900 protein-coding genes, 10 tRNA genes, 3 pseudogenes and 2 riboswitches (2 of these 915 cut by a window edge) are annotated in these 911,264 nt (G+C 67.9%); of the genes and pseudogenes, 476 read left to right on the top strand and 437 right to left on the bottom strand.

Annotation, left to right across the window (positions count from 1 at the left end):
* A protein-coding gene (locus BN977_RS11000) for a permease (protein ID WP_024451499.1) crosses the window boundary here: on the top strand, positions 1-69 show its 3' portion. Its footprint begins 915 nt before the window's first position; the window shows 69 of its 984 coding nt (coding positions 916-984); its start codon lies beyond the left edge, outside the window; the stop codon is at positions 67-69.
* On the top strand, positions 66-731 hold the full coding sequence (locus BN977_RS10995; protein WP_024451498.1) for a TIGR03943 family putative permease subunit: 666 nt from the start codon (positions 66-68) through the stop codon (positions 729-731). Before BN977_RS11000 ends, BN977_RS10995 begins: the two co-directional genes overlap by 4 nt.
* Positions 732-739: 8 nt before the next feature.
* Here BN977_RS10995 and BN977_RS10990 read toward each other — a convergent pair whose 3' ends face one another.
* Positions 740-1,786 carry an alpha/beta fold hydrolase gene (locus tag BN977_RS10990; protein WP_024451497.1) on the bottom strand — a complete coding sequence of 349 codons (1,047 nt, stop codon included), beginning with the start codon at positions 1,784-1,786 and terminating at the stop codon, positions 740-742.
* A 162-nt stretch (positions 1,787-1,948) separates the two neighbouring features.
* Here BN977_RS10990 and BN977_RS10985 point away from each other — a divergent pair, with 162 nt between their 5' ends.
* Positions 1,949-4,036: a RecQ family ATP-dependent DNA helicase gene (locus BN977_RS10985; RefSeq protein ID WP_024451496.1), complete on the top strand. Its 2,088-nt coding sequence runs from the start codon at positions 1,949-1,951 to the stop codon at positions 4,034-4,036.
* Here BN977_RS10985 and BN977_RS10980 read toward each other — a convergent pair.
* Both BN977_RS10980 and BN977_RS10975 read right to left on the bottom strand, forming a co-directional pair.
* Positions 3,998-4,639, bottom strand: a complete 642-nt coding sequence (locus tag BN977_RS10980) for a GNAT family N-acetyltransferase (RefSeq protein WP_227456198.1) — start codon at positions 4,637-4,639, stop codon at positions 3,998-4,000. The genes BN977_RS10985 and BN977_RS10980 overlap by 39 nt on opposite strands.
* 109 nt (positions 4,640-4,748) lie before the next feature.
* The gene (locus BN977_RS10975; RefSeq protein WP_036397583.1) at positions 4,749-5,681 is read right to left on the bottom strand and encodes an IclR family transcriptional regulator; all 933 of its coding nucleotides are present in this window, start codon (positions 5,679-5,681) and stop codon (positions 4,749-4,751) included.
* Positions 5,682-5,779: 98 nt separating this feature from the next.
* Here BN977_RS10975 and BN977_RS10970 point away from each other — a divergent pair, with 98 nt between their 5' ends.
* The 3 genes from BN977_RS10970 to BN977_RS10960 are packed head-to-tail and all read left to right on the top strand — an operon-like array spanning position 5,780 to position 8,838.
* Positions 5,780-6,907, top strand: a complete 1,128-nt coding sequence (locus BN977_RS10970) for a hypothetical protein (RefSeq protein ID WP_036398902.1) — start codon at positions 5,780-5,782, stop codon at positions 6,905-6,907.
* Positions 6,908-7,690 (top strand): SDR family oxidoreductase, encoded by a 783-nt coding sequence (locus BN977_RS10965; RefSeq protein ID WP_024451492.1) that lies wholly within the window; start codon positions 6,908-6,910, stop codon positions 7,688-7,690. It begins immediately after the preceding gene.
* Positions 7,691-7,692: 2 nt separating this feature from the next.
* A complete protein-coding gene (locus BN977_RS10960) occupies positions 7,693-8,838 on the top strand; it encodes a sulfotransferase family protein (RefSeq protein WP_024451491.1) in 1,146 nt (381 codons plus the stop codon).
* Positions 8,839-8,841: 3 nt separating this feature from the next.
* On the opposite strand, the gene BN977_RS10955 is transcribed toward BN977_RS10960, so the two are convergent.
* The 3 genes from BN977_RS10955 to BN977_RS10945 are packed head-to-tail and all read right to left on the bottom strand — an operon-like array spanning position 8,842 to position 11,097.
* Complete coding sequence (locus BN977_RS10955; protein ID WP_024451490.1) at positions 8,842-9,453, bottom strand: sensor domain-containing protein; 612 nt, start codon at positions 9,451-9,453, stop codon at positions 8,842-8,844.
* A 22-nt stretch (positions 9,454-9,475) separates the two neighbouring features.
* Positions 9,476-9,946 carry a hypothetical protein gene (locus tag BN977_RS10950; RefSeq protein ID WP_036397582.1) on the bottom strand — a complete coding sequence of 157 codons (471 nt, stop codon included), beginning with the start codon at positions 9,944-9,946 and terminating at the stop codon, positions 9,476-9,478.
* Positions 9,943-11,097 carry a 3-ketosteroid-9-alpha-monooxygenase, oxygenase component gene (locus BN977_RS10945; protein ID WP_036397581.1) on the bottom strand — a complete coding sequence of 385 codons (1,155 nt, stop codon included), beginning with the start codon at positions 11,095-11,097 and terminating at the stop codon, positions 9,943-9,945. The genes BN977_RS10950 and BN977_RS10945 overlap by 4 nt, the downstream gene beginning before the upstream one ends.
* Before the next feature lie 98 nt (positions 11,098-11,195).
* Here BN977_RS10945 and BN977_RS10940 point away from each other — a divergent pair, with 98 nt between their 5' ends.
* Complete coding sequence (locus BN977_RS10940) at positions 11,196-11,732, top strand: gamma carbonic anhydrase family protein (RefSeq protein ID WP_036397580.1); 537 nt, start codon at positions 11,196-11,198, stop codon at positions 11,730-11,732.
* Here the strand turns inward: BN977_RS10940 and BN977_RS10935 are convergent.
* From BN977_RS10935 to BN977_RS10915, 5 genes are read right to left on the bottom strand one after another with little or no spacing between them, the layout of a single operon-like run.
* Positions 11,719-12,333: a hypothetical protein gene (locus BN977_RS10935; RefSeq protein ID WP_036397578.1), complete on the bottom strand. Its 615-nt coding sequence runs from the start codon at positions 12,331-12,333 to the stop codon at positions 11,719-11,721. The two genes, BN977_RS10940 and BN977_RS10935, sit on opposite strands and share 14 nt — an antisense overlap.
* Before the next feature lie 59 nt (positions 12,334-12,392).
* Positions 12,393-12,812, bottom strand: coding sequence for a nuclear transport factor 2 family protein (locus tag BN977_RS10930; RefSeq protein ID WP_024451485.1), 420 nt, complete (start codon positions 12,810-12,812; stop codon positions 12,393-12,395).
* 1 nt (position 12,813) lies between these two features.
* The gene (locus tag BN977_RS10925; protein WP_036397577.1) at positions 12,814-13,995 is read right to left on the bottom strand and encodes a thiolase family protein; all 1,182 of its coding nucleotides are present in this window, start codon (positions 13,993-13,995) and stop codon (positions 12,814-12,816) included.
* A 35-nt stretch (positions 13,996-14,030) separates the two neighbouring features.
* Positions 14,031-15,086: a thiolase family protein gene (locus tag BN977_RS10920; RefSeq protein ID WP_036397576.1), complete on the bottom strand. Its 1,056-nt coding sequence runs from the start codon at positions 15,084-15,086 to the stop codon at positions 14,031-14,033.
* A gap of 14 nt (positions 15,087-15,100) precedes the next feature.
* Positions 15,101-16,105 (bottom strand): Zn-ribbon domain-containing OB-fold protein, encoded by a 1,005-nt coding sequence (locus tag BN977_RS10915; RefSeq protein ID WP_081664314.1) that lies wholly within the window; start codon positions 16,103-16,105, stop codon positions 15,101-15,103.
* A 59-nt stretch (positions 16,106-16,164) separates the two neighbouring features.
* Between BN977_RS10915 and BN977_RS10910 the strand changes: the two genes are divergently transcribed.
* From BN977_RS10910 to BN977_RS10900, 3 genes are all read left to right on the top strand, one after another.
* Entirely contained in the window at positions 16,165-17,196 is a 1,032-nt protein-coding gene (locus tag BN977_RS10910; RefSeq protein ID WP_036397575.1) for an LLM class F420-dependent oxidoreductase, read from the top strand.
* Between the two features lie 112 nt (positions 17,197-17,308).
* Complete coding sequence (locus BN977_RS10905) at positions 17,309-17,989, top strand: acetoacetate decarboxylase family protein (RefSeq protein WP_051561505.1); 681 nt, start codon at positions 17,309-17,311, stop codon at positions 17,987-17,989.
* On the top strand, positions 17,986-19,194 hold the full coding sequence (locus BN977_RS10900) for a cytochrome P450 (protein ID WP_036397572.1): 1,209 nt from the start codon (positions 17,986-17,988) through the stop codon (positions 19,192-19,194). The genes BN977_RS10905 and BN977_RS10900 overlap by 4 nt, the downstream gene beginning before the upstream one ends.
* Here the strand turns inward: BN977_RS10900 and BN977_RS10895 are convergent.
* The gene (locus BN977_RS10895; RefSeq protein ID WP_051561504.1) at positions 19,166-20,206 is read right to left on the bottom strand and encodes an NAD-dependent epimerase/dehydratase family protein; all 1,041 of its coding nucleotides are present in this window, start codon (positions 20,204-20,206) and stop codon (positions 19,166-19,168) included. The genes BN977_RS10900 and BN977_RS10895 overlap by 29 nt on opposite strands.
* Before the next feature lie 131 nt (positions 20,207-20,337).
* On the opposite strand from BN977_RS10895, the gene BN977_RS10890 reads away from it, so the two are divergent.
* Complete coding sequence (locus BN977_RS10890; RefSeq protein WP_036397570.1) at positions 20,338-20,796, top strand: MarR family winged helix-turn-helix transcriptional regulator; 459 nt, start codon at positions 20,338-20,340, stop codon at positions 20,794-20,796.
* A gap of 95 nt (positions 20,797-20,891) precedes the next feature.
* Positions 20,892-22,268, top strand: a complete 1,377-nt coding sequence (locus BN977_RS10885; RefSeq protein ID WP_051561265.1) for an MFS transporter — start codon at positions 20,892-20,894, stop codon at positions 22,266-22,268.
* On the opposite strand, the gene BN977_RS10880 is transcribed toward BN977_RS10885, so the two are convergent.
* Positions 22,243-22,722, bottom strand: a complete 480-nt coding sequence (locus BN977_RS10880; RefSeq protein ID WP_024453780.1) for a MarR family winged helix-turn-helix transcriptional regulator — start codon at positions 22,720-22,722, stop codon at positions 22,243-22,245. The genes BN977_RS10885 and BN977_RS10880 overlap by 26 nt on opposite strands.
* Positions 22,723-22,804: 82 nt before the next feature.
* On the opposite strand from BN977_RS10880, the gene BN977_RS10875 reads away from it, so the two are divergent.
* Positions 22,805-23,410 (top strand): FMN-dependent NADH-azoreductase, encoded by a 606-nt coding sequence (locus tag BN977_RS10875; protein ID WP_036397568.1) that lies wholly within the window; start codon positions 22,805-22,807, stop codon positions 23,408-23,410.
* On the opposite strand, the gene BN977_RS10870 is transcribed toward BN977_RS10875, so the two are convergent.
* Positions 23,397-24,197, bottom strand: coding sequence for a crotonase/enoyl-CoA hydratase family protein (locus BN977_RS10870; protein ID WP_024453778.1), 801 nt, complete (start codon positions 24,195-24,197; stop codon positions 23,397-23,399). The two genes, BN977_RS10875 and BN977_RS10870, sit on opposite strands and share 14 nt — an antisense overlap.
* A 69-nt stretch (positions 24,198-24,266) precedes the next feature.
* Here BN977_RS10870 and BN977_RS10865 point away from each other — a divergent pair, with 69 nt between their 5' ends.
* Positions 24,267-25,916, top strand: a complete 1,650-nt coding sequence (locus tag BN977_RS10865; RefSeq protein ID WP_036397566.1) for a medium/long-chain-fatty-acid--CoA/3-oxocholest-4-en-26-oate--CoA ligase — start codon at positions 24,267-24,269, stop codon at positions 25,914-25,916.
* Entirely contained in the window at positions 25,916-27,037 is a 1,122-nt protein-coding gene (locus tag BN977_RS10860; RefSeq protein WP_024453776.1) for an NAD(P)H-dependent flavin oxidoreductase, read from the top strand. The genes BN977_RS10865 and BN977_RS10860 overlap by 1 nt, the downstream gene beginning before the upstream one ends.
* A gap of 3 nt (positions 27,038-27,040) precedes the next feature.
* On the opposite strand, the gene BN977_RS10855 is transcribed toward BN977_RS10860, so the two are convergent.
* From BN977_RS10855 to BN977_RS10830, 6 genes are all read right to left on the bottom strand, one after another.
* Complete coding sequence (locus BN977_RS10855; protein ID WP_024453775.1) at positions 27,041-27,550, bottom strand: DinB family protein; 510 nt, start codon at positions 27,548-27,550, stop codon at positions 27,041-27,043.
* Entirely contained in the window at positions 27,547-29,100 is a 1,554-nt protein-coding gene (locus tag BN977_RS10850; protein ID WP_036397564.1) for a succinic semialdehyde dehydrogenase, read from the bottom strand. Before BN977_RS10850 ends, BN977_RS10855 begins: the two co-directional genes overlap by 4 nt.
* 151 nt (positions 29,101-29,251) lie before the next feature.
* Positions 29,252-29,971, bottom strand: a complete 720-nt coding sequence (locus BN977_RS10845; RefSeq protein WP_024453773.1) for an envelope biogenesis lipoprotein LpqN — start codon at positions 29,969-29,971, stop codon at positions 29,252-29,254.
* A gap of 309 nt (positions 29,972-30,280) precedes the next feature.
* Positions 30,281-31,801 carry a long-chain-fatty-acid--CoA ligase FadD17 gene (gene fadD17 / locus BN977_RS10840; protein WP_036397562.1) on the bottom strand — a complete coding sequence of 507 codons (1,521 nt, stop codon included), beginning with the start codon at positions 31,799-31,801 and terminating at the stop codon, positions 30,281-30,283.
* Between the two features lies 1 nt (position 31,802).
* The gene (locus BN977_RS10835) at positions 31,803-32,900 is read right to left on the bottom strand and encodes an acyl-CoA dehydrogenase family protein (protein ID WP_036397561.1); all 1,098 of its coding nucleotides are present in this window, start codon (positions 32,898-32,900) and stop codon (positions 31,803-31,805) included.
* 13 nt (positions 32,901-32,913) lie between these two features.
* Positions 32,914-34,095 carry an acyl-CoA dehydrogenase gene (locus BN977_RS10830; protein ID WP_036397560.1) on the bottom strand — a complete coding sequence of 394 codons (1,182 nt, stop codon included), beginning with the start codon at positions 34,093-34,095 and terminating at the stop codon, positions 32,914-32,916.
* A gap of 193 nt (positions 34,096-34,288) precedes the next feature.
* Here BN977_RS10830 and BN977_RS10825 point away from each other — a divergent pair, with 193 nt between their 5' ends.
* From BN977_RS10825 to BN977_RS10770, 12 genes are all read left to right on the top strand, one after another.
* Positions 34,289-34,480: a ferredoxin gene (locus BN977_RS10825; protein ID WP_024453769.1), complete on the top strand. Its 192-nt coding sequence runs from the start codon at positions 34,289-34,291 to the stop codon at positions 34,478-34,480.
* Between the two features lie 25 nt (positions 34,481-34,505).
* Positions 34,506-35,420: a 3-oxoacyl-ACP reductase gene (locus BN977_RS10820; RefSeq protein WP_024453768.1), complete on the top strand. Its 915-nt coding sequence runs from the start codon at positions 34,506-34,508 to the stop codon at positions 35,418-35,420.
* 274 nt (positions 35,421-35,694) lie between these two features.
* A complete protein-coding gene (locus BN977_RS10815) occupies positions 35,695-36,459 on the top strand; it encodes an MlaE family ABC transporter permease (RefSeq protein WP_024453767.1) in 765 nt (254 codons plus the stop codon).
* A gap of 11 nt (positions 36,460-36,470) precedes the next feature.
* Positions 36,471-37,313 carry an MlaE family ABC transporter permease gene (locus BN977_RS10810; RefSeq protein WP_024453766.1) on the top strand — a complete coding sequence of 281 codons (843 nt, stop codon included), beginning with the start codon at positions 36,471-36,473 and terminating at the stop codon, positions 37,311-37,313.
* Positions 37,314-37,320: 7 nt separating this feature from the next.
* On the top strand, positions 37,321-38,523 hold the full coding sequence (locus tag BN977_RS10805) for an MCE family protein (protein WP_024453765.1): 1,203 nt from the start codon (positions 37,321-37,323) through the stop codon (positions 38,521-38,523).
* Entirely contained in the window at positions 38,523-39,560 is a 1,038-nt protein-coding gene (locus tag BN977_RS10800; protein WP_024453764.1) for an MCE family protein, read from the top strand. Before BN977_RS10805 ends, BN977_RS10800 begins: the two co-directional genes overlap by 1 nt.
* The gene (locus BN977_RS10795) at positions 39,553-40,611 is read left to right on the top strand and encodes an MCE family protein (RefSeq protein WP_024453763.1); all 1,059 of its coding nucleotides are present in this window, start codon (positions 39,553-39,555) and stop codon (positions 40,609-40,611) included. Before BN977_RS10800 ends, BN977_RS10795 begins: the two co-directional genes overlap by 8 nt.
* On the top strand, positions 40,608-41,999 hold the full coding sequence (locus tag BN977_RS10790) for an MCE family protein (protein ID WP_024453762.1): 1,392 nt from the start codon (positions 40,608-40,610) through the stop codon (positions 41,997-41,999). Before BN977_RS10795 ends, BN977_RS10790 begins: the two co-directional genes overlap by 4 nt.
* A complete protein-coding gene (locus tag BN977_RS10785) occupies positions 41,996-43,180 on the top strand; it encodes an MCE family protein (RefSeq protein ID WP_024453761.1) in 1,185 nt (394 codons plus the stop codon). The genes BN977_RS10790 and BN977_RS10785 overlap by 4 nt, the downstream gene beginning before the upstream one ends.
* Positions 43,180-44,877 carry a virulence factor Mce family protein gene (locus tag BN977_RS10780; protein ID WP_024453760.1) on the top strand — a complete coding sequence of 566 codons (1,698 nt, stop codon included), beginning with the start codon at positions 43,180-43,182 and terminating at the stop codon, positions 44,875-44,877. Before BN977_RS10785 ends, BN977_RS10780 begins: the two co-directional genes overlap by 1 nt.
* A gap of 10 nt (positions 44,878-44,887) precedes the next feature.
* Positions 44,888-45,580 (top strand): Rv1363c family protein, encoded by a 693-nt coding sequence (locus BN977_RS10775; RefSeq protein ID WP_024453759.1) that lies wholly within the window; start codon positions 44,888-44,890, stop codon positions 45,578-45,580.
* Positions 45,580-46,065, top strand: coding sequence for an Rv1363c family protein (locus BN977_RS10770; protein ID WP_024453758.1), 486 nt, complete (start codon positions 45,580-45,582; stop codon positions 46,063-46,065). The genes BN977_RS10775 and BN977_RS10770 overlap by 1 nt, the downstream gene beginning before the upstream one ends.
* A 4-nt stretch (positions 46,066-46,069) precedes the next feature.
* Here BN977_RS10770 and BN977_RS10765 read toward each other — a convergent pair whose 3' ends face one another.
* The 4 genes from BN977_RS10765 to BN977_RS10755 all read right to left on the bottom strand — a co-directional run bounded on the left by BN977_RS10765 (position 46,070) and on the right by BN977_RS10755 (position 48,646).
* Entirely contained in the window at positions 46,070-47,512 is a 1,443-nt protein-coding gene (locus BN977_RS10765) for an alpha,alpha-trehalose-phosphate synthase (UDP-forming) (RefSeq protein ID WP_036398893.1), read from the bottom strand.
* Between the two features lie 21 nt (positions 47,513-47,533).
* Entirely contained in the window at positions 47,534-47,698 is a 165-nt protein-coding gene (locus BN977_RS32345) for a hypothetical protein (protein WP_109790107.1), read from the bottom strand.
* A gap of 80 nt (positions 47,699-47,778) precedes the next feature.
* Positions 47,779-48,126 (bottom strand): hypothetical protein, encoded by a 348-nt coding sequence (locus tag BN977_RS10760; protein ID WP_024453756.1) that lies wholly within the window; start codon positions 48,124-48,126, stop codon positions 47,779-47,781.
* Positions 48,127-48,307: 181 nt separating this feature from the next.
* A complete protein-coding gene (locus BN977_RS10755) occupies positions 48,308-48,646 on the bottom strand; it encodes a hypothetical protein (protein ID WP_024453755.1) in 339 nt (112 codons plus the stop codon).
* 294 nt (positions 48,647-48,940) lie between these two features.
* Between BN977_RS10755 and BN977_RS10750 the strand changes: the two genes are divergently transcribed.
* Positions 48,941-49,774: an SDR family oxidoreductase gene (locus tag BN977_RS10750; RefSeq protein WP_024453754.1), complete on the top strand. Its 834-nt coding sequence runs from the start codon at positions 48,941-48,943 to the stop codon at positions 49,772-49,774.
* Positions 49,775-49,784: 10 nt separating this feature from the next.
* Here the strand turns inward: BN977_RS10750 and BN977_RS10745 are convergent, their stop codons facing one another.
* From BN977_RS10745 to BN977_RS10720, 6 genes are all read right to left on the bottom strand, one after another.
* Positions 49,785-50,096, bottom strand: a complete 312-nt coding sequence (locus BN977_RS10745; protein WP_024453753.1) for a DUF732 domain-containing protein — start codon at positions 50,094-50,096, stop codon at positions 49,785-49,787.
* Between the two features lie 93 nt (positions 50,097-50,189).
* Entirely contained in the window at positions 50,190-50,678 is a 489-nt protein-coding gene (locus BN977_RS10740; protein ID WP_024453752.1) for a (2Fe-2S)-binding protein, read from the bottom strand.
* Positions 50,671-51,546 carry an FAD binding domain-containing protein gene (locus BN977_RS10735; protein WP_036397555.1) on the bottom strand — a complete coding sequence of 292 codons (876 nt, stop codon included), beginning with the start codon at positions 51,544-51,546 and terminating at the stop codon, positions 50,671-50,673. The genes BN977_RS10740 and BN977_RS10735 overlap by 8 nt, the downstream gene beginning before the upstream one ends.
* On the bottom strand, positions 51,543-52,211 hold the full coding sequence (locus BN977_RS10730) for an SRPBCC family protein (RefSeq protein WP_036397554.1): 669 nt from the start codon (positions 52,209-52,211) through the stop codon (positions 51,543-51,545). The genes BN977_RS10735 and BN977_RS10730 overlap by 4 nt, the downstream gene beginning before the upstream one ends.
* A gap of 1 nt (position 52,212) precedes the next feature.
* Complete coding sequence (locus tag BN977_RS10725; RefSeq protein WP_036397552.1) at positions 52,213-54,564, bottom strand: xanthine dehydrogenase family protein molybdopterin-binding subunit; 2,352 nt, start codon at positions 54,562-54,564, stop codon at positions 52,213-52,215.
* A 94-nt stretch (positions 54,565-54,658) separates the two neighbouring features.
* Positions 54,659-55,837: an XdhC family protein gene (locus BN977_RS10720; protein ID WP_051561263.1), complete on the bottom strand. Its 1,179-nt coding sequence runs from the start codon at positions 55,835-55,837 to the stop codon at positions 54,659-54,661.
* Between the two features lie 115 nt (positions 55,838-55,952).
* Here BN977_RS10720 and BN977_RS10715 point away from each other — a divergent pair, with 115 nt between their 5' ends.
* Positions 55,953-56,225, top strand: coding sequence for a hypothetical protein (locus BN977_RS10715; RefSeq protein ID WP_024453747.1), 273 nt, complete (start codon positions 55,953-55,955; stop codon positions 56,223-56,225).
* On the opposite strand, the gene BN977_RS10710 is transcribed toward BN977_RS10715, so the two are convergent.
* The 3 genes from BN977_RS10710 to BN977_RS10700 form a co-directional block, all read right to left on the bottom strand.
* Complete coding sequence (locus tag BN977_RS10710; protein ID WP_036398889.1) at positions 56,222-56,692, bottom strand: hypothetical protein; 471 nt, start codon at positions 56,690-56,692, stop codon at positions 56,222-56,224. The two genes, BN977_RS10715 and BN977_RS10710, sit on opposite strands and share 4 nt — an antisense overlap.
* Before the next feature lie 2 nt (positions 56,693-56,694).
* Complete coding sequence (locus tag BN977_RS10705; RefSeq protein ID WP_036397551.1) at positions 56,695-58,776, bottom strand: DUF4185 domain-containing protein; 2,082 nt, start codon at positions 58,774-58,776, stop codon at positions 56,695-56,697.
* A gap of 95 nt (positions 58,777-58,871) precedes the next feature.
* Entirely contained in the window at positions 58,872-59,237 is a 366-nt protein-coding gene (locus BN977_RS10700) for a hypothetical protein (RefSeq protein WP_024453744.1), read from the bottom strand.
* A 72-nt stretch (positions 59,238-59,309) separates the two neighbouring features.
* On the opposite strand from BN977_RS10700, the gene BN977_RS10695 reads away from it, so the two are divergent.
* Positions 59,310-59,609 carry a type VII secretion target gene (locus BN977_RS10695; RefSeq protein WP_036397550.1) on the top strand — a complete coding sequence of 100 codons (300 nt, stop codon included), beginning with the start codon at positions 59,310-59,312 and terminating at the stop codon, positions 59,607-59,609.
* Here the strand turns inward: BN977_RS10695 and BN977_RS10690 are convergent.
* Positions 59,598-60,218 carry a dihydrofolate reductase family protein gene (locus BN977_RS10690; protein ID WP_036397549.1) on the bottom strand — a complete coding sequence of 207 codons (621 nt, stop codon included), beginning with the start codon at positions 60,216-60,218 and terminating at the stop codon, positions 59,598-59,600. The genes BN977_RS10695 and BN977_RS10690 overlap by 12 nt on opposite strands.
* 108 nt (positions 60,219-60,326) lie before the next feature.
* Here BN977_RS10690 and adhP point away from each other — a divergent pair, with 108 nt between their 5' ends.
* On the top strand, positions 60,327-61,388 hold the full coding sequence (gene adhP, locus BN977_RS10685; RefSeq protein WP_036397547.1) for an alcohol dehydrogenase AdhP: 1,062 nt from the start codon (positions 60,327-60,329) through the stop codon (positions 61,386-61,388).
* Here adhP and BN977_RS10680 read toward each other — a convergent pair.
* The 3 genes from BN977_RS10680 to BN977_RS10670 all read right to left on the bottom strand — a co-directional run bounded on the left by BN977_RS10680 (position 61,385) and on the right by BN977_RS10670 (position 62,961).
* A complete protein-coding gene (locus tag BN977_RS10680) occupies positions 61,385-61,789 on the bottom strand; it encodes an HNH endonuclease (protein WP_036397544.1) in 405 nt (134 codons plus the stop codon). The two genes, adhP and BN977_RS10680, sit on opposite strands and share 4 nt — an antisense overlap.
* 42 nt (positions 61,790-61,831) lie before the next feature.
* Positions 61,832-61,906 (bottom strand) — tRNA-Thr (locus tag BN977_RS10675).
* A 26-nt stretch (positions 61,907-61,932) separates the two neighbouring features.
* A complete protein-coding gene (locus BN977_RS10670) occupies positions 61,933-62,961 on the bottom strand; it encodes a hypothetical protein (RefSeq protein WP_036397541.1) in 1,029 nt (342 codons plus the stop codon).
* Positions 62,962-63,097: 136 nt separating this feature from the next.
* On the opposite strand from BN977_RS10670, the gene BN977_RS10665 reads away from it, so the two are divergent.
* Together BN977_RS10665 and BN977_RS10660 are read left to right on the top strand one after the other, a co-directional pair.
* Complete coding sequence (locus tag BN977_RS10665) at positions 63,098-63,817, top strand: response regulator transcription factor (protein WP_024453738.1); 720 nt, start codon at positions 63,098-63,100, stop codon at positions 63,815-63,817.
* Positions 63,818-63,876: 59 nt separating this feature from the next.
* Complete coding sequence (locus tag BN977_RS10660) at positions 63,877-65,349, top strand: sensor histidine kinase (protein WP_036397539.1); 1,473 nt, start codon at positions 63,877-63,879, stop codon at positions 65,347-65,349.
* Here the strand turns inward: BN977_RS10660 and BN977_RS10655 are convergent.
* Entirely contained in the window at positions 65,337-65,741 is a 405-nt protein-coding gene (locus tag BN977_RS10655; protein WP_036397538.1) for an HIT family protein, read from the bottom strand. The two genes, BN977_RS10660 and BN977_RS10655, sit on opposite strands and share 13 nt — an antisense overlap.
* A gap of 82 nt (positions 65,742-65,823) precedes the next feature.
* On the opposite strand from BN977_RS10655, the gene BN977_RS10650 reads away from it, so the two are divergent.
* A complete protein-coding gene (locus BN977_RS10650) occupies positions 65,824-67,047 on the top strand; it encodes a bifunctional glycosyltransferase family 2/GtrA family protein (protein WP_036397537.1) in 1,224 nt (407 codons plus the stop codon).
* Here the strand turns inward: BN977_RS10650 and BN977_RS10645 are convergent.
* Positions 67,044-67,892, bottom strand: a complete 849-nt coding sequence (locus tag BN977_RS10645; RefSeq protein ID WP_036398887.1) for an LLM class flavin-dependent oxidoreductase — start codon at positions 67,890-67,892, stop codon at positions 67,044-67,046. The two genes, BN977_RS10650 and BN977_RS10645, sit on opposite strands and share 4 nt — an antisense overlap.
* A gap of 102 nt (positions 67,893-67,994) precedes the next feature.
* On the opposite strand from BN977_RS10645, the gene BN977_RS10640 reads away from it, so the two are divergent.
* Positions 67,995-68,975: an Lrp/AsnC family transcriptional regulator gene (locus BN977_RS10640; protein WP_036397536.1), complete on the top strand. Its 981-nt coding sequence runs from the start codon at positions 67,995-67,997 to the stop codon at positions 68,973-68,975.
* Here the strand turns inward: BN977_RS10640 and BN977_RS10635 are convergent.
* From BN977_RS10635 to BN977_RS10595, 9 genes are all read right to left on the bottom strand, one after another.
* A complete protein-coding gene (locus BN977_RS10635; protein WP_036397535.1) occupies positions 68,972-69,793 on the bottom strand; it encodes an SDR family NAD(P)-dependent oxidoreductase in 822 nt (273 codons plus the stop codon). The two genes, BN977_RS10640 and BN977_RS10635, sit on opposite strands and share 4 nt — an antisense overlap.
* A gap of 28 nt (positions 69,794-69,821) precedes the next feature.
* Positions 69,822-70,238 carry a nuclear transport factor 2 family protein gene (locus BN977_RS10630; RefSeq protein WP_036397534.1) on the bottom strand — a complete coding sequence of 139 codons (417 nt, stop codon included), beginning with the start codon at positions 70,236-70,238 and terminating at the stop codon, positions 69,822-69,824.
* A gap of 70 nt (positions 70,239-70,308) precedes the next feature.
* Positions 70,309-71,442 carry an NDMA-dependent alcohol dehydrogenase gene (locus BN977_RS10625; protein ID WP_024453730.1) on the bottom strand — a complete coding sequence of 378 codons (1,134 nt, stop codon included), beginning with the start codon at positions 71,440-71,442 and terminating at the stop codon, positions 70,309-70,311.
* 91 nt (positions 71,443-71,533) lie between these two features.
* The gene (locus BN977_RS10620; RefSeq protein WP_036397532.1) at positions 71,534-72,088 is read right to left on the bottom strand and encodes a nuclear transport factor 2-like protein; all 555 of its coding nucleotides are present in this window, start codon (positions 72,086-72,088) and stop codon (positions 71,534-71,536) included.
* Between the two features lie 2 nt (positions 72,089-72,090).
* On the bottom strand, positions 72,091-72,297 hold the full coding sequence (locus BN977_RS10615) for a ferredoxin (protein WP_024453728.1): 207 nt from the start codon (positions 72,295-72,297) through the stop codon (positions 72,091-72,093).
* An 8-nt stretch (positions 72,298-72,305) separates the two neighbouring features.
* Positions 72,306-73,661, bottom strand: coding sequence for a lanosterol 14-alpha demethylase (locus tag BN977_RS10610; protein ID WP_036397531.1), 1,356 nt, complete (start codon positions 73,659-73,661; stop codon positions 72,306-72,308).
* Positions 73,658-74,485 carry an SDR family oxidoreductase gene (locus tag BN977_RS10605; protein WP_036397529.1) on the bottom strand — a complete coding sequence of 276 codons (828 nt, stop codon included), beginning with the start codon at positions 74,483-74,485 and terminating at the stop codon, positions 73,658-73,660. The genes BN977_RS10610 and BN977_RS10605 overlap by 4 nt, the downstream gene beginning before the upstream one ends.
* Before the next feature lie 21 nt (positions 74,486-74,506).
* The gene (locus BN977_RS10600; protein WP_036397528.1) at positions 74,507-75,709 is read right to left on the bottom strand and encodes a cytochrome P450; all 1,203 of its coding nucleotides are present in this window, start codon (positions 75,707-75,709) and stop codon (positions 74,507-74,509) included.
* Positions 75,706-76,302, bottom strand: coding sequence for a TetR family transcriptional regulator (locus tag BN977_RS10595; protein WP_036397526.1), 597 nt, complete (start codon positions 76,300-76,302; stop codon positions 75,706-75,708). Before BN977_RS10595 ends, BN977_RS10600 begins: the two co-directional genes overlap by 4 nt.
* Before the next feature lie 175 nt (positions 76,303-76,477).
* On the opposite strand from BN977_RS10595, the gene BN977_RS10590 reads away from it, so the two are divergent.
* From BN977_RS10590 to BN977_RS10570, 5 genes are read left to right on the top strand one after another with little or no spacing between them, the layout of a single operon-like run.
* Complete coding sequence (locus BN977_RS10590) at positions 76,478-77,947, top strand: aldehyde dehydrogenase (protein ID WP_036397525.1); 1,470 nt, start codon at positions 76,478-76,480, stop codon at positions 77,945-77,947.
* A 12-nt stretch (positions 77,948-77,959) separates the two neighbouring features.
* On the top strand, positions 77,960-78,712 hold the full coding sequence (locus tag BN977_RS10585; protein WP_024453722.1) for an SDR family oxidoreductase: 753 nt from the start codon (positions 77,960-77,962) through the stop codon (positions 78,710-78,712).
* The gene (locus tag BN977_RS10580; protein WP_036397523.1) at positions 78,709-79,554 is read left to right on the top strand and encodes an NAD(P)-dependent oxidoreductase; all 846 of its coding nucleotides are present in this window, start codon (positions 78,709-78,711) and stop codon (positions 79,552-79,554) included. The genes BN977_RS10585 and BN977_RS10580 overlap by 4 nt, the downstream gene beginning before the upstream one ends.
* Entirely contained in the window at positions 79,551-80,000 is a 450-nt protein-coding gene (locus BN977_RS10575; protein ID WP_024453720.1) for a carboxymuconolactone decarboxylase family protein, read from the top strand. The genes BN977_RS10580 and BN977_RS10575 overlap by 4 nt, the downstream gene beginning before the upstream one ends.
* Complete coding sequence (locus tag BN977_RS10570) at positions 79,990-81,216, top strand: hypothetical protein (protein WP_036397522.1); 1,227 nt, start codon at positions 79,990-79,992, stop codon at positions 81,214-81,216. The genes BN977_RS10575 and BN977_RS10570 overlap by 11 nt, the downstream gene beginning before the upstream one ends.
* Here BN977_RS10570 and BN977_RS10565 read toward each other — a convergent pair.
* Positions 81,203-82,399: an MFS transporter gene (locus BN977_RS10565; protein ID WP_051561259.1), complete on the bottom strand. Its 1,197-nt coding sequence runs from the start codon at positions 82,397-82,399 to the stop codon at positions 81,203-81,205. The two genes, BN977_RS10570 and BN977_RS10565, sit on opposite strands and share 14 nt — an antisense overlap.
* 95 nt (positions 82,400-82,494) lie before the next feature.
* Between BN977_RS10565 and BN977_RS10560 the strand changes: the two genes are divergently transcribed.
* Entirely contained in the window at positions 82,495-82,950 is a 456-nt protein-coding gene (locus tag BN977_RS10560) for a winged helix-turn-helix transcriptional regulator (protein ID WP_036397519.1), read from the top strand.
* On the opposite strand, the gene BN977_RS10555 is transcribed toward BN977_RS10560, so the two are convergent.
* Positions 82,947-83,540 (bottom strand): TetR/AcrR family transcriptional regulator, encoded by a 594-nt coding sequence (locus BN977_RS10555; protein ID WP_036397517.1) that lies wholly within the window; start codon positions 83,538-83,540, stop codon positions 82,947-82,949. The genes BN977_RS10560 and BN977_RS10555 overlap by 4 nt on opposite strands.
* A 9-nt stretch (positions 83,541-83,549) precedes the next feature.
* Positions 83,550-84,779 carry a cytochrome P450 gene (locus BN977_RS10550; protein ID WP_036397515.1) on the bottom strand — a complete coding sequence of 410 codons (1,230 nt, stop codon included), beginning with the start codon at positions 84,777-84,779 and terminating at the stop codon, positions 83,550-83,552.
* Positions 84,780-84,893: 114 nt separating this feature from the next.
* Here BN977_RS10550 and purD point away from each other — a divergent pair, with 114 nt between their 5' ends.
* On the top strand, positions 84,894-86,171 hold the full coding sequence (gene purD, locus BN977_RS10545) for a phosphoribosylamine--glycine ligase (RefSeq protein WP_036397513.1): 1,278 nt from the start codon (positions 84,894-84,896) through the stop codon (positions 86,169-86,171).
* On the opposite strand, the gene BN977_RS10540 is transcribed toward purD, so the two are convergent.
* A complete protein-coding gene (locus tag BN977_RS10540; RefSeq protein WP_191262516.1) occupies positions 86,157-87,053 on the bottom strand; it encodes an alpha/beta hydrolase in 897 nt (298 codons plus the stop codon). The genes purD and BN977_RS10540 overlap by 15 nt on opposite strands.
* Positions 87,054-87,134: 81 nt before the next feature.
* Between BN977_RS10540 and BN977_RS10535 the strand changes: the two genes are divergently transcribed.
* Genes BN977_RS10535 through BN977_RS10525 form a run of 3 tightly spaced genes read left to right on the top strand, consistent with a single transcriptional unit; the run spans position 87,135 to position 90,391 of the window.
* Entirely contained in the window at positions 87,135-87,743 is a 609-nt protein-coding gene (locus tag BN977_RS10535) for a TetR/AcrR family transcriptional regulator (RefSeq protein ID WP_024455013.1), read from the top strand.
* Between the two features lie 18 nt (positions 87,744-87,761).
* Positions 87,762-89,180 carry an adenylosuccinate lyase gene (gene purB, locus BN977_RS10530; RefSeq protein ID WP_036398883.1) on the top strand — a complete coding sequence of 473 codons (1,419 nt, stop codon included), beginning with the start codon at positions 87,762-87,764 and terminating at the stop codon, positions 89,178-89,180.
* Positions 89,177-90,391, top strand: coding sequence for a cytochrome P450 (locus BN977_RS10525; protein ID WP_036397509.1), 1,215 nt, complete (start codon positions 89,177-89,179; stop codon positions 90,389-90,391). The genes purB and BN977_RS10525 overlap by 4 nt, the downstream gene beginning before the upstream one ends.
* A 3-nt stretch (positions 90,392-90,394) precedes the next feature.
* On the opposite strand, the gene BN977_RS10520 is transcribed toward BN977_RS10525, so the two are convergent.
* A complete protein-coding gene (locus tag BN977_RS10520; protein WP_036397507.1) occupies positions 90,395-91,273 on the bottom strand; it encodes a type IV toxin-antitoxin system AbiEi family antitoxin domain-containing protein in 879 nt (292 codons plus the stop codon).
* A gap of 94 nt (positions 91,274-91,367) precedes the next feature.
* On the bottom strand, positions 91,368-91,985 hold the full coding sequence (locus BN977_RS10515; protein ID WP_036397506.1) for a hypothetical protein: 618 nt from the start codon (positions 91,983-91,985) through the stop codon (positions 91,368-91,370).
* 30 nt (positions 91,986-92,015) lie between these two features.
* On the opposite strand from BN977_RS10515, the gene BN977_RS10510 reads away from it, so the two are divergent.
* Positions 92,016-92,903: a phosphoribosylaminoimidazolesuccinocarboxamide synthase gene (locus tag BN977_RS10510; RefSeq protein ID WP_036397505.1), complete on the top strand. Its 888-nt coding sequence runs from the start codon at positions 92,016-92,018 to the stop codon at positions 92,901-92,903.
* Positions 92,900-95,044, top strand: coding sequence for a S9 family peptidase (locus BN977_RS10505; RefSeq protein ID WP_036397503.1), 2,145 nt, complete (start codon positions 92,900-92,902; stop codon positions 95,042-95,044). Before BN977_RS10510 ends, BN977_RS10505 begins: the two co-directional genes overlap by 4 nt.
* On the opposite strand, the gene BN977_RS10500 is transcribed toward BN977_RS10505, so the two are convergent.
* Positions 94,970-95,401, bottom strand: coding sequence for a DoxX family protein (locus BN977_RS10500; protein ID WP_036397501.1), 432 nt, complete (start codon positions 95,399-95,401; stop codon positions 94,970-94,972). The two genes, BN977_RS10505 and BN977_RS10500, sit on opposite strands and share 75 nt — an antisense overlap.
* Before the next feature lie 77 nt (positions 95,402-95,478).
* Between BN977_RS10500 and BN977_RS10495 the strand changes: the two genes are divergently transcribed.
* The 4 genes from BN977_RS10495 (at position 95,479) to BN977_RS10480 (ending at position 99,004) form a co-directional block, all read left to right on the top strand.
* Positions 95,479-96,042: a TetR/AcrR family transcriptional regulator gene (locus BN977_RS10495; protein ID WP_036397500.1), complete on the top strand. Its 564-nt coding sequence runs from the start codon at positions 95,479-95,481 to the stop codon at positions 96,040-96,042.
* A gap of 26 nt (positions 96,043-96,068) precedes the next feature.
* Positions 96,069-96,551, top strand: coding sequence for a glutathione peroxidase (locus tag BN977_RS10490; protein WP_191262534.1), 483 nt, complete (start codon positions 96,069-96,071; stop codon positions 96,549-96,551).
* Between the two features lie 71 nt (positions 96,552-96,622).
* Positions 96,623-97,333, top strand: coding sequence for a DUF2334 domain-containing protein (locus tag BN977_RS10485; protein ID WP_036397496.1), 711 nt, complete (start codon positions 96,623-96,625; stop codon positions 97,331-97,333).
* A 30-nt stretch (positions 97,334-97,363) separates the two neighbouring features.
* A complete protein-coding gene (locus BN977_RS10480; protein WP_036397495.1) occupies positions 97,364-99,004 on the top strand; it encodes an FAD-binding dehydrogenase in 1,641 nt (546 codons plus the stop codon).
* On the opposite strand, the gene BN977_RS10475 is transcribed toward BN977_RS10480, so the two are convergent.
* A complete protein-coding gene (locus tag BN977_RS10475) occupies positions 98,917-99,510 on the bottom strand; it encodes a phosphatase PAP2 family protein (protein WP_051561257.1) in 594 nt (197 codons plus the stop codon). The genes BN977_RS10480 and BN977_RS10475 overlap by 88 nt on opposite strands.
* A 47-nt stretch (positions 99,511-99,557) precedes the next feature.
* Positions 99,558-100,211, bottom strand: coding sequence for an MBL fold metallo-hydrolase (locus tag BN977_RS10470; protein WP_036397494.1), 654 nt, complete (start codon positions 100,209-100,211; stop codon positions 99,558-99,560).
* A 79-nt stretch (positions 100,212-100,290) separates the two neighbouring features.
* On the opposite strand from BN977_RS10470, the gene purS reads away from it, so the two are divergent.
* Together purS and purQ are read left to right on the top strand one after the other, a co-directional pair.
* Entirely contained in the window at positions 100,291-100,530 is a 240-nt protein-coding gene (purS, locus tag BN977_RS10465; RefSeq protein ID WP_036397492.1) for a phosphoribosylformylglycinamidine synthase subunit PurS, read from the top strand.
* Entirely contained in the window at positions 100,527-101,204 is a 678-nt protein-coding gene (gene purQ / locus BN977_RS10460) for a phosphoribosylformylglycinamidine synthase subunit PurQ (RefSeq protein WP_036397490.1), read from the top strand. Before purS ends, purQ begins: the two co-directional genes overlap by 4 nt.
* Before the next feature lie 78 nt (positions 101,205-101,282).
* On the opposite strand, the gene BN977_RS10455 is transcribed toward purQ, so the two are convergent.
* Positions 101,283-102,080, bottom strand: coding sequence for a family 1 encapsulin nanocompartment shell protein (locus tag BN977_RS10455; RefSeq protein WP_036397488.1), 798 nt, complete (start codon positions 102,078-102,080; stop codon positions 101,283-101,285).
* A complete protein-coding gene (locus tag BN977_RS10450) occupies positions 102,077-103,108 on the bottom strand; it encodes a Dyp-type peroxidase (RefSeq protein ID WP_036397486.1) in 1,032 nt (343 codons plus the stop codon). Before BN977_RS10450 ends, BN977_RS10455 begins: the two co-directional genes overlap by 4 nt.
* Before the next feature lie 51 nt (positions 103,109-103,159).
* Here BN977_RS10450 and BN977_RS10445 point away from each other — a divergent pair, with 51 nt between their 5' ends.
* From BN977_RS10445 to BN977_RS10420, 6 genes are read left to right on the top strand one after another with little or no spacing between them, the layout of a single operon-like run.
* The gene (locus BN977_RS10445) at positions 103,160-104,431 is read left to right on the top strand and encodes a M18 family aminopeptidase (protein WP_036397485.1); all 1,272 of its coding nucleotides are present in this window, start codon (positions 103,160-103,162) and stop codon (positions 104,429-104,431) included.
* Positions 104,432-104,447: 16 nt separating this feature from the next.
* A complete protein-coding gene (locus BN977_RS10440) occupies positions 104,448-104,795 on the top strand; it encodes a VOC family protein (RefSeq protein WP_036397483.1) in 348 nt (115 codons plus the stop codon).
* 11 nt (positions 104,796-104,806) lie between these two features.
* Positions 104,807-106,000, top strand: a complete 1,194-nt coding sequence (locus BN977_RS10435) for a cation:proton antiporter domain-containing protein (protein ID WP_051561255.1) — start codon at positions 104,807-104,809, stop codon at positions 105,998-106,000.
* A gap of 9 nt (positions 106,001-106,009) precedes the next feature.
* Positions 106,010-108,307, top strand: coding sequence for a phosphoribosylformylglycinamidine synthase subunit PurL (purL, locus tag BN977_RS10430; RefSeq protein ID WP_036398872.1), 2,298 nt, complete (start codon positions 106,010-106,012; stop codon positions 108,305-108,307).
* Positions 108,304-110,022 (top strand): alpha/beta hydrolase, encoded by a 1,719-nt coding sequence (locus BN977_RS10425; protein ID WP_036397482.1) that lies wholly within the window; start codon positions 108,304-108,306, stop codon positions 110,020-110,022. Before purL ends, BN977_RS10425 begins: the two co-directional genes overlap by 4 nt.
* Positions 110,022-110,621, top strand: a complete 600-nt coding sequence (locus BN977_RS10420; RefSeq protein ID WP_036397481.1) for an Rv0804 family intramembrane glutamic endopeptidase — start codon at positions 110,022-110,024, stop codon at positions 110,619-110,621. The genes BN977_RS10425 and BN977_RS10420 overlap by 1 nt, the downstream gene beginning before the upstream one ends.
* Here the strand turns inward: BN977_RS10420 and BN977_RS10415 are convergent.
* Together BN977_RS10415 and BN977_RS10410 are read right to left on the bottom strand one after the other, a co-directional pair.
* A complete protein-coding gene (locus tag BN977_RS10415) occupies positions 110,618-111,031 on the bottom strand; it encodes a PPOX class F420-dependent oxidoreductase (protein ID WP_036397480.1) in 414 nt (137 codons plus the stop codon). The two genes, BN977_RS10420 and BN977_RS10415, sit on opposite strands and share 4 nt — an antisense overlap.
* 41 nt (positions 111,032-111,072) lie before the next feature.
* Positions 111,073-112,284, bottom strand: coding sequence for an MCE family protein (locus tag BN977_RS10410; RefSeq protein ID WP_036397478.1), 1,212 nt, complete (start codon positions 112,282-112,284; stop codon positions 111,073-111,075).
* Positions 112,285-112,301: 17 nt separating this feature from the next.
* On the opposite strand from BN977_RS10410, the gene BN977_RS10405 reads away from it, so the two are divergent.
* Complete coding sequence (locus BN977_RS10405; protein WP_036397477.1) at positions 112,302-112,685, top strand: sterol carrier family protein; 384 nt, start codon at positions 112,302-112,304, stop codon at positions 112,683-112,685.
* Between the two features lie 5 nt (positions 112,686-112,690).
* On the opposite strand, the gene BN977_RS10400 is transcribed toward BN977_RS10405, so the two are convergent.
* Complete coding sequence (locus tag BN977_RS10400; protein ID WP_036398870.1) at positions 112,691-114,025, bottom strand: hypothetical protein; 1,335 nt, start codon at positions 114,023-114,025, stop codon at positions 112,691-112,693.
* Between the two features lie 200 nt (positions 114,026-114,225).
* Here BN977_RS10400 and purF point away from each other — a divergent pair, with 200 nt between their 5' ends.
* Positions 114,226-115,758: an amidophosphoribosyltransferase gene (gene purF / locus BN977_RS10395; RefSeq protein ID WP_036398868.1), complete on the top strand. Its 1,533-nt coding sequence runs from the start codon at positions 114,226-114,228 to the stop codon at positions 115,756-115,758.
* Between the two features lie 83 nt (positions 115,759-115,841).
* The gene (gene purM / locus BN977_RS10390; RefSeq protein WP_024450123.1) at positions 115,842-116,918 is read left to right on the top strand and encodes a phosphoribosylformylglycinamidine cyclo-ligase; all 1,077 of its coding nucleotides are present in this window, start codon (positions 115,842-115,844) and stop codon (positions 116,916-116,918) included.
* 38 nt (positions 116,919-116,956) lie between these two features.
* Here purM and BN977_RS31805 read toward each other — a convergent pair whose 3' ends face one another.
* Complete coding sequence (locus BN977_RS31805; protein WP_081664195.1) at positions 116,957-117,133, bottom strand: DUF3073 domain-containing protein; 177 nt, start codon at positions 117,131-117,133, stop codon at positions 116,957-116,959.
* A gap of 141 nt (positions 117,134-117,274) precedes the next feature.
* The gene (gene ygfZ, locus BN977_RS10385) at positions 117,275-118,354 is read right to left on the bottom strand and encodes a CAF17-like 4Fe-4S cluster assembly/insertion protein YgfZ (RefSeq protein WP_036397475.1); all 1,080 of its coding nucleotides are present in this window, start codon (positions 118,352-118,354) and stop codon (positions 117,275-117,277) included.
* A gap of 53 nt (positions 118,355-118,407) precedes the next feature.
* On the opposite strand from ygfZ, the gene BN977_RS10380 reads away from it, so the two are divergent.
* Positions 118,408-119,190 carry an aminotransferase class IV gene (locus BN977_RS10380; protein ID WP_191262532.1) on the top strand — a complete coding sequence of 261 codons (783 nt, stop codon included), beginning with the start codon at positions 118,408-118,410 and terminating at the stop codon, positions 119,188-119,190.
* 234 nt (positions 119,191-119,424) lie between these two features.
* Here BN977_RS10380 and BN977_RS31800 read toward each other — a convergent pair whose 3' ends face one another.
* From BN977_RS31800 to lmeA, 8 genes are all read right to left on the bottom strand, one after another.
* Positions 119,425-119,817 carry a hypothetical protein gene (locus BN977_RS31800; protein ID WP_234709537.1) on the bottom strand — a complete coding sequence of 131 codons (393 nt, stop codon included), beginning with the start codon at positions 119,815-119,817 and terminating at the stop codon, positions 119,425-119,427.
* A gap of 95 nt (positions 119,818-119,912) precedes the next feature.
* The gene (locus tag BN977_RS10375; protein ID WP_024450119.1) at positions 119,913-120,566 is read right to left on the bottom strand and encodes a heme-binding beta-barrel domain-containing protein; all 654 of its coding nucleotides are present in this window, start codon (positions 120,564-120,566) and stop codon (positions 119,913-119,915) included.
* 222 nt (positions 120,567-120,788) lie between these two features.
* Positions 120,789-121,091, bottom strand: coding sequence for a DUF1416 domain-containing protein (locus tag BN977_RS10365; RefSeq protein WP_024450117.1), 303 nt, complete (start codon positions 121,089-121,091; stop codon positions 120,789-120,791).
* A 1-nt stretch (position 121,092) separates the two neighbouring features.
* Positions 121,093-121,926 (bottom strand): sulfurtransferase, encoded by an 834-nt coding sequence (locus BN977_RS10360; RefSeq protein WP_024450116.1) that lies wholly within the window; start codon positions 121,924-121,926, stop codon positions 121,093-121,095.
* Positions 121,927-121,955: 29 nt separating this feature from the next.
* Positions 121,956-122,417 (bottom strand): DUF4395 domain-containing protein, encoded by a 462-nt coding sequence (locus BN977_RS10355; protein ID WP_024450115.1) that lies wholly within the window; start codon positions 122,415-122,417, stop codon positions 121,956-121,958.
* Positions 122,418-122,518: 101 nt separating this feature from the next.
* The gene (locus tag BN977_RS33625; RefSeq protein ID WP_407661176.1) at positions 122,519-122,614 is read right to left on the bottom strand and encodes an Ms5788A family Cys-rich leader peptide; all 96 of its coding nucleotides are present in this window, start codon (positions 122,612-122,614) and stop codon (positions 122,519-122,521) included.
* 29 nt (positions 122,615-122,643) lie between these two features.
* On the bottom strand, positions 122,644-123,075 hold the full coding sequence (locus BN977_RS10350; RefSeq protein WP_024450114.1) for a thioredoxin family protein: 432 nt from the start codon (positions 123,073-123,075) through the stop codon (positions 122,644-122,646).
* Complete coding sequence (gene lmeA / locus BN977_RS10345) at positions 123,072-123,887, bottom strand: mannan chain length control protein LmeA (RefSeq protein ID WP_024450113.1); 816 nt, start codon at positions 123,885-123,887, stop codon at positions 123,072-123,074. Before lmeA ends, BN977_RS10350 begins: the two co-directional genes overlap by 4 nt.
* Positions 123,888-124,054: 167 nt before the next feature.
* Between lmeA and BN977_RS10340 the strand changes: the two genes are divergently transcribed.
* Together BN977_RS10340 and mshD are read left to right on the top strand one after the other, a co-directional pair.
* Entirely contained in the window at positions 124,055-124,828 is a 774-nt protein-coding gene (locus BN977_RS10340; protein WP_024450112.1) for a winged helix-turn-helix transcriptional regulator, read from the top strand.
* Entirely contained in the window at positions 124,825-125,670 is an 846-nt protein-coding gene (gene mshD, locus BN977_RS10335; protein WP_036397469.1) for a mycothiol synthase, read from the top strand. The genes BN977_RS10340 and mshD overlap by 4 nt, the downstream gene beginning before the upstream one ends.
* A 3-nt stretch (positions 125,671-125,673) precedes the next feature.
* Here the strand turns inward: mshD and BN977_RS10330 are convergent, their stop codons facing one another.
* Positions 125,674-126,885 (bottom strand): MFS transporter, encoded by a 1,212-nt coding sequence (locus BN977_RS10330; protein ID WP_084172466.1) that lies wholly within the window; start codon positions 126,883-126,885, stop codon positions 125,674-125,676.
* 142 nt (positions 126,886-127,027) lie between these two features.
* Between BN977_RS10330 and BN977_RS10325 the strand changes: the two genes are divergently transcribed.
* The 5 genes from BN977_RS10325 (at position 127,028) to pstB (ending at position 131,574) form a co-directional block, all read left to right on the top strand.
* Positions 127,028-127,474: a MarR family winged helix-turn-helix transcriptional regulator gene (locus BN977_RS10325; protein ID WP_024450109.1), complete on the top strand. Its 447-nt coding sequence runs from the start codon at positions 127,028-127,030 to the stop codon at positions 127,472-127,474.
* Between the two features lie 169 nt (positions 127,475-127,643).
* The gene (gene pstS / locus BN977_RS10320; RefSeq protein WP_036397467.1) at positions 127,644-128,765 is read left to right on the top strand and encodes a phosphate ABC transporter substrate-binding protein PstS; all 1,122 of its coding nucleotides are present in this window, start codon (positions 127,644-127,646) and stop codon (positions 128,763-128,765) included.
* A 47-nt stretch (positions 128,766-128,812) separates the two neighbouring features.
* Entirely contained in the window at positions 128,813-129,868 is a 1,056-nt protein-coding gene (pstC, locus tag BN977_RS10315) for a phosphate ABC transporter permease subunit PstC (protein ID WP_036397465.1), read from the top strand.
* The gene (pstA, locus tag BN977_RS10310; protein WP_024450106.1) at positions 129,865-130,779 is read left to right on the top strand and encodes a phosphate ABC transporter permease PstA; all 915 of its coding nucleotides are present in this window, start codon (positions 129,865-129,867) and stop codon (positions 130,777-130,779) included. The genes pstC and pstA overlap by 4 nt, the downstream gene beginning before the upstream one ends.
* A gap of 18 nt (positions 130,780-130,797) precedes the next feature.
* The gene (gene pstB, locus BN977_RS10305; protein ID WP_024450105.1) at positions 130,798-131,574 is read left to right on the top strand and encodes a phosphate ABC transporter ATP-binding protein PstB; all 777 of its coding nucleotides are present in this window, start codon (positions 130,798-130,800) and stop codon (positions 131,572-131,574) included.
* A gap of 3 nt (positions 131,575-131,577) precedes the next feature.
* Here the strand turns inward: pstB and BN977_RS10300 are convergent, their stop codons facing one another.
* Positions 131,578-132,552, bottom strand: coding sequence for a quinone oxidoreductase family protein (locus BN977_RS10300; protein WP_036397464.1), 975 nt, complete (start codon positions 132,550-132,552; stop codon positions 131,578-131,580).
* Between the two features lie 78 nt (positions 132,553-132,630).
* Here BN977_RS10300 and BN977_RS10295 point away from each other — a divergent pair, with 78 nt between their 5' ends.
* The gene (locus BN977_RS10295; RefSeq protein WP_051561254.1) at positions 132,631-133,200 is read left to right on the top strand and encodes a MarR family winged helix-turn-helix transcriptional regulator; all 570 of its coding nucleotides are present in this window, start codon (positions 132,631-132,633) and stop codon (positions 133,198-133,200) included.
* 9 nt (positions 133,201-133,209) lie between these two features.
* Here BN977_RS10295 and phoU (BN977_RS10290) read toward each other — a convergent pair whose 3' ends face one another.
* From phoU (BN977_RS10290) to BN977_RS10275, 4 genes are all read right to left on the bottom strand, one after another.
* Complete coding sequence (gene phoU / locus BN977_RS10290; protein ID WP_036397463.1) at positions 133,210-133,875, bottom strand: phosphate signaling complex protein PhoU; 666 nt, start codon at positions 133,873-133,875, stop codon at positions 133,210-133,212.
* An 85-nt stretch (positions 133,876-133,960) separates the two neighbouring features.
* Positions 133,961-135,997: an LCP family protein gene (locus BN977_RS10285; RefSeq protein WP_036397462.1), complete on the bottom strand. Its 2,037-nt coding sequence runs from the start codon at positions 135,995-135,997 to the stop codon at positions 133,961-133,963.
* Between the two features lie 224 nt (positions 135,998-136,221).
* Positions 136,222-137,400, bottom strand: a complete 1,179-nt coding sequence (dusB, locus tag BN977_RS10280; RefSeq protein WP_051561250.1) for a tRNA dihydrouridine synthase DusB — start codon at positions 137,398-137,400, stop codon at positions 136,222-136,224.
* On the bottom strand, positions 137,397-138,407 hold the full coding sequence (locus tag BN977_RS10275; RefSeq protein WP_036398858.1) for an acyl-ACP desaturase: 1,011 nt from the start codon (positions 138,405-138,407) through the stop codon (positions 137,397-137,399). Before BN977_RS10275 ends, dusB begins: the two co-directional genes overlap by 4 nt.
* A 210-nt stretch (positions 138,408-138,617) precedes the next feature.
* Here BN977_RS10275 and BN977_RS10270 point away from each other — a divergent pair, with 210 nt between their 5' ends.
* Entirely contained in the window at positions 138,618-139,085 is a 468-nt protein-coding gene (locus tag BN977_RS10270; protein WP_036397461.1) for a hypothetical protein, read from the top strand.
* Here BN977_RS10270 and BN977_RS10265 read toward each other — a convergent pair.
* Positions 139,066-139,701 carry a TetR/AcrR family transcriptional regulator gene (locus BN977_RS10265; protein WP_036397459.1) on the bottom strand — a complete coding sequence of 212 codons (636 nt, stop codon included), beginning with the start codon at positions 139,699-139,701 and terminating at the stop codon, positions 139,066-139,068. The genes BN977_RS10270 and BN977_RS10265 overlap by 20 nt on opposite strands.
* A gap of 64 nt (positions 139,702-139,765) precedes the next feature.
* Between BN977_RS10265 and BN977_RS10260 the strand changes: the two genes are divergently transcribed.
* The 3 genes from BN977_RS10260 (at position 139,766) to BN977_RS10250 (ending at position 142,383) form a co-directional block, all read left to right on the top strand.
* Positions 139,766-140,761: an oxygenase MpaB family protein gene (locus BN977_RS10260; protein ID WP_084172550.1), complete on the top strand. Its 996-nt coding sequence runs from the start codon at positions 139,766-139,768 to the stop codon at positions 140,759-140,761.
* Positions 140,762-140,795: 34 nt separating this feature from the next.
* Positions 140,796-141,941 (top strand): serine/threonine-protein kinase, encoded by a 1,146-nt coding sequence (locus BN977_RS10255; RefSeq protein WP_036397457.1) that lies wholly within the window; start codon positions 140,796-140,798, stop codon positions 141,939-141,941.
* 79 nt (positions 141,942-142,020) lie between these two features.
* Positions 142,021-142,383: a group I truncated hemoglobin gene (locus BN977_RS10250; RefSeq protein WP_036397455.1), complete on the top strand. Its 363-nt coding sequence runs from the start codon at positions 142,021-142,023 to the stop codon at positions 142,381-142,383.
* 13 nt (positions 142,384-142,396) lie between these two features.
* Here the strand turns inward: BN977_RS10250 and BN977_RS10245 are convergent.
* A tRNA-Lys gene (locus BN977_RS10245) sits at positions 142,397-142,472 on the bottom strand.
* 158 nt (positions 142,473-142,630) lie between these two features.
* Between BN977_RS10245 and BN977_RS10240 the strand changes: the two genes are divergently transcribed.
* The 3 genes from BN977_RS10240 (at position 142,631) to BN977_RS10230 (ending at position 142,939) form a co-directional block, all read left to right on the top strand.
* Positions 142,631-142,703: transfer RNA gene (locus BN977_RS10240), tRNA-Glu, on the top strand.
* Positions 142,704-142,741: 38 nt separating this feature from the next.
* Positions 142,742-142,815: transfer RNA gene (locus tag BN977_RS10235), tRNA-Asp, on the top strand.
* A 47-nt stretch (positions 142,816-142,862) separates the two neighbouring features.
* Positions 142,863-142,939: transfer RNA gene (locus BN977_RS10230), tRNA-Phe, on the top strand.
* Between the two features lie 411 nt (positions 142,940-143,350).
* Here the strand turns inward: BN977_RS10230 and BN977_RS10225 are convergent.
* The gene (locus tag BN977_RS10225) at positions 143,351-143,644 is read right to left on the bottom strand and encodes a hypothetical protein (protein WP_131590079.1); all 294 of its coding nucleotides are present in this window, start codon (positions 143,642-143,644) and stop codon (positions 143,351-143,353) included.
* Between the two features lie 417 nt (positions 143,645-144,061).
* On the opposite strand from BN977_RS10225, the gene BN977_RS10220 reads away from it, so the two are divergent.
* Entirely contained in the window at positions 144,062-144,481 is a 420-nt protein-coding gene (locus BN977_RS10220) for an acyl-CoA thioesterase (protein ID WP_036398856.1), read from the top strand.
* Between the two features lie 205 nt (positions 144,482-144,686).
* On the opposite strand, the gene BN977_RS10215 is transcribed toward BN977_RS10220, so the two are convergent.
* Positions 144,687-145,460 carry a GntR family transcriptional regulator gene (locus tag BN977_RS10215; RefSeq protein WP_036397451.1) on the bottom strand — a complete coding sequence of 258 codons (774 nt, stop codon included), beginning with the start codon at positions 145,458-145,460 and terminating at the stop codon, positions 144,687-144,689.
* A gap of 164 nt (positions 145,461-145,624) precedes the next feature.
* On the opposite strand from BN977_RS10215, the gene BN977_RS10210 reads away from it, so the two are divergent.
* From BN977_RS10210 to BN977_RS10180, 7 genes are read left to right on the top strand one after another with little or no spacing between them, the layout of a single operon-like run.
* A complete protein-coding gene (locus BN977_RS10210; protein ID WP_036397448.1) occupies positions 145,625-146,416 on the top strand; it encodes an inositol monophosphatase family protein in 792 nt (263 codons plus the stop codon).
* On the top strand, positions 146,413-146,691 hold the full coding sequence (locus BN977_RS10205; protein ID WP_051561248.1) for a hypothetical protein: 279 nt from the start codon (positions 146,413-146,415) through the stop codon (positions 146,689-146,691). Before BN977_RS10210 ends, BN977_RS10205 begins: the two co-directional genes overlap by 4 nt.
* A 1-nt stretch (position 146,692) precedes the next feature.
* Positions 146,693-148,249 (top strand): sodium:solute symporter family protein, encoded by a 1,557-nt coding sequence (locus BN977_RS10200; RefSeq protein WP_036397447.1) that lies wholly within the window; start codon positions 146,693-146,695, stop codon positions 148,247-148,249.
* Positions 148,246-149,493, top strand: a complete 1,248-nt coding sequence (locus tag BN977_RS10195; RefSeq protein WP_036397445.1) for a M20 family metallo-hydrolase — start codon at positions 148,246-148,248, stop codon at positions 149,491-149,493. The genes BN977_RS10200 and BN977_RS10195 overlap by 4 nt, the downstream gene beginning before the upstream one ends.
* A complete protein-coding gene (locus tag BN977_RS10190; protein WP_036397444.1) occupies positions 149,490-150,902 on the top strand; it encodes an amidase in 1,413 nt (470 codons plus the stop codon). The genes BN977_RS10195 and BN977_RS10190 overlap by 4 nt, the downstream gene beginning before the upstream one ends.
* 1 nt (position 150,903) lies before the next feature.
* A complete protein-coding gene (locus tag BN977_RS10185) occupies positions 150,904-151,848 on the top strand; it encodes an aminoglycoside phosphotransferase family protein (RefSeq protein WP_051561246.1) in 945 nt (314 codons plus the stop codon).
* The gene (locus BN977_RS10180; RefSeq protein ID WP_051561243.1) at positions 151,845-152,819 is read left to right on the top strand and encodes a choline kinase family protein; all 975 of its coding nucleotides are present in this window, start codon (positions 151,845-151,847) and stop codon (positions 152,817-152,819) included. The genes BN977_RS10185 and BN977_RS10180 overlap by 4 nt, the downstream gene beginning before the upstream one ends.
* Here BN977_RS10180 and BN977_RS10175 read toward each other — a convergent pair.
* The 4 genes from BN977_RS10175 to BN977_RS10160 all read right to left on the bottom strand — a co-directional run bounded on the left by BN977_RS10175 (position 152,816) and on the right by BN977_RS10160 (position 157,168).
* Positions 152,816-154,234, bottom strand: coding sequence for an amidase (locus tag BN977_RS10175; RefSeq protein WP_036397442.1), 1,419 nt, complete (start codon positions 154,232-154,234; stop codon positions 152,816-152,818). The genes BN977_RS10180 and BN977_RS10175 overlap by 4 nt on opposite strands.
* Before the next feature lie 139 nt (positions 154,235-154,373).
* On the bottom strand, positions 154,374-155,909 hold the full coding sequence (locus tag BN977_RS10170) for an arylsulfotransferase family protein (protein ID WP_234709536.1): 1,536 nt from the start codon (positions 155,907-155,909) through the stop codon (positions 154,374-154,376).
* A gap of 44 nt (positions 155,910-155,953) precedes the next feature.
* The gene (locus BN977_RS10165) at positions 155,954-156,610 is read right to left on the bottom strand and encodes an NAD(P)-dependent oxidoreductase (RefSeq protein ID WP_036398848.1); all 657 of its coding nucleotides are present in this window, start codon (positions 156,608-156,610) and stop codon (positions 155,954-155,956) included.
* An 84-nt stretch (positions 156,611-156,694) separates the two neighbouring features.
* A complete protein-coding gene (locus BN977_RS10160) occupies positions 156,695-157,168 on the bottom strand; it encodes a MarR family winged helix-turn-helix transcriptional regulator (RefSeq protein WP_036398846.1) in 474 nt (157 codons plus the stop codon).
* 356 nt (positions 157,169-157,524) lie between these two features.
* On the opposite strand from BN977_RS10160, the gene BN977_RS10155 reads away from it, so the two are divergent.
* On the top strand, positions 157,525-157,788 hold the full coding sequence (locus BN977_RS10155; RefSeq protein ID WP_036397439.1) for a hypothetical protein: 264 nt from the start codon (positions 157,525-157,527) through the stop codon (positions 157,786-157,788).
* Between the two features lie 55 nt (positions 157,789-157,843).
* On the opposite strand, the gene BN977_RS10150 is transcribed toward BN977_RS10155, so the two are convergent.
* From BN977_RS10150 to BN977_RS10135, 4 genes are all read right to left on the bottom strand, one after another.
* Positions 157,844-158,851 carry a VWA domain-containing protein gene (locus BN977_RS10150; protein WP_036397438.1) on the bottom strand — a complete coding sequence of 336 codons (1,008 nt, stop codon included), beginning with the start codon at positions 158,849-158,851 and terminating at the stop codon, positions 157,844-157,846.
* 66 nt (positions 158,852-158,917) lie between these two features.
* The gene (locus BN977_RS10145; RefSeq protein ID WP_036397437.1) at positions 158,918-160,462 is read right to left on the bottom strand and encodes an LCP family protein; all 1,545 of its coding nucleotides are present in this window, start codon (positions 160,460-160,462) and stop codon (positions 158,918-158,920) included.
* A gap of 1 nt (position 160,463) precedes the next feature.
* A complete protein-coding gene (locus tag BN977_RS10140; protein WP_036397435.1) occupies positions 160,464-161,315 on the bottom strand; it encodes an undecaprenyl-diphosphate phosphatase in 852 nt (283 codons plus the stop codon).
* Between the two features lie 6 nt (positions 161,316-161,321).
* A complete protein-coding gene (locus BN977_RS10135; protein ID WP_036397433.1) occupies positions 161,322-162,242 on the bottom strand; it encodes a cytochrome c oxidase assembly protein in 921 nt (306 codons plus the stop codon).
* 56 nt (positions 162,243-162,298) lie between these two features.
* Here BN977_RS10135 and BN977_RS10130 point away from each other — a divergent pair, with 56 nt between their 5' ends.
* The 5 genes from BN977_RS10130 to BN977_RS10110 all read left to right on the top strand — a co-directional run bounded on the left by BN977_RS10130 (position 162,299) and on the right by BN977_RS10110 (position 167,448).
* Positions 162,299-162,913: a TetR/AcrR family transcriptional regulator gene (locus BN977_RS10130; protein WP_051561239.1), complete on the top strand. Its 615-nt coding sequence runs from the start codon at positions 162,299-162,301 to the stop codon at positions 162,911-162,913.
* Positions 162,914-162,989: 76 nt separating this feature from the next.
* A complete protein-coding gene (locus tag BN977_RS10125; RefSeq protein WP_036397431.1) occupies positions 162,990-164,336 on the top strand; it encodes a cytochrome P450 in 1,347 nt (448 codons plus the stop codon).
* A complete protein-coding gene (locus tag BN977_RS10120) occupies positions 164,317-165,165 on the top strand; it encodes an SDR family NAD(P)-dependent oxidoreductase (protein WP_036397429.1) in 849 nt (282 codons plus the stop codon). The genes BN977_RS10125 and BN977_RS10120 overlap by 20 nt, the downstream gene beginning before the upstream one ends.
* Positions 165,166-165,236: 71 nt before the next feature.
* Positions 165,237-165,836: a TetR/AcrR family transcriptional regulator gene (locus BN977_RS10115; protein WP_024450004.1), complete on the top strand. Its 600-nt coding sequence runs from the start codon at positions 165,237-165,239 to the stop codon at positions 165,834-165,836.
* Between the two features lie 46 nt (positions 165,837-165,882).
* Complete coding sequence (locus tag BN977_RS10110) at positions 165,883-167,448, top strand: phytoene desaturase family protein (protein ID WP_036397428.1); 1,566 nt, start codon at positions 165,883-165,885, stop codon at positions 167,446-167,448.
* A 12-nt stretch (positions 167,449-167,460) separates the two neighbouring features.
* Here BN977_RS10110 and BN977_RS10105 read toward each other — a convergent pair whose 3' ends face one another.
* A complete protein-coding gene (locus BN977_RS10105) occupies positions 167,461-167,823 on the bottom strand; it encodes a UBP-type zinc finger domain-containing protein (protein ID WP_036397426.1) in 363 nt (120 codons plus the stop codon).
* 161 nt (positions 167,824-167,984) lie between these two features.
* On the opposite strand from BN977_RS10105, the gene BN977_RS10100 reads away from it, so the two are divergent.
* From BN977_RS10100 to BN977_RS10065, 8 genes are read left to right on the top strand one after another with little or no spacing between them, the layout of a single operon-like run.
* Positions 167,985-168,752: an MlaE family ABC transporter permease gene (locus BN977_RS10100; protein ID WP_036397424.1), complete on the top strand. Its 768-nt coding sequence runs from the start codon at positions 167,985-167,987 to the stop codon at positions 168,750-168,752.
* Complete coding sequence (locus BN977_RS10095) at positions 168,752-169,579, top strand: ABC transporter permease (RefSeq protein ID WP_036397423.1); 828 nt, start codon at positions 168,752-168,754, stop codon at positions 169,577-169,579. Before BN977_RS10100 ends, BN977_RS10095 begins: the two co-directional genes overlap by 1 nt.
* Before the next feature lie 5 nt (positions 169,580-169,584).
* Positions 169,585-170,883, top strand: coding sequence for an MCE family protein (locus BN977_RS10090; protein ID WP_051561236.1), 1,299 nt, complete (start codon positions 169,585-169,587; stop codon positions 170,881-170,883).
* Positions 170,884-170,891: 8 nt separating this feature from the next.
* Positions 170,892-171,950 (top strand): MCE family protein, encoded by a 1,059-nt coding sequence (locus BN977_RS10085; RefSeq protein WP_036397422.1) that lies wholly within the window; start codon positions 170,892-170,894, stop codon positions 171,948-171,950.
* Positions 171,947-173,272: an MCE family protein gene (locus BN977_RS10080; protein WP_234709535.1), complete on the top strand. Its 1,326-nt coding sequence runs from the start codon at positions 171,947-171,949 to the stop codon at positions 173,270-173,272. Before BN977_RS10085 ends, BN977_RS10080 begins: the two co-directional genes overlap by 4 nt.
* Positions 173,269-174,564, top strand: a complete 1,296-nt coding sequence (locus BN977_RS10075; protein ID WP_036397420.1) for an MCE family protein — start codon at positions 173,269-173,271, stop codon at positions 174,562-174,564. The genes BN977_RS10080 and BN977_RS10075 overlap by 4 nt, the downstream gene beginning before the upstream one ends.
* Positions 174,561-175,682 (top strand): MCE family protein, encoded by a 1,122-nt coding sequence (locus tag BN977_RS10070; RefSeq protein WP_036397419.1) that lies wholly within the window; start codon positions 174,561-174,563, stop codon positions 175,680-175,682. The genes BN977_RS10075 and BN977_RS10070 overlap by 4 nt, the downstream gene beginning before the upstream one ends.
* A gap of 2 nt (positions 175,683-175,684) precedes the next feature.
* On the top strand, positions 175,685-177,160 hold the full coding sequence (locus tag BN977_RS10065) for an MCE family protein (RefSeq protein ID WP_036397418.1): 1,476 nt from the start codon (positions 175,685-175,687) through the stop codon (positions 177,158-177,160).
* A 4-nt stretch (positions 177,161-177,164) separates the two neighbouring features.
* Here BN977_RS10065 and zwf read toward each other — a convergent pair whose 3' ends face one another.
* Positions 177,165-178,679, bottom strand: coding sequence for a glucose-6-phosphate dehydrogenase (gene zwf / locus BN977_RS10060; protein ID WP_036397417.1), 1,515 nt, complete (start codon positions 178,677-178,679; stop codon positions 177,165-177,167).
* A gap of 93 nt (positions 178,680-178,772) precedes the next feature.
* On the opposite strand from zwf, the gene BN977_RS10055 reads away from it, so the two are divergent.
* The 8 genes from BN977_RS10055 (at position 178,773) to BN977_RS10020 (ending at position 185,638) form a co-directional block, all read left to right on the top strand.
* The gene (locus tag BN977_RS10055) at positions 178,773-179,216 is read left to right on the top strand and encodes an SRPBCC family protein (protein ID WP_036397415.1); all 444 of its coding nucleotides are present in this window, start codon (positions 178,773-178,775) and stop codon (positions 179,214-179,216) included.
* The gene (locus tag BN977_RS10050) at positions 179,207-180,286 is read left to right on the top strand and encodes a CaiB/BaiF CoA transferase family protein (RefSeq protein WP_036398840.1); all 1,080 of its coding nucleotides are present in this window, start codon (positions 179,207-179,209) and stop codon (positions 180,284-180,286) included. Before BN977_RS10055 ends, BN977_RS10050 begins: the two co-directional genes overlap by 10 nt.
* A gap of 77 nt (positions 180,287-180,363) precedes the next feature.
* A complete protein-coding gene (locus tag BN977_RS10045) occupies positions 180,364-180,804 on the top strand; it encodes an SRPBCC family protein (protein WP_024449990.1) in 441 nt (146 codons plus the stop codon).
* 42 nt (positions 180,805-180,846) lie between these two features.
* Entirely contained in the window at positions 180,847-181,758 is a 912-nt protein-coding gene (locus BN977_RS10040) for a TIGR03564 family F420-dependent LLM class oxidoreductase (RefSeq protein ID WP_036398838.1), read from the top strand.
* 45 nt (positions 181,759-181,803) lie between these two features.
* The gene (locus tag BN977_RS10035; RefSeq protein ID WP_024449988.1) at positions 181,804-182,505 is read left to right on the top strand and encodes a GntR family transcriptional regulator; all 702 of its coding nucleotides are present in this window, start codon (positions 181,804-181,806) and stop codon (positions 182,503-182,505) included.
* An 81-nt stretch (positions 182,506-182,586) separates the two neighbouring features.
* Positions 182,587-184,134, top strand: a complete 1,548-nt coding sequence (locus tag BN977_RS10030; RefSeq protein ID WP_024449987.1) for an NCS1 family nucleobase:cation symporter-1 — start codon at positions 182,587-182,589, stop codon at positions 184,132-184,134.
* Positions 184,131-184,850, top strand: coding sequence for an aspartate/glutamate racemase family protein (locus tag BN977_RS10025; protein ID WP_036397413.1), 720 nt, complete (start codon positions 184,131-184,133; stop codon positions 184,848-184,850). Before BN977_RS10030 ends, BN977_RS10025 begins: the two co-directional genes overlap by 4 nt.
* Complete coding sequence (locus BN977_RS10020) at positions 184,844-185,638, top strand: phosphodiesterase (RefSeq protein WP_036397411.1); 795 nt, start codon at positions 184,844-184,846, stop codon at positions 185,636-185,638. The genes BN977_RS10025 and BN977_RS10020 overlap by 7 nt, the downstream gene beginning before the upstream one ends.
* A gap of 19 nt (positions 185,639-185,657) precedes the next feature.
* Here the strand turns inward: BN977_RS10020 and BN977_RS10015 are convergent, their stop codons facing one another.
* A complete protein-coding gene (locus BN977_RS10015) occupies positions 185,658-187,346 on the bottom strand; it encodes a sensor domain-containing protein (RefSeq protein WP_084172464.1) in 1,689 nt (562 codons plus the stop codon).
* Between BN977_RS10015 and BN977_RS32850 the strand changes: the two genes are divergently transcribed.
* Positions 187,335-187,505, top strand: a complete 171-nt coding sequence (locus BN977_RS32850; protein ID WP_165576311.1) for a hypothetical protein — start codon at positions 187,335-187,337, stop codon at positions 187,503-187,505. The genes BN977_RS10015 and BN977_RS32850 overlap by 12 nt on opposite strands.
* Before the next feature lie 120 nt (positions 187,506-187,625).
* On the opposite strand, the gene BN977_RS10005 is transcribed toward BN977_RS32850, so the two are convergent.
* Genes BN977_RS10005 through BN977_RS09990 form a run of 4 tightly spaced genes read right to left on the bottom strand, consistent with a single transcriptional unit; the run spans position 187,626 to position 191,034 of the window.
* A complete protein-coding gene (locus BN977_RS10005) occupies positions 187,626-188,834 on the bottom strand; it encodes a DUF6986 family protein (RefSeq protein ID WP_051561235.1) in 1,209 nt (402 codons plus the stop codon).
* 9 nt (positions 188,835-188,843) lie between these two features.
* Positions 188,844-190,016: a pyridoxal phosphate-dependent aminotransferase gene (locus BN977_RS10000; RefSeq protein ID WP_036397406.1), complete on the bottom strand. Its 1,173-nt coding sequence runs from the start codon at positions 190,014-190,016 to the stop codon at positions 188,844-188,846.
* Between the two features lie 11 nt (positions 190,017-190,027).
* Entirely contained in the window at positions 190,028-190,612 is a 585-nt protein-coding gene (locus tag BN977_RS09995; protein WP_036397404.1) for a TetR/AcrR family transcriptional regulator, read from the bottom strand.
* Complete coding sequence (locus BN977_RS09990) at positions 190,612-191,034, bottom strand: ester cyclase (protein ID WP_036397402.1); 423 nt, start codon at positions 191,032-191,034, stop codon at positions 190,612-190,614. Before BN977_RS09990 ends, BN977_RS09995 begins: the two co-directional genes overlap by 1 nt.
* 104 nt (positions 191,035-191,138) lie before the next feature.
* Between BN977_RS09990 and BN977_RS09985 the strand changes: the two genes are divergently transcribed.
* From BN977_RS09985 to BN977_RS09975, 3 genes are all read left to right on the top strand, one after another.
* Entirely contained in the window at positions 191,139-192,248 is a 1,110-nt protein-coding gene (locus BN977_RS09985) for an alkene reductase (RefSeq protein ID WP_036398834.1), read from the top strand.
* A gap of 133 nt (positions 192,249-192,381) precedes the next feature.
* Complete coding sequence (locus tag BN977_RS09980; protein ID WP_024449977.1) at positions 192,382-193,593, top strand: acetyl-CoA C-acetyltransferase; 1,212 nt, start codon at positions 192,382-192,384, stop codon at positions 193,591-193,593.
* A 12-nt stretch (positions 193,594-193,605) separates the two neighbouring features.
* Complete coding sequence (locus BN977_RS09975; RefSeq protein WP_036397401.1) at positions 193,606-195,753, top strand: 3-hydroxyacyl-CoA dehydrogenase NAD-binding domain-containing protein; 2,148 nt, start codon at positions 193,606-193,608, stop codon at positions 195,751-195,753.
* Between the two features lie 53 nt (positions 195,754-195,806).
* Here BN977_RS09975 and BN977_RS09970 read toward each other — a convergent pair whose 3' ends face one another.
* Positions 195,807-196,997: an FAD-dependent monooxygenase gene (locus BN977_RS09970; RefSeq protein WP_036397399.1), complete on the bottom strand. Its 1,191-nt coding sequence runs from the start codon at positions 196,995-196,997 to the stop codon at positions 195,807-195,809.
* Between the two features lie 76 nt (positions 196,998-197,073).
* Between BN977_RS09970 and BN977_RS09965 the strand changes: the two genes are divergently transcribed.
* A complete protein-coding gene (locus BN977_RS09965) occupies positions 197,074-197,619 on the top strand; it encodes a TetR/AcrR family transcriptional regulator (RefSeq protein WP_024449974.1) in 546 nt (181 codons plus the stop codon).
* Here the strand turns inward: BN977_RS09965 and BN977_RS09960 are convergent.
* The 5 genes from BN977_RS09960 to BN977_RS09940 all read right to left on the bottom strand — a co-directional run bounded on the left by BN977_RS09960 (position 197,616) and on the right by BN977_RS09940 (position 202,771).
* Complete coding sequence (locus tag BN977_RS09960) at positions 197,616-198,038, bottom strand: PPOX class F420-dependent oxidoreductase (protein ID WP_036397398.1); 423 nt, start codon at positions 198,036-198,038, stop codon at positions 197,616-197,618. The genes BN977_RS09965 and BN977_RS09960 overlap by 4 nt on opposite strands.
* The gene (locus BN977_RS09955; protein WP_024449972.1) at positions 198,035-198,460 is read right to left on the bottom strand and encodes a pyridoxamine 5'-phosphate oxidase family protein; all 426 of its coding nucleotides are present in this window, start codon (positions 198,458-198,460) and stop codon (positions 198,035-198,037) included. The genes BN977_RS09960 and BN977_RS09955 overlap by 4 nt, the downstream gene beginning before the upstream one ends.
* Before the next feature lie 48 nt (positions 198,461-198,508).
* Complete coding sequence (locus BN977_RS31410) at positions 198,509-200,122, bottom strand: lipase family alpha/beta hydrolase (RefSeq protein ID WP_051561233.1); 1,614 nt, start codon at positions 200,120-200,122, stop codon at positions 198,509-198,511.
* Between the two features lie 155 nt (positions 200,123-200,277).
* On the bottom strand, positions 200,278-201,945 hold the full coding sequence (locus BN977_RS09945; protein ID WP_036397396.1) for a lipase family alpha/beta hydrolase: 1,668 nt from the start codon (positions 201,943-201,945) through the stop codon (positions 200,278-200,280).
* 175 nt (positions 201,946-202,120) lie between these two features.
* Entirely contained in the window at positions 202,121-202,771 is a 651-nt protein-coding gene (locus BN977_RS09940) for a hypothetical protein (protein WP_024449969.1), read from the bottom strand.
* An 85-nt stretch (positions 202,772-202,856) separates the two neighbouring features.
* Between BN977_RS09940 and BN977_RS09935 the strand changes: the two genes are divergently transcribed.
* Positions 202,857-203,846: an LLM class F420-dependent oxidoreductase gene (locus tag BN977_RS09935; protein WP_036397395.1), complete on the top strand. Its 990-nt coding sequence runs from the start codon at positions 202,857-202,859 to the stop codon at positions 203,844-203,846.
* Here BN977_RS09935 and BN977_RS09930 read toward each other — a convergent pair.
* On the bottom strand, positions 203,839-204,207 hold the full coding sequence (locus tag BN977_RS09930) for an SgcJ/EcaC family oxidoreductase (RefSeq protein WP_036397394.1): 369 nt from the start codon (positions 204,205-204,207) through the stop codon (positions 203,839-203,841). The genes BN977_RS09935 and BN977_RS09930 overlap by 8 nt on opposite strands.
* Positions 204,194-204,898, bottom strand: a complete 705-nt coding sequence (locus BN977_RS09925) for an SDR family NAD(P)-dependent oxidoreductase (protein ID WP_036398830.1) — start codon at positions 204,896-204,898, stop codon at positions 204,194-204,196. Before BN977_RS09925 ends, BN977_RS09930 begins: the two co-directional genes overlap by 14 nt.
* Before the next feature lie 118 nt (positions 204,899-205,016).
* Between BN977_RS09925 and BN977_RS31795 the strand changes: the two genes are divergently transcribed.
* Positions 205,017-205,949 (top strand): LysR family transcriptional regulator, encoded by a 933-nt coding sequence (locus tag BN977_RS31795; RefSeq protein WP_084172463.1) that lies wholly within the window; start codon positions 205,017-205,019, stop codon positions 205,947-205,949.
* 42 nt (positions 205,950-205,991) lie between these two features.
* Here BN977_RS31795 and BN977_RS09915 read toward each other — a convergent pair.
* Positions 205,992-206,957: pseudogene (locus tag BN977_RS09915) on the bottom strand (YbfB/YjiJ family MFS transporter); the annotation flags it as partial.
* Positions 206,958-207,130: 173 nt separating this feature from the next.
* Here BN977_RS09915 and BN977_RS09910 point away from each other — a divergent pair.
* Positions 207,131-207,823 (top strand): SDR family oxidoreductase, encoded by a 693-nt coding sequence (locus BN977_RS09910; protein ID WP_036397391.1) that lies wholly within the window; start codon positions 207,131-207,133, stop codon positions 207,821-207,823.
* A gap of 68 nt (positions 207,824-207,891) precedes the next feature.
* Positions 207,892-208,236: a cupin domain-containing protein gene (locus BN977_RS09905; protein ID WP_036398826.1), complete on the top strand. Its 345-nt coding sequence runs from the start codon at positions 207,892-207,894 to the stop codon at positions 208,234-208,236.
* A 4-nt stretch (positions 208,237-208,240) separates the two neighbouring features.
* Here BN977_RS09905 and BN977_RS09900 read toward each other — a convergent pair whose 3' ends face one another.
* Complete coding sequence (locus tag BN977_RS09900; RefSeq protein ID WP_024449961.1) at positions 208,241-208,657, bottom strand: DUF5313 domain-containing protein; 417 nt, start codon at positions 208,655-208,657, stop codon at positions 208,241-208,243.
* A gap of 84 nt (positions 208,658-208,741) precedes the next feature.
* On the opposite strand from BN977_RS09900, the gene BN977_RS09895 reads away from it, so the two are divergent.
* The gene (locus BN977_RS09895; protein WP_024449960.1) at positions 208,742-209,221 is read left to right on the top strand and encodes a MarR family winged helix-turn-helix transcriptional regulator; all 480 of its coding nucleotides are present in this window, start codon (positions 208,742-208,744) and stop codon (positions 209,219-209,221) included.
* Here the strand turns inward: BN977_RS09895 and BN977_RS09890 are convergent.
* Entirely contained in the window at positions 209,218-210,867 is a 1,650-nt protein-coding gene (locus BN977_RS09890) for a DNA repair helicase XPB (protein ID WP_024449959.1), read from the bottom strand. The two genes, BN977_RS09895 and BN977_RS09890, sit on opposite strands and share 4 nt — an antisense overlap.
* Before the next feature lie 33 nt (positions 210,868-210,900).
* Positions 210,901-213,159: a helicase-associated domain-containing protein gene (locus BN977_RS09885; RefSeq protein ID WP_036397389.1), complete on the bottom strand. Its 2,259-nt coding sequence runs from the start codon at positions 213,157-213,159 to the stop codon at positions 210,901-210,903.
* A gap of 84 nt (positions 213,160-213,243) precedes the next feature.
* Between BN977_RS09885 and BN977_RS09880 the strand changes: the two genes are divergently transcribed.
* From BN977_RS09880 to BN977_RS09865, 4 genes are read left to right on the top strand one after another with little or no spacing between them, the layout of a single operon-like run.
* The gene (locus BN977_RS09880; protein ID WP_024449957.1) at positions 213,244-213,435 is read left to right on the top strand and encodes a hypothetical protein; all 192 of its coding nucleotides are present in this window, start codon (positions 213,244-213,246) and stop codon (positions 213,433-213,435) included.
* Between the two features lie 46 nt (positions 213,436-213,481).
* On the top strand, positions 213,482-213,916 hold the full coding sequence (gene moaC, locus BN977_RS09875) for a cyclic pyranopterin monophosphate synthase MoaC (protein ID WP_046872683.1): 435 nt from the start codon (positions 213,482-213,484) through the stop codon (positions 213,914-213,916).
* Positions 213,909-214,385, top strand: a complete 477-nt coding sequence (locus tag BN977_RS09870) for a MogA/MoaB family molybdenum cofactor biosynthesis protein (RefSeq protein WP_024449955.1) — start codon at positions 213,909-213,911, stop codon at positions 214,383-214,385. Before moaC ends, BN977_RS09870 begins: the two co-directional genes overlap by 8 nt.
* Positions 214,375-214,803: a molybdenum cofactor biosynthesis protein MoaE gene (locus BN977_RS09865; protein ID WP_036398824.1), complete on the top strand. Its 429-nt coding sequence runs from the start codon at positions 214,375-214,377 to the stop codon at positions 214,801-214,803. The genes BN977_RS09870 and BN977_RS09865 overlap by 11 nt, the downstream gene beginning before the upstream one ends.
* 70 nt (positions 214,804-214,873) lie before the next feature.
* Here the strand turns inward: BN977_RS09865 and BN977_RS09860 are convergent, their stop codons facing one another.
* The 4 genes from BN977_RS09860 to BN977_RS09845 all read right to left on the bottom strand — a co-directional run bounded on the left by BN977_RS09860 (position 214,874) and on the right by BN977_RS09845 (position 218,353).
* The gene (locus BN977_RS09860) at positions 214,874-216,223 is read right to left on the bottom strand and encodes a transglycosylase family protein (protein WP_036397387.1); all 1,350 of its coding nucleotides are present in this window, start codon (positions 216,221-216,223) and stop codon (positions 214,874-214,876) included.
* 9 nt (positions 216,224-216,232) lie between these two features.
* Positions 216,233-216,411, bottom strand: a riboswitch (cyclic di-AMP (ydaO/yuaA leader).
* A 246-nt stretch (positions 216,412-216,657) separates the two neighbouring features.
* Positions 216,658-216,912, bottom strand: coding sequence for a MoaD/ThiS family protein (locus BN977_RS09855; protein WP_036397386.1), 255 nt, complete (start codon positions 216,910-216,912; stop codon positions 216,658-216,660).
* 1 nt (position 216,913) lies between these two features.
* On the bottom strand, positions 216,914-217,963 hold the full coding sequence (gene moaA / locus BN977_RS09850; protein ID WP_036397385.1) for a GTP 3',8-cyclase MoaA: 1,050 nt from the start codon (positions 217,961-217,963) through the stop codon (positions 216,914-216,916).
* Positions 217,964-218,353: a YccF domain-containing protein gene (locus tag BN977_RS09845; protein ID WP_024452053.1), complete on the bottom strand. Its 390-nt coding sequence runs from the start codon at positions 218,351-218,353 to the stop codon at positions 217,964-217,966. It lies immediately after the preceding gene.
* A 116-nt stretch (positions 218,354-218,469) separates the two neighbouring features.
* Between BN977_RS09845 and BN977_RS09840 the strand changes: the two genes are divergently transcribed.
* Both BN977_RS09840 and BN977_RS09835 read left to right on the top strand, forming a co-directional pair.
* Positions 218,470-218,880, top strand: coding sequence for a cold-shock protein (locus BN977_RS09840; protein ID WP_024452052.1), 411 nt, complete (start codon positions 218,470-218,472; stop codon positions 218,878-218,880).
* Between the two features lie 95 nt (positions 218,881-218,975).
* On the top strand, positions 218,976-219,935 hold the full coding sequence (locus tag BN977_RS09835; RefSeq protein WP_036397384.1) for a glutathione S-transferase family protein: 960 nt from the start codon (positions 218,976-218,978) through the stop codon (positions 219,933-219,935).
* A 1-nt stretch (position 219,936) separates the two neighbouring features.
* Here the strand turns inward: BN977_RS09835 and BN977_RS09830 are convergent, their stop codons facing one another.
* Both BN977_RS09830 and BN977_RS09825 read right to left on the bottom strand, forming a co-directional pair.
* On the bottom strand, positions 219,937-220,425 hold the full coding sequence (locus BN977_RS09830) for a DUF2771 domain-containing protein (protein ID WP_036397382.1): 489 nt from the start codon (positions 220,423-220,425) through the stop codon (positions 219,937-219,939).
* Positions 220,422-221,996, bottom strand: coding sequence for an MFS transporter (locus tag BN977_RS09825; RefSeq protein ID WP_036397381.1), 1,575 nt, complete (start codon positions 221,994-221,996; stop codon positions 220,422-220,424). The genes BN977_RS09830 and BN977_RS09825 overlap by 4 nt, the downstream gene beginning before the upstream one ends.
* A 150-nt stretch (positions 221,997-222,146) precedes the next feature.
* Between BN977_RS09825 and BN977_RS09820 the strand changes: the two genes are divergently transcribed.
* Entirely contained in the window at positions 222,147-223,004 is an 858-nt protein-coding gene (locus tag BN977_RS09820; protein ID WP_051561229.1) for a DUF3027 domain-containing protein, read from the top strand.
* Here BN977_RS09820 and BN977_RS09815 read toward each other — a convergent pair.
* Both BN977_RS09815 and BN977_RS09810 read right to left on the bottom strand, forming a co-directional pair.
* The gene (locus BN977_RS09815) at positions 223,001-223,465 is read right to left on the bottom strand and encodes an SRPBCC family protein (RefSeq protein WP_036397380.1); all 465 of its coding nucleotides are present in this window, start codon (positions 223,463-223,465) and stop codon (positions 223,001-223,003) included. The genes BN977_RS09820 and BN977_RS09815 overlap by 4 nt on opposite strands.
* A 9-nt stretch (positions 223,466-223,474) precedes the next feature.
* The gene (locus BN977_RS09810) at positions 223,475-223,738 is read right to left on the bottom strand and encodes a DUF2530 domain-containing protein (RefSeq protein ID WP_036397379.1); all 264 of its coding nucleotides are present in this window, start codon (positions 223,736-223,738) and stop codon (positions 223,475-223,477) included.
* A 44-nt stretch (positions 223,739-223,782) separates the two neighbouring features.
* Here BN977_RS09810 and BN977_RS09805 point away from each other — a divergent pair, with 44 nt between their 5' ends.
* The 3 genes from BN977_RS09805 to BN977_RS09795 all read left to right on the top strand — a co-directional run bounded on the left by BN977_RS09805 (position 223,783) and on the right by BN977_RS09795 (position 225,322).
* Positions 223,783-224,220, top strand: coding sequence for an Rv0880 family HTH-type transcriptional regulator (locus BN977_RS09805; protein WP_024452045.1), 438 nt, complete (start codon positions 223,783-223,785; stop codon positions 224,218-224,220).
* Positions 224,221-224,324: 104 nt separating this feature from the next.
* A complete protein-coding gene (locus tag BN977_RS09800) occupies positions 224,325-225,029 on the top strand; it encodes a TrmH family RNA methyltransferase (protein WP_234883944.1) in 705 nt (234 codons plus the stop codon).
* Entirely contained in the window at positions 225,029-225,322 is a 294-nt protein-coding gene (locus BN977_RS09795; RefSeq protein ID WP_036397378.1) for a DUF2537 domain-containing protein, read from the top strand. Before BN977_RS09800 ends, BN977_RS09795 begins: the two co-directional genes overlap by 1 nt.
* Before the next feature lie 71 nt (positions 225,323-225,393).
* Here BN977_RS09795 and sepH read toward each other — a convergent pair whose 3' ends face one another.
* The 3 genes from sepH to BN977_RS09780 form a co-directional block, all read right to left on the bottom strand.
* Positions 225,394-226,236, bottom strand: coding sequence for a septation protein SepH (sepH, locus tag BN977_RS09790; RefSeq protein WP_036397377.1), 843 nt, complete (start codon positions 226,234-226,236; stop codon positions 225,394-225,396).
* Between the two features lie 65 nt (positions 226,237-226,301).
* Positions 226,302-227,408 (bottom strand): phosphoserine transaminase, encoded by a 1,107-nt coding sequence (gene serC, locus BN977_RS09785; RefSeq protein WP_036398819.1) that lies wholly within the window; start codon positions 227,406-227,408, stop codon positions 226,302-226,304.
* Positions 227,409-227,457: 49 nt separating this feature from the next.
* Positions 227,458-228,411, bottom strand: coding sequence for a hypothetical protein (locus BN977_RS09780; RefSeq protein WP_024452040.1), 954 nt, complete (start codon positions 228,409-228,411; stop codon positions 227,458-227,460).
* 332 nt (positions 228,412-228,743) lie between these two features.
* Here BN977_RS09780 and BN977_RS09775 point away from each other — a divergent pair, with 332 nt between their 5' ends.
* Together BN977_RS09775 and BN977_RS09770 are read left to right on the top strand one after the other, a co-directional pair.
* Positions 228,744-229,760: an AurF N-oxygenase family protein gene (locus BN977_RS09775; protein ID WP_024452039.1), complete on the top strand. Its 1,017-nt coding sequence runs from the start codon at positions 228,744-228,746 to the stop codon at positions 229,758-229,760.
* Positions 229,761-229,777: 17 nt separating this feature from the next.
* A complete protein-coding gene (locus BN977_RS09770; protein ID WP_024452038.1) occupies positions 229,778-231,460 on the top strand; it encodes an FAD-dependent oxidoreductase in 1,683 nt (560 codons plus the stop codon).
* A gap of 10 nt (positions 231,461-231,470) precedes the next feature.
* On the opposite strand, the gene BN977_RS09765 is transcribed toward BN977_RS09770, so the two are convergent.
* Complete coding sequence (locus BN977_RS09765) at positions 231,471-231,920, bottom strand: VOC family protein (RefSeq protein ID WP_024452037.1); 450 nt, start codon at positions 231,918-231,920, stop codon at positions 231,471-231,473.
* A gap of 164 nt (positions 231,921-232,084) precedes the next feature.
* Between BN977_RS09765 and BN977_RS09760 the strand changes: the two genes are divergently transcribed.
* On the top strand, positions 232,085-233,500 hold the full coding sequence (locus BN977_RS09760) for a cytochrome P450 (protein WP_051561227.1): 1,416 nt from the start codon (positions 232,085-232,087) through the stop codon (positions 233,498-233,500).
* Positions 233,501-233,510: 10 nt separating this feature from the next.
* Here BN977_RS09760 and BN977_RS09755 read toward each other — a convergent pair whose 3' ends face one another.
* Positions 233,511-234,626 carry a citrate synthase 2 gene (locus BN977_RS09755; protein ID WP_024452035.1) on the bottom strand — a complete coding sequence of 372 codons (1,116 nt, stop codon included), beginning with the start codon at positions 234,624-234,626 and terminating at the stop codon, positions 233,511-233,513.
* Positions 234,627-234,729: 103 nt separating this feature from the next.
* Here BN977_RS09755 and pdxH point away from each other — a divergent pair, with 103 nt between their 5' ends.
* The 6 genes from pdxH (at position 234,730) to BN977_RS09725 (ending at position 240,893) form a co-directional block, all read left to right on the top strand.
* The gene (gene pdxH, locus BN977_RS09750; protein ID WP_024452034.1) at positions 234,730-235,380 is read left to right on the top strand and encodes a pyridoxamine 5'-phosphate oxidase; all 651 of its coding nucleotides are present in this window, start codon (positions 234,730-234,732) and stop codon (positions 235,378-235,380) included.
* Positions 235,381-235,486: 106 nt separating this feature from the next.
* Complete coding sequence (locus tag BN977_RS09745) at positions 235,487-236,770, top strand: MFS transporter (RefSeq protein WP_036397375.1); 1,284 nt, start codon at positions 235,487-235,489, stop codon at positions 236,768-236,770.
* Positions 236,771-236,790: 20 nt separating this feature from the next.
* Positions 236,791-237,444: a TetR/AcrR family transcriptional regulator gene (locus BN977_RS09740; RefSeq protein ID WP_024452032.1), complete on the top strand. Its 654-nt coding sequence runs from the start codon at positions 236,791-236,793 to the stop codon at positions 237,442-237,444.
* 172 nt (positions 237,445-237,616) lie between these two features.
* Entirely contained in the window at positions 237,617-238,921 is a 1,305-nt protein-coding gene (locus tag BN977_RS09735; protein WP_081664350.1) for a citrate synthase, read from the top strand.
* A 135-nt stretch (positions 238,922-239,056) separates the two neighbouring features.
* On the top strand, positions 239,057-240,487 hold the full coding sequence (locus tag BN977_RS09730; RefSeq protein WP_036398810.1) for an MFS transporter: 1,431 nt from the start codon (positions 239,057-239,059) through the stop codon (positions 240,485-240,487).
* Positions 240,477-240,893 (top strand): MarR family winged helix-turn-helix transcriptional regulator, encoded by a 417-nt coding sequence (locus tag BN977_RS09725; RefSeq protein WP_024452029.1) that lies wholly within the window; start codon positions 240,477-240,479, stop codon positions 240,891-240,893. The genes BN977_RS09730 and BN977_RS09725 overlap by 11 nt, the downstream gene beginning before the upstream one ends.
* On the opposite strand, the gene BN977_RS09720 is transcribed toward BN977_RS09725, so the two are convergent.
* Together BN977_RS09720 and BN977_RS09715 are read right to left on the bottom strand one after the other, a co-directional pair.
* Positions 240,882-242,438, bottom strand: a complete 1,557-nt coding sequence (locus BN977_RS09720; RefSeq protein WP_036397374.1) for a phytoene desaturase family protein — start codon at positions 242,436-242,438, stop codon at positions 240,882-240,884. The two genes, BN977_RS09725 and BN977_RS09720, sit on opposite strands and share 12 nt — an antisense overlap.
* A gap of 6 nt (positions 242,439-242,444) precedes the next feature.
* Entirely contained in the window at positions 242,445-242,693 is a 249-nt protein-coding gene (locus BN977_RS09715) for a DUF2630 family protein (protein WP_036397372.1), read from the bottom strand.
* 32 nt (positions 242,694-242,725) lie between these two features.
* Here BN977_RS09715 and BN977_RS09710 point away from each other — a divergent pair, with 32 nt between their 5' ends.
* The 3 genes from BN977_RS09710 (at position 242,726) to BN977_RS09700 (ending at position 244,564) form a co-directional block, all read left to right on the top strand.
* Positions 242,726-243,088, top strand: coding sequence for an FKBP-type peptidyl-prolyl cis-trans isomerase (locus BN977_RS09710; protein WP_024452026.1), 363 nt, complete (start codon positions 242,726-242,728; stop codon positions 243,086-243,088).
* Between the two features lie 125 nt (positions 243,089-243,213).
* Positions 243,214-243,867 (top strand): hypothetical protein, encoded by a 654-nt coding sequence (locus BN977_RS09705; protein WP_234709534.1) that lies wholly within the window; start codon positions 243,214-243,216, stop codon positions 243,865-243,867.
* A gap of 130 nt (positions 243,868-243,997) precedes the next feature.
* Positions 243,998-244,564, top strand: a complete 567-nt coding sequence (locus BN977_RS09700; RefSeq protein ID WP_051561225.1) for an LppU/SCO3897 family protein — start codon at positions 243,998-244,000, stop codon at positions 244,562-244,564.
* Positions 244,565-244,567: 3 nt separating this feature from the next.
* Here BN977_RS09700 and BN977_RS09695 read toward each other — a convergent pair whose 3' ends face one another.
* Both BN977_RS09695 and prrA read right to left on the bottom strand, forming a co-directional pair.
* Positions 244,568-245,938 (bottom strand): sensor histidine kinase, encoded by a 1,371-nt coding sequence (locus BN977_RS09695; protein WP_024452023.1) that lies wholly within the window; start codon positions 245,936-245,938, stop codon positions 244,568-244,570.
* Positions 245,939-246,649, bottom strand: coding sequence for a two-component system response regulator PrrA (prrA, locus tag BN977_RS09690; RefSeq protein WP_024452022.1), 711 nt, complete (start codon positions 246,647-246,649; stop codon positions 245,939-245,941).
* A gap of 79 nt (positions 246,650-246,728) precedes the next feature.
* Here prrA and BN977_RS09685 point away from each other — a divergent pair, with 79 nt between their 5' ends.
* From BN977_RS09685 to BN977_RS09640, 10 genes are all read left to right on the top strand, one after another.
* A complete protein-coding gene (locus tag BN977_RS09685) occupies positions 246,729-247,721 on the top strand; it encodes a phospholipase D-like domain-containing protein (protein WP_024452021.1) in 993 nt (330 codons plus the stop codon).
* A complete protein-coding gene (locus tag BN977_RS09680) occupies positions 247,714-248,256 on the top strand; it encodes a chromate transporter (protein ID WP_024452020.1) in 543 nt (180 codons plus the stop codon). The genes BN977_RS09685 and BN977_RS09680 overlap by 8 nt, the downstream gene beginning before the upstream one ends.
* Positions 248,257-248,353: 97 nt before the next feature.
* Positions 248,354-248,899 carry a chromate transporter gene (locus tag BN977_RS09675; RefSeq protein ID WP_036397368.1) on the top strand — a complete coding sequence of 182 codons (546 nt, stop codon included), beginning with the start codon at positions 248,354-248,356 and terminating at the stop codon, positions 248,897-248,899.
* 144 nt (positions 248,900-249,043) lie between these two features.
* Complete coding sequence (locus BN977_RS09670; protein ID WP_036397366.1) at positions 249,044-250,936, top strand: ABC transporter ATP-binding protein; 1,893 nt, start codon at positions 249,044-249,046, stop codon at positions 250,934-250,936.
* The gene (locus BN977_RS09665; RefSeq protein ID WP_036397364.1) at positions 250,933-252,756 is read left to right on the top strand and encodes an ABC transporter ATP-binding protein; all 1,824 of its coding nucleotides are present in this window, start codon (positions 250,933-250,935) and stop codon (positions 252,754-252,756) included. Before BN977_RS09670 ends, BN977_RS09665 begins: the two co-directional genes overlap by 4 nt.
* Positions 252,753-253,718: a LysR family transcriptional regulator gene (locus BN977_RS09660; protein WP_036398806.1), complete on the top strand. Its 966-nt coding sequence runs from the start codon at positions 252,753-252,755 to the stop codon at positions 253,716-253,718. The genes BN977_RS09665 and BN977_RS09660 overlap by 4 nt, the downstream gene beginning before the upstream one ends.
* A 171-nt stretch (positions 253,719-253,889) precedes the next feature.
* Positions 253,890-255,245, top strand: a complete 1,356-nt coding sequence (gene hisD / locus BN977_RS09655) for a histidinol dehydrogenase (RefSeq protein WP_036398804.1) — start codon at positions 253,890-253,892, stop codon at positions 255,243-255,245.
* Positions 255,245-256,093, top strand: coding sequence for a nitrilase-related carbon-nitrogen hydrolase (locus tag BN977_RS09650; protein ID WP_051561223.1), 849 nt, complete (start codon positions 255,245-255,247; stop codon positions 256,091-256,093). The genes hisD and BN977_RS09650 overlap by 1 nt, the downstream gene beginning before the upstream one ends.
* Positions 256,086-257,540: a purine-cytosine permease family protein gene (locus BN977_RS09645; RefSeq protein ID WP_036397363.1), complete on the top strand. Its 1,455-nt coding sequence runs from the start codon at positions 256,086-256,088 to the stop codon at positions 257,538-257,540. The genes BN977_RS09650 and BN977_RS09645 overlap by 8 nt, the downstream gene beginning before the upstream one ends.
* 39 nt (positions 257,541-257,579) lie before the next feature.
* Positions 257,580-257,789 carry a DUF3072 domain-containing protein gene (locus BN977_RS09640; RefSeq protein ID WP_036398800.1) on the top strand — a complete coding sequence of 70 codons (210 nt, stop codon included), beginning with the start codon at positions 257,580-257,582 and terminating at the stop codon, positions 257,787-257,789.
* A gap of 19 nt (positions 257,790-257,808) precedes the next feature.
* Here the strand turns inward: BN977_RS09640 and BN977_RS09635 are convergent, their stop codons facing one another.
* Positions 257,809-258,144 carry a cupin domain-containing protein gene (locus tag BN977_RS09635; RefSeq protein ID WP_036397360.1) on the bottom strand — a complete coding sequence of 112 codons (336 nt, stop codon included), beginning with the start codon at positions 258,142-258,144 and terminating at the stop codon, positions 257,809-257,811.
* Positions 258,145-258,215: 71 nt separating this feature from the next.
* On the opposite strand from BN977_RS09635, the gene BN977_RS09630 reads away from it, so the two are divergent.
* Positions 258,216-259,121 (top strand): GlxA family transcriptional regulator, encoded by a 906-nt coding sequence (locus BN977_RS09630; RefSeq protein WP_036397358.1) that lies wholly within the window; start codon positions 258,216-258,218, stop codon positions 259,119-259,121.
* Positions 259,122-259,174: 53 nt separating this feature from the next.
* Here BN977_RS09630 and BN977_RS09625 read toward each other — a convergent pair whose 3' ends face one another.
* Positions 259,175-260,026, bottom strand: a complete 852-nt coding sequence (locus tag BN977_RS09625; RefSeq protein WP_036397357.1) for a CDP-diacylglycerol diphosphatase — start codon at positions 260,024-260,026, stop codon at positions 259,175-259,177.
* Between the two features lie 137 nt (positions 260,027-260,163).
* Positions 260,164-261,000: a helix-turn-helix transcriptional regulator gene (locus BN977_RS09620; RefSeq protein ID WP_036397356.1), complete on the bottom strand. Its 837-nt coding sequence runs from the start codon at positions 260,998-261,000 to the stop codon at positions 260,164-260,166.
* 57 nt (positions 261,001-261,057) lie between these two features.
* Here BN977_RS09620 and BN977_RS09615 point away from each other — a divergent pair, with 57 nt between their 5' ends.
* Together BN977_RS09615 and BN977_RS09610 are read left to right on the top strand one after the other, a co-directional pair.
* Positions 261,058-262,728, top strand: a complete 1,671-nt coding sequence (locus BN977_RS09615; protein WP_036397355.1) for an AMP-binding protein — start codon at positions 261,058-261,060, stop codon at positions 262,726-262,728.
* A complete protein-coding gene (locus tag BN977_RS09610) occupies positions 262,728-264,335 on the top strand; it encodes an AMP-binding protein (protein ID WP_036397354.1) in 1,608 nt (535 codons plus the stop codon). Before BN977_RS09615 ends, BN977_RS09610 begins: the two co-directional genes overlap by 1 nt.
* A 45-nt stretch (positions 264,336-264,380) precedes the next feature.
* Here BN977_RS09610 and BN977_RS09605 read toward each other — a convergent pair whose 3' ends face one another.
* Positions 264,381-265,577 (bottom strand): L-talarate/galactarate dehydratase, encoded by a 1,197-nt coding sequence (locus BN977_RS09605; RefSeq protein WP_036397352.1) that lies wholly within the window; start codon positions 265,575-265,577, stop codon positions 264,381-264,383.
* Positions 265,578-265,776: 199 nt separating this feature from the next.
* On the opposite strand from BN977_RS09605, the gene BN977_RS09600 reads away from it, so the two are divergent.
* Complete coding sequence (locus tag BN977_RS09600; protein ID WP_051561221.1) at positions 265,777-267,147, top strand: MFS transporter; 1,371 nt, start codon at positions 265,777-265,779, stop codon at positions 267,145-267,147.
* A gap of 5 nt (positions 267,148-267,152) precedes the next feature.
* Here BN977_RS09600 and BN977_RS09595 read toward each other — a convergent pair whose 3' ends face one another.
* Both BN977_RS09595 and BN977_RS09590 read right to left on the bottom strand, forming a co-directional pair.
* A complete protein-coding gene (locus tag BN977_RS09595) occupies positions 267,153-267,905 on the bottom strand; it encodes an IclR family transcriptional regulator (RefSeq protein ID WP_036398797.1) in 753 nt (250 codons plus the stop codon).
* Entirely contained in the window at positions 267,902-269,341 is a 1,440-nt protein-coding gene (locus BN977_RS09590; RefSeq protein WP_024452002.1) for an APC family permease, read from the bottom strand. Before BN977_RS09590 ends, BN977_RS09595 begins: the two co-directional genes overlap by 4 nt.
* A gap of 241 nt (positions 269,342-269,582) precedes the next feature.
* Here BN977_RS09590 and BN977_RS09585 point away from each other — a divergent pair, with 241 nt between their 5' ends.
* The 8 genes from BN977_RS09585 to BN977_RS09550 all read left to right on the top strand — a co-directional run bounded on the left by BN977_RS09585 (position 269,583) and on the right by BN977_RS09550 (position 279,547).
* Positions 269,583-271,082, top strand: coding sequence for an aldehyde dehydrogenase family protein (locus BN977_RS09585; RefSeq protein WP_036398795.1), 1,500 nt, complete (start codon positions 269,583-269,585; stop codon positions 271,080-271,082).
* Positions 271,083-271,192: 110 nt separating this feature from the next.
* The gene (locus tag BN977_RS09580; protein WP_036397350.1) at positions 271,193-272,656 is read left to right on the top strand and encodes an APC family permease; all 1,464 of its coding nucleotides are present in this window, start codon (positions 271,193-271,195) and stop codon (positions 272,654-272,656) included.
* Positions 272,653-274,578 carry a primary-amine oxidase gene (locus tag BN977_RS09575; RefSeq protein WP_036397349.1) on the top strand — a complete coding sequence of 642 codons (1,926 nt, stop codon included), beginning with the start codon at positions 272,653-272,655 and terminating at the stop codon, positions 274,576-274,578. Before BN977_RS09580 ends, BN977_RS09575 begins: the two co-directional genes overlap by 4 nt.
* A 3-nt stretch (positions 274,579-274,581) precedes the next feature.
* Complete coding sequence (locus BN977_RS09570; protein WP_036397347.1) at positions 274,582-274,986, top strand: hypothetical protein; 405 nt, start codon at positions 274,582-274,584, stop codon at positions 274,984-274,986.
* A 2-nt stretch (positions 274,987-274,988) separates the two neighbouring features.
* Entirely contained in the window at positions 274,989-275,855 is an 867-nt protein-coding gene (locus tag BN977_RS09565) for a rhomboid family intramembrane serine protease (protein ID WP_036397345.1), read from the top strand.
* Positions 275,856-275,951: 96 nt separating this feature from the next.
* Positions 275,952-276,812 carry a type IV toxin-antitoxin system AbiEi family antitoxin gene (locus BN977_RS09560; RefSeq protein ID WP_036397343.1) on the top strand — a complete coding sequence of 287 codons (861 nt, stop codon included), beginning with the start codon at positions 275,952-275,954 and terminating at the stop codon, positions 276,810-276,812.
* A 110-nt stretch (positions 276,813-276,922) separates the two neighbouring features.
* Positions 276,923-277,537, top strand: a complete 615-nt coding sequence (locus BN977_RS09555) for an ATP-binding cassette domain-containing protein (protein WP_051561219.1) — start codon at positions 276,923-276,925, stop codon at positions 277,535-277,537.
* A gap of 15 nt (positions 277,538-277,552) precedes the next feature.
* Positions 277,553-279,547 carry a YhgE/Pip domain-containing protein gene (locus tag BN977_RS09550; RefSeq protein ID WP_036397338.1) on the top strand — a complete coding sequence of 665 codons (1,995 nt, stop codon included), beginning with the start codon at positions 277,553-277,555 and terminating at the stop codon, positions 279,545-279,547.
* Here BN977_RS09550 and BN977_RS09545 read toward each other — a convergent pair.
* The gene (locus BN977_RS09545; RefSeq protein ID WP_036397337.1) at positions 279,534-281,039 is read right to left on the bottom strand and encodes an acetyl-coenzyme A carboxylase carboxyl transferase subunits beta/alpha; all 1,506 of its coding nucleotides are present in this window, start codon (positions 281,037-281,039) and stop codon (positions 279,534-279,536) included. The genes BN977_RS09550 and BN977_RS09545 overlap by 14 nt on opposite strands.
* Positions 281,040-281,160: 121 nt before the next feature.
* Between BN977_RS09545 and BN977_RS09540 the strand changes: the two genes are divergently transcribed.
* From BN977_RS09540 to BN977_RS09510, 7 genes are read left to right on the top strand one after another with little or no spacing between them, the layout of a single operon-like run.
* Positions 281,161-281,895 carry an enoyl-CoA hydratase gene (locus BN977_RS09540; RefSeq protein WP_036397336.1) on the top strand — a complete coding sequence of 245 codons (735 nt, stop codon included), beginning with the start codon at positions 281,161-281,163 and terminating at the stop codon, positions 281,893-281,895.
* Positions 281,895-283,010 (top strand): MBL fold metallo-hydrolase, encoded by a 1,116-nt coding sequence (locus BN977_RS09535; protein ID WP_036397335.1) that lies wholly within the window; start codon positions 281,895-281,897, stop codon positions 283,008-283,010. Before BN977_RS09540 ends, BN977_RS09535 begins: the two co-directional genes overlap by 1 nt.
* Positions 283,011-283,021: 11 nt before the next feature.
* Complete coding sequence (locus tag BN977_RS09530; protein ID WP_036397334.1) at positions 283,022-284,587, top strand: serine hydrolase; 1,566 nt, start codon at positions 283,022-283,024, stop codon at positions 284,585-284,587.
* Positions 284,584-286,992, top strand: coding sequence for a cation-translocating P-type ATPase (locus BN977_RS09525; protein WP_036397333.1), 2,409 nt, complete (start codon positions 284,584-284,586; stop codon positions 286,990-286,992). Before BN977_RS09530 ends, BN977_RS09525 begins: the two co-directional genes overlap by 4 nt.
* Positions 286,993-287,001: 9 nt before the next feature.
* Positions 287,002-287,187 (top strand): antitoxin, encoded by a 186-nt coding sequence (locus BN977_RS09520; RefSeq protein WP_024451988.1) that lies wholly within the window; start codon positions 287,002-287,004, stop codon positions 287,185-287,187.
* Entirely contained in the window at positions 287,188-287,619 is a 432-nt protein-coding gene (locus BN977_RS09515) for a type II toxin-antitoxin system Rv0910 family toxin (RefSeq protein WP_036397332.1), read from the top strand.
* 58 nt (positions 287,620-287,677) lie between these two features.
* Entirely contained in the window at positions 287,678-288,436 is a 759-nt protein-coding gene (locus BN977_RS09510) for a VOC family protein (RefSeq protein WP_036397331.1), read from the top strand.
* On the opposite strand, the gene BN977_RS09505 is transcribed toward BN977_RS09510, so the two are convergent.
* Together BN977_RS09505 and BN977_RS09500 are read right to left on the bottom strand one after the other, a co-directional pair.
* Positions 288,414-290,063, bottom strand: a complete 1,650-nt coding sequence (locus BN977_RS09505; RefSeq protein ID WP_036397329.1) for an NAD-binding protein — start codon at positions 290,061-290,063, stop codon at positions 288,414-288,416. The two genes, BN977_RS09510 and BN977_RS09505, sit on opposite strands and share 23 nt — an antisense overlap.
* An 11-nt stretch (positions 290,064-290,074) precedes the next feature.
* Positions 290,075-290,521 (bottom strand): cupin domain-containing protein, encoded by a 447-nt coding sequence (locus BN977_RS09500; RefSeq protein WP_036397326.1) that lies wholly within the window; start codon positions 290,519-290,521, stop codon positions 290,075-290,077.
* 42 nt (positions 290,522-290,563) lie between these two features.
* On the opposite strand from BN977_RS09500, the gene BN977_RS09495 reads away from it, so the two are divergent.
* Together BN977_RS09495 and BN977_RS09490 are read left to right on the top strand one after the other, a co-directional pair.
* Positions 290,564-290,980: a hypothetical protein gene (locus tag BN977_RS09495; RefSeq protein ID WP_036397323.1), complete on the top strand. Its 417-nt coding sequence runs from the start codon at positions 290,564-290,566 to the stop codon at positions 290,978-290,980.
* Positions 290,977-291,558 carry a GNAT family N-acetyltransferase gene (locus tag BN977_RS09490; RefSeq protein WP_036397322.1) on the top strand — a complete coding sequence of 194 codons (582 nt, stop codon included), beginning with the start codon at positions 290,977-290,979 and terminating at the stop codon, positions 291,556-291,558. Before BN977_RS09495 ends, BN977_RS09490 begins: the two co-directional genes overlap by 4 nt.
* 40 nt (positions 291,559-291,598) lie before the next feature.
* On the opposite strand, the gene BN977_RS09485 is transcribed toward BN977_RS09490, so the two are convergent.
* Positions 291,599-292,048, bottom strand: a complete 450-nt coding sequence (locus tag BN977_RS09485) for an Hsp20/alpha crystallin family protein (RefSeq protein ID WP_024451981.1) — start codon at positions 292,046-292,048, stop codon at positions 291,599-291,601.
* Between the two features lie 312 nt (positions 292,049-292,360).
* Here BN977_RS09485 and BN977_RS32845 point away from each other — a divergent pair, with 312 nt between their 5' ends.
* Both BN977_RS32845 and BN977_RS09480 read left to right on the top strand, forming a co-directional pair.
* Positions 292,361-292,522: a hypothetical protein gene (locus tag BN977_RS32845; protein ID WP_165576310.1), complete on the top strand. Its 162-nt coding sequence runs from the start codon at positions 292,361-292,363 to the stop codon at positions 292,520-292,522.
* Positions 292,523-292,583: 61 nt separating this feature from the next.
* Complete coding sequence (locus BN977_RS09480) at positions 292,584-293,687, top strand: glutamate--cysteine ligase 2 (protein WP_036397319.1); 1,104 nt, start codon at positions 292,584-292,586, stop codon at positions 293,685-293,687.
* A 273-nt stretch (positions 293,688-293,960) separates the two neighbouring features.
* Here the strand turns inward: BN977_RS09480 and BN977_RS31790 are convergent, their stop codons facing one another.
* From BN977_RS31790 to BN977_RS09460, 4 genes are all read right to left on the bottom strand, one after another.
* On the bottom strand, positions 293,961-294,335 hold the full coding sequence (locus tag BN977_RS31790) for an ankyrin repeat domain-containing protein (protein ID WP_165576309.1): 375 nt from the start codon (positions 294,333-294,335) through the stop codon (positions 293,961-293,963).
* Between the two features lie 376 nt (positions 294,336-294,711).
* A tRNA-Arg gene (locus BN977_RS09470) sits at positions 294,712-294,784 on the bottom strand.
* 39 nt (positions 294,785-294,823) lie between these two features.
* Positions 294,824-295,525, bottom strand: a complete 702-nt coding sequence (locus tag BN977_RS09465) for an anti-sigma factor (RefSeq protein ID WP_036397317.1) — start codon at positions 295,523-295,525, stop codon at positions 294,824-294,826.
* Positions 295,522-296,106 carry a sigma-70 family RNA polymerase sigma factor gene (locus BN977_RS09460; RefSeq protein WP_036397316.1) on the bottom strand — a complete coding sequence of 195 codons (585 nt, stop codon included), beginning with the start codon at positions 296,104-296,106 and terminating at the stop codon, positions 295,522-295,524. The genes BN977_RS09465 and BN977_RS09460 overlap by 4 nt, the downstream gene beginning before the upstream one ends.
* Positions 296,107-296,439: 333 nt before the next feature.
* Here BN977_RS09460 and chvE point away from each other — a divergent pair, with 333 nt between their 5' ends.
* The 5 genes from chvE to galK are packed head-to-tail and all read left to right on the top strand — an operon-like array spanning position 296,440 to position 302,683.
* Positions 296,440-297,528: a multiple monosaccharide ABC transporter substrate-binding protein gene (gene chvE / locus BN977_RS09455; protein ID WP_036397315.1), complete on the top strand. Its 1,089-nt coding sequence runs from the start codon at positions 296,440-296,442 to the stop codon at positions 297,526-297,528.
* 32 nt (positions 297,529-297,560) lie between these two features.
* Complete coding sequence (gene mmsA, locus BN977_RS09450) at positions 297,561-299,069, top strand: multiple monosaccharide ABC transporter ATP-binding protein (RefSeq protein ID WP_036398791.1); 1,509 nt, start codon at positions 297,561-297,563, stop codon at positions 299,067-299,069.
* Positions 299,066-300,313, top strand: a complete 1,248-nt coding sequence (gene mmsB / locus BN977_RS09445) for a multiple monosaccharide ABC transporter permease (RefSeq protein WP_036397314.1) — start codon at positions 299,066-299,068, stop codon at positions 300,311-300,313. The genes mmsA and mmsB overlap by 4 nt, the downstream gene beginning before the upstream one ends.
* Positions 300,314-300,347: 34 nt before the next feature.
* A complete protein-coding gene (gene galT / locus BN977_RS09440) occupies positions 300,348-301,457 on the top strand; it encodes a galactose-1-phosphate uridylyltransferase (RefSeq protein WP_036397312.1) in 1,110 nt (369 codons plus the stop codon).
* Complete coding sequence (gene galK, locus BN977_RS09435; protein ID WP_407661175.1) at positions 301,454-302,683, top strand: galactokinase; 1,230 nt, start codon at positions 301,454-301,456, stop codon at positions 302,681-302,683. The genes galT and galK overlap by 4 nt, the downstream gene beginning before the upstream one ends.
* On the opposite strand, the gene BN977_RS09430 is transcribed toward galK, so the two are convergent.
* The 6 genes from BN977_RS09430 to BN977_RS09405 are packed head-to-tail and all read right to left on the bottom strand — an operon-like array spanning position 302,677 to position 309,201.
* The gene (locus BN977_RS09430; RefSeq protein WP_234709533.1) at positions 302,677-303,609 is read right to left on the bottom strand and encodes an aldose 1-epimerase family protein; all 933 of its coding nucleotides are present in this window, start codon (positions 303,607-303,609) and stop codon (positions 302,677-302,679) included. The genes galK and BN977_RS09430 overlap by 7 nt on opposite strands.
* Positions 303,609-304,610, bottom strand: coding sequence for a LacI family DNA-binding transcriptional regulator (locus tag BN977_RS09425; protein WP_036397310.1), 1,002 nt, complete (start codon positions 304,608-304,610; stop codon positions 303,609-303,611). The genes BN977_RS09430 and BN977_RS09425 overlap by 1 nt, the downstream gene beginning before the upstream one ends.
* Before the next feature lie 20 nt (positions 304,611-304,630).
* Positions 304,631-305,620: an ABC transporter permease subunit gene (locus BN977_RS09420; protein ID WP_036397309.1), complete on the bottom strand. Its 990-nt coding sequence runs from the start codon at positions 305,618-305,620 to the stop codon at positions 304,631-304,633.
* On the bottom strand, positions 305,617-306,675 hold the full coding sequence (locus BN977_RS09415; protein WP_024453201.1) for an ABC transporter permease: 1,059 nt from the start codon (positions 306,673-306,675) through the stop codon (positions 305,617-305,619). The genes BN977_RS09420 and BN977_RS09415 overlap by 4 nt, the downstream gene beginning before the upstream one ends.
* Entirely contained in the window at positions 306,672-308,183 is a 1,512-nt protein-coding gene (locus tag BN977_RS09410) for a sugar ABC transporter ATP-binding protein (RefSeq protein WP_036397308.1), read from the bottom strand. Before BN977_RS09410 ends, BN977_RS09415 begins: the two co-directional genes overlap by 4 nt.
* A 10-nt stretch (positions 308,184-308,193) precedes the next feature.
* Positions 308,194-309,201 (bottom strand): ABC transporter substrate-binding protein, encoded by a 1,008-nt coding sequence (locus BN977_RS09405; RefSeq protein ID WP_227456282.1) that lies wholly within the window; start codon positions 309,199-309,201, stop codon positions 308,194-308,196.
* Between the two features lie 357 nt (positions 309,202-309,558).
* On the opposite strand from BN977_RS09405, the gene araB reads away from it, so the two are divergent.
* From araB to araA, 3 genes are read left to right on the top strand one after another with little or no spacing between them, the layout of a single operon-like run.
* Positions 309,559-311,241, top strand: a complete 1,683-nt coding sequence (gene araB / locus BN977_RS09400; protein WP_024453198.1) for a ribulokinase — start codon at positions 309,559-309,561, stop codon at positions 311,239-311,241.
* Complete coding sequence (locus tag BN977_RS09395; RefSeq protein ID WP_036397307.1) at positions 311,238-311,921, top strand: L-ribulose-5-phosphate 4-epimerase; 684 nt, start codon at positions 311,238-311,240, stop codon at positions 311,919-311,921. Before araB ends, BN977_RS09395 begins: the two co-directional genes overlap by 4 nt.
* Positions 311,921-313,438 (top strand): L-arabinose isomerase, encoded by a 1,518-nt coding sequence (gene araA, locus BN977_RS09390; protein ID WP_036397306.1) that lies wholly within the window; start codon positions 311,921-311,923, stop codon positions 313,436-313,438. The genes BN977_RS09395 and araA overlap by 1 nt, the downstream gene beginning before the upstream one ends.
* A gap of 3 nt (positions 313,439-313,441) precedes the next feature.
* Here the strand turns inward: araA and BN977_RS09385 are convergent, their stop codons facing one another.
* The 8 genes from BN977_RS09385 to ku form a co-directional block, all read right to left on the bottom strand.
* Positions 313,442-314,236: a TIGR03621 family F420-dependent LLM class oxidoreductase gene (locus tag BN977_RS09385; RefSeq protein ID WP_036397305.1), complete on the bottom strand. Its 795-nt coding sequence runs from the start codon at positions 314,234-314,236 to the stop codon at positions 313,442-313,444.
* A gap of 40 nt (positions 314,237-314,276) precedes the next feature.
* Positions 314,277-315,335 carry a poly-gamma-glutamate hydrolase family protein gene (locus BN977_RS09380; protein ID WP_036397304.1) on the bottom strand — a complete coding sequence of 353 codons (1,059 nt, stop codon included), beginning with the start codon at positions 315,333-315,335 and terminating at the stop codon, positions 314,277-314,279.
* A complete protein-coding gene (locus BN977_RS09375; RefSeq protein WP_036397302.1) occupies positions 315,336-316,565 on the bottom strand; it encodes an Nramp family divalent metal transporter in 1,230 nt (409 codons plus the stop codon).
* Positions 316,566-316,642: 77 nt separating this feature from the next.
* A complete protein-coding gene (locus BN977_RS09370; RefSeq protein ID WP_051561217.1) occupies positions 316,643-316,867 on the bottom strand; it encodes a hypothetical protein in 225 nt (74 codons plus the stop codon).
* A gap of 8 nt (positions 316,868-316,875) precedes the next feature.
* Positions 316,876-317,160, bottom strand: coding sequence for a hypothetical protein (locus tag BN977_RS09365; protein ID WP_227456286.1), 285 nt, complete (start codon positions 317,158-317,160; stop codon positions 316,876-316,878).
* 39 nt (positions 317,161-317,199) lie between these two features.
* Positions 317,200-318,276, bottom strand: coding sequence for an NAD(P)H-dependent amine dehydrogenase family protein (locus BN977_RS09360; RefSeq protein ID WP_036397301.1), 1,077 nt, complete (start codon positions 318,274-318,276; stop codon positions 317,200-317,202).
* Positions 318,277-318,289: 13 nt separating this feature from the next.
* Complete coding sequence (locus tag BN977_RS09355; RefSeq protein WP_036397300.1) at positions 318,290-319,081, bottom strand: SDR family oxidoreductase; 792 nt, start codon at positions 319,079-319,081, stop codon at positions 318,290-318,292.
* 157 nt (positions 319,082-319,238) lie between these two features.
* A complete protein-coding gene (gene ku / locus BN977_RS09350; RefSeq protein WP_036397299.1) occupies positions 319,239-320,129 on the bottom strand; it encodes a non-homologous end joining protein Ku in 891 nt (296 codons plus the stop codon).
* A 31-nt stretch (positions 320,130-320,160) separates the two neighbouring features.
* On the opposite strand from ku, the gene BN977_RS09345 reads away from it, so the two are divergent.
* Positions 320,161-322,416 (top strand): ATP-dependent DNA ligase, encoded by a 2,256-nt coding sequence (locus BN977_RS09345; RefSeq protein ID WP_036397296.1) that lies wholly within the window; start codon positions 320,161-320,163, stop codon positions 322,414-322,416.
* Positions 322,417-322,436: 20 nt separating this feature from the next.
* On the opposite strand, the gene BN977_RS09340 is transcribed toward BN977_RS09345, so the two are convergent.
* Positions 322,437-325,175, bottom strand: coding sequence for a helix-turn-helix transcriptional regulator (locus BN977_RS09340; RefSeq protein ID WP_036397295.1), 2,739 nt, complete (start codon positions 325,173-325,175; stop codon positions 322,437-322,439).
* A 171-nt stretch (positions 325,176-325,346) separates the two neighbouring features.
* Here BN977_RS09340 and mdlC point away from each other — a divergent pair, with 171 nt between their 5' ends.
* The 3 genes from mdlC to BN977_RS09325 are packed head-to-tail and all read left to right on the top strand — an operon-like array spanning position 325,347 to position 329,214.
* Positions 325,347-326,957, top strand: coding sequence for a benzoylformate decarboxylase (gene mdlC, locus BN977_RS09335; RefSeq protein ID WP_036397294.1), 1,611 nt, complete (start codon positions 325,347-325,349; stop codon positions 326,955-326,957).
* 3 nt (positions 326,958-326,960) lie between these two features.
* A complete protein-coding gene (locus BN977_RS09330) occupies positions 326,961-327,368 on the top strand; it encodes a tautomerase family protein (protein ID WP_036397293.1) in 408 nt (135 codons plus the stop codon).
* 1 nt (position 327,369) lies between these two features.
* Positions 327,370-329,214 carry an FAD-binding oxidoreductase gene (locus BN977_RS09325; RefSeq protein WP_036397292.1) on the top strand — a complete coding sequence of 615 codons (1,845 nt, stop codon included), beginning with the start codon at positions 327,370-327,372 and terminating at the stop codon, positions 329,212-329,214.
* Positions 329,215-329,250: 36 nt separating this feature from the next.
* Here the strand turns inward: BN977_RS09325 and BN977_RS09320 are convergent, their stop codons facing one another.
* On the bottom strand, positions 329,251-329,550 hold the full coding sequence (locus BN977_RS09320; RefSeq protein WP_234709532.1) for a hypothetical protein: 300 nt from the start codon (positions 329,548-329,550) through the stop codon (positions 329,251-329,253).
* 262 nt (positions 329,551-329,812) lie between these two features.
* Between BN977_RS09320 and BN977_RS31405 the strand changes: the two genes are divergently transcribed.
* The gene (locus BN977_RS31405) at positions 329,813-330,274 is read left to right on the top strand and encodes a hypothetical protein (RefSeq protein WP_051561215.1); all 462 of its coding nucleotides are present in this window, start codon (positions 329,813-329,815) and stop codon (positions 330,272-330,274) included.
* Positions 330,275-330,509: 235 nt separating this feature from the next.
* Complete coding sequence (locus BN977_RS32330) at positions 330,510-331,454, top strand: hypothetical protein (RefSeq protein ID WP_036397290.1); 945 nt, start codon at positions 330,510-330,512, stop codon at positions 331,452-331,454.
* A 48-nt stretch (positions 331,455-331,502) separates the two neighbouring features.
* Here BN977_RS32330 and rnhA read toward each other — a convergent pair whose 3' ends face one another.
* Together rnhA and BN977_RS09300 are read right to left on the bottom strand one after the other, a co-directional pair.
* Positions 331,503-331,970 carry a ribonuclease HI gene (gene rnhA / locus BN977_RS09305; RefSeq protein WP_024453181.1) on the bottom strand — a complete coding sequence of 156 codons (468 nt, stop codon included), beginning with the start codon at positions 331,968-331,970 and terminating at the stop codon, positions 331,503-331,505.
* Positions 331,967-332,593, bottom strand: a complete 627-nt coding sequence (locus tag BN977_RS09300) for a VOC family protein (protein ID WP_036397288.1) — start codon at positions 332,591-332,593, stop codon at positions 331,967-331,969. The genes rnhA and BN977_RS09300 overlap by 4 nt, the downstream gene beginning before the upstream one ends.
* Positions 332,594-332,716: 123 nt before the next feature.
* Here BN977_RS09300 and BN977_RS09295 point away from each other — a divergent pair, with 123 nt between their 5' ends.
* Genes BN977_RS09295 through BN977_RS09285 form a run of 3 tightly spaced genes read left to right on the top strand, consistent with a single transcriptional unit; the run spans position 332,717 to position 334,378 of the window.
* Complete coding sequence (locus BN977_RS09295; protein ID WP_084172459.1) at positions 332,717-333,385, top strand: MPT63 family protein; 669 nt, start codon at positions 332,717-332,719, stop codon at positions 333,383-333,385.
* Positions 333,386-333,430: 45 nt separating this feature from the next.
* Positions 333,431-333,931 carry a hypothetical protein gene (locus tag BN977_RS09290; RefSeq protein ID WP_036397287.1) on the top strand — a complete coding sequence of 167 codons (501 nt, stop codon included), beginning with the start codon at positions 333,431-333,433 and terminating at the stop codon, positions 333,929-333,931.
* A gap of 45 nt (positions 333,932-333,976) precedes the next feature.
* Positions 333,977-334,378 carry a DUF5709 domain-containing protein gene (locus tag BN977_RS09285; RefSeq protein WP_024453177.1) on the top strand — a complete coding sequence of 134 codons (402 nt, stop codon included), beginning with the start codon at positions 333,977-333,979 and terminating at the stop codon, positions 334,376-334,378.
* A gap of 39 nt (positions 334,379-334,417) precedes the next feature.
* On the opposite strand, the gene BN977_RS09280 is transcribed toward BN977_RS09285, so the two are convergent.
* Positions 334,418-335,653, bottom strand: coding sequence for an MFS transporter (locus BN977_RS09280; RefSeq protein ID WP_036397286.1), 1,236 nt, complete (start codon positions 335,651-335,653; stop codon positions 334,418-334,420).
* 98 nt (positions 335,654-335,751) lie between these two features.
* Here BN977_RS09280 and BN977_RS09275 point away from each other — a divergent pair, with 98 nt between their 5' ends.
* The gene (locus BN977_RS09275) at positions 335,752-336,903 is read left to right on the top strand and encodes an ROK family transcriptional regulator (protein WP_036397285.1); all 1,152 of its coding nucleotides are present in this window, start codon (positions 335,752-335,754) and stop codon (positions 336,901-336,903) included.
* A 1-nt stretch (position 336,904) separates the two neighbouring features.
* Here BN977_RS09275 and BN977_RS09270 read toward each other — a convergent pair whose 3' ends face one another.
* The gene (locus tag BN977_RS09270; protein ID WP_024453174.1) at positions 336,905-337,279 is read right to left on the bottom strand and encodes a nuclear transport factor 2 family protein; all 375 of its coding nucleotides are present in this window, start codon (positions 337,277-337,279) and stop codon (positions 336,905-336,907) included.
* Positions 337,280-337,297: 18 nt separating this feature from the next.
* On the bottom strand, positions 337,298-338,179 hold the full coding sequence (locus BN977_RS09265; RefSeq protein ID WP_036397282.1) for an LLM class flavin-dependent oxidoreductase: 882 nt from the start codon (positions 338,177-338,179) through the stop codon (positions 337,298-337,300).
* A 56-nt stretch (positions 338,180-338,235) separates the two neighbouring features.
* Here BN977_RS09265 and BN977_RS09260 point away from each other — a divergent pair, with 56 nt between their 5' ends.
* A complete protein-coding gene (locus tag BN977_RS09260; protein WP_036397280.1) occupies positions 338,236-339,435 on the top strand; it encodes an MFS transporter in 1,200 nt (399 codons plus the stop codon).
* Here BN977_RS09260 and BN977_RS09255 read toward each other — a convergent pair.
* The gene (locus BN977_RS09255; protein WP_036397279.1) at positions 339,393-340,604 is read right to left on the bottom strand and encodes a diiron oxygenase; all 1,212 of its coding nucleotides are present in this window, start codon (positions 340,602-340,604) and stop codon (positions 339,393-339,395) included. The two genes, BN977_RS09260 and BN977_RS09255, sit on opposite strands and share 43 nt — an antisense overlap.
* Before the next feature lie 169 nt (positions 340,605-340,773).
* Here BN977_RS09255 and cobF point away from each other — a divergent pair, with 169 nt between their 5' ends.
* Entirely contained in the window at positions 340,774-341,517 is a 744-nt protein-coding gene (cobF, locus tag BN977_RS09250) for a precorrin-6A synthase (deacetylating) (RefSeq protein WP_036397277.1), read from the top strand.
* Positions 341,514-341,894, top strand: a complete 381-nt coding sequence (locus BN977_RS09245) for a phage holin family protein (protein ID WP_036397276.1) — start codon at positions 341,514-341,516, stop codon at positions 341,892-341,894. The genes cobF and BN977_RS09245 overlap by 4 nt, the downstream gene beginning before the upstream one ends.
* A gap of 13 nt (positions 341,895-341,907) precedes the next feature.
* Here the strand turns inward: BN977_RS09245 and BN977_RS09240 are convergent, their stop codons facing one another.
* Positions 341,908-343,479, bottom strand: a complete 1,572-nt coding sequence (locus BN977_RS09240) for an FUSC family protein (RefSeq protein ID WP_051561213.1) — start codon at positions 343,477-343,479, stop codon at positions 341,908-341,910.
* A gap of 34 nt (positions 343,480-343,513) precedes the next feature.
* Between BN977_RS09240 and BN977_RS09235 the strand changes: the two genes are divergently transcribed.
* The 3 genes from BN977_RS09235 (at position 343,514) to BN977_RS09225 (ending at position 345,606) form a co-directional block, all read left to right on the top strand.
* Complete coding sequence (locus BN977_RS09235) at positions 343,514-344,422, top strand: Fpg/Nei family DNA glycosylase (protein WP_036397275.1); 909 nt, start codon at positions 343,514-343,516, stop codon at positions 344,420-344,422.
* Positions 344,423-344,469: 47 nt separating this feature from the next.
* Positions 344,470-345,219 (top strand): SDR family oxidoreductase, encoded by a 750-nt coding sequence (locus tag BN977_RS09230; protein WP_024453166.1) that lies wholly within the window; start codon positions 344,470-344,472, stop codon positions 345,217-345,219.
* A gap of 69 nt (positions 345,220-345,288) precedes the next feature.
* The gene (locus BN977_RS09225) at positions 345,289-345,606 is read left to right on the top strand and encodes a hypothetical protein (protein ID WP_234709531.1); all 318 of its coding nucleotides are present in this window, start codon (positions 345,289-345,291) and stop codon (positions 345,604-345,606) included.
* A gap of 57 nt (positions 345,607-345,663) precedes the next feature.
* Here BN977_RS09225 and pgi read toward each other — a convergent pair whose 3' ends face one another.
* On the bottom strand, positions 345,664-347,313 hold the full coding sequence (gene pgi, locus BN977_RS09220) for a glucose-6-phosphate isomerase (protein ID WP_024453164.1): 1,650 nt from the start codon (positions 347,311-347,313) through the stop codon (positions 345,664-345,666).
* 50 nt (positions 347,314-347,363) lie between these two features.
* On the opposite strand from pgi, the gene BN977_RS09215 reads away from it, so the two are divergent.
* The 3 genes from BN977_RS09215 to modA all read left to right on the top strand — a co-directional run bounded on the left by BN977_RS09215 (position 347,364) and on the right by modA (position 350,113).
* The gene (locus tag BN977_RS09215) at positions 347,364-348,821 is read left to right on the top strand and encodes an NAD-dependent succinate-semialdehyde dehydrogenase (RefSeq protein WP_036397272.1); all 1,458 of its coding nucleotides are present in this window, start codon (positions 347,364-347,366) and stop codon (positions 348,819-348,821) included.
* A 138-nt stretch (positions 348,822-348,959) separates the two neighbouring features.
* Entirely contained in the window at positions 348,960-349,367 is a 408-nt protein-coding gene (locus BN977_RS09210; protein WP_036397270.1) for a TOBE domain-containing protein, read from the top strand.
* Positions 349,364-350,113 carry a molybdate ABC transporter substrate-binding protein gene (gene modA / locus BN977_RS09205; RefSeq protein WP_036397269.1) on the top strand — a complete coding sequence of 250 codons (750 nt, stop codon included), beginning with the start codon at positions 349,364-349,366 and terminating at the stop codon, positions 350,111-350,113. The genes BN977_RS09210 and modA overlap by 4 nt, the downstream gene beginning before the upstream one ends.
* Here modA and BN977_RS09200 read toward each other — a convergent pair.
* The gene (locus tag BN977_RS09200) at positions 350,110-350,406 is read right to left on the bottom strand and encodes a chorismate mutase (protein ID WP_024453160.1); all 297 of its coding nucleotides are present in this window, start codon (positions 350,404-350,406) and stop codon (positions 350,110-350,112) included. The two genes, modA and BN977_RS09200, sit on opposite strands and share 4 nt — an antisense overlap.
* 201 nt (positions 350,407-350,607) lie before the next feature.
* On the opposite strand from BN977_RS09200, the gene pcrA reads away from it, so the two are divergent.
* Positions 350,608-352,917 (top strand): DNA helicase PcrA, encoded by a 2,310-nt coding sequence (pcrA, locus tag BN977_RS09195; protein WP_024453159.1) that lies wholly within the window; start codon positions 350,608-350,610, stop codon positions 352,915-352,917.
* Here the strand turns inward: pcrA and BN977_RS09190 are convergent.
* The 7 genes from BN977_RS09190 to BN977_RS09160 all read right to left on the bottom strand — a co-directional run bounded on the left by BN977_RS09190 (position 352,914) and on the right by BN977_RS09160 (position 359,194).
* Positions 352,914-353,318: a 4Fe-4S dicluster domain-containing protein gene (locus BN977_RS09190; RefSeq protein WP_036397266.1), complete on the bottom strand. Its 405-nt coding sequence runs from the start codon at positions 353,316-353,318 to the stop codon at positions 352,914-352,916. The genes pcrA and BN977_RS09190 overlap by 4 nt on opposite strands.
* Complete coding sequence (locus BN977_RS09185) at positions 353,315-354,895, bottom strand: FAD-dependent oxidoreductase (RefSeq protein ID WP_036397265.1); 1,581 nt, start codon at positions 354,893-354,895, stop codon at positions 353,315-353,317. The genes BN977_RS09190 and BN977_RS09185 overlap by 4 nt, the downstream gene beginning before the upstream one ends.
* Positions 354,879-355,613, bottom strand: a complete 735-nt coding sequence (locus BN977_RS09180; RefSeq protein WP_036397263.1) for an ABC transporter ATP-binding protein — start codon at positions 355,611-355,613, stop codon at positions 354,879-354,881. Before BN977_RS09180 ends, BN977_RS09185 begins: the two co-directional genes overlap by 17 nt.
* Positions 355,614-355,626: 13 nt before the next feature.
* Positions 355,627-356,481: an ABC transporter permease gene (locus BN977_RS09175; protein WP_036398772.1), complete on the bottom strand. Its 855-nt coding sequence runs from the start codon at positions 356,479-356,481 to the stop codon at positions 355,627-355,629.
* Positions 356,478-357,437 carry an ABC transporter substrate-binding protein gene (locus BN977_RS09170; protein ID WP_036397261.1) on the bottom strand — a complete coding sequence of 320 codons (960 nt, stop codon included), beginning with the start codon at positions 357,435-357,437 and terminating at the stop codon, positions 356,478-356,480. Before BN977_RS09170 ends, BN977_RS09175 begins: the two co-directional genes overlap by 4 nt.
* Positions 357,438-357,567: 130 nt before the next feature.
* The gene (locus BN977_RS09165) at positions 357,568-358,122 is read right to left on the bottom strand and encodes a hypothetical protein (protein ID WP_036397259.1); all 555 of its coding nucleotides are present in this window, start codon (positions 358,120-358,122) and stop codon (positions 357,568-357,570) included.
* Between the two features lies 1 nt (position 358,123).
* Positions 358,124-359,194, bottom strand: coding sequence for a M23 family metallopeptidase (locus tag BN977_RS09160; RefSeq protein ID WP_036397257.1), 1,071 nt, complete (start codon positions 359,192-359,194; stop codon positions 358,124-358,126).
* A gap of 270 nt (positions 359,195-359,464) precedes the next feature.
* Here BN977_RS09160 and sucC point away from each other — a divergent pair, with 270 nt between their 5' ends.
* Together sucC and sucD are read left to right on the top strand one after the other, a co-directional pair.
* Positions 359,465-360,628 (top strand): ADP-forming succinate--CoA ligase subunit beta, encoded by a 1,164-nt coding sequence (gene sucC, locus BN977_RS09155; protein WP_036397256.1) that lies wholly within the window; start codon positions 359,465-359,467, stop codon positions 360,626-360,628.
* 12 nt (positions 360,629-360,640) lie between these two features.
* Positions 360,641-361,543, top strand: a complete 903-nt coding sequence (sucD, locus tag BN977_RS09150; protein WP_036397254.1) for a succinate--CoA ligase subunit alpha — start codon at positions 360,641-360,643, stop codon at positions 361,541-361,543.
* Between the two features lie 76 nt (positions 361,544-361,619).
* Here sucD and BN977_RS09145 read toward each other — a convergent pair whose 3' ends face one another.
* From BN977_RS09145 to BN977_RS09130, 4 genes are all read right to left on the bottom strand, one after another.
* Complete coding sequence (locus BN977_RS09145; RefSeq protein ID WP_036397252.1) at positions 361,620-363,509, bottom strand: S9 family peptidase; 1,890 nt, start codon at positions 363,507-363,509, stop codon at positions 361,620-361,622.
* 77 nt (positions 363,510-363,586) lie between these two features.
* Positions 363,587-364,210 carry a TetR/AcrR family transcriptional regulator gene (locus BN977_RS09140; protein ID WP_456093687.1) on the bottom strand — a complete coding sequence of 208 codons (624 nt, stop codon included), beginning with the start codon at positions 364,208-364,210 and terminating at the stop codon, positions 363,587-363,589.
* A gap of 56 nt (positions 364,211-364,266) precedes the next feature.
* Complete coding sequence (locus BN977_RS09135; RefSeq protein WP_036397251.1) at positions 364,267-365,349, bottom strand: MarR family transcriptional regulator; 1,083 nt, start codon at positions 365,347-365,349, stop codon at positions 364,267-364,269.
* A gap of 4 nt (positions 365,350-365,353) precedes the next feature.
* On the bottom strand, positions 365,354-366,469 hold the full coding sequence (locus BN977_RS09130; protein ID WP_036397250.1) for an ATP-binding protein: 1,116 nt from the start codon (positions 366,467-366,469) through the stop codon (positions 365,354-365,356).
* 149 nt (positions 366,470-366,618) lie between these two features.
* On the opposite strand from BN977_RS09130, the gene BN977_RS09125 reads away from it, so the two are divergent.
* The gene (locus BN977_RS09125; RefSeq protein ID WP_036397249.1) at positions 366,619-368,145 is read left to right on the top strand and encodes an acetyl-CoA acetyltransferase; all 1,527 of its coding nucleotides are present in this window, start codon (positions 366,619-366,621) and stop codon (positions 368,143-368,145) included.
* A 93-nt stretch (positions 368,146-368,238) separates the two neighbouring features.
* On the opposite strand, the gene BN977_RS09120 is transcribed toward BN977_RS09125, so the two are convergent.
* Entirely contained in the window at positions 368,239-368,538 is a 300-nt protein-coding gene (locus tag BN977_RS09120; protein ID WP_036397248.1) for a hypothetical protein, read from the bottom strand.
* A gap of 126 nt (positions 368,539-368,664) precedes the next feature.
* The gene (locus BN977_RS09115; protein ID WP_036397246.1) at positions 368,665-369,513 is read right to left on the bottom strand and encodes an LLM class F420-dependent oxidoreductase; all 849 of its coding nucleotides are present in this window, start codon (positions 369,511-369,513) and stop codon (positions 368,665-368,667) included.
* Positions 369,514-369,626: 113 nt separating this feature from the next.
* Between BN977_RS09115 and sfnG the strand changes: the two genes are divergently transcribed.
* The 5 genes from sfnG to purH all read left to right on the top strand — a co-directional run bounded on the left by sfnG (position 369,627) and on the right by purH (position 375,363).
* The gene (sfnG, locus tag BN977_RS09110; RefSeq protein ID WP_036398768.1) at positions 369,627-370,757 is read left to right on the top strand and encodes a dimethylsulfone monooxygenase SfnG; all 1,131 of its coding nucleotides are present in this window, start codon (positions 369,627-369,629) and stop codon (positions 370,755-370,757) included.
* Between the two features lie 59 nt (positions 370,758-370,816).
* A complete protein-coding gene (locus BN977_RS09105; RefSeq protein ID WP_036397244.1) occupies positions 370,817-371,689 on the top strand; it encodes a DUF5336 domain-containing protein in 873 nt (290 codons plus the stop codon).
* A gap of 84 nt (positions 371,690-371,773) precedes the next feature.
* On the top strand, positions 371,774-373,132 hold the full coding sequence (locus BN977_RS09100) for a cell division protein PerM (RefSeq protein ID WP_036397242.1): 1,359 nt from the start codon (positions 371,774-371,776) through the stop codon (positions 373,130-373,132).
* Between the two features lie 10 nt (positions 373,133-373,142).
* The gene (purN, locus tag BN977_RS09095; RefSeq protein WP_036397241.1) at positions 373,143-373,784 is read left to right on the top strand and encodes a phosphoribosylglycinamide formyltransferase; all 642 of its coding nucleotides are present in this window, start codon (positions 373,143-373,145) and stop codon (positions 373,782-373,784) included.
* Between the two features lie 10 nt (positions 373,785-373,794).
* Positions 373,795-375,363 (top strand): bifunctional phosphoribosylaminoimidazolecarboxamide formyltransferase/IMP cyclohydrolase, encoded by a 1,569-nt coding sequence (gene purH / locus BN977_RS09090; protein WP_036397240.1) that lies wholly within the window; start codon positions 373,795-373,797, stop codon positions 375,361-375,363.
* 25 nt (positions 375,364-375,388) lie between these two features.
* Here purH and BN977_RS09085 read toward each other — a convergent pair whose 3' ends face one another.
* Both BN977_RS09085 and BN977_RS09080 read right to left on the bottom strand, forming a co-directional pair.
* Complete coding sequence (locus BN977_RS09085) at positions 375,389-376,255, bottom strand: endonuclease domain-containing protein (protein WP_036397237.1); 867 nt, start codon at positions 376,253-376,255, stop codon at positions 375,389-375,391.
* Positions 376,256-376,386: 131 nt separating this feature from the next.
* On the bottom strand, positions 376,387-377,409 hold the full coding sequence (locus tag BN977_RS09080; protein WP_306372231.1) for an alpha/beta hydrolase: 1,023 nt from the start codon (positions 377,407-377,409) through the stop codon (positions 376,387-376,389).
* A 73-nt stretch (positions 377,410-377,482) separates the two neighbouring features.
* Between BN977_RS09080 and BN977_RS09075 the strand changes: the two genes are divergently transcribed.
* Both BN977_RS09075 and BN977_RS09070 read left to right on the top strand, forming a co-directional pair.
* Positions 377,483-378,865 carry a sigma 54-interacting transcriptional regulator gene (locus tag BN977_RS09075; RefSeq protein ID WP_024453136.1) on the top strand — a complete coding sequence of 461 codons (1,383 nt, stop codon included), beginning with the start codon at positions 377,483-377,485 and terminating at the stop codon, positions 378,863-378,865.
* Positions 378,858-380,828: a vWA domain-containing protein gene (locus BN977_RS09070; protein ID WP_036397236.1), complete on the top strand. Its 1,971-nt coding sequence runs from the start codon at positions 378,858-378,860 to the stop codon at positions 380,826-380,828. The genes BN977_RS09075 and BN977_RS09070 overlap by 8 nt, the downstream gene beginning before the upstream one ends.
* A 2-nt stretch (positions 380,829-380,830) precedes the next feature.
* On the opposite strand, the gene BN977_RS09065 is transcribed toward BN977_RS09070, so the two are convergent.
* The 7 genes from BN977_RS09065 to BN977_RS09035 all read right to left on the bottom strand — a co-directional run bounded on the left by BN977_RS09065 (position 380,831) and on the right by BN977_RS09035 (position 389,929).
* Entirely contained in the window at positions 380,831-381,433 is a 603-nt protein-coding gene (locus tag BN977_RS09065) for a DUF1707 SHOCT-like domain-containing protein (protein ID WP_024453134.1), read from the bottom strand.
* A gap of 126 nt (positions 381,434-381,559) precedes the next feature.
* On the bottom strand, positions 381,560-382,324 hold the full coding sequence (locus tag BN977_RS09060) for an enoyl-CoA hydratase family protein (protein ID WP_036397235.1): 765 nt from the start codon (positions 382,322-382,324) through the stop codon (positions 381,560-381,562).
* Positions 382,324-383,481: an acyl-CoA dehydrogenase family protein gene (locus BN977_RS09055; RefSeq protein WP_036397234.1), complete on the bottom strand. Its 1,158-nt coding sequence runs from the start codon at positions 383,479-383,481 to the stop codon at positions 382,324-382,326. The genes BN977_RS09060 and BN977_RS09055 overlap by 1 nt, the downstream gene beginning before the upstream one ends.
* The gene (locus BN977_RS09050) at positions 383,478-385,445 is read right to left on the bottom strand and encodes an acetyl/propionyl/methylcrotonyl-CoA carboxylase subunit alpha (protein WP_036397232.1); all 1,968 of its coding nucleotides are present in this window, start codon (positions 385,443-385,445) and stop codon (positions 383,478-383,480) included. The genes BN977_RS09055 and BN977_RS09050 overlap by 4 nt, the downstream gene beginning before the upstream one ends.
* Positions 385,446-385,452: 7 nt before the next feature.
* A complete protein-coding gene (locus tag BN977_RS09045; RefSeq protein ID WP_024453130.1) occupies positions 385,453-387,048 on the bottom strand; it encodes an acyl-CoA carboxylase subunit beta in 1,596 nt (531 codons plus the stop codon).
* On the bottom strand, positions 387,045-388,226 hold the full coding sequence (locus BN977_RS09040; protein WP_227456280.1) for an acyl-CoA dehydrogenase family protein: 1,182 nt from the start codon (positions 388,224-388,226) through the stop codon (positions 387,045-387,047). Before BN977_RS09040 ends, BN977_RS09045 begins: the two co-directional genes overlap by 4 nt.
* A complete protein-coding gene (locus BN977_RS09035; RefSeq protein ID WP_036398763.1) occupies positions 388,223-389,929 on the bottom strand; it encodes an acyclic terpene utilization AtuA family protein in 1,707 nt (568 codons plus the stop codon). The genes BN977_RS09040 and BN977_RS09035 overlap by 4 nt, the downstream gene beginning before the upstream one ends.
* A 212-nt stretch (positions 389,930-390,141) precedes the next feature.
* Between BN977_RS09035 and rpmF the strand changes: the two genes are divergently transcribed.
* From rpmF to BN977_RS09000, 7 genes are all read left to right on the top strand, one after another.
* A complete protein-coding gene (gene rpmF / locus BN977_RS09030; RefSeq protein WP_024453127.1) occupies positions 390,142-390,315 on the top strand; it encodes a 50S ribosomal protein L32 in 174 nt (57 codons plus the stop codon).
* 62 nt (positions 390,316-390,377) lie between these two features.
* Positions 390,378-391,064, top strand: coding sequence for a response regulator transcription factor (locus BN977_RS09025; protein ID WP_036398761.1), 687 nt, complete (start codon positions 390,378-390,380; stop codon positions 391,062-391,064).
* Positions 391,065-391,138: 74 nt separating this feature from the next.
* Complete coding sequence (locus BN977_RS09020) at positions 391,139-392,563, top strand: HAMP domain-containing sensor histidine kinase (protein WP_234709599.1); 1,425 nt, start codon at positions 391,139-391,141, stop codon at positions 392,561-392,563.
* Between the two features lie 171 nt (positions 392,564-392,734).
* On the top strand, positions 392,735-394,066 hold the full coding sequence (locus tag BN977_RS09015; protein WP_036397230.1) for a S1C family serine protease: 1,332 nt from the start codon (positions 392,735-392,737) through the stop codon (positions 394,064-394,066).
* Positions 394,067-394,134: 68 nt separating this feature from the next.
* Entirely contained in the window at positions 394,135-394,629 is a 495-nt protein-coding gene (locus BN977_RS09010; protein ID WP_024453123.1) for a MogA/MoaB family molybdenum cofactor biosynthesis protein, read from the top strand.
* A gap of 668 nt (positions 394,630-395,297) precedes the next feature.
* Entirely contained in the window at positions 395,298-395,921 is a 624-nt protein-coding gene (locus BN977_RS09005; RefSeq protein WP_036397228.1) for a porin MspA, read from the top strand.
* A 92-nt stretch (positions 395,922-396,013) separates the two neighbouring features.
* Positions 396,014-396,637 carry a porin MspA gene (locus tag BN977_RS09000; protein WP_036397228.1) on the top strand — a complete coding sequence of 208 codons (624 nt, stop codon included), beginning with the start codon at positions 396,014-396,016 and terminating at the stop codon, positions 396,635-396,637.
* Between the two features lie 63 nt (positions 396,638-396,700).
* On the opposite strand, the gene mscL is transcribed toward BN977_RS09000, so the two are convergent.
* The 4 genes from mscL to BN977_RS08980 form a co-directional block, all read right to left on the bottom strand.
* On the bottom strand, positions 396,701-397,096 hold the full coding sequence (mscL, locus tag BN977_RS08995; protein ID WP_024455971.1) for a large-conductance mechanosensitive channel protein MscL: 396 nt from the start codon (positions 397,094-397,096) through the stop codon (positions 396,701-396,703).
* Positions 397,097-397,166: 70 nt separating this feature from the next.
* Positions 397,167-397,826 carry an SAF domain-containing protein gene (locus BN977_RS08990; protein ID WP_036397226.1) on the bottom strand — a complete coding sequence of 220 codons (660 nt, stop codon included), beginning with the start codon at positions 397,824-397,826 and terminating at the stop codon, positions 397,167-397,169.
* Positions 397,827-397,887: 61 nt separating this feature from the next.
* A complete protein-coding gene (locus BN977_RS08985; RefSeq protein WP_036397223.1) occupies positions 397,888-398,208 on the bottom strand; it encodes an FmdB family zinc ribbon protein in 321 nt (106 codons plus the stop codon).
* Between the two features lie 72 nt (positions 398,209-398,280).
* Positions 398,281-398,850, bottom strand: coding sequence for a 5-formyltetrahydrofolate cyclo-ligase (locus BN977_RS08980; RefSeq protein ID WP_036397221.1), 570 nt, complete (start codon positions 398,848-398,850; stop codon positions 398,281-398,283).
* A 62-nt stretch (positions 398,851-398,912) separates the two neighbouring features.
* Between BN977_RS08980 and BN977_RS08975 the strand changes: the two genes are divergently transcribed.
* The 7 genes from BN977_RS08975 (at position 398,913) to BN977_RS08945 (ending at position 404,813) form a co-directional block, all read left to right on the top strand.
* Positions 398,913-399,824: a UTP--glucose-1-phosphate uridylyltransferase gene (locus BN977_RS08975; RefSeq protein WP_024454525.1), complete on the top strand. Its 912-nt coding sequence runs from the start codon at positions 398,913-398,915 to the stop codon at positions 399,822-399,824.
* Between the two features lie 40 nt (positions 399,825-399,864).
* Entirely contained in the window at positions 399,865-401,109 is a 1,245-nt protein-coding gene (gene glp / locus BN977_RS08970; protein WP_036397220.1) for a molybdotransferase-like divisome protein Glp, read from the top strand.
* Positions 401,110-401,113: 4 nt separating this feature from the next.
* Positions 401,114-401,767, top strand: coding sequence for a GNAT family N-acetyltransferase (locus BN977_RS08965; RefSeq protein WP_036397219.1), 654 nt, complete (start codon positions 401,114-401,116; stop codon positions 401,765-401,767).
* 210 nt (positions 401,768-401,977) lie between these two features.
* On the top strand, positions 401,978-403,048 hold the full coding sequence (gene sepX, locus BN977_RS08960; protein WP_036397218.1) for a divisome protein SepX/GlpR: 1,071 nt from the start codon (positions 401,978-401,980) through the stop codon (positions 403,046-403,048).
* Positions 403,049-403,122: 74 nt separating this feature from the next.
* Positions 403,123-403,195, top strand: a tRNA-Ala gene (locus BN977_RS08955).
* A 180-nt stretch (positions 403,196-403,375) separates the two neighbouring features.
* On the top strand, positions 403,376-403,987 hold the full coding sequence (locus BN977_RS08950; protein ID WP_234709530.1) for a class I SAM-dependent DNA methyltransferase: 612 nt from the start codon (positions 403,376-403,378) through the stop codon (positions 403,985-403,987).
* A 100-nt stretch (positions 403,988-404,087) separates the two neighbouring features.
* Positions 404,088-404,813: a polysaccharide deacetylase family protein gene (locus BN977_RS08945; protein WP_036397216.1), complete on the top strand. Its 726-nt coding sequence runs from the start codon at positions 404,088-404,090 to the stop codon at positions 404,811-404,813.
* Positions 404,814-404,943: 130 nt separating this feature from the next.
* Here BN977_RS08945 and BN977_RS08940 read toward each other — a convergent pair whose 3' ends face one another.
* Complete coding sequence (locus BN977_RS08940) at positions 404,944-405,762, bottom strand: LLM class F420-dependent oxidoreductase (RefSeq protein WP_036397215.1); 819 nt, start codon at positions 405,760-405,762, stop codon at positions 404,944-404,946.
* A gap of 167 nt (positions 405,763-405,929) precedes the next feature.
* Between BN977_RS08940 and BN977_RS08935 the strand changes: the two genes are divergently transcribed.
* Together BN977_RS08935 and BN977_RS08930 are read left to right on the top strand one after the other, a co-directional pair.
* Positions 405,930-406,844, top strand: coding sequence for a LysR family transcriptional regulator (locus tag BN977_RS08935; RefSeq protein WP_036397213.1), 915 nt, complete (start codon positions 405,930-405,932; stop codon positions 406,842-406,844).
* Positions 406,845-407,035: 191 nt separating this feature from the next.
* Complete coding sequence (locus BN977_RS08930; protein ID WP_036397212.1) at positions 407,036-407,632, top strand: hypothetical protein; 597 nt, start codon at positions 407,036-407,038, stop codon at positions 407,630-407,632.
* Between the two features lie 153 nt (positions 407,633-407,785).
* Here BN977_RS08930 and BN977_RS08925 read toward each other — a convergent pair whose 3' ends face one another.
* The 3 genes from BN977_RS08925 to phoU (BN977_RS08915) all read right to left on the bottom strand — a co-directional run bounded on the left by BN977_RS08925 (position 407,786) and on the right by phoU (BN977_RS08915) (position 410,073).
* On the bottom strand, positions 407,786-408,259 hold the full coding sequence (locus tag BN977_RS08925; RefSeq protein ID WP_036397211.1) for a MerR family transcriptional regulator: 474 nt from the start codon (positions 408,257-408,259) through the stop codon (positions 407,786-407,788).
* Positions 408,260-408,267: 8 nt separating this feature from the next.
* A complete protein-coding gene (locus tag BN977_RS08920) occupies positions 408,268-409,140 on the bottom strand; it encodes an SDR family oxidoreductase (protein WP_036397209.1) in 873 nt (290 codons plus the stop codon).
* Between the two features lie 285 nt (positions 409,141-409,425).
* Positions 409,426-410,073, bottom strand: a complete 648-nt coding sequence (gene phoU / locus BN977_RS08915) for a phosphate signaling complex protein PhoU (RefSeq protein WP_036398757.1) — start codon at positions 410,071-410,073, stop codon at positions 409,426-409,428.
* A 154-nt stretch (positions 410,074-410,227) separates the two neighbouring features.
* Here phoU (BN977_RS08915) and BN977_RS08910 point away from each other — a divergent pair, with 154 nt between their 5' ends.
* The 3 genes from BN977_RS08910 to BN977_RS08900 are packed head-to-tail and all read left to right on the top strand — an operon-like array spanning position 410,228 to position 411,277.
* Complete coding sequence (locus BN977_RS08910) at positions 410,228-410,536, top strand: DUF3349 domain-containing protein (RefSeq protein WP_036397208.1); 309 nt, start codon at positions 410,228-410,230, stop codon at positions 410,534-410,536.
* Between the two features lie 10 nt (positions 410,537-410,546).
* Complete coding sequence (locus BN977_RS08905) at positions 410,547-410,807, top strand: hypothetical protein (RefSeq protein WP_131590074.1); 261 nt, start codon at positions 410,547-410,549, stop codon at positions 410,805-410,807.
* A gap of 44 nt (positions 410,808-410,851) precedes the next feature.
* The gene (locus BN977_RS08900) at positions 410,852-411,277 is read left to right on the top strand and encodes a pyridoxamine 5'-phosphate oxidase family protein (RefSeq protein ID WP_036398755.1); all 426 of its coding nucleotides are present in this window, start codon (positions 410,852-410,854) and stop codon (positions 411,275-411,277) included.
* A 98-nt stretch (positions 411,278-411,375) separates the two neighbouring features.
* Here BN977_RS08900 and BN977_RS08895 read toward each other — a convergent pair whose 3' ends face one another.
* Positions 411,376-412,383 (bottom strand): NAD(P)-dependent alcohol dehydrogenase, encoded by a 1,008-nt coding sequence (locus tag BN977_RS08895; RefSeq protein ID WP_234709598.1) that lies wholly within the window; start codon positions 412,381-412,383, stop codon positions 411,376-411,378.
* A 168-nt stretch (positions 412,384-412,551) separates the two neighbouring features.
* On the opposite strand from BN977_RS08895, the gene BN977_RS08890 reads away from it, so the two are divergent.
* On the top strand, positions 412,552-413,343 hold the full coding sequence (locus tag BN977_RS08890; protein ID WP_234709529.1) for a bestrophin-like domain: 792 nt from the start codon (positions 412,552-412,554) through the stop codon (positions 413,341-413,343).
* On the opposite strand, the gene BN977_RS08885 is transcribed toward BN977_RS08890, so the two are convergent.
* The gene (locus BN977_RS08885) at positions 413,340-413,927 is read right to left on the bottom strand and encodes a carboxymuconolactone decarboxylase family protein (protein WP_036397206.1); all 588 of its coding nucleotides are present in this window, start codon (positions 413,925-413,927) and stop codon (positions 413,340-413,342) included. The genes BN977_RS08890 and BN977_RS08885 overlap by 4 nt on opposite strands.
* Positions 413,928-414,052: 125 nt before the next feature.
* Positions 414,053-414,700 carry a TetR/AcrR family transcriptional regulator gene (locus BN977_RS08880; RefSeq protein ID WP_036397205.1) on the bottom strand — a complete coding sequence of 216 codons (648 nt, stop codon included), beginning with the start codon at positions 414,698-414,700 and terminating at the stop codon, positions 414,053-414,055.
* Between the two features lie 141 nt (positions 414,701-414,841).
* On the opposite strand from BN977_RS08880, the gene BN977_RS08875 reads away from it, so the two are divergent.
* A complete protein-coding gene (locus BN977_RS08875) occupies positions 414,842-415,861 on the top strand; it encodes an acetyltransferase Pat (protein WP_036397204.1) in 1,020 nt (339 codons plus the stop codon).
* Positions 415,861-416,706, top strand: coding sequence for a shikimate 5-dehydrogenase (locus BN977_RS08870; protein ID WP_036397202.1), 846 nt, complete (start codon positions 415,861-415,863; stop codon positions 416,704-416,706). Before BN977_RS08875 ends, BN977_RS08870 begins: the two co-directional genes overlap by 1 nt.
* Here BN977_RS08870 and BN977_RS08865 read toward each other — a convergent pair.
* Complete coding sequence (locus tag BN977_RS08865; protein ID WP_036397200.1) at positions 416,703-419,498, bottom strand: AAA family ATPase; 2,796 nt, start codon at positions 419,496-419,498, stop codon at positions 416,703-416,705. The genes BN977_RS08870 and BN977_RS08865 overlap by 4 nt on opposite strands.
* Positions 419,499-420,056: 558 nt before the next feature.
* On the opposite strand from BN977_RS08865, the gene BN977_RS08860 reads away from it, so the two are divergent.
* From BN977_RS08860 to BN977_RS08830, 7 genes are all read left to right on the top strand, one after another.
* Complete coding sequence (locus BN977_RS08860; RefSeq protein WP_131590072.1) at positions 420,057-420,482, top strand: hypothetical protein; 426 nt, start codon at positions 420,057-420,059, stop codon at positions 420,480-420,482.
* Positions 420,483-420,798: 316 nt separating this feature from the next.
* Complete coding sequence (locus BN977_RS08855) at positions 420,799-422,247, top strand: sugar transferase (RefSeq protein ID WP_234709528.1); 1,449 nt, start codon at positions 420,799-420,801, stop codon at positions 422,245-422,247.
* A gap of 64 nt (positions 422,248-422,311) precedes the next feature.
* On the top strand, positions 422,312-423,550 hold the full coding sequence (locus BN977_RS08850) for a glycosyltransferase family 4 protein (RefSeq protein ID WP_036397198.1): 1,239 nt from the start codon (positions 422,312-422,314) through the stop codon (positions 423,548-423,550).
* A 33-nt stretch (positions 423,551-423,583) separates the two neighbouring features.
* Complete coding sequence (locus BN977_RS08845; RefSeq protein ID WP_036397197.1) at positions 423,584-424,579, top strand: NAD-dependent epimerase/dehydratase family protein; 996 nt, start codon at positions 423,584-423,586, stop codon at positions 424,577-424,579.
* A 23-nt stretch (positions 424,580-424,602) separates the two neighbouring features.
* Positions 424,603-425,340, top strand: coding sequence for a class I SAM-dependent methyltransferase (locus BN977_RS08840; protein ID WP_036397195.1), 738 nt, complete (start codon positions 424,603-424,605; stop codon positions 425,338-425,340).
* A gap of 50 nt (positions 425,341-425,390) precedes the next feature.
* A complete protein-coding gene (locus BN977_RS08835; RefSeq protein ID WP_036397193.1) occupies positions 425,391-426,473 on the top strand; it encodes a methyltransferase domain-containing protein in 1,083 nt (360 codons plus the stop codon).
* A 68-nt stretch (positions 426,474-426,541) separates the two neighbouring features.
* The gene (locus BN977_RS08830) at positions 426,542-427,468 is read left to right on the top strand and encodes a class I SAM-dependent methyltransferase (RefSeq protein WP_036397192.1); all 927 of its coding nucleotides are present in this window, start codon (positions 426,542-426,544) and stop codon (positions 427,466-427,468) included.
* Positions 427,469-427,483: 15 nt separating this feature from the next.
* Here the strand turns inward: BN977_RS08830 and BN977_RS08825 are convergent, their stop codons facing one another.
* The 5 genes from BN977_RS08825 to BN977_RS08805 form a co-directional block, all read right to left on the bottom strand.
* Complete coding sequence (locus tag BN977_RS08825; RefSeq protein ID WP_165576307.1) at positions 427,484-428,083, bottom strand: TylF/MycF/NovP-related O-methyltransferase; 600 nt, start codon at positions 428,081-428,083, stop codon at positions 427,484-427,486.
* 84 nt (positions 428,084-428,167) lie between these two features.
* Positions 428,168-429,175 carry a glycosyltransferase family 4 protein gene (locus BN977_RS08820; protein WP_165576306.1) on the bottom strand — a complete coding sequence of 336 codons (1,008 nt, stop codon included), beginning with the start codon at positions 429,173-429,175 and terminating at the stop codon, positions 428,168-428,170.
* Between the two features lie 85 nt (positions 429,176-429,260).
* Positions 429,261-430,055, bottom strand: coding sequence for an FkbM family methyltransferase (locus BN977_RS08815; RefSeq protein ID WP_131590069.1), 795 nt, complete (start codon positions 430,053-430,055; stop codon positions 429,261-429,263).
* Between the two features lie 124 nt (positions 430,056-430,179).
* Positions 430,180-431,622, bottom strand: coding sequence for an MATE family efflux transporter (locus BN977_RS08810; RefSeq protein WP_036397186.1), 1,443 nt, complete (start codon positions 431,620-431,622; stop codon positions 430,180-430,182).
* A 74-nt stretch (positions 431,623-431,696) separates the two neighbouring features.
* Positions 431,697-432,821: a glycosyltransferase gene (locus BN977_RS08805; protein ID WP_036397184.1), complete on the bottom strand. Its 1,125-nt coding sequence runs from the start codon at positions 432,819-432,821 to the stop codon at positions 431,697-431,699.
* A 184-nt stretch (positions 432,822-433,005) separates the two neighbouring features.
* Here BN977_RS08805 and BN977_RS08800 point away from each other — a divergent pair, with 184 nt between their 5' ends.
* The 3 genes from BN977_RS08800 (at position 433,006) to BN977_RS31400 (ending at position 436,158) form a co-directional block, all read left to right on the top strand.
* Positions 433,006-434,130 (top strand): hypothetical protein, encoded by a 1,125-nt coding sequence (locus BN977_RS08800; protein WP_036397183.1) that lies wholly within the window; start codon positions 433,006-433,008, stop codon positions 434,128-434,130.
* 124 nt (positions 434,131-434,254) lie between these two features.
* Positions 434,255-435,232, top strand: a complete 978-nt coding sequence (locus BN977_RS08795) for an NAD-dependent epimerase/dehydratase family protein (RefSeq protein ID WP_036397181.1) — start codon at positions 434,255-434,257, stop codon at positions 435,230-435,232.
* Between the two features lie 17 nt (positions 435,233-435,249).
* Positions 435,250-436,158, top strand: coding sequence for a class I SAM-dependent methyltransferase (locus tag BN977_RS31400; protein WP_051561200.1), 909 nt, complete (start codon positions 435,250-435,252; stop codon positions 436,156-436,158).
* Here BN977_RS31400 and BN977_RS08785 read toward each other — a convergent pair.
* The 6 genes from BN977_RS08785 to BN977_RS08760 all read right to left on the bottom strand — a co-directional run bounded on the left by BN977_RS08785 (position 436,115) and on the right by BN977_RS08760 (position 442,708).
* Positions 436,115-437,683 (bottom strand): O-antigen polymerase, encoded by a 1,569-nt coding sequence (locus BN977_RS08785; protein ID WP_131590065.1) that lies wholly within the window; start codon positions 437,681-437,683, stop codon positions 436,115-436,117. The genes BN977_RS31400 and BN977_RS08785 overlap by 44 nt on opposite strands.
* Positions 437,680-439,065 (bottom strand): tyrosine-protein kinase domain-containing protein, encoded by a 1,386-nt coding sequence (locus BN977_RS08780; protein ID WP_036397178.1) that lies wholly within the window; start codon positions 439,063-439,065, stop codon positions 437,680-437,682. Before BN977_RS08780 ends, BN977_RS08785 begins: the two co-directional genes overlap by 4 nt.
* Before the next feature lie 123 nt (positions 439,066-439,188).
* Positions 439,189-440,973, bottom strand: coding sequence for a DUF4012 domain-containing protein (locus tag BN977_RS08775; RefSeq protein WP_051561198.1), 1,785 nt, complete (start codon positions 440,971-440,973; stop codon positions 439,189-439,191).
* 29 nt (positions 440,974-441,002) lie between these two features.
* The gene (locus tag BN977_RS08770) at positions 441,003-441,479 is read right to left on the bottom strand and encodes a hypothetical protein (RefSeq protein WP_131590063.1); all 477 of its coding nucleotides are present in this window, start codon (positions 441,477-441,479) and stop codon (positions 441,003-441,005) included.
* A gap of 159 nt (positions 441,480-441,638) precedes the next feature.
* Positions 441,639-442,001: a hypothetical protein gene (locus BN977_RS08765; RefSeq protein WP_036397176.1), complete on the bottom strand. Its 363-nt coding sequence runs from the start codon at positions 441,999-442,001 to the stop codon at positions 441,639-441,641.
* Positions 441,998-442,708, bottom strand: a complete 711-nt coding sequence (locus BN977_RS08760; protein WP_036397175.1) for an envelope biogenesis lipoprotein LpqN — start codon at positions 442,706-442,708, stop codon at positions 441,998-442,000. The genes BN977_RS08765 and BN977_RS08760 overlap by 4 nt, the downstream gene beginning before the upstream one ends.
* 100 nt (positions 442,709-442,808) lie before the next feature.
* Between BN977_RS08760 and BN977_RS08755 the strand changes: the two genes are divergently transcribed.
* Together BN977_RS08755 and BN977_RS08750 are read left to right on the top strand one after the other, a co-directional pair.
* On the top strand, positions 442,809-443,498 hold the full coding sequence (locus BN977_RS08755) for a DUF5642 family protein (RefSeq protein ID WP_234709527.1): 690 nt from the start codon (positions 442,809-442,811) through the stop codon (positions 443,496-443,498).
* 20 nt (positions 443,499-443,518) lie between these two features.
* On the top strand, positions 443,519-444,175 hold the full coding sequence (locus tag BN977_RS08750; protein WP_036397173.1) for a DUF5642 family protein: 657 nt from the start codon (positions 443,519-443,521) through the stop codon (positions 444,173-444,175).
* A 3-nt stretch (positions 444,176-444,178) separates the two neighbouring features.
* Here the strand turns inward: BN977_RS08750 and BN977_RS08745 are convergent, their stop codons facing one another.
* Both BN977_RS08745 and soxR read right to left on the bottom strand, forming a co-directional pair.
* Positions 444,179-444,787: an alpha-ketoglutarate-dependent dioxygenase AlkB gene (locus BN977_RS08745; protein WP_024454503.1), complete on the bottom strand. Its 609-nt coding sequence runs from the start codon at positions 444,785-444,787 to the stop codon at positions 444,179-444,181.
* A 31-nt stretch (positions 444,788-444,818) separates the two neighbouring features.
* Positions 444,819-445,250 carry a redox-sensitive transcriptional activator SoxR gene (gene soxR, locus BN977_RS08740; protein WP_024454502.1) on the bottom strand — a complete coding sequence of 144 codons (432 nt, stop codon included), beginning with the start codon at positions 445,248-445,250 and terminating at the stop codon, positions 444,819-444,821.
* Positions 445,251-445,284: 34 nt separating this feature from the next.
* On the opposite strand from soxR, the gene arcA reads away from it, so the two are divergent.
* Together arcA and BN977_RS08730 are read left to right on the top strand one after the other, a co-directional pair.
* Positions 445,285-446,496: an arginine deiminase gene (gene arcA / locus BN977_RS08735; RefSeq protein ID WP_234709526.1), complete on the top strand. Its 1,212-nt coding sequence runs from the start codon at positions 445,285-445,287 to the stop codon at positions 446,494-446,496.
* Between the two features lie 10 nt (positions 446,497-446,506).
* Complete coding sequence (locus BN977_RS08730; RefSeq protein WP_036397169.1) at positions 446,507-447,799, top strand: cryptochrome/photolyase family protein; 1,293 nt, start codon at positions 446,507-446,509, stop codon at positions 447,797-447,799.
* Positions 447,800-447,837: 38 nt separating this feature from the next.
* Here BN977_RS08730 and BN977_RS31395 read toward each other — a convergent pair whose 3' ends face one another.
* The 4 genes from BN977_RS31395 to BN977_RS08710 form a co-directional block, all read right to left on the bottom strand.
* Positions 447,838-448,290 (bottom strand): pyridoxamine 5'-phosphate oxidase family protein, encoded by a 453-nt coding sequence (locus BN977_RS31395; RefSeq protein ID WP_051561194.1) that lies wholly within the window; start codon positions 448,288-448,290, stop codon positions 447,838-447,840.
* A 65-nt stretch (positions 448,291-448,355) separates the two neighbouring features.
* Positions 448,356-449,090, bottom strand: a complete 735-nt coding sequence (locus BN977_RS32650; protein ID WP_131590061.1) for a hypothetical protein — start codon at positions 449,088-449,090, stop codon at positions 448,356-448,358.
* Positions 449,087-449,656, bottom strand: a complete 570-nt coding sequence (locus BN977_RS08715; protein ID WP_084172452.1) for a VOC family protein — start codon at positions 449,654-449,656, stop codon at positions 449,087-449,089. Before BN977_RS08715 ends, BN977_RS32650 begins: the two co-directional genes overlap by 4 nt.
* A gap of 42 nt (positions 449,657-449,698) precedes the next feature.
* Positions 449,699-450,487 (bottom strand): SDR family NAD(P)-dependent oxidoreductase, encoded by a 789-nt coding sequence (locus tag BN977_RS08710; protein WP_036397165.1) that lies wholly within the window; start codon positions 450,485-450,487, stop codon positions 449,699-449,701.
* Positions 450,488-450,668: 181 nt separating this feature from the next.
* Between BN977_RS08710 and BN977_RS08705 the strand changes: the two genes are divergently transcribed.
* From BN977_RS08705 to BN977_RS08695, 3 genes are read left to right on the top strand one after another with little or no spacing between them, the layout of a single operon-like run.
* On the top strand, positions 450,669-451,544 hold the full coding sequence (locus tag BN977_RS08705) for an RraA family protein (protein WP_084172451.1): 876 nt from the start codon (positions 450,669-450,671) through the stop codon (positions 451,542-451,544).
* Between the two features lie 15 nt (positions 451,545-451,559).
* On the top strand, positions 451,560-452,786 hold the full coding sequence (locus BN977_RS08700; protein ID WP_051561189.1) for a DUF3500 domain-containing protein: 1,227 nt from the start codon (positions 451,560-451,562) through the stop codon (positions 452,784-452,786).
* A gap of 9 nt (positions 452,787-452,795) precedes the next feature.
* The gene (locus BN977_RS08695) at positions 452,796-453,758 is read left to right on the top strand and encodes a LysR family transcriptional regulator (RefSeq protein ID WP_051561187.1); all 963 of its coding nucleotides are present in this window, start codon (positions 452,796-452,798) and stop codon (positions 453,756-453,758) included.
* Positions 453,759-453,790: 32 nt separating this feature from the next.
* Here the strand turns inward: BN977_RS08695 and BN977_RS08690 are convergent, their stop codons facing one another.
* Positions 453,791-455,329, bottom strand: a complete 1,539-nt coding sequence (locus tag BN977_RS08690; RefSeq protein WP_036397163.1) for a dolichyl-phosphate-mannose--protein mannosyltransferase — start codon at positions 455,327-455,329, stop codon at positions 453,791-453,793.
* A 62-nt stretch (positions 455,330-455,391) separates the two neighbouring features.
* Between BN977_RS08690 and rsmI the strand changes: the two genes are divergently transcribed.
* Positions 455,392-456,228 carry a 16S rRNA (cytidine(1402)-2'-O)-methyltransferase gene (gene rsmI / locus BN977_RS08685; protein ID WP_036398731.1) on the top strand — a complete coding sequence of 279 codons (837 nt, stop codon included), beginning with the start codon at positions 455,392-455,394 and terminating at the stop codon, positions 456,226-456,228.
* Positions 456,229-456,246: 18 nt separating this feature from the next.
* Entirely contained in the window at positions 456,247-456,696 is a 450-nt protein-coding gene (locus BN977_RS08680; RefSeq protein ID WP_024454497.1) for a hypothetical protein, read from the top strand.
* Here BN977_RS08680 and BN977_RS08675 read toward each other — a convergent pair.
* From BN977_RS08675 to metG, 4 genes are all read right to left on the bottom strand, one after another.
* On the bottom strand, positions 456,674-457,876 hold the full coding sequence (locus tag BN977_RS08675; protein WP_036397161.1) for an aminodeoxychorismate synthase component I: 1,203 nt from the start codon (positions 457,874-457,876) through the stop codon (positions 456,674-456,676). The two genes, BN977_RS08680 and BN977_RS08675, sit on opposite strands and share 23 nt — an antisense overlap.
* Before the next feature lie 19 nt (positions 457,877-457,895).
* Positions 457,896-458,780, bottom strand: coding sequence for an RNA polymerase sigma-70 factor (locus tag BN977_RS08670; RefSeq protein WP_036397159.1), 885 nt, complete (start codon positions 458,778-458,780; stop codon positions 457,896-457,898).
* Positions 458,777-459,931, bottom strand: coding sequence for an NAD(P)/FAD-dependent oxidoreductase (locus BN977_RS08665; protein ID WP_036397158.1), 1,155 nt, complete (start codon positions 459,929-459,931; stop codon positions 458,777-458,779). Before BN977_RS08665 ends, BN977_RS08670 begins: the two co-directional genes overlap by 4 nt.
* A 156-nt stretch (positions 459,932-460,087) precedes the next feature.
* Positions 460,088-461,662 carry a methionine--tRNA ligase gene (gene metG / locus BN977_RS08660; RefSeq protein WP_051561185.1) on the bottom strand — a complete coding sequence of 525 codons (1,575 nt, stop codon included), beginning with the start codon at positions 461,660-461,662 and terminating at the stop codon, positions 460,088-460,090.
* Positions 461,663-461,687: 25 nt separating this feature from the next.
* Here metG and BN977_RS08655 point away from each other — a divergent pair, with 25 nt between their 5' ends.
* The 4 genes from BN977_RS08655 to BN977_RS08640 all read left to right on the top strand — a co-directional run bounded on the left by BN977_RS08655 (position 461,688) and on the right by BN977_RS08640 (position 465,690).
* A complete protein-coding gene (locus tag BN977_RS08655; RefSeq protein ID WP_036397156.1) occupies positions 461,688-462,524 on the top strand; it encodes a TatD family hydrolase in 837 nt (278 codons plus the stop codon).
* A gap of 111 nt (positions 462,525-462,635) precedes the next feature.
* Positions 462,636-463,757 carry a resuscitation-promoting factor gene (locus tag BN977_RS08650; RefSeq protein ID WP_036397154.1) on the top strand — a complete coding sequence of 374 codons (1,122 nt, stop codon included), beginning with the start codon at positions 462,636-462,638 and terminating at the stop codon, positions 463,755-463,757.
* Positions 463,754-464,680 (top strand): 16S rRNA (adenine(1518)-N(6)/adenine(1519)-N(6))-dimethyltransferase RsmA, encoded by a 927-nt coding sequence (rsmA, locus tag BN977_RS08645; protein ID WP_036397153.1) that lies wholly within the window; start codon positions 463,754-463,756, stop codon positions 464,678-464,680. The genes BN977_RS08650 and rsmA overlap by 4 nt, the downstream gene beginning before the upstream one ends.
* The gene (locus BN977_RS08640; RefSeq protein ID WP_084172450.1) at positions 464,677-465,690 is read left to right on the top strand and encodes an asparaginase; all 1,014 of its coding nucleotides are present in this window, start codon (positions 464,677-464,679) and stop codon (positions 465,688-465,690) included. The genes rsmA and BN977_RS08640 overlap by 4 nt, the downstream gene beginning before the upstream one ends.
* On the opposite strand, the gene BN977_RS08635 is transcribed toward BN977_RS08640, so the two are convergent.
* Positions 465,680-466,468 carry a serine/threonine-protein kinase gene (locus BN977_RS08635; protein WP_036397151.1) on the bottom strand — a complete coding sequence of 263 codons (789 nt, stop codon included), beginning with the start codon at positions 466,466-466,468 and terminating at the stop codon, positions 465,680-465,682. The two genes, BN977_RS08640 and BN977_RS08635, sit on opposite strands and share 11 nt — an antisense overlap.
* Positions 466,469-466,530: 62 nt before the next feature.
* Between BN977_RS08635 and BN977_RS08630 the strand changes: the two genes are divergently transcribed.
* The 4 genes from BN977_RS08630 to BN977_RS08615 all read left to right on the top strand — a co-directional run bounded on the left by BN977_RS08630 (position 466,531) and on the right by BN977_RS08615 (position 471,208).
* Complete coding sequence (locus BN977_RS08630; protein WP_024455347.1) at positions 466,531-467,487, top strand: 4-(cytidine 5'-diphospho)-2-C-methyl-D-erythritol kinase; 957 nt, start codon at positions 466,531-466,533, stop codon at positions 467,485-467,487.
* Between the two features lie 280 nt (positions 467,488-467,767).
* On the top strand, positions 467,768-469,405 hold the full coding sequence (locus BN977_RS08625) for a fatty acyl-AMP ligase (RefSeq protein ID WP_036397150.1): 1,638 nt from the start codon (positions 467,768-467,770) through the stop codon (positions 469,403-469,405).
* Between the two features lie 98 nt (positions 469,406-469,503).
* Positions 469,504-470,538 (top strand): 4Fe-4S binding protein, encoded by a 1,035-nt coding sequence (locus BN977_RS08620; protein ID WP_036397149.1) that lies wholly within the window; start codon positions 469,504-469,506, stop codon positions 470,536-470,538.
* 16 nt (positions 470,539-470,554) lie between these two features.
* A complete protein-coding gene (locus BN977_RS08615; protein ID WP_024455350.1) occupies positions 470,555-471,208 on the top strand; it encodes a DUF998 domain-containing protein in 654 nt (217 codons plus the stop codon).
* Here the strand turns inward: BN977_RS08615 and BN977_RS08610 are convergent.
* Positions 471,187-471,678, bottom strand: a complete 492-nt coding sequence (locus BN977_RS08610) for a DUF6611 family protein (RefSeq protein ID WP_036397148.1) — start codon at positions 471,676-471,678, stop codon at positions 471,187-471,189. The two genes, BN977_RS08615 and BN977_RS08610, sit on opposite strands and share 22 nt — an antisense overlap.
* 128 nt (positions 471,679-471,806) lie before the next feature.
* Between BN977_RS08610 and BN977_RS08605 the strand changes: the two genes are divergently transcribed.
* A complete protein-coding gene (locus BN977_RS08605; protein ID WP_234709525.1) occupies positions 471,807-472,796 on the top strand; it encodes an efflux ABC transporter ATPase subunit, DrrA-related in 990 nt (329 codons plus the stop codon).
* Entirely contained in the window at positions 472,793-473,632 is an 840-nt protein-coding gene (locus BN977_RS08600) for an ABC transporter permease (protein WP_024455353.1), read from the top strand. Before BN977_RS08605 ends, BN977_RS08600 begins: the two co-directional genes overlap by 4 nt.
* Here the strand turns inward: BN977_RS08600 and pth are convergent, their stop codons facing one another.
* From pth to BN977_RS08560, 8 genes are all read right to left on the bottom strand, one after another.
* Positions 473,633-474,208, bottom strand: a complete 576-nt coding sequence (gene pth, locus BN977_RS08595) for an aminoacyl-tRNA hydrolase (protein ID WP_036397143.1) — start codon at positions 474,206-474,208, stop codon at positions 473,633-473,635.
* A 1-nt stretch (position 474,209) separates the two neighbouring features.
* The gene (locus tag BN977_RS08590) at positions 474,210-474,851 is read right to left on the bottom strand and encodes a 50S ribosomal protein L25/general stress protein Ctc (RefSeq protein WP_036398725.1); all 642 of its coding nucleotides are present in this window, start codon (positions 474,849-474,851) and stop codon (positions 474,210-474,212) included.
* Between the two features lie 118 nt (positions 474,852-474,969).
* Complete coding sequence (locus BN977_RS08585; RefSeq protein ID WP_024455356.1) at positions 474,970-475,833, bottom strand: oxidoreductase; 864 nt, start codon at positions 475,831-475,833, stop codon at positions 474,970-474,972.
* Positions 475,834-475,883: 50 nt separating this feature from the next.
* Entirely contained in the window at positions 475,884-476,543 is a 660-nt protein-coding gene (locus BN977_RS08580) for an LpqN/LpqT family lipoprotein (RefSeq protein WP_036397141.1), read from the bottom strand.
* Positions 476,540-476,881 (bottom strand): arsenate reductase (glutaredoxin), encoded by a 342-nt coding sequence (gene arsC, locus BN977_RS08575; RefSeq protein WP_036397139.1) that lies wholly within the window; start codon positions 476,879-476,881, stop codon positions 476,540-476,542. The genes BN977_RS08580 and arsC overlap by 4 nt, the downstream gene beginning before the upstream one ends.
* Positions 476,882-476,903: 22 nt before the next feature.
* Positions 476,904-477,884, bottom strand: a complete 981-nt coding sequence (locus BN977_RS08570) for a ribose-phosphate diphosphokinase (RefSeq protein WP_036397136.1) — start codon at positions 477,882-477,884, stop codon at positions 476,904-476,906.
* A gap of 101 nt (positions 477,885-477,985) precedes the next feature.
* Entirely contained in the window at positions 477,986-479,428 is a 1,443-nt protein-coding gene (glmU, locus tag BN977_RS08565; protein WP_036398723.1) for a bifunctional UDP-N-acetylglucosamine diphosphorylase/glucosamine-1-phosphate N-acetyltransferase GlmU, read from the bottom strand.
* A gap of 86 nt (positions 479,429-479,514) precedes the next feature.
* Positions 479,515-479,586 (bottom strand) — tRNA-Gln (locus BN977_RS08560).
* A gap of 124 nt (positions 479,587-479,710) precedes the next feature.
* Between BN977_RS08560 and BN977_RS08555 the strand changes: the two genes are divergently transcribed.
* Entirely contained in the window at positions 479,711-480,304 is a 594-nt protein-coding gene (locus BN977_RS08555) for a TetR/AcrR family transcriptional regulator (protein ID WP_036397134.1), read from the top strand.
* Here the strand turns inward: BN977_RS08555 and BN977_RS08550 are convergent.
* The gene (locus tag BN977_RS08550; RefSeq protein WP_036397133.1) at positions 480,301-481,413 is read right to left on the bottom strand and encodes a diaminopimelate decarboxylase family protein; all 1,113 of its coding nucleotides are present in this window, start codon (positions 481,411-481,413) and stop codon (positions 480,301-480,303) included. The genes BN977_RS08555 and BN977_RS08550 overlap by 4 nt on opposite strands.
* A gap of 144 nt (positions 481,414-481,557) precedes the next feature.
* Here BN977_RS08550 and BN977_RS08545 point away from each other — a divergent pair, with 144 nt between their 5' ends.
* From BN977_RS08545 to BN977_RS08535, 3 genes are all read left to right on the top strand, one after another.
* Positions 481,558-482,061, top strand: a complete 504-nt coding sequence (locus BN977_RS08545) for a hypothetical protein (RefSeq protein ID WP_036397131.1) — start codon at positions 481,558-481,560, stop codon at positions 482,059-482,061.
* Between the two features lie 95 nt (positions 482,062-482,156).
* On the top strand, positions 482,157-485,771 hold the full coding sequence (mfd, locus tag BN977_RS08540; protein WP_036398721.1) for a transcription-repair coupling factor: 3,615 nt from the start codon (positions 482,157-482,159) through the stop codon (positions 485,769-485,771).
* A 48-nt stretch (positions 485,772-485,819) separates the two neighbouring features.
* Positions 485,820-486,755, top strand: coding sequence for a nucleoside triphosphate pyrophosphohydrolase (locus BN977_RS08535; RefSeq protein ID WP_036397129.1), 936 nt, complete (start codon positions 485,820-485,822; stop codon positions 486,753-486,755).
* On the opposite strand, the gene BN977_RS08530 is transcribed toward BN977_RS08535, so the two are convergent.
* From BN977_RS08530 to BN977_RS08490, 9 genes are all read right to left on the bottom strand, one after another.
* Positions 486,756-488,507 (bottom strand): dihydroxy-acid dehydratase, encoded by a 1,752-nt coding sequence (locus BN977_RS08530; protein ID WP_036397128.1) that lies wholly within the window; start codon positions 488,505-488,507, stop codon positions 486,756-486,758.
* A gap of 41 nt (positions 488,508-488,548) precedes the next feature.
* Positions 488,549-490,270 (bottom strand): phytoene desaturase family protein, encoded by a 1,722-nt coding sequence (locus BN977_RS08525; RefSeq protein WP_036397127.1) that lies wholly within the window; start codon positions 490,268-490,270, stop codon positions 488,549-488,551.
* A 1-nt stretch (position 490,271) separates the two neighbouring features.
* A complete protein-coding gene (locus BN977_RS08520; RefSeq protein WP_036397126.1) occupies positions 490,272-490,598 on the bottom strand; it encodes a RedY/HapK family protein in 327 nt (108 codons plus the stop codon).
* Between the two features lies 1 nt (position 490,599).
* Entirely contained in the window at positions 490,600-492,036 is a 1,437-nt protein-coding gene (locus BN977_RS08515) for an aminobutyraldehyde dehydrogenase (protein WP_036398719.1), read from the bottom strand.
* 40 nt (positions 492,037-492,076) lie between these two features.
* Positions 492,077-492,589 carry a TetR/AcrR family transcriptional regulator gene (locus BN977_RS08510; RefSeq protein ID WP_051561180.1) on the bottom strand — a complete coding sequence of 171 codons (513 nt, stop codon included), beginning with the start codon at positions 492,587-492,589 and terminating at the stop codon, positions 492,077-492,079.
* 154 nt (positions 492,590-492,743) lie between these two features.
* On the bottom strand, positions 492,744-494,291 hold the full coding sequence (locus tag BN977_RS08505) for an APC family permease (protein ID WP_084172446.1): 1,548 nt from the start codon (positions 494,289-494,291) through the stop codon (positions 492,744-492,746).
* 95 nt (positions 494,292-494,386) lie between these two features.
* A complete protein-coding gene (gene dmpG, locus BN977_RS08500) occupies positions 494,387-495,391 on the bottom strand; it encodes a 4-hydroxy-2-oxovalerate aldolase (RefSeq protein ID WP_036397122.1) in 1,005 nt (334 codons plus the stop codon).
* Entirely contained in the window at positions 495,388-496,275 is an 888-nt protein-coding gene (locus tag BN977_RS08495) for an acetaldehyde dehydrogenase (acetylating) (RefSeq protein ID WP_051561493.1), read from the bottom strand. The genes dmpG and BN977_RS08495 overlap by 4 nt, the downstream gene beginning before the upstream one ends.
* 87 nt (positions 496,276-496,362) lie before the next feature.
* Entirely contained in the window at positions 496,363-497,325 is a 963-nt protein-coding gene (locus tag BN977_RS08490) for a hypothetical protein (RefSeq protein WP_036397120.1), read from the bottom strand.
* A 153-nt stretch (positions 497,326-497,478) separates the two neighbouring features.
* Here BN977_RS08490 and BN977_RS08485 point away from each other — a divergent pair, with 153 nt between their 5' ends.
* On the top strand, positions 497,479-498,252 hold the full coding sequence (locus tag BN977_RS08485; RefSeq protein ID WP_081664581.1) for an IclR family transcriptional regulator: 774 nt from the start codon (positions 497,479-497,481) through the stop codon (positions 498,250-498,252).
* Between the two features lie 25 nt (positions 498,253-498,277).
* Here BN977_RS08485 and BN977_RS08480 read toward each other — a convergent pair whose 3' ends face one another.
* The 7 genes from BN977_RS08480 to efeU all read right to left on the bottom strand — a co-directional run bounded on the left by BN977_RS08480 (position 498,278) and on the right by efeU (position 505,456).
* Entirely contained in the window at positions 498,278-499,462 is a 1,185-nt protein-coding gene (locus tag BN977_RS08480; protein WP_036397118.1) for a Dyp-type peroxidase, read from the bottom strand.
* Entirely contained in the window at positions 499,455-499,940 is a 486-nt protein-coding gene (locus BN977_RS08475) for a copper chaperone PCu(A)C (RefSeq protein ID WP_407661174.1), read from the bottom strand. The genes BN977_RS08480 and BN977_RS08475 overlap by 8 nt, the downstream gene beginning before the upstream one ends.
* Positions 499,933-501,267 (bottom strand): PepSY-associated TM helix domain-containing protein, encoded by a 1,335-nt coding sequence (locus tag BN977_RS08470; protein WP_036397116.1) that lies wholly within the window; start codon positions 501,265-501,267, stop codon positions 499,933-499,935. The genes BN977_RS08475 and BN977_RS08470 overlap by 8 nt, the downstream gene beginning before the upstream one ends.
* Positions 501,268-501,371: 104 nt before the next feature.
* Positions 501,372-501,917 (bottom strand): hypothetical protein, encoded by a 546-nt coding sequence (locus BN977_RS08465; protein ID WP_036397115.1) that lies wholly within the window; start codon positions 501,915-501,917, stop codon positions 501,372-501,374.
* 94 nt (positions 501,918-502,011) lie between these two features.
* Positions 502,012-503,346 (bottom strand): iron uptake transporter deferrochelatase/peroxidase subunit, encoded by a 1,335-nt coding sequence (gene efeB, locus BN977_RS08460; protein ID WP_051561176.1) that lies wholly within the window; start codon positions 503,344-503,346, stop codon positions 502,012-502,014.
* Positions 503,327-504,466: an iron uptake system protein EfeO gene (efeO, locus tag BN977_RS08455; RefSeq protein WP_046873395.1), complete on the bottom strand. Its 1,140-nt coding sequence runs from the start codon at positions 504,464-504,466 to the stop codon at positions 503,327-503,329. Before efeO ends, efeB begins: the two co-directional genes overlap by 20 nt.
* A gap of 42 nt (positions 504,467-504,508) precedes the next feature.
* The gene (efeU, locus tag BN977_RS08450; protein WP_036397114.1) at positions 504,509-505,456 is read right to left on the bottom strand and encodes an iron uptake transporter permease EfeU; all 948 of its coding nucleotides are present in this window, start codon (positions 505,454-505,456) and stop codon (positions 504,509-504,511) included.
* A 176-nt stretch (positions 505,457-505,632) separates the two neighbouring features.
* Between efeU and BN977_RS08445 the strand changes: the two genes are divergently transcribed.
* The 6 genes from BN977_RS08445 (at position 505,633) to BN977_RS08420 (ending at position 510,535) form a co-directional block, all read left to right on the top strand.
* Positions 505,633-506,364 carry a lytic transglycosylase domain-containing protein gene (locus BN977_RS08445; protein WP_024455383.1) on the top strand — a complete coding sequence of 244 codons (732 nt, stop codon included), beginning with the start codon at positions 505,633-505,635 and terminating at the stop codon, positions 506,362-506,364.
* A 79-nt stretch (positions 506,365-506,443) separates the two neighbouring features.
* Positions 506,444-507,733, top strand: coding sequence for a phosphopyruvate hydratase (eno, locus tag BN977_RS08440; RefSeq protein WP_024455384.1), 1,290 nt, complete (start codon positions 506,444-506,446; stop codon positions 507,731-507,733).
* A 10-nt stretch (positions 507,734-507,743) separates the two neighbouring features.
* Entirely contained in the window at positions 507,744-508,424 is a 681-nt protein-coding gene (locus BN977_RS08435; protein ID WP_036397111.1) for an FtsB family cell division protein, read from the top strand.
* Positions 508,417-508,908, top strand: coding sequence for a DUF501 domain-containing protein (locus tag BN977_RS08430; protein ID WP_024455386.1), 492 nt, complete (start codon positions 508,417-508,419; stop codon positions 508,906-508,908). Before BN977_RS08435 ends, BN977_RS08430 begins: the two co-directional genes overlap by 8 nt.
* Entirely contained in the window at positions 508,899-509,840 is a 942-nt protein-coding gene (locus BN977_RS08425; protein ID WP_024455387.1) for a Ppx/GppA phosphatase family protein, read from the top strand. Before BN977_RS08430 ends, BN977_RS08425 begins: the two co-directional genes overlap by 10 nt.
* A gap of 32 nt (positions 509,841-509,872) precedes the next feature.
* A complete protein-coding gene (locus BN977_RS08420; RefSeq protein ID WP_131590057.1) occupies positions 509,873-510,535 on the top strand; it encodes a hypothetical protein in 663 nt (220 codons plus the stop codon).
* A gap of 34 nt (positions 510,536-510,569) precedes the next feature.
* Here BN977_RS08420 and BN977_RS08415 read toward each other — a convergent pair whose 3' ends face one another.
* Positions 510,570-511,526, bottom strand: coding sequence for an MPT63 family protein (locus tag BN977_RS08415; RefSeq protein WP_051561172.1), 957 nt, complete (start codon positions 511,524-511,526; stop codon positions 510,570-510,572).
* Positions 511,527-512,183: 657 nt separating this feature from the next.
* Positions 512,184-512,534, bottom strand: coding sequence for an ArsR/SmtB family transcription factor (locus BN977_RS08410; protein ID WP_024452725.1), 351 nt, complete (start codon positions 512,532-512,534; stop codon positions 512,184-512,186).
* An 84-nt stretch (positions 512,535-512,618) separates the two neighbouring features.
* On the opposite strand from BN977_RS08410, the gene BN977_RS08405 reads away from it, so the two are divergent.
* Positions 512,619-514,508, top strand: a complete 1,890-nt coding sequence (locus BN977_RS08405) for a heavy metal translocating P-type ATPase (RefSeq protein ID WP_234709524.1) — start codon at positions 512,619-512,621, stop codon at positions 514,506-514,508.
* Here the strand turns inward: BN977_RS08405 and BN977_RS08400 are convergent.
* The 3 genes from BN977_RS08400 to BN977_RS08390 all read right to left on the bottom strand — a co-directional run bounded on the left by BN977_RS08400 (position 514,505) and on the right by BN977_RS08390 (position 520,678).
* Entirely contained in the window at positions 514,505-516,373 is a 1,869-nt protein-coding gene (locus BN977_RS08400) for a propionyl-CoA synthetase (RefSeq protein ID WP_036397103.1), read from the bottom strand. The two genes, BN977_RS08405 and BN977_RS08400, sit on opposite strands and share 4 nt — an antisense overlap.
* Before the next feature lie 81 nt (positions 516,374-516,454).
* Positions 516,455-519,211, bottom strand: coding sequence for an aminotransferase class I/II-fold pyridoxal phosphate-dependent enzyme (locus BN977_RS08395; RefSeq protein ID WP_051561170.1), 2,757 nt, complete (start codon positions 519,209-519,211; stop codon positions 516,455-516,457).
* Between the two features lie 102 nt (positions 519,212-519,313).
* Complete coding sequence (locus BN977_RS08390) at positions 519,314-520,678, bottom strand: HNH endonuclease signature motif containing protein (RefSeq protein ID WP_036397102.1); 1,365 nt, start codon at positions 520,676-520,678, stop codon at positions 519,314-519,316.
* 317 nt (positions 520,679-520,995) lie between these two features.
* On the opposite strand from BN977_RS08390, the gene BN977_RS08385 reads away from it, so the two are divergent.
* Complete coding sequence (locus tag BN977_RS08385) at positions 520,996-521,724, top strand: sulfite exporter TauE/SafE family protein (protein WP_036397101.1); 729 nt, start codon at positions 520,996-520,998, stop codon at positions 521,722-521,724.
* A gap of 65 nt (positions 521,725-521,789) precedes the next feature.
* Entirely contained in the window at positions 521,790-522,638 is an 849-nt protein-coding gene (locus BN977_RS08380) for a class I SAM-dependent methyltransferase (RefSeq protein ID WP_036397099.1), read from the top strand.
* On the opposite strand, the gene BN977_RS08375 is transcribed toward BN977_RS08380, so the two are convergent.
* From BN977_RS08375 to BN977_RS32325, 6 genes are read right to left on the bottom strand one after another with little or no spacing between them, the layout of a single operon-like run.
* On the bottom strand, positions 522,601-523,284 hold the full coding sequence (locus tag BN977_RS08375) for a response regulator (RefSeq protein WP_024452733.1): 684 nt from the start codon (positions 523,282-523,284) through the stop codon (positions 522,601-522,603). The genes BN977_RS08380 and BN977_RS08375 overlap by 38 nt on opposite strands.
* The gene (locus tag BN977_RS08370; protein ID WP_036397097.1) at positions 523,281-525,839 is read right to left on the bottom strand and encodes an ATP-binding protein; all 2,559 of its coding nucleotides are present in this window, start codon (positions 525,837-525,839) and stop codon (positions 523,281-523,283) included. Before BN977_RS08370 ends, BN977_RS08375 begins: the two co-directional genes overlap by 4 nt.
* A gap of 7 nt (positions 525,840-525,846) precedes the next feature.
* Positions 525,847-526,728, bottom strand: coding sequence for a potassium-transporting ATPase subunit C (locus BN977_RS08365; protein ID WP_036397096.1), 882 nt, complete (start codon positions 526,726-526,728; stop codon positions 525,847-525,849).
* 1 nt (position 526,729) lies between these two features.
* Complete coding sequence (gene kdpB, locus BN977_RS08360) at positions 526,730-528,877, bottom strand: potassium-transporting ATPase subunit KdpB (protein WP_036397094.1); 2,148 nt, start codon at positions 528,875-528,877, stop codon at positions 526,730-526,732.
* Positions 528,877-530,547 (bottom strand): potassium-transporting ATPase subunit KdpA, encoded by a 1,671-nt coding sequence (kdpA, locus tag BN977_RS08355; RefSeq protein WP_036397092.1) that lies wholly within the window; start codon positions 530,545-530,547, stop codon positions 528,877-528,879. The genes kdpB and kdpA overlap by 1 nt, the downstream gene beginning before the upstream one ends.
* A complete protein-coding gene (locus tag BN977_RS32325; protein WP_109761975.1) occupies positions 530,547-530,636 on the bottom strand; it encodes a potassium-transporting ATPase subunit F in 90 nt (29 codons plus the stop codon). Before BN977_RS32325 ends, kdpA begins: the two co-directional genes overlap by 1 nt.
* Before the next feature lie 420 nt (positions 530,637-531,056).
* Here BN977_RS32325 and BN977_RS08345 point away from each other — a divergent pair, with 420 nt between their 5' ends.
* Positions 531,057-531,788 (top strand): type III PLP-dependent enzyme domain-containing protein, encoded by a 732-nt coding sequence (locus BN977_RS08345; protein WP_036397090.1) that lies wholly within the window; start codon positions 531,057-531,059, stop codon positions 531,786-531,788.
* On the opposite strand, the gene BN977_RS33460 is transcribed toward BN977_RS08345, so the two are convergent.
* The 6 genes from BN977_RS33460 to BN977_RS08330 all read right to left on the bottom strand — a co-directional run bounded on the left by BN977_RS33460 (position 531,785) and on the right by BN977_RS08330 (position 538,033).
* Positions 531,785-532,066 carry a hypothetical protein gene (locus tag BN977_RS33460; protein ID WP_036398705.1) on the bottom strand — a complete coding sequence of 94 codons (282 nt, stop codon included), beginning with the start codon at positions 532,064-532,066 and terminating at the stop codon, positions 531,785-531,787. The genes BN977_RS08345 and BN977_RS33460 overlap by 4 nt on opposite strands.
* Positions 532,067-532,565: 499 nt before the next feature.
* Positions 532,566-533,285, bottom strand: a complete 720-nt coding sequence (locus tag BN977_RS31770) for a class I SAM-dependent methyltransferase (protein ID WP_084172444.1) — start codon at positions 533,283-533,285, stop codon at positions 532,566-532,568.
* Positions 533,273-534,217: a hypothetical protein gene (locus BN977_RS32645; protein WP_131590055.1), complete on the bottom strand. Its 945-nt coding sequence runs from the start codon at positions 534,215-534,217 to the stop codon at positions 533,273-533,275. Before BN977_RS32645 ends, BN977_RS31770 begins: the two co-directional genes overlap by 13 nt.
* A 318-nt stretch (positions 534,218-534,535) precedes the next feature.
* Positions 534,536-536,227 carry an ATP-binding protein gene (locus BN977_RS32640; RefSeq protein ID WP_131590053.1) on the bottom strand — a complete coding sequence of 564 codons (1,692 nt, stop codon included), beginning with the start codon at positions 536,225-536,227 and terminating at the stop codon, positions 534,536-534,538.
* A complete protein-coding gene (locus BN977_RS32635) occupies positions 536,224-536,757 on the bottom strand; it encodes a HEPN domain-containing protein (protein ID WP_131590051.1) in 534 nt (177 codons plus the stop codon). Before BN977_RS32635 ends, BN977_RS32640 begins: the two co-directional genes overlap by 4 nt.
* Positions 536,758-537,280: 523 nt before the next feature.
* Entirely contained in the window at positions 537,281-538,033 is a 753-nt protein-coding gene (locus BN977_RS08330) for a YfbU family protein (RefSeq protein WP_036397087.1), read from the bottom strand.
* Positions 538,034-538,252: 219 nt separating this feature from the next.
* On the opposite strand from BN977_RS08330, the gene BN977_RS08325 reads away from it, so the two are divergent.
* The 5 genes and pseudogenes from BN977_RS08325 (at position 538,253) to BN977_RS08305 (ending at position 541,174) form a co-directional block, all read left to right on the top strand.
* Positions 538,253-538,876 carry a recombinase family protein gene (locus BN977_RS08325; protein ID WP_191262691.1) on the top strand — a complete coding sequence of 208 codons (624 nt, stop codon included), beginning with the start codon at positions 538,253-538,255 and terminating at the stop codon, positions 538,874-538,876.
* The gene (locus tag BN977_RS33065) at positions 538,873-539,520 is read left to right on the top strand and encodes a hypothetical protein (RefSeq protein WP_036397085.1); all 648 of its coding nucleotides are present in this window, start codon (positions 538,873-538,875) and stop codon (positions 539,518-539,520) included. Before BN977_RS08325 ends, BN977_RS33065 begins: the two co-directional genes overlap by 4 nt.
* A 27-nt stretch (positions 539,521-539,547) precedes the next feature.
* A complete protein-coding gene (locus tag BN977_RS08315) occupies positions 539,548-540,753 on the top strand; it encodes an AlbA family DNA-binding domain-containing protein (protein WP_036397082.1) in 1,206 nt (401 codons plus the stop codon).
* A gap of 45 nt (positions 540,754-540,798) precedes the next feature.
* Positions 540,799-541,092: pseudogene (locus tag BN977_RS08310) on the top strand (tyrosine-type recombinase/integrase); the annotation flags it as partial.
* An 8-nt stretch (positions 541,093-541,100) separates the two neighbouring features.
* A tRNA-Leu gene (locus tag BN977_RS08305) sits at positions 541,101-541,174 on the top strand.
* 444 nt (positions 541,175-541,618) lie between these two features.
* Here BN977_RS08305 and BN977_RS08295 read toward each other — a convergent pair.
* From BN977_RS08295 to BN977_RS08270, 6 genes are all read right to left on the bottom strand, one after another.
* The gene (locus BN977_RS08295; RefSeq protein ID WP_036397079.1) at positions 541,619-541,936 is read right to left on the bottom strand and encodes a contact-dependent growth inhibition system immunity protein; all 318 of its coding nucleotides are present in this window, start codon (positions 541,934-541,936) and stop codon (positions 541,619-541,621) included.
* Between the two features lie 297 nt (positions 541,937-542,233).
* Positions 542,234-542,611, bottom strand: coding sequence for a hypothetical protein (locus BN977_RS08290; RefSeq protein ID WP_131590049.1), 378 nt, complete (start codon positions 542,609-542,611; stop codon positions 542,234-542,236).
* A gap of 45 nt (positions 542,612-542,656) precedes the next feature.
* Positions 542,657-542,893 carry a hypothetical protein gene (locus BN977_RS08285; RefSeq protein WP_051561485.1) on the bottom strand — a complete coding sequence of 79 codons (237 nt, stop codon included), beginning with the start codon at positions 542,891-542,893 and terminating at the stop codon, positions 542,657-542,659.
* A gap of 117 nt (positions 542,894-543,010) precedes the next feature.
* Positions 543,011-543,409 (bottom strand): arsenate reductase ArsC, encoded by a 399-nt coding sequence (locus BN977_RS08280; RefSeq protein WP_036397077.1) that lies wholly within the window; start codon positions 543,407-543,409, stop codon positions 543,011-543,013.
* A gap of 9 nt (positions 543,410-543,418) precedes the next feature.
* Positions 543,419-544,132 (bottom strand): aquaporin, encoded by a 714-nt coding sequence (locus BN977_RS08275; protein WP_234709523.1) that lies wholly within the window; start codon positions 544,130-544,132, stop codon positions 543,419-543,421.
* Positions 544,129-544,545, bottom strand: coding sequence for an ArsI/CadI family heavy metal resistance metalloenzyme (locus tag BN977_RS08270; protein WP_036397075.1), 417 nt, complete (start codon positions 544,543-544,545; stop codon positions 544,129-544,131). The genes BN977_RS08275 and BN977_RS08270 overlap by 4 nt, the downstream gene beginning before the upstream one ends.
* 97 nt (positions 544,546-544,642) lie before the next feature.
* Here BN977_RS08270 and BN977_RS08265 point away from each other — a divergent pair, with 97 nt between their 5' ends.
* From BN977_RS08265 to BN977_RS08195, 15 genes are all read left to right on the top strand, one after another.
* Positions 544,643-545,002, top strand: a complete 360-nt coding sequence (locus BN977_RS08265) for an Rv2640c family ArsR-like transcriptional regulator (RefSeq protein WP_036397074.1) — start codon at positions 544,643-544,645, stop codon at positions 545,000-545,002.
* 208 nt (positions 545,003-545,210) lie between these two features.
* Positions 545,211-546,308 carry a GGDEF domain-containing protein gene (locus tag BN977_RS08260; protein WP_024450242.1) on the top strand — a complete coding sequence of 366 codons (1,098 nt, stop codon included), beginning with the start codon at positions 545,211-545,213 and terminating at the stop codon, positions 546,306-546,308.
* Between the two features lie 140 nt (positions 546,309-546,448).
* Positions 546,449-547,840, top strand: coding sequence for an amino acid ABC transporter substrate-binding protein/permease (locus BN977_RS08255; RefSeq protein ID WP_036397073.1), 1,392 nt, complete (start codon positions 546,449-546,451; stop codon positions 547,838-547,840).
* Entirely contained in the window at positions 547,837-548,607 is a 771-nt protein-coding gene (locus BN977_RS08250) for an amino acid ABC transporter ATP-binding protein (RefSeq protein WP_024450240.1), read from the top strand. Before BN977_RS08255 ends, BN977_RS08250 begins: the two co-directional genes overlap by 4 nt.
* A gap of 8 nt (positions 548,608-548,615) precedes the next feature.
* Positions 548,616-550,592 (top strand): acyltransferase family protein, encoded by a 1,977-nt coding sequence (locus tag BN977_RS08245; protein ID WP_036397071.1) that lies wholly within the window; start codon positions 548,616-548,618, stop codon positions 550,590-550,592.
* Positions 550,593-550,725: 133 nt separating this feature from the next.
* A complete protein-coding gene (locus BN977_RS31385; RefSeq protein WP_131590047.1) occupies positions 550,726-552,249 on the top strand; it encodes a PE-PPE domain-containing protein in 1,524 nt (507 codons plus the stop codon).
* A gap of 89 nt (positions 552,250-552,338) precedes the next feature.
* Complete coding sequence (locus BN977_RS32835; RefSeq protein ID WP_036398700.1) at positions 552,339-552,638, top strand: hypothetical protein; 300 nt, start codon at positions 552,339-552,341, stop codon at positions 552,636-552,638.
* A gap of 8 nt (positions 552,639-552,646) precedes the next feature.
* A complete protein-coding gene (locus BN977_RS08230; RefSeq protein ID WP_024450236.1) occupies positions 552,647-552,967 on the top strand; it encodes a hypothetical protein in 321 nt (106 codons plus the stop codon).
* A 15-nt stretch (positions 552,968-552,982) separates the two neighbouring features.
* Positions 552,983-554,572, top strand: coding sequence for a S53 family peptidase (locus BN977_RS08225; protein ID WP_036398698.1), 1,590 nt, complete (start codon positions 552,983-552,985; stop codon positions 554,570-554,572).
* Positions 554,569-556,008, top strand: a complete 1,440-nt coding sequence (locus tag BN977_RS33455) for a hypothetical protein (RefSeq protein ID WP_036397067.1) — start codon at positions 554,569-554,571, stop codon at positions 556,006-556,008. The genes BN977_RS08225 and BN977_RS33455 overlap by 4 nt, the downstream gene beginning before the upstream one ends.
* A gap of 23 nt (positions 556,009-556,031) precedes the next feature.
* Positions 556,032-556,778 carry an alpha/beta fold hydrolase gene (locus tag BN977_RS08215; protein ID WP_036397065.1) on the top strand — a complete coding sequence of 249 codons (747 nt, stop codon included), beginning with the start codon at positions 556,032-556,034 and terminating at the stop codon, positions 556,776-556,778.
* Between the two features lie 104 nt (positions 556,779-556,882).
* Positions 556,883-557,491 carry a TetR/AcrR family transcriptional regulator gene (locus BN977_RS08210; RefSeq protein WP_036397063.1) on the top strand — a complete coding sequence of 203 codons (609 nt, stop codon included), beginning with the start codon at positions 556,883-556,885 and terminating at the stop codon, positions 557,489-557,491.
* Between the two features lie 10 nt (positions 557,492-557,501).
* Positions 557,502-558,809, top strand: coding sequence for a glycosyltransferase (locus BN977_RS08205; protein WP_036397061.1), 1,308 nt, complete (start codon positions 557,502-557,504; stop codon positions 558,807-558,809).
* 178 nt (positions 558,810-558,987) lie between these two features.
* Positions 558,988-559,245: a hypothetical protein gene (locus BN977_RS08200; protein WP_227456148.1), complete on the top strand. Its 258-nt coding sequence runs from the start codon at positions 558,988-558,990 to the stop codon at positions 559,243-559,245.
* A gap of 27 nt (positions 559,246-559,272) precedes the next feature.
* Entirely contained in the window at positions 559,273-559,575 is a 303-nt protein-coding gene (locus BN977_RS08195; RefSeq protein ID WP_407661173.1) for a hypothetical protein, read from the top strand.
* A 7-nt stretch (positions 559,576-559,582) separates the two neighbouring features.
* Here the strand turns inward: BN977_RS08195 and BN977_RS08190 are convergent, their stop codons facing one another.
* Both BN977_RS08190 and BN977_RS31380 read right to left on the bottom strand, forming a co-directional pair.
* Positions 559,583-560,356 (bottom strand): DUF427 domain-containing protein, encoded by a 774-nt coding sequence (locus BN977_RS08190; RefSeq protein WP_036397060.1) that lies wholly within the window; start codon positions 560,354-560,356, stop codon positions 559,583-559,585.
* Between the two features lie 26 nt (positions 560,357-560,382).
* Positions 560,383-562,317 carry a cellulase family glycosylhydrolase gene (locus BN977_RS31380; protein ID WP_051561159.1) on the bottom strand — a complete coding sequence of 645 codons (1,935 nt, stop codon included), beginning with the start codon at positions 562,315-562,317 and terminating at the stop codon, positions 560,383-560,385.
* A 255-nt stretch (positions 562,318-562,572) separates the two neighbouring features.
* Between BN977_RS31380 and BN977_RS08180 the strand changes: the two genes are divergently transcribed.
* From BN977_RS08180 to BN977_RS08170, 3 genes are all read left to right on the top strand, one after another.
* The gene (locus BN977_RS08180) at positions 562,573-564,330 is read left to right on the top strand and encodes a cellulase family glycosylhydrolase (protein ID WP_165576305.1); all 1,758 of its coding nucleotides are present in this window, start codon (positions 562,573-562,575) and stop codon (positions 564,328-564,330) included.
* 485 nt (positions 564,331-564,815) lie between these two features.
* Complete coding sequence (locus BN977_RS08175) at positions 564,816-565,244, top strand: hypothetical protein (protein ID WP_131590043.1); 429 nt, start codon at positions 564,816-564,818, stop codon at positions 565,242-565,244.
* 501 nt (positions 565,245-565,745) lie between these two features.
* Positions 565,746-566,180 (top strand): hypothetical protein, encoded by a 435-nt coding sequence (locus BN977_RS08170; protein ID WP_024450224.1) that lies wholly within the window; start codon positions 565,746-565,748, stop codon positions 566,178-566,180.
* A 70-nt stretch (positions 566,181-566,250) separates the two neighbouring features.
* Here BN977_RS08170 and BN977_RS08165 read toward each other — a convergent pair whose 3' ends face one another.
* A complete protein-coding gene (locus BN977_RS08165) occupies positions 566,251-566,583 on the bottom strand; it encodes a hypothetical protein (RefSeq protein WP_036397057.1) in 333 nt (110 codons plus the stop codon).
* 151 nt (positions 566,584-566,734) lie between these two features.
* Here BN977_RS08165 and BN977_RS08160 point away from each other — a divergent pair, with 151 nt between their 5' ends.
* Positions 566,735-567,592, top strand: coding sequence for a peptidoglycan recognition protein family protein (locus BN977_RS08160; protein ID WP_024450221.1), 858 nt, complete (start codon positions 566,735-566,737; stop codon positions 567,590-567,592).
* Here the strand turns inward: BN977_RS08160 and BN977_RS08155 are convergent.
* The 3 genes from BN977_RS08155 to BN977_RS08145 all read right to left on the bottom strand — a co-directional run bounded on the left by BN977_RS08155 (position 567,589) and on the right by BN977_RS08145 (position 570,033).
* A complete protein-coding gene (locus BN977_RS08155; RefSeq protein ID WP_191262693.1) occupies positions 567,589-568,248 on the bottom strand; it encodes a DUF3060 domain-containing protein in 660 nt (219 codons plus the stop codon). The genes BN977_RS08160 and BN977_RS08155 overlap by 4 nt on opposite strands.
* Before the next feature lie 36 nt (positions 568,249-568,284).
* The gene (locus tag BN977_RS08150) at positions 568,285-568,578 is read right to left on the bottom strand and encodes a hypothetical protein (protein WP_024450219.1); all 294 of its coding nucleotides are present in this window, start codon (positions 568,576-568,578) and stop codon (positions 568,285-568,287) included.
* A gap of 87 nt (positions 568,579-568,665) precedes the next feature.
* On the bottom strand, positions 568,666-570,033 hold the full coding sequence (locus tag BN977_RS08145; protein WP_036397054.1) for a cation:dicarboxylate symporter family transporter: 1,368 nt from the start codon (positions 570,031-570,033) through the stop codon (positions 568,666-568,668).
* A gap of 63 nt (positions 570,034-570,096) precedes the next feature.
* Here BN977_RS08145 and BN977_RS08140 point away from each other — a divergent pair, with 63 nt between their 5' ends.
* The 4 genes from BN977_RS08140 to BN977_RS08125 all read left to right on the top strand — a co-directional run bounded on the left by BN977_RS08140 (position 570,097) and on the right by BN977_RS08125 (position 574,739).
* Complete coding sequence (locus BN977_RS08140) at positions 570,097-571,671, top strand: sensor histidine kinase (RefSeq protein WP_024450217.1); 1,575 nt, start codon at positions 570,097-570,099, stop codon at positions 571,669-571,671.
* Positions 571,668-572,354: a response regulator gene (locus BN977_RS33450; RefSeq protein ID WP_036397052.1), complete on the top strand. Its 687-nt coding sequence runs from the start codon at positions 571,668-571,670 to the stop codon at positions 572,352-572,354. The genes BN977_RS08140 and BN977_RS33450 overlap by 4 nt, the downstream gene beginning before the upstream one ends.
* Positions 572,355-572,481: 127 nt before the next feature.
* Positions 572,482-573,282, top strand: coding sequence for an amidase (locus tag BN977_RS08130; RefSeq protein WP_227456147.1), 801 nt, complete (start codon positions 572,482-572,484; stop codon positions 573,280-573,282).
* Between the two features lie 473 nt (positions 573,283-573,755).
* The gene (locus BN977_RS08125) at positions 573,756-574,739 is read left to right on the top strand and encodes an MmpL3/TtfA transport complex stabilizer (protein WP_227456146.1); all 984 of its coding nucleotides are present in this window, start codon (positions 573,756-573,758) and stop codon (positions 574,737-574,739) included.
* On the opposite strand, the gene BN977_RS08120 is transcribed toward BN977_RS08125, so the two are convergent.
* Both BN977_RS08120 and BN977_RS08115 read right to left on the bottom strand, forming a co-directional pair.
* Positions 574,736-575,062: a hypothetical protein gene (locus tag BN977_RS08120; protein ID WP_024450213.1), complete on the bottom strand. Its 327-nt coding sequence runs from the start codon at positions 575,060-575,062 to the stop codon at positions 574,736-574,738. The two genes, BN977_RS08125 and BN977_RS08120, sit on opposite strands and share 4 nt — an antisense overlap.
* 7 nt (positions 575,063-575,069) lie before the next feature.
* Entirely contained in the window at positions 575,070-575,393 is a 324-nt protein-coding gene (locus BN977_RS08115; protein WP_024450212.1) for a hypothetical protein, read from the bottom strand.
* Between the two features lie 103 nt (positions 575,394-575,496).
* Here BN977_RS08115 and BN977_RS08110 point away from each other — a divergent pair, with 103 nt between their 5' ends.
* Both BN977_RS08110 and BN977_RS08105 read left to right on the top strand, forming a co-directional pair.
* On the top strand, positions 575,497-577,149 hold the full coding sequence (locus tag BN977_RS08110) for a fatty acid--CoA ligase (RefSeq protein WP_165576304.1): 1,653 nt from the start codon (positions 575,497-575,499) through the stop codon (positions 577,147-577,149).
* Positions 577,150-577,237: 88 nt separating this feature from the next.
* Entirely contained in the window at positions 577,238-577,576 is a 339-nt protein-coding gene (locus BN977_RS08105; RefSeq protein ID WP_036397050.1) for a DUF8129 domain-containing protein, read from the top strand.
* Here BN977_RS08105 and BN977_RS08100 read toward each other — a convergent pair.
* The 4 genes from BN977_RS08100 to BN977_RS08085 all read right to left on the bottom strand — a co-directional run bounded on the left by BN977_RS08100 (position 577,573) and on the right by BN977_RS08085 (position 582,093).
* Entirely contained in the window at positions 577,573-578,763 is a 1,191-nt protein-coding gene (locus tag BN977_RS08100) for a lipid-transfer protein (protein WP_036398685.1), read from the bottom strand. The two genes, BN977_RS08105 and BN977_RS08100, sit on opposite strands and share 4 nt — an antisense overlap.
* Before the next feature lie 53 nt (positions 578,764-578,816).
* Positions 578,817-579,158, bottom strand: coding sequence for a DUF732 domain-containing protein (locus BN977_RS08095; RefSeq protein WP_036397048.1), 342 nt, complete (start codon positions 579,156-579,158; stop codon positions 578,817-578,819).
* Positions 579,159-579,254: 96 nt separating this feature from the next.
* A complete protein-coding gene (locus BN977_RS08090; protein WP_036397047.1) occupies positions 579,255-580,889 on the bottom strand; it encodes a serine/threonine-protein kinase in 1,635 nt (544 codons plus the stop codon).
* Positions 580,890-580,959: 70 nt separating this feature from the next.
* Positions 580,960-582,093, bottom strand: coding sequence for a BTAD domain-containing putative transcriptional regulator (locus BN977_RS08085; RefSeq protein WP_024450206.1), 1,134 nt, complete (start codon positions 582,091-582,093; stop codon positions 580,960-580,962).
* 77 nt (positions 582,094-582,170) lie between these two features.
* Between BN977_RS08085 and BN977_RS08080 the strand changes: the two genes are divergently transcribed.
* Positions 582,171-583,271 (top strand): NAD(P)H-dependent amine dehydrogenase family protein, encoded by a 1,101-nt coding sequence (locus BN977_RS08080; RefSeq protein WP_036397045.1) that lies wholly within the window; start codon positions 582,171-582,173, stop codon positions 583,269-583,271.
* Here the strand turns inward: BN977_RS08080 and BN977_RS08075 are convergent.
* Positions 583,268-584,311 (bottom strand): zinc-binding dehydrogenase, encoded by a 1,044-nt coding sequence (locus tag BN977_RS08075; protein WP_024450204.1) that lies wholly within the window; start codon positions 584,309-584,311, stop codon positions 583,268-583,270. The two genes, BN977_RS08080 and BN977_RS08075, sit on opposite strands and share 4 nt — an antisense overlap.
* Positions 584,312-584,348: 37 nt before the next feature.
* Here BN977_RS08075 and BN977_RS08070 point away from each other — a divergent pair, with 37 nt between their 5' ends.
* Both BN977_RS08070 and BN977_RS08065 read left to right on the top strand, forming a co-directional pair.
* A complete protein-coding gene (locus BN977_RS08070; protein WP_024450203.1) occupies positions 584,349-584,822 on the top strand; it encodes an SRPBCC family protein in 474 nt (157 codons plus the stop codon).
* Positions 584,823-584,834: 12 nt separating this feature from the next.
* Positions 584,835-585,683 (top strand): patatin-like phospholipase family protein, encoded by an 849-nt coding sequence (locus BN977_RS08065; protein ID WP_191262695.1) that lies wholly within the window; start codon positions 584,835-584,837, stop codon positions 585,681-585,683.
* 1 nt (position 585,684) lies between these two features.
* On the opposite strand, the gene BN977_RS08060 is transcribed toward BN977_RS08065, so the two are convergent.
* The 3 genes from BN977_RS08060 to BN977_RS08050 are packed head-to-tail and all read right to left on the bottom strand — an operon-like array spanning position 585,685 to position 587,919.
* The gene (locus BN977_RS08060; RefSeq protein ID WP_036397044.1) at positions 585,685-586,638 is read right to left on the bottom strand and encodes a patatin-like phospholipase family protein; all 954 of its coding nucleotides are present in this window, start codon (positions 586,636-586,638) and stop codon (positions 585,685-585,687) included.
* Between the two features lie 6 nt (positions 586,639-586,644).
* Positions 586,645-587,424: an SDR family NAD(P)-dependent oxidoreductase gene (locus tag BN977_RS08055; protein WP_036397043.1), complete on the bottom strand. Its 780-nt coding sequence runs from the start codon at positions 587,422-587,424 to the stop codon at positions 586,645-586,647.
* A gap of 60 nt (positions 587,425-587,484) precedes the next feature.
* On the bottom strand, positions 587,485-587,919 hold the full coding sequence (locus BN977_RS08050) for a lipoprotein LpqV (RefSeq protein ID WP_036397041.1): 435 nt from the start codon (positions 587,917-587,919) through the stop codon (positions 587,485-587,487).
* A gap of 120 nt (positions 587,920-588,039) precedes the next feature.
* On the opposite strand from BN977_RS08050, the gene BN977_RS08045 reads away from it, so the two are divergent.
* Together BN977_RS08045 and BN977_RS08040 are read left to right on the top strand one after the other, a co-directional pair.
* The gene (locus BN977_RS08045) at positions 588,040-588,618 is read left to right on the top strand and encodes a cysteine dioxygenase (RefSeq protein WP_051561157.1); all 579 of its coding nucleotides are present in this window, start codon (positions 588,040-588,042) and stop codon (positions 588,616-588,618) included.
* 1 nt (position 588,619) lies between these two features.
* Entirely contained in the window at positions 588,620-589,000 is a 381-nt protein-coding gene (locus tag BN977_RS08040) for a rhodanese-like domain-containing protein (RefSeq protein WP_036397038.1), read from the top strand.
* On the opposite strand, the gene BN977_RS08035 is transcribed toward BN977_RS08040, so the two are convergent.
* From BN977_RS08035 to BN977_RS08025, 3 genes are read right to left on the bottom strand one after another with little or no spacing between them, the layout of a single operon-like run.
* Positions 588,977-590,683, bottom strand: coding sequence for an alpha/beta hydrolase (locus tag BN977_RS08035; RefSeq protein WP_036397037.1), 1,707 nt, complete (start codon positions 590,681-590,683; stop codon positions 588,977-588,979). The genes BN977_RS08040 and BN977_RS08035 overlap by 24 nt on opposite strands.
* Before the next feature lie 9 nt (positions 590,684-590,692).
* Positions 590,693-591,469 (bottom strand): enoyl-CoA hydratase, encoded by a 777-nt coding sequence (locus BN977_RS08030; RefSeq protein ID WP_036397035.1) that lies wholly within the window; start codon positions 591,467-591,469, stop codon positions 590,693-590,695.
* Positions 591,470-591,480: 11 nt separating this feature from the next.
* On the bottom strand, positions 591,481-592,515 hold the full coding sequence (locus BN977_RS08025) for an enoyl-CoA hydratase/isomerase family protein (RefSeq protein ID WP_036397034.1): 1,035 nt from the start codon (positions 592,513-592,515) through the stop codon (positions 591,481-591,483).
* A 185-nt stretch (positions 592,516-592,700) separates the two neighbouring features.
* Between BN977_RS08025 and BN977_RS08020 the strand changes: the two genes are divergently transcribed.
* Entirely contained in the window at positions 592,701-593,546 is an 846-nt protein-coding gene (locus BN977_RS08020; protein ID WP_024450193.1) for a Bax inhibitor-1/YccA family protein, read from the top strand.
* A gap of 60 nt (positions 593,547-593,606) precedes the next feature.
* Here BN977_RS08020 and purT read toward each other — a convergent pair whose 3' ends face one another.
* On the bottom strand, positions 593,607-594,806 hold the full coding sequence (gene purT, locus BN977_RS08015) for a formate-dependent phosphoribosylglycinamide formyltransferase (RefSeq protein WP_036397032.1): 1,200 nt from the start codon (positions 594,804-594,806) through the stop codon (positions 593,607-593,609).
* A gap of 76 nt (positions 594,807-594,882) precedes the next feature.
* On the opposite strand from purT, the gene BN977_RS08010 reads away from it, so the two are divergent.
* Positions 594,883-595,845: a type IV toxin-antitoxin system AbiEi family antitoxin gene (locus BN977_RS08010; RefSeq protein ID WP_234709521.1), complete on the top strand. Its 963-nt coding sequence runs from the start codon at positions 594,883-594,885 to the stop codon at positions 595,843-595,845.
* On the opposite strand, the gene BN977_RS08005 is transcribed toward BN977_RS08010, so the two are convergent.
* Entirely contained in the window at positions 595,842-597,059 is a 1,218-nt protein-coding gene (locus BN977_RS08005) for an acetyl-CoA C-acetyltransferase (protein ID WP_024450190.1), read from the bottom strand. The two genes, BN977_RS08010 and BN977_RS08005, sit on opposite strands and share 4 nt — an antisense overlap.
* A gap of 53 nt (positions 597,060-597,112) precedes the next feature.
* Positions 597,113-598,072: an SGNH/GDSL hydrolase family protein gene (locus BN977_RS08000; RefSeq protein WP_036397031.1), complete on the bottom strand. Its 960-nt coding sequence runs from the start codon at positions 598,070-598,072 to the stop codon at positions 597,113-597,115.
* 194 nt (positions 598,073-598,266) lie between these two features.
* Here BN977_RS08000 and BN977_RS07995 point away from each other — a divergent pair, with 194 nt between their 5' ends.
* The 5 genes from BN977_RS07995 (at position 598,267) to BN977_RS07975 (ending at position 603,874) form a co-directional block, all read left to right on the top strand.
* A complete protein-coding gene (locus BN977_RS07995; RefSeq protein ID WP_024450188.1) occupies positions 598,267-599,304 on the top strand; it encodes an alpha/beta hydrolase fold domain-containing protein in 1,038 nt (345 codons plus the stop codon).
* A 44-nt stretch (positions 599,305-599,348) separates the two neighbouring features.
* Complete coding sequence (locus BN977_RS07990; protein ID WP_024450187.1) at positions 599,349-600,743, top strand: cystathionine beta-synthase; 1,395 nt, start codon at positions 599,349-599,351, stop codon at positions 600,741-600,743.
* A 190-nt stretch (positions 600,744-600,933) separates the two neighbouring features.
* Entirely contained in the window at positions 600,934-601,560 is a 627-nt protein-coding gene (locus BN977_RS07985; RefSeq protein ID WP_024450186.1) for an Rv1078 family RDD domain-containing protein, read from the top strand.
* Between the two features lie 85 nt (positions 601,561-601,645).
* On the top strand, positions 601,646-602,620 hold the full coding sequence (locus BN977_RS07980; protein WP_036397030.1) for a DUF2189 domain-containing protein: 975 nt from the start codon (positions 601,646-601,648) through the stop codon (positions 602,618-602,620).
* An 81-nt stretch (positions 602,621-602,701) separates the two neighbouring features.
* The gene (locus tag BN977_RS07975) at positions 602,702-603,874 is read left to right on the top strand and encodes a cystathionine gamma-synthase (protein ID WP_024450184.1); all 1,173 of its coding nucleotides are present in this window, start codon (positions 602,702-602,704) and stop codon (positions 603,872-603,874) included.
* A 10-nt stretch (positions 603,875-603,884) separates the two neighbouring features.
* Here BN977_RS07975 and BN977_RS07970 read toward each other — a convergent pair whose 3' ends face one another.
* From BN977_RS07970 to BN977_RS07960, 3 genes are all read right to left on the bottom strand, one after another.
* Complete coding sequence (locus BN977_RS07970) at positions 603,885-604,535, bottom strand: GOLPH3/VPS74 family protein (RefSeq protein WP_036397029.1); 651 nt, start codon at positions 604,533-604,535, stop codon at positions 603,885-603,887.
* Positions 604,536-604,584: 49 nt separating this feature from the next.
* Positions 604,585-605,079: a transcription elongation factor GreA gene (gene greA, locus BN977_RS07965; protein WP_024450182.1), complete on the bottom strand. Its 495-nt coding sequence runs from the start codon at positions 605,077-605,079 to the stop codon at positions 604,585-604,587.
* A 211-nt stretch (positions 605,080-605,290) separates the two neighbouring features.
* Entirely contained in the window at positions 605,291-605,716 is a 426-nt protein-coding gene (locus BN977_RS07960) for a DUF4307 domain-containing protein (RefSeq protein ID WP_084172442.1), read from the bottom strand.
* A 111-nt stretch (positions 605,717-605,827) separates the two neighbouring features.
* On the opposite strand from BN977_RS07960, the gene mca reads away from it, so the two are divergent.
* Genes mca through BN977_RS07940 form a run of 4 tightly spaced genes read left to right on the top strand, consistent with a single transcriptional unit; the run spans position 605,828 to position 609,287 of the window.
* Positions 605,828-606,694, top strand: a complete 867-nt coding sequence (gene mca / locus BN977_RS07955; RefSeq protein ID WP_024450180.1) for a mycothiol conjugate amidase Mca — start codon at positions 605,828-605,830, stop codon at positions 606,692-606,694.
* The gene (locus BN977_RS07950) at positions 606,691-606,948 is read left to right on the top strand and encodes a hypothetical protein (RefSeq protein WP_024450179.1); all 258 of its coding nucleotides are present in this window, start codon (positions 606,691-606,693) and stop codon (positions 606,946-606,948) included. The genes mca and BN977_RS07950 overlap by 4 nt, the downstream gene beginning before the upstream one ends.
* A complete protein-coding gene (locus BN977_RS07945; RefSeq protein ID WP_024450178.1) occupies positions 606,932-608,902 on the top strand; it encodes a thioredoxin domain-containing protein in 1,971 nt (656 codons plus the stop codon). Before BN977_RS07950 ends, BN977_RS07945 begins: the two co-directional genes overlap by 17 nt.
* 10 nt (positions 608,903-608,912) lie before the next feature.
* Entirely contained in the window at positions 608,913-609,287 is a 375-nt protein-coding gene (locus BN977_RS07940) for a nuclear transport factor 2 family protein (protein WP_036398677.1), read from the top strand.
* Between the two features lie 52 nt (positions 609,288-609,339).
* Here the strand turns inward: BN977_RS07940 and trhA are convergent, their stop codons facing one another.
* A complete protein-coding gene (trhA, locus tag BN977_RS07935; protein WP_024450176.1) occupies positions 609,340-610,098 on the bottom strand; it encodes a PAQR family membrane homeostasis protein TrhA in 759 nt (252 codons plus the stop codon).
* Positions 610,099-610,160: 62 nt separating this feature from the next.
* Between trhA and BN977_RS07930 the strand changes: the two genes are divergently transcribed.
* The 4 genes from BN977_RS07930 to BN977_RS07915 all read left to right on the top strand — a co-directional run bounded on the left by BN977_RS07930 (position 610,161) and on the right by BN977_RS07915 (position 613,340).
* A complete protein-coding gene (locus BN977_RS07930) occupies positions 610,161-610,964 on the top strand; it encodes a (2Z,6E)-farnesyl diphosphate synthase (protein WP_036397028.1) in 804 nt (267 codons plus the stop codon).
* Positions 610,965-610,969: 5 nt separating this feature from the next.
* Positions 610,970-612,328 (top strand): hypothetical protein, encoded by a 1,359-nt coding sequence (locus BN977_RS07925; RefSeq protein ID WP_036397026.1) that lies wholly within the window; start codon positions 610,970-610,972, stop codon positions 612,326-612,328.
* A 100-nt stretch (positions 612,329-612,428) separates the two neighbouring features.
* Positions 612,429-612,839 (top strand): hypothetical protein, encoded by a 411-nt coding sequence (locus tag BN977_RS07920; RefSeq protein WP_036397023.1) that lies wholly within the window; start codon positions 612,429-612,431, stop codon positions 612,837-612,839.
* 93 nt (positions 612,840-612,932) lie between these two features.
* A complete protein-coding gene (locus tag BN977_RS07915; protein WP_036397021.1) occupies positions 612,933-613,340 on the top strand; it encodes a hypothetical protein in 408 nt (135 codons plus the stop codon).
* Here the strand turns inward: BN977_RS07915 and coaA are convergent.
* Positions 613,312-614,244 (bottom strand): type I pantothenate kinase, encoded by a 933-nt coding sequence (coaA, locus tag BN977_RS07910; RefSeq protein WP_024450171.1) that lies wholly within the window; start codon positions 614,242-614,244, stop codon positions 613,312-613,314. The two genes, BN977_RS07915 and coaA, sit on opposite strands and share 29 nt — an antisense overlap.
* 30 nt (positions 614,245-614,274) lie before the next feature.
* Here coaA and BN977_RS07905 point away from each other — a divergent pair, with 30 nt between their 5' ends.
* The 7 genes from BN977_RS07905 (at position 614,275) to BN977_RS07875 (ending at position 622,059) form a co-directional block, all read left to right on the top strand.
* A complete protein-coding gene (locus BN977_RS07905) occupies positions 614,275-615,486 on the top strand; it encodes a hypothetical protein (RefSeq protein WP_036397019.1) in 1,212 nt (403 codons plus the stop codon).
* Between the two features lie 44 nt (positions 615,487-615,530).
* Positions 615,531-616,985, top strand: coding sequence for a glycine hydroxymethyltransferase (locus tag BN977_RS07900; RefSeq protein ID WP_036397018.1), 1,455 nt, complete (start codon positions 615,531-615,533; stop codon positions 616,983-616,985).
* 54 nt (positions 616,986-617,039) lie between these two features.
* Positions 617,040-617,867, top strand: coding sequence for an acyl-ACP desaturase (locus BN977_RS07895; RefSeq protein WP_036398675.1), 828 nt, complete (start codon positions 617,040-617,042; stop codon positions 617,865-617,867).
* A gap of 200 nt (positions 617,868-618,067) precedes the next feature.
* On the top strand, positions 618,068-619,381 hold the full coding sequence (locus BN977_RS07890; protein WP_024450167.1) for an RNA 5'-3' helicase PhoH2: 1,314 nt from the start codon (positions 618,068-618,070) through the stop codon (positions 619,379-619,381).
* Between the two features lie 74 nt (positions 619,382-619,455).
* Positions 619,456-620,319 carry a polysaccharide deacetylase family protein gene (locus BN977_RS07885; RefSeq protein ID WP_036397017.1) on the top strand — a complete coding sequence of 288 codons (864 nt, stop codon included), beginning with the start codon at positions 619,456-619,458 and terminating at the stop codon, positions 620,317-620,319.
* 64 nt (positions 620,320-620,383) lie between these two features.
* Positions 620,384-620,830 (top strand): PRC-barrel domain-containing protein, encoded by a 447-nt coding sequence (locus BN977_RS07880; protein ID WP_024450165.1) that lies wholly within the window; start codon positions 620,384-620,386, stop codon positions 620,828-620,830.
* A gap of 17 nt (positions 620,831-620,847) precedes the next feature.
* A complete protein-coding gene (locus BN977_RS07875) occupies positions 620,848-622,059 on the top strand; it encodes a cation:proton antiporter domain-containing protein (protein ID WP_036397016.1) in 1,212 nt (403 codons plus the stop codon).
* 32 nt (positions 622,060-622,091) lie between these two features.
* On the opposite strand, the gene BN977_RS07870 is transcribed toward BN977_RS07875, so the two are convergent.
* Positions 622,092-623,504 carry a class II fumarate hydratase gene (locus BN977_RS07870; RefSeq protein WP_024450163.1) on the bottom strand — a complete coding sequence of 471 codons (1,413 nt, stop codon included), beginning with the start codon at positions 623,502-623,504 and terminating at the stop codon, positions 622,092-622,094.
* Positions 623,505-623,516: 12 nt separating this feature from the next.
* Positions 623,517-624,545, bottom strand: coding sequence for a class II fructose-bisphosphatase (glpX, locus tag BN977_RS07865; RefSeq protein WP_024450162.1), 1,029 nt, complete (start codon positions 624,543-624,545; stop codon positions 623,517-623,519).
* 121 nt (positions 624,546-624,666) lie between these two features.
* Between glpX and BN977_RS07860 the strand changes: the two genes are divergently transcribed.
* Positions 624,667-625,314: a DUF4245 domain-containing protein gene (locus BN977_RS07860; protein ID WP_051561156.1), complete on the top strand. Its 648-nt coding sequence runs from the start codon at positions 624,667-624,669 to the stop codon at positions 625,312-625,314.
* Here BN977_RS07860 and BN977_RS07855 read toward each other — a convergent pair.
* The 4 genes from BN977_RS07855 to BN977_RS07840 are packed head-to-tail and all read right to left on the bottom strand — an operon-like array spanning position 625,311 to position 629,599.
* Positions 625,311-626,516, bottom strand: a complete 1,206-nt coding sequence (locus BN977_RS07855; RefSeq protein ID WP_036397013.1) for an AI-2E family transporter — start codon at positions 626,514-626,516, stop codon at positions 625,311-625,313. The genes BN977_RS07860 and BN977_RS07855 overlap by 4 nt on opposite strands.
* A 21-nt stretch (positions 626,517-626,537) precedes the next feature.
* A complete protein-coding gene (locus tag BN977_RS07850; RefSeq protein ID WP_036397011.1) occupies positions 626,538-627,290 on the bottom strand; it encodes an SDR family NAD(P)-dependent oxidoreductase in 753 nt (250 codons plus the stop codon).
* A complete protein-coding gene (locus tag BN977_RS07845; RefSeq protein ID WP_036397008.1) occupies positions 627,287-628,357 on the bottom strand; it encodes an NAD-dependent epimerase/dehydratase family protein in 1,071 nt (356 codons plus the stop codon). The genes BN977_RS07850 and BN977_RS07845 overlap by 4 nt, the downstream gene beginning before the upstream one ends.
* 36 nt (positions 628,358-628,393) lie before the next feature.
* Positions 628,394-629,599 carry a cytochrome P450 gene (locus BN977_RS07840; RefSeq protein ID WP_036397007.1) on the bottom strand — a complete coding sequence of 402 codons (1,206 nt, stop codon included), beginning with the start codon at positions 629,597-629,599 and terminating at the stop codon, positions 628,394-628,396.
* 165 nt (positions 629,600-629,764) lie between these two features.
* Here BN977_RS07840 and BN977_RS07835 point away from each other — a divergent pair, with 165 nt between their 5' ends.
* Positions 629,765-630,307: a TetR/AcrR family transcriptional regulator gene (locus tag BN977_RS07835; protein ID WP_024450156.1), complete on the top strand. Its 543-nt coding sequence runs from the start codon at positions 629,765-629,767 to the stop codon at positions 630,305-630,307.
* Here BN977_RS07835 and BN977_RS07830 read toward each other — a convergent pair.
* From BN977_RS07830 to BN977_RS07820, 3 genes are all read right to left on the bottom strand, one after another.
* Positions 630,304-631,164 carry a formylglycine-generating enzyme family protein gene (locus tag BN977_RS07830; RefSeq protein WP_036397005.1) on the bottom strand — a complete coding sequence of 287 codons (861 nt, stop codon included), beginning with the start codon at positions 631,162-631,164 and terminating at the stop codon, positions 630,304-630,306. The two genes, BN977_RS07835 and BN977_RS07830, sit on opposite strands and share 4 nt — an antisense overlap.
* 70 nt (positions 631,165-631,234) lie before the next feature.
* Entirely contained in the window at positions 631,235-632,116 is an 882-nt protein-coding gene (locus BN977_RS07825; RefSeq protein ID WP_024450154.1) for an HAD family hydrolase, read from the bottom strand.
* A complete protein-coding gene (locus BN977_RS07820) occupies positions 632,113-633,666 on the bottom strand; it encodes an arylsulfatase (protein WP_036397004.1) in 1,554 nt (517 codons plus the stop codon). Before BN977_RS07820 ends, BN977_RS07825 begins: the two co-directional genes overlap by 4 nt.
* Before the next feature lie 346 nt (positions 633,667-634,012).
* Between BN977_RS07820 and BN977_RS31375 the strand changes: the two genes are divergently transcribed.
* Both BN977_RS31375 and BN977_RS07810 read left to right on the top strand, forming a co-directional pair.
* Positions 634,013-634,441, top strand: a complete 429-nt coding sequence (locus BN977_RS31375; RefSeq protein ID WP_051561153.1) for a DUF5994 family protein — start codon at positions 634,013-634,015, stop codon at positions 634,439-634,441.
* A gap of 188 nt (positions 634,442-634,629) precedes the next feature.
* Positions 634,630-634,905, top strand: a complete 276-nt coding sequence (locus BN977_RS07810) for a dsRBD fold-containing protein (protein ID WP_036397003.1) — start codon at positions 634,630-634,632, stop codon at positions 634,903-634,905.
* Positions 634,906-634,932: 27 nt separating this feature from the next.
* On the opposite strand, the gene BN977_RS07805 is transcribed toward BN977_RS07810, so the two are convergent.
* The 4 genes from BN977_RS07805 to BN977_RS07790 all read right to left on the bottom strand — a co-directional run bounded on the left by BN977_RS07805 (position 634,933) and on the right by BN977_RS07790 (position 638,079).
* Positions 634,933-636,018, bottom strand: a complete 1,086-nt coding sequence (locus BN977_RS07805; RefSeq protein ID WP_036397002.1) for a 3-beta-hydroxysteroid dehydrogenase — start codon at positions 636,016-636,018, stop codon at positions 634,933-634,935.
* 72 nt (positions 636,019-636,090) lie between these two features.
* Complete coding sequence (locus BN977_RS07800; protein ID WP_024450149.1) at positions 636,091-636,303, bottom strand: exodeoxyribonuclease VII small subunit; 213 nt, start codon at positions 636,301-636,303, stop codon at positions 636,091-636,093.
* The gene (xseA, locus tag BN977_RS07795) at positions 636,290-637,525 is read right to left on the bottom strand and encodes an exodeoxyribonuclease VII large subunit (RefSeq protein WP_036397000.1); all 1,236 of its coding nucleotides are present in this window, start codon (positions 637,523-637,525) and stop codon (positions 636,290-636,292) included. Before xseA ends, BN977_RS07800 begins: the two co-directional genes overlap by 14 nt.
* Positions 637,522-638,079: a lipid droplet-associated protein gene (locus BN977_RS07790; RefSeq protein ID WP_036396999.1), complete on the bottom strand. Its 558-nt coding sequence runs from the start codon at positions 638,077-638,079 to the stop codon at positions 637,522-637,524. Before BN977_RS07790 ends, xseA begins: the two co-directional genes overlap by 4 nt.
* Before the next feature lie 54 nt (positions 638,080-638,133).
* On the opposite strand from BN977_RS07790, the gene BN977_RS07785 reads away from it, so the two are divergent.
* Complete coding sequence (locus BN977_RS07785; protein WP_024450146.1) at positions 638,134-639,135, top strand: 4-hydroxy-3-methylbut-2-enyl diphosphate reductase; 1,002 nt, start codon at positions 638,134-638,136, stop codon at positions 639,133-639,135.
* A 4-nt stretch (positions 639,136-639,139) separates the two neighbouring features.
* Here BN977_RS07785 and BN977_RS07780 read toward each other — a convergent pair whose 3' ends face one another.
* A complete protein-coding gene (locus tag BN977_RS07780) occupies positions 639,140-640,207 on the bottom strand; it encodes a DUF6542 domain-containing protein (protein ID WP_084172441.1) in 1,068 nt (355 codons plus the stop codon).
* 111 nt (positions 640,208-640,318) lie between these two features.
* Here BN977_RS07780 and ychF point away from each other — a divergent pair, with 111 nt between their 5' ends.
* The 15 genes from ychF (at position 640,319) to BN977_RS07710 (ending at position 653,532) form a co-directional block, all read left to right on the top strand.
* Positions 640,319-641,416, top strand: a complete 1,098-nt coding sequence (gene ychF / locus BN977_RS07775; protein WP_036396998.1) for a redox-regulated ATPase YchF — start codon at positions 640,319-640,321, stop codon at positions 641,414-641,416.
* A gap of 10 nt (positions 641,417-641,426) precedes the next feature.
* Positions 641,427-642,359: a hypothetical protein gene (locus BN977_RS07770; RefSeq protein WP_036396996.1), complete on the top strand. Its 933-nt coding sequence runs from the start codon at positions 641,427-641,429 to the stop codon at positions 642,357-642,359.
* A 108-nt stretch (positions 642,360-642,467) separates the two neighbouring features.
* Positions 642,468-642,878, top strand: coding sequence for a hypothetical protein (locus BN977_RS07765; RefSeq protein ID WP_036396994.1), 411 nt, complete (start codon positions 642,468-642,470; stop codon positions 642,876-642,878).
* Positions 642,879-643,191: 313 nt separating this feature from the next.
* Positions 643,192-644,136 (top strand): HNH endonuclease, encoded by a 945-nt coding sequence (locus BN977_RS07760; RefSeq protein WP_036396992.1) that lies wholly within the window; start codon positions 643,192-643,194, stop codon positions 644,134-644,136.
* A gap of 54 nt (positions 644,137-644,190) precedes the next feature.
* Complete coding sequence (locus tag BN977_RS32630; RefSeq protein ID WP_131590041.1) at positions 644,191-644,448, top strand: hypothetical protein; 258 nt, start codon at positions 644,191-644,193, stop codon at positions 644,446-644,448.
* Positions 644,449-644,805: 357 nt separating this feature from the next.
* The gene (locus tag BN977_RS32825) at positions 644,806-644,955 is read left to right on the top strand and encodes a hypothetical protein (protein WP_165576301.1); all 150 of its coding nucleotides are present in this window, start codon (positions 644,806-644,808) and stop codon (positions 644,953-644,955) included.
* Positions 644,956-645,182: 227 nt separating this feature from the next.
* Positions 645,183-645,380: a type II toxin-antitoxin system VapB family antitoxin gene (locus BN977_RS07750; protein ID WP_036396991.1), complete on the top strand. Its 198-nt coding sequence runs from the start codon at positions 645,183-645,185 to the stop codon at positions 645,378-645,380.
* Positions 645,377-645,745 (top strand): type II toxin-antitoxin system VapC family toxin, encoded by a 369-nt coding sequence (locus tag BN977_RS07745; RefSeq protein ID WP_036396990.1) that lies wholly within the window; start codon positions 645,377-645,379, stop codon positions 645,743-645,745. The genes BN977_RS07750 and BN977_RS07745 overlap by 4 nt, the downstream gene beginning before the upstream one ends.
* A 193-nt stretch (positions 645,746-645,938) precedes the next feature.
* On the top strand, positions 645,939-646,307 hold the full coding sequence (locus BN977_RS07740; RefSeq protein WP_036396989.1) for a hypothetical protein: 369 nt from the start codon (positions 645,939-645,941) through the stop codon (positions 646,305-646,307).
* Positions 646,308-646,442: 135 nt separating this feature from the next.
* Positions 646,443-647,684, top strand: coding sequence for a sigma-54-dependent transcriptional regulator family protein (locus BN977_RS07735; protein WP_407661191.1), 1,242 nt, complete (start codon positions 646,443-646,445; stop codon positions 647,682-647,684).
* 101 nt (positions 647,685-647,785) lie between these two features.
* Positions 647,786-649,309 (top strand): aldehyde dehydrogenase, encoded by a 1,524-nt coding sequence (gene adh, locus BN977_RS07730; RefSeq protein WP_036396987.1) that lies wholly within the window; start codon positions 647,786-647,788, stop codon positions 649,307-649,309.
* A 146-nt stretch (positions 649,310-649,455) separates the two neighbouring features.
* A complete protein-coding gene (gene eat / locus BN977_RS07725) occupies positions 649,456-650,880 on the top strand; it encodes an ethanolamine permease (RefSeq protein ID WP_036396986.1) in 1,425 nt (474 codons plus the stop codon).
* The gene (locus tag BN977_RS07720) at positions 650,877-652,292 is read left to right on the top strand and encodes an ethanolamine ammonia-lyase subunit EutB (protein ID WP_036396983.1); all 1,416 of its coding nucleotides are present in this window, start codon (positions 650,877-650,879) and stop codon (positions 652,290-652,292) included. Before eat ends, BN977_RS07720 begins: the two co-directional genes overlap by 4 nt.
* Positions 652,289-653,062 carry an ethanolamine ammonia-lyase subunit EutC gene (gene eutC, locus BN977_RS07715; protein WP_036396981.1) on the top strand — a complete coding sequence of 258 codons (774 nt, stop codon included), beginning with the start codon at positions 652,289-652,291 and terminating at the stop codon, positions 653,060-653,062. The genes BN977_RS07720 and eutC overlap by 4 nt, the downstream gene beginning before the upstream one ends.
* A 56-nt stretch (positions 653,063-653,118) precedes the next feature.
* Positions 653,119-653,532: a VOC family protein gene (locus BN977_RS07710; protein ID WP_036396978.1), complete on the top strand. Its 414-nt coding sequence runs from the start codon at positions 653,119-653,121 to the stop codon at positions 653,530-653,532.
* Here BN977_RS07710 and BN977_RS31370 read toward each other — a convergent pair.
* From BN977_RS31370 to BN977_RS07690, 4 genes are all read right to left on the bottom strand, one after another.
* The gene (locus tag BN977_RS31370; RefSeq protein WP_051561147.1) at positions 653,516-654,115 is read right to left on the bottom strand and encodes a DUF4232 domain-containing protein; all 600 of its coding nucleotides are present in this window, start codon (positions 654,113-654,115) and stop codon (positions 653,516-653,518) included. The genes BN977_RS07710 and BN977_RS31370 overlap by 17 nt on opposite strands.
* A 100-nt stretch (positions 654,116-654,215) precedes the next feature.
* Complete coding sequence (locus BN977_RS07700) at positions 654,216-654,629, bottom strand: hypothetical protein (RefSeq protein ID WP_036396976.1); 414 nt, start codon at positions 654,627-654,629, stop codon at positions 654,216-654,218.
* Between the two features lie 90 nt (positions 654,630-654,719).
* Positions 654,720-655,640: a Vgb family protein gene (locus BN977_RS07695; protein WP_036396973.1), complete on the bottom strand. Its 921-nt coding sequence runs from the start codon at positions 655,638-655,640 to the stop codon at positions 654,720-654,722.
* 115 nt (positions 655,641-655,755) lie between these two features.
* The gene (locus tag BN977_RS07690; RefSeq protein ID WP_036396972.1) at positions 655,756-656,463 is read right to left on the bottom strand and encodes a hypothetical protein; all 708 of its coding nucleotides are present in this window, start codon (positions 656,461-656,463) and stop codon (positions 655,756-655,758) included.
* A 29-nt stretch (positions 656,464-656,492) separates the two neighbouring features.
* Here BN977_RS07690 and BN977_RS07685 point away from each other — a divergent pair, with 29 nt between their 5' ends.
* Positions 656,493-656,654 carry a hypothetical protein gene (locus BN977_RS07685; protein ID WP_109790183.1) on the top strand — a complete coding sequence of 54 codons (162 nt, stop codon included), beginning with the start codon at positions 656,493-656,495 and terminating at the stop codon, positions 656,652-656,654.
* A gap of 77 nt (positions 656,655-656,731) precedes the next feature.
* Here BN977_RS07685 and BN977_RS07680 read toward each other — a convergent pair whose 3' ends face one another.
* Positions 656,732-657,610 carry an alpha/beta fold hydrolase gene (locus BN977_RS07680; RefSeq protein WP_084172440.1) on the bottom strand — a complete coding sequence of 293 codons (879 nt, stop codon included), beginning with the start codon at positions 657,608-657,610 and terminating at the stop codon, positions 656,732-656,734.
* A gap of 89 nt (positions 657,611-657,699) precedes the next feature.
* On the opposite strand from BN977_RS07680, the gene BN977_RS07675 reads away from it, so the two are divergent.
* The 12 genes from BN977_RS07675 to BN977_RS07620 all read left to right on the top strand — a co-directional run bounded on the left by BN977_RS07675 (position 657,700) and on the right by BN977_RS07620 (position 670,485).
* Positions 657,700-658,299 carry a TetR/AcrR family transcriptional regulator gene (locus BN977_RS07675; protein WP_191262709.1) on the top strand — a complete coding sequence of 200 codons (600 nt, stop codon included), beginning with the start codon at positions 657,700-657,702 and terminating at the stop codon, positions 658,297-658,299.
* Positions 658,300-658,502: 203 nt separating this feature from the next.
* On the top strand, positions 658,503-659,282 hold the full coding sequence (locus BN977_RS07670; RefSeq protein WP_036396968.1) for an MlaE family ABC transporter permease: 780 nt from the start codon (positions 658,503-658,505) through the stop codon (positions 659,280-659,282).
* Positions 659,279-660,121, top strand: coding sequence for an ABC transporter permease (locus BN977_RS07665; protein ID WP_051561144.1), 843 nt, complete (start codon positions 659,279-659,281; stop codon positions 660,119-660,121). The genes BN977_RS07670 and BN977_RS07665 overlap by 4 nt, the downstream gene beginning before the upstream one ends.
* Before the next feature lie 5 nt (positions 660,122-660,126).
* Positions 660,127-661,593 carry an MCE family protein gene (locus tag BN977_RS07660; protein WP_036396967.1) on the top strand — a complete coding sequence of 489 codons (1,467 nt, stop codon included), beginning with the start codon at positions 660,127-660,129 and terminating at the stop codon, positions 661,591-661,593.
* A 46-nt stretch (positions 661,594-661,639) separates the two neighbouring features.
* Positions 661,640-662,671: an MCE family protein gene (locus BN977_RS07655; RefSeq protein ID WP_024453823.1), complete on the top strand. Its 1,032-nt coding sequence runs from the start codon at positions 661,640-661,642 to the stop codon at positions 662,669-662,671.
* Positions 662,668-664,041 (top strand): virulence factor Mce family protein, encoded by a 1,374-nt coding sequence (locus BN977_RS07650; RefSeq protein ID WP_036398656.1) that lies wholly within the window; start codon positions 662,668-662,670, stop codon positions 664,039-664,041. Before BN977_RS07655 ends, BN977_RS07650 begins: the two co-directional genes overlap by 4 nt.
* Before the next feature lie 14 nt (positions 664,042-664,055).
* On the top strand, positions 664,056-665,363 hold the full coding sequence (locus tag BN977_RS07645; protein ID WP_024453825.1) for an MCE family protein: 1,308 nt from the start codon (positions 664,056-664,058) through the stop codon (positions 665,361-665,363).
* On the top strand, positions 665,360-666,472 hold the full coding sequence (locus BN977_RS07640; protein WP_024453826.1) for an MCE family protein: 1,113 nt from the start codon (positions 665,360-665,362) through the stop codon (positions 666,470-666,472). The genes BN977_RS07645 and BN977_RS07640 overlap by 4 nt, the downstream gene beginning before the upstream one ends.
* A gap of 2 nt (positions 666,473-666,474) precedes the next feature.
* Positions 666,475-667,950 carry an MCE family protein gene (locus BN977_RS07635; RefSeq protein ID WP_036396965.1) on the top strand — a complete coding sequence of 492 codons (1,476 nt, stop codon included), beginning with the start codon at positions 666,475-666,477 and terminating at the stop codon, positions 667,948-667,950.
* Positions 667,914-668,579, top strand: a complete 666-nt coding sequence (locus BN977_RS07630) for an Rv1363c family protein (RefSeq protein ID WP_036396964.1) — start codon at positions 667,914-667,916, stop codon at positions 668,577-668,579. Before BN977_RS07635 ends, BN977_RS07630 begins: the two co-directional genes overlap by 37 nt.
* A complete protein-coding gene (locus BN977_RS07625; RefSeq protein ID WP_036396962.1) occupies positions 668,576-669,241 on the top strand; it encodes an Rv1363c family protein in 666 nt (221 codons plus the stop codon). Before BN977_RS07630 ends, BN977_RS07625 begins: the two co-directional genes overlap by 4 nt.
* A gap of 41 nt (positions 669,242-669,282) precedes the next feature.
* Positions 669,283-670,485 carry a DUF1298 domain-containing protein gene (locus BN977_RS07620; RefSeq protein WP_234709520.1) on the top strand — a complete coding sequence of 401 codons (1,203 nt, stop codon included), beginning with the start codon at positions 669,283-669,285 and terminating at the stop codon, positions 670,483-670,485.
* 4 nt (positions 670,486-670,489) lie between these two features.
* On the opposite strand, the gene BN977_RS07615 is transcribed toward BN977_RS07620, so the two are convergent.
* Both BN977_RS07615 and BN977_RS07610 read right to left on the bottom strand, forming a co-directional pair.
* Complete coding sequence (locus tag BN977_RS07615) at positions 670,490-671,149, bottom strand: maleylpyruvate isomerase N-terminal domain-containing protein (protein WP_036396959.1); 660 nt, start codon at positions 671,147-671,149, stop codon at positions 670,490-670,492.
* Positions 671,136-671,912: a DUF899 domain-containing protein gene (locus tag BN977_RS07610; protein WP_051561141.1), complete on the bottom strand. Its 777-nt coding sequence runs from the start codon at positions 671,910-671,912 to the stop codon at positions 671,136-671,138. The genes BN977_RS07615 and BN977_RS07610 overlap by 14 nt, the downstream gene beginning before the upstream one ends.
* Before the next feature lie 80 nt (positions 671,913-671,992).
* On the opposite strand from BN977_RS07610, the gene BN977_RS07605 reads away from it, so the two are divergent.
* Together BN977_RS07605 and BN977_RS07600 are read left to right on the top strand one after the other, a co-directional pair.
* Positions 671,993-672,355 carry an ArsR/SmtB family transcription factor gene (locus BN977_RS07605; protein WP_036396957.1) on the top strand — a complete coding sequence of 121 codons (363 nt, stop codon included), beginning with the start codon at positions 671,993-671,995 and terminating at the stop codon, positions 672,353-672,355.
* The gene (locus BN977_RS07600) at positions 672,352-672,792 is read left to right on the top strand and encodes an SRPBCC family protein (RefSeq protein WP_036396955.1); all 441 of its coding nucleotides are present in this window, start codon (positions 672,352-672,354) and stop codon (positions 672,790-672,792) included. Before BN977_RS07605 ends, BN977_RS07600 begins: the two co-directional genes overlap by 4 nt.
* Here BN977_RS07600 and BN977_RS07595 read toward each other — a convergent pair.
* Positions 672,789-673,403: a TetR/AcrR family transcriptional regulator gene (locus tag BN977_RS07595; RefSeq protein ID WP_036396954.1), complete on the bottom strand. Its 615-nt coding sequence runs from the start codon at positions 673,401-673,403 to the stop codon at positions 672,789-672,791. The two genes, BN977_RS07600 and BN977_RS07595, sit on opposite strands and share 4 nt — an antisense overlap.
* A gap of 24 nt (positions 673,404-673,427) precedes the next feature.
* Between BN977_RS07595 and BN977_RS07590 the strand changes: the two genes are divergently transcribed.
* The 5 genes from BN977_RS07590 (at position 673,428) to BN977_RS07570 (ending at position 679,820) form a co-directional block, all read left to right on the top strand.
* The gene (locus tag BN977_RS07590) at positions 673,428-674,192 is read left to right on the top strand and encodes an SDR family NAD(P)-dependent oxidoreductase (RefSeq protein WP_036396952.1); all 765 of its coding nucleotides are present in this window, start codon (positions 673,428-673,430) and stop codon (positions 674,190-674,192) included.
* A 22-nt stretch (positions 674,193-674,214) separates the two neighbouring features.
* Positions 674,215-674,733: a DoxX family protein gene (locus tag BN977_RS07585; protein WP_036396950.1), complete on the top strand. Its 519-nt coding sequence runs from the start codon at positions 674,215-674,217 to the stop codon at positions 674,731-674,733.
* Between the two features lie 196 nt (positions 674,734-674,929).
* Positions 674,930-676,759 carry a fatty acyl-AMP ligase gene (locus BN977_RS07580; RefSeq protein WP_051561139.1) on the top strand — a complete coding sequence of 610 codons (1,830 nt, stop codon included), beginning with the start codon at positions 674,930-674,932 and terminating at the stop codon, positions 676,757-676,759.
* Between the two features lie 85 nt (positions 676,760-676,844).
* On the top strand, positions 676,845-678,578 hold the full coding sequence (locus BN977_RS07575) for a DUF3556 domain-containing protein (RefSeq protein ID WP_036396948.1): 1,734 nt from the start codon (positions 676,845-676,847) through the stop codon (positions 678,576-678,578).
* 15 nt (positions 678,579-678,593) lie between these two features.
* On the top strand, positions 678,594-679,820 hold the full coding sequence (locus BN977_RS07570; protein ID WP_036396947.1) for an amidohydrolase: 1,227 nt from the start codon (positions 678,594-678,596) through the stop codon (positions 679,818-679,820).
* Here BN977_RS07570 and BN977_RS07565 read toward each other — a convergent pair.
* On the bottom strand, positions 679,817-680,614 hold the full coding sequence (locus BN977_RS07565; RefSeq protein WP_024453841.1) for a FadR/GntR family transcriptional regulator: 798 nt from the start codon (positions 680,612-680,614) through the stop codon (positions 679,817-679,819). The two genes, BN977_RS07570 and BN977_RS07565, sit on opposite strands and share 4 nt — an antisense overlap.
* A 161-nt stretch (positions 680,615-680,775) precedes the next feature.
* On the opposite strand from BN977_RS07565, the gene BN977_RS07560 reads away from it, so the two are divergent.
* From BN977_RS07560 to BN977_RS07550, 3 genes are read left to right on the top strand one after another with little or no spacing between them, the layout of a single operon-like run.
* Positions 680,776-681,921: a thiolase family protein gene (locus tag BN977_RS07560; protein ID WP_024453842.1), complete on the top strand. Its 1,146-nt coding sequence runs from the start codon at positions 680,776-680,778 to the stop codon at positions 681,919-681,921.
* Positions 681,918-682,706, top strand: coding sequence for a crotonase/enoyl-CoA hydratase family protein (locus tag BN977_RS07555; protein WP_234709519.1), 789 nt, complete (start codon positions 681,918-681,920; stop codon positions 682,704-682,706). Before BN977_RS07560 ends, BN977_RS07555 begins: the two co-directional genes overlap by 4 nt.
* 10 nt (positions 682,707-682,716) lie before the next feature.
* Positions 682,717-683,859, top strand: a complete 1,143-nt coding sequence (locus tag BN977_RS07550; protein ID WP_024453844.1) for an acyl-CoA dehydrogenase family protein — start codon at positions 682,717-682,719, stop codon at positions 683,857-683,859.
* 94 nt (positions 683,860-683,953) lie between these two features.
* Here the strand turns inward: BN977_RS07550 and BN977_RS07545 are convergent, their stop codons facing one another.
* Both BN977_RS07545 and BN977_RS07540 read right to left on the bottom strand, forming a co-directional pair.
* Positions 683,954-684,664: a fasciclin domain-containing protein gene (locus BN977_RS07545; protein ID WP_036396946.1), complete on the bottom strand. Its 711-nt coding sequence runs from the start codon at positions 684,662-684,664 to the stop codon at positions 683,954-683,956.
* 175 nt (positions 684,665-684,839) lie between these two features.
* Positions 684,840-686,102, bottom strand: a complete 1,263-nt coding sequence (locus BN977_RS07540) for an MFS transporter (RefSeq protein ID WP_036396945.1) — start codon at positions 686,100-686,102, stop codon at positions 684,840-684,842.
* An 81-nt stretch (positions 686,103-686,183) separates the two neighbouring features.
* Between BN977_RS07540 and BN977_RS07535 the strand changes: the two genes are divergently transcribed.
* From BN977_RS07535 to BN977_RS07515, 5 genes are all read left to right on the top strand, one after another.
* Complete coding sequence (locus BN977_RS07535; protein WP_024451424.1) at positions 686,184-687,140, top strand: GlxA family transcriptional regulator; 957 nt, start codon at positions 686,184-686,186, stop codon at positions 687,138-687,140.
* 17 nt (positions 687,141-687,157) lie between these two features.
* Positions 687,158-687,688 (top strand): gamma carbonic anhydrase family protein, encoded by a 531-nt coding sequence (locus BN977_RS07530; RefSeq protein WP_191262715.1) that lies wholly within the window; start codon positions 687,158-687,160, stop codon positions 687,686-687,688.
* Between the two features lie 134 nt (positions 687,689-687,822).
* Complete coding sequence (locus tag BN977_RS07525; RefSeq protein ID WP_024451426.1) at positions 687,823-688,239, top strand: hypothetical protein; 417 nt, start codon at positions 687,823-687,825, stop codon at positions 688,237-688,239.
* A gap of 150 nt (positions 688,240-688,389) precedes the next feature.
* Complete coding sequence (locus BN977_RS07520; protein ID WP_036396944.1) at positions 688,390-689,523, top strand: NAD(P)H-binding protein; 1,134 nt, start codon at positions 688,390-688,392, stop codon at positions 689,521-689,523.
* Entirely contained in the window at positions 689,520-690,194 is a 675-nt protein-coding gene (locus BN977_RS07515; protein ID WP_051561137.1) for a CPBP family intramembrane glutamic endopeptidase, read from the top strand. Before BN977_RS07520 ends, BN977_RS07515 begins: the two co-directional genes overlap by 4 nt.
* Here BN977_RS07515 and tet(V) read toward each other — a convergent pair.
* Both tet(V) and BN977_RS07505 read right to left on the bottom strand, forming a co-directional pair.
* Complete coding sequence (gene tet(V) / locus BN977_RS07510; RefSeq protein WP_036396941.1) at positions 690,191-691,450, bottom strand: tetracycline efflux MFS transporter Tet(V); 1,260 nt, start codon at positions 691,448-691,450, stop codon at positions 690,191-690,193. The genes BN977_RS07515 and tet(V) overlap by 4 nt on opposite strands.
* Before the next feature lie 54 nt (positions 691,451-691,504).
* Positions 691,505-692,299 carry an enoyl-CoA hydratase gene (locus BN977_RS07505; protein ID WP_036398641.1) on the bottom strand — a complete coding sequence of 265 codons (795 nt, stop codon included), beginning with the start codon at positions 692,297-692,299 and terminating at the stop codon, positions 691,505-691,507.
* A 123-nt stretch (positions 692,300-692,422) separates the two neighbouring features.
* Between BN977_RS07505 and BN977_RS07500 the strand changes: the two genes are divergently transcribed.
* Genes BN977_RS07500 through BN977_RS07490 form a run of 3 tightly spaced genes read left to right on the top strand, consistent with a single transcriptional unit; the run spans position 692,423 to position 695,321 of the window.
* Positions 692,423-693,505, top strand: coding sequence for a CaiB/BaiF CoA transferase family protein (locus tag BN977_RS07500; protein WP_036396940.1), 1,083 nt, complete (start codon positions 692,423-692,425; stop codon positions 693,503-693,505).
* Positions 693,506-693,544: 39 nt separating this feature from the next.
* Positions 693,545-694,312, top strand: a complete 768-nt coding sequence (locus BN977_RS07495; protein ID WP_036396938.1) for a 3-hydroxyacyl-CoA dehydrogenase — start codon at positions 693,545-693,547, stop codon at positions 694,310-694,312.
* A gap of 7 nt (positions 694,313-694,319) precedes the next feature.
* Positions 694,320-695,321 carry an NAD(P)H-dependent flavin oxidoreductase gene (locus BN977_RS07490; RefSeq protein WP_024451433.1) on the top strand — a complete coding sequence of 334 codons (1,002 nt, stop codon included), beginning with the start codon at positions 694,320-694,322 and terminating at the stop codon, positions 695,319-695,321.
* 140 nt (positions 695,322-695,461) lie between these two features.
* Here the strand turns inward: BN977_RS07490 and BN977_RS33445 are convergent, their stop codons facing one another.
* Positions 695,462-695,584: a hypothetical protein gene (locus BN977_RS33445; RefSeq protein WP_090363461.1), complete on the bottom strand. Its 123-nt coding sequence runs from the start codon at positions 695,582-695,584 to the stop codon at positions 695,462-695,464.
* A 411-nt stretch (positions 695,585-695,995) separates the two neighbouring features.
* Between BN977_RS33445 and BN977_RS07485 the strand changes: the two genes are divergently transcribed.
* Complete coding sequence (locus BN977_RS07485) at positions 695,996-698,332, top strand: MMPL family transporter (protein WP_036396937.1); 2,337 nt, start codon at positions 695,996-695,998, stop codon at positions 698,330-698,332.
* Complete coding sequence (locus tag BN977_RS07480) at positions 698,325-698,999, top strand: TetR/AcrR family transcriptional regulator (RefSeq protein WP_024451435.1); 675 nt, start codon at positions 698,325-698,327, stop codon at positions 698,997-698,999. Before BN977_RS07485 ends, BN977_RS07480 begins: the two co-directional genes overlap by 8 nt.
* Positions 699,000-699,027: 28 nt before the next feature.
* Here BN977_RS07480 and BN977_RS07475 read toward each other — a convergent pair whose 3' ends face one another.
* Positions 699,028-699,510 (bottom strand): heme-binding protein, encoded by a 483-nt coding sequence (locus BN977_RS07475; RefSeq protein WP_024451436.1) that lies wholly within the window; start codon positions 699,508-699,510, stop codon positions 699,028-699,030.
* Between the two features lie 60 nt (positions 699,511-699,570).
* Positions 699,571-700,047: a hypothetical protein gene (locus BN977_RS07470; RefSeq protein ID WP_024451437.1), complete on the bottom strand. Its 477-nt coding sequence runs from the start codon at positions 700,045-700,047 to the stop codon at positions 699,571-699,573.
* 272 nt (positions 700,048-700,319) lie between these two features.
* On the opposite strand from BN977_RS07470, the gene BN977_RS07465 reads away from it, so the two are divergent.
* Together BN977_RS07465 and BN977_RS07460 are read left to right on the top strand one after the other, a co-directional pair.
* Complete coding sequence (locus BN977_RS07465; protein WP_036396933.1) at positions 700,320-701,957, top strand: GMC family oxidoreductase; 1,638 nt, start codon at positions 700,320-700,322, stop codon at positions 701,955-701,957.
* A complete protein-coding gene (locus BN977_RS07460; protein WP_036396932.1) occupies positions 701,954-702,457 on the top strand; it encodes a hypothetical protein in 504 nt (167 codons plus the stop codon). The genes BN977_RS07465 and BN977_RS07460 overlap by 4 nt, the downstream gene beginning before the upstream one ends.
* 81 nt (positions 702,458-702,538) lie before the next feature.
* On the opposite strand, the gene BN977_RS07455 is transcribed toward BN977_RS07460, so the two are convergent.
* The 11 genes from BN977_RS07455 to BN977_RS07405 all read right to left on the bottom strand — a co-directional run bounded on the left by BN977_RS07455 (position 702,539) and on the right by BN977_RS07405 (position 714,313).
* Complete coding sequence (locus BN977_RS07455; protein ID WP_165576300.1) at positions 702,539-703,453, bottom strand: LLM class flavin-dependent oxidoreductase; 915 nt, start codon at positions 703,451-703,453, stop codon at positions 702,539-702,541.
* Positions 703,374-704,147, bottom strand: coding sequence for an SDR family NAD(P)-dependent oxidoreductase (locus BN977_RS07450; protein ID WP_036396931.1), 774 nt, complete (start codon positions 704,145-704,147; stop codon positions 703,374-703,376). Before BN977_RS07450 ends, BN977_RS07455 begins: the two co-directional genes overlap by 80 nt.
* A 15-nt stretch (positions 704,148-704,162) precedes the next feature.
* Positions 704,163-704,693 (bottom strand): acyl-CoA thioesterase, encoded by a 531-nt coding sequence (locus BN977_RS07445; RefSeq protein WP_084172437.1) that lies wholly within the window; start codon positions 704,691-704,693, stop codon positions 704,163-704,165.
* A 3-nt stretch (positions 704,694-704,696) separates the two neighbouring features.
* Positions 704,697-706,220, bottom strand: a complete 1,524-nt coding sequence (locus BN977_RS07440; protein WP_036396929.1) for an aldehyde dehydrogenase (NADP(+)) — start codon at positions 706,218-706,220, stop codon at positions 704,697-704,699.
* A gap of 37 nt (positions 706,221-706,257) precedes the next feature.
* Positions 706,258-707,706 carry an aldehyde dehydrogenase family protein gene (locus BN977_RS07435; RefSeq protein WP_024451444.1) on the bottom strand — a complete coding sequence of 483 codons (1,449 nt, stop codon included), beginning with the start codon at positions 707,704-707,706 and terminating at the stop codon, positions 706,258-706,260.
* Positions 707,707-707,780: 74 nt separating this feature from the next.
* On the bottom strand, positions 707,781-709,211 hold the full coding sequence (locus tag BN977_RS07430; protein ID WP_024451445.1) for an APC family permease: 1,431 nt from the start codon (positions 709,209-709,211) through the stop codon (positions 707,781-707,783).
* Positions 709,212-709,491: 280 nt separating this feature from the next.
* Entirely contained in the window at positions 709,492-710,175 is a 684-nt protein-coding gene (locus BN977_RS07425) for a GntR family transcriptional regulator (protein ID WP_024451446.1), read from the bottom strand.
* Positions 710,176-710,259: 84 nt separating this feature from the next.
* Positions 710,260-711,312, bottom strand: coding sequence for a proline racemase family protein (locus tag BN977_RS07420; RefSeq protein ID WP_036396925.1), 1,053 nt, complete (start codon positions 711,310-711,312; stop codon positions 710,260-710,262).
* A gap of 96 nt (positions 711,313-711,408) precedes the next feature.
* Positions 711,409-712,299 (bottom strand): dihydrodipicolinate synthase family protein, encoded by an 891-nt coding sequence (locus BN977_RS07415; RefSeq protein WP_036396924.1) that lies wholly within the window; start codon positions 712,297-712,299, stop codon positions 711,409-711,411.
* A 126-nt stretch (positions 712,300-712,425) separates the two neighbouring features.
* Positions 712,426-713,352, bottom strand: a complete 927-nt coding sequence (locus BN977_RS07410) for an LLM class flavin-dependent oxidoreductase (RefSeq protein WP_206666850.1) — start codon at positions 713,350-713,352, stop codon at positions 712,426-712,428.
* Positions 713,353-713,449: 97 nt separating this feature from the next.
* Positions 713,450-714,313, bottom strand: a complete 864-nt coding sequence (locus BN977_RS07405) for an EamA family transporter (protein ID WP_234709518.1) — start codon at positions 714,311-714,313, stop codon at positions 713,450-713,452.
* A 110-nt stretch (positions 714,314-714,423) separates the two neighbouring features.
* Here BN977_RS07405 and BN977_RS07400 point away from each other — a divergent pair, with 110 nt between their 5' ends.
* A complete protein-coding gene (locus BN977_RS07400) occupies positions 714,424-715,050 on the top strand; it encodes a class I SAM-dependent methyltransferase (protein ID WP_036396923.1) in 627 nt (208 codons plus the stop codon).
* Positions 715,051-715,129: 79 nt separating this feature from the next.
* Here the strand turns inward: BN977_RS07400 and BN977_RS07395 are convergent, their stop codons facing one another.
* Complete coding sequence (locus tag BN977_RS07395; protein WP_191262717.1) at positions 715,130-715,843, bottom strand: NAD-dependent deacylase; 714 nt, start codon at positions 715,841-715,843, stop codon at positions 715,130-715,132.
* 36 nt (positions 715,844-715,879) lie between these two features.
* Here BN977_RS07395 and BN977_RS07390 point away from each other — a divergent pair, with 36 nt between their 5' ends.
* On the top strand, positions 715,880-716,245 hold the full coding sequence (locus BN977_RS07390) for an Rv1152 family transcriptional regulator (protein ID WP_024451452.1): 366 nt from the start codon (positions 715,880-715,882) through the stop codon (positions 716,243-716,245).
* Positions 716,246-716,248: 3 nt separating this feature from the next.
* Here BN977_RS07390 and BN977_RS07385 read toward each other — a convergent pair whose 3' ends face one another.
* Complete coding sequence (locus BN977_RS07385) at positions 716,249-717,463, bottom strand: Rv1453 family transcriptional regulator (RefSeq protein ID WP_036396922.1); 1,215 nt, start codon at positions 717,461-717,463, stop codon at positions 716,249-716,251.
* Between the two features lie 99 nt (positions 717,464-717,562).
* Here BN977_RS07385 and BN977_RS07380 point away from each other — a divergent pair, with 99 nt between their 5' ends.
* Positions 717,563-719,047 (top strand): flavin-containing monooxygenase, encoded by a 1,485-nt coding sequence (locus tag BN977_RS07380; protein WP_036396920.1) that lies wholly within the window; start codon positions 717,563-717,565, stop codon positions 719,045-719,047.
* A gap of 62 nt (positions 719,048-719,109) precedes the next feature.
* Entirely contained in the window at positions 719,110-719,952 is an 843-nt protein-coding gene (locus BN977_RS07375; protein WP_234709517.1) for an alpha/beta fold hydrolase, read from the top strand.
* On the opposite strand, the gene BN977_RS07370 is transcribed toward BN977_RS07375, so the two are convergent.
* Both BN977_RS07370 and BN977_RS07365 read right to left on the bottom strand, forming a co-directional pair.
* A complete protein-coding gene (locus BN977_RS07370; RefSeq protein WP_036396915.1) occupies positions 719,930-720,787 on the bottom strand; it encodes a class I SAM-dependent methyltransferase in 858 nt (285 codons plus the stop codon). The two genes, BN977_RS07375 and BN977_RS07370, sit on opposite strands and share 23 nt — an antisense overlap.
* 25 nt (positions 720,788-720,812) lie before the next feature.
* The gene (locus BN977_RS07365) at positions 720,813-721,328 is read right to left on the bottom strand and encodes a DUF1697 domain-containing protein (protein ID WP_036396912.1); all 516 of its coding nucleotides are present in this window, start codon (positions 721,326-721,328) and stop codon (positions 720,813-720,815) included.
* 81 nt (positions 721,329-721,409) lie between these two features.
* On the opposite strand from BN977_RS07365, the gene BN977_RS07360 reads away from it, so the two are divergent.
* Positions 721,410-721,853, top strand: coding sequence for a PPOX class F420-dependent oxidoreductase (locus tag BN977_RS07360; RefSeq protein WP_024451458.1), 444 nt, complete (start codon positions 721,410-721,412; stop codon positions 721,851-721,853).
* Positions 721,854-721,871: 18 nt separating this feature from the next.
* Positions 721,872-722,042 (top strand): DUF5302 domain-containing protein, encoded by a 171-nt coding sequence (locus BN977_RS32295; protein WP_109790092.1) that lies wholly within the window; start codon positions 721,872-721,874, stop codon positions 722,040-722,042.
* On the opposite strand, the gene BN977_RS07355 is transcribed toward BN977_RS32295, so the two are convergent.
* The 11 genes from BN977_RS07355 to BN977_RS07305 all read right to left on the bottom strand — a co-directional run bounded on the left by BN977_RS07355 (position 722,039) and on the right by BN977_RS07305 (position 734,658).
* Positions 722,039-723,307, bottom strand: coding sequence for an acyltransferase family protein (locus BN977_RS07355; protein WP_024451459.1), 1,269 nt, complete (start codon positions 723,305-723,307; stop codon positions 722,039-722,041). The two genes, BN977_RS32295 and BN977_RS07355, sit on opposite strands and share 4 nt — an antisense overlap.
* A 55-nt stretch (positions 723,308-723,362) precedes the next feature.
* Positions 723,363-724,574 carry an MFS transporter gene (locus BN977_RS07350; RefSeq protein WP_051561134.1) on the bottom strand — a complete coding sequence of 404 codons (1,212 nt, stop codon included), beginning with the start codon at positions 724,572-724,574 and terminating at the stop codon, positions 723,363-723,365.
* A gap of 18 nt (positions 724,575-724,592) precedes the next feature.
* Positions 724,593-726,224, bottom strand: coding sequence for a monocarboxylic acid transporter (locus BN977_RS07345; RefSeq protein ID WP_024451461.1), 1,632 nt, complete (start codon positions 726,222-726,224; stop codon positions 724,593-724,595).
* Positions 726,221-726,562 (bottom strand): DUF485 domain-containing protein, encoded by a 342-nt coding sequence (locus BN977_RS07340; RefSeq protein ID WP_024451462.1) that lies wholly within the window; start codon positions 726,560-726,562, stop codon positions 726,221-726,223. Before BN977_RS07340 ends, BN977_RS07345 begins: the two co-directional genes overlap by 4 nt.
* Positions 726,563-726,696: 134 nt before the next feature.
* Positions 726,697-727,125, bottom strand: a complete 429-nt coding sequence (locus BN977_RS07335) for a nitroreductase/quinone reductase family protein (RefSeq protein ID WP_036396908.1) — start codon at positions 727,123-727,125, stop codon at positions 726,697-726,699.
* A gap of 36 nt (positions 727,126-727,161) precedes the next feature.
* Positions 727,162-727,797, bottom strand: coding sequence for an HD domain-containing protein (locus BN977_RS07330; protein WP_234709516.1), 636 nt, complete (start codon positions 727,795-727,797; stop codon positions 727,162-727,164).
* Positions 727,798-728,766, bottom strand: a complete 969-nt coding sequence (locus BN977_RS07325) for an NADP-dependent oxidoreductase (protein ID WP_036398624.1) — start codon at positions 728,764-728,766, stop codon at positions 727,798-727,800. It abuts the gene before it with no gap.
* 20 nt (positions 728,767-728,786) lie between these two features.
* A complete protein-coding gene (locus tag BN977_RS07320) occupies positions 728,787-729,257 on the bottom strand; it encodes a nuclear transport factor 2 family protein (protein WP_036398622.1) in 471 nt (156 codons plus the stop codon).
* A gap of 206 nt (positions 729,258-729,463) precedes the next feature.
* Positions 729,464-732,238, bottom strand: coding sequence for a helix-turn-helix transcriptional regulator (locus tag BN977_RS07315; RefSeq protein WP_084172436.1), 2,775 nt, complete (start codon positions 732,236-732,238; stop codon positions 729,464-729,466).
* Between the two features lie 66 nt (positions 732,239-732,304).
* A complete protein-coding gene (locus BN977_RS07310; RefSeq protein ID WP_036396907.1) occupies positions 732,305-733,663 on the bottom strand; it encodes an FAD-dependent oxidoreductase in 1,359 nt (452 codons plus the stop codon).
* Entirely contained in the window at positions 733,660-734,658 is a 999-nt protein-coding gene (locus BN977_RS07305; RefSeq protein WP_036396906.1) for a zinc-binding alcohol dehydrogenase family protein, read from the bottom strand. The genes BN977_RS07310 and BN977_RS07305 overlap by 4 nt, the downstream gene beginning before the upstream one ends.
* 157 nt (positions 734,659-734,815) lie before the next feature.
* Here BN977_RS07305 and BN977_RS07300 point away from each other — a divergent pair, with 157 nt between their 5' ends.
* Positions 734,816-735,199 (top strand): winged helix-turn-helix transcriptional regulator, encoded by a 384-nt coding sequence (locus tag BN977_RS07300; protein WP_036396905.1) that lies wholly within the window; start codon positions 734,816-734,818, stop codon positions 735,197-735,199.
* On the opposite strand, the gene BN977_RS07295 is transcribed toward BN977_RS07300, so the two are convergent.
* The 5 genes from BN977_RS07295 to BN977_RS07275 all read right to left on the bottom strand — a co-directional run bounded on the left by BN977_RS07295 (position 735,196) and on the right by BN977_RS07275 (position 739,639).
* A complete protein-coding gene (locus BN977_RS07295; protein WP_036396904.1) occupies positions 735,196-736,926 on the bottom strand; it encodes a sodium/solute symporter in 1,731 nt (576 codons plus the stop codon). The two genes, BN977_RS07300 and BN977_RS07295, sit on opposite strands and share 4 nt — an antisense overlap.
* Positions 736,923-737,225, bottom strand: coding sequence for a hypothetical protein (locus BN977_RS07290; protein WP_036396903.1), 303 nt, complete (start codon positions 737,223-737,225; stop codon positions 736,923-736,925). Before BN977_RS07290 ends, BN977_RS07295 begins: the two co-directional genes overlap by 4 nt.
* Before the next feature lie 124 nt (positions 737,226-737,349).
* Positions 737,350-738,117: a LytR/AlgR family response regulator transcription factor gene (locus BN977_RS07285; protein ID WP_036396901.1), complete on the bottom strand. Its 768-nt coding sequence runs from the start codon at positions 738,115-738,117 to the stop codon at positions 737,350-737,352.
* Complete coding sequence (locus tag BN977_RS07280) at positions 738,114-739,313, bottom strand: sensor histidine kinase (protein ID WP_036396900.1); 1,200 nt, start codon at positions 739,311-739,313, stop codon at positions 738,114-738,116. Before BN977_RS07280 ends, BN977_RS07285 begins: the two co-directional genes overlap by 4 nt.
* A gap of 29 nt (positions 739,314-739,342) precedes the next feature.
* The gene (locus BN977_RS07275; protein ID WP_024455784.1) at positions 739,343-739,639 is read right to left on the bottom strand and encodes a DUF732 domain-containing protein; all 297 of its coding nucleotides are present in this window, start codon (positions 739,637-739,639) and stop codon (positions 739,343-739,345) included.
* A gap of 84 nt (positions 739,640-739,723) precedes the next feature.
* Here BN977_RS07275 and BN977_RS07270 point away from each other — a divergent pair, with 84 nt between their 5' ends.
* Both BN977_RS07270 and BN977_RS31765 read left to right on the top strand, forming a co-directional pair.
* Positions 739,724-740,305: an HhH-GPD-type base excision DNA repair protein gene (locus BN977_RS07270; protein WP_036396898.1), complete on the top strand. Its 582-nt coding sequence runs from the start codon at positions 739,724-739,726 to the stop codon at positions 740,303-740,305.
* Positions 740,306-740,364: 59 nt separating this feature from the next.
* On the top strand, positions 740,365-740,514 hold the full coding sequence (locus BN977_RS31765; protein WP_084172435.1) for a DUF1059 domain-containing protein: 150 nt from the start codon (positions 740,365-740,367) through the stop codon (positions 740,512-740,514).
* Between the two features lie 86 nt (positions 740,515-740,600).
* Here the strand turns inward: BN977_RS31765 and BN977_RS07265 are convergent, their stop codons facing one another.
* Together BN977_RS07265 and BN977_RS07260 are read right to left on the bottom strand one after the other, a co-directional pair.
* Positions 740,601-741,569: an Rv1157c family protein gene (locus BN977_RS07265; protein WP_036396897.1), complete on the bottom strand. Its 969-nt coding sequence runs from the start codon at positions 741,567-741,569 to the stop codon at positions 740,601-740,603.
* Between the two features lie 47 nt (positions 741,570-741,616).
* Entirely contained in the window at positions 741,617-742,228 is a 612-nt protein-coding gene (locus tag BN977_RS07260) for a hypothetical protein (RefSeq protein ID WP_051561132.1), read from the bottom strand.
* A 143-nt stretch (positions 742,229-742,371) separates the two neighbouring features.
* Between BN977_RS07260 and BN977_RS07255 the strand changes: the two genes are divergently transcribed.
* Positions 742,372-743,625 carry a mannosyltransferase gene (locus tag BN977_RS07255; RefSeq protein WP_084172434.1) on the top strand — a complete coding sequence of 418 codons (1,254 nt, stop codon included), beginning with the start codon at positions 742,372-742,374 and terminating at the stop codon, positions 743,623-743,625.
* On the opposite strand, the gene BN977_RS07250 is transcribed toward BN977_RS07255, so the two are convergent.
* On the bottom strand, positions 743,570-743,854 hold the full coding sequence (locus BN977_RS07250) for a 4a-hydroxytetrahydrobiopterin dehydratase (RefSeq protein WP_036396893.1): 285 nt from the start codon (positions 743,852-743,854) through the stop codon (positions 743,570-743,572). The two genes, BN977_RS07255 and BN977_RS07250, sit on opposite strands and share 56 nt — an antisense overlap.
* 27 nt (positions 743,855-743,881) lie before the next feature.
* Here BN977_RS07250 and BN977_RS07245 point away from each other — a divergent pair, with 27 nt between their 5' ends.
* From BN977_RS07245 to BN977_RS07235, 3 genes are read left to right on the top strand one after another with little or no spacing between them, the layout of a single operon-like run.
* On the top strand, positions 743,882-744,283 hold the full coding sequence (locus BN977_RS07245) for a (deoxy)nucleoside triphosphate pyrophosphohydrolase (protein ID WP_036396892.1): 402 nt from the start codon (positions 743,882-743,884) through the stop codon (positions 744,281-744,283).
* A 49-nt stretch (positions 744,284-744,332) separates the two neighbouring features.
* Positions 744,333-745,412: a hypothetical protein gene (locus BN977_RS07240; RefSeq protein WP_036396890.1), complete on the top strand. Its 1,080-nt coding sequence runs from the start codon at positions 744,333-744,335 to the stop codon at positions 745,410-745,412.
* Positions 745,413-745,425: 13 nt separating this feature from the next.
* Positions 745,426-746,475 carry a hypothetical protein gene (locus BN977_RS07235; RefSeq protein ID WP_036396889.1) on the top strand — a complete coding sequence of 350 codons (1,050 nt, stop codon included), beginning with the start codon at positions 745,426-745,428 and terminating at the stop codon, positions 746,473-746,475.
* Between the two features lie 12 nt (positions 746,476-746,487).
* Here BN977_RS07235 and BN977_RS07230 read toward each other — a convergent pair whose 3' ends face one another.
* A complete protein-coding gene (locus BN977_RS07230; protein ID WP_024450902.1) occupies positions 746,488-746,754 on the bottom strand; it encodes an FmdB family zinc ribbon protein in 267 nt (88 codons plus the stop codon).
* 71 nt (positions 746,755-746,825) lie between these two features.
* Positions 746,826-746,987, bottom strand: coding sequence for a hypothetical protein (locus tag BN977_RS32820; protein WP_165576299.1), 162 nt, complete (start codon positions 746,985-746,987; stop codon positions 746,826-746,828).
* Between the two features lie 53 nt (positions 746,988-747,040).
* On the opposite strand from BN977_RS32820, the gene typA reads away from it, so the two are divergent.
* Positions 747,041-748,945 carry a translational GTPase TypA gene (gene typA, locus BN977_RS07225; RefSeq protein ID WP_036396887.1) on the top strand — a complete coding sequence of 635 codons (1,905 nt, stop codon included), beginning with the start codon at positions 747,041-747,043 and terminating at the stop codon, positions 748,943-748,945.
* A gap of 13 nt (positions 748,946-748,958) precedes the next feature.
* Here the strand turns inward: typA and BN977_RS07220 are convergent, their stop codons facing one another.
* Positions 748,959-750,257 carry a hypothetical protein gene (locus BN977_RS07220; protein ID WP_131590039.1) on the bottom strand — a complete coding sequence of 433 codons (1,299 nt, stop codon included), beginning with the start codon at positions 750,255-750,257 and terminating at the stop codon, positions 748,959-748,961.
* A gap of 411 nt (positions 750,258-750,668) precedes the next feature.
* Between BN977_RS07220 and BN977_RS07215 the strand changes: the two genes are divergently transcribed.
* On the top strand, positions 750,669-752,552 hold the full coding sequence (locus BN977_RS07215; protein ID WP_109790178.1) for an ABC transporter family substrate-binding protein: 1,884 nt from the start codon (positions 750,669-750,671) through the stop codon (positions 752,550-752,552).
* On the opposite strand, the gene BN977_RS07210 is transcribed toward BN977_RS07215, so the two are convergent.
* Positions 752,539-753,789: a chloride channel protein gene (locus BN977_RS07210; protein ID WP_036396885.1), complete on the bottom strand. Its 1,251-nt coding sequence runs from the start codon at positions 753,787-753,789 to the stop codon at positions 752,539-752,541. The two genes, BN977_RS07215 and BN977_RS07210, sit on opposite strands and share 14 nt — an antisense overlap.
* A gap of 17 nt (positions 753,790-753,806) precedes the next feature.
* On the opposite strand from BN977_RS07210, the gene mshB reads away from it, so the two are divergent.
* Both mshB and BN977_RS07200 read left to right on the top strand, forming a co-directional pair.
* On the top strand, positions 753,807-754,682 hold the full coding sequence (gene mshB / locus BN977_RS07205; protein ID WP_036396884.1) for an N-acetyl-1-D-myo-inositol-2-amino-2-deoxy-alpha-D-glucopyranoside deacetylase: 876 nt from the start codon (positions 753,807-753,809) through the stop codon (positions 754,680-754,682).
* Between the two features lie 89 nt (positions 754,683-754,771).
* A complete protein-coding gene (locus tag BN977_RS07200; RefSeq protein WP_036396882.1) occupies positions 754,772-755,206 on the top strand; it encodes a hypothetical protein in 435 nt (144 codons plus the stop codon).
* Here the strand turns inward: BN977_RS07200 and BN977_RS31365 are convergent.
* A complete protein-coding gene (locus tag BN977_RS31365) occupies positions 755,203-756,363 on the bottom strand; it encodes a hypothetical protein (RefSeq protein WP_051561130.1) in 1,161 nt (386 codons plus the stop codon). The genes BN977_RS07200 and BN977_RS31365 overlap by 4 nt on opposite strands.
* A gap of 186 nt (positions 756,364-756,549) precedes the next feature.
* Here BN977_RS31365 and BN977_RS07190 point away from each other — a divergent pair, with 186 nt between their 5' ends.
* Both BN977_RS07190 and BN977_RS07185 read left to right on the top strand, forming a co-directional pair.
* Positions 756,550-759,120, top strand: a complete 2,571-nt coding sequence (locus BN977_RS07190) for a bifunctional FO biosynthesis protein CofGH (RefSeq protein WP_036396880.1) — start codon at positions 756,550-756,552, stop codon at positions 759,118-759,120.
* An 87-nt stretch (positions 759,121-759,207) separates the two neighbouring features.
* Positions 759,208-759,654 carry a DUF2231 domain-containing protein gene (locus BN977_RS07185; RefSeq protein WP_036396879.1) on the top strand — a complete coding sequence of 149 codons (447 nt, stop codon included), beginning with the start codon at positions 759,208-759,210 and terminating at the stop codon, positions 759,652-759,654.
* Here BN977_RS07185 and BN977_RS07180 read toward each other — a convergent pair.
* Entirely contained in the window at positions 759,651-760,244 is a 594-nt protein-coding gene (locus tag BN977_RS07180) for an excalibur calcium-binding domain-containing protein (protein WP_234709515.1), read from the bottom strand. The two genes, BN977_RS07185 and BN977_RS07180, sit on opposite strands and share 4 nt — an antisense overlap.
* Before the next feature lie 175 nt (positions 760,245-760,419).
* Here BN977_RS07180 and BN977_RS07175 point away from each other — a divergent pair, with 175 nt between their 5' ends.
* Positions 760,420-760,968 carry a YceI family protein gene (locus BN977_RS07175; RefSeq protein WP_024450892.1) on the top strand — a complete coding sequence of 183 codons (549 nt, stop codon included), beginning with the start codon at positions 760,420-760,422 and terminating at the stop codon, positions 760,966-760,968.
* 57 nt (positions 760,969-761,025) lie between these two features.
* On the opposite strand, the gene BN977_RS07170 is transcribed toward BN977_RS07175, so the two are convergent.
* Together BN977_RS07170 and BN977_RS07165 are read right to left on the bottom strand one after the other, a co-directional pair.
* Entirely contained in the window at positions 761,026-763,089 is a 2,064-nt protein-coding gene (locus BN977_RS07170; protein WP_165576298.1) for an NADPH-dependent 2,4-dienoyl-CoA reductase, read from the bottom strand.
* Entirely contained in the window at positions 763,059-763,604 is a 546-nt protein-coding gene (locus BN977_RS07165) for a PadR family transcriptional regulator (protein ID WP_036396876.1), read from the bottom strand. Before BN977_RS07165 ends, BN977_RS07170 begins: the two co-directional genes overlap by 31 nt.
* Before the next feature lie 256 nt (positions 763,605-763,860).
* Between BN977_RS07165 and fdxA the strand changes: the two genes are divergently transcribed.
* Together fdxA and dapC are read left to right on the top strand one after the other, a co-directional pair.
* The gene (gene fdxA, locus BN977_RS07160) at positions 763,861-764,181 is read left to right on the top strand and encodes a ferredoxin (protein ID WP_024450890.1); all 321 of its coding nucleotides are present in this window, start codon (positions 763,861-763,863) and stop codon (positions 764,179-764,181) included.
* A complete protein-coding gene (dapC, locus tag BN977_RS07155; RefSeq protein ID WP_051561128.1) occupies positions 764,178-765,284 on the top strand; it encodes a succinyldiaminopimelate transaminase in 1,107 nt (368 codons plus the stop codon). The genes fdxA and dapC overlap by 4 nt, the downstream gene beginning before the upstream one ends.
* A 42-nt stretch (positions 765,285-765,326) precedes the next feature.
* Here the strand turns inward: dapC and BN977_RS07150 are convergent, their stop codons facing one another.
* Entirely contained in the window at positions 765,327-766,253 is a 927-nt protein-coding gene (locus tag BN977_RS07150) for a LysR family transcriptional regulator (protein ID WP_206666845.1), read from the bottom strand.
* A gap of 69 nt (positions 766,254-766,322) precedes the next feature.
* Between BN977_RS07150 and BN977_RS07145 the strand changes: the two genes are divergently transcribed.
* Entirely contained in the window at positions 766,323-769,748 is a 3,426-nt protein-coding gene (locus tag BN977_RS07145) for a proline dehydrogenase family protein (RefSeq protein ID WP_036396875.1), read from the top strand.
* Here BN977_RS07145 and BN977_RS07140 read toward each other — a convergent pair.
* Positions 769,745-770,239 (bottom strand): Rv2253 family sensor-like surface protein, encoded by a 495-nt coding sequence (locus tag BN977_RS07140; RefSeq protein WP_036396873.1) that lies wholly within the window; start codon positions 770,237-770,239, stop codon positions 769,745-769,747. The genes BN977_RS07145 and BN977_RS07140 overlap by 4 nt on opposite strands.
* A 350-nt stretch (positions 770,240-770,589) precedes the next feature.
* Here BN977_RS07140 and BN977_RS07135 point away from each other — a divergent pair, with 350 nt between their 5' ends.
* Entirely contained in the window at positions 770,590-771,465 is an 876-nt protein-coding gene (locus tag BN977_RS07135; protein WP_036396872.1) for an alpha/beta fold hydrolase, read from the top strand.
* A 77-nt stretch (positions 771,466-771,542) separates the two neighbouring features.
* On the opposite strand, the gene BN977_RS07130 is transcribed toward BN977_RS07135, so the two are convergent.
* Together BN977_RS07130 and BN977_RS07125 are read right to left on the bottom strand one after the other, a co-directional pair.
* A complete protein-coding gene (locus BN977_RS07130; RefSeq protein WP_024450884.1) occupies positions 771,543-772,517 on the bottom strand; it encodes a zinc-binding alcohol dehydrogenase family protein in 975 nt (324 codons plus the stop codon).
* A gap of 136 nt (positions 772,518-772,653) precedes the next feature.
* On the bottom strand, positions 772,654-773,358 hold the full coding sequence (locus BN977_RS07125) for a haloacid dehalogenase type II (RefSeq protein ID WP_024450883.1): 705 nt from the start codon (positions 773,356-773,358) through the stop codon (positions 772,654-772,656).
* A 245-nt stretch (positions 773,359-773,603) separates the two neighbouring features.
* On the opposite strand from BN977_RS07125, the gene BN977_RS07120 reads away from it, so the two are divergent.
* The 6 genes from BN977_RS07120 (at position 773,604) to BN977_RS07095 (ending at position 780,102) form a co-directional block, all read left to right on the top strand.
* Entirely contained in the window at positions 773,604-774,947 is a 1,344-nt protein-coding gene (locus BN977_RS07120; protein ID WP_036396871.1) for a TetR/AcrR family transcriptional regulator, read from the top strand.
* A gap of 172 nt (positions 774,948-775,119) precedes the next feature.
* The gene (locus BN977_RS07115; RefSeq protein ID WP_234709514.1) at positions 775,120-776,001 is read left to right on the top strand and encodes a DUF427 domain-containing protein; all 882 of its coding nucleotides are present in this window, start codon (positions 775,120-775,122) and stop codon (positions 775,999-776,001) included.
* A 6-nt stretch (positions 776,002-776,007) separates the two neighbouring features.
* A complete protein-coding gene (locus BN977_RS07110) occupies positions 776,008-777,513 on the top strand; it encodes a dihydrolipoyl dehydrogenase family protein (protein ID WP_084172433.1) in 1,506 nt (501 codons plus the stop codon).
* A gap of 132 nt (positions 777,514-777,645) precedes the next feature.
* On the top strand, positions 777,646-778,305 hold the full coding sequence (locus BN977_RS07105) for a hypothetical protein (RefSeq protein WP_131590037.1): 660 nt from the start codon (positions 777,646-777,648) through the stop codon (positions 778,303-778,305).
* 20 nt (positions 778,306-778,325) lie between these two features.
* Positions 778,326-779,348 (top strand): alpha/beta fold hydrolase, encoded by a 1,023-nt coding sequence (locus tag BN977_RS07100; RefSeq protein WP_036396869.1) that lies wholly within the window; start codon positions 778,326-778,328, stop codon positions 779,346-779,348.
* Between the two features lie 79 nt (positions 779,349-779,427).
* A complete protein-coding gene (locus BN977_RS07095; protein WP_084172432.1) occupies positions 779,428-780,102 on the top strand; it encodes a class I SAM-dependent methyltransferase in 675 nt (224 codons plus the stop codon).
* 136 nt (positions 780,103-780,238) lie between these two features.
* Here the strand turns inward: BN977_RS07095 and BN977_RS07090 are convergent, their stop codons facing one another.
* On the bottom strand, positions 780,239-780,994 hold the full coding sequence (locus BN977_RS07090) for a DUF5995 family protein (RefSeq protein WP_036396868.1): 756 nt from the start codon (positions 780,992-780,994) through the stop codon (positions 780,239-780,241).
* Positions 780,995-781,053: 59 nt separating this feature from the next.
* Positions 781,054-781,554, bottom strand: coding sequence for an NUDIX domain-containing protein (locus tag BN977_RS07085; RefSeq protein WP_051561473.1), 501 nt, complete (start codon positions 781,552-781,554; stop codon positions 781,054-781,056).
* A gap of 74 nt (positions 781,555-781,628) precedes the next feature.
* Here BN977_RS07085 and BN977_RS07080 point away from each other — a divergent pair, with 74 nt between their 5' ends.
* Genes BN977_RS07080 through BN977_RS07070 form a run of 3 tightly spaced genes read left to right on the top strand, consistent with a single transcriptional unit; the run spans position 781,629 to position 784,661 of the window.
* Positions 781,629-783,029, top strand: a complete 1,401-nt coding sequence (locus BN977_RS07080; protein WP_024450874.1) for an acyl-CoA synthetase — start codon at positions 781,629-781,631, stop codon at positions 783,027-783,029.
* Complete coding sequence (locus tag BN977_RS07075; RefSeq protein ID WP_024450873.1) at positions 783,026-783,373, top strand: VOC family protein; 348 nt, start codon at positions 783,026-783,028, stop codon at positions 783,371-783,373. The genes BN977_RS07080 and BN977_RS07075 overlap by 4 nt, the downstream gene beginning before the upstream one ends.
* Before the next feature lie 43 nt (positions 783,374-783,416).
* The gene (locus BN977_RS07070) at positions 783,417-784,661 is read left to right on the top strand and encodes a glycoside hydrolase family 27 protein (RefSeq protein ID WP_036396864.1); all 1,245 of its coding nucleotides are present in this window, start codon (positions 783,417-783,419) and stop codon (positions 784,659-784,661) included.
* A 76-nt stretch (positions 784,662-784,737) separates the two neighbouring features.
* Here the strand turns inward: BN977_RS07070 and dapD are convergent, their stop codons facing one another.
* Positions 784,738-785,682, bottom strand: a complete 945-nt coding sequence (gene dapD / locus BN977_RS07065; protein ID WP_036396863.1) for a 2,3,4,5-tetrahydropyridine-2,6-dicarboxylate N-succinyltransferase — start codon at positions 785,680-785,682, stop codon at positions 784,738-784,740.
* Between the two features lie 34 nt (positions 785,683-785,716).
* On the opposite strand from dapD, the gene dapE reads away from it, so the two are divergent.
* Positions 785,717-786,784 carry a succinyl-diaminopimelate desuccinylase gene (dapE, locus tag BN977_RS07060; RefSeq protein ID WP_036396862.1) on the top strand — a complete coding sequence of 356 codons (1,068 nt, stop codon included), beginning with the start codon at positions 785,717-785,719 and terminating at the stop codon, positions 786,782-786,784.
* Positions 786,785-786,889: 105 nt separating this feature from the next.
* Entirely contained in the window at positions 786,890-788,437 is a 1,548-nt protein-coding gene (locus BN977_RS07055; protein ID WP_036396860.1) for an ABC-F family ATP-binding cassette domain-containing protein, read from the top strand.
* On the opposite strand, the gene BN977_RS07050 is transcribed toward BN977_RS07055, so the two are convergent.
* From BN977_RS07050 to BN977_RS07025, 8 genes and pseudogenes are all read right to left on the bottom strand, one after another.
* Positions 788,421-789,596: an EspK C-terminal domain-containing protein gene (locus BN977_RS07050; protein ID WP_165576297.1), complete on the bottom strand. Its 1,176-nt coding sequence runs from the start codon at positions 789,594-789,596 to the stop codon at positions 788,421-788,423. The genes BN977_RS07055 and BN977_RS07050 overlap by 17 nt on opposite strands.
* A gap of 1,176 nt (positions 789,597-790,772) precedes the next feature.
* Positions 790,773-791,912, bottom strand: a complete 1,140-nt coding sequence (locus BN977_RS32625) for an ESX-1 system-associated protein (RefSeq protein WP_131590035.1) — start codon at positions 791,910-791,912, stop codon at positions 790,773-790,775.
* On the bottom strand, positions 791,909-792,667 hold the full coding sequence (locus tag BN977_RS07040; RefSeq protein WP_165576296.1) for a PE domain-containing protein: 759 nt from the start codon (positions 792,665-792,667) through the stop codon (positions 791,909-791,911). Before BN977_RS07040 ends, BN977_RS32625 begins: the two co-directional genes overlap by 4 nt.
* A gap of 304 nt (positions 792,668-792,971) precedes the next feature.
* Positions 792,972-793,733: a type VII secretion target gene (locus BN977_RS07035; RefSeq protein WP_036396856.1), complete on the bottom strand. Its 762-nt coding sequence runs from the start codon at positions 793,731-793,733 to the stop codon at positions 792,972-792,974.
* 140 nt (positions 793,734-793,873) lie between these two features.
* The gene (locus tag BN977_RS32620) at positions 793,874-794,365 is read right to left on the bottom strand and encodes a hypothetical protein (protein ID WP_131590032.1); all 492 of its coding nucleotides are present in this window, start codon (positions 794,363-794,365) and stop codon (positions 793,874-793,876) included.
* A gap of 636 nt (positions 794,366-795,001) precedes the next feature.
* Positions 795,002-795,871, bottom strand: coding sequence for a hypothetical protein (locus BN977_RS32615; RefSeq protein ID WP_131590030.1), 870 nt, complete (start codon positions 795,869-795,871; stop codon positions 795,002-795,004).
* Between the two features lie 13 nt (positions 795,872-795,884).
* On the bottom strand, positions 795,885-798,269 hold the full coding sequence (locus BN977_RS31360; RefSeq protein WP_051561124.1) for a TPR repeat domain-containing protein: 2,385 nt from the start codon (positions 798,267-798,269) through the stop codon (positions 795,885-795,887).
* A 27-nt stretch (positions 798,270-798,296) separates the two neighbouring features.
* Positions 798,297-799,445 (bottom strand): annotated as a pseudogene (locus BN977_RS07025) (AAA family ATPase); the annotation flags it as partial.
* 71 nt (positions 799,446-799,516) lie between these two features.
* Here BN977_RS07025 and BN977_RS07020 point away from each other — a divergent pair.
* From BN977_RS07020 to BN977_RS31760, 7 genes are all read left to right on the top strand, one after another.
* Positions 799,517-800,080, top strand: coding sequence for a cytokinin riboside 5'-monophosphate phosphoribohydrolase (locus BN977_RS07020; protein WP_036396855.1), 564 nt, complete (start codon positions 799,517-799,519; stop codon positions 800,078-800,080).
* Positions 800,081-800,091: 11 nt separating this feature from the next.
* Positions 800,092-801,867 carry a long-chain-acyl-CoA synthetase FadD6 gene (gene fadD6 / locus BN977_RS07015; protein WP_036396853.1) on the top strand — a complete coding sequence of 592 codons (1,776 nt, stop codon included), beginning with the start codon at positions 800,092-800,094 and terminating at the stop codon, positions 801,865-801,867.
* 146 nt (positions 801,868-802,013) lie between these two features.
* Complete coding sequence (gene folP / locus BN977_RS07010) at positions 802,014-802,844, top strand: dihydropteroate synthase (protein ID WP_051561471.1); 831 nt, start codon at positions 802,014-802,016, stop codon at positions 802,842-802,844.
* The gene (locus tag BN977_RS07005; RefSeq protein WP_024450859.1) at positions 802,841-803,782 is read left to right on the top strand and encodes a glucosyl-3-phosphoglycerate synthase; all 942 of its coding nucleotides are present in this window, start codon (positions 802,841-802,843) and stop codon (positions 803,780-803,782) included. Before folP ends, BN977_RS07005 begins: the two co-directional genes overlap by 4 nt.
* 34 nt (positions 803,783-803,816) lie before the next feature.
* Positions 803,817-804,170: a DivIVA domain-containing protein gene (locus tag BN977_RS07000; RefSeq protein ID WP_024450858.1), complete on the top strand. Its 354-nt coding sequence runs from the start codon at positions 803,817-803,819 to the stop codon at positions 804,168-804,170.
* Positions 804,167-804,751 (top strand): DNA-3-methyladenine glycosylase I, encoded by a 585-nt coding sequence (locus BN977_RS06995; protein WP_036396850.1) that lies wholly within the window; start codon positions 804,167-804,169, stop codon positions 804,749-804,751. The genes BN977_RS07000 and BN977_RS06995 overlap by 4 nt, the downstream gene beginning before the upstream one ends.
* Before the next feature lie 153 nt (positions 804,752-804,904).
* A complete protein-coding gene (locus tag BN977_RS31760; protein WP_003406247.1) occupies positions 804,905-805,072 on the top strand; it encodes a DUF3117 domain-containing protein in 168 nt (55 codons plus the stop codon).
* A 33-nt stretch (positions 805,073-805,105) separates the two neighbouring features.
* Here BN977_RS31760 and glgA read toward each other — a convergent pair whose 3' ends face one another.
* Positions 805,106-806,269 carry a glycogen synthase gene (gene glgA / locus BN977_RS06990; protein WP_036398587.1) on the bottom strand — a complete coding sequence of 388 codons (1,164 nt, stop codon included), beginning with the start codon at positions 806,267-806,269 and terminating at the stop codon, positions 805,106-805,108.
* Positions 806,270-806,411: 142 nt separating this feature from the next.
* On the opposite strand from glgA, the gene glgC reads away from it, so the two are divergent.
* Positions 806,412-807,626, top strand: coding sequence for a glucose-1-phosphate adenylyltransferase (glgC, locus tag BN977_RS06985; RefSeq protein ID WP_024450854.1), 1,215 nt, complete (start codon positions 806,412-806,414; stop codon positions 807,624-807,626).
* On the opposite strand, the gene BN977_RS06980 is transcribed toward glgC, so the two are convergent.
* The 7 genes from BN977_RS06980 to BN977_RS06950 all read right to left on the bottom strand — a co-directional run bounded on the left by BN977_RS06980 (position 807,623) and on the right by BN977_RS06950 (position 814,060).
* A complete protein-coding gene (locus tag BN977_RS06980) occupies positions 807,623-808,207 on the bottom strand; it encodes a DUF4126 domain-containing protein (protein WP_036396849.1) in 585 nt (194 codons plus the stop codon). The genes glgC and BN977_RS06980 overlap by 4 nt on opposite strands.
* A 247-nt stretch (positions 808,208-808,454) precedes the next feature.
* Positions 808,455-809,129, bottom strand: a complete 675-nt coding sequence (locus tag BN977_RS06975; RefSeq protein WP_036396846.1) for a methyltransferase family protein — start codon at positions 809,127-809,129, stop codon at positions 808,455-808,457.
* Positions 809,126-810,745, bottom strand: a complete 1,620-nt coding sequence (locus BN977_RS06970) for an ABC transporter permease (protein ID WP_109790089.1) — start codon at positions 810,743-810,745, stop codon at positions 809,126-809,128. Before BN977_RS06970 ends, BN977_RS06975 begins: the two co-directional genes overlap by 4 nt.
* The gene (locus BN977_RS06965; protein ID WP_036396844.1) at positions 810,742-811,635 is read right to left on the bottom strand and encodes an ABC transporter ATP-binding protein; all 894 of its coding nucleotides are present in this window, start codon (positions 811,633-811,635) and stop codon (positions 810,742-810,744) included. The genes BN977_RS06970 and BN977_RS06965 overlap by 4 nt, the downstream gene beginning before the upstream one ends.
* Positions 811,635-812,294, bottom strand: a complete 660-nt coding sequence (locus BN977_RS06960) for a TetR/AcrR family transcriptional regulator (protein WP_036396843.1) — start codon at positions 812,292-812,294, stop codon at positions 811,635-811,637. Before BN977_RS06960 ends, BN977_RS06965 begins: the two co-directional genes overlap by 1 nt.
* Before the next feature lie 105 nt (positions 812,295-812,399).
* The gene (locus tag BN977_RS06955) at positions 812,400-813,209 is read right to left on the bottom strand and encodes a type IV toxin-antitoxin system AbiEi family antitoxin (protein ID WP_234709592.1); all 810 of its coding nucleotides are present in this window, start codon (positions 813,207-813,209) and stop codon (positions 812,400-812,402) included.
* Between the two features lie 200 nt (positions 813,210-813,409).
* Complete coding sequence (locus BN977_RS06950) at positions 813,410-814,060, bottom strand: O-methyltransferase (protein ID WP_024450847.1); 651 nt, start codon at positions 814,058-814,060, stop codon at positions 813,410-813,412.
* A gap of 177 nt (positions 814,061-814,237) precedes the next feature.
* Here BN977_RS06950 and sigE point away from each other — a divergent pair, with 177 nt between their 5' ends.
* The 4 genes from sigE to tatB all read left to right on the top strand — a co-directional run bounded on the left by sigE (position 814,238) and on the right by tatB (position 817,446).
* A complete protein-coding gene (gene sigE, locus BN977_RS06945; protein ID WP_036396840.1) occupies positions 814,238-815,002 on the top strand; it encodes an RNA polymerase sigma factor SigE in 765 nt (254 codons plus the stop codon).
* An 88-nt stretch (positions 815,003-815,090) separates the two neighbouring features.
* Positions 815,091-815,486: an anti-sigma E factor RseA gene (rseA, locus tag BN977_RS06940; RefSeq protein ID WP_024450845.1), complete on the top strand. Its 396-nt coding sequence runs from the start codon at positions 815,091-815,093 to the stop codon at positions 815,484-815,486.
* Between the two features lie 63 nt (positions 815,487-815,549).
* Positions 815,550-817,043, top strand: a complete 1,494-nt coding sequence (htrA, locus tag BN977_RS06935) for a serine protease HtrA (protein ID WP_036396838.1) — start codon at positions 815,550-815,552, stop codon at positions 817,041-817,043.
* 4 nt (positions 817,044-817,047) lie between these two features.
* Positions 817,048-817,446, top strand: a complete 399-nt coding sequence (tatB, locus tag BN977_RS06930) for a Sec-independent protein translocase protein TatB (RefSeq protein ID WP_024450843.1) — start codon at positions 817,048-817,050, stop codon at positions 817,444-817,446.
* On the opposite strand, the gene BN977_RS06925 is transcribed toward tatB, so the two are convergent.
* The 4 genes from BN977_RS06925 to BN977_RS06910 form a co-directional block, all read right to left on the bottom strand.
* A complete protein-coding gene (locus BN977_RS06925) occupies positions 817,443-818,582 on the bottom strand; it encodes an Mrp/NBP35 family ATP-binding protein (protein WP_024450842.1) in 1,140 nt (379 codons plus the stop codon). The genes tatB and BN977_RS06925 overlap by 4 nt on opposite strands.
* A 69-nt stretch (positions 818,583-818,651) precedes the next feature.
* The gene (locus tag BN977_RS32815; protein WP_084172429.1) at positions 818,652-819,971 is read right to left on the bottom strand and encodes a lytic transglycosylase domain-containing protein; all 1,320 of its coding nucleotides are present in this window, start codon (positions 819,969-819,971) and stop codon (positions 818,652-818,654) included.
* Between the two features lie 85 nt (positions 819,972-820,056).
* The gene (locus BN977_RS06915; RefSeq protein WP_024450840.1) at positions 820,057-820,611 is read right to left on the bottom strand and encodes a DUF1003 domain-containing protein; all 555 of its coding nucleotides are present in this window, start codon (positions 820,609-820,611) and stop codon (positions 820,057-820,059) included.
* Positions 820,608-821,894 carry a magnesium transporter MgtE N-terminal domain-containing protein gene (locus tag BN977_RS06910; RefSeq protein WP_024450839.1) on the bottom strand — a complete coding sequence of 429 codons (1,287 nt, stop codon included), beginning with the start codon at positions 821,892-821,894 and terminating at the stop codon, positions 820,608-820,610. The genes BN977_RS06915 and BN977_RS06910 overlap by 4 nt, the downstream gene beginning before the upstream one ends.
* 25 nt (positions 821,895-821,919) lie before the next feature.
* On the opposite strand from BN977_RS06910, the gene BN977_RS06905 reads away from it, so the two are divergent.
* Complete coding sequence (locus tag BN977_RS06905; protein WP_084172428.1) at positions 821,920-822,876, top strand: HpcH/HpaI aldolase/citrate lyase family protein; 957 nt, start codon at positions 821,920-821,922, stop codon at positions 822,874-822,876.
* Here the strand turns inward: BN977_RS06905 and BN977_RS06900 are convergent.
* Positions 822,873-823,295, bottom strand: a complete 423-nt coding sequence (locus tag BN977_RS06900; protein ID WP_051561121.1) for a DUF4190 domain-containing protein — start codon at positions 823,293-823,295, stop codon at positions 822,873-822,875. The two genes, BN977_RS06905 and BN977_RS06900, sit on opposite strands and share 4 nt — an antisense overlap.
* The gene (locus BN977_RS31755; protein WP_036396831.1) at positions 823,292-824,065 is read right to left on the bottom strand and encodes a DUF4190 domain-containing protein; all 774 of its coding nucleotides are present in this window, start codon (positions 824,063-824,065) and stop codon (positions 823,292-823,294) included. The genes BN977_RS06900 and BN977_RS31755 overlap by 4 nt, the downstream gene beginning before the upstream one ends.
* A 139-nt stretch (positions 824,066-824,204) precedes the next feature.
* On the opposite strand from BN977_RS31755, the gene BN977_RS06890 reads away from it, so the two are divergent.
* The 6 genes from BN977_RS06890 (at position 824,205) to BN977_RS06865 (ending at position 829,773) form a co-directional block, all read left to right on the top strand.
* Positions 824,205-824,717, top strand: coding sequence for a YflT domain-containing protein (locus BN977_RS06890; protein WP_024450835.1), 513 nt, complete (start codon positions 824,205-824,207; stop codon positions 824,715-824,717).
* A 98-nt stretch (positions 824,718-824,815) separates the two neighbouring features.
* Positions 824,816-826,213, top strand: coding sequence for an ABC transporter substrate-binding protein (locus tag BN977_RS06885; RefSeq protein WP_036396830.1), 1,398 nt, complete (start codon positions 824,816-824,818; stop codon positions 826,211-826,213).
* Between the two features lie 58 nt (positions 826,214-826,271).
* Positions 826,272-827,171: a carbohydrate ABC transporter permease gene (locus BN977_RS06880; RefSeq protein ID WP_036396828.1), complete on the top strand. Its 900-nt coding sequence runs from the start codon at positions 826,272-826,274 to the stop codon at positions 827,169-827,171.
* Positions 827,168-828,004 (top strand): carbohydrate ABC transporter permease, encoded by an 837-nt coding sequence (locus tag BN977_RS06875; protein ID WP_024450832.1) that lies wholly within the window; start codon positions 827,168-827,170, stop codon positions 828,002-828,004. Before BN977_RS06880 ends, BN977_RS06875 begins: the two co-directional genes overlap by 4 nt.
* 3 nt (positions 828,005-828,007) lie before the next feature.
* Positions 828,008-829,183: an ABC transporter ATP-binding protein gene (locus BN977_RS06870; RefSeq protein WP_024450831.1), complete on the top strand. Its 1,176-nt coding sequence runs from the start codon at positions 828,008-828,010 to the stop codon at positions 829,181-829,183.
* Complete coding sequence (locus tag BN977_RS06865) at positions 829,180-829,773, top strand: suppressor of fused domain protein (RefSeq protein WP_024450830.1); 594 nt, start codon at positions 829,180-829,182, stop codon at positions 829,771-829,773. Before BN977_RS06870 ends, BN977_RS06865 begins: the two co-directional genes overlap by 4 nt.
* A gap of 59 nt (positions 829,774-829,832) precedes the next feature.
* Here the strand turns inward: BN977_RS06865 and BN977_RS06860 are convergent, their stop codons facing one another.
* The 7 genes from BN977_RS06860 to corA form a co-directional block, all read right to left on the bottom strand.
* Positions 829,833-830,696 (bottom strand): ABC transporter permease, encoded by an 864-nt coding sequence (locus BN977_RS06860; protein WP_036396826.1) that lies wholly within the window; start codon positions 830,694-830,696, stop codon positions 829,833-829,835.
* Positions 830,696-831,622, bottom strand: coding sequence for an ABC transporter permease (locus BN977_RS06855; protein ID WP_234709513.1), 927 nt, complete (start codon positions 831,620-831,622; stop codon positions 830,696-830,698). Before BN977_RS06855 ends, BN977_RS06860 begins: the two co-directional genes overlap by 1 nt.
* Positions 831,619-832,761 carry a polyamine ABC transporter substrate-binding protein gene (locus BN977_RS06850; protein ID WP_024450827.1) on the bottom strand — a complete coding sequence of 381 codons (1,143 nt, stop codon included), beginning with the start codon at positions 832,759-832,761 and terminating at the stop codon, positions 831,619-831,621. Before BN977_RS06850 ends, BN977_RS06855 begins: the two co-directional genes overlap by 4 nt.
* A gap of 40 nt (positions 832,762-832,801) precedes the next feature.
* The gene (locus BN977_RS06845; RefSeq protein WP_036396825.1) at positions 832,802-833,935 is read right to left on the bottom strand and encodes an ABC transporter ATP-binding protein; all 1,134 of its coding nucleotides are present in this window, start codon (positions 833,933-833,935) and stop codon (positions 832,802-832,804) included.
* The gene (locus tag BN977_RS06840; RefSeq protein ID WP_036396824.1) at positions 833,932-835,584 is read right to left on the bottom strand and encodes an amidohydrolase; all 1,653 of its coding nucleotides are present in this window, start codon (positions 835,582-835,584) and stop codon (positions 833,932-833,934) included. Before BN977_RS06840 ends, BN977_RS06845 begins: the two co-directional genes overlap by 4 nt.
* 3 nt (positions 835,585-835,587) lie before the next feature.
* Positions 835,588-836,241, bottom strand: coding sequence for a helix-turn-helix domain-containing protein (locus BN977_RS06835; RefSeq protein WP_051561118.1), 654 nt, complete (start codon positions 836,239-836,241; stop codon positions 835,588-835,590).
* Positions 836,242-836,400: 159 nt separating this feature from the next.
* On the bottom strand, positions 836,401-837,513 hold the full coding sequence (gene corA / locus BN977_RS06830; protein WP_024450823.1) for a magnesium/cobalt transporter CorA: 1,113 nt from the start codon (positions 837,511-837,513) through the stop codon (positions 836,401-836,403).
* A gap of 222 nt (positions 837,514-837,735) precedes the next feature.
* On the opposite strand from corA, the gene BN977_RS06825 reads away from it, so the two are divergent.
* The gene (locus tag BN977_RS06825; protein ID WP_036398576.1) at positions 837,736-838,905 is read left to right on the top strand and encodes an NAD(P)-dependent malic enzyme; all 1,170 of its coding nucleotides are present in this window, start codon (positions 837,736-837,738) and stop codon (positions 838,903-838,905) included.
* Positions 838,906-838,925: 20 nt separating this feature from the next.
* Entirely contained in the window at positions 838,926-839,756 is an 831-nt protein-coding gene (locus tag BN977_RS06820) for a glycine betaine ABC transporter substrate-binding protein (protein WP_306372229.1), read from the top strand.
* A 17-nt stretch (positions 839,757-839,773) separates the two neighbouring features.
* On the opposite strand, the gene BN977_RS06815 is transcribed toward BN977_RS06820, so the two are convergent.
* Positions 839,774-840,127, bottom strand: coding sequence for an ArsR/SmtB family transcription factor (locus tag BN977_RS06815; protein ID WP_234709512.1), 354 nt, complete (start codon positions 840,125-840,127; stop codon positions 839,774-839,776).
* Between the two features lie 264 nt (positions 840,128-840,391).
* Between BN977_RS06815 and mgtA the strand changes: the two genes are divergently transcribed.
* Genes mgtA through BN977_RS06795 form a run of 4 tightly spaced genes read left to right on the top strand, consistent with a single transcriptional unit; the run spans position 840,392 to position 846,860 of the window.
* Positions 840,392-842,974 (top strand): magnesium-translocating P-type ATPase, encoded by a 2,583-nt coding sequence (mgtA, locus tag BN977_RS06810; RefSeq protein ID WP_036396821.1) that lies wholly within the window; start codon positions 840,392-840,394, stop codon positions 842,972-842,974.
* 30 nt (positions 842,975-843,004) lie between these two features.
* A complete protein-coding gene (locus tag BN977_RS06805) occupies positions 843,005-843,721 on the top strand; it encodes an MgtC/SapB family protein (protein WP_036396820.1) in 717 nt (238 codons plus the stop codon).
* Positions 843,722-843,728: 7 nt separating this feature from the next.
* Positions 843,729-845,471: an ABC transporter permease gene (locus BN977_RS06800; RefSeq protein WP_036396819.1), complete on the top strand. Its 1,743-nt coding sequence runs from the start codon at positions 843,729-843,731 to the stop codon at positions 845,469-845,471.
* A gap of 24 nt (positions 845,472-845,495) precedes the next feature.
* Positions 845,496-846,860 (top strand): ABC transporter ATP-binding protein, encoded by a 1,365-nt coding sequence (locus BN977_RS06795; protein WP_051561470.1) that lies wholly within the window; start codon positions 845,496-845,498, stop codon positions 846,858-846,860.
* Here the strand turns inward: BN977_RS06795 and BN977_RS06790 are convergent.
* The gene (locus BN977_RS06790) at positions 846,799-847,623 is read right to left on the bottom strand and encodes an SDR family NAD(P)-dependent oxidoreductase (RefSeq protein ID WP_036396818.1); all 825 of its coding nucleotides are present in this window, start codon (positions 847,621-847,623) and stop codon (positions 846,799-846,801) included. The genes BN977_RS06795 and BN977_RS06790 overlap by 62 nt on opposite strands.
* Before the next feature lie 106 nt (positions 847,624-847,729).
* On the opposite strand from BN977_RS06790, the gene BN977_RS06785 reads away from it, so the two are divergent.
* Complete coding sequence (locus tag BN977_RS06785) at positions 847,730-848,089, top strand: DUF732 domain-containing protein (RefSeq protein ID WP_036396816.1); 360 nt, start codon at positions 847,730-847,732, stop codon at positions 848,087-848,089.
* Between the two features lie 79 nt (positions 848,090-848,168).
* Here the strand turns inward: BN977_RS06785 and BN977_RS06780 are convergent, their stop codons facing one another.
* Positions 848,169-851,870, bottom strand: a complete 3,702-nt coding sequence (locus BN977_RS06780) for a multifunctional oxoglutarate decarboxylase/oxoglutarate dehydrogenase thiamine pyrophosphate-binding subunit/dihydrolipoyllysine-residue succinyltransferase subunit (RefSeq protein WP_036396815.1) — start codon at positions 851,868-851,870, stop codon at positions 848,169-848,171.
* A gap of 188 nt (positions 851,871-852,058) precedes the next feature.
* A complete protein-coding gene (locus BN977_RS06775; protein WP_036396814.1) occupies positions 852,059-852,811 on the bottom strand; it encodes a hypothetical protein in 753 nt (250 codons plus the stop codon).
* Positions 852,812-853,012: 201 nt separating this feature from the next.
* Here BN977_RS06775 and BN977_RS06770 point away from each other — a divergent pair, with 201 nt between their 5' ends.
* Together BN977_RS06770 and BN977_RS06765 are read left to right on the top strand one after the other, a co-directional pair.
* Complete coding sequence (locus BN977_RS06770) at positions 853,013-854,248, top strand: multidrug effflux MFS transporter (RefSeq protein WP_109790174.1); 1,236 nt, start codon at positions 853,013-853,015, stop codon at positions 854,246-854,248.
* A gap of 155 nt (positions 854,249-854,403) precedes the next feature.
* A complete protein-coding gene (locus tag BN977_RS06765) occupies positions 854,404-856,425 on the top strand; it encodes an MFS transporter (RefSeq protein ID WP_234709591.1) in 2,022 nt (673 codons plus the stop codon).
* 3 nt (positions 856,426-856,428) lie between these two features.
* Here the strand turns inward: BN977_RS06765 and BN977_RS06760 are convergent, their stop codons facing one another.
* Genes BN977_RS06760 through BN977_RS06750 form a run of 3 tightly spaced genes read right to left on the bottom strand, consistent with a single transcriptional unit; the run spans position 856,429 to position 861,677 of the window.
* Positions 856,429-857,631, bottom strand: coding sequence for an HNH endonuclease signature motif containing protein (locus BN977_RS06760; RefSeq protein WP_036396812.1), 1,203 nt, complete (start codon positions 857,629-857,631; stop codon positions 856,429-856,431).
* 36 nt (positions 857,632-857,667) lie between these two features.
* The gene (locus BN977_RS06755) at positions 857,668-861,066 is read right to left on the bottom strand and encodes a TM0106 family RecB-like putative nuclease (RefSeq protein WP_036396811.1); all 3,399 of its coding nucleotides are present in this window, start codon (positions 861,064-861,066) and stop codon (positions 857,668-857,670) included.
* A 53-nt stretch (positions 861,067-861,119) separates the two neighbouring features.
* Positions 861,120-861,677, bottom strand: coding sequence for an LppP/LprE family lipoprotein (locus BN977_RS06750; RefSeq protein WP_024454546.1), 558 nt, complete (start codon positions 861,675-861,677; stop codon positions 861,120-861,122).
* A 94-nt stretch (positions 861,678-861,771) separates the two neighbouring features.
* Here BN977_RS06750 and BN977_RS06745 point away from each other — a divergent pair, with 94 nt between their 5' ends.
* From BN977_RS06745 to BN977_RS06720, 6 genes are read left to right on the top strand one after another with little or no spacing between them, the layout of a single operon-like run.
* On the top strand, positions 861,772-863,457 hold the full coding sequence (locus BN977_RS06745) for a DEAD/DEAH box helicase (protein WP_036396810.1): 1,686 nt from the start codon (positions 861,772-861,774) through the stop codon (positions 863,455-863,457).
* On the top strand, positions 863,454-864,590 hold the full coding sequence (locus BN977_RS06740) for an acyltransferase family protein (RefSeq protein WP_036396809.1): 1,137 nt from the start codon (positions 863,454-863,456) through the stop codon (positions 864,588-864,590). Before BN977_RS06745 ends, BN977_RS06740 begins: the two co-directional genes overlap by 4 nt.
* Positions 864,591-864,625: 35 nt before the next feature.
* Positions 864,626-866,158, top strand: coding sequence for an MFS transporter (locus tag BN977_RS06735; RefSeq protein ID WP_084172537.1), 1,533 nt, complete (start codon positions 864,626-864,628; stop codon positions 866,156-866,158).
* A gap of 48 nt (positions 866,159-866,206) precedes the next feature.
* Positions 866,207-867,016: a GNAT family N-acetyltransferase gene (locus BN977_RS06730; RefSeq protein WP_036396808.1), complete on the top strand. Its 810-nt coding sequence runs from the start codon at positions 866,207-866,209 to the stop codon at positions 867,014-867,016.
* The gene (locus tag BN977_RS06725; protein WP_456093685.1) at positions 867,003-868,238 is read left to right on the top strand and encodes a lysine N(6)-hydroxylase/L-ornithine N(5)-oxygenase family protein; all 1,236 of its coding nucleotides are present in this window, start codon (positions 867,003-867,005) and stop codon (positions 868,236-868,238) included. The genes BN977_RS06730 and BN977_RS06725 overlap by 14 nt, the downstream gene beginning before the upstream one ends.
* A gap of 43 nt (positions 868,239-868,281) precedes the next feature.
* A complete protein-coding gene (locus BN977_RS06720; RefSeq protein WP_036396807.1) occupies positions 868,282-868,995 on the top strand; it encodes a siderophore-interacting protein in 714 nt (237 codons plus the stop codon).
* Here BN977_RS06720 and BN977_RS06715 read toward each other — a convergent pair.
* The 7 genes from BN977_RS06715 to BN977_RS06685 all read right to left on the bottom strand — a co-directional run bounded on the left by BN977_RS06715 (position 868,967) and on the right by BN977_RS06685 (position 876,232).
* A complete protein-coding gene (locus BN977_RS06715) occupies positions 868,967-869,539 on the bottom strand; it encodes a TetR/AcrR family transcriptional regulator (RefSeq protein WP_036396806.1) in 573 nt (190 codons plus the stop codon). The genes BN977_RS06720 and BN977_RS06715 overlap by 29 nt on opposite strands.
* A 4-nt stretch (positions 869,540-869,543) precedes the next feature.
* Positions 869,544-870,773 (bottom strand): cytochrome P450, encoded by a 1,230-nt coding sequence (locus BN977_RS06710; RefSeq protein WP_036396805.1) that lies wholly within the window; start codon positions 870,771-870,773, stop codon positions 869,544-869,546.
* A 261-nt stretch (positions 870,774-871,034) separates the two neighbouring features.
* Entirely contained in the window at positions 871,035-872,630 is a 1,596-nt protein-coding gene (locus BN977_RS06705) for a subtype B tannase (RefSeq protein ID WP_051561114.1), read from the bottom strand.
* A 25-nt stretch (positions 872,631-872,655) separates the two neighbouring features.
* Complete coding sequence (locus tag BN977_RS33060) at positions 872,656-872,964, bottom strand: hypothetical protein (RefSeq protein WP_024455722.1); 309 nt, start codon at positions 872,962-872,964, stop codon at positions 872,656-872,658.
* 170 nt (positions 872,965-873,134) lie between these two features.
* A complete protein-coding gene (locus BN977_RS06695) occupies positions 873,135-874,133 on the bottom strand; it encodes a CopD family protein (protein ID WP_024455721.1) in 999 nt (332 codons plus the stop codon).
* Positions 874,134-874,135: 2 nt separating this feature from the next.
* Positions 874,136-874,834, bottom strand: a complete 699-nt coding sequence (locus tag BN977_RS06690; RefSeq protein WP_206666847.1) for a COG4705 family protein — start codon at positions 874,832-874,834, stop codon at positions 874,136-874,138.
* Positions 874,835-875,461: 627 nt separating this feature from the next.
* Positions 875,462-876,232: an IclR family transcriptional regulator gene (locus BN977_RS06685; RefSeq protein ID WP_036396804.1), complete on the bottom strand. Its 771-nt coding sequence runs from the start codon at positions 876,230-876,232 to the stop codon at positions 875,462-875,464.
* Positions 876,233-876,302: 70 nt separating this feature from the next.
* Here BN977_RS06685 and BN977_RS06680 point away from each other — a divergent pair, with 70 nt between their 5' ends.
* The 6 genes from BN977_RS06680 to BN977_RS06655 all read left to right on the top strand — a co-directional run bounded on the left by BN977_RS06680 (position 876,303) and on the right by BN977_RS06655 (position 882,359).
* Positions 876,303-877,745 (top strand): MmgE/PrpD family protein, encoded by a 1,443-nt coding sequence (locus BN977_RS06680; RefSeq protein WP_234709510.1) that lies wholly within the window; start codon positions 876,303-876,305, stop codon positions 877,743-877,745.
* Positions 877,745-879,121, top strand: a complete 1,377-nt coding sequence (locus BN977_RS06675) for an MmgE/PrpD family protein (RefSeq protein WP_051561110.1) — start codon at positions 877,745-877,747, stop codon at positions 879,119-879,121. The genes BN977_RS06680 and BN977_RS06675 overlap by 1 nt, the downstream gene beginning before the upstream one ends.
* Positions 879,118-879,996: an isocitrate lyase/PEP mutase family protein gene (locus tag BN977_RS06670; RefSeq protein ID WP_036396802.1), complete on the top strand. Its 879-nt coding sequence runs from the start codon at positions 879,118-879,120 to the stop codon at positions 879,994-879,996. Before BN977_RS06675 ends, BN977_RS06670 begins: the two co-directional genes overlap by 4 nt.
* Before the next feature lies 1 nt (position 879,997).
* Complete coding sequence (locus BN977_RS06665; protein WP_036396801.1) at positions 879,998-881,248, top strand: 3-isopropylmalate dehydratase large subunit; 1,251 nt, start codon at positions 879,998-880,000, stop codon at positions 881,246-881,248.
* A 14-nt stretch (positions 881,249-881,262) separates the two neighbouring features.
* A complete protein-coding gene (locus tag BN977_RS06660) occupies positions 881,263-881,811 on the top strand; it encodes a LeuD/DmdB family oxidoreductase small subunit (protein ID WP_084172535.1) in 549 nt (182 codons plus the stop codon).
* Positions 881,812-881,921: 110 nt separating this feature from the next.
* The gene (locus BN977_RS06655) at positions 881,922-882,359 is read left to right on the top strand and encodes a YbhB/YbcL family Raf kinase inhibitor-like protein (RefSeq protein WP_234709509.1); all 438 of its coding nucleotides are present in this window, start codon (positions 881,922-881,924) and stop codon (positions 882,357-882,359) included.
* Positions 882,360-882,529: 170 nt separating this feature from the next.
* Here BN977_RS06655 and BN977_RS06650 read toward each other — a convergent pair whose 3' ends face one another.
* On the bottom strand, positions 882,530-883,153 hold the full coding sequence (locus tag BN977_RS06650) for an MBL fold metallo-hydrolase (RefSeq protein WP_036396798.1): 624 nt from the start codon (positions 883,151-883,153) through the stop codon (positions 882,530-882,532).
* The gene (locus tag BN977_RS06645) at positions 883,153-884,238 is read right to left on the bottom strand and encodes an S-(hydroxymethyl)mycothiol dehydrogenase (protein WP_036396797.1); all 1,086 of its coding nucleotides are present in this window, start codon (positions 884,236-884,238) and stop codon (positions 883,153-883,155) included. Before BN977_RS06645 ends, BN977_RS06650 begins: the two co-directional genes overlap by 1 nt.
* An 82-nt stretch (positions 884,239-884,320) precedes the next feature.
* On the opposite strand from BN977_RS06645, the gene BN977_RS06640 reads away from it, so the two are divergent.
* The 3 genes from BN977_RS06640 (at position 884,321) to BN977_RS06630 (ending at position 886,632) form a co-directional block, all read left to right on the top strand.
* Positions 884,321-885,160, top strand: coding sequence for a hypothetical protein (locus BN977_RS06640; protein ID WP_036396796.1), 840 nt, complete (start codon positions 884,321-884,323; stop codon positions 885,158-885,160).
* A 24-nt stretch (positions 885,161-885,184) separates the two neighbouring features.
* Positions 885,185-886,009: a serine hydrolase domain-containing protein gene (locus tag BN977_RS06635; RefSeq protein ID WP_036396795.1), complete on the top strand. Its 825-nt coding sequence runs from the start codon at positions 885,185-885,187 to the stop codon at positions 886,007-886,009.
* 110 nt (positions 886,010-886,119) lie between these two features.
* A complete protein-coding gene (locus BN977_RS06630) occupies positions 886,120-886,632 on the top strand; it encodes a DUF3145 domain-containing protein (protein WP_036398559.1) in 513 nt (170 codons plus the stop codon).
* Positions 886,633-886,702: 70 nt separating this feature from the next.
* On the opposite strand, the gene BN977_RS06625 is transcribed toward BN977_RS06630, so the two are convergent.
* Positions 886,703-888,151 (bottom strand): flavin-containing monooxygenase, encoded by a 1,449-nt coding sequence (locus tag BN977_RS06625; RefSeq protein ID WP_036396794.1) that lies wholly within the window; start codon positions 888,149-888,151, stop codon positions 886,703-886,705.
* A complete protein-coding gene (locus BN977_RS06620; RefSeq protein WP_036398557.1) occupies positions 888,148-888,996 on the bottom strand; it encodes an SDR family oxidoreductase in 849 nt (282 codons plus the stop codon). Before BN977_RS06620 ends, BN977_RS06625 begins: the two co-directional genes overlap by 4 nt.
* 84 nt (positions 888,997-889,080) lie before the next feature.
* On the opposite strand from BN977_RS06620, the gene BN977_RS06615 reads away from it, so the two are divergent.
* Positions 889,081-889,710, top strand: a complete 630-nt coding sequence (locus tag BN977_RS06615; protein WP_036396793.1) for a TetR/AcrR family transcriptional regulator — start codon at positions 889,081-889,083, stop codon at positions 889,708-889,710.
* 7 nt (positions 889,711-889,717) lie between these two features.
* On the opposite strand, the gene BN977_RS06610 is transcribed toward BN977_RS06615, so the two are convergent.
* Both BN977_RS06610 and BN977_RS06605 read right to left on the bottom strand, forming a co-directional pair.
* On the bottom strand, positions 889,718-890,608 hold the full coding sequence (locus BN977_RS06610) for a diacylglycerol kinase (protein ID WP_036396792.1): 891 nt from the start codon (positions 890,606-890,608) through the stop codon (positions 889,718-889,720).
* Entirely contained in the window at positions 890,605-892,185 is a 1,581-nt protein-coding gene (locus BN977_RS06605; protein ID WP_109790086.1) for an FAD-binding oxidoreductase, read from the bottom strand. The genes BN977_RS06610 and BN977_RS06605 overlap by 4 nt, the downstream gene beginning before the upstream one ends.
* A 50-nt stretch (positions 892,186-892,235) precedes the next feature.
* On the opposite strand from BN977_RS06605, the gene BN977_RS06600 reads away from it, so the two are divergent.
* Together BN977_RS06600 and BN977_RS06595 are read left to right on the top strand one after the other, a co-directional pair.
* Positions 892,236-892,811, top strand: a complete 576-nt coding sequence (locus BN977_RS06600) for a TetR/AcrR family transcriptional regulator (RefSeq protein WP_024454225.1) — start codon at positions 892,236-892,238, stop codon at positions 892,809-892,811.
* Positions 892,808-894,322 (top strand): glycerol-3-phosphate dehydrogenase/oxidase, encoded by a 1,515-nt coding sequence (locus BN977_RS06595; protein WP_036396790.1) that lies wholly within the window; start codon positions 892,808-892,810, stop codon positions 894,320-894,322. The genes BN977_RS06600 and BN977_RS06595 overlap by 4 nt, the downstream gene beginning before the upstream one ends.
* Here the strand turns inward: BN977_RS06595 and BN977_RS06590 are convergent.
* From BN977_RS06590 to aceE, 8 genes are all read right to left on the bottom strand, one after another.
* On the bottom strand, positions 894,319-894,969 hold the full coding sequence (locus BN977_RS06590) for a dihydrofolate reductase family protein (RefSeq protein ID WP_036396788.1): 651 nt from the start codon (positions 894,967-894,969) through the stop codon (positions 894,319-894,321). The genes BN977_RS06595 and BN977_RS06590 overlap by 4 nt on opposite strands.
* A gap of 86 nt (positions 894,970-895,055) precedes the next feature.
* Complete coding sequence (locus BN977_RS06585; RefSeq protein WP_036396787.1) at positions 895,056-896,477, bottom strand: acyl-CoA carboxylase subunit beta; 1,422 nt, start codon at positions 896,475-896,477, stop codon at positions 895,056-895,058.
* Positions 896,478-896,511: 34 nt separating this feature from the next.
* Positions 896,512-897,774 carry a 3-oxoacyl-ACP synthase KasB gene (gene kasB / locus BN977_RS06580; protein WP_024454228.1) on the bottom strand — a complete coding sequence of 421 codons (1,263 nt, stop codon included), beginning with the start codon at positions 897,772-897,774 and terminating at the stop codon, positions 896,512-896,514.
* Between the two features lie 23 nt (positions 897,775-897,797).
* Entirely contained in the window at positions 897,798-899,048 is a 1,251-nt protein-coding gene (gene kasA / locus BN977_RS06575) for a 3-oxoacyl-ACP synthase KasA (RefSeq protein ID WP_036396785.1), read from the bottom strand.
* Complete coding sequence (acpM, locus tag BN977_RS06570) at positions 899,045-899,338, bottom strand: meromycolate extension acyl carrier protein AcpM (protein WP_036396784.1); 294 nt, start codon at positions 899,336-899,338, stop codon at positions 899,045-899,047. The genes kasA and acpM overlap by 4 nt, the downstream gene beginning before the upstream one ends.
* An 85-nt stretch (positions 899,339-899,423) precedes the next feature.
* Complete coding sequence (locus BN977_RS06565; protein WP_084172424.1) at positions 899,424-900,329, bottom strand: ACP S-malonyltransferase; 906 nt, start codon at positions 900,327-900,329, stop codon at positions 899,424-899,426.
* A gap of 128 nt (positions 900,330-900,457) precedes the next feature.
* Complete coding sequence (locus BN977_RS06560) at positions 900,458-901,744, bottom strand: PucR family transcriptional regulator (RefSeq protein ID WP_024454232.1); 1,287 nt, start codon at positions 901,742-901,744, stop codon at positions 900,458-900,460.
* A gap of 119 nt (positions 901,745-901,863) precedes the next feature.
* Positions 901,864-904,653: a pyruvate dehydrogenase (acetyl-transferring), homodimeric type gene (gene aceE, locus BN977_RS06555; RefSeq protein WP_036396780.1), complete on the bottom strand. Its 2,790-nt coding sequence runs from the start codon at positions 904,651-904,653 to the stop codon at positions 901,864-901,866.
* Between the two features lie 156 nt (positions 904,654-904,809).
* Here aceE and BN977_RS06550 point away from each other — a divergent pair, with 156 nt between their 5' ends.
* The 4 genes from BN977_RS06550 (at position 904,810) to BN977_RS06535 (ending at position 906,476) form a co-directional block, all read left to right on the top strand.
* Positions 904,810-905,394, top strand: coding sequence for an Rv2240c family protein (locus BN977_RS06550; protein ID WP_234709508.1), 585 nt, complete (start codon positions 904,810-904,812; stop codon positions 905,392-905,394).
* A gap of 84 nt (positions 905,395-905,478) precedes the next feature.
* Positions 905,479-905,910, top strand: coding sequence for a DUF3052 domain-containing protein (locus BN977_RS06545; RefSeq protein WP_024454235.1), 432 nt, complete (start codon positions 905,479-905,481; stop codon positions 905,908-905,910).
* Complete coding sequence (locus BN977_RS06540) at positions 905,910-906,368, top strand: peroxiredoxin (protein WP_036396779.1); 459 nt, start codon at positions 905,910-905,912, stop codon at positions 906,366-906,368. The genes BN977_RS06545 and BN977_RS06540 overlap by 1 nt, the downstream gene beginning before the upstream one ends.
* Before the next feature lie 36 nt (positions 906,369-906,404).
* Positions 906,405-906,476 (top strand) — tRNA-Val (locus BN977_RS06535).
* A gap of 6 nt (positions 906,477-906,482) precedes the next feature.
* On the opposite strand, the gene BN977_RS06530 is transcribed toward BN977_RS06535, so the two are convergent.
* Both BN977_RS06530 and BN977_RS06525 read right to left on the bottom strand, forming a co-directional pair.
* Positions 906,483-907,865, bottom strand: coding sequence for an L-serine ammonia-lyase (locus tag BN977_RS06530; RefSeq protein WP_036396778.1), 1,383 nt, complete (start codon positions 907,863-907,865; stop codon positions 906,483-906,485).
* Positions 907,866-908,069: 204 nt separating this feature from the next.
* A riboswitch (glycine riboswitch) is annotated at positions 908,070-908,160 on the bottom strand.
* 89 nt (positions 908,161-908,249) lie between these two features.
* Entirely contained in the window at positions 908,250-908,849 is a 600-nt protein-coding gene (locus tag BN977_RS06525; protein ID WP_036396776.1) for a TetR/AcrR family transcriptional regulator, read from the bottom strand.
* 78 nt (positions 908,850-908,927) lie between these two features.
* Here BN977_RS06525 and BN977_RS06520 point away from each other — a divergent pair, with 78 nt between their 5' ends.
* Complete coding sequence (locus BN977_RS06520; protein WP_407661172.1) at positions 908,928-910,328, top strand: ABC1 kinase family protein; 1,401 nt, start codon at positions 908,928-908,930, stop codon at positions 910,326-910,328.
* A gap of 15 nt (positions 910,329-910,343) precedes the next feature.
* On the opposite strand, the gene BN977_RS06515 is transcribed toward BN977_RS06520, so the two are convergent.
* Complete coding sequence (locus BN977_RS06515) at positions 910,344-910,715, bottom strand: DUF6319 family protein (protein WP_407661171.1); 372 nt, start codon at positions 910,713-910,715, stop codon at positions 910,344-910,346.
* Positions 910,716-910,825: 110 nt separating this feature from the next.
* Between BN977_RS06515 and BN977_RS06510 the strand changes: the two genes are divergently transcribed.
* Positions 910,826-911,264, top strand: the 5' portion of a protein-coding gene (locus BN977_RS06510) for an alpha/beta fold hydrolase (RefSeq protein ID WP_036396774.1). It continues 425 nt past the right edge of the window; the window shows 439 of its 864 coding nt (coding positions 1-439); its start codon is at positions 910,826-910,828; its stop codon lies beyond the right edge, outside the window.

Genomic DNA, 911,264 nt, shown 5'->3' with positions numbered 1-911,264 from the left:
CCGGTGACGTTCGTGGTGGCGACGGCCAGCGCCGTCGTCGTCGGACTGCTGGTGCTGGGTACGACATGAGCCGGGTCACCCAGAACACGCTGGTGCTGCTGATCGGGTTGAGCGCCGGCCTGCTGGTACGCAACGGCACCTACCTCAACTTCGTGAAGCCGGGCTTGCTGCCGTGGTTGATCGCCGCCGCGGTGCTCCTCGTGGCGCTCGCGCTGGCCGGCTTCGTCGCCGACGCCCGGTACGGCGCGGGCGAACACCATCACCATCGCAGTATGGCCTGGTTGCTGCTGATCCCGGTGGCGCTCACCGCTTTTGTGGCGGTGCCCGCGGTGGGCGTGGTCGGTGCCGCCCCGGAAACCCTGGCGGCCGCGCAGCCGCAGAAGCGGGCGTTCCCGCCGTTGCCCGCCGACGGCACGGTCTCCCTGCCCGAACTCCTGATGCGGGCGGCCGCGGACTCGACGAACAGCCTGGACAATCGAACGGTCACCACCACGGGTTTCATCATGGGTGCCGACCTGGCCCGGGTGGTCATCATCTGCTGCGCGGCCGACGCGCAGTTGGCCCGAGTTCACTTGTCCGGCAACGTCTCCGAGCAGCCCGAGGACACCTGGCTGCGCGTCGAGGGCCGCGTGGTGCCCGGTACGTCGAATCCGGCCACCAATTTCGTCCCGACGCTGGAGGTCGTCCGCGCCACCCCGATTCCCAAACCGGCCAACACCTACGCGTACTGAGCGGCTGGTCAGCTGGGCGTGTATCCCGGTTTGGCCAGCAGCTCACGCAGACCGGCGTCGATGAAATCGGTGTCGACGGCATTGCTGCCGCCGCCGGCGAAGTGTCCCCAGATGCCGGGGATCACCCGCACTTCGCCCTGCGGGATGAACTGACTGGCCCACTGCTCGTCCTCCGGCGGGAAGTACAGGTCCTTCTCCGCGGGCATGGCGAGCAGCGGACACCGGATCGATGCCAGCGCCTTCTTCTGGTCGCCACCGAAACCCGGTGTGTTCCCGACGTTCCCGCTGTGCCAGGTGCCGATCATCGCGATCAGGTTGTTGGGGTCGCGTCCGTCGCGGAAGAAACCCTCCCAGAACCCGTACAGGAAGTCGTCCAACGACGTGTAGCCGAGCTGGCGCCAGGTCTCCTCCCAGTAGAACGCCTGGGAGTAACCCCAGCCCGAATAGACGCGGGCAAAAGCCCGTAGTCCCTTGATCGGCGGCTTGTCGGGGTCATAGTCGCCACCGGCGAAGGCGGCGTCGGCCGACAGGGCGGTGACCAACGATTCCAGGAACACCTTGTTGTGCGGGGCTGTCGCGCTGGAGCCGCAGAACGGAGCGGCCCGCTGCACCATCTCGGGGTGGCTCACGGCCCACTGATACGTCTGCCCGGCACCCATCGACCAGCCGGTGACGAGGGCGATCGACGAGATGCCGAATTTCTCGGTGACCAGCCGATGCTGCGCTTCGACCTGGTCGTAGAACGTGACGGCCGGAAAGCGGGGGCCGTCATAGGGTGCGGGGGTATTCGACGGTGAGGATGACAGACCGTTGCCCAGCATGTTCGGGATGATGATGAACCGTTCGCCGGGATCGAGGGCGCGCCCGGGCCCGATGAGCCATTCGTTGTTCGTGTGCCAGCCGGAGTACCAGGTGGGGTAGACGACCACGTTGGACTTGTCGGCGTTGAGGGTGCCGTAGGTCTTGTAGGCGAGCGTGGCACCCCGAAGTGTGTGGCCGCTCTGCAGGGTGAAGTCGCCGAGGTCGAAGTACTCGGCATCGGTGGGTGCGGGCATGGGCGGTCCTTTCGGCGACGGCGGTGCGGTCCGTCGCGCGGCGTTTATTGCCATTTGGAAGTAAATGCAAACCTACACGCAGGGCGCGCGGCGTCAAGCGGAAACGTTCGGCTCGCGGGAGCGCCGTGTCGAGCCCGGTGGGCCGCCCGGCATCATGGGGGCATGGCAACACGCGGCGAGGCGCAGGCGATCCTGGAACAACTCGCCGGCCCGGGCGCCGTGCTGCGCGACGATCAGTGGACGGCCATCGAGGCGCTGGTGGTGCACCGGCGGCGTGCCCTGGTGGTGCAGCGCACCGGCTGGGGCAAGTCGGCGGTGTACTTCATCGCCGCCAAACTGCTGCGGGCCGCCGGGCGTGGCCCGACGGTGATCGTGTCGCCGCTGTTGGCGTTGATGCGCAATCAGGTGGCCGCCGCGCAGCGAGCCGGGGTGGCCGCCGCGACCATCAATTCCAGCAATGTCACCGAATGGGACGGCGTGCACCAGCGGGTGGCCGCGGGGGAGCTCGACGTGTTGCTGGTCAGCCCGGAACGGTTGAACAATCCGGACTTTCGCGACGCCGTGCTGCCCGCGCTGGCCGCCGACGCCGGTCTGGTGGTGGTCGACGAGGCGCACTGTATCTCGGACTGGGGCCACGACTTCCGTCCCGACTATCGCCGGATCCGCACGCTCATCGGCGAATTGGGCACCGACATACCGGTTCTGGCCACCACCGCGACGGCCAACGACCGGGTGGTGGAGGACGTGGCGGCGCAGTTGGGCGTGGGCGTCGGCGTCGGCGGTGCCGACACCGTGGTGCTGCGCGGCGGGCTGGACCGCGAGTCGCTGCGGTTGTCGGTGGTGCAGGCCGGCGGCCCGGCGCAACGCGCGGCATGGATTGCCGCGCAGCTTGATTCGCTACCCGGGTCGGGCATCATCTACACGCTCACGGTGTCCCAGGCCCACGACATCGCGACCCTGCTACGCGAGCGCGGTTATCACGTCGGTGCCTACACCGGGTCGACCGAAGCCGCCGAGCGTGAGCAACTCGAGGCCGATCTGCTGGCCAACCGGGTCAAGGCGCTGATCGCCACGTCGGCGCTGGGCATGGGATTCGACAAACCGGATCTCGGGTTCGTCGTGCATCTGGGCGCACCCTCCTCGCCGATCGCCTACTACCAGCAGGTGGGTCGCGCCGGGCGCGCCACCGCCAGTGCCGAGGTGATCCTGCTGCCCGGGCGTGAGGACGCCGACGTGTGGCGGTATTTCGCCTCGGTGGCCTTTCCGTCGGAAGCCATGGTGCGCAAGGTGATCGATGCGCTGGAACCGGACCGTGCACTGTCCACGGCCGCGCTGGAGCCGCTGGTCGACCTCAACCGGTCCCGCCTGGAGATGGTGCTCAAGGTGCTCGACGTCGACGGCGCGGTCCGCCGGGTCAAGGGCGGCTGGATCAGCACCGGACAACCATGGGTGTACGACGAGCCGCGTTACCGCAAGCTGGAGGAAGCCCGGCAGCGGGAGCAACAGGCCATGCTGGACTACCAGTCGACCACCGAGTGCCGCATGGCGTTCCTGCGCCGTCAACTCGACGATCCCGAGCTGACCGCCGAGCACCGATGCGGGCGGTGCGACAACTGCACCGGCCCGCAATATGCGTCGACGGTGGACGCCGCGGCCGCGGAGTCGGCCCGTGCCCAGTTGATGCGTCCCGGGGTGGAACTCGCCCCGCGCAAGCAGTGGCCCACCGGGTTGGCGGCGATCGGTGTCGAGCTGTCCGGGCGCATCCCGGACGGACCCGAGCCCGGCCGGGTGATCGGCCGGCTCACCGACCTCGGCTGGGGCGCCCGGTTGCGGCGGCTGCTCGACGAGCCGGACGGCGATGTTCCCGACGACGTGGTGCAGGCGGCCATCGAGGTGCTCAAGGCGTGGGACTGGACGGCCCGGCCCACCGCGGTGCTGGCCATGGATTCGGCCACCCGTCCGCTGCTGATCCGTTCGGTGGCGGCGCGGCTGGCGCAGATCGGCCGGCTGACCGACCTCGGCGTCCTGGGCTACCGGGCCGGGCACCGGCCGGTCACCGCGGCCAATTCGGCGTACCGGGTGGCGGGGCTGCGGGACGCCTGGGAGCCACCCACCCCGATCGATGTCGGACCGGTGCTGCTGGTCGACGATTTCGCCGACACCGGGTGGACGCTGACCATGGCGGCCCGGGTGGTGCGCCGGGCCGGCGCCTCAGCCGTGCTGCCGTTCGCGTTGGCCGCGGTGCGCTGAGAACCCCAGCTGACCGGCGACCGCCTCGACGCCGGTGAGTCGAATATCGCTGCGCCGGATGGTGTTCCAGGCGTCCCGGGTCATGGTGAACGAGAGCATCAGGTCTTGGCGGTCACGGCGCAGCTCGACCGCATCACCGGTGCGCACGTAGGGCAGCGAACGGGTGACCGCCAGCGATGCCGCGTTGTCATGCCACGCGCGGGTGACGGCCTGCTGCGCGCCCAGACCCGCGAAGATGAGGTGCAGCGCGGCCTGACGCATCTCCTTGCCGAGGCCGCGGCCCTGGTGGGCGCGGCCCAGCCAGGATCCCGTCGTCACCGAGCGGTGCTGGGGGAAGTCCTCGGCATGCACCGTGCACACCCCGACGGGCCGGCCGTCGGCCATCACCGCCAGGGGGATATCCCAATGCTCGGGCGTGACCTCGGCTCGGCACCGCCAGAAGTACTGCACGGTATTGCGTTCCAGCCGCGGTGACTCGACGTCGGTCCAGGGCTCGGTGAACGGCATGGTGGCCGGGTCGTGGATGCCGCGGGCCGCCAGCATCGCCAACTCGGTGGCCAGCTCGTCGGTGATGTAGCGCAGGGCCAGGTTCGGGGTGCTCACCTCCAGCTCCGCCAGAGGCCAGATCGGATCCGCCATGGCTGCCATCGCAGCACAGGAAGCGGTTCAGGGGAAACGATTTTCGGTTGCGGGCTGGCGCCACACGGTGTGCTCAGTCCGGTGCGGTACCGCCCAGTTGGGCCGTCAGCGTGCCGGCGGTGGCCATCACGGCACGCGCCCGCTGGGTGATCTCGCGGTCGGTCAGCGCGTGGCCGACCTGGAGCGAGACGACCATCACCTGGCGCCGGTGGTGGTCGAACACCGGGGCGGCGATGACGCTGATGTCGTGGCGGGTGTGCGGATCCGCTTCGCTGCTGTCTGCTCTTCGCGCAAGCGGCTCATCACTCGGCAGATACACACGCTCCCCGATATCGGACACCAATTCACCCAGCAGCGCCCGTAATTCGTCGGGGAGTGTGCTCGACATCCCGGCCATCAGGGCGTAGAGCCGCCGGCCGCCGGGGGTGAGGCGCTCCACCAGGTAACCGGTTCTGCGGCATTCGGCGATCACCCGTTCCAGGCGCTCACTGTCGGTGCGCAGGGGGATGGTCGGCTCCTTGGCCAGCCATTCCCGTACCGCGCGCTCGTCCCACAGCACGAACATCAGCCCGACCGGCGGGGCGAACGGGTAGCTCTGGCCGACCCGCACCGCCGGCGGGGTGCCGGTCGGTGCGACGAGTTCGAGCAGGGTGATCCGGTCGTCGACCACACCCGACAGCGCCGCGGTGCCGGCGAACGCTTCGCTCAGTCGCCCGAGCTCGGTGCGTGCGGCGGGGCTGACCCGCATCGATTCCTGTGCGGTGTGGCCCAGCGCGATCAACGCGGGGCCCAATCGATAGGTCTTCTCGGTCGCCTCGCGCACGAGATAGCCGGCGTCGGCGAGGGTCGTCACGATGCCGAGGCAGGTGGGCTTGCTCAGCCCGACCCGGCGGGCCAGCTCGGACAACCCGAAGCGGTCGTGGGGATGGCGGGCCAGGAACTCCAGGATCGCCACCACCCGAGCTGTCGGCGGTGACGCGCGGCCGGCCGGTTCCGGCAATGTCATGACGACCCCTTCGTTGACTGAGACTAGAACGCGTTCTAGTCTCAGGTCGGAAACTCTACCACTGCGGTCCAATATTGGAACGCAGGGAACGGATGGAGATGTACGCACAACCATTCCTGGACGCCATCGCCGAGGCCGAGCGCCTGGTGTGCGAGGCGCATTTCATCGAGTCCGAAGCCGACCTCATGGAAGGTCTCCAGTACCTCGCGGGCGGCATCTCGGCCTGCACCCACATCGCGTTCGACTACGACCGGGACCACCCGTTCCTGCATACGGGCACCGGTCCGTTCAACAAGATGGGCCTGGACAACCCGGACACCATGTACTTCGGCACCCGAGTGCACGCCGGTCACGAGTATGTGGTGACGGGGCGCCGCGGGACCACCACCGATGTCAGCTTCCAGCTGCTCGGCGGTGAATACACCGACAAGGTGGTGCCCGACAGCGAGACCGCGTTCGACGATCGCAAGCTCGACATCGCCGAGGACGGCACCTTCGAATGGCGGTTCACCCCGGCGACGCCGTCACAATTGGTGATCCGCGAGGTCTACAACGACTGGTCGGCCCAGCGTGGCTCCTTCGCCATCGCGCGGACCGACACCGCGGGCACGGCGCCACCGCCGCTCACCCGTGAGCTGATCGAGAAGCGTTTCGCGGTGGCGGGCGCGCAACTGGTGCAGCGCGTCAAGACTTGGCTGCAGTTCCCCAAATGGTTCTACGACAACCTGCGGGTCAACACACTGACCGCGCCGCGGCTGACACCCGGCGGCTTGGCCACCCAGTACTCATCGGTCGGGCACTACGACATCACGCCCGACCAGGCCGTGCTCATCACGCTGCCCGTCACCGACGCGCCGTATCTGGGCTTCCAGCTGGGCAGCCTGTGGTACATCTCGCTGGATTACATCAACCACCAGACCTCGCTGAACGGCACTCAGGCCCAAGCGGATCCGGACGGCAAGATCCGCATCGTGGTCTCCGATTCGAATCCCGGGGTGACGAACTGGTGTGAGACGTTGGGGCACCGCAAGGGCTATCTGCAGTTCCGGTGGCAGCGGGTGTCGCGCGAACTGACCGAGGCCGACGGACCGACCGCCGAGATCGTGGACCTGGCCGAGCTGCCGGCAAAGCTGCCGTACCACGAATCGAACAAGATATCCGAGGATGACTGGCGGGCCCGGATCGCGCTGCGGCAGAAGCAAATCGGCGAAAGAATGGTGGGTTAGATGTCCGGACTGTTGCAAGACAAGGTCGTCGTCATCAGTGGTGTCGGGCCGGCGCTGGGCACCACGCTGGCCCGGCGTTGCGCCGAGGCCGGCGCCGATGTGGTGCTGGCCGCGCGCACCGTGGAGCGCCTGGATGATGTCGCCAAGCAGGTGACCGCGCTGGGCCGGCGGGCGGTGGCGATCGGCACGGACATCACCGACGACGAGCAGGTCGCCAATCTGGTGTCGGAATCGGTTGCCGCATACGGCAAGATCGACGTGCTGATCAACAACGCGTTCCGGGTGCCGTCGATGAAACCGTTCGCCAAGACCAGCTATGAGCACATCCGTGAGACCGTCGAGCTCACCGTGCTGGGGGCGCTGCGGCTGATCCAGGGCTTCACCCCCGCGCTGACGGAGGCCAAGGGATCGGTGGTGAACGTCAACTCGATGGTGGTCCGGCACTCCGATCCCAAGCAGGGTGCCTACAAGCTGGCCAAGTCCGCGCTGCTGGCCATGTCCCAGTCGCTGGCCAGCGAGCTCGGTGAGGCCGGTATTCGGGTGAACTCCGTTCTGCCCGGCTATATCTGGGGCGGCACGCTGCAGAGCTACTTCGAGCATCAGGCCGGCAAATACGGCACAACGGTGGACGAGATCTACAAGGCGGCTGCGGCCAACAGCGACCTCAAGCGGTTGCCGACCGAGGACGAGGTGGCCTCGGCCATCCTGTTCATGGCCAGCGACCTGTCCAGCGGCATCACCGGCCAGACCCTGGACGTCAACTGCGGAGAGTACAAGTACTGATCATGAGCCCCAGAACCAATGTAGGCACCGTCGAAGACCTGCACGCGTCGGCCGTCAAGGCCTGCGGCCTGGACGATTTCGGATCCGACGACGACAACTACAAGGAGGCGCTGGCGGTCCTGCTGGAGGCTTATCAGCGCGACGCCGACCTGACCGAGTTGGGCAGCAAGATGCAGCGCTTCTTCGTCAGGAATGCGTTGGTCGCCCGCCTGGTTTCCGAGGCGGCGTTCAAGCAGTACCCCCAGCATGCCGACGTCCCGATCGAGCGACCGATCTTCGTCACCGGGCTGCCGCGCACCGGCACGACGGTGATCCATCGGCTGCTCACCGCCGACCCCGCGCACCAGGGCCTGGAACTGTGGCTGGCCGAGTTCCCGCAGCCCCGGCCGCCGCGGGAAACCTGGTCGCAGAACCCGGTTTTCGCGCAGCTGGACGCCCAGTTCACCAAGGCGCACGAGGAGAACCCGGACTACACCGGTCTGCACTACATGACCGCCGACGAGGTGGAGGAATGCTGGCAGCTGTTGCGGCAGTCGCTGCACTCGGTGTCGTACGAGACCCTGGCGCACATCCCCACCTATTCGCGGTGGCTGGCCCAGCAGGACTGGACCAAGTCGTATCAGCGGCATCGCCGCAACCTGCAACTGATCGGCCTCAACGAACCGGAAAAGCGTTGGGTCCTCAAGAATCCCAGTCACCTGTTCGCGCTCGATGCGTTGTTCGCGACGTATCCCGACGCGCTGGTGGTGCAGTGTCACCGGCCGGCCGAGACGATCATGGCGTCCATGTGCTCGCTGGCCCAGCACACCACCGAGGGCTGGTCGAACACGTTCCGGGGCGAGGTGATCGGGGCCGACTCGATGGAAACCTGGTCACGCGGACTGGAACTCTTCGAGGCCGAGCGGGCCAAGCATGATCCGGCGCAGTTCTGCGACGTCGACTATTTCGAGTTCGTCAAGGATCCGATCGGTGCGGTGGAGGGCATCTACCGGACCTTCGGGATCGAGTTCACCGACGCGGCGCGCCAGGCCATGCAGGACAGCCACGCCAAGAGCCAGCAGGGGCCGCGCGCGCCCAAGCACACCTATTCGCTGGCCGACTACGGGTTGACCGCCGAGCAGGTCAAGGAGCGGTTCAAGGGGTTGTGACCGTCACGCGGTGGTATTGGCAAGCTGCTCAATGCGTTTGAGGGCATCCTTGGCCAGCGCGCCGACGTTGTAACCGTTGACCGGGCCGCAGGTGGTCAGCTCGACGGCCGCATTGTGCGCGGCGACGAAGGCGTTGTCGCACGCCCAGTCGGCGCCGTGGAACGACCACACCACGATGTCCGGTGACCGCGGATCGGCCGGCGCCGGCCCCATCGTGAACTGGTACGTGCGGCCCTTCATGTCGGCGACGGTGAACGGGGTGTCCCGGCACGACGCCAGGATGGCCCGTGCCCCGTCGACGGCGGCCCTGGGGTCGAAGTCCGAGGCGTACACGGCGACGATCTCCTCGACGTACACCTCGTGGCCGTCCGTGGTGACCCAATGCCCGCCGTCGGTGGCGGCCGGATGGTGCTCGACGATGAAGGGGGCGTCCTGCTCGCGGGCCACGCCCGCGCAGGAGTCGGGTTCGACCGTGACGAACCGGTTGCCGTCCTTGTCCTGGGCGTGCTTGCTCAGCAGATCGCCGACCTGGGTGGCCAGGATGGGGCCCACCCGCGGCGCCGAATGCGGTACCGCGGTGTCGATGACGCGGGTACACCCGGTCAGGTCGGCCATCAGCCCGACCGCGACGACGCAGCTAGCCGTCGCCAGGCGACGGCGCGCTCGACACCTCTTCCAGACAGCCTTCCGCGACGGCATGCCTGATGCTATCGGTCAGCTTGGGGCAGGACCGGGCCCGGGCGGGATCGCCGCCGGCGGCCCGGATCTCACTGAACACGGCGCACCGCCGGGTGGCCTCACCGTTCCACTGCACCGAGGTGTGCTCCGGACCCAGCTTCTTCACCTGCACGGCGACGTGGCAGAACCGGCAGTCCACCGACACCAGGCCCGACGTCAGGTAGCGCTCCCGATCCCGCGCCGTGGCCTCTCGCACGGCGGCGGCCCGGTGTGGGTCGTCGGCGAAATCCGGTGCCTTGGACCAGGAGCCGGCCGCCGGCGCGGCGGTGCCGGCGGGCTGGTCGTGCTCGTCGTGGCCGAGCAGTTCCAGCATCGAGCGGGCCAGATTGTCGACATCCGGCGTCCGGGCCCGCTCGTTGTGGGTGGTCATTGGGTCGGTTGGGTCGCGGCTTCGTTCTGACGCTTGAGGTTCTCCTCGACCTCGACGTGCCACTTCTCGTTGGCGGCCGTGGTGTCGACCTCCATCTCGAACCGGTCGGTCATGTCCGGGGTGATGTCGGCGACGTCGACGTAGAACTGCTGGTACCACCGGCGCATCTGGTAGACGGCGCCGTCCTCCTCGACCAGCAGCGGGTTGTCGATCCGGGTCTTGTGCTTCCAGATCTCGACGTCCTGCAGGAAGCCCTTGCTGACGCCTTCGGTGAACACCCGTGCCAGCTTGTCGGTGGTCTTCTCGTCCAGGCCCTTGGGCTTCTCGACGATGACGCCCCACTGCAGCATGAACGAGTCCTGGGTGACCGGGTAGTGGCAGTTGATCAGGATCGACTCGGCCTTGAAACCGCCGTAGTTGTTGTGCAGCCAGTTGATCATGAACGACGGCCCGAAGTAGCTCGCCTCGGAGTCCAGGTGTGCTTCGCCGTACGAGGTACCAAGGTCGTTCACGTCGGGCCGGCCCACGTTGTGCAGGTACTGCGAGGCGATGTGGCCCTCGAAGACATTCTTGAAGTAGGTCGGCAACCCGAAGTGGATGTAGAAGAAGTGCGCCATGTCGGTGACGTTGTCGATGATCTCGCGGCAGTTGGAACCTTCGATGAGCATCGAGTTCCACCGCCAGTCCGTCCAGTCGTCACTGGCGAACTCCGGGATCTCCGGGATCCGGACCTCGGGCTGCGGCGGGTTGCCTTCGTGGTCGTGCCAGACGAACAACAGGCCGCCGCGGACGTCGGTGTGCCAGGAACGAGTTCGGGCCAGCCGCGGCGTGCGCTTGGCGTAGGGCACCAGCTTGCACCTGCCGTCACCACCCCAGCGCCAGTCGTGGAACGGGCAGGCCACCTCGTCGCCCTTGATGGTGCCCTGCGACAGGTCACCACCCATATGGCGGCAGTAGCCGTCGAGGATCTTGAGCTCACCCTGCGAGTCGGCGAAAACCACCAGTTTGGTACCGAACGCCTGCACCGGGTGCGGCTTGCCGTCCAGGAAGTCCTGCACCGGCCCGAGGCAGTGCCAGCCGCGCGCATAGCGATCTGGCAGCGCGCCAGTGTCGATCTCCCTGATGCCGGCGGCGGCAGATTCGGTACTCACGGTGGGCCTCCCGTATCGGTCTCTCTAACTAGAACACGTTACAGTTTTGCTCCTCCATCGCGCAACGCGTGTATGCCCACCTGCGGTATATGTGAACCATGCCTCTTTACGAATTCGAGGGTCGGGCCCCCGTGGTGGACCCGGGGGCCTTCGTCGCGCCGACCGCGACCCTGGTCGGTGACGTGCACATCGCCGCCGGAGCATCGGTCTGGTTCAACGCCGTGCTGCGGGCCGACTACGCGCCAATCATCATCCGAGAAGGGGCCAACGTGCAGGACGGGTCGGTGTTGCACGCTCCACCCGGGATCCCCGTCGACGTCGGCCCGGGGGCGACCATCGCGCACGGTTGTGTCATCCACGGCGCGCATATCGGCAGCGATGCGGTGATCGCCAACCACGCCACAGTGCTCGACGGCGCGGTGATCGGGGCCCGCACCCTGGTCGCCGCACACGCGCTCGTGGTGGGCGGGACGAAGGTTCCCGACGAGGTCCTGGTCGCCGGTGTGCCTGCCAAGATCAAGGGACCGATCGCCGGCACCAGCGCGCAGATTTGGGTCCAGACCAACGGCGAGGCCTATCAGGACCTGGCGCGCCGCTACCGCGAAGGCCTCACCGAGGTACTCACAGGGCAGTAGCCAGCCCGGTGCGCAGGGCGATCGCCTGCATCTTGCCGACATTGGTGACGAACTGGTCGGTGGTGGGATCGCCGATCGCGCTCTGGAACTCCAGCCGGACCAGCGCCCGGTCCACCGTGAAGAACATCAGCGTGACGGACTTGTCCTCCTCGGGTTTGGCGCCCCTGACGACGATGCCGCCACTGCCGACCGCGATGGGCTGCGGCGTGCCGCCGGCGACCAGCGACGGCAGCGTGGCCTGGGCCTGCTTCAGGGTGGCCGCGGCGGTCGCGGCGTCCGGGTAGATCAGCACCACACTGCTGATCGCCCGGGTGTCCTCGTCGTTGACGAAGAAGGCGCTGGCGCCGGGCACCCCGTCGGGTTGGGACTGCACCGACTGTTGGTGGAAGGTGTCCTCGGTGTCGCTGAGGTCGTCGGCGGTGACCAGGAGCTTCTGGTAGTCCGGTGCCGCCTTGGCCGACGGCGGGGCCGTCGTGCTGGTCGAGGTGGGCTGGGCGGGGAAACCGGGCAGGCTGGTCGCCGCGGGGGTGCTGCCGTTGGTGCCGGCGCAGCCGCTGATCAGGACCGCGGTGAGGACGGTTGGGACTGCGAAGCGAAACAATGTGCTCTGTCGACTCGTGGGAAAGGTTGACTTCGGAACTACGGTCAACCGTACAGAGCCTAGGTGGGTGTCGCCGTGCTCGCCGCCCGGTCCACTTCCCAGTACGCCCGCAAGGCCACCATCTCGCCCTGGGCGTTCACCCGGTAGGTGAACACGCCCTCGGTGGTGATCCGATGCCCACCCATCGTGGTGACGATGCTGCCGATATTGGCCTCCTCGTCACCGCACTGGAAGGTGTCGACGAAGTGGAACTCCAGGTTGTCGGTGGGGGCGATCGCCTTGTCCCAGAACGCCGCGATCGCCTCCTTGCCGCGGTGCCCGGCGCCCTCGGGGTCGAAGAACGACGGCCCGATCGGATCCTGCACCACCGCGTCGTCGGCGAATACCGCCAGCCACGCCTCCTTGTCCCGCGCGGCCACGGCGGCGCGGGAACGCTTGCCCGCCAGGTGCGCGGGATGTTCGGGATCGGTGATCGCCATGTCAGCCCTTCGGCGTCGGCTTGTCGGCGCCCACCACCCACATGGAGTAGTACTGCGCACCGCCGCCGTAGGCATGGCCGAGCGCCTTGCGGGCGCCGGGCACCTGGTGAGCACCGGCCTTGCCCATCACCTGGATGGCCGATTCGGCGAACCGGATCATGCCCGAGGCGCCGATCGGATTCGAGGACAGCACGCCGCCGGAGGCGTTGAACGGGATCCGCCCGCCGATCGCCGTCTCGCCCGCCTCGGTGAGCTTCCAGCCCTCACCCTCGGGGGCGAAGCCGAGGCTTTCCAGCCACATCGGCTCGTACCAGGAGAACGGGACGTACACCTCGGCGGCGTCGATCTCGTCGATGGGGGAGGTGATGCCGGCGTCGCGCCACAGTGCCGCGGCCGCGTCCCGGCTGGCCTGTGGGTTCACCTGGTCGCGGCCGGCGTAGGCCAGGGGCTCGGTGCGCAACGCCGTGGCGTGCACCCACGCGACGGGGTGACCCTTGGCGAGATGCGCCTCGGCGGCCTCCTCGTTGCCGATCACCATGGCCGCCGCACCGTCGGAGGACGGGCACGTCTCGTCGTAGCGGATCGGATCCCACAGCATCGGCGAGGACATCACCTTCTCGACGGTGATGTCGGGCTGGTGCAGGTGCGCCAGGGGGTTCTTGGCCCCGTTGAGGCGGTCCTTGACGGCCACGATGGCGCCGATGTGGTTGGGGGCGCCGGAACGGCGGATGTAGGCGCGGATGTGCGGGGCGAAGTACCCGCCCGCGCCGGCGCCCACCGGCTTGGTGAACGGCACCGGAATGCTCAACGCCCACATGGCATTCGACTCCGACTGCTTCTCCCACGCCATGGTCAGCACGCGCTTGTACTTGCCGGACTGCACCAGGCTGGCCGCGACGATCGCGGTCGACCCACCGACCGAGCCAGCGGTGTGCACCCGGATCAGGGGCTTGTTGGTGGCGCCGACAGCGTCGGCCATGAACAGTTCGGGCATCATGACGCCCTCGAAGAAGTCGGGCGCCTTGCCGACCACCACCGCGTCGATATCGTCGAACGTGGAGTCGGCGTCCGCCAGTGCCCGGTCGATGGCCTCGCGCACCAGCCCGTTCATCGACACGTCGTGGCGTTTGGCGACGTACTTCGTCTGCCCGGTGCCCAGCACCGCTGCGAGCTTGCCCGCCACTAGATCTTCTCCTCTTCGCGCAAGCGGCTCATCGGCTATTTCCCTTCCAGAACGGCGACGAGATTCTGTTGCAGCGCAGGCCCACTCGTGGCGTGGGCCAGCACCCGCTGTGCTGAACCGTCGAAGATGTGCTGTGCGGCGTAACCGATGCGCTCCAGGCCCGCCGAGAACATCGGATTGGCGGACAGGGCGCCGCCCGACGGGTTGATCTTGGTCTTGTCGGTCAACCCGATCGCTTCCTTGAGGATCAGATGCTGGTGGGTGAAGGGTGCGTAGATCTCGGCCACGTCGATCGAGCCGGTATCGCCTCCCGTGGCCGCCTGCGCCGAGGCCGCCGTCGACGGGGATACCGTCAGGTCGCGGGCGCCCAGGATCGGCGTCTCGATACGGTGCTCGAAACCGGTGATCCAGGCAGGGTTTTCGCGCAGCTCGCGGGCTTTGTCCCCGGCCGCCAGCACGATGGCCGATGCCCCGTCGGTGATCGGGGCGATGTCGTGGCGGCGCAGCGGATCGGCGAAGTAGGGCCGCGACAGCAGGTCGTCAATGCTGCCGGTGACCTCTTCCCGGTCGGTGCGCCCGCCCGCGGCGTAGGAATCCAGCGCCACCTGGGCCATCTGCTCGGCCGTCCACTTGCCGGCGTCCAGTCCGGCCCGCGCCTGCAGGCCCGCGATCGACACCGAGTCCGGCCACAGCGGCGCGACGGTGTACGGATCGGTCTGCAAGGCCAGCACCCGGCGCAACGTGCCCGCCGAGGACTTGCCGAAGCCGTACACCAGCGCGGTCTCGACCTGGCCGGTGAGCAGTTTGATGTAGGCCTCGTACAGCGCCCAGGCGGCGTCCATCTCGACGTGGCTCTCGTTGATCGGGGGGATGGCACCGATCGAGTCGATCGCCGAGATGAACGAGAAGGCCCGGCCGGCAAGGTAATCCGACGATCCCGAGCACCAGAAGCCGATATCGGTCTGCTTGATGCCGAGTTGGTCGTAGAGCTGGTGGAAACACGGCATCAGCATTTCGACGCCGTTGGTGGTGCCGTCGGTGCGGCGGACGTGGGGCGCGTGCGCGAAGCCCACCACTGCGATATCGGTCATGTGCGTGCCGGCCTTTACAGGTGGTGCTTGTAGGAGTCGTAATCGGCGTCGGGTTCGCCGGTCGGCTTGAAGTAGTCGATGTTGTCGATACCCAGCCCCCATTCCTCGCGCGGCTTCCACACCGCCTGCACGCGCATGCCCATCCGCACCTCGGCCGGGTCGATCTCGGTGACCAGATGCAGGAACGGGATGTCGGCGCCGTCGAGCAGCACGTAGGCCGCGACGTACGGCGGCTTGATGCGCTGCCCGGTGAACGGGATGTTGATGATCGCGAAGGTGGTCACGGTGCCCTTGTCGGGCAGTTCGATAAACTCGTCGAGTTCGAGACCCGTCGCCGGATCGGCTTCCTTCGGCGGGAAGTACACCTTGCCGGGCTTGCCGTCCCGACCGCTGCGGGTCCGGCCGCCGAGCAGCTTGCCCTCTTCCAGCGCCTTGAGGAAGGTCGTCTCGGGCAGCGACGCGGTGTGCTGGATCTCGATGAAACTGGGGGCCACCTGCACGGTGACGGGCTCGCGATCGTCGGGCGCGCCCTCGGGTTCGGGCTCTTCCCCGGGCAGGAAGTAGGCGATATCGGTGATGGCGCCGACCGGTTCGTCGACCCAGTGCGCATGCACCCGGGCGCCGGTGCTGATCTCGTCGGCGGAGTCCACCGCGACCGCGTGCAGCAGCGGGGTGTCGGCGCCGTCGAGCAGGATCAGTGCCCACGCGAACGGTTTTCTCAGGGGCTGACCCTCCAGCGGAGTGGACTGCCAGGTCCAGGACTGCACCGTCCCGACGCTGCCGACCGGTACCACCTCGGTCAATGCCTGATAGGTGACGGGGTCATACTCAGCGGGCGGGACGTGTACCCGGCCGTCCGATCCGCGCACACCGACGATGCGTCGTTCCCGTAACGCGGTGAAGAACTGGGACAGGAGTGGTCCGACTGAACGGGTGTAGTCGAATGAGAGCCTCAGCGGAGCTGACAGGGGCCGCTCATGCTTGTCGATCTGCACCGGGCTGCTTTGGCCTGTGGTCACGGCATCGAGTAGAACAGGTTCTAAGAATGGTTTCAACCATGGGTCGGAAGGTGGGCTAAATGAAACTGGGTTTGCAGCTTGGTTACTGGGGTGCGCAGCCGCCGACCAACCACGCCGAACTCGTCGCGGCAGCCGAAGAAGCCGACTTCGACACCGTCTTCACCGCCGAGGCCTGGGGGTCGGATGCCTACACCCCGCTGGCCTGGTGGGGCCGCGAGACCACCCGGATGCGGCTGGGTACCTCGGTGCTGCAGCTGTCGGCGCGCACGCCCACCGCGCTGGCGATGGCCGCCCTGACCCTGGATCACCTGTCCGGTGGCAGACATATCGTCGGCCTCGGAGTTTCCGGGCCGCAGGTCGTCGAGGGCTGGTACGGCGCGAAGTTCCCCAAGCCGCTGGCCCGCACCCGGGAGTACATCGACATCCTGCGCCAGGTCTGGGCCCGCGAGGCCCCGGTGCACAGCGACGGACCGCACTACCCGCTGCCCGTGACGGGCGAGGGCACCTCGGGGCTGGGTAAGAACCTCAAGCCGATCACCCACCCGCTGCGCGCGGACATCCCGGTGATGCTGGGCGCCGAAGGCCCGAAGAACGTGGCGCTGGCCGCCGAGATCTGCGACGGCTGGCTGCCGATCTTCTACTCGCCGCGCATCGCGGGGATGTACAACGAGTGGCTGGACGAGGGCTTCGCCCGTCCGGGGGCGCGGCACACCCGGGAAACCTTCGAGATCTGCGCGACCGCGCAGGTGGTGGTCACCGACGACCGGCCCGCCATCATGGAATTGATGAAGCCGCACCTGGCGCTGTACATGGGCGGGATGGGTGCCGAGGACACCAACTTCCACGCCGACGTCTACCGGCGGATGGGTTACGCGGAGGTCGTCGACGACGTCACCAAACTGTTCCGCAGCGACCGCAAAGAGGAAGCGGCCAAGATCATCCCCGACGAACTCGTGGACGACTCGGCGATCGTGGGCGACCTCGACTACGTCAAGCAACAGATCAAGGCCTGGGAGGCCGCCGGCGTCACCATGATGGTCGTGGGCGCGCGGTCCGTCGAACAGATCCGGGATCTCGCTGCCCTGGTGTAGACACATCTTGCAAGTTGTCTAGAACGCGTTCTAGATTTGGTGTGTGACCGGGACCACTGATTCCTCGCGCGAGCGCTCGTCGCAGCACACAGTCCAGGGTGCCGTGCTGACCATGCCGGTGCGGGTGCGTACCGCCCGGCAACACATGGCGATGTTCTCGGTGGACGCCGACGCGGCCCAACGCATGATCGACTACAGCGGTCTGCAGGTCTGCCGGTACCGGCCGAACAAGGCCGTCGTCGTGCTGATGCTGATGCACTACCTCGACACCGACCTGGGCCAGTACCACGAGTACGGCACCAACGTGATGGTCAATCCACCGGGTTCCCGCGCGACGGGCCTGCGGGCGCTGCAGTCGGCCGGTGCCTTCATCCACCACCTGCCCGTCGATCAGTCGTTCACGCTGGAGGCCGGCCGGTCCATCTGGGGCTACCCGAAGGTGTTGGCTGACTTTACCTTCCGCGGCGGGCGACGCTTCTCTTTCGACGTCAGCATCGACGGCCGGCACGCCGTCGGCATGGATTTCCGGCCGGGCCTGCCGGTGCCGGCGACGTTCACCTCGGGCGCCCGGGTGCATCCCACGTACTCCCATCTCGACGGCGTCACCCGGCAGACCGCCGGGGAGATGCGGATGACCGGGGCGCGGTATCGGCCGGGTGGTGTCACGGTGCGCCTCGGCGATCACCCGTATGCCCGCGAACTCGCCGATCTCGGCTTCCCCAAGCGCGCGCTGTTCTCCGGTTCGGCGGCGAACGTCGACATGACTTTCGGTGACGCCGAGGAGATCTCGTGACAACAGTGCTCGCCAAGCCCGACGTCGACCTCGCCGACGGCCGTTTCTACGCCGACGGCCCGGCGGCCCGCGAGGCCTACCGGTGGATGCGGGCGAATCAACCGGTGTTCCGGGACCGCAACGGTCAAGCCGCGGCCGCCAGCTATCAGGCGGTGCTGGACGCCGAGCGCAATCCCGAACTGTTCTCCAGCGCGGGCGGGATCCGGCCCGACCAGCCCGGCATGCCGTACATGATCGACATGGACGACCCCGCACACCTGGTGCGGCGCAAGCTGGTCAACGCCGGATTCACCCGCAAGCGGGTGATGGACAAACTGCCGTCCATCGAGCGGCTCTGCGACACCCTGATCGACGGGGTCTGCGAACGGGGTGAGGCGGACTTCGTCCGGGACATCGCCGCCCCGCTGCCGATGGCGGTGATCGGTGACATGCTCGGCGTGCTGCCCGAAGAACGCGACATGCTGCTGCAGTGGTCGGATGACCTGGTGTGCGGATTGTCCTCGCACGTCGACGAATTGACCGTGCAGAAGCTGATGGACACGTTCGCCGCCTATACCGCCTTCACCATGGACGTCATCGCCAAGCGGCGGGCCGAACCCACCGAGGACCTGTTCTCCGTGCTGGTGCACTCCGAGGTGGACGGGCAGCGGATGAGCGATGACGAGATCGTCATGGAAACCCTGCTCATCCTCATCGGCGGCGACGAGACCACCCGGCACACCCTGTCCGGCGGCACCGAAGCGCTGTTGCGGCACCGCGACCAGTGGGAGTCGCTGGTGGCCGATCCCGAACTGCTGCCCGGCGCCATCGAGGAGATGCTGCGCTGGACTTCGCCGGTGAAGAACATGTGCCGCACCGTCACGGCCGACACCGAGTTCCACGGCACGCGGCTGCGGGCCGGGGAGAAGATCATGCTGATGTTCGAGTCGGCCAACTTCGACGAATCCGTGTTCGAGAACCCCGACGAGTTCCGCATCGACCGAAACCCGAACAGCCACTTGGCATTCGGCTTCGGAACGCACTTCTGCCTGGGTAATCAGCTGGCCCGGCTGGAACTGCGGTTGATGACCGAGCGGGTGCTGCGCCGCCTGCCCGACCTGCGGCTGGCCGACGGCGCCGAGGTGCCGTTGCGGCCGGCCAACTTCGTCAGTGGGCCCGAGGCGATGCCGGTGGTGTTCACTCCGGTGCCGAGGGTGCTGGGCTAGGTTCGGCGGCCGGCCCGGCCGCTGCCGATCGGGCCATCTCCTGCATGCCCGCATCGAAGCCGACCCGCGGCCGGTAGCCGAGGTCGGCGCGGGCGGCGCTGATGTCGTAGCTGCGGTCGCGACCCATGATGGTGATCAGCCAGTTGTTCAGCGCAGGGGCGGTCGGCCTGCGCAGCAGTCGGGCGCCGGCGTCCAGCGCGGCCGCGATGGGCGCGGCGACGGCCACGGGAATGCTGCGGCCGCCGGAGACGTCGACGCCCTGGGTGGCCATCAGCGCGGTGAAGAAGTCCCGAATCGGCATCGGATGCCCGTCGGTCACGTAGTAGATCGCGCCGTCGCGGCCGCGGGTGAGCGACAGGGCGACGGCCTCGGCGAGATTGTCGACGTGGACGTGGTCCATGATGTGGCGGCCGTTGTCCAACCACACCCATTGCCCTCTGGCCGCCCTGTCGACGGCGTCGGCGATGGTGCCGATGCCCGGTCCCCAGATGAACGGCGGGCGAAGGATGACCAGACTCATCCCCGGCGTGGGGGTGCCGCGCAGCGCTCGCTCGGTCTCCAGCTTGACGCGGCAATAGGCGATGTTGGGCGTGCCGTCGTCGGTGGTCTCGTCGACGACGGCGGCGCGCTGGCTGCCGAGCGAGACACCCGCCGCGCTGATGAGCACGAATCGCGACACACCCGCTCGCGCGGCAGCGGCGTGCAGGGCGACGGTCGGCTCGTGGTTGTCGGCGCGGAAACCCGCGTCCGGGCCCCAGAAATCCATGCGGGCGGCGGCATGCACCACGGCGTCGACCGTGCGCAACCGGTCCAGCCACGCCGGGTGCGGGGTGCGACCTGCGTCGGAGAGCTCGGTCAGGTCACCGGGCACCGCTTCGGCTCCGGCATCGGTCACGGTTGCGGCGCTGGCGGCCGAGCGGGCCAGCGCCAGCACGGTATGGCCATCGGCACGTAGTCGGCCGATCAGATGTCGGCCGACGAAGCCACTGCCGCCCGTCAGGAAAATCCGCATGGAAGACTCCTCGTTCGGATCGCGATGCATCGCCACAGATACATCCGAGCAGATACATCGACATAGATACATCGATATCAATAGATTGGCATCGATGTACTTTGCTGTCAAGACAGTCACGGAGGTGCGGCGTGGGGGCGAATCGATCAGACGGCGAACAACCCACGGCCGTCGAGCTCGCGGACACCTTCGGCCGGGTGGCCAAGATCCTGGCCAGGGAATTCGATGAACGCCTCGCCGAGGTGGGTGTTTCGTTCCCGCGGTCCCGCGTGCTGGCGGAGGTGGTCCGGTCGGGGCCGGTGCGTGTCACCGACGTCGGCAACGCCGTCGGCATCGCACAGGGCACCGCCTCCACGCTGCTCGATGCGCTGGTGCGGGATGGCCTGGTGGCCCGGTCCGAGGACTCGTCGGATCGGCGGGTGACCAAGATGGTCGCCACACCCAAGGGTGTGCGGCAAGCCGAACTGTGGCAACAGGCCTACCGGGCGGCCGCGGAGGAATTGTTCGCCGTCCTCCCGCGCTCCCGCTGGGCCGACCTCGTCGACATCATGGCGATCCTGGGCGGCGGCCGGGCGGCGTCATCCGACTAGTCCGCACGCGTGCCGGGTAAGAACCCCGCAAGAAATCGGCAGAGTTTCGGGCAGACCTTCACCCCGACCCGTCGGGGCAGCTGAAGATGGGATCCATGACGACATCAAAGGATCGGGCGGAGACGCGGGCAGACACCCGCCGGGCCATCTGGAACACCGTCAGGGGATCGTCGGGCAACCTCGTCGAGTGGTACGACGTCTACGTCTACACCGTCTTCGCGACGTACTTCGAGAAGCAGTTCTTCGACGAGGCCGACCAGAATTCGACCGTCTACGTCTACGCGATCTTCGCCGTCACCTTCCTGACCAGGCCGCTGGGCTCCTGGTTCTTCGGCCGGTTCGCCGATCGTCGCGGCCGGCGCGCCGCGTTGACCATCAGCGTGTCGCTGATGGCGTTGTGCTCGCTGGTGATCGCCCTGGTGCCCGGCCGGGAGAGCATCGGGGTCGCCGCACCGATCATCCTGATCCTCTGCCGGCTGGTGCAGGGTTTCGCGACCGGCGGGGAGTACGGCACCTCGGCCACCTACATGTCCGAAGCGGCCACCCGCGAGCGGCGCGGCTTCTTCTCGTCGTTCCAATACGTCACGCTGGTCGGCGGTCACGTGCTGGCCCAGTTCACCCTGCTGATCATCCTCACCACGCTGAGCACCGAGCAGGTGCACGAGTTCGGTTGGCGCATCGGGTTTGCCATCGGCGGCGCGGCCGCCATCGTGGTGTTCTGGCTGCGTCGCACGATGGACGAATCGCTGTCGGCCGAACAGCTGGCGGCGATCAGGGAAGGCAAGGACAACACCGCGGGATCCCTCCGGGTCCTGCTCACCGACTACTGGAAGCCGCTGCTGTTGTGCTTCCTGATCACCCTGGGCGGCACCGTCGCCTTCTACGCCTACAGCGTCAACGCGCCGGCCATCGTCAAGGCCACCTACAAGAACGAGGCGATGACGGCCACTTGGATCAACCTCGTCGGCCTGATCTTCCTGATGCTGCTGCAGCCGGTCGGCGGGCTGCTCAGTGACAAGGTGGGGCGCAAGCCGCTGCTGCTTTTCTTCGGCATCGGTGGTGTCGTCTACACCTACGTGTTGTACACCTATCTGCCACAGACACATTCACCGATGCTGTCCTTCCTGCTGGTGGCCGTCGGCTACGTGATCCTCACCGGCTACACCTCGATCAACGCGCTGGTGAAATCCGAACTATTCCCGGCTCGGGTCCGGGCCCTCGGCGTCGGAGTCGGCTACGCGCTGGCCAATTCGGCCTTCGGTGGCACCGCGCCGCTGATCTACCAGGCGCTCAAGGCCCGCGACCAGGTGCCACTCTTCATCGGTTACGTGACGGTGTGTATCGCGGTGTCGCTGCTGGTCTACGTGTTCTTCCTGAAGAACAAGGCCAGCACCTACCTGGACCGCGAACAGGGTGAGGCGTTCCTGGCAGCCGCCGAAGACGGTGTCAGTGGTCTTCGCCGGTACAGCTGACGGCCGGCGGCGTCTCGGGTTTGCCTGCCGTCACCTCTGCCGCCCGCTGCAGTAGGCCGTGCAAGGTGCTCAGCTCGTCGTGGGTCAGTGCGCCGAACATGTGATGCTCCATGGTCGCCAGGGCCTTCTCCGCCTCGGCGAGCCGGGCCGCGCCGGTTTCGGTGACGACCACGGTGTGCCGGCGGCGGTCCTCGGGGGAGCGCCGGCGTTCGGCCAACCCGGCCGACTCCAGTTCGTTGAGCAGGATCACCACATTGGTCGGATCGATACCGAGGGAGTCGGCGAGCCCCGCCTGGCCCTGCTCGCCGAAATCGCGGAGCAGCGTGAGCGCGATGATGTGCCTGGTTCGGAGGCCGACCTTGGCGATCTCGGCCTCCGCGGTACCGCGCAGCCGTCGTAGGACCAGGTCCAACAGGGGGCCGAGCAGCAACTCCTGGCGCGGCGGCGTGCTCACGGCGTGAGTCTACGGGAATTCGAAAGCCTGGAATGGTGTATAGATAGTTAGTGAACCACTAACTATCTATCGGGAGTCGATCATGTCGAATCTGTTGCACATCGATTCATCGGTGCAGGGCGATCGGTCGGTGAGCCGTCGCCTCACCGCACGCGCCGCGGAACGCTGGTTGGCCGCGCACCCCGGCGGCACCGTCACCTATCGGGATCTGGTTGCCGATCCGCTACCGCACCTGGATCCGGCGACATCGGCGTCCTTGAGCGCGACGTTGATCGGTGAGATCACCGCCGCCGACACGATCGTGCTCGGGCTGCCGCTCTACAACTTCGGGCCGCCGAGCACCGTGAAGGCATGGGTGGATCACATCGTGGCGGCCGGCCTGTCCTTCGACGCCGACACCGGAGCCGGGCTGCTGGGCGGCACCGATTTCCTGGCGATCGAGACGCGTGGTGGCGGGTATGGCCCCGGAACGCCGCGCGAAGGGTGGGACCACGCCCAGACCTGGCTGACGCACGGGGTGTCGCTGACGGGCCTGCAGCCCCGTTTCGTCGTCGTCGAGTTGACCATGGCCGACGTCAACCCGGCCATGGCCGAGCTGAAACCCCTTGCCGCGCAGAGTCTTGCCGAGGGGGAGGCGCAGATTGATGCGCTCTGGGCGTCGGCGGGGTTGAGCCCTACCTCATCTTGAACTGGGGCGCCCGCTTCTCCTTGAACGCCAGCGGCCCTTCCTTGGCGTCCTCGGACAGGAACACCGGGATGCCGTTGGCGGTATCGGGCTTGAACGCGTCCAGTTCGTGCATGCCCTCGGTCTCGCGGATGGTCTTGAGGATGGCCTGCACCGCCAACGGCCCGTTGTTGTTGATCACCTCGGCGATCTCCAGGGCCTTGTCCAGCGCGGTGCCGTCGGGCACCACATAGCCGATCAATCCGTAATCCAGCGCCTGCTGCGCGGTGATGTGCCGTCCGGTCAGCAGCATGTCGCAGGCGATCGTGTACGGGATCTGGCGCACCAGGCGCACCGCCGAGCCGCCCATCGGGTACAGGCTCCACTTGGCCTCGGAGATGCCGAATTTGGCGCTCTCGCCGGCCACCCGGATATCGGTGCCCTGCAGGATCTCGGTACCGCCCGCGATGGCCGGGCCCTCGACGGCGGCGATCAGCGGTTTGGTCAGCCGGCGGCCCTTGAGTAGGCCGTCGATGCGGGACGGGTCGTAGCTGCCGTCCTTGAACGAGTCGCCCGGCGGCTTCTTGGTGGCGCCCTTGAGGTCCATGCCGGCGCAGAAGTAGCCGCCGGCGCCGGTCAGGATGCAGGTGCGAATCTCCGGATCGTCGTCGACGCGGTCCCAGGCCTCGACCATGATCGAGAGCATCTCGCCGGAAAGGGCGTTACGCGCCTCCGGGCGGTTGAGCGTCACGATCAGAGTGTGTCCGCGCTGCTCAATGAGGGCGTCGGGGCCCTTCTCGGTCTCACTCACGGGTGTCAGCCTCTCTGCAATCTCGACCCAGACTTGTCTCGAAATGTAACACGTTCTAGTTTAGGTTCCGTGGCCCTGAATATCGCCGATCTCGCCGAGCACGCCATCGACGCTGTGCCAGACCGTGTCGCCCTCATCAGCGGCGACGAAAAGCTCACCTACGCCGAGTTGGAGGAGAAGGCGAACCGGTTCGCCCACTACCTCCAGGCCCAAGGCATCCAGAAGGACGACAAGGTCGGCCTGTACTGCCGCAATCGCATCGAGATCGTCATCGCGATGCTGGGCATCGTCAAGGCCGGTGCCATCCTGGTCAACGTCAACTTCCGCTATGTCGAGGGCGAACTGAAGTACCTGTTCGACAATTCGGACATGGTGGCGCTGGTGCACGAGCGCCGCTACGCCGACCGGGTGGCCAATGTGCTGCCGGAGACGCCGAACGTCAAGACGGTCCTGGTGGTCGAGGACGGAAGCGACGACGATTACCAGCGGTACGGCGGCGTGGAGTTCTACTCCGCCATCGCGCCGCACTCCGCCGAGCGCGACTTCGGGCCGCGCAGCGAGGACGACATCTACCTGCTGTACACCGGCGGCACCACCGGATTCCCCAAGGGCGTCATGTGGCGGCACGAGGACATCTACCGGGTGCTGCTGGGCGGCACCGACTTCGCCACCGGTGAACCGCTGGCCGACGAGTACGACCTGTCCCGGCAGGCCGCGGCCAACGGGCCGATGGTGCGCTACCCGATCCCGCCGATGATCCACGGCGCCACCCAGTCGGCCACCTGGATGGCGCTGTTCTCCGGCGGCACCGTGCTGTTGGTCCCGGAGTTCAACGCCGACGAGGTCTGGCAGGCCATCCACGACCACAAGGTCAACCTGCTGTTCTTCACCGGTGACGCGATGGCCCGGCCGTTGCTGGATTCACTTCTGGCGCATCAGGACAACGGCAACCAGTTCGACCTGTCCAGCCTGTTCCTGCTGGCCAGCACCGCCGCCCTGTTCTCCACCAGTCTCAAGGAGAAATTCCTCGAGCTGCTGCCCAACAGGGTCATCACCGATTCGATCGGTTCCTCGGAGACCGGCTTCGGCGGCACCAGCGTGGTGGCCAAGGGGCAGTCGCACACCGGCGGCCCGCGGGTGACCATCGACAAGAACACGGTGGTGCTCGACGAGGACGGCAACGAGGTGGTGCCCGGATCCGGCGTGCGCGGCATCATCGCCAAGCGCGGCCACATCCCGGTGGGCTACTTCAAGGATCCGGTCAAGACAGCTGAAACCTTCAAGACCATCAACGGTGTCCGCTACGCGATCCCCGGCGACTACGCCACGGTCGAGGCCGACGGCAGCGTGACCATGCTGGGCCGCGGCTCGGTGTCGATCAACAGTGGCGGCGAGAAGATCTACCCCGAAGAGGTGGAGGCCGCGCTCAAGGGCCATCCCGACGTGTTCGACGCGCTGGTGGTGGGCGTGCCCGACGAGCGCTTCGGCAACCACGTGGCCGCCGTCGTTCAGCCCCGCGAGGGCACCCGGCCGACGCTGGCCGATCTCGACGCGTTCGTACGCACCGAGATCGCGGGATACAAAGTGCCGCGCAGCCTTTGGCTGGTCGACGAGGTGAAGCGGTCACCGGCCGGCAAGCCCGACTACCGCTGGGCCAAGGACGTCACCGAAGAGCGCCCGGCCGACGAGGTGCACGCCAAGCATGTAGGAGCCAAGTAATGCACACAGAACTCTGCGACAGGTTCGGGATCGAATACCCGATCTTCGTCTTCACCCCGTCGGAGAAGGTGGCCGCCGCGGTCAGCAAGGCCGGCGGCCTCGGCGTGCTGGGCTGCGTGCGGTTCAACGACGCCGACGACCTCGAAGAAGTCCTGCAGTGGATGGACGCCAACACCGACGGCAAGCCGTACGGGGTGGACGTGGTGATGCCCGCCAAGATCCCCACCGAGGGCAGCGCCGTCGACATCAACAAGCTGATCCCGCAGAGTCACCGCGACTTCGTCGCGAAAACCCTTGCCGATCTTGGTGTTCCGCCGCTCCCCGAGGACGAGGAGCGCAACGAGGGTGTGCTGGGCTGGTTGCACTCGGTGGCCCGCAGCCACGTGGACGTGGCCCTCAAGCACCCGATCAAGCTGATCGCCAACGCGCTGGGCTCCCCACCGGTGGATGTCATCGAGCAGGCACACGCCGCCGGCGTCCCGGTGGCCGCGCTGGCCGGTAGCGCCAAACACGCGCTGCGCCACGTGGAGAACGGCGTGGACATCGTCGTCGCGCAGGGGCATGAGGCGGGCGGACACACCGGCGAGATCGGTTCGGTTGTCCTGTGGCCGGAAATCGTCGACGCGCTGGACGGGAAGGCACCGGTGCTGGCCGCCGGCGGGATCGGCACCGGCAGGCAGGTGGCCGCCGCGCTGGCGCTGGGCGCCTCCGGCGTGTGGATGGGCTCGGCCTTCCTGACCTCCGCCGAGTACGACCTCGGGCACCGGGAGCCCGGCGGCACGTCCACCATCCAGGAGGCGCTGCTGCGCGCCACCACCGCCGACACCGTGCGCCGCAAGATCTACACCGGCAAGCCGGCCCGGCTGCTGAAGACCAAGTGGACCGAGGCCTGGGACGCCCCGGACGCGCCGGAGCCGCTGCCCATGCCGCTGCAGAACATCCTCGTCAGCGAGGCGCACCAGCGGATGAACGAGTCGGACAATCCGGACACGGTGTCCATGCCCGTCGGTCAGATCGTGGGCCGGATGAACGAGATCCGTCCAGTCGCCGACATCATCGCCGAGCTGGTGGCCGGGTTCGAGCAGGCCACCAAGCGCCTCGACGGCATCGCCGGCGGGTAGCGCTCAGACGCCCCTGGCCCCGTCGATCCGCTCCCTGATCAGGTCGGCATGCCCGCAATGACGGGCGTACTCGGCGATCAGGTGGGTGTAAATCCAGCGCAGCGTCACCGCCGCACCCATGAAGGGGCTGGTGTCGTCGAGCGCGCGGCCGGCACAGTTGGCCTTGGCGATGGCGATCTCGTCCTGCCAGGTGCGCAACACCGCCGCGAACGAGGTGTCGGGCGCGACGTCGAAGCCACCGGAATGTCCGTCGGGGGAGCGTTCGCCGTAGATCGGCGGCACATCCTCGCCCAGCAGTACCCGACGGAACCAGTTGCGCTCCACCTCGGCCTCGTGCTGCACCAACCCCATCAACGTCAGGGTCGACGGTCCGGCACTGGCCGTGCGTAACTGATCGTCGGTCAGGCCGGAGCATTTCTCGGCCAGGGTGCCGCGATAGAAGTCGAGCCACCCCTCGAGGTTGGTGCGTTCGTCCGCGTCCAGCGGAGGTCTGGTCCGTTCGGTATCGCTCACCGGCCGGGGAGCTTCTGCACCGCTTGGATCATCGGGGTCAGCGCCTTCTGCCACCAGGCCGACGGAATGCCCAGCGGCGGATCGAGATTGAGCACCCGCGCGGTGGACACCGTCTGGGATTCCGTGTACTTGAGGATACCGTCGGCACCGTGCCGGCGTCCGACACCGGAGGCCTTCATGCCGCCCATCGGCGCGGCCGTGCTGCCGAAGGCCAGCGCGTAACCCTCGTCGACGTTGACGGTGCCGGCCTGCAGCCGGGCCGCGATCGCCTCGCCCTCGGCTTTGGTGCCGGCCCACACGCTGGCGTTGAGACCGTATTCGGTGTCGTTGGCCTTGGCGATCGCCTCGTCGACCGAATCGACGGGGTAGATCGACACCAGCGGGCCGAACGTCTCGTTGCGGCCGCATTCCATCTCGTCGGTGACGTCGGTGAGCACCGTCGGCTCGTAGAACAGCGGGCCGATATCGGGGCGGGCGTTGCCGCCGGCGATCACCTTGGCGCCCTTGGCCTTTGCGTCGTCGACGTGCCCGGATACCGTCTTGATCTGATCCTCGGAGATCAGGCTGCCCATATCGGCGTTGAAGTCGTAGGTCGCGGCCAACTTCATCGCCTTGACCTGCTTGGCGAACTTGGCGGCGAACTCGTCGGCGACCGCCCGCTCGACGTAGATCCGCTCGATCGAGATGCACAGCTGGCCGGCGTTGGAGAAGCAGGCCCGGGTGGCGGCCTTGGCCGCCACGTCCAGGTTGGCGCCCGCGGTCACGATCATCGGGTTCTTGCCGCCCAATTCGGCGGAGAAGCCGATCAGCCGGCTGCCGCACTGCTCGGCCAGGCTCCGGCCGGTGGACGTCGATCCGGTGAACATCAGGTAGTCGCAGTTCTGCACGATCGCGGTGCCGACCACCGAGCCGGGGCCGGGCACCACCGCGAACAGCTCACGCGGCAGGCCCGCCTGGTACAGCAACTCGGCATTGGCCAGCGTGCAGTACGGGGTCTGGCTGTCGGGTTTCACCACGACGGCGTTGCCGGCCAGCAGGGCGGGGATGGAATCCGAGATGGACAGCGCCATCGGGTAGTTCCACGGCGAGATCACCCCGATCACGCCCTTGGGATGGTGGTTGACCACGGTCTTGACGATCCCCGGCAGCAGGCCCTGCACCCGCTTGGTGCCCAGCAGCTTGACCGCCTCCCGCGCGTAGTACCGCGCGTTGAGGATCATGTCGACGATCTCCTCCTGCGCGGCCGAGCGGGCCTTACCGGTCTCGGCCTGCGCGACGTCCATCAGGAAGTCGCGGTTGGTGATCACCAGATCGCGGAACCGTTCGATGATCGCGGACCGCTCGGTGACCGGCCGGGCGGCCCATTCTCGCTGTGCGGCGCGGGCTTTGGCGAATGCGGCGGTCACGTCGTCGGCGGTGCCGACCGGGATGGTGGTCAGTTCGCGGCCGGTGAACACCTCCTCGATCGGCTTGGACGGGCGCGCGTCGATGTCGGCGATGGCGACCAGCTTGCGCAGTCGTGCGAAGTCGGCGGCTGATGGAGCGGGCATGGCCGACCCTCCCTTACTGGTGAGTAACTAGCGGTTACGGCTAACCTACTCGGTACCGGCGGTCACGCAAAGAGCGCTCGTCGGATTTATTCGCCGAAGACACGAAGATGCCTCCACGGGCGCACCCGTGGAGGCATCTTCGGCGGTCACGTCAGGGCGTGATGGTCGTTCCGGAGTCGATGACATCGGTCGCCGCGCTCACGATATCCATCTGGTCCTCGAGGCCGTCGGCGTTGAGCTGCAACACATACAGGCCGTCGCTGCCCGGGATCACCACGGTCTTCTGCGCGACGATCTTCTTCTGGCCGTCCTGAACCCAGGTGCCGCCCAGCTGGAAGGCCGGGTACTCGCCCAGCGTGCTCGTGGCCCCCTCGTTCAGCGGTTCGTAGCCGGACAGGTTCTGCAGCTCGCCCGGTGCCAGGTCGAGGATCTTCTGCGGGTCGACGTTGCCGGTCAGCTTCGACACGATCGCGACGATGCTCGGGGTGTACTCGGCGGCCTCCGGGCCGGTGTAGACGATGGCGCCGTAGGCCCACTCCGGGGTGTCGGCGCCGGCGGTGTCCCAGCCCTCCGGCACCGGCAGATCGATCGTCGGCGATCCCGGATCGCCGCGCCTGACCTGCGCCTCCTGGATGTCGTTCTCCTTGATGTAGCTCGCGATCGTCTCGTGCGGACCGGCCGCATCCTCGTCGCGCGGGGCCACTTTCGGTTTACTGGTGGCCGACTTGCTGGTCGAGGTCTTCTCCGAGGACGACGCGGTGGTCTTCTCGCTGCTGCTGGTCGCGGTCTTGGTATCCGAGCCGCAGCCCGACAGGACGACGGCGAGGGCGGTGGCCGCGGCCGCCAGGCCGGTGAGCGCAGATGCTCTCATGACATAAGCTCCTTGCGGGTCAAAGTTCTTTCCAATGCAATTACGGCAAAGGTCACCGTTGTGCATTCCGATCGGAAGCGTAGCCCAGCCGCGCGTTCACCGTGCTGAGTAGAACTACTCCAATTCGCGGGCGGTAAAACGTGTCCCCGAAGGGCAAATTCTCATACGATGATTTGCCCTGATCAGCCCGGTCCCGGTGGGCGTTCCGCCGTCGCCATTAATGGTCGGGCCCGTCATATAAACCGACGAATTCGATGCCAGGAATATCGCCGCGCCCGCCATTTCGCCGGTCGGGTCGATGGCAGCGCTCTAACGGCGCACGGTCGGACGTTCGATGGCGTGCACCGGATCCGCGCAGTCGGTCGCCTCGGCCGACAGTTCACGCTTGAGCACCTTGAACGTCTCGGTGCGGGGCAGCGTGGTGCTGACCCGGACGAACGACGGCCACTGCTTGGGGCCGAGGTCGGGCTGCGCGCCGAGGAAGGCGACGAACTCGGCGGTGTCGAACGACGCGCCGGGCGCCGGTACCACGGCGGCCATCACGCGGTCGCCCACCGCCGGGTCGGGGATGGGATAGACCGCCGCCTCCGCGATACCGGGATGCCGCAGCAGGATCCGCTCGATCGGCGCGGTGCCGAGGTTCTCGCCGTCCACCCGCATCCAGTCACCGAGGCGCCCGGCGAAATAGACGAAACCCGCCTCGTCCCGGTAGGCCAGGTCACCGGTGTGGTACACCCCGCCGGCCATGCGTTCGGCCTCGGCCTCGGGGGCGTTGTAGTAGCCGCGGAACCATCCGGGTCCGGTCGGGTTGACGATCTCGCCCACCACGCCGGGCGGGCACGGTAGCCCGGTCTGCACGTCCACGATGGCCACCTCGTCGGTCAGCGGGCCCAGCGATCCGTCCGGGGTGTCCGGGGTGCGCGCGATCGCCACACCGCCTTCGGTCGAACCGAACCCGTCGACCACCCGCACACCGAACCGGTCGGCGAAGCGGACCAGATCCCGCGCGGCGCCCTCGTTGCCGTAGAGGAACTTCAGCGGGTTGTCCGCATCATCGGGCCGCGGTGGCGTGGCCAGGATGTAGGACAGCGGTTTACCGACGTAGTTGGCGTAGGTGGCACCGTAACGGCGCACGTCCGGGATGAACTGTGAGGCGGAGAACTTGCGCCGCAACGCGATCGAGGCACCCGCGGCGACGGCGACGGCCCAGCCCGCCATGATGGCGTTGGAGTGGAACAGCGGCATGGCCAGGTAGCAGGTGTCGGCCGGCCCGAGGCCGAACCGTTCGGCCAGCATCCGGCCGGGGAAGGCCACCTTGTCGTGGGTGACCCGGACAGCCTTGGGTTCGCCGCTGGTGCCGGAGGTGAAGATCAGCATGAACAGGTCGTCGGGGGAGCGTTCGGCGAAGGCCACCGCGGCGCCGTTATGGCCGGCCAGTTCGGCCGCCCACCGGGGGGATTCGACGTCGATGTGCTGCACACCGGCCGGCACCTCCGCGCCCGAGTCGGCGAGCACGAACTGACAGTCCGCACGTTCGATATCGCGCACCAGCGCCGCGCCGCGGCGGGTCGGGTTCAGGCCCACCGGCACCAGGCCGGACATCCCCGCAGCGACCAGCACGGTGGAGAAGAACGGCGTATTGCCCAGCAGGACACCGACATGCGGGGGCCGGTCCGGGTCGAGCCGGGCCCGCAAGGCGGACGCCAACGTCGCCCCCGCCGCGATGTGGTCTTGCCAGCTGGTGAACTCGTCGCCGTAGTGCACGCCGCGGTCGGTGACGCCGGCCAACGGCGCCAGCAGGGCGCCGACGGTCGGGCCGGTGTTCGTCACGTCAGACCGGGGTGTCGGCCAGCTCGCGCCCGATGCGCAGCAGCTGCCCGGTGGCCCCGCCGAGCGCGAACTCGGTCTGCTTGGCGGCCAGGAAATAGCGGTGGATCGGGTGGTCCATGTCGATGCCCACACCGCCGTGCACGTGCACCGTGGTGTGCGCGACGCGGTGCCCGGCATCGGCCGCCCAGAACGCGGCGCTGGCCACGTCGATATCCGCGGGGAGATCCTCGGAGAGCCGCCAGGCGGCCTGGGTGAGGGTCGAGCGCAGCGCCTTCACGTCGATGTAGTTGTCGGCCAACCGTGCGGACACCGCCTGGAAGCTGCCGATCGGCCGGTCGAACTGCTCACGCTCGCGGGCGTAGAGGGCCGTGAGCTCCAGCGCCCGCTCCAGCACGCCCAGCTGGAAGGCGGTGCGGCCCAGGGCGGTATGCAGCGTGAGCCAGTCGAGTACCTCCTGGCCCCCGACGACGCGGGCGGCGTCGACGGTGGTGCCGCCGAACTCCACGTGCCCGACGCTGCCGTGGCCGGTGGTGTCCAGTGCGCTCACCGCGACGCCGGGATCACCCGCCGTGATGAGGAAAACCTGAACGCCGGAGGGAGTCTCGGCCGGCACCAGGAATGCGTCGGCCACCGGACCGTAGGACACCTGGGTCCGGGTGCCGGTCAGGCGGAAACCGCCGTCGGCGTCCTGAGCCTGCACCGGGCCCTCGCCCATCTCCCCGTCGAGCGCCACCGTGACGATCTTGGCGCCGTTGACCGCGGGTACGGCCCAATCCTGTTGCAGCGCTTCGGAGCCGAATTTGGCCAGTGCACCTGCGGCCAGCACGGCGGATTCCAGGTACGGCACCGCCGCCAGTTGGCGGCCCAGCGCGGTCAGTACGGCGGTCTGCTCGAGCACGCCGAACCCGCCACCGCCGACGGATTCCGGTGCGGTGGTGGACAGTACGTCGGCATCGGTCAGCTTGCCCCACAGACCGCGGTCGAAGCGCTGCTCCAGCCCGTCCAGCGTGCGCTGGTGCTCGGGGGTGCACACCGACTCGGTGATGGTGCGGACGAGGCCGCCCAGATCCGTCGAGGCCTCAGTAGGGGTGAAGTCCATGTGAAGTCTCCTCTTAACGGTTCACTCGGGGCAGGCCGAGCGCGACCATGCCGATGATGTCGCGCTGGATCTCGTTGGTGCCACCGCCGAAGGTCAGGATGAGGCAGGAGCGGTGCATCCGCTCCACGCGGCCGCGCAGCAGTGCGCCGGGCGATCCCGTGCGCAGCGTCGCCGAGGTGCCGAGCACCTCCATGAGCAGCCGGTAGGCCTCGGTGGCCAGTTCGGTGCCGTACACCTTGGCCGCGGATGCGTCGGCGGGCGAGGGCGTGCTGTCCGAGGCGGAGGCCAGCTCCCAGTTGATCAGCTTGAGCACCTCGGCCTTGGCGTGCACGCGGGCCAGGTTCAGCTGCACCCATTCCGAATCGATCAGCCGCTTGCCGTGCACGTCCTTGGTGTTCTGCGCCCATTCGCGAACACCGTTGAGCGCCAGGAAGATCGGCTGGGCGGACACCAGGGCGACCCGCTCGTGGTTGAGCTGGTTGGTGACCAGCTTCCAGCCGGCGTTCTCCTCGCCGACCAGACTGCTGACGGGAACGCGCACATCCTGGTAGTAGGTGGCGCTGGTGTCCACGCCGGACATGGTGTGCACGGGCGTCCAGGAGAAGCCCTCGGCCGTTGTCGGCACGATCAGCATCGAGATGCCGCGGTGCTTCTTGGCCTCGGGGTTGGTGCGTACCGCCAGCCACACGTAGTCGGCGTACGCGATCAGGCTGGTCCACATCTTCTGGCCGTTGATCACGTACTCGTCACCGTCGCGCACCGCGGTGGTCCGCAGCGAGGCCAGGTCGGTGCCGGCGCCCGGCTCGGAGTAGCCGATGGAGAAGTGCAGTTCCCCGGCGGCGATCTTGGGCAGGAAGAACTTCTTCTGTTCCTCGGTGCCGAAGTGCATGATCGTCGGCGCCACGCTGTTGATCGTCAGGAACGGCACCGGCACGTTTGCGATCGCCGCCTCGTCGTTGAAGATCAGGCTCTCCATCGGGGTGCGGGCCTGACCGCCGTACTCGGTGGGCCAGTTCAGCGTGAGCCAGCCGTCCTTGCCCATCTGCGCGACGGTCTCGCGATAGACGTTGCCGCGCCCCATTTCGCCGTCGCTGGCGGCCAGCGCCTCGGCCCGCTCGGGTGTCATCAGCTTGGCGAAGTAGGCGCGCAGTTCGCGGCGTAACTCCTCCTGCTCGGCGGTGTAACCGATCCGCATGTCGATGTCCTCACTGTCGGGCGGGGGATGCCTGTGGAATACGTGGTGGAATGGAGGCGCTCGACGGCACCTTTTTCTCAACCGGTTGTAACACGTTCTAGTCTTGGGGTCCAGGGCGGTATGGTTAGCCGGCACAGAGGCGGGGCCGTGCAGACCTTGGACATGGAGTGCGTTAAGGCACGAGGAGGTTGTCATGCGTGTGGAAGTCGACCGCGATCGTTGTGAAGGCAACGCGGTATGCGTGGGTATTGCCCCCGACCTGTTCGATCTGGACGACGACGATTACGCCGTGGTCAAGGCCGACCCGGTGCCGGCCGATCAGGAGGACCTGGCCGAGCAGTCCGTCGCCGAATGCCCCCGGGCCGCCCTGATCCGAAAAGACTAGAGGTATTCATAAATTGAGTTCATCTGTGGAAAGCTCCGCTGCGCTCGACCTGTCCGGGAAGGTCGCCGTGGTGACCGGCGCCGCCGCTGGGCTGGGCCGCGCCGAGGCGATCGGTCTGGCCCGCGCGGGCGCGACCGTGGTGGTCAACGACATGGCCGCCGCGCTGGACCGCTCCGACGTGCTCGACGAGATTGCCGCGGTCGGGTCCAAGGGTGTGGCCGTCGCCGGTGACATCAGCGCGCGCAGCACGGCCGACGAGTTGGTGTCCACCGCCGATGGTCTCGGGGGCTTGGGCATCGTCGTCAACAACGCCGGCATCACCCGGGACAAGATGTTGTTCAACATGTCCGACGAGGACTGGGACGCCGTGATCGCGGTGCACCTGCGCGGCCACTTCCTGCTGACACGAAATGCGGCGGCCTACTGGCGGGCCAAGGCCAAGGAGTCCGCCGACGGGCAGGTGTACGGGCGCATCGTCAACACGTCGTCGGAGGCCGGGTTGGCCGGCCCGGTGGGGCAGGCCAATTACGGCGCGGCCAAGGCTGGGATCACGGCGTTGACGCTGACGGCGGCGCGCGGACTGAGCCGGTACGGGGTGCGGGCCAACGCCATCGCCCCGCGGGCGCGCACGGCGATGACCGCCGACGTGTTCGGTGACGCGCCGGAATTGCCCGACGGCCAGGTCGACGCGCTGTCGCCCGAACATGTGGTGACGTTGGTGACCTACCTGAGCTCGCCGGCGGCCGATGCCGTCAACGGGCAGCTTTTCATCGTCTACGGTCCGACCGTCACCCTGGTTGCGGCGCCCACGGTCGCTCAGCGTTTCCACGCGACCGGTGACGCGTGGGATCCGGCGGAGCTGAGCTCGGCGCTGGGCGGATTCTTTGCTGAGCGCGATCCGGAAATAGGATTCTCGGCCGCTGCCCTGATGGGCTCTTGAAGTCGAGAAGGGCGCACCCGCCAGGCCGACCTGGACTAGAACACGTTCTAGAATGATGTCGGTCACACATGCCCTGAACAGCAAAAATAAGATGTTTGGTGAAGATTACCGTTCTTTGACACTGTGAACGTGTTCTAGTTAATATGAGCCCGCTCACTAAGGGCAGCGTGCAGACCAGGGGTGGAAAGGCCGCCGGAGCGAACGGATACCCGCTATATTCGGGCTCTTCGCCAACGCGGGATTGCTCAGCCCTCAACCGAGAACGGAGCCGAGGTTGATCGAACAGCTTGCGGCTCCGGCGCGGGCCGTGGGTGGGTTCTTCGAGATGACCATCGACACCTTCGTCAAGATGTGGCAGCGGCCCTTCCAGTTCCGAGAGTTCCTCGACCAGACCTGGATGATCGCCCGGGTGTCGCTCGTCCCCACGCTGCTGGTGTCCATCCCCTTCACCGTGCTGGTCGCCTTCACCCTGAACATCCTGCTGCGTGAGATCGGCGCGGCCGATCTCTCCGGGGCGGGCACCGCCTTCGGCACCATCACCCAGCTCGGCCCGGTCGTGACGGTGCTCGTCGTGGCCGGCGCCGGCGCCACCGCCATCTGCGCGGATCTGGGTGCGCGCACCATCCGCGAAGAGATCGACGCCATGCGCGTCCTGGGCATCGACCCGATCCAGCGGCTGGTGGTCCCGCGCGTGCTGGCGTCGACGTTCGTGGCGCTGCTGCTCAACGGCCTGGTCTGCGCGATCGGCCTGGCGGGTGGCTACGTGTTCTCCGTCTTCCTGCAGGGCGTCAATCCCGGGGCCTTCATCAACGGCCTCACGATCCTGACCGGACTGGGTGAGCTTGTGCTCGCCATGTTCAAGTCCGTGCTGTTCGGTCTGATGGCCGGCCTGGTCGGCTGCTACCGCGGACTCACCGTGCAGGGCGGCCCCAAGGGTGTGGGCATCGCCGTCAACGAGACGGTGGTCTACGCCTTCATCTGTTTGTTCGTCATCAACGTCATCTTGACCGCCGTCGGCGTCCGGGTCCTGGAGCGGTAGGTGGCACAGCGATGAGTTATGACGTGACACTGCGCGTGCGCCGGTTCTTCCGCGGCGTGCCCAGGGCCGTGGACAACGTGGGCGAGCAGGCGCTGTTCTACGGCGAGACGATGCGCTACATCCCCAATGCGCTGACCCGGTACCGCAAGGAGACCATCCGGCTGGTCGCCGAGATGACCATGGGTGCGGGAGCTTTGGTGATGATCGGCGGAACCGTCGGCGTCGCGGCTTTCCTGACGTTGGCCTCAGGCGGCGTCATCGCCGTGCAGGGCTATTCCTCGCTGGGCAACATCGGCATCGAGGCACTCACCGGCTTCCTGTCGGCCTTCCTCAACGTCCGCATCGTCGCGCCGGTCATCGCCGGTATCGCCCTGGCCGCCACGATCGGTGCCGGTACCACCGCACAGCTCGGCGCGATGCGGGTGGCCGAGGAGATCGACGCGGTGGAAGCCATGGCGGTGCATGCCGTGTCCTATCTGGTGTCGACCCGGCTGATCGCCGGACTCATCGCGATCATCCCGCTGTATTCGCTGTCGGTGCTGGCCGCGTTCTTCGCCGCGCGGTTCACCACCGTGTTCATCAACGGCCAGTCCGCGGGCCTGTACGACCATTACTTCAACACGTTCCTGATCCCCACCGACCTGCTGTGGTCGTTCCTGCAGGCCATCGTCATGTCGATCGCGGTGATGCTGGTCCACACCTATTACGGGTACAACGCGTCCGGCGGGCCCGTCGGCGTGGGGATCGCCGTCGGCCAGGCCGTGCGCACCTCGCTGATCGTCGTCGTCACCATCACCCTGTTCATCTCGCTCGCCGTCTACGGCGCGTCCGGCAACTTCAACCTCTCCGGGTAGGCGGCCAGTGTCTTCCGGAAGCGCCAAGCGCAGTCACGTCAGGATCGCCGCCTCGATCCTCGCGCTGATCATCGTCGCCGCAGTGGTGTTCACCTACCTCTCCTACACGGCGGCCTTCACCAAGACCGACACCGTCACCGTCACCTCACAGCGCGCCGGTCTGGTGATGGAAACCGATGCCAAGGTCAAGTACCGCGGGATCCAGATCGGCAAGGTCACCAACATCGCCTATGCCGGCGAGCAGGCCAAGCTGACCCTGGACATCGACCGCAACCAGATGCGGTTCATCCCGTCCAACGCGGTGGTGAAGATCGGCGGCACAACCGTTTTCGGTGCCAAGTCGGTCGAGTTCCTGCCGCCCGAGGATCCGAAGAAGACGCCGCTGCAGCCGGGCACCAACATCGCCGCCAGCAGCGTCCAGCTGGAGGTCAACACCCTCTTCCAGACCCTGACCGACCTGCTGCACAAGATCGACCCGGTCAATCTGAACGCCACGCTGACGGCGCTGGGCGAAGGCCTGCGCGGCCACGGCGATGACCTGGGCGCCACCATGGCCGGACTGAACAGCTATCTGGCGCAGCTCAATCCGAAGTTGCCCACCCTGCAGTCCGACATCTCCAAGGCCGGCGTCGTCGCCAACATCTACGGCGACACCGGTGCCGATCTGGCCACCGTGCTGGACAACGCGCCGAAGCTGTCGAAGACGATCGTCGACGAGCAGGACAACCTCAACGCCGCGCTGTTGGCCGCAACCGGGTTCGCCGAGAACGGTTACGCGACGCTGGCTCCGGCCGCCGACGACTACATCGCTGCCATCAAGCGCCTGCGGGCGCTGGCCAAGGTCGCGGGTGACTACTCGCCGGAGTTCGGCTGCCTGTTCAAGGGAGTCAACAATGCTGTCAACAACTTTGCGCCGATTATCGGTGGTATTCGTCCCGGCCTGTTCGTGGCGTCGAGCTTCCTGCCCGGCGCCCCGGCGTACACCTACCCGGAGAGCCTGCCGATGGTGAACGCCTCCGGTGGACCCAACTGCCGCGGCCTTCCGGACGTGCCCAGCAAGCAGTTCGGCGGCAGTTGGTACCACACCCCGTTCCTGGTGACCGACAACGCCTACGTACCGTACCAGCCGAACACCGAACTGCAGTTCAACGCGCCGTCGACGCTGCAGTTCCTGTTCAACGGGGCCTACGCCGAACGGGATGACTTCTGATGCAGAGCCAGAGGCGGACGCTGATCAACGTCGCCGTGTTCACGGGGGCGATGCTGCTGGTCGCCGCGGGCCTGGTGGTGGTGTTCGGCCAGTTCCGATTCGCTTCCAGCAGTGGCTACCACGCCAACTTCGCCGAGGCGTCGCGGTTGAAGGCCGGCCAGGACGTGCGCATCTCCGGCGTGCCGGTGGGCAGCGTCAAGGCGGTCAAGCTCAACCCCGACAACAGCGTCGACGTAGCCTTCGACGTCAACAAGCGCTACCAGCTCTACACCTCGACGCGAGCCGTCGTGCGCTACGAGAACCTGGTCGGCGACCGCTACCTGGAGATCACCTCGGGCCCCGGCGAGCTGCGCAAGCTCCCACCTGGAAGCACGATCGCGCGCGAGAACACCCAGCCCGCACTGGATCTGGATGCCCTGCTGGGCGGACTGCGGCCCGTGCTCAAGGGCCTGGACGGATCGAAGGTCAACGAGGTCAGCAACGCCGTCATCGAACTGCTTCAGGGCCAGGGCGGTGCCATCCAGAACCTGCTGGCCAGTACCAGCTCCTTCAGTCAGAACCTGGCAAACCGGGATCAGCTCATCGGTGACGTGATCACCAACCTGAACACGGTGCTGGGCACCGTCGACGCGAAGGGCACCCAGTTCAACGCGAGCGTCGATGAATTGCAGAAGCTCATCACCGGTCTGGCCGAAGGCCGCGACCCCATCGCCGGGGCCATGGGACCGCTGTCCTCGGCCGAGAACGACCTGACCGCCATGCTGCAAGAGTCCCGCCGACCGCTGCAGGGCGTCATCGAGAACGCCCGACCGTTCCTGCAACGGGCCGACGAGCGCAAGGCCGACATCAACAAGGTGATCGAGCCGCTGGCCGAGAACTATATGCGGCTCAACGCACTCGGCGCCTACGGCTCGTTCTTCAACATCTACTACTGCTCGATCCGGATGAAGATCAACGGACCGGCGGGCAGCGACATCCTGATCCCGTTCGGCGGCCCACCGGACCCGACCAAGGGGAGGTGCTCGGAAAATGGCTAGCCCCAGCGGCAACAACCCCTTACGGACCGGCATCCTCGGTATCTTCGTGGTGGTCTGCCTGGTGCTGATCTCCTTCGGCTACACCGGCTTGCCGTGGTACCCGCAGGGGCGCAATTACGAGGCCTACTTCAGCGATGCCGGCGGCATCTCGCCGGGCAACGACGTCGCGGTGTCCGGTATCAAGGTCGGCAAGGTCACCTCGGTGGCACTGGCGGGCGATCAGGCCAAGGTGGGCTTCACCGTTGACCGCAACATCAAGGTCGGCAACCAGACGCTGGTATCGATCAAGACCGACACCGTGCTCGGCCAGAAGTCACTCTCGGTGACCCCGAAGGGCAATGGCGACTCGACGGTAATCCCGTTGGGGCGCACCACCACTCCGTACACGCTGAACACCGCACTGCAGGACCTCGGCGGCAACGTGAGCGCGCTGGACAAGCCCAAATTCGAGCAGGCCCTGCAGACGCTGACCGACACCCTGCACGACGCCACCCCGCAGTTGCGCGGTGCGCTCGATGGTGTCGCGAGCCTGAGCCGCAGCCTCAACAAGCGTGACCAGGCCCTCGAAGAGCTGCTCATGCACGCCAAGAACGTCTCCGACACGCTGGCCCAGCGCGCCGATCAGGTCAACAAACTGGTCACCGACGGCAATCTGCTGTTCGCCGCCCTGGATGAACGCCGGCAGGCCCTGAGCAGCCTGATCGCCGGTATCGACGATGTCTCACAACAACTTTCGGGTTTCGTCGCGGACAACAAGCGTGAGTTCGAACCGCTGCTTCGCCGGCTCAACGCGGTGATGGCCAACCTGCTGGAGCGTCGCGAGCACATCGGCGAGGCGCTCAAGCGGCTGCCGCGATACGCCACGACGCTAGGTGAAGTTGTAGGGGGAGGGTCGGGATTTCAGATCAACCTCTACGGTCTGCCGCCCGCTTCGATCTCAGAGGTTCTGTTAGACAGCTATTTCCAGCCGGGCAAGCTGCCGGACAGCCTGGCCGACATGCTGCGCGGGTACATCTCCGAGCGCACTCTGGTAAGGCCGAAGTCACCATGACCCAATATGATTCGACGTCGTCGCGCGGAAAGTGGCTGCGCGGTGGCCTGGCCGTCGCGCTGGTCGCCCTGCTCGCCGTGGGCGTCTACCTGGTGTGGCCGAGCCGCGGTGGGCAGAAGGTGGTCGCCTACTTCCCGACCGCGGTCGGGCTCTACCCCGGGGACGATGTCCGGGTGGTCGGGGTGCCGGTCGGGCGGATCGATGCGATCCAGCCCCGTGCCGACGATGTCAAGATCACGATGACCCTGGATCCCGGCATCAAGGTTCCCGCCGACGCCAGGGCCCTGATCATCGCGCCCAACCTGGTGTCCGCCCGGTTCATTCAGCTGACCCCGGCCTTCACCGGTGGTGCAGCGCTGGCGGACGGCGCCCAGATCGGGCTGGACCGCACCGGCGTGCCGGTCGAGTGGGACGAGGTCAAGGAGCAGCTCACCGCGCTGTCCGCGCAGCTCGGCCCGAAAGACGGTGGCGTGCAGGGTCCGCTGGTGGCCGCCGTCAACCAGGCCGCCGACACCTTCGACGGCAACGGCGACTCGTTCCGCGCCGCACTGCGTGAGCTGTCGCAGACCGCCGGGCGCCTCGGCGACTCGCGCACCGATCTGTTCGGCACGGTGCGCAACCTGCAGGTGCTGGTCAATGCGCTGTCCAACAGTAACGAGCAGATCGTGCAGTTCACCAGCCACGTGGCGTCGGTGTCCCAGGTGCTGGCCGCCAGTTCGGCGGACCTCGACCAGACCCTGGGCGTGCTGAACCAGGCCCTCGGCGATGTCAAAGGCCTGCTGCATGATTCGAACAAGTCGCTGATCGACTCCGTCGGCAAGCTGGCCGACTTCACCCAGATCCTCAACGACCACAGTGATGACATCGAGCAGGCGCTTCACATCACGCCCAACGGTCTGGCCAACTTCTACAACATCTACAATCCGGCCCAGGGCACCGTCGGTGGCCTGCTGTCACTGCCCAACTTCGCGAATCCGGTGCAGTTCATCTGCGGTGGCACCTTCGATGTCGGCGCGTCGGCGGACAACTACAAGCGGGCCGAGATCTGCCGGCAGCGGATGGGGCCGGTGTTCAAGCGCATCGCGATGAATTATCCGCCGGTGCTGTTCCATCCGATCGACAGCATCACCGCGTACAAGGGGCAGATCATCTACGACACGCCCGCCACCGAGGCGAAGGCCCAGACCCCGGTGCCCTATCTGCAATGGCAGCCGGCACCCGGTGTCTCGCCGCCGACAACCGGCCCCGACGGGAACCTCAGTGACCTGATCCTGCCGCCGCCCGCCGTCCCCGGGCAGATCTCGCCAGCGGGTCCGGTGCCGCCGGCGCCGCCGATGGGCGCGGGTGCTTCCGCCCCGGCCGCCGCACCGCAGGGAGCCGGCGGATGAGGCATTCGGGGAAGGCGTTGCGAAGCGCGACGCTGCGCACCACCGCGCTGAGCTCGGGGGCGTTGCTGGTGGCCGGTTGTTCGTTCGGCGGGCTGAACTCGCTGGACATGCCCGGCACCGCGGGACACGGTCCGGGGTCCTACACCATCACCGTGGAACTGCCCGATGTGGCGACGCTGCCCCAGAATTCGCCGGTGATGGTCGACGACGTGACCGTCGGCAGTGTGTCGGGTATCGACGCCGTGCAGCGGCCCGACGGTACGTTCTACGCCGCGGTCAAGCTGTCGCTCGACGGGGATGTGAACCTGCCGGAGAACTCGACCGCCACCGTCGCGCAGACCTCGCTGCTGGGCTCCCAGCATGTCCAACTGGCGGCCCCGGAGGGCAAGGCCATCGGCAAGCTCAAGCAGGGCTCGAACATCCCGCTCGGCAGCATCGGCCGCTACCCGACCACCGAGGAAGTGCTGTCCTCGTTGGGTGTGGTGGTCAACAAGGGCAATCTCGGTGCGCTGCAGGACATCACCGACGAGGCGTATGCGGCGGTTGCCGGGCGTAGCGGAAGCTTCGCCGAGCTGTTGCCCCGGTTGGCCGAACTGACCTCGTCACTGGACCAGCAGACCAACGACATCATCGCCGCGGCCGACGGGCTGAACCGATTCGCCTCGATGCTGGCCCGCAGCAAGGACAACCTGGGCCGCACCCTCGACACGCTGCCCAACGCGTTGAAGGTGCTCAACGACAACCGGTCCAACATCGTCGATGCGTTCCAGGCACTGCAGAAGTTCGCCACGGTGGGGGCTCGCGTGCTGTCGGAGACCAAGACCGACTTCGCCGCCGACCTGAAAGACCTCTTTCCGGTCATCAAGGAGTTCAACGACAATGCCGATGACGTGATCAAGGACCTGGAGTTCCTGCCGACCTTCCCGTTCCACTACAAGTACTTGCGCAACGCGGTGCGCGGTGACTACCTGAACGTGTTCGTGACATTCGACCTCACCGCACGGCGGTTCGGCGAATCGATGTTCACCACATCGTTCTTCGACCCGAACATGAAGCACCTCGATGAGGTCATCAACCCGCCGGACTTCCTGACCGGTGCGATGGCCAACCTGTCCGGGCAGGCCGCCGATCCGTTCAAGATCCCGCCGGGTACGGCCACGCAGCACGGAGGTGCCCCGTAATGCTGGACCGGCTGACCAAACTTCAACTGTCGATCTTCGCGGTCGTCACCGTGCTCACCGTGACCGCGATCTCCGCGTTCTATCTGCACGTGCCCGCGGCGATGGGTATCGGCACCTACAACATCACCGCGAACTTCGTGGCCGGTGGTGGCCTGTACCAGAACGCCAACGTCACCTACCGCGGTGTCACGATCGGCCGGGTCGAACAGGTCGGGCTGACCGATGACGGTGTCATCGCGCACATGCGGCTCAACACCGACATCGATGTGCCCGATAACGTTACCGCGACGGTAAAGAGCGTCTCGGCCGTCGGCGAGCAATACATCGACCTGGTGCCACCCGGTGACGGCGAGGCCCCGGCCACCAAGCTCCTGCGCGACGGCTCCAACATCGAGGTCGCGCACACCGCGATCGGTCAGGACATCGCCGGGCTGCTCCGCCAGGCCGACGATCTGGTCAGCAGCGTCGGCGACAGCCGCGTCCAGGAGCTGCTCAAGGAGACGTTCAAGGCGTTCAACGGATCCGGGCCCGAGCTGTCCCGGCTCATCCAGTCCTCGCGCGCGCTGGTCGACGAGGCCAACAACAATTACGGCCAGACCACCCAGCTGATCGACCAGGCCGGACCGTTCCTGGAGGCGCAGATCCGCGCCGGCGACGACATCAAGTCCTCCGTCGACGGCTTGGCCCGGTTCACCTCGGAGGTGGACAAGGCCGACCCGCAGCTGCGCTCGGTGTTGCAGACGGTGCCCGGTGCGGTGGCCGAGGCGAACACCACCTTCGCCGGCATCCGCCCGACATTCCCGCAGCTCGCGGCGAACCTGGCGGACTTCGGCCGGATCGGCGTGATCTACAACAAATCGATCGAACAGGCGCTGGTCATTTTCCCGGCCCTGATTGCAGCACTGAACACTGTGGCAGGTGGTGTGCCCGCCGACGAGGGCGGCAAGCTGGACTTCAAGGTCGACCTGGGTGATCCGCCACCCTGCTCGACCGGCTTCCTGCCGCCCACCGCGATCCGCTCACCCGCCGACACCACCCTGCGGGAACTGCCCGCCGACCTGTACTGCAAGACCGCACAGAACGATCCGTCGGTGGTGCGCGGCGCCCGTAACTACCCGTGCCAGGAGTTCCCCGGCAAGCGGGCGCCGACCATCCAGCTGTGCCGTGACCCGCGCGGCTATGTACCGCTCGGAAGCAACCCGTGGCGCGGGCCGCCTGTCCCATACGGCACTCCCGTCGAGGACGGCCGCAATATCCTGCCGCCCAACAAGTTCCCGAACATCCCGCCCGGCGCGGACTACGACCCGGGACCACCCGCGGTGCAGCTACCGCCCGGCGTGCAGCCGGGACCGGGCCCGGCGCCGAACGCACCGTTCCCGTTGCCGGTACCGCCCAACGACAACCCGCCCGCGCCGCCGGGCACGTTCTACGCACCGCCGGATCAGGTGGTGCCGCCGTACGGACGACGGCCACCGCCGCCGCCCGCCGATGCTCCACCGGTGGATGCGCCACCGCCGCCGCTGCCCGCCGAGGCGCCGCAACCCCAGGCCAGTGCTCCCGCGAGCACCACCTACGATCCGAGGACCGGTGTGTTCGCGGATCCGTCGGGCGGCACGGGGGTGTTCGCCTCCGGATCCGACAAGTTCTCGCCGGCGGAGAACTGGGTAGATTTGATGATGGCGCCCAAGCAGGTTTAGGCAGGTCTAGATGGTTGAGGAACAGGTTTCGGCGGACAAGCCGAAGCCGGTCCGCCGGCGTGCCTCGCGCGCGGCGGGGCCCGCGGGTGGCATCCCCGCGTCGGCACCGGATCCCCTGGTGGTGAGTGCACGCGCCGCCACACGCACGGGTAAGTCGAAGAAGACGGTGTCGTTGCCGCGACGACAACCCAACCGCGGCCGGGTGGCGCTGGTCTCGGCCATCGCGGCGGTGCTGGCGGCCGCCGTGCTCGTCACCACCGTCTTGGTGCTGCTCACCCAGCATCGGCAGGCCGACGCCGCCATCGCGCGCCAGCAGCGTTTCGTGGACACCGCCGAGCAGACGGTGTTGAACATGTTCAGCTACAACCAGAACAACATCGACGAGAGTGTGAACCGCTTCGTCGACGGCACCAGCGGCCCGCTGCGCGACATGATGAGCCAGGGCAACAACGTCGACAATCTCAAGGCCATCTTCCGGGACACCCAGGCCAGTTCGGAGGCCGTGGTCAGCGGTGCCGCGTTGGAGAAGATCGACGAGGTCGGGCGCAACGCCGCGGTGCTGGTGGCGGTGCGGGTCACCGTGACCGACCTCGACGGTGTCAACAAGCCGTCGCAGGCCTACCGGATGCGTGTCGTCGTGCACGAGGACGACAACGGCCACATGACCGGATACGACCTGAAATATCCCGAGGGTGGAAACTGATGCGTGGCAAGCTCATTGCGCTCGTGGCGCTGGTGTTCGCGCTGGGGCTGGTCGGCCTGTCCGCGGTCGGTGGTGCGCTGTATTGGGACCGCACGCAGAACCGGGCCGTGCAGGACGCCGGCGCCGCGCTGCCCGCGCTGGCCACCGAGCAGATCCCGAAGGTGTTCGGCTATGACTACCAGACGGTGGAACGCAGCCTGACCGAAGCGGCGACACTGCTGACCCCCGATTACCGGCGCGAGTTCGAGGACCGTGCCGCCAAGGACATCATCCCGCAGGCCCGTGATCGCCAGGTGGTCAGCCAGGCCAACGTGGTCGGTGCCGGAATGCTGGCCGCCCAACGGGATTCGGCTTCGGTGCTGGTGTTCATGAACCGTACGGTCACCGACAAGTCGAAGCAGCCGGTGTATGACGGCAGCCGGCTTCGCGTCGACTATCAGAAGATCGACGGGAAGTGGCTGATCAAGTACATCCAGCCGGTGTAGCCCGTCAGGCGCTGCGGGCGGTGGCCAGCGCGTCCAGGAACGAGCGCGCCCAACGATCCACGTCGTGCGCGAGCACCTGGCGGCGCAGGGCCCGCATCCGGCGCCGGCCCTCTTCCGGTGTCTGGGTGAGGGCTTGCTCGATGGCTTCCTTCACGCCGTCGGTGTGGTGCGGGTTGCACAGGTAGGCCTGCCGTAATTCCGCTGCCGCGCCGGTGAATTCGGATAGCACCAGGGCGCCGCCGAGGTCGCTGCGGCACGCCACGTATTCCTTGGCCACCAGGTTCATGCCGTCTCGCAACGGCGTGACGAGCATGATGTCGGCAGCGACGAAGAAGGCAATCAGTTCGTCGCGCGGCACCGGACGGTGCAGGTAGTGCACCACTGGCCGACCGACCTCACCGTACTCGCCGTTGATGTGGCCGACCTGGCGCTCGATGCCTTCCCGCATCTCGATATAGCTCTCCACCCGTTCGCGACTGGGGGTGGCCAGCTGTACCAGCACGGTGTCCGTGCGGTCCGCGCGCTTGTCGGCGAGCAGGTCGGTGAAGGCCTTGAGCCGGACGTCGATGCCCTTGGTGTAGTCGAGACGGTCCACGCCCAGCATGATCTTGCGTGGGTTTCCGAGTTCGGACCGAATTTGTTTGGCGCGCTGACGGATCCCGCGGTCGCGTGCCTTGGCGTCGAGTTCGGCCGAATCGATGGAGATCGGGAAGGCGCCGACCTTGACGGTGCGGAAACCCACCTGCACCTCACCGAACCGGGACCGCACGCCGACGGTCCCGCGCGAGGTGTTCGCGCCGACCAGCCGCCGGGCCAGGATGAGAAAATTCTGTGCCCCGCCGGGCAGGTGGAAGCCGACCAGGTCGGCGCCGAGCAGGCCCTCGATGATCTCGGTGCGCCACGGCATCTGCATGAACAGCTCGACCGGCGGGAACGGAATGTGCAGGAAGAACCCGATGGTGAGGTCCGGCCGCAACATGCGCAGCATCTTGGGCACCAGTTGTAGCTGGTAGTCCTGGACCCACACCGTGGCTCCGGGCGCCGCCGCCTTGGACGTGGCCTCGGCGAACCGCCGGTTCACGTCGACGTAGCGTTCCCACCATTCCCGGCGGTACTCGGGCTTGACGATGACGTCGTGATACAGCGGCCACAGCGTGGCGTTGGAGAAGCCCTCGTAGTACTCGGCGACATCCTCGGCGGACAGCCGTACCGGGAAGAGCCGCAGCCCCTCCTGGACGATCGGCTCTTCGTCACTGTCGGGAACGCCGGGCCAGCCGATCCAGGCGCCACGCTGTTTGCGCAGCAACGGCTCCAGGGCGGTCACCAGGCCGCCGGGGCTGCGTTTCCATGTGGTTGTGCCGTCGGGCAGGCGCACCTGGTCGATCGGGAGCCGATTGGCGACCACGACGAAGTCGGAGGTGCCCTCGACGGGTGTGGAGTCGGTCAAATTTCCGTCTCCGGCCACCACCTACGCCTCTTGCTTCGCCGGACCGATACCCAGCATGGACAGGAACATCCGGCATTCGTCGGCGTCGGTGGCGTAGGCGGCCACGACACGACGCGCCTGACTGGCGGTGTCGTCGGCAACCGGCTCGACTTCGCCGATATCGGCGGTCTCAGATTTTGCAGGCATCTTCTTACTGTAGGTGACCCGGCACGGCGCACGGCGGCAGGCCGGGTCACCGGCCCGTTCCGGAACCCCTACAGCACGGATTAGGGGCTGGAGCTGACGCTGGTCTCCGGCTGCTGGAACTGTGGCGCATCCTCGGCCAGGCCGATGCACTCGCCCGAGTTGCGGCCGGTGCAGGGGATCCCGCCGATGGCCGGCAGGTCGGGGTTGCCGGGGATCGAGCTGAACGGCGTTGCCGGGGAGTTGGGCACCGTGTGCGGCAGGCAGCTGCCCGTGAACAGGTCTTCTTCCTCACCGGAGTCGCACGCCAGCATCGGGCGGTCGGCCGGGCCGACGGTCGTGATGACGGCGACAACCGGGGCGGCGGCCACCGCGACCGCGAAACCGCCGGCAAGGATCAGTCGTGGAACGGAAAACTCGAAGCTCGCCATCGTCACGCTTTCTGTAGTTATTGACCGAGACGTCGGACAGATTCTAAGGAAGCTGACAGAAATCTGCATGAGATCCATGAGTTGGCTGGGAGTTCGTTACCCCGTGACACATCGGATGGCACAAAAGCGGCCGGGACGCCCGCGTACGGGCGTCCCGGCCGAGTGCTGCGCTGTTACGTCGCTACGGGCTGGAGCTCACACTGGTGTGCGGCTGCACGAACTGCGGCTGATCCTCCGACAGGCCGATGCACTGCCCGGAGTTACCGCCGGTGCACGGGACACCGTCGATGGACGGCAGACCACCCGGGGAGGTGTTGCCGAACTCCGGCGAGTTGGGCACCAGCTCGGGAGTGCAGGAGCCGGTGAAGGTGTCCTCGGATTCTCCGGTCGGACACGCGGCAAGAGCGGGTCCGGCGGGCGCCTCGAGGGCGAAGGCCGCAAGCGCGGGTGCCGCGACGACCGCCGCGGCGAAGCCGCCGGCAATGATCAGTCGACGGGCAGGGAAGGCGAATGTCGCCATGGCGTCACGCTTTCTGTGATTTGCTGGCCGGTTCTTCTCGGCCGAGCGGGGTCAGGGTCGGATGTGAATCCTGAGCCAAGAATACGCTGACGGGGACGAAAAAACCTGGCAGGACTACGAAATTCGGGCGGCGCCGCGCCAATCCTGTGAGCAGACTGCAAGATAGCTGTGGCATGGCTGGACCTGCGAATTGCTGTACGGCGGCCAGCCGGCGTGGTTCGATGACGAGAACGTGTTCCAGTTTTGGCGCATCAGCGCGCACGTTTGATACGCACGCTCTACGGAGGGATCGCGGTGCAGCTTTCGTTGGCGGATCGTACGGTTCTGGTGACCGGCGGTGGCAGCGGTATCGGCAAGGGGGTCGCGGCCGCGGTGGTCGCCAGCGGCGGCAACGCAATGCTGGTGGGCCGCAACGCTGATCGGCTCGCTGCCGCGGTCGACGAGATCGCCGCCGCGGGCGGGGCGGACCGGGTCCGCTACGAACCGGCCGATGTCACCGACGAGGACGAGGTGGCCCGCGTGGTGGATGCCGCCGCGGCCTGGAACGGGCGGCTACACGGCGTCGTGCACTGTGCGGGTGGGTCCTTGACCATCGGCCCGCTGACGCAGGTGGATTCCGAATTGTGGCGCCAGACCGTGGACCTCAACGTCAACGGCACCATGTACGTGCTCAAGCACAGCGCCAGGGCGATGGTGCGGGGCGGCGGTGGGTCGTTCGTCGGCATCTCGTCGATCGCGTCGAGCAACACCCACCGCTGGTTCGCGGCCTACGGCCCGAGCAAGGCCGCGCTCGACCACTTGCTGCAGTTGGCCGCCGACGAACTGGGGCCGTCGTGGGTGCGGGTGAACAGCATCCGGCCGGGGTTGATCAAGACCGAGATGGTGGCGCCCATCTTGGATTCCCCGGAGATCAGCGCCGACTACGCGAGCTGCACCCCGCTGCCCCGCCCCGGTGAGGTGCAGGACATCGCCAACGCCGCGGTATTCCTGCTCAGCGATGCGGCCGCGTGGATCACCGGTCAACTGATCAACGTCGACGGCGGGCACTGCCTGCGGCGCGGGCCGGACATGTCCTCGATGCTAGGCCCGGTCTTCGGCGAGGACGCCCTGCGCGGTGTCGTCGACTGACCAGCGCTGATCAGGGCAGGTATTTGGGGCAGTACATGCGCAGCGCCGCGCCCCCGAATTTGGTGGCCTGATCGTCGGACAGGTCGGTCTGGTTCTTGATGCTGTACAGCGCGTAGGACAGCGGCTTGCCGTGGAAGAGCACCTGACAGGCCGAATGCGCGACGCTGATCGCCTTGGCGTCGCCGCCCACGTTGATCTTGAGCTGCTCCAGGGCCATCAGGAACTTCTGATCGGTGCCGTCGTCGGCCGCGGCCGGAGCCGCCAGGGCCGTCATGGCGCCGGCGGCGAGGACCGCCGCGGCCAGGGTGCGCTTGATCGTCATCGGTCTTCCCATTCCGTCTGCATCGTCCGCAGTTCGCCCGCAGCCTCTTGCGAGCAAACGTCGTGGGAAGTATCGCCGCGGCCGGCGCCGTCGTTACCGGGAGGCGTCGGAGCTCAGCATCTGCGCGGCCCGGTGCACCGCGTTCACGATGCCTTGGTAGCCGGTACAGCGACAGAAGTTCCCCGACAAACCCTCCCGGATCTCGTCGTCGGTGGGCTCCGGATTGTCGCGCAGCAACGCCGTGATGGAGGTGACGAAGCCGGGCGTGCAAAACCCGCACTGCAGGCCGTGACATTCGCGAAGGGCGGCCTGCACCGCGGACAACTCACCGTCCTCGGCGGCGATCCCTTCGACGGTCGTCACCTCCTGTCCGTCGGCCTGCACCGCGAAGATCAGGCAGGAGCGCACCGCCTGGCCGTCCAACAGCACGGTGCACGCACCGCAGGCGCCGTGCTCACATCCCAGGTGGGTGCCGGTCAGGCCGCAGTCCTCGCGCAGGAAGTCGGCGAGGGTGACCCGCGGTTCGACCGCGCCGTGCCGGCGGCGGCCGTTGACCGAGATGTCTACGGGTAGGTCATGCATCGCGTGCCTCCGTGATTGCGTCGGTCCAGGCCCGGGTGACCATCGTGGCGCCGATCCTGGTGCGGTAGGACGACGAGCCCTGCAGATCCGACGGGATGTCCCGCAGGCCCGAGACCGCCAACCTGCCGAACTCCACGGCGTCGATGTCGGTGACCGGCCGGCCCGTCATCGCGGCCTCGGCGGGAGCGCCCCGCTCGGGGGTGGACCCGAGGCCCAGCAGTCCGACGGAGCAGCGGGTGACGCGATCGTCGTCGTCCAGTTCGACGGCGACGGTGGCCCCGGCGATGGCGAAATCGCCGTGCCGCCGCGCGAATTCGTGCACCGCGAAGCCACACCGGCCCGACCACACCGGGAATCGCACCGCCTGCAGCAGCTCGTCGGCGGCCAGCGCGCTCTCCCAGAGCCCGGTGAAGAAGTCGGCCGCCGGAATCTGCCGGGTACCGCGCGCCGAGACGGCTTCCATGGTGGCGTCCAGGGTCAGGGCGACGGCAGCGAACTCGGCGGCCGGGTCGGCGTGCGCGATGGCGCCGCCGAGGGTGCCGCGGCTGCGGATCTGGAAGTGCCCGATATGCGGTGTGGCCGCGGTCAGCAGCGGCACCGAGTCGGCGACCTCGTCGTCCATACCGACCAGGGCGTGGGTGGTGCCGGCCCCGACGACCACCTCGTCGCCGATCAGGTCGATGCCCTGGAGTTCGTCGAGGCGGGAGATGTCGACCAGATTCTCGAAATGGGTGAGCCGCATGGCCAGCATGGGGACCAGGCTCTGCCCGCCGGCCAGGATCTTCGCCTCGTCACCGAATTCGGCGAGCAGTTCCACCGCGTCCTTGACCGAGTCGGCGCGGTGGTAGGCGAACGCGCGGGCCTTCACGACAGCAGCCGGGTCAACAGGGCCTGCAACTCGGCGGGGACGGTGGCCGGTGCCTTGCGCTTGCGGCGCCCGACCAGGAACCCGACGGCGCCGGCGGCCGCCGCGGCCGCGAGCACCGGTCCGTACCGCTTCGCCACCGGCACCGCCACCACCTTGAGCAGGTCCACCGAATCGGCGGGTGGCGCTGTCACGGTGGTGGTTTCGGGGCCGGTCCCGGCGGTGCTGCCGAGAAGTTCGGCCTCCAGGCTGCGGGCGAACTGGTCGATGAGGTTGCTGGACACGTCGGCGAGCACGCCGCGGCCGAACTGGGCGGCCTTGCCCGAGATCGCCAGGTCGGTGGTGATGAGCACGCTCGTCGCGTCACCCTCGTCCTTGAGTTGGGCGGTGACGGTCGCCGCGGCGGTCCCGTTGCCGCGCGTCTCCTTACCCTCGGCGCGCAGCACGATGCGCCGGCCGGCTTCGTCCTTCTCCTGGTATGTCGCAATACCCTTGTAGGACACCGTGATCGGGCCGACCTTGACCTTCACCGCGCCGGTGAAGTCGTCGCCGTCGACCGAGAGCAGGGTGGCACCGGGCAAGCAGGGGGCGACGCGTTCGACGTCGGTGAACACTTCCCAGGTCGTGGCCGCGGGCACCGCGACCCGGAATTCGTTGTGGAGTTCCACGCTAGTGGTCCTTTCCCGAGGGAACCCGCGCTTGTTCGAGGAGGGCGACGATGGCCGCCGGGGTGGCGGGCAGCTGGGTGACGGCGACGCCGAGCGGTGCCAGCGCGTCGTTGATCGCATTGATCACCGCCGGCGGGGAGCCGATGGCGCCGCCTTCGCCGGCACCCTTGTACCCGCCGACGCCGGGGCCGGGGATCTCGACATGGCCGAATTCGATGGCCGGCACCTCGGTGGCGGTGGGCAGCAGGTAATCGACGAAGGTCGAGGACAGGGGGTTGCCCGCGTCGTCGTAGGACAGCTGCTCCAGCAGTGCGCCGCCGATACCCTGCACGGTGCCGCCGGCCACCTGGCCCTCCACCACATTGGGATTGATCATCGGCCCGACGTCCTCGCTGACGATATAGCGGGTCAACCTGACCTGGCCGGTCTCGATGTCGACTTCGCACGTGCAGGCGTGGGTGGCGTTGGCCCAGTGGATCATTGCCTGCGAGTTGAAACGTGCGGTGGCCTCCAGGGTGGGGTTCGCGCCGCCCAACATCATCGGCTCGTAGTGGCAGCGGTAGGCGATGTCGGCGAAGCTGACACTCTTGTCCGGGTCGCTGCGCACCGTGGCGCGCGAGTCGGCGAGCTCGATCTCGTCGGCGCCGACGCCCAGCATCTGGGCTGCGATCCCGAGGATCCGGTTACGCAGGATGGTGCCCGCCTCGTTGACCGCGCCCGCCGTCATCGGTCCGCTGCGGCTGCCCTGGGTGCCCGCGCCGTACGGTGTCACCGCGGTGTCGCCCTGGATGGTCGACACGTCATCGATATCGGCGCCCAACGCATCCGCGGTCAGTTGCACGACCGTGGTCTCCAGACTGTTTCCGCTGGAGCCGCCGTTGACGTAGACGTTGATCCGGCCGGTGGGCTCCATCCGGATGGTGGCGCCCTCGGTGGCCAGGTGGCCGGTGGCCGCGCCCGTCGGTTCGATATAGGCCGAGAAACCCAGTCCGATATAGCGTCCCTGGGCCAGCGCCGCGGCCTGCTCCTTGCGGAATCCCTCGTGGTCGAGGATCTTGACGGCCTGTTCGAAAGTGTCGGCCGGGGCGCAGTTGTCATAGGGCATGCCGTTGGGATTGACGAACGGCATCTCGTCACCGCGCAGGATGTTGATCCGGCGCAACTCCACCGGGTCCATCCCGATCTTGCGGGCGGCGATGTCGAGAAGCATTTCGCGGGTGAGGGTTTCATACTGCCACGGGCCCCGGTAGGCGTGCAGGCCGGCGGTGTTGGAGAACACCGTCCGGTAGTTGAAGCTGGCCTTGGGCACCCGGTAGGGGCCGGGGAAGAACATGCCGATGGCGGCGGTGGTGAGCACCGGGTACGGCGTGGGGTAGGCGCCGATATCCTGGACGAAATCGATGTCGGCGGCCAGGATCTTGCCGTCGGCGTCGAACGCCATCCGGACGGTGCCGTCGACATGACGGGACTGCCCGGCCGACATCAGGTTCTCCCGGCGGTCCTCGATCCATTTCAGCGGGGCGGGCACCTTGCGCGCGGCGAGCAGGATGGCCATGTCCTCCCGCATCGGAACCACCTTCTGGCCGAACCCGCCGCCGGTGTCACGCATGATGACGCGCACGCCCTGAGCCGGGATGCCCAGCAGGCGCGCGGCGAACGCGCGCAGCTCGTGCGGGGTCTGGGTGGACGCCCACACGGTGAGTTCGGCTGTGGGAGGGCTCCATTCGGCGACGATGCCGCGGGTCTCCATCGGCACGGGGACGTACATCTGCTGGTAGATGTGCTCCCGCACGACATGCGCGGCGGTGGCGAAGACGTCCTCGTCCGGTGGTGCCCCGCCCATACCGCCGGCCACGTTGTCGGGATATTCGGCGTGCACGCTGATGCCGGATTCCGGTGCCGCGCGGAAATCGGCGACGGCGGGCAGCTGTTCGTAGTCGACCTCGACCAGGTCGACGGCGTCCTCGGCTAGGCGCCGGCTCTCGGCGACCACGATCGCCACCGGATCGCCGACGAACTTCACCTCACCCTCGGCCAGGGGCGGCCGGGGGGTGTCCGGCACGTCCTTCCCGGCGACGGCGTGCCATGCCTCGTGCACGCCCGGGTTGATATCGGCCGCGGTGAACACCGCGTGGACGCCGGGCAGGGCGAGCGCCGCGGCGGCGTCGATGCCCTTGACGGTGGCGCGGGCGAAGGGGCTGCGCACGAAGCAGGCGTGCAGCATGCCGGGTCGCTGCACGTCGTCGACGAAGGTGCCCTTGCCGGTGAGCAGGCGGGTGTCCTCGACCCGGGGGACACGCGTTCCTGCGTAGCGGGTGGCCACGGGTCCCGTCACTGACCGGCTCCTGTCCATGAGTACTTGCGCGGGTAAGTGATGCTGGACACACCCGCCTGCGAGTGGCGCTATCGTAGCGCGAGAGGGAGCATTCCAAAAGAAGAGAGTCGCGTTACCGCACGTCGTCGCTGGTCATGGATGGTCGGCCGACCAGTTCGTGGTGAATCCGGCCGTCGACGGCGGCCAGCGGGCGGCCACCGCCGCCCCAGCGCCGGGCGATGATCTCGGCCACGATGGACACCGCCGTCTCCTCCGGCGTCCGGGCCCCCAGATCCAGGCCGATCGGGCTGGACAGCCGGTCCAGGTCGGTCGCGGTGAGGCCGGCGTCGCGCAGCCGCTGCAACCGGTCCAGGTGTGTGCGCCGCGATCCCATGGCGCCGACATAGCCGACCTGTGGCAGCCGCAGCGCCACCTCGAGGGCGGGTACATCGAATTTGGGGTCGTGGGTGAGCACGCAGATCGCGGTCCGGCCGTCGATCGCGCCGAGTTCCTGCTGGCCGCGCAGATACCGGTCCGGCCAGTCGACCACCACCTGATCGGCGGCGGGGAAGCGGGCCGCAGTGGCGAACACCGGGCGGGCATCGCACACCGTGACGCGGTAGCCGAGGAACGCGGCCTGCTGGGCCAGGGCGGCGGCGAAGTCGATCGCGCCGATGATCAGCATGCGCGGCCGCGGCGCATAACTGGCGACGAACACCTCCATGCCGGTATCGGTCCCGCCGGAGCTCTCGTCCAGGCGCTCGCCGTCGGGGCCGTAGGACAGCACCGCGGTACGGCCGGCCACCAGCAGACCACGGGCGTCGTCGACGACCGCCGCATCGGCCCGCTCCGACCCCAGGCCGCCCAGATGCCGGTCCGGATCGACGATCAGCCGCCGGCCCAGCCGGGACCGGTCGGGGTGTGCGATCACCGTGGCCACCGCGATCGGCCGGTGCGCTGCGATCGCCTCGGCGACGTCGGCGAGCTCGGGAAACGTCTTCTGCGAAACCGGCTCCACGAACACGTCCAGCAGGCCGCCGCAGGTCAAGCCGACGGCGAAGGCGTCGTCGTCGCTGATCCCGTAGCGCTGCAATTCGGGAGCGCCCGCGCCGACCACCTCGGTGGCCAGTTCGTACACCGCACCCTCGACACAGCCACCCGAGACGGACCCGGCCACGCTGCCGTCGGGGGCCACCACCAGGGCAGCACCGGCCGGACGCGGCGCGGACCTGATCGTGCGCACCACCGTGGCCAGCCCGGCGGTGCCGCCGGACCGCCAGATGGCCATCAGGTCATCGAGAACCTCGCGCACGGTGTGGAGTCTAGGGGCGTGGGCCGCGATGGGAGTTCCGCGCACGCCCGGGAATTTCGCCGCGCCGCAGGGCGTCGGTTATGGGTGGGTCGGGGGCGTGTTCGACCCAGGACAGATGTTGTTGGAGGTTGTGATGAACGGGCTGCGCAAGTTCGCCACGGGGGCGGCGATCGTGGGCGCATTGGGAATGGGTGCGTTGGGTGTGGGTACGGCGACGGCCGCCGCGGCGGCACCGTCGGCGCCGTTTGCCGAGGACCCCGGTTGGGGGCACGGCCACGGCGACGACTGGCGCTGGGACAACGGCCGCCACCGCGGCTGGGATTACGGGCCGGGGATCTACCTGCCGTGCGTGACGGGTCCGTTCGGGCACGTCACCGTGTGCCCTTAGCCGGTACGCGTCCAGAGGCAGTGCCCGGTCATCGTGATATCGAACAGGCTGGGCAGTACCTGAAATGAAAATGGCTGCCCCGGTTCGCCTTTGGCGGTGACGGGCGGGCCGACCACTCCGGCGCTGACGACCGCGTGCTGGGTGGCGGCGCACTGGGCCTGCGGGTCCAGTGGCGTCGCCGTCCAGGCGCCGGAGCTCAGATTCGGATTACGCAGGCCTTCGCCGTGCAGGGCGATGGGAGGCCCGAAGCTGACCCAGCGATCGCTGGGATCGCCGGGCGCGGTGACGGCCTGCCACCTCGAGTCCTGGCACACCAGTGGCAGGGACCGTCCGAAGGGCAGCGTGGCGGCCCCGCCGAGGTCCGCGGTGCACGGGGAGTCCGGTTGTGGCACAGCGGGATCGGCCGAGGCGACGGCCGGAACGGCCAGGGCGGCGGTGGCGAGCAGGGCGAGGAGCCGGGCCGGCATGATCACAGCTTGGTCAGGTCGGTCTTCATCAACATGACGTTGTACTCACTCCACAGCGACAGGTTCCAGTACAGGTCGGTGCCCGTGCCGGCGGTCGACGGCGACCACGGATGCAGCATCGGGGCGTAGATGCCGCCGTTCTGCTGCGTCATCAGCACCGTCGGCGCCGACCAGGTGCCCTCGGGGCTGTCGGCCGTGCGCAGGATGATGTTGTTGAACTGGTCGGCGTGCAGCACCACATACTTGTTCAGCGTCTGGTTGTACTGCACCGACATCTCGCTGACCTGGTTGCCGGGTTTGGCGATGCCGCAGGCGCCCTTCTCCTGGCCGAATACCGGGCTGGCCTTGGACGGATCGTTCTTGTACCAGCCGGCCGGGTAGGCGCCGATCCCGAAGATCCCGCCCTTGCTGCCCTTGCTGTAGAACTCGTACTTGCTGGCGTCGAGGATGTCCTTCTCCAGCACCCGCGACACATAGGCCGAACCCTGCCTGCCGTTGGGGGTGCCGTACGAGTAGACGTAGCCGTCGCCGGGACGCACCAGCGCGGCCTGCTGGAACTTGGCGTTCCCGCCGAAATTGGTGCGCACGCTCTTGGGCGCGATGTACCAGTTCTCGCCGTTGTCCTCGGAGTAGGCGATCGCCGAGTAGTTGGTGGTCCACTGTCCCGCGGCGCCCCACTGCTTGACCGACATGAAGCTGAGATACTGCGTCGCACCGTATTTCGTGCCGGGGGTGGGCACCGAGATGCCTGCGGTGGGGATCAGCGTGACCCCGGTGGGCAGCCCGGCGGGGAGCCGTTCGGGCAGGATGATCTGGCGGGCATAGGTCTCGCCCCACAGCGGTGCCCCGCCGAACATGTTGCCGTTGAGCCATTGGCCGTTCGGAATGCTCATCCCGTTGGACAGGTCGGTGTCGGAACTGCGGAACAGCGTGTTGAGGCGCCACGTCCCCGTCATGTTGGGGCCGCCGAAGGTGTCGCCGAACGCGATGAGGACCTGGTGCTCGTTGATCGGGGTGCTCGGATCGTCGGCGATTCCGTTGTCCCACATGGTGCCGACGTCGGTGCCCCAGATGCCGAACCGGGTGTAGGTGTCGTTCGGGGCGAAGTTGCCGGTGACCCAGTCGACGAAGCTGGTCGACGGGCTCAGCTGCTGACCGGGGTAGGGGAAGCCGGGGCGCGGGTTCATGGCGGCCGCGGCCAGCGCCAGGCTGGTGGTATCGGTGGCGACGCCGCCGGTGGCGGCCGCGCTCTTCGGGTTGATCGCGGTCAGCAGGTTTTCCACCTCGCGGCGGGCGAACGCCAGCAGCGTCCAGCCCAGCACCGGTTGGGCCGGCGAGTTCGGCGCGAAGCTCAGCGCCCAGTCCAGGACGCCGGAGACGGCCTTGAGCACCGTGGTGACCGGTTTGCGCAACACGTCCGGGATCGGCACGGGTGCCGGTGTGGCCGTCGTGGATGTCGCGGATGTCGCCGCCGCCAGCGACCGTGCGTTGGCGAAGACGGCGACCGAGGCGGCGGGTTGCACCGTGGCCGACACCGCCGCGGTCGCGGTGGGGGATGTCTTCGTCTCGGCGGGCGAGGGGTCTGCGGCGGTGGGGGTCTTGGTGGTCTTGACCTCGGCGGTGTTCTTGGTTTCGGTGGTGCCCTTGTTCTCGGTGCGTACTGCCTTCTTGGGCTTGGCCGGTTTGGGCGTCTCCTTCTCCGGCTCCGGGGTTTCGGGGTCGGAGTCGGAGTTGCCTTCAGCCTCGGGCTTGGCCTCGGGCCCGGTCTCCGGTTCGGTTTCGGTGTCCGGTTTCGAGGACGTGCCGGTGTTGGTCTGGGCGCTGACCTCGGCCGTCTTGGTACCGGCCGGCTCGGTCGTCTTGGTGTCGGTGGCCTTGGTGTCGGCTTTGGTGTCGGCTTTGGTGTCCGAAGTCTTGGTGCCACCGGTCGTGCCGCTGCCCGAGGACTGGGTGCCGGCGGACTGAGTGCCGGACGTTCCGGTGTCGTCGGCCGCCGCGATCCCGTGACCCGTCGCGATTGCGGTGCCCACGCCCAGCGCCACCGCCAAACCGCCGACCCGACCGATATGCGCTGCTGCGCCCATGCGTGCGTCCTCCGTCAATCGCCCGGGGCGGTCAACCCGTTTGTGCAACCCCTCCCATATTCGCAGCGGCGACAATTTTTGTTACGCGGAACTTCTCAGTCGCTCAATCCGGCTTCGCGAAGCGCGTCCTCATAGAGCCCGATCGCCTCGTCGATCCCGGCATCCACCCACGCGTCCACCGCCGCAACCCGATCGGCGACCAGCTGCACCTGGTTGACCCAGGTCTCGAAGTCGGCATCGCGGCGCAGCGCGTCGATCTGGCCGGTGCTGCCCTGGATCAGGAAGAAGCCACCCAGTTCGGGGCTCTGCGGGCGCAGGATGACCGTCTCGAATCGCTCGATCCGGCCGTCCTGTGCTGCCTGCTGCAGGTAGTCGCGGGACTTCTTCAGCAGCCCCAGCGCGTTCGTCTCGCGACCCCGTGTCGGTAGTCCCCACGCGACCCAGAATGCGGCCTCGGCCATGACGGTTCCTCCTTGTCCGGCGCCGGGAAGAGGTGCGACCCGGTGCCCCACGCCGACCTTAGACTGGACAGCGTGACCGCACCGCTGCATGTCGATCCCGCGGCCTTGCTGGCCGCCGCGGCGGCGCAGGCCGGTGTGGCAGCGGCGGTGGCGAATCTCGATATCGGCGCCGCGCTGGCCGGGGCGGCCGACGGGATGACCACCATGTCTTCGGGTGCCGCCAGCCGATTCGCCGCCGACGCGCTCGACTCGGCGGCAGACACCCTGCATGGTGGATTGACCACCTACGCAAGCAGTTTGACGGCTGCCGCGGCGGCCTATCAGCAGGCCGACGAAGAACTCGGTGGCCGGCTGGACGACTCATTGCGCTGAGGGGCTCACGCGGTACCTGATGTGGGTGGCCCACGGTGACACCCCGGCTTCCAGCTGGGTGAGAGACCCGGCGGTGCTGTCGTCGAAGATGCGTTCACCGCGGCCGAGCAGCACGGGGATGATGTCGAGCGTCAGCTCGTCGAGTTCGCCCGCGGCCAGTGCCTGCCGTACCGCCGACGCGCCACCGGCGATGTCGACATCGCCGTCCCCGGCGGCCCTGGCCTGCTCCAGTGCATCGGCGATACCGCCGGTGACGAAGTGGAAAGTGGTGCCACCGGCCATCTCGATCGGGTCGTGCGGGAAATGCGTCAACACGAAGACCGGTGCGTGATAGGGCGGCTCGTCGCCCCACCAGCCCCGCCATGGCTCGGCGGTGCTCCACTCCCCGCGGACGGGCCCGAACATGTTGCGGCCCATCACATAGGCGCCTCGGGGCCGCAAGAGCCGGCCGGTCCAGTCGGCGTCTACCTCGTGGCCGGGCAGTGCGGCGTCGAAATGCCATTGGTGCAGCGCCATGCCGCCGCGCCCGATCGGGTCGTCGCGGGTCTGGTCGGGGCCGGCGACGAAGCCGTCCAGGGATATCGACATGTGCGCGGTTGTGAAGGTCATACCGGTCAGACCCGACGACGGCCGGGAAATCATCGACGGTTGTTACCGGCGGCCGATCGAGGCCCAAAGACCCTACTGGCGGATCGTTTTCCGGACTGGAATGTCCTCATGACCAGTACCCTGCGCACTCCCACCACCTCGGCCACCACCAATGTCATGCACGCCGCCGTCGTCACCGGTTTCGGCGAGCCGTTGCAGGTGGAGAATCTCGACCTGCCCACCCCCGGCTACGGGGAGGTGCTGGTCAAACTCGAAACCTCCGGCGTCTGCCACACCGATCTCCATGCCGCGCACGGGGATTGGCCCGTCAAGCCGACGCCTCCCTTCGTCCCCGGACACGAGGGATGCGGCACCGTCGTCGCCCTCGGTGACGGCGTCGACGACCTGAAGGTCGGTGACAAGGTCGGCAATGCCTGGCTCTGGTCGGCATGCGGCCGGTGCGAATACTGCCGCACCGGGTGGGAAACCCTCTGCGAGAGCCAGCGCAACGGTGGCTACACCGTCAATGGCAGCTTCGGCTCCTTCATGCTGGTCGAAGCCGCACACGCGGCACGCATCCCCGAGGGCGCCGACCCGCTCGAGGTCGCGCCCATCCTGTGCGCCGGCGTCACGGTCTACAAGGGCCTCAAGGTCACCGATACCCGGCCCGGCCAGTGGGTGGCCATCTCAGGTATCGGCGGGCTGGGCCACATCGCGGTGCAGTATGCCCGTGCGATGGGCCTGCGGGTGGTCGCGGTGGACATCGACGACACCAAGCTCGCACTGGCCACCCGCCTCGGCGCCGAGGTGGTCGTCAACGCCCGCACCGCCGATGTCGTCGCCGAGGTGCAGAAGGCCACCGGCGGGGTGCACGGTGTGTTGGTCACCGCGGTGCACCCGCAGGCCTTCGGGCAGGCGATCGGGCTGGCGCGCCGCGGCGGCACGATCGTGTTCATCGGGCTGCCTCCCGGCGAATTCCCGGCCCCGATCTTCGAGATCGTGCTCAAAGGCCTGACCATTCGCGGATCGATCGTCGGCACCCGCCAGGACATGGCCGAGGCCTTGGACTTCTACGCCCGTGGCTTGATCCACCCGACCGTGCACAGCGCGCGGTTGGAGGACATCAACGACGTGTTCGCCCGGATGGAGGCCGGCCAGATCGACGGCCGCATCGTGATCGACTACCGCTAGTACGACAGTCCGTCGGCGTAACGCTGCCTGCGGTAGCTGCGGCCGTTGCCGCGGTTGCGGCTCTTGTAGGTGGGCAGTTGCGAATCGCAGTTCGGGCACACCAGGCGGAGGTTCTCCCGGCGATTGTTGGTGGCATTGCCGTCGATGTGGTCCAAGACCAGGACCAGAGGCAGCCCTTGCCAGGCGCTCGCCCCGCCGCAGATCGCGCAGCAGCCCGATTGGGCTTCGGCGAGATATGCGCGGATGTAGTGGTCACGGCGACTGTCGACCCAGGCTTCGCCGGTTTCGAGCCACAGCTTGGTGTTTGCCTCGCGCCGATCCAGTGCCTGGCACGCATTGCCGCAGTAAACCTTCTGGCTACGTTTGGAAAGCGGTGCGCCGCAACCCCGGCAGAGGTTCATGGGGTCAAACTACGGGCAGGCACCGACAAGTCGGATGCCGTGTGGAGCCCCCGGTCAGGATTGAACTGACGGCCTTCCGCTTACAAGGCGGGTGCTCTACCACTGAGCTACGGAGGCAGTGGAACGTCGTATAGCTTAGCGGGTCAGTCCTCGTGCTCGATGACCCGTTGCGAGGTGACCGGCCGAGGCGTGGCACGCCGGCCGCGCTGCCGCGGCAATGGGATCCGGCCGGCGATATTGCTCAGCGGGTTCACCACCTGACTGAGGGTGATCACCGCTTCGTGCAGCGCGTCGATGGTGGGGGCGAGCGCCTCCAGCCCGGGGGCCAGCCGGTTCAGCGTGTCGGCGACATCGGCCAGTTTGAGCAGCGGCCCGTCCGGGTCGGTCAGCGTGTCGAGCAGCCCGCCGTCGGCCAGCAGCTTGTCGGCGACCCCGTCCTCACGTAGCACCCGTTCGATGAGCCCGTCGTCGGCCAGCAACTGGTCGGCCAGGCCGCCGGGGGCGATCACCCGGGACAGGGCCCCGCTGTCGGTGGTGAGCCGGTCGATCAGCCCGCCCTCGGCGGTGACCTGTTCGACCAGGCCGCCGGGCGCCAGGGCACGGCCCACCGGTCCGTTCTCGGCGAGCAGCTGATCGGCCACACCGTCCGGGCGCAGCGCGCGCTCCACCACGCCGTCCTCGGCGAGCAGCCGGTCGGCCAGACCGCCGGGCGCGATCACCCGCGACACCACGCCGCCGTCGGCGGTCAATCGGTCCATCAGCCCGCCCTCGGCGGTGACCTGATCGATCAGGCCGTCCTTGGCCAGGGCGCGGGCCACCGGTCCGTTCTCGGCGGTGAGCCGGTCCAGCAGTCCGCCGGGCGCGGTGAGCTGGTCGACCATGCCGCCCGGCCGGAGCAGCTGGTTGAGCGGGCCGTCCTGTGCCAGCGCGCGCCCCAGCGGGGCGTCGTCGTCCATCAGCCGGGCCAGCCGGTTGGCCCGGTCCACCGCGTCCTCCAGGCCGAGCATGCCGGCAAAGGAGGTGGCTCCGCCGCTCATCGCGGCGGGATCGTTCAGCGAACGCTGGACCGTCTTGAGCGTCCCACCGGCTATGCTCAGGCCCAGGTCGGCAACGGCGAGCCCGAGGCGGACCGGGGCCGTGGCAAACTGCACGACGGTGTTGCCGAGGTTCATGGCGCCAGTCTAGGTGCGGGCACGCGCGCCGCGTGGCCAGTCGAGGGGGCTTACCCTCACATCAGATTCCCAGGTTCACAGGAATCTCACAGTTGGTATGCAGGTTGAGTCCAAACGGCGGGTGGACAGTAGTTGTATGGCTATGGCGGCGGTACCTGAAAGCATTCCCGAAGCGCGGATCCTCGTGGTGGACGACGAGGTGAATATCGTCGAGCTGCTCTCGGTGAGTCTCAAGTTCCAAGGTTTCGAGGTGCACACCGCGTCCAATGGACCGGCCGCCCTGGACAAGGCTCGCGAGGTCAAACCGGATGCGGTGATCCTGGACGTGATGATGCCCGGCATGGACGGTTTCGGGGTGCTGCGCCGGCTGCGGGCCGACGGTATCGATGCCCCGGCCCTGTTCCTCACCGCGCGGGACACCCTGCAGGACAAGATCGCCGGGCTGACCCTGGGCGGTGACGACTACGTGACCAAACCGTTCAGCCTGGAAGAGGTGGTGGCCCGGCTGCGGGTCATCCTGCGGCGCACCGGCCGCGGTATCGAGGAACCGCGCAACGCCCGGCTGACCTTCGCCGACATCGAACTCGACGAGGACACCCACGAGGTGTGGAAGGCCGGCGAACCGGTCTCGCTGTCGCCGACCGAGTTCACCCTGCTGCGCTACTTCATCATCAACGCAGGCACCGTGCTGTCGAAGCCGAAGATCCTCGACCACGTGTGGCGCTACGACTTCGGCGGCGACGTCAACGTCGTCGAGTCGTATGTGTCCTACCTGCGCCGCAAGATCGACACCGGGGAGAAGCGGCTGCTGCACACGCTGCGCGGGGTCGGTTACGTGCTGCGTGAACCGCGCTGATCGCGACGACCATTCCGGAACATCCGGACGGCCGGGCGATTCCGGCCAACAATGAGTACATGACCGAGAATCGCCGGCGCGGGGTGCCGCTGCGGGTGGGCCTGGTGGCCGCGACCCTGGTGCTGGTGGCGTTCGGCTTGCTCGCCTCCGGCGTCGCGGTCACCTCGATCATGTCGCATACCGAGGTGGACCGGATCGACCAGACGCTGCTGGACGCGTCCCGCAGCTGGGCGCAGGCCCCCCGCCGGATGCCGACCCAGCCCACCGAGGACCCCAACCCGGCCCGGCCGCCGTCGAATTTCTACGTCCGCGGCATCGGGCCCGACGGGCACATCTGGATGGCGGTCAACGACCGCGACGCCGAACCCGACCTGCCCGACGACAACAATGTCGGCCCGGTGCCGGTGACCGTCGGATCGGTCGACGGGTCCCGCGTGGAGTGGCGTGCCATGACGGTCCGCGGCCCGCACGGTGAGCTGACCACCGTCGCGATCGACCTGTCGGAAGTGCAGTCCACGGTGCGCGCGCTGATCTACGCCCAGGTCGGGATCGGCGTGGCCGTGCTGTTGGTGCTCGGCGTGGCCGGCTTCGCCGTGGTGCACCGCAGCCTGCGGCCGCTGGTCGAGGTCGAACAGACGGCAGCCGCCATTGCCGCGGGTGAACTGGACCGCCGTGTGCCACAACGTGATCCACGCACCGAGGTGGGCCGGCTGTCGCTGGCGCTGAACGGCATGCTGGCCCAGATCCAGCGTGCCGTGGCCTCTTCGGACGCCTCGGCCGAGCAGGCGCGCGGTTCCGAGGACCGCATGCGCCGCTTCATCACCGACGCCAGCCACGAACTGCGCACCCCGTTGACCACCATCCGCGGCTACGCCGAGTTGTACCGCCAGGGCGCGGCCCGGGATGTGGACATGCTGATGGGTCGCATCGAGAGCGAGGCCCGCCGGATGGGCCTGCTGGTCGAAGACCTGCTGCTGCTGGCGCGCCTCGACGTGCAACGGCCTTTGGAACGCAACCGGGTGGACCTGCTGGCGCTGGCCAGTGATGCCGTGCACGACGCGCAATCGGTGGCCCCCGCCCGGCACATCCGGATGGAGGTGTTCGACGGTCCCGGTACGCCTGAGGTGCTCGGCGACGAGGCCCGGCTGCGCCAGGTGCTGAGCAACCTGGTGGCCAACGCCCTGCAGCACACCCCGGAATCCGCAGGCATCACGGTGCGCGTCGGCACCGAAGGCGATCATGCGGTGTTGGAGGTCTGCGATGAGGGACCGGGGATGAGCAGTGAGGATGCCCAACGCGTCTTCGAACGGTTCTACCGGGCGGACTCGTCACGCACGCGCGCCAGCGGCGGCACCGGACTCGGGCTGTCCATCGTGGATTCGCTGGTGTATGCCCACGGTGGGACCGTCTCGGTGCAAACCGCTCCCGGGCATGGCTGCCAGTTCCGGGTGAACCTGCCGCGCATCGCCGAAATCAGCACGGTGGCCACCCCGGTGGCCGTGCCCACGCCCGATGCCGCTCAGGTGAGCTGAGCCAGCGCCGCCTTGATCCGGGCCTGGGCGTCGTCGAGCGATTCCGGTGACGGGTTGCGGTCCACGTTGGCGAATCCGAAATCGCTGAGGTTGCGTGCCGGGAAGACGTGCACGTGCAGATGCGGCACCTCGAGCCCGGCGATGATGACGCCGGCTCGTTCGGCATCGAACGCCTTGGTCACCGCCTTGCCGATCAGCTGGGACACCGACATCACCTTGCCGAACAGAGCCGGATCCAGGTCCTGCCAGTTGTCCACCTCGGCCCGCGGCACCACCAGGGTGTGGCCCTGCGTCATGGGCTCGATGGTCAGGAACGCCACCACCTCGTCGTCCTCGTAGACGAAACGGCCGGGGAGCTCCCCGTTGATGATCTTGGTGAAGACGGTCGCCATGGGTACCGAGCATAGTCAGGGTGCAGCAAGCTCCCAGGGCCACGGCAGTGCCGTGGCAGCCAGGTGCGCGAGTGTGAAGGATATGACGGAGTTGGCTCGCGCCCAGGCTGACGGGGGCCGGTTCCGGGCTGCGCACGACACCCCGGTTCTCGACATCGTCATCCCGGTGTACAACGAGGAGCGGGCGCTGCCGGCAAGTGTCACCCGGTTGCATCGCTACCTCACCGAGCAGGTGCCCTACCCGACGCGGATCACGGTGGCCGACAACGCCAGTTCCGATTCGACCCTCGCGGTGGCGCGGCGATTGGCCGGCGAACTGCCCGGCGTCGAGGTGATCCATCTGGACCGCAAGGGCCGCGGTGGCGCGCTGTACACCGCATGGATGGCCTCACCGGCCATCGTGGTGGCGTACATGGACGTCGACCTGTCCACCGACCTGTCCGCGCTGATGCCGCTGGTGGCTCCGCTGATCTCCGGACATTCCGATGTGGCCATCGGATCGCGGTTGGCCGCCTCGGCCCGCGTGGTGCGCGGGCCCAAACGCGAATTCATCTCCCGCTCATACAATTTCATTCTCCGGGGTGCCCTCGGCGCGCAATTCTCCGATGCGCAGTGCGGCTTCAAGGCGGTGCGCGCCGACGTGGCCAGGCAATTGCTGCCATTGGTGGTCGACACCGGCTGGTTCTTCGACACCGAACTGTTGGTGATCGCCGAACGGGCCGGCCTGCGCATCCACGAGGTCCCGGTCGACTGGGTCGACGACCCGGACTCCCGCGTCGACATCATCGCCACGGCGATCGATGACCTCAAGGGCTGCTGGCGGGTCGGCCGGGCGCTGGCGACCGGTGCGCTGCCCCTGCGTGAGCTCCAGACCAGCCTCGGACGCGAGCCGCTGGTGCCAGGCGTGCCGCCCGGCCTGGCGGGCCAGCTGGCCCGGTTCTGCACCGTCGGCGTCATCAGCACCATCGTCTACGCCGTGCTGTTCATCGCGCTGCACGCGGCGATGGGTGCGCAGGCGGCAAACCTGACGGCATTGCTGCTCACCGCGATCGGCAACACGACGGCCAACCGGGCGTTCACCTTCGGCATCCGCGGGCGCACCGGGGTGGCCCGGCACCAGGCCAGCGGGCTGCTGGTCTTCCTGTTCGGGCTGGCCATCACCAGCGGCTCGCTGCTGGTGCTGCACCACTTCGGGTTGACGAAGGACAAGGCCGTGGAACTGTCGGTGCTGGTGGTCGCGAATCTGGTGGCCACCCTGGTGCGGTTCGTCGCGCTGCGCCGGGTGTTCGGGGTGCACCGGCGCTAGAGGATCGCGTCGGCGAGACGGTCGAGCTGGTCGACCCCAGGGGTCGTGGGATGGAACAGCAGCCGGTCGAACCCGAGATCCCGATACCGGCGGACCGTGGCGCGGGCCTCGGCGGGGGAGCTGACCATGTCATCGACGTTCACCTGCGCATACTCCGGGCTGAACCCGTAATACCTTGCCAGGTGCTGCCTTCCGGCGGCGACCGTCTCGTCGGATCCGACCCCGAAGTTCACCGATGCCTGCAGGTACGGGTCGCCGTTCCGGCCGGCGGCCACCCAGCCGGACCGGATGCGGCCGACCAGTTCGGTCTGGCTGGCGTAGTGACGGACGGCGCCGGCTGCCCAGCCATCGCCGACGGCGGTCACCCGCCGGACCGTGGCGGCCGACCGGCCGCCGAACAGCAATGGAACCGCGACCGGGCTAGCACACACCGCGGCATCACCGGTACCGGCCCAGAGCCCGCGCATCCGCTCGACCTGTTCGTCGAGGATCTTGCCGCGGCGGCCGAAATCCGCTCCGGTGCTTGCGTAATCGTCGGGCCGGTTGCCGACGCCCAGGCCGACGACCAGCCGGCCGCCGGATATCTGCGCCACCCCGGCGATCTGCTTGGCCAGCGGCACCACCGGATATACCGGTGCCAGAAGGACATTCGTCACCAGTGTCATATCGGTGGTGGCGCCGGCCGCGGTGGCCAGGGCGATCAGCGAGTCGAGGCCGGGGTAGCACAGCCGGTCGATGGTGGCCAGCGACTCGAATCTGCGTGCTTCGGCGCGGCGTGCCCACTCCGCGATGCTCGCGCCCGGGACCCCGGCGATGTGGTTCGGCAATCCGATTCCCAGTTTCATGGTGTTCAGCATCGGTCGGTCGCCGGTGTTGTCGCCAGACACATGGATCGAACCGGCAAAAAGAAGCGACCTGATCGCGTCGTGCGTAGTGTTATCGACACCATGGACCTTCTGGACGGTCAGATTCTGCACGCGCTGCAGATCGCGCCGCGAGCCTCGTTCCGGCGGATCGCCGAGGTGATCGGCGCCGGTGAGCAGACGGTCGCGCGGCGCTATCGAGCGCTGCGCCGCGACGGCGTACTCAGGGTGATCGGCGTGGTGAACCCGCGGGTGTACGGCGAGTGCCAGTGGGTCGTGCGGGTGCACGCGAAACCGGACAACCTGCCCAAGCTGGCCGACGCGCTGGTTCGTCGGCCCGAGGTGACACACGCCAACGTGCTGTCCGGCGGTACCGAACTGATCTGCGTCGTCCGTGCGCCCATCGGTGACACCGGCGAGGGGCTACTGCACCGGTTGCCCCGCACGTCGGCAGTTCTCGATGTCCGGGTGGACCTGGTGCTCAACGTGTTCGGGCAGGCATCCGGTGGACACTGGACCGGCCACGGCCGCCCCCTCGGCGAGAAGCAGATCGCCGCCCTGCAACCGTCGGCAAGCGCACACCCGAACCGACCCAGTGCCCCGTCACCCGATGACCAGCCGTTGATCGACGCGCTCGCCGACGACGGGCGGATCTCCGACAGCGCGCTGGCCGCACTCACCGGATGGTCACCGGCACGGGTCAAGCGCCGGCTGGCAGCACTGCAGGAGTCCGGCACGCTGTCCTACGACCTCGATGTGCTCCCCGAACTGCTGGGATACCCGCTCAACGCGACGATGTGGATCTCCACCCCGCCGCGCCATCTGACCGTGGTGGCCGACCAGATCGTGGCGCACGACGAGGTGGCCTCGGTCGTCGCGGTCAGCGGTTCGGCCAACCTGATGGTCGTGGTGATATGTCGCGACGTCGAGCACTTCTACCGCTACCTGGCCGAGCGACTGGCCACCGTCGACCACATCCAGACCTATGACGTCAGCATCCGTAGCAAGCGCCTCAAACAGGTCGGTTCGTTGGTTGCCCACGGCCGGTTGATCCGGGCGAGCTAACCGCCGATCAACCGCTGCACGTCTTCGATGGCATACGGCGGGGTGTCCTTGTGGTCCCGGTACCCGATGAATCCGGTTTCCGGACGGGTGAATTCACCGATGAAGCCACCGGCCGCGATGAAGATGCGACCGGTCACCTCCTTGGCCAGATCACTGACCAGATACCCGTAGGTGGGGGCGACATAGCGGGGCGGGGCGGCGTCCAGCGCGCCCTGGGCGCTGACATCGTCGAGCAGGCCGCGTCGATTCAGCTCGGCGATGTGCCGCTCGTACTCGGCGCCTTCCGACAGTCGGGTGCGCGCCCCCGGGCAGACGACATTGGCCCGCACGCCGTGCTCCCTCAATTCGGCGGCGATGGCCAGGGTGAGGCCGTTGACACCGCCCTTGCCCGCCGGATAGCCGGTGCCGCCGTAATCGCCCAGGAAGGCGAACGAGCTGGTGTTCACGATCGCGCCGCAGCCCTGCCGAACCATGTGCGGCGCGGCGGCGCGGCACGTCTCGAAGGCCGTCAGTAGGTGCGCGTCCAGCAGCTCGCGGAACTGCGCCGAGGTCACGTTCAGGATCGAGGATCCGGCGGGTTCGGCGGTGCCCGCGCAGTTCACCAGGATGTCGATGCGGCCGTGGGCCTGCACGCACGCCTCGATCAGGGCGTCGGCGACGGCCGGGTCGGCGGGCGAGCCGGGGATGCCGAGTCCCGAAACCCGCTCGGCGGCTTGCTCGGTGGTGTCGGCATCGCGACCGTTGAGGACCACCGACGCGCCCTCGGCGGCCAGTAGCTCGGCGACGGCCAGCCCGATCCCGCGGGTTCCGCCGACCACGACGGCGGCGCGGCCGGCCAGCAGCGTGCTAATCGGCCTTCGCCTCGGTGAACTCCATCGCGTCCATGTTCCAGTAGCCGCGCAGGTTGGTGATCAGGCCGGCGTCGTCGACGCGGTAGGTGAACACGCCCCGCACGCTGGCGACGAAGCCGTTCGGGAACTCGGTGCGCAGCACCAGGATGTAGGCGATCTCGTTGGGGGAGCTGGACGGGAACGTCGCCTCGCACGTCACCGTCAGCTGGTTCGGTCCGATGTTGGTGTCGTAGAAGGTGGCCAGGGCTTGCTTACCGTGCAGGCCGGTGCCATCGGGGTTGGTGACCGCCACCCCGATCGGGTCCTCGAGCACGACATCGTCGGCCATCAGGGCCAGCCAGCCCTCGCGGTCGCCGGACTGCACGGCGCGCCACGACGCCTGGGACGCGCGCACGACGGGGGATTCGGACATTGTTCTCCTGCACGGCGATTTGTGGAGCGGCACCCGTAATGATTACGGGTGGCGCTCCACAAATCGCGGGTTAGCGATCGGCGTCGGTGTAACGGATGACGCCGCGGATGTTGCGGCCTTCCAGCATGTCCCGGTAGCCGTCGTTGATCTGCTCAAGCTTGTACTGCCGGGTGACCATATCGTCGAGATTGAGGCGGCCGGCCTTGTACATCGACAGCAGCTGGGGGATGTCGTGGTGCGGGTTGCCGCCACCGAAGATGGTGCCCTGCAGGCGCTTCTGCAGCAGGGTGAGCATCGACAGGTTCAGTTTGACGTCGTTGCTGGCCATGTTCGCCACGGCGGTGGCCACCACGGTGCCGCCCTTGGCGGTGATGTTCATGTAGTGGTCGATGTCCTCGCCCTTGAGCTCGCCCACGGTCACGATCGTCTTGTGCGCCATCCGGCCGTTGGTGACCTCGGCGACCCCGGCCATCGCGGTGAAGATGTCGGGGTAGGCGTGCGTGGCGCCGAACTTGAGCGCGTTGTCGCGTTTGAACTCAACGGGATCCACCGCGAAGATGTTGCGGGCGCCGGCGTTGAGTGCACCCTGCAGGGCGCCGGTGCCGACACCGCCGACACCGACGATCACGACGTCGTCGCCGGGACGGACGTCACCGCTGCGGACCGCCGAGCCGTAGCCGGTGGTCACGCCGCAGCCGACCAGGCAGGCGACCTCGAAGGGGATGGACGGGTCGATCTTCACCACCGAGCTCTTGTGCACCACCATGTAGGGGCTGAACGTGCCGAGCAGGGTCATCGGGATGACGGGCTGGCCGTTCTTGGCGGCGTGGATGCGATGCGTGCCGTCGGACACCGCGGTCCCGGCGAGCAGACCGGCGCCCAGGTCGCACAGGTTGCGCAGACCCTCCTGACACGCCGGACACTCACCACAGGACGGGATGAACGACAGCACCACGTGGTCACCCGGGGCGATGTGCTCGACACCGGGGCCCACCTCGGTGACGATGCCCGCGCCCTCGTGACCGCCGAGCACCGGGAATCCCGCCATCGGGATATCGCCGGTCACCAGGTGATGGTCGGAGTGGCACATGCCCGAGGCTTCCATCTGGATCTTGACCTCGTCCTTGACGGGATCCCCGATCTCGATTTCCTCGATCGACCATGGCTGGTTGAATTCCCAGATCAGAGCGCCTTTGGTCTTCATATCTCCTGCTTTCGACGAGAGCCTCGAGCTCAAGACTAGAGGCTCTAGTTAGCCACATCACACTACCCCCAAGCAACCGCTTGGTGGTGATTCACCAGATGGGCACCGGAGCTTGACCGAGGGGGTAGTAGCCGGGCAACTTCTCGCCGGCCAGCGACCGTTCGATGCGCTTCTGCATGGTCGGGGTGAGGTCGCCCGAGGTGATCAGGTCCATGAATGCCTTCTGCACGTGGCCGAAGTCGAAGAAGTCCCGCTGCCACTCGATGAGCAGCTGGTCATCCTCTCCAACAGCGGCGAGCCGGAACCAGCTCCCGCCGATCCCGTAGATCTCGTCGGTGGTGCCGTCGGACTTGTTGGCGATCTGCTTCCAGAAGCCGACGATCTCGTTCTGCTTGTCGTCGATGAGCACCTTCTGGTACTCGTACACCCAGTTTTCCAGGCCCTCCATCTCCAAACCGAGTGCGACGTCCCGGATCTCGTCGCGGCCGATGCACATGACGTCTTCCTTGGGACCGATGTTCCAGCCATAGGTGGCGTCCTCGGTGTAGAAGTCCGCCAACGGTTTCCAGTCACCGGCCGCCTCGGCGTCCCGGTTGGCCTGCAGCCAGCGCTGGGTCCAGTCTTCGAGCTGTTCGCGTGACGCCATTGTCAGTCCTTTTCTCGCAGGGATAGGGCTCGGGTGGGGCACATGTCGATGGCCCGTTCGACGTCCTCGCGGAGCTCGTCGGGCGGTTCGGCGTCGACGATCTCGACGACGCCGCGTTTGGGCACCTTGAACACGTCGGGAGCCTCGAGTTCGCACATCGCGTGGCCCTGGCACAGGTCCTCGTCGAGTTCGATTCGGTAGCAGCCCATATCGGCTCCTAGGATGTGCGCTTGCGGTAGCGGACCTTCGCCGGCCGGGCCAACTGGACCACCATCTTGGAGTGGTCGTTGCGGTAGCTCTCCGGCGGCTGGGCCATCTCGAATTCATACTCGCGCAGCAGGACCGAGAAGATGGCCTTGATCTGCATCTGTGCGAACGCCGCGCCCACGCACCGGTGCTTGCCGGCGCCGAACGGAATCCAGGTCCACCGGTTCAGCAGGTCTTCCTGGCGCGGCTTCTCGTAGCGGTCAGGATCGAACGCGTCCGGATCCGGGAAGTCCTCCGGGATGCGGTTGGAGATCGCCGGCGAGGCGGCCACCATCTGGCCCTTGTGGATGGGATGGCCGGCCACCTCGAACTCGTCCTGGGCCACCCGCATCAGGATGATCAGCGGCGGGTGCAGGCGCAGCGTCTCCTTGAGCGCGTTGTCCAGGTTCGGGATCTGGCGCAGCGCATGGAAACTCACCTCCTGGCCGTCGGAGTACAGGTCGTCGAGTTCGGCTTGCACCTTGGCGTAGAAGTCCGGGTGGCGCAGCAGTTCGATCAGCGTCCACGACGAGGTCCCGGAACTGGTGTGGTGGCCGGCGAACATCAGCGAGATGAACATGCCGGTGATCTCGTTGGCCGAGAAGCGCGGGTTGCCCTCCTCGTCCTTGATCGACACCAGGACGTCGAGCATGTCGCGATCACGTTTGTCCGCAGGTGGATTGGCGATCCGGTCGTTCATCACGCCCTGCACCAGTTCGACCAGACCGGCCCGCGCCTCGTCGCGGATGCGGAAACTCTCGATCGGCAGATAGGGGTCGACGTAGCACAGCGGGTCGGTGCCCCGTTCGAGCAGGTGATAGTAGTTCGCGAACCGGGAATCGAGCTGGTTGCGGAACTTCACACCGATCAGGCAGGCCGTCGACGTGTAGATGGTGAGTTCGGCGAAGAACTCCAGCAGGTCGATCTCGCCGCTCTCGCCCCACTCGGCGGTCATCCGGCGGACCTCGTTCTCGATGGTCGCGGCGTGCCCCTTCATCTGCTCGCCGCGAAGTGCCGAGTTGTGCAGCATCTCGGCTCGTCGTTCCGGATCGGCGTCGAACACCACGCCCTCACCGAAGATCGGCGTCATGAACGGATAGGCCTCGGCCTGGTTGAGTTCACTGTCGCTGGACCGGAAGAAGAACTCGTTGGCCTCCGCGCCGGAGAGCAGCACCACCTGCTTGTCGGCCAGCTGGAACCAGCCGACATCGCCGCATTCCTCGCGCACCCGCCGCATCAGCCCGATCGGGTCGGTTCGGAATTCCTCCAGGTGGCCGTGCTCCTGCTCGCCGCCCGAAACACGTTGTACCTCTTTGATGATCGTCACGACGTCGGCATCCCTTCCTCGCCGAGCGCGAGCTTCTGGCGGTCCTTGACGTCGGCCAGCGGGGCCTCCGGCTGCAACTCCATATTCGCGATGAACCCGCCGCGCGGTGTCTCGGCGACGAAGGTGATGGCGCGCGCCAGGTCGGCGGCGCGCAGGAAGTAGTCGTGCCGGGCCTGCCCCCACTTGGCCCAATCCTCCAGTGCGGGACCGATCAGCTCGGCGGGCAAGCTCCAGCCCATGGCGGTCTTGGTGGGGCCGGGATGCACGATCGAGGCGCGCACCCCGGTTCCTTCGAGCTCCATCTGATAGTTGTGCACCATCGCGACCAGGGCCGCCTTGGCGGCGCCGTAGGCGCCCATGTGCGGCCGCTGCCGCAGTGCCACATCGGATCCGACGAAGATCAGATCGCCGCGCCGGCGTTCCAGCATGCCCGGCAGCACGGCACCGGCCACCCGGTTCGCACCGATCAGGTGGATCTGCACCTGCGATTCGAACTGTTCGGTGCTGATCGCCTCGAGCTTGCCGAAGTAGGTGTCGCCGGCGCCGGCCACCAGCACCTCGATATCACCGAGTTCGGCGGTGGTCTGTTCGACGGCGGCCTTCACCGAGTCCGGGTCGGTGACATCGAGGTGTACGGCGATGGCCTCACCGCCGTCGGAGCGGATCTTCTCGACGATCTCCTGCAGCTTCTCGACCCGGCGTGCCCCCAGCGCGACAGGAAATCCGTTGGCGGCCAGCTTGATCGCGGTGGCCTCGCCGATACCGGAGGAAGCACCGGCGACCAGCGCGGGTCGGCGGTCGGGAAGGGGATCGAATCTGGGCATGCAAGGCGGCCTTTCGGGCGGTCAGCGGTGCTGGACGGTGATCGGGAGATGGGCGAATCCGCGGACGCTGCTGGAATGGACGCGGACGGCGTTGGCCTCGTCCACCTCGTATCCGCGGATGCGCTTGAACAACTCGGTCAGCGCCACCCGGGCCTCCATGCGGGCCAGATGCGCCCCGAGGCAGAAGTGGGCTCCGCTGCCGAAACTCACCAGCTTCGAACCGATATCGCGGCCGATGCGGTACTCGTCGGGGTTCTCGAAGGCGCGTTCGTCCCGGTTGGCCGACCCGGCCAACAGCACCAGCACGTCACCCGCGGGAACCGTGGTGTCGTAGAACGTCAGGTCTTCGACCACCGCGCGGGCCAGGATCTGGCTGGAGGTGTCATACCGCAGCGTCTCCTCGACCCATGCCGGGATGAGCCCGTGATCGTCGAACACCGGCGCCAGCTGGTCCGGATTCTTGTGACCCCAATAGGCCGCGTTGGCAAGCAGTTTGGTGGTGGTCTCGTTGCCGGCGACCACCATGAGGAACAGGAAGGCCATGATCTCGTCGTCGGTGAGCTTGTCACCGTCGATCTCGGCCTCGACCAGCGCCGAGGTGAGGTCGTCGGTGGTGCCGGTGCGGCGTTGCCGGACCATGTCGGCGTAGTAGACCAGCAGTTCACCGGAGGCCTCGATGGCCGACAGTGGCACGTCGGCCACCCCGTCCTCGCGGTGCATGACACCGTCGGCAAGGGCCCGGATACGCACCCGGTCTTCCTCGGGCACGCCCATCAGTTCGGAGATGACGTCCATCGGCAGCTTGCCCGCGAAATCATCGACGTAGTCAAAGGTGTCGTTCTGCAGGGCGGCGTCGAGATGTTGCACCGCGATCTCGGTGACCCGGGCTTCCAATTCCCGGATCCGGCGCGGGGTGAAACCCTTGGACACCAGCGTGCGCAACCGCAGGTGGGCCGGATCGTCCAGCGCGAGGAACGACATCACCCGGTGCGCCTCGTCGTTGCGGGAGATCGGGTCGAGGGCGACGCCGTGCTTGTTCGACAACGCGACGCTGTTGCGAAAGCCCTGCACGACGTCCTGGTGCCGGGACAGCGCCCAGAACTTCAGATCCTCGTTGCGGTACAACGGTGCTTCGTCGCGCAACCGGCGGTAGTAGGGGTACGGATCCTCGTGGAAGTCGTAGTCGTACGGGTCCAGCAGCGGGGCGGCGGTGTTCAGGCTCATTGGTCGTCTCCGAGCAGCAGGCCGACGACATAGCTGAGTCGGTCGGCGATCTGGTGGTAGGTGAAGGCACCGCTGCCCGCGTTGACGAGGGCGCCGAAGTACGTCATCTCGAGGGCGGATACGACGCGGGGGTCGGCGTCCGGCCCGACGGCTGTGCGGATGCGCCGATGGATCTCGGCGCCGATACGGTCGCGGACCTTGCGGACCGTCGGATCGGCACCGGTCAGCAGCGCGGCCGTGCACGCGGCCGCCACCTCGGGTTCGTCGGCCACCACGAGCGCCATGCTGCGCAGCGCCTGTTCGACGCGGCTGGCCATCGGTTCGTTCACATCGGTGAAGTAGGGCACCTGCTTCATCAGGTCCAGGTAGACCTCGGCGATCAGGTGATTCTTCGACGAGAAGTAGGTGTAGGCGGTGGCCGGGGCGACCTTGGCGCGGGCGGCCACCGCCCGCACCGTCAGATCCGAGTACGAGGATTCGCGCAGCATCTCCAGACCGGCGATCAGGACCTTGCGGAAGGTCTCCTCCTGCCGGCGGTTGCGCGGGGTTTCCCCGGCTTCACTTGTGACGGCTGCCACGGCATCGCTGGACACATGTCTAAGTTATCCGACGACGGCTGGCATGGGCAAGTTGATCGATCAAATCAGCACTAAAAAGCCACTATTGGCGCCAGTAGCGCGATGCGCCCTTGCTTCGTTCGGCTGCCTGCGACTATCGTTCGGGTCAATGCCACCGGACAGTTGTCCAGGAATGTGTGAGGGAGTGCCGATGTCACTGCTGGCTGACCGCGAGAGCCGGTTGTTCATCGACGGCAAGTTGGTCACCGCGAGCGCGGGGACCTTCCCGACGATCAACCCCGCCACCGAGGAAGTCCTCGGCGTGGCGGCCGATGCCGACGAATCCGACATGTCGGCAGCCATCGGCGCGGCCCGCACCGCGTTCGACAGCACCGACTGGTCGACGAACACCGAGCTGCGGGTGCGCTGCCTGCGTCAGCTGCGTGAGGCGATGCAGTCGCACGTAGAAGAATTGCGAGAACTGACGATCGCCGAGGTCGGCGCGCCGCGCATGCTGACCTCCGGCGCTCAGCTGGAAGGCCCGATCGACGACCTGGCTTTCGCCGCCGACACGGCGGAGGACTACGCCTGGCGCACCGATCTGGGACACGCGACACCGCAGGGGATTCCGACCAACCGGACCGTCGCGCGGGAGGCCGTCGGCGTGGTCGGCGCGATCACCCCGTGGAACTTTCCGCACCAGATCAACCTGGCGAAGGTCGGCCCGGCGCTGGCCGCGGGCAACACGCTGGTCCTCAAACCCGCACCGGATACCCCGTGGGCGGCCGCGGTGCTCGGCGAGATCATCAGTGAGCACACCGATTTCCCGCCGGGCGTGATCAACATCGTCACCTCCGACGATCACGGCGTCGGCGCGTTGTTGTCGAAAGACCCGCGGGTGGACATGGTGTCGTTCACCGGGTCCACCGCCACCGGCCGCTCCGTGATGGCCGACGCCGCCCTCACCATCAAGAAGGTGTTCCTCGAACTCGGCGGCAAGTCCGCATTCCTGGTGCTCGACGACGCCGACCTGAACGGTGCCTGCGCCATGGCGGCCTTCACCGTCGCCATGCACGCTGGACAGGGCTGCGCGATCACCACCCGCCTGGTGGTCCCGCGGGCCGGCTATGACCAGGCCGTGGAGGCGGCCGCGGCGACGCTCGGCGGCATCAAACCCGGCGATCCGAACAGCAAGCGCACCGTGTGCGGGCCGGTCATCTCGGCGCGGCAACGGGACCGGATCCAGGGCTACCTGGACTCGGCGATCGCCGAGGGCGGCCGGTTCGCCTGCGGTGGCGGACGGCCCGCCGACCTGGACAAGGGGTTCTTCATCGAACCGACAGTCATTGCCGGCCTGGACAATTCGGCCAAGGTGGCCCGTGAGGAGATCTTCGGCCCGGTGCTCACCGTCATCGCCCACGACGGCGACGACGACGCGGTGCGCATCGCCAACGACTCGCCCTACGGGTTGTCGGGCACGGTGTTCTCCGGTGACGACGGCCGTGCACAGGCGGTGGCCGCCCGGCTGCGGGTCGGCACCGTCAACGTCAACGGCGGCGTCTGGTATTCGGCCGACGCACCGTTCGGCGGCTACAAGCAGTCCGGGGTCGGCCGCGAGATGGGCGTGGCCGGCTTCGAGGAGTACCTGGAAACCAAGCTCATCGCGACGCTGGCGAACTGAAGGAGAACCACAGTGGGGCAATTCGACAACAAGGTGGGCATCGTGACCGGTGCCGGCGGCGGCATCGGCCAGGCCTATGCCGAGGCGCTGGCGCGCGAGGGTGCGGCGGTCGTGGTGGCCGATATCAACGTCGAGGGCGCGCAGAAGGTCGCCGACGGTATAAAGGGCGAGGGCGGCACCGCGCTGGCGGTGCGGGTCGACGTATCCGACCCGGAGTCGGCCAGAGAGATGGCTGCACAGACGCTTTCGGAGTTCGGCGGTATCGACTACCTGGTGAACAACGCCGCCATCTTCGGTGGCATGAAGCTGGATTTCCTGTTGACCGTTGACCCGGACTACTACAAGAAGTTCATGAGCGTGAACCTCGACGGCGCGCTGTGGTGCACCCGCGCGGTGTACAAGAAGATGGCCAAGCGCGGCGGCGGCGCGATCGTCAACCAATCCTCCACCGCCGCCTGGATGTACGCGAACTTCTACGGCCTGGCCAAGGTCGGCGTCAACGGTCTCACCCAGCAGCTCTCCCGCGAACTGGGCGGCCAGAACATCCGCATCAACGCCATCGCCCCCGGCCCGATCGACACCGAGGCCAACCGCACCACCACCCCGCAGGAGATGGTCGCCGATATCGTCAAGGGTATTCCGCTGTCGCGGATGGGCCAGCCCGAGGACCTGGTCGGCATGTGCCTGTTCCTGCTGAGCGATCAGGCCAAGTGGATCACCGGGCAGATCTTCAACGTCGACGGCGGACAGATCATCCGCTCATGAAGCTGGGCTATATCGGGCTGGGCAACCAGGGCGCGCCGATGGCCAAGCGGCTGGCCGACTGGCCGGACGGGTTGGTCGTCTACGACGTGCGGACCGAGGCGATGACCCCGCTGGCCGAGCTGGGCGCGAACCTGGCCGACGACGTCGCCGGCGTCGCCGCGGCCGATGTCATCAGTGTCACGGTGCTCAACGACGCACAGGTGCGCGACGTGGTCGCCGAACTCGGACAGCACGCCGCGGCGGGCACCGTCATCGCGATCCACTCCACCATCGAGCCCGACACCGCGGCCGAACTGGCCGAGCGGCTGGCGCCCAAGGGGATTCACATCGTCGACGCCCCGGTCAGCGGGGGTGCGGGCGCGGCCGACAAGGGGGAACTGGCCGTCATGGTCGGTGCCACCGACGAGGCCTACGAGCGGGTCAAGCCGGTGTTCAAGCAGTGGGCGTCGTTGGTGGTGCGCGCCGGCGAGCCCGGCGCGGGCACCCGGATGAAGTTGGCCCGCAACATGCTGACCTTCATCGGTTTCGCGGCGTCCTGCGAGGCGATGGCACTGGCCGAGGCCGCCGGTATCGATCTGCAGAAACTGGGCCGGGTGGTCCGGCACAGCGATGCGCAGAGCGGTGGCCCGGGCGCCATCATCCTGCGCGACGACACCAAGCCGCTGCAACCGGATCATTGGCTGTACCAGATGTTCACCCACACCCGCGGTCTCGCCGAGAAGGATCTGACGCTGGCCCTCGGGCTGGGTGACGTTCTGGGAGTGGACCTTCCGTTGGCCCGGGTGGCCTTGCAGAACCTGGCCGACGGTCTCGGCGTGCCACACGAAGGAGCGAAGCAATGAGCACGGACGATCGTCGGCAGCAGGGCCTGCAGAAGATGAACGAGGTGTACGGCTGGGAGATGCCCGACATCCAGGGCGACCCGTACTTCGACCTCACCGTGGAACACCTCTTCGGCACCATCTGGACCCGGCCGGGACTGTCGATGCGCGACAAACGCCTGCTGACGCTGGCCGCGGTGACCGCGGTGGGCAACTCGGACCTCGCCGAGATCCAGATCAACGCCGCCCTGCACAACGGTGAGCTCAGCGCCGAGGAACTCAAAGAGGTGTCGGTGTTCCTGACCCACTACCTCGGATTCCCGTTGGGTTCCAAGCTCGACGGCGCGGTCAGCAAGGTGGTGCGACAGCGCAAGAAGGCCGCCGAGAAGGGTGCGGGTGAGGACAAGCGGGCCAACGTCGACGCCGCGGTCAGGATGCACTCCGGGGGCAGCGTCGATGACAAGTAGGTATGCCGCGCTGACCCGGGACGAGCTGGCGACCCTGGTTCCCGAACTCCTGCTGATCGGCCAGTTGATCGACCGGTCCGGGATGGCCTGGTGCATCAGCAGTTTCGGTCGTGAGGAGATGCTGCAGATCGCCATCGAGGAGTGGGCGGCCGCCAGCCCGCTCTACACCAAGCGGATGCAGAGGGCCCTCGACTACGAGGGAGTGGACATCTTCACCCTGTTCAAGGGTCTGCAGCTGGACATCGGTGCGCCGCCGCAGTTCATGGATTTCCGCTACATCGTGCACGACCGCTGGCACGGCGAGTTCTACCTGAACCACTGCGGCGCGCTGCTGGACGTCGAACCGATGGGCCCCGACTACGTCAAGGGTATGTGCCACGACATCGAGGACCCTACCTTCGACGCCACCGCGTTGGCCACCAACCGGAAGGCGCAGGTCCGGCCGATCCACCGGCCGCCCCGCACGCCGTCGGACCGGCACCCGCACTGTGCCTGGACAGTCACGATCGACGAGTCCCATCCGGAAGTGCCGTTCATCCCCGAACTCGACATCGTGGCCGCCACTCATGCCTACACGTGTGAGTTGGATCCGATCGACCCGGATGACGAAGGCCATGCCGACTATTCGGGTGAGCTGCTCGCCGATGTCGACTTCGCCGCGTTCTCGCACTCGGCGCTGGTCCGGATCGCCGACGAGGTGTGCCTGCAGATGCATCTGCTGGTCAAGTCGTTCGCCATCGCCGTGGATAAGCGCGCCGCGGACGATGCCGCGCTGGCCCGGTCGATCAGGACCAAACAGCTGATCGGCATCGCCGGTGTGGCCGCGGCCCGAATCCACAAGGCGCTCAAGCTCAGCGCCGACGCCAAGGGCGCGTTGCGTGTGCTCGAACTGCACCCGCTGCTCAACCCGGCGGCCTACGTGTCCGCCCGGGTGGATCCGGACTTCGTGCACGTACGCCGGTCACCGGCGCATGAGGACGGTGTCTGGATCTCGCTGGTCTCGCCGGTGGCCGACGCGCCGCTGCAGGCCATCGTCGCCGCGGTCGACCCGTTCCTGCGCGCCGAGGTGGCCGGCACCGAGTCGGACTGGACCGTGCGGGTGATCACGGCCGACACCGCGGCCAAGAAGCTGCCCGAGGTGGAGGTCTGCGAGTTCAGCGGCGGCGCATCCTGGGTGTTCGAAGAGCGTAAGTCGCTGCCGCTCACCGTCGTTTGATCAGCCGATCCGCGGCCCACACCACCAGCGCCGCCGCGGCCGGCGCGGCGCCGACGATGCTGGCCCGCGTCCACCCACCGTGCGCGTAGGCCACGGTCGCCGCGAGTGCGCCGGCCCCGGTGCCGATCGCGTAGTACACCATGTAGCCGCCGATCAGGCGGGTGGTCGCGGCCGGATCCGATTCGACGATCAGATGCTGGTTGATGACGTGCAGCGCCTCGCCCGCAAAGTCCAGGACCACCAACCCCAAACCCAGCGCCAGCAGTGAACTCGGTGTCCGCGCGATCGCCAGCCACGACACCAGGAAGGCGACCAACAGCGCGCCGGTAGCCAGCTCGGCGTGTCCGTTGTCGGCCCACCTCCCAGCCCCGGCTGCACCGAGGGCGCCCGCGGCGCCGACGATGCCGAACAGCCCGATCTGGGCCGGGCTGAGGTGCCATGGCTCGGTGGCCAGCGGCAGCGCCATGGCACCCCAGGCCGCTCCGAAGCTGGCGAACATCAACCCGCCGATCACGCTGCGCACCAGGAAGGTCCGGTCCCGAACGCTCAGTTCGGCGACCGAGATGATGGCGCGGTGGTACGGAACCGCGTTCTTGGCGATGGTGTCCGGTGGCAGCGCCCGGGCCAGCCACCCGGCCAGCGCCAGCATGATCGCCGCCGCGATGCCGAACACCGCGCGCCACCCCCAGATGTCGGTGATGGCGCCCGCGACGGTCCGGGCCAGCAGGATGCCGATCACCACGCCGCTGGTGACCACGCCGACCGTACGGCCGCGTCGGTCGACCGGGCTGGCTGCCGCGGCGAACGCGGTGATGACCTGAACCACGGTGGAGGCCGCCCCGAAAATCGCCGAGCAGATCAGGAAGACCCACGCCGATGGTGCGACCGCGGTGCCAGACAACCCGATTGCCGTGATGACCAGTTGCGCGAGGATCATCCGCCGCCGGTCGAGGCGGTCGCCCAACGGCACCGCCAGCACCAGCCCGAGGAGGTAACCGCCCTGCGTCGCCGTGGTCACCCAACCCAGGGCGGCCGGCGACATCTGCAGATCGGTGCCGAGATCGTCCAGCAGGGGTTGGGCGTAATAGACGTTCGCGACCGCGGCGCCGCTGACGAAGGCGAGCAGCAGCGCCATTCGGGAGCCGATGGTCACTGCGGGAGCCGTGACGGAGGTACACGTCATCTGAATCCTCTGCGACGAAGTGGTACTAGATTGAAACCAGACGATAGGCGATTCTGGTTTCAAAGTGCAACCAGATTTGTGGACGGAGGTGTCCTATGAGTTCTCGGCTGGCGCGATCCACCTGCCCGGTGTCGCGGGCCGTCGACATCGTCGGCGACAAATGGACGTTGATGATCCTGCGCGATGCCTTCGAGGGCGTGACCCGCTTCTCGCAGTTCCAGCGCAGCCTCGGGGTGGCCAAGAACATCCTGTCCAACCGGCTGCATCAACTGGTGCAGGCCGACGTGCTGTCGCTACGCCCGGACGCTGCCGGTTCGGCCTACCACGAATACGTGTTGACGGACCGAGGTCGGCAGTTGTTCCATCTCGTCGTCGCGCTGCGGGAGTGGGGTGCGGACAACGCATTCGACGCCGAGGAACCGCGTACCGTCTTCGTCGACGGGCGCACCGGCGCGGCGTTGCCGCGGCTGCGGTACGAGACGGACGACGGCACCGGCATCCGGCCGGAGGACACCCGGCCGGTGCGGCCGCCGGACTGGGTGGCGCCCTAACGGCGCAGCGCCGGCGCCACCCAGCGCCGCAGGTAATCGCGCAGCCGCGCGCCGGTGCGCGGCGGCCGCCCGGGGTCGATCACGAAGGACTGGATGATGCGCAGCAGGTACTCGGCCAGCTCGTCGAGCTCGGCGTCGTCGAAACCCGCTGCGCTCCAATCGACATCGAACCGGCGCACCACCGATTGCGCGAACTGCAGGGCGATGTCGGAGGTCACGGACTCGGTCAGCGCCGGCGTGCGGCCCGGTGCCAGGAGCAGCCCGATGTGCTTGTCCTTGGGCAACCACTCCAGCGCGGTCGCGATGGCCTCGACGGCGGCGTCCATCGGATCGGTCATGCCCTCGATGTGGGCGGCCAGACGCTCCAGGAAATCGGTGGCCGCGACGACGCCGGCCTGCATCAGCAGCGCGTCGGTGCTGGGGAAGTACCGGTACACCGTCTGCCGGGTGACGCCCAGGGTGCGCGCGACGTCGGCGATGGAGAAGTCGGCGCCGCGCTCGTCGATGGCCTTGCCCGCTGCGGACAGGATGCGCGCGACGGCCTCCTCGTCGGACGCCGGGGCGTCGCCGGACCAGCCGTGGGTGCGCACCCGGGCAGCTTACTGGTAGGCGACCTGCAGGTCCTTCACGCCGTTGATCCAGCCCGAGCGCAGCCGCAGCGGCTCGGCGAGCTTCGAGATGTCGGGAATCTGGTCGGCGATCTCGTTGAACATCAACTTGATTTCCATCCGGGCCAGGTTGGCGCCGATGCAGAAATGGGCGCCGTTCCCGCCGAACGCCAGGTGCGGATTCGGGTTACGCAGGATGTCGAACCGGAAGGGGTCGTCGAACACCTCTTCGTCGAAATTGGCCGAGCTGTAGAACAACCCGGCGCGCTGTCCCGCGCCGATGGCGACCCCGCCCACCTCGGCGTCCACCAACGCGGTGCGCTGGAAACAGTGCACGGGGGTAGCCCACCGGATGATCTCCTCGATCGCGGTGTCGGGCCGCTCCCGCTTGAAAAGTTCCCACTGGTCCGGGTTTTCGAAGAACGCGTTCATGCCGTGCGTCATCGCGTTGCGGGTGGTCTCGTTGCCGGCGACGGCCAGCAGGATGACGAAGAACGCGAACTCGACCTCGGTGATGGACTCCCCGTTGGTATCGGCCTGCACCAGCCGGGTGACGATATCGTCGGCCGGACATGCCCGGCGCTGCTCGGCCATGGTGTACGCGTAGCCCATCAACTCCGCGTTGGCGGTGGTCGGATCCGAGTCGAAATCCGGGTCGTCGGTGTTCATGATGCAGTTGGACCAGTGGAAGATCTTCTCGCGGTCCTGCTCGGGCACGCCGATCAGATCGGCGATGGCCTGCAGGGGCAGTCCCATGGCGATGTCGTCGACGAAGTTGCCGGAGTCCTTCTCTTTCGCCGCGGCCACGATGGCGCGCGCCGAGTCGGCCAGTTTCTGTTCCAACGCCGCCACCGAGCGGGGGGTGAACAGCCGGGACACCAGCTTGCGCAGCCGGGTGTGTTCGGGTGCGTCGTGGTTGATGAGCAGGGCCTTGGTGAGCTCGAGCTGGTCGGCGGTGATGCCGTCGGGCAGGCGCATGACCGCACCCTTGGAGTTGGTGGACCAGATGTCGCCGTTGCGGGAGATGGCCTTGATGTCCTCGTGGCGGCTGATCACCCAGTAACCACCGTCGCCGAAGATCGATTCCCGCTGTTCGTTCCACCAGACCGGCGCGGTCTTGCGCAGCGCGGCGAACTCGGTGACCGGAATGCCGCGGAGCAGGACGTCGGGGTCGGTGAAGTCGATCCGGTCTCCGAACGGGCAGGCATTTGTCGTGGTCATCGGTGTCCTCCTGTGACGTACCGCACTCGTTGTCATGACCATACACCTCACTGTCAACTGTATGGCCGCGGCTTTGGTGTCGGCGCCGAACGTGGGCCGATAGGGTGAGCACTCGTGCGCGTCCTCGTGATCGGATCCGGTGCCCGTGAACACGCCCTGCTGCTGGCTCTCAGCCGCGATCCGGGCGTCGACTACCTGGCCGTGGCCCCGGGTAACGCCGGGACCGCCGCGGTTGCCGAGCAACACGACGTCGATGCGACGTCGGGGGACGCGGTCGTCGCGCTGGCCCAGCGGCTGAACGCCGACCTGGTGGTCATCGGCCCCGAAGTGCCCCTGGTGCTCGGCGTCGGCGACGCGCTGCGCAAAGCCGGCATCGCCACCTTCGGGCCGTCCAAGGCCGCCGCCCGCATCGAGGGCTCCAAGGCGTTCGCCAAGGACGTGATGACCGTGGCCGGGGTGCGCACGGCCACCAGCGAGATCGTCGACAACCCCGCGCACCTGGACGCCGCGCTGGACCGGTTCGGCCCGCCCGCGGGCCAGCGGGCCTGGGTGGTCAAGGACGACGGATTGGCCGCAGGCAAGGGTGTCGTCGTCACCGTCGACCGGGACGCCGCCCGCGCGCACGCCGCCGAACTCCTCGAGACCGGCCACCCGGTGCTGCTCGAATCGTTCCTGGACGGTCCCGAGGTGTCGCTGTTCTGCGTCGTCGACGGTGAGACCGTGGTGCCTCTACTGCCCGCGCAGGACTTCAAGCGCGTCGGCGACAACGACACCGGCCCCAACACCGGAGGGATGGGCGCCTACACGCCGTTGCCCTGGCTGCCGGCCGAGGTGCTCACGCAGATCGTCGAAGAAGTGGTGAAACCCGTTGCCGCCGAGATGGTCTCACGGGGCAGCGCGTTCTCCGGGTTGCTCTACGCCGGACTGGCCATCACCTCGAACGGTCCCGCCGTCGTCGAATTCAACTGCCGCTTCGGCGATCCCGAGACCCAGGCGGTGCTCGCGCTGCTGGACTCCCCGCTGGGGACACTGCTGCACGCCGCCGCCACCGGCACGCTGGCCGACCATCCGCCGCTGCGCTGGCGCGACGGGTCGGCCGTCACCGTGGTCGTCGCCGCCGAGAACTATCCGGGCCGGCCCCGCGTCGGCGACGTGATCACCGGCTCCGAGGCCGAGGGGGTGCTGCACGCCGGTACCAGCCGGCGTGACGACGGTGCCATCGTGTCCTCGGGTGGCCGGGTGCTGTCGGTGGTGGGCACCGGCACCGACCTCGCCGCGGCCCGGGCCGACGCGTACCGGCGGATCGAGTCGATCCGGTTGCCCGGCAGCCATTTCCGCACCGACATCGGGCTGGCCGCGGCCGAGGGCCGGATCAGCCTAGGCGACCAATAGCGGGCCCAGCCAGGCCGCCTCGGCGGGCAGCTGCGAACTCCAGAACCCGGCGTCGTGGCCGCCGGGGGAGAAGCCGCCCGCCGGCGGCGTCGGCAGCTGCGCGATGAACTGCCGGGTCGCCGACGCGAACGGGTCGCTGTTGCCGATGTCGATGCGGATCGGGATCTGGCCGAGCGCGGGCAGTCCCCACACACTGTTGGCGGCGTAGTCCTCGGCGCCGTCGAACGCCCCCGGCGCGGCCGCCCCGGACGATGTCCACAACGCCGGGCTGACCGCGCAGATCGCCGCGGTCCGCGCCGGGCCCAGCCGCGCACCGAGCAGCAGCGCGCCGTAGCCGCCCATCGACCACCCCAGGAAGCCGACCCGGGAAGTGTCCAGGCCCTGGGCGGCCAGCATCGGGATGAGTTCGTCGAGCACCATCGCGCCGGCGTCGTCACCGTCGGCCCGCTTGTGCCAGTAACCCCCGCCGCCGTCGACCGCCACCACCGCGAACGGTGGGATGCCGGTGGCCACCGCTTGCGCCAAACCGTCCTCGACCCCGCCGGCCATCACCGTGGCCGCGTCGCTGCCCTTGCCGTGCAGCGCGATGACGGGCCGCAGCGGCGCCGTCTGGCCGGGCGGGCGCGCGATGGCCCAGTTGGTGGTGATCCCGCCGCGGGCCGCCGACACGAACGACCCGGTGACGTACGTCGGCGCCGGCTGCTGCGGGACCGGTGGCGGGGCGAGCGGGGCGCCCACACTCGTCATCGCCACCGGCGGGGCGGCGGTGTCCGGGGCACTCGCCGCGGTGCCCAGCGCGTAGGCACCGGCCGCACCCGCGGCCGCGCCCAGGCCCAGCCGCAGAACCGTCCGGCGCGTCACGTCTGGCATGCGGGCCATCATGCCATCGGGCGTGCACCGAACTTGTGGAGTGGCTTCGTGATTGCCCAAAAACCCCCATACAGCAGGCCCTTTGCTGGCAGCATGCAAGGCGTGACAGCAGCAGTGACTCCCAAAGGAGAACGGCGTCGGGGCGCTCTCGTCAGCGCCGCCGCCGATCTGCTGTGCGAGGGCGGTATCGATGCGGTGCGCCATCGGGCAGTTGCGCGACGGGCCGGTCTGCCGTTGGCGTCGACGACCTACTACTTCTCCTCGCTGGAGGATCTCATCGCCAAGGCCGTCGAACATCTCGGCGCCCGCGAGGCCGAGCAGATGAAGTCACAGGTGGCCACGCTGTCGCGGCGCAAGCGCGGCGCGGAGTCCACGGCCGACCTGCTGGTCGACCTGCTGGTCGGCGACGACCCCGGCTCGCGGGTGCCCGAACTCATCTCCCGCTACGAGCGCTATATCGCCTGCGCCCGGCAGCCCGAACTGCGCGATATCCAGCGCCGCATCCTGCGGCAGCGCACCGACGCCGTGGTCGAGGTGGTGGAGCGGTCCGGGCGCACGGTGCACGCCGAACTGCTCACCGCGATGGTGCGGGCCGTCGACGGCGCGGTGGTCGCCGCCCTCGTCGACGACGGGGACACCCCACGCGAGACGGCCCGCGCCACCCTGATGGATGTGATCGACGTTCTCGCGCCGTTCGACTGACTCGTAAGCTGTGTGGTCGTGAGCATCCCGAATGTCCTGGCCAACCGCTACGCGAGCGACGAGATGGTTGCCATCTGGTCACCCGAAGCCAAGATCATCGCCGAACGCCGGCTGTGGCTGGCGGTGCTGCGTGCGCAGGCCGAACTGGGTGTTTCGGTGCCCGACGGGGTCGTGGCCGACTACGAACGCGTGCTGGAGAATGTCGACCTGGCGTCCATCGCGGCGCGCGAACGCGTCACCCGCCACGACGTGAAGGCCCGCATCGAGGAGTTCAACGCGCTGGCCGGCCACGAGCATGTGCACAAAGGCATGACCAGCCGCGACCTCACCGAGAACGTCGAACAGCTGCAGATCCGCCGGTCGCTGGAGCTGGTGTTCGCCCACGGGGTGGCCGTCGTGGCGCGGCTGGCCGAGCGCGCCGTGCTCTACCGCGACCTGGTGATGGCCGGGCGGTCGCACAACGTCGCGGCACAGGCCACCACGCTGGGCAAGCGCTTCGCGTCGGCGGCCGAGGAGACGCTGGTGGCGTTGCAGCGGCTGCGTGAACTCATCGACCGCTACCCGCTGCGCGGCATCAAGGGGCCGATGGGCACCGCGCAGGACATGCTCGACCTGTTCGACGGCGACACCGAGCGGCTGGCCGAGCTGGAGCGCCGGGTCGCCGAATTCCTGGGCTTCGCAGACGTTTTCACCAGCGTCGGGCAGGTGTACCCGCGCTCGCTGGACCACGACGTGATCTCGGCGCTGGTGCAGTTGGGGGCGGGCCCGTCGTCGTTCGCCCACACCATCCGGTTGATGGCCGGGCACGAACTGGTCACCGAGGGCTTCGCGCCCGGGCAGGTCGGCTCGTCGGCCATGCCGCACAAGATGAACACCCGGTCCTGTGAGCGGGTCAACGGCCTGCAGGTGGTGCTGCGCGGCTACGCGTCGATGGCCGCCGAACTGGCCGGTGCGCAATGGAACGAGGGCGACGTGTTCTGTTCGGTGGTGCGCCGCGTCGCGCTGCCGGATGCCTTCTTCGCCATCGACGGCCAGACCGAGACGTTCCTGACGGTGCTCGACGAGTTCGGTGCCTACCCCGCGGTGATCCAGCGCGAGCTGGACCGCTACCTGCCGTTCCTGGCCACCACCCGCATCCTCATCGCGGCCGTGCGGGCCGGGGTGGGACGGGAGGCCGCCCACGAGGTCATCAAGGAACACGCCGTCGCGGTGGCGCTGGCCATGCGCGAAAAGGGTTCGGAGCCAGACCTGTTGGACCGGCTGGCGGCCGACCCGCGGTTGCCGCTGGACCGAGTGGCGCTCGACGCCGCGCTGGCCGACCGCGCGGCGTTCAGCGGGGCGGCCTCGGCGCAGGTCGACACCGTGGTCAGCGCGGTCGACGAGCTGGTGAGCCGCTACCCCGAGGCGGCCAAGTACACCTCGGGCGCCATCTTGTGACCCTGGCGGATCTGACGGATCTGGACAACTTCGCCCATGGGTTTCCCCATGAGCTGTTCGCCGTGCACCGCGCGCAGGCGCCGGTGTACTGGCACGAGCCCACCGAACACACCCCGGACGGCGAAGGCTTCTGGTCGGTCGCCACGCACGCCGAAACCCTTGCCGTGCTGCGTGATCCGGTGACGTTCTCGTCGGTCACCGGCGGTACCCGGCCGTACGGCGGCACCTTGTTGCAGGACCTGGCGATCGCCGGGCAGGTGCTCAACATGATGGACGATCCGCGGCATGCGCAGATCCGCAAGCTGGTGTCCTCAGGCCTGACGCCGCGGATGATCACCCGCGTCGAAGACGACCTGCGGGCCCGGACCCGCAAGTTGCTGGACACCGTGACACCTGGTGAGCCGCTGGACTTCCTGGTCGAGGTGGCGGCCGAGTTGCCCATGCAGATGATCTGCATCCTGCTGGGAATCCCGGAATCCGAACGGCATTGGCTGTTCCACGCGATCGAGCCGCAGTTCGACTTCTCGGGCCGAAGCGCGTCGGTGGGGCAGCTTACGGCCGAGGAGGCCGGCTCACGGATGTACACCTACGGCATGGAGTTGATCGCGGCCAAACGCGCCGAGCCGGCCGACGACATGCTCTCGGTGGTGGCCAACGCGGCGGACGCTGACCTTTCCGATCTCGAGCTGTACCTGTTCTTCAGCCTGCTGTTCAGCGCCGGTGCCGAAACCACCCGCAACGCGGTGGCCGGCGGATTGTTGTCGCTGATCGCCCATCCGTCGCAGTGGGCGGCGCTGCGCGCAGATATGTCCTTGCTGCCCAGTGCGATCGAGGAGATGGTGCGCTGGACGACGCCGTCGCCGTCGAAACGGCGCACCGCGACCCGGGACGTGTCGCTGGGCGGATGCGCCATCGAGGCGGGGCAGAAGGTGCAGGTGTGGGAGGGCTCGGCCAACCGCGACGCCGCGGTGTTCGCCGACGCCGACGTCTTCGACATCTCCCGTAAACCGAACCCGCACTTGGGTTTCGGATACGGCGTGCACTACTGCCTGGGCGCCAACCTGGCTCGGCTGGAGTTGCGGGTGATGTTCTCCGAGCTGCTCGCGCGGTTCGCCGGCGCACAGTTGGTGGCCCCGGTGGAGTGGACGCGCAGCAACCGGCACACCGGTATCCGGCACCTTTTCGTGCGATTTGTGGAGCCGCACCCGTAACGGTTACGGGTGCGGCTCCACAAGTCGCTGCTTGAGGGCCCGTTTGATCTCAGCGACGACCCGGTCGGGATACTCGTTGAGGTCCAGCCACGTGAAGCGCAGAACGTGCCAGCCCGCCAGAATCAACGCGTTCTGCCGGATCCGGTCACTGTGAAACGCGTCGGGATCGCTGTGGAATGCCCAGCCATCGGTCTCCAGTGCCAGAGCGGCCGCGGGAAAGCCGTAGTCGACCTTGTACCCGGCGACCCGATGATTGGCCTTCCACCCGGTGATGCCGGCCTGCCGGAGCAGCTTCCCCAGCAGGCGTTCGGCCTCGGAACGCGCGCCGTCGCCCGCCGCCAACAGCATGATGCGCGCCCTCGGCGAGCCGTGCCTGCCCTTGTTGTTCAGGTGAGACTTCCAAAGCTCGGGCAGTTCGAGGTGGCGTTGCAAGGCGGTGTCCATGATCTTGGCGCCACCACCGCGACGGGCTGCGGCCTCGACGACGGTCAAGGGCAAGGCGGTCACCCGAAGGTCGCCGACCTCGATGACCTCACGGGGGTCGAGGTTGCGTCGTCGCAGCTTGGTGCCGAGGTGCACCCGTCGTCGTCGCTCCCTGGGAACGGTCACCTCGACGATGTCAGGCACGAACTGCGTCAGTCGGTGCCACCATGCCGCGGTCAATCCGCTGGCCACGCCTTCCTCGCCGTACGACCACACCGCGGCACGGACGCGCGCGGCATCGGTGAACTGCCGGTCGTCGACGAAGTAGACGCCGCGGGCGCAGCGGAGCCACTGGCCGGTGCGCAGCCGGTAATCGATGTCGTCCTGGCTGAGGCCGGCCCGCAGAGCCTGCGCCAAGGTGATCACACCGTCGTGGTCGCGCAGGAGATCACTGAGCATGTTGTTTCCGACGCGGGCGGGTGTCGGCGGGTTCCCGTCTCTGTGATTCGTGGAGCCGCACCCGTAATGGTTACGGGTGCGGCTCCACAAATCGCTACGACTTGAGCCGGATGCCGGCGGCGTGCAGTTCCAGCAGGGCCAGCCCGCGGATCGCCATCCGGTCATCACGGCGCCAGGCGCCGATCGGGTCGGGGTCGATCGCGGTGAGCTTGGCCAGCGGCCGGTTGGCCAGCGCGCGCATGGCCAGCAGTTCCTGGCCGGCGTGGCTGGAGGCCAGCGACAACACCATCAACTTGCGGCGGAAGAACCGCACCCGCAGGAACAGCCAGGGCATCGCCACGGCCAGGATCGGGGTGGCCGCCACCGCCAGCGCCAGCACCCAGGCCAGCCAGCTCGCGGTCACGTCCAGGCTGTGCCCGGCGCCGGCGATCTCATCCGCCGCGCGGCTGGCCGCCTTCAGCGGGCCGGCCAGGGTGCCGCCGATCAGCGGCACGTCATCGGTGCTGTCACCGGCCGAGGCCAGGTTGCCCGACACCCCGTCGGCGCCGCTCTGCACCTGGCGGCCCACCTCGGAGATGGTCGCGACGGCCGAGTACACCGCCCCGCCCACCATCACCCAGATGGCGGTCCAGACGATGACCGCGATGTCACTGAGCAGCTGCGCCAGCAGCCGACCCGGTTTCGTGGCGTAGGGCAGGTACCGCGAAGTCATGGCTTCGATCCCAGCACATAGGGTGGGCGGATGCGCCCCGCTCTGACCGACTACCGGCATCTGGCCAGCGGCAAAGTTCGCGAGCTGTACCGCATCGACGACGATCACCTGCTGTTCGTGGCCTCCGACCGCATCTCCGCCTTCGACTACGTCCTGGACACCGAGATCCCGGACAAGGGCCGGATCCTCACCGCGATGAGCGTGTTCTTCTTCGACCATCTCGGGGTGCCCAACCACCTGGCCGGCCCGCCCGACGACGAACGCATCCCGGCCGACGTGCTCGGGCGCGCGCTGGTGGTGCGCCGGCTGGAGATGTTGCCGGTCGAATGCGTGGCCCGCGGCTATCTGACCGGATCGGGACTGATCGACTACCAGCAGACCGGCGCCGTGTGCGGTATCGAGCTGCCCGCGGGGCTGGGCGAGGCCAGTAAGTTCGCGCAGCCGATCTTCACCCCGGCCAGCAAGGCCGAGCTGGGCGATCACGACGAGAACATCGCCTTCGACGCCGTCGTCGGGCTCGTCGGCGAACAGCGGGCCGCGCAGCTGCGCGACCGCACCCTGGACATCTATTCCAAGGCCGCCGACCACGCGCTGAGCAAGGGGGTGATCGTCGCCGACACCAAGTTCGAGTTCGGTGTGGATGCCGACGGCGAGTTGGTGCTGGCCGACGAGGTACTGACCCCGGACTCGTCGCGGTACTGGCCGGCCGACACGTATCAGCCGGGTGTGGTGCAGCCCAGTTACGACAAACAGTTCGTCCGCAACTGGCTGACCGGGCCGGACTCCGGCTGGGACCGGCACGGTAGCACACCGCCGCCACCGCTGCCCGCCGAGATCGCGGCCGCCACGCGGGCACGTTATATCGAGGCCTACGAACGCATCTCGGGCCTGAGCTTCGGCGATTGGATCGGCGCATGAGCCAGACTGCACCCATTGCCAAACGCGTGCCCAAGCACCGCGAACACCACGGCGACGTCTTCGTCGACCACTACGAGTGGCTGCGCGAGAAGGACAATCCCGAGGTCATCGCGCACCTGGAGGCGGAGAACGCGTACGCCGACCAGGTCACCGCGCAACTGGCGCCCTTGCGCCAGAAGATCTTCGACGAGATCAAGGCCCGGACCAAGGAAACGGATCTGTCGGTCCCGACCCGGCGCGGCGACTGGTGGTACTACGCGCGCAGCTTCGAGGGCAAGCAGTACGGCGTGCAATGCCGCTGTCCCATCGCCGATCCCGACGACTGGACGCCGCCGGAGCTGGACGAGAACACCCCGATTCCCGGCGAGCAGATCCTGCTCGACGAGAACGTCGAGGCCGAAGGCCACGACTTCTTCTCCCTCGGCGCGATCAGCGTCAGCATCGACGGCAACATCCTGGCCTATTCGGTGGACGTCAGGGGCGACGAGCGCTACACCTTGCGGTTCAAGGACTTACGCACCGGCGAACTGTACGAGGACGTGATCGCCGGAATCGGCGCCGGGGTCACCTGGGCGGCGGACAACCGCACCGTCTACTACGTGACGGTCGACGACGCGTGGCGGCCGGACACGGTGTGGCGGCACCGGCTGGCGTCGGGACTGTCCGCCCAGAAGGTGTACCACGAACCCGACGAACGCTTCTGGCTGGCGGTCGGGCGCACCCGCAGCGACAAGTACGTGCTCATCGCGGCGGGCAGTGCGGTCACCACCGAGGTGCGCTACGCCGACGCGGCCGACCCGGAAGCGGAGTTCACCGTGGTGCTGCCGCGCCGCGACCTCGTCGAGTACTCGGTGGAGCACGCCGTCGTCGGCGGTGAGGACCGCTTCCTCATCATGCACAACGACGGCGCGGTCAACTTCACCCTCGTCGACGCGCCGGTCAGCGACCCGACGGCGTTCCGCACCCTCATCGAAGGCCGCGACGACGTCCGCCTGGACGGGGTCGACGCGTTCGAGAAGCACCTCGTGGTCAGCTACCGCCGGGAGGCGCTGCCCCGAATCCAGCTGTGGCCCATCACCTCCGACGGCTCCTACGGTGCTCCCGAGGAGATCGCTTTCGAGTCGGAACTGATGTCGGCCGGCCTGTCGGGCAACCCGAACTGGTCGTCGCCGAAGCTGCGCGTCGGCGCAACCTCGTTCGTGCTGCCGGTACGCATCTACGATCTGGACCTGACCACCGGCGAGCGCACCCTGCTGCGCGAGCAACCGGTGCTCGGCGACTACCGGCCGGATGATTACATCGAACGTCGGGACTGGGCCGTCGCCGACGACGGTGCCAGGATCCCGATATCGATCGTGCACCGGGTCGGGTTGCCTTTCCCGGCGCCGGCATTGCTGTACGGCTACGGCGCCTACGAGTCGTGTGAGGACCCGCGCTTCTCCATCGCCCGGTTGTCGTTACTGGACCGCGGCATGGTGTTCGCGGTGGCGCACGTGCGCGGTGGCGGTGAGTTGGGCCGGCCGTGGTACGAGAACGGCAAGATGCTGCACAAACGCAACACCTTCACCGATTTCATCGCGGTGGCCGAGCATCTGGTGGAGACCGGCCTGACCCGCCCGGAGAATCTGGTGGCCCTGGGTGGGAGTGCGGGCGGCCTGCTGATCGGCGCGGTGACCAATCTGGCGCCGCAGGCATTCGCCGGGGTGCTGGCCCAGGTGCCGTTCGTCGACCCGCTGACCACCATCTTGGATCCGTCCCTGCCGCTGACCGTCACCGAATGGGACGAGTGGGGAAATCCGTTGGAGGACAAGAACGTCTACGAGTACATGAAGTCCTACTCGCCGTACGAGAACGTCGAGGCCAAGGATTACCCGGCCATCCTGGCCATGACATCGCTCAACGACACCCGGGTCTACTACGTGGAACCGGCGAAATGGGTTGCCGCGCTGCGCCATGTCAAGACCGACGACCATCCGGTGCTGTTGAAGACGGAGATGGCGGCCGGCCACGGCGGCATCAGCGGGCGTTATGAACGCTGGAAGGAAGCCGCCTTCCAGTACGCCTGGTTACTGGCCACCGCCGACCGCGACCACTACGGCAGCGGCCAGGTAGACAGCCTCTTCGGCGGTTCGCACGGCTAGGTTCGCCGTCATCGAGGCCGGTGGATCGGGCATGCGCGCGGCACGGATGTTGGCCGGAAACATGGCCAGCATGAGCACGAACAGGCAGGCCGCGGCGGCGGCCCGGGTGGGCGGATAGAGCAGGCCGGCCGCGCCCACCAGCTCGAGCACACCGGTGACGGTGACCAGCAGTCCCGGGGATGGCAGTCGGGGCGGCACGATGGCGAGCATGTCCCGGCGCATGCCGGGTGCGAAATGGGCCAGGCCCGTCATGGTGAACATCAGCGCGAGTCCGGCCGCGATGGCCACCGGCCAGGAATCGGCCACGGTAACCCGGGCGGCGACGCTGCCGAGCACGAGCGCGAGGAACACGGCCACCGCACACCACCTCCATCTAGACAGTGACAAGATGAAGGATAGCCCGGAACTAGACGCTGTCAAGATACGATGGCCGGGTGACCAAGCGGACGTATCACCATGGCGACCTGCGGGCGGTCATCCTCGCCGAGGCGGCGGTGCTGGTCGCCGAGCGCGGTGCCGACGGGATCTCGCTGCGTGAGCTGGCCCGGTCGGCCGGGGTGTCGCACGCCGCGCCGGCGCATCACTTCACCGACCGGCGCGGGCTGTTCACCGCGCTGGCCGCCGAGGGTTTCCGGCTGCTGACCGCGGCGCTGACCGAGGCCCGCCCCCAGTTCATCGACGCCGCCAAGGCGTATGTGCGGTTCGCGCTCGACCATCCCGGCCACTACGAGGTGATGTTCGACAAATCGCTGTACGACGAGCGCGATCCCGAGGTGGTGGCGGCCGCCGCCGCGGCCGGAGCGGAACTCGACCGGGGTGTCGGCACCCTGGCCGACCCGCACGCCAAGGCCGACCCGGCCGGTGCCGCGCTGGCCGCGTGGTCGCTGGTGCACGGCTTTGCGCAGCTGTGGCTCAACGACGCCATCGACAAGACGCACACCACCGGCGATCCCATCGCCACCGTCGAGAGGCTGGCGGCGATCCTGTTCGACGGCTAGCGTCGGGTGCCGTGAGCTCAGGACATATCAAAGACCTCCCGCTGACCACGCTGTCCGGCACGCCCACCACGCTGGCCCACTTGTCCAGTGGCGCAACGCTGGTCGTCAACGTTGCCTCCCAGTGCGGCCTCACCCCGCAGTACGGCGCGCTGGAGCGACTGGCCCAGACCTACGGCGATCGTGGCCTCACCGTCGTCGGAGTGCCCTGTAACCAGTTCATGGGCCAGGAGCCGGGCACCGCCGAGGAGATCCAGACGTTCTGCTCGACCACCTACGGGGTGACCTTTCCGCTGCTGGCCAAGACCGACGTCAACGGCGCCGACCGGCACCCCCTCTACGCCGAACTGACCAAGGCCACCGACGCCGACGGCGCGGCCGGCGACATCCAGTGGAACTTCGAGAAATTCCTGCTGGCGCCCGACGGCACGGTGGTGAACCGGTTCCGGCCGCGCACCGAACCGGATGCGCCCGAGGTGATCGCGGCGATCGAAGCGGTACTGGCCGGATAACCGGCCCAAAAGTCAACTTCCGTCCGGGTGTTCGCAACCGTCGCGACACCTGACGTTGCCACACTGGGCGGGTGGCAGGAGAACTGATCGTCTCCATCTCGGGCATCAGGGATCGCACCCTGACCGAGGTGGCGGCGTTCTGCACCGAACTGGACACCCGTGGTGTACCAGTGTCGCTGATGGTCGCCCCGCGGCTCAAGGGCGACTACCGGCTGGAGGGTGACCGCGACACCGTCGACTGGCTCGGCCGGCGTCGCGGCCGCGGCGACGCGATCGTCCTGCACGGTTTCGACGAGGCCGCCACCAAGACCCGCCGCGGCGAGTTCGCGGTGCTGCCCGCGCACGAGGCGAACCTGCGATTGATGGGTGCCGACCGGGTGCTGGAGCACCTGGGCCTGCGCACCCGGCTGTTCGCCGCACCCGGCTGGAACGTGTCGCAGGGGACGATCACCGCCTTGCCGCGCAACGGTTTCCGGTTGCTGGTCGGCCTCTCCGGCATCACCGATCTGGTACGCGACACCACCGTGCGGGCCCGGGTGCTCGGCATCGGGGAGGGCTTTCTCACCGAGCCGTGGTGGTGCCGGACGCTGGTCCTGTCGGCCGAGCGCAGCGCGCGACGCGGCGGCACGGTGCGACTGGCGGTGTCGGCCCGTCAACTGCGCAGCGACGGGACCCGCCGCGCGATCCTCGACGCGATCGACCTGGCGTTGATGCACCGCTGCCTGCCGTCGCTGTACCGCTGGGCGGCGCCGGCCGCGCTGACGAAGCCGGATGCGGCCTGACGCCCAGCTCTTCCGGCTACCGTGGGCGGCATGGATGCCGACGTCATCGTGGTGGGTGCGGGACTGGCCGGGCTGGTCGCCGCGTGTGAGCTGATCGAACGCGGCCGCCGCGTGCTGATCGTCGACCAGGAGAACGCCGCCAACATCGGTGGTCAGGCGTTCTGGTCGTTCGGCGGGCTGTTCTTCGTCGACAGCCCCGAGCAGCGCCGGCTCGGCATCCGGGACAGCCACGAACTGGCCCTGCAGGACTGGCTGGGTTCGGCCGGTTTCGACCGGGCCGAGGACCACTGGCCGCGGGAATGGGCGCACGCCTACGTCGATTTCGCCGCCGGCGAGAAGCGCGCCTGGCTGCGCGCCCGCGGGCTGCAGACCTTCGCGCTGGTGGGCTGGGCCGAGCGGGGCGGCTATGACGCCCGTGGGCACGGCAATTCGGTGCCGCGGTTCCACATCACCTGGGGCACCGGGCCGGCGTTGGTGGACATCTTCGCCCGCCGCCTGCTCGGCCACTCCGCCGTGCGGTTCGCCCACCGGCACCGGGTCGACGAACTCATCGTGGAAAACGGCGCCGCCGTCGGGGTGCGCGGCGCGGTGCTGGAACCGTCGACCGCCGAACGCGGCGTCGCGTCGTCACGGAACACCGTGGGCGAGTTCGAATTCCGGGCCCAGGCCGTCATCGTGGCCAGCGGTGGCATCGGCGGCAACCACGACCTGGTGCGCAAGAACTGGCCGGCCCGGATGGGCACACCACCGGCGACCATGCTGTCCGGGGTGCCCGAACACGTCGACGGGCGGATGATCGGGATCGCCGAAGCCGCCGGAGCGCAGGTCATCAACTCCGATCGGATGTGGCATTACACCGAGGGCATCACCAACTACGACCCGGTGTGGCCCAACCACGGCATCCGGATCCTGCCCGGACCGTCGTCACTGTGGCTGGACGCCACCGGAAAACGCCTGCCCGTGCCGCTCTACCCGGGCTTCGACACGCTGGGCACCCTGGAATACATCGCCGGCACCGGCCACGACTACACCTGGTTCGTGCTCAACGCCCGCATCATCGCCAAGGAGTTCGGCCTGTCCGGGCAGGAGCAGAACCCCGACCTGACCGGGCGCAGCGTGCGGGCGGTGCTGGCCCGCGGACGCGACGGCGGACCCGCGCCGGTGCGTGCCTTCGTGGACCGCGGCCCGGACTTCGTGACGGCAAATTCGTTGCGCGAGCTGGTGTCCGCGATGAACGGCGTCGACGGCGTGGTACCCCTGGACTACGCCACGGTGGAGGCCGAGGTGACCGCGCGTGACCGTGAGGTGGTGAACCGCTTCACCAAGGACGGGCAGATCACCGCGATCCGCGGGGCGCGCGGCTATTTGGCCGAGCGGGTGGCCCGCGTCGTCGCGCCGCACCGGCTGACCGATCCCAAGGCCGGCCCGCTGATCGCCGTCAAACTGCACATCCTGACCCGGAAGTCGTTGGGCGGCTTGCACACCGATCTGGAATCACGGGTGCTGACGGCCGGCGGCGGTACCTTCGACGGGCTGTACGCGGCCGGGGAGGCCGCCGGATTCGGCGGCGGCGGCGTGCACGGCTACCGCTCGTTGGAGGGCACCTTCCTGGGTGGCTGCGTGTTCTCCGGCAGGGCCGCGGGCCGGGCCGCCGCCCGGGACACCGCCTGAGGCCCGGCCGCCAGCACCGCCAGGCACACCATCGCGGTGGCCCACAACCAGCCACCGAAGATATCGGTCAGATAGTGCAGGTCGGTCGCGGCCATGCCGAGCCCGCCGATCACACTGACCACCACGGCCAGCGCCGCCCGCCACAGCGTGTACCCGGCGGCCAGGACCAGCATCGCGGTGACGGTGGTGACCACCGTGGTGTGCCCGCTGGGATAGGCGTACGCCCATGAGGTGCCGTCGCCCTTGTGCCGGCCGAACAGCTTCTTGAGCACCCGCGACCCGATCAGCGCGACGGCCGGGCACAGCGCCACCACCACCGCGACCCGCCATCGTCGCCGCCACAGCGCCAGCGCCACCGCGACGGCCAGCAGCACCAGCATGGCGACGCCCCAGGTGAAGTAGAGCATCCAGATCGGGGCCGGGCCGAACACGTCGTTCATCACGGTCAGCGCGGTGACGTCGAAGCCGGTGTTGCCGTGCCCGACCAGCACCCCGAGCAGCACCATGGCCGCGATGGCGATGGGTGGCCACCAGCGCAGCAGTGCGTGCCCGTTCAGAACTGCGTCCCGTTCTCCGGTTCGAGCACCTGGAAGTCGGTGTCGGTCATCTCCGACAGCCGGCCGTAGTAGATGCCGCGGGCCGACGGGTCGATGATGCCCTGGTGGATCGGTACCGCCCGGGCCGGAGCCACGGCGCGCAGGTAGTCGACGGCCTCGGCGATCTTCATCCAGGGCGCCGCGGCCGGCGTGGCCAGCACGTCGACCGGCTCGCCGGGGGCGAACAGCGCGTCGCCCGGGTGCATCAACCGGGCCGGGTGGTCACCGTCGCCGATCAGGTAGGACGTGTTGTCGATCACCGGGATGTCGGGGTGGATGGTGGCGTGGGTGCCCCCCACACCGCGCACCGTCAGGTGACCGACGGTGAACGTGTCCCCGGCGTGCACGGCCGCCCACGGCTCGCCCAGCTGTGCCGCGGTCTGCGGATCGGCGTACAGCTTGGCCTGCGGATTCGCCTCCAGCAGGGCGGGCAGCCGGGCGGTGTCGGCGTGGTCGGGATGCTGATGGGTGATCAGGATCGCGTCCAGGCCGGTGATGCCCTCGAAACCGTGCGAGAAGTTCCCGGGATCGAACAGCACCGTCGTCTCGCCTTCGGCGCCGTCGCGGAAGCTGGCCAGCAGGCAGGAGTGGCCGAAGTGCGTGAGTTGCATGGCTCCATTGTGGCTTGTATTCACGTCGGTAGAGTTACAGCCGATCAAGACCACATTCACCGCTCGTGAAGGAGTACCCGTGGCCCGCGTCGTAGTGCACGTGATGCCCAAGGCCGAGATCCTCGACCCGCAGGGGCAGGCGATCGTCGGCGCGTTGGGACGGCTCGGCCATGGCGGTGTCTCCGACGTCCGGCAGGGCAAGCGGTTCGAGCTCGAGGTCGACGATTCGGTGTCCGACGCGGCCTTGGCCGAGATCGCCGAGTCGCTGCTGGCCAACACGGTGATCGAGGACTTCGTGGTGACCCGGGAGCAGGCATGAGCGGGGCGAAGGTCGGTGTGATCACCTTCCCCGGGACGCTCGACGACGTCGACGCCGCCCGGGCCGTGCGGCTGGCCGGCGGTGAGGCCGTCGCGCTGTGGCATGCCGACGCCGACCTCAAGGGCGTCGACGCCGTGGTGGTGCCCGGCGGGTTCTCCTACGGCGACTACCTGCGCGCCGGCGCCATCGCCAGCTTCGCGCCGGTGATGCGGTCCGTCGTCGACGCGGCCCGCGGCGGGATGCCGGTGCTGGGCATCTGCAACGGCTTCCAGGTGCTGTGCGAGTCGGGCCTGCTGCCGGGTGCGCTGACCCGCAACGCCGGTCTGCACTTCATCTGCCGCGACGTGTGGCTGCAGGTGGCGTCGAACACCACGGCCTGGACCACCCGTTACGAACAGGACGCCGACCTGCTGGTGCCGCTGAAATCGGGCGAGGGCCGGTATGTGGCGTCCGAGGCCGTGCTCGACGAACTCGAGGGTGAGGGCCGGGTGGTCTTCCGCTACCGGGAGAACCTCAACGGGTCGATGCGCGGGATCGCCGGGGTCAGCTCGGCCGACGGCCGGGTGGTGGGGCTGATGCCGCACCCCGAACACGCCACCGAGCCGCTGACCGGCCCGTCCGACGACGGCCTGGGCCTGTTCTACTCCGCGCTGGATGCGGTGCTGACGGCCTGACTCCTCCGGCGAGCGGCCCCGAAATGCCACCAGATGCGGCGTGTCGGCGTGCAAACACGGCCGCTCGCCTGAGGAACGTCAGGCGCTCAGGGCGACCGAGGCCTCGGCGGTGTAGTTGAGGAACGTGAAGGTCTCCTGCAGGTACAGCTGCACCGTCTCCGCGTCGTGGCTCGAGTAGCCGATCGACACGTCGGTGCCCAGCTGCAGATCGAAATCGCCTCCGCGGGTGGACAATACGAACGCGCCGTCGATGGCCGGGGCCCAGATGATGTCACCGTCGACCACCCGGTTGAGGTGTTCGCGCAACGGATAACCGTGCTCGGTGGTCTCACTGACCTTGGTGTAGGCGTCGGCCGACAGCAGCACCGAGTAGGGGCCGTCGACACCGGCCAGCCGCAGCTCCGACAGCGCCTGGGCGATCACATCGGGATAGTCGCGCGGATCCTCGGGCAGCGCCAGGCCGGGGTTGGAGCTGGCCGCGCGGATGCCCTGGATGTTGGCCGCCGCGTACCCCTCGAAGATCGCCCGGTCCTCGGCGAAGGCCAGCTTCTTGGCGGCGTCCTTGACCGGGTCCCAGTCCGAGTCCTGCGAGCCGCGTTCAACGTCGTCGATGGCCTCGCGGGTGATGGTGAACGGCACCCGCAGCCGCACCAGCGGACGGCTGTCGCGCAGGTGCGCGATCACACCGTCACCCGGGGAGGTCACATCCAGCAGGTGACCGGTGGACACCGCGGCGGTGGTGGCGCCGGTCGGACCGGTGCAGTCGACGACCCGGCGCCCGGCGATGTGCCGCTTGAACGTGCGGGTGGCCTCCTGCTCGATCTCGGCCCACGCCTCGTCGGTGACCGGCGCCAGTTCGCGGTACAGGTTGTTCATTGGGGTTGTCCTTTCAGGCTGCCGATCGACAGTGAACCGGAATACGTGGGCGTGGGCGTGCTGGTGGCTACGGCGGGGGCCGGCTCGGCCGGCCCGGGCATGGGTGGCGGGTCGTCGAGGAAATCGGCCGTCGGGGTGAAGAACAGGCAACCGGTCACCGCGGTGGAGAAGTCCAGGATCCGGTCGGTGTTGCCGGGCGGGTCGCCGATGAACATGTTGCGCAGCATCCGTTCGGTGACCGCGGCGGTGCGCGAATAGCCGATGTAGTAGGTCCCGAACTCGCCCTTGCCGATCTCACCGAACGGCATGTTGTGCCGCAGGATCTTCAGCTCGTTGCCCTGCTCGTCCTCGATGACGTTGAGGGCCACATGCGAATTCGCCGGTTTCACCGCGTCGTCCAGTTCGATGTCGTCGAGTTTGGTGCGACCGATCACCCGCTCCTGCTCCTCGACCGACAGCGCGTTCCACGCCGACATGTCGTGCAGGTAGCGCTGCACGTGCACGTAGCACCCGCCGGCGAAATCGGGATCCTCGTCACCGATTTGGCTGGCGCTCATCGCCACCGGGCCGTCCGGGTTCTCCGTGCCGTCCACGAAGCCCAGCAGGTCGCGGTTGTCGAAGAACTTGAAGCCGTGCACCTCGTCGACGATGGTGATGGCGCCGTCCATCGCGGCGACGATCTTGCCCGCCAACTCGAAACACACGTCCAGCGATTCCGCCCGGATGTGGAACAACAGATCACCCGGCGTCGACGGGGCGCGGTGCCGCGGCCCCTCCAACGCGACGAAGGGATGCAGCTCGACGGGGCGGGGCCCGCTGAACAACCGGTCCCAGGCGTCGGATCCGATCGACGTGATCACCGACAGGTGCTTGGTCGGATCGCGAAACCCTATGGCGCGGACCAGACCAGAGATATCGCCGAGTGCGTCGTGCACGGTCTGCTCGCCGCCGTCGTCGATGGTGGCGACCATGAAGATGGCGGCCGGGGTCAGTGGCGCGAGCACCGCCTGCGGAACAAGATCGGACACATCGCAGACCCTAGCGCGGCCGGACGACGTCTCACCGGTCAAGATGAAAAGATGCCTGCTAGCCCCCAGAGCCTGTGTGAGTTCATCGACGCCTCGCCGTCCCCGTTCCATGTGTGCGCGACGGCCGCGCGGCTGCTGGAGGCTGCCGGGTACACCGAACTGTCCGAATCGCAGGCCTGGCCCGACTCCGGCGGCAAGTTCTTCACCGTGCGGGCCGGCTCGTTGGTGGCCTGGGATTCGACGCCGGGACAGGTGCCGTTCCGGATCGTCGGCGGTCACACCGACAGCCCCAACCTGCGCGTCAAACAGCACCCCGACCGGGTGGTCGCCGGCTGGCAGGTGGTGGCCCTGCAGCCCTACGGCGGCGCGTGGCTGAACTCGTGGCTGGACCGCGACCTCGGCATCAGCGGCCGGCTGTCCGTCGTGGATGGCGGCCAGGTGGCGCATCGGCTGGTGCGGATCGACGACCCGATCCTGCGGGTGCCGCAACTGGCCATCCACCTGTCCGACGACCGCAAGGGGGTCAGCCCCGACCCGCAGCGGCACGTCAACGCGATCTTGGGGGTGGGGGAGCAGCGGTCGTTCATCGGGTTCGTCGCCGAACGCGCCGGGGTGCGCGAATCCGACGTGCTGGGCTTCGACCTGATGACCCACGACCTGGCGCCGTCGGCGATCACCGGCGCCGGCCGCGAGTTCGTCAGCGCGCCCCGGCTGGACAACCAGGTGACCTGTCATGCCGGGCTCGAGGCGCTGCTCGCCGCCGAACCGGAGAGTCACATCCCGGTGCTGGCGCTGTTCGACCACGAGGAGGTCGGTTCGCAGTCCGATCACGGCGCGCAGTCCGAACTGCTGCTGACGGTGCTCGAGCGCATCGTGCTGGCGAGCGGCCAGGATCGGCAGGACTTCCTGCGCCGCTGCGCCGAATCGATGATCGCCTCCGGCGACATGGCACACGCCACCCACCCGAACTACCCGGACCGGCACGAACCCGGCCACCTCATCGCGGTGAACGCCGGCCCGGTACTCAAGGTGCAGCCGAATCTGCGCTACGCCACCGATGGCCGCACCGCGGCGGCCTTCGCGCTGGCGTGCCGGCAGGCCGGGGTGCCGCTGCAGCGCTACGAACACCGGGCCGACCTGCCGTGCGGGTCGACGATCGGGCCGATGACCGCCGCGCGCACCGGGATTCCCACCGTCGACGTGGGAGCGGCCCAGCTGGCCATGCATTCGGCCCGCGAGGTGATGGGCGCCGCCGACGTGGCCGCGTATTCGGCGGCGCTTCAGGCGTTTCTGGCGCCGGCGGCGGGCACGCGTCGGGGGTAGTGGTTACTCTCCGGCTATGGCTATTGGTGTGGAGATGATCACTGTCGATTCGCTCGATCCCGATCGCCTCGCGGCGTGGTGGGCCACAGCCGCCGGGGGTGAGCTGACCGCCCTGATGCCAGGCGAATTCGTGTTCGTCACGCTGCCGAGCGGGCTGCGGCTGGGCTTCCAGCGCGTCGACGACCCGACGCCCGGCAAGAACCGCGTGCACGTCGACTTCCACACCGAGGATCTCGAAGCCGAGATCGCCCGCCTGGTCTCGCTGGGTGCCACCGAGACCGGCAGGCACGATTTCGGCCCCGAGTTCCAGTGGGTGGTGTTCGCCGACCCGGACGGCAACGCCTTCTGCGTGGCCGCGTCCTGATCGCCGGCACGGTGTGGTCGGTCGTCGGCGTCAGCGCGACGCTGGCACTGTGGGCGCTGTTCGCCCGGCAGTTGGACCGCTGGCGCATCACGCCGGCGATGGTGCTGGTGATCGTCGGCGCGGTGGTGGGTGTCGGCACCCACCACGCCCTGGCCGCGAGCCTCGACACCGACGTGATCCTGCCGATCATCGAGCTGATCCTGGCGATCCTGCTGTTCGGTCACGCCACCCACGTGCGCGGTGGTTTCTTCGGCGGGATGGCCGGGCCGGCGTTCCGGCTCATCGTGATCGCGCTGCCGCTGAGCCTGGCCCTGTCGGTGCTGCTGGGCAGCTGGCTGCTGCCCGGACTGTCCTGGGCGGCGCTGCTGGCGGTGGCCTGTGTGGTGGTGCCCATCGACTTCGCGCCGGTGGCCTCCTTCCTGCACGACGAGCGGATCCCGGCCCGGGTCCGCAATCTGCTCAACGTCGAGGAGGGCTACAGCGACGGCGTCGTCGCGCCGATCCTGGTCTTTGCGCTGGCGATCACCGGAGGTGAGCACGCCGGCGCCGAAAGCGTGATGCATGCGGTGCGTGACGCGGTCCCGCACCTGTTGAGCGCCATCGTGCTCGGACTGGTCATCGGTGCGTCGGTGGCGGTCGCCGCCAACGCGGCGGACCGCCGCGGCCTCATGACCGACCGGTCCCGCCGGCTGATCCTGGTGTGCACCCCGGTGCTGGCCTACACCCTCAACGTGGCCTCCCACGGCAACGGATTCGTCGCGGCCTTCGTGTGCGGTATCGCGTTCAACGGATTGCGCCGCTACTCCGACGAGCGCCGCGAACTGGAACTGCTGGACGACATCGCGTTCCTGCTGTCGGCCGTGCTCTGGTTCGTCTTCGGCGCGGTCGCCTGGTACGTGCTCGAAGAAGGTGTCTCCGTCGGGCTGGTGGTGTTCTGTGTGCTGGTGGTCACCGTGGTCCGGTTCGTCCCGGTGGTGCTGTCGCTGACCCGGTCCGGACTGAGCCGGCCGAACCGGCGGCTGGTGGCCGTTCTGGCGCCGCGCGGCGCGGCGACCATCGTGCTGGGCCTGCTCGCCTTCAACGTGCTCGACGACGCCGCCGAACGCGCGGTGTTGTTGTGCACCATCCTGGTGGTGCTGGGCAGCGTCCTGCTCTGGGGCGTGCTCGGGCCGGTGCTGGTCGGCCGTCACCGCGTGAACGAATAAACTATGCCGGTGACGTCTGGTAACAGCCCCGAAGTTGACACCGTCGACCGGGCAGCCACCACCCCCGACCAACCGCAGCCCTACCGTGAGCTCGGCCTCAAGGATGACGAGTATCAGCGCATCCGCGAGATCCTGGGCCGCCGCCCCACCGACGCCGAACTGGCGATGTACTCGGTGATGTGGAGCGAGCACTGCTCCTACAAGTCCTCCAAGGTGCACCTGCGCTACTTCGGTGAGACCACCACCGACGAGATGCGGGCCGGCATGCTCGCCGGCATCGGTGAGAACGCCGGCGTCGTCGACATCGGTGACGGCTGGGCCGTCACGTTCAAGGTGGAGTCGCACAACCACCCGTCGTATGTGGAGCCCTATCAGGGTGCGGCCACCGGCGTCGGCGGCATCGTGCGCGACATCATGGCGATGGGCGCCCGCCCGGTGGCCGTCATGGACCAGCTGCGGTTCGGGGCGGCCGACGCGCCGGACACCCGCCGCGTGCTCGACGGCGTGGTCCGCGGCATCGGCGGCTACGGGAACTCCCTCGGCCTGCCCAATATCGGCGGTGAGACCGTCTTCGACGCCTCCTACGCCGGGAACCCGTTGGTGAACGCGCTGTGCGTCGGGGTGCTGCGCAAGGAGGATCTGCACCTGGCGTTCGCGTCGGGCACCGGCAACAAGATCATCCTGTTCGGTGCCCGCACCGGTCTGGACGGCATCGGCGGTGTGTCGGTGCTGGCGTCCGAGACGTTCGGCGGCGACGAGGGCTCCGGCCCGGGCCGCAAGAAACTGCCCGCTGTGCAGGTGGGTGACCCCTTCATGGAGAAGGTGCTCATCGAGTGTTGCCTTGAGCTCTATGCGGCCGACCTGGTGGTCGGCATCCAGGACCTCGGCGGTGCTGGATTGTCGTGCGCCACATCCGAACTCGCATCGGCCGGCGACGGTGGCATGCGGGTCGAACTGGAGACGGTGCCGCAGCGGGCCGCGAACATGACCCCGGCCGAGATCCTGTCGAGCGAGTCGCAGGAGCGCATGTGCGCCGTCGTCACGCCGGAGAACGTGGACAAGTTCCTGGCCGTCTGCCGTAAATGGGATGTGCTGGCCACCGTCATCGGGGAGGTCACCGACGGCGACCGGTTGGAGATCACCTGGCACGGCCAGACCGTCGTCGACGTGCCGCCGCGCACCGTCGCCCACGAAGGCCCGGTGTACCAGCGGCCGGTGGCCCGGCCCGACACCCAGGACGCGTTGATCGCCGACACCTCGGCCAAGCTGCCCCGACCGGCGACCGGCGACGAACTGAAGGCGACTCTGCTTGCGCTGCTGGGCAGTCCGCACCTGTGCAGCCGGGCGTACATCACCGAGCAGTACGACCGCTACGTGCGCGGCAACACCGTGCTGGCCGAGCACGCCGACGGTGGGGTGCTGCGCATCGACGAGGAAACCGGGCGCGGGGTCGCGGTCTCGACGGACGCGTCCGGGCGCTACACCCAACTGGACCCGTACGCCGGCGCGCAACTGGCGCTGGCCGAGGCCTACCGCAACGTCGCCGTCACCGGCGCCACCCCGGTCGCGGTGACCAACTGCCTGAACTTCGGCTCACCGGAGGACCCGGGCGTCATGTGGCAGTTCTCCCAGGCGGTGCGCGGACTCGCCGACGGTTGTGCGGCCCTTGGCATTCCGGTCACCGGCGGCAACGTCAGCTTCTACAACCAGACCGGCACCACCGCGATCCTGCCCACCCCGGTGGTCGGCGTGCTCGGCGTCATCGATGACGTGAAGCGCCGCATCCCGACGGGCCTGGGCACCGAGCCCGGCGAAACTCTGCTGCTGCTGGGGGACACCCACGACGAGTTCGACGGCTCCATCTGGGCGCAGGTGACCGCCGACCATCTGGGCGGGGTGCCGCCGAAGGTGGACCTGGCCCGCGAGAAACTGCTCGCCGAGGTGCTCACCGCGGCGTCGCGGGACGGGTTGATCTCGGCCGCGCACGACCTGAGCGAGGGCGGGCTGATGCAGGCGGTGGTGGAGGCCGCGCTGGCCGGTGAAACCGGCTGCCGCATCATCCTTCCCGAAGGCGCCGATCCCTTCGTGACGCTGTTCTCCGAGTCGGCCGGCCGGGTGCTGGTCGCGGTGCCGCGCACCGAGGAGAGCCGGTTCCGGTCGATGTGTGAGGCACGCGGCCTGCCCGTCACCCGGATCGGCGTGGTCGACCAGGGCAGTGATGCCGTGGAGGTCCAGGGCCAGTTCAGCGTGACGCTGGACGAACTGCGCAATACCTCCGAGGGTGTGCTGCCCGGGTTGTTCGGGTGACCGAGCGGACCGGTAACCGCCACCCACTGCTGGTGTGGGTCTGGAGCCTGGTCCGCCTCGACTTCGTCGGCATCGCCTTCGGTGCCCTGCTGTTCTGTTTGTCGTTGACGCCGTCGCTGCTGCCCCGTGACTGGATGTTCGCCGGCCTGATCGGCGGTCTCAACGCGGCCATCGGGTACGGCATCGGCGTCGGCGTCGGAAAACTGTTGTACCGCCTGGTGTTACGGCACCGGCCGTGGTGGCCGCCGGCGCCTCGGGCGATCCGCCTGATCAAGGCCGCGATCGTGATCGTGGCGGTGGGGTCGGCACTGCTGGTGCTCATCCCGGCCGCGGCGTGGCAGCGGCAGGTGTCGGCGGCGATGGGTATCGCGGGACCCGGCACCCTCAGCTACCTGCGCACGCTGCTCATCGCGGTGCTGGTGGCGGCCGCCGGTATCGCCACCTGGCGGATACTGGCCGACGCGGTCAAACTGCTGGCCCGGCTGCTGATCAGGCGCTGGCGGCTGCACCACGAGGTGGCGTTCTTCATCGGCACCGCCATCGTGGTGGTGCTGCTCATCACGCTGGTCAACGGCGTGCTGTACCGGGGTTTCCTGATCGGCGCCAGCAGTGTCTTCCAACCCCAGAACTCCACCACCCGGCCCGGCGTCGCCCAGCCGCTGCAGCCCGAACGGTCGGGCAGTCCGACATCCTTCGCGCCCTGGGACACCCTGGGCTACCAGGGCCGCAACTTCGTCGCGGGCGGACCCGATGCCACCGAACTCACCCGGGTGAACGGCACACCGGCCCGCGAACCCATCCGGGTGTATGCCGGGTTGCAGACCGCGGACACCGCGGAGGGCCGGCTCGCGGTGCTGCTCAGCGAGCTCGAACGCACCGACGCCTTCGACCGCAAACTGCTGGTGATCGTGCCCACGACCGGAACCGGGTGGGTCAATCCGGTCGCGGCGCGGGCCATCGAGATGATGTACAACGGCGACACCGCCCTGATCGGGATGCAGTACTCGTATCTGCCCAGCTGGATTTCGTTCCTGGGCGACCGGGAGACGTCGGTGGAGACCGGCCGGATGATGATCGACGCCATCCACGACCGCTGGTCCAAACTGCCGCAGGCGCACCGGCCGAAGTTGGCGCTGTACGGGGAGAGTCTCGGGTCGCTGGCCGGCCAGGGTGCCTTCGGCTGGCTGCCCGATATCGCCGCGATGGACTTCTCCTCGGTGCTGTGGGTCGGGCCACCGAACGAGAGTTCGTTGTGGAGTGGGCTGGTGCAGCGCCGCGACCCGGGCACCCCCGAGGTGGAACCCCGCTACGACAACGGCCGCACGGTGCGGTTCTCCCAAGCCCAGAGCCCCGAGGCGATCGCCCGGGTGGCGGCGGGCCCCTGGAACGGGAGCCGGGTGTTGTTCCTGCAGCACGCCTCCGACCCGATCGTGTGGTGGTCCCCGAAATTGCTGTTCTCCCGGCCGGATTGGCTGACCGAACCGCCGGGCGCCGACCGCACGGCGTCCATGCGCTGGTATCCCATCGTGACGTTCTGGCAGGTGAGTGCCGATATGACCAACGCCGCCGGCGTTCCGGGCGGCCACGGCCACAATTACGGCGACTCGGTGCTCGACGGCTGGGTGGCCGTCGCGCCGCCGGACGGCTGGACCCCGGCGGACACCGAACGGGTGCGGGCCGCCCTGCACCGCGACGACAGCGACGACCAATACTGATGTCCGCCACCATGACCCGGGCCGTCGCACTGGCCGTGGCGGTGGCGGCGGGGAAGTCGGTGCTGACCCGCGCGCCCGCGCTGGCCGCCGCGGCGACGGCCGTGCTGGCCCTCAGCGGTGCCACCGTCGGGGTGCGGCGCCCGGCGTTGCGTTCCGGGGTACGGCTGGGTCTGGCGGTGGCCACGCCGATCGCGGTCGGGGTGGCCGCCTCGACGGCGCTGCCGCCGGTGCGCGCCGGGATGGCGGCCCGGGAGCTACCCGCCGACCCGCTGCGCTGGCTGGTGTTGCGCATCCCGCTGGCCACCGTGTGGGCCGAGGAGGCGGCGTTCCGGGCCGGCCTGGGCAGCGTCACCGCCGCGGCGTTCGGCCCGCACGCCGGCCGGCTGATCCAGGCGATCGCGTTCGGGCTCAGCCACATCGGTGACGCGCGGCGTACGCGAGAGCCAGTAGCCGCCACGGTCGTGGCCACCGCGGCGGCCGGCTGGGCATTCGACTGGCTGTACCGGCGATCGGGCAGTCTGCTGGCGCCCATGTTGGTGCACCTGGCGATCAACGAGGCGGGTGCCGTCGCGGCGTTGGTGGTGCAGCGGCGGCGCTAGGCGTCGCGGATATCGGGCACCAGGTCGTGCGGGGCGGTGTCCTGATCGTCGATCCCGAAACTGATGATCCGGCGCGGTGTCACCCGGATGATCGCCGGATCCAGCTGCCCGTCCGGGTCGGAGGCGCCCGTCACCTGCTCGGCGGTACCCCGGATCTCCAGGCAGCGCACCCGCCACGGGTCGCGCGAGGCGATGTCGTCGACGACGAAGGCCACCTTGTTGTTGTGCGCCAGATTCCGGTACTTGCGGCTGGCCGACATCCGGTAGCCGGCGATGTCGATGGTGCCCAGCTCGTCGTTGTAGGTGAAGCCGACCGGGCTGTTCTGAGGTGCGCCGTGCGGGTCGACTGTCGCCAGCCGGCCCAACACCGTGCTGCGCAGGAAGTCCAGTTCGTGTGGTTTGAAGGTCATGGCCTCCACGGTAAGAGCTCAAGAAAGGTTGAGGTCAACCCTCACGGGTTGATGGTGGGCTCGCCGACCTGACGGCCCCACACGTACTCGGTGAAAATCGGTGAGCCCCACTCGAAATGGTTGTACGGCGCGATCGACAGTCCGGTGTCCATCACCAGGTACGGTGCGGGCCACAGATCCTTGGTGATCTTCTGCCAGCAGCCGGGCCTGCCCTCCGGCCCGCCGTGGGCGTTCACCCTGGGCAGGTTGTCCGGATAGACGTAGGCGTTGGGCAGCCCGAACCCGAAGACCGTGCCGTCCGAATCCAGCGAGTAACCGTTGTCCCCGCCGAACGTCGCCTCCATCAGCGGTGCCACGTCGTGGTAGTTGCGGATGGTGCAGAGCAACTGCGGGCTGTAGTGGTCGAACAGCGTCGCCGTCGGAATCAGGTCGGCGGCCCCGCGCGCCAGATACGGCCCGCCGCGCTCCAGGATGTCACCGCCGTCGGCGCCGAATCCGACGGCGGCCAGCAGGGCGCGATCGATCGCGTCGCGCTCGTCGTCGAGCGTGGCCGCGGTGCGCGCCGCCCGGCCCAGCCCGTCGAACAGATCGGGAGCGGCATCGGCGTAGCGATCACCCAGCGCGGCCAGCGCGCGGAGGTCGCGCCCGAAGTCCTCGGTGCGGGCGTTGGCGTCGGCGAGGATGTCGCCGGCGTCCGACAGGGAGCGGCCGAACCTGCTGCCCATTCCCGCCAGCGCGTCCGCCGCGGCGGTCAGCGTGAGATTGAGCTTGACCGGGTCGACCCGCTCCGAGATGGCCAGCACCGTCTCGAACAGCGAGTTGAACTCGGTGCTCACCCACGTGGCGGTGATCTCGCCATGTGGGGAAATATGCTGCGGGGCAGGGTGTTCCGGTGATCTGAAGGCGATGTACTTGTTGCCGAAGACGGTGGTGGCGTTGATGTCCGCGGTGACGTTGGCCGGCATCAGGGCCAGATAGCGCGGCTCGATCTGCACCGTCAACCGGGCGTGCGGCACCCCGTCCACGTCGAACGGTGACACCGCGTGCACCCGGCCGATCTCCACACCGTTGAAGGTCACCTTGGATCCCGGGTCCACGCCGAGGCCGGCCCGCGGGGACAGCACGGTCAGTTCCGCCCGGAACCGGAAGTCGCCACGGAACTGCAGATAGATGAGCACCGCCAGCGCGGTGAGCAAGGCCAGCGCGACCGCCCCGACCGTGCGGTGAGGCACTGCGAAGCGGTCGGCGGCCACATTGCGACACTAATGGGATGGCGGCGCGACGCACGGTAGATCCTGAACAGACGCGGGCCGCGGTGCTCGCGGTCGCCGATTGGTTGCGCGACGACAGTCTGCCGGCCCCCGATCGGCCGGTGATCGCCGAGGCGGTGCGGCTCACCGCACGCACCCTGGCCGCGCTGGCCCCGGGGGCCAGCGTCGAGGTCCGCGTCCCGCCGTTCGTCGCGGTGCAGTGCATCGAGGGTCCGCGGCACACCCGCGGCACCCCACCGAACGTGGTCGAAGCCGATCCGCGCACCTGGCTGCGGGTGGCCACCGGCCTGCTGAGCATCGATGCGGCGTCCGGGATGAGCCTGTCCGGCTCCCGGGCCGTCGAGATCGCCGACTGGCTGCCGGTGGTGCCACTACCGTACTGACGCCGTCAGCGGAAGTACGGGTATTCCTGCACCCAGTGGAAGCCGCGGTTGCGCAGCGGGAAGGTGTTCGGGTCCACCCGGTCCAGCTCGATGCGCACCGGGGCACATCGCAGCGTCCCGGTCAACGTCAGCCGGTCGGGGTCGGGCTGCTGATAGTGCAGGTCGGCGAATGGTGTCGGGTCCGGTACGGGTGCGGTGGTGCCGTCCGGCGTCGGCAGCGGTGTGGTCAGGGCCAGGGTGCGGGCGCCGGCGTCCAATGCGGCGGGCGCGGTGTGTAGCCGGCCATCCATCGACTGAAAGGTCACCGCCCCCACCTCGTCGAAAACCAAACGCTGCCAACGATTTTCATCGGTGGTCAGGGGCGCGACGGCGTGGCCGTCCAGGGCGAAGGTACGGACCGACCAGATCCCGTAGAGCTCCGGTTTCGGCCGGCCGCCGCCGTAGCTGCCCCACGCCTGCCAGCTCTGCAACAGCAGACCGGCCAGCACCCAGATGCCCAGGGCCACCTGCACCCCGACCGCCCAGCGGTTGGCCCGCGCCCCGGCGAACAACGGCGGCACCGGGACCGGCTCGCAAGCCCGCTGCAGCACCACGGCGTCGAACAGCCGCCGGGCCTGCGGCGCCAGCAGTACGGCGCTGATCAGCAGCAGATGGGACGACAGGATCTTGACCGGCACGTCGAAGGTCATGTTGAGCAGGAACACCTGCGCCATGCTGAGCAGGCTCAGCAGCGCCCCGAACGTCGCGGTCCGCGGGACGAACAACAACAAGCCCGCGACCACCTCGACCGCGCCGAGCGCCATTTCGTAGGGATGCGAGCTGCCGACCTGCAACCACAGCACCGACGCGGGGCTGAACTCCCCGAACGGCTGCAACAGCGCGGTCAGCGGCGGCTCGGGCATCTGCGTCGGAACGACCTTGGCTGCCCCGTAGAACAGCATCTGCCCGCCCAGGCACAACCGCAGGAACACCCGGAACCAGACGGCCAGCTCGGGATAGCCGCTCGTGCGGCGGTCCAGCAGCGACCACACCACGGTGCCCAGCACGGCGATGACCAGCAGGCAGAACATGGCGATCCAGATGGCCGCCTGGTCACCGCTGCCCGACCCCGGATGCAGCTGCGCGTCCACGCCGAACAGCTGCCGTCCCACCCATCGACTGGACGGATCCGTCAGCAGCATCTGCCACTGCACGGCACCGGCGGGCAGCAGCACGGCCAGCGGACCGGTGAAGACGAAGGTGATCTGGGCGAACCACAGGCAGAACAACCCGAAATACAAGAAGCAGAATCGGAACGCGATGCGCGTCAGCGGCCGCCAGTCCGTGCTCGGTTCGGTGATCGTGTCGGGGCGGCTCTCGGTGCCGACGGTGTCTTGGCTCACATCCATTTACCGTAGCCGTCGCCTGTGCTGGCGGAATGTGCGCACCCGCCAACCTTGTTGAGGTTCACGAGGGGGCAATCGGCCGTTCGATTCCGTCAATGACGGTGGTTGCCCGTAAACTCAGTTACGTCACCCCCAGCCCCCAGGGAGCAGCCATCGTGACCTTCGAGCCGGTAGAGCCTGAAGAGAGCCCGAAAGAGGAATGCGGCGTCTTCGGCGTCTGGGCCCCAGGCGAAGATGTGGCCAAGCTCGCTTACTACGGGCTGTATGCGCTGCAACACCGTGGGCAGGAGGCGGCCGGCATCGCCGTCGCCGACGGCTCGCAGGTGCTGGTCTTCAAGGATCTCGGCCTGGTCAGTCAGGTGTTCGACGAGCAGACCCTGGCCGCCATGCCCGGCCATGTCGCCATCGGGCACTGCCGCTACTCGACCACCGGCTCCACCACGTGGGAGAACGCCCAGCCGGTGTTCCGCAACACGGCGGCGGGCACCGGTGTTGCCTTGGGCCACAACGGCAATCTGGTCAACACCGCCGAGCTGGCCAAACAGGCCAGGGAGGCCGGCCTGATCGAGACCCGGGGCGCGCCCACCGCGACCACCGACTCCGACATCCTGGGCGCGCTGCTGGCGCACGGTGCCGCCGACGCGACGCTGGAACAGGCCGCGCTCCAGCTGCTGCCCACCGTTCGTGGCGCGTTCTGCCTGACCTTCATGGACGAGAACACGCTGTACGCCGCGCGTGACCCGTACGGGGTGCGGCCGCTGTCGCTGGGCCGGTTGGACCGCGGCTGGGTGGTGGCCTCGGAGACCGCGGCCCTCGACATCGTCGGCGCGTCCTTCGTCCGCGATATCGAACCCGGCGAACTCCTGGCCATCGACGCGGACGGCGTGCGCTCCACCCGGTTCGCCAACCCGACGCCCAAGGGCTGCGTGTTCGAATACGTCTACCTGGCCCGGCCGGACAGCGTGATCGGTGGCCGGTCCGTGCATGCGACCCGGGTGGAGATCGGCCGCCGGCTGGCCAGTGAGCACCCGGTGGACGCCGACCTGGTGATCGGGGTGCCCGAGTCGGGCATCCCCGCGGCCGTCGGCTACGCGCAGGGTTCCGGTATCGCCTACGGGCAGGGCCTGATGAAGAACGCCTATGTGGGCCGCACCTTCATCCAACCGTCGCAGACCATCCGCCAGCTCGGCATCCGGCTCAAGCTGAACCCGCTCAAGGAAGTCATCCGCGGCAAGCGGCTGATCGTCGTCGACGACTCGATCGTGCGCGGCAACACCCAGCGCGCCCTGATCCGGATGCTGCGGGAGGCCGGTGCGCTGGAGGTGCACGTCCGCATCGCGTCACCGCCGGTGAAGTGGCCGTGCTTCTACGGCATCGACTTCGCCACCCCCGCCGAGCTGATCGCCAACGGCTCCAGCGGCGACGAGGACGAGATGCTCGAGGACGTGCGGCGCGCGATCGGCGCCGACACCCTGGGCTACATCAGCCAGCAGGGCATGGTCGCGGCCACCGAGCAGCCCTCGTCGCGGTTGTGCTCGGCCTGCTTCGACGGCAACTACCCGATCGAACTGCCCGGTGAGAGCGCACTCGGTAAGAACGTGATCGAGCACATGCTGGCCAACGCCGCGCGCAGCGGGATGCCGCTGCAGGACGCGAACGACAACGCGTCGGCGCTGCGACGGCCCTAGCCGCTGCACCGCCCTCGACGGACCGGGCGACTGACCCGCCCAGCGGTGTCCAGTCCGGGGTGCGACCGGTAGCCTTTAGCCTGATGAGTCAGGGTCGCGCCGAACAACACGGCATCTCTTATGCAACGGCCGGAGTGGACATCGAGGCGGGGGATCGCGCCGTCGAGCTGTTCAAGCCGCTGGCCAAGAAAGCCACCCGTCCCGAAGTGCGGGGCGGACTGGGCGGGTTCGCCGGACTGTTCGCCCTGCGCGGCGGGTACCGGGAACCACTGTTGGCGTCCTCGACCGACGGGGTGGGCACCAAGCTGGCCATCGCGCAGGCGATGGACAAGCACGACACCGTCGGGCTGGACCTGGTGGCGATGGTCGTCGACGACCTCGTGGTGTGCGGCGCCGAGCCCTTGTTCCTGCAGGACTACATCGCCGTCGGACGCACCGTGCCCGAGCGGGTCAGCGCCATCGTGTCCGGTATCGCCGACGGTTGTGTGCTGGCCGGCTGCGCGCTGCTGGGCGGCGAGACCGCCGAGCATCCGGGGCTGATGGAACCCGATCACTACGACATCTCCGCCACCGGCGTCGGCGTCGTGGAGGCCGACGACGTGCTGGGGCCGGAGCGGGTGCGCCCCGGTGACGTGATCATCGCGATGGCCTCGACCGGCCTGCACTCCAACGGGTACTCCCTGGCCCGCAAGGTGCTGCTGGAGATCGACCGGATGGACCTGGCCGGCCACGTCGAGGAGTTCGGCCGCACCCTCGGCGAGGAGCTGCTCGAACCCACCTACATCTACGCCAAGGACTGCCTGGCGCTGGCGTCCGAGACCCAGGTGCGCACGTTCTGCCACGTCACCGGCGGGGGCCTGGCGGGCAACCTCGAACGGGTCATCCCGAACGGGTTGGTCGCCGAGATGGACCGCGGCACGTGGACCCCGGCCCCGGTCTTCGGCATGATCGCCCAGCGCGGCCGCGTGGAGCGGGCCGAGATGGAGAAGACGTTCAACATGGGCGTCGGCATGGTCGCCATCGTCGCGCCGGAGGACACCGACCGCGCGTTGGCGATTCTCACCGCACGCCATCTGAACTGCTGGACGCTGGGCACCGTCACCAAGGGTGGAAAGGGTGAAGCCCGAGCACACCTGGTTGGTCAGCATCCGCGGTTCTGATCTCGGTCAGGACCGCGGGGCTACCCGCGCGGTGGGAGTCAGCGGCGCCAGTCGTCGTCTTCGACGTAGCGATCGGCCAGGCCGTCGCTGAAGTCATCAGACTCGGGCGCGTTGGACAGCTCACGCTGCAACCGCTCGAAATCGGTTTGTGGCGAGCTGTACTTAAGGTCACGAGCAACCTTTGTCTGCTTCGCCTTCGCCCGGCCGCGGCCCATGGGGGACCCCCTCGCGCAATAACGGAGCGGCCCAACGTGCAGGCGGCTCCGATCTGAGTGTGTGTTTATTGTCCTGCCGTCACTTTACCGTGCCGAGCGGCGCCGCGCTGGTAGGCCCTGCCGGTGGCCGGGCCGCGACGGTCAGCGGCCGGCGCCGCGCAGCCGTTCCACCGCGATCCGGCCGGCGCCGACGTGGTCGTCGGCGGCCACCGAATCCGGGTCGATCACCGCGGCGACGGTCACCTCGCCGCCGGTGCTCAGCTCTGTATCGGCCGGAATACCCCGCTTGACCAGCCCCAACCCGATGGGGCCGTCGTCCACGTGATCCACCACGGTGCCCAGCCGGCCGACCGTGCGGCCGCCGGCGGTCAGGGGATCACCCGTGCTCGGCCGGTCCCCGGAGCCGTCGAGTTGCAGCAGCACCAGCATGCGCGGCGGTTTGCCCAGGTTGTGCACCCGAGCGACGGTTTCCTGGCCGCGGTAGCAACCCTTGTCGAGGTGCACGGCCCCCTCGCCGGGGCCGCCGATCCAGCCGACCTCGTGCGGGATGGTGCGCTCATCGGTATCCACGCCCAGGCGCGGGCGCAGGGCGGCGACCCGGTGCGCCTCGTAGGCCCACACCCCGGCCGGCAGCACGCCGGCACCGGTGAGCTTGCGCTTCCAGCCGTCGACGGCAGACCGTGGCACCACCAGGTCGTATTCGCCGGGGAAGGTGCCGCGCAGGAACCCGCCCTCGGCCAGCCCGACAGCGGTCCACGGTGCGGGCAGCGCATCCACGCCCAGCGCGGACAGCACCGCGGGAGCCGACAGCGCGGGGCCCAGCAGGGACAGCACGGCCAGCTCGGCCGGCTCGACCACCACATCGGCCCAGAAGATCATTTTGCGCAGGAATGTCAGCAACGGTTCGCCGCGCCACGGCTCGGTGTCCAGCACGGTGACGCCGTCGAGCTGGGACTGCACCCAGTGATCTTCCACACGACCCTGCCCGTCGAGGCTGAGGTTCTGCACGACGGTGCCGTCGGCCAGATCGCTGACGTGCTGGCTGGAGATGGTGTGCAGCCACGAGCGCCGCTCGCCGCCGGTCAGGGTGAGCACCGCCCGATGCGAGCGGTCGACCACGACGGCGCCGTCCGCCGCGGCGCGCTGCTCGCCGAACGGGTCGCCGTAATGCCAGACGGCCCCGGCGTCGGGACCGCTCTCGGGGGCGGGAACTGCGGACATGTCCCCAGACTACGACGCCGCCGTCAGTAGGCTCAGGCCTCATGCCCACCGGCCTGATCGTGACCCTCGACGGCCGGGTGCACGGGGCCGACGAGCCCCTGGTGCGCGGCACCGACCCGGCGCTGACCCATGGTGATGCGGTGTTCGAGACCGCGCTGGTGCGCGACGGCCATGTGTGTCTGTTGTCGGAGCACCTGGCCCGGCTGGTGGCCTCGGCCCGGATCGCCGGCCTGCCGGACCCGGACGCGGGCGCGTTCGGCGCGGCGGCCGCGGCGGCCACGGCCGAGTGGCCGGGCCGGGATGCGGTGCTGCGGCTGGTGCACGGCGGCGGTGTGGGTTTCGCGGCGATCTCGGCGGTTCCAGAGCGGGTGGTCGCCGCGCGCCGCGACGGCGTGGCCGCGGTGACGCTGGACGCCGCACCGCCTCAGGCGTTGGCCGGTGCGAAATCGCTGTCCTACGCCCGGCATTGCGCCGCATTGCGCGAGGCCGCCCACCGGGGTGCCGGCGATGCGATCTATCTGGACGCGGACGGGCAGGTGCTGGAGGGGCCGCGGTCGTCGGTGGTGATCGCTGTCGGCGAAACTCTGGTCAGCCCGCCGCCCACCCTGCCGATCCTGCCGGGGACCACCGTGGCCGCGTTGTTCGGCACCGCGCCGCGCGTCGCCTACCGTCGGCTGACCGTCGCTGATCTCCTTGCAGCGCAAGGTGTTTGGTTGCTGTCGGCGGTGACCTTGGTGGCCCGCGTGCACGCCCTGGACGGGGTGGTGCTGGCGCAGGCACCGCTGCATGCGCAGCTGACCGCGTGGGTGGATGCCGCTGTCGGGCGCCGAACCTGACCGAAAATCGGTTGTCGGCTCCGCCGGGCGCGGGTACGTTCGTCGGTACACAGGGAAGGAGGTGGTCCGACAAATTGAGTGACATACGGACATGTGAGGTGGCTGCTAGCTAGCAGCACCAGGCGCGAGGAATCCACCTGCGAGCGCTGGCGAATTCCGAGCAGCCACCCGGCCCCCGAGCCCTTGGTTTTGTCCAACCAGGAATCACGGCTCGGGGGCCGCCCCATTTCCGGACTACTTCGGGGGTGCGGGCGCGAGCGACGCGCACGCCTCGTTGGCTTTGTCCCACGTCCCCTGGTCGATGCCTTGCGGTGCCGGCGGCGTCTTGCCCTCGCCGGGCTGGGGTGCGCCCGAAGGCGGCGGACCGCTCGGCGGGGTCATCCCGGCGGGTGGACCACCCTCCGGTGGTGCGGGCACGCCGTGCTCTGTCATGCAGGCGGTGAAAGCATCGTGACCGTCCGGCGCGGCCGCTGCCGACGTCGATTCCGACGTGGCAGTCGAGGACGATGCCGTCGCCGAAGTCGTTGATTCCGTGGACGTTCCGCCCGACGAACAACCGACCACGCCGGCGATCAAGGCCGCCCCGGTGACGCCCAGCGCCGCGGTGCGTAGTGCTGTCAGAGCCATGAGTTCTCCGTTCTCGAATTGACGGAGACGACGGTATGGGCCGGTGCTGGGCGACCGATATAGCCAGGCTGGGCGTGGGTTATGTGCTGCGAGGGTTATCCGACGAAGCGGCTCAGCCGTGCCGACAGGTGCGGCACCAGCCCGCCGTCGGCGTCCACCCGCTCCTCGACGTAGGCCAGGTCACCGTCCTCGACGATGCCGTACAACCGCTTGGCGCCGCCGACCAACAGACCGGACTTGCTGCGCGCCAAGGCATCGGTGGCCAGTTCCCAGGAGGATTGATTGCGCGGGCGGCCGTAGAACAGTTCGATATAGCCGGCCGAATGGGCCAGCAGCAGCTCGATGGCCTGGGTTTCGGACGGGTCCGTCGGGTCGTTGACGAAGCGCCAGAACCCGGTCTCGCGGAAGCCGGTGGAGGCGAACTCGCCCTCCGGGCCGAGGCGCCAGGACCGGCTGTCCCAGTTCAGGTAATCGCCACCGTCGTGGGAGACGATGATCTGCTGGCCGAACCGGTAATCACCATGGGTGTCGCGGCCTTCGCCCTCACCGCGCCACACGCCGACCAGCGGCAGCAGTGCCAGCAAGGCTGGGTTGAGGTCCGCACCCTCGCGCAGGTTCGCCGTATCGGCCGGTAACGGCAGATCGTCGAAGGTGGGGATGTTGCGGGAGGCGGTGATCCTGGCCCGCTCGGCGGCAGCGGCCACGGCCCGGTCACCCGAGCCGGGCTCGACCGCGTCGCCGGCGCTCACGCCTCGTCGGTGATCAGACGGTACAGGGCGTACAGCGCGAACCAGGTGATGACGACAACGGCCGCCACGAGCATGAATTCGAAGAAGAGGACCACGTCAGGAGTCTAACTGCCGAGGGCCGCTGCGCTCGAACCGGAGTCCGGGCGCAGCGGCACACGATCGGCGTCAGGCGGTGCACGATGGCCTGACTTCTCATCGGCTCGTGCCTCGCCTTGATCGGCGTCAGGCGACCTTGATGTCCACTTCGTGGATACCGGCGCCCGACGGGGTCACGCTGGCGTCGCCGTTACCGGCGGGCGAGAGCGCCCGCACGGTCCAGGTGCCCGGCGCGGCGAAGAACCGGAAATCACCGGTTGCCGAGGCGACCACCTCGGCGGTGAACTCGTCAGAGCCGTCCAGCAGCCGGACGAATGCCCCGCCGACGGCCTGGCCGCTGCCGTCCACCACGCGACCGGTGATGACGGTTTCCTTCTCCAGGTCGACGCCGGCCGGCAGCGTCACGCCTTGCTTCGGTGCAGAGCACATATCAACTTCCCAACTCGATCGGGGCACCCACCAGGGAGCCGTATTCCGTCCAACTGCCGTCGTAGTTCTTGACGTTCTGGTGACCCAGCAGCTCCTGCAGCACGAACCAGGTGTGCGAGGAACGCTCACCGATGCGGCAGTACGCGATGGTCTCCTTCTGCCCGTCCAGGCCGGCCTCGGCGTACAGCTTGGCCAGGTCCTCGTCGGACTTGAAGGTGCCGTCCTCGTTGGCCGCCTTGCTCCACGGCACGTTGATGGCGCCGGGGATGTGGCCGGGCCGCTGGCTCTGTTCCTGCGGCAGGTGCGCCGGGGCCAGGATCTTGCCGGAGAACTCGTCGGGAGAGCGCACGTCGACCAGGTTCTTGGCGCCGATCGCGGCGATGACCTCGTCGCGGAAGGCGCGGATGGCGTTGTTGGGTGCCTTGGCCGTGTAGCTGGTGGCGGGCCGATCCGGCACATCCGTCACCAGCGGGCGGCCGTCCAGTTCCCACTTCTTGCGGCCACCGTCGAGCAGCTTGACGTTCTCGTGGCCGTACAGCTTGAAGTACCAGTACGCGTACGCGGCGAACCAGTTGTTGTTGCCGCCGTACAGGATCACGGTGTCGTCGTTGCTGATTCCCTTGTCGGACAACAGCTTCGAGAACTGCTGCTGGTCGACGAAGTCGCGCTTGACCTGATCCTGCAGCTCGGTCTTCCAGTCCAGCCGGACGGCGCCGGCGATGTGGCCGCCTTCGTAGGCCGACGTGTCCTCGTCGACCTCGACGAAGACGGTGTTCGGCGCGTCGAGATTGCTCTCGGCCCAGTCGGTGGAGACCAGGACGTCGGAGCGTGCCATGTAGTGGTTCCTTTCGGGTTATCCGCTTGTCAGGGGGTTGCGCGTCGCAGGCGAGCGACGAACGGGTAGATCTGGCAGCCCAGGCAGATGCCGAAGGCCGCGTTCAGGAACGCCGCGAACAGGGCGAACGCGGTCGCAACCAGGCCGAGCGCATCGAGTCCGGCCGCGAAACCCGCGGTGCCGACGACGGCGAAGACGAAGCCGACCAGCTGGGCGAACTTCAGCGGGGGTACCGGCTCCTTCTCGGTGACCGGGCCCAGCCGCGGCGCGACGAAGGTGGCGAACACCCGGCCGTAGGGATGCTTGCGGGGTCCGAGGGTGGCCCCGATCGCGAAGACGGCGGCTTGCAGGCCGAGGATGACGGCCGCGGCGGGCGCGCTGATCGGCGCGACGAGCAGCGTGACGATCAGGACCGCGGTGGTGACCCAGGCGGCGAAGCGTGGGCCGCGGACATCAACCTGATCGAGGGCGGTGGTGGTGCTGGTGGACATGTTCGTGCTCCTGTTGCGTGGCTGGGTTGGGGCTGAATTGGGGCACGTCCGGCCAGTCAGGCCCGGCCCCGAGCGCGGCGCAGTGAAAGAGGCGCGGCTACTCAGCAGCTACAACAACAACAACAGCAACAACCCGCGACGCGGCACAGATCGACTGCGCGGCGCTTGGTGAGCAGCAGCTCAAGGCGGGCGGACACGACGCACACAATACCTGTTGACCCCGTGGTCAGGCCAATAGCGGTTCCAGCGCCGAACGCAGGTCAGCGGCCTTGGGAACCCCGGTGGCGCGATAGCGTTGCCGGCCCTGCGCGTCGAAGATGAACGTGGTCGGCAGCGACAACACCGAAAGCCGCCGGGCGGCCGCCGGATTGGCGTCCATGTCGATCTCGACGTGGGCGACCGCCGGCAGCTCGGCGCAGACCTGGGTGACGACGCGGCGCACTGCCGCGCACGGGCCGCACCAGACGGCGGTGAAATGCACGATCGTCGGGCCTGTGCCGGACAGCCCGAGATCGGAGGTGTCGACGTCCTCGACGGCGGCATCCTCGGCGGCGGCCCGCAGCAGGCCGGCGCGCAGGGTCACCAGCCGGCCGACGATATAGCCGATGCCCAGCACGCCGATCACCACGACGATGGCCAGGGCCATGGAAGTGTTCATGACTGTCGAAACCCGTCGAGCGTGATGGTTACTCCCTCGGTTATGCCTTCCACGATGATGTCGGATCCGCGGACACCCGCCGAGGTGGGCGTGAGACCGAAGGGCAGCTTCTGGCCGGGTACCCGGGAGGTGAAGGCCTGCAGCACCGCCGCGGCCCGGTCCTCCGGGACGGTTTGGTCCGCGGTGCCGGGACCGGTCAGCACGCCGGTCGGGGTGAGCACCAGCGTCGACTGGTTGGGGCCGTCGAGGGTGAGGTCGACCGACACGCTGACCCGCTTGGCGAAGCCCGCGGCGGTCGGGGTGCCGGTGAACACCAGCCCGTTACCGCTGGAGATACCCGACTCGGTGGTGTTGTCGCTGGCATCGTTGGATTCCCGCGGTGGCGCCTCGATCTGCAGATCTTTGATGCCCATGACATTGCCGATGTGCCGGGAGTCGATGATGATCCGGCTCTCCAGCTTGCCGACCGGCAGGACGGCGCCGGGGCCGATCAGCCACGACGAGTCATGCAGGTCGACGCGGTGCATGGTGGCTTCCAGGGACACCTTCCCGGTGACCGGGTGATCGACGCCCGCGGCCCGGATCTCCACCTCTTTGTAGCGATGGTTTTCGGCCTGGGTGACGAACGGAAAGCTCAGGATGCTGGCCCACGGGTCGAAGGACAGGTCCGCCGCGGTCCGGACACTGCGCGCCAGCCGGTACTCCGCGTAGATCGCCGCGCCGAAATCGGCCGCGACGGCCCCGACCACCACGGCGGTGAGGGTGGCGATGAGACCGGCCAGCAGTTTGCGCACCGGGACATTCTGGCGCACCGCAGCCCGACCGCAGCCGCAGGCGCTCATTCAAGTCAGCTAACCACCAGGTAGCACGCTATCCTCAGGTGATCGTCGGTCGTAACGGCCACGTGTCAGCCATGAATCTGGAAGATGACCTTCGACACCGTTGTCCCAGGGAATCCGCCAGGGCGCCGGAGGGCCTTTTGGAGCTATTGCTACTCACCGTAGACCCGAACCCTGAGTCCGTGCTGCCGTCGTTGTCCCTGCTGGCACACAACGTCCGGTCCGCGCCGACCGAGGTTTCCTCGCTGCTGGAGGCCAGCACGGCCGATGTCGCCATCGTGGATGCGCGGACGGATCTGGCCGCGGCCCGCGGCCTGTGCCGGCTGCTGGGTACTACCGGGACGTCGATTCCGGTGGTCGCCGTGGTCAACGAGGGCGGGCTGGTGGCCGTGAACGTGGAATGGGGCCTCGACGAGATCTTGTTGCCGGGCACCGGGCCCGCCGAGATCGACGCCCGGCTGCGGTTGTTGGTCGGCCGTCGCGGCGGGGTGTCCGATCAGGAGAGCCTGGGCAAGGTGACCCTGGGTGAGCTCGTCATCGACGAGGGCACCTATACCGCCCGGTTGCGGGGCCGCCCGCTCGATCTCACCTATAAGGAATTCGAGCTGCTGAAGTACCTGGCGCAGCACGCCGGGCGGGTCTTCACCCGCGCGCAGCTGCTCCAGGAGGTCTGGGGCTACGACTTCTTCGGCGGCACCCGCACCGTCGACGTGCACGTCCGGCGGTTGCGGGCCAAACTCGGCCCCGAATACGAAGCCCTGATCGGCACCGTACGCAACGTCGGATACAAGGCCGTGCGGCCGGCGCGGGGCCGGCCCCCGGCACCCGAGACCGACGACGGGGACGACGACGTCTTCGACGACGACGATTTCGGTTCCGCGTCCGAGGCGTTCGACCCGCTACACAGTCAGTGATCTCGTGGCAGACCGGCCTGCCGGCATCCGAGCAGCAGCGCATCATCGCGCTCATCGACGCGGCCACCGAAACCGATGGCGTCGCCCCGGTCGGCGATCAGGTGTTGCGTGAGCTCGGCCGCGACGACACCCGGCACCTGCTCGCCTCCGACGGCGACGAGTTGACCGGATACCTCAACCTGGCCCCCGGGATGGCGGAGTTGGTGGTGCATCCGGCCGCGCGACGACGTGGGATCGGCACCGAGCTGGCCCGCACCGGTCTGGCGGCCGGCGGCGCCGACACCCGGATCTGGGCGCACGGCAACCTGGCGCCCGCCCGAGCGCTGGCCGCCACGCTGGGCCTGACCCCCAAACGCGAGCTGCTCCAGATGCGCCGCGGGCTTGCCGACCTGCCGCCGCTGCCGGCGGCCGACGGGTTGCGCACCTACGCCGGCCCCGCCGACGACGCCGAGTTGTTGCGCGTCAACAACGCCGCGTTCTCCTGGCATCCCGAGCAGGGCGGCTGGACCGAGGCCGATATCGCCGAACGCCGCGCCGAGGGCTGGTTCGACCCGGCAGGACTGTTCCTTCTCTTCGACGGGCCCACGCTGCTCGGCTTCCATTGGACGAAGGTGCACAATCCGGAGCTGGGCGAGGTGTACGTGGTGGGTGTCGATCCGGCCGCGCAGGGCCGCGGGCTGGGCGCCACCCTGACCCTGGTGGGCCTGCACCACCTGGCGCAGCGGCTGGCCCCGCGGGCCGACGTCACCCTCTACGTGGAGGGCGACAACACCGCCGCGGTGAAGACCTACCGGCGGCTGGGGTTCGACGTGTTCAGCGCGGACGTGGCCTACGGGCGATAGCGCTCAGCCCTTGGACACCACCGGCTGGTGAGCGTCGACGCTGCTGTCGGGTCCGGCTGCCGGCGTCCGGCCACCGGAACGATCCAGGGCCGTGGCGCCCACCAGGACGATCAGGCCGACCACGGTGACGACGGCGCCCATCCAGATCGGTGAGGTGAATCCCAGGCCCGCCGCGATGGTCAACCCACCCAGCCAGGCCCCGAGCGCATTGCCGACGTTGAACGCGGCGATGTTGGCGCCCGAAGCGAGGGTGGGTGCGCCCGCGGCGTAGTTCATGATGCGCATCTGAAGTCCCGGCACGGTGGCAAAACCGAAGGCGCCCATGAGGAACAGGGCGATGACCGCGCTCACCTTGTACTGCGCGGTGGCCGCGAACCCGACCAGCACGACGGTCAACAGCGCCAGGATCGACATCAGGGCGGGGGTCAGGGCACGGTCGGCGGCCTTGGCGCCCAACGTGTTTCCGACCAGTAGGCCGACGCCGAACAGCACCAGCAGCCACGGAACACTTGACGACGCAAAGCCACTCACCTCGGTGAGGGTGAAGGCGATGTAGGTGAAGGCGCCGAACATCCCGCCGTAGCCGAGAATGGTGATCACCTTGGACAGCCACACCTGGGGATGGCGGAAGGCCCTGAGCTCGCCGCGCAGGCCGGTGTAGTTGTCGCGCTCGATATCGGGGACCAGGGCGGCGATCCCGATCATCGCGATCACGCCGATGACGGTGATCGCCCAGAAGGTCGAACGCCATCCCAGCTGTTGGCCCAGCAGCGTACCCAGGGGAACGCCGAGCACATTGGCAACGGTGAGCCCGGCGAACATCATGGCGATCGCACTCGCGCGCTTGTTCTCGGCCACCAGGTCGGCCGCAACGACCGAGCCGATCCCGAAGAAGGCGCCGTGGCACAGGGCGGCGACGATCCTGCCGCCCAACATCACGCCGTAGGTGGGCGCGACCGCCGACATCAGGTTGCCCACGATGAACAGCACCATCAGCCCCAGCAGCACCCGCTTGCGGTCGAATCGGGTCACTGCGGCGGTGAGCAGGACGGCGCCGACCGCCACCGAGAGGGCGTATCCGGAGATCAGATAGCCCGCGGTGGCCTCGCTCACCGCAAAGTCGGTCGCCACTTCGGGAAGCAACCCCATGATGACGAACTCGGTGAGCCCGATACCGAATCCGCCGATGGCCAGTGCGAGCAGACCTATGGGCATCGCGATTCCTTTCACTACAAGCGTGCATACGCCGGTTACATGCGTGTGCAGTAATTGCAGACGCCGGTCATTAATGTTGCACACGCGCTATATCGGCGCAAGCTGATAAGGTGTGATGTAGCCGTCGACCGAGGAGATGACCGTGGGGATTGCCGACGACGCCGTCGAGATCCGTGCGCAGGGCTGGCGCACCCTGGCAGCGCTGTACGGCGCCCTGGACACCGATCTCGAGCGGGCGTTGCAGCGCGCCCACAGCCTGTCGGTCGTCGAATACACGGTGCTCGACGCATTGAGCCGCCAAGACGGGTGGCATATGCGCATGTCGCAGCTCGCCAGGGCCACCGCCCTGAGTAGTAGCGCGACCACCCGGCTGGTCAACCGCCTCGAGGACCGCGGGCTGCTCAGGCGGATCCTGTGTGCCGAGGATCGCCGCGGGATCTACACCGAACTCACCGATTCGGGCCGCCGGTTACTCCAGGAGGCTCGCCCCACGCATGACGCCACACTCGAGGCCGCCCTGGCGCAAGCGCGCGAGCTCCCCGAGCTCGCACCGCTGGTGCACGCGCTCTCCGAGCTCTACGCGCGCTGAGGCCGAATCGCTCCCGCGGAGCCGCGACTCGGGTGTCCGCGTCGGATTCTCAGCATCCTGTGAACACCCTGGACCTATTCACCTTCCGTTCACTTTCCATCTGCGAAGAGTCCACCACCAGCGCATACGTTGCCGGAGAGTCTGAAGCCGTCAACCGAAAGTGGGATAAGTGAAGCTCAATCGCTTTGGCAAGGTCTTTGGTGTCACGCTGTCGGCCGCGGCCGCTCTGACCCTGGCCGCCTGTGGCAGCGACAACAACGCCGGCACCGCCTCGTCGTCGGCCGCCTCCGGCAGCTCGGCCTCGGCCGCCGATTGCGCCGGCAAGAACAGCCTGACCGCCGAGGGCTCGACCGCGCAGCAGAACGCGATCGCCGAGTTCAACAAGGTGTGGGGCCAGGTCTGCTCGGGCAAGTCCCTGGCGTACAACCCGACCGGTTCCGGTGCGGGTGTGGACCAGTTCATCGCCAAGCAGGTCGACTTCGCCGGATCCGACTCGGCCCTCAAGGACGACCAGGTCAAGAAGGCCGCCGACCGCTGCGGCGGCAACGAGGCCTGGAACCTGCCGCTGGTCTTCGGCCCCGTCGCGCTGGCCTACAACATCGAGGGCGTCGACAAGCTCGTCGTCAACCCCGACGTGCTCGCCAAGATCTTCCAGGGCCAGATCAAGAAGTGGAACGACCCGGCCATCGCCGCGCTGAACGCGGGCACCACCCTGCCGGATGCGGACATCACCCCGATCTACCGGTCGGACTCGTCGGGCACCACCGACAACTTCCAGAAGTACCTGGCCGCCGCCGCCCCGCAGACCTGGACCAAGGGTGCGGGCAAGGAATTCCAGGGCGGTGCCGGTGAGGGCGCGCAGAAGTCCTCCGGTGTGGTGCAGGCCGTGCAGGCCACCCCGGGCGCCATCGGCTACGTGGAGAAGAGCCCGGCCGCGGCCGCGGGTCTGCCCTACGCCCAGATCGACAGCGGGGCCGGCGCGGTCGCGCTGACCGACGAGTCCACCGCCAAGGCCGTCGGCGCCGCCAAGTTCAAGGCCGAGGGCAAGGACCTCACCCTGGACCTGAACGCGCTCTACGCCTCCAAGGAAGCCGGCGCCTACCCGCTGATGCTGGCCACCTACGAGATCGTCTGCTCCAAGGGGTACGACGCCGACACCGCCGCCGCGGTCAAGTCGTTCCTGACGGTGGCCGCCAACCAGGGGCAGGCCAGCCTGTCCCAGGCCGGTTACGTCGCCCTGCCGGACGCCTTCAAGCAGCGCCTGCTGGCCTCCGTGTCGGCGATCGCCTGACGGCTGGCGGACAACAGCCATTTTGGTGAGGATGGACTTGCGGACCGATGACCAAACAGGTCCCTGACGGGATAACAGTGACGACACCTAATCCAGCCGATGCGGGATCGGGCGAGGTACTCGCCTCGCCCATCCCTGAGCCGGAGCCCATCTCCACCAACCCCTCCAAGGGCGCGAAAGTGCGCTTGGGAGACCGCATCTTCCGCGGTCTGGCAGAAGGTTCGGGCATCCTGATCGTCGCGCTCATCGCGGCGATCGGGGTGTTCCTCCTGTGGCGGGCAGTCCCGGCGCTGACCCGCAACGAGGAGAACTTCTTCACCTACGGCGGCAACTGGATCACCACCGACACGTCGGCGATGCACTTCGGCATCTTCGACCTGCTGCAGGTGACGGTGTTCGTCTCGGTCTTCGCGCTGGTGCTGGCGATGCCGGTGGCGCTGGGCATCGCGATCTTCCTCACGCAGTACGCCGGCAAGCGAGTGCGCGGCCCGCTGGCCTACCTGGTGGACCTGCTGGCTGCGGTGCCCTCCATCGTCTACGGCGTGTGGGGCCTGTACGTGCTGGCCCCCGTGCTCAAACCGCTGGCCGTGTGGCTCAACAAGAACCTGGACTGGCTGTTCCTGTTCAAGACCGGAACGGCGTCGGTGGCCGGCGGCGGCACCATCTTCACCGCCGGCATCGTGCTCGCGGTGATGATCCTGCCCATCATCACCGCGGTCACCCGCGAGGTGTTCATCCAGACGCCGCGCGGCCAGATCGAGGCGGCGCTGGCGCTGGGCGCCACCCGCTGGGAGGTGGTGCGCACCACCGTGCTGCCGTTCGGCCTGTCCGGCTACATCAGCGGCGCCATGCTCGGCCTCGGCCGTGCGCTCGGCGAGACCATCGCGCTGCTGATCATCCTGCGCGGTACGCAGACCGCGTTTGGGTGGTCGCTGTTCGACGGTGGCTACACGTTCGCCAGCAAGATCGCGGCCACCGCAAGCGAATTCAACGACCAGTACAAGGCGGGCGCCTACATCGCGGCCGGCCTGGTGCTGTTCATCCTGACCTTCATCGTGAACTCACTGGCCCGCGCCGTGGTTGCCGGAAGGGGCGCCAAATGACCTCCACGCTCGAGCAGCCGGTCAAGGCGCCGGTCTTCCAGGGCGTCAGTGCCCGCCGGAAGCTGACCAACAACATCGCGACGGTGCTGGTGACGGCGTCGGTGCTGGTGGCCCTGGTGCCGCTGGCGTGGGTGCTGTACTCGGTGGTCGTCAAGGGTTTCAAGGCGATCACCTCGCCGGTGTGGTTCACCAACTCGCAGGCCGGCATGACGACGTTCACCGCGGGCGGCGGCGTGTACCACGCGATCGTCGGCACCCTGTTGCAAGGGCTGGTGTGCTCGCTGATCTCCATCCCGATCGGGGTGTTGGTGGCGGTCTACCTGGTCGAGTACGGCGGCGGCACCCGGCTCGGCAGGGTCACCACGTTCATGGTGGACATCCTCACCGGTGTGCCGTCCATCGTCGCGGCACTGTTCATCTACGCGCTCTGGGTGGCCACGCTGGGGTTCGAGCGATCCGGTTTCGCCGTGTCGCTGGCGCTGGTGCTGCTGATGATCCCGGTGATCGTGCGCGCCACCGAGGAGATGCTGCGCATCGTCCCGATGGACCTGCGCGAGGCCAGTTACGCACTGGGCGTGCCGAAATGGAAGACCATCATGCGCATCGTCATCCCGACGGCGCTGTCGGGCATCGTCACCGGCATCATGCTGGCGCTGGCCCGGGTGATGGGTGAGACGGCACCGCTGCTCATCCTGGTCGGGTACGCGCAGGCGATGAACTTCGACATGTTCGGCGGTTTCATGGGCTCGCTGCCCGGCATGATGTACGACCAGATCTCCGCCGGTGCGGGGGCCAACCCGGTGCCCACCGACCGGCTCTGGGGAGCGGCCCTCACGCTGATCCTGCTGGTCGCGGTGCTCAACATCGGCGCCCGGTTCGTCGCCAAAATCTTTGCCCCCAAGAAGGTTTAGTAGGTTTAGGAGCTCGTCATGGCAAAACGGCTTGATCTCAAAGACGTCAACATCTATTACGGCGCGTTCCACGCGGTCTCCAACGTCTCACTGTCGGTGCAGCCGCGCAGCGTGATGGCCTTCATCGGGCCGTCCGGCTGCGGCAAGTCGACCGTGCTGCGCACCCTCAATCGCATGCACGAGGTCATTCCGGGTGCCCGTGTCGAGGGCTCGGTGCTGCTCGACGGGGAGGACATCTACGGGGCCGGAGTGGACCCGGTCGGTGTGCGCAAGACCATCGGCATGGTGTTCCAGCGGCCGAACCCGTTCCCCACCATGTCGATTCGCGACAATGTGGTGGCCGGCCTGAAGCTGCAGGGCGTGCGCAACAAGAAGACCCTCGACGAGGTCGCCGAGCGCTCGCTCAAGGGCGCCAACCTGTGGAACGAGGTGAAGGACCGCCTCGACAAGCCCGGTGGCGGCCTGTCCGGCGGTCAGCAGCAGCGGCTGTGTATCGCCCGGGCCATCGCCGTGCAACCCGACGTGCTGCTGATGGACGAGCCCTGCTCGGCCCTGGACCCGATCTCGACGCTGGCCATCGAGGATCTGATCGCGGAACTCAAGCAGGACTTCACCATCGTGATCGTCACGCACAACATGCAGCAGGCCGCCCGGGTCAGCGATCAGACCGCGTTCTTCAACCTCGAGGCGACGGGTAAGCCCGGCAAGCTGATCGAGATCGACGACACCGAGAAGATCTTCTCCAACCCGACGCAGAAGGCCACCGAGGACTACATCTCCGGCCGCTTCGGCTAGCCGCTACGGCACCAGCACCACCCGGGTACCGGACGGCTCGGCGGCGGTCCAGACTTCGGCCACCTCCGCCAGCGGCCGGGCCGTGGTGCCCAGGTGCAGCCGGCCGTCGGCCACCATGTCCAGCAGCAGCGGCAGGGCCTCCGTGCGGGCGCGGCCCAGTACGTCGGGCGGGACACTGCCGAAACCGATGCCGGACAACGTGATCGCCGTGCCCCGCAGCAGGCCGGCGGGCAACGTGATATCCGGTCCGGCCATGGAGCCGATCTGCACCCAGCGAGTCGGGTGATAGTGCGTGGACGGATGGCTGCCGGCCAGGGCCCGCAGCACGGTGGCCGCCGGTTCGCCCCACAGGTAGTCCAGCACGGCGTCGAACGGCCGCTCGGTGTGCAGGGCGGCCACGCGGGCGGCGAGGTCTTCTTCGCGCATGGCGATGGCCTCGTCGGCGCCGACGGTGCCCAACCAGTCCAGGCGAGCGGTGTCGCGGCCGGCCACCACCACCCGGCCCGCGCCGAACAGCGACTTGGCCACCTGGACGGCGGTCGCACCGGTGACACCGGTGGCGCCGAGCACCAGCACATGCTGGCCCGGCTGCAGTGCGGCGCCGTGCTGCAGTGCCATCCACGCCGACATCCCGGGGTTGGGAACGGCTGCGGCGGTGACGGAGTCGACGCCGTCGGGCACCTCGAAGGTGCCCTCGGCGTTGATCGCGGCGCGCTCGGCCATCAATCCGTGCGCTCCGATCACGCTGGCATAGACCCGGCGACCGTCGGGGAGCCGGACCACGCCGTCCACCCCGGGAATCGCCGGTAACTGAATCTCCTTGCTGGCGTAGTGCTGTCCCGAGACGATGCCGCGGGTGAGGTTGGTCAGCGCCGAGGCCTCGACGGCCGCGACGACCGTCCCGTCGCCGGCTTCGGGCTCGGCGAACTCGGTGTAGACGGGCACCTGGCCCCATTCGGTGACGACGGCGGCTTTCATCCGAACTCCTGTTTCCATAGAAATCGTTTCTATGGAAACAATGTACGGCGACGCGCCGCGGATGGCAATATGGTTTCCATGAAAACCAAGTCGGCCTTGATCGACGCGGTCAACACGCTGGTCGGCGCGGTCGGGGACAAGTTCGACACCGGCGAGGATGGTGACCCGGAACGCGATTTCATGGTGCAGCGCTGCCCCAAGCGGTTGGAGCCCGTCATCCGCGGGCTGCCCACGTTGTCGATGCACCTGCTCGCCGCCATCGCCGACGAGCCGTCCAGCCTGGTCGGGCTGGCCGCCCGGTCGGGTCAGCTCAAGGGCACGGTGTCCAAACACGTGCAGCGCCTGGTGGACGCCGGTCTGGTGCAGCGCTCACCGGTTCCGGGAAACCGCAAGGAGATCCAGCTGGGGCTCACCGTCGACGGAAAGCTGCTGACCGCGGCGCACGCCGAACTGCACGACGAAATGGACCGCGGCGTTCGGGAATTCCTGCAGCGCTACAGCAATGCGGACCTGCAGGTGCTGGAGAAAGTGCTGCGCGACCTGTTGGCCGCACGCAAGGACGGGGTGCGGATCGTTCCAGGGGGCGAGCGCAGCGACGGGGAATGGCCGGGGCGAGCGCAGCGACGGGGAATGACCCCCCGGGGGTAGCGACGGCCCTCAGCGTGCGGCGAGGTCGTCGTCCTCGGGCAGCTGACCGGTGACCTGGAAGATCACCCGGCGGGCCACCTCGACCGCGTGGTCGGCGAAGCGCTCGTAGAACCGGCTCAGCAGCGTCACGTCGACCGCCGCGGTGACGCCGTGCTTCCACTCCTTGTCCATCAGGACCGAGAACAGGTGGCGATGCAGATCGTCCATCGCATCGTCTTCTTCGCGGATCTGAGCGGCCTTCTGCGGATCCAGTGTGCGCAGTACCTCCTGCGCGCTGTTGCCCAATTCGACTGCGACACGCCCCATTTCGGCGAAGTATCCGTTCACCTCTTCGGGCAGCGCGTGCTGCGGGTGCCGACGGCGGGCGATCTTGGCGACGTGCAGGGCCAGCGCGCCCATCCGGTCGACATCGGCGACGATCTGGATGGAACTGACGATCGCCCGCAAGTCACCGGCCACCGGCGCCTGCAGCGCCAGGATGACGAAAGCCTCCTCCTCGGCCAGCTTGCTGACCTCGGTGATGCGCTCGTGATCGGTGATGACCTGCTCGGCCAACACCAGATCGGCTTGCAGCAGGGCCTGAGTGGCGCGCTCCATGGCCTGACCTGCCAGGCCGCACATCTCGCCGAGTCGATCGTTGAGGCCGTCCAGCTGCTCGTGGTACGCGGTACGCATGGGTTAAAGCCTACGGTTGCGAGCCGGGATCGTCACGATGGTGCAGGTGAACGAACGATGAATGCCGGAGGCTTTCGCTCAGCGGCTATTCGCAGGTGGTGTCGGCCGCGTTGGTGACGGTCAGGTCCTCGGGCAGGTGCGTCGGCTCGGCCGCGGTGCCCTGCACCAGGTGCACCTTCACCGCCGATCCGCTCGGCGACGGCGGGGCGACGGCGCGGTAGTCCGAGCCCAGCACCACCCGCACCACATCGCCCAGCCCGGTGGCCCGCTCGATGGTCGCGTTGGCGAACGACGATGCCACGGTGGCGGCGGCCTGCTCGTTGCCCGGCGCGAAGAACACCGTCGTCGCGTCCAGCGGACCGGGGTAGTCGTCGGGGGTGTCGACGTTGAAGCCATGCTGCTGCAGCGCCGCGGCGGCGTCGGCGGCCAGGCCGTTCTCGCCGGTGGAGTTCGACACCCGCACGGTCACCGAACCGGGATCGGTGGCCACCGCGTCGACGAGTTCGGCGTCGACCGCCGCCGGACCCACCGGCATCTCCGGGGTCTGCGGCACGGGCGTGTTGTCCGGATTGCGTTCCTCGGGCAGCGGGTCGTCGTTGATGATCGCGTCGAACAGGGCGTGCACGTCGTCGGTTCGGGGTGGCTCGTTACCGTCGGCGTCCGTCACGCCGGTGGTGGGCACGGTGATGAAGCTGATGCGCCCGGCGTTCACGCCCTGGATGGACTGGCCCAGGTCGACCAGGTCCTTGGTCCTGATGTTGTCGACATAGCTGTCCTGGATGAACATGTTGACGACGTTGTTGAGCTTGCTCAGCGAGAAGAACGTGTCCTTGGAGATCAGCGACCGCAGCAGCGAGGACAGGAACAGTTGCTGGCGTTTGATCCGGCCGTAGTCACCGTTGACCTCCGTGGTGACCTGGCGGGCACGGACGTACTGCAGCGCGGTGTGCCCGTCGACCATCTGCCGTCCGGCGTGGGCCAGCACGGTCCCGAGTTCGTAATCTTCCAGCGGGGTGGTGCTGCACACCTCCACGCCGCCGAGCGCGTCGACCATCTTGGCGAAGCCGGCGAAGTCGACGGCCATGAAGCGGTTGATCGACAGGCCGGACAGCTTCTGGATGACCTTCACCAGGCACTTGGGGCCGCCGAACGCGTAGGCCGAGTTCAACTTGGTCTCGGTGTAGACCTCGTCGGGCCCGTACTCACCGGTGTCCTCGTCGTACACCGGGCCGTACTGCCCGGTGTCGGGGTTCCACGCCTGGCATTGGGTGGGGGTGATGGCCAGGTCGCGCGGGAAGGACACCGCCACCACGCGTTTGCGGTTGGCCGGGATGTTCACCAGCATCACCGTGTCCGACCGCGCCCCGGCGGCGTCGTCGGTGGTGCCGGCGCCCATGTCGCTGTTGGCACCGATGCGGCTGTCCACCCCGACGATGAGGAAGTTCTCGTCACCGAACTGGGCGTTGGGGTCGATGATGTCGCGGGAGTTGAGGTCCAGCGCCGAGACCTTGTTGAGGCTGTTGTTCTTCATCGACTGCCACTGCCAGGCGCCGCCGGTCAGCACCAGGGCGGACACCGCGATGAGTGCCGCCGCGACCCGGCCCATGAGGCGCACCCGCGGGTGCCTGCGCCGGGCTGCGGGTGCGGTGGGCAGGGTCGGCGTCGGCCGATCGGGATGGGTGAACAGCGCCAGGTCCGGAAGCTCGGACGCGTACCCGGATCCGAACGCCGGGGCGACGTGCATGACCTCGGTGTCGGAATCGCCGGACTCGTCGCGGGGTTCGGGTGCCTCGGCCGCGACCGGTGGTTCGACGTGCTCGACCGCTGGTTCGGCGGGCGGCGCCGGCTCGGGTTCGGCTTCCGGGTCGGCACGGCGCCGCCGCCGGCCACCGGAGCCGGATTCGTTGGCAAGTTTGGCGATGAGGTCGGCGACCGCCACGCCGTCGGTGTGGTTGCCGGTACCCGCCGCGTCGGGCCGGGGATCGGGCGGCAACACGCCCTGGGCGCGTTCCCACGGCGCGGCGCCTGGTGCCGGCGGTGTCGATCGGGTAAGCCTCGGGGTGGACGGCGTGTGATCGGGGGGACCCCAAAGACCGGGAGTGGCGTTGTCGCCGTCACTCATGTCCTACCGGCCTTCGACTCTTTCGCGGGGACGTGCGCGCCGTTGCACACGCGGGGGTCGTGGGGGCTGCATTGTTGTCTAGCAGCCCGGCACCCGCTTCCGCCAACCGGAAGCGGTCAAGTGGGTCCCCATCGTACTGAGACAACCCGAGCGCCAGCCAGTCCGAAGATGTGACGAGGCCGTCTCGATCTTGTTTCGGACGCAACTATCCAGGGGGCTTCGATTCAACCGCCGGAATGCATCACATCGGCCCCTTCGGGGACGGTGACGTCATCCGGATCGTCGAGCCAGCCTTCGGGCAGTGTCACCGACGACGGCGAGCCCTGCCTGCCGCGCGGACCGGCGGCGTGCGGAGGGAACGGGACGTCCGCGTCGAGCTGGCGCAGCAGGGCGTCGAGCTCGTCGAGGGTCTTCACCAGGGCCAGCGCCCGGCGGGTGTCGGCGCCGGCCGGGAATCCGTGCAGGTACCAGGCGATGTGCTTGCGCATATCGCGCATGCCCTTGTCCTCGCCGAAGTGGGCGGCCAGCAGCTCACCGTGCCGGCGCATGATGTCGGCCACCTCACCGAGCGTGGGCGGGGTCGCGACCGGCCGGCCGGTGAATGCGGCCGACAATTCGGCGAACAACCAGGGCCGGCCCAGGCAACCGCGGCCGATGACGACACCGTCGCAGCCGGTCTGCTCCATCATGGCCAGCGCGTCGTCGGCGTTGAAGATGTCCCCGTTGCCCAGCACCGGGATCGAGGTGACGTGCTGCTTGAGCGCGGCGATCTGGCTCCAGTCGGCGGAACCCGAATAACGCTGGGCCGCGGTGCGGGCGTGCAGGGCCACCGCCGCCGCGCCTTCCTGTTCGGCGATCCGGCCGGCATCCAGGTGGGTGTGGTGGGCGTCGTCGATCCCGATGCGGAATTTCACCGTGACCGGGATGTCGGTGCCTTCGGTGGCGCGCACCGCGGCCGCGACGATCTTGCCGAACAGCCGGCGCTTGTACGGGATGGCCGAGCCGCCGCCGCGCCGGGTCACCTTCGGCACGGGGCAGCCGAAGTTCATGTCGATGTGGTCGGCCATGTTCTCGTCGACGATCATCTTGGCCGCGGCGTAGGTGGTATCCGGGTCGACGGTGTAGAGCTGCAGCGACCGCGGCGACTCGGTCGGGCCGAAGGTGGTCATGTGCAGGGTGACCGGGTGGCGCTCGACGAGCGCCCGCGCGGTGACCATCTCGCAGACGTACAGCCCGCTCACCGTACCTGCGCGGGCCAGCTCCAGTTCGCGGCACAGCGTGCGGAACGCGACGTTGGTGACGCCGGCCATCGGGGCCAGCACGACGGGGCTGTGCAACGCGATCGACCCGATCCGCAAAGCTGCGGACCGGGTCGGAAGCGGTTGAACGGCGGTCAGGGTCATCCGGCCGCGGAGGAGCTGACCAGAAGGTTCTTCATCGCCTTCTTCTCGGCGACCTTGCGCTCGCGCTCCAGGCGACGCTCCTTGGCGATCTCGAACTTCACGCAGGTCTCCTCGAGCTCCTCGACGTGCTTGCCGATCTCGTCGCGCAGCTTGGCGCCCTCGCCGGTGAAGTCCTCACGCTCGAAGATGCGCCACTTCTTGAGCACCGGCATCACGATGTCGTCGAGGTGGATACGCGGGTCGTAGACACCGCCGGTGGCGATGACGACGGCCTTGCGGCGGAAGTCCGGAATCGTGTAGCCGGGCATCTTGAAGTTGGTCAGCACCTTGTGCAGCGACTTCATCGCCTGGTTGGGGGCGATGTCCAGGCCGGCGGCCGACACGTCCCGGTAGAAGATCATGTGCAGGTTCTCGTCGGCCGAGATGCGGCCGAGCAGCTGATCGGCGATGGGCTCGTTGCAGGCCTTGCCGGTGTTGCGGTGGCTGACTCGGGTGGCCAGTTCCTGGAACGTCACGTAGATGACGGAGTCGAACAGGCTCTCGGCGAACAGCTCGTCGCCACCCTGCTGGTTCTGCCCGGGGGAGAAGCCACGGGTGACCTGCTCGACGCGCAGCTCCTCGAGTTCGATGGGGTCGATGGCGCGGGTCACCAACAGATAGTCGCGCAGCGCGATGCCGTGCCGGTTCTCCTCGGCGGTCCAGCGGTTCACCCAAAAGCCCCACGGGCCGTCCATGGTGAAGTTCATCGCGATCTCACGGTGATACGAGGGCAGGTTGTCCTCGGTCAGCAGGTTGGTGACCATCGCGATGCGGGCGACCTCGGACAGCTTCGACTGCTCGGGATGCCATTCTTCGCCGCCCAAGGCGTAAAAGTTCTTACCGTCCGACCACGGGATGTAGTCGTGCGGATTCCAGTCCTTGCGCATGGACAGATGCCGGTTGATCTGCTTTTCGACCACGGGCTCCAGCTCGTGCAAGAGCTGGAGATCGGTCAAGTCCTGTGACACGGTCACTCCCAGTTATCTGTACCTGTTGGTTGCAGTCAATATATCTGTGGACCCCGGTTACATCAAGTTTCTCGCCGGGCCCGTCGTGTAACGGTTGCCACTCTTTTTCAGGAACCAAACAGGCTCGGCAGACGGGCTGCGATCGGTTGCGCAGCGCGTTACGATGCCCGGCATACATCAAGACCCTGAGTAATGGGAGTAGGGCCACACGTGAAAAAGCTGATCGTTCTGGGGTCGGGCACCGTCGGTGCGCTGGCAGCCACTACCGCGTTGTTCGGTACGGGTGTGGCCGCCGCCGATGATTACGCCGGGCAGACCTACAGCGATGCCAGCTCCGCGGCCGGCGACGCCGGTCAGACGGTCGTCGTCGCCGCCCGGGTCGGGGACAAGCTGGACCAGGGCGACTGCATCGTCACCCGTTCTCAGACGGCGCCGTTCGCCAGCGCGAACGACGGTGCGCACGTGTCCAACACCGTGCAGTTCTACCTGAACTGCAACGGCGGCGTCGCGACCGCCACCAACCCGGGCGCCTCCGTGGCCAGCCCGGAGGGCCGGGCCGCCAAGGCCGCCGCCGACGAGGCCGAAGCCAAGGCGCTGGCCGAGCAGCAGGCCGCCGAGCAGCAGGCCGCCAGCCAGCAGGAGCAGGAGCTGGCCCAGGTCAGCACGCCTGACCAGTAGTCAGCGGGCTCTCTTCCTGTTCCCGGGCCTGGTGTAACACCAGGTCACTGCAGTACTCGATGAACTGTCCCCGCGTCGCGCTCAGCCGTCCGTTGAGATAGCCGGTGAACAGTGCCGTCAGCGCGCCCACCAGGCCGGTGGCGATCATCTCCTGGCGGGCGGGATCGCTCACGTGGCGCAGCCTGCTGTGCAGCAGGCCGATGAACGACGGCATCCAGTCGGCACCCGACTTGGTGAGCACCGGTTCGCGCTCCGGTGCCAGCAGTAGCACCCGTCCGCGCGTGGGATCGTCGACCATCAGGGCGACGAAGCGTTCCACCGCCTCCCGCGGTGTGGTCGCCGACGCCAGCGTGGACATCGCCGTCGTACACACCTCGTCGTACACGGCGCGCACGAATTCGTCTCTGTCACCGAAACTTTCGTAGAAGTAGCGTTCGGTCAACGCGGCCGCCCGGCATACCGCGCGGACGGTCAGGCTCGGGCCCTGCGGACCGCCGAGCAGCTCGATGCCGGCCGCGATCAACTCCGTGCGCCGCAATGCCTGGCGATCGGCCAGGGGGACACCCGACCATCGGCCGCGTCGTTGACCGGATGCCTCTCGGCTCCTAAGCTCCATAGTGACAACGAGTGTAGTCAGAATTGGCTCGGAGGCGAGGGGAACAGCGCCCGTGACGCAGGAAATGTCGCAGTCATGCCCGGCGGCCGAGGACGAGATGCCGGCCGCAGGATGCCCGGTGACGTCCGGCGGGTACGACGCACCGCCGATCCCGCTCGGCCCGGACTCGCTGACCTGGAAGTACTTCGGTCAGTGGACGGGGTTGTTCCAGGGCACCTGGGCGGGCTCGATGCAGAACATGCATCCCCAGCTGGGCGCGGCGGTGCAGCAGCACTCGATCTTCTTCATGGAGCGGATCCCACGGCTGCTGCGGTCCATCTACCCGATCGGCGGCGTCGTGTTCGACGGTGAGCGGGCGCCGCAGACCGGTGCCGAGGTGCGCGACTATCACATCGGCATCAAAGGGGTCGACGAGCAGGGGCGGCGGTACAGCGCGCTGAATCCCGACGTCTTCTACTGGGCGCACGCCACCTTCTTCAAGTCGACGCTGCTGGCCGCCGAGAAGTTCGGCGGCGGACTGACCGAGGCGGACAAACGCCAACTGTTCGACGAGCACGTCACCTGGTACCGCATGTACGGGATGAGCATGCGCCCCGTACCCAAGAGCTGGGAGGAGTTCCAGGCGTATTGGGACCACATGTGCCGCAACGTGCTGGAGAACAACTGGGCCGCACGCGAGGTGATGGATCTGTCGACCATGCCCAAACATCCGTCGCTGCAATGGGTTCCGGATCGGTTGTGGGCGCTGAACCTGAAAGTGATGCAGCGCTTCCTGACCTTCATGACCGTCGCACTGTATGACCCGCCGGTGCGCGAACTCATGGGGTACACCTGGTCGCCCCGGCAACAGTGGTGGCACGACCGGCTGTGCAGCGTGATCACCCTGGTGTCCAAGTACGGACCCAAGCGCCGGCTGATGCACCCGCGCAAGCGCTCCGCGATGGACCGCGCCACGGGCCGGCTGCCCGCCGACGCGCCGCTGGTGCACACGCCCGCGCGCAACCTGCCGCCGGTCGAATACCGCGACAGCCCGAACTTCTACTGCCCGAACGTCGGCTGACACCGCCGGCCCGCGGACAGCTAGCGTTGAGGGCATGCAGGGGCCGGAACTTCTCGGCGGCCGATATGAACTGCGGGGGGTGCTGGGCCGCGGCGGTATGGCGGAGGTCCGCGCGGGCTGGGATGTCAGGCTCGGGCGCGCGGTCGCGATCAAAATGCTCTATCCACAGCTGAGCGCGCAGCCGGACAGCCGCAGGCGGTTCGCGGTGGAGGCGCGCGCGGCCGCGGGGCTGAGCCATCCCCACGTCGTCGCGGTACACGATGTCGGCGAGCATCGCACGACGCCGTACATCGTCATGGAGCGGCTGCCGGGACGCACCCTCGCCGATGCCCTCGACCATGGCCCGCTGCCTGTGCCGCACGTGCGTGCGGTGCTGGACCAGGTGCTGTCGGCGTTGTCGGCCGCGCACGGCGCCGGCGTGCTGCACCGGGACATCAAACCGGCGAACATCCTGCTCACCGAGGACGGCTCGGCGAAGGTGGCCGACTTCGGCATCGCCAAGAGTGTCGACTCGGCCGACACTGTGACCGGTGAGGTCATCGGCACCGTGGCCTACCTGTCCGCCGACCGGATCGCGGGCCGGCCGGCCACGGTGGCCGACGATCTGTACGCCGTCGCGGTGGTCGGGTATGAGGCGCTGTCCGGCCGGCGGCCGTTTCCTCAGCAGAACCTCGCCGAGCTGGCCCGCGCCGTGGCGGAGCGGCGGTATCCGCCGTTGGCCACCCTGCGCCCCGACGCCGACCCGGTGCTGGTGGCCGCCATCGAACAAGGATTATCCGGTGGCTTCGGCAGCGCCGCCGAGATGCGGGCGGTACTGGCCGGCCAGGCGCCCATGCGCCCGCCGACGCGGGTGCTGGCACACCCGCTGCCCGATCCGGCGACGACGGTGCTGCCGCGGCAGCGCAGGCGCCGGCCGGTGCTCGCGGCGATCGGCGCGTTCGTCGTCGTGGTGTTGGTGGTGCTGGCCTTCGTCGTCGACGCCGCGTCGCGCAACGTGGCGCCGCGACCGGCCGGCACGGCCACCTCCGAGGCGCCCCCGCCGCCGGTCACCACCTCGGCGCCGCCGCCGACCTCGCTGGTGCCCGCCCCCGTCGACGAGCAGGGGCCACCCAAGGGCCGTGGCAACGGGAACGGCAAGGGAAACGGCAACGGGCACAAGCCCAAACACGGTGAGGGCTGAGCGCGGCTGTGAGGTCCTCGTAGCGTGGCGTGAACGCCGCCGAAATTGCCGGGCAACGGCGCCGCGGTGTGCTGGTGCCATGAGCATCTACGAGCAGATCGGCGGCGCCCCCGCCATCGAAGCGGTGGTGGCGGACTTCTACGTTCGCGTGCTCGCCGACGACGAACTGGCCGGGTTTTTCACCGGCACCAACATGGCGCGGCTGAAGGGTAAGCAGGCCGAATTCTTCGCCGCCGCACTCGGCGGACCGGAACCCTACACCGGCGCCCCGATGCGGCAGGTCCATCAAGGCCGGGGCATCACCTTGCATCATTTCAATCTGGTCGCCGGGCACCTGTCCGACAGCCTGTCGGCCGCCGGGGTGCCCGATGAGTTGGTGGCCCAGATCATCGCCGCCGTTGCGCCGCTGGCCGACGAGATCGCCACCGCGCGGAGCGCGTGATCGTGACCACGTGTGGTGCCCCCACCAGGGCTCGAACCTGGGACCTGCGGATTAAAAGTCCGTAGCTCTACCGACTGAGCTATAGGGGCGTGGAGCAACAGGATACTGCCTGCCGTCGCGGGGCCGCCGCAGGGCCGGGGTGAGCAGTGCGGGGGGACCCCGTTTGGGATTTCTGGCGGCCGTGTCCTAAGCTATCGAAGCTCCCAACGGAACGAAGTTGCGAGTACCCCGGAGGAATTCGGATTAGGCCCCCATCGTCTAGTGGCCTAGGACGCCGCCCTTTCACGGCGGTAGCACGGGTTCGAATCCCGTTGGGGGTACGCAACGACGGCAACGTCGGAGCACGCAGGAAGAGCAAGGCCCTGTGGCGCAGTTGGTTAGCGCGCCGCCCTGTCACGGCGGAGGTCGCGGGTTCGAGTCCCGTCAGGGTCGCAGTATTGCGGCGTAAGGCTTGCTCGGTCGAGAGACCGGCGCCTTCCGGCCAGGTAGCTCAGTTGGTACGAGCGTCCGCCTGAAAAGCGGAAGGTCGCCGGTTCGATCCCGGCCCTGGCCACCATAGAAACCACCTGTTGACGGGTGGTTTTTCTCGTTTCTGGGTCAGTTCGTGATCGGCCCGAGGTGACACGAGGTGACACATCGGATTCCTTAATCCTCCGGCGCGGCACGAACTGACACAGACCGTCTCACTTCGTGCCCGCAGTACAGGCATCGACCGTCCCACTCGGCGGTCAGCCGTTCGTCGGCGTACTGGGGGATCTGCTCCACACGACGGACGGTGCCTATTGCCAGTGCCGCCGGCACTCCACTTTTGGGCCCGCAGTGATCGCTTGCCTCACCTGAGCCAATCGGTGTGGCCGGCGGGTCCTGCTCGGAGTTGCACCGTGCGGACTCGGCGCGGTCGTCACGCGCCCACGCCTCGGCCCGAGCCGAGGCTACCGTTGGATCGTTGGGGAGGGGCGTTCCAGTCTCAGTCGATAGGCACCGCGGCGTTCCACTCCCGAGCCGCCCGACGCAACTCAGCGCGCAGCGCTGCGCGGCGCACCTGCGGACGCGAGTGCCAGTGGCACATCCAGCAGCTGCACACATTGGTGGCGGTGAAGACGAACTCCCGGTAGCAGCGGCCGATCTGGCCGGTCGACCAGGCGGGATCGAGGTCGGGCAAGTCGCAGTCGCGGCCACCGCAACGGTGGACGACGCGCACCGCCACTTCACGGCGAGCGACGCGGACGCGGTAAGGGGCGTGGGCATCGTTACGGGACACGGCGGTCTCCTCGGACAAGTAGCCCCACCGAGTCCGCAGTTCGCCGCGGGATGGGGCTACGGCATGAGCGGTAGGCCGCCGGCCGAGAACAGCGCATGCATGGGTAGAGATCGTATGAGCGCGAGGTGACAGAAGCCAGCCGAATATCCGACAGTCACCGTCGCCCCCGCTGAACCGCCAGATCCCGTGGTCGAGGGCCGCCGCGACACGTCGAGCTGCCCAGCCGCGGCGGTCACGATCTCGGCGGCGAACTCTGCCCCAACGCTGCAGCGCGCCAAAGTGCAGCGCGACGGCGCTCCATTCGAGACCACACTCAGCGCCGCTATCGCCGCGACATTCGCCGCCGTGCGACCATCCCAGGATGGTCACGCCTTGTGATGACCGCTCCGCGATCAACCGACAGAAGTGGACACCGCCATGGACGAAGCCCCGACGCTGTCACAGTTTTCCTTGCATGCCTACGACAAGTTGCGTTACGCAGATACCGATCGGCAAGGGCACGTCAACAATTCGGTCTTTTCGACGGCGCTGGAAACCGGTCGCGTCGAACTTCTTTACGCTGCTGACGGTGGCATCGTCGAACCAAACAAGTCCTTTGTTATCGCCCGTCTGGAGCTGGACTTTCGCGGGGAGTTGACCTGGCCCGGCGAGGTCGCTATCGGCACGAGCGTTGAGTCGGTCGGCCGCACCTCATTCACCCTGGCGCAAGCTCTCTTTCAACGAGACCGATGTGTAGCCTCCGCCCGTACAGTCATCGTGCAAGTCGACGACGAGACGCGCCGCGCGACACCCCTGAGTGCGGTCGCAGTCGCACACCTCGTAGATCTCCAACCGTGAAGATTGAGGGTCATCGCGAGATTCTGCAAGTGCCGCGCGATCCGCGACATCGAGGCAGATGGCTTACCCAGGCCCCTGCCTCAGAGGCAGTAAACGAGCGGGCGATCCGGGAGAAGCCGTTCGGCTCATCGACGTACGACAGCGCCATGCGCCCGTCGAAACCCACTGGGGTAAAACGGTCTTCCACACACCCCGCCCGCTAGCCTCACATCGCCTGCGCGGTCACCGGAGATTGCGTCCGCACGTGCAGGCGGGTGCGGTCGGCGCGGAACAGGTCGACGGAATACTCGATTGCCCGGCCGCGCTGGTCAAAACCCCGGCGTTCCAGTTTCAGGACCGGCGTGCCAGCGGGCCGCCCGAGCAACTTCCCTTCCGCACTGGAGACGCTGGCCACCTCGATCGACTCGTCGGCGACACAGATCTCCACCCCGAACTGGGTGCGCAAGGTGCGGTAAACCGAGGTCATCCCGGTGCGCAACACGCCGGCCAACTCGGGCCGCAGGTACATCTGCTCCAGGGAGAGGGTCTCCCCGTCGGCATGCCGCAACCGCAGCAGCGACACCACCGCCTCGCCGTCGGCGACCCCGAGGATCGAACCGACCGGCGCCGGCGCGGCCACCAGTCCGGCCCGGATGACGGTGGTGCCGTCCCGGAAGCCCTGATCGTGCAGGATCTCCGGGATTCCCTTCACGGTGTTCAAGCTGCGCACGATGCTGTGGGACTGGCAGAACGGCCGGGCCGCCTGCGGTGACGCCTCGCGTTGGGTGACGTCGGTCAGGTAGGCGCCGCCGGCGCGGCCCTTGACCCGGCGAATCCGGTGCTCGCGTTCGAGCAGATCGAGTGCCCGGCGCACCGTGGTCCGCGACATTCCCAGGCGTTCGGCCAGCGCGCGTTCGGTCGGCAACCGGTGCTCGCCGCGCTCGGCGAGTTCCTCGGTCAGCCGACGCAGGGCCTGCTGCGCTTGCTCGTGCACGAGCATGACGTACCCCTTCCTGTGTCATCCGCGCGGGGACCGTCATGTCACGCTAGCCCGGGCGTGTCGTGTCCGCGTGTTGGCGATGTAAAGATCCGCGTCGGATGTGTTACGCAACGTTTACAAGTGGCCCGATGAACCAGAAATGGTTCATCCCAAGGGTGTTACGTGTGAGCGACAACCGTGCTGATCGTGTCCGGCTCGCCCTCGAGCTGGCCGAGGTCGCCGGCGATATCTCGCGCCGGTACTTCGCCACACCGGACCTCTCGGTCCAGGCCAAGACCGACGGATCGCCGATCACCCGGGCCGACCGGGAGATCGAGTTGGCGATGCGCGAGGCGGTGGCCGGCGCGTTCCCCGCGGACAGTTTCACCGGCGAGGAATACCCGGACACCCAGGGCACCTCGGCGTATCGGTGGATCGTCGACCCGATCGACGGAACCAAATCCTTCATCCGCGGGGTACCGCTGTACGCCAATCTCATCGCCGTCCAAGAGGGTGACGAGATCGTCTTCGGGCTGATCAACCTGCCCAGCGCCGACACCCTGGTGCACGCCGAGCGCGGTGGGGGGTGCTGGCGCAACGGCGCACCGGCCCGGGTCTCGCGTCACGAGGCCCTCGACGGCGCGTACGTGATGGCCACCTGGCTGGAGGACTGGGATCCAGAGATCATCGACGGCCTGCACACCCAGGGTGCCGTGCTGCGCACCTGGGGCGACGCGTTCGGATACGCGATGGTGGCCTGCGGACAGGCGGACGCCGTGGTGGACTACCGGGCGCAACCGTACGACCTGGCACCGATGCCGGTCATCATCGAGGAAGCCGGCGGCCGCTTCACCAGCCTGGACCGTCGGCGGGTGTTCGACGCCGGCAACGGAATCGCCAGCAACGGTCTCCTGCACGACACGCTGTTGTCCCATGTGGGATCCGAAACCCCCGAGCGACAAGGAATTCCATTGTGAAAGATTTCATTCGAGGGCTCAGCCGCCGGTCGATCGTCATCTTCTTCGGCACCCTCTATGCCGTCGCGCTGCTGTTCGCCATCTTTCCGCCGCTCTACCTGTGGGGCAGCGGCAGCAGCGCCTTGGTGCTCGGCATTCCGTTCGCGGTCATGTACTGGATCATCGACGCCCTCGTGCTCGGGCTGACCCTGGCGGCGTTCTACATCGTCGAAGACATTCGCGGCGAGCTCGACGACGACTCGTTGGAACCACTCGCAGAAACCCTCGGAGGCTGACATGTGGATCATGCTCGCCATGCTGGCTGTGTTCTACGCCATCGTGATCGCCATTCTCTATGTGACCCAACAGAAGACATCACCGACCTTCGACGAGTACGCCGTCGGCGGTCGCAGCTACGGACCGTGGTATGTCGCCATGAGCTACGTGAACTCGTGGTGGCCCGGGTCGACCTTCATCGCCTTCTTCGGATTGGCCACTGGCGCTGGGGTATTCGGCCTCTACGGCCTGGCGTACTCCAGTCTGGGTGTGGCGATGATGTACTTCATGGCCACCCGGGCATGGCGCTGGGGCAAGAAGTACGACCTGCGGTCCCAACCCGACCTGCTCGGCAAGCGCTTCGACTCACCGGCGGTGCGCATCATCGCCAGCGTCATCGGCATCGTGTCCCTGTTCCCCTGGGTGGTGCTGGGGATGCAGGCCCTCGGAACGGTTTTCGAGCTCGCCAGCGACGGCGCCTGGTCGGTCACCACCTGCCTGATCGTCGGGCTGGCCGTGATCCTGCTCCGGCAGTACTGGACCGTCCGGATGGGTATGCGCGGTCTGATCATGACCGACGCCTTCCAGGGCACCGTGGCCTACGTGTTCTCGGCCGTGGTGTGCGTCGTTCTGCTCTCCGGCATCGCCGGTGGTCCGATCAGCATCGCCAACCTCAACGACGTCGCACACCAGTACCTGGTGCTGCCCGGGGACGGCGACAAGTACGGGCCGCTCTACATCTTCGCCCTGATCTTCACCGGCGTCATCGGATCGCTGTGCTGGCCGACGAGTTTCCAGCGTATCTACACCGCCTCCAGCGTGCGCTCGGTCAAGTCCGGCACGCTGTGCACGGTGCTGATCTCCGGCGTCTTCTACACCCTGCTGATGCTGGTCGGCATCGCGGCGACGGTGATGCCCGACGTCGCCGAGAGCCCACAGGCGGGCTGGTTCACCATCATGAGCGACTACGGCGGCACCTGGCTGCTCGGCCTCGGTATCACCATCGTCTTCGCGGCCTCCATGGGCCACATCGACGGCAGCGTGCAGGTGTGCGGTCTGCAGATCGCCAACGATCTCGTCAACACGACCAAGCGGCCGCTGTCGGACAAGCGGCTGACCCAGGTCGCCAAGACCTCGATGCTGGTCTTCATGATCGCCGCGGGTGTCGTCGCCTACGCCACGTTCAACATGACCCGCCTGCAGCTGCTGGCCCAGATCTCCTATCAAGGCGTGATCCAGCTGGCGGTGCCGCTGTTCCTGGGCATCTTCTGGCGGGGCGGCAACAAGCAGGGCGCGGTGGCCGGCATGCTCTCGGGCTTCCTGGTCGCGATGGTCATGACCTGGATCTACCCCGACGACGTGCGCTGGCTGGGCAGCTTGACCGGCGGTATCGTCGGCTTGGTGGTCAACCTGGCCGTCTTCCTCGCCGCCGCCGCGCTGATCGGCACCGACGATGCCGATAAGGCCCGCGTCAACGAGATGTTCGAAGCCGCCAAGACCAAGATGCGGATCGCGGCGCCCACTGCGCCGGTATCGCTGGAGGACCAGGTGCACGAGCTGGCCGAAGAGACCCGATGACCTCAGGCCTGACCGACTCCGCGTTTCTCGCCGATTTCGCCGCCCTGTCGGCGATCGGCGCGACCGCGGCAGGCGGCGTGGACCGCGAAGCGGCCACCTCCGCCGACGGGCGGGCCCGGGAGTGGTTGCGCGACTGGTTCTTTCACCACGGGCTGGATTGCCGTGTCGACGCCGTCGGCAACATGTACGGCTGCGCCGAGATCGTCGCGGGCGCACCGTACGTCCTGCTCGGCTCGCATCTCGACAGTCAACCGACATCCGGTCGTTTCGACGGCGCCTACGGGGTACTGGCCGGGGCCTACGCCGCGGCAGCGGCCGCGAGCCGACCCGAGGGGGCCCGCTTCAACATCGCGGCGGTGAACTGGTTCAACGAGGAGGGCTCGCGCTTCTCGCCGAGCCTGATGGGCAGCGCGGTGTACACCCGCAAGCTGACCGCCGACGCCGTCCTCGACACCGTCGGAAAAGACGGCATCACGGTCCGGGAAGCATTGCAATCCATCGGGTTCCACGGCGGTGATAGCCCGCCGCAGGCCGGCGCCTTCGCCGAGATCCACATCGAGCAGGGCCGCACGCTGATCGACCAAGACCTCGATATCGGGGTGGTCACCGAGAACTGGGCGGCCTACAAGTACGCCATCACCGTGCACGGCGAGCAGGCCCACACCGGCGCGACGCATATGCGCTACCGGCGTGACGCGCTGGTGGGTGCCAGTCAGGTGGTGCTGGCGGTCCGGGCCGTCGCCGACGAGTTCGGCCCCGACACGGTGCTCGGCTCGGTCGGCAGCTTCACCGTCGAGCCCAACTCTCCCGTGGTGGTGCCGGCGCGGGTCCGGCTGGCGGCGGATCTGCGCGCCCTCGACGGTGAAACCGTCGAAGCTGCGCACCGATCTTTCCTGCAACGCATTTCGGCGATCACCGGGGCCGGCGAGGTTCGCATCGACATCGAATCGGCGGCCCTGCGACCCTCCACCCGCTATCAGGACGCCGGGATCGCCCTGGCCGGTGGCGTCGCCGATGAGCTCGGACTGCGGTGGCGGACGCTACCGACGATGGCCGGGCACGATTCGGTGAACCTCAAGTCGCTGGTGCCGACGGTCATGCTGTTCGTGCCCAGCGTCGACGGTGTGTCCCACAACGAGAATGAGTACAGCACCGATGCTCACCTGCTGGCCGGGCTGCGCATGCTGACGGCCACCGCGCGGCAGCTGGTGACCGGGGCTCTGGAGGCGGCCACACTCCCATGAGCGATTCGATCCTGGACGGCCACGCCGATGCCCTGCGCAGCGAATACCGCAGCGGCGCAACGAGTCCGGTAGAGGTCCTGGAGTTGACGCTGGCGCGTATCGAAGCCCGCAACCCGGCCGTCAACGCCATGGCCCACCTGGACGCCGCGGGGGCGCACGCCGCGGCGCAGGCATCGGCGCGACGCTGGGCCGACGGCACGCCGCTGAGCGCGTTGGACGGCGTGCCCGTCACCATCAAGGACAGCGTGAATGCGATCGGGATGCCGTGGCGGCACGGCTGCGCCGCCAATGCGGACCTGCCCGACGCAAGCGTCGACGCCCCGCCGGCCGCCCGGCTCAAGGAGGCCGGTGCCGTCATCCTCGGTAAGACCACCATGCCCGACTTCGGCATGATGGCAGCCGGTGTCAGCTCGTTGTACGGCATCACCCGCAACCCGTGGGATTTATCGCGCAGCACCGGCGGGTCCAGTTCCGGTGCCGGCGCCGCGCTTGCGGCCGGTATCGGGTTCGGCGCCGTCGGCAGTGACATCGCGGGGTCGGTCCGGCTGCCCGCCGGGCACTGCGGTCTGGTGGCCCTCAAACCCACCCAGGGCCGGATACCACACACCGCGCCGTCGACCATGCGTTCCGCCGGGCCGATGGGCCGCACTGTCGACGAGGTGATGGACATGTTCGAGGTGCTGAGCCGGCCGGACGCCCGTGACCTGTGGAGCCTGGCACCCGAGCCGGCACCGGACACCCGGGAAGCCCTGTCGCCCAGGGGCCTTCGCATCGGTGTGCTCACCGAGCTGGGTGCCGGCTTCGGTGCCGACGATCAGGTGCTGGCGGTGGTCGAGGATGCGGCGGCCGCGTTGCGCGACGCCGGCGCCGAGGTGTCGGTGATGCCGCCGGTGTTCTCCGATGACCCCTACCCGGCTCTGGACCGGCTGTTCCAGGTGCGCGCGGCCACCGAGCTCGAGTCGATCCGGGCCGATCTGCGGCCCCTGGTGCATCAGGCGATCCGGCACTGGTGTGCTCCCGGCGCAGGCTACCGCGCAACCGACTTCGCCCGTGATGGTGAGGCGGTCGTCCGCTCGGCCGAGCGGATGCGGGTCGCCTGCGCGTCGTTCGACTACGTCATCGCCCCGGTCCTGCCGGTGGTGGGATTCGCCGCCGAGGACAGCGGTCTGGACCCGGCATATCCGCTGGCGCACTGCGGTTTCACCGCGTGGTTCAACCAGACAGCACAACCGGCCAGCGCGCTGTGTTTCGGTATGAGCGCCGGCATGCCGGTCGGTGTCCAGGTGATCGGGCCGCGCTTTGCCGACCGCGAGGTGTTGCGCTTGACGAAATGGCTTGAGCAGCAACGTCCCGTCACCATCGTCTGGCCTGCGCCCGCGGCGGCCGTTTCCACCGGAGGAGGTAACTGACATGAGTGCCACCGCGCCGCCGATAGCGCAGCCGTTGCGGGCCATGGGCCTGTTCACCGGCGCCATCACGGCCGATCCCGCCCCCACGATGGCCAGCCCGAGTTGGTGGGGTGCGGACTCCGAGTGTTTCGATGTGCGCGGTGACGACGAGTCCGGCACGACGTCAGCTGCTTTCGTCAAGTCGATGATCGGCCACGCGGGCGCCTATATCGACATTCCGCACGCATTCGCCGCCGCGGCGGAGGCCGGTCTGCGCGGGGTGGGTCCCGCGGTGTACGCGGCCGATCCCACCGCCGGAATCCTGGTCCTGGAGAACCTGGTCGACACCTCATCCACGGCGACTCTGGATATCTTCGACGACGACGCCCGGCTGGAACAGCTGATCGCGCTACGGGCGCAGGTACACGATTTCGGCGCGATTACCCGCACGGCCACCGTCTTCGACGACATCCGCACCTTGACCGCACTGGCCACGACCAACGGGGTGACCCTGCCTGCCGACTTCGACTGGATGCTGCGCATGCTGGTCATGGCCGAGAAGCGGATAGCGGCAACGGGTTTCGACCTGGTGCCGTGCCACGGTGACGGCAACGTGTCGAATGTGCTGCTTGCCGACGACGGCCGGATGTTGCTGGTGGATTGGGATGTCGCGGCGTTGATGGATCCACTGCAGGATATCGGCGTTCTGCTGGCTGAGGTCCGCCCGTTCGACTCGACGGCGCGTGAGGTGTTCGCGGCGGCCTGGGGGAGTTTCGATCAAGCGCTGTTCGACCGCGCGCGGGTCTACGGTGTCGCCGACTGTGTCCGTTGGGGACTGATCGGCGCCTACGCGGACCACGCGCGTCCGGGCACCCTCGAATACTCGAAACTCTCCGACTGGCAGTTCCTGCGGGCGCGGGCCGGTCTCGGCGAGAAAGCGTTCTTCGATCGGGTGAACAACCTGTGACCGCCGCACCGACCACACGCGACACCACCGGTAACCGGGTGCTCGGCAGCGCACGCAACGATGTCGAACGACGCGTGGAAGCCGCGTTGGCGGCGATCGAGATCTGGCGCGGCAAGCACATCGAATACGCTCCGGTGTTCGGTGGCCTGCAGAACAGCAACTGGCGCATCACCGTCGCCGGCACCGACACCCGCTACTTCCTCAAGATCCCCGGCGAGGGCAGCGATACCTTCATCGACCGGGTGCTGGCCAACGAAGCCGCACGACGGGCCGGCGAAAAGGGGATCGGCGCGCAGTTGGTGTACTTCGATGCCGACACCGGTGTCGAGGTGATCGAGTTCCTGGAGGGCTACCGGGCCTGCACCAACGGTGATTTCAAGGATATCGCCGTCGCCCATCAGATCATCGACATCTACCGGGTGCTGCACGACGGCGGGCTGCTCAGCGTCACCAAGACGATGTTCGACATGATCGACGAGCACCTGGCTCAGGTCGGCGAGCTCGGGGTGCGGCTGCCCGCCGATGCCGAGTTGATCCTCGGCGAGTACCAGGTGGCCAAGTCGGCGCTGCTTGCCTCGGGGCTGGATCTGGCTGCCTGCCACAACGATCCGATGCCCGGTAATTTCCTCGTCGCCGACGGCGGGCCGATGAAGTTGGTCGACTACGAGTTCGCCTCGAACAACGAGCGCGCCTACGAGCTGGCGTTGCTGACCACCGAGATGTTCTATACCGAGGAACAGATCATCGAACTCGTCGAGGACTTCTACGGTCGTAGTGATTTCGGCCTGCTCGCCCGGGTACAGGTCTGCGGGGCGCTGGCCGACACCAAATGGGGCCTATGGGCATGCGTCAACCAACAGCTCAGTACGGCATGGGATTTCGACTATCACAAGTACGGCTGCTGGAAGCTGATGCGCGCCCGGTTGAAAATGGCGGACCCGCGTTGGCCGTTCTGGCTCGCGTCACTCTAGACGGCCGGCCTGGTGTCGGCCCAGGGCCGGGCCGCCTCGTAGTTGGCCGCGGCGCGCAGGACGGCGGCATCGGCGCGGTGCGCCCCGGCGATCTGCAGCCCGACGGGCCGGCCGTCGGCGGTGAATCCCGCGGGCACGGTGATGGCGGGTGTGGTGGTCATGTTGTACGGGTAGGTGAGCAGCCAACCGAGGAGCTGGCGTTGCAGCGACTGCCCTTCGAGCCAGTGCGGGGCGAAGCGCTCCAACGGAAACGTGGGGGTCGCCAGCGTCGGGCTGACCAGAATGTCATAGGTCCGCATGAATTCGCTGAAGGTGTCCCACATCTGGCCGCGGAACGCCTCAGCCCGGCCGATGTCCACTGCGGTCAGGGTCTCGGCCTGCTCGAAAATCTCGATCAGGTTGTCGTCGACCTGGCCGTGCTGGGATTTCCAGTCCAGGACGTCGTACTCACACGAGTACCCCGGAACCCACAGCCCCTTCCACATGGCTTCTTCCGGGTTGCCCCATGCCGGGGTGGCCTCTTCGACGGTGGCGCCCAGAGATTCGAAGGCCCGCACCGCTTCTGCGCATACCGCCACCACCTCTGGATCGACATGGCCCAGGCCGAGATCGGGCGACCAGGCGACCCGCCACCCCGTGACGTCACCGGCGGTGGCTGCCGCGTAGTCGATGCCGTCGGCGGGCACGCTGTTCGGGTCGTAGTCCGACGGCCCCGCCATCACCGAGAACATCAGCGCCGCATCGGCGACGGTGCGGGTGATCGGACCGTGGAAGATGTGGGTGTAGTGCCTGCCGTCCAGGAGCGTGTGCGGGATGCGGCCCAGCGACGGTTTGAAGCCCACCACGCCGCACATCGCCGCCGGGATGCGCACCGATCCGGCACCGTCGGCACCTTCGGCCAGTGGTCCCAGGCCCGCTGCGACGGCCGCGGCCGCGCCGCCGCTGGATCCACCCGCGGTGTGGCCGTGCTTCCACGGGTTGTGGGTGGGGCCGTAGAGGTGACTGTCGGTGCCGCCGTAGTAACCGAACTCCGGGGCGTTGGTCTTGCCCAGGAACAGCCCGCCGGCCTCCTTCAACCGCGTCACCACGGTGGCATCGTGACTGCCCACCTGTCCCGCCAGTGGTTTGAGCGAGGAGTCGAACGGCAGTCCGGCCATGGTGGTCAGGCCTTTGATCGAGAACGGGACGCCGTGCAGGGGCCCGCGCGGCGCGCCGCTGGTCAACTCGTCGTGCAGTGCGGCGGCGTCGGCCAGTACCTGGTCCCGGTCGAAGTGGATATAGGCGTTCAGACCGGGGTTCACCGACTCGATGCGATCGGCGAACGCGGTCGCGATCTCGGTGACCGTGATCGAGCGGGTACGGACGTCGTCGGCGAGTTCGGTTGCGGGAGTCCAGCACAATTCGTTGTCGGGCATGCTGGCATCGTAGGGCGTGGACCGCCCGTCTGCAGATCGAAATAGACTGTCCGACAACAGATTACAAAGTTGTTGTCGGATCGGTAGGCTGTGCGCAGAACGCCTGGAACCGCTGCCGGTTCCGGGAGGGTCGCGTGGGTCAGATCTTGGTGGGATTACTGGAGCCGATGATGGCGCCGGTCTTGTCCAGCGCCTCGATGGTGAAGTAGTTGCCTGTGGTCGCGGTTCCCGCGGGCAGTACCACCGGGGTGTTGAGGCCGTTCCAGGCTGTGGTTGCCACTGGCGTGAGCTTGTCAGGTGAGGTACCGGACAGGACTCGCCATTGGGTGACGTCGGTGGCGCCGTTCCACACCGCGTGCACGGTGGGCCGGCCGTTGTCGTTGGACACGGTCAGCTCGGGCTTCTGGGTGGGATGCCCGCTCCATTGCTGCAAGAACGCACGGTATGTCCCATCCCCGACGGTCATGGCCTTGGGGCCGGTGCCGACTTGTTGTGTCGAGGTGATGGGCTGGGTGGCGTTCCAGACGATGCGTCCGTCGGGGGCGAACTCGGTGATGTGGTTGGCGTCGCCCCAGCCGCTGAAGGTGTTGCCGTTGGGGAGTGCTTGTGCGCTGCCTTGGGTGAAGGTGTCTACCGGCTGGGGTTGGACCCAGTTGCGCAGCAGGGTCGCGGTCTTGGCCTGCCGGTCCAGCCGGATCCACATGATGCTCGAGGGGCCGTGGCGTTTCCCGCCCAGGTCGACGTTGTTGTTGAAAAACATGATCGTGTTGTCGTCCACGAATGTCGCGTCGTGTTGTCCGGCGAAGTTCACTCCCGGGCCGAGGGTGAAATCGGATTTCTTCCCGCCCAGCTTCCAGTTGATGGCGCCCGTTTGCATATTCACATCGACCAGCTCGTTGGCCGAGCGCACCGACACCAACATGTTGCCATCTGGGTCAGGGGCAGCCGAGTTGACATGCAGCGGGAGCACACCTTCGCCCGGAACACCCTGCAGCTGAGCATAATTGAGCACGCTATCGGTCACGGGAAGGTGTTGCGCCGAATCCCACGACAGCAATGTCTTACCCGAAGCGACATCAATGACGTCGACAAAGCTGTCGGCGATCTTCGCGGTTGTGGGCCCGCCGATACCGGACAGGTCGGCATCGACCTGCTTCACCGAGGTGATCAGCGCCTTTCCATCAGGGGTGAGCCGAAACTCGTGTGGATCCGACGCGACACCCGCCGGAGTGATCTTCTTGATGATGGTGTAGTCCGTATCGGCGATGTAGTCGGCACCGGAGAGTTTGTCGCCCTGGAACCACGTCAGCACCGGCTTCCCTTGGTAGGTCTGCACCTGGAGGTTCATGGCATCCTGATCACCGGGGATCTGCAAGAACCACACCGGCCGTCCTTGTTTATCCAGGATTTCAGGGCCGGACGGAATTCCGGGGTTCCCGCTGCCGAACAGATTCGCCGCGCAGGGCGCGCCACCATTGATGAACACAAAACCCGCACCGCCATCCGGCTGGTTCACCGTGACGTTGAGCGGCGGCGCCACCAGCTGCGTCTGCGCCACCGCCGCAAGATCTTTCAGGCTGGGTACTGCGGCTGCGTTGGGCGCTGCAGAGCCTGTGGATTCAGGCGCTTTACCGGGTGTCGCCGAGCATGCAGATACCAACACCACGGCTGCCACGGCGACAGCCGATGACGACTTCACTGATTTCAACCGTGTGTGCATCACGAGTTCCAGACGATCGGTGCATGACGAATCCACATGCCGTCCTCGGCGGTGTCGACGAGGAAAGCGGCGAGGTCGGCGCGGTTGATCCGCATGCCGGGTTTTTCGGTGCCTGCTTCCGCGGCCCGCACGGGCCCGCCGGCCGGCTTGTCGGTGAGGGCGACCGCCCTGACGAGAGTCCAGTCGGTATCGGAGGCGCGCACGAGCTTGTCGACACCGGTGTGGTCGACGAAGCCCGCCTTGATGTTGGAGATGTTGACGATGAGTTTGAACAACGGGTTGATGCGAGCCCAGTCGTCACCCGCACCCATCGTGGAGTTGATGACGATCCGGCGGATGTTCTGCTCGCCCATCACGGTCAGGACATTTCGGGTCGCGTCGGTCATGAACATCGGCGGGCTGACGGGCTTGGCCCAGGGATTGTCCGAGGCGCGCGCATTGTTCAGGGTGCTGATCACCGCCTCGGTACCGTGCGCGGCCGTGCGGATATCGTCGATGTTGGACGGCGTGCCCGCAATCAGTTCCACTCCGGCCGGAGCGCGGACGACGTCGGGGTTGCGCACCAAGGCGCGAACGCGATGACCGCGCGCGGCGGCGTACTCGAGTACATGGATCCCGGTGCGGCCGCTGCCGCCGAGGACGAGCAGGGTGGTCATGGTTGTTCCTCCAATGAAATGCATGCGGTAGGCGGGCATCGCCTGCGCGGTCGGTGACGGGTTCTGTCGTCGGTGCAGCTGCTGCTAGCGAGACGTGGTGGCGGTCTGCGCAAGAAGTGCGGCGTTCTCGTTGAGCCGTCGAATGATCGGCCCGGCGACGAACATGGCCAGCCGTAACGCCTCTTGATCACTCGTAGAGAGCGTCCCCATCAGGGTGGCGAGTTTTTGGTTGTCCTCGTCGAGCAAGCGGTCCAGCAGTTCCCGCGCGTTCTCGGTCAATTCGATGATCGTGGCGCGGCCGTCCTCGGGATCGGGCGCGCGCGCGACCAAGTTGCGGCGGTCGAGGCGCTGGATCAACTGGGTCATTGCCGGCTGGCTGACACGAATGGTCTCGCAAAGGGTCGTGAGACGTGTTGGGCCGTCGACGCTCAACGTATGTAACACCTCCATCGCGGAGACGCTGAGCTCCTCGCGATTGAGCAAGTTGCGCGTGGCCAGGAGCGCAGTGTCTCTGATGGCTTCGGCGATCCTGTCGATATCGTCTTCCCGCTTGGCCATACGCCTAATATACATCACTACGCTATGTATCTGAGTGACGTTGCGCACGCTCTTCACGGTCGGTTCAGGCTGCGAACTTTCTCTGAAGTGGTGCGGTTGCACCGGCTTAACCCAAATCGCTCGGGCCGGATTGGGGCACCTGTGCGGTGTCGGCAGATGCAGTTCGGGTGGCCGCCGATCGTCGTGATTTCTGCACGTGGAGACAATTAGTTCCATGGATTATGTATATGCCGGCAGTGCGGGGGAGTTGGCATGCTGAGATCTAGATCACTCCCAGGTTTACCTAGCCCACCAAAACGGTATCCACCGTCGCGTTCAGCGCGTTTGGAGACAACCCGCTTGGAGAGGAACGATCGATGAGGATCAAGAACGTGTGCGCCGGTGCCGCCGTGGCCACCGCCCTGTTCGCCGGGCCCGTCGTGCTGGCCGGCACCGCCAGTGCCGAGCCCGTCCCGATGCCGCCGGCCCCGCCGGCCGGTCCGACTGTTGCCTCGCCGCCGGCGTGGGCGCCGCCCAAGCCGGTCGATCCCGACTGGGCCAACGGCAACCCGCAGGTGTGGGACGCCGGCTGGAACCACTGGGGTGTCTGGGTCGACGGCACCTTCGTCCCCACCTTCTGACCACCCTCCTCGAGAAAAGCCCGGGCCGCAGACGCCCCGGGCTTTTCTTATGTCCTCAGGCGGGCAGCCGCCGGTTGCGTGTCAGCGCTGTCACCGCCGACGCAACCGTCACCAGCACAGCCAACCGCAGCCAGCCGGCGCTGGCGTCACCGGGCACCGTTTGGTACCCGATCTGCTGCTGCAGGGTGTCGTAGACCCCGTTGAGCTCGTCGAGGTTCGACGCGTGGAACATCTGCCCCTTGGTGATCTCGGAGATCTTCTTCAGGGTGGCGTCGTCGACCGGCACCGGCTGACGGATGCCGTTGAGCTCGACGTAACCGTCCGGCGTGCCGAACGAGATCGTCGAGATCGGCACCCCCTGATCGCGGGCCGCCCGGGCCGCGGTGAACGCGCCCCGTGGCTCATCGGGCTCCGAGGGCACCGTCTCCTTGCCGTCGGACTCCAGCACGATCCGCGACGGCGGCGGACCGTCTCCACCGCCGACGATCGCGTCGGCGGTGGAGATGGCCTGCAGTGCGGTGAAGATCGCTTCACCGGTCGCGGTGCGTTCCTCCGGCTTGAGCCCGTCGATGGCGTTGCGCATCTTGGCGCGGTCGGTGGTCGGCGCCACCAACACCGTCGCCGACCCGCCGAAGGCGATCAACCCGAGGTTGATGCCCGGGGTGAGCTCGTCGGTGAACTTCTTCCCGGCCGCCTGCGCCGCGGCCAGCCGGTTGGGCGCCACGTCGGTGGCCCGCATGGACTCCGACACATCGATCACCAGCATGACCACCGCCCGGTCCCGCGGGATCCGCACGTCGTGCGTGGGCCCGGCCAGGGCACACGTCAACAGCAGCAGGGCGGCCACCAGCAGCACCGCCGAGACGTGCCGCCAGCGGTCCCGCTGCACCCGCGCCACCTGGTCCAGGACGTGCAGGTTCGCAAAGCGCAGCACCTGGGTCCGTCGCTTGCGCAGCATCACCACGTACAGCACCGCCACCGCCGCGGCGACCAACGCGAACAGGAAGAACCAGGCGTGGGCGAAACCCGCCAGCGTGATCGGGCCCAGAAATGGCAGCGTCATCGCTGCGCCAGGCTAGGGCGGCGTGCTGACGGCTGACTCCGCGATGAATGTCAACCGGCTGTGACCTCAGTTCACGCAGGGCGTGCGGTCGCCGCTGACCGGCAGCCCATGGTCGGGGGTCGGGTCGTTGTCGGAGCCGTCCTCGGTGCCGAACCACGGCGAGTGTGTCGACGTGGTGGTGGTCGTGGACGTCGACGAGGTTGTCGTGCTGCTGGTCGTCTCGGACTCCGACGCCGTCAGCTTGGTCGGCACCAGGTAGCCGTTGCCGATCACCACGCGGACCTGGCCGGCGGGCAGGTCCTTGCCGGGCACGGTGACCACATCGCCGAGCAACCCCGACAGCTGCTGGGCCACGTCCTCGGCGCCGGTCCCGTAGCTGATGGTGGTCAGGGCGGGCTTGTCTTCGAGCTGCACATCGGGCTTTTCCACCTGGAATCCGCGCTTCTCCAGTGCGTTCGCGACCGTGGATGCCGTCCAGTTGCTCTCGGCGTTGACCACCTGGACCGGGTTGGTGGGGACGGCCTCCGTGGTGGTGACCGGGTTGCCGTCGGAAAATGCTTCGCGCACCTGCGTTTTGATGGCGTCGGGGTCGATGATGTTGACGTCCTGGCCGTTTCGGGTGTCATAGCGCAGCACCGGCAGCGTCCGGTAGACGACGTCGGAGCCGCTGATCGCGCCGAGCCTGCGGAACAGGTCGGAGTCCCAGCCGCCGGACAACACGATGTCCTTGTGCGCGATGGCCATCAACTCGTTGAGCTTGCCGATATCGGTGAACGCGCCGGAATCCTGGAGTTGGCGCATCACCGCGACCAGGAACGCCTGCTGGCGGTGGGTCCGGTCCAGGTCACCGTTCTCCAGGCCGTGCCGCTGCCGGACGAAGGCCAGTGCCTGCGCGGCGTTCAGGGTCTGCTGGCCGGCGGGGAAGTCGGCACCCGAATACTCGTCGTGCACAGCATGATTGAGGCACACCTGGATGCCGCCCAGGCTGGAGGCCAGATCGTAGAAGCCGGCCAGGTTGATCTCGGCGAAGTAGTCGATGGGCACGCCGACCAGGTTGCGCACCGCGCCCAGGGTGGCGGCCCGGCCGGCTTCGCGACCCGCCATCTCCAGCTGTTCGCGGTCGTCGATGCCTTGGTCGGCCAGGTGCTGCTCGGTGTAGAACTTCGTCAGCCCGTACGCCTCTTTGATCTTGATGTTGGTGTAGCCGGGCAGGCGGTGGAACTCGACGTAGTCGTCGCGCGGGATCGAGAACGCGGTGACCTTGTTGGCGGCGTCGATGTGCACCAGGATCAGCGTGTTGGTGTTGTAGCCGCCGGTCTCGGAGTCGCCGGCGTGCAACTGGTCCAGCACCTCCTGCGGCAGGTCGTTGCCGTGCTGATCTTTCCGCGAATCCAAGCCGATGAGCAGGATGGTGATCGGGCCGCCATTGGTGTGGGCGGTCTCGGCCAGCGCCTGGGAGACGGTGAATCCGGTCAGCACGCCGCGGGTGGTCCACCATGCCGCGCCGGACACCGCCACCAGCACGGTGGAAACCACGGCAAGGACGGCGCGGGCCCAGTGGAACCGGCGCCGAGGCGGTTCGGGCATTCGGTGCCGGGCGGCGTCGGGCATATCAGGCGAAGTGTACGACCGAGGCCGCTCCTGCGATAACGCAATAGACGGCGAACGGCAGCAAGGTGCGGTGCTGGAAATAGCGCGTCAGGAACCGCACCGACAGATACGCCGTCGCCGCTGCGACGGCCGACCCGGCCAGCACCTGACCGCCGATACCGTCCCCGGCCGGGCCGGCCAGCTCCGGCAGCTTGAGCACGCCGGCGGCCAGGATGATCGGCGTGGCCAGCAGAAACGCGAACTTCGCGGCGTCCTCGTGGTCCAGGCCGCGCAGCAGGCCGCCGACCATGGTGACCCCGGACCGGCTGATCCCGGCCAGCAGGGCCAGGCTCTGTGCCAAGCCGATGCCGGCGGCCTCCACCGCCCGCAACTCGACGATGGTCCGGGTGCCCGCGCGCCGGCGCTGCAGCACCTCGCCTATGGCAAGAATCACACCGTTGAGGGCGAGGAACACCGCGGCCACCAGCGGGGTGGCGAACAGTGTGCGCAAGGGATGTTCGAGGGCCAAGCCCAGCAGGCCGGTGGGAACCGTGGCGATGACCAGCAGCCAGCCCAACCGCTGCGCTGAGGTGTCGATCCGGCGGGTCCGCACCGACGTCACCAGCGCACCCACGATGCGCACCCAGTCCCGCCGATAGAACACCAGCAGCGCCAGCGCGGTGGCCACGTGCAGGCCCACCACGAACGCCAGGTAAGGGGTGTGGCCGTGCGAATTGCCCTGTGTGACAAGGTCGCTCCACGACCCGCCGAGCCAGGCCGGGACGAGCACCGAGTGACCCAGGCTGGAGATGGGGAACAGCTCGGTGACACCCTGCAGAGCGCCGATGACGACGGCTTGGAGATAGGTGAGCATGGACGCCTATTCGGTTGTGCGACGGTGGAATCGGTCCCGCAGCTGTGGATCGGCCTCCCACCACAGCGCCGGAGCGGCGGCTTCGGACTCGGCGTCCAGTTCGGCATCCAGTTCGGCATCGATGACCGCGGCCTGCCTCTTCTCGTCGGACGACATCGCGCGCATGAGCACCATGAGGAACGGCAGGCCCAGCACATCGCCGAGGATCCACAGGATGCCGGCGCCGACCGACTGGTCCACCCGCGGGCTCGGCCCCCAGGTCCGATCGACGGCCAGGTAGTAGTCCGTGGCGATCAGCGGGCCCAGCCACAGCACGAGGCCCAGCAGGCCGTCGCCCAGGGTCTCGGCAATGCTGATCACCAGCGACAGCATCTGGGGGTACCGACGTGGCACCGGGTCGGCCTGGATGCGCGCGTAGAAGTAGCCGAAACCGATGAGCGCCAGGGTGATTCGGGTCAGTGCCCCGAGTGTCGAGTTCTCCAGCGACGCGACGTACCACGGCGTGAGGTACAGCAGCCACGGGGCGGCCAGCATCAGAATCGAGGTGGTGGCGGGGTGGGTGAGGGCCCGCGCGGCGCGCCCGGCGAGCACCCGGTCGACGACGTCGGCCCCGCCGGCCCGGCGCAGCGCCGTCAGCGGGGTGCCCAGCGCCAGCAGCATCGGGACCACGAACAGCAACAGCAGTACCTGCAGCGCCCGCACCCAGAACAGCACCGGGGCGTACACCCCGACCATGCTCATGGTGGCCACAGCCCAGACCGCGACACCCGCCCAGTAGGCCGTCCGTCGTGCCGCGGTCATCGGCGCGCGGTGACAGCACCATGCGTAGGCGCCGCTCGCCAGCACGAGCGCCGTCGCCGAAGCCGCGTCGACCGTCCACGAGGTGAGCGCGGTGGACAGCGTCAGCGGAGCCACCGCCGGATTCATGGCGGCCAGTATGCGGGCGTTCGCTGTGCATCACCTGCGCGTCGCCGGGCAGTACGATGACTGCCCGATATGAGGTGGACCTGGTGACGACCGAACCTGCTGCGCCCGACTTCCGGCAGCGTCTGCTCACGGCCTTCGAGGAGTCGATCGCCGAAATTGGTTATGCCAAGACGACGATCGCCGACATCGTGCGTCGGGCGCGCACCTCCCGGCGCACCTTCTACGAGCACTTCGCCAGCAAGGAAGAGTGTTTCGTCGGGCTGCTCAGCGAGGCCAACGCCGAACAGGTGCGCCAGATCGCCGCGGCGGTCGACCCGGCGGCGCCGTGGCAGCAGCAGGCCCGACAGGCCATCGAGGCATGGATCGCCTCGGCCGAGGCCCGGCCCGACCTGACGCTGAGCTGGATCCGCGACGGCCCCTCGCTGGGCGCCGCCGGCCGCCAACTCACCCGCGACGCCATGGAGCAGTTCGTCGGCATGGTGCACGGCCTGGTGGACAGCGAGATGTTCCGGGCCGCCGGGATCGGCCCCATCTCGCGGCAGCGGTTGATCATGCTCTTGGGCGGGCTTCGTGAACTCACCGCCGTCACCGTGGAAAACGGCGGGGCGATGAGCGATTTCACCGAGGAGGCGGTGGCGGCCACCATCGCGCTCATCACGCCGGCGTCGTAACTCCTGCTTGTGGGCCGCGGTACATCGCAGTACCGTGGTCGGTACATCGCAGTACCGACATGATGGGTGTGCGTACATGGCCGAAGCGACGACCGACCCGGTCCGGCTGCCGGACGGTCCCCGGTTACCCGGCCTGATCCAGGGGCTGGCGTTCCTGAGCGCGCGGCAACGCGTGCTCGGCGTCGCCGCCCGCCGCTACGGCAGCGCCTTCACCGTGCACGTGCCGTTGTTCGGCAGCGCGGTGGTGCTCGGTGATCGCGCTTTGATCAAGGAGCTGTTCACCACCGGCCCCGACCTGGTCAGCCGCGCCACCACCCTGGGCGCGGTGCTCGGTCCCGGATCGACGTTCAGCCTCAACGGCGACGAGCACCGGCAGCGCCGCAAGCTGCTGGTGCCGCCCTTCCACGGCAAGCGGATGTCGGCCTACGAGACCATCGTCGAGGAGGAGGTCCGCCGCGAGACGGCGACCTGGCCCGAGGGCGTCGAATTCCCCACGCTGGAACCGATGATGCGCATCACCCTCAACGCCATCCTGCGCACCGTGTTCGGTGCCCGCGGCCCCGCGCTGGACGCCTTGCGTGAGCTGTTGCCCCCGATGGTGCCGCTGGCCTCGAAGATGGCGATCCTGCCGCCCGCACTGCGCCGTGACCTGGGCCCGTACAGCCCCTGGGGTCGGGTGCAGCGGGCCCGGCGCCGCTACAACGAGATCATCGCCGGGTTGATCGCCGAGGCGCGCGCCGATCCGCGCTCGGACGACCGCAACGACGTGCTGGCGCTGCTGTTGGGTGCCCGCTACGAGGACGGCTCCCCGATCGCCGACGACCACGTCGCCGACGAACTGCTCACCCTGCTGGCCGCCGGCCATGAGACGACCGCGACGACCCTGGCCTGGACCGTCGAGCGGTTGCGCCGGCATCCCGCCCTGCTGCAGCGGCTGGAGCGCGACGACGCCGAACTGCGCCAGGCCGTCATCTGGGAGGTGCAGCGCACCCGGCCCGTGGTGGAGTTCACCGCCCGGATCGCCGACCAGCGCATCAGGCTGGGGGAGTGGGTGGTTCCGGCCGGCACTGCGATCATCGCCAGCTTCGGCTTGTCGCACGGGTCGGAGGCCAACTTCCGGGACGCCGCCACCTTCGACCCGGACCGGTTCCTGGGCGCGAACCCCGACAATTACACCTGGATCCCGTACGGCGGCGGCATCCGGCGCTGCATCGGCGCGGCCTTCGCCAACATGGAGATGACCGTCACGCTGCGAACGCTGTTGCAGGACTTCACCTTCGGTACCACCACCGCGGCCGGGGAACGCCAACATTCCCGCGGGGTGGCGATCGCCCCCGCCGACGGCGGGCGCGCGGTGGTCTTCCGCCGCCGGCCACCGAACCCGACAACCCAGAAGGAGCACCGTGAGCAGGTCCACGCGTAGAACCATCAGCGGCCGCACCGCCGTCATCAGCGGCGCCGCCTCCGGCATCGGGCGCGCACTGGCGCAGCGCCTTTCGGCACACGGTTGCCCGGTGGCGATCTCGGACATCGACGAGGCCGGGCTCAAGGAGACCGACGCGTCGCTGCCCGGGCCGGTACTGAGTACGGTGCTCGATGTCGCCGACGCGCAGGCGCAGCGCGACTTCGCCGCCCAGGTTGCCGACTGGGCGCCGGTGCCGATCGCCGCGGTGTTCAACAACGCCGGCGTGGCGGTGGCCTCCAGCGTGCTCGACGCCAACCCCGACGACGACAACTGGTTGTGGAACATCAACTTTCACGGTGTGGTCAACGGCACCCGGGCCTTCCTGCCGCTGTTGGTGCGACAGGATTCCGGCGTCATCGTCAACACCTCCAGTGTGTTCGGGCTGGCCGGCATGCCGAACCAGAGTGCCTACTGCGCAGCCAAATTCGCGGTACGCGGCTTCACCGATGCGTTGCGCCAGGAGCTGCGCGGCACCGGGGTCTCCGCGGTCAACGTGCACCCGGGCGGAATCAACACCAACATCGTGCGCAACGCCCGCTTCCGCAAGGATCCCGACGGCCGCGGCCGCACCCACGATCAGATGGTCGCCGAGTTCGCGGCCCTGACCATGACCGAACCGGACAAGGCGGCCGCGATCATCCACCGCGGCGTCGAGGCCGGCAAGGCCCGGGTGCTGGTGGGTCCGGACGCGTACCTGTTCGACGCGCTCACCCGGATCGCCCCGACGCGCTACTACGACGTGATGGGCCGCGTCGAGTCGGTGCTGCGCCGCCGCGCTCGCCGCTGAACCGTCGGGTTGCCAAAAGTCGCCGTTTGTCACCGTGAGGTGACGAGCTAGTGCTGCGGTACGTTGAAAAGATGGTCCGGCCAGCTCAAACGGCGCGCAGTGAGCGCACCCGCGAAGCGCTCCGGCAGGCCGCCCTGGTCCGCTTCCTGGCACAAGGCGTCGAGGACACCTCGGCCGAGCAGATCGCCGCCGATGCCGGGGTGTCACTGCGGACCTTCTACCGACACTTCTCGTCCAAGCACGACCTGCTGTTCGTGGACTACGACGCCGGCCTGGAATGGTTCCGCGCGGCCCTGGCCGAACGGTCCTCCGGAGAGTCGATCGTGGAGTCGGTGCACTCGGCGATCCTGGCCTCGCCGTACGACGTGGAGGCGGTGGCCAAGATCGCCGAGCTGCGCGCCGAGGAATTGGAGCCGGGCCGGATCGTGCGGCACATCCGGCAGGTCGAGGCCGATTTCGCCGAGGTGGTCGAGGAGCATCTGCGCCGCGACCATCCGCCCCGGCCGGGTACCGACGACCAGCTGCGGGTGACGGTGGCGGCCCGGTGCATCGCGGCCGCGGTGTTCGGGGCCATGGAGGTGTGGATGCTGGGCGAGCGGTCGCTGCCCGAATTGGCGCGGCTGTGCAAGACCGCGCTGAACTCACTGGAGACAGGCATCCTGCCGACATAGTTTTGTCAATATTGACAAAACTTGTTCCGGCTGCGAGCCTCGATCGATGCCGGTTTCCACGGATTTCGATGCCATCGTCATCGGTGCGGGCCACAACGGCCTGGCCGCCGCCGCGCTGTTGCAACGCGCCGGGCTGCACACCGCGTGCCTGGACGCCAAGCTCTACGCCGGTGGCATGGCCTCCACCGTCGAATTGTTCGACGGGTACAAGTTCGAGATCGCCGGGTCGCTGCAGTTCCCGACCTCGGCGGTGGTCAGCGCCGAACTCGGGCTCGACGAACTGCCCTGCGTCGATGTCGACGTGATGTCGGTGTCGCTACGCGGAATCGGCGACGATCCGGTGGTCTATTACACCGACCCGATGCGGTTGCTCACCCATCTCAACGAGGTGCACGGCGCCGAAGCGGTCAACGGCATGGCAGGGCTGATGGCCTGGAGTCAGGCACCCACCCGGGCGCTGGGCCGCTTCGACGCGGGGCGGCCGCCCCGCACACTCGACGAGATGTATGCCTGCGCCACAAATGAATTCGAGCGCTCCGCGATCAGCGACATGCTGTTCGGCTCGGTCACCGATGTGCTGAACCGCTATCTGCCGGACGGCGAGAAACACGGCGCGCTGCGCGGCATGCTGTCCTTCCTCGCCGTCAACACCACCTACCGCGGCCCCGACACCCCGGGCAGTGCCGCGGCGCTGGCCTTCGGGCTGGCAGTCCCGGACGAGAATGCCGTGCTGATGAAGAAGCTGCGCGGCGGTATCGGGGCGCTCACCGGCCACCTGCAGCGCCGGCTCACCGACGCCGGCGGCGAACTGCGCCTGCGGGCCAAGGTGGAGCAGATCCTGGTCGACGGCGGCCGCGTCACCGGGGTGCGACTGGAGGACGGGTCCACCGTCACCGCGCCGGTGGTGATCTCGGGTGTCGCCCCCGACCTCACCGTCAACGAACTGGTCGACCCCGCCGCCCTTCCCGCCGACATCCGGGAACGCTTCGCCCGTATCGACCACCGCGGCAGCTATCTGCAGATGCACTTCGCGCTGGACGGTATTCCCACCTTCGCCGAGCCCTACGGCATCCTCAACGATCCCGAGATGCAATCGGCCATCGGTCTTTTCAACACCCCTGAGGAGTTGCAGCAGCAGTGGGAGGACAGCCGGCGCGGCATCGTGCCCGCCGACCCGGCGATCGCGATGCAGCTGCCGTCGGTGCACGACCCCGACCTCGCGCCGCCGGGGAAGCACGCGGTGTCGGCGTTCTCGCTGTGGTTCCCCATCCAAGCCGGTGCGGCGTCCTACGGTGAACTCAAAGCCGAGATGGGCCGGCGCGTCATCGAGAAGATCACCCGCATCGCACCGGATTTCGAGAAGCTGATTACCCGGCACACCACCTTCACGCCCAAACACATGGGCACCATGTTCGGCGCGCCCGGCGGGGACTACTGCCACGGCCTCATCCATCCCGAACAGATGGGACCGAACCGGCCCGGCGCATGCGGCTATGCCGACCAACCCCTCCCGATCGACGGCCTGTACCTCGGCAGCGCCGGCTGCCACGGCGGACCCGGCATCACCTTCATCCCGGGCTACAACGCCGCCCAGGCGGTGCTGGGCGGCTGAGCGTCCGATGGCTCAGTCCTGGCGCTCCTGCAGCTGGGCCATCCAATCCCTGGGCACCCGCCCACGCGGCCCCGGCACCGGCTGCTCGACCGGATGGCATTGCGGGGCAGCCAGTTCCGGACCGTCATAGTAGGCGTTGGTGTCGTAATTCCAGAACCAGTCCTCATCCGGCTCGAAGCTGCGGATGACGGGATGCCCGGACTGGCGCCAATGCGCCTGTGCGTGACGCGCGAGGGAATCGTCGCAGCAGCCGATGTGTCCGCACGCCGCGCAGCGCCGCAGGTGCACCCACCACCCTCCGGCGTCCTCACATTCCACACATCCGGTACCGCTGGGTGGCACATTCGGGTCGACGTCGGGCGCAGCAGAGGCCATGGCTCGAGCTTACTGGCCGACAAGCGTTTGCATCGATGAGATGGAATCAGCCTGAGCAAAACCGTTCCCGTGAAACCCACCTGCAAAATTCGATATTGACGTCGACGTTCCTCCGATTACTGCTTTTGACAGCTAACTTGTGCGGCCTTAACGTCCGCGCGATGAGCGGGTCGGCGCAGCTGAGCAAGTCCATGGATGCCGTGGGCGAGTTCGTCGTGCTGTCCGCGGAGACTCTCACCCACACGTTCCGACGGCCGTTCGCCTGGCGGGAACTGTTCGAACAGATCTCGTTCGTCGCCCGGGTGTCCATCTTCCCGACCATCATGCTGTCCATCCCCTACACCGTGCTGATCGTCTTCACCCTCAACATCGTGCTGCTGGAAATCGGCGCGGGCGACCTCTCCGGGGCGGGGGCGGCACTGGCCTCGGTGACCCAGGTCGGGCCGGTCGTCACCGCCATCGTCGTCTCCGGGGCCGGAGCCACCGCGATGTGCGCCGACCTGGGCGCCCGCACCATCCGCGAGGAGATCGACGCGATGAAGGTGATCGGCGTCAATCCCATTCAGGCCCTAGTGGTTCCCCGCGTCATCGCCGCCACCTTCGTGGCGTTGATGTTGTACTCGGTGGTCGCCGTCGTCGGGCTCACCGGCAGCTACATCTTCGTGGTCTACGTCCAGCACGTCACCCCCGGTGCCTTCGTCGCCGGCCTCACCCTGCTGACCGGGCTGCCCCAGGTGATCGTGTCGCTGGTGAAGGCCCTGCTGTTCGGCCTGTCGGCCGGGCTGATCGCCTGCTACAAGGGCCTTTCCGTGGGCGGCGGCCCGACCGGTGTCGGCAACGCCGTCAACGAGACGGTGGTGTTCGCCTTCATGGCCCTGTTCCTGATCAACATCCTGGCGACAGCACTGGGCGTCAAGGTGGCGCCGTAATGACCGACTCCACCGCCACCAGACGCACCGTCGTCGACCGGCTGCGGACCCTGGGGGAGCAGACGGCCTTCTACGGCCAGTCACTGGCCTTCATCGGCGACGCCGTTCGGCGCTACCCCGGCGAGGTGCTGCGGCTCATCGCCGTCATGGGTATGGGCACCGGCGCGCTGGCCGTCATCGGCGGCACCGTCGTCATCATCGGCTTCCTCACCCTGTCCACCGGTGCCCTCATCGCGGTGCAGGGCTACAACACCTTGTCCAATGTCGGCATCGAGGCGCTGACGGGCTTCCTGTCCGCCTTCCTCAACGTCCGGTTCATCGCCCCCGCCACCGCGGGGGTCGCCCTGGCCGCCACCATCGGCGCCGGCGCCACCGCACAGCTGGGCGCCATGCGGATCAACGAGGAGATCGACGCCCTGGAGGTCATGGGCATCCGGGCCATCACCTATCTGGTGTCCACCCGCATCGTCGCCGGGGTCGTCGTGGTCATCCCGCTCTACACCGTGGCCGTGCTGATGTCGTTCCTGGCCACCCAATTCGGCACCACCGTCATCTATGGCCAGTCCAACGGCGTCTACCAGCACTACTTCTCCACCTTCCTGCGGCCGATGGACCTGGTGTGGTCGTTCGTCGCCGCGCTGTCCATGGCGGCCGCGGTCATGGTGGTGCACACCTACTACGGCTTCACCGCCTCCGGCGGCCCGGCGGGCGTGGGGGAGGCCGTCGGTCGGGCGGTGCGAACCTCGGTCACCGCAACGGTATTCGTCCTGCTCACCATCACACTGTCCGTCTACGGCCAGTCGGGCAACTTCCACCTGTCGGGCTAGGCCGCATGACCGACAGCGCCCGCCGCGAGAAGATCGACCCGATCTGGTACGCGCCCATCCTCTTCGTCGTGATCGGGGCACTGATCGCACTGACCGCCCTGCTGTTCAACGGGACACTGCGTTCCTTCGTGCCGGTCACCCTGGTATCCGACCGGGCCGGCCTGGTGATGGAGAACGGCGCCAAGGTCAAACTGCGCGGGATCCAGATCGGCGAGGTCGGGGCCATCGGCACGCACGACGGGCTCGCCGCTTTGGACCTCAAGCTCGACCCCGGGCCGTTCGCCTACCTGCCCAGCAACGTCGAAGCAGAGATCAAGTCCAGCACCGCCTTCGGCGCCAAATACGTCGACCTGATCATCCCGGACGACCCCAGCTCCCAGCCGCTGCGCTCCGGCGCGGTGCTGCAGTCCCGCAACGTCACCGTCGAGGTGAACACCGTCTTCGAGAACCTGCAGTCGGTGGTGCACGCCATCGACCCGGCGAAGCTCAACTCGGTGCTGTCGGCCGTCGCACAATCGTTGCGCGGCAAGGGGGACCGCATCGGCGAGGCCATCACCTCGGCCAACAACCTGCTGCTGACCGTGAACCCGCGGATGCCCACCGTCCAGCGCGACTGGCAGCTCTTCGGCCAGACCACCGCCGCCTACTCCGCCGCCGCCCAGGACATCCTGTCGATCCTCGACTCGGCCGCAACCACCAGCACCACCATCACCACGAACGCCCAGGCGCTGGACACCCTGCTGCTGTCCGCGATCGGATTCGCCCGCTCCGGTATCGACACCGTCGGCGGCAACCAGACAAACCTGGTGCGCGCCATGAACATCCTGGACCCCACCACCAACCTGCTGCTGAAGTACTCGCCCACCTACACCTGCCTGTTCCAGGGCGCACAGTGGTTCCTGGAGCACGGCGGCCGGGATGCCATGGGCGGCAACGGTAAATCCGTCATCATGGACGCCGCGATGCTCGCCGGCGACGATCCCTACCGCTTCCCGGACAACCTGCCCATCGTCAACGCCAAGGGCGGACCCGGCGGTAAACCCGGCTGCGGCTCGCTTCCCGACGTCAGCAAGAACTTCCCGGTCAAATACCTGGTCACCGACACCGGATTCGGCACCGGACCGGATATCCGGACCAACCCGGGTATCGGTTTCCCGGGCTGGGCCAACTACTTGCCGGTCACCCGGGCGGTGCCGGAGCCACCCAGCATCCGGTACAACGGCCCGCCCGCCCCCGGGCCCTTCCCACCCCAGTTCGCACCCGGTCCGCCACCACCTCCGGCACCCGAAACCCCGAATCCCTAGGACATCTCATGCGACGAGCCAGCATCGCCGGCACGGTGATACGCGTGGCGCTGTTCACCGCCATGTGCCTGGTCTTCCTGTTCGTGCTGTTGACGGTGTTCGGGCAGTTCCGGTTCGATTCCCGCGCCACCTTCCACGCCGTGTTCACCAACGTGTCCGGGCTCAAAGAAGGCAACTTCGTCCGCATCGCCGGCGTCGAGGTCGGCAAGGTCGGCTCGATGACACTGCAGAAGGACGGCACCGTGCACGTCGACTTCGCCATCGACAAGAACCTGACCCTTACCGAGGGCACCACCGCGGCGGTGCGCTACGAAAACCTGATCGGTGACCGGTATCTGGCCCTGGAGGAGGGCGCCGGATCGGTGCGCCGGCTGACCCCCGGCGAGACCATCCCCAAGGAACGCACCTCACCCGCCCTCGACGTCGACGCCCTCATCGGTGGATTCCGCCCACTGTTCCGGGCACTGGATCCCGACCAGGTCAACGCGCTGTCCGGGGAACTGCTCAAGGTGTTCCAGGGCCAGGGCGGGACCATCTCGTCGGTGCTGGCGCAAACCTCCGCGCTGACGACCACGCTGGCCGGGCGCGATCAGCTGATCGGTCAGGTGATCACCAATCTCAATACGGTGCTGGGCACCTTCGCCGCACGGGACGAACAGTTCTCGGCAGGGCTGGACAAGCTCTCGGAGTTGGTCCAGGGCTTGTCGGACCGCAGAACCGACATCGCGCACGGTGTCGCGCACATCAGCGCCGCGACGGCCACCATCGCCGATCTGTTCACCGACATGCGACCGCCACTGAAAGAGGCCGTGGTGCAGACTGATCGGGTGTCCGGCCAGATCGAGGCCGACCATGCCTACGTCGACGATCTGGTGAAGACACTGCCCGACGCTTACCAGATCCTGGCCCGCAACGGGCTCTACGGCGACTACTTCGGCTTCTACCTGTGTGACGCCATCCTCAAGGTCAACGGCAAAGGCGGCCAACCGGTGTTCATCAAACTCGCCGGCCAGGACACGGGACGGTGCACACCCGAACGGGGCGAGCGCAGCGACGGGGGACGATGATGAAGCTGAAGAAACCCACCTTCACACCCCTCGCCGAGCGCAACCGGATCACCGTCGGTGTCGTCGGCACCGTCATCGTCGCGCTGGTGGTCGTCGCCGCGTTCTCCTATGACCGGCTGCCGTTCATCAAAGGCACCTCCGATTATTCGGCCTACTTCGCCGAGGCCGGCGGCATCAAACCCGGCAGCGATGTGCGCGTCTCGGGCCTGTCGGTCGGGCGGGTGTCCGACATCCATCTGGAAGGCACCAAGGTCCGCGTGGATTTCACCGTCAAGGACGGCGTCGGCCTCGGTGACCGCACCGAGGCCGCGATCAAGACCGAGACCGTGCTCGGCACCAAGATGCTGGAGGTCACCCCGCGCGGCGACGGCACGCTGACCGGCACCATCCCGCTGGAGCGCACCACCTCGCCCTACGACCTGCCGAGCGCGCTCGGCGACCTGACCACCGCCATCAGCGGCCTGGACACCACCCAATTGTCCTCGGCGCTCACCACATTGGCCGACACCTTCAAGCAGACGCCGGCCGACCTCAAACTCGCCCTGGACGGTGTCGCGCAATTCTCCGACACCCTCAACGCGCGTGACGCGCAGCTGCGCAACCTGCTTGGCAACGCCAACAAGGTCACCGCGGTGCTGGCCAAGCGCAGCGACCAGATCGCCGGCCTGGTGGTCAATGCCAACGCGCTGCTGGCCGAACTGGTGGCCCAACGCGACGCGGTGGACGGTTTCATGACCAACCTGACCGCGGTGGCGCAGCAGATCTCCGGGCTGGTCGCCGACAACAAGGCCGCCCTCAAACCCGCACTCGACAAACTCAACGGCGTGCTGTCCATCCTGGACAACCGCAAGAAGGAACTGCAGCGCACCGTGACGCTGTTCCGCCGGTACGCGATGTCCTTCGGCGAGGTGCTCGGGTCGGGACCGTACTTCAAGGCGTCCCTGGTGAACCTGCTGCCCGGCCAATTCGTCCAGCCGTTCATCGACGCCGCGTTCTCCGACCTCGGCCTGGACCCGAACGTCAAACTACCCTCGGAACTGGTCGACCCCGCGATCGGGCAGCCGGGCACCCCCGCGCTGCCGGTGCCCTACCCGCGCACCGGTCAAGGCGGCGAACCGAATCTCACCCTGCCCGACGCCATCACGGGCAACCCCGGAGATCCGCGCTATCCCTACCGGGAACCGCTGCCCGCGCCGGCGCCCGGCGGACCACCGCCCGGACCGCCGGCCCCGGCACCACCGGGGATCGTCGGCCCGGTGCCGTACACCGGCCCCACCCCGGTGTACGTCCCCGCCCCCGGCGAGCCCGGAGGCCAACCATGAGAGGTCACGCACGCCTGCTGACGGCAGCGGCCCTGGTGGTCATCCTGGCCGCCGGGATCTCGGTGGTGGCCACCCCCTGGTGGAAACACGTCGCCAAGGACACCTTCATCGCGTACTTCGCCAACGCCAACGGCCTCTACACCGGCGACGAGGTGCGCATCCTCGGCGTGGCCGTCGGCACCGTCGACAAGATCGAACCGCAACCGCACACCACCAAGGTGACCTTCTCCGTCGACGCGCAGTACCCGGTGCCCGCCGACGTGAAAGCGGCCATCCTGTCGCCGTCACTGGTCAGCGCCCGCGCCATCCAACTGGTGCCCGCCTACGACGGCGGACCGAAACTGGCTGCGGGAGCCGCCATCCCGCAAGACCGCACCGCCGTCCCGGTGGAATGGGACGATTTCCGCCAACAGCTGGAAAAGCTCACCGCGTCCCTGCAGCCACAAACCCCCGGCGGCCCCAACTCCGTCGGCGAGCTCATCAACAGCACCGCGGAGAACCTGCGCGGCGAGGGCGACACCGCCCACGACACGGTGATCAAGCTGTCCCAGGCACTTTCGGCGCTCGGCGACCACAGCACCGACATCTTCAGCACCGTGCGCAATATGCAGCTGTTGGTGTCGGCGCTGACCTCCAGCAGCGATCTGCTGGCCGCCTTCAACCAGAACTTCGCCCAGGTCAGCACCGTGCTGACGAACACCCCCGACGAAGTCGCCGACGCCACCGGCAGCCTGGACGCCGCGGTCGGCGACCTGCGCGGCTTCGTCGCGGAGAACCGGGAATCCCTGGGCACCACCTTCGACCACTTCAACCAGATCACCACCGCACTCAACGACAGCCGTACCGACATCAAGCAGGTACTGCACATCGCGCCGACGGTGTTCCAGAACTTCGTCAACATCTACCAACCCGCCCAGAGCGCGATCACCGGCATCCTGGCGCCGGTCAACTTCGCCAACACCGTCCAGTTCCTCTGCAGCGCCGTGCAAGCCGCGTCCCGGCTGAACTTCGAACAATCCTCGAAACTGTGCGTGCAATACCTGGCGCCCATCGTGAAGAACCGGCAGATGAACTTCTTCCCGATCGGCGGCAACCCGTTCGTGGGCACCATGGCGCGGCCGAACGAGATCACCTACAGCGAGGACCGGCTACGGCCGCCGGGTGATCCGCTGCTCCCGCCACCGCCCCAGCCGCCGCCGGACCCGATGCAGGTGCTGGCGGCCGAGGCGCCACCGGCGACGACGCCCGATCCCGCGGCCGGGCTGCCCGGCCTGATGGTGCCCACCCCATGACGCGGTCGGTGCTGGCCGCGCTGTTGCTGGCCTGCGTGGCGATGATCCCGGGATGCCAATGGCGCGGCCTGAATTCGCTGAGCCTGCCCGGCACCGAGGGCGGCGGTGACGGTTCTTACACCATCCAGGCACAGCTGCCCGACGTCGTCGTCATCCAGCAGAACACCCGGGTCCGGGTCGCCGACGTCAACGTCGGCAACGTCACCAAGATCGAGGTGCAGGACTGGCACGCCCTGGTCACCATGCGCATCAACGGGGATGTGCACCTGCCCGCCAACAGCACCGCCAAGGTCGGCCAGACCAGCCTGCTGGGCTCCATGCACATCGAACTGGCTCCACCCACCGACGAAGCGCCGCAAGGACAATTGCACGACGGATCGCTGATACCGCTGTCCCGGGCCGCCACCTACCCGACCACCGAGCAGACGCTGGCCTCGGTGTCCATCCTGCTCAACGGTGGCGGGCTGGGGGAGTTGCAGGAGATCAACCAGACCTTCGCCAAGGCGCTGGCCGGTCGCGAGGCCGATATGCGCAGCCTGCTCACCCAGCTGGATACCTTCATCACCGGAGTCAACGCGCAGACCGATGACATCATCACCGCCACAGAGCATCTCAACTCGCTGGCCGGCCAGTTCGCCGCCAACGACCGGACCGTCGACAAGGCACTGACCACGCTGCCGCAGGCGCTGGCCGTCCTCGCCGACACCCGCACCAAGCTGGCCGATGCGATCGACGGGCTGGGTAAGTTCAGCGCCGTCGCCAATTCGACGGTCACCCAGAGCAAAGAGGCGCTGGTGAACAATCTGCGCAATATCGGTCCGGTGCTGCGCTCGCTGGCCGACGCGGGGCCGTCGCTGACCAAAGGGCTGGACTTCCTGTCCACCTACCCGTGGGTGAAAAGCAACCTGTCCAAATGGTTCCGCGGGGATTTCGCCAATATCACCCTGGTGCTCGACCTGACGCTGAGCCGGCTGGACAGCAGCATCTTCACCGGAACCCGCTGGGAGGGTGACCTCACCGAGCTCGAGATGCAATGGGGCCGCACCATCGGGCAGATGCCCAGCCCCTACACCGCAGGCAATCCGCTCATCGCGCCCTACCACTTCGGGGGGTACTGAGCATGCTGCGCCTGCACCGCAAGGTCTGGATCCAGCTGGCGATCCTGGCCGCCGTCACCGTGATCTCGGTGGGAGTCATGGCCTTCGGCATCGTGAACGTGCCCGCACTGCTGGGTTACGGCCGCTACACGGTGTCGCTGGACCTGCCGACCTCGGGAGGGTTGTACGAGAGTTCGGTGGTCACCTACCGCGGAGACGAGGTAGGCCGGGTCACCGGTATCGGGGTCACCAAGGACGGTGTGCGGGCGACCCTGACCCTGAAGACCTCCACCCCGGTGCCCGCCGACGTGTCGGCGGCCGTGCACAGCCGCTCAGCCGTCGGGGAGCAGTTCGTCGAACTCGTCCCGGGCGCCGACGGTGGCCCCGCGCTGCGCGACGGTGATGTCATTCCCGTCGGCAAGGTGTCGGTGCCGCCCGACATCGGCGCCCTACTGGACGCCACCAACCGTGCCCTGCAAGCCATTCCGCAGGACAACCTGAAGACCGTCGTCGACGAGGCCGCCAAGGCCGTCGGCGGGCTGGGGCCCGAACTCTCCCGCATCGTGGACGGCTCGACCGCGCTGGCCATCGAGGGCGGCAAATCCACCGACCAGCTCGGCCGGCTCATCGACGAGGCGCCCCCGGTGCTGGATTCCCAAGTCCAGACCGCGGATTCGATCCAGACGTGGGCCGCGCACACCGCATCACTGTTCGGGCAGTTCAAGGCCCAGGATCGGGCCTTCGCCGATCTGCTGACTCAGGGCGGCCCCACGCTGGACGAGGGCCGGCGGCTGTTCGACCGGGTGGCGCCCGCGCTGCCGGTGCTGCTGGCCAACCTGGTCAGCCTCGGCGATATCGCGGTGACCTACCGCAACGACATCGAGCAGTTGCTGGTGTTGTTCCCGCACGGCACCGCCGTCATGTCGGCGATCGCCGTCGCGGACTCCGGGGTGAAACAGGCTTACAACGGTATCTATCTCGACTTCAACCTCAACCTGAACCTGCCGCCCCCGTGCAACACCGGCTTCCTCCCGGTACGCCAGCAGCGGGCGCCGTCGGAGCAGGACTACCCGGACCGCACCGCCGGTGAGCTGTACTGCCGGGTGCCACAGGATTCGGACCTGAATGTCCGTGGTGCACGCAACATCCCGTGCGAGACGAAGCCGTGGAAGCGGGCTCCGACGGTGGAGATGTGCGAGAGCGACGAGGATTACGTCCCGCTGAACGAGGGCTACAACTGGAAGGGCGACCCGAACGCGACGCTGTCCGGGCAGAGCGTGCCGCAGTACCCGCCGGGGACGCCGCCGCTGTCCACCCCGGAGGGCGCCGCCCAGGCTGCGCCGAGTCCGGCGCCGACTCCACCGCCGGTGCTGGCCTTCCCCTACGACCCGGCCACCGGGGACTACATCGGCCCCGACGGCCGCCGCTACACCCAGGGTGATCTGGCTAATCCGGGTAACCGGACGTGGCAGTCGATGTTGGTGCCACCGGGACGGTAGCCGGTCACGTGTGGTTGTTGTTCTCCCGCCACGCCCGCTCGAACGGCAACCGCCATGCGTTCGGCGCGATCAATTGGTGGATGGCGTTGGGGCCCCAGGTGCCGGGCTGGTAGACCTTGGCCGGGGGCGGGTCCTCCAGCAGTTGCACCGAACGCTCCCAAAGGGATTCGATGCCCTCGGCGGTGGTGAACAGGGTGTGGTCACCGCGCATGGCATCCAGGATCAGCCGCTCGTAGGCTTCCAGCACGTCGCCACCGGTGGCGATCTCCCGGGTGGAGAACTGCATGGACATCTTGTCCAGCTTCATGCCGGGGCCGGGACGCTTGCCGTAGAACGACAGTGACACCTTCGAGTTGTCGGCCAGGTCGAAGGTCAGGTGGTCGGGCCCCTGCGAACCGACCCCGGACCCGGCCGGGAACATGGTGCGCGGTGCCTCCTTGAAGGCGATCGAGATGATCCGCATGCCCTCGGCCATCTTCTTGCCGGTGCGCAGGTAGATCGGCACGCCGGCCCAGCGCCAGTTGTCGATACCCACCTTCAGCGCGATGAACGTCTCGGTGTCGGAATCGCGTGCCACCCCGTCGAGTTCGCGGTAGCCGACGAACTGGCCGCGCACCACGTCGGCGCACTTGATGGGCAGCATGGAGCGGAACACCTTGTTCTTCTCCTCGCTGATGGCCCGCGGCTCCAGCGCGGTCGGTGGTTCCATCACCACGAACGCCATCACCTGGAACAGGTGGGTGACCACCATGTCCTTGTACGCGCCGGTGCTCTCGTAGAAATTGGCGCGCTCGTCCAGGCCGAGCATCTCGGGGATGTCGATCTGGATGTGGTCGATGAAGTTGCGGTTCCAGATCGGCTCGAACAGCCCGTTGGCGAACCGGAACGCCAGGATGTTCTGCGCCGCTTCCTTGCCCAGGAAGTGATCGATGCGGAAAACCTGGCGTTCCTTGAAGGTCTCGTGCACGAAGTCGTTGAGCGCCACCGCGCTGGCCAGGTCGGTGCCGAACGGTTTTTCCATCACGACGCGGGAGCGGTCCACCAGGTCGGCCTCGCGCAACATGGTGATCACCGCCCGTGCGGCCTTGGGTGGCACCGAAAGATAATGCAGCCGTTGGGCATTACCGCCGAGCCGGGCCTCGGCCTCGGCGACCGCCGAAGCCAGCGCCGCCGGCCCGGCGCCCTGCGGTACATAGGTGACGATCTTGGCGAAGTTGGCCCACTGCTCGTCGGTGAGTTTGTGCGTGCCGAACCGTTCGATGGACTCCTTGGCCAGCGCGCGGAACTCGTCGTCGGTGAGATCCTCCAGCGAGGTACCGACCACCTGGATGTCGGGCGCCAGTTCCGACTGGTCCAGGTACGCCATCCCGGGCAGGAGTTTGCGTTTGGCGAGGTCACCGGTCGCCCCGAACAGCACGATGACGTGGGGTTCGAGCGGATCGGTGTCCCGGCGATGGGGGCGGGCGCCCGGCGCGGGATAGGCGATGGTCTGCGGGTTGTCTGGCTTGGAGTCGGCCACCCCGGTGATGCTTCCACCGGTAGGTGAACTCTGCACGACATCGAGGCGGTCAATTGCCGCCTCCGCACGCCGCCCGGTGGTTAGTGTCAGCCCATGGCAACCAGTGACTCCCGCGAAGTGGTCATCGAAGCGACACCGGAGGACATCCTCGCCGTGATCGCCGACGTCGAGTCGACCCCGACATGGTCGCCGCAGTACCAGAAGGCCGAGGTCGTCGAGACCGACGACGAGGGCCGGCCCCGGATCGTGAAACAGACCATCAAGACCGTCGGCATCACCGACGAACTGACCGTCGAATACACCTGGGAACCCGCCAAGGTCAGCTGGGTGCTGCTGAAAGCGGGCCAGCTCAAAGCGCAACAGTGCAGTTACACGCTCACCCCGCAGGGCGACAACACGAAAGTCCGGTTCGACATCACCGTCGAACTGGCCATCCCGCTGCCGGGGTTCCTGCTGAAGAAGGTGATGAAGGGCGCGCTCGAGGTCGCCACCGACGGGCTGCGCAAGCAAGTGCACAAGGTCAAGAAATCCGGATAGTGGGACCGTTGTCCGGGGTCCGCGTCCTGGAACTCGGCGGGATCGGACCGGGTCCCCACGCCGGCATGATGCTGGCCGATCTGGGCGCCGATGTGGTGCGGGTGCGGCGGCCCGGTCAACGGGAGCTGCCGCCCGAGAGCGTCGACCTGATGCACCGCGGCAAGCGGGTGGTTGACCTGGACGTGAAGGCCGACCCGGAGGCGCTGTTGAGCCTCGCCGCCAAAGCCGATGTGCTGCTGGACTGTTTCCGGCCCGGCACCTGCGAGCGCCTGGGCATCGGCCCCGACGAGTGCGCGCGGCGCAACCCACGGCTGATCTTCACCCGCATCACCGGCTGGGGTCAGGACGGCCCCCTGGCCCGGACCGCCGGGCACGACATCAACTACCTGTCGGTGACCGGAGCGCTGAGCGCCATCGGATACCGGGACCGGCCGCCGGTGCCGCCGCTGAACCTGGTGGCCGATTTCGGTGGCGGGTCGATGCTGGCGGTGGTCGGCATCGTCGCCGCGCTCTACGAACGGGAACGATCCGGACGTGGGCAGGTGATCGACGCCGCGATGGTCGACGGGGTCAGCCTGCTGGCACAGATGATGTGGACCATGACGGCCACCGGCGCGCTGCGCGACGAGCGCGAGTCGTTCCTGCTCGACGGCGGCGCACCGTTCTACCGGGTGTACGAGACTTCGGACGGCGGGTACATGGCCGTCGGCGCCATCGAACCGCAGTTCTTCGCCCAGCTGCTGACCGGTCTCGGGCTGCGCGCCGACGAGGTGCCGGCCCAGTCCGACCGCGACCGCTACGACGAGATGCGCGCCATCTTCGCGGCCCGGTTCGCCGCCCGCACCCGCGCCGAGTGGACCGAGATCTTCGCCGGCACCGACGCCTGCGTCACCCCGGTGCTGACCTGGGCGCAAGCATCCAGCAACGCGCACCTGCGGGCCAGGTCCACCCTGGTCGACGCGCACGGCGTGGACCAGGCCGCGCCGGCGCCACGGTTCTCCCGGACCTCCGCGGGACCGGTCGGGGCGCCACCACAAAACGCCACCCCGATCGACCGGATCGCTTGGTGACGATTCGCTTACGTTTCGGATAAAATTAGCCCTCGGAAGCGTTGCACGAGGCTGAATCGCGAATTAGATTTGCCGATATGGCCGTCAGGGCAACCCGGGAAGTCGTCTTCGACGCCCTCCCCGAGGAGATACTGGACGCTATCGCCGATATCGACGCGGTCCCGTCGTGGTCGTCGCTGCACCGGGAAACCGAAGTGCTCGACCGGCATCCGGACGGCCGCCCGCACCACGTCCGGGCAACGCTCAAGATCATGGGCTTCACCGACAAGGAGCTGCTCGAATACCACTGGGGTGAGAACTGGGTGGTCTGGGACGCCGCGGACACCCTCACCCAGCGCGGCCAGCACGGTGAATACAACCTCACCCGCGAAGGCGACCGCACCCGGGTCCGCTTCGACATCATCATCGACATCGCTGCGCCGATCCCCGAGTTCATCATGCGGCGCGCCAAGAAGATCGTCCTCGACACCGCCGTGGACAGCCTGCGCCAGCAGGTGACGGACAAGTACTCAGCCTGAGCCGAACGGAATCTCCGCCGCCGGCGGCTGGTTGTGGCCAATATGCCCACCGGAGTTGTGCTCGATCCCGACCGTACCGCCCCCAACCACGTCGCCGACGCCATCGACCAGGCCCGCCGCGCCTACGACGCGGGTGTCCGCCAGTTGTGGATCGCCCAGCAGTTCGACCATGACGCCATCTCGCTGGCCGGCTACATCGGGGCCGCCGTGCCGGGCCTGGGGGTCGGCACGTTCGTGGTGCCCGTCAACCCGCGCCACCCGCTGATCGTCGCCGCGCAGGCGCAGACCGCGCAGGCGGCCACCGGCGGCAACTTCAGCCTCGGGCTCGGCGCTCACGCGCCAGAGCAGGCCGCCTTCGGCACCGCCTGGCCGAACACCGTGGGGCGGCTGCGTGAGCACCTGCAGGTGCTGCGGTCCATCCTCGACACCGGCACCGTCGATTTCCACGGTGACCAGTTCACCGCGGCGCCGGAATGGCCGGTCGCGGTGGCGGGTGGCTCACCGCTGCCGGTCTACGTTGCGGCCATGGGGCCCAAGGCGTTACGCGTCACCGGCGAGCTGGCCGATGGCACCCTGCCCTACCTGGCCGGCCCGCGCACCCTGGAGGAGTTCATCGTGCCGACCATCTCGGCGGCCGCCGCCGATGCCGGCCGGCCCGCACCCAAGGTGATCGCCGCGGTGCCGGTGCTGGTGACCGACGACGTCGAGCATGGCCGGGCGGCCGCCGCCGAGGCCCTCGCGTTCTACGCCACCATCCCGTCGTACGCGAAGGTCATCGAACGCGAGGGCGTCGACTCGATCACCGAACTGGCCGCCGTGGGCACCGCGGCGCAGGTGACCCGCCAGTTGCAGCGCTACCGCGACGCCGGGGCCACCGACATCGTGCTGAGCCCGCTGGTCCGGACCGGTATCGCGGCACTGGAGCCGATCTGGGACGTGGCGGCCGCGCTGTAAGCGGCACGAAACAGGGCCGCAACACCGCTGCCCTACCCTGCGCTCATGCGGCCTCAACGGCGATCGGCGCTGCTCGACCACCTGGTGGCCGACCGTGCGGGCTCCTCGCAGCAGGCCGTGCTGGGTGAATTGCGCCGGGCCATCCTCGACGGCGGTGTCCCGCCCGGGACGCCCATCCCGCTGGCCGAGGTGGCCGAGGTGTTCGGCGTCAGCCAGATCCCGGTGCGCGAGGCGTTGAAGACCCTGGTCGGCGAGGGGCTGGTGGGGCAACGGCGCAACGCCGGCTACACCGTCGCGCTGCTGACCGCCCAGGAGTTGCGCGAGATGTACATCGTGCGGGAGACGCTGGAATCGGCGTCGCTGGCGGCGGCCGTCGCCAACGCCACCGACGCCGACCGGGCCGCGGTGATCGCCGCCAACGACGTTCTGGAACAGGCGGTTCGGGACGGCGACGGGGTGGCCTACCACCGCGGCAGCCGCGCCTTCCATGCGGCGCTGACGAGGCCGTCGCGGATGCACCGGCTGCTGCACATGCTCGAAGCGGCGTGGAATGTCACCGAACCCGTGCAGTCCATGGTGCATGTCGGGCGCGAGGACCGCGCCCAGTTGCACGCCGATCACGGCGCCATGCTGGCGGCCTTCCTGGCCGGGGATGCCGGGAGGCTGTTGGCCACCTCCGAGGAGCACGCGGCGCGGTTGAACGCCGTGATCGCGACGCTGCCGACGGACACCGGCCTCCTTGCCTAGCTGGCAATATATTTTCTTCGCAATCAATCCATAGTCGTTGTGAAACGCCAGGGAAACACCTGGTTTCTAGCGTCACCGGCTATGACCGATACCGTCATCCCCAAGAACGACCTGCCTCCCGGCGCCATGGTCGGCGCCGGTGACATCGTGGAAGCGGCCGGTCACCCGGTCGGCGGTGGTGAGATCAAGCCCGGGTACGACCCGCGGCTGACCAATGAAGACCTGGCCCCGCTGCGCAAGCAGACCTGGGGCTCCTACAACATCTTCGCGTTCTGGATGTCCGATGTGCACAGCGTCGGTGGCTACGTCACCGCGGGCAGCCTGTTCGCCTTGGGTCTGGCCAGCTGGCAGGTGCTGGTCGCGCTGCTGGTGGGCATCAGCATCGTGTACTTCCTGTGCAATCTGGTGGCCAAACCCAGCCAGTTGGCCGGTGTGCCGTATCCGGTGATCTGTCGCACCGTGTTCGGCGTCCTGGGCGCCAACATCCCGGCCATCATCCGCGGCCTGATCGCGGTGGCGTGGTACGGCATCCAGACCTTCCTGGCCTCGGCCGCACTGGACATCGTGCTGGTGAAGCTCTTCCCGGCGCTGGCGCCGTACGCCAAGGTGGACGACTACGGGTTCGCCGGGTTGTCCCTGCTGGGCTGGGGCAGCTTCCTGCTGCTGTGGGTGCTGCAGGCGTGCGTGTTCTGGCGCGGCATGGAGTCCATCCGCAAGTTCATCGACTTCTGCGGCCCGGCCGTGTACGTCGTGATGTTCATCCTGTGCGGCTACCTGATCTTCAAAGCCGGTTGGGGTGCAATCGATCTCAACCTCGGCGACGTGAAGTACACCGGCTGGTCGTCGGTCCCGGTGATGCTCGGCGCGATCGCGCTGGTGGTGTCCTACTTCTCCGGGCCGATGCTCAACTTCGGCGACTTCTCCCGCTACGGCAAGACGTTCGCCGCGGTCAAGAAGGGCAACTTCCTCGGCCTGCCGGTGAACTTCCTGGTGTTCTCGGTGCTGGTGGTGGTCACCGCGTCGCTGACGCTGCCGGTGTTCGGCGAGCTGATCACCGACCCGGTGGAAACGGTGGCGCGGATCGACAGCACCTTCGCGATCGTGCTGGGCGCCTTGACCTTCACCATCGCCACCATCGGCATCAACATCGTCGCCAACTTCATCTCGCCCGCGTTCGACTTCTCCAACGTCAGCCCGCAGCGCATCAGCTGGCGCGCCGGCGGCATGATCGCCGCCGTCGGCTCGGTGCTGATCACCCCGTGGAACCTGTACAACAATCCGGAGGTCATCCACTACACGCTGGAGACGCTGGGCGCCTTCATCGGCCCGCTGTTCGGTGTGCTGATTGCCGACTTCTACCTGATCCGCAAGGAGAAGGTGGTCATCGACGACCTGTTCACCATGGATGAGACCGGAAAGTACTGGTACACCAAGGGATACAACAAGGTCGCGGTGATCGCCACCGTCGTCGGTGCCGTGCTGGCCGTGATCCCCGTGCTGCTCGGTGGCACCGTCTACGGTATGCACACCGCCGCGCAGTACAGCTGGTTCATCGGCTGCGGTGTCGCGTTCGGTCTCTACTATCTGCTGGCCCGCCGCGACGCCTCGGTCGCCGAGTCGGTGTCGTGAAGATCTGGGTGATCAATCCCAACACCACCCGGGCCATGACCTCCACCATCGAGGCATGCGCCCGGGCGGTGGCCGGACCGGGCACCGAGATCACCGGCGTGACATCGGAATTCGGTCCACCGTCCATCGAGAGTCACTACGACGAGGCGATGAGCGTGCCCGGACTGTTGGACGCCGTCCGGCGCGGCGAAGACCAGGGTGTCGACGGTTACGTCATCGCGTGTTTCGGGGATCCCGGCCTGGACGCCGCCCGTGAGCTGGCCCGCGGGCCGGTGATCGGCATCGCCGAGGCCGGCATGCACACCGCCAGCCACCTGGGTCGCGGCTTCAGCGTGGTGACCACGCTGGCCCGCACCATGGGCCGCGCCGCCGACCTGGCCGAACACTATGGCATGCACCGGTTCTGCCGCGGCATCCACGCCTGCGAGATCGCCGTGCTGGACCTCGACACCGACCCCGATGCCCGCAAGATCATCACCGAGGCCTGCCGGGAAGCGCTGGAAGCCGACGGCTCCGATGCCATCGTGCTGGGCTGTGCCGGTATGGCGGACATGTGCGCCGCGATCTCGGCGGACCTCGGGGTGCCGGTGATCGACGGGGTGGCCGCCGCGACGTTGACGGTGCAGTCGCTGATCACTCTCGGCCTGCGGACGTCCGAGCGCGGGGAGTTCGCCGCGCCGCCGGAGAAGCGGTACACGGAACGCGTGATGTGCTGATCGCGCAGTTGTCGGACCCGCACGTCCGTCCGCCCGGCGTGCTCTACCACGGGGTCGTGGACTCCAATCGCGCTTTCGCCGAGGCGATTCAGCACGTTCTGGCGCTGGATGCCCGTCCCGACCTGGTGCTCGTCACCGGCGACCTGGTGGACGAGGGCCGGCCGGACGAGTACGCGATGGTGCGGGATATCCTTGCCGCGCTTCCCATTCCGCACTTGGTGATCCCGGGTAACCACGACGACCGGGAGTATTTTCGGGCCGCATTCTCCGATCACGGGTATCTGCCGTCGCGTGGGCCGCTGCACTACTGTGTCGACGACCATCCGGTGCGGATCATCGGCCTGGACTCCACGGTCCCGGGGTTGCATCACGGTCATGTCGATCAGGCCGGATTGGACTGGCTCGCAGACACTCTGGCCCAGCGGCCGGACAAGCCGACGGTGGTGATGCTGCACCACCCTCCGCTGGTCAGCGGCATACCGTATATGGACGAATACCGCTATTTCGACGAGTCGTCACTGCGCGGCGTCGTCGCGCGGTTCGGCAACGTCGAGGCGGTGCTGTGCGGGCATGTGCACCGGCCCATGGTGAAGCGCTGGGCCGGGACGGTGCTGTGCACGAGCCCGAGCACCGCGACACAGATCGACCTGCAGCTCGCCGCCACGGCGCGCCCGTCCAGTCACGACGGCCCGCGAGGCTACCTGCTGCACTCCTGGAGCGAGGGCGACGGCCTGGTCAGTCACACTGTGCAGCTCGGTACGTTCGGGGGACCGTACCCGTTCGCGTAGGTGTCCTGGCCGGCCGGATTCAGGCCGGGATTCGATCGCGTATCGCCGACGCAACGCCGACCGCCATCAACGGTTGGTCAGCGCCGCAGACTTCCACTCGGACGACCACATTCGACTTCGCAGCGACAGCAGTCGCGCAGTCCGCGGCGGCGCTCCCTGCGGGCGAATCCGTCACTGCCAGGATGTTGTCTTGCACGCCAGGTGCTGACAAGGTCCTGGGCTGTGGGGGATCGGAGCGGTGCACGATGACGGTCGCCCCGGCGCAATCGGTCCAGTGCGATTGTGTGGCAACCATGAAATTGGCGGCAGCCATCGCATCGGGGAAGGTCGCGATACGTTGTCGCACCCACAACTTGCCCGACGGCGAAGTGCCGGTGATATCGCTCTGCTGGGCCGATCTACTCTCATCGGGATACATCGGCAGCGCCGCCGCACAGCGTTCATCCGACGGAGGGTCGGGGCGGATGGCAGTCGCCCGAGCGGCGAGATCGCGCCCACCCACGATGGTTTGAACCACTGCGGGTTCGACGAGCACCGAGGCGAGATCGCCGTCCCGATATGTGCGCACCACCTCCGGACACTGCCAGAACGGGGTGACGTTGGCATCGTTGCCCGTCGCGGCGGACCTGACGATGTTGGTGACGCGATGTCCCGAATCGGGTGTCACCGTGATGGCGTAGCCACGGTCGCGCTGCCATTTGGCGGGAACGAGGACGAGTTTCCCACCATGGACCTCCAGTACCCGCAGGCATTCGTAGCGGTAGGTCGGCGGTCCGTTCGGGGTGGCGCCGGGCAGCACCGACATCTTGACGAGATCCGCTGGCAGGTTCAGCGCGTCGCTCGTGTCCAGCTGTACCGCAGTGTAATTGCCATCGCTGGGCCACAACCGGCTGGCCGCGTACGCGCCGTTGCGGTCGCCGAATTCGGCGGCGTACATGTCGGTGATCCAGAACAGCGCCACCACCGTGCCCGTGACGGCCAGGGCCAACAGTCCACGCTCTGCAATTCTGGGCAATCGCTTCCCGGCGTGCAGGCCACCGCTGATCACCAGCATCCAATAACCGGCGGCGAGGCCACCGACGCCGCCCACGATCGCCCACGCCGTATACACCGGACCGTCGCTGCCGATCACCGGGTGCAGCACCTTGTCGATCAGGGGGTAATCGGTCACCAGCCAGATACCGGCGGCACCGAGCGCCATCGCTCCGAACCCCAGAGCGCCCCAAGCGACCACCCGCAACAAGGTGCTGTGGCGTTGCGATGCGGCCCACCGTCGTACCGCCACGGCCAACATCAGCACGACGGCACACACCAGAAGCGCACGCAGTGCCGCGAAGAAGAAGGTGCCGATGGTGGCGACCACATAGTCGGCCGACGTGTAACCGAGCGCGGAAGGATCGACGCCGAAGTACTGAAGACGGTGTCGGATCGACAGAAGCCCGAAGAAGTAGCACAGCCCCGTGATCAGTGATGTCGGTGCCACGAAAAGCGTTGCCAGACTCAACCATTGGTCGGGTGAACGCCCCCGTGATGACGTTTCGCTCATGGGGTGGGGGTGGGAGATGTCGTCGTGGTGGTCATCGGAGTGGTGGATATCGTCGTGGTGGTCAGTTGGGTCGTGGTGGACGGCGTGGGCAGGGTCGTCGTCGTCAACGTGGTCGTGCTGGTGTACGCCGATGTCGTTTGCGTTGTGGTGGTGTCGGTCCATGTGGCCGAGGTCGAAGGAGTCGGCGAGGTGGTCGGCAACGGCACGCTGAATCGGGTGGTCGAACGCGTCGTGGTCTGGTCGTCGGTGATATCACCGCCGCATGCAGCCACCCACACGGCCGCCGACGCGATCGCTGTCAATGCCGTGCCACGCCCATAACCCATGACCCCTCCCGACCTCTGTCATCGAATGGTGACGAGTTGGCACAGGCCGGGCATAGGTAGATCGGTACTCGAATGTGAATCCTCTGTGGCGCGAGGGGCGATTTTCCGCGGCGATTCACACCTGGCGCGACTTCAGCGCCCGTAACGTCGCCAGGTCGGCGCTGGGTGCCTGCGCCAGCACGTCCGCGATGCCGAACGCACCGCAATCCAGCCCGCGCAGCACCACCGCGGCCAGCGCCTCCGCGGTGGCGGGTTCGTCGACCACGGCCCCGCCGCGGCGGTCCAGATACGCCTGCAGGCGCGGCGCGGCGGCGGCCAGCGCGGACCGGAAGAAGCTGAACGTCGCCAGCCACCGGGTCACCAGGTGCCCGGGATGCATATCCCAGCCCTGGTAGTAACCGCGCTCCAAGGATCGGGTGACCAGCCGGTGATGGCGCCGGATCGCCCGCTGCACTTCGGTTTCGCTGCCCACCGGATTCACCTGGGTGGACCCGTCGGCCACCCAGACCCCGGTCTGCGCGGCGGCGGTCAGCATGACGGCCTTGGCATGGTCGGCCACCGGATGCTCCAGTGACTGGTGCTGCGGGGTGATACCGCAGGCGGCGCTGTAGTCATAGGTGCCGTAATGCAGTCCGGTGCACCGCCCCTCGGCCAGGTGCAGCGCCCGGGCCAGTGCCGCGGTCCCGTCCGCACCGAGCACCGCCTGCGGGCTCTCGATCTGCAACTCGAACCGCAGCGCCCCGGCGGGCAACCCGTGCGCATGCTCCAGCGCCTCGCACACCCACACCGTCGCGGTGACCTGTTCGGCCGCACGCAGTTTGGGCACGGTGAAGACGAACCCGTCCGGCAGGCCGCCGTCGAGCACCAGTTCCAGCGTGCGCACCGCGCGCGGCCGGTCGGCCAGCGTCAGCCCCTTGAACCGGATCCCGCACGAACCCAGCCGTGCCGCCCGCAGGGTCTGCCCGGCGCGGAGGGCGTCGGCGTCCTCCACGGTGTCACCGCGGCGGCCGTACCCGTCCTCGAAATCCAGGCGCAGATCGGCGATCGGCGCCTCGGTCAGGCGCCGGCGCACCAGGTCCAGCACCTCGGCCGAACCCAATTCCGCGAACACCGCGGCGTGCCGGTCCAGCAGTTCCACCGCGGCCGCACCCCACACCGCCGGGGTGTCCGGGGAGGCGTCCGCGGCGCTGATGTACACGGTGTGCACCGGCTGCGGTTGCGGGCGGTCCCCGGGATAGTGTGCGGCCAGGTCGGCGTCGACATCGGCGAGCAGGGCGTCGATACGGGCCAGCGTCGGTTCGGGAATCGCGTTCACACCGACCATCGTTGCGTGTCAGCTCGTCCGGAGCACGCCCAATCGCCGGATCGCCTCGTCCAGCGTGTCGTCGCGCTTGCAGAACGCGAAGCGCACCAGGTGATTCCAGCCGTTGTCGGTGTCGGCGCAGAACGCCGACATCGGGATGGCGGCCACCCCGGCCTTGTGCGGCAGTTCGGCGCAGAACGCCGAGCTGTCGTGATAACCGAGCGGACGCGGATCCGCGCACAGGAAGTAGGTGCCGTGGCTGTCGTGCACCGCGAAACCGAGATCGGTCAGCGCGCCGGCCAGCCGGTCCCGCTTACGGTGCAGGCTGTCGCGCAGATCGTGCACCCAGGCGTCCTCGTGGTCCAGGGCGTAGGCCACCGCAGGCTGGAACGGTGCCCCGCCGACATAGGTGAGGAACTGTTTGGCCGCCCGCAGCCCGGCGATGAGTTCGGCCGGGCCGCAAGCCCATCCGATCTTCCAGCCGGTCACGTTGAACATCTTGGCCGCGCTGGAGATGGTCACCGTGCGTTCGGCCATGCCGGGGTAACGCGCCAGCGGCAGATGCCGGAGGTAGTCGGTGTCGGTGTACACCAGCGCCTCGTAGACCTCGTCGGTGATGACCACCAGGTCGGCGGCCACCGCCAGATCGGCGATGGCGCTGAGCTCGGCGTCGGTGAGCACCATCCCGGTCGGGTTGTGCGGCGAGTTGAGGATCAGCGCCCGGGTCTGGGGCCCGACGGCGGCGCGCAGCGCCTCCAGATCCAGGGCGAAGCCCCGGCCGTCGGGCACCATCGGCACCACCTTGCGGATGCACCCCGCCATGGCGATGACGGGGGAGTACGAGTCGTAGAACGGTTCGATCACCAGCACCTCGGAGCCGGGTTCCACCAGCCCGATGACGGCGGCGGCGATGGCCTCGGTGGCACCCACCGTCACCAGCACCTCGGTGTCGGGGTCGTACTGCATGCCGTAGTGCCGGGCCCGCTGCCGCGCGATCGCCTCCCGCAGCGCCGGGATCCCGGGGCCGGGCGGGTACTGGTTGACCCCCTCGGCGATGGCGTCCTGGGCCACCTTGAGCATGCCGGCCGGCCCGTCCTCGTCGGGGAAACCCTGGCCCAGGTTCACCGCACCGATCCGAGCCGCCAGCGCGGACATCTCGGCGAAGATCGTCACCGCATACGGCTGAAGCCGCGACACCGTCATGCTGTCCGAGCCTAGGCGTTGGGACGCCGTGCCGACTCCACCAGCGCGCGGATGGCCCAGTGCCGCACCTCTCGGGCATCGCTATCGTCCAGGCGCAGCACATCTTTGGTGACCACCATCGACTCGGTGCCGATGATCACGGCAAGGGCCCGGGTCAGCGCGGCCAGAGCGGTGGGGGTGAACTGGTGCCGGGCGGGCGCCAACGCGGCCTCGATCAGCGCGGTGCGCCGGTTCTGCCGGACGGGTACGTCGTCGGCATCGGTGCGCTGCAACGTCTGGGCCAACATCAAGCGCAGGGCAGGTTCGTTGTCGGCGATCATGTCGTGCAGGGCGGTGTCCACCATGAGTAACCGCTCGACGGGGTCGGTGCTGGCCACTCCGTCGAAGAGGTCGTCCGGGCCCGGGGTGACACCGTCGACCGGTGCCTCCACCAGCAGGGCCTCCACGCTGGAGAAGTAGCGATAAGCCGTCGCGCGGGATACCGACGCCTCGGCGGCGACGTCCTCCAGCGTGAACTTCTGGCCCTGCTTCATCAGCCGGGAGGCGGCGCGGAGCAGATCCTTGCGGGTGCGCGCGGTTTGGTTGGGACGTGCCATCAGTCCTGCGGCAGTTGGTTGATCAGCGCGGCCAGGTCGATCCAGACGTTCTCCCGGGCGATCGCGCCGTCGCCGTCGAACTGGAAGACGTGCAGCAGGCGGAACTCCAGGGGCCGACCGCGGCCGTCCAGACCGAAGGGGCGCCCGGAGGCGCGGCCGCGCCACAGGGATTCGTCGACGACGAAGTCCTCGCCGTAGAGGCGCCGGACGGTCTCGATGGAACCGTCGGAGAGGTCGGCGAACAACGTCGCGTAGAACGTGCCCGCGCTTTCCCGGCCGTGCGCAACCCCGGTGGGCCAGCCGACGACGTCGTGTTCGGCGTCGGGGGCGAGGGTGGCCAGCACCCCGTCGAGGTCGTCGCGGGCCTCGAAGGCGAAGTGCTCGTCGAGCTTGTCGTCCATCTCGGCGGGGGAGAGAGCCATGGCGGCAAACCTAATGAGATGCCAGTCTCATGTCAAGATTCGCATCTCATGTGGAACTGCGCACAGACCGGAATGAATCGCCGGCCGGTGGCGCTTACCAGCACATGGCCTTCACCCTCGCCCCCGACGCCGCCCTGCTGAAGCCGATCCGCGTCGGCGACATCGAAGCGCGGAACCGGATCTTCATGGCACCCCTGACCCGGTCCCGGGCGCAGGACGACGGCACGCCGTCGGACCTGGCGGCGCTGTACTACGCGCAGCGGGCCGGTGCCGGCGTGATCATCACCGAGGCCACCGCGATCTCCGAGGCCGCCAACGGCGCCTACATGAACACCCCCGGCAACTACACCGACCGGCATCAGGAGAAGTGGGCCGAGATCGCCGACGCGGTGCACCACGCCGGGGGCCGGATCTTCATGCAGCTGTGGCACGTCGGGCGGATGGGGCACCCGGAGGTCAACGGCGGCATCGAGCCTGTCGCGCCGTCGGCCGTCGCCGCGGACATGACCACCCACACCCCGTCCGGTAAGCAGCAGCTCGTGGTGCCCCGCGCGCTGCGCACCGACGAGATCCCCGGCATCGTCGCCGATTTCCGGGCCGCCGCCCGCCGCGCCGTCGACGCCGGCCTGGACGGCGTGGAGATCCACGGCGCCAACGGCTATCTGCTGCACCAATTCTCGTCCGACGTGGTGAACCAGCGCACCGACGCGTACGGCGGCTCCCCGGAGAACCGGGCCCGGCTGACCGCCGAGGTGGTCGAGGCCGTCGCCGACGAGATCGGCGCGGGCCGGGTCGGGTTGCGCATCTCGCCGGGAAACACCGCGGGCGACATGCGCGAGAACGACACCGTCGCCGCGTACGAGGCACTGCTGAACCGGATCGCCCCGCTGGGCATCGCCTATCTGCACGTGCTGATCGAGCCGAGCGCGCGGGAATTCGGCGTGCTGCGTGCCCTGTGGTCGGACACCCTGGTGCTCAACACCGGTCGCAATACCGGCACCGATTTCTGCCAACTGGAGAGCTACGCCGAGTGGGGCGCGGTCAGTGCCGTCGCGGTGGGCCGGGCGTTTCTGGCCAACCCCGATCTGATCGACCGGTTGTTGCTGGGCGCGGAACTCAACGAGCCGGATGTGGCCACCTTCTATGCCCCGGGTGCCGAAGGTTACATCGACTACCCCACCCTGGCTGAGCTGGAGGAACCGCGCGCGGTGTGACCGTGTAGTGGGTGATCGGGAGCCTCGGCGGGCGCCCAACCAACAGGTTGGTTTGCGCTTTTGTTAGGCTTCGCGACCAGTGGACCTGCGTCCCCACCGACGATCCCGTCACCCACCCGAAAGGGAACTACACATGTCCGAAGAAGCCTTCATCTACGAGGCCATTCGCACGCCGCGCGGTAAGCAGCGCGGCGGCGCTCTCAACGAGGTCAAGCCCGTCAACCTCGTGGTCGGCCTGATCGAGGAGATCCGCAGCCGGTACCCCGATCTGGACGAGAACCTGATCAGCGACGTCATCCTTGGTGTCGTCTCCCCGGTCGGCGATCAGGGTGGCGATATCGCCCGCACCGCCGGTCTGGTGGCCAAGCTGCCCGAGACCACCGGCGGCTTCCAGCTCAACCGGTTCTGCGCGTCCGGCCTGGAGGCCGTGAACCTGGCCGCCCAGAAGGTCCGCTCCGGCTGGGACGACCTGGTGCTGGCCGGCGGTGTGGAGTCCATGAGCCGCGTCCCGATGGGGTCCGACGGCGGTGCCTGGGCGTCCGACCCGGAGACCAACTACCGCATCGGTTTCGTCCCGCAGGGCATCGGTGCCGACCTGATCGCCACCATCGAGGGCTTCTCCCGTGAGGACGTCGACGCCTACGCGGCCCGCTCGCAGGAGCGCGCGGCGGCGGCCTGGTCGGGCGGCTACTTCGCCAAGTCCGTGGTGCCGGTGAAGGACCAGAACGGTCTGGTCATCCTGGACCACGACGAGCACATGCGGCCGGGCTCCACCGTGGAGAGCCTGGGCAAGCTCAAGACCGCGTTCGACGGTATCGGCGCGATGGGCGGTTTCGACGATGTGGCGCTGCAGAAGTACCACTACGTCGAGAAGATCAACCACGTGCACACCGGCGGCAACAGCTCCGGCATCGTCGACGGCGCGGCCCTGCTGCTCATCGGCAGCGAGAAGGCCGGCCAGAGCCAGGGCCTGACCCCGCGGGCGCGCATCGTGGCCACCGCCACCAGCGGCGCCGACCCGGTCATCATGCTCACCGGTCCCACCCCGGCCACCAAGAAGGTGCTCGACCGGGCCGGGCTGACCGTCGACGACATCGACCTGTTCGAGCTCAACGAGGCGTTCGCCTCCGTCGTCCTGAAGTTCCAGAAGGACCTGAACATCCCGGACGAGAAGCTCAACGTCAACGGTGGCGCCATCGCCATGGGCCACCCGCTGGGCGCCACCGGCGCCATGATCACCGGAACCATGGTCGACGAGCTCGAGCGCCGCGGCGCGCGGCGTGCCCTGGTCACGCTGTGCATCGGCGGCGGCATGGGCGTGGCCACCATCATCGAGCGCGTCTAGGGAGAACTGCACATGACCGAGAACACCATTCACTGGGACAAGGACGCCGACGGCATCGTCACCCTCACCCTGGACGACCCGACGGGTTCGGCCAATGTGATGAACGAGCACTACAAGGAGTCGATGCACAACGCCGTCGAACGCCTCTTCGCCGAGCAGGAGGAGATCACCGGTGTGGTGATCGCCAGCGCCAAGAAGACGTTCTTCGCCGGCGGTGACCTCAAGGCCATGATCAACATCGGCCCCGACAATGCGGCCGATGCGTTCAACGAGGTCGAGACCATCAAGCGCGACCTGCGCACCCTGGAGACCCTCGGCAAGCCCGTCGTCGCGGCCATCAACGGTGCCGCCCTCGGTGGCGGCCTGGAGATCGCGCTGGCCACTCACCACCGCATCGCCGCCGACGTCAAGGGTGTGCAGATCGGCCTGCCCGAGGTCACCCTGGGCCTGCTGCCCGGTGGCGGCGGTGTGACCCGCACGGTGCGCATGTTCGGCATCCAGAAGGCCTTCATGGAGATCCTGAGCCAGGGCACCCGGTTCACCGCGGCCAAGGCCAAGGAGGTCGGCCTGGTCGACGAACTCGTCGCCAGCGTCGACGAGCTGATCCCGGCCGCCAAGGCGTGGATCAAGGCCAACCCCGAGGGTGGCGTACAGCCGTGGGACGTCAAGGGCTACAAGATCCCCGGCGGCACCCCGTCCACCCCGGCGCTGGCGGCCATCCTGCCGTCCTTCCCGGCGCTGCTGAAGAAGCAGCTCAAGGGCGCCCCGATGCCCGCGCCGCGCGCCATCCTGGACGCCGCCGTCGAGGGCGCGCAGGTGGACTTCGACACCGCGTCGCGCATCGAGAGCCGCTACTTCACCCAGCTGGTCACCGGTCAGGTCGCCAAGAACATGATCCAGGCGTTCTTCCTGGATCTGCAGGCCATCAACGGCGGTGCCTCGCGTCCCGAGGGCATCGCCCCGGTGCCGATCAAGAAGATCGGCGTGCTGGGCGCGGGCATGATGGGCGCCGGTATCGCCTACGTGTCGGCCAAGGCCGGCTACGACGTGGTGCTCAAGGACGTCACCATCGAAGCCGCCCAGAAGGGCAAGGCCTACTCCGAGGGCATCGAGGCCAAGGCACTCAAGCGTGGCAAGACCACGCAGGAGAAATCCGACGCGCTGCTCGCCAAGATCACCCCGACCGCGGACGCGGCCGACCTCAAGGGTGTCGACTTCGTGATCGAGGCCGTGTTCGAGAGCCAGGAACTCAAGCACAAGGTGTTCCAGGAGATCGAGGACATCGTCGAGCCCAACGCCATCCTCGGCTCGAACACCTCCACGCTGCCCATCACCGGCCTGGCCAGTGGGGTGAAGCGCCAGGAGGATTTCATCGGTATCCACTTCTTCTCGCCGGTCGACAAGATGCCGCTGGTGGAGATCATCAAGGGCGAGAAGACCTCCGACGAGGCGCTGGCCCGGGTGTTCGACTACACGCTGGCCATCAAGAAGACCCCGATCGTGGTCAACGACAGCCGCGGCTTCTTCACCAGCCGCGTCATCGGCACCTTCGTCAACGAGGCGCTGGCCATGCTGGGTGAGGGTGTCGAGCCCGCCACCATCGAGCAGGCCGGATCGCAGGCCGGCTACCCGGCCGCGCCGCTGCAGCTCTCCGATGAGCTCAACCTGGAGCTGATGCACAAGATCGCCGTCGCCTCGCGCAAGGGTGTCGAGGACGAGGGTGGCACCTACGTGGCGCACCCGGCCGAGGCCGTCGTGGAGAAGATGATCGAAATCGGCCGTCCTTCACGGCTTTCCGGTGCCGGCTTCTACGAGTACGCCGACGGTAAGCGGGTCGGTCTGTGGCCGGGCCTGCGGGAGACGTTCAACTCGGGCAGCAGCTCGATCCCGCTGCAGGACGCCATCGACCGCATGCTGTTCGCCGAGGCGCTGGAAACCCAGAAGTGCCTCGACGAGGGCGTGCTCACCTCGACCGCCGACGCGAACATCGGCTCCATCATGGGTATCGGCTTCCCGCCGTACACCGGTGGCTCGGCCCAGTTCATCGTCGGTTACGAAGGACCTGGCGGGGTCGGCAAGGAGGCCTTCGTGGCCCGCGCCAAGGAGCTGGCCGCCAAGTACGGCGACCGCTTCAACCCGCCGGCGTCGCTGGAGAGCTAGTAGTTTCACGCGAATCCCCCGGAACCCGTTGCGGTTCCGGGGGATTCGTGCGTTCAGTCGGGCAGCGGCATGGTGTCGTACAGCCGCACCCCCTTGCTGTTGAGCCGGGCCAGGGACTGCGTCACCCCCAGCGGCAGCACCGTGATCAACTGCGCCAGACCGAGCAACGCGCGTACTCCCAGCCGGGATCCGGGCACCACGGTCTTGGCGTTGACCCGGGCCAGCTTGCGGGCGCCCGCCACGGGGGCGGCCATGTTGCGTTCGTAGGCGGCGAAGGCCGCCACATGATCACCATGGGCCTTCGCCAGCGCGTCGGCCAACATATAGGCGCCGTACACCGCCAGGCTGGTGCTGCCGCCGACCGCGGGCCCCGGACAGTATCCGGCGTCGCCGACCAAGGTCACCCGGCCGCGCGACCACGTCGGCATCTCGAGCTGGGTGATGGCGTCAAAGTAGAAGGCCGGCGTGTGCTCGACCTCGGCCAGCCACGTGTCCACCTCCGCCGACGTGCCCGCGAAGGCTTGCCGCAGTTGGTTTTTCTGCGCAGCGACGTCCCGGTGGTCGTAGTGGAATGCTGGCGTGTGCAGCGTGCGGAAGATGAACACCCCCCGCGCGTCGTCGAGATGGTCGGCGGTGTAGAGCAAAGCGACCTGACCGGGCGCGTAGTAACCGGTCATCACACCGTCGACGGCAAGGGACTTCGGCACCGAGACGACGGCCAGGTAGCCGCCGAGGAAATGCTCGGTCACCTTCCCGAACGCCAGTTGCCGTACCCCCGAATGCAATCCGTCGGCGCCGACGATGATGTCGAAGTGCCGCGCCGGCCCGTGCTGGAACTCGACATGGCCGTCGTCGGTGATGGCGGTGATCTGATCGCCGAACAGGTATTCGGCGTCGTCGCGCCCGGCGGCGTAGAAGATCTCGCTGAGGTCGTCCCGCATGATCTCTACGTGCCGGTCGGACATGGTGCCGACCAGTTTGACGTAGTCGACCGAAGTGGGCCGCGATGTCCCCGGCTGGTACAGGCTCAGCCTGGTGGTGCCGGTGGCACGCGCCATGACCTCGGGCAGCACGCCCATCCGGTCGGCGATCTCCATCGCGGGCCGGAACAGGTCGATGGCGTGGCCGCCGGTCTTGCGTAGCGCGGGCGCGCGTTCCACCACGGTGACGTCGATGCCGTGGCGGGCCAGCCAGTAGGCGAGCACCGGGCCCGCGATGCTGGCGCCGGAGACGAGAGCCTTCATGTCGGCCTCCTTACTTAACGGTCGGTAAGTGTACGTCGAGCAGCTTACCGCCCGTTAAGTCAGCTAGGGTGGCTACGTGACAAGGCCCCCGTCGGAGACCCGGCAGCGCATCCAGGAGGCGGCGCGCGAACTGTTCGGCCAGAAGGGGGTGCAGCGCACCAGCCTGCAGGACATCGCCGACCGGCTGGGTATCACCAAACCGGCGCTGTACTACCACTTCCGGTCGCGGGAAGACTTGGTGCGCAGCATCTTGGCGCCGCTCATCGAGGAGGGCGAGGCGTTCGTGGCCGGGCACGAACGGCTGCGCGGATCGGCGCGGACCGGGCCGCGTGAACTACTGGAGGGCTACTTCGACTTCCACTACCGGCACCGCGCCGACCTGTTCCTGATCGTCGCCGAGCTGACCACGCTGGCCGACCTGGGGCTGATCGATGTGATGCTGGCATGGCGGGAGCGGCTGGGCAAGCTGGTGTTCGGCAGCCGGCCCACGCTGGCGCAGTCGGCGCGCGCCGTCATCGCCTTCGGCGGCGTCCAGGATTGTTGCCTGCAGTTCCCGGACACCCCGTACGAATCGCTGCGCCGCGCCAGCATCGACGGCGCCATGGCCGCCCTGGGGCTCTAATTCGCGACGTCGAAGCCGGCGTGCACCTTCGTCGGGCGCACCCGCACCACCAGTTCGCCGGGGACGCCATTGCGCCGCCCGAACTCCTCGGCCCGGTCGGCGCCCATGTAGCGGCCGCCCAGCCGGGTGGCGGTGTCGAGCAGCTCGGCCGGGTCCTCGCTGAGCGTCGCCACCCCCTGCACCTGCACGAACGAGAACGGAGGCTGTGAATCATCGACGCACAGAACGACTCTGGGGTCGCGGGCCAGTGCCTTGCCCTTGGCGGTGTCCTTGCCGGTGTTGAACACCAACTCGTCACCGTCGACCAGGAACCACACCGGCGCGGCCAGCGGCCGGCCGTCGGTGCCCACCCAACCCAGCACCGCGGTGCGGGTGCCCTCGGAGAGGAACGCCACGACGCGGTCGGTCAGGGCGGTCACACCGAGCCCAGATCAGCCGAGATCCAGTGCTCGGGCTTGAGGAACACCGCGATGTTCTCCCCGTGCTCGCGGCGAGCGAACTCCAGATACGGTTCCACCTTCTCCGGAGCCAGGTAGCGCTTGGTCATCTCGACGAGTTGCTCGTCGGTGCCGGGCTCGATCCGGTCGACCGCACCGTCCACGGCGACATAGCGGACCGTGGGCTCCAGCCGCTCGGCCATCAGCGAGAAGTACCCGGCTGCCTCGATCAGCTTGTGCTTGCGGGAACCTTTCCCGGTGAGCAGCCACGGTTGGCCGCCGGGGGAGTACTGGTACCAGATCGGGACCGTCAACGGACCACGCTTGTCACCCGCGTACACCGACAGCGCGGCGATGTGCGGCTCGGCGAGAAACTGTTCGCGTTCTTCTTTGGAGAGGGCCATGGCACCAGCCTAGCCACGAATTCCAATCACCTTGCCGATCTCCGGTTTTCACGCCGCCAGGGGTGCGGAGGCGGGGGCCGGGTTGGTCCCTGGGTTGGCTTGCGGGTTGGCCGCCAGCGCACCGAGCACGGCCTCCCAGGTCGGCGCGGCGAACACGATGCCCAGGTGCCCGGCATTGAAGTCGGGATAGCGGTCTTGCAGGATGATGTTGGTGACGTTCGGCCCGTCCAGGGCCTGGTTGGTGTACGGCGTGACGATCCAGTCGTTCTTCGTGGTGATGGTCGTGTAGAGCACGCCGGGCCGGGTGTCGCCGTTGCCGTAGATCTCCTCCAGCAGCGGGGAACCGACGGCCTGCTGCAGCCAGGCCGGCCCCAGCAGGTTCATCAGGTTGAAGATCGGCCGCCCGATCACCGGGATGTTCTGGATGTAGGCCAGCCCGCTCAGATCGGCGCCGTGGTTGCCCGGCGCGATCCCGATGAACTGCGACACCTTGGCCGCCCCGTTCAGATTGTTCAGGTAGTACTCCGGGGTCATCCCGCCACCCTGGGAATGGCCGATCAGGATGACCTTCGGTGCGCCCGTCTCGGCGAGCACCCGGTCCACCTCGTCGGCGAGTTCCTGCGCGGATTCGCGGATGTCGCCCGTACCGCGCACCGGCCAGTTCGGATTGTCGGTGACGTTGCCGTAGTTGAAGGTGAACACCTTGTAGCCGGCGTTGGCCAACACCGGTGCACCGACGCTCCAGTTGAAAGGCGCGTTGGCGGCCGTCCCGGCGATCAGGATGATCGGCAGCGGATGCGCCGCGGTGAGCGGGATCGACGGATCGTTGGCCCCGGCCGGCGGCTTGTTCACGTTGAGGTAGCCGAGCAGGTCGCCGACGCCGAAGGTGACCTTGAACCGCCCGGGGCTGGTGGTGTCGGCGTCCAGCGGGGTGCCGGTCAGCAGCTTGCCCGCGGTCGCCGCCGTCCCGGCGATGGCATTGGCCACGTGGTACGGCACGCCGAAGAACGGCTTGGGTCCGATGGTGGCCGCCGCGGCGGCGGCCAGGTTGTTCACCACGGTGGCGGCGAGCAGGGCGACGTCGTTGGCCAGTCCGGTCATCTGCCGGACGAACTGGACGGCCTGCCTGACCGGGTTGGGTGCCGTCGCGGTGGCCGACGGCGCGACCGACGGAGTGGCCAGTTTCAGGGTGACGGCCGAAGCGGTGCCGGCGGCGACCGCCGAGGTCTTCTTGGTGGTTGTGGCGGCGGCCTTCGGGGCCGGTGTGTCACCGGCTGCGGTGCCGGACTCGGTGTCGGACTTGGCGTCCGGCTTCGAGTCCTGCTTGGTGTCGGGCTTGGTATCTGGCTTCGTATCTGGCTTGGTATCCGGCTTGGTTTCGGGGGCGCTCGCCTGGCCCGTGGCGTGCTTGCGCGTGCCGCGCGGCTTCTTGACCGGCTTGTCCGGGTCGGGCGTATCGGCCTTCCCGGTCGCCGGCTTGTCCACCGACGTGGTCGGCTCGGCCGGCTTCGGGTCGGGCTTGTCGGGTTTATCGGTGGAGGTGCCGGACTCGGTGCTGCCCTGTGACGACCCGCCCGACGTGGTGTCATCGGCGTACGCGACACCGGCGGTCAGCCACAGCATGGCGGACGCCCACAACGTGACGAGCAGTGCCGCCGTCACCCGATACGTCCGCGCGCCAACACGATTCAACGACACTGACTGCCTCCCCGACCCCGAATGGTGAAACCCCCGGTACGGGTTATAGCGGACGATTCGGGCCGGCCGCGGGCTTTTCGTGTAACAAATGGCCGTTCATGTCAATTTGGTGGCCGGTGTCAGGCGGCCAGCGCGGTGGCGGACAGGGGAGTGGCCCCAGGGTTGGCTTCGGGGTTGGCCGCCAGCGCGCCGAGCACGGCGTCCCACGTCGGGGCGGAGAACACGATGCCCAGGTGTCCCGCGTTGTAGCCCGGGTACAGATCCTGCAGCACGATGTTGGTGACGTTCGGCCCGTCCAGCGCCTGCTGGGTGTAGGGCGTCACCACCCAGTCGAACTTTGACGAGATGGTCGTGTACAGCACGCCCGGCCGGGTATCGCCGTTCCCGTACACCTCCTGCTGCAGCGACGATCCCATGGCCTGCTGGGTCCAGGCGGCGCCGAACAGGTCGACGATGCGGAACAGCAGCGGCCCCAGCACCGGGATGTTCTGCACGTAGGTCAGGCCGTTCACGTCGGTGCCGTGGTTGCTCGGCGCGATCCCGATGAGTTGGGACACCTTGGCGGCCCCGCCCAGATTGTTGATGTAGTACGACGGCATGATGCCCCCGCCCTGGGAATGCCCGATCAGGATCACCTTGTCGGCGCCGGTCTCGTCGAGCACCCGCTGCACCTCGTCGGCGAGTTGCTGTGCGGACTTGCGGATGTCGGCGGTGGCCTGCACCGGGAAGTTCGGATCCGTGGTGGTGTTGCCGTAGTTGAACGTGTAGACCTTGTAACCGGCGTTGGCCAGTACCGGCGCGCCGACGCCCCAGTTCACGCCCTGGGTGGCGGTGGTGCCGTTGAGCAGGATGATCGGCAGCGGGTGCGCCGGAGTGACCTTGATGGTCGGATCATTGGCTCCCGCAGGCGGTTTCACCGGGTTGAGCCACGCCAGGAGATCACCGACGCCGTAGTCGACCTTGAACGGTCCCTCGCTGGTGGCGTCCAGCGGGGTGCCGTCGAGCAGCTTGGCCGCGGTGGCGGTGGTGCCGGCGACGACCCTGGCGATGTTGTAGGGCACCCCGAAGAACGGCTTGGGACCGATGGCGGTCGCCGCGGCGGCGGCCAGGTTGTTCACCAGCGACACGGCGATGAGCGCCAGATCGTTGGCCAGGCCCACCATCTGCCGGACGAATTGGGTGGCCTGTTTGATCGGGGTGGGCACGGCCGCGGTGGCCGCCGGCGCGACCGACGGACTGACGACCTTGAGTGCGGTCGGGACCGCGGCGCGATCGGCGGTCGCGGTGGCGACGGTGACGGCCTTCGCCGTGCTCGCCGTCTTGACCGAAGTTCGTGGAGTGTCGGCACTTTCGTCCGGTGAGGTCGCCGGGGCAGGACCGGGCTTGGTGTCGGCCTTCGATTCCGTTGTGGCCTTGGACGGTGCGGTTGACGTCGCGGTGTGCTTGCGGGAGCCGCGGGCCGGCTTGGGTGTATCGGTCTTGTCCGGTTTGTCGGCCTTGGCCGGCTTGTCGGGCTCGGCCTCGGCCGTGCCGCCCGGCTTCGGGTCGGTGCCCGGTGTCTCCGGCTTGTCGGCGTTGTCGGTCTTGTCAGCCTTGCCGGGTTTGTCGGTCTTGCTGGACGCGGCGTCGCCGCCCGACTGCGCACTGCTCGCCGACGAGCCCGCGTTCGAGGTGTCGTCGGCGTGGGCCACCCCGCCGGCCATCCACATCGTCGCCAACGCCCACAACACCGTGCACAACGCCGCCACTGCGCGCCGCGGCAGAGCATGACCGTGCTGCACCGACATCCGACCCCCCACCCGATAAGCGATACCAGCGGTCCTGTGTATACCGAACCGAGGCATGTCCGCGTGGGGTTTTCGGCCGACCGCTACGGGGTGGGGTACCGGCAATGCCGATACCGGCTGAAAAAAGACCGCCGGCCAGGAACCGAGGTTCCTGGCCGGCGGGCGAAAAGCAGGATCAGATGCAGGGCCGGAAGAACACGAACTTCACCGGCAGGCAGTTCTGGAAGAGCTTGGGCATGCCGATCTTCGGCAGCCCCACCTTGGGCAGGCCGACCTTGGGCATCTCGGGCAGCCCGATCTTCGGCGACGGGAGTGCCTGCGCGGCGTTGGCGATGGCGCCCATCGCGTCCATCGGGGCGGCTGCGGTCTTCGCCAGGTTGACGCCACCGCCGGCCCCACCCAGGAACTGGCCGGCGAAGTACAGCGCGTCGGCGGTATCGCTCAACCCGCTGGCGACACTGGTCGGCACGTCGATGGCCGAGTTCACCACGCTGAACACGTCCTTGGTGGCCTGGACGCCCGACGGCAAACCGGCGTACTGCTGGCCGATCTGGTAAGCCTGGCCCCACTGCTCGGGGGTGACCTGGGCGCTCATCGGCGCCTGCGCCTTGCCGAGCGCGGCCGACAGCGCGTTGCGGCACTCACCGGTGGCGCCGTCGCGAACCTCGCTCTTCTTGCAGTTCGAATCGACGCAGTTGCCGTTGAAGGTGGTCTGTCCCTCGGCGCACTCGGCCGAACTCGGCGCCGCGGTGATCACCGAAACCACAGCCAGTGGTGCGAAGGCAGCCGCCACGGCCGCCGCATAGCGGCGTGTCGAGTTGGTCATGGCCAGTCCTCACCCTTAGATGTAGCGAACAATTTCCTCAGAGTGTAGACGAGATAACAAATCCGTGGGCCTACAGTTTGAAGGCATGCGCTTCGGACTCTTCATCCCGCAAGGCTGGCGTCTCGATCTCGTCGGCATCCCCACCGAGCGGCATTGGCCGGTGATGAGCGAACTGGCTGCTCACGCCGATGCCGGGCTGTGGGATTCGGTGTGGGTCTATGACCATTTCCACACCGTCCCGGTGCCCACCGACGAGGCCACCCACGAGGCCTGGTCGCTGATGGCGGCGCTGGCCGCGACCACCGGCCGGGTCAAGTTGGGCCAGATGTGCACCGCCATGAGCTACCGAAATCCGGCCTACCTGGCAAAAGTCGCCGCCACCGTCGACGTGATCTCCGGCGGGCGCACCCAGATGGGTATCGGCGCCGGATGGTACGAGCACGAATGGCGGGCCTACGGCTACGGCTTCCCGTCGGCCGGCGAACGTCTGGGCCGCCTCGACGAGGGCGTACAGATCATGCGCGACGCCTGGCGCGACGGCCGGGTCACCTTCGACGGCAAGCACTACCAGGTGAACGACGCCATCGTCGCCCCGAAACCGCTGCAGCCCGGCGGGTTGCCGTTGTGGATCGCCGGCGGCGGGGAGAAGGTGACGCTGAAGATCGCGGCCAAATACGCGCAGTTCACCAACTTCAGTTCGGCCCCCGAGGACTTCGCCCGCAAATCGCAGATCCTGGCCGAGCACTGCCGCACCGTCGGCACCGACTACGGCGCCATCGTGCGGTCGGCCAACTTCAACGCCGTGCTCGGCGACTCCGAGTCGGACGTGAAAGACCGGCTGGCCCGCATCCGGGAACGCCAGGTCGGTGCGGCCGACGAGGCGGCCGTCGACGCGATGCTGGCCAATGTGTCCTCACCCGACTCGGCCACCGGCACCCCCGAGCAGGTCATCGAACGGCTCCGGCGGCTACGCGACCTCGGGTGTGAGTACGCCATCCTGTACTTCCTCGAGGCCGCGTACGACCGGTCCGGTATCGAATTGTTCGAGCGTGAGGTCATTCCCGCGCTCAGCTAGGCACGGCGCTGACCTGGTACTGCTGGATCCGCCAGCCGTCGCCGGTGTGGATCACCACCACCCCGAGCATCAGCGGGATCATGGTGCCGTCCGCGCGGGTGAAGTCGGCGCGGCCGTAACCGAGCAGCACCCCGTCGGCCGGCCGGCGGACCTCCTCGACCCGGTAGGTCACCGTCAGTCCCTGCGGCTGACCGTCGTAGTAGGCGAACACCCCGTCGCGGCCCACGGTGTACGGGTGCAGGCCCTGGAACACGGCGTCGTCGGTGAACACCGCGGCCACCCGGGCCGGGTCGTGCGCGTCGATCCCGGCCTTCCACTCGTCGAGGACGTCGCGCACGATGCCGTGATCAGTGCCCGGCATTTTGACCACCGTCGACGTGCAGGATCTCGCCGGTGACGAATCCCGCGTTCTCCAGATACAGCACGGCGTCCACCACATCGTCGAGCGTGCCCAGCCGGCCCACCGGGTGCAACCCGGCCAGGAAATCGTGGGTCTCCGGCTGGTGCATCGGGGTGTCGATGATGCCGAGCGCCACCGCGTTCACCCGCACACCGCGTTCGGCGTATTCGACGGCCAGCGATTTGGTGGCGGCGTTCAGGCCGCCCTTGGTCAGCGCGGCCAGCACGGCGGGCACCCGCTTGTCGGCCTGGTCCACCAGGCTGGTGGAGATGTTCACGATGTGCCCACCGTCCTTGAACACCGTCAGCGCCGCGCGGGTCAGTTCGAAGAAGCCGCGCAGGTTCACGCCCGTGATGGCGTCGTAGTCGGCGTCGGTGTACTCGGTGAACGGCTTGGAGATGAAGATGCCCGCATTGTTGACGACGGTGTCGACCCGGCCGAACCGCTCGATGGCGGCGTCGATCACCTGTTGGCCGACGCCGGGCCTGCCGATGTCGCCGGCCACCGTCAGCACCATCGGATCATCGCTGTCCGTGATGCTGCGTGAATTGGCGACGACGGCATAACCGAGCTTGCGGTAGCCGGCCACCAGCGCTTCGCCGATGCCCTGGGATGCGCCGGTGATGACCGCTACGCGGGGTGAGGTGTTCATGTTCATGCCTTTCTGTTGGTCCGATGCCTTGCTCAACACGGCGGCCGCGCGCGTCATGTCCGCTGCTCAGGACGGGATTTCTCGCTCGTGAGAGGAAATGCCTACTACGCTTTTGCAGGTGGAACTGCGCCAGTTGCGGTACTTCGTCACCGTCGCCGAGGAGCTGAACTTCGGCCGCGCCGCCGAGCGGCTGCGCATCGCCGGTCCGTCGCTGTCCCAGCAGATCAAGGCGCTGGAGCGGGATCTCAAGGTGCAGCTGTTCGACCGGGACCGGCGCTCGGTGGCGCTCACCCCGGCCGGCGCGGCGCTGGTGGCCGATGCCCGGGCGCTGATCGACCAGGCCGACGCATTACGAAGGCGCGCAACCGGATTGGCGGTGTCGGACCCGGTGCGCATCGGCTGCGTGAACTGGTGCCCCACCGATTGGGCCGAGCGTGCGGCCGGTGTGGCGCAACTGCGGGTGGACACCTGGGTGATGCCGTCGCACACCCAGGCCGCGCGAGTGGCCGACGGGGCGCTGGACCTGGCGATCTGCTGGGTGCAGAACGACGACCTCGAGGAGCTGTCGTTGCAGGCCAGCCTGCTCGGGGTGGACCGGCTGGCCGCCCTGTGTCCGGGCACCGACGAATCCCCGGTCTCCGCCAAAGACGTTGTCGTGCTGGTGGATACGGATACCGCCAGCTGGTCGTCGTGGAACCGCTACGCCGAGCGGTTCGCCGCCGACACCGGGGCCCGGGTGATGCGCACCGACGACGGCGGTGTCACCGGACCGACGTTCTTCGAACATGTCCGCCGGCTGGGCCGTCCCGTGCTGATCAATCCGCGCGGCCAGCACGACCAGGAGCCGCGCGGCCTGGTGCGGCGGCCGGTGGTCGGTCCCACACCGCTGTGGACGTGGTCACTGGTGTGGCGGGCCGGTGAGGACCGGCCGGCCGTGCGAGCCGTCATCGACGAATTCACACGTGATACAGGCCCGCTGGGAGTGGCTGACCCGGATACCTGGCTGCCTGCCGAGGATCCACACCGCGGCGGTGGCCAGCGCGGCCAGTGACACCACGAGCGCGGAGGTGACCAGCGCCGGCCGGTAGCCACCGTCCAGCAGCGGCGCCACCACCAGCGGGCCGGCGATCTGCCCGACCGAGTAGCCGACGGTCAGCAGCGCCACCGCGCCGCGGACCCCGAGGAGCCGGCCCTCGGCCACCGCAAGCACACTGACTCCGATGAAGGTCCCGCCGAACAACAGCGCGCCGACCAGGCTGGCCAATCCGCTTCCCTGGCAAGCGAGTCCGATACCGGCGGCTTGCAGCGCCAGCGCCGCGGTGAGCATCGCGGGCTGACCGTAGCGCTTGCCGAGACCGGCCCACGCCGCCGCCGACGGGATGACGGCCAGCCCGACCACCAGCCACACACTGTTGCCCAATGGGCCGGGGGAGTGTTGGGCGACCGCGGCCACCAGGAAGGTGCCGGCGATGATGTAACCGATGCCCTCGGCCGTGTAGCCGGCGAACAACAGCACGAAGCGTGCGGTACCCGCCCGGTGGACGGGTGCGTGGCCGTCCCCGGTCGCGACCGGGAGTTGTCGTGGCCGCACCCACCACCCGGCCGCGCTGAGCGCAGCGGCCAGGGCGGCCGCCGACCACCACGCCGCCCGCCACCCGGCGGTGGGCAGCGCGAGCACCAGCACCGCCGACAGCGCGATACCGGCGCCGACACCGCCGAACCCCCAGCCCACCCTCTCCGGTAACCGCTCCAGCAGGGTGTTGACCGCGACCACGAACACCACCGCGCTGGCGAAGCCGGCCACCGCGCGCAACCCGGCCCAGCCGAACAGGTTGAGCGTCAACGGCATTGCGGCCAGGCTCGCGACGATCGCCACCAGCGACACCCGGCATGCCAGTCCGGAGCGGGCCAGCCGCGGCGACAGCGTCGTCGCCACCGCGCCACCCAGGTAGCCGACGTAGTTGGCGGTGGCCAGCTGCCCCGCGCCGTGCGCGGTGATGCCGGACTGGGCCGTCATCAACGGCAGGATGGGCGTGTAGACGAACCGGCCGACGCCCATCGCGGCAGCGAGCGCGGCCGCGGTGGGCAGCACCGCCGTATGCAGATGTCGTGGCATCGTCTCATCGTCGGGTGCCACCGGCTTCCCCGGCCAGGACCGGATCGCTCACAGCTGGAAGGCAATTCCTCACACCGGCCGGGATTTCACCGGGTGCCGTCCGCGTTGACGGCGGTATGACTGAGAACATCACGGCGCTGGTGACCGGCGCCAACCGCGGGCTCGGCAAGCAGCTCGCCACCGAATTGGTCGCGCGGGGAGCGAAAGTGTATGCCGCCGCGCGGCGCCCGGAAACCGTCGATCTGCCCGGTGTCATCCCGGTGCAGCTGGACATCACCGACCCCGAGTCGGTGCGGCGGGCCGCCGACATCGCCTCCGATGTCACCGTGCTGGTGAACAACGCCGGGGTGTCCACCCGGGCCAACCTGCTGACCGGTCCCATCGACGACGTCCGGCTGGAAATGGAGACGCACTACTTCGGCACGCTGAACGTCATCCGGGCCTTCGCGCCCATCATCGAACGCAACGGGGGCGGCGCGATCCTCAACGTGCTGTCGGTGCTGTCGTGGGCGCACCCGCCGACCTCGGGGGCGTATGCCTCGGCGAAGGCCGCCGCCTGGGCGCTCACCGACGCCGTGCGCACCGAACTGGCGCCGCGCGGGGTGACCGTATCGGCGCTGCACGTCGGATACATGGACACCGACATGGTCAGCTACGTCCCGGCCGACCAGAAGATCGATCCCGCGGTGGTGGCGCGGCAGGCCGTGGCCGGGCTGCTGGCCGGCGAGCCGGAGATTCTGGCCGACGAGATCACGCGCAATACCAAGGCGGCGCTGTCCAACTCACCTGGCGAGCCGGCTGCGGGGTGACGATCGAATTCCGGGCAATAACTGCTTCTCCGGTGCACGACGATCCCGAAGTGGAAACATCGGGTGTCATGGAGAAGATCTCATTGACCGCCCTCGCGCGCCAGGAATTGGCGACGGCCCGGTCGGCCAGCAGCGGGCGCAGCGCACACACCGTGTACGGCGGGCATGAACACGCGCTCCGGCAGACCCTGATCGCGCTGACCGAGGGCAACGGCCTGGATGAGCACGAGAGCCCGGGCGAGGCGACACTGCAGGTGCTCGAGGGACGGGTGCGGGTGAACAATGCCGAAGCCGGCTGGGAAGGCTCGCCGGGCGATCACATCGTGATCCCGCGGACCCGGCACAGCCTGACGGCACTGGCCGATTCGGTGGTGCTGCTGACCGTCGTCAAACCGGTCGGCCCGCACGTCTGAGGAGTCAGAACGGGCTGGAGTTCGCCTGCCACCTGGCCGATTCCGGGCGGGCACCGTAGCGGCGGGCATAGTCCTCGTGCAGGCGGGCATTGCGCTCACGGTTGGCCACATCCACCAGGTTGGGGTCCAAGCCGTGCTGGGCCAGCCGGTGCCTGCGCCAGATCTTGTTGAGCACGAACGCCATCACCACGGCCCAGAAATAGATGGGCACTGTCATCTCCAGGTGCACGTACAACGAGGCGGGTAGCAGCCACAGCGGGGCCAGGATGAGCAGCGGCGGAATCGAGTACCGGATCATGTGCCGGCGGATCGCGCCGGGGCCGGTCAGGTCGGCGGCGACGAATTCGCGCATCGAATCCGGCAGGCGCCGCCCGTAGGCGTACGCGAGGTACTGCAGCGGGGCGGGGCGGGACACGGCCATGGTGGCTCCTGGGGGATGCTGCCGACGATTCTATTTAGATAGTACGCTAATCATTAGTGTGCTATCTAGCTGTATGCTGTGAGCATGCCCACCGTGACCGAAGACGTCGACCCCCTCGCCCTGGAACGTCAGGTGTGCTTCGCGCTGGCGGTGACCAACCGTGCCGTGCTGGCCGTGTACCGGCCGCTGCTGGAACCCCTCGGGCTCACCCATCCGCAGTACCTGGTGATGCTGGCGCTGTGGGACAACGCCAACGCCGACGGGCCCGCGCTGTCGGTGAAGCAGATCGCCGCCCTGCTGCAGATGGATCCGGCGACGACATCGCCCATGCTGAAGCGGCTCGAGGCGCTCGGCCTGATCACCCGCACCCGCAGCAGCGCCGACGAGCGCACCACCCACGTCACCCTGACGGCCGAGGGCACCGCCCTGCGCCGGCGCGCGCTGGACATCCCGCCCGCCGTGGTGGCGCGCCTCGGTGTCGAACTGTCCGAACTGGAGCACCTGCACACGGTGCTCACCCGGATCAACGCGGCGGCGGTGGCCGCGGGGGCGCTGCCCGACTAGATCGCCGGGCCCAGCAGGTCGTCGGCGTCCTTGATGATGTACCCGTAGCCCTGCTCGGCGAGGAACCGCTGCCGGTGCGCGGCGTACTCGGCGTCCAGGCTGTCACGGCTCACCACCGAATAGAACACCGCGCCGCCGCCGTCGGCCTTCGGGCGCAGCAGCCGGCCCAGGCGCTGCGCCTCCTCCTGGCGGGACCCGAATGTCCCCGAAACCTGAACGGCCACAGAGGCTTCCGGGAGGTCGATGGAGAAGTTCGCGACCTTGCTGACCACCAGTGTGCGGATCTCGCCGCGCCGGAACTGGTCGAACAACGCCTCCCGTTCGGCGTTCTTGGTCGACCCCTGGATCACCGGCGCGTTCAGCTCTTCGCCGAGTTCGTCCAGCTGGTCCAGATAGGCGCCGATCACCAGCGTCGGCTCGTTCGGGTGCCGCTCCAGGATCGACTTCACCACCGCGATCTTGGTGTGCGCCGTCGAGCAGAGCTTGTAGCGTTCCTCCGGTTCGGCGGTGGCATAGAGCATCCGCTCGTTGTCGGTCATGGTGACCCGGACCTCGATGCACTCGGCGGGCGCGATCCAGCCCTGCGCCTCGATGTCCTTCCACGGTGCGTCATACCGTTTCGGGCCGATCAGGCTGAACACGTCGCCTTCGCGGCCGTCCTCCCGGATCAGCGTCGCGGTCAGCCCCAGCCGGCGCCGGGACTGCAGATCGGCGGTCATCCGGAACACCGGCGCGGGCAGCAGGTGCACCTCGTCGTAGATGATCAGGCCCCAGTCCCGGCTGTCGAACAACTCGAGGTGCTTGTACTCACCCTTGGTGCGCCGGGTGATCACCTGATAGGTGGCGATGGTGACCGGGCGGATCTCCTTGCGCTCACCCGAGTACTCGCCGATCTCGTTCTCCGTCAACGACGTTCGTGCGATCAGTTCACGCTTCCACTGCCGCCCGGCCACGGTGTTGGTGACCAGGATCAGCGTCGTCGCCCCGGCCTTGGCCATCGCGGCGGCGCCCACCAGCGTCTTGCCGGCACCGCACGGCAGCACCACCACGCCGGAGCCGCCGGCCCAGAACGAATCGGCGGCCATCTCCTGATAGTCGCGCAGCTCCCAGCCGTCCTGGTCCAGGGTGATCGGGTGCGCCTCGCCGTCCACGTAGCCGGCGAGGTCCTCGGCGGGCCAGCCGATCTTGAGCAGCATCTGCTTGACCCGGCCGCGTTCGCTGCCGTGCACGATCACCGTGTCGTCGTCGATGCGGGCGCCCAGCATCGGGGCGATCTTCTTGTTGCGCAGCACTTCTTCGAGCACCGCGCGATCCAGGCTGACCAGGGTCAGGCCGTGGGCGGGATGCTTGACCAGCTGCAGCCGGCCGTACCGGGCCATGGTGTCGACGATGTCCACCAGCAGCGGCTGGGGCACGGCATACCGCGAGAAGCTGACCAGTGCGTCGACCACCTGCTCGGCGTCGTGCCCGGCCGCGCGGGCGTTCCACAGCGCCAGCGGGGTGATGCGGTAGGTGTGGATGTGCTCGGGGGCGCGCTCCAGCTCCGCGAACGGGGCGATGGCGGCGCGCGCCGCGCCGGCGAGTTCGTGGTCGACCTCGAGCAGCACGGTCTTGTCCGACTGGACGATCAGCGGGCCCTCAGTCATGGGGGTGGCCCTCGGCGGTATTCATCCCATCCATTATCCAGAGTCCGCCGACACCACCGAGGTCACGCGATGGATGGCGAACTCGCGCACGCGGCCGGCCGCCGGGTCGAACGCCGTCAGCTGCCCGCCGCGGATGTTGATCGGTTCCACCACGCGCTGGGTGGCCACCCCGGCCGGATCCACGTAGCCCATCACCACCGGCTGCTGGTTGAGTGCGGCCTGCTGCAATTCGGCGATCAGCCCGGCCGGGTCCAGCCGCTGACCCGCCGCCGGCGCGGCGGACACCTTGCGCAACACGGCGACGATGGCGGCCAGCGTCTGGGCGTTGGGGGCGCTCAGCGGCCGGTAGGTCCGGCGCTTGCCCTGCACCGGCACCCGGGAACCGCGGGCGCTGATGTCGACGACGGCCCCCGACGAGTCCTCGGCGGCGGGGACGAACCCGGCACTGCGCAACGCGGTCAGCACGTCACCGATCTGGTGCTGCGAGACGGCCACCGTCGGCGCCAGGATGCGCAACTCCAGCGGCTCGACGGCGGGACTGGCCACCGCCTGGGCCAGCAGCGCCGGGTCCTCGCACCGCACGAACGAGGCGGCCATGCCGACCCGCAGCTGCCCGTGCCGGCGCGCCACATCGTCGATCAGATACGTCAAGCCTTGCGGCACCGGAGTTTTCGAATGACGTTCGAAGAACGCGTGCAGTTCGCCCGCGGTGCGCCCGGAATCCAGCGCGTGCCGGATGGACGGCTCACCGATCCGGTAGACCATGGCCGCGCCCGCCGACTCCACGGTGGCCACCACCGCCAGTTGTTCGGCCAGGTCGCGCTGCAGCGGCCCGGGCACCACGACCGTCAGGTCCGCCTGCAGCAGGAAATGGTCCAGCGGGGCCGGCAGCACCTTGTCCATCGCGGCCACGACCTCGTCGTCGGTGCCGCCGGCCAGCAGCACCCGGGCCGGCGAGGCGATGGCGCCGCGACCCACCGCGCCCACCGCGTGCGCCTCGCGCAGCAGGTCGGTGACCGGGCCGAGCTGCAGCCGGGCCGCCCAGCGGGGCCGGTGCCAGATCATCGCCGCGGCCGCCGACGCGGCATCCACCCCGGCGCCCGGTTTCAGTTCGGCCAGCATCTGCAGCAGCAACCGCCGGTCCAGCGGTGCCGCGGTGGAGTACAGCGCGTCCGAGAGGGCACCGTAGGGCTTGCCGTCGGGCCCGCGAGTGCCCACCAAACCGGGGCGCGACGGCAGGTCCAACCAGGTCGCCATGATCAACTGCCAGCGGGTGGCGGTGCTCGCCTCGACGAACCGGTCGGCGGCCACGGTGGGCGCCCAGTACGGGGCGGTGCCGTCCGGCGGCAGCGGATCCGGCACGCCGGACGCGATCAGGCCGGCGCCGGCGGCGATGTCCAGGATCAGTCCGAGGCGTTGTTCGTCGATACCGGTCAGCTTGGTCAACCGCTTGACGTCGCGCACCCCGAGGCCGCCGGCGCGCAACTCGGAAATCGGTGCGGCCGAAAGGGTTTCGATGACAAGGTCGATCTCGCGGAGCAGGTCGATGGCCGCCCCGGCGGCCACCGAGTCGGCGTCGGCCTGCGTCGTGGTCGACACGGTGGGGTCCGGCAGGTGCAGCCCGACCGGCCCGGGCAGCTCGTCGCGCAGCAGCTGGCCGACCAGCCGGGGCAGGATCACGGTGTCGGTGTCGACGCGGTCCAGCAGCCCGGACGCCAGCAGGCGCGGCACCGGGCGATCGGCGGGAGCGCCGGGCACCGCGTCGCGGGTGCGCCCAACCGGGGACCCCTGCGACAGGCGGGTGAGCAACTCGCGTTGCGGCTCGTCGATGTCGGCGAGCAGGGCGGTGATCGCGTCGGCGCTCAGCTCGGGCTCGGCCCGCACGGCCTGCCCGGGAAACCACGGCAGGCCGGACGCCGCTTCGGGGGTGACCCGCAGGGTGTCCTCGCCCCACACCAGCGCCCGGTCGGTCAGATCGGCCAGCGCCGCCTGCACCGCATCGGCACTGGCACGCGAACCCAGCAACTCCACCACCGTCTCCACGAGCACCGGCCCGGCGTCGGCCTGCAGCGCGAGCATCGCGTCGAGCACGGCCAGATGCAGGAAGTCCAGCGCGTCGGTGGCAGCCTTGACCGACTGGCGGGCCTGAGCGCGCGCGGCAAGGGCGGCCAGCGTGCCCGGTGGCGGCTGGGTGAGGTCGGGCCGCAACTCCAGCAGACGAATCAGACGATCGTCGGGAAGGTCGGCCAGCCAGACACCCAGGGGCACGCTGGACGGTGCGTGATGGGTCATCGCTGACCAGCGTAAAGCAGCTTCCTGCCGGGCCGAGTCGCGAGATCGTGACCGGCCTCGCCCCCGCGCGCGGTACCTGCCACAATGTCAGTCGTGGCTGACAAGAAGAACCAGTACGTCGACAATGGCTGGCCCGAGGTGGCCGACGGTGATCACGCCGTCAGCGAACTCGCCACTGATCGTGTCGGCGCGTTGTCGCCGTTCGGCGATGTGACCTTCCCGCTGCCGGCCGACGAGCTGCCGTACACGCACCCGGTCACCGTCGTCAACAAGTAGATCGGTGAGCGGGCTCTCGCACCTGGACGAGTCTGGCGCCGCCCACATGGTCGACGTCACGGCCAAGGAATCCACCAAACGCACCGCCGTCGCCGTCGGCACCGTGCGGACCCGCCCCGACGTCATCGAACTCATCGCCGGTGGTGGGCTGCCCAAGGGTGATGCCCTGGCCACCGCGCGGGTGGCCGGCATCATGGCCGCCAAACGCACCAGCGACCTGATCCCGCTGTGCCACCAGCTGGCCCTGACCGGAGTCGACGTCGAGTTCACCATCGGCGAGGCCGAGGTGACCGTCACCGCCACCGTGCGCACCACCGACCGCACCGGTGTCGAGATGGAAGCGCTGACCGCGGTGAGCGTGGCCGCGCTGACGCTCTACGACATGATCAAGGCCGTCGACCGGGCCGCCCGGATCGACGGGATCCAGGTGGTGCACAAGGAGGGCGGCAAGACCGGCACGTGGACGCGCACCGATGTATAGCGCCGTCGTGGTGATCACCTCGACCCGCGCCGCCGCCGGCGTGTACGAGGACCGCACCGGCCCGATCATCGTGGACTGGTTGACCCGGCGCGGCATCGCCACCGACGCCCCGCGGGTGGTGCCCGACGGCGCCTCGGTGGTGCGGGCGTTGAGCCAGGCCATCGAGGAGCGGCCCAGCGTCATCATCACCTCGGGCGGCACCGGCATCTCCCCGACGGATGCCACCGCGGACGCCACCGCCAACCTCGTCGACTACCAGATCCCCGGGCTCGCCGACGCCATCCGGGCCGCCGGCCTGCCGCAGGTACCGACCTCGGTGCTGTCGCGCGGCGTGTGCGGGGTGCGGTCCGGTGTGCTGATCGTGAACCTGCCCGGCTCCACGGGTGGGGTCAAGGACGGCCTCGGCGTGCTCGACGCGGTGCTGGAACATGCGCTGGACCAACTGCGCGGTGGCGACCATGCCGGCTGAGGTGCTGCGGGTGGCGCTGACCGAGGAGCCCATCGCGCTGGCCGAACACGAAGACCTGGTGGCCCACGCGGCAGCCGGCGCGGTGGTCGGTTTCTCCGGTGTGGTGCGCGATCACGACGGCGGGCGCAGCGTCACCCGGCTGGAGTACTCGGCCCATCCGTCGGCGTTGCAGACGCTCACGGAGGTGGTCGAGGAAGTGGCCCGCGACGCGGTCGGCGTGCGCGCCGTCGCGGTGAGTCACCGGATCGGGGTCCTGCACATCGGTGACGCGGCCCTGACGGTCGCCGTGGCCGCCGATCACCGCGGTGCCGCGTTCGCGACCTGTGCGCTGCTCGTGGACACCGTGAAGGCCCGGCTGCCGGTGTGGAAGCACCAGTTCTTCGGGGACGGCTCCGACGAATGGGTCAACTCGGCGTAATCGCCTGCCCGCAAACGCACAAACTGCACTCCGGATGGAGTGCAGTTTCTGCGTTTCGGGTATGCAGACCTTACGGCGTCGGCAGCAGCGGGGCCGGAGCCGGGCCGGGAGCCGCAGCCGGGGCGTTCGGCGGAGCCGGGATGTCCTCCGGGATGGGGCTGTTCATCGACCGCTGCGTGGTGATGGCGATCAGCGCATCCTTGCCGGTGATGTCCTGGTTCTGCACGGCATGCCAGAGCTGGCGCAGGTAGCTGACGTTCGGGCTCTCGTTGGGGACCGCGTTGGGATCCATCGTCGACCCCGGCGGCAGGTTCTCGGGGCTGATCAGGTGCGGCACACCGTCGGCCGGCGTGGGCAGCTGACCGGAGACCGCCTGGTTGGCGACGTCGTAGGCCGGCTGCGGGATGTTGACGGCAGCGACCGGGGCCAGCGGATCGGGCGCGGGTGCCGCGATCGGGGCATCCGCAGGGGCGGGCGCCGGGGCCGGGGCGGGCGCCGGGGTCGGCAGGACCGGGTCCTGCGGCAGCGGGGCCCCGTGCAGGGCCCACACCTGCGGCTGGTCGGCCGGCGCGGGAGCGGCGTCCCAGCTGGCGGCCTGGATGACGGGCTGGGCGGCCGGATCGACGGGAGCCGGCACGGCATCGGCCGGGGCCGGGACGACATCGGCCGGCGGGGCCGGAACGACATCGGCCGGAGAGGCCGGGACGACGTGGTCGACGGCGACGATATCGGCGGGAGCCGGGACGGGCTCGGGAGCCGGCGGAGGCACCGGGGCGTCCAGCGGGGCGGCGTCGACGGGGGCCGGGGGCAGATCGGCCGGCGCGGGCGCGGGAGCGGGCAGCACCGCGTCGACGGGGACGGCGGGAGCGGCCTCGGGGGCCGGCGGCAGCGGCTCGGGGGCCGGTGGCGGGGGCGGGGCGTCGGGCAGCGGCGCGGCGAGCGCGTCGAAGGGGGCCGGCTCGGGAGCGGGCGGCGGCGGGAGTTCACCGTTGACGCCGGGGTTGTCGATCGGGTTGTCCAGCGCCTGCGGGGCATCGTTCACCACATTGCGCGGGCTCGCGGCGCCGAGGCCGCGGCCGCAAACCGGCCACGCGCCCTTGCCCTGGCTGGCCAGGACACGCTCGGCGACGGCGATCTGCTCTTCCTTGGTGGCCAGGTGCGCGGCCGGGGCGTACTCACCGCCACCGTGCGAGGACCACGTGCCCGGCGAGAACTGCAACCCGCCCTGGTAACCGTTGCCCGTGTTGATCGCCCAGTTGCCACCGGATTCACAGCGGGCGACCTGGTCCCACTGGCCGTCGGTGGCGGCGCCGGCCTGACCGGCCAGAGCGAGGCTTCCGCCGCCGAGGACCGCGCCGGTGACGGCGATCTTGGCGACGCTGACTGAGGATGACGTGGGCTTGCGGTGCCGTCCACTCATAGAAAAAGACAGTCCTCTCGTGAACGCCTACGAGGTCAGCTGTCGGGTTCGGGCTGGAGAGGTCGCCCGGCCTGCGTCGTCGCCGACGCCGGCTTCACCCCAAGGGCTCAGACTGCGAGCCCTGGTCTGCTTTCGGCGGACCGGTGGGTCCCCCGCCTCCATCCAAGGTTGTTCGTCGGTGGCAGTGCCCGGGTGGATGGAGCTCGGCGTACTGGGCGCTGCGGGCTATCCGATAAAGGTCAGATTGCTTGGGCAAGACGGTAACTGCTCGGCGCGTGTGAGTCATCTCGACCCGTTTTCGGCGTTTTCACAGGCAGCAAATCTTGTGAGAACTTTAAAGGCGCAGGACGCCCGGGCGTTTCCGCTGGTGTTTGCCGGAGTCAAACTTCCGGTGGCCTCATTGTGACCGTTTCGTTATGTGACGCAAATCACTGCTATCCGCCGGCGAACGGGGGTAACACATCGACCGTCTGGTTTGTTTCCAGCGGCCTGCCGCGGTCGCGCACCGCGACCTCGTCGCACAGGAACGAGCAGCGTGCCAGCACTTTCGCCAGTTCCGGGCCGCGGGCGGACAGTTGCCGCACCAGCCCGTCCAACGTCAAGCCTTTTTGCAGGTGCAACGTTTCGGTCTCGGTTCCGGCAGCGGCCCGGGCCGCGGCGAAATAGCGCACGGTCACCGTCACGGTCATCTCAGCCGCCGATCGCGCTCATCGGTCGGGCGGGCTGGACGAAGCTCGGATCGTTGATGCCGTGCCCGGCCGGTTTGGCCCACATCGTGCGGCGCCACGCCGCCTCGATCTCGTCGTCGTCGGCGCCGTCGCGCAGCAGCCCGCGCAGGTCGGTCTCGGCGGTGGAGAACAGACAGCTGCGGACCTGCCCGTCGGCGGTCAGCCTGGTCCGGTCGCACGCACCGCAGAACGCCTCGGACACCGACGCGATGATCCCGACGGTGGCCGCGCCGCCGTCCACCCGCCACAGCGCCGCCGGCGCCGACCCCCGCGGTGCGGGATCCGGCCGCAGATCGAAATGCCGGCGCAGGGTGTCCAACACCGTGTCGGCGCTGATGGCCCGGTCCCGGCTCCACTCATGTCCGGCGTCCAGGGGCATCTGCTCGATGATCCGCAGCTGATAGTCGTGTTCCAGGCAGAACCGCAGCAGCGGCACCACGTCGTCCAGGCCGGTGCGCGGATCCAGCACCGCATTCACCTTCACCGGCGCCAGGCCGGCGGCCGCCGCCCCGGCCAGCCCGGCCAGCACGTCGTCGAGGCGGTCGCGGCGGGTGATCTCGGTGAAATGCGCGCGGTCGACGGTGTCCAGGGAGACGTTGACCCGGTCCAGTCCGGCGCGCTTGAGCCCCGCGGCCCGCGCCGCCAGTCCGATGCCGTTCGTCGTCATGGCGATCGTCGGGCGTGGGGTCAACGCGGCGGCCGCCGTGATCACCTCTTCCAGATTCCGGGACACCAGCGGCTCACCGCCGGTGAAGCGGACATTGGTGATCCCGAGCCGGGTGACGGCGATCCGCAGCAACCGGCTCAGTTCGGCGGCGCTGAGCAGCTGGCTACCCGGCAGCCAGTCGAGTCCCTCAGCAGGCATGCAATAGGTACAGCGCAGATTGCACCGGTCGGTCAGCGACACCCGCAGATCGGTGGCGATCCGGCCGTAGGTGTCCAGCAGCGGTCCGCTGGCGGGCATGCCCGGCCGGGTGCCCAGCGTGGGCAGGCCGAGTGCGGTGACCGTCACTCAGACCACCCGCTTCGCGTCGACCGGCACGATCTCTTTACCCAGCGGCATCAGCGACACCGGGATCATCTTCAGATTGGCCAGCGCCAGCGGGATGCCGATGATGGTGATGGCCATCGCGATGGCGCTCACCACATGCCCGATCGCCAGCCAGATCCCGGCCACGATGAGCCAGATGATGTTGCCGATCAGCGCGCCGGGACGGACCCCGGGCTTGTCGACGACGGTGTAGCCGAACGGCCACAGCGCGTACAGCGCGATGCGCAGCGCGGCGAAGCCGAACGGGATGGTGATGATGAGCACGAAGCAGATCAGCGCCGCGAGGAGATAGCCCAGCGCCAGCCACAGCCCACCGAAGATCAACCAGACGATATTCAGGACCAGTCGCATGTCTCCTCCAGCGGTCGTTACAGACTACCGAGCAACTAGTAAGCTCTTCCACATTGCGTCCTGCGCAGGCGGGACGCATTACTTATGTGATCGATGAGACGAGCGGGTGAACAGCAGTGCCGACCGGCAAGGTTAAGTGGTACGACGCCGAGAAGGGCTTCGGCTTCCTGTCCCAGGAGGACGGCGAGGACGTCTACGTCCGGTCGTCGGCGCTGCCTTCGGGCGTCGAGGGGCTCAAGGCCGGGCAGAAGGTCGAGTTCGGTCTGGCTGCCGGGCGCCGCGGTCCGCAGGCGCTGAGCGTCAAGCTCATCGACCCGCCGCCCAGCCTGTCCCGGACGCGCCGCGAGGCCGCCGCCGCCGAACACAAGCACACCCCCGACGAACTGCACGGCATGATCGGTGACCTCATCACGCTGCTGGAGAACACCATCCAGCCCGAGCTGCGTAAGGGTAAGTACCCCGACCGCAAGGTGGCCCGGCGGGTGTCCGAGGTCGTCAAGGCCGTCGCCCGCGAGCTCGACGCCTGATCCTCGCCCGCGCCGAGAGTGCGGTTGTTGGCGCCGATCGGCCGATCCTGCGCCAGAAAGCGTAGTTTCGGCGCGAGAGTGGGAAGACTGTAGGCATGGCCTACGTGAACCCCCAGGGTGAGTTCAACCGTGACACCAACTACATCACCACCCGGATCACCGCGGATGGTCGGGACGGCTACCCCGTCGAGCCGGGCCGCTACCGGCTGATCGTGGCCAGGGCCTGCCCGTGGGCCAACCGCGCCATCATCGTGCGCCGCCTGCTGGGCCTGGAGGACGCGCTGTCCATCGGCTACTGCGGGCCCGTGCACGACGAGCGCAGCTGGACCTTCGACCTGGACCCGGGCGGGCTGGATCCGGTGCTGAAGATCCCGCGGCTGCAGGACGCCTACTTCAAGCGCGACCCCGACTACCCGAAGGGCATCACCGTGCCCGCCATCGTCGACATCCCCACCGGTGCCGTCGTCACCAACGACTTCGCGCAGATCACCCTGGACCTCTCCACCGAATGGACCGCCTTCCACCGCGAGGGCGCGCCGCAGCTGTACCCCGAGCCGCTGCGCGACGAGATCGACGAGGTGGCGCAGCGGATCTACACCGAGATCAACAACGGGGTGTACCGATGCGGATTCGCCGGCACCCAGCAGGCCTACGACGCGGCGTACGACCGGTTGTTCACCGCGCTGGACTGGGTTTCCGAAAGGCTCAGCGGGCAAAGGTATCTGGTGGGTGACACCATCACCGAGGCCGATGTCCGGCTGTTCACCACGCTGGCCCGGTTCGACCCGGTGTACCACGGGCACTTCAAGTGCAACCGGTCCAAGCTGTCCGAGATGCCGGTGCTGTGGGCCTATGCCCGTGACCTGTTCCAGACGCCCGGGTTCGGCGACACCATCGATTTCGGCCAGATCAAGGCGCACTACTACATCGTGCACAAGGACATCAACCCCACCCAGATCGTCCCGAAGGGCCCCGACCTGTCCGGTTGGCACACCGCTCACGGCCGGGAAGCGTTGGGCGGCAGGCCGTTCGGTGACGGCACCCCGCCCGCGTGAGCTAATTCCAGACCGTGCGCACCGACCACTCGGCGTGCGGCAGCGGGAACTCGTTGCCGGCCTCGTCGCGCACCAACGTCGGCAGCTGCACGGCGAATCCGGTCAGCCTGCCGAACCGGGCGTCGACGGTGGGGATGGTGACCGCCAGCGTCGTGCCGGGCCGGAACTCCGAGACGACGGGCGTGGGCGCGTCCTCGTAACCCCGCAGCAGCCACCACGGTGCCCGCGCGATCGCCGACGGCACCGACAGCTGCACCGGGTTTCGCGAATTAACCGCCAAATCGCCTGTGGTTTCCGGGATTTCGCAGTTGTCCAGATCCAGCACCGGGCAGAAGCGGTAGGGTCCGACGCGCACCGAAGCACCATGCGAGTAGGCGCTGATCTCCGGGAAGCCGGTATCGGCGTGGCGGCTGAGCTGCCACACCAGCAGGCCGGTGCCCACCGAGGCGACCAGTGCCACCGCCAGCAGCACCGCGGCGATGCGCTTCATCGGCGCCCCACCGGAGCGGCCAACGGGCCGCCCTCGGTCTCGGCGAGCACCGGGCGGTTACCGCCGAAGCCGGGTATCAGGGACGCACCGTTGTAGCTCACCAGTGTCTGGGCCAGACCGAGAATCAACACGGCCGTGATCGTAGTGAACCCGACCCACAGCTGCGGATAGATGAGCACGCCGGTCGCTCCGCCGGCCACCCACGCCAGCTGCAACAGCGACTCCGACCGGCCGAAGGCCGACGCCCGGGATTTCTCCGGCAGGTCGTCCTGCAGCGACGCGTCCAGCGAGGCCTTGGCGATGGCGCTGGCACCGGAGGTGACCAAGGTGGCCACCGCGGCCACCAACAGGTTGCCCGTGACGGCGGCGGCCAGCGCCATCAACGTCACCGCGATGGCGGCGCGGGTGACCAGCAGGGCGGGCCTGCCGAGTTTGAGCCGGGCGGCGGTGAAGTTGCCGACGAAGTTGCCGACACCGGCCGCCGCACCGATCAGGCCCAGGATGCGCAACTGCTCCCAGCCGCCGTCGCCGTGCGATTTCGCGACGAACGCCGGGTACAGGAACAGGAAACCGACCATCGCCTTGATGGTGCAGTTGCCCCACAGCGAGGTGATGATGTTGCGGCCCAGCGGTTGGCGCTCCTTGGCCGGCCGGCGCAGCGCCTCGGTCTCACCGCCGTGATAGCTCAACGTGGTGGGCACCTCACCGGCGGTCACCTCGACCCACTTCGGGATACGCATCGACAGCACCGCCCCGGCCACGGTCACCGCGACCAGCACGTACAGCGCGCCGGGCAGCTTGGCCATGTTGAGCAGGTATTCGGCACCGGCGGCGATCGCCCCGCCGGCCATGGTGCCGCCCAGCAGGCTGAACATGGTCAGCCGCGAGTTCACCCGCACCAGGTCGATCGTGGGCGGCAGCACCCGCGGGGTGACGGCACTGCGCAGCACCGAGAAACTCTTGGACAGCACCATCATCCCGAGCGCACAGGGGTAGAGCACCCAGGACGGGTAGCTTCCGGTGGCGCCGTCGTAGTTGCCGATCAACACCACGGCCAGCACGGTGCGCAGCGCGAACGACATGGCCAGCGCCACCCGGCGGCCGTGTTGCAGACGGTCCAGCGCCGGGCCGATCAGCGGCGCGATGATGGCGAACGGCGCGATCGTGATGAGCAGGTACAGGGCCACCTTGCTCTTGCTCTCGCCGGAGGCCGCCGCGAAGAACAGGGTGTTGGCCAACGCCACCGCCATCGCCGCGTCGACCGCCGAGCTGGCCACCACCGGCCAGGTGAGTGCCGTCAGCCCGGATTTGTCGGCACCGTCGGCGGTGGCGGCCCGGTGCACCAGGTCGTACATCTTGGTGCCCATCTCGCGGCTGCGCTGGGCGGCGGCGCGGGTGACGGTGACCTTCTCGCCGGCCGACGATCCCACCCCGGACCGGGCCCGCGGCGGCGGTTCGGTCCGTCGCCGGGCCGACTCGTCGTCCAGCGGGGGCAGCCACCGGTTGGCGCTCGGTCCGGACGGCGGATGCTTGCGCCGGCCGATATCACCGTCGCTGGGGTAGTTGGCCATGCCGGGGTGCTCACCGTCGGACGGCGGCCGCGGTGGGTGGTAGCGGGGATCCCGGGAAGGCACAGCTCCGATTGTCCCTTACCGAGACGGCTGCGGCGGGAAGCCCACCGGTGTGGCTCTGGTGGGCATGGTCAGGCAATATTGGACGCGATGGACACAGGAACCGACACCGTCGCCGATCTCACCGACCAGGCAGAACCGCAGGCGCAGCCCGCACCCGAACTTGAGGCGTTGCTGCTCGGTGCGGTCGAGCCCGCCCGCGCCGCGATCGAGGAGTTCAGCGGTGCCGACGCCGTCGGCGAATACCTGGGCGCGGTGTTCGACGACCAGACCGCCGCCACCCATCGCTTCCTCGCGGTGCTGCCCGGCTACCAGGGCTGGCAGTGGGCGGTGGTGGTGGCCGGTTATCCCGGCGCCGACCACGTGACCATCAGCGAGGTGGTGCTGGTGCCCGGCCCGACCGCGCTGCTCGCGCCGCAGTGGGTGCCGTGGGAGGAGCGGGTGCGCCCCGGCGACCTGAGCCCCGGTGATCTGCTGGCCCCGCCGGCCGACGACCCGCGCCTGGTGCCCGGATACCTGGCCAGCGGCGACGACGAGCTGGACGAGGTGGCCGCCGAGATCGGTCTGGGTCGCCGCCAGGTACTCAGCCTGGAAGGCCGGCTCGACGCCGCGCAGCGCTGGCATGACGGCGAGTTCGGTCCCGGGTCGGCGATGGCGCGCGCCACTCGGCGGGTGTGCCGGGACTGCGGGTTCTATCTGCCGCTGGCCGGTTCGCTGGGCACCGTGTTCGGCGTGTGCGCCAACGAGATGTCCGCCGACGGCCGGGTGGTCGACAGCGAGTACGGCTGCGGCGCGCATTCGGACACCCCCGCCCCGGCCGGTACCGGTTCGCCGCTGTACGACCCGTACGACGACGGGGTGCTGGAACTCGCGGAGATCGCGGCCAGCAGTGCCGGCCCGGCAGATCCGGAGAGCCCGGAAGGCTCTGCCGGCCCCGCCGGCTCCTAGCGTCCGGCGCCCTCCGCGGCGGTCTTGATCCGCTGCAGCGAAGCGTTCATGCCGGCCAGCAGCTCCCGCTCGAAGCCGGGCACGCCGCCCATGAACTTGTCGACGAGCATGGTGGGCACGGTCTTGAAGCCCTCGGGCGCCCGGCGGCTCTCGATCACCCGGGTGCCGCCGCCGTCGAGGGTTTGCAGTTCGTAGCTCCACCGCATGGCGTTGAAATCGACGCGGAAGGCCAGCGCGCGCTCGGGTTCCAGCTCGGTGATGGTGCACGTGGTCGGCCAGAACATGTTGTTGCGCCGGTTGACGTTGATCGCCTTGGCGCCCACCCGGGTGCGCCCGAGCACCTTCATGGCCCGGCACTGCGGGCTCCACTGTGGCATCCGGCGCAGGTCCGAGATCAGTGCCCACACCGTGGACACCGGTGCGTCGATGTCGATCTGTGCTTGCAGCAGAGGCGAACCCATGGTGTTCCTTCAGTCGACGAGGCCGCGCTGCGCGCCCCGGTCGCCCCGGCGGGCGGAACGCAGCTGCAGCAGGAAGATGGAGGTGCCGAGCAGTCCGACACCCAGCCCGGCGACCGTGATGGGGCGCCAGTCGTGCAGGGCCGGGACGGTGAAAGCCAGCACGACGGCGATCAGCCAGCCGGTCGCGATCGCGATGATGACCGGCACCGGCTCCAGGAGCCGGGCCGGCAAGGCCGGCGGCTCGATCGGCGTCGCGGTGGTGTCTTCTGACATCGCTTCACAACCTAGCCGATGCCATCTGGGTATTCTCTTGCCCTGTGACAGACGTCGACTCCAGGTTGTCGAGCGATCTGTCGCTGGCCGTGATCAGGTTGGCCCGGCAGCTGCGGTTCCGCCGTCCCGACTCACCGGTCTCGTTGTCGCAGCTCTCGGCGCTGGCCACGGTGGCCAAGGAAGGGCCGATGACGCCGGGCGCGCTGGCCATCCGGGAACGTGTCCGCCCGCCGTCGATGACGCGGGTGATCGCGTCACTGGTCGACCTGGGCTTCATCGACCGCACCGCGCATCCCGACGACCGGCGGCAGGTGCTGGTGTCGGTGTCGCCCGCCGGCGTCGACCTGATCGAGGCCGAACGCAAGGCCAGCCGGGAATGGCTGCAGCAGCGGCTGGCCGAGCTGACCGCCGAGCAACGCCAGACCCTGCTGGAGGCCGCCGACCTCATGCTGGCGATCGTGGACGAAGGCCCGGCGAACTGACTAACGTCATCGATATCGCGGACGCGGCCGATCCGCGACTGGACGATTTCCGCGATCTCAACAGTGTCGATCGCAGGCCGGACCTGCCCAGCGGTAAGGGGCTGGTGATCGCGGAGGGTGTGCTGGTGGTGCAGCGCATGCTGGCGTCCCGGTTCACGCCGCGGGCCATGCTGGGCACCGATCGCCGGTTGAGCGAGCTGGCCGCTGATCTGGCGGGCGTGGACGTGCCGTACTACCGGGCCAGTGCCGAGGTGATGGCCGAGGCGATCGGCTTCCATCTCAATCGCGGTGTGCTGGCCGCCGCGCCGCGCCCGGCCGAGCTGACGGTCGCCGAGGTGCTGGCCGGCGCCCGCACCGTCGCGGTGCTCGAAGGCGTCAACGACCACGAGAACCTCGGGTCCATCTTCCGCAACGCCGCCGGGTTGGACGTGGACGCCGTGCTGTTCGGCACCGGCTGTGCCGACCCGCTGTACCGGCGGGCGGTGCGCGTGTCGATGGGGCATGCCCTGCTGGTGCCCTACGCGTGGGCGCCCTCTTGGCCGGGCGAGCTGAACACTTTGCGGGACAACGGTTTCCGTGTGCTGGCGATGACCCCGAATCCGGCCGCCGCGACGCTGGCCGAGGCGATGTCGGGACTGGCCGACGACAAGGTGGCCATCCTGGTGGGAGCCGAGGGGCCGGGCCTGACCGAGCACACCATGCGGGCCGCCGACGTGCGGGTGCGCATCCCGATGACGCGTGGCACCGACTCGCTGAACGTCGCGACGGCCGCCGCGCTGGCGTTCTACGAGCGGGCTAGGGTGAGCTGATGTCCGGCGACAGCACGCCACCGCGGGGGACGGCGCAGCCCTGGGGCACCGGGCTGACCGTCGCCGGATTCGTCGCGGCACTGACCGCGGCCGCCATCGTCGTTCTCAGCGTCGGTCTGACGCGGGTACACCCACTGCTTGCCATCGGGCTGAACCTGGTGGCGGTCGGCGGTCTGGCGCCCACGGTATGGGGCTGGCGGGCCCGGCCCGTGTGGCGCTGGTTCGTGCTGGGATCCGGGGTCGGGGTGGCCATCGGCTGGTTGGCGCTGATCGCGTTGCTCGTCAGTCGGTGAGTCCACGCCGGCGTCGTTGACTTGGCGCCCAGGGCGGTCCGCACTCGGAGTTTGCCGCCCTCACCGCCAAGTCAGCGGTGTTGCGTGCCGGAGCGCACGCCCAGCAGCACGTCCTCCCACGCCGGCACCGTGGCGCGGGCCTTACGGCTGCGGGCGGGCTTGGGTGCCGGTTCGGCGGGCTGCTGCGGCTCGGGTTCTTCGGTCGGCGCGACGGTCTGCGCGGCCGGAGCCGGTGCCGGCTCCGGGATCACCGCCGGGGCGGGAGCCGGGGCAGGCGCGGGCTCGAAATCCAGCTGCGCCACCGGGGCCACCGGCCGCAGCGGGCGGCTGAAGTTCGGGTCGATCAGTTCGGCCGCCCGCTCGTCGAACGCCGTCACCGTGCCGCCGTGCGAACCGGGGGTGAACCGGAAATGCGCCTGCAGGTCCGACCGGCCGGCCTTCCACGACAGCTGCACCGTCCACCGGCCGTCCTCGTTGCGCCAGGCGTCCCAGGTGGTCGAGTCGGGGTCGAGGCCGCGCGAGATGAGCGCCGACGTCACGGTTTCCAACAGCGTCAGCACCGCGGGTCCGTCGGCCAGGATAGGGTGCGCGGCGGTGGCCAGCTCCGCGGCACGGGCGCGCTCCAGCAGCACCGGGTTGGCGAACCGCTGCACCCGGTCGATATCGGCGCCGGTGATCGCCGCGACCTGCTCGACCGATGCGCCCGCACGGATACGGGACTGAATTTCCTTGGGGCGCAACGTCGTCGGTACCTCGACCTCGATCTGGGTTTGGTTGGAGGTGGCCTTGTCGCCGCGCACGGCGGCACGCAACCGGTTGTCCACCCGGATGACGAATTTCTCGCCGGCGTCCGCCGCCTCGCAGATCAGCCGCTTGCCGTCCACGTCCAGCCCGACGACCTTGAGTTCGCGCATACTGACCTCCTGCGGGGCACCTTACAGCGTTATCCGGCCGTTACCGGGCTGACACGCAGGGTTGCTCAGATTCGCTCGACGACCCAGTCGATGCAGTTGGTCAGGGCGCTGATGTCATCGGGCTCGACGGCCGGGAACATCGCCACCCGCAACTGGTTGCGGCCCAGCTTGCGGTACGGCTCGGTGTCGACGATCCCGTTGGCGCGCAGCACCTTGGCCACCGCGGCAGCGTCGACGTCGTCGTTGAAATCGACGGTGCCGACCACCTGCGAGCGCAGCGCCGGATCGGCCACGAACGGCGTCGCGAACGATGCCGCCTCGGCCCACGAGTACAGCCGCTGCGACGAGTCGGCGGTGCGCTTGACGGCCCAGTCCAACCCGCCGTTGCCGTTCAGCCAGTCCAGCTGCTCGGCCAGCAGGATCAGCGTGCCGATGGCCGGGGTGTTGTAGGTCTGGTTCTTCAGGCTGTTCTCGACCGCGATGGGCAGCGACAGGAAGTCCGGCACCCAGCGGCCGCCGGCGGCGATCGCCTCGATCCGGGCCAACGCGGCCGGCGACAGCACCGCGATCCACAGGCCGCCGTCGCCGGCGAAGTTCTTCTGCGGCGCGAAGTAGTAGGCGTCGGCGTCGCGGATGTCGACGGGCAGGCCGCCGGCCGCCGAGGTGGCGTCGATGAGCACCAGGGCGTCACCGGCCGGCCGCTGCACCGGCACCGCGACCCCGGTCGAGGTCTCGTTGTGCGCCCAGGCGACGACGTCCACCGACGGGTCCGAGGTCGGCTCCGGCGCGCTGCCGGCGTCCGCCTTGATGATGATCGGATCGCCGACGAACGGGTTCTTGGCGACGCAGGAGGCGAACTTCGAACTGAACTCGCCGTAGGTCAGGTGCAGCGAGCGCTTGTCGACCAGGCCGAACGCGGCGGCATCCCAGAACGCGGTCGAGCCGCCGTTGCCCAGGATGACCTCGTACCCGTCGGGCAGCGCGAACAGCTGGCGCAGCCCGTCGCGGACCCGGCCGACGAGGTTCTTGACCGGGGCCTGGCGATGGGAGGTGCCGAACAGGTCACCGGCGGCGGCGAGTGCCTGCAGCTGCTCGGGGCGCACCTTCGACGGCCCACAGCCGAAGCGTCCGTCGTGCGGCTTGATGTCGGCGGGGATCGTCAGCTCGGCCATGACGTTCAGATTATCGGCCCACGCCACCGGTTAAGACGGCCGGTGTCGGTCAGGGTGCCTGCGGCACCACATAGGTCGGCTGGAACGGATTCTGGCCGTTCTCGATCGCGATGGCCCGCAGGTACGCGTCGACATCGGGATAGCCGGCGATCTCGGCCTGTTTCTGCAACGCACGCTGGCGGGCCAGTTCGGTCTGGGCCTGCGCGGCCGCCTTGTCCGCCTCGGCCTTGGCCTTGGCCGCGTTGGCGTCGGCCACACCCTTGGCCTCGGCGGCCCGGGCGTCGGCGATGGCCTTCTGCTCGGCGATGATGGCCTCCTTGAGGCCGTCGTCGACCGGGTCCGGTTTCATCACGGTCACCTGGAAGTTGGTGAAGAACTCGCGCCCGTCGGTGCGGGCCCGGGAGGCGCTGGGCAGCGCGTCGCGCAGCGCGTTCTGGAATTCGATGCGGACCTTCTCGTCGTTCCAGATCTCACGCCAGGTGTACTTCTGCGCGACGCTGATGAGCACCTGTTCGGCCGGCTGGCCGACGACGTAACGCAGCAGGTTCTTCCAGCCCTCGGTGACCAGACCCTCGTCGTCCAGCCAGCCCTGATATTTGGTGCCGAAGTCGCGGTGGAAGTCCATCAGCATGGCGCAGTCGGTGGTCAGGTCGAAGGTGATGACCACCGGCACGCGCAGTTCGGCGGGGGCGGTGGCGTTGGACACCACGATGGTGGGTTCGGCCTCGGAGTCGGGGCTGCCGGTGGCATCCCAGCTGATCTGACGGGACGGGTAGCGGTAGGCCTTGAAGCCGCCGGGCGGATTAAACTCGGAGGTCTCCGGGTTGATGCAGCCCTCCACCTTCGGGTCGGTGGGAATCAGGGCGTAGTCGTCCACCTTGACCGCCGTTTGCCCGGGGCCGATCTGGGTGGCGCAGCTGGAGAGCACGGTTCCCGAGATCAGCACCCCGATCACCAGCACGGCGCCGATGACCACACCCTTGACCTTGCGATTGACGGCCATTCCGCATCCTTATGTCCGCGCTGTGAGACAGCTGGGAGTGTAGCTATCCGGGGCGGATTTGCGCGTCATCTGCGGTGATCGCCGTCGCAATGGCGTCGGCGCCGATTGCTGGTTCGGCACGGGTGGTTCGGGGCGCGGTGACCTCGGGCGACGTGCTGCGCCGGGTGGTCCAGCAACGGGACGTACAACCCGGAATGACGGTCTGATCAGGCGGTTTGGGTGGGTGGCCCGGTCGACGGAAACGGGTATCCGAGGGTGTGGACATTTACTCGATACCTGCGGTACCGTCTAGACAAGAGGCCGTTCGTTGTAAACCTCGTGGAGGGATTCAAGTGGCTAGGACGAAGATGATCCGGCGTTGGCGCAAGAACATGGACGTCAGCGACGATCCCCAGTACGTGGAGATGTTGACCACCCTGTCCGAGGGGTCGGTGCGACGCAACTTCAATCCGTACCAGGACATCGATTGGGACTCCCCGGAGTTCGCTGTCGTCCCGAACGACGACCGCTGGATCCTGCCGGAGACCGACCCGATCGGTAATCACCCGTGGTACCGCTCGCAGTCCCGTGAGCGTCAGATCGAGATCGGTATGTGGCGTCAGGCCAATGTCGCGAAGGTGGGCCTGCACTTCGAGAACATCCTGATCCGCGGTTTGATGGAGTACTCGTTCTGGGTGCCCAACGGCTCGCCGGAGTACCGGTACTGCCTGCACGAGGCGGTCGAGGAGTGCAACCACACCCTGATGTTCCAGGAGATGGTGAACCGCATCGGCAAGGACGTGCCCGGTATGCCGCGGCTGCTGAAATGGCTGCAGCCGCTGATTCCGTTGGTGGCCGGTCCGCTGCCCATCCCGTTCTTCTTCGGTGTGCTCGCGGGCGAAGAGCCCATCGACCACACGCAGAAGAACGTGCTGCGCGAAGGCAAGGAACTACACCCGATCATGGAGCGGGTGATGGCGATTCACGTCGCCGAGGAGGCCCGGCACATCTCGTTCGCCCATCAGTACCTGCACAAGCGCGTCCCGAATCTGCGCTGGCGCCAACGCTTCCTGTTGTCGCTGTTCGTGCCGCTGACCATGCGGATCCTGTGCTCGGCGATCATCGTGCCGCCGCGCGCGTTCTGGAAGGAATTCGATATCCCGCGCTCGGTGCGCAAGGAGCTGTTCTTCCGGGCGCCGGCATCGCGGCAGACGCTGCGCAACATGTTCTCCGACGTCCGGATGCTGTGCTACGACACGGGTCTGATGAACCCGCTGGCCAAGCTGGTGTGGAAGATCTGCAAGATCGACGGTCCGCCCAGCCGTTACCGCAGCGAGCCGCAGCGCGAGCATCTGGTGGCCGTGGCCTGACGTAAACGACATCCGCCATGCCCCATGTGATCACCCAATCGTGTTGCAGCGATGGGTCTTGTGTCTACGCATGCCCGGTGAACTGCATCCACCCGTCACCGGACGAGCCCGGCTTCGCCACCGCGGAGATGCTCTACATCGATCCCGATGCGTGTGTGGACTGCGGCGCCTGCGTCTCCGCGTGCCCCGTCGGCGCCATCGCGCCCGATTCCCGGCTGACCGAGAATCAATTGCCGTTCATCGAGCTCAACGCCGCGTTCTATCCCAAGCGTGAGGGCAAGCTGCCGCCCACCTCGAAGCTGGCGCCGGTCCTCGACGCGCCCAAGGTGCACCCGCGCGCCGGTGGGCCGCTGCGGGTGGCGATCGTCGGGTCCGGCCCGGCGGCGATGTACGCGGCCGACGAGTTGCTCACCCAGCGAGGGGTCCGGGTGAACGTCTTCGAGAAGCTGCCGACGCCCTACGGGCTGGTCCGCGCCGGCGTCGCGCCGGACCACCAGAGCACCAAGCGGGTCACCCGGCTGTTCGACCGGATGGCCCGGCAGCCCGGATTCACCTTCTTCCTCAACGTCGAGATCGGCAAGCACCTGACCCACGCCGACCTGCTCGAGCATCACCATGCCGTGCTGTACGCGGTCGGCGCGCCCAACGACCGTCGTCTCGATATCGACGGCATGGACCTGACCGGCACCGCCACCGCGACCGAGGTGGTGGCCTGGTTCAACGGGCACCCCGATTACGTCGGGTTGCCCGTCGACCTCAGCCACGAGCGGGTGGTCATCGTGGGCAACGGCAACGTCGCCCTGGACGTCGCCCGCGTGCTGACCACCGACCCGGATGCCTTGGCGCGCACCGATATCGCCGACCACGCCCTGGCTGCCCTGCGGCGGTCCAAGGTGCAGGAAGTGGTGATCGCCGCCCGCCGCGGGCCCGCCCAGTCGGCGTTCACGCTGCCCGAGCTGATCGGCTTGACCTCGACGTGTGGCGTGGTGCTGGACGCCGCCGACCACGATCTGGTGATCCGCGACCTCGCCACCGAGACCGACCCGCTGACCCGCAACAAGCTGGAGATCCTGTCCAAGCTCGATTCGGCCGAAGCCGGTTCGACGCCGATCACGCGCCCGCGGATCCGGCTCGCCTACCGGCTGACCCCGCAGCGGGTGCTGGGAGAGGCAACGGTGACCGGACTTCAGTTCGGGATCACCGGAACCGACGAGACCCGCACGGTCGACGCCGGCATGGTGCTGACCTCGATCGGCTACCGCGGCAAGGCCGTCGCCGATCTGCCGTTCGACGACGACGCGGCCGTGGTGCCCAATGCCGGCGGCCGGGTGCTCGACGGGGACCTGCCGGTGCCCGGTGCCTATGTGGCCGGCTGGATCAAGCGCGGCCCCACCGGCTTCATCGGGACCAATAAGTCCTGTGCCGCCGAGACGGTGCACAACCTGGTCGAGGACTACAACCGTGGACAGCTCGGCGACCCGGCCCACAAGCCGGCGGCGCTGGACAAGCTGGTCCGAAGCCGCCAGCCCGCGGTTGTTGACGCCGCGGGCTGGCAGGCCATCGACGCCGCGGAGATCGCGCGTGGCGGCGAGGACCGGCCCCGGGCCAAGTTCACCGGCATCGGCGAGATGCTGGCGGCCGCCGCGGCGGCGCCCAAATCGACGGTCGGTCAGCGCCTGCTGGCGGGCCTGCGGCGCTGACCGCGGCGCGTCACTGCGCCTGCATCGCCTGGGCGATCTCCTCGGGGCTGACCTCACGCACCGGCTGGCCCAACGACCACTGATGGCCGAACGGGTCCTTCACCATGCCGTAGCGGTCGCCCCAGAACTGGTCTTCCAGCGGCATCACGACCTCCGCGCCGGCCTCGACGGCCTTGGCGAACTTCGCCTCGACGTCGGTGACGGTCAGGTGGATGGTGACCGGGGAGCCACCGAGCGCCTTCGGATTTTGCGCCTTGCCGTCGTTGTACTCGGGGAAATCGTCGTTGAGCATCACGGTCGAGCCGTTGATGGTGAGCGCGGCGTGCACCAGCCGGCCGTCCGGGCCGGGTACCCGGCCCAACTCGGTGGCGCCGAACGCGCGTACGTAGAAATCGATGGCGGCGGCTGCGTCGTCGACGACGAGGTGCGGGATGACGGCGGGAACGACTTCGATGGTCATGGGTTTCTCCTCCATGGGATGGCGGGCGGACGACGGTACTGACCGATCGCAACGGCGGATCTCATCGCGGGCGGTGCCATGAAACCACCGCGCACCGACAAACGGGCAAAGACAGGTAGTCCACTACGCTAGGGCAGCGCGACGGACGGCAAGAAGCTGCTTACATGAGCACCGACACCGTCGAGCAGCTGCCGTTGGCGCCGCTCAATCCGTTGCCCTATCGCGAGCAGCTGCGTGCCCTGCGCAGTTTCAACACCGGCTTTGAGCTGCTGCGCGACGCCGGCGGTCCGGTGACACGACTCAGGCTGGGACCGCGGTGGTTGACCCCCGAGATCGTGGTCGTCACCTCACCGCGAGGTGGCCGCGACATGCTCGGCCGCAGCGACCAGTACCTGGAGAAGACGTTCATGCATCGCGAGATGCAGCACATGCTCGGCACCAACCTGTTCGACATGATGCACGACGAATGGTTGCCACGCCGGCGCGTGGTGCAGCCCCTGTTCACCAAGAAGCATGTGCAGACGTTCGCCGGCGACATGGCCCAGGCCGCGCAGGACGTCGTGGACGGCTGGGCCGAGGGGGCGCGCGTCGACCTGGACACCGAATGCCGCCGGCTGACCATGCGGGCGCTCGGCCGGTCCGTGCTCGGCGTCGACCTGGACCGCCGGGCGGAGGCCATCGACGAACCGCTGCGCACCGTGCTGACCCACATCGCCGATCGCGCGACCTCGCCGGTCCGGCCGCCCCGGTGGGTGCCGACCCCGGGACGCAACCGGGCCCGGGCGGCGGCCGCGACCCTGCGCACGCTCGCCGACGATGTGCTGCGCGCGTGCCGGGCGGATCCCGATCTGGACGCACCCTTGGTGCGGGCGCTGATGGCCGCCACGGATCCCGAGACCGGGGAGGGGCTGACCGACGCCCAGATCCGCGACGAGCTCGTCGTCTTCATCGCCGCGGGGCACGACACGACGGCCACCGCACTGACCTACACGCTGTGGCAGCTGGGCCGATACCCCGAGATGCAGGAGAACGTCCGGGCCGAGGCCGCCGAACTCGGCGACCGCCCGCTCGGGCCCGACGATCTCGCCCAGCTCGAGTACACCGGCCAGGTGCTGCGGGAGGCGCTGCGGCTGTGCCCGCCCGCTCCCGGCGTCGGCCGGGTGGCGGTGCAGGATCTCGAGGTCGACGGCTACCGGATCAGGAAGGGCACCCTGTTGGTGTTCGGAACCTATGCGGTGCAACGGGATCCGACACTATGGGAATGGCCGCAGATCTTCGATCCGCAGCGGTTCCGGCCGGACGCGCTGAAGTCCATGGACCGGTGGCAGTACCTGCCGTTCGGTGCCGGGCCGCGGTCCTGCATCGGCGATCACTTCGCCATGTTGGAAGCCACCCTGGCCCTGGCCACCATCGTGCGGAGCACCGAGATACGCTCCGCCGAAGACCATTTCCCCATGACGACACCGTTCACCATGGTGGCCGGTGCGCCCATCTGGGCCCGGGTGTCCTGGCAGCGCAGCCTGGCCGCCGGTGGCGGCGGTGTCGGACTGTGCCTGGGCAACCGGGAAATCTGCGGCTAACGCGGCGCGGTCAGGCGGTGTGGATGTCGGCCCAACCCGGCACCGATTCCGGTGACCGTGGATCCGGCCCGACATAGATCGCGGCCGGACGCACCAGCTTGCCCAGACGCTTCTGTTCCAGGATGTGCGCGCACCAACCCGCGGTGCGCCCGCAGGTGAACATGGCCGGCATCATCCGACTGGGCACCTGAGCGAAGTCGAGGATGACCGCCGCCCAGAACTCCACGTTGGTCTCGATGGCGCGGTCGGGTCGGCGCTCACGCAGTTCGGCCAGCGCGGCCTGCTCCAGCGCCGAGGCCACCTCGAACCGCGGCGCCCCCAGGCGTTGCGCGGTCGCCCGCAGCACCCGGGCCCGCGGGTCTTCGGCCCGGTACACGCGGTGCCCGAAGCCCATCAGCTTTTCGTTGCGGTCCAGGATGCCGCGCACCACCGCGCGGGCGTCGCCGGTCCGCTCGGCTTCCTCGATCATCGGCAGCACCCGGGCGGGCGCGCCGCCGTGCAGCGGCCCGCTCATCGCGCCCACCGCACCCGACAGCGACGCGGCCACGTCGGCGCCGGTCGAGGCGATCACCCGCGCGGTGAACGTCGACGCGTTCATGCCGTGCTCGGCGGCCGTCACCCAGTACGCGTCGATCGCCTCGATGTGCCGGGGATCCGGTTCGCCCTGCCAGCGGGTCATGAATCGCGCTGTGACGGTGGCGCATTCGTCGATGGTGCGCTGCGATACCGCGGGCCGGCCGATGCCGCGGGCGGACTGCGCGACATACGACAGCGCCATCACCGAGGCGCGCGCGAGCTGCTCGCGGGCGGTCTGGTCGTCGATGTCCAACAGCGGGGCATATCCCCAGATCGGGGCGAGCATGGCCAGCCCGGCCTGAACGTCCACCCGCACGTCACCGGAGTGGATGGGCAGCGGGAACGGTTCGGCCGGGGCGAGGCCGTGCCCGAACTCGCCGTCGACCAGCAGGCCCCACACGTCGCCGAAGGTGACCCGCTTGGCCACCAGATCCTCGATGTCCACGCCGCGGTAGCGCAGCGCCCCGCCGTCCTTGTCCGGCTCGGCGATCTCGGTGGTGAAGGCGACGACACCCTCCAGCCCCGCAACGAATTTTTCCGGAACGGTCATGCGCGAATTGTCGCACCCGGGCCGGGACCGGATGCATGCCGGTGACCGTCGCCTGGCGTAGCGTTACCGCGTGAGCAGCACCGGTGATCAGGACCTCGCCAGGATGCGGGTCGAATACGGATCCGTCGAGAAGGACGGCAGCCCCGACCTGGACGCGGACTGGCTCGGCCCGGACCCCTCGACCGGCTGGCTGACCCTGCTGCGCACCTGGATCGCCGACGCCTGGGCGGCCGGGGTGCCCGAGGCCAACGCCATGGTGGTCGCCACCGTCGACGACCGGGGAAGGCCCGTGACGCGGACGGTGTTGTGCAAGAGCGTGGACGAATCCGGGATCAGCTTCTACACCAATTACGACTCCGCAAAAGGCGAGCAGCTGGCCGCAACCCCGTACGCGTCGGTCACGTTTCCCTGGTACGGCCTGGGACGGCAGGTGCATGTCCGGGGTCCGGTGACCAAGGTGTCCGCCGAGGCCACCGCCGACTACTGGAGCAAGCGGCCGCGCGGTTCCCAGCTGGGGGCATGGGCGTCGCACCAGTCGCAGCCGATCGCGAGCCGGCGCGCGCTGCTCGATCAGCTCGACGAGGTGACGGCCCGGTTCGCCGATCAGGAAGTGGTGCCGGTGCCGCCGCACTGGGGCGGCTATCTGATCGCACCCGAGGTGATCGAGTTCTGGCAGGGGCGGGAGAACCGGGTGCACAACAGGATTCGGGTGACGCAGGCGGCGACGGTGACTGTCGAGCGGTTGCAGCCGTGACGCTCACTTGCCTGGTGACATTCCCCGTCGCTTCGCTCGCCCTGGTGACATTCCCCGTCGCTTCGCTCGCCCTGGTGACATTCCCCGTCGCTTCGCTCGCCTTACCGTGAGAAAGCTGTTCGCCGACACCACCCCGCTGAAAACCCCGGACTTCCGGCGGTTGTGGCTGGCCGGCATCGTCACCGTCATCGGCGGGAACCTGACCATCTTCGCGGTCCCCGTGCAGCTCTACGCCCTCACCGAGAGCTCCGCGTACGTGGGGTTGGCCGGCCTGTTCGCCCTGGTTCCGCTGATCGTGTTCGGCCTGTGGGGCGGCGCCTGGGCCGACGCCATGGACCGCCGGCTGCTGCTGATCATCACGGCCGTCGGGCTGGCGGTGTCCTCGGTGCTGCTGTGGCTGCAGGCCGCACTTGCCCTGAACAACGTCTGGGTGGTGCTGTGCCTGTTGTCCCTCCAGCAGGTGTTCTACGCCGTCAACTCGCCCACCCGGGCGGCCGCCATCCCGCGCATGTTGCCGGCCGAGCAACTGCCCGCGGCCAACTCGCTGAACATGACGGTCATGCAGTTCGGCGCCATCGTCGGTCCGCTGTTGGCCGGCGTGCTGCTGCATTTCGTCGACCTGTCGACGCTGTACCTGATCGACGCCATCACCTGCATCACCCCGATCTGGGCCACGGTGCGGCTGGCGAAGATGCCGCCGACCGGCGCCGGCGACGGGGCGAGCAAGTTCGGGTTCCGCGCTGTGCTGGAGGGTTTCCGTTACCTGGCCGGTAACCAGGTGGTGTTGCTGTCGTTCGTCGTCGACCTCATCGCGATGATCTTCGGCATGCCGCGTGCGCTGTTCCCGCAGATGGCCCACGAGAGCTTCGGCGGGCCGGTGGAGGGCGGCACCACCATGGCGCTGCTGTCGGCGGCCATGTCGGTCGGCGCGGTCGCCGGTGGCGTGTTCTCCGGCTGGCTGCCCAGGATCCGCCGCCAGGGCCTGACGGTGGTGGTGGCCATCGTGGTGTGGGGTGTGGCGATGCTCGGGTTCGGGCTGGCCGCCGGCGCCGCGCACGGCACCGCCGGGCTGATGCTGTGGCTGGCGCTGGCGTTCCTGGCGCTCGGCGGTGCGGCGGACATGGTGTCGGCGGCGTTCCGGTCGACCATCCTGCAAGAAGCGGCCTCCGACGACCTGCGCGGTCGGCTGCAGGGGGTGTTCACGGTGGTGGTGGCCGGCGGCCCGCGGATCGCGGATGTCGCCCACGGTGCGGCCGCCGCCGCGGTGGGGACGACGGTCGCCGCGGCCGGCGGCGGCCTGCTGGTGGTCATCGGTGTGGTGCTGGCCGCGTTGGCGGGGCCGGCATTCGTGCGCTATCGGGTCCGGGCGTATAGCCAGGATGAGGTGTGACCGGGAGTTACCATCCAGTGATGGCTGACGCCGCGGGGGGTACCGATCTCGGCCTGCGTGAGCGCAAGAAACAGCGAACGCGCGCGACGCTGGTCGACGCCGCGCTCGAGCTGTGCTTGCGGCAGGGCTACGAGCACACCACAGTCGAACAGATCGCTGCGCAGGCCGAGGTGTCGGCGCGCACCTTCAGTCGGTATTTCGCGACGAAGGAGGCCGTCTTCCTCACCCTCATCGAGGATCTCGCCGACGAGATCGCCGATGAGATCACCCGGCTGCCACCGCATCTGGGCCCGGTGGAAGCGCTGCGCGTCGCGCACGTCGAGGTGCTCACCCGGGTGGACGGCGAGACCGTCGGCCGGCTCACCAAAGAGCGCATCGTGCTGATGTTGCGCATCATCAACGGTTCGGACGCCTTGCGCCACGGCGCGTTCGAGTTCCGGCACCCCAGAGTGCTTGCCCTGCTTGCCGATCGCATGGGGGTACCGATCGACGATCGCCGGTTGCGGCTCGGGGTGTCGATGTTCTCGTCGATCATCGTGGCCGCGTGCGGTGACCTGGTCGCCGATACCGCCGATGCCCGGCTGGGCCCGCTGCTGATGGTCCAGCGGCTCAACCAGGCCTGTATCCACGCGGCCGAGTTCGCGGCCGACCTCGACGTGGCAGCGCACGTCTGAGGGTCGTCGCCGGACGGTTCGAGCCGGGCCTGGGGTAGCGTGCGCACCCCCGTCGGCGACGTTGCAGCGGCTCCGGGGATGCTGGCAGCCGGTACCCCACGCAAGCGCGCCGCAACGTTAGCGACTACCGTCCAGTAGTGACGCGTAGCCGACGACCACAGAAGGGGTTCCAGTGGCCGAAAACTCCAGCCCTGAACAAGTAGCGACCCTTACCTATCCGGGTGGCTCATTGGACCTGGATATCGTCCACGCCACCGAGGGTTCCGACGGCATCGCCCTGGGATCGCTGCTGGCCAAAACGGGTTACACCACCTTCGACGGCGGGTTCGTCAACACCGCGTCCACCAAGTCCGCGATCACCTACATCGACGGCGACGCCGGCATCCTGCGCTACCGCGGCTACCCGATCGAGCAGCTGGCCGAAAAGTCGACCTTCATCGAGGTGAGCTACCTGCTCATCTACGGGGAACTGCCCACCGCCGAGCAGCTGGAGAAGTTCACCACCCAGATCCAGCGGCACACCCTGCTGCACGAGGACCTCAAGCGGTTCTTCGACGGCTTCCCGCGTAACGCGCACCCCATGCCGGTGCTGTCCTCGGCGGCCAACGCGCTGAGCGCCTACTACCAGGATTCGCTGGACCCGCTGGACAACGAGCAGGTCGAACTGTCCACCATCCGACTGCTGGCCAAGCTGCCGACCATCGCGGCTTACGCCTACAAGAAGTCGGTGGGCCAGCCGTTCCTGTATCCGGACAACTCGCTGACCCTGGTCGAGAACTTCCTGCGGATGACGTTCGGCTTCCCGGCCGAGCCGTATGAGGTCGACCCCGAGATCGTCCGCGCGCTGGACATGCTGCTGATCCTGCACGCCGACCACGAGCAGAACTGCTCGACGTCGACGGTGCGCCTGGTCGGCTCGTCGCAGGCCAACCTGTTCACCTCCATCTCCGGCGGCATCAACGCGCTGTGGGGCCCGCTGCACGGCGGCGCGAACCAGGCCGTGCTGGAGATGCTGGAGAAGATCCGCACCGGCGACGACGACGTGCAGACCTTCGTCCGCAAGGTCAAGAACCGCGAAGACGGTGTGAAGCTGATGGGCTTCGGGCACCGGGTGTACAAGAACTACGACCCGCGGGCGCGCATCGTCAAGGAGCAGGCCGACAAGATCCTGGGCAAGCTCGGCGGTGACGACGAGCTGCTGGACATCGCCAAGCAGCTCGAAGAGATCGCCCTGACCGACGACTTCTTCATCGAGCGCAAGCTCTACCCCAACGTCGACTACTACACCGGCGTCATCTACCGGGCGATGGGCTTCCCGACCCGCATGTTCACCGTGCTGTTCGCGCTCGGCCGGCTGCCCGGCTGGATCGCGCACTGGCGCGAGATGCATTCCGAGCCCGGCAAGATCGGCCGCCCGCGCCAGATCTACACCGGCTACACCGAGCGCGACTACGCAGGCATCGACACCCGCGCCTAGCGTTCCCGCGAGCACACAGAAACTCCCGCCCTCTCCCCGGAAAGGGCGGGAGTTCTGCGTCTGCGCGGCAGACAGCGTTTGCATAGCTAAAGGTTGTAGTTACACAATGGTTGGGTGAACGACACCATCAACACGCTGACGCCGCGGCGCAAGGCCGTCGTGCTGGTGTCCTGTTGCCTGAGCCTGCTGATCGTGTCGATGGACGCCACCATCGTCAACGTGGCCATCCCGTCCATCCGGGCCGACCTCGGCGCCAGCCCCGCGCAGTTGCAGTGGGTGGTGGACATCTACACCCTGGTGCTGGCCTCGCTGCTGATGCTGTCGGGTGCCATGGGCGACCGGTTCGGCCGCCGCCGGGTGTTCCAGATCGGGCTGACGGTGTTCGCCGTCGGCTCCCTGCTGTGCAGCCTGGCGCCCGGTATCGACACCCTGATCGCGGCTCGGCTGTTACAGGGTATCGGTGGCTCGATGCTCAATCCCGTTGCGCTGTCCATCATCTCGCAGGTGTTCACCGGCCGCGTGGAACGCGCCCGGGCGCTGGGCTTCTGGGGCGCGGTGGTCGGTATCTCGATGGCCCTTGGGCCGACGGTGGGCGGGCTGCTCATCGAATACGTCAGCTGGCGCGCGGTGTTCTGGATCAACCTGCCCATCTGCGCGGCCGCCATCATCCTCACCGCGATCTTCGTGCCGGAAACCAAATCGGCGACCATGCGCAATGTCGACCCGATCGGTCAGGGCCTGGCCGTGCTGTTCCTGTTCGGGGTGGTCTACACCCTGATCGAGGGCCCGGCGCTGGGCTGGGCCCATCCCCGCGTCCTGGCCACGGCCGGTATCGCGGTGGTCGCGTTCGCGGCGTTCCTGCGGTTCGAATCGCGCCGTCACGACCCGTTCATCGACCTGCGCTTCTTCCGCAGCGTGCCGTTCGCCTCGGCGACCGTGATCGCCATCAGCGCCTTCGCCACCTGGGGCGCGTTCCTGTTCATGATGTCGCTGTACCTGCAGGCCGAGCGCGGCTATTCGGCGATGCACACCGGGCTGATCTACCTGCCCATCGCCATCGGCGCGTTGGTGTTCTCGCCGCTGTCGGGCCGGTTGGTGGGCCGCTACGGCGCGCGGCCGTCGCTGTTGACGGCCGGGGTGCTCATCACCACGGCGTCGTTCCTGCTGACCTTCCTGACGGCGACGACACCGGTGTGGGCGCTGCTGGTGGTGTTCACCGTGTTCGGGATGGGCTTCTCGATGGTCAACGCCCCGATCACCAATGCGGCGGTCAGCGGTATGCCGCTGGATCGTGCCGGTGCGGCGTCCGCGGTGACCAGCACCAGCCGGCAGATCGGGGTGAGCATCGGTGTGGCGCTGTGCGGTTCGGTCATCGGGACGTCGCTGCCGTCCGGCGGTCTGGACTTCATGAGCGCGGCCCGGCCGCTGTGGTTCATGTGCGTCGGTCTGGGCGTGGTGATCATCGTGCTGGGTGTGGTGTCCACCGCGCCGCGGGCGTTGGCCTCGGCCCAGCGGCTGGCACCGCTGATCGAGGGGCACCAGAAGGCGCCCGTCCATGTCGGATAACCCACTCGCCGACGAGGTGTGGCAGCGGATGGCCGCCCTCGTGCACGAGAACCGTGGCGACTGGAAGCGTGCGGTGATCGAACGGTCCGGGCTGCCGTTCAGCCGGATCCGGGTGCTACGCCGGCTGGCGCGCACCCCGATGACGGTCAAGGAACTCGCCGAGGCGGCTACCCTGGACGCGCCCGCGGCGACGGTGGCGGTCAACGATCTGGAGGAACGCGGGCTGGTGCTGCGCCAGACCAACCCGGCCAACCGGCGTTGCAAGGTGGTGTCGCTCACCGACGAGGGGCAGGCGCTGGCGGCCGCCGTCGAGGCGGTGCAGGATCCCGCGCCCGCTGCGCTCGCCGGCCTCGACGAGGCAGATCTGCTTGCGCTGCAGGCGGTTCTGCGCAAACTAGCCCTCTAGAAGCGCCATGGCGGCATTGTGCCCGCCGATACCCGACACGGCGCCGCCGCGTCGTGCCCCCGACCCGCACAACAGGATCCGCGGATGCGCGGTGGCGACGCCCCAGCGCCGGGCGGCGGTGTCCAGTGGCTCGTCATCCTCGGCGAACGGCCAGCTCAACCCGCCATGGAAGATATTGCCCGCGGTCATGCCCAGGGTGTGGTCCAGGTCGACGGTGGTCTTGGCCTCGATGCACAGCCGGCCCGCGGCGTCTTCCATGACGACATCCTGGATCGGTTCGGCCAGCACCGAATTCAGTGATTCCAGGGCGGCCGACGTGAGCCGGTCCCTGGCCCGGTCCGGATCGCTGCCGACGGACAGGCTGTGCGGGGTGTGCAGCCCGAACACCGTCAGGGTCTGGGCCCCGCTCTCGCGCAACGCCGGGGACAGGATGCTGGGATCGGTCAGCGAATGGCAGTAGATCTCACACGGCAGCGGATCGGGGACGTGGCCGCCGGCGGCCGTGGTGTAGGCGGTCTCCAGCTGGGTGAGCGTCTCGTTGATGTGGAAGGTGCCGCCGAACGCCTGCTCCGGGGTCACCGAGGTGTCCCGCAGGCGCGGCAGGCGGCGCAGCATCAGGTTCACCTTGATCTGCGCCCCCGGTGCCGCGGCGGGGGCGGGTTCACCCAACAGCCCGGCCAGCACCGTGGGCGTCACGCCCGCCAACACCACCGCGCCGGACACGACGCGCTCCGTGCCGCCTTCCCGGTAGTGCACCTCGCCATCCGGAGTGATCGCGAAAACCTCTGCACCCGTGCTGATTTCGGCTCCGAAGCCGCTCGCGGCGGCGCTCAGGGCGCCGGTGACCGCACCCATCCCGCCGATCGGCACGTCCCAGTCGCCGGTGCCGCCGCCGATCAGGTGGTACAGGAAGCACACGTTCTGCAGCAGGGCCGGGTCGTCGGTGGAGGCGAAGGTGCCGATCAGGGCGTCGGTGGCGACCACCCCGCGGACCAGGTCGTTGCGCACGGCCGCCGTGATGGCCTGCCCGATCGGCTGTTCCACGATGTCACGCCACGCGGTGGCGGCGTCGTCTCCGCCCGCCAGCACCCGCCGCCGCACCGCCGACCGGGTTTCCAGCGGTTGCAGCAGCGTCGGCCACAGCGCCTTGGTCAGCACACCGGTGCGCCGGTAGAACTCCGCGAATCCGGCGGCGTCCGACGCCGCGCCGATGGCGTCGAAGGTGTTCTGCGGCCCCAGCAGCAGCCCGGTGGATCCGCCGGTGCCCGGGTCCGGGCTGTAGGACGAGTAGCGCCGGCGCGCCAGCCGGATCCGGGCGCCCAGGTCGTCGATGATCCGTCGCGGCAGCAGGCTGACCAGATACGAGTAGCGCGACAGCCGGGCGTCGACGCCGTCGAAGGCGTGCGCGGAGACCGCGGCGCCGCCCACGTGGTCGAGCCGTTCCAGCAGCCGCACCCGCCGGCCCGCGCGGGCCAGGTAGGCCGCGGCCACCAGCCCGTTGTGTCCGCCCCCGACGACGACGACGTCGAACTGCGAAGACGACACCCGGCGCTAGTTCCGGTAGCCCTCGACCTCGTCGGCCGGGCGCACCGCGGCGTCGTCGGGATCGCCGCCGGAATCGCGCAGCGCCCGCCGCTGCCGCAGCAGGTCCCAGCACTGGTCGAGCTGCACCTCCAGGGCGCGCAGCCGCTGGTGTTCGGTCGATTCGTCGACCTCGCGGTGCTGCAGGCGGTCGCGTAGCTCGCGCTCTTCGGCGACGAGATTGTTGACTTGGGCGAGGATGTCCGCATCGGTGGCCATGAAGCCAGTGTGCCCGACTACGGTGGGCAAGCGTGGCTACAAAACCTGAGATCGAATTTCCGGACGGCCCGGCCCCCACGGAGCTGGTCATCGAAGACGTGACCGTCGGCGACGGGGACGAAGCGGTGCCCGGCGGCACCGTCGAGGTGCATTACGTCGGCGTCGAGTACGACACCGGCGAGGAGTTCGACAGCTCGTGGAATCGCGGCGAGTCGATCACCTTCCCGCTGCGCGGTCTGATCCAGGGCTGGCAGGACGGCATCCCCGGGATGAAGGTGGGCGGCCGGCGCAAGCTCACCATCCCGCCGGAGCAGGCCTACGGCCCGGCCGGCGGCGGGCACCGGTTGTCCGGGAAGACTCTGATTTTTGTCATCGACCTGCTGGGCGCTCGCTGACGTACCTTCGTCGGGTTGCCGTGACCTAGATCACCGTTCGGTTTCGGGCTCGGCTTCCGACTACACCTTGCAGACGCGCGTCATCGGGTGACGGGCGGGATCTGTCTGCGGGGGAGGTGTCGGCTGTGATCAGGCGCCGTGCCCCCGACGCTTTCGAAGCAGGCTTGTTCCTGCCCGCCCGGATGACGGTGTCCTTCCCCCAGGTGCTCATCGACCACGCGGGCAGCGAAGCCCTGCAGCCGTACCCGCCCGCCGACGCCGAGCACTGGGATCCCGATCGGCACTTGCTCGACGCGGAGGCTGCCCGGCTCGACCGGGAGCGGATGGCGGCCGAGATCGCTCGTTTCCACGCGACGCGACGGGAAGCCTCGATGCTGGCGATGATCAACATCGCACTACCGTTGGGCGACAGCGCGACACTGACCGACGGGCAGAACTATCTGCTGTGCATCGCACGCGACGAACGCAACGAACTCGGCCGACCGTCGGTACCCGAGCTGTCTCGGGCAGGCGCGGCGGTGCGCGAGCTGATCTGCGCGAAACTCGGTGTCCTCCTTGCCGACTCGGTGACGGTAGCCGCAGACGGTGACACGCTGGTCAACGGCGACGGCTCCACTGCCGCGGTGCTCGGGCGACTGTGTCCGACGTGCTGGTACGCCACCCGAGCCGCTCTGGCCCAGCGAGTCATCGACAACGGCTCGACTCCGGTGTTGGGGCAGGGTCTGGTGGATCCCGTGTCGGTCGCGATTCTCTACACCCTGGGACTCATCGACTTCTGACGGCCAGTCCCGAGGAAGGTGGGCCGTGGCGTAGATCACGGTCCTACGACGTTCGGATCGCCCGATCTTCCGCGACTACATGTGCATATGCCCGGAACGCGGGCGCTCACGCAAGCGAAGGACGAACGTCATGACCGATCTGCAACCCCCTGCCGCGCCTCGTGTGGCCAAAACGCGTTGGTGGCGAACCAAGAAGGCCCGGCTGGCGTTGACCATCATCGGTGTGTCACTGATCCTGCTGGCCAAATTCAGCCTGGCCGAGAAGCGCGAAGTGCAGCAGGCAACCACCGCCGCGAAGCAGGAGATCACCAGTTTCCTTGTCGGAGACTGTGTTGCGCTCGGTGCCGACGGAAAAAACGTGCACCGCACCGACTGTGGTGTCGACCCCAGCTTCACCGTCGGCGCCGTACTGGACAGCGACCGGGCATGCGCCAACGCCAACTACATCAGCTATGACTGGACGCTGGACCACCGTGCCGTCGGCCGGCTGTGCCTGGTCGAGAACCTCACCGCCGGACACTGCTATCACCCCACCGCGGACGGCAAGAATCTCGAGCAAATCGACTGCACCACCACCGATGACAAGGCCTACAAGGTGATTCAGCGGTTCGACTCCGCCGCCGCCCAGTGCCCGGCCGACGCCACCACCTACAGCTACCCCGAGCCGGTGCGGACCTACTGCCTGACGGCTCCCTGAGGCTCAGCTCGGCTGCGGCACCGGCCCGGGCAGGCGCAGCAGCAGCCGCGTCCCGCCCAGCGGGCTGGCTTCCAATGAGGCTGTGCCACCGTGCAATTCGGCCTGCTGGGCCACCAGCGCCAAACCCAGTCCCGAGCCGGAATGCGACGCCGTCGAGCCGCGCGAGAACCGCTCGAACACCCGGGTGCGCTCCTCCTCGGGAACACCGACCCCGTCGTCGTCCACGGCGATCTCCACCCCGGCGCGCGAGCTGACCGCCGAGAGCTGAACCCGGGTGGCGTTACCGTGCTTGACGGCGTTGGCGATCGCGTTGTCCACCGCCAGCCGCAACCCGGCCGGCAGCCCGAGGATCAGCACCGTCGGTGCCGGCACCAGCGACACGTCCAGATCGGGATATACCCGCATCGCGTCATGGGCGGCCCGGTCGAGCAGTTCGGTTATGTCCACCGGCACGTGATCGTCGGCGGTGGTCAGCTCACCCTGGGCCAGCCGCTCCAGCGCGGTCAGCGTCCCCTCGATCCGGGACTGGGTGCGGATGACGTCGCCCAGCACCTCCTTGCGCTGCTCGTCGGGCATGTCCAGGGTGGCGAGCACCTCGAGGTTGGTGCGCATGGCGGTCAGCGGGGTGCGCAGCTCGTGTGAGGCCACGGCGGCGAAATCGCGGGCCGATTCGAGGGCGGCCTTGGTGCGCTCCTGCTCGTCGCCGATGCGGGCCAGCATGCCTTCCACGGCCTCGGCGATCTCGGTGGCCTCCCACACCCCGCGCACCTGGATCGCCTCGGGCTTGGACTGGGCGTTGATGGCCCGGGCCTGCTGGGCCAGCCGCCGGAACGGGGTGATCATGATGGCCGAGATGATCCAGCCGACGATGGCCGTGCCGCCGACGACGCCGCCGCCGATCAGCAGCACCCTGCGGTGCTGCGCATCGATCTGGTGCTCGGTCTCGGTGGTGGGTGCACCGAGGGCCACCGACGCCTGCCCGGCGCTGAAGGTGCGCACCCGGTAGTCGACTCCGTTGATCGTGGTGGTGGCGAAGCCGTCGGGGAATTCGGGCAGCACGATGTCGTCCGGCGTCGAGACGGTGGATCCGGCGATGCGCGCGGTACGCACCAGGCCGCCGTTGGCCGTCGGCTCATCGGCATGATCGTTGAAGGCACTGCTGAGCAGGGTGGTGACATCGCCGAGGCTGCCGATCGAGTCGAGTCGGCGGTCCAGCTGGCTGTACTGCTCGTTGGTGATGCCGATCCACACCCAGGTGCAGATGGTGATCGCCGTGGCCACCACACCGAATGATGCGGCGAGCACGATGGTGCGCAGCGACAGCGCCCGCTTGGGCAGTCCCAGCAGCCGGTAGAGCCGGTCGTTCAAATCCATCTACTGCTGCCTGAGAACGAACCCCACGCCGCGGACGGTGTGCAGCAACCGGGGTGCACCGCCTGCCTCCAACTTGCGGCGCAGATACCCGATGAACACGTCGACGACGTTGGTGTCGGCGGCGAAGTCGTATCCCCACACCAGCTCGAGCAGCTGCGCCCGGGACAGCACGGCGGTCTTGTGTTCGGCGAGCACGGCCAGCAGGTCGAACTCGCGCTTGGTCAGGTCGACGTCGGCGCCGTTGACCCGGGCCCGCCGGCCGGGGATGTCCACCTCCAGCGGACCGACCGAGATGGTCTCCGAGGAGAACGTGGCGGTCGACCCGCGGCGGCGCAGCAGCGCCTTGACCCTGGCCACCAGTTCCTGCAGCACGAACGGCTTGACCAGGTAGTCGTCGGCGCCGGCTTCCAGGCCGGCCACCCGGTCGTCGACGGAGCTGCGGGCCGACAGCACGCATACCGGCACGTCGTTGTCCATGGCGCGCAACGCGGTGACCACGCTGACGCCGTCCAGCACGGGCATATTGATATCCAGCACGATGGCGTCGGGCCGGGTCTCGGTGGCGCTGCGCAGGGCCTCGGCTCCGTCGACCGCCGTGGCGACCTCGAACCCGGACAGCCGCAGGCCGCGCTCCAACGACGCCAGCACGTCGGGATCGTCGTCGACGACGAGGACCCGGGGTGAGACTGCTCCACTGGCTCCGCTTTCCATACGGCCATCTTGCCCGATGGACCACCACGATTGCGGCAGGCACGTCCCGGACATCATTCGGTGCTAGCATCCGGCATTTATGCTGGCCAATCCGCCGCGCGTGATAGTCCAGCCCGATGACGGCGTGGGTCCGGTCCGGGAATTCCTCGAGTCGGCGCAACAGTCGTTGTTGATCAAGCAATTCACCTTCACCGAAGAATCGTTGTTGCAGTCGGTGATCGCGCGCCACGGTGCCGGTGTCGACGTTCGGGTGATGCTCAACCCGGCTCGCTCCGGAGGTGACCGGGCCAACGACGAATCGTTCGAGCGGTTACAGGCCGCCGGCGTGAAGGTGCAGTGGACCAACCCGAAGTTCTATGTCACCCACGAGAAATCGATCGTGGTCGACGGCCGGGCCGCCCTGGTGGCCACCTTCAACCTGTGCGAGAAGTACTTCACCCTGACCCGGGATTACGGCGTGGTGACCACCGCGCCCCAGCACGTGGCGCAGATCGTCGACGCGTTCGACGCGGATTGGGAACACCTCGACGATTGGCATCCCGCCGTGTTCGAAGGCCTGTTGTGGAGCAATTCGAATTCGCGCTATCACATGGCGCAATTCATCGACAGCGCCCGACACCGGCTCGATATCCAGCATCCGAAATACGTGGACGCCGTGATTCTCGACCACATCGCCGCCGCGGCGGGGCGCGGTGTGAAGGTGCGGGTGTTGTGCGGCGGTCGGCACGGCATCAGCGAATGGGACATCCTCGATACCTTCGCCTCGCTGCGCACCCTGCGTCGTTTCGGGGTGAAGGTGCACAAGCAGAAGAACCTGCGGGTGCACGCGAAGCTGCTCATCGCCGACGACGCACACGCTCTGGTCGGTTCGATGAACATCGACCGCAGCGCCTTCGACCTGCGCCGCGAGCTCGGGGTGATCGTCGAGCATCCCGATGCCGTGGCCCGGCTGCGGCAGGTGTTCGGTTTCGATTGGGAGTCCTCACACCAGTACGAGCCGCCGGATCCGCTGCGGCCGGGGGAGCACGGGGAGGACGATTTCCCGCACGATCCGGACCTCATGCATGAGTGAGGTGTCGTTGCGGGAGTTGGCGCTGACGTTCAACCACATCGCGTTGGCCTCGTTCGGCGGCGGGCTCTCGGCGTGGTCGCGCGAGGTGCTGGTGGTCGAGAAGCAGTGGCTGGGCGAGGCCGAATTCCTGTCGGCGATGACGATGTGCCGGATCCTGCCGGGCGCCAACCAGGTCAACATGGCGGTGTTCGCCGGTACCAAGATGCGCGGCCTGCCCGGGGCCGTCGCCGCCGTCGTCGGCCTGTGCTTCATGCCGCTGGTGATCATCCTGGTGCTGTCGTTCGTCTACTTCCGCTTCAAGGAGGTGCCCGCCGTCAAGGGGGTGCTGCACGGAGCGTCGGCCGCGGCGGTGGCACTGACGTTGACGATGGTGATCAAGACCGGCCAGAAGTGCCTCACCGGCGTGGTGCCGGTGCTGCTGTTCGCCGGGGCGTTCCTGCTCAACGGGGTGCTGCGCTGGCCGCTGCTGGAGACGCTGGCGATCCTGGCGCCGCTGAGCCTGCTCTGGGCCTGGCCGCGCAAGGCGCGGGCATGAACGCGTCCATTGCGGCCGCCGAGACTGAAACTGTGGACGGTTTTCGGCCCGGACAGGTACCTGGCTTCAGTCTCGCCGTCGGGCAGATGAGGCCGGCATGAGCACCTACCTGCAGATCGCCGGGCTGTTCGGGATGCTCTCGCTGTTGTCCATCGGCGGCGGCAATGTGGTGCTGCCCGAGATGCACATGCAGGCGGTCAACGGCAGGCACTGGCTGACCAACAGCCAATTCGCCGACTTGTTCTCGATTTCGCAGACGGCGCCGGGGCCCAGCATCCTGATCGTGTCGATGGTGGGATACGGCGCCGGCCTGCACGTCGGGGGTGTCCCGGCGGCCATCCTGGGTGGTGTCATCGCGATGGTCGCCATGGTGTTGCCGGCGGCGTCGTTCGTCTACATCGTGACGCTGTTCTGGCAGCGTGCCGAGAAGTCCAAGCTGCGCATCGCCGTGGAGAAGGGCTTCGCGCCGCTGACGGTCGGGCTGATCCTGGCCACGTCGCTGGTGATGAGCCGGGCCGCGGACCACGATTGGCGGGCCTACACCGTCACCGCGGTGTGCACGGTGATCTTCTTGGTCAGCAAGATCAATCCGTTGTTCGTGGTGGCTGCGGCCGGGGTGGTCGGGTACTTCGGCTTCGTCTGACGGGGCAATAAAATTGACCTCAATCATTGTTGAGGTTCTAGCGTCAGGTTATTCGGTTGTCCGGCGTGGGAATATCGGAGTCGGGGGTCCCACAGCGACATGGATGTCGGTGCCATGAGTTAGACAGTCTTAGTGGGTGGTGGAATGCAAACGGAGGGTAGCGGGCTGCGCTCGACGCCGGCCATCGCGCCGCCGCCGCGGCGTATCCGCTCGTCATCGGACATCTTCCGGCTGCTGCCGTACCTCAAGCCCTACCGGATGCGCTGGACCGTCATGGTGGTCGCGGCGTTCGCCAGCCTCGGCGCCACCGTCTGCATCCCGCTGCTCACCAAGGCGGTGATCGACGGGCCGGTGCGCCACCAGGATGAGCGTGGCCTGTGGATCCTGGGCCTGGCCGCCACCGCGCTCGGTGTCAGCGAGGCGGTGCTGTGGTTCATCCGCCGCTGGCTGGTCGCCCGCGCCACCATGGGGGTCGAGGCCGATATCCGCAAGGACCTCTACGCGCGGCTGCAGATCCTGCCGATGAACTTCCACGGCCAGTGGCAGTCCGGCCAGTTGCTCTCCCGGGTGATGAACGACCTCAGCACCATCCGGCAATTCCTGTCGTTCGGGCTGCTGTTCCTGATGCTCAACATCGTCCAGATCATCGTCGTGACCGCGCTACTGCTGAGCATGTACTGGCCACTCGGTGTCGTGGTCGTGGTGTCCATCGTGCCCATCACGCTCACCGTGCTGCACTTCCAGCGCGAGTTCACCCGGCTGTCCCGGCTGTCGCAGGACCAGTCCGGCAACGTCGCCACCCATGTCGAGGAGGCCGCACTCGGCCTGCGGGTGATCAAGGCGTTCGGCCGCGAGCGGTACGCCTACCGCCGGTTCGACGAGCGAGCGACGAGCCTGTACGGCACCGAGATGAACAAGGTTGCGGTGTCCGCGAAATTCTGGACCCTGCTGGAGGTCATCCCCAACATCACGCTGATCATCGTGCTGGGCTTCGGCGCCTACGCGGCCGGGCACGGTCTGGTCAGCATGGGCACCCTGGTCGCGTTCATCACCATGATGCTGTCGCTGGTGTGGCCCATCGCCTCGCTGGGCTACCTGCTGTCGATGACACAGGAGTCGATGACCGCGGCCAACCGGGTCACCGAAATCTTCGACGCGCCGCGGGAGATCACCGACGGCCCCGTCCGTGCGACGCCGCGCGGCGGGTGGCTGGAACTGGTCGACGTGGGGTTCCGATTCCCCGACTCCGATACGTGGGCCCTCCGACATGTGAATCTGACCGTCGAGCCGGGGGAGACGGTGGCCCTGGTCGGGGCCACCGGGTCGGGCAAGTCCGTGCTGGCGGCGCTGCTGTCCCGGCTGTACGACGTCACCGAGGGCCGGATCCTGCTGGACGGCACCGACATTCGTGACCTCTCCCTGCCCGCCCTGCGGCAAGCGGTCGCCACCGCCTTCGAGGACCCGACGCTGTTCTCCATGTCGGTGCGGGAGAACCTGCAGCTGGGCAACCCTTCCGCGAGCGAGGACCAGCTGGCCGAGGCCATCAACGTCGCCTCGGCGGATTTCATCTACGACCTGCCGTTCGGGCTGGACACCCGCATCGGCGAGCAGGGGATGAGCCTGTCCGGCGGTCAGCGGCAACGGCTTTCGCTGGCCCGCGCCATCCTGGCCGACCCGTCGGTGCTGGTGCTCGACGACACGCTGTCCGCGCTGGACGTGCACACCGAGGCCGTCGTCACCGAGGCGCTGAGCCGAGTGCTGCGTGGTGTCACCGGCATCGTGGTGGCGCATCGTGCCTCGACGGTGCTGTTGGCCGACCGGGTGGCGCTGCTGCAGGACGGCACCATCACCGCCATCGGCACGCATAGCGAGTTGTTGGCGTCGGTGGCCGAATACCGGTACCTGCTGGCCGCCGACGACGAACTCGACGACGGCGCCGAACGGGTCTGCGACTGGGAGGACGACGAGTACCGGGCCCAGCTGGACCGGCTGCGCCTGGAGGACGAGGCACTGTCGTGGAAGGGCCGGCAGCCATGAGTGTCACCGACTGGCGCGGGCGCAAGGTCGACGACCACGACGACGATGATCTGCCGATCGACGAATCCATCTCGCGGCGGCGCGAGGCCCGCCACCTGTTGTTCGACCTGCTGCGGCCCTACCGCACGATGATCGCGGTCCTCGCGATCATCGTGGTGGTGGAGAACGCGGCCCGCCTGTCGGTGCCGATCCTCGTGCAGCGCGGCATCGACCATGGCATCCCGCCCATCGTGAACGGCGGCTCGGCGCGGGAGCTGGTGCTCATCCTCGCGGTGCTGTGCGGGGTGGTGGTTATCCAGGGCGGCAGCCGGATGGTGTTCCTGCGCCGGTCCGGCCGGATCGGGCAGAACGTGCTGCTGGAGTTGCGGCGCAGGCTGTTCCGGCATTTCCAGCACCTCGACGTGGCTTTCCACGACCGCTACACCTCAGGTCGGGTGGTCGCCCGGTCGACCAATGACATCGATGCCATCCAGGACATGCTGGCCACCGGCTTCGACGGCCTGATCACCGCCGTGCTGACCATGTGTGGCACCGCGGTGCTGCTGGTCGTGCTGGACTGGCGGCTGGGCCTGATGTGCTTGTGCGCCTTCCCCATTCTGGTGGCGCTGGTGATGTGGTTCCGCTCGGAGTCCTCGAAGACGTATCTCAAGGTGCGCGAGGCGGCCGCGCTGGTGATCGTGCAGTTCGTCGAAACCATGACCGGGATCAAGGCCGTGCAGGCCTACCGGCGCGAGCCGCGCAACCAGGAGATCTTCGAAGACGTTGCCGACCAGTACAAGTCGATCAACGAGCGGGCCTTCAAACTGCTGGCGATCTTCATGCCCAGCGTGCGGCTGGTCGGCAACCTCGCCACCGGCGTGGTGCTGCTCTACGGCGGCTACCGGGTGCTCGGCGGGCAGATGACGCTGGGCACGCTCACCGCGTTCCTGCTGTACCTGCGCATCTTCTTCGAACCGATGCAGGAGATCTCGCAGTTCTTCAACACCTTCCAGTCGGCGTCGGCGGCCCTGGAGAAGATCTCCGGGGTGCTGGCCACCGAGCCCGGAATCCGCGACCCGCAGCACCCGGTGGCGCTGCCGGCGGTACGCGGCGAGGTCGTATTCCGGGACGTGCGATTCGAGTACGTGCCGGGCCGCCCCGTGCTGCCGGACCTGTCGCTGCACGTGCCGGCCGGGCAGACCGTCGCACTGGTCGGCACCACGGGGGCCGGCAAGACCACCATCGCCAAACTGATCGCCCGGTTCTACGACCCGGTGGCCGGTACGGTCAGCCTGGACGGGGTCGACCTGCGCGATCTCGAGCAGGCCGAGCTGCGCCGGCATGTGGTGATGGTGACGCAGGAAAACTTCATGTTCGAGGGCACCGTCGCCGACAACATCCGCTTCGGCAAGCCCACGGCCACCGATGCCGAGGTGCGCGCCGCGGCGCAGGCCGTCGGTGCCGACCGGTTCGTCGACACGCTGCCCGACGGGTACGACACCGACGTCGCCAAGCGCGGCGGCCGGCTCTCGGCCGGGCAGCGGCAGTTGATCGCGTTCGCCCGCGCGTTTTTGGCCGATCCGGCGGTGCTGATCCTCGACGAGGCGACGTCATCGCTGGACGTGCCCAGCGAGCGGTTGGTGCAGCGCGCTCTGGTGACGGTGCTGGCCGACCGGACCGCGGTGGTGATCGCGCACCGGCTCTCGACGGTGCTCAGCGCCGACCGGGTGCTGGTGCTCGAACACGGCCGCATCGTCGAGGACGGGCCGCCGGATGAATTGATCGATGCCGGTGGGCATTTCGCGGGTTTGCATCAGGCGTGGGTGGACTCGTTGGCGTGACGCTCAACCAGCTCCGCGCGTTCGTCGAGGCGCAGCGCACCGGTTCGTTCACCGCGGCCGCCGAGGCCATGCAGATGGCACAGGCATCGGTATCGGAATTGGTGCGCCGTTTGGAAATCGAGCTGGACACCCAGCTTTTCGTCCGGGGCAGCCGCCGGTTGACGTTGACCGCCGCGGGGGAGGAACTGCTGCCCTACGCCCAACAGTCGGTCCAGGCGGCCGACGGTGGGATGCACGCGGTGCGATCGGCGGGCTCGCTCGGCGGCGGGACCGCGACGTTCGGGATGCCCCGCAACGCCGACTACTACCTGCTGTCCAGCCTGGTTCAGACCTTCCACATGCGCTACCCGGAGGTCCGGGTGCGCTTGGTCGGGCAGAACTCCGCCGAGACCGCGGCGGCCATCCAGGCCGGCGAGATCGAGGCGGGCATGCTGATCCTGCCGATCGACGACGAGGACCTCACCGTGCGCCCCTTGCTGCGCGACGAGGTGTTCTACGTGAGCGCCGATCCGTCGCGCACCGAAAACCCGGTGACGATACGACAATTGGCGCAGGCCGATCTGGTGCTCTACGACGCCCACTACGGCTGGAAGGACCCGACCCGGCGCCAGCTCGCCGAGCGCGCGCAGCTGGCCGGGGTGCGGTTGGAACCACGGATCGAGATCGAGCACGTCGAGGCGGCCCTGCGGCTGGTGGCCGGGCGCATCGGCGACACCATCGTCAGTGGCGCGGTGATCGACAGCCCCGCCTTCCCGCCGGGCCTGCACATCGCACCGTTCGCCGAACGGCTGTACGACACCATCGCGCTGGCCCAGCACCGGGCCCGGCCGCTGTCCAACGCCACCCGGGAATTCGCGCGGCTGGCCGAGGACACCATCCGCGAACTGGCTGCGCTGCCCGACCAGTCGGCCGTGGATGCCGCGCATCCGACGGTCCCGCTGATCGCCCGCCGGCGGCTGTAGCCGACGGCCGACTGTGGGTCCTGCGTACGCGATTTCCAACCAATGCGTGCCTGCGGCCCACAGTCGTGCGGGCACTGACCTGGCCCGATACCGAGGCATCGGATAATCCTGTGGTTCGAATAGGATTCACCCATCTAGTCCTTCGGCTCACAAATGCCTACCGTCGCCGGCATGCAGATCACCACCGACGAAGCCCGCGCCCTCGGACCCTTCACCTGGCTCAAACGGCCGGCCATCGACGGACCTCCGGCACAACGTGACCCGCAGGTCACCGAACGGGTTTCGCAGATGCTGTCCGATATCGAACGCCGCGGGCTGGACGCCGTCCGCGCCTACTCCCGTGACCTGGACGGCTGGACCGGTGACCTCGAGGTCAGCGCGGCGGACCTGCGGCGCAGCGGCGACGCCCTCCCGAGCGACGTCCGCGAGGCACTCGAGCTCGGTTACGACCGCACCAACCGGTTCGCCACCGCGACGCGTGCCCACCTGACCGACTTCGAGGTCGACCTGGCGCCCGGCGTCGTCGGCGGGGTGCAGTACATCCCCGTCTCCCGGGTCGGTGCTTACCTGCCCGCCGGCCGGTTCCCCCTACTGGCGAGCGCCTTCATGACGGTCGGTGTCGCGAAGGCGGCGGGCGTGCCGACCTTGGTCGCCTGTACACCGCCTTCCGGTGCGCACGGCGCCCACCCGGCCGTGCTGTACGGGGCCTACCTGTCCCGAGCCGACCGGGTTTTCGCCATCGGTGGTGTCCAGGCCCTGGGGGCCATGGCATTCGGCCTGCTGGGTGACGCCCCGGTGGACATGCTGGTCGGTGCCGGCAATGCCTTCGTCACCGAAGCCAAGCGCCAGCTGTTCGGCAGGGTCGGTATCGACCTGCTGGCCGGGCCGTCGGAGGTGGCGGTGTTGGCCGACGAGACCGCCGACCCCGAGTGGGTGGCCGCCGACCTGCTGGGCCAGGCCGAGCACGGACCCAACTCGCCCGCCGCACTGATCACCACCTCGGAGTCGTTGGGCCGCAAGGTGTTGGATGCGATCGACCGGCAACTGGAAACGCTCGCCACCCGCGAGATCGCCGGCGCGGCGTGGCGGGACTTCGGGTCGGTGATCCTGGCGGCCGACCGGGCACAGGCCGCCGCCATTGCCGATGTGCTGGGGCCCGAACACCTCGAGGTCCAGACCGGTGACGACGAGTTCTTCCTCAAGGAGTTGCGCAACTACGGGTCGCTGTTCCTCGGCCCCTGGAGCACGGTTGCCTACTCGGACAAGGGTATCGCGGGCACCAACCATGTGCTGCCGACCGGGAAAACCGCCCGCTACAACGCCGGTCTGTCCGTGTCGCGGTTCCTGAAACCGTTGACCTACCAGCGTGCCCGACGGGACGCCACCGCCGCCCTGGCACCCGCGGTGGAGCGGATCTCCGCGTTCGAGGGCCTGGCCGCACACGAAGCCACCGCGACCATCCGGATCGAGCGAATCGGCAGGCATTCGGGTGCTTTCGACGGCACCCCTGCGGTGAAGCGGGCCTGATGAACGGGCGGCAGCTGCGTGTTTCGGCGATCTCGATACCCGTGGAGATCGGGTCGCTGGCAGACAATCTCACCCGCATCGGTGATGCGTTGCGGTCTGCAGCGGGCGCGCAGTTGGTTGTCCTACCCGAATTGGCAACCAGCGGTTACGTTTTCCATGACCGCGCCGAAGTGGAAGCCGTGGCCCTGACGGTCGACGACCCCAGGCTGTCCGGCCTGGCCGGGCACCTGACGCCGGGTGCCGTCGCGGTCGTCGGTTTCTGCGAAACCGACGGTGCGCGCTTGTACAACTCGGCGCTCGTGCTCGGTGGCCGGGGTGTCATCGGTTGCTATCGCAAGGCGCACCTGTGGGGTGCCGAGTACGGAATCTTCACGCCCGGTGCGCAGGCCGGCGCGGTGTTCGACACGCCGATCGGCCGGCTCGGCGTTGCGATCTGCTACGACAACGAGTTCCCGGAACTGCCGAGGCGACTGGCGCTGGCCGGTGCCGATGTGCTGGCGCTGCCGGTGAACTGGCCGCTGGTGGCCCGACCGCCGGGCGAGTACCCGCCGGAAACCATCCAGGCCATGGCCGCGGCCCGTTCGTCACGGTTGGCGACGGTGATCGCCGACCGGCACGGATCCGAACGTGCAGTGACCTGGACCGGCGGGACGGCGGTGATCTCGGCCGACGGCTGGATCGTGGGAACGTCAGATCACCGTAACCGTGCCGACGCGGTGCTCGACCTCCATTGCGACAAAGTCATCGGACCGCACAACGACCTGTTCGCCGATCGCCGCCCAGAGCTCTACGGGGACATTGTGATTCCCCAACCCGACCATCACCAGAAGCGAGGAATCCGTGTCTGACGCATCCGCGATCGAGTCGAAATCCATCGACTGGATCCCCCTGACCGAGCGCCGCGGCAAGCCGTCGACGCTGTTCCCGTTGTGGTTCATGTCCAATGCGAACCTCACCACGCTCGCCACCGGCATGGTGGGGGCGGCCCTCGGCGCGTCCTTCCTCTCTTCGCTGCTGGCCATCGTCACCGGCGCGGCCGTCGGCACGGTGTTCACCGCGTTCCACTCGGCGCAGGGCCCGCAACTGGGCCTGCCGCAGATGATCCAGTCACGTGGCCAATTCGGCTATCGCGGCGTGGTGGTCATCTGTGCCGTGGTGGTGTTCAGCATCGTCGGCTTCAACATCTTCAACCAGATCCTGGCCGCTGACGCTCTCACCCTGGTCACCGGCACCGATCTGCGCGACCTGTGGTTCGTCGTCGTCACCGCGCTGGCACTGGCATTGGCGATCTTCGGCTACCACTGGATCCACCGCTTCCAGACCTGGCTGACATGGCTGTTCCTGGCCACCTTCGGTGTGTTCACCGTCGCGGCGCTGATCTGGCTGCCCCTGCCCGACGGGCAATTGGGCTTCGGCGGCTTCACCTGGGGTCCGTTCCTGGTGCAATTCGCCGCCGCGGCGGCCTATGCGTTGGGCTGGGCGCCGTACGTCTCGGACTACTCGCGGTATTTGCCACCGCAGACCAGCCCACGCAAGGCGCTGTTCCACACCTACACAGGCGTTTTCGTCGGCGCCACCTGGTTGATGATGCTCGGTGCCCTGGTCGCTGCGCTGTTCACCGGCGCCGCCCCACTGGAGGCCGTGCAGCAGGCCGCCGATCGGCTGATGTCGGGGTCCGGGGCCTGGCTGTTGGTCGCCGCCCTGCCCGGTCTGGTCACCGTGGTGACGGTCAACATCTACGCCGCCTCGCTGGAGCTGATCACCATGGTCGATTCGTTCCGTCCGGTGCGGCCCACCCTTCGGCTGCGCGTCGTCTCGTGCACCGTGATCGCTTTCGCCGGGCTGCTGGGCGCGGTGCTGTCGACCGGTGCCTTCCTGACCAACTTCGGCAGCTTCCTGGTGGTGCTGCTGTACCTGTTGGTGCCGTGGACCTCGGTGAACCTGGTCGACTATTACTTCGTGCGGCGCGGCCACTACGCGGTGCGGGAGATCTTCGTCGCCCACGACAGCGTCTACGGCACCTGGGGCTGGCGCGGGCTGACCGCGTACCTCGTCGGGATCGTCGCGATGATCCCGTTCGTGGTGACGGTCTGGTTCACCGGCCCCGTCGCGGCGGCCATGGGCAATATCGACATCGCCTTGTTCGTCGGGCTGTTCGCCTCCGCCGCAGCGTATCTGGTGATGGCCCGGTCACTGGACCTGGCCGCCGAGACGGCGCGCGCGGAGGCCGATGCGCGTGAGCACGGGATCGAGGCGGTCAGCTTCGCCGGACGGGTCGCGCCGGTGGAGACGTAATAAGGTTTCGAACGCTTGTGCGATGGGAACTTTGTGGGCATGACGCAACAGACGAATGAGACGACAGAAAATCCCGAAAAGGACACGTCGGAGTGGGTGACGGGCGACGAGGCGATGACCGGGCCCCAGCGTAGTTACCTCCACACGCTGGCGAGAGAGGCCGGACGCGAGGTGCCGGCCGAGCTGACCAAGGCCGAGGCTTCGGATCTGATCGAGGATCTGCAGGCGCAGACCGGGCGCGGCGACTGACCTCGACCCCCGGCTTCTCCTATCCCTGCGGATAGAAGAGGAAGAGCCGGCACCCCGTCGTCGTCGAAGGCAGGTGCCAGGATCCGGCGGGCGCATGCAGAAATGTGCCGGCGGGATAGTCCCGTGCACCGTCGTTGAAGACACCGTCGAGCACGTAGACCTCCTCGTCTCCGGGCTGGTGGACGTCGCGTTCGGGGAAGCTGCTTCCCGGGGCCATCTCGAGTACGGCGGCCTTCGCTCCGTTCGGTCCGCGCCAGAGTCGGCGTACCCGGATGCCGGGGTGGATCTCTTCGGCGGCGATGTCGTCGACGGACGAGGACTGATAACCGGGCTGGGCCAGGATCTCTGGGTTCACGGATTCATGGTGTCCTCTGCGGGCAGTGCCCTGACAGGTCGCGGCTTGCCACGATTGGGTACTTTCGAGCCATGCATCGTGTTGTCGCACTGGTGCGGTCCGTGCAGTCGACCTTCGAGCTGGGTTGCGCGGATGAGGTTTTCGGGACGGTGCGGCCGAACGTGCCGCGGCGGTATGACTTCGGTATCTGCGCCCAGAATCCGGGACCGGTGGCAACAACGGCCGGTTACGTGATGCAGGTGGAGCACGGGTTGGAGGCGCTCGAGACCGCGGACACCGTGATCGTTCCCGGCTGGACGCCCATCGTTGCGCCGATGCCTACTGTTACCCGCGACGCCTTGCTACGTGCACACGAGCGGGGCGCACGGTTGGTGTCGATCTGCTCGGGCGTATTCGCACTTGCCCGCACGGGGTTGTTGGACGGCCGCTCGGCCACCGCGCATCCGGCCCGCCGTGAACAGCTGCGGCGCGAGTTCCCCCGGGTGACGATCGAGGACGCCACGTTCGTGGATCACGGCGACGTGGCCACCAGCGCCGGTGGCGGCGCGGGAATCGATCTGTGCCTGCATCTGGTCGCGACCGACTTCGGTGCCGAGTACGCGCGGCTCGTCGCCGAGAGCATGGTGCTGCCGCGGTACACCCCCACCGGTGCCGGCTCCGGTGATTTCGATGCGCTCGGCACGTGGGTATCGGCGCGGTTGGCAGACCCACTGAGCGTGCGGGATATGGCTGCAGTTCTCAATGTTTCGCCGCGTACCCTGGCGCGGCGCACCGCGCAGGAATTCGGAACGAGTCCGGGGGAGTGGCTGCTCGAGCGGCGGCTCGCCGCGGCGCGCGAATTGCTGACGAGTACCGACCTGACGGTGGAGGTCATCGCGCAGCGGGTCGGACTGGGGTCGGCGGTCAACGTGCGCAGGCATTTTCGTCGACAGTTCGGGACGACGCCGGGCGCGTTCCGGCGGTCCGCGCGCCGGTGAACGCGGGGAAGGTCACCCGAGCGAACTCGGGTGACCTTCCCTGCGGTGCCGTGCTACTTGCCGTTGACTTTCCACAGCAGGGACTCGACGTTGCCGATGCCGGCGGAAAGACCGCTCTGCCGGTCGCTTTCGAGCACATCGAAGCCGCCACGCGGATCCTTGGTGACCAGGATCATCACATGCGACATGGCGGTGCCTTTGGGCTGCGCGATGTCGTTGTTGACCTTCGCGAAGAAGTTCTGGTCCAGCGAGCTGGTGTGCCAGGCGCGGTAGCTGTTCGGGCTGGCGTTCTTCGTCATCGACTGGTCATGGCCGGTGACCGAGATGACCGAGTTCACCCAGCTGCTCTCGTGGTCGGTGATCTGGCCGGCCTTGGCCGCCGCGTCGATATCGTGGCGCGCCGGGCGGTACAGCTCGGTCAGGTGGATGTGCATCTGTTCTTGACCCCGGCTGTCGGCGGAGTTGATGGCCAGCGCCCAGTCGCTGACACCGTTGAGGAGATGGGCTTCGTCGGCGGCGTGCTTGAAGTAGTGGGGTGCGTCTGCGGACAGCAGGTTGGAGCATTCGATACCCGACTCGGGCATGGTGGGAATGACCAGCAGATCAGTGTGCACCTTCTTCTGGCTGGAGTTGCCGGAGTGCACCGCCCAGCCGTGGGACGCGTCGTTGTTGGGCCATTGGATGTCGAAGTTGGTCCCCTTGTTCTTCGGGGTGTACATGTTCGGGTCCACGCCCTTCCACAACGTGCTCTCCATCTGCTTGATGGTGGAGCACGGGCCGAAGGCGCCGGCCGTCGCGTCGGCGTTGGAGGCCGGCGCCAGGCCCAGGGCCAATGCCGGGACGACGGCCAGCGAGGCGACGGCGGCGATGCGGCGGGCGAAGCGGGCGCGAGAGGTGTTCGTCATGGTGTTCTCCTGAGTTCGCTTGCGGGGGTGAAAGCTTGGTGAGAACAACTTCCCGCATCCCGGGGCCCCGGTCTGTCCGCTGGTCGGGTTGTGTGACAGGGGAACCCCCGTTCCCCCGATTGGGGGACACGCAACTCTTACGGAATCAACCGCCCCCGCCGAGCCCGCGACACCGCCTCATGCCTGGTCTTCGTCCCCAATTTCGCTGCGGCACTGCGCAGATAGCTCTTCACCGTTTCCGGCTTCAGTGAGAGCCGCTGCGCCGCTTCGGCATTGGTGCACCCCAAGGCCACCTGGGCCAGCACATCGATCTCCCGCTGGGTCAGTGGCGCAGCGATCGGGGCGCCGCCCGACAGGGCCGTGCCCAACTGGTCGGCCAGCACCCGCAGCTGTCCTTGCATCGAAGCAGGTGCGCAAGCCGCCAGCCGGCGCAGGTCGGCGTGCACCTCTCGGATCTGCTCTGCGTTGGCCAGCCGATCACCCGAGGCGAGGTGCGCCTCACGCAGTCGCATCCGGCGGTCCACCTCGTCGCGCACCCGCAACTCATAAGACAGCCGCTGGGCCGAGCCCACCATCAGGTCCATAGCCCGGCCACCGATCGGGGCGGCCGCCCGGTAGGCGCCGTACAGCATGGCCCGGGCCCGGCCGTCCACCAGCACCGGCACCGCCAACACCGAGCGGATACCCTCGCCGACCACCGGCGCGTCGTAGTCGTGGGTGATGCTCACATCGTTGCGGTAGTCGGCCACCGCCATGGGCCGGCCCGCCACCATGCTGGCCCCGCCGAGCCCGGAGCGGGACCGCACCACCAGCCCGCGCAGGCCGCTGGTGCGGGTGCCGACGAACTCCGTCAGCAACAGCGCATCATCGTGCACCTCGCCACCGAAGAGCACCGGAACGCCGGCCTCGGCGGCCACCCGTCGCAGCTCAGCGCGCACCGCGTCGGTGTCGCGGGGCCTTAACAGCGATTGCACAGGATTCCCCTCTTTCGGGGGTAGCGGACGGACAAGTGTGACGTAGATCCTATCTGCATGACGACCAACACCGACCTGTACCGCGAGGCGCGCGACCACCTGGTCGACGTCATCGCCGACTACGACAAGGCCGTCGCGACGTTCGAGTGGCCCCAGATCACGGGGTCGTTCAACTGGGCCATCGACTGGTTCGACGTCATTTCGGCGGGCAATGACCGCACCGCGCTGTGGATCGTCGAGCAGGACGGCACCGAGCGCAAGGTCAGCTTCGCCGAGATGGCGGCGGCCTCCGACCGGGTGGCGACCTGGCTGCGCGGCCTGGGCGTGGGCAAGGGGGACCGCGTCATCCTGATGCTCGGCAACCAGGTCGAACTGTGGGAGGCGATGCTTGCCGTCGCCAAGCTCGGCGCGGTCATCATGCCGACCACCGGTGCGCTGGGCCCGGAGGATCTGGCCGACCGGATCGGCCGCGGGGCCGCCCGGTTCGTCATCGCCAACGCCGCCGACACACCCAAGTTCGAGCAGGTGCCCGGCGACTATGTCCGCATCGCCGTCGGGGACGCCGAGAACTGGCACCGCTACCAGGACGCCTACGCCACGACGCCCGAAAAGCACCAGACCGTCACCGCGGTGGACGACCCGCTGCTGGTCTACTTCACCTCGGGCACCACCAGCAAGCCGAAACTGGTCGAGCACTCCCAGATTTCGTACCCGGTCGGGCACATGTCGACGATGGCGTGGATCGGATCGCGGCCCGGCGACGTCCACCTGGCGATCAGCTCACCCGGCTGGGCCAAGCATGCCTGGAGCTGTTTCTTCGCGCCCTGGATCGCCGAGGCCACCATCTTCGTCTACAACTACAGCCGGTTCGATGCGGCTGCCCTGCTGAACCAGTTGCACCGGGCCGGCGTCAACACTTTCTGCGCACCACCCACGGTATGGCGGATGCTCATCCAGGCCGACCTCGGCGCCAAACCCGAAGGGCTGCGCGAGATCCTGGGTGCGGGTGAACCGCTGAACCCCGAGGTCATCGAAACCGTGCACCGCGCCTGGGGGTTGACCATCCGCGACGGGTTCGGGCAGACGGAGACCACCCTGCAGGTCGGCAATACGCCGGGCCAGCCGGTGAAGGCGGGCTCGATGGGCCGGCCGATGCCCGGCGTGCCGGTGGTGCTCGTCGACCCGCTGACCGGTGAGCTCGCCGACGAGGGCGAGATCTGCCTCGATCTCAGCCAACGGCCGCTGAACCTCATGACGGGCTATCTCGGTGACCCGCAACGCAATGCGACGGTGATGCACGGCGGTTACTACCACACCGGGGATGTGGCCAGCCGTGACGCGGACGGATACATCACCTATATCGGCCGCACCGACGATGTGTTCAAGTCCAGCGACTACAAGGTGTCGCCGTTCGAGTTGGAAAGCGTGCTCATCGAACACCCCGCCGTCGTGGAGGCCGCCGTCGTCCCGCAGCCGCACGAGACCCGGTTGGCGATCCCGAAAGCCTATGTGGCACTGGCCGAAGGCTGGGCCGCCGACGCCGAGACCGCCCGCGCCATCATGGAACACGCCCGCGACCATCTGGCCCCGTACCTCAAGGTGCGCCGGGTCGAGTTCTTCGATCTGCCCAAGACCATCTCGGGCAAGATCCGGCGCGTCGAATTGCGCCGGCGCGAAGAGTCGGGCCAGCCGATCGAGACCGAATACCGCTACGAGGATCTGCTCTGATGCACAGTTATGACGCCGGCCCCACCGATACGCCCATCCTCGAAGAGACCATCGGCGCCAACTTCGAGCGCACCGCCGCCGAATATCCGGACGTCGAAGCGCTCGTCGACTGCGCCCAGGGCACCCGCTGGACCTACCGCGAACTCAACGACGAGATCGACCTGGTGGCCCGGGGTTTACTCGGCCGCGGCATCGCCAAGGGCGACCGGGTGGGCATCTGGTCACCGAACCGGTCCGAGTGGACCATCGTGCAGTACGCCAGCGCCAAGATCGGCGCCATCCTGGTCAACATCAACCCGGCCTACCGCACCCACGAACTCGGCTATGTGCTCAACCAGTCCGGGGTGCGGATGCTGATCTCGGCCACCGACTTCAAAACTTCCGACTACGTCGCCATGGTGCAGGAGGTCCGGCCCGAGGCGCCCGCGCTGACCGACGTCATCTTCCTGGGCACCGCCGACTGGGACGCGTTGCGTGCCGGTGCCGTGGCGCCGGAAGAACTCGCGGCACGGCAACAAACCCTGTCCAACACCGACCCGATCAACATCCAGTACACCTCGGGCACAACGGGTTTTCCCAAAGGGGCGACCCTGTCGCATCGCAACATCCTGAACAATGGATTCTTCGTCACCGAGGGCATCAACCTGCGCCCGGGCGACCGGCTGTGCATCCCGGTGCCGTTCTACCACTGCTTCGGCATGGTGATGGGCAACCTCGGCTGCACCACCCACGCGGTCACCATGGTGATCCCCGCACCCGGCTTCGACGCCGGCCTCACGCTGAAAGCCATTGAACGGGAACGCTGCACCGGCGTCTACGGGGTGCCGACCATGTTCATCGCCATGCAGAACCACCCGGCGTTCCCGCAGACCGACGTGTCCACGCTCCGGACCGGCATCATGGCCGGCTCGGTCTGCCCCATCGAGGTGATGAAACGCTGCATCAACGAGATGAACATGGCCGAGGTGGCCATCTGCTACGGGATGACCGAGACGTCGCCGGTGTCGTGTCAAACCCTGCACGACGACGACCTGGACCGGCGTACCGCCACCATCGGCCGTGCGCACCCGCACGTCGAGGTGAAGATCGTCGACCCGGAGACCGGGGACATCGTCGAACGCGGCCAGCAGGGGGAGTTCTGCACCCGGGGCTATTCGGTGATGCTCGGATACTGGGATGACCCGGAAAAGAGTGCCGAGGCCATCGATCTCGACGGGTGGATGCACACCGGCGACCTCGCCGTCATGCGGGAGGACGGCTACTGCACCGTCGTCGGCCGGATCAAGGACATGGTGATCCGCGGCGGTGAGAACGTCTACCCGCGCGAGATCGAGGAATTCCTGTACACCCATCCCGACATCGAGGACGCCCAGGTGATCGGTGTCCCCGACGCCAAGTACGGCGAGGAGATCTGCGCTTGGATCAAGATGAAATCCGGCGCGAAACCGTTGGACGTCAACGCCGTTCGGGAATTCGCCGACGGCAGGCTGGCGCATTACAAGATTCCGCGCTACGTGCACCTGGTCGACGAATTCCCGATGACCGTCACCGGCAAGATCCGCAAGGTGCAGATGCGCGAGGAGACCGTGCGGATCCTCGGGCTGTGACTTCGGCGCGCTGACCCGCGCTCACCGCGGGTACGCGCGCCGAAATCACGTGAAGTCGGCGGTGCCGACCGTCCAGGCGCGCGCCTGCTCGCTGAGGGTGAAGCCCAGGCCGGGGCGGTCGGACAGGTGCATGCGGCCGTCGCGGATCTCCAACTGCTCGTTGAACAGCGGGTCCAGCCAGTCGAAATGCTCCACCCACACGCCGTGCGGGTAGGTGGCGGCCAGGTGCAGGTGAATCTCCATCGCGAAATGCGGTGCCAGTTGCAGGAACTTCTGCTCGGCCAGCGTGCACAGCTTGAGGAACTGGGTGATGCCGCCGATGCGCGGGGCGTCGGGCTGGATGATGTCGACCGAGTCGGCATCGATGAGCCGCTGATGCTCACCCACGCTGGCCAGCATCTCGCCGGTCGCGATCGAGGTGTCCAGCGCGCGGGCCAGATGGGCATGGCCCTCCGCGTCGTAGGCGTCCAACGGCTCTTCGATCCAGACCAGGTTGAACTTCTCCAGGATCCGGCCCATCCGCATCGCGGTGGGCCGGTCCCACTGCTGGTTGGCGTCGACCATCAGCGGCACGTCGTCGCCCAGGTGCTCGCGCACCTTCTCCAGCCGGGCGATGTCGGTACGCCAATCCGGCTGCCCCACCTTGATTTTGATGCCGCCGATGCCGGCCGCCAGCGCCGCCGACGCATTCTCCAGCACCTGCTCGATCGGGGTGTGCAGGAAACCGCCCGAGGTGTTGTAGGTGGGCACCGAATCGCGGTGGCTGCCGATCAGCTTGGCGATGGGCAGGTTGGCGCGCTTGGCCTTGAGGTCCCACAGCGCGATATCGACGGCCGCGATGGCCTGGGTGGCCACGCCGCTGCGGCCGACGGAGGCGCCGGCCCACACCAGCTTGGTCCAGATCTTGGCGATATCGTTGGGGTCTTCGCCGATCAGGACGGGCGCGACCTCTTGCGCGTGGGCGAACTGCGCGGGGCCGCCGGCACGCTTCGAATAGCTGAATCCGATGCCGGAGTGACCGTCGGCGGTGTGGATCTCGGCGAACAGGAACGCCACCTCGGTCATCGGCTTCTGCCGGCCGGTCAGCACCTTGGCGTCGCTGATCGGTGTCTTCAGCGGCAGGGTGACCGACGACAGCCGCACCCGGTCGATGCGGTCCTGGGTGGCCGCGCCCGCTGCCAGGGCTTTGATCGCCGCGTCGGGCGCGCTGAGGGCACTGCTGATGGGGGCGGTGGTGGTCATGACATCCACGGTAAGGACTCCGTTTCGATTCAGTCCAACACCGATTGTGGAATTATTGATGCAGACGGCGCATCGCCACAGTTGATGCCGAAGCTGCATCACTGCATACCGAATCGGGCTTGGACGGGCATGTATCCGGGTGCTTAGAGTCGGCCGGGGTCACCGTTGTGACCTGAGCCACCGGTCGCAAGGAGTTGCCATGAATCCCGCCACCACCGCGCCGGCCGACAGCCCATACCGCGCGCCCGCGGCCAAGGCCGGCCGCGTGCGCTACGTCATCCTGGCGATGCTGTTCGCGGTCACCGTCATCAACTACGCCGACCGCTCCACCATCTCGATGGCCGGCGACGCCATCCAGGACGCACTGGGCATCGACGCGGTGACGCTGGGCTACATCTTCTCCGCATTCGGCTGGTCGTATCTGGTGGCCCAGATTCCCGCAGGCTGGCTGCTGGACCGCTACGGATCCAAGAAGGTCTACTGCGGCGCGATCCTGTCCTGGTCCATCTTCACCGTCTGTCAGGGTTTCGTCGGGAACTTCTCGATGGGCACCGCCGTCGGCCTGCTGTTCATCCTGCGGCTGCTGGTCGGTCTCGCCGAAGGGCCGTCGTTCCCCGGCAATTCCCGCATCGTCGCGGCCTGGTTCCCCACCAAGGAACGGGGCACGGCGGCGGCCATCTTCAACTCGGCGCAGTATTTCGCGACGGCCGCCTTCTCGCCGCTGATGGGGTGGCTGGTGGTGGCCGCGGGCTGGGAGCACGTCTTCACCATCGTCGGTGGCATCGGTGTGGTGTTCGGTCTGTTGTGGCTGGTCGTCATCTACGCGCCGCGCAACCACCCGCGCCTTAGCCAGGCCGAGCTCGACTACATCCGGGACGGCGGAGCCCTGGTCGACATGGACGCCGGCAACGCGGCACCAACAGAAGCCAAGGGCGCCAAGCAACTTCACTACGTGAAGGCGCTGCTCAAGAACCGGATGATGCTGGGCGTCTACTTCGGCCAGTACTTCATCAACACCATCACCTGGTTCTTCTTGACCTGGTTCCCGGTGTACCTGGTGCAGGAACGGCACATGTCCATCCTGAAGGCGGGTTTCATCGCGTCGCTGCCGGCGATCTGCGGCTTCGTCGGCGGCATCCTCGGCGGTGTGCTGTCCGACGGCCTGATGCGGCACGGCTGGTCGCAGACCAAGGCACGCAAGCTGCCCATCGTGGTCGGCCTGCTGCTGGCCACCGTCATCATCGGCTGCAACTACGTCGACGCGTCCTGGCTCGTCGTCCTGCTCATGGCCGTGTCGTTCTTCGGGAAGGGCCTCGGCGCGCTGGGCTGGGCGGTGGTGGCCGACACCGCGCCCAAGGAGATCGCCGGGCTGTCCGGTGGTGTGTTCAACACCTTCGGCAGCCTGGCCGCGATCACCACCCCGATCGTGATCGGTTACCTGGTCAAGACGCAGGGTTCGTTCGAGCTCGCGCTGCTCTACGTCGGGTTCAGTGCGCTGGCCGCCCTGCTGTGCTACCTGGTGGTGGTCGGGCCGATCAAGCGCCTGGAGATCGCCGACCTGGAGCGCTGACGCCACTAGGCCAGCAGCGGGCGCAGCCGGGTGGCGCACTCGCGCAGCACGGGCACCTGCTTGGCCAACAACGACGCGTGGTCGGCACGCGCGGACATCGCCACCGCGGCCACCAGCGCGCCGGCCGGGGACCGCACCGGCACCGCCACGCACGCCGAATCCTCGCGCAGCTCCCCGATCTGGGTGGCCACCCCATGTTCCCGAACCTCGTCGAGCTGTTGTAACAGAAGCGATCTGGACGTGATGGTGCGGCCGGTCAGGCCACGCAGCGGCGACTGCAGCAGGGTGTCGATATCCCGCTTCTCGGCCAGCAGCAGCTTGCCGACGGCGCACGCGTGAAGGTGATGGTTGAGCACCGATTCGTCGGCCGGCGGCGGATACTCGGCATCGGAGTCGGCCAACCGCACCGAGGTGTTGGTGAAATAGAACAGGTGCACGCCGAACCGCACCGACAACCGCACCTCGGCGAGCACCTCGCGGGCCGCCGTACACACCGCCGGCGACACCGCCGCATCGATCAGCACCCCTATCCGCGGCCCGAGCGAGAAGCCGGACAGGTCCGGCAGCCGGACGATATAGCCGTCGGCGACAAGCAGATTCAGCAGCCGGTAGGTGGTGGCCGACGGCATGCCGAGGCGGTCGGCGATCTCCTTGGCGGTCACCCCGGCGCCGGCCAGCGCGACCGCCTCCAGCACCTGCAGTGCACTCTGCACCGCCTTGGGCTGGCGGCCGGACAGCGCACCGTCGGAGGGGCTCACCGGCGCACCTCCCACGGGTTGTAGTCGGCGAACACGTCACCGGCGACCGTCTCGTCGAACACGCCGACGCGCTCGGCCAGGTCGGGCACGCTGCGCCGACGCCACCCGAATGCCGCGAACCCCGCCGCCAACAGGCCGGCGTATACAGCGGTCGCAATCCACACCGGCGAAGCGACGGTCAGCGCCGCCCAGCCGATGATCGTGACCATCATCGCCGCGGCGGACAGCCCGATCACCAGCGGGGCGCGGGTCAGTTCCCCGATGCGGCGCAGGAATGCCGGGGCGGCCAGGCACACCAGCAGGTACGCCCCGATATAACCGTGCGCGGACACCGCGAGCAGACCGATGAGCACCTCGCGGCTGGATCCGGTGGCGAACAGGTAACAGACCGGAGCCGCGACGATGACCGGCATCGCCAGGGTGAGCGCGACATGCGGTGTGCGGTAGACCGGGTGGGCGCGACCGACACTCGCGGCCACCACCCCTTCGCGGCCCATCGCGAACAGCGTGCGCGACAGCGCGGTGGTGGAGCCGATGACGCACGCGAACCACGATGCGGTGATGCCGAGTTCCATCACGATCGACAGCACCGCGTTGTTCGGCAGGGTCAGCACGATCGGCACCGAACCGGTTCCGGCGCGGATGGTTCCGGCCGTTTGCATGGCCGCGGCGAAGGTATACAGCACCCCGAGGACCAGTGGCGACCACCGGATGGCGCGGGTCACCGTGACGAACGGTCGCTGGGCCTCGCGGGCCACCGTGCCCGCACTCTCGAATCCGACATACGAGGTGATGGCCAGCAGCAGGGCGAACCCCAACGCGGAACGGCTCTCCGGCTCAGCCACTTTCGGTGGATCGTGGCCGGTGACCGAGCCGGTGAAGGCGATCACCAGCACGGCGGCGGCCACCGCGATCGCGAACACCTCGACGGACAGTGAGATGCGGGCCGACAGCCGGATGCCGCGCACCATCAACGCCCACGCCAGAACGCCGACCAGGACTGCCAGCACGGCGATGGTGACCCGGCCGTCGGGCACGCCCACGTGGCCCAGCAGCGCGGTGAGATAGCTTGCCGCGCCCAGGGTGCTGGCCATCGCCGCGGCCGCGTAGCCGATGACCACCGACCACCCGGCCGCGATCCCGGCGGTCGGGCCCAGTCCCTTCACGGTGTAGCTGTACAGCCCGCTGACGGCGACCATCCGGGTGGTGAACTGGGTGACGCAGTAGCCGACAGCGGCCATCAACAGGGCGGCGACGACGAAGACCGGCACCGCCGCACGCCCGGCCGCCGGGATGACGAGGGCGGGCAGCGTGACCATCACCGCCGACGGCGCCACCGCCGACACCGACTGCCCCAGCACCTGGGCGAACGACAACTGCGCCCGCCGCAATCCCGAGACCGGCGAGCGCTTCCTGATCGCCCGTCTGCCGCTCATCCCGGCAACGTATCCGATCACCCACCCGGCCACAGCGTTGTCGGGTAAATCTTCGAAAACTCCAAATGAGAATCGCAGTGGGCCGGTGATCCACGCAACCGGACCGCGCACCCGTCAACTGCAATTCGGGAACACCCAAATGAGAATGGCTGCACAAAGTCAAATGAGAATGGAATAACGACGAAAACCCATTAGGAATTTATGGTGACGCAGACCACATCCGCGGGTAATCATGACCGGCATGACCACCGTGCTCAGCCCCCAACTGGACCCCCGCACCGTCGCCTTCACCGCCGCGCCGCGGCAGATGTACGTCGACGGTCGCTGGGTCGACGCCATCTCCGGCCGGCGGTTCGACACCGTCGACCCCGCCACCGAGCGGGTCATCACCACCGTCCCGCACGCCGGCCTCGAGGACGTCGGACGCGCCGTCGGCGCCGCCCGCCGCGCCTTCGAGAACGGGCCGTGGCCGGCGATGACGCCCGCCGAGCGGCAGAAGATGATCTGGCGCATCGCCGACGGCATCAGCGCCCGTGCCGACCAGTTCGCCGAGCTGGAGAGCATCGACAACGGCAAATCCGTAGCCGTCGCCAAGGCCGTCGACGTCACCTGGGCCGCGGAGATCTTCTACTACTACGCCGGCTGGGCCACCAAGATCGAGGGCCGCACCGTCCCGGTCTCGGTGCCGTGGGCCCCCGGCGCCAGGTTCCACGCCTTCACGCTGCGCGAGCCGGTCGGCGTGTGCGCGCAGATCATCCCGTGGAACTTCCCGCTGGTGATGGCCGCGTTCAAGGTCGCCCCCGCGCTGGCCTGCGGCAACACCGTCATCCTCAAACCCGCCGAGCAGACCCCGCTGACCGCGCTGCTGCTGGCCGAGGTGATCGCCGAGGCCGGCGTCCCCGACGGCGTCTTCAACCTGCTCACCGGCTTCGGGGACATCGGCGCCGCGCTGTCCGCGCATCCCGGTGTCGACAAGGTCGCCTTCACCGGATCCACCGAGGTCGGCAAGAAGATCGTCACCGCCGCGTCCGGGAACCTCAAGAAGGTGTCGCTGGAACTCGGCGGCAAGAGCCCGCAGGTGGTGTTCGCCGACGCCGACCTGACCGCCGCCATCCCCGGCGTGGCCGGCGGCTTCCTGTTCAACCACGGCCAGACCTGCACCGCGGGCACCCGGCTGCTCGTCGAGGACACCATCTTCGACGAATTCACCGCCGGGGTGGCCGAGCACGCCGCCGGGCTGCGCATCGGTCCGGGCCTGGACCCCGCCAACGACATCGGCCCGCTGGTCTCCCGGGAGCAGCTCACCAGGGTCACCGGCTACCTGAACCAAGGCATCGAGCAGGGCGCCCGCGCGCTGGCCGGCGGCGGCCGGCACGGCGACACCGGCTTCTACGTGCAGCCGACGCTGCTGGTGGATGTGCGCGACGACTTCTCCGTGTACCGCGAGGAGATCTTCGGCCCGGTCGCCGTCGCCATCCCGTTCAACCGCGACCGCGGGGTCAAAGCCGCGGCGAATGACACCCCGTACGGGCTGGCCGCCAGCGTGTGGACCCGCGACGTGTCCACCGCGCACCGGGTGGCCGCCGAGATCAAGGCCGGCACGGTGTGGGTCAACTGCCACAACGCGTTCGACACCGCCCTGCCGTTCGGCGGTTACAAGGAATCCGGCTGGGGCCGCGAATTGGGCGAGGGCGCCATCGCCGAATACACCCAGACCAAAGCCGTCAATATCGCGCTCTGACATTCTCCGCCCCGAATGGGAATGCGCACCGCGCGCCATTCTCATTTGAAAGAACCGAAGCCTTACCGCACGGCAACCAATTCACCGCCAATTCCACCGAAGGTAGAGCCATGACAACCGACGCAGTCCTGGACTCCGGCCGCGCGGCCGGCGGCCAGGCTCACCGCCTGGCCGGCAAACTCGGCCCCACCGCCATCGTCTTCATGGTCGTCGCGGCGGCCGCCCCGCTGACCGTGGTCGCGGGCACCTTTCCCATCGGCATCGCCGCCGGCAACGGCGCAGCCTTCCCGGCGTCCTATCTGGTGTGCACGGCGGTGCTGCTGCTGTTCGCCGTCGGCTTCACCGCCATGGCCCGGCACATCCGTGGGGCCGGGGCGTTCTACACCTATATCGCGCACGGCTTCGGCCGGCACGTCGGCTTGGGTGCGGCGTTCCTGGCGCTGCTGTCCTACACCGCGGTGCAGGGCGGCGTGTACGGCTACGTCGGCGCCGCACTCAACGAACTGGTCACCAGTCACGGCGGCCCCGTGGTGCCCTGGTACCTGTACGCGCTGGCCATGATGGCCGCCGTCGGCACGCTGGGCTACCGGCACATCGAACTGTCCGGCAAGGTCCTCGGTGTCCTGCTGCTGTGCGAGGTCGGCATCGTGCTGGTCATCAACGTCGCCGTGATCGGCCGCGGCGGCGCCGACGGGCTCTCGACGGCGGTGTTGCACCCGGCGAACTTCTTCACCGGCGCACCGGGTATCGCCCTGATCTTCGCGCTGGCCGGCTACATCGGCTTCGAGGCTACGGCGGTGTTCCGGGACGAGGCCCGCGACCCGGCCCGCACCATCCCGCGCGCCACCTATATCGCGCTGCTGCTCATCGGCGGCTTCTACGCGTTGTCCAGCTGGGCCCTGGTCAGCGCCTGGGGTGACGCCGGCGCGGTCACCGCCGCCACCGACACGCCGGCCACCATGCTCACCGACACCGCCAACCGCTACCTCGGTTCGGTGGCCGGTGACCTGGTCCAGATCTTCCTCATCACAAGCCTTTTCGCGGCACTACTGTCCTTCCACAACGTGCTCGCCCGCTACATCTTCTCGCTCGGCAACACCCGAGCCCTGCCGCAGCGCTGCGGCCGCTCGCATGCCCGGCACGCGTCCCCGCACATCGCGTCGGTGCTGCAGACGGTCTCGGCGCTGGTGCTGGTGGTCGTCTCGGTCGCGGCCGGGCTCGACCCCGTCACCCAGGTGTTCACCTGGTTCGTCGGCGCCGCCTCGGTCGGCATCGTGGTGCTGATGACCGTGACGTCGGCCGCCGTCGTCGTCTACTTCCGCCGCACCAGGTTCGACACCCGGTTGTGGCACACCGTCATCGCCCCCGGGCTGGGCTTCATCGGCCTGGCCGTGCTCTCGGTGATGACCGCCGTCAACCTGCCGTTGCTGGTGGGCGGGTCGGCCACCCTCGCCGGTGTCATCGGGGTGCTGCTCGCCGGAGCCTTCCTCGGCGGCGCCGCGGTCGCGGTGCTGCGCCCGCACGCCGGCCACCAAGACGAAAACCCCGATATCGCAAAGGAGATCGCACGATGACCGCCACCATCGAACCCGCCCAGAAGACCGCCGTCCCGGATCACCCGCTCACCCCGCTGCGCGCCGACGAGATCCGCGCGGTGCGCCGCATCGTCGACGAACACGGACTGCTGGGTGAGAGCGTGCGCTTCGTGTTCGTCGCCCTGGAGGAGCCGCACAAGAAGATCGTGCAGGCCTACACTCCCGGCGCCCCCATCGACCGGCAGGCCCGCGTGCTGCTACTGGACCGCGCCACCGGCCAGGGCAACGACCTCGTCGTCTCGGTGACCCAGGACAAGATCCTCTCGGTGGAGCACGTCGACGCCGGCGTCGACGGGCACGTCCCGATCCTGGACCAGGAGTTCGAGGACATCGAGGCCTTCCTGCTGGACTGCCCGGACTGGCTGACGGCCATGGACAAGCGCGGCCTCAACCCCACCGATGTGCGGGCAGTTCCGCTGTCGGCCGGTGTCTTCGGGCACGAGGACGAGGTGGGCCGGCGCATCGTCCGGGTGCTGGCCTTCTATCAGTACGACGCCGCCGACCTGCCCTGGGCGCATCCCATCGACGGCGTCGTCGCCTACGTCGACCTGACCGAGCGCCGCGTCACCAAGGTGATCGACGAGATCGAACTGCCGCTGCCCACCGAACGCGGCCAGTGGGACGCCGAGCCGCATGCGGTGGCGCCGCGCACCGACCTGAAGCCCATCGAGATCAGCCAGCCCGACGGAGCCAGCTTCACCGTCGAGGGCAACCAGATCAGCTGGGCCGACTGGAAATTCCGGTTCGGGTTCGACGTCCGCGAGGGTCTGACCCTGCACCAGTTGTCCATCGCCGGCCGGCCGGTGGTCTACCGCGCGTCCATCGCCGAGATGGTGGTTCCCTACGCCGACCCGTCCCCGGTGCGATACTGGCAGAACTACTTCGACCAGGGCGAGTACCTGTTCGGCCGGTACACCAATTCCCTTGAACTGGGCTGCGACTGCCTGGGCGAGATCAAGTACTTCGACGTCACCATCGCCGACGAAGACGGCAACCCCAAGCTGATGAAGAACGCGATCTGCCTGCACGAGGAGGACTTCGGCGTGCTGTGGAAGCACACCGACATGTTCAACGGCATGGCCGAGGTGCGCCGGTCCCGCCGACTGGTCATCTCGTTCTTCCTGACCATCGGCAACTACGACTACGGCTTCTACTGGTACCTGTACCTCGACGGCACCATCCAGCTGGAGGCCAAGGCCACCGGCATCGTCTTCGCCTCGGCGCACCGCGGGCCGGACGGGTTCTCCACCGAGATGGCACCCGGCCTCGGCGCACCGTTTCACCAACACCTGTTCTCGGCCCGGCTGGACATGGAGGTCGACGGCCCGTCCAACGTCGTCGAAGAGGTCGACGCCGTCGCCGTGCCGATGGGACCGGAAAACCCGTGGGGCAACGCCTTCCGCCCGCAGCGCACCCGGCTGACCCGAGAGTCGGAGGCGATGCGCACCGCCGACAACCTCAAGGCCCGGGTCTGGCACATCACCAACCCGGACAAGCACAACCGGCTCGGCCAGACCGTCGGCTACGCGCTGCACCCCGAAGGGCAGCCGGCGCTACTGGCGCACCCGACCAGTTCCATCGCCCAACGGGCGGCGTTCGCCACCAAGCACCTGTGGGTGACGAAATACGATCCCGCGGAACGTTATCCGGCGGGTCGGTTCGTCAACCAAAATCCTGGGAACGCCGGCCTACCCGCCTATGTCGCGCAGGACCGCGACATCGACGGCGAAGACATCGTCGTGTGGCACACCTTCGGGCTGACGCACTTCCCGCGCCCGGAGGATTGGCCGGTGATGCCGGTCGACTACGCCGGGTTCAAGCTCAAGCCGGTGTCGTTCTTCGATCGCAACCCCGCGCTGAACGTTCCCGCTGCGCCGAAGGCGCATTGCTGCGAGAGTTGACAGATGTCCGGTTGGTCCGCCGCCTCAGCCGTCTGTGGACGACGGCTGTGTGCGGCGGCCGCCGCCGGCTCGGCGGCCCTGCACGCGACGATGATCGGCCACGCCGCCGGCCCGCTGCCGGCACTGCTCATCGTGGCGATGGCGGGCGCGTGCCTGTTCTGTGCCTATGAACTGTGGCGTGGATGCGGGCCGCGGACCTGGCTGGTGGTGGCGGTGATGAACCTGGCGATGATCGCCGTGCACTGGTCCATGCCCGCCCACCACCACGGCGCACCGGTGGTGGGGCCGGCCGAGCCGATGCCGGCGTTGATGGGCTTGGCCACCACGGTGTCGCTGACCGAGGCGGTGATCGCGACCGCGGTGCTCTACGCGCTCACCAGGCGACGGGACGCATCGGCCATCATGTAGGCATGACCGTCCCACCGCAGCAGGCACCGGTCTGCTACCGGCACCCCAATCGGCCGTCCTATATCCGGTGCACCCGCTGCGGCCGCTACATCTGCCCGGACTGCATGCGGGACGCGGCCGTCGGGCACCAATGCGTGGAATGCGTCAACGCCGGCGCGGCCACCGTGCGGCAGGTCGAGGGGCGTTTCGGCGGCCGGCCGGCCGGGGACACCCCGTACGTCACGTACACGCTGATCGCGATCAACGTGCTGATGTTCGTCCTGCAGGTGGCCGCCCCCGATATCGAGAGCCGCCTGACGCTGTGGCCCCCGGCCGTCGCCAGCGGCGAGTACTACCGCCTGATCACGTCGGCCTTCCTGCACTACGGCCTCGCGCACATCCTGTTCAACATGTGGGCGCTGTACGTCATCGGCCCGCCGCTGGAGCGGCTGCTCGGCCGCGCCCGTTACGGGACGCTGTACGGGCTGTCCGCGCTGGGCGGTTCGGTGCTGGTATTCCTGATCGCGCCGCTGAACACGGCCACCGCCGGCGCGTCGGGCGCGGTGTTCGGATTGTTCGGCGCCACGTTCGTGGTGGCCCGCAAACTGCGGCTCGACGTCAAATGGGTGGTCGGGCTGATCGTGCTGAACCTGGCGTTCACCTTCGTCGGCCCCCTGATGGGCTCGGGTGCGATCAGCTGGCAGGGCCACCTGGGCGGCCTGCTGACCGGCGGCGTGGTGTCGGCCGGATTGGTGTATGCCCCACGCGCCCAACGGAATCTGATCCAAACCTCGCTGGCCGTGGGGCTGCTGGCACTGTTCGCGGTGTTGATCTGGTGGCGCAGCATGAGTCTGCTGAGCATGTTCGGCGGCTATCTGCACGGCGGTTAGTGCGGCGCCATCCACAGTTGCCGGTTCATCCACAGATCGCCGGCATGACCGTGGGCGACGCGGCGTGCCGTCGTCGGCCCGCGCGACCATCCGGCGATGGACGATGCTGTGCTGGGGCCAGAAGCGCTGGCCTCCGGTCGACTCACCCGCAGTCAGCTGCGCTGGAGGTACACGGTGGCCCACCCCCGGGTCTATGTTCGCAAGGGCGCACCGCCGGATCTGTATACGAACACCGTCGCCGCCTGGTTGTGGAGTGATCGCCGCGCGGTGATCGCGGGTCGCGCCGCCGCCGCGCTGCATGGCGCGCACTGGGTGGACGCAAAAGCGCCCATCGAACTGATCACCGAGCACCGGCGGCCTCGACCAGGAATCATCGTGCGTGAGGAACGCCTTGCTCCGGACGAGATCTGCGCCATGGGTGATCTGCGGGTCACCGCCCCTGCTCGCACCGCCCTGGACCTCGCGCGTTTTCTGCCTCGCGACGAGGCGGTGCAACATCTGGACGCCCTGGCGCGAGCGACGCGCGTAAGCGCTGCGCAAGTCCTCGGGCTGGCGGCTCGTTATCCGGGATTGCGTGGAATTCGGCAAGCTCGAACGGCATTGGCCCTGATGGACGCCGGAGCCCAGTCACCGAGGGAAACCGCGCTGCGCCTGCTACTCGTCGACGAGGGCTTTCCGCGGCCGGTCACCCAGATAGCGGTGAGCGACGGCTTCAACACCGCCTATCTCGATATGGGTTGGGAGGAACCCAGGATCGGACTGGAGTACGACGGCCGACAACACCACACCGACCGGCGACAGTGGGTCCAAGACATCGGCCGCAACGAGTTGATCGCGGCGCAGGGCTGGATCAACGTGCACGTCGTGGCCGAACACGGCCGACGATTCATCGTGCGTCGAGTGCGCGAAGCGTTCGCGCGACGCGGGGTTCCACCGTTTTCTGCGCCAGGGTCGTAAACCGAGCGCATCAGCAGCCCTGACGTGGAAAACGGCGCCGCCGGCCGCGGGTGTGTTGAGATGGCTCAGTGGCAGAAGCAGCTTCGGCAGTCACCGCCCGCGGTATCACGATGCGAGGGCCTTGGGGCCCGGTCTACGGCCCGATCGACCTGGACGTCGAGGCCGGCGGGGTCAGCGTGCTGGTCCATCCGACCGGCACCGGCCGCACCGCCCTGCTGATGACGCTGGCCGGGCGGATGAAACCCGTGCAAGGGCAGGTCACGGTGTTCGGGCGGAGCACCGCCAGGGAGATCTTCGCGGTATCGGCGCTGGCCTGCATCGACGAACTGGACCGGGTCGCCGAATCGGTGACGGTGCGTGACCTGGTCACCGAGCAGATGCGCTGGGACGCGTCCTGGTATCGCTTCATCGGCCAGGCCGGCGCCGACGACCTCGCACGGTTGTGCGCCCCGGTGTTCGGTGATGTGCCACTGCCGTCGCTGACCGCCTATTTCGACGAGCTGTCCGAACTCGAGCAGACCCTGATGCGGATCGCGTTGGCCAATACCGCGGCGCCACCGCTGCTCGTGGTCGGCAACCTCGACCACATCACCGACGACGGGAACCGCGAGATCGTGCTGCAGCGCCTCATCGCGCTGGGGGAGAACCAAACCGTCGTCACCGCAACCGTCAACGGCGTCGCCGACGAACGGGTCCGTGCCCAGCTCAACGTGGGGAGTGAGTAAGCCGTGCTTGCCGGAATGTCTCTTGGCACCGATCTCAAGCGGTTCTCCCGGGGTGCGTTGCCGCGCATCGCGCTGGTGACCGTCATCCTGATGCCGCTGCTGTACGGGGCGATGTACCTGTGGGCCTTCTGGAACCCGTTCAACGAGGTGAACAAGATCCCGGTGGCCCTGGTCAACGAGGACACCGGCGCGAACGTGGACGGCCAGCAAATCCACGCCGGCGCGGAAGTGGCCGACGCCCTTGTCGATTCGGGGCAGCTGCAGCTGCACCGGGTGTCGGCCGCCGAGGCCGCGGCCGGGGTGTCCAGCGGCAAGTACTACTTCTCGGTGACGCTGCCCCAGGACTTCAGCGCCGATATCGCCTCCCCGTCGGGCGGGTCGCCCGAGCAGGCGCAGATCCGGTTCACCTTCAACGACGCGAACAACTACCTGGGCTCGATCATCGGGCAGAACGCCGCCCGCGAGGTGATCAACCAGGTGAACGCGAGCATCGGGCAGCGCACCCTGGGCACGGTGCTGACCGGGCTGACCGACGCGGGGGCGGGGCTGGTCAAGGCCGCCGACGGAGCCGGGCAGCTGGCGGCGGGCACCGCGGCCGCCGACGACGGCGCGCACAAACTGGCCGACGGTGCCGGCGCGCTGACCGCGGGCTTGGTGACCGCCCGGGACGGCTCGGCGCAGCTGGCCGCCGGCACCCGGCAGCTGGCCGGCTCGGTCGACACCGCCACCGGTCCGCTGATCACCATGCTGGACCGGGTCGGCGATCTGGGGCTTGACCCCGACGAGGTCGGCTTCCTGGCGTCCCGGCTCTCCGGTGCGGTGCGCTCGACCACCGACCGCATCGCCGCGCTCAACATCGACCAGGCGCAGGCCGCGGCGATCGTCGACCAGACCGTCGGCATGCTGCAGGCCAACCCCGACCCGACGGTACGCGACGCCGGTGACGTGCTGGCCGGCGCGCAGCGGCTGTTGCGGGCCAAGGGCATCGACCCCACCACCGACGACGGCCTGAACAAGTTGCGCGACAGCGCAACCCGACTGGAAAACGAGCTGGGCGACCCGAACAGCAAGCTGCGGGTGTTCCTCACCCGCGCACTCAACGGCGGGCTGCGCGCCGATGTGGTCAAACTGCGCGACGGGGTGCATCAACTGGACAACGGCGCCCGCAAACTGAACGGCGGGCTGGTGCAACTGGCCAACGGCGGCAGCCAATTGTCCACCGGGGCAACGCAGCTGGCCGCGGGCACCAGCAAGCTGCGGGACGGCAGCCAAGAACTGGCGACCAAACTGAAAGAAGGGTCCACCCAGGTGCCGTCCTGGACACCCCAGCAGCGCACGCAGGTGGCCAAGACCCTGGCCGCGCCGGTGGCGCTGGACATCGAGACCCACAACGCCGCGGCGACGTTCGGCACCGGCTTCGCGCCGTTCTTCCTGCCGCTGGCGCTGTTCATCGGCGCACTGATCATCTGGATGCTGCTCAAGCCGATGCAGTCCCGGCCCATCGTCAACGGCCTCGGCGCGTTGCGGGTGGTGCTGGCCTCGTACTGGCCGGCCCTGCTCATCACGGTGTGCCAGGTGGCGGTGATGTACCTGGTGGTGCACTTCGGCGTCGGGTTGAATGCCCGCTACCCGATCGCGACGGTGGGCTTCCTGCTGCTGATCGTGGCCACCTTCCTGGCGTTGATCCAGGCGTTCAACGCGCTGTTCGGGGTGTCGGTCGGCCGGGTGGTGACGCTGGCTTTCCTGATGCTCCAACTGGTTTCGGCCGGCGGAATCTATCCGGTGGAGACCACCGCCAAACCGTTCCAGATACTGCACCCCGTCGACCCGATGACGTATGCCGTCAACGGCCTGCGTCAACTCATCGCCGGCGGGATCGACTCGCGGTTGTGGGTCGCGATCGCGGTGCTCTCCGGGGTGCTGGTGGTGTCGCTGGCGGCCAGTTCGTTCGCGGCTCGAAGAGACCGGCAGTACACCATGGAGCGGCTGAAACCGCCTATCGAGGTGTGAGCCCGATCTGCCGATAGCGGTGCAGCCGCAGGCCGAGCCGTTCGGCCTCGGGCATGGTGCGCAACCGGTGCAGTTCGCCGGCGATGGTCGCCGACAACCTGGCGGTGAAGGCCAGCGGCTCGTCGGCCGCGTCGTTGCGTTCGTCGACGATGACGTCCACGATCCCGTTGCGTAGCAGGTCTGCCGATCGAATGCCTTGTGCCGCAGATAGTTCCGGGGCATGGCTGGTGTCGCGGAAGACGATGGCGCTGGCCCCTTCCGGCGGCAACGGCGCCAGCCAGCCGTGCTGGGCGGCCAGCACCCGGTCGGCGGGCACCATGGCCAGCGCCGGGCCGCCGCTGCCCTGACCCAGCAGCACCGACACCGTCGGGGTGTCCAGCGTCACCAATTCGGCCAGGCAGCGGGCGATCTCACCGGCCAGCCCGCCCTGTTCGGCCTCCGCCGACAGTGCCGGGCCGCTGGTGTCGATGATCGAGACCAACGGCAGCCGCAGCCCCACCGCCAGCGCCATCCCGCGCCGGGCCTCCCGCAGCGCAGCCGGACCCAGCGTCCCCATCCGCTGCTGACCGAGGACCACGGCCGGCTGGCCGCCGAACCGGGTCAGTGCCAGCAGCATCTGCCCGGACTCACTCCCGCTGCCGATTCCCCGGTCGCTGCGCTCCTGCCCGCCGGAACCCGACAGCGGGACCGGGTCGGTGCTGCCGTGCCGCAGCACGAACTCGGCGTTGGGGCGGTCGGGGCGCCGCGATGCCGTCACCGACTCCCACGCCGGGATGTCCGGGATCGGCTGCAACTCGGGTGCCTCGGGGGCCGGCCCGGGCGGATCGCACAGCACCGAGAGCGTGCGGTCGAGCACCCCGCGCAGGGCCTGCACCGGGACCACGCCGTCGATCACCCCGTGCCGGAACAGGTTCTCCGCGGTCTGCACCCCTTCGGGGAACGGCTCACCGTAGAGATGCTCGTAGACCCGGGGCCCCAGGAAGCCAATCAGGGCGCCCGGTTCGGCGGCCGTGACATGCCCGAGTGACCCCCAGGACGCGAAGACGCCGCCGGTGGTGGGGTGGCGCAGATAGACGATGTAGGGCAGGTGCGCGCGCTTGTGCAGTTCGACGGCCGCGGCGATCTTCACCATCTGCAGGAAGGCCACGGTGCCCTCCTGCATCCGGGTGCCGCCCGAACTGGGGGAGGCCAGCAGCGGCAGCCGCTCGGCGGTGGCCCGCTGGATCGCCGCGGTGATCCGCTCGGCCGCGGCCACCCCGATGGACCCGGCCAGGAAGTCGAACTCGCAGGCCAGGACCGCCACGCGGCGGCCCCGCACGGTGCCCTCGCCGGTGATCACCGACTCGTCCAGCCCGGAGCGGGCCCGCGCGTCGTCCAGTTCCTTGCGGTAGGCCGCCGAGGTGGGCACCTGCAGCGGCGGGGCGTCCCAGCTGCGGAACGAGCCCCAGTCGAGGACGGCGTCGCGGACTGCGAGGGCTGGGCTGCGGCTCACAGGATGAGGGTAGTCGGGCGCGGGTGTGCGGATTCATACGCGACCCGCCGACCGCGGCGGATGGGGACGCACAAACCCGGCCCCAGGGAGCTGCCGGACGAACCTATATAGGCTGGCGACCATGATCGGTGTGACGCGGGACGGCAAAGTCCTGACCCTGGAAATGCAGCGCGCCGAGCGGCGCAATGCGCTCAACGGCGCACTCGTCGACGGGCTGCGCGAAGAGATCGAGAAAGCCGGTGCACTGGATGTCCGGGCCATCGTCCTCACCGGGCAGGGCACCGTGTTCAGCGCTGGCGCCGACCTGTCCGACGCCGAGGGGGTGGCCAAGGACCTGCCGGACAAGGCGCTGGCGCTCAACCTCGCGATCGACGCCAGCCCGGTGCCGATCATCGCCGCGCTCAACGGCCCGGCGATCGGCGCCGGTGTCATCCTGGCGATGATCTGCGATCTGCGGGTGGCAGCACCCGGTGCCTACTTCCAGTTCCCGATCGCCAAATACGGCTTGGCCCTGGACAACTGGAGCATCCGCCGGCTCGTCTCGCTGGTTGGTCACGGCCGGGCCCGCGGCATGCTGATCGCCGCTGAACGGCTGGACCTGGAGACCGCGCTGATGACCGGGATGGTCAACCGGACCGGCACCCTGGCCGACGCGCAGGAATGGGCGGCCGAGATCGCCGGCTACGCGCCGCTGTCCATCGCCCACTCCAAGCGGGTGCTCAACGACGACGGCGCCTACGACAACGTGCGCGGTGACCACACCCGGATGTTCAACAAGGCCTGGGCCAGCCCGGACGTCATCGAAGCCCAGGTCGCCCGCTTCGAGAAACGACCGCCCAACTTCCAGGGTGCGTGATGATCGCCGAAGCGGCCCGGGTGTTCGGTGGCACCGCGGCGCTGGTGGCCGGCGGATGGGTGCTGCGCGCACTGCGCGGCGCACCCGAGTCGCTGGGTGCCGCCGATATCGGCAGCGCGGCGAAGGCGTCCCCGAACTACCACGGCGGCACGTTCGTCAACCGCGAACCGGCCTCCGAGGTGCAGCTGACCCGGCAGGAACAGTGGTTGCTCGTCCGTGACCTGCTGTCCGGGGGACAACGCCAGCGCCCGGCCGGCGAGATCCCCCTGATCCGGCCGACCTCGACCGCCCCGGCCACCGACCTGGCGGCCACCTGGTACGGCCACTCCTCGGTGGTCATCGAGGTCGACGGCTATCGGGTGCTGGCCGACCCGGTGTGGAGCGAGCGCTGCTCGCCGTCCCGCGCGGTCGGGCCGCAGCGGCTGCACCCCGTGCCGGCGGAGTTGGACGCACTGCCCGCCATCGACGCGGTGATCATCAGCCACGACCACTACGACCACCTGGACATCGACACCATCAAGGGCCTGGCCCGGTCCCAGCGGGCCAAGTTCTATGTCCCGCTCGGGATCGGCGCGCACCTGCGCATCTGGGGGATCCCGCCGGAACGGATCGTCGAACTGGACTGGGACGAGAGCGCGACGCTGGGCGAGCTCACCCTGGTCTGCACCCCGGCCCGGCACTTCTCGGGCCGGTTCTTGACCCGCAACACCACGCTGTGGTCGTCGTGGGCGGTGATCGGGCCGCGGCACCGCGCCTTCTTCGGCGGTGACACCGGCTACACCAACGGCTTCGCCGCGATCGGCACCGACTACGGCCCGTTCGACCTGACGCTGATGCCGATCGGGGCGTATCACCCCGGCTGGCCCGATATCCACATGAACCCCGAAGACGCCGTGCGCGCCCACCGCGACGTCACCGACACCGGCCTGTTCGTGCCGATCCACTGGGCCACCTTCCGGCTGGCGCCGCACCCGTGGTCCGAACCCGTCGAGCGGCTGCTGACCGCCGCATCGGCCGAAGGGGTGACGGTGGCGGCGCCGAAACCGGGGCAGCGGGTGGACGCCGCCGCGACGGGGCGGCCGATAGACACGTGGTGGCGGGCGTTGAGCGGCTAGCGTGCTTGCCTGTGAGACGCATATTGCTGGGCATCGCGGTGGTGGCGCTGCTGGCCGGCTGCGCCGCGCCGCGGCCCGCTGACGCCCCGAAACCGCCGGCGCCCGGGGTACCGCCCCCGCTGGTCCCGGCAATGCCCTTGCCCGACAATGCCGTCGAGAACGCCGTCGGCAAGCTGGACGGCATCGCCGAGGAGCTGATGCGCACCTCGGGCATTCCCGGCCTCGCGGTCGCGGTGGTGCACGGCGGAAAAACGGTGTACGCCAAAGGCTTCGGCGTCAAAGACAACAGCGCCGGTGACGGTGCGGCCAACAAGGTGGGGCCGGACACCGTCTTCCAACTGGCCTCGGTGTCCAAATCGCTGAGCGCCACCGTGGTGGCCCACCAGGTCGGCGAGCGCACGATCGGCTGGGACACCCCCGTCGTCGACAAGCTGCCGTGGTTCGCGCTGTCGGATCCCGCCGTCACCCGCATGGTGACCGTCGGCGACCTGTTCTCCCACCGCTCCGGCCTGCCCGACCACGCCGGGGACCTGCTCGAAGATCTGGGCTATGACCGCCGGGCGGTACTGGAGAAGCTGCGCCAACTGCCGCTGGACCCGTTCCGGATCTCCTACGCCTACACCAACTTCGGTCTGACCGCCGGCGCCGAGGCGGTGGCCGCGGCGGCGGGGCGGCCGTGGGACCAACTGGGCCAGGACGCGCTGTTCGGCCCGCTCGGCATGAGTTCCACCAGTTTCCGGTTCGCCGATTACCAAGCCCGTAAGGACCGCGCCGTCGGGCACATCCGCATCGACGGCGGGTATCAGCCGAAGTTCGTCCGCGACGCCGACCAACAGGCGCCGGCCGGTGGCGCCAGCTCGTCGGTCAACGACATGACGCACTGGCTGGCCATGGTGCTGGCGAACGGCAGCTTCGGTGGCCGCCCCATCGTGGACCCGAAGGCGCTGCTGCCCGCGCTCAGTCCCCAGGTGGTGTCGAATCCGCCCGCGGAACCCGCGATGCGTACGGGCTCTTACGGTTTCGGGTTCAACGTCGGGACCACTTCGGCGGCGCGGGTTGAACTCAGTCATTCCGGTGCGTTCCAGCTCGGCGCCGGGACCAACATCCTGCTGCTGCCGTCCGCCGACGTGGGGATCGTCGCGCTGACCAACGCCACCCCGTCCGGTGTCGCCGAGGCGCTGACCGCCGAATTCGCCGACCTGGTCCAGTTCGGTGCGGTGCGTGAGGATTGGTACGGGTTGTATCACCCCGCGTTGTCGGCGCTCTCGGAACCGGTCGGGTCGTTGGTGGGGCAGCAGCCGCCGGCGCACCCCGCTCCCGCGCAACCCTTGTCGAGTTTCGTCGGCGCCTACCGCAACGTGTACTGGGGTCCGGCCGTCGTGGCGGAGCGCGACGGCCGACTCACCCTGACACTGGGGCCGCGCGGGGACACCGTCGACCTGACGCACTGGGACGGCAACACGTTCACCTTCGCGATGATCACCGAGAATTCGCCGCCGGGCAGCATTTCCAAGGCCACCTTCGACGGGCCGAAGCTCACGCTGGAGTACTACGACGAGGCGGTATTCACCAAATGACGACAGTCATCAGCGGCCTCTCCGACACCGAGGTCGCCCAGCGGGTGGCTGACGGGCACACCAACGACGTGCCCACCCGCGCCGCGCGCAGCGTGTCGGAGATCGTGCGCGCCAACGTGTTCACCCGCATCAACGCGATTCTCGGCGTGCTGTTCGCCATCGTGCTGGCCACCGGCTCGGTGATCAACGGCTTGTTCGGCTTGCTGATCGTCGCGAACTCGGCCATCGGCATCATCCAGGAACTGCGCGCCAAGCAGACCCTGGACCGGCTGGCGATCGTCGGGCAGACGAAACCGTTGGTGCGCAGGCAATCCGGCACCAGAGAACTCGCCCCCAACGAGGTCGTGCTCGACGACATCATCGAACTGGGCCCCGGGGACCAGATCATCGTCGACGGGGAGGTGCTGGAGGAGACCAACCTCGAGGTGGACGAGTCGCTGCTCACCGGCGAAGCCGACCCCATCCAGAAAGATGCCGGCGATCACGTCATGTCCGGCAGTTTCGTGGTGGCCGGCAGCGGGGCCTACCGGGCCACCAAGGTGGGGCGCGAGGCTTACGCGGCCAAACTGGCCGAGGAGGCCAGCAAGTTCACCCTGGTCAAATCCGAATTGCGCAGCGGTATCAACAAGATCCTGCAGTTCATCACCTACCTGCTGTGGCCTGCCGGCGCGCTGATCATCTACACGCAGCTATTCACCACCGACGTCGGTTGGCGGGAATCGGTGCTGCGCATGGTCGGGGCGCTGGTGCCGATGGTCCCCGAGGGCCTGGTGCTGATGACCTCGATCGCGTTCGCCGTGGGCGTGGTGCGGCTGGGCCGCCGGCAGTGCCTGGTGCAAGAGCTGCCCGCCATCGAGGGCCTGGCCCGCGTCGACGTGGTGTGCGCCGACAAGACCGGCACGCTGACCGAGAACGGTATGCGGGTCAGCGATCTCAAGTCTTTGAACGCCGGCGGGCAAGAGCGCAGCGACCGGGGGATTGGCACAGAGGATGTGGCCGCGGTGCTGGCCCAGCTGGCCGCCGACGACGCCCGCCCCAACGCCAGCATGGCCGCCATCGCCGAGGCCTACAAGATGCCGCCGGGCTGGATTCAGACCGCGTCGGCCCCGTTCAAGTCCGCCACCAAGTGGAGCGGTGCCTCCTACGGCGCACACGGCAACTGGGTGATCGGCGCCCCCGACGTGCTGCTCGATCCGGTGTCCGCCGAAGCCGAACAAGCCGAACGGATCGGGGCGCAAGGCCTGCGGGTGCTGCTGCTCGGGTCCTCGGACCGGTCCGTCGACGCGGTGGATGCCCCCGGCACCGTCACCCCCGTCGCGTTGGTCGTGCTGGAACAACGGGTCCGGCCCGACGCCCGGGACACGCTGGATTACTTTGCCTCGCAGAAGGTCTCGGTGAAGGTGATCTCCGGCGACAACGCGGTGTCGGTCGGTGCGGTGGCCGGCACGCTGGGCCTGCACGGGGAAACCCTCGATGCCCGCCGGTTGCCCCAGGAACCGGATCAACTGGCCGACGCCCTGGACGAATACACCACCTTCGGCCGGGTCCGCCCCGACCAGAAGCGCGCCATGGTGCACGCCCTGCAGTCGCGCGGGCACACCGTCGCGATGACCGGTGACGGTGTCAACGACGTGCTCGCACTCAAGGACGCCGATATCGGCGTGGCCATGGGATCGGGCAGTTCGGCCTCACGCGCGGTGGCGCAGATCGTGTTGCTGGACAACAAGTTCGCCACCCTGCCCTACGTGGTCGGCGAGGGCCGGCGGGTGATCGGCAATATCGAACGGGTCTCCAACCTGTTCCTCACCAAGACGGTGTACTCGGTGCTGCTGGCGGCGCTGGTGGGCATTGGCGGGCTGTCGGCCAAGATCTTCGGCTCCGATCCGCTGCTGTACCCGTTCCAGCCGATCCACGTCACCATCGCCGCCTGGTTCACCATCGGCATCCCGGCGTTCATCCTGTCGCTGGCGCCCAACAACGAGCGGGCCCATTCCGGCTTCGTCCGCCGGGTGATGACCTCGGCGCTGCCCAACGGCGTCGTCGTCGGGGTGGCCACCTTCGTCTGCTACCTGCTGGCGTATCAGGGCCGCAATGCCACGCCCGCCGAGCAGACCCAGGCGTCCACGGCCGCGCTGATCACCCTGCTGGTGGGAGCGGTGTGGGTGCTGGCCGTGGTGGCCCGCCCCTATCAGTGGTGGCGGGTGGCGCTGGTGGTGGTGTCCGCGCTGGCCTACGTGGTCATCTTCGCGCTCCCGCTGGCCCAGGAGAAGTTCATGCTTGATCCCAGCAATGCCGCGCTGACGTCGATGGCGCTGGGTATCGGTGTGGTGGCGGCCACGGTGGTCGAGGTGTTGTGGTGGGTTCAGGGCCGACTGTCCGGCGAGCCCCGCAAACTGTGGCGATAAGGTGAGTCCATGAGTTTTCTGGACAAGGCGAAGAACCTGATCGCCGAGAACGCGGACAAGGTGGACGCCGCGATCGACAAGGTCGGCGACATCGTGGACGAGAAGACCGGCGACAAGTACCAGGGCATCGTGGACAAGGCGCAGGAAGCGGCCAAGAACGCGGCGCACAACATCGACCCCACCCCCCAGGCGTAGATGGCCAAGCTATCCGTTTCCATCGATGTCCCGCTGGCCCCGGAAAAGGCGTGGGAAGCCGCGTCGGATCTGTCCCGGTTCAAGGAATGGCTGAGCATCCACCGGGTGTGGCGCTCGCCGCTGCCCGACACCCTGGAAAAAGGCACCCGGATCGACTCGATCGTCGAGGTCAAGGGCATGGCCAACCGGGTGAACTGGACGATCGTGAACTACAAGCCGCCGGAGTCGATGACCCTCAACGGGGACGGCAAGGGTGGGGTGAAGGTCAAGCTGATCGCCAGGGTGAAGCCGGTGACCGACGGGTCGGCGGTGCAGTTGGACATCCACCTGGGCGGGCCGGCGTTGTTCGGGCCGATCGGCATGGTGGTGGCCGCCTCGCTGCGCTCCGATATTCAGGAGTCGCTGAACCAGTTCAAGGTGCTGTTCTCCTAGAGCGTTCGCACAAACCCGCCCGCGATGAGTTTCGCGTCGCCGGCCGGTCAACACCGGCATGACTACTCCACTCGGCGCACCCTGCTGGATCGACCTGACCACCTCGGACATCGAGGCGGCCCAACGCTTCTACGGCACCGTCTTCGGCTGGACGTTCGAAGGCTCCGGTCCCGAATACGGCGGTTATGTCACGGCCTTCGTCGACGGCAAGCCCGTCGCGGGGCTGATGTCCAACGATCCGCAGTGGGGCATGCCGGATCGCTGGAACACCTACCTGCACACCGCCGACGTGGACGCCACCCTGGCCAAGGTCACCGCCGCCGGCGGGAACACCTGCGGCGGCGCCATGGACATCCCGGCCAAAGGCCGGATGGCGATGGTGTCGGATCCCAGTGGCGGGGTGGTGGGTCTGTGGCAGCCCACCGGTCACCTGGGCACCGAGGTCACCGGTGTCGCCGGGGCGCCGGTGTGGCATCAGCTGACGACGCTGGACTTCGCCAAGGTGCTCGACTTCTACGTGCAGGTGTTCGGCTGGCAGACCGAGGTCACCGGGGACACCGACGAATTCCGCTACAGCACGGCCGTATTCGACGGACAGCAGCTGCTCGGCGTGATGGACGGCACCGCGTTCATGGCGGCCGGCGAACCGTCGAACTGGTTCTTCTTCCTGGGCGCCGAGGACGTGGACAAGACCCAGCAGCTGATCGTCGACAACGGCGGCGCCGTGGTGCGCGAGGCCGAGGACACCCCGTACGGCCGGCTGGCCGCGGTCACCGACCCGACCGGGGCGGGCTTCAACCTGTCGTCGCTGTCGTAGCCTGGCCCTTGCTCAAGGTGGCCAGCAGTTCCCGGTAGGGGCCCACCAGATACGCGGTGTCACCAGCGCTGAGCTGGGTGTCGCGACGCGGATGCAGCCGCGTCGCGACACCGGGCCGGGTGATCGCGATGACGCGGGTCTGGGTGGACAGGTCGGCCATCCGCACCCCGTCCAGTTCGCTGCCGGTCTCCACCCGGACCCCGCCGACCATGAACGAATGCTGTCCGGCCGAGAAGGTGCCCAACACCTGCAGGCCGAGCGCGGCGCCGATGAACCACGGCGCCGCCAGTTCCACGGTGGAGCGCACATTCTCGAACCCGAAGCGCTGCGCGACCGCCGCGCCCAGCACCCGGTCGTACACCCGCAGCACCACGGTCGTGTCCGGGGCGTGCTCGCGCAGCACGATCCCGGTTTCGATGTTGACCATGTCGTTGGCGGTCAGCACGGCCACCGCGCGGGCGTGCCCCACCCGGGCCGACTCCAGCGTCTCGCGGACGGTGGCGTCGCCGAAGATGATCGGCACGTCGAGGGCGCGGGCGGTGGCCAGGAAGCGGTTGTCCTCGTCGCGTTCGATGACGGCGACGTCGTAGCCGGCCCGCACCAGGTCGTCGACCACCCGGATCCCGAAGGAGCCCAGGCCGACGACGATGACGTGGTCGTGCAGGTGCCGCGCCCGGCGCAGCCCCGCGGATTGGGCGAGGCGGCGCGACAACAGCACGTCGGCGATGAACGCCACCAGGATCGCGGTGGTGGTGACACCGGCGAACATCAGCCCGATACCCCACAGTCGCAGCCAGGCGGGTTGCTCCATGAAGCTGAAATCGCCGTAGCCGACGGTGGCGATGGTCTCGGTGCTGAAATAGAGGGCGTCGATCCAGCTCATTCCCGGCGGTCGCTGATAGGTGTACCGGAGCAACACCGTCGACCCGATCAACAGGGCCAGCGACACCGCCAGCGCGCGATAGAACATCGGGTTGATGTCGTCGCGGACCACCCGCACGGCGTCGGTCAGCCGCCGCAACGGCCGGCGTACCTTGTTGTGCGCCAGCGGTTTCGACACCGCGATGCCCTGGGCGGCCAGTTCGTCGGCGGTGCCGATCATGGCGGTCCAGTCGCCCTCGTGCACGGTGACATCCCGGCCGGGGCAGGCGGTCACCGAGGCGTCGCGGTGGATCACCGCGACCGGGGCCAGGTCGCCGTAGATCTCGCGCAGGGTTCCGGCCCGCGGCACCTCGGTGCCGGAGACGACGAAGTCGATGCCGGCGACCGCGATGGTGTGGGTGGTGCGGGACAGGCAGGCCTCGACCACCGACGGGGCGGCCAGATCGGCGACGTCGAGGATGGCACCGGGACCATTGCCGTACGCCACGGCCTCCCGCAGCACCCCGTTGGCCAGCCGGGCCACCACCCGTACCCGTGGGCTGAGTTGCCGTGCCAGCAGCGCGATTTCGAGGTTGACGGCGTCGTCCTCGCCGACGCAGACCACCGCGGTGGCTGACGGCACGTCGGCGGTGTCCAGGGTGCGCGGGTCCTGCACGGGCACGACGGTGGCGCCGGCGCCGCGCAGTTCACCGGCGATGCGCTCGGCGAGCGCGTCCGCGCCGCACACGATGATGTGCCCCTCCATGCACAGAAAATCTAAGGGTTCGGAGCGGACAGTGCGAAGTCGGCGAAGTCGAAGCCGGGCACCACCACACAGCTGACCAGGCTCGGTTCATCACCTCGGGGGCGCGCCCGCTGCCAATGTCCCGGCGGGACGATCAGCTGGGGTTGTTCGCCGGCGGCGATGTCGGCGCCGAGCAACAGTTCGGAGGCTTCGTCCTGGGTCGGTCCTACCTCCAGGATCAGCGGGCTGCCCCGGTGATACAGCCACAATTCGGCACTGCGCACGGTGTGCCAGGCCGACTGTTGACCGGGCATCAGCAGGAACAGGATCGCCGTGCCCGCGCTGCGGGGCCCGGTGTACTCCGGCGGCAGGGCCGACTGCGGGATGGTCAGCGCGCTGCGCCAGGTCTCGGCGTACCAGCCGCCCTCCGGATGCGGTGCCAAGTCCAGTTGACGAGCCCACTCGGGCAGATCGGTCATGGCAACCCAGACTACGGTGGCCGACCCGATAACCTGAGCCGTATGGCACGTCTGCGTCCCGGCTGGCTGGTGGCACTGTGTGCCTTGGTCGTGGCCGTCAGTGCATGGCTGCCGTGGCTGACCACCCACGGTGGGCGCGCCAGCGCAATCGGCGGGAAGGCCGGCAGCATCGACGTGCCGCCACCCGGATTCGGTGTCGGGCAGCTGATCGTGTTGCTGGCCGCGACGCTGATCGTGGCCGCCGCGATGGCGGCGCGACGATTGTCGCCCCGGCTGGCATCGGCTGCCGCGCTGTCTCTTTCGTTGATCATCGGCGCGCTGATCGGCTGGTACTTCCGGTTGTACGTGCACGCGCCTATCGCCGCCGGATATGGGTTGTACCTGGCCGCCGCGGCGGTGGCCGTCGCGACCGTGCTGTCGGTGCTGGCCATGGTGGTGGCGTGGGGCCAGACGTCATGAGCTTCGTGGCGCCGGTGGTGCTCACCGGGCAACGCTGGGTGAGGCTGGAGCCACTGACCGTCGACCACGTCGACGAGATCGCCGACGCCGCGGCCGACGGTGACCCGGGTGGTCTGTGGTTCACCAGCGCGCCGTCGTCGGAGACGGCCGCGGCCTGGGTGCGCGCCCGGTTATCCGATCGGAACCTCTTCCCGTTCGTGGTGCGCACCCTCGACGGCAGGCTGGTCGGCTCGTCGAGTTATCTGCACATCGACGGGCCGAACCGCCGCCTGGAGATCGGCCACACCTGGTACCGCGCTTCGGTACGCCGCACCGGGGTGAACACCGAGGCCAAGCTGCTGTTGCTGGGTCACGCCTTCGACGAGTTGAACTGTGTGGCAGTGGAATTCCGCACGCACTTCTTCAACTCCACCAGCCGGGCGGCCATCGAGCGACTGGGGGCCAAGCAGGACGGCATCCTGCGCAGCCACCAACTGCTGCCCGACGGGTCGCGGCGCGACACCGTTGTCTATTCGATTCTGGACGTCGAATGGCCTGCGGTGCGCAACAACCTGCGGTTCCGGCTGGACCGGGGGTGAGCCGCCGGGGTGGCTATGCTGCCACCCCGGCGATCGTCACTCAGCCGGCGTCGACGGTCGTCGGCTCGATCGACTTCTGGCCGCCGCCGTGCGCGATGTCGATCTTGCGCGGCTTGGCCCGCTCGGCCAACGGAATGGTCACGGTGAGCACCCCGTTTTCGTAGGTCGCCGAAATTGCCGATGTGTCAATACCTTCACCGAGGGAGAGCTGCCGGCGGTAATTACCGAAGAACCGCTCGTTGGCGAACCACTGGACCGAATCCTCGGAGCGGGCGGTGCGGTGTGCCGAGATGGTCAGCGTGCCGTTGTCCACGTTGACGTCCACCGAGCCGGGGTCGACTCCGGGCAGATCTGCGGTCAGCACATAGTGGTCGTCGATCTTGCACAGGTCCATGGGCATGAACCTGGGCGTGCGGGTTGATCCGGTCTGGCTGGTGAGTAGACCCCGGGTCAAGGCATCAAGGTCGTTGAACGGATCGAAACGCAGCACAGCAATCCACCTCCTCAGTCGCTAAGAGCCCACCACCCTGGCGGGCAGCCAAATCACTGTGCACCTCCTGTTTTAGCACTCTCATGTCAAGAGTGCTAGTCCCGTGGGGGAGATTTTCCCGGCGTCCGGTGCTCGCCACCTGGTGCCCGGCAAGGCGTGTGTCAACCGCGATCCTGGCTAAGGATCGATGCGGTCGCCGTGCCGGGGCCGCAGCGCCGACACGTCGGATTCGAGGATTGACGGGGTGCAATTCGGGGAATCCCAGCAACCAACAGTCTTGAATCGACGTCAGGGGTGAGCTCGATGATGGTAATGGCCTATTTTCTCGCGGGGATGGTCACCGGCATCGCGCTGCTGCGGATCATCGTGCACATCGACCGGGCGGGCGAGCAGACGCTCGAACGCATGCGCGCGCAGTGGGAGGCCGGCCGGCGCGACAAGCGCGTCCGGACGCTTCGCACCTCCAGCCGCTGACGGCCCGCGCATGTGGTTGCCATGACGGTTTGTCACCTTCCGGCGAGGGGGATACCGGGGTATGGCTGAACATCCCACGGTCGGAGTGGAGGAGGAGTTCCTCCTCGTCGACCCCCGCACCGGCGAACCCGTCCCGCGGAATCGCGAGGTGGCCCAACGCGCCGAAAGCCTGGGCATCGAACTGCAATTGGAGCTGACCAGTTGTCAGGTGGAGACGACGTCGTCGGTGGCGCACGGAGCCGAGGAACTACGGACGGAGCTGGTCGGGTTGCGCCGGGGAGCGGCGCAGGCGGCCGCAGACGCCGGCGCCCGGTTGCTGGCGGTCGGCCTACCACCGAGCGTCCCGCACCACTTCCCGGTCACCGACAAGCCGCGCTACCGGGAGATCGGGGAGCGGTTCGGGATGATCGCGCACGAGCAGGGCATCTGCGGATGCCATGTGCACGTGGCGGTTCCGGACCGGCAGACGGCCATCGAGGTGAGCAATAGGTTGCGTCCGTGGTTGCCGACCCTGCTCGCGCTGTCGGCTAATTCGGCGGTGTATCGCGGATCGGAGACCGGCTATGCGAGTTGGCGCAGCGTGTTGTGGGCGCGCTGGCCGACCGCCGGCCCGCCGCCGCATTTCGAGAGCGTCGCCGAATACGACGCGCTGGTTGAGATCATGCGGGCCTCCGGCGCTGCGCTCGATGACGGCATGGTCTATTGGGATGTGCGGCCGTCGGCCAAGTTTCCGACCGTCGAGGTGCGGGTGGCGGATGTGCCCGCCACGGTGGGTGACACCGTGCTGTTGGCCGCGCTGGTGCGGGCGTTGGTGATGACGGCCCTGGACGATATCGAGCACGACCGGCCGGTGAAACCGCTGTCCGCGCATGCGCTGACTGCGGCCTATTGGCGTGCCGCGCGTGACGGCTTGAGCGGCTCGGCGATGGATCTGATCGACAGCCATGCTTTGGTGCCCGCCCCGCAGATGTTGGAGCTGATGCTGACGGCGGTGACGCCCGCGCTCCAGGCCGTCGGCGATTACGACACGGTGTGCGAGGAACTGCGGCGGGTGCGCGTCGACGGCAACGGGGCCAGCCGGGCCCTGGCGGCGTGGCGGCGCAGGCATGCGGTGTCCGATGTCATCGACGAGGTGGCGCGGGCGACGTTGGAAGGGGTCGGTTGATGGCGACCTTGAACGACTCGACTTCGACATGAGCGGGCGGCGGGTATGGCGCTGTGGCGACGTCGACCGGCTGGGGCAGGTGTTTTCAGGGGGTAGCGCTACTCGCTTTCCTGGATTCGCTTCTGCGAGAAGTGAATTACAGGTCGAAGTACGACGTCGTGTCCAGGAGCATCGGTTGCTGTAGGGAAATGTGGCCTTTGTGGGCGAGGGGCGAAGCTCCGCACTGTGGCCTCGATCGCAGGCCCGTCCGCAAGCGAAACCGCAAACCGTAACTCAATCCTCAAAGATCGCTATGCAATCACTTTTTTGGAGTCGTCGAGCCAACTTCAACGGACTGTTGCCTTTATTGTTCTCAATGGCCGGATCGGCGCCATGATCGACGAGTAGCCGTACCATCTCGACTGTGCTGTCGTTGGAGAATACTGCGTACCACAGCGGAGCATTACCCCACTGATCCTGGGGATTCACGTCGGCACCCGCTGCGAGCAGAATCCGTGCGGAGTCGAGGCTGTTGTGGATGCATGCGTGATGTAACGGGGTTTGGCCAGCCTCGTCCGGTTCGTTGATGTCGAGGCCCTCGGCGATCTCCCGGTTGAGGTCATCCACAAAGTTGTAGCCAGCGGAGGCGTGTAGTGCAGTTCTCGACACTGGTGGTGCACCTTTCAACTCTTGGCAAGCAACTCCGTCATCCGACCTGGGCAGCCCGCCGCTTGAGGTGGGTTGCGCATGCTGACCACATCGGTTTGGTGACGCCAATTCAATCTGCCTGGAGGATGACCTGAACACTGTCGTCGGCGAACAGAGCGGTTGCTCATGTGCTGACCTGCGACACCGCCAACCCGTCACCGATCACCGCCAACACGGCCTGATACCTCTGCTCGGCCACGGTCAACTCCCTCATCCAGGGAGTGTCAAGGATCAACCGACACAGCTGTAAAGAATCAGCCGACCCACCGATGAACCCTGTCGCCCATCACCCGAAGGCAAAACGTCAAGCATCACCCGCCGTAATACACACAAAAAGTGCCCCCGGCAGGATTCGAACCTGCGACACCGGCTTTAGGAGAGCCGTGCTCTATCCCCTGAGCTACGGGGGCCAGGGACGGTCGAAGCTTACCGAAGCCGGGCCCGCGGACCTACGTCAGCGGCAGCTCGGCGAAGATCGGCGTGGTCGGGGTGCTCGAACCCTTGCCCGGCTCGACGGTGAACGCCAAGGCCGTGGCGTCGCCCAGGTCGGGGAGCACCGCGGTGGTCGACGGTGCGACGGCAGCCTGATCCATGGTGCCGGCCGACTCCGGTCCGTTGTCGCGCAGCAGCCACATTTGGTAGACGGTGCCGGCCGCCGGTGGGGCGACGTTGTTCATCACCAGCACGCCGGCGTTGCGTTTCTTGGAGAACACCACCGTGGCGGTGCCGCCGGTCGGGATCGGGCCGGACACCGTGCGCACGTCGGGCGCCGCGAACACCTGTTGGGCGGTGGTCGGCGGGGGAGCAGCGGGCCGCAGCGCGATGCCGATTCCGACACCGCCGGCGGCAACGATGACCGCGGCCGCGGCGGCCAGCGCCGCCGTGCGCCAGCGCTTGGGCCGCAACGGCTGCACCTGCGCCGGGGCGATCGCGGCCAGGATCCTGGCCCGCAGTTCGGCCGGTGGCTCCACGGCGGTCGCGGCCGACGCCCGTGCCATGGCCTCGCGCACGGCGACCACCTCTTCGGCGAACTGGCGAGCCACCTGCGGCGGTGCGTCCGCCAGGTGCCGCTCGACTTCGCCGTCGTCGACGGCATGCAACGCGTACGGCGTCGCCAGCGTCATCACTTCGTGCTCAACCGGTTCGGTCATGCGGTCCCCAGACAACTGCGCAATGCGCGCAGACCGTCGCGCATCCTGGATTTCACAGTGGCCAAATTGGCCGAAAGACGTTCCGACACTTCTCGATAGGTGAGTCCGCCGTAGTAGGCCATGTCGATGCACTCGCGCTGCACATCGGTCAGCGAGCCCAGGCAGTCCACCACCCGGCGGTGCTCGTCGGCGGTGATCACCGAATCGGCGACATGGTCGGCCGGCGTGTCGACGTTGGTCGCGCCGTAGCGGGACTCGCGTTGACTGGCCGACTGCTCGGAGCGCACCCGGTCCACGGCCCGCCGGTGTGCCAGCGTCATCAGCCAGGCCAGCGGCGAGCCCGCCGCGGGGTCGTACGAATCGGCGTTGTGCCACACCTGCAGGTAGATCTCCTGGGTGGTTTCTTCGCTGTAGCCGGGGTCGCGCAACACCCGGACCACCAGTCCGTACACCCGGGCTCGGGTGTGGTCGTAGAACTCGGCAAAAGCCTCGGCGTCGCCACGGGCGACCTCGCGCAGCAAGACGTCGAGGTCGGCACTCACGAGCGGTAGCCTAACGTCAAGCACGCTCAGTCCACCCATAGGTTCCTGGATGTGCATCGGTGGCCGCCCTCGATTGGTTTCTCATCGGCATTCGGCGCGGGCCCCGGCACGGATGGGTTCGGTACCGACAGTCGGCCGACCCAAAGTTGTTAAAGCTCACATCGTTGGCTGCGCGCGGTCGCCTCTGCGACCACCGCCGAACTGAGCTTTTGCAGTGCTTTCCTGGTGATATAACAGGCATTATTGACAACGAGTGAGTTGGCTCACATACTCTTACGGCGGAGTGTTAACGTTCACATTTGGATGTTGCGGCCGAGATGAGCGGGCCAGGCCCGCCGCGCTGAGCGCGTCCACGTGTCTGCAGGAGGAAACATGCGAAAACTGAGCTGGTGGGTGGCCGTGTTGATGGCCGCCGCCGTGGCATTGGTCGGTTGCGGCCGCTCCACCGAGAGCGCCGGGGGAGGCACGTCCCAGAAAGGCACGATCGGCATCGCCATGCCGACCAAGTCTTCCGAACGCTGGGTTGCCGACGGCCAGAACATGGTCGACCAGTTCAAGGCCCTCGGTTATCAGACCGATCTGCAATACGGCGACGACGTCGTGCAGAACCAGGTGTCGCAGATCGAGAACATGATCACCAAGGGTGTGCAGCTGCTGGTGATCGCGCCGATCGACGGATCCTCGCTGACCAACACCCTGCAGCGCGCCGCGGACGCGCACATCCCGGTGATCAGCTACGACCGGTTGATCAAGGGCACCCCGAACGTCAACTACTACGCCACCTTCGACAACTTCAAAGTCGGTGTGCTGCAGGCCAAGTACATCGTCGACAAGCTCAACCTGGCCGGCGGTGCCGGGCCTTTCAACATCGAGCTGTTCGCCGGCTCACCCGATGACAACAACGCCACCTTCTTCTTCGACGGTGCGATGAGCGTGCTCAAGCCGTACATCGACAGCGGCAAGCTGGTGGTCCGCAGCGGCCAGACCTCGTTCGACCAGGTTGCCACCCTGCGCTGGGACGGCGGGCTGGCGCAGTCGCGCATGGACAACCTGCTGAGCCAGGCCTACACCACGGCCCGGCTGGACGCGGTGCTCTCGCCGTACGACGGCATCTCGCGCGGCGTCATCTCGGCGCTGAAGAGCTCCGGCTACGGCAATGCCGCCAAGCCGCTGCCGATCGTCACCGGCCAGGACGCCGAGCTGGCCTCCGTGCAGTCCATCGTCTCCGGTGAGCAGACCCAGACGGTCTTCAAGGACACCCGCGAACTCGCCAAGGCGGCGGTGCAGGAATCCGACGCCGTGCTGACCGGAGGCACGCCCGTGGTCAACGACACCAAGAGCTACAACAACGGCAACAAGATCGTGCCCTCCTACCTGCTGGACCCGGTCAGCGTCGACAAGTCCAACTACCAGAAGGTGCTGATCGACTCGGGCTACTACACCAAGGACCAGATTCAGTGACGGCCCCGCCGACCGCGCCGCCGCTGTTGGAGATGCGCGGTATCACCAAGGAATTCCCCGGTGTGAAGGCACTGTCCGGGGTGGACCTGACGGTGCGGGCCGGAGCCATCCACGCCATCTGCGGGGAGAACGGTGCGGGCAAGTCGACCCTGATGAAGGTGCTCAGCGGGGTGTACCCGCACGGCAGCTACGACGGCGAGATCTTCTTCGACGGCAAGCCGTGCGAGTTCCGGGACATCCGCTCCAGTGAGCGTTGCGGTATCGCGATCATCCATCAGGAACTCGCGTTGGTGCCGTATCTGTCGATCGCCGAGAACCTGTTCTTGGGCAACGAGATCGCGCGCCGCGGGGTGATCAACTGGGACCGGACCCTGCATGAGGCGCAGAGCCTGCTGGACCGCGTCGGTCTGCGGGAAAGCCCGCAGACCCGGGTTTCCGATATCGGCGTCGGCAAGCAGCAGCTCGTCGAGATCGCCAAGGCGCTGTCCAAGGATGTCCGGCTGCTGATCCTCGACGAACCGACCGCCGCCCTCAACGATGCCGACAGCAGGCACCTGCTCGACCTCATCGTGGAGCTGCGGGAGCACGGCATCACCTCGATCATCATCTCGCACAAGCTCAATGAGGTGATGCAGGTGGCCGACTCCGTGACGACACTGCGGGACGGCCGCACCATCGACACCGTGCCGGTCGATGCGCAGCTCACCGAGGACAAGATCGTCCGTGCCATGGTCGGGCGCGATCTGGTCGACCGGTTCCCCTCCCGGGAGGGCTGCGAGATCGGCGACGTGGTGTTCTCGGTGGCGAATTGGACCGTGCTGCACCCCATCGACCAGCAACGCAAGGTCGTCGACGACGTCACCCTGAACGTCCGCGCCGGTGAGATCGTCGGCATCGCCGGGCTGATGGGCGCCGGCCGCACCGAACTCGCGATGAGCGTGTTCGGCCGGTCCTACGGCCGGTATGTCGGCGGCAAGGTTTTCAAGGGTGAGCGCGAGATCGACACCAGCACGGTGCCGCGCGCGATCGACAACGGGATCGCCTACGCCACCGAGGACCGGAAGACGTTGGGGCTGAATCTGATGGACAGCATCGCCACCAGCATCAGCCTGGCGTCACTGGACAAGGTCAGCCACCGGTCGGTCATCGACCACCACGAGGAGACCCGGATCGGCGAGCAGTTCCGTGCCTCGATGCGGATCAAGACCGATTCGGTGCAGACCGCCACCGGCAAGCTGTCCGGCGGCAATCAGCAGAAGGTGGTGCTCAGCAAGTGGCTGTTCACCGATCCCGATGTGCTGATCCTCGACGAACCGACCCGCGGTATCGATGTCGGCGCCAAGCACGAGATCTACGTCCTCATCAACGAACTCGCCGCCCGCGGGAAGGCGGTGCTCGTCATCTCGTCCGAACTTCCCGAGTTGCTGGGTCTCTGCGACCGGATCTACACCCTCAGCCAGGGCCGGTTGACCGGTGAGGTGCCGCGCTCGGAAGCGACCCAGGAAAACCTCATGCACTACATGATGAAAGGCTCCGCGTGACCATCACCACCAAGCAAACGTCACCGGGCAGCGCCCCACCGCAGCGTCCGGACGACACCAGCGCGCCCGCCCGCGGCGGAAATGCGTTGTCCCGGTTCCTGATGTCGCATGTGCGGCAGTCGGGCATGGTCGTGGCGCTCATCGCCATCCTGCTGCTGTTCCAGATCTGGACCGGTGGCATCGTGCTCAAACCGCTGAACGTCACCAACATCATCCAGCAGAACGGCTACATCCTGGTGCTGGCCATCGGGATGGTCATCGTGATCATCAACGGGCACATCGACCTGTCGGTCGGCTCGGTGGCCGCCTTCACCGGCGCCATGGCCGGTGTCCTGATGGTGCGCAACGACATGCCGTGGCTGTTGGCGACGCTGCTGTGCATCGGCATGGGGGCGCTCATCGGGGCTTGGCAGGGCTTCTGGATTGCCTACGTCGGCATCCCGTCGTTCATCGTGACACTCGGTGGCATGCTGGTGTTCCGCGGCGCCACCCAGTATGTGCTTGAGGGGCAGTCGATCGCGCCGATGCCGCGCGGCCTGGAGCAGATCAGCAGCGGGTTCCTGCCCGAACTCGGCAACGCCGCGCTGTACCACTGGCCCACCGTGATCCTGGGCGGTATCGCCATGGTGGCCACCGTCGTCCAGCAGGTCCGCCGGCGCCGCGCACAACTGCGCTACGGGCAACAGGTTTCGAGCAAGACACTGTTCATCGCCAAGTGCGTCGGCATCGTCGCGGCGTTGGCCGCGGTCACCCTGCTGCTGGCCAGCTACCGGGGTGTGCCGATCGTCGGCATCATCCTGGTGGTGCTGACCCTGGTGTACGCCTTCATGATGCGCAACACCGTGTTCGGGCGCCAGGTGTACGCGGTGGGTGGCAACGCCGCGGCCGCCAGCCTGTCCGGGGTCCGCAACAAACGCGTCACCCTGCTGGTGTTCGTCAACATGGGAATGCTGGCCGCGGTCGCCGGCTTGTTGTTCGCCGCCCGGCTGAACTCCGCGACGCCGCAGGCCGGCATCAACTTCGAACTCGAAGCCATCGCCGCCGCCTTCATCGGCGGGGCGTCGTCGAGCGGCGGGGTCGGCACCGTGTTCGGCGCCATCATCGGCGGTCTGGTACTCGGCGTGCTCAACAACGGGATGTCGATCATCGGTATCGGCAGCGATATCCAGCAGGTCATCAAGGGCCTGGTGCTGCTGGCCGCCGTCGGCTTCGACATCTACAACAAGCGCAGGGGCGGACGGTAACCCGGTGCCCACCTTGCCTTCTCCGCTATCGGCCATGGTCGGCAAGACCGTCACCGCCCTGGCCGACGGGCGTCGCCTCATCTACTTCGACGAACTCGACGCCGACGGCGGGATGCGGCGCACGGGTGGGCTGACCGACACCAGACACCTCGAGCCGTTGGTGGCCGATTCGCACCTGCGGTATGACGTACTGACCGGCGAGTGGGTCACCATCGCCGCCCAACGGATGGACCGGACGTTCCTACCGGCAGCGGACGCCTCACCGCTGGCGCCCAGCCGGCCCGGCGTGCCGCCCACCGAGATCCCGGCATCCGACTACGACGTCGTGGTGTTCGAGAACCGGTTCCCAGCGCTGTCCGAACACGCGGGCGCAACGGCACCGCTGGTCGACGGGGAGCCGCTGTGGCCGCAAGCTCCGGGCCGGGGCAGTTGTGAGGTGGTGTGCTTCACCAGTGACCCGCACGCCAGCTTCGCCGAGCTGGGGCAACGGCGGGCCCGGACCGTCATCGAGGCGTGGGCCGACCGCACCGCCGAACTCTCCGAGCTACCCGGTGTGCAACAGGTGTTCTGCTTCGAGAACCGCGGCCGCGAGATCGGGGTGACGCTGACGCATCCGCACGGCCAGATCTACGCCTATCCGTTCCAGCCGGCGCGAACCCGCGCCCTGGTGCAACAGGCCCGCAGGCACGCCGCGGCGACCGGACGCAACCTGATGGCCGATGTCCTTGCCGCCGAGCAGCATTCCGGACGCCGAGTGCTCATTGCCGGCGAACACTGGACGGCCTTCGTGCCGGCCGCGGCACGCTGGCCGCTGGAAATACACCTGATCCCGCACCGCGACGTACCCGACTTCCCCGCCCTGTCGGTCGCCGAACGCGAGGAGTTGGCCGCGGTCTACCTGAACTTGCTGGCCAGGGTGGACCGCTTCTTCGACGGCGTGGCGCAGACGCCCTACATCGCGGCCTGGCATCAGGCACCGGTCGGTCCGGACCGCGACTACGCGCGGTTGCACCTGCAACTGTTCTCGCTGATGCGTTCGCCGGGCCGGATGAAATACCTGGCCGGCTCGGAATCCGGCATGGGTGCCTGGGTCAGTGACACCACACCGGAGCGCATCGCCGACCGGTTGAGGGAGGTGGCATGAGAACGTCAACCGTCCATCGCGTCGTGAACAGGCTGAACATGGTGGAACCCGTTGCCCACGAAGAGCTCTGCGATCGGGCGGCCGCACTGTTCCAGGCGCGGTTCGGCGGCGGGCCCGACGGGGTGTGGGTGGCGCCGGGCCGGGTCAACCTGATCGGCGAGCACATCGACTACATCGGCGCCAAGGTCATGCCCTTCGCCCTGCCGTACGCCACCGCGGTCGCGGTGCGGGTGCACAGTCATGACCGGCTGCGGATGGTGTCCACCGGTCATGACGACGGCTGGGAGGGCAGCGGCGTCGACATCGCGCCGCGCCAACCCCGCGGCTGGGCCGGATACGTGGCCGGTGTGCCGTGGGCGATGACCTACCACGACACCATCGCCCGCATCCCCGGGCTGGATATCGCCGTGCACTCGTCGGTGCCCCAGGGAGCGGGCCTGTCCAGCTCGGCCGCGCTGGAGTCGGCGACGGCCCTGGCGATCGCCGAGCTGTTCGGCGCGGCGACCGACGATGCGGGCCGGCGCACCCTGGCCCGGGACTGCATCACCGCCGAGAACGTCGTGGTAGGCGCGGCGACCGGCGGCATGGACCAGTCGGTGGCCTTACGCGCCAAGCCCGGCCACGCGATGCTGTTGGACTGCAGTACCTTTGGGGCCGAGTACCTGCCGTTCGACTGCCGGCCCTCGGGTTTGGCGCTGCTGGTGATCAACACCAATGCCGCGCACCGGCTGGTCGACGGCGGCTACGGTCTGCGGCGGTCCCGGGTGGAACGGGTGTGTGCGCGTATCCCGCGCAGCGCGCTGTATGACAACGACGATGTGGAGGCGGTGCTGCACTGCGCCGACGCCGACGATCCTGCGCTGCGGCGGGTGCTACGGCATGTGCTGACCGAGATCCGCCGGGTTGCCGCCGCCGCCACCGCCCTGCGCTCGGGCGAGATCGCCGCCGTCGGGCCGCTTCTCACCGCGTCGCACGTATCGCTGCGCGACGACCTGGTGGTCAGCTCGCCGGAACTCGACACGGCGGTCGACGCCGCCTTGGAGGCCGGGGCACTCGGGGCCCGGATGGTCGGCGGGGGGTTCGGCGGGTCGGCGTTGGCGCTCATCCGGTCCGACCGGGTCGGCTTCATCATCGAGGCGGCCCGCCGGTCCGCCCGGGACAGTGGATTTCCCGAACCCGACTTCCTGTGCGCGATTCCCAGCGCGGCGGCGCGCCGCGTCTACTGACCGTCGGCGCGGTAGCGGATGGACCACGACGCCGACCAACGGTCGCCGGGATCGAGCCAGCGCAGACCCTCGCCGCTGTTGAGCGCGTCCGCGGGGGCGGTCATCGGCTCGACGGCCACCGCGGTGACGAACCGGTCGCCGACGGGGTACCGGCGGGTGGTGAACACCTGGATATACCCGAAATCCTCGTCCGCCCAGAGGGATACGGTTCGACCGTCGGGTGCCCGCAGTGAGTGCACGCTGGCGCCGTCGGTGATGTGCAGTCCCGTCCAGGCGTCGTCGAGATCGAGGTCGGCCACCCGCCGGCCGGCCCGCAGATCCCAGTAGCCGCCCTGCACCGGGCTGGTGCCGGTCGGGTTCAGGCGTTCGTCGACGTCGATGTGGGTGTCGGCGGAGACGGTCAGGGTCAGCTCGGCCGTCGGGACATCGCCGATGCATAGGAACGGGTGCGTGCCCAGCGCGACCGGCGCCGGGTCCGATCCCAGGTTGTCGATGGTGTGCGTGGCATGCAGCCCGTCTTCGGCAAGTCGGTAGTGCACCGTGGTGTCCAGGTGGAACGGGTATCCGTGCTGCGGAAAGACCTGCGCGCCAAGCATTACCGTGTTACCGGTCTGCTCCACGAGCCGATAGTCGGTGAAGCACAGCAGTCCGTGTAGCGCGTTGCCGCGCTGCGGTTCGGTGACATCGAGGAGCTGGGTGCTGCCGCGGTAGACCCATCGGGCGTCGCGAACCCGGTTGGGCCAGGGCGCCAGCACGGTGCCGGAGTAGAACGGCCGCAGCCGATCGGGAGGGTAGCCCGGGGTGAGGTCGACGCCGCCGACCGCCAGCGCCCTGATGGCCGCGCCGACGCCGGTGACGACCGCGCGGGCCGGCCCGTCTTCCAGGGTGTATTCGACGCCATGGACGGTACGTTCGCTTGTGTGCACTAGCCTGCCCTGGGTGGTGCGGTGCTGTCGCGGATCACCAGATCCGAAGGCAACAGCGATGTTTCGCATTCGGTATCGGTCAGTTGGGCCTTCACCATGGCGATGGCCTGGTGCCCGACGGCCGCGAAGTCCTGCCGGATGGTGGTGAGCGCCGGGATGAGGTACGGGGCCTCGGGAATGTCGTCGAACCCCACCACACTGATGTCCTCGGGTACCCGGCGGCCCGCCTCGGCCAGCGCGTGCAGCACCCCGATGGCCATGTGGTCGTTGGCCACGAAAACCGCGGTGAGGTCCCGGTCGGCGGCAACCTCACGGCCGAGGGCGTAGCCGCGGGCGGCGCTCCAGTCACCCTTGTGTTCCGGGCGCGGCGCGAGCCGGGCGGCCAGCATGGCATCGAGGTAGCCCTTGGTGCGGCCCGCCGCTTCCGGCCAGCCGTCCGGGCCGGCGACATGGGCGATCTCGGTGTGCCCGAGGTCGATGAGATGCTGCGTCGCGGTGCGGGCGGCGCCGACCTGGTCGACACCGACGGACAACCCGGAGCCGGACAGATCACCCTCCACGACGATCACCGGGACACCGAAGTCTTCGGAGTACACCACGTTGAGGGCATCCTGCTGCGCCGCGATCATCACGATGGCTTCCACCGCGAGACGGGACAGATGGTCCAGTGCGCCCCGGATCTCCTGCCTGGTCACCGCCGCCAGGGTCACCGAGCTGGAGAAGAAGCCCGCTTCGCGGGCCGATTCCTCGACCGAACGCTGGATGCTGGACGGGCCGTACTGGGCGGTGCTGCTGCCGATGATGCCGATGATGCCGGACTTGCTGGTGACCAGCGCGCGCGCCACACTGTTGGGCCGGTACCCGAGCTGCGCGATGGCGTGCTGCACCCGCTCCCGGGTTTCGGGCCGGATACTGCTGGACCCGTTGATCACTCGTGACACCGTCTGATGTGACACACCGGCGAGCCGGGCAACGTCGGACATGACTGGCTTGCGGCTCATCGCTCTATTATTGCCGCGGCTCATGTACTCGGCCTCACCAGGACACGCTGAACCAGCACGAAGACCAGCAACAACGCCCCGGTCATGATTCTGGTCCAGTACGAGTCCAGGCTCGCCGCGGTGACGAAGGTTTCGATGGTGCCCAACACCAGCACCCCGATCAGCGCGCCCGCCACGTAACCCACGCCGCCGGCCAGTACGACACCGCCGATCACCGCGGCAGCGATGGTGTCGAGTTCCAACCCGACCCCGTTGAGGCTGTAGCCGGACAACTTCTGCACGGCCAGCAGGATGCCGGCCAGCGACGCGCAGAACCCGCTGATGACGTACACCGACACCCGGGTGCGTCCGGCGTCCAGGCCCATCAGTTGCGCCGACTGCCGGTTGCCGCCGACGGCGTAGACGGTGCGGCCGAACCGGGTCAGGTGCAAGACGTACAGGGCCACCGCCAGCACGACCAGTGCGATGACGACCGGCCAGCGAATGAACTTGTCGTCGTAGAGATACAGGTAGTGCAGGCCCAGGGTGCGGACCGCGGGATCCTTGATGGGGACCGAGTCGACGCTGATGACGTAACACATGCCGCGGGCGGCGAACATGCCGGCCAGCGTCGCCACGAACGGTTGCACGTCGAAGTGTTCGATCATCACGCCCATGATCAGGCCCAGCGCCGGGCCGACGAGGATGACGGTGACCATCGCCACCGGGGTGGGCCAGCCCAGTTGCAATGTCTTGGCCAGGATCACCGTCGACAGCGCCACCACCGATCCGACACTCAGATCGATGCCGCCGGTGAGGATCACGAACGTCATCCCGACGGCCAGCACGATGAGGTAGGCGTTGTCGACGAAGAGATTGAGGAAAACCTGGGTGGGACTGGCGAAGTCGCAGCGGTTGAGCACACCGGCGAACAACACCACGAACAACACCAGGGTGGCGATCGGCCCGGTGAACCGGCCGGCGGCCAGCCGCCGGATTCCCGCGGATGGCGCCGTCAGCGTTGCCGTCATGCGTGCACCTTCGTCTCGACGGGATCGATGACCGGCGCCGGCGGTGCGGGTGCGGCACGCCGGCGCCGGCGGGTGAACAGCGCCCGGAACCGAGCCGACTGCAGCAGGCATACCGCCACCACCACAAGCGATTTGAATACCAGGGTGACCTCCGGCCGAATTCCGAGGGTGTACACCGTGGTGGTCAGGGCTTGGATGATCAGCGCCCCGATCAAGGTCCCGGTCAGGCTGTAGCGGCCGCCGAGCAACGAGGTGCCACCGATCACGACGGCCAGGATGGCGTCCATCTCGATCCACAGGCCGGCATTGTTGGCATCGGCCGCGGAGATGTTCGACGCGATCATCAATCCGGCGATGCCGGCGCACAGCGCGCAGAACACGTACACCGCGAAAACGATGGTGCGGCTGCGGACTCCGGCCAGCCTGCTGGCCTCGGGGTTGATTCCGACGGCCTCGAGCAGCATGCCCAGGGCGGTGCGCCGGGTGAGCAGGCCGATCACGACGAAGATGGCGAGACTGACCAGGATGGCCACGGGCAGGCCGAAAAGGTAACCGGCGCCGAGCACTTTGAACGGTGCACTGGTCACGGTGACGATCTGACCTTCGGTGACGAACAGTGCGATCCCGCGGCCGGCCGTCATCAGTACCAGCGTCGCGATGATCGGCTGAATGCCGAGCAGCGCCACCAGGGTTGCATTCCACAGGCCGAGTACGCAGGCCACCAGCACCGCGACGGCCATCGCCGACAGTACGGTACCCGGGCTGTCCGGGGTGGTCGAGGCCGCGATGTGGGCGCAGGCCACCGCGCCGGCGATGGCCACCACCGCGCCGACGGACAGGTCGATCCCGCGGGAGGCGATCACCAGAGTCATACCCAAGGCCACCAGCAGGATCGGGGCGCCGTTGCGCAGGATGTCGATCAGGCTGCCGTACAGATGGCCGTTCTGGATGCGGATACTGAGAAACCCGGGGGACAGCGCGGTGTTCACCGCGAGCAGCGCGACGAGTGCCGACAACGGCCAGAACAGTTGATGGGCAACGAATTTCTTGATCATGCTGGGCTCGCCGCGATCAGTTCGGTCAGGTTGTCGCCCTGGTCGGCGTCGACCTGGGCGACGTTGTGCCGGTCCCGCATCACCGCGATGCGGTGCGATACCCGGCTCACTTCGTCGAGTTCGGCGGAGATGAACAACACCGCCATACCATCGGCCGCCAGGTTGGTGACGAGTTGCTGGATCTGGGCTTTCGCCCCGATGTCGATACCGCGGGTCGGCTCGTCCAGGATGAACAGTTCCGGTTCGGTGATGAGCCAGCGGGCCAGCAACACCTTCTGCTGGTTGCCGCCGCTGAGGTTCTTCATCAGGGCGTCGGGCCGGCGGGGCCGGATGTCGAGGGCTTCCATGTACTTGTCCACCAGATCGTTCTTGGCCTTGGCCGACAGGGGACGGGCGAACCCGCGCCGGGCCTGCAGGGCGAGCACCAGATTGTCGCGCACCGTGAGATCGCCGAAAACACCCTCATCCTTGCGGTTCTCGGAGGTGAAGGCGAAGCGGCGACCGATGGCGGCGCGTGGCGTGCGGATGGCCACCTTGGTGCCGTGCACCGCCAGCGCTCCGGTGGTGGCCCGGTCGGCGCCGAAGATCAGCCGGGCCAGCTCGGTGCGTCCGGACCCCAGCAAGCCGGCCAGGCCGATGATCTCGCCGCGGTGGATGTCCAGCGTGACCGGTGCCACGGCAGGGGGCCGGCCGAACCGGTCGATCGACACCACCGGTGTGGTGGTCACGTCGACCGTGGTGCGGGCCGCGTTGTCGGCCACCTCGTCGAGGACACCCGCCGCGTGGCCCAGCATCGCGGTGACCAACTGCACGTGGGGCAGCTCGGCGGTCGGATATTCGCCGACGAGTTTGCCGTTGCGCAACACGGTGATCCGGTCGGCGATCGCGTAGATCTGGTCGAGGAAGTGCGAGACGAACAGGATTGCGGTGCCCGCGTCGCGTAACCGCCTGATGACGCCGAACAATTCGGCGACCTCCCCGGTGTCCAGGCTGGAGGTCGGTTCGTCCAGGATGAGCACCCGGGCCTTGGCCGCCGTGGCCCGGGTGATCGCGACCAACTGCTGGACGGCGATCGGGTGGGCACCCAATCGTGACCGCGGATCGATGGTCAGTTCCAGTTCGGTGAGCAGCTCGGCGGCCCGGCGGTGCAGCGCCCGGTAGTCGATCCGGCCCCAGCGCCGGGGTTCGCGCCCCAACAGGATGTTCTCGCCCACCGACAGATTCGGGCACAGGTTCACCTCCTGGTAGACGGTGCTGATCCCGGCTTCCTGGGACTGTCGTGGGCTGCCGAAGGACCGGGGGACGCCGTCGAGCAGGATCTGCCCGGAGTCGATCGGGTACACCCCGGTGAGTGCCTTGATGAGCGTGGACTTGCCGGCGCCGTTCTCACCCATCAGGGCGTGCACCTCGCCGGGCAGCAACCGGAAGTCCACGCCGTCAAGCGCTTTCACACCAGGGAACTCGATGCCGATATCCCGCATCTGCACCACGGGGCCAAGCTGGTCCATGAGTCGTCGCTCAGTACTGGCGCGCGGGCAGGGCCTTGATCGCCTGCTGCTGATCGAAGGCCTCGTCGGGAGTCACGATCCGCGGGGGGACCTGCTCGCCGGCGGCCACCTTCTTCACCAGATCCATCAGCTGGGGACCGAGCAGCGGGTTGCATTCGACGATGTAGTTGAACTTGCCGTCGGCCAGGGCCTGCATACCGTCATGGGTGGCGTCGATCGCGACGATCTTGATGTCCTTGCCCGGCACCTTGCCGGCAGCTTCGATGGCCTCCATCGCGCCCAGGCCCATATCGTCGTTCTGCGCGAACACCACATCGATCTGCGGGGTGGATTTCAGCAGCGCCTCCATCACCTGTTTACCGCCGGAGCGGGTGAAGTCACCGGTCTGCGACGCCACCACGTGCAGGTTCGGGTTCGCCGAAATGCCCTCCTTGAAGCCGGTATTGCGGTCGATGGCGGGGTCGGCGCCGGTGGTGCCCTCCAGCTGGACGATGTTGACCGGGCGTGGCGTGGTGGCGTACTGATCGGCGACCCAGCGTCCGGCGCGACGGCCCTCTTCGACGAAATCCGCGCCGATGAAGGTCTTGTAGACGTCCTTCTCCTGGGTGTCGATCGCCCGGTCGGTCAGGATCACCGGGATGTTGGCGTTCTTGGCCTCCAACAGCACGGCGTCCCAACCGGTACGCACCACGGGGCTGAAGGCGATGACATTGACCCCTTGCTGGATGAACGAGCGGATCGCGGTGATCTGCTTCTCCTGTTCACCGTTGGCGTCGGCGAACTTCAGGTCGATGCCGGCGGCCTTGGCGGCGCTCTTGATGGATTCGGTGTTGGCGGTGCGCCAACCGCTTTCGGCGCCCACCTGGGCGAAGCCCAGGGTGATCGTGTCGCCGCCGCCGGCCGGGCTGCCGGTGCCGCCGCCCGGTGCCTTCCCGCTACCGCAGGCCGCGACGGTGGCCGCGATGGCGGCGATGCCGATGGCGGTGCTCAATGCTCTTGTCAGGACGGTCTTCTTCACGCCGGACTCCTGTTCGTTCCCGGGGTGCCGGACGGTACCGCGCAGCCGGACACATGTGGTCGGTGTGACTCGGGCTGCATGAAAGTGGCCCGCGTCACAGTTGTGGATGTTAACGATCACCCACGGTGTGGTCAACCCTCGACATTGCCTCCGGTGGAACGGGTACCCGCTGGATATCGGCCCGCACTCCGGAAGGGCTGGGAACAACCGGGCGACCTGAGTGGGCGCGCCGGCCCGTTGACCCGTCGGCGATGTTCACGTTAACATCAGCGGTGTGATGCAGCGCACAGGTGTGCACCGGTATCGGAGGGTGATTGTGATGGACCGTACGGGCGGCGCGCAGGACGAGGATCGCCGATGAGCGTCGACAGGTATGTGGTCGGTATCGACTTCGGCACGCTGTCCGGGCGTGCCCTGGTCGTCCGGGTTGCCGACGGCCACGAGATGGCGTCGGCCGAACACGTCTACCGGCATGGTGTGCTCACCGAGGCGCTGCCCGGAGACAGTGGTGTTCGGCTGCCACCGGACTACGCACTGCAGGTGCCCGAGGACTATGTCGACGTACTGCGGTTCGCGGTGCCCGAGGCGGTGGCCGTTGCCGGGATCGATCCGGCCGATGTCATCGGCGTGGGCACCGACTTCACCGCCTGCACCATGGTGCCGGCCCGTGCCGACGGAACACCGCTGTGCGAGCTTCCCGAATTCGCCGACCGCCCACACGCTTACGCGAAGCTGTGGCGTCACCACGCCGCCCAACCACAGGCCGACCGGATCAACACGCTCGCCGCCGTTCGCGGTGAATCATGGTTGCCCCGCTACGGCGGGTTCATCTCCAGTGAGTGGGAGTTCGCCAAGGGTCTGCAGATCCTGGAGGAGGACCCCGAGGTCTACGCCGCCATCGACTGCTGGGTGGAGGGTGCGGACTGGATCGTCTGGCAGCTCACCGGCCGCTATGTGCGCAACGTCAGTACCGCCGGCTACAAGGCCATCCGGCAGGACGGGGCGTATCCCTCGAAAGAGTTCCTGGCCGCGCTCAACCCGGACTTCACCGATTTCGTCACCGACAAGGTGGAACAACCGATCGCCGAGCTCGGGACCGCGGCAGGCACGTTGACCGCGCAGGCCGCGGCGTGGACGGGGCTGCCGGCGGGAATCGCGGTGGCCGTGGGCAATATCGACGCGCACGTCACCGTCGCCGCAGCCGACGCCGCCGAACCCGGCCGGCTGGTCGCCATCATGGGCACCTCGACCTGTCACGTGATGAACGGCAGGCAGCCCCAGGACGTCCCGGGCATGTGCGGCGTGGTCGAGGGTGGCATCACCGTCGGGCTGTGGGGGTATGAGGCCGGCCAGTCCGGAGTGGGTGACATCTTCGCGTGGTTCATCAAGAACTGCGTGCCCGAACGGTACGCGCACGAGGCGGCCCAACGCGGTGTGTCGGTACACGAGCACCTGTCCGATCTGGCCGCCCGGCAGGCCATCGGTCAGCACGGCCTGGTCGCCCTGGACTGGCACAGCGGTAACCGCTCGGTGCTGGTCGACCATCACCTCTCCGGCGTGATCGTCGGGCAGACCCTGGACACCACCTGTGTCGACCAGTACCGCGCGCTGCTGGAGGCCACCGCCTACGGCACCCGGATGATCGTCGAAACCTTCAACAACGCAGGTGTTCCGGTCGATGAACTGGTGGTCGCCGGCGGGTTGATCAAGAACCGGCTGCTGATGCAGATCTACGCCGACGTCACCGGTTTGCCGCTGTCCTGCGTGACCTCCACCCAGGCGCCCGCACTCGGTGCCGCCATCCACGCCGCCACCGCTGCCGGTGCCTACCCCGACGTGCCGACCGCATCGGCGACCATGGGCGGGCGCACCAGGAGCGCGTTCCTGCCGATCCCGGAGAACGTCGAGCGCTACAACGCCTTGTACGCCGAGTACGTCACACTGCACGACTGGTTCGGCCGCGGCAACCACATGATGCGCAGGCTGCGGGCCATCCGCGCCGCCGCAACCCAACCCGACATGGTGAGGACCGCCCCGTGACCGTGACTTCCGAAGTGTCCCAGACGATCACCGACCTGCGGCGGCAGGTGTGCGATCTGCACGCCGAACTCACCCGCTACCAGTTGGTGATCTGGACCGCAGGCAACGTCTCCGCGCGCGTGCCGGGCAGAGACCTCATGGTCATCAAACCCTCTGGGGTTTCCTACGATTCGATGGCACCGGAACAGATGGTGGTCTGCGACCTGAACGGCGAACTCGTCGACGGCGAGCTGTCGCCGTCATCGGACACCGCCGCGCACGCCTACGTGTACCGGCACATGCCCGAGGTCGGTGGGGTGGTGCACACCCATTCCACCTACGCCACCGCGTGGGCGGCCTGCGGTGAGCCCATCCCGTGCATCCTGACGATGATCGCCGACGAGTTCGGCGGTGAGATACCGGTGGGCCCGTTCGCGCCGATCGGTGACGACTCGATCGGGCGCGGCATCGTGGAAACCCTGCGCGGCAGCCGTTCGGCTGCGGTGCTGATGCGCAATCACGGCCCGTTCACCATCGGTCCCGACGCCCGGTCGGCGGTCAAGGCCGCGGTCATGCTCGAGGACGTGGCTCGCACCGCCTTCATCAGCAGACAGCTGGGCAGTCCCACGGAGCTGCCCGCCGACGCCGTCACCTCCCTGTACGAGCGCTACCAGAACATCTACGGCCAGAAAGAAGCTTGATGTCCAACGCCACCGAAAAGCCCGAGAACAAAGAGATCTGGTTCGTCACCGGCAGCCAGTCGCTGTACGGCCAGGACATCCTGGACCAGGTCGCCGAACAATCGCGGGTGATCGCCGACCGCCTGGATGCCAGCCCCGACCTGCCCGTGCCGGTGGTGTGGAAGCCCGTCGTCACCACCAGCGACGCCATCTATCGCCTGCTCAGCGAGGCGGGTACCAGCGAGCGCTGTGTCGGCATCATCGCCTGGATGCACACCTTCTCACCGGCGAAGATGTGGATCAGGGGACTCAACGCGCTACGTCAGCCGCTGTTGCATTTCCACACCCAGTTCGGTGTCGAGATCCCTTGGGACAGTATCGACATGGACTTCATGAACCTCAACCAGGCGGCGCACGGGGATCGTGAGTTCGGCTACATCCAGACCCGGTTGTCGGTGCCGCGCACCACCGTTGCCGGCCATGTCGGCAACCCCGACACCACCGCGCGCATCGGATCGTGGGCCCGCGCCGCGCTGGCCGCCGCGGACCTGCGCGGTCTGCGGCTGGCCCGGTTCGGTGACAACATGCGCGATGTCGCGGTGACCGAGGGTGACAAGGTGGAGGCCGAATCCCGTTTCGGCGTTTCGGTGAACTCCTATTCGGTCAACGAGCTGGTGGCCTCGGTCGATGCCGCCGCGGACACCGATATCGACAAGCTGGTGCAGGAATACCAGGACCGGTATGTCGTGGCCGAGGAGCTGCGGACCGGGGCTGAGCGCCACGACACGCTGCGGGAGGCCGCCCGCATCGAGATCGGCTTGCGGCAGTTCCTCGAAGAGGGCGGATTCAGCGCCTTCACCACCAATTTCGAGGATCTCGGCGGCCTGCGTCAATTGCCGGGTATCGCCGTGCAGCGGTTGATGGCCGACGGCTACGGGTTCGGCGCCGAAGGGGATTGGAAGACCGCCGCGATGGTGCGTGCGGTCAAGACCATGGGTACCGGCCTGCCGGGCGGCACGTCGTTCATGGAGGACTACACCTACGACCTGACGCCCGGCGCGGAGACGATCCTCGGCGCGCACATGTTGGAGGTGTGTCCCAGCATCGCAGCGCAGACCCCCACGGTGGAAGCCCATCCGTTGAGCATCGGTGGCCGCGAGGACCCGGTGCGGATGCGCTTCACCGCGGCACCCGGTGACGCCGTGGTGTTGGGCATCTGCGATGTCGGTAATCGATTCCGGTTGGTGGCCAACGAGGTTCGGGTGATCGAACCGCCGGCCCCGTTGCCCAGCCTGCCGGTGGCATGCGCGGTGTGGGAACCGTTGCCGTCGTGGTCCACCTCGACCGAGACCTGGTTGATGGCGGGCGGGCCGCATCACACCGTGCTGACCACCGCGGTCCCGGTGTCGGCCATCCGCGATCTGGCAACCATCGTCGGCACCGAACTGGTGACCATCGACATCGACACCGTCACCCACGAGTTCGAGCGCGAGTTGCGCTGGAACTCGGTGTATTACCACTTGGCCGACGGTCTGTGACGGCTACCTGAGCTCGGCGATGACCTTGCCGAACGCCTCGGCGTGGCCGGCCTGCACCACGAAATAACTCACGCCGTGCTCCTGGCGCAGGCGGCGCAATTTGGCCGCCTGGTCGGCGATCGTCCCGGACAACACACCGGGATGCGCCAGCAGCTCGTCATCGGTGGCGTCCGGGACGAACCGCCGGGTGAGGGCCAGATCCGGCAGCTGCGACCCGACGGGCGGGACGGCGGTGAGGGCCACGTTGAGCTCCAGATCGGCGAAACGATCGCCGGCGACGCCGCGGAGGAACTCGACGCGGTCGGCGAGCTCACCGGTGACCCCGATGGTGGCCGCCCACTTGGCGGCGACGGTGAGCAGCCGGTCGCCGCCGCCGGCGATCACGATCGGTGCCCCTGGCACGTGCTCGGCAAGGTAGGCCGTCACGTGCTCGAGGTATTCGATGCGCTGCCGGGCCGACGGGAACGGCAGTTCGGCGGCGTCGAACTCCTCCTTCACATAGCCGGCGCCCAGGCCTACCTCGAACCGGCCGCCCGACAGCTCGTGCAGCGCGGCGACGTCGCGCGCCAACAGGGCCGGCTTGTAGAAGCAGGCGTTGAGGACGAACGTACCCAGGCGCAGCGCATCGGTGGCGGCCGCCGCGGTCGCCAGGACCGGGAACGGCGCCGGCGCACCCAGGTGGTCGGGGACCAAAAGCACGTCGTAACCGAGCTTTTCGGCCAGCTGAGCGGCGTCGCGGACCTTCGCCGCGGAGGAGGTGTCGCGCAGGCTGACACCGAATCGGAAATCGTGGGCCATGGTGCGATAGTAGGCCCCACCGCGGCGGGCCGACCCGGTGTCAGGACCAGGATCGGGCCGCCTCGGCCAATCCGTCGATCAGCGCCGCGGTCGAGGCGCATACGCCGTCGGCACCGGGGAGCCCGCTACGCGGGCTGATACCGCGCACCCGTGGTGGCAACTCCAGTTGGACACCGCCCTCGCGCGGCACGTTCACCGGGTTGTCGGGGTGCAGTCCGCGCAACTCGCGCGGAATGGCGTCGAGGTCGGTGACCACCTGGTGGCCCGGTACCGCGATATGCCTGGCAAGGTGCGTGGCAAGGTCACGGTTGCGGCCGCCGGCGAGCAACTGGGTGCTGCGGCCGATCCGCCCGTAACCGTGCACCGCGATCGCCACGTCGACGTGCTCGAGAAAGGCTGCCAGCACGGCGGACTCGTCGCAGCGGTAGCGCGACGAGGCCAGGTGGTGCGGGTAGTGCGGTGGGTGGTGCAGCACGTAGACCGACGCTCCGGCCGCCGCGGCGGCGCGCTCGGCGATGACGTCGGTCATTCTTTCCAGGCCGCCGCCGTGGATGGCCAGGAATCCGAACCGGGACCGCAAGGTACTGGTCTCGTGGACCGCGGGGTTGCCGAGCAGTTCGGAAAGCGTCTGTGGTCCAGCCGAATCCGCCGCGCGCTCGACGCTGGGCCAGTGCGCCGGATCCCACCGGTGCAGGAAATCGATCCAGCGCTGCGGCAGCCGGTGCTGGCGTGCCCCGCCGATCACCCGCTCCAGATAGCCCGGCCGCGGTGCCCCGGCTTCCACACGGGGATCGATGTACACCCAGGCGTCGCGCGGGCCGTCGGCGGTGTGCACCACCAGCCGGTCGCGCCGGTACCGCACCGGGACACCCTCGGCGCTGTCCAGAGCATTGAGGTCATGGCCGCTGACCTGCCACAGCACCCCGTGCACCATGGCACCGGGCAGCGGCTCCACCGTCGCCACCCCGCGTTCGTTGATCAGCCAGTCGTGATCGGCGAGTGTCGCGGGCCGCGGGTCGGTGGCATCGGGGCAGCGGCGCGCCATCTGGTTCACGCACAGATTGGATCCGTACGCGAAATAGATGTGCGGCAACGTCATTCAGCCTCGCACCGTCAGGTAGATCAGCACGACGTTGAGCACGCTGATGACGCCGGCCACCAGCCAGCCCAGCGTGGTGGTGAGCCGGTGGTTCACATCGGCGCCCATCAACGACCGGTTGCTGGTCAGCCGAACGAGGGGGATCAGCGCGAAGGGGATGCCGAATGACAGCACCACCTGCGAGATGACCAGGGCGCGGCTCGGGTCGACCCCGATGGCCAGGATCGCCAGTGCCGGGATGAGGGTGATCAGCCGGCGCAGCAGCAGCGGGTAGGTGCGGCGCAGCAGACCGGACATGATCATCGCCCCGGCGTAGGCGCCCACCGACGTCGACGCCAGACCCGAGGCCAGCAGGCCGATCGCGAAGAACAGCGCCACCACCGGGCCCAGCGTGTCGCGCACGGCGGCGTGCGCGCCCTCGATCGAGTCGGTGTCGGTCATGCCCTGCAGATTGGTCGCGGCGACCAGCAGCATGGCCAGGTTCACCGCGCCGGCCACCAGCATGGCGACGCCGACGTCGACCCGGGTGATCCGGAGCAGGCGCCGCCGCGCCGCGCCCGCCTCGGGTTGGCCGTGCCGGTCCCGCGCCAACCCCGAATGCAGGTACACCGCGTGTGGCATGACCGTCGCGCCGAGCATGGCGGCGGCCAGTAGCACGCTTTCCGGGCCCTCGAACCGCGGAATGAGGCCCTCGACGACGTCGCCGGCGGCCGGTGCTTCGACGAACAGACTGGTGAGGAAGCCGATCGCGATGATCAGCAGCAGCCCGGTGATCACCCGCTCGAACACCTGCTGGCCGCTGCGGTTCTGCACGGTGAGCAGGAGCATGGACACGATGCCGGTGATGATGCCGCCGACCAGCAGCGGCAGGTCGAACAGCAGGTGCAGGGCGATGGCGCCGCCGACGACCTCGGCGAGGTCGGTGGCCATCGCGACCGTCTCGGCCTGCAGCCAGTAGGCGATCCGGGTGGGCGTGCGGGTGTTGTCGGCGACCGCTTCCGGCAGTGAACGGCCGGTGACCAGTCCGAGTTTGGCCGACAGGTACTGCACCAGCCCGGCCATCACGTTGGCCACCAGGATGACCCACACCAGCAGGAAGCCGAACTGGGCGCCGGCGCTGACGTTGGCCGCGACATTGCCGGGATCGACATAGGCGATGGCGGCGACGAACGCGGGTCCGAGCAGAGACCAGCCCGGTCGCCGCACCCGCGTCTGCGTGTCCTCGAGCAACTCGGCCTCTCTCTATCCGGAGTAGCGAATAGAAAAGTTAGGGTAGCCGAAAACTCGGGATGGTCAACACGCGGGGCTCAGCCGAGGCCGATGATGATCCCGCCGCCGCCGTAGGGCCAGCCGTAGAAGGGTCCGTTGTTGTTGGCCGGCGGGGACGTCACGATCTGGGTGTGCCCGCCGGACGTACATTGCGTGGTGTTGGGTCCGATCTGCACGCATTCCGGTGCAGCCGCCGCGACGGGTGCGGCGACGAGCGCCGCGAGCGGCGCGGCCAACAGGGCCGGCATCAGGTGGATGCGCATCGGGCCTCCTAGCGGTGACCGCCGCCACCGCCGTGCCAGCCGCCGCCGCCCTCGCCGCCGATGATCAGCGCGGGCCCGTAGAACTCGTCGTCCCACGGGTAGGGGTAGGTCGGCTCGGCCGGAGGTGAGGCGTTGAGCTGAACGTTGCCGGGTGAGGCGCATTCGGTTGCGGCGCCACCCGCTTCGGTACCGCCGACACTGGTGCACGACGGCAGATTGGAGTTCGGGTCGGCCGCGGCGGTCGGTGCCAGTTGAAGGGCGGCCGCGGCCAGGAGCGAAGAAAGCACCAGCATTGACCGCATAGGCGAGGCCCCTCACGTCGGACTTGGGCGTTAAGCCCCAGCGTACAGCCCTTTCCCGGTGATGAGAGGAAGGTCCAGGGTGGTGACGATGCCCGGTTGCGCGGCCACCACCGCCGGGATGGCGTTGACGACGCGTGCCGCGGTGGCCACCAGTCCGGCGTGGTTGTGGTCGCCCTTGCGACTGCTGAGGCACAGATCGAGGGCGTACGACGGTTCGCCGGTCACTTCGACGCGGTAGGAACCGCCCTCCTGCGCCGGCTGCGGCCACTCCGGGCACAGGTCGGCCCGCAGCCGGGTGACGTGCTCGAGCACGACGGCGGGGTGGCCCTTGACCATGCCGCGCACCTCGAAGCGCATGGCCGCGGTGCTGCCCTTGGGGATGTGCCCCGAGGCGATGTCGAAATCCTCCGGGGCGGGCACCCGGACGTGGGTTTCGGTGACCTCGTCGAGTTCGATGCCCAGCCCCGCGGCGAGCTGGCGCACCACCGACCCCCAGGCCAGGCTCAGCACGCCCGGCTGCAGCAACATCGGCAGCTCGTCGAGTGATTTCCCGAAGCCCATCACGTCGAACATCACCGTGGCGCTGTCGTAGGTGGCGTAGTCCACGATCTCCATGCACCGGATCTGTTCGACGGACTGGCACGTGCCCGCAAGGGCAAGGGGCAGAAGGTCATTGGCGAAGCCGGGGTCGATGCCGTTGACGAAAATGCTTGCGCCGCCGGCTTTCGCCGCGTCCTCGATGGGGGAGACCAACTCGGCGGGCAGCACCTGCCACGGGTACTGCAGGAACACCGCCGCGCTGCCCACCACGTTCACGCCGGCGGCCAGGATCCGTCGGTAATCCTCCAGCGCCTCGGGCAACCGGTTGTCGGCCATCGCCGTGTAGACGGCGCAGTCGGGATGGGTCGCCAATACCTCACCGAGGTCGTTGGTGGCGGTGATACCGGTGCTGATGTCAAGGCCGGCAAGGGTTCCCGCATCCTGACCGGCCTTGGCCGCCGACGACACCCAGACCGAGGTGAGCTCATAGGCCGGGTCGGTGATCAACTGGCTCAGCGCATGCCGTCCGACGTTTCCGGTGCCGATCGCGGCGACTTTGATGGCCATCTCTAGGTGCTCCTCACAGATCCGGGATGGGCAGGTCGAGGTTCGGATAGGTGAGGCCGCCGTCGACCTCCAGCGTCTTGCCGGTCAGATAACCACCCGCAGGTGAGGCCAAATAGACTGCCGCCGCCGCGATATCGGCCGGATCGCCCAGTCTGCGCATCGGCGTGACCTTCTCCATGGGTTCGCGCAGCGAGTCGTTGGAGGCCACCACGTCCAGCGCCGAGGTGAGGATGGACCCGGGCGCGATGGCGTTGACCCGGATGCGTGGGCACAGGTCGAGCGCGGCCAGCCTGGTGTAGTGCGCCAGCGCCGCCTTGGCCGTGCCGTACGCGACGAACGCGCGTCCGGCCAGCCGGCCCATCGTCGAGGTGATGTTGATGATCGAGCCGCCGCCGGAATGTTCCAGCATCAGCGGGACCGCTGCCGATGTCAGCGCGTGCGCCGTGCCGACGTTGAAGGTGAACGCGTCCTTGAGGTCCTTGGTGGAGGTGTTCAGCAAGGGGCTCGGCATGGTGCCGCCGACGTTGTTCACGACGATGTCTAGTTTCCCGAATGCGCCGACCGCCTCGGCGGCGAGCGCGGCGGTGGCCTCCGGGTGGGCGAGGTCGGCCACCACGATGTGCGCCTTGCGCCCGGCGTCGGCGACCTGGGCCGCGACTTCTTCCAGCTGAGCCTGGGTGCGTGCCGCGATCACCACGTCCGCACCGGCTTCCGCGAACGCGACGGCGATCGCCGCACCCAGCCCGCGGCCGGCGCCGGTGACCACCGCGACCTGATCGTCGAGCCGGAATCTGTCCAGAATCATGCGTGCTCCATTTCTTGTCCCGCGTCACCGTAGCAAGGGGGCAGTGCGCCCGGGGCGGGTTTTTGGAACACGTTCTAGTTGACTTGATCCGGGCCCGAGACTGAAGGCAGGGACAGACCTTCGGCCGACGCGGTCCCTGGCTTCAGTTTCAGTGCTTCTACTTCTTCGCGGCGGCCTTCTTGGCCGGAGCTTTCTTCGCCGCCGCCTTCTTGGCGGGGGCTTTCTTGGCCGCCGCCTTCTTCGCGGGCGGCTTGTCGCCCTGCCGGGCCTTCACGCTCGCTTCCAGTTTCGCCAGCAGATCCGACACATCTTCGGTCTCGTCCAGATTGGTCGGTTGCTCCTCGGTGGTGAAGGCCTCGCCACCTTCGAGTTTGGCCTGCACCAGCTCGTGGAGCTCGTCCTGGTAGGTGTCGTGGAACTGCTCCGGATGGAAGTCGTCGGTCATCGACTCGACCACCTGACCGGCCATCTTCAGCTCGGCCGGCTTGATCTCGACTTCCTTGTCCAGCACCGGGAAGTCCGGATCGCGGATCTCATCGGGCCACAGCAGGGTGTGCACCACCATCACCTGACGCTTGCTGAAATCCTTCACCCGCAAGGCCGCCAGCCGCGTCTTGTTGCGCAGCGCGAAATGCACGATGGCCACCCGGTCCGTCGACGCCAGGGTCTGGGCCAGCAGCACATAGGACTTCGACGATTTGGAATCCGGCTCCAGGTAGTAACTCTTGTCGTACATCAGCGGGTCCAGTTGGTCGGCCGGGATGAACTCCACGACCTCGATCTCGCGGCTGCGCTCCTCGGGCAGCGTCGCGATGTCCTCGTCGGTGATCACGACGGTCTGCCCGTCATCGGATTCGTACGCCCGCGCGATATCGCGGTACTCGACCACCTCGCCGCACACCTCGCAGGTCCGCTTGTACCGGATCCGGCCGTTGTCCTTGGCGTGCACCTGATGGAATTTGATGTCGTGGTCTTCGGTGGCGCTGTACACCTTGACGGGGACATTCACCAGACCGAAGGCGACCGAACCCTTCCAGATAGACCGCATGCTCAACCGTAACAGCGGGTAATACCGTTATGTGGTGGAGCGCTACGGCCGGGTGAAATTGACCAACCCCGATAAGGTGCTCTATCCCGCGACCGGCACCAGCAAAGCCGAGGTCTTCGAGTACTACCTGGCCGTCGCCGACGCCATGGTGCCCCATATCGCCGGCCGGGCGGTCACCCGGAAACGGTGGCCCAACGGCGTGGACGAACCGTCGTTCTTCGAGAAGCAACTGGCCTCGTCGGCACCGGACTGGCTGGACCGGTGCGCCATCGAACACAAGTCGGCGACCACCGTCTATCCGATCATCGACACCCGTGAGGGGCTGGCCTGGATCGCCCAACAGGCGGCGCTGGAGGTGCACGTCCCGCAGTGGCGCTTCGTCGACGGCAAGCCGGGACCGGCCACCCGGATCGTGTTCGACCTGGACCCCGGCGAGGGGGTGGACATGGCGTTGATCTGCACGGTGGCCCGCGAGGTCCGCGACCTGATGGCCGATATCGGGCTGACGACGTACCCACTGACCAGTGGCAGCAAGGGCGTGCACCTGTACGTTCCGCTGGCCGAGCCGGTCAGCTCGCACGGTGCGTCGGTGCTGGCCCGCCGGGTGGCCCAGCAGTTGGAGAAGGCGATGCCGCAGCAGGTGACGGCCACCATGACCCGCAGTCTGCGCGCGGGCAAGGTGTTTCTGGACTGGAGCCAGAACAGTGCCGCCAAGACCACGGTCGCCCCGTACTCGTTGCGCGGTCGCGACCAGCCGACCGTGGCGGCTCCGCGGACCTGGGACGAGATCGGCGATCCCGACCTGCGGCACCTGCGGTTCGACGAGGTGCTGACCCGGCTGGAGCGCGACGGTGATCTGCTGGCCGGCCTGGACGACGCCGTGGTGCTGCCGGACAAGCTCACCACCTACCGCAGCATGCGCGACGCCGGGAAGACGCCGGAGCCGGTGCCGGCGGCGACCCCGGTCACCGGTGCGAACAACCGCTTCGTCATCCAGGAACACCATGCCCGCCGGCTGCACTACGACTTCCGGCTGGAACGCGACGGGGTGTTGGTCAGCTGGGCCGTGCCGAAAAACCTGCCCGCCGAATCGTCGGTAAACCACCTGGCCGTGCACACCGAGGACCACCCACTGGAGTACGCCACCTTCGAGGGGTCGATACCCAAGGGTGAGTACGGCGGAGGTGAGGTGCGGATCTGGGACTCCGGGACCTATGAGGCAGAGAAATTCCGCGACCCGGATCCGATGAACGGCAAGAGCGGCGAGGTGATCGTCACCCTGAGCGGGGAACGGATCTCCGGCCGCTATGCCCTCATCCAGACCGACGGCAAGAATTGGCTCGCCCATCGGATGAAGGAACAACCCGCGATGACCGCGGTCGAGGTCAAGCCGATGCTGGCCACGCACGGTTCGGTGGCGGCCTTCACGCCGGCGCAGTGGGCCTTCGAAGGCAAGTGGGACGGTTACCGGCTGCTGGTGGACGCGAATCACGGAGCACTGCAGTTGTATTCGCGACGAGGCCGGGATGTCACCGCCGAGTACCCCCAACTGCGGACGCTGGCCGCCGATCTGGCCGAGCACCACGCGCTGCTCGACGGCGAGGTGGTGGCGCTCGATGCCCACGGCGTGCCGAGCTTCGGGGCCATGCAGAACCGCGGGCGCGAGGGGCATGTCGAGTTCTGGGCTTTCGACCTGCTGGCGCTGGACGGCAGGCCGCTGCTGCGGGTCAAGTACCGTGATCGCCGAAAGTTGTTGGAAACACTGGCTTCCGGCGGAGAACTGATCGTTCCCCCGTTGCTGCCTGAGGACGACCCGCTCGGGGACGCCCGGCGGCGCGGCTTGGAGGGGGTGGTGGCCAAGAAGTGGGACTCCACCTATCAGCCGGGCCGGCGGTCGTCGGCATGGATCAAGGACAAATTCTGGAATACCCAGGAAGTGGTGATCGGCGGTTGGCGGGCCGGGGAGGGCGGACGAACCAGCGGGATCGGTGCGCTGCTGGTCGGTATCCCGGCCGACGACGGCCTGCACTTCGCCGGCCGGGTGGGCACCGGCTTCACCGACAAGATGCTCGGCGACCTGCGCGCGACCCTCAAACCGTTGGAGACCGACGAATCTCCGTTCAACGCACCGCTTTCCACCATCGACCGGCGCGGGGTGACCTTCGTCCGGCCGGAACTGGTGGGCGAGGTGCGCTACAGCGAACGCACCTCCGACGACCGCCTGCGCCAGCCGAGTTGGCGCGGGTTGCGGCCGGACAAGACACCGGACGAGGTGGTCTGGGAGTGACACGGCCGCGGATGCCAATGTCACTCGCGCGGCTTGCGCAATTCGCGACGTGACGTCACGCCGAGTTTGGCGAAAATCCTACTGAGGTGCCACTCCACGGTGCGCGGACTGATGAAGAGATGACCCGCGATTTCGGAGTTCGTGTAGCCTTCGCCCGCCAGCCGGGCGATGTAGGTCTCCTGCCGTGTCAGCGTTGCGGTCGTACGCTCGCCGTCGTCTTTCGGCATGGTCTCGCCCGCGGCCCGGAGCTCCCGGCGTGCCCGCTCGGCGAAGCCGTCGGCTCCCATGCGGCGGAACCGCTCGTAGGCGACCCGCAATTCGTTGCGCGCGTCGGCCCGGCGGTTCGCCCGGCGCAGCCACTCGCCGTAGATCAGGTGCGTGCGCGCAGCCATGACCGCCAGGGGTGACCGCTCCAATTCTCTTATCGCGGTGTCGAACTCGTGCTCGGCCGCTGGGCCGGTGGTCGTCAGTGCTCTGGCCCGCGCCGCGTATCCCAGTGCGGTGGCGGTTCCGGTCGCCTCGGCGCGCTCGGCCACCTGTGCGGCCGCCGTTTGCGCGGTGCGCATGTCGCCGGACCGGGCGGCGGCCTCGACCATTTCGGTGAGCAGATGGCCGTACATCCCCACGTCGTCGTAGTCCAGTGCCGCCGTGCACACCGCGAGGGCTTCCTCGTATTGACCGAGCCCGTTGTGCAGGATGGCCAGCGCGAAGAGGACGACGGTGACCTCGCTGCCTTCCCCTCTGGCCGTCGTGTCCTCGATCGTGCTTCGAGCGAGTTCTCTGCCGAGTTCCTCTTGTCCGCGGCAGGCGGCGAGATAGGACTGGATGGACCGGTGTGGCGGCGCCCCGGTTGCAGCCGAGATCGCGTCCGACTGCTCGAGCAGATCCGCCGCCTGTGCGAAATCGCCGGCGGTGACGCAGACCCCCGCATAGGTGGTCAGCGCTGCGGGCAAGATGGTCAATTCCCCCGCGGCGCGGAGAAGCTCGAGTTGGCGAGCGTTCAACGAGCTGTAGATGTCCTGATCGAACAGATCGAGCAGCACGCGCAGGGTGATGTCGTGTGACCGCGGATCCGCTACGCCGGCCTCGTCTTCCTTCAGGTACTGGTCGATGGCACGTTGCAGTACCGGCGCGGCGGCGGCGTGCCCTTCGGTGAGGCGCAGGATGAGTCCGTCGAGAAACAGATCGGCGGCCTTGAGCGGGCCGGAAGGTGCCGGAGCCAGTCGCGCCGCGGCGGCGATCGCCGCCGCGGAGGACTGCTCATCGGTGGCGAGACGGCCGACGATCATCGCCGCCACCAGTGCGTCGAGGTAGGTGTCGCGCGCGAGCACCGGATCGAGCGCTCCGAGTTTTTCGGCGGCCGCCAACAGCAGTGGGGGTGCGTCTCGTCCCCGCTGGGTGGTGAAGGCGATCTTGGCGCGCAGCAGATCGACTCGCGCGCTGAGGAGTTCGTCGTCAGCGGCCGCTATGGTCGCCAGCAGCCGGGTTGCTGCCTCAGCGTCACCGGCGTCCAACTTGGCCAGGGCAGCGTCGAGTGCCCGCTCGGCCCGCCGAAGGGGGTCCGGGGTCAGCTCGACGGCATAGGCCAGAAATGCCGCGGCGGCGGCCGCTCCGGCGCGGCGGCGGGCGTGCTCGGCGCACTCCAGGAGTTCCACGGCCACGCTCTCGTCAGGTGCGGTCGTGGCGTGGGCACGATGCCAGGCGCGGTGCTCGGCTGCTGCGGGACCCGCGATGACGGCGGCCAACGCGGCATGTACCCGTCTGCGTTCGGCAACGGACGCGTGGCGGTAAACGGCTGAGCGGACCAGCGGATGGCGGAAGCGTAACCGCGGTTCGACGGTGATCAGGCCGCTGCGCTCCGCAGGAGTACTGGCATCGGCATCGAGGCAGAGCTGTGCGGCTGCGTCCCACAGCCATCCCGGGTTGCCGGTCGGCTCCGCCGCCGCGATGAGCAACAGGGTTCGCGTCGACGGCGGCAGCTCGCGCAGACGCTGGTCGTATTCCTGCTCGATCCGTCTGGTGACCGACGACGCAGCCGCCAGTCCGTACCCGCCTGCCAGCACGGCGGGTGCCATGGCATGCCGAAGTTCGAGAAGAGCCAACGGATTTCCCTCGGCCTCGGCCAGGATGTTGGCTCGGACGGAATCGTCCAATTGGCCCGGCATGACCTCCATGAGCAACGTGTTGGCGTCGGCGTGGCTGAGGCGGCGCAGATTCAGCTCGGGTAGGGCCGCCAACTCCGGTGGAGCGCCGGGCGTGCGGGTTGCGAAGATCATGACCACCGGGTCGGCGAGAAGCCGGCGCGCGGCGAAGCTCAACGCCTGGAGCGAGGCACGGTCCACCCACTGTGCGTCGTCGATCACGCAAACGGTCGGCCGCTCCGCACCGGCCTCTCCGAGCAGCGTCAGCACGGCCAGGTTCACCAGCAGCCGGTCCGGTGCGGTGCCGTCGTGCAGACCCAGCGCCACCCGCAGGGCGTTCCTCTGCGGGGCCGGTAACCGGTCCAGGTGGGCAAGGATCGGGCCGCACAACTGCTGCACGCCTGCGTAGGCGAGCTCCATCTCCGATTCCGCACCGCTGATCCGGATGGTGCGGACGTCGTTGGCCTTGGTGAGTGCGTCGGCGAGCAACGCAGTCTTCCCGATGCCGGCTTCGCCGTGGATGACGAGGATGCCGCTCTCACCCGCGCGGACGTGGTCGCACAGCTGGGCGAGTCGGCGCTGTTCATCGTGGCGTCCGACGAGTGTGCTGCCGCCCATGCCGGTGATCTTGACATGTCGGCCGGCTTCCAGCGACAGAAGCCGAAAACGCGGCGGTACCCCCGGGGGCCCACCTGTTTTCAGCCGCCCCGGGGTTTCCACGGGGTGGGCAGGGCCTCGTCCGAGTGTGTGATCACTACACCGAGTCAACACACGCGAAGGGGTCAAACGATGGCCAGCACCGTCCACGAGGTCACCTACGACCTGCTCCGAACATTGGGTTTGACCACGGTATTCGGCAACCCCGGTTCCACCGAACAGACTTTTCTGCGGGACTTCCCGGACGACTTCACGTACGTGCTCGGCTTGCAGGAGGCCTCGGTGCTGGCGATGGCCGATGGCTTCGCCCAATCGACCGGGCAACCCGCCCTGGTCAATCTGCACACCGCAGCGGGCACCGGCAACGCGATGGGCAGCCTCGTCGCGGCGTACCGGGCGAATACACCGCTGATCGTCACCGCCGGCCAACAGACGCGGGAAATGTCTTTGTGCGACCCGTATCTGAACAATCCCGACGCCACGATGATGCCGCAGCCGTGGGTCAAGTGGGCCTATGAGCCCGCGCGCGCCGAGGATGTCCCCGCGGCATTCATGAGGGCCTACGCGGTGGCCACCCAACCGCCGGCCGGTCCGGTGTTCCTGTCCATTCCGCTCGACGACTGGAACAAACCGGCGCTGGGCGCCGCGGTGGTCAGAACGGTCAGCCGGCGGGTCCAGCCGGACACCGAACGGCTGACCGAATTCGCCGACCGGATCAGCCGGGCCAAGCGGCCCTTGCTGGTGCTGGGGCCCGAGGTGGACCGAGCGGGTGCCTGGGATGCGGGCGTCGCCTTCGCCGAGAAGTTGCGCGCCCCGGTCCGCGGCAGCGCACTGTCGGACCGCTGCTCGTTCCCGGAAGATCACCCCCTCTACCGCGGTCCGCTTCCGCTGACCATCGCGGGGGTCAGCGACGCCCTCGCCGGGTACGACCTGGTGATCGTGATCGGTGCGCAGGTGTTCCGGTACTACCCCTACGTCGCCGGGGACTACCTGCCCGAAGGCACGGCCGTACTGCAGGTCACCGCCGACCCGCACCTCGCCGCGACCGCACCGGTGGGTGACAGCCTGATCGGCGATCCACGCGTGGTGCTCGAACAGCTACTGCACCTGGTTCAGGACCCGGCGGACCGAGAGCCTCCCGCGAGTCCGGCCAGGACGCCCAGTGCCGACCTTCCCATGGCCTCCTCGCCACTGGCGTCCAACGACGTGTACGCGGCGCTCAGCGCGGTCAAGCCCGAGGACGCTGCGGTCGTCATGGAGTCGACCTCCACGTTGGCCGACCTGCTCACGTGGTGGCCGACCCGGCGTCCGGGCAGCTTCTTCGCCACCGGAAGCGGTGGCATCGGCTGGGGAGTGCCGGCGGCGGTGGGGATCGCCCTCGGGGATCGGGCCCGTGGGGTGCAGCGGACTGTTGTCGCCTCGATCGGTGACGGTTCGTTCCAGTACTCGATCCAGGCCATCTGGACGGCGGCACAGCACAAGCTTCCCGTGGTGTTCGTGGTTCACCGCAACGGCGAGTACGCCATCCTCAAGTCGTTCGCGCTGCTGGAGGAAACGCCCGGCGTCCCCGGACTGGACCTGCCTGGGCTCGATATCGGAGCCTTGGCAACGGGTTTCGGATGCCGAACGGCGACAGTGGATGGCACGGAGGGCCTCATCCGCGAGTTCAAGGCCGCCCTGGCGGCCGACGGGCCCACGGTCCTGGTGGTGCCGACCCAGCCGCAACTGCCATTTTTGGGGTGAGAGATGCCGGTCTACACCTGCACGACAGTGCGATCGACGTTGAGCGCGGACACCAAAGCCGACCTCGCGGCGGAAGTCACCCGCATCCATTCGATGATCAATCACGTTCCGGGCACGTACGTCAACGTCGTCTTCCACGAGCTCGCCCCAGACGAGGTCTATACCGGTGGGCATCCCGCCCAGCCGCTGCTGATCAACGGATGGGTCCGCACGGGCCATCCCGAAGCCCAAAGCAGCCAGTTGGTCGCGGAAATCGCTGCTGCCGCGACGCGGGTCACCGGCGTCCCCGCCGAGCGGGTGCTGGTGGTCATCCAGAACAGCCCGGCACATTTCGCGATCGAAGGCGGCCGGGTGTTGCCCGCCCCCGGGGAAGAGGAAGCCTGGCTGCGCGAGCAGAAGGACACCGACTGACATGTCGAGAACCGCTGTGCAGATCGAACGGTTCGCGGCGGCCGCCGCCGCCCACGCCGATGTGACCACCGACCTGGGCACGCTCGCCGAACGCGGCCGCGACTTCTGGGGTGTCGGGGGAGTGGCGGACCTGCTGTTGCGCCCGCACGGCCGGGACGCCATCGCACCGATCATGCGGCTGGCCGCCCGACACACGGTCGCGATCGTGCCGCGCGGTGGAGCGTCGAACTGTTCGGGCGGCATGATGCCGACCGCGGGGCGGGCACTGCTCGATCTGTCCGGTCTCGATCAGATCTTGCACATCGATATCGAGAATCGTTGTGCCCGTGTAGAGCCTGGTGTGATCAACGCCGACCTGCAAGCGGCGCTGGCCCCACACGGCTTGTGCTTCTCGCCCGATCCCGTGTCGGCGCACCTGGCCAGCGTGGCCGGCAACATCATCGAAAACGCCGGTGGACCGCACGCGTTGAAGTACGGGGTCACCTACAACCACGTCCTGAGCGTCGACGTCGTCCTGCCGGACGGTTCGGCAGTCACCTTCCGCGCCGACGACGACGGCCCCGATCTGCTCGGTGTCCTCATCGGCTCGGAAGGAACCCTGGGGATCATCACCGAAGCCACGGTCGCGCTGCGGCCGGTCGCCGAGGTCACCCACAGTCTGATGGGTGCGTTCGCCAGCGCCCGGGAAGCCGCCGATACCATCGCGGCGATCATCGCCACCGGTGTGGTGCCCGCCGCGGTCGAGTGGTTGGACAGAGCGGGAATCGCTGGGCTGCAACAGTTCTATGAAACCGGCTATCCACTGGACGCGGATTCCATCGTGCTCATCGATGTCGACGGGACCGCAGCGGAGGTGGCGCACGAGCAAGCGGTCGTGGAACGGGTGTTGCGCGCACGGGCAACCGAGGTGCGGGTCGCCGAGAGTGCGCCGGACCGCGACGCGCTGTGGTACGGCCGGCTCAACGCCCCCAACTCGGTGGTGCAGAGCGGCAGAGGCTTTTTCATCGGTGATGTCACGGTGCCGCGCGACCGAATCCCGGAGATGCAGGAAGCCATCCAAACCACCGCGGCACGACACCGCGACGGGTTGTTGTTCATCGCGGTGTGCGGGCACGCCGGTGACGGCGACCTCCACCCCACGACGTTCTATGACAAGGACAACCCGCTGGCTGCGTCCGCCCTGGAGGCAGCCAACAACGAGATCATCGAAGCTGCATTGCAATTGGGTGGGACGATCACCGGTGAGCATGGTGTCGGAACCGAGAAGATCCCGTTCATGACCAAGCGCTTCACCGACGTGGAGATCGCCGCGCAGCGGGCTATCAAGACTGCGTTCGATCCCGCCGGACTGCTCAATCCCGGGGTGATGCTGCCGGACCGTACTCCTGACGACCCCGACGCCACTGCCTTCACCGCCGCAGTCCGTGCCGCTCTCAAGAAAGAACTGGTCCCCGACCCCGACGCTCCGCTCACCACCGGTGACAACACCGACATGACGGCCAACCTCGGCAACCTCAGTCTGGTTCTCGGCGCGGACGCCGTGATCGAGTCGGTGAACCGCTATCTCGACGAGCACGGCATCACCTGTAGCGCGATTCCGCGCGCAGGCGCAGAGCGCACCGTCGGCGAACTCGTCGCCACCGCAACCGGCGCCGAGCGCGACCGCATCAGGCACGCTCTTCTCGGTGCCGACGTCACCGTGGTCGACGGACACCGCCCCGCCAGATTCGGCGCCGAAACCATGAAGGATGTCGCCGGATACGACACCAAGCGGCTCTATATCGGTGCGCGCGGTGCGTTCGGCGCGTTCCGGACGTTGATTTTCAAGGTCAGCGTCAAGATCTGACTTTGGGAGAGGCTCGCGGCGACCGGCGAACCGGGATCAAACGCCCTGCGGCTGGACATCCTTCGTGGGGTGTGGGCTGGTCTTCTGGTCGGCATTCGCCGGGGCCTGCACATCCTGCTGCCGGGGGCACGGGGCCGACCACCCGTGGTAGCCGAGTGCCACGCTGATGGCGGAGTACACCGCGGCCTCCGTCCACATGTAGCCGACACCCCAGCGCCTGCCCAAGAACACCGGTTCGCTGATGATGCCGCGCCGGGTGGCCACGGCGTAGGCGGCGTGCGCGTACGCCAATGCGGCGAACGATCCCGACAAGAACTTGCTGACTTCGCGGTTCATAATTGACTCCTTCTGCTATCGACACGACTCGCATGAGTGGTCGTCGACCATCTGCCGCCACCAGGGTTTTCGACGGCCAGTTCAGTTTCGAACCGGCCGGCGCCGGTGACTAGGGACTAAGGTCCCGGGCGGGCGGTGCCGAGCGGGGTCTGTCGGCCCGCATACGGCGGCCCTATGACTCTGCCCCGGGGCGATGAGCATTTCTACGGTGATCCGATGGGCGACGCACAGAGCTCGCCATACGATCCGGAGGAACGGCACCATGAAGGCTCTCAACATAACGGCATTGTCGGTGCTGACCGCGGCCGGTTCTGTCGCGACGGTTGCGCTGCTCACCCAATCGGCACCCGCCGGTGCCGATACCCCGGCGGTCGGAAGCGATTGTGCATCCGCTCAGATCGGTGATGCAGCAACGGGACCCGATGGAGCGGCACTGCGCTGTATGGCCGACGACCAAGGCAAGATCCATTGGCTTCCCGACACGCATGCGGTCTCCACTATCGCAGATCTGCAAGCTTCCGGTTACTCCGTGACCGTTGATAGGTCCGGGAATTCGCCGTTGATCGATTGCAAGGTGGTCGAGGTCCACAATCCGATGACCGTCACGTCGACGAACTATGGAGGCACGTCGCCGGGCGGCCCCGGCTCCCATGGTGACAAGCACCAAACCACCATCGTCGTCAGCAAGACCATAGACGTCACCCTGGACTGCACGGGCGGCTAGCTAAACCGTCCATCACGAGCGTCTGGTCGAATGCGCTCCGCGAATCATGGTTTTGTCGATCATCGGTTAGCGGCGCGGCGAAGATCGCCGAAGTGGCCGGTCAATTGCCGCATTAAGCGGGTCAAATCGCTACGAACAATTTCAACACAAGTTTGCTGAGGGCTGTGTATGCTGCTCGTGCAGCAAACTTTAGTTTGCTTCCCTCATTGTATTGAATCCAACCGAAGGGGGAGCGGTGGACGCTCTGAGCAATGTTCGTGACCGGATGACACCGATGGTGGCGCTGACCGGCGCCGTGGCGATCGCGGCGGCGGGCGCCGTGGCGGCGCCGCCGGCGCTGCGGGCCACCGAGCACATCACCCCCGCGGTGGTGCGCGAGGTGAAGTCCCTCCCAGTCGAACTGGCGGCCGTCAACTTCTTCGCACCGTATTACGCGATGCCTGCCGGCCCGGCCGGAACGGCCATCACGGTTCCGCTGTACGTCGTGACCTTGGCCGTGGACAACGTCGTCAAGGGCACGACTCAACTGCTCACCAACCTCAATGTGGACAAGCGGCTGGCGCAGCAGCCGGTCGTGCTGACACATTCGCTGGTGTTCCCGATCGCCACCGGAGCACAGATCGCCCTGGCCAGCGGTCTGGACGGAACATACGTCTACGGCAAATTCACTCCAGCCCAGGCACTGAACTTCTTCACCAACGCCGTCAAGGCCGCCATCGACGGCTTCATCGCCGCGGAGAAGGCGTTGTTCACCCCGCCGGCCCTGACGGCCAAGACGGCACCCCAGGATGTCGCCTCGCCGGCGATCGCGGAGGTCAACCGGACGGTGACGTTGTCCACCGCGTCGGCAGGCGTGACGCCGAAAACGGCACCCAAGCACAGCGCCGCAACCCCGACCGATGCGGCGCCGGAGCCATCGACCGCGGCGACGGGGGACACCGAGAAGGCAACGGGCGACACCGAGAAAGCCGAATCCTCCGCATCGCAGACCCCGACGGTCAAGAAGCCCACGTGGAAGCGGCCCACCTTCAAGCTGCCGACCCTCAAACTGCCGACCTTCAAACTGCCGGCTCCCAAGAAGGCCACCACCGCCGGCACGGCGGATACCGACACCACATCGTCGGCGCCGAAGGCCGACACCGGGTCGAAAGACGCCGGCTCCGAAAGTTCTTCGAAGTAGCCGCATTCCGGACTCGGGCAGCGCAAGGCGCTGCCCGAGTCCGTTCCGTCAGCGGATCAGCGTTGCGCGGCCGGCTTCGATGGCTTCCTGCATGCCCCTGGTCGCCAGCGCGTCGGCCAACTCGTTGTCGCCCACTCCCGAATGGCCTTTCACCCAGAACCATTCGACCTCGTGCCGTGCGCACGCCGCCTGCAGCCGCTGCCACAGATCGACGTTCTTCACCGGCTCCTTGGCGGCGGTCAGCCAGCCGTTGCGCTCCCAGCCCAGCACCCACTTGGTGATTCCGTTGCGCACGTAGGTGCTGTCGGTGTAAAGGTGCACCGGCACGGGGCGGGTCAACGCCTCCAACGCCATGATGGGCGCGGTCAGTTCCATCCGGTTGTTGCTCGTCTGGCCGGCGTCGCCGCCGCACATCTCGCGGACGTGCTCGCGATGCCGCAGCACCGCGCCCCAGCCGCCGGGACCCGGGTTCGGCCGGCATCCGCCGTCGGTGTGGATGATCACGGGGTGGGTCACCCGTCGAGCTTAATTCGCGAGATCATCGCCGTCCGAACCGACATTCCGAGCGCGCGGTGATCGAGTGTGGTGATCCGGCGTCCCGGCTGCACCGCGTCCTTGACCGGGGTGGCGCGCTCACCGAAGAACGCGGCGGTCGCGTCGATATCGGCGACGACGTAGGTGATGCCCCACAGCGATGACGGTCCGTCGCCGGCGGCCCCCGGCGTGCCGACCACCTCGATGATCACCGCTCCGAAGCGGAAGAAGATCTGACGGATCGGCCGGCCACCGAGTTCGCCGTCGCGTTCGCGGCGCGGCTGCTCCCCGATCGATGCCAATGCCGCGACGGTCCGCCGCAGATCGGGGGAGGCCACCACGATGTGGTCGATCGCGGTGACGCCGTTGGCGTGTGCGGCCGGATCCGCGGGTGCGGCGTCCGAGCGTCGGGTCGCGATGCCGTCGAGGGTTCCGTCGTCTGCGATACCGCGCAAAGACCATCCGAGGATGCCGCTGCCCTTGTCACGCCCGGCCAGTCGGATGCGAACCCCGCCCACGCGGCTGATGTCGCCGGGATCGACCCTGAACCCCGATCGGGCCCACGCCTCCGGTGGATCGGCCACCTCGATTTCGTCGACGGTCATGTCTCGATTCTGCAGGTCATTGCCCAGTCACAGACCACCAGGTGTGATTCGCCGAATCCGGTTTTCCCTGGTCTTGGCGTGGATATCGTGTGGTGATCCATCCGGGTGACCCGAGGGAGGATCATGAAGCTCACCTATCGCGCGGCAGGGGTGGTGGCACTGGCGGTCTCGCTGGGCGCCATGGGTGCCGGCACGGCATCGGCGATCGACAACATCAAGCCGTTCGGGCAGCAGGAAATCATCGACAGTGGGGGATCGGCGATCGGCTACACCGTTTCCGGTCTGCGGCCGAGTTCGGACGCGATCCCGTACCCGGTTGCCGGGCAGTTGTACGAGGCCACGGTCACCGTCGATGCGGTGCGGGGTGCGGTCAGTCCCGTCGTGCCCTTCTTCAATGCGCGCGCCGAGAACGGCGCCAGCTACCGGGTGCTGGCCAACGTCTTCACGCCGCAGGGGCTCAGTGGCGGAACCGTGCTTCCGGGCGAAAGCTCCACGGGCAAACTGTATTTCGATGTCGTCGGCGACGCGCCCAACAGCGTCGTCTATAACAACGGCGAGCACGATCTGCTCGGCTGGGTCCGGGTGGACGGGGCCCCGGATATGACGCCGCCGCCCGGGAGCGATTTCTCGTCCGAGCTGGTACCGGCGCCTGCCGAGAGCGTCGTGCCCGGATCCACCGGCCCGGACTTCACCAGTCCCGGTGTGACCGCCCCGGATCAGAACGGTTTGGACGAGATCACCGCCATCGAGGGGCCGAACGAGGGCACGCACGCCGAAGCGGGGCATCACTAGATCATCGGGCCTGCGCCGTCGCGGACCCGTTGTTAGTCTCCGCGTGTGAATCGCCTGTACGCGGTGCCCGCGGCCGCCGTCCTCGCCTTGCTCGGTGCCACGGCCGTTGCCACCGCGGAACCGGGCGACGCGGTGGTCGCCCTCGGCAAGTGCTACGACCCGGAAAAGGTCGTGCTGCAGCAGCCCGCGACATTCGACTACAACTGCGATGGCACCGGCGTGCTGCACGACATGGTGTGGACCTCCTGGGGTGTGGACGGTGCCCGAGGCGCCGGCACCGACAGTTCGGTGCAATGTCAGCCCAACTGCGCGCAGGGCACCCGGCTGGTGAATCCGGTTGTGGTGCATGCCTGGAATCCCCAGCCGGCCAAGGATGCGGCCTGCCCGGCCGATGTCCGGTACTTCACCGACCTCACCATCGCCTATCCGCAAGGGGCGCCGCCGTGGATCACACCGGGCACCGAGTGGTCGGCCGGCACCGATTTCGTCACCGTCGACGGGGCGCCGGCCGTGCACTTCTCCGGGCTGTCACCGCTGTGCGCGTAGACCGGGGAGTGGCAGCGCGGCGCCGTCGGTGCCATCGTGGTTCCCATGAGTAGTCCAGATTCGCCCGAAGAGACCGCAGGCCTGTACAGCGTGGACGACGACGATCAGCTGCCCCAGGAGGACACCCTGCTCGATCGCGGTGTCGACGATCTGCTCGACGAGGGCTACTCGCCGCCGGAGAAGTGGCAGGAGCCCCGCGATCACGACACGCTCGACGAGTTCCTGGCCGCCGAGGTGCCCGACCCGGCGATGGTGCTGGACGACGACTACGTCCCCGACGAGCAGGCCGGCGACGACGAGGTGGGCGACGTGCGCTCCGGTCGGCTGGTGGCCCCCGACGAAGGATTCGGTGTCGACGACGAGAAGGATCTGATCGGCACCGACGTCGGGATCGACGGTGGGGCGGCCTCCGCGGAGGAAGCCGCCGTGCACGTCATCGACGACTGACGGCGCGAGCGTCCCCGAAATGCCGGGGATCGCGGCGCGTCACTGTGCAGACAGGGCCGCTCGGCGACGAGTGGTGCGCTGCAGGGCGACGGAGAGCGTCAGCACCGCCAAGCCGGCCAGCGTCAGCAGGGCGCCCGCCGCCGCGGGAGCGGTGTAGCCGTAACCCGCGGCGATCACCACACCGCCGATCCACGCACCGGTGGCGTTGGCGATGTTGAGCGCCGAGTGGTTGAGCGCGGCGGCCAGCGTCTGGGCGTCGTGCGCCACGTCCATCAGCCGGGTCTGCAGGGCGGGCCCGATCGCCGATCCCGCGGCGCCGATGAGGAACAGACCCACCAGTGCGGTCCACGGGTTGTTAGCGGCCAGCACGAACAGGGCCAGCACCACGCCGAGCGCGCTGATGGACAGGTACAGCCCGCGGACCACCGAGATATCGGCCATCCGGCCGCCGGCCAGGTTGCCGATCACCATCCCGAGCCCGAAGGCCATCAGCGCCAGCGGGACCAGGGCGCGCGGCAGCCCGGCGACGTCGGTCATGGTGGTGGCGACGTAGGTGTACACGGCGAACATGCCGCCGAAGCCCACCATCCCGACCAGCAAAGCCAGCCACACCTGAACCCGGCGCAGCGCGCCCAGCTCGGTGAGCGGGCTGGTCACGTGCATGGAGCGCAGGTTGGGCACCCAGAACCAGATGGCGGTCAGGGTCACCAGCCCGATGGCCACCACCAGGCCGAAGGCGCTGCGCCAGCCGAAGTGCTGCCCGAGGGCCGACGCGACGGGCACGCCCACCACGGTCGCCACGGTCAGACCGGTCAGCACGTGGGCGACGGCCTTGGCCCGGTTCTGCGGGCCCATCAGGTGCGCGGCCACGAGTGCGGCGATGCCGAAGAAGGCGCCGTGCGGGATGCCCGCCACGAACCGGGCGGCCACCAGCGTGCCGTAGCTCGGGGCGAACACGCTGGCCAAGTTGCCCAGCGTGAAGAGCGTCATCAAGGCCAGTACCAGCGTCTTGCGGTTCACCCGGGCCGTCAGCGCCGCGATGAGCGGGGCGCCGATCACCACGCCGAGGGCGTACGCGGAGATGACATGCCCGGCGGTCGGCTCGGAGACGTGCAAGCTCGCGGCGATATCGGGCAGCAGGCCCATGGCCACGAACTCCGTGGTGCCGATGCCGAAACCGCCCAGCGCCAGCGCGAAGACGGCCAGCCAGCGCACGGTCGGATCGGGTGCGACGACGGACGGTGGCCGGTGCGGCCGGGCGATGGATCGGGTCACGTGACCAGCGTAGGGCCACTTAGGCCGCGCAGCCAACTGACTTTTGTCTATATCGGGTCAAAGTGGCGCAACTTACGTTTTCGGTGTTCAATCGGGTCATGGCCACCGCCGGCGACGTCTTCACCCTGATCAGGGAGCGGGGTGAAACCACGCGCGCCGACATCACCGCCGTCACGGGACTGTCCCGGACCGCGGTGGCCGCCCGCCTCGCGGCCCTCATCGACGCCGGGCTGGTGCTCGAAGGCGAGCAGGCACCGTCGACCGGTGGCCGGCCGGCCATCCCGGTCAGCTTCAACACCCACGCCGGCGTCGTGCTGTCGGTGGCCGTCGGGATCAGCCGGACCCGGCTGGCGGTGTGCGACCTGGCCGGAACGATCCTGCGGCTGTCGGATATCGATCAGGAGGTGGCCCTGGGCCCCGACGATCTGATGCCCGACGTGGTCAAGGGTCTCGATGTGCTGCTCGAGGACCACCCGTCGGCGACGGTGTACGGGATCGGGCTGAGTCTGCCCGGCCCGGTCGACCGCGAGCGCGGCTGCAGTCGGGATTCACCGATCCTGCCGGGCTGGGACCGGGTGGCCCTGCGGCCGTACTTCGCCGAGCGGTTCGACGCGATCCCGGTGATCCTGGGCAACGACGCCAACGCGATCGCGCTCGCCGAGCGGGGCGGCGAACTCGAAGGCCACAGCGACCTGCTGGTGCTCAAGGCTTCGACCGGGCTCGGTGCCGGCATCATCGCCGGCGGTGCCCTGCAGCGCGGTGCCTCCGGCGCCGCAGGTGAATTCGGGCACAACAAGATCGCCGCGGCCAAGGGGCGTCCCTGCCGGTGCGGCGACACCGGATGTCTGGAGACCGTCGCGGGTGGCTGGGCCATCGTGCACGAGTTGCAGCAGCGCGGTTACACCGTCCGGCACCTGCGCGACGTGATCGAGCTGGCCATCGGCGGCGACCCCGAAGCCCGCCGGATGATCCGCGACAGCGGGCGGTACGTGGGCGAGGGCATCGCCCCGGCGGTGAACCTGCTCAACCCCAAGGTGCTCGTCATCACCGGCGATATGGCCGGCGCCTACGACATCTTCGTCGCGGGCTTGCGAGAAGCGTTGTACGGCAACGCAACCACGATGGCCACCCGGGAACTCGAAGTGGTGGCCTCCGCGTACGGCGGCACGGCGGCGCCGGTTGGCAGTGCCGCCATGGCGCTCGACGAGGTGCTCAGCGCGCGCGCCGTCGACGCGCTCGTCGCCCGCTGACTCAGCCCGGCAGCTGCGTCTGTTGGTACAGCGCGAGTTTCCAGCCCGCCTCGGTGCGGTGATAGACGCTCGACATCGCTCCCACGAACGCGGGCTCGGGACCGTCGCGATAGCCGGTGCCGGTGTAGACCAGGGCGGCATTGTCGGCGTCGATCGCGATACAACGTACGTCGCTGATGTCGTACGCCCGCCACGGTGGCGATTCGGACAGGGCGGCCACCACCGTGTCGCGGTCCATCACCATGCCGTTGGCCAGCACCATGACCGCATCGGGCAGCATGATCGCCCCGTAGAAATCAGAACCCGTGGCATTGCACAGGGATTCCCAGCCGCTGCGTTCCAGTTCGAGCAGCCGGTTCCTCAACTCGTCCGTCATGCCGTGGGGATACCCCGATCAGCCGTTGGCCTTCGCGATGACGTTCTCGGCGAACCACTCCAGGTTGCGGATCTTGTCGTCCAGCGGCTCGGTGTCCTCGCCCATGATGTAGGGCACCCGGAAGCCGACGATCACGTCGGTCACGCCCTTGTCCTCGAGGCGCTTGATGCCGTCCAGGGAGAATCCGTCGATCGAGATGACGTGGATCTGGAACTCGTCGGCCTGCCCGATGCGCTCCTCGGTTTCGCGGTACTGCTGCAGCTTCGCCAGCAGCGGGTCGAGCTCCTCTGGGTCGCCGCCACCGTGCATCCAGCCGTCGTTGCGCGCGGCGCGCCTGAGGGCGGCGTCGGCATGCCCGCCGACCAGGATGGGCACCGGCTTGGTGGGTGCGGGCGTCATCTTGATGCTGGGGATGTCGTAGAACTCGCCGTGGTATTCGAAGTAGTCACCCGAGGTGAGGCCGCGGATGACGTCGATGCACTCGTCCATCCGCTTGCCGCGCTTGGCGAACGGCACACCCATGATCTCGTAGTCCTCGGGCCACGGGCTGGTGCCGACGCCCAGGCCCAGCCGATTGCCGAACAGTGCGGCCAGGGACCCGGCCTGCTTGGCGACCAGCGCCGGCGGCCGGATCGGCAGCTTCAGCACGAAGATGTTGAAGTGCAGGTTGGTGGTGACGGCCGATAGTGCGCCGATGAGTGCGAACGACTCGATGAAGGACTTGCCGTCCAGGAATTCGCGGTTGCCGTCCGCGGTGTACAGATACTTGGAGTCCGACACCTCGGGGTAGGCGATGCTGTCCGGAATGGTCATGGCGTGATAGCCGGCCGCATCGGCGGCTTTGGCGAGCGGGATGTAGTAGCTCGGGTCGGTCATGGCTTCCGCATATGTGAACCGCATGAGCTGATATTAGAACGTGTTCTAGTTCTGTGGGTCGGATTGGGGCAGGGCATGATGTGCGCGTGCCCGCCGCTTGGCTCACTCGCAACGTCCGCGTGCTGTCCGCGGTGTCCTTCCTGCAGGACACCGCCAGCGAGTTGCTGTATCCGTTGCTGCCCATCTACCTGACCACCGTGCTGGGCGCGCCGCCCGCGGTGGTCGGTGCGATCGAGGGCGCGGCCGAAGGCGCGGCGTCGCTGACCAAGCTGGCCAGCGGCCCACTGGGGGACCGGTTCGCCCGCCGCCCGCTGATCGCCACCGGGTACGGCATGGCGGCCCTCGGCAAGATCATGGTGGCGGCGTTCGCGTCCTGGCAGGGTGTCCTCGCAGGTCGGGTCGTCGACCGGCTGGGTAAGGGGCTGCGCGGCGCACCGCGTGACGCGCTGCTGGTGGTCGACGTCGACGACGCGCACCGCGGCCGGGTGTTCGGTTTCCACCGCGCCATGGACACCTTCGGGGCGGTCATCGGACCGCTGATCGGGCTGGCGGGTTACGAGCTGTTGGACCATCAGATCGCGCCGTTGCTGTGGGTGGCCGCGGTGCCGGCCATCCTCAGCGTGGCGCTGGTGTTCCTGTCTCGGGAGCGCAAGCGCCCGGCGCGCGCGGCGCGGCCGCCGATCTTCGCGCACGTGAAAGATCTGCCGGGTCGGTACTGGCGAACCGCGAGTGTGCTCGTTGCGTTCGGAATCATCAACTTTCCCGACGCACTGTTGTTGCTGCGGCTCAACGAGATCGGTTTCTCGGTCGTCGAGGTGATCCTGGCTTACGTCGGTTACAACGCCGTCTACGCGCTGAGCAGCTATCCGGCCGGGGTGCTGGCCGACCGGATCGGCCGGATCCAGGTGTTCGGCATCGGCCTGGTGTTCTTTGCGATCGGTTACGCCGGGTTGGGCCTGACCGACGATCCGGTGGCGGCCTGGCTGCTGATCGGTGTGTACGGACTGTTCACCGGCTGCACCGACGGGGTGGGCAAGGCATGGATCTCGTCGTTGGTCGGCCCGGAAACGCAGGCCAGCGCGCAGGGCGTCTTCCAGGGCGCGAGCGGATTCGCCATCCTGTTCGCCGGGGTGTGGGCCGGGCTGGCCTGGGGTGCCGGTGACGGCCGGGGCACCGTACCGCTGCTGATCTCCGGCGGTGTCGGCGCCGTGTTCGCGATCGCGGTGCTGGTGTTCGGTTACGCGAAGCGGAAGGGCGGCGAGCCCGCGCCGGCGATCTGATAGCCGCCCTGCTGGGAGCGTTCGGCGTACTTGCCCTGCACCGAATTCCCGTCGATCGTGACGGTGACGGCACCGCGCGGGGTCTCGGTGAGCTCGTCGAATACCGTGCCCTGCCAGTGGTATTTCCCGTCGATCGGGTCGAGGTGGCCGGTGAGCCGGACGCGAACCGCCCGCCCGTTCACCGTGGCGGGGCCGTCGTAGACGTCCTCGATGAAGGTCCCGAATTCGCCGTCGCCCTCGTCGAGCCGCTGGGCCGCCGGAACCGTCGCGGGCAGGAATCCGGAACGCCGCCAGACCCGCCGTGCGATCGGGCCGAGCAGGCCGACCTCTTGGAGGAACGCCGCCAGCGGGGCGAAACCGGAGATCTGGGTCTGCTTGCGGTGCGCGGAATTACGCGCCATCCGGCGGGCGGCGCGGGCGTCCAGGCCCACCCTGGCGTACTGCACCTTGTTGGTGAACAGGAAGCGGAAGAACAGGCCGCCTGCACCGTTGAGGTTGCCGATCCAGAACCGCTTCCACCGCGACATCGACTGTGTGCGCTTACGCAGTCCGTCGCGGGCGAACTGGATGTGCCGAGCCTCCTCGGTGACGTGAATCCGCATGAGCCGCTGGACCATCGGCTGTAGTTCGGGGTCGTCCATCATCTGCCGCTGCAGCGAGTCGAAGATCTCCTCACCGATCAGTGCGGCGACCCACAGCACCGAGCCGCGGAAGATGAACGGCAGGCCGTTGATGATGATGCGCTGGTACAGCCGAGGCCGCACCGGTTCGGCCCCCACCTTGGCGATCGCCTTCCCGAACATCACCATGTGCCGGGTCTCGTCGCCCAGTTCGGTCAGTTCGTAATGCGTGGTGCTGGCCGTCGGATCCTGGTGCATCATCTTGCGCAGCAACGCCTGGTTCAGGATGTTCTCGAACCAGATACCGGCCGACAGGGTGTTCACCAGCTCCTGGCGGGACAACTCGATCTGTTCGGCCCGGCTCATCGCCTCCCACAACGGGGTGCCGTACAGCGAGACCACCTTGGGCGGCAGGAAGAACTTGTCCGGGTCCAGCGGCGCGTCCCAGTCGATGTCGACGATCGGGGCGTACGACTTGCGCACCGATCCCTTGAGCAGCCGCTCGGCGAATTCCGCGCGCGTGGTCTGAGTCCTCAGCGAAGCCGTCATCGGTGACGTTCCTTTCGAATCCCGTGAATCGACGCTACGTCCGCCCCGGGCGGGTAGTCAATACCCGAGGTACCGGATACTTGCGGTTCGCCGAAATCGACGAAATGTCCGCACCTACTCGTACTTTGCCGCCCGTTTGCGCAACTGGGCGGTCGGCTAGCCTTCCTGGGTGCGCACCATCCATGTCATCGGTATCGGCGCGGGTGACCCCGACTACGTGACAACACAGGCGATCTCGGCGCTCAACGACACGCAGGTGTTCTTCGCGATGGACAAGGGCGAGACGAAGGACGATCTGGTCGCGCTGCGCCGGCTGATCTGCGACCGGTTCATCACCGAACCCGGCTACCGGTTCGTCGAACTGCCCGACCCGAAACGGGCCACCGACGGTCACTACCGCGACAACGTCGACGAGTGGCATGCCGCCCGGGCCCGGCTGTGGGCGCGGGCCATCGACACGGAGCTCGGGCCCGACGGTGTCGGGGCCTTTCTGGCCTGGGGCGATCCCTCGCTGTACGACAGCACGCTGCGCATCCTGGAGCGGGTGGCCGAACACGTCGCGTTCGACTTCGACGTCATCCCGGGCATTACCGCCATCCAGGCGCTCACCGCGCGACATCGCATCGCACTCAACGAAATCGGCGCACCGGTGCTGATCACCACCGGGCGTCGGCTCCGCGACCACGGGCTGGCCGAGGACGCGGTGGTGATGCTCGACGGCGAATGCTCGTTCTTGACCTGCCCGCCGGACACTCAGATCTGGTGGGGTGCCTACCTGGGCACCCCGGACGAGTTGCTGGAGTCCGGCACCGTGGGCGAGGTGGGGGAGCGGATCGCGGCGCGCCGCGCCGAGGCCAGAGCACGGCACGGCTGGATCATGGATATCTACCTACTGCGAGGAGCAGGTCGATGACGTCTTTTCTGCTGCGCGCCGCTCTGACCGGGCTGGCGCTGTGGGTCGTGACGCTGTTCGTGTCGGGCATCCGCTTCGTCGGCGGTGACACCACACTGCAGCGGGTCGGCATCATCTTCGTCGTCGCCGTCATCTTCGGTGTGGTCAACGCGGTCATCAAGCCGATCGTGCAGATCATCTCGATACCGCTCTACATCGTGACCCTCGGGCTGTTCCACGTCGTGGTCAACGCGTTGATGCTGTGGATCACGTCGTGGATCACCGAGCACACCACGCACTGGGGTCTGTTCATCGACGATTTCTGGTGGACCGCGATCTGGGCGGCCATCGTGCTGTCCATCGTCAGCTGGCTGCTGTCGCTGCTGATCCGTACGTGAGACGCGCTGTGCCTCAGCCGTGTTCGAGCTGCCAGCAGGCGGCCAGCGCGCGGTAGGCGTCGTGCTCGGCGGCGGCGACCGTCGGCCACAGCCGCTCGGCGGCCTCCCGCTGGGCGGCCGAGCCGCCCACCGCGCCCTGGTACGCGTCGAGCATCGCCATGGCGCGCAACTGCAGATCACGGCGGTCGGCGCGGGCCTGCGCGGTGCTGACGGCCCCGGCGGCCAGGTGCGCGGTGGTGGCCGCGAGCGCCGCGGTGGTGGCCGCGATGGCCTCGGTGATCGGGGCCGGACCGCGTCGATGTATCGCCACGCGGTAGATGAAAAGCGCTGCTGCACAGCCGATCACCGTATCCAGGCCGCGCGCCAGGAGTAGCTGCCCGACATCGGCGACGGGGTGTCCGCCCGCTGCGATGGTCAATGCGATCGGGGTGATGAACACGACGGCGATCGCGTAGTTGCGCACCACGAACATCTCGATGGTGAACTGGAGCGCCGCGATCACCGCGACCAGCCACAGCCCCTGCGGATGCCAGGCCAGGATCAGCCCCGCCAGGCCCAGGCCCAACCAGGTCCCGGCCAACCGCTCGACCCCGCGCTGCACGGTGCGCAGCCAGTCGAACCCCTGATGCAGCATCAGCACCGCCGCGGCCATCGCCCAGTAGGCGTGATCGATGGACAGCGCCGAGGCGACCGTGCCGGCCAGCGCGACCGCGGCCCCGACCCGCCCCGCCAACCGCAGGGATTCCGAGCCCGGCGTGACAGCGCGGCGCAGCAAGGTGAGATTGCCCGGCCGGCCCAGCGGCAGTTCGGGCGCGGTGTCGGCGAATGCCGCGTCGTCGAGCGCCGGTACCGGCTCGCCGCGGTCCACTGCACCCATCGCCGCCGCGAAGACCCGGTGCAGCCGGTGATTCTCCGCGCGCAGCCGCTGTAGCGTGCCGTCTGGGCGAGGTTGGGCGGGCTCGAAATTCACCAACGTCACCCAGGCGTGATGCAGGGCGCGGGCGGCCAGGTGGCGGTCGGTGCCGTCGCCCGATTCGAGGTAGCGCCCCACGGCGGCGCGCGCGGCCTCCACCACCGCGTGCTCCGGGCCGCGTGGCCGCCACAGCGCCCCCACCATGTGCGCCAGCCAGGCGAAGGCTCCGCCGGCGAGCACCAGGGCGCCGATCCGCCACGGGGTCAGGTGGGCGGCGGCCGTCGCGGTGCCCGCCGCGCAGCCGAGCATGAACATGTACGCCCCCGGCGGCCCCACGCTGAGGGCATGGCACACCAGCACCGCCACCATGGCGATGACCGTGATGGTCACCAGCCCGAGCGCGGGAACCTGGGCCGCCCAATCGCCGAGTGCCACCGCGACGGCGAAGCTCAGCGCGATGACCGCCAGGTAGCCCGCGCGGTTGAGGTACGGGCGGCCGCTGCCGTACAACGCGGTGAATCCACCGATGGTGGCGATGAGCCCGGCCGCCGCGTCGCCGAGCAGCCAGCCGACCAACACCGGCACGGCCATGCAGACGCCGGCCCGCAACGCGAACGGCCAACGCCGCGGTGCCGGATTCAGGACCAGCAGGCGACGCAGGATCGACGGCACCTGCCGACCCTATCGGGGGTGTCACACTGGACCCATGCCCGAACTGCCCGAAGTCGAGGCGCTCGCCGATCATCTCCGTCGGCACGCCGTCGGACGGTCGATCACGCGCGTGGACGTGGCGGCCCTGTCGGTGCTCAAGACCTTCGACCCACCGGTCACCGCCCTGCACGGCCAGACCGTGATCGGCGCCGCGCGCTGGGGCAAGTATCTCGGTCTGCAGGCCGGGGAGCTGTACCTGATCACCCATCTGTCCCGGGCCGGCTGGCTGCGCTGGTCCGACAAATTGGCCCCGACGCCGTTGAAGCCGGGCAAGGGACCGATCGCCCTGCGGGTGCACCTCGGAGCCGCCCCGGCGGCGACATCGGACCTGGGAGCCGCCCCGGCGGCGACATCGGGCGGCGGCGTCGGTTTCGACCTGACCGAGGCCGGGACCCAGAAACGCCTCGCGGTGTGGGTGGTCACCGATCCGATGGCCGTCCCGCAGATCGCCGCACTCGGACCCGATGCGCTGTCGCTGGGACCGGCCGACCTTGCCGAGGTGCTGGCCGGGCAGAGCGGCCGCATCAAGACCGTGATCACCGACCAGAAAATCATCGCCGGCATCGGCAACGCCTACAGCGACGAAATCCTGCACGTGGCAAAGCTTTCCCCGTTCGCCACCGCCGGAAAGCTGACGGCCGACCAGCTCGGCGCGCTGCACGACGCGATGGTGACGGTGCTGACCGACGCCGTCACCCGGTCGGTGGGCCAGGGTGCCGCCACGCTCAAAGGTGAGAAGCGTTCCGGGCTGCGGGTGCACGCCCGCACCGGACTGCCGTGCCCGGTGTGCGGGGACACCGTGGCCGAGGTGTCCTTCGCCGACAAGTCCTTCCAGTACTGCCCGACGTGCCAGACCGGCGGCAAGAAACTGGCCGACCGCCGGATGTCCCGGCTGTTGAAGTAGGCCGAGCGCGCGCTGGACGAGTTATCTAACTCGGTTATTCTGCTGCCATGACTCGCCAGAGAATCCTCATCACCGGTGCCAGTTCCGGGCTGGGCGCCGGCATGGCGCGCGCCTTCGCCGCGAAGGGGCGTGACCTGGCCCTGTGCGCACGCCGCACCGACCGGCTGGACGAACTCAAGGCCGAGATCGCCGACAGGCACCCCTACGTCAAGGTGGCGGTCGCCGCCCTCGACGTCAACGACCACGAGGCCATTCCGCGGGTGTTCGGGGCGCTGTCCGACGAACTGGGCGGTATCGACCGCGTCATCGTCAACGCAGGCATCGGCAAGGGCTGGCCGCTGGGCGAGGGTAAGCCGTGGGCCAACAAGGCCACCATCGAGACCAACCTGATTGCCGGGATGGCGCAGATCGAGACCGCGCTGGAGATGTTCAAGAAGACCGGCGGCGGGCACCTGGTGCTCATCTCCTCGGTGCTCGGGAACACCGGTGTGCCCGGCGGTAAGGCCGCTTACTGCGCCAGCAAGGCCGGGATGACCTCACTGGGCGAGTCGCTGCGCGCCGAATACGACAAGGGCCCCATCCGAATCACCGTCGTCGAGCCCGGCTATATCGAGTCGGAGATGACGGCCAAATCCGCCACCACCATGCTGATGGTCGACAACGAGACCGGCGTGCGCGCCATGGTCGACGCCATCGAGAAGGAGAAGGGCCGCGCGGTGGTCCCGAGTTGGCCATGGGCGCCGCTGACGCAGATCATGCGGTTGCTGCCGCCGAAGTACACCAAGCGGTTCGCCTGAATTTTGCCGACCGTCACGTTTAGTCGGTCGTGACCACCGGGTAGTCGACACCACATGATGGTGAAACTGATGAAGATGACGCCCCTACTGTTCACAGGTGCGGCCGCTGCCGGAGCCATCGCGCTTGCCCCGGCCGCGATGGCCGAGCCGATGCCGCCGGCGCCGCCGGCCCCCGGCTGTTACAACCCGGACGGCACCCCGTGTACGCCGTCGGCGGGTCCGCAGGGTGCCGGCGCCGAGGTCCCGGGTGGTCCGGGTGCCCAGGCCGGCGCCGACGGGCACGTCTCGGCCGGTGTGCCCGGCGGCCCGTGGGCCGAGGCCGGCCCCGGCGGCGGGATCGCCTGTGTGCCCGGCGGCCCATGCCGGACCATCGACCTGCCCGGCTGACCCATGTGATTTCGGCGCGCCCGCCCGCGGTCACCGCGGGTAGGCGCGCCGAAATCGCTAAGCGCTGCGGCCTCTTTCGACGCGGTAGCGACGCACCAGGGCGTCGGTCGAGGTGTCGCTCTGCGGCGCCGGTGACGCGTCGCTGGTGAGCACCGGCAGCAGCGCCTTGGCTTGGGTCTTGCCCAGCTCGACACCCCACTGGTCGAACGAGTCGATACCCCAGACGACCCCTTCGGTGAAGACCTGGTGCTCGTACAACGCGATCAACTGGCCGACCACCGACGGGGTCAGTTTGGTCGCCAGGATCGAGGTGGTGGGCCGGTTACCTGGCATCACCTTGTGCGGGACGACGTCTGCCGGCGTTCCTTCGGCGGCGATCTCCTCGGCCGTCTTGCCGAACGCCAACACCTGGGTCTGGGCGAAGAAATTGCTCATCAACAGGTCGTGCATGCTGCCGGTGCCGTCCGCGGTGGGCAGATCGTCGGTGGGCTGGCTGAACCCGATGAAGTCGGCCGGGATCAGCCGCGTGCCTTGGTGCAGCAACTGGTAGAAGGCGTGCTGACCGTTGGTTCCCGGTTCGCCCCAATAGATTTCGCCGGTGCTCGTGGTCACCGCGGTGCCGTCGGCCTGTACCGACTTGCCGTTGGACTCCATGGTGAGCTGTTGCAGATAGGCGGCAAAACGGGACAAGTCATTGGAGTACGGCAGCACGGCCCGGGACTGGGCGCCGAAGAAGTTGTTGTACCAGAGCCCGATCAGGCCGAGCAGTGCCGGCGCGTTCTCGGCCAGCGGCGCGGTACGGAAGTGCTCGTCGACCAGGTGGAAACCGGCCAGGAACTCGGCGAAACGTTCCTTGCCGATGACGGCCATCACGCTCAGCCCGATCGCCGAATCCACCGAGTACCGGCCGCCCACCCAGTCCCAGAACCCGAACATGTTGGCGGTGTCGATGCCGAACTCGTCGACCAGGCGCTTGTTGGTGGAGACCGCCACGAAATGCTTGGACACCGCGGCATCGCCGAGGGCGTCGGTGAGCCAGCGCCGCGCGGCGGTCGCGTTGGTCAGCGTCTCCAGGGTGGAGAACGTCTTCGATGCGACGATGAAAAGCGTTGTGGCGGGGTCGAGTCCGTCGAGTTTGGCCACCAGGTCGGCCGGGTCGACGTTGGACACGAAGCGCGCCGAGATGCCGGCGTCGGCGTAGTGGCGCAGCGCGTCGTACACCATCACCGGTCCGAGGTCCGAGCCGCCGATGCCGATGTTGACGACGGTCGTGATGCGCTGTCCGGTGGCGCCGGTCCACTCACCGGAGCGCAGTCGATCGGTGAACGCGCCCATCGCGTCGAGCACCTCGTGCACATCGGCGACGACGTCCTGACCGTCGACGGTCAACTGCGCCCCGCGCGGCAACCGCAGCGCCGTGTGCAGCACCGCCCGGTCCTCCGAGGTGTTGATGTGCACGCCGGAGAACATCGCGTCCCGGCGGCCCTCCAGGTCAGCGGCCTTGGCCAGATCGACCAGCAAATCGAGGGTTTCGCGGGTGACGCGGTGCTTGCTGTAGTCGATGTAGAGATCGCCGACGGTCAGCGTGAGGTCGGTTCCACGGGCCGGATCCTCGGCGAAGATCTCCCGAAGATTCTTCGACGCGAGCTCGTCATGGTGACGGGTCAGCGAATGCCATGCGGCCGTTGCGGTGATGTCAGCGCTCATTCTTCAGACCTTAGTGCGGCGTGCGTGTCGAGGGTGTACATGATGGATGTATGCGCACCGAACACTTGGCAGAGCTGATTTCCTCCGTGCCCACCGGACTGTGGATCGGCGGTGAGGAGCGCGCCGGCTCGTCGACCTTCGAGGTGCACAACCCGGCGACCGACGAGGTGATCACCTCGGTGGCCGACGCGACACCGGAAGACGGTATCGCCGCACTCGACGCCGCGGCGGCCGTGCAGGCCGACTGGGCCGCCACCCCGGCGCGGGAACGCGGTGAGATCCTGCGCTCGGTGTTCGAAACCATCACGGCGCGTGCCGAAGACGTCGCCACGCTGATGACCCTGGAGATGGGCAAGGTCATCGCCGAGAGTCGCGGCGAGGTCAAGTACGGCGCCGAGTTCTTCCGCTGGTTCTCCGAGGAGGCGGTGCGCATCGAAGGCCGCTACACCCACAGCCCGGCCGGCACCGGCCGCATCCTGGTGACCAAGATGCCCGTCGGGCCGTGTTACGCGATCACGCCGTGGAACTTCCCGCTGGCGATGGGCACCCGCAAGATCGGCCCGGCGCTGGCCGCCGGTTGCACCATGATCGTCAAGCCCGCACAGGAAACCCCGCTGACCATGCTGCTGCTGGCCAAGCTGATCGACGAGGCCGGCCTGCCCAAGGGCGTGCTGTCGGTGCTGCCGACCTCCAAACCCGGAGAGCTGACCACCGCGCTGATCGACGACGGCCGGCTGCGCAAGCTGACGTTCACCGGCTCCACCGGCGTCGGTAAGGCCCTGGTGAAACAGTCGTCGGACAAGCTGCTGCGCACGTCGATGGAGCTCGGCGGCAACGCGCCGTTCGTGGTGTTCGACGACGCGGATATCGACGCCGCTGTCGAGGGCGCCCTGCTGGCCAAGATGCGCAACGGTGGCGAGGCCTGCACGGCCGCCAACCGGTTCCACGTCGCCAACGCGGTGCGCGCGGAGTTCACCGAGAAGCTGGTCAAGCGGATGAGCGAGTACCAGCTGGGCAACGGCCTGGACGATTCCTCGACGCTGGGTCCGCTGATCTCGCCCAAGCAGCTGGGCATCGTCAACGAGCTGGTGACGGACGCGGTGCACCGCGGCGCGGAGGTGGCCGTCGGCGGCGAGGCGCCCGCCGGACCGGGCAACTTCTTCCCCGCCACGGTGCTCGACGGCGTGCCCGCCGACGCACGCATCCTCAAGGAGGAGGTGTTCGGCCCGGTCGCGCCGATCATCGGGTTCGACACCGAGGAAGAGGGCATCGCCGCGGCCAACAACACCGAGTACGGATTGGCGTCCTACATCTACACGCAGTCGCTGGACCGGGCGCTGCGGGTGGCCGAAGCCGTGGACGCCGGCATGGTCGGCGTGAACCGCGGGGTGATCTCGGACCCGGCCGCGCCGTTCGGCGGGGTGAAGCAGTCCGGCTTCGGCCGTGAGGGCGGCACCGAGGGGATCGAGGAGTACCTCGAGACCAAGTACATCGCCTTCACCCCCTGACTTCTTCTCGCCCAATTGATCAAACGGGCGCGAAAGTGCGAGAGGACCTCGCCAGAAAGTCGAATTCGGCGGGCGGGGTCTTCCGCATAAGCGGATGTACGCGTCACATTCCACCGAAAATGCGGATACGATGCCGCGGTGCCGACGATCCGGATCCGCGAGGCCGCCGAGCTGCTCGGCGTCAGTGACGACACCGTGCGGCGCTGGGTCGACGACGGCAGCCTCACCGCGAGCGCCGACGAGTCCGGCCGCAAGGTGCTCGACGGCGCGGAGTTGGCGGCCTTCGTGCGCGGGCACGCCGGCCGGGCGCCGCAGGACCCGGTCGGGATCGGCAGTTCGGCGCGCAACCGGTTCGCCGGTCTGGTCACCAAGGTCGTCACCGACACGGTGATGGCCCAGGTCGAGATGCAGTGCGGCCCGTTCACCGTCGTCTCCCTGATGAGCACCGATGCGGTGCGCGAACTGCAGCTGGAGCCGGGCAGCGTGGCCGTGGCCGTCGTCAAGGCCACCACCGTCATCGTCGAGACCCCGGGAGACCGCAGATGAAACGCTTGGCCGCGCTGCTGTTCGCCGCCGCCATGCTGGCCGCCGGATGCAGTTCGGATCAGTCGGGGCCCGGTCAGCACCTGGTGGTGTTCGCGGCGGCCTCGCTCAAGCAGACCTTCACCCAGATCGGCGAACAGTTCAAGACCGACAACCCCGGCGCGACGGTGGAGTTCTCCTTCGCCGGCTCCTCGGACCTGGTGACCCAGCTGACCCAGGGCGCCAAGGCCGACGTGTTCGCCGCAGCGGATACCAAGAACATGGACAAGGCGGCCCAGGCCGGGCTGCTGGCCGGGAATCCGGTGAACTTCGCCACCAACACCCTGACCATCGCGGTGGCGCCGGGCAACCCCAAGGGCATCAGAACCTTCCGCGACCTGGCCCGGCCCGGCCTGGCCGTCGTGGTGTGCGCGCCGCAGGTGCCCTGCGGGGCCGCCACCAAGAAGATCGAGGACGCCACCAAGGTGATACTGGCCCCGGTCAGTGAGGAGTCGGCGGTCACCGACGTGCTGGGCAAGGTGTCGACCGGTCAGGCCGACGCCGGGCTGGTGTACGTCACCGACGTCGCGGGGTCGGGCGGCAAGGTCGACGGTGTCACATTCCCGGAGTCGACCGGCGCCGTGAACACCTATCCGATCGCCACGCTGAAGGGCGCCGCCGATCCGGACCTCGCGCAGAAGTTCGTCGAACTGGTCACCGGGCCGGCCGGTCAGCAGGTGCTGGCCCAGGCCGGCTTCGCGAAGCCTTAGTGGCCGAGCCGGCCGCGACCCATCTGCAGCAGCAGCATCGCCAGGTCCTTGCCCTCGGGGCCGAGCTCGCTGTAGCGCTCGATCACCTTCATCTCCCGGCTGTGCACCAGCCGGGTGCCGCCGGAGGCCATCCGGATCTTGCCGATGGTCTGGGAGACCTCTTTGCGCCGCTTGATGGCGGCCAGGATCTCGGCATCCAGCCGGTCGATCTCCAGGCGCAGGTCGTCGATGCTGGGGGCGTCGGTTTCGAGACTCATGGATGACTCCTCACTGTTGGTGGGTTCTGGTTTCATCCGGTTTCGGGCCTCACACAACAGACGAGCCCCGGATCCGGATGCGGACCGCGGGGCTCTGGGAAGCAGCTAGACCACGGGCACCGCGGATCGGTACCCGTAAAAAAATCGTCCCTGCTGCTGGAGCACGTTTCGAGTGTGCCACCAAGCAAGCCGTCGACGCAAAAAGTGTCCCCGTGCAGCGGTAGGTTTGACACCGATATGAGCGTCATCAGCGAAACCGATCACCTTCTCGACGGACTCAACCCGCAGCAACGCCAGGCGGTGCTGCACGAGGGGTCGCCGCTGCTCATCGTGGCCGGCGCCGGGTCGGGCAAGACGGCGGTGCTGACCAGGAGGGTGGCCTATCTGCTGGCCGCCCGGGATGTCGGCGTCGGGCAGATCCTGGCCATCACCTTCACCAACAAGGCCGCCGCCGAGATGCGTGAGCGCGTGGTCCAACTGGTCGGGCCCCGGGCCCGCAACATGTGGGTGTCGACGTTCCACTCGACGTGTGTGCGCATCCTGCGCAACCAGGCCTCGCTGCTGCCCGGCCTCAACTCCAACTTCTCCATCTACGACGCCGACGACTCCCGGCGCCTGCTGATGATGATCGCCAAGGACATGGGGCTGGACACCAAGCGGTACTCGCCGCGGGTGCTGTCCAACGGGATCTCCAACCTGAAGAACGAACTCGTCGATCCGGAGCGGGCCGTCGCCGAACTCACCGACTCCTCCGACGACATGTCCAAGACCGTGGCGTCGGTGTTCGGTGAATACCAACGCCGGCTGCGCGCCGCCAACGCGCTGGACTTCGACGACCTGATCGGCGAGACGGTCGGTGTGTTGCAGGCGTTTCCACAGGTGGCGCAGTACTACCGGCGCCGGTTCCGGCACATCCTGGTCGACGAGTACCAGGACACCAACCACGCCCAGTACGTGCTGGTGCGGGAACTGGTGGGCGGCGGCCCCGAGGACACCGGTGAGGTGCCGCCCGCGGAACTGTGCGTGGTGGGTGACGCCGATCAGTCCATCTACGCGTTCCGCGGTGCCACCATCCGCAACATCGAGGACTTCGAGCGCGACTACCCGAACGCGACAACCATTCTGCTGGAACAGAATTACCGTTCCACCCAGACCATCCTGAACGCCGCGAACGCCGTCATCTCCCGCAACGCGGGGCGCCGGGAGAAGCGGTTGTGGACCGACTCCGGTGACGGTGAGCTGATCGTCGGGTACGTCGCCGACAACGAGCACGACGAGGCGCGGTTCGTCGCCGGTGAGATCGACGCGCTGGCCGACCAGAATCAGATCAACTACAACGACGTGGCGGTGTTCTACCGGACCAACAACTCCTCCCGCGCGCTGGAGGAGGTGTTCATCCGTTCGGGCATCCCGTACAAGGTCGTCGGCGGCGTTCGGTTCTACGAGCGCAAGGAAATTCGCGATATCGTCGCCTACCTGCGGGTGCTGGACAACCCCGGCGACTCGGTGAGCATGCGGCGCATCCTGAACACCCCGCGCCGCGGTATCGGGGACCGCGCCGAGGCGTGTGTGGCGGTGTACGCCGAGAACACCGGCGCCAGCTTCAACGACGCCCTGCAGGCCGCCGCCGAGGGCAAGGTCCCGATGCTCAACACCCGCTCGGAGAAGGCCATCGCCTCGTTCGTGGCGTTGCTCGACGAGTTGCGCGGCGGCCTCGACGGCGAGCTCGGCGACCTGGTCGAGTCGGTGCTCGACCGCACCGGCTACCGTCGCGAGCTCGAGGCGTCCAACGACCCGCAGGACCTGGCGCGCCTGGACAACCTCAACGAATTGGTCAGCGTCGCACACGAATTCAGCATCGACCTGGCCAATGCGCAGGCTCTTCGCGAGGAGGAGGAGCTCGACGAAGACATCCCCGAAACCGGGGTACTGGCGCAGTTCCTGGAGCGGGTGTCACTGGTCGCCGACACCGACGAGATCCCCGAGCACGGCTCCGGTGTGGTCACCATGATGACCCTGCATACCGCCAAGGGGCTGGAATTCCCGGTGGTGTTCGTGACCGGCTGGGAGGACGGCATGTTCCCGCACATGCGGGCCCTCGGCGACCCGACGGAGCTGTCCGAGGAACGCCGCCTGGCTTACGTGGGGATCACCCGGGCCCGGCAGCGGCTCTATCTCAGCCGGGCCAAGGTGCGGTCGTCGTGGGGACAGCCGATGCTCAACCCGGAGTCCCGGTTCCTGCGCGAGATCCCCGAGGAACTGATCAACTGGCGCCGCGTCGAGACGCCGGCATCGGTGCTCAGCGCGCCGCGCAGCGTGGGCCGGTTCGCCGACAGCGCCCGCCCGGCCCCGGCTCGGTCCTCGGCGCCGCGCAACCGGACGCTGCTGGTGCTCGAGCCCGGCGATCGGGTCACCCACGACAAGTACGGGCTGGGCCGGGTGGAAGAGGTGTCCGGGATGGGCGAATCGGCCATGTCGCTCATCGACTTCGGTAGCGCGGGCCGGGTCAAGCTGATGCACAACCACGCGCCGGTCACCAAACTCTAGGTCGGGTGATTCCACGGCTGCTCGGCGAGCTCGGCCGGCGCCGGTAGCCCTGGCTCGGGCAGCGGCGGCACCGCGAACAGTGCCGCGTTCTGGTCGAGTCGCGCACCGGGTGTGCGGCCCTTGCCCCAGCCGACCAGTTCCCGGTACCCGCCCAACAGTCCGGCGGCCGCGACGGCGGACTCGTCGGCGTGCGGGCTGGTCGCACCGACGGGGCCCGACACCGGCGACACGTAGAGCGCGTCGGTGGGGCAGTACGCCTCGCACATGAAACAGGTCTGGCAGTCGGCCTGCCGCGCGATCACCGGAATACCGTCCGGCCCGCGGTCGAAAACGTCGGTCGGGCAGACCTTTACGCAGACGTCACATCCGATACACGCTGCGGTACTGACGATTTCGATCACGCCACGGCGTCCGAGGTGAGCAGTCGGGGTGTCACCGGGTCGGGGGCGGTCCACACCGTGTCCAGGCCACCCACCAGGATGCGGTGCCCGCACCGGCCGTCGGTCCCGGGCTGGTCCTCGCGCCGGTGCAGACCCCGGGTCTCCGCGCGGGCCAGCGATGCGGCCGTCATCCAGCGCGCCGCGGCCGCCAGCGCCACGGCCTGGCGCGGTTTGTAGGCGTCCCGCGCCGGCACCGGGGCCAGACCATCGGACAGTTGACGCCACACACTCTCGAGGGCGGCGGCCGATTCGGTCAGCCGGGCACCGGACTTCCGGTAACTGCGGGCCGGCGGCAGGATATGCGCCTGCACCGCGCGCACCACGTCGTCGACCGTCGGCGCGCCCCGGACGGCACCGGCAACCGGTGGCCCGGGTGTCGGGTGCGCGCGACGGCCTCTGCTGAACTCGGCGGCCGCCCGACCGGCGAACGTCCCCGACGCGATCGCCCACGCCCCGTTGTGGCTGCCACCGCCGCTGATCGCCCCGGTGATCAGTTCCCGCGTCGCGGCGTCACCGGCCGCGTACAGCCCGGGAACCGTTGTCGCACAGTCGGGCCCGGTCAGTCGCAGGCCGCCGGTGCCGCGCACCGACCCCTCGTAGACCATCCGCAGCGGATAGGCGGTGGTGAACGGGTCGATGCCGGCCTTGTCCAGGGGCAGAAAGTAGTTGGGCTGGGCGTCGCGCATGGCCTGGCGGGCGTGCAGCGGCGCGCGGTCCAGGCGGGCGAACACCCGGTTCCCCTTGGCCAGTTCGCGCTGCGCGTCCTGGCGGCCGTTCAGTCCCGGAGCCGTGGTCAGCGGGCGACCACGGTCGTCGTAGAAGGTGCCCCACTGCAGCATCCGGCCCTTGGTGTGGGTGCCCCATTCGGGGGCCAGCGCGTACGCGGTGCAGAACTCCATCCCGGACAGTTCGGCGCCGTGCTCGGCGGCCATCAGCAGTCCGTCCCCGGTGTTCACGTTCGTACCGAACGCGCCGGACAGGAACGCCGTGCCACCGGTGGCCAGCACCACCGCGGCGGCGGTGATCCGCCAGGGCCGGCCGCCGTCCTGGCGGGCGATCCCGGCCGCCCCGCTGACCACCCCGTCGGGATCGGCGAGCAGGCGCAGCGCCGGGTGATGGTCCAGGATGCGCACCCCGCGCCGGTGCGCCCTGCGCCGCATCCGGCGCATGTACTCGGGGCCCTGCAGGCTGCTGCGCAGCGGCCTGCCGTCCGGGCCGGCCGGAAACGGGTAACCCCAGTCGGCCAGCTGCCCGATCCGCTCCCACGTCGTTTCCACCACGCGGGCCATCCAGTCGGAGTCGGTGAGCCCGCCGGCGGCCCGCTCGCGATCCCGGATCGATTCCTCGCGGCGCGGGCCGGGGCCCACCAGCCACAGATTGTTGCCGCCCGCGGCGGTGGCGCCGCTGGTACCGCAATATCCCTTGTCCACCAGGGTGACCCGGGCACCGGTTTCCGCCGCGGTGATGGCCGCCCAGGTGGCCGCCGGGCCGCCGCCGATCACCAGCACATCGGTGGTGTGCTCATCGGCTTCGGTCATGACCGACTTCCTCCTTGACCCCGAGCTCGTCGAGCAGCGCCCGCCGCAGCCCGTCGAAACCATCGGAGCCGCGGGTGCGGGGGAACGGGAGGCCGACCTTGCGGTCCAGGGACACGCGGCCGCCGGAGAGCACGACGACACGGTCGGCGAGCAGGATGGCCTCGTCCACATCGTGGGTGACGTGCAGGACGGCCATATTGCGCCGGGCCCACAGCTCGTGCAGCAGCCGGTACATGCGCAGCCGGGTCAGCGCGTCGAGAGCGCCGAACGGTTCGTCGAGCAGCAGCAGATCGGGTTCGCGGACCAGCGCCCGGGCCAGCGCCACTCGTTGCGCTTCACCGCCGGACAGCGAGAGCGGCCACGCCTTGGCCTTGTCGGTCAGGCCGACCTCGGCCAGGGCGGCATGCCCGCGGGCAGTGCGGCTCGGGGTGTCCGGGCCGGAGTCGCGCAGGGCGAAGGTGACATTGGCCAGTGCACGCCGCCATGGCAGCAGCCGCGGATTCTGGAACACCACCGCCCGCGAGCGCGGCACGACCAGCGATCCGGTGACGCCGTCGTCGAGGCCGGCCATGGCGCGCAGCAGGGTGCTCTTCCCCGAGCCGGATCGGCCCAGCATCGCGACGAACTCACCGTCGGCGATCTCCAGCTCCAGCTCGTCGAGCACCTGCTGCGGGCCGAAAGCGCGGCTCAGCCCGCGGATCTGCACGGCGGTACTCATGCGATGATCGGCCTCACGAGACCCCGTCGAACCCGTTGCGCCACGACAACAGCAGCCGCTCCAGCAGTCGTACCAACGCATAGGACAGCAGGCCCGCGACCGCGTAGATCACGATCACCAACAGCGACACGTCGAACTGCAGGTTGGTCTGCGCTCGCGACATCAGGAAGCCGATGCCCTCGGTGGTGTTGATCATCTCGGCGAAGATCAGGCTCAGCCATGCGCTGGACAGCCCGAGACGAAGTCCGACAAGGAAATTCGGCATCGCGCCGGGCAGGATCACCTGGGTGACCAGGGCGCGCCGGGAGGCCTCCAGGGTGTGCGCCATCTCCACGAGCTGACGATCGACCCCGCGGATTCCCGAATAGGTGTTGATGTAGATCGCGATGGCGACGCCGGTGGTGATCAGCACGATCTTCGGGCCCTCGCCGATGCCCATCCAGATGATCAACAGCGGGGTGAGCGCGAAATTCGGTACCGCCTTGAGGATCTGCATGGTCCAGTCGAGCAGGTCCTCACCGGTGCGGGTCAGCCCGGCCGCCACCGCCAGCACCACGCCGATCAGGATGCCCAGTACCGTGCCGGTGACCACCCGGGTGGCGGAGGTGCCGACGTGCAGCGCCAGTTGCCCGTCGCCGAGCAGCCGCCACGCGGTGGCCGCCACCTCGGTGGGTGGCGGGAACAGGTTGCGGTCGAGCAGTTCGGTGGCCGAGCCGACGGCCCACACCGTCAGGATCGCCAGCGGTCCGATCAACCGGCGCAGCGGCCGAGGCAGGCGCCCCCACACACCTTTTCGACCACCGCGCCCGGCGACGACGTCGACCAGATCCGGTCCGGTCGCCCTGGCGGTGGTGGCGGCAACCGTCATGACTTCGCCCCAGCCCATTCCCGGACGGAGTAGTCGTGGTCGAACGAACCGTCGGCGTTGAGGAACGTGTAGGCCGCGGCCAATTGGTCGATGCCGACCTGCGGGAACGGCTCGGTGTTGAATTCGTCTGCGCTGGTGGACTTCTTGACGTAGTTCAGGTCGGTGTCGTCGGTCTTGGCGACCCAGGCCAGGTAGTCGTCGAAGTGCGCGTTGATATCGCCGTTGACCGCGGTGACGGCCTGCTGCCATGCCTCACGGAAACCGGGGTGCGCGTCGGTGAACGACGACAGCGCGATATTGGTGCCGGTGCTGCCGAAACCGTGCCTGGACAGGCTGTCGATGATCGGGAAGCCCTTCTCCTGCAACTCGATCGCGCTGGCGCCGGTGAGGATGGTGGCGTCGATCTGGCCGGAGCTCAGCCCGGCGATCGATTCGGGGGTCGGGACGTCGCGCACCTGGATCTTGCCGGTCAGGCCGGCCGCGTCGATCAGCTGGCGGGCGGCCCGGTCCCGGATGGTGCCCTGCGGCGCGGTGACGGACTTGTCGACCAGCCCACGGATATCGGTGGGGCCGCCCTTGGCGCCGACCAGCCACGCGTCGCCGTTCACCGAATCAAGGGACAGCAGGACGACTTTCGGGTCGCGACTGCGGGCCCGCAGGGCGGGATTGTCGCCGACCGCGGCGACGTCGACGGCACCGGCGAACAACGCCGAGACCACATCGCTGCCCGACTGGAAGAACGAGTATTCGATCTTGTCGACGCCGGCGGCCTTGAGCTTGTCGGACAGGATGCCTTGGCGGTCCCCCCAGCCCAGCGAGCCGGCCGGGGTGCCGGTCACCGATGTCGCGCCGATGCGCAACGTGAATCCGCCGGACGGGGCATCGGCCTTGCTGCACGCGACGGCCGAGACCGTCAGCACCGCGACAACGACGATGTGAAACAACCGGCTGAACATGGGAGTCGGGCCTCCGGAACGGTGTTGGCTGGCGTGACGGGCACGCGAATCAGTCCCAGTAGACGTCGGCATTGCGGCTCGAGCGACCGTTTGGCTCAAGCTGACTGGAAGAACGCTGTGGATCGCCGGGTCAGTCGGTGCGTGCCCAACGGCCCGTCGCGGGCAGCAGGGCCAGCACGATCGCGGCGACCGGCAACACCGGCATGGCGTAGACGACGGGGTGCAGCCGCGCGCCGGCCAGGAACAGACAGCCGAAGATCATCAGCCCGATCGCCGCGCCGATGACGATCAGCAGCCGGCCCAGCCGGCGGCGCAGCAGCAGCGCGATCAGGCCGCCGATCCCGGCCGCCGCCGAGATCGCGGTGAGGAACCCGATGGCCACGCAGAACAGCCGGTCGGTGCGCCACCAGCCGGCGATCAGGTCGGTGGCGATGACGGCGGTGGCCCAGCCGGTCAGGATGCTGAACACCGCCGCGGCGATGGCCGCCGCGGCGCCGGGTTCAGGCCGCGCCGACACGGCCTGCGGTTTGGGCCGCGGGGTGTAGCTGGGGATGTAGCTGGTCTGGTCGGGCTCGGCCGGGCCACGCACGAAGGTGGTGCGGTCATCGCCGAGAGCCGGGAACGAACCGGTGGGGCTCCGGCGGATGATGTTCGTGCGGGGTTCGTCGGACGGGTCGGAACTCACATCATCCAACGTAGGTGCCGGGGCTAAGCCCCCGCTGAGCGAGCCACGGCACCGGGTCGATGCGGTTGCTGCCGTTGAGCAAGACCTCGAAGTGGCAGTGCGGGCCGGTCGAGTTGCCGCGGTTGCCGATGGTGGCGATCTGGTCGCCGGCCATCACGCGCTGACCGACCGACACCAGCCAGGTGTTGACGTGGCCGTACAGCGTGACGGTGCCGTCGTTGTGGCGGATCTTGACCCACGCCCCGTAGCCGGCGGTCGGCCCTGCGTCGATGACGGTGCCGTCGGCCACGGCCACGATGGGCGTGCCGATCGGTCCGGCGATGTCGATACCGGCGTGCAGCACGCCCCACCGGTACCCGAAGCCCGACGTCCACACGCCCTTGGTGGGCATCACGAACAGCGGCCGAGCCAGCCGGGCCTCCCGCTCGGCGCGCTCCTGGGCGAAGGCGGCGGCCTTGGTGATCTCCTCGGCGTGCACCGCGGAGCTGGCGGCGGGCTCGACTGTGACGATCTGCATGCCATCGGTCGACCCGGTGATGACACCGCCGCTGATGCCGGCCTGCGCGCCGGTGAGGATGGTGTCCGAGGTGGGCTTGGCCGAGTCGGCGGTGCTCAGCGTGTACGCGCCCGAGGCGGTGGCACCGGCGGCCATGGCGGCGATCAGCAGGCGGCTCTTGACGGCGCCGACGGTCTGCTTGCGGTGCGCGCCACCGGCACGCTGGCCGCGGATGTCGATGATGTCGGTCTTGGCCAGACCGTCGCTCAGGTCGGTGTGGCTGTCCCGGTAACCGCGGGCTGACGGTGCGGGCTGGTCGGATGCGAACTCACTCGGCACGGCCAGCCGCAGTGGGACCAGATCGTCGGTGTCGTTCAGGTCGTCGAGTTCCGGGGCGGCGATGACGCGCTGCTCCTTGTCGAACGCCGAGCTGTCCCGGAAATCGAGTTCGGGCAGGTCACCGAACTCGTTGAACGGGATGATGTCGGTCACTTCGGCGGCAGAGGGAGGACTGATCGGCTTGCGAGCGCTCGTCGCGGTTCCCTTCGGGGAGCGGGGCGAACTGTGCTCAAGCAACCTGCGATGTCCTTCTTTTCGTGACCTTGCCGTGATCTGGACCAGTAGGCACGGTAACGAAACGCGAATGTGAGTGGCAACCCAAGCGGGTATTCCACCCGGGATTGTGACTTGTATCACTGCGGGGGGTCGGTGAGATTTAGCACAAGTCAGGTGGGCGATGGGGGAGGTCGTCCCGCGGGTCGATAAAGTGCCCAGCGAGCCAGTCAGGCCCAAACGCTGAAGTGAATTCAAACGTCAACGCAGACAGACAGGGATTTCTCCGAGCTCATGGATCTCTTCGAATATCAGGCGAAAGAGCTGTTCGCCAAGCACAACGTCCCCACCACGCCCGGCCGGGTCACCGACTCGCCCGAGGACGCCAAGGCGATCGCCGAGGAGATCGGTAAGCCGGTCATGGTGAAGGCTCAGGTCAAGGTCGGTGGCCGCGGCAAGGCCGGCGGCGTGAAGTACGCGGCCACCCCGGAGGACGCCTTCACCCACGCGCAGAACATCCTCGGTCTGGACATCAAGGGTCACATCGTCAAGAAGCTGCTCGTCGCCGAGGCCAGTGACATCGCCGAGGAGTACTACATCTCCTTCCTGCTGGACCGCTCCAACCGCACCTACCTGGCCATGTGCTCGGTCGAGGGCGGCATGGAGATCGAAGAGGTGGCCGCCACCAAGCCCGAGCGCCTGGCCAAGGTGCCGGTCGACGCGGTCAAGGGTGTCGACCTGGCCTTCGCCCGGGAGATCGCCGAGAAGGGTCACCTGCCCGCCGAGGTGCTCGACGCCGCCGCGGTGACCATCCAGAAGCTGTGGGAGGTCTTCGTCGGCGAGGACGCCACCCTGGTCGAGGTCAACCCGCTGGTGCGTACCCCGGACAACCAGATCCTGGCACTGGACGGCAAGGTGACCCTGGACGCCAACGCCGACTTCCGGCAGCCCGGGCACGCGGAGTTCGAGGACAAGGACGCCACCGATCCCCTGGAGCTCAAGGCCAAGGAGAACGACCTCAACTACGTCAAGCTCGACGGTGAGGTCGGCATCATCGGTAACGGTGCCGGTCTGGTCATGTCGACCCTGGACGTCGTCGCCTACGCCGGCGAGAAGCACGGCAACGTGAAGCCGGCCAACTTCCTCGACATCGGTGGTGGCGCGTCGGCCGAGGTGATGGCTGCCGGTTTGGACGTCATCCTGGGTGACTCTCAGGTCAAGAGCGTGTTCGTGAACGTGTTCGGCGGCATCACCGCCTGCGACGCGGTCGCCAACGGCATCGTCAAGGCGCTGCAGATCCTCGGTGACGAGGCCAACAAGCCGCTCGTGGTCCGCCTGGACGGCAACAACGTCGAAGAGGGCCGCCGCATCCTGGCCGAGGCCAACCACCCGCTGGTGATCCAGGCCGAGACCATGGACGCCGGCGCCGACAAAGCCGCCGAGCTGGCGAACAAGTAAGGGACGCAATCAATGTCGATTTTTCTGAACAAGGACAGCAAGGTCATCGTCCAGGGCATCACCGGCGGCGAGGGCACCAAGCACACCGCGCTGATGCTCAAGGCGGGCACCCAGGTGGTCGGCGGCGTCAACGCGCGCAAGGCGGGTACTACCGTCGCTCATAAGGACAAAGACGGCAACGACATCGAGTTGCCGGTGTTCGGTTCGGTGGCCGAGGCCATCAAGGAGACCGGCGCCGACGTGTCGATCGCCTTCGTGCCGCCGGCCTTCTCGAAGGACGCCATCATCGAGGCCATCGACGCCGAGATCCCGCTGCTGGTGGTCATCACCGAGGGAATCCCGGTGCAGGACAGCGCCTACGCGTGGGCCTATAACGTCGAGAAGGGCCAGAAGACCCGGATCATCGGCCCGAACTGTCCCGGCATCATCACCCCCGGCGAGTCGCTGGTCGGCATCACGCCGAACAACATCACCGGCAAGGGCCCCATCGGCCTGGTGTCCAAGTCCGGCACGCTGACCTACCAGATGATGTACGAGCTGCGCGATCTCGGCTTCTCCACCGCCATCGGCATCGGCGGTGACCCGGTCATCGGCACCACCCACATCGACGCCCTCGAGGCGTTCGAGAAGGATCCCGAGACCAAGCTGATCGTGATGATCGGCGAGATCGGTGGCGACGCCGAGGAGAAGGCCGGCGCGTACATCCAGGCCAACGTCACCAAGCCGGTCGTCGGCTACGTCGCCGGTTTCACCGCGCCGGAGGGCAAGACCATGGGCCACGCCGGTGCCATCGTCTCCGACGGTGCGGGCACCGCGCAGGGCAAGAAGGAAGCCCTCGAGGCCGCCGGCGTGAAGGTCGGCAAGACGCCGTCCGAGACCGCCAAGCTGGCCCGGGAGATCTTCGAGACGCTGTAACGAGCTGCATACGAGAATGGCCTCCGCGGGATTCGCGGGGGCCATTCTCGTCGCGCCGACACTACGGTTTCTGCTGTCAATCGGGCTGTTTCGCGCCATCAACCGTCGTCTCGGCGGACAGGTGCTCGGCCAGGAACCGCTCGACGGCGTGGTACAGGTCGATCTGGTTGTCGGGGTTGAGAAAGCCGTGCCCCTCGTCGTCCTTCACCAGGTACTCGACCTGCACCCCGCGGGCCCGCAGTGCCGCCACCATGTTGTCGGACTCGGCCTGCACCACCCGAGAATCGTTGGCGCCCTGGACGATCAGCAGCGGGGTGCGGATGGCGTCCACCTTGGTGATCGGTGAGCGGGCCAGCATATCGGCCTCCTGCACCGGATCCGACGGGTCGCCGACGTAGCGGTGCCAGTTGTTGGCCAGGAAGGGCCGCGCGACATTCGGCAGGGTCCGCATGAAGTTGGGCAGGCTGGAGATCCCGACATAGTCGATGGCCGCGGCGAAGACATCGGGGGTGAAGGTCACGCCGACCAGCGCCGCGTACCCGCCGTAGGAGCCGCCGAAGATCGCCACCCGGTCCCGGTCGGCGATGCCCCGCTGCACGGCCCAGTCGACGGCGTCGATCAGGTCGTCGTGCATCTTGCCGGCGAACTCGCCGATGGCGGCCTGGACGAACGCCTTGCCGTAGCCCGTCGAGCCGCGAAAGTTGACCTGCAGCACCGCATATCCGCGGTTGGCCAGCAGTTGCACGTCGGGTTGGTAACCCCAGCAGTCCCGTGCCCACGGCCCGCCGTGCACCAGCAGGACCATCGGCAGGTTCGTCTGTTCCGTCCCGACCGGCAGGGTGAGATAGCCGTGCAGGTCCAGGCCGTCGCGCGATTCGATGGTGACCGGCCGCATCGGGGCCAGCGCCTCGGGATCCAGGTGCGGGTAGGGCCGGAACAACAGCCGATGCTCGCCGGTGGCGTGGTCGTAGAGGTAGGTGGCCCAAGGGTCGCGGTCGTCGGTGAAACTCACCACCCAGCGTCGCCCGCTGTCGTCGGAGGAGATGGCGGCCAGGTCACCGTCGGACAGCGCCGTCAAAGCACCCAGCACGTCGGCGAATTCCGGGTCCAGCGCGTGGATCACCTGACGCTCGCCGTAGTAGCGGGCCCCGATCAGCTCGCCGGTGCGGGCACTGCGGATCATCGGTGCGGGCAGCATGAGCTGCGTGGCCAGTTCGAGGCTGGGGTGACTGTCGACCTCGGTCTCGGCGCCGGTGGCCACGTCGACGCGGACCAGGCGGGTGCGGTCGGTGCCCTCGTTGGAGCCCAGCCACAGGCCGGTGCCGTCGGGCGTGACGGCGATCGGGTGGATGCCCAGTGGGTAGTCGGCACCGTCGTAGACCTTGATGGGACGCAACGCTTTTGCCGCCGGGTCCCAGTGCGACAGTTCGACGTCGCCGTCGGCCGTCAGCGTGTTGGTGAACAGTTCGCCGGTCTGGCTGCTCAACCATCCGACAACGGTGCCGGGGTTTTCGGCCAGCAGCGTCAGCTCGCCGGTGGCGATATCGAGTTCGTAGGCGTCGAACAGTTCGAGATTGCGCTTGTTGAGCTGGACGATCGCCTTGCCGGGCCGCCCCTTGAGCACCTCGAAATCCGCGCGGGTGCCGGGAAATGGGGTGAGGTCGACCGCGGGGGCGGACGGGTCGTCGAGATCGATGCGGTACAGGTGCCAGTTCTCGTCGCCACCGGTGTCCTGCATGTACAGCAGCCAGCGCGGGTCGGGGGTCCAGCGGTAGATGTACACGCTGCGGGTGTCGTCGGCGGTGACACAGCGGGCGGGTTCGTTCGTGTCCAGGCGCTGCACCCAGACGTTGAGGCGGTTGCGCCACGGGGCCAGATAGGCCAGGCGGGTGCCGTCGGGGGAGATGGTCGCCGCGGTGCGCTCGGGCGGGCGGAAGAACTCCTCGACGGTGATGTGGGTGGGCACGGTTGTCCTTTCTCGGGGCAGGCTGGGTCGACGGGCCCACCGTGATGTGGGCTCGTGATGAATTGGGGGAGAACAGGTCAGCGCCGCACGGGTCCGCCGATGCGGCCGTCGGTGGCTTCCTTGATGGCTCGGTCGATCAATGCATAGGCCTCGTCCTGGCTGACCGGCTTGCCTTCGACGACGACGGTGTGGCCGACGTCCTCGTCGATGACGCGGAACGCGCCGGTGACCGAGGCGGCGTAGAGCCGTGCAGACAGATGGTCGTCCGGCACGCCGAGCCGGTCGGCGATCACCGGGATCAACCCGCGCTCCATCTGGTCGTGCACCATCAGATAGGCGGTGCGCAGCGCGGGGTCGGTGTGCGACAGCGTGGCGATCCGCAGCGCGGCGACCTCGTCCTCGATGTCCTGCGGGGACAACGGGTACGTGACGGCCTCGGCCGCCAGGTGTTCGATGAGGGACAGTTCGTGCGGCCAACGGCGCGCCGAATCCAGGAAGCGTTCCGCGGATTTGGCCAGCAGCGGCTCCACGCAGCTCTCCTTGGTCCGGAAGTAACGCCAGATCGTCCTGGTGGAAAGCCCTGCGGCAGCGGCAATATCGTCACCACTGGTGGCGGCGACCCCGCGTTCCCAGAAGAGCGCGGCCGCGTGCCGGGACACGGCCAGGCGTGCCTGCGCCTGTTTGTCGCCGATCTGCACCACCCCCTTTGGCTTGTCACTTAGTGACAGCTCCACTGTGTCACTAAGTGACAAGCTCGTCAAGGGGTGGGCGGTTGTCCCTCGCGATAGCGCAGCACGTGGCGTACCAGTGGCTCGGTGAGGTCGTACCAGGTGGCGCGCCGGTCGCCGGCAGCGGACTTGGCGGCCGTGACCCAGCGCGCGGCCACCAGCCGGCCCAGTGCCGCCGACGCGGTCTGATTCGAAACGCCCACGGCGGCAGCGAGATCGGATACGGTGCGCGGCCCGTCGCCGCGTGCGATCTCGACCACCAGACGCTGTTCGCCGGCCGGCAGTTCCCACAGCCGATGCTGGTAGACCGGGGTCAGCCGGTCCAACAGTGCCGTCAGTACCGGCGTGACGGCGGCCAGGCCGTCGCGGTCGGCGACGTCACCGACCATCCGCCACATCCGGGGAGCCCCGCCGGTCACCGCGGCGATCTCCGCCAGCCGGTGCAGACCGTCGGGTGAGCACGCGTAACCGGCCAGCTCGTCGTCGCCACGATCGCGGGCCGTCCTGGCCACGATCTGCGCCCCGTCTTCGACGCTCAGGTCGGCCAGGTTCTCGATGATGAAGGACCCGTACCAAGGGTGGGTGCGTGACGACACGCCGGGGAAGAGGGTCGGTGCGGTGGCGAAAAGCGTGACGGAAGTTGATGTCTCGATCCAAGCCCGCAGACTGCCCTGACCGGCTTCGCCGATCGCGTCGAAGACGCGGTCCAGATTCTCGATGACGGCCAGCACCATCCGGCCGTCGGCGATGTCGACGATGGTCCGTTCCAGCTCGACCACGTCGTCGCGCCGGCCCTTCGCGTCCTCTCGACGGGTCCGCAGCAACTCGACGAGCAGATCGGCGTAGCTCCCGATCGCCAACGCATCTTCGGGAATGACAAGGGGCAGAATGTGTTCGGCGTGTGTGGTCAGGGTGCGATGGAGGGCGACGCGGACGGTGTGGGTCTTGCCGCTGCCGCGCGGTCCGACGAGCAGGGTGTGTGGCCGGGAGCCGTCCGTCGCGGCGGTCCCGATGCGCTGGACCAGTCGCGCCAGCAACGCCTCCCGCCCGACCGTGCGCGCTTCCAGGTCGGCGGCGGCGGCGGTGCCCGGTGTGTACAGCGGTGCGCTCATCGGCTCATCTCCGCATGGCCCGCCAGGCGCGCTGCACCAGGCCGGAGGCGAAGGTGTCGTCATCACCGTGCCGGCGCAGATAGTGGTCCTGCTCGAGCCGCTCGACGAAGGACACCAGCTGATCCTTGTCGGCGATGGGGGAGCCCTCGCTGTGCAACAACCGCAGAACCGCGTTGACGCCCAACGGTTCCGAAGCGTGGGCGTAGATGTCGAGCAGTTCGGCGATGGCCGGCGCATCGTCGCCGTAGTAGTTGCGCAGCCGGTCGCGGTAATGGCGCAGGTCCCACGGATCATGCGGATCGGCGATCGCCGCGTCGAGTAACCGCGGGATGTGTTCGGCGCTGACCGGTTCGCCGAGCCGGGCCGCGGCGGCCACCAGGTGCTGGATGTAATACGGCACGTGTTCGGCCGCGGCCGCGACGGCGGTGGCCACCGCATGGCGGTCGGTCGTGTCGACCTGCGCGCCCAACAGCAGGCATTCGGCCAGGTAGGTGGCATGGTCGGGGCGGATCGGGCCGACCGTGACCTTGCGGATGTCGTTGACCGAACTCAGGGCGTCGCCGGAAACATGGTGGAAACCGATCGATCCGGACAGCACCGTGGCCAGCCGGCCGGAGTGCTCCTGCCGTAACCGTCGCAACAGATGCAGGAAACCGTCTCCGCCGCCGGGCTTTTCCCGCTCCAGGTTGCGGGCCAGCACGGTGACCTCGTCGATGAACAGCACCAGCGGGCCACCGCGGGCACGGCCGACCGCCCGCTGCAGCAGGTCGTCGAGTGCGGCCTCGGCACGCGCCCGCTCGAACCGCACCGGACCGGTGCCGAAGGCGATCTTCCAGCGCTCGACCTCCTGGCGCAGCATCGTGTCCAGTCGGCCGAGCTCACCCGCCAGCGCCGAGACGAACTCGGCGTAGGTCTGCCGTTCGGCGCTCACCGAGATCACCGGCCAGCCGTGCTCGCGCGCGGTGTGGGCCACCAATCGCGCCAGCGAGGTCTTCCCGTGCCTACGGTCGCCGACCAGCGCCGCGCCGCCGTGGGGCACGCTGGCCAGGATCTCCTGCTGCTCCCGGACGCGGCCCACGACGTTCTCGGGCGGCACCACGCCACCCACCACCAGGGACATCGGACGAACCGGCCACGACATGCGGTAATTGTACGTCGGATCTGATGTACGTCTAACACGACGTACATCAATGGTGACGTGGAGACCGTTGTGCTTCCCGCAGGGCTATCCATTAGCCTGGCGAATTAACACCTGTCAGGAGATGTGTCATGGTCGATTCCCGTACCCCGGTCGTCGTCGGCGTGGGCCAGTTCACCGAACGCCTCGGCGATTCCGGCTATCGCGGCATGTCGTCGGTCGACCTCGCCGCCGCCGCGGCGCGGGCCGCCCTGGAGAACACCGGCGCCGATCCCGGAGCCGTCGCACGCGCCATCGACGTCATCGCCGGAACCCGGCAGTTCGAGATCTCCGGCCGGACACCGGCGCCCCTGGGCAAGTCCGACAACTACCCGCGGTCGGTGGCCGCGCGCATCGGCGCCGACCCCGCGCGAGCCGTGCTGGAGGTGATCGGCGGCCAGAGCCCGCAGCATCTGGTCACCGAGTTCGCCGGTGCCATCGCCGCCGGGCAGGCCGACGTGGTGCTGGTGATGGGGTCGGAGAACACCTCGAGCCTGCGGTACTTCGCGGACCGCGACGACAAGCCCGATCACTCCGAGACCGTCGGCGGGCAACTGGAGGACCGTGGCTACGGCTACGACGGCATCTTCGACGAGTACACGATCAAGCACGGCCTCATCGGCGCCCCGGTCCAGTACGGTTTGCTGGACAACGCGCGGCGCGCAAGGCTGGGGCTATCGGTCGCCGACTACCGGTTGGCGATGGCCGAGCTGTTCGCGCCGTTCTCCAAAGTCGCTGCCAAGAACCCGTACTCGTCGGCGCCCACGGAACGGTCGGTGGACGAACTGGTCACCGTGACCCCCGCCAACCGGATGATCTGCGATCCCTATCCGCGCCTCATGGTGGCCCGCGACCAGGTGAACCAGGGTGCGGCGGCGTTGCTCATGTCGGTGGCCAGGGCGCGCGAACTCGGTGTGCCGGAAGACAAGTGGGTATATCTGCGCGGGCATGCCGACATGAAGGAACAGAAGCTGCTGGAGCGCGCCGATCTCGGCGCCAGCCCCGCCTCGGTGCTCGCGGTGCGCGAGGCGCTGCGGTTGGCGGGTATCGGCCTGGACGACATCGCGGCGTTCGACCTCTACAGCTGCTTCCCGTTCCCGGTGTTCAACATCTGCGACGGGCTCGGGCTGGCGACCGATGACGAGCGCGGGCTGACCCTGACCGGCGGACTGCCCTTCTTCGGCGGTCCGGGCAACAACTACTCGCTGCATGGAATCGCCGAAGCGGTCAACGAAATGCGGGACAAGCCCGGCCAATTCGCGCTCGTCGGCGCCAACGGCGGTATCGCGAGCAAGTACTCGGTCGGCATCTACTCCACCGAACCCGCCGACTGGGCGCCCGACCGCAGCACCGAACTGCAGGGCGAGGTGGCCGGCTACCCGGCGGTGGCCGTCACCGAGCAGGCCGACGGGCCGGCGACCGTCGAGACCTACACGGTGCGTTACGACTGGACCCCGCACACCGGCATCATCGTCGGCCGGTTGGCCGCCGACGGGTCGCGCTTCCTGGCCACCACCGACGACGCGGCGCTGGTGGCGCTGCTGTCTGACGGCGAACCGCTGGGCGCGGCGATCGCGGTGCGCTCGACCGAGCAGGGCAACCGCGCGACGTTGGCCTGAGTCCAGCAAATCCGGCGGCCCACCGGTGCCTGCGGTCGACGGCTCGCGGGTGAGTGGCCGGCCCGAATTCGATTCCGGCTGATCCGAATTCGGTCATGTCAGGGCGAACCGCTGGTGCAGCGCGGCCAGCAGGCGGCGCGCCTCCTCGACCCGGGCATGCTGACGGGCCAGCCCGTCGGGACGCTTGGCGTCGGCCGGGTGGCTGCGCTGCCACTTCTCCTCGGCCGCTACGGCATACGCGCTGAGTTCGGCGATCTCGGCTTCCAGCAGCCCCGCGAACAGGCGTGCCTGTGCCGCGTCGGCCGCGCCGGGATGTCGCCGCCCTGCGGTGACCAGAACCGGCCGGGCGGGGAGGCGGAACTCGTATTCGTCCGAGAGCGGGGCGACTGACATGCGAGCATCGTTGGCCCTGTTCCGGTGAATGTGCTGTGAGTGCGGTCGCCGATCGGTCGGACGGTGTTCACCGCAGGGTCACCGAATGGACGGTCGCGGGTTACCTTCCCGGGTGGTCCAGCAACCTCAGACGAGGGCGGCGAGTTTGCCCGCCAACCGCTCGACATACGCCCCGACTTCTGCCTCGGACTTGTCCGGCAGCCCGAACAACACCTCGGTGACACCGAGCTCGGCCCAGCGCGCGAGTTTGTCGGGATCCGGCTTGAAGTCGAGCGCGACGATCTGCGGCGCCCCGTCGCGGCCGGCCGCGGCCCAGGTGTCCTGCAACAGCTTCACCGGCGCGTCGATGTCGAAGTCCCGGGGCGTGGTGATCCAGCCGTCGGCCGACTTCGCGATCCACTTGAAGTTCTTCTCGGTGCCGGCCGCGCCGACCAGTACCGGGATGTGCGACTGGACCGGCTTGGGCCACGCCCAGCTGGGGCCGAAGTTGACGAATTCGCCGTCATAGGCGGCTTCTTCCTGGGTCCACAATGCCCGCATGGCCTCCAGGTACTCCCGCAGCATGGTCCGACGGCGACCCGGCGGCACCTTGTGGTCGGCGAGTTCGTCGGTGTTCCAACCGAATCCGACACCGAGGCTGACCCGGCCGCCGGACAGGTGGTCCAGCGTGGCGATCGACTTGGCCAGCGTGATGGGGTCGTGCTCGACGGGCAGGGCCACCGCGGTGGACAGCCGCACCCGGTCGGTCACGGCGGCCACCCCGCCGAGCGACACCCACGGATCGAGGGTCCGCATGTAGCGGTCGTCGGGCAGCGTCTCGTCGCCGGTGGTCGGATGCGCGGCCTGCCGCTTGATCGGGATGTGGGTGTGCTCGGGCACGTAGAAAGTGGTGAAGCCGTGGTCGTCGGCGAGCTTGCCCGCGGCCGCCGGGGCGATGCCGCGATCGCTGGTGAAGAGTACGAGCCCATAGTCCATGGCAAGAATTAGAACGTGTTCTAGTCTGCAGGGCAAGGGCGGGACGGGCTCGGTTCGGTTCAGGCAGATCGTTACCCGTGACTGTCGCCGCCCTGGCTGCTGCCATGGCAGCCATGACGACCGAACGCATCGCCGATCACATCAAATTCGCCTACTGGGTGCCCAACGTCAGCGGCGGCCTGGTCACCAGTGATATCGAGCAGCGCACCGACTGGAATTACGAGTACAACCGCAAGCTCGCGCAGACGGCCGAGAACAACGGGTTCGAGTACGCCCTGTCGCAGGTCCGGTACGAGGCCAGCTACGGCGCGGAGTACCAGCACGAATCGACGAGCTTCAGCCTGGCCCTGCTGCTGGCGACCGAGCGGCTGAAGGTGATCGCCGCGGTGCATCCGGGCCTGTGGCAGCCCGCTGTGCTGGCCAAGCTGGGGGCCACCGCCGATCACCTGTCCGGCGGCCGGTTCGCGGTCAACGTGGTGTCCGGCTGGTTCAAGGACGAGTTCACCCACCTGGGCGAGCCCTGGCTGGAGCACGACGAGCGGTACCGGCGCAGCGCCGAGTTCCTGCAGGTGCTGCGCAAGATCTGGACCGAGGACGACGTGGATTTCCGCGGCGACTTCTATCGCATCCACGACTTCACGCTCAAGCCCAAGCCGCTGAACACCCCCGAGCGGCCCAACCCCGAACTGTTCCAGGGTGGTAATTCCACGGCCGCACGCCGCAACGGCGGCTACTACGCCGACTGGTATTTCTCCAACGGCAAGGACTTCGACGGCCTCACCGAGCAGGTGGTCGAGGTCCGTGACCATGCGCGTGCCGCCGGGCGTGAGGTGAAGTTCGGCCTGAACGGGTTCATCATCGCGCGGGACTCGGAGAAGGAAGCGAAGGAAACGCTGCGGGAGATCATCGCCAAGGCCAATAAGCCGGCCGTGGAGGGCTTCCGCGGGGCGGTGCAGCAGGCGGGCAACTCGACCGCGGACAAGAAGGGCATGTGGGCCGACTCGTCGTTCGAGGACCTCGTCCAGTACAACGACGGGTTCCGCACGCAGCTGATCGGAACCCCCGAGCAGATCGCCGAGCGCATCGCCGCCTACCGCAAACGGGGTGTCGATCTCATCCTGGGTGGCTTCCTCCACTTCCAGGAAGAAATCGAGTATTTCGGCAAGCACGTGCTGCCGCTGGTCCGGGAAATCGAGGCGTCGGAGGAAGGCGCGCTGGACTCGTCGGTGCTCGTATCGGCCTGAGGTCGCTCACATGTGGGTGCGCTAGCGTGGGTGGTCGAGATCGCCGACACAGGAGAGTCATGACTTACCCACCCGGTAGTCCCGGATATCCGCAGTCCCAGCAGGGCAACCAGTACGTCGCGCCGACCCAGCAGTTCGGGAAGGTCGCGGATCCGGCCGAGCCGGTCAAGCTGCCGGTCTACCTGTTCGCCGCGGTCGCCGTCCTCGGGCTGGCCACCTACGCGTTCAACTTCGGTCCGCTGCTCACCATCAAGAGTTCGGACTTCCCGCAGTTCGGCAGCGCCAGTGGTAGCACCATCGGCATCGGGCTGGCGGTGGCCGCGTCGGTGCTGGCCGGCCTGATCGCCGCCGTCGCCCTGCTGCCCAAGCAGAAGGTCTCCGCCGGTGTGGTGGCGGCCATCGCGCTGCTGTCCTTCCTGCTCGTGCTCGGTGAGGTGATCAACGCGCCGCAGGGGGTGTCGATCGGCTGGGCGCTGTATCTGGTGATCATCTGCACGGTGTTGCAGGCCGGCGCCGCGATCGCGGCGCTGCTGCTGGAGGCGGGCATCATCACCGCGCCGGAACCGCGGCCGCGGTACGAGCAGCCCTACGGCCAGTACGGTGCGCCGTATTACGGACAGCACGGTGGTCAGCAGCCCGGCCAACAGCATGGTCAGCCGGGGCAGCCGTACGGCGCACCGCCGGCGCCGCCGCAGCAGGGCCGGCCCGGCTACGCGCCGCCGGCCCAGTACGGCGCCGGTTACCAGGGTCCGAGCACCGGCGGTTTCGCCGCCGCCGGCGCGCCCGGTCCGCAGAGCGGTCCGCCCACGCCGCCCACCGGTTTCCCCGCGTTCGGTCAGCCGCAGCCGGCCGGATCGTCGGACCCGACCACAGCGGTCCCGACACAATCTCACGCCGCGTCCTCAGAGCAAGCCGGGCCGCCGCCGTCGTAGTCTGGGCTTCCATGGTTGAGAAGCGCATCCGGGCCGTGTGCATTCGGCGTGCGTGAGGCCAGCACGCGAGGAGCGACCCAGCTAGTGGACAACCGGTCAGTCGGGACCCGGCAGGCACGCGATCTGCTGCGCGTCGCGTTCGGTCCCTCGCTGGTTGCGCTCGGAATCATCGCGGCGGTGACGCTGCTGCAGTTGCTGATCGCCAACAGCGATATGACCGGCGCCTTCGGCGCGATCGCCAGCATGTGGCTCGGCGTGCACCAGGTCCCGGTGTCGATCGGTGGCCGCGAGCTCGGCGTGATGCCGCTGCTGCCGGTGCTGCTGATGGTGTGGGGCACCGCCCGGACCACGGCCGCGGCCGCGGCGCGGTCGTCCTGGTTCGTCATCCGCTGGGTGGTGGCCTCCGCGCTGGGCGGCCCCCTGCTGATCGCCGCGCTCGCGCTCGCCGTCATCCACGACGCGTCCTCGGTGCTCACCGAACTCCAGACGCCGAACGCCGGGCGCGCCTTCGCCGGCGTGCTCGCGGTGCACGCGATCGGTGCGGTCGTGGGCGTGCTGCTCACCGGCAAGATGCGATCGGTGCCCTGGGTGCCGGGCTGGCTGCCCGACGCCTTCCGCGGTGCCGGCGCCGGGGTACTCGCGCTGTTCGGCCTGTCCGGCGTCGTGGCGACGGGTTCGCTGATCGTGCACTGGGGCACCATGCACGACCTGTTCGGGATCACCGACTCGGTATTCGGGCAATTCAGCCTCACCCTGCTGTCGGCGCTGTACATCCCCAACGTCATCGTCGGCACCGCGGCGGTGGCCGTCGGGTCGACGGCGCATGTCGGGCTGGCCACCTTCAGCTCGTTCACCGTGCTGGGCGGTGACATCCCGGCGGTGCCGGTGTTGGCCGCCATGCCCACCCCGCCGCTCGGGCCGATCTGGGTCGCGTTGCTGATCGTCGCGGCGGTCTCGGCGGTGGCGCTGGGGCAGCAGTGCGCGCGGCGCCCGGTGCCGCTGCCCGCCGCCGCCGCAAAGCTGGTGGTGGCCGCCGCCGTCGCGGCCGCGGTGATGGCGCTGCTCGGCTACGCCGGTGGCGGACGGCTCGGCAACTTCGGCGACGTCGGGGTCGACCAGGTCACGTTCGGGCCCGCGGTGTTCCTCTGGTTCGTCTCGATCGGCGGACTCACCGTGGCGATGGCGGGCGGCCTGGCCAAGCGGCCCAAGCCGGTCAAGCCGGTAGCCGAGCCGGAGCCGCATCCCGAGCCCGACGATGCCGTCACCGATGTGGTGGTGCTGGACGAACCGGTCGACGTCGAGGTCGTCGAGGTTGTGGAGGCCGGGGAGGTCGCGCCACCTGCCGAGCGGCCGGAGGAGCCCGACGAACCACTGCTCGATCCGGAAGAGCACTTCCTCACCGACGGGGATCCGGCCGAAAAGCCGCGCGACCAGGCCGACTAGGCTGCTGGGCGTGCAGCCCCCGCTCCGGGACCCGATCAGGGTGCCTCCGACCGCGCCGTCGCGGCTGGTGGTGTTGGCTTCGGGTACCGGATCCCTGCTGGAGGCACTGCTGGCCGCTGGGGGCGACTATCCGGGCGAGGTGGTCGCCGTCGGCACCGATCGGGCGTGCCGTGCGCTGGAGATCGCCGCGGGCGCCGGGGTGCCGTCGTTCACCGTGCGACTCGGCGACCACACCGACCGGGCCGCCTGGGACAGCGCGCTCACCGATGCGGTGGCGCGCCACGAACCCGATCTCGTCGTCAGCGCGGGGTTCATGAAAATTCTTGGTCCCCAATTCCTTTCGCGCTTCGAAGGGCGTGTGGTGAACACCCATCCGGCGTTGCTGCCGGCCTTCCCGGGCGCGCGGGCCGTCGCCGAAGCGCTGGACTACGGCGTGCGCGTGACGGGCGCCACCGTGCACCTGGTCGATGCCGGGACCGACACCGGGCCGATTCTGGCGCAGGAAACCGTGCCCGTGCTCGATGATGACGACGAAGAAACTTTGCACGAACGCATCAAGGTGGTCGAACGGCGACTGCTGGTGGACGTGCTCGCCGCGGTGGCCACCCGCGGCCTCACCTGGACCGGGCGAAAGGCGACCTTCGGATGTTGAGGATGCAGCGATGAGTGATAAGCGGCCGATCCGGCGCGCGTTGATCAGCGTGTACGACAAGACGGGTCTGGGGGCGCTGGCCCGCGGGCTGCACGACGCGGGCGTGAGCATCGTGTCGACGGGCTCCACCGCGAAAACGATTGCCGAGGCCGGTGTTCCGGTCACCCCGGTGGAGGACGTCACCGGCTTCCCCGAGGTGCTCGACGGCCGGGTGAAGACCCTGCACCCGAAGGTGCACGCCGGCCTGCTGGCCGACCTGCGCAAGTCCGAGCACGAGGCGGCGCTGGCGGATCTGGGCATCGCGCCGTTCGAGCTGGTGGTGGTCAACCTCTACCCGTTCACCGAGACGGTGGCCTCCGGCGCGGCGCCCGACGAGTGCGTCGAGCAGATCGACATCGGCGGACCATCCATGGTGCGCGCCGCCGCCAAGAACCATCCCAGCGTGGCCGTGGTGGTCGACCCGCTCGGCTACGAGGGCGTACTGGCCGCGGTGCGGTCCGGCGGTTTCACGCTCGCCGAGCGGAAGCGGCTGGCGGCGTTGGCATTCCGGCACACCGCGGAGTACGACGTCGCGGTGGCCAGCTGGATGGGCTCGGTGTTGGCGCCCGAAGACGGTGCAGGTCCGGACGCCCCGCCGCAGTGGGTGGGTGCCACCTGGCATCGCGCCGCGGTGCTGCGTTACGGCGAGAACCCGCACCAGGGCGCGGCGCTGTACCGCAACGATGCCGGCTGGCCCGGGTTGGCGCAGGCCGAGCAGTTGCACGGCAAGGAGATGTCCTACAACAACTACACCGACGCCGATGCCGCCTGGCGGGCCGCATTCGACCACGAGCAGACCTGTGTGGCGATCATCAAACACGCCAATCCGTGCGGTATCGCCGTCTCGTCGGTGTCGGTGGCCGACGCGCATCGCAAAGCCCATGAATGCGACCCGCTTTCGGCGTTCGGTGGGGTCATCGCGACCAACACCACCGTCAGCGTGGAGATGGCGCAGACGGTGGCCGACATCTTCACCGAGGTGATCGTCGCGCCCGCCTACGAGCCAGGCGCCGTCGAGATCCTGTCCGGTAAGAAGAACATCCGCATCCTGGTCGCCTCCGAGCCGCAGGACAGCGGCGTTGAATTCCGGCAGATCAGTGGCGGCTTGCTGCTGCAGGAGCGCGATGCGCTGGACGCCCCCGGCGACGACCCGGCCAACTGGACGCTGGCCACCGGCGAGCCCGCCGATTCGGCGACGCTGGCCGACTTGGTGTTCGCATGGCGGGCCTGCCGTGCGGTGAAATCGAATGCCATCGTCGTCGCGGCCGACGGTGCCACCGTGGGAGTGGGTATGGGTCAGGTGAACCGGGTGGACGCCGCCCGGTTGGCAGTGGAACGTGGCGGTGACCGGGTCAAGGGCGCCGTCGCGGCCTCCGATGCCTTCTTCCCGTTCCCGGACGGCCTGGAAACCCTGACCAACGCGGGTGTGAAAGCGATTGTGCACCCGGGTGGTTCGGTGCGTGACGACGTGGTGACCGAGGCGGCGGCGAAGGCGGGGATCACGCTGTACCTGACCGGGGCGCGGCACTTCGCCCACTAGGTCGACCGGCCAGTTATTACACGCTTCATCCCAGAATGCGTGCAATAACTGGCCATTCGGCACCTGCCTCGCGCAGTGCAGCACAGGTTCGCTCCACGATCACGTGGCGCCGGTTGCGTAGGATTTCTGCGCTGACGCGAATGACGCGCCAACCCGATGCGGACAATTCCGCCAGTCGATCGATATCGCGGGCGTGCTGTCGGGCGTCCTTCCAGTGTTGCTCCCCGTCGTACTCGACACCGACCTTGAATTGCTCCCAGCCGAGGTCGATGCGATAGCGCCGAACCACGATCTGCGTGCTGGGCCGCGGCAATCCGGCGCCGACGAGCACGAGCCGGGTCCTGGTCTCCTGAGGCGACTCGGCGCCGCCGTCGACCAGGTCGAGGACTTCGCGGAGCTGGACCAATCCTCGCGCTCCCCGATGGCGCGCGATGAGTGGTTCGATATCGCACACCCGAACCCCGGTCGCCTGAGCGAGCGCGTCGATCCGCGTCACGGCGAGCGTCGTGCCGCGCCGCCGACCCAGATCGAATGCGGTGCGAGCCGGTGTCGTCACCGGGATGCTCGACGCCGACCCGATTTCGTCCGGGTACAGCGTGTCCCGATGGATGAGGATGCCGCTGACCGGCTTTCCGTTGGTGCGGTACAACTCCGCGGGTTCGTCGGCCCCGATCCAGCGCGTGCCGTAGAGCGCGGCCGCGGACAGTCCTCCCGCGATGGCGGTTCGGCCGGACCACAACCACGCGGCCTCGGCACGAGTCGCCGCGGTGACGTCAACTCCTCGGGGCAGATACACATTCCGGTAGATCGGGGTGTTCTGCGTGCGCAGACTTCGCCGACCGACAATGCCGCGGGCCAATGCCTCGGTCCCCACGAAGGGATGTGCCACCATGACGCCAATATGTCGGCGTAGGCGGACGGATCTCGCGCGTCGACACCTGTGCACAGCCGACCCTGTGGATGAATCCGCGGGTGTGGATCGTCGACCATCCCAGAATGCGTGCGATAACTGGCCACTCGACGCTAGGCGGTGGCCTCGTCCCGCGCCGGCGTCGTCACGTACTCCACGAACGACGCGATCTCCTCGACCGCGCGGCGGGCGTCGGGATTCACGTCGAAGGACAACTGGAACATGTGCATCGCCTTGTCCCACACCTGAACCCACACCGGGACACCGTCGGCCTGCAGCCGGTCGGCCAGGGTGAAGGTGTCGTTGCGCAGCATCTCGTTGGTGCCGATCTGCAACAGGAACGGGCCCAGTCCGCTCATGTTCGCCTCAGAAGGCATGATCGGCACCGGCCGGGTGCCGTTGACCGTGGCGAAGACGTCGTAGATGAACTTGACGGTCATGAACGGGAACAGCACATCCACATGTTCCTTGAGCGCCGCGTACTTCAGCTGCATGTCCGCTGACGTCAGCGCCGACAGCAGAACCTGACCGGCGGGCACCGGCAGGCCGGCATCGCGAATCGCCAGCGCGGTATCGGCGGCCATCAGCCCACCGGCCGAATCACCGGCCAGCACAACGCGATCCGGGGTGAATCCGAGCGAGAGCACGTGCCGGTAGGCGTCCAGGCCATCCTCGACGGCCTCCTCGATGCTGGCCTGCGGCGCCAACCGGTACCCGACGTTGAACACCTGAGAACCGGTGGCCTCGGACAGCTTCGAGGCGAACCGCCGGTGCGAGTTGAGGCCGAGGGTCACCAGCGCCGAGCCGTGGAAGTAGACGATCACCCGATCGGAGTCGCGGGCATTCGGTGCGACGACCCACTCGGCCGGGCAGTGCGGCAGCCGCTCCGGGGTGAGGCTGGTGCCGGGCAGGGCCGGGATGAACCGCAGCGGCTTGTCGATGACATCCAGATGCGCCCGCTGCAGGCCGGCCGGCCACACCCTGTTGACGATGAGGCCGATGATCGTGGCGATCCCCAGCACGGTGCGCAGGGAGATCGCGGTCAGCACACCCAGCAATCGGGATTGCCGGCAGGCCGGGCCGAACTGCACGGTGGTCGGCCGGTCGCGCCATTCGAGCGAATTCACGGTACCCATGGTACTGGGTACTTCCGGCGAGGAAAATCCAGGTGACCATGCCGGCACTCGGCAGCAGTCGTAGCGTGGAGTGGTGACGTCACCTAACGATCTGCCCCGCACCGTCGGCGAGCTGCGTGCTTCCGGTCATGTCGAGCGCGGGATCAAGCAGGAGATCCGGGAAAATCTGTTGGCCAGGCTGGCCACGGGCGACGACATCTGGCCCGGGCTGTTCGGTTTCGAGGACACCGTGCTGCCCCAGGTCGAACGCGCCCTGATCGCCGGACACGACTTCGTGCTGCTGGGTGAACGCGGACAGGGCAAGACCCGCCTGCTGCGCTCACTGGCCGGTCTGCTCGACGAATGGACGCCCGTCATCGCCGGCTCTGAGCTGGGTGAACACCCCTACAGCCCCATCACCCCGGAATCGATCCGCCGGGCCGCCGAGGTCGGGGACGACCTCCCCATCGCGTGGCGGCACCGCAGTGAGCGCTACACCGAGAAGCTCGCGACGCCCGACACCAGCGTCGCCGACCTGGTCGGCGATATCGACCCCATCAAGGTGGCCGAGGGGCGCAGCCTCGGCGACCCCGAGACCATCGCCTACGGCCTGATCCCGCGGTCGCATCGCGGCATCGTCGCCGTCAACGAGCTGCCCGACCTCGCCGAGCGCATCCAGGTGGCCATGCTCAACGTGATGGAGGAGCGCGATATCCAGGTCCGCGGCTACACCCTGCGGCTGCCGCTCGACGTGCTCGTCGTCGCCAGTGCCAACCCGGAGGACTACACCAACCGCGGCCGCATCATCACCCCGCTCAAGGACCGGTTCGGCGCCGAGATCCGCACCCACTATCCGCTCGAGCTGGCCGCCGAGGTGGCCGTCATCAGGCAGGAGGCGCACCTGAGCGCCCCGGTGCCCGACTACCTGCTGCAGATCGTCGCCCGGTTCGCCCGCTCGCTGCGCGAGTCCAGCGCCATCGACCAGCGGTCCGGCGTCTCGGCGCGGTTCGCGATCGCCGCAGCCGAGACGGTGGCCGCGTCCGCCCGGCACCGCGGGGCCGTCCTCGGCGAACAGGAGCCGGTGGCCCGCGTCGTCGACCTCGGCACCGTGATCGACGTGCTGCGCGGCAAGCTCGAATTCGAATCCGGCGAGGAAGGCCGCGAGCAGGTGGTGCTGGAGCATCTGCTGCGCCGGGCGACGGCCGACACCGCGTCGCGGGCGCTGGGCGGTATCGACGTGGGGCCGCTGGTGGCCGCCGTCGAGGACGGCTCACCGGTGACCACGGGTGAGCGGGTCAGCGCCAAGGACGTACTGGCCGCGCTGCCCGATCTGCCGGTGCTGGACGCGATCGCCGAACGGCTCGGGGCCACCAACGACGGTGAACGGGCCGCGGCGGTGGAGCTGGCCCTGGAAGCGCTGTACCTGGCCAAGCGAATCGACAAGACCTCCGATGAGGGCGAAACGGTATATGGCTAACCATCTCTCGCGTTACTCGCGATACAGCGGCGGTCCCGACCCGCTGGCGCCGCCCGTCGACCTGCGCGAAGCGCTCGAACAGATCGGGCAGGACGTGATGGAGGGCTCGTCGCCGCGGCGGGCACTCTCGGAGTTGTTGCGCCGCGGCACCCGCACCCTGTCCGGGGCGGACAAGCTCGCCGCCGAGGCCAACCGCAGGCGGCGGGAGTTGTTGCAGCGCAACAATCTCGACGGCACCCTGCAGGACATCAAGAAGCTGCTCGACGAGGCGGTGCTGGCCGAACGCAAGGAACTGGCGCGCGCGCTCGACGATGACGCCCGCTTCGGCGAGATGCAGATGGAGGCGCTGTCCCCGTCCCCGGCCAAGGCGGTGCGCGAACTCGCCGACTACGACTGGCGCTCGGCCGAGGCCAGGCAGAAGTACGAGCAGATCCGCGATCTGCTCGGCCGCGAGATGCTCGACCAGCGTTTCGCCGGTATGAAGCAGGCCCTGGAGAACGCCACCGACGAGGACCGCCAGGCCGTCAACGACATGCTCGACGACCTCAACGACCTGCTCGACAAGCACGCACAAGGGCAGGACTCCGAGCAAGACTTCCAGGACTTCATGGCCAAGCACGGCCAGTACTTCCCGGAGAATCCGCGCAACGTGGAGGAGTTGATCGATTCGCTGGCCCAGCGCGCCGCGGCCGCCCAGCGTTTCCGCAACAGCCTGTCGGCGCAGCAGCGCGCCGAGCTGGATGCCCTGGCGCAGCAGGCCTTCGGTTCACCGTCGCTGATGAATGCGCTGAACCGGCTGGATTCCCACCTGCAGGCCGCGCGGCCCGGTGAGGACTGGACGGGATCGCAGGAGTTCTCCGGCGGGGACCCGCTGGGCATGGGCGAGGGAGCCCAGGCGCTGGCCGATATCGCCGAGCTGGAACAGCTGGCCGAGCAACTGTCGCAGAGCTACCCGGGCGCCACCATGGACGACGTCGACCTGGACATGCTGGCCCGCCAGCTCGGCGACGACGCGGCGGTGAACGCCCGCACCCTCGCCGACCTGGAACGCGCGCTGATGAACCAGGGCTTCCTGGACCGTGGGTCCGACGGCAAGTGGCGGTTGTCGCCCAAGGCGATGCGGCAGCTGGGCCAGACCGCGTTGCGCGACGTCGCGCGCCAACTGTCCGGACGCAACGGCGAACGCCAGACCCAACGGGCCGGCGCGGCGGGCGAACTGACCGGGGCGACCCGGCCGTGGGCGTTCGGCGACACCGAACCCTGGAACGTCACGCGGACGCTGACGAACGCGGTGCTGCGGCGGGCGGGTACCGACGGGCACGGGCCGCTGACCATCACGGTCGAGGACGTGGAGGTGTCCGAAACCGAGACCCGCACCCAAGCCTGCGTGGCCCTGCTGGTGGACACCAGCTTCTCGATGGTGATGGAGAACCGGTGGCTGCCGATGAAGCGCACGGCGCTGGCCCTGAATCATCTGGTGAGCACCCGCTTCCGGTCCGATGACCTGCAGATCATCGCGTTCGGCCGGTACGCCCGGACGCTGACCGCTGCCGAACTGACCGGGCTGGAGGGCGTCTACGAGCAGGGCACCAACTTGCATCACGCGCTGGCCTTGGCGGCGCGGCATCTGCGCCGGCATCCCAACGCCCAACCGGTGATCCTCATCGTCACCGACGGTGAGCCCACCGCCCACCTGGAGGATTACGGCGACGCAGAAGGAAGTTCTGCCGTTTTCTTTGATTACCCGCCGCACCCGCGCACCATCGCGTTCACGGTCAAGGGTTTCGACGAGGTGGCCCGGCTCGGCGCGCAGGTGACCATCTTCCGGCTCGGCAACGATCCGGGCCTGGCCCGATTCATCGACCAGGTCGCCCGGCGGGTGCAGGGCCGCGTCGTCGTGCCGGATCTGGATGGCCTCGGCGCCGCGGTGGTGGGCGACTACCTGACCTCGCGGCGGAGGTAGCGTCAGGCCCTGTCGACGGTGTCGTCGGCGTTGGTGTGACGGCGCTTCTTGCGCTTGACGCCGACGCTGCCCCACAGCGAGAACCCGCGCACCCGCACCCGGGGACCGCCCGGTGTCCCGCTGCCGTTCACGCTGTGGTCGAAGCTGCCCATCACGCCGACCCCGCCGATATCGACGTTCACCTCCGGCGGCACCAGAATGGTCTGCCCGCCGAAGATCGAGTAGCTGCGGATCTCCACGTCGGCCGTGGTGAAGTCGGCGTAGCGCAGGTCGACGACGCCGCCGCCGAACAAGGCGAAGGTGGTCAGCTTCTTGGGCACGTTCCACCGGCCGCGGCGTTCGTACCCGCTCATGATGGCCAGCAACAGGGTGGACGGCGCCGGCCGGCAGACACCCTTGCCGGTCGCGCTGCCGCCGGGCAGATCGGCGCTCAACCGATCCAGGTCCGCGCAGGTCTGGGCGGCATACGCCTTGGCCAGCCGGGTCTCGTACTCGTCGAGCGAAAGCCGGCCCTGGGCGGCCGCGTCCGTCAGCAATTGCGCCACCTGTATCCGGTCGGTGTCGGCGGCACGCATCGATCCACTCCAGGACGCTGACGTGCTCATCAGTGCCATCTGTTCTTCGCGCCGGCGCTCATCACTGACGAGCGTACGACGAATAGCCGCACATGCAATACCGTTGACGAATTCGTTGCGGCGGACGCATTGTTTGCTGTATTCGCGTCGCTCGGATCACGACACCCAGTTGGGGCTGCGCTTCTGCAGGAAGGCGAGCATGCCCTCGCGCGCCTCGTCGGAGGTGAACAGCCGCGCCGACTGCAATGCCAGCTCGTCGGCGTGCGCGTCGAAAGCGGCCAGGATCGGCGCCGTGGTCAGGGCCTTCGACGCCGCCAGCCCCTGCGGCGAACCCTTCACGATTTCGCCGGTCAACGCCGCCACCGCGGCGCCGACATCCTCGGCGGCATCGGTGATCAGACCGACGGCCGCGGCCACGGCGGACCCGAACTTCTCACCCGTCACGAAATAGCGGCCGGCCGCCCGAGCCGTCAGTTTCGGCAAGAGTGTGAGCGAGATGATGGACGGTGCCACCCCGATCCGGGCCTCGGTCAGTGCGAAGGTGCTCGCCGGCCCGGCCACCGCGATATCGCAGGCACCCACCAGCCCCATCCCGCCGGCGCGCACATGCCCGTCGACCGCGGCGATCACCGGAATCGGCAGCTCCAGGATCGAGCGCAGCACCACCGTCATCTCCCGGGCCCGGTCCACCGCGAGGTCACCGGGATCCCGCCCGGCCGCCTCGCTCAGATCGGCGCCGGCGCAGAACGTCTTGCCGGTGTGGCCGAGCACCACCGCGCGGGCGCCGGATCCTGCTGCGTCGGCCAGTCGCTCACGCAGTTGGGTCACCAGCACCGACGACAACGCGTTGTGGTTGTGCGGCGAATCAAGGGTCACCCGCGCGACGGCACCGTCGACGTCGTAGCGGACGAGTTGCGTCATCAGTACGACCGGGGCAGGCCCAGCGAGGTCTGCGCGACGAAGTTGAGGATCATCTCGCGGCTCACGGGGGCGATCCTGGCCAGCTTGGACGCGGTCACCGCCGCGGCAATGCCGTACTCCTTGGTCAGGCCGTTGCCACCGAGCGACTGCACGGCCTGGTCGACGGCCCGCACCGACGCCTCGCCGGCGGCGTACTTGGCCATGTTCGCGGCCTCCGCCGCGCCGAAATCGTCGCCGGTGTCGTACAGCGTGGCGGCCTTCTGCATCATCAGCTTGGCCAGCTCGATCTCGATGTGGTTCTGCGCCAGTGGATGTGACAGGCCCTGGTGCGAACCGATCGGGACCTTCCAGACCTGGCGGGTCTTGACGTAGTCGACGGCCTTCCCGATCGCGAAGCGGCCCATCCCGACCGCACTGGCCGCGCCCATGATGCGCTCGGGATTCAGCCCCGCGAACAACTGCGCGATGGCCGCGTCCTCGGAGCCGACCAGGGCGTCGGCAGGCAACCGGACATCGTCGAGGAACACCTGGAATTGGCTCTCCGGGCTGATGATCTCCATCTCGATCTTGGTCCAGCTCAGACCCGGGGTGTCGGTGGGCAGCACGAACAGCGCCGGCTTGAGGTTGCCTGTCTTGTGGTCTTCGGTACGGCCCACGACGAGTACGGCCTGGGCCTGGTCGATGCCCGAGATGAACGTCTTCTGGCCCTTGAGGATCCAGTCGCTGCCGTCCCGGCGCGCGGTGGTGGTGATGCGGTGGGAGTTGGACCCGGCATCGGGTTCGGTGATGGCGAACGCCATGGTGATGGACCCGTCGGCGATACCGGGAATCCAGCGCTTTTTCTGTTCCTCGGTGCCGAATTTGGAGATGATGGTGCCGTTGATGGCGGGTGAGACCACCATCATCAGCAGGGCCGAGCCGGCCGCCGACATCTCCTCCATGACCAGGCTGAGCTCGTACATGCCCGCCCCGCCGCCGCCGTACTCCTCCGGCAGATTCACCCCGATGAAGCCGAGCTTGCCTGCCTCGTTCCACAATTCGGTGGTGTGTTGGCCGGCGCGTGCCTTCTCCAGGTAGTAATCCTGGCCGTAGTTGGCGGCCATCGCCCTGACGGCATCGCGCAGCGCCCGCTGTTCCTCGGTCTCGACGAAACTCATGGTTGTTCTCCTTCGGGTTCTTGTACACGGGCGAGCACGGCACCGACATCGACCTGTTGGCCGGCGCTGACATGGAGTTCGGCGAGCACTCCGGCCTGCGGGCTGGTGATGGTGTGCTCCATCTTCATGGCCTCCAGCCAGATCAGCGGCTGGCCGGCGGTGACGGTGTCCCCGACGGCGGCGCCGACGCGCACCACCGATCCGGGCATCGGGGCCAGCAGGGAGCCCTGCGCGACGGCCGTGTCGGGGTCGGGGAAGCGCGGCTGGGCCAGCAGGCGCAGCGCGCCCAGCGGGGAGTCGACGAACACCTCGTCGCCGTATCGGGCCACGTCGAAGGTCCGCTCCACGCCGTCGACGGAAAGGACGACCCGCTCCGGCGTCGCCGACACCAGAGCCACACCGTCATGGTCGGGCAACTGCACCCCGGCCCGGGTGAACCGGTAGCGGACCACCTGTTCGGATCCGGCCGCGTCGCGGTACGTCCGGGTCTGGTAGCCGGAGGCGAGGTTGCGCCACCCGCTGGGCGTCGGCGCGAAAGCCGTTGCGGTGCTGCGGTTGTACGCGGCGTCGGCCAGCGCTGCCGCGGTGGCGGAAACGGCGGCCGCATCGCCCGGACGGGCGGCCAACTCGGCCAGTCCGTGTGTGTCGAAGAAGGCGGTGTCGGTGTCGCCGGCACGGAACGCCGGGTGCCGCAGCACGTTGACCAACAGGTCGCGGTTGGTCTTGATGCCGTGCAGGCGGGCATGGGCCAGCGCGTCGGCCAGGATCGCCGCGGCGCGCTCCCGGGTGGGCGCATAGGAGATGATCTTGGCCAGCATCGGGTCGTAGAACACCGACACCTGCGAACCGTTGACGATGCCGGAGTCCACCCGCACGCCGCTGCGCCCACCCAGCGTGTCGAACTGGGTACGGGTGGCGGGCACGTCGAACCGGTGCACCGGCCCGGCCTGGGGCTGCCAATTCTCGGCCGGGTCCTCGGCATAGAGCCGGGCTTCGATCGAATGCCCGTGTGCAGCAGGGGCAGCCGGGTCGAGCCGGTGACCGTCGGCCACCTCGAGCTGCAGTTCGACGAGGTCGCACCCGGTGGTCTCCTCGGTGACCGGGTGCTCGACCTGCAGCCGGGTGTTCATCTCCAGGAAGAAGAAGTCACCGTTGTCGTCGGCCATGAACTCGACGGTTCCCGCGCCGGTGTAGCCGATGGCCGCGGCGGCCAGCCGGGCGGCCTCGAACAACTTGTCCCGCATGCCGGGGGTGCGTTCCACCAGCGGCGAGGGTGCCTCCTCGATCACCTTCTGGTGCCGGCGCTGGATGGAACATTCGCGTTCGCCGACGGCCCACACGGTGCCGTGCGCATCGGCCATCACCTGCACCTCGATGTGGTGGCCACTGGCCAGGTAGCGCTCACAGAACACCGTGGGATCGCCGAATGCCGACTGCGCCTCGCGCTGGGCGGCGGCGACTTCGCCCGCCAGCGCGGACAATTCACGGACCACCCGCATGCCGCGGCCGCCGCCGCCGGCCGACGCCTTGATCAGCACCGGCAACTGATCGGCGGTGACGGTATCCGGGTCCAGCTCGGCCAGCACCGGCACGCCGGCGGCCGCCATCAGCTTCTTGGCCTCGATCTTGGAACCCATCGCGGCCACGGCGGGTACCGGCGGCCCGATCCAGGTCAGGCCGGCCTGCTGCACGGCGGCGGCGAAATCCGGGTTCTCCGAGAGGAACCCGTACCCGGGATGGATCGCGTCGGCCCCGGCGGCACGCGCCGCGGCGATCAGCTGGGCGCTGTCCAGATACCCGTTGCGGCCCTCCAGGCGTACCCGGGTGTCGGCCTCGGCCACGTGGGGCGAGCCGGCGTCCGGATCGGTGTACACCGCGACGGTGCCGATACCGAGCCGGCGGCAGGTGGTGAAGACGCGGCGGGCGATCTCACCACGGTTGGCGACGAGAACTCTCGTGATCAATTGCGTCTCACATCCTGAAGACGCCGAAATTCGACGTCCCCTCGATCGGGCCGCTGGCGATGGCGGACAGGCACATTCCGAGCACGGTGCGGGTGTCCCGCGGGTCGATCACCCCGTCGTCGTAGAGCCGCCCGGACAGGAAGGCCGGCAGGGACTCGGCCTCGATCTGCGCCTCGACGGCGGCCCGTAGGGCGGCGTCGGCGTCCTCGTCGACGGTTTGTCCGCGCGCCTCGGCGGCGGCGCGGCTGACGATCGAGAGCACGCCGGCCAACTGGGTGCCACCCATCACCGCCGATTTGGCGCTGGGCCAGGCGAACAGGAAGCGCGGGTCGTAGGCGCGACCGCACATGCCGTAGTGGCCGGCGCCGTAGGACGCCCCGATCAGCAGCGAGATGTGTGGCACGGTGGAGTTGGACACGGCGTTGATCATCATCGAGCCGTGCTTGATCATCCCGCCCTCTTCGTACTGCTTACCCACCATGTAGCCGGTGGTGTTGTGCAGGAACAGAAGTGGTGTGTCGGACCGGTTGGCCAACTGGATGAACTGGGTGGCCTTCTGTGACTCCTCGCTGAATAGCACGCCCCTGGCGTTGGCCAGGATGCCGACCGGATATCCGTACAGCCGCGCCCAACCGGTCACCAGCGACGACCCGTACAGCGGCTTGAACTCGTCGAAATCGGAGTCGTCGACGATGCGGGCGATCACGTCGCGCGGGTCGAACGGGATCCGCAGATCGGCGCCGACGAGTCCGATCAGTTCCTCGGCGTCGAACCTCGGTTCCAGCACGGGGGCGGGGGAGGGGCCCTGCTTGCGCCAGTTCAACCGAGCCACGATGCGCCGGCCGATCCGGATGGCGTCGAGCTCGTCGGCGGCCAGGTAGTCGCCCAGACCCGAGGTGCGGGCGTGCATCTCGGCGCCGCCGAGGGATTCGTCATCGGATTCCTCACCGGTGGCCATCTTCACCAGCGGCGGGCCGGCCAGGAACACCTTGGAGCGTTCCTTGATCATCACGACGTGGTCGGACATGCCGGGCACGTATGCCCCGCCCGCGGTCGAGTTGCCGAAAACCAGTGCGATGGTGGGAATCCCGGCCGCCGACAACCGGGTGAGATCCCGGAACATCTGGCCGCCCGGGATGAAGATCTCCTTCTGGGTGGGCAGATCCGCACCGCCGGATTCCACCAGCGAGATCACCGGCAACCGGTTCTGCATGGCGATCTGGTTGGCCCGCAGGATCTTCTTCAGCGTCCACGGATTGCTGGTGCCGCCCTTGACGGTCGGATCGTTCGCCACGATCAGGCATTCGACGCCGGAGACGGCGCCGATACCGGTGACCACGCTGGCGCCGACCGTGAAATCGGTGCCCCAGGCCGCCAGTGGGCTGAGCTCCAGGAACGGGGCGTCGGGGTCGAGCAGCAGTTCGACGCGTTCGCGCGCGGTCAGCTTGCCGCGGGCATGGTGGCGGTCGACGTATTTGGGGCCGCCGCCGGCCAGGGCCTTGGCGTGCTCGGCATCCAGTTCGGCGAGTTTGGCCGTCATCGCCTGGGCCGCTTCGGTGTACGCCGACGAGCGAGGGTCGAGGGTGGATCTCAAGGTGGTCATGACTGGTATCCCAAGGTCTTGGCGGCCAGTGAGGTGAGGATTTCGGTGGTCCCGCCGCCGATGCCGAGGATGCGCATATCGCGGTATTGGCGCTCGACTTCGGATTCGGCCATATAACCCATGCCGCCGAACAATTGGACGGCCTGGTTGGCCACCCACTCGCCGGCCTCCACCGCGGTGTTCTTGGCGAAACACACCTCGGTGATCAGGTTGGAATCCCCCAAGCCCGATGTCGCCGCCGGGGCGGCTCCGGCCAACTGCCGCTCCACCACGTGGTGGGTGTACACCCGCGCCACGTCGACCCGGCGGGCCATCTCGGCCAGCGTGTTCTGCACGGCCTGCCGGGTGATCAGCGGGCGCCCGAACGTCTCGCGGTTGCGGCACCAGTCGACGGTGAGGTCCAGGCACCGCTGCGCGCTCGAATACGCCTGGGCGGCAAGGCCCACCCGCTCGGAGACGAACGCGCCGGCGATCTGCAGGAAGCCGGTGTTCTCCATCCCGACCAGATTCTCCACCGGCACCCGGACGTCGGTGTAGGACAGCTCGGCGGTGTCACTGGACCGCCAGCCCATCTTGTCCAATTTGCGGCTGACCTCGAAACCGGGCGTGCCCCTGTCGACCACGAGGAGGGACACGCCGGCCGCGCCGGGTCCGCCCGTGCGCACCGCGGTCACCACGTAGTCGGCGCGCACTCCCGAGGTGATGTAGGTCTTGGCGCCGTTGACCACGTAGTGGTCGCCATCCCGCACCGCGCGCGTGGTCAGGTGGCCGACGTCGGAGCCGCCGCCCGGTTCGGTGATCGCCAGCGAGCCGATCAGGTCACCGCGCAGCGTGGGGCGCACGTAGGTGTCGATCAGGCGCCGATCCCCGGAGGCGATCATGTGCGGCACCGCGATGCCGCAGGTGAACAGGGACGCGAACACGCCACCGGGGGATCCGGCCTGGTGCATCTCCTCGCAGATGACGACGGCGTCGGCGCCGTCACCGCCGCCACCACCCACCGATTCGGGCATCCCGGCGCCGAGCAGCCCGGCGGCGCCGGCCTTGCGGTGCAGTTCGCGCGGGATCTCACCGTTGCGTTCCCACTCGTCGGCGAAGGGGAGCACATCGCGTTCGGCGAACGCGCGCACCGATTTTCGGAGCGCTTCGCGTTCGGGAGTGTGCCAGATGTCGGTCACAGCAACCTTTCCGGGATATCGAGATATCGGGACCGCAGCCATTCGCCGAGTCCCTTGGCCTGCGGGTCGAAGCGGGCCTGGTAGGCCACCCCCTCGCCGAGGATGCCCTCGATCACGAAGTTGACCGCCCGCAGATTCGGCAGCAGGTGCCGGGTCACCGGCAGGTCGGCAGTCTCGGGGAGGAGCTCGCGCACCTTAGCCACGGTCAACGTGTGTGCCAGCCAAGCCCATTCGTCTTGGGTACGCACCCAGACGCCCACGTTGGCCGATCCGCCCTTGTCGCCGCTACGGGCCCCGGCGATGCGGCCCAGCGGGGCGCGCACCACCGGCCCGGCCTCCGGTGCGGGCGGCAGCGCGGGGTCGGCCACCGGAGCCAGCTCGAGGGTGTCAGTGGCCGCGGCGATCTCGACCCGACGGCCGTCGGCGTGCACCGCGACGTGCGGCACCAGCTCGGCATCCACCCGGCCGGGCTTGAACACCCCGTACACCTGGCCGTCACCCGGCGGTGCGGTGGAGGTGAAACCGGGATAGCTGGCCAACGCGAGTTCGACTGCGGCCGAGGAGAACTGACGTCCCACCTTGGCGGGGTCGGGATCGCGCACGACACAGTGCAGCAGTGCACTGGCGGTTTCTTCGGTATCGGCGTCGGGATGGTCGGTGCGGGCCAATGTCCATTCCAGCTCGGCGGGCCGCACGGTGAGACTGCTCTCCAACTGACGGCGCAGCAGCTCGGCCTTGGCCTCGATGTCCAGGCCGGTGAGCACGAAGGACGTAGCGTTGCGGAAACCGCCGATGCTGTTGAGCGACACCTTCAGCGTGGGTGGCGGCGCCTCGCCGCGCACGCCGTGCACCCGTACCCGGTCCGGCCCGTCGGCCGACAGCGACACGCTGTCCATCCGCAAGGTGACGTCCGGGTTGGCATAGCGCGCCCCGGTGATCTCGTAGAGCAGCTGCGCGGTGACCGTCCCGGTGCTCACCGATCCGCCGGTACCGGCGTGCTTGGTGATCACCGACGACCCGTCGGCCGCGATCTCGGCCAGCGGGAATCCCGGCCGGGTCAGATCGGGTAGCTCGGTGAAGAAGGAGTAGTTGCCGCCGGTGGCCTGCGTGCCACATTCGATGATGTGGCCGGCGGCGACGGCACCGGCCAGTGCGTCGTAGTCGGTGCGCGACCAGCCGTGGTGGGCGGCCGCCGGTCCGACGATCACCGACGCGTCGGTGACCCGACCGGTCACCACGACGTCGGCGCCGGCGTTCAGGCAGTCGACGATGCCCCAGGCGCCCAGGTAGGCGTTGGCCGCCAGCACGCTTCCGAATCCGAGTTCGTCGGCGCGGGCCACCAGGTCGTCGCCCTCGACATGGGCCACGTTGACCGTCAGGCCCAGCCGATCGGCGAGCTCGCGCACCGCACCGGCCAGCGCGACGGGGTTGAGTCCGCCGGCATTGGCCACGATCTTCACGCCCCGATCGAGCGCGATGCCCAGGCACTCTTCGAGCTGGCGCAGGAAGGTCTTGGCGTAGCCCAGGGCCGGATTCTTGGCCCGGTCGCGGGCCAGGATGAGCATCGTGAGTTCGGCGAGGTAGTCGCCGGTCAGGTAATCCAGTTCACCGCCGGTGAGCATCTCTCGCATCGCGGCGAAGCGATCACCGTAGAAGCCCGAACAATTGCCGATCCGAACCGCATCACCGGCCGCAGACGCCACGCATTCTCCCTTGAACCGGGCGGGATGCGGGCGCATCCCAACCAACCGGTAGGTTATCGGGTACCGCAGGTCTCGAGTCAAGGGGTGGGTCGCGCCTGCTGGCTCGTTTTGGAGCCGACGCGGCTCACCGGCTATCCTCAAGTGCAATTGTCGCCGCTGAGGTTCCGCGCGACTTTGGCTTTTCCAGAACCAGACACAAGGAGATGCACGTCATGGCCGTGCCCAAGCGGAGAATGTCGCGCTCGAACACCCGTAGCCGGCGTGCGCAGTGGAAGACCGAGGCCACCGGCCTGGTCAACGTCAACGTGGCCGGTCAGCAGCACAAGGTGCCCCGGCGCCTGCTCAAGGCTGCCCGCCTCGGCCTGGTTGACCTCGACCGCAAGTAGCTCGGCACCGCCCGCGGCGCGCCTCTCAGGTCGCTCTCAGACACGCGGGTGACACTGTGCCGGTGCGCATTCTTGTCGTTGATGACGATCGCGCGGTGCGCGAGTCGCTGCGCCGGTCGCTCTCCTTCAACGGGTACTCGGTCGAACTGGCCCAGGACGGTGTCGAGGCACTGGATCTGATCGCCAGTGACCGTCCGGACGCCTTGGTCCTGGACGTCATGATGCCGAGGCTCGATGGCCTGGAGGTCTGCCGGCACCTTCGCAGTACCGGTGACGATCTGCCGATCCTGGTGCTGACCGCCCGTGACTCGGTGTCCGAACGGGTGGCCGGGCTGGACGCCGGCGCCGACGATTACCTGCCCAAGCCCTTCGCCCTCGAAGAACTGCTGGCGCGGATGCGCGCGCTGCTGCGCCGCCGGGTGCCCGAGGACACCAGCGAATCCCGGGCCCTGACCTTCTCCGACCTCAGCCTGGATCCGGTGACCCGTGAGGTCACCCGCGGCGAGCGGTCCATCAGCCTGACCCGCACCGAGTTCGCGCTGCTGGAGATGCTCATCGCGAACCCGCGCCGGGTGCTGACCCGCAGCCGCATCCTCGAGGAGGTGTGGGGTTTCGACTTCCCGACGTCGGGCAACGCCCTCGAGGTGTATGTCGGTTATCTGCGCCGCAAGACCGAGGCCGAAGGAGAACCGCGGCTGATCCACACCGTGCGCGGGGTGGGTTACGTGCTGCGTGAGACCCCACCCTGATGTCCGTGAAACTGCCCTACCGCCGCTACACCACGGTGCGCAACGTCAGTTCGGTATCGCTGCGCTGGCGGGTGATGCTGCTGGCGATGTCGATGGTGGCCATGGTGGTGGTGCTGATGGCCGTCGCCGTGTACGTCGTGGTGTCCCGGTCGGTGTTCGCAGACATCGACAACCAGCTGCACAGCCGGGCCCGGCTACTCATCGAGAGCGGCTCGCTGGCCGCCGACCCCGGAAAGGCCATCGAAGGCACCGCCTACTCCGACGTGAACGCCATGCTGGTCAGCCCGGGCCGGTACATCTACACCGCCAACCAGGAGGGGCAGACCCTGCCGCTGGGGGCGCCGGAGAAAGCGGTGGTGCAGGGTGACCTGCTGATGTCGTTGCGGACCGCCAACAACCAGCGGGTGCTGGCCGTGCATCTGGCCGACGGCAACTCCCTGCTGATCTCCAAGAGCCTGGCGCCGACGCTGGCACTGCTCAAACGGCTCGGCACCATCCTGGCCATCGTCGGCGGTGCGGGGATGGCGGTGGCCGCCATCTCCGGGGGCATGGTGGCCCGCGCCGGCCTGCGCCCGGTGGGCCGGCTGACCCAGGCCGCCGAACGGGTGGCGCGCACCGACGACCTGCGCCCGATCCCGGTGGTGGGCACCGACGAATTGGCCCGGCTCACCGAGGCCTTCAACATGATGCTGCGCGCGCTGGCCGAATCCCGGGAGCGCCAGGCCAGGTTGGTCACCGACGCCGGTCACGAACTGCGCACCCCGCTGACGTCGCTGCGCACCAACGTCGAACTGCTGATGGCCTCCATGGCCCCGGGGGCACCCCGGCTGCCCGATGACGAGATGACCGGGCTGCAGGCCGATGTGATTGCCCAGATCGGTGAATTGTCAACCCTGGTAGGCGATTTGGTGGATCTGAGTCGCGACGACGCCGGCGTGGTGATCCACGAGACGGTGGACATCTCCGATGTGGTGGATCGCTCCCTGGAGCGAGTTCGCCGGCGCCGCAGCGATATCGAGTTCGACGCCGACGTGATCTCGTGGCAGGTCTACGGTGACGCCGCGGGGCTGTCCCGCGCCGTGCTCAATCTGCTGGACAACGCGGCCAAATGGAGCCCGCCGGGCGGCCGGGTGTCGGTGCGGCTGCAGCAACGCGACGCCGTACACGCCGAACTGGTGGTCGCCGACCATGGACCGGGCATCCCGCCGGAGGAGCGTGAGCTGGTCTTCGAGCGCTTCTACCGGTCCACCTCGGCACGCGCGATGCCGGGATCGGGCCTGGGTCTGGCGATCGTCAAACAGGTGGTGCTCAAACACGGCGGCACGATCCGCGTCGAGGAGACCGTGCCGGGCGGGCAACCTCCGGGCACCTCGATCCGCATCATGCTGCCCGGCCGGCGGGCGTTGCCCGAGGCCCCCGCCGTCACCGGCGATGTTCCGGTTGCGACACGCACGATCAATTCGGTGGACGGCGCGGTGGCCGGCGCGGACAATAATTGACGTTCGGCTGGGGGTGTAGCGCCGCATCGGGGTGTGATCTGTGACGCGTGAGGATTTCCTCGCGCCGTCCACGACGTTCTCTAAGTGGATTCTCAGCCCGACTGGGCACTGTGGACGTGACGGACGCGTTGACCAGGTAACAGCACCACGACAGAGAGAGCGCGGAGCCACATGACCAACCACCCCAGGTACACGCCCCCGCAGCGGCCCGGCGGGTACGAGCCGGGGTCCGGATACTCCGCCACGCACGGTGTCCCGCAGTCCGGTTATCAGCACTCCCAGCAGCCGTACGACTGGCGTTACGCGCAGCAGCCGCGGCAGCAGCATCCCGTCGGACCGCAGTACGACCCCTACCGGCCGGCCGGGGCGGCCGCCCCGCGTCAGCAAAAGCGTTCGCGCACAGGGGCATTGGTTGCCGGTGCGGTTGCCATCGCCGTGGTGTCCGCCGGTGTCGGCGGCGGGGTGGCCGTCCTGGCCCAGCCCGACCGCACCACGACCACCACCTCCTTCGGCGGCGCCGCCCCGAGCGTGCCGGCCGCCAGCCTGCCGGTCGGTTCGGTCGAGCAGGTCGCGGCCAAGGTGGTGCCCAGCGTGGTCAAGCTGGAGACCGATATGGGCCGGGCGTCCGAGGAAGGCTCCGGGATCATCCTCAGCAGTGACGGACTGATCCTCACCAACAACCACGTCGTGGCCGCCGCCGCGCCGGGCGCCCCCGGCTCTCCCGGCGCCCCGGCCGGCGCCGCGCAGACCAAGGTGACGTTCGCCGACGGCCGGACCACCACCTTCAGCATCGTCGGCACCGACCCCAGCAGCGATATCGCGGTGGTGCGGGCCCAGGGCGTGTCCGGGCTGACCCCGATCACCCTGGGTTCGTCGGAGAACCTGCGGGTGGGACAGGACGTGGTGGCCGTCGGGTCCCCGCTGGGTCTGGAGGGCACGGTCACCACCGGCATCGTCAGCGCGCTGAACCGCCCGGTGGCGGCCGGCGGTGACGCCAGGAACCAGAACACCGTGCTGGACGCCATCCAGACCGACGCCGCCATCAACCCGGGTAACTCCGGCGGCGCGCTGGTCAACATGAACGGCGAGCTGGTGGGCGTGAACTCCGCCATCGCGACCCTCGGTGGTGACTCCGGGCAGTCGCAGAGCGGGTCCATCGGGCTGGGCTTCGCCATCCCGGTGGACCAGGCCAAGCGGATCGCCGACGAGTTGGTGCAGAACGGCACCGCGACGCATGCCTCACTCGGGGTGCAGGTCGGCAACGACGCCGGCGTCGACGGCGCCAAGATCGTGGAGGTGACCGCCGGCGGGGCCGCCGCGACGGCGGGCCTGCCCAGCGGCGTCGTGGTGACCAAGGTGAACGACCGGGTGATCAGCAGCGCCGACGCGCTGGTGGCCGCCGTCCGTTCGAAGGCGCCGGGCACCAAGATCACCCTGACCTATCTGGATCCGTCCGGGAAACCGGCCACCCTGGACGTCACCTTGGGGAAGGCGGCCCAGTGACCCGCACACGTGGCCGCGCCAGGCTGTCGGCTGCTCCGTTGTCCCCTGCCGGATATACGGTGGCACTCATGGAACAACCTGGGGCGTTGGTAGGGCGTGCACTCGTCGTCGTCGTCGATGACCGGACTGCACACGGGGAAGAAGACCACAGTGGGCCGTTGGTCACCGAACTGCTCGGTGAGGCCGGATTCCTGGTCGACGGCGTGGTGGTGGTCGCCGCCGACGAGGTGGAGATCCGCAACGCGCTCAACACCGCGGTGATCGGCGGGGTCGATCTGGTGATCTCGGTCGGCGGCACCGGGGTGAGCCCCCGTGACGTCACCCCCGAGGCCACCGTCGACATCCTGGACCGTGAACTTCTCGGCATCTCCGAAGCGCTGCGGGCGTCGGGTCTGTCCGCGGGCATCATCGACGCGGGCGTCTCCCGGGGATTGGCCGGCATCTCCGGCAGCACCCTGGTGGTCAACATCGCCGGTTCCCGCGCGGCCGTGCGCGACGGCATGGCCACCCTGGGACCGCTCGCCGGCCAGATCATCGGCCAGCTCTCGAGCCTTGACATTTAGCGGCGCTTGTCCGGTTGGAAATATGCTCGTTCGTGCACGTGAGGGAAGAAAACGCAGGCCCGCTGCGTTACAGCCGCGTGAACGGGTTACCCGAGCAGAATGTGATCTTCGTCACACATGAAGGGCGATGTGAGCGGGCCCTCCAGGCCATCGAGAGATGTAGTTAACGCCATCTTCGGCGACGAGCTGCCCAGCACCACGCGGGACGAGCGGGCCGATGATTTGCCGGCGGAGGCCTCCGAGCGTGATCGCTGGCTCCGCGACAACGTGCCGCCACACCACGGCTGAGCTGTGATTTCGTTCCGATCGGCCAGAATCTCTTTGATTCCGGTTGGAAACTCCGTCCGATTCGACGGACGAGGCAAATCCGCTGTCGCCTCGGTGTTGCGCCTGTGGTGCGCCTGATCGTTGCTGGATTCGCACCCCTCAGCAAACTTCCGGAACGGGCCGCTGCGGTGTCGGATGTCGGCACGCACGCGTTGCCGGGTGGATGCCTCCCCGTTATGTTCCTCGTGTCAACGATGAGCAAAGAGTAAGAGCAACATGTGGGCTTTCTAATTTGGTCCACATGAAGGTCTTGCAAGGTGTGAGGTTTGGGCTAGGGCCGGGACACACATCGACACATACGGTGAACACGCCAGAACACCGTCGGCACAGCTAGGGAGAACATGAAGGCATTCAGTCGGGTGCTGCTTGCGATGGTCGCGGCAATTGCTGCGCTCTTCGTCGGTACGGGCACTTCTCACGCAGGTCTGGACAACGAGCTGAGCCTCGTGGACGGCAAGGACCGGACCCTGACCATTCAGCAGTGGGATACGTTCCTCAATGGCGTGTTCCCGTTGGACCGCAACCGGCTGACCCGTGAGTGGTTCCATTCGGGTAAGGCCAAGTACATCGTGTCGGGCCCGGGTGCTGATGAGTTCGAGGGCACGCTGGAGCTGGGTTACCAGATCGGCTTCCCCTGGTCGCTGGGTGTGGGTATCAACTTCAGCTACACCACGCCGAACATCCTGCTCGACGATGCGACGCCGGCCAACCCGCTGCAGGTGATCACCCCGAACCTGTTCCCGGGTGCGTCGATCAGCGCTGACCTGGGTAACGGCCCGGGCATCCAGGAGGTTGCGACCTTCTCGACCGATGTGTCGGGTGCCAATGGTGCGGTCGCGGTGTCCAACGCGCACGGCACGGTGACCGGTGCTGCCGGTGGTGTGCTGCTGCGTCCGTTCGCTCGGTTGATCGCCAAGGAGGGTGACTCGGTCACCACCTACGGCGAGCCCTGGAACATGAACTGACGTTTCGGCGATAAACGGCGCGGGGGTGCCGTCTGGGCTTCGGCCCGGGCGGCACCACCTGCGTATTAGGCCACCACACACTAGGGAGAACCATGAAGGCATTCAGTCGGGTGCTGCTTGCGATGGTCGCGGCGATTGCTGCGCTCTTCGTCGGTACGGGCACTTCTCACGCAGGTCTGGACAACGAGCTGAGCCTCGTGGACGGCAAGGACCGGACCCTGACCATTCAGCAGTGGGATACGTTCCTCAATGGCGTGTTCCCGTTGGACCGCAACCGGCTGACCCGTGAGTGGTTCCATTCGGGTAAGGCCAAGTACATCGTGTCGGGTCCGGGTGCTGATGAGTTCGAGGGCACGCTGGAGCTGGGTTACCAGATCGGCTTCCCCTGGTCGCTGGGTGTGGGTATCAACTTCAGCTACACCACGCCGAACATCCTGCTCGACGATGCGACGCCGGCCAACCCGCTTCAGGTGATCACCCCGAACCTGTTCCCGGGTGCGTCGATCAGCGCTGACCTGGGTAACGGCCCGGGCATCCAGGAGGTTGCGACCTTCTCGACCGATGTGTCGGGTGCCAATGGTGCGGTCGCGGTGTCCAACGCGCACGGCACGGTGACCGGTGCTGCCGGTGGTGTGCTGCTGCGTCCGTTCGCTCGGTTGATCGCCAAGGAGGGTGACTCGGTCACCACCTACGGCGAGCCCTGGAATATGAACTAGTACATGAACTGACTCGTTCCCACGAGAGCAGCCCCCGGCCGGAACCGGGGGCTGCTGTCGTGTTCACGCCTTGTCGAGCGGATTGCCTTCGCTGCGTCCGGCCAGCAGGTCGCGAATCTCGGTCAGCAGCACCACTTCGGCGTCGGCGACTTCTTCCTTCTCTTTGCGGAACTTGCTGTACGGCAGCACGATCAGGAAGTAGACGACCCCCGCGACGAGGACGAAGTTGATGGCGGCCGACAGCAACACATTCAGATCGATGGTCTGCCCGCCCCCGATGCCGATCCGCAGGATGCCGTAGTCGGAATCGCTGCCGGCGCCGATCCGGTTGATCAACGGCTGGATGATGCTGTCGGTGAATTTGGTGACCAGCGCGGTGAACGCGGTGCCGATGACGACGGCAACCGAGAGATCGATGATGTTGCCGCGCAACAGGAACTCTTTGAAACCTTTGAGCATGCGGGGACCCTTCCAGCAGTTCGACGGTATCGACCCCGCAAACCTTACCGAGCCGGGGTGGCGGCCGTCCTCAGTGAAATGTGACCGTGATCTGCCTGGTCAGTGCCGTCCCGGCGACGATGTTGGCGGCCGCGCGGGGCAACGCCACCAGCACCACCCGGTCCGCACCGCCGGCCGAACCGGAGGTGGGCGGCGACACCAGGGTCACGACCGCGTCGGTGGCGATCACCTCGGGCCGGGTGTCTGGGCCCGCGGCGGTGCTGCCGCCGGCCAGCACGTCCACCACATCGCCGGGCCGGATGAGGTCCACCAACGCATCGTCGGCGAGGTGCAGGGAGACGATCCTGGCGTCCGGTCCCGCGGTGGCTTCGGTGAGGCGGGGTCCCAGCAGACGCACATCGGTGAGCACCTCGCCGCGACGGGCGGGTCCGGCCAGCGTGGCGTCCACTGCGGCCGCGATGTCGCTGTGCGCACCGTCGGGAATGGTTGCCGCCACACGCTTTTCGATCTGTACGTCGGCCTGCGTGAGGGCAATGCCGGGTGCCAGGTCGCGGGCCGCGACCAGGACGGGCCGCACGGCGGTCTCCGGGTCGGGCCGCAGCGCCGCGGCGGCGGCCAGCAACACCAGCAGACCCGCCGCGACCCGGCGGGCGGCCACGGTCCGGGTCCAGCTGGGCCGTAGGCCATGCCGCAGCCGCGACCACGGCGCAGGATTCAGTGATTCCCCCACGGCCTCACGCTAAGGCCGGTGGTGCGGTGGGGGACAGCCCGCGCGACGCGCCTGTGGATAACTAGCTGGACGCGGCGGCGGCCGGAGCCGAGCTGCTCGAGCTGGACGACGCGCTGCTCGACGACGAGTCCGATGAGGACGACGACGAGCTCGAGCCGCTGTCGCTCTTGCTCGACGAACCGGTGGTGCTGCTGGACTTCGACGAGTCGCGGCTGTCGGTGCGGTAGAAGCCGCTGCCCTTGAACACCACGCCCACCTTGCCGAAGAGCTTGCGCAGGCGCCCGGAGCACTTGGGGCACGTGGTCAGCGCGTCATCGCTGAAGGCCTGCACGGCATCGAACCGGTTGTCGCATGCGGTGCACGCATAAGAATAGGTAGGCACGAAAACCTCCGAGACAGTCAAACTTTCTAGCACTCTACCGGCCCAAGTGCTAGAACCGCTACGTGGGGCAGGTCATTCCCGTCCCACCAGCGCCACGATGCCCCGACCGGGGGTCAGCGCATGCGTCATCGGCACATCGTGCGGCTCCACCGGTAGCTCGTCGAGCACTTCGTCGTCACGCACCACCGCGATCAACCGGGCAGCCGGATCGGCCAGCGGCAGGGCCCGATCGTAGAAACCGGCGCCGCGTCCCAGCCGCACCCCGCGCCGGTCGACCGCCAGTGCGGGCACCAGCACCACCGACGCCGCCCCGATCGCCTCGGGCTCCTGCCACGGTGGCGCCGGTTCGCGCAGGCCGAACGGCGCGGCGACCAACCGGCCGGGCGCGTACGCGCCCCACCGCATCGGCTGCCCCGCCCTGGCGACCGGCAGCAGCACCCGCACCCCGGCCGCGTCGAGTGCGTCGAGCAGCGCGAGCGAGCCGGGTTCGGACCCCACCGGCACGTAGCCGCACACGGTGTCACCCGAACGAAGGACAGCGCACAGATGGGTTTGCAGGGCGGTGGCCTCCGCGCGCCGGACCTGCGCCGGCACCGCGCGCCGAGCGGCGAGAATGCGTTCTCGCAGCACCGGTTTTGTCATGATTGCCACGATTGCGCCGCTACCCCTTCGCCTAGGTACTGGCTGGTATTAGTGTGTCAACGATGACACAGGCACAGGTACCGATCCCGAGGACGGCGGTCGTTCCCGCAGCCGGTCTGGGGACACGATTTCTCCCGGCCACCAAGACGGTTCCCAAGGAACTCCTGCCGGTGGTGGACACCCCGGGTATCGAGCTGGTGGCCGCCGAGGCGGCCGAGGCCGGTGGCGAACGACTGATCATCGTCACCTCCGAGGGCAAGGACGGCGTCGTCGCGCACTTCGTCGAGGACCTGATCCTCGAGGGCACGCTGGAAGCCCGCGGCAAGCACACCATGCTGGAGAAGGTGCGCCGCGCGCCCGCCCTGATCAAGGTCGAATCGGTGGTCCAGGCCGAGCCGCTCGGACTCGGACACGCCGTCGGCTGCGTCGAGGAGAAGCTGCTCGACGACGAGGACGCCATCGCCGTGCTGCTGCCCGACGATCTGGTGCTGCCCACCGGCGTGCTGGAAACCATGTCGAAGGTGCGTGCCAAGCGCGGCGGCACGGTGCTGTGCGCGATCGAGGTACCCGAGGACGAGATCAGTGCCTACGGCGTCTTCGACGTCGAGGTGGTTCCGGACGCGGCCAACCCGAACGTGCTCAAGGTCAAGGGCATGGTGGAGAAGCCGAAGAAGGAGGACGCCCCATCGCTGTTCGCGGCGGCCGGGCGCTATGTGCTGGACCGGGCCATCTTCGACGCGCTGCGCCGGGTCGACCGCGGCGTGGGTGGCGAGATTCAGTTGACCGACGCCATCGCGCTGCTGATCGAGGAGGGCCACCCGGTGCATGTGGTGGTGCACCGCGGGTCCCGACACGACTTGGGAAATCCCGGCGGCTACCTCAAGGCTGCGGTTGACTTTGCGTTGGAACGCGACGACTACGGACCAGAGCTGCGGCGGTGGTTGGTCGAGCGATTGGGCCTGGCCGAGAAATAACGACTGCGCGGCCGGTCTGCGGACAGGAGAAAGGCGTGCGGTGCGTTCGGTTGAGGAGCAGCAGGCTCGAGTAGCGGCTGCCGCGGTGGCACCACGTCCGGTGCGGGTGGCGATCGCCGAATCGCAGGGCCTGATGTGCGCCGAAGAGGTGGTCACCGAGCGACCGCTGCCGGGTTTCGATCAGGCCGCCATCGACGGCTACGCCGTCCGCAGCGTCGACGTGGCCACCGTCGGGGGCGATGAAGGCGGCGGTGAGGTGAGCCTGCCGGTGGTCGGGCATGTCGATGCCGGCGCCCGGACGCCGAGTCGGCTGCAGCCGCGGCAGGCCGCCCGCGTGCAAACCGGTGCGCCGATGCCGACCCTGGCCGACGCGGTGCTGCCGCTGCGCTGGACTGACGGCGGCCAGTCCCGGGTGCGGGTGCTGCGCGGGGTCCGCTCCGGTGCCTACGTGCGCCGCACCGGTGACGATGTGCAGCCCGGTGACGTGGCCGTGCGGGCCGGCACGATCATCGGCGCCGCGCAGGTCGGTCTGCTCGCCGCCGTCGGCCGGGACCGGGTGCTGGTGCATCCGCGGCCGCGGATGTCGGTGCTGTCGGTGGGTGGGGAACTCGTCGACGTCTCGCGGACGCCGGGCAACGGGCAGGTCTATGACGTCAACTCCTATGCGCTGGCCGCCGCGGGCCGCGATGCCGGTGCCGAGGTGAACCGGGTCGGGATCGTCAACGGTGACCCGGCGGAGCTGCGCGAGGTCGTCGAGGGCCAGATCAGCCGCTCCGAGGTGGTGGTGATCGCCGGCGCGGTCGGCGGGGCGGCCGCCGAGGCAGTCCGTTCCGTGCTCTCCGAGCTGGGGGAGATGGAGGTCGTGCGGGTCGCGATGCACCCCGGCTCGGTGCAGGGGTTCGGTCAGCTGGGTCGCGACGGGGTTCCGGTGTTCCTGCTGCCGGCCAACCCGGTGAGCGCACTGGTGGTTTTCGAGGTGATGGTCCGCCCGCTGATCCGGATGTCGCTGGGTAAACGGCAGCCGATGCGCCGGGTGATCCAGGCCAGGACCTTGTCGCCGATCAGCTCGGTGGCCGGGCGCAAGGGGTACCTGCGCGGGCAGCTGATGCGCGATCAGGACACCGGCGAATATCTGGTGCAGGCCCTCGGCGGCGCGCCCGGTGCGTCGTCGCATCTGCTGGCCACTCTCGCCGAGGCGAACTGTCTGGTGATCGTGCCCAGCGACGCCGAGCAGATCCGCACCGGCGAGGTGGTCGACGTCGCTTTCCTTGCGCAGCGCGGCTGATCGCGTGAACCGCTGGCGTACGAGTGCGGTCCATCCGGGATGGCCGTTGCCCGCCGGACCCATCCGGGTGCCGGCCGGGATGGTGGGGTTACGGCCGATCCGGCTGCGCGACGGTGCCCAATGGAGCAGACTGCGGCTCGCCGACCAGGCCCACCTGGAGCCGTGGGAACCCAGCGCCGACGTGAGCTGGGAAGTGCGCCATGCCATTTCGTCGTGGCCCGCGGTGTGTTCGGGACTGCGGGGCGAGGCGCGCAAGGGGCGCATGCTGCCGTATGTCATCGAACTCGACGGCCAGTTCGCCGGGCAGATCACCATCGGGAACGTCACCCACGGCGCGCTGCGGTCGGCATGGATCGGGTATTGGGTGGCCAAGCAGTTCACCGGCTCCGGGGTGGCCACCGCGGCCCTGGCACTGGGGCTGGACCACGCGTTCGGTCCGGTGATGTTGCACCGGGTGGAGGCCACCGTGCGCCCGGAGAATCAGGCCAGCCGCGCGGTGCTGGCCAAGGCCGGCTTCCGGGAAGAGGGCCTGCTGCAGCGCTACCTCGACGTCGACGGCGCCTGGCGCGACCATCTGTTGGTGGCGATCACCATCGAGGAAGTGCAGGGCTCGGTGGCCGCGCAGTTGGTGCGCAGCGGCCGCGCCAGCTGGACCTGACCCCCGTCCCGCCCAATTGATCAAACGGGCGGGAAAGTGCGAGTGCGTTTCGGTATTTCGTCGATCTCGGCGGTGTCCGATGTGGCGAATGTGACTCGTGTGACTGGTGGTGCTTGTACTCGATGAATTACAGGTGTGTAATTGTCTCGGCGCGCCGTGGACGGATGCGCTGGTCACAGACCTAGCCTGAAGGGGAAAGGAGCAGGCGTCATGCCAAGCATCCCCCAATCTCTGTTGTGGATCTCCCTCGTCGTGCTCTGGCTGTTCGTGCTGGTGCCGATGTTGGTGAGCAAACGCGACACCGTCCGCCGCACCAGCGATGTCGCCCTCGCGACCCGGGTGCTCAACACGAGCCGCAACACGCGGCTGCGCCGGCGCACCCGTCCGGCCAGCGGGCACCAGAGCGATCCGGACTGGCAGCCGGCCGAGGACGAGTACGTCGGCGACCTCGACGACGCCGACCACGACGGTGCCGAGCCGCGGGTGCGCCGCGCCGTGGTGCTGGCCGAGGCGGTGCAGGAAAGCTCCGAACCGGACTACCTCGACGTGGACATCGTCGAAGAGGATTCCGGTGCGCTGCCGATCGGCGAGTCGTTCGGGCGGGAACAGCCCCAATCCGAGGAATTGTCCTTGGATTTCGGCGATGCGAACCTCGAACCCGAGACCGAACCGGTGGCCCAGCAGACGGCCGAGGACGCCGAGCCCGACCGTCCCGAAGCGGTGGCCGGCACCGAAGACGAGCCGGCCGATCTCACCGACGGCACCGAGGACGACTACGAGTACGTCGACGACTCGTCGGGCCTGGAGCCCGAGGCCGAGTCGGAAGCCGCCGGGGCGCGGTCCTTCGCGGCCGCGCGGCGCGACCGCTTCGAGTCCAAGACCGCCCAGGCGGTCAGCGCCCGCAAGTACACCTTCCGCAAGCGCGTGTTGTCGGTGATGGCGGTGCTGCTGATGGTGACCGCGGTCCTGCCCTTCCTCCTGGGGCCGGGCATGTGGTGGGCGTGCGGATCCGTCGCCGCGGTGACCGTGCTGTATTTGGCCTACCTACGCCGTCAGACCCGCATCGAGGAGCAGCTGCGGCGTCGGCGTGCGCACCGGATGATGCGGTCGCGGCTGGGCGTGGAGAACACCGGGGACCCCGAGTACGACGTGGTGCCCTCGCGGTTGCGGCGCCCCGGTGCGGCCGTCTTGGAGATCGACGACGAGGATCCCATCTTCGAGCATCTGGAGTACACCTCGGCCGCGCGCAGCTGGGATCTCCCGCGCGCGGCGGGGCAATGACGCTGCCCGGGACCGCGTCCTAGCGGCCGGTTTCGGCCGTCGCCGGTGTTACTGGTAACCTGCTACCGGCACAAGGGGCTATAGCGCAGTTGGTAGCGCGTCTCGTTCGCATCGAGAAGGTCAGGGGTTCGATTCCCCTTAGCTCCACTCTTTCGGCACCTAGGGTCGCACGATCGAAACCTTGCCGCCGTTGGCAGGGCTTTCGCTTCGGCGATGCCGAATCGCACAACTGAGGTGAGCAGATCGCCAGTAGGGGCAGCGCGGGTTCATCGTGCGCCGCGGCGACTCCGCTACTACGCGGCGCAACATCGCAATACTGGAGATGTGGTGGACGAGCATCCCGACGCCGATCGCGTCATCGCGTTGTATGACCGTCATGCCGAGAGCTGGTTGCGCGACCGCGGTGACCGGCTGGTCGAACGCGCGTGGCTGGATCAGTTTGTTGCGGCCCTGCCTGGTCAGCGTCGCGCCGTCCTGGATGTGGGGTGCGGAACGGCGGTGCCCATTGGCGCGTACCTGATCCAACAGGGGTGTCAGGTCCACGGCGTCGACGGGTCGAGCGCGATGATCGAGCTGAGCTCATCGCGTTTCCCGGAGCACCGATGGGAGGTGGCCGATATGCGCGCGCTGGCTCTGGGCCGTCGATTTGATGGAATCATCGCCTGGGACAGTCTATTTCACCTCTCCCAGCATCATCAGCGGCGCATGTTCCAGATTTTCGCCCGACATGCGGCCCCCGGTGCAGTGCTCCTGTTCAATAGTGGTCCATCGGCCGGCGAACAGATCGGCAGCTATCAAAGCGACCCCCTCTACCACGCCAGCCTCAGCCCTTCCGAATACCGCGCACTACTCGGCGACAACGGCTTCGACGTCGTTGCTCACGTCGTCACGGACCCCACGTGCGGGCAACGAACCATCTGGCTCGCGCAAGCGACGTAGTTGAACGAGTGCAAGTGGAGGCGTGGCGAACCTCCCGCCCTCATCGTCTGCGATTCGCAATCAAGATCAGGTTGTCGTTGTTCTGGTAGACACGGATCTCGTGCGGAAATGGGCTATCGGAACGTCTCTCGCGCTGGTGGTGCTGCTCGCCGTTACTTTCGCCGGCTACACCTTGTCCAAATCGCGGACCTTTCAACTGGCCGGTCAGATCGTCAACCGGGTGGACACTTCCGACAAGGTGGTGGCACTGACTTTTGACGACGGCCCCACTGAGTGGACGCCGGAAGTTCTCGACATGCTGACCACGGCCGATATCCCGGCGACGTTCTACCTCAACGGTGCCGATCTGGACCGGCGCCCCGACCAAGGTGCAGCGATTGCGCGTGCGGGTCACGAGATCGGCAATCACACCTACACCCACCGCCGAATGATGTTCGTTTCGGATGAGACCGTCGCCGACGAGATCGAGCGCACTGACGAAGCCATCGCGCGAACGGGTTATCGCGGTCCGGTGACGTTTCGGCCGCCGTACGGCAAGAAACTGTGGGCACTTCCGCATTACCTCGCCGAACACGGACGGACCACGATCACATGGGATCTGGAACCAGATTCGGCCGGCACTCCGAACACCGACCAGATCGTGCAGGACACCGTAGAAAATGTCCGCCCCGGCTCGATCATCCTGCTGCACGTCATGCTGGAAAGCCGCGCAGCATCACGCGCCGCGGTCCCGCAGATCATCGACCGGTTGCAGTCCGATGGCTACCGATTTGTCACCGTCAGCGAACTGCTCACCCGACGCACAGCCGGTGCATCAGTCGCGTGAATCCGGTCCATTCGCCTTGGGGCAGAATGCGATTGATCTCGGTTCTCCAGATCTGAGACTCGACTACCTGGCATCGAAGAGTGACCTTTCGTCACTCGACGCGTGATGCGCAGCCGCTGTTGCGCAGTACTCATTGTTGCGCTTTACGCCAGGCCAGCATCTCAGTGAGGACTGAGAAGTCGTAGCCCTCGTCTGTCGGATGGATTTCGGTGGTGAAGATGGTTACGCCCGCGCGACGGAAGGTCTCAGCGCTTTGGGCACCGTGCCAGCGCACGGAGCGTTCGATGGCCCTGCCGTCGCGGCCTGCTTCGGCGGCGAGGTCATCGACCCGAGCGGTGGCGTCGCGGAATTCCTCGATCGTTTGCAGGTTGGTGTGCCAGATGTCTGCATGGCGGGCAACTGCGGGAAGGGCACGTTTGGGGCCGGCCCCGCCGATCAGAATTGGGATCTTGCGCAGCGGGGGAGGTTTGAGGATCGGTAGTCGCGCCGCTATGCGGTCCAGTCCGGCGTCGAACTGGTCGAACCGCGATTTCAGGGTGCCGAAGTCGTATCCGTAGGTGGTGTAGTCCTTTTCATACCAGCCGGCGCCCAGGCCCAGGATCAGTCGGCCTCCGCTGATGTGGTCAACGGTGCGCGCCATATCGGCAAGCAGGTCGGGGTTTCGGTACCCGATCCCGGTGACCAGCGTGCCGATCTCAGGGCGCTTGGTGATTTCGCCCCAGGTGGCCAGAGCTGTCCAACCTTCGAAGTTGTTCACATCGGGTTGGTCCTCGGTGAGGATGGGCAGCCCGCCGGTGACACCGCTGGCAGCCGGGGCATGAAAGTGGTCGTAGCCGAAGATGATGTCGACACCCAGATCCTCGGCACGGATTACCGCGCTGCGCCAGCTCTGGTAGTCCGGCGCCCCGCCGGGCCACAGTTGCACTCCGATGCGTAGTCGGCGACTCATGTGTTGTCCCATCGTGTTTGGTTGTGATGTCGGCAAGACCATTGACCGAACCGGCGCCTAGCCGGCGCTGTGTGTCACCACGGTAGGAATGGATGGACATAGAAGCAAATAGTGGCAACGTATACTTCACATAGCCATCTCCTATGTCACAGTAAAGGCGGATTCGAATGAACCTGCGCCAATTCGAATACGCCCTGGCTGTCGCCGAAGAAGGCTCTATGACAGCGGCGGCAGAGCGCCTGCGGGTCGCCCAACCCTCTCTGTCGCAACAGATCGGCGCCCTGGAGAAGCACCTCGGGGTCCAGCTATTCACCCGTACCCCAAACGGTGCCACGGCGACGGTAGCCGGGCGGGCTTTCCTAGCAGAGGCGAAGATCGCGACGACCGCATCCCGGCGGGCGATCACGGCCGCCCGCGCCGCCAACGAGGAACTGGCCGGCGAACTCATCATCGCGGTCCACATGGGCCTGGGAGCGCGCCAGCTGCCCGAGGCATTGGGGCAGCTACGCCGTCGCCACCCCAAGCTGCAGGTAACGCTCTACGAGGAGCCCGATCCCGCGGATATGGAACGACTGGCGCGCCAGGGCACCCTCGACATGGTCCTTGTACACCGCATCCCCGCCGGATGCACCTTCGATGTACACCGGCTGGGCGAGGAAACCTATGTCGCCGTCGTGCCGAAGGGGCACCCGCTCCACTCGGACGGCGCTGTGCGCCTGGAAGATTTGGCCGCAGAGGGCTGGATTCGATTCCGGGGCGCCAGCCTGCTCGACGACTACCTCGCCCGCTTGTTCGCCGGCGCCGGCCTGAGCCCGCACACGGTAGCCCGAGCGTCACAGATCTCCACCGCGGTGCGCCTCGTGGCGCAAGGGCTGGGCGTCACGGTCGTCCCGGCCTCGGCCATCCCCGAAGGTTTCGAAGACCTGGCTTGCCCGCTGGTACCCTCCCTGACCGAGCCCGTCCTCGTCGGCGTGCGACGCAATCCCGGTTCAGCAGAGACCGCCATGCTCGACCATCTCAACCAGCAGAACTGGTCCAGCACAGAGCTCCTCCGTGAGCTCGCATCTGTCCGAGATCGCTAGTCGATTCATCATGTGAGACAACATCTGAGCCATCTTCATTCTCTAGATCTGCGACAGCTCGGTACGGCCTACCCGCTGCGGACGAGTGTGAACGTTCCGCCGTTGGCGCAACGACCGCAGGTGCTTGCCTACGGTGATTGGCGACTGGAAAAGAGGTTGGAGCTGCGTCGCTGGAGACCGAAACTCAGTTGATGTCGACGGCCGTGATGTTCTCGCTGATTGCTGCGGCTCTGACGGCGGTGTGCTCCGTCCCGCAGTTTCACCGAGCGCTGCGGCAGACCGCAGGCCTGTCGTTATCAGCGTGGTTGCAGAGCTTCGCGTTGGGTCTGATCTGGGCGGGCTACGGACTCGCGACCCAGCAGTGGGTCTTGTTGATCAGTGAAGGAGCGTTCGCCTGCGGCAGCTTGGCGGTCGTCTCGCGGTTGCTTGCCTGGCGCCGAACCGCGATGTGCACCGTTGTCTGCACCCTCTTGGTGGCGGGCGCTTTCGCCGTGTTCGGGCCGGGTCCCTGCTTGGTGGCCGCATCGTTGGCATCGGTGATAACGCGCGTTGCGCAGATCTGGGGCGTGCTCAGGTCGAGAACGGCCGCCGGTGTGTCGATTTTGACGTGGTTGGTGTTGGCCACGGCGAACTTTGCGTGGGCTGCCGCCGGCCTGTGCAGCTCCGACAATTTCTTCGTTTGGTCGGCGGCCATCGGGGGCCTGGCGTCGCTCGCCGTGATCGCGACCTGCGTGGGAGTTGGCCGTGAACCCAGTTCGCTCGAGCAAACCGCGTCTGGTGGCGCATGACACGAATGTCTTTGCCTTGCACTTCAACCAAGGAAAGTTGTGGTCGGGCTGTGTACGGCCGTTGGTGTAGGTTGCGTCGAGCAGAGTGGTGTACGAGTCGGACCGAACATCCATACGGTCCACCGTAAGGCGCTCGTTCAGAGATCGATGTCCTTAGCAGAGCTCGCCGGTGCTTCCGCCGTAGGTGGTGATTTTGTATTCGGTAGCGGCCAGGGAGAGTGTGAGTTCGCGGATTTGGCGGCGGATGGTGTCGCGGTGTTCGAGCAGCATGTCCAGGCGTTCGGGTACCGTCTGATCGCCGCTATCGACCAGTGAAATGTAATGCTGAAGATCACGAATAGCCATACCCGACAACCGCATTCGAGTCAGAAAAACGAGTCTGCGTACCGCCTCGGGTGAATAGCTGCGGTGACCGTTGCTGTCGCGGTCGACCTCGACCAGTCCGGCGCGTTCGTAGTACCGCAGGGTGTGCACCGAGATATCGAGGAGTTCGGCGACGGCCGCGATGGTCATCGGCTCGCGCAGATCACTGGTGTCGGTAAGGCGGTGGATGACTTCAATTGACATCGGGCCATCGATCTCGTCGAGCGAGGCGAGTGCTCGGCTCATCAGCTCATCACTGGACATACTTGATGCTAGATCGGGCGAGCGGACGGGGTGCTGTCGGCGTAATCGGCGCTGCCGGCCAGTAGGGCCCATTGGTTGACCTCGTCGAGACCGCGCTGATAGGTGGCGGTGAGTCGCTCAACTGCTTCAGCACCCAGCGGTAGTCGCAGGGGCACAACCTCGGCGTGGGCGAAGGACACGATGATCTCCGCGGCCTTGGCGGGGTCACCTTCCTGGACGCCATCGGCGCCGGCCATGTCGGCGCGGACGTCGTGCAGGATGTCGCGATAGGTGGTCGAGATCTCGGTGAAGTCGAGCACGCCGGCGGCGTTGAATGCGGTACGGAAGCGGCTTGGTTCGACCAGCATCACGCGGATCCCGAACGGCGCCACTTCGCCTGCCAGGGCCTCCGACCAGCCCTCCAACGCGAACTTCGATGCCGAGTACGTCGAGACGCCGGGAAACGACATCCGGCCGCCTTGGCTGCTCATCTGCACGATCGTCCCGCTGCGCTGGGCCCGCATGACGGGCAACGCTGCTCGGACCAACGCCGCAGGACCGAACAGATGCAATTCCATCAGATCGCGCAGCTGAGCATCGGTGACTTCCTCGGCTGCGCCAACCACGGCACGCCCGGCGTTGTTCACCAAGACGTCGACCCGGCCGAACCGCTGCACCGCCAAACCGATCAGGCCCGCGGCCTCGTCGGTGTTTCGGACGTCGAACCGGACACACGCAAGGCGATCATCGTGGACAGACGCCAGATCGGTCATATCGTCGGGATTGCGCACTGCGGCAACGACACTGTCGCCCGCGAGTAGAGCTGCCTGCGTGAGCGCGCGCCCCAACCCCTTCGAGGCGCCGGTGATAATCCATGTCTGTGATGCTGATGGTTCGGTCATGACCGTGACGCTAGGAGTTCGAGCGCGCTCAAACGCAACACGAAGACGGGCCGGGGTGCAACGGGTGCCAGATCTACCTAGGGACCGCGGTTGACCGAAGTGCGTCGGCGGAGGCTGAGTGGGTGAGCACAGTCACGAGATCGTCATGGACAACGATCATTATCGGGCGCGTGGGTCTGCCGTACACGCTTGATCAATGCCTGACCTGCATAGACGTCGGATTCGATCGGCGGTATCAGGGTTCGACAGTTCTCCCCTCAGGCCCACCAGAATTTCCGGGTCAGCTCACCCCTCCGGGGTCTCCCCGGTGACCTGGAAGATCACCCGCCGCCCGATCTCCACGGCGTGGTCGGCGAACCGCTCGTAGAACCGGCCCAGCAGGGTGATGTCCACCGCGCTGGCCACACCGTGGTCCCACTCCCGGTCCATCAGCACCGTGAACAGATGCTTGTGCAGCTGATCCATGGCTTCGTCGTCGCGGCTGATCTGGGCCGCCTTCTCCGGATCGCGGGACAACACCACCTCTTGCGCGCATGCGCTGAGTTCGACTGCGATGCGGCCCATTTCGGCGAAGTAGCCGTCCACCTCCTCGGGTACGGCGTGCTCCGGGTGCCGGCGGCGCGCGATCTTGGCCACGTGCAGTGCCAGGCCGCCCATCCGTTCGGAGTCGGCGACGCTCTGCATCGACCCGACGACCAATCGCAGGTCACTGGCGACCGGTGCCTGCAGCGCGAGCAGGATGAACGCCGCTTCCTCCGCCTGGGTGCGCAGCGCCGCCAGGTGTTCGTGGTCGCTGATCACCTGCTCGGCGGTGACCAGATCGGCCTGCAGGAGGGCTTGGGTGGCCCGCTCCATGGCCGCACCGGCCAGTCCGCACATGTCGCTGAGCGTCTGGGTGAGCCCGTCGAGCTGCTCCTGGAATCCGGTGCGCATCGTCACACGATAGATGCTGGTCGCGCCGGAAGTCGCAGGTGGTGAATACCTCGTGAATGTGATCTGGCCGGACGGTGAAACGCCTTGCTCCGCGGCGGTCATACCGACTACCAAGGGATGAACGCTGACGTGGCCGGGGGGCTGAGGGGGAACTGTGGCGCTGTCGGATGTGCTTGCCCGGATCTTGGCCTTCCTGCGGGCCGGTTATCCCGACGGCATCCCGGCCGACGACTACATCCCGCTGGTCGCGGTATTGCGGCGGCGGCTGACCGAGGACGAAGTGCTGGCGCTCACCACCCGATTGATGGCCGCGGGAACCAGACCGGCGCAGGGCACCGACGTCCGCGTGGCCATCACCAAGCTGACCGACGAACTGCCCTCACCCGAGGACGTGCACCGCGTCGAGCGCCGGCTGCTGGCGGCCGGCTGGCCGATCGACGATCCGCTGACCTTCCCGAAATAGGGGTGTGGACGTGACCCTCGACGATGCCGTGGTCCGCCGGCTGACCCAGCCGTCCGAGCGGGCCCAGGCCGAACTCTTCGCCGAGGTGCTCCGCGACGAGATCACCACCATGACGGCGAAAATCACCAAGGCCGAGGCGGATTGGCGTCGTCGCTGTCAGGTCAAGGGCTATGTCGAACCGCCGGGCCGGATCGCGGTGGTGCTCGAACGCATCGAGGAGGCGACGCGCATGCTCGAGGCCATCGACGCGCGCTTCCTGCGGACCCGGTGATCGGCCGGGAATACGCCCCGTCCGCGGCGATGTTGCCCGCCAGTATGAGCAGACCCCTCGGAGAAGCGCAGCGCGAAGAGTTCCTGGCGGCCAAGCACGTGGGTGTGCTGTCGGTGGCGGCCACCGACGGCCGACCACCCGCGAGCGTCCCGATCTGGTATGACTACACGCCCGACGGGCTGATCCGGATCAACACCGGCACGGCGTCGCGCAAGGTCCGGCTGATCCGGCAAGCCGGCGCGGTGACACTCGTCGTGCAACGGGAGGAACCGCCCTACCAGTACGTGGTCGTCGAGGGCAGCGTCGTGGACACCATCGAGCCGGCGCCGCGCGACGTGCGGGAAGCGATCGCCATCCGCTATCTGGGTGAGGAAGGCGGACGCGCATTCGTCGAGGGGATGAAGGACAAGCCGAGCGTGCTCTTCCTGGTGCGTCCGGACCGGTGGATCACCGCGGACTTCTCCGACTGAGCCGGCGCCGCTACTCGGGACGGTTCCCCCGGCAGCTGTCTGTACCGGGGGAACCTGGCGCAGAGACCACCCGGGTTGGGCTCGCACGCCTGCGGCTACTAATCCCCGCCCAGCTGCCGTTCGAAACCTGGGGCCGGCGCGGCGTCGGGAATCAGCAGCAGTTTCCCGGTCATTCGGCCCGTGCGGCTGAGCCGGTGTGCCTCCTCGGCATCGGCCAGCGGGAAGGCCTGGGCGATGGTGACGCGCAACGAGCCGGCCGCCACCGCATCGAGCAGCGGCGCGAGCCGGGCGCCGGTGGGTCGGCCCAAGATGCCCTTGGACCTTCGCGGGGCGAGCACCCTGGCCGCCAGGGCGGCGGCGTCATCACCGGCCACCATGACGTGTCGTCCGCCCGGCGCCAACAGCGCCCGACACCGACGGGCGGAGTACCCGCCCGCGCAGTCGACGACGACACTGAACGGACCATGAGCCCGCGCCTGGGCCAGGGCGTCGCCGCCGGTGTAATCGATCACCACGTCGGCACCCAGACCGGCGACCCGGTCGACATTGGCGCTCGAGCAGACCCCGCACACGAGGGCGTTCTCCCGTTTGGCGATCTGCACCACCAGCTGGCCGACGCCGCCGGAGGCGCCCAGCACCAGCACTCGACGCTCGGCCATCGGCACCCGGCGGATCCTGCCGAGGTCGATCACCGACATCCAGGCGGTGACACCCGGGATGGGCAGGGCGGCCGCCGCCGTGATGTCGACCGAATCGGGCACGCGGCAGACCTGATCTCGGCGCACCAGCACCGTGTCGGCATAGGAGCCGCGCTGCCCGCGCGCGAAGTTGGTACCGCCGGCCACCCGGTCGCCGACCGCGAGATCGGTCACCGCAGGACCGACCGCGTCCACCACCCCGGCGAAATCCACCCCCACGATCACCGGTGGCCTCGGGCCCAGCAGACGAGCCGCCCACCGCAGTGGGCCGTGGCTGCGCATCTTCCAGTCCACCGGGTTCACGCCGATGGCCTGCACGCGCACCCGTACCTCATGCCGGCGCGGCTCGGGTGTCGGCAACTCGAGCAACTCCAGTGGCGCGCCCGCCGCCCAGGTGCGTTGGGCCATGGCCTTCACAGGCGCACAGCGTAGCGGCCCGCCACGGGGCCCGGGTGTCCGTGGCGAGAACAGGCAGCTGGCAACCCAATTCGGCGGGTTGCCGGGCAAACCGCCGCCGGATGCCACCGACACCGTTTAGGGTTTTCAACCGCGTGACCCATGACGAGGGGAGACCCGGTGGCTGCCTGGTTGGTACAGCACATCCCGGCGGGGCTGCTGCTGACCGTCCTGATCGTGGTTGTCGCGGGCGGTGCCGTGCTGGTGCTCAGGGCGATCCGGCACCGCTACCCGGCGCTGACCCTGGACGAGCACAACGACGTCACGCGGTTCACCTACGGCGTGATCGGATTCGTGTACGCCTTCTTCATCGGCTTCGTCGTCTCGTCGATGTGGGGTGCGATCAACACCGCCGACGGCAACGCGCGGACCGAGGGTGCCGCCGCGGTCCAGATGGCAACGGATGCCACGGTTTTCGCGCCGACCGACCGGGACAGGGTGCGGGCCGCGCTGCTGTCCTACGAGAACGCTGCCATCGCCGAGTGGACCGAGGGGAACAATCAGCGATCCCCGGCGGCCGATCGGGCGTTGATCGACCTGCGCACCGCCTACGGCCAGGTGCGGGCGGGCGCGGACCCCCAGAAGACGCTTCTGGCAACGTCATTCAGCAATCTCGACAAGATCGGCCAGGCACGGACGGCGCGCATCCTGCAGGCTCGCACCGACGACGGACCGCCATGGCCGCTGTGGGCGGTCATCTTCATCACCAGCGCCATGGTGCTGGGCACCGCGATCGTCTACGGTGTCGAGCGGCCGGCGATGCACTACCCGATGGTGATCATCGTCGGGGTGCTGGTGGCCACCAACCTCTTCCTGGTCCTCGAGTTGGCGCACCCGTTCATCGGCGATATCGCCACCACACCGGACCCTTTGCGCGAAGCGGTCCGGGTGCTGACCGAACCCGTCGGCTAATCCTGTTCGGCCAGGTAGGCGCGCACGTCGTCGTCGAGCTGGACACCGAAGCTGCGCAGCATCCAGCCCAGCGTCTCGTAAGCGCCGACGGTGAAGATGGCGTCCAAGATCTGCTGGGTGCTCAGCTGTGCCGTCAGTGCCGCCCAGGTGGTGTCGCCGATCACCCCGTCTGCCACCAATTCGTCGGCGGTGCGCAGCAGCGCCGCGTCGGCCTCCGACCATGTCGACGCGTCGGGGCCCCATGCGATCGCGGCGACCTCGCTGCGCGAGATCCCGACGTCGCCGGCGATCACCACATGCTGAGCCCATTCGTATTCGGACTTCCGCAGCACGGCGGTGCGCAGGATGAGCAGTTCCCGCTGGCGTGGCGTCAGCGAGGTCGCCGACAGCAGATGACCGTTGAAGGTGAAGAACGCCCGCGCCAGTTCCGGGTGATGTGCGAGCGCGCCGAGCACGTTGAGCCCCTTCGGCCTGCCCTCGGTCTCGAGCTGGGGGTGGCGGCGTACCGGCGGGTTCATCGCAGCCAGGGCATCGCGCATCGTCGGCGGCCACTGCCTGGTGGGCAGCGGGTCAACACGGGTCATTCAGGCCGGTCCTCTCCGTGACGGAACTGCGAGCGCGCGCCCCGAGTGATCAGGGCGGCCCTCTCAGATTGCCGCACGGCCCGCGCTACCGGCAGGGCGAGGTCCCCCTCGTGTCGCCGCCGCGGTCAGCTGGCGGCCGGCTCCTGCAGTTTCCACAGGTCGTTGGCCAGCAGCCGCTGCAACTTGTCCACGACGGCCGCCACCTCGGCATCGGTACCGACGAATCCCGCGTAGAAGCCGATGCCGAACATCAGCACCAGCAGCATTTCCACCAGGATCTCGGGATCGCTGCCGGCGCTGACCTCGCCCCGGGCCACCGCCTCGCTGACGGCGGAGCTCACGAAGCTGCGCACGTCCTCGCGCGGGGCGTAACTGTCCTGGCTCAGCTCGGGATGGCGATGGGACTCCAGCATCGACGTCACCAGGAACGCCGCCGCCGAGTCGTACTCGCGGTGCGCCAGCATCATGCCGCTCAGGAACGCCGACAGCCTGTCGACCAGTCTGGTCTGGGCTGCCGCGGCCGTCATCCCCGACGTGATCAGCGCCGCGTTGGTCGCCGTGAGCACCTCTTGGTACAGAGCGCGCTTGTTCGCAAAGTAATGGTTGATCGCCGGCCGGGTCAGGTCGGCGCGTTCGGCGATCGCCTGGAACGTCGCCGCGTCGTAGCCAAGTTCGCTGAAAACCTGTCGTGCCGCACGGATGATTCGCTCCCGAGTCTCCGATCCGTTAGCTGCCCGGGGACGACCGCGAGTGCGGCGCAGCGCTTGAGTCATACGCGGAGTTTGCCACAGATATCTGACCGGTGCGTAGAAACGCTGCTTACGAGGCCAACCTCACGCGCCACACAGCAAAGTCCGGTGCGCGTCGTCGCCGGTTCGTGGACCTGCCAGGCCCCGAAGTCGTAGCCTCGTGAGGTGGCGAGTGTGACCGGTGCGCGGGCCGATGAACTGGCCGCATTGGATTTCTTCGCCGGGTGCTCGGCCGCCGAACTGATGCCCTTGGCGGCGCTGCTGCAGCCGCTCACCGCCGGCGCCGGTGACGTGCTCATGCGCCAGGGCGAGCACGCCGCCACCTTCTTGCTGATCGGCTCGGGCAGCGCCGAGGTGACGCATGTCGGCGAGGACGGCGAAGCGACCGTGGTGCCGCTGCAGCCCGGACTGGTGGTCGGCGAGATCGCGCTGCTGCGCGGCATCCCCAGAACCGCGACGGTGACGGCCACCGGACCGCTCACCGGCTGGGTCGGCGGACCCGAAGCGTTCGCCATCATGCTGGACCTGGCGGTGACGGGCGAGCGCAGCGACGGGGTCGGGTCGTTGATGGACCGGCTGGTGCGCATCGCCCGGCAGCGTCTGGCGGCCTTCATCACGCCGATCCCCGCCACCATGCGCGACGGCACCGTGCTGTATCTGCGGCCGGTGCTGCCCGGGGACAACGAACGCACCATCCACGGCCCGGTCGAATTCTCCAGTGAGACGTTGTACCGCCGGTTCCAGAGCACCCGGGTACCGACGCCGTCGTTGATGGCGTATCTGTTCGAGGTCGACTACGTCGACCATTTCGTGTGGGTGCTGACCGACGGCCCGGACGGACCGGTGGTGGCCGACGGGCGCTTCGTGCGGCTGGGCCACGATGCGACGACGGCCGAGGTCGCCTTCATCGTCGGCGATGCCTATCAGGGGCGCGGAATCGGCACCTTCCTGATGGATGCGCTGGCGGTGGCGGCGCGCGCCGGCGGGGTCACCTCGTTCACCGCGCGGGTGCTCTCGGAGAACTATCCGATGCGGGCGATCCTGGATCGGGCCGGCGCGCACTGGGAGCGCGAAGACCTCAACGTGGTGACTACCGTGGTCGACGTGCCGAATGTGTCGATGAGCCCGCGACGGTATCGCGCCATCTATGAGATGGCCCGGCAGGTGATGCGGGCGGTGGGGTGATGGCGGGTGCTGTGCAACCTACCGGCGGCAGGCCGCCGCTGAGCAAGGACACCCGGCTGTGCATCTCGCTGGCCGCCCGGCCGAGCAATATCGGCACCCGCTTCCACAACTACCTCTACGAGCAGTTGGGGCTGGACTTCATCTACAAGGCCTTCACCACCACCGATATCGCGGCGGCGATCGGTGGCGTGCGCGCCCTGGGTATCCGCGGCTGCTCGGTGTCGATGCCGTTCAAGCGTGACGTGATCGCGTTGGTCGACGAGGTCGAGCCCTCCGCGCAAGGCATCGAATCGGTGAACACCATCGTCAACGACGACGGTCATCTGCGCGCATCGAACACCGATTACCTTGCGGTGCAACAACTGATCCGTAGCAACGGGCTCGATCCCGACGACGCCGTGATCATCCGGGGCAGCGGTGGGATGGCCAGTGCGGTTGCCACCGCGTTTCAGGGCAGTGGGTTCAGTTCCGGCATCATCGTGGCGCGTAACGCCGAGACCGGCCGAGCCCTGGCCGACCGGCTCGGTTACGAGTACGCCCCCGAGGTGGGTTCACTGCGTGCGCCGATCCTGGTGAACGTCACCCCGATCGGGATGTCCGGCGGTCCCGAGGAAACGCAGCAGGCGTTCGACGACGAGGCGATCGCACATGCCTACGTCGTGTTCGACGTGGTGGCGCTGCCGTCGGAGACGCCGCTCATCGCCTCCGCACGCGGGGCGGGCAGCAAGGTCATCACGGGTGCCGAGGTGATCGCGCTGCAGGCTGCCGAACAGTTCGAACGCTATACCGGGGTGCGGCCCACGCCGGAACAGATCTCGGCGGCCTCCGCCATCTCCCGCGCCTAATGGTTTGCGCTGCTGAAGTTTTCGGATGAATCGTCGAGCTGCAGCTGACTGATCCGCTGGCCCAGCTCGGCCCGGGAATGGATGGCGAGCTTGCGGTAGGCGCGGGCGAGATTGTGTTCGACGGTCTTCGGGCTGATGAACAATGCCGCGGCGACGTCGCGGTTGGTCATCCCCGATGCCGCCAGCTCGGCGACCCGCTGTTCGGCGGGGGTCAGCCCGAGGTCGTGGGCCCTGGTGACGCGGGTCTTGGCCAGTTCGGCGCGCGCCCGTTCGGCCCACAGCGGCGCGCCCAACTCCTCGAAGGCATGCAGCGCCGCCTGCAGGGTCTCCGACGTTCCCTCCTTACGGCGCTGCCTGCGCAGCAACTGCCCGACGAGTAATTCGGTGCGGGCACGCTCGAACGGCATCGGCAGGCGGTCGTGCTCGCGCATCGCCTGGTGCGCCATCCGGTCGGCGGCGCCGACATCACCGTGCGCGGCGAGCCACATGCTGCGGCATCGGGCCCCGACGGCCAGCATCCACGGCCGGTCCAGGCGGCGGCCGTTCGTTTCCAGCGCCGTGATCAACGGGTCGGCCTCATCGAGCTGGCCCAGCGCCACCATTGCCTCCACCGCGTCGGGCAGGAAGGCCGCCGTGATGATCTCGGTGCAGGCCGTCGCCCCGAATCCGGAGATCAACGGGTCGAGGATGGCCAGTGCCTCGGCATAGTTCCCGAGCGAGACCTCCAGGAACCCCAGCGTCGCGGTCACCCGCTCGGTCATCCGGGGCGCGCTGCAGTGACGGGCGGCCGCCAGGGCAGCATCGGCCTCGGCCCGGGCCTCGTCGGCGCGGCCGGTGTACGCCGCGACCGTGAGCCGGATGGAATGAGCGATGGCAAGCAGTTGGTGACCACCCAGCTGTTCGGCGCGTTCCATCGCCTCCTCGGCGATCTGCGCGGCGTCGCCGAAACTGCCATGCCAGATCTCGATCAGCGCACTGTGCAGCGAGACGAACAGTGTCCGGCTCTCGGCGCCCCGCTCGATACAGCGGCGCCGGATGTCACGCATCTCGCTGCGGGCCTCGCCCACCCGTCCGGTCCACGCCAGCACCAGGGCAGCATTGGTGCCGGCCCGGAAATGCACGGGGATGTCGGCGTCGGGATCCTCGAGCTCCAGGGCTCGGACCAGGCTGGGTTCGTCCACCCCGTGGCCGCACAGGCAGTTCACCGTCACCCACATCGCCAGGGCCTGACTGGTCAGCGCCGGACAGTCGAGCTCCTCGGCCAGCAGCACCGCCTGCTGCGCCTGCAGCGACGACTCGTCGAACTCGCCGGTGTTGACCAGCGCCAGGGAGAGCAGCAGCAGTGTTTGCACCAGCACCGTGTGATCGCCTGCGGCGTCGCACAACGAGTTGCGCAGCAGCTCGACCGCTTCGGTGAAGCGCCCTTCGTAGACCTGGATCTCGGCAAGCAGATTGCGGGCTGCCGCGCGTTGCGGCCCGACGGTCAACAGGCTGACCGCCGGCTCGATCAGGGCGCCGGCCCGGGCGTTGTCGCCGGCCTGGAAGTAGAATTCGCCGGCCCTGAGCCGACGCACCGGCGTCTCACCACCGAGCCGGATCGCGGCTTCGACCAACTCCGCCGCCGCGGTGGAATCGCCGCGGGCATGCGCGCTGTCGGCGGCCTCGTCGAGCGCGCGCAAGGTCACCGGGTCGGAGGTGGTGCAGGCCAGTGCCAGATGTCGGGCCGCAACCTCCGGCCGGTTCTCCACCTTGGCCAGCGCCGCGTGCATCGCCCTGCGGCGCGCCGGATTGGCGTCGGTGTAAACACCTTTGGCCAGCAGGGGATGAGAAAAGCAGACGTGGTTCCCGCGGATCGCGACGATATCGCGACTCTCCGGGACCTCCAGAACCTCCACCGCGCGCGCGACGGTGGTGCCGGTCGCCCGGGCCAGCAGGTCCACCGTCGGCTCGTCCGCGCAGGCGGCGGCGAGCAGCATGGTGTGCGTGTCGTCGTCGAGCTGGCCGATGCGTGCCCGGACCGCCGCTGCCAAGGTGGCGGGCAACAGCACGTCACCTGCGGGCGGGGTCCCGGCCACGGTCCGGGCCATCTCGAGTGCGAAATAGGGGTTCCCGCCGGACACCTGGGCGAAGCGCAGCATGGTCGGGCGGGGGAAGGCCCGGCCGAGTTTGGTGGCGAAGAGCTCGCGCAGACCACAGAAATCCAACGGTGGCACCACTATTCGCTCGATGCCATCCGGACGTCCCATCCGTAGCCAGGTAGCCGTGGCCTCCGTCGGGCACGGCATCCGTTCGGTGAGCACCAGGCCCACCCGGCCCCTCAACCGGCGGGCGATGAACGCCACGACGGCCTTGCTCGACGGGTCGAGCCACTGCACATCGTCGATCGCGACCAGCACCGGTGCATCGGCTGTCAACCCCTCGACCAGTGACAGCACTGCGGTGGCGACCACCCGCGGATCGGCCGGGGCATCGACCGCCTCGGTGCGTAACAGAATGCGTTCCAGCGCAATGCGTTGCAGGGAAGGGAGCCGGTCGAATGCGGCCTGTTCGATATCGGCGAGAAGGTCGGCGGTGCTCGCGTAGGCGAGCACCGATTCGGATTGGCCGGGCTGGGCGCGTAGCACGTGGAAGCCGCGAGTGCGCGCCTCGTCGACGGCCGACAGCCACAGCGTGGTTTTGCCGATCCCGGCCTCGCCCTCGAACACCAGGCAAGCAGGCTCGTGGGCGGCTTCTCGCAAGAAGTCGTCAATCGTCTGCCGCTCGGCCGAGCGGGCCGCCGGGCCCTCGGACACCGGACGAGTATTACAGTCAGCAAATCGACAGGAAGCGGATTTCGCCAAATTTTTGTCCGGGCCGTAAATTTGCCTGAATGCTTGCAAACGCAAGTTATGGCGGCGTGATGACCGGCAAAAGTGCAGTAAGGCTGCACTAAATGCTGCTGATTGTTCCGCAATCTGAGCGCTTGCCGATGGTGTATCAGGCCGTCTAAGTATTTGCTGTCGACACCATTTCACGTGGTCAGCAAACCATGGGAGGCGCGTGGGAAGTCGCTGTGAATGCACGTGTGCGGCGGAATCGCGGCTACCGGCACAGAGCGGCGCGCGCGCACCGACCGTTGCCACGCGGGCGGGCGGGGAGGTGGGCGGCCGTGCGGTGGGGACCCGGCCGGCCAGATGGGGGGAAACACCCGATTCACCTCGACGTCGCCCGCGATTAGCGTCTAGCCGACGAGCGACGCATCGATTTCGGTGGCGCCCCAACTCAATCGGGTGAACGGGAGGATTCGGGTGAAATCCAACGGACTCGGGCGGCATGGGAGGCGCAGCGGGATCATCGTGGCCACGTTTGCGATGGCTGCGATCTCAGCGGCGCTCGGTCCCGGTGTCGCGTCGGCGGATGTATACGCCGGCATGACGTATGCCGACGCCAAGTCGCGGATCGCCTCGATGCATCAGAAGGCCGTGATCGCCACCGTGAGCGGTGATCAGGTGGCCACCGATGACTGCATCGTGGTCAGTTCGATGAACTCGATGTTCCTGGACGCCAGCGGTGAGGGACCGGACAAGGAAGTCCTGGTGAACCTGAACTGTACCGCCCCTGTCGCTGCGCCGGGTAAACCGGGAAACTCGGCGGCCTCACCCGAGGGGCGCAAGGCGCTGAAGGAACGGCAGGCGGCTCACAACATCAGCAAGAATCCCGCCTGGTGTAACGAAGACCCGAAACGGCTGGAAGCGTGCAAGCAGATCTGTGACCGCACCGGCCTGTGCGAGGTTTGACCGGTACTCCTGACCACGCGCCGCCCGCACCCGACCTGTCGCGATACGCGACCGGCCGGGTACTTGCGGTGGTCGGCATCGAAAGTCGTTATCCCAAACCGTCTTTGGGGGGTGCGGTGGAAAAGCATAGGGAAACACCTCATTTATCAATTTACCCCCGTGTGAATAGTCTGGGGACGGGCCAGTTGACGTGACGGCCCGCGGCCACGGCTTTGGGTGGCCGGATCTCGCCGGCAAGCCGTAATCGGTGCTGCAGGGGGTTGAACATGGCGGTGGCACGGCACGCAGATACGCACGGGCCTTGGGGTTCTCGGTCATGACGGGGGTTCTCGAACCGAGGTCGGTGCTCGCGCCGCGGGTGTCACTGACCAACGTCGCACCTCAGGTGGTCCTCGATCACGCCCGGAGTGCAGTCACGCCGTCGGTGGGTGTCGGCCTGATCCATCGGGTGCGATCGTGGATGCTAGTCCCCGCCGTGGATTTCGCGCTGCTGATGGCGCCTCTCGCCTGGCGGCCGCCGCAGCCGCTCGCGACCCTGGCGCTCGCAGTGCTCGGCACCGCACTGCTCAGCGGGGGCGGCCGGTATATCGCTCGGCTGCACCTCAGCGTCCTCGACGAACTGCCCGCCATCCTGGCGCGGCTGCTCACCGCAGTGGCCGTCGTCGCAGCCATAATCCTCTATCTGCACCAAAGGGAGCAGGTACTGGTCTTCCTCGAAACCGCCTCTCAGGCAGTGCTGCTCGTCATCGCCGGCCGCGTGCTGAGCACCAGGCTCATCGCGCTCGGCCGCCGCAGTGGCATCGCGACCCACCGCACCGTAGTGATCGGCGGCGGCCCGCTCACCGCAGAACTGGCCAGAATCGTGGCCGATCACCGGCAGTACGGACTCGAACTGGCCGGCTACGTCGATGATCGCCCGACCGCACCGGCTGGGCAGTATCTGCCCCACCTCGGCCGGCTCACCGACCTGGATATCGCGGTGTCCGGAAGTGGCGCGGACACGTTGTTGGTGGCCGACGGCGAATTCCAGGAGCGCGCCCTCATCGACGCGGTCCGGAGCACGGTGTGCGGGCGCACCCAGGTTCTCGTGGTCCCGCGGCTGTATCACTTCCACACCCTGACGGGCGCGGCCGACCACATCGGCTCGATACCCATCATGCGAATCGGCAACCCGAACCTGCACGGTCCGGCCCGACTGACCAAGCGGGCATTCGATATCGTCGTCGCCGCGACTGCGCTGATCGTGTTGCTACCCATCCTCGTCGTCAGCGCGCTGGCCGTCCGCATCGAGGGTGGGCGCGGCGTGATCTTCCGGCAGACCAGGGTCGGGCGTGACGGGAAGACGTTCGAGCTCTTCAAGTTCCGTTCGATGCGCCCGGCCAGTGAGGTGGAGGCGCAGACCCTGTGGAGCGCCGCTCAGGATGATCGTGTCGGGCCCGTCGGCCGATTCCTGCGCCACACCTCCATCGACGAGCTGCCCCAGCTCTGGAACATCCTGCGCGGTGACATGACGCTGGTGGGCCCGAGGCCGGAACGGCCGTATTTCGTCGAGCGGTTCTCGGCCGAATTCGACCGCTATGCCTGTCGGCACCGAGTGCAGGTCGGGCTCACCGGATTTGCCCAAGTGAGTGGGCTGCGCGGTGACACCTCGATCGCCGATCGGACCCGGCACGACAACTTCTACATCGAGAACTGGTCGCTGTGGCTGGACGTGAAGATCATCCTGCGGACCTTCCGCGAGGTGATGTTCTATCGAGGATCGTGATTCCCTGCAACACCCCCCGACCCAACCGACGAGCAAGGAATCGCATGCGCGCTAGGAGACCTCGGTGAACATCGTCATCCACGATTTCGCCGGCCATCCGGGTCAGTTGCAGCTGAGCCGCGAATTGGCCGCTCGTGGGCACACCGTCGCACATCAGTATTGCGCCTCCGTCACCACCGGGCGCGGTGCCACCTCCATACAGCCGGGCGATCCTCCCACCCTGTCGATCGAAGGCATCAGCCTGGGTGGCGAATTCGCCCGGTACGCCGCGGGCCGTCGTGGTGCGCAGGAGCTGCGGTACGGCTGGCTCAGTGCCCGTGCCGTCCTGCGGTCGCGACCCGATGTCGCCGTCTTCGCCAACTTCCCGACCATCCCGCTGTACATCGTTTCGCTCGTGCTCAAGGCCGGCCGCATCCCATTCGTCTTCTGGTGGCAGGACATCCACAGTGAGGCCGTCAGTGTCATCGCGCGTCGGCGGTTCGGCCGGATGGGGGCAGTGATCGCCTGGGGCGTAGAACGATTGGAACGTCGTATCGCGCACCGGGCCAGCAGGATCGTCCCGATCAGCGACGCCTTCCTTGCGCGGCTCACGGCTTGGCGGGTGGACCCGGCGAAGGTTGTGGTCATCCCGAATTGGGGTGCACTGAACGAGGTCCCACAGCGCCCGAGGGCCAACCCCTGGTCGGCCCGATATGGCCTCGACGACGTCCAGGTGGTCATGTACGCCGGAACTCTGGGACTCAAGCATGATCCCGCCGTCGTCGCCGAGTTACTGCACAGCATTCCGGACGACTGCCGCATCGTCGTGGTATCCGAGGGCATCGGGCGGGAATGGCTGGAAAAGCACTGTGGTGGTGACGAAAAGCTGATGTTGATGGACTACCGGCCCTATGCGGAGTTGCCGGACATGTTGGCCAGCGCCGACGTGCTACTGGGCATTCTGGAACGGGACGCCAGCCGCTTCTCGGTGCCGTCCAAGATCTTGAACTATCTGTGCGCCGGTCGCCCGGTGCTCGCCGTGCTGCCGCAGGACAATGCGATCGCATCGATGGTGCGTACGGCAGACGCCGGACTCGTCACGCCTCCTGGGGATTACGGTGCCGCCGCCACCGCGCTGAAGCAGCTTCTCACCGACCCCGTCCTGCGCCGGACCCTGGGCCGCAACGGACGGCAGTACGCACAGCGATCCTTCGACATCGTCGAGATCGGTGACCGTTTCGAACGACTGCTGAAGTCCGCCAGGACACCGGCAGCGCATGCCGAGGCGGCCGCGCACCAGGCCGGGTACACGCCCGCTCGCTGACCACCCATCACCCACGACCAGGGAGACAACGACATGTTCGGCAATCAAACAGTTCTCGTCGCAGGAGCCGGAGGATTCATCGGGGGCCACCTGACGAGGGCGCTGGTCGCACAAGGGGCGCGGGTCCGGGGGGCGGACGTCAAGCCGTTCTCGGAATGGCACCAGATTCCTCCGGAGATCGAACCGGCGCGGCTGGATCTGTCGACGCCGGTCGGTTGTTCCCATGCCGTCGACGGCGTGGACACCGTCTTCATGCTGGCCGCCGACATGGGTGGCATGGGTTTCATCGAGACACACAAGGCCGAATGCATGCTGTCCGTGCTGATCAGCACCAACATGCTGGTGGCCGCCCGCGACGCGGGGGTGAAGCGGTACTTCTATTCGAGCTCGGCCTGTGTGTACGCCGCGGACAAACAGACCGATGCCGACGTACCGGGCCTCAAGGAGAGCGACGCCTACCCGGCAATGCCGGAAGACGGCTACGGGTGGGAAAAGCTGTTCACCGAGCGGATGTGCCGGCACTTCCGCGAGGACTATGCGCTGCAGACCCGGATCGCCAGGTATCACAATGTCTACGGGCCGTTCGGGACATTCGAAGGAGGACGGGAGAAGGCGCCGTCCGCCCTGTGCCGCAAGGTGGCGCAGGCCGCCGTGTCGGGACAACGCGATATCGAGATCTGGGGCGACGGCGAGCAGACCCGGAGCTTCATGTATATCGATGACTGCGTCGAGGGCACGCTACGGGTGACGGCGGGCGCGAACCACGAGCCGGTGAACGTGGGCAGCTCGGAGTTGGTCACCATCAACCAGATGGTCGATCTCATCGAAGAGATCGCCGGCATCAAGGTGCGCCGGCACTACAAGCTGGATGCGCCCCTCGGCGTCCGCGGACGCAACAGCGACAACACCATGATCCGGGCGCAGTACGACTGGGAGCCCTCGACGCGGCTCGCCGACGGGCTGGAACACACCTATCGGTGGATCTACGACCAGATGACCGCGCGCGCCCTCATGCGGGCCGTCGGCTGAGCCTGGACGAGAAGTGTGTCGCCATGAAAACCGATGAGCTCAATCGTCGTTTCTATCCGGAGACGGGTATCGGCGGGTTCACCCACGTCGACGGTACCGTCGCGTTCTACTCCCAGATCGCCGCGGTGCTCAAACCCGACAGCGAGGTCCTCGACTTCGGCGCCGGCCGCGGCGAAGCCCCGCTGCAGGACCGGGTCGATTACCGGCGCAACCTGATGGTGTTCACCGGGCGCTGCGCTCATGTCGAAGGCTGTGACGTCACGGAAGCGGTGTTGCACAATCCGTTCCTCGATCACGCCGAGGTGATCACCCCCGGCGCCCGGCTTCCGTACGAGGACGGCCGCTTCGACGTGGTGGTCGCCAGGGCGGTGTTCGAGCATCTCGAGGATGTCGGGTTCGTGGCGGGCGAGTTGTTGCGGGTCACCAAGCCGGGCGGGTTGATCGCCGCGTACACGCCGAACCGTTGGGGTTACGTCGCGGCGGCGGCGCGGCTGGTACCCAACCGATTCCACAGCGCCGCGTTGGCGAGTATCCAGCCCGACCGGCTTCCGGAGGATGTATTCCCGACGCGGTACCGGCTGAACACGCCCCGCGCGCTCCGTGCCGCCTTCGTCGGGGCCGACGTGGCCGTGGTGCGCACCGCGGCCGAGCCGGCATATCACTTCGGCTCGCCGTGGGTCTACCGGTTGATCCGGTCGGCGGACAAGCATCTTCCCCAAATGCTGCAGCCGATGCTCTACGTCTACATCAGGAAGTGCTGAGCATGACTGCCGACGGTGTACGGACGGACCAGAGGAGTTGGAGGCCAGCAGTGGGGATCTCGGAGATGGTGGTGTGCCCGGTCACCCACGACCGGCTGGTCGAGGCCGATCGCCACCGGGTGTTCGAAGTGCTCGGCGAGTCGGTACACCGGGTGGCGGCGAACTGGGCCTCCGTCCGTGACACCGACGTGCCGGCGACGCTGCTGCTGCGCAGCGACGGATGTGGGGCGTATCCGGTCGTCGACGGCATCCCGATCCTGATGGCACCCGAGATGTTGGTGGGTGCCAACACGACAGCCGAGATCGACACCGGCCTGGATCCGTACCGCGAGGCGTACGAGGAGATGGATTTCTACAACGCGGTGGCCGCCGACGCCCGTGCGGATGTGTCGCGATCGGATGCCTATCAGGTTGTCCGTCCGGTGATGCGAGCCGGCCGCTTTCCCGGCCGCGACTGGCTGGACGCGACCTATGACCTGGCTTCCCAGGCCGAGGCGTACGCGTACATCTCCCCGGTCGAGGGATGCACGACGCTGCAACTGGGCGGCGGTGGGATCCATGCGGTGAAGTTCCTGTTGGCCGGAGCCGCCGAATCCTGGCTGCTGACACCGATGCTGGGCGAAGCGGTGTTCGCCAGGGCGCTCGCCGAGACCTTCGGAGTGGCCGACAGATTCCGGGCCGCGGTCGGGATCGCCGAAGAGATGCCCTTGCGGACCGGCAGCTTCGACCGGGTGTACTCCGGAGGGTGCCTGCATCACACCATCACCGCACGTGCCTTCCCCGAGATCCGTCGCGTGCTCGCCGCGGGCGGCAAGTTCGCCGCCATCGAACCCTGGCGGGCACCGGGATATCGCGCCGGTACCAAGGTGTTCGGCAAGCAGGAACGCGGCGTGAACTGCCGGCCGATGGAGCAAACGCGGGTGCAGCCGTTGTTCCGCACCTTCGACAATGCGGCCGTGATCCACCACGGGACGTTCACCCGGTATCCGTTGATCGCGCTGGGAAAGCTGGGGCTGCATCTCGGTCTGCCGACCATGGAGCGGATCACCCGGGTCGATGACCGGCTGGCCTCCAAATCCTCACTGCGCCGGTACGGAAGCAGCATCGCGTTGATGGCCCGAGCGACAGACTGAAAGACGATCACATGTGGCGATGCCCAGCGTGCGGCGGGAACGACGGACACCAGACACATCGTCTGGGGGTGCTCGACGCCGCCACGAACTTCGTGCGTCCTTGGGTCGATGCGGCCAGGCATGACGAGTTGGTCGCCTGCATCGGCACACTCTGGGGAACCGACGACGTCCGCCTGATGCGGTGTGACCGCTGTGGGCTGCGCAGCGCGAACCCGTTCGTGGCCGGTGACGCCGAGTTCTACGCGCTGGCCTATGGTCGGCGATCCTTCCACCCCTATCCGGCCTCACGCTGGGAGTATCAGCTCACCCGCGACGTGATCACCGCGACCAGCGGGTCGGTGCTGGAGATCGGCGCCGGTGACGGTGCCTTTCAACGCAGCGTCATCGCCGAAGGGGTGGACCCCGCCCGCCTGTATGCCACCGAATTCAGCGCAGAAGCCAGAAAGGCATTGCACGACCTCGGGGTCACGGTGAGCGCCAGGGACTTCCGCGATCAGCCGATCGCGGGCCACGCGGTGGTGTGCGGCCATCAGGTCTTCGAACACCTCGACGGCATCGCCGAATCGTTCGACGCCTTCGACCGCCTCACCGCGCCGGACGGTATCGTCGTGGTGTCCGTGCCCAACGGTGCGCACGTCGAGCGGACCGAAACCGCGGGCGGGCTGGTCGACATGCCGCCGAACCACATATCGACCTGGGGCAGAACCTCTTTCGATGCGGCAGCCCGCCGTCACGGCTGGAAGTTGATCGCTTATCACGAGGAGCCGGTATCCCGCGCCCGTGCGGCGAAGGAACTGGCCATATCGCGCAGCTTCCAGGCCAGAGCCCGACACGGGTCGTTCCCGTCGCTGGCCGAGCGCTGGTCGCCGACGCCGCGGGCCCGTTACATGGCGACGGCGGCAGCAGCCGCCGCGAAACTCCCGCGCGCCTATCTGGCGGCGGCCGAACCACACGGCGGTTCGGTGTGGGTGGCGATGAGGCGAGCTTGCCGATGAGGTTTTCTCTGGCGGCTACGCCGCGCGGACGACGGCGCCTTTGCCTCCGACGCGCTCGAATGGCAATCCGTGTGAGTTAGTGAATTCTTCGTAGGCTTGTAGTGATCCGTCCCACGGTGTGCCGGCCCGGCAGTCGTCCAGGACGATTCCTCCTCCTGGAACGAGGTGCGGGTACACCGCGTTCAGGACGTCGATAGTCGGTCGGTACAGGTCGATATCGAGCAACACTGCGCCGATCGGGCCCACCGTGCTCCAATCAAACTGTGAGGCATCGCCTTTTACCGTTCGGAAGTTCTGATACCCGCACTTGAGGATGTTCCGTTGGAATATCCTCTCGTCTCCGTAGCGGAAAGCATCATAATCTGACCGGCTCTTGTGGCGTGCCCGAACTTCATGGTCGATGCTGTCTTCGGTGAACCCATTGAAAGTGTCGAACAGGTGAAGCGTCCGATCGTCGTCGGTGGTCGCGAGGTGCTCGAGTAGAAATATCGACGTATCACCTTGTGCAACACCGATTTCAGCGACGAGCGCACCGGACGTGCGAGTGTTGTCGATGAATCCGACCATCGCGGCGAGTTGCCCGGGGTTGATCTTGTACGGGTACTTGGGTGCCATCAGCCTATGCAACAAAGGAGCACGATAGACAGCGGACTTCGCAGATTCCTGAAGCCTCATGGGTTCCTCATCTCGGTGGGCGGTTCATCGATCGGGCTTTACGACGAGCTTCGTCAGGTCATCGAGCTGCCTCTCCGAATCGGTGAGGGCCTGCAGAAACGCCTGTCGGGCCAGTTTTGAGGCCGCTGCCGAAACCGGAGTGCTGACCATATCCGGCGCCATTTCGTGGACGAAATTCTCGACGCTTTCGGCAAGTCGGCCGGGACTGCCGGCGAGCTGCTCGGCAATGGAACCCTGCCGTAGGGCAAGACAGACGACACCGGCCGCCATCGCTTCGTAGAGAACCAGTGGCATTGCTTCGTGTACGTAGCGGGACGGGAAGACGAAATGGGTGATCGATTCGTAAAACGCAAGTTTCGCGGGTCCCACTACTGGTCCGAGATACTCGAACAGGTTGCCCAACTCCCGCTCGGCACGATCGAGATGTCGTGCCGATTCGCGGTCCGCGGTGGGGCCGGCAATGCGGAGGCGGAGCGGGGTACCGGCGCGATGCAACTCCGACGCCAGGTCCACCACCTCGGCTATGCCCTTGTCCAGCCGCAGATTACTCAGATGACCGAGCACGAGTTCCGCACCGTCCCGTTTCAGCGGCAGGTCCAGTAGCGCTTGATCCACCAGTGCCGCATTACCGACGACGACGACGTGTCGAATCTCCGGCATCACCGCCCGGAGGTCGGCGGCCATTGTCGCGGACAGCGCGATGTGTTGTGCGGAGGTACCGGCGGCGCTGGTGAGAGCTCGCATCCGCGCCGTGCGGCGGCGGACATAGGAGTAGGAGTGGTGATGCAGGAATACCCGGGCACCGCTCATCCGGGCGATAGCCGCCGCGGCGGTGCTCAACCACATCCCCCGGCCGACGTTGACCGAGATGTAAACGGCGTCTACACCGCGGATCGCGCGCAGTGCCGCGGCGTTGCGTCGCAGCTTGGTCATCCGGCGGCGCACCGCATCAGCTGTGCCTTCACTCGTATCGGCGAAACGCACTTCGGGGCATCGTCGGCTGAGCGCAAACAGTACCCGTTCGGTGGCCATCGATTGGCCGTGCACCGGCGGCGGTGTCGGGCCGATGACGGTCAGACTGTTCTGGTGTCGCCTTCGGCTGCGATGCTGCCGCCGTTCATTCGTGGCGTACATAGACCAGGTTCTCGCCGCACAGCAGCAGCTGAAAGGGCAGGTGACCCATGGTCTTCTGCAGATGACGGCTGGTGTCCCGATCCGGGAACTTCCAGTCGTGAGGTTCGATGATGACGACGTGCGCTTGCTCCACCCACTCGGTTCCCGACGCGAACAGATCGTCTTCGAAACCTTCGATATCGATCTTGACGATGAACAATTCGTGGTTTGGGCGCTCGGCGAGAATCTCATCGACCGTGACGACGGGAACGCCGCCGTCAGTGGATCGCGTCGTCGTGTAGGAAACACTGGCCTTCTGCGCCGTATCCAGTGTGACGCGACCCGGGGCCCCGCCGATCGCGGCAGGCACCACGTCCACCGGGTAACCCGCGGTGTTCAACCGGCAGATCCGCGCATTCTCGGGATCGGGTTCCACCGCGACAACGTCCGCATCCGGATACTCCCGCACGAACCATCGTGCCGATGCACCGTTGTTGGCACCGAGATCGAGGATCAGGGGGCGGCGACCGCGATCGAGAATGTCACTGTAGGCCTCGGCAACTCGCGCATACTGGGGGAACTGACTGAGGTCGTACTGCAGCCAGCTGAACACCTGACTGACCACCGCCGGGTCGGCGGACCCGGGTCGCATCGTCAGAGCGCCAACACCCTTGACCCGCACAGTGAACTCCCGGTTGCCGTGCCGGTGCAGATGGCGGACCTGGTAAGGCCATCCGAGCCGATGGATATCCTTGGCGTGCAGGTACGCTCTAGTCGCCAATGTCACTTTCGACGTCACGAAAGTGCCTTCCGTCCCGGTGTGCGATGACGAGTCAACGGTACTCGGCGCGCCGCTGCGGGTGGCCTGTTTTTCCCGTTTGCCTGCCGCTCGGTGTGAGAAAAGCAGAGTGCGTCACGTGTATTCATCTACGGGTGAGCAGCGCACGGACGGTGCTCCGTGGAACCAGCCCATACCACGCCGTGCCGGCCGCCAGTACCGCCCAGAGCACGGCGAACCCGGTCAGGCTCGGTGCTCCGCCGCCATGCGCGACCGCGCCGATCGCCAGTGATCCGCCGAGCAGGATGACCGCCAGAAACAACGTGCGCACCGGCACAGAGGAACCGGGGATGGCGCGGGCCACCAGTATCGGATAGGCAACGTTGCCGATGAGACGCAAGAGAATCACGGCGATGAGGGAAACCGTCAGATCGTGGGTGACGGTATATCCGGTGATCCCGGCGACGATCCCGCCGATGCTGCTGAGCAATCCGACGACAACCTTGGTACCGATCCGCATTGTCACGTCCAACACCTGCCCATCCATCCTGATGAGGGCTTGCTGCAATCCGCACACTGCCAGAAGTGCATTGACGGTGGTTCCGAGGTACTGGTCCGCACCGGCCCACAACGTGACGAATGCGCCGTTGAAGGCCAGCACCGCACCGCTGCCCAGCACGGTGACTCCGATCACCAGATGTCGTGCAGAACGGGCACGTTCGGCTGCGGCGGTGAACTCCGAGGCACCGAGCAACGAGCCCAGCAGCGGTGTGAACCCACTGGCTGTCACGAGTGCAAGAGCCAGCACGAACTGTGTCACGTACGTCGTGAAGGTGTACTGCGCGACCGTCACTGCGCCGACGGCGACACTGATGACGATCAGTTCGGAGGCAAGCAGCAGCTTGTCCACCACGACGCTGCCGAGCGTCCATGCGCTGTAGCCGAGAACCCGCCGAAGGTCCGGTGCCGTCGGGCGTGATACACCCCACCAGGTGACACTGCGGCGCGCGACCAGCAGGGTCAGCGCCGCGTTCCCCACTCCGGTCGACAACACAATTGCCGCCAGCGACCACAGCGGCCAGCCCGAGACCGCCGCTGCGAGCAGGGCGCCGTTACTGATGACGAAGACCAATGTCGTGACGAGCATGGACTTGTAGCCCTGGTTGATGCCCGCGAGCACCGCGTCGGGTATGAAGAGGAATCCGGCCAATACGGTGTTGAGCGCCAAAAAGCCTGCAGCCCAGTAGACCATCGTCATGACATCTGGTGGAATGCCCTTGATCAGCAGGGGCAACGCGGCAGTGACTCCGATGGCGACGATGACGGTGGCCGGCAGCCAGCGCAACCAGACGATGATCGCCGCCCCGATGTCTCGGCGCCGCTCTTCATCACCGAGCGTGGCCCGGCTTGCCACGATCCACTTGAGTGCCTGAGACGCGCGTCCATCAGCGATCGTCGCGAAGTCCAGATAGCGTTGGAGCGACTTCCAGATGCCGAACATGACCGGACCGAGCGCTCCGAGTAGCAGCGGATTCACCACCAATCCGACAACTGCGATAACGACGAAGTTGAGATAGAACACCACCACGTTGTGCCGGGTGTCGGAATCTACCGCCGCAGGTACCTGGGTGTCAGGTGGAACCGGCCGCGGGCGCAAGGCCGTCATCTGACACGCGCAGCCTGGGTCAGTACCGGTGGTGTCTTTCGGCCCTGTGATGACTGTCCGATGACCTCGGAGAAGACGGTCAGATAGTCGGCCACGACGCGTTCGGGTGTCATGGTCGCCAGCACCCCACGAGCGTGCGAGTAGATGTCCGGGCCTGCACTCTCCCCGTGCATCCAGGCATCGGCGAGGACTGCTGCTGAGGTCTCGGGCGTCGAGTCGAGCCGGACATAGAACGGGTAGTCGTCACCGAGCAGTGCACGGTGCTCGGGTATATCGGAGACCACCGCCGGCAGACCTGATGCCGCGGCCTCCATGACGACGTTGGGCATACCCTCATAGCGACTGAAGGACAGGAAGATCCTTGCGCGCGACATCAAGTCCGGAATGTCATGTCGAAACCCGAGAATAGTCGCTCGCTCTGAGTTCGGCAGGCGGTGAACGGTTTGCACCACATCGTCGCTCAGAGAACCCTTCCCACAGATGAGTAGTTTCGCTTGCTCATTCACAGCCGCGAACCGGGCGAACGCTGTGATCATTGCCCCGACGTTCTTCTCTGGCTCCAGGCGACCGACGAATAGGCACTCATCGGAGTGAGATCTGTTCGTCAGAGGCGCGCCGCCGACGGCGCCGTCGATAACCATATTGGGGATCATCCGCACCGAACAGCGAGGTGCCAAGTCTGCCCAATAGCGCTGGCCCTTGCTGGAGTTCGCGATAATCGTCGTCGGTGCGCGTCGGCCGATTCGGTTGCGTACCTTGAACACCACGGTTCCCGGATAGACAGATCCCCGTTCGGTCATGATCCACGGCACTCGGACGATCCGCGTCGCCGCGAACGACCAGATGTCGGCTGGGTGTAGCCAGGAGATCACGAGGTCCGGGCGGACGCGTCGGAGGGTACGCACGGCAAACGCCAGGGCCGCCGGTGAACCGAAGTTGCGCACCTGTGTGCGGTGGACCGTCAGTTGCGAGGTATCGAGGCGGTCGTCGAACGTACCCGGACCGAGCAAGATGAGATGCGTTTCGACGTCGCGCACGTGTTGTAACGCGTTGAGCAGGGCGATGCACTGGCGTTGTGCACCACCGCCATCCAGGCTTGCAATGAAGAAACAGACGCGCATCGGAACGTGCCCCTCGAGTGGTGATCCAATAATCGAAGGTACCTTCTCCGATATCGGGTTGGTGCCGATTCGCGGTCGAATTCTCGGTGACACTGGAAGTGATATTCCTCCGCGGGCGAGAAGCCCCGGCGATAGGCTCGACCCAGCTTGTCCACCACCGTGCGATCTTTGTGGAGCGTTGACCATGGGCAAAAGGACGATATCCGTTTTCTACGACGGTTCGTTCTACAACTTCAAGTGGCTGAAGGTGTTGCTGTGGTCCAGGGATGAGTTTCACAGACATGGTGTGGCTATCGATTTCATCAGCCCGGCACAGTATCTACCTTTCGAGGCCGGCAGGGATTCGCTATCTGGCGCGCTCGCCAGGAAGCGTTTCGATGCGCTGTTCGTGGCCCACCATCACAGTCATTTTCGTGGGTTGGGGACACTCCCGCCCGATGATCTCGCCGCTGTACTCAAAGCGCTGAAGGACAGGTCCAACGTCTTGGTTTGGCTCGACACAGCGGACAGCACCGGAACGTGTCAGTTCGACGTCCTGCCAATCGTCGACTTGTACTTCAAGAAACAGATTCTCAAGGAACGAAGCCGCTACTTCAGCCCGATTTGGGCCGGCCGTACCTTCTGCGAGTACTACCACTCGCGTTACGGTGTGCCGGATCCGCAGTTGTCCGAACTCGAGTATCAACCACTGAACGCCGCGTACGCACACAAGATCAAGGTGGCGTGGAATGTCGGTGCGGGAGACATCTTCGCCCCCAACAAGTACCGGGCGTATCTGAGACCTCAAGTGTACGGACTGCCGACTTTCGTAGATCCCCGTGCCAGTCGGTCGTTCGCCGCACACTTCCGCGGAAGCGCGTGGTCGACTGCCGCGGGCTGGCAACGGGCGAAGACCCGTGAACTTCTGCTGCGACGCGATGACCTCACTCATCCGGACGTCGGTACGAAGGTCTCTCACGCTGAGTACATTGCCGAGATACGGCATTCCCGGACCGTGATCAGCCCCTTCGGCTGGGGAGAGATATGCACGCGTGACTTCGAAGCGTTCGCGTACGGTGCCACCTTGCTCAAGCCCAGTGTCGAGCACATGGAGACGTTCCCGAACTGGTATCGGGCGTGGGATACCTATGTGCCGATCGACTGGGACTTCGAAGATTTCGATCATGTGCTCGATGGTGTTCGCCGTCGGTCCGACGAGTACGTCCGCATCGCGGAGGCGGGTCAGGCTCTGTACAAGAACTTCCTTCTCGGCGCTGACGGGAAGAAGGATCTGGTTGTGCATGTATTGACCAACTTGGGTTGGCTCTGAAGGGAAAACGGTGCGGACGTTGGTGTCGCGCCGCTAAACTTACACATCAGTCAATTCGCCAGTCTTGCCGTCATACCAGGAATTGATTCGGGGTGCCGGGAGAGCAGTCAAAGGAGTCCGGGCGATGCACACATTGGTCACCGGCGCAGCGGGATTCATCGGTTCACATCTGACAAGACGGCTACGCGGCAGCGGCCACGATGTCATCGGCATCGACTCCTTCACCGACTACTACGACGTTGCACTCAAACGTGACAATGCCGACGCCGAGGTCGACGTCGGTGTCGAGTTCATCGAAGGTGACCTCAATATCCTTGACTTGCGGGAGCTTCTCGACGGAGTCGAGGTGGTCTTCCATCTGGCCGGTCAGCCTGGAGTCAGGGCGTCCTGGGGGAAGGAATTCACGGCGTACACCTACTGCAATATCGCAGCGACACAGCGACTGTTGGAAGCGAGTAAGGGTAATGGCACCCTGCGCCGATTGGTGTACGCATCCTCCTCTTCGGTCTACGGCAATGCTGAGCGATATCCGACCAGCGAACTCGACCGACCGATGCCGATCAGCCCGTATGGAGTGACCAAGCTCGCCGCCGAGCATCTGTGCTGTTTGTATGCATCCAGCTTTGGCGTTCCTACCGTGTCATTGCGTTACTTCACCGTCTACGGACCTGGTCAGCGGCCGGATATGGCGTTCACCCGGTTCGCGACTGCAGCAGTGAAGGGCTTGCCGATCACGCTCTTCGGATCCGGCGAACAAGTCCGCGACTTCACCTATGTGGATGATGTCGTCGAGGCCAATGTCCTTGCCGCGAACGGACGCTGTGCACCGGGGTCGGTACTGAATGTCGCGGGTGGAAGCCACACGTCGGTCAACGAAGTGATTCGCATCTTCGAGGAATGCGTTGGGGAGCCCTTACAAGTGAACCGTGACAGCGCGATGCCCGGTGACGTACGCGAGACGGGCGGGGACACCACCGCTATCCGCGCGGAGCTCGGGTGGCATCCCCGGGTTAGCCTGCACGAAGGAATAGCCCGGCAGCTGGATTGGGTTGCCGGCCGCATCAGTCACATGAAAGTCGAAGAGCTGGCGTACCGTTCGTAACTTGCGAGCAGAAGTGGGTGATCATGGGTATTGGGTATCTCGGCGCCAGGATGATGTGGGACGCACGTTGGCGCGATGTCGGTTTCGACAACGTGCTGACACTCGGCCACCAGTCACTACACCTCTTCCCCGCTGAAGCGAGGTACTTTCGGAACGCCTATCGGGACATGTTAGGTACCGCGGCACCGGCGACGGCGGATCATCACTGGGATGATTACGTCGATGACTTCCTCCGTGGCTATCTAGGTGCCCAATCGGTCACGGTGTTGGACGCCTCGGCCTACGAAGGCGCGGAGGCCATTCACGATATGAACTATCCCGTGCCGCGGGCCTGGCACGACAGATACGACGTAATCATCGACGGGGGATCGCTCGAGCACATCTTCAATGTGCCCGTTGCGTTCTCGAACCTGGCCAACATGCTCAAAGTTGGCGGAACGATCTTCATCAACACGCCGGCGAACAACATGATGGGCCACGGGTTCTATCAGTTCAGTCCAGAGTTGATGTTCCGGATCTTCGCCGAGGCGAACGGTTTCGCGCTGCGAGATGTTCTTCTCTACGAGGCGCGTTATCCCGGCGTGGAGTTGACCAAAAAAGATACGGTTTACAAGGTCGTCGACCCGGAAGGCGTACGGCAGCGGGTCGGACTGCTCAACAGTAAGCCGGTGATCATGATGGTTGAAGCGCGGAAGATCCGGGATGCTGAGATGTTCGCGACGCCACCGTTGCAGAGTGACTACGTCGCCACCTGGAATTCCGGAGGTGGCGACGGCTCCGCGCCGCCGTCGTGGCGTCGTCGCGTGAAGCAGACATTCCGGTCACTTCCGATGGGTGTCCGCGGTCCAATTCAAGGTATCCGGCAAAAGCGAGCTTTCTCGCTCAAGAACGAGACGTGCTATACGCGGGAGCGCTGGCTGCCGTGACCGCGGGACCTGTGCCCGGTTCACGCTTGTCGAACCGGTGAGTGAGTACACCGACACCAAAGCTGAAGACGAATGCCCATGCCAACGTCCGAAGCGGAACCTCGATGGCGTAGCGCGGGAGTTCGGCGAGCAATGCCATGGTTAGTAAGAACATGACCACCCGGTGTGGGTCACCGGGATCCCGGGCAACGCTGTTACGCAGCATTTTTGCGAACCAGCCGACAGCGAAGAGTATCAGCAGGACGCCGGCGACGCCGAAGTCGATGTAGCAATCCGAGATGATATTGGTACCCGGCTCGTAGTCGGCAGTCGTCGGCAGGATGAGGTCGCCGAGCATGATCGCGGAGCTGGTGTACTCCGGATCCAGGTAGGGCAGATAGAACCCTCCACTGAAAGGGACGATCGTGAGTACTTGCATGAGCTTCAGTACGCCGTGGGTGTAATTCTGTAGATCCGGAAACACCTCGACGGTGGCTCTCAGCCCGATCGTCGTCACGTTGAAACTGCTTTCGCCCGCCGTCTGCTTCGCATAGGGAGAGTTGAAGACCAGCTCCCAGATGTTTCCTGATCGATACCAATCGGGTGTCAGACGAAGCACTTCCATGCTCCGAAAGATGAACATCCATACTGCCAAGGCAGCGGCGAGCAGAACGCGCGAGGCGCGACGTACGAGGGTGAAATAGCCGCCGGCAAGGACCAGTGCGAAGAGCATGAACGCACCACGATCCCCGAAAATCAGCAACCGCATGGTCCAAGCGAAGGCGATGAACAGCCCGAAGGCGAGTGAAAATCGAGTGCGGATACGTCGCGACCGGGCGTAGACCCAGAGCGCCGCGACGATCATGCAGAACATCATGATGGCGATCGCAATGCCCTCGACACCGATGCCTTCGCTCGTGGTCCCGGTGTAACGGCCCTCGCCGGCCGACCGCCAGTCGGCCAGTATGTACACCGCGACGAGACCTGACAGCAGTGCGCTTGAACCCGTGGCCATTCCGCGGAAGTACCGATCGTCGATCCGGTCGACAGATGCTCGTGCGGTGGCGGCGGGCGTCTCGCCAGTGGCCGGCCGGACCACACGGTAACCAAAGGTGAAGGCCAACATACCGATTGTCGATAGGGTGATGGCTTTGTTCGCCCCGTCGGCAAAAGTATTGGCGATATACACGCTGCGCCGCAGATCGCCGGCGCCGAACACGGCCAGTTGATACTGGTAGTAGAAGATCAGGTAACTGAAACCGAGGAACAGTACTTCGATCGTGATATGGCTCGGCAGCCAAGGCAGTATCCGGTCCGGAATCAACAACGCCCGCAGGAAGATCAGATAGAAGGCGACGAGGTTGACGGACAGCACCCACGTGTTCGCACCGTCGGGTACCAGGTAGAACAGTACGACGAATCCGGCCAGCGCGAGGATTTCCAGGCTCCGGAACAGCCAATCGAGTGCGGGCCGCGGTGCGGTTTCGAGCGCTTGGTCGCCCCCACCGCCGATCATGCTGCGTGGTGACGCCAGACTTTGCGTCATCTGGTGGGCTCGCCGGTATCGTGAGCCGGCCGCTCGCTCCGGTAGTAGCGATAGGCGTACTCCGCGCCCCGCGGCGGGGGTGCCATGGTGAGCACCGCTCCCAGGATCGAGGCGCCGACATCGTCGAGGGTGCGCACCGCCTGGGCGAGCTGCTCACGTTTGGTGTGCCCGTGGCGGGTGACCAGGAGGGCACCATCACAACTGGTGGTGAGCACGGCGGCATCCGTGACCGCGATGAGCGGTGACGAATCGACGATGACGTAGTCGAAATTTGCGCGCAACTCACCGAGTACCTTCTGGGCCGCCAGTGATCCGACCAGTTCACCCGGGTTGGGTGGCACCGCGCCCGAGCTCAGTACGGTCAGTCTCGGGAACCCGGTCTCCTGTAAGGCCTCCGACAGCGTGATGTCGCCGCTGAGCACGGTGCTGAATCCGACCGCACCGATCACCCCGAGCTTCTCATCCAGCATCGGGCGTCGCATGTCACCGTCGACGAGTGCGACATTGTGGCCGGCATCGGTCAGGGCCAACGCGAGATTGATTGCGGTGGTGGTCTTTCCCTCACCCGCCAGTGCACTGGTGACGACGATCATTCGTGGTGGGTTGTCGACCGAGAGGAATCTGAGATTGGTTCCCAGCTTGCGGAACGACTCGGCGAACAGCGAGTGGTCGTTCTCGAAGGACGCCGCAGGCAGATTCCGGCGCTCCTTGTCCAGCGGGATACTGCCGACCAGCCCGGTGTGTGCGGTGGATTCTACCGTCTGCCGGTCCTTGACCGTGTTGTCGAGCACCTCGCGTAGGACGGCCAGTCCGACTGCCAGCCCCAGTCCGACCACCAGGCCACCGAACAGGTTCAGGACGGGGTTGGGCAGGACCGGCTTCTGCGGCGTCGATGCGCGCTGCTCGACGACGACGCGGGCCAGGGGTGTCGCACCCGCCTTGGGCGTCTCCAATTCCTGCACCATGAGCACGAATTCGTCGGCCATGGTGTTGGCGATATCGCGGGCTCGGGTCGGCGACTCGTCGCGGACCTTCACATCGATCAGCACCGTATCGGACTTCGCTGTGGCCTTGACCTTGTCCTGGAACGTTTCCGGGCTCATGTCCAACCCGAGCTTGTCGATGGTGCGCTGTGCCAGTGTCTCACCGTTGATCAGCGTGGCGTAGGACAGTACGCGCTGCTGCGAGAGCAGATTGGCCTGGTACAGGTCGGTCACCGAAGCGCCGGTGCTGTTGGTGGACAGGAAAAGTCGGGTGCTGGCCTGGTATTGCGGCCTGGTGAGCAAAGTGAACGCGACCGCGCCCAGAATGCAGATCAGCGTGGTGACCGCCACGGTGACCCACCGGGTCCGTAGCAGCTTCGTGAACTCCTGAAGGCTCAATGTCCCTCCCGCGCTCTGTCATTGGCGACTTCTGCGATTACCGAATTCTACCTGTGCGGTGGTTCTCCGGTTGGTGAATCGCAATCCTGGCAAATATGGAAAGTGCTTGCCATATAACCTTCTTCATCCTGAGCAGTCGGGTACGGATACGGTCGGCACCACGGTGTCCAACAGTGGTTGTACCGGGACCCGTGCGGAACCCGCGGCAGTTGGTTCCGTCAGATGAAAGACCAGGTCGCCGCTCTGCCCGGGCGGGATGATCACCTGCACCTCAAAACTGGGGTGGCCGCGCTCGGTGCGCCTGATGGCCGGGATACGTTGGCCGTTGGCGGTGACGCTGACCAGCTTGGCGTCGGTCGTGGTGATCAGCCGAACCGAGGTGAGCATGGTGGCACGTGGAATGTCGATCGGAAGGTTGGGCAGCAGGCCGGCCGCCCCGGCGACATAGTCGGGAAGCGAATCACCGGGTGCCGTGCTGGACAACCGGATACTGACCGTGGAGTTCCTGGTCTGGCCGTCGCAGCCGTCGGCGGTGTACTCGATCTGCCGCTTCAGGTAGTAGTCGAGCTTGTTGCCACCGAGGTTGTTGATCACCACGCCGGCATACGGGGCGGGGTCTTCCGGGATGATGTGTGCCAGTGGCGTTTCCTCGAGGAGGGCCTGTTCGCGGGGTGCTGTGCTCCACACCGCGATGCGGCGCTCGCCGACGGCCCGGCCCAGCGCGTCGAGCAACAGCCGCGGTGCGGGCACCCGGCCGGTCATCTTCTTGACGACCTCACCGGCGATGTCTTGGAGATACTTCTTCCGCGCCACCGCATCATTCGGGAACCGTTGGTAGGCGGTCGATTCGGTCAACTCGATGACGTTACCTTCGGTGATCACCTCGCCGTCGGGCATGGTAACCGGTCCGACGGCGCCGAGCACGTAGCTCAAGGCCACCGGGTCCAGTGCGATGACCCCGTCGACGTTCATCCCGGAGTCGTGCGCCCACATGGCTTTCCAGATCTGGGCGGCGTAGGGGAAATGCGCGCTGAGGTTGCTGTTGCGGAAGTCGGTGAACGGGTTGGTGAATCCGTACTGCTGCGCATATTCCGGTCCGAGGTCGACCAGTGCCGAAGATCCGCTGAGTTCGGTGTTCGCGGCCAGCGTGTCCACCTTGGCCGCACCGTTGTCCAAACGCAGGATGCCGAATCCGCCGAGCAGGCCTCCGGTGCCGCGCGCCTCGGCGTTCGTCTGGAAACCCATGAAGTACGTGCGTGGTCCGTCGGCGCCCATCATCGACGGGACCAGCTGTGCGGCCAGTGCCGTGTTACGCAGCACCTTGGTGATATCGGCGGTCTGCTCCTGGATGTTCGTGCGGGCGTCGCGGATCTGCGGTACGTAACCGGGATCGGTGATCGCCCGGGTTTGGGCCTCCAGTCGGCCGGCGTTCGCTGCGATTTCGGCGAGTTGAGGCTGGGCGCTGCGCAGCAGCTGCACGTCGATCCGCCCATCACCGACCAGTCGGTCCGGGGCGATCGCAGTTCCCACCCGGGCCGACGGTTGCAGCACGTCGGTGGCCAAGGCGAGGACCACGTCGGAGATCTGTTGTCCGGATTTGAAGGGGTTGCCGATCCACGGAATCGCGGCCATCATCTGCCATGGCGTCGAATGCGTTGCGCGGCTGGCGCTTCGGGCGTGTTCGGTGGTGGCCGTCGCCCACTGCACTGCTTCTTGGGTCTGCCCGTCGACCAGCGCGTCCTTGGCCTGTTGTGCACTCTGACGTGCCTGCTCGAGCCCGGTCTTGGCGTCGAGAGCCCGTAGGCCGAGCCAACACCCGAAGCCGATCACGGCGGCCAGGATCAGCAGGCCCGGCCAGAGGATGCGTCGGCCGTGCCGGTGGGCTGGTACCGGCTCAGTGGGGGTCACGGGCGGTTATCGCGTCGTGGCCCGGCGCTCTAACAGCCCCTGCTGTACGACAGGGAAACCGTGCCGTACGGCCCGATCTGTGCCGTGGCGCCCAGAATGCAGACCTGCAAGTTGACGTCTTCGAACCAGCTGAACAACGGCTGTAGGAAGCCGGGGACCAGGGTCAGCGGATAGAAGGCCAACACCACGGTCTTCGGCTTGTCGGGATTGGCCGGACCGAACCACCAGAACTGATTCTGGAAGATGCCCTGAATGACCTGGCCCGGCGTCGCCGTGGCGCCGACGACTGCGGTCGGCATCGGAGTGGTGCACTCCACCGAGCCCACCGGCAGGCAGTCGGTGGTCACCCCGGCGGTGGCACCGACGGCTTGTGGAATCGGCGCTGCGGTCGGTGTCGCGTGTGCGACCGCGGCGGGTGTGAGGACAGCGGCGGCAACGATTCCGGTTGCCGCAGCCGCGATCTGAATCCTTCTGCCGATGACGGGGACCATCCCCGAAACTGTCATGGTCATTGCTCCCCAGCCCTCCGTACCGTCACGTCCGCTCGGTGCCGCCGGCCGCAGGCCGATGGTGGGTCTCCGCGCAGCCTTTATGGTCGAAGACTAGCCAGATCGCGGGAGGGCAGAATCGGGTGTTTCCCCCTATTGGGAGCCCCCTTCCGGTCGCTACTTCCGCTGCGACGCGGCGTACTCCTCGGGGTGGTGCTTCTTCTGATAATTGCGTACCGGCCAGAACAGCAGCCACAGGACCGGATAGACGGTCACGTAGAACAACAGGTGCGCCGCCGCGCCAACCAGCACGGTGAACACCCACGCCGGCCAGATGACGACGAGGCAGAACTGGATGAACTGCTTGAGCACCACGGGGTAACCCTGGGCCATCGACAACAAGAATCCGGGGCTGAGCAGGCGCAGGTACCGGGCCGGCGTGGACGGTTGCGGCTCGGCCGGCGCGGCGCCGACGAGACTGTCGTCCGCACCGGTAAGGCCATGCGGAGGTGGCGGGTCATCCGGTGCGGGCTGCGTCATGGTGTGATCGTCGTTTCGTCGTCGATGGCCGTGGTGGCATCCATCAACGGACCCATCTGGTCTTCGGTGCCCTCGGCGTTGAGTTGGAGGACGAACAGGTCCTGGCCGGCCGGGATGATCACCGTCTTCTGGGCGATCATGCGTTTCTGCCCGTCCTTGATGTAACTGCCGCCCACCTGCACGGCGTCGAAGCCGCCCAGCTTGCCGCTTTTGCCTGAGTTGCCGCCCTCGTATTCGGGCAGGTTCTGCAATTCACCGGGGGCGTACTCCAGGATCTTCGCCGGGTCGGCGCCGGTCAGCTTGGACATGACGGCGGTGACCGTCGGGGGCACCGGCCCGGCCGCCGGGTCGGTGAACACGATCTGGCCCCATGCCCAGTCGGGCGCCTTGGCCCCGGCGTCGGCCCAGCCCTCCGGGATGGGCAGGTTCAGCGTCGGGGTTCCGGGATCGCCTCGCTTGACCGGCGTTTCGGTGATGTGGTTGTCCTTGATGTAGTCGACGATCGTGTAGTGCGCCCCGGAAGCCGGTGTGGGCGCGGCGCTGGTGGGAGTGGCCGCGGCGGTCTCGGATGGAGCCGAAGTCGCTGAGGCGCTGGTGCTTTCTTTGGACGCGGGCGTGCTCTTGGTGTCCGAACCGCAGCCGGCCAGGGCGAGCCCGAGCGCCGCCGCGACCGCCGCCAGTCCACGTGCCGTGGTGTACCAGTTCATGCCTTCTCCTGTGGTCGTCGCCGTCCTGCCGGGGAATCCTGCCAGAAACCTGGGTACCCCGGCGTGAATCGGTCGGCGACACCATCGTCACTGCGCGTCGATGCCCACGTGGATGTGGTATCACAGCGGCGTGCGCACGATGGCGATATGCCTGGTGGCGACCGTGGGCGTGACGGCATGCGGGTCGCCGTCCGATGTCGCGCCGCCCGCCCCGAACCCGGGGACATCGTCCGGTGCGCCCGGTCCCGTCCGACCCGCGGCGGTCGCCAGGGCCCGGGCCGACCTGCCCGCCGGCTACGAGGTCACCGATATCACCGAACCGGTTGCGCCCGTGTTCTTTTGGGGCTTCAAATCGGGATGGGTGGCGCAACCGGAGCACTGCGGTGAACTTGTCGACCCGGGTGCCGGCACCCCGGTGCGCGGTTGGTCGGCGTCGGGTCCGGGTGGGATCGTCTACGCCGTGGTCGCCGGGCCGGGCGCCCGGGCAGCCGCTCCGGACGGCTGTGCGGCGTGGTCGCTGACGGGTGGGCACACGAGCGCGACGGTGACGCCGGGACCCGCCCCGACGATCCCGGACGCACCGACCGTGGCGATGAGTGCGGTGGCCACCACCACCGTCGAAGGCGGGACGGTCACCCGGATGCACGCCGACACCGTCACCGCGTACCTGGCCGGGGCGTACATCGCCTCCGTCACCGTGGTCACCGATCCCGGATCCGCCCAGCAGACGCTGCCCGCCGATACCGCGCCACACCTGCTGGCACAGGTGGTTTCGGCGGTCACCCGGTGACGCCGGTAGATTTGGCGCCGATGCTCACTCCACGAGCGGCCGCCCTCGTGGCCTGTGCTGCCGCACTCACCGCGTGCTCCGCTGCCAAGCCGGCCGCCCAGCCCGATATCGCGCACGTCGTCGATCTGAAGTCCCAGTTCGGACCGGAGTTCCACGTGACCACCGTGGCCCCGACCGGTATCGACCCGAAGATGCTGGCCGCCCAGCCGATGCCGCCGGGAGTCAAGATCGCGCCCCCGGACTGCGCCAAGTTCGCCAACGGGCTGGCCCTGCCGCCGGGGGTGAAGGGCAATATGGCGGCGACGACGGCCGAGGGCAACGGCAACCGGTTCATCGTCATCGCGATGGAGACCTCGGACCCCATCGGCTTCAACGATCCCGGGCCGGCCTGCCAGAAGGTCGACTACGCCGGCGCGGGCGTCGCCGGGCAGGTGCAGGTCGTCGAGTCGCCGAAGATCGACGATGCGCAGGTGCTGGGCACCCATCGGGTGGTGCGCACGATGGTGGGCGGGGCGCCGCGCACCGGGGAACTGTTCAACTACGTGGCCAGTTTCGGCACCTTTCTGGTGATGGTGACCGCCAATCCGCTGGTCGAGCCCAATAAGCCGGTGGTGCCGGTGGACACCGGCAAGGCGCGGGATCTGCTCACCAAGGCCGTGGCCGACGTGCGCGGCTGACCGCTACCGCACGTCGCGCGGCCGGAACTGGATGCTGATCCGCGGTCCCACCGGCCGGGCGGTCTTGGGCACGGCGTGCTCCCAGGTGCGCTGACAGGATCCGCCCATCACCAGCAGGTCACCGTGGGCCTGCGGCAACCGCAGGCTGCGTCCGCCGGTGCGGGGCCGCATCGCGAAAACCCGTCGCGCACCCAGGCTGACGATGGCCACCATGGTGTCGGCGGTGCTGCTGCGGCCGATGGTGTCGCCGTGCCAGGCCACGCTGTCGTCACCGTCGCGGTAGAGGCACAGTCCGGCGGTGGTGAAGCGCTCACCCAGTTCACCGGCGTAGATGTCGTTGAGCCGGACCCGCAGCTTGGCGATGCCGGGGTGCGGGGCGGTTTCGGCGGTGAGGTCGTGAAAACTCACCAGCCGGGGCACGTCGAGCACCCGCTCGTACATCTGCCGGCGTTCGGCCCGCCACGGGATGGCCGTCAGCAGCTCGTCGAAGAAGCTGTCCTCGCCCTCCGGCGACCCGTTGAGCCAGCCGGCCCGGACGTCGATCCAGGCGCCGTCGCCCAGGTAGCGACGCTCCGAGTGGTCGAAAAGCGACCCCTGAACGGCCAGAGACACCCCTCGATGTTATCGCACAAGCGTTCGATGGCTATAGCTTGGCGGCGCCCGGGCCGTGTTGCGAGAGCATGTCGCCGGGATTGGACAACAGGCAGGTTTTCAGGCTCAGGCAACCGCAGCCGATGCAATCGGCCAGGTTGTCGCGCAGACGCTCCAGATGCAAGATCCGTTCGTCGAGGTCGTGGCGCCAGCCGGCCGAGAGTTTGGCCCAGTCCTTGCTGGTGGGCACCCGGTCGGTGGGTAACGAGGCAAGCGCCTCGCGGATCCGCGCCAGCGGGATTCCCAGCCGCTGCGACATCCGGATGAACGCCACCCGGCGCAGCGTCTCGCGCGGGTAGCGCCGCTGATTGCCGCTGGTGCGCCGCGACGCGATGAGTCCTTCGCGCTCGTAGAAGTGCAACGCGGAGACCGCCACACCACTGCGGTGTGCCAGCTCACCCGGCGTCAGCTCATGGGATTCCATACACCTCAACCATAGTTGAGATAACGTCTGCGGTGTGGAATCGGGCCAAGTGTTGGGATGCAATTCGGAAGTCGGCACCCTGAAGGTTGTCATCCTGCACCGTCCCGGTGCCGAGCTGCAGCGGCTGACCCCACGCAACAACGACAGCCTGTTGTTCGACGGCCTGCCGTGGGTGGCCAAGGCGCAGGAAGAGCACGACGCCTTCGCTGCCGTGCTCGCGTCCCGTGGCGTGGAGGTGCTGCTGCTGGCCGATCTGCTCACCGAGGCGCTGGCCTCGGGCGCGGCCAGGATGCACGGCATCTCCGCAGCCGTCGACGCCCGACGGCTGGGTATCCCGCTGGCGCAAGAACTTTCGTCCTACCTGCGCACGCTGGACGCCGCCACGTTGGCGCACGTGCTGATCGCCGGGATGACGTTCACCGAGTTGCCGTTCGCGGGCAGCGAGCTGTCCCTGGTGCGCCGCATGCACCACGGCGCGGACTTCGTCATCGACCCGCTGCCGAATCTGATGTTCACCAGGGACTCGTCCTTCTGGATCGGACCCAGAATGGCGATCACCTCGCTGGCGCTGCCGGCCCGGTCGCGGGAATCGTCGTTGACCGACTTGATCTACGCGCACCATCCCCGCTTCCTCGGGGTGCGGCGGGCCTACGAGTCGCGTTCCGCACCGGTGGAGGGCGGGGACGTACTGTTGTTGCGGCCCGGGGTGGTGGCGGTCGGGGTGGGGGAGCGCACCACACCGGCGGGAGCGGAAGCCTTGGCGCGCAGCCTGTTCGAGGACGATCTGGCGCACACCGTGCTGGCCGTGCCGATCGCCCAGCAGCGCGCCCAGATGCACCTGGACACCGTGTGCACCATGGTGGACACCGATGCGGTGGTGATGTACCCGAACATTGTCGACTCGCTGTCGGCGTTCACCATGCACCGCACGCTCGACGGCGGGGTGCAGATCGACGACGAGCGCCCCTTCGTCCGGGCCGCGGCCGATGCCATGGAGATCGACACGCTGCGCGTCATCGACACCGGGCTGGATCCGGTGACCGCCGAGCGCGAACAGTGGGATGACGGCAACAACACCCTGGCGCTGGCCCCCGGGGTGGTGGTGGCCTACGAACGCAACACCGAAACCAATGCCCGCCTTGCCGATTCGGGTATCGAGGTGCTCACCATCGCGGCTTCGGAGCTGGGCAGTGGGCGGGGCGGGCCGCGGTGCATGTCCTGCCCGGCGGCGCGTGACCCGCTGTAGCGTCGCCGGTATGCCTACGCTGCTGTGGTTTCGGCGCGACCTGCGCTTGCACGATCTGCCTGCCCTGCTGGACGCCGCCGAGCCCGACGGTGAGGTGTTGGCCTGCTACGTGCTGGATCCCCGGCTGAAAGCCAGCTCGGGTCCGCGCCGGCTGCAGTACCTGTACGACGCGCTGCGCGACCTGAACGACCGGCTCGACGGCCGGCTGCTGGTCACCCAGGGCTGGCCCGAGAAGCGGATCCCGGCCCTGGTCAAGCAGATCGGTGCCGCCGCGGTGCACGTGTCGGGCGACTACTCGCCGTTCGGGAAGCGCCGCGACGCCGCGGTGCGACAGGCCCTGGGTGAGGTGCCGCTGGAGGAGTCGGGCTCACCGTATCTGGTGTCCCCGGGACGCGTCACCAAGGACGACGGCACCCCGTACAAGGTGTTCACCCCGTTCTTCCGGGCGTGGACCGGGCACGGGTGGCGTGCACCGGCCAAGACCGGGCCCGCGTCGGCCCGCTGGATCGACCCGGCCGGGCTGACCGGCGGTGTGGACATCCCGGCCGGCCCCGCCGAGCTCGAGCTGCCGGCCGGAGAGACAGCGGCGCGCACGGCGTGGAAGCGCTTCGTGGCCGACGGGCTCACCGATTACGCGGAGGACCGCAACCGCCCGGACCGCGACGCGAGCAGCCGGATGTCGGCGCACCTCAAATTCGGCGCCATCCATCCCCGCACCATGGCCGCCGATCTCGGGAAAAGCCAAGGGGCCCAAGCCTATCTACGTGAGCTGGCGTTCCGGGATTTCTACGCCGACGTGCTGCATCACTGGCCGCGCAGCGCGTGGTGGAACTGGAACGCCACCTTCGACGCGATCGCCGTCGACGAGGACGCCGAGGCGCGCAAGCGGTTCGAGGTGTGGAAATCGGGCGAGACGGGCTTCCCGATCGTCGACGCCGGGATGCGTCAGCTCGCCGCCACCGGATTCATGCACAACAGGGTGCGGATGATCACCGCGTCGTTCCTGGTGAAGGATCTGCACCTGCCGTGGCAGTGGGGCGCGCGGTGGTTCCTGGACCAACTGGTCGACGGCGACATGGCCAGCAATCAGCACGGCTGGCAGTGGGCGGCCGGCTGCGGCACCGACGCCGCCCCGTACTTCCGGGTGTTCAACCCCGATACCCAGGGCAAGAAGTTCGACCCCGACGAGGTCTATGTGCGGCGCTGGGTGCCGGAATACGGCAGCCCCGACTACCCGGCGCCGATGGTGGACCACAAGGCCGAGCGGGCCGAGGCGTTGCGGCGGTACGACGGGATTCGGTGACTGAGCTGAAGCGTTGTTTCATCAGCTTCTCAGGCGCGTCAGATGGGAGTTCCATACGAGGTCGTCTTACCGGTGTGCCACGGGCCGACACCAGAGACGCGGGTGATGTCAACAGTGACGAGGACATGCCCGCCTTCATTCAGCTCGAAACGGGGTGCGCCTGTGTACTTGTGAAAGAGCTGGTCCATGAATCTCTGGCCGTGTTCGAGGTCGTTGTCGATCGACGCGATGCCTTCGATGAGGAGATGTCGGGTCAATCCGCTTTCGAGCTTCTGATTATCTTGGATCGAGAGAATGCAGTTCGGATCGTGTGCAAGATTCTTCCCCTTGACTCGCCACGGAGGCGTCCCGAACTGGATTCGCCCGTCATCGGTGACGTCGATCCAGATGAAGGAGACATGTGGGCGCCCGTTGGGTCGCATTGTCACCAGGTGGGCGCATGGGCGTGACTCGATGAGCGCGCGGGCCTCTGGGTGAAGGTCGTAAGCCATCGTTGCCTACCTCTCGAAGTTCGTGATTGACATGAAATCTCGATGACCTGATGCTCCCGCCGGCCTCAGAGTATTTCGGCAACCGTGAACGGTGCCCAAGTGATGTCACCGTAGAGGACACTGGCCACATCCGGGTCCGAACCAGGGGCGAGCGCCGCGGCGGGATGATCGGGATCGAAGAGCCATTCGATCGACCTGACCTCAGCCTCCATCACATCCGCGACGAACGGTACCGCGACCCGGGCGATCCGCTCACCACCATCCGCCCCGGTGAAGGTCGTGAAGTAGTTCAGGTGTCCGCCGATGGACGCCAACCTTTCGGTACCAACAGACGACGTCGTTCTCACGACGACCTTGTCGTCGACGTAGAGTTCCTGGATCAGTTCGCCTGGATGAGGCTCGGTGTGCTGAACCCGGCCGATGTCGGCACGGTTTCCGCATGACGCCTCGGCGAAGGAACGCATACCCTCAGACTCCAACCAGTGATGTGCGAAGAAGCGGCCATGCCCCGTCGCATTGCCGTCGCTTGTCCGGGTGTCGTATCCGCTGACTTCTGGAGCGATGTAGCCGCACGAGAGACGGCCGTACGTCCCCATTCCCGATGAGCGTCCGGGGTCCTCCGCGGCCCAGAGGTTGAGTAGTACGACTCCGTCGGGGTGGGGCTCCAACCGGCCAGGGAGGGCCTGCCGCGCCGCGGTTGGATCCGCAGGCCGGAACCCGACGATCATCATTCGAGCGTCCTTGATGATCTCTCGGGGCAGCGGGACGACGTCTGGGCTTGCAACAGTCTCGACACTCATGGCACTTCCTTTCGAGGTGTGGCTTGTCCGTTGCTCCACTCGTGCGTGGGTGCGAGCAGGCGAGCCTCGGTGGTGGCTTCATAGGGAAGGTCATGCGCGGGGCGGGACACCAGTTCCAACAACAGTCCGATGGGCGTACGGACGTACAGGATCGTCACGCCGGCGTGGGGCACACCGTCCAGGAGTATCGGGCCGCCGCACGCGCTGCATCCATGGTCTTGCAGGTACCGCATCGCCTGGTCGATGTCGCGCACGTGAATTGCCAGATGCGTCGCACCGACATCACTGTTGCCCGGCCACTCCCCTCGGCGGTTCGCCGTGCTCCACTGGATGAATTCGACCACCTGAGTCGCCCCGAGCCTGACGTAGGCAAGAACCGCAGAGGCCCGCGCGTCGACGTCGAAATGCGTGGACATCCAGTCGCCGGACGGATCCGCGAACGGCCCGGCCCTGAAGATCTCCTGACCTCCGAGAACCTCCACACAGAAGGACACGGCGGCATCCAGGTCTTCGACCGACCAACTGACATGGTCGACATTGGTTGCGGTGGGTATAGCTCCGGTCATCGTATTTAGATCCAGTTTCTATGGTAGTGAATGACTTTCACATCAGACGGTCGGAATGCTGCCGCCGTTCACCGTGTACTCGGCGCCCGTGACGAACGATGCCAGAGGGCTGGCGAGGAAGAGGTTGACTGCCGCCACCTCCGCTACCGTGCCGAGTCGGGCCAGGGGGAGCTTACGAACGTTGACGGCGAAGTGTTCGATCGCAGCTTCCTTCTCCATCCCGAAAGATTCGGCGACAGAGTCGCCGAATCCACCGGGCCGGTCCCACATCGGTGTGCGCACAGGGCCCGGACTGACGGTGTTGGCGCGAATTCCCGCGCCCCCGAATTCGATCGACAGTGCCTTCATAAACATGAGGATCGCTGCCTTGGACACGTTGTATTCGGCGAAGAACGGGTCAGGCATCCGGCCCGCATCGGAAGCCACGCTGACAATAGATCCGCCGTTGGCGGCTTTCATGTGCGGCACCACTTCGCGGCACATGCGGACGATGCTCAGAAAATTCACATCGAGCGTGCGCCGCCAATCCGCGTCGGTCCCTTCCAGTGAGCTGCTACGCACCGGCGCGATCCCGGCGCACGAGATGAGGATGTCGATGGAGCCGAAAGCTTCCAGTGCCGCCGCGATCGCAGTCGACGCCGAGTCCGAATACGTGAGGTCACATTGGAATGGACGGAGCTGCGAGTCCTGCCGAGAAGACAGGGGCTCGATGTCGAGGTCTACCGCCAGAACGTTGGCGCCTTCGGCCAGCAGTTGATTCGCCGTTTCGAGTCCGATGCCCGATGCCCCGCCGGTGACGATCGCCGTCTTTCCAGAAAGCAGGTAGTCCATGTGCCATCTCCGTTGATAGTACCGTCATCCGATGACGTCCTGATGAGAAGTGAAACTTCGAATATCGCGTGTGATAGACGAGTCATGTTGAACGCTAAGTGAATTGGGCCTCATTGGCAAGTGCCTCGGTCCCGCTCGGCTCCGCCCGTCGGTCGATGGAGGTGATCCAGAAGGGCGGCGAATGGCTGCCATTCAAATATCGAAGGGCACGTCAGGGCGGCGTCGGATACGATTATGCAATTGGCGAGAATCCGGTATTCGCATCGAAACCATTTGCATCACAACGCATTTATGGCAAGGGGACGAAATGACTGACCGAAGGCGCGCGGGATCCGTCGATGTGAGGTTCGACTGGGTGACTATTCATGATCCGCTCCCGTCAACCGACACCGCGACCATCCAGCGCTTCCTCGCCCTCGGCGACCTGTCCAGCACCGTCTCCGACGTGCTCGACGAGTTGGGCGTCCGCGGTGCAATCCCCACGTCACGGTTGAGCCCGTCCATGCCGAAAGAACGAATCGTCGGAAACGCCACCACGGTGCGCAATGTGGACCAGTCGCGGTCGGCGCTCGCCGCGGTGTCCGACAAGGATTGGCGCATGGCCGAAATCCTCGCGCTGCGGACCGCAAGCCCCGGGGACATCCTGGTCATCGAAGGGCTCGCCGAGGTATCGAACATGGGCGGCTTGATGGCCTCAGTTGCGAAGCGACAGGGACTGTCTGGTGCCATAGTCGATGGCGGCGTCCGTGACCTGGGAAGATCTCGCTCACTGCGCTTCCCTGTGTGGTCGCGTGACCACACTCCCGTCACCGGCAAGTGGCGCAGCACCACCACCGAGGTGAACGGAACGATCCGGTTATCCGGCATCCCGGTCGCGGCCGGCGATCTCATCATCGCCGACGAGACCGGGATCTGTTGCATCCCCCGTGATCTCATCCATGGTGTCCTTGAGCGCGCCGAGCAGATCGCGTCGTCGGAGATCGGTTTCGATGCCCTGCTCAAGGCGGACGAGCCGGTCGACGGTCTCATCGACTACCTGTATGGCAAGGCCGACTGAAAACAGATATCCGCAATGACTTTTGATACGTTCACCTCCCGGCGACCCCGGACCGCCGCTGAGTCCACCGCGCTGGACGCGACGCGACCTCTGGCCATCGAGCTGGCCGCGAAGGTCGCGGCATGGCTTGACAGTTTGTCCGGCGAGCAGCGCGCACGAGCCAGCTTCGGATCTCCCGGCAGTTCGGAGGACGAGCGGTTGCTGTGGTTCTACACTCCGACCGACCACGGCGGCCTCCCGTTGGTGGACCAGCGCCCGGCGCAGCATCGCCTGGTGATGCAGATTCTTGCGGCCGGGCTCTCGGAGGCCGGGTACGTCACCTTGGTCACGGTGATGGGGATGGAGAACGTGCTCGACCGCCTGGAGGGGTGGTCGATGACCTTCGAGCGGGATCGGGGCAGGGATCCCGGCATGTACTACCTCAGCGTGTTCGGATCACCGGGTGATCGACGGTGGGGCTGGCGATTCGGCGGTCATCATGTCTCGGTTAACCAACTGATCGTTGACGGGCGTGTCGTATCCACGACCCCGCTGTTCCTGGGGGCCGACCCGGCTGCTGCGCCGCTACTCGGCAGTGTTCTACAGCCGCTGGTCAGCGTGCAGGACGTCGCGCTCGATTTGATGAGATCTTTCGACCGGGACCAGCGGACGCGGGCGCTGATTCACCCACGGGCCGTGTCGGATCTGGTTGGGGCGAACCGTTCGCTGGTCTCCGAGGGCGATCAGCGGCTTCCGCTGCCGGATGTGTTCCGGGGACGGTTCACCGACAGCACCGTGGCCACCCAGCTCGACCAGGTCAACGAGGCGATGCAGTCCGGCTCCGGTTACTCGGCCGAAGATGACGCCCAAGTCGCGTTGACGGGGGTTCCGAAAGGCTTGCCGGCTGCCGCGATGACGGCGGCGCAACGGGATGCCCTTCGGATTCTGCTGGACCTGTACTTCTCCCGGGCTGCCGAACCGATCGCCGCGTCGTATCGGGTCCGATACCAGGCAGATGACCAGTTGGACCCGCTGCACGTCGCGTGGGCGGGTGCCATGAAAGCCGGTGAACCGCACTATTACCGCATCCAAGGCCCCGGGATCCTGATCGAGTATGACAACACCCAACGCCGCGCCAATCATGTTCACGCGGTGTGGCGGGATCCCACGGGCGACTTCGGGGTCGACACCCTCGCCCATCATCACCACACGGAGCACGGTGCGCTGAGGGCACCTCGTCGTGAGGGGGTTTCGAAGGGGTAGCCTGCGCAGATGGTGTCGTTGCGGGCGCTGGAGTCCCTGGTGGCAGTCGCTGACCACGGATCGATCACCCGCGCCGCGGAGGCGCTGCATTCGTCGCAGCCCGCGGTGTCCCAACAGCTCGCCGCACTCGAACGTGAGACACGCACGCAGCTGTTCGTACGAGAAGGACGTGGGGTGAGGCTGACGCCCGCCGGTCGGGCGGCGCTGTCCGACGCGCGGCGGGCACTCGACGCCGCTGCGGCGGCGGTGCGCTCGGCGCGCGTCGTGGGGGAAGGCGCCAGCGGATCGTTACGGCTGGCCTGTGCGCAGAGTCTGTCCGTCGCGTTTCTCGCCCCGGTGATCCAGCGCTGGCTCCGCACCGATAGCGCAGTGAAGTTCACGGTGCGGGAATCGACCTCGATGGATGTGCTGATGCAAGTGCTCGACGACGACGAGGTCGACGTGACGTTCGTAGCCGCGCCCACCTCGGTGCCCGATCGGTTCACCGTCATCCCGGTCGCGGAGGAGGAGGTCGTCCTGACAACGGCGCCGGATCATTTTTTGGCCAAACAGTCCGCGGTGCGCCTCGATCAACTCGACGGTGTCCCCATCGTTCACTTCGCGCCCGAGAATGGATTGATCTCCTGGCTCGATTATTCGCTCGCCGAGGCCGGTGTCCGTCCGGATCCGGTCATGCGGACCGCGGTGACAGCGTCCGCGCCGCAGCTTGCCGCGACGGGCCTCGGCGTCGCCATCACGCCGATCAGCGCGGTCGGCGAGGGTTTTCCCGGAGCCGTACGGTCCTTCTCGCCGCGCTGGTTCCGCCAGCTCGTCGCCATCACGCCCGCGGCGCCTGACCCGCTCACCGCTCGCTTCATCGGCGAACTGCGGATGCGCGGCGTGCACGTACCCACGGAGATTCGGCGGCAACTGGCCACCGACCACTCGGCCGGAGACGAGCGCGGGCGCCCCGATGGCCAACCCGGCAATTGACCCGCAGCGTCAGCAAGCCGAAATCGGTCGGCTCACCGCCAGCTGGGCAACCAGATCTGCATGTTCCAGGTCGCCTGCGAAATCGGCAGCCCGGTGAGTATCGGGTACATCCAGGCGAAGTTCGTGATCACCAGCGCCACATAACAACTCACCGCGATCAGGCCCAGCGTCCGCCGTTCGGCATTCTGATTCGGTTGATACAGCACATCACCGAGGATCAGCGCGATCGCCATGATCAGGAACGGCGCCATGGTGGTGGCGTAGAAGAAGTACATCTGCCGGTCGATATCGGCGAACCACGGCAGGAAGCCGGCGCTGTACCCGACCAGCACCACGGCGTAGCGCCAGTCGCGGCGCACGAACGCCCGCCACAGCGCCCAGCCCAGCACCGGGACGGCGATGAACCACATCGCCGGCGTGCCGACCAGCATCACGGCCTTCACACACGACTGCGCCCCGCAGCCCGGCACGTTCTGCTGGTCGATGGCGTACAGCACCGGCCGCAGCGACATCGGCCACGTCCACGGCTTGGACTCCCACGGATGGTGGTTGCCGGCGGCGTTGGTCAGCGTGGAATGGAAGTGATACGCCTGATAGGTGTAGTGCCACAGCGACCGCAGGGCGTCGGGCATCCAACTGTCCAGGCCGATCGAGCGGCCCTCCTCGTGCCGGTCCACGGCGGTCTCGGAGGCGAACCACGGTGCATAGCTGGCCAGGTACACCAGGAACGGGATGAGGCCCAGCGCGTAGACCGCCGGTCCCACATCGCGGCGCAGCGTCCCCAGCCACGGCCGCGGCACCCGGTACTGGCGCCGGGCCACGATGTCGAAGGCCAGCGTCATCAACCCGAAGAAGGCGATGAAGTACAGGCCGGACCATTTCGTCGCGCACGCCAGGCCCAGCAGCACACCCGCGCCGAACCGCCACCAGCGCACCCCCAGCCGTGGGCCCCACGGGGTCTCCGCGATCCGGCCCTCCATCAACGCGGTATGCATCCGGGACCGCACGTCGTCGCGGTCGACGATCAGCGCCCCGAACGCCGCCACCACGAACAGCACCAGGTAGACGTCCAGCAGCGCGGTGCGCGCCGAGACGAAGCTGACCCCGTCGGCGATGAGCAGCAGCCCCGCGATGCCGCCGATCAGGGTCGAGCGGCTGATCCGCCGCACGATGCGCGCCGTCAGCACCACGATGATGACGCCGCACACCGCGCCGGAGAACCGCCAGCCCAGCCCGTTGTAGCCGAAGAACCACTCGCCGATCGCCATCAACTGTTTGGCCACCGGCGGGTGCACCACCAGCCCGTAGCCGGGGTTGTCCTCGACACCGTGGTTGCTCAGCATCTGCCAGGCCTGCGGCGCGTAGTGCTTCTCGTCGAAGATCGGGGTGCCCGCGTCGGTCGGTGAACCCAGCCGCAGGAACCGCGTCAGCGCGGCCAGCGCGCCGATGATGACGGTCATCACCCAGCCCTGCAGGCGATCCGTCGGCCCGAAATCCGGCACGGGAACCAGGGGGCCGGGGCTGATCACGGGAACGGCGCGCTCCGGCTGCACGGTATGAGGAGCGGTCATCAACGACGATCGTAGGCTGTCCCCTTGTGGAACCCCCGGTCGCTCCGCTCCTGCCCGCCGAAATGGAAGGTGGCCGACTGCTGCTGGCGGCCACGCCGCTCGGGCAGCCCGCGGACGCGTCCAGCCGTCTGGTCGACGCCCTGGCGACCGCCGACGTGATCGCCGCCGAGGACACCCGCCGGGCCCGCACCCTGGCTTCCGCGCTGGGCATCACCCCGGCCGGACGGCTGCTCAGCGTGTTCGACCAGAACGAGGCCACCCGGGTACCCGCCCTGCTCGACGAGATCCGCGGCGGTGCGACGGTGGTGCTGATCAGCGACGCCGGCATGCCCCTGATCAACGATCCGGGCTACCGGCTGGTGACGGGCTGTATCGAGGCCGGCCTGACGGTCAGCTGCCTGCCGGGCCCGTCGGCGGTGACGACGGCGCTGGCGGTCTCCGGCCTGGGCGCCGACAGATTCTGTTTCGAGGGTTTCGCGCCGCGGAAGCAGTCGGCGCGGCGCACCTGGCTGGCCGGCCTGGCCGCCGAGCAGCGCACCGCGGTGTTCTTCGAGTCGCCGCGCCGGCTGGCCGACACCCTGCGCGACGCCGTGGACACCCTGGGCCCCGAGCGGCGCGCGGTGGTCTGCCGGGAGCTGACCAAGACCCATGAGGAGATCAGGCGCGGCACCCTCGGGGAGCTCGCGGACTGGGCCGCCGACGGGGTGCTGGGGGAGATCACCGTGGTGCTGGCCGGTGCGGTGCCCAAGGCCGATCTGGCGACCCTGGTGGCCGAGGTCTCAGAACTCGTCGACGAGGGTGCCCGGGTCAAGGACGCGTGCGCGCAGGTGGTCGCCGCCCATCCGGGAGCGCCGTCCCGGCGTGAGCTTTACGATGCGGTGTTGAAGGCACGCGACTGAGAGAGCCGGTGGGCCGCCGTGAGTACTGCAGCGTTCGTCATCGTGTTGGTCGTCGGGATTGTGGCTGTGCAACTGTTGATCGCGGTGCCGATGGTGATCTGGTGGCGTCGCCGCAGCAGGGCGGTCGCGGCGTGGTTCACGACCGAGCTCGAGGGCGAGACGGTGGTGCTCGGGCCGGAGAAGGGGGCCTATCGCGGCGCGACCGCGCCGGGTTATCCGGTGGTGAAGAACAACGGGATGATCGCGCTGACCCGTCGGCGGCTGATCTTTCGTACGCTCACCAACACCACCATCGAGGTCCCCGTGGACGCGATCACCGCCGTGCGGCAGCAGTCGGTGTTCAAAGGGTCGGTGACCGGCGGACGGCCGCACCTGATCGTCACGACAGCAGCCGGTGATATCGGTTTCTACGTCTTCGCCGGCATCGTTGCGTGGATCGCGGCGCTCACCCCGACGACGCACCTGTGAACTGACGCACGATCGAGGCGGCCTTGTCGAGGCATTCCTGCCATTCCCGGTCGGGATCCGAGTCGGCGGTGATCCCACCGCCCACACCGAGCACGGCCCGCCCGTGCGCGTCGAACTCGACGGTGCGGATCGCCACGTTGAGCTCCGTTCCCGCCGCGGGCGAAGCCAACCCGACCGTGCCGCAATAGATCCCACGAGTATCCGGTTCCCAGTGTGACAGCAGCTGGCGGGCCCGGCACTTCGGTGTGCCGGTCACCGACGCGGGCGGGAACGTCGCGTCGAGCACCGCCGACATCGGTGTCTCGGCCGGGATCTCGGCCGCCACCGTCGACACCAGGTGCCACACCCCGGGCGCGGGGCGCACCCGCAGCAGCTCGGGGACGGTCACCGAGCCGGTGACGGCCAGGCGGCCCAGGTCGTTGCGGACCAGGTCGACGATCATGATGTTCTCCGCGACATCCTTGACCGACGACCGCAACTGCAACGGTGAATCGGTAAGGGGCAGTGTGCCTTTGATGGGGCTGGAGGTCACGTGTCGGCCGTGCCGGCTGAGGAAGAGCTCCGGGGACAGCGACGCCACCGCGCCCCAGTCCCCGGCGATGTAGGCGGCGCGCGCCGGCGCGGTGCGGGCGACGGCGTCGACGAAGAAATTCAGCGGGTCACCGGTGATCCGGCCGGTGAACTGGGTGCAGACGCAGGCCTGGTACACCTCGCCCGCGGCGATCGCGTCCAGGCAGGCCAGCACCCCGGCGCGGTGCGCCGCGCGATCGGGCGCGCGCCACTCGACGGTGTAGGCGCCGGCCGGGGCGGCGGTGATATCGGTCAGCCAGGCGGGAACCGGTGCATCGGAGAGGCTTTCGTACCACCAGTGCCCGTCGCCGTCCTGGCGCAGCACGCAGTCCGACCAACCGCCCGCGGAGGCGGGGATGCGGGGCGCCCCGTCGGGGTAGCCCAGATAGCCGAACCAGCCACCGCCGATATGCGGGCCGCATCCCGGTGTCACGTCGAACACCCGCTCGCACGGGGCGGCGGCCACGCTGGGTGCGATGACGGCCCGCGAGGAGAACCAGTCACCGATCAGCGCGGCCGGCGGTGGCAGGCCGCGTCGGCGACCGGCGTCGGCGACGGCACGTAGCACCCCGGGGGCGTCGCCCAAGTCCGCCAACCGCTCGATCCGCACCGGCCAAGCCTGACAGAAGCTACCTCGTGATCGCGCGGGGGACCGTGATCGCGGCCAGCTTGTCCGGGTTGCGCATGGCGTAGAAGTGGCTGATCCTGCCGGCGGTGATCTCCACGGTGATCACCGCTTCCAGTTGCTCGCCCAGGTAGAGCACGAGGGCGGGGGCATTGTTGTACATCGCCAGGTCGATGCGCGCATCGGCGCGTTCGGCGGCCCCGCGCATCAGGCCGAGCACCAGGCGGGCCACCTTGTCGGCGCCGGTCACCGGGCGGCGGGCCGCGCTGACCTTGCCCGCGCTGTCGGCCGTCCACACCACGTCGGGGGCCAGCAGCTCGATCAACGCGGCCACGTCGCCGGTCGCGGCCGTGGCGAAGAACTGCGTGGTGATCTGTTCCCCGACCGCCGCGTCGACGTGGTCGAAGCGCTTGCGCCGGGCCTGCACGTGCTCCCTGGCGCGGTGCGCCATCTGGCGCACCGCGGCCGGGGAACGGCCCACCGCCGCGGCGATCTCGTCATGGCTGAAGCCGAACACCTCACGCAGCACGAAGATCGCGCGCTCGTCGGGGGTGAGGGTCTCCAGCACCACCATCATCGCCATCGACACCGATTCGGCCAACACCACGTCGGCCGAAGCATCCTCTACCAGAACGGGTTCCGGCAGCCACGGCCCGACGTACTCCTCGCGACGTCGGGCCGCGGCGCGCAACGCGTTGAGCGCCTGCCGGGTCACCAGCTGGGCCAGGTAGGCCTTGGTGTCGGCCACCGTGTCGAGGTCCACTTCGGCCCAGCGCAGGTAACTCTCCTGCAACACGTCATCGGATTCGGTTGCCGAACCGAGGATTTCGTAGGCGATGGTGAACAACAGGGGCCGCAGCGCGGTGAACCGCTCGGCGTGCTCGCTCACGCGTCCACCGTCTGCAATCGCTCGGTGCGCTTACCGCCGCGCATCCACACGTACGAGCCGGGTTTGGCCGCCTCGCGGCGCAGCTGCCACAGCGTGCCCTTGCACACCATCTCCTTCAGCGACGCGGCCACCCGGCCACCGATGTAGAGCCGGGTCGGCGTGTCATCGGTGTGCGCGAGCTGGATGGTGCCGTAGGAGCGGCCGATGCTGATGCACTGACCGGCGAAGGCCTGGTTCACCGGGACCGGGTCGGTGCCCGCGATCCGGGCCAGCACGGTCCGCGCGGCCTGGGCGGCCAGCGGGATCGCGGCCTGGCAGCTCATCCGCAGCGGCACGCCCGACGGCGCCACCGCGTCACCCGCACCGACCACCCGGTCGTCGTCGATGCTGGTGAGGGTCTCGTCGGTGAGCAGCCGACCCAGATCATCGGTGCGCAGGCCGCTGGCGGCGGCCAGCTCGGGCACCCCGAACCCGGCCGTCCACACGGTGACGGCGCTGGGCAGGGTGCGCCCGTCGGACAGCGTGACGTCCTGGTCACCGACCGCGGCCACCGTCGGGCCCTCGATCACCGTGACGTTCAGCTTGGCCAGTTGCTTGGCGACCGACCGGCGGGCCTGCGCGCCAAGTGACGGGCCGAGCACCGGCCCGGCGACCAGGGTGACGGTGCGCCCTGCCTCGCCGAATTCCGAGGCCGCCTCGATACCGGTCAACCCGCCTCCGACCACCACCATGGGTGCGGTCGTCGGCACGTCCTGCAGCCGCGCGCGCAGCCGGCGCGCACCCTCCAATTCGCTGATCGCATAGGCCGATTCGGGGGTGGTCCCGGCGGTGCTGCCGACCGCGTAGATCAGGTAGTCGTAGTCCAGCGCGGTGCCGGAGGCCAACTCGACCCGGCGGGCCGCGGTGTCGATGCGCTCGGCGCGGTCGACCACCAGGCGCACGCCCTCGCCGAGCAGGGTGTCATAACCGGTGGTGGCGTCATGCGTGCCCGCCGAGAGCTGGTGCAGCCGGATCCGCTCGACGAATTCGGGCCGGGCGTTCACCAATGTGACCGTTGTACCGGGCCGCTGCAACAGGTGGTTGGCGGCGTGGACGCCGGCGTAGCCGCCGCCCAGGACGATGACGCGTTGTGGGGTGTTGTTCTCAGTCATGCCCTCAAGACACCGCCCATCCCGAAAGTGTGACAGGAGGTGACCCAGATCACGCAGTTGCCGGCACGTCGATATCTACACCAGGGTCGTGAATTCGGCGGATGTGCAGCCCTCACGTAGAAATCGGCGAGCCGCGGCGTGGACTGTGGCGGAAAATTACGCCTCGGGCGCCTGGTAGCGCGGGAACACGCCCTCGGGCTTCGGCAGGGCCGTGCCCGGCGCCAGCCGGGTACCGATGGCGCTGAAATCCCGCCGATCGGCCGGCTGCCCGAGCAGGTCCAGCATCTTGGTCATCGACTCCGGCATGACCGGCTGGCTCAGCAGCGCGGCGATCCGCACCGTCTCCAGCGTGGTGTACAGCACGGTGGCGAAGCGGTCCGGATCGGTTTTGCGCAGCACCCACGGTTCCTGCGCCGAGAAGTACTTGTTCGCCGCGCCGAGCACCGACCAGATGGCGTCCAGAGCCAGGTGCATGGCCTGTTCGTCGAAGTGGCGGCGCACCCGATCCAGCAGGCCGTCGGCGGCATCGAGCAGTTCGGTGTCCTCGGCGGTGAAGGCGCCGGGCTGGGGCACCACGCCGTCGAGGTTCTTGTTCACCATCGACAGCGACCGCTGCGCCAGGTTGCCCAACTCGTTGGCCAGGTCGGCGTTGATGCGGCCGACGATGGCCTCCTCGCTGTAGCTGCCGTCCTGGCCGAACGGCACCTCGCGCAGGAAGAAGTAGCGCACCTGGTCGAGGCCGAACTCGTCGATCAGCACCAGCGGATCGACCACGTTGCCCAGCGACTTGCTCATCTTCTCGCCCTTGACGTTGATGAACCCGTGCGCGAAAACCCTTCTCGGCAGCTCGATCCCGGCCGACATCAGGAACGCCGGCCAGTACACCGTGTGAAACCGGATGATGTCCTTGCCGATCATGTGCAGATCCGCCGGCCAGAACTTGCCGAAGGCCTCCGACGCGGTGTCCGGGAATCCGACACCGGTCAGGTAGTTCGTCAGCGCATCCACCCAGACGTACATGACGTGATCGGGATGGTCGGGGACCGGGACACCCCAGTCGAAGGTGGTGCGCGAGATCGACAGATCACGCAGCCCGCCGGAGACGAAGCTCACGATCTCGTTGCGCCGGACATCGGGCCCGATGAACTCCGGGTGCTCCCGGTAGAGGGTCAGCAGCCGGTCGGTGTAGGCCGACAGCCGGAAGAAGTAGGTCTGCTCCTCGGTCCAGGTCACCTCGGTGCCGGTCTCGATGGCGTACCGCTTGCCGTCGCGTTCTTCGGTCTCGTCCTCGGTGAAGAACCGCTCGTCGCGCACCGAATACCAGCCCTGGTAGCTGCCCAGGTAGATGTCACCGGCCTCGTTCATGCGGCGCCAGATCTCCTTGGACGCCTCGTAGTGGTCGGCGTCGGAGGTCCGGATGAACCGGTCGTAGGAGGCGCCGAGGCGCTCCTGCATCCGCTCGAACACGTCGGAGTTGCGCTTGGCCAGCTCGGCGGCGGTCAGGCCGAGCTTGGCCGCCGTCTCGGCCATCTTCAGGCCGTGCACGTCGGTGCCGGTCAGGTAGCGCACGTCGAAGCCGTCGAGGCGCTTGAAGCGGGCGATCGTGTCGGTGGCGATGTACTCGTAGGCGTGCCCGATGTGCGGGTCGCCGTTCGGGTAGGCGATGGCCGTGGTGATGTAGAACGGGGCGCCCGGGGCGGAAGTCCCCGCGTCGGTGGAAGACGTAGTCATTTGGCTCTCACCTTAAGGTGTACCGGTGAGCTCGAAGCGAGAGAAGCCGCCCGCTCCGGAGCCGCTGGCCCCCCTGATCGACGCCCACACCCACCTGGACGCGTGCGGCGCACAGACCGCGCAGGACGTCGCGGACATCCTGGACCGGGCCGCTGCGGTCGGGGTGCAGGCCGTGGTCACCATCGCCGACGACCTGGACGCCGCGCGCTGGGCCGCGCAGGCCGCAGGCTGGGATGACCGGGTGTACGCCGCGGTGGCGCTGCACCCCACCCGGGCCGATGCCCTCGACGACGCCGCCAGAGCCGAACTCGAAACCCTGGCCACCCAGGAACGGGTGGTGGCGATCGGGGAGACCGGGATGGACATGTACTGGCCGGGCAAGCTGGACGGCTGCGCGGACCCTGTACGGCAGCGCGACGCGTTCGCCTGGCACATCGACCTGGCCAAGCGGGCCGGCAAGCCGCTGATGATCCACAACCGCGACGCCGACGCCGAGGTGCTCGACGTGCTGGCCGCCGAGGGCGCCCCGGAGACGGTGATCTTCCACTGCTTCTCCTCCGACGCGGCGATGGCGAAGACCTGCGTGGCGAACGGTTGGATGCTGAGCCTGTCGGGCACCGTCAGTTTCCGCAACGCGCACGCGCTACGCGAGGCCGCGGGTGTCATCCCCGATGATCTGCTGCTGGTCGAGACCGACGCACCGTTCCTCACCCCGCACCCGTTCCGGGGCGCCCCGAACGAGCCCTACTGCCTGCCCTACACGGTGCGGGCGCTGGCCGAGCTGACCGGCCGGCCGGCGGCCGAAGTGGCCGAGGTGAGCACGGCCAATGCCCGACGCACCTACCGGCTGCCCGCCGCTTAGATTGGCGCCGACCATCGATCTTCGTTACCTTCCTGTTATAGAACGCGGGCGGCCAACCGGGCCGCGAGTTCCGCGGGCCCGCATGGGTCGAGAGCCGGGGACAACAGACTCTTGAGTGTTTTGAACAGAATCCATGAGGTGCGCTCGCCTGCGCTTCGGCTGCTCGTCGGCGCGCTGTTATTGACGCTGGCGTTTGCTGGTGGCATCGCGGTGGCCTCCCGCAAGACCGTGACGCTGACCGTCGACGGGGCGCCGATCACCGTGACGACGATGAAGTCCAAGGTCATCGACGTGGTGCGGGAGAACGGCTTCACCGTCGGCGACCGCGATGATCTCTACCCGTCCGCCGACACCCCGGTGCACGACGCCGACACCATCGTGCTGAGCCGCAGCCGCCCCGTCCAAATCTCCCTGGACGGTCAGAACAGCAAAGAAGTGTGGACCACCGCTTCCACCGTCCAGGACGCCCTGGCGCAGCTGGCGATGACCGATACCGCCCCCGCCGCGGCCTCCCGCGGCACCCGCGTTCCCCTGGCCGGTATGGCATTGCCCGTGGTCAGCGCGAAAACGGTGCAGATCGACGACGGCGGCGTGAAGAGCACCGTGCGTCTGGCCGCTCCCAACGTGGCCGGCCTGCTCGATGCCGCCGGCGCCCCGCTGCAACAGCGCGACACCGTCAACCCGCCTGCGTCGGCGCCCGTCGTCGACGGCATGCAGATCCAGGTGACGCGCATCCGGATCGAGAAGGTGACCGAGCAGCTGCCGCTGCCGCCGGCCAGTCGCCGCATCGAGGACGCCACGATGAACATGAGCCGGCAGGTCGTCGAAGATCCCGGCACCCCGGGCGTCCAGGACGTCACGTTTGCTGTGGCGAAGGTCAACGGGATTGAAACCGGGAGGTTGCCAGTAGCCAATGTCGTCGTCTCCCCGGCGCGCGATGCGGTGCTGCGGGTCGGCGCGAAACCGGGCACAGAGGTGCCGCCGGTGACCAACGGCGGCGCGTGGGACGCCATCGCGTCGTGCGAATCGGGAGGTAATTGGGCCATCAACACCGGCAACGGATATTTCGGTGGTGTCCAATTTGATCAGAACACATGGGAACGGCAAGGCGGTCTGAGGTATGCTCAGCGGGCTGATCTGGCCACCCGTGAGGAACAGATCGCGATTGCTGAAGTAACGAGGGCACGTCAAGGATGGGGTGCCTGGCCGGTGTGTAGTGGGAGGGTCCGATGACGATCCGACTCCTCGGGCGGACCGAGATACGGCATCTGGCGCGGGAGATCGATTTCCGGCCACGCAAGGCGTTCGGGCAGAACTTTGTCCATGACGCCAACACGGTGCGGCGCATCGTGTCAGCGTCCGGCATCCATCGCCAGGACTGTGTCCTGGAGGTCGGGCCGGGCCTCGGCTCCCTGACGCTGGGCCTGCTGGATCGGGGCGCGCGGGTCACCGCCGTCGAGATCGACCCGGTGCTGGCCCATCAGCTGCCCAAGACCATCGCCAACCATTCGCACAGTGAGATCAGCCGGCTGACGGTGCTCAACCGCGACATCCTCACCATCACCTCCGGTGATCTGGATGAACAGCCCACTGCACTTGTGGCGAATCTGCCGTACAACATCGCGGTGCCCGCGCTGATCCACCTGCTGTCCGAATTCCCGTCGATCAAGACGGTGATGGTGATGGTCCAGGCGGAGGTCGCCGAGCGGCTGGCCGCCGAGCCGGGCGGTAAGGATTACGGCGTGCCCAGCGCCAAGATCAGGTTCTTCGGCAATGTGCGGCGCTACGGCATGGTGTCGCCGACGGTGTTCTGGCCCATCCCGCGGGTGTACTCGGGTCTGGTCCGCATCGACCGGTACGAGACCTCCCCGTGGCCGACCGACGAGTCGTTCCGCCAGCAGGTGTTCGAGCTCATCGACATCGGTTTCGCGCAGCGCCGCAAGACCTCGCGCAATGCCTTCGCCGAATGGGCAGGGTCCGGCAACGAGTCGGCCGAACGGCTGCTGGCCGCCAGCATCGATCCCGCCCGGCGCGGCGAAACGCTGTCGATCACCGATTTCGTCCGGCTGCTGCAGCGCTCCGGTGAGCTCGCGGCCGAGGCGCCCGAACGGGAGCGGGTCGAGTCGGTCGACGACGCCGAGCCCTCGCTCAGCTGAGCGGAGCACGCCGGACCGTTCTGGTCGTCTTCACCGGCGGCACGATCGGTTCACGACGCTCGGGTGATGTCATCGGGCTGGTGCCCGGTCAGACCCGCCTGCTGTTGCAGGCGTACGGCGGTGCCGACGGGTTCGACGTGGTCGGCGGCGCCGACGGATTCGACGTCGTCGAACCGTTGTCGCTGCTCAGCGAGAACGCCCGCCCCGCGGACTGGACGGCGATGGCGGCCGCGGTCACCTCGGCGATCGGCCCGCAGCACACCGGCGTCGTCGTCACGCACGGCACCGACACGCTGTCCTACGGCGCCACCGCGCTGGCCTTCGCGCTGACCCACCTGGACGTGCCCGTCGTCGTCGTCGCCAGCAACCGGCCCTTGGATCACCCGGAAGCCAACGGGCACAGCAACTTCCGCGACGCCCTCGAGGTCATCGACACCGTGCCCGGCGGCGTCTACGTGACGTTCCGCAACCCCGACGGCGCCCGACTGGTGCACGCGGCCGCGCGGCTGCAACCGTCGACACCGCTGCGCCATTACGTGCACAGCGACGGCGAGGTGCCGATCACCGGCCTGGACCAGCTGCCGCACCCGCGGTTCGAGCCGCCGCCGTGGCCCGCCGGTCCCGTCCAGTTCGGGGCGCGCGTGCTGTATCTGCGTCCCTATCCGGGGCTCGACTACCGGGTGATCGATCCGGCCGGCTTCGACGCCGTGGTGCACGAGACGTATCACTCCGGTACCGCGTGCACGGTGGGGGCGTCGACCAGCGTCCTGGATTTCGCGGGCCGGTGCGCCGCCGCCGGCGTGCCGGTGTTCCTGGGGCCCGTCCCCGACGACGTCGCCGCCTATGAATCCGTGACCGGGTTCGCCGCGGCCGGATTGATCCCGTTCCGCTGGATGCGCGCCGAAACCGCTTATGTGAAAACAAGTTTGGGCACCGGGATGGGGTTGACGGGCGACGCGCTGGTCGAATTCGTCTGCCGTCGGGAGGTCGCCGGCGAGTTCACCCGGTGAGTGCCCGTTCGATCAGCGTCACGAACTCGGTGCAGGACGGGTAACGCGCATCCGGATCCTTGGCCATCGCCTTGGCCAGGATGGAATCGAACGCGTGCGGTATCCAGTCGAGGCGTGGGTGATAACGCGGCACCGGCGCGTTCACCTGCTGGTCGATCAGATCCTGCGCCGTGTCGGCGACGAAAGGCGGTGCCCCGATGAGGAGTTCGACGGCCGTGCAGGCCAGCGCGTACTGATCGGTGGCCGCGCAGGGGTGGTGGCCGGTGAGAACTTCGGGTGCGGCGTACGCCAGCGAGGCGTCGGCGTGCCCGGGGTGATGCCAGACATCTTCGGCCACGGCGTGCGCGATACCGAAGTCGACCAGCACGGCGCCCCCGGAATACGGCTGGGAGAGCAAGATATTCGCCGGTTTGACGTCACCGTGCACGATGCCACGCCGGTGGCTGTGGTCGAGGGCGCCGGCGATCTCGGTGAGCGCCCGCAGCCGGGCCCGGCGGTCGGTCAGATGGGTGACCGTGCCGCCGCGCGCCAGTTCCATGGCCAGCCAGCCGTCGCCCAGGCGGTACATCCGCACGATGTGCGGATGGTCGAGGCGCTGGGCGAAGGTGAACTCGCGGGCCAGCCGGTCCAGGTGCGGCGGCCGTCGGTAGCGTTCGTCGAGCACCTTGAGGGCGACCGGGTCGCCGCCGTCGCGCGGGTGCGCCCGGTACACGACGGCATAGCCGCCATGCCCGACCGCCTCGTCCGGCAGGTAGCCGCCGAACGCGGGACCGCCCACCGGTCCAGCCTGACAGCACCGGTTGTTGGCCGCAGACGATGCCGAGCGAATAAGGTCGTCCCGTGCGCTCATCAGACGGAAACACCGCGTCCGAGTGGGTGCCCACCGGTTCGGTCACCGTGCGGGTGCCGGGCAAGGTGAACCTCTATCTCGGCGTCGGTGACCTCCGCGAGGACCGGTACCACGAGCTGACCACCCTCTTCCACGCCGTGTCGCTGTTCGACGAGGTGACCGTGCGCAACGCCGATCTGCTGTCGGTGCACATGACGGGGGAGGGTGTGGCCGGGCTGCCCACCGACAACCGCAACCTGGCCTGGCGCGCCGCCGAGCTGATGGCCGAGCACGTCGGCCGCGCGCCCGACGTCGCGATCTCGATCGCCAAGTCCATCCCGGTGGCCGGTGGGATGGCCGGCGGCAGCGCCGACGCGGCCGCGGTGCTGGTCGCGATGAACACGCTGTGGGAGCTGGGCGTGGCCCGGCGCGATCTGCACGCGCTGGCCGCCAAGCTGGGCAGCGATGTGCCCTTCGCGCTGCACGGCGGGACGGCGCTGGGCACCGGCCGCGGCGAGCAGCTGGCCACGGTGCTGGCCCGCAGCACCTTCCACTGGGTGCTGGCCTTCGCCGACAAGGGGCTCTCCACGCCCGCGGTGTTCGGCGAGATCGACCGGCTGCGCGCGGCGCCGGACCGGGAGGCCCCGGCGCGGCTGGGCGATGTCGAGCCGGTGCTGGAGGCGCTGGCCGCCGGTGATCCGCGCGAACTGGCGGCCCTGCTGGGCAATGACCTGCAGCCGGCCGCGCTGAGCCTGCGCCCGGATCTGCGGCGCACGTTGCGTGCCGGGACGGAGGCCGGGGCGTTGGCCGGCATCGTCTCCGGTTCCGGTCCGACCTGCGCGTTCCTGTGCGCGTCGGCGGAATCGGCGGTCGAGGTCGGCGCCGCGCTGTCCGGGGCCGGGGTGTGCCGCACGGTGCGGGTGGCCAGTGGCCCGGTGCCGGGAGCACGGGTCATCGCCGAGGTGTGACCCATCCCTCAATTCTCGCGACAGTTTGGCAGTTACTTAAGGGTCTCTTAAGATGGCTGGCGGTGGAAACTAGCGCTTATCCGGCCGTTCCCTACGCAACAGAGCCGTTCGGGGGAACTGGGTTCGCTGGTTCATCACCGTTTCGAGACACAACTGCTTCCCAATTGTGTGCGCGCGCCTCTCGAAAAGTGTGCGCTAGCAGGCGGAATATAGGGAAACGTGCAATGACACTGGGGTCGACGTCGCCTGCGACGCGCCTCCAGACATTCAGGAGGTTGCCGTGAGCCGTTTTACCGACAAGATGTACCGCAGCGCCAGGGAGAGCGCTCGGGGCATGGTCACCGGTGAGCCGCACGACCCCATCCGCCACACCTGGGGTGAAGTCCACGAGCGGGCCCGCCGGATCGCCGGTGGCCTGGCCGCCGCGGGCATCGGGCCCGGCGACGCGATCGGCGTGCTGGCCGGCTTCCCGGTCGAGATCGCGCCCACCGCGCAGGGCGTGTGGATGCGCGGCGCCAGCCTGACCATGCTGCACCAGCCCACCCCGCGCACCGACCTGGCGGTCTGGGCCGAGGACACCATGACCGTCATCGGCATGATCGAGGCCAAGGCCGTCATCGTCTCCGAGCCGTTCATCGTCGCCATCCCGGTGCTCGAAGAGAAGGGCATCACGGTGCTCAAGGTCGGCGACCTGCTGGCCGCCGACCCCATCGACCCGGTCGAGACGGGCGAGGACGACCTGGCGCTGATGCAGCTGACGAGCGGCTCGACGGGCTCGCCGAAGGCCGTGCAGATCACCCACCGCAACATCTACTCCAACGCCGAGGCCATGTTCATCGGCGCCCAGTACGACGTCGACAAGGACGTCATGGTCAGCTGGCTGCCCTGTTTCCACGACATGGGCATGGTCGGCTTCCTCACCATCCCGATGTACTTCGGCGCCGAGCTGGTCAAGGTGACGCCGATGGACTTCCTGCGCGACACGCTGCTGTGGGCCAAGCTGATCGACAAGTACAAGGGCACCATGACCGCGGCCCCCAACTTCGCCTACGCGCTGCTGGCCAAGCGGCTGCGCCGGCAGGCCAAGCCGGGCGACTTCGACCTGTCCACCCTGCGCTTCGCCCTGTCCGGTGCCGAGCCGGTGGAGCCCGCCGACGTCGAGGACCTGCTGGACGCGGGCAAGCCGTTCGGGCTGCAGTCCTCGGCGATCCTGCCGGCCTACGGCATGGCCGAGACCTGCCTGGCGGTGTCGTTCTCCCCGTGCAACGCCGGCCTGGTGGTCGACGAGGTGGATGCCGACCTGCTGGCCGCGCTGCGCCGTGCGGTGCCCGCCAGCAAGGGCAACACCCGCCGGCTCGCGACGCTCGGCCCGCTGCTCAAGGATCTCGAGGCGCGCATCGTCGACGAGGACGGCAACGTGCTGCCGGCCCGCGGCGTCGGCGTCATCCAGCTGCGCGGTGAGTCGGTGACGCCGGGCTACATCACCATGGCCGGTTTCCTGCCCACCCAGGACGAGCACGGCTGGTACGACACCGGCGACCTCGGGTACCTCACCGAGGAGGGCAACGTCGTCGTCTGCGGTCGCGTCAAGGACGTCATCATCATGGCCGGGCGCAACATCTACCCGACCGACATCGAGCGGGCCGCGGGCCGCGTCGAGGGCGTGCGCCCCGGCTGCGCGGTCGCCGTCCGGCTGGATGCCGGGCACTCCCGCGAGACCTTCGCCGTCGCGGTGGAGTCCAACGCCTACCAGGATCCCGCCGAGGTGCGCCGGATCGAGCACCAGGTGGCGCACGAGGTGGTCACCGAGGTCGACGTCCGTCCCCGCAACGTCGTCGTGCTGGGCCCGGGCACCATCCCGAAGACCCCGTCGGGCAAGCTGCGCCGGGCCAACTCGGTCGCGCTGGTCACCGGCTAGTTCCGCCGAGCAGTCACAGACTCCCGCATTTCGCGCTCGAAATGCGGGAGTTTCTGTCTGTTCGGCAGAGCTGAGTATATATCTCTATACTCAGATGGATGACGGACAAACTCCCCGCGCGCCTGGCCGACCACCCCACCGTGCAGGCGGTGCGTGCCCGCGCCCGAGCCGCGGTGCCACCGGTGATCGACGCGGCGTGGTTGCGCCGGATCTGTCTGGACGCCGGAGCCGACGATGTCGCGTTCGCCTCGTTCGACGACCCGGCGCTGGCGTCGGAACGGGAGCACGCCGAGACCGCGCTGCCCGGGGTGCGCAGCTACATCTCGCTGGTGGTGAAGATGAACCGGGACAATGTGCGCTCGTCGGAGCGCAGCGTGGCCAATCAGGAGTTCCACCGCACCGGCGAGATCATCAACGAGGCCGCGCACCGCATCACCCGGACGCTGGAGGACACCGGTTACCGCGTGATCAACCCGTCGGCGACGTTCCCGATGGAGATGGACAAGTTCCCCGGCCGCATCTGGGTGATCGCGCACAAGCCGGTGGCCGTCGCGGCGGGCCTGGGCGTCATGGGCATCCACCGCAACGTCATCCACCCCAAATTCGGCAACTTCATCATCCTGGGCACCCTGCTCGTCGGTGCGCCCATATCCGAATACGGTGCACCACTGGACTATTCACCCTGCCTGGAATGCAAGCTGTGCGTGGCGGCCTGCCCGGTCGGCGCCATCGGCAAGGACGGCGCGTTCGACTTCATGGCCTGTTCGGTGCACAACTACCGGGAATTCATGGGCGGGTTCACCGACTGGGTGCAGACCATCGCCGACAGCGCCGACGCGGAGGACTTCCGGTCCAGGGTCACCGATTCGGAGAACGCCTCGATGTGGCAGAGCCTGTCGTTCAAGGCCAACTACAAGGCGGCGTACTGCCTGGCGGTCTGCCCGGCCGGGGAGGACGTGATCGAGCCCTACCTCGACGACCGCAAGGGATTCATGGACCTGGTGCTCAAACCGCTGCAGGAGAAGAAGGAGACGCTCTACGTGTTACCGAACTCCGCGGCCAAGGCGCACGCCGAGAAGCGGTATCCGCACAAGACCGTCAAGGTGGTGGACAGCGGGGTCCGGGGCCGCTGATCAGTAGGCTGGTTCGATGAACCGGCGTCTTCATGTGCTGTTCGGCTGGATCGCGGTGGCGGGCGCGGCGGTGTCCCTGCTGACCGTGCTGACACTTGACGCCGTGCTCGGCGGACAACCGCTGCGCGGCCGGACGTTGCGGCGTGCCACCATCTCCGAGTACGTGTTCACCACCGGTGGTTGGCTTTTCGTCACCGCGGTGCTGGCACTGGCGGCCGGATCGGCGCTGCTGCTGGTCGGGCTGATCCACGCCGGCCTGCTGACCCCGCGCTCACCCGGCTCGGTGTTGTTGGCGCTGTGGGTGATCGGGCTGCTCGGCGTGGTCGCCTTCCCCAAGCACAACTGGGCGGTCGGGCCCAGCGCCAGCGGTACCGTGCACCGGGTGGCGACGCTGCTGGCGTTCGTCGCACTGCCGGTGGCCGTGCTGGTGATCGCCCGTGGCCGCGAGGTCTGGGCCAGGACCGCGCGCTGGCTGGCCTGGGGATCGATCGGGTGGCTCGGCGTGCTGTTCGGGGCGATCGCGGTGGCCGCGGTGACCGAGCGGTCCTGGTGGCGGATCATCCCGCTCGGGCTGGTGGAACGGGGTATCGCGGGATTCGAGGTGGCCGCGGTGCTCGCGCTGGCGGTGTGGTTGATCCGCAGCGCGCCTCAGGCCGCCATCCGCTCGTAGACGCGCCACACCGCGGCCTCGTGGTCGGCGCCGGTGAGGTGGCGGTCGGCCAGGGCGAGCGCGGTGGCATGCCGCTTCAATTCGGTGAAGATGTCGGCCGTCTCGCGATCATTCACGCCGGCCATCCGCAGGACCGTCAAGGTGCGGACCTCGCGCCGGAACTGGTCCACGCACGCCATCGACACCGCACCGGCCGAAACCGCGGCGAAGGTGGAAAGCGTCAGCGCAGCAACGGTTCCCATGGTCGGCAGCAGGGCCACCTCCAGCACCAGCCACACCGCCATACCCCACGTCGGCCAGGCCCGCCAGACCCGCAGCAGGCGGCGCTGCTCGGTGGACAGGCCCGGGGGAAACACGACCAGCCGGTAGTGGGTGACGCCGTAGCGGGTGGCGGAGATGTGCAACGACCCCCACGAGCGGTCGCCGTCGATCAGGCGATGCCATCGGGTGGTCTGCGTGGCGGTGCTCATGGGTACCGGTCTACGCCGCGCCAGGGGTCCCAGCGGCGTCGTGAACGGAATCTTTACGGGATACGCGGCGATCTTGACGCCGGAAAAACGTTGGTGGGTTGTCGGGGTGCCTCGCTACGGTTGAGGTTATGGCCAGGGCGAGCGAAGCGACGGGGGAAGGCGGCATGCCGGCCATCGAGGCGATCGACCTCGTCAAGGACTTCGGCGCCAACCGCGCGGTCGACGGGGTGAGCTTCACGGTGCCGCAGGGTGCGGTGCTGGGCCTGCTGGGGCCCAACGGCGCCGGCAAGACCACCACGGTGCGGATGATGACCACGCTGTCGGAACCCACCAGCGGCACCGCCCGCGTCGCGGGGTACGACGTGCGGACCCACCCCGACATGGTGCGCCGCAACATGGGGCTGACCGGGCAGGCCGCCACCGTCGACGAACTGCTCACCGGCCGGGAGAACATCCGGATGATCGGCGGCCTCTACGGCATCGGCCGCAGGCAGCTCAGACAACTGGGGGACCGGCTGCTCGAACAGTTCGATCTGGTGGACGCCGCCGACCGTCCGGTGCGCGCGTACTCCGGCGGGATGCGCCGGCGGCTCGACCTGGCGGTCAGTCTGATCGCCGCTCCGCCCGTGCTGTTCCTGGACGAGCCCACCACCGGGCTGGACCCGCGCAGCCGCAGTGACCTGTGGGAGGTGCTGCGTGACCTCGTCGCGGGCGGCACCACGGTGCTGCTCACCACCCAGTACCTGGAAGAGGCCGACCAGCTCGCCGACGACATCGTCGTCATCGACCACGGCCGGATCATCGCCAAAGGCACACCGCTGCAACTCAAACAGCAGGCCGGCAATGCCAGCCTGGTGGTGACGGTGTCGCACGCGGCCGACCTGCCCGCGGCCCGCGAACTCCTGAGCCGCTCCGGGGCCGAGGTGCACGTCGACGCCGGTGCCCGGCAGCTCACGGCGGCGGCCGACGGCATCGCCGAGCTGACCCGGGTGGCGAACTGGTTGCAGGACAACGCCATCGAGGTCGACGATATCGGGCTGTCGCGGCCCAGCCTGGATGACGTGTTCCTGTCGCTCACCGGGCACCGCGCCGAGGACGCCGAGGAGGTAGACGCGTGACCGCCGTATCGGAGAAGGCCACCGCGCAACCGGTGATCCGGCCCACCAACATCGCCCAGCAATCCTGGATCATGGTGAAGCGCAACATGATCCACACCAAGCGCATGCCCGAGATGCTCAGCGATGTCACGGTGCAGCCGATCATGTTCGTACTGCTGTTCGCGTTCGTGTTCGGGGCGTCGATCGCCACCAGGGGTGGGGCGTCCTACCGGGAATTCCTGCTGCCGGGGATCCAGGCCCAGACCATCGTGTTCACCGCGTTCGTCGTCGCATCCGGGATCACCGCCGACGTCGAGAAGGGCATCATCGACCGGTTCCGCTCCCTGCCCATCCGGCGGTCGGCGGTCCTCATCGGGCGCAGCATCGCCAGCCTGCTGCACTCGTGCATCGGCATCGTGGTCATGGCGATCACCGGGCTGTGCATCGGCTGGCGCATCCGCGGCAGCGTGGCCGAGGCCGTGCTGGCGTTCGCGCTGATCCTGGTGTTCGGGTTCGGGATGATCTGGTTCGGCATCCTGGTCGGCTCGTTGATGCGCTCGGTCGAGGCGGTCAACGGCGTGATGTTCACCGTACTGTTCCCGATCACGTTTCTGGCCAACACGTTCGCGCCCACCGAACCGATGCCGCGGTGGTTGCGGGTGGCCGCGGAATGGAACCCGGTGTCCTCGCTGGCCCAGGCGATGCGGGAGTTGTGGGGCAACGGCCCGGCGGCCCCGCCCGATGCGCAACTGCCGCTGCACCACCCGGTGCTGGCGACGGTCGCGTGGTCGCTGGCGATGACCGCGGTGTTGGCGCCGTTCGCGCTGCGGGCCTACGCCCGGCGCACGTCGGACTGACTACCAGGCGTGCACGGTGTTCTGCGCGGCCTCCAGGCCGACCTGCAGCAGCAGTTCCGTCGCATCCGCGGCGTTCTCGCACAACAGCGGAACCTCGGGCCGCTCAACGGAACTGAACGTCTCCAGCACGAAGGCGGCGGGGTCCTTGCGCCCGGGTGGGCGGCCCACGCCGATGCGCACCCGCTGAAAATCCTTGGTGCCCAAGGCGGAGGCGACCGAGCGCAGCCCGTTGTGGCCGCCCTCGCCGCCACCGAGCTTGAGCCGGACCCGGCCGAAGTCGATATCCAGCTCGTCGTGCAACACCACGATGTCGGCGGGCGGCACGGAATAGAACTTGGCCAACGGCCCGACCTGACGGCCGGACTCGTTCATGTACACCCGGGGCTTGGCCAGCACCACGGACCGGCCGCCCAGCCGGCCCGTGGCGACGTCAGCGCCGGATTTCTTGTGCACCTTGAAACCGGAGCCGATCCGACCGGCCAGGATGTCGGCCACCATGAAGCCGAGATTGTGCCGGGTCTTGGCGTAGTTGGGCCCGGGATTGCCGAGCCCAACCACCAGTAACGGCTCGCCCAAATTATTCGGCGGATTCGGCTTCGGCGGCGGGCTCTTCGGCGGCAGCCTCGCCGGCCTCGCCCGCACCCTCGGCGTCCAGATCCTCGGCGCTCGGGGCCTCGACGACGTTGACCACCAAGGTGTCGGCGTCGACGACCAGCGTGACACCCGCCGGCAGCTCGAGCTGGCCGGCGGTGATCTGGGTGCCGGCCTCGGCGCCCTCGACCGACACGGTGACCTGCTCGGGGATCGACAGCGCCTCGGCCTCGATCTGGATGGTGTTGGCCTCCTGGGTCACCAGCGTGCCCGGGGCGGCGTCACCCTCGACGACGACGGTGACGTCCACGGTCACCTTCTCGCCGCGCTTCACGACCAGCAGATCGGCGTGCACGATGTTGCGCTTGATCGGGTGGGTGACGACAGCCTTGGTCAGCGCCAGCTGCTCCTTGCCCGCAATATCGAGGGTCAGGATGGCGTTGGTGCCCGAGTGCCGCAGCACAGCGGCGAAATCGCGAGCATTGAGCTCCAGGTGCTGGGGCTCGGTGCCGTGGCCGTACAGCACGGTGGGCACCTTGCCGTCACGGCGGGCCTGGCGCGAGGCACCCTTACCGGTGCGGGTACGCACGTCGGCGGTCAGCTTGTTGGGGGCCGCATTCTTGGCCATGTGTTGTTCCTCCTGTAACCGGTTCACACACGGCCAGGGTCCAACAGAATGGGTTCCCGTCGATAACGGTGGTAGACCACCCTCGCCGTGACGTCAGTAAGGGTAGCCGACGCGGGCCTCAGATCTGAAATTCGGTGTCCGTGAGCTGCGCGGACAGCTCCCACAACCGTTGCGCGGTGCGGGCCGAGCGAGCCAGCGGGCTGCGCGGTCCCGGCCCGGTCGGGCCGCGCATCCCGAACTTCGGCCCGATGAAACTGTCACCCGGCACATCCTGGGAGACCGCGTACAACGTCTGCCTCGCCCCGAACTCGGCGTCGGTGGCGATCTTGTTGGCCGCCAGCCACACCTTGGTGCCGATCGGGTGTCCGGTCTGCCCCTGCAGGTTGGTGGCCGAGTACCCGGGGTGCGCGGCGATCGCCCGGACCGGCGAACCGGCCGCGGTGAGCCGGCGCTGCAACGCGCTGGTGAACAGCAGGTTGGCCAGCTTGGACTGACCGTAGGCCGGCCAGGCCAGGTAGGGGCGCGAGCGCCAGTTCAGATCCTTGAGGTCGATCCACCCGATCAGGTGCATCAGCGAGGCCACCGTCACGACGCGGTCGGTGAGCTTGGGCAGCAGCAGGTTGGTCAGCGCGAAATGACCCAGGTGATTGGTGCCGATCTGGCTCTCGAACCCGTCGGCGGTCAACGCGTACGGCACCGCCATGATGCCGGCGTTGTTCACCAGCACGTCGACCCCGTCCACCCCGGCCGCGAACTCCCGGATCGAGGCCAGGCTCTGCAGATCCAGCTTGCGGACCGTGACATCACCCGGCATCTGCGCGGCGGCGGCGTGGCCCTTGTCCAGATTGCGCACCGCCAGCGTGACCGAGGCCCCGACGCGGGCCAGCTCACGGGCGGTGACTAGGCCGAGGCCGCTGTTGGCCCCGGTGACGATGACGCGGCGCCCCGCGAAGGACGGCAGCTCTGCGGCGGTCCAGCTCATGGTGGGAGCGTAGCCAAACCCCGGGTCGCTTCGCTCCTGCCCGCCGCACCTTACTTCGCCGCGACCTTGAACCCCGAGATGATGCCCTCGATGTCCTTGCCCTGCTGCTGCGCCTCCTCGGCGTAGCTGGTGATGGTCAGCTGCACCAGATAGCGCTGGCCCGGCGCCCCCGGCGGGGTCTTGGGCGGCGTCCCGGTGGGGAAGATGATCCGGTTGTAGCTCTGCATCCGCCGGCCGTTCAGGTCGTAGGTGCCCTCGATCATCGACGATGGGAAGCCACGGAAGTTCTCGTTCGAGCCGTTGAGTTTGGTGAAATTCTGCGACAGCTCCGCGTCGGCGTCGGCATGTTTGAGGGCCTCGGCGACGTCGAAATTGCCGGTCAGCTTGAACACCATGAGCATGGCGGTCGGGTAGGTGTCGCCCTTGGCGATCACCCGGGTCCCCGGCGACAGGTTGATGTTGCTGTAGGCCTGCCAGCCGGCCGGGCGCGGCAGTTCGACCGTCAGGTCGGTGAGTTTCTCCGGGGCGACGGGGTCACCGGTGACCCCGACACTTTCCAGGTACTGCGACAACGGCACCGGTTTCTGGGTCCCGGGCGCGGCACTGGTCGTGGTCGTGGTGGTGGTCAGCAGCGACTGGTAGTCCGGGACGTCGTCGCCGCAGCCGGCCAGCAGCACGGCAACCGCCGCCAGCGAAACCGCACGCCTCACAGAATCTCGCGAACCCGATCGATGGGCCGGGCCAACCGGGTGCCCTTGTCCGTCACCACCAGCGGGCGCTCGATGAGGATCGGGTGCTCGGCAAGAGCGTCGAGCAGCTCGTCGTCGGACGCGTCGGCCAGGCCCAGCTCGGTGTACAGCGACTCCCGCTTGCGCACCGCCTCGCGCACCGGGATACCCGCATCCGCGATCAGGGCCGCCAGTTCGGCGCGGGTCGGCGGCGTTTTCAGGTACAGCACGATCTCCGGTTCGATCCCGTTGTCCCGCAACAGCTCCAGAGTCTTACGGGACGTCGAGCACTTCGGGTTGTGGAAGATGCGGGCCGCCATATCTGAAAGCTACTCCTCGCCGTCAGGCGGAACCGTCGAAAAGGCTTGTCACCGAACCGTTGTCGAACACCGCGCGGATGGTGCTGGCCAGCAGCGGCGCGATGGACAGCACGGTCAGCTGCGGGAAGTGCTTGTCCTCGCCGATCGGCAGCGTGTTGGTGACGATCACCTCGCGGGCACCCGAGTCGGCCAGTCGCTGCGCGGCGGGATCGGACAACACCCCGTGCGTGGCGGCGATGACCACGTCCTCGGCGCCGTCCTGCTTGAGCAGCTTCACCGCGCCGGCGATGGTGCCACCGGTGTCGATCATGTCGTCGGTCAGGATGCAGGTCTTGCCCTTGACGTCACCGACGACGCGATTCGACTTCACCTGGTTGGGCACGAGCGGGTCGCGGGTCTTGTGGATGAAGGCCAGCGGCACACCGCCGAGCGAGTCGGCCCACTTCTCGGCCACCCGCACGCGGCCCGAATCGGGGGAGACGACCACCTTGTCGGCGTCGGCGTACTTCTCGGCGATGTAGCCGCACAGCAGCGACTGGGCGCGCATGTGGTCCACCGGCCCGTCGAAGAAACCCTGGATCTGGTCGGTGTGCAGGTCCACCGTGACGATGCGGTCGGCGCCGGCGGTCTTGTACAGGTCGGCGACCAGCCGCGCGGAGATCGGCTCGCGACCGCGGTGCTTCTTGTCCTGCCGGGCGTACGGATAGAACGGCAGGATCGCGGTGATCCGCTTGGCGCTGCCGCGCTTGAGCGCGTCGATCATGATCAGCTGTTCCATCAGCCACTGGTTCAGCGGCGCGGGATGGCTCTGCAGGACGAAGGCGTCGCAGCCGCGCACCGACTCGTCGAAGCGGACGAAGATCTCGCCGTTGGCGAAGTCCCGTGCCGTCTGTGCGGTGACGGGAACATCGAGTTCCTTGGCCACCTGCTCAGCAAGCTCGGGATGAGCCCGGCCCGAGAAGAGCATCAGGTTTTTGGGATTGTCGGTCCAGTCGTGGCTCACTGTTGTGCCTTCGCCGGTCGGGGTCGAATACGCGCCAATCGTACGTAGTGCATTCGGGCCGACGTTGCCGGGTTACCAGATTGCCAACGGAAGCTGTCGAATCACTCGTCGTCGCTGGTGGCTTTACGTGCTGCTTCTGCAGCGGCCGAGTCCGGTCGCTTGCGCAGCACCCAGCCCTCGATATTGCGCTGCGGGCCGGCCGAGACGGCCAGCGCGCCCGGCGGCACGTCTTCGCGCAACACCGTCCCGGCCCCGGTGTAGGCACCGTCGCCGACGGTCACCGGCGCGATGAACATGGTGTCCGAGCCGGTGCGGACGTGCGAGCCGACGGTGGTGCGGCGCTTGGTCTGGCCGTCGTAGTTCACGAACACGCTGGAGGCCCCGATGTTGCTGTGCTCGCCGATGTCGGCGTCGCCGACGTAGGTCAGGTGCGGCACCTTGGTGCCCGTGCCGATCACCGCGTTCTTCGTCTCGACGAACGCGCCCAGCTTGCCGTCGGGACCCAACTCGGTGCCCGGCCGCAGATAGGTGAACGGGCCGACGGTGGCGCCGGCGCCGATCACCGACAACTCGGCATGGGTGCGGACCACCGAGGCGCCGGCGCCGACCTCCATCGAGGTGAGCGTGCTGTCCGGTCCGATGGTGCAGTCCGGTCCGATCGAGGTGACCCCGAGCAGCTGGGTGCCGGGGGCGATGACGGTGTCGGGGCCGATCTCCACGTCGGCGTCGATCCAGGTGGTGGCCGGGTCGACGACGGTCACCCCGGCGCGCTGGTGGCCCTCGATGATGCGGCGGTTCAGCTCGGCGGCCAGCACCGAGAGCTGGACGCGGTCGTTGACGCCGGCGACCAGGGTGCTGTCGGCGACGTGTTGGGCCCGCACCGGCAGGCCGTCGCCGCGGACCAGGGCGATGGCGTCGGTGAGGTAGAGCTCCTGCTGGGCGTTGTCGGTGCGCAGCCGGCTCAGCGCCGACCGCAGCGCCGCCGCGTCGAAGGCGTACACCCCGGAGTTGATCTCACCGATGGCGCGCTGGCGCTCGTCGGCATCGGCCTGCTCGACGATCGCCAGGACGGCGCCCGTCTCGTCGCGCAGGATGCGCCCGTATCCGGTGGGGTCCGCGACCGTGGTGGTCAGGATGGTGGCCCCGCCGTCCCCGTGCGTGCGCACCAGCGCCGCGAGCGTCTCGCCGTCGAGCAGCGGCACGTCTCCGGAGGTGACCACCACGGTGCCGGCGAAATCCTCGGGCAGGCCGGACAGGCCGACGCCGACGGCGTGCCCGGTGCCGAGTTGGTCCTCCTGCACGGCGGTGGCGATATCGCGGCCGGCCCGCTCGGCGATCCGGCCGACCTCGGCGGCGACATGGTCGCGACCGTGGCCGACGACGACCACGATGTGGCGGGGTTCCAGGGCGGTGACGGCGAGCAGGGCGTGGGCGAGCATGCTGCGTCCGGCCAGCGGGTGCAGCACCTTCGGGGTGGCCGACCGCATCCGGGTGCCCGCGCCGGCCGCCAGGACGACGACCGCGATGTCGGTGGTGGACACGATTCTCTCCTCCTCCCGCGAGCGACCGTGTCTGTACGCGGACACGCCGTCAACGCTGTCAGTTAGGGGCCGCTCGCGGTATGAGATTGCTCCGTCGCCAGGACTCGAACCTGAACTATCTGAACCAAAATCAGAGGTGCTGCCGATTACACCACGACGGACCGATCAATCCGAGACTCTAGTCGACCGGATCAATGTTCCCGGCAGGGCAGCGGGCACGCGCCGCGGCGTTAGGCTGGGCCGGTGGCAGCACCGGAGAAGGAGGCCCGCATCCCGCGCGCCAGGATGACGGGCACCGAGCGCCGCCAGCAGCTCATCGAGATCGCCAAGTCGCTGTTCGCCGAACGCGGCTACGACGGCACCGCCATCGAAGAGATCGCCCTGCGCGCCAACGTCTCCAAACCGGTGGTCTACGAGCATTTCGGCGGCAAAGAGGGCCTCTACGCCGTCGTCGTCGACCGGGAGATGTCCGCGCTGCTGGACGGCATCACCTCCTCGCTGACCAACAACCGGTCCCGGGTGCGCCTGGAGCGGGTGGCCTTGGCGCTGCTCACCTACGTCGAGGAGCGCACCGACGGGTTCCGCATCCTGATCCGCGATTCACCGGCCGCCATCACCTCGGGCACCTATTCGACGCTGCTCAACGACGCCGTCAGCCAGGTCGCCTCGATCCTGGCCGGCGATTTCTCCCGCCGCGGACTGGATCCCGACCTGGCGCCGCTGTACGCGCAGGCCCTGGTCGGCTCGGTGTCGATGGCCGCGCAATGGTGGCTCGACGTGCGCCAGCCCAGCAAGGAAGTGGTGGCCGCCCACCTGGTGAACCTGATGTGGAACGGGCTGACGCACCTGGAGGCCGATCCCGTGCTGGAAGCCGACTAACTCAGCTCCCGGCCGAGCAGGTCCGCCGTCGTCTCGCGGCGCACCGACAGCTGCGCCCGCCGATCGCGCACCGTCACGACCGGGGGCCGCGCCGTCAGCGCGGTGCAGGACGGCACCGGGCCCACGACGGCGAGCAGATCCCCCGGATGCAGATCGGCCGGCAGCGTCACCTGCGCGCAGACCAGCTCGCCGGTGCGGCCGACGACGGTGACGGGCCGGGTCGGGCCGAGCGGATGCCGGTTGGCCAACGCCACGGTGCCGGTTGCCGACCCGTCCACCGTCACCAGACCGTCGCGCACCGCCACCACCCGCGCGCAGCTCACCAGGGCCCGGCCGGCGATGGCCTGCCCCGGTTCGACCACGACGACGGGGCGCGGGAACCGTTCGGCCGCGCACGCGTCGTCCAGGGCGTTGTCGATGGCCTCGTCGAGGTCGATCAGGTCGGCGTCGACGCCGACGTCGCCGATGTTGAGTTCGGTCAGCGTGACGCCGTGCCGGTCGCGGATATCGGCCATCGCCGACACCGCCTGCTTGATCTCGTCGGCGGCGCAGCGCAACCCGACCAGCCGCAGCATCGGCTGCGCCAGTACCCGCGCGGCCAGCTCGGCCGAACCGGTGAGCACCTGCTGCGGTCGGCTCAGCTGGGAGGCCAGCAGCGCGATCTCGGTGCCGCAGCCCAGCACCATGCGGCCCACCCCGGCGGCGGCCCGCAGGTCGGCGGTGGTCTGGGCGCACCCGTGCGCCACGATGCGGTCCGGGTCCACCCCGGCGCTCAGCCCGAGCGCGAGTTCGGCCGGGGTGCGCACCGCCAGACCCGCGCCCTCCTCGGCCACCCACCGGGCCACCGCCTTGGTCAGCAGGGCGCGGCCGGCGTACACGGTGCGCCGTTCCGGCAGCCGCACCCGGAACCCGCGCACCCGGTACCGGAACTCCGCCTCGTCGAGCACCTGCACCGGCGCCCCGAACTGGTCGGCGATCTCGGTCAGCGCGACACCGCCGACACACAACCGGCCTTCGACGTCGACTTGCGCGGTCACCGGCCACACCGCGGGGTCGATCCGTTGGGGGGCCGCCCGGCGCAACGAGTGCACCGCATCGAGAAGAGTCATGCCCCGACGGTGCGCGTGCGCGCCGATCCAGTCGAGGACTTTGACGGTCTCTTGACGTGGGGTGACGAATTCTTGACGGCTGCCGGGCAATTCGAGTAGTCGACTACTCAGCCGTCCTGGCGCCTTCGACTCGAGCATGGGGGCATGACTGAGCCATCCGAACTGGCGGCGGCGCAGGCGCCGGCCGTTGCGCTGGAATCCGTTCGTGTCGCCGGACTGCTCGACGGGAAGCGCTACGCAGTTCTCGGGGTGGGCATGCGTTCGCTGGACGGGTCCGGGGAGGTGCCCGTGGTGACCATCTACAACTACACCGACGACCTCGCGGTGGAGGTGCTGGTGGATGTCGAGGCGCGGGAGGTGCTCGCGGTCTCGGCCGCGACGGCCATCCCGGCGCTGGCGGCGGCCGAGCAGGACCGGGCGCTCGACATCGTGCGGCGCGACGGCCGGCTCACCGAGTCGGGGGTGGAGGTCGACACCGGCACGGGAAACATCGTGGAGGAAGTGAACTTCGGTGATCCGCGGCACGGTCACCGGCTGGTCGACCTGCGGTTCGGGCCGCGCCAGCACCGGGTGCCGACGGCCTTCGCCGTCGTCGATCTGAGCGCCGAGGAACTGGTCAGGGTGGGCCTGTTGCCGCTGGAGTCGTGACGGATCGGACCGGCGATCGCCGTCGACATAGCGGCATCTGAGGCGGTGCCCGGCCCCGATTCGTGATCACCGGGCCCGGTTACGATGGTGGCATCATGACCGCACCGGGGCACCCTTCTGTCGAGACCCCGCTGGCGGGCCTCATCGAACTGGCTTTGACCGATCCCGGCCTGCGCGGTGTGGCTGACCGCGCAGCCGAACACGACCTCGTCGGACCGGCCAGTGCCCGCCCGTTCGTCGCGGCGGCCGCCGCGCAGGCCGGGCCGCTGCTCGTCGTCACCGCCACCGGCCGGGAAGCCGACGACCTGACCGCCGAACTGCGCGCGGTGTTCGGTGACGCCGCCGCCCTGTTCCCGTCCTGGGAGACGCTGCCGCACGAGCGCCTGTCACCCGGTGTCGAGACCGTCGGCGCCCGGTTGCGGCTGCTGCGCCGGCTGGCCCATCCCGACGACGAGCGCCTCGGCCCGCCGCTGCGGGTGGTGGTCACCACCACCCGGTCGCTGCTGCAGCCGATGGCCCCGGAACTGGCCGACGTGGAGCCGGTCACCTTGACGATGGGCGCAGAGGCGGACTTCGACGAGACGGTGGCCCGGTTGGTCGAACTGGCCTACACCCGCGTCGACATGGTGGCCAAGCGCGGCGAGTTCGCGGTGCGCGGCGGCATCCTCGACATCTTCGCGCCCACCGCCGAGCACCCGGTACGCGTCGAGTTCTGGGGCGACGAGGTGTCGGAGATGCGCATGTTCGCCGTCGCCGACCAGCGGTCCATTCCAGAGATCGCCATCGACACCCTGATCGCCATGCCGTGCCGGGAGCTGCTGCTGACCCCCGAGGTGCGGGAGCGGGCCAGTCAGCTCGCCGGTGCGCGGCCCCAGACCGACAACACGATCGCCGGAACCGTCGGGGACATGCTGGCGAAGCTGGCCGAGGGCATCACCGTCGACGGCATGGAGGCGCTGGCTCCGGTGCTGCGCCCCGACGACCTGGTGCTGCTCACCGAACATCTGCCCGCCGGTACCCCGGTGTTGGTGTGCGACCCGGAGAAGGTGCGCGCCCGCGCCGCTGACCTGATCAAGACCGGCCGGGAGTTCCTGGAGGCGTCCTGGTCGGTCGCGGCGATGGGTGGTGACGCCCCGATCGACGTCGAGCAGCTGGGCGGGTCGGGCTTCCGTGAACTCGACGAGGTGCGGGCCGCCGCCCGCGCCGGCGGGCATCCGTGGTGGACGCTGAGCCAGCTGACGGCCGAGAACGCCACCGAACTGGACCTGCGTCCTGCCCCGTCGGCGCGCTCCCAACAGTCGCTGGACGAGATCTTCGCGATGCTGCGGGCGCACGTCGCCACCGGTGGGTATGCGGCCGTGGTCACACCCGGTACCGGTACCGCACAGCGCGTGGTCGAACAGCTCGGCGAATCCGACATCCCGGCAGCCCTTCTCGCGTCCGGTGCGGCACCGACGGCGGGCGTGGTGGGCGTGCTCAAGGGCCCGCTGCACGACGGCCTGGTGCTGCCCGGGGTGAACCTGGTCATCATCACCGAGACCGATCTGACCGGTAATCGGGTCACCGCCACCGAAGGCAAAAGGCTTGCGGCCAAACGGCGTAACGTCGTCGACCCGTTGGCGCTGACGGCCGGCGACCTGGTGGTGCACGACCAGCACGGCATCGGCAAGTTCGTCGAGATGACCGAGCGGGTGGTGGGCGGCGCCCGCCGGGAATACCTGGTGCTGGAGTACGCGTCGGCCAAGCGCGGCGGCGGCACCGACAAGCTCTACGTTCCGATGGATTCGCTGGACCAGCTGTCCCGGTATGTCGGCGGGCAGGCGCCCACCCTGAGCCGGCTCGGCGGCAGCGACTGGACCAACACGAAAACCAAGGCGCGCAAGGCGGTTCGCGAGATCGCCGGGGAACTGGTGTCGCTGTACGCCAAGCGCCAGGCCGCGCCGGGGCATGCGTTCGGGCCGGACACCCCGTGGCAGGCCGAGATGGAGGACGCGTTCGGGTTCACCGAGACCGTCGACCAGCTGACCGCCATCACCGAGGTCAAGGCCGATATGGAAAAGCCCGTCCCGATGGACCGGGTGATCTGCGGCGACGTCGGTTACGGCAAGACCGAGATCGCGGTGCGCGCCGCGTTCAAGGCGGTGCAGGACGGCAAACAGGTCGCGGTGCTGGTGCCCACCACGCTGCTGGCCGACCAGCATCTGCAGACCTTCACCGCGCGGATGGCCGGGTTCCCGGTGACCGTGAAGGGGTTGTCCCGGTTCACCGATCCGGCCGACTCCAAGGCCGTCATCGACGGAATGGCCGAGGGCACCGTCGATATCGTCATCGGCACGCACCGGCTGTTGCAGACCGGGGTGCGCTGGAAGGACCTCGGCCTGGTGATCGTCGACGAGGAGCAGCGCTTCGGGGTGGAGCACAAGGAACACATCAAGAGCCTGCGCACCCACGTCGACGTGCTGACCATGAGCGCCACCCCGATCCCGCGCACGCTGGAGATGAGCCTGGCCGGCATCCGGGAGATGTCGACCATCCTGACCCCGCCGGAGGAGCGCTTCCCGGTGCTGACCTATGTCGGTCCGCACGACGACAAGCAGGTGGCCGCCGCGCTGCGCCGGGAGTTGTTGCGCGACGGGCAGGCGTTCTACATCCACAACCGGGTGAAGTCGATCGACCAGGCCGCCGCCCGGGTGCAGGCGATGGTGCCGGAGGCCCGTGTGGTGGTGGCGCACGGCCAGATGAACGAGGACGCGCTGGAGAAAACCGTCGAGGGGTTCTGGAACCGGGAATACGACATCCTGGTCTGCACCACCATCGTCGAGACCGGCCTGGACATCTCGAATGCCAATACGCTGATCGTGGAACGCGCCGACACCTTCGGTCTGTCCCAGTTGCACCAGCTGCGCGGCCGGGTCGGGCGCAGCCGGGAACGCGGTTACGCGTATTTCCTGTATCCGCCCGAGGTTCCGCTCACCGAGACCGCGCACGACCGGCTGGCCACCATCGCGCAGAACAACGATCTGGGCGCGGGTATGGCGGTGGCGATGAAGGACCTGGAGATCCGCGGCGCGGGCAACGTGCTGGGCGTGGAGCAGTCCGGCCACGTCGCGGGGGTCGGTTTCGACCTGTACGTGCGTCTGGTCGGTGAAGCGGTGGAAGCCTACCGGGCCGCGGTCGACGGCAAAACGGTTGTCGGCGTTGAGGAACCGAAGGATGTGCGCATCGACCTGCCGGTGGACGCGCACCTGCCCCCGGATTACATCGGCAGTGACCGGTTGCGGCTGGAGGGCTACCGGCGCCTGGCCGCGGCCAGTGACGAGGGCGCCGTCCGTTCGGTCATCGAGGAGCTCGTGGACCGGTACGGCCCGCTGCCCGAACCGGCGCAGCGCCTCGTCGCGGTGGCCCGGCTGCGGCTGCTGTGCCGTAAGTACGGGGTGACCGAGGTGTCCGCGATCTCGGAGTCGACGCTGCGGGTGGCGCCGCTGATGCTGCAGGATTCCCAGCAGTTGCGGCTCAAGCGGGTGTACCCGGGTGCGGCGTACCGTGCGACCACCTCGACGGTGCAGATCCCGATCCCGCGGGCCGGGACCAATGTGGGTGCGCCGCGCATCCGCGACCTGGAGTTGGTGAAGGCGGTGGCGGGGCTGTTGCTGACGCTGGACGGGCGGCCCGCCGACGAGGTGGACGAGGTCATCGGAGGCGCGAAATGACTTCCCGTGCCGGAGGCGCGAAATGACTTCCCGTGCCGGAGGCGCGAAATGACTGTCGTCCTGGTGGATCCGCGCCGGCCGGCCCTGGTTCCGGTGGACGCCGTCGAGCTGCTGGCCGGGGACGTGCAGTACACCGAGGAGATGCCGATCAAGGTGCCGTGGTCGCTGCCGTCGGCCCGGCCCGAATACGACGGCGAGCCGGCCCCGGTGCTGTTGTCCTCGGATCCTGAGCATCCCGCGGTGAAGGCCCGGCTGGCGGCCGGGGAGCGGCTGATCGCCGCCCCGGCACCGCAACCCGGTGAGCGGCTGGTCGACGCGGTGGCGATGATGGACAAGCTGCGCACCGACGGCCCGTGGGAGAGCGAGCAGACGCACGACTCGCTGCGCCGCTACCTGCTCGAGGAAACCTACGAACTGTTCGACGCGGTGCGCAGCGGTGACGCCGACGAGCTCCGCGAAGAGCTCGGGGATGTGTTGCTGCAGGTGCTGTTCCACGCCCGCATCGCCGAGGACGCGCCCACCCACCCGTTCGGCATCGACGATGTCGCCGACGCGCTGGTGCGCAAGCTGGGCAACCGCGCCTTCGGTGTGCTTGCCGGGGAATCGGTTTCGCTGGAAGAGCAGCTGGCGCAGTGGGAGGAACGCAAAGCGCAAGAGAAGCTCTCCAAGGCCCGCAACTCGTGCATGGACGACGTGCCCACCGGTCAGCCGGCCCTGGCGCTGGCGCACAAGATCCTGGAACGCGCGACCGCCGCCGGGCTGCCCGAAGACCTGGTGCCGGCCGATCTGCGTGAAGTGCGCATCGATATCGGCGGTGATCCCGAAAACGAGCTGCGCGCCGCGGTTCTGGAGTTCATCGACACCGTCCGCGCGGTCGAGCGAGCGGTCTTGGCCGATCGCCGCGGTGACGCCATCGCCGACGCGCCACCCGCCGCGATCACCGCGGACGAGTGGCGCGCGCACTGGCCGCCCGCGCAACCGTGATCACCACCCGCCTATCCACCCTTCGAAAATCGCCTCGGGTTCGTCCTCGGGCGTTCGTGAGCGCCCGACCAGGAAATCGAAGTCACATCCCCGATCGGCTTGCAGCACGCGTTCGGTGTACAGGGCGGCGTAGCCGCGGGTATGCCGAGCCGGTGCAGGGGCCAATTCGGCTCGCCGCGAAGACAACTCGTCCTCCGATACCAGCATGTCCAATCTTCTGGCCGGCGCGTCGAGGGCGATGATGTCACCGTCGCGGACCAACGCCAGCGGTCCACCCACCGCCGATTCCGGGCTGACGTGTAACACGCAGGTGCCGTAGGCGGTGCCGCTCATCCTGGCATCGGAGATGCGGACCATATCGGTGACACCCTGCCGAAGGAGCTTGCTCGGGATGGGCAATTGGCCCCATTCGGGCATACCCGGCGCGCCCCGCGGGCCGGCCGAGCGGAGGATCAACACGGAGTCGGCGGTCACCTCCAGATCGGGATCGTCGAACCGGCGCATCAGATCCCGCATGTTCTCGAAGACCACCGCGGGCCCCCGGTGGACCAGCAACTCGGGACTGGCCGCGCTGCACTTGACGACCGCACCGTCGGGAGCGAGGTTGCCGCGCACCACGGCGAGGCCACCGGGCGGCTGGAACGGTGCAGCCAGCGGGGCGATCACGGTCGCGTCGGTCGCAGCGACAGCGGCGAGGTTGTCGGCGACCGTCTTGCCGGTGACGGTGGCCGCGTCGGTGTGCAACAAGGGCTCGACCGATTTCATCACCGCCGGTATCCCGCCGGCGTGGAAGACCTGCTCGACGAGGTGTTCCCCGGCCGGGCGGACGTTGACCACCAGCGGTGTGCGTTCCGAGAGTTCGTGAAAGCGGTCCAGGGACAACGGGACTCCGACCCGGCCGGCGATCGCCAGCAGGTGCACGATCGCGTTGGTCGAGCCGCCGACCGCCAGCATCAGCGTTATCGCGTTGTCGAAGGCCTCGGCCGTCATCACCTGGGACGGCCGTAGCCGCTCGACCGCCAGCCCGACGGCCCTGGCCCCGCACTCCTCGGCGACCTGCAGCCGGCGCGAATCCATGGCGGGTATCGCGGCGGTGCCCGGCAGCGTCATGCCGAGACCCTCGACGAGGGTGGCCATGGTGGAGGCGGTGCCCATCTCGGGACAGTGTCCGCGCGAGGGCCCCGCCGCGGCCTCCAGTCGTTCGTAGTCGGCCATCGACATGCGGCCGGCCCGCACGTCATCGATGTACTGCCAGAGGTCGGTCCCCACACCGAGTTGCTTGCCGTCGAAGATCGCCGGCGCGGCCGGGCCGCCGGTCAGGGCGATCGCGGGCACGTCCGCACTCGCCGCGCCCATCAGCTGCGCGGGAACCGTCTTGTCGCACCCGCCGAGCAGGACCACAGCATCGAACGGGTAGGCCCGAATCGACTCCTCGACGTCCATCGCCATCAGGTTCCGGAAGAGCATGGTGGTCGGTTTCATCAACTGCTCGCCCAGTGACATGGTGGGGAATTCGAGCGGGAACCCGCCCGCCGCCAGGACGCCGCGCCGAACCGAGTCGGCCAGGCCGCGGAAGTGCATGTTGCAGTTGACGACTTCGGACCACGAGTTGCAGATCCCGACGATCGGGCGGCCTTCGAAGGCCATCCGGGAGAATCCCGACGCGCGCATCGCAGAGCGGTGTACGAATCCTGGAACATCCTTGCCCGCGAACCATTTTGCGCTTCTCAGCCCGGTCGATTCCGGTGACACCGTTATTCCTCGTTCCTCTGCCGGTTGCACTGGTGCAGCTCTCAGCGGACGCGCGCCGCGTACGCGGTCACCTTGCGCAGCGCGGGTTGCCGGGCCGCCTGGTATCCCACCCAGCGCCCCGGCCTGGTGGACATCAGGCCGCCGACGAGCCGCTGCTGCCAAGGCGCCTTCCGGCCGCCGTGACGGGCGCTCGGTGTGGTGATGCCGCCGTCCGCGTCGGCGAGGGCGATCTTCGCGGCGTTGTGGCCGTTGGCGCCCATCACGCCGCCGCCGGGATGGGTGCCCGAGCCGCAGAGGTAGTAATTGCGCACGGGCGTACGGTAATTGGCCAGCTCCGGGATCGGGCGTGCCCCGAACAGCTGGTCGAGCATCATGCTGCCGTGGAAGATGTTGCCGTCGGTGATCAGGTACTCGTCGTTCAGGTCGTCGGGTGTGATGATCACCCGGTCCAGGATGTGCTCGCGCAGGTTGGGGGCGTAGGTGAACAGGTCCGCCAGCACCAGGTCGGCCCACTTCTCCTTCTCGGCCGCCCACGTGGTCCCGCTCAACTGGGACGGAAGCTGCTGGATGCCCAGGGTCATCGTGTGCAGGCCGGCGGGGGCCAGCGAGTCGTCGGTCACCGACTGGGTGACGGCCTCGATGACGAACGTGCTCGGGAAGGTGCCGCGCCGTTGTGCCTCGTAGGCCTCCTCGAACGCCTCCCTGCTGGGGCCGAGCAGTTGATGCCCGTGGTGCTGTGGTCCTTCCGTCGCATCGGCGAACGGAAGGTACTGCGGCAGTTCGTCGATCAACAGGTGAATCCGCGCCATCGACCCCCGGGTGTCGATCGATTCGACGTCGCGGACGAGTTTGGCCGGCAGCAGGCCGGGTTCGATCAACCGCAGCAGGGACCGCTTGGGGTCGGCATTGGAGAAGACCTGTCCGGCCGTGATGACCGTCCCGTCGGTGAGCCGGACCCCGGTGGCCGTTCCCCGCTCGACGATCACGGTGTCGACCGGTGTCGAGGTCCGGATCGTCGCACCGTGGTGGCGTGCGCCCGCGGCCAACGCCTCGCTGATGGCGCCCATCCCGCCACGCGCGAGACCGAACTGGCCGAAGTTGCCGTTGAATTCACCCCAGGAGTGGTGTCCGTAGGTGTAGGCCGTTCCCGGTGACGACGGGCCGCCGAAGATCGACACCATCCCGAAGAACGTCAACATGCTCTTGATGCGCTCGTCCTCGAAGTACCTGTCGAGCAGGTCGCGCACCGAGAGCAGGGTGAACTCGTTGAACAGCGCCTGCTCGCCTGCCTCCTCGAATGCCGCGAGCACCTCCGAACGTTGCGGGGGCGGGGTCAGCAGGTACGGCGTCACGAGCCCGGCGAACCGCTGTAGCCGAACCCCGAAGTCGAGGAACGCCTGCGCGTCGTGTTTGTTGATCTTCTCCAGTTCGCGCAGCGTCCGGTCTGTTTCCTTCCACATGGTGAATGACGTCCCGTCCCGAAAGAGACTGAAGGACAGCGCATCCCCTTGATAGAGGTCCAGGCCGAATCTGGCCAGTTCGAGTTCGGTGATGATCTCGGGCCGCAGCAGGCCCGCGATGAAGGCGCACGAGGACCACTTGCTGCCGGGGATCAGCTCCTCGGTGACGCAGGCCCCGCCGACGACATGGCGAGCCTCCAGCACCAGCACCCGCTTGCCGGCGCGGGCCAGATAGTTGGCGGTCACCAGGCCGTTGTGGCCCGCGCCGATGATGACGGCGTCGTAATCCGGTGTCGTGGTCATGTCAGGTCTCCTGCGGCTGGGGTGATTTGCGAGTCAGCAGCGTCACGATGCTGCCGGGCTCGACGAGTTCGTGGAACCTCTCGACGACGGGCTTGAGTTCTGGTGCGGTGTCGCGAATCCGCTCCCATTCCGGCCAAGAGGCGACCGTCATGATCTCGAGGACGTGCGGGTCGGCGGGCCCGGCGGGTTCCACGAAGAAGACGTCGAATCCGAGTACGACCTCCAGGGCCAGGCAGGTGGGCCGGTCGAGTTCGGTCGAGAACCTCTCGAAGTCCTCGATGCTGACCCCCGGTCGCAGCCGGAAGGTGTTGACCGCGCTGATCGCCATGTCAGGCGCTCTCGGTGTTGATCATGACGTGTTTGATCTCGGTGTACTCCTCAAGGGCGTACACGGACATGTCCTTGCCGTTGCCGGACTGCTTGAAGCCGCCGTGCGGCATCTCGGGCGTGACCGGCAGGTGGTCGTTGACCCACACCGTGCCGAACTGAAGGTCCCTGGACGCGGTCAGGGCCCGTCCGATGTCGTTGGTGAAAACCGAAGCGGCAAGTCCGTATTCGGTGTCGTTGGCCCAACCGATCACGTCGTCGCCGTCACCGAAGCTGGTCACCGACGTCACCGGCCCGAACACCTCGGTGCCGACGATCTCGTCGCCCTGCCTGGCGCCGACGACGACGGTGGGGGCGGTGTAGAAGCCTGTCCCGGGGTTGTCGCCCTGGATGAGTTCGGTGTGCCCGGTGGCCTTCGCCCGTGCCACGAAGCCCTCGACCCGGTCGCGATGGGCCGCGGTGATGACCGGACCCATCGTGGTGCTCTCATCGGCGATATCGCCCAGATCGAGTTCCTTGACCGCCTTTTCGAGGCCGGCCACGAGTTCGTCGTGCACGCTCTCGTGAACGTACAGACGGGAGGCGGCCATACAGTCCTGGCCGGAATTGCAGAAGGCGCCCTCCATGATCTTGCCGACCGCCAGGGACACGTCGGCGTCGGGGTACACCACCACCGGCGCCTTCCCGCCGAGTTCCAGGTGCAGCCGCTTGAGGTTCGAATCGGCCGAGGCGCGCATCAACGCCCGGCCCGTCTCCACGGAGCCGGTCAGCGAGGACATCCGCACCCGCGGATGGGCCACGAGTCGGGCACCGACGTCTTCGCCGTCACCGGTGACGATGTTGAACACGCCGGCGGGAAAGAGATCCTGGGCGAGTTCGGCGAGCCGCAGGACCGAGAACGGGGTGTGTTCGGAGGGCTTGAGCACCAAGGTGTTTCCGGTGAGCAGGGCTGGGGAGATCTTCCAGATCGCCATCAGCAGCGGGTAGTTCCACGGTGCGACCGAGCCGACGACGCCGAGCGGATCGCGGCGGACGATGCTGGTCTTGCCGCGGACGAACTCGGTGGCGGCGCGGCCTTCCATGGCGCGGGCACCGCCGGCGAAGAACCGGAGGTGGTCGGCGATCATCTCCATCTCTTCCAGCGCCAGGCTGATGGGTTTGCCGACGTTGCGGGATTCGATCTCGGCGAGTGTGCGCTGGTCGGCCTCGACCCGGTCGGCAAGGGTGAGAAAGGCCCGGGCCCGTTCGCCCACCGGCGTCCTGGCCCAGCCGGGGAAGGCGGCGTCGGCGGCCGCCACGGCGCGGTCGACGTCGGATGGCGTGCCGTGGGCGATCTCGGCGAAGGCCTCACCGGTGGCGGGGGCGGGCACCTGGTCGACGGCGCCGCCTGACGCATCGGTCCAGCTGCCGTCGATGAACATCTTGTGGTGAATGGTCATGATCACTCCTTGGTGGTGTTGGCGTAGGTGTGGGCCGGTGTCAGCGTTGACGTGCTCCGCCGGCTGCCATGCCGAGCAGGCTGCGGACTTCTTGTTTCGAGACGGGTTGGTGCGCAATGGACATATGGACCATCAGGCCCTCGACGACGACGTCGAGCAGCCGTGCGGTGGCGCGGTCGAAGTGCTCGGCAAGCGCGTCTTGAGCCCGTTCCATCCACTGCTGAGTCAGGCGCCTGGTCTCGGGTCTGCGCACGGCGTCCCCGTAGAGCTCGTAGGTCACGGCGAGTTCGTCGGGATGTGCGGCGAAATCGTCGGTGACGGCCGAGGCGATGCAGTCGATGATGTCCTTGCCGTCGGCGCAGGACGCCAGGCGTGCCTCGAAGCGGCTGGCCAGCTTGTCGACGTGGACCTCGAACGCCTGGTGGACGATGTCATCGAGGGTTCCGAAGTGGTAGGTGATCGACCCCAGCGGCACGTCCGCGGCAGTGGCGATGGCGCGGTGCGTGATTCCCGCGACGCCGTCTCTGGCCAGCACCTGCAGCGCCGAGGTCACGATGCGCTCCTTTCTGTCCGGGTCGTGGCGACGAACCCGTCGTGGCGTGGAAGGCATGCCCATCCCTTCGTTAAGAACATTTGTACGCATCGATAAGGACAAATGTACGTAACGGCGGGCGGCAATGCGCGGTGAATCGTGAATCGAAGGGAAGCTAGTGCGGCGCTGGCGCTGGATCGTCCCCGTCGCGCTCGTTGAGCGCCTGTCCGACCAGTGCGTACCTCGCCGGCGCGAATGCCCGCAGATATACCCCGTACAGGACGCCGGCCAGCAGCGCGAGGAAGACCAGCGACAGCATGAGCGCCGCCATCGCGCCGTGCACGCCGAGCAGGACGTCGAGGCTGTTCAGCGTCAGGACGAAGAAGGCGCCCAGCCCGATGATCGCGAGGATCGGGGCTATCACGGTGTTCCACGGCCGTTTGTCGACATCGGACTTGCGAAAGAAGGCGAAGATCGCAATGCCCGCGATGAACTGGGACAGGATGACCCCGATGGTGCCGATGCCCGTCGCCCAGGTGAACAGCGTGGCGAAGGGGTCCTGACCGAACAGCGCGAAGAAGGCGATGACGATGCCGACCGTCACGCTCTGGACGATCCCCGACACCCATGGCGTGCGGCGACTTGCCAATGTCCAGCCCAGCGGCCGCCACACCAGTCCTTGTCGGCCGAGTGAGAACTGGTAGCGCGAGACATTGTTGTGGAAGGTGATGATGGCGGCGAAGGTCGCCGACACGATCAGCGTCTGGAAGATCACCGAGATGTTGTGCCCGATGATGGCGTCGCTGGCCGCGAAGATGAAGTTCCCGCCGGTCTCGGTGGCCATGCCGACCACCTTGTCGATCCCCAGCGCGTTGATGATCAGCCAACCGGACACGGCGTAGAGGATGCCCATGAACGCGATGGACAGATAGGTCGCGCGGGGGATGGTGTGGGCGGGATTGCGCGCTTCCTCGCCGTAGATCGCCGATCCTTCGAAACCGATGAACGACGCGTGCGCGAACATCAGGGCGACGCCCAACGCCCCGCCGAGCACCACACTCGGCCGGAACGGCTCGAAGGAGAACTGGGATACCGGAACGGCGTCACCGAAAAGACTGAACGCGCTGAGGACGGTGATCATGGTGACTTCCAGTGTCATGAACACTCCCAGCACCTTCGCCCCGGAGTGCACACCCTGCACCCCCAGCGCCAGGCACAGCACCAACGCGCCGAAAGCATAGGCCCACCAGGGGATGTCGATCCCGAGAGCGGGATTGATCAACTCGGACGCGTAATAGCCGAAGCCACCGTAGAGGCCGGCCTGGATGGCGTTGTAGGCGAAGATCGCCAGGAACGCCGACCCCAGACCGGGAATCCGTCCGAGGCCGAGCGTCACGTAGGCGTAGAACGCCCCGGCATTGGTGACATGCCGGCTCATCGCGACGTAGCCGACGGCGAAGATCATCAGGACCACGGTGGCGATGACGAATGCGCCGGGCATCCCCACACCGTTGCCCGCACCGATGATGATCGGGTACAACGCCACCACGACGGTCAGCGGCGACGCCGCGGCGATGATGTAGAAGAAGATGCTCGGCACCCCGAGGCTGTTCTCGCGAAGGCCGTGGTTGCGTGGCCCGGTGGGCGGCGAGCCGCCGGGCGGACACGACGGTGACGTCGCTTTGGGTCGTCGGGGTGGTAAGGATGCGGTGACGTTCTCCATGGTCGTTCATCTCTCGGGTTTGGCGTGTGACGATACTGGTGACGAGCGCCGGTTCGCTCGACGACGAGGATCCGAACCGGTTTGGGGCGGTTCCCTCACCCCCTCATGTCGAGGGCAAGATCGACGAGTAGGTCCTCCTGGCCGCCGATCATCGACCTGCGGCCGGCTTCGACGAGAAGGTCGCGCACCTCGATGCCCACGTCGGGGGCGATCCGCTCGGCATGGAGCAGGAAACTCGAGTACACGCCGGCAAAACCCAGCGTCAGCGTCTCGCGATCGACCCGGATGGGCCGCCGCTGGAGGGGGCGCACGATATCGTCGGCGGCATCCATCAGCGCGTACAGGTCGCAACCGTGGCGCCAGCCGTTGAGTTCGGCGACCGCGATGAACGCCTCCAACGGGCAATTGCCGGCGCCCGCGCCGAGGCCGGTGAGCGAGGCGTCCACGCGATGTGCGCCGGCCTCGACCGCGACGAGCGAATTGGCCACTCCCAGCCCGAGGTTGTGGTGTGCGTGCACGCCGACCGATGTGGTCGGTGCCAGGATGTCGCGGTAGGCGCGTACCCGGTCCCGGATCCCGGTCATGGTCAGTCGGCCGGCGGAATCCGTGACGTAGACGCACTGCGCACCGGCGTCCTCCATGATCTTGGCCTGTGCGGCCAGCCGATCTGGCGGCGCGAGATGCGACATCATCAGAAACCCTGCGACGTCGAGGCCGAGATCGCGGGCCGTGCCGATGTGTTGAGCGGCGATGTCGGCCTCGGTGCAATGAGTGGCGATGCGCACCGAGGTCACCCCCAGATCGACAACCGCCCGCAGGTCGTCCAGCGTGCCGATACCGGGGATGAGAAGCGTTGTCGGCCGGGCATTCTGGACCACCTCGGCCACCGCGGCGATCCACGCCCCATCATCATGTGCGCCGGCTCCGTAGGTCAGGCTGCCACCCGCCAGACCATCGCCGTGCGCCACTTCGATGGCTGCCACCCCCGCCGAGTCGAGCGCACCCGCGATGCGCCTGACGTCGGCCAGGCCGAATGAATGGCCGACGGCGTGCATGCCGTCGCGCAGCGTGACGTCTTGGACGTACACCTGCGCCGTCATCGGCCGACCTCCGCCGCGGCACCGAGCATGCCTTCGGCGACCCGGACCGCGGCAGCGGTCATGATGTCGAGGTTGCCCGCGTAGGCGGGAAGGTAGTCGGCGGCGCCCTCCACTTCGAGGAACACCGTCACGTGCACCAGATCGGCATGCCGGCCCGCGGCGCCCGCCAGCCGCCGACGCGGATCGCGCTGGGGCACCGCGGATATCCGGATCTCCTGTGCCAAACGGTATCCCGGCACGTAACGTGCGACCTCGGCGACCGCCGCGGTGATCGCCTGCACGATCACCGCTTCGTCGGCCGCCGAAACCAGGGCGGCGACGGTGTCGCGCATCAGCATCGGCGGCTCGGCCGGATTGAGCACGATGATCGCCTTGCCGCGGGCGGCTCCGCCAACGGATTCGATGGCGCGGGCTGTGGTCGTGGTGAATTCGTCGATGTTGGCGCGGGTCCCCGGACCCGCCGACCGCGACGAGATCGAGGCGACGATCTCGGCGTAATGCACATCGGTCACCCCCGTCAACGCCGCGACCACGGGAATGGTGGCCTGCCCGCCACAGGTCACCATGTTGAGGTTCCGGTGCCCCGCCAGTCGCTGCATGTTGACCGCGGGTACGGCGAAGGGGCCGACCGCGGCGGGAGTGAGGTCGACGACGCGCTTGCCGGATCGCCGCAGCGCGGCATCGTTGGTGCGGTGGGCCTCGGCGCTGGTGGCGTCGAACACGATGTCGATCTCGTCGAACGCGTCGAGTGCCAGCAGCCCGTCGACGCCGTCGGCCGTGATCGCCACGTCCAACGCGGCGGCCCGTGCCAGACCGTCACTCGCGGAATCGATTCCGGCCATCGCCACCACATCGAGGTGTGCTGACCGGCGCAGCTTCATCATCAGATCGGTGCCGATGTTCCCGGACCCGATGATGGCGGCCTGATGACGTCTCGTCACGTCGTGCTCTCTTCCGTTCGGCTCCGGGTATCAGTTCGCCAGTGCGCGTGCTGCGCTGCGCGGACCGGGAGACACGATGACGTCGGCGGCGTTGGTCTGGACCAGCTCGTTGAGGATGGCGGCGTGCCGGACCTTGTGCCGGATGAGTTCCTCGTGGAACTCGGGTCGGACCCAGCCGTTGTACATGACCGCTTCCGATTCGCCGGGCTCGATCTTGAAGTAGACCGGTCCCGCGACGCGGGCGATGTCACCGGCTTCCCAGAGCCGGTTCATACCGCCGAAGGATTCGAAGGTCTCGGCCCAGACGTCGAGCGGGATGTCGACCGACCGTCGGATCGCGGCGAGCATCGGCCGACTCAGGTCACCGACGGGATTGACGCTGTCGGCACCGAGGTCCTGCAGGATCCTGATCGAGGCGGGGTTGGCGTGGCCGGCGTAGACGGAGATCTTGAACTTGGCGTCGGCGGGGAGGTGGCCGGCATCGCGCGCCTTGTTCAGGATGTCGAGAACGCCCTCGTCCCATACCAATACGCCCCGGATGCCCGTCGAGAAGATCCGGAGGTAGTCGTCGAGGAGGTATCGCACATTGTCGAGCCCGCGGACGCGACGCCCACCGGCCTGGCCCTCGGTGCTCAGCGCCTGCCGACCGAGGTCCCACCCGGTGCGCGGCCCCGGCACGGCGACCAGGTCGATGGAGCGCTCGGCCGACAGGGCGGCGACGTCGCGCAATTCGGCCGTCGTGAGCAAGGTGGTGCCGCCGCCGAAGGCGATGATCCGGTGGATGAACACATCCTGCTTGTCGGCCTCGTCCAGCATCGCCTCCAGCGTCGAAAGTCGTTCGACACCAGAGATTTCCAGTCGATACTTGCCGCCGTCGTCGAAGGATTTGGCGGACGGGGTGAGGCCGTAGTCGTCGGCCGTCAGAAGGCCTTGCGAGGCCAGGATGCTGGCTCCGTCGACCTTGGTGGCACGGCTGTCGGCTGCGGTGGGCATCGCGTCTCCTTCGAGGACTGGACTGCGCTGGGTCCGTCTTTCACTGAGTGATATAGATCTGCGCTGAATGAAATCTACGAGCTGGCTGCCCGTCTGTCAACAGAAGGCGAACGGCGGTCCCGGCCTTCACTGGAGGCTGGTAACCTTCACTGAGTGAAAACAGGAGCGACTGCGGAGAAGGCGTCCACCCTCATCGGCGTCGAGCGCACGGCCAGAATTCTCACGGCGGTGGCGGACTCCGATATCGGCAATCTGGCCGAAATCGCAAGGCGCACAGAGCTGAACGAGGCAACTGTGCTCAGGTATCTGAACAGCTTGGTCGCACTCGGCTACATCGAACGGTTCAATGCGAATCAGTACCGCTTGGGTTGGGAGATCTTCCGGCTCGGGCAGCGGGCGTTCTCCAACCAGGTGCCCTCCGATGCGGTGATACCCACCATGGAGCGACTGATGAACGAGTTCAACGAGACGGTGAACTTCGCCGCGCACAAGGACCGCAGTGTCGTCATCCTCGACGTCGTCGAGGGCAGAAGGGCGGTCACCAAGGTCAGTGATGTCGGGCAGACCGACCCCTGGCACGCCTCCGCACTGGGAAAGGCGCTGCTGGCCACGATGCCCGACAGCGTCTGGCGCGATATCGTCGCCTCGGCCGGCATGCCCGCGCTGACCGGTCACACGATCACGTCGATGAAGAAGATGGCAGCCGAGATCAACGAGATCCGCGAACGGGGCTTCGCGGTCGACCGAGAAGAGGCCGCCGAAGAGCTCACCTGTGTGGCTGCCGCCGTGCCCGCTCACGACGGCGGGCCCGCCCGCTATGCGCTGAGCATCAGCTTCCTGACCCACCGGCTTGATCCGGAGAACCTGGAACACGCCGGCGACCAGGTGATCGCCGGCGCGCGCGAGATCGCGGCCAAGCTCCAGTGACACACCGACTCGGGGACGCCGGCCGCTAGTCCAGTAGCGACTGCCCCAGATACGCACCGGGCGGTGCCCCTGGCAGGATCGCGAACGTCGCCGATCCGACGGTGGTGACCCACGTGTTCAGCGCGTCGGCGGCCGCCAGCCGGCGTTGCACCGGGATGAAGCTGGCACCCGGATCCCGCTGGTAGGCGGCGAACAACAGCCCGCTGTCGGTGGTGACACCGGCTGGCGGCGGGTCGTCGTAGTTGTACGGCCGCCGCAGCATCAACTCGTCGGCCGTGCGGTGCCGGGCCAGCGCGATGTGTGCGTTGGGCGGGATGACCGGGATGCCGCCGACCTGGGCGCGCAGATCCGGTTCGTCGGACTCCCGCTGCCCGGTCAACGGAGCGCCGCTGCCCAGCCGGCGTCCGACCGCGAATTCCTTGCTCTCCCGGTCGAGTTCGTCCCAGGTGTCCATCTCGGCCCTGATCCGGCGCAGCACCAGCACGGTACCGCCGGCGAACCACGGCTGTCCGGCGCCGTCGTCCCAGACGTGCCGGTCGAACTCCACCGCGGTACGCAGGTTCGCCGTCCCGTCCACCTGACCCATCAGATTGCGCATGGTGGACCCGGACCGATCGGCGCCCGCGGCGTGCCGGAATCCGCTCTGCCGCCACCGCGGCACCACCAGGCTGCGCACGTTCTTCAGCAGCACCCGGGCCGCATGTGCCAGCGCAATCGGGTCGTCGGCGCCCAGGTGGAGCAGCAGATCGCCACCACACCAGCGGGTTTCGAGTCGGTCGGTGCCGAATGCGGGCATCTCGTACACCGTGGCCGGCAGCCGATGCCCCAGCCCGGCCCTGGCGAACACCGTGGGGCCGAGCCCCACCGTGACGGTCAACCTGGCCGGATGCAGGGCCAGTTCGGGTTCGGTGTCGGCGAGTGCGGGCACCCCCTGGGTGAGCCGGGCGGCGTCGGCGCTCCACAGTCGCAGCACCGCGGCGAGCTGGCGGCGGTCGCCGCCCGGTTTCAGGTCGAGGGCGACGAACAACGCGTGTGCCTGCGGTGCGGTGGCCACCCCGGACTGGTGCGCGCCGTGAAAAGGTTCGACCTCGGTGCCGAAACCACGCTGCGGCGTTGCCGATTGAGCCGATCCGCTCTGGGTGAGCGCCGCGCCGGCGGCGAGCGCGGCGGCGCCCCCGGACAGGAGGCGCCGCCGATTCAACTCAGCCATGCGGTTGGTAATTCTCGTTGGCCCCGGCGAAATCGCGGATCTGTGCGGTGATGTCGAGGGCGGAGCCGTCCTCGAATGTCACCGTCACCGGGACGTCGGCGCCCGGCGTCAACGGTGCTGTGAGATCCATCAGCATCAGGTGATCACCCCCGGGCACCAGCTCGTGGGTCTCGCCCGGCGGTATCACGATGCCGCCCGCCTTGGGATGCATGGTCTTGGTTCCGCTCGCATCGGCGCTCACCTCGTGCACCTCCATCCGGCCGGCGACCGGCGAGGTCGCCGAGACGATCCTGGCCTCGTGGTGTCCGTTGTTGGCGAACGTGCCGAACACCGCGGCCATCCCGGTGTCGGCCGCACTGGCCCACTGATCCCGCACGGTCACCTCGGCCGCCATCGACTGTTCCCGCTGGGTGCCGGTGCAGCCCGTCGTCACCGTGATCAGCAGGGCCAGCACCAGCAGCACCGCCCGCCTACCCACGACGCTTCACCGCCCCGATGGTCGCGTCGGCGATCAGGAAGGCCGCCAACGGGATTCCGAACAGCGGCAGGAACCAGCCGACCGCCGCGGCGGTCACCACCAGCGCCACCAGCGCCGCCGGATGCAGCCTGCGCAGCGCACCCCGCACCGGTGCCCTGCCGACCGCCCACGTCGAGCCGCGGGTCGGGCGGCGCTGCCACCACATCCGATAGCCACCGACGATGACGGCCACCAGCGCCACCGCGACGCCGAGTAGTAGCAGCTGGTTGAGCAACCCGAACAGCAGACCCATGTGCGCGCGGATGCCCCAGTCGGCCAGCATGGCCACCACCGAATAGTCCCGCCAGTAGTCCAGGGTGCCGGTCACCGTGCCGGTGGCCGGATCGACGGTGGCGGCGTTGGTGGTCAGCCGGTAGGGCTTGTCCACCTCCGTGACGGCGAGCCCGGCGCCGGGTTCGGTGGGCAGGGCCACCTCGACCGGCAGCCGCACCCCAGCGCGGCCGGCCGCCCGCACTGCGGCGTCGTAGTCGATGGTCGCCGGGTCGGTGACGGTGGCCGCATAGACGGCCGAACTCAACACCGGCCGTTGCCAATCGAACGCGGCGCGGATATCGCTGACGTGCGCCCCGGCGTAGGTGGACCAGGTGATGCCGGTGGCGGACAGGAACAGCAGACCGGCCAACAGCCAGATCCCGGTGGCGCCGTGCCAGTTGAGGGTGCGGGCGCGGCCCGTGAGACCGCGGGCCACCGTCAGGATGCGCCCGCGCCGCAGCAGCCACAGGGTGAGCCCGCCGAGTGCCACCACCCACAGCCACGATGCCGCGATCTCGCTGTAGATCCGGCCCGGCTCACCGAGTTGGAGATGCCGGTGCAGGCCGTCGAGGAAGGTGCTGACGGGCAGATACCCCAACCAGGTCGGCTCGTCGCCGAGCACCCGCGCGGTGTACGGGTCGACGAAAACGGCGCGGCGGAACTCCGCGTCGAGGGCCGGATCGGCGAAGTAGACGCGGGTGGTTTCGCCCGCTTCGGCCGCGGGCCGCAGCCCGGTCATGCTCAGCTCCGGGTGGGCGGTCCTGGCGGCGGCGACCTGATCGGCCAGGGGTAGAGGTCGGCCGGACGGCTCGACATACAACAGGTCGCCGTAGGCGAAGCGTTCGATGGTCGGTGCCATCGCGTACAGCCCGCCGGTGACGGCGGCCACGACGATGAACGGGGCCACCAGGATGCCGGCGTAGAAGTGCAACCGCATCAACAGCGGCCGCCAGCTGCGTCGGGGCGGTGGCAGGTCGGTGGGTGCGGGGGTGGACGTTTTTTCGGGAAGGGTCATGAAACGTGCTCTCTGAATCGCTGCGAAAGAACTTGGGGGCGCGCGGGTATACGCGCACGACCGCAGCCCCTAGGGGGTCTGCGGTGATGTGAGAGGGCGAACCGCTAGGCGGTTGGAAGGATCCCGAACGGCGGCGCGCGCATCCCCAGCCCCGGGCGCAGCAGCACGGGGCGGATGACGACGGGCTCGGCCCACCGGGTCGGCGGCGAGGTCGGCCGCGGGCTGCGGACCGTGAACAGCCGCAGCCAGGTCAGCAGGGTGGCGCAGACGGTGTAGAGGTGTTCGACCACCGCGATGGACAGCCCGAGGAGCACCGCGGCACCGGTGTGTGCGGCGATCATGGCCGGCGTGAGGCCCATGCCGTAGCCGGCGTGGTGATGACCGCCGGTGACGGCCAGCGTGACGTGGCTGAGGAACTGCGCGGCGCACAGCGCCGCGAACACCGCGACCGCCCGGGTACGGCCGGTGCGCAGTTCCACGGCGCCGACGGCGGCTCCGGCCGTCGCGCACACCAGCAGCGCGGCGACCAGCGCGGCACCGTGCGGGAGCGCCCCGGCCGCGCCGGCGTGCGCCGAGGTGGCCAGCACGGCCGAACTCCCGCCGACCAGCCCGCCGCGCAACCAGTGCGCGCGAGCCTTCGGCGAGTTCACAGCCGGGACTTTACCGGGGCCACGCCGAGTTCGACGAAATGCCCGATCCTTCTCGCACTTCTCCGCCCGTTTGATCAAGTGGGTGGGAAGGGGGTCAGGCGAAGATGCCCGAGCCCCAGTACGCGGACGCGTCACCGTCTTTCAGGCCGGGCGGGCAGGCGAACACACCGGTGCCGTTGGTGAAGATGTACTCGTTGAGCGCGTCGGAGGACATCTTGGAGATGACCGGGACGAAATGCGTCCGCGGATTCCGGGTGAACGCGATGAAGAACAACCCGGCGTCCAGATGCCCGAAGCCGTCCGAGCCGTCGGTGAAGTTGTAACCGCGGCGCAGCAATTCGATGCCGTCGTTGTGGTCGGGATGGACCAGCCGGACGTGGGCATTGCGGTCGATCATCGGGTCGCCCTTGGCGTTCTTCAGGTCGAAGTCCAGCGGGGCGAACTCGTCGTCGTAGCCCAGGGGTGCGCCGGTGCCCTTGGTGCGGCCGATCACCCGCTCCTGCTCCATCAGCGTGGTGCGATCCCAGGCCTCGATCCGGTTGCGGATGCGCCGGGTCACCAGATAGGTGCCTCCGGTGTGCCAGTCCGGCCCGTCACCCTCGGCGACCCACACGTTGCGGTTCAGTTTGTCGGTGTCCTCGGCCTTGAGATTGTTGGTGCCGTCCTTGAACCCCAACATGTTTCGCGGGGTGGACTGATCCCGCGTGGTGGACGAGGTGCGGCCGAAACCCAGCTGCGAATAACGCACCGCCGCGGTACCGAATGCCACCCTGGCCAGGTTGCGCACCGCGTGTACCGCGACCTGGGGATCGTTGGCGCACGCCTGGATGCAGATGTCACCGCCGCACTTGGCCGGATCCAGGTTCTCGTTGGTGAACTTGGGCAGCGGGTTCAGGTCGGCGGGTTTCTTGTCCGCGATGCCGAACCGGTCCTTGCCGTCCTTGACGAAGAAGGTCGGGCCGAAGCCGATGGTCAGCGTCAGTTGCGAGGGCGGAAGGCCAAGGGCCTCACCGGTATCGGCGGGCGGGGCATACGGGTTCAGGCCGACGGCGCCGTCCTTGACGGCATCCTCGCCCTTGGTCATCCGCTCGGCCATGGCGGTCCACTCCTGCAGCATCGCCACCACGTCCTCGCGGTTGTCGGTGGTGACGTCGAAGGTGCAGAAGTGCATCCGGTCCTGGGCCTCTGTGATGATGCCGGCCTGCCGTTCACCGCGGAAGGGCACCGCGCCGTGCGGTTCCCAGCCCCGGTCCCTGGTGCTGGTGGCCGAGGCACGGCCGGCCAGCGCCCCCGCACCGGCCGCGCCGACCACCGCGGCGGTCACGCCCGCGGCGCCGAACAGCTTGCGCCGGGACAGCCCCGCCCGCCCGGGGGCGGAGGTGCTCTGCTCGGCCGGTTCTCCCGCGGGGTTACTGGGGTGCGATGACACCTTGCACCTGGCTCACCTCTTTGGACAGCGCGTCGATGGCGCGGGACAGCTCTTGGCGCTGCGGCTCGGTGACCGTGTCGTAGAGCACGAATCCGTCACCCTTGCGGTACTTCCCAAGCAGCGCTTCGACATTGGCGAACTGCTGGTCGACACGCTTGCCCAGATCCGGGTTGCGCTCGTCGAGGATGGGGCGCACCGAGGCCACCGCGGTCTGGCTGCCCTGCACGTTGGCGTTGAAGTCCCACAGGTCGGTGTGGCTGAAGATGTCCTCCTCGCCGCTGATCTTGCTGGCGCCGACCTCGTCGAGCAGACCCTGGGCGCCGCCGGCGATCTGGGTCGAGTCGATGGTCCAGTCCGGCGCCTTCACCCCGGCGTCCAGCTCCTTCACATCGGCCAGCAGTTGATCGGCCAGCGCGTTGGCGTCGGGCTGCAACCCGGTGACCCACAACTGCTTCTCCAGGGCGTGGAAACCCGTCCACTTCTGGCCCGGCTCCAGGTCGGCCTCGCGCAGGTCGATGCGCGGGTCCAGGTCGTCGGGGAACGACTCGGCGACCGGCTCGATCCGCTCGTAATAGGTGCGGGCGATCGGGAACTGGGCCTTGGCCGCGTTGACGTCCTTCTTCTTGATGGCGTCGACGAAGACCTGGGTGGCCGGGATCAACGCGTCGGTCTGGCTGTTGACGTAGCGCTTGTAGCTGTCGGCGGCTTCCTTGAACTTGCCCTGGGTGTCGACCTGGACGGTGTCACCGGAGACCTTGAAGTCACCCCGGATGCCGTCGCCGATCATGCCCGGCTTGCACGCGGTCTGATAGGTGCCCGGTTCGGCCAGCTGCACGATCAGCTTGCGCTGCAGGCCGGGGGAGATGTTCTCCACCTCGCCCATCACCCGCTCGCCCTCGCCGTAGACGTAGAACTCGGTGACCTTGGTGCCGTTGTTGGTGATGTTGAACGTGACGGGACCGGTCTTGCCCTCGGTGCCCGACAGTTCGCACTTGTCGTCGGAGGCCGTCACGGTGATTGTCGCGTCGCCGGCGGCGCCGGCCTTGGACGGATCGCTGGAGCTGGCGGTCTCCTTGGCGGTGCAGCCCGCCACGAAGAGGCCCGTCAGACCGGCCAGCATCGCGGCGGTCAGAGCGGTGCGATTGTTCACGTGGGCGACCTTTCAGTGCTTTTCTGCGGTGGTGGACGGTTCCGGATCCGGGACCGTGTCAGACGAGGAGCCGTCGGGCTCGGGTGCGTCGGCCCGGGTGGCCGGCGCCCCGGTCGGCCGCAGGAACACGGCGAGCACGATGGCCAGATACGCCAGCCACGCACCGAACTGCAGCACGGTGGGGGTGGGCGTGACGTTGAAGACGCCCTGGATGACCTGGCCGTACCAGGACGACCAGTTGAACCAGGAGCTGATGTCGAAGGCCTTGTTGGCCAGGCCGGGCAACCAGCCGACGGTCTGCAGCGCACCGACCCCGTAGGACAGGATCCCCGCGGCGACGAGGATGAGGAACACGGCCGTGTACTTGAAGAAACTGGCCAGGTTGATGCGAACCGCCCCGGCGTACATGGCGTAGGCGATGGCGATGGCGATGAGCACCCCGACCACCAGGCCGACCAGCGGCCACAGCGTTTCGGCCTCGGCGAAGCCCACCATGAACAACGCGGTCTCGACACCTTCGCGGCCGACCGCCAGGAAGGCCAGGGCGGTGACGGCCAATCCGCCGGTCTCCAGGGCCCGGGCCATGCCGGTGCGCAACTCGCCCGACATGGTCGCGGCCGCCGATTTCATCCAGAGCACCATGGTGGTGACGATGACGACGGCGACCAGGGACGCGACTCCGGCGATGGCCTCGGCGCCCAGCCCGGACACCGTGTAGGCGCTGAATTGGATGGTGAGGAACACCCCGATGGTCATCGCGACGGCCCCGGCGACGCCGAGCCACACCCATTTGAGGGCGTCGCGGCGGCCGGATTTGACCAGGAACGCCACCAGGATCGAGACGACGATGCTGGTTTCCAGGCCTTCGCGCAGACCTATGAGCCCGCTGCCGAAAAGCTGTGAGGTCAGATTGGGAGCGGCGGCCAACAGCGTGGCCGGATGTCCCGCCAGAGCCGTCATGGTGTTGTCCTCGCTACCCGGTGCTTACCCAGCTTTGCCTTGCCAAAGATAGGTGTGGCGTACCTTATCAGGGGCGCTCGGCGCAAGGGGGCGGCCGCCAGGTGGCCGTGTGACTGAGCGGGATCACAGTCGGCGCATGGGACGATGGCAGCAAGCAGAGCGGTTTGAGGAGTCCGGTGTCGCCAGTGCGTTGGCTGCGGGCTGTCGTGGTGATCGGCGCGACGGCCCTGTTGATGGCCTCGAGCTGTTCCTGGCAGACCGGCATCCCGATTCCCGACGGCGTTCCGCCACCGGCCGGCGACCCGGTGCCGTCCGTCGACACCCACGCCAAAGGCCGGCCCGCCGACGCGCTGCACGCCTGGGCCGCCGAACGCGCACCCGCTCTGGGCATCCCGGTGACCGCCCTGGAGGCGTACGCCTATGCCGCGCGGGTCGCCCAGGTGGAGAACCCCCGATGCAACCTTGCCTGGACCACCCTGGCCGGTATCGGCATGGTCGAAAGCCACCACGGCACCTACCGCGGGGCCGTCGTCGCACCCAACGGTGACGTGCGGCCGCCGATCCGCGGCGTACAGCTGGACGGGACCATGGGCAACATGAAGATCCCGGACACCGACGAGGGCAAGCTCGACGGCGACGCCACCATGGACCGGGCGATGGGACCCATGCAGTTCATCCCCGAGACCTGGCGGCTGTACGGGGTGGATGCCAACAACGACGGGGTGGTCAGCCCCGACAACATCGACGACGCCGCGCTGTCGGCGGCCGGGTACCTGTGCTGGCGCGGAAAAGACCTGTCCAAGCCACGCGGCTGGATGGACGCGCTGCGGGCCTACAACCTTTCCGACCAGTACGCCCGCACGGTGCGGGACTGGGCGACGGCGTATGCCGCCGGGCATCCACTCTGAAGACGCCGTCGGCGACCCCACCCTTTAGGCTCTTGGTCGAGCGCATGACCCGTCAGGCCCGTCATAACTAGGAGGACCCGTGCCCATCATCGAACAGGTCGGAGCCCGCGAGATCCTCGATTCGCGCGGTAACCCCACCGTCGAGGTCGAGATTGCCCTGATCGATGGCACCATCTCCCGCGCCGCGGTGCCCTCGGGCGCGTCCACCGGCGAGCACGAGGCGGTCGAGTTGCGCGACGGCGGCGCCCGCTACGGCGGCAAGGGTGTCGAGAAGGCGGTCGAGGCCGTGCTCGACGAGATCGCCCCGGCCGTCATCGGGCTGAGCGCCGACGACCAGCGCCTGGTCGACCAGGCCCTGCTGGACCTGGACGGCACGCCGGACAAGTCGCGCCTCGGTGCCAACGCCATCCTGGGTGTCTCGCTGGCCGTGGCCAAGGGTGCCGCCGAGGCCGCCGGGCTGCCGCTGTTCCGCTACCTCGGCGGGCCGAACGCACACGTGCTGCCGGTGCCGATGATGAACATCCTCAACGGCGGTGCGCACGCCGACACCGGGGTGGACGTGCAGGAGTTCATGGTGGCGCCGATCGGTGCCCCGAACTTCAAGGAATCGCTGCGCTGGGGTGCCGAGGTGTACCACTCGCTGAAGTCGGTGCTCAAGAAGCAGGGCCTGGCCACCGGGCTGGGCGACGAGGGCGGGTTCGCCCCGGACGTGGCCGGCACCAAGGCGGCGCTGGACCTGATCTCGTCGGCCATCGAGGCGACCGGTTTCAAGCTGGGCACCGATGTGGCGCTGGCGCTGGACGTGGCCGCCACCGAGTTCTACACCGACGGAACGGGTTACGCGTTCGAGAAGGAGACCCGCACGGCCGAGCAGATGGCCGAGTTCTACGCCGGTCTGCTGGACGCCTACCCGCTGGTGTCCATCGAGGATCCGCTGTCCGAGGACGACTGGGACGGCTGGGTGGCGTTGACCGCCGCGATCGGTGACCGCGTCCAGCTGGTCGGTGACGACCTGTTCGTCACCAACCCCGAGCGCCTGGAAGAGGGCATCGAGAAGGGTGCGGGCAACGCGCTGCTGGTCAAGGTGAACCAGATCGGCACCCTGACCGAGACGCTGGACGCCGTCACCCTGGCGCACAACAGCGGTTACCGCACCATGATGAGCCACCGCTCCGGGGAGACCGAGGACACCACCATCGCCGACCTCGCGGTCGCGGTGGGCAGCGGTCAGATCAAGACCGGAGCCCCGGCCCGCAGTGAGCGCGTCGCCAAGTACAACCAGTTGCTGCGCATCGAGGAAACCCTCGGCGACGCCGCGCGGTACGCCGGTGACCTGGCGTTCCCGCGGTTCTCGCCGGCGAGCCAGTAACTTCGCTCGTATGCCCGACGCGAAACGGCCCGACCAGCGGCGGCGAGGCCCGGCCCCCAGGCCGGGCAAGCCGGGTGCCGCCCGGTCGCGTGCGGTTCCGCGTCGGATCGAGCCGCGGCCGGCCGAGGCGGGACAGGACGGCGCCGAGTCCGTCGAACCGGTCGCGGAGAGCGTCGCCGAGTCGATCCGCAAGGCGGCCGCCGAATCGCTGGACACGCAGTCCGAGCAGCGGTTCGGGTCGGCCGCCCGGCGGGCGGCGATCCTGGCCGTGGTGGTGTGTGTGCTGACGCTGACCATCGCCGGGCCGGTGCGCACCTATTTCGCGCAGCGCGCCGAGATGAATCAGCTCAAAGCCGCCGAGACCCAATTACGTTCGCAGATCGAAGATCTTGAGCAGCAGAAGGTGAAACTTGCCGATCCGGTGTTCATCGCCGCGCAGGCGCGGGAGCGGCTGGGCTTCGTCATGCCCGGCGACATCCCGTACCAGGTGCAGCTGCCCCCGTCGGCGGTCCAGCCCGTCGCGCCGGGCACCGAGGGCACGCCGGTGAAGTCCAACGATCCTTGGTACACCGCGTTGTGGCACACCATTGCCGATGCGCCGCATGGTCTTTCGCCGGTCATGACACCCGCGCCGGACGCGCCGCCCGGCCCGGATGCCCCGCCGCCCGGACCCCCGCCCGCCGGTGGTTGAGCCAGCGGACCTGGACGCCGTCGCCCAGCAGCTCGGGCGCGAGCCGCGCGGTGTCCTGGAGATCGCCTATCGCTGCCCCAATGGGGAACCCGGCGTGGTCAAGACCGCGCCGCGACTGCCCGACGGCACTCCGTTCCCGACGCTGTACTACCTGACCCATCCCGCCCTGACCGCGGCCGCCAGCCGGCTGGAATCCTCGGGGCTGATGCGGGAGATGACCGAACGGCTGGCCGCCGACCCCGAGCTGGCCGCCGGTTATCGGCGTGCGCACGAGTCGTATCTGGCCGAACGCGATGCCATCGAATCGCTGGGCACCACGTTCTCCGGCGGCGGCATGCCGGACCGGGTGAAATGCCTGCACGTGGTGATGGCCCACGCGTTGGCCAAGGGGCCCGGCGTGAACCCGTTCGGTGACGAAGCACTCGCCCTGCTGGCCGTCGAACCGGCGATGGCCGGCATCCTGGACCCGGAGGTGTGGACGTGAGAGTGGGCGCCATCGACTGCGGTACCAACTCCATCCGGCTGCTCGTCGCCGACGCCGTACCGGGTGGGCTGCGCGATGTGCACCGCGAGATGCGCATCGTGCGCCTCGGTGAGGGTGTCGACGCGACCGGCGAGTTCGCCCCGGCCGCCTTGGCCCGCACCGAAGCCGCGCTGTCGGACTACGTGAAAACCATGCGCGCGCACGGTGTCGAGCGGGTGCGGATGGTCGCCACCTCGGCCGCCCGCGATGCCGCCAACCGGGACGAGTTCTTCGCGATGACGGCCCGGCTGCTGGGCGAGGTGGTGCCGGGCACGGTGGCCGAGGTGATCACCGGCACCCAGGAGGCGGAGCTGTCCTTTCGCGGAGCGGTCGGCGAACTCGACCCTGCCGCAGGGCCTTTCGTCGTGGTCGACCTCGGCGGCGGCTCCACGGAACTGGTGCTCGGCGAGTCCGGGGTGACCGCCAGCTATTCGGCGGATATCGGCTGTGTGCGCATCAAAGAGCGGTTCCTGCAGACGGATCCGCCCACCGCCGCCGAGATCGGGGAGGCGCGCGCCCTGGTGCGCGAACGGCTGGACGACGCGCTGCGGGCGGTTCCGGTCGCCCACGCCAAGACCTGGGTCGGGGTGGCCGGGACGTTCACCACGCTGGCGGCGCTCGCGCACGGCCTGCAGGTGTACGACCCGCAGCTGATCCACCTGTCGCGCACCGGTTTCGGCGATCTGCTGGCGATGTGCGACACCCTGATCCGGATGAGCGCGGCCGACCGCGCCGCGCTGGGGCCGATGCACGAGGGCCGGGCCGATGTCATCGGCGGCGGGGCGATCATCGTCGAGGAGCTGGCCGCGGTCCTGGGTGAGCTGGCCGGCATCGACGAACTCGTCGTCAGTGAGCACGACATCCTGGACGGCATCGCGCTGTCCATCGCTTAGTTTGGTGGGGTGACTGCCAAGGAGGTTCCTGCGTGAGTACGCCCGGGTCATGGGACGGTGGTGGGCCCCCGCCGGTGATTCCGCGGCCGGCGCCCCCGCGGCGCGGCGCGAATATCGGCATCATCGTCGGCGCGGTGGCGGCCGTGGCCGCGGTCGGCGCCGGAGCCGCCTTCCTGCTGCTGCGGTCCTTGGGGGACTCCGGGACGCCGGCGGCGCCCACGCCGCCCAGCACATCGTCGTCGGCGCCGTCGGGCACCAGTGCGCAGCCCAGCGACCCCACGTCCCGGCTGATGCGTGCGCTCCCGGCGGGTTACCCGGCCGGTGCGTGCAAGCCGGTGGTGCGGCTGGAGGGGGCGATGGCGACCGTGGCCTGCACCGCCAATACCGATCAGGGTGGTCCGGTGTCGGCGACCTACTCGCTACTGGTCGATTCGGCCGCGCTGCAGAAGGCCGTCGACGAATTCGTGAACACCTCGACGGTGGTGGACTGCCCCGGCCGGATCCAGTCGCCGGGGCCGTGGCGGCACAACGCGTCGCCGCAGGAGGTCAGCGGCACGCTGGTGTGCGGTATCCAGGGCGACAACCCTGCGGTCGCGTGGACCGATATCGACAAGCAGTTGTTCAGCGTGGTGCAGGGCCGCCCAGGTGGTCCGACGCTGGACCACCTGTACGCCTGGTGGACGTCGCACTCCTGAGCGACCCTGCTGCTGTAGGGCTGCGGTTAGGGCTCTAGCCGGCCGGCGGGGCCACCACGACGGTCGTGGTCGGCGCCGCACCCGCGGGCAGCGGCGTTCCCGCGCTGCCGCCCGGTGCCGGAACCGCCTCGGCCGGAGCGCCCTCGGCCGGAGCCGGGACCGCGGCGACGCCGGCTTCGGCAGCTGCGGCCGGCGCGGGCTGGGTGCCGGCCGGGACCAGTGCGGGAGCTTCCTCACCGGCGGGCAGCGGGGTGCCGGCGCTGCCGCCCGGGACCGCCGCGGGCACGGCATCGGCGGGCAGCGGCGTGCCCGCACTACCGGCGGGTGCCGGGCTGGTGGGCGCCGGGCTGGTGCTGGCGGCCGGCGACGTGGTCGGGGCCGCGCTGGTGGTGGGTGCGCCGCTGGTGGTGGGGGCTGCCGAGGTCGACGTGGTGGGGCTGGTCGACGTCGTGGCGGCCGGCGCCTGCCAGGACCGCGGCGCCGAACCGGTGGCGGGGCTCTGCACCGGTGCCGGCTTGAGCCAGACGATCAGGTCCTGATCGGCGTTGGCGTACACCACGCTGTCGGGGGCTTCGCCGGTGACGTCGAAATAGACCTTGCCCGTGGTCTTTTCGCCTTGCTGCAGGGTGGACGGGTTGACGCCCTGCGGTGTGGCGACGCCGAACAGCGCGCGGTAGGTGTCGCCGTTGCGGGCGCGCGCGTTGAGATTCGAGACGATGGGGGTGACGCTGCCCTGCAACGCCTCATCGGTCGCGGTGGCTTCCCACAGCGTGCCGTGCGGCTGGTAGGGGATGGTGTCGGTGCTGACCTTGAGCCCGGTGACCGTCCAGCCCTGGACGACATCGCCGTTGGTCAGCTTGGCCTGGCTGCCCAGCTGGGAGGTGGTGGTCTCGTTGTCGGCGGTCGCGATGGGTGCACTGAAAGCAGCGAATGCCCCCGCGGCGGCAATGGCCGCCGATGCAAACCCCGCTGTGATGGTCGTGAACTTCACCGTGTTCCACTCCTGAGTTCGTCGCGGCTCCCCCCGTGGGACCGCACTGTGAGCGAAATTAGCAGGCGCTGAAGGCGCGTGGAACGGGCGCCCGAAATCAGCGGGAGGGAAATGTCGAGCTCACGCACCGGTTTTGGCGAGCGGCCGGTGGTGTAGCAAACGATGTCAATCGAGTGTCGAGGCGGCGGTCGACCGGTAATCACCGCTTTCGGCATGTCCGGCAAACCACAACGGTGCCTTCGCCGGTCAGTCGACCGGTGAAGGCACCGTTGTCGGAATCAGCGCCGGATATTGCAGTTCGGGGGATTACCGCAGTGGTGGCCACCATCGCAGGCATTGCAATGACAGTTGCATCCGGATCCGGCGCGGGTGGTGACGGGCTCGACCATTGCTGCTCAACTCCTCGGTGTCCGATGACGGACTCGGTGGAACATCAACATATGACAACATCACCATAGTTCGCCTCGGCGTGAAAATAAAGGTTCCGAGCAGCGAATTGCCTTGTCGGGCGGGGTTTTGGAGGAGAAGGCCGGAGGCCGGATCCGACCGTTGAATGTGCAGGAGAAGGCCGGAGGCCGGATCCGACCGTCGAATGTGGAGGAGTAGGCCGGAGGCCGGATCCGACCGTTGAATGTGGGGACCGCTGGATCAAATCCCTTACGCGGTGTCGCGGGCGCCGAGCCGAAGGTGCTCGATGTGGTACACGGCCTCGTCGAGCAACTGGGCGACGTGGTCGTCATAGAGGCGATAGACGATATTGCGGCCGGACCGGTCACCGGCGACCAGGCCGAGGGTGCGCAGCAGGCGCAACTGGTTGGACACCGCGGGCTGCTCCATCCCGACGGCGGCCGACAGATCGGTCACGGTGCACGGCGACTGGCGCAGCCGGGTGAGGATGAGCAGCCGATTCGGCGAGGCCAGCGCCTGCAGCGTTTCGGCGACCTTCACCGCCGATGCCGCGTCGAGCGACGCCGCGGGCGCGGTGCGCCCTTCGACCCCGTGTCCCATGCGTCCATTCAAGCACGGTCAGTGCAGATAACTTGACACATTTAAAACTGTACATGTTTAGATGTATGTGTGATGACGGCGACGATGACGACTTCGGCTGCCCCCGCGGTGGCACGGCGATCGACGATGTGGACGCTGCCTTCGGTGCGGTGGGCGACGCTGGCGCTGGCTCTGTTCCTCGCCGGCGCGGCCGCCCAGCTGCTCGGCGCTCCCGAATTCGTCTGGTGGACCGCCTATTTGGCATGCTATGCGGCCGGCGGCTGGATTCCGGCCCGGGACGGCCTGTTGGAGCTGGTGCAGCGCCGCCTGGATGTGGACCTGCTGATGATCGCGGCGGCCATCGGCGCCGCCGCGATCGGGCAGGTGTTCGACGGGGCGCTGTTGATCGTCATCTTCGCGACCTCCGGGGCACTGGAGGATCTGGCCACCCGCCGCACCGAGGACTCGGTGCGCGCGCTGCTGGATCTGGCCCCGGAGCGGGCGGTGCGCCTGGACGAGCGCGGCGCCGAAGAGGTCGTCGCCGCCGCGGACCTGGCCGTCGGGGACGTCGTGCTGGTGCGTCCGGGCGAGCGGATCCCCGCCGACGCGACGGTGGTCGACGGCGCCTCCGATGTCGATCAGTCCTCGATCACCGGGGAACCGGTGCCGGTACCCAAGGCTGCCGGCGACGAGGTGTTCGCCGGCACCCTCAACGGAGCCGGCGCCTTGCGGGCCAAGGTGATTCGCGATCCCGCCGACAGTGTGGTGGCCCGGATCGTCGCGCTGGTCGCCGAGGCGTCGGCCACCAAGGCGAAAACGCAGCTGTTCATCGAGAAGGTCGAGCAGCGTTACTCGGTGATCGTCGTGGTGGCCACGCTGGCCCTGTTCACCCTGCCGCTGCTGTTTGGGGAAGACCTGCGCGGCGCGCTGCTGCGGGCCATGACCTTCATGATCGTGGCGTCACCGTGCGCGGTGGTGCTGGCCACCATGCCGCCGCTGTTGTCCGCGATCGCCAATGCCGGCCGGCACGGCGTGCTGGTGAAATCCGCCGTGGCCATGGAGCATCTGGCCGACGTCGAGGTGGTCGCCTTCGACAAGACCGGCACGCTGACGTCGGGCCGGCCGGAACTGACCGCCGTCGAGGCCGCCGACGGCTTCGACCGCACGCGGGTGCTGCGGTTGGCCGCCGCGGCCGAGCAGTACAGCGAGCATCCCCTCGGGCGGGCGGTGACCGCCGCCGCCAGGGCGCAGGGCATCGCCGTTCCCCCGGCCACGGACTTCCTGGCCATCCCGGGCCGCGGCGTGCGCGCCACCGTCGGCGCGGCGCTGGTGCAGGTGCTCACCCCCGCGGCGGTCGCCGAGGACCTGCCGTCGGTGCGGCGATTCGAGGAGCAGGGTGCCACCGCGGTGGTCGTGGTTGTCGACGGCGCGGTGGCCGGGGTGCTGGCCCTGTCCGACACCGTACGTCCGGGTGCGGCCGGGGCCGTGGCTGCGCTGCGCGAGCTGACCGGCCGGCCCCCGGTGCTGCTGACCGGTGACAACGACCGTGCCGCAACGCGGCTGGCCACCCAGGTCGGCATCGAACGGGTGCATGCCGGCCTGTTGCCGGAGCACAAGGTCGACATGGTCCGGGCGCTGCCCGGGCGGGTGCTGGTGGTCGGTGACGGCGTCAACGACGCCCCGGCGATGGCCGCGGCGCACGCGTCGATCGCGATGGGCCGGCACGGGGCCGATCTCACCCTGCAGACCGCGGACGTGGTCACCGTCGCCGACGACCTGAGCACCATTCCGGCCGTGGTGGCCCTGGCCCGGCGGGCTCGGCGGATGGTGGTGGCCAACCTGGCCATCGCCGCGTCGTTCATCACCGTGCTGGTGATCTGGGATCTGTTCTGGTACCTGCCTTTACCACTCGGTGTGGCCGGGCACGAGGGGTCGACCATCCTGGTGGCGCTCAACGGGCTGCGGCTGCTGCGGGAACGGGCCTGGCGGGCCTAATTCCGCAGGATCGGTTTCAGGGTGTCGAGCACGGCCGGGTCCTCGATGGTGGACGGCACCGGCTCGTCCCGGCCATCGGCGATGCCGCGCATGGTCTTTCGCAGGATCTTGCCCGATCGGGTCTTCGGTAGTGCGGGCACCACGTCGACGAGTTTGAAACTGGCCACCGCCCCGATGTTGTCGCGCACCGCCTCGATGAGCTGCTCGGCAAGGCCGTCGGCCGTGGCGCCGGATTTCAACACCACCAGTCCGCGCGGCACCTGACCCTTGACCTCGTCGGCCACCCCGATCACCGCGCATTCGGCGACGGCGGGATGGGCGGCCAGCACGGCCTCGATCGACCCGGTGGACAACCGGTGCCCGGCCACGTTGATCACGTCGTCGGTGCGGCCCACCACGAACAGGTAGCCGTCGGAGTCGATATGCCCGCCGTCGCCGGTCAGGTAGTAGCCGGGAAACGCCGACAGGTAGGACGAGACGTACCGGGCGTCGTCACCCCACAGGGTCGGCAACGTGCCGGGCGGCAGGGGCAACCGCACGCAGATCGAACCTTCCTCGCCCGCATCGCATTCGGTGTTGTCCGGGCGCAGCACCCGCACGTCGTAGCCGGGCATCGGCACCGTCGCCGATCCGGGTTTGATCGGCAGCGGCTGCACGCCCATCGGGTCGGCGGCGATCGCCCAGCCGGTCTCGGTCTGCCACCAGTGGTCGACGACGGGGATGCCCAGTTTCTCGGTGGCCCAGGCGAAGGTGGCCGGGTCCAGCCGCTCACCGGCCTGGAACAGGTACCGCAGGCTGGACACATCGTGGTCGGCGAGCAGCCGCCCCTCCGGGTCTTCCTTTTTGATGGCCCGGATGGCCGTCGGCGCGGTGAACAACACCTTCACCCCGTGCTCGGCGACCACCCGCCAGAACGCCCCGGCATCCGGGGTGCCGACCGGCTTGCCCTCGTAGAGCACCGTGGTGGCACCCAGCAGCAGAGGCGCGTACACGATGTAGGAATGCCCGACCACCCAGCCGACGTCCGAGGCCGCCCAGTACACGTCGCCGGGTCGGGTGTCATAGATGTGCCCCATCGACCACAGCAGGGCCACCGCGTGCCCGCCGTTGTCACGGACGATGCCCTTGGGTTTTCCGGTGGTGCCCGAGGTGTAGAGCACGTACAGCGGATCGGTGGCCGCGACGGGCACCGGGTCGACCGGCTCGGCGCCGGCCAGCGCGTCGGCCCAGTCCACATCGCGCCCCTCGACCAACGTGCACGGTGCCTGATCGCGTTGCAGGATGACGCACTTGGGGGTGTCGTGCTCGGCCATCTCCAGCGCCGCGTCGAGCATCGGTTTGTATTCGACGATGCGGGTGGGTTCGACGCCGCAGGAAGCCGAGACCACGACGGCGGGCCGGGCGTCGTCGATGCGGGTGGCCAGTTCGTGCGCGGCGAACCCGCCGAACACCACCGAATGCACCGCACCGAGCCGCGCGCACGCCAGCATGGCGATGACGGCCTCGGGCACCATCGGCATGTAGATGACCACGCGGTCACCCTTGCCGACCCCCAGCCCGCGCAGCACGCCGGCGAATCGGGCTGTGGCGTCGTGCAATTGGCGGTAGGTGTAGGTGCGTTTGGTCGCGGTGACGGGGGAGTCGTAGATCAGGGCGGGCTGATCGCCCCGGTCGGCCAGGTGCCGGTCCAGGGCGTTGGCGCAGGTGTTGAGCTCCCCGTCGGGGAACCAGCGGTAGAACGGCGGGTTGCTGTCGTCGAGCACCTGGCTCGGCTCACGGGTCCAGGTGACCGCCTTGGCGGCGTCGGCCCAGAACGCGGCCGGGTCGGCGATGCTGGTCTCGAACAGTTCGCGATAACCGGACATACCGCAGAACCGTAGCTGTACAGCACCTGTGAGGGTGGGGAATCAGCTCAGGCGCGGAACCACCTCGTCGAGGCGGCCGGCTTAGTCGGCGAAGCTCGGTTGCGGCAGATCCGGCCAGCGCGCCGGGCGGGCACCCTCGATCGCCTTCTCGGTGTACACCCGGAAGCCGAGCTCGGGCTTGTAGCCGTGGATCTCGGGGGTGTCCAGTTCGCGCAGGAAGGTCAGGATCTCCTGGCTGAACACCTGCCCCGGTACCAGCACCGGGAAGCCGGGCGGGTAGGGCGTCACGAAGGTCGCCGACACCACCTGCACGCCGGCGTCGATCTTGTCGAAGATCTCGTCGGTGCCCAGGTACTCGCAGTTGGTGTCGTCGTAGGACAGGTAAAAGGCGCGCCGCACATCGCCTTCGGGGGTGTCGTTCCCGTTCCGGAAAACGGGGTGGAAACCGCTGAAGTTCGGCAGCGGCGCCGAGTTCGTCGTCAGCCGGCGCACCGTCTGCTCGAACCGGGCCCGTTCGCTCAGGCCCATCTCGGAGATCGACTCCTCCAGTTCGGCGGCGATCTTGACCAGCACCTCCACCAGGTAGGCCACCGAGCTGCGGGTGGTGCCGATATTCGTCATGAACAGCACCGTGTTGCGCGAGGTCTTGTTGATCTGCACACCGTGCCGGTCCATCAGCTGGTCACGTTTGAATTCGTCGCCGTCGTAACCGGTGCGCCCGATCGACAGCGTGATGCGGGACGGGTCCAGCACGAACTCATCCGTATCCCACACCGCCATCATGTTTTTCAGGCCGGATCGCAGCGGCTGGGCGATGCCCGACGGCCGGAACTGCGCCGGGATCAGGTCCGCGGTGCGCAGGCACGACATGTACTTGCTCAGCAGCGGGTGATTGTCGATCGCGTCGCGCAGCTGCATCGCGTTCTCGATCTGGCGTTGCACCAGCTCGACCCCTTCCAGGGCCACCTGGCGCCGGCCCAGATCCAGCGAGGCCAGGATCTGGTAGTTCGGCGAGGTCGAGGTGTGCGCCATGTAGGCCTCGTGGAACGCCTCGGACACCTTCTGCTCGAAGTCCTGGTCGAACACGTGGATCATCGAGCCCTGCCGCAGCGAAGTGAGCGTCTTGTGGGTGGACTGGGTGGCGTACACCCGGACCCGCGCCTCGGCCGGGTCGGGCCGCAGCCGGCGGTTGAGCATGTCCTCGTCGGACAGCGGCCCTTCTTCGGTGAGCTGGGCGGTGTAGGACGCGCGGTAGTCGGGGTCGGCGAGCTTGTCGCGCAGGCTGCGCGCGGACGCCATGGCGGTGCGTTTGCGGTATACCGGGTGGAAGCGGGCGAAGGCGAACCAGGCTTCGTCCCAGAGGAACACCAGATCCGGTTTGATGGCCAGGCATTCCTCCATGACCCGTTCGGTGTCGTAGACGATGCCGTCGAAGGTGCAGTTGGTCAGGGAGATCATCTTGACCCGGTCGAGTTTGCCGGCGGCCTTGAGCGCCAACAGTTTCGACTTGATTTCGCGCAGCGGCACCGCGCCGTACATGGTGTAGTCCGGCAGCGGGTAGGCCTCCAGGTAGATGACGTTGGCCCCGGCCAGCATCATGCCGTAGTGGTGGCTCTGGTGGCAGTTGCGGTCCAGCAGCACGATATCGCCGGGCGCGACCAGGGATTGGGTGACGATCTTGTTGGCCGTCGAGGTGCCGTTGGTGACGAAGTAGGTGTGCCGTGACCCGTACGCCTCGGCCGCCAGCTGCTGCGCCTCGCGCAGCGGTCCGGTCGGTTCCAGCAGCGAGTCCAGGCCACCGCAGGTCGCCGACGTCTCGGCCATGAACACGTCCAGCCCGTAGAAGCCGACCATGTCTTTGATCCAGTGCGAGTTGACAATCGACTTGCCCTGGCTGATCGGCAGAGCGTGGAACACCCCGGTGGGCCGGTGACTGTACTGCTTGAGTGCACTGAAGAACGGCGTCCGGTACCGGGCAGCCACGCCCTGCAGGATCGACAGGTGCAGCTCGAGCACACCCTCGCGGGCGTGGAACACCCGGCGGAACGACTGTCCGAGCCGGCCGGCGATGTCTTCCACCTCGATTTCGGTCATCAGGTACAGGTCGAGTTCGGGACGCAGGTCCCGCAGCGAGGTGGCCAGGATCGCGGCCCGCTCGTCGGGTGACTTGTGGTCGTCGAGGTCGTGGGACAGCTTGTGGTCGATGAACTCCGACAGGGTAGTCAGGTCGCGGGACGACTGATGACTGAACCGGCGGCGGATCACCACGGCCTGCAGGTTGACGTTGAGGCGGGCAGCGATCAGCGCCTCGTCACCGCTGCCGACCACCACCAGTTCGTAGACGAACTCGTCGTCGGGGCGGCGCCAGCTGCGAACTTCCTTGCGCAGGGCCCGTTCCTGGGCCTCGGTCATCTTCTCGACCACCAGCACCTCGAAATAGAGCTGCTCGCGTTTGTTGACGGGCTGGCTCTCCAGGGTGCGTGGGTCGGCCGGGAACATGTCGGCGGTGTCGTCCAGCCCGGCGGTGTCCACCTCGCCGGTGCGGTAGGACTCGGTGGTCAGCGCCCGGTTGATCCGCGTGACGGCGTGCGCGAACTTGTCGTAGGCGCCGGCGTTGAACAGCCGCTGCACCTTCGCGAACTGCGGGGAACCGGGGAAGGCCCAGTACGGCTCCAGCGGCGTCAATCTGGTCAGCAGGTCGTGGCAGATGGCCACGTACTCGTCCTTGAGTTCGCCGGTGGTGCTGGGCCGGGTGAGCCGGTCGGCGGCCTCCTCCAGGCGGCACCAGGCGTCGCCGCGGAACTGCCAGACACTGTTGTACGCGCGCGAATTGTCCACGGCTAGAGCGTGGACCCGCGGTGGCGTCGGGCGGGTGAGCGTGCGACGAACGCTTCGCGTCGATTGGGCGACGGCCGGTCGACCGCGACCTGGGAATCAGGCTCACGGGTCGTCCGACCCGTCCTCGCGCAGGAGTTCTTCGGGGTGGTGCAGTGAGTTGATCCGGGTTTGTCCGGTGTCGAGCAGGGGTGGCGGGATCCATTCGACGCGGCCGTCGGCGCGCAGCCGGGTGGTCCAGCCGCCCTCCTTGACCAGGCGGTTGTGCGGTCCGCAGGCGAGGGTCTCGTTGTCGATGTCGGTGTGTCCGCCGGCGCCGAAATCGGTGACGGCGTGGTGGGTTTGGGAGCGGTACGCCGATACCGGGCAGCCGGGGAAGGTGCAGCCGCCCTCGCGGGCGTACAGGACGAGGCGTTGGCCGGGGGAGGCGATGCGTTTGGTGCGGCCTAGATACAAGGGGATGCCGGTGGCGTCGTCGAAGACGGTCAGCCAGAGGTAGGAGTGCGCGGCCAGGCGGATGACGTCGCGCATGGGGAGCGTCGATCCGCCGCCGGTGCGGGCGACTCCGGCAGCCTCGTGCAGTTGGGTCAGGGTGGTGGTCACCACGACGCTGACCGGCAGCCCGTTGTGATCGCCGAGCTGACCGGACATCAGGGCAGCGCGGGCCAGTGCCATCAGGGCGTCATGCTGACGTTGACCGAGGCTGCGGGTGTCGGCGGCGATCGCCTCGGCCGACGGGGTGCCCGTGGTGCACGGCTGCTCGTCGTCGGGATTGCACATGCCCTTGCCGGCGAGTTTCGGGAAGGCCGCTTCCAGGTAGGCGCGAAATTCGGGGGTGATCTTTCCCCAGAAGTTCGACATTCCGTCCTCGTCCTGCGGGCCCAGGAACACCCCGCGCATCAGTTCGCGTCGGTCGACGGTGTCGTCACCGTTGGGGTCGGGGCCGTCGGGGTCGAGCATCTGCAGGAGTAGCCGTGCGACCCGGCGCAGACTCTCGGGGCATTGGGTGGCCGCGACGGCGGCCAGGTCGGCTTCGGCCTTGGCGCGTGTCTGCGCGTCCACGCTCGGCGGGATCTTCTTCATGGTCGCGGTGATGATCCCGACATGCTCGGCCGTCAGCTCACCGCGGGCGAGCGCGGCGGCGGTGGCGGGGTAGATCGGGTCCAGCGGTTCTCCGGTGATGCTCTGGCGTGGACCGAGGAGCTCGGCCTGGCTCAGGCGGCGGCACGCTTCGGTCTTGGACAGACGCAGCCGGATGGACAAGGCGTCGGCCCAACTGCGGGCGCCCAGTTCGGACGGGCCCGTGCGGCGGCTCAGCGCGGCTTGGATGCGGTGGGTGACGGCCGGGATCCGGCGGTGCGCCTGCTCGAGTGCCGTCTGGATCTCCAGGAGGTCGGCCACCGACACGTCATCCATCGAGGCGCCGGACACTTTGTCCAAGGCGGCCAACAAGTCGACGACAACCTCCATGATTCGAACACTAGTACGAACCACCGACATCAAGCCGTAGTTATCCACAATCGCGGATTCATCCACAGATGCACGCACGCAACGGCATTCGTGCACGGAAAACGAGTAGACTCTCGTCGATTCGACATCCACGGCACCGTCGCCCTGGCCCTGGACCGCGGACTACACTCGTCCTCGACAGCGTCTAGGGTTCCGGCGTCACGCACGTGTCTGGTCCGAGCGACGCCACCGCGACTCCCGATGAGGCGCGGTCATCTGAACGGACAAAAGCCTGGAGGATCTCCGGCGGCGCGCCGCGTGCCGTCGAGAAGGTCCTCATGCTTGCGCTGTTGGTTTTGCTGCTCCTCGCATTGGTTGCCGGCGCCCTGGGCGGTCTGGTCGGCACCGGCTCGTCGTTGATCCTGCTGCCGGTGCTGGTGGTGCTCGACGGTCCGCGGGTGGCGGTGCCGGTCATGGCCATCGCCGCGGTGCTGGCCAACGTCGCCCGGGTGGCCGCCTGGTGGCGCGAGATCCGGTGGCGGCCCGTGCTCGCCTACGCGGTGCCCGGGACACCGGCCGCCGTGGTCGGTGCGCACACGCTGATGACGATCTCGCCTACGGTCGTCGACGCGGTCCTCGCGGCGTTCTTCGTCGTGATGATCCCGCTCCGCCGCGTCGCCGCGGCCCGGCAATGGCGAGTGCGGCTGTGGCAGCTCGCGGTTGCCGGGGTGATCGTCGGTTTCCTGACGGGGTTGGTGCTCTCGACGGGTCCGCTGAGCGTGCCGATCTTCACCGGATTCGGGCTCAGTGGTGGAGCGTTCCTCGGCTCGGAGGCCGCCGGCGCCCTCGTGCTGTATGCGGGCAAGCTGACCACATTCACCCAGTTGGGTGCCCTCGACGAGACGATGGTGGTGCACGGCCTCGTCATCGGCGCGGCGCTGATGGTCGGGCCGTTCCTCATCCGCCGCATCGTGGCGCGGGCGTCCCCGCGCACCTACGCGCTGATGATCGACGCCGTCCTGGTGGTGGCGGCCATCGGTATGGCCGTCGCAACCATCCGGAGGTGAGCGCACTTGGTCACGCCCGCAACGGGTTTCGCAGGCGTGAAAATGAGTTGATCCAGGGTGCGAGAATGGTCACCGTGACGGAGGACTGGCGCGAGCTGAACCTGGCGAACTGGGAATCCCGGGTACCCCTGCACGTCGGACCCGATGGCTACGACCTCGCCGGGTTCGACGACTCCGACTACCTGTCCAGTGTCGTCCGCTACGACCTGCCCCGGCTGGGGCGCCTGGACGGCCTGGATGTGGTGCACCTGCAATGCCATATCGGCACCGACACCGTGTCACTGGCGCGTCTCGGCGCGAAATCGGTGACCGGAATCGACTTCTCGCCGACGGCGCTGGCGGCCGCGCGTGAACTGGCGGCGCGGGCGGGGGTCGACGTCACCTTCGTCGAGTCCGACGCGTACGACGCCACCGGTGATTTCGACCTGGTGTACACCGGCATCGGGGCGCTCTGCTGGCTGCCCGACATCCGGCGCTGGGCCCAGACCGTCGCCGGCCTGCTGCGGCCCGGCGGCCGGCTGTTCATGCGGGAAGGGCACCCGATGCTGTGGGCGATCTGCGATCCGCGTCCCGACGGGCTGCTCGTCGTCGAGTTCCCGTACTTCGAGACCGACGGCTTGGTGTTCGTCGAGGACGAGACGTACGGGGGACCGGGGCAGTTGAGCTCCCCGGCGTCGATCAGCTTCAACCACGGGCTCGGTGAGATCTTCACCGCGCTCACCGACGCCGGGCTGACCGTCACCGCGTTGGAGGAACACCGCGAGGTTCCGTGGAATCCGCTCGGTGACGCCGTCATTCCCAGCCCGGACTTCGACGGGGAGTTCGTGCTGGAGGAGGGCCGGGACCGGGTGCCGATGACCTATACCCTGCAGGCCGTCAAGCCTGAAAGCGGTACCCCATCCCCGCCTCGGTGAGCAGGTGCACGGGGTGCGACGGGTCGTTTTCCAGCTTGCGGCGCAACTGCGCGAGATACACCCGAAGATAATGGGTCTCTTTGGCATAGGCCGGGCCCCACACCTCTTTGAGTAGTTCCTCGCGGCCCACCAACTTGCCCCGGTTGCGCACCAGCATCTCCAACATGCCCCATTCGGTGGGGGTCAGGTGCACCTCGACGCCGTTCTTGGTGACCCGCTTCATCGCGAGATCGACGGTGAACGACGATGTTTCGATGACGGGCTCGTCCAGTTCGGTGGCGGCCGCGCCGCGCCGCACCGCCGCGCGCAGCCGGGCCAGGAACTCGTCCATGCCGAACGGTTTGGTGACGTAGTCGTCGGCGCCGGCGTCCAGCGCCTCCACCTTGTCCGACGAATCGGTGCGGGCCGACAGCACGATCACCGGTGCGCTCAGCCACCCGCGCAGGCCTTCGAGCACCTCGATCCCGGACATGTCGGGCAGCCCGAGGTCCAGCACGATCACATCGGGACGGTGGTCGGCCGCCGACCGCAGCGCCTCGGCCCCGGTGGCGGCGGTGGTGACCTCGTAGCCCCGCACGGACAGGTTGATCCGCAACGCCCGCAGGATCTGCGGTTCGTCGTCGATCACGAGCACTCTGGTGTTCATCGAAGTCCGTCTTTCGGTGGTGCGGCCAAGTCGATTTCGACGGTGAGCCCGCCGCCGGGGGTGTCGGAGGCGGTGATCGTGCCGCCCATGGCCTCCACGAAACCGCGGGCCACCGACAGCCCGAGGCCCACACCGGTACTGGTGTCGGTGTCACCGAGCCGCTGGAAGGGTTCGAACAGTTGCTCCTCGGTGCCGCGGGCCACCCCGGGACCCTCGTCGATCACGGCGATCAACACCCGATCACCGACGCGGCCCGCGGTGACCCGCACCGGCCGGTCCGGCGGGGAGTACCGCAGCGCGTTGTCGACCAGGTTGGCCAGCACCCGCTCCAGTAGGCCACTGTCGGCCATCACCACGGCGTCGTCGACCTCCACCTTGACCCGATCCAGTTCCTTGCGTGGAAAGCCGGTGGTGCCCTTGTTTATTCCGATCAGCGCCCGGGACACCGTCTCCTCCAGGTACACCCGGCGCAGTTCCGGCCGCACCACCCCGGTGGCCAGCCGGGACGAATCCAGCAGGTTGCCGACCAGTGCGGTCAGCTGGTCGATGGATTCCTCGATGGTGGCCAGCAGCTCGGCCGTGTCCTCTGGCGAGAACCCGACGTCCTCGGAGCGCAGGCTGGACACCGCGGCCTTGGCCGCGGCCAGCGGGGTACGCAGGTCGTGGCTGACCGCCGACAGCAGCGAGCGGCGCAGTTCGTCGGCCTGGGCGATGGCCTCGGCACGGCTGGCTTCCTCGGTGAGTTCGCGCTGTTTCACCAGTCCGGCAGCCTGTTTGGCCACCGCGCCGAGCACCCGCAGATCTCGGGCGGTCAGTTTGCGCCCGGACAGCAGCATCCAGAATTCGTCGTCACCGACCTCGACCGCGGTGTCGGCGTCGTCGACCCCGACGCAGGGGTCCTTACCGACACACGCCACGGTGGTGAAACCGTCCGCGCCTTCCCGGACCAGGCTGACCGCGCGCTGGGCGTAGGTCTCGCGGACGCGATCCAGCAGCATGCCCAGGTCGGCGCCGCGCAGCACCGATCCGGCGAACAGGGCCAGCAATTCGGCTTCCTGCGCCGCCCGGGTGGCTTCGCGGGCCCGGCTGGCCGCGCCGTCCACCAGGACGGCCACCGCCACCGCCACCAGCAGCAGCACCACAATGGTGACCGCGCTGTCAGGTTCGGCGATGGTGAAGGTGTAGCGCGGTGTGACCAGGAAGTAGTTCAGCAGCAGCCCGGACAGCAAGGCGGAGAAGGCCGCCGGCGTCTTGCCGCCGAGCAGTGCGACCACGAGCACACCGATGAAGAAGATGGCGCTCTCGCCGCCGATGCCGAGGAAGCTGTCCAGCCAGAGGGCGGTCACCGCGCAGATGACGGACGGGACGATCACCGCGGCCAGCCAGGAGGCGATGTGCTTCTGCCACGGCACCATCGACGAATACGACCGCGCCCGTTTGGCTTCCGGGTGCGTCACCATGTGCACGTCGATCTTGCCGGACTGCTGCACCACCGACGCGCCGATGCCCTCGTCGAAGATGCGGGCCCAGCGGGACCGTCGGGAGGTGCCCAACACCAACTGGGTGGCGTTCATCTCGCGGGCGAACTCGAGCAGCGCGGCCGGCACGTCGTCACCCACCACGGTGTGCAGGGTGGCCCCGAGGCTGGCCACCAGCTCGCGCACCTTACCCATCTGGGGCGCCGACACACCGGACAGGCCGTCGCCCCGCACGACATGGACCACCATCAGTTCGGCGCTGGACTTCGACGCGATGCGCGATGCCCGGCGCACCAGGGTCTCCGATTCGGCGCCCCCGGTGACGGCGACGACGACACGTTCGCGGGCCTCCCAGGTGTCGGTGATCTTGTTGTCGGCCCGGTATTTCGCCAGTGCGGCATCGACTTGATCGGCCAGCCACAGCAGCGCCAGCTCGCGCAGCGCCGTCAGGTTGCCGCGGCGGAAGTAGTTCGACAGGGCGGCGTCGATCCGTTCCGGGCCGTACACGTTGCCGTGGGAGAGCCTGCGCCGCAGCGCCTCCGGGGTGATGTCCACCAGTTCGATCTGATCGGCGGCGCGCACCACCTCGTCGGGCACCTTCTCCTGCTGCTCGATGCCGGTGATCTGGGTGACGACGTCGTTCAGGCTCTCCAGGTGCTGAACGTTGACCGTCGAGATGACGGTGATCCCGGCGTCGAGCAGCTCCTCGATGTCCTGCCAACGCTTGGTGTTCCTGCTGCCCGGGGTGTTGGTGTGGGCCAGCTCGTCGACCAGCACCACCTCGGGGTGCCGCGCGATGACGGCGTCGACGTCCAGTTCGGGGAACCGCCCGCCGCGATACTCGACGTAGCGCGGCGGGACGGTCTCGATGCCGTCCAGCAGTTCGGCTGTCTTGGCGCGGCCGTGGGTTTCCACCACCGCGGCCACCACGTCGGTGCCCCGGTCCAGACGTCGGTGCGCCTCACCCAGCATCGCGAACGTCTTGCCAACGCCGGGTGCTGCTCCGAGATAGATGCGCAGTTCGCCGCGCTTGGCTTTGTGCGTCGAGGAGCCGGTGGTCACACCAACATCATCCACCGCAGCCTCAACTCTTCACGGGATACTTTTGGTCCAATTCCAGGTTGAGGGCCAACACGTTGACCCGGGGTTCGCCGAGGAAGCCGAGGGCGCGTCCGGTCAGGTTGTCGTCGATGGCCGTGCGGATCACGTCCGGGCTGACCCCGCGGGCCTTGGCGACCCGGTCCACCTGGATGGCGGCGTAGGCGGGGGAGATGTCGGGGTCCAGGCCGCTGCCACTGGCGGTGACGGCGTCCGCGGGCACAGCCGGGTCGGCCGCCGCGGCACCCCTGATGGGCACGATCTGGCCCAGGCTGTAGTCCTCGCCGAACTTCGCGCATTCGACGCGCACGCCCTCGTAGGTGTTCAGGAACGGCACCTTGGTGGTCTCGCAGGGTTCGTTGACGCTCACCACCCGGGTGGGGTGCACGACGTTGCCCGCGGCGTCGCGGGGCCCGATCACCGACAACACCGCGCCGACGCTTTCCCCGCCGCCCGTGCAGAACGGGCGGGCTCCGTTGACGCCTTCCAGTTCCCCGACGGCGGCGCTGCGCTGGCACACCAGGGTGAGCAGGCTGGGCTTGTCCGCACCATCGACGATGCTCTCCGGGCCCAGGTTGCTGGCGCTGGTGGCCAGCGGGTCGTAGCCGTCACCGGCGGCCGACGGGCGGCTCTGGAAGTACTGCGGCAGGGCATTCCCCTTGTCGTCGGTGAACAACTGTCCGATCAGGCTGCTGCCCACCGGCTTTCCGTTCGCCTCGACGATCGACCCGTTGGCCTTGTCGTGCAGGCCGGGGATCTGGGCCACCAGCCAGATGAACACCGGGTAGCCCAGACCGAGGATCACGGTGAGAACCAGCAGGGCGCGCAGTGCGGCCACGTGCTGACGAACCAAATTGGAGAAGAACATGTCACATCCCTGGCAAGAACTGGATAACGAGATCGATGATTTTGATGCCGATGAACGGCGCGATGATGCCGCCGAGACCGTAGATGTAGAGGTTGCGCGACAACAGCTTCGACGCGCTGCTCGGGGTGTAGCGGACACCGCGCAGCGACAGCGGGATGAGCGCCACGATGACCACGGCGTTGAAGATCACCGCCGACAGGATCGCCGACTGCGGGCTGTGCAGCCGCATGATGTTCAGCAGGTCCAGGCCGGGGAACAGCGAGACGAACAACGCCGGGATGATCGCGAAGTACTTCGCGATGTCGTTGGCGATGGAGAACGTCGTCAGTGCACCGCGGGTGATCAACAGCTGCTTACCGATTTCCACAATCTCGATCAGCTTGGTGGGGTCGGAGTCCAGGTCGACCATGTTGCCGGCCTCTTTGGCCGCCGAGGTCCCGGTGTTCATCGCGACGCCGACATCGGCCTGCGCCAGCGCCGGGGCGTCGTTGGTGCCGTCACCGGTCATCGCGACCAGCTTGCCGCCCGCCTGCTCCTTCTTGATCAGCGCCATCTTGTCTTCGGGAGTGGCTTCGGCGAGGAAGTCGTCCACGCCGGCCTCGTCGGCAATCGCCTTGGCGGTCAACGGGTTGTCACCGGTGATCATCACGGTGCGGATGCCCATCCGGCGCATCTCGTCGAAACGCTCCCGCATGCCCTGCTTGACGACGTCCTTGAGATGGATGACGCCGAGCACCGATGCCGTGCCGTCGAGCGTCTGGCCGACCACCAGCGGGGTGCCGCCGGCGGCCGAGATGCCGTCGACGATATCGCCCAACTCCGAGGGCACCTGGCCGCCCTGGCTGCGTACCCACTCGGCCACCGAGCTCGCCGCACCCTTGCGCAGGGAGTGTCCGGGGCCGAGGTCGACACCCGACATCCGGGTCTGGGCGGTGAACTCCACCCACTGCGCGGTCTTCAGCTCGCCAGGGGTGCGGGCCCGCAGGCCGTACTCCTGCTTGGCGAACACCACGATGGAACGGCCTTCCGGCGTCTCGTCGGCCAGGCTGGACAGCTGTGCGGCATCGGCCAGGGTCTCGGGTGAGACACCGGTCAGCGGAACGAAATTAGACGCCTGCCGGTTGCCCAGGGTGATGGTGCCGGTCTTGTCCAGCAGCAGGGTGTTCACGTCACCGGCGGCTTCGACGGCGCGACCGGACATGGCCAGCACGTTGCGCTGCACCAGCCGGTCCATGCCGGCGATACCGATGGCCGACAACAGGGCGCCGATGGTCGTCGGGATCAGGCACACCAGCAGCGACACCATGACGATGCCGGAGACACCGTTTCCGGTGAGCGCCAACGAATCCGGCACGCCGGGGTTGTTCATCTTGGAGTAGATGGCCAGCGGCTGCAGCGTCGCGACGGCGAACACGAAGATGATGGTCAGCGAGGCCAGCAGGATGTTCAGCGCGATCTCGTTGGGGGTCTTCTGCCGGTTGGCGCCCTCGACCAGGGAGATCATCCGGTCGATGAAGCTCTCACCCGGCTTCTGGGTGATGCGCACGACGATGCGGTCGGACAGCACCGTCGTACCACCGGTGACGGCCGAGCGGTCACCGCCCGACTCCCGGATCACCGGAGCCGATTCACCGGTGATCGCGGATTCGTCAACCGAGGCAATGCCTTCCACCACGTCACCGTCACCGGGGATGACTTGTCCGGCTTCGACGACGACGTAGTCGCCCTGCTGCAGCAGGGGAGCGGCGACCTCTTCCTCGTTGACGGGGCGGTTGGGGCCCCAGTCGATGAGGCGCCGGGCCATGGTCGAGGTCTTGGTCTTGCGCAGGGTTTCGGCCTGGGCCTTGCCGCGGCCCTCGGCCACGGCCTCGGCGAGGTTGGCGAAGATGACCGTCAGCCACAGCCAGATCACGGTGAGCCAACCGAACCAGGACGGTTCGACCGCGGCCAGGATGGTGCTCCAGACGGCGCCGATCTCGACGATCAGCATGACCGGATTGCGCCACAGGGTGCGCGGGTCGAGCTTGCGCAACGCGTCGGGCATCGACTTCCACAGCATCTTCGGATCGAGCAGGCCGCCTTGAATGCGTGTGCCGCCTGCGGGTTTCGATGTGTGCGACTGCGGCGCGTCGAGGGTGGGGGTGGTCATCAGTGAATTCCTTCAGCGAGGGGGCCGAGCGCGAGCATCGGCAGGAAGGTGAGGGCGACCAGGATCAGCGTGACACCGGCGACCATGCCGACGAACTGCGGTCGGTGGGTGGGCAGCGTGCCGATGGACTCTGGGGTCTTGCCCTGCTTGGCCAGCGTGCCGGCCAGGGCGAGCACGAAGATGATCGGTAGGAACCGGCCGAACACCATGGCCAAACCGAGTGCGGTGTTGTACCACTCGGTGTTGACGGTGATGCCGGCGAATGCCGAACCGTTGTTGTTGGCGGCCGAGGTGAAGGCGTAGAGCACCTCGGACAGGCCGTGTGGTCCGGTGTTCAGCATGCCGGCCCGCTGGCCGGGCATCGCCATGGCGATCGCGGTGCCGGTCAGCACGATCAGCGGGGTGATGAGGAAATACGTTGCGGCGAGCTTGATCTCCCGCGGGGTGATCTTCTTGCCGAGGTATTCCGGGGTCCGCCCGACCATCAGGCCCGCGACGAAGACGGTGATGATCGCCAGGATCAGCATGCCGTACAGGCCGGAGCCGGTGCCGCCGGGCGCCACCTCACCGAGTTGCATGTTGAACAGCGTCATCATGCCGCCGAGGCTGGTGTACGAGTCGTGGAACGAGTCGACTGCACCGGTGGAGGTGAGCGTGGTGGCGCTGGCGAAGACGGCCGAATTAGCAACGCCGAAGCGCTGTTCGACACCCTCCATCGCCGAGCCGATCGCGGTCGGCACGGTGCCGTGGTGCTGCAGCTGGAACAGCAGCATCAGGCTGGTGCTGGCCAGCGCGATGATCGTCATCACGGCGGCGATGGCGTAGCCCTGCTTCTTGCTTTCCACCATGCGCCCGTAGGTGCGGGGCAGCGAGAAGCTGATGACCAGCAGCAGGAAGATCTCGACCCAGTTGGTCCAGCTGTTGGGGTTCTCGAACGGGTGCGCGGAGTTGGCGTTGTAGAACCCGCCGCCGTTGGTGCCGAGTTCCTTGATGGCCTCTTGGCTGGCGACTGGGCCGCCGGTGATGGTCTGCTGGCCGCCGTTGAGGGTGTTGACCACCTGGTCGTGCAGGTGGAAGTTCTGGATGGCGCCGCCGGCGATCAGGATGATGGCGGCGACGACCGAGATCGGCAGCAGGATCCGGATGCTGCCGCGCACCAGGTCGACCCAGAAGTTGCCGAGGTCACCGGTGTTGCGCCGGGCCAGCCCGCGGATGAACGCCATGGCGACGGCCATGCCGACGGCGGCGGAGACGAAGTTCTGCACGGCGAGCCCGGCCATCTGGACGAGGTGGCCCTGGGTGGATTCACCCGAGTAGGCCTGCCAGTTGGTGTTGGTGACGAAGCTGACCGCGGTGTTCCAGGCCAAGGCCGGAGTCATCGGGGTGGCGGGATCGTTGAGGTGCAGCGGGAGCTTGCCCTGCACCAGCTGCAGCACGAACAGGAAGATGATGCTGATCGCCGAGAAGGCCAGCACGCTGCGGGCATACGAGCCCCAGGTCTGCTCGGTGTCGGGGTCGGCGCCGATGGCCTTGTAGATGACGCGCTCGCCCCGAGAGTGCTTCTCGGACGAGTAGACCCGGTACATGTAGTCGCCCAGCGGAACGTGCACGGCCACCAGGGCGACGATCAGGGAGACGAGGAACAGGATCCCCGCTGTTTGACTGCTCACTAGAACCTCTCGGGGAAAAGCAGTGCGGCGAAGAGAAACAGTGCCAGCAGGATCGCCAGACCCAGGCCGACGATGTTGTCGTAGCTCACAGGCCCTCAACCCACTTCTGCACGAGGCCGAGCAGGGCGAAGATCGCCACCGTCAGCACGAGGTACACCACTGCGGACATGTCACTCCGTTCACTGAAAAATCAGGCCTCCGGCATCGGTGGCCACGTCGAAGCTAGACCCGGGCAGAGGGCAGATCCGCGTCGTTGACGCTTTCTTTACGGGCGGCGCTCGGTCCTTTACGGTCTTCGTTCGATCCGGTCCGTCTGCGGTGGTCAGGGCGTCTTTACGGGGTAGGCCGGGGGCGTCAAGAGAACGTCAAGGTTCGCGGTGGTGGTGTCAAAACCGTGCAAGAAGCCTTCGGTTTCGGTGGTTCGCGAGAGACAGTGGTGATGGCGGCCTGATCGGCCGAGTCCTGAATACGACAGAAGGTTCGCGGTGCACACGCTCGTCAGTCCAGGTATGTCGTCGGCGCATCGCTTCGCACAGCGGCTGCTGCACGTCCGGCCCGTCGATGTCCTGGACGAGACGGTGTTGCTGCGCCGATGTGCGGTGTACCGCAAAGCGTTTCGCTTCTCGACACTAAATCTTCCGGCCGGGGTGCTGCAGTCCGGGGCGGTGGCCGAGTGGATCCGGCGCCACGGTGTCGGTGTCGAGGCCTGCTCCGTCGACGAGGTCGACCGGGCGTTGTCCCGCGGGATCTCGACGAAACAGATTGTGCTGCACTGCGGGTCGGGTGTCGATGCCGATTCGGTGCGCAGCGCCGCCGGTGCCGGCGTGCTGCGGTTCCGGATCAGCGCCGAGGAGCAGCTCGACGCGCTGGTTCCGCGCTCCGGGGCGCGGGTGGTGGTGGATTGCGCGGCGTCGGACTGGGAACGCTTGGCCGCGGCGGTGATCGCCCGGCCCGGTGTGGAATTGATCGGTTTACACCGCCACATTGCGCGGCCCGACGGTGTGGATGGCGCGGACGCGGTGATCGGGATGGTCGCCGGGCTGGCCGGGGTCAGTCGCCGGCACCGGACGATTCTCGGGCAGCTGAGCCTGTCCGGGGTCGGCTTCGGCTCGGCGGATGACATCGAGGCCACGCGGCTTGCCGCCGAGGTGCTCTACGAGGTCGTCGGCGATGGGTGCGCCTTGTGCCGGTATCCGCGCCCGGTGCTGGCGTTGTCGCCCGCGCCCGAGGAACTTCTCTAGCTGCCGCCGCCGCAGCCTCCGCCGCCACCACAGCCGCCTCCACCGCAGCCCGCACCGCCGCCACATCCGCCGTGAGCGTCCCCTGCGCCGGCGCCGCCACAGCCGCCCCCGCCGGACAGGTAGCTACCGCCGGCCGCCGCGCCGCCGGCGGCACCGCCGCGGGTGGCCCAGTACTTCTTCGATGCGCGTTCCTCGCCGCGGTGGTGAACCCACAGCATCACCCCGCCGATGGGCACCAGAATCGCCACCGTGACGAGGGCGGCGAGCAGGCCGTTCATCCATTCACGGTATGCCTCGTGCGGACCGTCGGCCATCCGCTGTTCGGGGGATTCGGGGTGGGATGTCGGCGGTGGTCGGGCCGGGCGCTAACGTCTTGGTCGGCGTACGCCCCCATAGCCCAATTGGCAGAGGCAGCGGACTTAAAATCCTCTGAACTGAGCGTTTGTTGTGTTTAGCCGTCGTGATGCAAGCGTGAAAAATTAGCGCGAGCTGCGGTTATGGATTGGTGGTGTTGGAACGGTAGGCGAGCAACGAACTGGCCGCGGTATCTGCTGCGGTACGCGAACCGAGGGACGGGGCACTTCGATGGCGTATCCGGAGGCGGGCTCATGACCTACCGCTTCGTCGCGCACGAGGCCAGGGGTCTGATTGAGTCGGAGTGTCGGGTGGGTGTGAACAGCAGCTCAGTGATGTTGCCAGGGTAGGGCCATGCTGACCGAAGTGCAGTCACTTCACTCGCCAAACTGGTATTCGAAACTACCGCGGACTTTGATCCAACTATCCGCGTGAATCACACCTACGCGAACAGTGCCTTGAAGCAATGTTGGCCTGGTCTATACCGCGCTGCTCGTTTGTGAGCTTTAGAGCGAGCGACGCAAATTCGATATCTCGGCCGACCTCTGGGAACCGGAGCCGTTCGTTCCACAGGTGCAGGTCCGTTCGAATGAAACCGAGCTGGAGAGCCAATTTTTCGAACGCGTCGAGGTCCCAATACCGCATGTAACGCAAGGCGTTATCAAGCTGCTCCTCCGCCTCATAGCCCTCGCCGATGCCCAATTTTACGGAGCAAACTAACATGCCATCCTCGCGTAAGATGCGCCAAAATTCTTTGAATACCACCGTCAGGATTGTGGCGGAAAAGTGTGGAAGAACTGTAGAGCACCAAATTGCATCAATGGAAGAATCGTTCAACGGAATTCTAGACAGGTCGCCCCGAACAAGTCCGATCTGATCCCTACCGATCAGATCGCTGTTGTTCTCAGAAGCGATGCTTAGCATCTTTTCGCTCAAGTCCAGCCCAATTACAAAATTCCCTCGCCGCCTTAACGAACGGAGATCTCTACCAGGCCCGCAACCGGCATCCAGAATCACACGCGGTTGACTATGACCTTTTTCTAGCCAGTCCATCTCATGACCAAGCATTTGTGATTCCCGCAGTTGTGCGTAAACTTCAGCCACTCGATCATATTCGCTTGATGCGCCTTCTATCGCCGCCATGCGCGCGACCTTAGCGCATTGACAACGGAACCCGCTCCCCACGTCAACAGGACTGCCCCAAGTAGTATCGCCGCTTTGATGAGAGCGTGTGCGTCATCTGGAATTAGGATTTGGCTAACCCCGAAGAAGATTGCAAAAGCCAGCGCGTACACAGCAATATTCAATGTAATTTTTTGCATATAGATGTTCATCTCGGTGGGTGCGGTAAAGGAGCTGAGTCCTTCTGCGATCGCCCTCTCCGCCGACCCATGCAGAGGATGTGAACCGGTTCGAGCAGGGTAGAGCACGCGTTCATAGACCATATTGATAATGTCCTGCACAATCGGATAACCGAGGCCAAGGCATGCTGTCCCGAAACGACTTACCCGCGCGTAGCCGATACGTCCGGACCGACTGTCGAATATCCTGTAGCGGAAGCTGGTCACTCCATCTCCCAGCCAATCCGGGCCCGAATTGTCCTTAGCCGATATTGCACGCACTCGCTTAATATCGATAATGGGGTACCAAACAATTCCTGTGCTACCAGAAGCTAGAGGAAGCCGCGGCATAATGTCGGTGATGAAAATGTGCCTAATGTCTAGAAATTCGTTCTCTATAAATTCGGAAAGCGAATCAAATTTCTCGGAAAATCCGACGCTCACAAGAATTCGCGATCGGTACGAATATATTTCAAAAGTGAGACCACCCGCTGTCTGTTTCGAATGGAACCAGCCTGATCTGCCCATTCGGCTCATTAGAAATTTTGAATTGTCGACCGGCAACTGAATTGGTGGCACGTCGTCGCCTGTGCGGACTTGCAGGCAGGCAAAAACTACATCGCCTCGTTCAACGCGCCACGTTTGCATCTTGAGAATGGTAGCCGGACGGCCGTAGTTGAGAAAGTGGTTGAAGCTGCTTTCCCCGTGCTCAGCCTGCCGGCGTATCCCGCTCACACCTCGCTCCGGTCGCGGCCGGAAGCGAACTTAGTTCACGTTCGCAATTATCAAGGTCGGACCTGAATGATGCTTGATCCGCCGGCTGCCGTCGACGGACTGGTCGACATGCACCGCGATGGTATCCTATGTCGTGTGCACTCGCCTGACTCGGGCACCTGACTCGGGCACGCCTGGGCGAGTCTATCGCCACAATTGGCGCCGTAACGGTGCAATAGGTGATGACCAAACATCTCAGTTCGAACGCGTCGCAGCTTTCGGAGACCGGCGACTGTGACCCAACTAGGGTTAGCTGGCAGAACCAACCTCTGGAGAACCTTAATTCGAGTTGCGATCACTCTGAGATAGAGAAACGTTTTCGAGCTCTTTGAGTTCCAATTGGGGTGCGGCGCGCAAAATGGATCGTAATCTAGAAGATGTCGACCCGACCCGAGGGGGTTCTTTTCCTCGTGTTTGGCGGGATACGAAGCTGCCAGATGAAAAATCAAGAACTCGAATCCTTTGCTTCAATCTAGCGCCCGAAAACTGACTCAAATCGAGCATGTACGCTTCATAGCGGTGGCCCGCGGAGTGTGCATCCGAGACTCCGGCATCGACTAGATGTATCAAGCGAACATCCATAAGATCGGTAAGAGATCCGTACCAGAGAGGGTTGTCTTCTTTGTCATGAAAACTGACGAGGAAGTATGTGTGTGAAGATTTCTCTAGGCAGAATTTTCTTACGACTTTCAAGCTTTCGATTGTCTTTTCGGCCGCCCCGGGGTTCGACGCCATGTCTTCTTCAAGTTCGTTGATCTTCGTGGCAGCGGCGTCGCCAGCCGCTTGGTTGATCTCTTGGACGCCGACTTGCCGCGCGCTCGGTCGCTGCTGAGCTCGTGTCACAGCACTCGCGGCCAGCACGAGGTAATCGCGAGGGACAGCACCTGACGCCAGCACAAGGCGATCAAGCCCTGCGCGGGAGAAGATTTGAGACAGCGACGATATGCCTACCCGCTTGCCATAGCCAGCCAGTACTGTCTCCAAGAAGCCTTGGGCCTGCTTCGGGTCTTGCAACGATACGTCGAGGTCGATGATTTCGGCGTCCTGGCCTGTTTGAAGGCCGGTTGGCGGCGAATTCAACCACCACCGTGTTAGGTGCTTGATGGACGCAACCTTGAGCCAAACCCGGGAGTCCCGCGTGATTGCGTGAAGCAAATCGAGAATCGTCGGCTGGAAATCTCGCTTCACGTAATAGAAATCGTCTAAGAAGACGAAAATAGTTGAATCTGTGAGTTCGAGGTGGTGAGAAATTGCCCCTTGCACCCGAGGAATTAATAGCTCAACTTCTTTAATGGTATTTGAGTCTTTGTCTAGCAGGCTTAAGATGCGATTGTGAACGTTCGATAGGGTAATAGAAGCCGGATTGTTTGCATTTAGTTTCCTGGATGCGATAAGGCTTCCAAGTATTTTTGAGAGGGTATAAAGGACAACTCGCTGCGGTTCTTCATGTCGGTAAGTTTGTATGTTTATCCACGCCGTAACGGCGCCTCTTAGCTCGACGTCACTCTTGGCTTCCACGAGAAGCGCTGTCTTTCCAGCTCCTCGGCGGCCAAAGATCAGATGGTGCCGTCCCGCTGTGACGGCAGACAAGCTCGCCCGGACGTCCGGAACATAGCCGAGGCTACGGTCTGCCGCAGACACCCTAGACCTAGCGCTAACAAGGCTAACGAGCTCAGAGATCCGGGGGTCGGACAGGCTTTTTACTGAGGTTCTAGCCTTTTCAGCCTTCGTCAACTCTTCATTAGCAACTCTGAAAACGACAAAACTTTGTTGATCAGGCGATGCGAGTGCCTGTTCGAGGGGTTCAGACAATGCTGATGCGGGGCCGAGGTCTTCCCGAGCTACGAATACTATGTAATTGCGCTCATTTGGATAGTCTTTTATGTGCACGTCAAGCGCAGAAATCCCCGCGTGAGTGGCGAGATACTGATTAATCAGGGTTCGGGCCGACTGGGAATCTGTTACAGTCATATGTGTGCACATCCCTTGCTGCTCAAATAGGTCCGGCACTCGCTCACGAAAGTGTTCGAAATCGGGTAGAGATTGGTGGCGATTTGCTTAAAGTGATCTGTTGATTGTGGGTATGGATCATAATCGGCTTCATTGCGCCACAGGCGCGCATTCTTTAGTTCATTCGAACGTATGCTGTGATTTGGAAAATCTGCTGGAATAGAACTGAATAATTTTGTGTGGTCCTGGCAGTCGTCGCCGCCGATGTAGAAATAGGATACTGCCCGCATACTGTGGTACATCGCGTAGTAGTAACGGCCAATGACCGTGCGCCAATCAAGGGCCGGCGACCTTGATTTTCTAAGGAGGTTGGCGATGTTGAGGAAATGTTCACCGAGAATAAGGCGATCGGCGGCAGCCTGATGGCTTAGGTCCGTAATGCTAGTTCCGAAGGTGATCGCCAAGCTCTCGCCCTCACTGAAGTAGCCGAGCTCTCGCTTGCTGGACTTGCTGACTCGAAGGAGTCGTTGTTGCTTCGGCGTGGTAACCATCGGTATGTCTCGGTGAGGTCTCTTTGGTCTCGGGTGATCTATGGTCAGTGTGATTTTGACACGCCGGCGGCAATAGCCAGAGCCCCCACCGTCGAAGAGCACGCTCGCACGGCTGGTCCGATCTGAGCAGGGGGTTGGACCGAGCCACTCAAAGTTGAAGCCGGCTGCTGAGCTGACGACCGGATCTCTGACGCTCATCGCGAGTCTGAACCGCGATAGACGTCCGAGGCCGGCCAGCTCGCAATCCTCGCGAACATGCAGCCGACAGTGCAGCCTTCTGGCAGCCATTTTCGATCTTGGTCCGTCTAGATCGCGGCCGTTGCCGTCAGCGCTGCGCCACAAACTCGCCGACCTACTCTTCAAAACCGCAGCACGCCAACTCAACACCATCCGCGCGACTACGACGTCATTCCTCTGAGCCCCAGAAGCCATCCGCGCTGTCGCCGTTCGAGGTAGCCGCCATCGAATCATCCTCACCCGCTGACTCCAGGCGCGCGGCCGTAGGCAAGGCTCGCAAACCGCCTTACCCGCGGCGTGATGGATGGACTCGAGCCGCGGCGATTTGCTCCAGCTCTTCCAGAGACAGCAGATAAGCCTCCCGGTGGTATCCGCGGTCGCGGCTGGCCTTGATGCGGCGGTGCTCGGCGAGCATCCGCGTGTACTCGTCCAGCACCGGGGAGTGCGAATTTCCGCCGTCGTTGCGGTCGAGTTGCGGCTGTAGTTCGGGCCACTTGCCGTCGCTCATCAGGAACTCGACGTAGCTGGCCATGTGGCTTTCGAGCTCGTGATTGCCGTCGAAACCCTCGAACTCCAACTCGTGACTCAGCTCCTCGCTGACGGTGACCCCGTCTTTCTCCAGCTCCCTGATGCTGAACGTGATCATGCGGAACATGTCGAGGATGTCCAGCACGCGTTCGCAGTCACGCTTGGACAGCTCGGTGCGGAAGCCAGCGACTTCCCTCCAGTACTCCCCGGTGAAGCCCGACTGAAGCACCTGCGCAGTCTGCAGTTGGGAACGCGGGTCGATCTCGGTGTTGTCCGCGGGCACCACGTGCGCCAGGATCCGGTGGAGCAACGCGAGCGCCTGACGGTCGGCGATCCGCATGCTCTCTGGTGCCGGCTCATCACCGTGCCTCACCGGCGGTTCGTACACGGGGATGACTGCCGCCATGATCAGACCTCGGACGTACTCACTGACCGTGGCCCCCTCGGCGTCGGCCAATTCCTTGAGCTGATCGCGGATCCGGTCTTCTACGCGGATATTCAAGACGGCCATGCCCGCCTCCTTTGTGTGTTCGTGTTACACATATCGTAGATATGTCGTACACGACTACGCAAGAGTGCTCATCGATCCGTCTTCATGAACGGCGGTAAGAAATCAAGCCTGTCTCGTTTTCATAGAAACGAGACAGTGCTACGCGGCGAACGCTGTGGTCATATCGCACCAGGTCGTCGTGTCTATTTTTTGTCCCACACGGCGTGTCTCAGATCCTCGATGTCGGAGGACAATGAGACGGTAGGAGGCGTGACAACGCTTCTGGGATATGCCCGCGTGAGCACCGCGGGCCAGGACCTCGATGTGCAGCTGGCCGCACTCGCTGCCCAGGGCGTCGAATCTGGTCAGATTTTCAGCGACAAGCTATCCGGTGCGGTGAACACCGCCCGACCTGGCCTTGCAGCTCTGCTCCACTACGCGCGCGAGGGTGACACCGTCGTAGTGGCCGCCATCGATCGACTCGGCCGCTCCGTCGCCGAAGTCACCCGCACCATCGCCGAACTCAGCGAGCGCCGAATTCTATTGCGCGCCCTACGTGAAGGCGTCGACACCGGCACACCGACCGGCCGTGCAGTGGCCTCCATCATGGCCACCCTGGCCGAACTCGAACTCGAACTCGGCCGCGAACGCCGCGCCGCCTCACGCGAGTCCCGACGAGCTCGCCGCCTGCCGGCCACCAAGCCGGCGAAACTGGACGCCGCGCGACAACAGCAATTACGCCGGCTCGCCGAAACCGGTGATCCCGTCCACGAACTCGCGAAAGCGTTCGGCATCAGCCGGGCAACGGCCTATCGCTACCTGTCCGCACCCGCCCGAAGCCCACAACCGGAGTTCACCACGTGACCACCGAGCTGCACGCCTCCACCCAGCTGCAAGCCGCGGCGTGGGTACCCAATGACGACCCGCAGCGGCCATGGGAGGAGGCCATAGCGCTTGCTGCCGAATGGATCCGAGCACGCAGCGATGCCGAAGAGCTACCTCCGGTACTGGTGAGCAATTCCATCGAAAGCGCAACGCGGCTGGGCAACGCCGACCTCGAGCAGATCATCGACACGGGCGGCCACGCCACACCGCGAACCAGCACTCGATACGACCGCGGCCCGGTCCTGGCGTTCGTCCCCAACGAACGCTCCCTGCACTTCGCGATAAACCTCGCGCGTGGCTACTCCCTGGCCCTCGTCGAGGGACGGTTTCCCCTCGCCGAATGGGCTGCCGCCGCAGGAGCCATCGACCTATTAACCGGCCGGACTGCGGCACCGCAGATACCCGAGGACGTAAGGCGCGACCTCGACTTCGCCATCCTCGACGGCGGCCGCAACGGATGGACCGGCCCAGACGAGAAAGCCCAGGCGCGGCGCTACCTCATCGACCACATCCGTGCCGGCCGACTCACCCCCGACCAAGCCGCGGCCTACACCCTCACCTCCCCAGCGGTGTCCGAGCGAGGCGCCAAACGACTCCGAGAACTCCTAGCCCGCAACCGATAACCCATCCCATACACAGAGGAGTCCTCGTTGAACCCGATAGAAGTTCGGACCGAGGAGGACCTGGAGCGTCTCGCTCAGAACGGGCTCCTGGAGGAAACCCACTGGCTCGATCTCAAACGCGAACTTAGCGCCGGCAATTCGGGCAACAAGGAGCTGGCCAAGGACATCGCGGCATTCGCACTCGACGGCGGCACGATCCTGATCGGCGTCGACGAGGAGACCTCACCGCCTCGCCTCTGGCCCGTACCCCTGGCAGGACTCCCGGAGCGCATCGAACAAGTGGCGCGGATGCGAGTCGACGAGGCCGTCCAGGTCCGCACCACCATCATCGAGTCCGCCGACACCCCCGCACACGGCTACATTGTCGTGCACATTCCGCAGTCGGTCCGAGCGCCGCACATGGCCGACGGCCGCTACTACGGCCGAGGGGACAAGACCAACCGGGTGCTGCCCAACACCGAGGTGGTCCGGCTACTCGATCGTCGACTCACCGACCGCCGCGACCTGCGCGCCGAGGCACTCGCGATCCGCACCGAGCTCGTCGGTGACGACATACCTCTGCTGGTCGTAGTGGCCGAACCGCTGAACGCACCAGACGACATGCTCGTCTCGCTCGCCGAGTCGTCTCAGTGGCAGGAATCCGTGCTTCATCTGGTGCGTTCCGTGGTCGGACCTCACCAGCGCACCTATGCACCCGCTCTGGCCGAGGCCACCGGTTTCGCTCGGCGACCCGACGGCGTGGCTTTGACCACCGGCATGTACGACGGGCAGCGCTTCGCCGGTAAAGATCGCGCCGCCGAGATCGTCTTTCACGAGTCCGGCCGCCTCGTTCTCGCATCCGAACGCGCCGTGACAATACGGTCATTCGTGGGAGTCGTCTTCCCTCCTCCACCCGACGTAACAGTGGTGTTCGAGGCGTTGATCCTCGGACACGTCGACCTGCTCGCGCGCCTGGCCGGCGCCGTATCGCACAGGTGGGGATACACTGGCAGCTGGCGTTTCGCGCTCTCCCTCAACGGCCTTCGCGACTCGGTGTCCTGGCTCATCACCGACCGAACCTACGGTGACAGGGGACCTGTCTACACCAAAGACGTCTACGAGCGGGCGACTGAGGCATCGTTGAGTGATCTCGATGAGAACCCCGGCCGGGTAACAGCAGCACTCACCGCCCCGCTCCTTCGAAGCCTCGGCTCCCATGAGGCCTTCGCGAAGCACTTCGAACGGGAAACGTGAGCCCCACGTTCTACCGGCCCATCTCCCGACTCCGAGGTTCTGGAACGGGGTGCCTTCGACAACGCGTGCGAAGACACCTGCATCGAAGGGCTGGTACCTCACGGCCTGAGACACACCACGGCGTCACTGGCGATCAGCACAGGCACTAACGTCAAGGTCGTGCAGAGACTCCTGGGGCACGCGACTGCCGCGATGACGCTCGACCGGGATAGCCACCTGCTCAACGACGATTTGAGCGGCGTGGCTGATGCGCTGGGCGAGGCCATCGACAGGACTGCGGTATCACTGCGGTACTCAGGGCGTCGGAGCAAGGCCGAAACGGCTCAAAGTATGGTCTGAGCTGCAAGGCCCCCATAGCCCAATTGGCAGAGGCAGCGGACTTAAAATCCGCCAAGTGTCGGTTCGAGTCCGACTGGGGGCACCGTGCCTAAATCGCCGTACACGCCGGTAGGGGTGATATTGGGCCGGCGGCAGTGCGGTTTGCCCACATTTTGTCCCACAGGCTCATCCAACTTGTCGGCGACTCCGGTGAGGTGATCATCAAAGAGGTCAGCGTAGATGCCCGGCACCATCGCCGCCTACGAGTGCCCAACATCCGCTGCACCACGTTCACGTTGACGCGGGTTAAGATCGCCAACGATGCTGCGGTGTGACGCAATCCGTGCGCGGTCATTTTCGGAAGACCGGCGTGATTGGCTCGCCGCATTCTCTCCTGCGGCTGCAGAGTTGTTGCGTGGCACCGGGCGACGGCCGCGCATACCGTCTATCCGATGCGGGCGACATGACGACGTCTACGCGGCTGACCTTCCCCAGCGTGACCCGATCAGATCAGCGCTAGGTCGTAGCTAGGGGCTGATCGGTGCCGTTATGTCACTTGTCGAAAGCGTGCTGCGATCTCCGCTAGCCACGTGGCGTACGTTTCTGGCGCAGTGGCGGCGTAGTAAGAGCCCCAGGTGTCGAATAGCACTCGCTTCAACTCCGATTCAGGGTGTGTCGCGATGATCTGATCGATTCTTGCTGCGAGCTTGGCCGCCTGCTCGGGGGACACCCTGTTTTCCGCCAGGTATTGCTCCACGACCTCCTCGGTGTCGTTTGCATCCAGCGACCAGTCTTCGTGAAAGTACGCTCCGAAGAACTGTCTTAACTTCCACGATGTGTTGTCAAAGTCGTCTGCGCGCGTCACGACTTCGGGAATCCGGTCACCATACGAAAACCACCCGCGCCACCGCCTACCAAGACGAATCGGACAACCGTGCCCGACACGATGACCCCCCGTACGACGTATCAATGCCACTTCTCCGTTCAATGGGTCGTCCAACTCTAGTCGTCCGGTAGCTCCGGCTTGCACCCTGTTTTCGATTTCAGGAGCGTTGTGTGCGAAGACCGCGTTAGACGCCTCTGCTGCCTCTTCGACAGCACAAATGTCGATGCAGCGTCCATTCTGGGCGAAATCCGCGGGACGGGCCGCTTCGCTGTGCGTTCACGCGCCGACAGGCCCCGCCAAAGCCGCCATCCGCCATGCTCCGTAGATCAGCGACCATTGAGCGACTGTCCCGATGAGGGCGAGCCAGAACCCAATTCTGTTGCGCGCCAGTTGAATGATGCCAAGTCCGGTGAACACACCAGCGGGCGCCATCGAGGCCAGCGCCGTCCAGATCGCGTAGCTGATCCACTTTTCGTCACCGCACGTCTGGTAGGCGCAGTTGTCGATGCTCATCGGCAGCACGAGCACGCTCAAGAGCATGACGCCAACACCGGCGGCCTGAACGCACAGCAGCAACACGAACACCGTGACATCGGCGATTCGGACACCACGCGGATATCGAGGCCCAGTTGGAGGCACACCTGCACTCGTCACGACTCAACGCTATCCAGTCCCACGATGGCCATCCGCCACAAAAACCTAGTTCGAGTCGCAGGCGATCCCGTCTCCGTCCCTGTCGAGGTCGTAGATATCCCGACCGGTCACCTGTATCGGACCTTGGACGTATTCGGGACCGTTGCCGCTGCCGCCGGCGCAGTCCACATCGCTGGCAATCGGGACGCAACCCGAGTAATTCGGGTCGCAGTTCGAACTTTGCTTGACCGGCACACCGTCGATCAATCCATTCGCCCCCGCCGCCGGACTCGCGACGGTCATCACGATGAATCCGAAGAGAAGCGATGCCAGCCTGGTCACAGCGGACGATATTAACTACAGGGTCAATATGGCGCGCGCTTTGCTCGGATCTCATCCGATCGGCCGACAGTCCCGCCGTCAGCCACACACCTCGTCAACCAGCGCCCGCACCCGCGCCTCGATCTCATCCCGGATCGGACGCACCACCTCGAGGGGCTGCCCGGCCGGATCCGGGAGCGGCCAGTCCACGTACCGGGTCCCCGGCACGTACGGGCAGGTGTCCCCGCAGCCCATGGTCACCACCACGTCGGCACTCTCCAGCATCGCCTCGGTCCAGCGCTTGGGGGCCTCGCCGGTGATGTCGATGTCCTTTTCGGCCATGGCGGTCACCGCAATAGGATTCACCTGCGAGGCGGGCTCCGACCCGCCGGAGTAGGCGACGGCGCGCTCGCCGGCCAGGGCGTTGAAGAACCCCAGCGCCATCTGCGACCGCCCGGCATTGTGGGTACAAAGGAACAGCACCGCGGGTTTGTTCACGACTGTCTCCTACGAATTCTCATGTGGGACAATGGCTGCGTTCGCGGTCCGGGACGCATCGGGGTAGAGCGCGACCACCAGGCCAAGGCCAATCAGAGCTCCGAGAACCTGCATGGCGATGAAGGCCGGCGCCGAACTCGGGGCGATCCCGGCGAAGCTGTCCGAGAACACCCGGCCGATGGTGACCGCCGGATTGGCGAACGAGGTGGAACTGGTGAACCAGTAGGCCGCACCGATATACGCGCCCACTGCCGCCGCGGACAGCCCCGCCCGGGCACTGCGGGCCAGCGCGAAGATCAGCACCACCAACCCGGCGGTCGCCACCACCTCGCCGATCAGATGCCCCGGCGTCACCCGATGCTTGGTGGCGATCTCCAACGCCGCCCGGTCGAACATCACGTTCGCCAGCACCGCGCCGGCGACACCGCCCACGGTCTGGGCGGCCGCGTAGGCCAGCACCGCAACGCCGCGAAGACCGGTGCCCGACCGTCGGCCGAGCAGCCAATCGGCAAGTGACACCACCGGATTGAAGTGCGCCCCGGACACGGGTCCGAACATCAGGATCAGCACCGCCAGCCCGAACACCGTCGCCGTCGAATTCTGCAGCAGCTGCAGCCCGACATCATGTGGCGAGAGCTGGGCCGCCGCGATCCCCGATCCGACGACGACCGTCACCAGCAGCGCGGTGCCCAGAAACTCGGCGAGCAGCGGGCGCCAGCTCACCGACAGCACGCGGCCGTCTCGTCCGGCTGGGGCTTCGGGCCGAAGATGTCCGAGTCGGCGAGCACGGTGTAGACCTCCCACTTCTCACCGCCGGGACCGCTGACCCACACCTTGTCCTGGGTGGCGAAACAGCACGTCGTCCCGATCTCCTCCTCGGTGAACAGGCCGGCATCGGTGAGGCGGGCGATCTCCTGATGCACGGTGTCGCTCGACGCCACCTCCACGCCCAGGTGGTTGAGCGTGCCGCCGTTGCCGGGGTTCTCGATCAAGACCAGCTTCAAGGCCGGCTCGGCGACGGCGAAGTTGGCATAGCCCGGTTTCACCTTCGCCGGTGCGGTGTTGAACAGCTTCGAGTAGAACTCGATCGCCACGTCGAGGTCGTCGACGTTGAGGGCAAGTTGCACGCGGGACATGGCTACCTCCACACCTGTGAGACATATATCGAACTTGTAGCCGCCATGATGCGCCACCTCTTCGACATATGTCAATGTCTCTGGCATCATCGATCACATGCCCAAGGCCCTGCCGGTTCTCGACATCTCCGCGCCCGTGTGCTGCTCACCGGTGGCCGCCGGCCCGCTCGACGACGAAGCGGCACTGGGTATTGCACTGCGGCTCAAGGCGCTGGCCGACCCGGTGCGCGTCAAGCTGGTGTCGCTGCTGTTCAGCTCGCCCGACGAGGAAGTGTGCAGCTGTGACCTGGCCGCCGCAGTCGAACTCAGCGAGTCGACCGTCAGCCACCATTTGTCCCAGTTGCGCCGGGCCGGGATCGTCGCGTCGGAACGCCGAGGGATGAATGTGTACCACCGGCCCCACCGGGATGCCCTGACGGCGCTGTGCGCGGTGCTCGACCCGAACTGCTGCCGCTAGGCGGCAGCAGCGCCACTTTTTGCCTCGGCAACCAACCGAAAATGCGATTCCGCTGACGTTGGCGCAAATTTGACTACCCTGTTCCCTTATCGGTAGTGCAGGGGGTTCGGATCTGCTGCGTGCCGCGCCCTTCGGGCGCAGGCGCGCTTGGTGCGACGTCGCGGAAACTCGCACGTCAAGAAGTGTCCATCAGTCTTTGGTTGGAAAGATGCGCGGTTTCGGCACGACACGGATGGCGGACTGGCTGGACCAGCCCGACCCGTTCGACGCCGTCACCGCCTTCCTGCACGACCGCGGATTGACCTCCTCGGCCCGCGTGATGCTGGCCATCGTCTCCGCATCGTCGATGCTGGCGCCGCTGGCGCTGGTGGTGCCCACCTACCACGAGGTCACCCTGGTCTTCGCCGGCATCATCGCCTTGGCCGGCTGTTGCCTGTCGTGCGTGATGACGTGGTTCTGGCTCACCCACTGGCCCACCCGCCGGCAGTCGCTCGTCACGGTGTCGCTGTGTACCGCGTGCATCGTGGGATGGAGCGTCGGACAGCCCAGTGCCGCGCTGGCCGCCCTCACCTGTGCCGCGATGCCCATCACCAGCGGATATATCGCGTTCTTCCACAGCAACCGGGCGCTGTTGCTGAACATGGTCGCGGGTCTGGCGGCATCCGGCTGTGCCGTGTACCGACTGGCACATGAGGTGAACATCGAGACCGCCATCGCCGCGGTCTGGTTGTTGAGCATGCTCAACACGCTGACCCCCATCACCGTTCGCGGCACCTCGAAGGCCATGAGCGTGTACGCGACCCGCTCCGACACCGACGCCCTCACGGGGTTGCTCAACCGCCGCGGATTCCTGGACGTCGTCGAGCGCCGGTTGATCAACGACCCCACCAACCGCGGGGAGTACGTCGTCGCGATCATGGTCGACCTGGACGATTTCAAGCGCATCAACGACACCCTGGGCCATGCCGAAGGCGACCGTGTGCTGCTGCGGGTCGCCGACATCCTGCGTGAGCATGCCCCGCCCGGCTCGGCGATCTGCCGGGCCGGCGGAGAGGAATTTCTCCTCGCGACCATGTCGTGGACCGCCGACGCCACCGTCATCGCCGCGCCGCTGTGCGAGGCGATCACCTCCCGGCTCGGTGACGTGAGTGCCAGCATCGGCGTCGCCGCGGCCGCCCGCCGCGACGTGCAGGCCGCTCCCGTACCGGCCGACATGATCATCGACCTCGTCAGCGCCGCCGACCTCGCCATGTACGAGGCCAAGCGCAGCGGCGGAAATCGAGTGGTGGTCGGCACGCCCCGATGACCCGTTCTGTGACAAGTTGGGACGCCGCCCGCTAGCGTTATCCTCCGCGCATTGTGGATGAGGGGAGGCGCAGCATGCAGCTGGCATCGCGGAGACGACGAGGTGCCCTGCGACGATCGGTATTCCTGGTCGTCGCGACAATGGTCGGCGCGTTCGGCGTCATGCTCTCGACGGGTACGGCCAACGCCGACGGCGAGAACTACGTCATCGCCACCGACACCACCTTCGCCCCGTTCGAATTCCAAGATGCACAAGGCAAATTCGTCGGCATCGACATGGATCTCATCCGTGAGATCGCCAAGGACCAGAACTTCACCGTCGACATCAAGCCCCTCGGTTTCGACGCGGCACTGCAAGCGGTACAGGCCAATCAGGCCGCCGGCGTCATCGCGGGCATGTCCATCACCGACGCCCGCAAGAAGGTATTCGACTTCTCCGAACCGTATTTCGAGTCCGGCGTGCAGATGGCCGTGCTCAAGACCAACGAGGACGTCAAGTCCTACGCCGACCTGAAGGGCAAGCGGGTCGCCGTCAAGAACGGCACCGAAGGCGCCGAGTTCGCCGAGTCCATCAAGGACAAGTACGGATTCCAGATCGTCTCGTTCGCCGACTCGGCCTCGATGTTCGAAGAGGTGAAGACCGGCAACTCGGTGGCCGTCTTCGAGGACTACCCGGTGCTGCTGTACGGCATCCAGCAGGGCAACGGATTCAAGACCGTGACCCCGAAGGAGAAGGGCTCCAGTTACGGCTTCGCCGTCAACAAGGGCCAAAACGCCGAGCTGCTCAAGAAGTTCAACGACGGCCTGAACCACCTGAAAGAAAACGGCCGCTACGACGAGATCATCAAGACCTACCTCGGCGAGGGTGCCGCCGAGGCCGACAACTCCTTCTTCGGTCTGCTGCAGAGCACCTTCTCGGTGCTGATGACCGGCCTGAAGATGACGATCATCCTGACCGTCGTCTCGATCGCGATCGCCCTGGTGCTCGGCGTCATCTTCGGTCTGTTGCGGGTGTCCCGGTCGGTGTGGCTGCGCGCCATCGGCACCACCTACGTCGACATCTTCCGTGGCACACCGCTTCTGGTGCAGGCCTTCTTCATCTACTTCGGCATCCCGTCGGCCCTCGGGTTCACCATGACGGCGCTGACCGCAGGCATCATCACCCTGTCGCTCAACGCCGGCGCCTACATGACCGAGATCGTGCGCGGCGGCATCCAGTCGGTGGACAAGGGCCAGATGGAGGCCGCCCGCAGCCTCGGCATTGGCTACCTGCCGACGATGCGCAGAGTGATTCTGCCGCAAGCCATCAGGACGATGATCCCGTCGTATGTCAACCAGTTCGTCATCACCCTGAAGGACACCTCGATCCTGTCGGTGATCGGCATTGCCGAGCTGACCCAGACCGGCCGGCTGATCATCGCCCGAAACTACCAGTCGTTCACCATGTGGCTGATCATCGGCATCATCTACTTCGTGGTGATCATGGCCCTCACCAAACTTTCGGACCGACTGGAGAGGCGGCTCGTCAAATGACCGAACTCGTGCCCGAAGCCGCTGCCGCCGAACCAGGAACGGTCAAGATCCGCATCGAGGGGCTGAAGAAGTCGTTCGGCGACCTGGTGGTGCTCGACGGCATCGACACCACCATCAAGCAGGGTGAGGTGGTGTGCGTCATCGGACCCTCGGGATCCGGTAAATCCACCTTCCTGCGCTGTCTGAACAAGCTGGAGGACATCTCCGGCGGCAAGGTGGTCGTCGACGACTTCGACCTGACCGACCCGAAGGTGGACCTGGACAAGGTGCGCCAGCACATCGGCATGGTGTTCCAGCACTTCAACCTGTTCCCGCACATGACCGTGATCGACAACGTCACGCTCGCACCGCTTTTGACCAAGAAGATGGACAAGGCGGCGGCCGAGAAGAAGGCGATGGAACTGCTGGCGCAGGTCGGCTTGGCGGAGAAGGCTCAGGTCAAACCCGCCACCCTGTCCGGCGGGCAGAAGCAACGCGTGGCGATCGCGCGGGCGCTGGCCATGAACCCGTCCATCATGCTGTTCGACGAGGCCACCAGCGCACTCGATCCCGAGATGGTCGGTGACGTGCTGGAGGTGTTGCGGGAGCTGGCGGTCGGCGGCATGACGATGGTGGTGGTCACCCACGAGATGGGCTTCGCCAGGGAGGTCGCCTCGCGGGTGATCTTCATGTGCGACGGCAACATCGTGGAGGACGCCCCGCCCGCCGAGCTGTTCGACAACCCCAAGCATCCGCGGCTGCAGGAGTTCCTCTCCAAGGTGCTGTAAGTACCGATATGAGCACCCGGCCGAAGCGCCTTGACATTCAAGGCCTTCGGGCCGTCGCGGTGCTCCTGGTGCTGCTGTTCCACGCCGAGATACCGGGCTTCGGCGGCGGCTACGTCGGCGTGGACGTGTTCTTCGTCATCTCGGGCTTCCTGATCAGTTCGCACCTGCTGGAAAGCCTGCGCGACCGCGGCACCATCGGTTTCGGCGCGTTCTACGCGCGACGGGCCCGGCGCCTGCTGCCGGCCGCCTTCGCCGTGATCGTCGCGACCGTGGTGGCCGCGGCCGTCTGGGTGTCGCCGGTGCAGTTCCCCTACGTGGTGAACGACGCCCTGGCGGCGGCGCTGTACCTGCCGAACATGTGGTTCGCCTATATCGAAACCGACTACCTGGCGCCGAAACTGCCGTCGCTGCTGCTGCACTACTGGTCACTGGGCCTGGAAGAACAGTTCTATCTGGTGTGGCCGCTGCTGCTGTGGACGGTGTTCCGGCTGCGCCGACGGTGGATGGCGGCGGCCATCGCGGTGGTGACGGCGGTGTCGTTCGTCGGCTGTGTCTGGCTCACCGCCACCGACCTGCCCAGAGCCTTCTTCTGGCTGCCGCCCCGCATGTGGGAGTTCGGACTGGGCGCCCTGGTGGCGCTGGCGCGCCTGAACCGCGATCGCCTGCTGCCGTCGCGGCTTGGCGTGCCGGCCGGTTGGGCCGGACTGGCGGCCATCGCCGCGAGCGGATCGCTGTTCTCCGTCGGCACCGATTTCCCCGGATATGCTGCGGCCCTGCCGGTCGCCGGTACCGCGTTGCTGATCGCCGCGGGACCGGGCCGAGGCAGCCCGGCCGCCGTGTTGAGCCTGCGCCCGCTGACCTGGATCGGTGACATCTCGTATTCGGTCTATCTGGTGCACTGGCCCGCCCTGGCTCTTCCTTACGCCGCAACGGCGTACACCGAAGCACTGCCTCTCTGGCTGCGCGCGGGTATCGCGGCATCGTGCCTGCCGGTCGGATGGCTGCTGTACACCCTCGTTGAGCAGCCGGGCCGTCACGCCCGGTGGCTCGTCACCGCGCGCCCGCGGCGGACCCTCGGCGTCGCAGCGGCCGGCATGGTCACCGTCATCACCGGCGTGCTGGCCATCTCCGCGGTATACAACCCACCGATCCTGGACGCCGGGAAACCCGCACCACACACCGCCCTCACCACGAAACCCGTTGGCACCGCCTATGTACCGAGCAACCTGACCCCCTCGCTTGCCCATGCGCACGCCGACCGCCCGGCCATCTACACCAACGGTTGCCACCGGTACACCCCCTCGGTGGACCCCGCCGGTTGCCGCACCGGCACCGACCCCACCGCCCCGCTCGTGGTGCTGTTCGGCGATTCCCATGCCGCGCAGTGGTATACCGCGCTGGCGGCCCTCGCCGAGGACGGGCTGATCCGGCTGGAAAGCCACACCAAGGACGGTTGCCCGCCGGCGTCCATCCACGTCCGGCGCTACCCGCAATGCGACGTGTGGCGTGACGGTGTCCTCGACGTCATCGCCACCGCCCGGCCGGCCCTGGTTCTGCTCGGCAGCTACGGGCGGTACTACGCCGCACACCGCGACGTCACGACCGCCGCGTGGCGCGACGGCCTGGCGCGCACCATCGAACGGCTCCCGCCGCAGACGCGGGTGGCGATCATCGCCGACACACCGTCGGCCGACGTGTCGCGGCCAATTTGCTTGGGCCGCTTCCTCGATGACGCGCAGCGGTGCGCCATCCCACGGGTGGCTGCTTTCGACGACGCGGTGCGCCGCGCCGAATTCGATGTCGTCGCCGCCGGCGCGGCGCGGAATCTGGATTACACCCGGTACCTGTGCGACGACACGTCGTGCCCGGCGATCCTGCTGGGCGACACCTTGGTCTACTTCGACGGCAACCACATCACCACCGCGATGAGCCGAGCATTGGCCGGGGTGGTCGGCGCGGACATCGAGTCGGCACTCGTCGGGTGAGAATTTGCCAGATCGGGAACCTGGCGACTGGATGCTGATTGTGGGATCTGCGCCCAACCCAGCATATTGACGTGGTAGAAATTTCTGATCGTTCGTCTAGCTGCACGGACGCATAGGCGTGGGGGAGGGCATCATGTTCGGGGGTTTCGCACCGCGGGTGCTGTTGTCGGTTTTCCGATCGGCCGCGGTTTTCGCTGTTATCGCCACCTTGGTGACCGGTATCGGGACCGGCGTGCGATTGCTCGCCGGCACCATCGTCGCGATCGGCGGCAACAGCAACCCGACCAGCGCCGGCATGATCCAGGAACTGGGCGGCAACCCCCTGCCGCCCGGCACGGTGAACCCCACCGGACTGCCGCTCGGCGTCGCGGGGCACGGCTACCTCGATCCCGCCAACCCGGCGTCGCCTTATCACGGTTACACCTTCGAACCGGTCAGCTGGCCGTCGCAGATCCCGTTCACCACCAACTGGGACGGATCCAGCGGGTACGAGCAGTCACAACGCGCCGGACTGGCCAACCTGCAGGCACTGGTGAATCCGGCCTTACAGACCGGCGATCCCGTGGCGGTGGTCGGCTACTCGTCCGGGGCGAACGTCGTCGTCCGCGAAATGCGGTATCTGAAGTCCATCGGAGCGCCCGACGCCGATCGACTCAGCTTCACGTTGATCGCCAGCATGAACCGGCCCAACGGCGGCCTGGCCGCCCGCTTCCCGGGATTGTTCGTACCGTTCGTCAACGTCAAGTTCGACGGCACCACACCGGCCGATACCCCGTACAAGATCACGGATGTCAGCTGGCAGTACGACCCCGTTTCGGACTTTCCCAACTACCCGCTCAACGTGCTCGCGGACCTCAACGCGTTGGTGGGCTTCTTCACCCAGCACGGCAATTACTACCCGGCGGACATGAAAGGTCCCCGCGTTGTGCCCGACTACACCGACCCGGCCAGCAACATCACCTATGTGACGCTGGCGGCGCCTCGGCTGCCGCTGCTGGTGCCGTTGCGCATGCTCGGTGTGCCCAAGCAGCTACTGGATCTGGTGGAACCGGCCTTGAAGGTGCTGGTCGATATGGGTTACGACCGCTCCATCAAAGCCGGGGTGCCGACCCCCGCGTCGCTTTCGCCCACCCCGCAGCGGCTGCTGGCCCTGCCCGGGCAGTTGCTCAACGCGGTCGGTGTGGGAATCCAGCACGCACTCAACCCGTCCTGGGACAAGCCGCCCACCAGTGCCCCCGCAGTGCCCGCAACCAAGACCGCCACCGCCGTTGCGAGCACCGGTAAAACCGTTGCGAACCATACCGATACGCCCGGGCCCGAGCCCGAAGTCGTCGAACCCGACAACGATGAACCCGCCGTTGCCGCGCCGGCGCACCCGACTGCCGAATCGGCACACCCGGCCACCGAGCCGGACACCGCACCGTCGGAGTCCGCGCCCCGCACCGCCACCGCGCGTCCCGACGACGACACCGCCCCGTCGGGCACCGGTGGTCATCGGTCCGGCCGGCCCAGCCGAACCGCCCTGGAAGGGGCGAAGCCGCAGCCGGTGACGGGCAAACCCGGCACCGCGGCCGAGGCCGACCAGCACGAGCCGAGCACACCCACCAAGACCGATGACCACAGCGAAGAATCCGCCTCGGACAAGGCGGCGGCATAACCGGTAAAGCCCGTGTGACCGGCGCCGATGTGCAACGATGATGATCTTGTTGTCCGGTGCTACCAGCACCGCCGCACGGGATGGATGCCATGGCTGCACAGAAACTTGTTCGACGTCTGGGGTTGACCGCCGGGTGCGCGGCCCTCATCGGGCTGGGCGGCCTGACGGCCGCATGCGGTACGGGCGGTAAGGAGGCGCCGTCCTCCACGACCACCACGACCACGACGACGACGACGACCACCACGACGACCGCACCCGCGACCACCTCGGCGCCGCTGGCGCCGACGCAGAAGTCGATCGACCCCACCGGTGGCAACCTGTTCACGCCCAGCGTGCTGGCGCCGCCGGCACCGACCGAGCCCCCCGGCGTGCACCGCCACGGATCCTGAGGATGGCTATGGATACCCGTAAGTTCACCAGTCGGCTTGGTGTTGTCGCCGGAGCGGCCGCCGTGATCGCGCTCGGCGGGCTGACCGCGGCGTGCGGTAACAGCAGCAAGGAAAGCCCCACCAGCACAACGTCGGTGACGACGACCACGACCACGACGACCACCGAGGCGACCACGACCAGTGCGCCCGCGGCGCCGTCGGAGTCGCTGGCGCCGACGCAGAAATCGATCGACCCGACCGGTGGCAATCTGTTCACCCCGTCGGTGGTCGCCCCGCCGGCGCCGACGGTCCCGGGTGGCCAGCATCCGGGGATCAACGGCATTCCCTGATCTCAGCGTGTGGACATGACCGGTCGGCGCCGGTTGTGGGCGCTGGTGGCGATGGGAACGCTGCTGGCGGCCGATCTTTCGGCGCTGCCCGCTCCGGAGTCGGCTGTCATCTCCGGCCCGTACGCGCGGCTGTTGGCGGCCTCGACCGATCTGGGGGAGTCACGCGGACGTGAGGTCCGGCTGACCGTCAGCCTGGCCGATGCGCGCCGCCCCGAGGAATTGATCGAATGGTCCCGGGCGCGTGGTCTGCGGGTGCGCTGGCGACCGGGTGACGACTGGGCCGTCGTCGAAGGGGAAGCCACCGGTGTGGCACGAGCTTTCGGTGTTCCGGTGCACGATTACCGGGGTCGCCGCGGGCAGGTGTTCTACGCGTCGCCGCGCCAGCCGGCGGTACCCGAGGAGCTGACCCGCTCGGTCAGCGACACCGGCCGCATCCTGGGCTACACCCCGCACCACATGGCCCGCCCGGATCTGCTGCCCATGGACGTGCCGCGCCAGGGGCTGGGCCCGGACGCCTTGTTGACCGCCTACAACGCGCATCCGCTCGCGGCGGCCGGATTCACCGGCGCCGGCGCCACCCTCGTGATCTTCGGTTTCGACGGCTTCGCGCAGAGTGATCTCGACTCCTTCGCCGACAGTTCGGCCCTGCCCCGATTCACCCCGGTGGTGATCGGTGGGCGGCCCGGACCGCCGGGTGCGGAGACCACCATGGATCTTCAAGTGGCACATGCCATCGCGCCGGACGCACAACTGGTCGTGGTCAACGCGCGGCCCACCGTGGAGGGCGACGGCGGCTACGAGAAGGTGGGACGGTTGTTCGAGGACACGGCCCGGCAATTCCCCGGAGCGGTGTGGAGCCTGTCGATCGGCTGGGGCTGTGATCGGTTGCCCGGTGCCGCGGACCTCGCTCCGGTGCGCACCGCCTTGGTGGCCGCACAACGGACCGGCACCGCGGTGTTCGACGCGAGCGGCGACAACGGTGGCCTGGAATGCAAAGGCGGCCCGGATTGGTCCGCGCCGCCGGGGCCCGACGACATCGGGCTCGACGCGGTCGCCTCGCTGCCCGAGGTGACGTCCGTCGGTGGCACCACGCTGTCCACCGACGCGCAGGGGCAGTGGCTGGCCGAACAGGCCTGGGTCGATGTGCCCATGTCGCTGGGCAGCAGCGGCGGGATCTCGAAGTTGTTCCCTCGCCCGGCCTTCCAGGCTTCGATCCAGACGAACCGATACGAGGAAAAACGACTGGTCCCCGATGTAGCCGCGCTGGCCGATCCGTTCACCGGTGTGCGCATCGTGCTGGACGGCCAGCCGCGCATCGGCGCCGGCACCTCGCAGGCGGCGCCCATCTGGGCGGCGCTGACGGTGCTGATGAATCAATACCTGCAAGCCCACGGCGGCCGCCTCCTCGGCGGCGACCTGAATCCGCTTCTGTACCAAGTGGCTTCGGGTGCCCGGCTGCCCGGATTCCGCGATGTCCGTCTGGGCTCCAACGCGGTGGACGTCTCGACGCCGGGCTATGACCTGGTGACCGGCCTGGGCAGCCCCAACGTCGACAATCTGGTCCGGGACCTGCTGGCCGTGCAGACCGGCGCGGCGCGGCGATGACGCCCACGCCAAGGCGGCGCGTCCCGATGTGGGTGGCGCTGCTGTTCGTGCTGGGCGTGCTGGTGGCCCTGGCGGTGCTGCGCTGGCAGGCGCCGATGATCGGTGCCGCCGCCGTCGGCGTCCCCTTGGTGCTGGCGAGCGACCTTCGCGGCAGCGGCCGATCAGCCCGAACAGTGGCAGTGGTCGCCGTGATCGGCGCCCTGCTGGGTCTGGCCTGGGCGCTGATCACCGGCGATATCGTGGCCCGGTCCTACGACGTCGCGCTGGCGTCGGGCATCACCGTCGATCACACCATTCGCGACGGTCTGGCCATTTCGGTCGGCGGGGCACTCGTCATGCTGGCGCCTGCCGTGTTCGCCTACCGGTCGATCCGAGACCCGTTGACCGGATTGATGTTCGGGGCGCTCGGTGCGGCCAGCTTCACCGCCGTGACGACGCTGACCCGGCTGGCCCCACAGCTGGCGACCGGAGTGTCGACGGGCGAGCGATCGGTCGCCGGACTGCTCGCCGAAGCGGTGATCCAGGGCGTCGCCGTCCCGGTGATGGCCGCGGCGGTGGGTGCCATGGTGGGGGCGGCGGTGGGTTCGCACCGCCGGCGCGCGGTGGCGGTGGTCGCCAGTGTGCTTGTGGGGGTGGTGTTCTACGGCTGCCTGGGCCTGGTGGAGGCGGCCCCGTTGCCGCAAGGCGTGCAGGTGAGCGTGCATCTGGGCTTGGCGGCCCTGGCGGTGCTGGCGATGCGCACCGTGTTGCGGGCTGGATCGGCCGACCGGTCCGCAGATGTGCCACGAGGGGCGTCCGTGCTGCTGCCCGTCGGGGTGGGCGTCGTCATCGCCGCGGCTGTCGCGTCGGCCGTGTCCCTGGTGGTCACCCCCGAAATACCCAACTACCGGTGCCCGCCGGATTGCGGGCAGCCACCGCTCGGCACGCCGGTGGCGATCAATCCCCGCTTCACCGCCGCGGACGGATCCTTCTCGGTGTCCTACCCCGGCCCGGGCACCGCCTATCGGGCGACGCTCAACCCGGACGGTGTCACCCTGGACTTCGTGGCCGGGGACACCGGCACGGTGGAACTGTTCGGTGAGCCGGCGAACGGACGCACGCCGCGGGCGATCGCCGAGGAGCTGATCGCCCGTAGTTACCCGGACGCCACCGTCGACTACGAGATACCCAATGCCGCAGTCGGTTACCAGCCCGGCTACGGGGTGTTCGCCGACGACTATCCGCAGGATTCCACCGGCACGTACACGCGGCTGCGCATCATGGTGATGGTCGCGATCAAGAACGATCTCGCGTTGGTGGCCGCCGCGATCGGGCCCTACCACGAATTCAGCCCGTCGTTCGGGATCGGGCATCCCTCGGGGGCCAACCTGCAGCTGGCGATGGACGTCGGCAAGTACGTGAACAGCTTCAGTTGGCGCGGCGACCCGCCACGCTGACACCGCGATGTCAGGATGAACTCATGACGGTGGTTCTGGTGCACGGCAATCCGGAGACCGACGCGCTGTGGGGCCCGCTGGTCGAGGCGCTGGGGCGCGATGACGTGATCCGGCTGTCCCCGCCGGGATTCGGTGCGCCCCTGCCGGACGGCTGGGCCGCCACCTACCTGGACTATCGCGACTGGCTGGAAGGCGAACTGGCTCGCATCGACGGCCCGATCGACCTGGTCGGCCATGACTGGGGCGGCAACCACGTGGTGAACGCGATGATGCACCGGCCGGAATTGGTGCGCAGCTGGGCCACCGACATCATCGGGGTGTTCGACCCCGAGTACGTCTGGCATGAGGCGGCCCAGATCTGGCAGACCCCCGGTGCCGGTGAGCAGTTCGTCGACGCGCTGGTCGGCGGGACCGTGCCGGAGCGCGCCGAGCGGCTGGCCGCACTCGGTATCACTGCGCCGGTGGCCGCCGAGATCGCCGAGGGTCTGGGCCCGGAGATGGGCCGGGCCATCCTCGCGCTGTACCGCTCCGTCCCGGCGCCGGTGCTGGCCGAAGCCGGCCGCCAGTTGGGTAATGCGGCCGCCCGGCCGGGACTGTGCCTGCTCGCCACCGAGGACCACTACACCGGCTCCGAGGAAATCCGCCGCCGGGCGGCCGATCGGGCAGGCGCCCGGACCGAGGTGCTCGACGGCCTGGGGCACTGGTGGATGGTGCAGGATCCACAGCGCGGTGCCGTGGTCCTGACCGAATTCTGGGAGTCTCTTCAGTAGGTCCGGGACCTGAAACGCCAGCACAAATGTAAAAACCGGATAAAAACTGCATCCAAATTCAGGAAATGGGTGCGCGACGGCCCCGATCCTGACAGCATGATCGGGTGTCCGTCAGCCGCGCCGAACGTCGAGACAAGCTGCTGCGTGCCGCGCAGACCGCGGTGATGAAGCACGGCGTCGACGTGCAACTCAAACAAGTGGCGGCCGAGGTGGGGCTGACCTCCGGCGCGGTGCTGTACCACTTCCCGGATATCCAGACGCTGCTGATCGAGGCCAACCAGGCCGGCGTGGAACGGTTCTACGACGCGCGCCTGCGTGCCATCGAAGGTGTCACCGAGCCCGACCGCAAACTCGTCATGACGATCGAGTCCGGGCTGCCCGTCGACTCCGACGATCCCGCAGTCAAACTGATGTGTGCCCTCGGTGGTGCCGCCTCCCGCTTTCCCGCCTACGCGGTGATGCTGACATCGCTGTACGACCGGCAGGTGGCGATGTACCAGGTGATCCTGGAAACCGGTGCCGCACAGGGTATTTTCTCGCTCACCTCGGCGTCGCTGACCATTGCGCGCAATATCGTCGCGCTGGAGGACGCCTACGGGTACCGCATGGTGGCGCGGCACCCGAGCCTGGACGCCGAGACCGCCACCGAACTGATCCTCGATTACGCGCGGGTGGCGACCGACCACCCGCTTCCCCGACCCGGCCGAGCGTGAAGGGCTGCCCATGACCGCATTGACCATCATGTTCTGGCCGGAATCGGCCTACGGACCGACGAACCAGTGCATCGGCCTGGCCGCCGTGCTGCGCGACCGGGGTCACCGGATCGTGTTCGCCGCCGAAAGCTCGTGGGCGGGAAAGCTCGCCCCGTTCGGCTTCGTCGAAGAACTCGTGGATCTGGCCGAACCGGCGGCCGGCGCCGAGGACGACGACCCGGGAAAGTTCTGGACCGACTTCATCGCCGAGACCGCGCCGGAATTCCGCAAACCGACGGTCGAGCAACTGCAGACGTTCATCCAGCCGACCTATCAGGCGCTGATCGACGGCGCCAAGTACTGCGAGCCGCGACTGCGGCAGATCATCGCCACCCACCGACCGGACGTCATCGTCGAGGACAACGTCGTGCTCTTCCCGGCGCTGGCATCGGCGGGTGTCCCGTTCGTACGGATCGTGTCCTGCAGCCCGCTGGAAATCTCGGGACCCGATGTGCCCCCGCCCTTTTCCGGTCTGCCCAGCGCGGATCGCTCGCAGTGGGACGCGTACCGCGCCGAATACGACCGCACCCACCGCGCCATGTGGTCGGAGTTCAACGCGTGGGTGCAGGCCCAGGGTGCGGCCCCGCTGCCTGACCTGGAGTTCATGCCGCGCGACAACGCCGCCAACCTGTACGTCTACCCGGCCGAGGCCGACTATCTGCAGGCCCGGCCGTTGGACAGCACCTGGGTCCGGATGGATTCCAGCGTCCGCGAAACCGACGAGGAGTACGTGTTGCCCGCTACGGTCGCCGAGCGTCCCGACGGCAGCGCGCTGATCTACCTGTCGCTGGGCTCACTCGGCGGCGCCGATGTCGAGCTGATGCAGCGCCTGGTCGACGTGCTGGGCACCACCCGGCACCGCTACATCGTCAGCATGGGTCCGCAGGCCGAGCGAATCACGCTGGCGGACAACATGGTCGGTGCGCAGATGCTGCCGCAGACAAAGATCATCCCGCAGGTCGACCTGGTGATCTCCCATGGTGGCAACAACACCGTCACCGAGACACTGCACTTCGGCAAACCACTCATCGTGCTGCCGCTGTTCTGGGATCAGTACGAGAACGCGCAGCGGATCGACGAACTCAGTTTCGGGATCCGGTTGGACACCTACGGTTTCGCCGACCACGACCTCACTGGGGCGGTGGAGCGACTGCTGGCCGACGGCGACCTGCGCGCCAGGCTGGCCGGTATCGGCGCGGCGATCAGGGCGCGCGACGGTCTGCGGGTCGGTGCCGACGCCATCGAACGCGTCGGCGCGCAATCTCACTCAGCTTCCTGACTGATGATCCGATGCGCGTATTCAGTTGTCCCACAGGAGACTTACGGTAAAGGTGGCGGCCGAACGCGGACGGCTGGTGTATGTCACGATGGTAGGTGGCTCGTCGTCGCACCGCGTTGTGTGACCCTCGGATAGGACAGATGCAATGGCTTCACAGGTAGTTGTTCGGCGGATCGGAATGACAGCCGGATGCGCGGCGCTGATCGCGCTGGGCGGCCTGACCGCGGCATGTGGATCGGGTGGCAAGGAGGCCCCCTCGAGCACCACGACCACGACCACCACGACGACCACCACGACGACACCGGCGACCACGTCGGCAACGGTGGCGCCGACCGAGAAATCGATCGATCCGAATGGCGGAAACCTGTTCACACCGAGCGTGCTGGCACCGCCCGCGCCGACCGAACCGCCCGGCGTGCATCGGCACGGTTCGTAGTCGGTCAGCGCAGAAAGGGACAACAGCGTGGATTCACAGATTCTGCGGCGCCGGATGGGTGCCGCCGCGGGGGCGCTCGCCATCGTCGCCATCGGCGGCCTGAGCGCGGCGTGCGGTAACAGCGGCAAGGAAAGCCCCAGCACCGGCACGACCACGACGACGACTACCACGACGACCACGAGTGCACCGGCGAGCCCGTCGGAGACGGTGGCGCCCACCGAGAAGTCGGTGAACCCGACCGGCGGCAACCTGTTCACCCCCTCGGTGCTGGCCCCGCCCGCGCCGACGGTGCCGGGTGGTCAGCACCCCGGCATCAACGGCATCTCCTGATCGTCGGTCAGCTGAAATGGGTTGCCGGCCGCGCTAACCGCACCCCGTCGACGGTGATATCGACCTTCTCGTTGTAGAACGCGACCATCCCGGCGATGGCCGCCACCGCGGGCAGCGGGTAGTCGTACACCCAGGCCAGGTCCGGGTGAACGGCGTCGGCGGTGCGCACCGACCAGTAACCGGTGGTGGTGCCCTTGTAGGGGCACAGTGTCTGGGTTTCGCTGGGCACGAGATGCTCGACATTCACATCGGTGCGGTCGACGTAATATCTTGTCGGTAGGCCGGTTTCGAACAACAGCACCGGGCTGTGTGATTCGGCGAGCACGGTGCCGTCCAACTCGACGACGACGTGGCGGTGCGAGCGCAGGGCATCGACCCGGCTGTACGGATTGCGCGGATGCCCGACGATGCGCTCGTCCTCCTCGAACCATTGCAGGCTGGTCCACTCGAAGCGCACGTAGCCGGGTAGCAGCCCGTCGCCATCGGCGTCGAAGACGCGTGCCGACGACGCGACGGTGGTGTCGCCCGCCACCACGGCGTGCAGCCGGAACGGGCCGAACTGGCTGCGTTGCGGATGGTCCTCGTCCACCAGGTGTTCGGTGCGGACGTCGGCCAGCGGGATGTAGTACTGCGGGTAATACGGCAGTTCCCAGACATACCGGGCGGCCGTGGTGTCGAAGACGAGTGCGCCGTTGCAGTAGCCGCGGACCCGGCGCGGGGCGGGCTCGACCCGGCCACGGTCGGCGGCATTGCGGGGGTAGTCGGTCGAGTCGGCAGCCATGGTGCGATTGTCGCACCGATCTCCGGTTATTCGGCCGTGCTGGAGCTTGCCGAGCCCGCGGGCTTGGCCTCAGACCCCGCCGACGACTGCTGGTCGGAAGCGGAAGCCGTGGACCCTGTCGTCGATCCGCCGGCGGGCTCTGCCTTGGTCGACGTCCCCGGCTTGGTGGTGTCGGGCTTGGTGTCGGTCTTGGGGCCCGTCTTGCTGTCGTCGGTCTTGCTGTCGCCGGGCTCGGTCGTGGCCGGGGTGCTGTCCTTGGTCGACTCCGTCGGCCCGTCCTTCGCGGGGGTGGACGGCGTGGCAGGGGCGGCGTCCGTGGTCGGCTCGGGCATCGCGGCCTTGGGCGAGACCTCGGCCGGCGCCTGCCGGGGATCGGCGCTGCCCGTCGTGACCTCACGGTCTGCGTCGGCACCGAGATCGGCTGTGGTGTCCGGGGATTGCGCGCTCGCCGCGACCGTCACCGGCTGGACGCGGTCGGCGGTGACCGCCGCGGTTGCCGCGCGATCCACGGTTCGGGCCGCGGTCACCGAGGTGGTCGCCGCGGTGGACGCTGGCGCGTCGTTCCGGTCGAAGAAGTCCTTCACGCGATTCACCACGGTCTGCACGGTGTTGCAGACCGCGGTGGCGATCCGCTTGGCGACCTCGGCGATGCCCTGGACGACTGCCGCGGCCCCCTTGGCGATCGCCTTGACCACCCACACGGTGGCGTCCACCAGGGCCGTCACCACGTTCACGGTCACGTCCACGATGCCCTTGATCACCGCGCCGGTGAACTCGGCCAGGTTGATGATGGCGTTGCGGATGAAATCGAGGATGGGATGGCCGTTCTGGTCGGCGATGAACTCGCGGATGACGTCGACGGCCGGCTTGGCGGTCCAATCGGTTTCCCAGATGCCGAAGTTGTCCCCGTCATTGGGTGTGCCGGTATTGAGGTCACGGGTGGAGTAGATGAACATCGGCCCGGTGCCCTCCTGCTTGCTCCAGCTGTTCAGGAAGTCCTTGATGTAGGCGGCCTGCTGTTCGGGGGAGATGTACTGCCCGGGCAGGTTGGGGTTGTACGGATCGGTGGGCAATCCGTACTCGCTGGCCCAGATCTTGAGATCTTCGTCGCCGAACACCTCCATCAGGCTGCGCATGCGCCAGAGCTGTTGCAGCGGTGAGGCGATCTGGTCGGCCTGCTCGGAGAACATCATGTCGTACTTGTAGGGGTGGAAGGACAGCGCGTCGAAGTAGCCGTGCGCCCCGGCCGCATACATGCCGGCCAGGAACTCGACGGGGTTCATGGTGACGACGTTGCCCTCGTCGTCGTCGATGGTCCGCCCGGAACCCAGCACGCCGCCGATCACGGTGATGTCGTCGCCGGTCACCTTGGTGACATCCTTGATCGCGGTGTAGGCGGCCTTGAGCATTTCGGTGTACGACGCCGGGTCGACGGGGTTGAGGAAGAACTTCGCGTTGGGTTCGTTCCACACCTCGACCGCGGAGATCTTGCCGCCGTAATGTTCGGCCACCTTGCCGGCGAACTGGCCGAACGCCACCGGGTCCGGCTGGCCGGAGAGCACGGGATTGCCCGCCCAGCGCGGGGTTTCGTGCAGCACGGCGAGCACGCCCATGCCGCGCTTGTACGCCTGTTGGACGACGTAGTCGGTGGCGGAGAAGTCGTAGACGCCCTGCTGTCGCTCGATGGTGAGCCAAGACAGGCCGATGCGGACGTTCTGCACGCCGATCGACTGCATCATGTTGAGCTGTTTGTCGATCTGGCCCTCGATGGTCAGCCGCGCCAGGTTCGAATCGGCAAGCCCCACCGTCGTCGAGGAGGTGTCGATCGCCGCCGCGAGCGCGACGTCATGCGCGGCCGTAACCCGTGGCTCGGCCTTGGCGCCGATAGCCGCGAGCGCCATCGTCGCCACCACCGCGGGAATCGTGCGCCGCCAGAACATCCCGAATACGCCAGCCCACATGAAGGTCTCCCGCGGTGAGTAGTCCCACCGAACCTTAATGGACGCTGTGAACAATTAGCGGGGGATCCCGATGAATGGTTCGGCGGCTTCGGCCGACTCCGGTGCCTCCTTTCTCACGGGCCGTTTCGGGCGCGCCGGACCAGTTAGCCAGTGGCGCTCGAATATGCATTAATGGCACATCACTGTGGCTGTTCTGCCCCGGCCAGAAATTGCGGTTCCGGGCCGCTATTGCCGATCTCCAGAGGGTGCCAGAAGTTGCGGCCTTCGGCATCGGCGACGGGGACGGGAGCCGACCGCATAGCCACGCCGTACCGCGGGCAGTCGCGGAATGAAACTTTGCCCATTGAGCCCATCGCTGCGCATTCCCCAGTTCTCGCCGATTACTCGACACGCCGAATTGGATTGCGGGCTGGCAATGGTCTGTACGTGAGAATGTCGTCTGGGCTGGCAGGGGGTCAGAGAGATTGGGTATGCGTGCGTCGGAGGATGATCTACCCTGCCCGTAAATACTCTCGGGCCACGGCGTCGATAACCGTTGCGGTATTGACGGTGGCGATGCTGGCGCTGGTACCTCCGTCGCAACGGCACCGCCCGGTCGAATCCGACCGCGTCGCCCCATTGGCGGTGTCGGCCTCCACATTGGGCTTCGCGGACTCGCAGGTCTTTTTCTACAACGACGACCAGATTGCCCAAACGGTGCAGCGCTGGGTCGCCAACAATATTCACACCGTTCGAATCGGCATTCCGTGGGCCGGTGTGGAGGCCACCAAGGGGACCTTCGACTGGACTCGCGCCGACCGCGTGGTGGCCGCCGCGGCCGCGGCGAACATATCGATCATCTGTGCCATCACGTCGAGCCCGTTGTGGGCGGCGGCGGCCGGAGCCCTACCGCCACATGGCCGGCCGGCGTCGCCCGATGCCTACGGGGTGTTCACCGCGCAGGTGGCCCAGCGGTACAAGGGAAGAATCGCGGCGTACGAGGTCTGGAACGAACCCAACGGCATCATCGGCTATCGCCCCTTTCCTGATCCGGCCGGTTATACCGAGCTTCTCAAAGCCGCGTACCCCAGGATCAAGGCGGTGGATCCGACGGTGACGGTGCTGGGCGGAGTGCTCGGTTCGGGAAAGACGTGGGGCGCATTCACGATCAATCCGGTGACGTTTCTGTCGAAGATGTATGCCGCAGGCGCCGCGCCCTTTTTCGACGCACTGTCGTATCACCCCTACAGCTACAACATGAAGTTCTCCGACGGGATGTATCAAAGCGATTCCCCGCTCGATCAGCTGGTGCGGTTGCGGCAGACCATGCTCGCCAACAATGAAGGCGCAAAGACGATTTGGGTCACCGAGTTCGGTGCGCCCACCAATCGGGTGTCCGAGACGACGCAGGCGGCGCTGATGTCGGACATGATCAGCAGTTGGCGCCAACTGCCCTACGGCGGCCCGCTGATGCTCTACACCACGCGCGATCTCAACAGCTGGAGCTGGCTCGACGACGACCGTTTCGGGGTGTATCGCTCCAACTGGACGGCCAAGCCGTCGGCGCAGGTGGTGGCGGCCCCGCCTCAGCCCGGCGCCGTGTACCAGCGATTCGCGGCCAATATGGATCCGACGCTCGGCGAGGTGCTCAGCCCGGTTTTCGCGGCGACCTCGAAGGTATCGGCGCAATTGCGCACGGCCGGCATGTTGTGGGAGCTCACCCCCGGTCAGTTCGTCACGTCACCCGGTCCGGTCGGTGATGTGGCGCGGGCCCGCCGCGTGACGCCCACGTCGGCTTTCGCGAACGGTTACCAGGATTTCACCGGCAGTACCCCCATCCGGATCTGGTACTCGCCGGCCACCGGGGCGCATTGGGGCAGTAGGGAATTCGTCAAGGCATGGGTTCCCGAGTTGGGCTTGGCGACCTCCGACGAGCGGTGGTCGGGCACCAGCACCAAGGTGACGTTCGAGCGCGGCTCGATCACGTGGACGCCGTTCGTCGGGACCAAGGTCCATCTCACTCAGCAACGCTGAGACGCCGATTCGCGGGCTTTCGCGCCCTGTTGTGCCGCCGCCTGCGCCGCGGTGGGCGCTGCCGGATGTGTCCATGCCTACCCGGCTGACGTGTTCGCTGACCACAAGAGATTAGCTGTCTGTAACGCGCAGCAACCACGTGGCGATATACCCTTCTCGGGTCGGGGTGCGCGGGCGAGCGGACGGGGTGTCGCCGTCGAGCAACGGCTCTCCGGGGTGTGCGATGCACGCCGCTCTGGGATGTGCGGGGCGCTCGAAGCTGCCGGCAGAAATCCCTGTGAACTGCGTTGTCATCCGATTTTGACGCTGCGCGACATCGTCGGCCCTGGTGTGTCTACCCAGCCGTCGGGCGGTCGCAAGCTAACCATCAGCGGATCTTGCCGACGTGGGTTTATCGCAAGATGATCACGGGTATGGATCGTTCGCCAGCGGCTGTGGTAACTTCCATTCGCCAACAAAGTCGTTTGCTGGAAGGGAGACGAAACATGGAACGACGTCAGGGACTGGGACGCAAGATGGTCGCGACGGTGGCGGTGGCCGGTGGTGGCCTCGCTGTCGCGATGGGGATCGCCACCGCCGCGGCCGGCACCGCGGCGGCCGATTCTCAGCAAAACGTGCTGACCCAGATCGGCAACAAGACGACCCCGCTGTCGCAGCGGCTCGGGCAGTTCGGCACCAACGTGCTCGTCAACGGCGGGACTGTGGGGACGAACCTGCTCGTCAATGGCGGCACCGTGGGCTCGAACGGGCAGATCAACCTCGGCACCGTCGGGACCAACCTGCTGATCAACGGCGGCACCTCGGCCAGTAGCGCCCAGCAGCAGCTGGGCACGGCAGCCAGTAACGCCCAGCAGCAGCTTGGCACGGCGGCCAGCAATGCCACCAAGGCGATCGGTTCCGTCCTCGGCGGCTGACCCGCGCCGAACTTCTTGTGTGGGCGCCTGCCGGCCCGCTCGTGTCGCGAGCGGGCCGGTAGGTCGTTTTCGGGCTTTGCTGGCGTGTCGTGTCGCCAAAATTCTGTCGGCCGACGAGACCGCGTCGATCCGTCGCCGCGACGCACCATGCTTTGCCAGGGTGCAGCTAATCCGGATGCCCCGACCGTGGGGCCGAGGCGGCCGATGGGTGGGGGATGACGCTGCCGGACCGCCGGTATCACATAACGGCTGGTAAAGCCGAAATTATCGGTGGCGTAAAAACTTGCTGCATTTCGACGGGGCGTATCCTGGGGCCGAACCCCTGGTCAAACGCGCAGCGAGCGGGTGATTGCCAATTCCGGCGCCGCGGGAAAGCAAATTTTCGCAGCCGTCCCGAGGTTTCAACCTTCCGCTACGGGGCTACCTTAATCGTGGTTTGGATCACAGACCACGTGCTAGCTTAAGCGGGCTCGGTTGGGATTTGCTGGAGGGAGAGCAATCATGAATCACAAGGTGGGGTCGGAAAGCCGGAAATGGGTGCGGGTCGTCGCGGTGACCGGCACGGCTGCGGCCCTCGCAATCGGCGGCAGTGTGGCTGGTGCGGGTACGGCTTCGGCCGACTCACAACAGAATGTCGTCAACAGCACGGGTAACAAGGTGAGCCCGAATCAGACGATCGGGGAGTTCGGGTCCAATCTGTCACACAACCTGGGCGTGTTCGGCACCAATCTGTTGGTGAACGCGGGAACGGTCGGGTCCAACGCGCAGCAGCAGCTGGGTCAGACGGGCACCAACCTGCTGATCAACAGCGGAAAGTTCACCACGAACCTGTCCACCAATATCGGTAAGACCGGCGGCAACCTGAGCAAGAACGCCGGCCAGTTCGGTGGCAACCTGGTGAAGAACATCGGGAAGTTCCTCAGCGGTAACGGCTAGGCGAACAGCGATATCCCACATGGGCGGCACCCGCGGGTGCCGCCCATATGGCGTCCAGGGGATCGTGCGGTCAGCGGGAGCAGTCCAGCGACACCGACACGGTGCGTCGGACGACGACCGGGATGAAATCGCGGTCGTCCCGTCCGCCGACCCGGACGATCTCGGTGCGCTCGTGTGGATTTCGCACGTCGGTCACCACGCACCGATCCAGGGGTGCCGAGCCCACCCGGTCGATCTTCACGTCGAAACCCTGCGCCTCCAACAGGCCGATGGTGGCCACCGCGGACTCCCCGGCCGCGGACGCCGTCGGGGCCGTCCACGCGCCGAGGACCAACGCGGTTCCGAGCGGGGCAGCAATCGCGGCGGCGGTGGCGGCGATGCGCTTGGCGGTGATGCTCTTCATGATGAGACTCCTTGTGCGAGTGCGCGTATTGGGTGGTGCGCAGGTGTGCCGGGTAGGTTGACTGCAACCCATCCTGTCGCCGCGGGGCATGGTGCCGCTTGGAGGTTGGGTGGAGATCGGGTGGAGATCACCGGTAGGGGAGGCGAGCGCGGTGCCGTCGAGGCGACCATGGACGGGTGACCCGGTCTGGCTGGCCGATGTGCTGCGGGCCGAGGGGCTCGACGTGGTCGAGTACCCGGGCTGGCGGGACCGTGGACACGGTGATTTCGAGGACATCCGCGGGGTGATGGTGCATCACACCGGTTCGGATACCGCCACCGCGGCGTCGATCGCCGCCGGCCGGCCGGACCTGGCGGGGCCGTTGTCGCAGCTGCACATCGCCAGGGATGGGACGGTGACGGTGGTCGCGCTCGGCGTGGCCTGGCACGCCGGCGTCGGCATGTATCCGTGGGTGCCCGCCAACATGGGCAACTGGCATCTGATCGGCATCGAATGCGCCAACACCGGTACCGGCCCTCTGGCGCCGCACCGCGAGAACTGGCCGGACGCACAGTATTTCGCGCTGGTCGACTGCTGCGCGGCGATCAACCGCAGGCTGGGACAGACATCGGCCAGGACCATCGGGCACAAGGAGTACGCGGGCTACGCCCAGGGCAAGTGGGATCCCGGGGCCATCGACATGACGGAGCTGCGTCGCGATATCGGCGCCCGCATCGGGGTGCTGACCGACCCGGCACCGGACCGTCGGCCGCCGGTGCCGGTGGGCGAATACACCGGCATCCTGTTGTTCGCGGGGTCGCGGGGCCCGCAGGTCGCCGAATTACAGCGACGGCTCAAGCACGCCTACGCGTCCTACGCCGGCGATCTGGAGATCGACGGCATCTTCGGTCCGGAAACCGAGGCCGCGGTGCGCGAATTCCAGCGCCGAACGCCCGGCCTGGTGGTCGACGGCATCGTGGGGCCCGCGACCGCGGCGGCGTTGCGGCTCAGGGTGATAACGCAGGCTTAACCCTGCTCGACCACGTTGCCTTCGCCGGACTTGGTGATGCCCGGGGCGCCCGAGTGGAACGCGATGTGGTTGTCGAACCCGGCGGCGGTGATGGCGTCGGCGGTGTCCACGGTGACGTTGTTCTCGAAGCCCGACACCGTCAGGCTGGCGCAGTGCCCGGTGATGGTGATCCGGTTGTTGGCCCCACTGACCACCACCACGTTCTGATTGCAGGCGATGGTCTTGACGGCGCCGATGCCGGAGACGCTCACGGTGCTGCCGGGTTGCGGCAGATCCTGCGAGGGCACGACGGACGGCGCCTCGGCCACGGTCGATTCCGGACTCGGTGGGGCCTCGGTGAGAAAGCCACCGCCGCCGGAGATGCCGGGGATCGACGCGGTGTTCTGATACACCACCCAGGCCGCACCACCCGCCGCCGCCATCATCACCACCGCGACCGGAACGATCAGCATCCACGGACGCAGACCCGAACGGGACGGCGGCGCGGGCGGGTATCCGACCGGATACGGATTGGCCGCGTACGGCCACTGCTGAACCGGCGGCGGGTAACCCACGCCGGCGCGGTGGTCGGCTCCCAGTTCGGACGCCCTGGCCATGTCGCTGAGCGGCTGTTCCAGCGCCCGGATCCGGGCCTCGGGATCATCCTCTGGGTTCATGTGCAGATGGTCCCACATCGGCACCGGCCCAAGGGGCTACCTCGAACAGTCCAGGGACACCGTGATGGTCCGCCGCACCACGAGCGGGACGAAGATGTCGCGGTCGCCGTGCCTGTCCACCTGCACGAGTCGCGTTTCCGATTGCGGATTGCGGACGCTGGTGACGACGCACTGGTCCAGCGGAGCACTGCCGACCCGGTCGACGTTGACGTGGAAACCCTGCGATTCCAGGGTGCCGATGGTGACCACCGCCGACTCGGCCCGAGCCGGGGCGGCGGTCAACAGCGCCGCCGCCGGGACGGCGATCAGGGCGATCAACACGGTACGCATACCCATGACACGTCCGCAGGCCGGAAATGGTTCACCCACAACGAAAAACCCGGCCGGATGTCTCCGGCCGGGCCTTTCGTGCGCACCCTACGCCGGCACCGGGACGCGCGCCGATGCCGGTTCTTCGGCGCGCCCGCCGTGGTCGCTGTCGACCATGGTCAGCTCGTCGAACGGGACGTCACCACGCAGCACGGCGTCGACCCTGGCCCGATCGATGGTCTTGGTCCACGACCCGACCAGGACGGTGGCGACGGCGTTACCGGAGAAGTTGGTGACGGCGCGCGCCTCGGACATGAAGCGGTCGATACCGACGATCAGGCCGACGCCGTCGAGCAGATCGGGCCGGTGGCTCTGCAGGCCGCCGGCCAGCGTGGCCATCCCGGCGCCGCTGACGCCCGCGGCACCCTTGGAGGCGACGATCATGAACACCAACAGCGACAGCTGCTCACCCAGCGACAGCGGATGCCCCATCGCGTCGGCGATGAACAGCGAGGCCATGGTCAGGTAGATCGCCGTGCCGTCCAGGTTGAACGAGTATCCGGTGGGAACCACGACGCCGACGGTGCTGCGGTCCACGCCCAGGTGCTCCATCTTGGCGATCAGCCGCGGCAGAGCGGATTCCGACGACGAGGTGGAGAAGATCAGCAGGTATTCCCGGGCCAGGTAGCGCACCAGTTTGAAGATCGACACCCCCGACACCGCGCGCATCAGCACGCCCAGCACGCCGAACACGAACACGAAGCAGGTGAGGTAGAAGCCCAGCATCAGCGCCAGCAGTTGGGTGACCGCGCTCCAGCCGGTCTGGGCCACCACGTTGGCGATGGCGCCGAAAGCACCGATCGGGGCCAGCCACAGGATCATGGTGAGCACCTTGAACACCAGCTTCTGCAGGTGCTCCACACCGCGCAGGATGGGCTCGCCCGCGGTGCCCATCGCTTGCAGTGCGAACCCGACGAGCAGGGCAACGAACAACGCCTGCAACACATTTCCCTCGGTCAACGAGGACAGCAGGGTGGTCGGGATGATGTGGGTGACGAAGTCCATCAGGCCGCCGGCCTCATGCGCCTTCTCGGCGAGGGCGGCGCCCTGGCCGGCCGCCTTCTCCGACAGGTGCATTCCCGAGCCCGGCTTGAGCAGGTTGCCCACCACCAGGCCGATGCCCAGCGCGATGGTCGACATGATCAGGAAGTAGGCGAAGGCCAGCCCGCCGACCCGGCCGACCGTGGCGGCTTTGCGCACCGAGCCGATGCCCAGCACGATGGTGCAGAAGATGACCGGCGCGATCATCATCTTGATCAGGCTGACGAACATGGTGCCCAGGACGCCGACGTCCTTGCCGATCGACGGGGCGAGCAGGCCGACGGCGACGCCGATGACGACGGCGGCGATGACGGCGATATAGAGCCAGTGCGTGCGGTCCCGCTTCTTCGCGGGCGTGTCCGTGGTGGAGGTCATGTAAGGATGGTCGGCGAGTACGTGATCCCGGTCACGTTTTAGTTCATTTCGTTCAGTTTGGGGGTGCCGGTGCGCAGGTGGTGGCCGGCCACGTCACGGTGGTCGCTGGCAGGTCAGGCGATCGCGCTCCAGATCGTGGTGGTGGTGTTGGTGGTGCTGGCCGGCACCGGTCTGGCCCTGCTGGATGCCCGCCGGGACGGCGACGACGCGGCGCGCCAGCAGATGATCGGCATCGCCACCGCCCTGGCCGATTCCCCGTCGACCGCGCTGGCCATCGAATCAGGTTCGGCGACAAGGACTCTGCAACCGGTGACCGAAGCGGTGCGCAAGGCCACCGGAATCGCCTTCATCACCATCATGGCCCCCGACGGCATCCGTTTCACCCACACCGATCCCACCCAGATCGGCGGTCACTACCTGGGCACGCTGGAGCCCGCGCTGCGGGGCCAGACGTTCACCGAGGTCTACACCGGAACACTGGGCCCCTCGATCCGGGCGGTTGCGCCGGTGCGCGCGTCCGACGGCCGGATCGTCGGGCTGGTGTCCGCGGGCATCACCCGCCAGACCCTGGCGCAGCGCTGGCGGTCGCAGATCAGCACCATCGCGGCGGTCACCGCGGCGGCGCTGGCCATCTCGTTGGCCGGCGCATGGGCGATCCGGCGCCGGTTGTTGCGGCAGACCCACGGCCTGCGGCCGGACGAGCTGCGGGTGATGTATGACCATCATGACGCCGTCCTGCATTCGGTGTCGGAGGGACTGATCGTGCTGGATGGTGACGGCGTGGCGCTGGTCAACGACGAGGCGCGCCGGCTGCTGGGGCTGCCGGACGGGCCGGTGACCCGTGCCGACCTGCCGGAGTTCCTGCGCAGCCAGGATCCGGGCGTCCGCGACGAACTGCAGGTCACCGAGGAGCGGGTGCTGGTGGTCAACCGGGCATCGGTGGCCGATCAGCGCGGGGAGCGGGGCAGGGCGTCGGCCTCCGAGGTGGTGACCATCCGCGACCGCACCGAGTTACAGGGTGCGCTTGGCGAACTGAGCGCCCTCAAGGTGCTCACCGATTCGTTGCGCGCGCAGGCGCACGAGCAGGCGAACAAACTGCACACCGTCATCACCATGGTGGAGATGGGCCGCCCGGAGGACGCGGTGCGGTTCGCCACCGACGAACTGGAACTGTCGCAGCGGCTGGTCGACCGGCTGTCGCAGTCCGTGCGCGAACCCGCGCTGGTGGCGCTGTTGCTGGGCAAGGCGGCTCAGGCCGATGAGCGCGGCATCACGCTGACCGTCACCGAGGACACGCAGCTGTCCGCCGATATCCCGCTGACGGGCCAGGAGATCGTCACCGTGCTGGGCAATCTGATCGACAATGCCCTCGACGCCTGCGATCGGGACGAGCCGTGGGTCGAGGTCACGGTGAACCAGGACGACCAGGCGCTGATGATCAAGGTGGCCGACAGCGGCCCCGGCATGGACCCGGCGACGTTCGAGCGGGCCCTGCGGCGCGGGTATTCGACCAAGAGCGATGCCGCGGGTCATGGTCTGGGCCTGGCGCTGGTGGCCCAGGTGGTGAACCGGCACGGCGGGACGGTGGCCGCGGAGTTGACGTATGGCTCGGTGGTCACCGTGACGGTGCCGCGGTGAGCCCGATCCGGGTGCTGATCGTCGAGGACGATCCCCTGATCGCCGAGGCACACCACACGTATCTCGGCCGGGTGGAAGGGTTTTCGGTGGTCGCGGTGGTGCACACCGCCCGTGATGCGATGCGCGTCGCGGCCGAGGCGCAACCGCCCGTCGACCTGGTGCTGCTCGATCTCGGGCTGCCCGACGCCAGCGGTATCGCCCTGGCATCCGGGCTGTCGGGGCTGGCGCCGGCGCCCGACATCATCGCGATCACCTCCGAGCGGGATCTGGAAATGGTCCGCGCCGCGGTCGCGCACGGCGCGCTGGCCTATTTGCTCAAACCGTTCACCTTCGCCGCGTTCCGGGACCGGATGGAGCGTTACCGCCGCTACCGCGGCGCGTTGCCCGCCGGTACCGAGGCGGCAAGTCAGGCGGAGGTGGACCGCGCGTTCGCGGAATTGCGGGTTGCCACCGACAAAACGGTCACCCCGAAAGGCGTCGCACCGCAGACCACCGACGAGATCGCGCGGGTGGTGCGGGACAGCCCCGGTGGCCTGACGGCCGACGAGGTCGCCGGTCAGGTCGGTGTCTCCCGGGTGACGGCGTGGCGATACCTGGAGCGGCTGGCCGACGACGGCACCGTCACCCGCAGCACCGACTACGGCAAGGCCGGGCGGCCCAAGACGCGTTATCAGTGGCGCTGAGCCTGCAGTTCGGCGCGACGTCCGATGGACGAATTGAAAATCACGGCTTGGCAAAGAATTCTCGAGGCGGCAGCAAATAGCCAATTCCAGAATTATGATTCTGCGAATTGTGTCCGAAGGGATTGCCGTGAGTTCGACCAAAATGCGCGTTGGGCTGACCTCGCTGTTGGTTTTCGGTGTTGTCTCGGCCGTCGTCTCAAGCGCATCCGGCGGCGCCGGAATGGTGGCGACGGCCGGCGCCGCGCCGGAATCGGCCACCGACGCCCGCGCCGTCACCGTCAACACCGGCAGCTTCGATCTGAATGTCCGGTCGGCGCCGTCGATGACAAGCCAGAAGATCGGCACCGTTGCCAACCATTCGAGGGTGGTCATCACGTGTTATGCCCGCGGCGCCGAGTTCGTCGGCGGGCCGTATCAGCTGCGCACGGATCTGTGGAACCGGCTGGACAGCGGCGGTTACGTCACCGACGCGATGCTCGACACCGGCTCCAACGACCCGGTCGTCCCGCCGTGTGCCACCGAAGCGTCCCGGCCGACGTCGGCGCGGGCCACCGGGCGTAAGGCGCAGGTGAACCCGGCCAAGGACGGCACCGACGCGTGGGCCGCGCTGGAGAAGTGGTTCTTCGTCTCGGGGGAGCAGTTCTACCCGGCAGTCACCGCCACGCCGCGGGATCTGGCCGGTTCGGCCAGGTCGGCGGGCTGGACGGTGGTGGACGACCCGCAGCCGCGGGCCATCGTGGTGATTCCGGGCGGGCAGCTCGACGCCCCGCCCGCGGGTCACATCGCGTGGGTGGATTCGACGTCGAAGCGCTCGGACGGCACCTACCTGACGCTGACCGAGATGGCCGGCCCGGGGCGCGGTCCGGGCACCTGGTCGGCGCGCACCGTGAAAGCCGAGAAAGGGCTGTCATTCGTGCTGTTGCCGTGAGGCATCAGCTAATTTGACAGCAATGTCAATTCGAGTTCGTCGGGCGCGGTGCTGCCCGCCCGCGGGACGCGCCGATCGGCCTGGTGTGACACAAAGTTTGCTGATCCCGGCGCTGTGATCTGGCCCTCACTTTGCGGCGCCAAGCTAAGAATCCGTGATGTGACGGATGTGGCGACGACCCCCGGTTGAAATTGCCAACGGGCGGTATTTCCAGTTCAGGACTTTGTGGCCGGTTGCTGAAACTAGGTCACAAATGCATAACGAATAGTTTCCTAAGCGGTGTCTGAGAGGTTGACGGCAGATCAACGCCGGGTGCCCCGCAAGGTTGGGTTTGCTTGTCGGATGCGTCGCTAGACTCGATCGGGAACGCGCCATCCTCGGCGCATCGCGACTGAATCTAGTGCCGGTGCCGTTATACCGGCGGAGGTGTCGAAGAAATGGCAAGTGTTTTCGTGCGCGCAAATGACGCCGCCGTGAACGAATCCCGGACCGCGTACGCGGGGTCGGTGCAGATCGGGCGGGGCGCCATCGCGGACGTCGCCGCCGACGCCACCACCATCGTCGTGGCCAACCACGGCGACGACTCGGTCACCGTGGTGCGCCCTGACACCGTCGCGGCCCCGGCCGTGGTCGACGTGGCGGGTGAGCCCACCGCCATCGCACTCGCCGATGACCGCGCCTACGTGATCACCAGCACCGCCGAGGTCGACACCGTCGTGGTGGTCGACACCCGGGCCAACGCCGTGCTGGCCAGCTACCCGCTGGCCTTCACCGCCACCGCCGTCGAGGTGAGCCGCGACGGCAAGCGCGCCTACGTCGCGCGCACCGGCAACGACCACGTCGACATCGCCGTCATCGACACCACCGCCGAGCGGGTGGGCACCATCGACATCCCCGCCGGCGTCGGTGCCTCCATCGACGGGCTGCGCATCGCCCCGTCCGGGCGCGAGCTCTACGCCGCCGTCACCACCGTCACGGGCAGCCGCCTGCTGATGATCGACACCGAGACGGCCACCGTGCGCAAGTCGCTGTCCATCGGGGCGCCGATCCGCGATCTCGCGCTCACCAAGACCACCGCCTACGTGCTCACCTCGGACCTGACCGCGCTGGGCAAGATCGTCGTGGTGGACCTGGCCGCCTTCACCGTCACCGGAACCGTGGCGGCCGGCGCGCTGCCGATCCAGATGGCGCTCTCGGCCGATGGCTCGCGCGCCTACGTGGTGGACTACGACCAGGTGGCGGTGCTGTGCACGGTCACCAACGACGTGCTCGAGACCATCACGGTCGGTTCGCGGCCCACCGCCCTGGCCCTCAGCGGCCAGGGGGACCGGCTCTACGTTGCCGATGTGGACGGCCGGATCACCGCGTTCCGGGTGACCCCGCCGTCGCCGATGTACTCGCCGTTCGAGGCGGTGGCCTTCACCGAGGCCCGGCAGCTGGAGCCGGTCGGCGTCTAACCGCCCGAGATCGACCGGTTGCAGTCCAACGTCACCGAGATCGACTGACTGATCGTCTGCTGCACCAGCACCCGCTCGTCGGTGCCGGGCCCGACGTAGGGCACCCACTGCTTGACGGTGTTCGGGTTGCGCACGTTGGTGACCACGCATTGGCTCAGCGGCAGGGTGCCGCTGCGGTCGATGTTCACCGTGTAGCCCTCGGACTGCAGGCGGCTGATGGTCTCCTGCGCCGTCTCCTCGGCGGACGCCGGCCCCGCGGGGACGGTGATTGCCGCGGCGGCGGCGGCAATGCCGACCGTGGCCAGTGCCCATCTCATTCGCATCCCTCCATCATGGCGCATGTTGCTGGTTGGCGGTGCAGTCGAGCGACACCGAGATGGACCGGCTGACCACCACCTCGATGTAGTCGTAGTCGTGTTTGCCGTTACGGCCGTTGTCGACCCTGATCAGCCGGGTCACGGTCTGCGGGTTGCGCACGCCGGTGACCACGCACTGATCCAGCGGGGCGCTGCCGACCCGGTCGACGTTGACGGTGTAGCCCTCGGCCTCCAGCAGGCCGATGGTTTCCTGCGGTGACTGGTCCGCGTGGGCCGGCGGTGCGGCGGTGAGGAGCACGGCCGCCGCGGACAGCGCGGCGAGCAGTAATGGACGCATGGCGCGCCCCCTGTCGGATTGATGAACACTTGCTGTGAACTACATCGCCGGACGGCGGTGATTCGTTGCAGGCGCGGTCCGCGCTGGCGCTACCATCGCGGCGGTGTACTCCACCATGCAGAATTGGCCGCTGACCATCACCGCGATCCTGCGTCACGCCTGCGGCGTCAACGGGGACCGCGTCGTCACCACCGCCACGGGGCAGGGCGGAGCCGCAGAGGCCGCGGCATCAGGGCTGAGTCATCGCAGCCTGACCTACCGTGAGGTCGGCGAACAGGCCGCCCAGCTGGCGCACGCCCTGCGCGGGCTGGGGATCACCGGTGACCAGCGGGTCGCCACATTCCAGTGGAACAACGCCGAGCACCTGGTCGCGTACCTGGCGGTACCCGCGATGGGCGCCGTGCTGCACACGCTCAACATCCGGCTGGCGCCCGAGCAGATCGCCTATATCGCCAACGAGGCCGAGGATCGGGTGATCATCGCCGACTCCTCGCTGCTGCCCCTGCTGGCGCCGGTGCTGCCGCAGCTGACCACCGTGCACACCGTCATCGTGGTCGGCGACGGGGATACCAGCGCGCTGACCGGACCGACGGTGGTGCGCTACGACGAGCTGCTGGCCGGCCGGCCCGCCGAGTTCGACTGGCCCGAGCTCGACGAGAACTCGGCGGCCGCCATGTGTTACACCAGCGGCACCACCGGCAACCCGAAAGGTGTTGTCTACAGCCATCGTTCGAGTTATCTGCACGCGCTGACGGCGTGCACCGCCAACGCACTGGACGTCAGCTCCGGCGACGTGGTGCTGCCCATCGTGCCGATGTTCCACGCCAACGCTTGGGGGCTGCCCTACGCCGCGCTGATGGCCGGCGCCGACCTGGCCATGCCCGACCGGTTCCTGGACGGGTCCTCGCTCATCGAACTGATCGAGTCGCGGCGCCCGACGGTGGCCGGCGCCGTCCCGACCATCTGGAACGACGTCATGCATTGCCTGGAAAGGTCGCCCGGCCACGACATTTCGTCGCTGCGGCTGGTTGCCTGCGGCGGCTCGGCGGTGCCGCTGTCGTTGATGCGGACGTTCCAGGAGCGGCACGGCGTCTACATCCAGCAGGCCTGGGGGATGACCGAGACCTCGCCGCTGGCCACCGTCGCCAAGCCGCTGCCCGGGGTCTCCGAGGAGCGGCACTGGCAGATGCGCGCCACCCAGGGCCGGCCGATGTGCGGGGTCGAGGTCCGCATCGTCGACGACGAGGGCAACCGGCTGCCCGACGACGGCAAGGCCGTCGGTGAGCTGGAGGTGCGCGGCCCGTGGATCACCGGCGGGTACTACCTGGGCCGCGACGCCGAGAAGTTCGACAGCGGCTGGCTGCGCACCGGCGACGTCGGCGTGATCGACCCGGACGGTTATGTCACGCTGACCGACCGGGCCAAGGATGTCATCAAATCCGGCGGAGAGTGGATCTCGTCGGTGGAGCTGGAGAACCACCTGATAGCGCATCCCGCGGTGCTGGAGGCCGCCGTGGTGGGCGTGCCCGACGAGCGCTGGCAGGAACGTCCGCTGGCCGTCATCGTGCTGGACGAAGGCGCCTCGGCGGAGGCCGCCGAGCTGCGCGAGTTCCTGGCGGACAAGGTGGTCCGGTGGTGGCTGCCCGAGCGGTGGACGTTCATCGAGCAGGTCCCGCGCACCAGCGTCGGCAAGTACGACAAGAAGACCATCCGGGCCCGGCACGCCGACGGGGCCTACGAGGTCATCATCCTGTGATTTGTGGCGCCGCACCCGTAATGGTTACGGGTGCGGCGCCACAAATCGCCCCGTTTAGCCGCGGCGGCCAGCGGCTACGCCAATCGGCATGAGCTCCGACGAACCCCAACTGCCGTTGCCCGACTACGACCAGATGTCCCTCGGTGACCTCCGGCACCGGATCCGTGCCCTGGACCTCGACGAGCTGACCGCCGTGCTCACCCACGAGGCCGGCCATGCCGCCCGGGTGCCCGTGCTCGAGGTGCTCGAAGCCCGGCAGCGCGAACTCGAGGGCGGCGCCGAACCGTCGCCGGGTAATCCGGCGAATGCCCCCCGCGTGCAGGGCGCGGCCGGCGGGTCGCCGGTGCAGGAGTCGACGGCGGCACAAGCCACCAGCCCGCTGCGGCACGGCGTCGCCCAGCAGACACCGAGCCGCGGCAAGCCCTAACGCTCGGCGCGCTGATACGCGGTGACCACCGCCGCGCCACCGAGGCCGATGTTGTGCTGCAGGGCCGCGCTGACGTTGTCGACCTGGCGCTTGTCCGCGGTGCCGCGCAGCTGCCAGGTCAGCTCGGCGCACTGCGCCAGACCGGTCGCGCCCAGCGGGTGGCCCTTGGAGATCAGGCCGCCGGACGGGTTGACCACCCACCGCCCGCCGTAGGTGGTGTCGTCGTTGTCGATCAGGGCGGGCGCTTCCCCCGGACCGCACAGGCCCAGCGCTTCGTACAGCAGCAGCTCGTTGGCCGAGAAGCAGTCGTGCAGCTCGATCACCTGGAAGTCGGCCGGGCCCAGGCCGGCCTGATCGTAAACCTGTTGGGCGGCTTGCACGTTCATGTCGTAGCCGATGATGTTGGCCGCGCTGCCGTCGAACGTGGAGGCGAAATCGGTGGTCATCGCCTGCCCGACGATCTCCACGGCCTGACCGGCCAGGCCGTGCGCGTCGACGAACGCCTCGCTGGCCACGATGGCCGCACCCGACCCGTCGGAGGTGGGGGAGCACTGCAGCTTGGTCAGTGGGTCGGAGATCATCTTGGCGGCCAGGATGTCGTCGAGGGTGTACTCGTCCTGGAACTGCGCGTACGGGTTGTTCACCGAGTGCTTGTGGTTCTTGTAGCCGATCTTGGCGAAATGTTCTGCGGTGCTGCCGTACTTGCGCATGTGTTCGCGCCCGGCTGCGCCGAACATCCAGGGCGCCACCGGAAAACCGAACTCGTCGATCTCGGCCAGCGCCTTGACGTGCCGGCCCAGCGGGGATTCGCGGTCCTGCGCACCGCCACCCAGGGAGCCGGGCTGCATCTTCTCGAAGCCCAGTGCGATGGCGCAGTCGGCCAGACCGCCTCGAATCGACTGTGCGGCAAGGTAGAGCGCCGTCGAACCGGTGGAACAGTTGTTGTTGACGTTGACGATCGGGATGCCCGTCATGCCCAGCTCGTAGAGCGCCCGCTGGCCCGAGGTGGAGTCACCCGAGCAGTACCCGACGTAGCCCTGCTGCACCTCGGTGAAGTCGATGCCGGCGTCGGCCAGCGCCTTGGTGCCGGACTCTCGGGCCATGTCCGGGTAATCCCAGCCCTCGGTTCGTCCGGGCTTCTCGAACTTCGTCATTCCGACACCGACGACGAAAACACGATTCGGCATGGTGATCCCTTTCGCTTCATTGCGGTCGGGATCGAACATACTTCGCGGGTTTCTCAGGCGAACGCGTCGGTGTACTGCGGGCAGTAGTAGTCGATCGACATGACGACGAAGGCGGCGGCCTGACGGGTGGTCAGGTCGGTGTGGGCGAGGATGTCCATGCCGATCTCGGTGCCGGTCGCGCCGGCTTTCAGCTCGGAGCACACCTGGCGCGCGTTGCCGATGACGTCGGCGGCCGAGTCGTAGGTGATGCCCTCCTTGGCGATCTCGTCGAGGAACGCGCTATCGGTCTGGGAGGTGATGGCGTTCGCCGTGCCGGCCGAGGCGAGGGCGGCCAACCCCAGCGCCAGCCCGGACAGGGTGGTGACGACGGCGGTGCGGGCGGCGGTGCTGAGCATGGGGTGGACTCCTGACGAGGTCGGTTCCGGTCGTTCCGGGCGACCACAGGGTCCAACGGCGATCTTGATGGATTCTTGGTGGATCCTTGGCAGCGCTCAGCCGTAGGCCAGCCACCACTGGTGCAGCTGTTCCATGTCGGGTGCCTGGATGTTGCCGATCATCAGATCGGAGTTCTTGGTCCAGGTGATGTCGGGGCCGTCGGCGTAGGTGCCGCAGGCAATGGAGCCCTCGGCCCGCTGGGCGGAGTCGGTGTAGTGCCACGTCGTCGGCGAGTCGATCCCGCTGCCCGGGCATTGCAGCAGCTCGGAGTCACCCTTGATGGCGTCGTCGAAATGCCCCGACAGCGCGCCCTGGTCGGCGAACAGCGAATACCGCGACGCGGCCGGTCCGCCCGGCGAGGTGGCCGGCCCGCAGTCCACGGTGGCCAGGGCCCCGGTGACCGGCGGGTGCACCACCTGACACGTGCCGGGCGCGTAGTCGCGGGGCAGCATCCCCAGCAGCCGGTTCTCCAGCGTGCCCGCGCTTTCGGATTCGGTGCTGCCGGCGGGTTCGGTGGTCTCGGTCGTCTCGACCGGCTCCTTGGTCGAGGTGGGCGCCGCCGTCGTGGCCGGCGCCGCCGTGGTGTCATCGGGTTTGACCAGCCAGAACACCCCGAGTGCGGCGATCACCAGGACGAAGACGCCGGCGGCGGCCGCGATGGGCACCCAGGCGGTCTTCTTGCCCGGCCCGGGGGTGTTCGGCGGCTGCTGATTCCAGGTCGGCCCACTGGGCGGCGGTGTGTAGAAGCGCGCGGGTGGCGGTGGCGTGGTGGGGTACGGCGTGGGTGTCCCGAACCGCGGCGCGGGCCGGGTGGCGGCCTCGCCACGCGCGACGATATCGGCCGCCTGCGTCTGGTCCCGGGTGCTCAGCGCCTCGGTCGCCGCGGCGGCCAGCGCACCGGCGGTGGCGAACCGGTCCTCGGGTCTCTTGGCCATCCCGCGGGCGATGACGGCGTCGAATGCGGTGGGAATCCCGGGCCGGATGGTGCTCGGCGCCGGGACCGGGTTCATCAGATGGGCGGTGATCACCATGCTGACGCTGTCGCCCGGGAACGGCTGCCCACCGGTGAGGCATTCGTGCAGCACGCAGGTCAAGGCGTACACGTCGGCGCGATGGGTCACCGCGCCGCTGGTGAACCGTTCCGGGGCCATGTAGGCGTAGGTGCCCACCGCGGTGCCCAGTTCGGTCAGCTTCTCGTCGCTGGCCGCATTGGCGATCCCGAAGTCCACCAGGTAGGCGAAGTCGTCCCGGGTGATCAGGATGTTCTCCGGCTTGACGTCGCGGTGCATGATGCCGCTCTCATGTGCGGCATCCAGCGCGGCGGCCACCTGGCGGATGATGGCGACGGCGCGCGCCGGCGGCATCGGGCCGGAGGCCTTGAGCAGCTTGCGCAGGTCGTGCCCATTGATCATGCGCATGTCGACGTACAGCACGCCGTCGATCTCGCCGTAGTCATGGATCGGCACCACGTGCGGCTCCTGCAGCCGCCCGGCCGAATGCGCTTCGCGCTGCAACCGTTTGCGGAACACCGGGTCGTGAGAGACGCCTTCGGGCAACAGTTTCAGCGCGACGATGCGGTCCTTGACGGTGTCCTCGGCCTCGTAGACCTCACCCATGCCACCGCGCCCGATGAGCCGCCGCAACCGGTAGGGGCCGAACTGGGTGCCCTCGCGCGAAGTCGGCCCGGTCATGTCTGCCTCGCTCCTCTACGTCCGCAGGCTCAACACCCTAATGGGTGGCCGGAACCCGCACAGCGGAAGCTCAGCCAGGGCGGATGATCTCGAACACGAACTCGTGTTCGCAGATGCGGAACCGGTCGCCGTCGTTGAGCGTCGCGGTGCCGCGGATGCGCTGGCCGCCCACCTCCACACCGTTGGCCGAGCGCAGGTCGGTGATGACGAAACTGGTCCCGGTGTCGATGATGACCGCGTGGTGGCGACTGACATTCGGCTGGTCGAGCACGATGTCGTTGTCGGGCAGCCGGCCGATCCGGGTGGCGGCCGCCACCATCGGGTGCACCCGCCCGGACAGCGACCGGATCTGCGCCGCGGCCGTCTGCACCCCGACCGCGGTGCGCAGGTCGAGATTGTTGATCTTGTGCACGGCCGTGGTCCGCGCCGCCTGCCGGACGTTCAGTGGCTCCTGCCGCAGGATCCGCTCGTACAGCGAACGGACCGTCGGGCTGGGGTCGATACCCAGATCGTCGGCCAGCGTCGTCTTGAGGCGCTGATAGGCATCCAGCGCGTCGGACTGCCGATCGCTGAGGTAGTACGCCGTGATGAGCTGCGCCCACAGCGGCTCGCGATACGGGTATTCGACGACCAGTGACTCCAGCCCGCCGATGATGGTATACGCACGGTTACAAGCGATTTCGGCTTCGGCGTGGGCGGTGTGTGCCACCACCTTGTCCTCCACCAGGGCGGTGGCGAAGGGGTCGACGAACTCGAAGTCGCGCAGATCGTCGAGCACCGGGCCGCGCCACTGCGCCAGGGCGGTGGACAGGTGGCTGCTGGCCTGTTCGAACTGCCCGGCCGCGGCGGCCTGCACGCCCGCGCCCTTGGCGGCGATGAACCGCCCGATATCGCAGTTCGCGTCGTCGACGGCCAACCGGTATCCCGGTGCCGCGCTGGCCAGCACGGCACGACCGTCGGCCCCGGTGCTGGAGATGAGCTTGCGCAGATTGGAGATGTACGAGTGCAGGCTGGCTTTCGGCTCCGGCGGCGGGAACTGCTCCCACGCCGCGGTGACCAGCGAATCGCCGCTGACCGGGCGATTGCGGCTCATCACCAGCAACGCCAGCACGGCCCGCTGCTTCGGCGTCCCCAACGGTAGCGGTCTGCCGTCGACGGTCACCTGCAACGGGCCGAGCACACCGAAGTCCAGGCCGTTGGTCATCACCGGTCATTGTGCCGGGCAGCGCGCCGAAAGGTGGTAGAACGTGTTCTAGTTCTTGCGCTGGGAAGGGAGCGACAATGGCGTTGCGCGTGGTGCAGTGGGCGACCGGCGGGGTGGGCAGCGCGGCCATCAAGGGCATCCTCGACCATCCCGACCTCGAGCTCGCCGGGGCATGGGTGCACAGCGAGGCCAAGAACGGCCGGGATGTCGGGGACATCGTCGGCACCGGCCCGCTCGGGGTGCCGGCCACCAACCGCGTCGAGGACATCCTCGCGCTGGACGCCGACGCCGTCATCTATGCGCCGCTGCTGCCCGATCCCGACGAGGTGGCCGCGTTGCTGCGGTCGGGGAAAAACGTGGTGACACCGGTCGGTTGGCTGTACCCGAGCGCGAAACAAGCTGCGCCCCTGCGCGAGGCGGCCCTGGCGGGCGGGGTGACGCTGCACGGCACCGGCATCGCCCCCGGCGGATTCAGCGAGAAGTTCCCGCTGTTGTTGTCGGTGTTGTCCACCAGGGTGACCTTCGTCCGGGCCGAGGAGTTCTCCGACCTGCGCACCTACGACGCACCGGATGTGCTGCGGCACGTGATGGGGTTCGGGGACACCCCGGACAAGGCGATGAGCGGACCCATGCAGAAGATGCTCGACGGCGGTTTCATCCAGGCTGTCCGGATGTGCACCGACAAACTCGGCTTCCGGGCCGATCCGCGGGTGGTCACCGCCCAGGAGGTGGCTGTGGCCACCGCTCCCATCGCGTCGCCGATCGGCGACATCGCACCCGGCCAGGTCGCCGCCCGCCGGTTCCACTGGGAGGCGCAGGTCGACGGCGAACCCGTCGTGCGGATCACCGTCAACTGGCTGATGGGTGAGGAAAACCTCGACCCCCCATGGACTTTCGGCCCGGAAGGGCAGCGTTACGAGATGGCCGTGCGCGGCAATCCCGACTTCACGGTGGTGGTGCGCGGATTCCAGGGCGAGCCCGGTGACGAGGTGGGTCGAGGTTCGATCGTCGGCTCCGCCGACCGTGGTTCGATCGTCGGCTCCGCCGAACCGGGTGTGGTGGGCACCGCGGCGCACTGCGTCAACTCGGTGCCCGCGGTGTGCGCCGCGCCGCCGGGCATCGCCACCTACCTGGACCTGCCGTTCGTCGCGGCCCGTGCCGCCCCGCATCTGAGCTAGGGCGCCACCAGGATTCGGATCGGGTCACCGTCGGCGCGTTCCAGCTTCTCGATGCCCGCGGCGACATCGTCGAGCGGGACGATGTCGCTGATCGACCGGTGCAGGTCCAGCCGGCCCAGAGACACCAGATTGGCCAGCGTCCCGATATCGGCGTTCTGGTAACCGAGGTGACCGCGCACCTGGCGCTTGGTGAGGTTGAACAGCGACGTCGGCCCGATCGTCGGGGCGTCGGCACTCATGCCGACCCCGACCAGCCGCCCGCCCACGGTGAGGGCGGCCAGCGCCTGGTCGAAGGTCTGCGCCACGCCCACCGCGTCGAACGCGACGTCCACCCCGCGGCCGCCGGTGACCTCGATGATCTTGTCGCGCAACGACTCATCGCGGGCGTCGAACGCGTGGTCGGCGCCCAGTTCCAGGGCACGCTGCAGCACCGCGGGTTTGATGTCGACGGCGATGATGGGCGCCGCACCGACCAACCGGGCCAATTGCACGATATGGGTGCCGATGCCACCCACACCCCACACCCCGACGGACTCGCCGATACCCACCTGGCCCGTGCGCACGACGGCGCCGAACGGTGTCGACACCGCGTCGGCGAGGATGGCGGCCTGCTCGAGCGGGACGTTGTCGGGTACCCGGGTGAGCCCGAACGCCTGCGCGACGGTGTACTGCGCCCACGCCCCGTCGTAGGCGAAGGCCATCAGCCGGATGCGCAGACAGTTGCTCAGGTCCCCGCGCAGGCAGTTCACACAGCCCAGGCAGGGCCGGCCCGCCGCCACCACCACGCGGTCACCCTCGGCCCAGCCGGTGACCCCCGGCCCCAGCTTGGCGATGGTGCCCGAAGCCTCGTGTCCCTGGGTCACGACGGGCACCTGCGCGGGGAAGGTGCCGTTGATCAGGCTCAGGTCGGAATGGCAGATACCGCAGAACGCGACCTTGACCAGAACCTCGCCCGGACCCGGCTCCGGTATCGGAACCTCTTCGACCGCAATGGTTTTCGAATCGGCATAGAATCGCTGCGCACGCATCGTCGCTGACATGGCGCTCCCTCGGTCGGTCCCGGCTACCATGGCCATCATGGCGCAGCCGCTGACGGTGGAGCAATCACGGGCTATTCCGGTCCTGCCCGAGGATCTGTTCCGCGACATGGTGCCCATGCCGTTGCCGTCACTGTTCCGGCGGTGGTACGGGCCCATCCCGCCGATCAAGGAGACCCGCGGCCAGACCGGCGCGTGGGACGCGGTCGGCCAGTCCCGCACGGTGGTCCTCACCGGCGGCGGCAGCATGCGTGAGGAACTGACCTCCTACGATCCGCCCCGGTCCTTCGGCTACCGGCTCACCGACGTCAAGGGGCCGTTGGCGCCGCTGGTCGCCGGCGTCGACGGCCAGTGGCTGTTCGAACCGGCGGGCACCGGCACGCTGGTGACGTGGCGCTGGACCATCCACCCGCGATCGGCGCCGGCGGCACCGCTGCTGCCGGTGTTCGGCAGGCTGTGGAAAGGCTATGCCGCCCAGTCGCTGGCCGAACTGTCCGACCAGATGGTCCGCTAGGTTCGCGCTACCGTGAAACGTGGCTTGATCCTGGCCGGTGGCGGCCTGGCCGGTATCGCCTGGGAAACCGGGGTGCTGGCCGGTATCGCCGATGCCTCCCCGGACACCGCGGCCGCCGTGCTGGCGGCCGACGTGCTGCTGGGTACCTCGGCCGGTTCCGCCGTCGCCGCCCAGGTGAGCAGCGGCACCGCGCTCGACGACCTCTACGCCCGGCAGATCGCCGAGGAAACGCACGAAATCGCCTCCGGCGTCGACATCGACGAGGTGGCCGAGCTGTTCGTCGCCGCGCTCGGCGAATCCGGCAGCACCGAATCCCGGATGCGCCGGATCGGCGCGATCGCGGTGGCCGCCCAGACCGTCCCCGAGGCGGTGCGCCGCGAGGTGATCGCACACCGGCTGCCCGCGCAGCACTGGCCCGACCGGGACCTGCGGATCACCGCCGTCGACGTGGCCACCGGCGAACTGGCGGTGTTCACACCGGCATCGGGTGTCCCGCTGGTCGACGCCGTCGCCGCCAGCTGCGCGGTGCCCGGCGCCTGGCCGCCGGTCACCATCGGGGCGCGTCGCTACATGGACGGCGGGGTGCGCAGCGCGGTGAACACCAGCGCGGCAGCCGACTGCGACGCGGTGCTGGTGCTGGTGCCCGCCGCCCAGAACGCGCCGTCCCCGTTCAGCGGCGGTGCGGCCGACGAGATCGCGGCCTTCCCCGGCGCCTCGATGGCCGTCTTCGCCGACGACGACGCGCTGGCCGCGTTCGGGCGCGATCCGCTCGACCCCCGCTGTCGGCGGCCGTCGGCAGCGGCGGGCCGCGCGCAGGGGCGCCGGGTGGCGGCGGCGGTCGCCGACTTCTGGTCCCGCTGAATCAGTCCAGCGCGCCGAGCGCGGCGGCGGCCAGCTCCTGGCCGATCTCGATGACCTCGTCGGCGCGGTGGAACTCCAGGCTGCGGCACGCGGTGCGGGGCACCTCGATGAGCAGGTCGGGCGGGTAGGCCGCCAGGGTGTGCCGGGCCAGCGCCGCCTGGGCGATGTCGATGGTGCGGTTCATGATCTCGAAGCTGCCCAGCCGCGGCGCCGCCGGCACGCCGGCGGCCTCCTCGAGCGCAACCTCCGGCTCGACGGCGCTGCTGAACCGGCTGAGCACCGACCGGGCGGCCGGGGTGTCCAGCACCCGCTGGGCCGCCGTGGTGTCCAGCAAAGCCGTTGTGCTGCGCCACATCCGGCCCAGGAACTCGGCGGTCGGTCGCGGTTCGGGTTTGCCCGGTCGGGTGGCCGGGTCGGGGCCGCCCAGGCTGATCGCGATGGTCAGGTCGGCATTGACGGCGGCGATCGGTGCCATCGGCAGGGGGTCCAGGATGCCGCCATCGGCCAGCAGGCGGCCGTCGACCACGTGTGGGGTGAAGATGCCCGGAATCGCGATGGACGCCCGGATCGCGTCGTCGAGCGGGCCGCGCTGCATCCACACCGATTTGCCCGCGATCAGGTCGGTGGACACCGCCGTGTACGGGATGGGCAGTCGCTCGATGGTGGCGTCGCCGAGGATCTCGCGTACCGCGTCCAGGATCTTGCCGGCCCGCAGCACCCCGGGTGAACTGATGGAGGGATCCAGCAGCCGCAGCACCGCCCGCTGCGTCAACGAGCTTGCCCACAGGGCGAATTCGTCGAGTTTGCCCGCCGCGTACAGGCCGCCGACCAGCGCGCCCATCGAGGATCCGGCGATGCCCACGATGTCGTAACCGCGGTCGGTCAGCTCGTTGATGACCCCGATGTGCGCGTAACCCCGCGCACCTCCACTACCGAGTGCCAGGGCGACCCGCATCGCCGGTCAGGATTCCTTCATGATGCGCTGGGCCACCGGCGCCAGCAGCCGGCCGGGCAGCAGCCGGGTGCTGGCGGCCAACACGGTGTTGGCGAGCCCGGAGACGACCGTCGGGCCGGACCGGTCCACCGCGGCCAGCGCGGTGTCGACCACCTGCCGGGAGGTCTGCCGGCCCCTGGTCATGAACTGCTTGCCGGTGCGCGCGAAGAACTCGGTCTCGGTGGCCCCCGGGCACAGCGCCAGCACCCGGACCCCGGTGCCCTTGGTCTCCTGCCACAGCGCCTCGGTGAACGACAACACGAAGGCCTTGGTCGCACCGTAGACCGCCATGGTCGGGGTGGGCTGGAAGGCCGCGGTGGAGGCGACGTTGAGCACCAAGCCGTTGCCCGCCTTGATCATCGGCGGCAGGAACCGGGCGGTCAGGTCGACCAGCGTCCCGCAGTTCAGCTGGATCTGGGTGGCCGAGGCGTCGGGGTCCAGCTCGGCGAACAGGCCGTGCGATCCGACGCCGGCGTTGTTGATCAGGATGTCGACGTGCCGGCCCAGCTGCTCGATCTGGCCGAACAGTTGGGCACCCGATCCCGGCACGGACAGGTCGGCGGCGATCACGTCGATGGTGACGCCGGGAGTGCTGCGCAACAGGGTGGCCCGCAGTTCCTTGAGCTTGTCCGCGCGGCGGGCGACGAGCACCAGGTCGGCCCCGAGACCGGACAGCTGGTGCGCGAACTCCTCACCGATTCCGCCGCTGGCGCCGGTGATCAGTGCGGTCCGATTGCGAAAGTCCACAGTGCCATCCTGCCGTATGTCGAGCGGTCGGGCGCTTCTGCTCACCCTGATTTTGAAGCGTCAGCCGCACTCGCCGTTGGCCGCGGCGTTGGCCGCCATGATGACACCGGCCTGCTGGGCCGGTGTCAGTTGCGCCCACGGGGTGTTGAAGCTGCCCGGCCCGCTGGCATCGGGGGCCTGCAGGGTCTTGAGGTAGGCCTCGACCAGGGTGCGCGGTTCGGCGTGCTGCTCGTCCAGCCACAGCTTGGCGGCATGACAGGCCTGGCCGTACTGGGATTCGGTGGCGTCGGAGGGGACGTCGACGGCGGTGGTGACTCCGCCGGGGGAGACCGCGACGGCACCCGCCGGCAGCGGCTTCTCCTGCGGCAGCGGGGGCGGCTCCGAGATGGGTGTGGCGGAGGCGGGGCTCGATGCGGCCGGCGTGTCGGTGTGCGAAGAACAACCGGCCAGGACGGCTCCCGCGGCCGCCATCACCAGGATCGGGTAGCTGCGCATGCTCCCCAATCTATGCAACACTCGCGACCGTGACGGAGGGGACCGGTTTCCGAGGCTGTTGTCGCGCTCGTTGAGAGCACCAGCGCCCGCCAACCGTTCGTCGTTTTCCTGGAGTCACCCATGGTTTCCGCCCCTGCTTCTGCGCTCGTCTCCCCGCCCGCGGTGTCCGCACCCACCCGGCTGCGGCTGCCCGACCTGCTCAACGCCACCGACCGCTGCGCCGACGATGTGCTGTCCGGCCGGTATGACCGGTTGCTGCCCGCCGGCGGCCCGCCCACCGACGAACGCTGGTACAGCCGGCTGTACGGCGATGACGAACTCGACATCTGGCTGATCAGCTGGGTGCCGGACCGGTCCACCGAATTGCACGACCACGGCGGGTCGCTGGGCGCGCTGACGGTGGTGTCGGGCGCGCTCACCGAGACACGCTGGAACGGCGAGGCGCTCAAGCGCCGTCGGCTGCGCGCCGGCGATCAGGCGGCGTTCCCGCTGGGCTGGGTGCACGACGTCGTGTGGGCGCCCTCTGCGGCGGGTAGGAGCGTAGCGACCGGGGGATCGGTCGGAGTACCGGCTGCCCCGATCACGCTGAGCGTGCACGCCTACTCGCCACCGCTGACCGCGATGTCCTACTACGAGGTCACCGACCGGCAGACGTTGCGGCGCAACCGGACCGAGCTGACCGACGCACCGGAGGGCTGACATGAGCCGTATCGACGACGTGCTGGCCGCCGCGCGGGCGCGGCTGCGCCGCCTGCAAGCTCACGAGGTGCCCGCCGCGCTGGAACGCGGTGCGCTGCTGGTGGACATCCGGCCGGCCGCCCAGCGCGCCGCCGAGGGCGAGGTGCCGGGTGCCCTGTTGATCGAACGCAACGTCCTGGAGTGGCGGGCCGACCCGACCAGCGAGGCCCGGCTGCCGCAGGCCACCGACGACGACGTCGAATGGGTGATCCTGTGCTCGGAGGGCTACACCTCCAGCCTGGCCGCCGCCGCCCTGCAGGACCTGGGCCTGCACCGGGCCACCGATGTGGTGGGCGGCTATCACGCGCTGGCCCCGGTGTTAGGTGCCGGCGTTCGGGTGTAGCAGCGGGCGCAGCGCCTCGGTCTTGGCCGGGGTCCAGCCCGGCGGCTGCAGCACGGCCGCCCAGGCGTTGGCGACGTCACGCACGTAGACGTGGCCGTGGCCGTCCGGCACGTCGACGGCCACCGCCATATCGGCCGACACCTGCAGGAATGTCACCACCGGAATCCACTCCATCCGCGGTGAAACGTCATAGCCGCGAGGCTCTTTCAGCCAATCGGGTTCGGCGAACAGCAGATCCGGGTTCCACCACGCGATGGGGTCGGAGGCGTGCTGCATGTAGACCACCCGGGGCGTCGACCACGGATCGGCGGGCCGGTTCAGGTTGTCGGGCCGCGCGACGAACCTCGCGTTCTCGCCCTTGTCGTAGATGGGCAGCCACTGCGGGGAGCCCGCATCGCGGTTGATGGTCAGGTCGGTCCAGATGGTGTTGTTGAACGTCGGCCCGGAGAACAGCGCGCCGTCGGTGCGGGCGACCAGGTTGTTCAGGGCCAGGAACGGCGCCTCACCGCCGAAGGAGCCCAGGCTTTCCCCGAACACCACCAGCTTGGGCCGCTTGTTCTCGGGCAGTTCGCGCACCATCGCGTCGACCTGTTCGAACAGCGCCTGGCCGGCCTGGCGGGCGTTCTCCTTGTCCACCAGGAACGAGATCCAGCTGGGCAGGAACGAGTACTGCATGGACACGATGGCGGTGTCGCCGTTGTACATGTACTCCAGCGCCGACGCCTCGGCCTCGTTGATCCAGCCGGTGCCGGTGGTGGTGGCCACGGCGATCACCTTGCGGTTCAGCCCGCCGGTGCGCCGCAGCTCCTCGGCCGCCAGCTTGGCGATCGCCTTGATCCCCTGCGCCGAGTTGAGCCCGGCGTAGGCCCGGATCGGCTCGACGGCCTTGGCGCCGTTGAACTTCGACAGGTCCGCCACCGACGGGCCGCCGGAGACGAAGATCCGGCCCTGGTGGCCCAGGGACTCCCAGCTGACCAGCGACTGCGGTCCACCCGAACGTAAAGGCGTTGTGGGAGCGGGATTGTCGGGATCGGTCTCGTTGTTGACCGATTCGAAGGTGTTGTTGATGGTGGACATGGCGAACCGCACCACCACGCCGTTGAGCAGCGCGATGCCCAGCGCCAGCAGCAGCGCCACCGCCACCGTCGCCGACACCCGCGGCGGCGCGACCCGCTCCAGCTGGCGGACCAGGAAGTGCACCAATCTGTCGATCAGCTGGCCGATTTCGACGAACGCGAACAGGAAGACGATGGACAGCACCGCCGTGAGCGGGTGGTCCCAGAACGTCAGGCGCGGCACGCCGAACAGATCCCGGACGTCGTCCTGCCACATGTGGAACCACACGATGGCGGCGATCTGGCCGGCGATACCGACCACGACGAGCGCTTTCCACGCCCACTTGGGGGCGGGTGGGCTGGTGTCCTTGGAGCGCATGAACCGCACCAGCCACACCGCGAAGACCCCGAACAGATACCCGAGCGCGCCCGCGGCACCGCTGACCAGACCCTGGAACAGCGGGCCGCGGGGCAGCAGCGACGGCGTCATCGACAGCCAGATGAACAGCAACCCCACGGCGGTGCCGAAGAAGGTGTAGTGGCGAATCCACCAGGCCCGCTTGGGCGCCGGGAGTGCGTCCGGTTGTTCCGGATGTTCCGGTGCTTCGGTCTCGGCGGCGGTGCTCACCGCTCGACTTTAACGATGCGTGAAGTTCGGCGCGCGCTTCTCGGTGAACGCGTTCATGCCCTCGGTCTGGTCGTCGGTGGCGAAGGCCGAGTGGAACAGCCGGCGCTCGTAGAGCAGGCCCTCGGCCAGGGTGGACTCGAAAGCCCGGTTGACCGCCTCCTTGGCCATCCGCGCCGCCGACAACGACATCCCGGCGATGGTGGCGGCGACGGCGTTGGCCTCGTCCAGCAGGCTCTCGGCGGGCACCACCCGGGACACCAGGCCGCTGCGTTCGGCCTCGGCGGCGTCGATGGTGCGCCCGGTCAGGATCAGGTCCATGGCCTTGGCCTTGCCGATGGCCCGGGTCAGCCGCTGGCTGCCGCCCATGCCGGGCAGCACGCCGAGCTTGATCTCGGGCTGACCGAACTTGGCGGTGTCGGCGGCGATCAGCAGGTCGCACATCATGGCCAGTTCGCAGCCGCCGCCCAGGGCGTAGCCGGCGACGGCGGCGATGGTGGGGGTGCGGGTGGCGGCGAACTTGCCCCACAGCGCGAAGAAGTCCTGGCTGAACACCTCGGCGAAGGACAGGTCGGCCATCTCCTTGATGTCGGCGCCGGCGGCGAAGGCCTTCTCGTTGCCGGTGAGGATGATGGCGCCGATGGCCGGGTCGGCGTCGAATTCGGCTGCGGCCGAGGTGACCTCGTGCATCACCTGGCTGTTGAGCGCGTTGAGCGCCTTGGGCCGGTTCAGCGTGATGGTGCCGACCCGGCCGTCGCGGGTCACCAGGATGGTCTCGTAGTCAGGCATCGGGTCTCCTTCTAGAAGGTGAGATCGGGGTCGGCGGAGGCGAAATAGGCGTCGACGGCCGCATCATCGCAGAGTTCCAGCGAGGCGGGCGACCACCGCGGGTTGCGGTCCTTGTCCACCAGCTGGGCGCGGATGCCTTCGACGAAATCGTGCGACTTCATCGAGGCCACCGAGACCCGGAACTCCTGTGCCAGCACCTCTTCCAGGCTGTGCAGGTGGGCCGCGCGGCGCACCGCGGTGAGGGTGACGGCCAGGGCGATGGGGGACCGGGTGGCGATCAGATCGGCCGCGGCCCTGGCTGCCGGGTCGTCGTGGCCGCGCAGGTCGGCGAGGATGTCGGCGACGGTGTCCCCGGCGTAGCAGGCGTCGATCCAATCCCGCTGGGCGGCAAGCTCACTGGCCGGCGGCTCCTCGGCGTAGGAGCGCAGGGCGTCCTCGTGCCCGTCGGTGACGACGGCCTCGGCGAAGTCGGCGAGCCGGTCATGCGGGACGTAGTGGTCGGCGAAGCCCATCGCGATGGCGTCCGCGCCGGTGAACGGGGCGCCGGTCAGGGCGGCGTGCAGGCCCAACTGGCCGGGGGCCCGGGAAAGCAGATAGGTACCGCCGACGTCGGGGATGAAGCCGATGCCGACCTCCGGCATGCCCATCTTGGTCTTCTCGGTGACGACGCGGACGTTGCCGTGTGCGCCCACCCCGACACCGCCGCCCATCACGATGCCGTCCATCAGCGCCACATACGGTTTCGGGTAGCGGCCGATGTGGGCGTTGAGCAGGTATTCGTCCCACCAGAATTTCCGCGCATAGGCGCCGTCGGACTTGGCGCTGTGATACAGCGCGACGACGTCGCCGCCCGCGCACAGGCCGCGTTCGCCGGCCCCGGTGAGCAGCACGGTCGTGACGGAATCGTCGTGTTCCCACGCGTCGAGGGCCCGCGCGATGCCGGCGACCATGACGTCGTTGAGCGAGTTGATCGCCTTGGGCCGGTTCAGCGTCAGGACACCGACGCCGTTGCGGACACTTACTAGGATGTCCTCGTTTTCGGTCACGGATTGCAATCTAGTTCGTCGCCCCGGCGGGTCCGGCGACGGGTAGGGTTTGACCAAGATCAACCTGGACGTTTCCTGAGAGTCCTTCTCAGCGATTGCGGATTTCTCGGGAACCTGCCCAGGCCTGTTGATCGTTGAGTAGGTGTTCGCAGAACCCGGACACCAAGCACAGGAGAGGACCTACGGTGCGCGAGAGCAGCAACCCGGTATTCCGCTCCCTGCCTAAGGAGCAGGGCGGATACGCGCAATTCGGTACCGGAGCCGCAAGCTTCGGTGCGCAGCAGGTACACGCGGATCCCTACGTCACGCCGTACCCGGATCAGCAGCGCGGTGTCTCGCGGCCGCTGACCATCGACGACGTGGTCACCAAGACCGGGATGACGCTGGCGGTGCTGTCGGCCGTCGCCGTCGTCTCGTACTTCCTGGTGGCCGGCAACCTGGCCCTGGCCATGCCGTTCACCCTCGTCGGCAGCCTCGGCGGCCTGGTGCTGGTGCTGATCGCCACCTTCGGCCGTAAACAGGACAGCCCCGCGATCGTGCTGACCTACGCCGCCTTGGAAGGCCTGTTCCTCGGCGCCTTCTCGTTCGTGGTGGCCAACCTGTACGTCTCCGGCATCAGCGCCGGCGCCTTGATCAGCCAGGCCATCCTGGGCACCCTCGGTGTGTTCGTCGGCATGCTCGTCGTCTACAAGACTGGCGCCATCCGCGTCACCCCGAAGTTCACCCGGATGATCGTCGCGGGTCTGTTCGGCGTCGTGGCCCTGATGCTCGGCAACTTCATCATCGGCATGTTCAACGGCGGCGCCGGTATGGGCCTGCGCAGCGGCGGCACCATCGCGATCATCTTCTCGCTGGTCTGCATCGCGCTGGCGGCGTTCAGCTTCCTGATCGACTTCGACGCCGCCGACCAGATGATCCGCGCGGGTGCGCCGGAGAAGGCGGCCTGGGGTATCGCGCTCGGCCTGACCGTCACCCTGGTCTGGCTGTACGTCGAGATCCTGCGCCTGTTGAGTTACTTCAACAACGACTAGCTCGATTGCGAGAAAGGGCGCCCACCGGTGGTGGGCGCCCTTTTCCTTTGCGCGGTCGGCTCATACCGCCCGCGGTTTGACCCGGCTCGCCGCCTCGGCGGCGTTGCGCCGCGCCACATCCACGTCGTCGTCGAAGGCCAATGCCACGCCCATCCGGCGCTTGGTGAAGCTCTCCGGTTTGCCGAACAGCCGAATATCGGTGTGCGGCACCTGCAACGCGGCGTCCACGCCGTCGAACACGATGCCCTCGGCGTCGACGCCGCCGTAGATGACCGCGCTGGCCCCCGGTGATTTCAGGGTGGTGTCCACCGGCAGGCCGAGGATGGCCCTGGCGTGCAACTCGAACTCGTTCTGCCACTGGGACACCATCGTCACCATGCCGGTGTCGTGCGGTCGGGGGCTCACCTCGCTGAACCACACCTGGTCACCCTTGACGAACAGTTCGACACCGAAGATGCCCTGCCCGCCCAGGTTTTCGGTGACCGCCTGCGCGATCTGCTGTGCCCGCTCCAGCGCGACGGCCGGCATCGGATGCGGTTGCCAGCTCTCCACGTAGTCGCCGCTGACCTGCCGGTGCCCGATGGGCGCGCAGAACTGCGTGCCGATCTGACCGTCGGCATCGCGTGCCCGCACCGTCAGCAGCGTGATCTCGTAGTCGAAATCGACGAACCCTTCGACGATGATCCGGGTGTTGCTCACCCGGCTGCCCGACATGGCGTACTCCCACGCGGGCGCCACATCGTCGGGACTGTCGATCTTGCTCTGGCCCTTGCCCGACGAGCTCATCACCGGTTTGACCACGCAGGGGTAGCCGATCTGCTCGATGGCGGCCCGCAACTCGTCGAGCGAATCGCAGAACCGGTACGGACTGGTCGGCAGCCCAAGGGTTTCGGCGGCCAGCCGGCGGATGCCCTCCCGGTCCATGGTCAGCCGGGCCGCCCGTGCGGTGGGGATCACCGTCACCACGCCGGCATCCTCCAGCGCTTCCAGCACCGGGGTGGCGATGGCCTCGATCTCGGGCACCACCAGATCGGGCTTCTCGGCCTCGATCAGCGCCCGCAACTGCTCGGGATCGGTCATCGAGATGGTGCGCGCGTGATGGGCGATCTGCTGGCCCGGCGCGTTGTCGTAGCGGTCGACGGCGATGGTCTCGACGCCCAGGCGCTGCAGCGCGATCAGCACCTCGCGGCCCAGCTCACCGGAGCCGAGCAGCATCACCCGGGTGGCGTTCGGGCTCAGCGGCGTTCCGAGCGTGGTCATGCGTTCAGAGATTCGATTGTGTACACAGATCGCGATTCATCCACAGACGGCGATCCGAGCGCAACCTCGACCGCGGATGGTGTCGGGATCGGTGCGGATGCTGCCGGGCATGAACATCTACACCGAGCCGTTCATCGGCAGCGAGGCGATCGCGGTTGGAGCGGTGAAGAAGCATCAGCTGCGCTCGGGCTTCCGCGCCCTGCTGCCCAACGTGTACGTCGGACCCGACCTCCCGCTGACGGTCGCGCACCGCGCGCGGGCGGCGTGGCTGTGGTCGCATCGCCAGGGCGTCATCGCCGGGCGCACGGCGGCGGCTCTGCACGGGGCGAAGTGGATCGACGAGTCGGCACCGGTGGAGCTGGTGTGGCAGAACGCCCGCGCGCCCAGCGGTGTGCGCACGTCGGCGATGGCGCTGCACGCGACGCAGGTGTGCGACGTCGCCGGGCTGCCGGTCACCACGCCGGTGCGGACCGCCTTCGACCTGGGCCGGCGCCATCCGCTTCGTCGGGCCGTCACCGACCTCGACGCCCTCTGCCGGGCCACCGGCGTCACACCGGAGGACATCCTCGCGGTGGCGGCGCAACATCCCGGAGTGCGCGGGCTGCGCCTGCTCGAGCGGGCGGTCTCGCTCGTCGATCCCGGTGCGCAATCACCGCGAGAGACATGGCTGCGGCTGCTGCTCGTCGACGAGGGACTGCCCGCACCGCAAACCCAGATCCCGGTCCGCGCCGACGACGGGTACGTGTTCGCCTATCTCGACATGGGCTGGCCGGAGGTGATGGTCGCCGTGGAGTACGACGGTGACCAACACCGAACGGACCGTTGGCAATACGTGAAGGACATCCGGCGAATCGCCGAGCTGGAGCGGCTGGGCTGGATCGTCATCCGGGTGGTCGCCGAGGACCGCCCGCGGGAGGTGGTACGACGGGTGCGCGCCGCGTTCGCACGCCGGGGCTGCGCCGAGAGCATCGGGACTGCGCTCAGATCGCGGGAAACGCTGAATTCGCGATCTGAGCGCAGCCTCGAACGCTCGAACTAGGAGAGGCGCTCCACGACCATCGCCATGCCCTGGCCGCCGCCGACGCACATCGACTCGATGCCGAAGGTCTTGTCGTGGGTCGCCAAGTTGTTAAGCAGCGTCGCGGTGATGCGGGCGCCGGTCATACCGAACGGGTGGCCCAGCGCGATGGCGCCGCCGGACACGTTCAGGCGGTCCTCGTCGATGCCCAGGGCGCGGGCCGAGCCCAGCACCTGCACGGCGAACGCCTCGTTGATCTCGACCAGGTCGATATCGCCGATCTGCTTGCCCGCCTTGGCAAGCGCCTTCTTGATGGCCTCGATCGGGCCCAGGCCCATGATCTCCGGGGACAGGCCCGAGACGCCGGTGGACACGATGCGGGCCAGCGGGGTCAGGCCCAGTTCCTTGGCCTTGGTGTCGCTCATGATGACCACGGCGGCGGCACCGTCGTTGAGCGGGCAGGCGTTGCCCGCGGTGATCGTGCCGTTCGGGCGGAACACCGGCTTGAGCTGGCTGATCTTCTCGTAGGTGGTGCCCGCGCGCGGGCCGTCATCGGTGGACACCACGGTGCCGTCGGGCAGCGTGACCGGCGTGATCTCCCGCTCGAAGAAGCCGCTCTTGATGGCGTCCTCGGCGCGGTTCTGGCTGCGCACGCCCCAGTGGTCCTGGTCCTCACGGCTGATGCCGGTGTACAGCGCCACGTTCTCGGCGGTCTGGCCCATGGCGATGTAGACGTCGGGGATCAGCCCGTCCTGGCGCGGGTCGTGCCATTCGGTGCCGCCCTCGGCCGACGTGGCGGTGCGCGCCTGGGCCTCGTCGAAGATCGGGTTCTTGCTGTTGGGGGCACCGTCGGCGGCGCCGACGCCGAAGCGGGACACCGTCTCCACGCCCGCGGAGATGAACACGTCCCCCTCGCCGGCCTTGATCGCGTGGAAGGCCATCCGGGTGGTCTGCAGCGACGACGAGCAGTACCGGTTGACGGTGGTGCCGGGCAGGAAGTCGTAGCCCAGTTCGACGGCGACGGCGCGGGCGATGTTGTAGCCGGCCTCACCGGCCGGCTGCGCGCAGCCCATCATCAGGTCATCGATGTCGGTGGGATCCAGCGACGGCACCTTGTCCAGTACGGCGCGGACGATCTGAGCGGCCAGGTCGTCGGGACGAATGGTGGCCAGCGACCCCTTGACGGCGCGCCCGATGGGCGAGCGGGCGGTGGCGACGATGACGGCTTCGGGCATGAGAGCTCCTCGGGTCACTTACAAGGGTTCGACTATGACAGCTACCCCAGAACCTAACCCGTGACGGGAGCGACGATCGGCGCGGGTACGCCCGTGGTGCGCCGCCACAGCCGGCTGACACCGCTCAGCCGGTGCAACAGCGTGCCGTCCCCGCTCCGTGATTCCAGCGCCTCCTCGACGTCGGAGTCGACGGTGAGCAGGCCCAGTGCCCGCGCCAGGGCCGGCAGCAGCTGGTTGGCGGCCAGCGCGTACCCGGCGGCCGACGGGTGGAACATGTCCGAGGAGAACAGCACCTCCGGGGCCTTGTAGAACTCGGGAGCGAGCAAGTCCGAGAAGGGAACTGCCACGCCACCGGCGCCGTGCACCGCCGAGGCCTGCATCCGGGCAAGTCGCAGTCCCAGCGTGCGGGTGACCAGGCGCAGGGGCTGGGGAATCGCCGTGATGACGCCGAAATCCGGGCAGGTGCCCACGACCACGACCGCCCCGCTGTCGCGCAACCGGCGGACCGCGGCGCCCAGCCGGCGGGCGGACGCGCTGAGGCCGTTGAGCGCGGTGATGTCGTTCGCGCCGATCATGATCACCGCCGCGTCCGGTGGCGGGCCGGCCACGTACATGGCGTCGATCTGGCCGGACAGGCCCTTGGAGGTGGCCCCGACGATCGCCTTGGTGCTCAACCGGATCCGCTGGCCCGACTCCTCGGCCAGGCCGCGGGCGAGCAACACGCCGGGCACTTCCTCGGCGACCGTGCAGCCGTATCCCGTGGCGGTCGAATCACCGAACACCATGAGATGCAGGTCGAACGGGACGTCGCGCTGAAAACGCTGCACCGGGCCACCGCCGGGGGAGTAGACGCCGTCGGCGCGCGGCGGGATATCCCAGGACTTGGGGATGACCCGGCGCGTCTGCGCGGCTTGTCCGGTCAGCAGGGTGCGTGCCCCGACATAGGCCGAACCCGTCGATGCGAGGGTGGCCGCGGCTGCCAGGGCGATGGTCGACCGACGCGGTGTGCCCACACCTCGATTTTAGAGGCCCGATGACCGTTGTCGGTGAGCCGCAGCTGTCCGTCCGGTCACGTTGCGGTATCGAGTGCGGTACCAAATGGGCTCATTGATTTGTTGAACAAATTGACGGTGGCAAGCTAAGTTACACCGGTTGGCTAAGTAACCAGACTTATCCGGGCACTACGACGGCGTAGGAAGTGGTGGCGATGACGGCACCAAGCAAGGTCTCAGGCTCCCCTCGTGCTGCTATCAGCGCAGCTAGGGCCCACCAATCGCGTAGGTTCCCGGTCAGTGACTGGGCCCCGGTCGAAGTCGTCGAGGACGGCCCGAGCATCGCGGGACGGCTGGCCGCACTGGCCGCTCGGATGACCATCAAGCCGATTCTGGCAATCGGCAGCCACGCACCCACGCTGCCCTGGCCGTTCGGGATCGTCGACTTCGCCGCGCGCGTGCTGCGGCCCTCGCCCGGCACCGTGCGGGCCACCATCGCGTTGCCGAAGTGCACGGCCCAGTTGGTGCGTGCCGACGGGGTGCTGCCCGCCGACGGGAAGCGCAGCGTGGTGCTCTATCTGCACGGCGGCGCGTTCCTGGCGTGCGGGGTGAACTCGCACGGCCGGCTGGTGGAGAGCCTGTCGAAGTTCGCCGACAGCCCGGTGTTCGTCGTGAACTACCGGATGCTGCCCAAGCACTCGATCGGGCAGGCGATCGACGACTGCTACGACGCCTACAGGTGGCTGCGGCTGACCGGCTACGCGCCCGAGCACATCGTGCTGGCCGGTGACTCGGCCGGCGGCTACCTGGCGCTGGCGCTGGCGCAGCGGCTGCTGGCCGAGGGAGAAGAACCGGCCGCCATGGTGACGCTGTCGCCGCTGTTCGAGATCGACAACGCGGGCCGCGCACAGCACCCGAACATCGACGGCGACGCGATGTTCCCGCCGAACGCGTTCGACGCACTGGTCGAGATCATCGAGCGGGCCGGTGACAAGCGCCACGAAGAGGTGTACGAACCGCTGGACCACATCGAGCCGGGGCTGCCCCGCACGCTCATCCACGTCTCCGGTTCCGAGGTTTTGCTCAACGATGCGCGAAAGGCCGCGCGGATGCTTGCGGCCGAAGGCGTCCCGGTCGAGGTGCGGGTGTGGCCTGGCCAGATGCACGTCTTCCAGATCTGCGGGCCGTTGGTCAACGAAGCGACCCGTTCGCTGCGCCAGATCGGTGCCTACATCCGCGAAGCCACCTGGTGACTCCCCGCTTGGTGGGCGGTGGCGCGGCCTGACACGATGGATGCATGCGCATCGCCAGGCACATCAGTGACCTCATCGGTAATACCCCGCTGGTTCAGCTGAACTCGGTGGTGCCCGCCGGCGCGGGCCTGGTCGCCGCCAAGATCGAATACCTGAATCCGGGCGGCAGTTCCAAGGACCGCATCGCCGTCAAGATGATCGACGCGGCCGAGGCCAGCGGTGCCCTGAAAGCGGGCGGCACCATCGTCGAGCCGACCTCCGGCAACACCGGTGTGGGACTGGCGCTGGTGGCGCAGCAGCGCGGTTACAAGTGCATCTTCGTCTGCCCGGACAAGGTCAGCGAGGACAAGCAGAACGTGTTGCGCGCCTACGGCGCCGAGGTCGTGGTGTGCCCGACGGCCGTGCCGCCGGATCACCCGGACAGCTACTACAGCGTGTCCAACCGGCTGGTCGAGGAGATCCCGGGGGCGTGGAAACCCGACCAGTACTCCAATCCGAACGGGCCGGCCAGCCACTACGAGACCACGGGTCCGGAGATCTGGGCCGACACCGAGGGCAAGATCACGCATTTCGTCGCCGGCGTCGGGACCGGCGGCACCATCACCGGGACCGGCCGCTACCTCAAGGAGGTGTCCGGCGGCCGGGTCAAGATCGTCGGCGCCGACCCGGAGGGTTCGGTGTACTCCGGCGGGACGGGCCGTCCCTACCTGGTCGAGGGCGTCGGTGAGGATTTCTGGCCCAGCGCCTACGATCCCGCGGTACCCGACGAGATCATCGCCGTGTCGGACGCCGATTCCTTCGACATGACGCGCCGGTTGGCCCGTGAGGAGGCGTTGCTGGTCGGCGGTTCTTGCGGGATGGCCGTCGTCGCGGCGCTGCGGGTGGCCGAGCGGGAAGGGCCCGACGCCGTCGTCGTGGTGTTGCTGCCCGACGGCGGACGCGGTTATCTGTCAAAGATTTTCAACGACGCGTGGATGTCGTCGTACGGCTTCCTGCGCAGCCGGCTGGACGGCTCGATCGAGGAGCTCACCGTCGGGAACATCTTGCGCCGCAAGTCCGGTGCGCTGCCGGATCTGGTGCACACCCACCCGTCGGAAACCGTGCGCGACGCGATCAACATCCTGCGCGAGTACGGGGTCTCGCAAATGCCGGTCGTCGGCGCCGAGCCGCCGGTGATGGCCGGTGAAGTGGCCGGCAGCGTATCCGAGCGGGAGTTGCTTTCCGCGGTGTTCGAAGGGCGAGCAAAACTGGTCGACGCCGTGGCCGACCATATGAGCGCCCCGCTGCCGCTAATTGGTTCGGGTGAACTGCTCAGTACCGCGGCGAAGACATTGCGCGATTACGACGCGTTGATGGTCGTCGAGGACGGCAAACCGATCGGCGTGCTGACCCGGCACGATCTTCTGGGGTCTTTGTCCGAGGGCGGTCTACGTCGGTAAACACCGCGTCGTTCGGTCGGTGCGCCCGGATTGCTGATTGCGAAATCAATTACCGACGCTAAAGATTGGCGCGCCGCGAGCATTGTGTCGACCCGGTGAAGAAATGGCTATGGCGGCCATTTTCGGCGAATTCTCAGGTAGGGTGACACCGCTCATAGTCAGCTAATTTCCGTCACCTTGGAAGGCGTCCATGACCACTCCTCCGCCACCGCCTGGGAATTATCCGCCGCCGCCCCCACCGCCGGGTGGTTATCCGCCTCCGCCGCAAGGCGGTTTCCCGCCTCCGCCGCCTCCGGGTGCCGGGTTCGGTGCAGCCGGTCCGGGCGGGGCCCTGGGCGCGTTGCCGAAGGAGTCCTACACGCCGTGGCTGACCCGCGTGCTGGCCTGGCTGATCGACTTCATCCCGGTGGCGATCCTGGAGGGCATCGGCTACGGCCTGCTGCTCGGCACCCAGGAAACCGTCTGCGTGACGGACACCTCCGAGTACGACCTCGGTGACTTCTGCGCCAGCGGTGCCTCCACCCTCGGCCAGTTGTCGTTCTTCATCACCTGGGCGCTGTCCATCGCGTATCTGGTGTGGAACTACGGATACCGGCAGGGCACCACCGGGTCCAGCATCGGCAAGGGCATCATGAAGTTCAAGGTGGTCAGCGAGAAGACCGGTCAGCCAATCGGTTTCGGCCTGTCCATCGTGCGGCAGCTGGCCCACATCGTCGACGGCATCATCTGCTATATCGGATACCTGTTCCCGTTGTGGGATGCCAAACGCCAGACGCTGGCCGACAAGATCATGACGACGGTCTGTCTGCCACTCTGACCTAGGCTCCAACAAAGCGCCGGTCCGCGAACACACTGCGCGGGCCGGCGTTTCACCGTAACGACCGATTCACGAGAGGGAGTTCATGACTCAGCCACCACCGCCGCCGGGCAACTATCCGCCGCCCGGTGGCTACCCGCCGCCGGAGAACGTCCCGCCCGCCGGCGGCTACCCGCCGCCGCCCCCGCCCGGTGGCTACCCGCCGCCGCCCGGCCCCGGTGCCTACCCGCCGCCTCCCGGCAACTACCCGCCGCCGCAAGGGAATTACCCGCCGCCGCCACCGCCGCAGGGCGGTTACGCGCCGCCGCCGCCGCCGGGATACCCGGCCGGCCCCGGCTTCGGCGGCCCCGGCCAGGGCTTCAACGTCGGTGAGGCGTTCTCCTGGGCGTGGAACAAGTTCAGCAAGAACGCCGGCGCGCTGATCGTGCCGACGCTGGTGTACGCGCTGATCATCGGTGTGCTCGGTGGCATCGTCTACGGCCTGGCGTTCGCACTGGCGCCCAGCGGAGTGACCACCTACGACTCCTACGACAGCGGCTTCAGCTACGAGTACAGCGCCGGGTTCGGCGTCGCCAGCTTCGTCGTGATCGCGCTGGGCGGCATCGTCTTCCTGGTGCTGCTGGCGGCCATCTCGTCGGCCTACATCGGCGGCGTGCTGGACATCGCCAATGGTGTTCCGGTGAGCGCAGGTTCGTTCTTCAAGCCACGCCAGATCGGCCCCGTCATCGTCGCCACCCTGCTGGTCGGTATCGCAACGGCGATCGGCAGTGTGCTGTGCTACATCCCCGGTCTGATCGTGTCGATCTTCGCCTTCTTCACCACCGTCGCCTTGCTGGACCGCAACCTGTCGGCCATCGACGCGATCAAGGCGAGCATCGACATTGCGAAGAAGAACTTCGTCCAGGTGTTGATCGTCTGGCTGCTGTTCTCGGTGATCCTCGCCGTCGGCTCGTTCCTCTGCTACGTCGGCCTGTTGGTGGCCGCACCGGTGGCGATCCTCTTCGAGGTGTACGCCTTCCGCAAGCTCACCGGCGGACCGGTTGCCGCGCTGACGCCGTAACCAGCCGTCGAACCGAAACGGGGTGGACCACCGGTGGTCCACCCCGTTTCGCGTTTCCCGGGGCGCACTAGCCTTGTCGGTATGAGCGAGCAGCGTTCGGCGAAAGATGCACACCGTTGGCAGGGATTGGCGACCAGGGCGATCCACGCCGGGTTCCGGCCGGACGCCGCCACCGGCGCGGTCAACGCACCCATCTATGCCAGCTCCACGTTCGCCCAGGACGGCGTCGGCGGCCTGCGCGGCGGTTTCGAGTACGCCCGCACCGGCAATCCCACCCGGGCCGCGCTGGAGGCCTCGCTGGCCGCCGTCGAGCAGGCGGACTACGGGCGCGCGTTCAGCTCCGGGATGGCCGCCACCGACTGCGCACTGCGCGCCGTGCTGCGCCCGGGCGACCACGTCGTCATCCCCGACGACGCCTACGGCGGCACTTTCCGGTTGATCGACAAGGTGTTCACGCACTGGGGCATCAGCCACACGCCCGTCCCGCTGTCCGACGTGGACGCGGTCGCCGCGGCGATCACCCCGCAGACGAAGCTGGTCTGGGTCGAGACGCCCACCAACCCGCTGCTCAATATCGCCGACATCGCCGCGCTGGCCGAGGTGGCCCGCGAACGCAAGGTGAAACTGTTGGTGGACAACACCTTTGCCTCGCCGGCGCTGCAGCAGCCGCTCACCCTCGGTGCCGACATCGTGCTGCATTCGACCACCAAGTACATCGGCGGGCACTCCGATGTGGTCGGTGGTGCCCTGCTGACCAACGACGAGGAACTCGACACCGCCTTCGCGTTCCTGCAGAACGGCGCGGGGGCGGTGCCGGGCCCGTTCGACGCCTACCTGACCATGCGGGGCCTCAAGACCCTGGTGCTGCGCATGCAGCGGCACAGCGAGAACGCCGCGAAGGTCGCCGAATTCCTGGCCGAGCATCCCGCCGTCGGCACGGTGCTGTATCCGGGGCTGGCCGGCCACCCCGGGCACGCCGTCGCGGCCAAGCAGATGACCGGGTTCGGCGGCATGGTGTCGGTCCGGCTCAAGGGTGGCCGGCCCGCCGCGCACGAATTGTGCGCGCGCACCGAGATTTTCATTCTCGCCGAGTCGTTGGGCGGGGTGGAGTCACTGATCGAGCATCCCGGCGCCATGACGCACGCGTCGACGGCCGGGTCGCAGCTGGAGGTGCCCGACGATCTGGTCCGGCTGTCGGTCGGGATCGAGGAATCCGCCGACCTGATCGGCGACCTGGAGCAGGCGCTCGGCTGACCGGCCGAGGTCAGCCGGCCAGCGCCGGCCGCAGCGCCGACGCCGTCACCGCCAGGTTGACCTCGGCCAGTCCGGTCGGCTGTTCGTCGACCCAACTGCCCAGCGCGATCTCGCCGGCCCGGGCGTGCACCCAGCGCCAGCCGCGGTCATTCAGGCTGAGCAGCGCGCCCAGTCCGTCCACTGCGTGCAGCAGCGAGATGATCGCCGCGGTCGGCGGCGGTGGTGGCTGCCGGTCGAACAACGCCGCCAGCAGCGCGCCGCGCGCCGGATCCACCCGATCCCGGCGCAGCAGCGGCAACAGCGTGGTCTTGCCCTGGGGCACCCGCCGCAGTTGGCCGGCCCGCTCCAGGTGTTCCACCAGTAGGCCCTCGGTGTGCTTACCCAGTTTGGTCAGCGCGGCCGCCGGCCGCAGCGGCCTGCGGGCCAGCGCGGTGAAGGCGGGGCCGCTGACCGGGTCCAGCGGGGTGGTACCGGTCAACGCCACCAGGTGACCGGACGGCACGGGCTCGCCGTCCACGACCGGACGGACCCGGCAGGCATGAGCCAGATCGAGCAGCACCGCCGCGCCGAGCACGCGACGGCTGCGCTGGCGCTCCAGAGCGGGTAGCCCCGATGAGTTGTCGAGCAGTAACAGAAACAGGTCCTCGGCGATCTGGGCCATCAGGCGATAACCCTAACCGTCGCCGAGGACCTGTCCTCTGCGTGTGTGCTCAGGGGTGGTACGGCTCCGCGCTGACGAGGGTGACCTCGACGGTGCTGCCGTTGGGCACGGTGTAGCTGCGGGTCTCGCCCACCTTGGCGTCGATCAGCGCGCCGCCGAGCGGCGAGTTGGGGGAGTAGACCTCGAGCTTGCCGTCGCTGACGCCCTCCTGGCGGGTGGCGATCAGGAAGGTCTCGGTATCGCTCTTGTCGCCGTCGTAGTAGACCTTGACCACCGAACCGGGCAGCGCGACGCCGGACTGCTTGGGGGCCTCGCCGACCTTGGCGCTGTTCAGCAGTTCCTGCAGCTGGCGGATGCGCGCCTCCTGCTGGCCCTGCTCCTCGCGCGCGGCGTGGTAGCCGCCGTTCTCCCGCAGGTCGCCCTCTTCACGGCGGTCGTTGATCTCGGCGGCGATCACCGGCCGGTTGGCGATCAGCTGGTCCAGCTCCGCCTTCAACCGGTCGTGTGCTTCCTGGGTCAGCCAGGTGACCTGGGTATCGGTCATATCCTCGCGCTCCTGTCGTTGTTTCTTCTGCGCTCATGCTGCGTGGGTGCTGCGGCGTGGTGCCGCGTTCGCAGCCGCATATTGCGCGCTAAAGCAGCAATACACGGCTCCACCCGGAACCGTGTATCGGACCAGTCTACCACCGGCAGGTCAACGGATTTTCACGATTTGGCTGTTCGGCGTTGGTTGCGCCGTCGCCTGGACGCCGTGCTCAGGGCGCCTTGAGATACCCCGGCACGTCGGTGCCGCAGCCGTAGATATCGCCGACGACGGGCGGCTTCGTCGTCTTCACCTCGGTGGTCACCTGCACCGACGTCTCGGTCGACGGTGGCACCAGGATTTCCCGGCGGCCCACCTCGCCGCCGTCCTTCGAGCGCGCCCGCACGATGCACACCACCGGGCGCGCCGGGTCGGCGCGTGTCACCGTGATGGTGACCGCCACCGTCCGGTCGTCGACCAGCCGGTATGCGCCCAGTTCACCCTTGACGTCACCGCTGCCCAGCCGGTTGAAGGCCACGAACGCCAGCGCGACGCCGGCCAGCACGATCAGTGCGGTGAGCCCGATCGCCACCCGGCGCCGGGTGCTGCGAGACAATCGCTGACGCCCGTAGCGGGCGGCGGGACGGTCGATGGTCAAGGTTTTGGCTGCCCGTCGGTCGGTTGCTTCTCCTAGGACTGGAACTATAGGACGGTGGGCATGAAGGGAAGACGGCCGCGGTTGTTGGAAAAAACCGTTGAATGAGACGAGATGACTGAACTGCGATTGATGGCGGTACACGCCCACCCAGACGACGAGTCCAGCAAGGGCGCGGCGACCACCGCGAAGTACGCGGCCGAAGGGGTCCGCGTCATGGTGGTCACGCTGACCGGCGGCGAGCGCGGCGACATCCTCAACCCGGCCATGGACCTGCCCGAGGTGCACGGCCGGATCGCCGAGGTGCGCCGCGACGAGATGGCCAAGGCCGCGGAGATCCTCGGGGTCGAACATCACTGGCTGGGCTTCGTGGACTCCGGCCTGCCCGAGGGTGACCCCCTGCCGCCGCTGCCCGAGGGGTGCTTCGCCCTGGTGCCGCTGGCCGAACCCGTCGAGCGGCTGGTGCGGGTGATCCGCGAGTTCCGGCCGCACGTGCTGACCACCTACGACGAGAACGGCGGGTATCCGCACCCCGACCACATCCGGTGCCACGAGGTCAGCGTCGCCGCCTACGAGGCCGCCGCCGACTACCTGCGGTTCCCGGACGCGGGCGAGCCGTGGGCGGTGTCCAAGCTGTACTACAACCACGGCTTCCTGCGGCGGCGCATGCAGATGCTGCAGGACGAGTTCACCAAGCACGGCCGCACCGGCCCCTTCACCAAGTGGCTGGAGCACTGGGACCCGGAGTTCGACGTGTTCGAGGGCCGGGTCACCACCCGGGTGGAGTGCGCCGAGTACTTCTCCCAGCGGGACGACGCCCTGCGCGCCCACGCCACCCAGATCGACCCGAACGGGGATTTCTTCCACGCCCCGATCGAGTGGCAGCAGCGGCTGTGGCCGACCGAGGAGTTCGAACTGGCCCGCTCCCGCGTGCCGGTGCAACTGCCCGAGACCGACCTCTTCGCGGGAATCGAACCATGACCGACACGCTGCTCCTGGTCGCCGGCCTGCTGGCCGAGGACGGTCCGCGCGACACCGGGCCCGACTTCGGCAAGGCCAGCCCGCTCGGCCTGGTCATCGTGGTGCTGCTGCTGATCGGCACCTTCGCGCTGGTGTGGTCGATGAACCGGCACCTCAAGCGGCTGCCGGAGTCGTTCGACCCGGATCATCCCGAGCCGGATCAGGCCATCGACGAGGGCACCGCGGGCGAGGTCAAGGATGACCCCAAGGGGTAACACCCTGGGCGGGGCGACCAGCCCGTACCTGCGCCAGCACGCCGACAACCCGGTGCACTGGCAACAGTGGGGTGCGCAGGCACTGGCCGAAGCGGCCGAACGCGACGTCCCGATCCTGCTGTCCGTCGGGTACGCGGCCTGCCACTGGTGCCATGTGATGGCGCACGAATCCTTCGAGTCCGCCGACGTCGCCGCGGTGGCCAACGCGCACTTCGTGTGCATCAAGGTCGACCGCGAGGAACGGCCCGACCTGGACGCCGTGTACATGGCCGCGACCGTCGGCCTGACCGGGCAGGGCGGCTGGCCGATGACGTGCTTCCTCACCCCGGACGGCCGGCCGTTCTTCGCGGGCACCTATTACCCGAAAGACGCCTTCCTGCAACTGCTCTCGGCCGTCGAGCAGACCTGGCGGGAGCGTCGCGACGAGGTGGAACGGGCATCGGACGGGATCGCCGGTGAACTGCGCGCCATGGCGGGTGGACTGCCCGGCGGGCCGGCACTGCAACCCGCGTTGTGCGACGACGCGGTGGCCGCGGTGCTGCGCGACGAGGACCGCCGGCACGGCGGCTTCGGCCGGGCGCCGAAATTTCCGCCGTCGGCGCTGCTGGAGGCGCTGTTGCGACACCACGAGCGCACCGGGTCCGGACTGGATGCCGTGCAGCGCACCTGCGAAACGATGGCCCGCGGTGGCATCTACGACCAGTTGGCCGGCGGCTTCGCCCGCTACAGCGTCGACGACGCCTGGGTGGTCCCGCATTTCGAGAAGATGCTGTACGACAACGCATTACTGCTGCGGGTGTACGCACATTGGGCGAGGCGGACCGGAAATCCGTTGGCGCGCAAGGTTGCCGACGAGACGGCCCGGTTCATCATCGACGAGCTGGGCGACGGCGGGATGTTCGCCTCGTCCCTGGATGCCGACGCCGACGGGGCCGAGGGGTCGACCTACGTGTGGACACCGGCGCAGCTGCGCGACGTGCTCGGTGACGACGACGGCGCCTGGGCCGCTTCGCTTTTCGGTGTGACCGAGGCGGGCACCTTCGAACACGGAACCTCGGTGCTACAGCTGCGTGCCGACCCGGATGACCCAGTGCGGTTCGCCGGGGTGCGCGAGGCCCTGCTGGCGGCGCGGGCCCGGCGGGTCCAGCCGGGCCGCGACGCGAAGATCGTCACGGCGTGGAACGGGCTGGCCATCACCGCGCTCGCCGAGGCCGCCGTCGCGCTGGGCCGCCCCGGCTACCTGGACGCGGCAACGGAATGCGCCCGCGCGCTGCTGGGCCTGCATCTGGTGGACGGCCGGCTGCGCCGGGCCAGCCTGGGCGGGACCGTCGGGGACAGTGCCGGGATCCTGGAGGACTACGCCGCGCTGGCCACCGGGCTGCTGACGCTGTACCAGCTCGGTGGTGACTGGTTGCCCGAGGCGAGCGCCCTGCTGGACACCGCACTGGACCACTTCGCCGACGCGGACGGGCGCTGGTTCGACACCGCCGACGACGCCGAGGCGTTGGTGCTGCGCCCCGCCGACCCGTTGGACGGCGCGACCCCGTCCGGTGCGGCGCTGGTCACCGAGGCGTTGCAGCTGGCCGCGCACCTGACCTCCGAGCAGCGCTACGCGACGGCCGCCGCGGCCTCCCTGGCGGCGGCCACGTCCATCCTGGACAGGGCCGCCCGCTCCGGCGGGCACTGGCTGGCCGTCGCCGAGGCCGCGGTGCGCGGACCCCTCCAGATCGCCGTCGCCTGCGACCCGAACGACTCCGAACTGCTCACCGCGGCACGGGCATTGGCGCCCGGCGGGGCCATCGTGGTGGGCGGTCGCGCCGACAGCACCGAACTGCTGGCCGGGCGGGACCGCGTCGGTGGGCGCGACGCCGCGTACGTGTGCCGGGGCCGGGTGTGCGACCTGCCGGTGACGACGGCGCAGGATCTGGCCGCGGCGCTGAGCCGGGCCGTGTAGCGTGCGGCCCATGCCCAGTCCCGAGCAGATCACCGCCACCGTCCACCGCTACCTCGAGCTGGTCGCCGGCGGCGCGGCCGACGAGGTCGCCGAGCTGTACGCCTCCGACGCCACCGTCGAGGACCCGGTCGGCGGCGAGGTGCACATCGGCCGGCAGGCCATCCGCGGCTTCTACGCCAACATCGAGAACGTCAAGGGCAAGACCGAGATCCACACCCTGCGCGCGCTCGGCCACGAGGCCGCCTTCTACTGGCGGCTGTCGTTGGATTTCGGCAACGGCACCGGGATGAGCATCGAGATCATCAGCGTCATGACCTTCGACGCGGACGCCAAGATCACGTCGATGAAGGCCTACTGGGGCCCGGACAACGTCACCAACGACTGAGTGATTTCGGCGCGTTTTGCCGCGCTCACCGCGGGTGAGCGCGCCGAAATCGCTACCCGCTGAAGACGGCGAACCACATCGCGATGTAGTGGCAGATGGCCGCGACCGCGGTGCAGGCGTGGAAGAACTCGTGGTGCCCGAACGTCGTCGGCCACGGGTTGGGCCATTTGAGCCCGTAGAGCACCCCGCCGATGCTGTACAGCGCACCGCCGACGATCAGCAGCACCACGGCGGCGACCCCGGCACCGTCCATGATCGGGCCGATGAACCACGCCGCCACCCAGCCCAACAGGATGTACAGCGGCACCCCGACCCAGCGCGGCGCCGACGGCCAGAACGACTTCAGCAGCACCCCGGCGATCGCACCGCCCCAGACGATCCAGAACAGCACCATGCCCTTTTCCGACGGCAGGGCCAGCAGCGCGAACGGGGTGTAGCTGCCCGCGATGAAGATGAAGATCATCGAGTGGTCGGCCCGCTTCATCCATTTGCGGGCGTTCGCCGATTTCCACGTCACCCGGTGATAGGTGCCGCTGACGGCGAACATCGCGACGATGGTGAAGGTGTAGAGCAGGGTGGCCAGCCCGGCCCGGGTGCCCTGCAGCGACCAGGACACCGAGACCAGCGCCGCGCCCGCGATGAACGCGACCACGGCGGAGTACACGTGGATCCAGCCCCGGGCCCGCGGCCTGCCGAGGAACTGCGCCACTCCGTCGACGACGACGGCGGGCAGGTCTCCGGGTTCGTCGTAGCCGGGCACGACGCGCGCCGCGGAGCGGTAGGGCTTGGTGGTGTCGATCGGGGTCGTCATGTCTCTTGTCACCTCCACTGACTGGCATGGGGGATCTTGGTCGCCACAGTAGTCTGATTTTCGTGGAGATCATTCCCCCGCGTCTCAAGGAGCCGGCCTACCGGCTGTACGAGATGCGGTTGCGCAACGAACTGCAGCGGTCGAAATCCGAACTCCCTCGTCATATCGCGGTGCTGTGCGACGGGAATCGCCGCTGGGCACGCGATGCCGGGTATGACGATGTCAGCTACGGCTACCGCAAGGGCGCGGCGAAGATCGCCGAGATGCTGCGCTGGTGCCAGGCCGCCGGGATCGAGCTCACCACGGTGTACCTGCTGTCGACGGAGAACCTGGGCCGCGATCCCGAGGAGCTGTCCTCGCTCATCGAGATCATCACCGACGTCGTCGAGGAGATCTGCGACCCGGCCAACCGCTGGAGCGTGCGCACCGTCGGTGACCTGGAGCTGCTCGGTGAGGAGCCGGCCCGGCGGCTGCGGGAGGCCGTCGAGGGCACCGTGAGAACGGCGAATGCCGGCCCCGGCTCGCTGCACGTCAACGTGGCGGTGGGGTACGGCGGCCGGCAGGAGATCGTCGACGCGGTGCGCGCCCTGCTGGCCAAGGAAGTGGCAAACGGGGCGACCGCCGAGCAGCTCATCGAATCGGTCACCGTCGATGCCATCTCGGAGAACCTGTACACGTCCGGACAGCCCGACCCGGACCTGGTGATCCGCACCTCGGGTGAGCAACGCCTCTCCGGATTCCTGTTGTGGCAGAGCGCATATTCGGAGATGTGGTTCACCGAGGCGCACTGGCCGGCGTTCCGCCGGGTCGACTTCCTGCGGGCGCTGCGCGACTACACCAGGCGCCACCGGCGCCACGGCCTGTAACCATCATGGCCGGGCTGTCGGCGGTCGTCTTCGCACTCAGCTGGTGGCTCGGGTTGTACCTGCTCGCGCGCAATCCGCGTAAGCCCGTGCTGGCGTTGGCCGCGGCGGGGCTGACGAGCTTCGCGGTCGTCGTCGCCCTCGACGCGGTGCGGGTGACCACAGATTCCACCGCACTCGGGCGGGTCGAGGTCTATCTGGTGGTGCTGCCCGGCGTGTTCTGGTTCGCGGTGCTGCTGGAACTGGCCCGGCCCCAGGACAACCCACCCCGCCGGGTCCGGGAGTCCGCCGCGATCGCCGTGGTGGCCGCGGTGGGGTTCACCGGCGCGGCGCTGGCCGGCAGCGTGGCGGGGCCGCTGCGCGCCGGGCACTGGCTGATGTTCGGCGCGGTGTCGGTATCGGCGCTCGGGGCGATGGCCGCGACGACGCTGCGCCCCGCCCAGCCGACGCCGGTGCGGCGTTTCGTGCTGGTGGCCACCCTGTTCTTCGCACTCGGCAACGCCATCCTGGTGATCCCGCTGGAGCTCGTGCCGAGTTGGCTTGCCTTGGCCTCCACCGGGTTCGACGTGGCGCTGCTGGGCATCGCCGTCGCGCTGTCGGACGCGTTCGACGAGGGGCAGGCGTTACGCGCCGACATGCTTCGGTCGTTCGCGGCGACGGCGGTGGTGGCGCTGTTGTTCGGTGCACAGGTGCTGATCGGGCTGGCGGTGACGGGCCCGTCCGCGGAACTGCCGTTGACGGTGTTGCTGTTCACCAGCATCGCGGTGGCCGTCACCATCAACGTGCTCGCCGATCCGCTGGCCGGGCTGTTGGACCGGGTGACGTTCTCCCGCTCTCCGGTGCTGCGCGCCGATCGCGCCGCGTTGCGCCGCACCGAGGCCGCCCTGCCGCTGCGCAAGGACAGCCCGCTGGACCAGATCGACGACGAGACGTTCGCCCGGCTGACCCGGCGTGCCCTCGGCCACTACGGTGACCTGTCCAAGTTGGTGGCCAGCCCGCTGACCGCGCTACCGGTCATCGACGCCCGGCTCGCATCTCGGGGCGCGCCGGATCAGCCGCTGGAACGGGCCAACGAACTCAAGGCGCTGCTGGCCGACCGCATCGCCGCGCTCAAGCCACGCGACGGCGGCGACTTCGGCACCAGTGAGCAGTGGCGGCACTACAACGCGCTGTACTTCCCGTACGTCGCGGGGGTGCGGGCCTACGCCCAGAACGCCACCGCCGCCGGGCTCGATCCCGTCGCCCGGCGGGCCTGGCAGTGGCTGGCCACCGAGGTGCCGCAGCGCTCGCTGCACAACTGGCAGAACGCGGCAGCCCGGGTGATCGCGGCGGACCTGCGCGCCGGACAGGCGGTCAACACCGGCTGAGCTGGTCTTGGCAGTGTCTGGCAGCGACGCGTGCAGACCTGGCAGCGGCTTTTCCGCAGTGTTGGGCATGTCCGACACACCTCAACGACGAGGAGCTGACATGACCGCCATCCTGACCCGACCACCGCTGTCCGACAGTACGGATTCCCTGCTGCGGTTCGTCATGCGTGCCGACGCCACGGTGTGCGCGGGCACCGGCCTGCTCGTGGCGATGGCGGCCGATCCGCTGTCCCGGCTGTCCGGCCTCTCGGCGGCCGGCGAATGGATCATCGGGGCGGCCCTGGTGACCTACGGCGCCGTGCTCTATCTGCTCGCCGCCGCCCCGGCGTTGCGGCGCATCGGGATCGGCGTCGTCACCGCCAATGTGCTCATCGCGGTCACGACGGTCGCCGTGCTGATCGCCGGCGTCCTGCCACTCACCACCGCGGGTATCACGCTCACGCTGGCGGTCGTCGCCGCCACGCTCGGCTGCGCGTGGTTGCAGTACCTCGGAGTGCGCCGGCTGGCGTGACTCCCGCCCACCCGGTGCGGGGCCGTCCCCATAGAGGTTGTGGTGATGTCCCCGCACCGGTCCCTCGTCACCTCCACCGAAAGGACTGTTTCGATGACCGCAATCACCACCCGTTCCGGCAGCGGACTGCTGCGCTACGCCATGCGCCTGGACGCCGTGCTGGTCGGGATCACCGGTATCCCGTTCGTCGTCGCGCCGGGCTGGTTGGCGTCGCTGACCGGCATGCCCACCGGCGTCGAACTGGGGCTCGGGATCTTCTTCCTGGCCTACGGCCCGACGGTGTACTGGCTGGCCGGCCGCGAACGGGTGCGCCCCGGCGCGATCGCCACCATCACCGCCAACGCCTTGTTCACCGTCGGCTTCGTCGCCGCCGAGGTGGCCGGGATCTGGCCGCTGACCGGGTGGGGCGTGGCGCTGCTGCTGGGCGGTGCGCTGTACACCGCGGTGATCGGCGGCGTGCAGTACGCCGGGCTCAGAGCTTACGCAGCCGCAAACGGTTGATGGAGTGGTCGGAATCCTTGCGCAACACCAGGGTTGCGCGCGGCCGGGTCGGCAGGATGTTGTCGATCAGGTTGGGCCGGTTGATCGAATGCCAGATGTCGCGGGCGGCGAAGATCGCCTGATCGTCGGTCAGCGTGGAGTAGTGGTGGAAGTGTGACGCCGGGTCGGCGAAGGCACCGGCCCGCATCGACAGGAACCGCGAGATGTACCACTGCTCGATGTCCTCGATGCGGGCGTCGACGTACAGCGAGAAGTCGAACAGGTCCGAGACCATCAGCGCCGGCCCGGTCTGCAGCACGTTGAGACCCTCCAGGATGAGGATGTCGGGCTGGCGGATGATCTGGTGTTCACCGGGCACGATGTCGTACAGCAGATGCGAATACACCGGCGCGGAAACGGCTTCGGCGCCGGACTTGACCGCCGTGACAAAGCGCATCAGCGCCCTGCGGTCGTAGCTCTCCGGAAAGCCCTTGCGGTGCATGATGTTCCGCCGGCCCAGCTCGGCATTGGGGTAGAGGAACCCGTCGGTGGTCACCAGGTCCACGCGGGGGTGGTGTTCCCACCGGGCCAGCAGCGCCTTGAGCACCCGGGCGGTGGTCGACTTGCCCACCGCCACACTGCCCGCCACCCCGATGATGAACGGCACCGGGGTATCGGGTGTCTGCTCGCCCAGGAACTCGGAGGTGGCGGCGAACAACCGCTGATGGGCGGCCACCTGCAGGTGGATCAACCGGGCCAGCGGCAGGTAGACCTCTTCGACCTCCAGCAGGTCGATCTGCTCACCCAGGCCGCGCAACCCGCGCAGTTCGGCCTCGGACAGTTTCAACGGGGTCGCCATGCGCAGCGCGCGCCACTGCGCTCTGTCGAACTCCACATATGGGCTCGGCTCACTCGGCCGCGGCATGCGGTCAGTCTTGCATCTACGGTTGTGGGCATGGACGCCGGTACGGATTCAGAGTCCCTGATTCGCGACTATCTGCTTCTCGGTCTGCGCTTCGACCGCCTGGAGGAGGGCTACGTCGACTCCTTCACCGGTGACCCGCAGCTGCGCCGCCAGGTGGCCGCCGAACCGGCACCGGATCCCGCCGACCTGACCCGTCAGGCGCAGCGACTGCTGGCGCAGGTGCCGGGCAGTGGTCTGGAACCGGCACGCGCGGACTATCTCTCGGCGCACCTGAAGGCGTTGGCCTGTGCGGGTCGCAAGTTCGCCGGCGAACAGGTCGGGTTCGTCGAGGAGGTGCGCGAGTACTTCGACGTCGACATCACCAAGGGCGACCCGCAGCGCTACCGCGACGCACACCGCAAGCTCGACGAGGTCGTCGGCGGCACCGGCTCGTTGGCCGAGCGGATGCAGGCCTACCGCAGCGCCGAGGAGATCCCGCCGCAGCGCCTGGAGGAGGCCATCCACGCCTTCTCGTCGGCGCTGCGAGACCGGGTCCGGGCCACCTTCCCGCTGCCGGAGCGCGAGACCATCACCTACGAGGTGGTCACCGACAAGCCGTGGTCGGGGTTCAACTACTACCTGGGCGACTACAAGTCCACCGTCGCGGTCAACGCCGACCTCAAGCAGCAGATGTCGAATCTGCCGCGGCTGGTGGCCCACGAGTCCTATCCCGGCCATCACACCGAGCACTGCCGCAAAGAGGCCGGGCTGGTCGAGGGCCAGGGCCAGGCTGAGCAGACCATCTTCCTGGTCAACACCCCGCAGTGCCTGATGGCCGAGGGGCTGGCCGATCTGGCCCTGTACGCGGTACAGGGCTCCCATTGGGGTCAGTGGGCACAAGAGATCTACGCCGACCTCGGCCTGCGCTTCGACGGGGAGCGGGCCGTGGCGGTGGCCGAGGCGTCGGCCGCGCTGGCCGACGTCCGGCAGGACGCGGCGCTCATGCTGCACGACGAACACCGCGACGTCGACGAGGTGGTGTCCTACCTGTCCACCTGGCTGCTGACCTCGGAGAGCCGGGCCCGGCAGATGCTGAAGTTCCTGTCCTCGCCGCTGTGGCGCGCCTACACCAGCACCTATGTCGAGGGCTACCGGCTGCTGCGGGGCTGGCTGGACGCCCGCCCGGCCGAGGTGTCGCTCACCGAACGGTTCGGGCGGCTGCTCGACGAGCCGCTGATCCCCTCGGCGCTGCGGGTGGTCTGATCACCTGGTAAACGGCGTCGTCGGCGGGCGATAGGCTGTAGGTCATGACTGCAGACTCGACCGTCAGTGCCCTGGGTGCGGACTACGCCGCCACCGCCAGCGAGGCCTACCAGGCCGCCCTGCAGGTCATCGAGCAGGTCGAACCGCGGGTGGCCGCGGCCACCCGCAAAGAGCTTGCCGATCAACGGGATTCGCTGAAGCTGATCGCCAGCGAGAACTACGCGTCCCCGGCGGTGCTGCTGACCATGGGCACCTGGTTCTCCGACAAGTACGCCGAGGGCACCATCGGCCACCGCTTCTACGCGGCCTGCCAGAACGTCGACACCGTGGAGGCGCTGGCCGCCGAGCACGCCCGCGAACTGTTCGGCGCCCCCTACGCCTACGCCCAGCCGCACTCCGGTATCGACGCCAACCTGGTCGCGTTCTGGGCCATCCTGGCCACCCGCGTGGAGGCCCCGGAGCTCGCGGCCCTGGGCGCCAAGCACGTCAACGACCTGTCCGAGCAGGACTGGGAGACCTTGCGCAACAAGCTGGGCAACCAGCGCCTGCTGGGCATGTCGCTGGACACCGGCGGCCATCTGACGCACGGCTTCCGGCCCAACATCTCGGGCAAGATGTTCCACCAGCGCAGCTACGGCACCGACGCCCAGACCGGGCTGATCGACTACGACGCCGTCGCCGCCGCCGCCCGCGAGTTCAAGCCGCTGATCCTGGTGGCGGGCTACTCGGCCTACCCGCGCCGGATCAACTTCGCCAAGATGCGCGAGATCGCCGACGAGGTGGGCGCCACCCTGATGGTCGACATGGCGCACTTCGCCGGCCTGGTCGCCGGGAAGGTGTTCACCGGTGACGAGGATCCGGTGCCGCACGCGCACGTCACCACCACCACGACGCACAAGTCGTTGCGCGGCCCGCGCGGCGGCCTGGTGCTGGCCACCGAGGAGTACGCGCCGGCCGTCGACAAGGGCTGCCCGATGGTGCTGGGCGGTCCGCTCTCGCATGTGATGGCGGCCAAGGCGGTGGCACTGGCCGAGGCGCGCCAGCCCGCCTTCCGCGACTACGCACAAGCCATCGCCGACAACGCCAAGGCGCTGGCCGACGGTTTCCTCAAGCGCGGCGCCCGCCTGGTCACCGGCGGCACCGACAACCACCTGGTGCTGCTGGACGTCACCTCGTTCGGGCTGACCGGCCGGCAGGCCGAGTCGGCGCTGCTGGACGCCGGGGTCGTCACCAACCGCAACGCCATCCCCAACGATCCCAACGGGGCCTGGTACACCAGCGGCATCCGGTTCGGCACGCCCGCGCTGACCACCCGCGGGTTCGGCGCCGCCGACTTCGACCGGGTGGCCGAGCTGGTGGTCGAGGTGCTGAAGAACACCCAGCCGGAAGGCAGCTCCAAGGCCAAGTACACGCTGGCCGACGGCACCGCCGACCGGGTGCACGCCGCGTCGGCGGAGCTGCTGGCGGCCAACCCGCTGTACCCGGGGCTGACGCTCTGACGCGCGGGGCGCGTCGATTTTCAAGAACATGTGTATGAGGGTTACAGTTACTGCATGGCACAGAAACCTGTTCCCAATGCGCTGACCCTCGAACTCGAGCCGGTCGTCGAGGAGAACCTGTCTCGCCATCTCGCGACGGAACAGTTGTGGTACGGCCACGACTACGTTCCGTTCGACCAGGGCGAGAACTTCGCGTTCCTCGGCGGCAAGGACTGGGATCCGTCCCAGGTCACCCTGCCCAAGCCGGTGACCGACGCCTGCGAGATCCTGCTCATCACCAAGGACAACCTGGCCGGCTACCACCGTGAACTGGTCGAACACTTCATCCTGGAGGATAAGTGGGGCCGCTGGTTGGGCCGCTGGACCGCCGAGGAGCACCTGCACGCCATCGCGCTGCGCAACTACCTGGTGGTGACCCGGGAGATCGACCCGACGGCCAACGAGGACGTCCGCGTCGAACACGTCATGAAGGGCTACCGCGCCGATCGCCTCAGCCAGATCGAGACCCTGGTCTTCATGGCGTTCTTCGAACGCCAGCACGCGGTGTTCTGCCGCAACCTGGAAGCCCAGATCGACGAGCCCATCCTCAAGGGGCTGATCGGCAAGATCGCCACCGACGAGGAGCGGCACGAGGTGTTCTTCGCCAACCTGGTCGCGCACTGCCTGGAAACCAAGCGTGACGAGACCATCGCGGCCATCGCGGCCCGCGCCCGCGAGCTCGGCGTCGTCGGCGGCGATATCGACGCCTACGCCGACAAGATCGCCACCGTCGCCGGCGCCGGCATCTTCGACGAGGCCGCATCGCGCGCCGTGGTCGCCGACCGGATCGCCGGGTGGGGGCTCGCCGAGGAACCAGAGTTACGAGAGTTCACGCGCGTGTAACCCGTTGTGCCGGTTGGCGCGGCGCGCCTGACGCGCACAGCGTGCGCACCGGGAGTAGCGTCGCAGGTGATGGCTAGCGACATGCTTTGCTGTCCGGGCGGTACCCGAACGTTTCGACGAGAACGGGACCGGCCCCGGTCCTGGTGCCGCAGCGCCCGCCGAACTGCCTTCGCGGGGCCGCGCGGGCTGAGGAGCGCCTCGTGAGTGATTCGCCGATCAGGACTTATGTGCTCGACACTTCCGTGTTGCTGTCCGATCCCTGGGCGTGCACCCGCTTCGCAGAACACGAAGTCGTGGTGCCGCTCGTGGTCATCAGCGAACTGGAAGCCAAACGGCATCATCACGAACTGGGCTGGTTCGCCCGACAAGCCCTGCGCCTGTTCGACGACCTGCGCCTGGAGCACGGCCGGCTGGACCAGCCGATTCCCGTCGGCACCCTGGGCGGGCGGCTGCACATCGAGCTCAACCACAGCGATCCGACGGTGCTGCCGGTGGGCTTCCGCACCGACACCAACGACGCCCGCATCCTGACCTGCGCGGCCAACCTGGCCGCCGAGGGCAAGCACGTCACCCTGGTCAGCAAGGACATCCCGCTGCGCGTCAAGGCCGGCGCGGTCGGCCTGACCGCCGACGAGTACCACGCCCAGGACGTCGTCACCTCGGGCTGGACCGGGATGACCGAGCTCGACGTCAGTGCCGAGGAGATCGACACCCTGTTCGCCGACGGCGAGCTGGACCTGGCCACCGCGCGGGATCTGCCCTGCCACACCGGCGTTCGTCTGCTGGGCGGCACCTCCTCGGCGCTGGGACGGGTCAACGCCGACAAGCGGGTGCAGCTGGTCCGCGGTGATCGCGAAGTGTTCGGCCTCCGGGGAAGGTCAGCCGAACAACGCGTCGCCCTCGATCTGCTGCTCGACGAGTCGGTCGGCATCGTGTCCCTCGGCGGCAAGGCCGGCACCGGCAAGTCGGCGCTGGCACTGTGCGCCGGGCTGGAGGCGGTGCTGGAGCGCCGCACTCAGCGCAAGGTGGTGGTGTTCCGTCCGCTGTACGCCGTCGGCGGCCAGGACCTGGGCTACCTGCCCGGCAGTGAGAGCGAGAAGATGGGGCCGTGGGCGCAGGCCGTCTTCGACACCTTGGAAGGCCTCGCCAGCCCGGCGGTGCTGGAAGAGGTGCTGTCCCGCGGCATGCTGGAAGTGTTGCCGCTCACCCACATTCGCGGCCGCTCACTGCACGACTCGTTCGTCATCGTCGACGAGGCGCAATCGCTGGAACGCAACGTGTTGCTGACCGTGCTGTCCCGGCTGGGCGCCGGATCGCGGGTGGTGCTCACCCACGACGTCGCCCAGCGCGACAACCTGCGGGTGGGCCGGCACGACGGCGTTGCCGCGGTCATCGAGAAGCTCAAGGGCCACCCGTTGTTCGCGCACATCACCCTGATGCGCAGCGAGCGCTCGCCGATCGCGGCGCTGGTCACCGAGATGCTCGAGGAGATCAGCCCCGAAGCCCTGCCCTGAGAGTGAGTTGTGGAGCCGCAGCCGTAACCATTACGGCTGCGGCTCCACAAATCGCCAGCCGGTAGGCTGCTGAGGTGTCACGACATGCCTGGCTGTGGACCGTCGTCGGCGTCGTCGCCGCCGTCGCGGTGCTGATCATCGGGGGGCTGTCCGGCCATATCCGCCGCGACGATCCCGACGTGGTGGACTGCGCCAAGGTCAAATGCGTGGCGCTGACGTTCGACGACGGACCCGGCCCCTACACCGACCGGCTGCTCAAGATCCTGGCCGACACCGACTCCAAGGCGACCTTCTTCCTGATCGGCAACAAGGTCGCGGCCAATCCCGCGGGCGCCAAACGCGTCGCCGAGGCCGGCATGGAGGTCGGCAGCCACACCTGGGAACACCCCAACATGACCACCATCCCGCCGGAGGCGATCCCCGCCCAGCTCAGCAAGGCCAGCGACGCCATCGAGTCGGCCACCGGTCAGCGGCCGAAACTGCTGCGCACCGCGGGCGGCCTGATCAACGACGCGGTGCTGGCCGAGGCCGGCAAGCAGGGCCTGGCCGATATCAACTGGGACGTCATCCCGTTCGACTGGTTCAACGACGCCAACACCGCCGCCACCCGGTACATGCTGATGACCCAGATCAAGCCTGGTGCTGTCGTCCTTTTTCATGACACCTATTCCTCCACCGTGGATCTGGTGTACCAGTTCATCCCGGTGCTCAAGGCCAACGGGTACCACCTGGTGACCGTCACCCACATGCTCGGCGAGCGCAAACCCGGGACCAGTTACGGCAGTCGCGAGAACGGTCCGCCGGTAAACGATCTCACCGATATCCCGGCCGCGGAGATCCCGTCGCTGCCCGCCACCCCGTCACCGCCGCCGATGCCGAACTTCCCGATCACCGACATCCCCGGCGCCAACTCGGGCGGTCCGAACAACGGGGCCTGATGTTTAGCGGCCGGGGCGATCCGGCTACCCGTTGCGGGATGTCCCCGAAAACGGAGGAAAGAACATGACGAGCTCGGTGCAGCAGTTCGTCGGTGCGACCGCGTACGACGTCACCGGCCACAAGATCGGCAAGATCCACCAGATCTTCGTTGACGCGGACACCCGCGAACCGAAATGGGTGACGGTGGGCACCGGACTGTTCGGCTTGTCGTCGGCGTTCGTTCCCCTGGCCGGCGCGCATTGTGACCGCAACACCGTCACCGTCGCCGTCGACAAGGGCACCATCAAACAGGCGCCGACGCTGCGGGTTCGGGCCGGTATCACCCCCGAGGAGGAGCACCGGCTGGCCCGGCACTACCACCTGCCTGCCGCGCCGCAGCCCGCCCCGGCGCCGCCCGAGCGTGGCCCCAACAGTGCCGGCATCGACATCGCGACGGCCGCGGCCGGTATCGGCGGTATCGCCTTCAACACCGCCGCGCACCGCCCGCCTCCGGCGGATCGGGGCCGGTAAAACTAGGATCTCGCGGTGTGCACACCGGTACCGCGCTCGCCCTCACGCTGCTGGTGTTGCTCTATGCCGTGATCTCGGGTCTGGTCAGTCGCTGGTACCTGGCGCCCGGGTTGGTGTTCGTGCTCATGGGCATGATGCTCGGGCCCTTCGGGTTCGACGTCATCGCCGCCGATGACACCCGGACCTTCAACATCCTGGCCCAGTTGGCGCTGACCGTCATCCTGTTCAATCAGGCGGCGTCGCTGGACCTGGCCGCCGCGGTACGCCGCGGCCATGCCACCTTCCGGCTGCTCATCGTCGGTATCCCGTTGGCGTTGCTGCTCGGAACGCTGACGGCAGTGGTGTTGCTGCCCGTGCTGCCGCTGTGGGAGGCGGTGTGCCTGGCCGCCGTCATGGCGCCGACCGAGGTGGCCCTGATCGACGCCCTGCTGGAGGACCAGCGCATCCCGGAGCGGGTCCGGCACGCGCTGTCGGTGGAAAGCGGCTGCTATGACGGGTTCGCCTTGGCCGCAGCGCTCGCGGCGCTGGCGCTGGCCTCCGAACACGCCGACCGCGATGTGACCCACTGGAGTTGGTATCTGGTGCACACCGAGTTGGTCGCGGTGGCGCTCGGGGCGGTCATCGGGCTGGTCGGCGGCGTGGTCGTGGTGGCGTCATGGCGGCGCGGCTGGATGAACGGCACGTGGGCTCAATTGGCCACCGTCGCAATGGCTTTGGTGTGCTTCGGGGTGGCTGAGCGGGTGCATTCCAGTGGCTTCGTCGCCGCGTTCGTCGGCGGCCTGGGTTTCGCCGCGGTGGCCCGGCATGCGCAGACCTCGGTGCCCACCCAGGTGTCCGACGCCGCCGGGCAGGTGCTCGAGCTGGTGGTGTTCGCCATCTTCGGCGGCTACGCGGTGTTCCTGGGCTGGCGCGAGATCGATTGGCGCACCGTGCTGTTCTGCGTGGCGGCGCTGGTGTTGGTGCGCCCGGTGGCGGTGCAGCTGGCGCTGATCGGCACCGACGTGCCGATGCGCAGCCGGCTGTTCATCGGGTGGTTCGGCCCGCGCGGCATCGGCACCCTGGTGCTGGGCCTGTTGGTGCTCGGCCATGGCGGGATCCAGAACGCCGCCGTCATCACCGAAGCGGTGGTGATCACCGTGACGTTGAGCCTGCTGCTGCACAGCCTGACGGCCTGGCCGGGAATCACCTTCGTCGCACCCGACCGGCTGGTGCGAACGTCGCGGCAGTAATCGCCGCGACGTTCACACCTGGCGCAAATCCGTTACTCGCCCGGCTTCACCTTGGCCATGGCCAGCACGTCGAGGCGCTTGTCCAGCTCGGCCTCGGAGAGCTTGTCGCCGATCAGGCCGCGGTCGATCACGGTCTGGCGGATCGTCTTCTTCTCCTTCAGCGCCTGCTTGGCCACCTTGGCGGCTTCCTCGTAGCCGATCGCCGAGTTCAGCGGCGTCACGATGGACGGCGACGACTCGGCCAGCTCGCGCAGGTGCGCCTCGTTGGCCACCAGGCCGTCGATGCACTTGGTGGCGAACAACTTCGACACGTTCGACAACAGGGTGAACGACTCCAGCACATTGCGCGCCATCATCGGGATGTAGACGTTCAGCTCGAAGGCGCCGGACAGGCCGCCGACGGTGACGGCGGCGTCGTTGCCGATGACCTGGGCGGCCACCTGGGTAACCGCCTCGGGCAGAACGGGATTCACCTTGCCCGGCATGATCGAGCTGCCCGGCTGCAGGTCCGGCAGTGCGATCTCGCCGAGGCCGGTCAGCGGGCCGGAACCCATCCAGCGCACATCGTTGGCGATCTTGGTCAGCGACGCCGCGATCGTCTTCAGTGCGCCGGACGCCTCGACCAGCCCGTCGCGGGCCGCTTGCGCCTCGAAAGAGTCCTTGGCGGTGCGCAATTCGGCGATACCGGTCTGAGCCACCAGCACCTCGACCACCTTGGCGCCGAACCCGTCCGGAGCGTTCAGGCCGGTGCCGACGGCGGTGCCACCGATGGCCAGCTCGCCGAGCCGGGGCAGGGTCGCCTTGACCCGCTCGATACCGGCCTCGATCTGGCGGGCGTAGCCACCGAACTCCTGGCCCAGGGTCACCGGGACGGCGTCCATCAGGTGGGTGCGCCCGGACTTCACCACGGTGCGCCACTGCTTGGCCTTGGCCGCCAGCGACTCGTGCAGGATCTCCAGCGCCGGGATGAGGTGGCGCACGGCGGCTTCGGTGGCCGCGATGTGGGTCGCGGTGGGGAAGGTGTCGTTGGAGCTCTGCGACATGTTGACGTCGTCGTTGGGGTGCACCGTCACGCCGTTGGCCGCCGCGATGGAGGCGATCACCTCGTTGGCGTTCATGTTCGAGCTGGTGCCCGAACCGGTCTGGAACACGTCGATGGGGAACTGGTCGTCGTGCAGCCCGTCGGCGATCTCACCGGCCGCGGCGATGATGGCGTCGGCCTTCTCCGGGGCCAGCAGACCGAGATCCTTGTTCACCTGTGCGCAGGCGCCTTTGAGCAGGCCCAGTGCACGGATCTGGGTGCGCTCCAGGCCGCGGAACGAAATCGGGAAGTTCTCCACCGCCCGCTGCGTCTGGGCCCGCCACAGGGCCTTGGCCGGAACCCGGACCTCGCCCATGGTGTCGTGCTCGATACGGTACTCGGCGTCGACTGCGCTGTCGGTCATCAATTGCCTTTCTTAGGGAAGCGGATAGGCCGCGGACTTGTCCCCGGTGAAGTCCACCGCGGAGTACTCGTTGAGCTTGGAGAGCCGGTGGTAGGCGTCGATCATCCGGACGGTGCCGGACTTCGACCGCATCACGATCGACTGGGTGGTGCAGCCGCCACCGAAGTACCGGACACCCTTGAGCAGGTCGCCGTCGGTGACGCCGGTGGCGCAGAAGAAGACGTTCTCGCCGGACACCAGGTCCTTGGTGGTCAGCACCCGGTCCAGGTCGTGGCCGCGGTCGATGGCCTTCTGGCGTTCCTCGTCGTCGGTCGGCGCGAGGGTGGCCTGGATCTCGCCGCCCATGCAGCGGATCGCGGCGGCGGTGATGATGCCCTCCGGCGTGCCGCCGATACCGGCCAGCAGGTCGGTTCCGGAATCCGGCCGGCAGGCCGAGATCGCACCGGCGACGTCGCCGTCGGAGATCAGCCGGATCCGCGCCCCGGCCTCGCGAACCTCGGCCATCAGCTTGGTGTGCCGGGGCCGGTCCAGGATGCAGACGGTGATGTCGGAGACCGACGCCTTGCGGACCTTGGCGATGCGCTGGATGTTGGCCGCGATCGGGGAGGTGATGTCGATGAAGTCGGCGACATCCGGTCCACCGGCGATCTTGTTCATGTAGAACACCGCCGACGGGTCGAACATGGCGCCGCGCTCGGCCACCGCCAGCACCGAGATGGCGTTGGGCATGCCCTTGCTCATCAGGGTGGTGCCGTCGACCGGGTCGACGGCGAAATCGCAGTCCGGGCCGTCGCCGTTGCCGACCTCTTCGCCGTTGTAGAGCATCGGGGCGTTGTCCTTCTCGCCTTCGCCGATGACCACCACACCGCGCATCGAGACGGAGTTCACCAGCTCGCGCATGGCGTCGACGGCGGCGCCGTCACCGCCTTCCTTGTCGCCGCGGCCTACCCAGCGGCCGGCGGCCATGGCACCGGCCTCGGTGACACGGACGAGTTCGAGGGCAAGGTTGCGGTCCGGCGCTTCCCGGCGCGTAGGCGTCATAGCTGCAGATTGTCCCATTAGCGGCTCTTCGTTTGGGAACTGGGATACTGGCACGCATGAGCGACGCTTGCGGAGCGAATCATCGGCCGCCACGCTGCGGCCGAGCCTGCGAGGCGGCAGCATGAGCAGCCCGCGGGACCCGGAGACCGACACGCCGATCGTGGTGCCGGTGCCCGCGCCCGCCAAGAATCGGCTGTTGCAGGACGGCCGCGACATGTTCTGGTCGATGGCGCCGTTGGTGCTGGCCTGCGTGGTGCTGGCGGGGATTCTGGGGATGTGCTCGTTCCAGCCCAGCGGTCCGGGCGCCGGGCCCGCCCCGAACTACGACGCGCCGGCGGCGTTGAAGGCCGACGCCGTGGCGCTGAAGATCCCGGTCCGGTTGCCGGTGCTGCCCCAGGGCTGGACGGCGAACTCCGGTGGTCGCGGCGGTATCGACGGCGGCCGCGTGGACGCGGTGACCGGGCAGAAGACCCGCGCGGTGACCTCGCGGGTGGGCTACCTGGCGCCGAGCGGGATGTACCTGGCGCTGACGCAGAGCAACGCCGACGAGGACGCGCTGGTCGCCTCGATCAACACCGACCTGGTGCCCACCGGCGCGCAGGATGTCGACGGCGTGAAGTGGGTGGTCTACGAGGCCGGTGAGGGTGAGCCGGTGTGGACGACGCGGCTGGGGGATGGTGCGCAGCTGGCCGTCACCGGCGCCGGCAGTGCCGACGAATTCCGGGTGCTGGCCAAGGCGGTGCAGACCGCTCACCCGCTGCCGGCCTAGTCTCCGGCGACCGGCGGTGAACTCGCCGGTGCCGGGATACCCGGCCGGGTCCGCCGGGCGGCCAGCCGGGCGTAGGCGATCAGGCGTTTGAGCCGGCCCGGCCGTTTCGGCTCGTCGTCGTCCTCGGTGCCCACCTCCATCGGCACGCCCTTGTACACCCACAGGTACACGCTGATGGTGGTGACGATGACGATCATCACCACCGGCCCGATGACGATGCCGAGAAACCCGAACATGGTGATTCCGGCGAACACCGACAGCAGCATCAGCGCCGAATCCAGCTTGGCCTCCTTGGGCACCAGGATCGGCCGCAGCACATTGTCGATATTGGTGACCACCAACAGGTGGAACACCACCACGAAGATGCCGCCGCCGATATTGCCGAACACCGCCATCCCGATCCCGAACGGGATGGTCACGATGCCACCGCCGAGCGGGATGACCGACAGTGCCGACAACAGCAGGGCGAAGATGAAGAAACCGTCGTGAAATCCGGCGATGTAGATGGAGATGGCGCCCGCCACGCCTTGGGCCAGGGCGATGACGAACTGGCCCTGCACGGTGCCGCGGACCATGGCCGCCATCTTGGCCAGGTACAGGTCGGTGACTTCCTCGCCCAGCGGGTTGAGCCGGCGGATCAGTAGCCGTAACTCGTCGCCCTTGACCAACATCGAGATGAAGACGTAGAGGAAGATGACGGCGGCGGTCACGCCGCCGAGCAACCCACCCGCGGCGCTCTGCAGGAACTCCAGACCCCACTGTCCGGCGCGCTGGGCGAACGTCGCCACCCATTTCTGCAGCTCTTCGGGGGTGACGTCGGTGCCCTGAAGGAACGGCACCCGGTCCAGCAGTTCGTTGACCATCCGCAGTCCCCGATCGCCGAGCGAGCTCAGGTCGGTCTTGCCCACCCAGTCGCTGACGCTGCGGACCATCACGCTGATCTGCACGACGCCGATGGCCACCGCGCCCGCGATCGGGACGATCACCATGGCCAGCGCGGCGAACAGGGTCAGCGTCGCGGACAGCCCGCTGCCCAGTCGCTTGTTCAACCGGGTGTAGAGCGGATCGAACAGATACGCGACCACGGCGGCCACCACGATCAGGATGAAGAAGCCCCGCAGGAAGTACGCCCCGAAGGCGATGGCGACCACGGTCGCGATGGCCAGCGCGCGCTTCTGGGTGAGGGTGAACTCGGTATCCACAGGGCTATCTCACCGGATCGGTCACTGCGCCGCGAGTTTCTGGATGTGCCCGAGCAGATCGGGGTAGCGCCGGAGATGGGCCCCGCCGTTGAGGTCGAGCACCTCACCGGTGAGCCAGGACGCCGCGGTGAGGAACAGCACGGCCTCGGCGACGTCCTCGGGGGTGCCGGCCCGGCCCAGCGGGGTGTTCTCCACGTATTCCTCGACCACACCGGGCACCAGGGCGGCGCCTTCGGTGAGCGGCGTGTGCACGAATCCGGGGGCGACGGCGTTGACCCGGACCCCGCGGGCTGCGAATTCCAGTGCGGCCACCTGCGTCAGCATGGACAGCCCGGCCTTGGCCGCGCAGTAGGCGCTCATGCCCGCCGCCGGCTGACGCCCGTTCAGCGAGGAGACCGACACCAGCGAGCCACCGTCCACGAGGTGCCGGCCGGCGTGCTTGGCCACGATGAACGCCCCGTTGAGGCACACGTCGACGACGGCGCGGAACTCCTGGGCCGGCATGTCGACGATGAGGCCGATATTGGAGAAGCCCGCACAGTTCACCACGGCCGCGACATCCGCGCAGTTCTCGAAAAGTGTTGCGATGGAGGCTTCGTCGGTGACATCGGCGACGACGCCGGTGTGGGGTGCGCCGAGTTCGGCGGCGCGGGCCTGCGCGCCGTCGGCGTTGCGGTCGGCGATGACGACGCGGTACCCGTCGGCGGCCAGCGCCCGGGCCGACGCCCACCCGATGCCCGAGGCACCGCCGACGACGACGGCAGTCTTGCTCATGTCGTGCTCCCGTCCGGGCGTGGATCGCCCCACGTGGCCTTGATCGCCTCCCACGGGTCGGCGTACCGGCGGCCGGTGCCGTGATACGCCGTGCGGCGCTGCAGGATCTGCCGGGCCAGCGGGGCGATCAAGCGCAGCAGCGGACGTTTGATACCGGCGTTCTCGGCGGTCTCGATGAGCATCTGGGGCCAGGAATGATGTTGGAAACCAAGCACTTCCTGCGCCCGGGTGGTGTCCATCCAATCGGTGGCGAACCAGCCGTCGTCGTTGTCCGGGTCGCCCTTGAGTCCGGTGGGCAGTCCGCCGACCAGGCCCAGGGCGGCGGCCATCGCCGGGGCCACCTCACCCTGCAGCAGTCGGTGGGTGCCGTCGTCGCCGCCGATCAGCAGGGTTTCCCCAACGGCGTCGGCGGTGGTGGCGGCGGCGAACGCGGAGGCGACATCGCGCACGTCGACGGTCTGCAGCCGGCCGTCGGTGGGCAGCATGCCCTCGAAGTAGAAGTTGTCGATGTTCACGTAGGAACCGGGGTTGGCGGTCAGGACACCGCCGAGCCGCAGGATCACCCAGTCCAGTGCGGACGACCGCACCAGCGCCTCGGCCTTGACCTTGTGGTCGCCGTAGATGTCGGCCGGATTGACCGGGGTGTCCGAGGTGAGCAGCCCGGTCTGGGTGTGCGGATTGCGCGAGCCGTACACCGCGATGCTCGAAGCCAGGACGAATCGCGGTGGGGTGGAAAGCTTTTCGGCCGCGGCCAGCAGGGTGCCGGTGGCGCCGACGTTGACCTTCTCGGCCAGGCCGCGGCGCTGGTAGATGAACGGCGGGATGACCGCGGCCAGGTGGACGATGGCCGACGGCTCCGTCTCGGCCACCAGCGCGCCGACGGCGGCCGGGTCGGTGAGATCGGCCCAGCGCACCGTCACACCGACGGGGAGCGCGGCCGCCGCCTTGCGGTTGGCGGGGGTACCGAGATCGGTGGCCACCACCCGGCGGCCGTCTGCGGTCAGCCGGTGCACGGTGGCCGACCCGACCAGCCCGAAGGCGCCGGTTACCAGCACGGTGTCGGTCATGGACCCTCCGTCGGGGGATTAGAACGTGTTCCAACCCTAGCGAACGGGTGCGCACCGCATTTGCAGTTCGAGTCGCGCGGGCCGGCGCACCAGGACGCTGCGCAGCCAGGCCGGCCGCTGCGGTGCCTCCAGCCAGGTGGTGCGGTCCAGGAGCCGGCGCAGCACGACCCGTGCTTCCAGCCGGGCCAGCGCCGCGCCCACACAGAAGTGCAGCCCCTTGCCGAAGGCCAGGTGCGAGCGCGCATCGGGGCGGTCGAGCCGGAATTCGTCGGGGACGTCGAACCGGAGCGGATCCCGGTTGGCCGCGCCCCACAGCAACAACAGGTGCGCACCGGCGGGCAGGTCGGTGCCGGCCAGCGTGGTGTCGGTGGTGACATGCCGGTAGTGGCCGCGGAACGGCGACTCGTAGCGCAACACCTCCTCGATGAACACCGGCAGCAGCGCCGGGTCCGCGCGCACCTGCCGTTGCACCGCCGGGCGGGAACCGAGCACCCACACCGCGCTGCCCAGCAACGAGGCCGTCGACTCCGCGCCCGCCGCGACCAGTTGGATCAGGATCATCCCGGCGTTGGTGGAGTCCAGTTCGCCTGCGGCACAGGTGATCGCGAGTTGATCCATCAGGTCGTCACCCGGTGTGGCCGCCGCCGCGGTGAACTTGTCGATCAGGTAGGCGCCGAGTTGCATCGCCGCCACCGCCGAGGCGGCCAGGTCCTCGTCGGCCAGCGGTCCGTCCAGCAGCTGGGTGCTGGCGTAGGCGCGCCGGATCAGGTCGTCGACATCGGCCCGGGGCAGGCCGAGCAGTTCGGCCACCACCGTCATCGGCAGCCGGTTGGCCACCGCGGCCATCCAGTCCTGGTCGGCGTCGGTCCACAGGTCGTCGAAGATGGCCGTGATCACCGGTTCCAGCGCGAACAGCCGCTTGGCGGCGAGTTTGAGCAGCACCGGTTTGCGATGCGCGGCGTGCCGCGGTTCGTCGGCGGTGGCCAGCACGTGGGACGGCCCGCCGAGACCGTCCATGCCGAACGGGGTGACGCTGCCGTCGGGCCGGTACACCATGGTGGCGGTGAGGTTGGACGAGAAATCGTCGGGGCGGTTGGTGGCCTCGCTGACCGCATCCCACGTCGAGACCACGAAGAAGTCGCTGTCGCCGACCTGCTGCACCGGTCGGTCCCGCAGCATGTCGTACAGCGGGTACGGGTCGTCGAGCGCGTCGGGTGCGAAGAAGTCTTGAGGCGCAATCACTTTCCCAGACTCGGGCGCGGAGGTGTCCTCGTCAACGGGATCGGGGAAAGTTGATACGGGGGGCGCCGGCACCGTCGATGGCGGCGTCTCACGGTGGCGACGTGACGTGCCGATTCGGTGAGATGATGTTGTGCTTTTGTCTCAATGTGCGATAAACATGGTTGCATGTCGCCGGGCCGTGCGGATTGGCTGCTGGGTGGTGACCGCCGGGAGGCGGCCGCCGAACGCATCTATGCCGCGGCCGCCGACATGATGGGGCGCGGCGGCTTCGGCGATATCGATATCGACGCACTGGCCGCCGCCGTGCACTGTTCGCGCGCCACCGTGTACCGGCACGCCGGCACCAAGGCGCAGATCCGCGACGCCGTGCTGGCCAGGTCGGCGGCCCGGATCGTCGAGACGGTGCGCGCCGCGGTGCACGAGCGCACCGGCACCGACCGGGTGCTGACCGCGATTGCGGTGGCGCTGCGCGAGATTCGGGCCGATCCGCTGGCCGCCACCGTGGTGGGGGCGCCCGGGGCGCGGTCACTCACCTCGTCGGACGCGGTGATGGCGTACGCCACCGAATTCGCCGGTGTGGCCGACGACGATCCGGAGGCCGCGCAGTGGATCGTGCGGGTGGTGCTGGCGTTGTTGTTCTGGCCGGCACCCGGCGCCGACGTGGAGGCGCGCCTGCTGCAGCGGTTCGTGGCGCCGGGCTTCGGTTAAGGGTTTCTGACGCAGCGGAACCCGATATGGCTCATGCCGGTGTCGACCTGTTGCGGGCGGCGGGCGGCCGGGCGGTAGCGCATGCAATAGCTGTCCGCGCACAGGAACGAGCCGCCCTTGATCACCTTGCGGGGGATGCCGAACCGGGGGTCGCGGCTGTCGGTTGCGCAGCACGGTGTGCTGTCGCGGTCGGGCCCGTACCAGTCGGTGGTCCACTCCCAGACGTTACCGGCCATGTCGAACAGGCCGTAGCCGTTGGGCGCGAAACTTCCGACCGGTTGCGTTGTGCCATAACCGGTCTCGGGGAGATAGGGGAACTCGCCGTGCCAATAGTTGGCCAGTCGTTGACCGGGGCGCTCCGGTTCGTCGCCCCAGGTGTAGGTGGCCGCGCGCAGGCCGCCCCGGGCCGCGGTCTCCCACTGCGCCTCGGTGGGCAACGCCAGCCCCGCCCAGTCCGCGTAGGCCTGGGCGTCCTCGAAGGCGATGTGCACCACCGGATGCCGCTCGCGGCCTGCGAACGAGGACCGCGGGCCGCGCGGATGGTCCCAGCACGCCCCGGGGGTCCACACCCACCACTGGGACAGGTGGCGCAGGTCCACCGGACCGGGCGTGCGCCGGAACACCATGGACCCCGGCACCAGGTTCTCCGGCGGGGCACCGGGGAAGTCGGCGGGATTCACCGGGCGCTCGGCCACCGTGACATAGCCGGTGTCGGCGACGAATTCGGCGTACTGCGCGTTGGTCACCTGGTGGCGCTGGATCCAGAACCCGGTCGTCTCGACCTCGCGGGCCGGGCCTTCCTCGCGTTCGAAGCCATCGGAGCCCAGCAGCGCCGTCTGCGGCGGAATCCACACCATGTCCTCGCCGAGATCGACGTTCCGGCCGGAATCACTTGCACTTTCCGGCCCGTTTGTGCATCTGGGCGAATCAGGGGAAGACATGGGTCCAGTCGTGTTTGATGCTGGCGACGGTCCAGCCGTCGGCCGCCGCCAGGCCGAGGGCCTTCTCGGCGCCGGCGGTGTAGTGGAATTCCCGGTCGGCGTCGTCGTGTGCGACCAGCAGGCGAAAGCCGTTGGTGTACTGCAGCATTTCGATGTCACCGTTGGAGTTCCCGGCGGCGAAGATGGGCCTTCGGCCCACCCGGCCCCAGATCCGGGCGGGTTTGACCGGCCCGTCGTTGAGGAACTCCGGTTGTGCGGTGGTGACGAGGTTCCCGTCGCGGAACTCGAGCCCCACCGAACTGCCCACCACACGCTCCGGTGGGATGCCGTACATGGCCTCGGTGATCGGCCGCATGAAATCCCGGCCGCCACCGGACACGATGTAGCAGGTGAACCCGTTGTCCTCCAGGTAGCGCAGCAACTCCACCATCGGCTGGTACCCGCAGCTGGTGTAGGGCCGGCCCAGGGTGGGGTGGCTGGCCTCGGCGAAGAACGCGCTCACCCGGGCGGCGTGCTCCTCGGTGGTCAGTGCCGTGTTGGCCGAAAGGATGCCGACCGCAAGCACTTTGAGGTCACTGTCGTCACCGTTGTAATGCTTGGTGACGGCATCACCGAACCAGGCCAGGTCACCGGCGGCCGCCGCGGTGTACGGCTGGCGCTGCGCCAGGGCCGGGTCGGCGGCCACCTGCGCGGCCATCCAGCGCACCAGGAAATCGAGCTGGATGTAGGCCGGCTTCTCGCACCACAGCGTGCCGTCGTTGTCGAACACGGCCACCCGCTCCTCGGGTGGGATGTGGTCGACCGTCCGGCCCACGAAGTCGACGATCGCCGACTTCGTGGGTCCGTCGGTCCAGGAGGGAAGGCTCATCCGCCGCGGGTGGCGAGGAACTTCTCCAGTTCCTCGACCGCATGGTTGATGGTGAACGATGCCGGTTCCTGCCGGGGCGGGAATTCCTTGAACGTCTCCAGGAACCGGTTGACCAGTGCGGATCCGTAGAACATCAGATACAGCCGGTCGATCAGCCAGTCCCAGTAGGTGTTCGAGGTGATGTCGGCGTTCTCGAAGGGATCCGTGCGCAGGTTGAACAGCTTGGGTGCGCGCAGCTTGGTGAACGGTTCGAACCACACCTGCAGCGTGCCCTGGCAGCGCTGCTCCATGAAGACGATCTTCCAGTTGTCGAATCGGATGCCGAGCACATCACCGTCGTCGGAGAAGTAGATCATCCCGCGCCGCGGGCTCTCGTCCACCTCCCCGGTCAGATAGGGGAGCAGGTTGTACCCGTCGATGTGCACCTTGTACTCGGTCTGCCCGTCGGCTCCCGCCTTGTGGCCGCTCTTGAGTTTCTCGACGATGTCGGGATCGCCCGCGGCGGCCAGGAACGTCGGCAGCCAGTCGTGGTGCTGGATGATCTCGTTGGACACGCTGCGCGGCTTGATCTTTCCGGGCCAGCGGATCATCTCCGGGATGCGGAACGCACCCTCCCAGTTGGTGGCCTTCTCGCTGCGGAACGGGGTGGTGGCGCCGTCGGGCCAGCTGTTGGCGTGCGGACCGTTGTCGGTGGAGTAGATGACGATGGTGTCCTCGGTGATCCCGAGCTCGTCGACCAGGTCGAGCAGGGTGCCGACGTTGCGGTCGTGGTCGATCATCGTGTCGTGGTACGGCGACTGCCAGCGGCCGGCCTGGCCGCGGCTCTCCGGTTTGGTGTGCGTCCGGAAGTGCATGTGCGTCATGTTCATCCACACGAAGAACGGGGTCTGCTCGGCGTGCTGCCGGCGGATGAAGTCGGCACAGGCCTCGGTGGTCTCGTCGTCGATCGTCTCCATGCGCAGCTTCGTCAGCGGGCCGGTGTCCTCGATGCGCTGCTTGCCCACGGGTCCGTACCGCTCGTCGACCTCGCCGCTGTCTTCCTCGGTGGCCCACGAGTGGATGACACCGCGCGGCAGCAGGGCCTTGCGCAGCAGCGGTGCTTCCTCTTCGGTGGGGTAGTCCTCGTGCTCGGGTTCTTCCTCGGCGTTGAGGTGGTAGAGGTTGCCGAAGAACTCGTCGAAGCCGTGCGCGGTCGGCAGATACTTGTTCAGGTCGCCAAGGTGGTTCTTGCCGAACTGACCGGTGGCGTACCCCAGCGGCTTGAGCAGCTCGGCGATCGTGGGGTCGCCGGCCTGCAGGCCGACGTCCACCCCGGGCATGCCGACCTTGCTCATCCCGGTGCGATAGACGCTCTGCCCGGTGATGAATGACGACCGGCCGGCGGTGCAGCTTTGTTCGCCGTAGGAATCGGTGAACAGCATTCCCTCGTCGGCGATCCGGTCGATATTGGGCGTGAAGTAGCCCATCATGCCCCGGCTGTAGCAGCTGAGATTGGAGATGCCGATGTCATCACCCCAGATGACGAGGATGTTCGGTTTTCCGTCAGGCATGGGTGCTCAGCCTTTCCTGGGAGGGATGCGTGCGGTTCCGCACCGAAACGCTAGACGTTCCGGTGCGGAACCGCTGCGTTCCCGCGTCTTTCAGTCCTTCGCGAGAAACTCGTCGAGTTTCTCGATAGCCCGGTCACTCCTGTCGGCGGTATGGGCCTTGCCTCGCGTGATCGGCGCTTCTGTCAGCTTCCGACACCGCTTCTCAGCGGCCGATCGATGAATGTTGTTTGGTGACACGGTCTTACGCGACACCCTGTGAGTTTGCTAGGCTGGCGGCATCGTAGGTTTGTCGAGTGCCGGTCGTCGGACACCATCTGCGGATTACCCGTAGACGGGAAGATCGTCGATGGTCGATGACGCGTTCACCACCCGACTGGCTTTGTCGAACTGCCCGGGCCTGCAAGGCACCGTCGCCGGCGCATGGTGGCCACCCGACCGCCAGCTGGGTACCGGACTTGCCGATCTGGTGGCTGTCCTCGGGCTGCGGATCGGCCCGGTGCGGCGGGTGCTGTACGACCCTGCCCAGTGGGACAGTGCACCGGCGCGCGTCGTGCGCGGATCCAGCACGGTGGCCATCGACGCGTACTCCATGATCGCCCGCGACACCATCTACCTGATGGGCACGCACAACCGGCATTCGTTGCTGTACATCGTGCCGCCCGGCGCCACCCAGCTCGATGCGTACCGGGTGCTGACCGCCGTCGCGGCCGCGGCCAACCCGCTGAGCGTGCCGATGCTGCGGGCGATCCTGAGTGGTCGGGGCCGCGCGCGTTAGCAACGGTTTGGTCGGTGCTCCGCGGGTGCCGTATCCTGGACCTCAAGTTTCCCCGGCACTGTAGACGCCGAGCGAGAAACCAGAGGCCGGGGTGCTACAGCACCGCCGGCCTCGTCCATCTTCTGAGCCCGACTGCCACTGGATTCTGCGCGCCGCACGGCGCACGCTGGAGGTGGAAGGTGATCGAAATGTACGACCAAGATCTGACCAACAAGTGGCATGTCGACATCGAGTTCGTCGAGGACGACATCCATACGCACGCCTCGGCGCGGGCCCGGCTACGCGGCGACGATTTCGCCACCACCGGTGACGCCTACCGCAATCCGATGGACCCCAACCTGCCGATGATCGGTGAGGAGATCGCCGCGGCCCGGGCGCTCATCGCCCTGGGCACCGACCTGCTCGTGGAGGCCTCGGCACGGATCGAGCAGTCGACGCGGCAGCCGGCCTACCTGTACCGCTGAACGGTCACACCGCCGGCGGGCCGGCAGTCACACGCCGGCGGGTTGGCCGGTCTTGCTCGCCATCTGGTGGAACAGGTCTGTGTAGTACGGCAGGCATTCGGCCATGGCCTGTTCGGTGGTGAACAGCGGCCGGTACCCCAGATCGCGCTCGGCCTTGGCCACCGAGAAGTAGTTGTTCAGGTAAAGCCGTTCCACCGCAAGGGGTTCGATCAACGGCTCGGGAATCCCGAACTTGAAGTGCAGCCACTGCCAGGCCATCATCGCCTTGTGCACCAGCCGGCCGGACACCCGGAAGGTGGGCAGCGGACGGTCGCATGCGGCGAGCACCGGGCGGGCGAACTCGAACATGTTGACGGGCTCGGCGTCGTTGATGAAGTACGCCTGGCCGGGTGCGCTGCCGCCGGGCACCAGGTGCTGGGCGGCCAGGATGAAACCGTGAATCAGGTTGTGCACGTATGAGTTGTCCAGCTTGATGTCCTTGCTGCCGACCAGCACCTTGACGTGTCCGGCGAGCACGTTCTCGAACACCTTGCGGAACATCGTCTGATCGCCGCGGCCCCAGATGCCGCTGGGCCGGATGGAGCAGGTGAGCATGCCCCGCTCGCCGTTTTCGGTCAGCACGAACTTCTCGGCCACCACCTTGGTTTCGGTGTAGAGGTCGTTGAACCGGTTGGTGTACGGCAGGGTTTCGTCACCGTCGGCGATGTCCTGGCCGCCCATCACCACGCTGTTGGACGCGGTGTAGACAAAGCGCTGTACGCCGGCCGCCTGGCCGGCGCGCACCAGGTTCTTGGTGCCCTCGACGTTCACCGAGAAGCTGCGCTTGCGGTACTCCTCGGTGACCGACGCCCCGCCCATCAGGTCGATGATCGCCGCGGTGTGGAAGACGGTGTCGATCCCGTCGACGGCCTTGGCGACGTCGGCGGTGTCGGTGATGTCTCCGACGACGGTCTGCAGCTTCGGGTGATCCGGCAGGGGAGACGGGACCCGGTCGAAGGAGCGCACCTGGTGGCCGCGTTCCAGCAGCGTGGTGACCAGGTTGGCGCCGACGAATCCGGAGCCTCCGGTCACCAGGACGTGGCCAAGGTCGGTTGTCAGTGCTGCGTCACCCATGCCCAGAGCATAAATGAAACGTGTTCTAATTTTAAAGGCCGGCGATGAAGTCGGCCCACGCCGGTTGTGCGATCAATCGTCCTCGACGTCGGCGGCACCCAGGGCGTCCTCGACCCGTTTACGCGCCCCGGCCAGGTGTTCTTCACACCGTTTGGCCAGCTCTTCACCCCGTTCCCAGAGCTTCAGCGAGGCGTCCAGGTCCAGGCCGCCCTGCTCCAGGGTGCGCACCACCTCGACCAGCTCGTCGCGTGCCTCTTCGTACCCCAATTGACTAATGGGCTTCATCTGATCCCTCGCTCGTGGTGATGACGGCGCCGTCGGCGACGCGGACCCGAAGCCGGGTGCCCGCCGGGGCTTCGGTGACGGACCGCAGGACGGCTGCCTCGGCGCCGTCCAAAACCTGCACGACGGCGTAACCCCTGGCCAGGGTGGCGGCCGGGCCCAACGTGGACAACCGGGCCGTCAGGTGTTCCAACCGGTCGCTCTCGCCGGCGATCAGCCGGTTGATGTCGCGGCGCGCCGCGGCCCGGGCCCGCTGCACCTCGTCGGCGCGGGCATTCAGTGCCAGCAGCGGCTGGGCCAGCACCGGCCGGGTGCGCAATTGGTCGATCAGGCGTTCCTCGCGGTGCACCCAGTGCCGCAGCGCGTGCGCGGCGCGCCGGCGCAGATCGGTCACCATGGCCTGTTCGGCGGCCGCGTCGGGCACCAGGCGTTTGGCGGCATCGGTCGGGGTGGCGGCGCGCAGATCGGCCACCAGGTCACACAGTGGGTTGTCCGGCTCGTGCCCGACGGCGCTGATCACCGGGGTGGTGCAGGCGGCGATGGCGCGGCACAGTGTCTCGTCGGAGAACGGCAGCAGGTCCTCGACGCTGCCGCCGCCGCGGGCCAGCACGATCACGTCCACCTCGGGGTCGGCGTCCAAGGCGCGCAGCTCGTCGACGATCTGCGGTACCGCATTCGGTCCCTGCACCACGGTGTTGCGGACGGCGAACCGCACCGCCGGCCAGCGGGCCGACGCCACGGCGACGACATCGTGCTCGGCGGCCGACGCGCGCCCGGTGATCAGCCCGATGGTGCTGGGCAGGAACGGAATCGGACGCTTCAGCCGCGGATCGAACAACCCTTCGGCATCCAGCAACCGGCGCAGGCGCTCGATCCGAGCCAGCAGTTCACCGATGCCGACCGCGCGGATGTCGGTGACCCGCAGCGAGAACGTGCCACGGCCGGTGTAGAAGACCGGTTTGCCGTACACGATCACCTGGGTGCCCTCGGCCAGCTTCACCGGGGCGTTCACCACCAGGTCCCGGACGCAGGTGATGGTCAGCGACATGTCGGCGGCCGGGTCGCGCAACACCATGAACACGGTGCCCCAGCCCGGCCGCATGGTCAGCTGGGCGATCTGACCCTCCACCCAGACGGTGCCCAGCCGGTCGATCCACTTGGCCACCCGGGTGGCCACCGCCCTGACCGGCCAGGGGTTCTCCGGTGACTGGCCGGGATCGCTCACTTCGCCGTCGCGCGGGTGATCCTGTTGGCGAGCAGGGTCTGGAACGGCGCGCGGGCCTTGGTGGCCTCCTCGTAGGCCAGCAGGGCCTCGAGCTCGTCCACTTTCAGGGAGGTCATCCGGGCGCGCAGCTGGGCCAGCGTCAGCGCGTCGTACCCCAGGTCGGCGACCACGGCCGGGGCCGAACCGTTGGTGCGCGGCGCCGGCTTGTCCTCGGCCGGGCGGTCCGGTTCACCTTCGCTGTAGAGCGCGAAGCGGCCTTCGTTGGTGCGTGTGACCGGGATGTCGACCGCGTCACCCTCGTCGGCGGGCAGGTCCTCGTCGAACGTCGCCCACTCGGGCTGCTCGTCCTTCGGCGGGAACAGGCTCTCCAGCGTTTCGTCACCACGGATCACCAGGTCGGCCACGTCCTGCTGGACCTTCATCACCAGATGCGCGACCTGACTGGCGACCGTCATCGGGTAGGCGAGGATGGTCTGCGGGAGCTTGCGGGTCTCGTCCAGGGCGGTCACCGCGACACCCACCAGCAGTCGGACTCCGTACGGTGCTGTCGACATGGTTGCCAGCCTACGGCTGGCCCGCTGCGGGGGCAGGTAAGTACCCTGGAAGGCATGCCACCAACCGTCAACATGGGTATTCCGGGCGCCTCGAGCTCGGTGAGTTCGGGGGTGGCCGGCAAACGTGTGCTGCTCGCCGAACCGCGCGGATACTGCGCCGGTGTGGACCGCGCCGTCGAGACCGTCGAACGCGCACTGGAGAAGCACGGCGCCCCGATCTACGTCCGGCACGAGATCGTGCACAACCGCTACGTCGTCGACACCCTGGCCAAGGCCGGCGCGGTGTTCGTCGAGCAGACCGACGAGGTGCCCGAGGGCGCCATAGTGGTGTTCTCCGCGCACGGCGTCGCCCCGACCGTGCACGAGGAGGCCGCGGCCCGCAACCTGCGGACCATCGACGCCACCTGCCCGCTGGTCACCAAGGTGCACAACGAGGCCAAGCGGTTCGCCCGCGACGACTACGACATCCTGCTCGTCGGGCACGAGGGACACGAAGAGGTGGTCGGCACCGCCGGTGAGGCACCCGAGCACGTACAGGTCGTCGACAATCCCGACGCCGTGGACAAGGTGACCGTCCGTGACCCCAACAAGGTCATCTGGCTGTCCCAGACCACGCTGAGCGTGGACGAAACCATGGAGACCGTGCGCCGGTTGCGGGAGAAGTTCCCGACGCTGCAGGACCCGCCCAGCGACGACATCTGCTACGCCACCCAGAACCGCCAGGTCGCGGTCAAGGCCATGGCACCGGAGTGCGAGCTGGTGATCGTGGTCGGCTCGAAGAACTCGTCGAACTCGGTGCGCCTGGTCGAGGTGGCGCTGAACGCCGGATCGCAGCACGCCTACCTGGTGGATTACGCCGACGATATCGACCCGGCCTGGTTCTCCGGGGTGACGACCATCGGTGTCACCTCGGGCGCCTCGGTCCCCGAGATCCTGGTGCGCGGCGTACTGGAGCGCCTGGCGGAGTACGGCTACGACACGGTGCAGCCGGTCACCACCGCGAACGAGACGTTGGTGTTCGCCCTGCCGCGCGAGATCCGTCCGCCGCGCGGGTGAGCGGCTAGCTCTCCTCGTCGAACCGGCGCGTGGTGCGCGGCCGGTGGTCCTCATCGCTGCTGCGATAACGCACCCGGGATACCGGGTGGTGGTCGGTGCCGGCCGGCGGGCGCTGCCGCTCGTCGTAGCGCGGTTCGCGCCCGTAGGCGTCCGGGCTCTTCGGGCGGCGGGGCCGCTCGTAGTAGTCCGCCGGTTCATACCCACCCGGGGCGGGCCGGCGTGGCTCGCGGGTGGAGGGCCGGGGCCGGCGCGGCTGCCGGGCCGGGTCGATCGGCGGCTCGGCGTCGCGGCGGCTGCGGGCCTGCCGTTCCCGCGCGGCCATCCGCTCGCGGCGGTCGGCGGCCGCCGCCGATGCGGCGATGTCGTTCTCCGGTGGCCGGGTGTGCCGGGCGCGGGACGGCTCGCCCGAGCGGGCGCGGCGGGCCGCGGAGGGGGCCGCGTCCGGGTTCGGCCGACGGGCCGGCCTGCGACGCGGGGGGGCGGGCGGGGCCTGGTCATCGGCGGTGTCACCGGTGTCCGCTGTGCCCGCGGCGGCCGCCGACTTCTGGGCGAAACGCCGCGCCACCCGCCGGGCCGGCGCTTCCGCCGCAGCCGCCGCGGAGACGTGCGCCGCCGGCTTGTCAGGCCACAGCCGCTTGTTCGACGCCCCGATGTACCAGCGCACCATGCCGATGATCAGCACCGCGGCCGCGGTGAAGAACATCAGCGGGAACCGCTCGATCAGCGGATATCCGCAATTGATCAGGATGTCCTTGATGCCGCCGATCTCGGCGCTGTGGAACATGAAATAGGCGCCAGGGACGGCGACGAACAGGATGAGCGGCGGCTGGATGACGGCGGTGAACACCGCGGATTGGCGAACGGCCAGGACCGCCAGCACGCACCCCAGCACGTAGCACGTCGCGAAGACCGCGCCGAGCTCCTTGTGGCCTGAACCGGCGTCGAAGGCGAATCCGATCGCGGTGAAGACCACCGCGATTACCACGGCGCTCCACCACGGCAACCCCGGGATACGGGGGAGCGCGGAGCGGTCGATCACCGCGTCCGCCTGCTCTGCGGGCTGAGCTGACACATGTTGACCGTACCGGCTTCTGCTGCGAGCGTCCGCCCAGCACGCTGTGGCGAGCCGCTCGGTGGTTCTGTGGCAAGGCCCGCATGTTCTTTCTTCTAGACTCTGGAGTCCGTGAGCTTGAACCTGGGAATCGTCGGATTACCGAACGTGGGCAAGTCGACGCTCTTCAACGCGTTGACCCGGAACGACGTGCTGGCGGCCAACTACCCGTTCGCGACGATCGAACCCAACGAGGGCGTGGTCGCGCTGCCCGATCCGCGGCTGGACGCGCTGGCCAAGGTGTTCGGCTCGGAGAAGACCGTGCCGGCGCCGGTGACCTTCGTCGATATCGCCGGCATCGTCAAGGGTGCCTCCGAGGGCGCCGGGCTGGGCAACAAGTTCCTGGCCAACATCCGCGAGTGTGACGCCATCTGTCAGGTGGTGCGGGTGTTCGCCGACGACGACGTGGTGCACGTGGACGGCCGGGTGGACCCACGCTCCGATATCGAGGTGATCGAGACCGAGCTGATCCTGGCCGATATGCAGACGCTGGAGAAGGCGGTGCCGCGGCTGGAGAAGGAAGCCCGCAACAACAAGGACCGCAAGCCGGTGCTGGAGGCGGCGCTGGCGGCCCAGGCCGTGTTCGACAGCGGTAAGACCCTGTTTTCGACCGGGCAGGACTGGTCGGTGCTACGCGAGCTGAACCTGCTCACCACCAAACCGTTCCTGTACGTGTTCAACGCCGACGAGTCGGTGCTGACCGACGCGGCTCGCGTCGCGGAGCTGCGCGAGCTGGTGGCCCCGGCCGACGCGGTGTTCCTGGACGCCAAGATCGAGGCCGAACTGCAGGAGCTCGACGACGAGTCGGCCGCCGAGCTGCTGGAGTCCATCGGCCAGACCGAACGCGGCCTGGATGCGTTGGCGCGCGCCGGTTTTCACACGCTGAACCTGCAGACGTATCTGACCGCGGGCCCGAAAGAGGCGCGCGCCTGGACGATTCACCGCGGCGACACCGCGCCGAAGGCCGCCGGGGTGATCCACAGCGACTTCGAGAAGGGCTTCATCAAGGCCGAGATCGTGTCCTTCGAGGACCTGATGGAGGCCGGCTCGATGGCCGCCGCCAAGGCCGCCGGCAAGGTCCGGATGGAGGGCAAGGATTACGTGATGGCCGACGGGGATGTGGTGGAGTTCCGCTTTGGAACAACGTCTACCTCGAAGAGCAAGGTCTAGGCGCGCTCATATGACACTCGTGGCGGTCTGGGTCCGCCAGAACGAGACACTCCGGGAACTCGTTGCGGTCGCGGACTCGCGTCTCAGCGGAGGGGAGTCGTGGGACAAGTGCCCCAAGCTGATGCCGCTGCCTCGCCCCGCGACGGCAATCGCGATGTCGGGCGAGGCGACCGCCGCGTACGCGTTCTTGATTCAGGCGACTAACCTCTGTTTGCTGCTCGACGGCAATCGTTCTGGGCGGACTGATATCGGATACCTGGCGCGCAAGCTCGCAGATGTATACGCGGACAGCCGTGCGGGTGTTAGCGACCTGCACTCAGGGGCTACTGAACCGGACGTACCCGAACTCGACGTGGTGTTGATGGGATGGTCGTGGCGGCGGCTGCGGTTCGAGGCGTATTCGTACAGATACGACGGTTCCGGGGTTCTCAGAATGCACCCTCTGCCTGAGCTATACCCAGAGCGTGCCTATGGCATCTACTTCGCCGGGGATGCCAGCAGCGAGGCCCGGGCCCGGCTGCACCGTCTCAAAGAAGTGCGCGGTCTCCCAGTTCCGATTGCGGGGCACCCGGAGGCGGAAGACATGGCCCGAGACGCCAACCTCGACTGGGAGCCGTTGGAAGTGCTCATGGATCTCATCGGAGACGTCACCGTTCGAACTGTGGGAGGAGTGCCGCAGCTCCTGCGCATATATCAGTACGGCGAAACCGAGAGCTTCGTGTGGCGGACTGCCGAGGGCGTCGATCACTTCGGAGGACGGCCAATAAATGATGGCGAGCGGTTCGATCGACGGATCGCAACATACGCCGACGGCTACCTCAAGATTTCCATGTCCGATCAGTCGGTCGGACCAGATGCTCCGCCCTCCAGCGGAACCGATCCGCGTCGGCCGACGGGGCGTTTGGGCCCCGGGGTGACTCCGGACGCACCGACCGCGAGGTAGTGGACTTCCGTTTCCAGCAATGGGTCTGGTCAACCTGAACAAGCATATTTCGTGCTCGCTCCGAGAAGTGGTTGCATACCCACTCTGGTATATGCCAGCCTGGTATATATGTTGACTACAGAAGAGGTACACGCGCGCCAAGAAGCGATCCGCACCGCTCTGGCTGAGGCCGAGCACGAGTACCAAAGCGCCCGCACCCAGGACTACATCGCTCTGGTGATTCGCGACGGGCTGATCGTCAACGCGATCCGCGCCGGTCTGTCCCAGAAAGAGATTGGCGGTCTGGTCAGTGACATGAACCAGCCGCACGTTGCCAGGGCAAACCGGAGGGCGGTCGCTCGCCGTGACGTGGTGCCGGGAGGCATGGTGCCCGCCGACGACGCCCAGCAACAGTCGGGTCTCGGCCCCGCGGCGTTCATGGACGCTGTTCGCAGTGGCCGCATCGAAGCGAAGCCGACCGGTACGCCCGGTGTCTGCGCGTTCCTGCCGGAGGACGTAAGGGCGCTGTCCGACAGGTGAGCGCTTCGCGGTCAGTCATATCTATTCGCCGGCGAACCGGCGCGCCTCGCCCGTGGGCTCTCGGACCGCCGTGACCTCATCGTCACCCCGCAGGACGTTGCCCGAAGTAGCGCGACTTAGCGAAGGGGGCTGAGGGCACGTTGCACCGACTGCTCGTTTGCTGTCACTTGGACCGACGTAAACGGCCGGGTCCGAGAGGCGAGGCCCGTCCGAACCTGACTCCACTGATTTCAGCTTTTCGAAGAAGCTTGTCGTTGCTCCTTGTTAGAGTCCGTTCGCTTGACAGGTGAACGGGCAAAGGACCTCTGACAATATGGAAGCTCTCCTACTGATCGGCATCGTCGCTCTTGCGGGCTGGGGCGCATACCGGATCGGCCGGTACATTCTCAAAGAGCGGTACTTCGCCAGCGAAGAGTTCTTGGCTCATAAGAATCGAATCGCTTCGTTCGTGCGTGAGCACAACGAGCTTGCACACTACATTTCGGAGATCCGGAGTCGCGGGACGTTTGAGCTCGGTGCGTCGTATACCGGATCGCAGGCCCATCTGGCATCGTTCCAGAACACGAGCAACTGGAACTATCGCAGGGACCGGAACGTAGCTAGCTACCACGCACCCAATGTTCATAACTGTTCGTTGCAGGTGGTCCGGAACGCCAGCGGAGACCCGTTGAAGTACGTCATGAAGTACTTCAACATTAAGGCTGACGAGGCTCATCTTGCCGACGTTGAGAATCTCGGCGACGATATCGCCCGGCTCCAGGATGCCGTTTACAACCTTCAGCAGCGTGAGGCGAGTATCACCCAAGCGATTAATCCGCCCGCCTTCATCTTGAAGCATTACGCAGGCGAGTTCATGGAGCATATCGGAGTCCAATTATCGCCTATTACTGTTCCCTACCCGATATACGTATTCGAGTACGTCAGCGCAGGTGGGAACAGCTCGCAGCGCGCGACGGTCACATTCGACACGCCGACCATCGACGCCTTGATCGAGACTCTCTCTCAGAAGATCCGTTGGAGGAAGACTGCTGCAGGCCAACGCGCGTTAATGACCTCCAGGCTCCGCAACTCGATCAAGTCCCGCGACAATCACACCTGCCGGTATTGCTCGGTATCGCTCGCCGCAGAGCCACACCTCCTACTGGAGGTTGACCATATAGTCCCTGTCTCGCGGGGCGGTCTGTCGACTCCGGAGAATTTGCAGACTCTTTGCTGGAAGTGTAACCGCACCAAGTCGAACAAGGTCGCGTCTGCTTGATTCTGCCGACAGGAAAAGTCGCACTACCCGGAGGTATTTTGCGTGCATGTGAGCATGAGCTTCACGGAATTTGATGTAAACCCCCATGTCGAGTCCTCGGCCACGGTTGATCAGTACGGAAATGTGACGGACGTATCTATTTCATTGTGGCCATTTGGCCATTTCGAGCCGCGTTTACGGGCGGGAAATCCGGCGCATCAGCCCGCCATAGTCATGATGTCGGTGGAGGAGGCTGAGTCGATGGCGCACCGCCTGTTGGAGACCGTGGCAGGGGTACGGCAAGGACGCTATAACACCGTTGACCGCGGCTAAGTGACCGGCAGTCAAGCCGCCACTAGTCCGCACTTTTAGTCCTACTGACTTGTTGTCAAGTTGGCACCCAACCGCCGCACTTGGGGCAGTCGTAGTGGCTGACCAGACTGGCCACGGCCGAAGAACACGGCTTCGGCTTGCTCACGTGCCGCAGCGCGGTGTGGGCCTTCAGATCGGTGAGCGGAAGTGCGGGGAGCATTCATCGCAGGGGCAGCCGGTCGTCTCGCCCGCCGCGGTCATCTGCGAGCGTAGTTTGCCCGGGCCCTGAATCGCGAGCTGACCACCCGACGGCGGGCTGGCGCAGGATGTCGGCGCGCCCTTGGCAGCTCACCGGCCACCAACCTGTCGCGTCATAGTGTGAGCGGCTATCTGGCGATGCTTCAGACCGACACCGACGCGATACCCGACCTCGAGTTCATCCCGGGTATCTTGCTCGGCGACGACCGCGTGGTGTCGTGCAGGCTCTTCTTTCAGTGCACTCCACAGCAAGCGTTTCCGGGTTTTTAGCCCACCGGCGGACGGGTCTCGTTTCCGGAGCATGTTTTCTACGCCTCCGATAATCGGCAGATCGTCGAAGTCTGGTCGGTGATCGTCAAGGAGACGATTCACGAGCAGTTATCCGAGGAGTCGTAACACCAAGGGGGGACGTGGTGGAGTTCCGGTTCGCGTTGTAGGCGGACCACCGCCCCCGTGGCATCATGGACTGCATCAATGATGCGCATGGAGGTGTCGTAGTGAGAACAACGGTCACCATCGACGATGAGTTGCTCGCCAAGGCCGCCGAGTTGACCGGTGTGCACGAAAGTGTGGCACTGCTCAAGCAGGGTTTGCAGACACTCATCCGGGTGGAGAGTGCCCGCCGTCTCGCCGCGCTGGGCGGATCCGATTCCCAGGCGAAGGCCGCGCCGCGGCGGCGGAGCACTTCGGAGTGATCCTGGTCGACACCGCGGTGTGGATTGATCATCTGCACGCTGCGGAGCCCGGACTGGTCGAACACTTGCAGTTGGATGGAGTCGGCTGCCATCCATTGGTTGTCGAGGAATTGGCGCTTGGCTCGATCACCCGTCGGGAGACTGTGCTCGATCTGCTGGCGAACCTGTGGCAGTTTCCGGTCGCGCGGCATGACGAGATCCTCTATCTCGTTGATCGGCGGCGACTCTGGGGGCGTGGACTGAGCCCTGCTGATGCCCATCTGATGGCTTCAGTCTCCGTGGTCGAGGGTGCGCTCCTATGGACCAGGGACAAGCGGTTGAAAGCTGCCTCCAGCGAAGTGGGCATCCCACTGTTCGATGAGTGACGTTGTTGGGCTGCGCAATGTGGTGGAGTTCCGGTTCAACGTCTAGCGTGCCCGCGTTGCCGAGCGTGGGGGCTATGCACGCCGATGGTGCGATTTTCGTGCATATGGCCCACACTCGTCGCTCGGAGCGCGCGCAGGCTTTCGGCGTCACACAGGCAGTGCATTTCGGCCCCACCTGGCGTTACGGTGAGGTGTGGTCAATGACGAACGGGCCGTCCCGCCGGACGAACTGGATCGGCGGATGGCCGACTTGGAACAGCGCGAACACACGGTCGCGCGCCACGAAGCCGAGATGACCCGGCGCGACTGGGTCGCCGACGAGCGAGACCGCGTGGCCGACGAGCGGGACCGGATCGCCGACGAGCGCGAACAGGCCGCCGACGAACGTGAGCAGGCGGCCGACGAACGCGAGGGCGCCACCGAACAGCGCGAGCACGCCCGGCTACAGCGTCTGGAGGACCGGGCCGACCGGGAGGCCGCCGCCGAACGTAGGGACAACGCCGAAATTCGGCGGGCCGTCGCCGAGACCCGGCGGCGTATGGACGGCACCCCTCCCTCGTAAGCCGCCTGACCGGCCGGGCAGGATTTGCCGCGGCTACCCTGACGTGCGGGTATTCTGGCCGGAAGGCCCGATGGCCAGCGAGTAGTTGACACTGGCGTCAGGAGCGTGAACGTCGTGGCAGATGAGACGAGGTCGGTGAAGCCGCCGCCCGATGCTGCACGCCCTACTCCCGACGTGATCGTCGCGGGGCAAACACCGTTGCGCCGCTTCGTCGCGGAGAGTTGGCAGCGCAGCCTGGCGATCGGTGTCGACCCCGACAGCGGAGCCCGGGAAGCCGCCCAGGCGGCCCGGCTGTCGGAACTGCGCAACAGCCATCCGCTGGCCGCCACCTTGCCGGTGATCCGCAAACTGCTGGTGGACTACGCCGTCGACTCCGGCGTCGTCGTGGCCGTCACCGCCGCCGACGGCACCATGCTGTGGGTGGAAGGCGATCCGGAAGCGTGCCGCAAGGTGGCCGCGATGAACTTCGTCCCCGGCGCCGATTGGAGCGAACAGGGCGCGGGCACCAACGCCCCCGGCACCGCACTGGCGCTGGACCGCGAGGTGCAGATCAACGGGCACGAGCACTTCTCCCGGCTGGTCCGGCCATGGACCTGCACGGCAGTGCCGGTGCACGATCCGATGACCGGTCTGGTGGTGGGCAGCATCGACCTCACCGGTGGCTCCTCGATCGCCTCGGCCCAGACGCTGGCTCTGGTCCGCGCCACCGCCGTGGCCGTCGAGCACCGACTTGCTTTGTCCTACAGCCATATTCCGCCGACTCCGGTTGTGTCGCCGGGCCGTCTGACGGTGCTCGGCCCGGACCGGCCGAGCTGGCACACCGTCGATGAGCAGGGACGCGCCCGCGCCCAGCAGCTCTCCGGCCGGCACGCCGAGATTCTCGTGCTGCTGCTGCAGCATTCCGAGGGGCTCAGCGGTGACCACCTCGCCATGCTTCTCGACGAACGTGAACTGGACGCCGTCACCATCCGAGCGGAACTGTCGCGGCTGCGCCGCATCGTCGGCGCCGACATGATCGGCTCCCGGCCGTATCGGCTGCTCGGCCCGATGGACAGCGATATGGGGGAGGTCTTCGCGGCGCTGCGCCGCGGCGACGTCAACGCCGCGCTGGACAGCTACCGCGGACAGCTGCTGCCGCGGTCGGGCTCACCGGCCGTCGCGCGGCTGCGCACCGAATTGAGCGCCAGCGTGCGCGGCGCGGTGCTGGCCGCCAGTTCGGCCGGTGACGTGCACGTTCTGCGCCGATGGCTGGACCTGCCCGAGGCGCGCGATGACCGCCACGGCTGGCAGGCCTTGCATGATCACCGCGGCGCCGACGAACTGACCCGGGCCCAGACCCGTGGGCACCTGACCGCGCTGGACACCGCCTTGTCCTGACGTTGCACCAACGTTGCGATTTTTCCCAACCGTGCTGCAACGGGTTGCAAACTACCTTGAGTGACGACCGACACAGTCATTCATAGGGCAGGAGATCAACCGTGACTGTTTATGCACGCCCGGGCGCTGAGGGCGCTTTGATGTCTTTCAAGTCTCGTTATGAGAATTTCATCGGGGGGCAGTGGGTGGCGCCTGCTTCGGGCCGGTATTTCGAGAATCGGACGCCGGTGACGGGGCAGGTGTTTTGTGAGATTCCGCGTTCGGATGAGGCCGATGTGGAGGCGGCGTTGGATGCTGCGCATGCGGCGGCGCCGGGGTGGGGTAAGTCCAGTCCGGCGCAGCGGGCGGTGTTGTTGAACAAGATCGCTGATCGGATCGAGGAGAATCTGGAGTCGATCGCGTTGGCGGAGTCCTGGGATAACGGTAAGCCGATCCGGGAGACGTTGAACGCCGATATTCCGTTGGCGATCGATCATTTCCGGTATTTCGCGGGGGCGATCCGTGCTCAGGAGGGCACGTTGTCGGAGATCGATGAGGACACGGTGGCGTATCACTTCCATGAGCCGTTGGGGGTGGTGGGGCAGATCATTCCGTGGAATTTCCCGATTTTGATGGCGGTGTGGAAGTTGGCGCCGGCGTTGGCGGCCGGGAACGCGGTGGTGCTCAAGCCGGCCGAGCAGACCCCGGCTTCGATTCTGTATTTGTTCGAGTTGATCGGGGATTTGTTGCCGGCGGGGGTGGTCAACATTGTCAACGGGTTCGGGGTGGAGGCCGGTAAACCGTTGGCGTCCTCGAACCGGATCGCCAAGATCGCGTTCACCGGGGAGACGACCACGGGCCGGTTGATCATGCAGTACGCCAGCCAGAACCTGATCCCGGTGACGTTGGAGTTGGGGGGTAAGTCGCCGAATATTTTCTTCAACGATGTGTTGGCCGAGAATGATGCGTATCAGGACAAGGCGTTGGAGGGGTTCACGATGTTCGCCCTGAATCAGGGTGAGGTGTGCACGTGCCCGTCGCGCAGTCTGATTCAGGCTGATATCTACGACGAATTCCTCGCACTGGCCGCGGTGCGGACGAAGGCGGTGCGGCAGGGGGATCCGTTGGATACCGAGACGATGATCGGGGCGCAGGCCTCCAATGATCAGTTGGAGAAGATTCTGTCCTATATCGAGATCGGCAAGAGTGAGGGTGCTCAGGTGGTGACCGGGGGTGAGCGCGCGCAGCTCGGTGGGGATCTCAATGGTGGTTATTATGTGGCGCCGACGATTTTCACCGGGAACAACAAGATGCGGATTTTCCAGGAGGAGATTTTCGGGCCGGTGGTGGCGGTGACGTCGTTCACCGATTATGAGGATGCGATCTCGTTGGCCAATGACACCCTGTACGGGTTGGGGGCCGGGGTGTGGAGCCGCAACGGTAACACCGCGTATCGGGCCGGGCGTGATATCAAGGCCGGTCGGGTGTGGACGAACTGCTATCACCAGTACCCCGCCCATGCCGCGTTCGGTGGGTACAAGCAGTCCGGTATTGGTCGGGAAAACCACCATATGATGCTCGATCACTACCAGCAGACCAAGAACCTGCTGGTCAGCTACAGCGAAACCGCCGCCGGCTTCTTCTAAAGAACAGCTTCACAGGTCACGCCCCGGGCCGTCGGCTCGGGGCGTGACCTGTGTCATGGGTAGACAAGAAGCGCGGTATCGGTCACACTCTTTTAAAGGTTGGAAAAACTACCTTTAAGACGTGGAATCAATCGAGGGAGTTGGAAGTGACGACAAGTCACGGCGCGGTGGAGGAACACCTCGAGAGCGCCGGCTATCTGCAGAAGCGGCAGCTCAAATCCGGCAGTGCCGGCTGGATCCTGCTGGCCGGACTGGGCGTCAGCTATGTGGTGTCGGGTGACTACTCCGGCTGGAATTTCGGTCTGGCACAAGGCGGATTCGGCGGTCTGGCCATCGCCGCGGTGGTGATCGCCGGCATGTACCTGGCTCTGGTCCTGGGCATGGCGGAACTGTCCTCGGCCTTGCCCGCCGCGGGCGGCGGCTACACCTTCGCCCGCCGTGCCCTCGGACCCTGGGGCGGATTCGCCACCGGCACAGCCATTCTCATCGAGTACGCCATCGCGCCGGCCGCCATCGCCACGTTCATCGGCGCCTACGTCGAATCCCTCGGGCTGTTCGGCATCACCGACGGGTGGTGGGTCTACCTGGCCGCCTACGTCCTGTTCATCGGAATCCATCTCTCCGGCGTCGGTGAAGCGCTCAAGGTCATGTTCGTCATCACCGCCATCGCACTGGTCGGGCTGGTCATCTTCGCCGCCTTCGCCGCCGGGCACTTCGACGCCACCAACCTGACCAACATCCCCGTCGACGCCGACGCCGCGGGGGCCTCGACGTTCCTGCCGCACGGCTACCTGGGCATCTGGGCAGCCATCCCGTTCGCGATCTGGTTCTTCCTGGCCATCGAAGGGGTTCCGCTCGCCGCCGAGGAGACCGCCAACCCGGAACGCAATGTGCCCCGCGGCATCATCGCGGCGATCACCGTGCTGCTGATCACGTGTGCCGGCGTGCTGATCCTCACCACCGGCGCAGGCGGCGCCGAACAGATGTCGTCATCGGGCAACCCGCTGGTCGAGGCACTCGGTAACGGCACGGCCGCCAAGGTGGTCAACTACATCGGTCTGGCCGGCCTGATCGCCAGCTTCTTCTCGATCATCTACGCCTATTCTCGGCAGCTGTTCGCGCTGTCACGCGCGGGGTATCTGCCAACCCGGCTGTCGCTCACCAACTCTCGCAAGGCGCCCACCCTGGCCCTGATCGTTCCCGGCGTCGTCGGCTTCCTGCTGTCGCTCACCGGAAAGGGCGCGCTGCTGCTGAACATGGCCGTCTTCGGTGCCGCGCTGAGCTACGTACTGATGATGGTCAGCCACATTGTGCTGCGCTGGCGCGAGCCCGAGATGCGTCGGCCCTACCGCACCCCCGGCGGTGCCATCACTACCGGGTTCGCCCTCGTCATCGCCGTTCTCGCGGTCATCGCGACCTTCCTGGTGGACAGCGTCGCCGCGCTGTCCTGCTTGGTGGTGTTCGCCGCGTTCATGGCGTACTTCGCCCTGTACAGCCGGCACCGCCTGATCGCCAATTCCCCCGACGAGGAATTCGCGATGCTGGCCGAGGCGGAGAGCGAACTCAAGTGATCTACCGGCAGCAAATCGGCGGTGTCGGTTACCGCTTCGACGGCCTGGTCGAGGTGCTGGCGAAGGCCACACCGCTGCGGTCGGGTGATCAGCTGGCCGGATGCGCGGCCTCCTCCGATGCCGAAAGAGCGGCGGCGGCATGGACATTGGCTGATCTCCCGTTGCAGACGTTCCTCGACGAAGAGGTCGTGCCGTACGACGACGACGAAGTGACCCGGCTGATCTTCGACACCCACGACCGCGGCGCCTTCGCCGACATCTCGCATCTGACCGTCGGTGGGTTCCGGGACTGGCTGCTGGACAATGCGTCTCGCGACGACGGAGCGCGGCGCATCGCGGCCGTCGGTCCTGGTGTCACCCCCGAGATGGCGGCCGCGGTCAGCAAGATCATGCGCAACCAGGATCTGATCGCGGTCGCGGCCGCCACCCAGGTCACCGCCGCGTTCCGGACGACGGTCGGACTGCCGGGGACGTTGGCCACCCGGCTGCAGCCGAACCATCCGACCGACGACCCGCGGGGAATCGCCGCGGCGGTGCTCGACGGACTGCTGCTCGGCTGCGGTGACGCGGTCATCGGCATCAACCCGGCCACCGATTCGCCGCACGCCACAGCCGATCTGCTGTATCTGCTGGATTCGATCCGGTCCCGCTACGACATTCCCGCACAATCGTGCGTGCTGTCGCACATCACCACCACCATCGGGCTGATCGAGGAGGGCGTGCCGGTCGATCTGGTGTTCCAGTCGATCGCCGGCACCGAAGGGGCCAACACCGCGTTCGGGGTGAACATCGACCTGCTGCGCGAAGGCAACGCCGCGGCGCGGTCGTTGCGCCGCGGCACGGTCGGCGACAACGTGATGTACCTGGAAACCGGTCAGGGTTCGGCGCTGAGTTCCGGTGCGCATCTCGGTGTCGGCGGCAAGCCCGTCGACCAGCAGACGCTGGAGACCCGGGCCTACGCCGTCGCCCGCGACCTGCGGCCGCTGCTGGTCAACACCGTGGTCGGTTTCATCGGTCCCGAATACCTCTATGACGGGAAGCAGATCATCCGGGCCGGCCTGGAAGATCATTTCTGCGGCAAGCTGCTCGGCCTGCCGATGGGGGTCGACGTCTGCTACACCAACCACGCCGAAGCCGACCAGAACGACATGGACAACCTGCTGACGCTGCTGGCCGCTGCCGGGGTTGCCTTCGTCATCACCGTGCCCGGCGCCGATGACGTCATGCTCGGCTACCAGAGCCTGTCCTTCCACGACGTGCTGGCCACCCGGCGGACCCTCGGGTTGCGCCCCGCACCGGAATTCGAGGACTGGCTACGCGGTATCGGCATGATCGACGCGGCCGGCCGACTGACGCCGTTCGACGTCACCCAGTCGCCGCTGCGATCACTGACCTCGGCGGGGGCGTTATGAGCTCCGACGAATTGGCCCGGCAGCAATTCTGGGACGAGCTGCGCACCACCACCCAGGCCCGGATCGGGCTGGGCCGCGCCGGAAACGGACTGCCGACCCGAGAGGTGCTGGCGCTCAACGCTGCCCACGCCGCCGCCCGGGACGCCGTGCATCTGCCCTTGGAGGTCGAGCAGCTGGCCGCGAGCGTCGGTGAGATCGGCATCGGCACGCCGGCGACCGTCACCAGTCAAGCGACATCGCGGGGTGAGTATCTGCGCCGGCCCGACCTCGGCCGTAGCCCGGCCGACCTGTCGGCGGTGCCCGAGAGCCCGACCGACATCGGTTTCGTACTCGCCGACGGACTGTCACCGACCGCGGTGATGCACCACGGCGTCCCGCTGCTGCGGGAACTGGTGACCCAACTCGGGCAGACGTATTCGTTGGCGCCGCCGGTGATCGCCACACAGGCGCGGGTGGCCCTCGGTGATCACATCGCCGCCCGGGGTGGCTACGGGACGCTGTTGGTCATCATCGGGGAGCGGCCCGGCCTGTCCGTCTCGGACAGCCTGGGCATCTACCTGACGCATCGGCCCCGCCCGGGGTGCACTGATGCGGATCGCAACTGCATCTCCAACATCCATCCACCTGACGGGTTGGGGTACCAGGAGGCCGCTCGTGTGGCGGTCAGTCTGGTGGCCGGCGCGCGGCAACTCGGACGCTCCGGGGTGGCGCTCAAGGACACGTCGCGGGGTGTCGCTGTCGGGCCGGGTGCGGGCGCGCAGCTGTTGTAGCGAAGCGCCAACCGCTGCCACCGGGCTTGTCGGTGGTGCCCCCTAGCATCCGGGTCATGAAATTTGTGTCGACGCGCCTCATCACCGCCGACGTCGGCCGGCTGGTCGCGTTCTACGAGCAGGTCACCGGGGTCGCAGCGGTATGGGCCAACGAGTTGTTCGCCGAGATCCCGACACCGGTCGGCACCCTGGCCATCGGCAGCGACAAAACGGTGCCGTTGTTCGGCGCGGGATCCGCGGAAGCGGCCGCCAACCGCAGCGCGATCATCGAGTTCATCGTCGACGACGTGGACGCCGAATATGAGCGGTTGCGGGGCAGCGTCGGCGAGGTGGTCACCGAGCCCACGACAATGCCGTGGGGCAACCGGGCGCTGCTTTTCCGCGACCCCGACGGCAATCTCGTCAACCTGTTCACCCCGGTGGCCGACGCGGCGCGGGCCAAGTTCGGGGTCGTCAGCCCACCGAACTGATGCTGGCGCCGCAGATCGGCAGGTCGATCGGCAGGGTGCGCGCGACGACGTCGTTGGGCGGGGTGACCACCAGTTGACCCCAGCGGGCGCACGAGTTCCCGGTTTCGGTGTCGATCATCGAGGTGAGCACGTCGGCGCTGCCGACCTCACCGGGCTGCAACGTCAGACGCGGCGCTGCGTTGGCCGGCCGTCGCGGGATGTTGATCAGCACCCCGCCGGCCGGTGTCACCAGATCTGCACCCGGATAACCCACCATGGTGCAGGCCTGCTGCGACGCGTTCCGGAACGACACCACCACCCGCCGTTGCGTGTTGGCGGATTCCATTGCTCCGTTGGTCACTTCGAGCGCATCGTCGGAACACGGCCCGACCTGCTGCGGTGGCTCAGGGGGTGCCTGTGACGGCGCGACCGTGACGGTCACGGGCGTCACGGGAGGAACGGGTACCGGTGTCGCGGTGGGCGTGGGGCTGGCGGCCGGCGTCGCGGTGACCGTGACCGTCGGAGCGGTCGGCGACTGCTGGGCGGTGCATCCGGCAAGCAGGGCGATCGCCACCACGGGCAGCGACCGAGCGACGATCTTCATGCGGTGAGTCCTTTCGTGGTATCAGGTGCCACCACGCTAGGACCGACAACTTGACGGATTCTTGGCGTCAAAGGCACTGCCCCAGAACGGCACTGACGCCTCAGAGTCCACCGCACCTGGACGGGGCCAGGAACGGTGACCACGGCGGGCAGTCCGCCGGCAGGGGCTGGGGCTCGGTGGGCGGCGGGGGCGGTGGCGCGGGCGGCACGGGTGCCGCCTGATGCGGCGTGCCCCGCCACGGGTAGACGGTGTTGGTCGCGATGTCCACGGTGCCCTCGGAGGTCCAATACCAGTCGTGGCAGATGTTCCAGTCCCAGGTGATCACCCCGAACTCGGCCCCGGGGATCAACGGGTCACCCGGGCACCAATGGGTGCAGGTGAGGCCACCGGGACAGTTGCCACCCTGGTAGCTGGGGCCGTCGGCGTATGCGGTGCCGGCGGCGCCGGCCAGGGCGGCCAATCCCAGCCCGCCGGACAGGACGGCCGTGGCCGCCATCCGCGCAATCCGGTTCATCTCTCGGTCCTTCCGTCAGGCGCCGCTGTCCGGACGCGTCATGGCATCCAGTAGACGCCGCGCGGGGCCGCTACCGATCCCAAATGGCGCCTATGGCGTCTCTATCGCCGTGGGATCCGGCGGCGTTATCCGTCCGATGGTGTTACCTGCCTTGTTCGTGAACCACAGCGCACCGTCCGGGCCGTCCTTGATGTCGAAGGGGCCGTTCACGTGCGGCAGGCCACCGAGGAACGACCATTGGTCGGTCGCCGGGAGATACCGGCCGATCGCGTTGGCCCCGGTGTCGGCCAACCACACCGCGCCGTCGCGTCCCACCCACACGCCGTCCGGTGCGACCAACCGGGAATCGGTCACGGGTGCCGCGGCGTTGAACGGACCGTCGGGGTGCAACGACAGCAGACCCGCCGGGTCGCGAGTGGTCAGCCAGAGCCGGCCGTCGGCGCTCTGACACCACGCGCGTGGGCTGCCCGGCACCGGTATCGCGCTCACCGCGCCGGTCGACGGGTCGAGTACGCCGATGGTTCCCGACGACGAATTCACCCACCACACCGCGCCGTCGGGGGTGACGAACAACGCGGCCGGCCCGGCGATGCTGGGGGCGTCGAACAGTTGCAACGAGCCGGCCGGGGCGCGCGGGTCCAGGGCTCCGACGGCGTCCCGGCCGCGCAGCGAAAACCACAGGCGCCCATCGGGACCGGACTTCAGGGCCACCGGCCGACTGCCCTCGGGTAGCGGGTACATGACGACGGTCGACGACGGATCCGGGGCCTCCGGATCGACGGCACCCAGCGCGTCCGAGCCCAGGGCGGTGAACCACACCCGGCCGTCGGATGCGGGAAAGATGTTGGCGGGCAGCTTGATAGCGGCGTCGGCGAATGTCTGCACGACACCGTCGCGCACGCGGCCGATGCGGTGGTTGCCGATACTGGTGAACCAGATATCGCCGAACGCGTGGATCAATCCCGACGGTGCGTCCAGTTCCGGGCTGCCCAATACCGTGATGGCGGTCACTCGACGAGCTTAACTAAAAATCATGCCGTCCAAGGAGTTTCGGAGACCGAACCGTCGACCTCGGGGGTAGTATCGACGGTTCGGTCTGCACGGTATAACGCTTCGATGCCCGTAGTTATGCCAGGGGTGCGGGAACGTCGACGGCGATCTCGTCCCCCAGGGTGTATCCGGGTGCCAGCGACAGCGAGTCACCGCTCCAGAACTTGCCCGGATCGAAGTAGTTCTCCTGCTTCTCGGTCTGCAGCAGGCCCATGTCCTCATAGGTGATGGCGACCGTCTCCGCGCAGTAGGCCGTCTCCAGGCCGACGGCGCGTCGCCGCGACTTGCTGCGCTCGGCGGATTCGCGCACCAACTTGTGCACGAACGGCAGCCCGCGGGTGAAGTCGCTGACGATGGGCAACCGCCCACGCAACCACCGCCCGGTCAGTCTGGCCGTCGTCGGGAACGCCGTGCCGTTCATCCGGGCGATCACCCGCAGCATCCGGTCCTCCTGCTCGCGGGTCGCATACGGAGACAACTGACGCAACCAGCAGCGCTGCCCGTAACCGTGCACCCACTGCTCGACGACCTCGCGCGCATCGTTGAGCTGGACACCGCGGTGATGCGTGCCGGTCCACAGGTCCAGCAGCTTCTGCCCCAGTTCGGCGTGCCAGATCAGGGGCGGCAGGTCGTCGATGGCCACCGTCATACCGACGTGATTGACCGGCGCGTTGGTCAGTGTCTGGATGGCCCGGTCCGGACCGGATCCGCCGCGGAACAGCCAGATATCGCCCGTGCGGGTCTCGTGCAGCGCGCGGTCCAGTGCCACCGTGTGTGCGTTCACCCCGGCAGCCTATGCAGCACAATCGCCTGATGCGAAGCATCTGGAAATGGGTCGGGTTGGCCGGGGTCGCCGGGGTGGTGGCCGGCGGGGTGCTGGTCGCGCGGGATCAGCGCAAGCGTAAGGCCTACACCCCCGACGACATCCGGGCCCGGCTGCATCAGCGCCTCGACGAGGCCAACCGGACCGGTTGACGCCTAGCGAGCGGCCCCGGAATGCCACTGGTTGCGGCGTGTCGGTGAGCAGACGCGGCCGCTCGCGGAAAAGACGGTCACCGGGTGACGAAGTCCACCACGACGTTGGTGAAGGCGTCGTTGTCGTCGCCGGCGGCGGTGTGCCCGGCATCGGACAACTCGACGAACTCGGCGGCCGGCACCTTGGCCAGGAAGTCGCGGACCCCCTCCTCGGACACCACATCGGAGAGCCGGCCGCGGATCAGCAGGATCGGCACGGTGAGGTTCATCGCCGCCTGCTCCAGCTTGTCCACCCGGGCGAACGGGTCATCGCCGGGCTTGGTGAGAAACGCCGGATCCCAATGCCAGTACCACCGGCCGTTGCGCAGCCGCAGGTTCTTCTTCAACCCTTCGGCGCTACGGGGTTTCGGCCGATGCGGCAGATACTCGGCCACCGCGTCGGCGGCCTGCTCCAGCGAGTCGAAGCCGTGCACGTGGTTGAACATGAAATCGCGGATGCGGGCACTGCCGTCCTTTTCGAACCGCGGCACCACGTCGACGAGCACCAGCTTGGTCACCAGGTTGGGGCCGGCTTCGTGGGCGGCCAGGATGCCGGTCAGCCCGCCCATGCTGGCGCCGATGAGCACCACCGGCCTGCCGATCTGGTAGAGCACCTGCAAGGTGTCGGCGCACAGCGTCTCGACGGAGTAGTTGGCGGTGGGGGACCGGTCACTGTCGCCGTGCCCGCGGCTGTCCAGCGCCACCACGTGCATGCCTGCGTGTTTTCCCGGACCCAGGGCCAGGATCTGCCCGGTGTTCTTCCACGAGTGCCGGTTCTGGCCGCCCCCGTGCAGCAGCAGGACGGTTGGCAGGTCGGTCTCGATGCCGGCGTTCCATTCGTCGGCCACCAGGGTCAGGTCGTCGACACCACGGAACGTGACCGTCTGCGGTGCGCTGTCTGCTGTGCTCACGGGCATCCTCTCGCCGACCCGGCGATCACGTTACCGAGGCGCCCGATACCGCAAATGGCCGGTCCGCCCGTGCGGCCGTCCCTAGAATCACGCCTGTGCCGCCAGAATGTTCCCTCGACGAGGAACGCGGCCGCATCATCGACGCCACCTACGAGTGCCTGTTGGAGCCCCACGAGGGCCCGGTACCGGTGGCGGCGATCCTGGCCAGGGCAGGCGTGTCCAGCCGAGCGTTCTACCGGCATTTCGAGTCCAAGGACGAGTTGTTCCTGGCGATGCTGCAGAACCTGACGGCGGCGCTGTCGGGCTGGCTGGACGACATCGCGCGCGGGCCAGGCACGCCGGCCGAGCAGCTGCGCGCCTGGATCGGCCAAATGTTTGCTCTGGCGACCGAACCGTTGGTCTCCAGCTATCTCGCGGTGATGGAATCCGACGAGATGCGGTCCGCCAAGGGCTATCCGTACGTCCGCGAACTCGCGCGCACCGATCGGGAACGGTCACTGGCCGAAATTCTGCGCCGCGGCGTTCAGGATGGCTCATTTCCGCTGGCCGAACCCGAGGTTGACGCCGTCGCGATCAACGCGTTGGTCAGCAGACAGCTCACGGTGCCGGTCCCGGTCGATCCGGCGTCGGTCGACGTCGCCGAGCGGCGAGTGCTCGGTTTCGCCATGCGCGCGCTCGGTGCTGGCAAATTATGATGTGTAGCCTCCGGAGTTGTAGATCTGTGGTGACCGGCGCGGCGCCTGGCGGTAGATGTTGCTGGCGGGAAAATCGTTATGTACGTTCTTGCCCGTCCATGGTGGTGCCTGTGGTCAGATTCGTGTGACACGGCTTCGTCGGGGCGCGGGGAAGGGAAACAGCAGGTAATGCGGAAGAGGTGCAGCTCGGGACGGCGTCGTTAATGGCCTCCTCCGACGCGGTGCCCGACGTCGTCGCAAAACCCGTGCGCGCGTTCGGCGGCTTCTTCTCGATGACGCTGGACGTCTTCGTGCTGATGTGGCGGCCGCCGTTCGCCTGGCGTGAATTCATCCTGCAGGCCTGGTTCGTCGCGCGGGTGTCGATCCTGCCGACGCTGATGCTCACCATCCCGTACACGGTGCTGCTGACCTTCACCTTCAACATCCTGCTCACCGAATTCGGCGCGGCCGACTTCTCCGGGACGGGCGCCGCCCTGGGCACCGTCAGCCAGATCGGACCGATCGTCACCGTGCTGGTGATCGCCGGCGCCGGCGCCACCGCCATGTGTGCCGACCTGGGCGCGCGCACGATCCGCGACGAGCTGGACGCCCTGCGCGTCATGGGCATCAATCCCATTCAGGCACTGGTGATTCCGCGCGTGCTCGCGGCGACGACGGTATCGCTGGCGCTGTCGGCCACGGTGGTGCTGGTGGGCCTGACGGGGGCGTACTTCTTCTGCGTGTACATCCAGCACGTATCGCCGGGCGCCTTCGTCGCCGGCCTCACCCTGGTGACCGGTCCGGCCGACGTGGTCATCGCGCTGGCCAAGGCCGCGCTGTTCGGCCTCGCGGCCGGCCTGATCGCCTGCTACAAGGGCATTTCGGTGGGTGGTGGTCCCGCCGGTGTCGGTAACGCCGTGAACGAGACGGTGGTGTTCACGTTCATGACGCTGTTCGCCATCAACGTCGTCGCGACGGCGGTCGGTGTGAAGGCCACGATGTGAGCGGCGCGCTGGGGCACCGTCTGAAGCGCGGTGTCGGCGGTGTCGTCGACAGCTGGAACCAGGTCGGCGTGCAGACCAAATTCTTCGGCCGCACCCTGCGTTCGATACCCGACGTCTTCATCAACTACCCCAAGGAACTGATCCGGCTCATCGCCCAGATGGGGCTGGGCACGGGCGCATTGGCCATCATCGGCGGCACCGTCGCCATCGTCGGCTTCCTCACCATCAGCACCGGCGCCCTGGTCGCCGTGCAGGGCTACAACCAGTTCGCCGAGATCGGCGTCGAAGCGCTCACCGGTTTCGCCTCGGCCTTCTTCAACGTCCGCCTCATCGCGCCGGGCACCACCGCCGTCGCGTTGTCGGCCACCATCGGCGCCGGTGCCACCGCCCAGCTGGGCGCCATGCGCATCAACGAGGAGATCGATGCCCTCGAGGTGATCGGCATCCGCAGCGTCGCCTACCTGGCGTCCACCCGCGTCATCGCCGGTGTGGTGGTGGTGATCCCGCTGTACTGCGTCGGCGTGCTGATGTCGTTCTGGGCGGCCAAACTCGGCACCACCGCCATCTACGGGCAGTCCATCGGCGTCTACGACCACTACTTCGACACGTTCCTCAACCCCGTCGACCTGATCTGGTCGTTCGTGCAGTCCATCGCCATGGCCATCGTGATCATGCTGGTGCACACCTTCTACGGCTTCACCGCCAGCGGTGGGCCGGCCGGCGTCGGCGAGGCGGTGGGCCGCGCGGTGCGCACCTCGCTGGTCATCTCCGCGTTCGTCGTCGTGATGATCTCGCTGGCCGTGTACGGGCAATCGGGCAACTTCAACCTGGCCGGCTGACGCACATGGACCATTTCTCTCGCGACAAGGGGCTGGCGCCGGGCTGGTGGACGCTGATCCTGGTGCTGTTCATCGTCGGCTCGGTATGGCTGTCGTATTCGCTGTTCACCGGCAACCTGAAATCCTCCGTGCCGGTCACCCTCACCTCGGATCGCTCGGGTCTGGTGATGGAGACCAACGCCAAGGTGAAGATGCGCGGCGTGCAGGTCGGCAAGGTGGCGGCCATCTCCGGCGGCGATACCGACAGCGCGGCCCCGGTGAAGTTGCGCCTGGACATCGACCCCGACCAGATCCGCTACATCCCGGCCAATGTGGAGGCCAGGATCCGGGCCACCACCATCTTCGGCGCCAAATTCGTCGACCTGGTGTACCCGGACGACCCCAGCCCGCAACGGCTGGAACCCGGCCAGGTGCTCACGTCGCTCAACGTCACCACCGAGGTGAACACCGTCTTCCAGAACCTGGTGGGCGTGCTGGACAAGATCGACACCGCCAAACTCAACGCGGTGCTCTCGGCGCTGGCCGAGGGCGTCCGCGGACAGGGCGAGCGCATCGGCCAGGCCACCACCGACGCCAACCAGGTGCTGCTGGCCATCAACCCGCGCAGTGAGACCATCCGGGCCGACTGGCAATCGCTGCAAGGCTTCAGCGACGCCTACGCCGGTGCGGCACAAGACATCCTGTCCACGCTGAACGCGGCGAGCACCACCGCCGTCACGATCGCCGGTCATGCCCAGCAGCTGGACGCACTGCTGCTGGCCACCACCGGGCTGTCCAACAAGGGCATCGAGTTGCTGGCGCCCAACCAGGGCAACCTGATCACCGCGATCAACACGCTGCGGCCCACTACCGATCTGCTCGCCAAGTACGACCCCGAATACACCTGCATGCTCGTCGGCGCCAAATACCTTCTGGACCATGGTGGTTACGAGGCCACCGGTGGCAACGGCAAGTCGTTCATCCTGGACGCCGGCATCCGGCCGGGCAACGACCCGTACAAGTTCCCGCAGAACCTGCCGATCATCGGCGCCAAGGGCGGGCCGGGCGGCAAGCCGGGCTGCGGCTCGCTGCCGATCGTCGACCAGAACTGGCCGGTGCGCCAGCTCATCACCAACACCGGTTTCGGTACCGGCCTGGACTGGCGCCCCAACCCGGGCATCGCCTTCCCGATGTACGGCAACTACCTGCCGGTGACCCGTGCGGTGCCCGAACCGCCCAGCATCCGCAACACCTTCGGTGGTCCGGCGCCCGGACCGATCCCGTATCCCGGGGCACCGGCCTACGGTGCGCCGCTGTACGCGCCGGACGGCACACCGTTGTGGCCGGGTCTGCCGCCGGCTCCACCGCCGGGCGCCCCGCGCGATCCCGGCCGCACGCCGGGCTCCGAACCGTTCGTGGTGCCCGCACCCGGTGTGCAGCCGACACCGCTGCCGCCGGTACCCCTGCCCGAGGAGGCCGCCCCGGCACCGTAGACGCAACGAGCACACCCGAACTCAGCAGCACGAGAAGGAACGAGCCATGAAAGACAATCTGGTAGGCGCGATTTGGCGCCTTGCCATCTTCCTGGCCGTCTGCCTGCTGGGTGTCTTCGGTTTGTTCGCGATCTTCGCGCAGCTGCGGCTCGGCGAGTCCACCCACACCTACCGGGCGTTGTTCGCCAACGCTTCGGGCATGGAGGAAGGCGATTTCGTGCGAATCGCCGGTGTCGAGGTGGGCAAGGTCGGCGCGATGCGCATCCAGGACGACGGCACGGTGCTGGCCGAGTTCACCGCCGACGATTCGGTGGTGCTGACCGAGGGCAGCCGCGCGGTGATCCGCTACGACGACCTGATCGGCGGTCGGTACCTGGCCCTGCAGGAAGGCGTGGGAAACACCAAGAAGCTCAAGCCCGGTGACACCATCCCGCTGGCCCGCACCTCACCGGCGCTGGACCTGGACGCGTTGATCGGCGGGTTCCGGCCGCTGTTCCGCGCGCTGGATCCCAACCAGGTCAATGCGCTGTCCGGCCAGCTGATCAGCGCGCTGCAGGGGCAGGGTGCCACCATCGGGTCGTTCCTCAGCCAGACCGCCGCCCTGACCAACACGCTGGCCGACCGGGATCAGCTGATCGGTGAGGTGATCGTCAACCTGAACACCGTGATGGGCTCACTCGGCGACCAGAACAAGCAGTTCGCCAAGGGCATCGACGGGCTGGCACAACTGATGGACACGCTGGCCCAGCGCCGCACCGACATCGCCAACGGCGTCGCCTATGCCAGCGCCGCGGCCGGCAGCATCGCCGATCTGCTCGAGCAGGCACGTCCGCCGCTGGTCAAGACGGTGCACGAAACCGACCGTGCCGCAGGCATCGTCGTCGCCGACCACGACTACTTCGACAACCTGCTCAACACGCTGCCGGACTCGTATCAGATCCTGGCGCGCCAGGGCATCTACGGTGACTTCTTCAGCTTCTACCTGTGCGACATCATCCTCAAGCTCAACGGCAAGGGCGGTCAGCCGGTGTACGTGAAGGCGGCCGGGCAGGACAGCGGGCGGTGCACGCCGCGATGAAGTCCTTCTCCGAACGCAACCAGCTGATCGTCGGCGCCGTCGGTCTGCTCGTGATCGCCGCCATCATCGTCGGCGCCCTCAACTACGACAAGGTGCCCTTCCTGGACCGTGGCAAGGACTACTCGGCCTACTTCGCCGAAGCCGGCGGCCTGCGCAGCGGTGCGGCCGTTCAGGTTTCCGGCATGCGCGTCGGGCACGTGACGGCCGTGGAACTGGACGGCCAGCGGGTGCTGGTCAAGTTCAAGGTCGACGACGGGGTGCGCATCGGTGACCGCAGCGAGGCCGCGGTGAAGACCAAGAGCCTGCTGGGCACCAAGATCCTGGAAGTGTCCCCGCGGGGTCAGGGGACGCTGCAGGCCACCATCCCGCTCGAGCGCACCACGCCCGCTTACCAGTTGCCGGATGCGTTGGGCGATCTGGCCGCCACCATCAGCGGGCTGAACACCGACCAGCTCTCGGACTCGTTGCGGGTGCTGTCGGAGACCTTCGCCGACACCCCGCCCGAACTCAAGGTCGCGGTCGACGGTGTGGCCCGGTTCTCCCAGACCCTCAATGAGCGCGACGCCCAGCTGCGCGGCCTGCTCAGTAACGCCAACACCGCCACCACCGTGCTGGCCGAGCGCAGCGACCAGATCGTCGGTCTGGTCCGCAACACCAACGCGCTGCTGGCCGAACTGCAGGGGCAAAGCGCTGCGCTGGACAGTCTTTCGGGCAACATCTCGGCGCTGAGCCAGCAGGTGCAGGGGTTGATCGCGGAGAACAAGACCACCCTGCGGCCGGCTCTGGACAAGCTCAACGGGGTGCTGACCATCCTGGACAACCGCAAGGACAGGTTGCGTAAAGCCCTGCCGCTGCTGAACTCCTACGCGATGTCGCTGGGTGAGTCGGTCAGCTCGGGGCCGTTCTTCAAGACCTACATCGTCAATCTGCTTCCCGGGCAGTTCATCCAGCCCTTCGTCGACGCCGCGTTCTCCGACCTGGGCCTGGATCCGAACGTGCTGCTGCCCTCGCAGCGCACCGACCCGCAACTGGGTCAGCCCGGCACCCCGGCCATGCCGGTTCCGTTCCCGCGGACCGGTCAGGGTGGCGAGCCGCGGATGAACCTGCCCGATGCGATCACCGGTAATCCCGGTGACCAGGGCTGCGGGCCGCCCGGTCTGCCGCTGCCCGGGCCCACCGGTTGCTACCCGTACCGCGAGCCCATTCCGCCGGGCCCGCCCGGTGGTCCGCCGCCGGGACCGCCGGCGATCGCGCCGCCGGGAATCGCTTCCACCCCGACGCCGTTCCCCAGTCCGGTGTTGGTCCCGGCGCCGGGTGAGCCGGCACCTGCCGGTGACCCCGCTGCTCCGAATTCAGGGGCGGGCCAGTGAATTCGAACCTGAACGTGCGCAACGCCCGCATCGGTCTGGCACTGGCCCTGGTGCTCATGCTGGGCGCCGGGGTGTACCTGGTGACACGGGCCAGCGACACCCTCAACCGGACGAACGTCGTCGCGTACTTCGAGAACAGCAACGGCATCTTCGTCGGTGACGACGTGGTGATCCTCGGGGTGCCCGTCGGCCGGATCGACAAGATCGAGCCGGAACCGCAGCAGGTGAAGGTCACGTTCCACTACGACGACCGCTACAAGGTGCCGGCCGACGTGAAGGCGGCGATCCTGTCGCCGATGCTGGTCACCTCGCGCGCCATCCAGCTCACACCCGCCTACTCGGGCGGGGCGGTGCTCAAGAACGACGCCGTCATCCCGCGGGAACGTACCGTCGTGCCGGTCGAATACGACGATTTCCGCAAGCAGTTGCAGCGCCTGACCGAAACCCTGCAGCCGACCGAGCCCGGCGGCGTCAGCACCCTCGGCTCGTTCATCAACACCACCGCCGACAACCTGCGCGGCCAGGGCGCCAGCATCCGCGACGCGCTGACCAAGCTGTCCCAGGCCTTTTCGGCGCTCGGTGACCACAGCACCGACATCTTCAGCACCGTCAAGAACCTCTCCATCCTGGTGTCGGCGCTGCAAGACAGCACCACGGTGATGCGCCAGCTCAACCAGAACCTGGCCTCGGTGACCGGGCTGCTCGCCGACAACCCGAACGAGGTCGGCAATGCCGTCAAGGATCTGTCCGACACCGTCGGGCAGGTGCAGGCGTTCGTGGCCGACAACCGGGAGGCGTTGGGCACCACGTCGGACAAACTGGCCGGGGTGACGCAAACCCTCAACGACAGCCTCGACGACGTCAAACAGTTCCTGCACGTCGCGCCGTCGGCGTTCCAGAACTACGTCAACATCTACCAACCGGCGGTGGGTGCGGTCGCCGCCGTGCCGGCGATCAGCAACTTCGCCGACCCGATCTCGTTCCTGTGCGGCGGTATTCAGGCGGCCTCCCGGATGGGCGCCGAGCAATCGGCCAAGTTGTGCGTGCAGTACCTGGCGCCGATCGTGAAGAACCGCCAGTACAACTTCCTGCCCCTCGGGTTGAACCAGTTGGTCGGCGCGCAGGCCCGGCCCAACGAGATCACCTACAGCGAGGAATGGATGCGGCCGGATTACATCCCGCCACCGGGCCCCGCGCCGGCGATCCTGCCGCCGCCGGTGGCCGATCCCGCGGCCCCGCCGCTGCCGGCGGAGGCACCCCAGGTGACCGATCCGAACGCCGGCCTGCCCGGCCTGATGGTGCACAGCGGCGGTGGCTCATGAAACGGCTGATCCTTGCACTGGCCTGCCTGGCGTTGGGCGGATGCTCTTGGCAGGGCCTGAACTCGGTGCCGTTGCCCGGCGTCGAGGGGCAGGGGCCGGGCGCCTACACGGTCAAGGCCGAGATGCCCGATGTGGACAACCTGGACCGCAATTCGCGGGTCCGGGTCGGTGACGTCACCGTCGGCAACGTCACCGATATCCAGCGGCAGGGCTGGCATGCGCTGATCACGATGAAGCTCAACGCCGATGTGGTGCTACCGGCCAATGCGACCGCCAAGATCGGCCAAACCAGCCTGCTGGGTTCCCAACACATCGAACTCGCGCCGCCCAAAGACATTGCACCGCAAGGCCGGCTGCACGACGGCTCACTGATTCCGTTGACCAGCAGCGGCGGTTACCCGACCACCGAGCAGACGCTGGCGGCCATCTCGTTGCTGCTCAACGGCGGTGGCCTGGGCAACGTGCAGGACATCACCGCGGCGTTCAGCCAGGCGTTCACCGGCCGCGAGGCCGACCTGCGCAGCCTCATCGACCAGCTGAACATCTTCATCGCCAACACCAATGACCAGAAGGACGACATCATCGACGCGGCGGCCAGCCTCAACGATCTGGTCGGGCAGGTCGCCGCGCAGAAACCGGTGGTGGACAAGGCGCTCAAGACGGTGCCCGACGCGTTGGCGGTGCTCAAGGATCAGCGCAACCAGCTCGCCGAGGCGGTGACCCAGCTGGGCAAATTCAGTGCGCTGGCGGCGGATTCGGCCAACCAGACCCGTGAGGCGCTGGTGGCGGAGCTGAAATCGCTCGGCCCGACGCTGGAACAACTGGCCAATGCCGGGCCGGCGCTGACCCGGTCGCTGAGCTTCTTCACCACCTACCCGTTCCCCAAGGAGACGCTGGCCAACTGGATGCGTGGTGACTACGCCAACCTCACCCTGGTGGTCGACCTGACGCTGAGCCGGCTGGACCAGGGTGTGTTCACCGGAACGCGCTGGGAGGGCGATCTCACCGAGCTGGAGATGCAGTGGGGCCGCACCATCGGCCAGCTGCCCAGCCCCTACACCGCGGTGAATCCGCTCGTGGTGCCGTACCGCTGGGATCAGGGGCCGTAACCATGGTGTTGACCAGACGTATCCTGCTGCAGTTCGCGGTGTTCACCTTCATCGCGGCCATCGCCATCGGCATCATGGTGTTCGGCTACATGAACCTGCCCAACTTGCTGTGGGGCGCAGGGCATTACAAGGTGACGCTGCAGCTGCCCGAGACCGGCGGACTGTACCCGCGCAGCAATGTCACCTACCGCGGCACCCAGGTGGGCCGGGTGGAGAGCGTCGGCCTCGACGAGCACGGCGGCGTCAACGCCGTCCTGTCGCTCACCGACGACGTGAAGATCCCGGCCGACCTGGACGCGCAGGTGCACAGCCAGACCGCGATCGGTGAATTGTTCGTCGAGCTGCTGCCCCGCGCCGACGGCGGCCCGTACCTGCGCAACGGGGACGTCATCGCCGCCGACCGGGCCACCGTGCCGCCGGACGTCAACGCCCTGCTCGACGCGACCAACCGCGGGTTGGACGCCATTCCCCGGGAGAACCTGCAGACCGCCGTCGACGAGGCCTACCAGGCCGTCGGCGGGCTGGGACCGGATCTGTCCCGTCTGGTGAAGGGCTCCACGGCGCTGGCCATCGATGCGCGCGCCAACCTCGACCCCCTGACCGCGTTGATCGACCAGTCCAAGCCGGTGCTGGACACCCAGACCGATACGTCGGGATCCATCCAGGCCTGGGCCTCCCACCTGGCCACCATCACCGGGCAGCTGCAGTCGCAGGATCAGGCCGTGCGCGGCGTGCTCAGACAGGGACCGGGTGCCGCCGACGAGGTGCGGGCGCTGCTGGGTCGGCTGCAGCCGACGCTGCCGGTGGTGCTGGCCAACCTGGTCAACATCAACCAGGTGGCCATCACCTACCAGCCGTCGCTGGAGCAGTTGCTGGTGCTGTTGCCGCAGGGCACCGCCACCTCGCAGGCCGTCGGCACCGCGAACCGCAACACCAAGCAGAATTTCAAGGGCGCCTATCTGGACCTCAATCTGAACCTCAACCTGCCGCCGCCGTGCACCACGGGCTTCCTTCCGCCGCAGCAGTGGCGGGTGGCCGCCGACGTGGACTACCCGGACCGCCCGGCCGGGGACCTGTACTGCCGCATCCCGCAGGACGCGGCCGGCAACGTGCGTGGCGCACGTAACCTGCCGTGCGAGACGGTGCCGGGTAAGCGGGCGCCGACGGTCAAGCTGTGCGAGAGCAACGAAAACTACATTCCGCTCAACGATGGTTACAACTGGAAGGGCGACCCGAACGCCACCCTGTCCGGGCAGGCCATCCCGCAGTTGCCACCGGGTACCCCGCCCGCGCCGGCCGCACCCGCGGTGCCGTCGGGAGCCCCACCGCCCCCGCCCATCGCGGCCGCCGAATACGATCCCAGCACCGGCACGTACGTTGGACCCGACGGTCAGGTGTACACCCAGTCCAATCTGGCCCGCAGTGCGAGCGAGGAGCAAACATGGCAGACGATGCTGCTACCCCCGAAGGGGCGGTAAGCGAGTCCGCAGACCAGACAGCCGACGGCAAAACCGAAGCCGCCACCGAGACCAGTGAAGCCACCGAGACCGCCGAAGCCGCGGCGGTCGAGGACGGTGCGGAGGTCGACGCCGTCGAGCCGGATGCCGGTACCGCGGCCCCGGAGCGTTCGCATGTCACACTGGCCCTGATCGCCGGCCTGGTGCTGGTGCTCGCCCTCGGCGGGCTCACCGGCTGGCTGGGCGTCCGGGCCTACCAGTCCAAACAACTCGACGATCAGCGCAAGGTGTTCCTTCAGGTGGGGCGCCAGGGCGCGATCAACCTGACCACCATCGACTTCGAGCACGCCGACGCCGACGTGCAGCGCATCCTCGATTCGGCCACCGGCACGTTCTACGACGACTTCCAGAAGCGGGCCGGGCCGTTCGTCGAGGTGGTCAAGCAGGCGAAGTCCAAGTCGGTCGGCACCGTGACCGAGGCCGGTCTGGAATCCGACACCGACACCGGGGCGCAGGTGCTGGTGGCGGTGACGGTGCAGACCTCCAATGCCGGTGCCGCCGAGCAACAGCCGCGGCTGTGGCGGATGCGCATCACCGTGCAGAAGATGGGTGACGACGTGAAGGTGTCCAACGTGGAGTTTGTGCCGTGACCGAACCGAACAAGGACGTCGACACCGTGCCCAGCGACGAAGCGCAGGAGATCACCGAGTCCGGGGCCACCGAAGCCACTGAAGCTACCGAAGCCACGGAGGCCACCGAAGCCACGGAGGCCGCTGCGACGCCCACCGTCCCCGACAAGGCCCAGGCCGCCCCGCAGCCGAAACGGTCCGTCGACTGGACCCGTGTGGTGGCGTACGGCGTGCTGCCGGGGCTGGCTCTGGTGTTGGCGCTGGCCGCGGGTTTCCTCAAATGGCAGGACAACTCGGTTCGCGACGGTGATAAGGCTCGCGCCGAGTCCGTCCAGGTGGCCAAGGACAGCACCATCGCGCTGCTGTCCTACAAGCCCGACACCGTCGAACAACAGCTCAATGCCGCGCGTGATCTGCTGACCGGCGAGTTCCAGGACGCCTACACCTCGCTGACCCATGACGTGGTCATCCCGGGCGCCAAGCAGAAGCAGATCTCGGCGGTGGCGACCGTCCCGGCCGCGGCCTCGGTATCGGCCGACCCCAACAAGGCCGTGGTGTTGGTGTTCGTCAACCAGACCGTGGTGGTCGGCGCCGACGCGCCCACCGACACCGCATCCAGCGTGCGCGTGGCGCTGGAAAAGCACGGCGATCGCTGGCTGATCTCCAAATTCGACCCGGTGTAGCCATAAGCCGGCTCGCACCCGTCGACGCCCAGATGTTCTGGATGTCGGCCAAGATTCCCAACGACACCTTCATGGTGTTCGGGTTCGACGGGGTGCCCGGCGACCTGGACCGGGCGCTCGACGAGCTGCTCGAGCGGGCCCGCACCAGCCCGGACCTGTCGCAGCGCATCGACGACTCGTCGCGCCTGCGGTACCCGCGCTGGGCGCCGTGCCCGCCCGACCGGTCCCGGTTCCTGGTCCGCGAACCCGGCGAGCGAACCTGGGACGGTTGCCTTTCCGTGGTCAACGGCTTGGTCGACGACCAGCTCGATCCGCAGGTGACACCCTGGCGGCTGCACGTGTTCACCGATATCGACGGTGTCCCCGGCGCGGCCGGGCCGGGGACGGTGGCCGTCTTGCAGATCACCCATACCCTCGGCGGTGCCGGGCGCACCAATGCGCCGGCGGCTCTGATGTTCGGCCGGCCCGGCGCGGTGCCGCCGGTGCTGCCGCCGCGTGCCGCCCCGCTGTCGCTGCCGTGGCGCACCGTTCAGGCGGTCCGGGCGCAGCGAGAGCTGGTGCGTGACAGCGAATCCGGGCGCGTACCGCCGGCGGCGCCGGGACGCCCGCCGTTGCGCACCAACGCGCCGCCGGCGGGGCGCCGTGCGATGCGCAGCGTGGTGCTGCCCCGGGCGGCGCTGTCCGGGGGCACCGTCACCGTGGTGGCCCTGGCCCGCATCGCCGGTGCGCTGGCCGCGCACCTGGCCGAACTCGGCGAGGACACCAGCGGGCTGGGCGCGGAGGTCACGATGACCAAACCCGGTGTGCGCCAGGTATACAACCACTTCCGTGCTGCCGGTGTGGGCCTGCATCCAGAGCTTGCGGTGCAGCCGCGGATCGCTGCCATCGCCGCGGAACTGCGGGCCCGTCGGGACCGGGCGGCGCACCCGGCGATGCAGGCGTCGGACCGGGCGTTCGCCGCCACCCCCGCGCCGCTGCTGCGGTGGGGGATAAGCCAATTCGACCCCACGGCGCGGTCGGCGACGGTCATCGGCAATACCGTGGTGTCGAGCATCAACTGCGGCGCCGCCGATTTCGGCTTCGGCGGGTGTCCGGTGCGGGTGGCCGCCGTGTTCCCCGGGTTGTCACCGATGATGGGCCTGACCCACGGTGTGATGGGGCTGGGGGACACCGTTTCGATCAACGTGTTCGCCACCGAGTCGGCCATCGGCGATGTGGACGCCTACGTGGCCCGGCTCCGGTGAATCTCTACTCGACGATGTCGTCCTGGGCCGGGCCGAACAGATAGAGGTGCTCCAGCACCGGGGCGGGGTCGGCCGACCACGCCATGGCCGCCATCTGGGCCGGGCTGCGCCTGCCGGTCCGCCAGCGCAACGCCTCGAAATCGTCGGTGTGCAGGGTGATCTCGGTGCCCGATCGCGGACCGCTGCGGTACTCCCGATCCGGTGTGCACACCCGCAGGGCGACCGGGGTGTCCAGCATGGCCAGCAACTGGTCGGCGACGTGGCGGACCGAGACGTCATCGCGGGCACCCGGCACGGCGAGGGCGCCGCGGATATCGTGTTCGTGCGAGACGATGTCCCCGAGTGGGGGTGCGGTGCCCGCGGCGGCGTGTCGGTGCAACCGCTCGGTCGCGGCCTCCCAGGCAGCCAGCAGCGCCGGGACGTCGTGATCGGCGAACCGGGCCACCTGCGCGGCCGTTTCGGCATCACCGGGCGGGCCGGTGAGCGTGCCGGTGGCCCAATCCTCGGCGACGGCGGTCAGGTGCGCGATGACGTCGCGGACCGACCACAACGGGCAGCACGGCAGGCGGGTGTCCCATGCCGCATCGTCGTCGAGCAGTCCGACGATGCGGTCCGCGGTGGCGCGGTACAGCGACCACACGCCGAGGGGATCAGGCGCGGTCATGGCAGTCGCAGCCGGGCGAGGTGGCGGCCGGGCGGGGATCGTTGGGATCCGTCGGATCCGGGTCACCGAACCAGCGCGACGGTACCCGTTGCCCGTATTCGTCGTGCCAGCACCACCATTCGTACGGTTTGGTCTGCGGGTAACCGGCGGGGGAGTCCTCCCACGTCTCCTGTCGGCCCAGGGCGGTCATGTCGAGGAAGTTCCAGGTGTTGACGAACACCTCGTCGCCGCGGTTGTTGATGAAGTAGGTCCGGTAGATGCGTTCGCCGTCCCGGATGAACGCGTTGGTGCCGTGCCACTCGTGCACCCCGAAGTCGACGTCGAACGCGGCGTCCGCGGTGGGCAGGATGGTGTACCAGGGGATGTCCCAGCCCATCCGCGCCTTGATCCGGGCCAGGTCGGTCTGTGAGCCGCGCGACGCGTAGACCAGGGTGGTGTCGCGGGCGTTCAGATGCGCCAGGTTGCCGATGTGGTCGGCCATCAGTGAACACCCGACGCAGCCGTGCTCGGGCCAGCCGTGCACGCCGGGGTCGACGAAGGCGCGGTAGACCAGCAGTTGGCGTCGGCCGGCGAACAGGTCCAGCAGGCTGACGGCGCCGTAGGGTCCGTCGAACCGGTAGTCCTTGGCCACTTCCGTCCACGGCATCCGCCGTCGCTCGGCGGCCAGCGCATCGCGGGCCTTGGTGAATTGCTTTTCCTTGACCAGCATTTCGTTGAGTGCCTGCTGCCATTCGTCGGCTGAGACGACCGCCGGCTTGTCCATCACGATCCTCCAATAATTCAACAAATGTGTTTAACGATGTGTCTCCAGGGAAGCACGGCCCGGCGGCTATAGTCAACAGAATGGTTGAAGATCAGGTGCTCGACCGCGCCTACGCGGCGCTCGCGGACCCGACCCGCAGGCGGCTGCTGGAGGCGCTGCGGGGCGGTGACGCGCGGATCACCGACCTGGCCGCGCCGCTGCCCATGACGTTCGCCGGGGTGTCCCGACACGTGGGGGTGCTGGAGGCGGCCGGACTGGTGCGCCGGGAGGTGCGTGGGCGCGAGCATTGGCTGTCGTTGCAGCCGCAGGGGCTGGCCGCCGCTCAGCAGTGGATCAGCGACCAGACGGACTTCTGGTCGGCCCGCGCCGATGCACTGGCAGCCCGGTTGCGGCGGAACAACGGTCGCCGATCTCAGGGACCCGGGCAGGGGCGGTCCCGATGACCGAGACCGTCACCGCCCGCGTCGAGCGCATCATGCCCGCGGATCCCGCGGTGGTGTTCGACGAATGGCTGGACCCGGAGTCGTTGGCGGAGTGGATGTGTCCCCGCCCGGATCGCTGTGTCGCCGTCACCGTGCAGCCCTATGTGGGCGGCAAGGTGCGATTCGACGTCGACCATACCGGCGGGCTGGTGATCATCAGCGGTCAGTTCCTGGCCATCGAACGTCCGCGGCTGCTGCGCTTCACCTGGTCCAACTCGGATTGGCCGGATCCGACGGCCACCAGTGTGGTCACCGTGACGTTCGAGCCGCACGGGGACGGCGAGACGCTCATGTCGATCGAGCACACGCTGTTGCCGTCGGAGGTGTTCCGCGACTTCCAGAACGGCTGGGCCGGGGTGTGTGATCAACTGGTCGAGCACCTGCGCGGCAAACCCTAAGCGGCGCGCAGGTTTTCGATCCCCACGTCCAGGGCGTGTTGCAGGTAGGACAGATCACCGGTGGCCAGCAGGATGCCGACACCTCCTTGGATGCCGGCCAGCAGGGCCGCCGCGGCCTTCTCCGGGTGCACCCCGGCGTCGATCTTGTCCTGGGCCTGCATCGCCCGGATGCCATCGGCGATCTCGTCGTGCCAGCGACGCATCAGGGCCGTGGTGACCGCCTGGGCGCCGGGGGTGGTGCGGCCGATCTCCGACATCAACATGCTCAGCGGGCAGCTCTGCCCCTGTCGCCGGTAGCGGTCCAGCACCGCATCGCGCCACCGCTGCCAGGCCGCCCATGAGGTCAGCCCGCCCAGATGGGGTTGTTGGTCGGCGAGCACCTGCTCGGCCTCGTGCGCGGCGACCGCGAGCAGCAACTGGTCCTTGCCGCCGGGAAAGTAGTGGAACAACTGACTCTTGGACGTGCCGGTACGGGCCCGGATGTCGTCGAGCGTGGTCATCGCGACGCCGCGGTCGCGGATCACGGCGGCCGCGCCCCGCACGATGCGATCGCGGGTGGCCGCGCCTTTCCTGGTCGCCGGAGTACTGAGATTTTGGACTTGCGGGTCCATTTTCACTTCCGTACTTGTGGACTCATGAGTCCAAACACTACGCGGCTTGCGGGCCGCACCGCACTGGTCACAGGTTCCACCGGCGGCTTAGGTGTCGCCATCGTCAAGGCGCTGGCGGCCGAGGGCGCCCTGGTGGTGGTCAGCGGTCGCGATAAAGCCAGGGGAGACGCCGTCGTCGCCGATGTCCGGGCGGCCGGCGGGCACGCCGAGTTCGTCGCCGCCGACCTGGGCGCCGGTGGCGCGCAGATCCGGGCCCTGGCCGACGGCGCGCTGGCGGCGGCCGGTGGCCGGATCGACATCCTGGTCAACAACGCCGCCGCGTGGTCGCTGCCGGAGCCCACCGCCGAGGTCACCGAGGCGGCGCTGCTGGAGTCCTACCGCACCAACGTCGTCGCACCGTTCCTGTTGACCGGGGCGCTGGTGCCGGCGATGGCCGAGCGCGGCGAGGGAGCGGTGGTCAACATCGGCTCGATCACCGGCCTGATCGGGGGTGACAAGTCGGCGCTCTACAGTTCGACCAAGGCCGCCGTGCACTCGCTGACCAAGTCGTGGGCCGCCGAATACGGGCCGCTGGGGGTTCGCGTGAACGCCGTGGCGCCCGGACCGATCGGCACCGACCGGGTGTTGGAGATCGCCGACCACATCGGCCCCACGCTCGAACGAATCCCGTCGCGCCGGATGAGCACCCCCGAGGAGGTGGCCGCCGCCGTGGTCTTCCTGGCCGGTACCGAGGCGGCGAACATCCACGGCGCGGTGCTCAGCGTCGACGGAGGGTGGGCGGCCGTGTAACAGATGGCCTAGATTCTGTTACGTGGCTGATCCTGCTTTCGACACCGCGATCCTGGTCCTGCGTGTGGTTCTCGGCCTGACCATGGCCGCACACGGCTACAACAAGTTCTTCGGCGGCGGCCGGATCCCCGGCACCGCGGGCTGGTTCGACAGCATCGGGATGAAGCCGGGGATGTTCCATGCCAGGGTGGCCGCCACCACCGAGATCGCCGCCGGCCTGGGACTGGCCGTGGGCCTGCTGACCCCCGTCGCGGCCGCCGGCTTCGTGGCCCTGATGCTGGTCGCGGCCTGGAGCGTGCATCGGCACAACGGCTTCTTCATCGTCAAGGAGGGCTGGGAGTACAACCTCGTCCTGGCGGTGGCCGCCGTCGCGGTCGCCGGCACCGGCGCCGGCCGCTACAGCCTGGACCATGCGCTGTTCTACGGCACCGGGATGTGGCAGTACGTGCAGGGCTGGGGCGGCTTGGCGATCGCTGTGCTGCTCGGCCTGCTCGGCGGGGTCGGTCAGCTGGCCCTTTTCTTCCGTCCACCCGCAAAGTGACAGGTATCTGCGCGCCGAACCTGAGACGTTAGTTACGGTGTGCACGGGGGTACAGAGTGCACATGCCGGAAATCGCTGGTCGTGATCGACGCTCGACGGGAAATCCGATTCGGGCGGTGTCGCAGCCCGTGATTCCTGGCAAGTCTCTCTAGACTCCCGTGGTATTGGCGGAACTGGGTGCGAAGAGCGAGCTGACGTGGCGCTGAAGCTGGAGGACTACCTCGGCGAGAGCGGCCGAATCGAGCTGCCGACGGATACGACGATTTGTACGTATCTGGACCGCAACTTCGAGGCTGCCTCGCCCGCCGTCGCGTATCGGTATCTGGATTTCGGTCCAGACCAGAGCGTCAGGCGGATCGACTTGTCGTGGCAGCAGATGAAGCTGCGTGTCTGCGCGGTGGCCGCGCGATTACAGCAGGTCACCCAACCCGGTGACCGGGTGGCCATCCTGGCGCCCCAGAGCGTGGACTACGTCGTCGCCTTCTTCGCCGCGATCAAGGCCGGCTGCATCGCCGTTCCGCTGTTCGCGCCGGAAATGGCGGGGCAGGCCGAGCGGCTGGACAACGTCGTCACCGACGCCCAGCCGACCGTCGTGCTCACGACCACCGACAGCGCCGAGCGGGTGCGCGAAACGCTGCGCCGCCGCGCCATCGCGCACCGGCCCCGCATGCTCGCCGTCGACGCCGTCCCCGAGACGCTGGCCACCGAGTACCGACCCATGCCCATCGGCATGGACGACATCGCCTACCTGCAGTACACGTCGGGTTCCACCCGCAAACCGGCGGGCGTGGAGATCACGCACCGGTCGGTGTGCACCAACGTCCTGCAGATGGTGATGGCCGTCGGGCTGGACTGGGATATCCGCAGCGTCAGCTGGCTGCCGCTGTTCCATGACATGGGGCTGCTCATGATCATGTTCCCGGCGCTGTTGGGTGGGCACATCACGCTGATGTCGCCGTCGGCCTTCATCCGGCGGCCGTATCGGTGGATCAAGGAACTCGGCGCCGGTACCGAACCGGGCCGGGTGTTCGCCGCGGCGCCGAACTTCGCCTTCGACCTCGCCGCCACCCGCGGCCTGCCGCCCGCCGGTGACGAGCTCGACCTGAGCAATGTCGCCGGTCTGATCAACGGTTCCGAACCGGTCAGCGCCGAGTCGATCAGCCGGTTCCACGAGGCGTTCGCGCCGTACGGCCTGGCGCCGACGGCGGTCAAACCGTCCTACGGCCTGGCCGAGGCCACCCTGTTCGTCTCGACGACGGACCCGGCCGACGCGCCCCGGGTGATCTACCTCGATCGCCACCAGCTGGGCGCCGGCCATGCGGTGCAGGTCGACCCCTCCGACCCCTCGGCCAGCACGCATGTCGCGTGCGGTCATGTGGCGCCGAGCCAGTGGGCGGTGATCGTCGACGCCGCCACCGGTGCCGAGTTGCCCGATGGTGAGGTGGGCGAGATCTGGCTGCACGGCGACAACGTCGGCACCGGGTACTGGGGCCGGCCGGTCGAAACCGAGACGACGTTCCGCAACAAGCTGCAATCCAAGGTGCCCGACGGCAGCCACGCCGAAGACACCGACACCGACGCCCTGTGGTTGCGAACCGGTGACCTGGGCGTCTACGTCGACGGGGAACTGTTCATCACCGGGCGCGTCAAGGACGTGCTCATCGTGGACGGGCGCAACCACTATCCCCAGGACATCGAACACACGGTGGCGCAGGCGACACCCGCGGTGCGGGCCGGTTTCGTGGTGGCCATCGCGGTGCCCGGGCCGTCGGGCCGCGAGGAACTGGTGATCGTGGCGGAACGGGCCGCCGGCTTCGGCCGCGTCGATCCCGAATCGGTGATCACCGCCATCCGGGCCGCCGTCTCGCGCGGACACGGGCTGGCGGTCGCCGACATCCGGCTCGTCAGTGCGGGCGCGGTCCCGCGCACCACCAGTGGCAAGTTGGCCCGGCAGGCGTCGCGCTCGGAGTACCTGGCCGGGACGTTCGGCGGGCGCCCGGCCGAGCAGGCTTCGGCAACGCCCTGAGTGCCGCCCCGCTGGCAGGGGCATCGGACGGCGTGTTTCGGGGAAGTATTTCCGCGGAAATGGAACACGTTCTAATCTGACTCGCATGGGCTTTCTGAAGCAGGAAACTCCGCAGATCGATTTCGAGGAATGGAGCAAGGGCACCCGCTCCGAGCGGATCATCCCGATGGCCCGGCACTGGGCCGAGGTCGGCTTCGGCACGCCGGTGGCGCTGCACCTGTTCTACGTGGTGAAGATCCTGGCCTACATCCTGGGCGGCTGGCTGGTGGTCTGGACGACGTCCGGGCTGGGCGGGTCGGACGGGTTCTTCGATGTTTCGCACTGGTACGCCGAGCCCATCGTGTATCAGAAGATCGTCTTCTACACGATGCTGTTCGAGGTGGTGGGCCTGGGCTGCGGCTTCGGTCCGCTGAACAACCGGTTCTTCCCGCCGATGGGGTCGATCCTGTACTGGTTGCGGCCCAAGACCATTCGGCTGCCACCGTGGCCGGGCCGGATCCCGCTGACCGCCGGTGACACCCGCACCCCGGTCGACGTCGCGCTGTACGGTGCGCTGCTGGTGGTGCTGATCCTCGCCATATTCTCCGATGGCACCGGCCCCATCCCCGAACTCGGCTCCGCCGTCGGGATTCTGCCGGTGTGGCAGACCGCGACCATCATCGGCCTGCTGGCCGTGGCCGGGTTGCGCGACAAGGTGATCTTCCTGGCCGCGCGCGGCGAGGTGTACGGGTCACTCGCGGTGTGTTTCCTGTTCGTCGGCGCCGATATCGTCATCGCGGCCAAGCTGGTCTGTCTGGTCATCTGGCTGGGTGCGGCGACCTCGAAACTGAACAAGCACTTCCCGTTCGTCATCTCCACGATGATGAGCAACAACCCGGTGTTCCGGCCGCGCTGGATCAAACGCCGGTTCTTCGAGCACTTCCCCGACGACCTGCGACCCGGCCCGCCGTCCCGCTTCCTGGCCCACTTCTCCACCGCCGTGGAGGGTTTGGTGCCCCTGGTGCTGTTCTTCTCGCACGGCGGCTGGCCGACCTATATCGCCGCCTTCGTCATGCTGTGTTTCCATTTCGGCATCCTGAGTTCGATCCCGATGGGCGTGCCGCTGGAGTGGAACGTCTTCATGATGTTCTCGGTGCTGACGCTGTTCGTGGGGCAGGCCGGGATAGGCCTCGGTGATCTCCAAACCCCGTGGCCCATCGTGCTTTTCGTGGTCGTCGCGGGCACCGTCGCGGTGGGTAACCTGTTCCCGCGCAAGGTGTCCTTCCTGCCGGGCATGCGGTACTACGCCGGCAACTGGGACACCTCGTTGTGGTGCATCAAACCGTCGGCCGACGAGAAGATCGCCAAGGGCATCGTCGCCATCGCCAGCATGCCCGCCGCGCAGCTGGAACGGTTCTACGGCAGCAAGGAGGCAGCGCAGATCCCGCTCTACATGGGATACGCGTTCCGCTCCTTCAACACTCACGGCCGGGCGCTGTTCACCCTCGCGCAGCGGGCGATGGCCGGCCACAACGAGGACGACTACACCCTGACCGACGGTGAGCGCATCGTCTCCACCGCCATCGGCTGGAACTTCGGTGACGGTCACATGAGCAACGAACAGTTGGTGGCCGCCCTGCAGGCGCGCTGCCATTTCGAACCCGGTGAGGTGCGCGTCGTCATGCTCGACGCCCAACCGATCCACCGCCAGACCCAGCAGTACCGTCTCGTCGATGCCGCCACCGGGCAGTTCGAGTCGGGATACGTCAAGGTGGCCGACATGGTGGTCCGCCAGCCCTGGGAGCATGACGTGCCGGTGTACGGGGTGACGCGGGCGTAGACGAGACTGTCGGATATGGCGATCGATGCCGGAGCTCTGGCCGACCTGTACCGCACGCTGCACAGCGACCCCGAACTGTCGAGGCAGGAGCACGCCACCGCGGAGCGGGTGATCGCCGCGCTCGACGGCAGCAAAGCCGAGATCACCGCGGGCGTCGGCGGCACCGGCGTGGTTGCGGTGCTGCGCAACGGGGATGGCCCGGTGGTCATGCTGCGCGCCGATATGGACGCGCTCCCGGTCCGGGAGAACACCGGATTGCCCTATGCCAGCACCAAAACCGTGACCGACGCCGCCGGCCGGCAGGTACCGGTGGCGCATGCCTGTGGGCATGACATGCACACCGCCGCCCTGGTCGGCGCGGTGCACGCCCTGGCGGCCACCCGCGACCAGTGGTGTGGCACCGTGCTGGCGGTGTTTCAGCCGGCCGAGGAACTGGCCAGCGGTGCCCAGGCGATGCTCGACGACGGGTTGTTCGACCGGTTTCCCCGGCCGGCCGTCGTCATCGGCCAGCACGTCGGCCCGCTGCCGGCCGGCGTGCTCGGCTTCGGTACCGGCCCGATCATGGCCGGCACCGATTCGGTGGAGGTGACGCTGTACGGCCGGGGCGGACACGGATCGTCGCCGGAGAACACCATCGACCCGGTGGTGATGGCCGCGGCGGTGGTGCTGCGGTTGCAGGGCATCGTGGCGCGTGAGGTGCCGCCGCACGAGCAGGCGGTGGTCACGGTCGGCCGGCTGCAGGCCGGCACCAAGGAGAACATCATCCCGGACACCGCCGAGCTGGGCATCAATCTGCGCACCTACTCCGAGCACGTGCGGGACGCGGTGAAGGCGGCGGTGCAGCGGATCGTGCGCGCCGAGGCGGCCGCCTCGAACGCTCCCCGCGAACCGGATTTCGACTGGACGGTGACGGCGCCGGTCCTGATCAGCGAACCGGCCGCGACCGAGAAGACCGTCGCCGCCCTACGCGCGCATTTCGGTGCGGACAAGGTGTGGCCGCTGCCGCCGCTGTCGGCCAGCGAGGACGTCGGGGTGTTCGGCAACGCCATCGGCGTGCCGACGGTGTTCTGGTTCTGGGGCGGGGTGGACGCGCAGACCTTTACCGACGCCTTCGCGAAAGGTGAACTGCCGCCGACGAATCACGCTCCGGAATTCGCGCCGGTGCTGGAGCCGACGTTGACGACGGGGGTCCAGGCGCTGACCGTCGCCGCGCGGACCTGGCTGGGTGCGTCGCTCCGCTAGCCCATCACGTCGCGGACCTTGACCGTCTCCATACCCTTCAGCAACAGGTCGCGGGCGGTGTCCAGGTGCTTGCGCCAATGCGCCTCGGCCCCCTCGCCGTCGCCCGAGCGCATCAACGTCATCAACCGCTTGTACGACCGCATCAGCAGGTCGTAGTCCGACTTGGACATCGGGCGGTTCTCCTTCATCGCGAAGGCGGTGTGCCGCACCGTGATCTCGTGCAGCATGCCCGCGATGATGGTCAGCGTCGCGTTACCGGACAGCTCCACCATCCGGCGGTGGAAATCACCGGTGGTCTCGGCCATCCGGCCGGTCTCCCGTCCGGACGGGACGTATTCGGTGAGCATCGTCTCCAGCTCGTCGAACGCCGCGGTGTTCCCCGATTCGGTCAGCAGCCGCACCGCCATCGGTTCGATACCCGAGCGCGCGGTCATCACGTCGGCGATGGTCGCGCCCGACAGCTCCAGCAGCAGCCCGGCCGGGCGGGCGACGATCTCCGGGCCCGGCACCCGGACTCGGGCGCCGGTGCGGGAGCCGCGACGCACCTCGACCAGCCGCTCGGACTCCAGCACGCGGACCGCTTCACGCAGGGTGGGGCGACTCACCCCGAAGTGCGCCATCAGCTCGGCCTCGTTGGGCAGGAAGTCGCCGTCCTTGAGCTGGCCGTCGACCACCATCCGGCGTAGCGTGCCTGCGACGAGTTCGGCGGTCTTCGGGCTCCGGATGGGGGCGCCGGTCGTCGATGACACGGCGTTCGGGCCGATCATCGGCGATAACGGGGTGGACGGTGCCACCTTGCCTCCTGCACATCTTCTGGCCAGCTAGTGAACTCAGTAAACCATGTCGGCGGTCATCTCCGCGTCACCGCAGGTCTACCAACCAGTAGGTTGACCTAGTAAACCTTCTGTTCTAGGTTGCATTTTAAGTCCCCTCGCACACTTCGAAGGAGAAGTTCATGGCAGAAGCGGTCATCGTCGAGGCGGTGCGCTCCCCGGTCGGGAAGCGCAACGGCGCCCTGTCGGGTGTGCACCCCGCGGACCTGTCGGCTCAGGTCCTCAACGGCCTTGTGCAACGGGCCGGCATCGACCCCGCCCTCGTCGACGACGTCATCTGGGGCTGCGTGATGCAGGCCGGCGAACAGGCCCTCGACATCGCCCGCACCGCGGTACTGGCCGCCGGGTGGCCCGAGACCGTGCCCGGCGTGACCGTCGACCGGCAGTGCGGATCCAGTCAGCAGTCGCTGCACTTCGCCGTCGCCGGCGTGGTGGCCGGGCACTATGACGTCGTCGTCGCCGGTGGTGTCGAGTCGATGTCGCGTACCCCGATGGGCTCCTCGCTGGCCAACGGTGGCCATCCCTACCCGGAGGCCTTCCGGGCGCGCTACGACCAGACGCCCAACCAGGGCGTCGGTGCGGAGATGATCGCCGAGCAGTGGGGCCTGTCGCGCACCCAGCTCGACGAGTTCTCCCTGCGGTCGCACGAAAAGGCGGCCGCGGCACAGGATTCCGGTGCGTTCAAGGACCAGATTGTCGGCATCAAGGACGCTGAGGGCAACGTGGTCTTGGAGGACGGTGGCATCCGTCGCGGCGGTACGGTCGAATCCATGGCCGCCATCAAGCCCGCCTTCAAGGAGGACGGTGTCATCCACGCCGGTAACTCCAGCCAGATCTCCGACGGTTCGGCCGCGCTGTTGATCACCTCCGCGGAGAAGGCAAAAGAGCTGGGGCTCAACCCGATCGCCAAGGTGCACACCGCGGTGCTGGCCGGTGCCGACCCCGTCATCATGCTGACCGCTCCCATCCCGGCCACCCAGAAGGCACTGGCCAAGTCGGGCCTGAGCCTGGACCAGATCGGCGCGTTCGAGGTGAACGAGGCCTTCGCCCCGGTGCCCATGGCGTGGCTGAAGGACATCGGCGCCGACGAGAACAAGCTCAACCCCAATGGCGGTGCCATCGCGCTGGGCCACCCGCTCGGCGGATCCGGCGCTCGCATCCTGACCACGTTGCTGTACCACATGCGGGACAACAACATTCAGTACGGATTACAGACCATGTGCGAGGGCGGCGGCCAGGCCAACGCCACCATCCTGGAACTGCTGTGACCGAGCCGGGCGCGCTGGTCGAGCGCAAGGGCAACATCTCGATCATCACCATCAACCGGCCCGACGCCCGCAACGCGGTCAACGCATCGGTGTCCATCGGCGTCGGTGACGCATTGGCGGCGGCGCAGGACGATCCCGACGTCCGGGCCGTCATCCTCACCGGCGCCGGGGACAAATCCTTCTGCGCCGGAGCGGATCTCAAGGCCATCTCGCGCGGGGAGAATCTGTTCCACCCCGACCACCCGGAGTGGGGCTTCGCCGGATACGTGCGGCACTTCATCGACAAGCCGACCATCGCGGCCGTCAACGGCACCGCCTTGGGTGGCGGCACCGAGCTGGCCCTGGCCAGCGATCTGGTGGTGGCCGAGGAGCGAGCGAAATTCGGCCTGCCCGAGGTGAAGCGCGGCCTGATTGCCGGTGCCGGAGGCGTGTTCCGCATCGTGCAGCAACTGCCCAAGAAGGTGGCCCTGGAGCTGATCTACACCGGGGAACCGCTGTCGTCGGCCGAGGCACTGAAGTGGGGCCTGATCAACCAGGTGGTGCCCGACGGTACCGTCTTGGACGCGGCTCTGGCGCTGGCCGAACGCATCACGGTGAACGCCCCGTTGGCCGTACGGGCCAGCAAGCGGGTGTCCTACGGCGCCATCGACGGCATCGTCGGCGCCGACGAACCGTTCTGGAAGCAGACCTTCGGGGAATTCGCCACCCTGCTCAAAACCGAGGATGCCCAGGAAGGACCGCTGGCCTTCGCGCAGAAGCGCGAGCCCGTCTGGAAAGCGAAGTAAGCGAAAAGATATGAAGAGACTGGTTTTCGAAACCGAGCACGAGCAGCTCCGCGAGACCGCCAGGCAATTCCTGGAGAAGGAATGTCTGCCCAACGTCGAGAAGTGGGAGGCCAATCGGCTGGTCGACCGCGAAGCCTATGTGGCCGCGGGCAATTACGGCCTGATCGGCTTCAACATGCCCGAGGAGTACGGCGGCGGCGGGGTCGACGACTTCCGCTTCAACGCCGTGATCGTCGAGGAGTTCGCCAAATTCGGCCTGGCCTGCCCCGGGGTGAGCCTGCAGAACGACATCGTCGGGCCGTACTTCAAGAACCTGGCCACCAAGGAGCAGCTCGATCGCTGGATGCCGGGCTTCGCCAGCGGCGAGCTGATCGGTGCCATCGCGATGAGCGAGCCGGGCGCCGGCAGTGACCTGGCCGGCATCCGTACCACCGCGGTGCGCGACGGCGACGACTGGATCATCAACGGCGCCAAGACGTTCATCTCCGCCGGCATCAACTCCGACCTGGTGGTCGTCGTCGCGCGCACCGACCCGGAAGCCGGCCACAAGGGCTTCTCGCTGCTGGTGGTCGAGCGTGACATGGAGGGCTTCACCCGCGGGCGCAAGCTGGACAAGATGGGTCAGCACGCCGCCGACACCGCCGAGCTGCATTTCGAGAACGTCCGGGTGCCGTCGGCCAACCTGCTCGGCAAAGAGGGGCGTGGGTTCTACCACCTGATGGAGAACCTGCCCTCGGAGCGGCTGTCCATCGCCATCGCCGGGGTCGCCGGGGCCCGGGCCACCTTCACCGAGACGCTGCAGTACGTCAAGGACCGCAAGGCTTTCGGGCAGCCGATCGGCAGTTTCCAGAACAGCCGCTTCGTGATGGCCGAGTTGGAGACCGAGCTGGACATCGCCGAGCAGTACGTCGACCGCTGCCTGCGCGCCGTCGTCGACAAGGAGCTGACCGCCGTCGAGGCCGCCAAGGCCAAGTGGTGGTGCACCGAACTGGGCAAGAAGGTCGTCGACGCCTGCCTGCAGCTGCACGGTGGGTACGGCTACATGAACGAATACCGGGTGGCCAAGGACTACGTCGACGTCCGGATCCAGACGATCTACGGTGGCACCACCGAGATCATGAAGGAGATCATCGGCCGAGACCTGGGCCTATAGCCGGCACCGCCGGCGCGGCCTATAAAATCACCGAAACTGAAGCCAGGGACGGAATCCGTACAGGATCCGTCCCTGGCTTCAGTTTCGCGGTGTGTCAGGCGGCGGGCGCCGGAGCCGTCGTCGTCGCTGTCGTCGAGGTGGTGGCGGGCGCCGAGGTGGTCTCGGTCGACGTGACCGGGCTCGGGGTCACACCCTCGGGCGCGCCGGCCGGGTCCAGCACCGTGTCGATGATGTAGATCCGCATGTTCTGCGACTTGATGCCGCCGCAGGTCACCTTGGCGTCGTTGACGGTGATATCGCCGCCCTTGCCCTTCACCACGACGGGCTTGCCCTGCTGGGTGTACATGGTGCCGTGGATGTCGTCGGGGCCCAGGATGCCCAGCACCATGTGGTAGTAGACCAGCGCGGTCAGCTTGGCCGGGTCGGCCTTGATCGCGTCCAGCGTCGCCGGATCGAGCTTGGCGAAGGCGTCGTTGCTGGGCGCGAACACCACGTACGGGCCGTTGTCCAGCACGCTGGCCACGTTCACCGCGGGGTTCAGCTGACCCGAGACGGCCTGGCTGAAGGTGGAGATCTCCGGGATGGCGGCCAGCGCGGCCGACGACGACTCGTTGACCAGGCTGTTGAGCGAGCCCGGGCCCGACGCCACGGCCTTGATCCCGGCATCGCAGCCGGGGCCCTGCGGCGTGGGAACGGGTGCGGTGATGGTGGGGGTGGGGTCGGCGTGGGCCGTCACCGCTACCGAAAGGGCGACCGCCGCCGATGCGACGATGCCGCCGATGAGCTTGCCGGTGCGAGCTTGCACGTGAATTCCTCCATCTCGTGCCTGGGTCCAGTTACTGACGCTGGGCGGCGCGGATGGGCGGGGACGTGACGCGCACGCCAGCGCACCATCAGCTAACGGTCCATCCGAGCCTCGGCGTCCCCGCGGCGCCGCTTGCATGCTATGCGTACCGGCTGGACGAACAAAATGGTGGCTCTCAGGATGCGGGCCGCCGGACCGCGCCGCAAAGACCGGCGGCGATGACGCACAACCCGGCTGCCAGATAAAACGCCAGGTCGTAGTTGCCCTGCAGATCCCGGATCCAGCCGGCACCGGCCGCGGCGACCGCCGCCCCCAACTGATGCGAGGCGAACACCCAGCCGAACACCACCGGGGTGCGGGCGCCGAAATAGTCCCGGCACAGCACGATGGTCGGCGGCACGGTGGCCACCCAGTCCAGCCCGTAGAAGATGATGAACACCCAGGTGCTCGGTTCGGCCTGCGGTGACAACAGCGACGGCAGCAGCAGCAGCGACAGGCCCCGGCCGGTGTAATAGACCACCAGCAGCAGGCGCGGGTCCACCCGATCGGTGAGCCACCCGGAGAACACCGTGCCCAGCACGTCCAGCACGCCGATGGTGGCCAGCAGGCCGGCGGCCACCGTCGTGGGCATGCCGTGATCGTTGGCCGCGGGGATGAAGTGGGTGCCGATCAGGCCGTTGGTGGTCATCCCGCAGATCGCGAAGCTGGCGGCCAGCAACCAGAACGCCCGGGACCGCAGCCCGATCCGCAAGCCGTCGAACGCCGCGGTGAACGTGCCGGTGGGCAGCGCCTCGGGCTCGCGCGCGCCGGAATCAGAGGGGTCGGTGCCGTAGGCCGTCAGCCCGATGTCCTGGGGATAGTTGCGCATGAACAGCGCGACCAGAGGCACCACCGCGACGGCCGCCGCGGCGACGATCAGCGACGCCCAGCGCCACCCGTGCTGCGTGGTCACCGCGGCCACCACGGGCAGGAAGACCAGCTGCCCGGTGGCGCTGGCGGCCGTCAGCACGCCGGTGACCAGGCCGCGGCGGGCCTCGAACCACCGGGTCGCGACGGTCGCCACGAACCCCATCGAGATGGCGCCGGTGCCCAGCCCGACCAGGACGCCCCACAGCAGCACCAGCTGCCAGCTGGCGGTCATCGCCACGCTGAGCGCCGAGCCGGCCGCGATCAGGGACAGGGCCGCGGTGAGCACCGGGCGCACCCCGAAGCGATCCATCAGTGCGGCGGCGAACGGGGCCGTCAGACCGTAGAGCGTCATGTTGACCGCCATCGCCGCGCCGACGGTGCCGTGGCTCCAGCCGAACTCGTGGTGCAGCGGGTTCATCATCACGCCGGGCACGGACCGGAAGGCCGCCGCGCCGAGGATGGCGACGAAGCTGACCGCGGCGACCACCCAGGCCCAGTGCAGGCGCGTACGCGTACCGAGAAGTGTCACCGGCCCACTGTCGCGGAAAGAACGCGCACCGCCTAGTGGCACAAACGACACGATTCGTCAAAAACGTGCCAGACTGGTCGGGTGCACCGTGTCGCCGTTCTGATGCTGCCTCCGGTGGTGGGGTTCGACGCCACCATCGCGCCCACCCTGTTCGGTGCCGCCACCGGAGCCGACGGCACGTCGTTGTACGACGTGACGACGTGCGCCGTCGAACCCGGGCCGGTCCAGTCCACCAACGGTTTCGCGATGGTGCCCAGTGCCGGACCCGAGGCCCTGGACACCGCCGACACCGTCGTCATCCCCGGCACCCGCTACCCACCGGCACGCACCGGTGGTGGCGTCGACGACGCGGTGACCGCCGCGTTCGCCCGGATCCGGCCGGGCACCCGGCTGGTGTCGATCTGCACCGGCGCGTTCGTGCTGGCGGCGCTGGGGCGCCTCGACGGCCGGACCGCGACGACGCACTGGCAGTTCGCCGACACCCTGCGCCGGCTGTACCCGGCGGTGCGAGTGGATGAGAACGTGTTGTTCGTCGACGACGGTGACGTGCTCACCTCGGCGGGGCTGGCCGCGGGAATCGACTTGTGCCTGCACATCATTCGGTGCGATCACGGCGCGCAGGTGGCCAACACCGTCGCGCGCTACTGCGTGGTGCCGCCGTGGCGGGAGGGTGGTCAGGCCCAGTTCATCGACCGCCACCTGCCGGTGGTCGACCACGCCTCGACGGCGCGCACCCGGGCCTGGGCGATGGCGCACCTGGACGCCGAGCTGACCGTCCAGGCGCTGGCCAAGCACGCCCACATGAGCCTGCGGACGTTCAACCGCCGCTTCCGGGAGGAGACGGGTGAGGCGCCCGGCAACTGGATCCGGCAGCGTCGCATCGACCGGGCCAGGGAACTGCTGGAATCCCGGGACATTCCGGTCGACGAGGTGGCACGGCTGTCCGGGCTGGGTACCGGTGGCAACCTGCGTCACCACCTGCGCCGTGGGATGGGGATGTCCCCGTCGAGTTATCGCAAGGTGTACCAGGGTTCCTGACCAGGCACCTGATTACGATGACGGCCATGCCTGAGCCGTTGATCATCCCCATCCGGGGGCGCGCCCCGCAGCTGCACGCCGAATCCTGGGTCGCACCCAATGCCACCCTGATCGGTCCGGTGACGCTGGCTGCACACGTGAGTGTTTGGTACAACGCCACGCTGCGTGCCGAATTCGAGCCCATCGAGGTCGGTGCGGGCAGCAACATCCAGGACGGTGTGACCGTGCACGTGGATCCGGGCTTCCCGGCCCGCATCGGCGCCGGGGTCACGGTCGGGCACAACGCCGTCCTGCACGGCTGCACCATCGAGGACGACGTGCTGGTCGGAATGGGCGCCATCGTGCTCAACGGTGCCGTCGTCGGAGCGGGCACGCTGGTGGCCGCGGGTGCGGTGGTGCCGCAGGGGGCGGTGATCCCGCCGCGGTCCCTGGTCGCCGGTGTGCCCGGCAAGGTGCGCCGCAGCCTCACCGACGACGAGGTTGCCGCCAACCGGTTCAACGCGCAGGCCTATCGCGGCCTCATCGAGCTGCACCGCCGGCCCGACTGAACCGACGGTCAACGGCGGCAACGGTTCTCGCACTCACCTTCCATCGCGGGTTTAAGGACGGGCCCAGTGGGCATCCCAAAACCAGCAGGCGCGTCAATAACCTGTGCGCGCACCCGTCGATTGGAGGAGCCCTCATGAGCACCACCAGCTGGATCGTCCTCGCCGTCGTCGCCGTCGTGGTGCTGGCGCTCGTCGCGTTCCTGATCCGCACCGCCAGCCAGCGCCGCCGCACCGCCAAGGCCGACCGTATCCGCGAAGAGGTCCAGGAGGAGCGTCAACGCCTGGACCGGCGCGCGGCCGCCGCCGCCGAAACCGAGGCGAAGGCGCGGGCCGCGCAGGCCGAGGCGGACGCCAAAGCCGCCGAGGCGGCGCGCCTGCAGGATCGGGCGGCAAGCCACCGCGACGAGGTCGACTCGACGCGCGAGCGCCTCGAGGCACGCCGCGAGCACGCCGACAAGATCGACCCGAGGATCAAGCAGCCCGGCGGCGACGACGAGCCCGATCGCGTCGTGGTCGACGACCCGCGGGCTGCCCGCCACCACACCCGCTGACCGGCCCGCGGCCGGTGTGACGAGCAACTCCATCGGGTGTAGCGCGTCACCGAACAGGGTATGGCCCACCGCGGGCAGTGATAGGACTAGCGGTGGGTCATGGGAGGCATGAGTGCGGATGCGGGCGTCGAGCGCTGATATGAGTGGCGCATGACCGAGCGCATCCTGGTCACCGGTGCCACCGGCTATATCGGCTCGCGACTGGTCGCCGAACTGCTTGCCGCGGGCCACCAGGTGGTGGTCAGCAGTCGCACGCCGGAGCGGCTCAGCAGCTTCGGCTGGTACGGCGAGGTGACGACGACCGGGCTCGATACCCGCGAACCGGATTCGGTCGCAACGCTTTTCCACCGGTGCGGGCCGGTCGACGTCCTCTACTACCTGATCCACGGCATCGGTGAACCCGGCTTCCGGGCCGCCGACAACGCCGCCGCTCACCGGGTCGCCGAAGCGGCGGCACGGGCCGGTGTGCGCCGCATCGTCTACCTCGGCGGATTCGTGCCCGACGCACGCAATCTGTCCGAGCACCTGGCCGGGCGCGCGGAGGTGGCAGAGGCCCTGACGATCGCCGGTGGCGCGGAGGTGGTCTGGCTGGGGGCCGGGGTGATCATCGGTGCCGGCTCCACCTCGTTCGAGATGCTGCGCTATGTGGGCGACCGCTTTCCGCTGTTGCCGCGCCCGTCGTGGCTGGACAACCCGATCGACCCGATCTCCATCCGCGATGTGTTGTACTACCTCACCGCGGCGGCAGACACCGCGCGGGTGCCCGCCGGCGCCTATGACATCCGCGGCCCGCAGACCGTGCGGTACCGGGATCTGCTGGCGGCTTACGGTCGGTTGAGCGGCACCCGGCAGTGGCGGTTGCCCGCGCCCGGGTTGCCGACGGCCCTGGCGTCGCGGGTGTCCGCGCTGGCGCTCCCGGTGCCCGGTGGGCTCGCCGCGGATCTCACTGCGTCCCTGGCGCATCCGATGACGGCGACCGGATCCGGATTGCGTGAACTGGTGCCCGACCCGCCGGGCGGGCTGCTCACCGTGGAGGATGCCATCCGCCGGTCGGTCGCCACCCGGACCCGGCGGCCCGTCGACAGACTCGCCGACCCGCACCATCTGGCCGACACCGATCCACCATGGGCCGGTGGTGACGTGTCGCGCATCCGCGAGCTGACGCCGCCGATCGCCCGCCCCGCCCTGGCCCTGCTGCCGCTGCTGCCGGGTCCGGCCACCGCCGCGCTGCGCACGGGCATCGACCTGCTGGCCGACCTGATGCCCGCGGAGCGTCCCGGATGATCCCGCCACCCTGGCGCACCGTGGCCCCGGCGGCCGAAGAGACGCCGCACGTGGTGCGACGCCGGCGCATCACCGTCATCGGGGTGCTGGTGATCGGTGCTGCGCTGCAAGCGTATTCGCTGAGCCGGCATCCCGGGGACAGCTCCTTCTACGTGCTCACCCTCGTCATGGCCGCGGTGTGGACGGTGGGGGCGGTGTCATCCGGTCCGTTGCACATGGGCCGGCTGCCGGGCAGTGGGCGCCGCCCGGTGCTGCTCGGCATCGGTGTCGGGCTGGGACTGGGCGCGGTGTTCGTGGTGGGCGGCCTGATCGCACGGCTCATCCCGCCGGTGCGCGACTACGTCACCGCCGTACTGGAATTCGCCAATCACGGCCCGCTGCTGCTGGTCGTGTTCATCACCGTGGTCAACGGGGTGGCCGAGGAACTGTTCTTCCGCGGGGCGCTGTACAGCGCGCTGGGCGGGCGCCGTCCGGTGTTGGTATCCACGGCGATCTACTTCGTCGCCGTGATGGCGGCGGGCAACCCGATGCTGGGCTTCGCCGCCATCCTGCTCGGCGCGGCATGTGCGCTGCAACGCCGGATGACCGGCGGCGTGCTGGCACCGATGCTGACCCATTTCTGCTGGGGACTGGTCATGGTGCTGGCGCTGCCGCCGATCTTCGGGGTCTAGCCGCCCAGCGGGTGGGCCAGCTCGTCGTGGGGCATCTTCGCCGCGGCCCAGGCCGTCAGGCCGATCAGCACCGGTACCACGCCGGCGACCAGGAAGATGGCCTCCATCGACACCACCTTCGACAACGGTCCGACGATCGCGAACGAGACGGGCATGAAGGCCAGCGACACAAAGAAATCCAGGCTCGATACCCGCCCGAGCATCGCCGTGGGAACTCGGCGCTGCAGCAGCGTGCCCCAGATGACCATGCCGGCACCGTCGGTCACCCCGACGATGAACGACGCCAGCGCCATCCAGCCGAACGACCATGTGGTGCCGATGATCACCAACGGCAGCGAGCCCAGACCCCACATCGCCATCATCACCGTCAGGTAGCGCCGTGGCAGCCGGCGGGAGGACACCGCGAGCGCGCCGAAGGCGCTGCCGACACCGAAGAACGCCAGGATGAATCCGTATGTGCGGGCGCCCTCGGTGAAGCGCTGCTGCGCGATGAAGGGCAGCAGCACCTCGATCGGGCCGAGCACCAGCAGCACGAAGATGCTGGCGAACAACAGGGTGGCCAGTAGCCAGGGTGTACGCACCACGAAGGTGAAACCGTCACGCAGGTCCCGCAGCACATGCGGCCGATCACCGTCGGGTGCCGCGGCGGCCGGCGAGCGGGTGGCCACCAGCAGCGCCAGACCGATCGCGAACAGCACGGCGACCACGACGGCGCCGACCGAGGGCATGGTCGCGCCGACCACGATGCCGGCGACCGCGGGTCCGACCGCGCGCTGGAACACCGGCCGCACGACACCCTCGACACCGTTGGCGGCCAGCAGTTGTTCCGGCGGCAGAATGCGCGGCAGGATCGCGCTGTAGGCCGGGAAGAAGAAGGCCGCGGCGATGCCGAGCGTGCCCGCCGCCACGGCCAGGTGCCAAACCTTCAGCAGCCCAAGCGAACCCAGCACGGCCACCACGGTGACCGCGGCGACGTTGACCGTCTCGACGGCGATGATGATGCTGCGCTGGTTGAGCCGGTCGGCCGCGATACCACCGACCAGCACGAAACCCACCAGACCGGCGCCCAGGCAGGTTGCCACCAGCGACAGCGACGTCGGATTGTTGTCGAGTTCGATGACCTGCAGGGCCATCACCACGGCCCACATGCCTTCGGCGAAGATCGACAGCGACACCGCGGTGATCAGCAGGCGGTACTCGCGGTGATGAAACGGTGCGAGTACCCGCCAGCCCGACCGCTCGAGTTGTGTACTCACACGGTCGATGGTGACCGATCGGGCACCGGTGAATCCACTTATTTTCCGGTGCGACTAACTGTCGGTGAAGTCGGCCCGACGTCGTTGTTGGAAGGCCTTGGTGCCCTCCTGGAAATCGTCGGAGCGCAACAGCAGGAGCTGGCCCTCGCGCTCGCGCTCCAGGGCCGCCTCGAGTTCGGTCAGGGTGGCGGCGTTGATCGCCTGCTTGGTCTTCCGCAGGGCCACCGCCGGCCCCGTCGACAGGGTGGTCAGCACCGAGGCGACCTCGTCGTCGAGCGCCTCGGCCGCGTGCACGGAGGTCACCAAACCCCAGTCGTAGGCCTCGGCCGCGGTGATCCGCTCGGCCAGCAGGGCCATCCGTTGGGCCCGGATGCGCCCGATCGCCGCCGCGATCAGGGCCGAGGCGCCACCGTCGGGCATCAACCCGATCTTGGTGAAGGCGAGCATGAAAAAGGCGTTCTCCGAAGCCAATACGATGTCCGAGGACAAGGCCAGCGAGACGCCTACCCCGGCGGCCGGGCCCTGCACCACCGCGACGACGGGTTTGGGCAGCGCGACGATGGACCGCACCGCCCGGTTGGCCGCATCCAGCACCGCCTCGGGACCGCCGGTGGCGTGACCCGCGGTGTCCTCTTCGCTGATCCCGGCGCCGGAGCTGAACCCTCGGCCGGCGCCCGCGAGCTTGACCACCCGTACCGCGGGATCGGTGGCGGCCTGTTCCAGCGCATCACCGATCCCGTCGAGCATGGCCTCGGACAACGAGTTCAGGCTGTCGGGCCGGTTCAGGGTCAGCGACAACACGCCATCGGATAGCTCGACGAGCAGAGATTCGATGCTGCGATACGTCATGGACACGCCCTCAGGTTAGACCGGGTGGCCCCCGGCTGGTTCGACCTGGTTATACAAGTAAGCTATGTCGGCGGTCAACTACTCGGTACTCGACGAGACACTCAACGACGAAGGACGGTCGGTATGACGGGACCACTGCACGGATTGCGCGTTGTCGAATTGGCCGGTATCGGCCCCGGCCCGCACGCGGCGATGATTCTCGGCGATCTGGGTGCCGAGGTGGTGCGGGTGGACCGCCCGTCCGCCGCCAACGGCGCGGCCAAGGACGCGATGCTGCGGAACCGGCGCTCGGTGACCGCCGATCTCAAATCCGAACAGGGCCGCGAATTCGTGCTGAACCTGGTCAGCAAGGCCGACGTGCTCATCGAGGGTTTCCGTCCCGGTGTCACCGAGCGGCTCGGGCTGGGACCGGACGACTGCGCCAAGGTCAACGAGAAGCTGATCTACGCCCGGATGACCGGTTGGGGACAGACCGGTCCGCGCGCCCAGCAGGCCGGCCACGACATCAACTACATCTCGCTCAACGGGGTGCTGCACGCGATCGGCCGCAAGGGGGAGCGGCCGGTGCCGCCGCTGAACCTGGTCGGCGATTTCGGTGGTGGGTCGATGTTCCTGCTGTTGGGCATTCTCGCGGCGCTGTGGGAACGGCAGACCTCGGGGAAGGGCCAGGTGGTCGACGCCGCCATGGTCGACGGTTCCAGTGTGCTGATCCAGATGATGTGGGCGTTCCGTGCGCAAGGGTTGTGGAGCGACGAGCGGGGCACCAACATGCTCGACACCGGCGCTCCCTACTACGACACCTACGAGACCGCCGACGGCAAGTACGTCGCCGTCGGCGCGATCGAGCCGCAGTTCTATGCCGAACTGCTGGACAGGTTGGGCCTGGACCCGGCGGCCCTGCCGGGGCAGAACGACATGGCGCGCTGGCCGGAACTGCGGGCCACCTTCACCGAGGTGTTCAAGACCAGGAGCCGCGACGAATGGGCGCGAATCTTCGCCGGCTCGGATGCCTGTGCCACACCGGTATTGGCGTTCGGTGAAGTGCTCACCGAGCCGCACCTCGCCGAACGCGACACCTTCTACGAGACCGGTGCCGGGTTGCAGCCGATGCCCGCGCCCCGCTTCTCACGCAGTCGCCCAGGGCAACCCACGCCGCCGCCGGTGGTCGGCGCGGACAACGACACCATCCTCGACGAGTGGGCCTAGCAACCGGGTAACGACCCCGATAGGAAGGAAACACACCAAGTGGAAATCAAGGATTCCGTAGCGGTTGTCACCGGCGGGGCTTCGGGCCTCGGCCTGGCAACCACCAAGCGGCTGCTCGATGCCGGTGCGTCGGTGGTGGTCATCGATCTCAAGGGCGAGGAGGTGGTGGCCGGACTGGGCGAGCGGGCCAGGTTCGTCGCCGCCAACGTCACCGACGAGGCGGCCGTGTCCGAGGCGCTGGATGTCGCCGAGTCGATGGGTCCGGTGCGCATCAACGTCAACTGCGCCGGGATCGGCAACGCCATCAAAACCCTTGGTAAGGAAGGCCCGTTCCCGCTGGACGGTTTCCGCAAGGTGGTCGAGGTCAACCTGATCGGCACCTTCAACGTGCTGCGGCTGGCCGCCGAGCGGATCGCCAGGACGGAGCCGCTGGAGGACACCAACGGCTCGGCGGAGCGCGGCGTCATCATCAACACCGCCTCCGTCGCGGCGTTCGACGGCCAGATCGGCCAGGCCGCGTACTCGGCGTCCAAGGGTGGTGTCGTGGGGTTGACGCTGCCGGTGGCGCGCGACCTGTCGCGCAGCCTGATCCGGGTGGTCACCATCGCCCCCGGCCTGTTCAAGACCCCGCTGCTGGGCTCGCTGCCGGAAGAGGCGCAGCGCTCCCTCGGCCAGCAGGTGCCGCATCCGGCGCGGCTGGGTGATCCCGACGAGTACGGCGCGCTGGCCGCGCACATCGTGGAGAACCCGATGCTCAACGGTGAGGTGATCCGCCTGGACGGCGCGATCCGGATGGCGCCGAGGTGATGAAGCGATGAGCATCAGGACGAAGTTCACCGAGACCTTCGGTGTCGAGCACCCGATCGCCCAGGGGGGCATGCAGTGGGTGGGCCGCGCGGAACTCGTTGCGGCCGTGGCCAATGCGGGCGGCCTGGGTTTCATCACCGCACTCACCCAGCCCACCCCGGCCGATCTGGCCAACGAGATCGCCAAGACCCGGGACCTGACCGACAAGCCGTTCGGGGTGAACCTGACCATCCTGCCGGCGATAAACCCGCCGCCCTATGACGAGTACCGCCAGGTGATCGTCGACGCCGGTGTCAAGATCGTCGAGACGGCCGGCTCGAATCCGGCTCCGCACCTGCCGATGTTCCACGACAACGGCATCAAGGTGCTGCACAAGTGCACCTCGGTGCGCCATGCGGTCAAGGCCCAGTCCCTCGGTGTGGACGGCATCAGCATCGACGGGTTCGAGTGCGCCGGCCATCCCGGCGAGGACGACGTGCCGGGCCTGGTGCTGATCCCGGCCGCGGCGCGCGAGATCGAGATCCCGATGATCGCCTCGGGCGGTTTCGGGGACGCCCGCGGTCTGGTGGCGGCGTTGGCGCTTGGCGCCGACGGCATCAACATGGGGACCCGGTTCATGTGCACCGTCGAGTCCTGCATCCACCAGAACGTCAAGGAGGCCATCGTGGCCACCGACGAGCGTGGCACCGAGCTGATCTTCCGCAGCCTGCACAACACCGCCCGCGTCGCGAGCAACGCGGTGTCACGCGAGGTGGTGCAGATCCTCGCCGACGGTGGGCAGTTCGAGGACGTCAAGGATCTGGTTGCCGGGGTACGCGGCCGCAAGGTGTTCGACGACGGCGACATCGACGCGGGCATCTGGACCGCGGGCACCGTGATGGGGCTGATCCACGACATCCCGACGGTGGCGGACCTCATCGACCGCATCGTCGGTGAGGCCGAGGACATCATCACCGGCCGGCTGGCCGAGATGGTCGTCATCGACACGGAAGAGAAGGCGTCGGCGTAACGCTGCCCGCTGACCACCGCGCGGCCGGACAATGGCATCCGGTCGCGCGGTTTCCCAGGGTTGCCGGCCGGATCCCGGACACCAAAACGCCGCCGAGGCAAGGCTCAGCGGCGTCGTGGTGCTAGGAGGGACTGCTGCGGTCAGACCGCTGCAGCGAGGTCGGGGAACTGCTCGGAGGTGTCACCCTCGACGAGGACATCCCCGTGGTACAGGGCGTCAAAGTCGACTTTGATGACATCGGCACTGGTGTCGTCGATCCACATGTCACTGAGCGTATGGGTCACGCTTAAGGAATCTTTGAGTCACGATTCTGAAAACCTTGGCAATTCTTACCGCCGGGTAGGTTTCCGATGTTTGCGGGCCTCGCGGTTGATCTTGCTACTCGGCGGTCAGGAGCGGCGTGACCTGCTGCTATGCGCTTCGCGAGGAGGCCCGCGGCGCCCGTGGCGTGTGTGCCGGACCGTTCGAACGCACCTGGCGCGGCAGCAAACGTTACTTCTGGGTTCTACTTTCGAGTAAGGCGGGCTGTTACCAGAGTTATCTGTGTGACTTGTGGGTCACACCCGCAATGTGTTGAACCCGCCGGCCGCCCGGTCCGTGACCAGAACGACAATTGACGCGCCCAACTTACCGTTGTTAACTTAACGGCGATATGCAACGGAGGGGAATCCGCCATGCTGAACCGAATCGCACTCCTCGCGATCGCCGCACCGCGGCGCGTGCTGGTGTTGTCCGCACTCGTCATGGTCGCCGCCGCCATCTTCGGCATCCCGGTCGCCAAGAGCCTGTCCGCCGGCGGGTTCCAGGACCCAACCTCGGAGTCGGCGCGCGCCACGCAACTGCTCACCGACAAGTTCCACCAGGGCGATATGCAGCTGATCTTCACGGTCAGCTCACCCGACGGCGTCACCAGCCCAGGGGCGACAGCGGTCGCCGAGCAGATCGCCGGCGTGCTCCGCCGGTCGCCACACGTCGCCCAGGTGACCTCGGCGTGGACCGTGCCGCCCGGGGCGAGCGGAGCGACGGGGAATGATCCCGGGGCGAGCGGAGCGACGGGGAATGATCCCGGGGCGAGCGGGGACCTGGTCAGCAAGGACAAGACCGCGGGTCTCATCGTCGCCGGCATCACCGGCGGCGAGAACAATGCGCAGAAATACGCCAAGGAGCTGTCCGACTCGCTGATGCACGTCGCCGACGGCCACCCCGGCGTGACGATCAAGACCGGCGGCACCTCGATGGTGTACGCCCAGATCAACGCGCAGACCGAACGCGACCTGCTGCTCATGGAATCCATCGCCATTCCGCTGAGCTTTTTGGTGCTGGTCTGGGTGTTCGGTGGACTGGTGGCCGCCGCGCTGCCGATGATCGTCGGCGGGATGGCGATCGTGGGCACCATGTCGGTGCTGCGGTTGATCACCTTCTCCACCGACGTGTCGATCTTCGCGCTGAACCTGTCCACCGCGATGGGGCTGGCCCTGGCCATCGACTACACGTTGCTGATCATCAGCCGGTACCGCGACGAGCTCGCCGAGGGGCAGCCGCGCGATCGCGCGCTGATCCGCACGATGGCGACGGCGGGCCGCACGGTGCTGTTCTCGGCGACGACGGTCGCGCTGTCGATGGCGGCCATGCTGTTGTTCCCGATGTACTTCCTCAAGTCGTTCGCCTACGCCGGTGTCGCGACGGTGGGCTTCGCGGCGCTGGCGGCCATCGTCGTTGCGCCGGCGGCCATCTGGCTGCTCGGCGAGCGGCTCGACGCGCTCGATGTGCGGTGGGTGTTCCGTCGGGTCGTGGACCGGTCGCCGAAGCCGGTGGAGCAACAGTTCTGGTACCGCTGGACAGGCAAGGTGATGCGCCGCGCCGTGCCGGTCGGCTTGGCCGTGGTCGCGCTGCTGGTGCTGTTGGGAGCGCCGTTCCTCGGCGTCAAGTGGGGCTTCCCGGACGATCGGGTGCTGCCCGCCTCGGCGTCGGCGCGCCAGGTCGGCGATCAACTGCGCAACGACTTCACCGACAACTCAGCCACCGCGGTGACCGCCGTCATTCCCGATGCCGACGGGCTCACCCCGGCCGAATTCGACCGTTACGCAACCGAACTCTCCCGGGTGGCCGATGTGTCGTCGGTCGCGGGCCCGACCGGGACGTTCGTGGACGGCCGCAAGGTCGGCCCCGCCGGGCAGGCCGGCATCGCCGAGGGCAGCGCCTTCCTCACCGTCGGCAGCACGGCGCCGCTGTTCTCCGACGCCTCCGAGCGCCAGCTCGACGCGCTGCACGCCGTCACCGGGCCGGACGGGCGCACCGTCGAACTCGGCGGCATCGCGCAGATCAACCGCGACAGCGTCACCGCCATCACCACCCGGTTGCCCTGGGTGTTGGGTGTGATCGCGGTGATCACGTTCGGGCTGCTGTTCCTGCTCACCGGCAGCGTGGTGCTGCCATTGAAAGCCCTTGTGCTCAACGTTCTTTCGCTGACCGCCGCATTCGGTGCGCTGGTGTGGATCTTCCAGGACGGGCACCTGTCCGCGCTCGGCACCACACCGACGGGCACCCTGGTGGCCAATATGCCGGTGCTGCTGTTCTGCATCGCGTTCGGCCTGTCCATGGACTACGAGGTGTTCCTGGCGGCCCGCATCCGGGAGTACTGGCTGGCGCTGGACGGTCCGGCACGTCAGCGGAACGACAAGGCGGTGGCCCTCGGCCTGGCCCGCACCGGCAAGGTCATCACCGCCGCAGCCCTGGTCATGTCGATCACCTTCGCCGCCCTGATCGCCGCGCAGGTGTCGTTCATGCGGATGTTCGGGGTCGGCCTGACACTGGCCGTCCTGGTCGACGCCACCCTGGTGCGGATGGTGCTGGTGCCGGCGTTCATGCACGTCGCGGGCCGGTGGAACTGGTGGGCGCCCGCACCGCTGGTCTGGCTGCACCAGCGGATCGGGATCAGCGAATCGGGGCCGGACTCGGAGCGGCGTGAACCCGTGACCGCGGGCGTGACGGACACTGGTCAGCGTGGTTGAAGCACTCAAACGCCGCCGCGCCGCACGCGGCTCGGGTGACCAGTTGCGCGAGGAGATCCTGGACGCGACCACCGAGCTGCTGCTGGAAACCGGGCATGCCAAGTCGGTGTCGATCCGGGCGGTAGCCCAGCGGGTCGGGGTCACCCCGCCGTCGATCTACCTGCATTTCGCCGACAAGGACGCGCTACTGGACGCGGTGTGCGCGCGCTATTTCGAAAAGCTCGACGAGGAGATGCAGCGGGTCGCGGTCGGCCAGACCTCCACGATCGAGGTGTTGCGGGCCCAAGGGCTGGCCTATGTGCGCTTCGCCCGCCAGACCCCGGAGCTCTACCGCATCGCGACCATGGGTGAGGGCAACCCGGGCAGTGATGTCGACGTGACGCTGGCCAGCTCGGCCTTTCAGCACATGCGCGCGTCGATCGAGGCGTTGATGGCCGAAGGTGTCTACCCGCAAGGGGATTCGACGGACGCGGCGCTGGAGCTGTGGGCCGCCGTGCACGGTGTCGCGGCGCTGCTGATCGCCAAGCCGTATCTGCCGTGGGGTGATGTCGAGGCGTTCACCGACCGGGTGTTGAGTGCGGTGTGCTGCGGGCGGATCGTCTACGGCATCGTCGGGCCGGACGCTACCCCGGAGGAGACCATCGCCAGATTGCAGGCGTTGCGATGAGGGCGTCGGACCAGCCGGTGGTTCGCCGCTAGCGACGGAAGGCGAGCAGTGCGTCGACGACGAAACGGTGGTCGTCCTCGCCGGCGAGTCCCGAGACGCCCACCGCGCCGATCAGCGATCCGCGCACGCGCAGCGGTACCGCACCGCCGGCCAATGCGATGAACGCGGGATCGTATCCGCCTTCGACGAAGTAGTCGGAGTCGCTCGCCCGGTGTTTACAGGCCATGGCGAAGGACGAGCAGTTGTGCTTGGCGACGGCGCGGAACTTGCGCATCAGCCAGTCGTCATTCGTGGCCGACGAGCCACTCAAGGCGCGATGGAACACCTTTTGCTCGCCGAAGTGGATGGCGATGGCGACCGGCAGCGACGACGCCACTGCTCTTGACGCCATTGCGGTGCCGAGGTCCCATGCGTCGTCGTAGGTGAATCGGTCGAAGTCGATGGTGTTCTCTTCTGCCAGAACGGACTCGAAGAGCTCGAGCCATCCCGACGAGTCGGTGGGTAGTTCCATGGTGTCCTCCGGTGTGCGTGGCGAGTAGGTCTGCCGGTCTGATGGCGGTGCCGGACAGCGCTAGACGGTTCCGGCGCGGTGACGGTGGTGTATCTCCAGCGCGTGCCGGAATGCCGTGACCTCGGCCCCTTCGTCGATACCGGTCTCTGCGGTGGCCACGAAGACTGCTACCAACCGCGCACGCGGATCGGCGCTCAGAGCGGGCAAGTAGGTGTCACGCCAGGTCCAGAGATTCGGGTGGGGGTGCTCGGTGCACGCTTCGGCAGGCGTCAGCTGGTCGATCGCGCGTTCGAGCTCGGCCCGGCCGAGAGTGTATGCGGCTGTTCCGCCGCGATATCCGGTCACCTCGGCCATCACCACGCCGGGCAGAGATCCCGGCCCGACGTTCACCACCGAGAAGTGATCGGCCGCAGGTGTGCGCGCGTCGGCCGGTATGAGGCCGACGCCGTGCGCGTACGGCGGGCACCAATCCGCCAGCCTTGCGGCGAAGCGATCATGGGCTGCTGCAATGTCTTGCGCCGTACGCCATTTCTCCATCGTCCATCCTCTCGCGGCCGGGGCCGACGATCGCAGCCCGGGCCAGTATCGGTTGTTTGTCGACAATGTGCAACAGTCGACGCTGCTGGTCTCATGAGCTGCCGGGTGCGCCGGCGTGCCGAATACTTGACGACGACGGGGATCAAGTCCAGAATAAATTGTCTCCTGTCGACAATGCACAAATCTGCGGACCGATGCACCGTATGGCGGGAGCGACGTCCATCCGTTCGATGCGGCCCGCACTTCGGCGGTGTCCTTCGAGAGAGGTCTCCATGGCATCAGAAACTCCCGGTGAAACGAAGTCGACGGTCGACGTGCTCGTGATCGGTGCCGGACCCTCCGGTGCGGTCGTCGCGCACACCGCCGCGGCCGCGGGCCTGAGCGTGATGGTGCTGGAACAGGGTGACTGGGTTAATCCGAGTGACTTCCCGGCAAACCACCCGGAATGGGAACTGCTGATCCAGCACGACTGGTCGCACGATCCCAACGTCCGCCACCTTCCGGCGGACTATCCGGTCGACGTGTCCGAGTCCGATATGTGGCCGGTGATGTTCAACGCCGTCGGCGGCAGTTCGATCTTCTACGGCGCTGAATGGCCACGCCTGGTGCCTTCCGACTTCCGGGTCAAGACCCTCGACGGCGTCGGGGACGACTGGCCGATCTCCTACGATGACCTCAAGCCGTACCACGACGAGGTCGACGCATTCATCGGCGTTTCGGGTGTCGACGGTGACACCGCCTACCCGGACGGCCTGACCTATCCGCTGCCCCCGAATCCGCTCGGGAAGGCCGGGCTCAAGGGTGCCCAGGCGGCCAACGCGCTGGGCTGGCACTGGTGGCCGGGAACCAACGCCATCGCCAGTCAGAAATTCAAAACCCTTGAGCAGTGCGGCCGTTGGGGGACGTGTGAGTGGGGTTGTCCCCAGGGGGCGAAGGCGTCCTTCGACCTGATCTATCTACCTCAGGCGCAGAAGCTCGGTGCCGATATCGTCACCGGCGCCCGGGTCCGCAGGGTGGTGACGGACGACGACACCGGGCTGGCCACCGGCGTGGAATACGTCGACCGCGCCGGCACCGCGCGGTTCCAGGCCGCCCGCACCGTGGTGCTGTGCGCCAACGGGGTTGGTACGCCACGCCTACTACTCCTGTCCGCCGGCGACCGACACCCCAACGGGCTGGCCAACTCGTCGGACATGGTGGGCAGAAATCTCATGCTGCACCCCAATTGCAGTGCGCTGGGGTTCTACGACGAGCCGCTGGAAAGCTGGCGCGGGCCGGCCGGTCAGCTGATCCATTCACTCCAGTTCTACGAAACGGATACCTCCCGCGGCTTCGTGCGCGGTAGCAAGATGCACATCCTGCCGACGCCCGGCCCACTCAACGCCATCGAAGCCCACCGACAACTCGATTTCGAAGACTTGTGGGGTCCGGCGGTTCATGACGTGGCCCGACTGGCGCAGAACGGGATTCTGTGGGCCGCCAATACCGAGGATCTGCCCGAGCTGCACAACCGCGTCACCCTCTCCTCGGAGCTGGTCGACGGGGACGGACTGCCGGCACCGAAAATCGAATACCGGATCAGCGAAAACACCCGCAAGATACTGAAATTCACCGTCGACCGCATGGTCGAACTCCACCAGGCGGCGGGCGCCGTCCGCGTCCTCACCCAGGAGATCTGGGTAGACCAGCCTGGTCACCTGCTGGGCACCGCGCGCATGGGTGACGACCCGGCGACCTCCGTCGTCGACTCGTACGGCCGGACCCACGATGTCGACAACCTGTACATCGCCGACGGCAGCATCTTCGTCACCTCTGGATCCGCCAACCCCACCTGCACCATCACCGCTCTGGCGCTGCGCGTCGCCAAGAGTGTCGTCGAGCAGGTCACGGCCCGAAAGGCACACGCATGACTTCGAATGGACATCGGCACGTGCCCCGGCAACGGTTATCCGTGCCGCCGCGCAACACCCAGCCCCCTCGGGCGCTGACGGAGACCGAGTTGGCGGCGCTCCTGCGGGTGGCCGATTGCCTGATCCCGGAGTCGGGCCCCAATCCGAAAGCCAGTGAGGCCGAGCAGTACACCTCTTACCTGGAGCTGGCACTGGCGGCGCGGACCGACGTGTTCGACGCCGTCGTCGGCGGCGCCTGCAAGCTCAGCGAGGTTCCCGACGGCGAGTTGTGGGACGCGCTCAAGAGGATGTCCGCCGAGGACAAGTTCACCTTCGACCCGATGTCTTCGGTGTTGGCCGGCGCCTATTTCATGACCCCTCAAGTCATGAAACTCATCGGCTACCCGGGCCAGCACCGCGACCCGGCACCACTGGAACTGGCTGCCGACGAGATCGGCAGCGGTATCCTCGACCCGGTGCTGGAACGCGGTCACATCTACGTCCCGGCTGCCGGCGAATGATGGTCACGCGTCGGTCCGACATCGAATCGGTCTGAGACACAAGGCGTCCCCGATGCCCCCGTCGTCGTGCACGTACGCCGGTCAGAAGTCCGACGCGTCGGGCCCCGCCAGGACGAGTGGGCGCAGGTCGGTGATCCAGTCGTTGTGCAGGTGCGGTGGTTCGCTGACGCGCCAGTTCAGCCCGGCGGCCTCGAGATCGCGGGATCGGATGCCGGCACGCGCGGTGGTGGTGATGACGTACGAGTCCTCGCGGCCGACCCGGTCCCGCCACGCATGGACATCGCCCGGGGTGAGTCCCTGGAAGTCCTCGGTGAGGGTGAACACCCCGTCCCATCGGCGGGCGCGCGCCACCGGTCCGCGGTTGGTGCCGATGGACGCCACCCAGATCGGTGGCCGTGGTCGCTGGAACCCCCTGGGGCTCAGGTGCGCATGCACCCGGTAGGCGGGCCCGTCATGGTCGAGCTTCTGGCCGGCGAACATCGCGTCGATGATGGCAAGGCCCTCGTCCAGTAACTCGGCGCGGGCGCGCAGGTCGGTCGGCTCACCGAAGTCGGCGAACTCCTCCTTGGGGGGTGCCCCCAAACCGAATCCGGCGATGACGCGGCCACCAGCCAGATGGTCGATGGTGATGATCTCCTTGGCGACCTTCCAGGGCCGGCGACGAGGGAGCGCGATGACCATCGGACCGAGCGCGATGCGGGAGGTCGATACGGCGATCGCGGCCAGAACCGCCGCCGGGTCGAGCACGTCGACGGGCGTGGCGGCCTCGGTTTGCAGGGTGTCCCAGACGAAGAACCCGTCCCACCCGGCCGCCTCGGCTTGCACTGCCAATTCGACGATGGCGTCGGCATTTCCGACGTTGGGTACGTTGAGTGCCTGTTTGAGAGTCAGGGTGGTCTCCTGTGTTGCCGGGTGTCTAGTGTTGGTGCGGCGCGGCGCCGTAGCAGGCCACGGTGGTTCCGCCGTCGAGCGCGAGCGCGGTACCCGTGGCGCCACCGGCGTGCAACAGCCAGACCGCGGCGTCGGCCACCTCGGCTGCGGTCGCGATGGCACGCAACGGAACCCGGTCGACCTCCGCTCGGTAGGCCTTGTCGACATCCCCGGTCAACGCGAATTCGCTGCGCAGCATCGGAGTGTCGACCGGTCCCGGGCACAAGGCGTTCACCCGCACCGCCGGAGCCAGCTCGGCCGCCAGCGCCCTGGTGAGGCCGAGAACACCGGCCTTGCTGGCGCAGTACGCGGAATAGTGCGGCATGCCGATCGACCCGGCTTCGGAGCCGAAGTTCACGATGCTCCCCACCTCGCTCGAGGCGCACATGTGAGGGGCGACGGCTTGGCACATCAGAAATGTGCCGGTGAGGTTGACCGCCAGGGTCGTGTCCCAGTCTGCCGTGCTGGTCTGCGGTAACGGGCTGGGCACGCAGACGCCCGCGGCATTGACCAGTCCGAACGGTGTTCCCAGTTCTTCCACGACGGCGGCGACCGCCTCGGCGACTTGCTGGGGTGCCGTCACATCGCAGGGCCGGACCAGTTGCGGTGTGCCGGCGGGCAGGGTGGCCGCAACGTCACGCAGCGCCGCCTCGTCGCGCGCCAACAGCGCGACCGCGTGGCCTTTCCTGGCCAGCAGTTGGGCCGTGGCCGCGCCGATCCCGGAGGAGGCTCCCGTGACGATGGTTACGGGTGATGTCATGGGGTACACCAGCTTTCACTCGGTGGGTTCGCAGGCGTGCTCGCCTTCGAACTGACGCCGCTGGGCGCGCCGGCGTCGGCGCGCGTCTTCGTAACGACGTACGGCAAGGGGGTCGCGCGGCCTCAACTGTGGCACCTGAGCGGGATTACCGTCGCCGTCTACCGCGATCATGGTGAAATAGCAGCTGTTGGTGTGGCGGGTGACGCCCGTGCGGGGTTCGACGGTGTCGACCCTGATGCCCACTTCCATCGATGTGCGTCCGGTGTAGTTGATCGCCGCAGAGAAGGTGACCAGTTCACCGACATGGATGGCCTCGCGAAAGAGCACCCGGTCCACCGACAGGGTCACCACGTAACTGCGCGCGAAGGTGCTCGCGCACGCGTACGCCACCTGATCGAGGGTCTTCAGGATGGCACCGCCGTGCACGTTGCCCGAAAAGTTCGCCATGTCGGGGGACATCAGAACGGTCATGGTGATCGCGTGGTCGGGAGTCCGCTGTGTCGCGGCCGACGGTGCCGGCGCGGGATGGCCGTGATCGACGGTCATCGCTCAGCCTGGCAGCGTCACGACGCCGTCGAGCCGGCGCACGATGGCCTCGTAGCCGTCACGTAGCTCTTCGGGCAGAATCGATTCCGGGGCGTTCTGGTAGGTCACCGGGCGCAGGAAGCGGCGGATCGCGGTGGCACCGACGGAGGTGTGCAGCGAGTTCGTCGACGGCCACGGTCCGCCGTGCGTCTGGGCCCACGAGACCGCGACCCCGGTGGGGAAGCCGTTGTAGACGATGCGCCCGGCCGCCGGCCGGGTGATGTCGGTGAGCCGGGCCAGCAACTCGTCCTCGCCGGCAGCGTGAATGATGGTGGCCGTCAACGAGTACGGCAGCACGGCGAGCGCCGAACGGGTGGCAACGTCAGGATGGGCTGCCGGATAACGCACCAGGACGGTGACCGGGCCGAAGATCTCGGTGACCAGACCTTCGTGCAGATCATCGATACCGGTCTCGAAGGCCATCGGCTCGACGGTGAAGCCGGCGGCGGGGTTCTCGTCGGGAGCGCCCAGGGCGGACACGCGCGGATGCTCGCGCAGTTCCCGTGTCCCGCTGCGGTAACTGTCGAAGATGCGCTCGTTGAGCAGGGGAGCGGAAGCCACTTCCGCCACGGCTTTGTCGACGGCGCGCACCAGGGCATCACCGCCGGCGTTGTCGGGAACCAGGACCAGCCCCGGTTTGGTGCACAGCTGGCCGGCTCCGAGGGTGAATGAGGTGACCAGATCTGCTGCGATCGCCTCGCCGCGTTCCGCGGCGGCCGTCGGGGTGACGATCACCGGATTGATGCTGCTCAACTCGCCGTAGAAGGGGATCGGGTCCGGGCGGCGGTTGATGATGTCCAACAGAGCATTTCCGCCGCCGAGCGAACCGGTGAAGCCGACGGCCCGGATGGCGGGATGAGCGACCAGCCGAGCGCCGGCCTCGCGCCCGTACACGATGCCCAGTGCGGCAACGGGTGCCGGCGTGCCGGCGATCGCCTCGGCCAACACGTCGAAGGACAGTTTGGAGGTGGCCGGGTGGGACGCATGCGCCTTCACCACAACCGGGCATCCGGCGGCGAGCGCGGAGGCGGTGTCCCCGCCCAGCACCGAGAACGCGAAGGGAAAGTTGCTGGCCCCGAAGACTGCGACCGGGCCGATCGGTAGCAGCAGCCGCCGCAGATCCGGCCGCGGACCCATCGGTGTGGTGCGCGCCCGGTCGATGGTCGCTTCGAGGTAGCCGCCGTCCCGGATCACGTCGGCGAAGAATCGGAGTTGATACCCGGCGCGAGTCAGTTCACCCTCGAGTTTTCCTGTGGTGAAGCCGGTCTCGAGCGCGGCAGTCTCGACGAGTTCGTCGCGGTGCCGCTCCACCGCGTCGGCCATGGTGTCGAGCAGCTCACCTCGGCCGTGCCGGCCCATGGCTTCCAGGCCGGCGCACGCGGTCGCGGCGCGCTCGGCGATGTTGTCGACCTGCTGCTCGGAGGTTTCTTCGGTGACTGCCGGAAGCGGGTTCGCGGTGCGGGGATCGACGCCGGCGGCGTAGGTCATGTGGTCGTGCCTTTCGGTGGGTGGCTCCGTGCATCGGTCAGGTCAGGCTGATGCCGATCTGCTTGACGCGGGTGAATTCCTCGATGCCGAGTTGCCCACCCTCTTTGCCGTAGCCGGATGCGTTCAGGCCCCCGATCGGCAGATCGGGCGCGACGACGAGGTGGTTGTTGATCCAGACGTTGCCGTAGTCGAGGGCGTTGACCACGCGCAGCCCGCGTCCGATATCACGGGTCCACACCGATCCGGCCAGGCCGAAGTCGACGCCGTTGGCCAGTGTGATCGCCTCGGATTCGGTGGTGAAAGTCTGCGCGGTCATGACCGGCGCGAAGATCTCCTGCTGCACGAGGTCGTCGTCCTGGCTGAGGCCGGTGATGAGCGTGGGCTCCAGGTAGAAGCCGGGCCGGTCCGGTCGCTTGCCGCCGTACCGCAAGGTCGAGGAGGCGGGTCGATTGGCGATCAGCTTTTCGGCGCGGTCACGTTGGTCGGCCGAGATCAGTGGTCCCAGCGTGGTGGACTCATCGGTCGGGTCGCCCAGTCTGACCTTCGCGAGGTTGGCCACGATGGCGTCCAGGAACCGCTCGGCGACCGGTTCGGCGATGATGAGCCTGGTGGCTGCCATGCACTCCTGGCCGGCGTTGTAGAGCGCGGCACCGGTGATGCTCTCGGCGGCGGAGTCGACATCGACGTCGTCGAAGACGATGACCGGTGCGTTACCACCGAGTTCGAGGATCGCCCGGGTGGGATGCTGCGCCGCGGCCGCGGCGATCTTGCGGCCGGTGACGGTCGATCCGGTGAACGACACCAGGTTGACGCCGGGGTGCGCGGCCAGCGCCGCACCCACAACGCTGCCGTGGCCGTTGACGACGTTGAGCACACCGGCCGGTAGGTGCCGTTGAGCCATGGCGGCGAATGCCACGGTGGACAGCGGCGTGATCTCGGCAGGTTTGATGACCACGGTGTTGCCGACGGCCAGCGCGGGCATGATCTTCCAGACCGCCTGCCACAGCGGGTAGTTCCACGGTGTGACACCGGCGACGACGCCGAGCGGTTCGCGGCGCACGAATGTCGTGGTGCCGGGTACGTATTCACCGGCTGCCTGACCGCTGAGTACCCGGGCGGCGCCGGCGAAGTGGCGCACCGAATCGGCGATGTCCGGCAGTTCCTCCTCGGTGGCGGCGGTCACCGGCTTGCCGGCGTCGAGAACTTCCAGGCCGATGAATTCCGGCAGGCGGCTGACGAATTCGTCCGCAATCGCGTGTAGCGCCACCGATCTCTGCCGGGCCGAGAGTGCGGCCCACGCCGGTTGCGCGGCGCGGGCCGCGGCCACCGCACGATCGACATCCTCGGCGGTGGAGGACGAGAAGCTGGTCAATTCCGCACCGGTGCCCGGATTCAAAACGGTCAGGATCTCGGAGCCGGAACCGTCCACCCACTGGCCGTTGATCAGATTGGCGACGGTGGGCAGGGCGGGGGCGGTGAATGCCATGGTGTGGTGTCTTCCTTGTGTGAGCGGGAGGTGGCTGAGCCGCAGGGTGGTGGTTCGGCACCACCCTGCCGGGTTCAGTCGTGGATGCCTTCGCGTTCCAGTTTGCCGCGGTGCGCGGAGGGAATGAGTGCGTAGATGCCGAATCCGATGGCGATGGCCACCAGCATGCCGACGCCGACGCGCAGCCAATCCGACCAGATCAGCAAGGCGCACAGCACGATCGACCACACGATGGCGACGGCGAATACGAAGGGGGATGCGGCTTTCAGGTTGAAGGGGTGCTCGGGCAGCCGTCGGCGGAGCACCGCGACGAAGCCGACCACGACGACCACACCGTAAGCCAGTGCCCACGCCAGTGCGGTCATCGCCGAGAGCACGCTCAGCAGTGAGGACCAGCAGCACACCACGATCGAGATCAGGGTGACCACGAAGGTGGCGTTCATGGGGATGCGGTTGCCGTTCAGCTTGTGCAGCCAATGCGCCGCGGGCATCTGGCGGTCGCGGGCTTGCGACCACACCACCCGGACCGCGGTCAGTTGCAGCATGGCGATGCAGGCCATCAGGGCGACGATGGCCACCGCCTCGAAGATGGTGGTGAGGGTGCTGCCCACGGCCGAATCCAGGATCAGCTTCACGGGGATGGCGCTTTGCATCACCGCGTCGACGTCGGGGATCGCACGCACCAGCAGATAGAAGAAGATGGTGCCGCCGATGAGTGCCGCGGTATTGGCCAGCACGGTGCCCCACGCGGCGGTGCGGGCGGCGTTCTTGGTCTCCTCGGCCGCGTTGCCGGTCGCATCGAAGCTGGAGATGGTGTACGCCGGCAGGATCATCGCGAACAGGAAGCCGATCCAGGGGGCGTTGCCGCCGGGGCCGACGGTGCCGGCCGTGTCGAAGAGGACCGATGCGGGTGCGCGGTCGTACTTGGCGACCACGAGCGCGACGATGACCATGACGATGATCGCCGCCTCGGCGACCACACCGATGTTGTTGAGCAGCGCGGCGGCCTTCACGCCGGCGATGTTGACCACGGTGACCAGGACGATGATGCCGATGGCGAACAGCGTGATCTGCGTCCCGGACAGTTCACCGAGACCGAACCAGCCCGCGATGAAGGGCACCATGCTGACCGACAGTGCGGCCACCGCCACGGTGTGGGCGATGATCAGCCACCAGCCGCCCTGCCAGGCGAGCCACTGTTGCCGTGGCGCGAGCCGGCTGACGATCTGGTAGACCCCACCGGAGAGCGGAAAGGCCGAAACCAGCTGAGCCACAGCCAAACCCACTCCGAAAACCTGCAGGGCGCCGCCGATGACGAACGGCCAGAAGGACGCCGGGCCGAAGAATCCGAAACCGACGACGATCGTGGTGAACACGACCGAGCCCACCGAGATCGAGGTGAACTGGACTCCGAAGGAGGAGAACAGGCCGAGCGCTCGATGGAGTTCCTGCTTGTACCCGTACTTGTGCAGATGGTGCTCGTCGTCGGCGACGGTATGGGTCAACGGTTTACCTGTTCCCGTCGGTACGGGTGGGGGATTGTCAACTGTCATGGACTCTTCGCTTCTGGGTGGTCGGCGTGGGATGGTGCAAGCCTTCGATCTCAGCTTGGTTCATTGTGCGTTGTCGACAATATGCCACAGCGGCGATGCGTGCAAGACGGAAATGCGATCTGGAACACACCGCTCCGGGCGCGGTCCGGCGGCCCGGGAAGGCGGGCGTGATCAGGCTGGATACGACAAATCCCCGACATCGGCTGGGCAATGTCGGGGCGGGTGCCTATGACTACGCGGAGCGGTCCGAGCCGCGGGTATCGCGCAATGGATTGCCGACTTCGACCCCCGGCGCGAAGTGGACGTGGTGGCCGAAGGCCTCGCGGATCCGGTCGTGGTCACCGGTTTCGATGACGGCGATGAGTTCCTCGTGCACGCCTGCGACATCCTGGGCCGACTGGAACGCCTCGTGGTCGAAGATGAAGAACAGCCGCAGCTTCAGCTCCCAGTCTTGCCACAGCGCGAGCAGTGTTGCGTTGCCGGACTTTTCGTAGAAGTAGCGGTGGAACGCGAGGTGCTTCTCGATTGCCGACACCAGATCGCGGCCGGACGCGCGGTCCAGCTGCTCCAGCAATTTGCGCAGTTGCTTCCAATCGGCTTGACCGAGGTGAGGTAGCGCCTGGGTGACGGCGTACGGCTCCAGCAATGCGCGAATGGCCGCGATCTCGGCGATCGTCTCGGGCGAGACCGACGCGACGAAAGCGCCCTTGAAAGGCACTTTCTCGACGAGGCCCTCTTCTTCCAGGCGGCTCAAGGCTTCCCGGACGGGGGAGCGGCTGATCCCCATCTCCTCGGCGATGTGCGCTTCGCGCAATTGCGCGCCGGCAGGCAATTCGCCGGACAGAATCGCCTGTCGGATCTGAGCGAGCACCGCGGTCGGCGCTTTCTGGTGTGCCAGCGGAACGAAGGTCGCCACGTCATTCCCCCTCTTTGGGATTTAGTCGACAATACACCGCTGTGCTGCGTCGACCGCGGTTGCACCCGCCGGGGGCGAACGACCTCAGATCGTCGACGGGTCCGCGGCGGGTCCCAACCAGGTGTCCGACAGGGTGAAGCCGGTCGGGAACGGATCGCTCGGATCGACCCCCACCTTGCTGAAGTCGGTGATCCACGCCTGCCCGGCGATGCTCGGCACCACCGCGGGCACGCCCGCGACCGTCGTCACGCGCTCGATGACGCCATCGAAGTGGGTGTCCAGGATCGACCGGTGGACGAAGTGTTCCCCGGGTGCGATCTGGCCACGGGCATGGATGGCCGCCAGGCGCGCCGAGGTGCCGGTCCCGCAGGCCGAGCGGTCGATCCGTCCGGGCGAGACGATCACCGCGTTGCGGGCCGTCAGCACCCCGTCGACACGGCGCAGCGGCGTGGTGAACTCCGTCTGGGTGATGCCCGGGAATGCTGGGTTCACCGGATGAACCGCCGAAAGCTGTTCGGCGGCCGCCGTCTTGATCACCTGACCGGCGACGCAGAGATCACGGGCTTCGGACGGTTCGAGGGCGAAGCCGACGCTTGCCGCATCGACCAGCACGTAGGCCATGCCGCCCCAAGCGACGTCGACGGTCACCGTGCCGTAGCCGGGCACTTCGATCGGAGCGTCCAGGTGATAGACGAAAGCCGGCTGGTTGAGGAATCGGACACTGGTGACCTTGCCGTCGTGGCAGGTGCACTCCAGGTCGATGAGCCCGGCCGGCGATTCCAGCGTCAGAGTCGTGACGGGCTCGGTCATCGGCACCATCCCGGTTTCCAGCAGGACGGTGGCCACACAGATCGTGTTGCTGCCCGACATGACCGGATACTCAGTGGACTCCATGATCACGTAACCCATTGCGGCTGCGGGATTGTTCGACGGAAGTACGACGTTGACCGACCGCACCACGTTGCCGCGGGGTTCGTGCAGAAGCCGCCGGCGCAGATCGTCACGATGCTCCTGCAGGTAGTTGCGCTTGTCGAGCATCGTGTCCCCGGGAACGTTGCCGATGCCTCCCACGACGACATTGCCGATCTCGCCTTCGGCGTGGCAGCCGACGACGTCGACCATGTTGTTGAACCGCACTGGCTGGCTCCGCTCTCTCGTTGATCTCGTGGTAGGTGGCCATAAACCGTTGGAGGCCAAGGCGTGTGCTTCGGCCTCCAACGGATCTGCTGACGGTCAGCGGTAGCCGCTGGCCAGCGCCTTCTCGGTATCCTTGCGCACCGTGGCCGCGACATCGGCCGGCAGGGCCAGCCGAGGCGGGCGGCAGGCGCCGCCGGGGCGCCCCGCGACGTCCATCGACAGCTTGATGGCTTGGACGAAGGCGGGCTTGGAGTCCCACCGCAGCAACGAATGGAGGTCGCGGTACATCGGCAGGGCCTTGTCCAGATCCCTGGCCGCCGAAAGCTCCCACAGTTCCACCGAGGCGGCCGGCAGCGCGTTGGGATAGCCGGCGATCCACCCCTTGGCGCCGGCCAGCGCGAGTTCGAGCACCACGTCATCGGTACCGACGAGCACGTCGAGTTCGGGCGCCAGTTCCTGCAGTTCGTAGATCCTGCGCACATCGCCGGAGAATTCCTTGACCGCGACGATCAGGCCGGCGGCGTGCAAGCGGGACAGCAGCGCCGGCGTCAGGTCGACCTTCGTGTCGAGCGGATTGTTGTACGCCACGACCGGCAGGCCGGCCGAAGCGACCGCTTCGTAGTGGGCGAACACGATGTCGTCGTCGGCGCGGTAGGCGTTCGGCGGGAGGGCCAGCACCGCGTCGGCGCCGGCGTCCTTGGCTTGTCTCGCCCAGAAGGTGGCCTCCCGCGAGCCGTAGGCGCCGGTCCCGGGTACCACGCTGAACCCGTCGGGCGCGGTCTCGACGGCGACCTCGACGACCTTGGCCCTCTCCTCTGCGCTCAGGCATGAGTACTCGCCGAGCGAACCGTTGGGGGTGATACCCCGGCAGCCGTTCTGGGCCAGCCAGCGGACGTGATCGGCGAAGGCATCGAAGTCGACCGATAGATCGGCGTGGAATGGCAGCGCACTCGCTACCACCACGCCGTGCCACGGCTGCGTGCTCATATGGGAACTCCTCTGTCGGGATCTGGGATCAACACACCTGGGTCATTGTGTGTTGTCGACAATGTACTGCACTGGATGCGGGGAAGGAAGCCGGCTTCGCCGAATGCGAGGCGCGGGACGGATCGACTAGCCGGGCAGGTTGGACGAGGGATGCCGCCATGCTCGGACAAGAGCTGCGGCCGTTGCCAGAAGATCGGGTGTGCCGGTTTCCTCGCCGATGGGCTGCAGCACGATGGTGTCCAGTCCGGCGGCGCAGTACGGCTCGACGGCGGCGCTGATATCGGTGGCCGAGCCGCCGACGCCGAAGTCCTGGGCCGGCGTCACGTTCCAGTGCTGGGCTTCCGCCGTCAACCGCTCGGCTGCGAACGGCCCAGGCGCGCAGGCGATATACATCACCCGACGAAAGTCCGGGATGTCGCTGGCACTCCGTGCGCGGTCGGCGAGATCGAGTGCGGTGCCGGCGCTGGACGCCGTGTGTTGGCAATCCAGCAGGACGCCGTCGGCGATTCCGCCCGCCAACGCCAACGTCTTGGGGCCGGCGCCACCGATGAGCACCGGTACCGCACCATCGGGAACGAATTGCAGGCGCACCGCGTCGAGTTGGACGTAGTCACCGGACATGCTGATCGTGTGGCCGGCCAACAAGCCGCGCAGGGCCGTCACGTATTCGCGCAGGAGGGTCAGTGGGGACGGCACCGCGGCCCCTGCTTGACGCATCCACCGCTGCACGCCGTGTCCGATCGCCAGCTGCACGCGACCGGGGAACATCGTTGCCAGCGTGGAGATTTCCAGTGCGGTCGCAACCACGCCGCGCAAGGGTGCCGGCAATACCCCGATGCCCACCACGAGCGATCTGGTCTGCGCCAGCGCGACCGCCGCCTGCGCGATGCCGCCCTGCAGAAAACAGTCTTCCCACAGCCATAACTCGTCGACACCGGCGTGTTCGGCCGCGCAGGCGAACTCCGCAAGCGCCCCGGGAGGGAAGTCCGGACGCCAGACCACGCCCACACGCGCGGGGGCACCGTGGACGCGCACCGGCTGGGGCACCATCATCTGTCACCTTTTCCTGATTGCAGCGACTCGTCAGGGACGCCAAGGCCGCGTCGCGCTGTCGACAATAGATTATTGTCGACAATGCGCAAGGGATGGATCAGGGGGTGATGATGCGCGTCGAGCGCACCGCCCCAGCGCTGGCGATCACGACCAGGGCCACGGCGAGGTACCCGGCCGGGCTGAGGCGTTGGCCGAGAACGATCCAGCCCGCCACGGCCGCGATGGCCGGCGACAGACTGGTCAGGATGGCAAAAGTGCTGGCGGGCAGCGTACGCAAGGAGATGAGTTCCAGCGAGTACGGAATGACCGAACACATCAGGCCGACGACGATCGCCAACCCTGCCACCTCCCACCGCGCGGCCGAATGGATATCGACCGACAATGCCGCCGCGGGGGCGGTCAACACCGCGCCCAGCACGGTCGCCAACGCGAGAGCGTCCAAGTTGGCGAACACCTTGCTCGCATGCGCACTGGCCAAGATGTAACCCATCCAACTGACCGCCGCTGCCCCGGCGAGAGCAAAGCCGACGATGTCCGACGCGGGCAGGGGGCCGCCGCCGAGTCCGAGCAGCGCGACGCCCGCGAAGGCCACGACGGCCCAGAGCCACCCCGACCAGCGGCGGTTCAATATCACCGACAACAGCAGGGGCCCGGTTATCTCGATGGTGACGGCAACCCCGAGTGGAATCCGGGAAAGCGCGCCGTAGAAACACAGGTTCATCGCGGTCAACGTCACGGCCAGCGCGGCGATCGCGGCGAACGCTCGACCATCGAGCCCGCGCAGGCGTGGGCGGAACACCACGCACAGCACTGCGGCGGCCACGCCGAACCGCGCGAACACCGTGCCGGCCACCCCCAGCGCGTCGAACAGTCCGACGGCGAAGGCGGCGCCGATCTCTTGGACCATCGTCGCGGCGACCGCGAGCAGCGCCGGCCATGTCGGTGTGTTTCTGTGCAGCACAGATCATCCCGTCGTGATCCTGACTTCCCGACAGACAGTAGCGTGTGAGGACGCGACGATGGTGTCGGCAGAGCCGACCCGGGGGCGCCGATCTGAAGGAGGACGCGCGAATGACTGACATAGAGAACCCCTTCTTCGCGCGGCTGTGGACGGTGATGGCGGGGCATGAGCCCGAATCGCTGCGCCGGCTGCGGGTGGAGAACCTCGCCGGATTGACCGGCCGGGTGCTCGAGGTCGGCGCCGGTACCGGCACCAACTTCGCCCACTATCCCGCCGGGGTCACCGAGGTGGTCGCCATCGAACCGGAACGGCGGCTGGCCGAGATCGCGACCCGTGCCGCCCGGTCGGCTCCGGTTCCGGTGACCGTGCGCATCGACACGGTCGAGGGCTACGCCGCGACTCAACCGTTCGATGCCGTGGTGTGCGCTTTGGTGCTGTGCTCGGTCGGCGAACCGGATGACGTGCTGCGGCAGATCTTTTCGATGCTCAAGCCGGGCGGTGAGCTGCGGTATCTGGAACACGTCGCCGGCACCGGAGCGCGGGCGTCGCTGCAGCGGGTGGCCGACGCGACGGTGTGGCCGCGCCTGCTGGGCAACTGCCACACCCACCGCGACACCGAGGCCTCGATCGCCGGCGCGGGATTCGCCGTATCCCAGTCCCGCCGGGAGCAGGCCCTGCCGGCTTGGGTGCCGCTGCCGGTCACCGAGCTCGCGATCGGGCAGGCGACGCGGCCCTGAGTGTCGCGCGAGCGTGAGCTCGTGCGCGACGTCGGGCCCGTCCTTCGTGCACGAGTGCACGTTGGGTGGCGGTGAACCGTCAGCCCAGCAGGGCCGGCAGCCGCTGCAGCAGGCCGGGCAGCGCAAGAGCGGCGGGCTCGCGCACCACCGCGGTGGCCGCCGCCGACAGCGGGGTGGCCTGTGGGTTCACCTCGATAACCGGAATCCCGTTGGCCAGCGCGGCCTCCGGCAGGCCCGCGGCGGGGTAGACGACCGACGACGTGCCCACCACGATCACCACATCGGCGCCGGCCACCGCCTGCACGGCGGCGTCCCAGGCGTCGTCGGGCAGCCCTTCGCCGAACCACACCACGTCGGGGCGGATCAGTCCGCCGCAGCCGCAGCGCGGCGGCTCGACGACCTCCACCGGTTCCGGCATCGTCGGCAGCTCCCCGGTGAAGGGCATTTGGCAACGGTCGCAACGGAATTCGAACAGGCTGCCGTGCAGATGGTGCACCCGGGTACTGCCGGCCCGTTCATGGAGGTTGTCGACGTTCTGGGTGGCGATGTGCACGTCGGCGTAGTCTTCCCACGCCGCGACGGCGCGGTGACCGTTGTTCGGCTGCACCGCGTCCATCAGGTAATGCCGCCACAGGTACCAGGCCCACACCTTCTCCGGGTGCCGCTGCCAGCCCTCGCTGCTGGAGATCTCGTACGGGTCCACCTTCGCCCACAAACCCGTCTCGACGTCGCGGAACGTCGGGACACCGCTCTCGGCGGACATGCCCGCTCCGCTGAGCACCGTCACCTGCACCCCACCAAAGTAGCCGGTGTGGGCAATACTGGGCACATGGCCGGGTTGGGGGATTGGGTCAGGTTGGACGCGCAGGGGGCAAGCCCATTGTTCGACCAGCTGCGCACCCAGATCATTGATGGGGTTCGGGACGGGCGGCTGGAGCCGGGAACACGGTTGCCGACGGTGCGCGATCTGGCCGGGCAGGTGGGGCTGGCGGTCAACACCGTCGCGCGGGCGTACCGGGAACTGGAGACCGCGGGAGTTCTCGAAACTCGGGGCCGTTTCGGCACATTCGTGGCTCGGGTGGATCCGGCGGATGCCGCGATGGCGACGGCCGCGCACGCGTTCGCCGAGGCCGCCCGCCAGGTGGGCCTGGGCAAGGCCGAGGCGCTGCGCTACCTCGACGCCGTCTTCGACTGACCGCTAAGGCCCACGCCAGCGCAGCACGTCCAGCGCGACGGCGACGTCGACGCTGCACTCGGCCAGCGGGCGGGGCAACAGCTCGTCGGCGCGGGCCAGCCTGCGCAGCAGCGTGTTGCGGTGCGTGTACAGCCGGGCCGCCGCGCGTGAGGCATTGCACTGCTCGGTCACGAAGACGCGCACGGTGTCGTGCAGTTCGGGGCTCGCGGACTCGAAGTCGCCGAGCACCCGGTGCACGAACTCCGCGGCCCGATCCGCGTCGGCGGTGATCAAAGCGACCAACTGGATGTCGGTGAACAACGCCAGCTGCTGCGGTGAGTGCAGGCGCGCCATCATCTGCTGAGTGGTGATGGCGTCGAAATGGCTGCGCCGGAAACCGTCGATACCGTCAGCCGTCGGGCCGATCGCCACGCGGATATCGGGAGCGGCGCGCACCATCTGGAGCAGGGCGGCGATGTCGGTTCCACCCGAACCCGGCGCCCACACCCACCGGGTGGCGGTGCTGGCCGGCACGCTGAGCACCCGCGGGCTGCCGCACGCCTGTCCGAACGCCTCGGCGACCCCGTCCAACACGGACAGATCCCCGTCGGACCGCACGCTCCAGATCACCGCCGCGGTATGGGCGCCCGTCAGCGCGTAACCGAGGCGGGCCTCCGCTCGCCGGTGGGGGATGGGCGCCCCGTCGAGCAGCAGTGCGACCGTCTCCCGCCGCTCGGCGTGTGTGCCCAGGGTGAGTTCGTCGCGCTCCAGCTCGATCTGGGCGTCGATCCCCTGCAGCGTCGCCTCGATGAACGTGCTGATGGACAGGGAACAGATCTGCAGCAACTCGTGCAATTCGGCCGCATCGGAGGTGAGCTCGAAGGCGATCTCCATCAGGCGGCGCCAGGCGACGCCCTCGCCGACTCGGTAGGCGTCCGAGGGGAACGCGTTGATGCCGCGACGCACCAGCTCGCGGGCGATGGCCAGCGGCTCGGGCCCGGTATTGGGCGGCACGGGGGCGCCGGGGTCACGCACGTTGGCGGTCGCCCAGAAGTACAGGTTGGCGCGGTTGCTGCGGCTGACCGCCGCGGCCAGCTCGGGATCGGCGGCGATCATCGGGCTGGCGGCCAGCACCGCGGCGTCGAATTCGTCGAGCCATTCCGGCCGGGGGTTGACGACGATCTGGGCGCAGTGCCGGATCAGCTCGCGAACCCGTGGCGACGGCGCCTTCCACTCCACCCGGCCAGCCTACCGATGTGGTGCAAACTGCACATCAGCACCGGAAATGTGAGGCATTTTGGCCTAGGGTGGCCCGGTACGCCCGGGGACCATGGAGACATGACTCACACCGAACACCTCGACGTGCTGATCGTCGGCGCCGGCATCTCGGGTATCGGCGCTGCCTACTATCTGCAGCGGGAGCACCCGGGCCGCAGCTACGCCATCATCGAGGCGCGCGGCGCCACCGGCGGCACGTGGGACCTGTTCCGCTATCCGGGCATCCGGTCGGACTCCGACCTGCACACCTTCGGGTACGAGTTCAAGCCGTGGCGCGACGAGCATGCCATCGCCACCGCCGACAAGATCCTGGCCTACCTGCGCGAGACGGTGGCCGAGAACGGGATCGACCGCCGGATCCGGTTCCACCACAAGGTGATCGCCGCGGCATGGCACAGCGCGGACTCGCGCTGGGTGGTCGACATCGAGCGGGACGGCGAGCTGATCCAGATCTCGGCCAACTGGCTGTTCTGCGCCGGCGGCTACTACCGCTACGACCAGGGCTACACCCCGGAGTTCCCCGGCCGCGAGCGGTTCACCGGCCAGGTGGTGCATCCGCAGCACTGGCCGCACGACCTGGACTACACCGGCAAGAAGGTCGTGGTGATCGGCAGCGGCGCCACCGCGGTGACACTGATCCCGGCGATGGCGCCGACCGCCGGACACGTCACCATGCTGCAGCGCTCACCCACCTACGTGATGCCGGTCCCGGCCAAGGACGGCTTCGCCAACACCGCCAAGAAACTGTTGGGTGACAAACGCGGCTACGCCCTCACCCGGCGCAAGAACATCCTCAAACAGCGCTCGGTCTACGTCTTCTGCCAGAAGTACCCGCGGGCCGCCCGCAAGCTGATCCGGTACATCAACACCAAACAGTTGCCCGCCGGCTACCCGGTCGACGAGCACTTCAACCCGAGCTACAACCCGTGGGATCAGCGGCTGTGCGCGGTGCCCGACGGCGACCTGTTCAAGGTGCTCGGCGACGGCAGCGCCTCGGTGGTCACCGACCGGATCGCCACCTTCACCGAGCGCGGTATCGCACTGGAGTCCGGCCGTGAGCTGGAGGCCGACATCATCGTCACCGCAACGGGTTTGCAGGTCCAGCTGTTCGGCGGGATGCGGCTCACCGTGGACGGGGTGCCGGTGAACCCCGCGGAAACCGTGGCCTACAAGGGCATCATGCTTTCCGGCGTGCCCAATTTCGCCTTCGCGTTCGGCTACACCAACTCGTCGTGGACGCTCAAGGTCGGGCTGCTGTGCGAGCACTTCTGCCGGTTGCTGTCCTACATGGACGCCAACGGTTTCGACGCGGTCCGCCCGGAATTCAGCGACCCGGCCATGACGACGCTGCCGCTGATCGACTTCGGCGCCGGCTATATCAGCCGCAGCGCCGCCGAGCTGCCCCGCCAAGGGGCGAACGGCCCCTGGCAGATGACGATGAACTACACGGCCGACGCCGAAACGCTGCGCAACGGGCCGGTGACCGACCCGAACCTGCGGTTCAGCACGCGCGTCGCGGCAACCGAACCCGTCGCCGCTCGATGACCGATCGGTACTGTGTGCGCCCGGGTGGGAACCGGGTCTGCTACCGCGTCGACGGCGATCCGATGGGACAGCCGCTGGTGCTCATCGCCGGTCTCACGCTGGATCTCACCTCCTGGCCGGCGGAGATGGTCGACGGGCTGACCGGGCAGGGCTTCCGCGTCATCAGGCTGGACAACCGCGACGTCGGGCGGTCCACCTGGGCTACCACCGCGCCGCCCGGTACGCTGCGCCAGCTCACTCGCCGCCCCCGCGCAGACGGCTACGACCTGGGCGACATGGCCGCCGACGTCATCGCCCTGCTCGACCACCTCGACATCGATCGGGCGCACCTGGTGGGGATGTCGATGGGCGGCATGATCGCCCAGACGGTCGCCGCCCGGTATCCCGACCGGGTGCTGACCCTGACCTCCATCTTCTCGACGACCGGAGCGCCGGACGTCGGGCAGCCGGCCCTTTCCACGTTGGCGTTGTTGGCCAAGCGGCCGCCACGGACCAAGCAGGCGTTCATCGATCGACACGTCGCGATGATGAAACATCTTGCCGGCAGGGGCTTCCCGCTGGATGTCGAGGCGGCGGCCGACTACGCCGGCGGTGCGTGGGAGCGCGGACCGGGTCCCTGTGCCGGCGCCGGGGTGGCGCGCCAGATCAACGCGATCTTCAAATCCGGCGACCGTACCGCCGAACTCGGCCGGATCACCGCCCCGACACTGGTCGTGCACGGCGACCGGGACCGGATCGTGCATCCCAGCGGTGGCGCCGCCACCGCGGCCGCGATCCCGGCTGCCCGCCATCTCACGATCCCGGGGATGGGCCACGACCTGGCTCCCGGCCTCATCCGCCGCCTGGTGACGGTGATCGGTCAGAACGCGGCCCGCGGCCGGGTCAGCCGAACTCCAGCAAGATGACCACTCCGCGCACCGAGTTCAGCAGTGGAAGCCGGTGCGCGGCCCAGATCAAGGTGTTCACCACCCGGCCGCGTCCCGGCTGCAGCGGGACATCATGCACGGCGCGGACACCGGGAATCGTGGCGGCCAGCTCCGCCGCCTGGGCGACCGACAGGCTGAACGGCATCGGCGGAACCCGGTAGCGCAACGACGGCCGCAGCAGGCCGTTGCGCGAACCCCAGGCGAACCAATGCGGCGGCAGGTCGAACATCATCTGCCCACCGGGGAACCGCTGCGCGCAGGCGGCGATCAAGCCGAGCGCCTCGTCGGGCTGCAGGTACATCAACAGCCCCTCCGCGGTGATGAAGACACCGTCGTCGGAGTCCGAGCTCGATGTCGCCGCGGCTCCGACCTCATCCATCCAGCTGTAGTCCAGTGCCGATTGTGCGCACGCCCGGACCCGGTCCGACGGCGGTAGCAGACTCTCGCGCAGCGCCACGATCGGCGGCAGATCGACGGTGAGCCAACGGAACCGGTCGCCGACGTCGGAGGCGTCGATGCGGTAGAAACTGGTCTGCAGCCCCTCGGCGAGGGCGACGACGGTGGCGGCCGGATGATCGCGGAGGTAGTCGCGGGTGGCGGCGTCGAAGGTGAGCGCGCGCAGCGCCATGTCCTGGCGCCGGGACGGGCCGAACTTGGCGAAGTCGAAGTCGATGGCGTCGACGAGGTCGATCGCCACCGGATCGTCGAGGATGGCATCGGGCCTGCGGGCCTCGTTGGCGCGGACCTGCAACGTCAACAGCGCCGTCTCGGACACCCCGGTCAGTGCCGAGCCGTCGATCTTCTCCGAAGTCACGGAGCCGAATCTACCCACGCCCGGGTCAGCGCAGCACTTTGTCCAGCGTGCGCAGGTTGCGGGTGGTGGTCGACGACTTGTAGCGCTTCTTGCCCATGGTCTTGCCGATCGCGGAGTCCAGCGTCGCCGAACGGGCGACCTGCCAGTACAGGACACCGGCCCCGCGCGCGGCCGTCTCGCCGGCATCGGCCGCCAGGCCGGCGAGCTCGTCGAGCACCGCGTCGTCGCTGACGAAGGTGACATAGGAGTGGTGCTCGGGCACCTCGCGTTCGAACGGGTATCCGGCGCTGATGTCGCGCAGCGTGTCCAGGTCGTAGGCCAGCACCCAGGCGTCGTATCCGAACGCCTTCCGTAACGCGGCCTCCGCCGTACTGCGTACCTTCTCTACCCCGGAGTTGCTGTCCAGCAACACATTTCCACTGGCCAGCACCGTCTTGACATCGCCGAAGCCGGCGTCGGTGAACACCCTGGCCACCTCGGCCATCTTCAGGTTCACCCCGCCGACGTTGACGCCGCGCAGGAAGGCGGCATAACGCGTCACGGGCCGGGGTTCCGCACCGGCGGCGGGGCAATCCTGGGCAGAGCGGTCATCGTCTCGATGGTATCGACGTACCCTCGTCGCATGGGCCGTTTGGTTTTCGATGACAAGCTGTTGGCGCTGATCAGCGGGAACTCGCTGGGGGTGCTGGCGACCATCAAGTCCGACGGCCGGCCACAGCTGTCCAACGTGTCGTATCACTTCGACCCGCGGGCCGTCGCGCTCCAGGTGTCGATCACCGAGCCGCGGGCCAAGACCCGCAATCTTCGGCGCGACCCGCGGGCGTCGCTGCATGTCAGCTCGGACGACGGATGGGCGTACGCGGTTGCCGAGGGCAACGCCATCCTGACCCCGCCGGCGGCCGATCCGCACGACGACACCGTCGAGGCGCTGATTGCCTTGTACCGCAACATCGCCGGTGAACACCCGGACTGGGACGATTACCGCAGGGCGATGGTCGACGACCGCAGGGTGCTGCTTACCATCCCCGTCTCCCATCTGTACGGGATGCCGCCGGGTCTGCGCTGAGTCGTTTAGGCTGACCACATGGCCGAGAAACCGGAAGAGGACGACACCAAGCGCAAGTTCCGGGAGGCGTTGGAACGAAAGAAGGCGCAATCGTCGGCGGGTGCGTCGCACACCGACGGCGGTCGCAAGCAGTCCCGCGCCCACGGCGCCGTGGAGAACCGCCGGGAGTTCCGCCGCAAGAGCGGTTAACGCGCCAGGCTGCGCGCCGCCGCCAGCGCGGCGAGCAGCGCCGCCACGCACCACACGCCAGGGCCCTTCAGTCCCCAGCCGACCGAGGCCAGGGTCGCGGCACCGGCGACGCAGAGCAACATGCCCACCACGGTGCTGCGCGCGGCGGTGACCGCGCCGCCGTCCCAGCAGGGCAGCGGAGCGTTCTCCAGCGGGCGCAGCGCGACGAAGAGGGCGGCGACCACAGCGGCCATGATCACCAGTTGGGCGATGCTCAGGGCGACGAAATGCGGTTGCCCGGGATAACGCGGCAGGCCGAGACGGTCGAACGCCAGATGCATGCCCAGCAGCGCCGGCATGTGCCACAGGTACAGCGTCATCGCCCCGCTGTTGCCGATCACCGTCAGCCACCACACCCGGGGTCGGGTGGCCCACCGCGTGAGCGCGGGCGCCGCGGCGATCGCGAAGGCGCACATCATGATTGCGTGCCCAGCCAGTAGCAGCGACGGTGGCGTCATGTTCTTCAGGTGTTGTCCCTCGATGCCCACCAGGCTCAGCTCGTACGGCCCGAACCGCAGCAGCGCCATATTGGCGGCCAGCATCATCACACCCAGCACGGCGGCACCCGGCGGGCGCAGCAGGCCGCGCCGGTAGGCCACGCCGAACAGGCCCGGCAGCAGCCATACCGACAGGTTCGCATAGCCCAGGCAGCCCAGCCCCGGATCGGCGAGGCGCACCGCGTCGACCACCGCGACGAACCCGTAGCCCAGCACCACCGCACCGGCCAGCCGGGCGGTGCTGGTGACCCGGGCCAGCAGCGGAACGGCCGCGAGCACAAGGACATACGCGCCCAAGAACCACAGCAATTGGGTCGAGATGCCGGCGATCGGTTCGTAGACGTGCACGGGCATCGTGCGGTGCAGCACCGTCAGGGCGACTGCCCAGAACGCCAGGTAATAGAACACCGGTCGGTACAACCGGGTGCAGCGCTTCAACAGCCAGCCGCCCCAATTGCCGTGATATGTCTGCACCGTCGCGGCTACGCCGGCGAAGAAGAACAGCGGCATGATCTGGAACACCCAGGTGAGTGCCTGGAAGACGACCGAGGTGGTGAGCAGGTTGTCCCAGTGGAACACCTCGTCGGTGATGATGCTGGTGGCCATCAGGGTGTGCCCGGCGATCACGCCGAGCAGGGAGCCGATGCGAATGACGTCGATGGCGCGGTCGCGGTCGGGCGGGGTGGCGCTGGCGACCTCGGCGACGGAGGGAAACGCGGTCACGGGCATGGCTCGACGCTAAGCCGCGCTCACCGGCGCCGCCTGAGTAGAACCACTCACATCATCACACGTTGGCGGCGGTGGCCCGGCGCTCCTGCACCAGGATCGCGGCGAAGCACAGTGCGGCCAGCACCCCGACGGCCATGGCGAACACCTCGCCGGCGGTACGCAGCCCCCATTCGTGCGCGGCCAATCCCGCGCCCACCACGGGCAGCGAGATCGCCACATACGCGACCACGAAATAGGTCGAGCTGACCTCGGCGCGGCGGTCGGCCGGAACCTGCTCGACGACGGCGGCCAGCCCGCGGCTGAAGCTGATGCCCTGCCCGGTACCGGCGATCAACGCCGCCACCAGGATGCCGGCCAGTGACGAAAGTCGCAGCGCCACAGCCAGTATCGCCATACCGAGCACCAGGATGGCGCACCCCGCCGCGACCGCACGCGCCGGGGGGATCCGCCGGCCGAGCAGCTGTGCCAGCGCCGAGGCGACGAAGATCGACGCCGCGACCGCGCCGCCGACGGCGTGGTTGCCGATGCCCGCCACGTTGGCCACGAACGCCGGCGCTACCGAGGTGAACAACCCCATCACCGCGAAACCGGCGAACGCCGCGGTCGCGGCGGTCAGAAACACGGCGCGCGCCTCGGCGGGAATGGACAGCCGCTGGAACCCGATCCGGCCGGTGCGATCGGAGGTTTCCGGGGCGATCAGCACCGCCACCAGCGCCAGCCCCATCAGCACGATGTGCACGACGAACGGCACCACCAGCGGGTGCGGGACGTACTGCACCAGCAGCCCGGCCAGCACCGGTCCGCTGCCCAGCCCACCGACGTTGGCGATGGTCGCGACCGTGGCGGCCCGCTCCCGCTCGGCGGCGGGCAGCGCCTCGACGACGGCCGCGGTGGCCGTCCCGGTGAAGACACCCGCCGACAGCCCCGACAGCAGCCGTCCCACCAGCAGCACCGCAACGCTGTCGGCGAAGATGAACACCACGGCACTGGCCAGCGCGAAGACGATGCCACCCAGCAGAACCGGGCGCCGACCGATCGCATCGGACCAGCGGCCGAAGACGAGCAACGCGCCCAGCACCCCGACGGCGTAGGCCGCGAACACGATGGTGGTGGTCAGCACCGCGAAGTGCATCTCGTCCGCGTACAGCGCGTACATCGGCGTCGGCAACGTGGTGCCGAGCATGACGGCGGCGAACGCGAAGGCCAGCAGCGGAAAGGCCAGACGGCGGCGGGTGCTCACTCGGGTGAACAACGCCGCCGCCGCCATGGGTAATCCATACCCGATTCAGTGCATGACGGCCTTCTCGGCGCCGACACCGGTGAGCGAACGCACCTCCATCTCGGCGTTGACCTCCGGATTGCCCCGGTCGGACGAGGTCAGGGTGCCGACGATGCCCAGCAGGAAGGCCAGCGGGATGGACACGATGCCGGGATTGGCCAGCGGGAACCACGCGAAATCCGCACCCGGGATCATCGCCGTCTTCGAGCCCGAAACAGCGGGGGAGAAGACGATCAGCACGATGGTCGAGATCAGCCCGCCGTACATGCTCCACAGCGCGCCGCGGGTGTTGAACCGGCGCCAGTACAGCGAGTACACGATGGTGGGCAGGTTGGCCGCGGCGGCCACCGCGAAGGCCAGTGCCACCAGGAAGGCGATGTTCTGCCCGTTGGCCAGGATGCCCAGCCCGATGGCCACCAGCCCGAGCACCACCGCGGTGATCCGGGAGACCTTGACCTGCTCCTCTTCGGTTACTTTGTGGCCCTTGAGCACCGACGCGTACACGTCGTGGGCGAACGACGCCGAGGCCGTGATGGTCAGGCCGGCCACCACCGCCAGGATGGTGGCGAACGCCACCGCCGAGATGATGCCGAGCAGCACCACGCCCCCCAGTTCCAGGGCCAGCAGCGGGGCCGCCGAGTTCTGCCCGCCGGCCGCGGACAGGATGCGGTCCGGCCCGACGATCGCGGCGGCGCCGTAACCCAGCACCAGGGTGAACAGGTAGAAGGCGCCGATGAGGGCGATCGCCCACACCACCGAGCGGCGGGCTTCCTTGGCGGTGGGCACGGTGTAGAAGCGCATCAGCACGTGCGGCAGGCCCGCGGTGCCCAGCACCAGCGCCAGACCCAGCGACAGGAAGTTGATCTTCGATTCCGTGGACCCGCCGTACTGGGCGCCGGGTGCGAGCACGTCACGGCTGGCAACGCCCTTGGTGGTGGCGTCGGAGACGGCGGACTGGGCGGCACCGAGGATCTCGGAGAAGTTCAGCCCGAACTTGGCCAGCACCATGACGGTCATCAGGGCGGCGCCGGTGATCAGCAGGACGGCCTTGATGATCTGCACCCAGGTGGTGCCCTTCATCCCGCCGACCAGGACGTAGACGATCATCAGGATGCCGACGACGGCGATCACCAGCGACTGGCCCGCCTTGCTGTGCACGTTGAGCAGCAGGGCGACCAGGCCGCCGGCGCCGGCCATCTGGGCCAGCAGGTAGAACAGCGACACCGTCAACGTCGTGGTGGCGGCCGCCAGCCGGACCGGGCGTTGCTTGAGCCGGAAGCTCAGCACGTCGGCCATGGTGAACCGGCCGGTGTTGCGCAGCAGTTCGGCCACCAGCAGCAGGGCCACCAGCCAGGCGACCAGGAAGCCGATCGAGTACAGGAACCCGTCGTAGCCGTACACCGCGATGGCCCCGGCGATACCCAGGAAGCTGGCCGCCGACAGGTAGTCACCGGCGATGGCGATGCCGTTCTGCGGCCCGGAGAAGGCGCGGCCGCCGGTGAAGAACTGGTCGGCGGACTTGTTGTTGCCGCTGGCGCGGATCACCACGTACATGGTGACGGCGACGAACAGGCCGAAGATGGCGATATTGGCGACCGGGTTGCCCACCGAGTCGGCGGCGGCGACAAGGGTGGTCACTTCGCCGGGCCTTCCAGCTCGGACCGGATGGCCGCGGCCCGCGGATCCAGCTCACGGTTGGCGAACCGGACGTAGATGCCGGTGATGAGGAAGGTGGTGACGAACTGCCCCAGGCCGAGCAGCAACCCGACGTTGACGTTGCCGAACACCTTGGTGGCCATGAAGTCGTGGGCGAAGGCGCCGAGCACCACGTACAGCCCGTACCAGACGAGGAAGAACGCCGTCATCGGGAAGACGAACCGACGCAGCTTGCTGCGCAACTCCTGGAACTCGGGACTGTCCTGCATGTGCAGGAACTCGGCGCCCGTGGGGGCGGGCGGACTGTCGGTTGTGGGCACCGGTGACTCCTTGAGGTCGACTGTGAACCAGCTTGAAGTCGAACCTAAATGAGATGTGAGTCACACGGGTGTGGGCGGCGCCGAAGCTTCTGGCCGGTGCGCCGAACGGTCGGTGGGTGGCGGTGAGCGGCGGGCTACGCCGGACGCCGGACCAGCTCGACCACCGGAATCACCCGCGTGGTGTTGCGCTGGTAGTCACCGAACTGCGGCTCGACGGCGGTCTGCTTGGCATAGATGGCGTCGCGCTCGGCGCCCTCGAGCACCCGCGCCGTCACCGGGAAGGTCTCGGTCTTCCACTCGACGGTCACCTCGGGATGCGCGACGAGGTTGTGGAACCAGTCGGGGTTGGTGTCGGCGCCGCCCTTGCTGGCGAAGATGTAGATGCGGTCGCCCTCGATCAGGGGGACCAGCGGAGCGATGCGTTCCTTGCCGGACTTCGCGCCGATGTGGTGCACCAGCACCAGCGGCTTGCCTTCGAACACGCCGCCCGCGGTGCCGCCGTTGGCCCGGAACTCGCTGATCACCTGACGGTTCATCGCGTCGAAATCGAATGCTTCTGTCATGGTCTTCCTCACTGTCGCGGCCTTCTTGACGAACTATCAGAAGCCGGGATTGATTCCGGGATGTCCCGGTCGGTGCTGTCGGACAAGATCTGCCGCCCAGGACGGCGCGCGGGCTTTGGCCGGTTGTTGCAGAGCCTGTTCGATGACCAAGGTCTGCAAGATCTCTTCTAGGCGGTCGCGGGGAAACCGCTTCTCTGCCTCCGCGATGGGAGAAGCAAACGCGGCGCGTAACGCCGCTGGGCCGAACTCGATCTCGACACCGCGGCGTAGGTAGTGAGCTATGGGACCCCGGCGCTGGGGAATGCCCGGTGTGGTGTGCAGGGCTATCGCTTCCCAGACGGAGTCGATCTTCGCGGCGCTCCAACCGTGCCGGCTCAGGAACGCAGCGGCGGCATCGGCGCCCTCCACCTCGAACCGCGCGGGGCCGTTGTACCGATCCGCCGTCCCCGCGTCATGGAAAAGCGCTGCGAGACACAGTGCCTCGGTGTCGAGATTCGGCACTCCATCCCGCAGGGCCGCCTGCCGTCCGAGCAGAAACGTCCGGACGCTGTGGTGGTAGATCTCCGGATGCACGACTTCCTGAATGTGTGCGGCAGCGGCAGACATGATGCCGGGGCCGGCTCCGGCGGTGTCGACTCCCATCGTCTTCATCAGGTCCACGGTGGCACTCATTCAGTCGAAGGTCAGCACGATCCGGCCGCGGATGCCGCCGGACTGGATGGCGCGATGGGCTTCGGCAGCCTCGGCAGCCGGATAGGTTCGCCCCACCCGCAACGTCAGCAGCCCTTTCTCGGCCAGCATGCGGAGCTCGTCGAGTTTGGCGTGGGCGTGGGTGTACTCCGGGACGAAGACCTCCCGGACGGTGATATCGCGGTCCGCACGGGGGTCCGGGCCGCCGCGCAGTTCCCAGCCGCGGACCGTGGCGAGTTGTCCGCCGTCGCGCAGTGCGGGCACCACGTCCACCCCCTGCAACGAACCGTCGACAACTGCGTCGACCCCGCCGGGCCACCACTGGCGGATGCGTTCTCCCACCCCGGGACCGCGCGTGACGATCTGGTCGGCGCCCAAGTCCGCCACCAGCGTCTCGTCGGCGGGGGCGGCGTCGGCGATCACGCGCAACCCGTCGGCCTTGGCCAGCTGGATGGTGTACCCACCCACCGCGCCGGCCGCGCCCGTGACGGCAAGCGTTTGGCCGGGGTGCAGGTTCAGCATGTCCAGAGCGAGGCGCGCGGTGAGACCGTTCATCGGCAATGTCGCCGCAGCCGCGTGGGCGCTGCCCGCGGGGGCGAGCGTGACTTGATCCGGGGCCACCACCAAGTACTCTGCGTACGCCCCGCCAGTGGCGTCAATCGGCATGACGATGGTCATCACGCGGTCACCGACGTGCAGGTCGGTCCGCGCCTCGGGTCCGATCTCGTCCACGACGCCGGCGGCTTCCATGCCGGGGATGAACGGCGGACGCAACGGCCCGGAGCGCAACTGTTCGTCCAGGTCTCCGGAGCGCAACAAGGTGTCGCCCGGATTGACCGTGGCGGCATGCACGCGGATGCGAATCTGCCGTGCCCCGGTTGCGGGTACCGGCACTTCGACCAGCTTGAGGACCTCAGGTCCGCCGTACTCGGTGAGGCCGACGGCTTTCATCAGCCGGGCGTGCGGTTTCATCACAGCCCGAGTTCCGTGAGGCCAGGATGGTCGGCGGGCCGTGACCCCGCACTGTCCCAGTGGAAGAGGCGGGCAGAGTCGGTGATGCGGACGTCGTTGATGCTGGCGTGCCTGGTCTTCATCAAGCCGTCTGGAGCGAACTCCCAGTTCTCGTTGCCGTATGCGCGGAACCACTGGCCGGTCTCGTCGTGATACTCATAGGCGAACCGGACGGCAATACGGCTCTCACCGTGCGCCCAGAGTTCTTTGATCAGCCGGTAGTCGTGTTCGGAGGCCCATTTGCCCGCGAGGAAATCGACGATCTGATCTCTGCCCCGAAGGAAGGTGGAGCGGTTTCGCCACCAGCTGTCCTGCGTATAGCCCAGAGCGACGCGCTGGGGATCGCGGGTGTTCCAGAGGTTCTCGCCGGCGCGGACTTTCGCGGTCGCGGACTCGTCGGTGAAAGGAGGCACCAGTGCGGATACCGTCATGCTCATCTCCCGGGCGTCGGTGAGGGGTGGGAAAGGGCTGCCCTTCTGCGTCGACCGACGCAGCGGACAGCTTCACCCAGTGTCGTCGTCAGGCGGTGCGGGCGAATCCGCCATCGGACAGTCCAACCGGACAGTGTCGGTGTGTCCGTCCTGTCCAGTGACCAGTCTCGCCGTCATCGTGGTGCGCGTCGTAGCGGCTCCGCTCGTCACGTCTGGTCCCCGGGCGGCAATGCGCGATCGAGCTGACTGCGGGAGCTCACCTCGAGCTTCGCGAAGACCTTGCTGAGGTGGTACTGCACCGTGCGGGCGCTGATGAACAGCCGGGCTCCGATCTCGGCGTTGGACAATCCATCGCGGGCAAGCCGCGCGACCTGTGACTCCTGTGCGGTGAGGCCCCGGTCGGCATCGAACGGGGTTCGTTCGTGCATCGCCGTGTCACCCACCGCCCTCAACTCACGCTGTGTCCGCTCGGCGAATGCGCTCATCGTCATCGAAACGAACATCGTGTGGGCAATGCGCAGATGTTCTCGGGCATCCGCGCGTCGCCGTTCGCGCCGCAACCATTCTCCGTAGAGCAGGTGCGCGCGAGCCAGATCCCCGCGAACACGTGTCCGACCGAACCGTTCGATCGACTCCAGGTAGAGACGCTCGGCGTCCGCGCCCTGATGCAGCAGTGCCGCTGAGCGCGCGCCGAGTCCCAATGCCCAATCGGTACCGCTGGCGGCGGTCAGCTCTTCCAATCGGGTGAACGCATCCGCTGCCTTCTCGGAGGCGCCGCCGCGGGCCGCCGCCTCGACGAGTTCGGGCAGCGCCCAATTCGCCGATGCCAATTCGGGCGGAAACTGTGCGGCCAGCTCGGCAGCGCCCAGAGCCCGGCGATAATCTCCGGAACCGTTGTGCAGGACCGCTTCAGCCCACCAGGCCACCGTGAGACCGTTGCCCTCGCCCCGCGCCGTCACTTCGGCCACCGTCGCCTCGATGAGTGCCATGGCCTGTGCTCGGTCACCGCGCAGGGCGGCAAGGCCCAACGCCGCGTACGGAGCGAGGCTGCTGCCGGTCGCATCCTGTGCGGCTTCGAGCTCATCGATCACCGCCGCGGCACCGGCGAGGTCACCGAAGAACAACAACGCTGTTGCGCGGGAACTCAGCGCGACCGGGATGTCACCGATCGCACCGCGATGGCGGGCAACGTCGACATGGCGCCTCGTCGCCAGGTCGAAACGGTCGTCATCCCAGGCCAAGTGGGCTGCCGACGACGAGAGTAGCGCGCAGATGAGCTGTTCGTCAGGTGATAAGCCGTCGTCGAACGCTGTGAGAACGGCTCCCAGAGCGGGCCTGGCCGCGACGTACCCCTGGCGGTAATGCAGAACCAGCCAATCCAGCAAGTGATCCCGCCGGTCGGGAGTGCCGGCCGGTCGGGGTGCTGTCTGCGCGGCGAGGGCGACGTCGAAAACGTTGGCGTTGACGGCGAGGCGACCCGCGAACATGGCAGCCAACATCGCGTCCAAGTAGGTGACTCGGGACAGGGTGACGTCAATCGATTCCAGGCGTTTGGCCGCGCTCAGTAGCAGCGGCGGCGAGTCGCGGCCATGGTTGGAGATATACGCGATATGCGCCCGGATGAGATCCCCTCGCGCTTGTTGAAGATCGCTGGGGCGCTGCGCTTCTGCCATTGTCAGCAGGTCCTGGGCACTGTCGAAGGCGCCCAGCTGAACTTTCGCCGATGCCGCTGCCAGTGCCCGTTCGCTGCGTTTCGCGGAATCGACCGACAGTATGGCAGCCCGCTCCAGGAAGGCTGCCGTGGCGCTGATTCCGCCGCGGGCGTGTGCGCGGCCTGCGGAGGCTTCCAGTTCTGCGGCGACGGTTTCGTCTGGGCCGGTAACAGCATGAGCAAGGTGCCAAGCGCGTCGATCAGGGTCTGATCCCGGGTCGGTGGCGGTGGCCAGGGCGCGGTGGGCCTGCTGTCGCTCGGATAGCGACGCTGACCGATATGCCGCAGAACGCACCAACGGATGGCGGAACTTCACCCGGCCACCGAATGACGCCAGCCCGGCTTCGATCGCGGGAGCGGCTTCCTCGGATGCCACCCCGACGTCACCGGCGGCCCGCCAAATCAGGGCGGAGTCACCGGTCGGTTCGGCTGCAGCCAGCAGCAGCAAGCGCCGCGTGGCGTCGGGTAATGCCCGGATACGGGAGCCGAAGGTCTGTTCCATCTCGGCTGGTAAGTGCACGCCGCCCGGCAATCCGAACCCGCCCGCCAACTCGTCGGGGTTCAGCCCACGGGGCAATTCCAGTAATGCCAGTGGATTGCCATGGGTCTCGGCGATGATCTGCTGGCGGATCCGCGGGTCCACCGGAACCGTGAGCGCGGAATCGAGCAGTGCCTTCGCATCGGGTCCACGCAAACCTCGAATCACCAAAGTTGGCAGCCCGGCCACGGCTTGAGTGGGTTGTCTGGCGGCAAAGACCATCCCCACCGACTCGGATCCCAATCGGCGGGCAACGAATGCGAGGATCTGCGCCGACGCCCGGTCCAGCCACTGTTCGTCATCGATCAGGCAGAGCAAGGGGCGGTCGGCGGCGACGTTGGAGAACAAGTTGAGGACAGCCAGCCCCACGAGAAATCGGTCCGGTGCCGGTCCTTCCGCCATTCCCAAGGCGGTGGACAGCGCTGCGTGTTGTGGCGCGGGCAGACCATCGAGGCGGTCCAACAACGGCATACAGAGTTGATGGATCCCAGCGAAAGCGAATTCCATTTCCGACTGGATGCCGGTGGTCCGCTCCACTCGGCATGGGCCGGCGTTACTCGCCAGGTGGTTCAGCAGCGCGGTCTTGCCGATCCCGGGTTCACCGCGGAGCACCAATGCACGGCTCTCACCGCCGCGCAGAGCCGCGACGATGCCATCGAGAACCGCGCACTCATCCCGACGACCGAGAAGCTTGGGCAACCGGTCGTCGCCGGAATAACCGCTGACCTGCACAGGGAGACGCTATACCGCGACGTGATGCTTCTGGCGGCACAAGCGCCGACTGCCGCTTCCGGCGCTCTACAAGCTGCCCAGCAGCTGATTGAACGCCTCGGTCATGGACGGGTGGGTGTAGATCGAGTCGCGCAGGGCGGTGGCGGTGATGCCGTGTCGCATTGCCAGCGCGACGGTGTTGATCACCTCGTGGGCGTCGTAGCAGAGCAGCGCCGCGCCCAGGATCAGGTCGGTCTGTGCGTCCACCACCACCTTCATCCGGCCCTGCGGTTCGCCGACGATGCGGGCCCGCGGCACGGTGGCCATATCGGCCACCGCCATGGCCGCCACCTTGATATCGAGCCCCTTCTCCCTGGCCTCGCGTTCGGTCAGGCCCACCCGGCCCAACGGTGGGGTGATGAAGAGGTTGTAGGGCACGGCGTTTCGGTCGGCGGTACTGCGGGTGCCGTCGCCGACCAGCTGGTCGAGCACGATGCGGTAGTCGTCGAGCGAGACGTAGGTGAACTGCGGGCCGCCGTTCACGTCGCCCATCGCGAAGATGTGCGGTTGGCTGCTGCGCAGGTGCTCGTCGACCGCGACGGCGCCCGACGGTGTGGTGCGCACGCCGGCCGCCGCCAGGTCCAGCTCGGCGGTGACGGGTTCGCGGCCCAACGCCACCAGGATGGCGTCGCCGTCGACGGTGTGTGCGGCGTCTTCGGTCCGGTAGCTGACCGCACCGTCGTCGACCGCAGTCACCTGTGCTCCGGTGATGATCCGGACGCCCTTGTCCTGCAGGATGTTCCGAGCCGCCTGCGCGATGTCGTCGTCCTCGCGGGCCAGCACCTGGGTGTGCCGCTCCAGCACGGTGACCTCGGAGCCGTACGCGGCGTACATCGCGGCGAACTCCAGACCGACGTAACCGCCGCCCAACACCACCAGTCGCGCGGGCAGGTTCTGCTCGGTCAGCAGGTCGGTGCTGGTGTGTACGCGAGGTGAGGCGGCCAGTCCCGGGATGTCGGGAAGTGTTGGGCGCGAACCGGTTCCGATCACCATCCACTTCGCCGATACCGTGACATCGCCCGCGGCGGTGCTCACCGCCAAGGTGTGCGCGTCGACGAACCGGGCCGAGCCCGTGAGCACCTCGGCCGTCGGGATGCCGTCGATCATGGTGTAGTTCACCGCGCGCAGGCCGGCCGTCAGCTCGGCGGTCGCGGCCACGGCGCGGCGGTACTCGTCGGGGTGCGCCGTGCCGGTGTCCAGGTGCTCGGACCGGTAGACCAGCGATTTCGTCGGGACGCAGCCGATGTTGATGCAGGTGCCGCCGTACATCTGCGCGGACTGCTCGACCATCGCCACCCGCCAGCCCTTGCGGCCGAGCGCGGCGGCCAGTGTCTTGCCGCCCTTGCCGAACCCGATCACCGCGAGGTCGACCTGCCGGTCAGTCACCGGTGCACCACCACCTTTCCGATCATGTGCCCCGACTCGACCAGCCGGTGCGCCTCGCGCAGCCCCGCCGCGCTGAAATCGTCGATCGCGGTGGTGATGGTACTGCGCAACTCGCCCCGGTCCACCAGGTCGGCGGCGGCGGCGAGCAGGCGCTGCTGGGCGATCATGTCGTAGGAAGACAACGCGCGGGTGAACATCAGCTCCCAATGCCAGGCGATGCTCTTGGGTTTCAGGGCCACCAACTCCAGCCCCTCGGGCTCGTCGATGGCGGTGATGTGCCCGAACGGCTTGGTGATCGCCGCGTACGTCTCGACGTTGCCGGCCGAGTGCGGAGAGAACACGTAGTCGATCCCGTCGGGCGCGACGTCCAACGCCTGCCTCTGCAGGTCGTGGTGGTCGATCACCACGTCGGCGCCCAAGCGCAGCGCCCAGTCCCGGGAGTCGTCTCGGCTGGCGGTGGCGATCACCCGGACCGCGGTCAGTTTCTTGGCAAGTTGGATCATGACCGAGCCGACGCCCCCGGCCGCACCCAGCACCAGCAGGTCGCCGGTGGAGTCCGCGGTCAAGCCGAACCGCTCGAACAGTGCCTCCCATGCGGTGATGGTGGTCAACGGCAATGCGGCGGAATCCTTGAAGGACAAGGACTTCGGTTTACGGGAGACGATGCGCTCGTCCACCGAGTGTAGCTCGGCGTTGGTGCCGGGCCTGCTGACGTCGCCGGCGTACCACACCTCGTCACCCACGGCCAGGGTGCTGACCCGCGGACCGACGGCTTCGATGACACCGGCCGCATCGAAGCCGAGGATCGTCGGTGTCGCCGATGGCTGCAGGCCACGACGCCGCTTGATGTCGACCGGGTTGACCGAGACCGCGTGCACGCGGACCAGCACATCGTGCGGGCGCAGCTCGGGAACGTCGACCCGCACATCCTGCAGGGCGTCGGGGTCGTCGATGGGCAGGGCGGTGAATGCTCCGATGGCGGTCATGGTGGTCATGGGCGCGAGGCTAGACCCACCACCCCGGTGTCGTGCAAGGACGGTTACTTTCCTGCGGGGAAGCATTGCACATCAGTGGAATTCAGGGCGATCCGCCGCGGTTGAGCCTGACGACGGTTACTTTCGATATGACACCGATGCAGCTCAGGAGGGTCCGATGGCCAGGCCGTGTCCGACGGGGCATCACGACAAGCACGACGTGTATTCGGACAGCTGCCCCTGTCGGGCCCTGCTGGACCTGTTGTCGAACAAGTGGTCCGCGCTGATCATCGGGTTACTCGAACAGCGCGGTGCGGTGCGGTTCTCCGAGTTGCAGGCGCAGCTGCCGGGCGTGGGCGCCAAGATGCTCACCCAGACGCTGCGACGGTTGGAGGCGGCGTCCTTGGTGGACCGGACGGTGTACGCCGAGGTGCCGCCACGGGTGGAGTACACGTTGACCGATCTCGGCATCAGCGTGTCGGAACCCTTGGGGCTGTTGCGAACCTGGGTGGAGGACAACATCGATCGGGTCGAGGCGCTGAACCGGGACTGGAACACTTAGTCTTTCGGCACGCGCTCCACACCCATCCCCAGCCGCTCCGGTACGTGCATGCGGGCGAAGATCCGCGCGACATCCGGCGTGGCCCGGGTGAACCGGCTGACCACGATCATGGTGGCGAAGGCCAGCGGCACGCTGACGGCCGCGGGGTAGCCGACCATCACCGCCGGCCAGCCACCGAGCACGTCGTCATCGACGCCGCCGGCGATGGCCACCACGACCGCGCCGCCACACACGCCGCCGCCGGTGATCAGCCCGCACGCGGCACCGGTGGCGGTCAGTCCGCGCCACCAGATGCCAAGCACCAGAAGCGGACACAACGTCGACGCCGCGACGGCGAAGGCCAAGCCCACACTGCGGGACAGCTCCAGGCCCGACACCACCATCGACAGTGGAATCGGGATCAGCCCGCCGATCACGGCGGCCACCCGGAAATCCCGCACCCGGCCGCGCAGCACGTCCGTGGCCAGCGAACCGGCGATGCTGACCAGCAGACCCGACGAGGTGGCGAGGAACGCCGCGATCGCGCCGGCGGCCACCAGGGCGCCCAACAGCTGCCCCGCCACCCCGCCGACGGTGGAGCCCGGCGCGAGCAGCACTGCGGCGTCGGCGGTTCCGGTGATCAACAACTGTGGCACGTACAACCGGGAGAACACCCCCAGCAGAATGGGGAACAGGTAGAACACCGACAGCATGGCGATGACGGCCAGCGCCGTGCGCCGGGCCGCGCGGCCGTCGGGATTGGTGTAAAAGCGCACCAGGACATGCGGCAGGCCCATGGTTCCTAGGAATGTCGCGACGATGATGGACACCACCTGATACAGCGGATGCCCGCCGCCCAGTCCGCCGCCGGAGGCGATCCACGCGCTGCCGGTGCCCGGGGTGCCGGCCACCACCGGGGTGGCCGCGCCGGCGGCCAGGGTCAGGGTGCTGCCCGCGCCGAGGGTGTGGTCACCCGGGGTATTGATAATGGCGGCGTTCACGTCTCGCCCGTCCAGCGCTCCGGTGACGGTGATGCCGGCGGGGTCGATCACCTGCACCACCACGTCGGTGTCGATGGCGACGGTGGTGTCATGCTGCACGCTCGGCGGAAGCGGGCCGCCGAGTTCCGCGCGGTCGTGCAGGAACAACGCGAGCAGGGCCAGCGCCGGGATGGCGATGGCGGTCAGCTTGAGCCAGTATTGGAACGCCTGCACGAAGGTGATCGAGCGCATGCCGCCGCCCACCACATTGCTGATGACGATGCCGCCGACCAGCAGCGGGCCAATCCAGACCGGCACGCCGAGAAGGGTTTTCAGGGCGAGCCCGGCGCCCTGATACTGCGGTGCCAGGTAGAACACGCAGATCACCACCACGACCAGCATCGCGACCTTGCGCAGCCGCGCCGAACCGAGCCGGAACTCGGCGAAATCGGGCACGGTGTACGCGCCGGAGCGCCGCAACGGGGCGGCGACGAACAACAGCAGGCCCAGATAGCCCGCGGTGAAGCCGACCGGGTACCACAGCGCGTCGGCGCCGTACTTGGCGATCAATCCCGCCACGCCGAGAAACGATGCCGCCGAGAGATATTCGCCCGAGATGGCTGCCGCGTTCCAGCGGGGGCCCACGCTGCGGGAGGCCACCAGGAAGTCGGAGGTGGTGCGCGACAAGCGGACTCCATAGGCGCCGATGGCGACGGTGGCCACCGCCGCGGCCAGCAGCGCGGCCGCCGTCAGTGGGGAGCCGGTCATGGTTCGCTGTCGACGACGCGGACGAAGTCCCGCTCGGCCTGTTCGGCGAGCCGGACGTACAACCGGCCGACGCCGTAGAGCAGCGGGTAGACCAGCACCGCCAGGATCAGCCAGTTCAGTCGCATCCCGAGCACCGTCAGCGCGCCCAGGTGCGGCGCCAGCAGCACCGCCGCCGCGACCGAGGCGATGACGACCAGGCTCAGCCGCAGCGCCAAACCGAGTTGGGCGCGCACCAATCCGCGCACCAGGGCGTCACCCACCTGGGTCTGCTCCTGGACTTCCACCCGGGTGCGCACCATCCGGGCGCCGCGCCGGTGGGCGAGCACCACCCGCTGGCGTTCCGCGGCGGGCCGCGCATTAGGTCCCGCGGCGGGCCGCGCATTGGGTCCCGCGGCGGGCCGCGGGTGCGGAGCCTCAGGTCGATCACTCATCGGCGGGCTTCAGATTGCGCATCGGATCACGGACCAACCGATCCCGCAGTTCACGAGCTTGCCGCCGGCTCACCGGCAACTCCACGGCGGGGGAGGTGCCGTTGGCGCGCAACCGGACCAGCACCGCGCCGTCCTGCGTGCGCAGGCCGGTGACCAGCCGCAGCGACACCAGGTACGACCGGTGGATGCGCTGGAAGCCGTGGTCGGCCCACCGGGTTTCCAACACGCTCAACGGGATTCGGACCAGGTGTGCCCCGGTGGCCGAGTGCAGGCGCGCGTAGTCGCCCTCGGCCTCCACCCAGCCGATGCTGTCGCGCGGCACCAGTTGGGTGATGCCGCCGAGTTCGGCCGGGATCACATCGGAATCCTGCTCGCCCGGTACCGTCGCGGTGTGGGCCGTCGCGGCCCGGCGCACGGCCTCGTCGAGCCGGTCCTGCCGGATCGGTTTCAGCAGATAGTCGGTGGCGCCGACGTCGAACGCCGCCACGGCCTTGTCGTCATGGGCGGTCACGAAGACCACGGCGGGCCGGTGTGCGAAATTCGCCAGGATGCCGGCCAGTTCGATCCCGGACAGCCCCGGCATGTTGATGTCGAGGAACACCGCGTCGATGGTGTGCCGGTTGAGTTCGCGCAGCGCCGAGGTGGCGTCCCCGGCGGTGAATACCTCTGCCACACCGGGATGGCGGCCGAGCAGGTAGGCAAGCTCGTCGAGGGCGGGTGCCTCGTCGTCGACGGCCAGCACCGTCAGCTTCGCAGTCACGCCACCCCACTTCCACTGGCCCGCACCCCGGAGCGGAACTTCGGCACCCGCATGATCACCTTGGTGCCCGCCCCGAGTGCCGTCTCGACCACCAGACCGTAGTCGTTGCCGAACGCCGCACGCAGCCGATGGTCCACATTCGTCAAGCCCACGTGTGCGGACTGGTGTGTCTGCTCTGCCAACGCGTCCCCGTGCCCGGCCCGCAATGTGTCGGGATCCATTCCGGTGCCGTCGTCTTCGACGGTGATGACGCAGTCGGTCCCGGCGTCGCGGGCGATGATCTCCACCGAGCCGCCACCCTGCCCGGCCAGGCCATGGCGGACCGCGTTCTCCACCAACGGTTGTAACGCCAGGAACGGCACGACGACGTTGAGCACCTCGGGTGCCACCTGCAACCGCACCGTCAGCGTCGCCCCGAACCGGGCTCGTTCCAGCGTCAGATATCGGTCGATGTTGCGCAGTTCCTCGGCCAGGGTGGTGTACTGGCCGGCCGCCCGGAACGAATAGCGGGTGAAATCGGCGAATTCCAGGATCAATTCGCGGGCGCGGTCGGGATCGGTGCGCACGAAGGATGCGATGGTGTTCAGTGCGTTGTAGATGAAGTGCGGGCTGATCTGCGCGCGCAACGCCAGCACCTCGGCCCGGTCCAGGCGCGCCCGGGACGCGTCGAGTTCGGCCAGCTCCAGCTGGCTGGCCGCGTACCGGGCCACCTCACCGATCGCGCCGAGCATGCCCGGACCCGGATTGCCGGCCGCGACCACCACGAGCGCACCGAGCACGTCACCGCTCTCGGCGAGCAGCGGCTGGGCCACCACGGCGGTGGTGCCGTTGTTGGTCAGCACCCGCCGGGCGGCGGTCACCGAATCGCGCGCCGTGGTGGCGCAGGCGTCGTCGATATCGGGCTGCCAGATCGCGTCGTGGGCGGCGTCGCGGGCCAGTAACACCCCGTCACCGTCGAACAGCGCCACCCCGTCGGTGCCGGTCAGCCCGCGCAGGAAGGGTGCCGCCGTCTGCGCGGACTCGGTGTCCAGGCCGCGCCGCAGCGCCCGCGCCGCCAGCGATGCGGTGTGCAGGGCGGTGTGCACGGCGCGTTCGGTGGGGGTGGCCACGACCCGGCGGGTGCGCACGACGAACACGGCGGCGATCGCCGCCAGCACCGCGGCGGCGGCCAGCGCGAGGGCAACGGGGCCGGACATAGAACGGATCGTTTTCGGACGTGGCGGGACTACTGGACCGGGCAGGCGTACTTCCTGGCCACGTCCATCACCCGCTCCTGCGCGCCGGGGCCGATTACGCCCTGGGCGGCCAGTTCCAATCCGATGTAGCCGGGGATGCCACCGATACAGGCCTGGTGCGCCACCCGCCACGCGGTGTCGGGATTCAGGTTGTAGCCGTTGCGTTGCAGGCCTTGCATGTAGTCGTCGAACGCCGGCGTGCCCTGGTCCGGGATCGCGCCGGCCGGTGCGGCCAGCGCGAGGGCGGTGGCCAGCGCTGCCAGCAGGGGCGCCACCAGGCGTTTCATCTCGTCTCCCAAGGGTGTGACCACGGTTGTCGTGTCCACGTTCGCACACTCCACCGGCCCGGCGGCGCGCTTTAAACTGACCAGATGCCCACCCTGCAGCTGGTCCAAGACCCCGAGGCCGACGCCCTGCTCGAGTCCAACCCGTTCGCGCTGCTGGTCGGGATGCTGCTCGACCAGCAGATCCCGATGGAGACGGCGTTCGCGGGGCCGAAGAAGATCGCCGACCGCATCGGCGGCGTCGACGCCCGCCAGATCGCCGAGTACAACCCGGATGAGTTCACCGCGTTGTGCTCGGAAACCCCGGCGATCCACCGTTTTCCGGGCTCGATGTCCAAGCGGGTGCAGGCACTGGCGCAGGCCATCGTCGACGACTACGACGGCGACGTGACGGCGTTGTGGACCGCCGGTGATCCCGACGGTGCCGAGGTGCTGCGCCGGCTGAAGCGGCTGCCCGGTTTCGGCGAGCAGAAGGCCAAGATCTTCCTGGCGCTGCTGGGGAAGCAGTACGGCGTGACGCCGGCGGGCTGGCGGGCCGCGGCGGGTGATTACGGCAAGGCCGGCACGCACATGTCGGTGGCCGATGTGGTGGACGCCGGTTCGCTGCAGGAGGTTCGGGCGTACAAGAAGAAGATGAAGGCTGCCGCGAAGGCTGCGAAGCAGGCCTGAGCCATTTGGCCCGCAAAGGCGGCCAAGGCCTGAGTCACAGGATATGAGATGGTGATCACATGGCGAAGACGCATCTGAATTGCCCGTGCGGCGAAGCGATCAGCGGGGCCGACGAGGACGATCTGGTGGAGAAGGCTCAGGAGCACCTCGCGCAGGCGCATCCCGGTCGTGAGTACGACCGCGAGATGATCCTGTTCATGGCGTACTGAGCGGGCCGCTCATGTGACGACGGTGCACCCAGATCGCTTGTCGGGCCGGATTTGCAATCTGGATGCACCGTCGCGGTTCTGCAGGCTTACGGCACCACCGTCGAGCCGATGGTCGGCATGAACTGGCACTGCTTCTCGGTCGTGGTCACCTGACCGAAGATCGTCGACATGATGCTGCCCGAACCGGTGTCGACGATCGCCGTCAACGTGGTCGGCCCTTCGGGATTCATGTCCGCACGCGGCTTCAGCGTCGCGGTCCCGGACTTCCCGGTCGTCAGGTTGACCCAGGTGACGTTCAGCGGGAGCTTCTGCTCCGCGGCGGGGCCGGGGGTGCCGACCGCGGTGAAGACATAGGCGGTCTGGCCCGGTCCCGGACCGGGGGTGGGGATCGCCGCCGGGCCGGCCACCGAGATGGCGGTCGCCAGCACATTGCCGCCGTCGGACAGGCAGCCGTTGCTGATCGACGGATACATGAAGTCCTGCTTGGTCGCCGCGTCCGGGCTCAACACGCCTGCCGGGGCCGGCGCGGGTGCGGGACCGGGGGCTGGGGCCGGGGCGGGTGCGGGCACCGCGTCGGGCGCCGGGGCCGGCGCGGCCAGCGCAGCGGCGTCGGGCGCCGGTGCGGCAGCGGGTGCCGGAGCCGGTGCGGGAGCGGCGATCGACGCCGCCCCCGGTACCGGGCCGACGGCGTAGGCCGGGTCCACCCCGGGCGGCAGGTGGGCTTCCGGTCCGGCGCCGGCCGCGGGCACATGAGCCGCCGGCTCGGCGACGAACTGGTTCACCGCTGCCGCCACATTCTTCGAATCACTCGGTGCCGCCGCGTTTCCGGCGAACGCGGCGGCGGCGGCCATGAGCATCGACGCGGCGCCGGACGGATCCGCCGCCGCCTGCTGAATCGCCGGGCCCAGCGTCTCCATGGCCGGCAGGCCCGGGGCCTGCAGGCTGTTGATCGGCAGCGGTGACGGCACCGCGGGCTCAGCGCCGGCGACTCCGCTGCCCAGCACCACCAGCGTCGTGGCCGCGGTGCTGGTCAGCAGTGTCCGGATCGATGACATGAATCCCCCTGGATATGTGGTGATGACGACGGTCGGTCAGTGCCGGGTCACGGCAATGCGGACAGCGCGTTGGTCGGCAGCAGCATCGGCACCAGTCCCGCGGCACCCGGCAGTGCGGACGCGGCGGCCGGAGCGGCGGCGGTCGCCGGGGCACCGAGCGCAGCGGGTGCGGTGGTCGCGGCCGAGGCGGCCTTGGGCAGCAGGCCGGCCAGCGGCGAGCCGGCGGGCATCAACCCGGCCAGGGCGCCCGGGAAGTCCAACTGCTTGGGCAGATCCAGGCCGGCCACCTGCGGCAGGTTCACATCGGCCGCGGGCAGCAACACATTGCCGGTGGGCGCAGGCGCGGTAGCGGCTGCCGCGGGTGCGGCCGCCGACGCCGGGGTCACCGCGGGCAGCTGCGGCAGCGTCAGGTTGGCGCTCGCCGTCGGTGCCGGAGCCGCGGCGGGCGTCGCGGCCGCGGGTGCGGCGGTGGCGGCTCCGCCGCCCGACAGCGCCGAGGCCAGGCCCTGGATGAGCTGGGGCGCCATGGCGATCTGGTTGGCGAACGGCAGGGCGGGTGCGGCCGGCGCGCCGGGCGTGACCGGTGCCGGCGGCACCGGGTCGGCGCCGGCCAGCGGGCTCAGTGCGAGCGCGGTGGCAGCACCGGCTCCGGCAATCACGCTGGAAATAAAGGCTTTTCTGGTAGCTGGCATGGTTCTCCCCAATTCGTTGACGGCAGGCCTGCTCCCGAAGGTATCCAGTTACTGGTGTTACTCAAGTGACACGTGTGGCGGTTATTCAACCGTTACGGAGGTGTGCGCCGATGGTGACCGCGCACCGCGCGGCTACAGTCGTGCCGGTAGACACCACCTCTTCGCGCGCACCCAGCGCGCCGCTGACCCGCCTGGCGCCGGTCGTGCTCGCGCTCAGCATCGCGGCCCGGCTGGCTTGGACGTATCTGGTGCCCAACGGCGCGAACTTCGTCGACCTGCACGTCTACGTGGGTGGCGCGGCGGCGCTCGACCACCCGGGAACGCTCTACGACTACGTCTACGCCGACCAGACTCCGGACTTCCCGCTGCCCTTCACGTATCCGCCGTTCGCCGCAGTGGTGTTCTATCCGCTGCATCTGCTGCCGTTCGGCGTGGTGGCGTTTCTGTGGCAGATCGGCATCATCGCCGCGTTGTACGGCGTGGTGGCGCTGAGCCTGCGGTTGTTGGGTCGAACCGATGCGCGCCTGGCGATGGCGTGGACGGCCGTGGGTATCTGGATCGAGCCGCTGCGCAGCACGTTCGACTACGGGCAGATCAACGTCCTGTTGGTGCTGGCCGTGCTCTACGCCGTGTACAGCTCGCGGTGGTGGGTATCGGGCCTGCTGGTCGGCCTGGCTGCCGGGGTGAAGCTGACCCCGGCGGTGTCGGGCCTGTACTTCGTGGGGGTGCGGCGCTGGGCGGCCGTCGCGTTCTCGGCGCTGGTGTTCGCGGCCACGGTCGGATTGTCGATCCTGGTGGTCGGCGATCAGGGCCGCTACTACTTCACCGATCTGCTCGGTGATGCCGGCCGCGTCGGCCCGATCGGCACGTCGTTCAACCAGTCGGTGCGCGGCGCGATCTCCCGGATCGTCGGGCACGACGCCGGCTACGGACCGGTGGTCGTGGCCATCCTGGTGGTGGCCGCGGTGCTGGCGGTGCTGGCCTGGCGCGCGGTCGACGGCGCCGACGACCGGCTGGCCGGCATCGTGATCGTGCAGTTGTTCGGCCTGCTGCTGTCGCCGATCTCGTGGACCCACCATTGGGTGTGGCTGATCCCGCTGATGATCTGGCTGCTGCACGGCCCACTGCGGCAGCGGCTGGGCGCGCGGGTCTTCGGATGGGGCTGGCTGGCGTTGACGCTCGTCGGCTTGCCCTGGCTGTTGAGCTTCGCGCAACCGACCATCTGGGAGATCGGCCGGCCGTGGTACCTGGCCTGGGCCGCCCTGATCTACCCCGTGGCCACCCTGGCCACACTGGGGTGGATGGCCGCTACTGGCCCAGAATCCGGTCGATATCGGCCGCCATCGCCAGATCCTTCTCCGTGATCCCGCCGGCGGAATGCGTCACCAATGCGAAAGTGACCGTCCGCCAACGGATATCGATATCGGGGTGATGGTCGGCCTGCTCGGCGAATTCGGCGACGCGGCGCACCGCGTCGATCCCGTCCAGGAACGCCGGGAACTTGACCGACCGGTGCAGGGCGCCCGCTGCCCGTTCCCACCCGGGAAGATCGGCCAGCGCGGCATCAACCTGTTCGTTCGTCAACACAGCCATGCAATCGACGGTATACCGTCATCGGCGATGCATGAGCAGATTGTCGTTGCGGGGGCGCTCATTTCGCATGACGTCCTGCTGGTGGCGCAACGGGCCCGTCCCGCCGAGTTGGCCGGGCTCTGGGAGCTGCCCGGCGGCAAGGTCGCGCCGGGAGAGTCCGACGCCCAGGCCCTGGCCCGCGAACTGCACGAAGAACTCGAGATCCGGGTGAGCGTGGGCGCCCGCATCGGCCCGGATGTGACCTTGCCCAACGGCATGACGCTGCGTGCCTACCGGGTGACGCTCACCGACGGCAGCCCGCAGCCGCACGACCACCGCGCGCTGCGCTGGGTGTCGGCCACCGAACTCGACGGCCTGGCGTGGGTACCGGCCGACCGGGCCTGGGTGCCCGATCTGCTCGTCGCGCTGCGCACACCCGGCGGCCGGTAGATCCGGGTTTGCCACGCGCACAGCCGGCACACAGTAATCTCCTCGAGCCATGGGCGTGCTGCGGTTCATCTGGCGTGGTGTGCTGGCGTTCGACCGAGTGGGCAAACGCGTACCGCAACTGATCCAGACGTGGCTGATCGAATTCCTGTTCGTCATCCCGCTGATGTTCTTCATCGCCGGGCTCATCGACATTCGCGGTGCGTTCGGCGTGCCCGGCACCGGCGGCTCGATCTCCGGGGCGCAGTGGGGCGCGCTGGCGGTGTCGGCGGTGTTCGGCTTCCTGTTCGTCCGCAGCCTGGTCCGACCGCGGCTGGTGCAGACCACCTGGACGCCGATGGTGCGCGCCGACGTCGGACCGGTGACGGTGTACGGCGGCAACCGCGCCTGGGCGGTCACCTACACCTACCTGACCAGTCATCCGTCCTACATCCTGCTGCACCTGCTGACCGTCTGGATCCCGCTGGTGATGGTGTGGATGACGGTCGACCGCGGCGACGAGACGTTCTACTACCGCGTCGCCGGCTACACCGGGCTGGTGTTGCTGGGCCTGATCGCGCTGGCCCGCTTGCTGTCCTGGTATGTGTTCCGCTGCGGCCGTGCGCAATTGGACACGCAACTCGCTGACGCACCGATATCGGCCACCCGGCTGGCGTGGGAGATGGCCTGGAAACCGCTGATCATGCTGCTGGTGCTGATCTACGCGGTCAGCGCGGTCCCGGTGGCCTACATGTGGTGGCAGGAGCAGCGCACCATCGCACACCTGCCCGAGGTGACCGCCGCCGACGGGTCTGGCCACGAAGGCGAGTTCTTCCGCGTGCGCGGCGCGGTGGCCGGCGAGCCGGTGTACTGGGCGCCGCGCGGGACCGGCCGCGGCGGCAACAATTACGCGGGTGCCGGTGTGCTCGTCGACCTGGAATCCGGTGGTGACGCGCTCCTGCTCGCCGAGGCGCTCTCGGTCCCTGACTTCGTGGGAGTGATGAAGGAGGCCGGCGGTGGGGTGCTGAACTCTCACGGCCGGGTGATCGAGTCCATCGACGAGGATCAGCGGACGTATTACGGCTTCGATCTCGACGATTTCGATGAGCCGCCTCCCGAAGGGCGTGTCATGCTGCTGCTCGAGTACCCCTGACGATTGGCCGGCGATGCGATTCTTGCAATTCCTCTGGCGGGGCGTGCTGGCATTCGACCGGGTCGGCAGCCGCATCCCACAGCTCGTCCAAATCACGTTCGTGGAACTGCTTTTCGTGATGCCGTTGGCCTTCTTCATCGGGAAGGTCATCGACATCCGCGGCGCCTTGGGGGTGCCGGGCACCGGGGGAGCGGTGCCCGCGGTGTTCTGGGGTGCCTTGATGGTGTCCCTGGTGTGCGGATTCTTCGTCGTCCGCAGCCTGGTTCGGCCGCGCGTGCGCGAAGGCAGCTGGGCGCCCATGGCCCGGATACCGCTCGGCGGGGATGTCGATCTGCTGGTGGCCAACAGCCGGGCCCGGGTCACCTACGACTACCTGTCCAGCCATCCGTCCTACGCGCTGCTACTGCTCATCATCCTGCCGCTACCGCTGTCCATGTGGTTCTTCAGCCGCGACGAAGGTGACAGCACCTTCTACTGGCGGGTGACCGGTCTGGTCGGGATGGCCCTGCTCGCCGGCCTGGCCATTGCGCGGGTATTGGCTTGGTACGTCTTCAGATTCGGTCGCAAGGAGTTGGAGCGGGTGAGTCCGCGGATCGCCTGGGAGATCGCGTGGAAGCCGGTGCTGATGCTCGTCGTGTTCTGCTATGCGATCACCTGCATCCCGCTGGCGGTGATGTTCTGGCAGGACGCGCGACGGGTGGCGGGCTGGCCCGTCGTCGCCGTCGGCGATCGTCCGGGTGCGGAGGTCCGGGTGGAAGGTGAGCTGACATCGGATCCGGTGTATTGGGCGCCCAACGGAACCGGTCGCGGCGGCAACAATTACGCCGGAGCCGGGGTGCTGGTTCGCCTGGACGGGGGCGGTGAGGCGTTGTTGCTGGCCGAGTCGATGACGGTGTCGGATTTCAAGGCCGCCGTCGCCGAGGCGAAGAACGGTGTCATCCACACCCAGGGAAAGGTGATCGACGAGGTCACCGAAACGCAGCAGAAGTACTACGGACTGGACCCGGCCGCGTTCCCCGGGTCCGACGACGGCCGGGTGCTGGTGCTGCTGCAGACGCCCTGACGGCCGGTTCCCCTAGTACCGGAGCCGGTCGCCGACCACCCGCACCTCACCGCCGGGATGCTGGGCGGAGTAGATCGGGTGGATGAGCGCCTGATGGCGGCAATGCGGGCACGACGCCTGCGGCGCATTGGCCGAGGCGAAGGTCAGATGGTGACATGCCGCACACCGGACCACGAACGCCGCGCCGATCCAGTTGAGCAATCCGAGGTAGATCGCCGCCGTCGTCGCCAGCGCCAGCACCACGATCAGCGCTACGGTGAGTGCCTCGTAAACCGTCATGATCGCTACCTCCAACCATCGGTGACGGACACTTCAACGGTACGCCCGATTCTGCCGGTCTATGCAGGTCATCACGACTTTCTGGCATGTTTGAAGACTTTCTCCAGCTCCTTACCAGACACACCGGCGTGCGCCGCCTTCCGCACCTTGTGCAGCACCAGCGGACACCGCTTGCAGCGCGGCTTGCTCCGGCAGCACTTCTTCTTCGGCTTCGCCGATACCAGCTTCTTCACGGGCTCTTCCGTCGTTTTCGTGATCGGGTACTCACACTGCGACAATCACCGTCGTGGATTCTCGCCCGAACTTTCGCAACGTTGCCATCGTCGCGCACGTCGACCACGGTAAAACCACCCTGGTCGACGCCATGCTGCGGCAGTCCGGTGCGTTGACCCACCGCGGTGACGACGCGACCGAACGCATCATGGACTCCGGTGACCTTGAGAAGGAAAAAGGCATCACCATCCTGGCCAAGAACACCGCGGTGCACCGGCACAACGCCGACGGCACCGTCACGGTGATCAACGTCATCGACACCCCGGGCCACGCCGATTTCGGCGGTGAGGTGGAACGCGGCCTGTCGATGGTGGACGGTGTGGTGCTCTTGGTCGACGCGTCCGAGGGCCCGCTGCCGCAGACCCGGTTCGTGCTGCGCAAGGCGCTGGCCGCGCACCTGCCGGTGATCCTGGTGGTGAACAAGACCGACCGGCCCGATGCCCGCATCGCCGAGGTCGTCGAGGAAAGCCACGACCTGCTGCTCGACGTCGCCTCCGACCTGGACGAGGACGCTCAGGCCGCCGCCGAGAAGGCGCTGGACCTGCCGACGCTGTACGCCTCCGGTCGTGCCGGCATCGCCAGCACCAACCAGCCCGCCAACGGCGAAAACCCCGACGGCGAGAACCTCGACCCGCTGTTCGACGTGCTGATGGAGCACATCCCGCCGCCGCAGGGCGATCCCGACGCGCCGCTGCAGGCGCTGGTGACCAACCTCGACGCCTCGGCGTTCCTGGGCCGGCTCGCGCTGATCCGCATCTACAAGGGCCGGCTGAAGAAGGGCCAGCAGGTGGCCTGGATGCGCGAGGTCGACGGGCACCCCGTCGTCACCAACGCCAAGATCACCGAACTGCTGGGCACCGTCGGCGTCGAGCGCACGCCCACCGAGGAGGCCGTGGCCGGCGACATCGTCGCGGTGGCCGGCATCCCGGAGATCATGATCGGCGACACCCTGGCCGACCCCGACCACGCGCACGCGCTGCCGCGCATCACCGTCGACGAGCCGGCCATCTCGGTGACCATCGGCACCAACACCTCACCGCTGGCCGGCAAGGTGTCCGGACACAAGCTCACCGCCCGCATGGTCAAGAACCGGCTGGATCAAGAGCTCGTCGGCAACGTGTCGATCCGCGTCGTCGACATCGGCCGGCCCGACGCGTGGGAGGTGCAGGGCCGTGGTGAGCTGGCGCTGGCCATCCTGGTCGAGCAGATGCGCCGCGAGGGCTTCGAGCTGACCGTCGGTAAGCCGCAGGTGGTCACCCGGCAGGTCGACGGCAAACTGCACGAGCCCTTCGAGGCGTTGACCATCGACTGTCCCGAGGAACACCTCGGCGCCATCACCCAGCTGATGGCCGCCCGCAAGGGCCGCATGGAGCAGATGACCAACCACGCCGCCGGGTGGGTCCGGATGGACTTCATCGTGCCCAGCCGCGGGCTCATCGGTTTCCGCACCGACTTCCTGACCATCACCCGCGGCACCGGCATCGCCAACGCGGTGTTCGACGGGTACCGGCCGTGGGCGGGCGAGATCCGCGCCCGGCACACCGGCTCGCTGGTGTCCGACCGGTCCGGCCAGGTCACGCCGTTCGCCATGATCCAGCTGGCCGATCGCGGGACGTTCTTCGTCGAGCCGGGTGAGGACACCTACGAGGGCCAGGTGGTCGGGATCAACCCGCGCGCAGAGGATCTCGACATCAACATCACCCGCGAGAAGAAGCTCACCAACATGCGCTCCTCCACGGCCGATGTGATGGAGACGCTGGCGCGGCCGATGGAGCTCGGCCTGGAGCAGGCCATGGAGTTCTGCGCCGAGGACGAGTGTGTCGAGGTGACCCCGGAAGTGGTGCGGGTGCGCAAGGTCGAGCTGACCGCCAGCCTGCGCGCCCGCGCGAAGGCACGCGCGAAGCAGCAGCAGGGCTGACGGCCGCTCTCGGTTAATCGCCCGCCGTCGATGACGAGCCGGCGCCGGCGGTGGCACCGGACGAGCCGCTGCCGGTATCCGTCGATGCCGAGCCGGTGGACCCCGACGGTGACGTGCTGCTGTCGGTCCCCTTCGGGTCGGTGGGTGCCGGCTCTTCGGTCGCCTTCCCGGATGACGTTGTCTCCGAGGTTTTTTCGCCGGCCGGGTCACCGACCTTGGCGCCGGGGGTGACCTTGTTGCCGTCGCTGAGGTCGGTGGCACCGTTGGCCGATGTCGACGGTGTCTTCACCTCGGCCGGCTCGGTCTTGGTTTCCGCCGGTGCCGCCTCGGCCGTCTTGGTGTCGGTGGTCCCGGTCTTTTCGGCCTGCGTCCCTTCGGTTTTGGCGCCCTCGGTGGCCGGTTTGGTGTCGGTGGCACCGGTGTCGGGGGCTGCCGGCGCGGTATCCAGGGTCACCGTCGCCGCGGTGGTGGCGGGCAGCTCGGTGGCCGCCGCCGTGGCGAGGGCGGCCGGCCCGGCAGCCTTGACCAGCGGCGACGGCGGCGGGGCCATGGCGTCGGCGATGGTCTGGCGGGCGTTGAGGATTCCGGCGACGAGGCCGTTGATCAGGCCGACGGTCCCGGTGTTGGGGTCGCCGTTGAGCGCACCGCCGATGACGGTGGCCGGAGCGGTGAGCACGGTGGTCAGCACGGCGCCGAGGTTGCCGGTGGTGATGCCGTCGTAAAGCCCTTGAGCCACCACGCCCAGTGAGTTCACCACGGCGGTCATGGTGCTCAGGACCGGCAGGCCCACACCGATCAGGATCGCCGTGGGCAGCGCTTCGACCACCCGGGCGAACGTCTTGGCCATGTTGACCGGGATCTGCAGGGTGTTCAGCAGCGGGAAGGCAACGCCCACCAGGGGATTGATCACCAGCCCGCTCCACAGCGTGTTGATCGCTTCGCCGACCTGGCCGGCCTGCAGCTGCACACCCGCCGCGTCCAGTGTCGGCCGGATCTGCTGCACCGAGTACTTGAGGGCGTTGAACATCTCCGGCGGCACCTTGGCCACGATGTTCAGGTTGGCCCGGGTGTTGACCAGGAACTGTTCCAGGATCGGCATGCCTTGATTCCACGCTTGTGAACCGACGGCCTGCAGGTTGGTCCAGGTGTTCTGGAGCAGCTCGGTGTAGGCGTCGACGACCGGGTTCGCGGCGAGGGTGACGGCCGGCAGATGGACCTCCGGTGGTGGTGCCGTCACCGGGGTCACCGCGATGACGCCGGCACCCACCAACGCGATGCCCGTCGTCACATAGGGGCGCAATGCACGTTGCAACGTTCTCTCCTTCACCGGAATTGTGATGTCGGTCACTCCGACGGGGCTGACCGTAGTACGGCGGAAGGAGCGGGAGGGAACTTTGGTAAAACGTGTTCCAATTTAATTCTGTCGGGGTCTGCTACTTGTTTGCCAATATGCGCGCAAGCGGAATTACAGCCACTTTTTACATGCTCAGTGAATATTTTCCAGATGGAAGCTCCGGCGGCATATATGCACGTGATATTCGGGTTCTTGCGAAGGAGTCAGTATGGCTGTGAGGTTGCTGAACCGCGGCAGTGACCATCTGGTAGCTAATATTCTGACCGGATTGATGGAATTTCGACAGAACTACGACCTCTAGTCGAAACAATCCTCGATCGGCGCCGCGAACCCATGTTGGGGGTGGCTCCCGGGCATGCCGATACCCTGTTGTGCGTGCCGACGAACCCACGACGTTTCCGCGCTGTCGCCGGCGCACTGATCGGAACGTCGTTGGTGTTGGCCGGGTGCACGGTGAGCCCGCCGCCCGCTCCGCAGAGCACCGAGACGACGCAGTCGACGCCCCCGCCGCCGCCCAAGTCGATGCAGATCATCATGGCCATCGACTCGATCGGAGCCGGGTTCAACCCGCATCTGATGTCCGACCAGTCGCCGGTGAACGCCGCCATCTCCGCACTGGTGCTGCCCAGCTCGTTCCGGCCGGTTCCGGACCCCGCGTCGCCCACGGGCTCGCGGTGGGAACTGGATACCAGCCTGCTGGTGTCGGCCGAGGTGACCAGCGAGGCGCCGTTCACCGTCACCTACAAGATCAAGCCCGAGGCGTCCTGGACCGACAACGCGCCGATCGCCGCCGACGACTACTGGTATCTGTGGCGGCAGATGGTCAGCCAGCCCGGGGTGGTCGATCCGGCGGGCTACGACCTGATCACCGGGGTGCAGTCGGTCGAGGGCGGCAAGACGGCCGTCGTCACCTTCTCTCAGCCCTACCCGGCATGGCGGGAACTGTTCAACGACATCCTGCCCGCGCACATCGTCAAGGACGTGCCGGGTGGTTTCGGCGCCGGATTGGTGCGGGCCATGCCGGTGACCGGCGGCCAATTCCGGGTCGAGAGCATCGACCCGCAGCGTGACGAGATCCTGCTGGCGCGCAACGACCGGTACTGGGGCCCGCCGGCGGCGCCCGACCAGATCCTCTTCCGGCGTGGGGGAGCGCCTGCGGCCCTTGCCGATTCGATCCGCAACGGCGACACCCAGGTGGCTCAGGTGCACGGCGGCCAGGCGGCCTTCGCGCAACTGTCGGCCATCCCGGACGTGCGCACCGCGCGCATCGTCACGCCCCGGGTGATGCAGTTGACGCTGCGCGCCCAACAGCCCGCGCTCGCCGACCCGCATGTCCGCAAGGCGCTGTTCGGGTTGCTCGATGTCGACCTGCTGGCCGCCGTGGGCGCCGGCTCGGACAACACCGTGACACTTGCGCAGGCCCAGGTGCGGTCGCCATCGGATCCCGGCTACGTGCCGACCGCTCCGCCGGCGCTGACCCGGGAAGCCGCGCTGCAACTGCTGGCCGACGCCGGCTATCAGGTCGAGCCGGTGACCTCGACCCCACCGTCGACGCCGGGCACGCCGCCGCCCGACGATTCCCGCGGCCAGATCTCCAAGGACGGCCAGCCGCTGACGGTCGTGATCGGGGTGGCGGCCAACGATCCCACCTCGGTGGCGGTGGCCAACACCGCGGCCGACCAGTTGCGCAGCGTCGGGATCGCCGCCTCGGTGTCGGCGCTCGACCCCGTCGCGCTGTACGGAGATGCCTTGGCCAACAACAAGGTCGATGCGATCGTCGGCTGGCATCAGGCCGGCGGCGATCTGGCCACCGCGCTCGCGTCGCGCTACGGCTGCCCGGCCCTGGAGGCCACCTCGGTGTCCACGGCGACGCCGTCGCCGAGTATCACGACCACTCCGTCGTCGTCACCCACGCGGACGACACCGCCGGCGACCTCGGCTCCCCCCACCCCGACCGCGACGGCACCGCCGCCCAGTGGCGCAGGCGAATTGGTGACGGTGCCCAGTAACCTGACCGGCGTCTGCGACCGCAGCATCCAGCCGCGCATCGAGTCCGCGCTGGCCGGGACCGAGGAGATCGGCAAGGTTATCGACGCCGTCGAGCCGCGACTGTGGAACATGGCGACGGTGCTGCCGATCTTGCAGGACACCACCATCGTCGCCGCCGGCCCGCGAGTCCGCGGGGTCAGCCTCTCCGGCGCGGTCCCGGTCGGGATCGTCGGCGACGCCGGCAAATGGGTCAAACAGCCTTAGCCGCAACACGTTTCCACAGCGCATGGGCGGCGAAGGCGGCGATCGCGAACACGATCAGCAGCCACTCCGGCGGGCGGGCCAGCTCCCACACGAACACCCCGGCGAACAGCGGCGCCCGCTGGGTGATGGCCAGCACCCCCGCGGCGCAGGTCAGCGCCGCCGCCGGGACGTTCAGCCCGGCCCCGGCGAACTCGTTGAGGGCAAGGGCGACAACCGAACCCGCCGCCGCGCCGGTGGCCAGCGCCGGGGTGATCAGGCCACCGACCGCGCCCGCCCGCAGGAACAACGCCGTCAGGGCCGGCTTGAGCAGCAGGATCACCGCGGCCGCCGACAACGTCAATGAGCTGTCCACGGCGACGGCCAGGATGCTGCGGCCGTTACCCGGCAACTCCGGGTACCAGATGGAGCAGATGCCGGTCAGCAGCCCGGCCGCGGCGATACCCGGGATCAGCAGCCACGAGGCGGATGGCGTGCGCGGCCGGGCGGCGGCCATCAGCCGGTTGAACGCCATCCCGATCCCGACCGCCAGCGGGGCGACGGCCAGCGCCAGCAGCACGAAGCGGTAGGACACCCCGGCCGACGGCCACACCAGGGGATGCTCCAGGTGGGTGACGGGCGCGGCGACGGCCACCGCCAAGCTGGAGGTGACCAGCGCGGTGCCGACCACCCGGGGATGCCAGCTGCGCAGCAGGATCGTGACGGTGAACAGTGCCCCGCCGATCGGCACGCTGTACACCGCGCCCAATCCGGCGCCGGCCGCAGAGGCCAGCAGGATCTCGCGGTCCCACTCGGTCAGGGTCCAGCGCCGGGTGGCGGTGTCGCCGAACACCGCGGCCAGTTGGCGGGGCGCGCCTTCGCGGCCGAGTGAGGCCCCCGACCCGACGACGAGCACCTGCAGCACGGCATCGACGGCCATCGGTATCCGGGCCAGCGGGCGGTGCGCGCTGATCGTCGCCGTCAGCGACGGGACCGGTCCGCGCCGTCGCAGCAGCCACCACCCCAGGCCGGCGAGCGCCCCGCCGATCATCGGTCCGGTGGCCCGCCGGATGTGGCCGGCCGCGCCGACACCGGTGAGCAATGTGCCCAGGTGATAGTGGTAGGTGAGGTGTTCGACGTAGTGCAGCAGCAGGGTGGTGGCGGCGCCCGCGACGCCGGCGAGCAGGCCGACCGCCAGGACACCGCAACCGAACTCCAGAAGGCGCCGCTCACCGGTGTTCTTCGCGTCGGTCGGCGGCACAGGGTAAATCTAGGGGAGTGCAAACACCTCGGCTGCTCTTCGTGCACGCCCACCCCGATGACGAGTCCCTGACCACCGGCGCGACCATCGCGCACTACGCCGCGCAGGGTGCCACGGTGCGCGTGGTCACCTGCACCATGGGCGAGGAAGGCGAGGTGATCGGGGATCGCTGGTCCCAGCTCGCCGTCGACGCCGCCGATCAACTGGGTGGCTACCGGATCTCCGAGCTGAGCACCGCGCTGGCCGCGCTCGGAGCCGGCGAGCCGATCTTCCTCGGCGGCGCGGGTCGCTGGCGCGATTCCGGGATGCCGGGCACGCCGGCGCGGCACCGGCAGCGCTTCGTCGACGCCGACATCGAGGGACCCGTCGCCGCCTTGGTGGCGGTCATCAGGGAGATGCGCCCGCACGTCGTCGTCACCTATGACCCCAACGGCGGGTACGGGCACCCGGACCACATCCGCGCGCACGAGGTCACCACCGCCGCCGTCGCGGCCGCGGCCGGCGACGGCCATCCCGGCGAGCCGTGGCAGGTGCCGAAGTTCTACTGGACCGTGCTGGCGCAGTCGGCGATCGCCGCCGGGCTGGCCGCGCTCGGGGACCCGCCCGCCGACTGGATCAGGATCAACCCCGAGGACCTCACCTTCGGTTATCCGGACGAGAAGGTGGACGCCGTCATCGACGCCACGGCGCAGTTGCCGGCCAAAGCGGCCGCGTTGCGTGCCCACGCCACCCAGGTCAGCGTGGCTCCCGACGGCCGGTCGCTGGCGCTGTCGAATCTCGTCGCGTTGCCGCTGTGGGGGATCGAGCATTACGTGCTGGCCGCCGGGTCGGCGGGCGAGCGCGACGCCAACGGGGTGGAGACCGATCTGCTCGCCGGCGTGAATCTGGGCTGACGGGTTTGCACACGCGGTAAGCTCCCCGGCATGGACCCGGATTTGGATCCCAATCTGCAGCACCAGCAGGACCGCCTCGACAACTTCCAGTGGGTGGTCGGTTCGCTGGTGGCGTTGCTCGACAGCATCCCGACCTGACAACCGAGGAAACCGACGGCCCGGCCTGGGTGCCGCCCGTCATGCTTTCGCTGCTGTCGCTGGACGGTGTGCTGTCCGCCGTGCTCGCGGCATTTCTGTTGCCCTGGCGCGTCAGTGGTGCGCCGTTCCCGGTGAGCGTGTTGATCAGCGGCCTGGTGAATGCGGCCTTGGTGTGGGCGGCGCTGCAGTGGACCCTGTCACCCCGGGTCGGCGCGTTGCCGTTGTGGTGCTGGCTCGCGACCATCGGGGCGTTGACGCTCGGCGGGCCGGGCAGTGACATCGTGTTCGGCTTGACCGCATCCGGTGCGCTGTTGTTGTTGCTGCTCGTGGTGGTCGGCGTGCTGCCGCCGCTGATGGTGCTGCGGCGGTACGCGCGGGGCCGCTAGGTGGCGTCCGAACCCGTGTGAGTGTCGGCCTTCGGGGCGGAATCGCCGGCCGATGGGTGGTCGTGCTTCTTCTTTTTCGGCTCGGCCTTCTTCGGTGCCGGTTTCTCGGTGTCGGTCTTGTCGGTCCCGGCTTTGGTGTCGGTCTTCTTGTCGTCGGTTTTCGGGGTGTCGGGTTTGGTGGTGTCGGGCTTCTCGGACTTCTCGGGCGCGGTGCCGGACTCCGGGGTCTTCGGGCTTTCCGGGGTCGCCGGGGTATCGCTGGGTTCCTTCACCGGCGTCGAGTCGGCCGGCTCGGTCTCGACGGGCTTGGTGTCGACGGGCTCGGTCTCGACGGGCTTGGTGTCGACGGGCTCCGTCTCGGTCGGCTTGGTGTCGACGGGCTCGGTCTCGTGCTCGCTGCCCTGATCGGTCTGCTGCTCGGCGGTCACCGGCGGCTTCCCGTCGGTCGGTTCGGCGGTCGCGGTGAGCGATACGGCCGCCGTCTTGGCTGCCGTGGTTGCCGTCGCGGTGAACGGTAGGGGTGGCAGCGGCGGCAGCCAGCTCAGCGCCCAGTTGATCTCGGCCTGGATGAATCCGCGGCCCGCGGCGATGCTGTCGTTGACGACGTTGCTGATGCCCTGGATCAGATCGACCTGCCCGCCGATCACGTATGCGGTGTTGTACACCGCGCTGGTGAGGATCGGCTCGATCAGGTTGTAGTACACGATGCCGATCTGGGGCGCGAAGATGTTGGCGACGGGAATCCAGCCGACGGCGTACTGGGCGAGGTCGACCCCGTAGTCGACCCAGCCGATGACCCAGTCGTAGCCCTGGATGATGGCGTTGCTCAGCCCGGGGAAGGCCAGTGCCGCGGCCGTCGGCGTGACGGTGGCCGCCGCGGGTGCGGCGCTCGGTGCGGCGGCGGTCTTGCCGGCCGCGGCCGTGCGCACCGGGGCGGCCGGGGTGGCTGCGGTGGTGCCGGCGGTCGCAGCCTTGGGGATCAGCGCGATCACCGGCTTGGGCGCCCAGGCGGTCCTCGTCTCGGCGGCCAGCCGTACCTGGGTGTGCACCGGCGCCGGGGCGGGAGCGGTCGGCGTGATCGACGGTGGGATCGCGACGGTGCCGGCGGCGAGTGCGGCCACACCTGCCATCAGATACGAACGGACAGACACACGCATCGCGGCTCCTGGTTCTTGGGATCGTCGACGCTGCTGAACTTACGCCAGTGTCAACTCCCGGCCGGCTGCATCGGGTCGGCGCGTCTTGCTCGATGGCTCGGACTATCGTGGCCCCTATGCCAGGGGCAGTGGTTTCACATAGTGGGACGCGCGGATGATTCGCGACGACGCACGGGTTACAGGGGAGTGGCTCTGAACCCGCAGCACGGCTCCGATCTGCCCAGCCCGGTGATCCCGCCCAAGCCCAATGCGTCCGCGCTACGCCGCGTCTTGCGCCGCGCCCGCGACGGGGTGGCGCTCAATGTCGAGGAAGCCGCGATCGCGATGACGGCGCGCGGTGCCGACCTCGCCGACCTGTGCGCCAGTGCCGCGCGGGTCCGCGATGCCGGCCTGGAGACGGCCGGCCGGCGTGGTCCCGGCGGCGGTCTGCCGGTCACCTACTCGCGCAAGGTGTTCATCCCGGTCACCCACCTGTGCCGGGACACCTGCCATTACTGCACGTTCGTCACCGTGCCCGGCCGCTTGCGGGCGGCTGGCAAGGGCATGTTCATGGAACCCGACGAGATCCTCGAGGTGGCTCGCCGCGGTGCTGAGTTGGGTTGCAAGGAAGCGCTTTTCACCCTGGGTGACCGTCCGGAAGCCCGCTGGGACGAGGCCAAGCAGTGGCTCGACGAGCGTGGTTATGACTCCACGCTGGATTACGTCCGTGCGATGGCGATCCGGGTGCTGGAGGAGACCGGCCTGCTGCCGCACCTGAACCCCGGGGTGATGAGCTGGTCGGAGCTGTCGCGGCTCAAGCCGGTGGCGCCGTCGATGGGCATGATGCTGGAGACCACCTCCCGGCGGTTGTTCGAGACCAAGGGGCTGGCCCATTACGGCAGCCCGGACAAGGATCCGGCGGTGCGGCTGCGCACCCTCGACGATGCGGGGCGGTTGTCCATCCCGTTCACTACGGGTCTGTTGGTGGGTATCGGCGAGACGCTGACCGAGCGCGCCGAGACCATGCACGCGATCCGGCGCTCGCACAAGGAGTTCGGGCACGTCCAGGAAGTCATCGTGCAGAACTTCCGGGCCAAGGACCACACCGCGATGGCGTCGGTGCCCGACGCCGGCATCGACGACTTCCTGGCCACGGTCGCGGTGACCCGGCTGGTGCTCGGACCGAAGATGCGTATCCAGGCCCCGCCGAACCTGGTGTCCCGGGACGAATGCCTGGCCCTGATCGGTGCCGGGGTGGACGACTGGGGCGGGGTGTCACCGCTGACGCCCGACCACGTCAACCCCGAGCGGCCGTGGCCCGCGCTGGACGACCTCGCCGACGTGACCGCAGAGGCCGGTTATGAACTGGTGCAACGGCTTACCGCCCAGCCCTGGTACGTGCAGGCCGGGGCCGCGTGGATCGATCCGCGGGTGCGCGGGCACGTCGACGCGCTGGCCGACCCGGACACCGGGTGGGCCCGGGATGTGAATCCGGTGGGCCGGCCCTGGCAGGAACCGGACGAGGCGTCGGAATCGTTGGGGCGCATCGACCTGCATTCGGCGATCGACAGCGAAGGCCGTCTGACCGAGACGCGCAGTGACCTGGGCAGCGCGTTCGGGGACTGGGAGTCCATCCGCGAGAAGGTGTCCGAGCTGGCGGCCCGCGCACCCGAACGCATCGACACCGACGTGCTGGCGGCCCTGCGGTCGGCCGAGCGTGATCCCGGCGGCTGCAGCGACGACGAGTACCTGGCCCTGGCCACCGCCGACGGCCCGGCGCTCGATGCGGTCACCGCGCTGGCCGACGCGCTGCGCCGTGACGTCGTCGGCGACGACGTCACGTTCGTGGTGAACCGCAACATCAACTTCACCAACATCTGCTACACCGGTTGCCGGTTCTGCGCGTTCGCGCAGCGCAAGGGCGACGCCGACGCCTATTCGCTGTCCACCGCCGAGGTCGCCGACCGGGCCTGGGAAGCGCACGTCGCCGGCGCCACCGAGGTGTGCATGCAGGGCGGTATCGATCCGGAATTGCCGGTCACCGGGTACGCCGATCTGGTGCGGGCGGTCAAGGAGCGGGTGCCGTCGATGCACGTGCATGCGTTCTCGCCCATGGAGATCGCCAATGGTGTGACCCGCAGCGGTCTTTCGGTGCGGGAGTGGTTGACCGCGTTGCGGGAGGCGGGGCTGGGCTCCATTCCCGGCACCGCCGCCGAGATCCTCGACGACGAGGTGCGCTGGGTGCTCACCAAGGGCAAGCTGCCGACCTCGGAGTGGATCGACGTGATCACCACCGCGCACGAGGTGGGGCTGCCGTCGTCGTCGACGATGATGTACGGCCACGTCGACACCCCGAAGCACTGGGTGGGTCACCTCAACGTGCTGCGCGGGATCCAGGACCGCACCGGCGGGTTCACCGAGTTCGTGCCGCTGCCGTTCGTGCACCAGTCCTCGCCGCTGTATCTGGCCGGCGGCGCTCGGCCCGGGCCCACCCACCGCGACAACCGGGCGGTACACGCGCTGGCGCGGATCATGCTGCACGGCAGGATCTCTCATATCCAGACGTCGTGGGTGAAGCTGGGTACCGAACGCACCCAGGTGATGCTCAACGGCGGCGCCAACGATCTGGGTGGCACGTTGATGGAGGAGACCATCTCGCGGATGGCCGGCTCGGAGAACGGCTCGGCCAAGTCCGTCGAAGAACTGGTCGCCATCGCCGAGGGCATCGGCCGCCCAGCCCGCCAGCGCACCACCACCTACACCCCGCTGGCGGCGTAGCTTTTTCTTCGGCGAGCGCCCGTGTCTGCACAGTGACACGCCGCCATTCCTGGCATTTCGGGGACGCTCGCGTGGGATCCTCGGCCCATGGACACGATCGCCGGGCTGCCCGCCCACCCGCTGCTGGTGCACGCGATCGTCGTGCTGGTGCCCCTGGTGGCATTGCTGGAGATCCTGTGCGCCCTGTGGCCGGCCGCGCGGGACCGCTTGGTGTGGCTCGTGCTGGTGCTGGCCGCGGTGACGGCAGCCCTGACCCCGTTGACCGTGGAGGCGGGGGAAGCGATGTACGCCAACTTCCCGCAACCGCCCGCCGTGCTCCAGGAGCACGCCGAGCGCGGGAACTGGATGCCCTACGTCGGTGCGGCATTGCTCGTGATCGCGGTGTTGTTGGCGCTGCTGCAGTGGTGGTCCGGCCACGGTCGCGCGACGGCTGCCGTGGTGGCGGTGCTGACCGTGGCCATCGGGCTGGCGGCGATCGCCGCGGTGATCCGGGTCGGGGATTCCGGCGCTCGGGCGGTGTGGGGTGGAGGCTAGCGGAGGGCGTCGAAACGCGTCAGGCAGTTGATGTCGTGCCCGTCGCCCAACGTGCCGGAGTCGACGAGCCTGCCCGACAGAATTTCACACGATGCCGCGTTGGCGGAGCCGATATTCGGGTCCGCGCCCACCATCTGCGCACCACTGGTAGGGGAGATTTGGAACTGCGCTGAGCCGCCGCAGAAATTGGCGGTTTCCAGGATGCCCGCGGCGTTCGGGTTCGGTGCGGTGATATCGATGCAGTCGGCGCCAGACCAATTAACGACCGTCGTGACGGTGCCTGTGGCGGTGGGGACCGGTCCCGCCGGGGCGGGTGATGCCGGGACGGGCGGCTGCACCGGATACGACGGCATTAACCCCGCGGGCGCTCGTGTTCCGCCGCTCCCTGTCTCGCATGCGACACCGTCGCCATCCCGATCGAGCCTCCTGCTGTAGCCGGGTTGGCCGGCGTAAAGCGGAGCGGCACCGGCGGCCCGCGCCTCTGCACAGTTGGCGTACGCGTTTGCTATTGGACTGGAGGCCAGACCGAACACCGTGAGTGCCCACGCCATGCTTATGATCGAAAATACCGTGCGGAGCACGTGATTCACCTCTTCAACTTGACTCGAAGACGCAAATTTACGGTATGCACGTATTTGTTTGCCCGGCTATCATCTGCATGTGATGCGTATCACAATTGTCTGTATGCTCGAATAATCCGGACCGCGGTCCAGTTAGTTTCGATGAGGGTCCGGGAGGGCCGGCCCCATCGAACAAGGAGCTTTCATGACCGCAGCAGTAGCCACCGACCTGACCGCTGGCACCTGGGCGCTGGACCCGGTGCATTCCTCGGTCAACTTCTCGGTACGCCACCTCGTGGTGAGCAAGGTGCGCGGCACGTTCGACTCGTTCAGCGGTGCCATCGTCGTGGCCGAGGACGGCACCCCGTCCGTCACCGCGACCATCGACGTGAACTCGGTCAACACCCGCAACGAGCAGCGCGACGCCCACCTCAAGGCGGCCGATTTCTTCGACACCGAGCAGTTCCCGACCGCGACCTTCGTTTCCACCGGGGTGCGCGCCGACGGTGACCACTACGTGCTCGACGGCGACTTCACCCTCAAGGGTGTGACCAAGCCGGTGTCACTGGAGCTCGAATTCAACGGTGTCAACCCGGGCATGGGACACGGCGCGGTGGCCGGCTTCGAGGCGTCGGTGGTGTTGAACCGCAAGGACTTCGGCATCTCCTTCGATGCGCCGTTGGAGACCGGTGGCGCCGTGGTCGGCGACAAGGTCACCATCACCCTCGAGATCGAGGCGCTCAAGCAGGCCTGAGGCCGCGATGGGTGAGCAGACCCGTGTGGTGGGTCTGCTCACCCGCTGCGAGGGAAGCTACAGGCGGGCGGCCAGCTCGGTGCCCTGGCGGATCGCCCGTTTGGCGTCGAGCTCGGCGGCGACAGCGGCCCCGCCGATCACGTGCGGCTGCACGCCACGGGCGCGGAGGCCGTCCTCGAGGTCGCGGACCGAATCCTGGCCCGCGCAGACGATCACGTTGTCCACGGCCAGCACCCGCGCGCCGGTGCGCTCACGCCCGAAGCTGATGTGCAGCCCGGCGTCGTCGATGCGCTCGTAGTTGACCCCGGAAAGCTGCTGCACCCCTTTCGCTTTCAACGTCGCGCGGTGCACCCATCCGGACGTCTTGCCCAGCCGGGTGCCCTGGGCGCCCTTGGTGCGCTGCAGCAGGTACACCTCGCGGGCGGGCGGCAGCGGAATCGGCGTCGTCAACGCACCCCGCACCGATGGCGCGTCCTGCGGGTCCAGCGCGCCCCACTCGGCCTTCCATTCCTTGACGTTCAGCGTGGGCGACTCGTCGGTCACCAGGAATTCGCTCACGTCGAATCCGATCCCGCCGGCGCCGATCACCGCGACGGCCTTGCCGATCGGCGCACCGGACAGCGCCTCGGCGTAGGACAACACCATCGGGTGGTCGATGCCGGGGATATCGGGCGTCCGTGGCGTCACCCCGGTGGCGAGCACGACGTCGTCGAAGCCGACCAGCGAGTCCACCGTGGCCCGGACACCCAACCGCACGTCGACGCCGTGCACATCCAGCATTCGGGTGTAGTACCGCAACGTCTCGTTGAACTCTTCCTTGCCGGGAACCCTTCTGGCCAAGTCGAACTGACCGCCGATGACGGAACCGGCCTCGAACAGCGTCACCCGGTGCCCGCGTTGCGCTGCGCTCACCGCGGCGGACAACCCGGCCGGACCCGCGCCCACCACGGCCACCGACCGGGCGCGCCGGGTGGGGCCGAGCACCAGGGTGGTCTCGTGTCCGGCGCGCGGGTTGAGCAGGCATGACACCGTCTTGTGCACGAAGGCGTGGTCCAGACAGGCCTGGTTGCAGGCGATGCAAGTGTTGATCTGGTCGGCGGCATCCGCTGCGGCCTTGCGCACCCAGTCCGGGTCGGACAGCAGGGGGCGGGCCATCGAGATGAGCTGCACGGCGGTGTCGGCGAGAATCTGCTCGGCGGCCTGGGGCATGTTGATGCGGTTGGAGGCGACCACCGGAACGGAGACGAGTTCGGCCAGCGTGCTGCTGGTCCCGACGAAGGCGCCGCTCGGGACCGAGGTGACGATGGTGGGCACCCGGGCCTCGTGCCAGCCGATCCCGGTGTTGAGGATGGTGGCGCCGGCAGCCTCGATTTCGGTTGCCAGCGTGACGATCTCGTCCCAGGTCTGGCCGTCCTCTACAAAGTCGGCCAGCGAGATCCGGTAGACGATGATGAAGTCGGGGCCGACGGCCTCGCGGACCCGACGCACGATCTCGACGGGGAAGCGGCGCCGCTTCTCCGGCGTGCCGCCCCAGGCGTCCCTGCGCTTGTTGGTGCGCGGCGCGAGGAACTGGTTGAGCAGGTAGCCCTCGCTGCCCATGATCTCGACACCGTCGTAACCGGCCTCGCGGGCCAGCAGGGCCGCACGCACGAAATCGGCGATGGTCCCGGACACGTCGCGCAGTGCGCGCGGACGGAACGGGTTGATGGGCGCCTTGACCGACGACGCGCTGACCGAAAAGGGATGGTAGGCATAGCGTCCGGCGTGCAGGAGCTGCAGCGCGATCTTGCCGCCCTCGTCGTGCACCGCGCGGGTGATGGTGCGATGCCGGCGCGCGTCGGCGCCCGAGCGCATCTCCGCCGCGAACGGCAACAACCAGCCGGTCCGGTTGGGGGCATAGCCACCGGTGATGATCAGCCCGACCCCGCCGCGCGCGCGTTCGGCGAAGTACGCGGCCAGCCTGTCGGTATCGCGGGCGCGGTCCTCCAGGCCGGTGTGCATGGAACCCATCACCACCCGGTTGCGCAAGGTGGTGAAGCCGAGATCCAACGGCGACAACAGGTTCGGATAGTTCACAACGCCTCCAACGCCTACAGGGCCTCTAGCACTTCGGAAAGCCATTCGATCGCGCCCTCCTCGGCGCGCATACCGCCGCGCAGCACCAGGTACTGGTGCAGGGCGGTGCCGGTCAGGCTGGTGGGGTCGGCGAACTCGCGCTTCTGATAGCCGCGGTAGGTGTCCAGCAGCGCGGCACGCTCGGCGCGCAGCGCGTGCGCCTGAGCGCGGATGGCGGCGGTATCCCCGTAGGCGGCGGCGCGGACCTTGACGGCCAGATCGCGGGTGCGGTGATCGGCCACGGTGCTGCCACCGCCCGTCAACGGGGCGGCAATCCAGCGGGCCAACTCCGCGCGCCCGTCGCCCGATACCGAGTACACCTTCTTGTCGGGGCGGCCGCGTTGCTGGACGACTTGGACCGACACCCAGCCGTCACCCTCCATCGTGCGCAGCGTCCGATAGATCTGCTGATGGGTGGCCGCCCAGAAATACCCGATGGAGCGGTCGAATCGGCGGGCCAATTCGTACCCGGATCCGGCCTGCTCGCACAACGCCACCAGGATCGCGTGCTGCAGTGCCATGACGGCAGCGTATGCGGTACCGACGGTCCTATGCAACAAGGTGCAAAGACGTGACAAACACGGCGCGTGGTGTCTAGTCGAGGTGTATCTGCAACGTCTAGTATCAGTAACCACGTGCGCGCCCCCACGGGCCGCGCGGAAAGTTAGGACACACTGAGACGCGCGTGCAGGTATGGGCATCGCATACTTGCCGCAGGTTCAATGAGTCCGAACCGGACATACCCGACCAGCAGCCCACTGGACAGGAGAGACATCAGTGACGTACGTCATTGCCGAACCCTGCGTTGACGTCAAAGACAAGGCATGCATCGAGGAGTGCCCTGTCGACTGCATCTACGAGGGTGCACGCATGCTGTACATCCACCCCGACGAGTGCGTGGACTGCGGCGCCTGCGAGCCGGTGTGCCCGGTGGAGGCCATCTACTACGAGGACGATGTGCCCGACCAGTGGGGCGGCTACACGCAGAGCAATGCGGACTTCTTCGCCGAGCTGGGGTCTCCCGGTGGTGCGTCGAAGGTCGGCCAGACCGACAACGATCCGCAGGCCATCAAGGATCTCGAGCCCAAGGGCGAGTGAGCACGGTCCGTTCGGTCAAGTCCGCTGCGCTGCCGGTTTTCCCGTGGGACACCCTGGCCGACGCCGCGGCTACCGCCCGCGCACATCCTGACGGCATCGTCGACCTGTCGGTCGGCACGCCCGTCGACGAGGTCGCGCCGGTGATTCGCGACGCACTGGCCGCGGCCAGCGCGTCGCCCGGCTACCCGGCCACGGCCGGCACCGCCGCGCTGCGGCTGTCCGCCGTCGCGGCCTTGGAGCGCCGCTACGGCGTGACCGGGCTGGCCGAGTCCGCGGTGCTGCCGGTGATCGGCACCAAAGAGCTGATCGCCTGGTTGCCGACGCTGCTCGGTCTGGGTGCCGCCGACACGGTGGTCATTCCCGAGTTGGCGTATCCCACCTACGACGTCGGTGCGCGGCTGGCCGGTGCCCAGGTGGTGGCGGCCGATTCGCTGACCCAGCTGGGGCCGCAGAATCCGGCGTTGGTCTACCTGAATTCGCCGAGCAATCCGACGGGGCGGGTCCTGGGCGTCGACCATCTGCGCAAGGTGGTCGGCTGGGCGCGGGAGCGCGGCGCGATCGTGGCCTCCGACGAGTGTTACCTGGGGTTGGCCTGGGACGCGCAGCCGCTCAGTGTGCTGCACCCGTCGGTGTCCGACGGTGACCACACCGGCCTGTTGGCGGTGCATTCGCTGTCCAAGACGTCGTCGCTGGCCGGGTATCGCGCCGGGTTCGTGGCCGGGGATCCCGCTTTGGTGCGCGAGCTGCTCGAGGTGCGCAAGCACGCCGGGATGATCGTCCCGACGCCGGTGCAGGCGGCGATGGTTGCCGCCCTGGACGATGACGCCCACGAGGCCGAGCAGCGGGATCGCTATGCCCGGCGCCGCGACGTGCTGGCGGCCGCGATCCGCAATGCCGGATTCACCATCGACCATTCCGAGGCGGGCCTGTACCTGTGGGCCACGCGTGGGGAGCCGTGCCGGGACACCGTGGCATGGCTGGCCGAACGCGGGATCCTGGTGGCGCCCGGCGAGTTCTACGGGCCGGCGGGTGCCCAGCATGTGCGGATCGCGTTGACGGCCACAGACGAACGGATTTCCGCTGCGGTGCAGCGATTGGGCTAGGGCTGCGGTGCAGCGATTGAGCTAGGGCTGCGGTGCAGCGACTCAGTCCACGTCGAGATGCTCGGGCACCACGGAGGCCAGCGCCTGCCGGCAGGCCACGATGGCCGGGGTGGCGCTGATCGCGGCTCGTGTCGCGGTGAACACCGAACGCCGACGCGGGTCGACGTCGACGACGCGCACGTGCGGACGGCGGCGGACTCGCATCAGGTCGGGCAGGATCGCGACCGCGTTGCCGTTCTCGATCAGCGCGATCTGGGCTTCCAGGTCGTCGGTTTCGAAGCGCACATCGGGCTCGAAACCGGCTCGCCGACATAGCTGTTCGGCCCAGTGCCGGGACGCGGTACCTTCCGGCTCCATCGTCCACGGCAGGTCGGCGGCATCGGCGACCGAGGCAACGCGGTCCCACGGATCCCCGGCCGGCGGGACGGCCAGCCGCAGCAGGTCGGTGGTCAGCGGCGCGCGGTGCAGGTCGGGATACGCCCGGGCGGCGTGCCCCGGGTACTCCTCGGCGATCACCAGATCGAACTCGCGCATCCACGTCTCGTAGAGCGCCTGCTCGGGTTCACGCTGGGACATCGTCACCCGCAGCCGCGGATGACGCGTCGCCAACTCGGTGAGCATCTGTGGCATGAAGGCCGAGGCCGCCGATTGGAAGACGGCCAACCGGACGGTGCCCGACGCCTCATCGCTCTGCACGGCGACATCGGAGGCCGCCAGTTCCAGCCGCGCCAAGATGACCCCGGTGTGCTCCACCAGCACCTCGGCCGCCGGGGTCAGCCGCAACCGGCGGCCGACCTTTTCCAGCAGAGGAACGCCGACCTCGCGTTCCAGCTGGTTGAGCGCCTGGGAGACGGCGGACGGACTCTGGTGCAGCGCCTCGGCGACATCGGACAATGTGCCCCGCAGGCTCAACTCGTGCAGCAACCGCAGCCTGCGGACATCGAGCAGGTCGGCGCGCTGATGTTTCATTTCCGCTTAAACTTTCATGTCAGAAATCATTGCTTTATTTTAAGTGTCTTGGCGGCCGATGATGGGCAGATGACCGACGTGACCAGTAAGGAAGACCTGCTGACCGACGTGGTGGACCAGGTGCGCCGCTGGCTCGACGAGGCCGCCGGCCAACCGGTGGCGCCGGCCGGCCGGCAGTTGGCAAAGCTGCTGCGCGACCCGCACGGCCTGGACTTCACCGTCGGGTTCGTCGACCGGGTGGTCCGGCCCGAGGACCGTCGGGTCGCCGCGGCCAACCTTCGCGAGCTTGCCCGCACCGCACCGGGTTTCCTGCCGGCGCACCTACGCCTGCTGATCAGACTCGGTGCGCTGGTCTCCGTTGTCGCCCCCGGACTGGTCATCCCCGTCGCTCGAAAAGCGCTGCGCAAGATGGTCGGTCATCTGTTGGTCGACGCGACCGATGCCCGGCTTGGGTGGTCGATCGCGCGGATCCGCCGGCGTGGCGTCGCGCTCAACATCAACCTGCTCGGTGAGGCGGTGCTGGGCCAGGCCGAAGCGGGGCGACGGCTCGAAGGCACCGAACGGCTGCTCGGCAGGCCCGATGTCGACTACGTGTCGATCAAGGTGTCGGCGACCGTCCCGCCGCACTCGCCGTGGGCCTTCGACGACGCCGTCGACCACATCGAAGCAAGCCTGCTGCCGTTGTTCACCCTGGCGGCGACCTCGCCGACGCGCAAGTTCATCAACCTCGACATGGAGGAGTACCGCGACCTGGAGCTGACGATCGCGGTGTTCACCCGGCTGCTCGACCGGCCCGAACTGCTGGACCTCGAAGGCGGCATCGTGCTGCAGGCCTACCTACCGGATGCGCTGAACGCGATGATGCGCCTGCAAGATTGGGCTCGGGCCCGGCGTGAGCGTGGCGGTGCGGGGATCAAGGTTCGGTTGGTGAAGGGCGCCAACCTGCCGATGGAGCACGTGGAGGCGGCACTGCACGGCTGGCCGCCGGCGACGTGGCCGACCAAACAGGACACCGACACCAACTACAAACGGGTGCTCGATTACGCGTTGCACCCCGAGCGCACCGCCAATGTCCGCCTCGGTGTCGCCGGGCACAACCTGTTCGACATCGCGTATGCCTGGGTGCTGGCCGGGCAGCGCGGGGTCCGGGACCGGATCGAATTCGAGATGCTGCTCGGCATGGCCGAGGCCCAGGCCGAAGCGGTCCGGCGCACGGTCGGCGGTCTGCTGCTGTACGTACCGGTGGTGCACCCCAAGGACTTCGACGTCGCCATCGCCTACTTGGTGCGGCGGTTGGAGGAGGGCGCCAGCCAGGACAACTTCATGTCCGCGGTCTTCGAACTGCACGACGAACCAAGCCTTTTCGAGCGTGAGAAGCACCGGTTCATCGCCTCCCTGGCTCAGCTCGACCATGCGTTCCCGCTGCCGAACCGTCGGCAGGACCGGCGCACCGACGATCCGAACGCCGCCATCTGCCCGGCGGGCGACTTCGTCAACGTCGCCGACACCGACCCGGCATTGCCCGGCAACCGGGCGTGGGGGCAAGCGGTCACCGAGCGGATCGCCACCTCGACGGCCGGCCGGGAACTGGTGTCCCAGTACACCGTTGACACACCGGAGGCGTTGGACCGGGTCATCACCGATGCCGTCGCGGCCGGGGCGAGGTGGGGGGCGCTGTCCGGCGCGGACCGGGCATCCGTGCTGCGCCGCGCCGCCGGGACGCTGCAGGCCGCCCGGGCGGTCTTGTTGGAGGCGATGGCCGCCGAATGCGGAAAGACCCTCGATCAGGGCGATCCGGAAGTCTCCGAAGCGATCGACTTCGCCAACTACTACGCGTCACTCGCGGAGGAACTGGACAGCGTGGACGGCGCCACCGCCGTGCCGGTCGGCCTCACGGTGGTCACACCGCCGTGGAACTTCCCGGTGGCGATTCCCGCCGGATCGGTGCTGGCCGCGCTGGCCGCGGGAAGCCCGGTGATCATCAAACCGGCCACTCAGGCGCGCCGCTGCGGATCGCTGATGGTGCAGGCACTGTGGGAGGCCGGCGTCCCGCGGGAAGTCCTGCGGTTGGTCCATGTCGACGAAAGTGACCTGGGAACCCGGCTGGTGTCCGACGAGCGGGTCGGCCGGCTGATCCTGACCGGGGCCTTCGACACGGCGGAGTTGTTCCGCAGCTTCCGCCCGGATCTGCCGCTGCTGGCCGAGACCAGCGGCAAGAACGCCATCGTGATCACCCCGCACGCCGATCTCGATCTCGCGGTCAAGGACCTGGTGTCCTCGGCCTTCGGGCATGCCGGGCAGAAGTGTTCGGCGGCCTCGTTGGGCATCCTGGTGGGATCGGTCGCTCGGTCGGCGCGGTTCCGGGACCAGCTGATCGATGCCGTCACCTCGCTGAAGGTCGGCTATCCGACGGATCCCACCGTGCAGATGGGGCCGGTCATCGAGCCCGCGGACGGCAAGTTGCTGCGGGCGCTCACCCAGCTGGCTCCGGGGGAGCAGTGGTTGGTGGCACCCCGCCGCCTCGACGAAACCGGTCGGCTCTGGTCCCCGGGGGTGAAGACCGGCGTGCGCCCCGGCTCGGAGTTCCACCTCACCGAATACTTCGGCCCGGTACTGGGTCTCATCGCGGCCGACGATCTCGATCAGGCGATCGCGATCCAGAATCAGGTGGATTATGGGCTCACGGCGGGACTGCACAGCCTGGACCGCGACGAGATCGAACGCTGGATCGACCAGGTGCAGGCCGGCAACGCCTACGTGAATCGCTCGACCGTGGGGGCGATCGTGCGCCGTCAGCCGTTCGGCGGCTGGAAGAAGTCGGCCGTCGGCGCCGGCACGAAGGCCGGTGGGCCCAATTACCTGATCGGGTTGTCCGATTGGCGGCCGGCCCGAGCCACCCGAGGTGCCGGCCCCGCACCGGCCGTATCCCGATTGCTCTCGGCCGCAGCAGGTCTGGCGCCCGATGAGCGCGCGTTCCTGGAGCGCGCCTTCGCCTCCGATGCGCTCGCCTGGGCCGAGGAATTCGGCGTCGCGCGCGACGTGTCCGCCTTGCAGGTGGAGCTGAACGTGCTGCGGTACCTTCCGGTGCCCGTCACCGTGCGCGTGACCGACGGCGACACCGCGGCCCTGCTGCGCGTCGTGGGCGCCGGGATTCTGGCCGGCGCCGCGCTGACCGTCTCCAGTCCGGAGCCGCTTACCCCGGCGGTGGCCGAGGCGCTGCGCGTCACGGGTGTCACCTACCGGGTCGACGATGCGGCGGCCTGGCAGAAGCTGTTGCGCGACAACGCCCCTGAGCGGGTGCGGCTGCTCGGTGGCGACCGAGCGCAGTTCGCCCGCGACAGCGCGGGCCGGGTCGACATCGCGCTGTACGCCCAGCCGGTTGTCGAGGCCGGCCGGATCGAGCTGCTGACCTTCGTGCACGAGCAAGCGGTCGCGGTAACCGCGCACCGCTTCGGCTCCCCGACGCCGCTGGCGCAGGGCCTGTTCGAAAGCTAAGGGACCGGGAACGCGGCGACCGGCATCAACACGTTGCCACGGCACGCGTCGCTGAGGATGTCGGTGTACCAGCTGCCGCGCAGCGATCCGTCGGGCTGCGGTGTGTAGGACACCCACGACGTCGCCGGGCTGTACACCCGCGGGTACTGCTCGCCGGTGTAACACTCCCACTGCCAGTCATAGGTGAAAGTCCACTTGGCGCCATCCCACTTGTACCGCTGAGGTTGCGGGATGGTCGGGTTCGACGGTGCCGGCCCGTCGATCACCGTCGCCACGCATACGCTGCCGCACGCCGTCGAAAACGTGTAGACCGCACCGAAATCCGGCTCGGCCTGGCGCGCGGCGATGCTGGTGCCGTTCTTCTGCGAGGCGTAGCTGACCACTTGGTAGCGGCCGTTCAACGGCTGGCCCGCGGCGCCGGCCGTCGCCGCATTACCCAGACATGCCACCAACGCGAGCGTCACCACGACGCACACTCGACGGACCGACATCACTCCCTACTTCTCTCAAGCTCCGACGAGCCCACGGTAGAAGCAGGCACCGACATCCCAGCGATCCCACAGCGCCCCGCCGTCAATTAGTAATCGCATCGTGACGGATCGGTATCCGTAGGAACTCGAACTCGGGGCCGGCCATGCGCGGCGCGTTCAGGTGCGCTGTCGACCCTCAGTCATCTCTGGATGGGGGATGCAACCCACTATGCAGGTGACCTTCGACGTACGCATGCGGTCCGCAATGTGCGCTTTTATTCGGTCCCATTCGCTAGCGCCGATGCATCCTGCGTGACAATAATGGGTGGAACAACCCATACAGTTGGGTCAGATATCGAGGAGGCTCGGGCATGGCTGTGGTCCATCACCGTTTCGCGACCGTTGAAGGTCATCGCCTTTTCTACCGCGAGGCCGGCGATGCGCATGCTCCCGCCGTCATCCTGTTGCACGGGTTTCCCACCAGCTCATACATGTTTCGGCATCTGATTCCGGCTCTGGCCAACGACTATCACGTCATTGCCCCCGACCATCTCGGCTTCGGTCTGTCGGATGCACCGACCGCCGACGATTTCAACTACACCTTTGACACGTTGACGCGACTGACCGCCGGACTACTGCAAGCCCTGAACGTCGACCGGTACGCGATGTACGTTCAAGACTACGGAGCACCCATCGGCTGGAGATTGGCGCTGGCGAACCCGGCGGCGATCACGGCGATCATCAGCCAGAACGGCAACGCCTACGATGCCGGTTTCGTCGAAGAATTCTGGAAGCCGATATGGGCCTATCACGGCGATCCGTGCCCCGAGACCGCAGCGCCGTTGCGGGACTTCTTGTCTCTCGACGCCACGCGGTGGCAGTACGTGACCGGCGTAGCGGACGAAACCCTGGTAGATCCAGACTCCTGGGCGCATGATTTCGCCTTACTATCCAGGCCGGGTAACGACGCCATCCAGCTGGCGCTGTTCGCCGATTACGAAACCAATCGTCCGCTCTACCCAGACGTACAGGCCTACTTCCGCCAGAGCAATGTGCCGCTTCTTGCCGTATGGGGCAGTGGCGACCCGATCTTTGGGCCGGCGGGAGCGCAAGCCTTCACAGCCGACCTGCCAAGCGCCGAAGTGCACCTGCTCGAGGGCGGGCATTTCCTCCTCGAATCAGCTTTGGACAAAGTGGTACCGCTCATCTCGCGATTCCTGGCCGCGCATGCCGGAGATGTCGGCTGAGAGCAATGACCTGGCATCTGAGCATCTGCCGGAAGGGACCGTCACCGGGAAGCCGGATCGTCTGGGCGAGGCCACCTTCAATCCAGGACCACGACCATCTTGCCGTTGGCAGCCCCGGACTCCATCAGACGGTGAGCTTCCTTGATCTCGTCGAACGAGAACACCCGTGCGGGTGCCGCCTCCAGTTCGCCGGCTTGCACTTGGGAGGCGATGTCGCTCAGGGGCACATCCGAGACAGGGAAACCAGGTGACCCGAAGACGAAACTGCCAAAGAACGTCAGGTGCACTCCGCTCGCCATCCTGGCCAGCGGATTGAAATCCGGAATGGGTGCCAGGCCTCCCAGCCAGCCGGCGAGGCAGGCGCGCCCACCACGGCGCAACAGGTCCAGCGAATCGAGAATGGTGCTGTTGCCGACCAGATCGAGCACGGCGTCGACGGATTTCGCTTCCGGCAGCCGCGCGGCCAGGTCCGGGCTCTCGAGCTCTCCACGCTCGGCCCCTAGTCCGGTCAGGACGCCGAATTGTTCCGCTTTGCGAGTGGTGGCGATGACGTGGGCTCCGGCGTTGACCGCCAACTTCAGCGCGGCTTGGCCGAAAGACGACGTCGCTCCACGAATCAGGATTCGTTGACCCGACTCGAGTTCGAGGTTGCGGAACAGGCATGTCCACGCTGTTGCATAGGTTTCCGGAAGCGCCGCAAGTTGTGCCCATGGGAGGTCGACGTCGATGCGTGCGACATTGGCCGTACGGACGCGGGTGTACTCGGCGTAACTGCCGTTGATCGTTCGCCCGAGTCCGCCCATCAGGGCAGCCACCCGGTCGCCGACATCGAAGGTGCCGTCCGGGCAGGAGTCGACCACTCCGACGCACTCGATGCCGCTGACTTCGGCGGCTTCGGCCCACTCGCCTCGGCGCATATGCATCTCGGCATGATTGATGCCGAAGCCCTTCACGGCGATCACGACTTCTCCGTGCTTCGGCAGCGGTTTTGGGATCTCGGTGTGAACCAGCTTGTCGAGCCCGCCGAAACCGTCCAGCACGATGGCCCGCATCGTGTCGCCGCCCGGCCGTTCCCGGACAATGGCGGGGCCGGCGGGCAGGACGGCTCCCTCGCCGACGGGATCGGTCGAAACGGTAGGCGTCATGGTGCTTCTCGTATCTCTGTTCGGTGGGTGGATAGGCGCTCGGTCAACCCGCGGCCGCCACGAGCTGGTCGGCGAGTTCAAGAATGGTGCCCGCGGCGGTGTCCGGGTGAGGGATCCCGTATCCGACGAGTGCGGCGTTGCCGGACCGCGTGATCAGTGCCGTCCGCATGCCGACACTGTGCGCGCCGATGAGGTCCCATGCGTGCGCGGCCACCATCATGCAGTCCGCGGGCGCAACACCCGTGTCCGCAGCCACCCGCTTGTACAGCTGGGGAGCGGGTTTGAACACCTTCAGCGCATCGACGGTGAACTGACGCTCGAAGTACGTGCCCAATCCAGCGTTGTCCAGAGGTGTCGGAATATCGGCGCGTAGCGGCGAATTCGTCAGTGTGACAAGTCGATAACCGTGGTCGCGCAAGCGGTGGAGACCTGGTTCGACGTCAGGGTGTGCCGGCATCGCGCGCATCCCCTCTTCGAGTGCTCGCATATCGTCGTCCTCCAGGGTGAGGCCCCGGGTGGTCGCTAGCATCTTCATCGTCGCTCGCCCCAGGGCGAAGAAGTCCAGGTAGTAGCCCGACAACGTCAGGGTCATCGAGTACAGGACCAGTTCGGCGAACCACGTGCGAAGGGTGGCCGCGTCACCGAAGATCTCCGCGAAGTGCGGCTGCAGTGAGTCGATGTCGAGCAATGTCTCGTTGACGTCGAAGACGAGGATGCGCGGAGCGTTCGGACGTCCGGTGGTGGACACGTCTCTCCTTCGGGCGCTGTCGGGAGCGGTTCGGCGGCTTGCCCCGAGTATGGGTTACGCCACCCAGTATGTCCATGGCCATGTCGCTGTGAATTGCCGATATCTGCCCGCTATTGGGTGACGACCACCCATTGGATGCGACGCGATGACGAGGTTGGGCCTGCGCTGTTTACACTAATCCACAGCGACAAGCCGGGAGAGTCCGCACCAGGTCGAGGGTGCGCTGCGGTATCTTGCATAGTGAGATGACCTCCGCGGATCCACCGAAGACACGCGGTTTCACCGCCAAAGGCGTCGCGACCAGAGACAGGATTCTCCGGTGTGCAGCGGATGTCCTGCTCGACGGTGGTCTGACGGCGTTCAACCTGGACAGGGTGCGCCAGGCGGCGAGGGTCAGTGGCTCCCAGCTCAACCACTACTTCGGGGACCGCAATGAGCTGATTCGCGCCGTCTTGAGACGTCAGATCGGCATCGTTCTGGACTTCCATCGTCAGCCGGCCCTGGGTGGCCTCGACACTTTCCCGGATTGGGAGCGATGGGCCGACCTCAACGTCCGCTACCTGCGCAAGATCGGCTATCGGGGCACAGCCACCTATCACGCCTTGGCGGGCCAGCTTGCCAAGACGGACGAGGGCACCCGAAAGACCTTCGCCGACGGCTATTGGCGTTGGGTGGCACTGCTCGAGGACTGCTTCGCCCGCATGAAGAGCCGTGGGGCGTTGCTTCCATCCGCTGATCCAGGCCATCTCGCACTCGTTGTGGTGGCCGTCCATCAAGGCGCAGGAGTGGTCGCGTTCACCTATCGCCAGGAATGGCCGTTGGTCGACGCCACCCAATTCATCGTCAACTACCTTCGCCTGTTTGCCAAGGATCCGCAGGAGCGTCGTCTTCGGTCGGTACGGCGCACACCACCCCGGGCCCTGCCGCGGCGACCTGAGCAGCCCTCCGAGCGGCGGTTGACCCGGAAGGGCCTGGCGACACGGACGCGGATCATCGAGGGAGCCGCGGAGCTGGTCCTGCAGCGAGGTGTCAACGGTACGAGCCTCGACGACGTGCGCACCGCCGTAGGGGTCAGCGGATCACAGATGTCGCATTACTTTTTCGACAAGCAAGACCTGATCCGTCAGATCATCTCTGCCAGGACGGAGTTCGTCGTCGGCTTCCATACTCAGCCACAGCTGGGACGGTTGGACACCCTGGCGTCGCTTCGAACATGGGCTGAACTGTGTTGGGCGCAATCTGGGCCCAGCTACCTTCGGAACGGCTGCGTGTACGGCTCGCTGACCGGCGAGCTGCTCGAAGCAGATGACGTTGTCCTTGATGACCTCGCCGCCGGCTACGACCGTTGGATCGGCCTGTTCCGCGACGGTCTGCACGCCATGGTCGAGCGGAATGAACTGCGCGATGATGCCGATCCCCGACATCTCGCGGCTGCCCTGGTGGTTGCGCACCAGGGCGGGACGATGCTCACGCATATCGCCGGGTCCCAGGAACCGTTCAAGCAGGCCGTGGAAGCGGCTCTTGAGTATGTGACCAGTTTCGCTGTGCCGGCGGCGAAGTCACGCCGGGTGGCGCGCCCGTCGCGCTGACGCTTCGCGTGGACAGGTCATTCACAGCTGACCGCTCTGGACAACTTGGGCTATGCAACCCAGAATTGTGGGTGTAGCGTCCCAATTTATAGGCCGGCGCAATCGGTGCCGGTGGGGAGCGCTGAGCGGCGAGTCGGTGTAGCCCCCACGCCAGTGTGTGGCCGTTGAGATCATGGAAGGCACCGCGATGGGATTGGCCTGGCAACAGGGACCATTTGGCCGTCAGCCGGCCGGCCAGTTCCTCGCACCGGCACCAATGCCTCGGCTGCTGTTCGTCGAACCGTTGCGACGCCGGATGCGGGCCCGGCTGGCCCAGTCATGGGTCGCCGACAGTGAAAATGTTCTGTTGTTGCACGAGCCCGGCCGTTATCCGGTGGCCTACTTTCCCATCGAAGACATCGATGCCCAGGTGCTCGTGCGTGATGGACACGTCACCCAGCATTCTGAACTCGGGCCAATTACCTGGTTCGGACTGCGCAACGGACAGCGAGATGTCACGCGGGCCGCGTGGCGGTTCGAATCACTTCCGGCTCACGCGCGCGTATTGGACGAGCGTGTAGCGTTCGCATGGCGAGCAATGGACGCCTTCTATGAAGAAGACGAGCGGATCGTCGGCCATGCCGCAGATTTCTATCACCGTATCGACATCCGTTCGACGTCAAGACATCTCGTTGTCCGGGACGGTCCTCTGGTGGTGGCGGATACCAGGCGGCCGCTGGCGTTGTTCGAATCCGGTTTCGCCCCACGTTGGTATGTCCCACGCGAAGATGTCGACGAATCGGCGCTGCAACCGGTCGGAGGCCAAACGTTCTGTCCATACAAGGGATTGGCCAGCTACTACGACATCGGTGATCGATCACGTGCTGCGTGGTCGTACCCCGACGCCTGGGCTGAGGTCGCAAGGGTGCGCAACTTCGTATCCTTCGAGCCCGACAAGATCGAGGTACGGCTCGACGGCCGACGTCTGGTCATGGAGCCAGGGCAGACCGTGCTTGCCCACGGCCCTGATCGAGGCCTCGATGCAGACGAGCTGGCGCGCGGCAGCTTCGACTAGTGAGTCATGAAGGGGAAAAAAACATTGAGCTCCGAAGATACGAACCGCCAGGCCGTGCCGGAACCCGGGGACGTTTACGACGTCATCGTCCTCGGTGGGGGACCGGTCGGTATCAACGCCGCCGATCGTGCACATGCAGAGGGTCTTTCGGTGGCGCTGATCGAACGCGAGTTGGTAGGAGGCGAATGCAATTACTGGGGGTGTGTGCCCAGCAAGTCGCTACTGCGTCCCGTGCTCGCGGTCGCCGACGCGCGCCGAGTCGACGGTGCGCGAGAAGCCGTCATCGGACCGATCGACCCCAAGGGTGTGTTCGGTCGCCGCGACCGCTACGTGGCCGATTGGGACGACACCCCGGTGGCCGAGGCGGTCGCTGCCATGGGGCCTCGGCTGCTTCGCGGGCATGCCCGACTCGACGGTGCACGTCGAGTCACCCTCACCACTGCAAACGACGGCGTCGCCGCACTTCGGGCGCGTCATGCGGTGGTCATCTGCACGGGTAGCACGGCGGCTGTCCCCGACCTTCCAGGTGTTGCGGAGGCCAAGCCGTGGACGAATCGAAGGGCGACGGACAGCAGCAATGTGCCTCCTCGATTGGCGGTCGTCGGAGCCGGCGGTGTGGGCGTTGAGATGGCCACGGCCTGGAGCGGCCTCGGGTCGACGGTGACACTGTTGGCGCGCACCCCCACCTTGTTGCCCAGGATGGAGCCGTTCGTCGGGAAATACGTCCAAGCAGGGCTGGTGGAGTCCGGGGTCAACGTACGGGTCGGCGTCACCGTTTCGGCGCTGCGACGGCCGGGCGGGGCCGGGCCCATTCAGGTCACGCTGGAATCCGGCGACGAACTGGAAGTCGATGAAATCCTCTTTGCGACGGGACGTACCCCGAACACCGCAGACATCGGCTTGGAAACCATCGGCCTGCCGCCGGGCAGCTGGCTGGACGTGGACGACACCTGCACGGTGCGTGGAGTCGAAGGAGATTGGCTCTATGCGCTCGGCGACGTCAATCACCGGGCGTTGCTGACGCACCAAGGCAAATACCAGGCCCGCATCGTGGGCGCCGTGATCGGTGCCCGAGCGCACGGTCATCCTGTCGACACCGATCCGTGGGGCCCGCACGCCACAACCGCTGACGAATTCGCCGTGCCGCAAGCGTTTTTCACCGATCCGGAAGCGGGGTCGGTAGGACTGACCAGCGAGCAAGCGAAGCAACGACGCCATCGCGTGCGTACCGTCGACGTCGACATGGGAGCCGCGGTCCCGGGGGCCAATTTCTATGCCGACGGCTACCGCGGCCAGGCGCGGATGGTTGTCGACGAAGACGGTGAATACCTGCTCGGCGTCACATTGGTGGGCCCGGGGGTAGCTGAGATGCTCCACTCGGCCACCATCGCGGTCGTGAGTCGTATTCCGTTGGCGCGGCTGTGGCATGCGGTCCCATGCTTTCCCACGATCAGCGAGGTCTGGTTGCGACTTCTCGAAGCTTATCGGGACGGCCAAGGCACCACTGATTAGGTGCGCGGGCCCTGGATTTAGAGGGGCGGGACGACGCGGGCCGGCGCTTTCAGAGGCATCATCTGCTGTATTGATGAGATCTATCGGAAACGTTCGTTGGACGAGATGGAACGCCGATGCTCGAATGGAGCCATGACAACCGAAACTCGACCGAGGCCGTCGTCCACGTTGTCCACCACGTTGTCCGGCTGGAAGCTGACCTGGCTCCTCATCGCCTTCGTCGCCATCTTCTCTACGATCGCGGCCACCGCGGTCGGTGGGGCGAGCGGGGCCAACCTCGGCATCCGCATCACTGCGCGAACATCGGCGGTCCTGTTCCTGCTCGCCTTCACCGCCTCGTCGCTGTACCAGCTCTGGCCCACCGCCGCCACTCGGTGGATCCGCCGCAACCGGCGCTATCTCGGTGTCGCCTTCGCCGGATCCCATGTGGTCCATGCCTTTTTCATCGTGGCCACCATCGTGTTGAACAAGCAGCGGTTCGATGCCGGCGTCGAACGCACCCCGCACGGCGTCTACGTCATCGACTTCATCGCCTACGGCTTCCTCATCGCCATGACCGTGACATCCTTCGACCGCGTCGCCAAGCGGATGCCGTATGCGGCCTGGCACCGACTGCACGTGATCGGAAGTTACGTCATCTGGTTTGCGTTTTTCATCGCCTACTGGCGGCGCGGGGTCACCTACACCGAGTTCTACGGGCCGTTCCTCATCATCGTGGTCGGCGCGCTGATCATCCGGTTCATCGCCAAGGCTCGGCGATCCGGCAATCGCGGCCACCACAGCGCCAGCTAGCGTCGTACGCTCGCAGGACCATGCCTGCAATCCGCTTCCTCCCGGTCGGGGACCGCCGCGTGGCTTACGAGCAGCGCGGCCAAGGGCCGCCTCTCGTCGCGCCGGCCTGGTGGGTCAGCCACCTCGAACTCGACTGGCAGGACCCGCCGGTGCGGCGTTTCTGGGAGGGCGTCGCCGCGGACTTCACCCTGATCAGGTACGACCGGCTGGGCGTCGGGATGTCCGACCGTGCCGTCCATGAGGCGGACCTGACGCTCGACGGCGAAGTGGCGGTGCTGCGCACGCTGCTCGACGAGCTCGGTCTTGAGCGGGTATCACTGCTGGGCGGTTCGTCGGGTAGTTGCACGGCGGTGGCGTTCGCCGCGGCCCACCCCGACCGGGTGGAACGGCTGGTGCTCTACGGCTCCTATCCCCGAGGCGGCGTGTTGACGCCGCCGGGTGTCGATGAGGCGATTGTGACCGCCGTACAAGCCCATTGGGGTCTGGGCTCGCGTGTGCTCAGCAACATCTTCCTCGGTGACGCCGACGCGGCCGCGCATGAACGCTTCGCCCGGCTGCAACGCGAATCGGCCACCCCCGAGACTGCCGCGGCGCTGCTGCGGCTGGTGTACAGCCTGGATGTGCGGGCCTGCCTTCCGCTCATCCGGGTGCCGACGACCGTCGTGCACCGTCGCGACGACCGGGCCGTCCCGTACCGGTGCGGGCGAGATGTGGCGGCCGCCATCACCGGCGCGGCATTCGTTCCGCTGCAAGGCAGTTCGCACTTTCCGTGGCACGGCGACATCGAATCGGTGATCCGGGCGTGCCGGTACGCGCTGGCACCGGAACCACCCCGTCCGCAGGACGGTGGCCCCGTGCTCTCCGTGCGTGAACGTGAGGTCCTGGCGTGCGTGGCCCGCGGCCTCGCCGACCCCGAGATCGCCGAGCACCTTCACCTCAGCCCGCACACCGTGCACCGGCACGTCGCCAACATCCGCCGCAAACTCGGGACCGCGTCGCGTACCGCCGCCGTCGCCGAGGCCTCGAAGCGCGGTCTGCTCTAGCTGGCCGGAATCGGCCATTTCCGCAAGATGGCCGGATCGGGCGATGTGCGCGCGGACCGTCGGATCGTAGTTTCGCGGCATGACCCAGCTCATCAAAGGAGATTCGAGCCCCGATTCGTCCCCATCGCTGCGCTTGCCCCGGGCGTGGCTGCGGGTCATGGCCCTGCTCTACGACCCGTTCGTGTGGGCCGGTGAGATCGCCGGTATGCGGCGCCGCCGCCGCACCCTACTGGCTCAGGCCCACGGCCGCGTCGTCGAACTGGGAGCCGGTACCGGGCTGAACATCGCCCACTATCCCGCCGATCTGGACCAGCTGGTGCTCACCGAGCCCGAGGCCGGGATGCGCCGGAAACTGGCGCGCCGCGTGAACCGGCACGGTCGTACGGCCGTCATCTCCGATGCCCGTGCCGAGTGCCTGCCGATGGACACCGCCTCGGTGGACACCGTCGTGGCGACGTTGGTGCTGTGCACCGTCGACGATCCCGCACGCGCGCTGCACGAGATCGCGCGCATCCTGCGGCCCGGCGGGCAGCTGCTGTTCATCGAGCACACCCGATCCAGCTGGCTGCCGTTGATGGTGTGCCAGAACATCTTCGAACGGCCCTGGCGCGCCTTCGCCGGCGGGTGCGTCTGCAACCGCCCGACCCTCGATCTGATGCGCGCCGCCGGCTTCGACGTCGACGCCACCGAGGCCGTGTGGAGCGGGATGCCCGTGATCGTGCATCCGCTCGTCGTCGGCCGGGCCACCCGCTGACTCGCGAAAGGACCTTCATGCCCAGACATCGCAGCCGCCGGCAGCGTACCTGCGGGCCGGCATCGGCGGCGCGGCGATCATCGGATCCGGCGATCTGCTGGCCGGCGCAGACGGGCAAGGCGCCGGACGGGCCTGACTACGCCAGGGCGTCCAAGGCATCGATGATGGCGGGTATGTCGGTGCTTTCGCCCGCGCGAATATGCCGGATCACCGACCTGACCGGCTCGGCCGGCGTGGCGATCACCCGGCCGAGCAGCTTGGCCCGGGTGTCGAGAGTGTCGGTCAACAAGGTCCGCAGGACACCCGGAGTGTTCGATACCAGGGTCGCGGCCCGCCACGCTTCGTCCCGTGCCACGTCCACACTGAACTGCAGGGTCAACTCGACCTCCGGCCCACCGATGGCCGTCAGCTCGGTCAATCGGGGCGAGAACTGTTCGACCGTCTTGCGGGCCAACGGGATCAGCGATGCGAGGATGTCGTTGATCCGGTCGAAGTCGTCGTGAAAGCCCTGCAACTGAGCGGGGCCGAAGGTGGTCCCGGTGACCACACCAAGGTCCAGATTGATGTGGGCGTTGATGGCCAGCAACAGGTCCTGCAGGATGATCGTGTCGTCGGAGCGAGCGAGGTCGAACGCCAGTCTCCATGACCGGCTCGGCCGCTGCTGGCTGGTGAACTGCCGGTAGGCGGTGAAATAAGCGTTCGCGAATTGTGCATCGAACCGCGACATCCGCGGCCCGTCGTCGAACAGCCCATTGGTGATTCCGTCTCGTACCCGCAGCGTGACCTGGCGGTACAGAGCGGCGAAACAGCCGAGCGGGTCGCGTCGCTGCTTGGTGTCGGCGATGATCGTCGCCAGTCGGGACAGCACCCCGTCGATGTCGGCTACCGGCATGTGGCCACCTCCTGCGAACGAATATCGCGGAGGGCCCGCTCAACGGTGCGAGTAGTCGGCTACCCGTTCTCCCGGCGCAGCCGGATCAGCAGCCACGCCGCCAGGGACTGGGAGTCGGTGATCAACCCGTCCCGGATCATCTTGTCGATCTGGTCGGCGGTGAACCACTCGCTGTGCATGTCCTGCTCTTCGTGCTCGCGTTCGTGATCACCTTCGGTGATGCCGGTGGCCAGGAAAGCCCAGCCACGCTGGCTGCTCATCCCCGGCGCGACATCGAGGCGGCCCAGCACCTCCCACGACTGGGCGCGCAGACCGGTCTCCTCGCGGAGTTCCTGCTCGGCCAGGGCTGCCGGTTCGGGTTCGTCACCGTCGAGGCTGCCCGGAGCGGTGCCCTGGACAAACTCCCAGCGTCGCAACCCGATTGGATAGCGGAACTGCTCCACCATCCGGTAACGGTCGCCGTCCTGGGCAACCACCAGGGCGAACGTCGGTTTGTCGATGACGCCGTAGATGCCCACCGAGCCATCCGGGCGGCGGATATCGTCCTCGCGCACCACCATCCAGTTGTTGCGGTACACCTCACGACTGGCCAGTCTTTCGATCGGGTCCACCGGCCCAGAGTAGCCTCACCAGGATGCTGTTGACTTCGCTGGACCCCGCAGCCGTGGCCGCCGGACACGATCTCGCGGACGCGGTACGCATCGACGGGGTGACTCTGAGCCGAAGCGACCTGGTCGGGGCGGGCACCTCGGTGGCCGAACGCGTCTCCGTCGCGCGGCGCGTCGCCATTCTGGCCACCCCGACCGCCACCACCGTGTTGGCCGTCACCGGATGCCTCATCGCCGGTGTCCCGTTCGTTCCGGTGCCCGCCGATGTGGGTGCCACCGAACGCGCGCACATCCTCACCGATTCCGGTGCGCAGGCGTGGTTGGGTGAGTTGCCGGCCGAAACCGAAGGGCTGCCGCATATTCCGGTCCGGATGCACGCCCGGTCGTGGCACCGCTATGCCGAGCCGTCGCCCGACAGTCCGGCGATCATCATGTACACCTCCGGCACCACCGGCCTGCCCAAAGGGGTGCTGATCAGCCGGCGCGCGATCGCCGCCGATATCGACGCGCTGTCCGCGGCGTGGCAGTGGACCGCCGAGGACACCTTGGTGCACGGGCTTCCGTTGTTCCACGTGCACGGACTGGTGTTGGGTCTGCTCGGATCGCTGCGCATCGGAAACCGGTTCGTGCACACCGGCAAACCGAGCCCAGCGGCGTACGCGGACGCTGCCGGTTCGCTCTACTTCGGCGTGCCTACGGTCTGGTCGCGGGTGGTCGACGACGAGTCGTCGGCGCGTGCGCTCGCGTCGGCACGGTTGCTGGTGTCGGGCAGCGCTCCGCTGCCGGTGCCGGTGTTCGACGAGCTGGTGCGGCTCACCGGCCATGCGCCGGTGGAGCGCTACGGCAGCACCGAAAGCCTGATCACGATCAGCACGCGGGCCGACGGTGAACGCCGGCCGGGCTGGGTGGGACTGCCGTTGCCCGGGGTGCAGACCAGACTGGTCGACGAGGATGGCGCGCCGGTGCCCCACGACGGCGAAACCATCGGCCACCTGCAGATCAAGAGCCCCACCGTGTTCAGCGGTTACCTCAACCGACCCGACGCCACCGCCGAGGCATTCGACGCGGACGGCTGGTTCCGCACCGGGGACGTCGCCGTGATCGACGCCGACGGCATGCACCGCATCGTGGGCCGGGAATCGGTCGATCTGATCAAGTCGGGTGGTTTCCGGATCGGCGCCGGAGAGATTGAAACGGTGCTGCTCGGGTATCCGGGTGTGGACGAGGTGGCGGTGGTCGGCGTGCCCGACGACGATCTCGGTCAACGTATCGTCGCGTTCATCGTGGGGTCCGTGACACCGGAGAAGGTGATCGACTTTGTCGCACAGCAGCTTTCGGTGCACAAGCGGCCGCGCGAGGTGCGGGTGGTCGAATCGCTGCCGCGCAACGCGATGGGCAAGGTGCTCAAGAAGGAGTTGTTGACGTGACCCTCAGGTTCTCCGAGATCTGCATCGACGCCCGTGACCCCGAGGCACAAGGCGCCTGGTGGTCACAGGTGCTCGGATGGCAGCACCACGTCGATAAGGACGGTGACGTGGTATTGAGCGCGCCACCGGGCGCCGGCCCGGACTGGTTGTTCCTGCAGGTTCCCGAGGACAAGACCGTGAAGAACCGGCTGCACCTGGACTTCACCCCGGATGACCAGGACGCCGAGGTGCAACGGGTGATCGGCCTTGGTGCCAAGCACGTCGACATCGGCCAGGGGGAGCAGAGCTGGGTGGTGCTGGCCGACCCGGAGGGCAACGAGTTCTGCATTTTGTCGGCGAAATAGCCGGTCACATCCTGCTCCCAGCCTGAGCTGCCACCATGGCCGGATGCGTGCCCTGGTCTGGCTGGCGACGTGCATCCTGCTGCTCGCCGGATGCGCCACCACCGCCCCGTCGCGCACGCTGACCCCGCCGATGGGCTGGAATTCCTGGAATTCCGGTATCGCGCTCACCGAGCCGAACGTGCACCAGGTCATCGACGCCATGGTGTCGTCCGGCATGCGCGACGCGGGGTACCGCTACGTCAACCTGGATGCGGGCTGGGCGGCCCCGACCCGTGACCCTGACGGTCACCTCCAGGCCGACCCGGACCGCTTCCCACACGGGATCGCCGCGCTGGCGCGCTACGCGCACGACCGCGGCCTGCTGCTCGGCATCTATCACAGCCCGTTCAACCAGGGATGCGGCCAGGACCCGCGGATCGGTGGAGCCGATCACGAGCGGACCGACGCCCAGACCTTCGCCGACTGGGGCGTCGACTACCTGAAATACGACTGGTGTCGGTTGGCGGCCGACCACGACGACCAGGTCAAGTACTTCATCGCGATGCGCGACGCCCTGCGGGCGACCGGTCGGCACATCGTCTACTCCATCAACCCCAACAGCTCCGGTGATCCGGGTGCCGGCCTGGAATACGACTGGTCGAAGATCGCCGACGTCACCCGCAGTACCGTCGACCTGGTTCCGGCGTGGGGTGATTCGGCCCTGTGGTCGTCGGGGCTCGCCGGGGTCAGCCAGGCGTTCACCGAAGCGGGCGGGGCGGCATCACCCAGCGGGCCGACCCATGTCAACGATCCCGACATGATGGTGATCGGGGTGGGTTGGAACGAGTTCGCGGCCGGGCACCCCACCATGTCGCTCGGCTCGGCGCGCGCCGATCTGACCGATGTCGAGCAGCGGACGCACTTCTCGTTGTGGGCTCTGCTGGCGGCACCGCTCTTGGCGGGCAACGATATTCGGTCCATGTCGGCGCAGACCGCGGCGCTGCTGACCAACCGCGACGTCATCGCCGTCGACCAGGATCAGCTGGTGAAGCAGGCGCACCCGCTATCCGGCGATCCGCGGGTGCTGGTGAAACCGTTGTCCGACGGCGCCGTGGCCGTCGGACTGTTCAACCAGGCCGCCGACACCGTGACCATCCGCACCTCGTTGGGCGCGATCGGGTTTTCGGACGGGAGCTGTCACACCGTGCGAGATCTGTGGCAGCACACCGACTCCCAGACCACCGGCCCCGTCGCGGCGTCGGTGCCGCGGCACGGGGTGGCGCTGCTGCGGGTGAGCCAAGGGTGCTGAAAGCGGCGCACGAGCGTGAACTTGAGTGCGAGATCTCGGAGAATCGTCGTGCACTAGCTCACGCTCGCGCCGGCTGCTAGTTGGCGTGCAACGCCTCGTTGAGCGTGATGCCGGTGCCGTCCCGCTTGACCACCTCGACCGCACCCGAGACGGAGTTGCGGCGGAACAGCAGGTTGCTGCCGCCGGAAAGCTCCTTGGCCTTCACTGTCTGGCCGTCCGCGGTGGTCACCTTGGTCCCCGCGGTGATGTACAGCCCGGCCTCGATGACGCTGTCGTTCCCCAGCGAGATGCCCAGGCCCGCGTTCGCGCCGAGCAGGCAGCGCTCGCCCACCGAGATGACCTCTTTGCCGCCCCCGGACAGCGTGCCCATGATCGAGGCGCCGCCGCCGACGTCGGAGCCGTCCCCGACCACGACCCCGGCCGAGATGCGGCCCTCCACCATCGAGGCACCCAGCGTGCCGGCGTTGAAGTTCACGAACCCCTCGTGCATCACCGTGGTGCCCTCGGCCAGGTGCGCGCCCAGGCGGACCCGGTCGGCGTCGGCGATCCGGACACCCTTGGGCAACACGTAGTCGACCATCCGCGGGAACTTGTCGACGCCGTAGACGGCCACCGCACCCCGGCGGCGCAGCTTGGCCCGGACCGCCTCGAAGCCGTCGACCGCGGCCGGCCCGAAGTTGGTCCACACCACGTTGGCCAGCAGCCCGAAGATGCCGTCCAGGTTCGCCTCGTGCGGCTTGGTCAGCCGATGCGACAGCAGATGCAGCCGTAGGTACACGTCGTAGGTGTCGGCCGGCTTGTCGGCGATGTCGGCGATGGTGGTGCGCACGGCCACCACCTCGACGCCCCGATCGGCATCGGGGCCGGTCAGCGCGGCCAGATCGTCGGACACTTCGGCCACCGATAGCCGTGTGGTGCCGGCCGGCCCGTCGGCGCTGAGCTGCGGGGCGGGAAACCAGGTGTCCAGTACGGTTCCGTCGGCGGCGATGGTCGCCAGGCCGACGCCAGATGCGGCAGTCACGGTGGCTTAGGGTACTCGACTAGCCTCGAGGGTTGTGGGCCTAGATCTGCGTGCCGACCCGATCGCACTGACCGCTGCGCTGGTGGACATTCCCAGCGAGTCGCGCCATGAACGGCGCATCGCCGACGAGATCGAGGCCGCGCTGCGGGCGCAGGCGCCGCACTTCGAGGTGATCCGCAACGGCGACGCTGTGCTGGCCCGCACCCACCTCGGCCGCCCGTCGCGGGTGCTGCTCGCCGGTCACACCGACACCGTGCCCGCCGCCGACAACCTGCCCAGCCGCATCGAGGACGGCCTGATGTACGGCTGCGGTACCTCGGACATGAAGTCCGGTGATGCGGTGTTCCTGCATCTGGCCGCGACGCTTGCCGAGCCGACCCATGACATCACCCTTGTCATGTACGACTGCGAGGAGATCGAATCCAGCGCCAACGGTCTGGGCCGCATCGAGCGTGAACTGCCCGACTGGTTGACCGCCGACGTCGCGATCCTCGGTGAACCTTCGGGTGGTTTCATCGAGGCCGGCTGCCAGGGCACCATTCGTGTCGTGGTCAGCGCGACCGGAACCCGCGCGCACTCCGCGCGATCGTGGTTGGGCGACAATGCTATTCACAAACTCGGTGCGGTGCTGGATCGACTGTCGCGGTATGCGGCGCGCAGTGTGGACATCGACGGTTGCGTATACCGGGAAGGGCTGTCCGCCGTCCGTATCGACGGGGGCATCGCCGGCAACGTCATACCCGATGCGGCGTCGGTGACGGTGAACTTCCGGTTTGCGCCCGATCGCAGCATCGAGCAGGCGGTGGCGCACGTGCACGAGGTGTTCGACGGCCTGAACGTGTCCCTGGAGGTCACCGATGCCGCCGCGGGTGCCCTACCGGGACTGACGAATCCGGCCGCGGCGTCGCTGGTGGCCGCGGCTGGGGGACAGGTCCGGGCCAAGTACGGCTGGACGGACGTGTCCCGATTCGCGGCGCTGGGCATCGCGGCCGTCAACTACGGCCCGGGTGATCCCAATCTGGCGCATAAGGTCGACGAGCACGTCGACGTCGCGGCCATCACCGCCACCACCGAAATGCTGCGGGCTTACTTAACCGCTTGACTCGGTCGGTAGCATGTTTGTCGTGCTGGGAATCGACGACATCTCCGGGTAGAACCCCGAGATCTTTCGCGTCGTCACACATCCTTTTACTCTGGGAGTTCCCGCATGTCTATTGTCTGTTCGCACCTTTCGTTCGCCTGGCCCGACGACACCCCCGTGTTCACCGATTTGTCTTTCGCGGTGGGAGAGGGTCGCACCGGGCTGGTCGCGCCCAACGGCGCCGGCAAAAGCACACTGCTGCGCCTGATCGCCGGGGTGTTGTCGCCCACCTCGGGAACCGTGAAGGTCGACGGTGTCGTCGGTTACCTGCCGCAGGAACTGCCGTTCCTGTCGGATCAGACGGTGGCCGATGTTCTTGGCGTCACACCGATTTTGGCGGCCCTGGATGCGCTGGCCGCCGGTGACGCGAGCGAGGAGGTATTCGCCGCGATCGGGGATGACTGGGACATCGAGGAGCGACTACGGGCGCAGTTGGGTGACATCGAGTTCGACCGTCGGTTGAGCTCGCTGTCAGGAGGGCAGGTGGTATCCCTCGGCTTGACGGCGCAGCTGCTGAAACGGCCGGATGTGCTGCTGCTCGACGAACCGACCAACAACCTGGATTCCGCGGCGCGTCAACGGCTTTACACGACGCTGGCGGGGTTCCGCGGCACGCTGCTGGTGGTCAGTCACGATCGCGCGCTGTTGGACCGGATGGATGCGATCGCCGAGCTGCGTGCCGGTGAGGTGTCGATGTTCGGTGGCGGCTTCTCGGCGTACGAGGAGTCGGTGCAAGCCGCCCAGCGCGTGGCCGAAGGCAATGTCCGCAACGCCGAGCAGCAACTGAAACGCGAGAAGCGGCAGATGCAGGAGGCACGCGAGCGGGCCGACCGGCGGGCATCCAACGCGGCCCGCAATATCAAGGACGCCGGATTGCCGAAAATTCTTGCCGGGGCCCGCAAGCGGAGTGCGGAGGAATCGGCCGGCCGGGCCGACGATATGCACAGCCGTCGGGTCGATGACGCGCGGGCACGGCTCGATGAGGCCGAACGAGCTTTGCGCGACGATGATGTGCTGGCGCTGGACCTGCCGGCGACCGAAGTCCCGGCGGGGCGGGTGTTGTTCTCCGCCAACGGCTTATGTTCGTCGGCATTCGACGCGGTCGATCTGGATATCCGGGGTCCCGAGCGGATCGCGTTGACCGGACCCAACGGCGCCGGCAAGTCGACGCTGCTGCGACTCGTGGTGGCCGGCGCTCAAGTTCCCGTGGCGTATCTGTCGCAGCGGCTGGATCTGCTGGAGCCATCGCTGACCGTTCTGCAGTCATTGGAGGTGTTCGCGCCGGCTCTGTCGGTGACGAGGCGACGGCACCTGTTGGCGCAGTTCCTGTTTCGCGGTGACATGGTCGATCTGCCGGTGAGTGCGTTGTCCGGGGGTGAGCGGTTGCGGGCAACGCTGGCGTGCGTGCTGTTCGCCGAGCCCGCGCCGCAGCTGTTGCTGCTCGACGAGCCCACCAACAACCTCGACCTGGTCAGCATCGGCCAGTTGGAGGAGGCGTTGAACGCCTATCGCGGTGCCTTCATGGTGGTTAGCCACGACGAGCGATTCCTGGCCAACATCGGGGTGCAACGCCGGTTGGTGTTGGAGCGGGGTGAGCTCACGTCGTCGCCGTGACGGCGGCCTCGGCCTCGGTGAGCAGGTCGTATTGGTGCAGCCAGTACAACCAGTCGGCGACGGCTGCGCGCTGGTCGGCGATCTCCAGGGCGGTGTGGGCGCGGTAGAGCGCGAGGTCGGCGGCGTGGGCGGCATAGCGCACGAAGGCGGCCAGGTGCGCGACCTCGCGGCCGGAAGCCGCGCTCATCAGCGGTTGCATGACGTCGAACCACAGGGTGAACGAGTCGTTGGCCGGCGGTGTGTTGTCTGCCCCGGCGGGCGGCAACTGCGCGACGAGGTCGGGGTCCTTGACCGCCGCCAGTTTGGCTGCGGCGTCGGGAAAGCTGATCTCCAGTCGGCTGCGGCCGGTCATCTTGCCCGTCGACGGGATGTCATCGTCTTCCAGGAGCACCTTGTGTGCGCCGGGATCGATACCCTCCAGATGCGCCTTGGCGCCGATGACCGCGCGCAGCGTCGTGTCGTGTGCCTGCGCCCAGCCTGTCAGGGCCGCAACAGGATAGGTGGCCCAACGGGCCCGTTCGCCGGCGGGGATGGAACTGTCGGCGCTGGCCAGTTTGACCTGTTCCGGCAGGCTGACGCCGTCGGGGAGGTAGGCGATGCCGTAACTGTTGGCGACGACGATCGTGTCGGCGGCAGTGAGCGCCACCAGCCAGAAGAACCCGATGTCGTTCGGCCGCGCCATGTCCGGTGCGTTCAGTGCGGCGGCGATGCGGCGCGCGACACTCAGCGGATCGTTGCCACCCGTCTGACGCTTCAGCGCGCCGGCTGCCGCCGACGTGGCCATCAGATCGCGTTCGGCTCGTGCGGCCGACACCGGGATGGGTGCCGCGGCAGCGCCTCCGGATTGCGCGCTGGAACTCGCCGCGGGTGCGACGCCGGGCCCCAGAGTTCCGGCCGACGGCGGCACCGGCGCAGCGGGCGGCGGGGTCGACGGCGGCCCCAGCGGCATGGGCGGCGGCGGTGACGCGGGTGCCGACGTCGGCGCGGCCGGGGGAGCGGCGGGGCCACCTCCGCCGGTCGGGACGGCCGGGTGGGCCGCCGCCGGTGTCGTCGGTGAGCTGGCGGCGGCCTGCTCGATCGGTGCCGCCGGCGCGGACAGGGGTGTGGCCGGTGTTGCGTTACTCAGTGGGGCGGGCGGCGGCTGCACCGGTGCCTGCATACCGGGCGTCTTGGGACCCGCTGCGCCATTGAGGGGATCGGGCTTGGTCGCCGATGCACCTTGCGAACCTTGGGCGCCTTGGGTTCCTGGGCCGCCTTGTCCCGTTTGGGCGCCGGATTGACCGGGCGCACCCGTCCCGCTCGATGAGGAGAGTGGTGACGGGGAACCGCCGCCGGCAGCGGGGGAGCCTGGGCTGCTGCTGCCGCCTCCGAGGGACGGACTCGGCACTGTCGTTTGTGGTGGTCCGGGCGGCGTACTCGGGGTCGAGACAGGTGATGCTGGCGTGGCCGCACTCGGGGTATGCGGCGTAGGGGGGCGTGGGGCTGCGGGTGCGCTCAACTGGGAATCGCTGCCCTTTGATACCGGTGGGTTCGAATTCGACGGACCGACTTGAGTCGCCGGAGCGGGCTGCGGAGCGGTGGGTGTCGCGACTTCGGTTGCCTCACCCTTCCCTCCGTCAGGATCGGCCAGAAAGTGCGGCGGCGTTGGGGCGGTTTGGGGTGCAGTTGGCGCCGAGAGATTTGCGTTATCACCCTTGCCATTCGGTGCACCGGGTCCGCTGGCGGCCGAGCTTGGGGGAGAGTTGTTCTGCGTTGTTGGAGCGTGAATTGGCTCGCGTGGAGGCAGCTTTTGGCTGAGTAGTTTGTCTAGCGAATCGGGCGAAGGATTCCAGTTGGAGACGGTCGGCACTTGGGCACTTGTCGCAGCCACGACTGATGTGTTGAGAACGTGAAAGGTGTTTAAAACGTTTTCGATAGCGGCTTCGCGCGCCTCAGGGTCGCTTGACTTCGCCTGCTTTTCTATCTCGTCGATAAGGCGTTGTGCTTCGTGGACGTTTTCTGTGATCTTCTCCTTCGCATCGGCAACCATGTCCGCGACGTGGTTATGCCAACTCACCGCTTTAACTAGGTTCTCCTGCTGCCTGTTGAAGTTGGAGGCCTGTTCACCGCACTTGGTATTCGCCGCTGTAGACGCCCCTCCCGTCCAAGCTCCGGTGTCGAATGTTTCACCGCGTTGCTTATTCCAAGGATCTGCACCGTCAAAGGTTAAATCTTGCAACGTCTGAATTAGATGCGTCGCAACTAAATACAGTTGATCCTCGTCGACGTTTGGCCACCCCCCTGGCTCTAAAAGTCTGTCAGAGTATGGCCCGCCAGGCTTGCCTATTCCCATCGGTTATGATCCCGATGATTCGCAAGCGCCACGAATAACCCCTGGGATGTACCGGCCGGCGTCGTAGAGGTAGTTGTCTGACGGCACCAGTGTAGGAATCGCGCTTATGTAGGCTAATTTATATTGTGACGCAAGAATCGCGAAATCTTGAAAAGTCGGGTTCTCGCTTTGCGAACCGATGTCCGCCAATTGTTCTGCGAATGATTGCAGGACAGGAACAGCGGCATCAGTCTGCGCTTTTTGTTCGGGTGTCAACTGGCTGGCCGGGATATTTGGATCGATCTTAAGCCAAGCATTAATTGCCGTGTTCGCAGAATATGCATCCATGGCATCGGACCAAGCCTTGCATTGTGTTTCTGACCCGATCAGAAATCTCTGGGGATCGTTTGGGTTCCCGACTGGTGCGATGCTTGTGGGCGGTTGCGCTGGTGTAGTCAAAGGCGCACGAGCAGCAGCTGAACCGTACGTGATGGCCTGGCAGATATTGCTCAGGACCTCGGTCGTGGTTACCGCAGTCACGGCCAATCTGTCGTCTTGCGGCGTGTAGCCCCTGATGCGATCCGCGTAGGCACGTGCGTAAGCGATGAACTGTTCGTAGAGCTCGCGCATCACTCGGTGGTTGGTCAATTTTGTTAACGGCACCGTCTGATCCGCCGCGGTGCGCATCGCCTGTGCGGCTGACTGGTACTGGCTGCGTAGCTCGGTGCTCCACAAATCAGCGGGTATGGACGGATCTCGTTGCTTCCAGCCTTCATCGGTGCTGTTTGCGAACGTCGTCAAAATCGGCATCCACGGCGCACACGACGGATCCTCGGTGATCACCGATACCGGCCCGGTGTCATTCGCACTCGCAAAATCCGATGTCGATGCACCGCTCGTCGTCGGTGCCGCGGTCGGTTTATCGCTCCCGCCACTGCTTTTCGTGCATGACACCGCGACGACCGCCGTCACGGCGATGACACCGACCAGCGCGACCCCGCCGATGATCCACTTCGCGAATCCGCGCTTCTGCGGCGGCGGTGTCTGCGGCCAGCCCTGCTGCGGATTCCATTGCGGGCCGGGTTGTCCGCCGGGATAGCCCTGCGGCCAGCCACCGGGTCCGGGATTCCAGGAACCGTTGGGCGGCGGGGGAGGCTGAGTCACAACACATTCTCCGGTGATTGACGTGACGATGCATGACGGTGGGCATCCCCCGAAACCTGGTCGGGAACGCGCTCGGCATTCGGCACCGCGGGTGCAGCGCCGGCATTCGGCTCCGCCGACTCCTCCGGCGACTCCTCCCGCCGGTGCTTGCCTTCCCGGTCATGCGCCTCCTCGGGCTTTCCGTCGGGCTTCTCGGGGCCGCCGGCCTTGCCGGCAACCTGGCTCACCTGCTCGGCGACCTGCTGTGCACCCTGCATCGCGGCCTGCGGCAGCGATCCCGCCATGCCCATCACCTGCTGGGGAATCTGCGCCGCCTGGCTGGCCATCTGCATCGGCATCTGCAACATCTGGCCGAGCTGGCCCGCGCCCTGCGCCGCACCAGCGGCCGGCCCACCCACACCCGCAGCCACACCCGAGGCGGGTGACCCGGCGCTTCCGCCGCCACCACCACCCGAGCCGCCACCCATCTGACCCGACAGCTTGGCGTGTGACTGCGCATCGGTGGCCGCATAGCGCTCGGCGACGGTCTTGATGTTCTGCGCGAACTGGGCGGTCTGCGCCTTCAGCACCGGCAAGCCGACCGCGATCGGCGCGAGGAACTGCGGCGCCACCGCCGCGATCGCCATGGACAACGGATCCGAGCCGCTGGGCGTGTAACCGGTGGGCGGCTGGGGGATGCCCTGCGACGCCGTCAAGAAGTTGTCGCCCGCCTGAGACAACGCCGTTGTATCAACCTTCAGCGTCTCAGGCGCCATGACGACCCGCCTCAACGGACGTGGCGCGGACCCCCGAAACCCCCGCGGCTCGGTCTGGGCCCATGGGCTCAACCAGCATCGACAATCCCCTCCGCATACCTCAGCTAAGACACTACCCAACCTGCAGAGGCCGTTGATGCAGAACATTCCGGGCTTTGCGCAGCGCAAAGGCCGGAGGAGTCGATACGCGTCAACCCCGACGAAAAGCTCCGCTGGTTTGCTGGGAAGAGTCCAGGTGACAGGTCAGCCGACGTAGCGGACCTACGGTCGGCCCGACGCGCGCTGCCAGAACGGCATCGAAGGTTCAATCCGCTTGCGGATGGGTCGGTGCCGGACGCTGGCGAGGAGCGGGGGGCTCCACCGGTGCACGCTCGGCCGGCGACGTGGGTCCTGCTTCGGCTCGGGCCTCCTGCTCCTTTTCCTCGGTGCCGTGCTTGTCCTTGTCCTCGGCTTTCTCCTCGGCGCGGCGGTCGTCCTTCTCGATCTGGGCACTCTTGACCTCGGATTGGCCTCCGATACCCGACGCCGACTGCGCCGCTTGCTGCACACCTTGCATGATCTGCTGCGGAATCTGCTGCAACCCCTGGGCTAATCCCTGCAGTGGTTGGGTGATCGACTGAGCCATCTGGCCGACCTGCTGTCCCACCTGGCCCAGCACCTGCCCCATCTGGCCGGCCATGTCCCCGCCGGCTCCACCACCCGAAGCCGGCGCGCCGCCAACAGCAGAGCCTGCCCCACGCCCCGGTGCATCCTTGCCTTCGAGAACATCAGCAGCGGCCTTGAGTCGTTCAGCTCCCTGCTGATCACCAGCCGCATACGCCTGCGCGGCCTTCTGCAAGAGCTCAGAGATGGTGCTCGCCGCCGTCGACGTGACGCCGAGCGTGTTCTGCCGGCCGGTCAGGACTCCCGACAACGCGGTGTTCACGGCCGAGGCGATGACGCCATGGCTGGTCTCGACACCCGATCCGTCCACACCGGCAAGACCGGACAGTCCGGCCGCGACATCGGAATGCAGTTGCGAGTAGTTCAGCACCCCGTCTGTCTGGACATGAAGCGGATCGGTCATCGTCGTCGGCCCCCGTTCGGTTCGCAGCTCATTCTATGGGCGACGGCACCGAGGCAGTGACGGATATTCACCGCTCCTTGCGTGGCAGGACGGCGGTGAGCGTGCTGCATACGCAGGCCTGACGAGTGCTGCAGTGCCAGTTATTTCGGATTCAGCGGCCAACCCGGCACGGCGTCACCGTGCGGAGGGGGCTTGTCTTTGAACCCGGCGATCATGGACAGCCGTTCGGCTTCGTTTTGAGGCATCGCTTGACTGCATCGTTGCATAAGCGAGGCAGGTGGCCAGCGCGTAGGCTCCGGCGCGTCTTTGGGGCCCCATCCACCGAAGCTGGCTCCAGTGATGAACCAATTGCCGAACACATCTTGGTCTGGGGCGGGAGCCGGTCCTTCTTGAGGTGCGGAAACCGGTGCAGGGGCATTCGATCCAACTCTCGGATCGTGCTGGGTCAATGTGATCCGAAGCGGTCGAACCCCAGTGTCTGGGCGGGGTGTGGCGTTCGACTGAATAGCTGCGACCGAGATGAACTTTCCCGGCTCAACGTCGCTTCTCATGAAGTTGGCGTAGTCGCCGATACAGGCTAGAACTTCCAATCCATCGGCGGCAGGCGTGATCTCGAGCAGATGGAACTGCATGGATCCGTAGTGCGGTCGAGCGTCCCGTGGAGTAACGGAATACCCTTCGCCAAGTGGCCGAATGCCCGTCAGTTGTAGAGCCGTAGCCTCGCGATACGTTTGGTTCGCAGGGGTCGCTCTCATGAAGCCGGGGTAGACGTTGTTGCTATCGGCTGTGAAGATCGCGATGTTGTAGGACTCGACGTAGGCGCGGACGACTACGCCAGGTCCTTCCGTGAGATCGATGCCGGGCTCGGCTGACCATTGAAACCGAAAGTCATCAACCAGCTTGGGCCAGTTGGGGTATGAACGCGTTGGTGCTGTCTCTGTCGTCGATACAGGCCCGGATTGAGAGGTCGTGGCGCACGCCGAAAGCAGTGCCACGGCGACAAAGGACGCTATCGACCGTATCGTCTGGCTCCATCGCTCAGGTCGCACCGTAAACCGCCCCGCAACCGGCGATCGTCACCGTGAGCGCAATTGCTAAGGCCAACAGGCATTTCTGCCTCGTCGTCGTAAGCAAACTGATCATCCTTATTTGTGCGGTATCAGCGGGTCGAACTCACAACGCTGGTGCTGTCAGCTGCCTACTGGAATCTCAGCGGTCAGAGCTGGTGATGAACCACGGCGAACTAGATGTAGCTCAAGGCGATTTGTTCAGCTGGCATCCAGTGGCCAACCAGGGACCGCGTCGTTATGCGGCGGAGGGTTGTCCTTGAAGCCTGTGATGATGGCAAGTCTCTCGCTTTCGTTCTGGGGCATGACCTGGCTGCAACGCTGCTGAAGCGAAGTCGGCGGCCAGCGAAGCGGTTCGGGCGCATTCTTCGGTCCCCATCCCCCGAAGCTGGCTCCGGTAATGAACCAGTTAGCGAACAAGTCTTGATTGGGTGCCGGGGCAGGTCCGCGCTGTGGCACCGAAACAGGCGCCGGGCCGCCGCTTTCCAGCTGGGTGAGTGTGATGCGAAACGGACGCACGCCGCTGCCTGGGCGTGGTTGGGCGTCGGGCTGAAAGGCTGCAACGGAGACGAACTTCCCAGGATGTACCTCGCTCTCCATAAAGTTCGCATAGTCACCTGTGCAGCCAATTACGTCCCATCCATCAGGAGTCGAGTTCATCTCGAGAAGGTGGTACTGAACGGCTCCGTAGTGAGGGCGGGCGTCTTTGGAGGTGATGTTGTAACCCTCTCCTAGTGGGCGGATACCCGTTACTTGTAGCTCGGGCGCTTCGCGATACGTCTGGTTCTCTGGCGTGGCACGCATAAAGCCGGGATACACGTTGTTGATGTCGGCGGTGAACGTCGCAATGTCGTAGGACTCCAAGTACGCGCGGATGATCACGGCCGGTCCGGTGGAGATATCGATACCCGGTTCAGCGGACCAGTGGAACCGGAAGTCATTGAGTAGCGGGGGCCAATACGGGAACTGGCGGCCCGGCTCAGCACTCGGTACCGGCGACAGGCTGGTTTGCGAGGGGCTGCCACATCCGGCTAATACGATAACGACCATCAGCGTTGCCAACAGGCGCATCGCGGACGCTTGCTTACGTCGCACCGTAGGCAGCCTCAACGTAGGTCCGCCAGTAGGCGGTCATCAGGTCGTCGATGGGGCGGTCGACCCCGACCGAATCGAGGTACGCGTTGACGTTGTTGTGAAAGTCCCTGTACTCCTTGCCTCCTGACTGGTCAGGTGCTACCAGTTCGCCGGTCTGGAGGTACTCATCAATCAATGACATGTCCCCAGCGTTCGCATTCGCCAACACCTGTGCCAAATACTGCTGGGTCGGAAATGTTCCGGGGATGGTCACATTCGGGGGCTTACCTTCCTGGGGTTCGGGGCCGACGATGAAGTCCTTTCCGATCGAGCCGGCCTCGGATGCCAGCCCGCCGGGTGTTCCTCCATGTCCTGCCACAGTTGTCGCGAGATCGAAGAGCTTCCCCCGCAGCTGCCACGATTCATGGCGGGCCTGGAACTCGTTGTGCAGCCTGGATGCAGCCTCGTCATAGCTTCCGAGGTTCAGCGCTGCTTGCAGACGGCCAGCAGATTGCATGGCGAAATCGTCCTTCACCGGATTCCCGCTCGCTGCTGACAGCGCCGCGTTCTCGAACGCCTTGTTCACGTGCTGCTGGGTGTTCTCGAAGAGAATCTCGCTGGCGGTCTTCGGCGCACCGGATCCTGGCTGTTGATCCAACAGTGGATGGTCCGACATCAGCACACTCATCAGATGACGGGTCTTCACGGGTTCGGTCTGGGATTGATCGGCGGGATCGAGCGGCGCGAAAAGTCCGTTGTTGCCTCCGGTGTTGTTGCCGACCATATCGTCAAGGTACGGCGACAATGCTCGCGCCATGTCCCGGGTGAGCTCTGGGTTGACTTGGCCGAGTGATTGACCCTCCGCCCCATAGCCTCTGGTGCTATCGAGATTGAGCAGGTGGTTGTCGGGGTTGCTGGTGAACTCGGCGAGGGCGTGGGCTGTTTCGGCCGCCCGACCCGTCGAGTCCTGATCGGCAGACTGCTCCACCCAGTCGAACAGGCCGCCAGCCGCCAGGCCGTCGTCCTGCCACTGGTGGTTGGTCAGGTCATGCAGGAACTTGTCACCGCCGGCGCCGGTCACCGTGTCGTGGATGACCATGTCGTCTTTGTTCACCGAGTTGAGCATGTTCTGCAAGGTCGGATCGACGTTCTCGTGGTACCACCGCGGCGCGTCATCGCCAGGGCCGAATCCGGTCCCCGGTGCCTGCGGTATCGGCTGACGGTTGGAGATATCGAGCATCTCTTGGCTTTTCGCCATCATTCCAGCGTCCAAAGCGGAACCTTGTTGCAAGCTGCTGTTGCCCTGCTGCATCACGTTCGCGAGATCATTGAGACCTTGCGTCGGCTGTAGCGGACCTGTCGGTTCCGGCGGAACGACCCAGCGTCCATCCTCGAATACGCCGCTCGACATCGGTTGCGTCATCGCAGGTCCGTCCAAAATCTTCTGGACGCCATCAGGAAGCGCGTACTTGCCGCCGCTCGCAGGCCGATCGATCGACGGCGGCTCGGTCTGCGGAAGTCCGGTGGTGATGTGCGGGTTCGAAGCAAGCTGGAACACATCTGCGACACGGCCGCCATCGGCTCCGGACTTGTCCATGATGGCTTTGATTTCGGCAGGCGTCTTGTCCCCGAATGCTCTCGAAAAGCCCTGGAGATAGGACATCTGGTCGGGTGGCAGGGTGAGATTCCCGTTGTGCAGCGCCGCCTGCTGCTCAGGGGTCAAGGTGGTGTTCTGGTTCAGGCGCTCTCGCTGCTCGGGGGTGAGTTGCCCGTTTTGTAAGGCCTCAGAATCCTCGGCCCCGGTCTCGCTGGGAGGCTTGTCCTTGCCAGTCGTCGCTTCGCCGTCCCCCTTGACCCCTTTGAAGTCGCCCGTGCCCTCCTTCGGCCCGCCGCCGAACTTCTGATCCGTCGAAAGCTTGTCCCACTCCGTCCCGAGCCCGCGGATCTTGCCGGCGATGGTGTTCAGCTCGGTGTTCGACGTCGAAACCACATTGCTGATCCGGCTCAGCCCCTCCCGCACGATCGGGACCAGATCGCGGTCGCGATTCTTGCCCGGCGGTACCTGCGCCGCGGCGTCGAGAACCCATTTCTTGATGCCGTCGAGGGTTTGCCTGCCGTTGGCCACCACCTGTGCGGACTCGGTGACATGCGCGCCGAGGCGTTGATCCAGCACGGCCAGTTGGGCGAACACCTTGGCGTGATCGGTGTTGACGGCGCCGTACGCGTTCGCCGCGGATCCCGTCCATTTGGAGCCGGGGGCCGCGGTCTCGACGGTCGACTGCATCTGGCGCAGCGACGCGCTCTGGTCGAAACGTTCACCGGATTGCGGTGTCCCCGTGCCGAAGGTCTCGCGTGCCTTCGACCACGTCGACAGAAACGCGTCCAGCACGCTCACGTGATCCCCCCTGTCACGACATCGATCTTATTGCCGCGACTCCCCGCCGTGGTCCACCATTTCCTGCGCCTGACGCGCCGCGTCGGCGGCCGCGGCGCCGAACCCGAGATCGAGCCACTCGTCGGCCACCGCGGCCAAGCCGTCCGCGTCGCGCGCCGCCAGCGCTCGCGCGTGGACCGTCGTCACCCGGGCGAACGGACACGGCAGGGACAGTCCCTCCAGCGCCGCCGCCGCTCGCACGTCCCCCAGTCGCACCGCGTCGTGCGCGGCGCGCAATGCCACCGCGGATTGACCGCCGCGCTCGGCCGCGCGGAAAGCCTCCCGCGCGGCGCTCACCGCGCCGATCGAATCCTTGCGGGCCCAGCTCGTCCACGCCCGGGCCAGTGCGAGCTCCGGCGCGAACAGCATCGACTTCAAACCGTGCCGAGACTCTGCTCGCCCCAATGCCTTTGCCGCTGCCACCGTCGACCCCTGCTGGCCGAGCGTCTGCGCCAACAACATCCACGCCAACGGAGTCCACGAATAGCCGGTCGGCGCCAAACTGTCCGCCGTCGAACGCAATAACCCCACCGCGGCGTCCAGGTCACCGCGCGCGGTCAACACTTCGGCGGTCAGCACCTGGCCCACCCAGTGTCCAGGCCCGGAGTCTCCCGTGAGCTCGGCGGCCAGCTCCTCGGCCCGGTCCAGCTCGGCGCCGAACACCGCGGCAAGCACCTGTCCGTAACCGGAGGTGAAGCGCAGCAAGCCGGGATGGCCCGCCGCGATCGCCCGCGACGCCAACGCGTCGACGGGGCCGAACTCGCCCATCCGCGCATGCGCCAAAGCCGCCGCCGACGCCGCCCAACCGATCGCCTGATCCGATGCCGTCGGCGACGCCAGCACCGACGCCGACAACGCCCGGCACCGCTGTAGGTCCCCGGCGTTCATCGCGAACGTGCCCAACAACGCGTCCACCGTCGCATCCGAGGACACCCGGCCGCGCAGCGTCCGCAGGAAGGCCGTCGCCCGCTCGGGCTCGTCGAGCATCCAGAACTGGTTGGCCGCCCGCGGCAGCGCCCACGCCAGCAGATCGGCCTCGTCCAATGTCGCCGGATCAACCGCCGCGAGCACCGCGTCGGCCTCCCGCCCGCGGCCCTGCCAGGCCAGCTCCTGCGCTCGGGCCAACCGCGCCTGCAGCGACTCAGCTACGGGATCAGGCACCGCCGCAGTGTATGGCGGCCACGGGACGCTCGGTAACGTTTTGCCCCGTGGCCGAAACCCCTGCCTGGGCGGTGTGCGTCTACTGCGCCTCCGGCCCCACACACCCCGAACTGCTCACGCTTGCCCACGACGTGGGCCGCGCCATCGCCGACCGCGGCTGGACGCTCGTCTCCGGCGGCGGCAACGTCTCGGCGATGGGCGCCGTCGCCGACGGGGCGCGCCAGCACAGCGGTCGCACCGTCGGAGTCATCCCGAAGGCGCTGGTGCACCGCGAACTCGCCGACGTGGACGCCGACGAGCTGATCGTCACCGACACCATGCGGGAGCGCAAGCAGGTCATGGAGGAACGCGCGAACGCGTTCATCGCGTTGCCCGGTGGCATTGGCACTCTCGAAGAATTTTTCGAGGCATGGACTGCTGGCTATCTCGGGATGCACCACAAGCCGATCGTCATGCTCGACCCGTTCGGCCACTATGACGGGCTGCTCAGCTGGCTGCGCGGTCTCGTCGACACCGGGTACGTCGGCGCCACCGCCCTCGATCGCCTGATCGTGGTTAACAATGTGGACGCGGCCATGGCCGCATGTGCCCCCGGTGAGATCGCTCACTAGAGTTCTTACTCATGAGTAACGACACATCCCGCGCCAGCGTCGGTCTGCTCGATATCGCCACCCAACTCCCAGGGTTCCTCGCCGACGCTCCCGCGATCGTGCGCGGGCTGGTCACCGGGCTGGCCGCGCGGCCGACGGCCAAGACCTCGATCGGCAAAGTGTTCCAGGATCGGGCCGCCCAGTACCCCGACAAGGTTTTCCTCAAGTTCGAGGACCAGCAGTACACCTACCGGCAGGCCAACGAGACGGTCAACCGCTATGCCGCCGTGCTGGCCGCCAAAGGGGTGGGCCACGGCGACGTCGTGGGCATCATGCTGCGCAACTCGCCCGACGCGGTGCTGCTCATGCTGGCCACGGTCAAATGTGGCGCGGTCGCCGGGATGCTGAACTACCACCAGCGCGGTGATGTGCTGGCCCACAGCTTCGGTCTGCTCAACGCCCGGGCCGTGGTCGCCGAGCACGACCTGATCGAGCCCATCGGGGAGAGCGGCGCCGAGCCGGAGGGCTTGCTGACCATCGACGACCTGCGCCAGCTGTCGCTGACCGCGCCGACCACCAACCCGGCCGTCACCTCGGCCGTGCTGGCCAAGGACAAGGCCTTCTACATCTTCACCTCGGGCACCACCGGCCTGCCCAAGGCCAGCGTCATGACGCACTACCGCTGGCTCCGTGCACTGGGCGGCTTCGGCGGGCTGGGACTGCGCCTGAACAGCAACGACACCTTGTACTGCTGCCTGCCGCTCTACCACAACAACGCGCTGACGGTGGCCACCGGATCGGCCATCAACGCCGGCGCGGCGCTGGCCCTGGGCAAGTCGTTCTCGGCGTCGCGGTTCTGGGATGAGGTGATCCGCTACGGCGCCACCTCCTTCATCTATATCGGTGAGATCTGCGGTTACCTGCTCAACCAGCCGCCCAAGCCGACCGACCGCCAGCACAAGGTGCGGGTCATCGCCGGCAACGGGCTGCGCCCGGCCATCTGGGACGAGTTCACCGAACGGTTCGGCATCCCGCGGGTGTGCGAGTTCTACGCCGCCAGCGAGGGCAACACCGCCTTCGTCAACGTCTTCAACGTCGACAAGACCACCGGGATCTGCCCGAGCCCGGTCGCGTTCGTCGAATACGACCTCGATACCGGCGAGCCGGCCCGCGGCCCCGACGGCCGGTTGCGCCGGGTCAAGCGCGGCCAGCCCGGCCTGCTGCTGAGCAAGGTGTCCAGCTTCCAGCCGTTCGACGGCTACACCGACAAGTCGGCCAGCGAGAAGAAACTGGTGCACAACGCGTTCAAGGACGGCGACGTCTGGTTCAACACCGGTGACCTGATGCGCTCGCAGGGCTTCGGCCACGCCGCCTTCGCCGACCGGCTCGGCGACACCTTCCGGTGGAAGGGCGAGAACGTCGCCACCACCCAGGTGGAGGCCGCCATCTCGGCGGACCACCAGGTCGAGGAGGCGACGGTGTTCGGGGTCGAGGTGCCCGGCTGCGGCGGGCGGGCCGGCATGGTGGCCCTGCAGCTCAAGTCCGGTACCGAGTTCGACGGCGGTGCGCTGGCCAAGGCCGCCTACGCGAACCTGCCCAGCTACGCCGTGCCGCTGTTCGTGCGGGTGGTCGAGGAACTCGCGCACACCTCGACCTTCAAGAGTCAGAAGGTCGAGCTGCGCAAGCAGGCCTACGGGCCCGAGGTCGAGGACCCGATCTACGTGCTGGCCGGCCGGGACGAGGGTTATGTCCCCTTCTACGACGGCTACGTCGACGAGGTGCGCGACGGGAAGCGGCCCAAGTCGTAACGGCTTCGGCGCGCTCAACCGCGCTCACCGCGGTTGAGCGCGCCGAACTCGCACGCCGCTAGCCTGGTGACGTGCAGTCGACGTGGCGGGGCGAGCGAAGCGACCGGAGATTGTTTCTGGGCCGCCCGGTCGCCGGCGACCGGGCCATGATCATGGCCATCGTCAACCGCACCCCGGACTCCTTCTATGACCGCGGCGCCACCTTCGACGACCAGGCGGCCAAAGACGCCGTGCACCGCGTCATCGCCGACGGTGCCGACGTCATCGACGTCGGCGGGGTCAAAGCCGGTCCGGGCAGCAGCGTCGACGCCGACGAGGAGATCGCCCGGGTGGTGCCCTTCATCGAATGGCTGCGCGACGCCTACCCGAACCAGCTCATCAGTGTCGACACCTGGCGGGCCACCGTGGCCAAACAGGCGTGCGCGGCCGGAGCGGACCTGATCAACGACACCTGGGCGGGCGCCGACCCGGGCCTGCCGGAGGTGGCCGCGGCGTTCAATGCCGGGTTGGTGTGCTCCCACACCGGCGGCGCGGTGCCGCGGACCAGGCCGTTCCGGGTGAACTACGGCATCACCGAACGTGGCGCGGTGGACGATGTCATCGCCGAGGTGACCGCGGCGGCCGAACACGCGGTCGAGGTCGGGGTGTCCAAGGACGCGATCTTGATCGATCCGACGCACGATTTCGGCAAAAACACTTACCACGGTCTTAGTTTGTTGCGCCACGTAAAAGATCTTGTAAATACGGGATGGCCGGTCCTGATGGCCCTGAGTAACAAGGATTTCGTCGGGGAGACTCTGGGTGTGGGCCTCACTGAACGCCTGGAAGGCACCCTGGCAGCGACCGCACTGGCGGCCGCCGATGGAGCTGCGATGTTCCGGGTACACGAGGTGGGACCTACACGACGCGTACTGGAAATGGTCGCGTCCATCCAAGGGGAGCGTCCACCGACGCGGACCGTGAGGGGACTGGCATGACACTCTCGCCTGACCTGGCCACCGGAATCACCGGCCATTCATGGCTCACCGACCACAGCTGGAGCCGACCGATGTGGACGATCGCCGAGCTGGAGGCCGCCAAAGCCGGCCGCACCGTCTCCGTCGTGCTGCCGGCGCTGAACGAGGAGGAGACCGTCGGGGCGGTGGTGGAGACCATCGCGCCGCTGCTGGGCGGGCTGGTCGACGAGCTGATCGTGCTGGATTCCGGGTCCACCGACGACACCGAATTCCGCGCCGTCGCGGCCGGGGCCCGGGTGATCAGCCGCGAAACCGCCCTGCCCGAACTCGAACCGCGCCCGGGCAAGGGCGAGGTGCTGTGGCGCTCGCTGGCGGCGACCACCGGAGACATCATCGCGTTCGTCGATTCCGACCTGATCGATCCGGACCCGATGTTCGTGCCCAAGCTGCTCGGTCCGCTGCTCACCGCCGACGGGGTGCACCTGGTCAAGGGCTTCTACCGGCGCCCGCTGAAGGTCAGCGGTGCCGAGGACGCCAACGGCGGTGGCCGCGTCACCGAGCTGGTCGCCCGGCCGCTGCTGGCCGCGCTGCGCCCGGAGCTGACGTGCCTGCTGCAGCCACTGGGCGGCGAATACGCCGGCACCCGCGAACTGCTGACCTCGGTGCCGTTCGCGCCGGGCTACGGCGTGGAGATCGGTCTGCTCGTCGACACCTACGACAAGCTGGGCCTGGACGCCATCGCCCAGGTCAATCTGGGCGTGCGCACCCACCGCAACCGGCCCCTCACCGAACTCGCGTCGATGAGCCGGCAGGTGATCGCCACGCTGCTGTCGCGCTGCGGCATCCCGGACTCCGGGGTCGGGCTGACCCAGTTCTTCGCCGACGGCGACGACTACACCGCCCGTACCTCGTCGGTGTGTCTGGAGGACCGGCCGCCGATGAACACGCTGCGCCCCTGATCCACTTGTCGGTGCGGTAAGGCACTATCGAAGCGTGACCCTGATCCTGCTGTACTTGGTCGTGCTGGTGCTGGTCGGCATCGTCTTGTTTGCCGTGGGCAGTGTGCTGTTCGGGCGTGGCGAATCGCTGCCGCCCCTGCCGCGGGGCACCACCGCGACGGTGCTACCGGCCTCAGGGGTCACCGGCGCCGACGTCGACGCGGTCAAACTGACGCAGACCTTCCGCGGCTACAAGACCAGTGAGGTCGACTGGGTGCTGGACCGGTTGGGTGCCGAGCTGGATCTGGTGCGTGGCGAACTGGCCGCGGTGCGGGCTGCCTACGGGATCGCCGAGGAGCCCGAACCCGCCGAGCACGAGGCGGCGCATGCCCGCGCCGAGGAGTCATGAGCGCACTGGTCACTGACGACGGCCTGATCCGGTGCGGTTGGGCGCCAATGGATTCCAAACCGGACTCGGTGCTCTACCGTGAGTATCACGACACCGAATGGGGTCAGCCGGTACGGGATTCGGCCGCGCTGTTCGAAAGGGTCAGCCTGGAGGCTTTCCAGAGCGGGCTGTCCTGGCTGGTGATCCTGCGCAAACGGGAGCACTTCCGCAAGGCGTTCAAACGGTTCGACGTGGACAAGGTGGCCCGCTTCACCGAGCGGGATGTGCAGCGCCTGTTGGCCGATGAGGGCATCGTGCGCAACCGCGCCAAGATCGAGGCCACCATCGCCAACGCGCGGGCGGTGTCCGATCTCGATGTCGAGTTTGCCGACCTGCTGTGGTCGTTTGCGCCGGAGCGCCGCGAACGGCCCGCCGACATGTCGGCGGTGCCGGCGGTCACGGCCGAGTCGACGGCAATGGCCAAGGAACTCAAGCGTCGCGGGTTCCGATTCGTGGGGCCGACGACGGCCTACGCGCTGATGCAGGCGACCGGGATGGTGGACGACCACATCGCCTCGTGCTGGGTGCCGTCAGCGACCTGAACTGGTCACAGTCAGGTGCCATCGCCGGGTCTTTTCACACCGAAGGCTCCGGATAGGGAACAATAGAGTCAGTTCACTATCCAACTCGAGCCGGTGAGACCGGCCATGAACGGGTCCGTCGGCGCGGGCCGGCGCACGCGGAGGGAGCACACGATGGCGGCGATGAAGCCCCGGACCGGTGACGGTCCACTGGAAGCAACCAAAGAGGGGCGCGGCATCGTGATGCGAGTACCACTGGAAGGTGGGGGACGACTGGTCGTCGAACTCACCCCGGATGAGGCCGCCGCACTGGGCGACGAGCTCAAGGGCGTCACCAGCTAGCTCCATCCCGCCGCAGCGCTGATCCCCTCGGGGTCAGCGCTGTACCTTGCGGTAGATCTCCACGGTCTGCTCCGCGATGTGGGCCCACGAGAACTCGTCGATGCAGCGCTGCCGACCCGCCGCGCCATAGCGACGCGCCCGCTCGGGGTCGGCCACCAGCGTGTTGACCGCATCGGCGAGCCGCTGCTCGAAGAACGCGGTGTCTGCGGCGTCGTAGTGCACCAGCAGGCCGGTGCTGTGGTCGGCCACCACCTCCGGGATGCCACCGACGTCCGAGGCCACCACGGCCGTCGAGCACGCCATCGCTTCGAGGTTGACGATGCCCAGCGGCTCGTACACCGACGGGCACACGAACACCGATGCTGCCGACAGGATTTCGCGGATCTTGCCGATGGGCAGCATTTCGCGCACCCAGAACACGCCGGTCCGGCTGCGGGCCAGCTCCTGCACCGCCGAACTGATCTCGGCCGCGATCTCCGGGGTGTCCGGTGCGCCCGCACACAACACCAGCTGCACGTCGGGATCGAACTTGTGTGCCGCCGCAACCAGATGCGCGACGCCCTTCTGGCGGGTGATGCGGCCGACGAACGCCACGATCGGCTTGCCCAGGTCCACCCCGAGTTCGGTCAGCACCGACTCACCCGGTTCGGGCGGGGTGGGGTACCACACCGTGGTGTCGATCCCGTTGCGCACCACATGCACCCGGCTGGGGTCCAGCGCCGGATAGGTGCTCAGCACGTCGTCGCGCATCCCGGAACTGACGGCGATGACGGCATCGGCGGCCTCGATCGCGGTCTTTTCCACCCAGGACGAGACGCGATACCCGCCGCCGAGCTGTTCGGCCTTCCAGGGCCGCAGCGGTTCCAGCGAGTGGGCGGTGAGCACGTGCGGGACACCGTGCAACAGCGCGGCCAGATGCCCGGCCATCCCCGTGTACCAGGTGTGCGAGTGCACGACGGTCGCATCCGCTGCGTTGTTCACCATCACCAGGTCGGCCGACAGGGTGGACAGCGCCGCGTTGGCCGAGGTGAGCGCCGGGTCGGGCTGCGCCACGATGGCGGTGTCCCGCGGTGCGCCCATGCAGTGCACGTCGACCTCGCACAGCCGTCTGAGTTGGGTGACCAGTTCGGTGACGTGCACGCCGGCGCCGCCGTACACCTCAGGTGGATACTCCCGTGTCATCATCGCCACCCGCATGCTGTGCACGGTAGTGGGCCGCGGTTCGCGGCGCACCGTTGCGGTCGAACCCAGCGGGTACCGCAGCGAAATGTCTTGACCGACATGCGCCAATAGGGCCGATTGGCTGGCCCTGGTGCGGTATCGCCGATAGGTTGGCAGCATGAGGGAAGCGCCACATGTGCTGGGCATCGTCCTGGCGGGCGGGGAGGGGAAACGGCTCTACCCGCTGACGGCCGACCGGGCCAAACCGGCGGTTCCGTTCGGCGGTTCCTACCGGCTGATCGACTTCGTCCTCTCCAACCTGGTCAACGCCAGATTCCTGCGGATTTGCGTTCTCACGCAATATAAATCGCACTCGCTGGACCGGCACATCTCACAGAACTGGCGGCTGTCCGGTCTGGCCGGCGAATACATCACACCGGTCCCGGCCCAGCAGCGCCTGGGCCCACGGTGGTACACCGGCTCCGGTGATGCGATCCTGCAGTCGCTGAATCTCATCTACGACGAGGACCCCGACTACGTCGTCGTGTTCGGTGCCGACCACATCTACCGGATGGACCCGGAGCAGATGCTGCAGTTCCACATCGAGAGCGGTGCGGGCGCCACCGTGGCCGGCATCCGGGTGCCGCGTTCGGAAGCCTCGGCCTTCGGCTGCATCGACGCCGACGACTCCGGCCGGATCCGGGCGTTCGTGGAGAAGCCGGCCGACCCGCCCGGCACGCCCGACGACCCGGAGCAGACCTTCGTCTCGATGGGCAACTACATCTTCACCACCAAGGTGCTCATCGACGCCATCCGCGCCGACGCCGAGGACGACCACTCCGACCACGACATGGGCGGCGACATCATCCCGCGCCTGGTGGCCGACGGGATGGCCGCGGTGTACGACTTCAACGACAACGAAGTCCCCGGCGCCACCGAGCGCGACCACGGGTACTGGCGTGATGTCGGCACCCTCGACGCGTTCTACGACGCGCACATGGACCTGGTATCGGTGCACCCGATCTTCAACCTGTACAACAAGCGCTGGCCCATCCGCGGCGGCTCGGAGAACCTGGCCCCGGCCAAGTTCGTCAACGGCGGCTCCGCCCAGGAGTCCGTCGTCGGCGCGGGCAGCATCATTTCCGCGGCCTCCGTGCGCAATTCGGTGCTGTCCTCCAACGTCGCCATCGACGACGGCGCCATCGTCGAGGGCAGTGTGCTGATGCCCGGCGTGCGGATCGGGCGCGGGGCCGTGGTGCGCCGGGCCATCCTGGACAAGAACGTCGTCGTCGGACCCGGTGAGATGGTCGGGGTCGACCTGGACAAGGACAAGGAACGCTTCTCGATCAGCGCCGGGGGCGTGGTGGCCGTCGGCAAGGGCGTCTGGATCTAGCCGGCAGCCTTACGGCGGCGCCGCCACCGCCACACCTGGATCACCACCACCGCCAGCACGAGCAGGGCCACCACGATCAGCACCGGCACCAGCACGGCGCTGAACACCAGCCCGACACTGACGACGTCCTCGGCGGTGCTCAACACCGGGGCGGCCATCCCCGCCGAGCCGATATTGGCGACCGGGCGCACCGCCGTCTTCGTCAGTGACACCACCAGCGCGGTGACGACCCCGATCACCACCGGAATCCACTGACCGGAACCGGCGAACGCGCCCGGGTCGGGGATGGCGGCGGTCTGGGCCGCGGTGCCGGAGCCGAACACGATGCCACCGGAGGTGGGCCGTACGAAGGTCTGGATGGTGTCGTTGACCGAGTCGAGGGCGGGGACCTTGTCGGCCACGATCTCGACGAGCAGCAGCACCGTCACGATCGCCAGCACCCAGCCGTTCTCCAGCCAGGACCAGCCGGCCGGCAGGCTGACCAGATCGGTGAACCGCGACAGCAGCCCCAGCGCCAGCAGCGGGATATAGGCGTTCAGCCCCGCGGCGGTCGCCAGCCCGAATCCGGTCAGCAGTTCCACGTCGTCAGTATGCGGCGCGACGGCTCAGCTGCGTCGCTGCTTGTGATCGTCGCTGCGTGGCCGGTCGTGCGGTGGAACGATCGGGGTGTCGCGCGGGGTGCGGCCCCGGCCCGCTACGGTGCTCAGTGCCCGCCGGCAGCGCGGACAGACGGGTCGGCCGGCCTTGTCGACGGTCCAATTCTTGCCTCCACCGGGGCAGGGCGTCGCGCTCGGGCTGGGCATTGCCTGATCCTAGATCGGCGCTATGTCACCAGACATAGGGCACGATGCGATAGCGGATCGTCCGGGTGTATTCGTCATAGCCGGCCAGTTCGGTCCGCAGCAGCGACTCCTCGTCGAGAATGCGCAGCACCAAGATCGGCACCGCCAGCACGGTGACGAGCACACCCCAGTAGGAGTCCAGCGCCAGCGGCATACCGAACATCATGATCAGCGCACCGGAGTACATCGGGTGGCGGACAACGCCGTACAGGCCCGTGGAGACCAGCGGCTGCTCATTCTCGACCTGGATGCTGGCCCCAGCGTAGTTGTTCTGCAGGATCACCGCCTGCGCCAGCACCAGGCCGAGCACCACCAGCACATTGCCCACAACGACCATCGCGGTCGGCACCTGCGACCAGCCGAACCGGTGATCCAGCGCGCTCACCACCGTCAGCACCACCACCGAGGCGAACGTCGCCGTGATGATCACCTTCTGCAGCGGCCGGGTCTCGGCGGTGGGACCGCCGTGCATCCGCCGAGCCAGGGTAGCCGGATTCGTCACCGCCAGATAGAGACTGGGTCCCAGGGTGGCGGCCAGGAAGATCGCGATGAAAACCCAAGCCTGCCAATAATTCAAGGTGCCCGCGGGGAGAAACAACAACACCCCGAAAAACAGCACTCCGAACAACCCGGATGTGACGGTCTGGATGGCGAGCTTCATCGCAGGTCCCTCCGGCGGAACGCGGCGACCCCGAACACGACGAGCGCTGCGTCGATGACCAGGAGCCACACCAGGGGTGTGGCGGTGAGGGCACCGGGATGCGGGATGTGGGCGAAGGGCTCCAGATCCAGCAGCACCTGCGGGAAACCCGACAGCGAGCCCAGTAGGAACAGCGCGATGAAGCCGACCAGCACGCCCCACGCCAGCGGGGTGAAACGCGGTGTCAGTCCGAAGATCGCCACCGTGACGGCCACCAGCAACCACACGGCGGGCAGTTGTACCGCCGCAGCGGTCAGCACGGTCGCCAGCTTGCCGCCGATATCGCCGGCCGCCGCGCCATAGGTCAGTCCCGCCACCATGCCGGCGATCAACAGGGCGGCGGCCGAGCCGACCACCGCGAACACCAGATGGCTTGCCAGCCAACGAATCCGGCTGACCGACCCGGACAACAACGCTTCGGCGCGTTGCTCGGCTTCCTCCTGGTGCAGTCGCAGGGTCAGCGAGATGGCGAACGCCGAGGCGATCATCGCCAGCATGGTGAACGCCACCGCCACGAACGCCTCTTCCATGGCGGCGCTGCCGCCCAACCGCACCACCACGTCGCGTGCCACCGCACTGTCACCCACCTCGTCGGCGATTCCGTGCACCACGCTGCCGATCACCAAGCCGTACAGGCACAGCCCGACGGTCCACAGCAGCAACGCACCGCGGTCCAGTCGCAGCGCCAGACCGAACGCGCCGCTCAGGCTCGGCCCGGCGGCCGGAGCTCCCGGCCGCTCGGCGAACAATCCGGCGCCCACGTCGCGTCGGGCCAACAGCCGGTAGGCCAGGACGATCAGTGCCACGGTGAGCGCCAGATGCAGCAGCAACACCCACCAGCGGTCACCGGCGAACGGGCGCACCTGCAACGACCAGCCCAACGGCGACAGCCAACTCAACACACCGCCCTCGGTGCCGGAGGCATCCCCGACCGCGCGCACGGTGAATGCCGCACCGAGTGCGGAAAAGGCTGCGCCACGCGCGAATCGGGCGCTCGACGACAACTGCGCGGTGACGGCGGCCACCGCCGTGAACACCAAGCCGGAGGCGGCCAGGGTGGTGCCGAAGGCGACGGACCCGGTCGGCGGGATGTCGAGGGTCAGCAGACCGGCGGTGCTCAGCAGGCCTGTCAGCACCGATGCCGTGCCGGTGAGCACCAGGGTGGCCGTCAGCGCGGCGTACCGGCCGACGGCGGTCGAGTCGAGCAGCTCCGTGCGGCCGGATTCCTCGTCGCCGCGGGTGTGCCGGATGACGGTGAGGATGACGGCCACCGCGATGAGCAGGTGGAACATCCCGGCCTTCCAGACGCCCACGGCGCCGACGGATTCGTCGTAGATGTTGCCGTACAGGGCGCGTTGGGCCGGGCTGGCCATGATGGTGGCGGCGAAGGTGGCCCGGTCGGCCGCGGTGGGATACACGGCCTCGGTGCTGCCGACGTACACCGTCGACACCGGTATCGAAAGCAGCAGCACCCACAGCGGGAGCACCACGCGGTCGCGGCGTAGATAAAGGCGCAGCAGGCTGGTGGTTCCGGTGAAATTCGAGGCGCGCAGTGCGGGCCGGTCCAGGAGGGTCATGAGTGCACCACGTCGTAATGTCGCAGGAAAAGGTCCTCCAGGGTTGGCGGCCGGCTGACCAGGCTGCGCACTCCGGCGTCGCCGAGCACCTTGATCACCCGGCCGAGGCTTTCGCTGTCGACCTCGGCGCGCAGCGTGCTGCCGTCCAGGCTGACGTCCACCACACCGGGGATGAGGCTGAGATCGCCGGGGTGGCGCAGCATCTCGGCGGTGATCGAGGTGCGGGACAGGTGTCGCATCGAGTCCAGGGTTCCGGTTTCGACGGTGCGCCCGGCGCGGATGATGGTGAGCCGGTCACACAGCGCCTCCGTCTCGGCGAGGATGTGACTGGACAGCAGCACGGTGGTGCCGCGATGGTTCGCTTCGCGCACGCATTGCTGGAAGATGTTCTCCATCAACGGGTCCAGGCCGGTGCTGGGTTCGTCCAGCAGCAACAGCCTGGCGTGGGAGGCGAACGCCGAGATCAGGGAGACCTTCTGCCGGTTGCCTTTCGAGTAGGTCCTGGCCTTTTTGGACGGGTCGAGGGCGAATCGGTCGATCAGCTCGGCACGCCGGCGGTCGTCGATACCGCCGCGCATCCGGGCCAGCAGGTCGATGGTCTCACCGCCGGTCAGTGACGGCCACAGGGTGACATCACCGGGTACGTAGGCGATATCGCGGTGCAATTCGACGGCATCGGACCATGGGTCGCCGCCCAGCAGGCGGACGGTGCCGGCGTCGGCGCGCACCAGGCCGAGCAGGGTGCGGATGGTGGTGGACTTACCCGCGCCGTTCGGCCCCAGGAAGCCGTGCACCTCGCCGTGGGCGACGGTGAGGTCGAGGCCGTCCAGTGCCCGTGCCGCGCCGAAACTCTTGGCCAGTCCTCGTATTTCGATGGCATTCTGCGTCATCAGTTGTTTCCTTCCGGAGAGGTGACGATGGGCAGTCCCTGTTCCTCCTGCGCGACGAACGCGTCGTACATGGTGGAGTCGGTGAGCAGCCCCTGGGTGTAGACCTCCAGGGCCGGCAACACCATCTCCTGGGCGTAGTCGTGCAGCACCGCCCGCAGATCGGTGGGGTTGTCGTGCAGTTGCAGATACATCAGGAAGGCGCCGCCGCCGGTCAGCGCCAGGAATCGGGCGCGCGCCTTGGGGTTCCGGCTCGGCTTTACGGTGCCGGCCCGGACCCCTTCGTCGATGTACTGCTCGACGTTGTCGATCATCTTGCGCCACAACGTGTTCGATAGATCGCCGCCGGCCTGCATGGACCGTACCAGGTAGGCCATCGCCGGTGCGAAGGATTCGATCTCGGCCAACTGGGCGAACCAACTGGCTGGGTCGGTGCTCTGGATGGTCTCGCTTTTGGTCTCCAGGATCGCTGCCGCGATGTATTCGTCGCACGCGAGGCGCAGCTTGTCCTTGGAGCCGTAGTGGTGGATCACCAGCCCGGGGCTCACCCCGGCGGCGGCGGCGATGGCCCGCACGCTGGTTCCGAAGCCGTGCTGACCGAACTGTTCGATCGCGGCGTCGCGGATTCGGGCCGCCGCCGTCAGATCGTCGACTGAACGCATGTTTAGTACGCTAAACGTGCGTTCAGTCCGCGGTCAAGGGTTTTCTGTCGCGAGCAGACGCAAAGGGCCCCAAATTGCCGGTCTGCCGGGGCCCTTTGTGTCTGCTCAGCTGGCCAAACCGAGGAGGTGACGGGAGATGCGCGCCACCAACTCGGCCGGGTGGCGACGGATGTCGTCGACGACCAACGGGATGGTGGTCCATCCACATTCCTGCAGACGGGCCACTTTCATCCGGTCGTGGCGCAACGCTTGGGGTGTCGCGTGCCATTCCATGCTCTCGTACTCGGCGACCAGCATGGACTTCGGCCACGCGAAGTCGGCGCGCCACAGGCGACCCTGGAAGTCGACGATTTCGTACTGCAACTCGGGCATCGGCAGTCCGCCGTCGATGAAGCACAGCCGCGTCTCGCTCTCCATCGGGGACTCCGCCCTGGCGTCGGCGTACTGCAGCACCTCGCGGACGTTGACGATCCCGCGGCGGCCTTTCTGCTCGCCGACGGCGTGCGAGAGTTCGGCGACAGTGGTGGACCGTGTGCGCAACGCGGCGTCGAGGACGGCCAGGGCGCGCGGCCGTCGCACCGAACGCGCCAATTCGACCGCCGTCCACGTCGGCGTCGTCGCCAGTCGACGGCCGACCTTGCGCAGTGGGGCACCGAGCCGCTGATGCACCATCACATCCGCAGTCGGCCGGAGCCGACGGCCCGGGTCGAGGATGTGCAGCCGGGTGTCGGGTTCGGTGTTGAAGCCGTAGAGGTCGGCCGCCGTGTTCAGGCACGCCACGATGTGCACGCCGGTCCGTAGGTCGAGCGCTTCCAGTCGGGTGATCGCGTCCGGCGGCCTGATCGCGTACACGCCGCGCTGCACGCGGATGAGTTCTCCGCGTTCGACGCGGCCGCGCAGCTGTTTGCGGGTCATGGCTGCGAGCAACTCGCGGGTACCGACCACCTCGGTGTCCGCGAAAACGTGACGCCAATCCACACCGAGGATCGTGGCCGCGATCGGCGCCAGCGGGTAGCGCCGACGGCCGAGGCCTGTGGATAACACGACGAGCAGACACCAACGGCCCCGGAAAGCCCCCGAGATGGGGCCCTACGCGTCTGCTCGCGGGTAGAAACCTAGTCGCGGGCGGCGGCCAGCAGCCCGTCACCCAGCGGCACCAGCACCGGGGTGAACCGCTCGTCCTCGGCGATCAGCCGGGCGGCTTCACGCACGGCGCTCACCTCAGGATCGCTGGCCGACGCATCCCCGGCACGGCCACCGAGCGCGGCGCGGTGCACCACGACCGCACCGCCCGGGCGCAGCAACCGGACGGCCTCGGCCACATAGGCCGGCTGATCCGTGGGCGCCGCGTCGATGAACACCAGGTCATAGGATTCGTCGGCCAGTCGGGTCAGCACTTCCTGAGCGCGGCCGGCGATCAACCGAGTGCGCGACGGCCCCACGCCGGCCTCGACGAAGGCCTGCTTGGCCAGCCGCTGATACTCCGGCTCGATGTCGATGGTGGTCAGCACGCCGTCTTCGCGCATCCCGGCGAGCAGCCACAGGCCGCTGACGCCCGCCCCGGTGCCCACCTCGACCACGGCTTTCGCGCCGGTCAACCGGGCCAGCACACTCAGCAGGGCGCCGACGGCCGGGGTGACGGCACCGGCACCGCTGTCGACGGCGCGTTCCCGGGCCGCGGCCGTGACGTCGTCCTCGGTGATCGAGCCCTCGGCATGGGCGACGATCGCCTGGGCGCGCTGAGCGGCGTCGTCGGTGCTGGTCATGCCCGCAGCGTAGAGCGAAGAGCGACCGGCTTGCGCGCCGACACGCCCGCTCGTGAAATCAGGATCACATCTGATTTCGGCTGGTTTTGGCAGGTCGAATATGGGGTAACACGCTTTCTCAGGAATTGTTCAGTTTTCTTCTATGTCTGCCTTATCGCCGTCGGCGACGGTACTGGCATGAACATCGGCGGAAGCTGGCACTCGGGGAATAGCGATTTCGACGGTCGCGTTCCCAAAGGCACCGAGCAGTCGCCGGAGACGGATGGCTGCCACAGCGACACGGAGGATCTGACGAACACCACCACGCGCCTGGCCACACCGGTCTCGATGCCGCACCTTGAGCAGTACACGGACGGCGACTGGGTCGAGCCCTCGGACGAGCTGACCGGGACGGCGGTATTCGACGCCACCGGTGACAAAGCCGCCATGCCGTCGTGGGACGAGCTCGTCCGCCAGCACGCCGACCGCGTCTACCGGCTGGCCTACCGCTTGTCGGGTAACCAGCAGGACGCCGAGGACCTGACCCAGGAAACCTTCATCAGGGTGTTCCGCTCGGTGCACAACTACCAGGCCGGCACCTTCGAAGGCTGGCTGCACCGCATCACCACGAACCTGTTCCTGGACATGGTCCGCCGGCGCACCCGCATCCGCATGGAAGCCCTGCCCGAGGACTACGACCGGGTGCCGGCCGAGGACCCGAACCCCGAGCAGATCTTCCACGATTCGCGTCTGGGCCCGGACCTGCAGGCGGCGCTGGATTCGCTGCCGCCGGAGTTCCGCGCGGCCGTCGTCCTGTGCGATATCGAAGGTCTGTCCTACGAGGAAATCGGTGCCACGCTGGGCGTCAAGCTCGGCACCGTGCGCAGCCGCATCCACCGTGGACGCCAGGCACTGCGCGAATACCTGGCCAAGCACTCCGATACCCTGCCGACGTCCGCCTGAGCGTCGTAGGTGTGGGGCACAGCTTCCCGCGCTACATTCAAAAGAGCAGAGTGTGCGCGATGCGTTGTGGCCAGAGAGGAGCTGGGTGATGGTCGACCCCGGGGACGTGTTCCGGCGCGCTTTCTCCTGGTTGCCCACCCAGTTCGCGTCGCAGAGCAGCGAGCCGGTGGGTCCGCGCCGGTTCCGCTCCACCGAACACCTCTCCACCGAGGCCATCGCGGCGTTCGTCGACGGTGAGCTGCGGATGACGGCGCACCTGCGGGCGGGCCACCATCTGTCGCTGTGCCCGACCTGCGCGGCCGAGGTGGATGCCCAGCGCCAGGCCCGCGCCGCTTTGCGGGACTCCTGCCCGATCTCCATACCGACCTCACTGCTTGGCCTGTTATCGCAGATCCCGGACGAAAACCCGAGAGAAGCGACGGTCGACGAGAGGTCCGCGGAGTTCGCTGACGAGCCGGTCCGGCCCCGCCGCAAGCGCCGGTAGATTTGATGAGACAGACAGCTGTGCGCGCCCCTCGGGCGCGCCGGAGTGGAAAGTGATGCACGGGTGACCAATCAGGACCCCTCCGGCGACCGGCCCCGGCTGGCACCGCGCCCGGTCTCGCGTCCCCCGGTGGACCCGGCGGCGCAGCGCGCGTTCGGCCGGCCCGCCGGTTTCGACGGCTCCTTCCTGGCCGCGGACAAGTACCAGGACCAGGGTGAGTACACCCCCAGGGACCAGGCACCCGACCCGGTGCTGGCCGAGGCGTTCGGGCGGCCCTACCCGGGTGTCGACTCGCTGCAGCGCCATCCCGCCGACGCCGGCGCACTGGACGCCGAACGCGATGGTGACGGCCCCGACATAGCAGCCGACCCCTGGCGCGATCCCGCGGCGGGCGCGGCCCTCGGTGCGCCCGCGGTGACGCCGGCCGGGCCCACCGTCGTCACGGCCCCGCAGGGCAAGCTCGGTGTGCGCGATGTGCTGTTCGGCGGCCGGGTGTCCTTCGTGGCGCTGGCCATCCTGGCCATCGTCGCGCTGGTCATCGGTTTCGCCGGTGGCTGGGTGGGCCGCAAGACCGCCGAGGTGGTCGAGGCGTTCACCACCTCCAAGGTCACCTTGGAAACCAGTGACAATCCGCAGAGCCCGCCCGGGCGGTTCGCGAAAGTGGCTGCGGCCGTGGCTGATTCGGTGGTCACCATCGAGGCGGTCAGTGACCAGGAGGGCTCGCAGGGCTCCGGCGTGGTGGTCGACGGGCGTGGCTACATCGTCACCAACAACCACGTGATCTCCGAAGCGGCGACCAATCCGAGCAAATTCAAGATCTCCGTCGTCTTCAACGACGGCAAGGAAGTGCCGGCCAACCTGGTCGGTCGCGATCCCAAGACCGACCTGGCGGTGCTCAAGGTCGACAACGTCGACAATCTGACCGTCGCGCGGATGGGTGACTCGGACAAGCTCACCGTCGGTGAAGAGGTGATCGCCGCCGGCGCACCCCTCGGCCTGCGCAGCACGGTCACCCAGGGCATCATCAGCGCCCTGCACCGCCCGGTCCCGCTCTCGGGTGAGGGCTCCGACACCGACACCGTCATCGACGGCGTGCAGACCGACGCGTCGATCAACCACGGCAACTCCGGCGGCCCGCTGATCAACATGAACTCCGAGGTGATCGGCATCAACACGGCCGGCAAGTCGCTGTCCGACAGCGCCAGCGGGCTGGGCTTCGCGATCCCGGTCAACGAGGTCAAGGACGTCGTGCAGGCGCTCATCGAGGCCGGCAAGATCTCGCACCCGACGCTGGGCCTGAGCGCCCGGTCGGTGAGCAACGATGTCGCCTCGGGCGCGCAGGTGGCCAACGTCAAGGCCGGGGGCCCCGCCGAGAAGGCCGGCATTTTGGAGAACGACGTGGTGGTCAAGGTCGGCGGCCGCAATGTCGCCGACGCCGACGAGTTCGTCGTCGCGGTGCGCCAGCTCAAGATCGGGCAGGAAGCGCCGATCGAGGTGGTTCGCGACGGCCGGCACGTGACGCTGATGGTCACCCCCACCGGCGACAACCCGACGTAGATCCGTGTTCGCGAACGTGGGCTGGGGCGAGATGCTCATCCTGGTGGTCGCCGGTTTGGTGATCCTGGGACCGGAGCGGCTGCCCGGGGCCATCCGGTGGACAGCGGGCACGCTGCGTCAGGCCCGCGAATACCTGAGCGGGGCGACGAGCCAGCTGCGCCAGGACCTCGGGCCGGAATTCGACGATCTGCGTGAACCGCTGTCCGAGCTGCAGAAGCTGCGCGGTATGACGCCGCGGGCGGCGCTCACCAAACACCTGCTCGACGGTGACGATTCGTTCCTGACGGGCAATTTCGACACGCCCACCAAGCCGGTGTCGCCTGACGGGCCCAAGCCGGTGCCCGCGCCGGAAACGCCGCCTGCCGAACCGGGTGTCACCAAGTTCGACAGCGACGCGACCTAGCGGCCCGCGGGGTCCAGACCCAGCGACATCCCGGCCAGCCCGCGCTTGCGCGCGCCGAGCGCGTCGGCGATCTTGCGCAGTTCCTTCCCGGCCGCCGAATCCGGCGCCGAGAGCACCAGCGGCACCCCGGTGTCACCCGCGGCCACCAGCGCCGGGTCCAGCGGCACCTGGCCCAGCAGCGGCACGTCGGCGCCGACCGAGCGGGTCAGCGACTCGGCGACCTGGCGGCCACCGCCCTCGCCGAAGATCTGCATGGTCGTGCCGTCGGGCAAGGTCAGGCCGGCCATGTTCTCCACCACGCCGACGATGCGCTGCCGGGTCTGCAGGGCGATCGCCCCGGCCCGTTCGGCGACCTCGGCGGCCGCCGACTGCGGGGTGGTGACCACCAGGATCTCGGCACCCGGGATCAGCTGCGACACCGAGATCGCGATGTCACCGGTGCCCGGCGGCAGGTCCAGCAGCAGTACGTCCAGGTCGCCCCAGTAGACATCGGCGAGGAACTGCTGCAGTGCGCGGTGCAGCATCGGTCCGCGCCACACCACCGGGGTGTTGCCCTGGGTGAACATCGCGATCGAGATGACCTTCACCTCGTGCGCGATCGGCGGCAGGATCATCGAATCCACCTGGGTGGGCCGATCGGTCACACCCATCATCCGGGGCACCGAATGGCCGTAGATATCGGCGTCCAGCAGCCCCACCGACAGACCGCGGGCGGCCAGGGCGGCGGCCAGGTTCACCGTCACGCTGGACTTGCCGACGCCACCCTTGCCGGACGCCACCGCGTACACCCTGGTCAGCGAATTGGGCTGGGCGAATGGGATGACGGGCTCGCGGGAGTCGCCGCGCAGCAGCTTGCGCAGCTCGGCGCGCTGCTCGTCGTTCATCACGTCGAGGCTGACCTTGACCGCGCCGGTGCCCGGCACGTCGGTCACCGCCGCGGTCACCCGGTCGACGATCTCGTTCTTCTTCGGGCAGGCCGAGGTCGTCAGGTACACCTCGACGTGCACGCCGGCGTCACCGTCGATCGTGACGTTCTTGACCATGCCGACCTCGGTGATCGGACGGCGCAGTTCGGGGTCGATCACCTTGCTCAACGCGGAGCGGACCGCCGCGGCCAGGTCATTGTTCGCAGACATCACCCGCGAGTCTAGGCCGCGGACCGGCGGTCCCAGGAACGGGTCAGGCCGCGGGGCCGGGTTGGACGCTCAGGCCGCGGGGCCGGGCGGGGGACCCAGCGGCGCCGGAACCGGTGCCGGCGCGGGAGCGGGCGGCGGGGGAGGCGCGAACGGGTTGAAGACCGGCGGCGGAGCCGCTGCATTGGGTACCGGGGGCGGCGCGATCGGCACGACGGGGGCCGGCGGCGCCGCGGGCACCGGTGCGGGCACGGCCTCGGGCGGCGGAGCGAACGGGTTGAAGAACGGGGGCGGGGCGGCCGGCGGTGCCGGCGCCGGCTCGGGGACGTTCTGGCCGATGCAGAACACCGCGCAGTTCTGTTGCGGTGCCACGGCGCCCGGGCCGGGTGCGGTGGGCAGCTGGCTGGCGACGTCGGTGCGGCCCACATCGAAGATCGGGGTGAGTGCCAACGGGTCACCGGCGGGCAGGCCGATGGCATTGAGCGGGAGGCCGGGCCCGATCCCCTCGGGGTTCGTGTCCAGGTGCGCGTCGCCCAGCGGCGGGATCGGGCCGGTGATCGGCGGCAGGTTCACCGGCACCACACCGGTGGCGTAGGCGCGCGCCCAGCCGAGCACGTTCTGCGCGTAGGCGACCGAGTTGTTGTACCGCAGGATCGCCGTCATCACCTGGTTCGGATCGCGCATGTTCAAACCACCGCTGCACAGGTAGCGGGCCGCGGCCAGCGTCGCGTCGAACACGTTCTGCACATCGGCTTTGCCGTCGCCGTTGCCGTCGGCGGCATAGCGCGACCAGGTGCCCGGCAGGAACTGCATCGGGCCCATGGCGCGCGCATAGGTGATGCGGTCGTTGCTGCGGCTCTGCACGATGACCTCGTTGCCGGGCAGCGTGCCGTCCAATGCGGGACCGTAGATCGGCCGCACCGCGGTGCCGTTGGTGTCGGTCGAACCGCCGTTGGCATGCATGGACTCGATCCGCCCGATGCCGGCCAGGATGTTCCAGCTCATCCCGCAGCTCGGCGCCGCGGCCGCCATCATCCGCTCGGCGTTGCGGTAGGCGTTCAGGGCGATGCTCGGAATGCGAAGGCTGCCAGGGGAATTGATCACGACCGACGGCGGAATGGCCGACAGTGCCCCGCCCGCGATATGGAACGGGCGCGGTGTCTTGAACGCCGCGACGATCGAGGGCCCGGAATCGTCGGGGGCCACCGGCCCGACGGCGGCCAGCGTCGTGACGGTGGTGTCGCGCACCGGCTTGATCGACGGTGCCGAGGCGCCCACGCTGACGGCGAGGACGACCGGTGTGAGCACCGCGATACCGAACACAGGCTTGCTGACCGCTCGGCCTGCTCGGCGCCGCACTGCGGCGAGGGCGGCGCCTCCCCCTTTGACCACTCAACCGTCCTAGTTATGCGGTGCCCGACTTGGTTGTGAACCAAGTCACCATACCCATTCGGTGATCGCTGTGGTGGGGCAATGGTCAGCTATTGCTGTCCGAAACGATCTCGTCGGCCTCGGTGTTCTCGGTCTCGGCCACCGCCGGAGCGTGTTTGCTCTTCTTCTTGCCTTTCGGTGGGACCAGCTCGACGAGCATGTCGCGCAGGTCCTCCAATTCGTGGCGCAGGTAGTCGCGGGTGGCCACCTCGCCCACCGCCAACCGCAGCGCCGCCAGCTCCCGGGCCAGGAACTCGGTATCGGCCTTGGTCTGTTCGGCGCGCCGGCGATCCTCCTCCAAGGCCACCCGGTCCCGGTTCTCCTGCCGGTTCTGGGCCAGCAGGATCAGCGGCGCGGCGTACGCGGCCTGGGTCGAGAAGGCGAGGTTGAGCAGGATGAACGGGTACGGATCCCACTGCAACCCGACGGCGAACAGGTTCAGGCAGATCCACACGACCACGAAAACCGTCTGGATCGCCAGGTAGCGGCCGGTGCCCAGGAACCTGGCCAGCGACTCGCTGTACTGCCCGACGGCCTCGATGTCGATGCGCGGAGCCAGCCGCCACCGCGACACCTGCGGGGTGTCGATCCGCTCGCTCATGGGGTGGCCCCCAACTCGGGCTCCTCGGCGCTGACCCGCCAATCGTGCGGCAGCAGGTGGTCGAGCACGTCGTCCACCGACACCGCCCCCAGCAGGTGGCTCTCCTCATCGACCACCGGCCCGCACACCAGGTTGTAGGCGGCGAAGTACCGCGTCACGGCGGCCAGCGACGATTCCGGCGTCAGGCTGGGCAGGTTCTTGTCGACGATGCCGCTGACCAGCGTCGCCGGTGGTTCCCGCAGCAGCCGCTGCAGGTGCACACAGCCCAGGTAGCGACCGGTCGGTGTCGCCGTCGGCGGCCGCACCACGAACGCCAGTGACGCCAGCGCCGGGGTGAGGTCGGGATCGCGGATCCTGGCCAGCGCCTCGGCCACCGTGGTGTCGGGTGCCAGCACCACCGGGTCCGACGTCATCAGACCGCCCGCGGTGTCGGGGGAGTGCTGCAGCAGGCGGCGCACCGGCTCGGAGTCCTCCGGGTCCATCCGGGCCAACAGAATCTCGGCGCGTTTGGCGTCGAGCTCACCGAGCAGGTCGGCCGCGTCGTCGGGGTCCATCTCCTCGAGCACGTCGGCGGCGCGTTCGGTGTCGAGCTGTTCGAGCAGCTCAGCCTGTTCGCTCTCGGGCAACTCCTGCAGGATGTCGGCGAGGCGCTCATCGCCGAGGGCGGCGATCACCTCGTACCGACGTTTGGGCGGCAGTTCGCGGATGGCGTCGGCGACCTCGATGGGACGCTGGCCCTCGAACTGTGCGAGCAGCTGCGCCACACCCTGACCGGGCAGGTTCAGCGCCGACGGGGTCAGACCGCTGACGTCCTGCCAGTCGACGATGTGCATGGTGGTGCGGCGGCCGAGCCTGCGGTGGTTGCGGACCGCGACCTTGGTCACCATCCAGTCCCGCGAGCGCACCTGTTCGATCCCGAGGTCGACCACGACGACATCGCTGCCGCTGAGCATTTCGAGTTCGGGGTCATGGACGCGCACCCGCGTGTCCAGCACTTGGCCCAGCACCAGCACCTCGCCGGGGCGCTGGGAGAACCGGCGCAGCGACACGTTGCCCGTGCTGAGGGTCACAGCGTTCGGCTCGATCGCGGTGACCCGCAGGATCGGAACGAAAATCCGTCTGCGGGTGAGCAATTCGACAACCAGGCCGAGAACCCGGGGTTGTTGACGGACAACGCTGATGCTCACCACCACATCGCGCACACGGCCGATGGACTCGCCGTCCGGGCCGAGCACCACCATCCCCGCAAGTCGGGCCGCATAGACCCGGTTGACCGCCACCATGACCGCAAGCGTAGAGACTGACGGTGTGGACAACCTGTATCGCCCCCGCCGAACATGCCTCTCCGTTCCGGGCAGTAGCGACAAGATGATTCAGAAGGCCAAGACACTGGCCGCCGACCAGGTGTTCCTCGACCTCGAGGACGCGGTCGCGCCTGAGGCCAAGGCAGCCGCCCGCACCAGGGTGGCCGCGGCGCTGGCCGAACCCGGCTGGGCCGGGCAGCTGCGCGGCGTACGGGTCAACGACTGGACCACGCCGTGGACGCACGCCGACATCATCGAGGTGGTGGGCACCGCCGGTGCCCACCTGGACATCGTGGTGCTGCCCAAGGTGACCGACGCCGCGCATGTGCGGGCGCTGGATCTGCTGCTGACCCAGTTGGAGCTCACCCATGGACTTCCGGTGGGCCGCATCGGCATCGAGGCGCAGATCGAAAACGCCGCCGGGCTGACCCATGTGAACGAGATCGCCGCCGCACCCCGGGTGCAGGCGCTCGTCCTCGGCCCGGCCGACATGATGGCCAGCCTCAACATGCGCACGCTCGTGGTGGGGGAGCAGCCCGAGGGCTACGACGTCGGCGACGCCCATCACCACGTGCTGATGACGATCCTGGTGGCCGCTCGCACCCACGGCATCAACGCCATCGACGGCCCGTACCTGAAGGTGCGGGACACCGACGCGTTCCGGCGGATTGCGGGCCGCGTCGCCGCACTGGGATACGACGGCAAGTGGGTGCTGCACCCGGATCAGATCGAGGCGGGCAACGAGGTGTTCAGCCCGCGACAGGACGATTACGACCACGCCGAGCTGATCTTGGAGGCCTACGAATGGCACACCTCGCAGGCCGGCGGAGCGCGCGGCGCGGTGATGCTCGGTGACGAGATGATCGACGAGGCCAGCCGCAAGATGGCGTTGGTGATCGCCGGGAAGGGCCGGGCCGCGGGGATGGCGCGGACGACGGAGCCGTTCCAGCCGCCCAGTTAGGAGAGCGTGAAGCCGCTGGCGATGATGCCCACCCACAGCAGCACGTACAACACCAGGCCTGCGGTGGCCAGGCCGCCGATGATGGTGCCGGCCAGCGCCAGGCCGAACCCGTCCTGGCCGGAGCGGCGGGTTTCCCGCATCGCGATCACCCCGAGGACCAGGCCGACGACCGACGGCAACCCGCAGAACACCAATCCGCCGACCGCGGTGATCAACGCGGCGATCGCCTTGCCGTTGGTGCCGAGCGGCTTCTGCCGATACGGGTCATACCCGGAGTACGGATAGCCGACGGGCGGATAGCCGGGTGCGGCCGGATAGGGCTGCGGCTGATAGACCGGCGGCGGCAGCCTGGGGTCGGTCGGATAGTCGATCGGGGCGAAGGGATCCGGTGGCGGGTTATGGGGCCCGTTCTCGGTCATGTGTTCGGCGAGAACATGGTGATCGCCAGCACCATGCTGAGCACCAGCGACACCGCGCCCACCGCGATGCCCGCGATGGCGAGCCCATGCCCACCTTGGTTCTTCTGCTTGATCTGGTTCAGCGCGACGATGCCGAGCACGATCCCGATGATCGAACCGATCCCGCACAGCACGCCGATCGCCGAGGCGACCAGCGAGGCGATGGCCAGCGGGTTGGTCGATGACGGGGTGCCGCCGTACGGGCTGCCGTATCCCGCCGGCGGGTAACCCGACGGCGCTCCATAAGGCGGAGGTGGGGTGCCGTATTGGGCGCCGGGGTAGCCGGGCGCCCCGAAGCCGGGCGGCGGAGGCGGGTAGCCGCCGACATCGGACACCGGAGGCGGGTAGCCGCCGACATCGGACACCGGAGGCGGGTAACCGCCGGGCGGGGGATAGCCGGCGGGTGGCGGGTAACCACCCGGCTGGAAGTCCTGCGGCGGGTAGCCCGGCTGTGGATAGCTCGGCGGCGGCCCGGGCTGGCCATAGTCCGGCTGCGGGTAACCCGGTGGTGGGTAGCCAGCAGGCGCCGCGTACCCGGGCGGTTGGCTGTAACCCCCGTACTCGAGGCCCTGCGATGGCTGCGCCGGTTCGGAGGTCTGCTCGATCGGCGGGGCCTCGTAGGCCCCCGACTGCGGCTCGGACCCCGAACCCGATGCCGACGATGTCTCGGATGGCCCCGTCTCGGATGGTCCCGATGATGTCGCGCCTGAGTCCTGGCCCGGTTCGCTCATGCCCTAAACGTAGCGTATGCGCTGGTCCTCGCGGTGTGGATGGACCGGGCGCGTCCGGAGTCGCCGACCATCGATACGCGCGGACGAATACCGATAGGTTGGGAGGCGGCATCACCATGCGCATGAAGGAGAACTCAGGATGAGCGGTCCCCTACAGCCCGGCCAGAGACCGGGTGCCACTCCCGGCGGCCGCGGCCCCGCGCCGCTGCCTACCCCGCCCAAAGGCTGGCCCATCGGCTCCTACCCGACCTACGCCGAGGCTCAGCGGGCCGTGGATTACCTCTCCGATCAACAATTTCCGGTCGAGCAGGTCACCATCGTCGGTGTCGACCTCATGCAGGTCGAGCGCGTCACCGGCCGGCTCACCTGGCCGAAGGTGCTCGGTGGGGGCGTGCTGTCCGGTGCATGGCTGGGTCTGTTCATCGGCTTGATCCTCGGTTTCTTCAGCCCGAGCCCGTGGGGTGCGCTGGTGACGGGCCTGGTCGCGGGCGTGTTCTTCGGCCTGATCACCTCCGCCATCCCCTATGCAATTGCCAGGGGCACAAGGGATTTCAGCTCGACAACGCAGTTGGTGGCCGGTCGCTACGACGTGCTGTGCGAGCCCACGAGTGCCGAACAGGGCCGGGATCTGCTGGCGCGCTTGACGATCTGAGTGGGCGACCCGCCGAGGATACGGTTGCATATCACGTCTGAATAGCTCTACGGTTTGCCCGCGGGAGGTTCCCGCCCGGATCCCGACGGGAGGCCGAAGTGCGCACACGACGGCTCTGCGCTGCGGTGTTGGCCGCGCTCACGGCTGGGTCGGTGGTCACGGCGTGTGGTGCCAAGGATGACGGGATCGTCATCAACTACTACACCCCGGCAAACGAGATGGCGACATTCGCCGCGGTCGCCAAACGGTGCAACGAGCAACTCGGCGGGCGGTTCACCATCAAGCAGGTGTCGTTGCCCAAAGGTGCCGACGACCAACGTTTGCAGCTGGCACGCCGACTCACCGGAAACGACAAGTCGCTCGACGTGATGGCGCTCGACGTGGTGTGGACCGCCGAATTCGCGGAAGCCGGTTGGGCGTTGCCGTTGTCGGACGACCCGGCGGGCCAGGCCGAGGCCGACGCCACCGAGAACACCCTGCCGGGCCCGCTGGCGACCGCCCGCTGGCAGGACAAGCTCTACGCCGCGCCGATCACCACCAACACCCAATTGCTCTGGTACCGAGCCGATTTGATGAGCGGACCGCCACCCACCTGGGACGGCATGGTGGCCGAGGCCACCCGGCTGCACGCTGAGGGCGGCCCCAGCTGGATCGCCGTGCAGGCCAAGCAATACGAGGGCCTGGTGGTGTGGTTCAACACCTTGCTGCAGAGCGCCGGGGGGCAGGTGCTCTCCGACGACGGCAAGACCGTCACGCTCACCGACACACCCGAGCACCGGGCCGCGACGGTGAAGGCGCTGTCCATCATCAAATCGGTTGCCACCGCGCCCGGTGCGGACCCGTCGATCACTCAGACCGACGAGGGCACCGCGCGGCTGGCCCTGGAACAGGGCAAAGCCGCGCTGGAGGTCAACTGGCCCTTCGTGCTGCCGTCCATGCTGGAAAACGCCACCAAGGGCGGGGTCAGCTTCCTGCCGCTGAACGAAGATCCGGCGCTCAAGGGTGCCATCAACGACGTCGGCACGTTCTCGCCGTCGGATGAGCAGTTCGACATCGCCTACAACGCCAGCAAGAAGGTGTTCGGCTTCGCCCCGTATCCCGCGGTGAATCCCGGCGAGCAGGCGCGGGTGACGCTGGGCGGGCTCAACCTCGCGGTCGGGCGTAACACCCAGCACAAGGCCGAGGCCTTCGAAGCCATCCGGTGCCTGCGCAGTGTGGACAACCAGCGCTACACCTCGGTGGAGGGCGGGCTGCCCGCGGTGCGCGCCTCCTTGTACGACGATCCGCAGTTCCAGGCCAAGTACCCGCAGTACGAGATCATCCGCCAGCAGCTGACCAACGCGGCCGTCCGGCCCGCTACGCCGGTGTACCAGTCGGTGTCGACGCGGATCTCGGCCACGCTGGCCCCGATCAACGCGATCGACCCGGAACGGACCGCCGACGAGCTGACCCGCCAGGTGCAGCAGGCGATCGACGGGAAGGGGCTCATCCCGTGACTCCAGCGAGAAGCGGAGCGGATCGCGCGTTGACTCCAGCGAGCGGAGCGGATCGCTGATGGCGAACGCGGCAGACGTCGACGACCGTACCTCCCAGCGGCGGTTGGCCTACTGGCTGATCAGCCCGGCGGTCGTGCTGATGCTGGCGGTGACGGCCTACCCGATCGCCTATGCGGTGTGGCTGAGCCTGCAGCGCTACAACCTGGCCGCGCCCGACGACACGAAGTTCGTCGGCATCGACAACTACGTCACCATCCTCACCGACCGGTACTGGTGGACGGCGTTCGTCATCACGCTGGCGATCACCGTGGTCTCGGTGGCCATCGAGTTCGTGCTGGGCATGGCGCTGGCCCTGGTGATGCACCGGACGATCTTCGGCAAGGGTGTGGTGCGCACCGCGATCCTGGTGCCGTACGGCATCGTGACCGTCGCCGCGTCGTACAGCTGGTACTACGCGTGGACGCCTGGCACGGGTTATCTGGCCAATCTGCTGCCCACCGGTACCGCCCCGCTCACCGAACAGATCCCGTCGCTGGCCGTGGTGGTGTTGGCCGAGGTGTGGAAGACGACGCCGTTCATGGCGCTGCTGCTGTTGGCCGGGCTGGCCCTGGTGCCGCAGGATCTGCTCAATGCCGCCCAGGTCGACGGGGCGGGGGCGTGGCAGCGGTTGGTCCGGGTGATCCTGCCGATGATCAAGCCGGCGATCTTGGTGGCCCTGTTGTTCCGCACCCTGGATGCGTTCCGGATCTTCGACAACATCTACGTGCTCACCGGTGGTGCCAACGACACCGGGTCGGTGTCGATCCTGGGGTACGACAACCTGTTCAAGGCATTCAACCTCGGGCTCGGTTCGGCGATCAGCGTGCTGGTGTTCCTGTGCGTGGCGGTGATCGCGTTCATCTACATCAAGATCTTCGGGGCGTCGGCGCCGGGCGCCGACGAGGAGGGGGCGCGATGAGCGAGCGGGTCAGTCCCGGCCGCGCCTCCGGCTGGGCCGTGGTCAACATCCTGGTGGTGCTCTACGCGTTGATCCCGGTGCTGTGGATCCTGTCGCTGTCGCTGAAACCGACGTCAACGGTGAAGGACGGCAAGTTCATTCCGTCGGAGATCACCTTCGACAACTACAAGGCCATCTTCTCCGGCGACATCTTCTCCTCGGCGCTGATCAACTCGATCGGCATTGGGCTGATCACCACCGTGATCGCCGTGACCATCGGCGGCATGGCCGCTTATGCCATCGCGCGCCTGGCGTTCCCCGGCAAGAAGGTGCTCGTCGGGGTGGCGCTGCTGATCGCCATGTTCCCGCAGATCTCATTGGTGACCCCGATCTTCAACATCGAGCGGCGGATCGGTCTGTTCGACACCTGGCCCGGCCTGATCATCCCGTACATCACCTTCGCGCTGCCGTTGGCGATCTATACCATGAGCGCGTTCTTCAAGGAGATCCCATGGGATCTGGAGAAGGCCGCAAAGATGGACGGCGCCACTCCGGGCCAGGCGTTCCGCAAGGTCATCGCCCCGCTGGCCGCGCCGGGCATCGTCACCGCCGCCATCCTGGTCTTCATCTTCGCCTGGAACGACCTGCTGTTGGCGCTGTCGTTGACGGCCACGCAGCGGGCCATCACCGCGCCCGTGGCGATCGCGAACTTCACCGGTAGTTCGCAATTCGAGGAACCGACCGGGTCCATCGCCGCCGGCGCGATGGTCATCACGGTGCCCATCATCATCTTTGTTTTGATTTTCCAGCGACGGATCGTGGCCGGGTTGACCTCCGGCGCGGTGAAGGGGTAGCTCATGGCCGAGATCGTTCTGGACCACGTCACCAAGAGTTACGCCGGCGGTGCGGTAGCGGTGCAGGACTTTTCGCTGACCATCAACGACGGCGAGTTCATCATCCTGGTGGGTCCGTCGGGATGCGGAAAGTCCACCACGCTGAACATGATCGCCGGCCTGGAGGAGATCACCTCCGGTGAACTGCGTATCGGCGGTGAGCGGGTCAACGAGAAGCAGCCCAAGGACCGCGATATCGCCATGGTGTTCCAGTCGTATGCGCTCTATCCGCATATGACGGTGCGGCAGAACATCGCCTTCCCGCTCACTCTGGCCAAACTGTCGAAGTCCGAGATCGCCGCGAAGGTCGAGGAGACGGCGAAAATCCTTGACCTGACCCAACTTCTGGACCGCCGGCCGGCGCAGCTGTCGGGTGGTCAGCGCCAGCGCGTGGCCATGGGCCGCGCGATCGTGCGCAGTCCCAAGGCATTCCTGATGGACGAGCCGTTGTCCAACCTCGACGCCAAGCTGCGCGTGCAGATGCGCACCGAGATCGCCCGCCTGCAGAGCCGTCTGGGGACCACCACCGTCTACGTCACCCACGATCAGACCGAGGCGATGACGCTCGGCGACCGGGTGGTGGTGATGCTGGCCGGCGTGGTCCAGCAGATCGGCACCCCCGAGGAGTTGTACAACCGCCCGGTGAACCTGTTTGTTGCCGGGTTCATCGGCTCACCGGCGATGAACTTCTTCCCGGCCACGCTCACCGACGTCGGTTTGCGGTTGCCGTTCGGTGAGATCACGCTGCCCGTCGAGGGTCCGGTGACACATGCCGGGCTGTCGCAGCACCAGGGGGCCAACCTCATCGTCGGCGTCCGTCCCGAGCACTTCGACGACGCTGCCCAGATCGATTCCTATGCCCGGATCCGGGCCCACGTCTTCGAGGTGACGGTGGACCTGGTCGAGTCGCTGGGCGCCGAGAAGTATCTGCACTTCCGCACCGAAGGTGAGGGCGCGCAATCGGCTCAGCTGGCTCAGTTGGCCGCCGAGTCCGGCGTCGGTGTGAACGAGTTCGTGGCACGGGTGTCCGCGTCGTCGGAGGTGAAGGCCGGGCAGAAGGCGGAACTGGCCCTGGACACCTCCAAGCTGGTGATCTTCGACGCCGCCACCGGCGCCAACCTGTCGATCGCAGCGGAGTGACAGACGTTCTCGCCGATGTCCGCGCTCATCTAAGCGCACACTTCACGGCGGCCGGGGTGCTCGGTGAACCCGACGAGGCCAGCATCACCTTCCTGGGTACCGACCGGATCGACGTGCTGCGCTTCGGTCCGGATACCGACCGGGTGAATCACTTTGTCTCGGTTGGTTGTTCCCGTCACGCGATGACCGATCCGACGGAATTCCTGGCCGATTCCCAGCTCGGGCCGCGAGCCGAGGTGGTGGTGTCGCTTCGGGCCCCCACCCCGACCGGTCTGGCCAAGTCGGTGGCGGTGCTGGCGGCGGCCCCCGCCGTCGAGGGCCTGATCCTGGACGGTGACGCGTTGGTGGATCTGGGCGCACCGCTGTTCGACGGCGCACCCTTCACCGCATTCCTGTTGGGCCCCAGCACAATCGACGATCTGGAACTGCCGGAGCCGTTGTCGCCGGTGCGGTTCTTCGCCGCCACGCCGATCACCCCGACGGAGGCGGCCTGGGTCCGGCTCAAGGGTGCCGACGCGATGCGTGAGGCGTGGCAGACGGACGGGGTGGACGTGCTGGATGCCCGGCGGCGAGCCGCCAATCCCACCTGAGCGGCGAGCCGCCAATCCCACCTGAGCGGCGAGCCGCCAATCCAACCTGAGCGGCGCGCTCAGCGCCCGACCATCGCGTCGGTGAGGCCCGCCGCGCCGCCGCCCGTTCCGGTGGGGTCCCGGCGGAGTATCAGCGCGGCGACGCCGAGGACGATCAGGGTGAGAACCAACATCAGTGTCGACATCGCGGCGATCTCGGGCCGCAACGCGGCCTTGAGCGACGCGAAGATGTACACCGGCCACGGCGTGGAGCCGGCGACCGAGACGAACGAGGAGACGACGGTGTTGTCCAGGCTGAGGGTGAACGCCAGGAGCGCGCCGGCGATGACGGCGGGGCGGATCAGCGGCAGGGTCACGTCGGTGAAGCGGCGCAGCGGAGTCGCGTAGAGGTCGGCCGCCGCCTCCTCCAGGCTTTCGTTCATCCCCGTCATCCGCGCCCGCACGATGAATGTCACGACGGCACAGGCGAACAGTGAATTCGCGATGATCAAGCGCACTTGACCGATGTTGAAACCGGTGATGCCCCAGTCGATGCCGAGCGTGACGAACCAGGGGAGCAACGAGATGGCGCTGACGATCTCCGGGGTCACCATCACCAGGCCGAGCAGGGTGAGCAACCCCGGTGCCCACCATCGGGGCCGGCGCGCCAAGGCGATTCCCGCGGAGGTGCCCAGAATCGTTGCCACCACGGCCGTCCCGGCGGCGGTGATCACGGAGACGGTGATCGAGTTGATGATCGCCGGGTTGCTCAGTGCCGCGACGTAGGGTTCGACGCTGAAACCGTCGAACGTCTGCAGGCTGCGGCCGGAGTTGAACGAGTAGACCACGATGACGACGATCGGGAAGAACAGGAACAGCAGGCCCAGTGCGCCCCAGATGTGCAGGATTGCGTCGCCCGGCCGGATCCGGCGCCTGGTGGTCATCACGAGGTCTCCTTCGCCGGCAGTTGCAACGAGGTCATCGCGGTCGCGACGCGGCCGACCGCCTTGAGAACACCGCCGACGACGGCGCTCGTGCCGAAGATGGCGAGCATGAGCAGCACCGCCATCGCGGCGCCGAGGGCCCAGTTCTGCGCACTCTGGAATTGGGCGGCGACCATCTGGCCGACCATGCTTCCACTGGCCCCGCCGAGGACGGTGGGAGTGATGTAGTCGCCCATCAAGGGCACGAAGACGAGCAGCAGCCCCGCCATCACTCCGGGCGCAGCCAGCGGAACCGTGACGCACCGGAACGTGCTCCACGCGGTGCCGCCGAGGTCGCGACTGGCCTCCAGCAGTTTGAGATCGAGACGTTCCAGCGCCACATAGAGGGGCAAGATCATCAGTGGCAGATAGTTGTACACCACACCGAGCTGGACCGCGGCCGAGGTGTACAGCACGTGCAGCGGTCCGTCGACGACCTGCGCCCACTGCAGCAGCTTGGACACGAATCCGGCTGGGCTGAGTGAGATCTGCCAACCGATGGTGCGGACCAGGAAGTTCGTCCAATACGGAATCAAGATCAGCGCCAGCACCACACCGCGCCATCGCGCGGGTAGCTTCACGGCCATCCAGTAAGCCATGGGGAAGGCGATCACCAGGCACAGCGCCGTGCCCAGCATGGCGATCTTCAACGTGCGGACGAAGATCGCGAAGAAGGCCGGTGACGCCGCCTCGCCGTAGCGGTCGAAGGACAGCACGTCGTTGGCGTGGGTCGTGTAGAGACCCGGCTTGTAGCCGAAGCTGTACCAGACCACGAGGGCGAAGGGCAGCACGAAGAACAGGACCATCCACACGGTGATGGGGATGGCGCCCAGGCCCTCCGGCAGCCGCAGCCTCCGCCGCACCGACGGCTCCTGCACGACGGTCACTTGCCCGCCGCCGCCTTGAGCTCGTCGTAGATGGCGATGATCTTGCCGTCCATCGACGTCATCTGGCTGTAGATCAGTTTCGACATGATCCGATCACTGATGAACACCATGTCGGGCCGTTCGATGCCGGCCTTCGTCGCGGCCTCTTCGATCCCCTGGATGCCGGTGTTGTAGCCGATGTAGGTGAGTTCCTTGAGGGAGACCGTCGGGTCCAGCACGTAGTTGATGAACTCGTAGGCCGCATCCTCGTGCGGTGCCCCTTTGACGATGGCCCAGTTGTCCTGCCACAGGTTTGCGCCCTCGCTGGGCCAGACCCACTTGTACCGGTCGTGCTCGGGGTTGGCGAGGATGCCGAGCCGAGCGTCCCCGTTCCAGCAGTGGATCAGGGTGCGTGCCGACGACGAGATCGAGTTGTTGGTCGATGATTCGAAGGCCTGGACGTGGGGTGCGATCTTGCCGAGGATGAACGACCGGTAGGCGTCGATGTGGGCGGGGTCGGTGGTGTTCGGGTCGATTCCGTTGGCGTAGAAGTACGTGAAGGCGACCTCACCCTGGTCTTCGAGCAGCGACATGCTGCCCGACGCCTCCTTCTGCGCCGCGTCGAGGAAGTCGGCCCACGATGTCAGCTCGCGCTTGATGACGGTGGTGTCGTAGACGTAGCCGGTCGAACCCCAGTCCTTGCAGACGCTGTATTTGTTCCCCGGGTCGAACGGGGTGTTCACGACCTTTGCGTTGAGGTTCTTCATGTTCGGCAGTTTGGTGTGGTCGAGTTCGGTCAGCAGTCCACCGGTTGCCATCTGCTGGATCGACGAGTGGGTGGGGACGCAGATGTCATAGCCGCTGGTGCCCTTGGCCGCACTGAGTTTGGCGATCATCTCCGGGTTGGAACCATAGGAGTCCAGGGTGATCGCCGGGCCCTTGGCCGAGGTGAAGTCCTTGAGCACGGCCGGATCGTCGTATTCACCCCAGGTGTAGATGTTCAGGCCGCCGCCCGAGGAGGAGCCGCCGCCAGCTGCCGGCTTGGAGCACGCGGCCAGCAAGGCCCCCGCTCCGAGGGCCGCGGTGCCGCTGAGGAAGGTTCGCCGGCTGAGCGACTTCTCAAGGGCTTTGGGGATGAGGACGCGTACGGGTTGGTTCATGGGGAGCACTTTCGGATCGGGGTGGCGGGGACGGGTTCGGTCAGGAGGTGAAGATCCGCACGGCGTCGGCGGACCACGAGCAGGAGACGAGGGCGCCGAGTTCGGTGGGCGGGTTCGCGCTGCGGGGCAGGCGCGCCAGGATCCTGTCCTCGCTGTCCGTGTGGACGACCAGCTGCAGGCTGTGGCCCAGTTCGGAGACACCGAGCAGCACACCGGAGACGACGTTGACCCCGGGGGTCTCGGGCGCCGCCCGCTCGGTGACGAGCACCGACTCCGGCCGGATCGCGGCGGTGACCGCCGCACCGCCTGCGGCCGGCACGTCGCCCTTGGCCGGGCGAGTGGAGTACAGCGAGAGGCCGGCGGTCCGAACGTTGACCCCGGCGGCGTCGAAGGACGAGATGGTGCCGGTGAACGAATTCTGCCGCCCGATGAAACCCGCCACGAAGGCAGATTCCGGTGCGTCGTAAACCGCTGAGGCCGTGCCGATCTGCTCGATGCGCCCGTTGTTCATCACCGCGATCCGGTCGCTCATGGACAGGGCTTCCTCCTGGTCGTGCGTGACGAAGATGAAGGTGGTCCCGAGTTCCTGCTGCAGCAACTTCAGCTCGACCTGCATCTCCTCACGCAGCTTGCGGTCGAGCGCGCTCATCGGTTCATCGAGGAGCACCACGGCGGGGCGATTGACCAGTGCCCTGGCCAGGGCGACGCGTTGCTGTTGGCCGCCGGAGAGTTGCGCCGGCTTGCGCGCGGCGAATGCCGTCATCCGCACCATGTCCAGGGCGCGGCCCACGCGGTCGGACATCTCGGCTTTGGGCACCCCGGACCGGCGTAGTCCATAGGCGACGTTGTCGGCGACCTTCATGTGCGGGAAGAGGGCATAGGCCTGGAAGACGGTGTTGACGGGGCGCTTGTGCGGAGGGAGGCTCTCGACGTTGCGGCCGGAGATCGTGATGGTGCCGTCGTCGGGGAACTCGAACCCGCCGATCATCCGCAGCGTCGTGGTCTTGCCGCACCCGCTGGGCCCGAGCAGGCTGAGGAATTCACCGGCCTGCACGTGCAGGGAGAGGTTGTCGACGGCCACGGCGCTGCCGTATGTCTTGGTGAGTCCGCGCAAGTCGACCGAGCCGGCCACCTCGGTGCTCGGCGCTGCTCCGACAGCGGTCAGCAGGCTCATGCCGATACCGGGACGGAGTCGGCCTCGTAGACGATCTCGCCGCCGATGAGGGTGTATGCCACCGAGGCGGAACCGATTTCGGCCACCGGGGCGGCGAAGATATCCCGGTCGAGAATGACGATATCGCCCGCTTTCCCGACTTCGATTGTTCCGGAACGGTGTTCGTCGTGGTTGAGGTACGCCGTGCCGAGGCTGTGCGCGATCAGCGCGTCGGCCAGCGACAGAGCCTGCTCGCCGAGGAAGGGCAGCGACGACGGGCCCGTCGCACCCGCGGGCGCACGGTTGACCGACGTGTGGATGATCTCCAACGGGTTCGCGGTGCTCACCGGCCAATCGCTGCCCGACGCCAGCGCTGCCCCCGCTCGCTGCAGTGACCCGAACGGGTATTGCCAGGCCGCCCGGCGGCGGCCGAGGAACGGGATGGTGAGCAGATCCATCTGGCCTTCGTGTCGGGCCCACAGGGGCTGCATGTTGGCCACCACCCCCAGTTCGGCGAAGCGGGGGACGTCGTCCGGATGGACCACCTGGATGTGTGCCAGCGTGTGACGGAGATCGTTGTCGCCGTTGGCCGTTCGAGCCGCCTGGATCGCATCCAGCGATTCGCGCACGGCACGGTCCCCGAGAGCGTGGAAGTGCAGTTGAAAGCCCAGCGCGTCGAGCTCCGTCGAGATCTGCTTGAGGGTGGTGGGATCGACGAAGCTCTTCCCCATGTTCTCGCCGGGGCAGCCGCACGCATCGAGGTAGGGCTCCAGCATGCCGGCCGTGAAGTTCTCGGCGACGCCGTCCTGCATGATCTTGACCGTCGTGGCCGAGAACCCGCCTGCCAGGGCGCGTTCGCGTTTGGCGACGAGTTCGGGAATCTGTTCCAGCCCGCGGTTGCGGTCCCACCACAGCGCACCGACGACGTGCGCCTTGAGCATGCCGGACGCGGTGGCGCGAAGGTAGGAGTCGAGTGGGTCCGGGGTGTCGTTGGTGGCCCCGACGATGGCGTCCTGCCACGCCGTCACACCCCAGGCGAACAGTTGCCGCTGGGCGATCTCCAGCGCGTCGTCGAGGTCGTCCTGGGTGGGCAGCGGGATGTATCGGGCGACCAGGCCCATGGCCCCCTCCTGCAGCGTGCCGATCGCATGTCCGCCGGCGTCGCGTTCGATGCGGCCGTCGAACGGGTCGGGCGTCGCGTCGTCGATCCCCGCGATCTCGAGGGCTCTGGTGTTCACCCACGCGCCGTGACCGTCGCGGTTGGGAAAGTAGGCGGGCCGATCGGGGACGACGGCGTCGAGCGCCGCGGCGGTCGGCAGGCCGCCGGGGAACGAGTCCATCGACCATCCGCCGCCGCTGATCCAGGTCAATTCCGGGTTGGCTGCGGCGTATTCGGCGATCCGGGTGAGGTAGCCGTCGGCGGTGGTGTACGGCGTCAGGTCGCACGCGATCATGTCCAGACCGGCGTGGTACGGGTGGATGTGGCTGTCCTGGAAGCCCGGCGATACCAGACCACCGGCCGCGTCGATCTCGACGGCGCCGGTGCCGGTGAGCGCCTCGGCACCGATCGCGGTGATGACGCCGTTGTCGACCAGAACGGGTTCTTCGACGATGCCGGCGGGTGTGAAGACGTGACCGCCGGTGATCAGGACCGGGTGGGCAGCGGGCATCTGTCAATCCTTCATCTGGTGTGCGGGTGATGCATTGAGCGGGTTGGCGTCGATCGGCGGGGTGAAGTGCGAGGTGATCCACATGGCCTGCGCCGAACTGGCGCCGATGTTCACCGCCCGGTGCGGAACCGAGGACAGGAACTCGACGCTGTCACGTGGACCGAGCGCGAATGTCGCTGAGCCGACCGTTAATTCGATGTGACCTGCCAGGACGTAGAACAGTTCCTGCGCGTCGTCGTGGGCGTAGGGTTCCGATCCGGTCGAACCCCCGACGTCGAACGTGCCTTCGTAGACCTCGAGTTGACGGATGGGTGGCCGGGACAGCAGCAGTTTCTGCAGACCGCTGTCACTGGAGAACACCGGCCGCTCGTGCGCCCGCAGAACGGGCCGTACGAGCGGCGCTTCGTCCGACAACAGATCGGCGACGGAAATGCCGACGGCGGCCGAGATGCGCTTCAGCACCCCCACGGAGACCCCGCACTTCCCGTTCTCCAGCTGGCTGATGAAGCCCGCGCTGACCCCGGCCCTGGCGGCGACGTCGCGCGTCGACAATCGGCTGCGGTCGCGGGCTTCCCGGAGCCGACGCCCGAGGGTGGTGCGTGCCGTCGAGTCCGGCACGTCAACGGCGGTCGTGCGTTGATAAGACACGGGCCCCATTTCGCTTAAGGCTGCTTAACGGATCGCTTAGTGGCGAACGTATGGGCACCGGTGCCGGCGTGCAAGACGGGGCGCGGACAGACGCGAAGTATTTACATGCGCGCAACGCGAACGGACCGCTCCGAGACGGCGGAGCGGTCACCCGACGAGTGGGTACACCTAGAGCCAGTTGTTGCGGCGGAAGGTGCGGTGCAGTACCACACACACCGTCAGCATCACCAACAGCACCATGGGATACCCGAGGGTCCAATGCAATTCGGGCATATTGTCGAAATTCATGCCGTAGATACCGGCCAGCGCGGTCGGCACGGCGGCGATGGCGACCCACGCCGAGATCTTGCGCATATCGGTGTTCTGCTGCATGCCCACCTTGCCGACCGCGGCCTGCACCAGGGAGCTGAGCACCTCGTCGTAGCTGGCGATCCGGTCCGCGGCCGTGATGGTGTGGTCCAGTACGTCGCGCATGTAGCGGCGGACCTCTTTGGAGATCAGGTCGTTGTGATCGCTGCCAAGGCGCTGGAGAGCGAAGGTCAGCGGGCTGACCGCGCGCCGCATCTCGACGATCTCACGCTTGAGCAGATAGATGTGTTCGATATCGGTGGGGCTGGTGGGGGAGAAGACGTTCTCCTCCATGGCGTCGATGTCCGTCTCCACCAGATCGGTCACCCCGAGGTAGGAGTCGACGACGTGGTCGGCGATCGCGTGCATCACCGCGTACGGCCCGAGTGCGCAGTTGGCCGGTGAGGTGTCCATCTGCCTGCGCACGCCGGCCAGTCCGCCGTGGTCACCGTGGCGGACCGTCACCACGAAATCGGGCCCGACGAAGATCATGATCTCGCCGGTCTCCACGATCTCGCGGGCATTGGCCACCGACTCGTGCTCCACATACTTGACGGTCTTGAGCACCAGGAACAGCGTGTCGTCGTAGCGCTCCAGCTTCGGCCGCTGATGCGCGTGCACGGCGTCCTCGACGGCCAACTCGTGCAACCCGAACACATCGGCCACCGCCTCCATCTGGTGCTCGTCAGGTTCGTGCAGCCCGATCCACACGAAGGCGTGGTTGTTGCCCTCGGCCTCGATCTCGCGAACCTTGGTCAGTGCGGCGGCATGGGTGAACTTGCCGGGCAGCCGGACCCCGTCGACGTAGACACCGCAGTCGACCATCGCCCGCGCGACGGGGACGTGGATGGTGCGGGCATCCGGAGTTGCGGGCACCGCCTTCCTGGCTCCGGTGCGAAGCAATGACGGTGGCAATGCACGGAATGAGGGCATCGCAAACCTCCGGATCGGCGCGTCGTAGCCGGCCGGGGACCGGGCCGGAACGCATCGAATGCTACGTGTCCCAGGTGTCCGGCACCCGCGCCCGCGAGCTGTCTACTGGCTGGGAACCTACCCGCGGGTAGGCTATTTCTCGACGTAAAGGGCATCTTTCGGTCTTCTCACGAGTGGGGAACCGGCCCCTGTGAGTTCGGGGTGTGGGTTACCGTGGTCGCCGTGGCCGAATTGGTGCGTACCCCGCAAGTAGTAGTCGAGGATGCCGAGATCTTTGCCGCCCACGAGGGCGGCAAACTCTCGGTGGCGTTGAACGAGCCGCTGGACAGCCAGCGCGCCCTGTCCATCGCATACACGCCGGGCGTGGCGCAGGTGAGCCGCGCGATCGCAGCCGATGCGACGTTGGCGAAGAAATACACGTGGGCCAACCGGCTCGTCGCCGTGGTCAGCGACGGCAGCGCGGTGCTGGGCCTCGGTGATATCGGCGCCGCCGCGTCGCTGCCCGTGATGGAGGGCAAGAGCGCGCTGTTCAAGACCTTCGGTGGGCTGGACTCCATCCCGATCGTGCTGGACACCAAGGATCCCGACGAGATCGTCGAAACCCTGATCCGGCTCCGGCCGACCTTCGGTGCGGTGAACCTGGAGGACATCTCCGCCCCGCGCTGCTTCGAGATCGAGCGCCGGGTCATCGAGGCGCTGGATTGCCCCGTCATGCACGACGATCAGCACGGCACCGCCATCGTGGTGCTGGCGGCGTTGCTGGGTGCGGTCAAGGTGCTCGACCGTGACATCCACGAACTCAAGGTGGTGGTGTCCGGGGCCGGTGCGGCCGGTGTCGCGTGCACCAACATCCTGCTCAACAGCGGTATCAGGGACATCGTCGTGCTGGACAGCAAGGGCATCGTCGAGACGGGGCGGGGCGACCTGAACTCGTTCAAGGCCGAACTGGCCGGGCGCACCAACCCGCGGGGTCTCACCGGCGGGGTGGCCGAAGCCCTCGACGGCGCCGACGTCTTCCTCGGTGTGTCGGCCGGCTTGGTGCCCGAGGAACTCATCGCGACGATGGCCCCCGGTGGCATCGTGTTCGCGCTGTCCAACCCGGACCCCGAGATCCACCCGGATGCGGCCCGCAAGTACGCCGCCGTGGTGGCCACCGGCCGCAGTGACTTCCCCAACCAGATCAACAATGTGCTGGCCTTCCCCGGTGTGTTCCGCGGCGCCCTGGACGCCGGCGCCCGGCGCATCACCGAAGAGATGAAAGTCGCTGCGGCGCACGCGATTTTCTCGGTGGTCGGCGACGATCTCGCGGTGGACCACATCGTGCCGAGCGCGCTGGACCCGCGGGTGGGCCCGGCGGTCGCCGCGGCCGTGGCCGAAGCCTCGAAGGCCTGAGCGCTGATCTGATGCGTCGGATGCTGCCCAGACTGGCGGCGCTGCTGGTGCTGGTGGTCGCCGGATGTTCGACGCCGCCACCGCCACCATCGGTGACCGTCGGCGCCCAGGACGACGCGGAGTCGGCGCTGCTGGCGCATCTGTACGCCGCGGCCTTGCGGTTCTACGGCAGTGCCGCGCACGTCCGGGTGGACCGAGATCCGGTGGGCGGCCTGGATTCCGGCGATGTCGACGTCGTGCCCGGCCTGACCGGGGCGCTGCTCACCCGGTTCCAGCCCGACGCGCCGGCACGCTCGGCGGCACAGGTGTATCGCTCGATGGTGGCCGCGCTGCCGGAGGGGCTGGCGGCCGGTGACTACGCGGACACCACGTCGGACAAGCCGCTGCCCGCGGTGACCGATCGGACCGCGCGCGCGTGGGGTGCGGCCGACACGCTGGCCCTGCTGCCGCGGTGCGCCGCGTTGCGGGTCGGCCGCGTCGCGGGGGAGCCGGCCCCCGGCTCGCTGGCCGCCTGCGTGCTGCCGAAGGCGCGTGAATTCCCGGACGCCGCCGCGCTTTTCGATGCGTTGCGGGCCGGCACGATCGACGTGGCGTGGACCTCGGCGGCCGCGCCGGACATCCCCGACCAGGTGACCGTGCTGCCGGACCGCACGGCGCTGGTGCGAGCGGAGAACGTGGTACCGGTCTATCGGCGTAACACCCTGACCGATCCGCAGGTGCGGTCGATCAACGAGCTGGCCGGTGTGCTGGACACCGACGCGCTGGCGCAGATGCGGGCCAAGGTCGCCGCCGGGCAGGATCCGGGCGTGGTGGCGGCGGCGTACCTGGACGCACATCCGCTGGGCCGGTAGCACTACTCCTGCCGCGGTTACGCCTGCCGCAGTCGCGCGGGGGCATCCTCGGAACGCAACCGCTGCCCCAGCGCGACATCGATGATGGCCAGGACGTGCGGGTCGGTGGCGACGTACACCTGGCGTTTGCCGGCGCGCTGTGCCCGCACCAGGCCGGCGAGTTTGAGCTTGGCCAGATGATGGCTGACGGTGGCCAGGCTCTGGCCCGTCCTGGCGGCCAGCGTGCCGACGTCCTGCTCGCCCTTGGCGAGCACCCACAGAATGTGCAGTCGCACGGTGGCCGAGAGCAGGCCGAGGGTCGCGGCAGTTTCCTGGAGGAGTTGCACGGTCAACTCGTCGTCGGGTGGTACGGACGGGGACGGGTCGGGCACGGAACTCCTCTCGGCGACACGAACAGACTCCACCATTGAGGACAGTTGCGCAAGCGTTTGACTGATTGGGTGCGGTGAGTTCTACTGGTGGGGCGCCGCGCCACCGCGGCGTCATCCGTTCCGCAGGAGGTGTCCTCGTGATCGAGGGAAGTAGTACGCCGCCTCCATGCGTGCGTCCGGCCTGACCCGGCCGGTGCGGCATGCATGGGGTCGACCTTCGCTGACCACGTCGACCGACGCCTCTGCTGCCGTAAGGACCGGACCATGGCTCACACCTCACTGCCTGAGCTGGCGACGCTGCCCACCTTCCAGGTTTTCCAGCACGTCGGCGGCTCGCCGCGCGGGTTGACCGAAGCCGAGGCCGCCGAACGGCTGCAGCGCTTCGGGGACAACCAGGAGTTCCACCCCGCCGGGGGCGGGCTGGCCGCGAGCACGCTGGCCGCGGTGCGCAGCCCGTTCGTGGCCTTGCTGGCTGCGCTCGCGGTGGTGTTCGTGGTCGTGGGGGACGGCCGCGGTGCCGCGATGGTCGGGATCATCGACGCACTCGCGGTGCTCCTGCGGATCTGGCAGCACACCCGCTCCGCGCGGGCTGCCGGCGAACTACGCAAACTGGTGACGTCGACGGTCACCGTGCGCCGCCGCGCCGACGACACCGCCGATCGGATGGACCGCGAGGTGCCGACCGGCGATCTGGTACCCGGGGATGTCGTGCTCCTGCAGGCCGGCGATGTGGTCGCGGCCGACCTTCGGTTGGTGGCGGCCACGGACCTGATGGTCGACCAGTCGGTGCTCACCGGGGAATCGCTGCCCACCGCCAAGTCCGCCGACGTCGCCCCCGCCGCCACCCCGCGGGCGCTGGCCGACACGCCGTCGCTGTGCTTCTCCGGTTCCACCGTCGTCGCCGGGAAAGCCACGGCGGTGGTGCTCGCGACGGGCCGCCACACCTATTTCGGGTCACTGGCCGCCGGCGCGGTCGCACTGCGACCGACGTCGAGCTTCGATCTCGGTGTCCGCGCCGTCGGCTGGACCCTGATCCGGCTGATGCTCGTGCTGGCCCCGATCGTCTTCGTGGTCAACGGATGTGTCAGCGGGGTCTGGGACCAGGCGGCAATGTTCGGCGTCGCGGTGGCCGTCGGGCTGACGCCGGAGATGTTGCCGGTGATCGTCACCACCAACCTCGCCCGCGGCGCTGCCAAACTCGCCCGCGAGCGCGTTGTGGTCAGCCGGCTCAACGCCATTCAGGATCTGGGCGCCATGGACGTGCTGTGCGTGGACAAGACCGGCACGCTGACCGAGGACCGCATCGTATACGCGCACGGTATCGACGTGACCGGACGCTATGACGATGCCGTCACCGAGCTGGCCTTCCTGGCGGCGTTCTTCCAGGACGCGGTGCACGACCGGATGGACGAGGCCATCCTGGAAATGCTTGCCGAGCAAGGCATGTCGGTGCTGGCTGATGCTGCGTACACGAAGGTGGACGAGATCGGCGCCGACGACGACCGGGGCACTGCCAGTGTGGTCCTGCGCAGACAGCCCGGCGAGCACCTGCTGATCTGCAAGGGCGACCCGAATGCCGTGCTGGCCCTGTGCACCCACGCCCGGCTGAACGGCGTCGACGCCGCGCTCGGGCCGGATCTGCTGGCCGAAGCGACCGACCTGGTCGCGGCCTACCGCAAGCAGGGGATGAGCGTGATGGCGGTCGCGGTCCGCGCCCTGCCGGCCCGGCTGGAGCATTACGGCTACACCGAAGAGCGTGATCTGGTGCTGGCGGGGTTCATAGGTTTCGTGGACCCGATCCGGGCCAGCGCCGCCGGCGCCGTCGCAAACCTGGCCGCCCATGGCGTGCGGGTCAAGATTCTCACCGGCGACAGCCCGGTTGTCGCGCGGCACGTGGCCCGGCTGGTCGGCGTGCCGACCGATCAGGTCGTGCTCGGTGACCAGGTCGACCGGTGCAGCGACCGCCGGCTGCGCACCCTCGTCACCCACGCCGCCGTGTTCACCGGGCTCGCACCGGAACACAAGGTGCGAATCGTGGTTGCTTTGCGCGAAACTGGTTGCGCAGTAGGGTATCTCGGCGATGGCGTCAACGACGTGGTGGCATTGCGCACCGCCGACGCCGGGATCGCCGCGGACACCGCCACCGACGCCGCGAAGGCCGCCGCCGATCTGATCCTGCTTGACAAGGATCTCGGTGTGCTGGCCGACGCTGTCGTCGAAGGTCGGCGCACGCTGGCCAACACGCTCAAATACGTGAAGATCACCGCCGCCTCGAACTTCGGGAACGTGCTCTCGGTGCTGGCGGCCAGCGTCGTGCTGCCGTTCCTGCCGATGCTGCCCATCCAGCTCATGGTGCAGAACCTGCTGTACGACTGCGCACAGCTGGCCCTGCCGTGGGACCGCGTCGACCGGGACTACCTGCGCGCCCCGCGGCGGTGGCAGTCCCGCGGGCTGGCCTCGTTCATGCTCACGTTCGGACCGCTGAGTTCGGCATTCGACCTGATCACCTTCGCCGTGTTGTGGTGGGGCTACGGAGCCGGGAACGTGCCGTCGACCTTCCAGACCGGGTGGTTCATCGAGGGTCTGCTGAGTCAGCTGGCGGTGGTCTTGGTGTTGCGCTCGAGGGTCGCGCCCTGGCGCGGCGAGCGCGTTGCCCCGGTGGTCGTGATCGCCGCACTCGCGGCGGCCGCCATCGGTCTCGCGTTGCCGTACAGCCCGCTCGGTGCGCCACTGCGGCTGACACCCTTACCGCTGCCGTGTGTGCTGTGGCTGCTGCTGATCGTGCTCGGCTATGCCGCGGCAGCGCAGTGCGTCAAGCACTTCCAGCGCAAGCAGGACTGGCTCTAGTTTCACCAACACATTCGAAAGAGAGCGCAGATGACGACTGCGGATATGCTGCTGCGCCTGGCCGCCGGAATGGGCCTGGGTGCACTGATCGGATTCGAACGGCAGTACCGGGCCAGGATGGCCGGACTGCGCACCAACGCCCTGGTGTCGGCAGGGGCGACACTGTTCGTGTTGCTTTCGGCACACGGTTTCGCGGGCGCCACCGCCGACCCGACGCGCGTGGCGGCACAGATCGTCTCCGGCATCGGATTTCTCGGCGGCGGGGTGATCCTGCGTGAGGGCCTTTCCGTGCGGGGTCTCAATACCGCGGCCACGCTGTGGTGTTCGGCCGCGGTGGGCGCACTGGCCGGTGCGGGCATGTTCCCGGCGGCCGCCGCCGGCGCGGTCGCGGTGATCGTCATCCATGTGGTGATGCGCCCGATTGGCATGTTCGTCGACCGGCGGCCCGACACCACCGCCGACGCGCCTACGACCTATACGTTCCACGCCCTCGGCGCCGAAGCGGCCGAGGCGCATATTCGGGCTGTGCTGGTGGACGCGTTGTCCCGCACCGACTTGGCGCTGCAGTCGGTGGAGAGCACACACACCAACACCGGCGGCCAGGTGCAGGTGTGCGCGGCGGTCACCGCTGCCGAACGGGATGACAAGGCCATGGAGACCGCGATCAGCCGACTGTCCATCGAACCGGCCGTGACCAGCGTGCGCTGGCAGGTCGACCGATCGGCCGCGGCCGCTACCCGGGAGTGAGACGGCGATGACCATCTTTCGTACCTATCCCACCGAAGGTGTGCTCACTCGCCCGGCGCGCCGGATCGGTTACGACGTCGCGGTTTTCGCCGGCGCGGCCGCCCTGCTGTGGGTGGTGATCGCACTGGTCCGGCGCACCGACGTGCCATGGACCGTGGAGACCGCCGCCCCTGCGGTGTCCACCGACCCGGGCGAGTTGCCCTACTATGCGGGGCGTTCGCTGCTGCGAATGTTTGTGGCGCTGGGCTTTTCGCTGATCTTCACCTTCGTCTACGCCACGATCGCGGCACGGTCCCGCCGGGCCGAGAAGGTGCTGATCCCGTTACTGGACATCCTGCAATCGGTGCCGATTCTGGGGTTCCTGTCGGTGACCATCACCGGGTTCATCGCCCTGTTCCCGGGCTCGGAGCTGGGACTGGAGTGCGCCTCCATCTTCGCGATCTTCACCTCGCAGGCATGGAATATGACCTTCGCCTTCTACTCGTCGCTGGTGTCGCAGGCACGCGACCTGGACGAGGCGTCGCGATTGCTGAGACTGTCACGCTGGCAACGGTTCTGGCGAGTCGATCTGCCCAGCGGGATGATCCCGCTGGTATGGAACGGCATGATGAGTTTCGGCGGCGGCTGGTTCTTCCTCACCGCCTCGGAGGCCTTGAGCGTGAACAACCACAACTTCGCCCTTCCCGGCGTCGGTGCCTACGTGGCCGCCGCCGGCGACGCCGGTGACCTCGACAAGGTACTGCTGGCCGTCGGCGTGATGATCCTCATGGTGGTGGGGGTGAACCTGCTGTTCTGGCGACCGTTGACCGCGTGGGCCGAACGCTTCCGGCTGGAGGACTCCGGCGCTGTCCAGGCGCCGCGCAGCCTGACACTGGAGTTGTTGCGCCGCTCCAGCGTTCCCCACAGCCTCGGCGGTTTCGCCGGTCGGCTGGTGTACCCGCTGGACCGGGCGATGGCGGTGTTCGGCCGCGCCGAGCGGCCGCTACGCGACTCGGCGGCGCGTACCCGGGCCGGGGACTGGGTGTTCGGTGTGGTGGTCGGTGCGCTCGTCGGCTACGGAGCGCTGCGGGCCGTGGCCTACATCGGGACGACGATCGGATTCGGCGAGATCGGCCATGCGCTGCTGCTCGGGCTGGCCACCTTCGCGCGCGTGGTGGTGCTCATCGTCGTCGCCACGGTGGTGTGGGTACCGGTGGGGGTGTGGATCGGCCTGAGCCCCAACGTCTCTCGGTTGGCCCAACCTGTCGTGCAGATATTGGCGTCGTTCCCGGCCAACTTCCTCTTCCCGATCTTCACCGCCGCGTTGCTGGCCACCGGGATCGGCCTCGACATCGGCGGCATCCTGCTGATGGCGTTGGGTGCCCAGTGGTACATCCTGTTCAACGTCATCGCCGGGGCCAGCGCCATCCCGAATGACCTGCGGGAGGCGGCCACCAACCTGCGCCTGCCGCCGATGTTGCGGTGGCGCAAACTGATCGCCCCGGCCATCTTCTCCAGCTATGTCACCGGCGGCATCACCGCCGCCGGTGGGGCGTGGAACGCCTCGATCGTCGCCGAAGTGGTCAGCTATCACGGCACGACGCTGACCGCCACAGGTCTGGGCGCCTACATCCGGGACGCGACCGCCGACGGCGACGCGGGCAGGATCCTGGTTGGCGTCATCGTGATGAGTGTCTACGTGGTGGCGATGAACCGGCTGCTCTGGCGCCGGTTGTACGCGATCGCCCAGCGACGTTACTCCCTTGCCTGACAACGAATTCGAATGGAGAACACGATGACGAAGAGCAACGCTGACGTGTTGGTCGCTGTCGAGGACGTGACCAAGACCTTCACCGGTGCGGCCGGTGACCCACTCCTGGTCTTGGACGGCATCTCCCTTGCGCTGCGGGCCGGTGAGATCGTGGCCCTGCTGGGGCGCTCGGGATCGGGCAAGTCGACGCTGCTGCGGATGATTGCGGGCCTCATCGGGCCGTCCGCCGGCACCGTGCGGTATCGCGGCACCGAGCTCAACGGCGCGAACCCCGGCACGGCGATGGTGTTCCAGACGTTCGCGCTGATGCCGTGGCTCACCGTGCAGGACAACGTCGAACTCGGCCTGGCGGCCCGCGGCGTGCCGCCCGCGCAGCGACGCGAACGTGCACTGAAGGCGATCGACGCGATCGGCCTGGACGGCTTCGAATCGGCTTATCCGAAGGAGCTTTCCGGTGGGATGCGGCAGCGGGTGGGATTCGCCCGCGCCTTGGTGCTCGAGCCGGATGTGCTGCTGATGGATGAGCCGTTCTCGGCGTTGGACGTGCTGACCGCCGAGAACCTGCGCACCGAGCTGATGGGCCTGTGGGCGGGTGCCGACTTCCCGACCCGGGCCATCTGCCTGGTCACCCATAACATCGAGGAAGCGGTGCTGCTGGCCGACCGTGTGGTCGTGCTCGGCGCCAACCCCGGCCGTGTCCGCGCCGAGGTGCGCATCGACCTGCCCCGGCCACGTGCGCGGCGCTCGGCGGCCTTCGCCGCCGTCGTGGACTCGCTCTACGAACTGCTGACCGGCGCCGAGCCGGGTGTCACCCGGCAGGCACCCGCGCAGGCCACGCCGACCGGCAGCCCGCTGCCCGACGCGACCGTCGGCGGGCTGGCCGGCTTGGTGGAGATCGTGCATGCCACGGGCGGGCGGGCCGATCTGCCGGATATCGCCACCGAACTCAGTTTCGAGATCGACGATCTGCTACCGCTCGTCGACGCGGCGGCGCTGCTCGGTCTGCTCACCGTCGACCGCCGTGACCTCGAGCTGACGACGGTGGGCACCCAGTTCACCACCGCGGACATTCAGCGCAGCAAGCAGATTTTCGCCGAGCAGGCGCGCACCCGTGCCCCGCTGGTGCGCACGATCTGCACGGCGCTTCAGTCCAGTACCGACGGCAACCTGCGCGCCGGCTTCTTCTTGGACCTGCTGCGCCGCGGGTTTGGTCCGGACGATGCCCAGCGGCAGCTCGACATCGCCATCGACTGGGGGCGTTACGCCGAGTTGTACGACTACGACACCGATTCGGACCAGATCTCCGCCGACCCGGGTGCCGGAAACGTCAGTGCGGCATCATCTTCCCGATCACACCGGAGAACAGCCGCTGGTAGCCCGATCCGGTGAGCCGGACCAGGACGTCCAGCACTTTGGCGTCCGCGCCCACCAGCACGCGGGCCTGGTTCTTGCGGACGGCTTCCAGGATGATCCTGGCGGCCTTCTCGGGGGTGGTCTTGGCCAGCTTCTTGTCGAACATCTTGGCCATCTGCTCGGCGTCCAGGCCGTCGGCGGCGCCGGCGTTGCGGGCGATGGCGGTCTTGATGCCACCGGGGTGCACGGCGGTGACCTTCACCGGGCGCTTGGCCAGCACCATCTCCTGGCGCAGCGCCTCGGTGAAACCGCGGACGGCGAACTTCGCCGAGTTGTACGCCGCCTGACCGGGCACCGAGAAGATGCCGAACAGGCTGGACACGTTGATCACGTGGCCGTCGCCGGACTCGATGAGGTGCGGCAGGAACGCCTTGGTGCCGTTGACGACGCCCCAGAAGTCGACGTCCATCACGCGTTCGATGTCCTTGTAGGAGCTGACCTCGACGTCACCGGTGAAGGCGATGCCCGCGTTGTTGTAGATCTGGTTGACCTTGCCGAAGTGTTCCTTGACGGCGGTCGCGTACAGCTCGAAGGCCTCGCGCTCGGTGACGTCGAGCCGGTCGGCCTTCACGGGGGCACCGATCGCCTTCAGCCGCTCCTCGGTGACGGCCAGACCCTCCAGGTCCACGTCGCTGATGGCCAGCTTGGCGCCCGAGCGACCCAGCTCGACGGCCAGTGCCTGCCCGATACCCGACCCGGCACCGGTGACGACGGCGACCTTTCCGGCAAAGCCCTCCATGGACACTCCCTCGCATTGGCGGTTCGACTCGCGTCGAGCTTAGCCCGACGCGACGGTACCGCCGGTACGGGGTAACGCTTGCGCGCCCGGCACCGATAACCCGGTCATGAATCGAACCCGGATCGCCGTCCTGGCGGCAGCCATGGCTGCCGGCTCCATCCTCCTGGCCACCCCGGCGCAGGCCGATCCCGGCACCGACCTGTTCACCACCGCGCTGGGCGCGGCCGGCTTCGGCGATATCGATCCGGGCACCGCGGTGGACGTCGGCCAGTCGGTGTGCCCCATGCTCGCCGAACCCGGCCAGCAGGTCGCCGACGCGGCCGCTCATGTCGCGGATACGCTGGGCAAGCCGCTCGGCCCGGCCACCATGTTCACCGGCCTGGCGATCCAGGCCTTCTGCCCGGGCGCGGTCGCGTCGCTGGCCAACGGCGACTCGCCGCTGCCGTTCCCGCTGCCGGGGTTCTGACGCAGCTCTGACCGCGTTTGTGCGGTCTCATCCGCGCGGACCGGTGTGTCCGGGATGAAACCGCACAAACGCGGCGATGCTACGGCGCGAACGCCTCGTCGATGATCTCCTGCTGCTCGACGGCGTGCACCTTCGACGACCCCGACGACGGCGCGCTCATGGCCCGCCGCGAGATCCGCTTGATCCCGGTCAGCTTCTCCGGCAGCAGCTCGGGCAGCGACAGCCCGAAGGTCGGCCAGGCACCCTGGTTGGCCGGCTCCTCCTGCACCCAGAAGTACTGGGTGACATTCGGGTACTGGTCCAGCGTCGCGTTCAGGCGGCGCCTGGGCAGCGGGTACAGCTGCTCGATGCGCACGATCGCGATGTCGTCGCGCTGCTCCTTGGCCTTGCGGGCCACCAGCTCGTAGTAGATCTTGCCGCTGGTCAGCAGCACCCGGGTGACCTTGCTGCGGTCGCCGATACCGTCCTCGTAGGTCGGTTCCTCCAGCACCGAGCGGAACTTGATCTCGGTGAAGTCCTTCACATCGCTGACCGCGGCCTTGTTGCGCAGCATCGACTTCGGGGTGAACACGATCAGCGGACGGTGGATGCCGTCGAGGGCGTGCCGGCGCAGCAGGTGGAAGTAGTTGGCCGGGGTGGACGGCTGGGCCACCGTCATCGACCCCTCCGCGCACACCTGCAAGAACCGCTCGATCCGGCCCGAGGTGTGGTCGGGGCCCTGACCCTCGTGCCCGTGCGGCAGCAGCAGCACGACATCGGAGAGCTGGCCCCACTTGGCCTCGCCGGAGGAGATGAACTCGTCGATGATCGACTGCGCGCCGTTGACGAAGTCACCGAACTGGGCTTCCCACAACACGACTGCGTCGGGGTCGCCCACCGAGTAGCCGTATTCGAAACCGACGGCGGCGAATTCGGACAGCGCGGAGTTGTAGACCAGGAACTTGCCGCCGGTCGGGTTCCCGTCGGCGTCGACGGTGAGCAGGTCCAGCGGGGTGAACTCGGCGCCGGTCTTGCGGTCCACGATCACCGCGTGCCGCTGGGTGAAGGTGCCGCGCTGCACGTCCTGACCGGTGAGGCGCACCGTCTTGCCTTCGGCGACAAGGGTTCCCAGCGCCAGCAGTTCGGCGAACGCCCAGTCGATCTTGCCCTCGTAGGCCATCTCGCGCCGCTTGTCGAGCACCGGCTGCACGCGCGGGTGCACGTTGAAGCCGTCCGGCGCGGCCAGGTGGGCGTCGCCGATCCGGGCCAGCAGCGACTTGTCGACGGCGGTGTTCACGCCCTTCGGGGCGAGCTGGTCGGCCTCCACCGACTCGCTCGGCTCGATGGTGTGCTTCTCCAGTTCACGGACCTCGTTAAACACCCGCTCCAGCTGGCCCTGGTAGTCGCGCAGCGCGTCCTCGGCCTCCTTGATGGAGATGTCGCCGCGGCCGATCAGGGCTTCGGTGTAGGTCTTGCGGACACCGCGCTTGTGGTCGATCACGTCGTACATGCCGGGCTGCGTCATCGACGGGTCGTCACCCTCGTTGTGCCCGCGGCGGCGGTAGCACAGCATGTCGATGATGACGTCCTTCTTGAACTTCTGCCGGAAGTCCATGGCCAGCCGGGCCACCCACACGCAGGCTTCCGGGTCGTCGCCGTTGACGTGGAAGATGGGCGCTCCCACCATCTTTGCGACGTCGGTGCAGTACTCGCTGGACCGCGAGTCCTGCGGTGAGGTGGTGAAGCCGATCTGGTTGTTGACGATGATGTGGATGGTGCCGCCGGTGCGGTAGCCGCGCAGCAGCGCCAGGTTCAGCGTCTCGGCCACCACGCCCTGGCCGGCGAACGCGGCGTCGCCGTGCAGCATCATCGGCACGACGGTGAACCCGTCGGCCCCGTCACCCTTGTCCAGCAGGTCCTGCTTGGCGCGGACCAGCCCCTCCAGTACCGGGTCGACGGCTTCGAGGTGGCTGGGGTTGGCCACCAGCGAGACCTCGATGTCGTTGTCGCCGAACATCTGGATGTAGGTGCCGGTGGCGCCGAGGTGGTACTTGACGTCACCGGAGCCGTGCGCCTGCGACGGGTTCAGGTTGCCCTCGAACTCGCTGAAGATCTGGCCGTAGGGCTTGCCGACGATGTTGGCCAGCACGTTGAGCCGGCCGCGGTGCGGCATGCCGATGACGACCTCGTCGAGGCCGTGCTCGGCGGCCTGGTCGATGGCGGCGTCCATCATCGGGATGACGGTCTCCGCACCTTCCAGCGAAAAGCGCTTCTGGCCAACGTATTTGGTCTGCAGGAAGGTTTCGAAGGCCTCGGCGGCGTTGAGGCGGGACAGGATGTACTTCTGCTCGGCGACCGTCGGCTTCTCGTGCCTGACCTCGACGCGCTCCTGCAGCCACTTCTGCTGCTCGGGCTCCAGGATGTGGGTGTACTCGACGCCGACGTGGCGGCAGTAGGCGTCGCGCAGCACCGAGAGCACATCGCGCAGCTTCTTGTACTCCTTGCCGGCGAAGCCGTCGACCTTGAACTCGCGGTCCAGGTCCCACAGCGTCAGCCCGTGGGTGAGCACGTCCAGGTCGGGGTGGCTGCGGAACCGGGTCTTGTCCAGCCGCAGCGGGTCGATGTCGGCCATCAGATGGCCGCGGTTGCGGTAGGCGGCGATCAACTCGATGATGCGGGCGTTCTTGTGCGCGATCGAATCCGGGTTGTCGATGCGCCAGCGCACCGGCTCGTACGGGATGCCCAGCTCGCGGAAGATCTCGTCGAAGAAGTCGTCGTCGAGCAGCAGCTGGTGGATGGTGCGCAGGAAGTCGCCGGATTCCGCCCCCTGGATGATGCGGTGGTCATAGGTCGACGTCAGGGTGATGAGCTTGCCGATACCCAGCTCGGCGATGCGCTCCTCGCTGGCGCCCTGGAACTCCGCGGGGTATTCCATGGCGCCGGCGCCGATGATCGCGCCCTGGCCGCGCATCAGCCGCGGCACCGAGTGCACGGTGCCGATGGTGCCGGGGTTGGTCAGCGAGATGGTCACCCCGGAGAAATCCTCGGCGGTCAGCTTGCCGTCGCGGGCACGCCGCACGATGTCCTCGTATGCGGCGATGAACTGACCGAATTGCATTGTCTCGCAACGCTTGATCGCGGCCACGACGAGCTGGCGCGCACCGTCCTTGCCCTGCAGGTCGATGGCCAGGCCGAGGTTGGTGTGCGCCGGGGTGACGGCGGTCGGCTTGCCGTCCACCTCGGCGAAGTGCCGGTTCATGTTGGGGAACTTCTTGACCGCCTGCACGATCGCGTAGCCCAGCAGGTGGGTGAAGCTGATCTTGCCGCCGCGGGTGCGCTTGAGGTGGTTGTTGATGACGACCCGGTTGTCGATCATCAGCTTGGCCGGGATGGCCCGCACGCTGGTGGCGGTGGGCACCTCCAGCGAGGCATTCATGTTCTTCACCACGGCCGCCGCGGCGCCGCGCAGCACCGAGGTCTCGGCGTCATCCGCGGGCTTGGGGGCGGGTGCGGCCTTGGCGGGGGCCTTCTCAGGAGCGGACGCGGCGGCCTTGGGCGGGGCGGCGGGAGAAGCCTGGGCTGGAGTGGGGGCGGGTGTCGCCGGGGGAGCGGGGGCCGGGGTGGCGGGCGCGGCCGGGGCGGCACCATTGGTGGCGGCCGCTTCGGTCACCGGTTCCGGTGAGTAGTCGACGAGGAATTCGTGCCAGCTGGGATCTACCGACGAGGGATCTTCGCGGAACTTGCGATACATCTCCTCGACCAGCCACTCGTTTTGTCCGAAGGGGGATGGGGAACTGGTCACGGCAGTTCTTCGCCTCGATTCCATCTGTCACGGCGGGCGTATGTGATGAGCCCACCACGTGTGTGCGGTTACCCGCGCTCGGCCGCCTTAAAGGCTAACCCTTCCGATTGCGGCCAGACCACGGCATACCTGTCGGATTTGTCACCGAACGCGCAGCTGACATGACCGGCCTTATGTCCGGTTGTCAGTCAGTCGCGCGGTGCGGGCAGCACCAGCAACGACGACGGCCACCGGGGCGGCGGGTTGCCGAACGCCTTGCGGGCATTGCCCACGATCTTCTTGCCCATCAACCGGTTGCCCACCCCGCCGACGACGGCGCCGATGCCGACCGGCAACAGCTTCCCGAAGGCGATGGCCCCGCGCTTGAGGGTGTACTTCTTCACGAAGAACCGCAGCAGCCTGCTGTTCAGTTGGGACACGGCCGGCAGCGGCAGCGTTGCGGCGCCATCGGACAGCCACGCCCCGCTGGTGCGCCCGGTGCCCAGCAGATCGGCTACCGCGTGCTTACCGTCGTCGCCGACGAGCACGGCCAGCACCAGTGCGCGGCGCCGTTCCCGGTGATCGGCCGGAATGCCGTGCACTTCGGCGACCGCCAGCACGAACATGGCCGTGGCCTCCAGGAACACCACGGTCTCCCCGGCCACCGCCGACATCGCGGCCAGCGTGCCGATGCCCGGGAAGGCGGCCGCCGATCCGACCGCCGCGCCGCTGGCCATCACCGCGGCCAGATAGTGCTTCTCCAGGCTGGCGACGATCTCGGCCGGCGTGGCGTCCGGCTTCTTGTCCCGCAACCGGCGGACGTAGGCCGTCACGGCCGGCGCCTGCAGGCGGGTGCTGCGCTCCAAGAGTTGGGACAGCGCCTTGGCGGCCGCGCTGGGATCCTCGTCGACACCGTCGCGGGTGGCCGGAAGCCGACTCGTGGTGTTGGACCGAGCGTTCATCGCTGTGTCTCCCCTGTGCAATCCCCGAGCCCTGTAGACCAACAAGGCTAACCCTCATACAACGATCGGCCGGGGAGGTCCGGTGCCCGGCCGTGACAGCAGTCACTGCCAACGGCCGTGTGACGGCAGTCACTGTTCGCCCTGCGTGGAAGAAAAAACCGGCGTGCAACGCTGCCTCTGACCGTGGCAACATCCGTGAGCGTGCAAGCAACCCAGACCCCCAGCCGCCTCCGGATCATCACGGTGCTGGGGCTGCTGATCGCACTGGGCCCGCTCACCATCGACATGTATCTGCCCGCGCTGCCGCGGATCGCTGGGGACCTGTCGGTGTCGTCCTCGGTGGTGCAGCTGACGCTGACCGGCACGCTGGCCGGTCTGGCCGTGGGCCAGCTGGTGGTCGGCTCGTTGTCCGATTCGCTGGGCCGCCGGCGGCCCCTGATGGCCGGGATCGTGCTGCACATGGTGGCGTCCCTGATCTGCCTGTTCGCGCCGAACATCGCGGTGCTCGGGTTGGGTCGCGGGCTGCAGGGCTTCGGTGCGGCCGCGGCGTCGGTCGTCGCGGTCGCCGTGGTCGGCGACCTCTACACCGGGACGCCGGCCGCCACGGTGATGTCCCGGTTGATGCTGGTGCTCGGCGTCGCCCCGGTGATCGCGCCGTCGCTCGGTGCGGCCGTCCTGCTCAAGGCGTCCTGGCATTGGGTGTTCGCCGCGCTGGTGGTGCTGGCCGGTGGGCTGCTGTTGTTGGCGGTACTGGCCCTGCCGGAGACGCTGCCCGTCTCGCACCGTCGTCCACTGCACCTCCGCAACATCATCGGCACCTACGGCGAGCTGCTGCGCGACGCGCGGTTCGTCATCCTGGTGCTGGTCGCGGCGCTCGGCATGGCTGGACTGTTCGCGTACATCGCCGCCGCGCCGTTCGTGTTGCAGGGGCGGTTCGGACTGGATCAGCAGACCTTCGCGCTGGTGTTCGCCGCCGGGGCGGTCGCCCTGATCGGTGCGACTCAGACCAACGTGCTGCTGCTCAAGCGGTTCAGCCCGCAGGCCATCACGGTGTGGTCGCTGGCCGCTTCCGCGGTCAGCGCGGCGGTGTTCGTCGCGCTCGCCCTGGGCCATGTCGGCGGTCTGTGGGGATTCCTGGTGCCGGTATGGGTGATCCTGGCGGCGATGGGTCTGGTCATCCCGAACGCGCCGGCGGTGGCGTTGTCCCGGCACTCCGACGCGGCCGGGACGGCGGCCGCCCTGCTCGGTGCGGCGCAGTTCGGCCTGGGTGCCGCGGTGGCGCCACTGGTCGGTGTGCTCGGCAACAACGAGTTCGCGTTGGCGCTGGTGATGGTCGTCGGATCCAGCATCGCGTTGTTCGCCCTGCTCGCGGTCGGATCGTCGGCGACCGAGGCACGGGACGCGCCGGCCGGCGAGCCCGTCTGCGACGCAGCGTAAGTTGTCGGGATGGCGGCGGGTCCGTAGCGTCCGTCGCGTCGCCCCTTCCGATTTCCGAGTAGATGCCCGCAGACCAGACTGATCGACGCGCGCCCGCGGCCGCCCGCCTGACCGGGACGGCCCGGCAAGCCAACCCCTGGCATGCGCTCTGGGCGATGCTGGTCGGGTTCTTCATGATCCTGGTCGACTCGACGATCGTCGCCGTCGCCAACAAGCGGATCATGGAGGCGCTGGCCACCGACTACGACGGTGTCATCTGGGTGACCAGTGCCTACCTGCTCGCCTATGCGGTGCCGCTGCTGGTGGCCGGCCGGCTCGGCGACCGGTTCGGGCCGAAGAACCTCTACCTGCTCGGCCTGACGGTGTTCACCATCGCCTCGTTGTGGTGTGGGCTGTCCGGGTCGATCCAGATGCTGATCGCCGCGCGGGTGGTGCAGGGCGTCGGGGCGGCGCTGCTGACGCCGCAGACCCTGTCCACCATCACCCGCATCTTCCCGCCGGAGCGGCGCGGCGTGGCGATGAGCGTGTGGGGCGCCACCGCCGGCGTCGCCACCCTCGTCGGACCGCTCGCCGGTGGTGTCCTGGTCGACGGGCTGGGCTGGCAGTGGATCTTCTTCGTCAACGTCCCGATCGGGCTTATCGGCCTGGCGCTGGCGGTCTGGCTGGTCCCGGTGCTGCCCACCGAGAAGCACAGCTTCGACCTGCTCGGGGTGGCGCTGTCCGGGATCGCGATGTTGCTGATCGTCTTCGGCTTGCAGGAGGGCCAGTCGCACGACTGGGCGCCGTGGATCTGGGCGACCATCGTCGCCGGCGTCGGGTTCATGGTCGCGTTCGTGTACTGGCAATCGGTCAACCCTCGGGAACCGCTGATCCCGCTGCGCATCTTCGCCGATCGGGATTTCACGCTGTCGAATGTCGGGATCGCCGTCATCGGTTTCGTCGTGACCGCGATGATCCTGCCGGTCATGTTCTACGCGCCCGCGGTGTGCGGGCTGTCCTACACACGGTCGGCGCTGCTGACCGCGCCGATGGCCGTTGCGTCGGGGGTGCTGGCGCCGTTCGTCGGTCGCATCGTCGACCGGGCGCATCCGGCGCCGATCATCGGTTTCGGGTTCTCGGCCATCGCGGTCGGGCTGACCTGGCTGTCGGTCGAGATGACACCGACGACGCCCATCTGGCGGCTGCTGTTGCCGCTGACGGTGATGGGTGTCGGGATGGCGTTCATCTGGTCGCCGCTGGCCGCGACGGCCACCCGTAATCTGCCGCCGCACCTGGCCGGCGCCGGGTCCGGGGTGTACAACACCACCCGGCAGGTGGGCTCGGTGCTCGGCAGCGCCAGCATGGCCGCGTTCATGACGTCCCGGATCAGCGCCGAACTGCCCGCGCGGCCCAGCGCCGGCGCCCCCGCGGAGGGGCAGGCCACCGTTCTGCCGGAGTTCCTGCGCGAACCGTTCTCGGCGGCCCTGTCCCAATCGCTGTTGCTGCCGGCTTTCGTCGCGTTGTTCGGTGTGGTGGCCGCGTTGTTCCTGCGTGGCTTCGGCGCGACGACGCCCAGGTTGGTCACCGGGTTGCCCGCGCCCCGGCTGCCGGCGGCCGACCAGCACTCCGTCGATGAGCATTGGCAGGACGACGACGATTACATCGAGTACACCGTGGACTGGTCGCCGGGCCATGATTCCCCGCCGCTTCGCTCGCCGGGTCTTGATTCCCCGTCGCTTCGCTCGCCGGGGGCCCAGGACCCGCCCACCGACCTGCTGCCGGCCGTCGATCACACCCCGCCCGACGAGTCGCACACCGAGCCGCTGTACGCCCACGTCGAGCACCCCCTGCACGCGCCGGCCGACACCTGGCACGCCGGACCCGTCGACACCTGGCAGCATCTGGGACCCGAACCAGAACCCGAACCAGAACCCGAACCCGAACCTGAACCCGAGCCCCGGCCCATCCCGGCACCGCCCCGGCCCATGCCCGATCCGCCCCGGGCCTGGCGCAGCATCCTCGACGATCTGCTCGCGGAGCCACCTGCCGATCAGATCGGTCACGCCCACAACGGTTTTCACACCGATCAGAACGGCTGGTTCCAGCCGCTGCAACCGCCCACCGATCAGGACGACGATGAGGAGCCCGGCGGCAGGCACTCCCGACCCAGCCGCGGCAGGCACTCCCGCGACGACTGACGGCTAGTTGTCGCTCGTCGGTGGTGGTTGGAAGGGTTGGTACCACCACCATTGGGCGGGTTCCCCGGTCGGTCCTTTGTAGGCGCCGACGGTCGGTGGCGCCGTGGTGGGCGGGCGGGCGAGTGACCCGCCGGGCAGTGGTTGTCCTTCGGTGTCGGTGACGACGAGCCGATGCGCGGGGCCGGTGATGGTGATCTCGCCGCGGTGATGCATGCGGTGGTGGTACGGGCAGAGCAGCACCAGGTTGCCCAGGTCGGTGGGACCGCCGTCCTCCCAGTGCACGAGGTGATGGGCATGCAAGCCGCGACTGTTGGCGCAGCCGGGCACGACGCAGTGCCGGTCACGGTGCTCCAACGCCCGGCGTAACCGGCGGCTGATGGTGCGGGTGGACCGCCCGGCCCCGATCGGGCGGCCGTCGCGCTGGAACCACACCTCACACGTGGCGTCACACAACAGTTCCCGGCGCTCCGCATCGGTCAAGACGGGTCCGAGGTGCAGGGCGGCGGGCTGATCGACCTCGACGTGCACGATGACGGTGGTGTGCTGCCCGTGCGGACGGGCGGCGGCGTCGGTGTCCCAGCCGGCCTTGACCAGGCTCATGAACGCATCCACTTGGGTGGGAAACGGTGTCTGGTCACCGGGGTGGTCGGCGATCAGGGCGTCGCGGCGGGACTTCAGCGCGGCGTCGAACTTCACGGCTTCCAGCCGGGGCAGGGTGATGCGGTAGGTGGTGTGCTCGCCGTGCTCGGTTCTGGTGATTACCGCCGTGGGTGGGGGTTTTGGCGGCGAATCCGGGTGGGGTGCCAGTTTGATGGCGGTGCGTAACTGCTCGACGGTGGCCGACAGCGCCAGTTCGGCGTAGTGGGCGTCGGAGCCGTCGGCGGCGCGTTCGGCGATCACCCCGACCTGATCCAGCGACAGCCGGCCCTCGCGTAGGCCGTCGGCGCACTGGGGGAACTCGTCGAGGCGGTGTGCGACGGCGGTGATGGTTTCGGCGTTGCGGGGTGTCGTCCCGGTTTTCCAGGCCACCAGGGCGGCGATCGAGCGGCAGCCGGTCATCCCGGCCAGATCGTCGCGCTCGATTTCGGCGATGATTTCGACGAGTCGCCCGTCGATGGCGTTGCGTTGCCCGCACAGTTCACCGATCTCACCGAACAGCATCGCTAACCGCTCTTTGGGTTCCAAAGATGCTGCGGCGGTGGACATGACACCAATTCTGGCAGAGGGGTACGACAAGTAGCGTCAGCCGCCGGTCAGCGCGAGGAACGCTCCCAATTCGGTCAGCCGGTCGGGTGTCGCCGGCAGGTAGTCCGTCAACAGTGCCGACCGCACGATGAACGCCGTGTGCTTGGCGCGCGACACCGCCACGTTGAGTCGATTCCTGTTGAACAGGAACGACACTCCGCGCGGCGCCTCGTCGGCCGACGACGTCGCCATGGACACGAAGACGACCGGAGCTTGCCGGCCCTGGAATTTGTCCACGGTGCCGACCTCGACGCCGGGCAACCCCGCCGCGTCCAGCGCGCGGCGCAACGTCACCACCTGCGCGTTGTACGGCGTCACGACCAGCACGTGTTGCTGCTCCAGCGCGACCGTGCCGTGTTCGTCGGTCCACGCGGTACCGAGCAGCGCGGTGATCCGCGAGACGATGGCTTCGGCTTCCTCGGGGCTGTCGGTGGAATTGCCGTCGTGTGCGACGGTCAGCACCTGCACGCCCGGCGCCACGCCGTCCAGATGCCGTGCGCCACTGACGTCTTCGCGTGCCTGGAGTCGGCCGTCGTAGGACAACCGGGAGACCGGCCCGCACACCGCGGGATGCATCCGGAACGAGCAGTCCAGGAAGTAGCCGCGTTCGGGCGGCAGGGTGTGGTGGCCGTCGACCAGCCAGCCCAGCGCCGATTCGTCGACCGGTTCCGGGTGGGTGCCCTGACTGACCTGCGGCAGCTGCTGGGGGTCACCGAGCAGCATCAGGTTCCGCGCCGCGGGTGCCACGGCGATGGTGTTGGCCAGGCTGTACTGACCGGCCTCCTCGATGACCAACAGGTCGAGCGCCAGTCGCGGAATCTTGTTGGCATTGGCGAAATCCCAGCCCGTTCCGCCGACGACGCAGCCGTCGTTGTCGGCGATGAACCCGGCGAACTCCGGATTGGTCAGCGTGGTCCAGCCGGCGTTCACGGTGTTCATCTTCTTGCCGACACGGGTGCCGTCCACACCCGCGGCCATCACATCGCGGAAGAGGTTCTCCACCACGGCGTGTGACTGCGCCACCACACCGATCCGCCAGCCGTGCCCGTTGACCAGCCGCGCGATGACCTGCGCCGAGGTGAACGTCTTACCGGTTCCGGGCGGCCCGTGCACCGCCAGGTAAGAGCAGTCCAGCGCCAGCAGGGCGGCCGTCATGTCGGCGGCGACGTCCCCTGTGCGCGGGAGCGGGCCACCGCCGACGATGCGCGGCGCGCGGCGCAGCAGGATGTCGGTGACCGCGTCGGCCGGCAGGTCGGGCAGCCCGGCGGCCACCTGTGCGGCGGTGGCGGCGATCGACTCCTGCAGCGGCTTGGTGTTGATCGGGGGCCCCGGTGTCAGCGCGAACGGCATCTGGTCGAATGGGCCGGCGCCCTTGGGTTCCCGCTCGCAGATCAGCACCTGCGTCGGCACCTCGGGATCGTCGCACTCGAGTACGGTCGCCGAACCGAACGCGCGGCGGTCCGGGTCGTCGGCCAACCCCGCGGGCGCCGGTGGGTCGTACAGCGCGTACATGTCGGTGCCGAGGTCGCCGTTGGCCAGCTCACCGGTCAGCAGGACATGGCGTTGCGGTTTGCGCGCCTTGGGCGGCTGGTGCCAGTCGTTGACCACCTCTGCGCGGTCGGCCACGAAAACGCCGCTGTTGTCCGCCCATTCATCGACGGGATTGTTCACCCGGTCGAAGTGCGCCCACCAGAAGGGTTTGTCCTCGCGTTTGTGAAAGCCGCGGGCGGCCGCGATCATCGCGACGGCCGTCTGCTCGGCGGTGCGCTCCTCGATACCGTCCCCGGCGAACTTCGCCAGCGCCCGGTCCAGGCCGTCGGTCACCGCCGCTGTCGCGTCGGCGCCCAACGCATGCACCGGTTGCGGGCCGCGGGGCGGCACCTCGGATTCGATGGCCCTGGCCATCAGCCAGTCCCGCAACCGCCGCGTCGACCGGCAGTCGTAGCGGTTGTAGTCCTCGATCTCCTTGAGCACCAAGGCCGCCTCGTCCGGCTGGCCGTCGTCGCGCAGCGCGCAGTAGCGGGCGTACTGGGTGATCGAGTCGGCGGCGTTGGTCACCTCGCCGTCGCGCAGCTCACCTCCCATGTACAGCGGCTCCAGGTACTTGATGCTGTAGCTCTCGGTGCCCACCCGAATGCTCTTGCGCACCAAGGGATAAAGATCGACCAGTACGCCGTTGCGCAGCAGGTCGTCCACCTCGTTCTCGCCGACGCCGTACCGTCCGGCCAGCCGCAGCAGCGTGCTCTTCTCGTAGGCCGCGTAGTGGTAGATGTGCATCTTGGGGTAGCGCTTCATCCGCTTGCGCACCATGGCCAGGAAGTTGACCAGGGCCTGCCGTTCCTCGCCCCGGTCGTGCGCCCAGTACGGGGTGAACTCGTCGGTGACGGTCAGCACGCCCCACAGGTACTCCAGGCCCCAGTCGCGGCCGTTCACCGTCCACAACGGGTCACCCTCGAAATCGAAGAACAGATCGCCCTTGTCCGGGTCGGGCAGCAGCATCAGCGGCTGCGCATCGACCACCTCGAACGGTGGCTTGCCGTCGACCCGTTCGGCGATCTGCAGCCGCGCCTGGGCCGTCAGTGCGGTGACGGTGCGGTTGGCCAGCTCGGGCACCGGACCGGTGTGTGCGGCCAGATCCCGCACCGTCGTGATGCCGGCGTCGATCAGCCGGGCGCGCTGGCTGGTCCGCATCCCGGCGACCAGCAGCAGGTCGTCGGTCGCCCGGACCTGCTGCTCGCATTCGGGGCAGCGGAAGCACGCGCGTACCCGCTCGTCCGCCCAGGACACCGGCCGGTCGGCCGCCAGGTGTTCGTCCAGCAGCCGCTGCAACGCCGCCCGCCGGGGCCGGTACACCGGCAACAGTTCGTCCACCTGGTACCGCGTCACCGCGCCGTCGCCGAGCACCAGCTCCACCTCCGGCGCCACCGGCACCCCCGCCGCGGCCAGGGTGTCGGCGTAGGCGGCCAGCTGCAGCAGCGCCTCGACCTTCACCGACCGGGACAGCTTGGTGTCGCGCAGCCGGTAGCGCCCAGCCTCGAATTGCAGGAAGTCGGCGAAGCCGGCGAACCGGCCGTCGAACATCGCGGCTTGATAGATGGCCGGCGACCGGCGGTTCACCGCGGCCATGGTCTGCTCGGCGGCCGCGGTGAGCCCGGCGAGGGTGTAGGGCGGGCGGCCGATCACCGTGACCGTGCCGTCGGCCCGCAGTTCCTCGAGGTGGCGCTGCTCGTGGTCGTGGCCGAGCGCGGCGGTGCGGGCCAGCAGTTCGTCGGAGGACGACACCTTCGGGCCGCGGCCCAGCTGTGCGTCGAACGAGCGCAGCAGCGCGTACTCACAGCGCGCGGCGGCCGCGAGGTCCGAGGCGCTGTAGATGACTCGATCCCCGGCGACGAACACGCACCCAGGCTAGGGGAGAGCGCCGACATCCCCTACCGCGTCGAGGGCAGGTCTCAGTGCCCGGTGTTGCCGATCAACTCCACGCCGTTGCCGTTCCACCGGAACCGCACCACGCTGTCCAGCCCCGGCGTGCCGCCGGAGAACTTGAGTGCGACGGTGTCGCCGGTGCTGGCGCTCTCGTCGATCCCGTTGAAGCCGTAGGTGTCGGGCACCCCGGTCGGGATGAACTTGCCCAGGTGGAACATCACCGCCCTGGTGTTGGCGTTCGGCGCGTTGGTGTTGGCCTTGACGATCACCACCGACAGCGGGGCGCATTCGTTGTAGTTGCCCGCCAACGGTTCCGGGCTCCACGCCTGATTGCTGCGCGGGTCGCGCGGCAACGTCGACACCGCCTTGGCGATCTCCGGGGCGGCCAGATTCACCGCACACGGATCGGGTGCGGGTGCGGCGGTCGTCGGCGTCACGATGGGCGCCGGCGCGGCGACCGTGGTGCGTGGACCCGCCGCGGGGGTGGTGGCATCTGGTGTCTTGGAGACGGTGGAATCGCTCGATCCACACCCCGTCAGCACGAGGCCCGTCACGATCGCCACCCCCAGCGCAACCCTTCGCACAACACCGAACCGTACCTGTGCTCCACACCGGCCCAGGACCGGCGACGCGACTCTGCAGGGCGTGACGGCGCGCACGCTCTAGACTGCTCCTGACATGACTTCCCCTGAAGACGGCGCGACAGCCGCCGAAGCGACCTTTGCTGACCTGCAGATTCACCCGGCGGTGCTGCAGGCGGTGACGGACGTCGGCTACGAGACCCCGTCGGCCATCCAGGCCGCCACCATCCCGGCGATGCTGGCCGGCTCCGATGTCGTCGGGCTGGCCCAGACCGGCACCGGCAAGACGGCGGCCTTCGCCATCCCGATCCTGAGCAAGATCGACACCACCAGCAGGAACACCCAGGCCCTGGTGCTGGCCCCGACCCGCGAGCTCGCGTTGCAGGTCGCCGAGGCATTCGGCCGCTACGGGGCGCATCTGCCCGATATCCAGGTGCTGCCGATCTACGGCGGTTCGTCCTACGGGCCGCAGCTGGCCGGCCTGCGCCGCGGCGCGCAGGTGGTTGTCGGCACGCCCGGCCGGGTCATCGACCACCTGGAGAAGGGCCGGCTGGACCTGTCGCACCTGGACTACCTGGTGCTCGACGAGGCCGACGAGATGCTGCAGATGGGCTTCGCCGAGGATGTCGAGCGCATCCTGGCCGACACCCCGGAGTACAAGCAGGTGGCCCTGTTCTCGGCCACCATGCCGCCGGCGATCAAGAAGATCACCTCGAAGTACCTGCACGACCCGGTCGAGGTGACCGTCAAGGCGAAAACCGCCACCGCCGAGAACATTTCGCAGCGGTTCATCCAGGTGGCCGGTCCGCGCAAACTGGACGCGCTCACCCGGGTGCTCGAGGTCGAAGAGGGCGACGCGATGATCGTGTTCGTCCGCACCAAGCAGGCCACCGAGGAGGTCGCCGAGCGGCTCAAGGCCCGCGGCTTCGCGGCCGCCGCCATCAACGGCGATATCGCGCAGGCTCAGCGTGAGCGCACCATCACCGCGCTCAAGGACGGCAGCATCGACATCCTGGTGGCCACCGACGTGGCCGCGCGTGGCCTCGACGTCGAGCGCATCAGCCACGTCGTCAACTACGACATCCCGCACGACACCGAGTCCTATGTGCACCGCATCGGCCGCACCGGGCGCGCCGGCCGGTCCGGGCACGCGCTGCTGTTCGTCACACCGCGCGAGCGTCACCTGCTCAAGGCGATCGAGAAGCACACCCGGTCCAAGGTGGTCGAGGCGGAGCTGCCCAGCGTCGACGACGTCAACGAGCAGCGGGTCTCGAAGTTCCGCGATTCGATCACCGACGCGCTCAACGGCGCGGGCATCGACCTGTTCCGCCGGCTCATCGAGGACTACGCGCGCGACCACGACGTCCCGATGGCCGATATCGCGGCGGCGCTCGCGCTGCAGTCGCGTGACGGTGAAGCCTTCCTGATGACCGAGCCGCCGCCGGAGAAGCGCAAGGAGCGCACCGAGCGGGCGCCCCGCGAGGACGGCGCGCGCGAGCGCAAGAAGCACGGCACCCGCAGTGATCTGGCGACCTACCGGATCTCAGTGGGCAAGCGGCACAAGGTCGCTCCCGGCGCCATCGTCGGGGCCATCGCCAACGAGGGCGGGCTGCACCGCAGCGATTTCGGCCACATCTCGATCCGGGTCGACCATTCCCTGGTTGAGCTGCCCGCCAAGCTGCCGCGCGAGGTCTACAAGAAGTTGGAGAACACCCGTATCCAGGGTGTGCTGATCAACCTGCAGCCGGACCGCCCGCACAAGCCACGCCGCAAGGACTCGTGACGCTGCAATCCGGAATCCGCGAGCAGGGTGGTCTGGAGTCGGTCACCACGGTCGACCGTGTCGCGTCCCTCACCGGGGTGCGGGCCCTGGCCGCACTGCTGGTGGTGCTCACCCACGCGGCCTACACCACCGGCAGGTACAACGACGGCTACGTCGGACTGCTGCTGTCCCGCGCCGAGATCGGTGTGCCGATCTTCTTCGTGTTGTCGGGTTATCTGTTGTTCAAGCCGTGGGTGGATCGGGCGAGGGCGGGCATGCCACCCCCGTCGGTGCGCCGGTATGCCTGGCACCGAGTGCGCCGCATCATGCCGGCCTACGTGGTCACGGTGCTGGCGGCCTACGCCGTCTACCACTTCCGCGAGGCCGGGCCGAATCCCGGCCACAACTGGACCGGCCTGCTGCGCAACCTGACCCTCACGCAGATCTACACCGACAACTACCTGTTCTCCTATCTGCACCAGGGTCTGACCCAGATGTGGAGTCTGGCGGTGGAGGCGGCGTTCTACGTGGCGCTTCCGGTGCTGGCGTGGCTGCTGCTGGTGGTGTTGTGCCGGCGGCGCTGGCGGCCGGGTCTGCTGCTTGCCGGGTTGTTCGGGCTGGCGTTGATCAGCCCGGCCTGGCTGGCGTTGGTGCACACCACCCACGGATTGCCCGACGGCGCGCGGCTGTGGTTGCCGACGTATCTGGCCTGGTTCCTGGGCGGCATGCTGCTGGCGGTGTTGCAGGCGATGCGGGTCCGGGCCTATGCCGTGGTGTGCCTCCCGCTGGCGCTGATCAGTTACCTCATCGCGTCGACCCCGATCGCCGGTGAACCGACCACCTCGCCGGCCAAGCTCAGTGAGGCCGTGGTCAAGACGGTCTTCTACGCCGTCATCGCCACCCTGGTGGTGGCGCCGTTGGCCCTGGGCAACCGCGGTTGGTATTCCCGGCTGCTGGGCAGCAGGCCGATGGTGTTCCTCGGCGAGATCTCCTACGAAATCTTCCTCATCCACCTGGTGCTGATGGAAGTCGTGATGGTGGAGATCCTGCAGCGCCCGGTGTACACCGGGCCCATGTGGTGGCTGTTCTTCTGGACCATGGTGGTCACCATCCCGCTGGCCTGGTTACTGCACCGCGTCACCCGGGTGCGCTGATGGCCACCGGCGGGCACCCCGAGCGTGGCGCCCGCCTGACCCTGGCCGCGGTCTGCCTGGCGGTCTTCATGCTGCTGCTGGACATGACGATCGTGGCCGCGGCACTCGCCGACATCCAGGCCTCGTTGGATGCCCGGCTGTCCGGCCTGCAATGGGTGGTCGACGCGTACGCGCTGCCGATGGCGGGGCTGTTGCTCTCGGCGGCGACGCTGGGGGACCGGATCGGCCGGCGACGGCTGTACCTGGGCGGCATGATCGTGTTCCTGTTCGCCTCGGCGGGGTGCGCGCTGGCCCGCAGCATCGCATTTCTCAACGGTCTGCGCGCGGTCCAGGGTGCGGCCGGGGCGGTGCTGCTCGGTGTCTCGCTGCCGATGATCGCCGCCGCGTTTCCCGAACCGCGCCGACGGTCCGTCGCGATCGCGCTGTACGGGGCGATGATGGGTGCCGGTGGGGCGGTCGGTCCGCTGTTGGGCGGTGCGCTGGTGACCGCGTACGGCTGGCCGTCGATCTTCTTGATCAACCTGCCGATCGGGATCGTCGCGCTGGCGATCGCCGTCTTCGCGGTGACGGAAAGCGTTGCCCCGCAGGCCCGACCGGTCGACATCCATGGCACCGTGGTGCTGACCGCCGGTCTGTTCGCCGGGGTGTACGTGTTGATCGAGGGCAACCGGTACGGCTGGGGCAGTCCGCGGATGCTCGCGCTGAGCGTCGTCTGCCTGGTCGCGCTGCTGGTGTTCGTGCGGCACGAAACCCGCAGCACCGCACCACTTCTGGATGTGCGGATGCTCGCCAATGCCGGTTTCGCCGGGGTGTGCCTGGCCGCCTTCGCCGCGACCGGGACGCTCATCGCATCCACCAACTATCTGGCGCTGTACTTCATGAACACGTTGGGCTACAGCCCCTTCGACGCGGGCCTGCGGGCGCTACCGCTGACGGTCGCGATCGTCGTCGGCGCACCGGCGGCGATGTTGGGGGCGCGGTGGGTGCCGGCAGTGGTCGCCATTCCGGGCGGAGTGGCGCTCATCGCGGTGGGGATGTGGATGATGACCGGCGTGACCGCCGCCACCGGGTGGACGCATTTCGTCGCCGGGTCGGTCGTTGCCGGTCTGGGTCTGGGCGGATTGTCGGCGCTCACATCGGATGCGGCCCTGCGGTTCGTGTCCGTGCCAGATGCGGGCATGGCGACCGGCACGGTGAGCACCGTGCGCCAGATCGGCATCCTCGCCGGTGTCGCCGGGTTGGGGGCCCTGTTCAGCCGGGCCGCCGGGGACATCGCCGCCGCACGGCTTTCCGCGCTGCCGGCACTCGGTGCGGAGCCGACCCGGCTGCTCACCGACGGGTTGGGTGCCGGCGCGGGACTGCGCGTGCTCGACGTGCTGCCCGTCGAAATGCGACCGATGGTGCCGACATTGGCAACGATCGCCAGGGAGGCCGGCGCGGCCGGGATGCAGGCCGCCCTGGTGGCTGCCGCGGTGGTCGCCACCGGCGCCACCGCGGCGGTCGCGATGCTGGTGGGGACCGGTGCGCGACGGACCCCGCGGGACCGGACGCCGATGTCGGTGGATTAGCGGGAACTGCCACCGGCCGGGGCGCGATGGGTTTACCTTTGGCAAATCATGATGCGTGGGGGCGTGTTGATCCCGGCGACCGAGTCCGGCCGCTACAGCGTCGTGATCTCAGACGATCCCGGCGAGATCGAGGCGGCGCAGCGGCTGCGGTATCTGACCTTCGCCGAGGAGTTGGGCGCCGCGCTGCCACACGCCGTGCGGGGACGGCGCACCGGCGAGATGATCGACGTCGACCAGTTCGATGAGCACAGCGATCATCTGCTGGCGCGTGAAGAGTCCACCGGGCAGATCGTGGGCTGCTATCGGCTGCTGCCGCCCGATGGTGCGCGGGCCGCGGGCGGGGTGTTCACCGACACCATCTTCGAGGTCAGTCCCGGTATCGACGCGCTGCGTCCGTCGCTGGTCGAACTGGGCCGCGCCAGTGTGCATCCCGACCACCGCAACGGAGCGGTCATGGGCATGCTGTGGGCCGGCATCCTGCGCTACCAGGAACTCACCGGTTACCTGTGGGCGATCGGCTGCCTGTCGGTCCGGATGGAAGCGGGCGGGCCGCGCGGTGCGCTGGTCCGCGGTGTGCTCGACGAGGCGTACCGGGCCCATCCGGCGCCGGCGCAATTCCGGGTGGTGCCGCGGAACCCGTTGCGGGTCAACGGTTTGAGTCTGGCCGAGATGCCGTCACCGGGCCGGGTGCGGGTGCCGCCGATGGTGGCGGGCAGCCTGCGCATCGGCGGGGTGATCTGTGGGGAGCCCTCGTACGACCCGGATTTCGACATGGCCGATTTCGTGGTCCTGATCAATCGGGACATGGTGCGCGGGCGCTATCTCGAACGGTTGAGCCGCACCCATGTCCCGGCCTGAACCCGAGCGTGTCGGGCTGCTGGGCATCGGTTTCGGGCCGGCCAATCTCGCACTGGCCATCGCGCTGGCCGAGCGGGGTGCGCACGGCTGCTTCCTGGAGGCCCAGCCGAGGTTCGGCTGGCACCGCGACATGCTGCTGCCCGGTACCCGTATGCAGATTCCGTTCCTCAAGGATCTGGCGACACTGCGAAATGCCCAGAGTCACTTCACCTTCGTCAATTACCTGACCGAGCGCGGCAGGCTGGTCGAGTTCATCGGCCGCCATGACGTGTTCCCCAGCCGACTCGAGTTCCACGATTACCTGGACTGGGCCGCGGCGCATTTCGCCGCCGATGTGCGGTACGGGCAGCGGGTGGTGTGCCTGGCGCGCGGCCCCGATGGTGGTTTCGCGGTGCGCACGCATGCCGGTGCGGTGGTCCAGGCCGACAACCTGGTGCTCGGGATGGGTCTGACACCGGTGCTGCCCAACGGAATTCGGTGTACATCACGGTGCTTTCACAGTCATGGACTGCTCGGCGCGCTGGCCCGGCTGGGTCCGGTCCGGTCCGTCGCGGTGGTCGGGGCCGGGCAGAGCGCGGCCGAGGTGGTCGCGTACCTGTATCGCACCATGCCGCAGGCGCAGGTGCATGCCGTGTTCGGCCGCTACGGGTACAGCCTCGCCGATGACAGTGCGTTCGTGAACGGCATCTTCGACCCCGCGGCGGTCGACGAATTCTTCGGTGCGGACGAGTCGGTGCGCCGGCGGCTGCTGGAATATCACCGTTCGGCAAACTATTCGGCCGTCGACGTCGACCTGATCGAGCAGTTGTACGGGCTGGTCTACGAGGAGGGGGTGAGTGGGCAGCGCCGGCTGTTCCTGCACCGGGCGTCGGAGATCACCGAGGCCACCGAGCACGCCGACGGTGTCCGGGTGACCGTGCGCAGCCTCGTCGACCGGCACGAGGAGGAGCTGCACTGTGACGCGGTGGTCTATGCGACGGGGTACGCGCCGACGGATGTGGCGGCGTTTCTCGGTGCGCTGGCCGCCGATTACGAGTTCGACGAGCGCGGGCTGCCGGTGGTGACGCGTGACTACCGGCTGGCGGGTCGGCCGGGTGCGGCCGGGGACATCTACCTGAACGGATCGGTGATCGAGCACACGCACGGGCTCGGGGCGACGCTGTTGTCGAACGTCGCGGTGCGGGGCGGGGAGATCGCGGCCGCCATCACACAGTCGACATAGGTTATGCTGCCCTAAGTAATCCATCCGGATCGAGGGGGCTGCATTGACCGAGCAGAAACCGTCCCGCGGCCTGTCCGGCGCGCTGGTCAAACTGTGGCGCGGCGGCGACTACGAACTGACGGTGACCGGCCGGACCCAGATCACCCAGCATTACCTGCGACTGCACTTCACCGCAGCCGAACTGCTGGCAGACCGGCCCGTCCATCCGACCATGTGGATCCGCGGCTGGTTCCCCGATGGCGCGAAATCCCACCAGCGCGGGTACACGTTGGTCAACCCGGATCCGGCTGCGGGCACGGTGGACATCGACTTCGCACTGCACGAGGGTCTGGCCACCCGGTGGGCCATCGAGGCGCAACCCGGCGATGTGCTCGAGGTGACGGTGCTGGGCAGTGATTTCGTGTTGCCCGCCCCGGCGCCGGAGGGGTACGTCATCGTCGGCGACACCGCGTCGCTGCCGGCCATCAACTCCCTGCTGGAGGCCATCGGCGACGCGCCCGCGCGGGTGTTCCTGGAGTCCGCACATGCCGACGACCGCGATCTGCCCGTGGCGCGGCCCGGTGTCACGTGGGTGGACCGCAAGAACGCGGGGGAGGCGCTCGTCGAGGCGGTGGCCGCGGCGGCGTTCGACGCGTCCGAGCACTTCGGTTGGGTCGCCTGCGACAACCGCACCACCCGCGCGGTGGCCAAGGTGCTGCGCGACGACTACAAGATCCCGAAACGCTCGCTCAAGGCGCGCGCCTACTGGGCTGCCTGACCCCGACCGTCGGGACGACGAAGCTCTCCAGCATGGTGCGCTCGTCGGCCGCATCGCGGCCGGGAAACAGCAGCAGCGACACCAGAATTCGGATCACCCAGCGGGCCCGCATCTCGGCGTCACCGTCGTCGCCGCCCAGGAAAGCCGTCACCAGCGCGAGGATCACCTCCGAGCGCTCGGCCATGTCGCCACCGATCGGACGCTGGGTACTGGCGAACCACGATGCCAGCGCCGGGGTTTCGCGCACTCGGGCCAGGGCGGCGAGCATGCCGGTGACCAACCGTTCGTCCGGATCCGTCAGCCCGGTGAGCAGATCGGCGATCTCGGCGAACACCCGCTGAGCCTGCCGGTGCACGTAGGCGGCGTAGAGCACGTCGCGGTTCTCGAAATAGCGGTAGAGCGTGGCGCGTGAGCAGCCGGCGGCCCTGGCGATGTCGTTCATCCCGACGGTCGCGGCATCCTGTCGGGTGAACAAATCGTCGGCGGCGTCGAGGATGCGTTCGGCGGCCGCCTCGGTGCGCCGCTCGGCAAGCCAGTCCGGCATGGATTCAGCCTACTGTGAACGGCACGGACAGCGGCCGGCGCACGTAGCTGCCGCCGGCCCACACGACGGCGTCCTCGTCGACGGTGAAATCCGGTATGCGGGTGAGCAGTTCCTCCAGTGCCACCCTGGACTGCATCCTGGCCGCAGCGGCGCCGAGGCAGTGGTGCGCACCGTGGCTGAAGGTCAGGATATTGCGCGGCCGGCGTGTGACGTCCAGTTCGGCGGCGTCGGGGCCGTACTGGCGTTCGTCACGGTTGCCGGAGCCGTAGAGCAACAACGCCTTTCGGCCGGCGGGGATGGTGGTGTCGCCGATGGTGACGTCCCGGGTGGCGGTGCGGGCCAGGCATTGCACCGGGGAGGTCAGGCGCAGCAGCTCGTCGATGGCATCGGGGATCAGGCCGGGATCGGTTGCCAGCAGCCGCCGTTGGTCCGGATTGCGGTGCAGTAGTTGCACCGAACCGCCGAGCATGCCGGTGGTGGTGTCGTTGCCACCGGTCACCATGGTGAAAGTGAAGGCCAGGATGGACAGCACCCCGGCGATATCGCCGTCGGCGCCGATGCCCGCGGCCACCAGATGTGACACCGTGTCGTCCTCCGGTTCGGCGCGACGGCGTTCGATGAGCGCGGTGAAGTACGCCATCATCGAGCCGAGGGCGTCACCCAGGGTGTCCAGCGCCCCGCCGATCCCACCCTCGGTGGTGTTCGCGGCGACGATCGCCTCGGTCCAGCCGTCGAACTGGTCGCGGTCCTCGTCCGGGACACCGAGGTAGTGCGCCACCACCATCGACGGCAGCGGTTTGAAGAGTTCGGTGACGATGTCACCGCCGCCGTTGGACCGCAACCCCTCGATGCGATCGACGACGAACCGGCGAACCTTGGGCTCCACGGCCTCCACCTGACGCGGGGTGAAGCCGCGCGACACCAGCTTGCGGAACTCGGTGTGCACCGGTGGATCCTGCATCACCATGGGCGGATTATCCTGCAGGCCAATCATTTCCAGGTCGCCGTAGTTGACGGTGAGCCCGTGCGCAGAGGAGAACGTCTGGTGGTCGCGCGCGGCGGCCCAGATGTCGGCGTGCCGGGACAGCACGTAATAGTCGTGCTCTGGATTGTCCGGGATGACGTGGTGCACCGGGTCGTGGTCGCGCAGGGCCGCGTACATCGAGAACGGGTCCGCCCAGGTGTCGGCACCGGCCAGCCGGAACTTGGGTGCATGAGACACATCAAGTGACATGTCTCATATCTACGACAATTGGGTGGTGGTGTCAATGGGCGGTGCGGGTTGTTGCGGCACTAGGGCGCGTAACCGCTAACCTCGAGGGTGGACGTTTCGACGTCTCGACCACGATGCCGGCGAACGTCGTGAGCCCGGCAGCGATAACCGCCGCGAGAACCCGAGCGCCCCATTGCTGCGCTGCCGTGTCGGCTTGGGACCCGCTGCGGTCACCCATGGCACTCACCGCACTTGTGCCCTCCTGGTCGCGACTGCATGTGCTCAGCCGGAAATCTTCTTGACCCATCCGAGGAAATCAGCGGCGTCGGTGTTCGCGCCGTGGCCCTCGTCCCAGTACATAAGGTGATTGACGTCATCACCGAGTCCGGCGAGACTTGCGGCCAGATTGCTGGACACAGTCAGCGACGTGTCGGAATCCTTGGCGCCCAGCCGGATCCACCAGTGCTTGGCCCGTTGGGGGTTGCGCTCGGCGATGAAGTGCATCGGGTTCATCAATACGAGTAAGTCTGCAATGTCTGCATCGAGACGATTGGCGCCTGAAGTGGAATGGGCAGCACTGTAGTCGGTAAAGTGCCGAGCCTTGGTGGTGCCGGTTCCAAAGAGGTTGTTCTCTCCGGTCGACAGGTCGAAGGCGTCGAACGCAGGCAGGCTCTTCTTGCGGTTGCCCACGTGTGTCAAGAAATCTTGCCAGCTGAAGGTGGCCGCGCCGGATTTCCACCTGATGGTCGGATTGTCGCGCAGGTACGTCGCGCGGTCGGTGTCCGACAGCGCCGTCAAGTAACGTGTCGCAGACGGCTGCAGATAGGTTTTCAGCAGATAGTCTGCGTAATTCTCCGCGGTGAGTGGCCCGAATTCGTTGAGTCCGTTTAACTTCAGTGATCGCTGGTAGTCGACGAACAGGCCGCGCAATTCTTGGGACAGCGCTTGGTCGACTGCGCCGGTCTGGGTGGGGTTGGTGCCCCAGTTCCACTCGTAGGCTCCGTCGGCATGGCCGAGATCGGTGATGGGGCACCAGTCGCCGCTGGCGAAGATGGCGTCGCTGGCTTCGGCCGCGCCGATGTCGTCGAGATATTTGTGATAAAGCGGGCTGTCACCTGATGCCCCGAGCAATGCGGATAATGCGCCGCCGGCGCTGGTTCCGGTGGAGATGATGCGGTCGGTATTGCCGGGAATGTGGCCCGCGTTGGCACGCAGATATCGCACGGCGGCTTTGAGATCGACGATGGCGGCGGGAGCGGTTCCGTAGTACGTGCCGGCATCGTTGACCAAAGTCCTTCCCCGGCAGCCGGGTTCGACGGCCACATACCCGGCCGCCACGGCCAGTTGGGCCAGGTTGACCATTTTTCCCATGGCGTCGAGCATGGCGTTACCGCCGGAGGCCACTTCGCCGCTCGACGGCGGTGCACCACTCGGAGGGGTCTGGCCGCCAGGCATGGCACCCATTCCCATCGACGCTTCACCGACGCCGGTGGCGTCTTTGACCGAGGCCGGCAGGTATCCGCCGACCGCGTTTGCAAAGACGATCGGCGCTCTGCTGGCATCGACAGCTTGGCCGTCGATGCTGGTGGGCACACTGATGACGAGGCTCTGGTAGTCGGCGTTCACGGGTTTGGTGACATACGTCAGTGGACCGTAGAAGCGGTACTTGACCTCCTTCTGCCCCGTGTCGGTAGCGACGGTGACGGTCTTTTCGGTGTATTTGTCCGCATCGAAAGCCAAGGGGCCGAGTGGCGCCGATGACGTTGTACCGGACGCTGAGGGTGAATCGGGGCTCGTCGTCGAATCCGCGCAGCCGGCCGCGAGGGCGGCCAGAGTCATTGACGTTCCACCAAGGAACATCCGCCGATTGATGTGCATGAGATCTCCTTCGGTGGTTGGCGGGTCACCGCTCGGGTGACGCGGTGTCGCCCCCGGACTCGTCGAGGTTTCGTAACCCGTCGATCTGGCGGCGCCATCGTTCGACGGTGGAGTCGGTGTCGTGCAGGGTGTAGCGGACGCCGTCGACGACGTCGGCATTAGGGCGTTGTACGGTTCCGCCCGCTCCGACCTTCTTGTAGACGCCGGCGAGTTCGGCCTGCGGATCGACCTCGACCGAAGTCGAGACGAACTGACCCGGATTCTGCTTGAGAAGCTCGATGGCCTCGCGCAGGTCTCGGACGGCGGCTCTGGGTGGCGCTGTCGTCTCGGTCATGAATGCGCCTTTCAGGAGGGGTGATGAGCGCGTCGTCGGCTCTGGTCGTGGCTACCCGCAGCACGGGCCGTTACTCGTGGTGAAACGAAGGGAGACGACGGCTCGAAGGGGCCCCGGCCTGAGAACAGCGGCACCCGATCGGGTGGTTGCGGTTCCGGCGAAGGATTGCGTTAGACCGTACGTTCGGCGGTCGGCGTCCTGGTGCCGATCCACAGAGCTCCCGTGACCAGTAGTACCAGCACGATGCCGGCACCGAGCGCGCCAAAGTCGAACGGCCCGGCCGCAGGCGCTGAGGCCTCGGTGCGAGCCGACCCGCGCAGGAAGGGCACGATCGCCAGCACCGCGATGATGAGGAGGCTTTCGCCGGTCACCACCTGCGGAAAGTGACGCACTGCCAGACGGATTGCGCTGGCGGTGTCGCCGTTTCGGCGAGCGGACCGGATGCGCGGCAACAGCACCCGCGTGTTGTACGCTCCCGCGCAGATCAGCAGCATCACGATGATCATTTTGAGTGCGAGGTGTCGGCCGTAGCTGGTGGTGAGCAGTTGCATTGGAGTGCCGACGTGGCTCCAGGTCAGCCATGCACCGCTGACGATGAGCGCTCCCACCGCACAGGCCGCGGCGACACTGAACCGTTCCCACACCGTGTGCCACTCGTCGGCGCACTCGGCATCCGCCTCACGGTGCAGGCCCATGAGGCCGACGACGGCCAGCACGGTAAGCCCGCCGATCCACACCAATGTTCCGGCGATGTGGGCGAGAGTCAGCGCCTTGGCGGCCACGGAGCTCGCTGTGACGCTGCGCAACGTCAGTTCGGGGACCATGGCTGTCAGCAGGGCGAGGACAGTGATCGTCCAGCCGACAGTTCGGTTGTCCCGCATACGAATACACAGCATCGCCGCGACTGTCGCCAGGTAGGTACCGGCCTGTAGCCGCACTAGCGTGTCGAGATCTGCGGCCACCGCAATGTGCGCCGCCGCGGACAACGCGACGAACCCCGCGGTGGGGATGGCCAGCCGGCGCAGACGGCCGCGCAGCACACCGTTGGGCTTCGAGGTGGTCAGGACAGCGACGGCCATCCCGAGACCCACCGCTGCCGACAGCCCGAGGTAGTAGAGCATCTGACTGACGACCTCACCGAACTCGGGAGCGGGTGGTGTACCGGCCACGGTCAGCGCCTCCCGTCGGCGACGGTCATCAGGCCGACGATAATGACCACCGGAACCGCCCAAATCAGTGCGACCAGCGGTGCGCCGAGCCCGAGCCCGCCGTGCCGCTGCGGCATGCTCATCCAGTCTGCGAAGGAAGCACCAAGGGGCCGGGTCAGTACGTAGGCGATCCAGAACCCTGCGACGGCGCCGAGCCACCGGGCCCGGACGGCGGCTGCCGGTATCGCGATTAGCGCGCAGAACACCAAACCGGACGCCAGGTACCCCCAGCCCCACACGTCCGCGGTCAGGTCGCCGACGGCCGTGCCCAACGCGAAGGTCACCGCGACTGCGAGCCAGTAGAAACCCTCGCGGCGCCTCGTGCCAATGGTGGCGAAACTCAAGGTGCCCTCGGCGCGGAACCAACACACGAAAATGATCAGCACCAGCAGTAGGTAAGCGACCGAGGTGACCCACAGTGGAACGCCGACCGAGGACGGAATGTCGGCGGCCATGGTGCCGAACACAGCCACCATCACGACGCTGAACCAGTAAACCGCCGGACGGTAACGGAGCGACCGGAACTGAATTACCAAACCCACTGCCAGCAGTAACCATGCCACCGCGGCGGCGACTGAACCGATCGTTCGCATCGCCGCGTCGGAAGCCGCTTCACCGAACCCCGTCGTCAGGATCTTCGTGACCCAGAAGATCGCCGTCACGGCGGGCACTTTGTTGGTCACCCGGCCGGAGTCCGCGGGTGTAATCGATTGGACCGACACAACTACATCGTCGGGGACGTCGGTGGGTGCCCGATCAGCCACACGTGAGCGTCTGCTGTGGGTTTGACGGCAGAGCGTACGACGCGGGGTGTCTTCGCGTTATTTTTTTGGGAGGGGGCTTCATCGGCTGACTGACGCCGGATTACCCTGCGCAGTCCTGACATAGGTGGTCGTTATCGACGATCGGACGGACCATCCGCCCGACGCCGAGCATCGGCTGGACGCTTAAGGGTGCCGCCAGTGCGACTATTTGGACTCCACCGGGCCTGAACCCAAACCACCGCATGACCCATGCGCACTCCGATAGCGTTCGAACTGCTACACCAATCCGCCCAACCCGTGGCCTGAAACCAGCATGGCGACACCACCGAACCTGGGCACATCAGTGAGTCAACCAAACCCGGGGCTGTCCGTCGATCACTCCGCCCTCAACTCTCACAACCATGGACCCTCAACGCGGGAAAAGGTCAAGTCGCTATGCGACTTTCGGTTGATCGGTCGTGGCCCCATCACCGGTTCCAACTTTGAGTCGATGTCCGGACGACCCGCCCATCCGACAATGTTCTGCTACAGATCGAGCGCGTCGAGCGTGGCACCCGGATTCGGTCCCAAGAGCGCCGCCAGGCGCGGGCTGAGGTCGCGGCAGGCCGCCTGTAGCGGGCCGGCGAGGCGCAGCAGGCCGTCGTCGGGAAGGCGTTCGGCCGGCCCGGCAATCGTCATGGCGCCCAGCGCGATGGGCGAATCTGCCGCTCCATCGACCTCGGCGAGCAGCGGCACCGAGATTCCATTGATGCCAGGATGGTTTTCCCCGTGCGAGGTCTCGTAGCCACGCTCGCGGATCGTTGCCAGCTGTTCGGGGGTGACTCCCGCGGGGTCGATACCGGCACGCTGCGTCTCGGGTAGATAAGCGAGGATGATCCGCCCACTGGCTCCCGAGGCCAGCGGCGTCCGCTCTCCAAGGACGCCCGCCGGATCGAATATCGGTCCAGACCGCGCCGGCACACCCAGCACGAGGACCCGAAAGTGGCCGGCTCGCAGGTGAATCACGGCGGCTTCGCCGCTGGTCGCGGCGAGCCGGGCCACCACCGGATACATCAACCGCAACATCGCCGGGCGCGGACCGATGACGGTTGCGAGCGCCAGTGAGCGGCTCGCCAAGCGGTAACCGGCGCGGCCGAGGTGATGGAGGTAGCCCTCCTGCTCGAGCGCCTGCAGGATTCGGAACGCATTGGACTGGGAGAGACCGGCGCGCTCGGCGATATCGCGCAACGTCGCGGGCTGACGCATCCCCGCGAGTGTCTCCAGCACATGCAGTCCGCGCAGCGCTGTCGTAGCCACGCTCCGATCATACTTGCGGATTCCGCAAGTTGAGTGGGATGTCGGTGACGGACCGTCTGCAATGGGCGGTATGAACGCATTGTCGACGCAGCCGCAGATAGTGACCCCGAGCGCCCCCGACGGTCCCACCGGCCGACTGGTGGACTGGGTCCACGCGCTGGCCTGGGATCAGATTCCCGACCCGGTGCGCCGGCGTGCCGTCCACCTCTTGCTCGACGGCATCGGATGTGGGCTGATCGGGGCACAGCTGCCGTGGTCTCGCGTCGCCACTCAGGCTGTGCTCGGCATCGAGGGGGCCGGCACCGTTCCGGTCCTCGGTACCGGCCGGACCACAACACCCATCGGCGCGACACTGCTCAACAGCACCTTCATCCAAGGCTTCGAACTCGACGACTTCCACCCGCTGGCGCCGTTGCACTCTGCGTCGCTGCTGGTGCCGTCGCTGCTGGCGACGGCAGCTCACCTCGATCGCCCGGTGAGCGGCCGGGAGCTGCTGGTGGCTGCGATCGCCGGGTTCGAAACCGGACCGCGGATCGGCTACGCCCTCGGCGGTACCGAAATGCTGTCCCGCGGATGGCATTCGGGCCCGATCTTCGGCGGCATCGCGAGCGCGCTGGCCTGCGGCAAGCTGCGTGGCCTCGACGGCGCCCAACTTGAGGACGCGGTCGGTTTCGGCGCGACCCAGTCCGCCGGGCTGATGTCGGCACAGTACGAGGCGATGGGAAAGCGGATGCAACACGGCTTCGCAGCCCGCAACGGGTTCTATTCGGCGGCGCTCGCCGAATCGGGCTACACCGGTATCGACCAGGTGTTGGAAAGACCGTACGGCGGATTCCTCGCGGTGTACGGCGAGGGCCATGACCCCGACGCAGAGGCCATTGCCCGTGGTCTCGGCGACCACTGGGAGACCACTTTCATCATGGTGAAGTCGTGGTCCGTGATGGGTGGCTTGCACGGTGTGGTGGAGGCGGCCCGCACGCTACGGGAACGCTTGGGCGGCCGCATGATCGAGCGCATCGACATCCGCGTCGGTGACGTCATCTACCACCACGGCTGGTGGAACCCGCAGCGCCCTCTGACCGCGATCGGCGGGCAGATGAACATCGGCTACGCCGCAGCCGTCACCCTGCTGGACGGAGTCGCTCTGCCCCAGCAGTTCACCGCCGCTCGCCTCGACGCCGACGACGTGTGGCAGCTGCTGGACCGCACGCATGTCGAACTCGATCGCAGCATCGACGAACTGCCACTGACCGAACGCTTCCAGACACACCTGACCCTGTCCTTCAGCGACGGCAGCACCGACACCGCAACGGTGATCGCACCGCATGGTTACCCGGGGGACCCGGTAACCGACGACGAGGTGGTCGCGAAGTTCCACAGCTTGGTCGATCCGGTGATGCCGGCCGAGCGCGCCGCCGCGATCGAGCACGCTTTGCTCGGTCTGCCGGACGTCGACGATGTCGCGCCGTTGGTGGAACTGCTCGGCGGTGAAGTGGGACGGGCGCTGGACTGATGACCGCCACAGGAGCCACCGCGAGTCTGGCCGACTTCGTCGCAGACACCACACTCGACGACATACCAGAACAGGCCCGAACCCGGTTGGCACAGTGCCTGCTCGACTTCATCGGCGTCGCAGCAGCCGGATCGCGCTACGGCGAATCCAGCCGCGCGATACGAACGGCGTTGCGCAGCGTGGCGACCGGCGGTGACACGACGGTCGTCGCCGACCCCGACCCCTGGCCGCAGCCGTACGCCGCGATGCTCAACGGGATCTATGCCCACAGCCTCGATTTCGACGACACCCACATCGCCGGTGGCCTGCATCCCGGCGCAGCCGTGATCCCCGCCGTCCTGGCGGTTGCCGAGGAAAGCGATGCCACCGGCACCGACCTGCTGACCTCGCTCGCGGTGGGATACGAGGTGTGTTGTCGCGTCGGTGTGGCACTGGGGCGTGGCGCCTACCGGCGTGGCTTTCACCCCACCGCGGTCGCGGGCCTGATCGGTGCGACCGTGGGGGCCGGCCGGCTGCGGGGTCTTGATGCCGTCGGTGTCGTGCAGGCGATCGGGTTGGCCGGGTCGATGGCAGCCGGATCGATGCAGTATCTGGCCAGCGGCGCCGAAAACAAGCGCCTCCACCCCGGCCTTGCGGCCCACAACGCGATTTTGGCAACGACTTTCGCCGGATCCGGGGTGCGCGGGGCAGCCGCGGCCCTGGAGGGCAACTACGGCCTGCTGCACGCGTACACCGATCAGCCCCACCCCGACCAACTCACCGCCGATCTCGGCCGAGTTTGGTATCTGGAGGGCACCGGCATCAAGCCCTATCCGGCGTGCCGGCTGACCCACGGCGCCATCGACGCCGCGCTACAGGTCCGCGCTGACCTCGCGGCGAAACTACCGCCCGATGCCAGTGTCCGGCTGACGATCTCGCCGACGGCAGACCAGCTTGTCGGGGGCACCGATCCACGTAAGCGTGCGCCGGAGAATTCTGTCGACGGTCAGTTCAGTGCGGTGTTCCAGGCTGCAGTCGCACTGCTCGACGGTCGCGTCGACTGGCGAAGCTATCAGCGCATCACCGCTCCCGACGTGCGTGCGCTGACCGCACGCGTCGAGCTGTCCACCGATGCGACGTTGCCCGAAGCCGGGGCCGAACTCCGTGTCACCACCGACGGCAAAATCCATACTGCCCGCGTCGAACTGCCCTCGGGGGAGCCGGGTAGCAACCTGTCGTGGGAACTCGTCCGCACCAAATACCAGGGTCTCACCCGGCATGTGTTTCCCGAGCCGGTTGCGGAGACGGTCGCCGACCTCACCGGCTGCCACTCGGCTCGTATCCTCATCCGCTCACTACGGGCCGCCATACCCGCTGACCCACAGGAGAACTCATGACGACCCCCGCCCGTGCACGGTTGCGCGAACTGCTCGACCGTGAGGAGCTCATCGTCGCCCCCGGCGTGTATGACGGAATCTCGGCACACCTGACCAAGCGCACCGGGCACACCGCGGCGTACCTCACCGGAGCCGGTGTCGCGGCGTCCGGGTTCGGCCTGCCCGACATCGGGCTCGTCACCCAGACCGAGATGGTCGAACGCGCCAGAATGGTCGTGCGCGCGCTCGGCGACGTGCCGCTGCTTGCCGATGCCGACACCGGCTACGGTGCGCCGATCAACGTCATCCGGACCGTGCGCGATTACCAGGACGCTGGCGTGGCCGCAATTCAACTGGAGGATCAGGCGTTTCCCAAACGGTGCGGCCATCTGCCCGACAAGGAACTGGTCGGCGCCGACGACTTCGTCCGTACGCTGGCCGCGGCTCTGGACGCGCGCACCGACGACGGCATGCTGGTGATCGCCCGCACCGACGCCCGCGGACCGCTCGGACTGGACGAAGCGATTCGCCGCGCCAACCGGTATGCGGCCGAAGGCGCCGACGTCCTCTTCGTCGAAGCGCCCCAGAGTGAGGACGAGATCGAGCGCATCGCCGCCGAGGTCGAGGCACCGCTGCTGCTCAACCTGGTGCTCGGCGGCCTGACCCCCGAGCAGTCCACACAGCGGCTGCAACAGTTGGGTTTTGCGGTTGCCATCCATCCCTCGGCCGTTCTCGCGCACTCGACGCTGGGCACGCTCACCGCACTGTGCCAGCTGCGCGGTATCGATGCCGACGAGTTCCTGCCGAGCAAGCCGGAAGAGTTCTTCAACCTGGTCGGAATGGCTGAGTGGTTCACGCTCGGCGAGAGATATCAGCCGGCTCGACGGGAGGCTTGACATGGGTATGACGATGATCGAACGGATCCTGGCGCGCAAAGCCGGCGTTCCCCACGTTCGCGCCGGTGACATGGTCACCGTGGACGTCGACATGACCGTCCTGATCGACCTGCAGTTCGCCACCATGTGGATCCAGCCGCTCAGGATCAACGATCCCGACAAGGTCGCGATCGTCATGGATCACGCGGTGCCGGCACCCACCATCAAAGACGCCGCGGGTGGCCCGAAAGCGCGGAAGTTCGCGGAGGACTTCGCTATTCGACGCTTCTACGACGTCGGCCGGCACGGCATCTGTCACCAGGTGATAGCCGAGAACGGATTGGCGCGCCCCGGCGAGATTCTGGCCTGCACCGACAGTCACACGTGCGCCGGCGGTGCCTACAACACCGCGGCGCGCGGGCTGGGGCCGGCCGAGGTGTACTCGATCCTGTGCACGGGCGCCACCTGGTTTCAGTGTTCGCCGACGATCCGCTACGAGCTGACCGGCAGCCTGCCTTCCGGGGTCAGCGGCAAAGACGTATTCCTCTATATCGCAGACGAATACGGTGACACACCGAACATCAACCTGGAGTATGGCGGACCGGGGCTCGCCTCGATACCACTGAACGATCGCCGCACCATTGCCACCCAGGGAGCCGAAGTGTCCGCCGACTTCTCCACGTTCGCGTACGACGACGTCCTGGCTCAACGTTTTCACGAACTCGGCATCAGCGGGTACGAGCCGGCCCACGCCGATCCCGACGCCACCTACCTGGACGTACGAAAGATCGACCTGTCGGCCCTCGTGCCCTACGTCGCCCGGCCCGGAACGGTGTCCCGAAACGGGATGCCGGTCAACGAGATCGAGCCGCGTAAAATCGACCAGGCCTTCATCGGATCGTGCGCGAACGGTCAGCTCGACGACCTGCGGATCGCCGCCGATGTGTTGCGCGGCCGACAGGTCGCACCCGGTGTGCGGCTCATCGTCACCCCGGCAAGCCAGCAGGTTTACGGCGATGCCATGCGCCTGGGCTATCTGCAGGACATCGCCGACGCCGGCGCCGTCGTCACCAACGCCACGTGCGGTGCCTGCTTCGGGTACCACATGGGCGTCGTCGGGCCGGGAGAGGTCTGCCTGACGTCCTCCACCCGCAACTTCACCGGCCGGATGGGTTCGACCGAGGCCGAGATCTACATGGCCTCACCGGCGACCGTCGCCGCATCGGCCGTGGCCGGCCATATCACCGATGCCAGAGAGGCACTGACCCGATGAGCAAGAATATCACCGTGACCGGCCGCGTCTGGGTGTTCGGCGACAGCCTCAACACCGACGCCATGTATCCACCCGACGCCATGAAGCTCGATGTTCCCGAGGCGGCCAAGATGGTCTTCTACCAAGTACGGCCCGGATGGGCCGACCAGGTCGAACCCGGTGACATCGTGGTGGCCGGCACGAATTTCGGCGTCGGATCGTCGCGCCCGGTCGCCACACTGTTCAACCAACTCGGTGTGGCCGCGTTGATCGCCGAGGAGTTCAACTCGCTGTTCTTCCGCAACGCGGTCAACGCCGGCTTACCCGCGATGACCATCCCTGGTGCCACCGCCGCGTTCTCCGATGGCGATACCGGCACGTTCGACCTGCGCAGCGGCGCCTGGCGCAACGACACCACCGGCGTGGATGGCACCGCCGGTGAGCTTCCCGAGCTCATACTGGAGATTCTCGCGAGCGGGGGCGTGTTGCCTCGGCTGGCCGAACAAGGTTATATCCCAGCCGAACTCGCCGACGCGCTTCGCTCACCGGCGATATCGGCGGCAGCACACGGCAGCGGCACATGACGGGTCTACCCGAACGTATCGGGAAGGTTCTCCGGCCGGTACGGGCCGGTCGCCATCGCAGCCGATTGGCGGCCTTGGCGCCGGCGTGGACCATCGAACTGTCCAGTTCCATGTTCAGCGATGGCGGTGCCATGCCGAGCAAGTGCGCCGGCAGAGGTGTCGGTGACAACGTGTCACCACCGTTGCGCTGGTCCGGTGTACCGGAGCACACCGCGGCCCTGGTGCTGGTCATCGAAGACGAAGACGTGCCGCTGCCACGTCCGCTGATGCACACGGTGGCGGTCCTCGATCCCGCCGTCGGTCAACTCGACGAAGGTTCGCTGCAACCGGGCACACCCGGATTGCGATTCCTCAAAACGCTACTCGGATATGGGTATTCAGGACCGCGTCCCATTCCCGGTCATGGAACGCATCACTATCGTTTCTCTCTTTTCGCTCTCAGTAGGCCCGTACCGCACGACGTCACCACCACGCGCAGCCTCATGAACATCATCCGCGCCAGTGGGACCGCACGCGGTGTGCTGACCGGTACCTATGAGCGTCCCTAGGGCTGGTCAGGGTTCCGTGGTTCGGAGCCGCTCTCTGCATGATGCGGTAGTGCGTGTTGATCCTCAACAGCTGACGAAGTTGATGCTCAACGAGTCGGCGAAGGTCTCCGCCAGGATCTATCCAGGGTCGGGGTGCCGTTGGTGGATTCCGGCGGCGGGGCGGTGTGTTGTCAGTGGCCGCGCTTGACCCATTCGTCGTAGTGGACCAGTTCGCCGCCGATGGTGGTGGTGTCGCCGTGGCCGGTGTAGACGACGGTTTCGTCGGGCAGGGTGCCCAGTTTGGTGGAGATGGATTCCAGGATGGTGGGGAAGCTGGAGTAGGAGCGGCCGGTGGCGCCGGGTCCGCCTTGGAACAGGGTGTCTCCGGAGATGACGGCGTTCAGTGCGGGGGCCGACCAGCACACCGAGCCCGGGGAGTGCCCGGGGGTGTGCAGGGCGTGTACCTCGATGCCGCCGGCGGTGAGCACCAGTCCGTCCTCGACGCTTCGGAAGTCGGTGTCGGGGTGGATTTCTCGCCAGAGCATGTCGTCGGCGGGGTGCAGGAACACCGGGGCGTCCAGGGTGGTGGCCAGTTCGGGGGCGACGGTGATGTGGTCGTTGTGGCCGTGGGTGCAGATGACGGCGACGACGTTGCGTCCGGCGACGGCCTCGATGATGGGGGCGGCGGTGTGGGCGGCGTCGAAGACGATGACATCTGAGTCGTCGCCGACGAGCCAGATGTTGTTGTCGACGTCCCAGGTGCCGCCGTCGAGGGAGAAGGTGCCGCTGGTGACGACCCGGGTGATGGCACCCATCAGAGGATGACCACGGAGCGCAGGACCTCGCCGGCGTGCATTTTGTGGAAGGCGTCTTCGATCTGGTCGAGGCCGATGCGTTCGGAGACGAATTTCTCCAGGGGCAGCCGGCCCTGGCGATAGAGACTGATGAGGGTGGGGAAGTCGCGTTCGGGTAGGCAGTCGCCGTACCAGGACGACTTGAGTGCTCCGCCGCGGGAGAAGAAGTCCACCAACGGCATTTCTAGGGTCATGTCCGGGGTCGGGACGCCGACGAGCACGACGGTGCCGGCCAGGTCGCGGGCGTAGAAGGCCTGCTTCCAGGTTTCGGGGCGCCCGACGGCGTCGATGACCACGTCGGCGCCGAACCCGTCGGTCAGATCCTGGATGGTCTCCACGGGGTCGAGTTCTTTGGCGTTGATGGTGTGGGTGGCCCCGAACCCGCGGGCCCAGTCCAGTTTCCGGTTGTCGGTGTCGACGGCGATGATCTTTTTGGCCCCGACCAGGGCCGCCCCGGCGATGGCGGCATCACCCACCCCGCCGCAGCCGATGACCGCGACGGTGTCGTTGCGGCCCACGTTGCCGGTGTTGATGGCCGCGCCGATGCCGGCCATCACCCCGCAGCCGAGCAGACCGGCCACGGCCGGGTCGGCTTCGGGATCGACTTTGGTGCACTGGCCCTGATGCACGAGGGTTTTGTCGGCGAACGCCCCGATCCCGAGGGCGGGGGTCAGTTCGGTGCCGTCGGTCAGGGTCATTTTCTGGGTGGCGTTGAAGGTGTCGAAACACAGGTTGGGGCGGCCGCGTTTGCAGGCCCGGCATTCGCCGCACACCGCGCGCCAGTTCAGGATCACGAAATCGCCGGGGGCGACATGGGTGACACCCGCACCGACCGCTTCCACGGTGCCGGCGGCCTCATGCCCCAACAGGAACGGGTAGGAGTCGTTGATGCCGCCCTCGCGGTAGGTCAGATCGGTATGGCACACCCCGCACGCGATGATGTCGACCACCACCTCACCCGGACCGGGATCGGGGATCACGATCTCCACCAACTCCACGGGCTGCTTCTTCGACCGGGAAATCACACCGCGCACTGTCTGAGGCATGCGTACAACCTAATGCCTCGCCAGAAATATGGAATGGTGTCCAAACAAGGGTCCGGCGCCGTCTCGCGCGCTACGGTGGGCCATGGTGTTGCTGTCAGTTGACCACGGGATCGAACTTCTCGTCGTTGCGCGCTCCGCGTACCGGCGTAGCGACTGGCGCACGACATACGAGACATTCGGGCGCGTCGAGAGCGTGCAGCGGTTGGCCACCGACGACTTGGCAGCCTATGCCGCCGCGGCCTGGCGGCTGGGCCACGGCCGCGAGGCCGTCCGGATCAACGAACGCGTACACACCTTGCTGGTGCGCACCGATCCGGTGCAGGCAGCCGTCAAGGCCGCCGAACTCGGGCTGGCCTGGTTGGCCCGTGGGCATGTGGCGGTGGCTCGCAGCTGGGCCGACCGCGCCGCGCTGCTACTCCGCGGGACGGCGGAGAGCGCCGCGCACGGATATGTCGCCTATCTCGGTGTGGTTCTCGCGCCCGAGGGCCCAGCCGCCACCGAGTTGCGCGGCATCGCCGCACGGGTGGGCGATCCGGCCCTGACCGCCCTCGCCGACGCCGCCGAGGGGATCACCGCCCTGGCGCGGCAGCGGTTCGCCGAGGGTTACGCCGCGCTCGACGACGCGCTGTTGCCGATGCTGGACGAGCGCGTGCCGATGGAGTGGGCGGCCGATGTCTACCGGCGCGCGCTGATGTCGGCCGCCGACCATGCCGACGCCGACCGACTGCGCGCCTGGTCCGAGTCGGCGCTGCGGTGGGCCGAGGCGACCGACGCGGTGACCTACCGGGCGATCGTGGATGTGCTGCGGTCCCATGCCGGCCTGGCCCCGGCGCGTACCCGGCTCGGGGAGCTGCGCCGGGTGGTCGCGGAGGTGGACGCCGCGGTCGTCGGGCTGCTCGACGATCTGCTGGCGCGGCGGTAGCTCTCCCCGGCTAGATTGGCGCCCGTGAGCGCCCTCGATGTGCTGTCGGACTGGCCGGTCGATACCGCAGCGGCGGCGGTGATCGGGGCGGCCGGCGTGCTGGCCACCCATGGCGATGTCGGCCGCGTGTTCCGGCTGGCCTCGGTGACCAAACCGCTGGTCGCCCGCGCCGCGCAGGTCGCCGTCGAGGAGGGCGTCTTCGAACTGGACACCCCGGCGGGTCCGCCCGGCGCGACGGTGCGCCACCTGCTGGCGCACGCCTCGGGTGTGGCGATGCAGTCGGCCCAACAGATGGCGGCGCCCGGCACCCGGCGGATCTACTCCAACTACGGCTTCACCCTGCTGGCCGAGGCGCTGCAGGACGCGGCGGCCATCGAGTTCGGCGGGTATCTGCGCGAAGCGGTGTTCGAGCCGCTCGGGATGGCGGACTCCGACCTGGTCGGCGGTGCCGACGCCGCAGGGTACGGCGGCCGGGCCACCGTGGCCGACCTCAGCGCTTTCGCCGGTGAACTGCTGCGCCCGAGGTTGGTGTCGCCGCAGATGCACACCGAGGCCGTGTCGGTGCAGTTCCCCGGCCTGGCCGGGGTGCTGCCCGGATTCGGGTCGCAGCGCCCCAACGACTGGGGGCTGGGTTTCGAGATCAGGGACGGCAAGTCGCCGCATTGGACCGGGGCGCTCAACACGCCGCGCACCTTCGGGCATTTCGGCCAGTCAGGGACGTTTCTGTGGGTCGATCCGGGCGCTGACGTGGCGCTGGTGGTGCTGACCGACCGGGATTTCGGGGAGTGGACGTATCCGCTGTGGCCGGCGATCTCTGATGAGGTCCTGAGAGAATTCCGCGCAGACTAGCGCAACACTGGTCCCACAAGGCACAATAGACACGCACGAAACAACTGCATCTATTCGGTAACGCCAGGTCGTTGGGGAAGACGTCCCTCGTGGAGCCGAAGGAGCAGATGATGCGTGCGTTGAACCAGTTCGCCGATGCGACGACTGGCGTGGTTTACGTTCACGCCTCGCCCGCGGCGGTATGCCCACACGTGGAGTGGGCACTTTCGTCGACCCTGTCGGCGCGGGCGAACCTGAAATGGACGCCCCAACCGGCCATGCCGGGGCAGCTTCGTGCTGTCACGAATTGGGTCGGGCCGGTCGGCACCGGCGCGCAGTTGGCCAATGCCCTGCGCTCGTGGTCGGTGCTGCGCTTCGAGGTGACCGAAGATCCCAGTGAGGGCGTGGACGGGCACCGCTGGTGTCACACCCCGCAGCTGGGCCTGTGGAGCGGAGCGATGAGCGCCAACGGTGATGTCATGGTCGGCGAGCAGCGGCTGCGCAGCCTGATGGCCTCGGGCGCGGACACGCTCGCCGCCGAACTGGACACCGTGCTGGGCACCGCCTGGGACGAGTCGCTGGAGCCCTACCGCGGTGGCGGGGACACCGGCGAGATGACCTGGCTGAACAGGGGTGTCGGCTAGTCCCAGTTGCCGAGTGGGTGGTTGAGGCACGCGATTGCCGAAATGGCGTGCCCTAACCACCCATTCGTCGTCAGCTCACCCGGTAGTGCTCCGGGTCCGGCTCGGCGAGCATCCGCGTCAGCGTGGCCCGATCGAAGGGCCACAGGTCGACGGTGCCGTCCTCGGTGAGATACCAGGAGTTGCACCCGGTGCTCCACACCGTCGGACCGAGGGCCTCGGCCACCGCGGCGTTGAATTCGGTGGTGGCCTCGTCGGTGACCTCCACCTCGTCGATCTCCTCGTCGCGAAACCGCTTGAGCCAGTGCACGATATAGCGCGCGGTGGCCTCGGCCGAGTACTGCAGCGGGATCGACCCGGTGGGGGAGTTCGGGCCGAGAACCGTGAACAGGTTCGGAAAGCCGGGAATCGCGGTCATCCGGTAGGCGCGCGGCCCCTTCACCCAGGCTTCGTCGAGGGTGACTCCGTCCCGGCCGACGATCGACATCGGCCGCATGTAGTTGTGGGCGTGGAAACCGGTGGCCAGCACCACGAGGTCGACGTCGTGCTCGGCGCCGTCGGCGGTTCTGATACCGGTCGCGGTCATCTCGGTGATCGGCTCGGTGACCAGCCGTGCGTTGGGCCGGGTGATGGCACGGTAGTAGCTGCCCGATACCACCTGGCGTTTGCACAGTGGCTGATAGTCGGGTGTCAGTTTCGCGCGCAGTTCTGGATCGCGGATCTGCGCGCGCAGGCTCAGCCGGGCGTAGGCCTGCACCAGGCTGCGTCGCCACGACGGCTTGGTTACGACATCGGCGAGGATGTTCGACATCCACTGCAGCCGGTCGAAGGTGAACGCGTGCAAGGCTGGCCAGCGCCGCAGCGTCGCCGAGAGTGCGCGCGGCTGGCGCATCCACATCGGCGCCCACAAAATCCACTGCGGAGACCTGGCGAAGTGCAGCACCGTGTCGGCTTCGGGCTGCAGCGCCGAAACGACCTGCACCCCGGTCGATCCCGTGCCGATCACCGCGATGCGCCGGCCGCTGGTGCGCACGTCGGGATCCCACCGTGCGGTGTGCAGGACGGGTCCCCGGAACCGATCCATGCCGGGGATGTCCGGAATGAACGGGTGGTGCAGGACGCCGGTGGCGCACACCACGAAATCGGCGGTCAGGGTGTCGCCGCCCGAGGTGCTCAGCGTCCAGCCGCCACCGTCGTAGCGCGCGGCGGTGATCTCGGTGTTCAGCCGTACATGGGGTGTCAGGCCGAGGCGGTCGACGACGTCCCGGTGGTAGCGCTGGATATCGGCGCCGGATGCCCACAGGTGGCTCCAGTCCGGCTTCGGCGCGAACCCGAACTGGTAGATCTGCGATGGGACATCGCAGGTGAGGCCGGGATAGCGGTTCCAGTGCCAGACGCCTCCGACGTCGGATCCCTTCTCCACCACGGTGAAATCGGTGAAACCGGCCTGCCGGAACGTGTGGGCGGCGGCGATGCCGGCCATCCCGGCGCCGATGATGACGATCCGCACGGCGCGCGTCATGACGCGTGGTCCTTGGCCTGCCGCTCCAACCGGTCCAGGTAAGCCCGCCGGGCGGTCGCGTCGATCCCGGTGAGCGCACGCCGGTCGTCGACGCGGGGACGCACCCACCGCTGCACGAACTCCGGGACGAGCGCGTCCACCAACGACCACGCCGGGGCGACCCAGCCCGGCACCGACGTGCGGGCCGCGCGGGTGTGCAGTGTGCGTACCACCGCGCGTGCCACCGCATCGGGATCGACGGTGGGCAGTCCGCGTCCCAGTGGTGCGCCCGACGCGAGTTCGGTGCGCACGGCCGCGGGCAGCACCGCCGACACCGTGACACCGGTTCCGCTGTATTCGCGCCGCGCCGCGAGCGAGGCGCCGAGGGCGGCGAACTTGCTGGCGTTGTAGGTGACCATGCCCGGGATCGGGATCATGCCCGCCATCGACGCGACGTTGACCACGTGGCCCCGTCGGCGCGCCACCATGGCCGGGATGACCGCTTGCATACCGTGCAGCAGACCGCGCACATTGACATCGAGAATCAGGCCGGTGGTGGCGGCGGTCTCGGCGTCGAACGCGCCCAACGGCATCACCCCGGCGTTGTTGACCAGGATGTCGACCGGTCCCGAGGCTGCCGCCACCTCGGCGAGGAAGCGGTCCCAGGATTCCCGACTGGTGACGTCGAGATGGGCGCTGTGACAGTGCAATTGGGTGGCCGTGGCAGCGGCGACGTCGGCGTCCACGTCGCCGATCCACACGGTGGCCCCGAGATGGCAGAACAACTCGGCCGTCTTGGCGCCGATGCCGCGCGCACCGCCACTGATCACCACCACCGAACCGTCCACCCTGGGGGTTCTCGACAACGTCATGGCCGCCTCCTCCAATCAAATACCGACGGTATCCGAATACTCGAAGTCAAATCAATACTTGGGGTATATGATTTTTGGATGCCGCGGCTGACCAGGGCGCAACGCCAGGAACAGACCCGCGTTGAACTGCTCGAGGCCGCCAGGCGGCGGTTTCTGACCCACGGCTACGCGGCCACCAGCCTCGACGACATCGCGGAGGATGCCGGTTACTCCAAGGGCGCGGTGTACTCCAACTTCGGCAGTAAGCCGAATGTGTGCCGGGCGGTGCTGGAGCTCATCCATCGGGAGAAGTTCGGCGAGATCGCCGAGTTGGCGACGGCGGCCGCCGATCTGGACAGCCGGATCGCCGCACTCAACACCTGGTTTGAGGCCACCGTGGGCGATGTCGGGTGGACCATGCTGGAGCTGGAGTTCGTGGTGTTGTCCCGCAACAATCCCGATCTCACCGACATGATCACCGCGCTGCGCGAGGAGGCCGCTCGGTCGGTGGCCGGCGTGCTGCGCACCCTGGCGGCCGACCTCGGCATCGACGAATCCAGTTCCGTGGCAGCAGGTTTGGATGATGTCGGCAATCTGCTGTTGAGCGCCGGCATCGGCTTGGGCATCCAGCGCGCCATCGATCCCTCGGTGCCGGCACGGCCGGCCACCGACGCCATCCGCTACCTGGTGAACATGCTGGGCGCCATCGGTTCCGCGCCCGGGGCTTAGGCCGAAACTACTTGCGCAACAACGTCAACACGCCCGGCACGGCCGAGACCGTCACCGGCAGCGGACAGGCGAAGTCACCGTCGGCGTAGGCGTTGATGCCGGGGGAGTCGACGACGATCCGCGCCGCTCGCTTGGTGGTCACCTGAGGCAGATTGACGTGGGTGCCCTTGAAGACCGTGGGAAACAGCCGGATCAGCTTGGTGCGCGACGCCGAATGCACCATCGTGACATCGAGCAGGCCGTCGGTCGGGTCGGCGCCGGGGCAGATCAGCATGCCGCCGCCGTAACTGCGGGTGTTGCCGAACGCGGCCAGCGTGAGTTCGGTGACGATCTCCGGTCCGTCGTCGAACGTCAACCGGAAGGGCAGCAATCGCAGCTTGGACAGCTCGGCGACCATGGCGACGTTGTACCGCATCCGACCGTGCGGCCAGCTCATCCGGTTGGTGCGGTCGCTGACCAGAGAATCGAAGCCGGCAGCCATCACCGTGCCGAACCACTTGACGGCACCGGTGGCGTCGACGACGCGACCCAGATCGATGGTCTCGGGGCGGCCGTCGAGTACGACGTCGGCCGCCGCCTCCGGATCACCGGTGGGAATGCCGAATTCACGGGCGTGGTCGTTGCCGGTGCCGGCCGGGATGATGCCCAGCGGGACAGCCCCGAGCGCCAAGGCCTGCAACGCCACCGAGATGATGCCGTCGCCACCGACCACCACCAGGGCATCGGTGCCGCGCGCGAGTTCCTCGTCGACGAGCCGGCGGGCGTGTGCGGCATCGGCACCGACCACCTCACACACGTCGACCCCGCGCTGCTGGAAGCGTGCGATGGCGCGCTCGGCAGCATGCGGTGCGTTGCCGTGTCCGGACGCGGGGTTGGTCAGGACCGAGATGCGCTTCACGGAATCAGCTTGCCGGGGTTGAGGATTCCGGTGGGGTCGAGCACCGCCTTCACCGCGCGCAGCACCTCGACGCCGAGGTCGCCGATCTCGGCGCGCATCCATGGCCGGTGGTCGGCGCCGACCGCGTGATGATGGGTGATGGTCGCCCCCGCGCGCACCATGGCCTCCGACGCGGCGGCCTTGGCCTTGCTCCACTGTTCGATCGGGTTGCCGCGCTGAGCGGCCACCACGGTGAAATACAACGAGGCGCCGGTCGGATACACGTGCGAAATGTGGCACATCACCAGCGCTTGCGTGCCGGATTCGGCCAGTGATTCGGTCAGGGCCGCGGTCACGGCCGCCTTGACGGCGGCGATGTTCGACCACGACGTCGCGGTTTCCAGCGTCTCGCACAGCGCCCCGGCCGTCAGCAGTGAGTCCCGCAGGTAGGGCGCACCGAACCGGCCGTGCTCCCACGCCCGGGCCGGTGCCTCACCCAGCGACGTGCCGCCGTGGGCGGTCAACACGGCGGCGGTCTCGGCGTGCCGGCTCGCGGTGTGCGCGGCCGACCCTTCGAACACGGTGATCGCCAGGCACCCGCCGGTGATGCGCTGCTCGCCGATGCTCTCGGTGGTGGCCAGGTTGATCCCGGTCTCCACTTCGTCGGAGAGCCGGATCACCGTCGGACCGGTGCCGGTCTGGGTGACCGCGCGCAGCGCCGCCGCTCCGGTCGGGAAATCCGGGAACGACCAGGCCTCGTAGCGGGTGGATTCCGGGACCGGGTGCACGCGGACCCGGACGGCGGTGATCACGCCGAACACGCCCTCGGATCCCATCAGCAGCTGACGCAGATCGGGTCCGGCCGCCGAGGCCGGCGCCCGCCCCAGATCGAGAATCCCGGCCGGGGTGACGGCGCGCAGGCCGCGGACCATGTCGTCGAAGCGGCCGTAACCGGCGGAATCCTGTCCCGACGACCGGGTGGCCGCGAAGCCGCCGATGGTGGCGAACTGGAAGCTCTGCGGGAAATGGCCGAGCGAAAACCCCTTCGCGCCCAACAGGCGCTCGGCGCCGGGCCCGGTGACCCCGGCCTGCAGCACGGCCTCGCCGGACACCTCGTCCAGGTGCAGCAGCCGGTCTAGGCGGCGCAGGTCCAGCGACACAACCGCGGTGAAGTCGCCGCGCGCCGGGTCCAGTCCGCCGACCACGCTGGTGCCCCCGCCGAACGGGACGACGGCGATCCGGTGCTCGACGCAGGCCCGCAGGATCTCCGCGATCTCCTCTTCGGTGCCGGGCAGCAGCACCGCATCCGGCGCGTCCTGCACGCCGGTGTCCTTGCGCCGCAACAGATCCAGCGTCGACTTGCCGCCGGCCCGCAGCAGCCGGTCAAGGTCGTCGACCCGGCAGTGCCCGGCGCCGACGATGCCCGCCAATGCCTCGTGCGCGGTGGCGGACAGTCGGGACGGCTGCAGCGTCACCTGCTCGGCGGTGATGTCGGGGATGCCGGACTGCTCGATGCCCAACGCCTGCTTGAGCAGGGCGCGGATGCCGTCGGACAGCGGCTTGGCGGCCGCGGGATCACCCCAGGCATTCCATTTCATCGGGGGTAAGAGCGACACGTCCGGACCAGTCATGCGTTACAGTATTACATATGGTGTCAATCAGTAACGAGGGTTCCCTCGAGGATCGGATCTTGGAGGCCGCCGCGAGCTGCGTGCTGGCCTACGGGATCGACCGGGTGACGCTGGCCGAAATCGCCCGCCGGGCGGGCGTGAGCCGGCCGACGGTGTACCGGCGCTGGCCCGACACCCGCTCGATCCTGGCCGCGTTGCTGACCGCCCGGATCGTCCGCGTGCTGACGGAGGTGGGGGAGCACGGCGACGGCCGGGTGGCGCTGGTGCAGCGCATGGTCGCGGTGGCCGAACGGCTGCGCCACGACGACATCGTGATGTCGGTGCTGCACACCGCGCCGGACCTGGCCATGGTGTACATCGCCGAACGGTTGGGCACCAGCCAACAGGTCCTGATCGACGCGCTCGCCGGTCAGCTCAAGCTCGCTCAGGAGCACGGCAGTGTGCGGCCCGGTGATCCGCGGCAACTGGCCGCCATGTGCCTGCTGATCACCCAGTCGGCGGTGCAGTCCGCGCAGATGGTCGCCCCCATCCTGGACGCCGACGCGCTGGCGGTCGAACTCGAACACTCGCTGAACGGATACCTCAAACCATGACCACCGCCCTCAACGCCGCCCGCAGGCAACGCGAACTCGCGGCGCTGGCCGACGCCGGTCGGGTCGACATCGTCGTGATCGGCGGGGGCATCACCGGGGCCGGTATCGCCCTGGATGCCGCCACCCGCGGCCTGTCCGTCGCGCTGGTCGAGAAGCACGATCTGGCCTTCGGCACCAGCCGGTGGAGCTCCAAACTGGTGCACGGCGGGCTGCGGTACTTGGCTACGGGCAACGTCGGCATCGCCCGGCGCAGCGCCGTCGAACGCGGAATCCTGATGTCGCGCACAGCTCCTCACCTGGTGAAGGCGATGCCACAACTGGTGCCGCTGCTGCCGGCGATGGGCCGGGCAGCCCGCGCGCTGGTGCGCACCGGCTTCGTCGCAGGCGACGGGCTGCGCAAACTGGCCGGCACCCCGGCCACCCTGCTGCCGCGGTCACGCCGGGTGGACGCCGCCCGGGCAATCGCGCTCGCGCCGACCGTGCGCCGCGACGGCTTGGACGGGGGATTCCTAGCCTACGACGGGCAGTTGATCGACGACGCCCGGCTGGTCACCGCGGTGGCCCGCACCGCCGCCGGGCACGGGGCCGTCATCCTCACCAGGGTGGCGGCCTCCGCGGCCACCGGCACCACCGTCACCCTGACCGACGAACTGACCGGAGAATCGTTCGGCCTGAGCGCACGCGCCGTCGTCAACGCGGCCGGTGTCTGGGCGGGCGAGGTGGACCCCTCGATCAGACTGCGCCCCAGCCGCGGTACCCATCTGGTGTTCGACGCCGCGGCCTTCGGCAATCCGACTGCAGCGCTGACCATTCCGATACCCGGTGAGGTGAACCGGTTCGTGTTCGCAATGCCCGAACAGCTCGGCCGGGTGTACCTGGGGCTCACCGATGAAGAGGCGCCGGGCCCGATTCCCGATGTGCCGCAGGCGACACCGCAGGAGGTGGCGTTCCTGTTGAACACCGTGAACACCGCGCTGCAGACCCAACTGCACCCCGGTGATGTGCGCGGCGCCTACGCGGGGCTGCGACCGCTGATCGACACCGGAACCGGTAGGACCGCCGACGTATCCCGGGAACACGCCATCACCGAATCACCGTCGGGGGTGCTCAGCGTGATCGGCGGCAAGCTCACCGAATACCGCTACATGGCCGAGGATGTCCTGGACCGGGCCGTCGCGCTGCGTGGGATCACCGCGGCGCCCTGCCGCACCCGTGACCTCCCGTTGGTCGGCGCGACCCGGGAAACCGTTGCCGGACTGCCCACTTCACTGGTGGCGCGGTACGGGGCGGAGGCCGTAGAGGTGCTCGCCGGCGCGAACTGTGCGCGGCCCGCCGAACCGGTCGCCGACGGAATCGACGTGCTGCGCGCGGAGTTCGAATTCGCCGTCACCCACGAGGGCGCGCTCACGGCCGAGGACATCCTGGACCGGCGGACCCGCATCGGGTTGGTCCCCGACGACCGGGCACGGGTCGCCGAGGTGGCCGCGGAGTTCGTCGCCGAGGTGCACTAGCGCCGCCAGAACAGGTGATGGGTGACCCCACTGGGGCTCGGTACGACATCGCAGAGGAACCTGTCCAGTAGCTCGTCGGGGCTCTCCCACAGGCGTGACCCGGCGCCCAGCGTCACCGGTGAGACCGCGACATGCAACGTGTCGACCAGGTCGGCGTCCAGGAACGCCCGGACGGTCGTCGCCCCGCCGCCGAGCCGGACATCCTTGCCGCCGGCGGCCTCGCGGGCCTGGGCCAGCACCGTCGCGGGGTCGCCGCTGACGAAGTGAAACGTGGTGTCGCCCAACGTGAACGACGGGCGTTCGTGATGCGTCATGACGAACACCGGGGTGTGGAAGGGCGGCTCGTCACCCCACCAGCCCGTCCAGCGGGCGGCATCGCCGGTCCAGGGCCCGCGGTGCGGGCTGAACTTGTTGCGGCCCATGATCTCGGCACCGATGTTGTGGTGGAAGTCCCTGGTCAGGTAGTCGTCCAGACCGCGGCTGCCACCCGGCTCGGTGCGGTTGGGCCAGCTGGCGGTGGCCCCGCACCAGGCGAACATCGTGGCCGGGTCGGCGTGGCCGAACGGACGCTCGAAGCTCTGGCCGACGCCTGCGCCGAAGCCGTCCTGGGAGACGTTGAAGTTCTGGACCTTGAGCAGTTGCACCATGGCCCGATAGACCTCCCCGGACCGCGAAACTCATCGGAAACGACGGATGGCCCGGGGCGAAGCCCAGGCCATCCGGTAGCGCGTCGTTACAGCGGGATGTTCTTGTGCCGGCCACGCCGGTGCGGCGCTTCGGCCAGCGCCTGGGTGATCTTGCTGCGGGTGTGCGCCGGGTCGATCTTCTCGTCGACCACGCCGATCTCGATCGCCGAGTCCACCCCACCGGCGATCCGCTCGTGTTCGGCGGCCAGTTCCTCGTGCAGTGCGTCGCGCTCGTGATCGGCCGCGGCGGCCAGCTTGCGCTTGTGCAGGATGCCGACGGCGGCCTTGGCACCCATCACGGCGACCTCGGCGTCCGGCCAGGCGAACACCTTGGTGGCGTTCAGTGAGCGGGAGTTCATCGCGATGTACGCGCCGCCGTAGATCTTGCGGGTCACCAGGGTGACGCGCGGAACGGTGGCCTCACCGAAGGCGTGCAGCAGTTTGGCGCCGCGGCGCACCACGCCACCCCACTCCTGGTCCACACCGGGCAGGTAGCCGGGCACGTCCACCACCACGACCAGCGGGATGCCGAACGCATCGCACAGCCGCACGAAACGCGCAGACTTCTCGGCACTTTCGGAGTTCAGGCAGCCGCCCAGGCGCAGCGGGTTGTTGGCGATCACGCCGACGGTGCGCCCGGCCAGCCGGCCCAGGCCGACCACGATCGACGGGGCCCAGCGGGACTGGAACTCCTCGAAGGGGGCGTCGTTGTCCAGCAGGGCCTCGATGATCGGGTGCACGTCGTAGGCGCGGCGTGCGGACTCGGGCATCAGGGCCTTGAGGTCGACGTCGCCGGCCTCGGCCTTGCTGCGGTCGAAATGGCCCTGCTGGCAGAACAATCCGACCAGACGGCGGCCACGCTCGTAGGCATCCAGCTCGTCGTCGGCGACGATGTGGCACACGCCGGACTTCTTGTGGTGGGCCTCGGGGCCGCCGAGGGACACCATGTCGACGTCCTCACCGGTGACGCTGCGCACCACGTCGGGGCCCGTGACGAAGACCTTGCTGTCCGGCGCCATCACGATGACGTCGGTCAGGGCCGGGCCGTAGGCGGCGCCGCCGGCGGCGAAGCCGACCACCACAGAGATCTGCGGGATGTAACCGGAGGCCCGGATCATCGCCTCGAACACCAGACCGACCGCGTGCAGCGCCTTGACGCCCTCGGCCAGCCGCGCACCACCGGAGTGCCAGATCCCGACGATCGGGGACTGCTCCTCGATGGCGACGTCGTACGCGTTGACGATGTGCGCGCAGCCCTCGATGCCCATGGCCCCGCCCATGACGGTGCCGTCGGTGCAGAAGGCGATGGTGCGCACGCCGTTGACGGTGCCCGCGGCGGCCAGCACCCCGGACTTGTCGCGCTCGTGCAGCAGTTCCACGGTGCCGTCGTCGAAGAACGTCGACAACCGCAGCAGCGGGTCGCGGGGATCAAGGGATTCGGCAGCCGCCTCGGGGGCCATGGTTGTCATGTAGGGGTTCTCCTTGATCTCCGCGGTGAGCGGGTCAGTACTTGCCGAAGGCGAGTGCGACGTTGTGCCCGCCGAAACCGAACGAATTGTTGATTGCGTAGTGGTAGTCGCCGTAGCGCGGTTCACCGGCCACCACGTCGAGGTCGATATCCGGATCCAAGTTCTTCAGATTCAGGGTGGGCGGTATGACGCCGTCGCGCAAGGCGAGCACCGTGAGGATGGATTCGACCGCGCCGACCGCCCCGACCGAGTGCCCCAGCGCCGACTTGGGCGCGTAGACCGCGGGTCGGTGGCCGCCCATCGCGTTGTTGATGGCCTGGCCTTCGGCCACGTCGCCGACGTTGGTGCCGGTGGCGTGGGCGTTGATGTGGTCGATGTCCGACGGCTGCAGCCCCGCGAGCTGGATCGCCCGGGTCATGGCGTAGCCGGCCTGCTCACCGTTGGGGTCCGGCGCGACGATGTGGTAGCCGTCCGAGGTGACGCTGGCGCCCATGATGCGGGCCAGGATGTTGGCGCCGCGGGCCTTGGCGTGCTCCTCGGTCTCGATGACCAGCAGCGCGCCGCCTTCACCGAAGACAAAGCCGTTGCGGTCCTTGTCGAACGGGCGACAGGCGCCTTCGGGATCGTCGTTGCTGGTGGACAGCACGATCCGCATCTGGGCGAAACCGGCGATCGGCACCGCCTCGATCTTGGTCTCGACACCGCCGGTGATGGCGATGTCGGCCTCGCCCAGCACGATGTTGCGCCAGGCGTTCGCGATCGCCTCCGAACCCGAGGCACAGGCCGAAACCAGGGTGCTGACCCCGGCCCTGGCCTTGCGCTCGAGTCCGATGGCGGCCGCTGCCCCGTTGGGCATGTACATCTGCACGACGAGCGGCGAGACGGCCTTGAGGCCGCGCTCGCGCATCCCGTCGTAGGCGAACAGGAGTTCCTCGGTGGATCCCAGCCCGGTGCCGACGGAGACCATCAGCCGGCGGGGATCCACCTCGGGTGCACCCGCGTTTTCCCAGACACGACGGCCCAGGACCGTCGCCATCTTCTGGAGGTAGGACAGGCGCCTCTTCTCGACACGTGTCAGGTCGTCTTCAAAATCCTCGTGGAGATGTCCACCGATGCGAACCGGAAGGTCGTACTGCTCGACGAACGGATCGTCGAGCTTACGGATGCCGCTCTCCCCGTTGAGCAGCTTCTTCCAGGTGCCTTCAGCATCGGTTGCCAACGCCGTCGACATGGCAATGCCAGTGACGACCACATTGGGCAGACCGTTCCCCGTCGAGATGCCGGTGACTCCCGCCATTGCCGAGATGTTCCTTCCGTACCTCAGTACCGCCCGAAGGCCAGGGCCACATTGTGGCCACCGAACCCGAACGAGTTGTTGATGGCGTACTGGTATTCGCCGTATCGAGGCTCGCCCGCAACGACATCGAGATCGATCTCGGGGTCGGGCGTCTCGTAGTTCAGCGTCGGCGGGATGACCCCGTCGCGCAGGGCGAGGACCGTCAGGATCGACTCCAGGGCGCCGACGGCGCCGATCGAGTGACCCAGTGCCGACTTGGGTGCGTATACCGCGGCGTGCTCCACACCGGCGACGCGCAGGGCGTTGGCCTCCGCGGTGTCACCGATCGGGGTGGCCGTGGCGTGCGCGTTGACGTGGTCGATGTCCTTGGGGGACAGGCCCGCCGTCTCCAGCGCCCGCTTCATGGCCGCACCAGCTCGGATGCCGTCCGGGGCCGGGGCCACCATGTGGAAGGCGTCCGAGGTGATACCGGCACCGAGCAGGCGGGCCAGCGGCTTGGCGCCACGGGCCTTGGCGTGCTCCTCGGTCTCGATGACCATCACGGCACCGGCTTCGCCGAACACGAATCCGTCGCGGTCCTTGTCGAACGGGCGCGACGCACCGGCCGGGTCGTCGTTGCGGGTGGACATGGCGCGCATCATCGAGAACGCCGCGATCGGCAGCGCCTCGATACCGCCCTCGACACCGCCGCACACGGCGATGTCGGCGTCACCCATGACGATCTGGCGCCACGCGTGCGCGATCGCCTCCGAGCCCGACGAACAGGCCGAGACCGGAGTGATGACGCCGGCGCGGGCCCCGAGTTCGAGGCCGACGACGGCGGCAGCGCCGTTGGGCATGATCATCTGCACGGCCAGCGGCGACACCTTGCGGGGGCCGCCCTCGTTCATCGCGTCGTAGGTCTCGACGATCTTCTCGCCGCCGCCCAGACCGGTGCCGATCACGACCGAGAACCGGTCGGGATCGACTTCCGGCCGGCCGGTGCTGTCCCACAGCTGGTTGCCGATGTACTTGGCCATCCGCTGCACGTACGACATGCGTCGCAATTCCAGCCGGGTCATCTTCTCGTCGATGGACTCGACGAGATGGCCGCCGATGCGCACCGGAAGGTCCCACTTGGTGACGAAATCGTCCTCGAGGACCCGGATGCCGCTCTCGCCGGCCAGCAGGCCCTTCCACGTGCTCTCGATGTCCGCAGCGATGGAAGTAGTTGCCGTAACGGCGGTCACCACAACGCTGGGGAAACCGCCGTTAGCAGTGGAAGGTCGGGTCACTTGCCGAACTTATCGCGCAGTGCGGCGGCGGCCTCGGGGTTCTCTTCCTCGAGCTTCTGGATGTAGGCGACGACGTCACCGACGGTGCGCAGGCCGGCCAGGTCCTCGTCCGGGATCTTCACGCCGTACTTGTCCTCGGTCTGCACGGCGATCTCGACCATCGACAGCGAGTCGATGTCCAGGTCGTCGACGAAGCTCTTCTCCAGGGTCACCTCGGAAGGCTCGATGCCGGTGACCTCTTCGATGATCTCGGCGAGGCCGGCGATGATTTCTTCTTGACTGGCGGCCACGATGGCTCCTTCTATTTCTTGGGTTACTTCGCTCCGGCGGTCGGAGCTTCTTGGGTGGAACGTCTTTCGGGGTTGGAACAACCGGTCAGAGCTCGGCGAGCCCGTCCAGGTCTGAGGGGGCCTTCACCGCGTGCGTCGGCGTGCCCTTCAGCTCTCGTTTGGCGATGCCGACGAGCGTCCCGGCGGGCGGGAACTCGACGATCGCCTTCACCTGCAGACCCCGCAGGGTCTCGTTGCACAGGTCCCAGCGCACCGGCCGGGTCATCTGGGCAACCAGCTTGGCCATCGCGTCGGCCGCGTCGGCGACGGGCTGGCCGTCGGCGTTGGACAGCAGGGTGGCCGTCGGCTCGTTGGTGGGCACCGTCGCGGCCGCGGCGGCGTAACCCTCGGCGGCGGGTGCCATGTAGTGGGTGTGGAAGGCCCCGGCGGTGGCCAGCACCCGAACCCGGGCCTTGGCCGGCGGATCCTCGGCCAGCTTCTCCAGCGCGGCGGTCGCACCGGCGGCCACGATCTGGCCGGCGGCGTTGCGGTTGGCCGGGATCAGGTCCAGCGACTCCAGGCGGGCCAACACCTCTGCCTCGTCGCCACCGAGCACGGCGGCCATCCCGGTGGGCTCCAGCGCGCAGGCCTTGGCCATCTCGGCGCCGCGGGTGGCGGCCAGCTTGATCGCGTCGTCGGGCGAGATGACACCGGCGATCGCGTAGGCGGCGATCTCACCGACCGAGTGGCCGGCAACCGCGGTGTCGTCGGTGATCAGGTTGCGCTTGGTCAGCTCCTGGTGGGCCAACAGCGTGGCGGCCACGACCAGCGGCTGCGTCACCGCGGTATCGGTGATCTCCTCGGCGGTGGCGGTGGTACCCAGCCGGGCCAGGTCCAGCCCGGCGATCTCCGACCACGCGGCCAGGCGCTCGGCAGCACCGGGCAGCTCGAGCCACGGGGTGAGCATGCCGGGGGTCTGGGATCCCTGTCCGGGAGCAAGCAATGCAAGCACGGGATTAAGAAAACACTGTGGACTCGTCTCCGCGCCGTGTAAGAGATTATGAACCTTGTCTTATTCTTTTGTGGAGTTTCTACAAAAGTGCACGTGATGCGACCCGCCCGAGACCGCTTCGCGATCTGTTATGTCGGAATCTGGCTCCCCAACTTCGCGGTTTGGCCGCCGTGCGGCACGGTTGTACTGGCGATTGACCCGTTGAAGTGGCCTGCGTCACGCCGCAATCGGCCCACCGTGGTGGCCACCCGCAGGACGTACGCATCGCGCGGCACCGTCGGATCGCGACCGGTGAAGTCGGCGATCCGTTTCAGCCGGTACCGCACGGTGTTTGGATGAACGAACAATTTGCGTGCGCACGCTTCGATCGCGCCCCCGGAGTCCAGGTAGGTGTCCAGCGTTTCGGTCAGCGCGGGACCGGCGTCGGCCAACGGTCGCATCACCTCGGTTTCCAGCGCGGCCAGCGCGAGCGCGTCGCCCAGCAGTGCCCGCTCGGGCAGCAGTTCCCGCGACGACACCGGCCGCGGCGCGCCGCCCCACCCGACGACGGCGCGCATGCCCGAGATCGCCTCGGATGCGCTGCGGTACAACGTGGTCAGGGTCGGCGCGGTCGGGCCGATCACCACCGGGCCGTCGGCGAACACGCTCATCAGATCGGCCAGGAACCGGTCGGTCGGGGACAGCGATCCCGACACGATGGTCACCAGCCAGGTGCCGTGCACGTCCGACAGGGCGGTGCGGCCGTTGCGCAACGCGACATCGTGCACGTCCCCGCTGGCCAGGTCGATCCGGTCCGGGTGCGGATAACCCACGATGACCGTCGCGGGTGCGGTGGCGTCCCAGTTCAGTGCGGCCGCCTGGGACTGCAGGGCCGGGCCGGTGTCCCCGCGGACCACGGCGTCGACGATGTTGGCCTCCATCCGGGTGTCCCAGGCGCCGCGCGCCTCGGCGGCGTCGGCGTAGGCGGTGGCGGCCGCGAAGGCCAGGTCCCGGCTGTAGCGCAGGATGCCCGCGGTCAGCGCGCTGAGCTGTTCGTCGGTGCGGGCCAGCAGCGGCACCACCTCTTCGAAGAACTCCATGGTGACCCGCACCATCTCGACGGTGTGCCGCAGCGCGATCCGTCGGCGCAGGTCCTGGGGGACGACGTCGAAGGCCTGGGCGGTGTAGCTGACGTCGCTGGTGGGGTCGCGCATCCACTCGACGAAGTTCACCACCGCGGTCTGCACCACCAGATGCACGCTGGCGCGTTGGGAGGCCTCCAGGTCGGCGAAGAACGGCAACCGTTCCTCCAGGGCGTGCACGGCCTCGGTGGCCAGCCGGCCCGAGTACTGCTTGAGCCGGCGCAACGCGGAATCCGGCACCGTCTGCAGCACGCCCAGCGTGGACGGCGGCGGGATGGTGCGTTTGTCGGGCATCTCTAAAATCTACGCCGGTGTTTTGTAAGACTGGCACCGCGTAAGAGCCGCCCGGCGTTTGTGCGGTGTCATACGCGACGCACCGGGCGAGGCGTATGACACCGCACAAACGGTCGGGTCTAGGCGCTGCCGGTGTCGACGAACGACACCTCGGCCGCGGCCACGTCGTCGATGCGGTACTGCTTGGCCGCCGCGATGGCCACCGACGGATCGATCTCACCGTCGCGGGCCAGCGCCTCCAGCACCGCCACCACCACCGACTCGGCGTCGGTGTTGAAGTACCGCCGCGCGGCCGGGCGGGTGTCGGAGAAGCCGAACCCGTCGGTGCCCAGCGTGACGTAGGTGCCCGGCACCCACGGGCGGATCTGCTCGGGCACCGCCCGCATCCAGTCCGACACCGCGACGACGGGGCCGGCCGTCTGCGCCAGCGCCTGGGTGACGTAGGCGGTCGGGGCCGGCTGGTCGGGATGGCGCAGCCGCTGCTTCTCCACCGCCACGCCGTCGCGGTTGAGCTCGCCCCAGCTGGTCACCGACCAGACATCGGCGGCCACATCCCACTCGGCGGCCAGCAGATCGGCCGCGCGCAGCGCTTCCGGCATGGCCACACCCGAGGCCAGGATCTGCGCCGTGCTGGTGCGCTTCTCGGTGGCCGCCCGGTAGCGGTACATGCCCTTGAGCAGACCTTCGGGATCGAAGTTCGCCGGCTCGGCGGGCTGGACATACGGCTCGTTGTAGATGGTGATGTAGAAGAAGATGTTCTCCGGGTCCTCGCCGTACATCCGCTTGAGGCCGCTCTCGATGATGTAGGCGATCTCGTACGCGAACGCCGGGTCATAGGTGACGGCCGCCGGGTTGGTCGAGGCCAGCAGCAGCGAATGCCCGTCGGCGTGCTGCAGGCCCTCACCGGTCAGCGTGGTGCGCCCGGCAGTGGCGCCCAACACGAAGCCCTTGGCCATCTGGTCGGCGGCCGCCCACAGCCCGTCACCGGTGCGCTGGAACCCGAACATCGAATAGAAGATGTAGATCGGGATCATGGGCACGTTGTGGGTGGCGTACGACGTCCCGACAGCGGTGAACGACGACGTCGACCCCGCCTCGTTGATGCCCTCGTGCAGGATCTGGCCGACCTCGGATTCCTTGTAGGCCAACATCAGTTCGGAATCCACCGCGGTGTAGAGCTGCCCGTTACGGTTGTAGATCTTCAGGCTGGGGAACCACGAGTCCATGCCGAAGGTGCGCGCCTCGTCCGGGATGATCGGCACCAGACGCGGCCCGATCTCTTTGTCCCGCAACAGTTCCTTGAACGTACGCACGGTCGCCATGGTGGTGGCCACGGCCTGGGTGCCGGAGCCCTTCTTCAGCGGCTTGTAGGCGTCGCTGCCCGGCAGGTTGAGCGCCTTGGTCCTGGTGCGGCGTTCGGGGACGAACCCGCCCAGGGTGCGCCGGCGATCCAGCAGATAGCGGATCTCCGGGGCGTTGGGCCCGGGGTGGTAGTACGGCGGCAGGTACGGGTTCTCTTCGAGCTGGGCATCGCTGATCGGCACCCGGGTGACATCGCGGAAGCCCTTGAGGTCTTGCAACGCAAGCTTTTTCATCTGGTGCGTGGCGTTGCGGCCCTCGAAGTGCTGCCCCAGCGTGTAGCCCTTGATGGTCTTGGCCAGGATGATCGTCGGCTGGCCCTTGTGCTCCATCGCGGCCCGGTAGGCGGCATACAGCTTGCGGTAGTCGTGACCGCCCCGCTTGAGATTCCAGATCTCGGTGTCGGTCATCGGGTCCACCAGGGCCTTGGTGCGCGGGTCGCGGCCGAAGAAGTGGTCGCGCACGTAGGCGCCGTCGTTGGCCTTGTAGGTCTGGTAGTCCCCGTCGGGGGTGGTGTTCATCAGGTTCACCAGGGCGCCGTCGCGGTCGGCGTGGAGCAGCGCGTCCCACTCTCGGCCCCACACCACCTTGATGACGTTCCAGCCCGCGCCGCGGAAGAACGACTCCAGCTCTTGGATGATCTTGCCGTTGCCGCGCACCGGTCCGTCCAGGCGCTGCAGGTTGCAGTTGACCACGAAGGTCAGGTTGTCCAGCGCCTCGTTGGCGGCCACCTGGATCAGGCCGCGGCTCTCCGGCTCGTCCATCTCGCCGTCACCCAGGAAGGCCCACACGTGCTGATCGGAGGTGTCCTTGATGCCGCGATCGTGCAGGTAGTGGTTGAACCGCGCCTGGTAGATGGCGTTCATCGGGCCCAGCCCCATCGACACCGTCGGAAATTCCCAGAAATCGGGCATCAGCCGGGGGTGCGGGTAGGACGGCAGGCCACCGCCGGCGTGGCTGTGCTCCTGGCGGAACCCGTCCAACTGGTTGGCGGTCAGCCGGCCCTCGAGGAAGGCGCGGGCGTAGATGCCGGGGGAGGCGTGCCCCTGGATGAAGATCTGATCGCCGCCGCCGGGATGGGATTTCCCGCGGAAGAAGTGGTTGAACCCGACCTCGTACAGCGACGCCGACGAGGCGTAGGTCGAAATGTGGCCGCCCACACCGACTCCCGGCCGCTGTGCGCGGTGCACCATGATGGCCGCGTTCCAGCGGATCCAGGCCCGGTAGCGGCGCTCGACGTCCTCGTCACCGGGGAACCAGGGCTCCAGTTCGGTGGGGATGGTGTTGACGTAGTCGGTGGACGTCAGGGCGGGGATGGCGACGCGCTTCTCCCGCGATCGCTCCAACAGGCGCAACATCAGGTAGCGCGCGCGAGCGGACCCATGCCGTTCGAGCATGTCGTCGAACGACTCCAGCCATTCGGCCGTCTCATCCGGATCGATGTCGGGTAGATAAGAGGCAACTCCTTCACGGATCACTCGGACCCGGTCGGGTTCGCCTGCGTTACCGGAGTTTTGGGCCAGGTCTTGGCGCGCGAACTCGGTGGTCAACTGCGGCTCCTTGGTTAACGGTGCTTCGTAGTGCGGTGCTTGTGGCGATCACTATCGTGCTCCTATCGTGCCGCAGATCACCGGGCAGGGTGTCCTACCGCTCAGTAACCAAATGATCCGGCGTTCGCTGGTCGGAAGCGGTAACGTCTGGCAGCAATGCTGAACAGTGGTTGGGGGTCTGCGGTGCTGATGCGGGTGCGTGTCGGCGCCCTGATCGTGGGTTGTCTGGCCGTGCTGGCGATGATCGTCGTCGGATGTACCAGCGAGACCAGCGGTACCGCCACCGTGAACAAGGCCGACGCGCCCATCTACCGGGCCTCGGTCTCGGCGTCGGCGGCCGAATCGGCCGAGAGTTCCAGCTCGAAGGAGTCGGAGCGGCAGAAGTCGATCACCACCGGCGCGATCCACACCTCGTGCGAGGCGCTGAGCTCCAGCAGCGTGGACTCCATCACGGCGGTGAACACCTACGTCGGCGCCTACAACGAGAACGGTGACGTGGCGGGCGCCGCGCAGCCTGCCATCGACGCGCTCAACCACAGCGCCGATCTGGTGGAGCAAAGCCTGTCCGATCCACTGGGCCCGGCGCTGAAGGGCGCGCTGACCGAGTGGGTGAGCGCGGCGCGGGCGGTGGCCTCGGCCATCGCCGGCGATGTCGGGCCCGATGCCTTCAACGACGCGGTGGGCCGGCTGAACGATGCAAAGACCGCCGCGCTGGACATGTGCGATGCGGCATATCGATAAACCTTGCCGCCAAGTCTCGGCCTTGGGCCTCCGGCGTGCGAATATAGGCCGAGCGCACTCGAAACGGCTTAAGGAGGACTGACGGTGGTCGCCGCGGGGACGGACTCTGACCCGAATTACGCCCGCAAACTGGGCATCGAGAAGGATCAGGTCGTCCAGGAATTGGGGTGGGACGAAGACACCGACGACGATATCCGGGCCGACATCGAGGACGCCTGTGGTGGCGAGCTTCTCGACGAGGACGCCGATGAGGTCGTCGACGTGGTGTTGTTGTGGTGGCGCGACGACGACGGTGACCTGGTGGACCGGCTGATGGACGCCATCACCCCGCTGGCCGACGACGGCGTCATCTGGGTGGTCACGCCCAAGACGGGTAAGCCGGGCCACGTTCAGCCCGCCGAGATCGCCGAGTCGGCACCGACCGCCGGGTTGATGCAGACCTCGTCGGCGAACCTGGGGGACTGGATCGCCAGCCGGTTGGTGCAGCCGAAGTCCAAAGCCGCCGGTCGGCGATAGTGCTCGAGGTCGGCGCGCCCGCGCCGGACTTCACCCTGAAAAACCAGCACGGCCGGCCGGTGACCCTGTCGGCGCTGCGCGACCGCAACGTCCTGCTGGTCTTCTTCCCGCTGGCCTTCACCCCGATCTGCGCGGGCGAGCTGGGGGAGATCCAGGCCCATCCCGAGGTGTACGACACGCCCGACACCGTCACCCTCGCCATCTCCGTGGGGCCGCCGCCGACGCACAAGGTGTGGGCGCAGCAGAGCCGCTTCACCTTCGACCTGTTGTCCGACTTCTGGCCGCATGGTGCGGTCGCGTCGGCGTACGGGGTGTTCAATTCCGAGTCCGGTTTCGCCGACCGCGGCACCTTCGCGATCGACCGGTCCGGTGTCATCCGGTTCGCCGAGTGCAAACAGCCAGGTGAGATGCGTGACGCCGCGGTCTGGCGGGACGCGCTGGCGGCGCTGCGGATTTAGTACTGGCCAGCGCGGGCGTGTAGCGTGCCTGCGACGGGGCGCGTAGCTCAGTGGTAGAGCTCTGGTTTTACACACCAGCGGTCGGCGGTTCGATACCGTCCGCGCCCACTCTGGTCAGCATTCGACGACGTTGACCGCCACGTTGACAGCGAGGCCGCCGGTGGCGGTTTCTTTGTACTTGTTGCTCATGTCCATGCCTGTGGTCCGCATGGTTTCGATCACCTGGTCCAGGGAGACGCGGTGGGTGCCGTCGCCACGAAGGGCCATCCGGGCAGCATTGATGGCTTTGCCGGCAGAGATGGCGTTGCGTTCGATGCAGGGGATCTGCACCAGGCCGCCGATGGGATCGCAGGTCAGCCCCAGGCTGTGCTCCATGGCGATCTCGGCGGCATTCTCGACTTGGCGCGTTGTGCCGCCGAGGATCTCGGCCAGGGCGCCGGCGGCCATCGAGGCTGCGGACCCCACTTCGCCCTGGCACCCCACTTCGGCTCCGGAGATGGAGGCACGCTCTTTGTAGAGCGAGCCGATCGCCCCGGCCGCGAGGAGGAATCGGACGGCGGTGTCGTCGGGATCGGCTACGCCCGCCCTGGTGTAGTGCGTGGCGTAGTGCAGCACGGCGGGGATGATGCCGGCCGCGCCGTTGGTGGGTGCGGTGACGATGCGCCCACCGGAGGCGTTCTCTTCGTTGACGGCCAGGGCAATCAGGTTGACCCAGTCCTCGGCGAAGGCGGCATCGCGGTGCGGGTCTTCGGCGGCCAGTCGGCTGTGCCAATCGTGTGCGCGCCGCGGCACCCGAAGATTCCCCGGCAGGTACCCCTGCTGGGTGATGCCGCGTTGCGCGCACGCGACCATCACATCCCGCAGATGCAGAAGGTCGTGGTGGACCTGGTCGCGCGTGCGGGAGGTGAGTTCGTACCGAAGCATGATCTCGCTGATGCTGCAGTCGTGGTCATCGGCCAACGCCAGCAGATCGGCGGCACTGTGAAAGGACCACGGCTTCGGGGTGTCGTCGGATCGGTCAGCGGGTTGGTCCCCGGTGACGATGAAACCGCCGCCCACCGAGAAGTAGGTCTCGGTGTACAGCGCGTGCCCGGACAACCCGTAGGCGGCGAGGGTCATCGCGTTGGGGTGGCGCGGCAGAACCGTCTCCGGGTGCAGATGGAAATCGGATTCGGCCAATCGAATCTCGGTGATGCCGCCCAATCTGATGGTCCCGCCGGCTCGCATCTCTGCCAGCCGTCCTTCGGCGTGATCCGGTTCAACGGTGTCGGGCCATAGTCCTTCCAAACCGAGCAGGATCGCCGAGAAGGTGCGGTGTCCGGCGCCGGTGGCGGCCAGGGAACCGAACAGATCCACCCGGACTTCGGTCACCTCGGTCAACGACGTGCGAATGGTGAGGTCGGTGACGAACTGCGCCGCGGCGCGCATCGGCCCCACGGTGTGGGAGCTGGAGGGGCCGATTCCGACCGTGAAGAGTTCGAAAACGCTGATGGTCATGAGCTCTCGGCTCTGAGATCGGTTGTGGTGAGCCGGTTTCGACGGTGCACGAGGTGACTCCGATTCGTCGAGCCCACGAGGGATGGGCTGCGAGTGGTGGCACCTCCCCGCTCTGTCCTGTTACCTGAGAGTTTGACGCGGGGTGCGCGCTTTCACCTTCGGCAAGTACCCGGTTGGCTCACCGGCACTGTTCTCCAGAGTTGCCTCGACGCAACGGTATTGGGCCTGAGAGTTTCTCGGGGAGGAGATTGCTCCTACGGCGCCTCCGACGCGGAGGTTCTCCCGCTGCGTGTCAACGGCGTATTGACTTGTGGTGTGGGGGACTATACCCGCCAATCCGGCATCAGGCAGCCTGACCTGCCGGGCGTCGCCGTCGGACGGTCGTCACTCCAACGTCCGCACCCGAGCCGACAGCACCGCGGTCCACTCGTCGAGATAGCGGTCGTCGGGAACCGACGCGCTCGCGCGTCGGAAAAGGTTGGTGGCCAAGCGTTCCCCCAGCAGGCTGCTGACGCCGAGCGTGGCCAGGGTCTTGGTTTGCTCCGGTGAGGCCTTCGGCGCCCACACCGCGATCCAGCCGTCGAGTTCGTCGGTCAGCGAGTCGACCAATGCCGCATAGGCGGTGTCGAGCCGGTCCGACAGACCGGCGGGGGTGCGCGCGGCGATCTGCAGCAGCTCGGCTTCCTGGTCGATGACGGTGAGCAGGTAGCGGCCCAGCACGGTGAGTTCGCTGTGCAGGTCGCCGAGGCCGGCGAACAGCGCGCGGATGTCCTGCATGGCGGCGCGGCGGTCGAGTTGCCGGTCGATGCCAGCGATCAGCAGCGCGTCCTTGGATTTGAAGTGCCGGTACAGCGCGCCGGATCCCGCGGCCAAGCCGGCCGCGGTCTCGATCTGGGAGACGCTGGTGGCCTCGAAGCCCTTGGCGCTGAACAACCGCATCGCCTCGGTCAGGATCCGCTCCCGGGTGGATGTCGGCGCGGTCATTGACTCCTCCAAAGTGATCACTTACTGTCCGTACTGAATCACTTTACCCGCGGGGCGGGGAAGATGGGAGTGCTTCACATGCCGCAACCGAACAGGCCGATCGCAAACGGACGGATCCGCCGGACCATGCCACTGGCGGGCTTCACCGCGCGTGCGACCGGCGGGCGGCTCGTGGCCGGCCTCAGTGAGAAGGCGGGCAATGAGGGGGCCGTGGAACGGTTCCATGAGCGGACCGCCGAACGCTACGCCGAGATCTTGGGTCACTCCAAGGGTGCATTGATGAAGCTCGGGCAACTGCTCTCCATCATCGACACGGGTGGCTTGGGCACCGGCGGATTCGCGCCCTACCAACGGGCCCTTACCCGGTTGCAGTCCGCCGCGCCACCGATGGCGCCCAGCTTGGTGCGCGAAGTCCTCGATACCGAACTGGGCTGCACCGCGGCAGGGTTCGCAGACTTCGTTGACGAGCCGATCGCGGCCGCATCAATCGGCCAGGTGCACCGAGCCGTCCTGCGGGATGGCCGCGCCGTTGCGGTGAAGATTCAATACCCTGGCGTGGCCGAGGCCATCCGGGCCGATCTGGCCAATACCGAACTGGTGGCCACGTTCCTGCGGTTCGTGACCTCGGCCGCCGGCATTGTGCTCGATCCTCGGTCGTTGGCGCGCGAACTGAGCGCTCGGATCGCCGAAGAGGTCGACTACCGGCGGGAGGCCGCGATGATCGCCCGATTCGCCGACCTCTACCGCGGGCACCCGTTCATCCGAATCCCGGACGCAATTCCCGAGCTGTCGACGGGTCGCGTGCTGACGATGACGTTTCTCGAGGGAATGGGCTGGGCCGAAGCGCAACAGGCCGACCAGGGGCTCAAGAACACGTGGGCCGAAGTGATCACCCTCTTCACCAGTGCCAACTATCGGCTGGCCAACCTGATGCACAACGACCCACACCCGGGCAACTACCTGTTCCACCCGGACGGCAGCGTCGGTGTCGTCGACTTCGGTTGCGTGAAGATTCTCCCCGAGCCGATGCGCCGGGCGGCCGTCGGTGTGATGCGCGCGGCGATCGACGGTCGCGCCGACGACCTTCGGGACTGCATGGTGCAGGTCGGGTTCATCACCGCAGATTCACCGATGACAGCCGAGGAAGCCCTGGGGTACTGGTCGCAGGTGTTCTACGAGGTCGCGCTGGCGCCGCAGCCGGTCACCTACACGCCAGACGCCTCGGCCCGGACGGCGCACTGGCTTTTCGGTCTGCATGATCTGTCGAACCCGTTGACGCGCATGCACGCGCCGGGTGATCTTGCCTTCGCGCCGAGAGTGCACGCCGCGCTGAGCAACGTGTGCGCCGGCCTGGCCGCGACGGTGCCCGCCCGGGCGATCACCGATGAACTGGACGGAATTGCTTCGCCGACTACGGAACTCGGTGTCCTGCACCATGAGTGGGCGTGTGAGCGGGGACTGCTGCGAATGGCCCGATAGCGGGACCTACTGCACTCAGTCCAGCTCGGCCAACGCTCGCCGGGCAGCCTCCAACTCGGCTTCCAGTGCCGCCACCTTGGCGGCCTGCTGGACGCGCGCCTCTTCGATGACCTCGTCGATCGGGGTGGCGAGGTCCTCATGCAGTTCCTTGGCGGCCCGGGACACCGCGGCTGCCGCCACGGCGAGGTCGCGGGCCAGATAGGTGCCGCCCTGCTTGAGTTCGGCGCGCCATTCACCGTCCGCGGTACCCGTGACGGTGAGGGTCAGTTCCAGCGTCTTGGCCTTCCGCTTGGCCGGCGCCTTCTTGGGTGCCGGCGCCGCGACGGGCTCGGCGACCGCCTCGGGCAGCGGCGCTTCCGGTGCAAGGGTGTCTGCGGTCATCGTCATGACGCCCATTAGAACACACGTTCGACGGGCCCCGTCGCAGGCACTCACTCGTGTTGCCCCCGCAACTTACCGGTCAGTAGGGTTGGGGGTGGAGCGAACAGGAGCTGCCTATGGCTGAGACCAAGTTCATCGACATCCATGGTGCACGTCAGGCCGTCGTGGACGAGGGCGAGGGCGACGAAGTCCTTTTGCTGATCCACGGGATGGCCGGCAGTGCGCACACCTGGCGGGACGTCCTGCCGCAACTTGCCAAGAAGTACCGCGTGATCGCGCCGGACCTGCTGGGGCACGGGCAGTCGTCCAAACCCCGCACCGACTACTCGCTCGGTGCGTTCGCCGTCGGCCTGCGGGATTTGCTCGACGAACTGGGCGTGTCATCGGCCACGGTGGTCGGGCATTCGCTGGGCGGCGGGGTGGCCATGCAGTTCCTCTATCAGCATCCGGACTACTGCCGCCGCCTCGCGCTCATCAGCAGCGGCGGGCTCGGTCCCGATGTCGGCTGGATCCTGCGGCTGCTGGCCGCCCCCGGCGCCGAGCTCGTCATGCCGG

Origin of the sequence: Mycolicibacterium cosmeticum (assembly GCF_000613185.1) — a bacterium.
GTDB classification, from domain to species: Bacteria; Actinomycetota; Actinomycetes; order Mycobacteriales; family Mycobacteriaceae; genus Mycobacterium; species Mycobacterium cosmeticum.
This window is presented reverse-complemented; position numbering and strand designations above follow the sequence as displayed.

Excerpts from the sequence above, each read along its gene's own strand:
- BN977_RS10995 (WP_024451498.1), top strand. The coding sequence starts at position 66 with ATGAGCCGGGTCACCCAGAACACGCTGGTGCTGCTGATCGGGTTGAGC.
- BN977_RS10990 (WP_024451497.1), bottom strand. The coding sequence starts at position 1,786 with ATGCCCGCACCCACCGATGCCGAGTACTTCGACCTCGGCGACTTCACC.
- BN977_RS10985 (WP_024451496.1), top strand. The coding sequence starts at position 1,949 with ATGGCAACACGCGGCGAGGCGCAGGCGATCCTGGAACAACTCGCCGGC.
- BN977_RS10975 (WP_036397583.1), bottom strand. The coding sequence starts at position 5,681 with ATGACATTGCCGGAACCGGCCGGCCGCGCGTCACCGCCGACAGCTCGG.
- BN977_RS10970 (WP_036398902.1), top strand. The coding sequence starts at position 5,780 with ATGTACGCACAACCATTCCTGGACGCCATCGCCGAGGCCGAGCGCCTG.
- BN977_RS10965 (WP_024451492.1), top strand. The coding sequence starts at position 6,908 with ATGTCCGGACTGTTGCAAGACAAGGTCGTCGTCATCAGTGGTGTCGGG.
- BN977_RS10960 (WP_024451491.1), top strand. The coding sequence starts at position 7,693 with ATGAGCCCCAGAACCAATGTAGGCACCGTCGAAGACCTGCACGCGTCG.
- BN977_RS10955 (WP_024451490.1), bottom strand. The coding sequence starts at position 9,453 with ATGGCCGACCTGACCGGGTGTACCCGCGTCATCGACACCGCGGTACCG.
- BN977_RS10950 (WP_036397582.1), bottom strand. The coding sequence starts at position 9,946 with ATGACCACCCACAACGAGCGGGCCCGGACGCCGGATGTCGACAATCTG.
- BN977_RS10940 (WP_036397580.1), top strand. The coding sequence starts at position 11,196 with ATGCCTCTTTACGAATTCGAGGGTCGGGCCCCCGTGGTGGACCCGGGG.
- BN977_RS10930 (WP_024451485.1), bottom strand. The coding sequence starts at position 12,812 with ATGGCGATCACCGATCCCGAACATCCCGCGCACCTGGCGGGCAAGCGT.
- BN977_RS10920 (WP_036397576.1), bottom strand. The coding sequence starts at position 15,086 with ATGACCGATATCGCAGTGGTGGGCTTCGCGCACGCGCCCCACGTCCGC.
- BN977_RS10910 (WP_036397575.1), top strand. The coding sequence starts at position 16,165 with ATGAAACTGGGTTTGCAGCTTGGTTACTGGGGTGCGCAGCCGCCGACC.
- BN977_RS10905 (WP_051561505.1), top strand. The coding sequence starts at position 17,309 with ATGCCGGTGCGGGTGCGTACCGCCCGGCAACACATGGCGATGTTCTCG.
- BN977_RS10895 (WP_051561504.1), bottom strand. The coding sequence starts at position 20,206 with ATGCGGATTTTCCTGACGGGCGGCAGTGGCTTCGTCGGCCGACATCTG.
- BN977_RS10885 (WP_051561265.1), top strand. The coding sequence starts at position 20,892 with ATGACGACATCAAAGGATCGGGCGGAGACGCGGGCAGACACCCGCCGG.
- BN977_RS10875 (WP_036397568.1), top strand. The coding sequence starts at position 22,805 with ATGTCGAATCTGTTGCACATCGATTCATCGGTGCAGGGCGATCGGTCG.
- BN977_RS10860 (WP_024453776.1), top strand. The coding sequence starts at position 25,916 with ATGCACACAGAACTCTGCGACAGGTTCGGGATCGAATACCCGATCTTC.
- BN977_RS10850 (WP_036397564.1), bottom strand. The coding sequence starts at position 29,100 with ATGCCCGCTCCATCAGCCGCCGACTTCGCACGACTGCGCAAGCTGGTC.
- BN977_RS10845 (WP_024453773.1), bottom strand. The coding sequence starts at position 29,971 with ATGAGAGCATCTGCGCTCACCGGCCTGGCGGCCGCGGCCACCGCCCTC.
- BN977_RS10835 (WP_036397561.1), bottom strand. The coding sequence starts at position 32,900 with ATGGACTTCACCCCTACTGAGGCCTCGACGGATCTGGGCGGCCTCGTC.
- BN977_RS10830 (WP_036397560.1), bottom strand. The coding sequence starts at position 34,095 with ATGCGGATCGGTTACACCGCCGAGCAGGAGGAGTTACGCCGCGAACTG.
- BN977_RS10825 (WP_024453769.1), top strand. The coding sequence starts at position 34,289 with ATGCGTGTGGAAGTCGACCGCGATCGTTGTGAAGGCAACGCGGTATGC.
- BN977_RS10810 (WP_024453766.1), top strand. The coding sequence starts at position 36,471 with ATGAGTTATGACGTGACACTGCGCGTGCGCCGGTTCTTCCGCGGCGTG.
- BN977_RS10800 (WP_024453764.1), top strand. The coding sequence starts at position 38,523 with ATGCAGAGCCAGAGGCGGACGCTGATCAACGTCGCCGTGTTCACGGGG.
- BN977_RS10795 (WP_024453763.1), top strand. The coding sequence starts at position 39,553 with ATGGCTAGCCCCAGCGGCAACAACCCCTTACGGACCGGCATCCTCGGT.
- BN977_RS10790 (WP_024453762.1), top strand. The coding sequence starts at position 40,608 with ATGACCCAATATGATTCGACGTCGTCGCGCGGAAAGTGGCTGCGCGGT.
- BN977_RS10785 (WP_024453761.1), top strand. The coding sequence starts at position 41,996 with ATGAGGCATTCGGGGAAGGCGTTGCGAAGCGCGACGCTGCGCACCACC.
- BN977_RS10780 (WP_024453760.1), top strand. The coding sequence starts at position 43,180 with ATGCTGGACCGGCTGACCAAACTTCAACTGTCGATCTTCGCGGTCGTC.
- BN977_RS10775 (WP_024453759.1), top strand. The coding sequence starts at position 44,888 with ATGGTTGAGGAACAGGTTTCGGCGGACAAGCCGAAGCCGGTCCGCCGG.
- BN977_RS10770 (WP_024453758.1), top strand. The coding sequence starts at position 45,580 with ATGCGTGGCAAGCTCATTGCGCTCGTGGCGCTGGTGTTCGCGCTGGGG.
- BN977_RS32345 (WP_109790107.1), bottom strand. The coding sequence starts at position 47,698 with ATGCCTGCAAAATCTGAGACCGCCGATATCGGCGAAGTCGAGCCGGTT.
- BN977_RS10760 (WP_024453756.1), bottom strand. The coding sequence starts at position 48,126 with ATGGCGAGCTTCGAGTTTTCCGTTCCACGACTGATCCTTGCCGGCGGT.
- BN977_RS10755 (WP_024453755.1), bottom strand. The coding sequence starts at position 48,646 with ATGGCGACATTCGCCTTCCCTGCCCGTCGACTGATCATTGCCGGCGGC.
- BN977_RS10745 (WP_024453753.1), bottom strand. The coding sequence starts at position 50,096 with ATGACGATCAAGCGCACCCTGGCCGCGGCGGTCCTCGCCGCCGGCGCC.
- BN977_RS10740 (WP_024453752.1), bottom strand. The coding sequence starts at position 50,678 with ATGCATGACCTACCCGTAGACATCTCGGTCAACGGCCGCCGCCGGCAC.
- BN977_RS10725 (WP_036397552.1), bottom strand. The coding sequence starts at position 54,564 with ATGGACAGGAGCCGGTCAGTGACGGGACCCGTGGCCACCCGCTACGCA.
- BN977_RS10715 (WP_024453747.1), top strand. The coding sequence starts at position 55,953 with ATGTTGTTGGAGGTTGTGATGAACGGGCTGCGCAAGTTCGCCACGGGG.
- BN977_RS10710 (WP_036398889.1), bottom strand. The coding sequence starts at position 56,692 with ATGCCGGCCCGGCTCCTCGCCCTGCTCGCCACCGCCGCCCTGGCCGTT.
- BN977_RS10705 (WP_036397551.1), bottom strand. The coding sequence starts at position 58,776 with ATGGGCGCAGCAGCGCATATCGGTCGGGTCGGCGGTTTGGCGGTGGCG.
- BN977_RS10700 (WP_024453744.1), bottom strand. The coding sequence starts at position 59,237 with ATGGCCGAGGCCGCATTCTGGGTCGCGTGGGGACTACCGACACGGGGT.
- BN977_RS10690 (WP_036397549.1), bottom strand. The coding sequence starts at position 60,218 with ATGACCTTCACAACCGCGCACATGTCGATATCCCTGGACGGCTTCGTC.
- adhP (WP_036397547.1), top strand. The coding sequence starts at position 60,327 with ATGACCAGTACCCTGCGCACTCCCACCACCTCGGCCACCACCAATGTC.
- BN977_RS10680 (WP_036397544.1), bottom strand. The coding sequence starts at position 61,789 with ATGAACCTCTGCCGGGGTTGCGGCGCACCGCTTTCCAAACGTAGCCAG.
- BN977_RS10670 (WP_036397541.1), bottom strand. The coding sequence starts at position 62,961 with ATGAACCTCGGCAACACCGTCGTGCAGTTTGCCACGGCCCCGGTCCGC.
- BN977_RS10665 (WP_024453738.1), top strand. The coding sequence starts at position 63,098 with ATGGCTATGGCGGCGGTACCTGAAAGCATTCCCGAAGCGCGGATCCTC.
- BN977_RS10660 (WP_036397539.1), top strand. The coding sequence starts at position 63,877 with ATGACCGAGAATCGCCGGCGCGGGGTGCCGCTGCGGGTGGGCCTGGTG.
- BN977_RS10655 (WP_036397538.1), bottom strand. The coding sequence starts at position 65,741 with ATGGCGACCGTCTTCACCAAGATCATCAACGGGGAGCTCCCCGGCCGT.
- BN977_RS10650 (WP_036397537.1), top strand. The coding sequence starts at position 65,824 with ATGACGGAGTTGGCTCGCGCCCAGGCTGACGGGGGCCGGTTCCGGGCT.
- BN977_RS10645 (WP_036398887.1), bottom strand. The coding sequence starts at position 67,892 with ATGAAACTGGGAATCGGATTGCCGAACCACATCGCCGGGGTCCCGGGC.
- BN977_RS10640 (WP_036397536.1), top strand. The coding sequence starts at position 67,995 with ATGGACCTTCTGGACGGTCAGATTCTGCACGCGCTGCAGATCGCGCCG.
- BN977_RS10630 (WP_036397534.1), bottom strand. The coding sequence starts at position 70,238 with ATGTCCGAATCCCCCGTCGTGCGCGCGTCCCAGGCGTCGTGGCGCGCC.
- BN977_RS10625 (WP_024453730.1), bottom strand. The coding sequence starts at position 71,442 with ATGAAGACCAAAGGCGCTCTGATCTGGGAATTCAACCAGCCATGGTCG.
- BN977_RS10620 (WP_036397532.1), bottom strand. The coding sequence starts at position 72,088 with ATGGCGTCACGCGAACAGCTCGAAGACTGGACCCAGCGCTGGCTGCAG.
- BN977_RS10615 (WP_024453728.1), bottom strand. The coding sequence starts at position 72,297 with ATGGGCTGCTACCGAATCGAACTCGACGAGGACCTGTGCCAGGGCCAC.
- BN977_RS10605 (WP_036397529.1), bottom strand. The coding sequence starts at position 74,485 with ATGCCCAGATTCGATCCCCTTCCCGACCGCCGACCCGCGCTGGTCGCC.
- BN977_RS10600 (WP_036397528.1), bottom strand. The coding sequence starts at position 75,709 with ATGAGCCTGAACACCGCCGCCCCGCTGCTGGACCCGTACGACTACGAC.
- BN977_RS10590 (WP_036397525.1), top strand. The coding sequence starts at position 76,478 with ATGTCACTGCTGGCTGACCGCGAGAGCCGGTTGTTCATCGACGGCAAG.
- BN977_RS10580 (WP_036397523.1), top strand. The coding sequence starts at position 78,709 with ATGAAGCTGGGCTATATCGGGCTGGGCAACCAGGGCGCGCCGATGGCC.
- BN977_RS10575 (WP_024453720.1), top strand. The coding sequence starts at position 79,551 with ATGAGCACGGACGATCGTCGGCAGCAGGGCCTGCAGAAGATGAACGAG.
- BN977_RS10570 (WP_036397522.1), top strand. The coding sequence starts at position 79,990 with ATGACAAGTAGGTATGCCGCGCTGACCCGGGACGAGCTGGCGACCCTG.
- BN977_RS10565 (WP_051561259.1), bottom strand. The coding sequence starts at position 82,399 with ATGACGTGTACCTCCGTCACGGCTCCCGCAGTGACCATCGGCTCCCGA.
- BN977_RS10560 (WP_036397519.1), top strand. The coding sequence starts at position 82,495 with ATGAGTTCTCGGCTGGCGCGATCCACCTGCCCGGTGTCGCGGGCCGTC.
- BN977_RS10550 (WP_036397515.1), bottom strand. The coding sequence starts at position 84,779 with ATGACCACGACAAATGCCTGCCCGTTCGGAGACCGGATCGACTTCACC.
- BN977_RS10540 (WP_191262516.1), bottom strand. The coding sequence starts at position 87,053 with ATGATGGCCCGCATGCCAGACGTGACGCGCCGGACGGTTCTGCGGCTG.
- BN977_RS10535 (WP_024455013.1), top strand. The coding sequence starts at position 87,135 with ATGCAAGGCGTGACAGCAGCAGTGACTCCCAAAGGAGAACGGCGTCGG.
- BN977_RS10520 (WP_036397507.1), bottom strand. The coding sequence starts at position 91,273 with ATGCTCAGTGATCTCCTGCGCGACCACGACGGTGTGATCACCTTGGCG.
- BN977_RS10515 (WP_036397506.1), bottom strand. The coding sequence starts at position 91,985 with ATGACTTCGCGGTACCTGCCCTACGCCACGAAACCGGGTCGGCTGCTG.
- BN977_RS10510 (WP_036397505.1), top strand. The coding sequence starts at position 92,016 with ATGCGCCCCGCTCTGACCGACTACCGGCATCTGGCCAGCGGCAAAGTT.
- BN977_RS10505 (WP_036397503.1), top strand. The coding sequence starts at position 92,900 with ATGAGCCAGACTGCACCCATTGCCAAACGCGTGCCCAAGCACCGCGAA.
- BN977_RS10480 (WP_036397495.1), top strand. The coding sequence starts at position 97,364 with ATGGATGCCGACGTCATCGTGGTGGGTGCGGGACTGGCCGGGCTGGTC.
- BN977_RS10475 (WP_051561257.1), bottom strand. The coding sequence starts at position 99,510 with ATGGTGCTGCTCGGGGTGCTGGTCGGGCACGGCAACACCGGCTTCGAC.
- BN977_RS10470 (WP_036397494.1), bottom strand. The coding sequence starts at position 100,211 with ATGCAACTCACGCACTTCGGCCACTCCTGCCTGCTGGCCAGCTTCCGC.
- purQ (WP_036397490.1), top strand. The coding sequence starts at position 100,527 with ATGAGCGGGGCGAAGGTCGGTGTGATCACCTTCCCCGGGACGCTCGAC.
- BN977_RS10455 (WP_036397488.1), bottom strand. The coding sequence starts at position 102,080 with ATGAACAACCTGTACCGCGAACTGGCGCCGGTCACCGACGAGGCGTGG.
- BN977_RS10445 (WP_036397485.1), top strand. The coding sequence starts at position 103,160 with ATGCCTGCTAGCCCCCAGAGCCTGTGTGAGTTCATCGACGCCTCGCCG.
- BN977_RS10440 (WP_036397483.1), top strand. The coding sequence starts at position 104,448 with ATGGCTATTGGTGTGGAGATGATCACTGTCGATTCGCTCGATCCCGAT.
- BN977_RS10420 (WP_036397481.1), top strand. The coding sequence starts at position 110,022 with ATGTCCGCCACCATGACCCGGGCCGTCGCACTGGCCGTGGCGGTGGCG.
- BN977_RS10415 (WP_036397480.1), bottom strand. The coding sequence starts at position 111,031 with ATGACCTTCAAACCACACGAACTGGACTTCCTGCGCAGCACGGTGTTG.
- BN977_RS10405 (WP_036397477.1), top strand. The coding sequence starts at position 112,302 with ATGGCGGCGCGACGCACGGTAGATCCTGAACAGACGCGGGCCGCGGTG.
- purM (WP_024450123.1), top strand. The coding sequence starts at position 115,842 with ATGAGTCAGGGTCGCGCCGAACAACACGGCATCTCTTATGCAACGGCC.
- BN977_RS31805 (WP_081664195.1), bottom strand. The coding sequence starts at position 117,133 with ATGGGCCGCGGCCGGGCGAAGGCGAAGCAGACAAAGGTTGCTCGTGAC.
- ygfZ (WP_036397475.1), bottom strand. The coding sequence starts at position 118,354 with ATGTCCGCAGTTCCCGCCCCCGAGAGCGGTCCCGACGCCGGGGCCGTC.
- BN977_RS31800 (WP_234709537.1), bottom strand. The coding sequence starts at position 119,817 with ATGGCTCTGACAGCACTACGCACCGCGGCGCTGGGCGTCACCGGGGCG.
- BN977_RS10365 (WP_024450117.1), bottom strand. The coding sequence starts at position 121,091 with ATGTGCTCTGCACCGAAGCAAGGCGTGACGCTGCCGGCCGGCGTCGAC.
- BN977_RS10360 (WP_024450116.1), bottom strand. The coding sequence starts at position 121,926 with ATGGCACGCTCCGACGTCCTGGTCTCCACCGACTGGGCCGAGAGCAAT.
- BN977_RS10355 (WP_024450115.1), bottom strand. The coding sequence starts at position 122,417 with ATGTCCACCAGCACCACCACCGCCCTCGATCAGGTTGATGTCCGCGGC.
- BN977_RS10350 (WP_024450114.1), bottom strand. The coding sequence starts at position 123,075 with ATGAACACTTCCATGGCCCTGGCCATCGTCGTGGTGATCGGCGTGCTG.
- BN977_RS10330 (WP_084172466.1), bottom strand. The coding sequence starts at position 126,885 with ATGCCCATAGGTCTGCTCGCACTGGCCATCGGCGGATTCGGTATCGGG.
- pstC (WP_036397465.1), top strand. The coding sequence starts at position 128,813 with ATGACCAAACAGGTCCCTGACGGGATAACAGTGACGACACCTAATCCA.
- pstA (WP_024450106.1), top strand. The coding sequence starts at position 129,865 with ATGACCTCCACGCTCGAGCAGCCGGTCAAGGCGCCGGTCTTCCAGGGC.
- pstB (WP_024450105.1), top strand. The coding sequence starts at position 130,798 with ATGGCAAAACGGCTTGATCTCAAAGACGTCAACATCTATTACGGCGCG.
- BN977_RS10300 (WP_036397464.1), bottom strand. The coding sequence starts at position 132,552 with ATGAAAGCCGCCGTCGTCACCGAATGGGGCCAGGTGCCCGTCTACACC.
- BN977_RS10295 (WP_051561254.1), top strand. The coding sequence starts at position 132,631 with ATGAAAACCAAGTCGGCCTTGATCGACGCGGTCAACACGCTGGTCGGC.
- phoU (WP_036397463.1), bottom strand. The coding sequence starts at position 133,875 with ATGCGTACCGCGTACCACGAGCAGCTGGACGGCCTCAACGATCGACTC.
- BN977_RS10285 (WP_036397462.1), bottom strand. The coding sequence starts at position 135,997 with ATGAGTGACGGCGACAACGCCACTCCCGGTCTTTGGGGTCCCCCCGAT.
- dusB (WP_051561250.1), bottom strand. The coding sequence starts at position 137,400 with ATGACCCTGACCGCCGTTCAACCGCTTCCGACCCGGTCCGCAGCTTTG.
- BN977_RS10265 (WP_036397459.1), bottom strand. The coding sequence starts at position 139,701 with ATGGAGCTTAGGAGCCGAGAGGCATCCGGTCAACGACGCGGCCGATGG.
- BN977_RS10260 (WP_084172550.1), top strand. The coding sequence starts at position 139,766 with ATGTCGCAGTCATGCCCGGCGGCCGAGGACGAGATGCCGGCCGCAGGA.
- BN977_RS10255 (WP_036397457.1), top strand. The coding sequence starts at position 140,796 with ATGCAGGGGCCGGAACTTCTCGGCGGCCGATATGAACTGCGGGGGGTG.
- BN977_RS10250 (WP_036397455.1), top strand. The coding sequence starts at position 142,021 with ATGAGCATCTACGAGCAGATCGGCGGCGCCCCCGCCATCGAAGCGGTG.
- BN977_RS10220 (WP_036398856.1), top strand. The coding sequence starts at position 144,062 with ATGGACGAAGCCCCGACGCTGTCACAGTTTTCCTTGCATGCCTACGAC.
- BN977_RS10215 (WP_036397451.1), bottom strand. The coding sequence starts at position 145,460 with ATGCTCGTGCACGAGCAAGCGCAGCAGGCCCTGCGTCGGCTGACCGAG.
- BN977_RS10200 (WP_036397447.1), top strand. The coding sequence starts at position 146,693 with ATGTGGATCATGCTCGCCATGCTGGCTGTGTTCTACGCCATCGTGATC.
- BN977_RS10195 (WP_036397445.1), top strand. The coding sequence starts at position 148,246 with ATGACCTCAGGCCTGACCGACTCCGCGTTTCTCGCCGATTTCGCCGCC.
- BN977_RS10190 (WP_036397444.1), top strand. The coding sequence starts at position 149,490 with ATGAGCGATTCGATCCTGGACGGCCACGCCGATGCCCTGCGCAGCGAA.
- BN977_RS10185 (WP_051561246.1), top strand. The coding sequence starts at position 150,904 with ATGAGTGCCACCGCGCCGCCGATAGCGCAGCCGTTGCGGGCCATGGGC.
- BN977_RS10175 (WP_036397442.1), bottom strand. The coding sequence starts at position 154,234 with ATGCCCGACAACGAATTGTGCTGGACTCCCGCAACCGAACTCGCCGAC.
- BN977_RS10165 (WP_036398848.1), bottom strand. The coding sequence starts at position 156,610 with ATGACCACCCTGCTCGTCCTCGGCGGCAGCGGCCGCACCGGGATCCAT.
- BN977_RS10160 (WP_036398846.1), bottom strand. The coding sequence starts at position 157,168 with ATGGCCAAGCGGGAAGACGATATCGACAGGATCGCCGAAGCCATCAGA.
- BN977_RS10155 (WP_036397439.1), top strand. The coding sequence starts at position 157,525 with ATGAGGATCAAGAACGTGTGCGCCGGTGCCGCCGTGGCCACCGCCCTG.
- BN977_RS10150 (WP_036397438.1), bottom strand. The coding sequence starts at position 158,851 with ATGACGCTGCCATTTCTGGGCCCGATCACGCTGGCGGGTTTCGCCCAC.
- BN977_RS10145 (WP_036397437.1), bottom strand. The coding sequence starts at position 160,462 with ATGCCCGACGCCGCCCGGCACCGAATGCCCGAACCGCCTCGGCGCCGG.
- BN977_RS10140 (WP_036397435.1), bottom strand. The coding sequence starts at position 161,315 with ATGCTCACCTATCTCCAAGCCGTCGTCATCGGCGCTCTGCAGGGTGTC.
- BN977_RS10135 (WP_036397433.1), bottom strand. The coding sequence starts at position 162,242 with ATGAATCCGGCGGTGGCTCCGCTGACGCTGTCCACCGCGCTCACCTCG.
- BN977_RS10130 (WP_051561239.1), top strand. The coding sequence starts at position 162,299 with ATGACTGCCCGATATGAGGTGGACCTGGTGACGACCGAACCTGCTGCG.
- BN977_RS10125 (WP_036397431.1), top strand. The coding sequence starts at position 162,990 with ATGGCCGAAGCGACGACCGACCCGGTCCGGCTGCCGGACGGTCCCCGG.
- BN977_RS10115 (WP_024450004.1), top strand. The coding sequence starts at position 165,237 with ATGGTCCGGCCAGCTCAAACGGCGCGCAGTGAGCGCACCCGCGAAGCG.
- BN977_RS10110 (WP_036397428.1), top strand. The coding sequence starts at position 165,883 with ATGCCGGTTTCCACGGATTTCGATGCCATCGTCATCGGTGCGGGCCAC.
- BN977_RS10105 (WP_036397426.1), bottom strand. The coding sequence starts at position 167,823 with ATGGCCTCTGCTGCGCCCGACGTCGACCCGAATGTGCCACCCAGCGGT.
- BN977_RS10100 (WP_036397424.1), top strand. The coding sequence starts at position 167,985 with ATGAGCGGGTCGGCGCAGCTGAGCAAGTCCATGGATGCCGTGGGCGAG.
- BN977_RS10095 (WP_036397423.1), top strand. The coding sequence starts at position 168,752 with ATGACCGACTCCACCGCCACCAGACGCACCGTCGTCGACCGGCTGCGG.
- BN977_RS10090 (WP_051561236.1), top strand. The coding sequence starts at position 169,585 with ATGACCGACAGCGCCCGCCGCGAGAAGATCGACCCGATCTGGTACGCG.
- BN977_RS10085 (WP_036397422.1), top strand. The coding sequence starts at position 170,892 with ATGCGACGAGCCAGCATCGCCGGCACGGTGATACGCGTGGCGCTGTTC.
- BN977_RS10080 (WP_234709535.1), top strand. The coding sequence starts at position 171,947 with ATGATGAAGCTGAAGAAACCCACCTTCACACCCCTCGCCGAGCGCAAC.
- BN977_RS10075 (WP_036397420.1), top strand. The coding sequence starts at position 173,269 with ATGAGAGGTCACGCACGCCTGCTGACGGCAGCGGCCCTGGTGGTCATC.
- BN977_RS10070 (WP_036397419.1), top strand. The coding sequence starts at position 174,561 with ATGACGCGGTCGGTGCTGGCCGCGCTGTTGCTGGCCTGCGTGGCGATG.
- BN977_RS10065 (WP_036397418.1), top strand. The coding sequence starts at position 175,685 with ATGCTGCGCCTGCACCGCAAGGTCTGGATCCAGCTGGCGATCCTGGCC.
- BN977_RS10055 (WP_036397415.1), top strand. The coding sequence starts at position 178,773 with ATGGCAACCAGTGACTCCCGCGAAGTGGTCATCGAAGCGACACCGGAG.
- BN977_RS10045 (WP_024449990.1), top strand. The coding sequence starts at position 180,364 with ATGGCCGTCAGGGCAACCCGGGAAGTCGTCTTCGACGCCCTCCCCGAG.
- BN977_RS10040 (WP_036398838.1), top strand. The coding sequence starts at position 180,847 with ATGCCCACCGGAGTTGTGCTCGATCCCGACCGTACCGCCCCCAACCAC.
- BN977_RS10035 (WP_024449988.1), top strand. The coding sequence starts at position 181,804 with ATGCGGCCTCAACGGCGATCGGCGCTGCTCGACCACCTGGTGGCCGAC.
- BN977_RS10030 (WP_024449987.1), top strand. The coding sequence starts at position 182,587 with ATGACCGATACCGTCATCCCCAAGAACGACCTGCCTCCCGGCGCCATG.
- BN977_RS10015 (WP_084172464.1), bottom strand. The coding sequence starts at position 187,346 with ATGGACCGACACCACCACAACGCAAACGACATCGGCGTACACCAGCAC.
- BN977_RS10005 (WP_051561235.1), bottom strand. The coding sequence starts at position 188,834 with ATGGTCGGTGTGAACGCGATTCCCGAACCGACGCTGGCCCGTATCGAC.
- BN977_RS10000 (WP_036397406.1), bottom strand. The coding sequence starts at position 190,016 with ATGACGGTGTCGCGGCTTCAGCCGTATGCGGTGACGATCTTCGCCGAG.
- BN977_RS09995 (WP_036397404.1), bottom strand. The coding sequence starts at position 190,612 with ATGGCACGTCCCAACCAAACCGCGCGCACCCGCAAGGATCTGCTCCGC.
- BN977_RS09990 (WP_036397402.1), bottom strand. The coding sequence starts at position 191,034 with ATGGCTCTCTCCCCCGCCGAGATGGACGACAAGCTCGACGAGCACTTC.
- BN977_RS09985 (WP_036398834.1), top strand. The coding sequence starts at position 191,139 with ATGGCCTTCACCCTCGCCCCCGACGCCGCCCTGCTGAAGCCGATCCGC.
- BN977_RS09980 (WP_024449977.1), top strand. The coding sequence starts at position 192,382 with ATGTCCGAAGAAGCCTTCATCTACGAGGCCATTCGCACGCCGCGCGGT.
- BN977_RS09975 (WP_036397401.1), top strand. The coding sequence starts at position 193,606 with ATGACCGAGAACACCATTCACTGGGACAAGGACGCCGACGGCATCGTC.
- BN977_RS09970 (WP_036397399.1), bottom strand. The coding sequence starts at position 196,997 with ATGAAGGCTCTCGTCTCCGGCGCCAGCATCGCGGGCCCGGTGCTCGCC.
- BN977_RS09955 (WP_024449972.1), bottom strand. The coding sequence starts at position 198,460 with ATGGCCCTCTCCAAAGAAGAACGCGAACAGTTTCTCGCCGAGCCGCAC.
- BN977_RS09945 (WP_036397396.1), bottom strand. The coding sequence starts at position 201,945 with ATGTCGGTGCAGCACGGTCATGCTCTGCCGCGGCGCGCAGTGGCGGCG.
- BN977_RS09940 (WP_024449969.1), bottom strand. The coding sequence starts at position 202,771 with ATGACCAACTCGACACGCCGCTATGCGGCGGCCGTGGCGGCTGCCTTC.
- BN977_RS09935 (WP_036397395.1), top strand. The coding sequence starts at position 202,857 with ATGCGCTTCGGACTCTTCATCCCGCAAGGCTGGCGTCTCGATCTCGTC.
- BN977_RS09930 (WP_036397394.1), bottom strand. The coding sequence starts at position 204,207 with ATGCCGGGCACTGATCACGGCATCGTGCGCGACGTCCTCGACGAGTGG.
- BN977_RS09925 (WP_036398830.1), bottom strand. The coding sequence starts at position 204,898 with ATGAACACCTCACCCCGCGTAGCGGTCATCACCGGCGCATCCCAGGGC.
- BN977_RS09910 (WP_036397391.1), top strand. The coding sequence starts at position 207,131 with ATGACTGAGAACATCACGGCGCTGGTGACCGGCGCCAACCGCGGGCTC.
- BN977_RS09905 (WP_036398826.1), top strand. The coding sequence starts at position 207,892 with ATGGAGAAGATCTCATTGACCGCCCTCGCGCGCCAGGAATTGGCGACG.
- BN977_RS09900 (WP_024449961.1), bottom strand. The coding sequence starts at position 208,657 with ATGGCCGTGTCCCGCCCCGCCCCGCTGCAGTACCTCGCGTACGCCTAC.
- BN977_RS09895 (WP_024449960.1), top strand. The coding sequence starts at position 208,742 with ATGCCCACCGTGACCGAAGACGTCGACCCCCTCGCCCTGGAACGTCAG.
- BN977_RS09890 (WP_024449959.1), bottom strand. The coding sequence starts at position 210,867 with ATGACTGAGGGCCCGCTGATCGTCCAGTCGGACAAGACCGTGCTGCTC.
- BN977_RS09885 (WP_036397389.1), bottom strand. The coding sequence starts at position 213,159 with ATGACCCATCACGCACCGTCCAGCGTGCCCCTGGGTGTCTGGCTGGCC.
- BN977_RS09880 (WP_024449957.1), top strand. The coding sequence starts at position 213,244 with ATGTCAGTCGTGGCTGACAAGAAGAACCAGTACGTCGACAATGGCTGG.
- moaC (WP_046872683.1), top strand. The coding sequence starts at position 213,482 with ATGGTCGACGTCACGGCCAAGGAATCCACCAAACGCACCGCCGTCGCC.
- BN977_RS09870 (WP_024449955.1), top strand. The coding sequence starts at position 213,909 with ATGTATAGCGCCGTCGTGGTGATCACCTCGACCCGCGCCGCCGCCGGC.
- BN977_RS09865 (WP_036398824.1), top strand. The coding sequence starts at position 214,375 with ATGCCGGCTGAGGTGCTGCGGGTGGCGCTGACCGAGGAGCCCATCGCG.
- BN977_RS09860 (WP_036397387.1), bottom strand. The coding sequence starts at position 216,223 with ATGAGTGGACGGCACCGCAAGCCCACGTCATCCTCAGTCAGCGTCGCC.
- BN977_RS09855 (WP_036397386.1), bottom strand. The coding sequence starts at position 216,912 with ATGACCGTGACGGTGACCGTGCGCTATTTCGCCGCGGCCCGGGCCGCT.
- BN977_RS09845 (WP_024452053.1), bottom strand. The coding sequence starts at position 218,353 with ATGCGACTGGTCCTGAATATCGTCTGGTTGATCTTCGGTGGGCTGTGG.
- BN977_RS09835 (WP_036397384.1), top strand. The coding sequence starts at position 218,976 with ATGGCCTACGTGAACCCCCAGGGTGAGTTCAACCGTGACACCAACTAC.
- BN977_RS09830 (WP_036397382.1), bottom strand. The coding sequence starts at position 220,425 with ATGAAGCGCATCGCCGCGGTGCTGCTGGCGGTGGCACTGGTCGCCTCG.
- BN977_RS09825 (WP_036397381.1), bottom strand. The coding sequence starts at position 221,996 with ATGGCCAACTACCCCAGCGACGGTGATATCGGCCGGCGCAAGCATCCG.
- BN977_RS09820 (WP_051561229.1), top strand. The coding sequence starts at position 222,147 with ATGGACACAGGAACCGACACCGTCGCCGATCTCACCGACCAGGCAGAA.
- BN977_RS09815 (WP_036397380.1), bottom strand. The coding sequence starts at position 223,465 with ATGGGTTCGCCTCTGCTGCAAGCACAGATCGACATCGACGCACCGGTG.
- BN977_RS09810 (WP_036397379.1), bottom strand. The coding sequence starts at position 223,738 with ATGTCAGAAGACACCACCGCGACGCCGATCGAGCCGCCGGCCTTGCCG.
- BN977_RS09795 (WP_036397378.1), top strand. The coding sequence starts at position 225,029 with ATGTCCGGCGACAGCACGCCACCGCGGGGGACGGCGCAGCCCTGGGGC.
- sepH (WP_036397377.1), bottom strand. The coding sequence starts at position 226,236 with ATGCGCGAACTCAAGGTCGTCGGGCTGGACGTGGACGGCAAGCGGCTG.
- serC (WP_036398819.1), bottom strand. The coding sequence starts at position 227,408 with ATGGCCGAGCTGACGATCCCCGCCGACATCAAGCCGCACGACGGACGC.
- BN977_RS09780 (WP_024452040.1), bottom strand. The coding sequence starts at position 228,411 with ATGGCCGTCAATCGCAAGGTCAAGGGTGTGGTCATCGGCGCCGTGCTG.
- BN977_RS09770 (WP_024452038.1), top strand. The coding sequence starts at position 229,778 with ATGCCCCATGTGATCACCCAATCGTGTTGCAGCGATGGGTCTTGTGTC.
- BN977_RS09765 (WP_024452037.1), bottom strand. The coding sequence starts at position 231,920 with ATGACCATCGAAGTCGTTCCCGCCGTCATCCCGCACCTCGTCGTCGAC.
- BN977_RS09760 (WP_051561227.1), top strand. The coding sequence starts at position 232,085 with ATGAGCACCGACACCGTCGAGCAGCTGCCGTTGGCGCCGCTCAATCCG.
- BN977_RS09755 (WP_024452035.1), bottom strand. The coding sequence starts at position 234,626 with ATGACCGTTCCGGAAAAATTCGTTGCGGGGCTGGAGGGTGTCGTCGCC.
- pdxH (WP_024452034.1), top strand. The coding sequence starts at position 234,730 with ATGCGGGTCGAATACGGATCCGTCGAGAAGGACGGCAGCCCCGACCTG.
- BN977_RS09740 (WP_024452032.1), top strand. The coding sequence starts at position 236,791 with ATGGCTGACGCCGCGGGGGGTACCGATCTCGGCCTGCGTGAGCGCAAG.
- BN977_RS09725 (WP_024452029.1), top strand. The coding sequence starts at position 240,477 with ATGTCGGATAACCCACTCGCCGACGAGGTGTGGCAGCGGATGGCCGCC.
- BN977_RS09715 (WP_036397372.1), bottom strand. The coding sequence starts at position 242,693 with ATGGCCACCGATGCGGACATCCTCGCCCAAGTCAACAATCTCGTCGCC.
- BN977_RS09700 (WP_051561225.1), top strand. The coding sequence starts at position 243,998 with ATGACCGATCTGCAACCCCCTGCCGCGCCTCGTGTGGCCAAAACGCGT.
- BN977_RS09695 (WP_024452023.1), bottom strand. The coding sequence starts at position 245,938 with ATGGATTTGAACGACCGGCTCTACCGGCTGCTGGGACTGCCCAAGCGG.
- prrA (WP_024452022.1), bottom strand. The coding sequence starts at position 246,649 with ATGGAAAGCGGAGCCAGTGGAGCAGTCTCACCCCGGGTCCTCGTCGTC.
- BN977_RS09685 (WP_024452021.1), top strand. The coding sequence starts at position 246,729 with ATGCTGGCCAATCCGCCGCGCGTGATAGTCCAGCCCGATGACGGCGTG.
- BN977_RS09680 (WP_024452020.1), top strand. The coding sequence starts at position 247,714 with ATGAGTGAGGTGTCGTTGCGGGAGTTGGCGCTGACGTTCAACCACATC.
- BN977_RS09675 (WP_036397368.1), top strand. The coding sequence starts at position 248,354 with ATGAGCACCTACCTGCAGATCGCCGGGCTGTTCGGGATGCTCTCGCTG.
- BN977_RS09670 (WP_036397366.1), top strand. The coding sequence starts at position 249,044 with ATGCAAACGGAGGGTAGCGGGCTGCGCTCGACGCCGGCCATCGCGCCG.
- BN977_RS09665 (WP_036397364.1), top strand. The coding sequence starts at position 250,933 with ATGAGTGTCACCGACTGGCGCGGGCGCAAGGTCGACGACCACGACGAC.
- hisD (WP_036398804.1), top strand. The coding sequence starts at position 253,890 with ATGCAGATCACCACCGACGAAGCCCGCGCCCTCGGACCCTTCACCTGG.
- BN977_RS09650 (WP_051561223.1), top strand. The coding sequence starts at position 255,245 with ATGAACGGGCGGCAGCTGCGTGTTTCGGCGATCTCGATACCCGTGGAG.
- BN977_RS09640 (WP_036398800.1), top strand. The coding sequence starts at position 257,580 with ATGACGCAACAGACGAATGAGACGACAGAAAATCCCGAAAAGGACACG.
- BN977_RS09630 (WP_036397358.1), top strand. The coding sequence starts at position 258,216 with ATGCATCGTGTTGTCGCACTGGTGCGGTCCGTGCAGTCGACCTTCGAG.
- BN977_RS09625 (WP_036397357.1), bottom strand. The coding sequence starts at position 260,026 with ATGACGAACACCTCTCGCGCCCGCTTCGCCCGCCGCATCGCCGCCGTC.
- BN977_RS09615 (WP_036397355.1), top strand. The coding sequence starts at position 261,058 with ATGACGACCAACACCGACCTGTACCGCGAGGCGCGCGACCACCTGGTC.
- BN977_RS09610 (WP_036397354.1), top strand. The coding sequence starts at position 262,728 with ATGCACAGTTATGACGCCGGCCCCACCGATACGCCCATCCTCGAAGAG.
- BN977_RS09605 (WP_036397352.1), bottom strand. The coding sequence starts at position 265,577 with ATGACCACCACCGCCCCCATCAGCAGTGCCCTCAGCGCGCCCGACGCG.
- BN977_RS09600 (WP_051561221.1), top strand. The coding sequence starts at position 265,777 with ATGAATCCCGCCACCACCGCGCCGGCCGACAGCCCATACCGCGCGCCC.
- BN977_RS09590 (WP_024452002.1), bottom strand. The coding sequence starts at position 269,341 with ATGAGCGGCAGACGGGCGATCAGGAAGCGCTCGCCGGTCTCGGGATTG.
- BN977_RS09585 (WP_036398795.1), top strand. The coding sequence starts at position 269,583 with ATGACCACCGTGCTCAGCCCCCAACTGGACCCCCGCACCGTCGCCTTC.
- BN977_RS09580 (WP_036397350.1), top strand. The coding sequence starts at position 271,193 with ATGACAACCGACGCAGTCCTGGACTCCGGCCGCGCGGCCGGCGGCCAG.
- BN977_RS09575 (WP_036397349.1), top strand. The coding sequence starts at position 272,653 with ATGACCGCCACCATCGAACCCGCCCAGAAGACCGCCGTCCCGGATCAC.
- BN977_RS09570 (WP_036397347.1), top strand. The coding sequence starts at position 274,582 with ATGTCCGGTTGGTCCGCCGCCTCAGCCGTCTGTGGACGACGGCTGTGT.
- BN977_RS09565 (WP_036397345.1), top strand. The coding sequence starts at position 274,989 with ATGACCGTCCCACCGCAGCAGGCACCGGTCTGCTACCGGCACCCCAAT.
- BN977_RS09560 (WP_036397343.1), top strand. The coding sequence starts at position 275,952 with ATGGACGATGCTGTGCTGGGGCCAGAAGCGCTGGCCTCCGGTCGACTC.
- BN977_RS09555 (WP_051561219.1), top strand. The coding sequence starts at position 276,923 with ATGCGAGGGCCTTGGGGCCCGGTCTACGGCCCGATCGACCTGGACGTC.
- BN977_RS09550 (WP_036397338.1), top strand. The coding sequence starts at position 277,553 with ATGTCTCTTGGCACCGATCTCAAGCGGTTCTCCCGGGGTGCGTTGCCG.
- BN977_RS09540 (WP_036397336.1), top strand. The coding sequence starts at position 281,161 with ATGATCGGTGTGACGCGGGACGGCAAAGTCCTGACCCTGGAAATGCAG.
- BN977_RS09535 (WP_036397335.1), top strand. The coding sequence starts at position 281,895 with ATGATCGCCGAAGCGGCCCGGGTGTTCGGTGGCACCGCGGCGCTGGTG.
- BN977_RS09525 (WP_036397333.1), top strand. The coding sequence starts at position 284,584 with ATGACGACAGTCATCAGCGGCCTCTCCGACACCGAGGTCGCCCAGCGG.
- BN977_RS09520 (WP_024451988.1), top strand. The coding sequence starts at position 287,002 with ATGAGTTTTCTGGACAAGGCGAAGAACCTGATCGCCGAGAACGCGGAC.
- BN977_RS09515 (WP_036397332.1), top strand. The coding sequence starts at position 287,188 with ATGGCCAAGCTATCCGTTTCCATCGATGTCCCGCTGGCCCCGGAAAAG.
- BN977_RS09510 (WP_036397331.1), top strand. The coding sequence starts at position 287,678 with ATGACTACTCCACTCGGCGCACCCTGCTGGATCGACCTGACCACCTCG.
- BN977_RS09505 (WP_036397329.1), bottom strand. The coding sequence starts at position 290,063 with ATGGAGGGGCACATCATCGTGTGCGGCGCGGACGCGCTCGCCGAGCGC.
- BN977_RS09500 (WP_036397326.1), bottom strand. The coding sequence starts at position 290,521 with ATGACCGATCTGCCCGAGTGGGCTCGTCAACTGGACTTGGCACCGCAT.
- BN977_RS09495 (WP_036397323.1), top strand. The coding sequence starts at position 290,564 with ATGGCACGTCTGCGTCCCGGCTGGCTGGTGGCACTGTGTGCCTTGGTC.
- BN977_RS09490 (WP_036397322.1), top strand. The coding sequence starts at position 290,977 with ATGAGCTTCGTGGCGCCGGTGGTGCTCACCGGGCAACGCTGGGTGAGG.
- BN977_RS32845 (WP_165576310.1), top strand. The coding sequence starts at position 292,361 with ATGGCCTATTTTCTCGCGGGGATGGTCACCGGCATCGCGCTGCTGCGG.
- BN977_RS09480 (WP_036397319.1), top strand. The coding sequence starts at position 292,584 with ATGGCTGAACATCCCACGGTCGGAGTGGAGGAGGAGTTCCTCCTCGTC.
- BN977_RS09465 (WP_036397317.1), bottom strand. The coding sequence starts at position 295,525 with ATGACCGAACCGGTTGAGCACGAAGTGATGACGCTGGCGACGCCGTAC.
- BN977_RS09460 (WP_036397316.1), bottom strand. The coding sequence starts at position 296,106 with ATGGGTGGACTGAGCGTGCTTGACGTTAGGCTACCGCTCGTGAGTGCC.
- chvE (WP_036397315.1), top strand. The coding sequence starts at position 296,440 with ATGCGAAAACTGAGCTGGTGGGTGGCCGTGTTGATGGCCGCCGCCGTG.
- mmsA (WP_036398791.1), top strand. The coding sequence starts at position 297,561 with ATGCGCGGTATCACCAAGGAATTCCCCGGTGTGAAGGCACTGTCCGGG.
- galT (WP_036397312.1), top strand. The coding sequence starts at position 300,348 with ATGGTCGGCAAGACCGTCACCGCCCTGGCCGACGGGCGTCGCCTCATC.
- galK (WP_407661175.1), top strand. The coding sequence starts at position 301,454 with ATGAGAACGTCAACCGTCCATCGCGTCGTGAACAGGCTGAACATGGTG.
- BN977_RS09425 (WP_036397310.1), bottom strand. The coding sequence starts at position 304,610 with ATGAGCCGCAAGCCAGTCATGTCCGACGTTGCCCGGCTCGCCGGTGTG.
- BN977_RS09420 (WP_036397309.1), bottom strand. The coding sequence starts at position 305,620 with ATGACGGCAACGCTGACGGCGCCATCCGCGGGAATCCGGCGGCTGGCC.
- BN977_RS09415 (WP_024453201.1), bottom strand. The coding sequence starts at position 306,675 with ATGATCAAGAAATTCGTTGCCCATCAACTGTTCTGGCCGTTGTCGGCA.
- BN977_RS09410 (WP_036397308.1), bottom strand. The coding sequence starts at position 308,183 with ATGGACCAGCTTGGCCCCGTGGTGCAGATGCGGGATATCGGCATCGAG.
- araB (WP_024453198.1), top strand. The coding sequence starts at position 309,559 with ATGAGCGTCGACAGGTATGTGGTCGGTATCGACTTCGGCACGCTGTCC.
- araA (WP_036397306.1), top strand. The coding sequence starts at position 311,921 with ATGTCCAACGCCACCGAAAAGCCCGAGAACAAAGAGATCTGGTTCGTC.
- BN977_RS09385 (WP_036397305.1), bottom strand. The coding sequence starts at position 314,236 with ATGGCCCACGATTTCCGATTCGGTGTCAGCCTGCGCGACACCTCCTCC.
- BN977_RS09380 (WP_036397304.1), bottom strand. The coding sequence starts at position 315,335 with ATGACGTTGCCGCACATCTATTTCGCGTACGGATCCAATCTGTGCGTG.
- BN977_RS09370 (WP_051561217.1), bottom strand. The coding sequence starts at position 316,867 with ATGCGCATCCACCTGATGCCGGCCCTGTTGGCCGCGCCGCTCGCGGCG.
- BN977_RS09365 (WP_227456286.1), bottom strand. The coding sequence starts at position 317,160 with ATGCTGGTGCTTTCTTCGCTCCTGGCCGCGGCCGCCCTTCAACTGGCA.
- BN977_RS09360 (WP_036397301.1), bottom strand. The coding sequence starts at position 318,276 with ATGGCCATCAAAGTCGCCGCGATCGGCACCGGAAACGTCGGACGGCAT.
- BN977_RS09355 (WP_036397300.1), bottom strand. The coding sequence starts at position 319,081 with ATGATTCTGGACAGATTCCGGCTCGACGATCAGGTCGCGGTGGTCACC.
- ku (WP_036397299.1), bottom strand. The coding sequence starts at position 320,129 with ATGCGGTCTATCTGGAAGGGTTCGGTCGCCTTCGGTCTGGTGAATGTC.
- BN977_RS09340 (WP_036397295.1), bottom strand. The coding sequence starts at position 325,175 with ATGGGCGGCAGCACACTCGTCGGACGCCACGATGAACAGCGCCGACTC.
- mdlC (WP_036397294.1), top strand. The coding sequence starts at position 325,347 with ATGGCCAGCACCGTCCACGAGGTCACCTACGACCTGCTCCGAACATTG.
- BN977_RS09330 (WP_036397293.1), top strand. The coding sequence starts at position 326,961 with ATGCCGGTCTACACCTGCACGACAGTGCGATCGACGTTGAGCGCGGAC.
- BN977_RS09325 (WP_036397292.1), top strand. The coding sequence starts at position 327,370 with ATGTCGAGAACCGCTGTGCAGATCGAACGGTTCGCGGCGGCCGCCGCC.
- BN977_RS09320 (WP_234709532.1), bottom strand. The coding sequence starts at position 329,550 with ATGAACCGCGAAGTCAGCAAGTTCTTGTCGGGATCGTTCGCCGCATTG.
- BN977_RS31405 (WP_051561215.1), top strand. The coding sequence starts at position 329,813 with ATGAAGGCTCTCAACATAACGGCATTGTCGGTGCTGACCGCGGCCGGT.
- BN977_RS09300 (WP_036397288.1), bottom strand. The coding sequence starts at position 332,593 with ATGACCGTCGACGAAATCGAGGTGGCCGATCCACCGGAGGCGTGGGCC.
- BN977_RS09295 (WP_084172459.1), top strand. The coding sequence starts at position 332,717 with ATGAAGCTCACCTATCGCGCGGCAGGGGTGGTGGCACTGGCGGTCTCG.
- BN977_RS09285 (WP_024453177.1), top strand. The coding sequence starts at position 333,977 with ATGAGTAGTCCAGATTCGCCCGAAGAGACCGCAGGCCTGTACAGCGTG.
- BN977_RS09275 (WP_036397285.1), top strand. The coding sequence starts at position 335,752 with ATGGCCACCGCCGGCGACGTCTTCACCCTGATCAGGGAGCGGGGTGAA.
- BN977_RS09270 (WP_024453174.1), bottom strand. The coding sequence starts at position 337,279 with ATGACGGACGAGTTGAGGAACCGGCTGCTCGAACTGGAACGCAGCGGC.
- BN977_RS09265 (WP_036397282.1), bottom strand. The coding sequence starts at position 338,179 with ATGCGGTTCACATATGCGGAAGCCATGACCGACCCGAGCTACTACATC.
- BN977_RS09255 (WP_036397279.1), bottom strand. The coding sequence starts at position 340,604 with ATGACGGCTTCGCTGAGGACTCAGACCACGCGCGCGGAATTCGCCGAG.
- BN977_RS09245 (WP_036397276.1), top strand. The coding sequence starts at position 341,514 with ATGACGTCTTTTCTGCTGCGCGCCGCTCTGACCGGGCTGGCGCTGTGG.
- BN977_RS09235 (WP_036397275.1), top strand. The coding sequence starts at position 343,514 with ATGCCCGAACTGCCCGAAGTCGAGGCGCTCGCCGATCATCTCCGTCGG.
- BN977_RS09230 (WP_024453166.1), top strand. The coding sequence starts at position 344,470 with ATGACTCGCCAGAGAATCCTCATCACCGGTGCCAGTTCCGGGCTGGGC.
- BN977_RS09225 (WP_234709531.1), top strand. The coding sequence starts at position 345,289 with ATGAAGATGACGCCCCTACTGTTCACAGGTGCGGCCGCTGCCGGAGCC.
- pgi (WP_024453164.1), bottom strand. The coding sequence starts at position 347,313 with ATGAGCGCTGACATCACCGCAACGGCCGCATGGCATTCGCTGACCCGT.
- BN977_RS09215 (WP_036397272.1), top strand. The coding sequence starts at position 347,364 with ATGCGCACCGAACACTTGGCAGAGCTGATTTCCTCCGTGCCCACCGGA.
- modA (WP_036397269.1), top strand. The coding sequence starts at position 349,364 with ATGAAACGCTTGGCCGCGCTGCTGTTCGCCGCCGCCATGCTGGCCGCC.
- BN977_RS09200 (WP_024453160.1), bottom strand. The coding sequence starts at position 350,406 with ATGAAACCAGAACCCACCAACAGTGAGGAGTCATCCATGAGTCTCGAA.
- pcrA (WP_024453159.1), top strand. The coding sequence starts at position 350,608 with ATGAGCGTCATCAGCGAAACCGATCACCTTCTCGACGGACTCAACCCG.
- BN977_RS09185 (WP_036397265.1), bottom strand. The coding sequence starts at position 354,895 with ATGACCGAAGCCGATGAGCACACCACCGATGTGCTGGTGATCGGCGGC.
- BN977_RS09180 (WP_036397263.1), bottom strand. The coding sequence starts at position 355,613 with ATGAGTACCGCCGTGCAGATCCGCGGGCTGAGCCGCGCTTTCGGCCCG.
- BN977_RS09175 (WP_036398772.1), bottom strand. The coding sequence starts at position 356,481 with ATGACGGTTGCCGCCACCACCGCCAGGGCGACCGGACCGGATCTGGTC.
- BN977_RS09170 (WP_036397261.1), bottom strand. The coding sequence starts at position 357,437 with ATGTTCAGCCGGTTGTTTCACATCGTCGTTGTCGCGGTGCTGACGGTC.
- sucC (WP_036397256.1), top strand. The coding sequence starts at position 359,465 with ATGGATCTCTTCGAATATCAGGCGAAAGAGCTGTTCGCCAAGCACAAC.
- sucD (WP_036397254.1), top strand. The coding sequence starts at position 360,641 with ATGTCGATTTTTCTGAACAAGGACAGCAAGGTCATCGTCCAGGGCATC.
- BN977_RS09135 (WP_036397251.1), bottom strand. The coding sequence starts at position 365,349 with ATGAGCGCACCGCTGTACACACCGGGCACCGCCGCCGCCGCCGACCTG.
- BN977_RS09130 (WP_036397250.1), bottom strand. The coding sequence starts at position 366,469 with ATGTCCCTGGTGGTGGGTGGCGTGGTGCCGCCCGAGAACGTCGTGGGC.
- BN977_RS09125 (WP_036397249.1), top strand. The coding sequence starts at position 366,619 with ATGGTCGATTCCCGTACCCCGGTCGTCGTCGGCGTGGGCCAGTTCACC.
- BN977_RS09120 (WP_036397248.1), bottom strand. The coding sequence starts at position 368,538 with ATGTCAGTCGCCCCGCTCTCGGACGAATACGAGTTCCGCCTCCCCGCC.
- BN977_RS09115 (WP_036397246.1), bottom strand. The coding sequence starts at position 369,513 with ATGGACTATGGGCTCGTACTCTTCACCAGCGATCGCGGCATCGCCCCG.
- sfnG (WP_036398768.1), top strand. The coding sequence starts at position 369,627 with ATGACGACCGAACGCATCGCCGATCACATCAAATTCGCCTACTGGGTG.
- BN977_RS09105 (WP_036397244.1), top strand. The coding sequence starts at position 370,817 with ATGACTTACCCACCCGGTAGTCCCGGATATCCGCAGTCCCAGCAGGGC.
- purH (WP_036397240.1), top strand. The coding sequence starts at position 373,795 with ATGAGTGATAAGCGGCCGATCCGGCGCGCGTTGATCAGCGTGTACGAC.
- BN977_RS09085 (WP_036397237.1), bottom strand. The coding sequence starts at position 376,255 with ATGGTGGCACATCCCTTCGTGGGGACCGAGGCATTGGCCCGCGGCATT.
- BN977_RS09080 (WP_306372231.1), bottom strand. The coding sequence starts at position 377,409 with ATGGGTACCGTGAATTCGCTCGAATGGCGCGACCGGCCGACCACCGTG.
- BN977_RS09070 (WP_036397236.1), top strand. The coding sequence starts at position 378,858 with ATGGCTAACCATCTCTCGCGTTACTCGCGATACAGCGGCGGTCCCGAC.
- BN977_RS09065 (WP_024453134.1), bottom strand. The coding sequence starts at position 381,433 with ATGAGCACGTCAGCGTCCTGGAGTGGATCGATGCGTGCCGCCGACACC.
- BN977_RS09060 (WP_036397235.1), bottom strand. The coding sequence starts at position 382,324 with ATGACGCAACTCGTCCGCTACGACGTCGACGGTGCCGTCGCGCGGGTG.
- BN977_RS09055 (WP_036397234.1), bottom strand. The coding sequence starts at position 383,481 with ATGAGTTTCGTCGAGACCGAGGAACAGCGGGCGCTGCGCGATGCCGTC.
- BN977_RS09045 (WP_024453130.1), bottom strand. The coding sequence starts at position 387,048 with ATGACCACCTTGAGATCCACCCTCGACCCTCGCTCGTCGGCGTACACC.
- rpmF (WP_024453127.1), top strand. The coding sequence starts at position 390,142 with ATGGCCGTGCCCAAGCGGAGAATGTCGCGCTCGAACACCCGTAGCCGG.
- BN977_RS09020 (WP_234709599.1), top strand. The coding sequence starts at position 391,139 with ATGCTGCTGGCGATGTCGATGGTGGCCATGGTGGTGGTGCTGATGGCC.
- BN977_RS09015 (WP_036397230.1), top strand. The coding sequence starts at position 392,735 with ATGACCAACCACCCCAGGTACACGCCCCCGCAGCGGCCCGGCGGGTAC.
- BN977_RS09010 (WP_024453123.1), top strand. The coding sequence starts at position 394,135 with ATGGAACAACCTGGGGCGTTGGTAGGGCGTGCACTCGTCGTCGTCGTC.
- BN977_RS09005 (WP_036397228.1), top strand. The coding sequence starts at position 395,298 with ATGAAGGCATTCAGTCGGGTGCTGCTTGCGATGGTCGCGGCAATTGCT.
- BN977_RS09000 (WP_036397228.1), top strand. The coding sequence starts at position 396,014 with ATGAAGGCATTCAGTCGGGTGCTGCTTGCGATGGTCGCGGCGATTGCT.
- mscL (WP_024455971.1), bottom strand. The coding sequence starts at position 397,096 with ATGCTCAAAGGTTTCAAAGAGTTCCTGTTGCGCGGCAACATCATCGAT.
- BN977_RS08980 (WP_036397221.1), bottom strand. The coding sequence starts at position 398,850 with ATGACAAAACCGGTGCTGCGAGAACGCATTCTCGCCGCTCGGCGCGCG.
- BN977_RS08975 (WP_024454525.1), top strand. The coding sequence starts at position 398,913 with ATGACACAGGCACAGGTACCGATCCCGAGGACGGCGGTCGTTCCCGCA.
- sepX (WP_036397218.1), top strand. The coding sequence starts at position 401,978 with ATGCCAAGCATCCCCCAATCTCTGTTGTGGATCTCCCTCGTCGTGCTC.
- BN977_RS08940 (WP_036397215.1), bottom strand. The coding sequence starts at position 405,762 with ATGAGTCGCCGACTACGCATCGGAGTGCAACTGTGGCCCGGCGGGGCG.
- BN977_RS08935 (WP_036397213.1), top strand. The coding sequence starts at position 405,930 with ATGAACCTGCGCCAATTCGAATACGCCCTGGCTGTCGCCGAAGAAGGC.
- BN977_RS08930 (WP_036397212.1), top strand. The coding sequence starts at position 407,036 with ATGTCGACGGCCGTGATGTTCTCGCTGATTGCTGCGGCTCTGACGGCG.
- BN977_RS08925 (WP_036397211.1), bottom strand. The coding sequence starts at position 408,259 with ATGTCCAGTGATGAGCTGATGAGCCGAGCACTCGCCTCGCTCGACGAG.
- BN977_RS08920 (WP_036397209.1), bottom strand. The coding sequence starts at position 409,140 with ATGACCGAACCATCAGCATCACAGACATGGATTATCACCGGCGCCTCG.
- phoU (WP_036398757.1), bottom strand. The coding sequence starts at position 410,073 with ATGCGCACCGGATTCCAGGAGCAGCTCGACGGGCTCACCCAGACGCTC.
- BN977_RS08900 (WP_036398755.1), top strand. The coding sequence starts at position 410,852 with ATGAGCAGACCCCTCGGAGAAGCGCAGCGCGAAGAGTTCCTGGCGGCC.
- BN977_RS08895 (WP_234709598.1), bottom strand. The coding sequence starts at position 412,383 with ATGGCCCAACGCACCTGGGCGGCGGGCGCGCCACTGGAGTTGCTCGAG.
- BN977_RS08885 (WP_036397206.1), bottom strand. The coding sequence starts at position 413,927 with ATGACCCGTGTTGACCCGCTGCCCACCAGGCAGTGGCCGCCGACGATG.
- BN977_RS08880 (WP_036397205.1), bottom strand. The coding sequence starts at position 414,700 with ATGACTCAAGCGCTGCGCCGCACTCGCGGTCGTCCCCGGGCAGCTAAC.
- BN977_RS08870 (WP_036397202.1), top strand. The coding sequence starts at position 415,861 with ATGGCGGGTGCTGTGCAACCTACCGGCGGCAGGCCGCCGCTGAGCAAG.
- BN977_RS08860 (WP_131590072.1), top strand. The coding sequence starts at position 420,057 with ATGGCTGCGATCTCAGCGGCGCTCGGTCCCGGTGTCGCGTCGGCGGAT.
- BN977_RS08855 (WP_234709528.1), top strand. The coding sequence starts at position 420,799 with ATGACGGGGGTTCTCGAACCGAGGTCGGTGCTCGCGCCGCGGGTGTCA.
- BN977_RS08845 (WP_036397197.1), top strand. The coding sequence starts at position 423,584 with ATGTTCGGCAATCAAACAGTTCTCGTCGCAGGAGCCGGAGGATTCATC.
- BN977_RS08840 (WP_036397195.1), top strand. The coding sequence starts at position 424,603 with ATGAAAACCGATGAGCTCAATCGTCGTTTCTATCCGGAGACGGGTATC.
- BN977_RS08825 (WP_165576307.1), bottom strand. The coding sequence starts at position 428,083 with ATGGCACCCAAGTACCCGTACAAGATCAACCCCGGGCAACTCGCCGCG.
- BN977_RS08820 (WP_165576306.1), bottom strand. The coding sequence starts at position 429,175 with ATGGCCACCGAACGGGTACTGTTTGCGCTCAGCCGACGATGCCCCGAA.
- BN977_RS08805 (WP_036397184.1), bottom strand. The coding sequence starts at position 432,821 with ATGCGCGTCTGTTTCTTCATTGCAAGCCTGGATGGCGGTGGTGCACAA.
- BN977_RS08800 (WP_036397183.1), top strand. The coding sequence starts at position 433,006 with ATGGGCAAAAGGACGATATCCGTTTTCTACGACGGTTCGTTCTACAAC.
- BN977_RS08795 (WP_036397181.1), top strand. The coding sequence starts at position 434,255 with ATGCACACATTGGTCACCGGCGCAGCGGGATTCATCGGTTCACATCTG.
- BN977_RS08785 (WP_131590065.1), bottom strand. The coding sequence starts at position 437,683 with ATGACGCAAAGTCTGGCGTCACCACGCAGCATGATCGGCGGTGGGGGC.
- BN977_RS08770 (WP_131590063.1), bottom strand. The coding sequence starts at position 441,479 with ATGACAGTTTCGGGGATGGTCCCCGTCATCGGCAGAAGGATTCAGATC.
- BN977_RS08765 (WP_036397176.1), bottom strand. The coding sequence starts at position 442,001 with ATGACGCAGCCCGCACCGGATGACCCGCCACCTCCGCATGGCCTTACC.
- BN977_RS08760 (WP_036397175.1), bottom strand. The coding sequence starts at position 442,708 with ATGAACTGGTACACCACGGCACGTGGACTGGCGGCGGTCGCGGCGGCG.
- BN977_RS08755 (WP_234709527.1), top strand. The coding sequence starts at position 442,809 with ATGCCCACGTGGATGTGGTATCACAGCGGCGTGCGCACGATGGCGATA.
- BN977_RS08750 (WP_036397173.1), top strand. The coding sequence starts at position 443,519 with ATGCTCACTCCACGAGCGGCCGCCCTCGTGGCCTGTGCTGCCGCACTC.
- soxR (WP_024454502.1), bottom strand. The coding sequence starts at position 445,250 with ATGGAATCCCATGAGCTGACGCCGGGTGAGCTGGCACACCGCAGTGGT.
- BN977_RS08730 (WP_036397169.1), top strand. The coding sequence starts at position 446,507 with ATGCCTACGCTGCTGTGGTTTCGGCGCGACCTGCGCTTGCACGATCTG.
- BN977_RS31395 (WP_051561194.1), bottom strand. The coding sequence starts at position 448,290 with ATGGCTTACGACCTTCACCCAGAGGCCCGCGCGCTCATCGAGTCACGC.
- BN977_RS32650 (WP_131590061.1), bottom strand. The coding sequence starts at position 449,090 with ATGAGTGTCGAGACTGTTGCAAGCCCAGACGTCGTCCCGCTGCCCCGA.
- BN977_RS08715 (WP_084172452.1), bottom strand. The coding sequence starts at position 449,656 with ATGACCGGAGCTATACCCACCGCAACCAATGTCGACCATGTCAGTTGG.
- BN977_RS08710 (WP_036397165.1), bottom strand. The coding sequence starts at position 450,487 with ATGGACTACCTGCTTTCTGGAAAGACGGCGATCGTCACCGGCGGGGCA.
- BN977_RS08705 (WP_084172451.1), top strand. The coding sequence starts at position 450,669 with ATGGCTGCCATTCAAATATCGAAGGGCACGTCAGGGCGGCGTCGGATA.
- BN977_RS08700 (WP_051561189.1), top strand. The coding sequence starts at position 451,560 with ATGACTTTTGATACGTTCACCTCCCGGCGACCCCGGACCGCCGCTGAG.
- BN977_RS08695 (WP_051561187.1), top strand. The coding sequence starts at position 452,796 with ATGGTGTCGTTGCGGGCGCTGGAGTCCCTGGTGGCAGTCGCTGACCAC.
- BN977_RS08690 (WP_036397163.1), bottom strand. The coding sequence starts at position 455,329 with ATGACCGCTCCTCATACCGTGCAGCCGGAGCGCGCCGTTCCCGTGATC.
- rsmI (WP_036398731.1), top strand. The coding sequence starts at position 455,392 with ATGGAAGGTGGCCGACTGCTGCTGGCGGCCACGCCGCTCGGGCAGCCC.
- BN977_RS08665 (WP_036397158.1), bottom strand. The coding sequence starts at position 459,931 with ATGACTGAGAACAACACCCCACAACGCGTCATCGTCCTGGGCGGCGGC.
- metG (WP_051561185.1), bottom strand. The coding sequence starts at position 461,662 with ATGACTACGTCTTCCACCGACGCGGGGACTTCCGCCCCGGGCGCCCCG.
- rsmA (WP_036397153.1), top strand. The coding sequence starts at position 463,754 with ATGACGATCCGACTCCTCGGGCGGACCGAGATACGGCATCTGGCGCGG.
- BN977_RS08620 (WP_036397149.1), top strand. The coding sequence starts at position 469,504 with ATGACGGACAAACTCCCCGCGCGCCTGGCCGACCACCCCACCGTGCAG.
- BN977_RS08615 (WP_024455350.1), top strand. The coding sequence starts at position 470,555 with ATGAACCGGCGTCTTCATGTGCTGTTCGGCTGGATCGCGGTGGCGGGC.
- BN977_RS08610 (WP_036397148.1), bottom strand. The coding sequence starts at position 471,678 with ATGAGCACCGCCACGCAGACCACCCGATGGCATCGCCTGATCGACGGC.
- BN977_RS08605 (WP_234709525.1), top strand. The coding sequence starts at position 471,807 with ATGGCCAGGGCGAGCGAAGCGACGGGGGAAGGCGGCATGCCGGCCATC.
- BN977_RS08590 (WP_036398725.1), bottom strand. The coding sequence starts at position 474,851 with ATGGCCAAGAATGCGGCCCCCAACAAGCTGACCGCCGACGTGCGTACC.
- BN977_RS08585 (WP_024455356.1), bottom strand. The coding sequence starts at position 475,833 with ATGAGCTGGACCGCCGCAGAGCTGCCGTCCTTCGCGGGGCGCCGCGTC.
- arsC (WP_036397139.1), bottom strand. The coding sequence starts at position 476,881 with ATGGCGGCCCGCATCTTCCACAACCCGAAGTGCTCGACGTCCCGTAAG.
- BN977_RS08555 (WP_036397134.1), top strand. The coding sequence starts at position 479,711 with ATGACGGGCACCGAGCGCCGCCAGCAGCTCATCGAGATCGCCAAGTCG.
- BN977_RS08550 (WP_036397133.1), bottom strand. The coding sequence starts at position 481,413 with ATGACTCTTCTCGATGCGGTGCACTCGTTGCGCCGGGCGGCCCCCCAA.
- BN977_RS08545 (WP_036397131.1), top strand. The coding sequence starts at position 481,558 with ATGACTGAGCCATCCGAACTGGCGGCGGCGCAGGCGCCGGCCGTTGCG.
- mfd (WP_036398721.1), top strand. The coding sequence starts at position 482,157 with ATGACCGCACCGGGGCACCCTTCTGTCGAGACCCCGCTGGCGGGCCTC.
- BN977_RS08535 (WP_036397129.1), top strand. The coding sequence starts at position 485,820 with ATGACTGTCGTCCTGGTGGATCCGCGCCGGCCGGCCCTGGTTCCGGTG.
- BN977_RS08525 (WP_036397127.1), bottom strand. The coding sequence starts at position 490,270 with ATGACCACGACACCGGATTACGACGCCGTCATCATCGGCGCGGGCCAC.
- BN977_RS08520 (WP_036397126.1), bottom strand. The coding sequence starts at position 490,598 with ATGGCGATCAGCGCGGTCAACACCTTCCGGCTGCGACCGGGGGTCAGC.
- BN977_RS08515 (WP_036398719.1), bottom strand. The coding sequence starts at position 492,036 with ATGACCATTCACCACAAGATGTTCATCGACGGCAGCTGGACCGATGCG.
- BN977_RS08505 (WP_084172446.1), bottom strand. The coding sequence starts at position 494,291 with ATGGAGAACGTCACCGCATCCTTACCACCCCGACGACCCAAAGCGACG.
- dmpG (WP_036397122.1), bottom strand. The coding sequence starts at position 495,391 with ATGACGGCGCAGGTGTACGTCCAAGACGTCACGCTGCGCGACGGCATG.
- BN977_RS08495 (WP_051561493.1), bottom strand. The coding sequence starts at position 496,275 with ATGATGAAGCTGCGCCGGTCAGCACACCTCGATGTGGTGGCGATGGCC.
- BN977_RS08490 (WP_036397120.1), bottom strand. The coding sequence starts at position 497,325 with ATGCCCACCGCAGCCGACAGCCGTGCCACCAAGGTCGACGGAGCCAGC.
- BN977_RS08480 (WP_036397118.1), bottom strand. The coding sequence starts at position 499,462 with ATGGCTGAGTTGAATCGGCGGCGCCTCCTGTCCGGGGGCGCCGCCGCG.
- BN977_RS08470 (WP_036397116.1), bottom strand. The coding sequence starts at position 501,267 with ATGACCCTTCCCGAAAAAACGTCCACCCCCGCACCCACCGACCTGCCA.
- efeO (WP_046873395.1), bottom strand. The coding sequence starts at position 504,466 with ATGCTGGCCGGTCTGACGGGCCTCTTCGTGGCGGGCTGCACCGCCAAG.
- efeU (WP_036397114.1), bottom strand. The coding sequence starts at position 505,456 with ATGACGGCTCTGGCGGGACATCCGGCCACGCTGTTGGCCGCCGCTCCC.
- BN977_RS08435 (WP_036397111.1), top strand. The coding sequence starts at position 507,744 with ATGCCCGACGCGAAACGGCCCGACCAGCGGCGGCGAGGCCCGGCCCCC.
- BN977_RS08410 (WP_024452725.1), bottom strand. The coding sequence starts at position 512,534 with ATGGGACACGGGGTCGAAGGGCGCACCGCGCCCGCGGCGTCGCTCGAC.
- BN977_RS08405 (WP_234709524.1), top strand. The coding sequence starts at position 512,619 with ATGACGACTTCGGCTGCCCCCGCGGTGGCACGGCGATCGACGATGTGG.
- BN977_RS08400 (WP_036397103.1), bottom strand. The coding sequence starts at position 516,373 with ATGTCCGGTTATCGCGAACTGTTCGAGACCAGCATCGCCGACCCGGCC.
- BN977_RS08390 (WP_036397102.1), bottom strand. The coding sequence starts at position 520,678 with ATGGAGGTTGTCGTCGACTTGTTGGCCGCCTTGGACAAAGTGTCCGGC.
- BN977_RS08385 (WP_036397101.1), top strand. The coding sequence starts at position 520,996 with ATGCTTGCGCTGTTGGTTTTGCTGCTCCTCGCATTGGTTGCCGGCGCC.
- BN977_RS08380 (WP_036397099.1), top strand. The coding sequence starts at position 521,790 with ATGGTCACCGTGACGGAGGACTGGCGCGAGCTGAACCTGGCGAACTGG.
- BN977_RS08375 (WP_024452733.1), bottom strand. The coding sequence starts at position 523,284 with ATGAACACCAGAGTGCTCGTGATCGACGACGAACCGCAGATCCTGCGG.
- BN977_RS08365 (WP_036397096.1), bottom strand. The coding sequence starts at position 526,728 with ATGTTCTTCTCCAATTTGGTTCGTCAGCACGTGGCCGCACTGCGCGCC.
- kdpB (WP_036397094.1), bottom strand. The coding sequence starts at position 528,877 with ATGACCACCCCCACCCTCGACGCGCCGCAGTCGCACACATCGAAACCC.
- BN977_RS08345 (WP_036397090.1), top strand. The coding sequence starts at position 531,057 with ATGTCGTCGGCGCATCGCTTCGCACAGCGGCTGCTGCACGTCCGGCCC.
- BN977_RS33460 (WP_036398705.1), bottom strand. The coding sequence starts at position 532,066 with ATGAACGGCCTGCTCGCCGCCCTCGTCACGGTGGCGATTCTGGTGCCC.
- BN977_RS31770 (WP_084172444.1), bottom strand. The coding sequence starts at position 533,285 with ATGGCGGCGATAGAAGGCGCATCAAGCGAATATGATCGAGTGGCTGAA.
- BN977_RS32640 (WP_131590053.1), bottom strand. The coding sequence starts at position 536,227 with ATGACTGTAACAGATTCCCAGTCGGCCCGAACCCTGATTAATCAGTAT.
- BN977_RS32635 (WP_131590051.1), bottom strand. The coding sequence starts at position 536,757 with ATGGTTACCACGCCGAAGCAACAACGACTCCTTCGAGTCAGCAAGTCC.
- BN977_RS08330 (WP_036397087.1), bottom strand. The coding sequence starts at position 538,033 with ATGGCCGTCTTGAATATCCGCGTAGAAGACCGGATCCGCGATCAGCTC.
- BN977_RS08325 (WP_191262691.1), top strand. The coding sequence starts at position 538,253 with ATGTCGGAGGACAATGAGACGGTAGGAGGCGTGACAACGCTTCTGGGA.
- BN977_RS08285 (WP_051561485.1), bottom strand. The coding sequence starts at position 542,893 with ATGACCGTCGCGAGTCCGGCGGCGGGGGCGAATGGATTGATCGACGGT.
- BN977_RS08270 (WP_036397075.1), bottom strand. The coding sequence starts at position 544,545 with ATGTCCCGCGTGCAACTTGCCCTCAACGTCGACGACCTCGACGTGGCG.
- BN977_RS08265 (WP_036397074.1), top strand. The coding sequence starts at position 544,643 with ATGCCCAAGGCCCTGCCGGTTCTCGACATCTCCGCGCCCGTGTGCTGC.
- BN977_RS08260 (WP_024450242.1), top strand. The coding sequence starts at position 545,211 with ATGCGCGGTTTCGGCACGACACGGATGGCGGACTGGCTGGACCAGCCC.
- BN977_RS08255 (WP_036397073.1), top strand. The coding sequence starts at position 546,449 with ATGGTCGGCGCGTTCGGCGTCATGCTCTCGACGGGTACGGCCAACGCC.
- BN977_RS08250 (WP_024450240.1), top strand. The coding sequence starts at position 547,837 with ATGACCGAACTCGTGCCCGAAGCCGCTGCCGCCGAACCAGGAACGGTC.
- BN977_RS08245 (WP_036397071.1), top strand. The coding sequence starts at position 548,616 with ATGAGCACCCGGCCGAAGCGCCTTGACATTCAAGGCCTTCGGGCCGTC.
- BN977_RS31385 (WP_131590047.1), top strand. The coding sequence starts at position 550,726 with ATGTTCGGGGGTTTCGCACCGCGGGTGCTGTTGTCGGTTTTCCGATCG.
- BN977_RS32835 (WP_036398700.1), top strand. The coding sequence starts at position 552,339 with ATGGCTGCACAGAAACTTGTTCGACGTCTGGGGTTGACCGCCGGGTGC.
- BN977_RS08230 (WP_024450236.1), top strand. The coding sequence starts at position 552,647 with ATGGATACCCGTAAGTTCACCAGTCGGCTTGGTGTTGTCGCCGGAGCG.
- BN977_RS08225 (WP_036398698.1), top strand. The coding sequence starts at position 552,983 with ATGACCGGTCGGCGCCGGTTGTGGGCGCTGGTGGCGATGGGAACGCTG.
- BN977_RS33455 (WP_036397067.1), top strand. The coding sequence starts at position 554,569 with ATGACGCCCACGCCAAGGCGGCGCGTCCCGATGTGGGTGGCGCTGCTG.
- BN977_RS08215 (WP_036397065.1), top strand. The coding sequence starts at position 556,032 with ATGACGGTGGTTCTGGTGCACGGCAATCCGGAGACCGACGCGCTGTGG.
- BN977_RS08205 (WP_036397061.1), top strand. The coding sequence starts at position 557,502 with ATGACCGCATTGACCATCATGTTCTGGCCGGAATCGGCCTACGGACCG.
- BN977_RS08200 (WP_227456148.1), top strand. The coding sequence starts at position 558,988 with ATGACAGCCGGATGCGCGGCGCTGATCGCGCTGGGCGGCCTGACCGCG.
- BN977_RS08190 (WP_036397060.1), bottom strand. The coding sequence starts at position 560,356 with ATGGCTGCCGACTCGACCGACTACCCCCGCAATGCCGCCGACCGTGGC.
- BN977_RS31380 (WP_051561159.1), bottom strand. The coding sequence starts at position 562,317 with ATGTGGGCTGGCGTATTCGGGATGTTCTGGCGGCGCACGATTCCCGCG.
- BN977_RS08175 (WP_131590043.1), top strand. The coding sequence starts at position 564,816 with ATGGAACGACGTCAGGGACTGGGACGCAAGATGGTCGCGACGGTGGCG.
- BN977_RS08170 (WP_024450224.1), top strand. The coding sequence starts at position 565,746 with ATGAATCACAAGGTGGGGTCGGAAAGCCGGAAATGGGTGCGGGTCGTC.
- BN977_RS08165 (WP_036397057.1), bottom strand. The coding sequence starts at position 566,583 with ATGAAGAGCATCACCGCCAAGCGCATCGCCGCCACCGCCGCCGCGATT.
- BN977_RS08155 (WP_191262693.1), bottom strand. The coding sequence starts at position 568,248 with ATGAACCCAGAGGATGATCCCGAGGCCCGGATCCGGGCGCTGGAACAG.
- BN977_RS08150 (WP_024450219.1), bottom strand. The coding sequence starts at position 568,578 with ATGCGTACCGTGTTGATCGCCCTGATCGCCGTCCCGGCGGCGGCGCTG.
- BN977_RS08145 (WP_036397054.1), bottom strand. The coding sequence starts at position 570,033 with ATGACCTCCACCACGGACACGCCCGCGAAGAAGCGGGACCGCACGCAC.
- BN977_RS08120 (WP_024450213.1), bottom strand. The coding sequence starts at position 575,062 with ATGCGAATGAGATGGGCACTGGCCACGGTCGGCATTGCCGCCGCCGCC.
- BN977_RS08115 (WP_024450212.1), bottom strand. The coding sequence starts at position 575,393 with ATGCGTCCATTACTGCTCGCCGCGCTGTCCGCGGCGGCCGTGCTCCTC.
- BN977_RS08105 (WP_036397050.1), top strand. The coding sequence starts at position 577,238 with ATGAGCTCCGACGAACCCCAACTGCCGTTGCCCGACTACGACCAGATG.
- BN977_RS08100 (WP_036398685.1), bottom strand. The coding sequence starts at position 578,763 with ATGCCGAATCGTGTTTTCGTCGTCGGTGTCGGAATGACGAAGTTCGAG.
- BN977_RS08095 (WP_036397048.1), bottom strand. The coding sequence starts at position 579,158 with ATGCTCAGCACCGCCGCCCGCACCGCCGTCGTCACCACCCTGTCCGGG.
- BN977_RS08090 (WP_036397047.1), bottom strand. The coding sequence starts at position 580,889 with ATGACCGGGCCGACTTCGCGCGAGGGCACCCAGTTCGGCCCCTACCGG.
- BN977_RS08085 (WP_024450206.1), bottom strand. The coding sequence starts at position 582,093 with ATGACCAACGGCCTGGACTTCGGTGTGCTCGGCCCGTTGCAGGTGACC.
- BN977_RS08080 (WP_036397045.1), top strand. The coding sequence starts at position 582,171 with ATGGCGTTGCGCGTGGTGCAGTGGGCGACCGGCGGGGTGGGCAGCGCG.
- BN977_RS08075 (WP_024450204.1), bottom strand. The coding sequence starts at position 584,311 with ATGTCAGCGACGATGCGTGCGCAGCGATTCTATGCCGATTCGAAAACC.
- BN977_RS08070 (WP_024450203.1), top strand. The coding sequence starts at position 584,349 with ATGGCGCAGCCGCTGACGGTGGAGCAATCACGGGCTATTCCGGTCCTG.
- BN977_RS08060 (WP_036397044.1), bottom strand. The coding sequence starts at position 586,638 with ATGCGGGTCGCCCTGGCACTCGGTAGTGGAGGTGCGCGGGGTTACGCG.
- BN977_RS08050 (WP_036397041.1), bottom strand. The coding sequence starts at position 587,919 with ATGCGCAGCTACCCGATCCTGGTGATGGCGGCCGCGGGAGCCGTCCTG.
- BN977_RS08045 (WP_051561157.1), top strand. The coding sequence starts at position 588,040 with ATGGTTTCCGCCCCTGCTTCTGCGCTCGTCTCCCCGCCCGCGGTGTCC.
- BN977_RS08040 (WP_036397038.1), top strand. The coding sequence starts at position 588,620 with ATGAGCCGTATCGACGACGTGCTGGCCGCCGCGCGGGCGCGGCTGCGC.
- BN977_RS08030 (WP_036397035.1), bottom strand. The coding sequence starts at position 591,469 with ATGCCTGACTACGAGACCATCCTGGTGACCCGCGACGGCCGGGTCGGC.
- purT (WP_036397032.1), bottom strand. The coding sequence starts at position 594,806 with ATGACCACGCTCGGAACGCCGCTGAGCCCGAACGCCACCCGGGTGATG.
- BN977_RS08010 (WP_234709521.1), top strand. The coding sequence starts at position 594,883 with ATGGTGTCGGGATCGGTGCGGATGCTGCCGGGCATGAACATCTACACC.
- BN977_RS08005 (WP_024450190.1), bottom strand. The coding sequence starts at position 597,059 with ATGCCCGAAGCCGTCATCGTCGCCACCGCCCGCTCGCCCATCGGGCGC.
- BN977_RS07995 (WP_024450188.1), top strand. The coding sequence starts at position 598,267 with ATGACGGCACCAAGCAAGGTCTCAGGCTCCCCTCGTGCTGCTATCAGC.
- BN977_RS07990 (WP_024450187.1), top strand. The coding sequence starts at position 599,349 with ATGCGCATCGCCAGGCACATCAGTGACCTCATCGGTAATACCCCGCTG.
- BN977_RS07985 (WP_024450186.1), top strand. The coding sequence starts at position 600,934 with ATGACCACTCCTCCGCCACCGCCTGGGAATTATCCGCCGCCGCCCCCA.
- BN977_RS07980 (WP_036397030.1), top strand. The coding sequence starts at position 601,646 with ATGACTCAGCCACCACCGCCGCCGGGCAACTATCCGCCGCCCGGTGGC.
- BN977_RS07975 (WP_024450184.1), top strand. The coding sequence starts at position 602,702 with ATGAGCGAGCAGCGTTCGGCGAAAGATGCACACCGTTGGCAGGGATTG.
- BN977_RS07970 (WP_036397029.1), bottom strand. The coding sequence starts at position 604,535 with ATGGCCCAGATCGCCGAGGACCTGTTTCTGTTACTGCTCGACAACTCA.
- greA (WP_024450182.1), bottom strand. The coding sequence starts at position 605,079 with ATGACCGATACCCAGGTCACCTGGCTGACCCAGGAAGCACACGACCGG.
- mca (WP_024450180.1), top strand. The coding sequence starts at position 605,828 with ATGACTGAACTGCGATTGATGGCGGTACACGCCCACCCAGACGACGAG.
- BN977_RS07950 (WP_024450179.1), top strand. The coding sequence starts at position 606,691 with ATGACCGACACGCTGCTCCTGGTCGCCGGCCTGCTGGCCGAGGACGGT.
- BN977_RS07945 (WP_024450178.1), top strand. The coding sequence starts at position 606,932 with ATGACCCCAAGGGGTAACACCCTGGGCGGGGCGACCAGCCCGTACCTG.
- BN977_RS07940 (WP_036398677.1), top strand. The coding sequence starts at position 608,913 with ATGCCCAGTCCCGAGCAGATCACCGCCACCGTCCACCGCTACCTCGAG.
- trhA (WP_024450176.1), bottom strand. The coding sequence starts at position 610,098 with ATGACGACCCCGATCGACACCACCAAGCCCTACCGCTCCGCGGCGCGC.
- BN977_RS07925 (WP_036397026.1), top strand. The coding sequence starts at position 610,970 with ATGGCCGGGCTGTCGGCGGTCGTCTTCGCACTCAGCTGGTGGCTCGGG.
- BN977_RS07920 (WP_036397023.1), top strand. The coding sequence starts at position 612,429 with ATGACCGCCATCCTGACCCGACCACCGCTGTCCGACAGTACGGATTCC.
- BN977_RS07915 (WP_036397021.1), top strand. The coding sequence starts at position 612,933 with ATGACCGCAATCACCACCCGTTCCGGCAGCGGACTGCTGCGCTACGCC.
- coaA (WP_024450171.1), bottom strand. The coding sequence starts at position 614,244 with ATGCCGCGGCCGAGTGAGCCGAGCCCATATGTGGAGTTCGACAGAGCG.
- BN977_RS07905 (WP_036397019.1), top strand. The coding sequence starts at position 614,275 with ATGGACGCCGGTACGGATTCAGAGTCCCTGATTCGCGACTATCTGCTT.
- BN977_RS07900 (WP_036397018.1), top strand. The coding sequence starts at position 615,531 with ATGACTGCAGACTCGACCGTCAGTGCCCTGGGTGCGGACTACGCCGCC.
- BN977_RS07895 (WP_036398675.1), top strand. The coding sequence starts at position 617,040 with ATGGCACAGAAACCTGTTCCCAATGCGCTGACCCTCGAACTCGAGCCG.
- BN977_RS07880 (WP_024450165.1), top strand. The coding sequence starts at position 620,384 with ATGACGAGCTCGGTGCAGCAGTTCGTCGGTGCGACCGCGTACGACGTC.
- BN977_RS07870 (WP_024450163.1), bottom strand. The coding sequence starts at position 623,504 with ATGACCGACAGCGCAGTCGACGCCGAGTACCGTATCGAGCACGACACC.
- glpX (WP_024450162.1), bottom strand. The coding sequence starts at position 624,545 with ATGACGCCTACGCGCCGGGAAGCGCCGGACCGCAACCTTGCCCTCGAA.
- BN977_RS07860 (WP_051561156.1), top strand. The coding sequence starts at position 624,667 with ATGAGCAGCCCGCGGGACCCGGAGACCGACACGCCGATCGTGGTGCCG.
- BN977_RS07850 (WP_036397011.1), bottom strand. The coding sequence starts at position 627,290 with ATGAGCAAGACTGCCGTCGTCGTCGGCGGTGCCTCGGGCATCGGGTGG.
- BN977_RS07845 (WP_036397008.1), bottom strand. The coding sequence starts at position 628,357 with ATGACCGACACCGTGCTGGTAACCGGCGCCTTCGGGCTGGTCGGGTCG.
- BN977_RS07835 (WP_024450156.1), top strand. The coding sequence starts at position 629,765 with ATGTCGCCGGGCCGTGCGGATTGGCTGCTGGGTGGTGACCGCCGGGAG.
- BN977_RS07830 (WP_036397005.1), bottom strand. The coding sequence starts at position 631,164 with ATGGTGTGGATTCCGCCGCAGACGGCGCTGCTGGGCTCCGATGGCTTC.
- BN977_RS07825 (WP_024450154.1), bottom strand. The coding sequence starts at position 632,116 with ATGAGCCTTCCCTCCTGGACCGACGGACCCACGAAGTCGGCGATCGTC.
- BN977_RS07820 (WP_036397004.1), bottom strand. The coding sequence starts at position 633,666 with ATGCCTGACGGAAAACCGAACATCCTCGTCATCTGGGGTGATGACATC.
- BN977_RS31375 (WP_051561153.1), top strand. The coding sequence starts at position 634,013 with ATGGTCGATGACGCGTTCACCACCCGACTGGCTTTGTCGAACTGCCCG.
- BN977_RS07810 (WP_036397003.1), top strand. The coding sequence starts at position 634,630 with ATGTACGACCAAGATCTGACCAACAAGTGGCATGTCGACATCGAGTTC.
- BN977_RS07805 (WP_036397002.1), bottom strand. The coding sequence starts at position 636,018 with ATGGGTGACGCAGCACTGACAACCGACCTTGGCCACGTCCTGGTGACC.
- BN977_RS07800 (WP_024450149.1), bottom strand. The coding sequence starts at position 636,303 with ATGAAGCCCATTAGTCAATTGGGGTACGAAGAGGCACGCGACGAGCTG.
- BN977_RS07790 (WP_036396999.1), bottom strand. The coding sequence starts at position 638,079 with ATGTCGACAGCACCGTACGGAGTCCGACTGCTGGTGGGTGTCGCGGTG.
- BN977_RS07785 (WP_024450146.1), top strand. The coding sequence starts at position 638,134 with ATGCCACCAACCGTCAACATGGGTATTCCGGGCGCCTCGAGCTCGGTG.
- BN977_RS07770 (WP_036396996.1), top strand. The coding sequence starts at position 641,427 with ATGACACTCGTGGCGGTCTGGGTCCGCCAGAACGAGACACTCCGGGAA.
- BN977_RS07765 (WP_036396994.1), top strand. The coding sequence starts at position 642,468 with ATGTTGACTACAGAAGAGGTACACGCGCGCCAAGAAGCGATCCGCACC.
- BN977_RS07760 (WP_036396992.1), top strand. The coding sequence starts at position 643,192 with ATGGAAGCTCTCCTACTGATCGGCATCGTCGCTCTTGCGGGCTGGGGC.
- BN977_RS32630 (WP_131590041.1), top strand. The coding sequence starts at position 644,191 with ATGAGCTTCACGGAATTTGATGTAAACCCCCATGTCGAGTCCTCGGCC.
- eutC (WP_036396981.1), top strand. The coding sequence starts at position 652,289 with ATGAGCTCCGACGAATTGGCCCGGCAGCAATTCTGGGACGAGCTGCGC.
- BN977_RS07710 (WP_036396978.1), top strand. The coding sequence starts at position 653,119 with ATGAAATTTGTGTCGACGCGCCTCATCACCGCCGACGTCGGCCGGCTG.
- BN977_RS31370 (WP_051561147.1), bottom strand. The coding sequence starts at position 654,115 with ATGAAGATCGTCGCTCGGTCGCTGCCCGTGGTGGCGATCGCCCTGCTT.
- BN977_RS07700 (WP_036396976.1), bottom strand. The coding sequence starts at position 654,629 with ATGAACCGGATTGCGCGGATGGCGGCCACGGCCGTCCTGTCCGGCGGG.
- BN977_RS07685 (WP_109790183.1), top strand. The coding sequence starts at position 656,493 with ATGCGAAGCATCTGGAAATGGGTCGGGTTGGCCGGGGTCGCCGGGGTG.
- BN977_RS07680 (WP_084172440.1), bottom strand. The coding sequence starts at position 657,610 with ATGCCCGTGAGCACAGCAGACAGCGCACCGCAGACGGTCACGTTCCGT.
- BN977_RS07670 (WP_036396968.1), top strand. The coding sequence starts at position 658,503 with ATGGCCTCCTCCGACGCGGTGCCCGACGTCGTCGCAAAACCCGTGCGC.
- BN977_RS07660 (WP_036396967.1), top strand. The coding sequence starts at position 660,127 with ATGGACCATTTCTCTCGCGACAAGGGGCTGGCGCCGGGCTGGTGGACG.
- BN977_RS07655 (WP_024453823.1), top strand. The coding sequence starts at position 661,640 with ATGAAAGACAATCTGGTAGGCGCGATTTGGCGCCTTGCCATCTTCCTG.
- BN977_RS07650 (WP_036398656.1), top strand. The coding sequence starts at position 662,668 with ATGAAGTCCTTCTCCGAACGCAACCAGCTGATCGTCGGCGCCGTCGGT.
- BN977_RS07640 (WP_024453826.1), top strand. The coding sequence starts at position 665,360 with ATGAAACGGCTGATCCTTGCACTGGCCTGCCTGGCGTTGGGCGGATGC.
- BN977_RS07635 (WP_036396965.1), top strand. The coding sequence starts at position 666,475 with ATGGTGTTGACCAGACGTATCCTGCTGCAGTTCGCGGTGTTCACCTTC.
- BN977_RS07630 (WP_036396964.1), top strand. The coding sequence starts at position 667,914 with ATGGCAGACGATGCTGCTACCCCCGAAGGGGCGGTAAGCGAGTCCGCA.
- BN977_RS07620 (WP_234709520.1), top strand. The coding sequence starts at position 669,283 with ATGTCGGCCAAGATTCCCAACGACACCTTCATGGTGTTCGGGTTCGAC.
- BN977_RS07615 (WP_036396959.1), bottom strand. The coding sequence starts at position 671,149 with ATGACCGCGCCTGATCCCCTCGGCGTGTGGTCGCTGTACCGCGCCACC.
- BN977_RS07610 (WP_051561141.1), bottom strand. The coding sequence starts at position 671,912 with ATGGACAAGCCGGCGGTCGTCTCAGCCGACGAATGGCAGCAGGCACTC.
- BN977_RS07605 (WP_036396957.1), top strand. The coding sequence starts at position 671,993 with ATGGTTGAAGATCAGGTGCTCGACCGCGCCTACGCGGCGCTCGCGGAC.
- BN977_RS07600 (WP_036396955.1), top strand. The coding sequence starts at position 672,352 with ATGACCGAGACCGTCACCGCCCGCGTCGAGCGCATCATGCCCGCGGAT.
- BN977_RS07595 (WP_036396954.1), bottom strand. The coding sequence starts at position 673,403 with ATGGACCCGCAAGTCCAAAATCTCAGTACTCCGGCGACCAGGAAAGGC.
- BN977_RS07590 (WP_036396952.1), top strand. The coding sequence starts at position 673,428 with ATGAGTCCAAACACTACGCGGCTTGCGGGCCGCACCGCACTGGTCACA.
- BN977_RS07575 (WP_036396948.1), top strand. The coding sequence starts at position 676,845 with ATGGGCTTTCTGAAGCAGGAAACTCCGCAGATCGATTTCGAGGAATGG.
- BN977_RS07570 (WP_036396947.1), top strand. The coding sequence starts at position 678,594 with ATGGCGATCGATGCCGGAGCTCTGGCCGACCTGTACCGCACGCTGCAC.
- BN977_RS07560 (WP_024453842.1), top strand. The coding sequence starts at position 680,776 with ATGGCAGAAGCGGTCATCGTCGAGGCGGTGCGCTCCCCGGTCGGGAAG.
- BN977_RS07550 (WP_024453844.1), top strand. The coding sequence starts at position 682,717 with ATGAAGAGACTGGTTTTCGAAACCGAGCACGAGCAGCTCCGCGAGACC.
- BN977_RS07530 (WP_191262715.1), top strand. The coding sequence starts at position 687,158 with ATGACGGCCATGCCTGAGCCGTTGATCATCCCCATCCGGGGGCGCGCC.
- BN977_RS07525 (WP_024451426.1), top strand. The coding sequence starts at position 687,823 with ATGAGCACCACCAGCTGGATCGTCCTCGCCGTCGTCGCCGTCGTGGTG.
- BN977_RS07520 (WP_036396944.1), top strand. The coding sequence starts at position 688,390 with ATGACCGAGCGCATCCTGGTCACCGGTGCCACCGGCTATATCGGCTCG.
- BN977_RS07515 (WP_051561137.1), top strand. The coding sequence starts at position 689,520 with ATGATCCCGCCACCCTGGCGCACCGTGGCCCCGGCGGCCGAAGAGACG.
- BN977_RS07505 (WP_036398641.1), bottom strand. The coding sequence starts at position 692,299 with ATGACGTATCGCAGCATCGAATCTCTGCTCGTCGAGCTATCCGATGGC.
- BN977_RS07500 (WP_036396940.1), top strand. The coding sequence starts at position 692,423 with ATGACGGGACCACTGCACGGATTGCGCGTTGTCGAATTGGCCGGTATC.
- BN977_RS07490 (WP_024451433.1), top strand. The coding sequence starts at position 694,320 with ATGAGCATCAGGACGAAGTTCACCGAGACCTTCGGTGTCGAGCACCCG.
- BN977_RS33445 (WP_090363461.1), bottom strand. The coding sequence starts at position 695,584 with ATGTGGATCGACGACACCAGTGCCGATGTCATCAAAGTCGACTTTGAC.
- BN977_RS07485 (WP_036396937.1), top strand. The coding sequence starts at position 695,996 with ATGCTGAACCGAATCGCACTCCTCGCGATCGCCGCACCGCGGCGCGTG.
- BN977_RS07475 (WP_024451436.1), bottom strand. The coding sequence starts at position 699,510 with ATGGAACTACCCACCGACTCGTCGGGATGGCTCGAGCTCTTCGAGTCC.
- BN977_RS07470 (WP_024451437.1), bottom strand. The coding sequence starts at position 700,047 with ATGGAGAAATGGCGTACGGCGCAAGACATTGCAGCAGCCCATGATCGC.
- BN977_RS07465 (WP_036396933.1), top strand. The coding sequence starts at position 700,320 with ATGGCATCAGAAACTCCCGGTGAAACGAAGTCGACGGTCGACGTGCTC.
- BN977_RS07460 (WP_036396932.1), top strand. The coding sequence starts at position 701,954 with ATGACTTCGAATGGACATCGGCACGTGCCCCGGCAACGGTTATCCGTG.
- BN977_RS07450 (WP_036396931.1), bottom strand. The coding sequence starts at position 704,147 with ATGACATCACCCGTAACCATCGTCACGGGAGCCTCCTCCGGGATCGGC.
- BN977_RS07445 (WP_084172437.1), bottom strand. The coding sequence starts at position 704,693 with ATGACCGTCGATCACGGCCATCCCGCGCCGGCACCGTCGGCCGCGACA.
- BN977_RS07440 (WP_036396929.1), bottom strand. The coding sequence starts at position 706,220 with ATGACCTACGCCGCCGGCGTCGATCCCCGCACCGCGAACCCGCTTCCG.
- BN977_RS07435 (WP_024451444.1), bottom strand. The coding sequence starts at position 707,706 with ATGGCATTCACCGCCCCCGCCCTGCCCACCGTCGCCAATCTGATCAAC.
- BN977_RS07415 (WP_036396924.1), bottom strand. The coding sequence starts at position 712,299 with ATGAGCACGCAGCCGTGGCACGGCGTGGTGGTAGCGAGTGCGCTGCCA.
- BN977_RS07410 (WP_206666850.1), bottom strand. The coding sequence starts at position 713,352 with ATGATGGTGCCCCAGCCGGTGCGCGTCCACGGTGCCCCCGCGCGTGTG.
- BN977_RS07400 (WP_036396923.1), top strand. The coding sequence starts at position 714,424 with ATGACTGACATAGAGAACCCCTTCTTCGCGCGGCTGTGGACGGTGATG.
- BN977_RS07390 (WP_024451452.1), top strand. The coding sequence starts at position 715,880 with ATGGCCGGGTTGGGGGATTGGGTCAGGTTGGACGCGCAGGGGGCAAGC.
- BN977_RS07380 (WP_036396920.1), top strand. The coding sequence starts at position 717,563 with ATGACTCACACCGAACACCTCGACGTGCTGATCGTCGGCGCCGGCATC.
- BN977_RS07375 (WP_234709517.1), top strand. The coding sequence starts at position 719,110 with ATGGGACAGCCGCTGGTGCTCATCGCCGGTCTCACGCTGGATCTCACC.
- BN977_RS07360 (WP_024451458.1), top strand. The coding sequence starts at position 721,410 with ATGGGCCGTTTGGTTTTCGATGACAAGCTGTTGGCGCTGATCAGCGGG.
- BN977_RS32295 (WP_109790092.1), top strand. The coding sequence starts at position 721,872 with ATGGCCGAGAAACCGGAAGAGGACGACACCAAGCGCAAGTTCCGGGAG.
- BN977_RS07355 (WP_024451459.1), bottom strand. The coding sequence starts at position 723,307 with ATGCCCGTGACCGCGTTTCCCTCCGTCGCCGAGGTCGCCAGCGCCACC.
- BN977_RS07350 (WP_051561134.1), bottom strand. The coding sequence starts at position 724,574 with ATGGCGGCGGCGGCGTTGTTCACCCGAGTGAGCACCCGCCGCCGTCTG.
- BN977_RS07335 (WP_036396908.1), bottom strand. The coding sequence starts at position 727,125 with ATGACAGAAGCATTCGATTTCGACGCGATGAACCGTCAGGTGATCAGC.
- BN977_RS07330 (WP_234709516.1), bottom strand. The coding sequence starts at position 727,797 with ATGAGTGCCACCGTGGACCTGATGAAGACGATGGGAGTCGACACCGCC.
- BN977_RS07325 (WP_036398624.1), bottom strand. The coding sequence starts at position 728,766 with ATGAAAGCCGTCGGCCTCACCGAGTACGGCGGACCTGAGGTCCTCAAG.
- BN977_RS07320 (WP_036398622.1), bottom strand. The coding sequence starts at position 729,257 with ATGACGGTATCCGCACTGGTGCCTCCTTTCACCGACGAGTCCGCGACC.
- BN977_RS07305 (WP_036396906.1), bottom strand. The coding sequence starts at position 734,658 with ATGACCACCATGACCGCCATCGGAGCATTCACCGCCCTGCCCATCGAC.
- BN977_RS07300 (WP_036396905.1), top strand. The coding sequence starts at position 734,816 with ATGGCCAGGCCGTGTCCGACGGGGCATCACGACAAGCACGACGTGTAT.
- BN977_RS07295 (WP_036396904.1), bottom strand. The coding sequence starts at position 736,926 with ATGACCGGCTCCCCACTGACGGCGGCCGCGCTGCTGGCCGCGGCGGTG.
- BN977_RS07290 (WP_036396903.1), bottom strand. The coding sequence starts at position 737,225 with ATGGTGCGCACCCGGGTGGAAGTCCAGGAGCAGACCCAGGTGGGTGAC.
- BN977_RS07280 (WP_036396900.1), bottom strand. The coding sequence starts at position 739,313 with ATGTCCGGCCCCGTTGCCCTCGCGCTGGCCGCCGCCGCGGTGCTGGCG.
- BN977_RS07275 (WP_024455784.1), bottom strand. The coding sequence starts at position 739,639 with ATGAAACGCCTGGTGGCGCCCCTGCTGGCAGCGCTGGCCACCGCCCTC.
- BN977_RS07270 (WP_036396898.1), top strand. The coding sequence starts at position 739,724 with ATGCCCACCCTGCAGCTGGTCCAAGACCCCGAGGCCGACGCCCTGCTC.
- BN977_RS31765 (WP_084172435.1), top strand. The coding sequence starts at position 740,365 with ATGGCGAAGACGCATCTGAATTGCCCGTGCGGCGAAGCGATCAGCGGG.
- BN977_RS07265 (WP_036396897.1), bottom strand. The coding sequence starts at position 741,569 with ATGTCATCGATCCGGACACTGCTGACCAGCACCGCGGCCACGACGCTG.
- BN977_RS07255 (WP_084172434.1), top strand. The coding sequence starts at position 742,372 with ATGGTGACCGCGCACCGCGCGGCTACAGTCGTGCCGGTAGACACCACC.
- BN977_RS07250 (WP_036396893.1), bottom strand. The coding sequence starts at position 743,854 with ATGGCTGTGTTGACGAACGAACAGGTTGATGCCGCGCTGGCCGATCTT.
- BN977_RS07245 (WP_036396892.1), top strand. The coding sequence starts at position 743,882 with ATGCATGAGCAGATTGTCGTTGCGGGGGCGCTCATTTCGCATGACGTC.
- BN977_RS07240 (WP_036396890.1), top strand. The coding sequence starts at position 744,333 with ATGGGCGTGCTGCGGTTCATCTGGCGTGGTGTGCTGGCGTTCGACCGA.
- BN977_RS07235 (WP_036396889.1), top strand. The coding sequence starts at position 745,426 with ATGCGATTCTTGCAATTCCTCTGGCGGGGCGTGCTGGCATTCGACCGG.
- BN977_RS07230 (WP_024450902.1), bottom strand. The coding sequence starts at position 746,754 with ATGACGGTTTACGAGGCACTCACCGTAGCGCTGATCGTGGTGCTGGCG.
- BN977_RS31365 (WP_051561130.1), bottom strand. The coding sequence starts at position 756,363 with ATGCGTGTGTCTGTCCGTTCGTATCTGATGGCAGGTGTGGCCGCACTC.
- BN977_RS07185 (WP_036396879.1), top strand. The coding sequence starts at position 759,208 with ATGGACACGATCGCCGGGCTGCCCGCCCACCCGCTGCTGGTGCACGCG.
- BN977_RS07175 (WP_024450892.1), top strand. The coding sequence starts at position 760,420 with ATGACCGCAGCAGTAGCCACCGACCTGACCGCTGGCACCTGGGCGCTG.
- BN977_RS07170 (WP_165576298.1), bottom strand. The coding sequence starts at position 763,089 with ATGGCTTTCCGAAGTGCTAGAGGCCCTGTAGGCGTTGGAGGCGTTGTG.
- BN977_RS07165 (WP_036396876.1), bottom strand. The coding sequence starts at position 763,604 with ATGGCACTGCAGCACGCGATCCTGGTGGCGTTGTGCGAGCAGGCCGGA.
- BN977_RS07150 (WP_206666845.1), bottom strand. The coding sequence starts at position 766,253 with ATGAAACATCAGCGCGCCGACCTGCTCGATGTCCGCAGGCTGCGGTTG.
- BN977_RS07145 (WP_036396875.1), top strand. The coding sequence starts at position 766,323 with ATGACCGACGTGACCAGTAAGGAAGACCTGCTGACCGACGTGGTGGAC.
- BN977_RS07140 (WP_036396873.1), bottom strand. The coding sequence starts at position 770,239 with ATGTCGGTCCGTCGAGTGTGCGTCGTGGTGACGCTCGCGTTGGTGGCA.
- BN977_RS07135 (WP_036396872.1), top strand. The coding sequence starts at position 770,590 with ATGGCTGTGGTCCATCACCGTTTCGCGACCGTTGAAGGTCATCGCCTT.
- BN977_RS07130 (WP_024450884.1), bottom strand. The coding sequence starts at position 772,517 with ATGCGGGCCATCGTGCTGGACGGTTTCGGCGGGCTCGACAAGCTGGTT.
- BN977_RS07120 (WP_036396871.1), top strand. The coding sequence starts at position 773,604 with ATGACCTCCGCGGATCCACCGAAGACACGCGGTTTCACCGCCAAAGGC.
- BN977_RS07115 (WP_234709514.1), top strand. The coding sequence starts at position 775,120 with ATGGAAGGCACCGCGATGGGATTGGCCTGGCAACAGGGACCATTTGGC.
- BN977_RS07110 (WP_084172433.1), top strand. The coding sequence starts at position 776,008 with ATGAAGGGGAAAAAAACATTGAGCTCCGAAGATACGAACCGCCAGGCC.
- BN977_RS07105 (WP_131590037.1), top strand. The coding sequence starts at position 777,646 with ATGACAACCGAAACTCGACCGAGGCCGTCGTCCACGTTGTCCACCACG.
- BN977_RS07100 (WP_036396869.1), top strand. The coding sequence starts at position 778,326 with ATGCCTGCAATCCGCTTCCTCCCGGTCGGGGACCGCCGCGTGGCTTAC.
- BN977_RS07095 (WP_084172432.1), top strand. The coding sequence starts at position 779,428 with ATGACCCAGCTCATCAAAGGAGATTCGAGCCCCGATTCGTCCCCATCG.
- BN977_RS07090 (WP_036396868.1), bottom strand. The coding sequence starts at position 780,994 with ATGCCGGTAGCCGACATCGACGGGGTGCTGTCCCGACTGGCGACGATC.
- BN977_RS07085 (WP_051561473.1), bottom strand. The coding sequence starts at position 781,554 with ATGGTGGTGCGCGAGGACGATATCCGCCGCCCGGATGGCTCGGTGGGC.
- BN977_RS07080 (WP_024450874.1), top strand. The coding sequence starts at position 781,629 with ATGCTGTTGACTTCGCTGGACCCCGCAGCCGTGGCCGCCGGACACGAT.
- BN977_RS07070 (WP_036396864.1), top strand. The coding sequence starts at position 783,417 with ATGCGTGCCCTGGTCTGGCTGGCGACGTGCATCCTGCTGCTCGCCGGA.
- BN977_RS07055 (WP_036396860.1), top strand. The coding sequence starts at position 786,890 with ATGTCTATTGTCTGTTCGCACCTTTCGTTCGCCTGGCCCGACGACACC.
- BN977_RS07050 (WP_165576297.1), bottom strand. The coding sequence starts at position 789,596 with ATGCAGGCACCGGTGCAGCCGCCGCCCGCCCCACTGAGTAACGCAACA.
- BN977_RS07040 (WP_165576296.1), bottom strand. The coding sequence starts at position 792,667 with ATGGCGCCTGAGACGCTGAAGGTTGATACAACGGCGTTGTCTCAGGCG.
- BN977_RS07035 (WP_036396856.1), bottom strand. The coding sequence starts at position 793,733 with ATGACCGATCCGCTTCATGTCCAGACAGACGGGGTGCTGAACTACTCG.
- BN977_RS32620 (WP_131590032.1), bottom strand. The coding sequence starts at position 794,365 with ATGCAGTTCCATCTGCTCGAGATCACGCCTGCCGCCGATGGATTGGAA.
- BN977_RS32615 (WP_131590030.1), bottom strand. The coding sequence starts at position 795,871 with ATGCGCCTGTTGGCAACGCTGATGGTCGTTATCGTATTAGCCGGATGT.
- fadD6 (WP_036396853.1), top strand. The coding sequence starts at position 800,092 with ATGAGTAACGACACATCCCGCGCCAGCGTCGGTCTGCTCGATATCGCC.
- folP (WP_051561471.1), top strand. The coding sequence starts at position 802,014 with ATGATCATGGCCATCGTCAACCGCACCCCGGACTCCTTCTATGACCGC.
- BN977_RS07005 (WP_024450859.1), top strand. The coding sequence starts at position 802,841 with ATGACACTCTCGCCTGACCTGGCCACCGGAATCACCGGCCATTCATGG.
- BN977_RS06995 (WP_036396850.1), top strand. The coding sequence starts at position 804,167 with ATGAGCGCACTGGTCACTGACGACGGCCTGATCCGGTGCGGTTGGGCG.
- BN977_RS31760 (WP_003406247.1), top strand. The coding sequence starts at position 804,905 with ATGGCGGCGATGAAGCCCCGGACCGGTGACGGTCCACTGGAAGCAACC.
- glgA (WP_036398587.1), bottom strand. The coding sequence starts at position 806,269 with ATGCGGGTGGCGATGATGACACGGGAGTATCCACCTGAGGTGTACGGC.
- glgC (WP_024450854.1), top strand. The coding sequence starts at position 806,412 with ATGAGGGAAGCGCCACATGTGCTGGGCATCGTCCTGGCGGGCGGGGAG.
- BN977_RS06975 (WP_036396846.1), bottom strand. The coding sequence starts at position 809,129 with ATGAAGCTCGCCATCCAGACCGTCACATCCGGGTTGTTCGGAGTGCTG.
- BN977_RS06970 (WP_109790089.1), bottom strand. The coding sequence starts at position 810,745 with ATGACCCTCCTGGACCGGCCCGCACTGCGCGCCTCGAATTTCACCGGA.
- BN977_RS06965 (WP_036396844.1), bottom strand. The coding sequence starts at position 811,635 with ATGACGCAGAATGCCATCGAAATACGAGGACTGGCCAAGAGTTTCGGC.
- BN977_RS06960 (WP_036396843.1), bottom strand. The coding sequence starts at position 812,294 with ATGCGTTCAGTCGACGATCTGACGGCGGCGGCCCGAATCCGCGACGCC.
- BN977_RS06955 (WP_234709592.1), bottom strand. The coding sequence starts at position 813,209 with ATGACCCGCAAACAGCTGCGCGGCCGCGTCGAACGCGGAGAACTCATC.
- BN977_RS06950 (WP_024450847.1), bottom strand. The coding sequence starts at position 814,060 with ATGACCAGCACCGACGACGCCGCTCAGCGCGCCCAGGCGATCGTCGCC.
- sigE (WP_036396840.1), top strand. The coding sequence starts at position 814,238 with ATGAACATCGGCGGAAGCTGGCACTCGGGGAATAGCGATTTCGACGGT.
- rseA (WP_024450845.1), top strand. The coding sequence starts at position 815,091 with ATGGTCGACCCCGGGGACGTGTTCCGGCGCGCTTTCTCCTGGTTGCCC.
- BN977_RS06925 (WP_024450842.1), bottom strand. The coding sequence starts at position 818,582 with ATGTCTGCGAACAATGACCTGGCCGCGGCGGTCCGCTCCGCGTTGAGC.
- BN977_RS06915 (WP_024450840.1), bottom strand. The coding sequence starts at position 820,611 with ATGAGCGAGCGGATCGACACCCCGCAGGTGTCGCGGTGGCGGCTGGCT.
- BN977_RS06910 (WP_024450839.1), bottom strand. The coding sequence starts at position 821,894 with ATGGTGGCGGTCAACCGGGTCTATGCGGCCCGACTTGCGGGGATGGTG.
- BN977_RS06900 (WP_051561121.1), bottom strand. The coding sequence starts at position 823,295 with ATGACCGAGAACGGGCCCCATAACCCGCCACCGGATCCCTTCGCCCCG.
- BN977_RS31755 (WP_036396831.1), bottom strand. The coding sequence starts at position 824,065 with ATGAGCGAACCGGGCCAGGACTCAGGCGCGACATCATCGGGACCATCC.
- BN977_RS06890 (WP_024450835.1), top strand. The coding sequence starts at position 824,205 with ATGAGCGGTCCCCTACAGCCCGGCCAGAGACCGGGTGCCACTCCCGGC.
- BN977_RS06880 (WP_036396828.1), top strand. The coding sequence starts at position 826,272 with ATGGCGAACGCGGCAGACGTCGACGACCGTACCTCCCAGCGGCGGTTG.
- BN977_RS06875 (WP_024450832.1), top strand. The coding sequence starts at position 827,168 with ATGAGCGAGCGGGTCAGTCCCGGCCGCGCCTCCGGCTGGGCCGTGGTC.
- BN977_RS06870 (WP_024450831.1), top strand. The coding sequence starts at position 828,008 with ATGGCCGAGATCGTTCTGGACCACGTCACCAAGAGTTACGCCGGCGGT.
- BN977_RS06860 (WP_036396826.1), bottom strand. The coding sequence starts at position 830,696 with ATGACCACCAGGCGCCGGATCCGGCCGGGCGACGCAATCCTGCACATC.
- BN977_RS06850 (WP_024450827.1), bottom strand. The coding sequence starts at position 832,761 with ATGAACCAACCCGTACGCGTCCTCATCCCCAAAGCCCTTGAGAAGTCG.
- BN977_RS06845 (WP_036396825.1), bottom strand. The coding sequence starts at position 833,935 with ATGAGCCTGCTGACCGCTGTCGGAGCAGCGCCGAGCACCGAGGTGGCC.
- BN977_RS06840 (WP_036396824.1), bottom strand. The coding sequence starts at position 835,584 with ATGCCCGCTGCCCACCCGGTCCTGATCACCGGCGGTCACGTCTTCACA.
- BN977_RS06835 (WP_051561118.1), bottom strand. The coding sequence starts at position 836,241 with ATGGGGCCCGTGTCTTATCAACGCACGACCGCCGTTGACGTGCCGGAC.
- corA (WP_024450823.1), bottom strand. The coding sequence starts at position 837,513 with ATGCCCTCATTCCGTGCATTGCCACCGTCATTGCTTCGCACCGGAGCC.
- BN977_RS06820 (WP_306372229.1), top strand. The coding sequence starts at position 838,926 with ATGCTGCCCAGACTGGCGGCGCTGCTGGTGCTGGTGGTCGCCGGATGT.
- mgtA (WP_036396821.1), top strand. The coding sequence starts at position 840,392 with ATGGCTCACACCTCACTGCCTGAGCTGGCGACGCTGCCCACCTTCCAG.
- BN977_RS06805 (WP_036396820.1), top strand. The coding sequence starts at position 843,005 with ATGACGACTGCGGATATGCTGCTGCGCCTGGCCGCCGGAATGGGCCTG.
- BN977_RS06800 (WP_036396819.1), top strand. The coding sequence starts at position 843,729 with ATGACCATCTTTCGTACCTATCCCACCGAAGGTGTGCTCACTCGCCCG.
- BN977_RS06795 (WP_051561470.1), top strand. The coding sequence starts at position 845,496 with ATGACGAAGAGCAACGCTGACGTGTTGGTCGCTGTCGAGGACGTGACC.
- BN977_RS06790 (WP_036396818.1), bottom strand. The coding sequence starts at position 847,623 with ATGGAGGGCTTTGCCGGAAAGGTCGCCGTCGTCACCGGTGCCGGGTCG.
- BN977_RS06785 (WP_036396816.1), top strand. The coding sequence starts at position 847,730 with ATGAATCGAACCCGGATCGCCGTCCTGGCGGCAGCCATGGCTGCCGGC.
- BN977_RS06775 (WP_036396814.1), bottom strand. The coding sequence starts at position 852,811 with ATGAACGCTCGGTCCAACACCACGAGTCGGCTTCCGGCCACCCGCGAC.
- BN977_RS06765 (WP_234709591.1), top strand. The coding sequence starts at position 854,404 with ATGCTGGTCGGGTTCTTCATGATCCTGGTCGACTCGACGATCGTCGCC.
- BN977_RS06760 (WP_036396812.1), bottom strand. The coding sequence starts at position 857,631 with ATGTCCACCGCCGCAGCATCTTTGGAACCCAAAGAGCGGTTAGCGATG.
- BN977_RS06745 (WP_036396810.1), top strand. The coding sequence starts at position 861,772 with ATGACTTCCCCTGAAGACGGCGCGACAGCCGCCGAAGCGACCTTTGCT.
- BN977_RS06730 (WP_036396808.1), top strand. The coding sequence starts at position 866,207 with ATGATGCGTGGGGGCGTGTTGATCCCGGCGACCGAGTCCGGCCGCTAC.
- BN977_RS06725 (WP_456093685.1), top strand. The coding sequence starts at position 867,003 with ATGTCCCGGCCTGAACCCGAGCGTGTCGGGCTGCTGGGCATCGGTTTC.
- BN977_RS06715 (WP_036396806.1), bottom strand. The coding sequence starts at position 869,539 with ATGCCGGACTGGCTTGCCGAGCGGCGCACCGAGGCGGCCGCCGAACGC.
- BN977_RS06710 (WP_036396805.1), bottom strand. The coding sequence starts at position 870,773 with ATGTCACTTGATGTGTCTCATGCACCCAAGTTCCGGCTGGCCGGTGCC.
- BN977_RS06705 (WP_051561114.1), bottom strand. The coding sequence starts at position 872,630 with ATGCACATCAATCGGCGGATGTTCCTTGGTGGAACGTCAATGACTCTG.
- BN977_RS33060 (WP_024455722.1), bottom strand. The coding sequence starts at position 872,964 with ATGACCGAGACGACAGCGCCACCCAGAGCCGCCGTCCGAGACCTGCGC.
- BN977_RS06680 (WP_234709510.1), top strand. The coding sequence starts at position 876,303 with ATGAACGCATTGTCGACGCAGCCGCAGATAGTGACCCCGAGCGCCCCC.
- BN977_RS06675 (WP_051561110.1), top strand. The coding sequence starts at position 877,745 with ATGACCGCCACAGGAGCCACCGCGAGTCTGGCCGACTTCGTCGCAGAC.
- BN977_RS06670 (WP_036396802.1), top strand. The coding sequence starts at position 879,118 with ATGACGACCCCCGCCCGTGCACGGTTGCGCGAACTGCTCGACCGTGAG.
- BN977_RS06665 (WP_036396801.1), top strand. The coding sequence starts at position 879,998 with ATGGGTATGACGATGATCGAACGGATCCTGGCGCGCAAAGCCGGCGTT.
- BN977_RS06655 (WP_234709509.1), top strand. The coding sequence starts at position 881,922 with ATGTTCAGCGATGGCGGTGCCATGCCGAGCAAGTGCGCCGGCAGAGGT.
- BN977_RS06650 (WP_036396798.1), bottom strand. The coding sequence starts at position 883,153 with ATGGGTGCCATCACCCGGGTCGTCACCAGCGGCACCTTCTCCCTCGAC.
- BN977_RS06645 (WP_036396797.1), bottom strand. The coding sequence starts at position 884,238 with ATGCCTCAGACAGTGCGCGGTGTGATTTCCCGGTCGAAGAAGCAGCCC.
- BN977_RS06640 (WP_036396796.1), top strand. The coding sequence starts at position 884,321 with ATGGTGTTGCTGTCAGTTGACCACGGGATCGAACTTCTCGTCGTTGCG.
- BN977_RS06630 (WP_036398559.1), top strand. The coding sequence starts at position 886,120 with ATGCGTGCGTTGAACCAGTTCGCCGATGCGACGACTGGCGTGGTTTAC.
- BN977_RS06625 (WP_036396794.1), bottom strand. The coding sequence starts at position 888,151 with ATGACGCGCGCCGTGCGGATCGTCATCATCGGCGCCGGGATGGCCGGC.
- BN977_RS06615 (WP_036396793.1), top strand. The coding sequence starts at position 889,081 with ATGCCGCGGCTGACCAGGGCGCAACGCCAGGAACAGACCCGCGTTGAA.
- BN977_RS06605 (WP_109790086.1), bottom strand. The coding sequence starts at position 892,185 with ATGAAATGGAATGCCTGGGGTGATCCCGCGGCCGCCAAGCCGCTGTCC.
- BN977_RS06600 (WP_024454225.1), top strand. The coding sequence starts at position 892,236 with ATGGTGTCAATCAGTAACGAGGGTTCCCTCGAGGATCGGATCTTGGAG.
- BN977_RS06595 (WP_036396790.1), top strand. The coding sequence starts at position 892,808 with ATGACCACCGCCCTCAACGCCGCCCGCAGGCAACGCGAACTCGCGGCG.
- BN977_RS06590 (WP_036396788.1), bottom strand. The coding sequence starts at position 894,969 with ATGGTGCAACTGCTCAAGGTCCAGAACTTCAACGTCTCCCAGGACGGC.
- BN977_RS06585 (WP_036396787.1), bottom strand. The coding sequence starts at position 896,477 with ATGACAACCATGGCCCCCGAGGCGGCTGCCGAATCCCTTGATCCCCGC.
- kasB (WP_024454228.1), bottom strand. The coding sequence starts at position 897,774 with ATGGCGGGAGTCACCGGCATCTCGACGGGGAACGGTCTGCCCAATGTG.
- BN977_RS06560 (WP_024454232.1), bottom strand. The coding sequence starts at position 901,744 with ATGCCCGACAAACGCACCATCCCGCCGCCGTCCACGCTGGGCGTGCTG.
- BN977_RS06550 (WP_234709508.1), top strand. The coding sequence starts at position 904,810 with ATGCTGAACAGTGGTTGGGGGTCTGCGGTGCTGATGCGGGTGCGTGTC.
- BN977_RS06530 (WP_036396778.1), bottom strand. The coding sequence starts at position 907,865 with ATGACCATCAGCGTTTTCGAACTCTTCACGGTCGGAATCGGCCCCTCC.
- BN977_RS06525 (WP_036396776.1), bottom strand. The coding sequence starts at position 908,849 with ATGACCGCGCCGACATCCACCCGGGAGCGGATCCTGACCGAGGCGATG.
- BN977_RS06520 (WP_407661172.1), top strand. The coding sequence starts at position 908,928 with ATGCCGCAACCGAACAGGCCGATCGCAAACGGACGGATCCGCCGGACC.
- BN977_RS06515 (WP_407661171.1), bottom strand. The coding sequence starts at position 910,715 with ATGACGATGACCGCAGACACCCTTGCACCGGAAGCGCCGCTGCCCGAG.